This is a genomic window from Hymenobacter oligotrophus, assembly GCF_003574965.1.
Lineage (GTDB): Bacteria > Bacteroidota > Bacteroidia > Cytophagales > Hymenobacteraceae > Solirubrum > Solirubrum oligotrophum.
In genome coordinates, this window is the sequence record NZ_CP032317.1 from 115,344 (window position 1) to 1,030,494 (window position 915,151).

772 protein-coding genes, 10 tRNA genes, 6 rRNA genes, 1 pseudogene and 2 riboswitches (2 of these 791 only partly in view) are annotated in these 915,151 nt (G+C 60.9%); of the genes and pseudogenes, 362 read left to right on the forward strand and 427 right to left on the reverse strand.

Going from position 1 to position 915,151, the window contains the following annotated elements; all coding sequences use genetic code 11:
- The 8 genes from D3Y59_RS00440 to D3Y59_RS00475 all read right to left on the reverse strand — a co-directional run.
- Positions 1-1,256: the 5' portion of a beta-N-acetylhexosaminidase gene (locus tag D3Y59_RS00440; RefSeq protein ID WP_240410438.1), read on the reverse strand. Its footprint begins 766 nt before the window's first position; the window shows 1,256 of its 2,022 coding nt (coding positions 1-1,256); it begins with the start codon at positions 1,254-1,256; its stop codon lies off the left edge, out of view.
- Positions 1,257-1,336: 80 nt separating this feature from the next.
- Positions 1,337-2,716 carry a DUF58 domain-containing protein gene (locus D3Y59_RS00445; RefSeq protein WP_240410440.1) on the reverse strand — a complete coding sequence of 460 codons (1,380 nt, stop codon included), beginning with the start codon at positions 2,714-2,716 and terminating at the stop codon, positions 1,337-1,339.
- A 340-nt stretch (positions 2,717-3,056) separates the two neighbouring features.
- Positions 3,057-4,076 carry an AAA family ATPase gene (locus tag D3Y59_RS00450; RefSeq protein WP_394340467.1) on the reverse strand — a complete coding sequence of 340 codons (1,020 nt, stop codon included), beginning with the start codon at positions 4,074-4,076 and terminating at the stop codon, positions 3,057-3,059.
- A 70-nt stretch (positions 4,077-4,146) separates the two neighbouring features.
- Complete coding sequence (locus tag D3Y59_RS00455; RefSeq protein WP_119443244.1) at positions 4,147-5,391, reverse strand: DUF4350 domain-containing protein; 1,245 nt, start codon at positions 5,389-5,391, stop codon at positions 4,147-4,149.
- Positions 5,391-6,176 (reverse strand): DUF4129 domain-containing protein, encoded by a 786-nt coding sequence (locus D3Y59_RS00460; RefSeq protein ID WP_162910433.1) that lies wholly within the window; start codon positions 6,174-6,176, stop codon positions 5,391-5,393. The genes D3Y59_RS00455 and D3Y59_RS00460 overlap by 1 nt, the downstream gene beginning before the upstream one ends.
- Entirely contained in the window at positions 6,176-7,129 is a 954-nt protein-coding gene (locus tag D3Y59_RS00465) for a hypothetical protein (RefSeq protein ID WP_119443246.1), read from the reverse strand. Before D3Y59_RS00465 ends, D3Y59_RS00460 begins: the two co-directional genes overlap by 1 nt.
- Positions 7,130-7,177: 48 nt before the next feature.
- Positions 7,178-8,068, reverse strand: a complete 891-nt coding sequence (locus D3Y59_RS00470) for a hypothetical protein (RefSeq protein WP_119443247.1) — start codon at positions 8,066-8,068, stop codon at positions 7,178-7,180.
- Positions 8,069-8,116: 48 nt separating this feature from the next.
- On the reverse strand, positions 8,117-9,106 hold the full coding sequence (locus tag D3Y59_RS00475) for a stage II sporulation protein M (RefSeq protein ID WP_119443248.1): 990 nt from the start codon (positions 9,104-9,106) through the stop codon (positions 8,117-8,119).
- 88 nt (positions 9,107-9,194) lie between these two features.
- Between D3Y59_RS00475 and D3Y59_RS00480 the strand changes: the two genes are divergently transcribed.
- Together D3Y59_RS00480 and D3Y59_RS00485 are read left to right on the forward strand one after the other, a co-directional pair.
- Positions 9,195-9,944: an RDD family protein gene (locus D3Y59_RS00480; protein ID WP_119443249.1), complete on the forward strand. Its 750-nt coding sequence runs from the start codon at positions 9,195-9,197 to the stop codon at positions 9,942-9,944.
- Between the two features lie 97 nt (positions 9,945-10,041).
- The gene (locus D3Y59_RS00485; protein ID WP_119443250.1) at positions 10,042-10,437 is read left to right on the forward strand and encodes a hypothetical protein; all 396 of its coding nucleotides are present in this window, start codon (positions 10,042-10,044) and stop codon (positions 10,435-10,437) included.
- An 85-nt stretch (positions 10,438-10,522) separates the two neighbouring features.
- Here D3Y59_RS00485 and D3Y59_RS00490 read toward each other — a convergent pair whose 3' ends face one another.
- The 9 genes from D3Y59_RS00490 to D3Y59_RS00530 form a co-directional block, all read right to left on the reverse strand.
- On the reverse strand, positions 10,523-12,247 hold the full coding sequence (locus D3Y59_RS00490) for a bifunctional GNAT family N-acetyltransferase/carbon-nitrogen hydrolase family protein (RefSeq protein ID WP_119443251.1): 1,725 nt from the start codon (positions 12,245-12,247) through the stop codon (positions 10,523-10,525).
- Between the two features lie 218 nt (positions 12,248-12,465).
- A complete protein-coding gene (locus D3Y59_RS00495) occupies positions 12,466-13,125 on the reverse strand; it encodes a CoA transferase subunit B (RefSeq protein WP_119443252.1) in 660 nt (219 codons plus the stop codon).
- Positions 13,126-13,251: 126 nt separating this feature from the next.
- Entirely contained in the window at positions 13,252-13,947 is a 696-nt protein-coding gene (locus tag D3Y59_RS00500) for a CoA transferase subunit A (RefSeq protein WP_119443253.1), read from the reverse strand.
- 182 nt (positions 13,948-14,129) lie between these two features.
- Positions 14,130-15,083, reverse strand: coding sequence for a bifunctional riboflavin kinase/FAD synthetase (locus tag D3Y59_RS00505; protein ID WP_119443254.1), 954 nt, complete (start codon positions 15,081-15,083; stop codon positions 14,130-14,132).
- A 150-nt stretch (positions 15,084-15,233) separates the two neighbouring features.
- Positions 15,234-16,037: a tRNA pseudouridine(55) synthase TruB gene (gene truB, locus D3Y59_RS00510; RefSeq protein ID WP_119443255.1), complete on the reverse strand. Its 804-nt coding sequence runs from the start codon at positions 16,035-16,037 to the stop codon at positions 15,234-15,236.
- On the reverse strand, positions 16,034-16,822 hold the full coding sequence (locus tag D3Y59_RS00515; RefSeq protein WP_119443256.1) for an undecaprenyl-diphosphate phosphatase: 789 nt from the start codon (positions 16,820-16,822) through the stop codon (positions 16,034-16,036). Before D3Y59_RS00515 ends, truB begins: the two co-directional genes overlap by 4 nt.
- Positions 16,823-16,828: 6 nt before the next feature.
- Positions 16,829-17,143 (reverse strand): DUF3098 domain-containing protein, encoded by a 315-nt coding sequence (locus D3Y59_RS00520; RefSeq protein ID WP_119443257.1) that lies wholly within the window; start codon positions 17,141-17,143, stop codon positions 16,829-16,831.
- A gap of 62 nt (positions 17,144-17,205) precedes the next feature.
- Positions 17,206-18,099: a cell division protein FtsX gene (locus tag D3Y59_RS00525; RefSeq protein ID WP_119443258.1), complete on the reverse strand. Its 894-nt coding sequence runs from the start codon at positions 18,097-18,099 to the stop codon at positions 17,206-17,208.
- 131 nt (positions 18,100-18,230) lie between these two features.
- Positions 18,231-22,805, reverse strand: coding sequence for a translocation/assembly module TamB domain-containing protein (locus D3Y59_RS00530; RefSeq protein ID WP_162910434.1), 4,575 nt, complete (start codon positions 22,803-22,805; stop codon positions 18,231-18,233).
- A 153-nt stretch (positions 22,806-22,958) separates the two neighbouring features.
- On the opposite strand from D3Y59_RS00530, the gene tsaD reads away from it, so the two are divergent.
- From tsaD to D3Y59_RS00555, 5 genes are all read left to right on the forward strand, one after another.
- The gene (gene tsaD / locus D3Y59_RS00535; protein ID WP_119443260.1) at positions 22,959-23,969 is read left to right on the forward strand and encodes a tRNA (adenosine(37)-N6)-threonylcarbamoyltransferase complex transferase subunit TsaD; all 1,011 of its coding nucleotides are present in this window, start codon (positions 22,959-22,961) and stop codon (positions 23,967-23,969) included.
- Positions 23,970-24,061: 92 nt separating this feature from the next.
- Positions 24,062-24,469, forward strand: a complete 408-nt coding sequence (locus D3Y59_RS00540) for a thioesterase family protein (protein ID WP_119443261.1) — start codon at positions 24,062-24,064, stop codon at positions 24,467-24,469.
- Between the two features lie 73 nt (positions 24,470-24,542).
- Complete coding sequence (smpB, locus tag D3Y59_RS00545) at positions 24,543-25,013, forward strand: SsrA-binding protein SmpB (protein WP_119443262.1); 471 nt, start codon at positions 24,543-24,545, stop codon at positions 25,011-25,013.
- A gap of 123 nt (positions 25,014-25,136) precedes the next feature.
- Complete coding sequence (locus tag D3Y59_RS00550) at positions 25,137-25,940, forward strand: C40 family peptidase (RefSeq protein ID WP_240410442.1); 804 nt, start codon at positions 25,137-25,139, stop codon at positions 25,938-25,940.
- A gap of 135 nt (positions 25,941-26,075) precedes the next feature.
- Complete coding sequence (locus D3Y59_RS00555; RefSeq protein WP_119443264.1) at positions 26,076-26,570, forward strand: HNH endonuclease; 495 nt, start codon at positions 26,076-26,078, stop codon at positions 26,568-26,570.
- Positions 26,571-26,701: 131 nt separating this feature from the next.
- Here D3Y59_RS00555 and D3Y59_RS00560 read toward each other — a convergent pair whose 3' ends face one another.
- A complete protein-coding gene (locus tag D3Y59_RS00560) occupies positions 26,702-27,607 on the reverse strand; it encodes an alpha/beta fold hydrolase (protein ID WP_119443265.1) in 906 nt (301 codons plus the stop codon).
- Between the two features lie 527 nt (positions 27,608-28,134).
- Here D3Y59_RS00560 and D3Y59_RS00565 point away from each other — a divergent pair.
- From D3Y59_RS00565 to cphA, 4 genes are all read left to right on the forward strand, one after another.
- Positions 28,135-29,208: a fatty acid desaturase family protein gene (locus D3Y59_RS00565; protein ID WP_119443266.1), complete on the forward strand. Its 1,074-nt coding sequence runs from the start codon at positions 28,135-28,137 to the stop codon at positions 29,206-29,208.
- A gap of 661 nt (positions 29,209-29,869) precedes the next feature.
- Positions 29,870-31,702 carry a 30S ribosomal protein S1 gene (rpsA, locus tag D3Y59_RS00570; protein WP_119443267.1) on the forward strand — a complete coding sequence of 611 codons (1,833 nt, stop codon included), beginning with the start codon at positions 29,870-29,872 and terminating at the stop codon, positions 31,700-31,702.
- Between the two features lie 176 nt (positions 31,703-31,878).
- Positions 31,879-31,949, forward strand: a tRNA-Cys gene (locus D3Y59_RS00575).
- Positions 31,950-32,669: 720 nt separating this feature from the next.
- Positions 32,670-35,315: a cyanophycin synthetase gene (gene cphA / locus D3Y59_RS00585; RefSeq protein WP_119443269.1), complete on the forward strand. Its 2,646-nt coding sequence runs from the start codon at positions 32,670-32,672 to the stop codon at positions 35,313-35,315.
- Positions 35,316-35,388: 73 nt separating this feature from the next.
- Here cphA and D3Y59_RS00590 read toward each other — a convergent pair whose 3' ends face one another.
- Positions 35,389-36,336 carry a hypothetical protein gene (locus D3Y59_RS00590; RefSeq protein ID WP_119443270.1) on the reverse strand — a complete coding sequence of 316 codons (948 nt, stop codon included), beginning with the start codon at positions 36,334-36,336 and terminating at the stop codon, positions 35,389-35,391.
- A 125-nt stretch (positions 36,337-36,461) separates the two neighbouring features.
- Between D3Y59_RS00590 and D3Y59_RS00595 the strand changes: the two genes are divergently transcribed.
- Together D3Y59_RS00595 and kdsA are read left to right on the forward strand one after the other, a co-directional pair.
- Positions 36,462-37,073, forward strand: a complete 612-nt coding sequence (locus D3Y59_RS00595; protein ID WP_119443271.1) for a methyltransferase — start codon at positions 36,462-36,464, stop codon at positions 37,071-37,073.
- Between the two features lie 27 nt (positions 37,074-37,100).
- The gene (gene kdsA, locus D3Y59_RS00600) at positions 37,101-37,925 is read left to right on the forward strand and encodes a 3-deoxy-8-phosphooctulonate synthase (RefSeq protein ID WP_119443272.1); all 825 of its coding nucleotides are present in this window, start codon (positions 37,101-37,103) and stop codon (positions 37,923-37,925) included.
- A 261-nt stretch (positions 37,926-38,186) separates the two neighbouring features.
- On the opposite strand, the gene D3Y59_RS00605 is transcribed toward kdsA, so the two are convergent.
- Positions 38,187-38,996: an O-methyltransferase gene (locus D3Y59_RS00605; RefSeq protein WP_119443273.1), complete on the reverse strand. Its 810-nt coding sequence runs from the start codon at positions 38,994-38,996 to the stop codon at positions 38,187-38,189.
- 12 nt (positions 38,997-39,008) lie between these two features.
- Positions 39,009-39,395 carry a Co2+/Mg2+ efflux protein ApaG gene (apaG, locus tag D3Y59_RS00610; RefSeq protein ID WP_059072616.1) on the reverse strand — a complete coding sequence of 129 codons (387 nt, stop codon included), beginning with the start codon at positions 39,393-39,395 and terminating at the stop codon, positions 39,009-39,011.
- A gap of 127 nt (positions 39,396-39,522) precedes the next feature.
- On the opposite strand from apaG, the gene D3Y59_RS00615 reads away from it, so the two are divergent.
- Entirely contained in the window at positions 39,523-40,185 is a 663-nt protein-coding gene (locus D3Y59_RS00615) for a uracil-DNA glycosylase (protein WP_119443274.1), read from the forward strand.
- Positions 40,186-40,650: 465 nt separating this feature from the next.
- Here D3Y59_RS00615 and lepB read toward each other — a convergent pair whose 3' ends face one another.
- The 5 genes from lepB to D3Y59_RS00640 all read right to left on the reverse strand — a co-directional run bounded on the left by lepB (position 40,651) and on the right by D3Y59_RS00640 (position 45,941).
- Positions 40,651-41,811, reverse strand: coding sequence for a signal peptidase I (gene lepB / locus D3Y59_RS00620; RefSeq protein WP_119443275.1), 1,161 nt, complete (start codon positions 41,809-41,811; stop codon positions 40,651-40,653).
- A gap of 199 nt (positions 41,812-42,010) precedes the next feature.
- The gene (dapB, locus tag D3Y59_RS00625; RefSeq protein WP_119443276.1) at positions 42,011-42,730 is read right to left on the reverse strand and encodes a 4-hydroxy-tetrahydrodipicolinate reductase; all 720 of its coding nucleotides are present in this window, start codon (positions 42,728-42,730) and stop codon (positions 42,011-42,013) included.
- Between the two features lie 7 nt (positions 42,731-42,737).
- Positions 42,738-43,373 carry a DUF5683 domain-containing protein gene (locus tag D3Y59_RS00630; protein ID WP_162910435.1) on the reverse strand — a complete coding sequence of 212 codons (636 nt, stop codon included), beginning with the start codon at positions 43,371-43,373 and terminating at the stop codon, positions 42,738-42,740.
- A gap of 49 nt (positions 43,374-43,422) precedes the next feature.
- Complete coding sequence (locus D3Y59_RS00635) at positions 43,423-44,373, reverse strand: ParB/RepB/Spo0J family partition protein (protein WP_119443278.1); 951 nt, start codon at positions 44,371-44,373, stop codon at positions 43,423-43,425.
- A gap of 251 nt (positions 44,374-44,624) precedes the next feature.
- Positions 44,625-45,941: a D-alanyl-D-alanine carboxypeptidase/D-alanyl-D-alanine-endopeptidase gene (locus tag D3Y59_RS00640; protein ID WP_162910436.1), complete on the reverse strand. Its 1,317-nt coding sequence runs from the start codon at positions 45,939-45,941 to the stop codon at positions 44,625-44,627.
- A gap of 220 nt (positions 45,942-46,161) precedes the next feature.
- On the opposite strand from D3Y59_RS00640, the gene D3Y59_RS00645 reads away from it, so the two are divergent.
- Positions 46,162-47,184, forward strand: a complete 1,023-nt coding sequence (locus tag D3Y59_RS00645) for an LLM class flavin-dependent oxidoreductase (RefSeq protein WP_119443280.1) — start codon at positions 46,162-46,164, stop codon at positions 47,182-47,184.
- Positions 47,185-47,205: 21 nt separating this feature from the next.
- Here D3Y59_RS00645 and D3Y59_RS00650 read toward each other — a convergent pair whose 3' ends face one another.
- Together D3Y59_RS00650 and D3Y59_RS00655 are read right to left on the reverse strand one after the other, a co-directional pair.
- Complete coding sequence (locus D3Y59_RS00650) at positions 47,206-47,988, reverse strand: hypothetical protein (protein WP_119446261.1); 783 nt, start codon at positions 47,986-47,988, stop codon at positions 47,206-47,208.
- 148 nt (positions 47,989-48,136) lie between these two features.
- Complete coding sequence (locus D3Y59_RS00655; RefSeq protein WP_162910437.1) at positions 48,137-48,667, reverse strand: DUF4240 domain-containing protein; 531 nt, start codon at positions 48,665-48,667, stop codon at positions 48,137-48,139.
- Positions 48,668-48,840: 173 nt separating this feature from the next.
- Here D3Y59_RS00655 and D3Y59_RS00660 point away from each other — a divergent pair, with 173 nt between their 5' ends.
- The 5 genes from D3Y59_RS00660 to D3Y59_RS00680 all read left to right on the forward strand — a co-directional run bounded on the left by D3Y59_RS00660 (position 48,841) and on the right by D3Y59_RS00680 (position 55,552).
- Positions 48,841-50,499, forward strand: coding sequence for a CTP synthase (locus D3Y59_RS00660; protein WP_119443282.1), 1,659 nt, complete (start codon positions 48,841-48,843; stop codon positions 50,497-50,499).
- Between the two features lie 340 nt (positions 50,500-50,839).
- Entirely contained in the window at positions 50,840-52,675 is a 1,836-nt protein-coding gene (gene yidC / locus D3Y59_RS00665) for a membrane protein insertase YidC (protein WP_119443283.1), read from the forward strand.
- Positions 52,676-52,812: 137 nt separating this feature from the next.
- Positions 52,813-54,060, forward strand: a complete 1,248-nt coding sequence (locus D3Y59_RS18100) for a DUF6438 domain-containing protein (protein WP_162910438.1) — start codon at positions 52,813-52,815, stop codon at positions 54,058-54,060.
- A 240-nt stretch (positions 54,061-54,300) separates the two neighbouring features.
- A complete protein-coding gene (gene gntA, locus D3Y59_RS00675; RefSeq protein ID WP_119443285.1) occupies positions 54,301-54,993 on the forward strand; it encodes a guanitoxin biosynthesis heme-dependent pre-guanitoxin N-hydroxylase GntA in 693 nt (230 codons plus the stop codon).
- A complete protein-coding gene (locus tag D3Y59_RS00680) occupies positions 54,962-55,552 on the forward strand; it encodes a DUF1989 domain-containing protein (protein WP_119443286.1) in 591 nt (196 codons plus the stop codon). Before gntA ends, D3Y59_RS00680 begins: the two co-directional genes overlap by 32 nt.
- Positions 55,553-55,635: 83 nt before the next feature.
- On the opposite strand, the gene D3Y59_RS00685 is transcribed toward D3Y59_RS00680, so the two are convergent.
- Positions 55,636-57,333, reverse strand: coding sequence for an ABC transporter substrate-binding protein (locus tag D3Y59_RS00685; protein ID WP_240410444.1), 1,698 nt, complete (start codon positions 57,331-57,333; stop codon positions 55,636-55,638).
- Positions 57,334-57,582: 249 nt separating this feature from the next.
- Here D3Y59_RS00685 and D3Y59_RS00690 point away from each other — a divergent pair, with 249 nt between their 5' ends.
- The 4 genes from D3Y59_RS00690 to D3Y59_RS00705 all read left to right on the forward strand — a co-directional run bounded on the left by D3Y59_RS00690 (position 57,583) and on the right by D3Y59_RS00705 (position 62,556).
- Complete coding sequence (locus D3Y59_RS00690) at positions 57,583-58,263, forward strand: metal-dependent hydrolase (RefSeq protein ID WP_119443288.1); 681 nt, start codon at positions 57,583-57,585, stop codon at positions 58,261-58,263.
- A gap of 91 nt (positions 58,264-58,354) precedes the next feature.
- Entirely contained in the window at positions 58,355-59,164 is an 810-nt protein-coding gene (locus tag D3Y59_RS00695; RefSeq protein WP_119443289.1) for a ParA family protein, read from the forward strand.
- Positions 59,165-59,525: 361 nt separating this feature from the next.
- Positions 59,526-60,482, forward strand: coding sequence for a T9SS type A sorting domain-containing protein (locus D3Y59_RS00700; RefSeq protein WP_119443290.1), 957 nt, complete (start codon positions 59,526-59,528; stop codon positions 60,480-60,482).
- A gap of 571 nt (positions 60,483-61,053) precedes the next feature.
- Entirely contained in the window at positions 61,054-62,556 is a 1,503-nt protein-coding gene (locus D3Y59_RS00705) for a PA14 domain-containing protein (protein WP_162910439.1), read from the forward strand.
- 60 nt (positions 62,557-62,616) lie between these two features.
- Here D3Y59_RS00705 and serA read toward each other — a convergent pair whose 3' ends face one another.
- Both serA and D3Y59_RS00715 read right to left on the reverse strand, forming a co-directional pair.
- Positions 62,617-64,524, reverse strand: a complete 1,908-nt coding sequence (gene serA / locus D3Y59_RS00710) for a phosphoglycerate dehydrogenase (RefSeq protein WP_119446262.1) — start codon at positions 64,522-64,524, stop codon at positions 62,617-62,619.
- Positions 64,525-64,653: 129 nt separating this feature from the next.
- A complete protein-coding gene (locus D3Y59_RS00715) occupies positions 64,654-64,977 on the reverse strand; it encodes a hypothetical protein (protein WP_119443292.1) in 324 nt (107 codons plus the stop codon).
- Between the two features lie 209 nt (positions 64,978-65,186).
- Between D3Y59_RS00715 and D3Y59_RS00720 the strand changes: the two genes are divergently transcribed.
- The 4 genes from D3Y59_RS00720 to D3Y59_RS00730 all read left to right on the forward strand — a co-directional run bounded on the left by D3Y59_RS00720 (position 65,187) and on the right by D3Y59_RS00730 (position 68,702).
- Complete coding sequence (locus tag D3Y59_RS00720) at positions 65,187-66,149, forward strand: transglutaminase-like domain-containing protein (RefSeq protein ID WP_240410447.1); 963 nt, start codon at positions 65,187-65,189, stop codon at positions 66,147-66,149.
- 43 nt (positions 66,150-66,192) lie between these two features.
- Positions 66,193-67,401, forward strand: a complete 1,209-nt coding sequence (locus D3Y59_RS00725) for a helix-turn-helix domain-containing protein (protein ID WP_119443294.1) — start codon at positions 66,193-66,195, stop codon at positions 67,399-67,401.
- A 108-nt stretch (positions 67,402-67,509) separates the two neighbouring features.
- A complete protein-coding gene (locus tag D3Y59_RS18105) occupies positions 67,510-68,049 on the forward strand; it encodes a hypothetical protein (RefSeq protein ID WP_162910440.1) in 540 nt (179 codons plus the stop codon).
- Between the two features lie 11 nt (positions 68,050-68,060).
- Positions 68,061-68,702 carry a YceI family protein gene (locus tag D3Y59_RS00730; protein ID WP_162910441.1) on the forward strand — a complete coding sequence of 214 codons (642 nt, stop codon included), beginning with the start codon at positions 68,061-68,063 and terminating at the stop codon, positions 68,700-68,702.
- Positions 68,703-68,790: 88 nt separating this feature from the next.
- On the opposite strand, the gene proC is transcribed toward D3Y59_RS00730, so the two are convergent.
- The 3 genes from proC to D3Y59_RS00745 form a co-directional block, all read right to left on the reverse strand.
- A complete protein-coding gene (gene proC, locus D3Y59_RS00735) occupies positions 68,791-69,609 on the reverse strand; it encodes a pyrroline-5-carboxylate reductase (protein ID WP_119443296.1) in 819 nt (272 codons plus the stop codon).
- Positions 69,610-69,817: 208 nt separating this feature from the next.
- A complete protein-coding gene (locus tag D3Y59_RS00740; RefSeq protein WP_119443297.1) occupies positions 69,818-70,543 on the reverse strand; it encodes a DUF421 domain-containing protein in 726 nt (241 codons plus the stop codon).
- A 188-nt stretch (positions 70,544-70,731) separates the two neighbouring features.
- The gene (locus tag D3Y59_RS00745) at positions 70,732-71,682 is read right to left on the reverse strand and encodes an aldo/keto reductase (protein ID WP_119443298.1); all 951 of its coding nucleotides are present in this window, start codon (positions 71,680-71,682) and stop codon (positions 70,732-70,734) included.
- A gap of 153 nt (positions 71,683-71,835) precedes the next feature.
- On the opposite strand from D3Y59_RS00745, the gene D3Y59_RS00750 reads away from it, so the two are divergent.
- Positions 71,836-73,464 carry an N-acyl-D-amino-acid deacylase family protein gene (locus D3Y59_RS00750; RefSeq protein WP_119443299.1) on the forward strand — a complete coding sequence of 543 codons (1,629 nt, stop codon included), beginning with the start codon at positions 71,836-71,838 and terminating at the stop codon, positions 73,462-73,464.
- A 294-nt stretch (positions 73,465-73,758) separates the two neighbouring features.
- Here D3Y59_RS00750 and D3Y59_RS00755 read toward each other — a convergent pair whose 3' ends face one another.
- Entirely contained in the window at positions 73,759-75,192 is a 1,434-nt protein-coding gene (locus D3Y59_RS00755) for an alpha-amylase family glycosyl hydrolase (protein WP_119443300.1), read from the reverse strand.
- Positions 75,193-75,477: 285 nt separating this feature from the next.
- Between D3Y59_RS00755 and D3Y59_RS00765 the strand changes: the two genes are divergently transcribed.
- Positions 75,478-76,392 carry a bestrophin family protein gene (locus D3Y59_RS00765; protein WP_119443302.1) on the forward strand — a complete coding sequence of 305 codons (915 nt, stop codon included), beginning with the start codon at positions 75,478-75,480 and terminating at the stop codon, positions 76,390-76,392.
- Positions 76,393-76,443: 51 nt separating this feature from the next.
- Here D3Y59_RS00765 and D3Y59_RS00770 read toward each other — a convergent pair whose 3' ends face one another.
- On the reverse strand, positions 76,444-76,899 hold the full coding sequence (locus tag D3Y59_RS00770; protein ID WP_119443303.1) for a hypothetical protein: 456 nt from the start codon (positions 76,897-76,899) through the stop codon (positions 76,444-76,446).
- Positions 76,900-77,008: 109 nt separating this feature from the next.
- A complete protein-coding gene (locus tag D3Y59_RS00775) occupies positions 77,009-79,927 on the reverse strand; it encodes a TIM-barrel domain-containing protein (RefSeq protein ID WP_119443304.1) in 2,919 nt (972 codons plus the stop codon).
- Between the two features lie 282 nt (positions 79,928-80,209).
- Here D3Y59_RS00775 and D3Y59_RS00780 point away from each other — a divergent pair, with 282 nt between their 5' ends.
- The 3 genes from D3Y59_RS00780 (at position 80,210) to D3Y59_RS00790 (ending at position 82,863) form a co-directional block, all read left to right on the forward strand.
- Positions 80,210-80,572: a hypothetical protein gene (locus tag D3Y59_RS00780; protein ID WP_119443305.1), complete on the forward strand. Its 363-nt coding sequence runs from the start codon at positions 80,210-80,212 to the stop codon at positions 80,570-80,572.
- Positions 80,573-80,730: 158 nt separating this feature from the next.
- Positions 80,731-81,075 carry a hypothetical protein gene (locus D3Y59_RS00785; RefSeq protein WP_119443306.1) on the forward strand — a complete coding sequence of 115 codons (345 nt, stop codon included), beginning with the start codon at positions 80,731-80,733 and terminating at the stop codon, positions 81,073-81,075.
- A 297-nt stretch (positions 81,076-81,372) separates the two neighbouring features.
- Positions 81,373-82,863: a serine hydrolase domain-containing protein gene (locus D3Y59_RS00790; RefSeq protein WP_240410449.1), complete on the forward strand. Its 1,491-nt coding sequence runs from the start codon at positions 81,373-81,375 to the stop codon at positions 82,861-82,863.
- 122 nt (positions 82,864-82,985) lie between these two features.
- On the opposite strand, the gene ggt is transcribed toward D3Y59_RS00790, so the two are convergent.
- Positions 82,986-84,740, reverse strand: a complete 1,755-nt coding sequence (ggt, locus tag D3Y59_RS00795) for a gamma-glutamyltransferase (RefSeq protein WP_119443307.1) — start codon at positions 84,738-84,740, stop codon at positions 82,986-82,988.
- Positions 84,741-84,937: 197 nt separating this feature from the next.
- Here ggt and D3Y59_RS00800 point away from each other — a divergent pair, with 197 nt between their 5' ends.
- Together D3Y59_RS00800 and D3Y59_RS00805 are read left to right on the forward strand one after the other, a co-directional pair.
- A complete protein-coding gene (locus D3Y59_RS00800; protein ID WP_119443308.1) occupies positions 84,938-87,025 on the forward strand; it encodes an OmpA family protein in 2,088 nt (695 codons plus the stop codon).
- 137 nt (positions 87,026-87,162) lie between these two features.
- Positions 87,163-89,220, forward strand: a complete 2,058-nt coding sequence (locus D3Y59_RS00805; protein ID WP_119443309.1) for an alpha amylase C-terminal domain-containing protein — start codon at positions 87,163-87,165, stop codon at positions 89,218-89,220.
- Positions 89,221-89,657: 437 nt separating this feature from the next.
- Here the strand turns inward: D3Y59_RS00805 and D3Y59_RS00810 are convergent, their stop codons facing one another.
- Positions 89,658-90,146: a YdeI/OmpD-associated family protein gene (locus D3Y59_RS00810; RefSeq protein WP_119443310.1), complete on the reverse strand. Its 489-nt coding sequence runs from the start codon at positions 90,144-90,146 to the stop codon at positions 89,658-89,660.
- A gap of 15 nt (positions 90,147-90,161) precedes the next feature.
- Positions 90,162-91,202, reverse strand: coding sequence for a glycosyltransferase family 4 protein (locus tag D3Y59_RS00815; protein WP_162910442.1), 1,041 nt, complete (start codon positions 91,200-91,202; stop codon positions 90,162-90,164).
- Between the two features lie 151 nt (positions 91,203-91,353).
- Here D3Y59_RS00815 and D3Y59_RS00820 point away from each other — a divergent pair, with 151 nt between their 5' ends.
- From D3Y59_RS00820 to D3Y59_RS00830, 3 genes are all read left to right on the forward strand, one after another.
- On the forward strand, positions 91,354-93,813 hold the full coding sequence (locus D3Y59_RS00820; RefSeq protein WP_240410451.1) for a glycoside hydrolase family 31 protein: 2,460 nt from the start codon (positions 91,354-91,356) through the stop codon (positions 93,811-93,813).
- 95 nt (positions 93,814-93,908) lie between these two features.
- Positions 93,909-94,433, forward strand: coding sequence for a hypothetical protein (locus D3Y59_RS00825; protein ID WP_162910443.1), 525 nt, complete (start codon positions 93,909-93,911; stop codon positions 94,431-94,433).
- Positions 94,405-95,259 (forward strand): tetratricopeptide repeat protein, encoded by an 855-nt coding sequence (locus tag D3Y59_RS00830; protein WP_119443313.1) that lies wholly within the window; start codon positions 94,405-94,407, stop codon positions 95,257-95,259. The genes D3Y59_RS00825 and D3Y59_RS00830 overlap by 29 nt, the downstream gene beginning before the upstream one ends.
- A 25-nt stretch (positions 95,260-95,284) precedes the next feature.
- On the opposite strand, the gene D3Y59_RS00835 is transcribed toward D3Y59_RS00830, so the two are convergent.
- From D3Y59_RS00835 to D3Y59_RS00845, 3 genes are all read right to left on the reverse strand, one after another.
- The gene (locus D3Y59_RS00835) at positions 95,285-96,364 is read right to left on the reverse strand and encodes an esterase/lipase family protein (RefSeq protein ID WP_119443314.1); all 1,080 of its coding nucleotides are present in this window, start codon (positions 96,362-96,364) and stop codon (positions 95,285-95,287) included.
- Positions 96,365-96,637: 273 nt separating this feature from the next.
- A complete protein-coding gene (locus D3Y59_RS00840; protein WP_119443315.1) occupies positions 96,638-97,558 on the reverse strand; it encodes a T9SS type A sorting domain-containing protein in 921 nt (306 codons plus the stop codon).
- Positions 97,559-97,670: 112 nt separating this feature from the next.
- Positions 97,671-98,456, reverse strand: a complete 786-nt coding sequence (locus D3Y59_RS00845) for a rhomboid family intramembrane serine protease (RefSeq protein WP_162910444.1) — start codon at positions 98,454-98,456, stop codon at positions 97,671-97,673.
- 182 nt (positions 98,457-98,638) lie between these two features.
- Between D3Y59_RS00845 and D3Y59_RS00850 the strand changes: the two genes are divergently transcribed.
- From D3Y59_RS00850 to D3Y59_RS00880, 7 genes are all read left to right on the forward strand, one after another.
- Positions 98,639-98,998: a hypothetical protein gene (locus D3Y59_RS00850; protein ID WP_162910445.1), complete on the forward strand. Its 360-nt coding sequence runs from the start codon at positions 98,639-98,641 to the stop codon at positions 98,996-98,998.
- Positions 98,999-99,130: 132 nt separating this feature from the next.
- Positions 99,131-99,355, forward strand: coding sequence for a hypothetical protein (locus tag D3Y59_RS00855; protein ID WP_119443318.1), 225 nt, complete (start codon positions 99,131-99,133; stop codon positions 99,353-99,355).
- 12 nt (positions 99,356-99,367) lie between these two features.
- Complete coding sequence (locus D3Y59_RS00860; protein WP_119443319.1) at positions 99,368-99,808, forward strand: hypothetical protein; 441 nt, start codon at positions 99,368-99,370, stop codon at positions 99,806-99,808.
- 159 nt (positions 99,809-99,967) lie between these two features.
- Positions 99,968-101,245 (forward strand): serine hydrolase, encoded by a 1,278-nt coding sequence (locus D3Y59_RS00865; RefSeq protein WP_205590859.1) that lies wholly within the window; start codon positions 99,968-99,970, stop codon positions 101,243-101,245.
- Positions 101,245-101,889 (forward strand): M15 family metallopeptidase, encoded by a 645-nt coding sequence (locus D3Y59_RS00870; RefSeq protein ID WP_119443321.1) that lies wholly within the window; start codon positions 101,245-101,247, stop codon positions 101,887-101,889. The genes D3Y59_RS00865 and D3Y59_RS00870 overlap by 1 nt, the downstream gene beginning before the upstream one ends.
- 102 nt (positions 101,890-101,991) lie before the next feature.
- Positions 101,992-103,788, forward strand: coding sequence for a glycoside hydrolase family 10 protein (locus D3Y59_RS00875; protein ID WP_240410453.1), 1,797 nt, complete (start codon positions 101,992-101,994; stop codon positions 103,786-103,788).
- 223 nt (positions 103,789-104,011) lie between these two features.
- Entirely contained in the window at positions 104,012-104,485 is a 474-nt protein-coding gene (locus D3Y59_RS00880) for a hypothetical protein (RefSeq protein ID WP_162910446.1), read from the forward strand.
- 280 nt (positions 104,486-104,765) lie between these two features.
- Here the strand turns inward: D3Y59_RS00880 and D3Y59_RS00885 are convergent, their stop codons facing one another.
- From D3Y59_RS00885 to D3Y59_RS00895, 3 genes are all read right to left on the reverse strand, one after another.
- A complete protein-coding gene (locus D3Y59_RS00885) occupies positions 104,766-106,067 on the reverse strand; it encodes a hypothetical protein (protein WP_119443324.1) in 1,302 nt (433 codons plus the stop codon).
- A gap of 45 nt (positions 106,068-106,112) precedes the next feature.
- A complete protein-coding gene (locus tag D3Y59_RS00890) occupies positions 106,113-107,690 on the reverse strand; it encodes a SusD/RagB family nutrient-binding outer membrane lipoprotein (RefSeq protein ID WP_119443325.1) in 1,578 nt (525 codons plus the stop codon).
- A gap of 72 nt (positions 107,691-107,762) precedes the next feature.
- A complete protein-coding gene (locus D3Y59_RS00895) occupies positions 107,763-110,888 on the reverse strand; it encodes a SusC/RagA family TonB-linked outer membrane protein (RefSeq protein WP_119443326.1) in 3,126 nt (1,041 codons plus the stop codon).
- Between the two features lie 348 nt (positions 110,889-111,236).
- Here D3Y59_RS00895 and nagB point away from each other — a divergent pair, with 348 nt between their 5' ends.
- The 3 genes from nagB to D3Y59_RS00910 all read left to right on the forward strand — a co-directional run bounded on the left by nagB (position 111,237) and on the right by D3Y59_RS00910 (position 117,955).
- Positions 111,237-113,153, forward strand: coding sequence for a glucosamine-6-phosphate deaminase (gene nagB / locus D3Y59_RS00900; protein WP_119443327.1), 1,917 nt, complete (start codon positions 111,237-111,239; stop codon positions 113,151-113,153).
- 245 nt (positions 113,154-113,398) lie between these two features.
- Positions 113,399-116,611, forward strand: coding sequence for a SusC/RagA family TonB-linked outer membrane protein (locus D3Y59_RS00905; RefSeq protein ID WP_317127415.1), 3,213 nt, complete (start codon positions 113,399-113,401; stop codon positions 116,609-116,611).
- Between the two features lie 24 nt (positions 116,612-116,635).
- The gene (locus D3Y59_RS00910; protein ID WP_119443329.1) at positions 116,636-117,955 is read left to right on the forward strand and encodes a RagB/SusD family nutrient uptake outer membrane protein; all 1,320 of its coding nucleotides are present in this window, start codon (positions 116,636-116,638) and stop codon (positions 117,953-117,955) included.
- Between the two features lie 388 nt (positions 117,956-118,343).
- On the opposite strand, the gene D3Y59_RS00915 is transcribed toward D3Y59_RS00910, so the two are convergent.
- Complete coding sequence (locus D3Y59_RS00915) at positions 118,344-120,464, reverse strand: PAS domain-containing sensor histidine kinase (RefSeq protein ID WP_162910447.1); 2,121 nt, start codon at positions 120,462-120,464, stop codon at positions 118,344-118,346.
- Positions 120,465-120,488: 24 nt separating this feature from the next.
- A complete protein-coding gene (locus tag D3Y59_RS00920) occupies positions 120,489-120,818 on the reverse strand; it encodes a hypothetical protein (protein WP_119443331.1) in 330 nt (109 codons plus the stop codon).
- A gap of 226 nt (positions 120,819-121,044) precedes the next feature.
- On the opposite strand from D3Y59_RS00920, the gene D3Y59_RS00925 reads away from it, so the two are divergent.
- Positions 121,045-122,229: an acyltransferase family protein gene (locus D3Y59_RS00925; protein ID WP_119446265.1), complete on the forward strand. Its 1,185-nt coding sequence runs from the start codon at positions 121,045-121,047 to the stop codon at positions 122,227-122,229.
- 150 nt (positions 122,230-122,379) lie between these two features.
- Here the strand turns inward: D3Y59_RS00925 and D3Y59_RS00930 are convergent, their stop codons facing one another.
- Entirely contained in the window at positions 122,380-123,048 is a 669-nt protein-coding gene (locus D3Y59_RS00930; protein WP_119443332.1) for a hypothetical protein, read from the reverse strand.
- 368 nt (positions 123,049-123,416) lie between these two features.
- Between D3Y59_RS00930 and D3Y59_RS00935 the strand changes: the two genes are divergently transcribed.
- Positions 123,417-123,914 (forward strand): DUF2059 domain-containing protein, encoded by a 498-nt coding sequence (locus D3Y59_RS00935; protein WP_162910448.1) that lies wholly within the window; start codon positions 123,417-123,419, stop codon positions 123,912-123,914.
- A gap of 209 nt (positions 123,915-124,123) precedes the next feature.
- Here the strand turns inward: D3Y59_RS00935 and D3Y59_RS00940 are convergent, their stop codons facing one another.
- Complete coding sequence (locus tag D3Y59_RS00940; RefSeq protein ID WP_119443334.1) at positions 124,124-127,261, reverse strand: glycoside hydrolase family 3 N-terminal domain-containing protein; 3,138 nt, start codon at positions 127,259-127,261, stop codon at positions 124,124-124,126.
- A gap of 377 nt (positions 127,262-127,638) precedes the next feature.
- On the opposite strand from D3Y59_RS00940, the gene D3Y59_RS00945 reads away from it, so the two are divergent.
- The 5 genes from D3Y59_RS00945 to D3Y59_RS00965 are packed head-to-tail and all read left to right on the forward strand — an operon-like array spanning position 127,639 to position 135,329.
- The gene (locus D3Y59_RS00945; protein WP_162910449.1) at positions 127,639-128,406 is read left to right on the forward strand and encodes a hypothetical protein; all 768 of its coding nucleotides are present in this window, start codon (positions 127,639-127,641) and stop codon (positions 128,404-128,406) included.
- A complete protein-coding gene (locus D3Y59_RS00950) occupies positions 128,403-131,216 on the forward strand; it encodes a TonB-dependent receptor (protein WP_119443336.1) in 2,814 nt (937 codons plus the stop codon). Before D3Y59_RS00945 ends, D3Y59_RS00950 begins: the two co-directional genes overlap by 4 nt.
- Before the next feature lie 12 nt (positions 131,217-131,228).
- Complete coding sequence (locus tag D3Y59_RS00955) at positions 131,229-132,386, forward strand: DUF4249 domain-containing protein (RefSeq protein WP_119443337.1); 1,158 nt, start codon at positions 131,229-131,231, stop codon at positions 132,384-132,386.
- Positions 132,386-134,839 carry a hypothetical protein gene (locus tag D3Y59_RS00960; protein ID WP_119443338.1) on the forward strand — a complete coding sequence of 818 codons (2,454 nt, stop codon included), beginning with the start codon at positions 132,386-132,388 and terminating at the stop codon, positions 134,837-134,839. The genes D3Y59_RS00955 and D3Y59_RS00960 overlap by 1 nt, the downstream gene beginning before the upstream one ends.
- Before the next feature lie 43 nt (positions 134,840-134,882).
- Positions 134,883-135,329 (forward strand): hypothetical protein, encoded by a 447-nt coding sequence (locus D3Y59_RS00965; protein ID WP_119443339.1) that lies wholly within the window; start codon positions 134,883-134,885, stop codon positions 135,327-135,329.
- A 78-nt stretch (positions 135,330-135,407) separates the two neighbouring features.
- On the opposite strand, the gene D3Y59_RS18110 is transcribed toward D3Y59_RS00965, so the two are convergent.
- Entirely contained in the window at positions 135,408-135,593 is a 186-nt protein-coding gene (locus D3Y59_RS18110) for a hypothetical protein (RefSeq protein WP_162910450.1), read from the reverse strand.
- Between the two features lie 244 nt (positions 135,594-135,837).
- On the opposite strand from D3Y59_RS18110, the gene D3Y59_RS00970 reads away from it, so the two are divergent.
- From D3Y59_RS00970 to D3Y59_RS00990, 5 genes are all read left to right on the forward strand, one after another.
- Positions 135,838-137,118, forward strand: coding sequence for a carboxypeptidase-like regulatory domain-containing protein (locus D3Y59_RS00970; protein ID WP_162910451.1), 1,281 nt, complete (start codon positions 135,838-135,840; stop codon positions 137,116-137,118).
- A gap of 176 nt (positions 137,119-137,294) precedes the next feature.
- Positions 137,295-137,930, forward strand: a complete 636-nt coding sequence (locus D3Y59_RS00975) for a flavin reductase family protein (RefSeq protein ID WP_119443341.1) — start codon at positions 137,295-137,297, stop codon at positions 137,928-137,930.
- Positions 137,931-138,082: 152 nt separating this feature from the next.
- Positions 138,083-139,354, forward strand: a complete 1,272-nt coding sequence (locus D3Y59_RS00980; protein ID WP_119443342.1) for a tetratricopeptide repeat protein — start codon at positions 138,083-138,085, stop codon at positions 139,352-139,354.
- A gap of 596 nt (positions 139,355-139,950) precedes the next feature.
- Complete coding sequence (locus tag D3Y59_RS00985) at positions 139,951-141,237, forward strand: hypothetical protein (RefSeq protein ID WP_119443343.1); 1,287 nt, start codon at positions 139,951-139,953, stop codon at positions 141,235-141,237.
- Between the two features lie 197 nt (positions 141,238-141,434).
- Positions 141,435-143,243, forward strand: coding sequence for a DUF885 domain-containing protein (locus D3Y59_RS00990; protein ID WP_119443344.1), 1,809 nt, complete (start codon positions 141,435-141,437; stop codon positions 143,241-143,243).
- Positions 143,244-143,357: 114 nt separating this feature from the next.
- Here D3Y59_RS00990 and D3Y59_RS18115 read toward each other — a convergent pair whose 3' ends face one another.
- Positions 143,358-143,543, reverse strand: a complete 186-nt coding sequence (locus tag D3Y59_RS18115) for a hypothetical protein (RefSeq protein ID WP_162910452.1) — start codon at positions 143,541-143,543, stop codon at positions 143,358-143,360.
- 598 nt (positions 143,544-144,141) lie between these two features.
- Positions 144,142-144,663 carry a hypothetical protein gene (locus D3Y59_RS00995; RefSeq protein WP_119443345.1) on the reverse strand — a complete coding sequence of 174 codons (522 nt, stop codon included), beginning with the start codon at positions 144,661-144,663 and terminating at the stop codon, positions 144,142-144,144.
- A gap of 142 nt (positions 144,664-144,805) precedes the next feature.
- Between D3Y59_RS00995 and D3Y59_RS01000 the strand changes: the two genes are divergently transcribed.
- Positions 144,806-145,546: a Dph6-related ATP pyrophosphatase gene (locus D3Y59_RS01000; RefSeq protein WP_119443346.1), complete on the forward strand. Its 741-nt coding sequence runs from the start codon at positions 144,806-144,808 to the stop codon at positions 145,544-145,546.
- Positions 145,547-145,622: 76 nt separating this feature from the next.
- Here D3Y59_RS01000 and D3Y59_RS01005 read toward each other — a convergent pair whose 3' ends face one another.
- Together D3Y59_RS01005 and D3Y59_RS01010 are read right to left on the reverse strand one after the other, a co-directional pair.
- Complete coding sequence (locus D3Y59_RS01005; RefSeq protein ID WP_119443347.1) at positions 145,623-146,741, reverse strand: MBL fold metallo-hydrolase; 1,119 nt, start codon at positions 146,739-146,741, stop codon at positions 145,623-145,625.
- Between the two features lie 33 nt (positions 146,742-146,774).
- The gene (locus tag D3Y59_RS01010; RefSeq protein ID WP_240410456.1) at positions 146,775-148,382 is read right to left on the reverse strand and encodes an HTTM domain-containing protein; all 1,608 of its coding nucleotides are present in this window, start codon (positions 148,380-148,382) and stop codon (positions 146,775-146,777) included.
- A gap of 19 nt (positions 148,383-148,401) precedes the next feature.
- On the opposite strand from D3Y59_RS01010, the gene D3Y59_RS18425 reads away from it, so the two are divergent.
- Entirely contained in the window at positions 148,402-148,887 is a 486-nt protein-coding gene (locus D3Y59_RS18425; RefSeq protein ID WP_205590860.1) for a hypothetical protein, read from the forward strand.
- 398 nt (positions 148,888-149,285) lie between these two features.
- On the opposite strand, the gene D3Y59_RS18120 is transcribed toward D3Y59_RS18425, so the two are convergent.
- Positions 149,286-149,714, reverse strand: a complete 429-nt coding sequence (locus D3Y59_RS18120; protein WP_162910453.1) for a hypothetical protein — start codon at positions 149,712-149,714, stop codon at positions 149,286-149,288.
- Positions 149,715-149,951: 237 nt separating this feature from the next.
- Here D3Y59_RS18120 and D3Y59_RS01025 point away from each other — a divergent pair, with 237 nt between their 5' ends.
- The gene (locus D3Y59_RS01025; RefSeq protein WP_119443348.1) at positions 149,952-150,356 is read left to right on the forward strand and encodes a thiol-disulfide oxidoreductase DCC family protein; all 405 of its coding nucleotides are present in this window, start codon (positions 149,952-149,954) and stop codon (positions 150,354-150,356) included.
- Positions 150,357-150,465: 109 nt separating this feature from the next.
- On the opposite strand, the gene D3Y59_RS01030 is transcribed toward D3Y59_RS01025, so the two are convergent.
- Positions 150,466-150,954 carry a MarR family winged helix-turn-helix transcriptional regulator gene (locus D3Y59_RS01030; RefSeq protein ID WP_162910454.1) on the reverse strand — a complete coding sequence of 163 codons (489 nt, stop codon included), beginning with the start codon at positions 150,952-150,954 and terminating at the stop codon, positions 150,466-150,468.
- Between the two features lie 144 nt (positions 150,955-151,098).
- Between D3Y59_RS01030 and D3Y59_RS01035 the strand changes: the two genes are divergently transcribed.
- The 3 genes from D3Y59_RS01035 to D3Y59_RS01045 all read left to right on the forward strand — a co-directional run bounded on the left by D3Y59_RS01035 (position 151,099) and on the right by D3Y59_RS01045 (position 154,033).
- A complete protein-coding gene (locus D3Y59_RS01035) occupies positions 151,099-152,100 on the forward strand; it encodes a zinc-binding dehydrogenase (protein WP_119443350.1) in 1,002 nt (333 codons plus the stop codon).
- A 115-nt stretch (positions 152,101-152,215) separates the two neighbouring features.
- Positions 152,216-152,482 carry a hypothetical protein gene (locus tag D3Y59_RS01040; RefSeq protein ID WP_119443351.1) on the forward strand — a complete coding sequence of 89 codons (267 nt, stop codon included), beginning with the start codon at positions 152,216-152,218 and terminating at the stop codon, positions 152,480-152,482.
- Positions 152,483-152,899: 417 nt separating this feature from the next.
- Positions 152,900-154,033, forward strand: a complete 1,134-nt coding sequence (locus D3Y59_RS01045; RefSeq protein ID WP_162910455.1) for a metallophosphoesterase family protein — start codon at positions 152,900-152,902, stop codon at positions 154,031-154,033.
- Here D3Y59_RS01045 and D3Y59_RS01050 read toward each other — a convergent pair.
- The 3 genes from D3Y59_RS01050 to D3Y59_RS01060 form a co-directional block, all read right to left on the reverse strand.
- Positions 154,008-155,474, reverse strand: coding sequence for an FAD/NAD(P)-binding protein (locus D3Y59_RS01050; protein WP_119443353.1), 1,467 nt, complete (start codon positions 155,472-155,474; stop codon positions 154,008-154,010). The genes D3Y59_RS01045 and D3Y59_RS01050 overlap by 26 nt on opposite strands.
- A 71-nt stretch (positions 155,475-155,545) precedes the next feature.
- Positions 155,546-156,511, reverse strand: a complete 966-nt coding sequence (rfaD, locus tag D3Y59_RS01055) for an ADP-glyceromanno-heptose 6-epimerase (RefSeq protein WP_119446267.1) — start codon at positions 156,509-156,511, stop codon at positions 155,546-155,548.
- 193 nt (positions 156,512-156,704) lie between these two features.
- On the reverse strand, positions 156,705-157,175 hold the full coding sequence (locus tag D3Y59_RS01060; RefSeq protein ID WP_119443354.1) for a Dps family protein: 471 nt from the start codon (positions 157,173-157,175) through the stop codon (positions 156,705-156,707).
- Positions 157,176-157,411: 236 nt separating this feature from the next.
- Positions 157,412-157,606: riboswitch (cobalamin riboswitch) on the forward strand.
- A gap of 194 nt (positions 157,607-157,800) precedes the next feature.
- Here D3Y59_RS01060 and cobT point away from each other — a divergent pair.
- The 7 genes from cobT to lpxB all read left to right on the forward strand — a co-directional run bounded on the left by cobT (position 157,801) and on the right by lpxB (position 163,976).
- Positions 157,801-158,907, forward strand: coding sequence for a nicotinate-nucleotide--dimethylbenzimidazole phosphoribosyltransferase (cobT, locus tag D3Y59_RS01065; RefSeq protein WP_119443355.1), 1,107 nt, complete (start codon positions 157,801-157,803; stop codon positions 158,905-158,907).
- On the forward strand, positions 158,904-159,704 hold the full coding sequence (locus tag D3Y59_RS01070; protein ID WP_119443356.1) for an adenosylcobinamide-GDP ribazoletransferase: 801 nt from the start codon (positions 158,904-158,906) through the stop codon (positions 159,702-159,704). Before cobT ends, D3Y59_RS01070 begins: the two co-directional genes overlap by 4 nt.
- The gene (cobC, locus tag D3Y59_RS01075) at positions 159,704-160,288 is read left to right on the forward strand and encodes an alpha-ribazole phosphatase family protein (RefSeq protein WP_119443357.1); all 585 of its coding nucleotides are present in this window, start codon (positions 159,704-159,706) and stop codon (positions 160,286-160,288) included. The genes D3Y59_RS01070 and cobC overlap by 1 nt, the downstream gene beginning before the upstream one ends.
- A 68-nt stretch (positions 160,289-160,356) precedes the next feature.
- A complete protein-coding gene (locus D3Y59_RS01080) occupies positions 160,357-161,262 on the forward strand; it encodes an ABC transporter substrate-binding protein (RefSeq protein ID WP_119446268.1) in 906 nt (301 codons plus the stop codon).
- Positions 161,259-162,263, forward strand: coding sequence for a FecCD family ABC transporter permease (locus tag D3Y59_RS01085; protein WP_119443358.1), 1,005 nt, complete (start codon positions 161,259-161,261; stop codon positions 162,261-162,263). Before D3Y59_RS01080 ends, D3Y59_RS01085 begins: the two co-directional genes overlap by 4 nt.
- An 87-nt stretch (positions 162,264-162,350) precedes the next feature.
- Positions 162,351-162,770 carry a 6-pyruvoyl trahydropterin synthase family protein gene (locus D3Y59_RS01090; protein WP_119443359.1) on the forward strand — a complete coding sequence of 140 codons (420 nt, stop codon included), beginning with the start codon at positions 162,351-162,353 and terminating at the stop codon, positions 162,768-162,770.
- A 93-nt stretch (positions 162,771-162,863) separates the two neighbouring features.
- Positions 162,864-163,976 carry a lipid-A-disaccharide synthase gene (lpxB, locus tag D3Y59_RS01095; RefSeq protein WP_119443360.1) on the forward strand — a complete coding sequence of 371 codons (1,113 nt, stop codon included), beginning with the start codon at positions 162,864-162,866 and terminating at the stop codon, positions 163,974-163,976.
- A gap of 367 nt (positions 163,977-164,343) precedes the next feature.
- Here the strand turns inward: lpxB and clpX are convergent, their stop codons facing one another.
- The 4 genes from clpX to D3Y59_RS01115 form a co-directional block, all read right to left on the reverse strand.
- On the reverse strand, positions 164,344-165,570 hold the full coding sequence (gene clpX / locus D3Y59_RS01100) for an ATP-dependent Clp protease ATP-binding subunit ClpX (protein ID WP_119443361.1): 1,227 nt from the start codon (positions 165,568-165,570) through the stop codon (positions 164,344-164,346).
- Positions 165,571-165,829: 259 nt separating this feature from the next.
- Positions 165,830-166,534, reverse strand: a complete 705-nt coding sequence (locus D3Y59_RS01105) for a ClpP family protease (protein WP_119443362.1) — start codon at positions 166,532-166,534, stop codon at positions 165,830-165,832.
- A 131-nt stretch (positions 166,535-166,665) separates the two neighbouring features.
- The gene (gene tig, locus D3Y59_RS01110) at positions 166,666-167,994 is read right to left on the reverse strand and encodes a trigger factor (RefSeq protein WP_119443363.1); all 1,329 of its coding nucleotides are present in this window, start codon (positions 167,992-167,994) and stop codon (positions 166,666-166,668) included.
- 126 nt (positions 167,995-168,120) lie between these two features.
- Positions 168,121-168,205, reverse strand: a tRNA-Leu gene (locus D3Y59_RS01115).
- A gap of 245 nt (positions 168,206-168,450) precedes the next feature.
- Here D3Y59_RS01115 and D3Y59_RS01120 point away from each other — a divergent pair.
- From D3Y59_RS01120 to D3Y59_RS01185, 14 genes are all read left to right on the forward strand, one after another.
- A complete protein-coding gene (locus D3Y59_RS01120) occupies positions 168,451-170,658 on the forward strand; it encodes a RelA/SpoT family protein (protein ID WP_119443364.1) in 2,208 nt (735 codons plus the stop codon).
- 76 nt (positions 170,659-170,734) lie between these two features.
- Entirely contained in the window at positions 170,735-171,202 is a 468-nt protein-coding gene (locus tag D3Y59_RS01125) for a Fur family transcriptional regulator (protein WP_119443365.1), read from the forward strand.
- Entirely contained in the window at positions 171,199-171,549 is a 351-nt protein-coding gene (locus tag D3Y59_RS01130) for an STAS domain-containing protein (protein ID WP_059072717.1), read from the forward strand. Before D3Y59_RS01125 ends, D3Y59_RS01130 begins: the two co-directional genes overlap by 4 nt.
- Positions 171,549-172,820, forward strand: coding sequence for an adenylosuccinate synthase (locus tag D3Y59_RS01135; protein WP_119443366.1), 1,272 nt, complete (start codon positions 171,549-171,551; stop codon positions 172,818-172,820). Before D3Y59_RS01130 ends, D3Y59_RS01135 begins: the two co-directional genes overlap by 1 nt.
- A gap of 645 nt (positions 172,821-173,465) precedes the next feature.
- Positions 173,466-174,975, forward strand: a 16S ribosomal RNA gene (locus D3Y59_RS01140).
- A gap of 126 nt (positions 174,976-175,101) precedes the next feature.
- Positions 175,102-175,175: transfer RNA gene (locus D3Y59_RS01145), tRNA-Ile, on the forward strand.
- Between the two features lie 36 nt (positions 175,176-175,211).
- A tRNA-Ala gene (locus tag D3Y59_RS01150) sits at positions 175,212-175,285 on the forward strand.
- 185 nt (positions 175,286-175,470) lie between these two features.
- Positions 175,471-178,379: ribosomal RNA gene (locus D3Y59_RS01155) — 23S ribosomal RNA — on the forward strand.
- Between the two features lie 100 nt (positions 178,380-178,479).
- A 5S ribosomal RNA gene (gene rrf / locus D3Y59_RS01160) occupies positions 178,480-178,591 on the forward strand.
- Together the 16S, 23S and 5S rRNA genes with 2 tRNA genes alongside form the textbook arrangement of a ribosomal RNA operon.
- 524 nt (positions 178,592-179,115) lie before the next feature.
- Positions 179,116-181,152, forward strand: coding sequence for a BatA domain-containing protein (locus tag D3Y59_RS01165; protein WP_119443367.1), 2,037 nt, complete (start codon positions 179,116-179,118; stop codon positions 181,150-181,152).
- Positions 181,153-181,220: 68 nt separating this feature from the next.
- A complete protein-coding gene (locus tag D3Y59_RS01170) occupies positions 181,221-181,730 on the forward strand; it encodes a DUF4199 domain-containing protein (RefSeq protein WP_119443368.1) in 510 nt (169 codons plus the stop codon).
- 30 nt (positions 181,731-181,760) lie between these two features.
- Positions 181,761-182,288, forward strand: a complete 528-nt coding sequence (locus D3Y59_RS01175) for a DUF4199 domain-containing protein (RefSeq protein ID WP_119443369.1) — start codon at positions 181,761-181,763, stop codon at positions 182,286-182,288.
- Complete coding sequence (locus D3Y59_RS01180) at positions 182,281-183,273, forward strand: glycosyltransferase family 2 protein (protein WP_119443370.1); 993 nt, start codon at positions 182,281-182,283, stop codon at positions 183,271-183,273. The genes D3Y59_RS01175 and D3Y59_RS01180 overlap by 8 nt, the downstream gene beginning before the upstream one ends.
- A gap of 4 nt (positions 183,274-183,277) precedes the next feature.
- Positions 183,278-184,420 (forward strand): glycosyltransferase, encoded by a 1,143-nt coding sequence (locus D3Y59_RS01185; RefSeq protein ID WP_119443371.1) that lies wholly within the window; start codon positions 183,278-183,280, stop codon positions 184,418-184,420.
- Positions 184,421-184,510: 90 nt separating this feature from the next.
- Here D3Y59_RS01185 and D3Y59_RS01190 read toward each other — a convergent pair whose 3' ends face one another.
- Both D3Y59_RS01190 and purB read right to left on the reverse strand, forming a co-directional pair.
- Positions 184,511-185,593 (reverse strand): glycosyltransferase family 9 protein, encoded by a 1,083-nt coding sequence (locus D3Y59_RS01190; protein ID WP_162910457.1) that lies wholly within the window; start codon positions 185,591-185,593, stop codon positions 184,511-184,513.
- A gap of 41 nt (positions 185,594-185,634) precedes the next feature.
- The gene (purB, locus tag D3Y59_RS01195; protein ID WP_119443373.1) at positions 185,635-186,987 is read right to left on the reverse strand and encodes an adenylosuccinate lyase; all 1,353 of its coding nucleotides are present in this window, start codon (positions 186,985-186,987) and stop codon (positions 185,635-185,637) included.
- Between the two features lie 250 nt (positions 186,988-187,237).
- On the opposite strand from purB, the gene D3Y59_RS01200 reads away from it, so the two are divergent.
- The gene (locus D3Y59_RS01200; protein ID WP_119443374.1) at positions 187,238-189,418 is read left to right on the forward strand and encodes a biosynthetic peptidoglycan transglycosylase; all 2,181 of its coding nucleotides are present in this window, start codon (positions 187,238-187,240) and stop codon (positions 189,416-189,418) included.
- Positions 189,419-189,494: 76 nt separating this feature from the next.
- Here D3Y59_RS01200 and D3Y59_RS01205 read toward each other — a convergent pair whose 3' ends face one another.
- The 3 genes from D3Y59_RS01205 to hemG form a co-directional block, all read right to left on the reverse strand.
- A complete protein-coding gene (locus tag D3Y59_RS01205; RefSeq protein WP_119443375.1) occupies positions 189,495-190,466 on the reverse strand; it encodes a TerC family protein in 972 nt (323 codons plus the stop codon).
- A gap of 61 nt (positions 190,467-190,527) precedes the next feature.
- Positions 190,528-191,337: a polyprenol monophosphomannose synthase gene (locus D3Y59_RS01210; protein ID WP_119443376.1), complete on the reverse strand. Its 810-nt coding sequence runs from the start codon at positions 191,335-191,337 to the stop codon at positions 190,528-190,530.
- A 22-nt stretch (positions 191,338-191,359) separates the two neighbouring features.
- Positions 191,360-192,697, reverse strand: coding sequence for a protoporphyrinogen oxidase (gene hemG / locus D3Y59_RS01215; protein ID WP_162910458.1), 1,338 nt, complete (start codon positions 192,695-192,697; stop codon positions 191,360-191,362).
- Between the two features lie 162 nt (positions 192,698-192,859).
- On the opposite strand from hemG, the gene D3Y59_RS01220 reads away from it, so the two are divergent.
- Complete coding sequence (locus D3Y59_RS01220) at positions 192,860-193,381, forward strand: D-glycero-alpha-D-manno-heptose-1,7-bisphosphate 7-phosphatase (RefSeq protein ID WP_119446269.1); 522 nt, start codon at positions 192,860-192,862, stop codon at positions 193,379-193,381.
- 81 nt (positions 193,382-193,462) lie between these two features.
- On the opposite strand, the gene D3Y59_RS18125 is transcribed toward D3Y59_RS01220, so the two are convergent.
- The 3 genes from D3Y59_RS18125 to D3Y59_RS01225 form a co-directional block, all read right to left on the reverse strand.
- Positions 193,463-193,618, reverse strand: a complete 156-nt coding sequence (locus tag D3Y59_RS18125) for a hypothetical protein (RefSeq protein ID WP_162910459.1) — start codon at positions 193,616-193,618, stop codon at positions 193,463-193,465.
- A 222-nt stretch (positions 193,619-193,840) separates the two neighbouring features.
- Entirely contained in the window at positions 193,841-193,987 is a 147-nt protein-coding gene (locus D3Y59_RS18130) for a hypothetical protein (protein WP_162910460.1), read from the reverse strand.
- 212 nt (positions 193,988-194,199) lie between these two features.
- Positions 194,200-195,597, reverse strand: coding sequence for a type III PLP-dependent enzyme domain-containing protein (locus D3Y59_RS01225; RefSeq protein ID WP_119443378.1), 1,398 nt, complete (start codon positions 195,595-195,597; stop codon positions 194,200-194,202).
- Between the two features lie 292 nt (positions 195,598-195,889).
- On the opposite strand from D3Y59_RS01225, the gene D3Y59_RS01230 reads away from it, so the two are divergent.
- The 6 genes from D3Y59_RS01230 to D3Y59_RS01255 all read left to right on the forward strand — a co-directional run bounded on the left by D3Y59_RS01230 (position 195,890) and on the right by D3Y59_RS01255 (position 202,134).
- On the forward strand, positions 195,890-196,867 hold the full coding sequence (locus tag D3Y59_RS01230) for an arginase (protein ID WP_119443379.1): 978 nt from the start codon (positions 195,890-195,892) through the stop codon (positions 196,865-196,867).
- An 89-nt stretch (positions 196,868-196,956) separates the two neighbouring features.
- Positions 196,957-197,406, forward strand: a complete 450-nt coding sequence (locus D3Y59_RS01235) for a YbaY family lipoprotein (protein ID WP_119443380.1) — start codon at positions 196,957-196,959, stop codon at positions 197,404-197,406.
- Positions 197,407-197,938: 532 nt separating this feature from the next.
- Entirely contained in the window at positions 197,939-199,729 is a 1,791-nt protein-coding gene (gene argS, locus D3Y59_RS01240; protein WP_119443381.1) for an arginine--tRNA ligase, read from the forward strand.
- 91 nt (positions 199,730-199,820) lie between these two features.
- A complete protein-coding gene (locus D3Y59_RS01245; RefSeq protein ID WP_119443382.1) occupies positions 199,821-200,402 on the forward strand; it encodes an LOG family protein in 582 nt (193 codons plus the stop codon).
- Between the two features lie 79 nt (positions 200,403-200,481).
- The gene (locus D3Y59_RS01250; protein WP_119443383.1) at positions 200,482-201,078 is read left to right on the forward strand and encodes a glutathione peroxidase; all 597 of its coding nucleotides are present in this window, start codon (positions 200,482-200,484) and stop codon (positions 201,076-201,078) included.
- Positions 201,079-201,198: 120 nt separating this feature from the next.
- Entirely contained in the window at positions 201,199-202,134 is a 936-nt protein-coding gene (locus D3Y59_RS01255; RefSeq protein WP_240410458.1) for a 1,4-dihydroxy-2-naphthoate polyprenyltransferase, read from the forward strand.
- An 87-nt stretch (positions 202,135-202,221) separates the two neighbouring features.
- Here D3Y59_RS01255 and D3Y59_RS01260 read toward each other — a convergent pair whose 3' ends face one another.
- The 5 genes from D3Y59_RS01260 to D3Y59_RS01280 all read right to left on the reverse strand — a co-directional run bounded on the left by D3Y59_RS01260 (position 202,222) and on the right by D3Y59_RS01280 (position 208,498).
- On the reverse strand, positions 202,222-203,475 hold the full coding sequence (locus D3Y59_RS01260; protein WP_119443384.1) for a sensor histidine kinase: 1,254 nt from the start codon (positions 203,473-203,475) through the stop codon (positions 202,222-202,224).
- Positions 203,476-203,487: 12 nt separating this feature from the next.
- Complete coding sequence (locus tag D3Y59_RS01265) at positions 203,488-203,934, reverse strand: response regulator (protein WP_119443385.1); 447 nt, start codon at positions 203,932-203,934, stop codon at positions 203,488-203,490.
- On the reverse strand, positions 203,935-206,250 hold the full coding sequence (locus D3Y59_RS01270; RefSeq protein WP_119443386.1) for an ATP-binding protein: 2,316 nt from the start codon (positions 206,248-206,250) through the stop codon (positions 203,935-203,937).
- Entirely contained in the window at positions 206,232-206,795 is a 564-nt protein-coding gene (locus D3Y59_RS01275) for a biliverdin-producing heme oxygenase (protein ID WP_162910461.1), read from the reverse strand. The genes D3Y59_RS01270 and D3Y59_RS01275 overlap by 19 nt, the downstream gene beginning before the upstream one ends.
- Before the next feature lie 149 nt (positions 206,796-206,944).
- Positions 206,945-208,498: a DEAD/DEAH box helicase gene (locus tag D3Y59_RS01280; RefSeq protein WP_317127416.1), complete on the reverse strand. Its 1,554-nt coding sequence runs from the start codon at positions 208,496-208,498 to the stop codon at positions 206,945-206,947.
- 306 nt (positions 208,499-208,804) lie between these two features.
- Between D3Y59_RS01280 and D3Y59_RS01285 the strand changes: the two genes are divergently transcribed.
- The gene (locus tag D3Y59_RS01285) at positions 208,805-209,479 is read left to right on the forward strand and encodes an NAD-dependent epimerase/dehydratase family protein (protein WP_119443388.1); all 675 of its coding nucleotides are present in this window, start codon (positions 208,805-208,807) and stop codon (positions 209,477-209,479) included.
- Here D3Y59_RS01285 and D3Y59_RS01290 read toward each other — a convergent pair.
- Positions 209,476-210,528, reverse strand: coding sequence for a Gfo/Idh/MocA family oxidoreductase (locus tag D3Y59_RS01290; protein WP_119443389.1), 1,053 nt, complete (start codon positions 210,526-210,528; stop codon positions 209,476-209,478). The two genes, D3Y59_RS01285 and D3Y59_RS01290, sit on opposite strands and share 4 nt — an antisense overlap.
- A gap of 303 nt (positions 210,529-210,831) precedes the next feature.
- Here D3Y59_RS01290 and D3Y59_RS01295 point away from each other — a divergent pair, with 303 nt between their 5' ends.
- From D3Y59_RS01295 to D3Y59_RS01305, 3 genes are all read left to right on the forward strand, one after another.
- Positions 210,832-211,242 (forward strand): hypothetical protein, encoded by a 411-nt coding sequence (locus D3Y59_RS01295; protein WP_162910462.1) that lies wholly within the window; start codon positions 210,832-210,834, stop codon positions 211,240-211,242.
- 69 nt (positions 211,243-211,311) lie between these two features.
- The gene (locus D3Y59_RS01300; RefSeq protein ID WP_240410460.1) at positions 211,312-212,496 is read left to right on the forward strand and encodes a CaiB/BaiF CoA transferase family protein; all 1,185 of its coding nucleotides are present in this window, start codon (positions 211,312-211,314) and stop codon (positions 212,494-212,496) included.
- 97 nt (positions 212,497-212,593) lie between these two features.
- Entirely contained in the window at positions 212,594-213,487 is an 894-nt protein-coding gene (locus D3Y59_RS01305) for a hypothetical protein (protein ID WP_240410462.1), read from the forward strand.
- A gap of 169 nt (positions 213,488-213,656) precedes the next feature.
- On the opposite strand, the gene trpS is transcribed toward D3Y59_RS01305, so the two are convergent.
- The 8 genes from trpS to D3Y59_RS01345 form a co-directional block, all read right to left on the reverse strand.
- Positions 213,657-214,634: a tryptophan--tRNA ligase gene (gene trpS, locus D3Y59_RS01310; protein WP_119443391.1), complete on the reverse strand. Its 978-nt coding sequence runs from the start codon at positions 214,632-214,634 to the stop codon at positions 213,657-213,659.
- A 17-nt stretch (positions 214,635-214,651) separates the two neighbouring features.
- Entirely contained in the window at positions 214,652-215,317 is a 666-nt protein-coding gene (locus D3Y59_RS18135; protein WP_162910464.1) for a hypothetical protein, read from the reverse strand.
- Positions 215,318-215,321: 4 nt separating this feature from the next.
- Positions 215,322-216,083, reverse strand: a complete 762-nt coding sequence (locus tag D3Y59_RS01320) for a queuosine precursor transporter (RefSeq protein ID WP_119443393.1) — start codon at positions 216,081-216,083, stop codon at positions 215,322-215,324.
- A 194-nt stretch (positions 216,084-216,277) separates the two neighbouring features.
- Positions 216,278-217,189, reverse strand: a complete 912-nt coding sequence (locus D3Y59_RS01325; protein WP_119443394.1) for a ribonuclease Z — start codon at positions 217,187-217,189, stop codon at positions 216,278-216,280.
- Positions 217,190-217,326: 137 nt separating this feature from the next.
- Entirely contained in the window at positions 217,327-217,701 is a 375-nt protein-coding gene (locus D3Y59_RS01330) for an STAS domain-containing protein (RefSeq protein ID WP_059069601.1), read from the reverse strand.
- A 98-nt stretch (positions 217,702-217,799) separates the two neighbouring features.
- Positions 217,800-218,621 carry a DUF4198 domain-containing protein gene (locus tag D3Y59_RS01335; protein WP_119443395.1) on the reverse strand — a complete coding sequence of 274 codons (822 nt, stop codon included), beginning with the start codon at positions 218,619-218,621 and terminating at the stop codon, positions 217,800-217,802.
- Positions 218,622-218,926: 305 nt separating this feature from the next.
- Positions 218,927-220,771 (reverse strand): glycosyltransferase, encoded by a 1,845-nt coding sequence (locus D3Y59_RS01340; protein WP_240410464.1) that lies wholly within the window; start codon positions 220,769-220,771, stop codon positions 218,927-218,929.
- Positions 220,772-221,028: 257 nt separating this feature from the next.
- The gene (locus tag D3Y59_RS01345; protein ID WP_240410466.1) at positions 221,029-222,873 is read right to left on the reverse strand and encodes an alpha-amylase family glycosyl hydrolase; all 1,845 of its coding nucleotides are present in this window, start codon (positions 222,871-222,873) and stop codon (positions 221,029-221,031) included.
- Positions 222,874-223,079: 206 nt separating this feature from the next.
- Here D3Y59_RS01345 and D3Y59_RS01350 point away from each other — a divergent pair, with 206 nt between their 5' ends.
- Positions 223,080-223,475: a DUF6960 family protein gene (locus D3Y59_RS01350; RefSeq protein ID WP_394340468.1), complete on the forward strand. Its 396-nt coding sequence runs from the start codon at positions 223,080-223,082 to the stop codon at positions 223,473-223,475.
- Positions 223,476-223,594: 119 nt separating this feature from the next.
- Entirely contained in the window at positions 223,595-224,167 is a 573-nt protein-coding gene (locus D3Y59_RS01355; RefSeq protein WP_119443397.1) for a hypothetical protein, read from the forward strand.
- Between the two features lie 2 nt (positions 224,168-224,169).
- Here the strand turns inward: D3Y59_RS01355 and D3Y59_RS01360 are convergent, their stop codons facing one another.
- Positions 224,170-225,534 (reverse strand): YfcC family protein, encoded by a 1,365-nt coding sequence (locus tag D3Y59_RS01360; protein ID WP_119443398.1) that lies wholly within the window; start codon positions 225,532-225,534, stop codon positions 224,170-224,172.
- 145 nt (positions 225,535-225,679) lie between these two features.
- Positions 225,680-226,933 carry a cation:proton antiporter domain-containing protein gene (locus D3Y59_RS01365; RefSeq protein WP_119443399.1) on the reverse strand — a complete coding sequence of 418 codons (1,254 nt, stop codon included), beginning with the start codon at positions 226,931-226,933 and terminating at the stop codon, positions 225,680-225,682.
- A gap of 119 nt (positions 226,934-227,052) precedes the next feature.
- On the opposite strand from D3Y59_RS01365, the gene D3Y59_RS01370 reads away from it, so the two are divergent.
- Positions 227,053-227,298 carry a hypothetical protein gene (locus tag D3Y59_RS01370; protein WP_119443400.1) on the forward strand — a complete coding sequence of 82 codons (246 nt, stop codon included), beginning with the start codon at positions 227,053-227,055 and terminating at the stop codon, positions 227,296-227,298.
- 105 nt (positions 227,299-227,403) lie between these two features.
- On the forward strand, positions 227,404-227,916 hold the full coding sequence (locus D3Y59_RS01375; RefSeq protein WP_119443401.1) for a hypothetical protein: 513 nt from the start codon (positions 227,404-227,406) through the stop codon (positions 227,914-227,916).
- Positions 227,917-228,042: 126 nt separating this feature from the next.
- Here D3Y59_RS01375 and D3Y59_RS01380 read toward each other — a convergent pair whose 3' ends face one another.
- Positions 228,043-230,286: an efflux RND transporter permease subunit gene (locus D3Y59_RS01380; RefSeq protein WP_119443402.1), complete on the reverse strand. Its 2,244-nt coding sequence runs from the start codon at positions 230,284-230,286 to the stop codon at positions 228,043-228,045.
- A gap of 40 nt (positions 230,287-230,326) precedes the next feature.
- On the opposite strand from D3Y59_RS01380, the gene D3Y59_RS01385 reads away from it, so the two are divergent.
- Both D3Y59_RS01385 and D3Y59_RS01390 read left to right on the forward strand, forming a co-directional pair.
- Complete coding sequence (locus D3Y59_RS01385) at positions 230,327-231,226, forward strand: UbiA prenyltransferase family protein (RefSeq protein WP_119443403.1); 900 nt, start codon at positions 230,327-230,329, stop codon at positions 231,224-231,226.
- A 466-nt stretch (positions 231,227-231,692) separates the two neighbouring features.
- Complete coding sequence (locus tag D3Y59_RS01390; protein ID WP_119443404.1) at positions 231,693-234,263, forward strand: PEP/pyruvate-binding domain-containing protein; 2,571 nt, start codon at positions 231,693-231,695, stop codon at positions 234,261-234,263.
- A 46-nt stretch (positions 234,264-234,309) separates the two neighbouring features.
- Here D3Y59_RS01390 and D3Y59_RS01395 read toward each other — a convergent pair whose 3' ends face one another.
- Positions 234,310-235,515: a tail fiber domain-containing protein gene (locus tag D3Y59_RS01395; protein WP_162910466.1), complete on the reverse strand. Its 1,206-nt coding sequence runs from the start codon at positions 235,513-235,515 to the stop codon at positions 234,310-234,312.
- 177 nt (positions 235,516-235,692) lie between these two features.
- Here D3Y59_RS01395 and D3Y59_RS01400 point away from each other — a divergent pair, with 177 nt between their 5' ends.
- Positions 235,693-236,766: a hypothetical protein gene (locus D3Y59_RS01400; protein WP_119443406.1), complete on the forward strand. Its 1,074-nt coding sequence runs from the start codon at positions 235,693-235,695 to the stop codon at positions 236,764-236,766.
- A gap of 350 nt (positions 236,767-237,116) precedes the next feature.
- On the opposite strand, the gene D3Y59_RS01405 is transcribed toward D3Y59_RS01400, so the two are convergent.
- The 3 genes from D3Y59_RS01405 to D3Y59_RS01415 are packed head-to-tail and all read right to left on the reverse strand — an operon-like array spanning position 237,117 to position 240,885.
- Positions 237,117-238,307, reverse strand: a complete 1,191-nt coding sequence (locus D3Y59_RS01405) for an aminoglycoside phosphotransferase family protein (RefSeq protein WP_162910467.1) — start codon at positions 238,305-238,307, stop codon at positions 237,117-237,119.
- The gene (locus tag D3Y59_RS01410; protein WP_119443408.1) at positions 238,300-239,445 is read right to left on the reverse strand and encodes a DUF3419 family protein; all 1,146 of its coding nucleotides are present in this window, start codon (positions 239,443-239,445) and stop codon (positions 238,300-238,302) included. Before D3Y59_RS01410 ends, D3Y59_RS01405 begins: the two co-directional genes overlap by 8 nt.
- A gap of 6 nt (positions 239,446-239,451) precedes the next feature.
- Entirely contained in the window at positions 239,452-240,885 is a 1,434-nt protein-coding gene (locus D3Y59_RS01415; RefSeq protein ID WP_162910468.1) for an AMP-binding protein, read from the reverse strand.
- Between the two features lie 310 nt (positions 240,886-241,195).
- Here D3Y59_RS01415 and D3Y59_RS01420 point away from each other — a divergent pair, with 310 nt between their 5' ends.
- A complete protein-coding gene (locus D3Y59_RS01420; protein WP_119443410.1) occupies positions 241,196-242,251 on the forward strand; it encodes an alpha/beta hydrolase family protein in 1,056 nt (351 codons plus the stop codon).
- Between the two features lie 85 nt (positions 242,252-242,336).
- Here the strand turns inward: D3Y59_RS01420 and D3Y59_RS01425 are convergent, their stop codons facing one another.
- From D3Y59_RS01425 to D3Y59_RS01455, 7 genes are all read right to left on the reverse strand, one after another.
- Positions 242,337-243,989: a M28 family peptidase gene (locus D3Y59_RS01425; RefSeq protein ID WP_119443411.1), complete on the reverse strand. Its 1,653-nt coding sequence runs from the start codon at positions 243,987-243,989 to the stop codon at positions 242,337-242,339.
- Positions 243,990-244,188: 199 nt separating this feature from the next.
- Positions 244,189-244,806, reverse strand: a complete 618-nt coding sequence (locus D3Y59_RS01430) for a hypothetical protein (RefSeq protein WP_119443412.1) — start codon at positions 244,804-244,806, stop codon at positions 244,189-244,191.
- 170 nt (positions 244,807-244,976) lie between these two features.
- Positions 244,977-245,333 carry a hypothetical protein gene (locus D3Y59_RS01435; protein WP_119443413.1) on the reverse strand — a complete coding sequence of 119 codons (357 nt, stop codon included), beginning with the start codon at positions 245,331-245,333 and terminating at the stop codon, positions 244,977-244,979.
- 35 nt (positions 245,334-245,368) lie between these two features.
- Positions 245,369-246,664, reverse strand: coding sequence for a PAS domain-containing protein (locus D3Y59_RS01440; RefSeq protein ID WP_119443414.1), 1,296 nt, complete (start codon positions 246,662-246,664; stop codon positions 245,369-245,371).
- Positions 246,665-246,840: 176 nt separating this feature from the next.
- Positions 246,841-247,329 (reverse strand): hypothetical protein, encoded by a 489-nt coding sequence (locus D3Y59_RS01445; protein ID WP_119443415.1) that lies wholly within the window; start codon positions 247,327-247,329, stop codon positions 246,841-246,843.
- Between the two features lie 131 nt (positions 247,330-247,460).
- Positions 247,461-248,309, reverse strand: coding sequence for a hypothetical protein (locus tag D3Y59_RS01450; RefSeq protein ID WP_119443416.1), 849 nt, complete (start codon positions 248,307-248,309; stop codon positions 247,461-247,463).
- 506 nt (positions 248,310-248,815) lie between these two features.
- Positions 248,816-250,036, reverse strand: coding sequence for a porin (locus D3Y59_RS01455; RefSeq protein ID WP_119443417.1), 1,221 nt, complete (start codon positions 250,034-250,036; stop codon positions 248,816-248,818).
- 326 nt (positions 250,037-250,362) lie between these two features.
- Here D3Y59_RS01455 and D3Y59_RS01460 point away from each other — a divergent pair, with 326 nt between their 5' ends.
- On the forward strand, positions 250,363-250,935 hold the full coding sequence (locus D3Y59_RS01460; RefSeq protein ID WP_119443418.1) for a hypothetical protein: 573 nt from the start codon (positions 250,363-250,365) through the stop codon (positions 250,933-250,935).
- Between the two features lie 166 nt (positions 250,936-251,101).
- Here D3Y59_RS01460 and D3Y59_RS01465 read toward each other — a convergent pair whose 3' ends face one another.
- The 3 genes from D3Y59_RS01465 to D3Y59_RS01475 form a co-directional block, all read right to left on the reverse strand.
- Positions 251,102-251,755 (reverse strand): hypothetical protein, encoded by a 654-nt coding sequence (locus D3Y59_RS01465; protein WP_119443419.1) that lies wholly within the window; start codon positions 251,753-251,755, stop codon positions 251,102-251,104.
- A gap of 252 nt (positions 251,756-252,007) precedes the next feature.
- Positions 252,008-252,907 carry a YsnF/AvaK domain-containing protein gene (locus D3Y59_RS01470; RefSeq protein ID WP_119443420.1) on the reverse strand — a complete coding sequence of 300 codons (900 nt, stop codon included), beginning with the start codon at positions 252,905-252,907 and terminating at the stop codon, positions 252,008-252,010.
- A gap of 49 nt (positions 252,908-252,956) precedes the next feature.
- Positions 252,957-253,406 (reverse strand): YsnF/AvaK domain-containing protein, encoded by a 450-nt coding sequence (locus D3Y59_RS01475; RefSeq protein ID WP_119446276.1) that lies wholly within the window; start codon positions 253,404-253,406, stop codon positions 252,957-252,959.
- Positions 253,407-253,800: 394 nt separating this feature from the next.
- Between D3Y59_RS01475 and D3Y59_RS01480 the strand changes: the two genes are divergently transcribed.
- From D3Y59_RS01480 to D3Y59_RS01495, 4 genes are all read left to right on the forward strand, one after another.
- Positions 253,801-256,023, forward strand: a complete 2,223-nt coding sequence (locus tag D3Y59_RS01480) for a TonB-dependent receptor (protein ID WP_119443421.1) — start codon at positions 253,801-253,803, stop codon at positions 256,021-256,023.
- 255 nt (positions 256,024-256,278) lie between these two features.
- A complete protein-coding gene (locus D3Y59_RS01485; RefSeq protein ID WP_119443422.1) occupies positions 256,279-256,974 on the forward strand; it encodes a hypothetical protein in 696 nt (231 codons plus the stop codon).
- A 130-nt stretch (positions 256,975-257,104) separates the two neighbouring features.
- Entirely contained in the window at positions 257,105-258,247 is a 1,143-nt protein-coding gene (locus D3Y59_RS01490) for a sensor histidine kinase (protein ID WP_119443423.1), read from the forward strand.
- A 305-nt stretch (positions 258,248-258,552) separates the two neighbouring features.
- Entirely contained in the window at positions 258,553-259,341 is a 789-nt protein-coding gene (locus D3Y59_RS01495; RefSeq protein WP_119443424.1) for a LytR/AlgR family response regulator transcription factor, read from the forward strand.
- 266 nt (positions 259,342-259,607) lie between these two features.
- Here the strand turns inward: D3Y59_RS01495 and D3Y59_RS01500 are convergent, their stop codons facing one another.
- Positions 259,608-260,294 (reverse strand): hypothetical protein, encoded by a 687-nt coding sequence (locus D3Y59_RS01500; RefSeq protein WP_119443425.1) that lies wholly within the window; start codon positions 260,292-260,294, stop codon positions 259,608-259,610.
- A 308-nt stretch (positions 260,295-260,602) separates the two neighbouring features.
- Between D3Y59_RS01500 and D3Y59_RS01505 the strand changes: the two genes are divergently transcribed.
- Positions 260,603-261,136 (forward strand): GAF domain-containing protein, encoded by a 534-nt coding sequence (locus D3Y59_RS01505; RefSeq protein ID WP_119443426.1) that lies wholly within the window; start codon positions 260,603-260,605, stop codon positions 261,134-261,136.
- Between the two features lie 21 nt (positions 261,137-261,157).
- On the opposite strand, the gene D3Y59_RS01510 is transcribed toward D3Y59_RS01505, so the two are convergent.
- The gene (locus D3Y59_RS01510; protein WP_119443427.1) at positions 261,158-261,802 is read right to left on the reverse strand and encodes a chloramphenicol acetyltransferase; all 645 of its coding nucleotides are present in this window, start codon (positions 261,800-261,802) and stop codon (positions 261,158-261,160) included.
- 53 nt (positions 261,803-261,855) lie between these two features.
- Here D3Y59_RS01510 and D3Y59_RS01515 point away from each other — a divergent pair, with 53 nt between their 5' ends.
- The gene (locus D3Y59_RS01515) at positions 261,856-262,569 is read left to right on the forward strand and encodes an HAD family hydrolase (RefSeq protein WP_119443428.1); all 714 of its coding nucleotides are present in this window, start codon (positions 261,856-261,858) and stop codon (positions 262,567-262,569) included.
- 209 nt (positions 262,570-262,778) lie between these two features.
- Here D3Y59_RS01515 and D3Y59_RS01520 read toward each other — a convergent pair whose 3' ends face one another.
- The 4 genes from D3Y59_RS01520 to D3Y59_RS01535 are packed head-to-tail and all read right to left on the reverse strand — an operon-like array spanning position 262,779 to position 266,058.
- The gene (locus D3Y59_RS01520; RefSeq protein ID WP_119443429.1) at positions 262,779-263,552 is read right to left on the reverse strand and encodes a LytR/AlgR family response regulator transcription factor; all 774 of its coding nucleotides are present in this window, start codon (positions 263,550-263,552) and stop codon (positions 262,779-262,781) included.
- A gap of 36 nt (positions 263,553-263,588) precedes the next feature.
- Positions 263,589-264,662 carry a sensor histidine kinase gene (locus D3Y59_RS01525; RefSeq protein ID WP_162910469.1) on the reverse strand — a complete coding sequence of 358 codons (1,074 nt, stop codon included), beginning with the start codon at positions 264,660-264,662 and terminating at the stop codon, positions 263,589-263,591.
- Between the two features lie 45 nt (positions 264,663-264,707).
- Positions 264,708-265,568: a hypothetical protein gene (locus D3Y59_RS01530; protein ID WP_119443431.1), complete on the reverse strand. Its 861-nt coding sequence runs from the start codon at positions 265,566-265,568 to the stop codon at positions 264,708-264,710.
- Between the two features lie 34 nt (positions 265,569-265,602).
- Positions 265,603-266,058 carry an ABA4-like family protein gene (locus D3Y59_RS01535; RefSeq protein ID WP_119443432.1) on the reverse strand — a complete coding sequence of 152 codons (456 nt, stop codon included), beginning with the start codon at positions 266,056-266,058 and terminating at the stop codon, positions 265,603-265,605.
- Positions 266,059-266,265: 207 nt separating this feature from the next.
- Here D3Y59_RS01535 and D3Y59_RS01540 point away from each other — a divergent pair, with 207 nt between their 5' ends.
- Positions 266,266-266,994 (forward strand): hypothetical protein, encoded by a 729-nt coding sequence (locus D3Y59_RS01540; protein WP_119443433.1) that lies wholly within the window; start codon positions 266,266-266,268, stop codon positions 266,992-266,994.
- A 167-nt stretch (positions 266,995-267,161) separates the two neighbouring features.
- Here D3Y59_RS01540 and D3Y59_RS01545 read toward each other — a convergent pair whose 3' ends face one another.
- The 13 genes from D3Y59_RS01545 to D3Y59_RS01605 all read right to left on the reverse strand — a co-directional run bounded on the left by D3Y59_RS01545 (position 267,162) and on the right by D3Y59_RS01605 (position 281,452).
- Entirely contained in the window at positions 267,162-267,557 is a 396-nt protein-coding gene (locus tag D3Y59_RS01545; RefSeq protein ID WP_119443434.1) for a hypothetical protein, read from the reverse strand.
- 413 nt (positions 267,558-267,970) lie between these two features.
- Positions 267,971-270,145: a dipeptidyl-peptidase 3 family protein gene (locus tag D3Y59_RS01550; RefSeq protein ID WP_119443435.1), complete on the reverse strand. Its 2,175-nt coding sequence runs from the start codon at positions 270,143-270,145 to the stop codon at positions 267,971-267,973.
- Positions 270,146-270,524: 379 nt separating this feature from the next.
- On the reverse strand, positions 270,525-271,643 hold the full coding sequence (locus tag D3Y59_RS01555) for an AMP-binding protein (RefSeq protein ID WP_119443436.1): 1,119 nt from the start codon (positions 271,641-271,643) through the stop codon (positions 270,525-270,527).
- Between the two features lie 164 nt (positions 271,644-271,807).
- The gene (locus D3Y59_RS01560; protein WP_119443437.1) at positions 271,808-272,236 is read right to left on the reverse strand and encodes a hypothetical protein; all 429 of its coding nucleotides are present in this window, start codon (positions 272,234-272,236) and stop codon (positions 271,808-271,810) included.
- A 421-nt stretch (positions 272,237-272,657) separates the two neighbouring features.
- Positions 272,658-273,623: a sodium-dependent bicarbonate transport family permease gene (locus D3Y59_RS01565; protein ID WP_119443438.1), complete on the reverse strand. Its 966-nt coding sequence runs from the start codon at positions 273,621-273,623 to the stop codon at positions 272,658-272,660.
- 285 nt (positions 273,624-273,908) lie between these two features.
- Positions 273,909-274,763 carry a class I SAM-dependent methyltransferase gene (locus D3Y59_RS01570; protein WP_119443439.1) on the reverse strand — a complete coding sequence of 285 codons (855 nt, stop codon included), beginning with the start codon at positions 274,761-274,763 and terminating at the stop codon, positions 273,909-273,911.
- Positions 274,764-274,962: 199 nt separating this feature from the next.
- Positions 274,963-275,517, reverse strand: coding sequence for a cupin domain-containing protein (locus D3Y59_RS01575; RefSeq protein WP_119443440.1), 555 nt, complete (start codon positions 275,515-275,517; stop codon positions 274,963-274,965).
- 333 nt (positions 275,518-275,850) lie between these two features.
- Complete coding sequence (locus D3Y59_RS01580; RefSeq protein ID WP_205590861.1) at positions 275,851-276,183, reverse strand: DUF6370 family protein; 333 nt, start codon at positions 276,181-276,183, stop codon at positions 275,851-275,853.
- Between the two features lie 96 nt (positions 276,184-276,279).
- Positions 276,280-277,104, reverse strand: a complete 825-nt coding sequence (menB, locus tag D3Y59_RS01585) for a 1,4-dihydroxy-2-naphthoyl-CoA synthase (RefSeq protein ID WP_119443441.1) — start codon at positions 277,102-277,104, stop codon at positions 276,280-276,282.
- A gap of 9 nt (positions 277,105-277,113) precedes the next feature.
- Positions 277,114-278,955 carry a 2-succinyl-5-enolpyruvyl-6-hydroxy-3-cyclohexene-1-carboxylic-acid synthase gene (menD, locus tag D3Y59_RS01590; RefSeq protein WP_119443442.1) on the reverse strand — a complete coding sequence of 614 codons (1,842 nt, stop codon included), beginning with the start codon at positions 278,953-278,955 and terminating at the stop codon, positions 277,114-277,116.
- Between the two features lie 135 nt (positions 278,956-279,090).
- A complete protein-coding gene (locus tag D3Y59_RS01595; protein WP_119443443.1) occupies positions 279,091-279,663 on the reverse strand; it encodes an REP-associated tyrosine transposase in 573 nt (190 codons plus the stop codon).
- A 140-nt stretch (positions 279,664-279,803) separates the two neighbouring features.
- On the reverse strand, positions 279,804-281,009 hold the full coding sequence (locus tag D3Y59_RS01600; RefSeq protein ID WP_240410468.1) for a chorismate-binding protein: 1,206 nt from the start codon (positions 281,007-281,009) through the stop codon (positions 279,804-279,806).
- Complete coding sequence (locus D3Y59_RS01605) at positions 281,006-281,452, reverse strand: hotdog fold thioesterase (RefSeq protein ID WP_119443445.1); 447 nt, start codon at positions 281,450-281,452, stop codon at positions 281,006-281,008. The genes D3Y59_RS01600 and D3Y59_RS01605 overlap by 4 nt, the downstream gene beginning before the upstream one ends.
- A gap of 82 nt (positions 281,453-281,534) precedes the next feature.
- On the opposite strand from D3Y59_RS01605, the gene D3Y59_RS01610 reads away from it, so the two are divergent.
- The 5 genes from D3Y59_RS01610 (at position 281,535) to D3Y59_RS01630 (ending at position 286,344) form a co-directional block, all read left to right on the forward strand.
- Positions 281,535-282,149 (forward strand): histidine phosphatase family protein, encoded by a 615-nt coding sequence (locus D3Y59_RS01610; protein ID WP_240410470.1) that lies wholly within the window; start codon positions 281,535-281,537, stop codon positions 282,147-282,149.
- Positions 282,150-282,230: 81 nt separating this feature from the next.
- Positions 282,231-284,054, forward strand: coding sequence for a pyruvate dehydrogenase complex dihydrolipoamide acetyltransferase (locus D3Y59_RS01615; protein WP_119443447.1), 1,824 nt, complete (start codon positions 282,231-282,233; stop codon positions 284,052-284,054).
- 114 nt (positions 284,055-284,168) lie between these two features.
- The gene (hslV, locus tag D3Y59_RS01620; protein ID WP_205590862.1) at positions 284,169-284,714 is read left to right on the forward strand and encodes an ATP-dependent protease subunit HslV; all 546 of its coding nucleotides are present in this window, start codon (positions 284,169-284,171) and stop codon (positions 284,712-284,714) included.
- 5 nt (positions 284,715-284,719) lie between these two features.
- A complete protein-coding gene (locus D3Y59_RS01625; RefSeq protein WP_119443448.1) occupies positions 284,720-285,223 on the forward strand; it encodes an STM3941 family protein in 504 nt (167 codons plus the stop codon).
- 149 nt (positions 285,224-285,372) lie between these two features.
- Positions 285,373-286,344, forward strand: coding sequence for a deoxyhypusine synthase family protein (locus D3Y59_RS01630; protein WP_119443449.1), 972 nt, complete (start codon positions 285,373-285,375; stop codon positions 286,342-286,344).
- A gap of 185 nt (positions 286,345-286,529) precedes the next feature.
- On the opposite strand, the gene D3Y59_RS01635 is transcribed toward D3Y59_RS01630, so the two are convergent.
- Positions 286,530-287,447, reverse strand: a complete 918-nt coding sequence (locus tag D3Y59_RS01635) for a DUF3667 domain-containing protein (RefSeq protein ID WP_119443450.1) — start codon at positions 287,445-287,447, stop codon at positions 286,530-286,532.
- A 124-nt stretch (positions 287,448-287,571) separates the two neighbouring features.
- On the opposite strand from D3Y59_RS01635, the gene D3Y59_RS01640 reads away from it, so the two are divergent.
- Positions 287,572-288,330 (forward strand): OBAP family protein, encoded by a 759-nt coding sequence (locus D3Y59_RS01640; RefSeq protein ID WP_119443451.1) that lies wholly within the window; start codon positions 287,572-287,574, stop codon positions 288,328-288,330.
- Positions 288,331-288,535: 205 nt separating this feature from the next.
- Here the strand turns inward: D3Y59_RS01640 and D3Y59_RS01645 are convergent, their stop codons facing one another.
- The 3 genes from D3Y59_RS01645 to D3Y59_RS01655 form a co-directional block, all read right to left on the reverse strand.
- On the reverse strand, positions 288,536-289,015 hold the full coding sequence (locus D3Y59_RS01645) for a hypothetical protein (RefSeq protein WP_119443452.1): 480 nt from the start codon (positions 289,013-289,015) through the stop codon (positions 288,536-288,538).
- 206 nt (positions 289,016-289,221) lie between these two features.
- Positions 289,222-289,758 (reverse strand): 2'-5' RNA ligase family protein, encoded by a 537-nt coding sequence (locus D3Y59_RS01650; protein ID WP_119443453.1) that lies wholly within the window; start codon positions 289,756-289,758, stop codon positions 289,222-289,224.
- 9 nt (positions 289,759-289,767) lie between these two features.
- Positions 289,768-290,358, reverse strand: coding sequence for a DinB family protein (locus D3Y59_RS01655; RefSeq protein WP_119443454.1), 591 nt, complete (start codon positions 290,356-290,358; stop codon positions 289,768-289,770).
- Positions 290,359-290,481: 123 nt separating this feature from the next.
- Between D3Y59_RS01655 and D3Y59_RS01660 the strand changes: the two genes are divergently transcribed.
- Positions 290,482-292,671 (forward strand): AsmA family protein, encoded by a 2,190-nt coding sequence (locus D3Y59_RS01660; RefSeq protein WP_119443455.1) that lies wholly within the window; start codon positions 290,482-290,484, stop codon positions 292,669-292,671.
- A 114-nt stretch (positions 292,672-292,785) separates the two neighbouring features.
- Here D3Y59_RS01660 and D3Y59_RS01665 read toward each other — a convergent pair whose 3' ends face one another.
- Positions 292,786-295,542 (reverse strand): S8 family peptidase, encoded by a 2,757-nt coding sequence (locus D3Y59_RS01665; protein WP_119443456.1) that lies wholly within the window; start codon positions 295,540-295,542, stop codon positions 292,786-292,788.
- Positions 295,543-296,107: 565 nt separating this feature from the next.
- Here D3Y59_RS01665 and D3Y59_RS01670 point away from each other — a divergent pair.
- Positions 296,108-296,869 carry an acyl-CoA desaturase gene (locus D3Y59_RS01670; RefSeq protein WP_119443457.1) on the forward strand — a complete coding sequence of 254 codons (762 nt, stop codon included), beginning with the start codon at positions 296,108-296,110 and terminating at the stop codon, positions 296,867-296,869.
- A 73-nt stretch (positions 296,870-296,942) separates the two neighbouring features.
- Here D3Y59_RS01670 and D3Y59_RS01675 read toward each other — a convergent pair whose 3' ends face one another.
- Complete coding sequence (locus D3Y59_RS01675) at positions 296,943-298,067, reverse strand: sensor histidine kinase (RefSeq protein ID WP_119443458.1); 1,125 nt, start codon at positions 298,065-298,067, stop codon at positions 296,943-296,945.
- 345 nt (positions 298,068-298,412) lie between these two features.
- Between D3Y59_RS01675 and D3Y59_RS01680 the strand changes: the two genes are divergently transcribed.
- Entirely contained in the window at positions 298,413-298,694 is a 282-nt protein-coding gene (locus tag D3Y59_RS01680) for a hypothetical protein (protein WP_162910470.1), read from the forward strand.
- 79 nt (positions 298,695-298,773) lie between these two features.
- Here D3Y59_RS01680 and D3Y59_RS01685 read toward each other — a convergent pair whose 3' ends face one another.
- Together D3Y59_RS01685 and D3Y59_RS01690 are read right to left on the reverse strand one after the other, a co-directional pair.
- Positions 298,774-300,315: a hypothetical protein gene (locus D3Y59_RS01685; RefSeq protein ID WP_162910471.1), complete on the reverse strand. Its 1,542-nt coding sequence runs from the start codon at positions 300,313-300,315 to the stop codon at positions 298,774-298,776.
- Between the two features lie 230 nt (positions 300,316-300,545).
- Positions 300,546-302,042, reverse strand: coding sequence for a S8 family peptidase (locus D3Y59_RS01690; RefSeq protein ID WP_240410472.1), 1,497 nt, complete (start codon positions 302,040-302,042; stop codon positions 300,546-300,548).
- Between the two features lie 448 nt (positions 302,043-302,490).
- Here D3Y59_RS01690 and D3Y59_RS01695 point away from each other — a divergent pair, with 448 nt between their 5' ends.
- From D3Y59_RS01695 to D3Y59_RS01710, 4 genes are all read left to right on the forward strand, one after another.
- A complete protein-coding gene (locus tag D3Y59_RS01695) occupies positions 302,491-302,811 on the forward strand; it encodes a hypothetical protein (protein WP_119443461.1) in 321 nt (106 codons plus the stop codon).
- Positions 302,812-303,013: 202 nt separating this feature from the next.
- Positions 303,014-304,951 (forward strand): ABC-F family ATP-binding cassette domain-containing protein, encoded by a 1,938-nt coding sequence (locus tag D3Y59_RS01700; protein WP_119443462.1) that lies wholly within the window; start codon positions 303,014-303,016, stop codon positions 304,949-304,951.
- Positions 304,952-305,030: 79 nt separating this feature from the next.
- The gene (locus tag D3Y59_RS01705; RefSeq protein WP_119443463.1) at positions 305,031-305,630 is read left to right on the forward strand and encodes an REP-associated tyrosine transposase; all 600 of its coding nucleotides are present in this window, start codon (positions 305,031-305,033) and stop codon (positions 305,628-305,630) included.
- A gap of 58 nt (positions 305,631-305,688) precedes the next feature.
- Positions 305,689-307,068, forward strand: coding sequence for a type IX secretion system plug protein (locus tag D3Y59_RS01710; protein ID WP_119443464.1), 1,380 nt, complete (start codon positions 305,689-305,691; stop codon positions 307,066-307,068).
- Between the two features lie 145 nt (positions 307,069-307,213).
- Here the strand turns inward: D3Y59_RS01710 and D3Y59_RS01715 are convergent, their stop codons facing one another.
- Positions 307,214-307,753, reverse strand: coding sequence for a hypothetical protein (locus D3Y59_RS01715; RefSeq protein ID WP_119443465.1), 540 nt, complete (start codon positions 307,751-307,753; stop codon positions 307,214-307,216).
- A gap of 203 nt (positions 307,754-307,956) precedes the next feature.
- Here D3Y59_RS01715 and D3Y59_RS01720 point away from each other — a divergent pair, with 203 nt between their 5' ends.
- Positions 307,957-309,408: a M48 family metalloprotease gene (locus D3Y59_RS01720; protein WP_119443466.1), complete on the forward strand. Its 1,452-nt coding sequence runs from the start codon at positions 307,957-307,959 to the stop codon at positions 309,406-309,408.
- A 307-nt stretch (positions 309,409-309,715) separates the two neighbouring features.
- Here the strand turns inward: D3Y59_RS01720 and ychF are convergent, their stop codons facing one another.
- Positions 309,716-310,816 (reverse strand): redox-regulated ATPase YchF, encoded by a 1,101-nt coding sequence (gene ychF / locus D3Y59_RS01725; protein WP_119443467.1) that lies wholly within the window; start codon positions 310,814-310,816, stop codon positions 309,716-309,718.
- A 311-nt stretch (positions 310,817-311,127) separates the two neighbouring features.
- Entirely contained in the window at positions 311,128-311,475 is a 348-nt protein-coding gene (locus D3Y59_RS01730; RefSeq protein WP_059069793.1) for a DUF3276 family protein, read from the reverse strand.
- A 262-nt stretch (positions 311,476-311,737) separates the two neighbouring features.
- Between D3Y59_RS01730 and D3Y59_RS01735 the strand changes: the two genes are divergently transcribed.
- Together D3Y59_RS01735 and D3Y59_RS01740 are read left to right on the forward strand one after the other, a co-directional pair.
- Positions 311,738-312,661: a DUF58 domain-containing protein gene (locus D3Y59_RS01735; RefSeq protein WP_119443468.1), complete on the forward strand. Its 924-nt coding sequence runs from the start codon at positions 311,738-311,740 to the stop codon at positions 312,659-312,661.
- Between the two features lie 18 nt (positions 312,662-312,679).
- The gene (locus D3Y59_RS01740) at positions 312,680-312,874 is read left to right on the forward strand and encodes a hypothetical protein (protein ID WP_119443469.1); all 195 of its coding nucleotides are present in this window, start codon (positions 312,680-312,682) and stop codon (positions 312,872-312,874) included.
- Between the two features lie 135 nt (positions 312,875-313,009).
- Here D3Y59_RS01740 and D3Y59_RS01745 read toward each other — a convergent pair whose 3' ends face one another.
- From D3Y59_RS01745 to D3Y59_RS01755, 3 genes are read right to left on the reverse strand one after another with little or no spacing between them, the layout of a single operon-like run.
- Positions 313,010-313,648: a DNA-3-methyladenine glycosylase family protein gene (locus D3Y59_RS01745; RefSeq protein ID WP_119443470.1), complete on the reverse strand. Its 639-nt coding sequence runs from the start codon at positions 313,646-313,648 to the stop codon at positions 313,010-313,012.
- A 26-nt stretch (positions 313,649-313,674) separates the two neighbouring features.
- Positions 313,675-314,328 carry a metallophosphoesterase gene (locus D3Y59_RS01750; protein ID WP_119443471.1) on the reverse strand — a complete coding sequence of 218 codons (654 nt, stop codon included), beginning with the start codon at positions 314,326-314,328 and terminating at the stop codon, positions 313,675-313,677.
- 47 nt (positions 314,329-314,375) lie between these two features.
- On the reverse strand, positions 314,376-315,623 hold the full coding sequence (locus D3Y59_RS01755) for a serine hydrolase domain-containing protein (RefSeq protein WP_119443472.1): 1,248 nt from the start codon (positions 315,621-315,623) through the stop codon (positions 314,376-314,378).
- Positions 315,624-315,933: 310 nt separating this feature from the next.
- Between D3Y59_RS01755 and nhaA the strand changes: the two genes are divergently transcribed.
- Positions 315,934-317,112: a Na+/H+ antiporter NhaA gene (gene nhaA / locus D3Y59_RS01760; protein WP_119443473.1), complete on the forward strand. Its 1,179-nt coding sequence runs from the start codon at positions 315,934-315,936 to the stop codon at positions 317,110-317,112.
- A gap of 80 nt (positions 317,113-317,192) precedes the next feature.
- Here nhaA and D3Y59_RS01765 read toward each other — a convergent pair whose 3' ends face one another.
- On the reverse strand, positions 317,193-318,218 hold the full coding sequence (locus D3Y59_RS01765) for a threonine aldolase family protein (RefSeq protein ID WP_119443474.1): 1,026 nt from the start codon (positions 318,216-318,218) through the stop codon (positions 317,193-317,195).
- Between the two features lie 228 nt (positions 318,219-318,446).
- Between D3Y59_RS01765 and D3Y59_RS18140 the strand changes: the two genes are divergently transcribed.
- Positions 318,447-318,605: a hypothetical protein gene (locus D3Y59_RS18140; protein WP_162910472.1), complete on the forward strand. Its 159-nt coding sequence runs from the start codon at positions 318,447-318,449 to the stop codon at positions 318,603-318,605.
- A gap of 126 nt (positions 318,606-318,731) precedes the next feature.
- Here the strand turns inward: D3Y59_RS18140 and D3Y59_RS01770 are convergent, their stop codons facing one another.
- On the reverse strand, positions 318,732-319,226 hold the full coding sequence (locus D3Y59_RS01770) for a metallophosphoesterase family protein (protein ID WP_119443475.1): 495 nt from the start codon (positions 319,224-319,226) through the stop codon (positions 318,732-318,734).
- Positions 319,227-319,473: 247 nt separating this feature from the next.
- On the opposite strand from D3Y59_RS01770, the gene D3Y59_RS01775 reads away from it, so the two are divergent.
- Entirely contained in the window at positions 319,474-320,166 is a 693-nt protein-coding gene (locus D3Y59_RS01775; protein ID WP_119443476.1) for an NUDIX hydrolase, read from the forward strand.
- A gap of 44 nt (positions 320,167-320,210) precedes the next feature.
- Positions 320,211-320,699 carry a hypothetical protein gene (locus tag D3Y59_RS01780; protein WP_162910473.1) on the forward strand — a complete coding sequence of 163 codons (489 nt, stop codon included), beginning with the start codon at positions 320,211-320,213 and terminating at the stop codon, positions 320,697-320,699.
- Between the two features lie 69 nt (positions 320,700-320,768).
- On the opposite strand, the gene coaD is transcribed toward D3Y59_RS01780, so the two are convergent.
- From coaD to D3Y59_RS01800, 4 genes are all read right to left on the reverse strand, one after another.
- Complete coding sequence (coaD, locus tag D3Y59_RS01785; RefSeq protein WP_119443478.1) at positions 320,769-321,236, reverse strand: pantetheine-phosphate adenylyltransferase; 468 nt, start codon at positions 321,234-321,236, stop codon at positions 320,769-320,771.
- A 105-nt stretch (positions 321,237-321,341) separates the two neighbouring features.
- Positions 321,342-322,238, reverse strand: coding sequence for a DUF3822 family protein (locus tag D3Y59_RS01790; RefSeq protein ID WP_162910474.1), 897 nt, complete (start codon positions 322,236-322,238; stop codon positions 321,342-321,344).
- A gap of 60 nt (positions 322,239-322,298) precedes the next feature.
- Positions 322,299-322,802 carry an NUDIX domain-containing protein gene (locus tag D3Y59_RS01795; protein WP_119443480.1) on the reverse strand — a complete coding sequence of 168 codons (504 nt, stop codon included), beginning with the start codon at positions 322,800-322,802 and terminating at the stop codon, positions 322,299-322,301.
- 39 nt (positions 322,803-322,841) lie between these two features.
- Complete coding sequence (locus D3Y59_RS01800) at positions 322,842-323,450, reverse strand: DUF4126 domain-containing protein (protein ID WP_119443481.1); 609 nt, start codon at positions 323,448-323,450, stop codon at positions 322,842-322,844.
- A gap of 85 nt (positions 323,451-323,535) precedes the next feature.
- Here D3Y59_RS01800 and D3Y59_RS01805 point away from each other — a divergent pair, with 85 nt between their 5' ends.
- The 5 genes from D3Y59_RS01805 (at position 323,536) to D3Y59_RS01825 (ending at position 326,798) form a co-directional block, all read left to right on the forward strand.
- The gene (locus tag D3Y59_RS01805) at positions 323,536-323,997 is read left to right on the forward strand and encodes a PaaI family thioesterase (RefSeq protein WP_119443482.1); all 462 of its coding nucleotides are present in this window, start codon (positions 323,536-323,538) and stop codon (positions 323,995-323,997) included.
- A gap of 10 nt (positions 323,998-324,007) precedes the next feature.
- On the forward strand, positions 324,008-324,379 hold the full coding sequence (locus tag D3Y59_RS01810; protein WP_119443483.1) for a four helix bundle protein: 372 nt from the start codon (positions 324,008-324,010) through the stop codon (positions 324,377-324,379).
- A gap of 53 nt (positions 324,380-324,432) precedes the next feature.
- Positions 324,433-325,878: an ATP-dependent DNA helicase gene (locus D3Y59_RS01815; protein WP_119443484.1), complete on the forward strand. Its 1,446-nt coding sequence runs from the start codon at positions 324,433-324,435 to the stop codon at positions 325,876-325,878.
- 45 nt (positions 325,879-325,923) lie between these two features.
- Positions 325,924-326,196 (forward strand): hypothetical protein, encoded by a 273-nt coding sequence (locus D3Y59_RS01820; protein WP_162910475.1) that lies wholly within the window; start codon positions 325,924-325,926, stop codon positions 326,194-326,196.
- Between the two features lie 98 nt (positions 326,197-326,294).
- Positions 326,295-326,798, forward strand: coding sequence for a DUF1573 domain-containing protein (locus tag D3Y59_RS01825; RefSeq protein ID WP_119443486.1), 504 nt, complete (start codon positions 326,295-326,297; stop codon positions 326,796-326,798).
- A gap of 78 nt (positions 326,799-326,876) precedes the next feature.
- Here D3Y59_RS01825 and D3Y59_RS01830 read toward each other — a convergent pair whose 3' ends face one another.
- From D3Y59_RS01830 to D3Y59_RS01850, 5 genes are all read right to left on the reverse strand, one after another.
- Complete coding sequence (locus tag D3Y59_RS01830; protein ID WP_119446280.1) at positions 326,877-327,257, reverse strand: DUF423 domain-containing protein; 381 nt, start codon at positions 327,255-327,257, stop codon at positions 326,877-326,879.
- 100 nt (positions 327,258-327,357) lie between these two features.
- Entirely contained in the window at positions 327,358-328,032 is a 675-nt protein-coding gene (locus D3Y59_RS01835; protein WP_119443487.1) for a YggS family pyridoxal phosphate-dependent enzyme, read from the reverse strand.
- A 46-nt stretch (positions 328,033-328,078) separates the two neighbouring features.
- A complete protein-coding gene (locus D3Y59_RS01840; protein WP_119443488.1) occupies positions 328,079-329,128 on the reverse strand; it encodes a VWA domain-containing protein in 1,050 nt (349 codons plus the stop codon).
- An 81-nt stretch (positions 329,129-329,209) separates the two neighbouring features.
- Positions 329,210-330,190, reverse strand: a complete 981-nt coding sequence (locus D3Y59_RS01845; protein ID WP_119443489.1) for a hypothetical protein — start codon at positions 330,188-330,190, stop codon at positions 329,210-329,212.
- Entirely contained in the window at positions 330,190-331,113 is a 924-nt protein-coding gene (locus D3Y59_RS01850; protein WP_119443490.1) for a DUF58 domain-containing protein, read from the reverse strand. Before D3Y59_RS01850 ends, D3Y59_RS01845 begins: the two co-directional genes overlap by 1 nt.
- A 50-nt stretch (positions 331,114-331,163) precedes the next feature.
- Between D3Y59_RS01850 and D3Y59_RS01855 the strand changes: the two genes are divergently transcribed.
- The gene (locus tag D3Y59_RS01855; RefSeq protein ID WP_162910476.1) at positions 331,164-331,538 is read left to right on the forward strand and encodes a DUF4296 domain-containing protein; all 375 of its coding nucleotides are present in this window, start codon (positions 331,164-331,166) and stop codon (positions 331,536-331,538) included.
- 285 nt (positions 331,539-331,823) lie between these two features.
- Here D3Y59_RS01855 and D3Y59_RS01860 read toward each other — a convergent pair whose 3' ends face one another.
- The 5 genes from D3Y59_RS01860 to egtB all read right to left on the reverse strand — a co-directional run bounded on the left by D3Y59_RS01860 (position 331,824) and on the right by egtB (position 337,068).
- Positions 331,824-332,177: a tRNA-binding protein gene (locus D3Y59_RS01860; RefSeq protein WP_119443492.1), complete on the reverse strand. Its 354-nt coding sequence runs from the start codon at positions 332,175-332,177 to the stop codon at positions 331,824-331,826.
- A 77-nt stretch (positions 332,178-332,254) separates the two neighbouring features.
- Entirely contained in the window at positions 332,255-332,884 is a 630-nt protein-coding gene (locus D3Y59_RS01865) for a DUF922 domain-containing protein (protein ID WP_119443493.1), read from the reverse strand.
- A 39-nt stretch (positions 332,885-332,923) separates the two neighbouring features.
- Positions 332,924-334,327 (reverse strand): MATE family efflux transporter, encoded by a 1,404-nt coding sequence (locus D3Y59_RS01870; protein ID WP_240410474.1) that lies wholly within the window; start codon positions 334,325-334,327, stop codon positions 332,924-332,926.
- Positions 334,328-334,647: 320 nt separating this feature from the next.
- Complete coding sequence (gene egtD / locus D3Y59_RS01875) at positions 334,648-335,670, reverse strand: L-histidine N(alpha)-methyltransferase (protein WP_119443495.1); 1,023 nt, start codon at positions 335,668-335,670, stop codon at positions 334,648-334,650.
- A 75-nt stretch (positions 335,671-335,745) separates the two neighbouring features.
- Positions 335,746-337,068 (reverse strand): ergothioneine biosynthesis protein EgtB, encoded by a 1,323-nt coding sequence (gene egtB, locus D3Y59_RS01880; protein ID WP_119443496.1) that lies wholly within the window; start codon positions 337,066-337,068, stop codon positions 335,746-335,748.
- A 331-nt stretch (positions 337,069-337,399) separates the two neighbouring features.
- On the opposite strand from egtB, the gene D3Y59_RS01885 reads away from it, so the two are divergent.
- The 9 genes from D3Y59_RS01885 to D3Y59_RS01925 all read left to right on the forward strand — a co-directional run bounded on the left by D3Y59_RS01885 (position 337,400) and on the right by D3Y59_RS01925 (position 348,429).
- Entirely contained in the window at positions 337,400-337,795 is a 396-nt protein-coding gene (locus D3Y59_RS01885) for a hypothetical protein (RefSeq protein WP_119443497.1), read from the forward strand.
- Positions 337,796-337,933: 138 nt separating this feature from the next.
- Positions 337,934-338,236, forward strand: a complete 303-nt coding sequence (locus D3Y59_RS01890) for a hypothetical protein (protein ID WP_119443498.1) — start codon at positions 337,934-337,936, stop codon at positions 338,234-338,236.
- 94 nt (positions 338,237-338,330) lie between these two features.
- Positions 338,331-339,398 carry an o-succinylbenzoate synthase gene (locus D3Y59_RS01895; RefSeq protein WP_119446281.1) on the forward strand — a complete coding sequence of 356 codons (1,068 nt, stop codon included), beginning with the start codon at positions 338,331-338,333 and terminating at the stop codon, positions 339,396-339,398.
- A gap of 102 nt (positions 339,399-339,500) precedes the next feature.
- Entirely contained in the window at positions 339,501-340,751 is a 1,251-nt protein-coding gene (locus D3Y59_RS01900; protein ID WP_162910477.1) for an aspartyl protease family protein, read from the forward strand.
- Positions 340,752-340,847: 96 nt separating this feature from the next.
- Entirely contained in the window at positions 340,848-342,032 is a 1,185-nt protein-coding gene (locus D3Y59_RS01905) for a lysophospholipid acyltransferase family protein (protein ID WP_119443500.1), read from the forward strand.
- A 251-nt stretch (positions 342,033-342,283) separates the two neighbouring features.
- Positions 342,284-343,288, forward strand: coding sequence for an alpha/beta hydrolase (locus D3Y59_RS01910; RefSeq protein ID WP_162910478.1), 1,005 nt, complete (start codon positions 342,284-342,286; stop codon positions 343,286-343,288).
- A gap of 176 nt (positions 343,289-343,464) precedes the next feature.
- Positions 343,465-343,944 (forward strand): phasin family protein, encoded by a 480-nt coding sequence (locus D3Y59_RS01915; protein ID WP_119443502.1) that lies wholly within the window; start codon positions 343,465-343,467, stop codon positions 343,942-343,944.
- 104 nt (positions 343,945-344,048) lie between these two features.
- Positions 344,049-345,734 (forward strand): ABC1 kinase family protein, encoded by a 1,686-nt coding sequence (locus D3Y59_RS01920; protein WP_119443503.1) that lies wholly within the window; start codon positions 344,049-344,051, stop codon positions 345,732-345,734.
- Positions 345,735-346,278: 544 nt separating this feature from the next.
- Complete coding sequence (locus tag D3Y59_RS01925; protein ID WP_162910479.1) at positions 346,279-348,429, forward strand: hypothetical protein; 2,151 nt, start codon at positions 346,279-346,281, stop codon at positions 348,427-348,429.
- Positions 348,430-348,559: 130 nt separating this feature from the next.
- Here the strand turns inward: D3Y59_RS01925 and D3Y59_RS01930 are convergent, their stop codons facing one another.
- Both D3Y59_RS01930 and D3Y59_RS01935 read right to left on the reverse strand, forming a co-directional pair.
- Complete coding sequence (locus tag D3Y59_RS01930) at positions 348,560-349,669, reverse strand: hypothetical protein (protein WP_119443505.1); 1,110 nt, start codon at positions 349,667-349,669, stop codon at positions 348,560-348,562.
- 113 nt (positions 349,670-349,782) lie between these two features.
- Complete coding sequence (locus D3Y59_RS01935; RefSeq protein ID WP_119443506.1) at positions 349,783-351,531, reverse strand: phospho-sugar mutase; 1,749 nt, start codon at positions 351,529-351,531, stop codon at positions 349,783-349,785.
- A gap of 204 nt (positions 351,532-351,735) precedes the next feature.
- Here D3Y59_RS01935 and D3Y59_RS01940 point away from each other — a divergent pair, with 204 nt between their 5' ends.
- Entirely contained in the window at positions 351,736-351,918 is a 183-nt protein-coding gene (locus D3Y59_RS01940) for a hypothetical protein (protein WP_119443507.1), read from the forward strand.
- Positions 351,919-352,012: 94 nt separating this feature from the next.
- Here the strand turns inward: D3Y59_RS01940 and D3Y59_RS01945 are convergent, their stop codons facing one another.
- Positions 352,013-352,996, reverse strand: coding sequence for a LamG-like jellyroll fold domain-containing protein (locus D3Y59_RS01945; RefSeq protein WP_119443508.1), 984 nt, complete (start codon positions 352,994-352,996; stop codon positions 352,013-352,015).
- Between the two features lie 404 nt (positions 352,997-353,400).
- Positions 353,401-354,534, reverse strand: a complete 1,134-nt coding sequence (hppD, locus tag D3Y59_RS01950) for a 4-hydroxyphenylpyruvate dioxygenase (RefSeq protein ID WP_205590863.1) — start codon at positions 354,532-354,534, stop codon at positions 353,401-353,403.
- Positions 354,535-354,690: 156 nt separating this feature from the next.
- Between hppD and D3Y59_RS01955 the strand changes: the two genes are divergently transcribed.
- Together D3Y59_RS01955 and D3Y59_RS01960 are read left to right on the forward strand one after the other, a co-directional pair.
- A complete protein-coding gene (locus D3Y59_RS01955) occupies positions 354,691-355,068 on the forward strand; it encodes a hypothetical protein (protein WP_119443510.1) in 378 nt (125 codons plus the stop codon).
- A gap of 118 nt (positions 355,069-355,186) precedes the next feature.
- A complete protein-coding gene (locus D3Y59_RS01960; protein ID WP_119443511.1) occupies positions 355,187-355,537 on the forward strand; it encodes a DUF952 domain-containing protein in 351 nt (116 codons plus the stop codon).
- Positions 355,538-355,613: 76 nt separating this feature from the next.
- On the opposite strand, the gene D3Y59_RS01965 is transcribed toward D3Y59_RS01960, so the two are convergent.
- A complete protein-coding gene (locus tag D3Y59_RS01965) occupies positions 355,614-356,195 on the reverse strand; it encodes a DUF2911 domain-containing protein (protein WP_119446282.1) in 582 nt (193 codons plus the stop codon).
- A gap of 204 nt (positions 356,196-356,399) precedes the next feature.
- Here D3Y59_RS01965 and D3Y59_RS01970 point away from each other — a divergent pair, with 204 nt between their 5' ends.
- The gene (locus D3Y59_RS01970; protein ID WP_162910480.1) at positions 356,400-357,170 is read left to right on the forward strand and encodes a hypothetical protein; all 771 of its coding nucleotides are present in this window, start codon (positions 356,400-356,402) and stop codon (positions 357,168-357,170) included.
- Here D3Y59_RS01970 and D3Y59_RS01975 read toward each other — a convergent pair.
- Positions 357,127-359,019: an ABC-F family ATP-binding cassette domain-containing protein gene (locus tag D3Y59_RS01975; protein ID WP_119443513.1), complete on the reverse strand. Its 1,893-nt coding sequence runs from the start codon at positions 359,017-359,019 to the stop codon at positions 357,127-357,129. The genes D3Y59_RS01970 and D3Y59_RS01975 overlap by 44 nt on opposite strands.
- 174 nt (positions 359,020-359,193) lie before the next feature.
- Positions 359,194-359,433 (reverse strand): hypothetical protein, encoded by a 240-nt coding sequence (locus tag D3Y59_RS01980; RefSeq protein WP_119443514.1) that lies wholly within the window; start codon positions 359,431-359,433, stop codon positions 359,194-359,196.
- Positions 359,434-359,621: 188 nt separating this feature from the next.
- Between D3Y59_RS01980 and murI the strand changes: the two genes are divergently transcribed.
- From murI to D3Y59_RS02025, 9 genes are all read left to right on the forward strand, one after another.
- Entirely contained in the window at positions 359,622-360,452 is an 831-nt protein-coding gene (gene murI, locus D3Y59_RS01985) for a glutamate racemase (protein ID WP_205590864.1), read from the forward strand.
- Positions 360,453-360,722: 270 nt separating this feature from the next.
- Positions 360,723-361,343, forward strand: a complete 621-nt coding sequence (locus D3Y59_RS01990; protein ID WP_119443515.1) for a CsgE family curli-type amyloid fiber assembly protein — start codon at positions 360,723-360,725, stop codon at positions 361,341-361,343.
- Between the two features lie 46 nt (positions 361,344-361,389).
- Positions 361,390-361,836, forward strand: coding sequence for a curli production assembly/transport component CsgF (locus D3Y59_RS01995; RefSeq protein ID WP_119443516.1), 447 nt, complete (start codon positions 361,390-361,392; stop codon positions 361,834-361,836).
- Between the two features lie 53 nt (positions 361,837-361,889).
- Complete coding sequence (locus tag D3Y59_RS02000; RefSeq protein WP_119443517.1) at positions 361,890-363,299, forward strand: CsgG/HfaB family protein; 1,410 nt, start codon at positions 361,890-361,892, stop codon at positions 363,297-363,299.
- A gap of 202 nt (positions 363,300-363,501) precedes the next feature.
- A complete protein-coding gene (locus D3Y59_RS02005; protein WP_119443518.1) occupies positions 363,502-364,167 on the forward strand; it encodes a curlin repeat-containing protein in 666 nt (221 codons plus the stop codon).
- A 102-nt stretch (positions 364,168-364,269) separates the two neighbouring features.
- On the forward strand, positions 364,270-364,854 hold the full coding sequence (locus tag D3Y59_RS02010; protein WP_119443519.1) for a hypothetical protein: 585 nt from the start codon (positions 364,270-364,272) through the stop codon (positions 364,852-364,854).
- Between the two features lie 405 nt (positions 364,855-365,259).
- A complete protein-coding gene (locus D3Y59_RS02015) occupies positions 365,260-366,777 on the forward strand; it encodes a beta-sandwich domain-containing protein (protein ID WP_119443520.1) in 1,518 nt (505 codons plus the stop codon).
- Between the two features lie 825 nt (positions 366,778-367,602).
- Positions 367,603-370,416 carry a T9SS type A sorting domain-containing protein gene (locus tag D3Y59_RS02020; RefSeq protein WP_162910481.1) on the forward strand — a complete coding sequence of 938 codons (2,814 nt, stop codon included), beginning with the start codon at positions 367,603-367,605 and terminating at the stop codon, positions 370,414-370,416.
- 336 nt (positions 370,417-370,752) lie between these two features.
- Positions 370,753-373,713 (forward strand): T9SS type A sorting domain-containing protein, encoded by a 2,961-nt coding sequence (locus D3Y59_RS02025; protein ID WP_162910482.1) that lies wholly within the window; start codon positions 370,753-370,755, stop codon positions 373,711-373,713.
- Between the two features lie 361 nt (positions 373,714-374,074).
- Here D3Y59_RS02025 and D3Y59_RS02030 read toward each other — a convergent pair whose 3' ends face one another.
- The 4 genes from D3Y59_RS02030 to D3Y59_RS02045 form a co-directional block, all read right to left on the reverse strand.
- Positions 374,075-374,401 (reverse strand): HesB/IscA family protein, encoded by a 327-nt coding sequence (locus tag D3Y59_RS02030; RefSeq protein ID WP_119443523.1) that lies wholly within the window; start codon positions 374,399-374,401, stop codon positions 374,075-374,077.
- Between the two features lie 89 nt (positions 374,402-374,490).
- Positions 374,491-374,898: a hypothetical protein gene (locus D3Y59_RS02035; RefSeq protein WP_119443524.1), complete on the reverse strand. Its 408-nt coding sequence runs from the start codon at positions 374,896-374,898 to the stop codon at positions 374,491-374,493.
- Between the two features lie 96 nt (positions 374,899-374,994).
- Entirely contained in the window at positions 374,995-375,411 is a 417-nt protein-coding gene (iscU, locus tag D3Y59_RS02040) for a Fe-S cluster assembly scaffold IscU (protein ID WP_119443525.1), read from the reverse strand.
- Between the two features lie 96 nt (positions 375,412-375,507).
- Positions 375,508-376,722, reverse strand: coding sequence for an IscS subfamily cysteine desulfurase (locus tag D3Y59_RS02045; protein WP_119443526.1), 1,215 nt, complete (start codon positions 376,720-376,722; stop codon positions 375,508-375,510).
- A gap of 152 nt (positions 376,723-376,874) precedes the next feature.
- Here D3Y59_RS02045 and mce point away from each other — a divergent pair, with 152 nt between their 5' ends.
- The 3 genes from mce to D3Y59_RS02060 all read left to right on the forward strand — a co-directional run bounded on the left by mce (position 376,875) and on the right by D3Y59_RS02060 (position 379,569).
- A complete protein-coding gene (mce, locus tag D3Y59_RS02050) occupies positions 376,875-377,300 on the forward strand; it encodes a methylmalonyl-CoA epimerase (protein ID WP_119443527.1) in 426 nt (141 codons plus the stop codon).
- Between the two features lie 3 nt (positions 377,301-377,303).
- Positions 377,304-377,885, forward strand: a complete 582-nt coding sequence (locus tag D3Y59_RS02055; RefSeq protein WP_119443528.1) for an L-threonylcarbamoyladenylate synthase — start codon at positions 377,304-377,306, stop codon at positions 377,883-377,885.
- 223 nt (positions 377,886-378,108) lie between these two features.
- Positions 378,109-379,569, forward strand: a complete 1,461-nt coding sequence (locus D3Y59_RS02060; protein WP_119443529.1) for a CCA tRNA nucleotidyltransferase — start codon at positions 378,109-378,111, stop codon at positions 379,567-379,569.
- A gap of 299 nt (positions 379,570-379,868) precedes the next feature.
- Here D3Y59_RS02060 and D3Y59_RS02065 read toward each other — a convergent pair whose 3' ends face one another.
- Both D3Y59_RS02065 and D3Y59_RS02070 read right to left on the reverse strand, forming a co-directional pair.
- Complete coding sequence (locus tag D3Y59_RS02065; protein ID WP_119443530.1) at positions 379,869-382,460, reverse strand: PspC domain-containing protein; 2,592 nt, start codon at positions 382,458-382,460, stop codon at positions 379,869-379,871.
- Between the two features lie 29 nt (positions 382,461-382,489).
- Positions 382,490-382,864: a PadR family transcriptional regulator gene (locus D3Y59_RS02070; protein WP_119443531.1), complete on the reverse strand. Its 375-nt coding sequence runs from the start codon at positions 382,862-382,864 to the stop codon at positions 382,490-382,492.
- 353 nt (positions 382,865-383,217) lie between these two features.
- Between D3Y59_RS02070 and D3Y59_RS02075 the strand changes: the two genes are divergently transcribed.
- Together D3Y59_RS02075 and porU2 are read left to right on the forward strand one after the other, a co-directional pair.
- On the forward strand, positions 383,218-384,327 hold the full coding sequence (locus tag D3Y59_RS02075; RefSeq protein ID WP_240410477.1) for a putative type IX sorting system protein PorV2: 1,110 nt from the start codon (positions 383,218-383,220) through the stop codon (positions 384,325-384,327).
- Positions 384,328-384,390: 63 nt separating this feature from the next.
- Positions 384,391-389,475 (forward strand): putative type IX secretion system sortase PorU2, encoded by a 5,085-nt coding sequence (gene porU2 / locus D3Y59_RS02080; protein ID WP_162910483.1) that lies wholly within the window; start codon positions 384,391-384,393, stop codon positions 389,473-389,475.
- Positions 389,476-389,926: 451 nt separating this feature from the next.
- Here porU2 and D3Y59_RS02085 read toward each other — a convergent pair whose 3' ends face one another.
- The 3 genes from D3Y59_RS02085 to D3Y59_RS02095 all read right to left on the reverse strand — a co-directional run bounded on the left by D3Y59_RS02085 (position 389,927) and on the right by D3Y59_RS02095 (position 392,784).
- Positions 389,927-390,418 (reverse strand): dihydrofolate reductase, encoded by a 492-nt coding sequence (locus D3Y59_RS02085; protein ID WP_119443534.1) that lies wholly within the window; start codon positions 390,416-390,418, stop codon positions 389,927-389,929.
- Between the two features lie 65 nt (positions 390,419-390,483).
- Positions 390,484-391,425: a methionyl-tRNA formyltransferase gene (gene fmt, locus D3Y59_RS02090; RefSeq protein ID WP_119443535.1), complete on the reverse strand. Its 942-nt coding sequence runs from the start codon at positions 391,423-391,425 to the stop codon at positions 390,484-390,486.
- Positions 391,426-391,518: 93 nt separating this feature from the next.
- Positions 391,519-392,784, reverse strand: a complete 1,266-nt coding sequence (locus D3Y59_RS02095) for an exo-beta-N-acetylmuramidase NamZ family protein (protein WP_119443536.1) — start codon at positions 392,782-392,784, stop codon at positions 391,519-391,521.
- A 65-nt stretch (positions 392,785-392,849) separates the two neighbouring features.
- On the opposite strand from D3Y59_RS02095, the gene D3Y59_RS02100 reads away from it, so the two are divergent.
- Complete coding sequence (locus tag D3Y59_RS02100) at positions 392,850-394,064, forward strand: ABC transporter permease (protein WP_119443537.1); 1,215 nt, start codon at positions 392,850-392,852, stop codon at positions 394,062-394,064.
- Positions 394,065-394,163: 99 nt separating this feature from the next.
- Here the strand turns inward: D3Y59_RS02100 and D3Y59_RS02105 are convergent, their stop codons facing one another.
- A complete protein-coding gene (locus D3Y59_RS02105) occupies positions 394,164-394,859 on the reverse strand; it encodes a peptidoglycan DD-metalloendopeptidase family protein (RefSeq protein WP_119443538.1) in 696 nt (231 codons plus the stop codon).
- A gap of 228 nt (positions 394,860-395,087) precedes the next feature.
- On the opposite strand from D3Y59_RS02105, the gene D3Y59_RS02110 reads away from it, so the two are divergent.
- On the forward strand, positions 395,088-396,197 hold the full coding sequence (locus D3Y59_RS02110) for a ferredoxin--NADP reductase (protein ID WP_119446284.1): 1,110 nt from the start codon (positions 395,088-395,090) through the stop codon (positions 396,195-396,197).
- A gap of 126 nt (positions 396,198-396,323) precedes the next feature.
- Complete coding sequence (locus D3Y59_RS02115; protein ID WP_119443539.1) at positions 396,324-398,066, forward strand: M3 family oligoendopeptidase; 1,743 nt, start codon at positions 396,324-396,326, stop codon at positions 398,064-398,066.
- A 97-nt stretch (positions 398,067-398,163) separates the two neighbouring features.
- Here the strand turns inward: D3Y59_RS02115 and D3Y59_RS02120 are convergent, their stop codons facing one another.
- The 7 genes from D3Y59_RS02120 to D3Y59_RS02150 all read right to left on the reverse strand — a co-directional run bounded on the left by D3Y59_RS02120 (position 398,164) and on the right by D3Y59_RS02150 (position 403,225).
- Positions 398,164-398,496 (reverse strand): hypothetical protein, encoded by a 333-nt coding sequence (locus D3Y59_RS02120; protein WP_162910484.1) that lies wholly within the window; start codon positions 398,494-398,496, stop codon positions 398,164-398,166.
- Positions 398,497-398,591: 95 nt separating this feature from the next.
- Positions 398,592-399,194, reverse strand: a complete 603-nt coding sequence (locus tag D3Y59_RS02125) for a hypothetical protein (protein ID WP_162910485.1) — start codon at positions 399,192-399,194, stop codon at positions 398,592-398,594.
- Between the two features lie 67 nt (positions 399,195-399,261).
- Positions 399,262-399,771, reverse strand: a complete 510-nt coding sequence (paaD, locus tag D3Y59_RS02130) for a 1,2-phenylacetyl-CoA epoxidase subunit PaaD (protein ID WP_119443542.1) — start codon at positions 399,769-399,771, stop codon at positions 399,262-399,264.
- A gap of 82 nt (positions 399,772-399,853) precedes the next feature.
- Complete coding sequence (gene paaC / locus D3Y59_RS02135; protein WP_119443543.1) at positions 399,854-400,609, reverse strand: 1,2-phenylacetyl-CoA epoxidase subunit PaaC; 756 nt, start codon at positions 400,607-400,609, stop codon at positions 399,854-399,856.
- 71 nt (positions 400,610-400,680) lie between these two features.
- Complete coding sequence (locus D3Y59_RS02140) at positions 400,681-401,343, reverse strand: phenylacetic acid degradation b (RefSeq protein ID WP_119443544.1); 663 nt, start codon at positions 401,341-401,343, stop codon at positions 400,681-400,683.
- A 263-nt stretch (positions 401,344-401,606) separates the two neighbouring features.
- Entirely contained in the window at positions 401,607-402,605 is a 999-nt protein-coding gene (gene paaA, locus D3Y59_RS02145) for a 1,2-phenylacetyl-CoA epoxidase subunit PaaA (RefSeq protein WP_119443545.1), read from the reverse strand.
- A 32-nt stretch (positions 402,606-402,637) separates the two neighbouring features.
- The gene (locus tag D3Y59_RS02150) at positions 402,638-403,225 is read right to left on the reverse strand and encodes a TetR/AcrR family transcriptional regulator (protein WP_119443546.1); all 588 of its coding nucleotides are present in this window, start codon (positions 403,223-403,225) and stop codon (positions 402,638-402,640) included.
- Positions 403,226-403,505: 280 nt separating this feature from the next.
- On the opposite strand from D3Y59_RS02150, the gene thiL reads away from it, so the two are divergent.
- Entirely contained in the window at positions 403,506-404,543 is a 1,038-nt protein-coding gene (gene thiL, locus D3Y59_RS02155) for a thiamine-phosphate kinase (RefSeq protein ID WP_119443547.1), read from the forward strand.
- Between the two features lie 15 nt (positions 404,544-404,558).
- Here thiL and D3Y59_RS02160 read toward each other — a convergent pair whose 3' ends face one another.
- The 10 genes from D3Y59_RS02160 to D3Y59_RS02205 form a co-directional block, all read right to left on the reverse strand.
- On the reverse strand, positions 404,559-405,326 hold the full coding sequence (locus D3Y59_RS02160) for a LytR/AlgR family response regulator transcription factor (RefSeq protein ID WP_119443548.1): 768 nt from the start codon (positions 405,324-405,326) through the stop codon (positions 404,559-404,561).
- Complete coding sequence (locus tag D3Y59_RS02165) at positions 405,323-406,381, reverse strand: sensor histidine kinase (RefSeq protein WP_119443549.1); 1,059 nt, start codon at positions 406,379-406,381, stop codon at positions 405,323-405,325. Before D3Y59_RS02165 ends, D3Y59_RS02160 begins: the two co-directional genes overlap by 4 nt.
- Positions 406,382-407,626 (reverse strand): erythromycin esterase family protein, encoded by a 1,245-nt coding sequence (locus D3Y59_RS02170; protein ID WP_162910486.1) that lies wholly within the window; start codon positions 407,624-407,626, stop codon positions 406,382-406,384.
- 165 nt (positions 407,627-407,791) lie between these two features.
- The gene (locus tag D3Y59_RS02175) at positions 407,792-408,166 is read right to left on the reverse strand and encodes a hypothetical protein (protein WP_119443551.1); all 375 of its coding nucleotides are present in this window, start codon (positions 408,164-408,166) and stop codon (positions 407,792-407,794) included.
- A gap of 33 nt (positions 408,167-408,199) precedes the next feature.
- Entirely contained in the window at positions 408,200-409,300 is a 1,101-nt protein-coding gene (locus D3Y59_RS02180; protein WP_119443552.1) for an acyltransferase family protein, read from the reverse strand.
- 391 nt (positions 409,301-409,691) lie between these two features.
- Positions 409,692-410,222: a hypothetical protein gene (locus D3Y59_RS02185; RefSeq protein WP_162910487.1), complete on the reverse strand. Its 531-nt coding sequence runs from the start codon at positions 410,220-410,222 to the stop codon at positions 409,692-409,694.
- Between the two features lie 231 nt (positions 410,223-410,453).
- Positions 410,454-411,866: a 23S rRNA (uracil(1939)-C(5))-methyltransferase RlmD gene (gene rlmD, locus D3Y59_RS02190; RefSeq protein WP_119443554.1), complete on the reverse strand. Its 1,413-nt coding sequence runs from the start codon at positions 411,864-411,866 to the stop codon at positions 410,454-410,456.
- Positions 411,867-411,999: 133 nt separating this feature from the next.
- Complete coding sequence (locus D3Y59_RS02195; protein WP_119443555.1) at positions 412,000-414,129, reverse strand: WG repeat-containing protein; 2,130 nt, start codon at positions 414,127-414,129, stop codon at positions 412,000-412,002.
- 92 nt (positions 414,130-414,221) lie between these two features.
- Positions 414,222-418,406, reverse strand: a complete 4,185-nt coding sequence (locus D3Y59_RS02200; protein ID WP_162910488.1) for a T9SS type B sorting domain-containing protein — start codon at positions 418,404-418,406, stop codon at positions 414,222-414,224.
- Positions 418,407-418,485: 79 nt separating this feature from the next.
- On the reverse strand, positions 418,486-420,717 hold the full coding sequence (locus D3Y59_RS02205) for a GEVED domain-containing protein (RefSeq protein WP_119443557.1): 2,232 nt from the start codon (positions 420,715-420,717) through the stop codon (positions 418,486-418,488).
- A gap of 180 nt (positions 420,718-420,897) precedes the next feature.
- Here D3Y59_RS02205 and D3Y59_RS02210 point away from each other — a divergent pair, with 180 nt between their 5' ends.
- On the forward strand, positions 420,898-421,707 hold the full coding sequence (locus D3Y59_RS02210) for an SDR family oxidoreductase (protein ID WP_119443558.1): 810 nt from the start codon (positions 420,898-420,900) through the stop codon (positions 421,705-421,707).
- A 178-nt stretch (positions 421,708-421,885) separates the two neighbouring features.
- Here D3Y59_RS02210 and D3Y59_RS02215 read toward each other — a convergent pair whose 3' ends face one another.
- Entirely contained in the window at positions 421,886-422,611 is a 726-nt protein-coding gene (locus D3Y59_RS02215; protein ID WP_119443559.1) for a tetratricopeptide repeat protein, read from the reverse strand.
- A 69-nt stretch (positions 422,612-422,680) separates the two neighbouring features.
- Between D3Y59_RS02215 and D3Y59_RS02220 the strand changes: the two genes are divergently transcribed.
- A tRNA-Lys gene (locus tag D3Y59_RS02220) sits at positions 422,681-422,753 on the forward strand.
- 124 nt (positions 422,754-422,877) lie between these two features.
- On the opposite strand, the gene D3Y59_RS02225 is transcribed toward D3Y59_RS02220, so the two are convergent.
- Positions 422,878-424,239 carry a sensor histidine kinase gene (locus D3Y59_RS02225; protein WP_119443560.1) on the reverse strand — a complete coding sequence of 454 codons (1,362 nt, stop codon included), beginning with the start codon at positions 424,237-424,239 and terminating at the stop codon, positions 422,878-422,880.
- Entirely contained in the window at positions 424,229-425,614 is a 1,386-nt protein-coding gene (locus tag D3Y59_RS02230) for a sigma-54-dependent transcriptional regulator (protein ID WP_119443561.1), read from the reverse strand. Before D3Y59_RS02230 ends, D3Y59_RS02225 begins: the two co-directional genes overlap by 11 nt.
- A 300-nt stretch (positions 425,615-425,914) precedes the next feature.
- Here D3Y59_RS02230 and D3Y59_RS02235 point away from each other — a divergent pair, with 300 nt between their 5' ends.
- The 3 genes from D3Y59_RS02235 to D3Y59_RS02245 all read left to right on the forward strand — a co-directional run bounded on the left by D3Y59_RS02235 (position 425,915) and on the right by D3Y59_RS02245 (position 430,546).
- Positions 425,915-427,174: an efflux RND transporter periplasmic adaptor subunit gene (locus D3Y59_RS02235; protein WP_119443562.1), complete on the forward strand. Its 1,260-nt coding sequence runs from the start codon at positions 425,915-425,917 to the stop codon at positions 427,172-427,174.
- A gap of 198 nt (positions 427,175-427,372) precedes the next feature.
- Complete coding sequence (locus tag D3Y59_RS02240) at positions 427,373-428,062, forward strand: ABC transporter ATP-binding protein (protein ID WP_119443563.1); 690 nt, start codon at positions 427,373-427,375, stop codon at positions 428,060-428,062.
- Between the two features lie 54 nt (positions 428,063-428,116).
- A complete protein-coding gene (locus tag D3Y59_RS02245; protein WP_119443564.1) occupies positions 428,117-430,546 on the forward strand; it encodes an ABC transporter permease in 2,430 nt (809 codons plus the stop codon).
- Between the two features lie 317 nt (positions 430,547-430,863).
- Here the strand turns inward: D3Y59_RS02245 and D3Y59_RS02250 are convergent, their stop codons facing one another.
- On the reverse strand, positions 430,864-431,640 hold the full coding sequence (locus D3Y59_RS02250) for an oxygenase MpaB family protein (RefSeq protein ID WP_119443565.1): 777 nt from the start codon (positions 431,638-431,640) through the stop codon (positions 430,864-430,866).
- 213 nt (positions 431,641-431,853) lie between these two features.
- Here D3Y59_RS02250 and D3Y59_RS02255 point away from each other — a divergent pair, with 213 nt between their 5' ends.
- Positions 431,854-432,912: a LacI family DNA-binding transcriptional regulator gene (locus D3Y59_RS02255; protein WP_119443566.1), complete on the forward strand. Its 1,059-nt coding sequence runs from the start codon at positions 431,854-431,856 to the stop codon at positions 432,910-432,912.
- Positions 432,913-433,244: 332 nt separating this feature from the next.
- On the opposite strand, the gene D3Y59_RS02260 is transcribed toward D3Y59_RS02255, so the two are convergent.
- Positions 433,245-434,690, reverse strand: coding sequence for an amidohydrolase (locus D3Y59_RS02260; protein ID WP_119443567.1), 1,446 nt, complete (start codon positions 434,688-434,690; stop codon positions 433,245-433,247).
- Between the two features lie 649 nt (positions 434,691-435,339).
- On the opposite strand from D3Y59_RS02260, the gene D3Y59_RS02265 reads away from it, so the two are divergent.
- Positions 435,340-436,629 carry a cation:proton antiporter gene (locus tag D3Y59_RS02265; protein WP_119443568.1) on the forward strand — a complete coding sequence of 430 codons (1,290 nt, stop codon included), beginning with the start codon at positions 435,340-435,342 and terminating at the stop codon, positions 436,627-436,629.
- Positions 436,630-436,688: 59 nt separating this feature from the next.
- Here the strand turns inward: D3Y59_RS02265 and D3Y59_RS02270 are convergent, their stop codons facing one another.
- Together D3Y59_RS02270 and D3Y59_RS02275 are read right to left on the reverse strand one after the other, a co-directional pair.
- Positions 436,689-437,603 (reverse strand): pirin family protein, encoded by a 915-nt coding sequence (locus tag D3Y59_RS02270; RefSeq protein ID WP_119443569.1) that lies wholly within the window; start codon positions 437,601-437,603, stop codon positions 436,689-436,691.
- 108 nt (positions 437,604-437,711) lie between these two features.
- Positions 437,712-438,323, reverse strand: a complete 612-nt coding sequence (locus D3Y59_RS02275; protein WP_119443570.1) for a DNA-3-methyladenine glycosylase I — start codon at positions 438,321-438,323, stop codon at positions 437,712-437,714.
- Between the two features lie 189 nt (positions 438,324-438,512).
- Here D3Y59_RS02275 and D3Y59_RS02280 point away from each other — a divergent pair, with 189 nt between their 5' ends.
- Entirely contained in the window at positions 438,513-438,785 is a 273-nt protein-coding gene (locus D3Y59_RS02280; RefSeq protein ID WP_119443571.1) for a hypothetical protein, read from the forward strand.
- 29 nt (positions 438,786-438,814) lie between these two features.
- Here D3Y59_RS02280 and D3Y59_RS02285 read toward each other — a convergent pair whose 3' ends face one another.
- Complete coding sequence (locus D3Y59_RS02285; protein WP_119443572.1) at positions 438,815-439,852, reverse strand: LacI family DNA-binding transcriptional regulator; 1,038 nt, start codon at positions 439,850-439,852, stop codon at positions 438,815-438,817.
- Positions 439,853-440,215: 363 nt separating this feature from the next.
- Between D3Y59_RS02285 and D3Y59_RS02290 the strand changes: the two genes are divergently transcribed.
- Complete coding sequence (locus D3Y59_RS02290) at positions 440,216-440,692, forward strand: helix-turn-helix domain-containing protein (RefSeq protein WP_119443573.1); 477 nt, start codon at positions 440,216-440,218, stop codon at positions 440,690-440,692.
- Between the two features lie 149 nt (positions 440,693-440,841).
- Here the strand turns inward: D3Y59_RS02290 and D3Y59_RS02295 are convergent, their stop codons facing one another.
- Together D3Y59_RS02295 and D3Y59_RS02300 are read right to left on the reverse strand one after the other, a co-directional pair.
- Positions 440,842-441,291, reverse strand: a complete 450-nt coding sequence (locus D3Y59_RS02295) for a GNAT family N-acetyltransferase (RefSeq protein ID WP_119443574.1) — start codon at positions 441,289-441,291, stop codon at positions 440,842-440,844.
- 364 nt (positions 441,292-441,655) lie between these two features.
- A complete protein-coding gene (locus D3Y59_RS02300) occupies positions 441,656-442,234 on the reverse strand; it encodes a DUF4269 domain-containing protein (RefSeq protein WP_119443575.1) in 579 nt (192 codons plus the stop codon).
- Positions 442,235-442,497: 263 nt separating this feature from the next.
- On the opposite strand from D3Y59_RS02300, the gene D3Y59_RS02305 reads away from it, so the two are divergent.
- On the forward strand, positions 442,498-443,589 hold the full coding sequence (locus tag D3Y59_RS02305) for an AI-2E family transporter (RefSeq protein ID WP_119443576.1): 1,092 nt from the start codon (positions 442,498-442,500) through the stop codon (positions 443,587-443,589).
- A gap of 49 nt (positions 443,590-443,638) precedes the next feature.
- Here D3Y59_RS02305 and D3Y59_RS02310 read toward each other — a convergent pair whose 3' ends face one another.
- Together D3Y59_RS02310 and D3Y59_RS02315 are read right to left on the reverse strand one after the other, a co-directional pair.
- On the reverse strand, positions 443,639-444,367 hold the full coding sequence (locus tag D3Y59_RS02310; protein ID WP_119443577.1) for a TlpA family protein disulfide reductase: 729 nt from the start codon (positions 444,365-444,367) through the stop codon (positions 443,639-443,641).
- 89 nt (positions 444,368-444,456) lie between these two features.
- Positions 444,457-444,909, reverse strand: coding sequence for a hypothetical protein (locus D3Y59_RS02315; RefSeq protein ID WP_119443578.1), 453 nt, complete (start codon positions 444,907-444,909; stop codon positions 444,457-444,459).
- Positions 444,910-445,169: 260 nt separating this feature from the next.
- Here D3Y59_RS02315 and D3Y59_RS02320 point away from each other — a divergent pair, with 260 nt between their 5' ends.
- Positions 445,170-445,418, forward strand: a complete 249-nt coding sequence (locus tag D3Y59_RS02320; RefSeq protein ID WP_119443579.1) for a hypothetical protein — start codon at positions 445,170-445,172, stop codon at positions 445,416-445,418.
- 84 nt (positions 445,419-445,502) lie between these two features.
- Here the strand turns inward: D3Y59_RS02320 and D3Y59_RS02325 are convergent, their stop codons facing one another.
- Both D3Y59_RS02325 and D3Y59_RS02330 read right to left on the reverse strand, forming a co-directional pair.
- Positions 445,503-446,681: a neutral zinc metallopeptidase gene (locus D3Y59_RS02325; protein ID WP_119443580.1), complete on the reverse strand. Its 1,179-nt coding sequence runs from the start codon at positions 446,679-446,681 to the stop codon at positions 445,503-445,505.
- A 553-nt stretch (positions 446,682-447,234) separates the two neighbouring features.
- Positions 447,235-449,667 (reverse strand): outer membrane beta-barrel family protein, encoded by a 2,433-nt coding sequence (locus D3Y59_RS02330; RefSeq protein WP_119443581.1) that lies wholly within the window; start codon positions 449,665-449,667, stop codon positions 447,235-447,237.
- A gap of 159 nt (positions 449,668-449,826) precedes the next feature.
- Between D3Y59_RS02330 and D3Y59_RS02335 the strand changes: the two genes are divergently transcribed.
- The 4 genes from D3Y59_RS02335 to D3Y59_RS02350 all read left to right on the forward strand — a co-directional run bounded on the left by D3Y59_RS02335 (position 449,827) and on the right by D3Y59_RS02350 (position 458,999).
- Positions 449,827-450,546, forward strand: coding sequence for a DUF92 domain-containing protein (locus tag D3Y59_RS02335; protein ID WP_119443582.1), 720 nt, complete (start codon positions 449,827-449,829; stop codon positions 450,544-450,546).
- A gap of 304 nt (positions 450,547-450,850) precedes the next feature.
- Positions 450,851-451,762 carry an ABC transporter ATP-binding protein gene (locus D3Y59_RS02340; protein ID WP_119443583.1) on the forward strand — a complete coding sequence of 304 codons (912 nt, stop codon included), beginning with the start codon at positions 450,851-450,853 and terminating at the stop codon, positions 451,760-451,762.
- The gene (locus tag D3Y59_RS02345) at positions 451,759-455,349 is read left to right on the forward strand and encodes an ABC transporter permease/M1 family aminopeptidase (protein WP_119443584.1); all 3,591 of its coding nucleotides are present in this window, start codon (positions 451,759-451,761) and stop codon (positions 455,347-455,349) included. The genes D3Y59_RS02340 and D3Y59_RS02345 overlap by 4 nt, the downstream gene beginning before the upstream one ends.
- Positions 455,346-458,999: an ABC transporter permease/M1 family aminopeptidase gene (locus tag D3Y59_RS02350; RefSeq protein WP_119443585.1), complete on the forward strand. Its 3,654-nt coding sequence runs from the start codon at positions 455,346-455,348 to the stop codon at positions 458,997-458,999. The genes D3Y59_RS02345 and D3Y59_RS02350 overlap by 4 nt, the downstream gene beginning before the upstream one ends.
- A gap of 226 nt (positions 459,000-459,225) precedes the next feature.
- On the opposite strand, the gene D3Y59_RS02355 is transcribed toward D3Y59_RS02350, so the two are convergent.
- Together D3Y59_RS02355 and D3Y59_RS02360 are read right to left on the reverse strand one after the other, a co-directional pair.
- On the reverse strand, positions 459,226-459,876 hold the full coding sequence (locus tag D3Y59_RS02355) for a thioredoxin family protein (RefSeq protein ID WP_059070055.1): 651 nt from the start codon (positions 459,874-459,876) through the stop codon (positions 459,226-459,228).
- 40 nt (positions 459,877-459,916) lie between these two features.
- Complete coding sequence (locus D3Y59_RS02360) at positions 459,917-460,408, reverse strand: TlpA disulfide reductase family protein (protein ID WP_119443586.1); 492 nt, start codon at positions 460,406-460,408, stop codon at positions 459,917-459,919.
- Positions 460,409-460,630: 222 nt separating this feature from the next.
- Between D3Y59_RS02360 and D3Y59_RS02365 the strand changes: the two genes are divergently transcribed.
- Complete coding sequence (locus D3Y59_RS02365; protein WP_240410482.1) at positions 460,631-461,551, forward strand: alpha/beta hydrolase; 921 nt, start codon at positions 460,631-460,633, stop codon at positions 461,549-461,551.
- Positions 461,552-461,563: 12 nt separating this feature from the next.
- Here D3Y59_RS02365 and D3Y59_RS02370 read toward each other — a convergent pair whose 3' ends face one another.
- Positions 461,564-464,116 carry a M1 family metallopeptidase gene (locus D3Y59_RS02370; RefSeq protein WP_119446285.1) on the reverse strand — a complete coding sequence of 851 codons (2,553 nt, stop codon included), beginning with the start codon at positions 464,114-464,116 and terminating at the stop codon, positions 461,564-461,566.
- Between the two features lie 91 nt (positions 464,117-464,207).
- Between D3Y59_RS02370 and pxpB the strand changes: the two genes are divergently transcribed.
- The 6 genes from pxpB to D3Y59_RS02400 all read left to right on the forward strand — a co-directional run bounded on the left by pxpB (position 464,208) and on the right by D3Y59_RS02400 (position 469,110).
- Complete coding sequence (pxpB, locus tag D3Y59_RS02375) at positions 464,208-464,945, forward strand: 5-oxoprolinase subunit PxpB (protein ID WP_119443588.1); 738 nt, start codon at positions 464,208-464,210, stop codon at positions 464,943-464,945.
- Positions 464,935-465,951 carry a 5-oxoprolinase subunit C family protein gene (locus D3Y59_RS02380; protein WP_119443589.1) on the forward strand — a complete coding sequence of 339 codons (1,017 nt, stop codon included), beginning with the start codon at positions 464,935-464,937 and terminating at the stop codon, positions 465,949-465,951. The genes pxpB and D3Y59_RS02380 overlap by 11 nt, the downstream gene beginning before the upstream one ends.
- Positions 465,948-466,730 (forward strand): 5-oxoprolinase subunit PxpA, encoded by a 783-nt coding sequence (pxpA, locus tag D3Y59_RS02385; RefSeq protein WP_119443590.1) that lies wholly within the window; start codon positions 465,948-465,950, stop codon positions 466,728-466,730. The genes D3Y59_RS02380 and pxpA overlap by 4 nt, the downstream gene beginning before the upstream one ends.
- Positions 466,727-467,911 carry an NRAMP family divalent metal transporter gene (locus D3Y59_RS02390; RefSeq protein WP_119443591.1) on the forward strand — a complete coding sequence of 395 codons (1,185 nt, stop codon included), beginning with the start codon at positions 466,727-466,729 and terminating at the stop codon, positions 467,909-467,911. The genes pxpA and D3Y59_RS02390 overlap by 4 nt, the downstream gene beginning before the upstream one ends.
- Before the next feature lie 90 nt (positions 467,912-468,001).
- On the forward strand, positions 468,002-468,502 hold the full coding sequence (locus D3Y59_RS02395; protein ID WP_119443592.1) for an RNA polymerase sigma factor: 501 nt from the start codon (positions 468,002-468,004) through the stop codon (positions 468,500-468,502).
- A gap of 2 nt (positions 468,503-468,504) precedes the next feature.
- Positions 468,505-469,110 (forward strand): hypothetical protein, encoded by a 606-nt coding sequence (locus D3Y59_RS02400; protein ID WP_119443593.1) that lies wholly within the window; start codon positions 468,505-468,507, stop codon positions 469,108-469,110.
- Between the two features lie 130 nt (positions 469,111-469,240).
- On the opposite strand, the gene D3Y59_RS02405 is transcribed toward D3Y59_RS02400, so the two are convergent.
- Together D3Y59_RS02405 and D3Y59_RS02410 are read right to left on the reverse strand one after the other, a co-directional pair.
- Entirely contained in the window at positions 469,241-470,212 is a 972-nt protein-coding gene (locus D3Y59_RS02405) for a PorP/SprF family type IX secretion system membrane protein (protein ID WP_119443594.1), read from the reverse strand.
- A 72-nt stretch (positions 470,213-470,284) separates the two neighbouring features.
- Complete coding sequence (locus tag D3Y59_RS02410) at positions 470,285-475,159, reverse strand: T9SS type B sorting domain-containing protein (RefSeq protein ID WP_119443595.1); 4,875 nt, start codon at positions 475,157-475,159, stop codon at positions 470,285-470,287.
- A 601-nt stretch (positions 475,160-475,760) separates the two neighbouring features.
- Between D3Y59_RS02410 and D3Y59_RS02415 the strand changes: the two genes are divergently transcribed.
- Positions 475,761-476,186 carry a hypothetical protein gene (locus D3Y59_RS02415; RefSeq protein WP_119443596.1) on the forward strand — a complete coding sequence of 142 codons (426 nt, stop codon included), beginning with the start codon at positions 475,761-475,763 and terminating at the stop codon, positions 476,184-476,186.
- Positions 476,187-476,217: 31 nt separating this feature from the next.
- Here the strand turns inward: D3Y59_RS02415 and D3Y59_RS02420 are convergent, their stop codons facing one another.
- Complete coding sequence (locus D3Y59_RS02420; protein ID WP_119443597.1) at positions 476,218-477,435, reverse strand: hypothetical protein; 1,218 nt, start codon at positions 477,433-477,435, stop codon at positions 476,218-476,220.
- A complete protein-coding gene (locus D3Y59_RS02425) occupies positions 477,416-478,429 on the reverse strand; it encodes a DUF2157 domain-containing protein (protein ID WP_119443598.1) in 1,014 nt (337 codons plus the stop codon). Before D3Y59_RS02425 ends, D3Y59_RS02420 begins: the two co-directional genes overlap by 20 nt.
- 130 nt (positions 478,430-478,559) lie before the next feature.
- On the opposite strand from D3Y59_RS02425, the gene dinB reads away from it, so the two are divergent.
- Positions 478,560-479,642, forward strand: a complete 1,083-nt coding sequence (gene dinB, locus D3Y59_RS02430) for a DNA polymerase IV (RefSeq protein ID WP_262696958.1) — start codon at positions 478,560-478,562, stop codon at positions 479,640-479,642.
- Positions 479,643-479,676: 34 nt separating this feature from the next.
- Here the strand turns inward: dinB and pulA are convergent, their stop codons facing one another.
- Positions 479,677-481,674 (reverse strand): type I pullulanase, encoded by a 1,998-nt coding sequence (pulA, locus tag D3Y59_RS02435; RefSeq protein ID WP_119443599.1) that lies wholly within the window; start codon positions 481,672-481,674, stop codon positions 479,677-479,679.
- Between the two features lie 57 nt (positions 481,675-481,731).
- Positions 481,732-482,373 carry a sce7726 family protein gene (locus D3Y59_RS02440; RefSeq protein ID WP_119443600.1) on the reverse strand — a complete coding sequence of 214 codons (642 nt, stop codon included), beginning with the start codon at positions 482,371-482,373 and terminating at the stop codon, positions 481,732-481,734.
- A 482-nt stretch (positions 482,374-482,855) separates the two neighbouring features.
- Between D3Y59_RS02440 and D3Y59_RS02445 the strand changes: the two genes are divergently transcribed.
- Positions 482,856-485,579, forward strand: coding sequence for a S8/S53 family peptidase (locus D3Y59_RS02445; RefSeq protein WP_205590865.1), 2,724 nt, complete (start codon positions 482,856-482,858; stop codon positions 485,577-485,579).
- A 100-nt stretch (positions 485,580-485,679) separates the two neighbouring features.
- Here the strand turns inward: D3Y59_RS02445 and D3Y59_RS02450 are convergent, their stop codons facing one another.
- Positions 485,680-487,875, reverse strand: a complete 2,196-nt coding sequence (locus tag D3Y59_RS02450; RefSeq protein ID WP_119443601.1) for an ATP-binding protein — start codon at positions 487,873-487,875, stop codon at positions 485,680-485,682.
- A 641-nt stretch (positions 487,876-488,516) separates the two neighbouring features.
- Between D3Y59_RS02450 and D3Y59_RS02455 the strand changes: the two genes are divergently transcribed.
- Together D3Y59_RS02455 and D3Y59_RS02460 are read left to right on the forward strand one after the other, a co-directional pair.
- The gene (locus D3Y59_RS02455) at positions 488,517-489,275 is read left to right on the forward strand and encodes a DUF305 domain-containing protein (protein WP_162910490.1); all 759 of its coding nucleotides are present in this window, start codon (positions 488,517-488,519) and stop codon (positions 489,273-489,275) included.
- 106 nt (positions 489,276-489,381) lie between these two features.
- Positions 489,382-489,633, forward strand: coding sequence for a hypothetical protein (locus D3Y59_RS02460; protein WP_119443603.1), 252 nt, complete (start codon positions 489,382-489,384; stop codon positions 489,631-489,633).
- Positions 489,634-489,723: 90 nt separating this feature from the next.
- On the opposite strand, the gene D3Y59_RS02465 is transcribed toward D3Y59_RS02460, so the two are convergent.
- The 3 genes from D3Y59_RS02465 to D3Y59_RS02475 all read right to left on the reverse strand — a co-directional run bounded on the left by D3Y59_RS02465 (position 489,724) and on the right by D3Y59_RS02475 (position 492,008).
- Entirely contained in the window at positions 489,724-490,611 is an 888-nt protein-coding gene (locus tag D3Y59_RS02465) for a universal stress protein (protein ID WP_119443604.1), read from the reverse strand.
- 37 nt (positions 490,612-490,648) lie between these two features.
- On the reverse strand, positions 490,649-491,482 hold the full coding sequence (locus D3Y59_RS02470) for a universal stress protein (protein WP_119443605.1): 834 nt from the start codon (positions 491,480-491,482) through the stop codon (positions 490,649-490,651).
- A gap of 106 nt (positions 491,483-491,588) precedes the next feature.
- Positions 491,589-492,008, reverse strand: a complete 420-nt coding sequence (locus tag D3Y59_RS02475) for a globin family protein (RefSeq protein ID WP_119443606.1) — start codon at positions 492,006-492,008, stop codon at positions 491,589-491,591.
- 623 nt (positions 492,009-492,631) lie between these two features.
- On the opposite strand from D3Y59_RS02475, the gene D3Y59_RS02485 reads away from it, so the two are divergent.
- Positions 492,632-492,859, forward strand: a complete 228-nt coding sequence (locus D3Y59_RS02485) for a YgaP family membrane protein (RefSeq protein WP_119443608.1) — start codon at positions 492,632-492,634, stop codon at positions 492,857-492,859.
- A 103-nt stretch (positions 492,860-492,962) separates the two neighbouring features.
- Here the strand turns inward: D3Y59_RS02485 and D3Y59_RS02490 are convergent, their stop codons facing one another.
- Both D3Y59_RS02490 and D3Y59_RS02495 read right to left on the reverse strand, forming a co-directional pair.
- Positions 492,963-493,550 carry a TlpA family protein disulfide reductase gene (locus tag D3Y59_RS02490; RefSeq protein WP_162910491.1) on the reverse strand — a complete coding sequence of 196 codons (588 nt, stop codon included), beginning with the start codon at positions 493,548-493,550 and terminating at the stop codon, positions 492,963-492,965.
- Positions 493,551-493,670: 120 nt separating this feature from the next.
- Positions 493,671-494,237 (reverse strand): nucleoside/nucleotide kinase family protein, encoded by a 567-nt coding sequence (locus D3Y59_RS02495; protein ID WP_119443610.1) that lies wholly within the window; start codon positions 494,235-494,237, stop codon positions 493,671-493,673.
- Between the two features lie 176 nt (positions 494,238-494,413).
- Between D3Y59_RS02495 and D3Y59_RS02500 the strand changes: the two genes are divergently transcribed.
- From D3Y59_RS02500 to D3Y59_RS02515, 4 genes are all read left to right on the forward strand, one after another.
- The gene (locus tag D3Y59_RS02500) at positions 494,414-495,163 is read left to right on the forward strand and encodes a PD-(D/E)XK nuclease-like domain-containing protein (RefSeq protein ID WP_119443611.1); all 750 of its coding nucleotides are present in this window, start codon (positions 494,414-494,416) and stop codon (positions 495,161-495,163) included.
- Positions 495,164-495,220: 57 nt separating this feature from the next.
- Entirely contained in the window at positions 495,221-495,976 is a 756-nt protein-coding gene (locus D3Y59_RS02505) for a superoxide dismutase (protein ID WP_119443612.1), read from the forward strand.
- 460 nt (positions 495,977-496,436) lie between these two features.
- Complete coding sequence (gene asnA / locus D3Y59_RS02510; RefSeq protein ID WP_119443613.1) at positions 496,437-497,474, forward strand: aspartate--ammonia ligase; 1,038 nt, start codon at positions 496,437-496,439, stop codon at positions 497,472-497,474.
- A gap of 240 nt (positions 497,475-497,714) precedes the next feature.
- Complete coding sequence (locus tag D3Y59_RS02515) at positions 497,715-498,455, forward strand: PA2169 family four-helix-bundle protein (RefSeq protein ID WP_119443614.1); 741 nt, start codon at positions 497,715-497,717, stop codon at positions 498,453-498,455.
- Between the two features lie 93 nt (positions 498,456-498,548).
- Here D3Y59_RS02515 and D3Y59_RS02520 read toward each other — a convergent pair whose 3' ends face one another.
- From D3Y59_RS02520 to D3Y59_RS02535, 4 genes are all read right to left on the reverse strand, one after another.
- Positions 498,549-501,065, reverse strand: coding sequence for an outer membrane beta-barrel family protein (locus D3Y59_RS02520; RefSeq protein WP_119443615.1), 2,517 nt, complete (start codon positions 501,063-501,065; stop codon positions 498,549-498,551).
- Between the two features lie 369 nt (positions 501,066-501,434).
- Complete coding sequence (locus tag D3Y59_RS02525) at positions 501,435-502,460, reverse strand: LLM class flavin-dependent oxidoreductase (RefSeq protein WP_119443616.1); 1,026 nt, start codon at positions 502,458-502,460, stop codon at positions 501,435-501,437.
- Positions 502,460-503,443: an ATP-grasp domain-containing protein gene (locus D3Y59_RS02530; RefSeq protein ID WP_119443617.1), complete on the reverse strand. Its 984-nt coding sequence runs from the start codon at positions 503,441-503,443 to the stop codon at positions 502,460-502,462. Before D3Y59_RS02530 ends, D3Y59_RS02525 begins: the two co-directional genes overlap by 1 nt.
- A gap of 495 nt (positions 503,444-503,938) precedes the next feature.
- Positions 503,939-504,037: riboswitch (SAM riboswitch) on the reverse strand.
- A gap of 171 nt (positions 504,038-504,208) precedes the next feature.
- Positions 504,209-505,228 carry a zinc dependent phospholipase C family protein gene (locus D3Y59_RS02535; RefSeq protein ID WP_119443618.1) on the reverse strand — a complete coding sequence of 340 codons (1,020 nt, stop codon included), beginning with the start codon at positions 505,226-505,228 and terminating at the stop codon, positions 504,209-504,211.
- Positions 505,229-505,549: 321 nt separating this feature from the next.
- Here D3Y59_RS02535 and D3Y59_RS02540 point away from each other — a divergent pair, with 321 nt between their 5' ends.
- A complete protein-coding gene (locus D3Y59_RS02540) occupies positions 505,550-507,250 on the forward strand; it encodes a sodium:solute symporter family transporter (RefSeq protein WP_119443619.1) in 1,701 nt (566 codons plus the stop codon).
- A 115-nt stretch (positions 507,251-507,365) separates the two neighbouring features.
- The gene (locus D3Y59_RS02545) at positions 507,366-507,917 is read left to right on the forward strand and encodes an NUDIX hydrolase (RefSeq protein WP_119443620.1); all 552 of its coding nucleotides are present in this window, start codon (positions 507,366-507,368) and stop codon (positions 507,915-507,917) included.
- A 105-nt stretch (positions 507,918-508,022) separates the two neighbouring features.
- On the opposite strand, the gene D3Y59_RS02550 is transcribed toward D3Y59_RS02545, so the two are convergent.
- The 3 genes from D3Y59_RS02550 to D3Y59_RS02560 all read right to left on the reverse strand — a co-directional run bounded on the left by D3Y59_RS02550 (position 508,023) and on the right by D3Y59_RS02560 (position 513,197).
- A complete protein-coding gene (locus tag D3Y59_RS02550) occupies positions 508,023-509,327 on the reverse strand; it encodes a flavin monoamine oxidase family protein (protein WP_119443621.1) in 1,305 nt (434 codons plus the stop codon).
- 92 nt (positions 509,328-509,419) lie between these two features.
- On the reverse strand, positions 509,420-512,608 hold the full coding sequence (locus D3Y59_RS02555) for an AsmA family protein (protein WP_119443622.1): 3,189 nt from the start codon (positions 512,606-512,608) through the stop codon (positions 509,420-509,422).
- A 139-nt stretch (positions 512,609-512,747) separates the two neighbouring features.
- Positions 512,748-513,197, reverse strand: a complete 450-nt coding sequence (locus D3Y59_RS02560) for a hypothetical protein (protein WP_119443623.1) — start codon at positions 513,195-513,197, stop codon at positions 512,748-512,750.
- A gap of 271 nt (positions 513,198-513,468) precedes the next feature.
- Between D3Y59_RS02560 and D3Y59_RS02565 the strand changes: the two genes are divergently transcribed.
- The gene (locus D3Y59_RS02565; protein ID WP_119443624.1) at positions 513,469-514,050 is read left to right on the forward strand and encodes a hypothetical protein; all 582 of its coding nucleotides are present in this window, start codon (positions 513,469-513,471) and stop codon (positions 514,048-514,050) included.
- A gap of 280 nt (positions 514,051-514,330) precedes the next feature.
- Here the strand turns inward: D3Y59_RS02565 and D3Y59_RS02570 are convergent, their stop codons facing one another.
- Entirely contained in the window at positions 514,331-515,341 is a 1,011-nt protein-coding gene (locus D3Y59_RS02570; RefSeq protein WP_119443625.1) for an SDR family oxidoreductase, read from the reverse strand.
- Positions 515,342-515,546: 205 nt separating this feature from the next.
- On the opposite strand from D3Y59_RS02570, the gene D3Y59_RS02575 reads away from it, so the two are divergent.
- On the forward strand, positions 515,547-515,867 hold the full coding sequence (locus tag D3Y59_RS02575) for a cupin domain-containing protein (protein WP_119443626.1): 321 nt from the start codon (positions 515,547-515,549) through the stop codon (positions 515,865-515,867).
- A gap of 78 nt (positions 515,868-515,945) precedes the next feature.
- On the opposite strand, the gene D3Y59_RS02580 is transcribed toward D3Y59_RS02575, so the two are convergent.
- From D3Y59_RS02580 to D3Y59_RS02600, 5 genes are all read right to left on the reverse strand, one after another.
- Positions 515,946-516,638 carry a ClpP family protease gene (locus D3Y59_RS02580; RefSeq protein WP_119443627.1) on the reverse strand — a complete coding sequence of 231 codons (693 nt, stop codon included), beginning with the start codon at positions 516,636-516,638 and terminating at the stop codon, positions 515,946-515,948.
- A gap of 139 nt (positions 516,639-516,777) precedes the next feature.
- Positions 516,778-517,080, reverse strand: a complete 303-nt coding sequence (locus tag D3Y59_RS02585; protein WP_119443628.1) for a hypothetical protein — start codon at positions 517,078-517,080, stop codon at positions 516,778-516,780.
- A 4-nt stretch (positions 517,081-517,084) separates the two neighbouring features.
- A complete protein-coding gene (locus D3Y59_RS02590) occupies positions 517,085-517,672 on the reverse strand; it encodes an RNA polymerase sigma factor (protein WP_119443629.1) in 588 nt (195 codons plus the stop codon).
- A gap of 189 nt (positions 517,673-517,861) precedes the next feature.
- On the reverse strand, positions 517,862-518,275 hold the full coding sequence (locus tag D3Y59_RS02595; RefSeq protein WP_162910492.1) for a hypothetical protein: 414 nt from the start codon (positions 518,273-518,275) through the stop codon (positions 517,862-517,864).
- Positions 518,276-518,428: 153 nt separating this feature from the next.
- Complete coding sequence (locus tag D3Y59_RS02600; protein WP_119443631.1) at positions 518,429-519,145, reverse strand: hypothetical protein; 717 nt, start codon at positions 519,143-519,145, stop codon at positions 518,429-518,431.
- A 183-nt stretch (positions 519,146-519,328) separates the two neighbouring features.
- Here D3Y59_RS02600 and D3Y59_RS02605 point away from each other — a divergent pair, with 183 nt between their 5' ends.
- Complete coding sequence (locus tag D3Y59_RS02605; protein ID WP_119446288.1) at positions 519,329-520,153, forward strand: GNAT family N-acetyltransferase; 825 nt, start codon at positions 519,329-519,331, stop codon at positions 520,151-520,153.
- An 8-nt stretch (positions 520,154-520,161) separates the two neighbouring features.
- Here the strand turns inward: D3Y59_RS02605 and D3Y59_RS02610 are convergent, their stop codons facing one another.
- Positions 520,162-521,007, reverse strand: a complete 846-nt coding sequence (locus tag D3Y59_RS02610) for a universal stress protein (protein ID WP_119443632.1) — start codon at positions 521,005-521,007, stop codon at positions 520,162-520,164.
- 283 nt (positions 521,008-521,290) lie between these two features.
- On the opposite strand from D3Y59_RS02610, the gene D3Y59_RS02615 reads away from it, so the two are divergent.
- From D3Y59_RS02615 to D3Y59_RS02625, 3 genes are read left to right on the forward strand one after another with little or no spacing between them, the layout of a single operon-like run.
- Positions 521,291-522,070 (forward strand): isocitrate lyase/PEP mutase family protein, encoded by a 780-nt coding sequence (locus tag D3Y59_RS02615; RefSeq protein ID WP_205590866.1) that lies wholly within the window; start codon positions 521,291-521,293, stop codon positions 522,068-522,070.
- The gene (locus D3Y59_RS18770; protein WP_119443633.1) at positions 522,067-523,128 is read left to right on the forward strand and encodes a bifunctional transcriptional activator/DNA repair enzyme AdaA; all 1,062 of its coding nucleotides are present in this window, start codon (positions 522,067-522,069) and stop codon (positions 523,126-523,128) included. Before D3Y59_RS02615 ends, D3Y59_RS18770 begins: the two co-directional genes overlap by 4 nt.
- Before the next feature lie 10 nt (positions 523,129-523,138).
- The gene (locus tag D3Y59_RS02625) at positions 523,139-523,687 is read left to right on the forward strand and encodes a DinB family protein (RefSeq protein WP_119443634.1); all 549 of its coding nucleotides are present in this window, start codon (positions 523,139-523,141) and stop codon (positions 523,685-523,687) included.
- A 375-nt stretch (positions 523,688-524,062) separates the two neighbouring features.
- Here the strand turns inward: D3Y59_RS02625 and D3Y59_RS02630 are convergent, their stop codons facing one another.
- Entirely contained in the window at positions 524,063-525,163 is a 1,101-nt protein-coding gene (locus tag D3Y59_RS02630) for a lipase family protein (RefSeq protein ID WP_119443635.1), read from the reverse strand.
- 273 nt (positions 525,164-525,436) lie between these two features.
- Between D3Y59_RS02630 and D3Y59_RS02635 the strand changes: the two genes are divergently transcribed.
- From D3Y59_RS02635 to msrB, 6 genes are all read left to right on the forward strand, one after another.
- Positions 525,437-527,041 (forward strand): protein adenylyltransferase SelO, encoded by a 1,605-nt coding sequence (locus D3Y59_RS02635; RefSeq protein WP_119443636.1) that lies wholly within the window; start codon positions 525,437-525,439, stop codon positions 527,039-527,041.
- 446 nt (positions 527,042-527,487) lie between these two features.
- Complete coding sequence (locus D3Y59_RS02640; protein WP_119443637.1) at positions 527,488-528,327, forward strand: phytanoyl-CoA dioxygenase family protein; 840 nt, start codon at positions 527,488-527,490, stop codon at positions 528,325-528,327.
- Between the two features lie 275 nt (positions 528,328-528,602).
- Complete coding sequence (locus D3Y59_RS02645) at positions 528,603-529,601, forward strand: glycoside hydrolase family 43 protein (RefSeq protein WP_119443638.1); 999 nt, start codon at positions 528,603-528,605, stop codon at positions 529,599-529,601.
- A 100-nt stretch (positions 529,602-529,701) separates the two neighbouring features.
- Positions 529,702-529,836: a hypothetical protein gene (locus D3Y59_RS18705; protein WP_262696959.1), complete on the forward strand. Its 135-nt coding sequence runs from the start codon at positions 529,702-529,704 to the stop codon at positions 529,834-529,836.
- Positions 529,837-529,905: 69 nt separating this feature from the next.
- On the forward strand, positions 529,906-531,234 hold the full coding sequence (locus D3Y59_RS02650; RefSeq protein WP_119443639.1) for a leucine-rich repeat-containing protein kinase family protein: 1,329 nt from the start codon (positions 529,906-529,908) through the stop codon (positions 531,232-531,234).
- A 35-nt stretch (positions 531,235-531,269) separates the two neighbouring features.
- A complete protein-coding gene (msrB, locus tag D3Y59_RS02655; protein WP_119443640.1) occupies positions 531,270-531,716 on the forward strand; it encodes a peptide-methionine (R)-S-oxide reductase MsrB in 447 nt (148 codons plus the stop codon).
- Between the two features lie 274 nt (positions 531,717-531,990).
- Here the strand turns inward: msrB and D3Y59_RS02660 are convergent, their stop codons facing one another.
- Positions 531,991-533,220 carry a multidrug effflux MFS transporter gene (locus D3Y59_RS02660; protein WP_119443641.1) on the reverse strand — a complete coding sequence of 410 codons (1,230 nt, stop codon included), beginning with the start codon at positions 533,218-533,220 and terminating at the stop codon, positions 531,991-531,993.
- Positions 533,221-533,622: 402 nt separating this feature from the next.
- Here D3Y59_RS02660 and uvrA point away from each other — a divergent pair, with 402 nt between their 5' ends.
- A complete protein-coding gene (gene uvrA, locus D3Y59_RS02665; protein ID WP_119443642.1) occupies positions 533,623-536,190 on the forward strand; it encodes an excinuclease ABC subunit UvrA in 2,568 nt (855 codons plus the stop codon).
- A gap of 84 nt (positions 536,191-536,274) precedes the next feature.
- Positions 536,275-536,862, forward strand: a complete 588-nt coding sequence (locus D3Y59_RS02670; protein WP_119443643.1) for a class I SAM-dependent methyltransferase — start codon at positions 536,275-536,277, stop codon at positions 536,860-536,862.
- Between the two features lie 287 nt (positions 536,863-537,149).
- Here D3Y59_RS02670 and D3Y59_RS02675 read toward each other — a convergent pair whose 3' ends face one another.
- Both D3Y59_RS02675 and D3Y59_RS02680 read right to left on the reverse strand, forming a co-directional pair.
- Complete coding sequence (locus D3Y59_RS02675) at positions 537,150-537,680, reverse strand: DUF421 domain-containing protein (RefSeq protein ID WP_119443644.1); 531 nt, start codon at positions 537,678-537,680, stop codon at positions 537,150-537,152.
- Positions 537,681-537,868: 188 nt separating this feature from the next.
- Positions 537,869-538,219: an STAS domain-containing protein gene (locus tag D3Y59_RS02680; protein ID WP_162910493.1), complete on the reverse strand. Its 351-nt coding sequence runs from the start codon at positions 538,217-538,219 to the stop codon at positions 537,869-537,871.
- 401 nt (positions 538,220-538,620) lie between these two features.
- Between D3Y59_RS02680 and D3Y59_RS02690 the strand changes: the two genes are divergently transcribed.
- On the forward strand, positions 538,621-539,436 hold the full coding sequence (locus D3Y59_RS02690; RefSeq protein ID WP_119443647.1) for an alpha/beta fold hydrolase: 816 nt from the start codon (positions 538,621-538,623) through the stop codon (positions 539,434-539,436).
- A complete protein-coding gene (locus D3Y59_RS02695) occupies positions 539,433-540,620 on the forward strand; it encodes a PAS domain-containing sensor histidine kinase (protein ID WP_119443648.1) in 1,188 nt (395 codons plus the stop codon). Before D3Y59_RS02690 ends, D3Y59_RS02695 begins: the two co-directional genes overlap by 4 nt.
- 438 nt (positions 540,621-541,058) lie before the next feature.
- On the opposite strand, the gene D3Y59_RS02700 is transcribed toward D3Y59_RS02695, so the two are convergent.
- Entirely contained in the window at positions 541,059-543,584 is a 2,526-nt protein-coding gene (locus tag D3Y59_RS02700) for an alpha-amylase family glycosyl hydrolase (RefSeq protein WP_162910495.1), read from the reverse strand.
- 115 nt (positions 543,585-543,699) lie between these two features.
- Entirely contained in the window at positions 543,700-544,131 is a 432-nt protein-coding gene (locus D3Y59_RS02705) for an endonuclease domain-containing protein (protein WP_119443650.1), read from the reverse strand.
- A gap of 327 nt (positions 544,132-544,458) precedes the next feature.
- Here D3Y59_RS02705 and D3Y59_RS02710 point away from each other — a divergent pair, with 327 nt between their 5' ends.
- The gene (locus D3Y59_RS02710) at positions 544,459-546,237 is read left to right on the forward strand and encodes a DUF885 domain-containing protein (protein WP_240410484.1); all 1,779 of its coding nucleotides are present in this window, start codon (positions 544,459-544,461) and stop codon (positions 546,235-546,237) included.
- Between the two features lie 139 nt (positions 546,238-546,376).
- Here the strand turns inward: D3Y59_RS02710 and D3Y59_RS02715 are convergent, their stop codons facing one another.
- Positions 546,377-549,346 carry an NACHT domain-containing protein gene (locus D3Y59_RS02715; RefSeq protein WP_119443651.1) on the reverse strand — a complete coding sequence of 990 codons (2,970 nt, stop codon included), beginning with the start codon at positions 549,344-549,346 and terminating at the stop codon, positions 546,377-546,379.
- 6 nt (positions 549,347-549,352) lie between these two features.
- On the opposite strand from D3Y59_RS02715, the gene D3Y59_RS18145 reads away from it, so the two are divergent.
- Positions 549,353-549,496, forward strand: a complete 144-nt coding sequence (locus D3Y59_RS18145; protein WP_162910496.1) for a hypothetical protein — start codon at positions 549,353-549,355, stop codon at positions 549,494-549,496.
- A 557-nt stretch (positions 549,497-550,053) separates the two neighbouring features.
- On the opposite strand, the gene D3Y59_RS02720 is transcribed toward D3Y59_RS18145, so the two are convergent.
- The gene (locus D3Y59_RS02720) at positions 550,054-552,279 is read right to left on the reverse strand and encodes a M3 family metallopeptidase (RefSeq protein ID WP_240410486.1); all 2,226 of its coding nucleotides are present in this window, start codon (positions 552,277-552,279) and stop codon (positions 550,054-550,056) included.
- 813 nt (positions 552,280-553,092) lie between these two features.
- Entirely contained in the window at positions 553,093-554,961 is a 1,869-nt protein-coding gene (locus tag D3Y59_RS02725; RefSeq protein ID WP_119443652.1) for a serine hydrolase domain-containing protein, read from the reverse strand.
- A 713-nt stretch (positions 554,962-555,674) separates the two neighbouring features.
- Here D3Y59_RS02725 and D3Y59_RS02730 point away from each other — a divergent pair.
- Both D3Y59_RS02730 and D3Y59_RS02735 read left to right on the forward strand, forming a co-directional pair.
- Complete coding sequence (locus tag D3Y59_RS02730; protein WP_119443653.1) at positions 555,675-556,016, forward strand: hypothetical protein; 342 nt, start codon at positions 555,675-555,677, stop codon at positions 556,014-556,016.
- Positions 556,017-556,051: 35 nt separating this feature from the next.
- The gene (locus D3Y59_RS02735; protein WP_119443654.1) at positions 556,052-556,327 is read left to right on the forward strand and encodes a hypothetical protein; all 276 of its coding nucleotides are present in this window, start codon (positions 556,052-556,054) and stop codon (positions 556,325-556,327) included.
- 89 nt (positions 556,328-556,416) lie between these two features.
- On the opposite strand, the gene D3Y59_RS02740 is transcribed toward D3Y59_RS02735, so the two are convergent.
- From D3Y59_RS02740 to D3Y59_RS02785, 11 genes are all read right to left on the reverse strand, one after another.
- Positions 556,417-556,827, reverse strand: coding sequence for a DUF3592 domain-containing protein (locus D3Y59_RS02740; protein WP_119443655.1), 411 nt, complete (start codon positions 556,825-556,827; stop codon positions 556,417-556,419).
- A 2-nt stretch (positions 556,828-556,829) separates the two neighbouring features.
- A complete protein-coding gene (locus D3Y59_RS02745) occupies positions 556,830-561,833 on the reverse strand; it encodes a DNA repair ATPase (protein WP_119443656.1) in 5,004 nt (1,667 codons plus the stop codon).
- A 264-nt stretch (positions 561,834-562,097) separates the two neighbouring features.
- Positions 562,098-564,266, reverse strand: a complete 2,169-nt coding sequence (locus D3Y59_RS02750; protein ID WP_119443657.1) for a flotillin family protein — start codon at positions 564,264-564,266, stop codon at positions 562,098-562,100.
- 89 nt (positions 564,267-564,355) lie between these two features.
- A complete protein-coding gene (locus tag D3Y59_RS02755; protein ID WP_119443658.1) occupies positions 564,356-564,760 on the reverse strand; it encodes a PH domain-containing protein in 405 nt (134 codons plus the stop codon).
- A 16-nt stretch (positions 564,761-564,776) separates the two neighbouring features.
- Positions 564,777-564,944 carry a hypothetical protein gene (locus tag D3Y59_RS18150; protein ID WP_162910497.1) on the reverse strand — a complete coding sequence of 56 codons (168 nt, stop codon included), beginning with the start codon at positions 564,942-564,944 and terminating at the stop codon, positions 564,777-564,779.
- Positions 564,931-565,593: a hypothetical protein gene (locus tag D3Y59_RS02760; RefSeq protein ID WP_162910498.1), complete on the reverse strand. Its 663-nt coding sequence runs from the start codon at positions 565,591-565,593 to the stop codon at positions 564,931-564,933. The genes D3Y59_RS18150 and D3Y59_RS02760 overlap by 14 nt, the downstream gene beginning before the upstream one ends.
- 113 nt (positions 565,594-565,706) lie before the next feature.
- Positions 565,707-565,928: a hypothetical protein gene (locus D3Y59_RS02765; RefSeq protein ID WP_119443660.1), complete on the reverse strand. Its 222-nt coding sequence runs from the start codon at positions 565,926-565,928 to the stop codon at positions 565,707-565,709.
- A gap of 51 nt (positions 565,929-565,979) precedes the next feature.
- Entirely contained in the window at positions 565,980-566,189 is a 210-nt protein-coding gene (locus D3Y59_RS02770) for a hypothetical protein (RefSeq protein ID WP_119443661.1), read from the reverse strand.
- Between the two features lie 59 nt (positions 566,190-566,248).
- Positions 566,249-566,464, reverse strand: coding sequence for a hypothetical protein (locus D3Y59_RS02775; protein WP_119443662.1), 216 nt, complete (start codon positions 566,462-566,464; stop codon positions 566,249-566,251).
- A 37-nt stretch (positions 566,465-566,501) separates the two neighbouring features.
- A complete protein-coding gene (locus tag D3Y59_RS02780) occupies positions 566,502-567,221 on the reverse strand; it encodes a PspA/IM30 family protein (protein WP_119443663.1) in 720 nt (239 codons plus the stop codon).
- Between the two features lie 121 nt (positions 567,222-567,342).
- A complete protein-coding gene (locus D3Y59_RS02785; RefSeq protein ID WP_119443664.1) occupies positions 567,343-567,765 on the reverse strand; it encodes a YbjN domain-containing protein in 423 nt (140 codons plus the stop codon).
- Between the two features lie 179 nt (positions 567,766-567,944).
- On the opposite strand from D3Y59_RS02785, the gene D3Y59_RS02790 reads away from it, so the two are divergent.
- Together D3Y59_RS02790 and D3Y59_RS02795 are read left to right on the forward strand one after the other, a co-directional pair.
- A complete protein-coding gene (locus D3Y59_RS02790) occupies positions 567,945-568,718 on the forward strand; it encodes a LexA family transcriptional regulator (protein ID WP_119443665.1) in 774 nt (257 codons plus the stop codon).
- 78 nt (positions 568,719-568,796) lie between these two features.
- Positions 568,797-569,264, forward strand: a complete 468-nt coding sequence (locus D3Y59_RS02795) for a MaoC family dehydratase (protein ID WP_119443666.1) — start codon at positions 568,797-568,799, stop codon at positions 569,262-569,264.
- A gap of 193 nt (positions 569,265-569,457) precedes the next feature.
- On the opposite strand, the gene D3Y59_RS02800 is transcribed toward D3Y59_RS02795, so the two are convergent.
- A complete protein-coding gene (locus tag D3Y59_RS02800; protein ID WP_119443667.1) occupies positions 569,458-569,874 on the reverse strand; it encodes a DUF3592 domain-containing protein in 417 nt (138 codons plus the stop codon).
- A gap of 105 nt (positions 569,875-569,979) precedes the next feature.
- Between D3Y59_RS02800 and D3Y59_RS02805 the strand changes: the two genes are divergently transcribed.
- Both D3Y59_RS02805 and D3Y59_RS02810 read left to right on the forward strand, forming a co-directional pair.
- Positions 569,980-570,573, forward strand: coding sequence for a TetR/AcrR family transcriptional regulator (locus tag D3Y59_RS02805; protein ID WP_119443668.1), 594 nt, complete (start codon positions 569,980-569,982; stop codon positions 570,571-570,573).
- 79 nt (positions 570,574-570,652) lie between these two features.
- Complete coding sequence (locus D3Y59_RS02810) at positions 570,653-571,579, forward strand: alpha/beta fold hydrolase (RefSeq protein ID WP_059070248.1); 927 nt, start codon at positions 570,653-570,655, stop codon at positions 571,577-571,579.
- Between the two features lie 118 nt (positions 571,580-571,697).
- On the opposite strand, the gene D3Y59_RS02815 is transcribed toward D3Y59_RS02810, so the two are convergent.
- Positions 571,698-572,729 (reverse strand): J domain-containing protein, encoded by a 1,032-nt coding sequence (locus D3Y59_RS02815; RefSeq protein WP_119443670.1) that lies wholly within the window; start codon positions 572,727-572,729, stop codon positions 571,698-571,700.
- Positions 572,710-573,687 (reverse strand): histone deacetylase family protein, encoded by a 978-nt coding sequence (locus tag D3Y59_RS02820; protein ID WP_119443671.1) that lies wholly within the window; start codon positions 573,685-573,687, stop codon positions 572,710-572,712. The genes D3Y59_RS02815 and D3Y59_RS02820 overlap by 20 nt, the downstream gene beginning before the upstream one ends.
- Positions 573,688-574,160: 473 nt before the next feature.
- On the opposite strand from D3Y59_RS02820, the gene D3Y59_RS02825 reads away from it, so the two are divergent.
- Both D3Y59_RS02825 and D3Y59_RS02830 read left to right on the forward strand, forming a co-directional pair.
- A complete protein-coding gene (locus tag D3Y59_RS02825; RefSeq protein ID WP_119443672.1) occupies positions 574,161-574,925 on the forward strand; it encodes a ferritin-like domain-containing protein in 765 nt (254 codons plus the stop codon).
- 36 nt (positions 574,926-574,961) lie between these two features.
- A complete protein-coding gene (locus tag D3Y59_RS02830; protein WP_119443673.1) occupies positions 574,962-575,867 on the forward strand; it encodes a ferritin-like domain-containing protein in 906 nt (301 codons plus the stop codon).
- Between the two features lie 203 nt (positions 575,868-576,070).
- On the opposite strand, the gene D3Y59_RS02835 is transcribed toward D3Y59_RS02830, so the two are convergent.
- Positions 576,071-578,038 carry a DUF4394 domain-containing protein gene (locus tag D3Y59_RS02835; protein ID WP_119443674.1) on the reverse strand — a complete coding sequence of 656 codons (1,968 nt, stop codon included), beginning with the start codon at positions 578,036-578,038 and terminating at the stop codon, positions 576,071-576,073.
- Between the two features lie 246 nt (positions 578,039-578,284).
- Between D3Y59_RS02835 and D3Y59_RS02840 the strand changes: the two genes are divergently transcribed.
- Together D3Y59_RS02840 and D3Y59_RS02845 are read left to right on the forward strand one after the other, a co-directional pair.
- Positions 578,285-579,721, forward strand: a complete 1,437-nt coding sequence (locus D3Y59_RS02840) for an RtcB family protein (RefSeq protein ID WP_119446292.1) — start codon at positions 578,285-578,287, stop codon at positions 579,719-579,721.
- Between the two features lie 261 nt (positions 579,722-579,982).
- Positions 579,983-580,399: an OsmC family peroxiredoxin gene (locus D3Y59_RS02845; protein ID WP_119443675.1), complete on the forward strand. Its 417-nt coding sequence runs from the start codon at positions 579,983-579,985 to the stop codon at positions 580,397-580,399.
- Between the two features lie 79 nt (positions 580,400-580,478).
- Here the strand turns inward: D3Y59_RS02845 and D3Y59_RS02850 are convergent, their stop codons facing one another.
- The 5 genes from D3Y59_RS02850 to D3Y59_RS02870 all read right to left on the reverse strand — a co-directional run bounded on the left by D3Y59_RS02850 (position 580,479) and on the right by D3Y59_RS02870 (position 584,191).
- Positions 580,479-581,258 (reverse strand): SDR family NAD(P)-dependent oxidoreductase, encoded by a 780-nt coding sequence (locus tag D3Y59_RS02850; RefSeq protein ID WP_119443676.1) that lies wholly within the window; start codon positions 581,256-581,258, stop codon positions 580,479-580,481.
- A 71-nt stretch (positions 581,259-581,329) separates the two neighbouring features.
- A complete protein-coding gene (locus D3Y59_RS02855; protein ID WP_119443677.1) occupies positions 581,330-581,935 on the reverse strand; it encodes a TetR/AcrR family transcriptional regulator in 606 nt (201 codons plus the stop codon).
- Between the two features lie 415 nt (positions 581,936-582,350).
- Positions 582,351-582,872 (reverse strand): MOSC domain-containing protein, encoded by a 522-nt coding sequence (locus D3Y59_RS02860; protein WP_119443678.1) that lies wholly within the window; start codon positions 582,870-582,872, stop codon positions 582,351-582,353.
- Positions 582,873-582,938: 66 nt separating this feature from the next.
- A complete protein-coding gene (locus tag D3Y59_RS02865) occupies positions 582,939-583,409 on the reverse strand; it encodes a hypothetical protein (RefSeq protein ID WP_119443679.1) in 471 nt (156 codons plus the stop codon).
- Positions 583,410-583,480: 71 nt separating this feature from the next.
- Entirely contained in the window at positions 583,481-584,191 is a 711-nt protein-coding gene (locus D3Y59_RS02870) for a VIT1/CCC1 transporter family protein (protein WP_119443680.1), read from the reverse strand.
- Between the two features lie 104 nt (positions 584,192-584,295).
- Between D3Y59_RS02870 and D3Y59_RS02875 the strand changes: the two genes are divergently transcribed.
- The gene (locus D3Y59_RS02875; protein WP_119443681.1) at positions 584,296-585,024 is read left to right on the forward strand and encodes a Dps family protein; all 729 of its coding nucleotides are present in this window, start codon (positions 584,296-584,298) and stop codon (positions 585,022-585,024) included.
- Between the two features lie 80 nt (positions 585,025-585,104).
- Here D3Y59_RS02875 and D3Y59_RS02880 read toward each other — a convergent pair whose 3' ends face one another.
- Complete coding sequence (locus D3Y59_RS02880) at positions 585,105-585,587, reverse strand: low affinity iron permease family protein (protein WP_119443682.1); 483 nt, start codon at positions 585,585-585,587, stop codon at positions 585,105-585,107.
- A 232-nt stretch (positions 585,588-585,819) separates the two neighbouring features.
- Here D3Y59_RS02880 and D3Y59_RS02885 point away from each other — a divergent pair.
- Positions 585,820-585,901: transfer RNA gene (locus D3Y59_RS02885), tRNA-Leu, on the forward strand.
- 129 nt (positions 585,902-586,030) lie between these two features.
- On the opposite strand, the gene D3Y59_RS02890 is transcribed toward D3Y59_RS02885, so the two are convergent.
- From D3Y59_RS02890 to D3Y59_RS02910, 5 genes are all read right to left on the reverse strand, one after another.
- Positions 586,031-587,623, reverse strand: coding sequence for an NFACT RNA binding domain-containing protein (locus tag D3Y59_RS02890; protein WP_119443683.1), 1,593 nt, complete (start codon positions 587,621-587,623; stop codon positions 586,031-586,033).
- Positions 587,624-587,632: 9 nt separating this feature from the next.
- Complete coding sequence (locus D3Y59_RS02895) at positions 587,633-588,133, reverse strand: hypothetical protein (RefSeq protein WP_119443684.1); 501 nt, start codon at positions 588,131-588,133, stop codon at positions 587,633-587,635.
- Positions 588,134-588,139: 6 nt separating this feature from the next.
- Positions 588,140-588,907, reverse strand: a complete 768-nt coding sequence (locus tag D3Y59_RS02900; RefSeq protein WP_119443685.1) for an MBL fold metallo-hydrolase — start codon at positions 588,905-588,907, stop codon at positions 588,140-588,142.
- A gap of 88 nt (positions 588,908-588,995) precedes the next feature.
- Positions 588,996-589,373 carry a response regulator gene (locus D3Y59_RS02905; RefSeq protein ID WP_119443686.1) on the reverse strand — a complete coding sequence of 126 codons (378 nt, stop codon included), beginning with the start codon at positions 589,371-589,373 and terminating at the stop codon, positions 588,996-588,998.
- A 59-nt stretch (positions 589,374-589,432) separates the two neighbouring features.
- Entirely contained in the window at positions 589,433-593,518 is a 4,086-nt protein-coding gene (locus D3Y59_RS02910) for a PAS domain S-box protein (protein WP_119443687.1), read from the reverse strand.
- A gap of 138 nt (positions 593,519-593,656) precedes the next feature.
- On the opposite strand from D3Y59_RS02910, the gene D3Y59_RS02915 reads away from it, so the two are divergent.
- Positions 593,657-594,787 (forward strand): glycosyltransferase, encoded by a 1,131-nt coding sequence (locus D3Y59_RS02915; protein ID WP_162910500.1) that lies wholly within the window; start codon positions 593,657-593,659, stop codon positions 594,785-594,787.
- Positions 594,784-595,704 carry a tRNA (adenosine(37)-N6)-dimethylallyltransferase MiaA gene (miaA, locus tag D3Y59_RS02920; protein ID WP_119443689.1) on the forward strand — a complete coding sequence of 307 codons (921 nt, stop codon included), beginning with the start codon at positions 594,784-594,786 and terminating at the stop codon, positions 595,702-595,704. The genes D3Y59_RS02915 and miaA overlap by 4 nt, the downstream gene beginning before the upstream one ends.
- Before the next feature lie 64 nt (positions 595,705-595,768).
- On the opposite strand, the gene D3Y59_RS02925 is transcribed toward miaA, so the two are convergent.
- From D3Y59_RS02925 to pfkA, 3 genes are all read right to left on the reverse strand, one after another.
- Positions 595,769-596,053: a hypothetical protein gene (locus D3Y59_RS02925; protein WP_119443690.1), complete on the reverse strand. Its 285-nt coding sequence runs from the start codon at positions 596,051-596,053 to the stop codon at positions 595,769-595,771.
- Positions 596,054-596,244: 191 nt separating this feature from the next.
- Entirely contained in the window at positions 596,245-596,394 is a 150-nt protein-coding gene (locus tag D3Y59_RS18155; protein WP_162910501.1) for a hypothetical protein, read from the reverse strand.
- Positions 596,395-596,481: 87 nt separating this feature from the next.
- On the reverse strand, positions 596,482-597,453 hold the full coding sequence (gene pfkA / locus D3Y59_RS02930; RefSeq protein ID WP_119443691.1) for a 6-phosphofructokinase: 972 nt from the start codon (positions 597,451-597,453) through the stop codon (positions 596,482-596,484).
- A gap of 272 nt (positions 597,454-597,725) precedes the next feature.
- Between pfkA and D3Y59_RS02935 the strand changes: the two genes are divergently transcribed.
- Positions 597,726-598,190 carry a tellurite resistance TerB family protein gene (locus D3Y59_RS02935; protein WP_119443692.1) on the forward strand — a complete coding sequence of 155 codons (465 nt, stop codon included), beginning with the start codon at positions 597,726-597,728 and terminating at the stop codon, positions 598,188-598,190.
- 164 nt (positions 598,191-598,354) lie between these two features.
- Here the strand turns inward: D3Y59_RS02935 and D3Y59_RS02940 are convergent, their stop codons facing one another.
- From D3Y59_RS02940 to D3Y59_RS02955, 4 genes are all read right to left on the reverse strand, one after another.
- A complete protein-coding gene (locus D3Y59_RS02940; RefSeq protein ID WP_119443693.1) occupies positions 598,355-599,551 on the reverse strand; it encodes an aspartate aminotransferase family protein in 1,197 nt (398 codons plus the stop codon).
- A gap of 131 nt (positions 599,552-599,682) precedes the next feature.
- The gene (locus tag D3Y59_RS02945) at positions 599,683-600,165 is read right to left on the reverse strand and encodes a periplasmic heavy metal sensor (RefSeq protein WP_119443694.1); all 483 of its coding nucleotides are present in this window, start codon (positions 600,163-600,165) and stop codon (positions 599,683-599,685) included.
- 29 nt (positions 600,166-600,194) lie between these two features.
- Positions 600,195-600,677, reverse strand: a complete 483-nt coding sequence (locus tag D3Y59_RS02950; RefSeq protein WP_119443695.1) for a hypothetical protein — start codon at positions 600,675-600,677, stop codon at positions 600,195-600,197.
- A 30-nt stretch (positions 600,678-600,707) separates the two neighbouring features.
- The gene (locus tag D3Y59_RS02955; RefSeq protein ID WP_119443696.1) at positions 600,708-601,253 is read right to left on the reverse strand and encodes an RNA polymerase sigma factor; all 546 of its coding nucleotides are present in this window, start codon (positions 601,251-601,253) and stop codon (positions 600,708-600,710) included.
- 283 nt (positions 601,254-601,536) lie between these two features.
- On the opposite strand from D3Y59_RS02955, the gene D3Y59_RS02960 reads away from it, so the two are divergent.
- Together D3Y59_RS02960 and D3Y59_RS02965 are read left to right on the forward strand one after the other, a co-directional pair.
- The gene (locus tag D3Y59_RS02960) at positions 601,537-601,776 is read left to right on the forward strand and encodes a hypothetical protein (RefSeq protein WP_119443697.1); all 240 of its coding nucleotides are present in this window, start codon (positions 601,537-601,539) and stop codon (positions 601,774-601,776) included.
- Between the two features lie 433 nt (positions 601,777-602,209).
- Positions 602,210-602,941: a hypothetical protein gene (locus D3Y59_RS02965; RefSeq protein WP_162910502.1), complete on the forward strand. Its 732-nt coding sequence runs from the start codon at positions 602,210-602,212 to the stop codon at positions 602,939-602,941.
- A gap of 244 nt (positions 602,942-603,185) precedes the next feature.
- Here the strand turns inward: D3Y59_RS02965 and D3Y59_RS02970 are convergent, their stop codons facing one another.
- From D3Y59_RS02970 to D3Y59_RS03000, 7 genes are all read right to left on the reverse strand, one after another.
- Positions 603,186-604,142, reverse strand: a complete 957-nt coding sequence (locus tag D3Y59_RS02970) for a transketolase family protein (protein ID WP_119443699.1) — start codon at positions 604,140-604,142, stop codon at positions 603,186-603,188.
- Between the two features lie 319 nt (positions 604,143-604,461).
- Positions 604,462-605,868, reverse strand: a complete 1,407-nt coding sequence (locus tag D3Y59_RS02975) for a vWA domain-containing protein (RefSeq protein ID WP_119443700.1) — start codon at positions 605,866-605,868, stop codon at positions 604,462-604,464.
- Positions 605,869-606,003: 135 nt separating this feature from the next.
- A complete protein-coding gene (locus D3Y59_RS02980) occupies positions 606,004-606,888 on the reverse strand; it encodes a transketolase (RefSeq protein WP_119443701.1) in 885 nt (294 codons plus the stop codon).
- Between the two features lie 187 nt (positions 606,889-607,075).
- Positions 607,076-607,525, reverse strand: a complete 450-nt coding sequence (bcp, locus tag D3Y59_RS02985) for a thioredoxin-dependent thiol peroxidase (RefSeq protein WP_205590887.1) — start codon at positions 607,523-607,525, stop codon at positions 607,076-607,078.
- 75 nt (positions 607,526-607,600) lie between these two features.
- Positions 607,601-608,170: a lipocalin family protein gene (locus D3Y59_RS02990; protein WP_162910503.1), complete on the reverse strand. Its 570-nt coding sequence runs from the start codon at positions 608,168-608,170 to the stop codon at positions 607,601-607,603.
- 150 nt (positions 608,171-608,320) lie between these two features.
- Positions 608,321-610,309, reverse strand: a complete 1,989-nt coding sequence (locus D3Y59_RS02995) for a M23 family metallopeptidase (protein WP_162910504.1) — start codon at positions 610,307-610,309, stop codon at positions 608,321-608,323.
- A 31-nt stretch (positions 610,310-610,340) separates the two neighbouring features.
- A complete protein-coding gene (locus D3Y59_RS03000; RefSeq protein ID WP_119443704.1) occupies positions 610,341-610,955 on the reverse strand; it encodes a fumarylacetoacetate hydrolase family protein in 615 nt (204 codons plus the stop codon).
- A 258-nt stretch (positions 610,956-611,213) separates the two neighbouring features.
- Between D3Y59_RS03000 and D3Y59_RS03005 the strand changes: the two genes are divergently transcribed.
- Positions 611,214-612,005, forward strand: a complete 792-nt coding sequence (locus D3Y59_RS03005) for a M48 family metallopeptidase (protein ID WP_119443705.1) — start codon at positions 611,214-611,216, stop codon at positions 612,003-612,005.
- A 14-nt stretch (positions 612,006-612,019) separates the two neighbouring features.
- A complete protein-coding gene (locus tag D3Y59_RS03010) occupies positions 612,020-612,595 on the forward strand; it encodes a hypothetical protein (RefSeq protein ID WP_119443706.1) in 576 nt (191 codons plus the stop codon).
- A gap of 174 nt (positions 612,596-612,769) precedes the next feature.
- On the opposite strand, the gene D3Y59_RS03015 is transcribed toward D3Y59_RS03010, so the two are convergent.
- Both D3Y59_RS03015 and D3Y59_RS03020 read right to left on the reverse strand, forming a co-directional pair.
- Positions 612,770-613,474: an alpha/beta fold hydrolase gene (locus D3Y59_RS03015; protein WP_119443707.1), complete on the reverse strand. Its 705-nt coding sequence runs from the start codon at positions 613,472-613,474 to the stop codon at positions 612,770-612,772.
- Between the two features lie 72 nt (positions 613,475-613,546).
- A complete protein-coding gene (locus D3Y59_RS03020; protein ID WP_119443708.1) occupies positions 613,547-614,929 on the reverse strand; it encodes a UDP-N-acetylmuramate--L-alanine ligase in 1,383 nt (460 codons plus the stop codon).
- A 210-nt stretch (positions 614,930-615,139) separates the two neighbouring features.
- Here D3Y59_RS03020 and dnaB point away from each other — a divergent pair, with 210 nt between their 5' ends.
- Positions 615,140-616,753 (forward strand): replicative DNA helicase, encoded by a 1,614-nt coding sequence (dnaB, locus tag D3Y59_RS03025; RefSeq protein ID WP_119446294.1) that lies wholly within the window; start codon positions 615,140-615,142, stop codon positions 616,751-616,753.
- 71 nt (positions 616,754-616,824) lie between these two features.
- Here dnaB and D3Y59_RS03030 read toward each other — a convergent pair whose 3' ends face one another.
- The 3 genes from D3Y59_RS03030 to D3Y59_RS03040 form a co-directional block, all read right to left on the reverse strand.
- Positions 616,825-617,670: a hypothetical protein gene (locus D3Y59_RS03030; RefSeq protein ID WP_162910505.1), complete on the reverse strand. Its 846-nt coding sequence runs from the start codon at positions 617,668-617,670 to the stop codon at positions 616,825-616,827.
- A gap of 181 nt (positions 617,671-617,851) precedes the next feature.
- Positions 617,852-619,090 carry a PepSY-associated TM helix domain-containing protein gene (locus D3Y59_RS03035; protein WP_119443710.1) on the reverse strand — a complete coding sequence of 413 codons (1,239 nt, stop codon included), beginning with the start codon at positions 619,088-619,090 and terminating at the stop codon, positions 617,852-617,854.
- Between the two features lie 80 nt (positions 619,091-619,170).
- On the reverse strand, positions 619,171-621,663 hold the full coding sequence (locus tag D3Y59_RS03040; RefSeq protein ID WP_240410489.1) for a TonB-dependent receptor: 2,493 nt from the start codon (positions 621,661-621,663) through the stop codon (positions 619,171-619,173).
- A gap of 320 nt (positions 621,664-621,983) precedes the next feature.
- Between D3Y59_RS03040 and D3Y59_RS03045 the strand changes: the two genes are divergently transcribed.
- On the forward strand, positions 621,984-622,574 hold the full coding sequence (locus D3Y59_RS03045) for a Crp/Fnr family transcriptional regulator (protein ID WP_119443712.1): 591 nt from the start codon (positions 621,984-621,986) through the stop codon (positions 622,572-622,574).
- Between the two features lie 159 nt (positions 622,575-622,733).
- A complete protein-coding gene (gene ygiD, locus D3Y59_RS03050; RefSeq protein WP_162910506.1) occupies positions 622,734-623,564 on the forward strand; it encodes a 4,5-DOPA-extradiol-dioxygenase in 831 nt (276 codons plus the stop codon).
- Positions 623,565-623,679: 115 nt separating this feature from the next.
- Here the strand turns inward: ygiD and D3Y59_RS03055 are convergent, their stop codons facing one another.
- Positions 623,680-623,919 (reverse strand): hypothetical protein, encoded by a 240-nt coding sequence (locus D3Y59_RS03055; RefSeq protein WP_119443714.1) that lies wholly within the window; start codon positions 623,917-623,919, stop codon positions 623,680-623,682.
- Between the two features lie 349 nt (positions 623,920-624,268).
- Here D3Y59_RS03055 and D3Y59_RS03060 point away from each other — a divergent pair, with 349 nt between their 5' ends.
- Positions 624,269-626,032, forward strand: coding sequence for an AMP-dependent synthetase/ligase (locus D3Y59_RS03060; RefSeq protein WP_119443715.1), 1,764 nt, complete (start codon positions 624,269-624,271; stop codon positions 626,030-626,032).
- A gap of 58 nt (positions 626,033-626,090) precedes the next feature.
- On the opposite strand, the gene D3Y59_RS03065 is transcribed toward D3Y59_RS03060, so the two are convergent.
- Positions 626,091-627,311: a molybdopterin molybdotransferase MoeA gene (locus D3Y59_RS03065; RefSeq protein ID WP_119443716.1), complete on the reverse strand. Its 1,221-nt coding sequence runs from the start codon at positions 627,309-627,311 to the stop codon at positions 626,091-626,093.
- Positions 627,312-627,514: 203 nt separating this feature from the next.
- Here D3Y59_RS03065 and moaC point away from each other — a divergent pair, with 203 nt between their 5' ends.
- Positions 627,515-628,006 carry a cyclic pyranopterin monophosphate synthase MoaC gene (gene moaC, locus D3Y59_RS03070; protein ID WP_119443717.1) on the forward strand — a complete coding sequence of 164 codons (492 nt, stop codon included), beginning with the start codon at positions 627,515-627,517 and terminating at the stop codon, positions 628,004-628,006.
- Complete coding sequence (locus tag D3Y59_RS03075; protein ID WP_119443718.1) at positions 627,999-629,177, forward strand: NTP transferase domain-containing protein; 1,179 nt, start codon at positions 627,999-628,001, stop codon at positions 629,175-629,177. The genes moaC and D3Y59_RS03075 overlap by 8 nt, the downstream gene beginning before the upstream one ends.
- Before the next feature lie 67 nt (positions 629,178-629,244).
- Here the strand turns inward: D3Y59_RS03075 and arr are convergent, their stop codons facing one another.
- Positions 629,245-629,667 carry an NAD(+)--rifampin ADP-ribosyltransferase gene (gene arr, locus D3Y59_RS03080; protein WP_240410491.1) on the reverse strand — a complete coding sequence of 141 codons (423 nt, stop codon included), beginning with the start codon at positions 629,665-629,667 and terminating at the stop codon, positions 629,245-629,247.
- A 306-nt stretch (positions 629,668-629,973) separates the two neighbouring features.
- On the opposite strand from arr, the gene D3Y59_RS03085 reads away from it, so the two are divergent.
- The gene (locus D3Y59_RS03085) at positions 629,974-631,194 is read left to right on the forward strand and encodes an XdhC family protein (RefSeq protein WP_119443720.1); all 1,221 of its coding nucleotides are present in this window, start codon (positions 629,974-629,976) and stop codon (positions 631,192-631,194) included.
- An 86-nt stretch (positions 631,195-631,280) separates the two neighbouring features.
- Here the strand turns inward: D3Y59_RS03085 and D3Y59_RS03090 are convergent, their stop codons facing one another.
- Together D3Y59_RS03090 and moaD are read right to left on the reverse strand one after the other, a co-directional pair.
- Positions 631,281-631,697 (reverse strand): molybdenum cofactor biosynthesis protein MoaE, encoded by a 417-nt coding sequence (locus D3Y59_RS03090; RefSeq protein WP_119443721.1) that lies wholly within the window; start codon positions 631,695-631,697, stop codon positions 631,281-631,283.
- A gap of 109 nt (positions 631,698-631,806) precedes the next feature.
- Positions 631,807-632,049 carry a molybdopterin converting factor subunit 1 gene (gene moaD, locus D3Y59_RS03095; protein WP_119443722.1) on the reverse strand — a complete coding sequence of 81 codons (243 nt, stop codon included), beginning with the start codon at positions 632,047-632,049 and terminating at the stop codon, positions 631,807-631,809.
- A 146-nt stretch (positions 632,050-632,195) separates the two neighbouring features.
- On the opposite strand from moaD, the gene moaA reads away from it, so the two are divergent.
- Positions 632,196-633,188 (forward strand): GTP 3',8-cyclase MoaA, encoded by a 993-nt coding sequence (gene moaA / locus D3Y59_RS03100; RefSeq protein WP_119443723.1) that lies wholly within the window; start codon positions 632,196-632,198, stop codon positions 633,186-633,188.
- 40 nt (positions 633,189-633,228) lie between these two features.
- Here the strand turns inward: moaA and D3Y59_RS18160 are convergent, their stop codons facing one another.
- The gene (locus tag D3Y59_RS18160; RefSeq protein WP_162910507.1) at positions 633,229-633,393 is read right to left on the reverse strand and encodes a hypothetical protein; all 165 of its coding nucleotides are present in this window, start codon (positions 633,391-633,393) and stop codon (positions 633,229-633,231) included.
- A 258-nt stretch (positions 633,394-633,651) separates the two neighbouring features.
- Here D3Y59_RS18160 and D3Y59_RS03105 point away from each other — a divergent pair, with 258 nt between their 5' ends.
- Positions 633,652-634,443: an alpha/beta hydrolase gene (locus D3Y59_RS03105; protein ID WP_119443724.1), complete on the forward strand. Its 792-nt coding sequence runs from the start codon at positions 633,652-633,654 to the stop codon at positions 634,441-634,443.
- 32 nt (positions 634,444-634,475) lie between these two features.
- Here D3Y59_RS03105 and D3Y59_RS03110 read toward each other — a convergent pair whose 3' ends face one another.
- The 6 genes from D3Y59_RS03110 to D3Y59_RS03135 all read right to left on the reverse strand — a co-directional run bounded on the left by D3Y59_RS03110 (position 634,476) and on the right by D3Y59_RS03135 (position 641,461).
- Positions 634,476-635,639 (reverse strand): putative sulfate/molybdate transporter, encoded by a 1,164-nt coding sequence (locus D3Y59_RS03110; RefSeq protein ID WP_119443725.1) that lies wholly within the window; start codon positions 635,637-635,639, stop codon positions 634,476-634,478.
- A gap of 75 nt (positions 635,640-635,714) precedes the next feature.
- A complete protein-coding gene (gene moeB, locus D3Y59_RS03115) occupies positions 635,715-636,821 on the reverse strand; it encodes a molybdopterin-synthase adenylyltransferase MoeB (RefSeq protein WP_119443726.1) in 1,107 nt (368 codons plus the stop codon).
- A gap of 134 nt (positions 636,822-636,955) precedes the next feature.
- Entirely contained in the window at positions 636,956-637,579 is a 624-nt protein-coding gene (locus D3Y59_RS03120) for a nucleotidyltransferase family protein (RefSeq protein WP_119443727.1), read from the reverse strand.
- Positions 637,580-637,595: 16 nt separating this feature from the next.
- Positions 637,596-639,830 carry a xanthine dehydrogenase family protein molybdopterin-binding subunit gene (locus D3Y59_RS03125; protein ID WP_119443728.1) on the reverse strand — a complete coding sequence of 745 codons (2,235 nt, stop codon included), beginning with the start codon at positions 639,828-639,830 and terminating at the stop codon, positions 637,596-637,598.
- A 12-nt stretch (positions 639,831-639,842) separates the two neighbouring features.
- Complete coding sequence (locus tag D3Y59_RS03130; protein WP_119443729.1) at positions 639,843-640,823, reverse strand: FAD binding domain-containing protein; 981 nt, start codon at positions 640,821-640,823, stop codon at positions 639,843-639,845.
- Entirely contained in the window at positions 640,820-641,461 is a 642-nt protein-coding gene (locus D3Y59_RS03135) for a (2Fe-2S)-binding protein (protein ID WP_119443730.1), read from the reverse strand. Before D3Y59_RS03135 ends, D3Y59_RS03130 begins: the two co-directional genes overlap by 4 nt.
- Before the next feature lie 339 nt (positions 641,462-641,800).
- Between D3Y59_RS03135 and fdhD the strand changes: the two genes are divergently transcribed.
- The 5 genes from fdhD to D3Y59_RS03160 all read left to right on the forward strand — a co-directional run bounded on the left by fdhD (position 641,801) and on the right by D3Y59_RS03160 (position 649,522).
- Positions 641,801-642,664 carry a formate dehydrogenase accessory sulfurtransferase FdhD gene (gene fdhD, locus D3Y59_RS03140; RefSeq protein WP_119443731.1) on the forward strand — a complete coding sequence of 288 codons (864 nt, stop codon included), beginning with the start codon at positions 641,801-641,803 and terminating at the stop codon, positions 642,662-642,664.
- Positions 642,665-642,798: 134 nt separating this feature from the next.
- Entirely contained in the window at positions 642,799-643,140 is a 342-nt protein-coding gene (locus tag D3Y59_RS03145) for a DUF7009 family protein (RefSeq protein ID WP_119443732.1), read from the forward strand.
- Between the two features lie 100 nt (positions 643,141-643,240).
- Positions 643,241-645,796, forward strand: coding sequence for an FdhF/YdeP family oxidoreductase (locus D3Y59_RS03150; protein WP_119443733.1), 2,556 nt, complete (start codon positions 643,241-643,243; stop codon positions 645,794-645,796).
- 148 nt (positions 645,797-645,944) lie between these two features.
- Positions 645,945-646,760, forward strand: a complete 816-nt coding sequence (locus tag D3Y59_RS03155; protein ID WP_119443734.1) for an SDR family oxidoreductase — start codon at positions 645,945-645,947, stop codon at positions 646,758-646,760.
- Positions 646,761-646,840: 80 nt separating this feature from the next.
- Complete coding sequence (locus tag D3Y59_RS03160) at positions 646,841-649,522, forward strand: MGH1-like glycoside hydrolase domain-containing protein (RefSeq protein WP_119443735.1); 2,682 nt, start codon at positions 646,841-646,843, stop codon at positions 649,520-649,522.
- Positions 649,523-649,848: 326 nt separating this feature from the next.
- On the opposite strand, the gene D3Y59_RS03165 is transcribed toward D3Y59_RS03160, so the two are convergent.
- The 6 genes from D3Y59_RS03165 to D3Y59_RS03190 all read right to left on the reverse strand — a co-directional run bounded on the left by D3Y59_RS03165 (position 649,849) and on the right by D3Y59_RS03190 (position 654,773).
- Positions 649,849-650,379 carry a class IV adenylate cyclase gene (locus D3Y59_RS03165; protein ID WP_119443736.1) on the reverse strand — a complete coding sequence of 177 codons (531 nt, stop codon included), beginning with the start codon at positions 650,377-650,379 and terminating at the stop codon, positions 649,849-649,851.
- Positions 650,380-650,505: 126 nt separating this feature from the next.
- Positions 650,506-650,958, reverse strand: coding sequence for an ankyrin repeat domain-containing protein (locus D3Y59_RS03170; protein ID WP_119443737.1), 453 nt, complete (start codon positions 650,956-650,958; stop codon positions 650,506-650,508).
- 200 nt (positions 650,959-651,158) lie between these two features.
- Positions 651,159-652,202 (reverse strand): bile acid:sodium symporter family protein, encoded by a 1,044-nt coding sequence (locus D3Y59_RS03175; RefSeq protein WP_119443738.1) that lies wholly within the window; start codon positions 652,200-652,202, stop codon positions 651,159-651,161.
- Positions 652,203-652,272: 70 nt separating this feature from the next.
- Complete coding sequence (locus D3Y59_RS03180) at positions 652,273-652,533, reverse strand: hypothetical protein (protein ID WP_119443739.1); 261 nt, start codon at positions 652,531-652,533, stop codon at positions 652,273-652,275.
- A gap of 15 nt (positions 652,534-652,548) precedes the next feature.
- Positions 652,549-653,151 carry a glycosyl-4,4'-diaponeurosporenoate acyltransferase CrtO family protein gene (locus D3Y59_RS03185; RefSeq protein ID WP_119443740.1) on the reverse strand — a complete coding sequence of 201 codons (603 nt, stop codon included), beginning with the start codon at positions 653,149-653,151 and terminating at the stop codon, positions 652,549-652,551.
- 29 nt (positions 653,152-653,180) lie between these two features.
- Positions 653,181-654,773: an MDR family MFS transporter gene (locus tag D3Y59_RS03190; protein WP_240410493.1), complete on the reverse strand. Its 1,593-nt coding sequence runs from the start codon at positions 654,771-654,773 to the stop codon at positions 653,181-653,183.
- Between the two features lie 112 nt (positions 654,774-654,885).
- On the opposite strand from D3Y59_RS03190, the gene D3Y59_RS03195 reads away from it, so the two are divergent.
- A complete protein-coding gene (locus D3Y59_RS03195; RefSeq protein WP_119443741.1) occupies positions 654,886-655,665 on the forward strand; it encodes a sulfite exporter TauE/SafE family protein in 780 nt (259 codons plus the stop codon).
- 229 nt (positions 655,666-655,894) lie between these two features.
- Here D3Y59_RS03195 and D3Y59_RS18710 read toward each other — a convergent pair whose 3' ends face one another.
- On the reverse strand, positions 655,895-656,383 hold the full coding sequence (locus D3Y59_RS18710) for a hypothetical protein (protein ID WP_119443742.1): 489 nt from the start codon (positions 656,381-656,383) through the stop codon (positions 655,895-655,897).
- Between the two features lie 182 nt (positions 656,384-656,565).
- On the opposite strand from D3Y59_RS18710, the gene D3Y59_RS03205 reads away from it, so the two are divergent.
- Together D3Y59_RS03205 and phhA are read left to right on the forward strand one after the other, a co-directional pair.
- Positions 656,566-657,618, forward strand: coding sequence for an SDR family NAD(P)-dependent oxidoreductase (locus D3Y59_RS03205; RefSeq protein WP_119443743.1), 1,053 nt, complete (start codon positions 656,566-656,568; stop codon positions 657,616-657,618).
- Positions 657,619-657,888: 270 nt separating this feature from the next.
- Positions 657,889-658,629 carry a phenylalanine 4-monooxygenase gene (gene phhA, locus D3Y59_RS03210; RefSeq protein ID WP_119443744.1) on the forward strand — a complete coding sequence of 247 codons (741 nt, stop codon included), beginning with the start codon at positions 657,889-657,891 and terminating at the stop codon, positions 658,627-658,629.
- A gap of 183 nt (positions 658,630-658,812) precedes the next feature.
- Here phhA and D3Y59_RS03215 read toward each other — a convergent pair whose 3' ends face one another.
- The 4 genes from D3Y59_RS03215 to D3Y59_RS03230 all read right to left on the reverse strand — a co-directional run bounded on the left by D3Y59_RS03215 (position 658,813) and on the right by D3Y59_RS03230 (position 662,522).
- On the reverse strand, positions 658,813-659,313 hold the full coding sequence (locus D3Y59_RS03215; RefSeq protein WP_162910509.1) for a lipocalin-like domain-containing protein: 501 nt from the start codon (positions 659,311-659,313) through the stop codon (positions 658,813-658,815).
- A gap of 298 nt (positions 659,314-659,611) precedes the next feature.
- Positions 659,612-660,427 (reverse strand): DNA-formamidopyrimidine glycosylase, encoded by an 816-nt coding sequence (gene mutM, locus D3Y59_RS03220; RefSeq protein WP_119443746.1) that lies wholly within the window; start codon positions 660,425-660,427, stop codon positions 659,612-659,614.
- A 170-nt stretch (positions 660,428-660,597) separates the two neighbouring features.
- On the reverse strand, positions 660,598-661,494 hold the full coding sequence (locus tag D3Y59_RS03225; RefSeq protein WP_119446296.1) for a PhzF family phenazine biosynthesis protein: 897 nt from the start codon (positions 661,492-661,494) through the stop codon (positions 660,598-660,600).
- A gap of 140 nt (positions 661,495-661,634) precedes the next feature.
- Positions 661,635-662,522 (reverse strand): M48 family metalloprotease, encoded by an 888-nt coding sequence (locus D3Y59_RS03230; RefSeq protein ID WP_119443747.1) that lies wholly within the window; start codon positions 662,520-662,522, stop codon positions 661,635-661,637.
- Positions 662,523-662,824: 302 nt separating this feature from the next.
- Here D3Y59_RS03230 and D3Y59_RS03235 point away from each other — a divergent pair, with 302 nt between their 5' ends.
- A complete protein-coding gene (locus tag D3Y59_RS03235; protein WP_162910510.1) occupies positions 662,825-664,819 on the forward strand; it encodes a matrixin family metalloprotease in 1,995 nt (664 codons plus the stop codon).
- A 289-nt stretch (positions 664,820-665,108) separates the two neighbouring features.
- Here the strand turns inward: D3Y59_RS03235 and D3Y59_RS03240 are convergent, their stop codons facing one another.
- The gene (locus tag D3Y59_RS03240) at positions 665,109-666,896 is read right to left on the reverse strand and encodes an ABC transporter ATP-binding protein (RefSeq protein ID WP_119443749.1); all 1,788 of its coding nucleotides are present in this window, start codon (positions 666,894-666,896) and stop codon (positions 665,109-665,111) included.
- 66 nt (positions 666,897-666,962) lie between these two features.
- A complete protein-coding gene (locus D3Y59_RS03245; RefSeq protein ID WP_119443750.1) occupies positions 666,963-667,385 on the reverse strand; it encodes an STAS domain-containing protein in 423 nt (140 codons plus the stop codon).
- Positions 667,386-667,787: 402 nt separating this feature from the next.
- Between D3Y59_RS03245 and D3Y59_RS03250 the strand changes: the two genes are divergently transcribed.
- The 5 genes from D3Y59_RS03250 (at position 667,788) to D3Y59_RS03270 (ending at position 670,962) form a co-directional block, all read left to right on the forward strand.
- Positions 667,788-667,859, forward strand: a tRNA-Glu gene (locus D3Y59_RS03250).
- A gap of 144 nt (positions 667,860-668,003) precedes the next feature.
- The gene (gene gap, locus D3Y59_RS03255; protein WP_119443751.1) at positions 668,004-669,008 is read left to right on the forward strand and encodes a type I glyceraldehyde-3-phosphate dehydrogenase; all 1,005 of its coding nucleotides are present in this window, start codon (positions 668,004-668,006) and stop codon (positions 669,006-669,008) included.
- A gap of 100 nt (positions 669,009-669,108) precedes the next feature.
- Positions 669,109-670,011 (forward strand): diacylglycerol/lipid kinase family protein, encoded by a 903-nt coding sequence (locus tag D3Y59_RS03260; RefSeq protein WP_119443752.1) that lies wholly within the window; start codon positions 669,109-669,111, stop codon positions 670,009-670,011.
- Positions 670,012-670,066: 55 nt separating this feature from the next.
- Complete coding sequence (locus D3Y59_RS03265) at positions 670,067-670,414, forward strand: translation initiation factor (RefSeq protein ID WP_119443753.1); 348 nt, start codon at positions 670,067-670,069, stop codon at positions 670,412-670,414.
- A 149-nt stretch (positions 670,415-670,563) separates the two neighbouring features.
- Positions 670,564-670,962, forward strand: a complete 399-nt coding sequence (locus D3Y59_RS03270; RefSeq protein ID WP_119443754.1) for a DUF1622 domain-containing protein — start codon at positions 670,564-670,566, stop codon at positions 670,960-670,962.
- 50 nt (positions 670,963-671,012) lie between these two features.
- Here the strand turns inward: D3Y59_RS03270 and kdsB are convergent, their stop codons facing one another.
- The gene (gene kdsB / locus D3Y59_RS03275) at positions 671,013-671,774 is read right to left on the reverse strand and encodes a 3-deoxy-manno-octulosonate cytidylyltransferase (protein ID WP_119443755.1); all 762 of its coding nucleotides are present in this window, start codon (positions 671,772-671,774) and stop codon (positions 671,013-671,015) included.
- Between the two features lie 274 nt (positions 671,775-672,048).
- On the opposite strand from kdsB, the gene D3Y59_RS03280 reads away from it, so the two are divergent.
- Both D3Y59_RS03280 and D3Y59_RS03285 read left to right on the forward strand, forming a co-directional pair.
- Positions 672,049-673,017 (forward strand): LysM peptidoglycan-binding domain-containing protein, encoded by a 969-nt coding sequence (locus D3Y59_RS03280; RefSeq protein ID WP_162910511.1) that lies wholly within the window; start codon positions 672,049-672,051, stop codon positions 673,015-673,017.
- An 89-nt stretch (positions 673,018-673,106) separates the two neighbouring features.
- Complete coding sequence (locus D3Y59_RS03285; RefSeq protein ID WP_119443757.1) at positions 673,107-673,865, forward strand: TIGR02757 family protein; 759 nt, start codon at positions 673,107-673,109, stop codon at positions 673,863-673,865.
- A gap of 15 nt (positions 673,866-673,880) precedes the next feature.
- Here the strand turns inward: D3Y59_RS03285 and D3Y59_RS03290 are convergent, their stop codons facing one another.
- Positions 673,881-674,684: an alpha/beta fold hydrolase gene (locus D3Y59_RS03290; protein ID WP_119443758.1), complete on the reverse strand. Its 804-nt coding sequence runs from the start codon at positions 674,682-674,684 to the stop codon at positions 673,881-673,883.
- 157 nt (positions 674,685-674,841) lie between these two features.
- Between D3Y59_RS03290 and D3Y59_RS03295 the strand changes: the two genes are divergently transcribed.
- From D3Y59_RS03295 to D3Y59_RS03305, 3 genes are all read left to right on the forward strand, one after another.
- Entirely contained in the window at positions 674,842-675,579 is a 738-nt protein-coding gene (locus D3Y59_RS03295; protein ID WP_119443759.1) for a hypothetical protein, read from the forward strand.
- 6 nt (positions 675,580-675,585) lie between these two features.
- A complete protein-coding gene (locus D3Y59_RS03300; protein ID WP_205590868.1) occupies positions 675,586-676,050 on the forward strand; it encodes a DUF3093 family protein in 465 nt (154 codons plus the stop codon).
- Between the two features lie 155 nt (positions 676,051-676,205).
- Complete coding sequence (locus D3Y59_RS03305) at positions 676,206-678,623, forward strand: endonuclease MutS2 (protein WP_119443761.1); 2,418 nt, start codon at positions 676,206-676,208, stop codon at positions 678,621-678,623.
- A 67-nt stretch (positions 678,624-678,690) separates the two neighbouring features.
- Here the strand turns inward: D3Y59_RS03305 and D3Y59_RS03310 are convergent, their stop codons facing one another.
- The 5 genes from D3Y59_RS03310 to D3Y59_RS03330 form a co-directional block, all read right to left on the reverse strand.
- Positions 678,691-679,668: a hypothetical protein gene (locus D3Y59_RS03310; RefSeq protein ID WP_119443762.1), complete on the reverse strand. Its 978-nt coding sequence runs from the start codon at positions 679,666-679,668 to the stop codon at positions 678,691-678,693.
- Positions 679,669-679,826: 158 nt separating this feature from the next.
- Positions 679,827-680,852, reverse strand: a complete 1,026-nt coding sequence (murB, locus tag D3Y59_RS03315; RefSeq protein ID WP_119443763.1) for a UDP-N-acetylmuramate dehydrogenase — start codon at positions 680,850-680,852, stop codon at positions 679,827-679,829.
- A 119-nt stretch (positions 680,853-680,971) separates the two neighbouring features.
- Entirely contained in the window at positions 680,972-682,381 is a 1,410-nt protein-coding gene (locus D3Y59_RS03320; protein WP_119443764.1) for a sugar MFS transporter, read from the reverse strand.
- A gap of 75 nt (positions 682,382-682,456) precedes the next feature.
- Positions 682,457-683,476 carry a hypothetical protein gene (locus tag D3Y59_RS03325; protein ID WP_119443765.1) on the reverse strand — a complete coding sequence of 340 codons (1,020 nt, stop codon included), beginning with the start codon at positions 683,474-683,476 and terminating at the stop codon, positions 682,457-682,459.
- 26 nt (positions 683,477-683,502) lie between these two features.
- On the reverse strand, positions 683,503-683,913 hold the full coding sequence (locus D3Y59_RS03330) for a DoxX family protein (RefSeq protein WP_119443766.1): 411 nt from the start codon (positions 683,911-683,913) through the stop codon (positions 683,503-683,505).
- Positions 683,914-684,031: 118 nt separating this feature from the next.
- On the opposite strand from D3Y59_RS03330, the gene recQ reads away from it, so the two are divergent.
- The 6 genes from recQ (at position 684,032) to D3Y59_RS03360 (ending at position 690,726) form a co-directional block, all read left to right on the forward strand.
- Positions 684,032-686,281 (forward strand): DNA helicase RecQ, encoded by a 2,250-nt coding sequence (recQ, locus tag D3Y59_RS03335; RefSeq protein ID WP_119443767.1) that lies wholly within the window; start codon positions 684,032-684,034, stop codon positions 686,279-686,281.
- Positions 686,282-686,594: 313 nt separating this feature from the next.
- Positions 686,595-687,299, forward strand: coding sequence for a DUF2306 domain-containing protein (locus D3Y59_RS03340; protein WP_119446297.1), 705 nt, complete (start codon positions 686,595-686,597; stop codon positions 687,297-687,299).
- The gene (locus D3Y59_RS03345; protein ID WP_119443768.1) at positions 687,296-688,153 is read left to right on the forward strand and encodes a hypothetical protein; all 858 of its coding nucleotides are present in this window, start codon (positions 687,296-687,298) and stop codon (positions 688,151-688,153) included. Before D3Y59_RS03340 ends, D3Y59_RS03345 begins: the two co-directional genes overlap by 4 nt.
- Positions 688,154-688,341: 188 nt before the next feature.
- Complete coding sequence (locus D3Y59_RS03350; RefSeq protein ID WP_119443769.1) at positions 688,342-688,641, forward strand: hypothetical protein; 300 nt, start codon at positions 688,342-688,344, stop codon at positions 688,639-688,641.
- Between the two features lie 129 nt (positions 688,642-688,770).
- Positions 688,771-689,601 (forward strand): LexA family transcriptional regulator, encoded by an 831-nt coding sequence (locus D3Y59_RS03355; RefSeq protein ID WP_119443770.1) that lies wholly within the window; start codon positions 688,771-688,773, stop codon positions 689,599-689,601.
- A gap of 405 nt (positions 689,602-690,006) precedes the next feature.
- A complete protein-coding gene (locus D3Y59_RS03360; RefSeq protein ID WP_119443771.1) occupies positions 690,007-690,726 on the forward strand; it encodes a pirin family protein in 720 nt (239 codons plus the stop codon).
- Positions 690,727-690,868: 142 nt separating this feature from the next.
- Here the strand turns inward: D3Y59_RS03360 and D3Y59_RS03365 are convergent, their stop codons facing one another.
- The 6 genes from D3Y59_RS03365 to D3Y59_RS03390 all read right to left on the reverse strand — a co-directional run bounded on the left by D3Y59_RS03365 (position 690,869) and on the right by D3Y59_RS03390 (position 699,366).
- Positions 690,869-692,719 carry a M2 family metallopeptidase gene (locus D3Y59_RS03365; RefSeq protein WP_119443772.1) on the reverse strand — a complete coding sequence of 617 codons (1,851 nt, stop codon included), beginning with the start codon at positions 692,717-692,719 and terminating at the stop codon, positions 690,869-690,871.
- Between the two features lie 120 nt (positions 692,720-692,839).
- Complete coding sequence (locus D3Y59_RS03370) at positions 692,840-693,781, reverse strand: zinc-dependent peptidase (RefSeq protein ID WP_119443773.1); 942 nt, start codon at positions 693,779-693,781, stop codon at positions 692,840-692,842.
- A 122-nt stretch (positions 693,782-693,903) separates the two neighbouring features.
- Entirely contained in the window at positions 693,904-695,292 is a 1,389-nt protein-coding gene (locus tag D3Y59_RS03375) for an alpha/beta hydrolase family protein (protein ID WP_119443774.1), read from the reverse strand.
- Positions 695,293-695,407: 115 nt separating this feature from the next.
- Complete coding sequence (locus D3Y59_RS03380) at positions 695,408-696,640, reverse strand: DUF6799 domain-containing protein (RefSeq protein WP_162910512.1); 1,233 nt, start codon at positions 696,638-696,640, stop codon at positions 695,408-695,410.
- 265 nt (positions 696,641-696,905) lie between these two features.
- Positions 696,906-698,318 (reverse strand): DEAD/DEAH box helicase, encoded by a 1,413-nt coding sequence (locus D3Y59_RS03385; RefSeq protein WP_119443776.1) that lies wholly within the window; start codon positions 698,316-698,318, stop codon positions 696,906-696,908.
- 73 nt (positions 698,319-698,391) lie between these two features.
- Positions 698,392-699,366, reverse strand: coding sequence for a YihY/virulence factor BrkB family protein (locus D3Y59_RS03390; protein WP_119443777.1), 975 nt, complete (start codon positions 699,364-699,366; stop codon positions 698,392-698,394).
- Positions 699,367-699,487: 121 nt separating this feature from the next.
- On the opposite strand from D3Y59_RS03390, the gene D3Y59_RS03395 reads away from it, so the two are divergent.
- The gene (locus D3Y59_RS03395) at positions 699,488-699,997 is read left to right on the forward strand and encodes a DUF2062 domain-containing protein (RefSeq protein ID WP_119443778.1); all 510 of its coding nucleotides are present in this window, start codon (positions 699,488-699,490) and stop codon (positions 699,995-699,997) included.
- A 93-nt stretch (positions 699,998-700,090) separates the two neighbouring features.
- Here the strand turns inward: D3Y59_RS03395 and D3Y59_RS03400 are convergent, their stop codons facing one another.
- From D3Y59_RS03400 to D3Y59_RS03425, 6 genes are all read right to left on the reverse strand, one after another.
- Positions 700,091-701,086 carry an enhanced serine sensitivity protein SseB C-terminal domain-containing protein gene (locus D3Y59_RS03400; protein WP_119443779.1) on the reverse strand — a complete coding sequence of 332 codons (996 nt, stop codon included), beginning with the start codon at positions 701,084-701,086 and terminating at the stop codon, positions 700,091-700,093.
- Positions 701,087-701,219: 133 nt separating this feature from the next.
- The gene (locus D3Y59_RS03405; protein WP_119443780.1) at positions 701,220-701,651 is read right to left on the reverse strand and encodes a c-type cytochrome; all 432 of its coding nucleotides are present in this window, start codon (positions 701,649-701,651) and stop codon (positions 701,220-701,222) included.
- A 106-nt stretch (positions 701,652-701,757) separates the two neighbouring features.
- Positions 701,758-702,432, reverse strand: a complete 675-nt coding sequence (locus D3Y59_RS03410; protein ID WP_240410495.1) for an SCO family protein — start codon at positions 702,430-702,432, stop codon at positions 701,758-701,760.
- Positions 702,432-702,869, reverse strand: a complete 438-nt coding sequence (locus tag D3Y59_RS03415) for a hypothetical protein (protein WP_162910513.1) — start codon at positions 702,867-702,869, stop codon at positions 702,432-702,434. Before D3Y59_RS03415 ends, D3Y59_RS03410 begins: the two co-directional genes overlap by 1 nt.
- Before the next feature lie 82 nt (positions 702,870-702,951).
- Positions 702,952-703,482, reverse strand: a complete 531-nt coding sequence (locus D3Y59_RS03420; protein ID WP_119443782.1) for a DUF4112 domain-containing protein — start codon at positions 703,480-703,482, stop codon at positions 702,952-702,954.
- A gap of 273 nt (positions 703,483-703,755) precedes the next feature.
- Positions 703,756-705,210: a diadenylate cyclase gene (locus D3Y59_RS03425; protein WP_119443783.1), complete on the reverse strand. Its 1,455-nt coding sequence runs from the start codon at positions 705,208-705,210 to the stop codon at positions 703,756-703,758.
- Positions 705,211-705,462: 252 nt separating this feature from the next.
- Between D3Y59_RS03425 and D3Y59_RS03430 the strand changes: the two genes are divergently transcribed.
- A complete protein-coding gene (locus D3Y59_RS03430; RefSeq protein ID WP_162910422.1) occupies positions 705,463-705,714 on the forward strand; it encodes a bacteriorhodopsin in 252 nt (83 codons plus the stop codon).
- 38 nt (positions 705,715-705,752) lie between these two features.
- Here D3Y59_RS03430 and D3Y59_RS03435 read toward each other — a convergent pair whose 3' ends face one another.
- From D3Y59_RS03435 to D3Y59_RS03455, 5 genes are all read right to left on the reverse strand, one after another.
- Complete coding sequence (locus D3Y59_RS03435) at positions 705,753-706,991, reverse strand: BaiN/RdsA family NAD(P)/FAD-dependent oxidoreductase (protein ID WP_119443785.1); 1,239 nt, start codon at positions 706,989-706,991, stop codon at positions 705,753-705,755.
- Between the two features lie 178 nt (positions 706,992-707,169).
- Positions 707,170-708,948: a chloride channel protein gene (locus D3Y59_RS03440; RefSeq protein ID WP_119443786.1), complete on the reverse strand. Its 1,779-nt coding sequence runs from the start codon at positions 708,946-708,948 to the stop codon at positions 707,170-707,172.
- 201 nt (positions 708,949-709,149) lie between these two features.
- The gene (locus D3Y59_RS03445) at positions 709,150-709,989 is read right to left on the reverse strand and encodes a mechanosensitive ion channel family protein (RefSeq protein WP_119443787.1); all 840 of its coding nucleotides are present in this window, start codon (positions 709,987-709,989) and stop codon (positions 709,150-709,152) included.
- Between the two features lie 180 nt (positions 709,990-710,169).
- Positions 710,170-710,601 (reverse strand): nucleoside deaminase, encoded by a 432-nt coding sequence (locus D3Y59_RS03450; RefSeq protein WP_119443788.1) that lies wholly within the window; start codon positions 710,599-710,601, stop codon positions 710,170-710,172.
- A gap of 125 nt (positions 710,602-710,726) precedes the next feature.
- On the reverse strand, positions 710,727-711,095 hold the full coding sequence (locus D3Y59_RS03455; RefSeq protein ID WP_119443789.1) for a SpoIIAA family protein: 369 nt from the start codon (positions 711,093-711,095) through the stop codon (positions 710,727-710,729).
- Between the two features lie 140 nt (positions 711,096-711,235).
- On the opposite strand from D3Y59_RS03455, the gene D3Y59_RS03460 reads away from it, so the two are divergent.
- Positions 711,236-713,389 carry an RCC1 domain-containing protein gene (locus D3Y59_RS03460; RefSeq protein WP_119443790.1) on the forward strand — a complete coding sequence of 718 codons (2,154 nt, stop codon included), beginning with the start codon at positions 711,236-711,238 and terminating at the stop codon, positions 713,387-713,389.
- 73 nt (positions 713,390-713,462) lie between these two features.
- Here the strand turns inward: D3Y59_RS03460 and D3Y59_RS03465 are convergent, their stop codons facing one another.
- From D3Y59_RS03465 to D3Y59_RS03490, 6 genes are read right to left on the reverse strand one after another with little or no spacing between them, the layout of a single operon-like run.
- Positions 713,463-716,576 (reverse strand): PD-(D/E)XK nuclease family protein, encoded by a 3,114-nt coding sequence (locus tag D3Y59_RS03465; RefSeq protein ID WP_119443791.1) that lies wholly within the window; start codon positions 716,574-716,576, stop codon positions 713,463-713,465.
- A 54-nt stretch (positions 716,577-716,630) separates the two neighbouring features.
- Complete coding sequence (locus tag D3Y59_RS03470) at positions 716,631-717,158, reverse strand: GNAT family N-acetyltransferase (protein ID WP_162910514.1); 528 nt, start codon at positions 717,156-717,158, stop codon at positions 716,631-716,633.
- 29 nt (positions 717,159-717,187) lie between these two features.
- Positions 717,188-717,511, reverse strand: a complete 324-nt coding sequence (locus tag D3Y59_RS03475) for a hypothetical protein (RefSeq protein WP_119443793.1) — start codon at positions 717,509-717,511, stop codon at positions 717,188-717,190.
- Positions 717,512-717,524: 13 nt separating this feature from the next.
- Positions 717,525-718,046, reverse strand: coding sequence for a GNAT family N-acetyltransferase (locus D3Y59_RS03480; RefSeq protein ID WP_119443794.1), 522 nt, complete (start codon positions 718,044-718,046; stop codon positions 717,525-717,527).
- Positions 718,047-718,077: 31 nt separating this feature from the next.
- Positions 718,078-718,491, reverse strand: a complete 414-nt coding sequence (locus D3Y59_RS03485) for a c-type cytochrome (RefSeq protein ID WP_119443795.1) — start codon at positions 718,489-718,491, stop codon at positions 718,078-718,080.
- 39 nt (positions 718,492-718,530) lie between these two features.
- Positions 718,531-720,024: a PQQ-dependent sugar dehydrogenase gene (locus D3Y59_RS03490; protein ID WP_240410497.1), complete on the reverse strand. Its 1,494-nt coding sequence runs from the start codon at positions 720,022-720,024 to the stop codon at positions 718,531-718,533.
- A gap of 115 nt (positions 720,025-720,139) precedes the next feature.
- Between D3Y59_RS03490 and D3Y59_RS03495 the strand changes: the two genes are divergently transcribed.
- The 3 genes from D3Y59_RS03495 to D3Y59_RS03505 all read left to right on the forward strand — a co-directional run bounded on the left by D3Y59_RS03495 (position 720,140) and on the right by D3Y59_RS03505 (position 722,329).
- The gene (locus tag D3Y59_RS03495) at positions 720,140-720,520 is read left to right on the forward strand and encodes a transmembrane 220 family protein (protein ID WP_119443796.1); all 381 of its coding nucleotides are present in this window, start codon (positions 720,140-720,142) and stop codon (positions 720,518-720,520) included.
- Positions 720,521-720,573: 53 nt separating this feature from the next.
- Positions 720,574-721,632 carry a BamA/TamA family outer membrane protein gene (locus tag D3Y59_RS03500; RefSeq protein ID WP_162910515.1) on the forward strand — a complete coding sequence of 353 codons (1,059 nt, stop codon included), beginning with the start codon at positions 720,574-720,576 and terminating at the stop codon, positions 721,630-721,632.
- Positions 721,633-721,801: 169 nt separating this feature from the next.
- Positions 721,802-722,329 (forward strand): vitamin K epoxide reductase family protein, encoded by a 528-nt coding sequence (locus D3Y59_RS03505; protein WP_119443798.1) that lies wholly within the window; start codon positions 721,802-721,804, stop codon positions 722,327-722,329.
- Between the two features lie 82 nt (positions 722,330-722,411).
- Here D3Y59_RS03505 and D3Y59_RS03510 read toward each other — a convergent pair whose 3' ends face one another.
- From D3Y59_RS03510 to D3Y59_RS03530, 5 genes are all read right to left on the reverse strand, one after another.
- Positions 722,412-723,377, reverse strand: a complete 966-nt coding sequence (locus D3Y59_RS03510; RefSeq protein WP_119443799.1) for a glycosyltransferase family 2 protein — start codon at positions 723,375-723,377, stop codon at positions 722,412-722,414.
- A gap of 67 nt (positions 723,378-723,444) precedes the next feature.
- Positions 723,445-724,557: a DegT/DnrJ/EryC1/StrS family aminotransferase gene (locus D3Y59_RS03515; protein ID WP_119443800.1), complete on the reverse strand. Its 1,113-nt coding sequence runs from the start codon at positions 724,555-724,557 to the stop codon at positions 723,445-723,447.
- Positions 724,558-724,671: 114 nt separating this feature from the next.
- Positions 724,672-728,091 (reverse strand): UvrD-helicase domain-containing protein, encoded by a 3,420-nt coding sequence (locus D3Y59_RS03520; protein WP_119443801.1) that lies wholly within the window; start codon positions 728,089-728,091, stop codon positions 724,672-724,674.
- Between the two features lie 51 nt (positions 728,092-728,142).
- Positions 728,143-728,763, reverse strand: a complete 621-nt coding sequence (locus D3Y59_RS03525) for a hypothetical protein (RefSeq protein ID WP_162910516.1) — start codon at positions 728,761-728,763, stop codon at positions 728,143-728,145.
- Between the two features lie 158 nt (positions 728,764-728,921).
- A complete protein-coding gene (locus tag D3Y59_RS03530) occupies positions 728,922-729,350 on the reverse strand; it encodes an acyl-CoA thioesterase (RefSeq protein ID WP_119443803.1) in 429 nt (142 codons plus the stop codon).
- A gap of 89 nt (positions 729,351-729,439) precedes the next feature.
- Between D3Y59_RS03530 and D3Y59_RS18165 the strand changes: the two genes are divergently transcribed.
- The 3 genes from D3Y59_RS18165 to D3Y59_RS03545 all read left to right on the forward strand — a co-directional run bounded on the left by D3Y59_RS18165 (position 729,440) and on the right by D3Y59_RS03545 (position 733,048).
- On the forward strand, positions 729,440-730,174 hold the full coding sequence (locus D3Y59_RS18165) for a hypothetical protein (protein WP_162910517.1): 735 nt from the start codon (positions 729,440-729,442) through the stop codon (positions 730,172-730,174).
- Between the two features lie 435 nt (positions 730,175-730,609).
- Positions 730,610-730,801, forward strand: a complete 192-nt coding sequence (locus D3Y59_RS03540) for a cold-shock protein (RefSeq protein ID WP_059070568.1) — start codon at positions 730,610-730,612, stop codon at positions 730,799-730,801.
- Between the two features lie 351 nt (positions 730,802-731,152).
- Positions 731,153-733,048, forward strand: coding sequence for a DEAD/DEAH box helicase (locus tag D3Y59_RS03545; protein WP_119443805.1), 1,896 nt, complete (start codon positions 731,153-731,155; stop codon positions 733,046-733,048).
- A gap of 246 nt (positions 733,049-733,294) precedes the next feature.
- Here D3Y59_RS03545 and D3Y59_RS03550 read toward each other — a convergent pair whose 3' ends face one another.
- The 3 genes from D3Y59_RS03550 to D3Y59_RS03560 form a co-directional block, all read right to left on the reverse strand.
- The gene (locus tag D3Y59_RS03550; RefSeq protein WP_119443806.1) at positions 733,295-733,768 is read right to left on the reverse strand and encodes a ferritin-like domain-containing protein; all 474 of its coding nucleotides are present in this window, start codon (positions 733,766-733,768) and stop codon (positions 733,295-733,297) included.
- A 150-nt stretch (positions 733,769-733,918) separates the two neighbouring features.
- On the reverse strand, positions 733,919-735,157 hold the full coding sequence (locus tag D3Y59_RS03555; protein ID WP_240410499.1) for a BaiN/RdsA family NAD(P)/FAD-dependent oxidoreductase: 1,239 nt from the start codon (positions 735,155-735,157) through the stop codon (positions 733,919-733,921).
- Positions 735,158-735,213: 56 nt separating this feature from the next.
- Positions 735,214-736,044, reverse strand: a complete 831-nt coding sequence (locus D3Y59_RS03560; RefSeq protein ID WP_119443807.1) for a Rossmann-fold NAD(P)-binding domain-containing protein — start codon at positions 736,042-736,044, stop codon at positions 735,214-735,216.
- Between the two features lie 135 nt (positions 736,045-736,179).
- Between D3Y59_RS03560 and D3Y59_RS03565 the strand changes: the two genes are divergently transcribed.
- Positions 736,180-737,052 (forward strand): SDR family oxidoreductase, encoded by an 873-nt coding sequence (locus tag D3Y59_RS03565; RefSeq protein ID WP_240410501.1) that lies wholly within the window; start codon positions 736,180-736,182, stop codon positions 737,050-737,052.
- 283 nt (positions 737,053-737,335) lie between these two features.
- Here the strand turns inward: D3Y59_RS03565 and D3Y59_RS03570 are convergent, their stop codons facing one another.
- On the reverse strand, positions 737,336-738,208 hold the full coding sequence (locus D3Y59_RS03570; RefSeq protein ID WP_162910518.1) for a LysM peptidoglycan-binding domain-containing protein: 873 nt from the start codon (positions 738,206-738,208) through the stop codon (positions 737,336-737,338).
- A 65-nt stretch (positions 738,209-738,273) separates the two neighbouring features.
- Positions 738,274-738,573 (reverse strand): YciI family protein, encoded by a 300-nt coding sequence (locus tag D3Y59_RS03575; RefSeq protein ID WP_119443809.1) that lies wholly within the window; start codon positions 738,571-738,573, stop codon positions 738,274-738,276.
- A 112-nt stretch (positions 738,574-738,685) separates the two neighbouring features.
- On the opposite strand from D3Y59_RS03575, the gene D3Y59_RS03580 reads away from it, so the two are divergent.
- Positions 738,686-739,453: a glycosyltransferase family 2 protein gene (locus D3Y59_RS03580; protein ID WP_119443810.1), complete on the forward strand. Its 768-nt coding sequence runs from the start codon at positions 738,686-738,688 to the stop codon at positions 739,451-739,453.
- Positions 739,454-739,456: 3 nt separating this feature from the next.
- Here D3Y59_RS03580 and D3Y59_RS03585 read toward each other — a convergent pair whose 3' ends face one another.
- The 3 genes from D3Y59_RS03585 to D3Y59_RS03595 all read right to left on the reverse strand — a co-directional run bounded on the left by D3Y59_RS03585 (position 739,457) and on the right by D3Y59_RS03595 (position 744,219).
- Entirely contained in the window at positions 739,457-740,302 is an 846-nt protein-coding gene (locus D3Y59_RS03585; RefSeq protein WP_119443811.1) for a hypothetical protein, read from the reverse strand.
- A gap of 78 nt (positions 740,303-740,380) precedes the next feature.
- Positions 740,381-741,667: a metal-dependent hydrolase family protein gene (locus D3Y59_RS03590; RefSeq protein ID WP_119443812.1), complete on the reverse strand. Its 1,287-nt coding sequence runs from the start codon at positions 741,665-741,667 to the stop codon at positions 740,381-740,383.
- Positions 741,668-741,870: 203 nt separating this feature from the next.
- Positions 741,871-744,219, reverse strand: a complete 2,349-nt coding sequence (locus tag D3Y59_RS03595; protein ID WP_119443813.1) for a S46 family peptidase — start codon at positions 744,217-744,219, stop codon at positions 741,871-741,873.
- 147 nt (positions 744,220-744,366) lie between these two features.
- On the opposite strand from D3Y59_RS03595, the gene D3Y59_RS03600 reads away from it, so the two are divergent.
- A complete protein-coding gene (locus D3Y59_RS03600) occupies positions 744,367-745,209 on the forward strand; it encodes a DUF4184 family protein (protein WP_119443814.1) in 843 nt (280 codons plus the stop codon).
- 115 nt (positions 745,210-745,324) lie between these two features.
- Here the strand turns inward: D3Y59_RS03600 and D3Y59_RS18840 are convergent.
- Positions 745,325-745,678 (reverse strand): annotated as a pseudogene (locus tag D3Y59_RS18840) (YkvA family protein); the annotation flags it as partial.
- A gap of 119 nt (positions 745,679-745,797) precedes the next feature.
- Between D3Y59_RS18840 and D3Y59_RS03610 the strand changes: the two are divergent.
- On the forward strand, positions 745,798-746,463 hold the full coding sequence (locus D3Y59_RS03610; protein ID WP_119443816.1) for a VOC family protein: 666 nt from the start codon (positions 745,798-745,800) through the stop codon (positions 746,461-746,463).
- A 71-nt stretch (positions 746,464-746,534) separates the two neighbouring features.
- Here D3Y59_RS03610 and D3Y59_RS03615 read toward each other — a convergent pair whose 3' ends face one another.
- The 5 genes from D3Y59_RS03615 to D3Y59_RS03635 all read right to left on the reverse strand — a co-directional run bounded on the left by D3Y59_RS03615 (position 746,535) and on the right by D3Y59_RS03635 (position 752,807).
- Positions 746,535-749,552 (reverse strand): T9SS-dependent choice-of-anchor J family protein, encoded by a 3,018-nt coding sequence (locus D3Y59_RS03615; RefSeq protein WP_162910519.1) that lies wholly within the window; start codon positions 749,550-749,552, stop codon positions 746,535-746,537.
- A 235-nt stretch (positions 749,553-749,787) separates the two neighbouring features.
- Positions 749,788-750,429 carry an AlbA family DNA-binding domain-containing protein gene (locus D3Y59_RS03620; RefSeq protein ID WP_119443818.1) on the reverse strand — a complete coding sequence of 214 codons (642 nt, stop codon included), beginning with the start codon at positions 750,427-750,429 and terminating at the stop codon, positions 749,788-749,790.
- A 434-nt stretch (positions 750,430-750,863) separates the two neighbouring features.
- Entirely contained in the window at positions 750,864-751,127 is a 264-nt protein-coding gene (locus tag D3Y59_RS03625; RefSeq protein WP_119443819.1) for a hypothetical protein, read from the reverse strand.
- Positions 751,128-751,394: 267 nt separating this feature from the next.
- Positions 751,395-752,279 (reverse strand): SDR family NAD(P)-dependent oxidoreductase, encoded by an 885-nt coding sequence (locus tag D3Y59_RS03630; RefSeq protein WP_119443820.1) that lies wholly within the window; start codon positions 752,277-752,279, stop codon positions 751,395-751,397.
- 108 nt (positions 752,280-752,387) lie between these two features.
- Positions 752,388-752,807, reverse strand: coding sequence for a DUF3127 domain-containing protein (locus D3Y59_RS03635; protein WP_119443821.1), 420 nt, complete (start codon positions 752,805-752,807; stop codon positions 752,388-752,390).
- Positions 752,808-753,001: 194 nt separating this feature from the next.
- On the opposite strand from D3Y59_RS03635, the gene D3Y59_RS03640 reads away from it, so the two are divergent.
- Entirely contained in the window at positions 753,002-753,976 is a 975-nt protein-coding gene (locus D3Y59_RS03640) for an isoaspartyl peptidase/L-asparaginase family protein (RefSeq protein ID WP_119443822.1), read from the forward strand.
- A 120-nt stretch (positions 753,977-754,096) separates the two neighbouring features.
- Here the strand turns inward: D3Y59_RS03640 and D3Y59_RS03645 are convergent, their stop codons facing one another.
- Together D3Y59_RS03645 and D3Y59_RS03650 are read right to left on the reverse strand one after the other, a co-directional pair.
- Positions 754,097-755,020, reverse strand: coding sequence for a cyanophycinase (locus tag D3Y59_RS03645; protein WP_119443823.1), 924 nt, complete (start codon positions 755,018-755,020; stop codon positions 754,097-754,099).
- 89 nt (positions 755,021-755,109) lie between these two features.
- Positions 755,110-756,912 carry a M1 family metallopeptidase gene (locus tag D3Y59_RS03650; RefSeq protein WP_119443824.1) on the reverse strand — a complete coding sequence of 601 codons (1,803 nt, stop codon included), beginning with the start codon at positions 756,910-756,912 and terminating at the stop codon, positions 755,110-755,112.
- Positions 756,913-757,251: 339 nt separating this feature from the next.
- On the opposite strand from D3Y59_RS03650, the gene D3Y59_RS03655 reads away from it, so the two are divergent.
- From D3Y59_RS03655 to D3Y59_RS18170, 3 genes are all read left to right on the forward strand, one after another.
- A complete protein-coding gene (locus D3Y59_RS03655; RefSeq protein WP_119443825.1) occupies positions 757,252-759,036 on the forward strand; it encodes a L,D-transpeptidase family protein in 1,785 nt (594 codons plus the stop codon).
- Positions 759,037-759,426: 390 nt separating this feature from the next.
- Positions 759,427-760,026, forward strand: a complete 600-nt coding sequence (locus tag D3Y59_RS03660; protein WP_119443826.1) for a helix-turn-helix domain-containing protein — start codon at positions 759,427-759,429, stop codon at positions 760,024-760,026.
- Between the two features lie 683 nt (positions 760,027-760,709).
- Complete coding sequence (locus D3Y59_RS18170) at positions 760,710-760,886, forward strand: hypothetical protein (protein ID WP_162910520.1); 177 nt, start codon at positions 760,710-760,712, stop codon at positions 760,884-760,886.
- 95 nt (positions 760,887-760,981) lie between these two features.
- Here the strand turns inward: D3Y59_RS18170 and D3Y59_RS03665 are convergent, their stop codons facing one another.
- Both D3Y59_RS03665 and D3Y59_RS03670 read right to left on the reverse strand, forming a co-directional pair.
- Positions 760,982-761,455 (reverse strand): hypothetical protein, encoded by a 474-nt coding sequence (locus D3Y59_RS03665; RefSeq protein ID WP_119446302.1) that lies wholly within the window; start codon positions 761,453-761,455, stop codon positions 760,982-760,984.
- Between the two features lie 212 nt (positions 761,456-761,667).
- Positions 761,668-763,092, reverse strand: a complete 1,425-nt coding sequence (locus tag D3Y59_RS03670; RefSeq protein WP_119443827.1) for a DEAD/DEAH box helicase — start codon at positions 763,090-763,092, stop codon at positions 761,668-761,670.
- Between the two features lie 99 nt (positions 763,093-763,191).
- Between D3Y59_RS03670 and D3Y59_RS03675 the strand changes: the two genes are divergently transcribed.
- The gene (locus D3Y59_RS03675; protein ID WP_119443828.1) at positions 763,192-763,713 is read left to right on the forward strand and encodes an NUDIX domain-containing protein; all 522 of its coding nucleotides are present in this window, start codon (positions 763,192-763,194) and stop codon (positions 763,711-763,713) included.
- A gap of 86 nt (positions 763,714-763,799) precedes the next feature.
- Here D3Y59_RS03675 and D3Y59_RS03680 read toward each other — a convergent pair whose 3' ends face one another.
- The gene (locus tag D3Y59_RS03680; RefSeq protein WP_119443829.1) at positions 763,800-764,360 is read right to left on the reverse strand and encodes a hypothetical protein; all 561 of its coding nucleotides are present in this window, start codon (positions 764,358-764,360) and stop codon (positions 763,800-763,802) included.
- A gap of 347 nt (positions 764,361-764,707) precedes the next feature.
- On the opposite strand from D3Y59_RS03680, the gene D3Y59_RS03685 reads away from it, so the two are divergent.
- Complete coding sequence (locus tag D3Y59_RS03685) at positions 764,708-766,720, forward strand: OmpA family protein (RefSeq protein WP_119443830.1); 2,013 nt, start codon at positions 764,708-764,710, stop codon at positions 766,718-766,720.
- A gap of 285 nt (positions 766,721-767,005) precedes the next feature.
- Here D3Y59_RS03685 and D3Y59_RS03695 read toward each other — a convergent pair whose 3' ends face one another.
- The 4 genes from D3Y59_RS03695 to D3Y59_RS03710 all read right to left on the reverse strand — a co-directional run bounded on the left by D3Y59_RS03695 (position 767,006) and on the right by D3Y59_RS03710 (position 772,491).
- On the reverse strand, positions 767,006-768,925 hold the full coding sequence (locus tag D3Y59_RS03695; protein WP_119443832.1) for a cytochrome-c peroxidase: 1,920 nt from the start codon (positions 768,923-768,925) through the stop codon (positions 767,006-767,008).
- A 75-nt stretch (positions 768,926-769,000) separates the two neighbouring features.
- Positions 769,001-770,476 carry an alkaline phosphatase PhoX gene (locus tag D3Y59_RS03700; RefSeq protein WP_119443833.1) on the reverse strand — a complete coding sequence of 492 codons (1,476 nt, stop codon included), beginning with the start codon at positions 770,474-770,476 and terminating at the stop codon, positions 769,001-769,003.
- A 408-nt stretch (positions 770,477-770,884) separates the two neighbouring features.
- Positions 770,885-771,133 (reverse strand): hypothetical protein, encoded by a 249-nt coding sequence (locus tag D3Y59_RS03705; protein ID WP_162910521.1) that lies wholly within the window; start codon positions 771,131-771,133, stop codon positions 770,885-770,887.
- 410 nt (positions 771,134-771,543) lie between these two features.
- On the reverse strand, positions 771,544-772,491 hold the full coding sequence (locus D3Y59_RS03710; RefSeq protein ID WP_205590869.1) for an acetyl-CoA carboxylase carboxyltransferase subunit alpha: 948 nt from the start codon (positions 772,489-772,491) through the stop codon (positions 771,544-771,546).
- A 261-nt stretch (positions 772,492-772,752) separates the two neighbouring features.
- Here D3Y59_RS03710 and D3Y59_RS03715 point away from each other — a divergent pair.
- Together D3Y59_RS03715 and D3Y59_RS03720 are read left to right on the forward strand one after the other, a co-directional pair.
- Positions 772,753-772,826, forward strand: a tRNA-Asp gene (locus D3Y59_RS03715).
- Between the two features lie 525 nt (positions 772,827-773,351).
- Positions 773,352-773,425 (forward strand) — tRNA-Asp (locus tag D3Y59_RS03720).
- Between the two features lie 214 nt (positions 773,426-773,639).
- On the opposite strand, the gene D3Y59_RS03725 is transcribed toward D3Y59_RS03720, so the two are convergent.
- Positions 773,640-773,891 carry a hypothetical protein gene (locus D3Y59_RS03725; protein WP_119443835.1) on the reverse strand — a complete coding sequence of 84 codons (252 nt, stop codon included), beginning with the start codon at positions 773,889-773,891 and terminating at the stop codon, positions 773,640-773,642.
- A 196-nt stretch (positions 773,892-774,087) separates the two neighbouring features.
- Between D3Y59_RS03725 and D3Y59_RS03730 the strand changes: the two genes are divergently transcribed.
- From D3Y59_RS03730 to D3Y59_RS03750, 5 genes are all read left to right on the forward strand, one after another.
- Positions 774,088-774,936, forward strand: coding sequence for an MBL fold metallo-hydrolase (locus D3Y59_RS03730; protein ID WP_119443836.1), 849 nt, complete (start codon positions 774,088-774,090; stop codon positions 774,934-774,936).
- Between the two features lie 16 nt (positions 774,937-774,952).
- Complete coding sequence (locus D3Y59_RS03735; protein ID WP_240410503.1) at positions 774,953-775,750, forward strand: patatin-like phospholipase family protein; 798 nt, start codon at positions 774,953-774,955, stop codon at positions 775,748-775,750.
- Positions 775,751-775,789: 39 nt separating this feature from the next.
- Positions 775,790-776,347: a 1-acyl-sn-glycerol-3-phosphate acyltransferase gene (locus D3Y59_RS03740; protein ID WP_119443837.1), complete on the forward strand. Its 558-nt coding sequence runs from the start codon at positions 775,790-775,792 to the stop codon at positions 776,345-776,347.
- 85 nt (positions 776,348-776,432) lie between these two features.
- Positions 776,433-777,299: a methylated-DNA--[protein]-cysteine S-methyltransferase gene (locus D3Y59_RS03745; protein WP_119443838.1), complete on the forward strand. Its 867-nt coding sequence runs from the start codon at positions 776,433-776,435 to the stop codon at positions 777,297-777,299.
- A gap of 59 nt (positions 777,300-777,358) precedes the next feature.
- Positions 777,359-777,928 carry a hypothetical protein gene (locus D3Y59_RS03750; protein WP_119443839.1) on the forward strand — a complete coding sequence of 190 codons (570 nt, stop codon included), beginning with the start codon at positions 777,359-777,361 and terminating at the stop codon, positions 777,926-777,928.
- 76 nt (positions 777,929-778,004) lie between these two features.
- Here D3Y59_RS03750 and D3Y59_RS03755 read toward each other — a convergent pair whose 3' ends face one another.
- From D3Y59_RS03755 to D3Y59_RS03765, 3 genes are all read right to left on the reverse strand, one after another.
- Positions 778,005-778,670 (reverse strand): DUF4159 domain-containing protein, encoded by a 666-nt coding sequence (locus D3Y59_RS03755; RefSeq protein ID WP_119443840.1) that lies wholly within the window; start codon positions 778,668-778,670, stop codon positions 778,005-778,007.
- An 87-nt stretch (positions 778,671-778,757) separates the two neighbouring features.
- Positions 778,758-779,468, reverse strand: a complete 711-nt coding sequence (locus D3Y59_RS03760; RefSeq protein WP_119443841.1) for a 16S rRNA (uracil(1498)-N(3))-methyltransferase — start codon at positions 779,466-779,468, stop codon at positions 778,758-778,760.
- A gap of 49 nt (positions 779,469-779,517) precedes the next feature.
- Complete coding sequence (locus tag D3Y59_RS03765; RefSeq protein ID WP_162910522.1) at positions 779,518-780,267, reverse strand: S1/P1 nuclease; 750 nt, start codon at positions 780,265-780,267, stop codon at positions 779,518-779,520.
- A 268-nt stretch (positions 780,268-780,535) separates the two neighbouring features.
- Between D3Y59_RS03765 and D3Y59_RS03770 the strand changes: the two genes are divergently transcribed.
- A complete protein-coding gene (locus D3Y59_RS03770; RefSeq protein WP_119443843.1) occupies positions 780,536-781,714 on the forward strand; it encodes an SDR family oxidoreductase in 1,179 nt (392 codons plus the stop codon).
- 210 nt (positions 781,715-781,924) lie between these two features.
- Complete coding sequence (locus D3Y59_RS03775; RefSeq protein WP_119443844.1) at positions 781,925-782,896, forward strand: NmrA/HSCARG family protein; 972 nt, start codon at positions 781,925-781,927, stop codon at positions 782,894-782,896.
- 96 nt (positions 782,897-782,992) lie between these two features.
- Here D3Y59_RS03775 and pckA read toward each other — a convergent pair whose 3' ends face one another.
- The gene (gene pckA / locus D3Y59_RS03780; protein ID WP_240410507.1) at positions 782,993-784,594 is read right to left on the reverse strand and encodes a phosphoenolpyruvate carboxykinase (ATP); all 1,602 of its coding nucleotides are present in this window, start codon (positions 784,592-784,594) and stop codon (positions 782,993-782,995) included.
- A 284-nt stretch (positions 784,595-784,878) separates the two neighbouring features.
- On the opposite strand from pckA, the gene D3Y59_RS03785 reads away from it, so the two are divergent.
- Positions 784,879-786,309 carry a peptide MFS transporter gene (locus tag D3Y59_RS03785; protein ID WP_059070614.1) on the forward strand — a complete coding sequence of 477 codons (1,431 nt, stop codon included), beginning with the start codon at positions 784,879-784,881 and terminating at the stop codon, positions 786,307-786,309.
- A gap of 93 nt (positions 786,310-786,402) precedes the next feature.
- Here the strand turns inward: D3Y59_RS03785 and D3Y59_RS18175 are convergent, their stop codons facing one another.
- The 13 genes from D3Y59_RS18175 to D3Y59_RS03845 form a co-directional block, all read right to left on the reverse strand.
- Positions 786,403-786,546 carry a hypothetical protein gene (locus tag D3Y59_RS18175; RefSeq protein ID WP_162910523.1) on the reverse strand — a complete coding sequence of 48 codons (144 nt, stop codon included), beginning with the start codon at positions 786,544-786,546 and terminating at the stop codon, positions 786,403-786,405.
- Between the two features lie 164 nt (positions 786,547-786,710).
- Entirely contained in the window at positions 786,711-788,357 is a 1,647-nt protein-coding gene (groL, locus tag D3Y59_RS03790; RefSeq protein WP_119443846.1) for a chaperonin GroEL, read from the reverse strand.
- A gap of 36 nt (positions 788,358-788,393) precedes the next feature.
- Positions 788,394-788,684, reverse strand: a complete 291-nt coding sequence (gene groES / locus D3Y59_RS03795) for a co-chaperone GroES (protein ID WP_119443847.1) — start codon at positions 788,682-788,684, stop codon at positions 788,394-788,396.
- A 272-nt stretch (positions 788,685-788,956) separates the two neighbouring features.
- Entirely contained in the window at positions 788,957-789,361 is a 405-nt protein-coding gene (gene secG / locus D3Y59_RS03800) for a preprotein translocase subunit SecG (protein ID WP_119443848.1), read from the reverse strand.
- On the reverse strand, positions 789,362-790,780 hold the full coding sequence (locus D3Y59_RS03805) for a hypothetical protein (protein WP_119443849.1): 1,419 nt from the start codon (positions 790,778-790,780) through the stop codon (positions 789,362-789,364).
- A gap of 144 nt (positions 790,781-790,924) precedes the next feature.
- Complete coding sequence (locus D3Y59_RS03810) at positions 790,925-791,470, reverse strand: LptE family protein (RefSeq protein ID WP_240410509.1); 546 nt, start codon at positions 791,468-791,470, stop codon at positions 790,925-790,927.
- Entirely contained in the window at positions 791,457-792,764 is a 1,308-nt protein-coding gene (locus D3Y59_RS03815; RefSeq protein WP_119446306.1) for a sigma-54 interaction domain-containing protein, read from the reverse strand. Before D3Y59_RS03815 ends, D3Y59_RS03810 begins: the two co-directional genes overlap by 14 nt.
- Positions 792,765-792,924: 160 nt before the next feature.
- On the reverse strand, positions 792,925-794,364 hold the full coding sequence (miaB, locus tag D3Y59_RS03820; protein WP_119443850.1) for a tRNA (N6-isopentenyl adenosine(37)-C2)-methylthiotransferase MiaB: 1,440 nt from the start codon (positions 794,362-794,364) through the stop codon (positions 792,925-792,927).
- 321 nt (positions 794,365-794,685) lie between these two features.
- A complete protein-coding gene (gene pabB / locus D3Y59_RS03825) occupies positions 794,686-795,951 on the reverse strand; it encodes an aminodeoxychorismate synthase component I (RefSeq protein WP_119443851.1) in 1,266 nt (421 codons plus the stop codon).
- Between the two features lie 16 nt (positions 795,952-795,967).
- Positions 795,968-797,485, reverse strand: a complete 1,518-nt coding sequence (locus D3Y59_RS03830; RefSeq protein ID WP_162910524.1) for a tetratricopeptide repeat protein — start codon at positions 797,483-797,485, stop codon at positions 795,968-795,970.
- Between the two features lie 132 nt (positions 797,486-797,617).
- Positions 797,618-798,367, reverse strand: a complete 750-nt coding sequence (locus D3Y59_RS03835) for a zinc ribbon domain-containing protein (protein ID WP_119443853.1) — start codon at positions 798,365-798,367, stop codon at positions 797,618-797,620.
- Positions 798,357-799,460, reverse strand: coding sequence for a Nif3-like dinuclear metal center hexameric protein (locus D3Y59_RS03840; RefSeq protein ID WP_119443854.1), 1,104 nt, complete (start codon positions 799,458-799,460; stop codon positions 798,357-798,359). Before D3Y59_RS03840 ends, D3Y59_RS03835 begins: the two co-directional genes overlap by 11 nt.
- Before the next feature lie 101 nt (positions 799,461-799,561).
- Positions 799,562-800,275 carry a uracil-DNA glycosylase family protein gene (locus D3Y59_RS03845; RefSeq protein ID WP_119443855.1) on the reverse strand — a complete coding sequence of 238 codons (714 nt, stop codon included), beginning with the start codon at positions 800,273-800,275 and terminating at the stop codon, positions 799,562-799,564.
- A gap of 108 nt (positions 800,276-800,383) precedes the next feature.
- Here D3Y59_RS03845 and lpxK point away from each other — a divergent pair, with 108 nt between their 5' ends.
- From lpxK to D3Y59_RS03865, 4 genes are all read left to right on the forward strand, one after another.
- Positions 800,384-801,457 (forward strand): tetraacyldisaccharide 4'-kinase, encoded by a 1,074-nt coding sequence (gene lpxK, locus D3Y59_RS03850; protein ID WP_119443856.1) that lies wholly within the window; start codon positions 800,384-800,386, stop codon positions 801,455-801,457.
- Positions 801,444-803,420, forward strand: coding sequence for a putative porin (locus D3Y59_RS03855; RefSeq protein WP_162910525.1), 1,977 nt, complete (start codon positions 801,444-801,446; stop codon positions 803,418-803,420). The genes lpxK and D3Y59_RS03855 overlap by 14 nt, the downstream gene beginning before the upstream one ends.
- Before the next feature lie 57 nt (positions 803,421-803,477).
- Positions 803,478-804,119 (forward strand): tRNA-(ms[2]io[6]A)-hydroxylase, encoded by a 642-nt coding sequence (gene miaE, locus D3Y59_RS03860; protein ID WP_119443858.1) that lies wholly within the window; start codon positions 803,478-803,480, stop codon positions 804,117-804,119.
- Positions 804,120-804,256: 137 nt separating this feature from the next.
- A complete protein-coding gene (locus D3Y59_RS03865; RefSeq protein WP_119443859.1) occupies positions 804,257-805,330 on the forward strand; it encodes a hypothetical protein in 1,074 nt (357 codons plus the stop codon).
- A 101-nt stretch (positions 805,331-805,431) separates the two neighbouring features.
- Here D3Y59_RS03865 and D3Y59_RS03870 read toward each other — a convergent pair whose 3' ends face one another.
- Positions 805,432-807,285 carry a glycoside hydrolase family 2 protein gene (locus D3Y59_RS03870; protein ID WP_119443860.1) on the reverse strand — a complete coding sequence of 618 codons (1,854 nt, stop codon included), beginning with the start codon at positions 807,283-807,285 and terminating at the stop codon, positions 805,432-805,434.
- Between the two features lie 133 nt (positions 807,286-807,418).
- Positions 807,419-808,696: an asparagine synthetase B gene (locus tag D3Y59_RS03875; protein ID WP_119443861.1), complete on the reverse strand. Its 1,278-nt coding sequence runs from the start codon at positions 808,694-808,696 to the stop codon at positions 807,419-807,421.
- A 298-nt stretch (positions 808,697-808,994) separates the two neighbouring features.
- Here D3Y59_RS03875 and D3Y59_RS03880 point away from each other — a divergent pair, with 298 nt between their 5' ends.
- Entirely contained in the window at positions 808,995-810,242 is a 1,248-nt protein-coding gene (locus D3Y59_RS03880; RefSeq protein WP_119443862.1) for an ABC transporter permease, read from the forward strand.
- Between the two features lie 793 nt (positions 810,243-811,035).
- Positions 811,036-811,695, forward strand: a complete 660-nt coding sequence (locus D3Y59_RS18180) for a helix-turn-helix domain-containing protein (RefSeq protein ID WP_205590870.1) — start codon at positions 811,036-811,038, stop codon at positions 811,693-811,695.
- Between the two features lie 82 nt (positions 811,696-811,777).
- Here D3Y59_RS18180 and mtaB read toward each other — a convergent pair whose 3' ends face one another.
- The 4 genes from mtaB to D3Y59_RS03900 all read right to left on the reverse strand — a co-directional run bounded on the left by mtaB (position 811,778) and on the right by D3Y59_RS03900 (position 816,387).
- Entirely contained in the window at positions 811,778-813,127 is a 1,350-nt protein-coding gene (mtaB, locus tag D3Y59_RS03890) for a tRNA (N(6)-L-threonylcarbamoyladenosine(37)-C(2))-methylthiotransferase MtaB (protein ID WP_119443864.1), read from the reverse strand.
- A 151-nt stretch (positions 813,128-813,278) separates the two neighbouring features.
- Complete coding sequence (locus D3Y59_RS18185; RefSeq protein WP_162910527.1) at positions 813,279-813,614, reverse strand: hypothetical protein; 336 nt, start codon at positions 813,612-813,614, stop codon at positions 813,279-813,281.
- A 490-nt stretch (positions 813,615-814,104) separates the two neighbouring features.
- On the reverse strand, positions 814,105-814,485 hold the full coding sequence (locus D3Y59_RS03895; RefSeq protein WP_162910528.1) for a hypothetical protein: 381 nt from the start codon (positions 814,483-814,485) through the stop codon (positions 814,105-814,107).
- Positions 814,486-814,521: 36 nt separating this feature from the next.
- Complete coding sequence (locus tag D3Y59_RS03900; RefSeq protein WP_119443866.1) at positions 814,522-816,387, reverse strand: LTA synthase family protein; 1,866 nt, start codon at positions 816,385-816,387, stop codon at positions 814,522-814,524.
- 249 nt (positions 816,388-816,636) lie between these two features.
- Here D3Y59_RS03900 and D3Y59_RS03905 point away from each other — a divergent pair, with 249 nt between their 5' ends.
- Positions 816,637-818,823 carry a glutamine synthetase III family protein gene (locus D3Y59_RS03905; protein WP_119443867.1) on the forward strand — a complete coding sequence of 729 codons (2,187 nt, stop codon included), beginning with the start codon at positions 816,637-816,639 and terminating at the stop codon, positions 818,821-818,823.
- Between the two features lie 238 nt (positions 818,824-819,061).
- Here the strand turns inward: D3Y59_RS03905 and D3Y59_RS03910 are convergent, their stop codons facing one another.
- Positions 819,062-819,583, reverse strand: a complete 522-nt coding sequence (locus D3Y59_RS03910) for a hypothetical protein (RefSeq protein WP_162910529.1) — start codon at positions 819,581-819,583, stop codon at positions 819,062-819,064.
- 101 nt (positions 819,584-819,684) lie between these two features.
- Here D3Y59_RS03910 and D3Y59_RS03915 point away from each other — a divergent pair, with 101 nt between their 5' ends.
- The 5 genes from D3Y59_RS03915 to D3Y59_RS03930 all read left to right on the forward strand — a co-directional run bounded on the left by D3Y59_RS03915 (position 819,685) and on the right by D3Y59_RS03930 (position 824,537).
- On the forward strand, positions 819,685-820,659 hold the full coding sequence (locus D3Y59_RS03915) for an NAD(P)H-quinone oxidoreductase (RefSeq protein WP_119443869.1): 975 nt from the start codon (positions 819,685-819,687) through the stop codon (positions 820,657-820,659).
- A gap of 262 nt (positions 820,660-820,921) precedes the next feature.
- Positions 820,922-822,994, forward strand: a complete 2,073-nt coding sequence (gene ispG, locus D3Y59_RS03920; RefSeq protein ID WP_119446307.1) for a (E)-4-hydroxy-3-methylbut-2-enyl-diphosphate synthase — start codon at positions 820,922-820,924, stop codon at positions 822,992-822,994.
- A gap of 89 nt (positions 822,995-823,083) precedes the next feature.
- A complete protein-coding gene (locus D3Y59_RS18190) occupies positions 823,084-823,416 on the forward strand; it encodes a hypothetical protein (RefSeq protein ID WP_162910530.1) in 333 nt (110 codons plus the stop codon).
- Positions 823,417-823,495: 79 nt separating this feature from the next.
- Positions 823,496-824,149, forward strand: a complete 654-nt coding sequence (locus tag D3Y59_RS03925) for an HAD family hydrolase (RefSeq protein WP_119443870.1) — start codon at positions 823,496-823,498, stop codon at positions 824,147-824,149.
- Positions 824,150-824,216: 67 nt separating this feature from the next.
- The gene (locus D3Y59_RS03930; RefSeq protein WP_119443871.1) at positions 824,217-824,537 is read left to right on the forward strand and encodes a DUF6984 family protein; all 321 of its coding nucleotides are present in this window, start codon (positions 824,217-824,219) and stop codon (positions 824,535-824,537) included.
- 68 nt (positions 824,538-824,605) lie between these two features.
- Here D3Y59_RS03930 and D3Y59_RS03935 read toward each other — a convergent pair whose 3' ends face one another.
- A complete protein-coding gene (locus D3Y59_RS03935; protein WP_162910531.1) occupies positions 824,606-825,064 on the reverse strand; it encodes a nuclear transport factor 2 family protein in 459 nt (152 codons plus the stop codon).
- Positions 825,065-825,404: 340 nt separating this feature from the next.
- On the opposite strand from D3Y59_RS03935, the gene D3Y59_RS03940 reads away from it, so the two are divergent.
- Both D3Y59_RS03940 and D3Y59_RS03945 read left to right on the forward strand, forming a co-directional pair.
- On the forward strand, positions 825,405-825,584 hold the full coding sequence (locus D3Y59_RS03940; protein ID WP_119443873.1) for a DUF6728 family protein: 180 nt from the start codon (positions 825,405-825,407) through the stop codon (positions 825,582-825,584).
- Between the two features lie 147 nt (positions 825,585-825,731).
- A complete protein-coding gene (locus tag D3Y59_RS03945; RefSeq protein ID WP_119443874.1) occupies positions 825,732-826,094 on the forward strand; it encodes an MmcQ/YjbR family DNA-binding protein in 363 nt (120 codons plus the stop codon).
- Between the two features lie 105 nt (positions 826,095-826,199).
- Here the strand turns inward: D3Y59_RS03945 and leuS are convergent, their stop codons facing one another.
- From leuS to D3Y59_RS03965, 4 genes are all read right to left on the reverse strand, one after another.
- Positions 826,200-828,983 (reverse strand): leucine--tRNA ligase, encoded by a 2,784-nt coding sequence (gene leuS / locus D3Y59_RS03950; RefSeq protein WP_119443875.1) that lies wholly within the window; start codon positions 828,981-828,983, stop codon positions 826,200-826,202.
- Between the two features lie 166 nt (positions 828,984-829,149).
- On the reverse strand, positions 829,150-829,404 hold the full coding sequence (locus tag D3Y59_RS03955; protein WP_119443876.1) for a hypothetical protein: 255 nt from the start codon (positions 829,402-829,404) through the stop codon (positions 829,150-829,152).
- Between the two features lie 402 nt (positions 829,405-829,806).
- Complete coding sequence (locus D3Y59_RS03960; protein ID WP_240410511.1) at positions 829,807-830,547, reverse strand: spheroidene monooxygenase; 741 nt, start codon at positions 830,545-830,547, stop codon at positions 829,807-829,809.
- A 73-nt stretch (positions 830,548-830,620) separates the two neighbouring features.
- Positions 830,621-831,130, reverse strand: coding sequence for a pyridoxamine 5'-phosphate oxidase family protein (locus D3Y59_RS03965; protein ID WP_119443877.1), 510 nt, complete (start codon positions 831,128-831,130; stop codon positions 830,621-830,623).
- 118 nt (positions 831,131-831,248) lie between these two features.
- Between D3Y59_RS03965 and D3Y59_RS03970 the strand changes: the two genes are divergently transcribed.
- Together D3Y59_RS03970 and D3Y59_RS03975 are read left to right on the forward strand one after the other, a co-directional pair.
- Positions 831,249-831,842 carry an acyl carrier protein phosphodiesterase gene (locus D3Y59_RS03970; protein WP_119443878.1) on the forward strand — a complete coding sequence of 198 codons (594 nt, stop codon included), beginning with the start codon at positions 831,249-831,251 and terminating at the stop codon, positions 831,840-831,842.
- Positions 831,843-831,845: 3 nt separating this feature from the next.
- Positions 831,846-832,253: a hypothetical protein gene (locus D3Y59_RS03975; RefSeq protein ID WP_119443879.1), complete on the forward strand. Its 408-nt coding sequence runs from the start codon at positions 831,846-831,848 to the stop codon at positions 832,251-832,253.
- 68 nt (positions 832,254-832,321) lie between these two features.
- On the opposite strand, the gene D3Y59_RS03980 is transcribed toward D3Y59_RS03975, so the two are convergent.
- The 7 genes from D3Y59_RS03980 to D3Y59_RS04010 all read right to left on the reverse strand — a co-directional run bounded on the left by D3Y59_RS03980 (position 832,322) and on the right by D3Y59_RS04010 (position 841,095).
- A complete protein-coding gene (locus D3Y59_RS03980; protein ID WP_119443880.1) occupies positions 832,322-832,834 on the reverse strand; it encodes an FKBP-type peptidyl-prolyl cis-trans isomerase in 513 nt (170 codons plus the stop codon).
- A gap of 461 nt (positions 832,835-833,295) precedes the next feature.
- Positions 833,296-835,281: an AAA domain-containing protein gene (locus D3Y59_RS03985; protein WP_119446309.1), complete on the reverse strand. Its 1,986-nt coding sequence runs from the start codon at positions 835,279-835,281 to the stop codon at positions 833,296-833,298.
- Positions 835,282-835,658: 377 nt separating this feature from the next.
- Positions 835,659-836,195 carry a peptide deformylase gene (locus tag D3Y59_RS03990; RefSeq protein ID WP_119443881.1) on the reverse strand — a complete coding sequence of 179 codons (537 nt, stop codon included), beginning with the start codon at positions 836,193-836,195 and terminating at the stop codon, positions 835,659-835,661.
- Between the two features lie 10 nt (positions 836,196-836,205).
- Positions 836,206-837,642, reverse strand: coding sequence for an amidohydrolase family protein (locus tag D3Y59_RS03995; RefSeq protein ID WP_119443882.1), 1,437 nt, complete (start codon positions 837,640-837,642; stop codon positions 836,206-836,208).
- A gap of 76 nt (positions 837,643-837,718) precedes the next feature.
- Complete coding sequence (locus D3Y59_RS04000; protein ID WP_119443883.1) at positions 837,719-838,078, reverse strand: putative signal transducing protein; 360 nt, start codon at positions 838,076-838,078, stop codon at positions 837,719-837,721.
- 22 nt (positions 838,079-838,100) lie between these two features.
- On the reverse strand, positions 838,101-838,697 hold the full coding sequence (locus D3Y59_RS04005; protein ID WP_162910532.1) for a hypothetical protein: 597 nt from the start codon (positions 838,695-838,697) through the stop codon (positions 838,101-838,103).
- Positions 838,698-838,782: 85 nt separating this feature from the next.
- Complete coding sequence (locus D3Y59_RS04010) at positions 838,783-841,095, reverse strand: efflux RND transporter permease subunit (protein ID WP_119443885.1); 2,313 nt, start codon at positions 841,093-841,095, stop codon at positions 838,783-838,785.
- 113 nt (positions 841,096-841,208) lie between these two features.
- Here D3Y59_RS04010 and D3Y59_RS04015 point away from each other — a divergent pair, with 113 nt between their 5' ends.
- Positions 841,209-841,454 (forward strand): hypothetical protein, encoded by a 246-nt coding sequence (locus D3Y59_RS04015; RefSeq protein WP_119443886.1) that lies wholly within the window; start codon positions 841,209-841,211, stop codon positions 841,452-841,454.
- 91 nt (positions 841,455-841,545) lie between these two features.
- Here D3Y59_RS04015 and D3Y59_RS04020 read toward each other — a convergent pair whose 3' ends face one another.
- On the reverse strand, positions 841,546-842,607 hold the full coding sequence (locus D3Y59_RS04020) for an N-acetylmuramoyl-L-alanine amidase family protein (protein ID WP_240410514.1): 1,062 nt from the start codon (positions 842,605-842,607) through the stop codon (positions 841,546-841,548).
- A gap of 243 nt (positions 842,608-842,850) precedes the next feature.
- Here D3Y59_RS04020 and D3Y59_RS04025 point away from each other — a divergent pair, with 243 nt between their 5' ends.
- The 4 genes from D3Y59_RS04025 (at position 842,851) to D3Y59_RS18715 (ending at position 846,146) form a co-directional block, all read left to right on the forward strand.
- Entirely contained in the window at positions 842,851-843,969 is a 1,119-nt protein-coding gene (locus tag D3Y59_RS04025; protein WP_119443887.1) for a type I restriction endonuclease, read from the forward strand.
- A gap of 114 nt (positions 843,970-844,083) precedes the next feature.
- Positions 844,084-844,533 carry an SMI1/KNR4 family protein gene (locus D3Y59_RS04030; RefSeq protein WP_119443888.1) on the forward strand — a complete coding sequence of 150 codons (450 nt, stop codon included), beginning with the start codon at positions 844,084-844,086 and terminating at the stop codon, positions 844,531-844,533.
- A 55-nt stretch (positions 844,534-844,588) separates the two neighbouring features.
- On the forward strand, positions 844,589-845,383 hold the full coding sequence (locus D3Y59_RS04035; protein WP_119443889.1) for a thymidylate synthase: 795 nt from the start codon (positions 844,589-844,591) through the stop codon (positions 845,381-845,383).
- A gap of 628 nt (positions 845,384-846,011) precedes the next feature.
- Positions 846,012-846,146 (forward strand): hypothetical protein, encoded by a 135-nt coding sequence (locus D3Y59_RS18715; protein ID WP_262696960.1) that lies wholly within the window; start codon positions 846,012-846,014, stop codon positions 846,144-846,146.
- On the opposite strand, the gene D3Y59_RS04040 is transcribed toward D3Y59_RS18715, so the two are convergent.
- The 3 genes from D3Y59_RS04040 to D3Y59_RS04055 form a co-directional block, all read right to left on the reverse strand.
- Positions 846,143-846,967 carry an aminotransferase class IV gene (locus D3Y59_RS04040; protein WP_119443890.1) on the reverse strand — a complete coding sequence of 275 codons (825 nt, stop codon included), beginning with the start codon at positions 846,965-846,967 and terminating at the stop codon, positions 846,143-846,145. The two genes, D3Y59_RS18715 and D3Y59_RS04040, sit on opposite strands and share 4 nt — an antisense overlap.
- A complete protein-coding gene (gene dprA / locus D3Y59_RS04045) occupies positions 846,968-848,080 on the reverse strand; it encodes a DNA-processing protein DprA (RefSeq protein ID WP_240410516.1) in 1,113 nt (370 codons plus the stop codon).
- A 327-nt stretch (positions 848,081-848,407) separates the two neighbouring features.
- Complete coding sequence (locus tag D3Y59_RS04055; protein WP_119443892.1) at positions 848,408-848,770, reverse strand: MerR family transcriptional regulator; 363 nt, start codon at positions 848,768-848,770, stop codon at positions 848,408-848,410.
- A 255-nt stretch (positions 848,771-849,025) separates the two neighbouring features.
- On the opposite strand from D3Y59_RS04055, the gene alaS reads away from it, so the two are divergent.
- The 7 genes from alaS (at position 849,026) to D3Y59_RS04090 (ending at position 859,071) form a co-directional block, all read left to right on the forward strand.
- On the forward strand, positions 849,026-851,671 hold the full coding sequence (gene alaS / locus D3Y59_RS04060; RefSeq protein ID WP_119443893.1) for an alanine--tRNA ligase: 2,646 nt from the start codon (positions 849,026-849,028) through the stop codon (positions 851,669-851,671).
- Between the two features lie 190 nt (positions 851,672-851,861).
- Positions 851,862-852,632, forward strand: coding sequence for an energy transducer TonB (locus tag D3Y59_RS04065; RefSeq protein WP_119443894.1), 771 nt, complete (start codon positions 851,862-851,864; stop codon positions 852,630-852,632).
- A 155-nt stretch (positions 852,633-852,787) separates the two neighbouring features.
- Positions 852,788-853,639 (forward strand): toxin-antitoxin system YwqK family antitoxin, encoded by an 852-nt coding sequence (locus tag D3Y59_RS04070; RefSeq protein WP_119443895.1) that lies wholly within the window; start codon positions 852,788-852,790, stop codon positions 853,637-853,639.
- 225 nt (positions 853,640-853,864) lie between these two features.
- Positions 853,865-855,325: an Asp-tRNA(Asn)/Glu-tRNA(Gln) amidotransferase subunit GatB gene (gatB, locus tag D3Y59_RS04075; protein ID WP_119443896.1), complete on the forward strand. Its 1,461-nt coding sequence runs from the start codon at positions 853,865-853,867 to the stop codon at positions 855,323-855,325.
- A 140-nt stretch (positions 855,326-855,465) separates the two neighbouring features.
- Positions 855,466-856,590: a TlpA disulfide reductase family protein gene (locus tag D3Y59_RS04080; RefSeq protein ID WP_119443897.1), complete on the forward strand. Its 1,125-nt coding sequence runs from the start codon at positions 855,466-855,468 to the stop codon at positions 856,588-856,590.
- A gap of 74 nt (positions 856,591-856,664) precedes the next feature.
- Positions 856,665-857,771: a TlpA disulfide reductase family protein gene (locus D3Y59_RS04085; RefSeq protein WP_119443898.1), complete on the forward strand. Its 1,107-nt coding sequence runs from the start codon at positions 856,665-856,667 to the stop codon at positions 857,769-857,771.
- 166 nt (positions 857,772-857,937) lie between these two features.
- On the forward strand, positions 857,938-859,071 hold the full coding sequence (locus tag D3Y59_RS04090) for a TlpA disulfide reductase family protein (RefSeq protein ID WP_162910533.1): 1,134 nt from the start codon (positions 857,938-857,940) through the stop codon (positions 859,069-859,071).
- A 161-nt stretch (positions 859,072-859,232) separates the two neighbouring features.
- Here D3Y59_RS04090 and D3Y59_RS04095 read toward each other — a convergent pair whose 3' ends face one another.
- From D3Y59_RS04095 to D3Y59_RS04105, 3 genes are all read right to left on the reverse strand, one after another.
- Positions 859,233-860,021, reverse strand: coding sequence for a hypothetical protein (locus D3Y59_RS04095; RefSeq protein WP_119443900.1), 789 nt, complete (start codon positions 860,019-860,021; stop codon positions 859,233-859,235).
- 99 nt (positions 860,022-860,120) lie between these two features.
- Positions 860,121-860,639, reverse strand: coding sequence for an acyl-CoA thioesterase (locus tag D3Y59_RS04100; protein WP_119443901.1), 519 nt, complete (start codon positions 860,637-860,639; stop codon positions 860,121-860,123).
- A gap of 138 nt (positions 860,640-860,777) precedes the next feature.
- Positions 860,778-861,455 carry a protein-L-isoaspartate(D-aspartate) O-methyltransferase gene (locus tag D3Y59_RS04105; protein ID WP_119443902.1) on the reverse strand — a complete coding sequence of 226 codons (678 nt, stop codon included), beginning with the start codon at positions 861,453-861,455 and terminating at the stop codon, positions 860,778-860,780.
- 129 nt (positions 861,456-861,584) lie between these two features.
- On the opposite strand from D3Y59_RS04105, the gene D3Y59_RS04110 reads away from it, so the two are divergent.
- The 5 genes from D3Y59_RS04110 (at position 861,585) to D3Y59_RS04130 (ending at position 865,314) form a co-directional block, all read left to right on the forward strand.
- Positions 861,585-863,003 (forward strand): sugar transferase, encoded by a 1,419-nt coding sequence (locus tag D3Y59_RS04110; protein ID WP_240410519.1) that lies wholly within the window; start codon positions 861,585-861,587, stop codon positions 863,001-863,003.
- Positions 863,004-863,044: 41 nt separating this feature from the next.
- Positions 863,045-863,683, forward strand: coding sequence for a hypothetical protein (locus D3Y59_RS04115; RefSeq protein WP_119443903.1), 639 nt, complete (start codon positions 863,045-863,047; stop codon positions 863,681-863,683).
- Between the two features lie 7 nt (positions 863,684-863,690).
- On the forward strand, positions 863,691-864,281 hold the full coding sequence (locus tag D3Y59_RS04120) for a riboflavin synthase (RefSeq protein ID WP_119443904.1): 591 nt from the start codon (positions 863,691-863,693) through the stop codon (positions 864,279-864,281).
- Positions 864,282-864,312: 31 nt separating this feature from the next.
- Entirely contained in the window at positions 864,313-865,041 is a 729-nt protein-coding gene (locus D3Y59_RS04125) for a phosphodiester glycosidase family protein (protein ID WP_119443905.1), read from the forward strand.
- A 69-nt stretch (positions 865,042-865,110) separates the two neighbouring features.
- On the forward strand, positions 865,111-865,314 hold the full coding sequence (locus tag D3Y59_RS04130; protein WP_119443906.1) for a hypothetical protein: 204 nt from the start codon (positions 865,111-865,113) through the stop codon (positions 865,312-865,314).
- A gap of 62 nt (positions 865,315-865,376) precedes the next feature.
- Here D3Y59_RS04130 and D3Y59_RS04135 read toward each other — a convergent pair whose 3' ends face one another.
- Entirely contained in the window at positions 865,377-865,955 is a 579-nt protein-coding gene (locus D3Y59_RS04135; protein WP_119443907.1) for a phosphatase PAP2 family protein, read from the reverse strand.
- On the reverse strand, positions 865,948-866,892 hold the full coding sequence (hemF, locus tag D3Y59_RS04140; RefSeq protein ID WP_119446313.1) for an oxygen-dependent coproporphyrinogen oxidase: 945 nt from the start codon (positions 866,890-866,892) through the stop codon (positions 865,948-865,950). The genes D3Y59_RS04135 and hemF overlap by 8 nt, the downstream gene beginning before the upstream one ends.
- Positions 866,893-867,207: 315 nt before the next feature.
- Between hemF and D3Y59_RS04145 the strand changes: the two genes are divergently transcribed.
- A complete protein-coding gene (locus tag D3Y59_RS04145) occupies positions 867,208-867,636 on the forward strand; it encodes a hypothetical protein (RefSeq protein ID WP_119443908.1) in 429 nt (142 codons plus the stop codon).
- A 65-nt stretch (positions 867,637-867,701) separates the two neighbouring features.
- Positions 867,702-869,810 (forward strand): alpha-ketoacid dehydrogenase subunit alpha/beta, encoded by a 2,109-nt coding sequence (locus D3Y59_RS04150; protein WP_119443909.1) that lies wholly within the window; start codon positions 867,702-867,704, stop codon positions 869,808-869,810.
- A gap of 113 nt (positions 869,811-869,923) precedes the next feature.
- Here the strand turns inward: D3Y59_RS04150 and tamL are convergent, their stop codons facing one another.
- On the reverse strand, positions 869,924-872,416 hold the full coding sequence (tamL, locus tag D3Y59_RS04155; RefSeq protein WP_240410586.1) for a translocation and assembly module lipoprotein TamL: 2,493 nt from the start codon (positions 872,414-872,416) through the stop codon (positions 869,924-869,926).
- A 12-nt stretch (positions 872,417-872,428) separates the two neighbouring features.
- Between tamL and D3Y59_RS04160 the strand changes: the two genes are divergently transcribed.
- The gene (locus tag D3Y59_RS04160) at positions 872,429-873,178 is read left to right on the forward strand and encodes a TrmH family RNA methyltransferase (RefSeq protein ID WP_119443911.1); all 750 of its coding nucleotides are present in this window, start codon (positions 872,429-872,431) and stop codon (positions 873,176-873,178) included.
- A gap of 157 nt (positions 873,179-873,335) precedes the next feature.
- On the opposite strand, the gene D3Y59_RS04165 is transcribed toward D3Y59_RS04160, so the two are convergent.
- The 5 genes from D3Y59_RS04165 to D3Y59_RS04185 all read right to left on the reverse strand — a co-directional run bounded on the left by D3Y59_RS04165 (position 873,336) and on the right by D3Y59_RS04185 (position 878,273).
- Positions 873,336-874,463 carry an outer membrane beta-barrel protein gene (locus tag D3Y59_RS04165; protein WP_119443912.1) on the reverse strand — a complete coding sequence of 376 codons (1,128 nt, stop codon included), beginning with the start codon at positions 874,461-874,463 and terminating at the stop codon, positions 873,336-873,338.
- 56 nt (positions 874,464-874,519) lie between these two features.
- Positions 874,520-875,413 (reverse strand): hypothetical protein, encoded by an 894-nt coding sequence (locus D3Y59_RS04170; protein ID WP_119443913.1) that lies wholly within the window; start codon positions 875,411-875,413, stop codon positions 874,520-874,522.
- The gene (locus D3Y59_RS04175) at positions 875,394-875,969 is read right to left on the reverse strand and encodes an RNA polymerase sigma factor (protein ID WP_119443914.1); all 576 of its coding nucleotides are present in this window, start codon (positions 875,967-875,969) and stop codon (positions 875,394-875,396) included. Before D3Y59_RS04175 ends, D3Y59_RS04170 begins: the two co-directional genes overlap by 20 nt.
- A 235-nt stretch (positions 875,970-876,204) precedes the next feature.
- Complete coding sequence (locus D3Y59_RS04180) at positions 876,205-876,570, reverse strand: CoA-binding protein (RefSeq protein WP_119443915.1); 366 nt, start codon at positions 876,568-876,570, stop codon at positions 876,205-876,207.
- Between the two features lie 137 nt (positions 876,571-876,707).
- Positions 876,708-878,273, reverse strand: a complete 1,566-nt coding sequence (locus D3Y59_RS04185) for an NAD(P)/FAD-dependent oxidoreductase (protein WP_119443916.1) — start codon at positions 878,271-878,273, stop codon at positions 876,708-876,710.
- Positions 878,274-878,472: 199 nt separating this feature from the next.
- On the opposite strand from D3Y59_RS04185, the gene D3Y59_RS04190 reads away from it, so the two are divergent.
- A complete protein-coding gene (locus tag D3Y59_RS04190) occupies positions 878,473-879,105 on the forward strand; it encodes an NAD(P)-dependent oxidoreductase (protein ID WP_119443917.1) in 633 nt (210 codons plus the stop codon).
- A 69-nt stretch (positions 879,106-879,174) separates the two neighbouring features.
- On the opposite strand, the gene D3Y59_RS04195 is transcribed toward D3Y59_RS04190, so the two are convergent.
- The 3 genes from D3Y59_RS04195 to D3Y59_RS04205 form a co-directional block, all read right to left on the reverse strand.
- Positions 879,175-881,043 (reverse strand): carboxypeptidase-like regulatory domain-containing protein, encoded by a 1,869-nt coding sequence (locus D3Y59_RS04195; RefSeq protein WP_162910535.1) that lies wholly within the window; start codon positions 881,041-881,043, stop codon positions 879,175-879,177.
- Positions 881,044-881,262: 219 nt separating this feature from the next.
- Positions 881,263-881,691, reverse strand: coding sequence for a hypothetical protein (locus D3Y59_RS04200; RefSeq protein ID WP_119443919.1), 429 nt, complete (start codon positions 881,689-881,691; stop codon positions 881,263-881,265).
- A gap of 124 nt (positions 881,692-881,815) precedes the next feature.
- A complete protein-coding gene (locus D3Y59_RS04205) occupies positions 881,816-882,805 on the reverse strand; it encodes a tryptophan 2,3-dioxygenase family protein (RefSeq protein WP_119443920.1) in 990 nt (329 codons plus the stop codon).
- 201 nt (positions 882,806-883,006) lie between these two features.
- On the opposite strand from D3Y59_RS04205, the gene sdaAB reads away from it, so the two are divergent.
- From sdaAB to D3Y59_RS04250, 9 genes are all read left to right on the forward strand, one after another.
- Entirely contained in the window at positions 883,007-883,687 is a 681-nt protein-coding gene (gene sdaAB, locus D3Y59_RS04210) for an L-serine ammonia-lyase, iron-sulfur-dependent subunit beta (RefSeq protein ID WP_119443921.1), read from the forward strand.
- 76 nt (positions 883,688-883,763) lie between these two features.
- Positions 883,764-885,305 (forward strand): TolC family protein, encoded by a 1,542-nt coding sequence (locus D3Y59_RS04215; protein ID WP_119443922.1) that lies wholly within the window; start codon positions 883,764-883,766, stop codon positions 885,303-885,305.
- A gap of 137 nt (positions 885,306-885,442) precedes the next feature.
- A complete protein-coding gene (locus D3Y59_RS04220) occupies positions 885,443-886,855 on the forward strand; it encodes an efflux RND transporter periplasmic adaptor subunit (protein ID WP_119443923.1) in 1,413 nt (470 codons plus the stop codon).
- A 205-nt stretch (positions 886,856-887,060) separates the two neighbouring features.
- Positions 887,061-888,050, forward strand: coding sequence for an NAD(P)H-dependent glycerol-3-phosphate dehydrogenase (locus D3Y59_RS04225; RefSeq protein ID WP_240410523.1), 990 nt, complete (start codon positions 887,061-887,063; stop codon positions 888,048-888,050).
- 487 nt (positions 888,051-888,537) lie between these two features.
- Positions 888,538-888,942: a DUF4259 domain-containing protein gene (locus tag D3Y59_RS04230; RefSeq protein WP_119443924.1), complete on the forward strand. Its 405-nt coding sequence runs from the start codon at positions 888,538-888,540 to the stop codon at positions 888,940-888,942.
- A 6-nt stretch (positions 888,943-888,948) separates the two neighbouring features.
- Entirely contained in the window at positions 888,949-889,380 is a 432-nt protein-coding gene (locus D3Y59_RS04235) for an EamA family transporter (protein WP_119443925.1), read from the forward strand.
- 183 nt (positions 889,381-889,563) lie between these two features.
- Complete coding sequence (locus D3Y59_RS04240; RefSeq protein WP_119443926.1) at positions 889,564-890,307, forward strand: SRPBCC family protein; 744 nt, start codon at positions 889,564-889,566, stop codon at positions 890,305-890,307.
- 293 nt (positions 890,308-890,600) lie between these two features.
- Complete coding sequence (locus D3Y59_RS04245; protein ID WP_119443927.1) at positions 890,601-891,758, forward strand: MFS transporter; 1,158 nt, start codon at positions 890,601-890,603, stop codon at positions 891,756-891,758.
- 165 nt (positions 891,759-891,923) lie between these two features.
- On the forward strand, positions 891,924-893,636 hold the full coding sequence (locus D3Y59_RS04250; protein WP_119443928.1) for a catalase: 1,713 nt from the start codon (positions 891,924-891,926) through the stop codon (positions 893,634-893,636).
- 111 nt (positions 893,637-893,747) lie between these two features.
- On the opposite strand, the gene D3Y59_RS04255 is transcribed toward D3Y59_RS04250, so the two are convergent.
- From D3Y59_RS04255 to pdxH, 3 genes are all read right to left on the reverse strand, one after another.
- Entirely contained in the window at positions 893,748-894,332 is a 585-nt protein-coding gene (locus D3Y59_RS04255) for a Maf-like protein (protein WP_119443929.1), read from the reverse strand.
- Positions 894,307-895,641: a DUF1015 domain-containing protein gene (locus tag D3Y59_RS04260; protein ID WP_317127418.1), complete on the reverse strand. Its 1,335-nt coding sequence runs from the start codon at positions 895,639-895,641 to the stop codon at positions 894,307-894,309. Before D3Y59_RS04260 ends, D3Y59_RS04255 begins: the two co-directional genes overlap by 26 nt.
- A 101-nt stretch (positions 895,642-895,742) precedes the next feature.
- Positions 895,743-896,393, reverse strand: coding sequence for a pyridoxamine 5'-phosphate oxidase (pdxH, locus tag D3Y59_RS04265; protein ID WP_119443930.1), 651 nt, complete (start codon positions 896,391-896,393; stop codon positions 895,743-895,745).
- A gap of 269 nt (positions 896,394-896,662) precedes the next feature.
- Between pdxH and D3Y59_RS04270 the strand changes: the two genes are divergently transcribed.
- The 5 genes from D3Y59_RS04270 (at position 896,663) to rrf (D3Y59_RS04290) (ending at position 905,320) form a co-directional block, all read left to right on the forward strand.
- On the forward strand, positions 896,663-897,229 hold the full coding sequence (locus D3Y59_RS04270; protein ID WP_119443931.1) for a YqgE/AlgH family protein: 567 nt from the start codon (positions 896,663-896,665) through the stop codon (positions 897,227-897,229).
- Between the two features lie 65 nt (positions 897,230-897,294).
- Positions 897,295-899,670 carry a DUF349 domain-containing protein gene (locus D3Y59_RS04275; RefSeq protein WP_119443932.1) on the forward strand — a complete coding sequence of 792 codons (2,376 nt, stop codon included), beginning with the start codon at positions 897,295-897,297 and terminating at the stop codon, positions 899,668-899,670.
- 806 nt (positions 899,671-900,476) lie between these two features.
- Positions 900,477-901,986, forward strand: a 16S ribosomal RNA gene (locus D3Y59_RS04280).
- A 213-nt stretch (positions 901,987-902,199) separates the two neighbouring features.
- Positions 902,200-905,108, forward strand: a 23S ribosomal RNA gene (locus D3Y59_RS04285).
- 100 nt (positions 905,109-905,208) lie between these two features.
- Positions 905,209-905,320 (forward strand): 5S ribosomal RNA (gene rrf, locus D3Y59_RS04290).
- Positions 905,321-906,297: 977 nt separating this feature from the next.
- Here the strand turns inward: rrf (D3Y59_RS04290) and D3Y59_RS04295 are convergent.
- A complete protein-coding gene (locus D3Y59_RS04295) occupies positions 906,298-909,366 on the reverse strand; it encodes a M4 family metallopeptidase (protein WP_162910536.1) in 3,069 nt (1,022 codons plus the stop codon).
- Positions 909,367-909,695: 329 nt separating this feature from the next.
- Between D3Y59_RS04295 and D3Y59_RS04300 the strand changes: the two genes are divergently transcribed.
- The 4 genes from D3Y59_RS04300 to D3Y59_RS04315 all read left to right on the forward strand — a co-directional run bounded on the left by D3Y59_RS04300 (position 909,696) and on the right by D3Y59_RS04315 (position 912,467).
- A complete protein-coding gene (locus D3Y59_RS04300) occupies positions 909,696-910,802 on the forward strand; it encodes a porin (RefSeq protein WP_119443934.1) in 1,107 nt (368 codons plus the stop codon).
- Between the two features lie 276 nt (positions 910,803-911,078).
- Positions 911,079-911,151 (forward strand) — tRNA-Thr (locus D3Y59_RS04305).
- Between the two features lie 160 nt (positions 911,152-911,311).
- Positions 911,312-912,103, forward strand: a complete 792-nt coding sequence (locus D3Y59_RS04310) for a HipA family kinase (protein ID WP_119446316.1) — start codon at positions 911,312-911,314, stop codon at positions 912,101-912,103.
- Positions 912,081-912,467 carry a DUF3037 domain-containing protein gene (locus D3Y59_RS04315; protein ID WP_119443935.1) on the forward strand — a complete coding sequence of 129 codons (387 nt, stop codon included), beginning with the start codon at positions 912,081-912,083 and terminating at the stop codon, positions 912,465-912,467. Before D3Y59_RS04310 ends, D3Y59_RS04315 begins: the two co-directional genes overlap by 23 nt.
- Positions 912,468-912,479: 12 nt before the next feature.
- Here D3Y59_RS04315 and D3Y59_RS04320 read toward each other — a convergent pair whose 3' ends face one another.
- The gene (locus D3Y59_RS04320) at positions 912,480-913,199 is read right to left on the reverse strand and encodes a M48 family metallopeptidase (RefSeq protein ID WP_119443936.1); all 720 of its coding nucleotides are present in this window, start codon (positions 913,197-913,199) and stop codon (positions 912,480-912,482) included.
- A 264-nt stretch (positions 913,200-913,463) separates the two neighbouring features.
- Here D3Y59_RS04320 and D3Y59_RS04325 point away from each other — a divergent pair, with 264 nt between their 5' ends.
- Entirely contained in the window at positions 913,464-914,306 is an 843-nt protein-coding gene (locus tag D3Y59_RS04325; protein WP_119443937.1) for an oxidoreductase, read from the forward strand.
- A gap of 88 nt (positions 914,307-914,394) precedes the next feature.
- On the opposite strand, the gene D3Y59_RS04330 is transcribed toward D3Y59_RS04325, so the two are convergent.
- A protein-coding gene (locus tag D3Y59_RS04330; protein ID WP_240410526.1) for a class 1 fructose-bisphosphatase crosses the window boundary here: on the reverse strand, positions 914,395-915,151 show its 3' portion. 266 nt of this gene lie beyond the right edge of the window; the window shows 757 of its 1,023 coding nt (coding positions 267-1,023); its start codon lies beyond the right edge, outside the window — the gene reads right to left on this strand; the stop codon is at positions 914,395-914,397.

Here is a 915,151-nt window from a genome sequence, read left to right on the forward strand (position 1 = left end):
TCGGTTAGGGGTGCATCGGCAGGCACGGGGTCGGGGGCGTAGTGCGAAGCGGCGGTTAAGTACAGATCGATGTAGTAGCCATTCGATAGAATAGCCTGGTGGCCCGCTTTGGCGGCTTCGTAGAGGCCTTTTTTGCCGCGCCAGCTCTGGATTACAGCATCGGGCGGCAGCCCAGGGCCCAGGATTTCGTCCCAGCCGACCATGCGCTTCTGGTACTTCGTCAGCATGGTCAGTACGCGGCGGTTAAAGGCCGTTTGCAGCGCGTGCTTGTCCACCGAGCCGTCGCGCTTTACCATGCCTTGCTGGCGCATGTACTGGGCAATGCGCGGGTTGCGGCGCCACTGCCGGCCGTCGTTTTCGTCGCCGCCGATGTGAAAGTACGGGTCGGGGAACAACGCCGTCATTTCGGCAAACAGCTTGTCGAGCAGCTCGTAAGTCGACTCCTTGGTGGGGTCCATGGCAATGTTCAGCACGCCCCAGCGCGGCGATACGCCGTACGTCGAGTCGTTGGAAGCCAGCTCGGGGTAAGCCGCCAGCCAAGCCGTAGCGTGGCCCGGTACATCGAACTCGGGCACCACCCGAATGCCGCGCGCCTGGGCATACTGCAGCACTTCGCGCACCTGCTCCTGGGTGTAGTAGCCGTTGGCGCCGCCCACTTGATGCAGCTTGGGCAGTACTTTGCTTTCTATTCGAAAACCTTGGTCGTCGGTAAGGTGCCAGTGCAGCACGTTCAGCTTCACCGCCGCCATGGCATCGAGGTTGCGCTTTATAACCGAAACGGGCAAAAAGTGCCGGGCCGGATCGAGCAGCAGCCCCCGCCACGGAAAGCGCGGTTGGTCTTGTATCTCTACTTCGGGCAAGTAGCTGCGCTTGGCGTCGCCTTGCGGCAGTTGCTCTAGGGTGGCCAAAGCCCGCAGCACACCTAGGGAAGTAGGCGCATCAATGGTAACGCCGTTGGGCGTTACGCGCAGGCTGTAGCGTTCCTCATCAAACTGCTCCATGCGGCCAAGCTTGCCGTACCGGATTTGCAGCGGCAAGGCAGTGGTTGCGGCCGTGCCGTTTCGTCGTAGGCGGTCGAGGGTGCGCGTAACGGCGGCGCGCAGTTGGGCGTCTTCGGGGCCGTCGAGTTGGGGCTTCAGCAGGGCTTTAGGTGCCAGCGAGGCCTTGCCCCAACTAACTTGGGTTGGCACGGGCAGGAGCTGGCGCGTATCGGTAGGCTGGGCAAAAGCGGCAAGCGGCAGGAGGAGCAGAAGCAAAAGCAAACGAAGCATAGGGCGAGTTTACGGCGAAGCGCCCGAGCAGGCGCAATTTCTTTGCCGTTTAGCTTCGCTCGCGCTCAGATCATGCCCCGCGACTTAAACTCGAGGTACCGGTTGATGGTGTTGGCCGTGAGGTTTTGCGGCGCCGTGAGCAAGGCATGAATGCCGTAGCGCTGCAGCTCCAGCACCATGCGGCGCTTGTCCTGCACAAATTTTTCGGCCACGGTTTGGTGGTACAGTTCTTCGGTGCTGGTAGCTGGTGTTTCGATCACGCCGCGCAGCTCGGTGTTTTCGAAGAATATCACCAGCAGCAGGTGCCGGCTGGCTAGGCGGCGCAGGTAGGGCAACTGGCGCTGCAGGCCGTGCAGGCTTTCGAAGTTGGTGAACAGCACCAGCAGGCTGCGCTGCTTTACCTGCCGCTGCACCAGGGCAGCCAGCCGCTCAAAGTCCGATTCAAGAAAGCGGGTTTGCTGCCGGTACAGCACCTCCAACAAGCGCGGCAGCTGGCCCCGGCGGCGGTCGGCGGGTACTACGTCGCCGGGTTCGTGGGCGAAGGTGATGAGGCCGGCGCGGTCGTGCTTGATTAGGGCGATGTTGCTAAGCACGAGCGAAGCGTTGATGGCGTAATCGAGCAAGGCTAGCTCCTCGAAGGGCATGCGCATTACGCGGCCTTTATCAATCACGCAGTACACCTGCTGGGCGCGCTCGTCTTCGTGGTGGTTCACGAGCAGCTGGTCGCCGGCTTGACTGGGGCGGCGGGCCGTGGCTTTCCAGTTGATGGTGCGCGGGTCGTCGCCGAGGGCATAGGGCCGAATGTGGTCGAACTCCATGCTTTGGCCCACGCGGCGGATGCGCTTCACGCCGACTTCGGTAAGGCGGTTGCTAAGGGCAAGCAGCTCGTAGCGCCGCATCTGCAAAAATGAAGGGTACACAGCCGTCGTCACGTCGGCCTCGCCGAAGCGGTAGCGGCGCTGCACCAGGCCCAATGGCGAGCGGGCCAGCACGTTGGTTTGGCCAAACACGTACTCGCCGCGGCGCGTGGGGCGCAGTTGGTAGTGCAGGGTGGTGCTGGTGCCGCCGCTCAGCTGCAGCGGAAAGAGCAAGTCGCGGCGCTGAAACTGCACCGGCACGTCGTCGACCACATCGAGGCGCGCGGCAAAGGGGTAGCGGTTTTCGATTACTACTTGCACGTCGTTGTCGTCGCCGTTGGAGAGGCGCCGGCCAAGTACCCGCCGCGCAAATACGCCCTCCCCGCGGCCCAGGGTGTAGAGCAACCCTAGGTCGAGGAGTGTAAACAAGGCCAGCGCAACCGCCAGAATTTGCGCCGGCGCTACCAGCACGGGCCAAAAGTGCGCCACAATCAGGAGGGTAATTACCACCGCCCACGCGGCAAAAAAGCGCGGCGGCAGCAACAACGAGGCTACCAGGTTGCGGAAGAAAGATGATTTAGGTGACACGTAACAGGTTATAGGTAACACGTAGCAGGCGACACGTGACAGGCTTTAGACGTGTTCCTGAATAGGCAAACGCACTGGAACGGTCATGCTGAGCTTGTCGAAGCATCTCTACCGCTTCGCCAGATACCAACAAAGCGGTAAAGATGCTTCGACAAGCTCAGCATGACGGCCTTTGCCGAGTTTGCTTGTCCACGAACAAGTCTTTTGGGTAAAAAGTGATGGGTGAGAATCAGCGCCTGACCGTGGGGCGCAAAGCAGACCGCCTAAATCCGCTCGTCACGTGTTACTTGTCACGTGTCACGTGTTGCCCACAAGTTACTTGTCACCTGTCACTCAAAACTTACCTAGGCACCTCCACTTGCTGCAGCAGCTGGCGCACTACGTCGTCGGGGCCCAGGCCTTCCAGCTCGCGCTCGGGGGTTAGCTGAATCCGGTGGCGCAGCACCGGCGCGGCCAGGTGCTGAATGTCTTCGGGCGTTACGAAGTCGCGGCCGCGCAGGGCGGCCAGGGCTTTTGCGCCGTTCAGCAAGGCGATAGAGGCCCGCGGCGACGCGCCTAGGTGCAGCGACTTGTGCGTGCGCGTGAGGCCCACCAAACGGGCCACGTACTCGAACAACCTTGGCTCGACGTGCTGCTCGCGCACTTGCCGGCGCAGGGCGTGCAGCTGCTCGGGCGTAACCACGGGCCGCACCGCCTCGAGCGGTAGCCCGCCGGCGCCGGCGTGGTGGCCCTGCAAAATCAGGATTTCCTCGGCCTCGGTGGGGTAGGGCACCAGCACCTTGAACAGGAAACGGTCGAGCTGCGCTTCGGGCAGGCGGTAGGTGCCTTCCTGCTCCACGGGGTTTTGCGTGGCCAGCACCATAAAAGGCTCGCCGAGGTGGTGGGTTTGCCCGTCGTGGGTAATGTGGCGCTCCTCCATTACCTCGAACAACGCCGACTGCGTTTTGGCCGGGGCGCGGTTAATCTCGTCGATCAGCACCACGCTTGAGAAAATAGGGCCCTGCCGAAACTCGAAGCTGCCGCGCGCCGGCACGTACACCGAGGTGCCCAGCACATCGGAGGGCATGAGGTCGGGCGTGAACTGAATGCGGCCAAACGGTACCGACAGCGTGCGGGCCAGCAGCTTGGCCGTGAGCGTTTTGGCTACGCCGGGTACGCCTTCGAGCAGCACGTGGCCATCGGCCAGCAGGGCCACCAGCAGCAGCTCTACCAGGTCGTGCTGGCCTACGAGCACGCGGCCTACCTCTTGCCGCACGGCCGCGGTGGTGCCGGAAAGCTGGCTCAGGTCGGTGCGGGTGCCGAAGGGCATTTCGGCGGTAGCGGTTTGGGTGTGCGGGGTATGGTTGGTGGAGGGTTCCATGCGGTAAAATTGGCCACAGCACCTAGGGCAAGGCGGGCGGCAAGTAGGTGATAGAAGTTAACCCAAGCGGCTAGCGCTCGGCGCGTTGCTGAAAGTTGGAAAGCAATTGATAAAGCTGATGCAGCTCGGTTTCGGAAACGTGCTCGGCATCAAGCCAATTGTTCAGGCGAGCCAGCAGCGCTGTTACCTCGCCCACCGGAATGCCGGTGCGCACGCTCAGGCGGCGCGGGTAATCGGTATCAATCGTGAGCGGCACGGGCTCCTGAAAGCGGGTGCGCAGGTAGTCGAAAAACAAGCGGATGCGCAACGCGGCCAAGGCTTGGTGGTTGCGGCCCTGGCGGTACACGCTGGCCACGGTGCGCACAAACTGCAGGCTGGTATTGGGCAGCGGCCGCAGCGTAGGCACGGGCCGCTGGCGGCGCCGCGCACCTAGCAAGGCAAACAGCAGCCCGCCGAGCAACAGCCCGTTCCAGGCCCAGGTAAGCGCCGGGCTGGTGTGCACCACGCGCAGCAGCGAGTCGTCGCCCTCGCGGCCTTGGGTGTAAAACGCATCCCATAGCACCGGGCCTTGGGGCAGGTAGCTTAGGGCGCCGGCCACAAACGCGGCGTTGCGCCCGTACAGCACGCCGTAGTTGCTCAGCAGCGCCGGCACCGAGCACACGTACAAGTGCCCACGCCCTACGGAGGTGTGCACCAGCACGGGGCGCTGCTGGGCATTGGTAGCCAGCACGGTAGCCGCCGAGGTTTGCCCCTTGCGCTTGGCCGAAGCCGCCAACAACCGACCCAGGCTGTCGTGGGCGAAATAGGTGCCGACTACGCGGTTGGGCAAAGCAGCCGTGCGCCGCTGCAGCGCGGCTGCCGCAAAGCGAAAGCGTACGGTATCCTTGTTGTTGGCCGCCAAATCGAAGGGTGCATCAACCGTGGCGGGCATTAGCCAGAGGCTGTCAATTTCGTTGGGCAGCAGAAACTGCTCGGCGGCCAGCCACACGGTGCCGCCCCGCTGCAGGTAGCGCGTAATGGCCTGGGCATCGGCCGGGCTGGGCTGAAACGTTTGGAGCGCCAGGAAATACACGGCCGGCCGCGCTTCCGTCGAGTCTTGCAAAGCCACATACGGCGACTCGCGCGTGAGCCGCACGGGAGCTTTGGCCAAGGTGGGCAGCAGCCGGAAGGCGGCGTAGGTACCCAGGGGGCGTTTGTGGTCGGAGCGGTACGAGGGTGTCCAGTCGAGCTTTTTGGGCTGGTTGTAGGCAATCAGCAACCAAATGCCCACCAGCGCCCCCAGCACCGTAAGCGGCCATCGGATAGAGCGGAGCATTAGGCGGCGCGGCGGTTTTGGAGGTCGGTAAGAAATGCTTGGCGCATGGCGCGTACCTGCTCGTAAGGCGCGGCCTCCAGCTCCAGCTCGCCGTACCACACGTACTCGAACTGGCGCGTAACGGAGGCAAAGGCGGGCACCAGCCGCGCCGCATTGGTTTGCAGCTCGGCCTGGTAGTGGTGGTTGGTTTTGTCGGGCGTCCAGCTAATCAGGCCCCGATCGGTGAGGGCCTTCAGCACCAGCAAATAACCTAGGCGCGTGGCCAGGCGCCACTGGCCTTGTGCCTCGGCTTGCTGCAGGCGCTGCGGCAGGGTTTGCTCGTGCACATCGTCGGCCTCGGTGGCGTAAGGCACCGCAATGTCGCGCCCGCGGCCCCGCAGCCAATCGGAAAGCCGCAGGTTGAGCAGCTGCATTACGATGAGCACCAGCGCCACTGCGGCCACGCCGTAAGCCAGCACCCGCCAAAACATGGCACTGCTGCCTTCGGGCAAGGCCTCAAACAGCCGTTGCATCAAGTCGCGCCACCAGCGGCTTAAGGGGTTGGTGGGCGGCGGGGCCTCGTGGTACTGCAGGTCGTCGTCGGCTTGGAGGCGCTGCAGCTCCGCGGCCTCAAAGTGCCGTACCGATACGGGCGCCGGCGCTGGCTGTGCCGCTGCTGCCCGGGCCACAGGAGGTTGCGGCTGCGGCTGCGGCGCGGCCGGAGCGGCTACGGCCAGCTGCACCAGCAGCAAAGCCGCAGCCAGGCTGCCTAGGTGGTGCGCAAAACGGCGCGGGTAAGGGAGCATCAAAGGGTAGGGTCGCCGTAGCTGGGGCGGAACAACGTGTCGTCGGTACCACTGGCGGCGTTGCCGGCGGCTGGCGTTTGGCCGATTTCCTGCACGCGCCATTGCAGGCTTATCCCGTCGCGGCGCTCAACCAGGTTGAAATACTGAAACATCAGCAGCAAGAATAGCACAGGGTACAGGGCCATGTTCAGGGCCATTTGCACGCTCTGGACGAATGCGAAGCCTGCCGTGCCCACGGCATCGGAGCTGAAAACGCCCATGAAACCGAATACCAGCCCCAACACGCCGCCCACTGCGGCCGAAACAATAAATACGCCAATGCCGCCCACCATCATCAGCCCGAACGTGGACCACCACTTGCCGCGAATTAGGCCCACGGAGCGGCTTAGCGTTTGGCCTAGGTCGGCGCGCTCAAACACCACCACGCAGGGCAGCAGGTACATGGCCATCGTCAGGTAAGCGCCCGGCAGGAAAAACAGCATGTAGCCCAGCATCACCAGCACCGCGGCCACAAAGCCGTAGCCCAGCAAGGGCAGCATATTCGGCCGAGCCTCGGCCCACACCTCGGCCACGGTAAGCGGCGCGGTGGCGTCGGGGCTTTCCATGCGGCGCTTTACAAAAGCGTACATCATGGCGTAGGTGGCCAGCGAAGCCAGCATGACAACGATAAACAGCCCCACGAAGGCCGGTACCATCAGCAGCTGCACCGATGAAATATCGCCGCGTTCCAGCGTTGGCATGCTGCTGAATACCGAGAAAAACAGCCCAGCCATGGCCGCCATGGTTACCAGCATGGGCACCAGCAACACGCGGTACAGGTTGCCGCCGTGTTTGCCCAAAAAAGCGAACGTGGCCTCGAACTTCTGGCCGAAGTCGCGGCGGCGGTAAAAGTCCTGCGGGCTGGTAAACGCGCGCTCCGACTCGGTGCGCGGCGCAAGGGTAGAGGTTTGCATGCGGCTATGGGTATGGTTGGGGTTGTTGAGAATGCGGCAAACGGGCGGTTACAGCAAGTATTCGCCTTCGGTAATGGCGCCTAGGTCGGTGGGGTGGCTGCCGGACGCCGGGGCCTGGCCAATGCGTGAAGCCCGCCAGCTGAGGCCGGGGCTTTCCTTGCTCTCTACTATGCTAAAGTAATTAAATGCCAGCAAGATAGCCGTAATGGGCTGGAGCAAAAACTGCAGGCCCGAAATGAGCAGGCGCACCGGCAACACCCACAACCACTCCGACTGATCCATTTCCAGCGCGGCACCTAGGCTTTGCAAGAGCAACTGGGGCACCTGAACAACGGCCACGCTGAGCAACCATGTCATCAGTGCCAATCCCAGCGTTGTCCACCAAAAGCCTTCCACCAGCTTAAAGCACCGCGACATCGACTCTTCGCTGTCTTCGAGCATTACCACGCCGGGCAGCAGCGTGAAGGCCGGCCAAATGTAAATGCCCGGTGCAATCAGGCACAGAAAGCCCAGCAGCATAAGGGCACCGAAGATGAGGTAGCTGCCGAAGAAGGAGCCCAAGCCGTTTGCAAAGTCCCAGATCTGATCGGGCGTGTAGCGCGCGCCGGGCTCGTCGAGGGCGTGCATGCGGGCGCGCAGAAAACCGTACACCACGCCCGTGCCCACAAAGGTTCCGATGGCGTAAAACACCGAGCCCACGGGGTACAGCATGGCGCCATCGGTGCCTACGTAATGCTCGCCCGCCGCCTGAAATAGCGCCCCAATGAGCATGTACAAGCCCGAGTAGCGCACCAAAGCCCCGAGCAGCTCGCGGTAGTGCAGGCGCAGCAGTTGGGCCGTGGCTTCCCATTTCTGGCCAAAGTCGCGCACTTGGTAAAAATCGGCCGGGTGGCTAAACGGCGGCGTAACTGTGGGCTTGGCCGAGGTAAGCGTAGGCATAACAACGTAGCGGTGGAGGAATAAGCAAGTGCAGAGTAGGTACTAAAATCAAGGAGCCTGCTCGTCGGTATCGGGCAGGGCCAGACCTAGGCGCGTGGTGCGGCGGTACACCCACCAGGGGTACACCACAAAGTAGCCCACTACCAGCACCAGCGAAAGGCCGATGGCCGGCAAACTCACGGCCAGCGGGTGCCGCGGGGCCAGGCGCGTTATAAAGCCCTCCAGAAAGGCCGCTACCACAATCAGCGGCACCAGGCCGGCCATCAGGCGCATGCCGTCGCGGGCGCCGCGGCGCAGGGCCTCGCCGCGCGGGTAGCTGCCCGGAAACAGCAAGCTGTTGCCGAGCACCAGTCCCGCTCCGGCGGCCAGAATAATGCAGCTGATTTCGATGGTGCCGTGCACCCAAATGGCCAGGGCCGATTTCAGCCCCACGCCCTGCTCGAAAAAGAAATACTGAAAGCTGCCCACCATCACGGCGTTACGAAACAGCACGAACAGCGTGCCCAAGCCGCCTATCGCGCCGAACGCAAACGTGAGCAAAGCCACGCGCACGTTGTTGAAGGCGATGTACAGAAACATGGACATTTCGGGCGCGGTGCCATACACATCGGTGGGGCGGCCGCGCCGAATGTTTTCGAGCGTAGAGTTGACGTAGGCGTCGCCCAAAATCAGGCGCACAAAGCTGTCGTCTTCGGCCGCCGACAGCGCACCTAGGCCCGCAAACAGCGAAAACAGCACAAAGGCCAGCAGCATGGGCCGCCAGTGGCGCGCCATCAGCAGGGGCAGCTCGAGGCGCCAAAACGTACCTAGGGGCTGGCGGCGCGTGCTGCGGCGGCGGTACAGTTGCTCATGAAAGCGCGCGGCCAGCTGGTTGAGGTGCTCGGTAACGGGCGCCGAGGGGTAGAACGTACGGGCGTACGCCAGGTCGTCGGTGAGGGCCACAAACCGCTCGGCCAGCTCCTCGGGCGTGCCGGCCGGGGTGTGTTCGTAAGAGTGCCACCGCTCTTGGTTGCGGCGAATGAATACAGCTTCGCGCATAAAGAAACGCCCGACCAAAGGCAGCGGGCGCAAATCGTGTCAGGAAGATTATATTTTTGAAAGTATTCTCCAATTATAGTTTGCCCCGATGGCTCAGTTGCGCATCCCAACCACCCAAAACGTTACGCTCGAGTACGAAACCGCCTCTATTGGCGAACGAATTGCCGCCACCTTGCTCGACGGCGTAGTGCAAGCCGGCTGGGTTATTTTGTGGATGCTGCTGCTGTTCGGCGTGTTCGACGTGCAGACCAACCGCAACGAGGTGCTGTTGGGCGTAATCGTGATTGGATTCGTGGTGCTGCCGCTGTTTTTGTACCACTTGGTGTCGGAGGCGCTGTGGCAGGGCCAGAGCATCGGCAAGCGCATCATGAAGGTGCGCGTTATCAGCCTGAACGGCACGCCGGCGCGCTTTACGCAGTACCTGCTGCGCTGGGTGTTGCGCCTGGTTGATGTGAGCATGTTCTATGGCATTGTGGCCATTGCCTGCATTTTGGGCAGCGGCCGCGGGCAGCGCCTTGGCGATATGGCCGCCGGCACCGCCGTGGTACGCCTCAACCGCCGCCAAACCACCGCCGACAACTCCCTGTTCGGTTCCGATTACGACCCCAACTACCGCGTTACCTTTCCGCAGGTAGCGCAGCTCGCCGACCACGACGTGCGCCTGATACAAGAGCTGGTAACGCAAAGCGAGAAACGCGGCGCCTACCACATCCTCGACGAAGTAGCCCAGCGCGTACGCACGCTTACCGGCATCGAAACCACCATGCCTAACCACGAATTTTTGCTGGTGGTGCTGCGCGATTACGGCTACCTGGCCTCGCAGGCGGCGGCGCGCTAGGTGCCAATTGGCTGCCGCCCAGGCAACAAGGCCGGCCGCGCCCAACTCCGCTGCCGTTTGGCCGTAGCAGGAGGGTAAACCTTACGCTGATACCGCCATGGCTACCGATAATAGAAACGACAACGACAAATTCGATTTCGTAAAGGACAACGACCCGCGCGAGTCGCCCAACCTCAGCCCCCAGCCCGAAAACCTGCGCCGGGGCGCCGAGGTAGCCAACCAGCCCGAGGGCATACCCGGCCAAACGGCCAACCCCGGCCTGCAGGCTCCGCACCAGCAGGCGCCCAACTACGGCGATTTTGGCAAGCCCGAAAACGTGCTGCCGCAAAGCCAGGCTTCGACCTCCGGCGAAAACTTTCAGCCGTACTACGGCCAGGAAACCCCGCCCGAGCCCGACACCACTCGCCACGGCGACACACGTTTCCGGCAGAGCGGCACCCGCAACTGGGAAACCAACGAACCCGAAAACCCGCACCAGGGCTCCGAGAGCTAAGCCCACGGGTCCTAGGTGCCTGATAGCAATAAGCCCCTGCCAGCTTGCTGGCAGGGGCTTTTTAGTAGCTAAGCAAACCGGACTGTTACCCGGCTGTGTGCTGCATCTTGTTTTTGCGACCCGGCCGCACGGGTAGGCGGTCTTCGCCCTGGGCCAGCAAATCCTCGTCGCGTTCGGTTTTCTTCACCACCCAGCTTACCGAATACAGGTCTTTGCGCCGGTCGCGGAGGTTGCGAACGGCCCCGCTGGTGTTCAGGTCCTTCAGTAAGTCCAAGTCGAGGTCGGCGATGAGCGTCATCTCGGTGTTGGGCGTGGCCTCGGCCACGATGGCGTCGTGCGGGAAGGCAAAGTCGCTGGGGCTGAACACGGCCGACTGCGAGTACTGGATGTCCATGTTCTCGACGCGCGGCAGGTTGCCCACCGAGCCGGTAATGGCCACGTAGCATTCGTTTTCGATGGCCCGCGCCTGGGCGCAGAGTCGTACGCGCTGGTAGGCGTTCTTGGTGTCGGTCCAGAAGGGCACGAACAGGATTTTCATGCCCTCGTCGGAAAGCATGCGCGAGAGTTCGGGGAACTCCACGTCGTAGCACACCAGAATGCCGATTTTGCCAAAGTCGGTATCAAAGCACTTCAGCTTGTCGCCGCCGCGCATGCCCCAGTAGCTGGCCTCGTCGGGCGTAACGTGCAGCTTGTACTGCTCGTCCACGGTGCCGTCGCGGCGGCAGAGGTAGGCCACGTTGTGCAGCTTGCCGTCCTGGTACAGCGGCATCGAGCCGGCAATGATGTTGATGTTGTAGCTCAGGGCCAGCTCCATCATCTTGGTTTTGATGGGCTCGGTGAAAGCGGCCATGGCCCGAATGGCCACCGAGGGCGTGTCTTCGTTGGTTAGCGCCATTAGGGGCGCGTTGAAGAACTCCGGGAACATGACGCAGTCGGCTTTGTAGCCCGACACGGTATCCACGAAGAACTCGATCTGCTGAAACAGGTCTTCGAGCGAGCGGGTGCCGCGCATCTGCCACTGCACAATGCCAATGCGCACGTTGCTCTTAACGTTGCCGATGAGTTTCTCGGCATCCTCGTCGTAGTACACGTTAATCCACTCCAGCAGCGTGGCATAGGCCTTCGACTCGGAGTCGTAGGGCAAATAGCCGCGGATGATTTTGCGCACGTGAAACTCGTTGGAGAGCTGAAAGGTGAGGATGGGGTCGGTCAGCTCCTTGTTGCGCACCATTTCCACATACTTAGCGGGCGTCAACTCGTCGGCGTACTTGGCAAAGCCCGGTATGCGGCCGCCCGCCACCATGGCGCGCAGATTCAGGTTTTCGCACAGCTCCTTGCGCGCGTCGTACAAGCGCCGACCTAGGCGCAGGTTGCGGTACTCGGGGTCCACGAACACGTCGACGCCGTAGAGCGTGTCGCCGTCGGGGTTGTGCGTGTCGAACTTGCCGTTGCCGGTGATTTTGCCGTAGGTGTGCCGGTCGCCGAAATCGGAGTACTGCACGATGATGGCCAAGGCCGCGGCCACCACCAGGCCGTTGTCTTCGATGCAAATCTGGCCTTCCGGAAACTTCCGGATCAGGGCGTTGTATTCGTCTTGGGCCCAGGCACCTTCCATGTTGGAATACACCTTGTCCATGATGTCGCGCACGGCTTTGTAGTCCGATTTGCGGAGCGTGCGCAGCACCAGCTTGTGGGGCTGGGCGGCGTGGCCTTCCTCGGCGGCGGGCGTAGCGGCCGCAGCGGAAGGAGCGGGTTTCTTATCGGCCTTTTTGGCTTGGCCGTTTGATTTAGCGGAGGAACTCGAAGCCATGGTAGCAGAATGATGAAACGCGGTGCACAAAAGTAGAAAGTTGGCGGCCGCGCAGGGGCAATACGTAGCAACGCAGCCGAAAGGCTGGGTGTTCCGCTGCCACGCCGCTTGCTGCCGGCCCTAGGTGCCGGCACTAGCGCCTAGGCCCGGCAGCAACAAAAAGCTTCGCCCGGCCCAAACCAAACGAAGCTTTTCAGGTAAGCGACGTTGCCGGTGGGCTAAAGGACCATTTCGGGCACGCCGCCCGCCGGAATCACCAGCTTGCCGGCCGTGGCGGCCTGTATTTGCTCCACCGACACGCCCGGGGCCCGCTCGCGCAGCACAAAGCCATCGGGTGTCACGTCGATAACGGCCAGCTCCGTTACAATCTTCTTCACGCAGCGCAGGCCCGTGATGGGCAGCGTGCAATCGGGCAGCAGTTTGCTGGAGCCGTCTTTGGCTACGTGCTGCATGGCCACGATGATGTTTTTGGCCGAGGCCACCAAATCCATGGCGCCGCCCATGCCCTTCACCATTTTGCCCGGAATTTTCCAGTTGGCAATATCGCCGCGCTCCGATACCTCCATGGCGCCCAAAATGGTCAGGTCGACGTGCTCGCCCCGGATCATGCCAAACGACTCGGCCGAGGAGAAAATGCTGGAGCCCGGCAGCGTGGTGATGGTTTGCTTGCCGGCGTTGATGAGGTCGGGGTCTACCTCGGCTTCGGTGGGGAAAGGGCCCATGCCCAGCAGCCCGTTTTCCGACTGCAGCACCACGTTTACGCCCTGCGGAATGTAGTTGGCCACCAGCGTCGGAATGCCAATGCCGAGGTTTACGTAGTAGCCGTCGCGTACTTCTTTGGCAATGCGCTTGGCAATGCCGTGTTTATCTAAAGCCATAAAGGATTGTTTCTCGCTGAGGTTCGCTGAGGAATGCGCAGAGGTACGCAGAGGCCGTTGCGGCAATTGTTGAGCAGCTCAGCGAACCTCGGCGCTCAACTCTGCGGACCTCTGCGCGAAAACTAACTAGCCCCGAACCGTTCGCTGCTCGATGCGCTTCTCGTAGTGCTGGCCTTGGTAAATGCGCTGCACGTAAATGCCGGGCGTATGAATCTGGTTGGGGTCCAGCTCGCCGGCGGGTACCAGCTCCTCCACTTCGGCTACGGTGATTTTGCCCGCGGCGGCCATCATCGGGTTGAAGTTGCGCGCCGTGCCTTTGTAGATGAGGTTGCCGGCGGTGTCGCCCTTCCAGGCCTTCACGAAGGCGAAATCGGCGTGCAAAGCGGTTTCGAGCAAGTACATCTTGCCGTTGAACTCGCGGCTTTCTTTGCCTTCGCCCACCTCGGTGCCGTAGCCGGCGGGGGTGTAAAAGGCCGGAATGCCCGCGCCGCCCGCGCGGCAGCGCTCGGCCAGCGTGCCCTGCGGAATCAGCTCAACCTCCAACTCGCCCGAAAGCAGCTGGCGCTCGAACTCGGCGTTTTCGCCCACGTAGCTCGATATCATCTTTTTCACCTGGCGCTGTTGCAGCAGCAGGCCAATGCCAAAGTCATCGACGCCGGCGTTGTTGCTGATGCAGGTGAGGTTTTTCACACCCAGGCGCAGCAGCTCTTGAATGCTGTTTTCGGGAATGCCGCACAAGCCAAAGCCGCCGAGCATAAGCGTCATGCCGTCGGTGATGCCCTGCAGCGCGGCCTGGGCATCGGCCACTACTTTGTTGATCATAGAAATCGGGTGGGAGTTTGGTGGCGCCAAAATAGCAACTCCCCGCCGAGCATGCGCAGTGCCGGGCGGGGAGTTGCGTGTACGAATGCAGGCGGCGGGCGGCGCAGCCCCTAGGTGCCGGCGCTACCAACGGGCCCCGGCACCTAGGGCGCGGCAGGGTAGCCTAGGTGCGCCAGGCCGCATCAGCCGCTGATGAGGTGGCGCCGGGCCTCATCGGCATCCCGGCCAAGTTGTGCTTTCAGGGCCTCCAGGCCGTCGAACTTCTGCTCATCGCGCAGGCGGGCCACAAACTGCACCGTCAGGGGCTGGTCGTACAGGTCGCCGTCGAAATCGAGCAGGTGCGCCTCCACGGTTTCGGCTAGGTCGCCGCCCACGGTGGGCCGCACGCCAATGTTCAGCATGGCGGCGTGGTGGCGGCCGTCGGCGGTGGTGGCCATTACGGCGTACACGCCGCGGCCTGGTACCTGCTTCAGCGGCTCCTGGCACTTGATGTTGGCCGTGGGGTAGCCAATAGTGCGGCCCAGCTGCTGCCCGCGCACCACCGTGCCGGTGTAGGGGTAATCGTAGCCGAGGTAGCGGTTGGCGGTGGCGATGTCGCCGGCCTCGAGGGCCCGCCGAATGCGCGTGCTGCTCACGCCCACGGCGTCCACGTCCTCGCGCGGAATTTCCTCCACCTCCAGCCCGTATTGGGCCGAATGCGCCTGCAGGTACTCAAACCCGCCTTCCCGGTTTTTGCCAAAGCGGTGGTCGTAGCCAATTACGAGCTTGCCGGCGCCCACGGTGTCGAGCAGCAGCTCGCGGATGTACTGCTCCGATGTCCACTCGGCAAACTCGTGGGTAAAGGGCACAATCAGCAGATAGTCGACGCCGTGCGAAGCCAGCTTTTCGATGCGCTCCTCCAGCGTGTTCAGCAGGTGCAACTTCAGCGGCTCGGGGTGCGAAAGGGGCGGGGCCAGCACCATGCGCGGGTGCGGCCAGTAGGTAATAACCACGCTGGGCCCTTCGGATTGGCGCGCCACCTCTTGCAGGCGTTGCAGAATTTTCTGATGCCCTAGGTGCACGCCGTCGAAGGTGCCGCTGGTCACCACAGCGTTGGTTAAGCGCGGAAACTCGGCGGGGTCGCGAACAACATGCATGGGCAAGAAAGAAAAAGCTAGGTAGGCAGGATTACGCGGCGGGGCCGCAGCCGGGCCGCGGGCAAGGTGCCGGAAACTGTATACGGCCGTGCTCCCCCGGGCGGCCGGCCCGCCCAGCACCTAGGGCCGCCGAAGGCGCTGGCCAGCGCCTTACTCGGCCTCGGGCGCCGCGGCGGGCGGAAACGTATCGAGGTACTTGAGGTTGGAGCGGCGCTCGGGGCGTGGCCCGCGGGGCGGCCGGTCGGTTTCGCCCTCAGGGCGCGGAGGGCGGCGGGCCTCCAGGTCGGCAATGCTCAGGGCGTTTTCGAGGCGGTACTCGCCAATGCGCGTGCGCACCAGCCGGGTAAGGTGGGCGCCACAACCCAGCAGCTCGCCAAAGTCGCGGGCCAGGCTGCGGATGTACGTGCCCTTGGAGCAAACCACGCGAAAATGCACCTCGGGCCCGTTTACCTCGGGCAGCTCAAACACCTTGATGTCGATGGTTTTGCTTTTGATTTCGGCCGTGTCGCCGCGGCGGGCCAGTTCGTAGGCCCGTTCGCCGTTGATTTTAACGGCCGAGTACAGCGGCGGCGTCTGCTCGATGAGGCCGGTAAGGCGCTGAGCGGCGGCTTGCAGGTCGGCCAGGGCAATGTGTTCCCAGGGTTTCTCCTCGGTTACGGCCGTTTCCAGGTCGTAGGAGGGCGTAATCTGACCTAGGCGAAACACCCCGGTGTATTCTTTTTCCTGCGCCTGAATGCTGTCGATGCTCTTGGTTTGCTTGCCGGTGCACAAAATCAGCAAGCCGGTAGCCAGCGGATCGAGCGTGCCCGCGTGCCCGATTTTGCGGGGGCGCAGGGCGTACTTGGCCTTTTTTACCACGTCGAACGACGTCCAATGCAAAGGTTTATCCACCAGCAGCACTTCGCCCGGCTCTTGCTCGGGCTGGGGGTGGCGGTGCTGTTTAGCCTGGCTCATACCAACTGAAGATTAATGCCCAACCCAATCATCGTGAGGATAATGCCGCCCACGATGATGCGGTAAATGCCGAACGCACGAAAGCCGTAGCGGCTCACAAATGCCACAAACGATTTTACGGCCAGCAGCGCCACCACAAACGCCACCGCGTTGCCAAACAGCAGCACTTTGATGTCGGCCGACTGCAAGGGGTTCAGCTTGTAGGTCTTGTACAGCTCGTAGGCGGTGATTACCGTCATGGTAGGCACGGCCAACAAAAAGGAAAAGTCGGCGGCCGAGCGGCGGTCGAAGCCCTGCGCCAGCCCGCCCACAATGGTAGCCGCCGAGCGCGACACGCCCGGCACCAGCGCCAGGCATTGAAACAGGCCTATCTTGAATGCATTGGCAAAGCTGGGAGTGGTGGTTTGCTTGCCCGCGTCCTTGAAAATGCGGTCGATGAAAAGCAGCACGATGCCGCCCACCACCAGCGAAGTGGCCACCACCGTCACGCTTTTCAGCAGATCGGCAATTACGTCTTTCAGCAAGAAGCCCGCCACGCCAAACGGCAGAAAGGCCACGGCCAGCTTCAAGTAAAAATCGAAGCTCTGCAAAAAGCGGCGCCAGTACAGCACCACCACCGACAAGATGGCCCCCAGCTGAATGCTGGTGATGTAGGTTTCGGTAAAAGGCAGTTGCCCGATGTTGAGCAAATTGGCCACAATGACCATGTGCCCGGTGCTGGAAACGGGCAGAAACTCCGTAAGGCCTTCCACAATTGCCAGCAGGAAGGCGTGCCAATAACTCATTGGTACCTAGCGGCGCTGAAACGTAGGCTTAACCGGCTCGGCCGGGGCGGCGTTGGGCACGGTAGCGCTGTTGGAGCCTGCCGGCTGCGTGGGCCCGGCCGCCGCGTTGCCCGACGACGACTTGGCCATGATGGCGAAAAACTCGACCGTAAAGCCCAGGGCCAGCAAAATAGGACCTAGGGTAAGCCCCAAAAATCCCTCGCCGTAGTCGGCCGTATCCAGGCTCATCGTGATAAAGCCGGCAGCCAGCAGAGCCAGCCCGATAAACATCAGGCGGTAGTTGCGGGGCCCAAAGGCGAAGCGGTTGTTGCGCTGTTCCATAATATGAGTTGGGACGCTGGGCAGCAGGTGATTAGCCTTGTACGCTGCCGGCGCCAATCTGCTTAATACAAATCATCGAGCGACATGCGCAGGTACTTGCGCACGGCCCGGTAAGAGCTGAAAAAACCAATAACGCAGCCCAGCAACACCAGCGCAACCAGCACGGCCGCAATCAGGCGCTCGTCGCGCAGCAGCCGCAGCTCATCCAGCTGCAGGTACGCCGATTGCAGCAAGGCCAGCAGCAGCAACGCGGCCACGGTGCCGCTCACGAAACCCTGCCAGGTGGCCCGCCGCAAAAATGGCCCCTGAATAAACCACGGCGTGGCGCCCACCAGCTGCATGGAGCGAATAAGGAAACGCTGCGAGAACAAGGCCAGCTTAATGGTATTGTTGATGAGCACTACCACCACCAGCGTCAGCAGCACCGCAAAGCCCAGCAGCACCAGGCTTACTTTGCGCACGTTTTGGTTAATGGAGCTAATCAGGCTTTGCACGTACGTAACCTCGTACACGCCTTGCTGCTGGCGCAAATCCTGGCTGATGCGGCGCAGCTGCACGGAATCGGCAAACTGCGGGTTGATTTTAAGGATGTAGGCGTCGCGCAACGGGTTGTCGCCCAAAAATTGCTGAAACTCCTCGCCGGTAAGCTCCACAAACTGCCGGGCGCCTTCTTCTTTCGACAGAAAACGCACCTGCGCCTGATTCTCGCGGTAGGCGATGTAGGGCTTTTGCGCAAACGTACGCTGCAAGCGCAGCAGCTGGGTTTCGGGCAGGTTGCGCTCGAGGTACACCTGCACCTCCAGGTTTTCCTTTACCGCCTCCGATAGCTTGTGCGCGTGCACCAGCAGCAGCCCGAACAGCCCAATCACCAACAGCGCCAGCGTAATGCTGAACACCACCATGGTGTGCGGGTAAGACCCTAGTTTCTTTTTGCGTACGGGGCGGAACTGCGGCATCGGGGGGCAAAAGTACAATGATCAATGAACAATGAGCAATTAGCCGCTCGGGATAACCGCCCACAAGTACCAGGCGTAGTGTAACAGCCAACTGAGCATTGCTAACTGCTCATTGGTAATCGATCATTGTATCACAGGGCCGTGCGCGGGTCGTCGTCGATGATGAGCTGTTCGCGGGCTTTGCGGCGGGCCTCCTCGCGGCGGCGCAGGCGCTTGCGGGCAAACAACTCGGTAAGGTTGTCGAACTGCTCGGTGTGCACCACCGAAAGGCCGGCCCGCTGCTGGTTGGCAAACTGGGCCTGGTCGCCGATGTCGCGCGGGGTGGTTTCGTAACGCAAACGCACCCTGAACTTGCCGTCGGCACGCAGGAAATACTCCAGCCCGATGTCGCCGATCAGCGAGTTTTGCGCGGGGTTCACGGAGGTTCCGCTGGTGTTGTTGGTGATGCCGCCCGAGCGCGTTACGCGCAAGCGGCCCTGCAGCAAGCTGTAGCTCAGGCGTACTTGCAGGTCGCGGAGCTCCTCGGCCGTTACGCCGTCGAGGTTGAAGTCGATTTCGAGGTTCTGGTCGATTTGCGAGGTGAGCAAGCCGAGCTGCGTCGACAGAATTTGCCCTAGGCTGTTTTGCACGGCGTTGTTGCCGGCAAACAAATCGGGCGTGCCAAACTGGCCGGGCGCCGAAAGCTGCCGGAACAGCAGCAGCGAAAACACCTGCCGGTTGAGCTCCTGCTCGTCGTTGCGGATGTTGGAGAGGAAGGAGGTGAGCTGTCCTTCGAGCGTGGTGGGCGCGTCGTTGAACTCGAGGCCCAGCTGAATGCGCGGCAGCAGCATGTCGCCGGTGAGGTGCATTACGGCCGTAACGCTCGCAAAAGCGCTGGTGCCCGTGGCATCGGCCCCGGCCAAAATGGGCGCCAACGAGGTGCGCTGGGTGTAGGCCGCGGTTACGTCCATCTGGCCTTCGAGGGGGCTGCCGTTCCAGGTGAGTGTGCCACCGGGGCGCACCTGAAATTCTTTGTTCACGAGGCCTTGCAGCGTGAAGTTGTAGGCGCCGCGCACCACTTCCAGCTGCCCGTACATGTTAAAATCGCCGCGCGTATCGATGTTCATGCGCAACTGCCCGCTGGCCGTGCCCCGGATTACGTCGCCGGTGGTTTCGTCCAGAATTACCTCCATGTATGCGTCGGGCGTCACGTCGAAAACGCAGTTCAGCAAAATGCCCGATAAATCAACGGCAGCGCTTTTGGGAGCGGCCTGCGCCTTGGTGGTATCGGCCGGCACGTTGCGGTTTACGAACTGAATGTAGTTGGCCTGCGTGGCGGTGGCGGCGTTATCGAGCGGCAGCGAGAGGCGGGTGCCGGCTTCGCTGCGGGCCCGCACGTTGATGACCAGATTATCGGTGGGGCCCGTTACGCTGGCCTCGCCCGTGGCGAAGGCCGTGCCGAAGTACAGCTCGTTTTGCCGGCGCGTGGTGTTGAGCACCTGCATGCGCCGGAAGTTGGCGCGCAACGCCAGGCGCATCTGCTCGAAGCCTTGGTGGTAAATGGTGCCGTCGAGGGTGCCGGTGTTGCCCAGCACGTCGCGCAGGCGAATGCTCCGGAACACCATGCGGTCCTCGAAAAAGCGAATGTTGTCCTCGAAGGTGTACGTGGTGTTCAGGTACGGAAACGTAAACACGCCTTGCCGCACGGCCACGTCGCCGCGCAGGGTGGGCGCCGAAAACGGCCCGACCAGCCGCAGGGTGCCGCGGCCGGTGCCGCCTAGGTTGGTCAGCACGCCCGCCAAAAAGGGCTCGGCCAGCTTCAGCGGGGCATCGTTGAGGGCGCCGGTAAGATTTAGCTGTTCCTGCGCGGCGCCCGGGGCAATGGTGCCCGCTACGCTCAGCACATTCAACTGGTCGCGCTCAACGGTGAGGTTCACACCTAGGCGCTTGTTGGGGTTGTCCCAGTTCGACATGCCCGACACGTTGCCGATCAGTACGTTATCGAAGTACAGCGAGTCGACGGTGAGGCGCGAGGCGGCCACCAGCTGCCCGAACACGCCGCGCACGTCGCCGGTAGCGTTTACGCGGCCACGCATGTTCTGGCGCGTAAGCGGCGAAAGGGTCGCTAGCTCCAGGTCTTGTATTTCGAGGTGCAGCGTGCGGGCCGGGTCGTCGGATACTTGGCCGGTGGCCAGGATGCGCTGCGGTCCGTTGGAAAGCGAAAAGTTCGGGACGGTTATTTCGTGGCCGGCACCGGCAATCAAAATGGCGTCGTCTTGGGCAATCGTCCACTCGCGCCCCAGCAGGTTTAGGCCCGATTTGCGGAAGACAATCTGCACGGCGTTCGGCAAAAAATCGAGGGCACCGTTGATGGTGGCCCGGTTGGTAGTGCCCGTTTGCGCCAACGACGACGAAAAGTTGATTTTGTCTTGGTCCCACACACCTTCGGCGTAAAACTGCTCGGTGCGGCCCAGCACGGGCATTTCTTGCCGGGCGCTGGTTACGCTGGCCTGGGCCAGCACATCGGGAGCATTGGGCACCTTCGAGGTTAGCAGGTCGAACTCCACGTTGTGGGCCCGCACGCTGTCGTACTGCACAAAACCCACCTTGCCACCTAGGGAAAGAATGGACGTGGCCCCGTTGCGGAACGAGCCCTCGATGCGCGCCGAGTCGCTGACGCTGAGCTGCGGCAGGAACACGTGAATCAGCGGGTTGGCCCGCTTCAGCAGCAAGTTCAGGTCGATAGCGTAGTCGGGCGTTACCTGTCGGCGCTTGCGGCGGTAGTAAGCAGCAGTGGCAGCAGCGTCGCCCTCGAAGTTGAGGCGATACTCCTGAATAAGCTGCCGCACATCGCGCATGGCCTGCGAAAACTGGTAGTTGCCGCGGGCCCGCAGCCGGAACGCATCGGAGCGCATGGCCAGCAGCCGTTCGCCGTCGCGGCGGTTGGCCAGCACATCCAGTGTGTCGAGGTGCACGGTGCGGCCGCGTAGGGTTAGGCGGGTATTGCGCAGGTGTATGCGCCCCAGCAGCTCATCGAGCGTGAGGCCCTGAAAGCGCACGTCGGCCTGGGTGCTCACCACCAGCGGCTCGCCGATGATACCTAGGGCCTGCAGGTTGGCGCGGCGCACGTCGGTTACCAAATCGAAAGCCTGCCGGCCGCGGCCCCAGTTGATGTTGCCTTCGCCCGTGAGCTGCAAGTTGGGGTCGTTGATGTTCACCTTGCCCTCGAACTCCTGGCGGGTAAGGCGGCCGTTGGTTACCACGATGTTCTGGTAGCGGTAGCCTTTCAGCCAAATGTGCGGTATGGTGGCGTTGGCTTGCAGGCGGGCCGCGTCGGGCGCAAAGCCCACGCCCTCCACGCGCCCGTTCACGGCCACGTCGCGAATCAACGACTCGTCGCCGAGCAGCTTGCCCAGCTGAAAGCCGGCCGTGCGCACGGTGCCTTCGTAGCTGGAGTTGCGCGGGTCGGTTTTGAACTTCAGGTTGACGTCGGCCGTGAGCTTGCCCAGGTTGGTTTGGAAGTCGCCGTTGGCTACAAAGTCATTGTAAAAACCTAGGAAATGCCCGTTCAGCTTAACCGTGCCTAGGCGCTGGAAGTAAGGATACACCGAGGCCGGCAGCACCGGCTGCAAATCGCGCGGGTTGAGCACGGTGCCGGGGCGCAGGCGCAGCTCGGCAAAGGTTTCCTTCCACTCGGGCAGCCCCTCGGCCGATACGTTGCCGATGATGTGCGTGCCGCCGTTGCTGTACTTTACATTCAGGTTCTTGGCCGCGAAGTTGCGCACGTAGCCTTTGGCCTCGCCCGATATCAGCACGTGCTCGTGCCACTTTTCGAGCTGGGGTGCAAACTGGGCAATGTCGTCGGAGTACACGCTGCTGGGCTGCAGCCGCGCCGTTACCTTTACCGAGTCGTTGAAATCGGTGAAGTTGAGGAAGTGCTTGTACTCGAACTTCACGTAGTCGCTCAGGCGGCTTTGGCCTACGCGCAACGTCAGCTTGTCGAACTCCCAAAACCGCGACGCATACGTCATGTCGGCCGTAAGCTCGCGTAGCCGCGTTTTCGACGGAATATCGGTAGCCCGCAAGCCGTCGATCTGGGTATGCAAGGTGTCGCCCCGAAACCAGATTTGCGACAGATCGGCGTAAATGCTGTCGACAAACATGTGGGCGTAATCCATTGAGCGGCCGTACTCGCGGGCCCTAGGTCGGTCTCGGCGGTCGAGCACAAAGCGGGCGTTGCGCAGGGCCACGCGCTCAACCTTAAAGTCGAAGGGCTTGGCGGTTTTGGTGGTGTCGGGGGCACCTAGCAGCCGCTTGAAAGCCGTCAGAAACTCATCGAGGTTGGTGCGGGCGTTGGGCGCGTTGGGGTAGGTTACCAAGGCAAACCGGGCCTCGGTAAGGGTAACTTTGCTCAGGTAGAGCTTGTTGGGCGAAAAGATGGAGAACGTGCTGACGTCGGCCTCCAGCTCGCCGATGTAAAACAGCTGGCCACCGCGGCGGTCGAGCACCTGCACGCGGTCGAGCACCACTTTGGTAAACGGCCGAATGGTTACCTGCCCAATGCTTACGGGCTGTTCGAGCTTGTCCGACAGGATTTGGGCTGCCCGTTGCGCCACCCGGGTTTGCACCGACGGCACCCGCAAGGCCAGCACCGCCGCGCCCAGCAACAGGCCCAGCACGAGCAATAGCCCGAGCAACACCTTCAGGATGGCCTTTATAACTTGCACGCGGTTGTTGGCGGTGTGGTAGAAAGCGGAGCCGCTGCGCGACTGCCCAGCAGCAAGACGTAAACGCTGCCCCAACGGATGCTTGTGTGCTCCGAACGGGCAGATAATCTGCAAAAAAAGCTAACTGCCCGCACATAAGCCGCGGATCATCCTATGGAACACCCAATTATTCTGGCCATTGAATCATCGTGCGACGATACAGGAGCAGCTGTAATGGCCGGGGGCAAAATCCTGGCCAACGTGGTTGCCTCGCAGCAAGTGCACGAATTATACGGCGGCGTGGTGCCCGAACTGGCCTCGCGCGCCCACCAGCAGCACATTTTGCCGGTGGTGCAGGCGGCGCTGCAAAAAGCCGGGGTGCAAAAGGAAGACCTCGACGCCATAGCCTTTACGCAAGGCCCGGGCTTGCTGGGCTCGTTGCTGGTGGGCGGCATGTTTGCCAAAAGTTTTGCCCTGGCCCTGGGCAAGCCGCTGCTGGCCGTAAACCACATGCGTGCGCACATTTTGGCGCATTTCATTGAGGAGCCGCGGCCCGAATTCCCATTTCTGTGCCTGACGGTAAGTGGCGGCCACACCCAGCTGGTGGTGGTGCGCAGCGCCCTGCACATGGAAATTGTTGGCCAAACCCAGGACGACGCCGCCGGCGAAGCCTTCGACAAAACGGCCAAGCTGCTGGGCCTGCCGTACCCCGGCGGACCTAGGCTCGACAAATTGGCTCAGCAGGGTAACCCGTTGCGCTTCCCGTTCCCGGTAAACCAAATGCCCGGCTACGATTTTTCGTTTTCGGGTGTGAAAACGGCCGTGATGTACTTTCTGCGCCAACAAACGCAGCAGAATCCCCAGTTCATCGAGGAAAACCTGCCCGACCTCTGCGCCAGCATCCAGCACACCATTCTGCAAACGCTGATGCGCCAGCTGCGCCGCGCCGCCGCCGACTTCAACCTTACCAACATTGCCATTGCCGGAGGCGTAGCGGCCAACTCGGGCCTGCGGGCCGAGCTGCAGCGCCTGGCCGAAGACCACGACTGGCGCGTGTTCATCCCGGCTTTTCAGTACTGCACCGATAACGCCGGCATGATTGCCATGGCCGCGCACTTTCAGTACCTAGCCGGCGACTTTGCCTCCCAATTGGCCAGCCCCGACCCTAGGTTGAAGCTGGCGTAAGAATTGGTTTTTCGTTTTTGGTTGTTGGTTTATGGCGTTTTGCCGTTCGTTTCTCCGCTTCGAAATACTGACAACCAACAACGAAAAACCAAATGCATAATCCCTACCACCCAGGCGACCAGAAAACCCACCACTACACCGTCGTACCCGCCGACTTCGCCAGCTTTGAGGCCGGCAACGGGCTGGTGCATCCCGTGCTGAGCACCTTTGCCCTAGGGCGCGAAATGGAGTGGGCGGGCCGGTTGTTCGTGCTCGAGATGCGCGAAGCAGGGGAGGAGGGCATTGGAACCATGCTGGAGGTGCAGCACCATGCGCCTGCTTTTGAGGGCGAAACCGTACGGGTTACTGCTACCTTTGCCGCCCTGCACGGCCGCGAACTTACTTGCACCGTAGAAGCGCGGGTGGGCGAGCGGCTGGTAGCCACGGGCCGCACCGGCCAGCGCATCGTCGATAAAGCCAAGCTCGAGGCCCGGTTTGCGGCCTTGCGCGCGGCCCACTAACACCACCGCGCCCGCACTATTTCCGTAAAGCAACGGCCGCTGCAGCCACTGCTCTATTCCGCCACATCAATCCATGGCAAAAGCCACCGACACCAAGCCGCGCTCCGTCAACATCCAAAACCGCCGGGCCGGGTACGAGTATTCGTTTCTGATCAAGTACACCGCCGGCATGGTGCTGGTAGGCACCGAAATCAAAAGCCTGCGCGAGGGCAACGCCAACATTACCGATGGTTACTGCACCTTCGGCGCCAACGGCACGCTGTGGCTGCACGGGGTAACCATTGCGCAATACACCCAAGGCACCTACAACAACCACGAGCCCACCCGCGCGCGGCAGCTGTTGCTCACTAAAAAAGAAATGCGCCAGCTCGAGGCCAAAAGCCAGGAGCAGGGCCTCACCATTATTCCGCTGCGCATGTTCATCGGCGAGCGGGGTTTTGCCAAGGTCGAAATTGCGTTGGCCAAAGGCAAAAAGCTGTTCGACAAACGCGAGGACATCAAAGCCCGCGACGTTAAGCGCGAAATGGACCGCAACCAGTATTAGTGCTGATGCCAAGTGCGAAGCAGAGAGCAGGGGCGAAAATTTACCCCCGGTGCCTCGGTTTCGCTCCACCTGACAAAGCTTTCCGTGCGTACCTTGCGGCCTGATTTACCTGTTATTACCCCCTTGGAACACGGAGTTTGCGCCCTGAGCGCGGTGCCGGTACGGGCCGAACCGGCTGACAAAGCCGAAATCGTAACCCAACTGGTTTTCGGCGACTGCTACAGCCTGGTGCAAACGCAGGGCAACTGGGTGCAGGTGCGCACCACCGCCGACGATTACCTAGGGTGGATGGACGTGAAACAGCACACGCCCGTGTCGGCGGAGTACCTGGCCGCCTGGAGCGCACAGGAGCACCCGCGCAGCCTCGATGTGGTGCAGGTAGTCAGCAATGCCACCACCCGCATTCCGATTACCCTAGGCGCCCGCCTGCCGTTTTTCGACGGCATGACTTTGCGTCTGGGCTCCGAAACGTACTTCTACAACGGCGCCGCCACCAACCCACTCAACGGCCACGGTCCGCTGGGCCCCACCGACAAACGCACGGCCCTGCTGCTGAAAGCTGGCCAGCTGTTTCTGAAAGCGCCGTACCTGTGGGGCGGCCGTACGCTTTTCGGCGTCGATTGCTCGGGCCTGATGCAGCAGCTGTTTGGGCTGATTGGCGTGCAGCTCCCGCGCGATGCCCGGCAGCAAATCGACCTAGGCGAGGTGGTGCACTTTGTGGACCAAACCCGCCCCGGCGACCTAGCCTTTTTCGACAACGCCGAGGGGCGCATCATCCACGTGGGCATGATGCTCGACGACCAGCAGATTTTGCACGCCAGCGGCGAGGTGCGCATCGACGTGCTCGACCACAACGGCATCTACAACAAGCAGCGCCAGAAGTACACCCACAAGCTGCGCCTTATTAAGCGCGTGCTGCCCGCCTAGGTGCCGCTCGGGCCCGGCAAAGTACAAGCACAATAGGCAAGCTCAACTTGAACCAACCCGCACCGGTGTTGGTTGCGTAAACGGCTGGAAAGCCCTAGCTTACGGCTAGTTCCGAACGCTTACGACCCCCGGTGTATGGACCAAAAAGTGCTCGTGTTGAATGGCGACTACTCCGCCATTACCCTCTGCAGCGTGCAGAAGGCATTTGTGTTGCTGTACCTCGAAAAAGCCGAGCTGATTGCCAACAAAGAGGGCGCGTTCTTGCGCACCGTCAGCATGGCTTATCCCAAACCGAGCATTATCCGCCTGCAGCGCTACGTGCGGGTGCCCTACAAAGGCATTGCCCTGAGCCGGCACAACGTGATGAAGCGCGACAACTTTGAGTGCCAGTACTGCGGCTCCACCAAAAACCTCACCCTCGACCACGTGCTGCCCCGTTCGCGCGGCGGCGACTCGAGTTGGGGCAACCTGCTGACCGCCTGCGCCCGCTGCAACCACGCCAAAGGCCACCGCACCCCCGAAGAAGCTGGCCTAACCGTTCGGCAAAAGCCCAAAAAGCCCACCTTGGCTGGTTTTCTGAAACTTAGTGCCGGCACCATCGACCACACTTGGCACGCCTACCTCAACTGAACCGGCGCAGCACCAGCTGCCCGGTTTTTTTATGCCCAGGGCCCTAGGTGCTCAAGGCCACCGCAATACCACAAGGGCCCGGCAGCTGCCAGCTGCCGGGCCCTTGTGCTTATTTGGGTTGAAGTTGCGGCTTAACGGTTGCCCTGCGGTTGCTGCGTTGCGCCGTGGCGGCTGTCGTCGCTTACGGGAGTGTTAGAGGCGCCCGTAAAATTCAGCAAGTCTTGCGTGAGGCGGTCTTTGCCATCGGCCGTGGCAAACAGGCCGTGCGGCTCGCCATCGTAGCGAACGTAGGTGGCTTGGGGCAGCAGCTTGGCCAGTTGATCGGAGCTGGATTCAATGGGCACTGTTTTGTCGCTGGTGCCGTGAATGATGAGCGTAGGCACCCGAATGGCCAGCACATCCTGGCGGAAGTCGGTTTCGGCCCAGGCGTGGGCGCAAGCTTCGGTGGCGTGCGGCGAGGCCTGCAGGCAAATCGTCTGCATCCAGTCGAGCATGGCCTGGCTAACGGGGTGGCTTACCACCCCCACGCCGTAAAATTGCTTGCCAAAGGTTTGCAAAAAATCGGGGCGGTCTTTGCGCAGGTTCTTCATGATGTCGTCGAACGTCGACTTATCCACGCCATCGGGGTTGTCGTCGGTTTTTAGCAGGTAGGGCAGCACGCTGGCTACCAGCACCACCTTGCTCACACGGGCGCCGCCGTAGCGGTTCATGTAGCGGGCTACTTCGCCTCCGCCCATCGAAAAGCCCACTAGCGTTACGTTTTGCAGGTTCAGGCCTTCCAGAATGGCGTTCAGGTCGCTGGCCAGCGTGTCGTAGTGATAGCCGTTCCAGGGTTTATCTGACTTGCCGAAGCCGCGGCGGTCGTAGGCAATTACGCGCTTTCCGTAGTGCGGCAAGGTATGGGCCTGGTGCTCCCACATTTGGTGGTCGGCAGGCCAGCCATGAATCAGCACCACCGGGTCGCCTTGGCCCCAGTCTTGGTAAAAGATATTAACGGGGTTGCCTTGGGCATCTTGCCCAACTTTAAGGTAGCTCATACGCGGTGTGGTTGTGGGTTGTGTTCAATGCTGAATTTATTCAGTACTGCCGCAACCCGCCCGGCGTTGGCTCGCCTGCGCACAGCACGCACGCACTTTGCGCCACATTTGGCGGCCAGCACCCACGGCAGCCCGGCTAACCAGGCTTTTCGCCCGACAAACTTTTACCAGCCTTGCCTTATTAAATCGTTGTTGCCTCTCCGGAACTGGCGCCGCGGTGGTAATCACACTAGCCCCTAGGTGCATACCCACGCGTGCTTGTTTGGCAGCCTCAGGCAACCGGACTTAACTTCTTAATGCGCTAAAGCAAGCCCTTTGCGAGAGCGTGCCCCCTCGGGCGAGGCGCTACCCAAGTGCTTAATTCTTATCCTTATCAGGGAACGAGCGGCATCGTAGGCGCGTATAAAAGGCCTGCCACCCGCGCGCCATCCAAAACTGACAAATGTCATTTGTTGGCTTTGGCCCGTCGATGTGCGCAGCAGTCATTACCGCGTACCTTCGCGGCCCCATAGTTTTTCCCCGATTGCATGTCAGTACCCAAGTTTGCCGCCGTTCGGCAAAAAGAGTCGTTTCACAATGAGCTGAAGCGGCGCGTCAACGCCTATTTCGAAGAATCGGGCAAAGCCACCACCGGCAATGCCACCTTGTTCACGAAGGCCGCCCTGCTTACCGGTGCGCTGCTGTTTCTCTACATCCACCTGGTGTTCTTCACGCCTTCCACGGGTTTGGCCATTCTGGAGTGTATCCTGATGGGTGGGGTAGGAGCCGCTATCGGCTTCAACATCATGCACGACGGCGCCCACGGCTCCTTTTCGAAGCACGGCTGGCTAAACCAAGCCGCCGCGTTTACCCTGAACGTGTTCGGCGGCAACTCCTTCATGTGGAACATGAAGCACAACCTCATCCACCACATGTACACCAACATCGATGGCGTAGACGACGACATCGATGCCCAGCCCTGGTTGCGCCTGAGCGAAACCCAGCCGCGCCGCGCCCTGCACCGCTACCAGCACTACTACTTCTGGTTTTTGTACGCGCTGTTTTACCTGGCCTGGGTCGTGATGATGGACTACCAAAAATACTTCAAAGGCTCTATCGGCTCGGTTCCGCTGAAGAAGATGGAAACCAAAGATCAGCTGGTGTTCTGGGGCTTTAAGGCGCTGTACCTCGTGCTGTTCGTGGGCATTCCCATCTACGTCGTGGGCTTCGTGTCGTGGGTTATCGGCTTTCTGATCTTCGCCGCCGTGGCCGGTTTCTCGCTGAGCCTGGTGTTCCAGCTGGCCCACACCGTAGAGCCCGCCACCTTCCCTGTACCCGACGCGCAGACCTACAAAATGGAAGACGAGTGGGCCGTGCATCAGCTCAAAACCACCGCCAACTTCGCCACTAACAACAAGGTGGTAACCTGGCTCCTAGGTGGCCTGAACTTCCAAGTAGAGCATCACCTGTTTCCCAAGATTTCGCACGTTCACTACCCGGCCATCAGCAAGATCATCAAGCAGGCCTGCGAGGAGTTCAACGTGACCTACAACGAATTCCCCCGCATGCGCTCGGCCGTGCTGTCGCACGTGCTGTTTTTGCGGCAGATGGGACGGGCGTAGTAATTGTCGCTGACCTTTATTAGCAACGGCCTGCTTCCCTTGAAGCAGGCCGTTGCTATTTTTCAGGTTATGCAAGTGGCCTAGGGCTTCAGATGCTAAGCCAATAGTTCAGGTATATGTACCTATGCGACGGAAAAAACAGCAATCAACCTTAATCAGAGCCTTAATTTATATATGGGTACATCGAATTGACCTCACCTTACTGTTAATGTTTCCCTTATTATTTATAGCCATTGAAGCAGTCAAACGGCAGTGGCGGAACAATCTATTGCATAATGGGAAAGAAGCATACGGGGTTATTACAAGTGTGAACAGTAAGAATACTCGCGTTAGCTATAAGGTAAGCGGCACAAAAGTCGATGCAGTGGTATCAACCCATTCTAGTGATGAGTTGAAAGCCGGAGACACGTGTAAACTCAAGTATAATCCTCACGACCTCCAAGAGGTAATTCTGGTTGTAAAATGAGGGCAATCAATACTTAATTGAATAGTAGCGTAAACTTCGTAGCAGTCAGCTACATCTATTTTACTGACTTAAAATCAGTATCTTTGCGGCCCTGCCAGGGTGGCGGGACAGGGCTTTAGCTCTGGAAATCAATACAAACGCGTTCCGGAGGCGGGCCCTGCGCCGGACGTGTACACGAGGGCCAACTGCAATATCATGGCAGAAATGGTAGACAACTTCGACTGGGACAACGTCGGAGCCAACAGCTTCGGCGGCAACTACTCGCAAGAGGAGCGCGCCCGTCTCGAAGAAATGTACGCCGGTACGCTCACCACCGTTGAGGAGGAGCAAGTAGTAAAAGGCACGGTAGTTTCGGTCGGCGACCGTGACGTAATCGTGAACATCGGTTTCAAATCGGACGGTCTGGTTCCGCGCTCGGAATTCCGCGACCTGACCGACCTGAAAGCCGGTGACGAGGTTGAAGTATTCATCGAAGACCAGGAAGATGCCAACGGCCAGCTGATCCTTTCGCGTAAGAAGGCGAAGATCAAGCAGGCTTGGAAGGCCATCTACGACGCGCTCGAAAACGACACCATCCTGGAAGGTGTAGTTAAGCGTCGTACCAAGGGCGGTCTGATCATGGAGCTGGACGGCGTAGAAGCCTTCTTGCCCGGCTCGCAGATCGACGTGAAGCCCATCCGCGACTTCGACATCTATGTTGGTCGTCGCATGGAGGTGAAAGTGGTGAAAATCAACGCCGCTTTCGACAACGTGGTTGTTTCGCACAAAGTCCTCATCGAAAAGGACCTGGAGAAGCAGCGCGAAGCCATCCTCAACAACCTGGAGAAAGGCCAGATCCTCGAGGGCGTTATCAAGAACATGACCAACTTCGGTGTGTTCATCGACCTCGGCGGCGTAGACGGCCTGCTGCACATCACCGACATCTCGTGGGGCCGCATCGCTCACCCGAGCGAGGTATTGCAGCTCGACCAGAAGCTGAACGTAGTAGTTCTGGACTTCGACGAAGCCAAGAAGCGTATTTCGCTTGGCCTGAAGCAGCTGACCCCGCACCCGTGGGATTCGTTGCCGCAAGACCTGCAGCCCGGCTCGCGCGTACAAGGCCGCATTGTGAACGTAGCCGACTACGGTGCGTTCATGGAGATTGTGCCTGGCGTTGAAGGCCTGATCCACGTTTCGGAAATGTCGTGGAGCCAGCACCTGCGCAACCCGCAGGACTTCATCAAGCAGGGCGACGTAGTAGAGGCTCAGATCCTGACCCTCGACCGCGACGAGCGCAAGATGAGCCTCGGCATCAAGCAACTGACCGAAGATCCGTGGACCCGCGCCGATTTCGGTGGCAAGTACGCTGTAGGTTCGAAGCACAACGGCCTGGTGCGTAACCTCACCAACTTCGGCCTGTTCGTAGAACTGGAAGAAGGTGTTGACGGCCTCGTGCACGTTTCGGACCTGTCGTGGACCAAGAAGGTGAAGCACCCCTCGGAAATGGTGAAGGTGGGCGACCGTCTGGACGTAGTAGTTCTCGAACTCGACGTGCAGAACCGCCGCCTGGCCCTGGGCCACAAGCAGCTGGAAGAAAACCCCTGGGACACCTTCCAGACGGTATTCACCCCCGGCTCGGTGCACAAGGCTACCATCACCGAGAAGTCGGACCGCGGCGCCGTGCTGGAGCTGCCCTACGGCATCGAAGGTTTTGCTTACCCCAAGTCGCTGGCCAAAGAAGATGGCTCGCAGCCTGAAGTAGGCGAGGCGCTGGACTTCCGCGTAGTTGAGTTCTCGAAAGACGACCGTCGCATCGTGCTGTCGCACTCTGCAACTTACGGTGCCGGCCAAGAGGAGGAAAACAACCGCGCTGCCAAGTTCCAGAAGAAGAAGCCTGCTGCTGGCGCTAACGCAGGTGGCAACACCGGCGAAGGCAAAGTTGCCGATCTGAAGAAAGCGGAGAAGTCGACCCTAGGTGACCTCGACGCCCTGAGCGCCCTGCGCGACCGGATGATGGGTAACGAGCGCGACGCCGAAAACAACGGCTAAGCTTCGCTGCTAACCACAGCTAAATGAGAAGCCCCCGGCCCACAAGGCCGGGGGTTTTTTAGTGATATTTTTTGGGCACGCTACCAATGTGTTAGCGCTTGATGGCGCAAATACTGCAGCTTAGGTTTTGCAAAAGCAGCGGAATAAACTATGTTTGCGGCCCCAAGTCTTATTAAGGTGACGTGACCGAGAGGCTAGGTAGAGGTCTGCAAAACCTCGTACAGCGGTTCGAATCCGCTCGTCACCTCAGCCAAAGCCGGCCCGAGCTTGTTAGCTCGGGCCGGCTTTTTTGCGTTGTGCTGTGCCTAGATACTTTTGTTGAGCCGGTTAAGCAGGCAGGCAGTGGCACGTATTAAAGCATAAAGCCCCGGTTCAGCGAACCGGGGCTTTTGGGCTAACCTAGCAGCCAACTGTTGTCGGCTGTCAATACCTACGAGGCTGGACGCGGGGTTGGATTGGGGCAAAAGGAAAAACTTACGACCCTAGATAACGGAAAAAGCCGCGGGCCAGTGGACCGCGGCTTTTCCCATATTCCAAACAAAAACGCCCTAGGGCGTTCTGCAGTGTAAACCAGCCGGCGGGCTGATAAGTGCCGGAAGCGAAGCAAGAAAATCGGATGCCCAGCAACCAGTAAGTGGCCGCTGCGAAGGCCAAAACCCAATGCAAGGAGTTGGCAGCAATGCCGCCTCCGTATTTGTACGCGGCAAAATGCGTATCGGGCGCTAGCCGGTGGGCAAAGAGGAGCCGTAGAATAAACGTGCAACCGGAGCGCAGGGTAGCAATGCGCGAAAATGCTTGAGCTTGAGGTAAGTGGCCAGGTGTTTCGCAAAACAAAGCACTGCAACCAACGCCGCAATAACGAGCGGAAAACGTAAAATAGCCTTTCCTAAGCTGCTGAAGCCACATCCCAAAGCCAAGCTCAGCCGTAGAAGCGCCCGACCCATATTCTCTCAACCTTCCCTCAGCTATGAAAATCGTCGACCTCCGCACCATGCGTGGGCCTAGCTACTGGTCCGTGAAGCACCCCAAGATCATCGTGCTGAAACTCGACCTAGAAGACCTGGCCGATACCTGGAGCAACGCCGTGCCGGGCCTCGATGCGCGCTTGCTGCGCTTGCTGCCCGACCTCGAGAAGCCCCGCAGCAACGACGCCCGCGAATCGGCGAAGCGCCCGCCGCTTACGTGCGAGCAAATTGCCGACGGCGAGCCGTGGGGGCACATTGTGCAGCACGTGGCGTTGGAGCTGCAGCGCATGGCAGGCATGCCCATGCGTTGGGGCAAATCGCACCCAGCCCACGAGGAAAACATGGAGATGGTGCTGTTTGAGTACCAGGAGGAGCGGGCGGGCCGCGTGGCGGCCGAGGCTGCCGTGGACCTGCTGAACGCCTTGGTGCGCAAAGAGAAATACGACGTGCGCGCCATCGTTGATGAGCTGCACGAAATTCGGGAGGAGGAGTACTTTGGGCCGAGCACCTACAGCATTGTTGCCGAAGCGGCCTCGCGCGGCATTCCGTACATCCAGCTGCGCGAAAGCAACATCATTCAGCTGGGGTACGGGGTAAACCAAAAGCGCATTTGGGCCACCACCAGCAGCTACACCTCGCACGCCGCCGTTGAAATTGCGGGCAATAAAAACCGCACAAAGGCCATGCTGGCCGAAGCCGGGGTGCCGGTGCCGCGCGGTACCACCGTGTACGATGCCGACGAGCTAAAGCAAGCCGTGGAGGATCTAGGCTACCCCATTGTAACGAAGCCGCTTGACGGCAACCACGGCAAGGGCGCTACCATCAACATCAAGAACTGGAAGGAGGCTTTGGCTGGCCTGAAGGCCGCACAGCAATACTCCGAAGCCGTAATTGTGGAGCAATTCATCGAGGGTTTCGACTTCCGGTTGCTGGTGATTAACGGCAAGCTGGTAGCCGCGGCCAAGCGTACGCCAGCCGCCGTTACCGGCGACGGGGTACACACCATTCAGGAGCTAATCGACGAAATCAACAAGGACCCGCGCCGCGGGGTGGGGCACGAGAAGGTGCTCACCAAAATCAAGATCGATAAGCACACCAACCAAATCCTGAAGGCCCGCGAATTGACGCCCAAATCGGTGCTGCCGGAAGGGGAGGTGCTGTACCTTAAGAGCACGGCCAACATCAGCACGGGCGGCACCGCCACCGACGTTACCGACCTCGTGGACCCGTACAACGTGCTGCTGGCCGAACGCGTGGCTGGCATCATCGGCCTCGACATTTGCGGCATCGATGTGCTGACCACCGACATTGCCATTCCGCTAAACGAAACCCGCGGGGCCGTAATCGAAGTGAATGCCGCGCCCGGTTTCCGCATGCACATCTCGCCGGCCGAAGGGTTGCCGCGCAACGTGGCCGCGCCTGTGGTGGACATGCTCTTCCCGCGCGGAGCCAACTCCCGCATTCCCATTTTCGCCGTTACGGGTACCAACGGCAAAACCACTACTACTTTGCTGCTCTCGCACTTAGTGGCCTCCAAGGGCTACAAAGTGGGGCACACCACCACCAGCGGCATTTACATACAAGGGCGGCAGCTGCAAAGCGGCGACTGTACCGGCTCGCAGAGCACCGAGTTTGTGCTGAAAGACCCCACCGTAAATTTTGCGGTGCTGGAGGTAGCCCGCGGCGGTATGCTGCGCTCGGGCCTCGGGTTTCAATACTGCGACGTGGCCGTGGTAACCAACGTAGCCGCCGACCACCTAGGCATGCGCGACATCCACACAGTGGAGGAAATGGCCGCCGTGAAGGGCGTGCTGCCGCGCACCGTGCGCAAAAGCGGCTGGGCCGTGCTCAACGCCGACAACGACTACACCTACGCCATGCGCCAGTGGGTCGATTGCAAAGTGGCCCTGTTTAGCATGGACGAGAACAGCCCGCGCATTCGTAGCCACGTGGAGGCCGGCGGGTTGGCCGCGGTGTACGAAGAAGGCTACATCACCATCTACAAGAACACCTACAAGCTGCGCATCGATCAGGCCGAGAACTTTCCCATCACCCTAGGTGGTCGGGCCAAGTTCAACATCGAGAATGCCTTGGCAGCATCCTTGGCGGCGTACTGCTACGGCTTCGAGAAGGACGACATCAAAACGGCGCTGCGCACGTTTGTGCCCTCGGCTACCAAAACGCCGGGCCGTATGAACGTCTTCCGCTTTCCCAACTTCGAGGTTATCGTCGATTACGCCCACAACACCCACGGCATCGAGAAATTCGGCGAGTTTTTGGCGGCCACGCCGGCCTCGCACCGCGTTGGCATCATTTCGGGCCTCGGCGACCGGCGCGAAGAAGACACCATCGATTACGCCCGAACGGCCGGCCGCATCTTCGACGAGGTGGTGCTGCGGCAGGACCGCGACCTGCGCGGCAAAACCGCCGAAGAGCTGGAGCGCCTCATGCGCTCGGGCCTGATTATGGACAAGCCCAATCTGCCCATCACGTACATCGAAGACGAGCTCGACGCCATTGAGTACGCCGTGCAAACCGCCCGCGAGGGTTCGGTTATTACCGTGTTCACCGAAAACATCAAGGGTGCCCTAGGGAAGCTGGAGGAGCTGCAGGAGCGGGTAGGCCAGCCGCAGCAGCAACCCGCCTAACGGCCCTAGGTGCCGCAACGCAAAACGCCCCGCCGGATGCTCCGGCGGGGCGTTTTGCGTTGCGGCTTAAGCCTTATTTCAGCGTGAAGGTGGTTTTGCCGATCAGGTAGCCGTCGGCGTACAGCTCCACGGTGTGGGGGCCGGTTTTGTACTCGTTGCCTTTGGCGTACACAAACTGCACGGGCTGGCGCGTGTTGTCGTACACGATTTCCTGCTTGGCGGTGTAGAAGGCTTCGTTGCCGTCGATCAGGAACGTGCCGCCGCCGGTGCTCAGGTTGTACAGCGCCGAGCCATCGGGCTCGAGCAGGCGCATCATGATTAGCTTGGTTTCCTTCGGGGCCACGTCGTTGCGCGACAGGTTGAAGGTAACCTTGATCTTCTCGACGCGCTTGGCTTTAAACTCGTTGTCTTCGTCTTGCGCTTCCTTGTTGCGGCGGTTTACCACGCCCACCCGAATGTTCTCGGCTTGCAGGCGCGAGGCAATGGCTACTTTTTCGCTCAGCTCCTGGTTGGAGCGGGCAATGGTGCCGAGGGTATCGGTAAGCTTGTTCTGACGCTCCTTCAGGGTTTGCGTCTCCGTGAACAGCATCTCGTTGTCCTTCTTCAGCTGGGCAATTTCATCGTCCTTCTGGCGCAGCTGGCGCTCAAAGTTTTGGGCGCGTTGCTGGTAGCGCTTTTGGTCGGCCAGCGAAAACGAGCCCGCCCGGAACGAGCGCAGCTTCAGCAAGTCGGCATTTACGCTGGCAATTTTGGCTTCGAGCGAGTCGTTGGCGAGGCCCATGCCTTGTAGCTCTTGGCTTTGACGCTCAAAATCGGCTTTCAGGGCTTCGTATTGCTTGATCTGTTCCTCCAGCTTGGTGTCCTTTACCTTGATATCGGCGGCGAGCTGCTCGTTCTGCTTGCTCTTCTGCTGATTCATGTAAAACAGGATACCGTTGATGCCTAGCAGCACGAGAAACAGCGCGACAATCAGCAGCACGCGATTATTGTTGCGGCGTTCGGGGGCTTGCTCTTGTTCCATAGGGGGGTGGAAAGTGAATGAAACCGCACCGGGATTAGCCCGGCCACAGCGTTACCTTTACGCCAAAAATACACGGATATTATAGCCGAGCAACTTTATTGCCCAGCTAGCCCATCGGTCATTGCATGTCAGCAACCACTTTCGACGCCGCTTATTGGAGTGCCCGCTACGCCGCCGGCCGCGACCAATGGGATGCGGGCACCGTTACGGAACCCCTGCGGGCGTACTTCGCCCAGCTGGGCCCCGCCGATGCCCGGCGTATTCTCATTCCGGGAGCGGGGCGGGCCTACGAGGCTGAGTACCTGCACCGTGCAGGTTTTTCGGAGGTGTACGTAGCCGATATTGCCCCCGAAGCCCTAGGTGCCTTGCAACAGCGCGTGCCCGATTTCCCAGCGGAGCACTTGCTGCTTCAGGATTTCTTTGCCCTGCGCGGGCCCTACGACCTTATCGTGGAGCAAACATTTTTCTGCGCCCTCGATCCGAAGCTGCGCCCCCGCTACGCAAAGCAATGCGCGCACCTGTTGCGGCCCGGTGGCAAGCTGGTGGGTTTGCTTTTCGAGGGGCAAGTGGGCCCCGGCAACGAACCGCCCTTTGGCGGCACGCGCAAGGAGTACCGCCGGTACTTCGAGCCGTACTTCGATTTCGTGCATTTCGACGCGGCTTATAACTCCATCAAGCCGCGGGCCGACCGTGAGCTGTTTATCTGCCTTCAGAAAAAAGCCGACGTTGTGGCCTAGGTGCCACAAGGTCATTTCACTACTTACATGCTCAATACCCTAACCGCTGCACTGCCCAACTTCGCGCACACCAACTCGGGCCAGTTTTTCCTCATGGCCGGCCCCTGCGTTATCGAAGGCGAAGAAATGGCCCTGCGCATTGCCGAACAGGTGCGCGCCATGTGCGACCGGCTGCAAATTCCGTTCATCTTTAAGGGCTCGTACCGCAAAGCCAACCGCTCGCGCCTCGATTCCTTCACCGGCATCGGCGACGAAACCGCCCTTAAGATCCTGCAGAAGGTAGGCCGCGAAATAGGCGTGCCCACCGTTACCGACATTCACGAGTCGGGCGAGGCGGCTATGGCGGCCGAGTACGTGGATATGCTGCAGATACCGGCTTTCCTGTGCCGCCAAACCGAGCTGCTGGTAGCTGCAGCTAACACGGGCAAGGTGGTCAACATCAAAAAAGGCCAGTTTCTGTCGGGTGAGTCGATGGGCTTTGCCGTGGACAAAGTGCGCCAATCGGGCAACCCACACGTTATTCTCACCGACCGCGGCAACTCCTTCGGCTACTCCGATCTGGTGGTGGATTACCGCAACATTCCGGCCATGCAAAGCTTTGGTGTGCCCGTGGTGATGGACGTAACGCACTCCTTGCAGGAGCCCAACCAAAGCAGCGGCGTAACCGGAGGGAAACCGCAGCTCATTCAAACCATTGCCAGCGCCGCCATTGCCGTTGGGGCCGATGGGCTGTTTATCGAAACGCACCCCACGCCCGCCACGGCCAAATCCGACGGGGCCAACATGCTGCAGCTCGATCGTTTGCAGACCCTGCTGGAGCGCCTAACGCGCATTCGCGAGGCGGTACGCTAAACGGTTTTTCTCTGTCATCCTGAGTCTAGCGAAGGGCCTTATTACGTGGGCCCGACCCCCCAACCCCCTCCCCAAAAGGAGAGGGGAGTAGATGCTATCAGACGTCAGCACCCCAGATGTCTCGCTTCGCTCGACATAATAACGCCCTAGGTCGCCAGACTTCCCCTCTCCCGGAGGGGAGGGGCCGCGCCCCGTGGGGGTCCCGTGGGGTCCCGAGAAGGTACCTACTTTGTAAGGATGACAGTAATATTGGGTCGAATCTTACACGCCCAAGCCGCGCGACGCTATGCGCAGGGTAAAATGCTGCTTGGGCGCATTGCGGCGGAAGAACACCAAACCAACAAAGAACAAGTCGATGGTCAGCGTCACTTCAGGGTGGGCTTTGATGGCTTCCCAGGCCCGGTCCATCTCGCCCGACCAATGAATGTCGTCGAACACGAACACCGATTCGTCGGTGCGGTGGGGGAGGCACTGCTCGAAGTAGCGCAGCGTGGGCTCGTAGCGGTGGTTGCCGTCGAAGAAGGCAAAGTCGATGGGCTGCTCCAACCGACCTAGGGCCTGCGGCAGCGTTTCGTCGAAGTTGCCCTCGATCAGCTCAACGTTGCCTAGGTGCAACTGGTCAAAGGTTTCGCGGGCAACGGCCGCCGTTTGCGGGCAGCCTTCGAAGCTAAATACGCGGGCCCGCGAACTGGCCGAAGCCAAGTAGGCCGCAGTCAGACCAAGGGACGTGCCCAACTCCAGAATGGTAGCGGGCTGCAGGTAATTTACCAACCGAAACAGCAGCTGCGCCAACCTAGGCGGTTTGGCCGCCGCGCGAGCAATGCTGCCCACGGCGCGCTCGGTGCCGGCGCCGGTGTGGGAGCCGGCACCAAAATCGGTGATGCGCAGGCGGCGCGTGTCCTCGCGCAGCGCGTGGCGGCGGGCCTCGATGGCCTGAAAAGGCCCGAACTCGCCGGTGTGGCAGACGACGTCGAGGTAAAGCGAAAAAACAAACGGGGAATGCAGCCCGTGTGCATTCCCCGATCGAAGCCAGTAGCGGATGTAGCGCAGTGCCTGGGGCAGTAGCGACAAAGCGGAGCGGGTTTAGTTGAGGCGGAACGGTACCACGAGCGTAAACTCGGGAATTTCGACCTCAAAGGTACGGCCGTCGGCCACACGCTCCATCAGGTAGGTGCCGCGCATCTTGCCGATGCCGGTTTTCAGGTTACAGCCCGATACGTACTGGTGCGCATCGCCGGGCTCGAGGGTGGGTTGCTGGCCCACCACGCCTTCGCCCTCTACCTCGCGTACCACGCCGTTGGCGTCGTAAATGTGCCAGTGGCGGCGTAGCAGCTTCACGGTGTATTCGCTGTGGTTGCGAATGTCGATTCTATAAGCAAAAACGAAATGTTCCTGGTTGGGGCTCGAATACTCGGACAGGTAGCTGGTCGATACGCTAACCGTCACGCCCTGAGTGGTTGTTGAGTTCATGGCAACGGGGCCGAAACGGCAATGGGTGAGGTTGGAAGGAGCTAACAGCAGCCTTTCGGATTTGGTTTACGTACGCAAGCCGGCTACGTTTGGCCCAAGTTGACGCATACGTTTACCCCTCAGAGGCATGACCGTAAAGATAGATGAAAGCTGGCGCAAGGTGTTGCAGCCCGAGTTTGAGAAGCCCTATTTTCAGGAGCTCATCCAATTTGTAAAGCAGGAGTACCAAACCCAAACGGTGTACCCCGCCGGCGGGCAAATTTTCCATGCTTTCGATGCCTGCCCCTTCGATCGGGTGAAGGTGGTAATCCTAGGTCAGGACCCGTACCACGGCAAAGGGCAGGCCCACGGGTTGGCCTTCTCGGTGCAATTTGGGGTACGCTCACCGCCTTCGCTCGTCAACGTGTTCAAGGAGCTGGAAAGCGACCTAGGCATGCCGCGCCCCGACAACGGCAACCTCGACCGGTGGGCGCAGCAAGGCGTGCTGCTGCTGAATGCCACGCTTACCGTGCGGGCCTCCACGCCCGGCTCGCACCAAAAAAAGGGCTGGGAGGAGTTTACCGATGCCGTTATCCGTATCATCTCCGAGCAGAAGGAGCACGTGGTGTTTGTTCTGTGGGGTGCCTACGCTCAGAAAAAGGCCGAGCTGATCGACAGCCGCAAGCACCTCGTGCTAAAAGCCGCGCACCCCTCGCCCTACGCCGCCGACAAAGGCTTTTTCGGCTCCAAACCCTTCAGCAAAACCAACGCCTACTTGCAGCAACAAGGCCTGGAGCCCATTCAGTGGTAAGGCCGTTCCAGCAGCTGTCATTGCGAGGACGAAGGACATTCCGCGCTTCGAGCGGCGTCAATTTTTCCTCTCGAGGCACAACTCCTCACCCAGCAGCAACCGAAAACGACCTAGGGCTGTAGCGCGGACTCTGTTCCGCGTTGGCCAGCACGAAATCGTGCGCGTGCTTTCGCCCATTGTCGATCGATCAAGACAAACGCGGGCTCAAGCCCACGCTACACGCACCGCATCCCTAGGTCAGGAATTACTATCTGGGGACGCGGACTACAACCGAAAATCGGTGTAGCCAAAGCCCGTGCTACAGCCCTAGGTCGTTTTCGCTTAGTGCTAAGGGTACGGCTCTGCCCAGCCCAGGACCGATTGCTTCACTTGGCTCGCAATGACAGCTCGGGAGCAGTGGCTTCAAAACACAACGGCCCAGTGAGCAACTCACCGGGCCGTTGTGTTTGATAAAATCCTGTGCGCCTAGTCGATGGTATTGAACAGGCGGCTCCAGCGGATTTTGCCACCTAGGCCCGCGTTCGGGTCAACCGACATCCAGATGAGCACGGCTTTGCCCACAATGTGGTCGGCGGGCACGAAGCCCCAGTAGCGCGAGTCGAGCGAGTCGTGGCGGTTGTCGCCCATCATGAAGTAGTAATCCTGCTTGAAGGTGTAGCTCGCCAAGGGCGTGCCGTTTTGCAGAATCTGTCCGTTGGCTACCGTAATGCCTTCGTTGTGCTCGTAGCGCTGAATGATCTTCTGGTAGATCGGAACGTTCTGTGCCGTAAGCTGTACGGTCTGGCCTTTTTTGGGTACCTGCAGCGGGCCGTAGTTGTCGCGGTTCCAGTTCACGAGCGGGGCCGGGGTGCTGTGCGGGTAGTCGGGGTTGTTCGGGAACACGTCGGCCTCCGCTTTGCCCGGCTCGGTGGCGTCGTTCACGATGCTGCGCACGTAGGGCTGCTTCTTGAAGAAAGCGGCCGTGGTGGCCGTCATGTCAACCATGTACACCGGCGTGTTGAAAGCCGGGTTGGGCTGCGGCGTGCCACCTTGGGCGTAGTAATCAACCACGCCTTGCTGCTGAAACGCGTTCTTGAGGTCGTCGTTGGGTTGCGGCACATCCACAAAGTAGCGGCGCTGCGACTGCGGCGGCGTGGGCTGCTGCTTGCCGTTGATGAAGACTTCCTGGTTTTTGATTTCGAGCACGTCGCCGGCTACGGCCACGCAACGCTTGATGTAGTTGGTGCGCAAATCGGCCGGGTGCTGGTCCTCGAAGGGCACGTTGAACACCACCACATCGCCGCGCTTCACCTCCGAAAAGCCCGGCAGGCGGTAGGAGGGCAGCTGAATCAGGTCGGAGTAGCTTTTGATGGAGGTGCCCCACAGCGTTTGGTGCGTAAGCGGCACTTGCAGCGGCGTTTGCGGGGTGCGCGGGCCGTAGTGCAACTTGCTCACAAACAAGTAGTCGCCCACCAGCAACGAGTGCTCCATGGAGGGCGTCGGGATGGTGTAAGCCTCGAACGTAGCCCAGCGGATAAGCGTAGCGGCCACCACCGCAAACAGGATGGCATCGCCCCACTCGCGCCAGAAACCTTTGGGTTTGGTTGGCTGCTCGGCCGGTTTTTTCTTCCAAAAAGTAACTGCCATGGAGAACAACAAAGCGGCAACGCCGCCTTTGGGTGTCGGTAGTGAAAAGATTTATGCGGCTGAATATCCGATTTTCCGCGTCGATTAGCGCTAACGCTGGCAAAAAGCTGGTATTGCAGCCAGAAGACAGATGCTTTTGCCGGATATAAAAAGAACGCGCCGAAACGCGTTCCATTTACTCGGGGCAAACCCTAGGTGCTTAGAGGCCTAGCAAGTCCTTCATGCCGAATACGCCCTTGTGGCCCGGCAACCACTCGGCGGCCAGCACGGCACCGTGTGCAAACCCTTCGCGCGAGTAGGCTTCGTGCTTCAGCTCCAGGCCATCCACGGGCGAGGTGTAGGTTACCACGTGGGTGCCTACGGTTTCGGCCAGGCGTTCCGATATGATGGCCAACTCCTCCGGGGCTTGGGCCGGGTCGTTGCGCCAGCGTTTCTTTTCGGGGTAGTGGCGCATAATGCCTTCGGCCACGGTAAGGGCGGTGCCGCTGGGCTGGTCGACCTTGTGCACGTGGTGAATTTCGCGCACTTGCACATCGTAGCCGCCAAATTGGTGCATTTTGGCCGCGATGTACTCGTTGAAGTGGAAAAACAGGTTTACGCCTACGCTGTAGTTGGAGGCGTAGAACAACGCGCCGCCCTTTTCCTGCGCCAAAGCGCGGGCTTCCGAGAAGTGGTGCAGCCAGCCCGTGGAGCCGCACACCACCGGCAAGCCTTGCTGCAGGCAAGCCTTTACGTTCTCGAAAGCCGCATCGGGGTGCGTAAACTCAATGGCTACATCGGCCTCGGCGGGGCCGAACTGGCTAAGCTGGGTTTCGGGGCGGGCCGGGTCGATGATGCCGACAACTTGGTGGCCGCGGCTTATGGCTTGGGCCTCAATGGCTTGGCCCATTTTGCCATAGCCAATCAAAAGAATCTTCATAGAAGAGCTAAAAGCGGCGCGGCACTGCCGGGCTGTGCCCGGGCCGCAGCGTAAAGGTAATGGCAACACCAGCCGCCGGCCCACTAGGAGTTGGCAAGGTGGTAGGCTGCCAGCGCAAGCTAAGGTCGTCGCTTACGTCGAAGTCGTGCAAGTGCGCATCAACCAGCGCATCCAGCATCTGCAGGGCGTAAGCGCCCGCAATGTAGGCAAAGAACACGTCGCGCTGCGTGCGGTAAAAGTTCAGGGCTTGCTGTTGGCTGGCATCAGTGCTGAATTTGCTTGAACGCTCGCCTGGATCGGGAAGCCCTGCGCGGCGCGCATTGTACCCGTCGCGAAACTCGCGGTAGCGGTCGAGGTAAAACAGCTCGCCGGCAATGGTGCCGCCTAGGGCGCCGTACACCAGCGGCAGCTTCCAATACTTGCGGTTGTACACCTGCCCCGCGCCGGGCAGTACCGCGGCCAGTATCACGGCCTTGGTCGGGCGGCTCACCCGAATACCTAGGAGCCGTTCGCGGCGGCGCAGCGAGTCGGGCACCGTGGGGCCAGCGGCCACCCGTGCCGAGTCGGAGCCGGCGGTAACCGTTTGGGCCTGTGCCGGTGCGGAAAGACAAAGCAGCCCCACTGCCATGAGCAATGGGGCCACCAGTAGGCGTATAGCGAATGGGTTGCTCATAGTGCCACCCTCAACGTGGTTAGGCCGGTTGCAGTATGCTGATGATGCGGTGCATGTCTTCGGCCGAATCGAAGCTGATGCGGATTTCGCCCCGGCCCTGCGCTGTGGGTTTTACTTGTACGCGCGAACCAAAGCGGTCGGACAAGTAACGCTCGGCACGTTTTACCTCGGCCGGCGGCACGGGTAGGGCATCCTCGGCCGGTTGGGGCTGGTTGGGCTTGGCAGCCACGGGTACCCCTTGGCGTACCAGTTGCTCGATGCGGCGCACCGACAGCTCTTCGGCCACAATGCGGTTGAACAGGTTGAGCTGGTGCTGCGCATCCTCCACGCTTAGCAGCGCGCGGGCATGGCCCATGCTGATGACGTTGTCGCGCAGGCCGATTTGAATATCGGGCGGCAGCTTGAGCAGGCGCAGGTAGTTGGTTACGGTCGAGCGGTTTTTGCCCACCCGGTCGCCTAGTTCTTCCTGTTTTAGGTTGCACTCGCTCACCAGGCGCTGGTAGCTCAACGCAATTTCGATGGCGTTGAGGTTTTCGCGCTGGATGTTCTCGATCAGGGCCATTTCCAGCATTTGCTGGTCGTCGGCCTTGCGGATGTACGCCGGAATAGTCTCCAGACCCGCTAGGCGCGAGGCCTGCAAACGACGCTCACCCGAAATCAGCTGGTAAGCGGCGGGGCCGGTTTGGCGCACCGTGATGGGTTGGATAATGCCCTGTACCCGAATGCTTTCGGCCAGCTCTTGCAGCGCTTCCTGATCGAAGTGCGTGCGGGGCTGGTAGGGGTTAGCTTCGATCTGATCGGTTGGGATCAGCCCTACGGAGTTGACGGGGTGGGGCACCAAGCTGCTCACCCGCTCGCTTTTCTTTTCGTAGCTACCCTCGATGAGGGCATTCAACCCGCGGCCCAGGCCACCCACGCGGCGCTTGGCCAGCGGCGTTTGGGCGGTTTTCTCTTCGTGCTTCTCTGACATACTCACTCTGAGGCCCTAGGGCCAGACGGCGGCCGAAGGGAAATCAAAAATAGCACAAAGCCCACGGAAGAAATCCACAATTTTTGTGGAACGTTGGTGGATAAAGTATATATGTTGTTGATGATCAATATTATATGCGTGGAACAATTCTTTGTTATGGTTCCAATACATGACTGTTTATGCTCCTTGGACGTATCGTAACTGATTCAGCTACAAGCTTAAAAGTGGTATTAGGGAAGCTTGAGCCCTTGCTATAACCGCTCGCGCACCAGCGTAAGCACGCGCTCCATTTCGTTGCGTATCTCGGGGCTCCCGGCTAAGTGGTTGTTGTTCATGAAGCTGAAGGCCAGCAACTGCCCCGAGCGCGTGCGCAGAAAGCCGCACAGGTTGTGCGCGTTGGTGAGCGTACCGGTTTTTCCCCACAGCCACAGCCCGGTTGGGTCGCGGTACACGCGGCGCAGGGTGCCTTGCCGCCCGCCGGCCGCCAGCAAATCGAATAGGCGAGCTTCCGGAACAAGCCGGTGCAGTTTCAGCAGCAAAGCCACTTGGTTGCGCGGGGTGGTGAGGTTTTGGCGCGAGAGGCCCGAGCCATCGACCCAGGCAAGCGAATCGGGTAAATCGAGCAGCCATTGCTTGCGGGCGTGGGCAATTACGCGTGCTACGCTCAGGCTGTCGTGGCCGAGTTGGCTGGAGCAAAGCAGCAGGGTCTGTTCGGCCAGCAGGTTGTCGCTCACGCGCATGGTGCGCCGCAGCAGCGAGTCGATACCCAGGCTGTAGTAAGTCCTAGGTGTTTCGGTGGGCCGGAGGCGCCAAGGGGCAGGGCGCACTTTGCGCTTGAGGGTATCGCGCAGCAGCGTAAGCAGTAGCTCGCGGCTTGTCCGGAACGGCGACTCATCGGTCCAGGAGGACCTAGGGCTGGGGTACCAGGTGTAGCGGTTGGCCTCCAGCGCACGGGCCACGTGGTCGGGGCTGGTGGCGCCGCCGGCCGCCGGCTTCACGTACTTGGCAAACCACCGCGGCTGCACCGTTATGGTTGGTTGGCCGGGCTGGCGGTACTTGAAACGCACAACGTTGCCATAGATGGGGAATGTGCTGCGCTCGGGCTGAAAGTAGTACGGGTAATCATCCCAACTCCAGCCAGGGCCAAACTTGGGTTCGGCAGCGGGCGTCTCGGCGTAGTACAGCCTGCCCTGCCAGCGCTTGAGCAAATCGTATGCGCGGCGGCTCGGTACGTCGCCGTGCAGCAGGGTAGGGTCGCCGGTGCCCCGGAAAATCAGCGAGTCGCCGTGCACCACGTACTGCAGGGCGGGCACCGAATCGGGCAGTATACGCAGGGCAGCGTACAGCGTAAGCAGCTTGTGCGTGCTGGCCGGCACAAAGTACTTATCGGCTTGCCACGCCGTGAGCGGTTGCCCGGTAGCCACGTCGGTTAGCTGAAAGCCAACGTGGTGCTGGCGCAGCACCGGGGAGTTGTGTAGCTCGCGCAGTAGCCATTCGGCCGGTGCAGCCGAGGCGCTGGGCGCAGCAACGGGCAACGGGGTTTGGGCTTGTACTACGGCGACAAGCAAACCCAATTGAGCAAGTAACAGAAGCAAACGGCGCATGGAGCGCCTAAGCTACAACTCAGATGTACTCGGGTCGTGCGCCTGGGTGCAACTTGGCCTGCGGTGCTGCAAATTGCTGCAGCGCCCCTAGGTTGCTGCCATGGGTGGGTGCATAGTCAGGTGCAGGAACACATGCGGCGCTTGCCTGTTGTAAGGTCCACTCCAGCACCAACAACTCCTCCCCATGGAAATCGGCATTGATAGTTTTGCGGCCGCCCTGCCCGACCCCAGCACCGGCATTACGCCCAGCGGCGCCGAGGCAATGGAGCAATTGCTCACGCGCATTGAGTACGCCGAGCAAGTTGGGCTCGATGTATTTGGCATCGGCGAGCATCACCGCTCGGAGTACCTCGATTCGGCAACGGCGGTAATACTGGCCGCCGCCGCTGCCCGCACCAAGCGCATTCGGCTTACCAGTGCCGTAACAGTGCTCAGCGCCGCCGATCCGGTGCGGGTGTTTCAGCAGTTTGCCACCCTCGACCTCATTTCGCAGGGTCGCGCCGAAATGGTCGTCGGGCGGGCTTCCTCCATCGAGGCATTTCCGCTGTTCGGCTACGACCTCGATGACTACGACGAGTTGTTTGTGGATAAGCTCGACTTGCTGCTCAACATCCGCAGCAACGAGCGCGTGCAGTGGTCGGGCAAGTTCCGGCCGGCGCTTACCGGGCAAGGCGTGTACCCGCGCCCCGTGCAGCAGCCCCTGCCCGTTTGGATTGGGGTAGGGGGTACGCCGCAGTCGTTTGCCCGGGCCGGGGCCCTAGGTTTGCCGCTGATGGTGGCCATCATCGGCGGCGAAACGCACCGCTTCCGGCCCCTCATCGACTTGTACCGCGAGGCGGGCAACCGAGCCGGGCACGCTCCCGAAAGCCTCAAGGTAGGCCTGCACTCCCTAGGTTACGTGGCCGAAACCACCCAGCAGGCACACAATGAGTTCTTCCCCGGCTACGCTCGTACCTTTTCGGCCCGAGCACGCGAGCGGGGCGGCATGCCCATTACGCGTCCGCAGTTCGACGCGCAGGTTGGGCCGCGCGGTGCCCTGCTGGTGGGCAGCCCCGAAGAAGTTGCCGAGAAAATCCTGCGGCACAGCGAAGCCCTAGGTGGTATTTCGCGGGTAACGTTTCAGCAGGACGTGGCCGCGCTGCCGCACGAGAAAATTGCGCGCTCCATCGAGCTGTTGGGTACCCGCGTGGCTCCGCTGATTCGATAAGCAGAACCGGAAAAGCAAAGACTAAGCCGGCAGACCAAGCAAGTACAAGCGCTTTGCTTTGCCCGTGAGCACGCCTTTCTCCCAGGTGTAATCCGCCGATTGCAGCCCATCGAGCAGGCCATCTAAGTCTTGCAATGTGTAGGTGCGGGCATTCGAAACGGCGCCGTCCCAGGCAAAGCAAAGCGGAATGATGGGGATGAGGTAAGTAAACAGCAGCTGCCGCCAGGTAAGGGGCCGGGCAAACGGCGTGATGAAGAAGGCCATGATGAAAACCACGGGGATGGAAATCCACCACAGCAAGGCCGGCGAGCTGTTGTCGCTGATTTCGTAGATGCAAATGGGCTGCCGGCTGCGCTGCGCATCCTGCAGTATGCCGCGGGCTATGGCAGGAGGCATGTGGTGAAAGCTGCATACCATCGTCCGAATGCCCGTTAACTCTGGCCCAACTTGGGTGGCATCGACGGGGGCGGTGCGATAAGAGATGCTGTTATCGGCCGTTTGGTTGATGGCCGCGGCAAAACCTAGGTCGGGGTATAAGTCGGTTAGCAGCAGCGACGAGTTGGCCGACTGATTGCGCTTTTGCAGCTCCGTGAATACTTCGGGCATTGGGCCGCCGCTGCCCGAGCACAGATCGATGATGTTGTGCAGGCCCGTTCGTTCCATGATTTTGGTGAGGAGGAGCACCAAATCCTCGCGCGAGCCCAAAAACCGGTGCATAACGTTTAGCAGCCGCGTCATGCAGGTTCTGATCCACTCCGGAAACCACGGCAGGTCCTCAAACTCGAACAGGTGTATTCTTTTCATGGCAGGCATGTTAAAGAAAGCAGCGGATCCGCATTGTTTTTTTTCGGGTAGACCGATGATGGCGGGTACCGCATCGAGCGCTTAGGTCGAGGCTGGAGCTACGATGTTGTGGCCGGCATTTTCCGTCGCGGTACGGTTAAATATATGCTTATCTGAATTTTTTCCAGAGTTTGGGTAGCATCCTCGGCAAGTCTTCTTCAACCCAATCCTCGCCTTGGGTTTCAGCGGCCATAAAATCGTAGTCCAGGCCTTGGCTTAGGGCTACGCTGCGCGGGAACGTGTCGTCTTCCTCTTTGCCGGTTTGGCGTTGGTAAGCGGCGGTGGCTACGTACAGCAAGCTCTCAAAATCGCATTCGTAGGGGCCAGGCACCACTGCTGTTAGGGTATCGGGGTTTTGCAAAGCTGCCGCGAATACGGCTTGTCCTTGGCCGATTAGCCAGCAGCGGAAATACAGCCACGAATCATCCGTAACGTAGCCATCGATGATCTTTTGCGCAGCCATCAGGCCGTAATCGTCGGCGGCAATGATGTGCTGGCGCAGTGCCAGTTCAAAGGCAACAATTTCTTCCAGCGGCTTGGCCGCCAAGGCATTCATCAAGAAATGCTCTTTGCCCTCGTTGTCGGCGGGCGCAGCGGCAACGGCTTGGTCGATAAGTTGCCAGAAGGCGGCAGCGGGCATTGCGTTCATTTGGTTCGTTTTCGGGTTTAGTCGAGTACAAGAGGCAAGTTAGCCTAGGCGGCCGGCGTACGAAGCAGCAAGGCCCGAAATCAAGAGCCAGGCAAGGAAAAACAAAGTAGCGCGCAAGGAAGTAGGCACCCGGCCAACTCTTTCCCGTACTTTTGTTTCCCGTTATGCCAGACCGACACCTCACTTCCACGGCTGCGACGGCCAAGTACATTTTCGTAACGGGCGGAGTTACCTCCTCACTGGGCAAGGGCATCATTTCGGCCTCGTTGGCCAAGTTGCTGCAAGCCCGGGGCTTCCGGGTTACCATCCAGAAGTTCGACCCCTACATCAACATCGACCCGGGCACGCTGAACCCCTACGAACACGGGGAGTGCTACGTAACCGACGACGGCGCCGAAACGGACCTCGACCTAGGGCACTACGAGCGGTTTCTGAACGTACCCACCTCGCAGGCCAACAACGTTACCACCGGCCGCATCTACGATGCCGTAATCCGGAAAGAACGCGAGGGCGCCTACCTGGGCAAAACCGTGCAGGTAGTGCCGCACATCACCGACGAGATTAAGCGGCGCATGCTGTTGCTCGGCCAAAAAGGCGAGTTCGATGTGGTGATTACCGAAATCGGCGGCTGCATCGGCGACATTGAGTCGCTGCCGTTTGTGGAGGCCGTGCGCCAGCTGCGTTGGGAGTTGCCCCCGCACGATTCGCTCGTAATTCACCTCACGCTGCTGCCCTACCTCGCGGCTGCCAAGGAACTCAAAACCAAGCCCACGCAGCACTCGGTGCGCGATTTGCGCGAGGCCGGCCTGCAGCCCGACATTCTGGTGTGCCGCTCCGAGCACTCGATACCGGCCGAGATGCGCAAGAAAATTGCGCTGTTCTGCAACGTGCAGGTAAACTCTGTCATCGAATCGCTCGATGCGGATAGCATCTACTCCGTGCCGCTGCTCATGCGCAAGGAGAAGCTCGACGAGCGGGTTATCAAGAAAATGAAGCTGACCGGAGGCTTCCCCGACCCCGATCTTGAGGTGTGGAAGGATTTCCTAGGTCGGCTGAAGAACCCCACCGAAGAAATTACCGTGGCGCTGGTGGGCAAGTACGTAGAGCTGCCCGACGCATATAAGTCCATCCTGGAAGCGTTTGTGCACGCCGGTGCTCAAAACGAATGCAAGGTGACGGTGCGCATGATTCAGTCGGAGCACCTGACGCCCGAAAACATGGAGCAGATGCTGCACGGCGCCGATGGCGTGCTGGTAGCGCCCGGTTTTGGCGAGCGAGGCTTCGAGGGCAAGCTAGCGGCCATTCGGTACGTACGCGAAGCCGGCATTCCGTTCTTCGGCATCTGCCTGGGCATGCAGTGCGCCGTGGTAGAGTTTGCCCGCAACGTGCTGGGCCTACAGGGTGCCAACTCCACCGAGATGGACGCCGAAACGCCGTACCCGGTAATCGGGCTGATGGCTGACCAAAAGAACATTACCCAAAAGGGCGGCACCATGCGCCTAGGTTCGTACGTGTGCGAATTGCGCAAGGGCTCGAAGGCAGCCAAGGCTTATGGGCGCACGCAAATTGAGGAGCGCCACCGCCACCGCTACGAGTTCAACAACGAGTTTTTGCAGCAGTTTGAGGCCGCTGGCATGGTCGCTTCGGGCATCAACCCCGATACCGGCCTTGTTGAAATGATCGAGCTGCGGGAGCACCCGTGGTTTGTGGCCGGGCAGTTCCATCCCGAGCTGAAGAGCACCGTGCAAAACCCGCACCCGCTGTTCGTGCGGTTTGTGCGCGCGGCCATTCAGCACCACAAGCAGCAAGTGGCGGTAGCGTAGAGCTTGCATGTAGCGCGGATAGAAAAAAGAAGCATTTTTATGCCATTTGGGTCGTCATGCTGAGCCCCGTCGAAGCATCTCTATGCTTCGCCAGATACTACTCAACGAAGCGGTAGACATGCTTCGACGGGGCTCAGCATGACGTTCTTTTTTCGGTGTTGCACCGGCCAATTTGGCATGTTGCCCTAGGTGCGCCCGGTTGTTGCACCCCCGGAACCCAACCGACTTTGCACCGGGTTGTTAGCAGTTAGCTGATTGCCACGTACTTTTGCGGTTCGCTTGGGCAGTGGCGAGCCGGAGGCCGGCTGTAACTGCCTTTTACCCAATACCTAATCCATTCATGGATAGAAATCAGGCCACCGGCCTCATGCTCATGTCGGCCATGCTGCTGGTTTACCTGTTCTTCTTCTCGCCGAAGAAGGAGGAACAAGCCCAGCAGCCCGCCAAGCCAGCAGCTGCCGCCGCCGCAGCCCGCCCCGATACCGCCACCGCCGTTGCCCGGCCCGACTCGGCCACGCTGGTGCGCAACCTAGGTGCGTTTGCCGCTGCCGCCCAAGGCGCCGAGCAAAGCGTGGAGTTGCGCAACAACAAGGTTACCGTTTCGCTGAGTACCCGCGGCGGCCGCCCGCAAGTGGTGCTGCTCAACGACGAAAAGACGTACTTCGGTACCCCGCTGTACCTGCTCGATAAGCAGAGCGGCGGCATTGATGTGCAGGTACCCGCCGCCGACGGCCGCAAGGTGAAGCTCTCGAGCCTCAACTTCCGCCCCTCGGCTGTGCAGCCCGTAACCGAAGGCAACAAGCAAGGCCAGCGCGTGCAGATGGTAGCCGAACTGGCTCCGGGCCAGCAGATTCTGCAAACCTACACGCTCTACAACGACTCGTACCAGCTGGCCTACAACCTGAAGTTTCAGGGCCTGAATGGTTTGGTTACGGCCGAGCCGCTGACGCTGACCTGGCTCGACAAAGTGCGCCAGACGGAGAAAAGCGCCAAGCAGAACCGCAGCCACACCACCATCAACTACTACCTGGCCGAAGACGACCTAGGCTCGATTGCCGAGGCCAGCGAAGACCCCGAGGAGCAGGTGGCGCCCGGCCCCGTCAAATGGATCGGCCACAAGCACGACTTCTTCACGGCCGGCCTGATTGCCGACAAGGAGTTTGCCAGCGGCAAGTTCAACTCGAACGTTAACACCGCCGACAGCACTTTCCTGAAGACGCTGCAAAGCACCGTGCAAATTCCGGCCGCCGATGTGCAGTCGGCCAGCGGGGCCAGCTTCCAGTACTACTTCGGCCCGAACTCTTTCCCCATCCTCAAGAAAGTGGCGCCCAACTTCGAGCGCAACGTGTACCTGGGCTGGGGCGTGTTTCGCTACGTCAACCGTTTCCTGGTTATTCCGGTCTTCAACTTTCTTGAGCAGTACATCAGCTCGTATGGATTGATCATCGTGCTGCTGGTGGTTATCATCAAGCTGGCCCTGTGGCCGCTGGTGTACAAGTCGTACCTCTCGCAGGCCAAAATGCGCGTGCTGAAGCCCGAGATTGACCAGATCAAGGAAAAGTTCGGCGACGATCAGATGGCCGTGCAGCAGGAAACCATGAAGCTGTACCAGAGCACCGGCGCCAGCCCCCTGAGTGGCTGCTTGCCTATGCTGGCTACGCTGCCCATCCTGTTCGCGCTGTTCCAGTTCTTCCCCAACGCCATTGAGCTGCGCGGCGAGTCGTTTTTGTGGGCGCAGGACCTGAGCACTTACGACGACCCGATTAAGCTGCCGTTTATGGTGCCTTTCTTGGGCAACCACATCAGTTTGTTCACGCTGCTGATGACCATCTCGACGCTGCTGATGACCTGGCAGAGCAACCAGATGAACCCGGCTGCCATGCAGGGCCCGATGAAGTTCTACAGCTACCTCATGCCGCTAATCTTCTTCTTCGTACTGAACGACTTTCCGGCGGGCCTCACGTGGTACTACTTCGTGTCGAACATCGTGACGTTTGCGCAGCAAGCCATTACCCGCACCTTCGTCGACGAAGACAAGCTGCACGCCCAACTGCAAGCCAACAAGGAGAAAAACAAAGACAAGAAACCCGGCGGCTTCCAGGCTCGCCTCGCCGATGCAATGAAGGCGGCGCAGGAGCGCGAAACCGAAACGCGCAAGCAGTCGAAGAAGAAATAATTATTCGATTGACTGACAATGAATTAAAAGCCTCTCGGTTTATTGCCGGGAGGCTTTTTTGTGCTCAAATATTCGGTATTTGCAGTATTGGTCCGCTTTTGGCAATGGCCTGCGCACCACTTCTCTCAACAACTGTTATGCGTGCAACTTTACTTACGTTGGGCCTAGGTTTGCTGATTGGCGCGCTGCCCGCCTGCACCGTAAACTACTACGTGGCCACCCCAGCTGCCGCTCCGGCACCAGCCCCTGGCCCACAGCCCGGCTACGACTACGATTACCCTGTGCCCGGCCCGGTAGCCACGGGCCCGACTGGCCCCGGTAGAGGCCCTGCCTACCCACCGCCCACGGCACCACCTAGGGTGCCGCCCGTGCGCAGCACGCCTCCGCCGGTGCGCACCACGCCGCCACCCGTCCGGAATACGCCGCCCGTCAGAACTCCACCGCCCCCGGTGCGCAACAACCCGGCCCCAACCACTCCGCCGCCTGCGCAGGCGCCGAGTGGCCCCGCTACGCCGCCGCCTACCCAAACGCCGCCGGTGCGTCCGCCTCGTCCGCCGCGGCCCAGGGTAGACGAAACCAGCCCCAACCCCGCGCCACCCACCCAACCTCCGGGCAGCGGTACGCAGCCCCTGCCTACCGGCCCGCACAAGCCAGCTAACCCCAACACGCCACCCACAGGCAGTACTGTGCCTGCGCCGGCACCGCAACCGCCCGCGCTGCCCACGGCTCCGCCAAAACGGGCCGAGGTACCACCAGTTATTGCAACCGAAAGCCCGGCACCTCCGGTCAAACCCGATGTGGACCCTGGCCAGCCCCCGCGCCCCGCGCCCCACACCTCCGATACCGGCGTAACCCCGGGCCCAGGGCGCACAACCGAGGCAGAGCCCGTGCCGACGGCATTACCCATCGAGAGCAGCCCGCAGGTGCCCACGGGCCCCACCACGCGCCTGCCCGTTGAGTCGGAACCTTCGGCCGAAAACGCTCCGGTACCGCAAAGCAACACGCCGGTGTTGGTGTTCCGCAAAACGCCATGCCTGGGTAGGTGCCCGCACTACGAGGCCAGCATTTTTGCCGATGGCCGGGTGCGGTACATCGGCTACCAAAACGTGGCTAAAAGCGGTACGCACGAGCTGCACCTGCCCGCCGAGGTGGTGAAAACAATGCTGAGCCGCGCGGCCGGGGTAGGGTTCGGCGATTTGCAGACGCAATACCTAAGCGGAGCCAGCGACATGCCCTCTACTTTCCTTACCCTCAATGCGCCGGGCAAGCCCAGCAAAACGGTGCAGGTAGAGGAAGGCGGCCCCGCTGAGTTGGTTGCCCTGCTTAATTACATAAGCGCCGAGCTGGCCCGCGTGGGCGCCGGCGACGTAGTGCTCGACCGCTAAGTACATCGCGCAAACCGCAGGCCCCGCACAACGCTATGGTTGTGCGGGGCCTGCGGTTTTTACTTAGGTTGGTGGGCAAGCAAAGCGGTTTCGGCGGCAGGTTTCGCCGTTCTGTCGAATAAACGGTAAGCATATATTTTGTTCAATATTATGTATTAATAACAATAAAGCCGGGGCGGGCGTAAAGCAAAATGTGGTGTTTGACAATCAGCCGCATTTTGTTCAACAAACCAACTTGATATGTCTCATGCAGAAGCCCAGGCAATATCAGGGGAATACCTCGCGTTTATAAACAACAAAGAATTCCCTTGCGTAGCGGCCAAAACGGCCCTCACCTGGAATCAACTCCACTGCTTGGTGGTCGACCACTTGGCTTGCCCCAAGGACGATGCCGACATCCTGCAGTTCATATACGATTTCGTAGACGACTACCGCCAGTCGGAAAAGCTGTACCACAGCGCCGCCGTGGTGTTTAAAGGCCCCGAAGAAACCACCGAGGCAATGTTTGAGCAGCTGTTTTGGCAGCGGTTGCAAAGCCTCTCTAACCTCGATGCCCGCCGCTATGGCTACGACCCGCGCGTTGTGGCCGACCCCACCTCGCCCGATTTTAGCTTTAGCTTGAAGGAGGAGGCGTTTTTTGTAATAGGCCTGCACCCCGGCAGCAGCCGCGCCGCCCGCCGCTTTAAGTACCCCACCATGGTATTTAATGCGCACCAGCAATTCGAGCAGCTGCGCGAAAACGGCCGTTACGAGTATTTGCAGCAAACCATTCGTAAGCGCGACGAGGCATTTTCTGGCTCGATAAACCCCATGCTGGCCAACTTTGGCGAGGCCTCGGAAGCCCACCAGTACACCGGCAGCCTGCACGACGATTCCTGGAAATGCCCATTTTTAAGCCAACATGGACGAATTGACCGTAATACCGCCGCGTAGCGGCGCTGCCTTCGAGCTGCGCAAAGGCCAGCGCCTGCGCGTGATGGATTTGCAGGGCGAGCAAGTGTCGGATTTTGTGTGCTACAACCTGCACGACCGCGACGAGTACCTTTCGTCGGGACGTACCATCGACTACGCCGAAACCATCTTTCTCACCAAGGGCCACCCGTTTTACTCGAATCGCAGCAACGTGATGTTTGAGCTGGTGGAGGATACCGTGGGCCGCCACGATTTCCTGCTCACGCCGTGCTCGGCCGATACTTTCCGGATTATTTACGGGCACGAGCACCCGCACCGCGGCTGCTTCGGCAACCTCAGCGAAGCGTTGCAGCCCTACGGCATTAGCCCCGATGCCATCCCGATCTGCTTCAACATCTTCATGCACGTAACCGTGGATGGCGAAACCGGCAAAGTAGGCGTGCTACCGCCCAAAAGCCGCGCCGGCGACTACGTGGTAATCGAAGCCAAGATGGACTTGATTGTGGGTATGACGGCGTGTTCGGCCGAAATGTCGAACAACTACGCCTTCAAGCCCATCGGGTACCAGATAGAGGGCTAGCGGCCCTAGGTGTCCGAAAAGCGCCGGCCCGGCTGCAACGCTTGCAGCCGGGCCGGCGTGTTTTTAAGCAGGCGTGCCCTAGGTCAGTCCTTCCAGACGCGCTCCAGCACCAGTTGGTTCATGGGGTTGGGCGTGAGGCCGTGCACGTTGTTTTGCGTAAGGCGCACCACTTGGTCGTAGTACAGCGGAATAACGGGTACATCGCGCACCACGAGGCGGTCCATGGCTTGGTACAGCTCCCAACGGCGGCGGTCGTCGCGCTCCAATTTGGCTTGCTCGTACAGGCGGTCGAATTCGGGGTTGCGGTAGTGCGTTTTGTTGGGCCCGGCCGGCGAGAAGTTGGGGCCGTAGAACAAGGCCAGGTAATTTTCGGCGTCGGGGTAGTCGCCGAGCCACGACTTGGTAAACAGTGCGGCGCGGCCGTTGTCGACCATTTCCTGATGCGCCGCCGATTGATTTACATCAATCTGCACCTGCACGCCCACCTCGGCCCACTTCTTCTGCAGGTACTCACTTATTTCCTTAGTATCGGCCACGGTGCTCAGGCGCAGGCGCAGCGGCTTGCTGGGGCCGTAACCCGCTTCGCGCAGCAATTGCCGGGCTTTTTCGGGCTGATACAGGTAGCCCGGCACGGCTTGCTGGCTAAACGACGGCAGCGACGAAGGCACAAAGCCCGAGTGGCCCGGCACGCCCACGTTGTTCAGAAAATAAGCCAGCAGCTCGGGTTTGTTGAGGGCGTAATTGAGGGCCTGCCGCACGCGCCGGTCGCGCAGGGCGGGCTGGTCGGCGTCGCCGCGCAGGTTGGTGGGGTCTTGCTGAATGCCTAGGTACTCGGTGTTCAGGTACGGCACCTTTTCGAAGCGGAACTTGCCCGCAAAGTCTTCGCGCAGCTGGCCGTTGGGGTACAAAATCAGGTCGCGCGAGCCAGCCCGGATGCCCGACAGGAAATCGAGCTTGCCCTGCTGAAACGTCAGGAACTCCGATTTGCGGTCGGAAATAAAGCTGATCTGCACCGCATCGAGGTAAGGGAGTTGCTTGCCCTTGGCATCGCGGCGCCAGTAGTTGGGGTTGCGGTGGTACACAATGGCCGAGCCTTCGTCCCAACGCCTAAACACAAAGGGGCCGGTACCCACCGGGTGCTCCCGAAAGTCTTTGCCGTAGCGTTGCACGGCCTCGTGCGGCACCACGTAGGCGTAGGGCATCGTCAGGATACCCAGGAAAGGAATGAACGGCTCCTTGAGGTAAACGCGCACCGTGGAGTCGTTGGCCGCCACAAAGCAAGTGTCCGACGGCTCGCCCTGCCCGTTTTCGAGCACCTTGCCCCGGAAAATCCAGCCGCCGGGGCTGGCCGTGGTTTTGTCGAGCAGGCGCCGGAACGAGTACACCACATCGTGCGCCGTAACGGCCCGGCCTTTGCCGCCGGCAAACACCTCCGAGTCGTGGAAGCGCACCCCCACGCGCAGCACAAAGGTGTAGCGGCGGCCGTCGGGCGAAATGTCGTAGTGGCGGGCTAGGGCAGGGGCGGGGCGCAATGAATCGTTCAGCTCCACCAGGCCGTTGTAGAGCTGGGTAACCGCCCAAATGTTGGCCTGATTGCGGGAGAAAGCCGGATCGAGCGAGGTAAGCGCCTCGGGCTGGTTGTAGCGAAACACGCGCCGCTCGTCGGCCGATTTTTCCGCGGTGCCGCAAGCATTCAGCAGTGCCAGCACCGGTAGCACGAGGCTGCGCCCTAGGTGCGGGCGGCGGCGGAAGAACGCGGGAGGGGAGAGAAGAGGGTTCAAGTGCTTACGGGGCAAGGCACCGGCGGCGGCCATGGGCTTAGGCAAAGGAAAACAACTCAGAGACAGACTTTTGTTGGGCGGATGAGCACGGGCTTGGCTCGGCGTTCGGGCACCGCCCGAAGAGGTTTCGGGAAGCCCGCCAGAAGCCAAAAAACGGGCTCCGCGAACGGGAAAGACGTGTATATTTGTAGCAAAGTACGGCTAAATCTGCGCTCGGCCGCAGCCGTGTTTATCCGCTAACTTCGTTGCATGGAACTTACCTACTACGGACACTCCTGCTTTGGTCTGCACGTGGGGGGCTCGCGCCTCCTGTTCGACCCGTTTATCCGCCCCAACGCGTTGGCCAAGGATGTACAGGTAGATCAAATCGAAGCCGATTTTATCCTGCTCTCGCACGGCCACTTCGACCACGTGTCGGAGGTTGAGGAAATAGGCAAGCGCACCAACGCGCCGCTAGTAGGCATGTTTGAGGTGCTCAGCTGGTTTGAGCAAAAAGGCCTGCAGGCGCCGTACAAAATGAACATTGGCGGGCGGGCGCAGCTGCCCTTCGGCACCGTGAAGATGGTTCCGGCCGTTCACAGCTCCTCGATGCCCGATGGCTCGTACGGCGGTGTAGCGGGCGGCTTTGTGCTCGAAACAAACGAAGGCAACCTGTACTTCGCCGGCGACACGGCCCTGACGTACGAAATGAAGCTCATCGGCGAGCGGACCAAGCTCGATGTAGCGCTGCTGCCCATTGGCGACAATTTCACCATGGGCATCGACGATGCCCTGCAGGCGGCCCAGTGGCTGGGCGTGAAGCGCGTGGTAGGCATGCACTACGACACCTTCCCGCCGATTAAGCTCGATCACGAAGCTGCGCAACGCAAGGCACAGCAGGCCGGCGTAGAGCTGCTGCTGCTGAGCATCGGGCAAACGATTAATCTGTAAGTTGGCCGTTAGCGGTTGTCAGTTGGCAGTTTCTTACCTTCAAAAACTGAACACTGACAACGGACAACTGGCCACTGTCAACTAAAAAGAAATGGGTAAAATTATTGCGGTAGCAAACCAGAAAGGCGGCGTGGGCAAAACCACCTCGTCCATCAACCTCGCGGCGTCGTTGGCTGCGCTGGAATACCGCACCCTGCTGGTAGATGCCGATCCGCAGGCCAACGCCACCTCCGGCGTCGGCTTCGATCCAAAAGACATCCAACACAGCATTTACGAGTGCATGGTCGACGGCATCAATGCCCAGGACATCATCCTGCAGACCAATATTCTGCCTCACCTCGATCTGATGCCTTCGCACATCGACCTGGTGGGCGCCGAAGTGGAGATGATCAACCTGCCCAACCGCGAGGAGAAGATGAAGCAGGCGCTGGCGGCGCTGACCGACCAGTACGACTTCATCATCATCGACTGCTCGCCTTCCCTAGGTCTGATCACAGTAAACGCCCTTACGGCAGCCAATTCGGTAATCATTCCGGTGCAGTGCGAGTACTTCGCTCTGGAGGGTCTGGGCAAGCTACTGAATACCATCAAGATCATTCAAAGCCGCCTCAACCCGCAGCTCGAAATTGAGGGCATTTTGCTGACGATGTACGACGTGCGCCTGCGCCTCTCCAACCAAGTGGTAGAGGAGGTGAAACTGCACTTCCAGCAGTTGGTGTTCGATACCATCATCCCGCGCAACGTAAAACTTTCGGAGTCGCCGAGCTTTGGTATTCCGGTTATTCTGCACGATGCCGAAAGCAAAGGCTCGATCAGCTACCTGAACTTGGCCCGCGAAATCGTGGAGAAGAACTCCGTAACGCAAGACGGCGCCGCGTACGCCGAAGGCGACGCCGCCTAGCCGTAACCGGCGTTTGTGCTGCAAAGGGCATCCCCTATCTAGGGGCTGCCCTTTTGTTTTGCCTGCGTGCGGCGCCGCTTTACTGCAAACGCCCCGATTATCTACCCGAGAACAGCTGGCCCGAATGTGTGCACAATAAGCACTTCTGCGGGGCCGAGAACCCGGCCACTAGGGTGAATTATAACATAATGTAGAGCTTTTGTACTTGTTATATTATTCCTTGATACAATAAAATTTAGCTAGTATATTATCTAAACAAAACTTAAAACCGTACAAGGTATGCTCCTCTCCAGCTACTGCCCTCAGGCCGTGGCGCACTTCTGCTCTTCGCTCTTAGCTGCCCATTTTTTCTCCACCCGCTATGAAGCACGCTTTACTGTCATTTCTCCTGTTGATAGGACAGGGGGGATACTTCAGCGGTTCGGCTTCGGGGCAAAACCTGATCCAGAACGGCACTTTTAACAGCTACCCCACAACCTCGGCCACTGGCAACGAGTTGCCGCCCGGTACCGACCTAGGCGGCTGGAGCAGCGGCTTGGGCTACGCTGGCACCGGCATGTACCCGCCCGACACCAAAATATCAGTGCAAACCGGCGCTGTGGTGTATTACTACAACATGGTGCGCCAAGGCAGCTTCCCCGGCGACGCGGCCCACCGCGTGCCGCCCGCCAACACCTGGCTGTACTCCAACGGCAACGTTAGCGGCTTGCCCATGACGGTTTGGATTCAGCGCGTGAACGTGAAGCCCAACACCGACTACCTCTTCTCGTTTTACACTTCCAACGCCATCAGCTCGGAGCGCGACCTGAAGTCGGACCCGGTGCTGCGAGTCGAGGTCGACGGCAAGCCCGTGGGCAAGGACATGCAGGTGTACGACGAAGCCGACCCCCGCTCGGGCCACAACGGCCGCGACGGTTGGGACCGTCGCGTGGTGCATTTTCAAACTGGGCCCGCCACCACCAACATCGAGCTGAAGATTATTGACCTTGCCAACGACAGCAACGGCGACGACTTGGCCCTGACGGCCCTGGACCTGCACCAGGCCACCAAAGAGGAAATTGCCCGAACCACGGGCCCTACCGGGCTGGCATTGTTTCCGAACCCCGCCGTGCGCGCCACCCGGCTTGATTTGCGCACCCTGCCATTGGGCAAGTACGAGATAACGTTTGTTGATGCCGTGGGGCGCTGGATACGTTCCGAGCAGCACATAGGCGGCGAAATGCAGGCCATTGATCTGCGCGACTTGCCGGTAGGTACCTACCTTGTGCGGGTGCGGGGCGCCAACACCAACCACACCCTGCGCCTGCTGAAAGAGTAACCAACTGCTGACACCTAGCAATCCCGGGCGCGGGCCCGAAGCACCAACGTGTTTCGGGCCCGCGCCCGGGGTTTTTTAACACTGCGCTAGCCGCTCGCTGGTTTGGTAACTGCGGCAAACCTTGCAGATATCTTAAAATAGATTATAACTTTTCTTATGATCAAATGCTGGCGTCAGCGCTGATTCCAGCCAATCAAATACATCTTGGGTAGCTTATGTTTCGGCTTCCGGAAAATTTAACGGCCTTGCAGATCAAGGAAAACATTGGCTTGAATGCACTGAAAAGGCGTTTTAAAAGTTAACGACCGACAAACACGGTGATGCCAAAGCCACGGCGTTGCCGCTGGCTCATCTATAAACTGTAAATTTGTGCTTCATCCGGTACTTTGCCGGTAATATCACTCTTAATCATAACACGATGCGTAGTCTGATATTCTGCACAGTACTGGCCGGGCTTGCTGCCGGCCCGCTTGGGTTGGTAAGTGCCAATGCACACGCGGGAAGTGGGGAGGGAACAGCTCGGATGTTCGGCAACGCGGCAACGCGTTTGGCCAGCCCTGCGGCCTTGCCTGTGCAAGGCGCAGGTAGCGGACTTACGGCCAGCTATTTTGCCAACGGCACGTTGGCGGGCGCCCCCAGCGTGCGCCGCATCGATGCCGCTATCGATTTTAACTGGGGCACCAGCGCCCCGGCCGAGGGCCTGCCCGCCGATAACTTTTCGGTGCGTTGGGAGGGCCTGCTGGCGGCGCCCACCACCGGCCGTTACCGCTTTTTGGCCCGCACCGACGACGAAATACGCGTGTGGGTAAACGGCAAGCAGATGCTCGACACCTGGAACGGCCGCAAACCCAGCGCCGGCGAAGGCTACGTGGAGCTGGCCGCCGGCGAAAAAACCAGCATCCGGATTGAGTACGCCGACTCCGACGGCGACGCCCGCCTGCAGCTGCAATGGGTGCCTCCGGGCCAAGCGGCGCAGGTTATCGGCACGGGCTACCTGTACCCGCTCGGCTCACCTACCACGCCCGACCCAATAAACCCGGCAGCAGCCGTGGCGGCCGCCCCCGTGGCCAAGCCGCAACCAACCCCAGCCAAAAAAGCTGCGCCCGCACCTGCCAAGCCGGCTCCTAAAGCAACCGCTGCCAAATCGGCCGAGGCTAAACCCGTGGCCAAAGCCGCCCCCAAACCTGAAACCCCTAAACCCGAAGCTAAGCCCAAGCCAAGCAAGGCCGACGCCAAAGCTGCGGAAACCGTTGCTGCGCTGCCGGCTGGGGTGTATATCCTCACGTCGCGGGCGGGCAACAAACCGCTGGAAGTGATTGAGCCCGGCCGCCCCAACCGCCGGGCCTACGCCGAAGCCGGGGTTGGCGGACCCACTGCCGATGGCCGCAGCACTGCCCCGCAGTGGCGCATCGAGAGCTTGGGCAACGGCTACTACCGCATTGGTGTGCAGGGCAGCAACAAGGTGCTCGAGGTGCTGGGCAGCGCTACCTCCAATGGCACGCCCATGAGCCTATGGACGTACTACAGCGGCAACAACCAACTGTGGCGCATCGAGCCGGCCGAAGGCACTTACTACAAGCTCATTGCCAAGCACAGCAACAAAGCCCTCACGGCCAAGGACTCGATCGAGGGCGGCCTGCAGCAGTGGCGTTACAGCGCCCGCGTCGATCAGCAGTGGAAGTTGGAGGCCATAGCGCCCGAAGACAACGTGGCGCCCGTAACGGCGGCTGCCCCCGCCGACCTCAAAGGCACTGGCTCGTACAACATGAGTATTTACCCCAACCCCAGCAACGGCGTGGTGCAGCTGCGCTACTCCCTGCCCGAGGAAATTCCGATGGGGTGGGTGCTGTATAACCAAAATGGCGCTCCGGTGCGCGTATCGGACTACCGCCGCAAAGCCGCCGGCGCCCACCACCAAACGCTCGATTTTACGGGCCTGCCCGCCGGCGACTACAACCTGCGCATGACCGTAGGGGCCAATACCACCCGCGTGCAGGTGCAATTGCGCACGCCCTCGGCCGGCGAGGCTACCCCCGCCGAAGAGGCTTCTGCCGCAGGCACCAAGCAGCCCTAGGTCGCATTAAGCTCAACAGCCACAAAGGGCTGGCTCCGTGCAGGAGCCAGCCCTTTGTGGTTAGTACAGCACCCGAAATTTAATCGTTTGCTCTACCTGCCGCAGGGCCTTGATTACCTCCTGGTCGTATTCGCGGTTCACGTCGGTAATCACGTAGCCGATGTGCTCGTTGGTTTTGAGGTACTGACCCAGAATATTGACGGAGTGCGCCGCCAGCACATTGTTGATGTGGGCCAGCACGCCCGGCACGTTGTGGTGGATGTGAATAAGCCGGTGCGCTTGCTGTTGCGGGGGCAGCTGAATGTTAGGCAAGTTCACGCTCTGCAAGGTATTGCCGGTGTTCACGTAGCCAATAATGCGCTCAGGCACAAACTCGGCAATGTTGCGCTGCGCCTCGGCCGTGCTGCCGCCCACGTGCGGGGTAAGCAACACATTGGGCAAGCCGCGCAGCGGGCTTGCGAAGGGCTCGTCGTTGGTTTTGGGTTCGTACGGAAACACATCCACCGAAGCGCCGCCTAGGTGCCCCGCGCGCAAGGCATCGGCCAGAGCATCGATATCCACGACGTGGCCACGGGCGTTGTTGAGCAGCAACGCGCCGGGCTTCATCAGGGCCAGCTCGGCGGCGCCAATAAGATGGGTGTTTTCGGGGCGGCCGTCTACGTGCAGCGTCACCACATCGGCTTGGCGCAGCAGCTCCTCGAGGGTGCGGCACTTGGTGGCGTTGCCGAGCTGCAGCTTTTCGGCAATGTCGTAGTACAGCACCTGCATGCCCACGGCCTCGGCCACCACCGAAAGCTGCGAGCCAATGTTGCCGTAGCCCACAATGCCCAGCTTTTTGCCCCGGATTTCGAACGCGCCGTGGGCCGATTTGTCCCACACGCCGCGGTGCATCTGCTCCGACTTCACGGGCAGGCGGCGGGCCAGGGCAATGATTTCACCTAGGGCCAGCTCTACCACCGAGCGCGTGTTCGAAAACGGCGCGTTGAACACGGCAATGCCGCGCTGCATGCAGCCCAGCAAATCAATTTGGTTGGTGCCAATGCAAAAGGCGCCCACGGCCACAAGGCGGTTGGCGCGCTCCAGCACCCGCGGCGTTACCTGCGTTTTCGAGCGAATGCCCAGGATGCTTACGCCCTCGATGCGCGCCAGCAACTCCTCCTCGTCGAGGCCGCCGGGCACCACTTCCACCTGGTATCCTTCCTCGCGAAACAGGCGCTCGGCCGTGGGGTCGATATTTTCGAGCAGCAGCGCGCGGATGCGGTTTTTGGGGTAGGAGAGGGTCATCGGCAATTTGTTTTGGTAGAGAAACTCGTCGAACGAGGGCACCACCTCATCGGCTTGCGCCACCACGGCCGGCCGGGCCACGTTCTCGGTGAAAGCGTAGAAGCGGGCCGCCAGGCCAGCCTCCCGAATCTGGTAATCGGTGATGCCGTCGCCGAGCACGTACACCGGGGCGTCGTCGAGGCCCATCAGGCGCAACTGCCGAATTTTGCCGCCGTCCTGGCTTAACGGGTTGTCGGGGTCGAAGCCGGTGATGCGGCCTTCGGCATCGAAGGTGAAGGTATTGGCCAGCACTTGCTCGGGCGGAATGCCAAACTCGGCCACCACCGGCTCGATGAACTCGCGGAAGCCGCTGCTCACAATGTACACGCGGGCGGCGTATTGCTGAAAAAACGCTTGGTTGCGCCGGATGCTCTCGGTAACCTTGGTGCGCAGGTGCTCTACTAGTAGGTGCAGGTGTTCGCGGCGCGCAGGCAGCAACTCGATGCGCCGCCGCAACGATTCGCTGAACGACACGGAGCCGTCCATGCCGCCGTCGGTGAGGGCTTTTATTTGCGCTACTACTTGCTCGCGCTCGGGGCGGCCGCGCAGGGCAATATCAGCCAGTTCATCGAGCGCCTCCACTTGGGTAAAGGTGCTGTCGAAATCAATAACGATGTACGGAAGCGGCGGTGCGGTATTGGCCATGGTGCGGGCAAGGTAGGGCAGAAACGGGTAGGCTGCCACGAAAGCGGCACCGCGGCGCGGGCAGCACAAAAAAGCCCGCCGGCAACGGGTGCCGGCGGGCCAAGCTTCAAAAGCTCGAAACGGCGCAGGTTAGTCGTCGATTTTAGCTTTCGACTTCTTCTTTTTCTCCTTGATTTTGGCGTCGGCCTTGCCGCCCGGAGCCGTCAGCACCGAGGTGCCGTTGGTAGAGCCGGTGGCTGGCTGGGTGGTCGTCGGGCTGCCGGTAGTGGTCGATTCTACCGTGGTGGTAGTGGTTTCGGTGGTGGTGGCAGGCGTGGTTACGGGAGCTTGCGGCGCCGTTTGGGCCGGAGTGGTGGTCGATTGCTTGGTGGTGGTAGTAGTAGTGCTGGTTTGGGCGCTAGCGGCATAGGTACCGCCTACCAGCAGAGCGGCAAGAACAACAAACTTTTTCATGGGGAGTGGGTTAAAAACGCTCACACATACAGGCTCCTGAAACGAAGCTCGCTTTAGATTAGCCTTCAACGATATTTCGTGCGCAAGGTTGCCAACCGGGCCAACACCACGGCGCAGCCACCGGCTGCCGCCAGGGCAGGCCAAGGGCCATTGGGGCCGGCGCTTACTAACTTGGCGTTGTTTTGATGGTACCCGAACTACTACTCGCCTTGTCGGCACTGATTGCGACTGCACCAACCGCTGCCGAGCAGCCCGCCCGCACGCGCACCTTTGGGCTGGAGTGCACCACCACCGTGGGGCCGGCTGCCGGCGGAGCGCTCGAGTTGTGGGTGCCGGTGCCGCACTCCGACGCCTCGCAGGAAATAACGGCCGTGGAGGTAGAAACGGCTTACCCCTACGAGCTGCTCGAAGGCCGCTACGGCAACCGCATGCTGCACCTGCGCCTGGCCCAGCCGCCCGCCGCCGGCTTCAGCCTAACGCTGCGCTGCCGGGTTACCCGCCTCGAGCACCGCAACCCGCTGCTACCTAGGGCCGCCATGCGCAAGCTGCCCAAACCCCCGCCCGACCCCGAGCTGAAGCGCTGGCTTGGGCCCGACCGCCTGGTGCCGCTCGACGACCGGATTCGGCTGTGGGCGCACGAGGTGGTGGCCAAAGCCAATGCCCAAACCGACCTCGAAAAAGCCCGCGCCGTGTACGAGCACGTGGTAAGCACCGTGCGCTACGACAAAAGCGGGCAAGGCTGGGGCCGCGGCGACATTTACTACGCCTGCGACGCCCGGCGCGGCAACTGCACCGATTTTCACGCGGTGTTTATTGGCTATTGCCGCGCCCTAGGTATCCCTGCCCGGTTTAGCATTGGGCTGCCGCTGCCCGCCGAGCGCGGCACCGGCGAGGTGAAAGGCTACCACTGCTGGGCCGAGTTTTACACCAAGCAAACCGGCTGGGTGCCCATCGATGCCTCCGAGGCTGCCAAAAACCCCGACAAGCGCGCGTACTACTTTGGCACCCACGACGAAAACCGCGTCGAGTTCAGCCGCGGCCGCGACCTGGTACTCACGCCCGCGCAGCAGGGCGAGCCGCTCAACTACTTCGTGTTTCCGTACGCCGAGCTTGGGGGCAAGCCCTACAGCGGCCTGAGCCACCAATACCGCTACCGCGACGCCGCCGAGTAACCCCGCCCCAAGCGCTGCCTGCGGCCAAGCCCATTCCTGAGCTATGCAAATTGCCTTTACCCCGCTGGTAGTGCTGTTGTGGGCCGTGGTGGCGCAAGCCTTGTTTGCCGCGGCCCTGCTCTGGACGGCGCCGCTCAACCGGCTGCCCAACCGCTTTTTGGCTCTGCTGATGCTAGCTATTGCCCTGTGGCTGCTAGATGCGTTTTTTCGGGCGGCCAACGTGTACGGGCAAAACCCCAACTGGTACTTTGCCCCGATTTACTACTCGTTTGCGTTTGGGCCCTTGCTGTACTTGTACGTGCAGAGCCTCGTCAACCACGGGTTTCGGTTGCGCCTGCGGCATGGTTGGCACTTTGGCCCCGTAGTGTTGCAGGCGGCGCTGTACTGGTGGCTGCGCTTTCAGCCCTACGAAACGCGCAATTGGTTTTGGCAAACCGTGCACCAACCCTACACCTATCGGATCGAGTTTGTTGGCACGTGGGTTTCGCTGATGGTTTACCTAGGGCTGAGCCTGCAACTGCTGCGCCGCTACGGCCGCTACCTCAACGACAACTTCTCCGAAACCTCGCAGCTGCGCCTGCGGTGGCTGCGCGCCCTGCTGCTCGTGCTGGCTGCGGTAAGCGCGCAGTGGTTGCTAGAGGTGGTGCTGCGCGAGTTTTTCGGGCTGTATTACCGCTACGACTACTCCACCGAGTTGCTGGGCGGCGTGGTGCTGCTCATTGGGGTGGTGGGGCTTCGGCAGGCCAACATGGCGGCCGTGCATTTCGAGCCCGAAACCGAAACTCTGTTGCCCGAGCCGGTGGCCAAGTTCTACCAGCCAGAGGAAAGCCTAGCGTTGGCCTTGCCCAATGCCGCCGCGCAAACCCCGCTTGTCGCCAACGCCGCACTTGCAACGCGCCCTGCCCAAGCCGTGGATGCCGCGGTGGCCGAGCGCATACGCCACGCCCTCGAAGTCGAGCGGCTGTACTTGAACCCCACGCTTACGCTGGCCGAGCTGGCGGCCCACACCGGCTTGGCCCCCCGGCTGATTTCGTTTACCGTGAACACCGGTTTGGGCCAGTCCTTCAACGATTTAGTCAACGGCTACCGGGTGTCAGAAGTAAAGCGCCGCTTAGCCAATACCGACGATGCCGCCCGGCTCACGCTGCTGGGCATTGCTTTCGAGAGCGGGTTCAACTCCAAAACCACATTCAACCGCATCTTCCGGCAGTTTACCGGCATGGCCCCGCGCGAGTACGCCCGCCTGCAATAGCCGGAAAGGGCCCACATCATGATTCGGGGCGTGCCAACAACCGAATTGGGGCGTTTGGGGGCAACGCCATTGGCACTTTTGAGGCGTTAATCTCAACCCCGACGCCCCATGAAAACCCTGATGTTGGCCCCGGCTACCTGCCTGCTCGGCCTATTACTTGTAGCACCTAGGGCGCACGCCCAAGCCGCCTGGCCCGACCGCACCCGCGTGCTGCCTGACAAGCTGCGCCAAGTGCCGGTGGGCCTCGTGCTCTGGCACACGCCCAACCCCGCTTACCCCGAGCCAAACCCCAGTCAGCCCGGCCAGTACGTTTGGCGGCACAGCACCGCCGTGCGGGCCGACGTTGCCGATTTGCAGGTTGTGGAGTGCGGCAGTTTTATCTGGTACAACGAAAGCGGCTGGCAAGCCAACGTACGCTTATCGCCCGCCGAGTTTGCCGCCCAGTTTGGATGCCTGCAAGGCAAGCTCGCCAAAGGCCGCACCTACACCTACCCGCGCAACTACCGCTACGCTCCTGGCCAGCAGCTCTACGGCGGCGATGCCCTGTGGTACATTCTGGCTACCAACAGCCGCGGCCAGCTATTCAAAGGCATAGGCCTGATGGAAACCGAAGCCCAGCCGCTCAGCAACGCGGTCCGCACCCGCTAAACCCCGTCGCCATGATTACGAAAATGCTACTCATGCTCCACCGCCGGCCGCGTTTGCGGGTGCTGCTGTTGCTGGGCCTAACCGGGTGGTTGCTGATGGCCTTGCGGCCTGCGGCCACGCGCTACGTGGTGCGCCCATCGGCGTGCCAACTTACCTGGACGGGCTACGCCGAAGTAGGCGCGTGGGCACCCAGCGGTACCGTGCAGCTGCGGCAGGGCGAGTTTGAATACGACGGCACTACCGTGCGCAACGGAATGTTCGAGGTAGACCTGCGCACCATAGCCCACGATAATGCCCAGCTACAGCAGCACCTGCGCGGCGCCGATTTTTTTGCCGTCGAGGCATTTCCGGTTGCTGTGTTTCGGCTGGGGCAGGTGAGCAACGGGTTGGCAGCAGGGCAGCTTACCATCAAGGGCGTTACGCAACGCGTGGTGTTTCCGGTGGCGGTGCAGCGCACCGGCAAGGAACTGCGCGTTCGGGGTGCCGTAACCCTCGACCGCACGCAATACGGCATCCGCTACAACTCGCGCAGCTTTTTTGCCGACCTGGGCGAGCAAGCCATCCGCAACGATTTTCGGCTGGTGTTCGACGTGGTGGCAGTTGCCCAACGGCAGCCCGTACCTAGGCACGGCAAACCAACGTCAAAAAAGTAAGCCAAGCTCGCCCACGGTTCAAAACATAAACAATTTGCTGCACCGCCTAGGTGCTACGCCACTGTGCGCGGCCTGGCACCTAGGCGGCCTAGCCCTCGTGGTAGAGCTTGCCTGCTTTGTCGGCCGAAACTTTGATGCCTTTGATCATGGCCGAGCTGAAGCCCTGGTGCTCCATTTCGTTGAGGCCGGCAATGGTGCAGCCCTTGGGCGAGGTTACTTTGTCGATTTCCTGCTCGGGGTGCGAGGCCAGCTGCAACAGTAAATCAGCGGCCCCTTTGGCTGTTTGGGCGGCCATTTTCAAGGCATCGTGGGCATGGAAGCCGATTTCGGTGCCGCCCTGCGAGGCCGCCCGGATAGCCCGTAGAAAAAACGCAATGCCGCAGGCGCACAGGGCGGTGGCCGAGGTCATGAGCTCCTCGTTGATGCGAATGCTCACGCCCACCGTGTCGAACAAACGTTCTACCAAATCCAGGTCTTCTTCCGGAGCTTCGTCGGTGGCTACGCACGTCATCGATTGGCCAATGGCAATGGCCGTGTTGGGCATGGCGCGCACCACCCGCGCCGGTTGCTGCAGGTGCCGCCGAATGTCGGCGCAGCTCACCCCCGAAACCACCGAAATCAGCAAGGGCTGAGCGTGTTGGAAGGCCGGGGCTATTTCGTCGAGCAGTTTGTTGAGCTGCTGTGGCAGCACGGCCAGCACCACAATGTCGGCGCCCTGCACGGCCCCTAGGTTGTTGGAGGTAGTGGCGTAGCCAGCGGCGGCTAGGGGCGCCAGGGCCGCGGTGTTGCGGCGCGTAAGCGTAATGCGTGCAGGCTCGGCCATGCCGGCTTTCACCAGGCCCTTGGCCAGCGAAAGGCCAATGTTGCCGCTGCCCAAAATGGCAATGCGCGGGTTCGTGGGGTTCATCAACGATGGCTATTGTGGTGGGTGCCCGCCGCAGCGCCGGTGCGGCCTTAACAGGGCGGTGCTAGGTGGCACAATAATAACACTGCCGTAACAGGGGAGCGGGCTTCAGATCAGACCTTTGCACCGAGGTTTGCCCGCTCTGAGCTACGGGCGTAACCTAACCTGAAAAGCCCCGGCGCCAGGCGCCGGGGCTTTGTGTTGGGGCATGTTACAGGGCCGGCTCGTTTTGGCGCTGCGCGGTGCAAGCGGGTATCCAGGCAGTGGCTTGGCAGTTGGGGCAAGTAGCAGCGGCGCCGCGCTCCAGCTGCTGCACGCGGCCGCATTGGCAGCAAGCGTGCAGCCCGGCTTGCTCCACACGCTTGCGCTCCTGGCCCAGGCGCTCGGGCCAAATGGGCAGGCCGGGCTGCACGGCGTCGGGCTCGTAAAAATAGGCGCTGATGTTGCCGGTGGCCTCGATGTAGGCGCGGCGCACCTGGCCCAAGTGCTCTACCTGCAGCTGGCGCAGCTCGCCAAACAGCTCCTTCTGCGTCAGGTTTTGCTTGCGGAAGTTGTCGAGGTGCACGCGGCCTTCCTCAATCAGCAGCACCGGCGCGCCCTCGAGCCAGTCGCTAAAGCGGGGCAGCTTTTCGGTGAGGCGGTTGAAAAGCGTGTACAGCCCGGCAATCATGGCAAATACCACGGTCACGTGCAGCAGCGGCACGTCGTCGTAAAACATGGCGTCGCCGGCGGCCGAACCCAGGGCCAGAATAATGCTCAGCTCGAAGATAGACAGCTGCCGCACGCCGCGGCGCCCCGTAATGCGCAGCAAGCCCAACGTGAGCAGGTAAGTAACCAGGCAGCGAAAAGCCACCTCGAGCAAATAGGCGGGCGGAGCCTCGTCCGACCACAGCAAGCGCTGCCAGTCGAATGGCTCGATGGAGGTAAGCAACAACATGGCGGCAACTCTAGGGCCCGGCTGCGGCCGGGCGGTAGCACAAAAGCGCAGCACCGGTGTGGCGGTGCTGCGCACTTTTACGGAGCCGCGCCAATTTGGGCCGGCGCGCGGGCCACATTGCCGCCGAAGCGGTGCCTAAGTGGCTGCCTGCTGCGCGCGGTGCTTGCCGCACCTGGGGCCGCGGCCACCTAGGCGCTGGCCTGGTTGAGGTGACGCAAATCGGGGCCGCTGAGCGCGAGGTGCATGGCTTGCAGCAAATCCTGCACTTGCTCGGGGCTGGTGGCGCTGGCAATGGGCGCCGTGAGGCCGGGCTGGGCCATAATCCAGGCCAGGGCAACCTGGGCGGGCGTGGCACCTAGGCGGGCCGCTACTTCATCGAGGGCACTTACTATGCGCAGGCCGCGCTCGTTGAGGTACTTGGCCCCCACGCCGCCGCCGCGGGCGCTTTTCTGCAAATCGGCTGCGGAGCGGTACTTGCCCGTCAGGAAACCCGCCGCGAGGCCGTAGTACGGAATGACGCCCAAGCCGTGCTGCTGGCACACAGGCAGCAGGTGCTCCTCAAAATCGGCGCGGTCGTAGAGGTTGTAGAGGGGCTGCAGGCTTTCGTAGCGCGGCAAGCCGTGCTGCGCGCTGGCGTGCAGGGCTTCGGTGAGGCGCTCGGCCGAAAAGTTGGAAGCCCCAATGGCGCGCACCTTGCCTTCCTGGATAAGCTGGGCATAGGCCTCGAGCGGTTCGGTTACGGGCACGGTGGGGTCGTCTTTGTGCGACTGGTACAAATCGATGTAGTCGGTTTGCAGGCGCTTCAAGGAGCCTTCTACGGTGCGCAAAATGTAGCTTTTGCTAAGGCCTTTCTGATCGGGCGCTACCTCCCAACCTACTTTGGTGGCGATGACGACGTCGTGGCGGCGGCCGCGCTGCTTCAGCCATTTGCCGATAATGGTTTCCGACTCGCCGCCGTGGTGCCCGGGTACCCACACCGAGTAACCGTGGGCCGTGTCGATGGCGTTGCCGCCCCCGGCCACAAAGGCATCGAGCACCCGAAAAGAAGTGGCTTCGTCGGCCGTCCAGCCGAACACGTTGGCGCCCAGCACCAGCGGCGCAATCGAGAGGCCCGAGCGGCCCAAAGAGCGTTGTTGCATAGTCGAAATCGGAAAGAAAAGCCGCCCAACGGCGGATGACGCAAAATAAAAGCAGCAACTACCCCGGCGGGCCATGCTGCCAAGCCAGTGCATACGCAAACCAACCGGGCGGGGCCGGCCGCAGCTTGCGCGCCGCGCTGTATCTTGGGCACTATGCCACGGTTTCGTTTACCTGTTTTTAAGAGCCACCGCCTGGCCCGCTGGCCTTGGTTGGTGGCCGCGTTGCTGCTGGCCGCCAATGGCGCCCAGGCCCAGCAGGCACCTAGGGCTTCGCTTATCATCCGAAACGGGCGCGTGCTCGATGGCTCCGGCAACTCTTGGTTTCGCGGCGACGTGGCCGTGCACCAAGGGCGCATCGTGGCCGTGGGCCGCCTGCCGGCCAACTTCCTGGCCGATACCGTTATCGATGCCAACGGCTTGGTGGTAGCGCCGGGGTTTATCGATGTGCACACCCACATCGAGGACGATGAGCTGCGCCAGCCCACCGCCGACAACTTCATTTACGACGGGGTAACCACGGTAATTACCGGCAACTGCGGCTCCTCGCGCCTCGACATAGGCCGTTACTTTCAGGTGCTCGATAGTGCGCGGCTGTCGGTGAACGTGGCCTCGCTTATTGGCCACGGCGATGTGCGCAAGGCCGTGCTGGGCCGGGCCAAGCGCCAAGCTACCGAGGCCGAGCTGCAGCAAATGGAGCAATTGGTAGCCCGCGCCATGCAAGCGGGCGCCGTTGGCCTGTCCACGGGGCTGATTTACATACCCGGCACCTACACCCGCACGCCCGAACTGGTGCGCTTGGCACGCGTAGCGGGGCAGTACCGCGGCCTCTACGCCACGCACATGCGCAACGAAGGCGACAGTGTGCTGCAGGCCATACAGGAGGCGCTGCTGATTGGCCGCGAAGCCCGCTTGCCGGTCCAGATTTCGCACCTGAAAATAGGTGGCAAGCAGAACTGGGGCCGCGCGCCGCAAGCTTTGGCGCTGATTGAGCAGGCCCGGCAAGCCGGCCAGGAGGTTACCATCGATCAGTACCCGTACACAGCCAGCTCTACCTCGCTCAGCACCATCATCCCCGACGACGTGCAGGCCGATGGCCGCGACTCGTTGCGGGCCCGGCTGCAGCGCCCCGGCGTGCGCGCCGCCGTGGAAGCCGCCATGGTGCGCCGCCTGCGCCAGCGCGGCTTCAAGCACTACGACTACGCCGTGGTGGCCAGCTTTCCGCCCCAGCCCAGCTACCAAGGCCTAAGCATTGAGCAGATAAACCAGCGCCTGGGCCGCAAGCACAAAGCCGCCGCCGAAGCCGCTACCGTCCTGGACCTGGTGCTGCAGCACGATGCGGGCATGGTGTTTCATGGCATGAGCGAACCGGATGTGCAGCAGATCATGCGTTACCCCTTCAACATGGTGGCTTCGGATGCCGGCGTGCGGGTGTGGCAACAGGGCATGCCGCACCCGCGCGGCTACGGCTCCAACGCCCGCGTGCTGGGGCGCTACGTGCGCGAGCTGCGCGTTATCGGCCTGGAGGAAGCCGTGCGCCGCATGACGTCGTTGCCGGCGCAAACCTTCGGCCTTGCCGACCGCGGCCTGCTGCGCCCCGGCCTCGCCGCCGACATTGTGGTGTTCGACCCGGCCACGGTGCAGGACCACTCCACCTTCGAGCGGCCGCACCAGTACAGCACCGGCATGCAGTACGTGCTCGTGAATGGCCGCCTTACGGTAGTGCAAGGCAAGCACCTAGGCACCCGCGCCGGGCAAGTGCTGTATGGCCCTGGCAAGCAGTAGCAAAGCGTAGCGTGCAGTAGCGCGGTGTAGCGCGAACTTTGCAGTCCGCGTCCACAGATAGTAATTTTTGTTTCTGACCTAGGGAAGCGGCGCGTGTAGCGCGGGCTTTAGCCCGCGTTGGCGTGAACGATTGGCAACGGGCGGTTTCGCCCCAATGATTTCGTGCTGGCCAACGCGGACTGAACCGCAGGAAGGCGTAGCCAAGTCCGCGCTACATGCTACACCGCGCAACGCTTGAGAATACTATCTGCGGACGCGGACTACAACCGAAGGTCGGCGTAGCCAAAGTCTGCGCTACTGCTTGCCGCGCTCCAGCACGCGGTAGCCGTGCGGCGCTACGGGCAGCGTTACATCGGGGGCGGTGCGGTAGGCTTGGTCGGCAAACACATCGTGGTAATTGCCCGCCCATTCGCTAGGTATTTTCACCTCCTGCAACTCGTTGCCCATGTTCACGGCCACAAGCACGGCATCGGGGCCTTTGTGGCGCACGAAGGCGTACACCGAAGCCGGCGAGCTGAGGCGCGTGAACTGTCCGCACGGGTCGCCGTTGGCCAGGGCAGGGTTGCGCTTTTTCAACTGAAGCAGGCGCGTATAAAAATCCTGCAGCGGGTAGTTGCCCCACGCAATGGGGTCTTTGTCGAAGAATTTGAGGCGCTTGTTCAGGGCGGCTTCTTGCCCGCTGTACACCATGGGTATGCCCGGCAGCAAACCCGTTAGCACGGCCTGGGACACGGCGTTGTTGCCCAGGCGTTCGTACTCGGTGCCGTCCCAGCTGTTGATGTCGTGCGAGGAGGTGAAGTACATGAGGTGTGTGCTGGCCGGGTACTTGGCGCGCTCGGCTTTCAGGTACGTGTCGATGGCGGCTACGGGCTGCTGGCCGCGGGCTACGCTATCGAGCAAATAGCGCAGGCGCAAGGCGTACGTAGCATCGAAAGCCTTCTCAAGCATGCGGGTGTTAGGGTCGAACTCGCCGGGTTTAAGGAAGGGCGGGTTGTGCAGCTCGTCCCACTCGGCCAGCATAAATACCGGCTTTATTTTCTCGAGCTCCTGGCGCGTGTTGTTCCAAAACTCCGTGGGCACCAACCCGGCCACGTCGCAGCGAAAACCATCCACATCGGCCTCGCGCACCCAGTAGGCCATGCTTTCCGTCATGTACTGGCGCAGCTCGGGCTTGCCGAAATCCAGGTCAATCACGTCTTGCCAATCGGCTACGGGCGGCACCGGCTGACCCTGGGCGTTGCGCGTAAACCATTCGGGGTGCTCCTTGGCTAGTTTGCTGTCCCAGGAGGTGTGGTTGGCCACCCAGTCCAGGATTACATGCATGCCGCGTTTGTGCGCCTCCTGCACCAAGTGGCGCAGGTCGTCGAGGGTGCCCATTTCGGGGTTCACGGCGCGGTAGTCCTGCACCGAGTAGTAGCTGCCCAGGCTGCCCTTGCGCTTTTCTTGCCCAATGGGGTGCACCGGCATCAGCCACAAAATGCCCACACCCATTTTCTCGAGGCGCGGCAGATGTTTTTCGAAGGCCTGAAACGTGCCTTCGGGCGTGTATTGCCGAATGTTCACCTCGTAGATGCTGGCCTGGCGGGCCCACTCGGGGTGCTTAATGGTGTACTGCGGCGGGGCGGGGGCGCAGTCGTTTTGAGCGGTGGTTTCGGGTTGGCGCTGCTGGCAGGCGCCAAGCAAAGCTGCCGACAACAAACCCGTGGAAAGAACGGTGGATAGACGCATGCCCTAAACATACGCGGTTGCGCTTATTGCTGCGCACCTGCCGCCACGCCTGCGTTGCGCACCTAGGCCGCCGCTTTTGGCCGCAAGGGCAGCGCAGCAGCGGCCTTGCGCTTGGCAACGCTTGGGTGGTTTGGGCGCTTGGTGGGCAATTAGGTACAAGCCAGGCAGCCACCGATTTCGGGCCGCGCATTACCGCCCGAACCGCACGTACGTAGTACTACGCCCAACCCCAACGCCCTAGGTTGCCCGCGGGTAGCCGTAGGCAGGGCCAGCCGCCCAATTGCTATGCTGCTCGAAACCAAGCTGCCGATTCGTTACATCTTCCGGCGCATCATGCCCGATGTGCTGCGCGTGCTGTTCATATCCGTTATGTTTCAGCTGATTAAAGAAGTGTTTGGGCCGTATTTGCCGCCCGTGCCGCTGCAGCTGCCTACCATTTTGGGTAGCTCAATTTCGTTGCTGCTGGCTTTCAAAATCGGCCAGTCGTACGACCGGTGGTGGGAGGCGCGGCGCATTTGGGGCGCCATCGTAAACGACTCCCGCTCGGTGGTGCTGCAGCTCAGTAATTTTTTGCCGCCCGAAGCCAAGGCGCCCGGCCCTGATGGGCGCACGCCGGTGCAAGCCCTGGCCTACCGCCAAATAGCCTGGAGCTACTGTCTGGGCCAGTCGTTGCGCGGCCTCGATCCGCTTGCGGGGCTCGAGCACCTGCTCCCCGAACGCGAATTGCGCTACGCCGTGGCGCACCACAACAAGCCGCTGGGCCTAATGGCGCTGCACGTGCAGCAGCTGCGCGAGCTGGTGAGCAACCGGTGCCTCAACTCCTTTCAGCAAATACAGCTCGACGCCACGCTGGTGCGCCTTACCGAGTCGATGGGGGCTGCTGAGCGCATCAAGAATACCATCTTCCCGACGAGCTACCGCCTGATGGTATACTTCTTCATCTACCTGTTTTTGTTTACGTTGTCCCTAGGTCTGGTAGAAACCATTGGGCTGTGGGAGGTGCCGGTGCTGCTGCTCACGGCCTCCACGTATTTTTTGCTCGAGCGCACCGCCCGCTACCTGCAAGATCCTTTCAGCAACAAGCCCACCGACACCCCCGTGACGGCTATTGCGCGCACCATTGAAATAAACCTGCGCCAGCTTCTCGACGAAACCGAGGTGCCCCCGCCGTTCCCGCCCGGGCCATACTACCTCATGTAGCCGTTTGTAATGCGTCACCAAATAAATTTCCGTGCTACAGGCAGGATTGGGCTACTCGAACTTGCGCAGGCGCTTTTTGCTGAGCTCGTAGCTGATGATGGCCGGCACGTAAAACGTAACATCGGCCAGCAGCTTGGCTAGCAGAATGCCGCCCGAGAGGCTGCCTACCATAGCCGGCAATGCGTACATCAGCCCCGGCCGAATGACGAAGCTGTCGGCCAGTTCGGCCACGCCAAACTCTACAAATAAGGCTCGTAAGTTTTTCAGGAAAGTGCGGCCGGTGTAAGATTTGCCGTGGGCTTGGCGCGTGCGGCGGGCGTGCAGCACATCAATCAGCAAGATGTAGCCGAAGTAGGCCGCGTTGCCGCCCCAGGTGCCGGCCAGCGCCGTGGTTATGCGGTTGCCCGTGGCCCAGTGTGCCCAAGCCGCGCACACCAGCGTAGCCACCACCGAGAGTACCTCGGCGGGCAGGTAGCGGCGGAGCCATTCCTTCACTTTTTGCTTCATGGGGCAATGCTTTGGGGCTGGTAATGGTGCCACGCTACAGCCAAGCAAGCAGCCCCGCCCTAGGTACGTAACCTGGAGCGGGGCTGCTACACTTGGCGGAGCCTAGGGGCTAGCGCATCACCAGTATGCGTTGGCGCTGGCCTTGGGCCTCGAAGTAGTAAACGCCGGCCGGTACGGGCTGTTTCTGGTCGTTTTGGGTATCCCAGCGCAGCGTACGCTCGCCGGGTGTGGTGCCGTTGGCGGCTAAGGTGCGCACTACTTTGCCGGTAGCGTTGCGCACTTGCACGTTGTATTGACCGGGCCGGTGCACTTGGTACTGCACCTCGGTGCCGCTGTTGGTGCTGCGGTCGGCTACGGCACCTAGGGTAAATGCCACCGGCGCGCGGTCGGGCTGCACGGCCTCGGCAGGCAGCAGGCGCAAACCGCGCAAGGCCAGCTCCACGTTTTGGCCGCGGGCCTGGGGCGTGTTGATGCGCAGCGTGCGCGTGGCGACATCGTACTGCCACGCCGACGAGGCCAGGGGCTGCCCGTTGAGGGTGGCCGAGGCGGGCGCAGCGGCTACCCTGGGTATCCACCACTGCACGGTGCGGCGGGCAGGCTCGTTGGGGTAGCCTTTGCCGGGGTACAGCTCTTGGCCCAGCGTGAGTTGCAGCTCAGCGCCGGTGTTGTTGGCGCGCAGGGCCCAGCGGCGGTACTGCTCGGCGGCTAGTGCTTGGGCGTTTTTGCCGTCGTCTTCGTACAGCTTGCTTTCCGAGAACTTGACGCCGGGGGCGGCGTAGTAGCGCACGTACAGCGTATCGGTGGGGGCTTGGGTGGTGTTGAGGCCCACGGGCGCCAGGGGCAGCAACGCCCCCGCGCGCACCAGCAGCGGAATTTCGCCTAGGGGCGAAGCAGCCCCGATGGTTTGGCCGCCGCGCACCGGCGCGCCGGTGCGGTAATCGGCCCAGGTGCCGGGGGGCAGCACCACGTTGCGGCGGCGCTGGCCGGGCTGCGTTACGGGTGCCACCAGCAAATCGCGGCCCAGCAGGTACTGGTCGTTGAGGTTGGCCAGGCGTTCGTCGGTGGGATGCTCGTAGTTCATCGGCCGCGCCAGGGGCGCACCGGTAATGGTGTTGTCGTGGGCCAGGGTGTAGAGGTAGGGCAGCAGCGAGTAGCGCAGGCGCACGTAGCGGCGCACCGTGCTTTGGTAGGGCTCGGGGTAGTACACGGGCTCGGGCGGTACGCCTTCGCCGTGCGGCCGCAGAATGGGCGAAAGCGAAGAGTGCTGCAGCCAACGGGTGTACAGCTCGGCATCGTAGGGGCCTACGCAAAAGCCGCCCGCATCGGAGTGCATGTAGCCCACGCCCGACAGGCCCATGCCCAGCATAATGGGCACCTGCGCCTGGTAGCCGCTCCAGGAGCGGTTAATGTCGCCCGACCACGGAAATATGCTGTGGCGCTGCATGCCGGCCCAGCCCGAGCGTGCCAGCAAAAACAGGCGTTCGGTGGGGTACTTGGCGTAATGGTTTTCGCTCAGGATAGAAGCCCAGGCCTGCCCGTAGGCGTTATGAATTTGGCGCGTGGGGCCGCCGTCGTACACCATGTCGAAGGGCTGGTTTTCTGGCTCGCCCAGGTCAAACCACCAGCCGCCCACGCCGTCGCGCTTCAGGCGGTCGTACTGCTCCCACATCCACTGGCGCGTGGCCGGCCGAAACATATCGAGCAGCGTGGCCGGCCCGGCCCAAAACGACTCTACGGTGTAGGGCTGGCCTTTTTGGTCGCGGCCCACCAAGCCCCGGCTGCGCACCAGCGCGTCGTTGCGGGAGGTGCGCATCACGTAGGGCTCCGAAATCAGGATGGTTTTGACGCCCACCGAATCGAGGCGGCGCATCATGCGCATGGGGTTCGGGAAGTTGGGCGCGTCCCAGGCAAAATCGCCCTGCCGCTTGGTGCCGCCAAACCAGTACAAGTCGAGCACCACGCCGTCAATGGGGAAGTTGGCGGCGCGCATTTTCTGGGCAATGCCTTCGGTTTCGGCCTGCGTGCGGTAGCCAAAGCGGCTCTGTATCAGGCCCAGTGCCCAGCGCGGTGGCAGCGGCTGCGTGCCCGTAAGGGTGGTGTAGGCCTCCAATACTTGCTGAAACGGCTGCGACTCCACATCGGCGGCGCCTTGGTTGGGGCGCGGCGCCTCGCCTACCAGCAGGTAGTACGTCAGTTGTTCCAACCCTTCGCCGTCGTAGCGCAGCACGTTGGGCTCGGTGGCGCCTAGGTCAAAAGTCCCAGGGGCGTGGTTGTCGAAGAACAGGCCGTACCCGCGCGACGACAGCACCACCGGCAGGGTGGTGTTCAGCTGCGGGTCGCCGTTTTGGTAGGCGTAGTGCGCCACGTTGTAGAGCGCGAGCTTGCGGCCGCGCCGATCGACGGGCAAAGCGCGCGAGCCCGTGCCGTACAGGTGCTCGGTGGAGCTGAGGCGGAAGCTCACGCCCGCGCCGCCGGCAGCGGTAGCCAGGTTGGCCTGGCGCGTATACAGCCCGCCGGCGTCGGCCAGCAGGGTATCGGCGCCGCGCATAAAGCTGATGCGCAAGGGATTCTTCTGCACCACTACTTCGAGCAAACCACCTAGGGGCTGCGGGTTTACGCGCAGCGCAGTGGCCAATTGCTGCAGTTTGGGCTGCTGCGTAATGGCCTGGCCGCGGCCGGGCGCCGAGCTGAACGCCGTGATGGGCCGCTGCAAACGCAGGCTTACCGAAGAGTCGCGGGGGGCAGGCGAGCCGCTGGGGTAAAAGTCGACGCGGTAGGCCTCGCCGCTGAAGCCGGCCCCGGGTGCAAACCACGGCTGCACGCGCACGGTGGCGCCGCTGGTGGTGCGGATGGTGAGCACGCGGCCTTGCAGCGCGTGGCTTTGGTAATTGCCGATGCTGCTGATGGGCGCCTCGGGCCGCTGAAACGGGTCGGTGGTGGGCGGGGCGCCGCCTTCGCGCTGGGCCAGGGCAGGAGCGGCGGTGGTCAGTAGCAATAAGGGCAGCAAACGGGTAACGTGCAGGGGCATCGGCAAGGGCGTATGAAGCGGCAAAATACCCGCTTTGCGGCAGCTGGCCCAATGCAGCTTTGGGCAACCGGGCTGCAGGCCCCTGCAAGGCCGGCCTGCTACGCCCCTAACCTAGGGCATAACGGCTGCCCGCGGGCAGCGTGGGGCCGGCGCCAGACGCATAACCTAAGTGCTTTGGCTTTGTTTTAATTATTTGAAAGTTAATGTGTTAAGCGAAAATTAATACAACAATTACCGGCGCGCGGGGTTCGGACAGTATTCTTCAACCAAAACCCAAGTACCATGCAAAATCAGCAAGGCAACAACGCACAAGCCGGTTCGCAGCAGCTCGATGCCACCCTGCAGGCGCTCCAAAACAACGACTTGCAAAGCCTCGCGCCGCAAGCCGGCCAAAACATTCAGGGCTGGATCAGCACCCTGCGCAACTCCAACAACGGCCAACTCTCGGGCATTGCCTCCGAGCTGGAACGCCTCAACGACTCGTTGCGCGGCGGCTCGCCCGATGCAATGCAGGTGCAGCAGTCGTTGAGAACGTTGGGTGAGCACACAACCCGGGCCGCGGAGTCGGCCGATGCCCAATCGCAGGACAAGCTGCGCCAGCTCGGCCAGGCGCTGTCGTCGGCTGCCTCTCAGCTGCAGGGCTAGCCTGTTGCTTTGCCGCATCCGGTAGGTTCGGCCCACCCCGCCGCCTAGGTGGCAGGGTGGGCCGTTGGCTGCAGGGGCGCCCGGCGGGCACAACGCCGCGGCGCTGCCAACGTAGGTTAGGCAACAACCGTTAGCCGCCACCCAAACCCTCGACGAGTATGCAAGCCTCCGGATCGGAAAACCACCCGCAGTTCGACGTTACGTTGCAAGCCCTGCAAAGCCCTGATTTGTTGCAACAAGGCCAGCAGGCACAGCCTTACATCCGGGAGTGGGCCCAGGCCTTGCGCCGCTCCACCAACAACCAGCTTTCCGACATTGCCTCGGAGCTTGATCGGCTGAACGACCTGCTGCAAACCGCCGCGCCCGACAAAGCCCGCGTGCGCCAATCGTTGGAAACCCTGGCCGAGTACACCGAGCGCGCCGCCGAAAGCGCCGGCGCATCGGGGCCCGAAATTCAGCAGTTAAGCCAAGCCCTGAGCAGCGCTGCCGACAAGCTGCGCTAAACCCCGGACCTAGGGCTTGCAAAACAAGCCACACCCATTATTGAAGATTGCAGCAGGTGCGGAGTAGCGCTCTGCCCAACAATACCCGGAAGCCCCGTTGGCGAAGCGCCACCGGGGCTTCGGCGTGCTAGGCCTGGCCAACAGGCCAAACACCCGGCTGGTGGTCAATCAATATTAGAATTAATATATATTATTTAGCTGGGCAACGGTGCGCCCACAGCCTGCATCTGCTCACTTGTGAGGTGCGGTAGCGCATCTCCGGCAGCAATTAATCGTCTTATTTATTTCTCAGCTGTAGTGAAAAAATCTTTCCGCTTACTCTCGTTTATCATCGGTGGCGCTTTGGTTGCGCTGCTGAGCCGGCCCGCCGACGTGCAGGCCCAAGCGCAAACCCCTGCCACCGATAGCGTTGATGTGTTGGTGAAGCAGGCCATGCGGCAGCTGCGCATTCCCGGTTTGCAGTTGGCGGTGGTGCGCCACGGCCGCATCGAAAAGCTGGGGCAGTACGGCGTTGCCAACGTGCAGGATTCGGTGCCGGTAACCAAGCAAACGCGCTTTTTTCTCAACTCCATCACCAAGGCGTTTGTGGGCGTGGCAGCCATGCAGTTGGTTGAGGCCGGCAAGCTCGACCTAGGCGCGCCGGTGGGGCGCTACTTGCCCGAGTTGCCCGCCAGCTGGCACCCGGTTACGGTGCGGCAGCTGCTCACGCACACTTCGGGCCTGCCCGATATCATGCCCGAGGTTGCGATGGTGACGGAAAACAACGAGAAAGCCGCCTGGGCGCAGGTGCAAACCCAGCCGCTCGATTTTCCGGCCGGCCAGCAGTTTGCCTACAACCAAACCAACTACCTGCTGCTGGGCAAACTCATCGATAAGCTCAGCGGGCAGCCGTTTGCCGAGTTTATCCGGCAACGGCAGCTCGAGGTAGTAGGCATGCCTCGTACAAGCTCCGGCGACGCCCACGACGTGCTGCCCAACGCCGCCCGCGGCTACACCTACACGCAGTACATCGACGGGCAAGTGCGCCGCGGCAAGCAAATGCGCAATTTGTTTGAAGTATTTCCGCCCTCGCTGCGCACGGCAGCGGGCATGAGCTCCACGGCCGAGGAGCTGGCTCGTTGGCTAATTGCCCTGCAGCAAAACAAGCTGCTGCAACCCGCCAGCCTGACCACGCTCTGGACGCCCGGCCGCCTCAACGACGGCTCGCAGCGTAGCTTCGGTGGTAAGCTCAACGGCTACGCCCTAGGTTGGCCTACCGTCGACAGGCCCGAGCACCGCGCCGTGGCGCCCGTAGGCGGCGGCCGCTCGGCCGTGTTTGTGTACCCCCACGACGACCTCGCCATCGTTGTGCTCACCAACCTGCAGGGCGCCAGCCCCGAGCGCTTTATCGACGAGCTGGCCGCCTGCTACATCCCCGACATGCGCGCGGCCGATGGCTTTGGCCTGCCGCCCGTAGTGCGCACCCTGCACCGCACGCTGCGCCAGCGCGGCTTTCAGCACGCCGAGGCCGAGGTGCGCAAAGCCAAGCGCCAAAACCCCAATTACCAGCTCTCGGAAGCCGACGTGAATGCCTGGGGTTACATCCTGATGCAACAAGGGCAGCTCGCCAATGCCTTATCGGTATTTCAGCTGAACGTGCACCTATACCCCAACAGCGCCAACACCTACGATAGCCTGGCCGAAGCCTACGCCGAGCTAGGCAACAAAAAGCTAGCTACCCAAAACTACGCCCGCTCTCTGCAGCTGAACCCGCAAAATAAAGCCGCTGCCGAGTACCTCAAAAATTAACGCGGCTCCGAAGTCCGCCGCCTTTTAAATACGCAATAAAAAGCCCCACCAGTAAGCGGTGGGGCTTTTTTTGATTGATGCGGCGGCCTGCCTACTATGTGGCCAAGGATACCTAGGGCTGTTTAGTAGCCCGCTGCCGTGTCGTCGCCGCGCGGGTCGGCGCCGCCTACCAGCGTGCCGTCTTTGCGCCGTTCAATCATGTCGATGCGGCCCCACGGGCTGCGCGGGTTTAGCTTGTGGCCGCGGTGCTCCAGCTCGGTGCGGGCAGCGGGGGAGAGGGCGCCTTCTTCCACATCGATGTGGTCGGGGAGCCACTGGTGGTGCAGGCGCGGCGCCGCCACGGCCTGTTGCGGATCGAAGCCGTAATCGAGCACGTTAAGCGTGGCCTGCAGCACCGAGGTAATGATGGTGCTGCCGCCCGGCGTACCTACTACCATGCGCAGTTGGTCGTTTTCGGTAACGATGGTGGGCGTCATGGACGAAAGCATGCGCTTGCCGGGCTGAATGGCGTTGGCCGTGCCGCCGATTACGCCATACATATTCGGCACGCCGGGCTTGGCCGAAAAGTCGTCCATTTCGTTGTTCAGCAAAAAGCCGGCGCCCTGCACCACTACTTTGGAGCCGTAGCGGCCGTTGAGCGTGGTGGTGCAGCTTACGGCATTGCCCTGCGCATCCACAATGCTGTAGTGCGTGGTTTGGTCCGATTCGTACGGGGGCAAGGCCGCGCCTGCCTGCACCTGCGCCGACGATGAAGCCGGACCAGTGGGGGAGAGGCCTTGCGTGCGGGTGCGCAGGTATTTGTGGTCGAGCAGTTGCGCTACGGGCACGCGGCCGAAGTCAGGGTCGCCTAGGTACGTGGCGCGGTCGGCGTAGGCGCGGCGTTCGGCCTCGGTAATCAGGTGCACGGCCGCGGCCGAGTGCCAGCCCAGCTTGCCCAGGTTGTAGGGCTCCAGCATCTGCAGCATTTGCAGCAAGGCCACACCGCCCGAGCTGGGTGGCGGCATGCTGATCACCTCGTATTGGCGGTAGCGGCCACGCAGCGGCGTGCGCCACGCGGGTTGGTACTGGTCGAGGTCGGCTTGGGCGATAATGCCGTTGCCGCGCTGCATTTCGGCCAGCAGCAAGCGGGCCGTTTCGCCCTGGTAAAAGCCGTTGCGGCCTTGGTCGCGAATCCGACCTAGGGCCGCGGACAGCTCGGGGTACTTCACCACGTCGCCGGCTTGCCACGGGCGGCCTTCGGGGTGGGCGTACACAGGCACGTGCTTGTTCAGACGCAGAAAATCGGCGCGGGTGTCGTTCAGGCCTTGCGCTTCTTTTGCGGTAAGCCGCAGGCCCTGAGTCGCCAACTCAACCGAAGGCGCTACCAACTGCGCCCACGGCAGCTTGCCCAATTTTTGGTGCAGCGCCACCATGCCCGCCACGGTGCCCGGCACGCCGGCGGCCAGGTGCCCATCGGTGCTCAGGCCGGGGCGCACGTTGCCTTGCGCATCGAGGTACATATCGCGCGAAGCGGCCAGCGGTGCCTTCTCGCGGAAATCGAGAGTACCCAACGAGCCATCGGCATGGCGATACACCACAAACCCGCCGCCGCCAATATTGCCCGCCGCAGGCAGCGCTACGGCCAAAGCAAACTGCACCGCCACGGCTGCGTCGTAGGCGTTGCCGCCTTGCCGCAGTACCTCCAGGCCAATGCGCGTGGCCTCGGGGTGCGCCGATACCACCATGGCCTGGCGGGCCGTAACGGGTGCCGCAGCCCTAGGTGCCGGTAGGGCAGTGGCACCGGCAGCGGTGGTGTAGGTGGCTGGTTGGCGTTGGCAAGCGGGCAAGCCAGCCAGCACAGCGGCAAGGCCCAGAGCAAGGAAGGAGCGGTGGAGCATGCAGCTAAATTACGTTTGTTGGTGTCTGAATTGGTTGTTAGCTGTTAGTTGATGGTTGAGAGTTGTCAGTGCGTTGGGCAATAAGGCAAATGAAGGACAACCAACAGTAACAGCTGATGACTAACAACCGACAACTCTAAACTGACAACTGACCACTAACAGCCAAAAGCTAACAGCTAATAGCCGACAACCACACCATGCACCACCGTTCCTGTCTGCCTTTCCTGTTTCTGCTTGGCGTGCTGGCGCCGGCCGCTTCGGCCCAAACCCTACCGCCCAACTTGTTGCTCGACGATACCTTCGACGACAACCGGCAGGGCTGGCGCGTGGCCGCCGATGCCAACGGCAGCTTTGCCTTTGAGGCCGGTACCTATCGCGTGCGCAACCAGCAGGGCGTGAGCCTCGAGCTGAAAACCCTGCCCCTGAACCTAGGAGCCGATTACGCCCTCGAGGCCACCGTGCAGCAACAAGGCGACGGCCGCGGCGGCTTGTTTTGGGGCGCTGCCGACGACGACAACGGCAACGTATTCGCCCTCGAAAACGACGGCCGCAGCTACGTGATTGGTCGCTGGCAGAAAGGCAAGTGGGAAGAGTTACGCCCGGCCACCGCCGTGCCGGGCAGTGCCAGCGGCAAACCGCACACCCTGCGCGTGCTGGTGCACGGCAACGAAGCCCGCTACTACATCGACGGCGCCGAAGTCTGGAAGCAAGCCGCCCTGCGCACCTACGGCACCTACCTAGGGCCCTACGCCAGCCGCCAGGCCGAGCTGCGCCTCGATCGGCTGCGTGCCTGGCACAAGGCCAGCATCAGGCTAGCGCCCGACCTGCCGCTTACCATGCAGCGCGAGCATTTGGGCTTGGCCCTAAACGAGCCCGACGTGCGCGAAACCAACCCGCGCGTGAGCCCCGATGGCCGCCAGCTGTATTTTGCCCGCGACGTGCGCCAAGGCGACGCCCAAAACCTCGACGTGTTTGTGGCGCAGCGCCAGCCCGATGGCCGCTACGCCGATGTGCAGCCCTTAGGTAAACCGCTCAACAACGAGGGCAACAACGCCGTGGAAAGCATCACGCCCGATGGCAACACGGCCTTGCTCATGAACCTCTACAAGCCCGATGGCAGCAGCCGGCCCGAGCGCGGCGCCTCCGTGGCCCGCCGCCGCCCCGATGGCAGCTGGAGCACGCCCGAGCAGGTGCGCTTTCGGGCTTTGCCACCCGCCGCCGAGCGCGCCGATTACTTTCTGGCCGCATCGGGCAACGTGATGCTGCTGGCCCTCGATGCGCCCACGCACCCGCAGAAGTGCGACTTGTACGTGAGCCACCAAACGCCCAAAGGCGACTGGACCGAGCCCAAACCCCTAGGTGCCACCATCAACACGCCCGGCGACGACTACGCCCCGTACTTGGCACCCGATGGCCGCACGCTGTATTTCGCCTCCAGCGGCCACCCCGGCTTTGGCGGCGACGACATTTTCGTGACCACGCGCCTCGACGAAACCTGGACGAAGTGGAGCCCACCGCTGAACCTAGGGCCGGGCATCAACACCCTGCAAGACGACGGTTATTTCTCCGTTACAGCCTCCGGCGACCATGCTTTTTTGGTAGGCACCAACGACCGCGGCAACTACGACCTTTACCGCGTAGCCCTGCCGCCAGCGCTGCGCCCCAAAGCCACCGTTCTGGTACGCGGCCGCACCCTCGATGCCCGCACCAACCAACCCATAGTAGCCGATATTAAGGTGGAGCTGCAGCCCAAGGGCACCGCCGCCGGCGAGGCCCGCGCGGCTACGGCGGGTCGCTTTCAGCTAACCTTGCCCGGCGGCTCGGCCTACGTGGTGCGCGCCACCGCCACCGGCTACTTGTCCACCACCGAGCCGCTTGACCTGAGCACCAACGCGCAGTACTCCGAAATCAGCCGCGACATATTGCTTACGCCGCTATCGGCCGGGCAGCGCATTGCTCTCAACAACTTGTTTTTTCAGCAGAGCAAGCCCGATTTGCTGCCCACCTCGCAGCCCGAGCTCGATCGGCTGGTGCAGGTGCTCAAAGACAACCCCGACCTTAAAATTCGCCTCGAGGGCCACACCGACAACCAAGGCGACCCCAAGCTGAACGTGAAGCTCTCGGAGGAGCGCGTGCAGCACGTGCAGCAGTATTTGGTGGGGCAGGGTATTGCGGCTGCGCGCCTGCAAACCGTGGGCTTCGGCGGCAGTAAACCCGTAGCGCCCAACGACAACGAGTACAACCGGCGCAAAAACCGACGTGTAGAGCTTGTGGTAACGGAGTAGCGATGCGCACCACTCGGCGCTAGTCGTTTCGGCCTTTTTATTTGCGTAGTTTATTTAACAACTTGGTCGGGCCAAGGCACGGCCGCGTACCACTCCGGTAGGCGCTTACCTTTGCCCCGAACCAAACGCCTGCTCCGATGGATACTGCCGAAGTTACTGCCCCGGTTACTGCTGCCGAACCGCAACTGCCCTTGGTGCAACAAGACCCTTGGCTGGCTCCTTTTGCCGAAGTAATTCGGCGCCGGCTCGCGCGCTTTGAGCAGCGACTAACCGAAATCCAGGCCGAATGCGGCTCTTTGGCCCGCTACGCCTGCCGCCACCAGCAATTCGGGCTACACTACGATGCGCGCCGCCGCGGCTACTGGTTTCGGGAGTGGGCGCCGGCTGCCGAAGCCGTGTCCATCATGGGCGACTTCAACCAGTGGGATAGGCACTACACGCCGCTCGCGCGCCGTGCCGATGGCGTGTGGGAGGTATTTCTGAGCGAGCAAACCTTCCCGAACCTGGTGCACGGCTCGCGCTACAAAGTACACATAGTGGCCGCCAACGGCGCGCGCGACCGGCTGCCCGCCACCGTGCGCCGCGTGGTGCAAGATGAGCACAGCAAGGATTTTGCAGCCCAGGTGTGGCGCCCCGAGCAGCCGTTTCAGTGGACGGACCAGCAGTTCCGCGTGAACAACTACGTGAAGGAGCCGCTCATTTACGAGGCGCACGTAGGCATGGCCCTCGAGGAAGGCCGCGTAGGCACCTGGCGCGAGTTTGCCGATTACATTCTGCCCCGCATTCAGGCCGCGGGCTACAACGTGGTGCAGCTGATGGCCGTGGCCGAACACCCGTACTACGGCTCGTTTGGCTACCACGTGGCCAACTTCTTCGCGCCCTCGGCCCGCTTCGGCACCCCCGAAGACCTAAAGTACCTCGTAAACGAGGCGCACCGCCGCGGCCTGGCCGTGGTAATGGACGTGGTGCACTCGCACAGCGTGAAAAACGAAGCCGAAGGACTGGGCAACCTCGATGGCTCCGACAACCTGTACTTCCACAAGGGCGAACGGGGCAAGCACCCCGGCTGGGACTCGCTGCTGTTCGACTACGGCCGCCCCGAGGTGCAGCAGTTTCTGCTCAGCAACCTGCGCTATTGGCTCGAGGAGTTCCACTTCGATGGCTTCCGGTTCGATGGCGTAACCAGCATGCTCTACCACCACCACGGCGAGGGCACGGCTTTCACCGAGTACGCGCAGTACTTCGGCCCCGAAGCCGACGACGATGCCATTCTGTACCTGCAGCTGGCTACGGCGCTGGTGAAGGAATGCAAGAAATCGGCCTTGCTAATTGCCGAAGACATGAGCGGCTTGCCGGGCCTGGCGCGCCCCCTGAAAGAAGGAGGCATCGGGTTCGACTACCGCCTAGGTATGGGCCTGCCCGATTTCTGGATTAAGACCCTAAAGCATCAGCGCGACGAAGACTGGAACCTCGGCGGCTTGTGGCACCAGCTCAGCAACCGCCGCGCCGGCGAGAAAACCGTGGCCTATGCCGAGTCGCACGACCAGGCCTTGGTAGGCGACAAAACCCTCTCGCACTGGCTGCTCGACGCGCGGGTGTACAGCAGCATGTCGCGCCTCAACTCGCCCGACATCGAAACGGTGCGCGGCGTGGCCCTGCACAAAATGATTCGCCTGATAACCCTAGGTGCCGGCGGCGAGGCCTACATGAACTTCATCGGCAACGAGTTCGGCCACCCCGAGTGGGTCGATTTTCCGCGCCAAGGCAACAATTGGAGCCACCACCACGCGCGCCGGCAGTGGTCGTTGGCCGACAACCCCGACCTGTACTACCACGCCTGGCTGCAGTTCGACAAGGCCATGATTGCCCTGGAGCGCCGCACGCGTTTCCTGAACGCCGGCCCGGCCCGTTTGCTGCACACCGATGAGGACAACAAGGTAATGGCCTTTGAGCGCGGGGGCTTGGTGTTCGTGTTCAACTTCCACCCCGAGCGCAGCCTGCCCGATTACCGCATCTTCGCCGGCTCGGCGGGCAGCTACGTACCCGTGCTCGATTCCGACGAGCCGCAGTTCGGCGGCTTCGGGCGCATTACGGCGGGTATCAAGCACTTCACCCAACCCGATGAGCACGGCACGCCGTTCCTGAGCTTGTACTTGCCCACCCGCACCGCCCAAGTGCTGCAGCGGGTTAAGTAGACCTATGGCACCGTTCCCGCCGCTGTCATTGCGAGGACGGAGGACGAAGCAATCGGTCCTGGGCTAGGCACAACCGTTCCCTCAGCACCAAGCGAAGTGTAGCGCGGACTCTGCAAGTCCGCGTCCACAGATAGTAAAATCAATCGTTGCGCGGTGTAGCGTGGGCTTTAGCCCGCGTTTGCCAGAACGATTGGTACCGCGCAGTATAACCCCAACGATTTCATGCTGGATAACGCGGGGTAAAGTCCACGCTACGCCGGATGTCCTGGGTTATAAATTACAATCTGTGGACGCGGACTTGCAGAGTCCGCGCTACAGCCCTAGGTGCATTTCGCTTAGTGCTGGGTGAAGGGGCGTACCCTGCCCAGGACCGATTGACGCCGCTTGATGCGCGGAATGTCGTGCCTCCTCGCAATGACAGCCGGGGGGTGAGGCCCTTAACTCCGCTTCTTACCGGCCTTAATCATGCCCACGGCTTTGCGCATGCGCTCGTATCGAATTTCGGTGCTCTTGGCAGCCTCAATCCAGCGGGTGTATTCTTTTTGGTGCGTGTAGGAGAGCAGGTCGAATTTCTCGCGGGCACCGGGCTCGGCGGCCAGTACGCGGGCAAATTCCTCCGATACTTCCACCACGCGCGGGTTCGTGTCGCGGGCTAGTTCCACGTGCACCTCGTGGCCCCAGGTTTTATCGATGGCGCCCCGTACCTGCTTGGGCACAATCAGGCAGTGCGTACCGTCGCCGAGGGGCATGAGGCTGCCTTGGTACGGAAAGCCATCGAACGTTGCCAGCACTTTCACCTGCCCGCGGGTGCCGTACACTTCTTTTACATCGAAAGGCATGAGCACAAACACGCCGCCGCTTTCGCTATCAAGTTCTAGCGGGGCTTCGAAGGTATGTTCGGGGGTGAAAGCGGGGACGTTGGACATGGGGCAAAAGTAAGATTAAGCAAATAGGCGAGGGTCGAGCACGAAGGCAGCCGTGAGGTCGGGGGCAGTGCCGGGGGCTTGCACCTGCAGGCGCTCGGCGGGTATGCGGTACAGGGCCTGCAAGCGCTCGGCCGTTTGTTGATCGGGCACCAGCACGCGGTCGGCATGGGGGAGAGCCAAGCGTTCCAGGGCCTCACCCCAACCGCGGTCTACGGGTGAGAGTAGGTCGGTGGCCAGCTGCGTAACGCGCAACACCAACGGCCGGTGGGTAATGTGCCGAATTTCAACCCCGGCTAGCCACACCGGCCAATCCGGCGCGAAAATCACATCAAAGGTAGTGCTGCGGGCCAAACGCACGGCGTGGCGGGCGTATTGGATGATGCGGAAGTTCATGCTGTCGACCTCAGCGGCTGAACTCGGCAACGGGGCCGGCTGCTCCGAAGCTGATGCGGCGGGTGGGGCGGGCGCTGCCACCTCCGCCGACGGCTCTGCCGGTGCCAATTGCCCGGGCACAGCTGCGGCAAAAAATAGCTCGTCGGTTGGGCTGCCTTCAGGGGCGGTAGTTGCTGCCGATGCCTCCGGCTCGGCGTTGGCGGCGGGGGCACCTAGGGGCAAGTCGTCGGCTGCCTCGGCAAGGGTAGTGTACTGGCTGCTCAGTTCGGCCGCCTCCAGCACGCCGGGCTCGGAGGCGGGTTGGCGCTCCAATACTGCGGGGGTTGGCGTGCGGCCGATGTAAGGCGCTGCGGGCACCCGAAAACCGCTTGGCTGCTCGGTGGCAGGGTTACTGCTGGCCGTGGCGTAGGCGCTGGCGCCAACGTTGGGGTAGGCCGGGGCCGCGGTACCTAGGGCCGCGAAGTCGGGCGCTGGGGGCAACGCGCCGGCGCCTAGGTGCTGCAAACTGGCGTTGGCAGGCAGGGCAGCGGCCGCAACCGGCTCGGCAAGCCACAGCTGAACGGCGGCAGCCACGGGCAGTGCCCGGGCCAGCGGAAGCGCCTCGGACGCGGCGTCCCAGCCCAGTAGCAGCACAGAAGCAGAAGCGGGGTTGAGCATGGGCATGAGCAGTGTACGAGGCAGCGCTAACCTAGCACCCGGGAGGTGGGCAAACAACATAAATCGCGCGAAACCTGCTTACCTTGCACGCTAGCCCGACCGGAAGCCTCCGGCCGGGCGTCTTTCTTCACCTAGTTTGCCGCAACCCTGAACTGACATGGACAATACCACGATTCAGGAAAACAATTACATGATTAACGACTTGGCCCAGAAGGCTAAGCAGGATTTTACGCCTGGCCAAGTCGTAAGTGCCGAAGTCGTTCCTGGTACCGCCGATTTCCGCTTTACCGCCGACAACGGGGTGGTGCTGCTCGTGCAGGTTATCACCGACAAAATTTTACGTTTTCGTTACAGCACCGACGGTTACTTCACCCCCGATTTCAGCTACGCCTTTGAGGGGGGCGTGCCGGCGCGCGAAACCACGGCGCTGCTCGAGTTTGTCGAAAAAGACGACCACTACCGCCTCACCACGGGCCGCCTCATCTGCATCGTGGGCAAGGAGGGCATGCACGTGCGCTTGCTCAACCGTTCGGGCGCGGTGCTGTGCGAGTACGAGAAGGGCTTCCACTGGGAGTACGACTACGAGTCGGGCAACGACATCGTAAAGATGAGCCAGCAGGTGCAGCCCGGCGTGCACTACTTCGGCCTCGGCGACAAGCCCGCCAACATGAACCTGCGCGGGCAGCGCTTCTGCAACTGGGGCTCCGATACCTACGGCTACGTAAAAGGCTCCGACCCGCTCTACAAGAATATTCCGTTCTTCATGGCCCTGCACCAAAAGCTGGCCTACGGTCTGTTCTTCGACAACTCGTTCAAGAGCTACTTCGATTTTGCTGCCGAGCGCGCCGACGTAACCTCGTTTTGGGCGCACGGGGGCGAGATGAACTTCTACTTCATTTACGGGCCCACGCTGCTCGAAGTAACCCAGCAGTACACCCGCTGCCTTACGGGCACGCCCGAGCTGCCGCCGCTGTGGGCCCTGGGCTACCACCAGTGCAAGTGGAGCTACTACCCCGAGAAGCTGTTCCGCGGCATTGGCGAGGAGTTCCGGAAGCGCCAGATCCCCTGCGATGCGCTGTACCTCGACATCGACTACATGGACGGGTACCGCTGCTTTACCTGGCACCCCGAGCACTTCCCCGAGCCCAAAAAGATGGTGCAGGAGCTGGCCAACGACGGCTTCAAAACCATCGTTATCATCGACCCGGGCATCAAAATCGACCCGCAATACCCGGTGTGGCAGCAGGGCTTTGAGAACGACTACTTCTGCCGGCGCGGCGACGGGCCGCTGATGAAGGGCTCGGTGTGGCCGGGCCTGTGTCACTTCCCCGATTTCACGCGCGCCACGGTGCGCGAATGGTGGAGCGGATTGTTTAAGGGCCTGATCGAGGACGTGGGCGTGCGCGGCGTGTGGAACGACATGAACGAGCCGGCCGTGTTTGAGAAAGGCACCTTCCCCGACGACGTACGCTTCGATTACGACGGCAACGCCTGCACGCACAAAAAGGCGCACAACGTGTACGGCATGCAAATGGCCCGCGCCACCAACGAGGGCGTGAAGCGCTTTGCGCACCCCAACCGGCCGTTCACCATCACGCGCAGCACCTACTCAGGCGGGCAGCGCTACTCTTCGGGCTGGACAGGCGACAACGTGGCCTCGTGGGAGCACCTGTGGTTGGCCAACATTCAGTGCCAGCGCCTAAGCATTTCGGGCTTCTCGTTTATCGGCTCCGATGTGGGCGGTTTCATCAACACGCCCGATGGCGAGCTGTACGTGCGCTGGGTGGCCTTGGCGGCGTTTCACCCGTTCTTCCGTACGCACTCGTCAGGCGACCACGGCGACCAGGAGCCTTGGTCGTTTGGCGAAGAGTTTACCGACCTGGCGCGCCACTTCATCGAGCTGCGCTACCGCCTGCTGCCCTACATGTACACCACGTTTTGGCAGTACGTGCAGCACGGCACGCCCATGCTGCGCCCCTTGGCTTTCATCGACCAGAACGACATCGAGACGTACCAGCGCATGGCCGAGTTTGCCCTCGGCGACCACCTGCTGGTGTGCCCCGTAACGCAAGCCGGCGCCGATGGCCGCTGGATGTACCTGCCCAAAGGCCAGTGGTACTACTGGTGGACCGACGAAGCCCGCGACGGTGGCTCGGAGGTGTGGGCCCCCGCTGGCCTCGACCGCATTCCGCTGTACGTGCGCGCCGGGGCTGTAATTCCGCTGCGCCCCGTGATGCAGTACGTGGAAGAACTGCCCGTAACCGAGCTCACGCTGCACGTGTACTACAAAAACGGCAAGGAAACCAGCACCCTTTACGACGACGGCGGCGAAGGCTACGGCTACCAGCAAGGCCAATACACCTTGCGCCGCTACACCGTAACGGGCAACGCTACCGGCCTGAAGCTGCAGCAAGAAATCGAAGGCGAGCTGACGCCCAGCTGGGGCACTTGCCGCGTGGTGCTGCACGGCCTGCCCCTAGGTGCCGAGCTGCTGGCCGTTACGGCCGATGGCAAGGAGCTGGCGGTAGAAGTTGCCGCCGCGGCCAATGGCGGCCAGGAGCTACCGCAGGTGGTGGTGCCGGCTGGTTTTGCCGAGCTGGTAGTGCGCACGGCGTAAGTAGTACAACTGCCACCCTCAAAAGCCCTAGGTGCTGCGCAGCACCTAGGGCTTTTTGCTTATCGTTGTGCCGTTAAGCTTAACCGTATCAGCTTTTGCAGAATCAAACTACGGGTACACCTAGGCGCTGGGCGAAACACATGGCAGCGGCGCTAAGCTTGCTGCTGTGGGCTGGGGCACCGGCTGCCGCCCAACGCATCGTGCTGCCTACCGGCGAATACATGGATACCACCAGCCTGCGGAATCCTGGGTGTGGTGCGCCGTTCTACCAGTACTACCAAGTAAAGGGCAAGTACCCAGTTGCCTCGGCTACCCTTGCCCGGCAAGCGCAGGCTTTTTTGCAGCAGCGAAATGGCCGCTACACCGGTACTGGGCTGATTACCTTTCGCTTTGGCATCGACTGCGAAGGCAAGCGGCTGCCCTGGACCAAGGTGCTGCAGACCGATGCCGCCTACCGCCCTACGCATTTCGCGCCGGCCTTGGTCGAGGCGCTTTATGCCTATTTGCAAACCCTCACCGATTGGCGGCGCGCTTCGGGGCCCAACCGCGAACCGGCCAATTACCTCACGCTGCTAAGCTTCCGCATTCAGGATGGAAAAGTTGTGGCCGTTACTCCTTAGCCTAGGTGGCCTACTGAGCTTGGGCGGTTGCCAAACCGAGGCCAAGCCCTCCACCGTTGCCGACCCATGCCTTGATCGGGCCCATCAGACCAAGCTGATTGAGCGGTACATCGACAAGGGCGCTCAGCGCTACGGCTACAACCACCCCAACTGGGAGGTGTACTGCGACAGCCTGATTGCCGCTTGCCCGAACATTGCCGTAGGGTATCAGGAGAAAGCCATACCGTACCTGAAAAACGGCGACTACGCCCGCGCCTTTGCCCTCGAAGACAAAGCCGTAAGCCTCGACCCCAAAACCTGGACCGCCTACCGCGGCTTCCTGTACTGCATTTTCACGAAGGACTACCCAGCCGCCCTGCGCGACTTTCAGCAGGCCGAAAAGCTGGTGCCCGGCGGCTACCAGATGGACCATACCTACTGGTTCTATCGGGGCCTGTGCCACTTAGAACTGGGCGACCTAAAAGCCGCCGAAGCCGATTTGCTACGCGATGTGGCCGCCCAGCAGCAAGGCAACGCCAGCACGGCGGCGCATTTCAACTCGCTGTTTTACTTGGGCGTGGTGGCATACGAAGCCAATCAACTGCCCAAAGCCGCCGACTACCTGCGCCAGGCCCTGCAGCAGTACCCCCAGCACCCCGACGCCCATTACTACCTAGGGCTTACGGAGCAAGCCATGGGCAAAGCCAACAGCGCTCAGCAGCACCTAGCCCAGGCCCGCCAGTACCTGCAACAAGGCTACAGCATGAGCGAAGACAACCTATTTTACGCGAACTACCCACACCAAATAACCGCTCATGAGGTAGCGCAGGCGCTAACCGCCAAATAGGCCGCCGACGTGGTAGTTGACGAAATTACGCGCTGGCTTGCAGGTGCGTGCGCAGGTACTCGTACACCTCGGGATTGGCGAGCAGGGTGCCGTGGTGCTGCCGCGAAAACACCTGCACTTGCACCTGGCCGTGGTCGGAGGGCGCGCTCTTGAATACGCTGCCCGTGGCCGAGCTGCCACCCACCAGCCCGTCGCCGAAGTACTGGGCCAGCCACGATTCGGCGTTCTTCAGCAGCGAGGCTGCTAGTACGTGGTAGCGCACCCCGGGCAGTGGCGGCACAGGAGTGCGAGGCGGCACTAGGTCGTCGGCGTGCGGGTTCTGCCAGTCTTCGTCCACCAGGCGGGCGTGGCGCAAGTCGCGGATGCCGTTGCTGCGCCTATCGATGGTATCGGCCAGCAGGCGCGCCAGGCGCAAATCGAAGCGGCGGAGCATCAGGGCCGTCAGAAAGCTGTGTTGCTCCAGGAAAGAGCCCTCGTTGGGCACGGCCAGCAAAAACACCTGGCGCAGTTGGCTTAGCCACGGGGCCTGGGTTTGCTGCCCGTAATAGCCGGCGCTTCGGATAACCAACCCGCCCATGCTGTGGCCCACCAGCACCAGCTCGGTTATGGCGCCGGGCCACTGCTCAACCAGCGCCGTAAGCAGCTGGCTCAGCTCGCGGCCGTTCTGCGAAATGTGGCGGCCCGAGTTGTAGCGCACGTACAGGCTGCGCACCCCCAGGTCTTGCTCGAGGCGCGGGCCGTAGCGGGGTACTTCGGGCGCGCCCGTTTGCCAAATGTGTTCGTCGCCCATCAGACCATGCACCCACACCAGGGTGCGTTTGGTGCCGTCGGTTAGGTCGAGGTCGGCCACGGCTACATCGGCCCCTTGGCGCCGAAAGCTGAGTTGAATGGCGCGGTGGTCGCCGCGGGTTTCGAGCTGGTCGCCGATGGCGCCGTTGAGGGCCGGCAGCAAAAAGTGGCGGTAGCTGCGGCCGGTTTGGTACAAAGCCTCGGCGCCGGTAAGCGGAGCGGTGGCTGCGCGGCGCAAAGCCGCCGTGGCCCGCCGCCAGCGCGACTTGTCGTCGGCCGAATCGGAGTTGGGCGGATTGCGGTTGAGGCTGGCCATGCTGCGGTGGAGCTTGTGCGCGAAGACGCGCGGGCGACGTGTGGGTGAGTTGGGGCCGATGCCCTAGGTCAGAAACTGCTCGGCCAACCTAGGCAACCGGCCGTTGCTTGGCGCGTGTTGGGAAGATCAGGTTTGGGTCATGCTCATCTGGCCTCCGCTTTGTCGAAGCATCTCTACCGCTTCGTTTGGGCTCGTTCGACGAAGCGGTGAGATGCTTCGACTGCGCTCAGTATGACGTTCTAGAAGGGTTTTTGTTTAATTCTAAACACGCACTTACCGGATTACCAACCGGCGCGTAACCGTGCCGGCGGGCGTTTCGAGGCGCAGCAGGTACATGCCCGGTTGTTGGTTTTGCAGGCGCAGGGCCCGGCCGTTGTAGAGGCCGCGCGGCGCGGCGCCCTCGCGGTATACCTCCCGACCTAGGGCATCGGTTACGCTGAGTGGGGCCGTAGCTACGGCCGGATTATCGAGCGAAGCCAATGCAAACTCGCCGGTGCTGCTGGGGTTGGGGTACACGCTCAGGGCTGCGGCCAGCGCAGCCGATTGTTTGTTGGAAGTAACCCGCGAGCCGAACGTTACCTCATCGACAATAAGCGTAGAGCTGGCCGACACATTGCCGGTGCCCACCACAAAACCCAGGCGCAGGGTGTCGGGGGTAAGCGTGCCGGGCTCGTACTCGATGTTGTAGGCAGCTTGCCCAAAGGTGCTGCGAGCGGGCAAATCGAGGCCGCCGGTGCCAATAAAGTTGCCCTGGGCAGTGCGCGGCCCGCGCGAAAGCGCCGCCAAAGCCGCCGCCGAATCGTTGGGAGCCAAGGTGAGCTTGTACCAGAACCGCACGCTGCCCGGCCGGCTCGTAAAGGGTATGCCGCCCGCCGTTTCGGGGTTTTGCGGGTTGATTTTAGAGCCTACAAACACTACCGAAGGCACATAACCCGTGAATGGCAAACCCGGAAAAGCAATTTGCTTGCTCTGCAGCTGCACCGCAAAGTTGCCCGCGTGCCGGTCGGTGCTTTTGGTGGCGAAACCTAGGGATATGGGCAGTTGCGTGGCCACCAGGTCGTCGAGGGAGTACCAGCCGTTCAGGCTTTCGCGCAGGCCGCTGGCCGTCCAGTTCTCGAAACCGTTGTTGGGCAGCGTTTGGGCTTGGGCGCCGAAGCACGCAGTAATACCGAGTAGGAGTAGGAGTTTTTTCATAGCAGGGCTAGGCAGCGGCGAGCAATGGTTGAGCTCGGGCGGGTATACGTAAACGGAAGGTCTGGTTTCGGCGCCACATTCTCAATGGCGCGAGCCATTGGGGCCGAGTATACTACGGATGCGCTTTGGCGGTGCGGGGTTGCAGCAGCGGCCAAGCCAGCAGGGCGCCGACCAACAAGCCGCCTAGGTGCGCCGCATGATCGACGTTGGGGTTGAGGTTGCTGGCGAAGTTGGTGCCCACCAAATACAGCGTGTGTACAAACAGCGCCGCCCGCGCCGAGCGGCTAAGGCGGGTGGCGTGGGTAGCTGCCAGCGTAAGCATAGCCCCGTACAGCCCGAAAATGGCCCCCGATGCGCCAACGCCGTTCACGCCCGTGCTGTGCCACCACAAACTAGCCAGGCTACCACCCAAGCCGCTAAGCCAATACAGCACCAGCAGCCGCCACCGGCCTACCAGCGGCTCGAGCAAAGCCCCGATAAACAGCAGCGCGTAAGTATTCAGCAGCAAGTGCCATAGGCCGCCGTGCAAGGCGCAGGCCGTAAGTAGCCGCCACCACTGGCCACCCAGGGTAAGCGGCGTAAAGTTGGAGCCCCACAAAACCAGGTCGCGGCCGGCGGGCTCTACGGCATCCACGCCGCTGGCCACCATCAGCAGGTACACCAGCAAATTCAGGCACGCGAGGACAAGCGTTACGGCTACCACCCCAATGCCGGGAATGGTAGCAGGAGGCGGGGGGCTGGTTGGTTCGGGAGCGGGCACTTGGCCGCGGCGCTGCAACTCGGCCCAGGCTGCCTGCACCAGCGCGGGCGCAAACGACCTAGGGTGCTGCGTGAGGTAAAGCAGCTCGGCGTCGGTTTTGCGGGCAAAGGCCTCGGCTAAGGACGAACCTGGTTCCATGCCAAAGCGCCCCGCCACAAGCAGGCCAACTAGCTGAAGCCCGACAACTTGGCAACCCGCGCCAGCCCTTGGCGGCTGAACCGCGGCGCCAGCCTGCCGTATAGCCAGAGCCACACCACCCGAACCGAAAACACCATGGAACGCCGTATAGCCAGAGCCACACCACCCGAACCGAAAACACCATGGAACAGGACCCGATTCAGCAAGAACCCTACAACCAGGAGATGAACGCCCGCGCAGCCGGCCCCGAGTACGACGCCCAGGCCACGGCATCGGGCCAGTCGCCGGCCGAGCAGGAGCGCGACCCGCAGGGCCGCTTCGGCATGGGCGACCGGATGGGCGTGCTCACCGGCGACAACGCCGACGATAACTCGGGCAGCGGCGGCAACGTGGGCGGCCAGGCCACCAAAGGCCCCAACGTAAGCCGCAGCACCGAGTACAACAACCCCGGCAACGCCGCCGAAGGCGACGTGGGCGGCAGCACGGCTTCGGCCGGTACCGGCACCTCGGCCGGCCAGCCAGGGCAAGTGCCAGGGCTATAGCTTAGATATAAGAGGTTAGAAATCACAGGTGAGAAAAAAGAGCATTCTATATTCTGCCTCAGAGCCTTATCGCTACGTCTAACTTCTTAGTTCTCAAATCGCAACTCTAAACACCTAACCACCACTACAGCTATGAACAAAGGACAAGGCAATTCGACCAATCAGGAGAGCAGCGGCGCCAACAAAGTAGGCGTTGCCAACAGCGGTCAGAACCAGTTTCCCCTGAAAAAAGACGCGCAGCAGGGCACCGAGCAGCAGAACAAGCAGGACGGGCCGGCCAGCGCAGGTTCGCAGGTGCGCGACGAAGCCAAGCAGGTGAACAGCGGCAAGCACGATACCAACCAAGGCAACCAATAACGTTTCGCAACCATGAGCAATACTTCGAAAAACCAGTCGGGCAACGACCCGAACGCCAATCGGCAAGTAGCGCCGGGCTCGGCCCCCATCGATAAAACCAGCCCCGACGGCAACATCAACCGCAGCGAGGCCAAGCACGTGGGCGGTGCCAGCCCGAGCAGCGCAGGCAGCCCCGAGGCCAACCGCAGTACCACCGGCCAGCACGGCGGTAACCACGGCAACGACCGCGACAACCGCAACGAGCAACCTGCCGCGGGCGAAAACGCCAAAGGCAGCTCCAACCGCGGTGGGCAACCCTCGGCCGACCAACGCAACCAAGGCGGCGGGCAGGACTCGGAGAAAAAGCAGAACCAGAGCCAGGCCAAAGGCGAGTCAGATTACTACGCCAACGGCAGCCTTTCGCGCAGCTCCGCCAACGACGGCGGCACCATTGAAGACTCGCAGAATCAGTGAGCTGATCAGTTACAGAGTTAATGGGTTTTGAGTTTAAGAGTTGCGCAGGCTTGGCCGAAGCGTTTGGCCCGCCGCCGATAACTCTTAAACTCAAAACCCATTAACCCACTAACTATGCAGTTTCCGGTTCATCGGCGCCATGAAGTATCTTCCGGCACGATGAACCGGTTTTTTGTGCTCGTGCCCTTGCTAGCCGCCTGGCCCGCCGCGGCCGCCCAGGCCCAATTGGGTAACCCGCTGAAGCAGTTGCTGCGCCGCGACACCACGGCTGCTGTGCGCCGCGTATTGGCCAACCCCGATGCGCACCGCGTGCAAATCATCTACACGCAAATCAGGCGCGATGCCGCGGGCAAACCGCAGTTCAAGTCGTACGCGTATCGGCTAAAGCCCAGCGAGTACTTTTACCCGGCCAGCACCGTGAAGCTGCCAGCTGCGGCGGTAGCACTGCAGAAAATGCGCCGGCTGAACGCGGCCAAGCTGGAGCCCGAAACCCCGTTGCGCATCGATTCGGCCTTTGCGGGCCAAACGCGCGTGCTGCTCGATAGCAGCGCCCTAGGTTACCGGCCCACCATTGGGCAATACATCCGTAAGGTATTGCTGGTGAGTGATAATGATGCATTTAATCGGCTGTACGAGTACGTGGGGCAGCAAGAGCTGAACGCGAGCTTGCGGCAAGTCGGCCTTGCGCAAACCCGCATCATTCACCGCCTATCCGTAGGCGATAAGGAGCCCGGCTCGCGCCAAACCAACCCCGTCACCTTCTTCGCCGATACCACGCTGCGCACCGAGTTGTATCGCCAGCCCGCCGCATTTAACGAAGGCGCGCTGCCGCCCATGGTGGCAACCAACATCCGCATCGGCAAAGCCTATGTGGACGGCAGCCGGCGCGTGGAGCAGCCACTCGACTTTAGCACCAAAAACGAGTTTCCGCTCCACGACCAGCAGCAGGTGTTGCGGGCATTGCTCTTTCCGGAGTCGGTGCCGCCGCAACGGCGCTTCGGCCTAGGGTCCGACGATTACGCTTTTCTGCGCAAATACATGCGCTTGCTGCCGCGCCAAAGCCGCTACCCTAAGTACAACCCCGCCGAATACCCCGACAACTACGCCAAGTTTCTGCTGGCCGGCGGCAAAGCGGCCGCGCTGCCTGAGGGCGTGCGCATCTACAACAAAATCGGCCAGGCCTACGGCTTTCTGATTGATAACGCCTGCATCGTCGACTCCGTGCGCGGGGTAGAGTTTATGCTGTCGGCGGTGGTGTACGCCAACCACGACGAAGTACTCAACGACGACCAATACGACTACGACACCGTGGGCTTCCCGTTTCTGCGGCGCCTAGGTGAGCTGGTGTACCAGTACGAGTTGGGCCGAACCGCGCCGCGCCGCCGCGAGCAGGTGCGCACGTATTGGAGCGAGCAACACGAACGCGCCACGCCCTGATGCCTGCTCCCGAAATACCCCTGAACAGCTACGGCCTGCCCGTGCTTACCAACGCCGCCCAGTATTGGCAGCTGGTGCGCCTCAACCCCGAGCACGAGCTCATCGACCTAGGCGCGTTCATTCCTAGCGTACAGCTCGATATCCGCTACGCCACCGCCAACAACTTTTTGGGCGAGGCTGTGTACGCTGAGCCGGCCGCCTACCTGCGCCGCCCCGTGGCCGAGGCCCTAGGTGCCGCGCAACGCGAGCTGGCCCAAGTAGGGGTGGGGCTAAAGGTGTTCGATGCCTACCGGCCGTACAGCGCTACGGTGCGTTTCTTCGAGAAGATACCCGACGAAACGTACGCCGCCCCGCCGTGGCGCGGCTCGCGCCACAACCGGGGCTGCTCCGTTGATGCAGCCCTGATTGACCTAGGCACCGGCGCCGACTTGCCCATGCCTACCGAGTTCGACGCCCTAGGCCCCGAAGCGCACTCCGACTACCCAGAGCTGCCCACCGCCGTGCTGCAACACCGGGCGCTGCTGCACACCGTACTGGCGCAACACGGATTTGTGAACTACCGGGCCGAGTGGTGGCACTTCGACCACCAACGCTGGGCCGATTTTCCGCTGCTCGACCTTGCATTTGCTGAGCTGCGGCGTTGAGCCTCGGCCATATGGTGCGTAAATTGCATCGGATTTTGGTGGGCGGCCGGTATTGGCCGCTGGTTGGTAGTTGCTTGTTGTATTTTGTTGATGCGCTGTTGTTTGCCCTTTGCCGCCTCGCTGGCGTTGCTGTTCTCTTCGGTTACCGCGTGGGCTCAGCCGTCGGCCGCTACGGCGCCGCTTACCAAGTTTAAAAGCCCGGTACTTACCACGCCCATTCCGGCCCCGCCGCCCAAGCGCGAGCTGCGCGGCGTCTGGATTGCCACCGTCGAGAACATCGACTGGCCGAGCCGGCGCAACCTCACGCCCGAGCAGCAGCGGCAGGAGTATATCCGCATGCTCGATCAGCAGCAGCGCACGGGCATCAACGCGGTGTTTGTGCAAGTGCGGCCCGCTTCCGATGCCTTTTACCAGAGCAGCCTGGAGCCTTGGAGCAAGTGGCTGACGGGCCAGCAAGGCAAGGCACCGGGCTGGGACCCGCTGCCCTTCCTCATCGAGGAGGCGCACAAGCGCAACATGGAGTTCCACGCGTGGTTCAACCCGTACCGCGGCAGCACCGATACCACCACGGCCCGCCTCGCGCCCAACCACCCGTACCGCCAGCACCCGGAGTGGTTTTTTCGCTACTCGGGTAAGTTGCTCTACAACCCCGGCCTGCCCGAGGTGCGCAACTACATCACCAAAATCATCATGGATGTGGTGCGCCGCTACGACATCGACGGCGTGCACTTCGACGACTACTTTTACCCGTACCCCGACCCCGGCCAGGTTATCCGCGACGAGCGCGCCTTTGCCCAGTACAACGAGCAGAAACTGAGCCTGCCCGACTGGCGCCGCCGCAACGTAAACCAGCTGGTGCAGCAGGTGCACGACTCCATCGACGCCGAAAAGCGGTGGGTGAAGTTTGGCATCTCGCCCTTTGGCGTGTGGATGAACCAGGCCAGCCACCCCGACGGCTCCGATACCAAAGCTTTTCAGGGCCACACCGGCCTCTACGCCGATGCGCTGGAGTGGCTGCGGCAAGGTTGGGTTGATTACGTGTTGCCGCAGCTGTACTGGAGCACCAACTTCAAACTGGCCAGCTACGCTACGCTGATCGAGTGGTGGTCGCGCAACCGCTACGACCGGCACCTGTACATTGGCCACGGTGCCTACCGCATGTTCGAGAGCACCAAATCGGACACCACGTGGCGCAACCCTGGCGAGCTGCCCAAGCAAGTGCGCCTCAACCGCTCGTACCCCACCGATATCAGCGGCAGCGTGTTCTTTTCGGCCAAATCGGTGCTGAACAACCCGCTGAAAACCACCGACTCGCTGCGCGAAAACTTGTTCCGCTACCCGGCGCTGCTGCCCACCATGCCCTGGAAGGATGCCGTGCCACCTCGCACACCGCAAGGTCTTACGCTGGTGCGCGCCAGCGGCCCCGTTACGCTTACCTGGCGCCCCGGCCCCGCCGCTGCCGATGGCGACTCGGCCCACGCCTTTGTGGTGTACCGCTTTGCCCGCGGCGAGCAACCTACCCCCGACGACCCCAAGCACATTCTGCTGATTCAGCCGCGTGCCGGCCGCAACAACTTTACTTTTGTTGACACCACCGCGCAAGCGAGCATCGACTACGCATACTACATCACGGCCATCGACCGCCTGCAAAACGAGAGCGGCCCCACTCGGGTAACCACCCTAGGCTCGGCCGCCGGCCCCGTTATCGCACAATCCGATGCCGAGCCCGCCGCTGCCGCTACGCCGCCGGTTGTGCCCACCCCGCCCGTAGCCGCCGAACCTGCCGTTATCGAAAAGCCAGGCACGACCAAAATCACAAGCAGCGCTGGCAACGTCACCGTCAAAACGAAGACCAAGACCAAGAAACGTGGTTTCTTCGGCCGGTTGTTCGGACGCTAGAAGTAGCGTTTATTCCCTAGATCATAAACCAAAAACCGCCCCTCCTGGCAGCTGCCAGGAGGGGCGGTTTTTGGTTTATGATCTAGGGGCCGATACTGGCACGAGTTGCGCGCGAAAGCGCTAAGACTCGCGTCAGTAACCAGGCTTAAGTAATTTCGCTTGCTCAAATTGTTTGTTGTTAGCCTTATCATTTACAACAAAGCTCCTTGACTTAGTCTTTTCTATGAAACACATCTTCTTTCCTGTCTTAACCATCTTCATTATTGCTTGCAGTAGAAGTAAAGATGAGTTACCAACACCTAAACCGACGCCTGCAGAAATGCTGCAAGCTAAAACCTGGGTCGTATCCGGGCGAAGCGTGACTAACGGGCAAGGCCACGTCGCGGACTTGTATACCGGCTGGCCAGCGTGTTACCAAGACGACTTCTTTCTGTTCCACCCCGGGGGGCACCTAGTCTTCGACAACGGCGCAGCCAAGTGTAGCCCGTCGGAGCACCAAAGCACCACCGGCTCCTGGGCACTGAACCCCGACGGCACGGCGCTGCAAATCAAATTCACATCGCTGACCTCCAACACCGTCCCGCAGCAGATTCGCGGCCGCGTCGAGGAATTAACTCCGGCCAAACTGGTCTTTGTGCACACCGATACGGTGAACGGGCAGGTTTTCGCAATCCGCTACACGTACCAAGGGCAGTAAGATTAGGAGGCCAAATCGGCAAGCTGGCGCTCTGCTGCGCTTGTACTTACCAACCTAGCTCACGCCGGCACTTAGGTCTATAACATAGGTAAACTAAATACAAGGCCCCCTTGACAGCTGCCAAGGGGGCCTTACTGTTCAACTTAATTTGAAACCACAGTCAGAAAAGTTGCGAGATAATACCATGGATAATAGCTTATGAGTAGCGATGCTTTACAAGCAAAAAGCCCGCTTGGCAGCTGCCAAGCGGGCTTTTTGCTTGCGGTACCTAGGGTGCTGCTTACAGCGCCTTAATGTCCATCGTCAGGGTTACACCCGTAGCTGTGCGGCTGATGCCCGTAACGGTGAAGATGGCGTACTGATCGGCGTTGCGCAGGCGCGCAATGACTACGTCGCCAACTACTACGTTGTCGAGCTGGGCTACCTGGGTGGCAGCTGCTGCCGTCTGGTACGTCTGGCGGATGCTGTTCAGGGTAGCGTTGGTGTAAGCCGCAGCGCCGCCGGTGGTGTAGCGGAAGAACTTGGTCGAGTTCAGCGCTTTCAGCTGCACGGCATTGCTGGCCGTGCTGGTGATGGCTACGTCCTTATTGGCATCGGCGCCCGTGCGGGGTACAAGTGCGAATGTCGTAAGATCGTAGGCCGCTTCATCGCCACCATTAGTGCCGGTGTAAGTAAGCGTAGCCGTGCGCGGCGCGGCCAGGGCCGTGGTGGTAGTCGGCGTGATGGGCGCGGCCGTGGCCGTGGCCGAGCGGGTGCTAGGTGCGCCAGCCGGCAGGGGCAAGGTGGGCTTGTCCTGGAAGCGCGACTTAACCTCGAAGCGGTACACCACTTCCTGGCCGCTCGAGCTGGCGGGCAAGGTAAGGTCCACGTTCACGGTAGTAGCCGCACCTGTTTGGGCCGCCGTGCCCACCGGCACGCGCTGGCGTGCCACGCGGCGCTCGGCGCCCGTACCCACGCGCATGTAGGTAATCAGGCTGTCGATGTCCTTGTAGAGTGTGCCGGCCGTAGTGAGCGAAGTGGCTGTGTTGATGCCGCCTGTGTTCAGCTTCACCGGGAAACGCACCACGTCGCCGGGCACGCGCGAGGCGTTGTTGGGAGCCGTCAGGTTGGTAGGTGCATCCACGGTAATGGTGGGCACGGGCTCGGCCAAGCGGAAGTTGAACGAACGGGTTTTCACCTGGGTGTTCTCCGACACCACCACCGCATCAACGCGCACGTTGGCCTTGTTTTGGCCGGCGGGCACGGTGTAGTTTACCACCAGCGTGTCGGCGTTGCGCAAGCGCGAAAAAGCTGCCCGGTACGGAATGGTTTGCACCAGCGTAGAGTCGCGATTCGGCTCAATTTTCTGCAGAATGCGAATTTCCTTGATGGGCGCCGTTTGCTGAGCAAAGCGCAACTCAAAGCTCACCACCTCGCCGGTAGCGTACTTGGTTGACGTACCTAGGGCGTTGTCGACAAACGTTGGGAACTGGCCGTCTACCTCGTTGTAAAAGGTATCCAGTTCCGATTCGCAGCCGGCCAGCAGCGGGCCCGCGAAGGCCAGCAGCAAAGCACCGCGGCGTAGATATATGGTTGATTTCATGAAAGTAGATTCGGCGGAAAAAGCTAAAACAAAAGCCTAGGTGCATTACTGCTGGTCCCACCACATGGGCTTGGTGATGTAGTCGTCGGAGTTGGCGGCACCAACCGACGCAAACACCGCCGCCACGTTCTGCGGGTTGTACTGCACCTCCGTAAGGGCCGGCAACATGCGGCGCGGCCACCGGTCTTTGTAGTCGGGCTTGGCGGCCAGTACCGGGTTGGCGTTGTTGGGGTAGCGCAGGTTCACGTAGATGTCGGTGCTGAAATCGAAGCGGCGCAGGTCCGTCCACGATTCCGGATTCAGGAACATGGCAATGTACTTCTGCTCCATGATGCGCTTCAGATCGAGCTGGCTCTCGTTTTGGGCTACGGCCGCGCTGGCCATATAGGCATCAATCTGCGCCTGCGTAATCACCGGGAAGGTTACGGCCGGCACCGCGTTCGAGCCGCCCACGCCAATCTTGCGCATGTGCGCCTGAATGCCCTCGCGGTAGGCGCGCAAAGCACGGGTTTTGTCACCGGCCCGGAAAGCGGCCTCGGCCTCGATGAATTTCAGCTCGTGGTAGGTAATTACCTCGAAGTAGCCCAGGTCGCGGGCGTACCAGCTGGAGTAGAAGTCGGTGGCGTTGCCGGTGGCGGCGCTGATGGGCGTGCCGCCGCCCACGCCGGGGTCGCCGCCGGTGCTGTTGGCCGTGGCAATAATCGGGAAGCGCGGGTCGGTTACGCCGGGGTAAGTGGCACCGGGCGCGCTGCCGTTGAGGTACTTAATGATGTTGGTGGAGTACGTGGCCGAAAACGCAGCCGAAGCAAAGTTGGCGCGCGTGGTGCCGAAGATGTTGGTGCTGCCCGTTACCGGCGCTACGGCTACTTCAAACTGCAGCTGCGCGTCGTCGGCGGTAGCCCGGAAGCCTTTATCAACCAGCGCCAATACGGCTTGCGGGTTGTAGCTGCCCTTTTTGGTGAGGTGGTTGAGCTGGCGCGCTTTCAGTGAGTTGGCCAGACGAATCCACTTCTGCACGTCGCCTTTGTACAGAATGTCGCCGCTGATGCTGGGCGAGGTAATGTAGAGCGGGCGGAGGTTGGCCGAAGCCGGCTTCTGCATTTCCACAATGCCTTCGTCGAGCAGCTTATCGATGGCGGCGTAAATCTGCTCCTGCGGGTCGTACTTGGGCGTGTAGTTGGCCGCGCCCTGGTACGCCTCCGAGTACGGAATGTCGCCCAGCATGTCGGTGGCGTGGGCCATCGTCATGGCCAGCACAATCTTGCCGGCGCCTACGTAGTACGGCGAACCTTCTTTCTGGCCTTCATCGATTACGTACCGCCCGTTGCCGGCCGAGTAGAAGTACAGGTAGTTGAAGGTGTTGGTGCTGTTGCCGTTCGAGAGGTAAAACTGATCGGTGCTGGCCAGCGCCGGGCGCCGCACAATGTACTGCGAGATGTACGAGGTGGTAAGCGCCGTGAACATCTGCTGCTGAATGCCCTGCGAAATAGCGCCGGGCAGCAGGAAGTTGGGCGTGGCCGTGATGGGGTTGTTGGGGTCGGTATTTACGTCCAGAAACTTTTCGCACGACGTAAGCACCCCGCTGCTCATGAGCAAGCCCAACGCGAGGAGGTATTTTTTCATCTTGATTATCACAGAAAAACGGTGCGCTGCCTAGGTGCTGCCGAGCACCCGGGCCGCCGGCACCTAGGGAAATTAGAAGGTAGCCCGCAACGACATATCCACGCCGCGCGTGGCAGGCACGCTGCCGTAGTCGAAGCCCGTGGAGCCGCCGCCGCGCACGCCGGCACCAGCGGCCGAGGTTTCGGGGTCGACGCCGGAGTACTTCGTGAAGAGCAGCAGGTTGCGGCCCGTTACGCCCAGCTCGATGCTCTTGACGGTGCCCGAGTTGCCCAGCCAAGTTTTGGGCAGGCTGTAGGTAAGCGTGGCGTAGCGCAGGCGCGTCCAGGAAGCATCCTCGATGAAGGGTGTACCCACGGCACCCAGGATGCTGGTGTAGTAAGCCTGCGTCAGCTCCACGGGGCGCGTGTTCGGCGCGTAAGTGCCGTCGCCTTTGGCTACCACGCCATCAAATACTACTTCCTTGTAACGGTCGAGGGTACGCTCGCTCAGGCCGTTGCGGGTGGTTAGCCAGTCGTTGCCGTTCACCACTTTGCCGCCCTTGCGGAAATCCCACATAAAGCTAAACGAGAGGCCGTTGTAAGTGAAGGTGTTGGTAACCTGCGTGGTAAAATCGGGGGCGCGGTTGCCGGCGTACTGGTACACCGCCGTGTTGATGGTGGGGTAGCCGTTGGCGCCGATAATGATTTTGCCCGCGTCGGGGCCCGATTGCACGCGCTGGAAATCGTAAGCGGCAATGGAAGTGATGGGGCGGCCGGGGAAAGCGCTGCCGCGGGCCACGTCGATGATGGAAGCGTCCGACTGGTTTACCTCCGTCAGGAAGCCGGGTAGCTGCTTGGCTTTGTTGCGGTTGGCCGTAAAGTTGGCCAGGGCCGTCCACTCAAAGCCGTTGGCCAGCTTCACGGGCGTGCCCGACAAGGCCAGCTCAACGCCGCGGTTAATTACCGTACCGCCGTTGATGTACTGCAGAATGTAGCCCGAGGCCTGGCTTACGCGCGGGGCAATCAGCTGGTCGCGCGTCTCTTGGTGGTACACGCTGGCGTCGAGACCTAGGCGGCCGTTAAGGAACTGCAGGTCGAGGCCGGCTTCGTAGGCGCGGGTGCGCTCGGGTTTCAGCAGGCGGTTCGAGCCGAAGAAGCCCGGCCGGAAACCGCCGCCGATGTACGTCGACTGCGCCAAGGGCGAATCGACGCGGTACGGGCCGGTGTCTTTGCCTACCTCCGCTACCGAGGCGCGAATCTTGCCGTAGTTCAGGATGGGGTTGGTGTCCAGACCGAGGGTGCGGCTGAACTCCCAGCCACCGGCCACCGAGCCGTAGAAAAAGCCCTTGCCGTAGTTCTTGTTCAGGTTGGGGCGCGGCAGGGTGGAGGAGAGGTCGTAGCGGCCGTTCAGCTCCAGCGTAGCTTGCTTAAAGAAGTCGAAGCTCAGGCGGCCGAAGTTGCCCACCAAGCGGCGCGTGCGGTTGCTGGTAAGCGCGTTGCGGTTTACCGTGTTGTTGATCGAGACGAAGCTCGGGTTCTGGAAAATCAGCCCAATGATGTCGGTGGTTTCGTACACGGCCTGCTCCACGGTGTTGCCCAGCACCAACGAGGTGCCTAGGTTTTCGCCGAAGTTGCGGTTGAACGTGGCCAGGAAGTTAGAGTTCAGCAGGCGCACGAAGTTGGTGGTTTCGGCAATGCCGCCGTTTTGGTTGTTGGGCTGCGAGGTGCCCACGGCGCGCACCGAGCGGAACTTCTCGGTGTACACATCGGTGCCGATGTTGTAGCTCAGGCGCACCCACTTGGCGGGGTCGTAGGTGAGCTGCGTGTTGGCAATAACGCGGTTGGTGCGGTCGGTTTGCGGGTTAAACTCCGTGGTCCAGTACGGGTTGTCGGCGTCGTTGGTGCCCACCGACAGCGGCAAGAGGCGGCGGCGCGTGCCGTCGGCGTTCAGGTAGTTGCGCGCGTCGTCGTTGCGGGGCCAGTTCAGCAAGCTCACAAAAAAGCCGCCCGTGCCGGCAAACAGGCCGGGGCCCTGCAGCGGCCGGCGGCCGCCCGAGTTCAGGTACTGCGCCGAGCCCGAGGCGCCGAGCTTGGGCGAAAGCTGCACCCGCCCGCTTAGGCGCACGGTGGTTTTGTCGTACTCGTTTTGCGGCGTTACGCCCTTGGTATCCTGGTGCGAGGCCGATGCCAAGAAGTTGGCCTTGTCGTTGCCGCCCGACATGGTGAGGTAGTTCTGGAACGAGGTGCCCTTCTCGAAGAAGTTGCCCAGGTTGTCGTACACCTCTTCGCCGGGGGCAAAGCGCGGGCCCCACGAGTTTCGCGTGGTGGGGTCGAACACGCCGCCCGCGCCTTGCTTGTACTGGTTTTGCAGCTTGGGCAGGCGGTTCACCTCGTCAACCGAAAACTGCGTGCGGTAGGTAATGCTGGTAGCGCCCGACTTGCCGCGCTTGGTAGTGATGATAACGGCGCCGTTGGCTGCGCGCAAGCCGTACAGGGCCGCGGCCGCCGGGCCCTTCAGCACCGTCATGCTTTCAATGTCCTCGGGGTTGATATCGGCTGCCCGGTTGGTGGAGCTTACCGAACGACCTAGAATGCCGTTGAAGGCCGAGCCCCCGCCCGGCGCCGTCGACTCCACAAACGACGAGTTATCCATGATAACCCCGTCGATAACGAACAGCGGCTGGTTGTCGCCGTCGAGCGAGTTGCCGCCCCGGATTACGATGCTGGCGCCTTCGCCGGCGCTACCGCCCGAGGAGGTGATTTGCACGCCCGCCACTTTGCCTTGCAGCGCGTTTACGATGTTGGTTTGGCGGGTTTCGATGATGTCCTTCGAGGTAACCTGCTGGGCCGCGTAGTTTATCTCGCGGCGCTCCTGCTGAATGCCGTAGGCCGTGGTAATTTGCACTTCTTGCAGCGTGGTGGAAGAGGTTTCCAGCGCCACATCAATGTTGCCATCGGCCCCCACGGTGCGCTCCAGGGTATTGTAGCCGATAAAGCTGAACACCAGCGTAGCGCCCGGCGCCACCTGCAGCGTATAGCTGCCGTCGGCGCTGGTTTGCGCACCGATGGTGCCGCCCTTTACCACCACGTTCACCCCGGGCAGGGGCGAGCGGTCGGAGGCGGCTGTTACCACGCCGGTAACGGTGCGCGCTTGCTGGGCCTGCACCTGCTGCGCCAGCAATACGCCGGGCAGCACGATAGACCATAAAGATTTCTTCATTGAATGAGGGGGAATAGGTGGGGAGAAAGGCAAAAACAAAAAAGCGCGTGGCTATATAGCCGCGCGCAGGTACGCCTCGGAGCCAGCAAGTGCCGCAATGCAACAAAGAGCTAAAAAAGCTGACATAGAGGCGAATCAGCAAGAATAAGGGAAAAACAAGCGCGTGTGCAGGCAAGCCAAAAGCGCCGCGCCATCACCTAAATAGGTATTTAAGTGGGTTTAAAGCTAAGCGCGGCGCCGGGTTAAGTCAAGGTTAAAAGCCAGGGGCGGCGGCAGAACTGTGCAAACGGTTGCAGAGGGGCGCCAAAAGCGTTTACATTACCGGCGTCTACCATCCTCCTCGTCGCTATGCACCCCGTAATTACCCCCGAGCGCGTACCCGTCAGCATCTACTCCGATTCGGAGCAGGCATCGGTGGCTGTGGCCCAGCAAATTGCCGACCTCATTCGGCAGCGCCACGGCGAAGGCCAGCCCTGCGTACTAGGTTTGGCTACCGGTTCGTCGCCCACGCGCGTGTACGAGGAGCTGGTACGCATGCACCGCGAAGAAGGCCTGTCGTTCCGCAACGTCATCACCTTCAACCTCGACGAGTACTACCCCATGCTGCCCGACTCGCTGCAGAGCTACGTGCGCTTTATGCACGAGTACCTGTTCGACCACGTGGACATCCCGGCCGAAAACATACACATCCCCAACGGCACCATTCGGCAGGAGGACGTGGCCGAGTACTGCCGCCGCTACGAGGCCGCCATTGCGGAGGCCGGCGGCATCGATTTGCAACTGCTGGGCATTGGCCGCACGGGCCACATCGGCTTTAACGAGCCGGGCTCGGGCGCCAGCTCGCGCACCCGCCTCATCACCCTCGACCACATCACGCGCACCGATGCGGCCTCCGATTTCTACGGCGAAGAAAACGTGCCGCGCCGTGCTCTTACCATGGGCGTGGGTACCATTCTGGAAGCGCGCCAAATTGTACTGATGGCCTGGGGCGAGGGCAAAGCCGCCGTTATCAAGCGCATGGTGGAGGGCGAGCCAACCGACTCGGTGCCGGCCACTTACCTGCAGCGCCACCCCGCCGTGCAGGTGGTGCTCGACGAGGCCGCCGCCGCCGAGCTAAGCCCGCGCAAAACGCCGTGGCTGGCCGGCATTGCGTGCAACTGGCAAAACGAAGCCCTGGTGCGCAAAGCCGTAACCTGGCTGGCAAGGCACCTGCAAAAGCCCATTCTCAAGCTCACCGACGAAGATTACAACGAAAACGGCCTGTCGGACTTGCTGGCCGAATCGGGCCAAGCCTATGGCATCAACATTCGGGTGTTCAACCAGCTGCAGCACACCATTACGGGCTGGCCCGGCGGCAAACCCAACGCCGACGACTCGCACCGCCCCGAGCGCGCCACGCCCTTTCCGAAGCGGGTTCTCATCTTCTCGCCGCACCCCGACGACGACGTCATCTCGATGGGCGGTACCTTGCTGCGCCTCGTCGACCAAGGCCACGAGGTGCACGTGGCGTACCAAACCTCGGGCAACATTGCCGTGTTCGACGACGAAGCCATCCGGTTTGCCGAGTTCGTGGCCGATTACGACCAAGCCCTAGGTTTGCCGGGCGAGCAACCCGCCGAGAGCTTGTACCAACGCGTGGTTGATTTCCTGAAGAAGAAAGCGCCTGGGCAGGTAGATGCGCCGGAGGTGCAGCAAATCAAAGGGCTGATCCGGCGGGGCGAGGCCAAATCGGCGTGCCGCCTGGCGGGCATCCCCGACGAAAACGCGCACTTCATGGATTTGCCCTTCTACGAAACCGGGCGGGTGCGCAAAAAGCCACTAGGTGAAGAAGACATTCAGCTGACCATCGACCTGCTGAACAAAATTCGACCGCACCAGATTTACGCCGCCGGCGACTTATCCGACCCGCACGGCACGCACCGCGTGTGCTTATCGGCCATTTTTCAGGCTGTGGAGCGTCTGAAGGCAGAAGGCGCCCCGTGGCTGCAAGACTGCTGGGTGTGGCTGTACCGCGGCGCCTGGCAGGAGTGGGACATCGACCAGATTGAAATGGCCGTGCCCATTTCGCCCGAGGAGCTTACGCGCAAGCGCCGCGCCATCTTTAAGCACCAGTCGCAAAAAGACCGGCCGTTGTTCCCCGGCGCCGACCAACGGGAGTTCTGGCAGCGCGCCGAAGAGCGCAACCGCACCACCGCCAAAATTTACGACCAGCTGGGCCTACCCGAGTACGAAGGCATCGAGGCCTTTGTGCGCTGGAAATACTAGCCCGAGGGTAGCGGCACACAAGCCGTTGGCCCCTAGGTGCCCACCCTGCTGTGCGGCACCTAGGGGCTTTTTGCTTAGGACTAAACACAAACAGGTAACAACCTGCCAGCTTGCCAGATAAGGCCGTTTTAGGTGTTTAATGCTTAGCTTAATGCTTAATTATATCGTTTGTATTTTTAATAGGTTAAATATTATAAATTGACGGAAGGTAGCACAGCATTTCCACACCTTACTTCCTGTCAACTATGCCCAACACCTACTCGCTTGCGAGGCGGCCCCTGCTGTGGGGCTGGCTCTCGTTATGCCTAATGCTTTGCCTAGGTGCCGCCGGTTCGGCTATTGCGCAACAGCAGGCCTACACCCTGCAAGGCCGCGTTACGGATGAGCGCGGCCAGGGCTTGCCCGGCACCACCGTGCTCGTGGGCGGCACCACGCAAGGCGCCTCCACCGATGCCGACGGCAACTACACCTTCAGCGCCCAGTTGGCGCCGGGGAGCTACACGCTTACGTTTTCGAGCATCGGTTTTACGGCCCAAAACCGCTCCGTTACGCTGGGTAGTGTTACCAGCGTAACCACCAACGTAACCATGCGCGAGGCGCGCCAAAGCCTCGACGACGTGGTGGTGGTGGGCTCAACGGTAAGCACCAACCGCCGCGAGCTGGGCAATGCCATCAGCACGGTATCGGGGCAGGAGCTGACGCGCAGCGGCACGGGCGCGGTGCTGAACTCGCTGCAGGGCAAAGTGCCCGGTGCGCAAATCGTGCAAAACTCCGGCGACCCGGCCGGCTCCATTTCGGTGCGGTTGCGCGGCATCAAGTCGCTTTCGGGCTCCTCCGATCCGTTGTACGTTATCGACGGGGTTATCATCAGCAACAGCAGCGTCAACGTGTCGCAGTTGGCCGTTTCAAACGACGTGGGCTCGGCGCAGGTGGGCCAAAACCGCCTCGCCGACCTCAACCCCAACGACATCGAAAGCATCAACGTGCTGAATGGCGCCGCTGCGGCAGCCATATACGGCTCGCGCGCGGCCAACGGCGTGGTGCTGATTACCACCAAGCGCGGCCGTGCTGGCGAGGTGCGCGTATCGGCCTACGCCAGCGTAAACATGAACGAGCTGCGCAAATCGGTGCCCGTGAATACCTACGGCAAGCAATTCGGCTTTGCGGGTTTGCGCCTGTATACCATTGGCGGTGTAACGCCGGCGCAGGTGGCCGCCAACCCCGGCACCACCACCGTGGGCATTACGCGGGCGGGCGTAACCACGCAGCTGGCCTCCAACCTGGTGGACGTGGAGCGCTACAACTACTTCGACGAAATTTTTCAGCGCAGCTACGGCACCGATAACGGCGTGTCGGTTTCGGGGGGCTCCGAGAACACGCAGTACCTCGTATCGGTGGGGTATTTCAAAAACCAGGGCATTGTTCGGGGCACCGATTTCACGCGCTACAACATTCGCACGCGCCTCAACCAAGGCCTTACCAAGTGGGCCCGCCTGACGGCCGGCGTGGCATTCAGCAACAGCTACGCCGACGAAAAAGCCAACGGCAACGTGTTCTATAGCCCCATCAACTCCGTCAACATCACCAACAACATCTACGACATCCGGCAGCGCGACGCCAACGGCAACCTGCGGGCCGTGGAGCCCACCCGCGTAAACCCGCTCTCGACCATCGAGGACATGGACTTTACGCAGCGCGTGAACCGCACCATCAGCGACTTGCAGCTGAAGCTGACGCCGCTGCGGGGCTTGTCGGTTGATTACCTGATTGGGGCCGATTTGTACGGGCAAGCGGGGCAGAGTTACATCCGGCCGTACCCGTACCAGGCGCAGGCGGGCTTGCCGCTGGCCCGTTACCCGTTTGGTTTCGCCTCCAACGCGCAGCTGAACGCGCTGCAACTCAACTCCGACCTGAACGTGGCCTACGACCGGCAGTTGGGCGAAAACTTCAAGACTACGTTGCTGGCGGGTTACAGCTACCAGTACGTGCGCCAGGAGCTAACCCAGGCCCGCGGCCAAAACCTGACGCCGTTTATTACCACCATCAGTGGGGCAGCCAACAACACGCTCGTCAGCACCTATGGCATTCCGGAGCAGTTCGACCTAAGCGGTGCCTACGTGCAGGGCACGTTGGGCTACCGCAACCTGGCCTTTGTAACGGCCGCGGTGCGCCGCGACGGGTCGTCGAAATTCTCGAGCTCCGAAACCAACCAGTACTACCCCAAGGTAAGCGGCTCGTTGGTGGTGTCGGACCTAGGGTTTTGGCAAAATGCCGGCTACGCCAAAGCGTTTAACTCGCTGAAGCTGCGCGCCAGCTACGGGCAAGCGGGCGGCCTCACGGGCATTGGCTCCTACGACCGGTTTTACCAGTTTTCGCCGGTGCCGTTTTTGGGCCGCAGCACCTACCTGCCCAACTCGCGCCTGGCCAACGAGCGCGTGCGCCCCGAGCGCCTGACGGAGCTGGAAGTGGGCGGCGACCTAGGGTTTCTGAACGACCGCATTGGGCTGGGCATCACGGCGTATTGGCAGGAAACCGAGCAACTGCTGGCCAACCGCAACGTGGCGCCCTCCACGGGCGGCCTCACCATTGTAACCAACGTGGCCAGCATCGAAAACAAGGGCGTGGAGCTGCAGCTAACCGCCACGCCGGTGCGCACCGCCAACTTCAGCTGGGACATTACGGCCCTGTTCAACCGCAACCGCAACAAGGTGCTGGAGCTGCCGGGCTCGGGCGGGCAGCAGCAGGCCATTGCCATCGATAACGTGGCCGGCGCGCCGGTGTACCTGCTGGCCGGGCAGCCGGTGGGCGTGTTCTACGGCTCGGGCTACGCGCGCAACCCCGATGGCTCGTTGCTGCTCACGCCGCAGGGCTTTCCGCAGGACGAGCGCACCCGCGGCCAGGCCGTGGGCGCTACCAGCTACGTGCCCGCCCGCGAGGGCAACGGCCAGCCCGGCTACGGCCCCGGCACGGCCATTGCCAACATCGTTATCGGCAACCCCAACCCCAAATGGACGGGCTCGTTCAGCACCAACGTGGCCTTCAAAAAGCTCTCGGCCCGTATTCTGCTCGATGCGGTGCAGGGCGTGGACGTGTTTAACGCCGATTACCGCACGCGCCAGGGCGTGGGCCTAGGTGATTTGGCCGAAAAAGAGCTGCGGGGCGAGCTGCCGCGCGGCTACATTTTTGCCGTGTACAACACGCAGGAGTTTCGCATCGACGACGGCTCGTTTGTGAAGCTGCGCGAAGCCTCCTTGAGCTACGATTTGCCCACGTTTACGCCGCTTATCCGCAGCCTCAACGTGTCGCTGATCGGGCGCAACCTCGTGTCGTGGGACAACTACAAGGGCTTCGACCCCGAAACCAGCGCCGGCGGCACCAGCGACCTGCTGCGCGCCATCGACTTTGGCAACGTGCCCATCCCGCGCACCTACCAGCTGCGGGTTGCGGCCTCGTTCTAACTCCACCTCATTCGGCCTTCCGTCATGAAAAAATACCTTCTGCTGCTGTCGTTGCTGTGCATTGGCTTGGGCAGCTGCGACAAAGAATACCTCGACCCCAGCGCCGCCCGCCAGCAAGATGTGCTGGCCACTTCCGACGGCCTGATTACCGTGTGCAACGGCCTGCAATACCGCTACACCGTGGGCGGCGCCCTGAGCGTGCTGTACAACCAGGTGGCCGCCGGCGGCCTGAGCACCCGCGAGCTGCTGATTTTGAACGTGGGCAATATTGAGGAGTTTAACGTGAGCGAAGGCGGCACCAGCCTGCGCACCGACAACGGCGTGGTGCGCAACCTCTGGAGCCAAACGCAGCTGGTGCGGGCCAACGCCGATTTGGTGCTGGCCAACGCCGGCAACGCCGGCGACGCGGGCACGCGCAGCGGCATTGTGGCGTATGCCTCCATCTTTCGGGCGCTGGCCCTAGGTACGCAGGTGCAGTTTTTCGAGCAGGCACCGTTGGTTACCGGCTCCAACGCGCCGTTTGCGCCGCGGCAAGAGGTGTTGCAATCGGCCATTACGCAGCTCGAGGCGGCTGCTACCCAGCTAACCGCCAACCCCGTTTCGGCCGATTTCAACAGCAAAATTGTGCCTGGCATCGACTTGCCCAACACCTTGCAGGCCCTGATTGCCCGCTACAGCCTGATGGCCGGCGACTACGACCGCGCCATTGCCGCCGCGGGGCGCGTGTCGCCCACAAGCCGCTCGGTATTCAACTTCGACGAAAACACCCGCAACCCATTGTTTGAGGCGGCCTTCGGCAACCGCAACGTGTTCGAGCCTACCGATGCCAACTTGGGCCTTTCGGGCGCCTTGGTACCCGAAAGCGGCGACCGGCGCATTCCGTTTTACGTGCGCCTGAACCCCACCGCCACCCAAAACCGCGGCCTGGGCTTTTACACGGCAGCCAGCGCGCCCATTCCGGTGTACGTGCCCAACGAAATGCTGCTGATTCGGGCCGAAGCCTACGCCCGCAAAAACGACCTCGCCAACGCCGTAACCGAGCTTAGCCGCGTGCGCACCAGCACGGCCGCCGCGCAGCTAAACTCAAGCAACCAGCCCATAGCGCCTCCGGGGGCCGGGCTGGCGCCGTACGCGGGCCCGCTTACGCAGGAGGCTGTGCTGCTCGATATTTACCGCAACCGGTTGGTGGAGCTGGCTTTTCAGGGCTTCCGGCTCGAAGACAGCCGGCGCTTTGGGCGCCCCGGGCCGGGCGCAGCCGGTGCCGAGCGCAACCGCAATTTCTTCCCGTACCCACGGGTAGAGCGCGAAAACAACTCCGCCACCCCCAACGACCCCAACATCTAACTCGTTTGCTCCTGATGCCAGAACGGCCCGCCTATACCTAGGCGGGCCGTTGTTATGTTTAAGAGGAGCACGAGCCAACAGGTTGCCACCTAGGTGCCCGGTGCGGCCCGCGCCGCGGGCCGCACCGGGCACCTAGGTGGTTACTGGCGCGAGTCTTAGCGCCTTGGGCGCGCGACTCGTGCCCAAGCATGGAGGGGAGTCTCCAGACTCCCGTATCCCGAACGACCACGATTGCACGGAAAATTATCCGGATGACGGAAGTCTGGAGACTCCCACCCATGCCGCGGTACGAGTCGCGCGCCCAAGACGCTAAGACTCGCGCTAGGGAGGCCAACAGGCTGATGACTAGGTGCTTGGGGCTGCCTGCGCCGCTGGCAGCCCCAAGCACCTAGGCCGGAAACGTAACAGTAAAGCAGGTGCCCACATCGAGCTGGCTGGCTACCTCAATGCTGCCCCCGGCGTTTTCGATCAGGCGCTTCACGATGTACAGGCCCACGCCAGTGCCCTCCACGTGGGTGTGCAGGCGCTGAAACAGGCCGAACAACTGGGTTTGCTGCTGCTCGCTCATGCCTAGGCCGTTGTCGCGGATGCTGAGCACCACGGCTTGCGGCCGGCGCTCGGCGCGCACGTGCACCTGGGCCGGGCGGTTGGGCGAGCTGTACTTGGCGGCGTTGCTGAGCAGGTTGAAAACGATGCTGCGCAGGTTGGCCGGATGAAACAACACCACCACGTCAGGCGGCACCTCAACGGTAAGCCGGGCCGTGCAGGCTTGCAGGTCGAGGTCCTGGCACACGTCGGCTACCACCGCGGCCAAGTGCACCAGCTCGGTGGGGCCGGCGTGCGCCATTTGCAGCTTCGACACGTCGGTAAGCTGCGCGATGGTGTTCTGAAAACGGGCCACCGTGGTTTGCAGCATATCGAGCAGTTGCGCCACCCAGGCATCTTGCTGCACGGCGGCGGGCAACTGCTCGCGCAGGGCCAGCAAAATGCCCTCGATGTTGGCAATGGGCGCTTTCAAGTCATGCGAGGCCGTGTACACAAACGTATCCAAATCGACGTTGGAGCGCGTGAGCTGCGCGTTGGTGTTGTGCAGCTCGTCGTTGGTGGTGCGCAGCTCGGCGTTGATGCTGGCCAGCTCCTGGTTGAGGCCGTGCACCTGCTGGCGCGCCAGCACTTGGTCGGTTACTTCGGTGGCCACCACCGTAACGGCCGATATCTCGTCGTTTTCGGTTTCGCGCAGGGGTTGGTACACAAAGTTCCAGTACACCAGGTCGCGGCGGCCGTGGCGGTTGATGTACGAAGGCAGCTCGTGGGCCACGTAGGGCTGGCCGGTGGCCATTACCCGATCGAGCAACTCCTCGAATCCCTGGCCCGCGGCTTCGGGCAGCAGCTCGAACAGTGGAGTGCCCAAGGCTTGCGCCTGCGTGCGCCCCCAAATGGCGCACACCGCTGGGTTGGCCAGCTCAATTACGTAGCGTGGGCCCCGGAAAATGGCAATGGCCACGGGTGCCTGCTCAAACAGCTCGTTGAGCTGCTCCTGGCGCATTTCCCGGTCGCGCCGGGCCAGCACCTGCGCGGTTACGTCGTAGGCATACGTCACGAAGCCATCAATCTGGCCCTCCTCGTTAAAGCGCGCCTGGTACGTCAGGTCGAAGTAAATGTCCTCCACGGGGCCCTCGGCGGTGCGGGCCAGCGGCACCAGCACCTCGCGGCCCTGAAAGGGTTGCCCAGTTGTGTACACGTGGTGCAAAATGTCCATCAGGGGCTGATCGGCTAGTTCGGGCAAGGCATCAACCAACCGCTTGCCCAACAGCTCGCGCCCCGGAAACATAGCCTGGTAAATGGGGTTCACGAACTCGTACACCCAGTCGGGCCCCGTGAAAATGCAGATGGCCGCCGGCGCGCGGCGAAACAGCTCCTCCCACTGCCGCCGCTGGCGCTCGGCCTCGGCGCGCGCGGCCTGCGCCTCGAGGGTGCGCTGCTGCACGTGGGCCTCCAGTTGCTGGTTGAGTTGCTGGGCCTGCTGGCGGGCCTGCACTTGCGCCGTAACCTCGGTGCCCAACGACAAAATGCCGCTGATGCTGCCGTCGGATTGGCGTTGGGGCTGAAACACGAAGTTCCAGTACACAACTTCGCGGCGCCCGTACCGCTCGATGTACGTGGGCTTTTCGGTAGACGTGAACGGCACGCCCGTGGCGTACACCTGATTGAAAATTGCCACTACGTCGGGGGTGGCGGTTTCGGGCATTACCTCAAACACCGGGCGGTGCAGCACTTCGGGCAACGAGCGGCCCCAGATAGCCAGCGTGGCGGCGTTGGCCAGCTGCACGCGGTACTCGGGCCCGCTGTACACCGCCACCGCCGCCGGCGCCTGCTCCACAAAGCGCAGCAGCTCGTTGCGCTGGTGTTCCAGCTCGCGCCGAATCACCCGCTCGCGGGCCTGGCTTTCGCGCAGGGCTTGCTCCACGGGGCTGCGATTTTGGTCGGAGGTGTCGGTAAAGCTTACCACCAGCACCTCGCCGTTGCGCTGGGCTTACAGCCGGAAGTAGTTGTCGAGCCCGTCGGCCTGGTAGTTTACCTCGTACGCTTCCAACTCGCCCGACGCAAATGCGCGCTTGTAGTAGCTGAGCACGCCGGCCGTCATCGTGTTCGGAAATAGCGACAACAGCGTGCCGCCGGGGTGCTCGTGCAGCCCCGTCATGCGCTGCCCGGCCGGGTTAAGGTACTCCAGCGCGAAATCCACGATATCGGTGCCCGCCTGGTCGTAGATGGGCCGCACCACGTGCAGGGCAGTTACCGACACGGCCAGCAGGGTGGGCAACAACTCAGGCGCCAGTACAACGGCATTGGTGGCAGGGGGCATACGGGCGCTAACAATAAGGTGAAGGGGATACGTGCCGGAATTTGCAAGCGTTATAATACAGCCTCGCACCGGATGTTTCTTGTTACGCCCCCGCAATTGGCGAACAACGAAGCCTGAGCGCACTGCCCCGGCCCGGTGGCGTTGGCAACACCTAGGGCACTTGCGGAAGGCGCAGCCCGGGCAAGAAAGCCCCGCCGAGGCCGCGCGAATTTTCGTTCTTTACGCCATGCAAAGCACCACCCAAGCCGCCCTCGAAACCACCCACACCCAGCCGCTGGCCGAGGCGTCGCAGCCGGGCCGGTTGGTGTCGCTCGATGTGTTCCGGGGCATCACCGTAATGGCGATGATTCTGGTAAACAACCCCGGCGACTGGGGCCACATCTACGCGCCGCTCGAGCACGCCGCCTGGAACGGCTGCACGCCCACCGACCTCATCTTTCCGTTTTTCTTGTTCATCGTGGGCGTGTCGTTGGTGTACGCCCTCGATGGCGTGAAGCGACAAGGCGGCCCGCTAAGCGCTACCATGCTGCGGGTGGTGCGCCGCGGGGCGGTGCTGTTTGCGCTGGGTTTGTTTTTGGCCTTGTTCCCGAAGTTCGAGTTTGCCACGGTGCGCATTCCGGGCGTGCTGCAGCGCATCGGGCTGGTGTTTATCATCAGCAGCGCCATTTTTCTGTACACCGGGCGCCGCACGCAGTTGGGTTTGCTGGCCGGTATTCTAGTGCTCTACAACGTGCTGCAACAGCTGGTGCCCGCGCCCGGCCTAGGTGCCGCGGCCTTACTGCCCGGCCAAGACCTAGGCGCCTGGCTCGACCGCACCGTGCTCACCGAAGCGCACCTTTGGAAGTCAAGCAAAACCTGGGACCCCGAGGGCCTGCTGAGCACGCTGCCCGCCGTGGGTACCGGTTTGCTGGGCGTGATAACCGCCCAGTGGCTGCGCCGCCGCGACGTGCAGCCCGCCGAAAAAGTAGCCTGGCTGTTCGTCGACGGGGCCTTGCTCGTTGTGCTCGGGCTGATCTGGAACGGCTGGTTCCCCATCAACAAAAGCCTCTGGACGAGCTCCTACGTGCTTTACACCGGCGGCATTGCCATCAGCGCGTTGGCGGCTCTGTACTGGATTTGCGACGTGCAGGGCTGGCGCGGCTGGATTAAGCCTTTCCTGGTGTACGGCGTCAATGCCATTACCGTGTTCTTTTTATCGGGGCTGATACCGCGCATCCTCAACCTGATTAAGCAGCCGTTGCCCGGCAGCGGCAAAGAGGTGGGCCTGAAGGAGTGGCTGTACCAAACGCTGTTCGTGCCCACCTTCGCGGTGCCCGAAAATGCTTCGCTTGCCGGCGCCGTTACGCTCATCCTGATTTGGCTGGGCATTTTGTGGTGGATGTACCACAAGCGTGTCATCATTAAGGTTTAAAGCTTCTGGCCTCAGCGAAAAGACCGCGCCTTGCTCTGGCGCGGTCTTTTCGTGTATTCGGCCGCAAATACCTAGGGGCCTAAAAGCAAAGCGGGCGGCCCGAAACGAGCCGCCTGCTTCACCATTTCACTCACTATTCGGGAGCGGCTGCTAGAGCCGATCCCACACGGTGCCGCCCGCTTCTACGAAGCGCACGACGCCGTATTCCTTGGTATAGTAAACCCGCTGCACCTGCCAGGCCGCGGCGGCTTGGTTGGCCGCTGGCTGCAGGGTGGGGTACTCCAAAACGTTGTTAAAGGTGCGGCCGCCCACGGTTAGGCTCGGGAGCAGGCGCACGCTCGCGGGCAGCGCTTGCTCAGTTTCCAGCTCGGCCACGGGCAGCGGCAGTTGTAGGTTGCCCCACTGCAGCGCAGCCTCCAGGGGCTGCTCCCCGGCGGCGGCACCTAGGGTAAACGAGGCGGCAAAATGGGCAGCATCGGCACGCTCGTAGTACGCCGAATCGACGCGCTCGAGGCGGGTGCCTACCTCTTGCTGGTAGTACTGCACGCGCGCGCCTTTGTTGGCCATGCCCGGCTGGGCTTTATCGGAAAGGCCTTTTACCTGGTAGCGGCGCTCGTAGCCGGCTTGGTTGGCAAAACGCCACTCCTCGCCCAGGCGGTAGGGGGTTATCCAGGCTTGCTCTTGTTTGCTTAGCGTGTATTGGGTCGGCTCTTCGCTCTCGGCGCCCGGCATTACGCTGTCGCACGCGCCGAGCAGCAGCGTGAGCATCAGCGAGCCAAGCAGCGGTAGGCGTTGCACAAACGGATAGAAAAGGGGCATGGTCGGGTATTGGAAGAGGCGAAGAGTGGGTAGTCAGAAGCGGGTAAAGCAACGGTACAAACATCGGCCACAAACGCACGCAAGTAAATCGCATATGCATGTGAGCAAGCCAGAAAACACAGCCTTGGTAAGTGGGCTGAGGCTTGCCGTGCGCCGTCAGTAAACCAGATGCGGAACCGGGGGCAAAGGTTGCTTAAGGTACAGCGCAATTGTTGAGCTTGCTACCGGTTTGGCAAAAGTGAGCCCCAAAAGTTTGGTTGCCGCTGGTGCTACGCTGCGCTGCTTGGCCGCGCAAGAAGGGGCTTTCGGCACCTAGGAAAATACCTGCGCGCATGGCCACCCCGGGGGCTTTCTGCGTAGTAAGCAGCATGAAACAGCTTTTGATTCTCGCCGCTGGCTTAGTGCTGGCTGCGCCGGCCGCACTGGCCCAGACCACGGCACCGGCCCCAAGCAGCACCGCCACGGCGGCTGTTTCGGCCGGGCAGCGCAAAGCCGCCGAAGACCTGATGCTGGCCATGCAGATGGAGAAGAACACCAACGCTGCCCTCGACCAGATGCTTACCGCCCAGCTAACCCAGCGCCCCGAGCTAAAACCCGTGGAGCCCGAAATGCGCGCCTACTTAAATAAGTACATGGGCTGGGCTTCGCTGAAAGAAGACATGGTGCAGCTCTACGCCAAGGAGTTCAGCGAGAAGGAGCTGAAAGACCTATCGAAATTCTACAGCTCCACAACCGGCCAGAAGTTTATTGGCAAGCAAACCGCCCTGATGGTGGCGGGCATGGAAATAGGCCAGCGCCGCATGCAGGAAAACCTGCCCGAACTGCAACGCAGCATTGAGGCAAAAATGAAAACCACACAGCAGTAAGCGCCCTAGGTACAAAAAGCTGCCAAACGCAAAACGCCCGGCCGATTGGCCGGGCGTTTTGCGTTTATTGTCAGGCCGAGCCAGCCTCTGTCATGTCGAGCGTGAGCGAGACATCTGGGTTAACGCATTGACCATCCTGCGCCAGATGTCTCGCTTTCGCTCGACATGACAAAGCTTGCTCGACAGGACAAGCATTGCGCAATTCGGCCTTACTCCTCCACGGAGGTTTCCACCTTGGGCCGCGCCGACTGCACGGCTTCGATAGCCGTTTGCAGCAGGCCGGAGCGCACGCTCATTTCGGTGATCTTGTTGTTGCGGCGCGTGGGGTTCACGCGGTTCGTCAGCAGAATCACCATCAGGTCGTACTGCGGGTCGACCCAGAAGTAGGTGCCGGTGTAGCCGGTGTGGCCGTAGCTCAGCTGCGAGGCACTCTTGGCCGAATTCACCGAGGGGTTGGCGGCGGGGCGGTCGAAGCCGAGGGCGCGGCGGTTGTCGGGGCAGTTCTGGCACTTGGTGTACTCCTGCACGGTTTCGGGCTTGAGGAGCTGCTGACCGCCGTACTTGCCGTTCCAGGCGTACAGCTGCACCAGCTTGGCCAGGTCGTTGGCCGAGCCGAACAGGCCGGCGTGGCCCGAAAGGCCGCCCAGGAGGGCGGCGCCTTCGTCGTGCACGGTGCCGTGCAGCAGTTGCTTCCGGAACAGCGAGTCGTACTCGGTGGGCACAATGCGTTGCTTGGCAAAGCGCCGCTGCGGGTGCAGGCCCAGCGTGGTAGCACCTAGGGGGCGGTAGAGCTCGTCGCGCAGAAACTGCTCGAACGGCTTGCCGGTTTGCTGCTGCACCAGCTGCGGATACAAGTAGAACGACAAATCGGAGTACACGTAGCCGGGCTTCTCGTTGAGCGGCGACTCGGCTATGGACTTCTTCAGGCGCTCGGGCATATCCTTACGGGCCCACATTTTGTCGGCTACCTGCAGCGGGAAGCGTGCCGACGAATCGGGGCGGAAAAAGCGGCGGCTCATTGCGGGTACCTCGCCGGCTTTCAGCTTCAGGGGCTCGTGCGGGTACTTGGCAAACAAGCGGCTGAATACGCCTTTGGGGCGCGTGTAGCTCTGCCAGAACGGAATCCAGGCCTTCAGGCGGGCTTGGTGCGTCAGCACGTCGCGCATTTTCAGGTCCTTCTTGTTTGATTCTTTCAGAAAGTCGAAGTACGAGCCCAGGGTTTGCTCGGGGCTGAACTTGCCTAGGTCCTGCAGCTTCATGAGGGCCGGGGTGGCAGCGGCCACTTTGGTTACCGAAGCCAGGTCGTAGAGGTCGGTGTTGCGCACGGGGCGGGCTTTGGCATCGTAGGTGTGCGTGCCGTAGCTTTTGCGCAGCACCACGGTGCCACGGCGGGCAATGAGCACCTCGGCACCAGGGAAGGCCTTGGCCGCTAGCGCCGCGCCAATCATCGAATCGACGCGGGCCTCAAGGTTGTTGTTCATGCCCACGGCTTCGGGTTGGGCGTAGCGCAGGCGCATGCCGCCTTGCGTAGTCAGGCCCGCACCAAAACCGTAGCGCTCCGAGGCCGAAACCGGCAGCTTGCCTGTAGCGCCCACACCGCCGAAAATTACCTGCGCGGCCAGCTCCTGGGCGTTTTTGCTTTCCTGGTAAGCCAGTACAATGGCATCGACGGTGTTCACGTCGCGCAGCTTCGACACAGCGTATGCGCTGCCAAACACCGATACCACCATCTTCTTTTTCAGGGCGGCTACCTCGCGCAGCAGCACATTCTCCTCGGGCGAAATACCGAAGTTGCTGGCCGGGTTGCGCCCTAGGTTTTGCAGGCCCACCAGCAGCAGGTTGTAGGGGCGCAGCTGCTCGCGCAGCTTGGCCAACTCATCGAGCGTGGCGTTGGCCGGGATGGAGAAGTGTGCCGCCGGTGCGTAGTCGGCCACCATGCGCTGGAAATCGGTGGTGTCTTTGGTACCTAGGGTTACGGTGGCAATGCGCAGGGTATCGAGGCGCTGCAGCGGCAACAGGTTGCGCTGGTTGCGCAGCACCGTCATGCTCAGCTCCTGCAGGCGCTGCGAAACGTGCTGGGCGTGCGGGCTGTTGAGGTCGGCGGTAATGTTTTTCAGCTCGATGGGGCGGTATTTGTTCAAGCCCGCCCACTGCTTGAGCGCCAGCACGCGGCGGCACCGGATGTCGATGTCGGCCTGCTTGATGCGGCCCGAGTCAATGGCGGCCCGTACCGATTGCAGGGCCTTGGGTACGTTTTTGGAGAACTCCAGAATGTCGTTGCCGGCCAAAATGGCCCGCACATCGGCTTCGCCGGGCGGGTACTTGCTCGTTACGCCCTTCATGTTCATGGCATCGGTGAAGATGATGCCCTGGTAGCCCATCTGCTTCTGCACCATATCGGTTACAATGCGGCGCGACAGGGTAGAGGGTGTGCCGGTGCTATCGAGCGCCGGAATGTTGAGGTGCGCAATCATCACGCCGCCTAGGCCGCGGCTCATGAGCGAGCGGAAGGGCCGCAGCTCCAGCGAATCGAGGCGGCGGCGGTCGGCGCGGATGAGCGGCAAGGCAAAGTGCGAGTCGGCATCGGTGTCGCCGTGGCCGGGAAAGTGCTTGGCCACGGCCATGATGCCCGCGTCCTGCATGCCCTTCATGTACTGGTAGCTTTTCTCGGTTACGTTGCGCTTGTTTTCGCCCCACGAGCGGAAGCCAATTACCGGGTTGTTGGCGTTGTTGTTCACATCCACCACCGGCGCAAAGTTGACGTGCATGCCCAGGCGGCGAAACTGGTACGCTACTTCCTGCCCCATTTCGTAGAGCAGGTGGTTGTCGCGCACGCCGCCTAGGGTCATTTGGTACGGAAAGCGCACCACGCTATCGAGGCGCATGCCCACGCCCCACTCGGCATCCATGGCCACCAGCAAGGGCACGCGGCTTTGGGCCTGGTAGCGGTTCAGCAGCTTGCTTTGGCGCACCGGGCCGCCCTGGAAAAAGATCAGCCCCCCGATGCCGCTTTGCTGAATCAGCGCCGAAATAGAGTCTTCGTCGACGCGGGTGCGGTTGCTGTACGCCGCCACCATAAATAGCTGCGCCACGCGCTGGTCGGGCGTGAGGGTCTTCATCACCGAATCGACCCAGGGCGAGTGCAGGTACTGCAAAAAGGCCGGTGCCTCGGCCACGGGCTTTTTGCCGTTGGCAACGGCTTTGGCACTGCTGGCTGGCTTGCCCGCCGGAGCAGCTTTGCCAGCCGGGCGCTTGGCCGAAGTGTGGGTAGCAGCGGGTTTTTGTTTGGCGGCGTGCTGCTTGCGGTGTTGCGCGGTGAGGGCCAAAGGCCCAAGCACCAGCAGCATCAACAGGAGAGATCTGTGGAGGCGCAAAGCGGATGGGGAAAGTGGTACGGTGCGAAGTTAACCCGAATGGTGCAGGTAAAGGTTGCCCGTGGCCCTAGGTGCCGGCCTTGACTGCCAGCCAGGCACCTGCCAGCGGCGAGTATGTGCAAGCGCAGCTCAGCTGCTGGTTGGGCTGCGTGCTTCGGCCAGCGGGCAGAATTAAGACAAGCGGCGCAGTTTTTCGCGGCGCAAAGCAACCCAGCGCATATGTTTGCTGCTCATTACTCCTGGGAGGTTACGTCTGGGCTGAACCCGAAGCCCTTAAGCAATAAGAGCACAGCGGGCGCGCCCCCAGCCATGTAATTGCCAATTCGTTTGCCGCCGCTTGCCTTTCGCCGATGAGGAAACTTTTACTAACCAGCTGCGCCCTGTTAATTGCGCCCGTGTGGGGCACCCAGGCGTTGGCGCAAGCCCCGGCAGCCCCCGCCGATACCACGCTGCTGAGCGCGGCCACCGAGCACATGCACCGGCGCTACCGCGAAGCACTGGGCAGCAGCGCGGCGCTTTACAGCGGCGTGCAGTACGTAAACTACGCTTCGGGCACGGCGCAAGGGCATCAGTTCTTCAAGTCGAAAAACGACATGCGGGGCAGCGTGCATTACGATGGCTACGAGTTCACCGACTTGGCCATTCAATACGACGCCAAGCTCGACGCGCTGCTCGTCAACAGCTTCAACAGCCCGGCCAAGTTTCGGTTGGTTGACGAGCGCGTGAAGCACTTCGTTATCGACGGCCACCGGTTTGTGCGCATCGTGGCCGATTCTGCTGCGGCCGAGGTTGTTTCCACGGGGTACTACGAGCTGCTGTTCGAGGGCGGGCCACTGCAGGTGTTGGCCAAGCACGGCAAGGATTTGCAAACCCGCATGGGCCAACGCATGAGCTACCAGGAGTTTACCGACGTTGATCGGTACTTTTTGCGCAAAGGCGGCGCGTATCACCCCGTCGGCTCCAAAGGCTCGGCGCTGGCCGTGCTCAACGACCGCAAAAAGGAGCTGAAGAAATACGCCGCGGAGCAGAAGCTCAAGTTCGGGAAGGAAACCCGCGCCGCAGCCCTCGTGCAGCTTGCCCAGCACTACCACCGCCTAACCCAAGCCACCGCCCGATGAAAGCTCGACACAACTACCGCCCCGGGCATGCGGCCAAGGGCTGGCTGGCGGGCCTGGGCCTGGTGGGGCTGCTGCTCGGCCATGGCGCGCCGGCCCTAGGTCAGCAGGCACCGCCGCTCATCAGCGGGCAGTTCAGCAACGCGCCTTTCGAGCAGTTTGTGCGCGAGGTAGAGCGCCAAACGCCCTACCGGTTTTACTTCGAGCCCAGCGCCCTCGACAGCGTTCGGGTAACCCTAGGTGCCCACAACCAGCCGCTGCCCGAAGTGCTGGAAAGCATCCTGAAACCGCGCGAGTTGTTTTACGCCATCGATGCGCAGCAGCGCGTGTTTATTACCACCGGCCAACCCATGCAAACCGAGCTGGCGGCCGGGTATTTTCGGCAGCACGAGGGCAAAACGGCAGCCGGCTCGGCCGGGGGCAACGACGACGACCCGCTCGACGGCTTGAACCGGCCCAAATCGCGCCGGCAGGCCGAAAGCCAGGTGTTTGCCATTGGGCAAGGCAGCAACCCCAGTGGCAAGGCCACGGTGGCCGGGCACGTGCGCGAAAGCAAAACCGGCGAACCGGTGCCGGGCGCCACGGTGTACGTCGAGTCGCCGGCCGTTGGGGGCTCCACCGATCAGTTTGGCTACTACTCGCTCACGCTGCCCCTAGGTCGGCACACCGTCCTGATTCGCGGCATCGGCATCAAGAATACCAAGCGCACCATTGTGCTGCGCAACGACGGCAAGCTGGAGATTGAGGTGGACGAGGACATTACCCCGCTAAAGGAGGTGGTGATTGAGGCCGAGAAAGACAAGAACGTGGCCGGCATGCAAATGGGCATGGAGAAGCTGGATATCAAAACCATCCGGCAGGTGCCCACGGCGTTTGGCGAGGCCGATTTGCTGCGCGTGGTGCTGACATTGCCCGGCGTGAAATCGGTGGGCGAGGGCAGCACCGGCCTGAACGTGCGCGGCGGCGCGGCCGACCAAAACCTTATCCTGTTCAACGATGCGGTGGTGTACAACCCCTCGCACTTGTTTGGCTTCTTCACGGCCTTCAACCCCGATATTTTGAAGAACGTGGAGCTGTACAAAAGCGCCATTCCGGCCAAGTACGGCAGCCGCCTCTCGTCGGTGCTCGACATTACCACCCGCGACGGCAACCGCAAAAAGTTTGGCGGCTCGGGCGGCATCGGGCCGCTTACCAGCCGCCTTACGCTCGAGGGGCCCATTCGGCAAGACAAAGCCTCGTTTATCGTAAGCGGCCGCTCGTCGTACTCCGATTGGATTTTGCACCGCCTGCCCAACCGCAGCTACCGCGAAAGCTCGGCTTCGTTCTACGACCTGAGCGCCCACGTCAGCCACGACCTCAACGATAAAAACTCGCTTTACGCCACCGGCTACATCAGCCGCGACCGGTTTCGGTTGGCTTCGGATACCACCTACGAGTACCGCAACCAAAACGCGAGCGTTAAGTGGAAGCACATCTTTAACAACCGGCTCTACAGCGTAGCCACGGCCACCCACAGCCGCTACGGCTACGACATCAGCAGCCGCAAAAATCCGGTAAACGCCTCGGCGCTGGCTTTCGACCTGAACCAGACCACGGCCCAACTCGATTTCAGCTACTACCACAACCCGCGCCACACCCTGGAGTTTGGCGCCAGCACGCAGCTCTACCGCATTGCGCCGGGCCAGCTGCAGCCCCTAGGTGGCGAGTCGCTCATCAGGCCCGAGGTGCTGCAGCGCGAGCAGGGTTTGGAAAGCGCCTTGTACGTGTCGGACCGCATCGAGGTGTCGCCGCGCTTGTCGGTGTCGTTGGGCTTGCGCTACTCGCTCTTCAACGCCCTGGGCCCCAACGACGTGCGGCAGTACGCGCCCGGCAGCCCGCGCTCGGCAAATACCGTAACGGACACCGTGCGCTACCGCGCGGGGCAGGTGCTGGCTACTTATCACGGGCCGGAGTACCGGGTGTCGGCTAAGTACGCCCTCACCGAAAACTCCTCCGTGAAGGCCAGCTACAACCGCACGCGCCAGTACATCAACATGCTGTCGAACACGGCCACCATGGCGCCCACCGATATCTGGAAGCTGAGCGACGCGCACATTCGGCCGCAGGTAGGCGACCAAGTGGCCCTAGGTTACTACCGCAACTTCAAGGACAACACCATCGAAACCTCGGTGGAAACCTACTACAAGCGCCTGCACGATTTCGTGGACTTCCGGAACGGCGCCACGCTGCTGCTGAACTCCGCCATTGAGCAGGACGTGGTAAACGCCGAGGGTAAAGCCTACGGCGTGGAGGTGATGGTGCGCAAGCTCACGGGCAAGCTCAACGGCTGGGTGAGCTACACGTACTCCCGCTCCTTGGTGCGCGTGAACAGCGGCACCACCGCCGAAATGATCAACGGCGGCCGCTACTACCCGAGCAACTTCGACAAGCCCCACGACGTGACGATGATCGGCAACTACCGCTTTAGCCGCCGCTTCAGCACCTCGCTCAACTTTACGTACAGCACGGGCCGGCCCATTACGCTGCCGCTGGCCAAGTACTACGTGGGCAACTCCATGCGCGTGCTGTACTCCGACCGCAACGCCTACCGCGTGCCCGACTACTACCGCGCCGACGTGGGCCTGAACATCGAGGGCAACCACCGCGTGAAAAAGCTGGCGCACAGCTCCTGGACGGTGGGCGTGTACAACCTCACGGGCCGCCGCAACCCGTTCTCGATCTACTACAAATCGGTGAACGGCAACATCAAAGGCTACCAGCTGTCGGTGTTCGGGCAGCCCATTCCTACCATCACCTACAACTTCCGCTTCTAACCCTTCGGCCACATGACAAGCCAGCAGAGCTATTTCCGACGCGCCCTTGCCTGGGTGGTGCTGTGGGCGCTAACGGGCAGCTGCATTGACCCGTTCGAGCCCGAAATCGACGAAGTGGATACCAGCTTTGTGGTGGTCGATGGGTTCATCAACAGCCGGGGCATCAGCACCATCAAACTCTCGCGCACCTACAAGCTGAGCGCCCCCGGCCAGCCGCCCACCGAAACCCGCGCCCGCGTGCTGATTGAGCAGGAGGGGGGCGGCAGCGTAACCCTGACGGAAACCGCGCCCGGTACCTACACCTCGCCTGCGCTCAACCTAGGGGCCGGCACCCGCTACCGCCTGCACTTTTTCACCAGCAACGGCCGCGAGTACGCCTCCGATTATACGCCCGTCAAAATCACCCCCGAAATCGATTCGGTGGAGTGGGACCTAGGCGGCGAGGGCGTGCAAATCAGCGTGAGCACCCACGACGCCACCAACCAAAGCCGCTACTACCGCTGGGGCTTGGAGGAAACCTGGGAGTTTACCTCGGCCTACCGCTCGGTGGTGGAGTACGTGAACAACCAGATGCGGCCCCGGCAGGAGGACATTTACCGCTGCTGGGCCAGCAACACCGCCGGCAACATCCGCCTGTTCAGCACCACCCGCCTGACGCAGGACGTGGTGGCGCGGCACCAACTGCTCGAAATACCGCGCACGGCCACCCGCTTGCGCCTGCGCTACAGCGTGCTGGTGAAGCAGTACGCCCAAACGCCCGAGGAGTATGCCTACTGGGACGAGCTGCGCAAAAACACCGAAAACCTCGGCACGCTCTTCGACCCGCTGCCCTCGCAGGTAACCGGCAACGTGCGCTGCCTCAGCAACCCCGCCGAAACCGTGCTGGGTTTTGTGGGCGCGTACTCGGTTACCGAAAAGCGCATTTTCATTACCTCGGCTCAGCTGCCGGTGCAATGGTACCGCACCTACCTCACCGGCTACGAAAACTGCATGCAGATTGACACCTTTAAGCTGCGCGACGTGGACGCTGCCTTCCGCAACCCCGCGCTGCAGCCGCTGGAGGGCGTGTACACCGGCAATGGCGTGCTGATTGCCTACACCGGCGCCGCCCGCAAGTGCATCGACTGCCGCGAGCGGGGCACCAACAAACGACCTAGCTTCTGGCCCTGATGCGAACTGCTTTCCACCCTTCGTACCTAGGGCGCTGCCGCGCCGCCGTGGCAGCCGCGCTGCTGGGTTTGGCCGCCTGCCCAAGCGCCGGGGCCCAAACCCCGGCAGCGGCTCCAGTCAGCATCAAGCAGGCGTTTGAGAACTACAGCAAGCTTGATGCGCACGAAAAGCTGTTTCTGCACCTCGACCGCACCACTTACCTAGGCGGCGACATGATGTGGTTTAAGGTGTACGCCGCCGAGGGCACCCGCCAACGGCCCCTGCCGCTCAGCCGCGTGGCCTACGTGGAGGTGCTAAACGGGCGCCAACGGCCTGTGCTGCAAGCCAAAATCGAGCTGAAGCAGGCCGCGGGGCACGGCTCGTTTCAGTTGCCGGCCACGCTGCCGGCCGGGCGCTACACCGTGCGGGCCTACACCAACTGGATGAAGAACTTCGGGCCCGAGTACTTCTTCCGGAGCACGGTTACGGTGCTGAACACTTTTGCCGCCGCCTTGCCGGCCGACACGGTGAAAGCAACCCCGCCCGACGCGCAATTCTTTCCGGAAGGCGGCAGCCTGGTAAAAGGCCTGCCAAGCAAAGTAGGCTTTAAAGTAACCGACCAAGCCGGCCGGGGCTTGGCCGCCGAAGGCGTGCTGCTCGATAAGCAAGGCAAACAGGTGGCCCGCTTTGCTACCCTGCGCCACGGCATGGGGCAGTTTGTGTTTACGCCTGCCGAAGCCGGCACTGGCTACACCGCCGTGCTCAAGCTTGCCAACGACCAAACCCTAACCCGCGCACTGCCCGCCGTGTACGAGCAAGGCTATGTGCTAAGCGTGGCGCCGGCAGGCCCGGGGCAGTTGGGGTTGTCGGTGGCGGCCAACGGCCCCGCCGCCGCCGAAGAGTTGTACGTGCTCGGCCATGCCGGGCAACACGCGTTTCTGGCCCAAAGCCTGCGCTTAGCCAACGGACAAGCCCAACTCGTGCTCGATAAAGCCGCGTTGCCCGAAGGCGTGCTGCACTTCACGGTATTCAACGCGCAGCGCCAGCCGGTGTGCGAGCGGCTGTACTTCCGGCGCCCCAATAGCCGCTTGGTAATCGAGGCCACGCCCGATAAGCCGCAGTACGCCACCCGCGACAAAGTGAGCCTGCGCCTGGCCACCGCCAACGGTGCGGGGCAGCCCGCCGCCGCCGGGCTTTCGATGGCCGTTTACCGCCTCGATTCGCTGGCGGCGCCCGAGTCGGCGGCCGACATCCGCTCGTACTTGTGGCTGACCTCGGCGCTGCGGGGCCACATCGAAAACCCCGGCTACTATTTGCAGGCCCCCGAACCCGAGGCCGAAGTCGCCGCCGATAACCTGATGCTGACGCAGGGCTGGCGCCGCTTTCGGTGGGAAACATTACTGGCCGGCACGCCGCCGGCCTTGCCGCACGCCCCCGAGCTAAACGGCCACCAGATTAGCGCGCGGCTGCTAAACAAAGCCACCGGCGCCCCAATGGCCGGCATACCGGCCTACTTGGCGGCCCCCAGCCGCGTGGTACGCCTCTACAACGGCATCAGCAACCCCGAGGGCCTGGTGCGCTTTGAAGCCCGCGAGCTGTACGGCCCCAAAAACCTGGTGCTGCAAACCAACTTTCGGCAAGACAGCACCGCCCGCTTTGAGCTGCTGAGCCCATTTGCTGCCGAGCACGCCGAGCAACCCCTGGCGCCGCTGCGCCTAACCGAGCAAAACCGCGCCGAGCTTACGCAGCGCCATTTGCAGGTGCAGGCCCAAAACGCCTACTTCCGCAAAGTCCTAGGTGCCTACGCCCAGTCCCTCACCGACAGCCTGGCGTTTTACGGCCGCCCCGACGAACGCTACCGCCTCGACGATTTTACCCGCTTTAAGGTAATGGAGGAGGTAATGCGCGAGTACGTGCCCGGCGTGGTGGTGCGCATCCGCAAGGGCCAATTCTACTTTATGGTGGTCGACAACGGCAACCGCACCATCTTCACCGACGAGCCCATGGTGCTGGTGGATGGCGTGCCGTTTTTCAACACCGACCGGGTAATGAAGATTGACCCCTTGAAGGTGCAGCGCCTCGATGTGGTAACGCGCGGCTACCTGCACGGCCCGCTTACCTACCCCGGCCTGGTAAGCTACACCAGTTACCGGGGCGACATGGCCGGGGCCCAGCCCGATGCCCGCGCCTTGGTGCAAGCCTACGAAGGCCTGCAGTGGGAGCGGGAGTTTTACGCCCCGCGCTACGAAACCGAGAGCCAAAAGCAAAGCCGCTTACCCGATTTGCGCCACCTGCTGTACTGGAACCCCAACATTGCCACCACAGCCGGGCTGCCGCAGCAGCCAAGCTTTTACACCGGCGACGAGCCCGGCCGGTACTTGGTAGTGGTGCAGGGGCTTTCGGCTACGGGCCTGGCGGGCAGCAGCAGCTTTACCTTCGAGGTGAAGCCGGCTGGGGTAGCCCAGACCCGGTAGCGCTACACACGGCTACAGTTTCACAACCACTCAAACCATGCCTATGAAACCCCGCTTTGCTTACCTAGGGCTGCTGTGCTTGGTGCTGCTGCTCGGCGCGTGCGGCCAGCAGATAAAGGAGCCCGTGGCGTTTGAGCTGTACGCTGGCAACCCTGCGCTGCCGCCGCCCAACCAAGGCATGAGCGTGATACAAGGCGTGGTGCAGCCCGAGCTGATTCAGCTAACCTACCGCACCTCCGATGGGCTGGAGGAAGAAAGCGGCGAAATGGTGCTGCGCGGCCCCGAGCGCGAGCAATGCCTGCAGATGCTCCGCCGCACCAAGCTCAAGCCCACCAACGAGCGCGCCGAGGGCGCCGGCGCGTTCGACGTGACGCTCACCGATGCCTCGGGCAAGCAACTGATGGGGGAGCCCGAGAACCGCAGCGAATGGGCGGCCTTTGCCAAGCAAGTAGCCGCACGCCGCACCGCCAGCCAAGCACCGGCCTTATAAGCCCAAAAACGCACCGGGGCGCCCGTTCTTCGCAGTTAGAAGAACGGGCGCCCCGGTATTTGTTGCAGCGATATCAGCCTAGCACCAGCGGCTCATTTTGAAGCCGGGCGAGGCGGGTTGGGTGCGTTCGGGAGCTGTTTCGGGTTCGGCCTGGCCGGGTTGCTGCGAGCGGCGCGGGCGCGGCGAGCGGAGCGGGTCGGCGGGGCGGGCAGGGGGCAAGCCCACGTGCGAATCGGAAGCGGGATGAATCGGATGCTTGATCATAGCGGTAAGAAGTAACGGCGAGTACCCGGCTGGCCAAGTGGGTGGCTGCGAGGTAGCTATACGCAAACGCGAGGCATGCGGCTGGGCTTTTGGCTGTTTTTTCTGTTGCGCTGGCCGGTTGGTATTGGGCCAAAGCTCATCGGTGCGCGGGGTGGCTGTATTTTTGCAGAGCCGGACGCATGTTTTCGGGCCGACCGTCGTTGTAGCAAGCGCCCAATTAGTTCTCCATCAACCGTTCGCAGTTTTGACTTCATCTCATTTTTCTACGGCGGCATTCGGCCGGTTGCTTTCGCGGGTAGGCTGGCTCAAGGCCGGCGCGCTGCTCGTTTTGTGGTTGTCCCTAGGTGCCGTGGCGCCGGCGCAGGCCCAGTACATCATTCGGGGCGTGGTGGTAGATAAGGACACGCAGGAGCCGTTGCCCTTCGTGAGCATTGGCGTGAAGAACTCGACCAAAGGCACGGCCAGCAACGTGAGCGGCGAGTTTCAGCTGAATGTGTCGCAGCTGCCCCAAACGCTGGTGTTCAGCGAAATTGCCCACGTACGCGACACCGTGCGCGTTACTAGCACCGATCAGCCCCTGAAAATAGCGCTTGCCACCACGGCCATTACGCTGCCCGAGGTGAAGGTGGGCAGCTACGCTTACCAGCTCGTTGACCGCGCTTACCGCCGCATGCAGCGCAACTACGGCCAGAAATACTACGGGCAGGCCTTTTACCGCCAAATCACGCGCATCGACAACGCCCCCACCGAGCTGCAGGAAGTTATCTGGAACGTGAAAACTAACCCGGCGCGCATCGAGGGCACGGCCATTGCGCAGGGGCGCTTTGCGGGCAAGCAAGCGGCCATGAACTTCAGCAACTTCTCGCTTTACACCAAGTCGTTTGGCTTGTTCGATCCGCGCGCCGATAGCACCGTCAGCCTGGCCTTGTTTAGCCCCAACGTGGTGAAAAATTACCACGTGGAGCTGGTGCGCGTGCTCGGCGACGACAGCAGCGGCGTGGCCGAAATCAACTTCGAAACCCGCCCCGAGGTAAAGAAATACAAGGCCGAGGGCACCGTGTGGATCGACGTGGATACCTACCAGATAAAGCGTTACAAGTTTACCACGCCCAACTTCACCACCACGCTCAGCAACCCCAGCTACAAAGTGGATAACTCCAAGCTGAGCATTGATATGGTGTTTCAGGACAGCGACGAGCCCGTGGCCCCGCTCGACCACATGCAGGTAAACCTCACCACCGATTTGGTGCGGCCCAACATGCCGAAAGCGGCCATCAGCGTGGAGTCGTTTACGTTTTTCTACGACACCACCCAGCAGCCCGCCAACGTACGCTACGCCCGCGTCAGCGCCAACGAAAACGACCTGCAGGCCATTCGGAGCGTGAAGTACGACCCCGAGTTTTGGGCCAACAACCCGGTGGTGCAGCGCACCCCCGTGGAAGACGAAGTGATTCAGTCGTTCGAGAAGGCCGGCGCATTCGGCACCATGGTTACCAAGCCTGCCAAGCCCGCGCAGCGGCGTTAAGCACCTAGGCGAATGGTTAATCGAAAGCCCGATCTGGTAGCAGGTCGGGCTTTTGGTTTGATAACCGGCTGCCGCCGGGGCTTGCCCGCTGCGAATGGCCTTCGCCTACCTAGGGCAAAACAATTGCCGGGCGGGGCGGTAGTGCACCTGTTCTGCTTTTCCATCCGCTTGGGCTCATGCACCACCTCACCGCCGCCGACATTCAGGCCTTCGATAAGATTTACCGGCTCAACCTCGTCAACAGCATTACGGGCTACAAGCCGGCCAACCTCATCGGCACCGCCGATGGCAGCGGCGCTGCCAACGTGGCCATCTTCAGCTCGGTGGTGCACCTCGGCTCCGACCCCGCGCTGCTGGGCATGGTAACGCGCCCCACCACCGTGCCGCGCCACACCTACGAAAACATCCGGGCCACGGGCTGCTACACCATCAACCACGTGCACGAGGGCTTTGTGGCGGCGGCGCACTACACCTCGGCCAATTTCGGGCGCGAGGAATCGGAGTTTGCGGCCTGCGGCCTCACGCCCGTGTACCGCGACGGTTTTGCCGCGCCCTATGTGGCCGAAAGCCACATCGGCATTGGGCTGCGCCTGCAGCAAGAGGTGCCCATCGAGCTCAACGGCACGGTGCTGCTCATCGGCAGCGTGGAGCACGTGTACCTGGCCCCCGAGGTGCTGCAGCCCGATGGCTCGTTGCACCTAGGCGCCGTGGCCGATGTGTGCATCAGCGGCCTCGATGGCTACCACCGCGTGCAGCCGCTGGCGCGCTACGCTTTTGCGCGCGCCGGGCAGGGGCCGCAGCGCATCGGGTAGCGCACATGCGGTGCAGAACGGGTTTGCGCGCTGCCATTGGTGCGGTTTTTAGCTCAACAATTGTCCGCGTGGCCCGGCACCGCCGTATGTTAGCAGCCGTGCACGCTCCGAGCACCTTCGAGCGTTAGTAACGGAGTGCCCGTACCTGCTTTATGCCCCAACGCTTTTCCTTGGTTTGGTTGCGCTTTTACCTGGTGGCCCTAGGTGGTTTGGCGGCGCTGTGTGCCCAGGGACAGCAGCGGCCCGATACCACCAAGCAGCCTGCTCCCATCCGCAACATTCAGCTCGAAAACGTGGAGGTGGCGCCCAGCGCCATCAACACCAAAAGCTGGCTGCTGCTCGATAAGGAGATTCAGCTCGAGCTCGACGGGGCCGTGCGCAACCTCTACAACTTTAAGTTCGATAAGGCCGAAAAGCAATTCCGCTCGTTGCGCCGCCGCTACCCCGAGCACCCCATGCCGTACTTTCTGCTGGGCCTGAGCCAGTGGTGGAAGATTGTGCCCAGCAACGTGCAAACCAAGCAGTTCGACAAGGTCTTTTTCGCCTACATGGACACCACCATCAGCAAAGGCGAAACCTTGTTTAAGCAAGACAAGCGCAATTACGAGGCCTGCTTTTTTCTGTCGGCAGCGTATGGGTTTGCAGCCCGCCTCAACGCCGAGCGTGCCAACTGGCGCAAGGCCACCGTGTACAGCAAAGAGGCCCTCGACTACCTCGCCCTGAGCCAGGAAGCCAACGGCCTGAGCCCCGAGTTTTTGTTTGGGCAGGCCTTGTTCAACTACTACCAGGTGTGGATTGCCGAACACTACCCGCTGCTGCGCCCGGTAATGCTGTTTTTCCCGAAGGGCAACCGCGACCTAGGGCTGCGCCAGCTGCGCAACGTGGCCGATAACGGCTTTTACACCGGCGCCGAGGCCAAGTTCTTTCTAATGAAGATCTTGTACAACGACGAAAACAAGCCCGAGGAGGCGCTGCCCGTGGCCCGCAGTTTGGCCACCATGTATCCCGACAACGGCTACTTCCAGCGCTTTTACGCCCTGGCTTGCTACAACCGCGGCGAGTACGACGAGTGCGAACGAGTAAGCCGCGAAATCCTGGAAAAGCTCAACCAGGGCATGCCTGGCTACGAGGCCATTAGCGGACGCTACGCCACCTACTTTTTGGGCTGGCTGATGGAGCACCGCTACGACAATTCCGAAAAGGCCGCCGACTACTTTCAGCGCTGCATTGTGTTTGCCGAAAGCACCGGCGAAACCGAGCAAGGCTTTTACGTGCTGGCCCACCGCCACCTCGCCCGCATTGCCGCCGACCGCTCCGATGTAACCACCGCCCGCCGCTACTACAACGTGGTAAAGGACAAAGCCCCCCGCGACTCGCCCGAGTACCGCGAAGCCCGCGAGTACCTGAAGCAGCACAAAAAATAGCCCCGACGCCTAGGTGCTTAGGCGCTAGTTGCCGAGCAACAGCCCGCGGGGCCCGTTTTGCACGGGCCCCGCGGGCTGTTTTTATTTACACCAATTGATTGGTGTAAAGCAGGTTGGCTTAACAGCCAATAAACAATTTCAGGAGCGCAGCAAAAGCGCCTAAATCCGGCGGGCTACCCTGCGGTTGGCAATAGCTGTTTCGTTGAGCCGAAGGCGGACCGCAATTCCTCATTAAGGCATCCTGCAATACGCAAAGCGCGCGCCCTGAAACGCTCCCCACGGAGCCAAACTCAACAAAAAAAGTGGGGCCTGCGAAAACGATTTTTTACTGATAATCAGTACTATATAATCAATGTCTAATATGATTAGAGGTGATTAAGTACTTGATTATCTGACGGGATTCTTCTAAAGGAAGAGTTTAAGTATTTATTAAGCTAAATATTTAAATATATAATTAATAAATATTGCTTATTTAGTTTGTAATCCTATTTCTACATCCAATAATAATACATAACGTAACAGGCACCAAATGCAACCGCATAAAACCGAGAACATGCAACACCTCGACCCCATGTTTTCCCCAAGCCTGTACTCATATGAAATCCACCATACTCTGCTTTGCTTTTCTTCTGACTTCGGTTGTTGGCGCTACTCAGGCCCAAGCCCAATGCACGTACACCTCCAAACCGGGTGGGGGTAAGTGGAGCGACCCCAACACGTGGGTTATTTCGGGCAAATCCGACGGCAACCTCACGCCGACCAATAGCCGGCAGCGCAACGGCCAAGACGCCAGCAACAACATTATCGTTATCAACTCGGCCGTTGAGCTGGACACCGATTACAGCATAACCGGCGACCACGCCAAAATGGTGATTACCAGCACCGGCTCGCTCACCGACCAAGCCAACGCGCACAACCTGTACTTTGGCGAGCAAACCGGCCCCGACATGACGCGCCTGCAGCTCGATGGCACGCTCGATGTATACAGCGTGAGCTTTTACAAAGCCGATGCGCAACTGAGCGCCACCGCCAACCTAAGCACCGACTGCAATATTTCGCTGGCCAACCAGTCCGACCTGATGGTGGCTCCCGGTGCCGAAATCGACATCGACGGCAACCTAATGGTGACGCAAGGTAACCCCCGCATTATGGGCACCGGCACGCTCTCGATTAGCGGCTGCGTGCTTACCCAAGGCAACGGCGGCCTCAACGGCCTGTTTGCCCCCGGCCTGCGGGTGTGCGTGCAGGGCCAACCCAACGACTGCGCCACCGACGGCATGAGCTGCAACCCGCGTGTGCAGGAGTACATCACCGTAAATGCCTGCGCCAGCGCCCCGCTGCCCGTAGAGCTGGCCAGCTTCAACGCCCGCTACACCAACAAACAAGTGCAGCTGCAGTGGGTAACGGCTTCGGAAAAGAACTCGGCCAACTTTGCCGTGGAGCGCTCTGCCGATGGCAAAACCTTTGAGGTGGTAACCACCGTGCGCGCCGCCGGCAACTCTTCGGTCCGCCGCGAATACTCGGCCGTGGATAACAACGTGCGCCCCGGCCTGAACTACTACCGCCTCAAGCAAACCGACCTCGACGGTACCTCAACTACCTCGCAGGTAGTAGCCGTGCAAGCCGGCGCGGCCGAGCAGCAACTGAGCGCCTACGGTACCCCCGGCAACCTGATTGTGGAAATGCGCACCGATGCCGTGTGCCGCGCCATTCGGGTAATGGACAGCATGGGCCGCGTGCTGCACACCGAAGTAATGCCCGACGGGGCCACTGGCCTGGTTACCCGCCAAATTCCGCTGCGCCAAAGCCTGGGCGGCGTGTACATTGTGCAGGCCGTAACCACCAACGGCACCCTTACCAAGAAAACGATGCTGCGCGACTAGCACCCGCAGCAGCGGCCTGATTGCCCTGTACGAAAGCCCACGAGCTACTGCCTCGTGGGCTTTTGCTTTGTCCTACCTAGGGGCAATGCTGCTGCGGGCAGGTGCGCTGAAAAACCTAGGGCGGGGCAGAAATGGCGAAGCGCTTTTTGGAGTGCAGAAAGCGGTTAGCTTTAGGCGCTTTTTCCCCTGTCTATCCAATGAACAAACGTACTCTTGCGGCCAGCATGCTGGCCGGTGCCTTGCTGATAGGCTGTTCTCAGCAACCCCAAAAAGAAGCCCAAACGGCTGGCGGCGAGCAAACTGCTGCCGCCGAAAACACGCTGGGTTCGGTATTCGACAGCTACTGGGAGGAAAACTCCAAGCTGTTCCCGCTGGAAGCTACCGCGCAAGGCGATAACCGCTACAACGACCAGCTGCCTAACGACGGCACCGTGGCCTTTCGGCAAAACCTGCAACAGTTTTACCAGAAGTACCTAACCGAGCTGCAGCAGTTCGACCGCGAAAAGCTTTCCGACAACGACCGCATCAGCTACGATATCTTCCGCTACGACCTCGAAACCAAGCTCGAAGGTCTGAAGCTGAACACCTGGATGATTCCGTACCAGCAGTTCTGGGGCTTGCCGCTCACCATGGGCCAGTACGGCTCGGGCGAGGGCGTGCAGCCTTTCAAAACCGCCGAAGATTACGACAACTGGCTGGGCCGCGTGCGGGGCTTTTCGGTGTGGGCCGATACGGCTATCAGCAACTTCCGGCGCGGCATGCGCGCCGGCGTGGTGTTGCCCCGCCCGCTGGTGCAAAAGATGATTCCGCAGATGGAAGCCATGGTGGTTTCGGACCCCAGCAAGAGCTTGTTCTATGGGCCCATCAACAAGTTTCCGGCGGGTGTTTCGGAGGCCGACCGCAAGCGCATTACCGAGGCCTATCGTGCCGCCATCAGCAACGAGCTGGTGCCCACGTACCGTCGCCTAGGTCAGTTCCTGAAAACGGAGTACCTGCCCAAGAGCCGCACTAGCACCGGCATTGCCGCCGTACCGAACGGGCCCGACATTTACCGCTACTACGTAAAGTACTGGACCACCACCGACAAGACGCCCGACGAGATTTACCAAACCGGCTTGGCCGAGGTAAAGCGCATCCGGACGGAGATGGAGCGCGTGAAAACCCAGGTGGGCTTTAAGGGCGACCTGAACGCGTTCTTCAACTACATGCGCACCGACAAGCGCTTTACGCCCTACAAAACGCCCGACGACGTACTGAACGCCTTCCGCGGTATTCAGGCCAAAATCACCCCGAACCTGCCCAAACTGTTCGGCCGCACGCCCAAAACGCCGTTCGAGATTCGCCAGACCGAGGCCTTCCGGGCCGCGTCGGCTTCGGCCGAGTACAACCCCGGCAACCCCGATGGCTCGCGCCCCGGCATTTTCTACGTGCCCATTCTCGACGCCAAGACCTTTAACACCACTTCGGGCATGGAGTCGCTGTTTCTGCACGAGGCTATACCGGGCCACCACTACCAAACTTCGCTGCAGCAGGAAAACGACCAAATGCCCAAGTTCCGCCGCTTTGCATGGTACGGCGCCATGGGCGAAGGCTGGGCCTTGTACACCGAAAGCCTGGGCAAGGAGCTAGGCCTTTACACCGACCCGTACCAGTACATGGGCGCCCTCGGCGACGAGATTCACCGCGCCATTCGTTTGGTGGTGGACGTGGGCATGCACAGCAAAAACATGACGCGCGAGCAGGCCATCAAGTACATGATGGACAACGAGGCCATCAACGAGCAAGGCGCCGTGGCCGAAATCGAGCGGTACATGGCCATTCCGGGCCAGGCGTTGTCGTACAAAACCGGTTCGCTCAAAATTCAGGAGATGCGCCGCAAGTACGAGCAGCAACTGGGCTCGAAGTTTAAGATCAGCGACTTCCACGACGAACTGTTGAAAGACGGCGTGATGCCGCTGGCCGTGCTGGAGCGCAAGATGGATGCCTGGGCTGCCAAACAGCAGTAGCACCTAGGACCCCGCAAAAAAGCCCCGCGCCAACTCGGCGCGGGGCTTTTTTGCAGCCAAAACGGCCAAGGCAAACGGGCGGCACCGCCTAGGTGCTGGGCGGGCGTTTAGGCGTTAGGAGTTGTCGGCGCGGTCGGAGTCGCGCTCGTGGGCGTGGCGCGGATCGTGGCTGGGCCGGTTTTGCCGCGTGTAGCGGTAGCTGTGGCAGCGCCCCGATTGGCTGCCGGAATAGTGCAAACGCTGGCCCGAAGCGGCACCCCGGTCGCTGGCCGAGGGCACCCGATAACGTGAGTACTGCATGGTGGGAAGAGTGGGTGGGAATGGTAGATGTGTACAATTGCTTGTACGTAGCTCAACCATACCGGAGTTGTATTGCGCAGGCCTACTCTGACGGATTTCTGCTTAGAATATTCACATACAGCACGGTACTAATTTGGCCCTGGCTCGTTGGCACCTAGGGCGCTACGCACGCCGGCACCCGCTCTGCTGGCTGACTGGCGCGAGCTGGCCGACTGGCGCGAGTCTTAGCGCGTCAGCGCGCGACTCGTGCCGCAATATGGGTGGGAGTCTCTGACTCCCGTGCCGTGCACGACGCGGCCTAGGTGCTACCGATGCCCAAACCCAATGGCAGCTAGTTGCCCGAGCCATTCCTTAGGTATCCTTCTCGCGACGCGAGTCTGGAGACTCCCGCCCATGCCGCGGCACGAGTCGCGCGCTGACGCGCTAAGACTCGCGCCAGGAATTGCTTTACCCGCCTAGGCCCGGCCGCGCCCTAGGTGCTTAGGCTGCTAACTGCTTGCGGCACCTAGGGCGCGGCCGCACGAGCCTGTCTGCGGGCACAAAAAACGCCCACCAACCCGGCAAAGGATTGGTGGGCGGCTCGGAGCGCGGCAGGCGGCTATTCGCGGTTGTCCTGCTTGCTGGTGTTGCTGTTTTCGCGGTCGGTGTTGCGGCGCGGGCCACCGCCCTGCACGCCCTGTACGGAGGCGTTTTGCGGCGTGGAGCGCGGTATGTTGTTGAGCGAGCCGCGGCCCGAAGTAGTGCCGGCTTGCGGCGGGTTGTCGGTGGCCGGAATTTCGGTGTCGCGGGTGCCGCGGCCCGTGAGGCTGCGGCCCGAGGTGGTGCTGCTGCCGTCGGTGGTGCCGGTTTCGGTGTATTTGGAGGTGTTGGGGTCGCCGCCGGGCTGCGAGCTTACGGCCTCGGCCACAGTGCGGGCGCCCGAGGTAGTACCCACCGGAATATACGCCTTGCCGCCTCCCGATACGCTGTCGCGCTCGGTATCAACGCGCGTGGCGTGCGGGGCTCGGGCAAATGAATCCTGAAATTGATGGTCGATGCCGGGTTCCATAGAACGGTCGCAGGCAACAAGTGCCGACAGCAGCAGCAAAGCCGCGCCTAGCGCGTACGGGGTGCGAGACATAGCAAAGGCAGTATTTTGGATGAGAGAATTCGGAGTATGCGGATGTATACGCACGAACGCGCCCCAACGGCTAACTGCACCCAAGGCCGCGCGGCCAAAATGCGCAAGCGTGCATCTTTGCAGCTCCCAACCCCCTTAGCCCTTGACAAACGCCGTACTCAGCTGGAGCGGAGGCAAAGACTCGGCCCTGTGCCTGCACCACGCCCTGCAAAACCCCGGCTTGCGCCTTACACACTTGCTCACCACCCTCAACGAGCACTACCGCTGCGTGGCCATGCACGGCGTACGGGCCGAGCTGCTGGAAGCCCAAGCCGAGCGCATAGGCCTGCCGCTGGTGCCCGTGTGGCTGCCCGAAATGCCCAGCATGGAAGTATACGAGCAGCGCATGACCGATGCCCTAGAGCACTTGGCGGCACAGGGCGTGCGCACCACCGTATTCGGCGATTTGCACTTGCAGGATTTGCGCGCCTACCGCGAACAGCAGCTGGCGCGCGTGGGCTGGCAGGCCGAATTTCCGATTTGGCACAAGCCGGCTGCCGAGGTTATGCGCGAGTTCATCGACCTAGGGTTTCGGGCCGTAGTGGTGTGCGTCAACGATCAGCACCTCGACCAAAGCTTTTGCGGGCGCGAGCTCGACGAGCACTTTCTGCGCGACTTGCCGCCTGGTGTTGACCCATGCGGCGAAAACGGCGAGTACCACAGCTTTGTGTACGAGGCGCCCTACTTCAGCCGGCCCATTGCCGTTGCGCGCGGCGAGCAGGTGCACCGCACGTATCGCCCAGCCGCCGACACCGAAAACGCCAACAACGACTGTTACCGCAACGAGCCCAGCCCCTTTGGCGCTGGCTTTTGGTACCAGGATTTGCTGCTGGCGCAGCCCTAGGTGCCGCAGCCACCCCCACGCACAAGGGCCCCGGCAGCACGCGCTGCCGGGGCCCTTGTGCGTGGGGCAAGTCCTCCTAAATCGGGTGGTACGGGTTGTAGTCGCTTTCGTCGGTGGGGGCAAACGGGTCGATTACGCCGCTGACATAGGCCTCGGGCTGATCGAGGTGGTGGTGGCGCATGCGGTTTTGCTTGCGCCGCTTTAGGTGCTTGTTGCTGCCGTTGCGGCGCTGGGCCAAAATGGCGTAGGCCGCTAGCCCAACCACAGCGGCCGTAGCGCCTACCAGCAACGGCGTGCGGGGATTAAGTACGGGCGGCGGCACCGATACTACGCCCGATTCGTCGGCCCGGGCGGGCTGCGACACGTAGCGGCCGTGCGCTGGCACAGCCAAGCGGTCGAACTCGCGGGCCAGCTGCTCCAGCTCTTGCTGCAGGGCATCGCCGCGCATGGCCACGCCGTGGCCGGTGGCGGCAATGGCCGGTTTCAGCTGCGCCAGCATTTCTACGGAACTGCGGGCGGCTTGCCAGTCGCAGGTAAAGTACTTGGGCGGGCCGTGCACCTCCTGGCGCTGCTCCCACACGGCAATGGCCGATTCTTGCTCCACCGTCACGAACGCGTCGCCCACAAGCAGCAGGCGGTCCGATTCGCGGAAAAACGACACGTGGCCGGGCGTGTGGCCGGGCGTGTGCAGCCAGCGCCAGCCCGGCAGCTGCGGCACCGAGCCATCGGCGGGCAGCTCGTGCACGCGGTTGCCTAGGTCGTAGGGCGCTTTGGGATATAGCACCGACATAACAGCCATGGCACCGCCGCCCACGGTGGGGTCGGGTGGGGGGTAAGAGGAGCGCCCCGTGAGGTACGGCAACTCGAGGCGGTGTGCGTACACGGGTACATCCCAGTGCTCGGCCAAGGTTTTGAGGGCGCCGGCGTGGTCGAAGTGGCCGTGCGTCATGATGATGGCCTCGGGGCGCGAGGCCTCCCCGAACAGCGTTTCGGCCGCGTGGCGAATTTTGCCCGCCGCGCCGGGCAAGCCGGCATCCACCAGCACCCACGGGCCCGAGCTAGGCTCTTGGCGCACGAAAAACAAATTCACAAACACGTTGCGCAGGGCCCATACGCCCGGTGCCACGTATTGCAAATCGGGGGTGGTGGCGCGGTTCGGGCGCGATTTCAGGTTATCCAGGTGGTGATTGGTCATAGGCGTAAGGGTTAAAATCGGTGAGAAGCGGGGCTAGTATTCGCAGCTGCACAGCACCTCGCGTTTCGGTTCGGATACCTGGTAGTTCGGCAACGACACTTCTTTCATGTACACCACATCGAGGCGCTTGAGCGGCGGGTTGCGCGGGTTGAGGTGCCACAGGCGCAGCATGTAGTTGCAGTAGTACGGCCGCATCCAGGAGTTGTCGACAAACAGGTAGTTCTCGGAATACTTGCGCCACCGGTCGTTTTTGTGCAGCGCCATTACCGAGTACGGTTTCTCGTAGCTAACGGGGCGGCCGTTGCGGTACAAATCGTACAGGCGGCCGTTGGCGGCGTTGCCTTCGATGATGTACCAGCCGTCGTCTTTGAACACGGCCGGCGCAAACATGCCCCAGTGCTGATCGGTGCGGAACTGGTAGCCAAACCAGCGCAGCGGCTCGCTCATGGTGTATTTGGGCGCGATGATGCCGTCGAGGTTCCACCAAATGGTGTACCCCACGAGCACGTACAGCACGGTTTCGCGGAGCATGGGCAGCAAGGCGTAGCCGGGCTTGCGGGCCCTAGGTCGCCAGGTGGCCTGCACTTGCAAAGGCAGCTGCCAGGCCGGCAAGCGCTGGCGCAGCCCCCCTAGGTAGCCTGCGCAACGCTGCGTGGCCGGGCCCAGCTTGCGCTCCAGCCAGTTGAGCACGGGCGCGGGCAGCAGGCCCATGAGGGAGGCGAAGTTGATGACGAAAAACAACCCCACGAACAGCGTAAGGCTGATGCCAATGTGGAAGCTGAACAGCACCACCACGAACACCGTCCGGAAAAACGCGGTGCCCACCGGAATAAACAGCAGCACGGGCAGCAGCAGCTCGGTGTAGTAGGTAAGGTGCGTCAGCCAGCGCATCAGCTCGAAGTGCGGGTACAGCAGGCGGCCGCCGGGCATCAGCACCTGGTCGAGGCTAAGCGCGTAGTAAATGGCCGTGCCTTCGGTGGTCCATTCGGGCGCGTTTTTCAGGAAGGCCGTGCACACGTACACCAAGGCAATCTGCACCACGTAGGCCACCGTGGCGGCACTAAAGTGCGTGTAGCTCGCGGGTGCAGGCTGGCCTTCGGCGTCTTTGCTCCACACGCGGCCCCAAGGCAAAAAAATGCCCCAAAACAGCAGCATGCGCAGCAAATCGTCGCCGCCTTGCGCAATCATAGGGTTGCGGTTTTGCAACGACACCAGCATCACCCACGACAGCACCGTCATCAGGCGGGTGCGCCAGCCCAGCAGCAAGCCCACGGCAAAACCGGCGGCCGCCAAAAACAGCAGCGCCTGCACCTGCCACAGGCCGCTCATGTTGTGAATGGAAAACTCGTAGGGGTTCCAGGCCCGCTCGAACAGCACGTGCAAGGGCAAGACCCCCAGGTTGGTGTAGTGGGCTTCGAGGTCGGTGCTGCGGATGCCCAAATCGAGCAGAACAACCGCCGCCACGGCCATGCGCATCAGCGCCAGCGCCCGAATATCTACCTCGAACAACCGGCGCACCCGGGCCAGCAACCGCAGGCCGGGCCCGTTGCCGCGCGAGGGAGGCGGAGGCGCAGAAAGGGCAACCTCCTCGGTGGGAAGTTGCCCTGGCGCCCGGTCAAGCTGTTCGACCGAAGTGTGCAAAGCCGTCAGAAATTAGCGGGTGGTAGAACCGGAAGTAGTGCCCGAAGTGGTGCGGCCGGTGGTAGAGCCCGACGTGGTACCCGAAGTAGTACCCGACGTGGTGCCGCGGGTAGTAGAGCCCGAACGGCTGCCCGAGGTAGAGGTGCTGCGGGTAGTGGAGCCCGAGGTAGAACCGCTGGTGGTGCCCATGGTGGTGCCGCTGGTAGTACCGCTGGTGCTCATCGTGGTAGAGCCGCTGGTAGTGCCCGAGGTGGTTCCGCTCGTGCTCATGGTGGTGCTGCCGCTGGTAGTACCTGAGGTGGTGCCGGTGGTGCTGCCCGAGGTGCTCATGGTGGTAGAGCCCGACGTGGTGCCCGAGGTAGTGGTACCCATGTCGCTGCCCATGGTGGTGGTACCCGAGGTAGAGCCGCTGGTAGTACCCATGGTGGTGCTGCCGCTCGTAGTGCCCGAGGTGGTGCCGGTGGTAGTGCTGCCCGATGTGGTAGCGGGCGTGGTCGAGTCGTAGGAGCCCGAGGTGGTGCCGCTACCCGAGGTAGAGCCCGACGTAGTGGCCCCGGAGGTGGTTTCGCGGTTGCAGCCCGACAGAGCCACCGAAACGCTCAGCACAGCGGCCGAGAACAAGAAGAGCGGGGAGCGAAGCGACTTTTTCATAGCGGTAGGGGGTAATGGTTGTGAGAAGAATTAGAACGCAATGCCGGAACGACGAACTCCAAGACGGGCGGGGGGCACGCGGCCCCCGTGCAATGCCAGCCCATACTTTACGTAGCTCGCCAAAGAAGAGCTATATAGCGGTGTTTATTTTTAGCCGATGAGCTTGCAGCGCAGGCAGAAAAAAAGGACAACCACAAGCGTGACGTCCTTTTTCTCCCTCCTCTTTCCAAAATGTGAGCGTGTAAGTAATGCTTAGTTGGTAGTGCTGCCGCTGGTAGTAGAAGCCCCCGCTCCGGAGCCCCCCGTGGTACCACCCGTGGTGGCTTCGTTGGTAGTAGCGCCGCCGCCCGTCGAGCCAGCTGTGGTGCCGGCCGTGGAGCCCGCGCTCGAGGTAGTGCCGCTCATGCCGCCGCCCGTAGTCACGCCGCCGCCGGTAGTGCCCGACGAGGTGCTGCCCGTGGTGCCCGAACCGGTGCCGTCGGTGCTCATGCTGCCGGTGCCCATGGAGTCGGTGCTGCCCATGTCGGTGGTGGTTTCGGTATCCGAGCCTTGCCCGGGGCCGGTGCCGTCGGCACCCATGCCGGAGCCGGCGTTGGAGTTGCCATCGTTGCCACAAGAGCCCAGGGCCAGAAGCGCAAATAAAGCGCCCGACATGCACCAATTGCGTGTACGGTTCATCATTGAGGGGTTATTGGTTTTGAATGGTATTTTGCTGATAGTGCGGCAAATACAGAAGGCTTATACGCCCTGGGATAGGGTTCAGATGAATTTTTTCGAGAAAATTTTGTGCACGTTTTTTGCACTAATCAAGGTGTCGGGCTGGGGTATGCGGGCCACTTTAACTTTGCATGGCGCCCAACCCAACCGCGGTTCGTTGGTTTCGTACTGGCACTGCACCCCGCACCAACCCCTTCTGCCATGACCCCGGGTTCCTCCATCATCCTTTTCGACGGCGTTTGCAACCTGTGCCACGGCTTGGTGCAGTTTATCATCGAGCGCGACCCGCAGGCCCGTTTCCGGTTTGCCTCGCTGCAGTCGGAGGCCGGGCAGCGCCTGATGCCCGGCGGCGCAAACCCCGACCCCGAAAACCCCGACTCGGTGGTGCTGATTGAGAACGGCCAAGCCTACACGCACTCCACGGCCATCTTGCGCATTGTGCGGCACCTAGGCGGCGGTTGGCGGCTGCTGGGCCTGGGCATGGTGTTGCCGCGCTTCTTGCGCGATGCCGCCTACCGCTTTGTGGCGCGCAACCGCTACCGCTGGTTTGGCAAGCAAAACGAATGCTGGCTGCCCACGCCCGAGCTAAAGGCGCGCTTTCTGTAAGCCGATGTGCCTACATTTCCTATTGAACCCAGAACGCCGGCGCGGGCGGCAGAACAGGAGCGTAACCTGTTCCGCCGCCCGCGCCGGCGTTCTGACGTTTGGCCGAAGCTTAAGCCGCCGACGAAGCCGCGTGCTCGTCGGTGGCTTGGCTGGCCGAGGGCAGCAGGCTTTGCAGCGCTTTCACCAGCGAGCCGGCTCCGGACCCGAAAAACTGCTGGTCAAACTCTTCCAAGGCCCACGCGGCGCGCACCACGGTTTTCAGGCCGGCGGGCGTAAGCGAAAGGCTGCGGGCGCGGGCATCTTGCTCGTTGGCGGGCCGCTGAATCAGGCCTTTTTCCTCCAGTGCGCGTACGATTTTGCTGGTCGTCATTTTGTCGTAGTGCGCAAACTGCGCAACGAGGGCCTGCGTAACCGGCGCCGGCTGCTGACCTAGGCGCTGCACAGCCGACAACAGCAAAAACTGGCTGGGCGAGAGGCCCATGGGGTGCAGCACCTCGCCCAGGCGGCGCTGCCAGTGGGCAGTGGCTTGGGCCAGCAAAAAGCCCGGGTTCACATCGGGGCCTTCAAACGTAAACAGCGGATCGAGCGGAAGTGCCATAGGAATTTCGGTAGGTTGCGCGCCCAAACACGTGGGCCAGTTCGGTTTTCGGCTAAACGCATTTCCCGTAAACAGGTTTACCGTAACCTTGCTTACTATCAACACATATCCTTGGCAGCCGCGCCGTGCGGCACTTTTTCTGTTATGAAAGCTCTTGTTCTCGACGGGGTAGGCCAGCCGCTGCAACTGCGCGAAGTGCCCACGCCGCAGCCGCAAGCCGGCGAAGTATTGGTGCAGCTGCAAGCCGCCGCCCTCAACCACCGCGACGTTTGGATCCAGAAAGGCCAGTACGCGGGCCTGCGCTTCCCGATTATTCTGGGTTCCGATGGCGCCGGCACCGTGGCCGATTTAGGCGAGGGCGTACCCGAAAGCCTGCGCGGCCAGGAGGTCGTCATCAACCCCGGCCACAATTGGGGCGACAACCCCCGGGCCCAAGGCCGCGCGTTCACCATCCTGGGCCTCCCGCACGACGGCACCTTTGCCGAGTACGTGTGCGTGCCGGCCCGCTACGTGCACCGCCGCCCGGCGCACCTCACGCCCAACCAGGCCGCCGTGCTGCCCCTGGGCGGCGTTACGGCTTACCGGGCGCTTTTTACCCGCGGCGGGCTGCAAGCCGGCGAGCGGGTGCTGATAACTGGCATTGGGGGCGGCGTGGCTTTGCTGGCCTTGCAACTGGCTTTGGCCGCCGGCGCCGAGGTGTGGGTAACCTCGGGTTCCGACGATAAGCTGGAGCGCGCCCGCGCCCTAGGTGCCCGCGGCGGCATTAGCTACCGGCAGGAGGGCTGGGGCACCGCGCTGGCCAAGCAGGCGGGCGGCGGCTTCGATGTGATTATCGACAGCGCCGCGGGCCCCGGCACGGTGCAGCTGCTCGAAGCGGCCAATGCCGGCGGGCGCATTGTGTTTTACGGCGGCACGGCGGGCGTCATGGCGCAGCTGCCGCCGGCGCGCATCTTCTGGAAGCAGCTGAATTTGATGGGTTCCACCATGGGCACCGAAGCGGATTTTGCCGGCCTGCTCCGCCTCGTGGACGAGAGCAAGCTGGTGCCCCTGATGGACGAGGTGTACCCGCTGGCCGAAGGCGAAAAAGCCATGCGCCGCATGGACGACGGCCAGCAATTCGGTAAGCTGGTGCTGCAGATAAATTAATATGCAACTGGCTGGAAATTAGCGACAATAAATTGCGTTTGGAAAGGCGCAAATGGAATGTGCGGCGGCCCCTAGGTGTTCTATTACCGACACTGAAACAGCAGCTGATACTGACATGAAAACACCCGCAGAATACCTCGACGTGCCGGTTTTTTACCTTACGTATCCGACGGGTGAAGTAGCCGAGCAAGCGCCCGTGGTTAGCTACGACGACGCCCTGCGCGCCGTGGAAGCGGCCCTGGCCGATGCCGAGAAGTACCGCTACCTGCTGATGCGTGCCCTGCGCCGCTCGCAAGACCCCGAAGGTACCGTGCCCTTTGGCCCCGCCGCTACCGATGCCGGTGCCGATGTGCGTCCCATGTACCCCGACATTGCTGCCTAACCTAGGCGCTTTCGCTTACATATTACCTTACCTTGCCGGCGGCTTCTCCCACGAGAGGCCGCCGTTTTTATTCCCCGAACTGCCGCGGCGCCCAAGCTCGCGCTAATGTTCAGTAACTGCCTGAGGTTAAAGCCGAACTGCACATTGCCCTAGGGTAGAGGGTGGGCCTTACTCAACTGCAAGCCAAGCAGCCCTAGGTGCAGTGGCCGAAATGGTAGCGGGGGAGCCGGGCTGCCGCAGCATAGCACCATTTTGCGGCTCGGCGCGGGCACTCCGCAGCGGCAAAATTGCTGCCTGAGTTGGCACCGAGGCAGCGGGGCCGGGGTATTGGCCGTAAATTGCTAAGCCGTAGCCTACCTGCGAACCAGGCGTTAGTCAGCAAGTGGCTTTATGTCCGGAACCGATGCCCGCTTTCGAATGCCCATTCCTTACGCTTCGCTCAAACATTTTCTCCTGGGTTGGTTGTTGGCCTGCACGTTGCTGGCGGCGCCCACCCAGGCGCAGCGCTTTGCCGCCATCGGCGACTACGGCTACGCCGGCACGCCCGAGCGCGACGTGGCCTCGTTGGTAAAAAGCTGGAACCCGCACTTCGTTATCACCCTCGGCGACAACAACTACGATTACGGCGACTCCACCACCATCGACCAGAATATTGGCCAGTACTACCACGAGTACATCGGGTTTTACCAAGGGCGCTACGGGCAGGGCTCGGCCTACAACCGGTTTTTTCCGAGCCTCGGCAACCACGATCTGTACACGGCCAACGGCATTCCATTTCTGCGCTACTTTACCCTGCCCGGCAACGGGCGCTACTACGAGTACCGGCGCGGCAACGTGCATTTTTTTGTACTGAACAGCGACCCGGCCGAGCCCCACGGCGTAGCCAGCAACTCGGTGCAGGCCCAGTGGCTGAAGCGCCGCCTGGCCCTGGCCCGCGCCCCCTGGAAAGTGGTGTACTTCCACCACGCGCCGTATTCGTCGGGCCAGCACGGCAACGCCACCGTTATGCAGTGGCCTTTTAAGGATTGGGGCGCCTCGGTTGTGCTATCGGGTCACGACCATCACTACGAGCGCCTGCTCGTCGATGGGTTTCCGTATTTCGTGAACGGCTTGGGCGGGCGCAATATCTACAACCTCAACCCCCAGCGCACCGCCGCCGGCAGCCGCGTGCGCTACAACGCCGACTACGGCGCCATGCTGATGCAGGCCTCGGCCGACACGCTGCGTTTGGAGTTTTACACCCGCCGCGGCCAGCGCATCGATTCGTATACCTTGGGTAAAGGTTTGCCGCTCGAGGGCACCTTGTACCCGCCGGCGCCCAACCCGTTTAGCGGCTCCACCGAGCTGGCGTTTGCCGTGCCGGAGCCCGGACGGGTGCAAATCAGGGTGTTAAACCTGCTCGGCCAGGAAGTAGCCACGCTGTTCGACGCCGACGTGCGCGCCGGCAAGCGCCAGCTAAGGTGGTATCAAGGTGCGCTGAAAGCGGGCATTTACCAAGTGGTGATGACGAGCCCCAGCGGCAAGGTTACGGCACGCGCCGAAGTGCTGTAGCCTGCTCGGGGTGGTTGCCAGCCAGGCGCTGGGCCAGCACCACCGCCAAATCGGCGGCTTGTTGCCGCAACTCCGGTACCGCTGTCGACTCGAACCACAAAGGGCGCAAACTCGGACCTAGGGTAAACAAGTGCTCCGAGGGCGCGCCCGTACTGTCGAGCAAGGCGCCCTCGGCCGAGGTTTGAATACCGAGGCGCATGGCATCGGGCACGAGCAGGCCAGCGCGGCGCAGCTGCACAATCAGCGGGTCTTTGAGCTGTTGGTAGTCCATCAGCGGGCCGGTACACAGCACCACGTGGTCGGCTTGCAGCCAACGGTGGTCGTGGTTGTGACGGATTTGCACGGCCATTTGCGCGCCGCGGCCTTCGATGTGGCGTATGCGGCCTTTCTCTATCTGCAAACGTCCGCTGCGGCGCAGCTCATCGAGCACGGCGGCGTTTTGCGGCGGGTTGCGGTGCCGCAGCGTCGACCACAAGGTGGCCAAATGCCGCATAAAGCGTTGCTGCTCGGGCTTGGGCCAAGCCGCCCAAATGTGCCCTAGGTTGGGGCGCAGGGCATCGAGCACGGCCCGCCAGTTGTAGCCTTCGGCGGCGCCTTTGGCCACGTGCCGGCGCACCACGCGCAGCACTTCAGTTACGGTGCGCAGGCCAGCTATTTCCGAGGCGTAGTAATTGGGGTAGGGGGCAACGGCCGTTTCGGTGTGGGCTACGGGCCAGCGGCCGTGGCGCGACACGGCCAGCAACGGGCCGCGGTGGCCGTCGGCCCGCAGGCCCATCAGCACATCGAGGGAGGTAAGGCCCGTGCCAATCAGCATCACCGACTCGTGGGGGGCAATGTTGCGCAGCGCGCCGGGCGCCCACGGGTTGGCATGGAAGTGCGGGTGCTGATGGTAACCGGTATCGGGCCGCACCGGCATGCTAGGCGGAAAGTTACCCAGGGCCAGCACCACCGTGTTGGCATTTAGCTCGCGGCCGTCGTCGAGTATTACGCGCATCTGGCAGCCACCCGCCGTTGGGGTAGCCGCTACGGCGCGGTTGGCTAGCCACTGCACGCGCACGCCGTTGATGGCGGTATTCTCGAGCGCCGCTTGCACCAGGCTCTCGATGTAGCGGCCGTAGGTTTGGCGCGGACAAAAGCCGTATTCGCCCTCCGGGATGCCGTTTTCGTGCAGCCACTCCACAAAGTGGTTGGGCTGATCGGGAAAGGCGCTCAGGCCCTGGCTGCGCACGTTCAGCAGCCACTCGGGCCGGTCGTTGGTGTAGGCCGTGCCGGGGCCGAGCCGCTCGCGCGGCTCCACCACTACTACATCGAGCGGCCAGGGGCCGCCCGGCAGGCGCGTGAGCTGCACGGCCAGCAAGCTGCCAGCCACTCCGCCCCCGATAATGAGTATGGTACGCCGCGTCATGACAGAGCCTTGTAAGCCCAAGAGTATCTTGAGCATGAGTCCGAAAAAAGGAATTTTTCCGGACTCTGCCTACCTAGGCTTTCGGGCAGCGGGCGCGGCAGGCCGGGCTACAGATACGCGTTCGGCACCAAAAAGTCGCGCACGTATTCGCTGATGCCGTCTTCGAGCCGCGTGAAGGGCCGCGCGTAGCCAATGCTGCGCAGCTTGCTCATGTCGGCCTGCGTGAAGTATTGGTACGTGTCGCGGATGTCCTCGGGCGTGTCCTTGAACTTGATGTCGGCTGTTTTATCGAGCGCGGCAAAGGTGTTCAGGGCCAGATCGAGGAAGGTGCGGGCCTCGCCGGTGCCTAGGTTGTAAATGCCCGAGTTGCGGCGGTGGTGCATCAGAAAGATGCACACGTCGGTGAGGTCGCGCACGTAAATAAAGTCGCGCATCTGCTCGCCGTCGGCAAACTTGGGGTTGTGCGAGCGAAACAGCTCCATCGTGCCCGTACGCTGCACCTGCTGAAAGGTGTGGAATATCACCGAAGCCATGCGGCCTTTGTGGTACTCGTTGGGGCCGTACACGTTAAAGAACTTCAGGCCCGCCCAGAAAAACGGTTTTTCCTGCTGCTGAATGGCCCAGTTGTCGAAGTCATTCTTGGAGTCGCCGTAAGGGTTCAGGGGGCGCAGCAGCGGTAGCAGGGCTTCGTCGTCGGAGTAGCCCAAGGTGCCCGAGCCGTAGGTAGCCGCCGAGGAGGCGTACACCAGCGGCAGGTTGTAGCGTACGCAGGCCTCCCACATTTGCTGGCTGTAGTTCAGGTTCAGCAAATCGAACACGGCCTTGTCTTGCTCGGCCGTGTCGGTGCGGGCCCCTAGGTGGAATATGAACTCCACCTGCTCGTGATTCTTGTCGAGCCACTCGAAAAACTCGTTGCGGTCTACGAACTCGCGCAGGCGCTTGCCTTTGAGGTTCGGCATCTTCTTCTCCACCGAGAAGTTGTCCACCGCCACCACGTCGTTGAAGCCATCGGCGTTGAGCCGGCTTACCATGCAGCTGCCGATAAAGCCCGCTGCGCCCGTCACGATAATCATAAGCTCGGAGTCGTTTTCTGTGGGGCAAAGGTAGGGCCGCCACGGGCAATGCACCAGCCGGGCCGCCAAGCCGGCCGCAAAAGCCTGCATGCAGGCGGCGTAGCCCCACCGGAGCGCACAAAAAAGCCCGCCCGCAGCGCGTGCGCGGGCAGGCTTTGGGGTGTGGGGGCGGCCGTTGCCGGCGCCGCTGGGGTTATTGGTTAAGCGAGGCGCTGTACATCCACACCGTTTTTTCCTGCTCCCGAATGTAGTCGCTCATCAGTGCGCCGGTGCCTTCGTCGCTGGCTTCGCTGGCCAGCTCCAGCAGCTCGCGCTCCAAAATCAGCAAGGCCTGAAAGTTCTCGACCACGGTGCGCACGGCGGCGTTGCCCTCCGACACGTTCGTGGCTTCTTTGATGGTGGCCGTGCGCACGTAATCGGTAAACGAGTGCAGCGGGCGGTGGCCCAAGGTGAGAATGCGCTCGGCTATTTCGTCGATTTTCACCAGTGCATCGGTGTACAGTTCCTCAAACTTGGCGTGCAGCTCGAAGAACTTTTCGCCTTTGATGTTCCAGTGAAAACCGCGGGTGTTGATGTAGAAAATCTGGTAGTTGGCGAGCAAGGTGTTCAGGCCCGTAGCAAGTTGCTGCGCCTGAGCCGAGTCTAAACCGATGTGGTTCTTCATGTGCGTTTTGGGAGTGGATTGAGGTACGAACAGCGGCAGCCTCGCCCCGCGCTGCGCCGGCCGGCTGCTCTGGGTGTATAAGCAACGGGGGATACCTAGGGTTTGGCCCGGTGCCAACGCCACAGATTTACGCTCGGCCGAGCTGCGGGTTTTGGCCAAGCTGCCAACCCGCCGCGGCGCCCCAAACCGGGCCCGAAGTTTCCGCTACCTTTGGCCCACTGTTTCTTGGTTGAGTTTACAACCAAACAGCGGCAGGTGCCCGGCCCTAGGTCGGGCTTAAAAAGGGAATCGGGTGCAACTCCCGAACAGACGCGCTACTGTAAGTACCCGCTAGCCAAGTCTTTTCGAGCAAGCCATTGCCCCACACCTAGGGGCGAGAAGGCCGGAAGGATGGTACAAGTCAGGAGACCTGCCCGCCGCTGCTTGGGTGACGCCTTCGCGCCTACAAGGCCGTCATCAGGTAAGGAAAGCAGCCGCCATGCGCTGCCGTGCAGTTTTTTGCCAAAGCTGCACCAGCGCCGTTGGGTGCCTTGCCTGTTGGCTATTTGAGGAAAGCGGAGCGCACGGTAAAACAGCTAGGCAGCAAGTATTCGGTGGCCCCCGGGCCAGCCTTTTTCTCTGCTTGATGACGCCTCTTTCCCTAGGTTCCGACTTGTTTGCGGTGCCCGTGCCGCCGTTGGTGCCGGCCGGTAGCACGCTGCCCGCCGCTGTGCAGCACCGCATCGATACCAAAACCAAACCCCTGGGTGCCCTAGGTCAGCTCGAAGACCTGGCCCGGCAGACCTGCCTGGTGCAGCAAACCCTTACGCCCACGCTGCAGCGGCCGCACCTAGTAGTATTTGCCGCCGACCACGGCATTGCTGCCGAAGGCGTAAGCCCGTACCCCGCCGAAGTAACCGGCCAAATGGTGCGCAATTTCGCCGCGGGCGGGGCGGCCATTAACGTGTTTTGCCGGCAGCACGGCCTTACGCTGCAGGTAATAAATGCAGGCGTAGCCTCCGACCTAACCGATGTGCCCGGCGTGCGCGATGCTAGGGTCGGAGCGGGTACGCGCAGCTTTCTGCACCAAGCGGCTATGTCGGAGGCCGAGTGCCAGCAGGCCCTGAACGCCGGTGCAGCCATCATTAATGAGCTGCACGCCGCCGGTTGCAACGTGGTGGGCTTCGGCGAAATGGGCATTGGCAATACTTCCTCGGCGGCGGTGCTGCTGCACGTGCTCACGGGGCAGCCGCTGGCGCACTGCGTAGGCCGCGGCACCGGCCTCGACGACGCCGGCCTGCAGCGCAAGCTCGCGGTGCTTGCCCAAGCCGTGGCGGCCCACCCCGAGGTGTCGGCCAGCAACCCTCTGCAAATGCTGGCTACGTTCGGCGGCTTCGAAATAGCGCAGCTCTGCGGCGCCATGTACCGCGCCGCCGCCCTGCGCATGCTGGTGCTCGTCGATGGCTTTATCGTGAGTGCTGCGCTGCTGGTGGCGGCCCGCCTCGAGCCCACTGTGCTCGACTATTGCGTGTTCTGCACCCAATCGGCCGAGGCGGGGCACCGCCATTTGCTGGCCGCCCTAGGTGCCCGCCCGTTGCTGCAGTTGGGCTTGCGCTTGGGCGAGGGCACCGGCTGCGCGTTGGCGTACCCGCTGGTGCAGTCGGCAGTGGCATTCCTGAACGAAATGGCTTCCTTCGAAAGCGCCGGCGTAAGCACGGCCACCGCGGAGGCATCAGCTGCCGAAGCCCGATGAAACAGTGGCTCCGCACCCAAGTAGAGCTGCTGCTGACGGCCGTAATGTTCTACACCCGCATACCCTGCCCCGGCTGGATTGGCCACTCCGAGGAACTGCTTAACCGCTCCACTATTTATTTCCCGCTGATTGGGTGGCTGGTGGGCGCGGCCTCGGCCGTGGTGTACCTAGGGGCGGCTTACTTGTGGGGCTCGGCTATCGGCTTGCTCCTGAGCATGGTGGCTTCGGTGCTGATTACCGGCGCTTTCCACGAAGACGGCTTTGCCGACGTGTGCGACGGTTTTGGCGGAGGTTGGACAAGCGGCCGCATCCTCGAAATCATGAAGGATAGCCGCGTGGGCACCTACGGCGTGGTGGGTTTGGGCTTGCTGATGGCCACCAAATTTGGCGCCCTGTACCAAGTGGGCGGCGCCGAATCGGCCGTTAAAGCCTCCATCCCTGTGTTGCTGCTGGTGGCGCACCCGCTCAGTCGCCTCACGGCGCTTAGCTTCGTATTCACGCATCAGTACGCCCGCGAAAACGACGACGCCAAAGCCAAGCCCGTAGCCAAAGCCCTCGACCTAGGTCGGCTGCTGACGGCCAGCGCTTGGGGCCTGCTGCCGTTGCTGGCGTGGGTGGCCTACGCCCAAAACCCGGGCATGCTGCTGGTGCTGCTGCCGCTGGCTATCCTGCAAATAGTGCTGGGTCGGTGGTTTCAGCGCTGGATTGGCGGCTACACCGGCGACTGCCTCGGCGCTACCCAGCAGTTGGCCGAAGTGCTGATCTACTTGTTTTTCACCGCCCGTATTTGGTTTTAATGGCTGCTCCGCTGCTCGATGTTTACCTGATCCGCCACACGGCAGTAGCCACACCGGGCCTCTGCTACGGCCACCACGACGTAGGCCTGGCCGAGAGCTTCCGCGACGAAGTAGCCGCGTTGCAAACCAAGCTACCCGCGGCGCCGGGTCAAGGTTTTCGAGCTTTCACCAGCCCATCGTCGCGCTGCCAGCAACTGGCGCACACCGTTGCCGGCACCGCCACTCCCGACGAGCGCCTGCGCGAAATGCACTTTGGCGTTTGGGAAAACCGCTTGTGGAGTGAGCTGCCCGAGACCGAGCTCACGCCCTGGATGGCCGACTACGTAACCGTGGCGCCGCCCGCCGGCGAAACCTTTCAGCAGCTGCAAGACCGCGCCACGGAGTTTTTGGCCGAGCTACCTCAGCTGCCCGCCCATGCTGGACCGGTGTTGGTATTCACTCACGGCGGCGTAATTCGGGCCATGCTGGCGCACTGCCTGGGTTACCCGTTGCGCAATGCCTTTCAGGTAACCATCGACTTCGCTTCGGTTACGCAGCTTACCCATCAGCACGGGCGCTGGCAGGTGCGCACCGTCAACCGCTAAACAGTACTTAGGGGCAAGGCTTTGCTTGCCGCTCATCATCACTTATCTGCGCTCTACTTTTGCTAGCCATGCGCTATCTGTACTCGCTGTTGCTCGGTCTTTCGCTGGCAGCTTGCTCCCAAGCTCCTGATTCGGCCAACGCATCAAAAACCGCTGCTGCGGTGCCCGCACGCATCACCGTCACCGACGACCTAGGCCGCACCGTCAGCATTCCGTCGCGCCCCAAACGTGTTATGGCTCTAGCAGCTTCTATGACGGAAATGCTGTTTGCCGTAGCCGACACCAGCACCATCATTGCCCGCACCCAAGCCTGCGACTACCCGGCCGCGGCGCTGCGCAAGCCCAAAGTCAGCAGCTACCCCGTCGATTTCGAAACCATTGTGGGCATGCACCCCGATGTAGTGTTCACAATTGAGGGCATGACCAGCGCCGCCGATGCCGCCCGCCTGCAGCAGTTAGGCGTGCCCGTGTACTACCAGCGCTACCGCCGCGTCGAGGACATCTTCCGCGGCCTCCGCGACCTAGGCCGCCTGCTTGGTCGCGAGGCGCAAGCTCAGCACCTCACCGATTCGCTCCGGCGCGAGCTGGCCAGCCTGCCCGCCACCGCTGGCCCCAAGCCGCGCACGTTGGCCATTACCTGGCTCGACCCAATTTACGCCTACGGCCGCAACACGCTCTTCACCGATAAAGTCCGGCTGGCCGGCGGGCAGAATGCTCTGCAAGATTCGTTTCCGCAGCCTTACCCGGCGCTTACCCGCGAGTACATTCTTAAGCTGAACCCCGATGTGCTTATTGGCGGGCGGTTTGGCAAGCTCGATAGCACGTTTTTCCGCATGTACCCCGAGCTGCGCCGCATCAAAGCCTACCAAACCCGGCAGGTGTACCCCGTCGACGGCGACCTGATGGCCCGCCCCAGCCCGCGCGTCGTCGAATCCGTACGCGAGCTACACCGTTTGCTGCACCCCACTACATGAGCCGTCGTGCGCCGCTGCTTTTTGGCTTAACTCTGGTAGCTGCCTTTGGGCTGCTACTGATAGGTATGCGCCTGGGCAGCATCGAAAGCGCCGATTACGCCACCCTTTGGCAAGCCCTGCAGCACTACGATGCCAACAACCCGGCGCACTTGGTGCTCATCGAGTTGCGGCTGCCTAGGTTGTTGCTGGCTTTGTTGGCCGGCGGAGGCTTGGCCCTGAGCGGCTACCTCATGCAAGCCATGGTAAACAACCCCCTGGCCGACCCGTACCTGCTCGGCACAGCTTCGGGCGCTTCCCTAGGTGCTTTGGTGGTGAGTGTGTTGTTGCCAGCTGCCAGCACCATCACGCCCTGGATCTTACCCATCGGCAGCTTGGCCGGGGCCGCGGGCGCCACCTTGCTCGTAATCGGCATTGGCTCGCGCCGCGGCCGGCTGATACCGGCCCAACTGCTCCTGGCTGGTGTGGCCGTGGCCGCCATGCTCAATGCCCTAGGTGGCCTCATCATCTTTCAGGCCCAAACCGATTCGCAGCTGCGCGCCGCCGTGTCGTGGGCGTTCGGCAGCCTGGAGCGAGCCGGTTGGGGGTTGCTTACAGGCCCGGCCTTGGCAGTGGTTATCGGCCTTGGCTTAGCCTGGGCCATGCGGCGTCACCTCAATATTTTGCTGCTAGGGGAGGAGCGGGCCGCCGCCCTAGGTCTGGATGTGGGCCGCACCCGCTGGGCATTGCTCCTGGCAGCCAGCGGCATTACGGCCGGGGTGGTGGCGCTGTGCGGGCCGCTGGGCTTTGTGGGGCTGATTGTGCCGCACATCACCCGCGGGCTGCTTGGCGTAACGGGCCGCCTCAACATAGCCTTCTGCGCGTTGCTGGGCGGTACGTTTTTGCTGGCCTGCGATTTGCTAGCCCGCTGGCTCTACCCGCCGGCCGGTTTGCCGGTTGGGCTGATAACGGCCCTGTTCGGCGTACCGTTCTTCGTATATTTGCTCCGACGTAAGGGGGCTTAGGACCTTGGGAGCTTACGGGCTGAAGCACGGCTTCGGGCCTGCGGGCAGCCAAGGTCCTAAGCCCCTGAGTTCCCAAGACCCTTTCCAATGATTTACCTCAGCCGTCAGGAGCACTTCAACGCCGCTCACAAGCTCTACAACCCCAACTGGAGCGAGGAGCGCAACAAGGAAGTGTTCGGGCCCTGCGCCAACACCAATTGGCACGGACATAACTACGACCTCATCGTTACGGTAAAGGGCCAACCCGACCCCGAAACCGGCTTTGTAGTTGATCTGAAAGCGCTCAGCGTGCTCATCCGCGAGCATATCGTGCGCCACGTCGACCACAAGAACCTAAACCTCGATGTGCCTTTCATGGCCGGCAAGCTGGCCAGCACCGAGAACTTGGCCATTGCTTTCTGGGAAATCCTGCAGCGCGAATTGCCGGGCATTACCAGCACGGCTCAGCTGCATTGCGTCAAGATTTACGAAACGCCCCGCAACTTCGTCGAGTACTACGGAGAGTAAATTCCGGATGCTGAATGATGAATTCCGAGTTCGATTGAATTTGGAATTGCCTCAATTCAGAATTCAGAATTCATAATTCAGAATTCACCCCTAGTGAAATACTACCTGATTGCCGGCGAACGGTCCGGCGACTTCCACGCCGCTCGCCTCATGCGGGCCCTCAAGCAGCAAGACTCCACCGCCGAGTTTCGTTGCTGGGGCGGCGACATGATGAAGGAAGCCGGTGGCGAACTGGTGCACCACTACGACGAAATGGCCATCATGGGCTTCGTGGAGGCCGCTACCAGCGTGTTCAAGTTTCGCCGATTTTTGAAGGAAGCCGAGCAAGACCTGCTGGCCCACAAGCCGCACGTACTTATTCTGGTCGATTACGCCGGCTTCAACATGCGGGTGGCCAAGTTTGCCAAGGCGCACGGCATCAAGGTATTTTACTACATCTCGCCAAAAATCTGGGCCTGGAACCAAGGCCGCGTGCACAAGATCAAGCAATTGGTCGACCGCATGTTCGTAATCTTGCCCTTCGAGCAGGAGTTCTACAAGCGCTTCGATTACGAAGTCGACTACATCGGCAACCCCACGGCCGATGCTGTGCACGAGCACCCTGAGCCCACCGATTTCCACCAGCGCAACGGCTTCGATCCGCAGCGGCCTATTATTGCGGTATTGCCTGGCTCGCGCAAGCAAGAAATCGAGGAGATGCTGTTTGAGATGCTGCGCATTCTGCCGCCGTTTCTTGATTACCAGTTTGTGGTGGCCGGCGTGTCCAACCTCGACAAAGCCTATTACCATCACTTCGAGCGCAACAACGTGCGCATCGTGTTTGAGCAGACCTACGATTTGCTGCGCCATGCCAAAGCCGCTATCGTAACCAGCGGCACGGCCACCCTCGAAACGGCTTTGTTTGATGTGCCGCAGGTAGTTTGCTACCGCACCAGCACTATTTCCTATCGTATTGGCAAGGCCGTTATCAAGGTGCCCTACATTTCGTTGGTGAACCTGATTGCCGGCCGCCAAGTGGTAAAGGAGTTAATCCAAGGCGAGTTCAACGCCCGCAACCTCGTGGCCGAGCTGCACCGCCTCCTTGAAGACGATACGCATATCGCCGAAATAAAAACCGGCTACGCCGAAATTCGCGAAAAGCTGGGCCGTCAAAATTCTGCGCAAAAAGCCGCTGAGCTGATGGTAGGCTACCTGCTTACGCGTTAGACTCAACCGCAGGTCGTTCATAAGCGTATCAAGCAAAGAGGCTCCGGATTAACTAATCCGGAGCCTCTTTGCTTTGTATAAGTGGTAAGCTTTGTGGTGCGTACAAGTTGCTTCAATGTCTTCTTCGATAAGCTATAGCAACAAACAGCGCTGTAAAAAAAGCAGATAGCAACGCTATACCGGCAAACCATCTATTTGTTGATGCGGGTATATGATGGCCTGAGCCATAATACAACATCCATAGGAAGCCTAGGCAAAGCCACCAAATTATTAGCAAGCCATAACCTAGCGCTGATTTGAAACTCATAAAAAGCAGATAGCGGCAGAAAAGATTACTTTTCTGCCGCTATCTGCTTTTTCCAGAATGCTATGCTGCCCTCAATTGCTTAAGCGGCGATTTCTCAAACTTCTCGTGCGCGTAGTCGAGGTCGATGACCAACTCCGTGGTGTCCGTTACCGAGGGCATATCGAACATGGCGTCGGTCATGATGCTCTCGCAGATGGAGCGCAAGCCGCGGGCGCCTAGGCGGTATTCGTCGGCTTTGTCCACGATGTAGTCCAGCGCCTCGTCGGTGAACGTCAGGTTGATGCCCTCCATTTCGAACAGGCGGTGGTACTGCTTCAGAATGGAGTTCTTGGGCTCCGTCAGGATCATGCGCAGCGTGGCCTTGTCGAGCGGGTTCAGGTGCGTGAGCACCGGCAGGCGGCCAATCAGTTCCGGAATCAGGCCGAACTGCTTCAGGTCCTGGGCCGTGATGTAGCGCAGGAAGTTGTTCGTATCTACCTTCTCCTCCAGCATCGTTTTGGCGAAACCTAGGGGCTTGGTATTCAGGCGGCTCTTGATGATGCGGTCGATGCCCACGAAGGCGCCGCCGCAGATGAACAGGATGTTCTCCGTGTTCACGGTAATCATCTTCTGCTCGGGGTGCTTGCGCCCGCCGTGCGGGGGCACGTTTACGGTGGTACCTTCGAGCAGCTTCAGCATGGCCTGCTGCACGCCCTCGCCGCTCACATCGCGCGTAATGCTGGGGTTGTCGCTCTTGCGAGCAATTTTGTCTACTTCGTCGATGTACACGATGCCGCGCTCAGCGGCTTCCACGTTGTAATCGGCGGCTTGCAGTAGGCGCGTGAGGATGCTTTCCACGTCTTCGCCCACGTAGCCAGCTTCGGTCAGCACAGTGGCATCGGCAATGCAGAAGGGTACCTGCAGCACCGAGGCCAGCATTTTGGCCAAGAAGGTTTTGCCCGTGCCGGTTTCGCCTACCATAATGATGTTCGATTTTTCAATCGTTACGTCATCCTTGCCGGCGGGCTTCTGCATCAGGCGCTTGTAGTGGTTGTACACGGCCACTGCCAGCACCTTCTTCGCTTCATCTTGGCCTACCACGTACTGATCGAGGTATTCCTTCATGTCGCGGGGCTTCACGAGGTTGAACTTCGGCGCCTTCGCGTTCGAACGAATTTTGTTCTCCTCGTTCAGGATTTGCTGCGCTTGCCCAACGCAACGCTCGCAAATGTGAGCGTTGATGCCGGAAATCATTATGGAAACCTCGCGCTTGCTTTTGCCGCAGAACGAGCAGGTGATATCTGCCATTGTCGAAGGAAAGTCGAAAATCTAACTGTACAGCCTAATTGGGTAATACAGCCTCAAAGGTACGAATTCGGGAACGCCGCTTGTACACGGAAAAGTGCCGATACAAACAGCTTCTACAAAAAGAACAACCGTCCCATCCTGAAGTTGCAATTCAGAATGAGACGGTTGCATGTTATCTGTCGTGTCGAATAGCGTAAGGTATTCGGCTGGATTAGCCAGAACCCGGATTGCTCGCTATTCTCGGAACCACAGCCGTTGCTTACTTCTCCAGCTTGTGGCGCTCCAGTACCTCGTCGATAATGCCGTATTCCTTGGCCTCGTCGGCGCGCATCCAGTAGTCGCGGTCGGAGTTGTCGTGCACTTCCTGGTAGGTTTTGCCCGTGTGCTTGGCCAAGATGTCGTAGAGCTCTTTCTTGAGCTTGAGGATTTCGCGGGCCGTGATTTCGATGTCCGACGACTGGCCCTGCACGCCGCCCGAGGGCTGGTGGATCATGACGCGGGCGTGGGGCAGGGCCGAGCGCTTTTCCGGGGCGCCGCCGGCCAGCAGCACGGCGCCCATGGAGGCGGCCAGGCCGGTGCAGATGGTGGCCACGTCGGGGCCCACGTACTGCATCGTGTCGTAGATGCCCAGGCCGGCGTACACCGAGCCGCCCGGCGAGTTGATGTAGAGCAGGATGTCCTTCTTGGCGTCGGCCGACTCCAGGAAGAGCAGCTGCGCCGTGATGATGTTGGCAATGTAGTCGTCGACGGGCGTGCCCAGGAACACGATGCGGTCCATGATCAGGCGCGAGAACACGTCAATCTCGGCAAAGCGCGTGGGGCGCTCCTCAATCACCGAGCGCGTCATGTTCGTGACGAAATGGCGGCTTTGGCCTTCGATGTGGTGCAGATACTGATCGACACCCAAACCGCTCAGGCCTTGGCCTTTAACGGCAAATTTGCGGAATTCCTGTTTGTTCAGCATTGACTGAAGGGGTAGGAGAATGGTTGGTACGGCATGATACCGGCGCAAGGCCGGGGAGCAAAGGGTACGAAAAAAGCCCTTACTCCGACGAAGTAAGGGCTTTTTTTTAGAGGGAATCAACCCCGGGCGAATTACGCCTGCGGTTGGTTCCGGAAGTCCTCGGCCGTCATCGGCTGGTCTTTAACAACAATCTGGCCGCGCAGGTTGTCGAGTACTTTTTCTGCCAGAATGGCTTCGTACTCCTGCACATAGTTCTTGCCGTTCTCCTGGCGCAGGTAGTTGTCGGCGAAACCGCGCACCGATTCGCGCAGCTCGTCGGATACCTCCGGCATGTTGAACTGGCTCAGGATCTTGCTGATCGTGCGGTCGAGAATCTCGTCGTTCGACACGTTCAGGCCTTGCTCTTCAACTACTTTGTTGCGGATCAGCGACCATTTCAGCTCCTTCTCGTAGTCTGAGTAGTGCTCTTCTACCTGCGTGGGCGTCAGCTTGCCTTTGTTGGCAGCCACCAACCACTTTTTGAAGAACTCCTTGGGCAGGTTGATTTCGGTCTCGGCAACGAGCTTGTCGATCAGGCGGCGGTTCAGCAAGTTGTTCGACTCACGGTCGTAGTTCTCTTGGATGGTTTCGCGCACTTTCGCGTCGAAATCTTCCTTCGAGGTTACGGCGTCTTTGCCGAATACTTTGTCGAACAGCTCTTGGTTGAACTCGGCTTGTGCCGAGCGGTGGATTTGCTCCACTTCGAAAGTGTATTCGCCTTCAACGCCAGCAGCCAGCTCCTTCGAAAGGCCCGTGAAGTTAGCAATCAGGGTAGCGTCGCCGCCGAAAGCTTCTTTCAGATCGAAAGTCACTACGTCGCCAGCTTTCACGCCCACAAACTTATCGGCGCCGCTTTTCACCTTGTTGGTGGGCAGCATCACTTTCTGCGAAAACTCCGTGGTTTCCTGCTTCAGCTGGCCCGAGATGTAGTCGCCGGCTTCTGAGGTTTCAGGAGTGGTGTTTTCGCCGAACTGGCGGCCGATCTGCTCGTAGGTGTCGTCGAGGGTGCTTTGGTCCAGCTCCACTTTGGGGCGCTCCACCTCGAACGAGTCGCCGGTCGGCAGCGTGAAGTCGGGAATCAGGCCCAGTTCGAACTGGAAGTCGAAGTCCTTCTGGGTGTCAAAGTCTACGTTCGAAGGCACGGGCAGCGGGTCGCCCAGCAAACGCAGGTTGTTTTCCTTGATGTAGCCGTCAACCGACGAGCTCAGCAGGCGGTTGATTTCGTCGACCAGGATGCCCTTGCCGTACATCTTGCGCACCAGACCCGCCGGCACTTTGCCCGGACGGAAGCCCTTGATCTGCGCCCGCTTGCTGGTCTCCTTGATTTGCTTTTCTACAGCTTCCGAGTAGTCAGCTTCGGTGAGGCGCACCGTCAGCAGGGCGCCCTGCTGTTCGTCTTTTTTGTCGAGGGTAATGTCCAAAACGAGTCGGAGGTTAAAGGTAAGCGGGCCACTGGCCCAGTTAGATGAAAAGGCAACAAGCCCCCAACGCACCGGGGCCGGGGAGTTGAGGGCTTGTATCGAGTTGCTGCCGAAGCAGCGTGCGAGTGGTGCGGATGGAGGGACTCGAACCCACACGCCTTGCGGCACCAGATCCTAAGTCTGGCACGTCTACCAATTTCGCCACATCCGCATATAGCCGCAACCGTCTGCCGCGGGGCCGCAAAGCTAAACAAGGTTCTCGGAAAATCAAATCCTGAGGAAAAGTTGGCAACGCCGAGCGGCAAAATCTTGTTATAGCCCTAGGTGCATTGGCCCCTAGGTGCGGTTGGCATCGGCAGCCTTTATCGGCTTGCCCATCGGAACCTAAGCTAGGGAAACAGGTTTTTGTACCTTCGTCTGCCGCTTCCGCAAGCGGCCCGCAGTGCTTTTTCGCCAATGGCAACTCTTATAGATCCTGAGGTAGAACGGCAGGAAATTCTCCGCCACTACCGCCGCCTGCTTCGCACGGCCAAGCCTTACCTGAAAGAAGGCGACGCCAAGCTGATTAAAAAGGCCTTCAATACCTCGCTGGAGGCCCACAAGGACATGCGCCGCAAGTCCGGCGAGCCGTACATTCTGCACCCGTTGGCCGTAGCCCAGATTGTGGTGGAGGAAATAGGCCTGGGTACCACCAGCATTGTGGCGGCGCTGCTGCACGATGTGGTGGAGGACACCACCTGGGAGATTTCCGATGTGGAGCGCGAGTTCGGCAGCAAGGTGGCGCGCATTGTCGATGGGCTTACCAAAATCTCGGGCGTGTTCGACTACGGCACCTCCGAGCAGGCCGAGAATTTCCGCAAGATGCTGCTGACGCTGTCGGAAGACGTGCGCGTTATCCTCATCAAAATTGCCGACCGCCTGCACAACATGCGGACGCTCGACTCGATGCCGCGCCACAAGCAGCTCAAAATCGCGTCGGAAACGATTTACCTTTATGCTCCGCTGGCGCACCGCCTAGGTCTGTACGCCATCAAGAGCGAGCTGGAGGACCTGCACCTGAAGTACACCGATACGGAAACCTTCCGGGAGCTGACGCAGAAGGTGCGGCAGAGCCGGGGTGCGCGCAACCGCTTTATTAAGGAGTTTGTAACGCCGCTTGAGGAGGAGTTGCGGGAGCAAGGGTTTGATTTTGAAGTAAAAGGCCGGCCCAAAAGCATCTACTCCATACTGCGGAAGATGCGCAAGCAAAACATTCCTTTCGAGGAAGTGTACGATTTGTTTGCCATCCGCGTGATTCTGAACGTGCCGCCCGAGCAGGAAAAAGCCGCCTGCTGGCGCGTGTACTCCATCGTTACCGACTTCTATCAGCCCAACCCCGACCGCTTGCGCGATTGGGTGAGCACGCCCAAAGCCAACGGCTACGAGAGCCTGCACACCACGGTGATGTCGCAAACCGGCCAATGGGTGGAGGTGCAGATTCGTTCGCGGCGCATGGATGACATTGCCGAGAAAGGCTACGCCGCACACTGGAAGTACAAAGACACCGGCGCCGTGCAGCCCGAGTCGAGCCTGGAGGCGTGGATCAGCAAGGTGCGCGAGATGCTCGAAACCAACAACTCCAACGCCCTGGAGTTCATGGATGAGTTCCGCCAGAACTTGTTCGTGAAGGAAGTTTACGTCTTCACGCCCAAGGGCAAGCTCATTATTTTGCCCGACGGCGCCACGGCGCTCGACTTCGCCTTCGAAATCCATACGCACATCGGGCTGCAGTGCCTAGGTGCCAAGGTAAACCAGAAGCTGGAGCCGCTGAGCTACCGCCTGCGCAACGGCGACCAAGTGGAAATCCTGACCTCGCAGAAGCAGCGCCCCACGGAGGAATGGCTGGGGTACGTGACGACATCCAAAGCTCGCTCGCGCATTCGCGAATTCCTGCGCGACGACAAGCGCACCAAAGCCGAGGACGGTAAGTTTTTGGTAGAGAAGCGCCTGGAGCTCCTAGGGGTCGAGCAAAATCCCGACAACCTAAACCGTTTGCTGGCGCACTTCAACGTGCACAACCTGCACGAGTTTTACTACCGCTTGGCCATCGGCCAGATCGACGGGCGCGAAATAAAGGAAAGCCTGTTCGACCCGGCTACGCCGGCCCCTAGGTTGCCTTCAATGCTCGAGCCCAAGGCCTTCGACCAAGAGGTGCAGAAACTGCGCGGCGTGCGGCCCGACATGTTATTGATAGGGGAGAAGACCGACACGATTCGGTACACCATTGCTACTTGTTGCAACCCCATTCCGGGCGACGATGTGTTCGGGTTCGAAACCGATCAGAGCATCGAAATTCACCGTACTTCGTGCCCTAAAGCCACCAGCCTGATGTCGAGCTTTGGCAACCGCATTGTGCGCGCCAAATGGACGGATCAGCTCGAATTGGCTTTCCTGGCCGGTATTCGCATCAAAGGCTCCGACCGGGTGGGCTTGGTGAACGACGTAACCAAGATTATTTCCAACAGCCTCAAGGTAAACATGCGCTCCATCACCATCGACTCGGACGACGGCATGTTCGAAGGACAAATAATGGTGTTCGTGAACGACACCGCCCATCTGGAAAAGCTGATTCAGCGCCTTTCGCGGGTGCGCGGCGTACTCTCGGTTGAGCGTTTCGGTTCCTAGGTCGGATAAGGCCTAACCGGCAAAACAGCACGTTCGGGTATATGCCAGTACACTATAGTATATAAGAGAGCAGCACATGCTTGATGTTGAGAAATACGAAGAGGTAAAGAAGATTTTCACGGCTTACTTGGAAAGCAAGGGGCTTCGAAAAACCTCCGAACGGTACGCCATTCTGGAGGAAATTTATTCCCGGAATGGCCACTTCGATGTGGAAGAACTGTACGCCGGCATGAAAGAACGCGGCATTCAGGTAAGCCGCGCCACCGTGTACAACACCTTGGATCTGCTGGTGGAGCACCACCTCGTGAGCAAGCATCAGTTCGGCCGCAACCTGGCGCAATACGAGAAATCGTACGGTTACCGGCAGCACGACCACGTCATCTGCACTGAGTGTCATAAAGTGGTGGAGTTCTGCGATCCGCGCATCCACGGCATCCAAACGATGGTCGGGGAGTTATTGAACTTCCATATCTTGCACCACTCCTTAAATCTTTACGGCATTTGCGGCGACTGCCGCGCGAAAGCCGCCCGTACTACCGAATGAAAACTGACGCCAACCTGCAAGACGGCATCCTGTCGGTGCGCCTCACCGGCGACCTGATCGGCAGCCCCGATTCCCAGCAACTCCTGCAAACCGTTGATCAGCACCTAGGCGACGACGCCGTGAAGTTGTGCTCAGTGGATTTGTCCAACGTACGCTACGTCAACAGCTCCGGCATCGGCGTGCTGGTGTCGCTGCTTACCAAGTTCCGCAGCCGTGGTGGCGAATTGGTGCTGATTAACCCGGCCGAGCACCCGCGCAAAATGCTGGCCCTAACCAAGCTTACTTCCATCTTCACCATCGCCGACGACGAAGCAGCTGCCACCAGCCTGCTCAAAAACGCCAACTAATGCCAGTAGACGTACTCGTCGGGCTCCAGTGGGGCGACGAAGGAAAAGGAAAAATCGTGGACGTGCTTGCGCCCACGTACGATGTAGTAGCCCGGTTTCAGGGCGGACCCAACGCCGGTCATACCCTCACTTTCAACGGCACCAAGCACGTACTGCACCAAGTGCCCTCGGGCATTTTCCACCCACACATTATTAATGTAGTTGGGAATGGAGTGGTGCTCGACCCCGTGGTGTTCCGCGAGGAGCTGCGCAAGCTCACGGCGCGCGGCATCGATGCCACCGCCAACCTGTATATCTCCAAGAAGGCACAGCTGATTCTGCCCTCGCACCGGGCCCTCGACCGCATTTGGGAGGAAGCCCGTGGCGGGGGGCGCATCGGCTCTACATTAAAAGGTATCGGGCCGACGTACCAAGATAAAATCGGTCGAACCGGCTTGCGCATCGGCGACATCTTGCGTACCGATTTCAGCCAACGCTACCAAGAAACCGTGGAACGGCATCGGCAGCTGGCTGCTTTTCACGAGCGCGAGTTAGGCATTGAAGCAGATGAGGCCGCCTTTTTCGAAGCAGTGGAGAAACTGCGTCAACTACGGCTTACCGATACAGAGTACCTTCTGAATGACTTGCTCAGCCAAGGCAAGCGCATTCTGGCTGAGGGAGCACAGGGTTCGTTGCTGGATATCGACTTCGGTACCTATCCGTTTGTTACATCTTCGAGCACTGTGGTAGCCGGGGCCTGCACAGGCCTAGGTATTGCGCCGCGCCACATCGAAAAGGTATACGGCATCAGCAAAGCCTACTGCACCCGCGTGGGCAGCGGCCCGTTTCCAACGGAGCTCCTCGACGAAGTAGGGGAGCAGATCCGCCAGGCCGGTCGCGAGTTTGGCTCTACTACCGGGCGTCCGCGCCGTTGCGGCTGGATCGATTTGCCGGCTCTGCGCTATGCCATCATGCTCAACGGCGTCACCGAAATTCATCTAATGAAAGCCGATGTGCTTTCTGACTTCGATGAAATCCGGGTTTGCACTCATTATAAGCGTGCCGATGGTAGTTTAACCGAACAGCTTCCCGACCTAGGGGAGCTGCAAGAACTGACCCCGGAATACATTTCGCTGAAGGGTTGGCAAACTAGTCTCGATAATGTTGCCGATCCCGGGGCGCTGCCCGCTCAACTAACGGCATACGTGCAATACCTTGAACAGCAGCTAAAAGTGCCGGTCACGATTGTGAGCGTCGGCCCTGACCGAACCAGCACTTTGCACATGAACTGATAAAAATAAGTTACGCCTCGCTTGACTTTTCCCGAGCGAGGCGTACTTTTGTCCTCCCAGTCAGGCAAACGGCCTGCAGGTTTTTCTAAAACGAAGGGCTTAAATTTTTTTGCTCCTGCTCTTGACTTTGATGTTTCGGTAGTGCTAGTTTTGCACCCCGTTTCAGAAGGGAACAGGGTTAGGCTCACAAATCAAGGATCTAAAAACGGATTCAGTTGTTAGTAAGAGCTGCTGAAAAAATACGGCGCTGGAACTTGCAAAGCAGCGAACGAGTTTGCTACCTTTGCAGCCCGGTTCGGAACGCGAGTCGGGGGAATAGGAAACAAGTTGGACGGCGCGGCAAAAAAAAGTTGGCGCCGGGGGTTGCGAAAGCGGAAAAAAGCTGCTTACCTTTGCAGCCCCAACCACGAAAACACCGGCCGCGGGATGCGCGGCGCTACGGACACGACCGGTGTCCGCCCGTTCTTTGAGAGAGTGTTGAAAACGACAAGGTAGTAGCCGGTTGCGGCGCCGCGAGGCGCGGGCAAGCGGCGAACCAAGCGAAACGAACAAACCGATCCTGTCGGCGCGCCCTTCCAGCGGGAAGGGCGGCGGCAAAAGATTGCTAGGACAAATCGCTGCTGGAAGCAGCAGCAACAAACTTTTACAATGGAGAGTTTGATCCTGGCTCAGGATGAACGCTAGCGGCAGGCCTAATACATGCAAGTCGAACGGGGCAGCAATGCCCAGTGGCGCACGGGTGCGTAACGCGTAGGCAATCTGCCTACACCTGGGGGATAGCCCGCCGAAAGGTGGATTAATACCGCATAACACTGCGAGGCGGCATCGTCTGGTAGTTAAAGAATTTCGGGTGTAGATGAGCCTGCGTGCCATTAGCTAGTTGGCGGGGTAAGGGCCCACCAAGGCGACGATGGCTAGGGGAGCTGAGAGGCCGATCCCCCACACTGGCACTGAGATACGGGCCAGACTCCTACGGGAGGCAGCAGTAGGGAATATTGGGCAATGGCGGAAACGCTGACCCAGCCATGCCGCGTGCCGGATGACGGCCTTCTGGGTTGTAAACGGCTTTTGCCCGGGAAGAAAAGACCGCTGCGGCGGGAATCGACGGTACCGGGTGAATAAGCACCGGCTAACTCCGTGCCAGCAGCCGCGGTAATACGGAGGGTGCGAGCGTTGTCCGGATTTATTGGGTTTAAAGGGTGCGTAGGCGGCCCGGTAAGTCCGTGGTGAAAGCCCCTCGCTCAACGAGGGAACTGCCATGGATACTGCCGGGCTTGAGTCCAGGCGAGGTTGGCGGAATGGATGGTGTAGCGGTGAAATGCATAGATACCATCCAGAACCCCGATTGCGTAGGCAGCTGACTAGGCTGGTACTGACGCTGAGGCACGAAAGCGTGGGGAGCAAACAGGATTAGATACCCTGGTAGTCCACGCCGTAAACGATGGATACTCGCTGTGGGCGATACATGGTCCGCGGCTTAGCGAAAGCGTTAAGTATCCCACCTGGGGAGTACGCCGGCAACGGTGAAACTCAAAGGAATTGACGGGGGCCCGCACAAGTGGTGGAGCATGTGGTTTAATTCGATGATACGCGAGGAACCTTACCGAGGCTAGAATGCGCGTGACCGGTCCGGAGACGGACCTTTCCTTCGGGACACAAAGCAAGGTGCTGCATGGCCGTCGTCAGCTCGTGCCGTGAGGTGTTGGGTTAAGTCCCGCAACGAGCGCAACCCCTATGTTTAGTTGCCAGCGCGTCAAGGCGGGGACTCTAGACAGACTGCCTGCGCAAGCAGCGAGGAAGGCGGGGACGACGTCAGGTCATCATGGCCCTTACGCCTCGGGCTACACACGTGCTACAATGGGCGGTACAACGGGTTGCCACTGCGCGAGCAGGCGCCAATCTCGAAAAGCCGTTCTCAGTTCGGATCGCAGTCTGCAACTCGACTGCGTGAAGCTGGAATCACTAGTAATCGCGTATCAGCAACGACGCGGTGAATACGTTCCCGGGCCTTGTACACACCGCCCGTCAAGCCATGGAAGTCTGGTAGACCTGAAGCCGGTGCTCGTCACAGAAGCCGGTTAGGGTAGAACAGGTAACTGGGGCTAAGTCGTAACAAGGTAGCCGTACCGGAAGGTGCGGCTGGATCACCTCCTTTCTGGAGCGCTTTTGCCGCGCCGCCGGATCGGGCGTTCAATCGCTTAACCTGTTGTTTTCGCACTCGCTCAATGATTTTGAGACACGAGGATTCGCTTTTCCCCGGTGGGGAAAAGACCGAAGGCCCGGGCTTGTAGCTCAGGTGGTTAGAGCGCGACACTGATAATGTCGAGGTCCGTGGTTCGAGTCCACGCAGGCCCACTCGCTTCGGCGTCCGGCCGCGGCGACTCGTGCGACGGGGGATTAGCTCAGCTGGCTAGAGCACCTGCCTTGCACGCAGGGGGTCAACGGTTCGAATCCGTTATTCTCCACTTTCCTTTTTGCGGAAGCGCTTTTCCTTGCGGAAAGCGCTTCCCCGCCGCCGGGCAACAGGCCCGGCGCACGTTCTTTGACGTAACGGCTAGCAAACATAGTAGAAGAAATAGGCCTGTCCAGTAAGTTGGACGGGCATCGCACGAGCAAACGACAGACCCATGATTACTCTGGGTCGACCGTTACGGAAGTAACGAAGGGCGCACGGGGGATGCCTAGGCTCTCGGAGGCGACGAAGGACGTGATAAGCTGCGATAAGCTTGGGGGACGGGCACATGCCGGCTGATCCCAAGATTTCCGAATGGGGCAACCCACCGGTTTGAAGAACCGGTATCCGGTCCGCAAGGACGGAGGCGAACGCGGGGAACTGAAACATCTAAGTACCCGCAGGAACAGAAAATAACATATGATTCCCCCAGTAGTGGCGAGCGAACGGGGACGAGCCCAAACCGGGTTGGTTACGGCCAGCCCGGGGTTGTAGGACTACGACGTGAGACCTTGATCGGGTAGCGGAAGCAGGTGGGAAACTGCGCCAGAGACGGTGAGAGCCCGGTACGCGACATTTGATCAGGCTCTAGTAGGATCCTGAGTAGGGCGGGGTCGGAGACGCCCCGTCTGAATCCGCCGGCACCATCCGGCAAGGCTACATACTCCCGAGAGACCGATAGTGAACCAGTACCGTGAGGGAAAGGTGAAAAGAACCCCGGATAGGGGAGTGAAAAGAACCTGAAACCGTGCGCTTACAAGCGGTCGGAGCTGCCAGGTGCAGTGACGGCGTGCCTTTTGCATAATGAGCCTACGAGTTGCTCCTCCCTGGCGAGGTTAAGCGTCTGAAGACGCGGAGCCGCAGCGAAAGCGAGTCTGAACAGGGCGCAGAGTCAGGGGGGGCAGACGCGAAACTTTGTGATCTACCCATGGGCAGGGTGAAGGTTGGGTAACACCAACTGGAGGCCCGAACCAGTTTCCGTTGAAAAGGATTTGGATGACCTGTGGGTAGGGGTGAAAGGCCAATCAAACTGAGAAATAGCTCGTACTCCCCGAAATGTATTGAGGTACAGCGTCGCGGTCGAGTCACGTGGAGGTAGAGCTACCGATTGGACTAGGGGGTGTCACAGCCTACCGAATCCAGACGAACTCCGAATGCCACCGTGATATACGCGGCAGTGAGGCCTGGGGTGCTAAGGTCCCAGGCCGAGAGGGAAAGAACCCAGACCATCCGCTAAGGTCCCTAAATCCGGGCTAAGTTGAACAAAGGAGGTCCAGTTGCCTTGACAGCCAGGATGTTGGCTTGGAAGCAGCCATTCATTTAAAGAGTGCGTAACAGCTCACTGGTCGAGCGACAGGGCATCGATAATACGCGGGCATCAAGTCCGGTACCGAAGCGATGGGTTGCAGCTTGCTGCAGCGGTAGGGGAGCATTCCAGCAGCGGCGAAGCCATGACCGGGAGGCGTGGTGGAGCGGCTGGAAAAGCAAATGTAGGCATGAGTAACGATAATGGGGGTGCGAAACCCCCACGCCGATAGACTAAGGTTTCCTGCTCAACGCTAATCGGAGCAGGGTTAGTCGGGACCTAAGGCTAAGCCGACAGGCGATGACCGATGGCCAGCTGGTTGATATTCCAGCACTCGTTTAATTGAGTGATGCGGTGACGGAGCAGTGAAAGGCACGCGGGCGGACGGAAGTGCCCGTTGAAGCGCGTAGGTATAGGACCGGTAGTGAAGTACGCCGGTTTTGCCGAAACGCGATAGTAGGCCAAGCCCCTCGGGGCGCGGCCATAGTTGCCCTAATCAGACTCCCAAGAAAACCCGCTAAGCGTTTACGATTGAACGACCCGTACCGCAAACCGACACAGGTAGTCAAGGAGAGCATCCTGAGGCGCTCGAGTGAATCACGGCCAAGGAACTCGGCAAAATGGTCCTGTAACTTCGGGAGAAGGGACGCTTCCTGCCAGCGATGGCAGAAGCCGCAGTGAAAAGGCCCAGGCGACTGTTTAACAAAAACACATGGCTTTGCGAACTCGCAAGAGGAAGTATAAGGCCTGACACCTGCCCGGTGCCGGAAGGTTAAGAGGGGGACTTAGCGCAAGCGACGGTCTGAATCGAAGCCCCGGTAAACGGCGGCCGTAACTATAACGGTCCTAAGGTAGCGAAATTCCTTGTCGGGTAAGTTCCGACCTGCACGAATGGTGTAACGATCTGGGCGCTGTCTCAGCCGTGAGCTCGGTGAAATTGTAGTCTCGGTGAAGATGCCGAGTACCCGCCACGGGACGGAAAGACCCCGTGCACCTTTACTACAGCTTGGCATTGACCCTGGGCACCGCATGTGTAGCATAGGTGGGAGGCGTTGAGCCGGGGGCGCCAGCCTTCGGGGAGCCGACGTTGAAATACCACCCTTGCGTTGCTTGGGGCCTAATCTCCAGAAAGGGGAAACAGTGCCTGGTGGGTAGTTTGACTGGGGTGGTCGCCTCCAAAAGTGTATCGGAGGCTTTCAAAGGTCCGCTCAATCCGCTTGGTAACCGGATGCAGAGCGCAATAGCAGAAGCGGGCTTGACTGTGAGGCCGACACGCCGAGCAGGGTCGAAAGACGGATATAGTGATCCGGTGGTTCCGCATGGAAGGGCCATCGCTCAAAGGATAAAAGGTACGCCGGGGATAACAGGCTGATCTCCCCCAAGAGCTCATATCGACGGGGAGGTTTGGCACCTCGATGTCGGCTCGTCACGTCCTGGGGCTGGAGAAGGTCCCAAGGGTTCGGCTGTTCGCCGATTAAAGTGGCACGCGAGCTGGGTTCAGAACGTCGTGAGACAGTTCGGTCCCTATCTGTGGCGGGCGTTGGAATGTTGCGGGGACCTGACCTTAGTACGAGAGGACCGGGTTGGACCAGCCGCTGGTGTACCAGTTGTGCCGCCAGGTGCAGCGCTGGGTAGCTACGCTGGGTCGAGATAAGCGCTGAAAGCATCTAAGTGCGAAACTCACCCCAAGATGAGCATTCCGTTCAATAAGGTCCGTGAAAGATCATCACGTCGATAGGCCGCAGGTCTTAACGCGGAAACGCGCAGCCGAGCGGTACTAATGAACCGAACGCTTCCGCATACCCGCTCTTGCATTTTTCTTCTTCCCCTGCGTTTGCTGGCCGTGCGTCAACGCTTCACGGCCCCGCTTGCCCGCGCGCAAGCAGGTGTCCGCGCACGACAATGGTGGCTTTAGCCCGGGTGTTCACCTCTTCCCATTCCGAACAGAGCCGTTAAGCCCCGGAGCGCCCATGGTACTGCCTTCGCCGGCGGGAGAGTCGGTCGCCGCCAACCCTTGTCCCCACGCCCCCCCGCGGTCCGCCGCGGGGGGGCTTTTGCGTTTTACGCCCCCCTACGCGCCCCCGCCCGTCGACGGCTGATCCGCGCTGCGCCCCGGTGGACGGGGCGTCCGGAGTTGGAGCAGAGTGGAGCTGGTGTAAGTGCAGAGTCCTAAAATTTCTAATCTAAGTGTGGCCGTTATCAGTCTAATGCATTGAGTCGTTCCGATAGGTGCGACACCGTTTAGTGCTACGGGTCTGTATAAGCTATAAGGCCTTTCAATTAGGTTTCTGTAACCTAACACCAATTTATGTAAAGTCGTATCAGTTTAGTTCAATATTTACCTAAGACGCTTATGATTCTTCAGGCCTTATATCCAACGAATTATACCTAAGTATCTACTAGCTGATGCACTGTGCTGCTAGGTGTCGCGTTGTTTATCAACAAAATAATAAGTGACCAAAAGGAGCCTGTTTACTTTTTGAGGGCGTCTTTCTGTTCCGATTTACGTTCTTTAGGTACTGCATTCACGGTACCATATGGCACTAACTAATCCTTGGTTTCTTTTAGCTCTAATTGCACTTGCTATTCCCGTTTTACTTCATTTATTCGAACTACGCCGTCCGCAGCGAGTTCTGTTCACAAATGTTGACTTCATCAAGAATGTCAAGCTGGTAACAGCTAAACAGCGCCGGCTGCAGCATTTACTTGTATTGTTGCTTAGGCTGGCGTTTGTTGGTTGTTTAGTATTGCTGTTCTGCCAGCCATACATACCAGCCGCTGGTGAGAAAGGGGTTGATAGCCATTCCGCTTTGGTTATCGACAACTCTCTGAGCATGAACGCGGATGCGGCGGACGGCGAGCAACTTCTCGAGAAAGGAGTACGTGAGACCAGCCAGCTTTTAAGCGTCTTGCCGCGCACAGGCTTCGTTGATGTGCTGTATGACCGAAGGCGCCAAAATGCACTGACCCCCAGTCGTGCCATCGAGTCGCTTATTAGTTTGGCGCCATCGGGTTCAAGCCAAGGTCTAGGTGCTCAGATAAGCACATTGGCAAACAACCGAAGTACTGCCGCTACATCTGTTTTTTTGGTTTCGGATTTTCAGCGTTCAGGCTTTGCCCCGAGCACTATCCGGCAACTAAACAATCGGCAGCAAGTGTACTTGTTGCCACTGCGGCCAGCGCCAACTGCTAGCGTGTATGTAGATAGTTTGTACATGGCGGATGAGTTTGTTAGACCGGGAGTCGAGACGACTTTGCTGATGCGGCTGCGCAATGGCGGCACCACTGATGCGCGCGGTGTTGTCGTTCGGGTTTTAGTTGGTGCACGGCAAGTCGGAACGTTTCAGGTTGATTTAGCGGCCGGGCAAAGCCAGGTGAGTTCCGTTCGGGTTAGGCTGAGCGGCACGGATGCGGTGAAATGCCGCGTCGAGGTTGATGACCAACCCATTCGCTACGACAACACCTTCTATTTTGTGCTTAAACCCAGCCGCCGTGTGCGCGTTTTGGAGATAGGTGGAAGTCGTAGTCCATTACAACGCTTATACCCCAACGAATCAGTTTTTGAGTATAAACAAGAAAGTGGTTTTGAGCCGGAGGGGCTTTCAAATGCTGATTTTGTAATTATAAACGCCAACTCGTCTCTTGTGGCTAGCCAACGCGCTGCCTTGCGGAGGTTTGTGGAGGGCGGAGGGACCGTGCTATTTGTGCCGGCGCCTAGCAAGGTGGGTGCCAACCTCAGCGAAACCTTAGCCGACCTAGGGCTAACATCGGTGCGGCCGCTCAATGGGGCTGCAGCCACTCAGGAGGTAGCATCGCCCGACAAGCAAAACCCGTTTTTCAAAGACGTTTTCGCGCAACAGACCCGTCAGCCGGACATGCCCCGCGCCACGCCGTTGCTCGCCTGGAGCCGCTCGACGCTGGATGTATTGAAGCTGCGCGACGGAAGCGCATTCTTGTCGGGCTTCCGCACGGGCAAAGGCATGTTATACGTGGTGGCCTCGCCGCTTGCCCCCGCGTACACTACGTTTCCCGAGCACCCCCTGTTTGTGCCGGTTATGTATCGGTTAGCCACCTCGAGTGTTGGCCAAGAGCAGTTGCCTGCGTATCGGTTAACCGACCGAGCAGTAGTGTTGCGGCAACCAACGGAAACGCCAACCGGCACCGAACAAGTGTATCGATTGGCAAACGACAGGAGTGCGTTTATTCCGGCCCAGCACGTGCGCGACGGCCGTTTGTATTTGCAACTTCCGCCCGATTTACGGCAGCCGGGCTACTACCAGCTAAGCCTAGGCAAGCGAAACCTAGGAACCCTCGCGTTTAATATCGACAAGAAGGAATCGGAGCTGGCGTATTACTCGGTTGAGGAGCTACGGCAACTCGAAAATACCTTCCCCAATGTGCATGTGTACGAATCGGCGGGGGGACAAAGCGTTGCGGCCCAATTTGCGCAGCAGCGCACTGGCACGCCGTTGTGGCGCTATTGCTTGGCGGCAGCGCTGTTATGCTTGCTCGGCGAAGTGTTGGTGTTGCGCTTTGCCGGCGCCAGAAATACAACCGCCCCGCTAGCCGCTTAGCTAGGCATTTGGGCAAAGTGCTCTAACTTGCCGCAAAGCTCCTACGGTTGAGCACAGAGTAGTAACAAATGAAGAATCAGGCTGCGTTACGAACAGCGGTACGCGTGGGCGCCATTGCCGGGGGATTGTGTGTGGCTTGGGTGCTCATGCTGTATTTCACCGGCCAGAACCCGTACGGCCCCAAGCGCCTCATGACGATGTTTGTGCCGCCCGTTGCGGTGCTGGTAGCCCAGTGGCGCGCGCGCAAGCAGGCGCCAGAGCAATTTGGTTTTTCAATGGCTTTGCTTACGGGCGTCGTAACGCTCCTGCTCACCGCTAGCTTGTCGGGGTTGGGTGTTTATACGCTCGCCCGCACGGGCAACCCGCAGCTGATCGAGCAAAACCGCTTGCAAATGAAGCGAATGATTCAGGCTGAACGCGCCAATTTTCTAAAGGAAAAAGGCGGAAAAGAACAGTACGAGCGCAGCATCCGTGGTATTGCCAGCACGCCGTCGGCGCTGGCCCAAGACGACTTCAGCAAAAAGCTTTTGGCGGGTTTGTTTTTCTTCTTGCCCGGCGCCGTTTTCTTTCGGAAATAACAACGTCTTCACCTCCAAACCCTAATTACTATGGAAAACACCGTTACTCCATCTGTTTCGCCTTCGGCCGTTGGCGTGCGCTACGGCGTTATGCTCGGCATCGTATCCATCATCTTCACGGCCGTGATAATGATGGCAGGCTTGGAGCAAAACACCGCCGTTGGCTTGCTGGGCGCGGTAATCAGTATTGTTTTTATTGTGCTGGCTCACAAAGCCTTCAAGCAGGCAAACGGCGGCTTCATGTCGTACGGACAGGGCTTGGTGATTGGTGTAATTGCGTCGGTGGTGTCGGGTGTTCTGACGGCCGTGTTCCGCTACATCTACCTCACTTTCATCGACCCCGAGGCCATGAGCCGGGGCATGGAGGCCGCCCGCGCCAAGCTGGAAAGCCAAGGTATGTCGGACGAGCAGATTGACCAGGCCATGGCCATGAGCAGCAAAATGACCGACGGCCCGCTTGGGGTGGTGGTTGCTATTGTGGGCTCGGTTATCATTGGTTTGCTTTTCTCGCTGATTATTTCGGCCATTACTAAGCGTACGCGTCCTGAGTTTGAGTAAGAAGAACGTAAAATCATTTCCCGTCGAGCTGTCGATTGTAATACCGCTGCTCAACGAGGAGGAGTCGTTGCCGGAGCTAACGAGTTGGATTGGGCGCGTACTGCAGGCCCACGGCCTGTCGTATGAAGTCATTCTGATCGACGACGGCTCGACGGACAACTCGTGGGAAGTGATTGAGGAGCTGGCTGCCGCGGATGTGCACATCCGCGGCATTCGCTTCAACCGCAATTATGGCAAATCGGCGGCTCTCGATACCGGCTTTCGGGCCGCCGAGGGCCGCGTGGTTTGTACCATGGATGCCGATTTGCAAGATTCGCCCGAAGAGCTGCCCGAACTCTACCGGCTGATTACCGAGGAGCGCTACGACCTGATCAGCGGTTGGAAGAAAAAGCGCTTCGACCCGCTAAGCAAAACCATTCCGACGAAGCTTTTTAACGGCGTTACGCGATGGATTTCGGGCATACAGCTGCACGATTTTAACTGCGGCCTGAAAGCCTACGACAGCCGCGTGGTAAAGAGCATTGAGGTGTACGGCGAGATGCACCGTTACATTCCGGTAATTGCCAAGTGGGCCGGTTTCCGGCGCATTGGCGAAAAGGCTGTTCACCACCAGGAGCGCAAATACGGCACCACCAAGTTTGGCCTGGAGCGCTTCGTATACGGCTTCCTCGATCTGATGAGCATCACTTTCGTGAGCCGCTTCCGGCGCCGGCCGATGCATTTCTTCGGCTCGATGGGCGTGCTGTCGTTTTTCCTAGGTGCCATCATCACGCTGTGGCTGGTAGGCGAGAAGGTGTGGTTGGCCGCGCACAACCTGCGGGCCCGCGACGTAACCGACCAGCCGTTATTCTTCCTGGCACTCGTGGCTGTGATTGTGGGCGTGCAGTTGTTTCTGACGGGCTTTTTGGCGGAGCTAACTTCGTTGAACGGCCGGCGCAAAAATCAGTATTTGGTGCGCGAAACCCTGAACCTGCCGACCTCCTAGGCGCATGGCACGTGTGGTGATTATTGGGCCGGCGTACCCATTGCGCGGCGGCTTGGCTACCTACAACGAGCGGCTGGCGCGGGCTTTTCGCGAAGCCGGCGACGAGGTGCGCATCGTTACGTTTAGCCTGCAGTACCCCAACTTTCTGTTTCCGGGCCAAACACAGTTCAGCACCGAAGCGGGCCCCGCTGACCTCGACATTGAGGTAAGCATCAACTCCGTGAACCCGCTGAGCTGGTGGCAAGTAGGCCAGCGGCTGCGGCGCGAGCGGCCCGATTTAGTTGTGTTCCGGTTTTGGTTGCCATTTATGGGGCCGGCCCTAGGTACCATTGCCCGCATAGTGCGTGGCAACGGCCACACGCGCATCGTCACCATCACCGACAACGTAATTCCGCACGAAAAGCGGCCCGGCGACCGGCCTTTCACGCAGTATTTCCTGCGGGTGTGCCACGGCTTCGTTACCATGAGCCGCTCGGTACTGGCCGATTTGCGCCAGCTCGGCCTGAGGCAACCCGCTCGTTACCAAGCACACCCGCTCTACGACAACTTCGGACCGGTTGTGCCCCAACTCGAGGCACAACGCCGCCTGCACCTAGCGCCCGAGTACCGGTACTTGTTGTTTTTTGGCTTCATCAGGGCGTACAAGGGGCTCGATGTGTTGCTCAAAGCATTTGCCGATGAGCGCCTAGCCAAGCTGCCCCTGAAGCTGATAGTGGCCGGCGAGTTTTACGAAGATGCCGCGCCCTACGAGGCCATCATCCGGGAGCACAAGCTGGAGAGCCGCTTGGTGCGCGCCACCGATTTTATTCCAAACGAGCGGGTGGCCGATTACTTCTGCGCCGCCGATATGGTGGTGCAGCCCTACAAGCACGCCACCCAAAGCGGCGTGTCGCAGATTGCCTACCACTTCGAGCGGCCCATGCTGGTGACCGACGTGGGCGGGCTGGCCGAGCTGATTCCGGATGGCGAAGTGGGCTACGTGGTGCCACCCACCCCGCAGGCCATTGCCGATGCGTTGGTTGACTACTTCACACACCCCGACCTACAAGCCAAGTTTGAAGCCGGCACGCGGCACTACAAGCAGCAATTTTCGTGGGCCGAAATGGTGAAGGCGCTCAAGGAAGTAGCCGCAGTGCCGAGCACCTAGGCTTCCGATACGAGTACTAACGACACCGCCCCGCTTCGTGCTAGCCAAACGGCAGCAGCGAAGCGGGGCGGTGCTTTAACCGAGAAATGTTCAGGCGGAGGCAAGCGGCAAACTAGCCTGCACGGCAGCCAACACCTTTTCGGCGGGCAGGTCCTCCATGCAGCTGGTGCCGAGTTTGCAGGTGCCGCGGTAAAAGCACACACACTCGCGGTTGGGCTGCACAATCTGGCCGCGGCCGTACAGGTCGAACTCGTGCGGGTTGAAGATGTTGTTCATCAGCACCGTGGGTTTGCGCAAGGCGATGCTGATGTGCATGGCCATGGTTACCTGCGTCACGACGAGGTCCATCTGATCGAGCAGGTTGATGAACTGCGGCAGCGGGAAGTGCCCTAGGTAAGGGGCCCCTGTGGCTGCCTGTAGGCGCTGGTTGCGCTCTTCTTCGGCGGCACCACCTAGGAGCACGGGCGCGTAGCCGGCTTGTTGCAGCTGAGTGATCAGGCTAACCCATTTCTCATCGGACCACAGGCGGGTTGTCCAACGGTCGCCGCAGCCGGTGTTAAGGCCTACGCGGCGGCCCGCAGGTGGCAGCTGCGGCCACTGGTATCCCTTGTCGGCGTGGTTATCGAACACGTATTCTTCGCCCCGAAACTCGTAGCCGCACAGCTCGAAAATCTCCTGCACGTAGGGCTTAGTGTTTTGCAAACTGAGCTGGTCGAACACGCCCGTTAGGAATTTGTGCCGGGCTAGGTCGTTGGCGGGCCAAGCTACGCCGTCGTACGGGCGCAGGGCGTAGCCAAACTTTTGCGTTGCCTTGAGGGTGTTCAGCAGCGCGCCGGCTTCCTTGTCCTTATCGAGGTTGAATACGATATCGAACTCACGGGCTTGCAGCTGCAATACGGCCGCGAAATCGAACTTTAGTATTTCATCGACGGCATCTTGCGGCAAGATGGCGGGCGTGTGCGTGAGCCAAGTGATGTAAGCTGACGGGTACTCTTGGCGCAAGCGGCGCAGCAGCGGCGTGGTCCGGATTACATCGCCGATGGCCCCAAGCTTGATGATGAGAAGCCGCTGCCGCACCGGTGCGTACACGGGGCAGCCTGCGCACTGGTAGCCGTGCTCCTTGTTGGGCCGACACGGAATATCGCCACGGAAGTGGCGGCAGTCCGGGTGCACAACGGTATGATTGAGAAGGATGGTGCTCAACTCGGCGAAAATTAAATGCCCACGTAGTTCGAGGGCGTGATGGCGCGCAGCTCGGCCTTTACTTCGTCGCGCACGTCGAGCGTGCTCACAAATTCGCTGATTGTGGCCTGCGTAACCGGGCCGTGCGTGCGCGTAAGGGCTTTGAGGGCGTTGTACGGATTGGGGTATTGCTCGCGGCGCAAAATGGTTTGGATGGCCTCGGCCACCACCGGCCAGTTGGCCTCTAGGTCGCGGTGCAGGGCTTCTTCGTCGAGGGCCAGCTTGCCGAGGCCGCGCTGCAGTGCCGTAATGGCAATGAGGATGTGGCCCAGCGGCACGCCTAGGTTGCGCAACACCGTAGAGTCGGTGAGGTCGCGCTGCAGGCGCGAGATGGGCAGCTTGCTGGCCAGGTGCTCGAGCACAGCGTTGGCAATGCCCAGGTTGCCCTCGGCGTTTTCAAAATCGATGGGGTTTACCTTGTGCGGCATGGCCGAGGAGCCCACTTCGCCCGCCTTAATGGTTTGGCGGAAGTAGCCCAGCGAGATGTACTGCCACACGTCGCGGGCCATGTCGATGAGGATGGTGTTGAGGCGCTTCAGGCCGTCGCAGGTGGCGGCCAGGTGGTCGTAGTGCTCGATTTGAGTGGTGGGGTAGGAGCGGTGCAGGCCCAGTTGCTCGTTTACGAAGCGGTTGCCGAAGCCGTGCCAATCTACCTCCGGGTAGGCCACGTGGTGGGCGTTGAAGTTGCCCGTAGCCCCGCCGAATTTAGCTCCGAAAGGCACTTGCTTCAGCAAAGCCAACTGCGCCTCGAGGCGGGCCACAAATACCGCCAGCTCTTTGCCTAGGCGCGTAGGCGAAGCCGGTTGACCGTGGGTGCGCGCCAGCATGGGCACGGCGGCCCACTGCGCGGCGCAAGCCCGTAGCTGGTCGGCAAGCTGCTCGTAGCCGGGCACAATTTCGCGGTGCAGGGCTTCGCGCAAGCTCAGCGGCACGGCGGTGTTGTTTACGTCCTGCGAGGTCAGGCCAAAGTGAATAAACTCCACGTAAGCACCTAGGCCCAGTATCTCGAATTGGTCGCGCAGCCAATATTCCACGGCTTTTACATCGTGGTTGGTGATGCGCTCGTGCGCCTTAATGGCCTCAGCGTCGGCCTCGGTAAACTCTTGGTAGAGCAGGCGCATGCGCTCAAATACCTCCGCCTCGACGCCCTGCAGCTGAGGCAGTGGCAGTTCGCACAAAGCAATAAAGTACTCCACCTCCACCAGCACGCGGTAGCGAATCAGGGCTAGCTCCGAAAAAAAGTTGGCCAGCGGAGCGGTTTGGCGGCGGTAGCGGCCATCGAGGGGCGAGAGGGCCGTGAGGGGCGTCAGCGCGTCGTGCATCATGCAAGTAAGGAACTAGCAGGCCCAGGGGCCCGGTTTTAGGGCAACGAAACAGATAGGGCAGCCGCCGGCCACCCCTTCAGCAAGAGCTGAGCCGCCGATGTGCCCGCGAAGGTAGGAAGGCCTTGCGGCCGGGGCAACGTATAGCCGAGCTACGCGTAGGGGCAGTTTGTGGTACTTTTGTACCCGAAGCGGCTTAGGTTCGGCACGAAACTGGCGAGGCAGGCCGCTGATTATCTACACTTCTGTGCGAGTGAACCCAACAACCAAGAAAGTACTGTACTGGTCGCTAGGCACCATTGGAGCATTGTTGCTCGTGGGCTTGGCCGTGTTTCTGCTGAAACGCGAGCAGTTGCTGCAGTACGCCCTGCGCCAAACCAAAACCAAGGTCGAGCGCAAATATCCCGTTACCCTAACCCTAGGTCCGGCGCGCTTTACCGACCTGAACACCGTGCAGATCACCAACGTGAGCCTGGTGCCCCGCACCGGCCTGCAAGATACCTTGCTCACGGCCCGCCGCATCAACGCCAGCATTAGCCTGCGTTCGTTGTTTGCCCGGCGCCCGGTGTTCAGCAACCTGCAAATTGAGCAGGCCCGGTTGGTTGCCCGCAAAACGGCTACGGCCGACAACTACGGCTTTCTGATTAAGCGCACGGGCAAAACCGCCGTGCCGCGCGATACCACCAAAGGCACCAACTACGGCGTACTGCTGAACCAAGTGCTCGAAACGGCGCTGGAGAACATTCCGGGCGAGGCCGACTTCCGCAACTTTTTGGTGGCTTACGAAAGCCCGCGCCACCGCGCCACCATCACCATGCCCGAGCTTACCATCGAAGACGGCGACCTGGCGGGCAAACTAACGGTGGTGCTCGACTCCGTTACCAACCGCATTGGCTTGCGCGGCCACGTGGAGCAGGGCGACGAAAACATGGACGTGCAGGTGTTCAGCCAGGGCCGCCAGCCGGTGGTGCTGCCCTACGTGCAGCGCCGTTTCGGGGCCAACGTGCAGTTCGATACGTTGCATCTGCAACTGGCCGGCAAGGATTTCGACGACGAGCGGCTTACCGTACGCGGTGCTGCTTTGGCCAGCAACTTTCGCCTGAACCACCCCAAAATTTCGGACGAAGACGTGGTAGTGCGCCGCGGCGGCATCGACTTCGTGGCTACCCTAGGTCAGAATTACCTCGCGCTGGAAAAGGGCACCAAGGTTACGCTGAACAAGATTGTGGCTTTCCCGCAAATCAGCGTGCGCATGCGTACGCCCGCCGAGCTGGGGCGCCGCATTGCCGCCGAAACCCGCCACTACAGCCCGCGCTTGCGGGGCCTGCTGGTGTCGCTGAACGTGGAAACGGACGAGGTGCCGGCCACCGACTTCTTCGCCTCGCTGCCCCAAGGCATTTTTGGGGCGGTGGAGGGCATGCAGGGCACCGGTACGCTGCAGTACCACCTCAGCGCCGCCCTCGATATGCAGCAAGTGGATAGCCTGAAGTTTGACTCGGGCTTACGCGCCAGCCGCGACTTCAAAATCACGCGCTTTGGCCGCGTCGATCTGCGCAAGCTCAACACCGAGTTTGCCTACACCGCCTACAACGACCGCGGCGATTCGCTCAAGACCTTTGCCGTGGGCCCCTCAAACCCCGATTTCGTGCCGTTCAATCAGGTGTCAAACTACCTGAAGTACGCCATCATCACGGCCGAAGACCCGCGCTTCTTCACGCACAAAGGCTTTATGGAGAAAGCGTTCGTGAAATCGGCCATCCAGAATATCAAGGAGAAACGCTTTGCCCGCGGCGGCAGCACGCTCTCGATGCAACTGGTGAAAAACGTGTTCCTGACGCGCAAGAAAACCGTGGCCCGCAAAGCCGAGGAGGCCCTGATGGTGTGGCTGATTGAGAATACCCGCCTCGTGAGCAAAGAGCGCATGATGGAGGTGTACCTCAACATTATTGAGTGGGGCCCGAGCCGCTACCGCTGGCCCAACGGCGAGCGGGGCGTGTACGGTGTAACGGAGGCCGCCCGCTTTTACTACGACAAAGAGCCCGCGCAACTTACCCTGCAGGAAAGCCTGTACCTGGCCAGCATCATCCCTAAGCCGAAGTACGCCCGCGAGTCGTTTAACCAATACGGCGACCTGAAGGCCAGCTCGCGCTACTTCTTTCGCCTGATTGCCGACATCATGGCCCGGCGCGGCTACATACCCGAGGCCGAGGCCGATGGGCTGAGCCGCTCGGTAAACCTGGCCGGCCCGGCGCGACGCTTCATGAACTTCTCGGCCCGCCCCGACACCACCCGCGTGGTGGCCGCCGACAGCAGCCAGTTTGACCCCATCAACCTCATCGACCTGCTAAACACCGGCGGCCTGCCCGACGAAGGTGCCAACACCAACGCCCCGGCCACCGAAGGCGCCGACGACAACGGCGGGAAAAAGCCCTAAACCCTAGGTGCCTAAACAAAAGGCCCGGCGGAGCAGCTGCTCCGCCGGGCCTTTTGCTTGAGTTAAGAGCGAGGCGCTAAACCTTGGGCTCGTCGGAAGACGACGCGGCGGGCTCGGTTACGGCATCGTCGTCGTTCTTCTTGGGCAATATCAGCGACACTACCACCGACAAAGTAAGTACGGCCGCTACCACACCTAGGGCCCACTCCGTGGGGAGGTGGAAGAAGTCGTGCAGCAGCAGCTTGCCGCCGATAAAGACGAGGATAAGCGACAAACCGTAGTGCAGGTAATGGAATAGCTGCATGAGGCCGGCCAACGCAAAGTAAAGCGCGCGAAGGCCCAACAGCGCAAACACGTTGGAGGTGTACACGATAAACTTGTCTTGCGTAACGGCCAGAATGGCCGGGATGGAGTCGGCCGCAAACACCACGTCGGTGGTTTCCACCATCACCAGCACCACGAACAGGGGCGTGGCAAACAGCAGCTTCTCCTTGCGCACGAAGAACTTGCTGCCCTCGTAGCGGTTGGTGATGGGCAAATGACGGCTGAGGAAGCGCACCACCGGGTTGTTTTCGGGGTCGATGTCGGGGTCGCCGCTGGTGGTGGCCATCTTAAAGCCCGTGTACACCAGAAAAGCACCGAGCACGTAAAGCGTCCAGCTGAATTTGCTGATGAGCGCGGCGCCAATCACGATAAAGGTGGCGCGCAACACCAGCGCCCCCAGCACGCCCCAGAACAGGATTTTGTGCTGGTACTCGCCCGGCACCTTGAAGTAGGTGAAGATGAGCAGAAACACAAAGAGGTTGTCAACACTCAGCGCCTTTTCAAGCAAGTAGCCCGTCAGGAAATTCATGCCGGCCTCGCGTCCGAATTCGTGGTACACGAAATAGTTGAACGCCAACGAAAGCGCAATCCAGAAGGCGCTCCAACCCAGGGCTTCGCGCATGCGCACTACGTGAGCCTTGCGGTTGAACACCAGCAAGTCGAGCAGCAGCATGGCCAGCACAAAGAGATTGAAAGCAACCCAGAACCAGGGAGTTGTAGTCATGCGAAGGACGCGTCAGCAGGCAGCAACCGAGTGCCCGGCCGCTACCTAGGATAGTGGAGCCTTACCGCGTTTTAGGCGCGGAGGTTACGGCGTGGGTAGCCGTGGCAGGTTGGGGCAGGGCAGCCGGCGCAGCCGCCTTGGGCCCGCCGAAATGGCGAAACCAGCTTTCTACCTTCATTTGTACCACGCCCAGCAATGCTTCCTTAAAAATGCCCTTCGACATTTTGGAGGCACCCCGGGTGCGGTCGGTGAAGATAATGGGCACTTCCTGAATGCGGAAGCCGTGCTTGTAGGCCAGCCATTTCATCTCGATCTGGAAAGCATAGCCCACGAAGTGAATGCGGTTCAGATCGATGGCGCGCAGCACTGGGGCCGTGTAGCACTTAAAACCGGCCGTGGCATCCATAATGGGCATGCCCGTAATAAAGCGCACGTAAGCCGAGGCAAACCACGACATGAGCACGCGGTCCATGGGCCAGTTTACTACGTTTACGCCAGTGATGTAGCGCGAGCCGATGGACATATCGTGGTCCTCTACGGCGCAGGCCTCGTACAGGCGCACGAGGTCGTCGGGGTTGTGCGAAAAGTCGGCATCCATCTCGAAGATGTACTGGTAGCCGCGCTGCAAGGCCCACTTAAAGCCGTGCAAGTATGCCGTGCCCAGGCCTAGTTTGCCGGTGCGCTCCTCCAGGTGCAGGCGGCCCGCAAACTCGCTCAGCAGCCCGCGCACCACGGCGGCGGTGCCATCGGGCGAGCCGTCGTCGATGATGAGCACATCGAACGCCTTCGGCAGCGAAAAAACCTTGCGGATGATCAGCTCGGCGTTTTCCCGTTCGTTGTAGGTCGGTATGATGACGAGCGAATCGTTCATTAATCCAAAGGTAACAATTAGGCTATGCTGCCGAGGTTAATTTTTGGGCCACTTGCTGGGCGCGGCGCAGGCAATCCGGTATGCCCACACCGGCGCGCCAGTTGGCCACTGCCCAAATGCCTTGTTGCTCCAGGGCGTCGGCCGCGGCGTGCGCCGGAATGATGCGCTCATCGAACTGAGGGATGCTTCGTTCCCACCGGTAAATGTGCTGCAACCGGGCCGGGGCATCGGGCTTGAGGCCGTAAAGCCGTTGCTGTTCGGCCCGCAGCGAAGCCAGCAGCTGCGCGTCGGGCAATCGGGCGTTGGTTTCGTACTGGGCGCCGCCCACAAACGAGGTGAACAGCACCTGCCCCGCGGGGCACCTATCCGGAAACAGCGAACTGCTCCACAAGGTGCCCGCCGCCACGGGTTGCTCCACGCGCGGGCTCAGGGCGCCAAAGCCGTTGAGCGGGTGCTGCACGGCGCTGCGGTCGTAGGCAGTGTGCACGGCCGTAAGCGGCGGGTAGTGCACGGCACCTAGGGCAGCGGCCTGCTGCGGGTGCAGGCCCCGGAGCAAATCGGCGGCGGCGTAGGCCGGTAGTGCCAGGATGAGGGCGTCGTACAGCTCGGTAGGTTCGGGCTGGCCCGCCAGCTGCAGGCGGTATTGCCCGTTGCCTTGCGGCAAAAAGACCTGCACGCGGGTGTTTAAGTGCAGGTGCGTCAGGCGGCTGGCCAGGGCATCGGTAAGCACTTGCAAGCCGCCCCGAAATGAGATGATGCGGCGGCGGGCTACGCCCTTCATGGTGCGGGCAAAGCCGCGCAGCACCGAGCCGTGTTCTTGCTCGAGGGCCGCCAACTGCGGAAACGTTTTGTGCAGCAACAGCTGGTTGGGGTCGCCGGCGTAAATGCCCGACACAAACGGGTTCACCGCGTAGTCCAGAATTTCTTGCCCAAAGCGGCGCCGGAAAAAATGGCCAATGGTTTCGTGCGCATCGGGGGCGGCTTTGGCACGGCGCAGTTCCGATAGGGCCTGCCACTTGCCCTTCAGGCTGAAAAAGCTGCCAAACAGCAGTTGCTGGGGCTTGCCCGGCAGCTCGCGCAGCGCGCCGCCGCGCACCACGTAGCGGTGCCCGCTTACGCCGCCGGGCTCCTGAATCTGCTCTGCCAGCCCCAGGTCGGCAATCAGGCCTTCGAGCTCGGGACTGAGCTGCAGCGAGTTGGGGCCCAGCTCCAGCACGTAGCCTTCGGGCAGGTGGCGCGTGCGCATGTTGCCGCCGGCCGCATTGCCGCTCTCGTACACGTGCGCCGTGGCGCCTTGTTGCTGCAAGTACCACGCCGTGGCCAAGCCCGTAATGCCGCTGCCTATAATTGCTACGTTCATGCGAATGTGTAAACCGCCAAAGGCTGCAAAAGTAAGCTGCCGAGAATACTCAATTTGCTGATTTATTTCAATTAGCTGGCCTGCCAACGTGCCACCAGCGGGCCTAGGTGCCCTTGGCTGCCCGCGTGCCGAACAGCCGCGCTGCGCGTACTTTTGCCGGGCATGAATGCTACTTCCACGGCCAAAGCCGTTTTCCTCGACCGCGACGGCGTGCTCAATGCCGAAATCGGCCATTACGTGTGGCGCCTCGATGAATTTGTGGTGCTGCCCGATGTGCCCGCCGCCTTGCAGCGCCTGCACGCCGCCGGCTACTTGCTGATAGTGGTAACCAACCAGGCCGGTATTGCCAAGGGCCTCTATACCTCTGCCGAGGTAGCCGCCTGTCATCACAAACTGCAAGAGGCCTGCGGCGGCGTAATCGATGCGTTTTATTACGCCCCTGGGCATCCGTCGGTGTCGGAGTCGCTGATGCGCAAGCCCGATTCGCTGATGCTCGAAAAAGCCATGGCACGCTTTGGCCTCGATGCGGCCCAGTGCTGGATGGTAGGCGACCGGCCCCGCGATTTACAAGCTGCCGCCAAAGTGGGCGTGCGCGGCATATTGGTAGGCGAGGAGGCGCTGGTACCCGATGCCCCGCTTGTGCCCAACTTGGCCGCTGCTGCCAACCTGATTTTGCGCTCCTAGCACCTAGGCGCCAACAACACAGCCCCAGCGCACAAGCTGGTTAGGCTTGTGCGCTGGGGCTGTGGCGTAGGAGGGCGTTGCTTATTGGCGCTCGGCCGGGGCAGCTGCCGCGCTGGCCGTTACGGCCGAGGCCTGCTGCGTAGCGGGCTTTTGCTGGGTGTAGGCCGGGCACTTGGTGCTGCACGAACCCAGGCCAGCGGCCAAGGCCAATACGCCCAGAACTGCAATCTTTTTCATGTAAATATGCAATTATGCGTGAGGGTTACGCAGGGTAAAAGGTTCGGTACTAACGGTGTTCGGCTGAGGTTTAGTTTGAGCTGAACCGAAAAAATTTCAAACCGCCCTTGTACCGTTAGCCAAACCCCCAAACCGCACTTGCAAGACCGATTCAGGTATAAAAAATCCGGCCGCGGCGCCCCAAGCGGGGCGCCGCGGCCGGATTTCGTACGCGCAGGGTGCTTATTGGCGCTCGGCCGGTGCAGCCGCCGAGGCTACTACCTCTGCTTTCTGGGTAGCGGCTTTGCCGTATGCCGGGCACGACTGCTTGTTGCAAGCACCGAGGCCCAAAGTGGCAGCGGCAGTCAGAAGAAGTAGACCTTTTTTCATAAGTGGTACAGATTTGCTTGTCGGAATACAAACATACTGCCGCCGTGGGCCTTACTCCAACAGCAGCAGGCAGAAAAGTACTATACTGCTGAGCTTGCATATAACCGCCCGGCCCCCGGCCTCCGGGGTGCTAGCAGGTAAAAACAAACCCTCCCGCACCCGGCAGTTGCCTAGGGCGGGAGGGTGCTTTGGCTACCTAGGGCTGCGGCAACCTAGGCGTAGCCCAAGATGCGCATCATCGATTCGGGGTCTTGCTCCGGGGCAAACTCCCAGTCGCGCACGCTGCCGTCGGCGTCGCGGTCGAGGATGACGTGCTTGGGGGCCGGAATCAGGCAGTGCTTGATGCCGCCGTAGCCCGAGAGCTGCTCCTGGTACGCGCCCGTGTGGAAAAAGCCCACGTACAGCGGTTTCTCCTGGCCGCGCTCCGGCAAAAACACTTGGTAAATGTGCTTTTCGGCGTTGTAGTAGTCCTGCGAGTCGCAGGTAAGGCCGCCCAGCTGAATTTTCTTGTAGTTACGCTCCCAGCCGTTGAGGGCCAGCATGATAAAGCGTTGGTTGAGGGCCCAGGTATCGGGCAGGTTCGTGATAAACGAGCCGTCAATCATGTACCACAATTCCTTGTCGTTCTGCAGCTTTTCGTCGAGGATGTTGTAGATGTGCGCCCCCGATTCGCCCACCGTGAAAATGCCGAACTCGGTGAAAATGTGTGGCTCGGGCACGCCTTCTTCGCGGCAAATGCGCTGAATGGTGCGTAGCACTTCCTCAATCATGTACGGGTAGTCGTACTCGGGTTGAATGGAGGTTTGGATGGGCAGGCCGCCGCCGATGTCGATGGTGTGCAGCGTGGGGCACACCTTGCGCAGCTCGCAGTACTTGTGCACAAAGCGGCGCAGCTCCGACCAGTAGTAGGAGGTGTCCTTGATGCCCGTGTTGATGAAGTAGTGCAGCATCGTCAGCTCGAAGCGCGGGTCGTTTTTGATCTGCTCTTCGTACAGCGGAATGGCATCGGCGTAGCGCACGCCCAGGCGCGAGGTGTAAAACTGGAAGCGCGGCTCCTCGTCGGAAGCCAAACGAATGCCCAGGTTGGCGCGGGTATCGGCGTGCACGTGCTCCTTGTAGTACTCGATTTCCGACAGGTTATCGAGAATGGGCATGCAGTTCACGAAGCCGTCGTTCATGAACTCGGTGAGGTAGCGCTTGTACCGCTCGCGCTTAAAGCCGTTGGCGATGATGTACGTCTGCTTGTTGATGCGGCCCTTGCCGTAGAGCGCGCGCACAATGTGCATGTCGTACCCCGAGGAGGTTTCGATGTGCACGTCGTTTTTCAGGGCTTCCTCCACCACAAAAGCAAAGTGCGAGGCCTTAGTGCAGTAGCAGTAAGTGTAGCTGCCTTGGTAGTCGATTTTCTCGATGCCCTGCCGAAACCACTGCTTGGCGCGTTGAATGTTTTCGCTGATTTTGGGCAAGTAGGTAAGGCGCAGCGGCGTACCGTGTTTCCGGATCAAATCCATCAGCGGAATGCCATGAAAGCGCAGCTCGTTGCCCTCGACGGTGAACTCCTGCGAAGGAAAGTCGAAGGTTTGGCTAATCAGGTCGTGGTATGTATCCATTTTGGGAACTTGGGGTCAGGGGGGCCGGGGGCTTGGCGTGCCGGTGGTGTCCGAAGCATTTTTCAGGACACAACCGAGTTCCTAAGACCCCAAGAGCCTATTATCTTGCAGAGGCAAAGATACCCCAACGGGGGTGTTTTGGTTGTTGAATTGTTCGTTGGTCGCGGAGGAAGGTCCTCCGACACCAAGCCTAACCGGCGCCTACGGGTGTCAGCCCTTGTGTGTTAGCACCTTGGGGTTCCGGTAATCGGCAAGCAACACTACCGCCCTAAACTTATTTAGCCGATGTAGTATGCGACGAATTAAACTCATTGAAGTGCGCTCCGAACTGGGAGCTGGCACCCGCGGGGCAAGCCTGGGCATCGATGCCCTGAAAGTAGCCTGCCTAAACAAAGGGTCCGATTACTTCCGGCGGTTCAACGCCGTGGCCGTGCCGGACCAAAACCACGTGCTGTTCGACAAAAACCACTTTCCCTACGCGAAGCACATCGACAGCATTTACACCGTGCTCAAAGGCATTGCCGGCACGGTAGAGCAAACCCTGCGCTTTGGGGAGTTCCCGCTGGTGCTGGCCGGCGACCACAGCAACGCCGCCGGTACCATTGCCGGCATCAAGGCCACGTACCCGCACAAAACCCTCGGGGTAGTATGGATCGACGCCCACGCCGACATCCATTCGCCCTACACCACGCCCTCGGGCAACGTGCACGGCATGCCGCTGGCCATGGCCCTAGGTGCCGACCACCGTGAGCTGCAGCACAACAGCGTGGAGCCCGAAACGGAGTTCTTCTGGCGCAAAATCAAGAACCTAGGCGAAGAAGGCCCCAAGGTTACGCCCGACCACCTGGTGTACGTGGTAGTGCGCGACACCGAAATGGAAGAAGACGCCATCATTGCGCAGCACGGCATCAAAAACTTCAAGCTCGATGAGTTTCGCGCCAAAGGCCCCAGGCAGGTAGCCCGCGAGATTTACGAGCAACTGCGCTTCTGCGACCTGGTGTACATCTCGTTCGATGTCGATTCGCTTGACTCGCGCTTCAGCAAAGGCACCGGCACGCCCGTGGAGCTCGGCCTCGATGTGCCCGAAGCCAAAGCCTTGTGCCGCGCCCTGCTCGAAAACGACCGCGTGGTGTGCTTCGAGATGGTGGAAATCAACCCTACGCTCGATTCCGAAAACACCATGGCCAGCAACGCTTTCGAAATTCTGGAAGCGGCTACCGAGGCCATTCAGGAGCGCCTGCGCCTCGACGACATGGTGACCGGCCGCTGAAGCCGGTAAAATTATTATTGGCAATGTGCCAGAAGCGGATACATTCGTGAAAATCAGTCGCGTTTGTATCCGCTTTTCTTGCCATTGCCATGAATTCGTACGCGCTTCTGAGCGCCCTAGGTGCTGCCGCCTTGATGGGAGCTTGCACCGGCCCGTCGGCCACCACATCGGGCAGCCGTGGGCAAACCAACACCGCCGTTGTGCGCGACTCCGTAACCGGCACCGTGGCTTACCGCGAGCGAATTGCCCTGCCGCTCAACGCGGTGCTGCGCGTGCAACTGCAGGATGTAAGCCGCCAAGATGCCCCGGCCATCGAAGTGGCATCGGCTTCCGTCGAGGCCCAAGGCAGGCAAGTGCCGCTGCCCTTCGTGCTTCGCTACGATACCATCCGCATCGACCCTACCAACACCTACGCCGTGCAAGCCCGCATTGAAGTGGATGGCCGGCTTATGTTCACCAACGATTCGGCTTACCCGGTTATCACGCGCGGCAACCCCAAACAGGTGCAGATGATGCTACGCCGCGCCTCGGGGCAGTAAAAGCCTGTAGCGCGGGCTTCAGCCCGCGTGTACTAGAGCTTATTCGCTGAGGTAGCTATGCGCGGTACCAATCGTTCTAGCAAACGCGGGCTGAAGACCACGCTACCCCGTACTGCGTCCCTAAGGTCAGAAAACAGAAGTTACTAGCCAGAGATGCAGACTGCAACCCGAGGTCGGCGTAGCCGCGTTCATGCTACTGTTGTGTAACGGTCAAATCAGCTGCAACCGAACGCCCAAGAAGCCAAAAATCGGTGCTGGCCGCAGAAACGAAGTTCGGCGTAGCCAATCGGTGTAAATCCGTGATTAGCTTTGCGCCCGTGAAACCGCTGCCTGTCTTCGTAGTGAACTTGCTGGTGCGGTCGTTTCGGAGCCGAAACGAGCGACGAATGTAGCGTAAGCCTTCTGCTTGCGCGGCCGCTCTGTGCGTCCGCCGCGAGGGTTTACGCCAGCGTCCGATTTTCAGCTCCTAAACCAACAGTATTTCAGCGCGCCGCCAATCGGTACCAGCGCGTCGACATAAAACCCGCACCCTGTGCAACAACTCGAACAAGACCTCAAAGCTGCGCTGAGCGCGGCCATTCAGCAAGTATTTGGTGCTGCCGTGCCAGCCGAGCAGCTCACCATTCAGCCCACACGCAAAGACTTCGCGGGCACCTTCACGCTGGTTACGTTTCCGCTCACCAAAGCCCTTGGTAAGGGTCCCGAACAAATCGGGCAGGCCCTAGGCGAGTGGCTCCAAGCCAACGAAGCGCGCGTAAGCGGCTTCAACGTGGTGAAAGGCTTCCTGAACCTGGAAGTTGCCGATGCCGAGTGGCTGCGGCTGCTGCGCCAGCTGCGCGCCCAAGACATTGCCACGCCCGTGCAAACCGGCGGCCCCCAGCGTGTGGTGGTGGAGTACTCCTCGCCCAACACCAACAAGCCGCTGCACCTAGGCCACTTGCGCAACAACTTTTTGGGTTACTCGGTGGCCGAAATTCTGAAAGCCACTGGCGCCACCGTTACCAAGGCCAACCTGGTAAACGACCGTGGCATCCACATCTGTAAGTCGATGCTGGCGTACCAGCAGTACGGCCAGGGCGAAACCCCACAGAGCGCCGGCATTAAAGGCGACCACCTCATCGGCAAGTACTACGTGTTGTTCGAAAAGCACTACCGCGAGCAGGTACGGCAGCTCGAGGCCGAAGGCGTATCGAATGAAGTAGCCAAGCGCGAAGCCCCGCTGATGCGGCACGCGCAGGAAATGCTGCTGCAGTGGGAAGCCGGCGACGAGGAGGTGGTAAGCCTGTGGCGCCAGATGAACGGCTGGGTGTATGAAGGATTCAACGACACGTACCAGCGCATCGGCGTCGATTTCGACAAGTTCTACTACGAGTCGGAAACCTACTTGCTGGGCAAGGAACGGGTAGAAGAGGGCTTGGACAAGGGCGTGTTCTTCCGCAAGGACGACGGCTCGGTGTGGGTCGACCTCACCGACGAAGGCCTCGACCAGAAGCTGCTGCTCCGCGCCGATGGCACCTCGGTATACATGACGCAGGACCTAGGCACGGCCGAGCTGAAGTACCAGGACTACCAGTACGATTCGTCCGTCTACGTCATCGCCGACGAGCAGAACTACCACATGCAGGTGCTCAAGCTCGTGCTGAAAAAGCTGGGCAAGCCCTACGCCGATGCCATTTACCACCTAAGCTACGGCATGGTCGATCTGCCCTCGGGCAAGATGAAGTCGCGCGAAGGCACCGTGGTAGACGCCGACGAGCTGGTGCAGGAAGTAACCGATGCCGCCAAGCAAACCACCGCCGAGCTAGGCAAAATTGAGGGCCTGAGCGAGCAGGAGGCCAACCAGCTATTCCACACGCTAGGCCTAGGTGCGCTCAAGTACTACCTGCTGAAGGTAGACCCCAAGAAGCGCATGTTGTTCGACCCGAACGAGTCGGTGCAGTTGCAGGGCCACACGGGGCCATTTATTCAGTACACCCACGCCCGCATTTCGCAACTGCGCCGCAAGGCCGCCGAAATGGGCATCCGGCCCGAGCTGACGGAGGGCGTTGCCACGCTGCACGAAACCGAGCGCGACGTGGTGCAGGCGTTGGCCAGCTACGCATCGGCCGTGGCCGAGGCGGCCCGTACGTACTCGCCGGCCGTTATCGCCCAGTACGCTTACGACCTCGCCAAAACCTACAACCGCTTTTACACCGAAGTGCCGGTGCTGCCCGAGCCCGACGCGGCCAAGCGCAGCCTGCGCGTAGCCCTTTCGGCGCAGGTGGCCGATACGCTGCGGCAAAGCCTGAAGCTGCTCGGCATTACGGCGCCCGAGCGCATGTAAACCCTTCTCCAGAACGCGCTTCGGCGCGTTCTGCTTTTTTTGCCAATTTCTTTGAACGCCGCTGCCTAAGCGCGTTCCTCCAAGCTTCCGAATGAAATCAATTGCAGTTTATTGCGGCTCCAGCGCCGGCACCGATGTGCGCTACCGCGAGCACGCCACCCAAGTGGGCCAAACGTTTGCCCAGCGCGGCATTACGCTGGTATACGGCGGCGGCAACGTGGGCCTGATGGGCGCCGTGGCCGATGCCACCATGGCAAACGGCGGTCAGGCCATCGGCATCATCCCCGGCTTCTTGGCCGATAAAGAAGTGGCGCACCTAGGGCTGACGCAGCTCGAAGTCGTAGATAACATGCACCAGCGCAAGCTGCGCATGGTCGAGCTGGCCGAGGGCTTTATTGCCATGCCCGGCGGATTCGGTACCTTGGAAGAGTTGTTTGAGGTGCTTACCTGGGGCCAGCTGGGCCTGCACCGCAAGCCCATTGGCCTGCTGAACGTGGCCGGCTTCTACGATGCGCTTATTCACCTGCTCGAACACATGGTGCTGCAAGGCTTGCTACGCTCCGAAAACCGCCGCCAGCTGCTTGTGGCCGACAACGTGGACGAGCTGCTGGCCCAAATGAACGCCTGGCAGCCCAGCAACGTGGAAAAGTGGCTAACGCCGAGCCGCACGTAGGAACTGCTACAAACAACGGTACCCCAATGGGGTTAGTGCTTCGAATTCATTTCTGCTGTCTACACCACCACCGTCTGCCATGAAATCCTTAGTTATTTACTCCCTGGCCGCCGCCCTCGCTGCCTGCGGCGCCCGCTCAGCTTCAACCACCGACCAGCCCACCACCGCCATGGCCGAAACGCCCGCAACCGCTGCCGCCCGCGGCACCGTGTACGATTTCACCGTTACCGACATCAACGGCAAGCCCGTGCAGCTCAGCCAGTACAAAGGCAAAAAGCTGCTCATCGTGAATACGGCTTCGGAATGCGGCTACACCCCGCAGTACAAGGAGCTGGAAGAGCTCTACAAAAAACACAGCGACCGGGTAACTGTGCTGGGTTTCCCGGCCAACAACTTCGGCGGGCAGGAGCCGGGCTCCAACGAGCAGATTGCCGCCTTCTGCGAGAAAAACTACGGCGTAACGTTCCCGCTCTTCGGCAAAGTATCGGTGAAGGGCGACGACACCGCGCCGCTCTACCAGTTCCTGAGCGACAAATCGAAGAACGGCTACACCGACGAAAAGCCCACCTGGAACTTCTGCAAGTACCTCATCAACGAGCAGGGGCAGGTAGTGGGCTTCTATCCTTCCAAAGTAAAGCCGATGAGCGAGGAGCTGGTATCGGCCATCCTGAAGTAAACCGCCTGACGAAGCGTTGCCCTAGGTCGTAAACGTATTTACTACCTAGGGCAACGACTGGTAAACCAGGTTACCAACGTTGTAAGCGCTTGTGCAGCAGGCGCTAAACCGCGCCAAGTTTTGACAACCTCTTCTGATATCACCCCGCGAAACCCAAGCCTCATCGGGGCTTGGGTTTCGGCTTTCCGGCCGCGCACCTTGCCGTTGGCCCTGGCCAGTATTCTGATGGGTGGCTTTCTGGCCGCCAGCCGCCACGAGTTTAACGGGGCGGTGATTGGGCTTGCTGCGCTTACCACGGTGCTGCTGCAAGTGCTCAGCAACCTCGCCAACGACTACGGCGACTCGCAAAACGGCGCCGACAGCGTGCACCGCGAGGGGCCGCAGCGCGCCGTGCAAAGCGGCGCTATTTCGCCGGCAGCCATGAAGCAGGGCATGTACGTGTTCGGGGCGTTGTCGCTGGCCTCGGGCTTGTGGCTGCTGTGGGTGGCCCTAGGTGCCTCGGGGCTGTGGCTGTTCGTGGGCTTCCTGCTGCTGGGGTTGGGCGCCATTTGGGCGGCCATCAACTACACGGCCGGCGCGCGGCCCTACGGCTACGCGGGCTTGGGTGATGTGTCGGTGTTTTTGTTTTTCGGGCTGGTGGGCGTGTGCGGCAGCTACTTTCTGCAAACCCGCGAGCTGCCCTACGAGGTGCTGCTGCCGGCCGTCAGTCTGGGCTGCTTTTCCACGGCGGTGCTGAACGTAAACAACATCCGCGATATGCGCTCCGATGAGCTGGCCGGCAAAATTACCATTCCGGTGCGCCTAGGTGCCCGCCGGGCCCGCGTGTACCACGGGCTGCTGCTGCTCGTGGGCCTAGGTGCCGCGGCGGCCTATGTGCTGCAGCACCACCGCTCGCCGTGGCAGTGGTTGTTTGTGGGCGCGGTACCGCTGCTGGTGTTCAACGGCGTGCAGGTATGGCAGCGGCAGCAACCTGCGCAGCTCGACCCGTTGCTGAAGCAAATGGCCATGAGTACCTTGCTGTTCGTGTTGCTGTTTGGCATTGGGCAGCTGCTTTAGCCGAGCAATTCCGCGCCGACCACAACGCAACAGGCCGCTCCCAGAGCGGCCTGTTGCGTTTGCTAACCCCTGCGGTTGCCCGAAGCATCAGCCCCGCAAAAACACCCGAAACGTGGTGCCGGTGCCTTCTTCGCTTTCTACCTCGATGCGGCCGCCGTGCGACTGCGCCAGGCGGTTCACCAAAAACAAGCCCACGCCGGTGCCGTCGCTCACCTGCGGATGAAAGCGCCGAAACAGCTGAAACAGCTCGGCGCCGTGCCGCTCGAGGTTCATGCCCAAGCCGTTGTCGCGAATGGTGAGCACCGGCTGGCCTGCCACCACTTGCGTGCCGAGCACCACGTGGGGCGCCCGCCCGGGGTGGCGGTACTTGAGGGCGTTGCTGAGCAAATTGTGCAAAATGGTGCGCAGGTTGCTGCGCACGTACAGCACTTCGGGTAGCTCGGCAAAATCGGCGCAAACGATGGCCTCGCTTTCCTGAACCTGCGGCCGAATGGCTTGCAGCACCTCGTTGGTAATGGCCGAAAGCGGCACGAGTTCGGCGTTGTGGTCGCCGGGTTGGCGCTGCTCCTGCACCACGGCCGAAAGGCCATCGATGGTGCTCGACAAATCGTGCAACGACGACTCAACCAACTGCAACACCACCGATTCGTCGGGGTCGGCGAAGGTGGCGCTGCGGCGCAGTTCGTCGAACAGGCCGCTGAGGTTGCTTACCGGTTGCTTCAGGTCGTGCGAGGCCGCGTACACAAAGTTGTCGAGGTCGGCGTTGGTGCGGGCCAGCTGCTGGTTGGCGGTATCGAGGGCCTGGTTGCGGGCCTGAATGGCCGCGTTGGCCGAGGAAAGCTGGTCGTTACTCTGCTGCAGCTGTTGGCGCGTTTTGTTTAGCTCGGTGAGCGAATCGCGCAACTGCTGGTTTACGGCCTGCAACTGCTGGTGGTGCCGGGCCACGTGCTGGCGCCACTCGTTTTTCTCGATGGCGTGAAGAATGGTTTTGGCCAGCAGCTCCTGGTCGAAATGGCCCTTCACCAGATAATCGAGCGCGCCGTTGTTGAGCGCCCGTACCGCTAGCTGCTCGCTGCCGCCGCCCGTAATCATTACCACGCACAGGGTTTCGGGCGGCGAGATGCGCTTAAAATCACTGAGCAGTGTCAGGCCGTCGGTATCGTGCAGGTTGTAATCGAGCAGCACGCAATCGGGCTGGTGCTGGGCAAACAAAGCCAGGCCTTCCTCGCCCGAAGCGGCCTCGTAAATTTCGAAATTCTGTAACTCGGGCTGTTTGCGCAAATAGCGCTTGTACAGCATCCGGTCGTACTCGTTGTCGTCGACGAGAAAGATTTTCTTCACGCGCAGGTGCCGCTAGCTTTCGGAAGGAATTTCGGAGGTATTCAGCCAGTAGTGCACCAGGGCACGGGTTTTTTCCTCCAACACCGAAAACTCGATGGGCTTGGTGAGGTAGCTGTTGGCACCTAGGCGGTAGCAGTCCTGGATGTCGCGGTTGTTGGTGGAGGTGCTGAAGATGATAACCGGAATCGACTGCAGCCGCGGGTCCTTCTTCACAATATCGAGCACGGTACGGCCGTCGGTGCCGGGCAGGTTTAAATCGAGCAGCACAAAAGCCGGCAGCTGCTGCGGCCAGTTGGGGTGCTGGCCGTAGCTCTGCAGGTACTCCAGGGCTTGGTCACCGTCTTCGCACCGAAGCACAGGATTGGGCAACGCCTGCTTGCGGAAAGCGCGGCCCAACGCGGTGAAGTCTTCCACGCTGTCTTCCACCACTAGGATGGGCTTGTGAGGGGAGGTTATCACTTACAGGTACTTTGAAAGGGAGAAATAGAACGTGGTGCCTTGGCCCGGTACCGAGTCCAACCACAACTCGCCGTCGTGCCGTTCCACCATCTTGCGGGCAATTGTCAGGCCAGCGCCCGTGCCGCCCCCAAATTTGTCCTGCCCGTGCAGGCGCTTAAAGATTTTAAAGATGGCCTCTTGGTGCTTGGGCTCAATGCCGATGCCGTTGTCTTGCACGTAAAACACGTAAAAGTCGGCAGGGTTTCCGGTGCCGCGCGGGCCGCGCGCATTGGCCGGGGCCACGCCCACGCTAATCAACCGCTCGGGTTTGTCGTTGTAGCGCATGGCGTTGGTAAGCAGGTTGTTGAGCACTTCCCTTATACGCACTTTGTCGCAGCGCAGGGTGGGCAGCGGGCCTAGCACCGTGGCGATGGTGTTGGTTTGCTCAAAGCGTGGGTGCAGCATGTCGAGCACCTCGTCCACCACCTCGTTCATGTTGGTGGGCACCACCACCAGCTCCTGCCGGCCCACGCGCGAGAGCTGCAGCAGCGACTCAATTAGGGCCTCCATGCGCTGGCTAAGGCGCACCAACGTTTGCAGCTTGCTTACGCCGTCGGCATCGAGCTGGTCGGCGTAGTCTTCGAGCAGAAAGATGGAGTAGTTGTGTATGCCGCGCAGCGGCTCCTTTAGGTCGTGCGAGGCCACGTAGGCAAACGAGTCGAGCTCGTCGTTGCTGCGCTCGAGCTCGGTGTTGAGCTTGCTGAGGCTGGCGGCCCGGGCTTGCAACTCGTTGAAAATCTTGAGGCGCACGTCGGAGAGGTGAAGCCTGATTTCTTCGGCGGCGGTTACCTCCATCGGGCGCCACGGCAACGCGGTGTTGTCGACCTCCTGGCTCCAGGCCGCAAACGACTGCCGGGGCGATAGATGCAGCAGGCCATCTTGCATTACTTCGGCTTTGTGCTCCTTGCCCGCCCACGTTACCGTTTGAATCAGCTCGGGCCGAAACCAAATGATATAGTCGCCGGGGTCTTGGGCCAGCGAAATGGCCAAAATGCCGCTGGCCGTGCCCCGAATGGAAATGCCCGCCGGGTTTTGCTGCACGTAGGAGTTGGTGCGAAACAAATCCTGCTTCATGTTCAGCTGCAGCCAAGTGCGCAACTCCTCTAGCTGGGGTTGGGTAGGGGTGGTACCTAGGGTAATGATGTTGCCCTCGAAGCAAATGGCCACGCCGCCGCAATCGAACACGTCCATCACGGTGGGCTTGCGCTGGTACAAGCCATCCACAAAGTTGTCGTGGCGCGAAACCTGCTCGAACAGCCGCACCTGCGTTTCGCGGATGTGCAGCTGGTAGGCGTAATCATCTTGCTGCTGCTTGGTTTTGAGCAGCGCCGAAAACGTTTTGCCGATGAACAGGCACAGCTCGCGCACCTCGTAGCTAACCAGCTGCGGCGTAAGGTGGTGGCACGTAATCAGGCCCCACAGTTTGCCCTCCTGAATGACGGAAATCGTCATGGTGGCGGCCACGCCCATGTTGCGCAGGTACTGCAGGTGTATCGGCGATACGCTCCGCAGCACGGCGTAGGTCATGTCGGGCGGGCGGTTGGCGGCGGGGTGCATGGCGGGCACCAGCGGCGCCGGCACGTACGACACATCCGGAATAAACCGCAGCCAGTTTTTCAGGTACATGGCCCGTGCCTGCTGCGGAATATCGGTGGCCGGGTAGTGCAGGCCCAAAAACGGTTCCAGGTCGTTGCGCTTGGCTTCGGCCACTACTTCGCCGCTGGCGTCTTCGGCAAAGCGGTACATCACCACCCGATCGAAGCCCGTAATGGTACGCAGCTGATCGACGGCAAACTGGCAAAACTCGAGCACCGAGCCAGCCGCCAGCATGTGCCCCAGGGCCAAGTTCAGCGAGGCGAGGTCGAAGGGCGCGCTTTGGGTTTCGGCTACGGGCTCAAACTCCGCCCACAGCAGCCCGTCGTGGCGGTGCGCAATGAGTTTGTAGTAAGGCCGCTGCGGAATTTGATCGAGGCGAGTGCCCAGCAATTTGGGCGTTTCGGCTAGGCCGGCCCACAGCTGCTCCACCTCGGCCAGGGCGCCGGCACTTAGGAGGCGCTCCAGGCCGCTGCCCAGCAGTTCGTCGGGCCCGATGCCGATGAGCTGGGCGGTATTGGCGCTGGCGTGCACCACGTGCTTGGTTTGCTCGTCGAGGCAAAGCAAAAAGCCATACGGCTGTACCGAGCCCGGAATATGAATAGGCTCCCGGTCGCAATTGGTTAGGGTAACCGGCGTATTCAGGAGGGCTTCGTCGGAGTATACTACCGTAGCTCGATCCACGCGTGTAGCTTTTGAAACGTTTGGATGGCGGACTGCACAATTTCCGCTTCGTTATCGGGGGTGGCTTCGGCGGCCAGCAGCTGGCAAAAGCTTTTCCACAGCGGGCCAGTGTGCTCGGCCGAACCCGTAAAGTAGGTGCGGGTTGGGATGCCCGCCTTGGCAAGCTGCCGCGTGATTACCTGCCCGCCCAAGGTAGAACCCTCGAGTACGTACAGGGCGCCCAAGAGTTGGGGCCAAGTGCGCAACTCGGGCATATCGGCGCACTCGGGCAAGTGCGCAGCGGCGGGCAAATCCTGCTCGATTAGGTGGGCGCGTTGGCGGCGCTCGGGCTGCCAGGCGGGGCTAAATGCGTGCTGCCGCAGCCGGGCTTCGTAGGGGCGCAAAAAGCCGTACAGCTTGGCCAAAAAGCGTGCTGCTATGGCTTCCGTGATGTTGCCAGCCGCCAGCGCCCGGTTGAATTCGTTTTGCTCCAGCGCGCGGTGGTAGGGCTGCGTTTCGGTGCGCAGGCGCTGCAGGATGAGCGGTTTATCGAGGCCGACAAGCATAGGGCGGTAAACGGTGATTGGCAAGAAAGTAGGCAACATGCTGCCCGGCCGGAAAGTGCTGCCGGGCCGGCCAGCCAGCTGGCCCAACCGCCCATAAAGACAAAAGCACCCCGCTACAACCCGTAGCAAGGTGCTTTTGGCGCAATAGATTATTCGCTGGCTGCCGGGGCCGCTACGCTTTGCGGCGCGCCCTCGGGCTTGGGGCCACGGCGGTTGCGGCCGCCCCGCTTGCGGCGGCGCTTGGCCGCGTCGGTGGCAGGGGTGCCTTCGTCGGCTGCCTCGGCCCTAGGTGCTCCGGTTTCGGAAGCGGCGGGGGCGCTACCCTCGGCCGGGCCTTGGGGGCGCGGTTTGCGGCGGCGGCTTTTCCGGCGTTTCTGCTCTTCGGTTTCGGGCGTGGTGGCTGCGCCCTCGGCAGCCGGGGCCGCGAGGGCCGCGGGGGCCGGGGCAGTCGCTACCGGCGCAGCGGCGCGCTCGGGGCGGCCCGTGCGCGGGGCCAATTTGCCGCCGCGGCCGCCGGGCTTGCCGGCGTGTGCGGGGCCACGGCCGCGGTATTTTTTGGGGTCGAACTCGGGCGAGGGGCCAATTTCTTCGGGCGTGGGCTTTTTCTCCAGCTCCCGCTCAATCAGCTTTTCAATCTTCACCACGGCGTCCTGGTCGTGGTCCGACACGAATGTGATGGCCATGCCCGAAGTGCCAGCGCGGGCCGTGCGGCCAATGCGGTGCACGTAGTCCTCGGCATCGCGCGGCAGGTCGAAGTTCACCACGTGCGACAACTCGCTCACGTCGATGCCGCGCGACATCACGTCGGTGGCTACCAGAATCTGGAACTGCTTGTTTTTGAACTCGCGCAGCACTTGTTCGCGCTCCTCCTGGGTGCGGTCGGAGGTGATGCCGCGCACGTTCAGGCCTTTTTTGCGCAGGGCGCGCTCAATGGGCCCCACATTCATTTTGCGCGAGGTAAACAAGATCATGCTCTGTACTTCGAGCTGACCGATGAGGTGCTCCAGCAAGGCCAGCTTGTTGGTGTCGTACACCATGTACATCTGCTGGTTGATGTTCTCGGCCGGCTTCGACACGGCCAGGCGGATTTCCTCCGGTTCGTGCAAAATCTTTTTCGAGAACTCGCGGATCTTGTTCGGCATGGTGGCCGAAAACAGCAGCGTTTGGCGTTTGGTGGGCAGCTGATTGACAATCTGAATGATGTCTTCGGCAAAGCCCATGTCCATCATTTTGTCGGCCTCGTCGAGGATCAGGAAGTCGATCTGGTCGAGCTTCACGTAGCCCAGCTGCATGTGCGCAATCAGGCGGCCGGGCGTGGCAATGATGATATCGGCGCCCTGCGTGAGGGCACGCTTTTGCTGCTCCCAAATGTCGCTTTTGCCGCCGCCGTAAATGGCAATGCTGCTGGCGCCCACATGGTAGCCAAAGCCTTCCACCTGCTCGTCGATTTGCTTGGCCAGCTCGCGCGTGGGGCACAAAATAAGCGCCGTGGTGTGCTCGGGCCGCTCGTAGGCAATAAAGTCGAGCACGGGCAGCAGGTAGGCGGCGGTTTTGCCGGTGCCGGTTTGGGCGCAAGCAATCAGGTCTTTGCCAGCCAATGCGGCCGGAATGGCCTGCTCCTGAATGGGGGAGGGCTTGGTATAGCCCATGCCCTGCACCCCGTCGAACACGTCGGGGTGTAATTGAAAATCGTCGAACGTCAAGGGTTCAGCAAGTTGGGTAAACGGATGGCTGACCTTGAGTTCCTGGGTCAGCAAAACAGCGTATTGGCGCTAAATATACGCGAAACCAACAGGTGCGGCGGCGCGATGGTTCGCCCAGGTATATTCTGCAGAAGCAATATATGGGCCGATAATGCCGCTGTTTGGCCGGGCGGGCCCTTGGGCCAGGCTTGGGCCTGGGGCACTTAGGGCGTTATTTTCGGGCTGGGGTAAAGTATTTGGGCGGGCCCACCGACTGCCATACCCAACGGCCCCGCACCGCTGCCGGGGCAATCAACTTTTGTTTGTATGAACGTAATCGTAACCGGCGCCACGGGCATGGTGGGCGAGGGCGTGCTGCACGAGTGCCTGCTCGATGCCGCCATTGAGCAAGTGCTGGTGGTTACGCGCCGGCCCTCCGGCGTGCAGCACCCCAAGCTGCGCGAAGTATTGCTCACGAACTTTGCCGACCCCAGCCCCCTCGAAGACGAACTAGCCGGTTACGACGCCTGCTTTTTCTGCCTGGGAGTGTCCTCAATCGGTTTGAGCGAGGAGGAATACATCCGCCTGACGTACGACCTGACGCTGAATTTTGCCCGCCTGCTAGCCCGCCTGAACCCGCAGATGACGTTCTGCTACGTATCAGGGGCGGGCACCGACGGCACGGAGCGCGGCCGCCAAATGTGGGCCCGCGTGAAAGGGCGCACCGAAAACGCCGTGCGCCAATTGCCCTTCCGGCGGGCGTACGCCTTTCGGCCGGGCTACATGCACCCCACGCCCGGCCTGCGGCACACGCTTTCGGGCTACCGCTACTTTGCCTGGGCGTACCCCGCGTTGCGCCGGCTGTTTCCGGCGTACGTATCCACGCTGCAAGAAATGGCCCGGGCCATGATTAACGCGGCCAAGTTTGGGTATTCGAAACCGGTGCTGGAGGTAAAGGACGTTGTGGCGCTGGCCCAGCAAAGCAGCGCCACGCCAACCTAGGCATTTCGGCTGTGGGTTTCCCAAGGCTCGTCGGGCTCGGCCAAGGCTTGCAGCTGCCACAGCAGCTGCTCTTCCGTAACGGGGTAGGCGCCGCCGTGCCGCAACGCTTGGTGCACCGCCTCAAACAGCTGCAAGTAGTTGCCTTGGGGCGGGGCGAGGGTTTGTTGCGTCTTTTGGCCATCGGCGTCTACCAGCGTCAGCAGGCCGGCTTCGGCGGCGGGCTCCAGGCCGTAGGCGGCGTCGAGCGGGCTGAGGCCGGCCAGCAACTGCGCCTCTTGCACATCGGCCCTCGATTTCTGAAAACTACCTAGGGTGCCGTGGAGCACGTATGCCGGCAACGGCTGCGCAATCACCAACCCCGACACCAGCGTAACCAGCGGCCCGTTGGGGTAGAGCAGTTGCAGCTGAACGTAGTCGTCGACTTGCGAGCCGGGCCGAAAACGACCCAGGGCACGGCGCACGCGGGCCGGACGGCCAAACAGGCTGAGGGCTTGGTCGAGCAGGTGCGGGCCTAGGTCGAACAGCAGCCCGCTGCCCGGCCGGCCGGCTTCCTCCTTAAACTGCTTGGGGTTGAGCGCCAGCTTGTACCGATCGAAGCGAAACGTAACATCCACCAGCTGCCCCAGTTGCCCGCCGGCCACCACCTGCTGCACCAGTTGAAAGTCGCTGTCGTAGCGGCGGTTTTGGTAGGCAAACAGGCGGCGGTTTACGGAGCGCGCCAGCTGCCACAGCTCCTGCACCTCGGCTGGGGTGGTGGCCACGGGTTTTTCGAGCAGCACGTGCTTGCCGGCTTGCAGCGCCTGCCGGGCCAGCGCCACGTGCGTGTCGTTGGGCGTGTTCACCACCACCAACTCAATTGCGGGGTCATGCAGCAACTCCGCTACGCTGGGGTAGCTGATAACCGCGGGGTAGCGCTGCTGGGCCTGCTTGCGGGTGCGCTCCACCACGGCGCGCAACGCAAAATCGGGGTGGGCCGCCACAAACGGCGCCTGAAATACCTGGCCCGACATGCCGTAGGCGAGCAGGCCGGTTTGGATGGCGTTGGACATGGCCCCAAAGTAAGCAAGGCGGCACCCAAATGCGCCAAGGCCCCGCCCGCCCGCCGCATCCGCACTACGGGCCCTGGCCAAGCGTAAAAATTTGCCCGCCACACCATCCTATGGGTACAACGCGCCGCTATCGGGTATAAATTTGAGTTACTTTGCCGGCTTGCCGCACCAAGCAGCCCGGCAAGCCGCGCGCCCTCCGCCACTTACAGCCATTGCAAGTGGTTAGCCACACCCTCATAATTGCATCGGGCGCCTTTTTTCACCTAGCAAGCGGCTACTGATCGGCTGCTTACCCCGTTGTACATGAAAATACTCTACTCGGATGATTGCGTGCAAGTTGTGTTACACGACAACGGCTACCGCACGGCCCTCGAGGTAAATTGGCTTAACCGCTGCACCGGCGAAGAACTGCAGCGCGCCACGGTGCAGGCAATTATGCTGGCCCGGCGCCACCAAGTGAACGCCTGGATTGCCAACGACCAGGGTTTGGGCAAGCTCAGCCTGGTGGATATGCACTGGGCCGAGCAAATGCTGGAAAACATGCACCGCGACCTAGGGCTCGACCGGTTTGCGTTGCTGATGTCGGATTTGCCGCATAACCGCGAAAAGTTCTCCCCTTACATCCAGAAATACACCAAGCCCCACTCGCCCCTGGAGCTCAACTTGTTTGAGGACATCGGCACCGCGCGGGCGTGGGCCCTCGATCCGCAGTAAGCAAGCCGTTGGGTGCTTGCCGCGCCGCACGCCCGAATGCCAAACCGCCGGCACTTTCTTTTGCAAGCCGTGAACAACGCATCAACCGAATTGCCGCTGTGCGGCTTGCGCGTGCTGGAGTTGGCCAGCGTGCTGGCCGGCCCGCAGGTGGGGCAGTTTTTGGCCGAATTAGGTGCCGAAGTCATCAAAATAGAGCCGCCAACCGGCGACGTAACCCGCACCTGGAAAACCCCCGCCGAAGCCTCGGGCACCGATGTGTCGGCTTACTTTGCCTGCGCCAACTGGGGCAAGCAGTCGGTGGTGGCCGATTTGCGCACCGAAGCCGGCCTGCAGCAGGTGCAGCAGCTGGTCCATCAGGCCGACATCGTGCTGGCCAGCTACAAGCCCGGCGACGCCGAAAAGCTGCGCGTTGATTACGCGACCCTAGGTGCCCACAACCCCCGCCTGATTTACGGGCAGATAACCGGCTACGGCCCCCACGAGCCCCGCGCCGGCTACGACGCCGTGGTGCAGGCCGAAGCCGGCTTTATGTACCTGAACGGCCCGCCCGGCGGCGAGCCGCTCAAAATGCCCGTGGCGCTGATGGATCTGCTGGCCGCGCACCAGCTCAAGGAAGGATTGCTCACGGCCCTGTACCGCCGCGAGCGTACGGGCCTAGGTGCCTTGGTGCACGTTTCGTTGTGGGAGGCTGGCCTGGCTTCGCTGGCCAACCAAGGCAGCACCTACCTCGTTACCGGCCACGACCCGCAAGCTCTGGGCTCGGGCCACCCCAGCATTGTGCCCTACGGCACCGTGTACCGGGGCGCCGACGGCGTACGGCTTATCCTGGCCGTGGGCACCGACCGGCAGTTTGGGCAACTGTGCGGGGCGTTGGGCCAGCCCGCGTGGGCTTCCGATGCGCGCTTCGAGACCAACGGCGCGCGCGTGCAGCACCGGCAGGCGCTGGAGGAGCTGTTGCACGAGCGCATTGGGCAGGTAAGCGGCGCCGCGCTGCTGGCCGAGCTAGCCCAGCTGGCCGTGCCCGCCGGGGCGGTGCGCACCGCCGGGCAAGCCCTGGCCGAGCCGGCCGCGGCCGGTATGCTCATGCCGGCGCAACCAGGCTTTGGGCACCTAGGGTTGCGCACGGTGGCTTTCCGGAGCCCGCAATGGCCTGTTGCCGAGGCTTTGGCGCCGCCACCGCACCTAGGCCAACACTCGGAGGAGCTGGGCGCAGCCAGCGGCGCATCGGGCGAAAACCAAACCCCGTTGAACTAAAGCTGCGTACCAGTAATTTATAGCTGTTCGCGTTTGCGGGCCGGCCCAGGTTCGCAAACCTTCTTCTCTGACCCAACCGGCGTATTGCCGACCGCCTATGCCTCAGGAAATAGAAAACTCCACGCCCGCTGCTGAGTTCAACGACAAACCCGGTGCCGCTGCCTCTGAGCCCGCCGCCCAGGCAGGCGCACCCGCCGCGCCCGAGCCCAGCGCCCCAGCCGCCCCCGACGAGCCAGCGCAGGCCGAAGCCGCACCCGCAGCCGATGCGCCCGACGCCGAACCCCCGCACGAAGCAGTGGAGGACAAGCTCGACATTATTTTTGAGGGGCTGCGCCAGAAGTCGACGGCCAAGCAGGCCATTTTCCGCAACACCCAGGCCGCTTTTGAGTGCCTGCGCACTGTTACGCAGGAGCTGGTGCTGGAGCTCACGCGGCGCATTGCCACCGTCGATTCGAGCGTGGTGATTGAGTACAAGCCCATCAACGAATTCGAGTTCCACATCCGGTTTTCGGGCGATTTGCTGGTGTTCGTGATGCACTCCAACATCATCACCTTCCCCGACGATTTTCCGCTGTTCGGCTCGCGCTACGTTACCGACGATTTCCGCCGGCGCTTTTTCGGGCACATTATGGCCTACAACTTCATGGCCGACTCGATAAAGTACCAGCGCATGAACGACCCCGGCTACTTGGTGGGCCGCTTGCTCGTCAACATCGAAAATCACTACTACATCGAGGGCGCCAAGCAACTCGAAATGCCCGAAAACGACATGGAGCACAACGTCATCAACGAAGACGCGATGCGCCTGTACGTGGAAAGCGCCATGATTGCCGCCGTCAACAACGACCTGATGGCCCCGTCAATTCAGGACATCCAAAAGATTTCCGTGAAGCAGAAGCTGGAAAACCAGCAAGTAAGCCGCGGCAGCAAGGTCGGCTTCAACTTCCGCAACGAGCAGCGCCACCACGGCTACGACGGCCTGATTTATTGAGCGTCCACTTCTAGGTCAATCAGTCTGTCATCCTGAGCCAAAGCGAAGGACCTTATCACGCGAGAACGAAAATCGTAACAACGACTCGTTCAGCGGCGATAAGGTCCTTCTCTTTGCGGACGCTAGATAAAGGATGACAGTTGGCGACAGATGCCAAGCGAGGCAAGAACTACCTAGGCGAGTAGCCCACCCGCTCACGCACTTTGTTAAGCACAGTAGTGCCGTAGGCTTGCGCCTTGCGGGCGCCTTCGGCCAGGCGCTGGTCGAGCTCGGGCAGGTTATTCATGTAGTAATTAAACAGCTCGCGCTCTTGGGCAAAGCGCGTGCGAATCACCTCGTACAGCGCTTGCTTGGCGTGGCCGTAGCCGTAGCCGCCGCGCAGGTAATTCTGGCGCATTTCTTCGGTTTGCTCGGGCGTGGCCAGCAGCGCGAACAGCTTGAAGGTGGTATCGTTATCGGGGTTTTTGGGCGCCTCCAGCGGGGTGCTGTCCGATACGATGCCGCGGATGTTTTTCAGCAAGGCTTTGTCGTCGAGGAAGATGTCGATGATGTTGCCGTACGACTTGCTCATCTTCTGCCCGTCGAGGCCCGGGATGGTCTGGATCTGCTCATCCACGCGGGCTTCAGGCAGCACAAAGGTTTCGCCGTAGCGGCTGTTGAAGGCCGCAGCAATGTCGCGCGTAATCTCGAGGTGCTGAATCTGGTCTTTGCCCACGGGCACAAACTCTGCGTCGTAGAGCAGGATGTCGGCGGCCATGAGCACGGGGTAGGTAAACAGGCCCGCATTCACATCAGCGAGGCGCCCCGATTTGTCCTTGAACGAGTGCGCGTTGGCCAGCATCGGGTACGGCGTCAGGCACGAGAGGTACCACGTCAGCTCCGTTACCTGCGGCACATCCGACTGGCGGTAAAACATGTTCTTCTCCGTGTCGAAACCGCAGGCCAGCCACGCGGCGGCCACGGCATAGGTGTTCTGGCGAAGCAAGTCGGCATCGCGCACGGTCGTGAGCGAGTGCATGTCAGCAATGAACAGCAGCGACTCGTTGCGGCTGTCTTTCGACAGCTCGATGGCGGGCAGAATGGCGCCGAGCAAGTTGCCTAGGTGCGGGCGGCCGGTGCTCTGAATGCCGGTAAGGATGCGGGACATATAAAATGGTTACGACCCTAGGGGCGCGAAGAAGTTGGGTTAGGAACGGATTGGTATGGTTGATTGGTGTTGAATGCTTGGATAACTGCACGCAGATTGCCTTCAGTTATGCGGCTTTGCTGAACCAACTCAACCAAATCTGGCCGAGCCGCAAGGTGCAGAGCCAGTACTTCTCGAAATCGACCGTTGCCCCATTGCGTGCCTACTGGCAGTACCGTGGCAACGTAGCTCGCAGGTGATTGTAGCAAGTAAATGTGGCGACGTGTAAAGGAAGTGCCCGGGTATTTCGGATCAAGCATAACTTCATCCTGTTCCTTGTACTCGTAGCGCATCAGCATAATGCGGCCGCTGTCGAGCACCGGGATAAAAGCCTTCGTAACGACGCCGCCTGTCATCAGTTTGGTACCGATTCTGAAGCTACCAGCTGTCTGATAGCCTTGTTTACCAATGCGGACATATTGTACTTCTTCCGGCGTAAGCTCACGTGTTTTGCCTTCGGGGCTACGAACCAACAGCAACTGCTTTTTCTCTTGCAATTTCAGCTGCGCTGGGTAGCTGATACGCGGATCCTTACCTAGAATATACATTCCTGGCTCGAACCGAGTGAATTGCGCCAAAAGCACCTGTGGCAATAGCAACAGAAGTAAGATGAAATAAGACCTCATTAATTCGGACGGATTCATGCGCCTACACGCTCACATTCGCCTCGGCTTCCTGCTGCAGCTCCACCGTTTCCTGCTTCCCTAGGTAACGGTCGATGAGGGCGTGGGCGAGGTAGAGCACGGGCGTGAGCAGAATGGCGGCTGCGAATTTATACCAGTAGTTGGTGTTGGCCACGCTCAGTACCTGCTCGAAGCTCCAGTTACCGAAAACGTAAAAAGCTACAAACAGCACCACAAACGAATCGACGAGCTGCGACACGAGCGTGGAGCCGGTGGCGCGCAGCCAGATGAGTCGGTTGCGTGTGATGCGGCGCAGCGTCTGGAACACCGTGGCGTCGAGAATCTGGCCGACCACGAAGGCTACAATGGACCCGATGATGATGTTGCCGCCCTGCCGGAAAATGCTCTGGTAAGCGAAGTCGATGTTGAAGGGCCGGCCTAGGTCGTCGGTTTTGTTGACATCGAGCCAGAAGGCCGCCGGGGGCAGTTTGGTGGTGGCGTAGATGATACCGAACGCGTACAAAATGAGCCCGGCCGTGAGCAGGCTCACGCGCAGCACGCCTTTGGGCCCGAAGTATTCGTTGAGGATATCGGTGGTAACGAACACCACCGGCCAAATGAGCACGCCGGCCGTGAGGTTGCCGGGCAGGCCCATCAGCTCGTCGACGGAGAAAATCTTGACCCCAATGATTTCGGCGAGCAGCGCATTCACCAGAAAAATGGCGCTCAGAACAAGGTATAGCTGCTGCTTTTTGTGCGCAAACGATGGGGTAGCGGTGCTGCTCATGGCGCAAAGTAAGGTGCCCGCCGGCAGTTACAAGTACTGAAGGGTAGCCACGCCGGACAAACAAGCAAAACCAAGTGCTGCCAGCAGCCGCTTTAGGGTGGCTGACCTAGGGCTTTGCAGCAACAAAGCGCAGGCGGCGGCGGGGCAAGTGGGCGGTTAGCAAAAATGTGGCCTTGCGCTCAACCTGCGGCCATTTATACTGCCACGGTTAGGCCTTCGAGGGCCAGCTGGGTGTTGTCGAACTCGCGTTTGGCCTCGGTGAGAAGGGGCTGCAAATCGCGGTAGCGCGACGAGAAATGCCCGATCAGCAGCTGTTTTACCTCGGCCAGGTGAGCCAGTTGGCCGGCTTGGCGGGCCGTGGAGTGGCCGGTTTGCTGCGCCCGCTCGAGCATTTCGTGCAGAAAAGTAGCCTCGTGATATAGCAAATCGGCGCCGCGCACCAACTCGGCCAAGTTTTCCTGAAATACGGTGTCGGCGCAGTAGGCGTAGGTGCGGGGCGGGGGCGGGGCCACGGTTGCGTCGGCATGGCGCACGAGCACGTGGCCGGCTTCGTCGTGCACATCCTGGCCACGCGTGAGGGCTTGCAGCTGATCGGGCGAGAGGCCGGCCGGCAGGTTTTCCCTGATGAGGCGGCGGCGGCGGGGCTGCTCCCGAAACAGGTAGCCGCAGCACGGAATGCGGTGGCGCATGGGCAGCGTGTACACCTGCACCGCGGCGTCCTCACAAATAAGCTGGTGGCGCTCGGTATCCACGGGCGTAAACTCCACGTCGAAGCCCAAGGGCGTGCCCGAGCAGCGCAGTTGGGTGGTAATAATCTCGTCGAGCCCGGCGGGGCCGTAGAGGTGCAGCGGCTCGTGGCGGCCTTGCAAATGCAGCGTGCCCAGCAGCCCGAACAGCCCGAAGAAATGGTCGCCGTGCAGGTGCGAGATAAAGATGCGGTTGATGCGCCCGAAACGAATGCGCTGCTCGATGAGGCGCTCCTGGGTGGACTCGCCGCAGTCGATCAGGTAAAGCTCGCGGCCTACCGTGAGCACTTGGGCCGTGTGGTGGCGGCCCAACATGGGCGTGGCCGAAGCGCTACCGAGAATCGTTAACTCGAACTCCAAAATAGTTGCCAGTTGTCAGTTGGGAGTTGCCAGACGCGGCATTAGTGCATGGACGGCCGCAAAACGAAGAAGGTTGTCAGCTGTCAGCTTCGAGCACTGACAACCGACAACCTTCAAGACTGACAACCAAACGAAAACTATTCTTTGTTGGTGAGGTCGCGCTCGATGGCGTGCAGGAAAATGCGGTCGATGCCTTCTTCCACGGTGGGCAGAATGTGCAGTACCGATTCCAGCTTGGAGATGGTGATGAGCTTCATCACGTGATCTTGCAGGCCGGTGAGTACCAGCAGGCCGCCCGTGGAGTTGCAAAGGCGGTTGGCAATCAGGATGGAGCTGAGTCCCGACGAATCGGTGTACTTCACATTTTGAAGGTCGAGGATCAGGTTGTTGATGCCTTCGGCGTTGAGCTTCACGAACTCCGATTTCAGGTCGGGCGCGACGGTGGTGTCGAGCTTTTTCTCGTCAATCGTGATAATCGTGTAGTTCTCTTTTTTATCAATGGAGTACTTCATACGGGACGTCTTCGGTAGTACGTGGGAGTTGCGAAGGTAGTAAAAAAATGAATGTCTGAATCTAAGAGAAATCAGCCATTAATTCATGCGCAGAAGAATTAACGCCCCAGAAAAGCAAACGTGAGCGAGGCCCAGGTGCTTTGCCAATCGGCTTCGGCGGGGGTGGGGTAAGGCTCCATGCGCACGGTGCTCAGCAGCACGTCGGCGGGTTGGAGTAGGCGTAACAGCGTGCGGCCATTATTGTTGGTGCGCAGGGTAAAATGTTGGGTGGCGCCGCCGGCGTGGGGCCGCAGCCAAGCTTGCAGCGTTTGGCCGGCCACGGGGCGGCCGGCAGCCAGCACCACTACCGTGAGGGCGCTGCCGGGGCGCAGCGTGTACGGGTTTTGTTCCAAAAGGATTTCGAGCGGGTGCCCTAAGTGCCGCCGCCAGGTGGTGTCGGTGGGGGCAGCGGCCCCGGCCAGGATAAGTGTTTTGGCGCAACGGCGGTACAGCTCGCGGGCTGGCGCGGCGGTTTGGTGGCGGCGCTGCCGCAGGGCCAGCACGTCGGCAAGGCCTGCTTCGCGCAGGTAGTCGGTAAACTGCGGGCCCGTCATGCCGATGGCGGCGTTGTTGGTGCGCAAGGCCAGCAGGTGCGTGCCGGGTTGCTCGAGCAACACGCTGGTTTGCAGGGTATCGGCAAGGCGGGCTTGGACGGTGAGGTTGCGCAACGTGCCGCCCGGCTGCAGGTGCACCAACTCCTCGAGGCGCTGGCTGTTGCCAGCCCACCGCCTTCCCTGGAACTGCTGGCCCACCCAGCGCCCTAGGTGCACGCGGCTGCCCGGCGCCACGGCAAAGCGCACGGGCTGTAGCCAAAACTCTTGCGCCGCAGCGCTGAGAGTTATCAGCAAGGCCGAAACCAGCAGAACACGGTGGGCGAGCATCAAGCAAAGATCGGCGAAACTCCAATAGATTGGAGGAGCAGGTACTGCTGCCCTCGCAGCGCGTTTCGAAACTGCGGCAGCCCGCGCTGCGGCCTCAGCAAACCCAAAATCGGTAGGCCTTGCAGCGTCTTGCCGCTGCGGCTTACAATGGCGGCTGCTGACCGCGCAACGCCCAAGCTTACTTGACGGACCTGACGAGTAACTTGATGGTGAGCACGCTCGACAGCCACTTAACTATTGGTGTAAAGAGCAAAAGGCCGCTGCCAGCAGTGGCAGCAGCCTTTTTAGTGGCTAGGCACCTAGGGCTATTCGCGCTCCATGGCCAGGGCGTAAGCGCGGTCGTAGTACTGGCGCAGCTGGTGCCAGTCGAACTGCTCGGAAGAGCTTTCTACTTGGTTGCGCTGCGTAATCCGTTCGCGACGGTTCTGGATAACGAAGCGCCAGAGCATGTCGCAGAGCTCGTCGGCGGCCTCGTCGAAGCTGCGTTCTTTGCGGCGCACCACAAAAATGCCCTTCTGCTCGTGCTCGGGTACGTGTTGCTGCACGTAGTCGCCGAAGCCCGAGAGGTCGGAGGTAATGGCCGGCACGCCGCGGGCCACGCACTCGAGCGGGGTGTAGCCCCACGGCTCGTAGTAGCTCGGGAAAACCCCTAGGTGGCAGCCGCGCACAAACTGCCCGTACTCCATGCCAAACAGCGGCGAGGTGGGCGACACAAAATCGGGGTGGTACACCACCTTCACGCGGTCGTGGCGGTTGTTGACGAGGTTGGCCCGGCGCAGGAAGTCCAGTATTTCGTCGTTGTGGTCGTCGACGAGGTTGTGGGTAATAACCGGCGGCAGGCGCGAGGTTTTCCAGCTTTGCAAGGTGCGGCGGTAGCGCAGTTTCCAGTAGTCGTCGACGAGGTCGGAGAGGTTGGGCAGTTGGTACTCGGTGCTGCTGGCGGCTTGGTAAAACAGCCGCTCGCCCACTTGCTGCTCAATGGCACGGCAGGTGTCCTGCACCTCGTCGAGCATGGCGCGACTTTGCAGCACATCGGCGTTGATGCTGTGGTAGGGCCGTTTGGTGATGATGAACAACACCACCTGGCCCTCGAGCCCGCTTTGCTGAATGCGGTAGTTGAGCCGCGCCAGGGCCTCCAGCGTCAGGTCGAAGCCTTTGTTGTGGTACTCGTAGCGGCCCGAGGTAAACAGGTACAGCGTTTTGTCGAGGTCGAAGGAGTACGACTGAAAGAAGTGCGCCATCACGAACTCTTGGATGCGCTGTTTGTACTGCTGGTGCAGGTTTTGGAATTCGTGCAGGGCCACAAACCGCTCAATGTTCAGGCCGTTGGGCAGCACGGCATCGGGGATGCGGTCGAGCAGGTAAATGCACTCGCGCACCGTTAACTCCGATACCGTGGTGAACACGTGCGCCCCGTGGGCAGCGGCGCGCTCCATGCGCACGGCCGTTTCGATGTTGAAGTGGCGCGCTTCCCGCTCCCAATCCACGTACAGCAGGTGGTCGTAGAAGTTGGGGTCGTTCATGGCCAGGTAGCGGCCGAGCAGCGTGGCGTGGGTGGTAAACACCAGGTGCGCCTTGGTTTGCTCGCGGCGCAGGGCCGGTATGGCCGAGCCCACCATCCACTCGTGAAAGTGGGCCAGTAGCTGCAGGTTGGCTTCGGCTAGTTCGGCCTCGAGGGCTTGCACAAACAGCTTAGCCAAGTGCCCAAAGGCCGTTACCTGGTGCAGCAAATCGTCGTTGTCCTGCGACGGAATACCGTGCTGCTCCCACAGGTCGCTTTTCAGCTGATTTAGTTGCGGGTACGCCTGGTAGGGCGAAAGCAGCACCACGCGCGGCTTGCCCGTTACGAGCCAGTGACCGTAGCACACATCGAGGCCTTGCTGGCGCAGTTTCTTCACGGCGCGGGCAACGGGGTCGGCGTAGGCGGCGGCCATTTGCGTATCGGAAAGCGGCTCGAACTCGGCCTGCGCCGTTTGCGGAAAGTACGGGCCCACCAGGCAATACCGGTCGCCCCAGCCCTCCACGGTGGCCGGCACCTTCGAGCGGATAACCGTGTAAATACCACCCACTTGGTTGCACACTTCCCAGGCTACTTCCACGAGCAGGGCACCGGGTACTACGGCTTCGGGGGCGGGCATAGGAAACTGCATAAAGTGGCTGGATTTGGGGAGTCGGCGGAAATATAGTTGCGGTTGGCCCTGCAACAACCGCTGATTACGCACACAACGCCAGAAAGGAACCCCGCGCTTTTTAGGTAGCTGATTATCAGCAGCACATGTTGGGGCACAAACGCATGCATGCCAGTGCGGTACGTGGCAACAGCAGCGGGTCCGCTTAACCTCTGTTAGGCCGACCCGCTGGGGTAAGTTTCAGTAGGTGCCTAAGTGCCGTAGCAACACCGCGCACCCTAGGTAGCCGATTGCGACAAAACCAAGGCGGAGTAGGCCGGCAGGCCAAACTCGGCGAACTGCGAACAGCCGTCGTAGTCGCCTTCCTGCGTATCGGCACCTAGGGCCGGGAAGTTGTCGAAGTCGGCATCGTAGCCTTGCCAGTCGCTGTTGAAGCGTACCTGCCAGTGGCCGGCAGCGGGCAGCCCCAGGCGGTACGCCTCGTGGGTGGTGTTGCTGAAGTTGAGCAGTACCACCACGGTATCGTTGGGGCCGCCCTCGTGCGCCCAGCGTTGGTAGGCCAGTACTTTTTGCTCGGAGTTGAGGTGCAGCAACTGGGTGTGTTGCCCCAACAGGCCCGCCGAGTAGCCGTGCAGGTTGCGGCGCAGGGCAATCAGGTCGCGGTAGAGGTGCACGAGGCCGCGGTGCTCCTGGGCGCGGCGCCAGTCGAGGGGGTGCTCGTCGGAGAAAAAGCCGTCTTGCAAAAACTCTTGGCCCTGAAAAATCATCGGGATGCCCGGCGCGGTAAACACCAGCACGGCACCTAGGGCGGCGCGCTTTTTCGGAAACCAGTGCGCGGCCTCGCCGGGCATAATTTCCTCGGGCACGCGCGATTTGCCGTTGGCCACCTCGTCGTGCGACTCGGTGTAGATGACGCGCTGAAAAGCATCGTTGTTGTAGCGCTGCAGCAGGCTTTCGGCCACGGCCCCTAGGTCGCGGTCAGCGTCGTGCTGGGTAATGAGGGCATCGCGCACGCGGTTCACGAAGGCGGCGTCCCACTGCGCGGCAAAGCCCTGGCCGTCGTCTTCCGGCGCGCGGGTGATGTATTCGTTGCCCAGCAGGTCTTCCGCAATGGTGATTTTCCACGGCATCCGCTCCCGAATTTCTTCGTTGATCCAGCGCATCAAGCTCCAGCCATCGGGCAAGTCGCGGGCGGGGTCGGTGGAGCCATCTACGTTGCGCACGTGGGCAATGGCATCGGCCCGCAAGCCATCCACGCGGTATTCTTCGAGCCAGAACAGGGCGTTGTCGCGGATGTACTGGCGCACCTCGGGGCGGCCGTAATCGGGGCGGTTGTGGCCCCACGGGGTTTCGCCGCGCCAATCGTTGTAGAAGTAAATACCGCCGCCTTCGTTTTCGTGCCAGCCATCGAACTGCCACAAATCCAGGTCGCCGGGGCCGAAGTGGTTGTACACCACATCGAGCACCACGGCAATGCCGTGCTGGTGAGCGGCTTTTACCAGTTGCTTAAAGGCCAGCGGCCCGCCGTAGTCGGTTTCGAGCGCGAAGGGGTGGGAGGGGTTGTAGCCCCACGAGCGGCTGCCCGGAAACTCGGTGGCCGGCATTACCTCGATGCAGTTGATGCCTAGCTTTTGCAAGTAGGGCAGGCGCTCAATTACATCCAAAAAAGTACCCGGCCGCTCGGCATCGGGCGCGTTGAAGGTGCCCACGTGCAGCTCGTAAATCACCAGCTCGTTCCAGGCGGGCATTTCAAAGTGGTCGTCGGCCCAGTCGAAGGTAGGGTCGTGCACCACGGAGTTGCCGCTCGAGTGCGTTACCTCGCGGGCGTAGGGGTCGTTGCGGGTTAGCTCGTGGCCCTCGGCAGTGCGTAGCCAAAAGCGGTATTCGGCGCCGGCTTGCACCTCGGCCACATTGGCCGCCCAGTAGCCGTCGGGCTCGGGCAGCAATGGGTGCTGTTTGGGGTTCCAGTCGTTAAAGTCGCCCACCACCGACACGGCAGTGGCGTTGGGGGCCCACACGCGAAAGGCAGTGCCCTTGGCGTGTAGGATGGCGCCCATCCCGGTAGGGAGGGCAGCCACGGGTGCGGCAGCGGCAGGCGCAGCACCTAGGGTTGTAGCAGGCATGGTGTGGTACGGAATAAGCTCGTCGGTACCTGCTGCTACTTGTTTTTGACGGGTTTGGTTGTGCTGGCCCGGTGCAGCAGGCAGCCGGCGCAACCCAGTCGGCTTGCCGGCACGGGCAGGCAAGCGGGCATCGTTACTTTTGCCCTCCGCAAACTCTGGGCTTGGGCTCGGCGTTTGCCTATTACGCTCACCAACTGTATTTGCCCGTGCCCCGCCCCATGCTTGAATTTGGCCTCTACGGCTGGACCCCCGCCTACGGCTACACCTACGTGCACCCGGCCAACCGCCGCACTTTCGAGTGGGTGGAGCCCGTGAACAAGGTGTTCGAGAAAATCAGGGAAGACGACGAATGGATTACGCTGCGCTACGACGAGCAGCAATACTTGGTGCGCCCCGAGCTATTCAGGCCCATTCGGCGGCCGCCGTTTGGCTTTGGCGACGCGGTAGAGGCTGTGGCAATGGAGCCCGGCCAGCCGCGCCTGCGCGGGGTGGTGTCGGATATTTTCTGGGACGAAAGCCGCGACCAGGCCCGCTACCAGATTGTGGTGCGCAAAAAGAAGGTGCCGCAGGTATTCGAGGCCGACGAGCTGCGGGCGTCGTAGCCGGGCGCAACCTGCAAGTTACCAGCGGGTATAGCCCGTTTATGTGATTGCGCTGCGGCGGGCAATCGGGGTTCTTTACGGGTGTTGCACACGCCCACTCTTCAGCCCCCAATACCGCCATGAATAACCGTACCCTAGGCACCATTGCCCTCGTGTTTTCGCCTTGCTTGCAGCTAATGGGCATGCTTGGTGCCAGCAAAGCGCCCTGGGTTGAATCGGTTTCGGCGGGTTTTGGGCTGCTGTTTTTAGTAGGCTGGGCGTGCAGCGCCACCGCGCTGCGCCACAACCGCGTCACGGCGGGCAATGGCCGCGGCGCCCAAGTACTGTATGCCGCGCAGCTTACGCTGTTTGCCTTAGCCAGCATGCAGCAGGTATTTGACATGACGGTGGGCCGGCAGCAGCACCTCGTGTATTTCGTGGCTGATATGGCTTGGCCCGGCAGCATGGCGCTGATGCTGATTGCAGGCATTGCCGTGCTGCGCGCCCGCGTATGGGCGGGCTGGCGCCGCTTTGTGCCGCTGGCCTGTGCCTTGTTCTTGCCAGTATTTTTTGCGCTGATTCCGCTAGTCGGACGCGACTTGGCCTCTAGCCTAGCCGGATGGTACACGGTAGGGGCATGGGCACTGCTTGCTTACGCGGTACGCAGCACGCCCGAGTCCAAACTGGTGCCCGCGTTGGTAGCGGCTAACTAGCGCTACACACCTAGGGCAATGGCCAGCACAATGGCCACTACGGCCAGCAGCAACAGCAGCAGGTAGAGCGGCAAGGCAAACCGCCACCACTGATCGAAGCGCACGCCGCACGCCGCTACAATGGCCATGAGCGCACCGTTGGTAGGCGTTATCAGCTCGCACAAACCCGCGCCGTATTGGTAGGCCAGCACCGTAACCTGCCGCGATAGGCCCAGCAAATCCGACAGCGGCGTGAGGATGGGCATGGTAAGCACTGCCTGCCCGCTTACGCTTGGCACGGGCAGGTGCAAGGCCGTGTGCACGCCCAGCATACCTAGGGCCGAGAGCGTAACCGGCAAATGAGCCAGCGGCGCCGACATGCCATTCACGATGGTATCGACGATCTGGCCTTGCTCGAGCACCACAAAAATGGCCCGCGCAAACCCAATCAGCATGCCCGAAAAGGCAATGTCTTTGAAACCGGCAATGAAGCCCTCGGCGGTACCCGTGAGGCCCAAGCCGCCCACCAGGCCAGCCGCTACGCCCAGCACAAAAAACAGCGCCGACATCTGCCCGAAGTCCCAGCCCAGCTCCAGCACGCCGTAAGCAAAGTACACGAAGGTGGCCAGCAGCAACAGCAGCACCAAGCCGTGGCGGTGGCCGCCTTCCTGCGCGGCGGCTTCGGCCTCCAGCTCCGCGGTACCGGCAGCACCTAGGGGCGCGGCTTCGCGGTGGCGCAGGGCGTAGCGCATGGTGCCGCCAATCCAGATCAGCAGCGCCACGGCCAAAAACGCCATCCGAAAACCCATGCCCGAGAGCAGCGGCAAGCCCGCCAGCTTTTGCGCAATGCCCACCTGAAAAGGGTTGAGCGGGCTGAACGCGGCCCCCACGGCGGCGGCACCAATGCTAACAGCGGCGGCCATAAGCACGGGGTAGCGCAGGCGCCGCATCAGCACCAACAGCACCGGCACCAGGGGCACAATTTCTTCCTGCATGTTTTCGAGCGCGCCCATGGTGGCAAACAGCAGCGCCACCACGGGTATTACCAAGGCCTCGCGCCCGCGCAGCTTCTGCACCAGCCAATCCACACCGCGCCGCAGCGCCCCGGTTTGATCGACCACCGTAAAGGCGCCGCCGGCCAAAAACACCAGAAAAATAACGTCGGCTGCCTCCTGCAAACCTCTCGGAATGGCCGTTACGGCATCGAGTGGCGAAACCGGCGTGGCGGGTACTAAGCGGTAGGAACCCGGCAATACTACCTCGCGCTTGGTTGCGGCATCTTGGCGCCGCTCGAAACGGCCTGCGGGCAGCACGTAACTCAGGGCCGCGGCCAACAGGATAAAGCCAAACATCAGCACCAACGGGTGCGGAAAACGAAACTTGGGCATGAGGTGCAGAAGCGGGTGTGAGCTGCAAAGGAACAAAGTGCCCGCCGAACCACGTGGCGCGGCAGCGCCAATTAGCCCCTAGGTGCTTGGCCGCGCGTTGCCCCCGGGCAGCCTTGGGCGGCCCGCAAAGTGCTACTTGCTGCCGCTAGTTAGGTGGGGCATCGGCTTGCCTAGGTGCGTTGCGGAAAAACAACCCGTAGAAGCCCAGCAGCGTGCCGCGCTCCACCAGCACAAACAGCAGCGTGCACAGCAAGGTGGTGCACAAAATCACCGAGAAGGTGATGGTTTGGATAACGTCGCCGGTAGGAATGCCGCGCTGCGCGGGCAACGTTGCCAACACGGCCGCACCCAGGCCTTTCGGAATCATGATGCTCATCACCGACAAGTCGAGCAGGGGTGTGCGGGGCGGCGCCGAAGCCCGCACCACCGGCACGCGCGCCATCAGCAATAGCACCGTGAGAATGGCGCCCGTGACTACCAGCCAGGCGTTGTCCATTTCGATGCTCAGGCCCACGTAGATGAAGAAAAACGTGCGGAGCAAAAACACGATTTCCGAGAAGAACGACTTCTCGTCGGCACGCAGCGTGACGGGGTTGGCCGGAATGTAGCGCGCCAGCCGCAGCGGGCGCAGCAGCGCCAAATTGCCCAGCGTAATGCCAAACGTAAGCACCGCAATGGGTCCGCTGAACTCCATCATCTCCACCAGCCCGTACACGATAAACACGAAGGCGGGCGTGGAGAAACGCGTTTTCTGCAAGCTGGGCAGCCGCTCCTGAATCCAGGACCACCCTAGGGCACCGCCCACGCCGATGAGCACGGCCAGCACCAGCGAGGCCACCATTTGCCCGAACATCGAACCCACGTTGAAGCGGGCATCGTCGTAGGCCGTCATCAGCGACAGGGGCACGCCTAAGGTAAACAAGTCGCTGAACGCCGACTCGATAACCAGCGTGGCCGAGGTGCCCTCTTGCACCTGCACTTTGCGAATGAGCGAGGTAACCACCGCCGACGAGGTGCCGCCCAAAATGGAGCCCAGCATGAGCGCCGAAAGCAAATCGAGCCCGGCAAGCCACTGACCCACGGCCGCCCCCAGCAGCGTAGACACAATAAAGTTGAGCACCGTAAGCCCCACCGAGCCGCGCAACGAAGCCTGCAGCTGCTGCAAGTGCACATCGAGCCCGCTCTCGAACAGGATGAACACCAGCACGATGTTGGTGAACAGGCGCCCGCCCTGGCCAAAATCCTGGGCGTGCGCAACGCCCAGCACCGGGCCCAGCAGCAAGCCCACCAGCAGCAGGCCAATCACCTCGGGCAGCTTGGTACGCTCGAATACCTCGGACAAGTAGTGGCCGAAGAAGATAAGGCAACCCAGAACGATAATGAGCAGCGGGGTAGACATGCAAAGGGCTTATACGGCCGCCGCGGCAACTTATCCGAAGCCGCTTTTCATGGAACCCCGTGCCAGCTAATCGTTGTATCTTCGATTTTGGTCGGCCGCGCTGTTGCTGCTGTGTTGTTATGAAGTTTGCCGCTTTCGCCCAATTGCCCCTAGGTCAGCAGACCGAGCACCTGCTGCGCGCCGGCCACCACCTGGCCGACCGCGCCGAGCACGGGTGCCGCTTGCAGCTGTATGCCCTTGAGGATTTTTATGCCGAGGTGTGGCGCCTGGTAGGCGAGGAGCGCGTGCTGTTCATCAACCTGTTTCAGAAGCCGGCGCTGCTGCAGGCCTGGCTCGATAGCGTGCGGCTGCCCGAGGAGCTGTAGGCTGAGGCAAAGGGGCATCGGCGGGCGTGCGGCCCTAGGCCTGCTTATCTGAAGAAACAAAGGCGTATCATTGCTGAAAGGGCACAACCACCCTTTTAGCAATTCATGAGCGAGCAGGATTACTACCTCATAAGCGTGCCGGGCAAAGGCGATTTCGGCCTGCACCACGGCAAACAATTGCTGACTGCCTTCACCTACGACGATTGGTTTTCCAGTCGTGGCCGGGCTACCCTTGCGGATGGGCAAACGCTGGAAATACGCCCGCGCAACATGTGGTGGTCGCATTTTGATGTGGTGCGCAACGACGTTGTGGTGGGCGACATTACCTTCAACTGGAAAGGCCAGGTAATTGTAACCCTGCAAACGGCATCGGGAGAGCAGCAAGGGTTTAAGCTGAAAAGCCAGGGAATTCGGGGTACCCGATTTGTGCTCGAAAACGAAGCCCAAGAGCAGGTGCTGACGTTGGACCTCGCGTTCAAGTGGAACAAGCTGAACTACGAATACCACGTGCAGCTCGCGCCTGGTTTCCCTTTCAGCGAGACCACCGAACTGCTCTTATTTGCCTGCGGCTACGCTACCAATTTATACATGACTATGCTGCTCACGGCGGTGCTGTAAGCAGTGGTTCTGCTGGTCGGCAGCGCGCATGGGCTGGCTTCGCTCAGCAGAGGTTGTGGATAGGGTGTGTGATGCCCGGCGTGTTTGCAGGTACTGCAACCATTGTCTGCGCACGTGGGCTGAAGCCTAAGCTACTTGCCGTTTCGGCACCCGATCGAACCGCTCGAGCACCAGCGGGAAGATGATGATTTCGCCGAACAACGCCGCCGCTACCGAGACGGCCGTGAGCACCCCAAACAGCTCCACGGTTTTCAGCGAGCCGAAGCCCATCACGGCGTAGCCCGCAAACAAAATGATACTGGTAAGCACAATGGTAGGCCCCACGTGCGTAATGGTGCTCAGCCGGGCTTGGTGCGGCGACTGGCCGCCGAGCCGGGCTTGCCGGTAATGGTGGATGTAGTGCACTGTATCGTCGACGCATAAACCCAGCACGATGGCACCAATACTCGCCGTGGCCGTATCGAGGGCAATGCCAAACCAGCCCATTACGCCGAGCAGCACCAGCACCGGAAACAGATTGGGCACTACCGTAAGCAGCGCCAACCGAAAGCTGCGCACGTACAGCCACACCAACCCGAACACCATGAAGGCCGAGAGCAGCAGGCTGTTGGTTTGCGAGGTGGTTACGTACTGCACAATGCGGGCGTACATGGGCTGGTACCCCGCCGGCCGTACCGCGGCTACGGCACCTAGGGTGTTGCGGGCCATGCGCAGCAGGGTATCGGTTTTGGCCGTGAGCTGCCGCGCCGAGAGCATAGCCCCCGAAACGGTGATGCGCCCGGTTTGGCTGGGCACGTGCAGGTATTGCGCTGCCAACTGCGGGTAATCGGCCGTTAGCTGCTCGTGCACTTTCCGGAGCAGGCTTTGGCTGAGGAGCGCCGCGCGGCCTTTGCCCGGAAAGTGCGTTTCGAGGCCGGCTTGGTAGAGCGACTGAAAGCCGAACACGCGCCCCACGCCCGGCAGCGTGCGGGCCGAATCGGCGAAGGCAGCGGCGGCCTGCACCACGGCGGCGTCGGTGAGTTGGTGGCCGGGCTTAGCCTCCACCAATAGCTCCAAGGGCATATAGGGCCCCCAGATTTGCTCCATGGCGTGGTGGTCGTGCACCACGGCGTGGTTTCGTGGAAAATAACCTAGGGTATAAGTATCGGCCCGAAGCAGGGTAGTGCCGGCGGCAGCCAGCAGCACCAAGGCCGCCGAGGCGGCCGTGAATGCGCCTTTACGGCTAAGGATAATTTCGTAGAGCCGCGCCAGCGCCGAGCTGGTGGCGCGCGTGGCCCTAGGTGCCGGCTGGGTCAGAGGCAGTATCAGCACGCCCAGCAGAAAAGTGAACCCCAGGCACAGCACAATGCCCAGGGCCGCAAACAACCCAAAGTTTTGCAGGATGGCCATGGGGCTGGTAACCAGCGCCAGAAAACCCGCCACCGTGGTGAGCATGGTAGCCAAACAGGGCGAAAACGTGTTGCACAGCGCCTGCAACGCCGAGGCTTGCCGCGACATGCCCGGCGCCGCCACCAAGTTGCGTTCATTGATGACGTGCATGGCATCCATAAACCCCAGCAGAATCAGCACCACCGGCAGCAGCACGGTCATCAGGTTAAGTCGGTGACCTAGGGCGCCGTACACGCCCAGCGTAACGTAGGTAGCCAGCCCCACAATGCCCAGCACGTAGAGCAGCAGCCAGCCGTTGCGGTACAGCAGGGCAAACACGGCAAACATCAGCAGGTAGCCCAAGCCCAAAAAAAAGCCAAAATCCTGCTGCGACAAGGCATTCAGGCCGGCGTAAATAACGCCCACGCCGCCCAGGTAAGCATGCGCGCGAGGCACGTGGGCGTACACCGTGCGTTGCACCTCGGCCACAATATTGCCGCGCTGCGCATCAAAATCGGGCAGTTGGCGCAGCTGCACCAGCAAACGCGCCGTGCGGTAATCGGGGCTGAAAAGCTGCTCGCGCAGTACCGTGTGCTTGGCCAGCAGCTGCCGCACTTCGGCCGGCTTGGTGTTGGCCTTGAGTAGCGGTTGGGCGCTGCTACCTAGGGCTGCCCGCTGGGGCACCATGGCGTTGCCCGGCCCAATTACGCCCGCCACGGCCGGAATGCGCTCCAACGCCTGGCTAAGCCGGCGAAAGCGTTGGAAGTACTCCGGCGTCAGTACCGATTGCTCGTCGTGCACTACCACCACCATCACTTCATCGTTGCCGAAGCGCTGTTGAAAGTCGCGGTAAGCTTGCAGGCTGGCGTCGCCTTCCAGAAACCATGCCTCCAAACTATTGTCAACCTGCACAGCGGCCCGCACGCCCGGCCACAACAGCGCGCACACCACCAGCACCAACCCGAGCAGCCAAAAACGAAATTTGTGTAATCCCTCAATCATGTGGGTGCGACAGGGCGGCCGTAGGTGTAATTTGCTTGCGATGAATTGGCGCCACTTTCCTGCTTACCTGCACGAGCGTTTTCCGCTCGTCAACATGGCATTGTTTGCCATCTTGTTCCTCACGGTATTGGCCGTGGCGCAGGCCACCCAACCCGCAAAGCCAGCGGCGTTTGGCCCGCAGGAGGCAGTGGGCATTCTGGCTACAATATCCTTCTTTTTCCGGCTTCGGGTATTCGACGAAATCAAAGATTACGCCTCCGATCTGGAGCACTTTCCGCACCGCGTGCTGCAGTCGGGCCGCGTTACCCTAGGTCAGCTGCAGCGCGTGGCGTGGGCAGGGCTGTTGCTGGAGGCCCCTTGGTCGGCCTGGATGGGCTGGGGCACGCTGCTGACCTGGGTGTTGGTGGTGAGTTACAGCCTGCTGATGCGCTACGAGTTTTTCGTGCGCGAGTGGCTGCGGGCCCGGCTGGTGCTCTATGCCTTCACGCACCTGCTCATCATGCCGCTGATTATTGGCTGGGTGTGGTCGGCCTACGCGGCGCAGCCGCTGCTCTCGGTGCCGCTGCTGCTGCTGGCGCTGCTGAGTTTGCTCGGCGGCTTGTCGTTCGAAATAGCCCGCAAAATTAAAACGCCCGAAGCCGAGCGCACCGGCGTCGATTCGTACTCCCGCTCCCTGGGTTACGTGGGCGCTATTGTGGCCGTGCTGGTGGTGTTGCTGGCCGGCGTGCTGGTGCAAGGCTATTTGCTGAACTTGCTGGCCACGCGCCTATGGCCCTTTGCCCTAATGGGCGTGCTGTATCTGGTAACGGTAGTGGCTTACCTAGGCAGCCTGGCTAAGCCGCGCCCCAAAACCCTGAAAGTGGCCGAGCTGCTGGTGTCGCTGTTCATGCTCACGAGCTACGTGTCCATCATCGTCGAAATTGCCGCTCGACTCTGGTAGATTAAGCGTGTGTTTGGGCTTTTCTACAACGACACTTTGAACGTCATGCTGAGCGAAGCCGAAAGATTTCGCCGGATAGTATTGTCATCCCTCATCTGGCGTACGCCAAGCCAAGGACCTTCTCACGCCCGAATAGCTTTCCCTAGGTCGTGTCATATTGAGCAAAGCGAGACATCTGGCAGCTGAATTCAAATAGCCCCCACTCCCCTCTCTTTTGGAGAGGGGAGTGGGGGCGAGGTTTCGGTAGAGATGCTTCAACTTCGCTCAGCATGACATATACTATCTAGCGAGATGTCTCGACAAGCTCGACATGACGTTCAGCCGAAGCGGTAGAGATGCTTCGGCTGCGCTCAGCATGACCTAGACTTAAATTCTTAAACAGGCTTTAATTTCCTGTTCCATAATCGTCCGCCATTTGCCTCAGCAGCACACTTCGCCGCGCTGCTCTCCATCACCTCGCACCTGCATGATTCTGACCTCCGCCGAACCGCAGCCCCTACGCCATGCCGTGGGCGGCAAAGCCGCTGGCTTGTACCGCCTGCAAGGCGCCGGCGTGCGCGTGCCCGACTTTGTGGTATTGCCGGCCGAGCAGTTCGAAGCGCTTCTCCTAGGTGCTGGCACCGACGCCGATGGCGTGCAGCAACGCCGCGATAAGCTTTTGCACTTTCAGTTAGCGGATGCTGACCGCGCCACGCTCGTAGCCCAACTGCAGCAGTGGAGTTTCCCACAGCAGCCCGTGGTAGTGCGCTCGTCGGTAGCTGATGAAGACGGCCGCCACGACGCCTTTGCGGGGCTGATGGACACCTTTCTGAACCTGACTACGCTGGAGGCCGTGGAGCAGGCCATTGCCCGCTGCGCCGCCAGTGCTTACTCCGAGCGCGTTGTGGCTTACCGGCAGCAAAAAGGCTTGCCACTGGCAGCGCGGCCAGCTGTTATTATTCAGCAGCAAATTGAGCCCACAGCCAGCGGAGTGCTGTTCTCAACCTTTCCGGAGTACCCGCAGGAGTTGGCCGTGCACGCCGTGTGGGGCTTCGGCGAAGGCTTGGTGAGCGGTGCCTTGGCGCCCGACGAGTTCTACTTCAGCAAGCAGACCGGGCAGGTGCACCGCCAAATCATTGCCAGCAAAGACCAGCAGTTTGTGGCCCGCCCCGAAGGTGGGCTAATGATGCAGGCTGTACCCCCTGCACAGCAACACGAGCCTTGCCTGAGTGCCGCGCACCTAGGGCAGCTTTTCGGCATCGGTACGCAGCTGGAACAGGCCTTTGGCGGCCCGCAGGATGTGGAGTTTGTGGTGGCTGGCGAGCAGCTGTGGGTGGTGCAGGCGCGGCCCATTACGCAGCCCATTCCGGAGGTGGTGGTGTACGACAACTCCAACATTCAGGAAAGTTACTGCGGCGTAACCACGCCCCTCACGTTCAGCTTTGCGCAGCGGGCCTACGCCACCGTGTACCGCCAAACCATGCACGCCCTAGGTTTGCCAAAGGCCGAAATTGCGGCGCACGAGCCCGTTGTAACGCAGCTGCTCGGGTTGGTGAAAGGCCGCATTTATTACAACATTAACAACTGGTACCGCGGCCTGCAATTGCTGCCTTCGTTTCGGCAAAACAAGGCCGATATGGAGCGCATGATGGGTCTCGAAGAACCCGTTGACTTTGTGCAGACGCAGGAGAAAAGCCTGCCCGCCAAGTTGCGCATGGCCCCGCGGCTGGTGCTTAACCTGACGCGGCTGATGTGGGCTTTTTCGCGCCTCGAGGCTGCCGTAAAGGCGTTTCATGCCTGCTTCGAGCAACATTACCAGCGTTTCTACCGGCTGCAGCTCAGCCAGTTTAGCACCGACGCGCTGCTGGCCGAAAAAGCGCGCCTCGACGACGAACTGCTTGGCAACTGGAGCACGCCCATCGTCAACGATTTTTACGTGATGATGACAAACGGCCGCGCCGTGCGCCTGCTGCAAAAAGCCGGCGCCGCCGAGCCGGAGGAACTACTGCGCCGCTACCTGGCCGGCGACCAAGACCTGGCCAGCACGCAGCCCACCAAGCATATGCTGGCCCTGGCCAACTTGGTGCGCCCCAACGCCGCGCTGCGCCAGCTCATTCTGGCACAGCGCACCGATTTGCCCGAGCAAATGCAGCAACAGGCACCCGAGTTTGCGCACGAGGTAGCCACGTTCATCAGCCGCTACGGCGACCGTACTGTGGGCGAGCTAAAGCTCGAAACCCAAACCATGCGCACTAACCCGCAAATCTTCTATCAGTACTTGCGCAACTACTTAGCTGCCGAAGCACCCGCCAGCCTAGGTACCCCCGGCAGCCACGAGGTACTTACCGAGGCCCAAGCCGAAGTAAAAGCTTTGCTTGCGGGTAAACCGTGGCTGCTGCAGCGCCAAGTACGCCGCCAGCTGCAGCAGTTGCAGCAGGCCATCCGCAACCGCGAATCGCTGCGGCTGGAGCGTACGCGGCTGTTTGGCATGTACCGTGCCTTGTACCTGGCTATGGGCGAGAAGCTAGCGGCCACCGGGTTGCTACAGCAGCCCAGGCAAATCTTCTTCCTGACCGAAGCCGAAGCCACTACCACGCTGAAAGAAGGCCACATGGCCGATTTACCGGCAACTTTGGCCGCGCGGCAACAGGAGTTTAGCGCCAACCAGCGCGCCGACGTGCCCGCCCGCGTGGTGGTGCCTTCGCCGCCGCTTGCGCCCGCCGAGCACATCGAAACCAGCGAAGCCCTGATGCGCGGCACGGGCTGCTACCCCGGCCAGGTAAGCGGCGAGGTGCTGGTCATTACCTCGCCCGAAGACAACCTAGGCGTGGCCGGCAAAATCGTATGCGCCCTCCGCACCGACCCCGGCTGGGCAGCGCTGTTTCCGGCCTGCCGCGCCGTTATCATCGAAAAAGGGTCGTCGTTGTCGCACTCGGTTATCCTGCTGCGCGAATTGGGCATTCCTACCATCATCAACGTGCCGGGCATTACCAGGCGCCTGCGCAGCGGTCAGTTCGTGCGCCTCGATGGTGCCACCGGCGAAATTGAACTGATGTAACGCTGGGCTCAGCCAAACCCATTGCAGCGCTATGGTTCGCCAGCACCTAGGGCTTGATCTGCCGGCGCAGGGCCTCGATTTGCATTTGTTGCTCCCGAATGGCCTCCAACAGCACAGCCGTCAGGCGCCCGTAATCGAGGCTCTGGTGGCCGTTGGCATCCTTGCTCACCAATTCCGGGTATTGCTTTTCTACCTCCTGCGACACAAACCCAACCTGCGGTTTATTAGAAAACCGCTGCTCCGGAAACTCGTCGGTTCGCCAGTTATAGCGTACGCCCCGTAGCGCCAGTACTTTGCTCAGGGCGTTACGAAGGGGTTGCACATCGGTTTTGTACCGAGCATCCGACATTTGCGTAATGGCGCCGCTGGCCAGTACGTCGCCGATTACGTGCAGTGTAGCCTCGGGCTTGGGGGTGCCGATGCCTACCCGCACCGCATAGTCGCCGGCACCACCTAGGGCTAGGCTGTTGCTTTGGCTAACCGTAGCGCGGTAGCCAATGGCCCCCGCGTTTTGCAGGTCGCCCGCGCTGGGCCCGGCCCGAAAGCCAAGGGCTATGTTTTTACTGCCGCTGGTATTGGTCATGCCGCTGGCCGCCCCTACAAAAGTGTTGTACGCACCCGTCGATTCAATACCGCTGGCGGCGCCCAGGTAGGTGTTGTCGTTGCTGCTGGTGTTCTTAGTGCCGCTGTTGGCGCCGACAAACGTGTTGTTTCTGCCGTCGGTGTTGGCTTGGCCGCAAGCCAATCCGGTAAAGGTGTTAGCGCTGCCGGTGGTGTTGGCTTTGCCGCTGTTGCGCCCGCAAAACGTGTTGCTGATGCCGGTGGTGTTAGCCGTTCCGCTTTCGCTCCCCACAAAGGTGTTGTCGAGGCCGGAGGTGTTTCTCTGGCCGCTGTGCGTGCCAACAAAGGTGTTGGCACGGCCTGTGGTATCGGCCGCGGCGGGGCCGCTCCGATATCCCAAATACACGTTCCGGTTGTTGTGCTGCCCTAGGTTTAGCCCGCCCCGGGCCGTCACACCCACGCCCACAGCGCCAGCGGCGAGTTCCTGGCCGTCGCCCGTAACAGCTGCCGTGCCAATATTTATGTCCGTAACGTTCAGCGTCGACTCTTCTGCCCGGCTTCTGCGTTTTTTGCGGCCGTTACTTTTGCCGTTGGCTTGGCCGTTCGAGCCGCCAAAGCCCAGCCATAAAGCAGCTAGCGCCGAGCCAGCCAATAGCGGTAGGGCATAAGCCCAAGAGGTAGTGTTTTGCATACTAATACATTGATAAAATGGATGCCGATTCACAATTAGCATCAAGAAATGTGTGAATATTCTGTTTGTCAATATGATTATTTGTGTTTTGTGTGCCTTCGCAGAAAATAACCTGTGCAGGTAAATGCACGGGCTGGTAGGGCCAAGTGGATACCGGTTGCCTTACCTTCGTCCGCCATGCCGCAGCTACTTCGCATTCCGTACCAAGGCCAATTGCCCGACTGGTTCTGGCAGGTGCCGGCACGTGTCTACCAAAACCAACCGTATCGGCCCGACGAGAACCCCGCCCTAACCGAGCAGTTGTTCGCGCACGAAGCGGAGCGCAACGGTATAGTGCTTTTTGGCACTGCCGATGCCGGGCTGCGCCTGGCCGGCATCTTCCCCAAAAACAGCTCCGATGCCTACTTTGGCTTTTGGGAAACCCTGAACGATGCTGCCAACAACGAAGCCGCTTTTGCAGCTTTAGCCGATGAGGCGCGGCAGCAAGGGTACAGCCGCTTGGTAGGGCCGTTGAACTTCAGCACCTATCACGCTTACCGCCTGCGCCTAGGTGAGCAGCCGCCCTCGTGGGGGCACTTCGACCGGGAGCCTGTGAATCCTGCGTACTACCCCGGGCTACTCACGGCCCTAGGTTTTCAGCCGATCAGCACCTTCGAGAGCCGCCTAATTCGGCCAGAAACGGTACCTGCGGTGTTTGCCGACAAGGACATGCTGCTGCGGGAGTTGGGCAAAATTCCGTACGATTTCATTCCGCTCACGCCCGAGGTCTGGGAGCAGCACGAGCCCGAAATTTACGAGCTGGTGCAAGCCATTTTCGGAGCTAATCCGGCTTATCGACCGGTTTCACTCAAGCAGTTTCGGCTGCTTTACAACCGCCATTATGCCGAGCGCCTGTGCCCTTACACCTCGGTGCTGTTTCGCGACCAAGCCAACGGGCAACTGGCAGCGCTGAGTTTCTGCCACCCCAATTACCAAGCCCTGCAATTGCCCGCCCACGAGCACCCCGTGTTCGAGCGCGATTTTGCCAAGCTGCCCCGCAAAGTGCTGCTGGCCAAAACCGTAGGCGTACACCCGGAGTACCGCCAGCGCGGACTGATGTCGTACATGGGTGCGTATGGCATGGTGCACTTTCGCGAGCGGTACGAAGAAGTCATCTTCTGCCTGATGCGCACCGGGAATTACTCCCTGCACTTCACCGACGGCCTCGACTACGAGGTGGCCGAGTACGCGCTGTTTGGCAAGGAGCTGTAGCGCGGGCTTTAGCCCGCGTTTGCCAGAACGGCCGGCACTGCAGAAGCGCGAATTTTGGCTACGCCGACCTATGGGTATATTCCGCGTCCGCAGATAGTAAAATCAATCGGTCAGTAGATTAGAAATTACTATCCGTGGGCTGCGGACTACAACCGAAGGTCGGCGTAGCCAAAATCCGCGCTACATTCAACGAAGCGGGAGAGATGCTTCGACAAGCTCAGCATGACGGGCTGGGTATCATTTCAACCACCCTATGCCCACGCCGCTCCAAGCGCGGAATTCATCTGAGGAGGGAGGCTAGCTATAGTGTCTAACACCCATCGCTCTTGCAGTTTGAAAAGAACGTTAAGCTACGATGCTTGCACAACCGGCACCTGAGCACGTAGCGGCTGCAGCTGCGCCAAGGTGTTGAAGTAGCTCTGCACCACGCGCGGCAAGAAGGGGTAGGAGCTGACGGTGTGCGCCATCAGGTACATGCCTAGGCGGTGCAAGCCGAAGTCGAGAGCGGCCAGGCCGGCAACACGGTTGAACTCCTCGGCATTGCCGAACAGCCCCGTACGGGCCTGCAGCTGTTGGCGGTAAAACTCCAGGTATACCGGGCGCAGGTGGTAGCGGTCGGCATCGAGCACAAACGACAGCAGCTCCACCACATCGTACTGCGGCACGTGGTAAGTAGCCAGCTCCCAATCGTAGGCGCAGAGCTGCAAACCCAGGGCCGTGCGCCGAAAGCAGGTGTTGCGCGGGTTCAGGTCGTTGTGGATGAGGGTTTTGGGGTGCTTCGCAAGCTCGGCCCAGTACTCCGGAATAGCCCGAATGGCCTGCTGCAGGTCAGCTACGTTCGTTGCGTCGTAGAGCGTCGGAAAGTGTGTAGCAGCGTTGTGCAGCAAGGCCTGACACAAGGGGCTGAGCGCCTGCATATAGGCTTCGGAAGGCTGATCGGGCCAGGCGGTGCGCGAGTGGCCGGGCTGCAGGTGGGCGGCGTGCCACTCGGCCAGGGCACCTAGGGCAGCACGCAGATGCTCATCGGTCCAGTGCGCGGGCGTCATCACCGAGTTCAGCAGCTCCACATCGGCAAGGTACTCCATCAGAATGGCGTGTACCTCGTGGGCTTCGTCGTGGTGCAGGCCCCAAATGGTGGGCATCAGGGCGGCGCGGCCGTGCGCGGCGTACACCTGCAGCTCGCGTTGGTGGGTGTGGTAAAAGCCCGTGCGCGTAGCAAACGGAGGGTACACCGCTGCCAGCTCGCCGCCGCAGGCCTGCGCCAGGCTGCCGAGCATGGCCGATACCTCGCGGCCCGGGGGCTTCAGCTTCAGCACCATGTCGCGCGTTTGCAGTTCGCCTTGGGCTTCAAACGTTACGCGCAAGCCAAAGTGGCCTACGGGCCGGTTGGTTTGGCCCGCCGTGAGCACCACCAGAATGCTGGCCGAATTATCGAGCGGAAGGGGGCTTACCTCGTGCACTCGAATGGCGCGCTCGGGCGCGTGGGCCTGCATCAGGGCTTCGAGGAAAGCCGCCGAGCAGTAGTGCGCAGCGCTATGCATGAGCCGAAACCAAAACGGGAGCTGGAACCGACGCCGGCACCAGGGCCGAATCGAGCACGCGCACATCGCGGAAGTAGAAGCAGGCGCCGGGCTGCCGACCTAGGGCCAGCGAAGTTGAGCGGTCGAGCGGTACGCCGGGCACTACGTGGGAGGCGTGCTCTTGCAGCAGGTTCCAGAACACGAGGCGCAGCGGCTGCTGCGCGCGGCCCATAAGGGCGCGGCTGGTGCGTTGAAACTCCGCGGGGCTCACGTATTCGAAGATGTTGGATAGGCTGGCTTTGCTGATGTGCTGGCCGGTTTCGGAAAACAGAAACTCGGTAGCCTCGCCGGTAACCACCGCAAGCTTGCCTTGCTGCAGCAGGGCGCGCAGGCGGTAAAAATTTTGCTGCTGATAACAGGGCGGCAAAATGGCTTCGGGCAGGTTTTCGGCCCCGAAAAAGAAGAACCGGAAAAAGAAATTGTCGCGCAGCAGCTCCGTGGATACGTGCCGCACCAAGCGGCGGTAAAACGCCTCGCCGCCCGACTCGGGTGCGTAGCGAAACAGCTTGGTGTCGCGGCCGCGGCTGAGGTTGGCGTCGTCGAAGTAGCTGATAAATTGGTCTTCGAACGCGGTGCCGTGCAGGGCATCCATAAACCAGCGCCGCTGCTCCGTTAGGCTATCGAACGCAATGAGGCGGCGCACGTTGGCTTGCAGCTCGGGGCTGAGCGTGGGCAAGAAACCCAGCAGGTAGCTCTCGAGGCGGCCGGCCGGCAAAATACCCGCCGCGTGGCTTTCGAAAAACGGTGCCCAATAGGCGCGCAGCTCTTCGGGTAGGGTAGGCTCCAGGGCGTGCCACGCGGGCAGCACGGCGGCGGGGCCATCGAGCCCCAGCAAGGCGCGCAACACCTGCGGCTCGTGGTGCAGAATAAGGTGCTGTTTGAAATGCAGCAGGTGGTTTTGCACCGGGTTCAGGTCGATGGCGGTTACGCTGCGCGGCTCCTGCAGCAGCACGTTGAGGGCGTTGCAACCCGCCGAGCTAATCACCAGCACGTCGTCGGTGGGCTGCAGCTGCAACGCCTGGCACAGCGTGGTGCTGCTCTCCCACACCAACGAATAGCGAATGCGGTCGAGGGCCACGTTATAAAATTCGGATTGCATTGGGTGCTAGCGGAGCTGGTGGTACAGAATTTTGGATAAATGACGGCTATCAACCGGAAGATGCTGGCGGCGGAGTATTCGGTTGCAAAGGCCCACCGGAAAATGTTGGGCCAGCGCGGTGCGCACGGCGGCGTCCGAAACCGTACCCTGGTAGTACACATCGAAGCCCGTGGGCGTGGCCCGGGCGGCCGCGCGCTCCATGCCCGGCAAGGAGCAGAGTACGTGCTCCACCTGGTAATGCTGCACGCCCTGGCAAATGGCCTCGTTGCCTTTGCGGCCGGTAAGCCACAGCAAGCCTTGCGCGTCGAGGTAGCCAAAATCGCCGGTGTGCAGCCAGGTGCCGGGCTCGGCCGCCACGTGCGCGCCTTGCACGCACACTTCGCCTACCTGGTGCTGCGTGCCGTTGGGCAACTCCACCACACCTAGGGGCTGCAAACGGCAGCTTAGGCCCGCTTGCACTGGCCCCACGCAGTAGCCGCTGCGCGGGTTGGTGGGTGCTTCGGCAAGGCGCACGGCAATGGGCTCGGCTTCCGACGACCCGTAAATGACGTACACCGCAGCTCCCGCAAAGCAACTGCGCAAGCGTTGCAGCAGGCTCTCGGGCACCGGCGAGCCGCCCACACCTAGGGCCCGCACGTGCGGCAAGGGCGTGGGGTGGTGCTGCTCGAGGTAGCCGCACAGCGCCGCAAAGTAGAACACGTTGCCCGTGAGGGTTTCGGCCTGGGTGGTTTGCAGCTGTTGCACCAAGCGGGCAGGCTGCAGGTTGGCGAGTTGGCCCCAGGGTACATCGGGCAGCACGCTCAGGGCCCCAACCGCGAGGTTGTGCAGCAGCACGTTCGGAAACAGCGGAAAATCGCGCTGCCCCGGCCACGGCGGAAACACCTGCTTCAGTACCTCGTGCTGGGCCGTAAGCACCGCGTGGCTGCGCCGAATGGCCTTGGCTTGCCCCGTGGAGCCCGAGCTGTGCGACACCAGCGCGGGTTGCGTGGCCGGCACCGCTTGGGGGGGCAGCAGCTCGGCCGTGCCTAGGTGCTGGGGCGCCCCCAGCAAGCGCACACCCAGGCCCCGCAGCAGCCAGTTGTAGCGCCGCGCGCTTTTGTTGGGTACCAACGCCGCCCCAACCCCGTTGCGGCGCAACAGCCCGAGCACCCCCACGGCAGATGCTCCGGCTGGCGGCAGCACGGGCACGGCTCCCAGGCTCATCACGGCGAGTAAGCCGCAAATCAACTCGGCGCCCACGGGCAAGCCCAACAGCACGGGCTGGCCGGCGCGCGTATTGTGCTTGCGCAACAACTGCTGGTAGGCGGCGATGCGCTGGCCTAGGTCGCGGCCGGTATAGGCGGTTGCCAGCCCGGCCGTAGCCCCGCCCGGCCACACCAACAGCACTTGCTCGGCTTGCTGCAGCAGCGTACGGTGAATGTGGTGGTAGAAGTTGGGCAAAGGCACGGGGCTTTAAGGAGTGGCGAAGCCAATTACCAAATTTGTAAAATAACCAGCACACCCCAACGTTACGCGGCGGTGTATTTCTGCTTTTCTCCAAGCGAAAATCGGCTGGTGCTGCCCGCCCGGCCACCCCGCCAGCAGGCGTAGCTAAGCACTAGCTTTACAGGGCGGTTGCCAGCAACTTGCACTCTGCCAGCCTGGCGGTACTTTGCTGCGCCAAGCTACGCGCTGCCGCTGCAGGCACTTGCTGTTTGCGTTGCTTTTTCATCATTAACCGCTGCCAAGTCAGCCCGATCTTAGCCAACTTATGCGCCTGAAAAGCTTGCTTATTGCGGTAGTAGTGCTGTTTTACTTTGCGGGCATGGCCCTGGGCGCCCCCTTTGCCAAAACGCCTGCCGATTTTGGCTACCGGCACTTGCGTTGCGCCTTCGGCCGCGACACTGTAGACGTGCTCGTGATGTCGAAGCCGGGCGAGGAGCAACAGCGCAAACCCGTGCTGCTGGTGGTACAAGGCTCCTTGCCTAGGCCGCTAATCGTGCCGCACGCCAACGGGGCCTACAATTGGTTTGGCTTCACACCTAAATTATACACCGATGCGTACCACTTGGTGATTATCGGCAAGCCGGGCATACCGGTGCTGGCCGAGCAAACCGAGTTGCAACGCAACCTGAGCTATTTCGAGCCGAAAACGCAGGCACCGCCCGCGGCATACTGCCAGCGCAATTACCTCGATTACTACGTGGCCCGCAACAATACCGTGCTTAAGTACCTGGCTAAGCAGCCTTGGGCTGATAGGCGCCGCATAGTGGCGGCGGGGCACTCCGAGGGCAGCAACGTGGTGGCTAAAATGGCTGCTACCAGTCGCCAGCTTACGCACGTAATTTACCTGAGCGGCAACCCCCTAGGTCGGATGTCTACGATAGTAACCCAACAGCGCAGCGCCGAGCCCACGGCCAGCGCCGAGGAAGCGTTTCGGAACTGGCAGCAGATTGTGGATAAGCCTGATGAAATTACTTGTGGCCCCGGCGACTCCCCCAAAACCACCTACTCGTTTTCGGTTCCGCCCATGCAGTACCTGCGCAAGGCCCGCGTGCCCGTGCTGGTGGTGTACGGCACCCGCGACGCCGCTGCGCCCTTCAACGATTACCTCCGATTGGAGCTGATGCGGCAACGAAATACGCGGGTGTCATTCAAGGAATATCCCGGCCTCGAACACAATTTCTTTGGATTCAAGAATGATAAGGTCGATTACGACCAGTTTCACTGGGACGATGTGGCGCAGGATTTCCTGAGCTGGGTTGAGGGCAAGCCGATGAATGCAGTGAAGCCCGATGCCGGCGCGGCAATTTCTACCAAACCCTAGGTGCTCGGCTGCCAAAAGCGGCAAAACAACGGGCCCCTCCGCAATGCGGAGGGGCCCGTTGTTTTGCCGCTCAAGTAATGTTGCTTTACAACGACTTGCCGCCGAAACGGCCACCAAAAAAGTCGCCCTTTTTCCAGGTGGGGCGCTGCGGCTCGTTGGCCACTTGGTAACCGATCAGGAAGTTCAGCTGCACGTACTTCTTGCCGGCCTCAAAGTCGAACAGGCCGTTCATGTCGTCCTGCGGTTTGTGGTAGGTTTCGGCGCGCCACTTTTGCACCAGCTGGCTCAGGTTGTTCTGGCCGTCGGTGGTGCGGTTGCCGTACTTAATGTGCAGGGCCGGAATGCCCTGCGTAACGAAGCTGTACTGATCGGAGCGGATAAAGCGGTTTTGCTCGGGCTCGGGGTCGGCTTCCACCGTCAGGCCGAGGTAGGCCGCGGCTCTGTCCACTGGCTCCGAGAGCGAGGAGTGCTGGGCACCTAGGGGCACCACCGACAACAACGGCGCAATGATGGTGGGCATGTCGGTGTTCACGTCGGCCACAATTTTGGCCTTGGGCACCGTGGGGCTGGAGGCAAAGTAGGCCGAGCCGAGCAGGCCCAACTCTTCGCCGGTTTGCAGCACCAGCAAAATGCTGCGCTTGGGCTTTTGCTTGATGCGCGAGTAGGTGCGGGCAATTTCGAGCACCGAAGCCACGCCCGAAGCGTTGTCGTGGGCGCCGTTGTAAATGGAGTCGCCTTTTACGGGCGTGCTGATGCCGATGTGGTCGAGGTGGGCCGAATGCACCACGTATTCGTCGCGCAGCACCTTGTCGGAGCCCGTAATCTTGCCCACCACGTTGTACGAGTCGAAGTCCTGGTACGTCGAGCCGAAGCTGAGCTTGGCCGTGCTGTTGAGGGCCGTGGGGGCCGGCTTGCCCGCGCGCAGGGCGGTAAAAGCGCGGCTGGTATCGGATGAGGCGGCCGCAAACAAGCGCTGCAGCGTGGCGGCGCTAATGTTTCCGAGCACTTGCACGCCGGTAGCGTAGCTGCGCGAGGCCGCCACTTTGCCGTTGGTGCCGAGCACGCTGTAAGCGCCGCGGCGCAAATTGGGCAGGGTGCCTTTCGGGTTGGTGGAAGCCACAATTACGCCCACCGCGCCGTGTTGCACCGCGTTTTGCATAATCATGGTCAGGTCTTGGCTAGCCGCCGACACCGTTGACGGAAACGCGCTGGGCGCCCCGCGCACAATTACCGCAATCTTGCCTTTGGCATCGAGGCCGGCGTAGTCGTCGTAGCCCAGCTCGGGCGCCGATATGCCGTAGCCTGCAAACACCAGCGGCGCCTCTAGTTGTACGCTCGGCAACTCGGGGTTGGGGTAAAACACGAAGTCTTGCCCGGCGGCGAGCGGCGTGGCTGCCGTTGCGCCGGCCGTTAGCGCAAAGCTGCTTTCGGGTTTCAGGAAAGCGCGGCGCAACCGCACGCGCTGCACGTACGAGCCGTTTTCGCCGGCCGGTTTCACGCCGTATGCCTTCAGTTGCTTGGTCACGTAGTCGACGGCCATTTGGTAGCCCTCGGTGCCGGGCTGCCGGCCTTTCAGCTTGTCGTCGGCGAGGTACTGAATGTGGGCCTTGATGTCGTCGGGCCGAATTTGCCCCACGGCGGCGGCCACTTTCTTATCGATGGTGAGCGACTGGGCCGCCACTGGCCCGGCTAAGGAAATCAAGCTGCCCGCAACGAGCAGCGAACGGAAAAAGGCCATTGATGAAGCAAAGGTGTATGGAATGCCAAAGGTACTGGCTGCGGCGCCGAAGGTTGCACGCCGGCAGCCAATAGCGCCGCATTGCCGGCAACGTACGCCCTGGCCCCTAGGTGCCGGCGCGCCCAAGAGCCAACGGCACCTAGGGCCTTGTGGGGCCGCCTGCCTAGGGCTTGGCAGGCGGCCACGCGGAGCAACGCGGCTACTCGTGGGCGGGGCGCACCACGTCTACCAGCTTGTGTTGCTGCTGCATGATCTGCAGGTCGTACTGCGTCAGGTCGAAGGGCTCTGCGTCGTAGTTTTCGCGCTTGTCGAGGGCGGCTACCTCGCTTTGGCGGTTGGTTTGGTAGGCGTTCTGCTGCAGGCGCAAGCTGTTGCCGTTTACTTCCACCACTTTCAGCAGGGTGTAAAAGCCGGGCTCGTCGGTTTCTACGTGGTACAAATCGCCCACGCGGGGCTGCGCAAGCAGCTGTGCGTCGTGGCGCCGGCCGGCAAGATCCGTAGCAAACGAGCCAGCCACCATAAGCCCCAGCAAGGCCAGCCCCGCAAAGTGCCACTTCGGCACGCGGGCCCGCGCTTTGGCGGCCGCAAAGTGCGGGTGCAGCTGGGCCGGCAGCTCGGCGGCGGGCAGCACCTGCTGGCAGTGGCCGCATTGCAAACCGCCGGTTTTGCCAAACGGAAACAGCGGAATCCAATACACGTGGGCGTAGCGGCCGAGCACGCTCAGGCGCAGCGCATCGGGGGTGCCGCAGGCCTGGCAGGCGGCGCCGGGCACCGGCTCGGTAAGTAAATGCGACGAATTGCTGCCGTAAACAATCATTGCCTAGCGCGTGCGTTGGTGTGCGGGTGCAATAGTAGCATTTTACCTAGGGTAAAACTACCCAGACGCTGCCGTGGCCCGGCAAAATATGGTTGTGCCCCAAACAAACCGGGGCCGGCACACCCGAATGGTGTGCCGGCCCCGGCGCCTAAAGAGTTGGAGCAAAGACCTTAGGCCGAGCGGCCGTTGCGTTCCAGGGTTTGCAGCAGCTGCTCGATGCGCTCGGAGTGTTGGTCTATCTGGCCGAGGCCGGCGCGGGCTTCTTCGATTTGGCCGCGCTTGTACTGCGCTACCAAAGCTTGGCCGGCATCGAGCATGCGCTGCAGCACGCGCTCAATCTCGAACACCTCGGTGCCTTGGTACTTGGGCTTCACCACCGCATCGAGCCACTGACGCAGCGGGTTTTGCCGAATGTCGAACAACGACGCCTCGGCCTCGCGCACGCCGTAGAGCACGGAGCGCAGCCGCGATTTGAAGAGCACCTGCTTGATCCTGGCTTGCTGAAAGTCCAGGGTAGAAATATCCATACGGAACGGGGTAGGGCGTAGGAGCAGGGTGGGGGTTAGGAGGCGGCGTTGCCTTCGAGCGATTTGCGCGCGTTTACCAGGTCGGTTACTTCGTAGGCGAATACCACAATGCCGGCTTTCTCATCGCCTTCGTAGTAAAGTTGGTAAGTTAGGTTGATGTAGGACGGCGTAAGCTGACGGGTGTCGTCGCGTTCCAGCATAATCAGCAGCTCGTTGCCCTGGTAGGTTTCGCCGGTTTGGTACACGCGGTCGAGCAACTCAATGTAGCCTTGGTCGACCACCTCGGGCACGGCCTCGGCCACGGTGTTGCCCACGAGCTGGCGGTGCGGAAACAGCTGCTGGTACTTCGGGTTCACGAAATCGAACCGGTGCTCCGGGCCGCGTAGCAGCGCAATCAGGGCCGGCGCCTGCATGAAGATGTTGAGCAGGGTTTGGCGTTGGCTTTGGGCCAGCTTAAAGCTTTCGTAGGCTTGGTCCGACAGCACGGCCTGCTCCTCGTTGGCGCGCAGCAGCTCCTCCACCATCTTCTTCTGGTCCGTAATGTCGATGCTGCCGCCCACGCGCAGCACAATGTTGCCGGCTGCATCGAGGCGGGGCACGGTGCGCATCAGCATCCAGCGGTATTCGCCTTGGTGGTTGCGCAGGCGGTACTCGTGCTGGTACTCCTCGGTGGAGTAGCGCACCCGCTCCCAATCCTCGGCCAGGCGCAGCTGGTCTTCGGGATGGATGGCGTTTACCCACTCGCCGGCCACCAGTTGCTCGTGCGAGAGGCCGGTAAACTGCGTCCAGCGTTGGTTAAAGTAATCGGCGCGGCCATCAGGCTTGGAGCTGCTCACCAGCACCGGCAGGGCGCCCAGCACAAAGCGCGCGTATTCCTGGGCCTCGGCCAAGGCTTTTTGCATGTCCTGAGCCCGCCGCTCGGCCTGGTACTGCTCCGTTATGTTTTGGGTGCGCTGCAAAATGTACTGCAGCTTGCCCTCGGCGCCGAGCACGGGGTAGTGCGTGGCCTGCCAGTACATCTCCTCGAAGCCGCCGCCTTGCTCGGCCGGCAGCTTCAGGTCGTAGCGAATAACGGGCATGGTGTGCGGCTGCAGGTGCTGGCGCACGTGCTCGTGCGAGCGTTCAATTTCGTCGCCTTGGTTCTGATCGGCCACCGGGTACGCCTCAAAAATGTGGCGGTTTACCACTTCGTCGCGCGGCTTCAGCGAAGCCGCCACGTGGGCGTCGGTGTTGTCGAGAATGGTGCCGTCGGGGGCCATCAGCAACAACGCATCGGGCAAAGAGCGAAACAGCTGCTGGTAATCGACGGAAGAAGGTAGCGCGGCGGCCATAGAAGCAAAAACGAAAACGGAAATACGCGGCTTGCGGCAATGGAAACAGCCGCAAAGCTACAATGTTGGCAGCCCCGAAGCCACAACGAAAGCCGGCACCCCGCCGCCGGCACTTGGCCGCGCGGCGGGGTGCCGGCAAAGTATTGTGAGCCAGCTACCTAGGGCCGATGGTGGGCTTAGCGCAGGCGCACGTCGTCGTCGAGGCGGCGCTCCACAATGTGGCTGCGCTGCGGCCCTAGGTGCCCCGCGGCGCGCTGTTGGCCGGGCAGCAGGCGGTCGGGGTCGGGCACGGGCGAGCCGCCCTCGCCAATGGCGCGGTGCTGGATGCCCATTTCGTGCACGTTCGCGGCGCCGGCGTGGTCGAGCAAGTCGCGGGCGCGTTCGGCCTCGGCCAAGGTGTGGGTGTGCACCGTAATTACCGAGCCGCGGCGGGCGGCGTTGGCGAGGGCGCGCGTATCGGAGTCGGGGTGGCCGCTAAACACGGCCCGGAAAAAGCGGTGGAAAGCATCGTTCTCGCCGAACTCGCCCGTGGGGTTTTCGGTGGTAACGGTGGAGCTTTGCGAGATGTCGACGTCGGCTTCGGCAAAGCCATTTTGCGCGAGCTGGTCGGCCGCGCGTTGGGCGGCGTCGGCGTTCGGAAAAACACCAATTACGGTTTGTGCCATGGTTGTGGACGGGGGGTTAGGTGAGAAGATGAACGGAGCAGTAGCAACGCGCGCCGGGCGCGGTTAGCATGTGTTACGGCCGAGCGCCCGGCTGGTTGATGCAAAGTGCAGCCCCACACCCGGTGCGCCCCCTAAGTGGTTTTGTACAAATACCAGCCGCCACCCAAGGGCCTGATGACGATGATGCGTGCGGGACTCATGGCGGGCACCTCGGCGGGGTTGGGTTGGTAAAGCAAGCCCACGGTATCGTTGGTTACGCCCCCAATCAGAAACTCGAGGCACGAGCCGCAGGCAGTAGCGCGGCGCGTAAGGCGCCGGATGTAAAGCTGTTGCAACTGCGCCTTGATGGCGGGGTCGGTGTTGGCTTGTTGCTCGGCGGCGGGCGTGGGCTCGGCAAAGTAGCCGCGCGTTTGCACGGTGCGCACCACGTCGTCGAACCCGGCGCGGTTGCGGTTGAAGTGCTCGATGATTTGCGCATCGGCGCCCACCCACAGCTTTAGGTTGCCGACGGTAAACGTGTGGTCGGCGTCGGGGTGGCTTTGGTTGTAGCGGCTCACCTCGGCGGCGGGCATGCCCTCCATCAACTGCAGCATTTGCCGGCCCAGGTTGGTGCTTGCCAATCCCCGCACGGCCTGCAGCTTCCAGTCGTCGGCTTCCTTTACAAAGTGCAGGTAAAAATCGGCCGTAGTGGCGGTGTCGCGCAGCTCCACAGCCACTACGGCCGAGGCGTTGTTTTGCTGCAACAGCCGGCACTCGCGCTGCAGGTTGGCCGGTATTTGCTGGCCCAGCGTGTGCGCTTTAGCTTGCTGAGCGGCCTCGCAGCACAGGTAATTTTTCATACGGGGCCACTGGCCCTTGCCCACAAAACGTTTGGCAATCTGGAGCGGCTCCTCGGGCGCCCAGGCCTGCGCGGCGGGCGTTCCGCTCAGCAGCAGGGCCGCCGCCCAACTCGTTGCCAATACCCGTAGTTTGCGCTTCATAATTAATTGCTAACGTTGCCTGGGGCCGCTGGCCAAGCACAACACGCGCTCGGCGCCCTGCGTTACGAACACCGAATCTACCCACATAAAATCCCTTCCGGCCATGGCCAAGTCGCAAAACGCCCGAAAAGAGAAAAAAAAGGAGCCCGTAAAAACGGATAAAGAAAAGAAAGCTGCCAAGGAAGAAAAGAAACGCCAGCGCGACCGTAGCAGCGAGTAAATTGCTGCAAGCGAATGCGAAAAACCGCATGCTAACCGGCTGCTGCTCATGGAGCGGCAGCCGGTTTGGCTAATTGCGGCACTGTTGCGTAGCCGATGCAAGCCTTCCGTTCGGCATACGTAAGGCACCGCGCGGCGCCAAGGCAAATATCACGGCGCCCTCCCCAACAAAACGGGCAGCTTGGAGCTGGCTCGGAAGCAAAGTTGCTCGTGCCCCGGTATCCGTCGGATCTGCTTGGTGCGCTAGCGCCTGTCCCGGCCGTTGCCAGCGGTGGCGGGCCACTGCATCAGAAGTTTAGCTGGGCTTGCAGGCGCAGCAGGCTACCGCGCTGGCGGTTGCCCTGGGTTTGAAAATCCTCGAAGCGCCGCGCCGACCACGTGTACATCGCTACCAGCTCGAAAAACTTCAGGGGTTGCCACTCGGTACCCACCTCCAACTCGCGCACCGAGTAGCTGCGGGCGTCGCGCTCGTGCTTTTTGCCGCCTTGGTAGTACTGCCCGCGCACAAACGGGTAAAACTGTTGCTGCCCCACGCGGGCCCGGTAGCTAAGGGTAGCATAGCCGCCGTGCAACCGCCGGGTTTCGATGCTGTCGGTGCTGGCGTTGAACTCGGGGCCGCGGCCTAGGTTGTACTCGGCCAAAATGCCGAAGGGCTGCGGGTACAGCACAAACGTAGCGGCGGCGCGTTGGTCGGGGTAGGTAAGGTCGGGGCGCGCCTTCACTCGGGCCGATAGCTGCTCCGCGCCCAGCGTGTATTGCCCGGTGTAGGCCTGCAGGCCCGGCTCGATGATTTGCCGGCCTACCTGCAGCGGATAGCTCAGGCGCGCTACCACGTGCTGGCCGTTGTTTAGCTCGGAGCGGTTGGCGGCTTGTCCGTTGAACACGCCAAACCCCAACACGCCGTAGTCGCCGGAGCCTTTCAGGCCCTCGCTCACGAGCATGGCCAGGCGCTTGCGGATGGCGGCCGGCGCCCAGTACACAAACGCGCCCAGGTCGCGCTCGTTGGCCACGGCGCTGTTCAGGGCGTCGTTGCGGTCGAGGGGCAGGCGTTGCTGGCTCGATTGCATGTTTTCGAAGCCGTAGGGCACTTTGCTTTGGCCCAGGCGCACGCGCCAGGTGCTGGTGGCGTTCAGGCCCAAATCAAAGTACGCATCGCGCACCTGCGCAAACTGCCCGGTGCTGCTGCCGCTGGGCGTACTGGCAAAATCGGGCTGTAGGTAGAAGTACACGCGCGGGTGCAGCTGCCCAAACACAATCAGGCGAATGCGCCGAAACGAAAACCCGCCGTTTGCTCCCCACGACCGGTCGCATTGCTCGCACTTCAGCTGGGCGTTGGTTTCGAGCAAGCGATTGTAGCGCACCTGCATGTACCCCCGAATGGATACCGCCTCGAACCACTCTTTTTTGGATGCCGCGGGCGCCGCCGCGCTAGCCTGCCGGGCTGTATCGGCCTGCTGACCTAGGGCCGGCAAGGCCAGCAGCCAAAGCATACTTAACAGATATTTCATGCAAACACAACCGTAGGGCAAAATGAGGCATTTTGTGTTACCTCTGGGTCACGGCGCTGTTAAGCCTGTGTTATCAAGCGCCCTGCAGCCCTTGGCCAAGGCTGCCGCTCGCCGATGCCGCAAGGGCAACACGCGGCCGCCGTTGCAAGGTTTTGCCGTGGCAACGCGGCAGGTGGTTATAGTTATGATAATCAGTATGTTGAACTTGTTGAAGGCTTGTGGCTTTTGTGGGGGCTGGCGCAAAAAAATTGTCCGAGCTGTTACCTCAACGTAAAATCTGCGTAGAGATATGACACAACCGATAACGAAATTAACTTTTCATACTTATGGCAACTTCCAACGACCACAACCGCCACGAAGCACGTCACCTCGAATTTGAGCCCAACCGCCAAGGCCGCAGCAGCCAAGGCACCGAAGATAACTCGTCGTCGCAGTCGTCGTCGAGCAGCTACTACGGCAGCAAGCACGGCGTGCAGTCGTCGGGCCAAAGCAGCAACCAGCGCGAGCAATCGTCGGGCAACAATTGGCTTTCGCGCGGCAACAACCGCACGTGGGTAGGCGCCTCGCTGGGCGTATTAGCCGCCGGTGCCTTTGTGGCCCTCACCCGCGACAAATGGTCGTCGTGGGGCAGCAGCCTCAGCGACCTGGCCGACAAATCGGGCCTGACGGGCAGCCGCGCAAGCCAGGGCCAGCAGGAGCAAGGCGGCAGCAGCCAGCGCCGCGGCGCACAGGCTAGCTCGGCTAGCGCCAAAAGCAGCTCGTCGAAATCGGCTTCGGCCCAAAAAAGCGGCAGCCAAGCCGATGCCTCGCTGAACCGCGAAGCCGCCAGCGGCATCAAGTCGAGCCCCTCGTCGAGCAAATCCTTCACCGACGAAGGCGCCACCGGCAACAACGACTAACAACCTACCCTGGCCGGGCCTGTAATAGCCCGGGCACCTAGGGCTTTGCGCCGCTTTCAGGAGCAGCGCAAATAAATGACCAAACGCGCTGCGGCACCGGTTTTCCCGGTACTGCAGCGCGTTTGTTTTGGGACGTTGGCCTCTGGCGGCTGGCACTGATAACGGATTAGGGCGCCGGCTGTGTGCCAAGTGGTTTGCTGATGCGGAAACCCAGGCCGAGTAAAGCGTGCGCAGCAAGGTTCGTAACGTTGGCGTGGCCATCGGCAATGGGTACCCGCACGTACGCCGCCGTTGCTCGCACCTCGGCTTGCACAAACCACCTAGGGCCAATGGCTTGGCGCTTGGCTACACCCGCCTCCACCACCGGGCCCGATAAAAAGTAGCCCGTGCCCAGCAGCCCGCCGCGCTCGGCAAAAGCCCTGCCGCGCACCGTCGACTCGGGATGGGTGATGACGGCCCCTGCGCCCGCAGCCCATGTAAGGCCGCGCCGCTGCCACTGGCGCGTAAGCGTGAGCAGGTTGAAACCATCGGTGATAGAAAAGCGCTGCACTTCAAGCGGACGGTTGCGCAAGATGATTTTGTGGTGGGTGAGGCGCAGCGCCCAGCCCTGCCTACCGCGCCAGGTAGCCAGGCGCGCATCGTAATACACCGGTGGCCTGAGCGGCTTGGTGCGGTAACGGGCCTGAAACTTAAGCGGAGCGGCCCCGTGCTGTTGAATGCGCAACGGCGAGGGCACGTTGAAGGCAGCACCACCCGACACGGTGGCCTCCCAACTGCGTTGCTGAGCCAGCCCTAGATGCGACACAGCAGTGGCGGCCAATAGCAGGCCCGGTCAGCGGTAACGTGCGCGGTTCATAAATATCTGTCCTCTTGGTGCTTGGGTGGCAAGAGGTGTTGCGGCTTACACCCGGTGCCATTGGGCTAAACGCATACCAAGCAAGGCAGTTAAAGCCGAGCCAGCCCTAGGTGCTTCCTAGCGCAACTCTCCGGGGCAGCTAACAAAAAGAAGCGGCAACCGGAAACCGGCTGCCGCTTCGGGGTAAGCTAAAAGCAATGGACTACTAGCTATATGCTAGAGGCCGGTGCCGCGGTTCGTGTCGTCCTCGTCGGAAGACATACGGCGCTGGCGCATGGGGTCGTCGGAGTTCAGGCGCTCCACATCTACGTCGGTGCGGCGCACCGTGTCGCGGATGGTTTCGTCGCGTTCTTCTACTTCTTTGCCCAAACGAACTTCTTCCACCACGCGGGCTTCCTTGTTCACTACGGGCACCTCGGCGCGCTCCGTAATTTCCATTTCGCCCTCTTTAAAGTTTTGAATATCGGCTTCGGTAGCGGGGCGATTCACGGGGTTGCGCTCAACCCAGGCGTGCTCCTGGCGCAAGCGCAGGTGCTCCTCTACGGGGCGTTCCACTATGCGGCTGCGCAGGCGCATGCCGCCGGTTTCTACTTCGCGCTTGCCCACTTGCAGGTTCTCCTCGATAATCGGAATCGATTGATCTGTCATGTCGGTGCCGCGGCCTACCATGTCGCGGCTGGTCATGCTATTGGCAGTGGTGTTGGTGCCGGCTGTCATGTTCTGCTGCCCCATATTCTGGGCACCCATGCCTGTCCAGCCGCTGCGGTACTGCTGGGCGCGCTCGTCCACGTCAACGGCGCCGCAGCGGTCGAGCACCTCGGCGGCGCGCTGGGCTTCGGTTTGGTCGGAGGCGTGCACGGTTACCATAGCGCCGCGGCGGGCTACTTCGGAGTACTTCGAAATTTCGTCGTCGCTATTAAACAGCGAGCGGAAAAAGCCGCTGATGCTGTCGTCGTTGGTGCTGCTAGCGGTAGTGCTGGTGCTGCTTGTGGCGCCCGTGGTGTTCTGGGCCGAAATATCTATGTGGTCGCGCGTTACACCCATGCTTTCGAGTTGTTGCGCGGCTTGTCGGGCTTGGTTGGCATCGTCGAACATGCCAATTACGGTTTGTGCCATGGTACTGGAATTAGGGCTATTGGTTGGGTTGGGAAAAAACGGACTAGGCTTAGCCCGCGGGTTGGGTAGGATCATTCGTCACCCGCTCCACAATAATCTCTTCTTTGCGGAGCGTAACAGGTTGCGTAGTATCGGCTTGCACTTGGCGTTTGGTAATGCGTACTTCCTCCACAAACAGGATGCGCTTTTCCACTACCAACACCTCGCGCAGCACCGGCATAATGGTGGTGTCGCCCTCGTAGCGCACGGCGGGCGGGGCCACATCCACGTACTGGTTTACGGGCACCCGCTCCACCTCAATCTCTTCGCGCACGGTGGGTGCCGTTACTTCCTGGTGTTCCTCGTGTACTTGCTTGGTCACCCGGATGCGGCCGGTTTCTATCACGCCGCGCTGTACCTGCAGCTGCTCCTCAATCACCGGAATTACCAGCGGCTGCTCCGGCTGCACAAGGGGCTGGTTCGAGGCGTTCGGCTGGGTCGGATCTTGGGGCGGTTGCATGGGCACGTGGGGTTTGGGCCGGCCGGCGCCGGAATCGGTTAAAGCCAACTTCGAGGATTGTAGGATGGGCTTACGCGGCCCAACAGCTATGGTTATTGTTCAGCTAGCCTCAACAAGTACAATAAACGGTTGAGCTTAAAGGCGCCTCGGCGGCACAAGCCCGACGGTAACCAAGCACCGCAATGCCATGCTCGGTAAGGCTCTTATTTGTTTGTAAATGATTGATTAATAAACAATTGATGGTGTGTTGAAATGCCGCACGCCCTAGGTGCGCGGCGCCGGACGGGCGTGGGGGGCTACGGTTCATCCTGCTTATGCCACACTTCGGTAGCAACAAGTGGCAAGGGGGCAGGCCGGGCAGCCACTTTTGAGGCGTCACTCAGCTGCTACCCCCATGAAACGCCTGCCCTTCTTCGTACTGCTGCTCCTGCTGGCCGCCCTAGGTCGGGCGCGGGCCCAAACCGCTACCACCCTCGGCGGCACCGTGCGCGATGCGCAGGGCCAGCCGCTGCCCGGCGCCAACGTGTTCCTGAAAACCACCTTCGATGGGGCCACGGCCGATTCGCTGGGCCGGTTCAGCTTCAGCACCCGCCAAACCGGCACGCTGCCGTTGGTAATTACCCTGATGGGCTACGAAGTGCAGGAGCAACCCGTGGTGCTCGATGGCGCGGCCAAACGTTTTGTCGTGGTGCTGAAGCCCGTGCGCAACCAGCTCGGCGACGTGACCATCACGGCCGGGGCGTTCGAAGCCAGCGACGAGAAACGCAGCACCGTGCTTACCACCCGCGACGTGCAAACCACCGCCGGCGCCCTGGCCGACATCAACGGCGCGCTGAACACCTTGCCCGGCACCAGCAGGGTAGGCGAGGAGGGCAAGCTGTTTGTGCGCGGCGGCGCAGCCGGCGAAACCAAGCAGTACCTCGATGGCCTGCCGCTGCAAAGCCCCTACAACGCCAGCGTGGCCGGCGTGCCGGCGCGGGGCCGCTTTTCGCCCAACCTGTTTAAGGGCACCGTGTTCAGCACGGGCGGCTACTCGGCCGAGTTTGGGCAGGCGCTGTCGGCGGTGGTGGGGCTGAAATCGTACGACCTGGCCGACGAGACCCAAACGGGCGTGTCGCTGCTGTCGGTGGGCCTTAGCTTGTCGCACCAGCAACGCTTCGAGCGCAGTTCGGTAGCCGCTACCCTCGACTACACCAACCTGCAACCCTACTACGGCATGGTGCCGCAGGAGTGGGGCTGGCTGAAAGCGCCGCAGGCCCTGGGTGGCTCGGTGGCCCTGCGCCAGCGCACCGGCGAAATGGGCATGCTGAAAGTGTACGGCGCCTTTACGCGCTCGGAGTTTGCCCTGCGCCAGCCCGACCCCGACTTTGTCGGCGGGCGCCCCATCGGCCTCGAAAACCAAAACCAGTACCTCAATGCCACGTTCCGGAGCCCGCTGCGCCGCGGCTGGAGCCTGCAAACCGGCGTAGCCGGCACCCGCGACGAGCAAACCGTGCGCCCCGACGTGCAGTACCTCCACGACCTAGAGCAATCGGTAGTGGGCCGCGTGGTGCTCACCAACGATTCGGCCGGTACCTATTTTAACCTTAAGCTCGGCGCCGAGAGCCTAGGTCAGCGGTACCAGCAGCAGTACCAGGCATCGGCCGAAGCGCCGCTGCAGCGCCTCGGATTCGATGAAGCGCGGGTGGCGGCCTTTGCCGAGTCGGACATTGCCTTCAGCAACAACTTCGTAGCCCGGGCCGGCGCTCGTACGGAGTACTCGAAGGTGCTGGGCCGCTGGAATGCCGCGCCGCGCTTGGCCTTGGCTTACCAGCTAAGCGAAGGCGAGCAGCTGTCGGGGGCGTGGGGCTATTTCTACCAAACGCCCGCCAACGACCTTATGCGCATTGGGCAGTACGCCGATAACCTGCGCTTCGAGCGGGCAGTGCATTATTTGCTCACGTATCAGCGCATCAAAAACAACCGCACCCTCCGCACCGAGGCGTACTACAAAGACTACGCCCACCTCACGCGCTACGAGGGCGCGGCCCTTGCCACCAACGTGCCGCTGCCTTTTGTGCCCGCCGCGTACCAAAGCACCGGCCGGGGCTACGCCCGCGGGGTAGATGTATTCTGGCGCGACCGGAAAACCGTGCGGGGGCTTGATTATTGGGTTAGCTACGGCCTGGTGGATACCCGCCGCCAGCAGCGCGCCGATCCGCAAATGGCTGTGCCCACCTTCGCCTCGCGGCACAACCTCTCGGTGGTCGGCAAATACTGGATCAACAAGCTGCACACGCAGGTAGGCGCCACCTTCAGCTACGCCTCGCCTAGGGCCTACTACAACCCCAACTTACCCGGCTACAACCAAGCCCGCACGCCCAGCTACCAGGATGTGAGCGTGAACCTGAGTTACGTTACCTCGCTCTGGAAAAACCTGACCATTGTGCACCTCTCGTGCTCCAATGTGCTGGGCCGCGACAACGTGTTCGGCTACCGCTACGCCAACACACCCGATGCCACGGGCACTTACCAAGGCGTGGCCGTTACGCCTTCGGCGCCGCGCATGTTCTTCGCCGGCCTGCTGATTTCCATCAACAAGAAACGCCCCGCCGATACCAACGCGGCACCGGAGTAGCCGAGTGTTGCGCGGGCTTGAGCCCGCGTTTGCCGGAACGAAATCGTCAGGGCGGAACAGTGTGGTTCCGGTCATTCGCGCAAACGCGGACTAAAGTCCGCGCTACATCGCGCGTCTGCTTTCGTCTTTCCTGGGCTGCAGTTCAGCCGGCTGATCCGACACTTCAGCAACACAAAATTTCAGGCGGCCCTAGGTCGCCACACCTTTGAATCATCAGACAGGCACTACGCCACTCACCAAATCAACGCCCCTGCCATGAAAACCTCGCTGCTTATCCTCGCCCTCGCTGCCGCTTCGCTTAATGCTTCGGCCCAGCAGAAAGCTACCCCGGCGGCTGCCACCCAAACTGCCCCCGCCGGATACTCTGAGATGCTGGCCGCCACCGTGCGCGAGCTGATGAGCACCGGCGACCCGGCCCAGCTGAAGCAGACCTACGCCAAGCTGGAGCGCGCCGCCGCCGTAGCACCCGCCGATTGGCTGCCGCGCTACTACCAGGCCTACGCCATGATGCTGACCACTTTCGTGAGCAAGGAAGAGGGCGACGTGAAAGACAAGTACCTCGACCAAGCCGAAGCCGCCTTGGCCAAAGCCCGCAAGCTGCGCGGCGACGAATCGGAGCTGCTGGTGCTGCAGGCCTACATCTACCAGGCGCGCCTGGGTATCTCGCCCATGATGCGCTCCATGAAGTACTCGCAGATGGTTGCCGAAACCTTGGCGCAGGCCAAAAAGCTGAACCCCGCCAACCCGCGCGCCTACTTGGTAGAAGCCAACAACGTATACTACACGCCCAAGATGTTTGGCGGCGGTGCCGAGGCCGCCAAGCCGCTTTTCGAGGAGGCCAAAACCCGTTACGGTGCCTTCAAGCCTGCTTCGGATGTGGCCCCCAACTGGGGCGAGCGGCAAGTGCTGGGCCGCCTGAAGCAGTACGAGCAGACCACGGCCGCTAAGTAGTAGTGCCGTTCACGCCCGCTGTCATTGTGCGGATTGTCCTTCGTCCACGCAATGACAGCCGGTGCTACCACTCTAGCGCAATGCCAACGGCGCGTGTTACCTTGTTGCGGGCCCCCAATTTTACATTGCCATGTCTACGCTGTTTCCGCCCACGCAGGAAGAATGCGACGCGCTTTATGCCCACAACCCCCAAATGCCGCCCGTGCAGTTTTGGAAGCGCTACACGCGCGGGCGTTGGTTGCGGCTGGGCCTCACCGTTCTGCTGCTCACGTTCGTCATCGGCACCCTGGCCTGCACTGAGTGCTGGGGCGACGCCCGCAAGATGACCGTGAACTACACCATGACGTTTGTGTACTCGCTCGGCTTGTGGCTCACCAATGGCTACGCCGTCGATTGGCTCGACCGGTACGCCAACTGGCGGCGTGAGCCGGTGAAGCGCTTGGTGCTCACGCTGCTCACCTCGTTGGGCGGCTCGCTGGTCGTCATCACGGCTATCAACTTCTGGTTTCTGGTAATCTACCGGGGCTACGACCCATCGGTGATGCTGAAGCCCGGCGTAATGGCCCGGGTGATGTTTCCGCTGCTGATTACCACCATTATTTCGCTGGTGCTGCACAGCCGCTCGTTCCTGATGAGCTGGCGCGAAGCCCTGATTCGTAACGAGCGGCTGCAAAAGGAAATGGCCCAGGCCGAGGCCCAAACCCTGCGCCAGCAGCTCGATCCGCACTTCATGTTCAATGCTCTGAACGCGCTGACCTCGCTGGTGGAGGAGGAACCCAAGCTGGCCGTGCGCTTCATTCGGCAGCTTTCGCAGGTGTACCGCTACGTGCTCGATGCCCGCGGCCGCGACGTGGTGTCCCTGCGTGATGAGTTGGAGTTTGCCGAGTCGTACCTGTTTTTGCAGCGCATCCGGTACGGCGAGGCCTTGCAAGTCGAGATGCCCGCACCCGACAGCGTTTCGGCGCAGGCCGTTGTGCCACCGCTAAGCCTGCAACTGCTCATCGAAAACGCGCTGAAGCACAACGTAGCCACGGCCGGCCAGCCCTTGTTCTTGCGCATCGCACTCGACGAGACCGGCCAGCGCCTGCGCGTTGTCAACAACCTGCGCCCGCGCCGCCTCGCCCCCGGCGAATCGACGAGCATTGGGCTGCCCAACCTGCAGGGCCGCTACCGCCACCTCACCAACGAGCAAGTGCAGGTGCAGCGCACCGATGCTGAATTTGTGGTAACCTTGCCCGTGCTGGCGCTCGAAAGCGAAACGGTGGCCGTTTAGCGCATACTTGTTTAGCTCTTTAGCTCGGAAAGCAAGCTGGTTAAATTCTCGTTATGCTTGATCTAACTTCTGTTTGTCGACGCATCTCGCCGGCTAGTAACCTCAACCACCTAGTCCGTCATATCTAACCTCAGAACGTCATGTCGAGCTTGTCGAGACATCTCGCTGGATAGTGTTTTCTATCCCACGTCAGCACGCGAGATGTCTCGACTGCGCCCGACATGACGTTCACGCGAAGCGGTGAAGAGATGCTTCGACAAGTTCCAGCTCATCCCTCTCAAACTCCACACCTCCCAAACTCTCGCATGACTGCGTTCATCATCGAAGACGAGCCGTTAGCCGCTAAGCGCCTTGCCGATTTGCTGCGCCGCCAGCAGCCCCCCGTGCAAGTGCTGGCTACTGCCGATTCGGTGGAAGCCGCCGTGGCCCTGCTCGAAACCGCCGCGCCGCCCGACGTACTCTTTCTGGATATTCACTTGGCCGATGGGCTGAGCTTCGAGCTGTTCGAGCGCGTGGAGGTGCGCTGCCCGGTTATCTTCACCACGGCCTACGACCAGTACGCCCTGCGGGCATTCAAAGTCAACAGCGTTGACTACCTGCTGAAGCCCATTGACGAGGAAGAACTACAGGCGGCCCTGCACAAACTGCGGCAGCTGCGGGCCGCCGCCCCGGCCGCGGGCCCCAGTGCCCTAGGTCTCGACCCCGCGGTGCTGGCGCAGGTGCTGCAGCAGTTGCAGCCGCAGCAACAGCAATACAAAAAGCAGTTTGTGGTGAAGGTAGGGGAGCACCTAAAGGTGATACCCGTGGAGCAGGTAAGCTACTTTTTCAGCCTCGAAAAAGCCACCTTCGTGCAGACGCGCGAAAACCGCCGCTTCGTGCTCGACCAGACCCTGGAGCAGCTCGAAAAGATGCTCGATCCGCAGCAGTTTTTCCGCCTGAACCGCGCCTACTTGGTGCACCACGCCGCCATTCAGGACATCATTCACTACACCAACTCGCGCCTGAAAACCACCTTGGCACCGGCCTCGCCCGAGGGTGACGTGCTCGTGAGCCGCGAACGGGTGTCGGCGTTCCGGGCCTGGCTCGACCGGTAGCGCGCTGCCATGTGCTCGGCCCTGCAAAACCAGCCCACGCGCCGCTACAGCCCTGCAGTGGTGCGGGCAGCTTACTGGGTTTCAACCCTAGGTAATCCGCTGTTTACGGCTTTGCAACAGCGAACTGGTTAATCACGAAGGTAAAAACGAGCGGGACGCTTGTTTTTCTACGGCATTAAGTCCGGCCCGCGTTACCGTTGTTGCGCCTTGCACCGTATTAGTATAAGTTTCTTAAGCTGCAGAAACCCTCGCAGTGCCTGCTTAGCTCAGTATGTGATCCGCTGTGCTCCAATAGTTGCTCCGACAACGGGGTGGGTAGTTTTGCCCACCTTCGTTACTAGCGTTAGGTGAAGCGTGATGGAGTCTTTCTGCAGGAAGTATTTCGCCGCTACGAATTTTTGTCCGTCTTTCTGGCTGGTTATAAAACCAAGCAACGCGGCCTTCGTTGTGTCCGTCCCCTGCAACAGCCGGTGAAATTTTTTGCTGTCCGCCTTGATGTACTGGTTATCAAATAACGCGGGGTTATAATCGCTCGTTGTCAAGCTGCGCAGCACCCGGTGAAGTTTGGCGAGTTCTGCGCTGTACACGGGCATATCGCTTGCCGGAAAAGTAAACTTGTGGGTCTCGTTACCGATCTGAAAGGCGACTTGGTAATAATCATAGCCGCCTGTGCCGCCTCGCTCATACAGTTGGAACAACTCGTGTGCACATGCCGTCGCCGGAAAACGCAAGTCTCCCAGCTTTTCAGGCGTCATGCCCTGCGGGTTTTTAATGAGCGCCGCAACGTAGCGGCCGTCATAGTCGTCTTTCCGGCTTGTCTTGTTAATGCCCGTTTGAATCGAGACAGTGGCTTTATAACGGTTGGCTAATTTTTGCACCAAGCTGCGTTTTTCCTCCGAAGTACAGCCACTGAACAGGAGTGCGGCTAGAGCGAAAATTCCAAACTTGTGCATCGTATAAAAGTAATGTCTGGCTGCGAAACCGCTGCAAGCATGACAATAGGGGCCATGCGGCAGCCTGTATAGCTTCGAAATTTTTGGCTAGGGTACACAAAGAAACCGACAACTCACCGCACAACCTACCCTTGCCATATCGGCAAGGCCGTTAATAATTTCGGGCGCTGTCACGTTTTCCAAACGGTGGTTCAGAAAACGTGACGGCTGCCACACCTACCTTAGTTTACCCACAGCTCTTCGGCCCGCGACAGGCCAACCAACCTAGGCTGGCAACCGTACCGGCAACACTTGCCAAGCTGCTGCCTATGCCCGCTCCCAATACTGCCCAACTCGAACAAACCCTAGGTCAGGGAAAAGCGCCCGAAGCCGCCCTCGAGGAGGCACTAGCCCAAATCGGCCATTACCTGCGCGCCGACCGGTGCTTTTTGTACGTGCGCAACCCCGAGCGGGGCCGCGGCCGCATTGCCTTGGTGTGGCGCCTCGACGATGCCGTGCCCGACCCGCGGCACCCGTGGCAAGACGACACCGGCGAGCTGCCCGAGCAAGACCCGCTGTTTCGGGCGGCGCTGGCGGCCAAGCCATCGGTGTACGTGGAGGATGTGGAAGCGGCAGGCCCGGAGGTGCTTAACCGCGCGTTCGAGCACAAAACCTTTGGGCACCGGGCGCTGGTGCACGGCCACATTGTGGACGCAGCCGGCCAGCTGTGGGGCATTTTGCAGCCGTGTGTATTTGGCCACCCGCGCCACTGGACGACGGCGGAGCGGGAATACGTAGAAGCCGCCTTGCCGCTGCTGCTGCCCGTGGTGCAGGCCTACATGCAGGGGCGGGCTACCGACTAGCCATTCCCTAGGTAGCGCGGGTTACTGGGCTGATTGGGTGCCGTTCAGCTCGTGTTGCAGGGCTTCGAAAAACAGGCCCACGTGGTAGCCATCGGCCAGGCCGTGGTGCACGTTTACGGCCACGGGCATCAGCAGCTGCTGGCCTACGCGGCGGTAGCGCCCCACCGAAAGTTTAGGGATGCTGTCGGGGTGCGAGTAGGAGCGGGCGTGGGTAAGGCCCGTAAACGACAGCCACGGAATGGCCGAAAAGTGCACCACATCGAGGCGAGCCGCGTTGGGCGTGAGCCGCAAGCCGGTGCTCTGCTGCACGGCCTCCATTTCGGCCGCTAGGCCTAGGCCAAACTGCGTCAGATCGGCGGCGTAGGGCACAAAGGAGAAAGCGAAAGTGGAATCGGGGCGGGTGAGCGTCGCCGATACGTGCACCTCGTCGTAGCAATACACCTGCCCAGCCTCGATGCGGTAGCGGAACGCCTCTACTTGATTAACGGCGCGCAGCACCGCGTGCAGGTACACCTGAAAAAACGAGACACCTAGGGCTTTGGCACGCTCGTAGGCCCGGCTTACCTCCACATCGGCCACGAGGCCAAAAAAAGGCTCTTCGAAGGCGGAGAAAAAGGCAAAATGCTCGCGGCGGTTCCAGCTGGCTAAGTCGATCGGCTGCTTCATGGGGCGCAAGTTCGGTAACTTTGCCCGGCATCCATACGCTTATCATTGCCCCCATGCCTGCTCCCAAGCTCGTGGCCTTCGATGCCGACGACACGCTGTGGCCCAACCAGCCGCACTACGACTACGCCGAAGCCCAACTTTACGAACTGCTGACCCACTACGCCGACGCCGACACCCTGGGTCAGCACTTCTACCAGGTGCAGCGCCGCAACCTGCCGCTGTTGGGCTACGGGGCCAAGTCGTTTATGCTGGGCATGATTGAGACGGTAATCGAGCTGACCGATGGCCGCGTAACGGGCCACGAAATTCAGCAGATACTCGACCACGGCAAGCGCCTGCTCAGTTTTCCCATCGAGCCGTTGCCCCACGTGCCCGAGGTGCTAACCACCCTCAAAGAGCGCGAAATACCGCTGATGCTGCTCACCAAAGGCGACCTGTTCGACCAGGAAAGCAAGCTGGCCCGCTCGGGCCTGGGCGAGTACTTCGACCACCTGGAAATTGTGAGCGAAAAGAACGAGGACACCTACCGCCGCATTCTGGCGCGCTACCAGTTGCAGCCCCAGGAGTTCCTGATGATCGGCAACTCGCTGAAATCCGACGTGCTGCCCGTAGCGCGCCTAGGTGCCCACGCCGTGTACGTGCCCTACCACACCACCTGGATAATGGAGCAAGTACCCGCCAAAGAACTCGAAGGCGTGGCCTTCCACCGGATCAGTTCCCTTGCCGAAGTACCCGATCACCTGACGGAGCTGGAGATGCTCAGGTAGATAATTACTGGGTTTACAACCAAGGCGCCACAGAACCCCGGCTTTATTGTTGGCAATGGTGTCATCCTGAGCAAAGCGAAGGACCTTACCACGTTGGATAGCAACTATCTGGCGTATGTCGTGCAGACGTGGTAAGGTCCTTCGCTTTGCTCAGGATGACAATTTTAACAGTTAGCCAGAGCTGGCAGGATTAGACGTTAGGTTCACTATTACCCCTCCAGCCAACTCTTTACCGCCGCGGCTTTCTCGCGGCTTACGATTACCTCGTCGGCAGGCGCGGGTTGCAAATCAAGCTTGAGTTTGCCGTTGAACCACGGATGCAGGCGCTGCACCGCCGGCAACTGCGCAATGAACTGGCGGTTGAGGCGGAAAAACAGTTTGGCATCGAGCAATTGCTCGAGCTGCTCCAGGGTATAATCGACGAGGTAACGCTGGCCTAGGAGGGTAACAAGCGTAACGGTTTCGTTGCGGCTCTGAAACCACGCAATGTCGGTGGCCTGAACGGGGAGCAGTTGCTCGCCTTGGCGCACCAGAAAGCGTGTTTTGGGTTGCGGTGCGGCCGAGGACGTGTTGGTGTTCAGCAAGCTTTGCAGGCGCTGCGCCACCTCCGAAGCGGCCAGGGCGGGGCTATGCCACTGCCGTAGTTTTTGCAGCGCCGTTTGCAGCTCGGCGAGCTTAATAGGCTTCAGCAGGTAATCAACGCTGTGGGTTTTAAAAGCTTGCAGGGCGTACTGGTCGTAGGCCGTGGTGAAGATGACGGGCGTGGTTACCACCAACTGATCGAATACATCGAGGCTGATGCCGTCGGCGAGGTGGATATCGGCCAGAATGAGGTGCGGCTCGGGGTGGGTACGCAGCCACTCCACGGCCCCGGCTACGGTGTCGCAGTGGGCTACTACCTGGGCATCGGGGGCGGCTTGGGCCAGCAACCGCTGCAGCCGCTCGGCCGCCGGGTATTCGTCTTCGAGCAGTAAAACGTTCATCGGGGAGTGCGGTGCCGAGTAAGGGTTGAGGCGGAGCTACCTAGGGCTGCTTTCGTTTAGCAAGGCCGGGTTGCCGTGCTCGGTGCCGAGTTGCTCGGGCTGCAGCAATGGTAACCGCACGCCAAACGTAGCGGCTTCGTCGAGCACCGCTACGGGGCGTTGCGGGGCCAGCAAAGCGTATCGCTCGCGGATGTTGCGCAGGCCCATGCCGGTGCTCGGCCCGAGGCTGGTGGTGCGGGCGCGGCGGGCATTGTGCACCGTTAGCCAGCCATCGGCGGTGGCAGCTACGTGCACGTGCAGCGGGTTTTGGCGCGAGGCTTCGTTGTGCTTCAGGGCGTTTTCGATGAGCAGCTGCACGCTAAGCGGGGCCACCCAGTGCGCGAGCAGCGCCTCGGGTACCGCCAGGCTCACCTGCAGGTTGTCGCGCAGGCGGGCTTTTTGCAGGGCTACGTAGGCCTCCACAAACGCCAACTCTTCGTGCAGCGGCACCAGGCTCCGCTCGCGGCTCAGCAGCACGTAGCGGTACACATCGGCGAGGCGCTCCACAAAGTCCTGCGCGGGCTCGTTGTCGGGCTCGATGAGGGCCGAGAGCGTGTTGAGCGAGTTGAACAGAAAATGCGGATCGAGCTGCTGCTGCAGGGCTTCGAGCTGGGCGCGTTGGTTGGCGCTTTGCAACTGCTCGGCCCGCCGCACGTTTTGCTCCCACTGCAGAAAAAAGTGCCGACTCTCGTAGCCCAGCTGCACCACCGTGGTAGGTATCAGATCGAAGATGATTTGGCTAATGACGAACGGCGGCTCGAGGCTGAAGTAGCGCGGCATGAGCAGGTGCATAAGCGCCACTAAGCCAATGGTAGCCAGGCTGGTGTAGAGCAAGCTGCCCACGGCCAGCCACCACAGGCGCCGGGCCGTTTGGTGCACCTCCGGAAAGCATTGCAGCAACACATCCCAGAGGGCGCGGTTGCCCAGCCACAGCACCGCCGTAAAGAGCAGCGACACCGCCCAACTAACCAAGAACACCGGCCACGAGAGCAAGTGGCCGCCGTTGCCCAGCAGCACAATCAGCAGGCTGAGCAGCGGTATTCCGATTAGGCGAATGCGACGGTCGTTCATGGCGAAGAGCTGACGGCCCCTGGGCAGCGCCGTGAAGATAACCACCTAGGGCAGCGAAACGAGCGGCAAGCCCTGCACGGCGTGCCAGTAAAGCCAGGCCACGGCGCCGGCGTACAGCGTGGCAAACAGCGCCACCGCCAGGGCTTGCGTGTTGGCGCGCAGTTGGGGCAGGTAGCGCGTAATCAGCCAGCCTACCAGCGGTATGGCTTGCAGCGCGTGCAGGCCCAGGAAGTGCGCGGCGCGCAAGTCGCCGTGGCGGGTACTCCAGCCTAACAGGGGCAGGCCGGTGCCGCCATCGGCGGCGCCCACGGTGTGCGCCATGCGCGCCGACATGCTGCCGCCCACGGCGCTGCCCACCAAAAACAGGATCAGCCCGAGGCGCATGCCCCATACCCACGCCGAGGAGCCGTGCGGCCGGTGCCGGAACATCAGCCAAACAGCCCACACAATGGCCACGGTGTTGATGAGGATGAACACGCCCATCAGCTGAAACACAATGGCATCGAACCAGGAGCTGAAGTTGAAGTGCGAGGTGGTGCCGCGGGCCGCTTGCATGTACACGCAGCTTATTTCGATGGCCAACGCCACGCCCACCAAGCGCCCAATGCGGCGGGCGCTGCGCTGTACGTGAGCGGGCACATCGGCCAGCAGCCACGCCAACGACCACAGGTACACCACCCCTGCAATGCTGAACTTGATGGGCTTGACCCACACGTTGAGGCCGGTTACGGTGCGGTCGTCGAGGGGCCAAAGCACCAGCGCTGCTGCTAACAGGGCCACGTGCAGCCAGCCAGCCCAGGCCAGCGCCGGCTGGCAACCCTGAATGATGCGCAGCCAGGTGGGGCGCTTCAGCAGCGCGGTTGGGGCGGCCTCGAAGGCCGTTGCGGGGGTAAGAGCGGTTTTCATAGGTCAGGAAGGCTGGTTGTGTAGAGGCAGATGGTTAGGCGAGCGTAGTGGTGGCAACTTCGGCAGCAGGAGCGGGGCGCAGCAGCCGCAGCCCGGCGTAGAGCAGCAGGCCAAAGGGGCCTACCAGAAAGGTGAACAGCAGGGCCGGAATGAGCAGCGCGTGCGGAAGGCCGCGGCGCTCGGCATCGCGCACTTCCCAAATGCCCACGCACAAATCAAAGCACAGGTAATGCGCCCAGCCGGCCGTTAGCGCCCACGGGTCGCGAAACAGCGCGGCCACTTCGGCCAACGAGCCAAAGCCACCCTCGCCGCCGTGCGCCCCTAGGTAGTGCACCACCAAAAGGCCGGCGTAGGCGGCGGCGTAGAGCAGGGGCCAGGCACCGCTGCGCACCAGGCGGCGCGTAACCACCCAGCTCGGGGCAACAGCGAGCAGCAGCCAGGCCGGCAAAATCAGGGTGTTGGCAACGGAAAAGGCGAGTTCGGGAGTCATGGCGCGCTGCGGTGTAGTACAGGTCGAAAGTACTCCTGCGCGGCGCCCGATGGTAGCGCAACTGCCGTGAAGCGCAACGCGGCGCGGGTGAACCGTAGCAAGCCGCCGGGCGAACTGTAGCGGCAAAGCCCGGCGCAGCTGGGTTTATTTCGGTGCTTCTGGTGATACAGCCGACACCTAAGCTGCTCGCGCCCGTACTTTGGGCCTGTGAACCAGCTTACCCGCTACTCGTTGTTGCTTGGTTGCGCGCTGGCCATTGGCTGGCCTGCGGCGGCGCGCTCGTGTGCACCTGGCCTTGCAGCCCTAGGTGCCGACGACAGCAGCCGCGTGCGGCAGGCCCACCGCCGCGTGGTGTTTCAGTTCGATCAGCGCTTTTCGCTGCTGCAAAACGAGTTGGTGGGCATCAACGGCGTAAAGCTGGGCGTGGAGTGGCGCGGCCGCCTGCGCACCGGCATCGGGCTGTATTTTTTGGGTAGCGCCTTGCCCACCAACGCACCCGCGCCGTTTCCGCTGCCCGCCGGCACCCAAAACACCGTGCGCTTTCGCTACGCGGCGCTCTACGGCGAATACGTGCTGATTGGCACGCCGCGCTGGGAGCTGAGCGTGCCCGTGCAGGCCGGGCTGGGCCGCTACTACGTGCGCTACGAGCAGCCCGATGGCAGCGTACTTCGCACCCCGCGCGAGCATATTTGGTTAATCGAGCCTACCCTAGGTGGGCACATGCGCGTGTTTCGCTGGGTAGGCGTGGGAGCCGGCGCCGGTTACCGCCAAGCATTGCTCACCAACAATAAGCTCGAAAACGACATCAGCGGAGCCATTTTTTACGGCCGCGTGAAACTCTTTTTGGGCGACCTGTACAAGATTGTGCGGGGGCGCCAGCGGTTGTTTTCGCAACAGGGCCTGAGAAAAGGTGATGCGGTGACGGGTGACAGGTAACAGGAATAAGGTGCGGGCAAATTCAGCTTGTCATGTCGAGCGGCAGCGAGACATCTGGTGCGGTTCGTTGAACGAGGCTAACCCAGATGTCTCGCTGCCGCTCGACATGACAAACGACCTAGGGCGTCTGCCACCTGCTACTTGTCACATGTCACCGCATCGCCTAACTACTGCTTCGTAACGGTTACGCCCGTAGAGGAGCGCGAGCGGCGCAGCATAAAGCGCATGGTTACGCCGCTGGGGCCTTTGCCGTCGAGGTCGTCGGTTTGCAGCAGCTCCCAACCCAGGGAGCCCATGTAGTTAAGAGCCGTAACGTAGGTGCTGAATACCTGCAGCTTGCCCACTTCAACTTTCGAAAGCGAGCCGCCGCCCAGCTTCTCCATGCCGTAGCCGAAGTCGGAGAAGATGTCGCCGTTGTTGCGCACCGTTAGCTCGCAGTACTCGTAGCGGGCAGCATCGGAGGCTGCCGTAGTCGTAGCCGTGGGTTTGGTTTGGGCACTGGCCACCGACGGGGCCACGGCACAGGCAGCAAGCAAAAACGAAGCAGCGAAAAGCTTTTTCATAAGCAGATAGGGTATTCGAGGGTACTAAGAAAGCGAAAATGCCGGCTGCTTCGGTTAGGCAGCCGGCATTTTCACTACTGAAAGTGCAAGAATAGGGTTGAGCTTAGACGGAAGATGTTTTTGGCGTGCTTTCGCCTGTCATCCTCTATCCAGCCTCCGCAAAGCGAAGGACCTTATCAGGACCCCACGGGACCCCTCCGGGGCACGGCCCGCTCCCCTCCGGGAGAGGGGAAGCTGGCGACCTAGGGAAATAACGGTCTGTCGAGCCCCAGAACGGTCATGCCGAGCTTGTCGAGACATCTCGCGTGCTGACGCCAGATACTAACCGCTCCCCTTCTCCCGGAGGGGTGGGGCCCTACGTCAGCACCCCAGATGTCTCGCGTTGCTCGACATGACAACTGGGCCCTAGGTCGTTAGTTCGCGTTGGGCAAGAACGAGTACTTGCGGCTGTACTCCAGCATTTGCTGGGCAAAGTCGGTGGGGTACTCCAGCTTCACGTCTACCACTTTGCCTTCGCGCTCTACGGGCACCAAGCGCGGCTGAATAAAGCCGGCGTAGGGCGCAATGTTCAACTTTTGGTAGCGCTGCAGCACCTCCTTATGAATGGCCGGGTCCACTTTCACGCCGTAGGTTTCGATGAGGGTTTTGGCGCCGTTGTAGTCGCCTTCGCTCGTGATGCGCCGGGTTTCGCGTAGCAGCTGGCCGAAGAGGTTGCGCAGCTTGTCGTAGTCGTTGATGCGGAAGTAGGTTTTACCATCCTTTTGCACCTTCTCAATCACCTTGTCCTTCTGCCCTTTCTCGTAAGCCCACTTGGCCACCATCTGGCGGTTGCGCATGTGCGCTTCCTCCACGGTTTCACCTAGGGCCAGGCGCGAGAGCTGCGTCATCAGGCCGTTGCGGATGTAGCTGTCGTACTCGGCTTTGCCCACCTCCAGGTTGGGCACCACGCCCAGCTGAATCAGCTTGGGGTCCATGAGGTAGTACAGGGCCACCAGGTCGGCGCGGCCTTCCTCAATGGCCGAGGCGTAGCTTTTCAGGGTTTCTTTGGTGGTGCCCACGCCGGGCTTCAGCTGGCCCGACGCGTGGCCAATTACCTCGTGCATATCGGTGTGCAGCTTGCCCGCGAGCGAGCCGTACTGCCGGGCGCGCTGCTTCTCCTCGTCGGAGTAGGCAAACTCATCGAGCATGCCCCCGGCCGAGGCTTGGTCGTAGGCCTCCACGATGTTGCCGAGCTGCACCGACTTCGAGCCGTGTTCCTTGCGAATCCAGGTGGCGTTGGGCAGGTTGATGCCGATGGGCGTGGCCGGGGCCGCATCGCCCGACTCTACAACGGTGGTTATCACCTTGGCCGTGATGCCCACCACGTTTTTCTTTTTGTGCTCGGGCTTGATGGGCGAATTATCCTCGAACCACTGCGCTTGGTCGCCGATGGCTTTGATGCGCTTGGTGGCCTCCAGGTCTTTGAACGACACCACCGATTCGTACGAGGCGCGGTAGCCCAGCGGGTCGCCGTACACCTCGATAAAGCCGTTTACCACGTCCACGCGCGACTTGGTATCGTGCACCCACGCAATGTTGTAGTCGTCCCACACCTTCAGGTCGCCCGAGCTGTAGTACTGCACCAGTTTTTGCAGGGCCAACTTTTGCTCCGGCGTTTCGGCCACATCGGCGGCCTTGCCCAGCCAGTACACAATCTGCGTGATGGCCGGGCTGTAGAGGCCGCCCACTTTCCAGGGCTGCTCCACAATCTTGCCCGACTTGTCCTTCACGAGCCGCGAGTTGAGGCCGTAGGAAATCGGGCGTGGGTCTTTCTTGTTGATTTTCTTGGCGTAGTAATCCTCTACCTCTTTCTGCGTCAGGTTTTGGTAGAAGTTGTTGGCCGAGGTTTTTACCAAATCCTGCCCAGCCTCCTGGTTTACGCGCTTGGCATCGAGGGTCGGATCGAAGATGACGGGCGTGATGGTGGCCAGGAACTGATCGATTGACTCGCCGGGCAGCAGCGGCAGCGACTTGCTATCAACGCCGCGCACCAACTCGGCAAAGTACTCGCGCGAGCATTCGGGCACAAACTTGCGCGTGCTGTAGTGGTGGTGCACGCCGTTGCTGAACCACACGCGCTTGGCGTACACGTTAAACTTCTGGGCCTGATCTACCTGCTGTGTGTTCGAGGAGCTAGCCATACGTTGCTGGTTGGCATCCCACAAGGCCTCGAGGGTGCGGCGCACGCGCAGGTTGTGGCGGTAGTTTTGGTCGTAGCTGATGTCGCGGCCGGCCAAGGCGGCTTCGTACAGGTAGTACAGCAGCTCTTTTTGCTGGGGCTCGAGCTGCTCGAAGCCCGGCACCTGGTAGCGCAGCACGCGCAAATCGGCAAACTGCTCGGTAACAACTTTAAAGGATTCTTCGGGAGCTGACGTAGCCGCCGGAGCAGCGGGCGTGGCTGCGGCCGCAACATCGGCGCCTAGGCCGTTTACAGCGTTGGAAGTAGCCGAAGCAGCCGCATCGGTGGTTGGTTGGGTGGTGGCAGCCGCGCAACCCGCCAAGCCGAGGCTCAGAAGCCACGTAGCGTGGCGGAAAAGGGTGTTTTTCATGGGTAAGTGAGAAATGGCAAGCAAAAGCCGGCGCAAAGCAACGCATTCGGTTTGCCAAATCACAACGCAAATACGGCGCCGCAATGGCGCACCAAGCAGTAGCGCGGACTTTGGCTACGCCGACCTTCGGTTGTAGTCCGCGCCCCCAGTAGTTATCTTAATTGTTACGCGGCTCGGCGCGGTGTAGCGCGGGCTTCAGCCCGCGTTTGCCAGCACAAAATAGTGCGCGTGTCTTCGCCCGTTGCCAATCGTTCACGCCAACGCGGACTGAAGTCCGCGCTACACGCGCTACCGCCCTAGGTCCGGAAATAGAAATTACTATCCAGGGACGCGGACTACAACCGTAGGTCGGCGTAGCCAAAGTCCGCGCTACACCGCGCTACAGCCCTAGGTGCTGCAAGGTGCTGCGCCGGTCGAGCTTGCCGCTGGCGGTTTGGGCAAAGGTGGGCACGTAAAGCACGGCGCGGGGTACTTCGTAGCGGCCGAGCCGCTGGCGCAGTTTGTCGGCTACTTCGGCCCACTGGTTTTCGGCCAGCGGTTCGCCTTCGATGATGGCCGTAACCTGCTGGCCTAGGCGCTCATCGGGCAGGCCCGTAACAAAGGCGCGGCGGCCTAGGTGGTTGAGCTCGGCCAGGGTTATTTCGAGCACCTGCTCCACTTTTTCGGCGGGCACTTTCACGCCGCCCGAGTTGATAATAAAATCGGCGCGGCCGAGCCACTCAAATAAGTGGTGGTCGTTTTCGGCAAAGCGCACGAGGTCGTTGGTTTGGATAAGCTCCTGGTTGGTTACATCGCCCCGAATAGCCAGGCAACCGCGTTCGTCTTGCTCTACGTGCAGGCCGGGCAGCACGCGGTAGTAGGGCGAGGCATCGGGGCCGTTGAGGCGGCGTAGGGCAATGTGCGAGCAGGTTTCCGTCATGCCGTAAGTGTGGTAGAGCGGCACCTGCAGGGTGCCGGCCAGCTGCGTAAGCGAGCGGTCGACGGCCGCGCCGCCAATCAGGATGGCCTTCATTTGCTCGAGGCGAGCGGCGTGGCCGTGCTCCAGCACCGTGCGCAATTGCAGCGGCACAAACGAGGCAAAATCGAATTCGGCAACGGGCGGGAGCAGGGCAAACGGGTTGGAAACGGGCTCGGTGATGGTGAGGTGCAGGCCGTGTTCCAGGGCCCGAATCAGCATCATCAGCCCGCCGATAAACTCGCAGTTAAGGCACACCAACATGCGGTGCCCGAGGCCCAGCCCTAGGTGCTGCATGGTGCGCTCGGCGCTGGCAACCAGCTGGCTACGGCGCAGCGTAATGGGTTGGGGCGTGCCCGTGGAGCCCGAGGTGGTCAGCACAAATTCCTGCGCCCCGTTCAGCCACTGCCGGCAGTAATCGAGCACGCGCGCTTCGTAGCCGTTGATTTCGCCGCCGGCGTGGGCGGGGTATTCCTGAATTTCGGCGTAGGAATAGCGGCGGCCGTTGAGCAGCAGCGAGTCAGGGAGGGTGGTAGCGGGCATGCAGCGTAGAATACGGGGCGACAAACTAGACGCCGATAGCTGATACCGGCATTGCAAAAGAAAGGATGCACCGCGAATACCGCCTTGGTTGCCTGGGTTTCGGAAACACGGTGCTACCTAGAGCACAAGCCGCAGCCCGCCGGCAAGGAGCCCGGCCGCGGCGGCTAAGAAATCAGCCACTGCTGGTACCCGCGCGCCGTGGGCCAGTTGAGGGCCACCAGCCCCGCAAACATTACCCCGTAGTACAGCAAATCAAAAAAATGCCCGCTTTCTTGGTACAGCAGTATGGGCGGCAAGGCCAGCAGCCCCAGTAGGCTGTTGCGCAAAATCAGGCGGCTGCGGAACACGCGGTGGTTTTCGGCGCTGGGGCGGCGCAAGTTGGGCCGCAGGTAGCGCGAAATAGTGTAGAGGCTGCTGCCGACCATCAGCACCAGCAGCGCAGCCAGAATTACGTACGGCCCCAACGAAGGCGGCGGCCCAGCCCCAGGCCCGTTCAGCCCGCCGCCGGCCCACATCACCAAGGCCGCCATTAGCGCTGCTTGCAGCAGGTATTGCACCACATGTATGATTTGGGTGAGGCGAATGGGCTCCATGAAGGCGTTTCGGCTGGTGGGTGGGCTCCTGCTCCGTACTTACGCAGGCCGAAAGGGTAAGGTGTTGCCACTCAGCCAAACAAAGCCGGCCGAGCCAGCGCCCAACGCGCGGGCCGCTACTCCGGCGCCCGATAAAATTCCGCCAACGACGAGGTAGGAGCAGGTAATCGAGCGATAAACGCCACTGAAACACCATCGGCGCTGCTGCTGGTGCCCGCCGGCACCAGCAGCAGCGCCGATTTGCCGGCCACCCGCAGCGGCGGCCCGAGCGGCGGCGCCTGCGGTGTTTCGAAGGCTGCCGCAAAAACGTGGAGGTAGCGCCCTAGAAAACGCCATCAGCCCGTTGCCGGCGGGGCAGTAACGGGCTGATGGCTTCCAAGAGAAAAGTAGTTTGCGGCGCCTGCGTCCGGGGCTGCCCTGCCTACGAGTGCTGCACGATGGCGAAGTACAGCGGCATACCTAGGGTAATGTTGATGGGGAACGTAACGCCTAGTGCCATCGGAATATACAGGCCGGGGTCGGCTTTGGGTGCCGCTAGGCGCATGGCGGCGGGCACGGCAATGTAGGAGGCGCTGGCGGCCAAAATGGCGAAGATGAAGCGGTTGCCCACGCTATCGGTAACCAGGTGGCTGGCCCCAGCCACCAGGCAGCCGTTGAGCACCGGCACCAGCACCGCAAACACCGTTACAAAGCGGCCGTAGCGCGTAAAAGCCGAAAAACGCCGCGCCGTTACCATGCCCATTTCGAGCAGAAAAATGGCAAGGAAGCCCTTAAAGATGTCGGTGGTAAAGGGCTTGATGCCGTCGGCTTGCTTGGTGTCGGCAATGAGGCCGATAAACAAGCTGCCGAGCACCATCAGCACGCTGCCGTTGGTGAAGGAGTGCTGAACAATGGAGCGCAAGTTGGACTGCGCATCGTCGGTGGGGGCTTCGTTGCGCATCATCAGCACCACGCCTACGATGATGGCCGGCGACTCCATCAGGGCCATTACGGCCACCATGTGCCCGCCGAAGTTGAGCTGCTGCGCCTCCAGAAACGACACCGCCGACACGAACGTAACCGCGCTTACCGAGCCGTAGGCGGCCGCAATGGCGCCCGCGTCGCTGTTGCTCAGGCGCCGCTTCAGAATGAAGAAGGTGTAGAGCGGAATGAGCGAGGCAATGAGCAAGCCGAAAAGCAACGAGTACAGTATTTCGGTGCTGAAGGGACTGTGCGCCAGCTCTTGCCCGCCCTTAAAACCGATGGAAAACAGCAGGTACAGCGAAATAAACTTGCTGGTGGTAGGCGGTATCTCCAAATCGCTCTTTACGGCCGTGGCCACAATGCCCAAGGCAAAAAACAGCAGTGTGGGGTTGGTGAGGTTGGAGATGAGTAGCTGTAAATCCATGCGGGAAAATGGGCGGTTCAGACGATGCCCCATGCCCTAGGTGCCGTGGCCGGTGCCGTAGCGCCGGGTGGCCGGTGTACCTGGGCTGGAAAACGGCCGCAAGTAAGCGAATAATAGTAAAACTATCATCTGTGATTATACAGCTTCTTGTTGTGGGTGCCGCCGCTGCTCGCGCCGTGTGGCGTAGTCAAATGCTAGCGTTGCCTGCGTGGGCCTCAGCACCTGCACCGTTGCCGGGGCCCGCGCAGCGTAGTTCGGGTAACTTTTGCAGCGCCCGCACGCAGCTTATGCTTGCGGCTTTTGGCCGCAGACAACCCGCGCGCCAAAATCAATGGCAGCTTGGTGGTCGGGGTATTTCTGATCAACTAGCTCCATTACTTCGCTCCTGATCTTGGCCTGGGTATTGCTGTCGGCTTTGCTCATGGCAGTTACCACGGGCGCAGCCACTTCGTTCATAAACGTCCAGTAGTTGTCGCGGCTGCCGGCTTTTAGCTTGCCGGTTAGCTCCTGCTCGGCTACGTTCACAAGCCCGGCTTGCCGGAAGATTTCGGCCAACACGCCTGGGCTACCGCACCGGAACATGCCCGGCGCACCGGGCGGCGGTGCCGGCAGCTGCATGTGCTTGCTGATGGTGCCCATAATCATGGTTACCCAGGGGTTTTGGTCGGGTGTGCCCCACACGGCCGCCGCAATGCGCCCGCCGGGCTTCAGCACGCGCTGCATTTCTTGGGCTGCCAGCTGCATGTCGGGGAAAAACATAAAGCCCATGCGGCAGCTAATGGCATCGAAGGTGTTGTCGGAGAAGGGTAGCTCGCACACATCGCACGCCACGGTTTCGTAGTTGCGGATGCCGCGCTTGGCCGCGTTGTCGCGGGCTACTTCCAGCATGCCTTCGGCTAGGTCGGTAATTACCACAAGGCCATCCTTCACGATTTTGGCAATGGAAAGGCCCGGCTCGCCGGTGCCGGCAGCAATATCCAGCACCACATCGGTGCTGCGAAGCTGCAAAACGCGAATGATTTCGTCGCCCATGGGCTTCAGCCAGTTCATGGTAAAATCATCCCACTTCCGCCACCCCGGCGAAAACTTATTCCAGGTTTCTTTCTGCTGTTCCCGGATTTGTTCTAGTTGAGCTTCCATGCGGTGCGGCTGTTTGAGGTTGGGGAAATAGGAGACACTGATCCTTGTATAAGATCTTGTTTATCAATCCAAAGCGCAATCACATAAATAGGGGAGCGGGCAGATGTAGCGTACTTGGTAAGCCTACAAAAGCCAGAGCCTACGCACGTTGCCGGCGTAGGCTCTGGAGGTGCTGGCAGCGTAATCGACCTAGGGTTGGTTACGCCCTAATGGGATCGGGAGCATCCTGCATGTGCTCGTACTTGCCCAGTAGCTTGCCCAGTTGGTAGGTAGCCGGAATGATGGCCTTCTTCACAAACCCGGGTATTTCGGGCAAGTCGTATTCCGATGCGTAGCGCTGCATCAGGTAGGCTCCGTCGAAGCGCTCGGGCTCGGCGGTGCCGCTCTTGTTTTGGGCGGCGTAAATGGCTGAGAGGAAAAACACGATGGTGTTGGCGGGTTTAATCCAGCCTTCGCAATGCAGCACGTCGTCGCCGGCGTTCCAGAAGCGGTGAGGCGTACCCCGCTCAAACAGCACCGTATCGCCGGGGCCGGCGTACTGCTTTGGTTGCCCCAGCACCTGGTAGCCAATGCGGCCTTCCAGCACCGTTAGGCATTCATCTTGCAGCCAGTGGGTGTGCATCACGGGGCCAATACCCGGCTGCACAAAGTTCTGCACCAGCACCCGGTCGCCATCGGGCTCCGGTTGCACCCGGTGGAAGATGATTTTTTCGCCAATGCAGTTTTCGATAACGTGCGGGTACGTGATGTTCATCGGGGTAAGAAGAGAGTTGGTTTTACCGTGCTAACCTTGCCGCAAATGCCCCAGGTAATTGTTGTGCATCAGCGCGTTAGCCTAATGCAAAAGTGCTACATGGTGCGAGCTGTATCAATCGCATAAGTATGTGGTTGCCAAATGGTTGAGCTGTTAAGGGTGATCGACGCCAACGCCACCTAGGCGCAGCAAAGGCCCGCACAACTCGCTTGTGCGGGCCTTTGCTGCGCCTAGGTGTAGTGCTTAGCCGGGCTTACTGTTCCTAATGAAGTCGTTTCAACCTCCTGAGCTTCCTGATCGAATTCGAAAAGCAGCGTAGCGTTGTTAGTCGATTTATCGGTCTGTAGCTACCGAGTCGGGTAGCAACTGGAACGACGTAGCGACAAAACGATTTTTAACCACTTTGCCGCTTACCTCGGCTCGGCGAATGCTGTTGCAAAAACCGTCTTTGGCGTGCGCGTCGCCGTGGGAGTCGATAGAGGTGCCATCAACGAAATACGCCTTGCCCTCGATGCGCACGGCTAGGTCGCAGCCTTTGCCGGGCAGCCCCAGGCGGCATTGCCCGCACGATGCTTCTACCACCTGTGTGGGCACGGCAGGAGTGGTTTGGGCCAACGCCGGAGCCGCTAGGCCAGTAAGCAGCGAAAGAACTGTCAAGAGCTTCATAGAGCAGGGTTGCAGGCCAGGACTTGAGTACGGTTCGAAAGTAAAAAAGGCCCGCATCGGTGTGCGATGCGGGCCAAAGATTACAAGCGCCTGAGCTTAGGGGAACTTGGGGTACTTCGAGAAGTCGGGCTTGCGCTTCTCCATGAAGGCGTTTTTGCCTTCTTTGGCTTCTTCGGAGAGGTAGTACAGCAAGGTGGCGTTGCCGGCCAGCTCCTGAATACCCGCTTGCCCGTCGAGCTCGGCGTTGAACGACGACTTGAGCATGCGCAGCGCCAGCGGGCTTTTCTCCAGCATCTTGAAGCACCATTCGAGCGTGGTGCTTTCGAGCTGCTCCAGGGGCACTACTTTGTTTACGAGGCCCATGTCGAGGGCTTCCTGGGCGTTGTATTGGTCGCAGAGGTACCAGATTTCGCGGGCTTTTTTCTGGCCCACGATGCGCGCCAGGTACGAAGCGCCAAAACCACCGTCGAACGAGCCTACTTTGGGGCCGGTCTGGCCGAAACGGGCGTTTTCAGCGGCAATGGACAGGTCGCACACCACGTGCAGCACGTGGCCGCCGCCAATGGCCCAACCGGCCACCATGGCCACCACCGGCTTCGGAATGGAGCGGATTTGCTTTTGCAGGTCGAGCACATTCAGGCGCGGAACGGTGTCGTCGCCTACGTAGCCGCCGTGGCCTCGCACGCTCTGGTCGCCGCCCGAGCAGAAGGCTTGGCCGCCTTCGCCGGTGAGGATGATAACACCGATGTCGGTGCGGTTGCGGCAAATGTCCATTGCCTCAATCATTTCCTGCACCGTGAGCGGGGTGAAGGCGTTGTGCACCTGCGGGCGGTTGATGGAGATTTTGGCAATGCCTTGGTAGTAGCTGAACAGGATTTCCTTGAATTCCTTGATCGGCGTCCAGGTAACTTGCTGGGACATAGAAGAAGATTAAGCAGAGAAAGCACGGCGCACGGCCGCACGGTATTGTTCGAAGAAAGCCGCGTTGGTGGCCGAATCGGTGGTGAGTTCGAGCACGGCCGCGTTGCCTTTTTTAGTGGGCGCAAAGAAAACCGGCAACGCCTTATCTAGTTCGGCGAAGGTGCGGGCGGTGTGGTAACCTAGGCCAAAGTCGCGGGCCGTATTTTCGGCCGTGAGCTGCTGGCGCGTCTCAAAAAACTCCTCCAGCTCGGGCTGCTGCCGCGGGCCATCAATCAGCCGAAAAATGCCGCCCGCGTGGTTGTTGATGAGGATGATTTTGAGGTTGGGCGTGGGGTAGTTGTGCCAGAACGCGTTGCGGTCGTAGAAGAACGCCACGTCGCCGGTAAGGAGCACCACCGGGCGCTCGGGGTTGGCGAGGGCGGCACCCACGGCCGTGGAGTTGCAGCCATCGATGCCGCTGGTACCGCGGTTGGCAAACACCTCGATGGCTCGCTCGGCCGGCACACCCAGGATGTTGGCGTAGCGCACGGCCATGCTGTTGGCCAAGTGCAGCGCGGCACGGTCGGGCAGCTGCTGCAAAGCGCGGTAAATAGCCGTAAACTCGTTGAAAGGCTGCTGCGGTTGCTGCATAAACTCCGCCAGGAAGCCGGTAGCCCAGCCGTTGGCGCGCTGCCACGGCGTAGTAAACGCATCTTTGGGTGCCGCGGCTTCGTCGCGGGCCGAGCCGGGGCCTTGCCACGTAAGGCGAGTTGGTTTGCTGCCAGCCATAGCAGTGGCCAATTCGGCTTCGGCAGTCTTGGGTTGATCAGCCAACAGCGCCTCGAAAAAAGCAGCCGGCTCCATGCGGATAATGCGCGTGAGCGAGCGGAACGTGTCGGCCACGGGGCCGGCCTGCTGCACGTGCCAGTGCTGCTGCGGGGCGTAGTCGCGCAGGTAATTTTTGAGCGCCTTCGAGATGAGCGACTGTCCGAAGGTAATGAGCAGCTCAGGGCGCAAGGCTTCCTTTAGTCCTTGCTCCGGCACAGCCATAAATACGTCCTGCCGACCTAGGGGCGCGGTGCGCACGTCGTAATCGGGACCGACCGGTAGGTGCACGTTGGCAATCAGGTCGCCCACCACGGGTATTTGGTAGGCTGCACCTAGGCGGCGCAGCGCCAGCAGCAGGGGTTCGTCGGCGGGGTGTTGGCCGGCCACCACCAGCACGCGCTTGGTTTGGCGCAGCTGCGTACGCAGCACGTCCAACTCGCCTGAGGGAAGTTGCGGCGCACCGGCAACTTCGCCGCTAATCCTTACGGCCTCGTACTTGATTTCTTCGCCCGCGGCCGGGTAAAAAGGCTCCCGCAGGGGCACATTCACTTGCACCGGGCCCTGCGGAAACTCCTGCGCTAGGTTGATGGCTTCGTTTACCAACCGTGTGGCGTGCCATTGTGCATCGCGGTGCGCGAAGTCGACGGGCAACTCAAAGGCCGCCTTGGCGTGGCGCCCGTACAGGTTGGTCTGCCGAATGGTCTGGCCGTCGAGCTGGTCGATCCACTCCGGGGGGCGGTCGGCCGTGAATATTACCAACGGCACCCGCTGAAAGTACGCCTCGGCCACAGCCGGCGCGTAGTTCAGGCCTGCCGTGCCCGAGGTGCATACCAACGCCACCGGCCGCCCTTGCGCCTGGGCCAAACCCAGGCCAACGAATGCGGCGGCGCGCTCATCGGGCACCACCCGCACCCGCAGATCGGGGTGGCGGGCAAAGGCAATGGTAAGCGGCGCCGAGCGCGAACCGGGCGACAACACCACATCGGTGATGCCGTGCTGGGCACAGATCTCGGCGATGTTGTGGATGGGCTGGAGCGTTGACATGGACAACAAAGGTAGTGGCTAAACTGTGGCGCGGAGTGGTACTCCGCGTGGCGCTGCAAGCGCCAATAAAAGATCGTGCAGCACCGGATGGCAGCCTTCCGCTGCCCGCGGAGTGCCACTCCGCGCCACAGTTGTTCACCATTCAGGATTCAGATAAGAAAAGGGCCATTGTTGCCAATCGGCAACCAAGCCCGCTTTTACTGGATTATGGAGAATGTAGCTGATAACGCGCTGCATTTCCTCACCGCTTCGTCGTACGACATGGTCGTAACTTTCGTCTTGCCAGAAAGGACCGGAGCGCGCCAGTAGGGCATTGCAGCGCCGGGCAGTACGGGCTTTCAGGCTTTGTAAAGTGTGCACGAAACCGACTGTTTCATTGGCAATAGTGGCCACGAAGTGCACGTGATTCGGCATGACGCAATAGGCCCAAAGCGTGTAGTCTTTTGGGTGCCGAAAGTGCAGGGCCTCGCCAACTACATTGGCTAGTTGGGGTAGGCGAAGCCAATCAGGCCCCACGGCGGGGGCTTTGCTGTCGAGCCATGTATCTGTTTGTCCGTACGTGGGTTGCTGTCCCGTCTTGCTTTGTTCTGAGCGCCATTGTTCTAGCGCTGCCACTGGCACGGAGCCTGCGAGTCGGAAGGTAACAAACACGGTTTCGTTGGGCGGGAGGATATGCGGTAGGTTGCGCCGATAGTGCGTTAAGGACATAAAAGGGTAGTTAGTGGCGCGGAGTGGTACTCTGCGTGGCGCCAACAGCGCCAATAAAGGCTCTGGTACGTTTGAGTCTGGTACCGAATGGCGGCTTTTGGCCGCCCGCGGAGTACCACTCCGCGCCACAGCTCTGGCTGCTAATCCAGCACCGAGCCTACGGTGCGCAGCTTCAGCTCTGTTTCCTGCCACTCGCGGCTGGGGTCCGATTCGGCCGTGAGGCCCGTGCCGGCGTACAGAATGGCCTCGGTGGGGCGTAACTGCATGCAGCGCAGATTCACGAACAAGCGCGAAATGCCCGGCGTAGGCAGGTTCACCGGACCTAGGAAGCCGCTGTAGTAGGTGCGGTCGTAGCCCTCGTGGCGTTGTAAAAAGCTGAGTGCCGCCTCGCGGGGCATGCCGCCCACGGCCGAGGTGGGGTGCAGCAGGCGCAGCATGTCCGTACCCAGGGTCGGAAAGCGGTTGCGCTTCAGATCGACGCGGAAATCGGTGCGCAGGTGCAGCAAGTTGCCGGCGGCCACGGTGCGCGGTCCGGTTTCGTCGTAGTCGCGCAAGCGCAATTGCTTAAAGCAATTCACGATGTAGCGCGCCACCAGGGCTTGCTCCTCAATATCCTTCTGGCGCCACACGGCCGTTTGAGCCGTCATTTCCTCCGTAATAGGCTGCGTGCCCGCTAAAGCCATGGTGCGGAACTCCGCGCCGTCGATTTCTACCAGAATTTCGGGCGTGGCGCCCAGCCAAGTGCCCGCTTGCGGCGCACTTACCAGCGACACAAACGCCCGAGGGTGCTGGCGGCACAACGCATCGAAAGCACCTAGGGCATCGAAGCCAGTAGGCAGCGGCCGGCGGGCAGCCCGGCTCGATACGACTTTCGTGACTTCGCCCGCCCGAATGGCCGCCACGCCCCGCGCCACCAATGCTTCGTAGGCTTCGCGGTCGGTGGTGTGGGGGAAGGGTTGCGGGCTCACGTGCCACGGCAACTCCTCCGGCGCAGTGGTGTCGTGCAGCACGCGTTGTACGGCAGCGGCCGCTTCGGCCGGCAGGCCATGCGAAAGCGTAAGTTGCTGGCCGGCCGAGAGGTCGAGCACGGCATCGGCGGGCAACAGCAAGGCCTCGGCCGTGTCGCTGTCCTGAAAAGGGTAAAAGGCAAAACCGGCCTGCGCCGAGGGCTCGAGCGAAGGCGGCAAGCCCGATAAGTGCAGAGGGCGCAGGCTGAGCAACAGCACCGGCGCCGTGGCATTGGGCAAGCGCCACAAAGCCACCGAGCCGCCGTGGCGCAAGGCCAGGGCAATCAGCCGCCGCACGGTGGCGTGCGCAACGGTTTCGGCTACCGCGTGGCTGCTCACGATTGCGGCGCTTTAGCGGCCGGCAAGTCAATCACGGCCATGGTAATGCGGCTGATGCACACCAGGGCGTCGGTTTCTTCGTGCCGAATCCGGATTTCCCACACCTGCGTGGAGCGCCCCACATGAATGGCTTCGGCGCGGCCCACCACGTAGCCCGAGCGCACCCCTTTCAGATGGTTGGCGTTGATTTCTAACCCCACGCAAGCCTGCCGCGTACGGTCTACTTGCAGCACTGCCCCAATACTGCCCAGCGTTTCGGCCAAGGCCACCGAGGCGCCGCCGTGGAGCAGCCCCATCGGCTGATGCGTGCGGTGATCCACGGGCATCCGGCCTTCAATCATTCGCTCGCCCACAGCCGTGAGCTCAATGCCCAAGGTTTCGCCCATGGTGTTGCGGCACCACGCGTTGAGTTCGGCAAGGGTAGGGAAGGAGGCAGGCAGCATCGCGTATCAGCAAAAAATGTTCGGCGGCCCGCAAAGCAGTACTTTCGGGCCCTTATTCAACAAAACTACGCCCCGAAACTGCGTGGTCAAGAAAATCTATCTCATTCGCCACGGCCAGACGTACTTCAACGTGCGCGGCATTGTGCAGGGCAGCGGCGTCGATGCTCCCCTCAACGAGCAAGGCGTGGCCCAGGCCGCCCAGTTTTACAACGCCTACCAGCATGTGCCCTTCGATCGGGTGTACATCTCTACGCTGATGCGCACCCGCCAATCGGTGCAGCCCTTCCTGGATGCCGGCCTGCCCCACGAGCAGCACCGCGCCCTCGACGAAATCAGCTGGGGCAACCGCGAGGGCACGCGTATCACGCCCGAAGAAGACATCGAGTACCACGGCATCCTGAAAGCCTGGCAGCGCGGCGAAACGCACCTGTCGTTTGTGGGCGGCGAAAGCCCCGATCAGGTGGCCGCCCGCCAACGCCCCTTTATTGAGGAGGTACTACGCGGCCGCCCCCACGAAGAAACCATTTTGGTGTGCATGCACGGCCGGGCCATGCGCGTGCTGCTGTGCCAGCTGCTCAACTACCCGCTCAGCGCCATGGATTTGTTTGACCACCGCAACCTGTGCTTGTATCAAGTGCATTTCACGGGCTCCATGTTCAGCGTACGCTCGTATATGGATACCCAGCATTTGGGCTGATAACGATTGCATAACTTCTGGTTTGTGCCCGCAAGAAATACGGTCTATTTTTGGCGGCTTGAACCCAACTGACGACTTGAAATGGCCGAAATCATAAAAATGCCCAAGATGAGCGACACGATGACCGAAGGGGTCATTGCGGCGTGGCTCAAAAAGGTGGGCGACAAGGTAAAGTCTGGCGATATCCTGGCTGAGGTAGAAACCGATAAGGCTACCATGGAGCTGGAGAACTACGAAGACGGCACCTTGCTCTATATCGGTCCGAAAGAGAAAGAAGCCGTGCCGGTTGATGGCGTACTCGCCATTGTAGGCAAAGAAGGCGAAGATATTTCTGGCTTGCTTAGCCAAATTGGCGGCAACGGCGGAGCGGCTGCACAGCCTGCCCCGGCACCTGCTCCGGCTCCGGCCGCTGCTCCGGCGCCCGCACCTGCCCCCGCGCCGCAAGCCGCCGCCCCGGCAGCCGCTGCCACCGCTACGGCTAAGCCCGCCGCCGGCAACGGCAAAAAGGCTACAGTGGTGCGCATGCCCAAAATGAGCGACACCATGACCGAGGGCGTAATTGCCTCGTGGCTCAAGAAGGTGGGCGACAAAGTAAAATCGGGCGACATTCTGGCCGAAGTGGAAACCGACAAGGCCACCATGGAGCTGGAGAACTACGAAGACGGCACGCTGCTGTACATCGGCCCGAAGGATGGCGAATCGGTACCAGTCGACGGGGTGCTGGCCATCATCGGCGAAGAAGGTGCCGACGTTGACGCGCTCCTAGGTGGTGGTTCGGGCGGCAGCCAGCAGCAAGGCTTTACGCCTTCAGCCGCCGGCGAAGCCGAGCAGGACGACGTTCGCGCCAACTCGGAACTGGAGGAAGCCAAAACCGACCGCGACATCCAGGCCCGCGCCGAGGCTACTGGCCAATCGTCGGGTGGTGCTGCCGTGCCGGCTGGCTCGCAAGGCCAAGCAACCTCGCAGGGCACGCCCCAGGGTGGCCGCTTGTTCGTGTCGCCGCTGGCCAAGCGCATTGCGCAGGAGAAAGGCATCGACCTTAGCACTGTGAAGGGCTCGGGCGAAAACGGCCGCATCGTTTCGCGCGACCTCGAGAACGTGCAGCCCGGCGCGCAGCCTCAGGCTGCTCCGGCTCCGCAAGCCGTTGCCGCCCCGGCCCCCGCTGCGCAAGCGGCTCCGGCCCCGGCTGCTGCACCTGCGCCGGCGGCTCCCGCCGCTGCCGAAGGCACCTACACCGAAACGCAGGTGTCGCAGATGCGCAAGGTTATTGCCCGCCGCCTTGCCGAAAGCAAGTTCTCGGCGCCGCACTTCTACCTCACGATGGAAATTTCGATGGACAAAGCCATCGAAGCCCGTCAGCGCCTCAACGAACTGTCGCCGGTGAAGCTGTCGTTCAACGACATGGTTATCAAGGCTTCGGCTGTAGCCCTGAAGCAGCACCCGACCATCAACTCGTCGTGGCTCGGCGACAAGATTCGCCAGAACAAGGTGTACAACATTGGGGTGGCCGTAGCCGTGGAAGAAGGCCTGTTGGTGCCTGTAATCCGCAACGCTGATCAGAAAGGCCTCTCGCAAATTGCCGCTGAGGTGAAAGACCTGGCCGGCAAAGCCAAGAGCAAAAAGCTGCAGCCCTCGGAGTGGGAAGGCAACACCTTCACCATCTCGAACCTAGGCATGTTTGGCATCGAGGAGTTCACGGCCATCATCAATCCGCCCGATGCGTGCATTCTGGCCGTGGGTGGCATCAAACAAACGCCGGTGGTAAAAGATGGTCAGATCGTGGTGGGCAACATCATGAAAGTGACCCTCTCGTGCGACCACCGCGTGGTTGACGGTGCCAGCGGCGCCGCCTTCCTGCAGACGCTGAAAAGCCTGCTGGAAGACCCCATGCGCATGCTGATTTGATTGAATGGACAATGAGCGATGAGCAATGAGCAATGGTCGTGCGGCCAAGCTCATTGCTCATCGCCGTTTGATTCAGGTCAATTGTTCATTGCTCATTGTTAATTGATCATTGAAATGAGAATTCGCTCAACTACCGTCCTAGGTGTTCGGCACAACGGCGAAATAGCCGTGGGGGCCGATGGCCAGGCCACCATGGATAAGCACGTAGCCAAGAACAACGTCCGCAAGATTCGGCAACTGCACGGCGGCAAAGTCGTGACGGGGTTTGCCGGCTCTACGGCCGATGCCTTTACGCTGCTGGAACGCTTTGAGGAGAAGCTGGGCCAATTCGGCCAGAACCTAAAGCGCGCGGCCATTGAGCTAGCCAAGGACTGGCGCAAGGATCAATACCTGCGCAAGCTGGAGGCCATGATGGTGGTGGCCGACAAAGACGAGCTGCTGATTGTAGCCGGCACTGGCGACGTACTGGAACCCGACTCCGACGTGGCCGCCATAGGCTCGGGCGCCATGTTTGCGCAGGCTGCTGCGCTGGCCCTCAAAAAGCACGCGCCGCACCTCACGGCCCGCCAGATGGTAGAAGAAGCCCTGCACATTGCGGCCGATATCTGCATCTACACCAACCACAACATCATCATCGAAGAGCCAAGCCAAACGGCCTAACGCTCATGACTGAGGACCTGATTTACTACAACTCGCGCTGGCGCCACGCGCTGCTCACGTTTGGTGGGCTTGCGTTTGTGGCCATGGGGGTTTGGTTGCTAGTAAAAACAGATAAATGGGGGTTGGGATTGGTCAGCATCCTGTTTTTTGGCGCGTGCGCGGCCGTTGGCATCTGGCAAATGGTCGATACGCGTCCGAGGCTGCGGATCACGGATGAAGGCATCCTGGATAGAACGCTGGGAGTAGGCCTCATCCGTTGGACCGACATTGCTGACGCTTATGTAAATGCCGTTAACCGTGAGCATTTCATCTGCCTGCACCTGCACAACGAGGAGGAATACGTTGGTCGGTTGTCGCCCTTGCGGCGTAAACTGGCAAACGCCAACCATGCGCTTGGCTTTACCACCATCTCCATAAACCTGAGCGGCGTAGACATTAACCCGGAGCAGCTCTTGGAGTACATCCTAAAGCAAAGCGCCGCGGCCCAGTTGCAGCGCCCCTTAACTTAAACCACTGCCCGTATCGGGTTTCTTTTGTTAGCAACCTAGGGGCAATAGCACGCAGTTCAGAATCGTCGATGTTGCGTATACCCGTTGAACGATTCCGGGCTTCATTTTGATTGTACACCGCACACCCTCTACTACCGAACTCTGACTCGATGAACGTAACCAACTTCCTCAAGCACCACTACCGCCACTTCAACGCTGCTGCCCTGATCGACGCAGCCGAAGGCTACAACAAGCACCTCGCCGAAGGTGGCAAGATGATGATTACCCTGGCCGGTGCCATGAGCACCGCCGAGATGGGCATTCAGCTGGCCGAACTCATTCGCCAGGATAAAGTGCATATCATCAGCTGCACGGGTGCCAACCTCGAGGAGGACATCTTTAACCTAGTAGCGCACGATTTCTACGAGCGTGTGCCCAACTACCGCGACCTTACGCCGGCCGACGAGCAAGCCCTGCTCGACCGCCACATGAACCGCGTAACGGATACTTGCATTCCGGAAGAGGAAGCCATGCGCCGCCTCGAGCACTCGGTGCTGAAGTTCTGGGAGAAGGCCGACAAAGCCGGCGAGCGGTACTTCCCGCACGAGTTCTTCTACCAAATCTTGAAGTCGGGCGAGCTGGAGCAGCACTACCAGATCGACCCCAAAGACTCGTGGATGCTGGCCGCTGCCGAGAAAAATCTGCCCATCATCTGCCCGGGCTGGGAAGACTCGACCCTAGGTAACATCTTCGCCGGTCACGTAATCTCGGGCGACATCAAGAACGTGCACACCGTACGCACCGGCATCGAGTACATGATGTACCTGGCCGAGTGGTACACCAAAAACGCGCAAGAGGAAAGTACCGTGGGCTTCTTCCAGATTGGCGGCGGCATTGCCGGCGACTTCCCGATTTGCGTGGTGCCGATGCTGCACCAGGACTTGCAGCGCACCGGCGTGCCGCTGTGGGGCTACTTCGCCCAAATCTCCGACTCGACCACCTCGTACGGCTCGTACTCGGGTGCCGTACCGAACGAAAAAATCACCTGGGGTAAGCTGGGCCAAGATACCCCGAAGTTCATCATCGAATCGGACGCTACCATTGTGGCGCCGCTGATCTTCGCGATGGTGTTGGGTCAGTAATTGGCTTAACTAGCAATAAAAAGCCCGCTGCGGAAGCTTCCGCAGCGGGCTTTTTTGTGGTGCTACTGTGATGACAGGATTCTGATAGGACAAGCAATTCACAAGACCTAGCTGACACAGAAGTTAGGATTCACAAACCATTGGTTTAAATCAGCTGCCCTACCAAGATAGGATGGCCTTAAAGCCTATCGAACCGGTGCCGCTTGCCCGGAGCGTGGTTTGGGAGCCGTTTTCTGCCGGAAGTCTTCGAGCAGGCTGGGGTCTTGGCGAATGAGCGAGAACATGATGGCTATTTGCACTAATATCAGGCTCACCACTAGCACCACGGTTTGCAGCACCACGGTGCCAATGCTGCGCACCCATTTATCCTCCGCAGGCATGCGGGCTGGCTCGAGCAGTTGGCGGAACACCCACGCAGAATAAGCCATGTAGGGCAACATGGTAAGCATCATCCAGGGCTGCAGCGCCGGAAAATAGCGTATCAGCAGCAGCAGCGGAATCATAAACACGGTAGAGATGATGGTGGTGGTGCCGGATACGAATGCCTGGCATAGCAGCATCTCTGCAAAGTTGAATTTTGAAGGCCGCAGCAGCCATACGGCCAGCGCCGCGTTGGCGGGCAGAATGATCAAGTAAATCAGCGTGGGGTACTTGGCATAGAGCTGCATGTAGCGCTCCATTATGAGTTGTATCAGCCGCGGCATTTCGGCTTGTTGGGCAGCTGGTACGGGGTTTATGCCCACTGCCGAGAGCAGCAGCATGCTCACGGCGGTAATCAGTAGCAAATAGGTGATGGGCCGGAAGTGCTGGGCCCGCCGGCCGGCCATGTACTCGTGCAGGGTGGCGCCGGGCCGCGTTAGCATCTGGCGTAGGGTGTAGCCAACGCCCTTGTCGACGTGCCAGATGGAGTGCGGCAGATCGTGAAACAGCAGCGAGCGGAGCGTAAAGCGGTGCGCGTGGTGGGCGTCTTGCCCGCAGTGCGCGCAGTACCGGTCGGCAAGCGCGGTGCCGCAATTCAGGCAAGCTGCATGGTGGGGCGGCGCCTCGGCGGGCGCAACGGCCGTGTGGTTGGGCGCAGCGGACAGGGTAGTGGTTGTGTGCATGCGGAAAGGTGCAGGGCTTAAGCATTGAATAATAGAAAATTACCCGAGACTTAAAAGCCTCGCCTAACGCGCGCCTAGGTGGTACGTAAGCAAATGAGCGTAACCACCCACAAGAGCGTGCTATATGAAAATAGTTATCCGCTGCTGCCGGGCCGTTGTGGCCGGCTTGCCGTTGCTGCTGACAGCCTGCGGCGACCAAAACACGAAGTCGCCGGTGCAAGCGCCCGGCGCCGAAAAATCGGTGAAAACCAAGGTGCTGGAGGCCGGCGCCGATGTGCTGCAAGGCAAGGCCCCGCTGCGCCAGCTCGACATGTACCTCGACGGCTTTCACTTTTACAGCGGCCGCATGAACGAGCAAATGGAGGCGCACCACTTCTGCCAAAAGCTTAACGAAGACGTAACGCAGTGCGTGATTTACGACGGTAACGGAGCAGGCGCAAAAATCATGGGCATCGAGTACATCGTGTCGCGGAGGTTGTTTGAGAAGCTGCCCACCGAAGAGAAAAAACTTTGGCACAGCCACAGCTACGAGGTGAAATCGGGCACGCTGGTGGCGCCGGGCATCCCCGCCGTGGCCGAGCACGAGCTGATGGAGCAAATCGTGAGCACTTACGGCAAAACCCTGCACACCTGGCACACCGATAAAGACAAGGAACTGCCCTACGGCGGCCCGCAGCTGATGATGGGTTTTACGAAGGATGGCCAGGCCGATACCGCCATGATTGGCCGCCGCGACCGGCGCCTAGGGGTTTCGAGCCAGGAAAACCGCCAACGGCGCGCCGACATACAAGCCCCGCCCGTGCTGCCCGGCGCCGATGCCTGGGAGAAAGGGGAGGTGCGGCAGTTCGGCATCAGCAACCAAGCCGGCAGCCACAACCACTAAGTAAAGAACGAAGCTCCCCTCCTCAGCTGAGGAGGGGACGCGGCGGTTTACCGCCGCTGGGGTGGTTGACAATCGTTGCTGACGCCCGCACCATCCGCCTGCCAGGCCTGCCACCCGCCCCACCTGCTTAAACCACCTAGGGCCCAAAGTACAAGCGCCTGCCCCAGCAATGGGGCAGGCGCTTGGTGTTGTAACCGACCTAGGGTTAGAAGCGGAACAGCGGTCGGGCCGGGTTCCAGATGCCCCACGGAATCATGAGCAGCACCAGCAGCAACGCAATGCCGAAGTAAATGGCGGCGCGGCGGTGCTTGGTTACGTCGTCGGCGGGCTTTTTGGAAAGCGAGCGGCCGATTTGGGCAAACACCACAGCCAAAATCATGGTGGTGATGTGCTCGACGCCCCAGAAACGGGCGGCGGGGTCTTTCATTACGGCGCCCATGCCGCCGGCGGCCTCCATGCCCTTCACGCCGAAGGGGCTCAGGGCAAAGTACAGAATCAGGCCCAGCAGTAGCTGTAGGTGCATCGAGCCGATAAAGGCAGCGCCCATGCCGTTGTCGGCGCCGGTGTAAGGTTTGCGGCCGAGCCAGCCCGACAGGGCACGGAACAGCGCTATCAAACCAAAAATCAGCACAAGCCAGCGCGACCAAGAGTGCAGCAGCAGTACGATGGAGTAGGCAGAGGTCATAGATAGCAAATTGGTGAGGCGGTAAAGGTAAGGAGGGTATTTGGTACTGGGTAGTTGGTATTGGGGAGATTGTATTGAGTACTGAGTACTCAGTATTTAGTACCGAGCAGTGGGTTGTGAGCACAGAAAAAAGGACAAACAAGGCCGCCTGAAACCTGCGCCCTAGGTCGGCCATAGACAGCTAACAGCTGACTGGCAACCGGCAACTAGCCTTCCAGCGGATACACTTCTTCCGGGATAAAAAGGTCGCCTTCTTGCCGCAAAATGGCGAGGTTGCTGATGCGTAGCTTGAGGTTGTAGGTTTGCTCGTTGAGGTACTGCAGCACGGGGCCTAGCAGCTCGGGCGTGGTATCGTGAAGGGCCAGCGAAATGTGGGGCAGCCACAGCTCGGGCGTGCTGAACTTGTCGGTGCGCAGGCACAGCGGCGCGGTGGCGCCCAGCAGGCGGGTGTGCAGGCGGTTGAGCTCCTCGGAGCGCAGCACCGGAATGTAGATAACCGGATTGGGCCCCGGAAACAGCCCCAGGCCCGTGGTGAAAGCCTCGAACGGGGCCGTGGTAGCGGCCACGTCCTCCAGCACGGCTTTCAGCGACTCGTGCTTGCTTACGCCGGCCAGCAGGTAGGTAATGTGCGGGTCGGGGGTGTCCTGCACGTCGTCGAGGCCGAACTCATCTTCCAGGCTCTGAATGATGCCGTTGATTAGCGAGGCGTTCTGCGGATTCAGCAGGGAAGTAATTGCTAGCATATGCCGGGCTTAAACTGCCGAAGGGCGCTGAAGGTTAAGGCCGGGATTGGCTTGTTGGCGCATTTGGGCGTTAAACTGCTCGCTTTGCCCGCGCGGAATGCTGAGGGTGTGCCACTCCTCGCCCCGGATTTGCTTGGCCAGCTGCACCAGCTGGCCGGTGTGGTAGGCGTAGTGGGTTATTTGCCGCTGCAAGGCACCTAGGGCGGTGTAGGGCTCTTGCCTGATGTACACGGTGCGCAGCCAATCGGCGGGGTGCTGCTCCAGGTGGTCGAGCACGGCCCACAACACCGGCCAGGCTTGCTGCCACTGCTGCTGCAAGTGCGCTACGGCCTGGGCCGACGTGGGCTCCTCAAACTCCTGGCCGCGGTGGCGGTCGGGCTTTTCGCCGTCGGCGGTCCAGAAATCGGTAAAGCGCGAGCGAAGGTTGCCCACGAGGTGCTGCACCAGCACGGCCGCGCTGTTCGACTCGGGCCCCGGGCGCCACAGCCACTGCTCGGGCGTAAGCTGCGCCAAAGCCTTATCGGCAAGTGCCTTGTACGACTGAAAGCTGTGGCGAACGGTGGCCAACAGGCCGGCCGCCAGCGCATCGGGAGCTGACATAAGCAATTGCAGTGGGGTGAGGGATAACGGCGCTAAGGTATACGGCCGCCGGGCAACGCCGCCCAACATCGGCCGCCGCCGCGGGTTTTTCGTTTACGCACTGCTCAACCGCTCCAAACGCCCATGCCAAAAGCGCCTGCCAACCACGCCCACACGGCGGCCAATGCCCAGCCGCGCCGCTTGCGGCGTTGGCTGTGGTGGGTAGGGGGCGTGCTGCTGCTGCTGCTAGGGCTGGTGGCCATCGGCCTGAACATGCTCGACCCTTGGCTGCGCCGGACGCTGCAAGAGCAAGTAGCCCGCAAAACCAACGGCCAGTACGAGCTGCGCATCGGGGCCCTGCGCACCAACTTGCGCCAAGGTTCGCTTACGCTGCGCAACGTGTGGGTGCGGCCCGCGGGCTGGCCAAACCATCAACCAAAAGCCGGGCAGCCAGCGCCTTGGCTGCTGCTCACCGTCGACCACGCCCGGGTGGGCGGCGTAAGCCTGGGCGCTTTGCTGAAGGGCGAACTGGTGGCCGTGGATACAGTGCTGATCGAAACCGTGCGGGCGCGGGTGCTTGGCACGCCCACCAACCCCGGCGGCAGCCAGCCCCTGCACGAGCAGTTGCCCAAGCGCGTGCCGGGCATCCGTATCGGGCTGTTTACGCTGCGCGATGTGCGCGTAGCTTCGGGGCAGCGCGGGCAGGAGCGCACCCAACTGCGGCAGGGCAACTTGGTGGCGCAGGATATCCTGATTAGCCGCGGCGGGGCTTCCGATACAACCCGCCTCGGTTACGCTGCGGCTTTTGAGCTGACGGCTAACGGCATGGCAATAAAAGCACCCGGGCACTACGTGCGCCTAGGTGCAGCGCGCTTCAGCAGCAGGCAGCGGGAGCTTCAGCTCGATTCGTTGCGGGTGGTGCCCGTGGCCGATAAGCAAGCAAAGCCGGGCAGCACGCAAGCCAATTTGTGGCTGCCAAAGGTGCGGCTGAGCGGGCTGCAGCCTAAGCTGTTGCCGCGCCGCGTGCTGCAAGCCGGTACGCTGCGCCTGGTGGCGATGCGCTTGCACTTGGCCGCCCCCGCTACGCCGCCCCCGCCGCTCCACAAAATGCTGGCGCCCTACCTGCGGCGGGTGCAGCTGGGCCATGTGCACCTAGGGCAAAGCCGGCTGCGCATCACGCGGGTATCGATGCAGCCCGAAGTGCGCGACTTGAATATCGTGGGCACCAACATCCGCATCGATTCGGTGGCGGCGCAGGATGCCCAGCGGGTGCTGTACGCCCGCAACTGGCAAGTGCGCACCGGCCGGGCCCAGCTCCGCCTCGATGCCCCTTACTACCGCCTCAGCACCGAGCACCTAGGGCTGAGTACCCGCGAGCGGCAACTGCGCATCACCGGCTTGCTTGTTCAGCCCACCATGGAACCCGACGCCATGGCCCGTCGCAAAGGCCACCAGGCTTCGCACCTCACGTTTCGGTTGCCCGAGTTGCGCGTGCGGGGCTTCGATTTTGGGGCCCTCGCGCGGCACAAAGCCGTGCTGATGCAGGAACTGGAGCTGCGCAACCCCCGCATGCACATCATCAGCAACTCCAAATACCCCATCAACCCCAACTTGTCGGTGGTAACGCCCGAGAACGTGGGCAAGCTGCCATTCCGGTTGGATGTGCGTACGCTGCGGGTGCGCAGCTTCGATATGCGCTTCACCTTCACGGGCAAGCGGGCGTTGCGGCCGGGGCATTTTACTATTACCCGCCTGAGCGGCGTGGGTACCAACATCAGCAACGACCCCAAACGCATGCGTGCCAGCAGCCCCGCCGTGCTGCAGGCCACGGCCTACCTAGGGGGCAAATGCCGCATGCAAGCCAAGGCCTGGCTGCCGCTGCTCGATGCCAACGGCACGCACCGCGTGGAGGGCACCTTTGCCCCGGCGGCGTTTGCGTTGCTGAACCCCGTAACCGAGCCCACCCGCTTTGCGCGCTTCGAGCGGGGGCAGTTGCACAGCCTGCGAGCCAAGTTGCTGGTAAACCGCCGCGAGGTAACCGGCACCATGTGGGCCCACTACTCCAACCTGAAGGTGGATTTGCTAAGCCGCCGCGGCGGCGGCCCCGATCGGCAGAAGCTGCTTACTAAAGTGGTATCGAAGGCGAGCAACGTGCTGGTGGTGCGCGACGACAACCCGCGCGGCAAAGGCAAGCCCCTGGAGCCCGGCAAAATTCGCTCCGACCGCAACTTGCACTACGGCGTGTTTTCGGTGTGGCTGCAGGGCCTCAATAGCGGCTTGCTCAACAGCGTAGGCGTGCCCAGCAAAATGGCCGAGGAGATTAGCGAAATGTAGCGTGGCTCGGCCCTAGGTGCCAAGCAGCTCAGCGGCTGGCAGCACCTAGGGGCAGAAAAAGCAAAGGCCCGGAACACGCGTTCCGGGCCTTTGGCTGGTTTGCAGTGGCGGCGCTTAGCGCGTCAACACAAGGCGGCCGCTCTGGGTTTTGGCGCCCGTCGAGAGCTTGTAGAGGTACGTGCCGGCGGGCAGCTTAGCCCCATCGAAGGTGTGCTGATGGAAGCCAGCGCCCTGCTGGGCATTCACCACGGTTTCCACTTTGCGGCCCATCACGTCGTACACCTCCAGGCGTACGGGGGCGGCTTCGGCCAGCTGGTACGTGAACACCGTGCGCTGCGCAAAGGGGTTGGGAGCAGCGTACACCGGGGCATCAACGGCCGGAACGGTTTCGGTGGTGGCGCGGCTAGCCGTGGCCGAGGCGGTGCTGGCGGCGGCATCGGCGGGGGCAGCGTTCCACTGATCGTGGGTGCGCGTCACGATTACGGCAAAATCGGCCCGCTTCACTTTCTGCTGCGGCTTAAAGGTGGCGTGCAGCGTGGGTTGCAAATCGTAGGGGCCTTGCATCACGCTGTAGTAGGCGTTGATGATGTTCATGTCGAGCGCGACTTGCACGTAGCCCTCGAGCCCGGCCGGGATTTGCGCGGCGTCATCAATGGCAATGCGCTGGCCGTTAACCTCAACGGTTACGGGGCCGGTGGCCTGCTGCGCCTTGTTTTGCAAACCTAGGCTTTGCACCAGCGAGTAGGCCAGGCTAGCCCGCGTAACGGTGGCGTTCGGCGCAAACACACCCTGCGACACCGGCAGCATCACGCCGTTCTGCACGTGGTTACGGTCGCGTAGGGCGGCACCACGCGCCGTTACCGATTCGGCCAGCAGCGCCTGCACGCCCGATACGTCGCCGAACGAGTTGGCACCGCTCACGGGCAGGTATTGGCGCACGGCCTGGCCCATCAGCAGGTAGTCGGCCAGCTGAATGCGGCTCAGGTCTTGCTCGGGCTTAAAGCCGTTGCTCAGGCCGTCCATCAGGCGTTTGCTGACGGCCAGCTGAATTGAGGCCTCGGCCGGGTGCCCCGCGGCGTCGGAAAGGCCCGTCGAACCTAGGGCTTTGTTCAGGGCAATGGAGCCCGACACCGTTTCGGGCAGCGCGGCGCCCTGCAGGCCTTCGAGGCGCACCGTCCAGGTGCCGGCTTCGGGGCTGGCCACGGCCACGGCGCGGCCGGGGCTGGTAGCAAACAGCACCGAAATGCCCGAGGCGTAGCGCTTGCCCGAAGGCGAGAGCAGCACCAGGTTTACGGGGTTGCCGGTTTCGCCCAGCAGGCCGGTTACTTTGCAGCTGGCTTCCAGCGACGAGGTGCCGGCCGGTACCGCAAACGTTTGGCTGTTGCTGGCCGTGGTGGCCGGGTTAAAGTTGATGGTGAACGGCGAGCTGGTTACGGCCGAGTTTACGTTGCTGTTGAACGTGCGCTTGGCGTTTACCGAAGGGCCGTAGCCGGCAGCGCGGAAAGCGCGGTCGACGGCGGCGTAGGCATTGGCCATGCCATGGCCAATTTCCCACGACTCGCGGTTGGGCAGGTTGGTAGCGGTTTGCTCCAGAATGCTTTTTACCTCGGCCGGCGTCAGGTTGGGGTTGGCGTCCAGCATCAGGGCCACAATGCCGGCCACGTGCGGCGCCGACATGGAGGTACCCGTGAGGTGCGTGTAGAAGGGCACGTGCGCAGGCTCCAGGTTTTCAACGTCCTGCTGGGTGCTCAGCACGCCAATCGGCGACACAGCACGCGTCGAGATGATGTCGGTGCCGGGGGCCGTTACGGTCGGCTCGTCGCGCCACGGCAGGGTTTGCCCGTCGATGGTTACCGTGCCGCCCACGCCCTTGCGGCCGCGCGACGACGAAGGAGCCAGCACGCCGGCTTTGTCGGAGTTGGCCACCGTAATTACCCACGGCGCCTTTTTGTAGTTGCCGGTAATGGTGCCCGAGCCCGCGCCCGAGTTACCTGCCGAAAATACTACCACAATGTTGCGGTCGACGCAGCGCTTGGTGGCAATGGTAATGGGGTCGTTCGGGTTCGGCTCGGTGGCAATGTCGGAGGTGGTGCCGAACGAGTTGGTGATAACCCGGATGTTGTACTGGAATTGATTTACCAGCGCGTAGTCGAAGGCGCCCACCACATCCAGAATAAACAAGCCAGCGCCCGTGCCGTAGCCGATGAGGTCGGCGCCGGGGGCTACGCCGGCGTGCTTGCCGTTGGAGGCCGCACCCGTTGCGCCCACAATACCGGCTACGTGCGTGCCGTGGCCGCCGGTTTGGTCGGTGTTGGGTATGTTTTCGAGGTAGGTAATGGGCAGCAGCGCATTTTGGGCTTTCAGGTTGGTGGTGCCCAGTACGTTCTGCTTCAGGTTTTTACCTAGGGTGTGGTCGGGGTGCGTGCCGTCGATGCCTGAGTCGTTTACTACCACCCCAATGCCCTTGCCCGACACCGGCAGGCCGCCGTTGCGCTGCGTAAACAAGGGCTCGAGGCGCGCGCGCTGCGCACCCGTTAGGGCAGTGGCGCCGTCGTTGTCGCGCACCAGCGAACGGTTCAGGTAGATGGACACCACGTTGGGGTCCTGGGCAAGGCGGTTAATTTGGGCGGTGGTAGCCAGCACGCCCGCCACCGGCAAGGCCCGCATGGTTACGCCCTGTACAATGCCCAGCTGCTGCAGGGCCAGTTTGTTGGCTAGGGTAGGGGCGGTATTGCCTTTAAAAGTTACCACCACCTGATGCAAATCGAGGGGGTTGGTAAGCAGGGGTTGCAGGTGCGTGTCGAGGTAGGCTTGAGCGAAGGCCCCGGTGCTGCCCATCCAGAGCAACACACCGAGTAAAGTTTTTTTCATAGGGAAAGCGGTAAGAGTTGGTTGTGCGCAGATGTACGCACGTGCCTACCACCGCGGTTTTAGCTCGACAGAAAAATTTTTAACAAAATCGCAGCTTAACGGTTACCGGGTTTTGTAAATGCCAATAAAGGCCTTCCTATTTTGCTGATTGTGCAAGATTAAAGTATTGCATGCTGCCGGGTTTTTGTTTGCTTTTCAAACAGAGAGTCATGCTATTACGAGCAGCCGAATTTGGCTTTCGGCAAGGGTTTGCCGGCCGGGTAAGGGGGCTGACCAGGGCCCGCGGGCAGCACCCTGTCGTCGCCAAAAAAGTTTGACCTAGGCTTGCCCGGCCCTGGCACCAAGTGCTACCCGCCGCCGCGGGCGGCACCAAACCCCGAGCCAACGGGTTGTGAGGTGCCGGCAACCCACGCCCCGGCCGCGCACCTAGGGCGCGGTCAATGTCGGGGTTGTTGCGTAAGTTTCGAAAGCAGATACCGAACCGAAGCAAGCGGACCTACCCCCCTAAGGCGCCCAGGTTTCTTTTCAACGGCCTGTATTCACGCACCTTTTACCGTTTGCCGCCATGATTATCTGGGTTGCTTTTTTTGCGCATTGGTACCTGTCGCTGTTTGCGCAGTCGTTTTTTCAGCACCGCTACGCGGCGCACCGCATGTTTAGCATGCACCCGCTGTGGGAGCGGTTTTTCTTTGTGTTCACGTTCCTGACGCAGGGTTCCAGCTTTATGTCGCCGCGGGGCTACGCGGTGCTGCACCGCATGCACCACGCCTACTCCGATACCGAAAAGGACCCGCACTCGCCGCATAACTCCACCAACGCCTTCGGCATGATGTGGAAAACCCGCACCGCCTACCAGGAGGTGTTGAAGGACGAACACCCCAACGCGCACCGCTTTGCCGGCGGCGACTACCCCGTGTGGCTGGCCCTCGAGGAGTTCGGCAACAAGTGGTACACCCGCGTGGGCTGGGGCGTGGTGTACGTGCTGTTTTACGTGGCCTTTGCCACGGCCTGGTGGCAATACCTGCTGCTGCCTATCCATTTCGCCATGGGGGCCGTGCACGGCGCCATCGTGAATTGGGGCGGCCATAAGTACGGCTACCAGAACTTCGACAACCACGACAAGTCGCGCAACTCGCTGTTCTTCGATTTCCTGACCGGCGGCGAGCTGTTTCAGAACAACCACCACAAACTACCGCTGCGCGTCAACTTCGGCGTGAAGTGGTGGGAACTGGACCCTACTTACCCCGTTATCTGGACCTTGGACAAGCTCCGCATCGTGCGCATCAAGCGCAAGGAGGGGCAGGGAGCCGTGCCGCTCGCGGCCTAACCTGCTGCGCTGCCTGGCCAAAGCCGGCTGTCATCTGCTAGCAGGTGGCAGCCGGCTTTGGCGTTGTTGGGGGTTAGGCTCCGTCGGGCGTGGGCGGGGCGGCCGGCAGCTCGATGCGAAACGCAGAGCCCTTGTTTTCAGTGCTTTCGAAGGTGATGCGGCCGTGGTGCAAGTCCACGATGGTTTTGATAACGGACATGCCCAAGCCCGTGGTTTTTTCGCCGCGCAGGCCCGGCCGGCGGGCTTTGGTAAACTTATCGAACAACACGGGCTGCAGCGCGGCCGGTATGCCAATGCCGTCGTCGGTTACGCTGATGCACGCCCCGCCCGGCAACGGCTCGACGCGAACCGCAATGTTGCCGCCGTCGTGCGTGAATTTGATGGCGTTGGAAATCAGGTTGTTGAGCACCTGCTCAAACTTGTTCTTATCGCAGCTGACGTAAATGGGCTCGGGCGGGGCCTCGAAATGAAAGTGCTTGTTCAGCTTCTGGGCCGAGCGCTGGTACTCCACCACCACGGTTTGCGCCCAGGCCACCATGTCCAGCCGTTCGCGCTTCAGCACCACATTCACCGATTCCAGAAATTCCTGATCCACGAAGTCGCGGATCAGATCGACACTGTCTTTGCAGGTTTCGTGCAGCAGCCGAACGAGCTCGTTTAGGGCTTCGTCGTGGTACCCGGCCGATTGCTGGGCTATGTGCTCGGCCAACTGCTGGGCCACCACCAGCGGGCCCGACAAATCGTGCGACAGGATTTCGAGCGTGGCGTTCTTTTTGGCGTTGAACTTGTGCGCGTTGTCCATGTACTGCTTCGACTGGGTGATGTCGCGCACGGTACCGCTGATGTAAAATTGGTTGCCGGGCCCCGCCGCGCGCACCGCCGTAAAGCACACCCACTGGCGGCGGCCGTTGGGGTACTTCAGGCGTAGCTCCGCGTCTTCCATTGACTGGCCGCCGAGCACCCGCCGCAGCTGTTCGTCCAAAAACTCCAAGTCGTCGGGGTGCAGGTTGGCTTTTAGCCCCGGCAGCTCCTCGTTGATGCGTGCGGGGTTGCCGCCGAACACGGTTTCGTAGGCTTGGCTCACGTAGGCCACGCGCTGCGCATGTACATCGTAGCAGTAGTAAACCACTTGGCTGTGCTGAGCGAGGGGGCCAAAGAGCAGCGCAAAATCGACCATGGCGTTGGGGGAGAAAACCATCAGTGTACCCGCAACGCGCTCCTAGAGTTGTGGGCAGCGCCAACCACCTAAGGCCCCGGCGGGCGCAGCCGCCACCGCGGCCCTAGGTAAAAACCCAAGCCGGTGGTCCTGGCACGTGCCGGCGGCGGGTGGATTACGTAGTGCGGCCAACAAAAAATCAGCAATTGCCGAGGCGCCAAATCCGTGTAAATCAAGGATCGATGCCGCGGGCGTTGCCGTTTGAGGAAGCAGTTGGTTGGCCAAGCAGCCGTTGTTTTCGTACAGCAGCTGGCAGCCAGCACCGCTAGCCCCATCGTTTTACATTTGGCATGAACTGCCGTTATGCAACCTGCATTCGCTAACCACTTGCACCTTCATTTAGTACCGGCGGGCCGCCGCCTCGATTTCGAAATAACCCCCGGCAATTACGCCTACGTGTACCGCCGCTGCCGCAACCAGCAATGGCAGTGCGTGGCGCAAAACGCTTGCAGCCCCTACCTCGACAAAGCCCCGATTGACCCCCAGGCTGCGCCTGAGTACGTGGTGCGTTACCGCAACGCCGCCGGCACCGTTACGGCCGCTACGCCCGTGGTGCGCGCCGACCCTGCCGGCCTGCCCGGCGGCCCTAACTGGACGAACCTGGCCTAGGCGGCGCGGCCGTTGGACAGGCGCCACCGGCTTTGGCACCTAGGTCGGCGCACAGAAAAATGCACTTGCCTAGGTGGCGCTAGTGGTAAAACCGTTTCTCGACGCGGGTGATGTTCCAGTAGTGCAGCATCTTGCCTTGCTCCTCGGAAAAGCGCGGGTCGGTGATGGTGCCCCAGTTCATGATGGAGCAGTCGGCCTCGAGGTGCACCGTTGGTTCGGGCGATGCGGCAATGGTGCGCATGGCCGCTACCTCGCAGTTGTTTTCGAGCAGGTTGGAGCGGTCGTGGGCCGAGTAAAACCACGCAAGCGCCACCACCAGCGTGAGGTAGCCAAACTTAAGCTTGTTGGGCAGCCGGTACAGCAAGTAAAGGCCCGAGGTAGCGAATAGGTATACCAGGCATAGCGTAACCGGCATGATGGTGTCGCGGCGCATGATAAACGGGCGCACTTCGCGGTAACCGCCCAGGGGCAGCAGCACCAGGTACAGCACCGACAGCGCCAGCAGCCATTGCGCCGCTTTCAGAATTCGGCCGGCCCCGGCGTCGTGGCGGGTGCGGAAGCGCACTGCCACCAGCACTACATTGAGCAAAGCCGCAAGCAGCAGCAGCGGAAAAGCCCACGAGTTGCCCAGCACATTAGGAATGCCCTGCCACAGCTTCTCGTAGCGTTGGGCCAAGGTGTAAGTGGTTACGTTTTCGGCGTTGTGGGTGCCGATGTACAAGGAGTAGGCACAAAGCAAAATCAGAAACCCAAACTGCGCCACCACGCCCCACGGCATGGCTTTTACGGCCTGCCAGGCACTGGCCGCAAGGGCTTGGCCTGCGCCGCGCAGCTCCCGAAAACGGCTCAGCCACAAGTAACTAAGCAAGGCGCTGCTCAGCAGCCCCGCCACTGCCGGAATAAGGGGGCCGTGCAAAGCCAGTACCACCGCCAAAAACGGCAGCACCACTTGCCACACCGCCGATACGGGCGTGCGCCGCACGGCCAGAAACTGCCGGTAAAACGGCAGAAAGTACACCAGCAGCATGCCCAGCGGCAAGGCGTAGAAAATGGTGTAGGTGATTGACCGGTCGATGATGCCGATGTCGTCGTGGAAGCCGGCGGTCTGGAAAAAAGGCGTGCACAGCAAGGCCGCAATCAGCAGCCCGCGGGCCGTGGGCGCAAACCGCTCGCTGGCGTAGTAGGCCAGCAGGGCAATCAGCAAGGCCTGCACAAAGGTTTTGGCCATGGCGCAAGCCATGTAAGTGCTGTAAATCGGATCGACAAACGCCTGCAGCCACAAGGGCACGTTGCGCATGTAGTGATACAGCGTAGCGAAAGCGAAATACCGGTTAGGGCCGCTGTAGTACTGGTTTTCGAGCAGCACTTTCAGGGCAAAGGGGTCTTGCAGCACCCAGCGGATGTTTTCGCGCGGCAGCACGTGCGAGGCCATGTCGCCGTCGTGCGGTACGTTGAGGTGCTGCACGTACGAGTACCCTAGGTCGAGGAGCAGCGGCAGCAGCAACAGCCAGTGGGCATGGGGCAACAGCCGCCGCCACCCCGCTGCCGCTGCGGGCCGATCCGGTTGGTGGATGCTTGCACCCGATACGCCCGGGGGCAATTGGGTAGGGGAGTTGGCCATAGATCAGCGCCTTGAAAAGCGCACATTGTGCGGCAACGTGCAGCTAAGACAGAGGAAGGGTATCGGCGGCAAATATCCAACAATGCGGGGTATAGCCGCGGCGCTTGTTGCAAATTGACGGGGTTGTGGCAACAACCGGCCTCTGGCACGCGGGTGCCCCAACGCCAAAACCGCCCGGGCAGCAAAGCTGCCCGGGCGGCATAAAGCATTTCCGGCCCGATAAAAACCGCTTACTGCAGCTGCGATACGGCGCGTAGGGCGTTGAGGCGGCCGTAGCCGTAGTACGGATCGCGGCCGGGCTTGCCTAGGTCGTCGGCCGAGGCTCGCAAGGCGGCCTCTACCTGGGCGGGTGCCAGCTGGCCGTTGTGCTTCCCAATGATGAGGGCCGCCACGCCCGCCGCGTGCGGCGCCGCCATGCTCGTGCCCGCCGACCACGTGTAGCCGCCGGCGCGGTTGGTGCTCAGCACCATATCAAAAGCCCACACGTTCGAGCGGAAGCCCCGAAAGTTTACCAACTCGTTGGTGGGGTAAACAAAGTCGCCGCCGGGGGCGGCAAAGGTTACGTCGGCAGTGCCGTAGTTGGTGTAGGAAGCCATGCGGTCGAGGCTGGTGCCGGGTTTGTCGTTCGCCCAGCCCATGGGCCCGGTTGCCGAAATGGAAATGACGCCTGGCGAGGTAGCCGGCACGTTCACGAGGTTGCCGTCGTGGTTGCCGTCGTTGGCGTCGTTGCCGGCGGCGGCAATTACCGTTACGCCTTGCTGGCGGGCGTAGGTGGTAGCCTTGCCAATGGCCACCAGCAGCTCCTGAATTTCGCGGGTTTCGTTTACCAGCACGTCGTCGGCGGGGTTGTCGGGGGTGCCGTTGTCGTCGAGGTAGCGGCTGCTGCGCGGAATGGCCGCCCCCAAGCTCAGGTTGATAACGTCGGCTTCCTGCGCCACGGCGTAGTAAATGCCCTTAATCATCCACGAAAACGAGCCGGTGCCGTTGTCGTTGAGCACCTTCGCCAATATCAGCTTGGCCTCGGGCGCTACGCCCACCACGCCTAGGTTGTTGTCGAGGGCGGCAACGGTGCCGGCCGTGTGGGTGCCGTGGCTGAAACCCATGCCCATAAACTGCGCGGGCTCGGTGGGCACAAACGATTCACTGGCTATGATGTTGTTCTGCAAATCGGGGTGCTGCAGGTCGAAGCCGCCGTCGAGCACCGCCACGCGTACCTTTTGCCCACGGGCACCCGTGGCCCAGGCCTGCGGCACTTGCATGGCCTCGAAACCCCATTGCAGGGCGTAAAAGGGGTTGGCACTACCTAGGGCCGCGCCGTTGGCAGCGGTAGCATCGAGGGTGCGCGGCTGGGGGTTGTAGCCTTGGTAGCTGAAATCGTGGATAACCGAGCGCACGCCTTCGATTTTGGCGGCTTTGGCGGCAAAACCCGGGTCGGTGGAGGTAGCGGTAGCCAGCCCAATGGCCGGGAGCTGCGCCGTAAGCCGACCGTTGGCCGCAGCCGTTTTGCCTTCGAGGCCGGCGGGCAGTTTATCCGAGGCCGAGATGATGATGTATTGGTGTGCCCTCCGCACAAAGGCCGAAGCACCCGACGCCGCGGCAGCGTTGCTGGCTTGCGCGGTAGCATCGCCAGCAACTGGGGCTACCTCGTGCTTATTGCAGCTGGTAGTAAATAGCAGACCTAGGCAGGTCGAGGCAATAGCGGTTACGTTGAATAGGCTGTTTTTCATGCTCTTAGCTTGAGATTTTGATTGCCCTAAGTGAGGCATTTGTCTAATAATATCAAAACAGTACAAACAGCTAGTTGTAAAATCACAACAAAGATTAACTATATAGTAACTCATCGGTTTAGACGAATCGAAGAGCGAGCTACCCAAACCGCCAGAAATGCCCGCAGGCGTAAGGTTTATACCTGTCGGGCTTTAACTGAATTATTTCTCATAATGCAATTGCTCGGTTTACGGTATGTTGCTGATAGTTAAAAACTAAGCTCGGCAAGCACCCCCCAGCGGACTCATATTAGCGTGCGTGCTTGGCGCCTTTGGCAAGTATCGCCGCTGAGCAGGCCCGGCTGCGGTTATCGACCAGCTTGCCCAACGCACGTATAAGCAGCAGCGGCGGGCCTGTATTATTCACCGGGCCTGCTGCGCATCCCTTCAACACTTAACCTTCGGCAACATGCCCACCACGCCCAACTTTCCGCACCAACCCAACGACGAAACCCCGAAGCACGGCGCCCGACGCGCCAACGACGGCTCAAACGACAACCCCGACGAATTCAGCGAGTTTCGCAAGCCCGGCGCGTCTTCCACCGAGGACTACTCCCAGGAGAGCCGCCAAACCGACCCGGCCCAGCAGCCCGGCCACGTGGAGCAAAACCAAGACCCCGAGGGCGTAGCCGCAGCCCAAAACGCCTCGTACGACGAGCAGCGCGAGGCCTGGGCCGACGACGATCCGCGCTACGGCAGCGGCCCGCGCCCCGATACATCGAACGAGTAGCACTCTTGTGTGCTTACTGGCAAGCCGCGCCCCGTTGTCCGGGGCGCGGCTTGTTTTTTGGTCTCAACAAGCCAGCGAGGTGCCAACGTAAGCAGCCGTTGGGCACCTGCAGACCTGCATTAATCGTGCAAACCAGCAGCAACATATAAGCAAGCGGGTTTAACGCCGTACCTTTGCAGTTCCTGCGCTGCAAGGTATCTACATGATTTCCATCTCCGACCTCGACTTTCACTTCGGTGCCCGTACGCTTTACGACGGCGCCAACCTGCATATCAAGCCCAAAGACAAAATCGGCCTTATTGGGCTGAACGGCCAGGGCAAATCAACGCTGCTGCGCCTGCTGGTGGGCGAGTACAAGCCCGACGGCGGCAGCATCTCGATGAGCAAAGACGTAACGCTGGGCTTCCTGAACCAGGATTTGCTTAGCTACGACTCGCACGAGCCCATCCTGGTGGTTGCGATGCAAGCTTTCGGGGAAGCCCTAGGTCTGCAGAAGAAAATCGACGAGGTGCTGCTCGAGTTCGAGAACAACTACACCGACGACCTCGTGGACAAGCTGGCCTCTCTGCAGGAGCGCTTCGAGGCTCTGGGTGGCTACACCATGCAGGCCCGCACCGAAGAGATTTTGGAGGGTTTGGGCTTTACCACCGAGGAGCTGCAGAAGCCGCTGAAGCTGTTTTCGGGCGGTTGGCGCATGCGCGTGATGCTGGCCAAGATCTTGTTGCAAGAGCCTTCGCTGCTGCTGCTCGACGAACCCACCAACCACTTGGACTTGCCCTCCATCAAGTGGATCGAGAATTACCTAGCCGATTACGAAGGCGCCGTTATCATCGTATCGCACGACCGCGAATTCCTCGACAACACCACCAACATGACGGTGGAGGTGACGGGCGGCAAGCTGGTGCCCTATGCCGGCAACTACTCGTTTTATATGGAGGAAAAATCCCTGCGCGACGAAATTCAGCAGGGTGCCTACGACAACCAGCAGGCCGCCATTAGGCAGGCCGAGCGGTTTATTGAGCGCTTCAAGGCCAAGGCCTCGAAGGCCAAGCAGGCCCAGAGCCGCCAGAAGATGCTCGACAAAATGGACCGCATCGACTCGGTAGCGCCCGAAGCGGCCAAGGTGAACTTCTCGTTCCGCTTTTCGGTGCAGCCCGGCCGCCACATCCTGCGCATGGAGCACGTCACGAAGAAGTACGGCGACAAGCTGATCTTCCGCGACACGAACGTGCACATCGAGCGCGGCGACAAAATCGCGCTGATCGGGGCCAACGGCAAAGGTAAATCGACGCTGATGCGCATGGTGTCGGGCTCGGAAGGACCCACCTCGGGCACGCACCAACTGGGCCACAACGTGATTATGGCCTTTTACGCGCAGCACCAGCTCGAAAGCCTGAACGTGGACAACGAGGTGCTGCAGGAGATGGTGCAAGCCGGCTCGAAGCGCACCGAAATGGAGCTGCGCTCGGTGTTGGGCTCGTTCTTGTTCACCGGCGACTCGGTGTTCAAGAAAATCAAGGTGCTGAGCGGGGGCGAGAAAAGCCGCGTGGCCCTGGCCAAAACGCTGATTTCGGAAGCCAACTTCCTGTTGCTCGACGAACCCACGAACCACTTGGACATGCAGTCGGTGGGCATCCTGATTCAGGCGCTGGAGCAGTTCGAGGGCACTTTCCTGGTCATCAGCCACGACCGTTACTTCGTGGAAAACGTGGCCACCAAAATCTGGTACATCGAGGATTTCCAGCTGAAAGAATACCCCGGCACCTACCACGAGTACGAACAGTGGCAAGACGAGCGCAGCCGTGAGGCCAAAAAGCTGGGCCTAGCTGCGCCTGCGGCCCCCAAGGCCAAGCCGGTAGAGGTAAAAAAGGAACTGAGCCAATCGGAACGCGAATCAACCCAACGCGAGCTGAAACAAGCTAGCAAACAATTACAAGAGGTGGAGGCCCGCGTGAGCAAGCTGGAGCAGGAGCTGGCCGGCTATGAAAAGCAGCTCGGCGACCCGAACATCTACAACAATGCCGCTCAGCTGAAGGACGCTACGGTGAAGTTTGAGCAGGTGAAGAAGGAGTTGGGCAAGGTAAACGACCAGTGGAGCGAGCTGGCCGAAAAGGTAGAAGAGCTGGAAGGCAAGCTGTAGCGCGAACTTTCAGTTCGCGTATCGTTGAACCATGCTGGATATATTTCAACGATACGCGAACTGAAAGTTCGCGCTACTTATGGCTGAGCTGATTTACTACGAACGCAACCTGTCGCACCGCCTGCCACCAGGGGAAGCCATTTTTCTGACGTTTCGGTTGGCGGGCTCGTCGCCCAAAGTGGCGTTGGAAAAGCTGAAAGCCGAGCAGGAATTGGCGAACCGGCAGGCCGCAGAAACCGACATACACACTTACGCTTTGCAAAAGCGTTATTTCGCCCGGTTCGATGCAATACTTGACGAGGCCCGTTTTGGCCCGCAGTGGTTGCGCGAACCCACCGTGGCCGCGGTGGTGCAGGCAGCAATACACCATTACCACACGCGGGCGTACGAGCTGGTTTGCTACTGTCTGATGCCGAATCATGTGCACCTTTTGGTTGCATTACCTTCTGATGCACCGCCGCTGATCCGTACGCTGCAGCATCTGAAAGGCTACACTGCCCAGCAAGCCAATCGGATACTGCAGCGCACCGGGCAGTTTTGGCAACGCGAAACCTACGACCATGTGGTGCGCAACGCAGGCGAAATGCAGCGCATTGTTGCTTACGTGCTGCAATATCCAGTGAAGGCGGGGTTGGTTACTGAATGGCAACAATGGCCTTATTCCTACTGGGCCCCTTAGCTATGTGTAACAATTGCTGCCACGATATGCGAACTTAAAGTTCGCGCTACATTCGCTTATGCTTCGTCGCTCTGCCATTTCTCTGCTGCTACTTGCCTCGGCGGCTTGCGTGCCCCTAGGTACGCCCATCACCGACCCCAACGCCGGCCGACCCGGGCAGGGCAGCGCCGTGCAGGTACCTAGGGCCAACCAGCAATTGCGCTTCGAGGACGCCACTTACGACCCCGATGTGCAAAGCGTGCAATGCTACGCCAGCACCGGGCAGCCCACCGAAGTTTTCAACCCGCCGGTAGTGCCGCTGGCCAGCAGCGGCAGCATGGTGTTGGAGTTCGACATCCTGGGCAACCAAAGCCGCCGCCTAACGGCGCGCCTCGTGCACTGCAACGCCGACTGGTCACCTTCCGTCCTCACCGATCTGCAGTTCCTCAACGAAATCAACGAGTTTAACCTGACGCAGTACCGCACCTCGGTGGGTACGCAGGTGCCGTATTTTCACTACCGGCTGGCCATTCCGCCGGTAAAGCTGTCGGGTAATTTTTTGCTGGTGGTGCAAGACGGTACCACGCGGCAGCCGTTGTTGTCGCGGCGCTTGTTGGTGTTCGAGAACCTGGTGGAAGTGGCGGCGCAGTTGGGCCTGGCACCTGGCGGCAGTGCGCGCTACACCATGCAGCAAATTGATTTTGCCATCCGATACGGCAACTATCCGCTCGTGAACCCGGCCGTGGAAACGAAGGTGGTAATGCGGCAAAACTTCCGCTGGGACAACGCCAAGTACAACTTGCGGCCCACGTTTGTGCGCGATGCCGAGCAGCAGCTCGATTACCAATACTTCAACTTTGAGAATGCCTTTCCGGCCTTCAACGAGTTTCGGTTTGCTGATTTGCGTTCCTTGCGCACGGCGGGCGTAGGGGTGGCCCAGCTCAACACGCAATCCTCGCCGCGCGAGGTGCTGCTGTTACCCGAAGAAACCCGCACCGAACGTGCCTACACGCAATACGAAGATGCCGACGGGCAGCGCGTGTTCGAAAGCCGCGAGTACGGCAACGGAGCTACCAACGCCGACTACGTCTGGACAACCTTTCAGCTGCGCGCCCCCAGCGTGGCGCCCGGCCCCGTGTATGTGTTTGGCGCCCTCACCGACTGGAAACTAAAAGACGATTTCAAGCTGACTTACAACGCCGCCCAGCAGCTTTACACGGGTCGCGCACTGCTCAAACAAGGCTACTACAATTACTACTACGTGGTGGGTCAGCCCAACGGCGCTGCACCCGACGCCGGCCATTTCGAGGGCAGCTACCAGCTCACGCAAAATCAGTACGACATCCTGGTTTACTACCGCCCGCCCGGCACCCGCACCGATTTGCTTATCGGCTACCGACCACTCACGGTAAACGGAGCGCAGGTACGCCAAAGCCAACCCGGGCTGTTCAGGAGGTAGGGGAGGGGTGTTGAGTACTGAGTAGTGGGTACTGAGTATTTAGTACTAGGTGTCTGGCAGCAGGAAAAAAACGCAGGGACGCAACCCGCCGCCCGGCTGGCCATACACGCCTAACTCCTAACTCCTAACTCCTAACTCCTAACTCCTAACTCCCCAGCGTCCGCTGCATATCGCGTACCACCGTGGCCCAAGTTTGCTGCATCAGGTCGGCGTCGACGCCGGTGCGCTCCACGTATTGCTGCTGGTACTGCTGCAGGCGGTTGTGCAACGCCCGGGCCCGGGCCTGAAAGTCGGCAAAATCGGCCACCAGCTGGCCTTTTTGCTCGGGCTGCAGCAATCGCTGGGCGTGTACTTTAAAATAGGTGTCCGCTAGATACTCGCGCAGCATCAGCACTTGCTGCAGCTCGTCGCGGTCGGCATCGGCTAGCTGGTAGGCCATTTGGGTTTCGATGGCCAGAATGCCGGCGGGCTTAGCGGCCGCAGCGTACTCCTCGAACAGGGCACTGTACTGCTCCGGTGTTTCGGGTTTCACCTGAAACAACTTGTCGAAAATGAGCATGTTGGCCAGCTGCTGCTCCACGGCCTGGCCAAAGTACACGGCCAGCCCGAAGTGCGCGTACACTTCCTTGGTTTGCTCTTCGGGGCTGAGTTGCTGAAAATGATCGAGGATGGGCTGGATGTTCATAAAATTCTGGAGCAGCCTGCAAGTACGGCAAAAACCAATTGGCCCGGTATTGGCAAACGCCTAGGTGCCCGGGCTGTACGGTGGCGCGGGCACCTAGGCGCAGCCCGCCCGCGGCGGCGCGCGTAACCTTAGCCCGCACCTGGGCCGTTGCAGGCATAGTTGCACCGCTAACCATATTCCTCAACCCGACACTTCCCACGCATATGCATACCCCATTGCTCCGCCGACTGCGGCCCCTGGCCTTGCTTGGCTTGTTGCTTCCGCTGGCTGGCTCCACCAGCCCCACGTTTTACGCGCCGCCTGCGGCCAACCGCGCGCCTGTGCAAGGGGCGCAGCCCGACCCGCAGGTGGTGGCCATGTTCGGCCTGCTCGACAACGCCAAGCTGCAGAGCTACATCGATGAAAAAGGCCTGCAGATGGGGCGCGTGTCCGACCGCCCCGCCGACGTAAAAGGCTTTACCATTGTCGATTCGCCCGTTATCAACGCCTTTGCCACGCCCGATGGCCACGTGTACTTTACGCGCGGCATCATGGCGCACTTCAACAACGAGGCGCAGTTTGCCGGCGTGCTTGGCCACGAAATCGGCCACATCACGGCCCGCCACGGCCAAAAGCAACAAACCCGTTCTACCATTGCCAACGGTGCGCTTATTCTGGGTTCAATCCTGTCGCGGCGAGTGGCTTCGGTGGCCCAGCCGTTGTCGCAGGTAGCGGGCCTAGGGCTGCTGAAATACGGCCGCGACGACGAGAACGAATCGGATAAACTAGGGGTGAAGTACTCCAGCAAAATCGGCTACGACCCGGCCTCCATGGCCGATTTCTTCCTGACCTTGCAGCGCACCGAGCAAAGCAGCGGCGCCGCCACGGTGCCCACGTTCCTGTCGTCGCACCCGAACTCGGCCGACCGCTACCAGAACGTGAAAAAGCTAGCCGTGCAGGCCGAGCAGCAAGCCGGCCGCCAGCTGGCCGTAAACCGCGACCAGTACCTGCGCATGATCGACGGCCTGGCTTACGGCGACGACCCGCGCCAAGGCTACGTGGAAGGCGGCGCCTTTTACCACCCCGAGCTGAAGTTTCAGTTTCCAGTGCCGCAGGGCTGGAAAACCCAGAACTCGCCGCAGCAATTTCAGATGGCTGAGCCCAATGGCCAGGCCGTGCAAGTCCTGCTGCTAGCCCCTGGCAACTCGCTCGATCAAGCCGCCCAAGCCTTGGCCGAACAGCTAAAGCTGCAAAATGCCCAGGCTTCGCGCACCACCATCAACAGCTTCCCGGCCATTGCCGTGCAAGGCGACCAAATCGGGCAGAACCAGCAGGGCCAACAGGGCATAACCGCGCGTACGCTTTCCTATCTTATTCAGGATGGCCAAACCATTTATGCCCTGGTGGGCATGAGCGCACCCAGCACCTTCAGCTCCTATGGCCCCACGTTCCAGCGCGTGGCGCAAGGCTTCCGTCGCCTTACCGATGCCAACAAAATCAACCGCCAACCCGAGCGCGTGCGCGTCAGAACGGCCAAAGCCGGCCAAACCCTAGCTTCGGCGCTGGCGGCCAACGGAGTACCTAGCAGGCGCTACGAAGAAATGGCGATTCTGAATGGCATGAAAACCACCGATAAGCTGACGGCTGGGCAGTTGTTTAAGGTAGTGGCTAAATAAATTACGGATTCAGCGGTCTGTTGCATACGAAGCAGCCCGGCCAAAATGGCCGAGCTGCTTTTCTTTTCTTAACTAATGGGTATACCTGGTGCTTGTTTGTTGGTGTGAGGCGGGCTACCAAGGAGTTAAGGCTCGCGTCAGGTTTGCTAAACAGGAGCAATCAGCTTACTGATTAACTTGATGAAATTCAAAGCCAATAAAACCACCTAGCAAAAACGCCCCAGCCGAATACCGGCCGGGGCGTTGAAGTTACTACCTAGCGAGATGCCTCGACTGTGCTCGGCATGACGACCTAGGGTAAGCCTAATTACACGTTGAAGCGGAAGTGCATGATGTCGCCGTCCTGCACCACGTATTCTTTGCCTTCAACGGCCATTTTGCCGGCTTCTTTGATTTTGGCTTCCGAGCGGTACTGCACATAGTCGTCGAGCTTAATCACCTCGGCGCGGATAAAGCCTTTCTCGAAGTCGGAGTGAATTACGCCGGCGGCGGCGGGGGCTTTGTCGCCGCGGTGAATGGTCCAAGCGCGTACTTCCTTCACGCCCGCGGTGAAGTAGGTAATCAGGTTCAGAATGTCGTACGAAGCGCGGATGAGCTTATCGAGGCCCGATTCGGTGAGGCCGTACTCACCTAGGAACATGGCTTTTTCCTCGGGGTCGTCCATCTCGGCAATCTGCGATTCAATGGCGGCCGAAATCACCACTACCTGGGCGTTTTCGTTGGCAATGTGCGTGCGCAGGGCGTCTACGTACTTATTGCCGCCGGCCGGAATGCTGGCCTCGTCGACGTTGGCCGCGTAGATAACCGGCTTGATGGTAAGTAGCTGCAGGTCTTCAACGGCAGCCAACTCTTCCTCCGAGGCATCGAGCGAGCGGGCGTTGTTGCCAGCCTCTAGGTGCGCCTTGAAGCGTTGCAGGGCGGCAACCTCTTTCTTGGCAACGGCGTCGCCGCTCTTGGCCGAGCGCTCCGACTTCTGCAGCTTCTTGTCGATGCTTTCGAGGTCTTTCAGCTGCAGCTCCGTGTCGATTACGTCTTTGTCGAACACGGGGTCGACGCCGCCGGCCACGTGCACGATGTTGGGGTCATCGAAGCAGCGCACCACGTGAATGATGGCATCAACCTCGCGGATGTTGGCCAGGAACTTGTTGCCGAGGCCTTCGCCTTTGGAGGCGCCTTTTACCAGACCGGCAATGTCCACGAACTCCACGATGGTGGGTACCACACGCTCGGGGTTCACGATTTCCTCCAGCACTTGCAGGCGCGCATCGGGCACGGTTACCACGCCCACATTGGGCTCGATGGTGCAGAAGGGGTAATTGGCCGATTCGGCCTTGGCGTTCGACAACGCGTTGAACAGAGTAGACTTACCTACGTTAGGCAGCCCGACGATACCGCAGCGAAGACCCATGTCTTTCTATGATTCTGAAGTTGATTGCTAAGTGCTGGATTGGACCTAGGGCCCAATGCGGGGGCAAAGGTACGAAGGCTGGTTGGGCTTAGCACTTTTGCCCTAGGTGTAGCGCTGAGTGATACTCGGCGCGGTCGGCGAAGACGACCATCCGGAACTGCGCGGTACGAGCCACGCGGCGCGGTTCCGCCTTGGCGCGTGCCGCGCCAGCGCCGAGTACCACCCAGCGCTACTGCAAATGCAACAACGCGCCACCACCTAGGCCAGAGCCGCGGCGGAAGCGCGTTGCGTAAGAAGGGGTGCCGTAAAGCTTAGTAATTGTCGGGCGTATAGGCAGGGCCGTCGTAGCGGTTAGGGTCTTCGAAAGCAGGGCGGGGGCGGTCGAGCTCGGCTACTTCTTCAGGCGTGAGCAGCTCCTGGCGCACGTAGTCGATGGCGTCTTGCAACGCATCAGCGAATTTCAAGAAATCCTCTTTGTACAGGAAAATCTTGTGTTTCTCGTAGGAGAAAGTGTCGTCGTCGCGGAGGCGGCGCTTGCTTTCGGTAATCGTCAGGTAGTAGTCCTGACCGCGCGTTGCCTTCACGTCGAAGAAATACGTGCGCTTGCCGGCTTTAATGCGCTGGGAATAAATCTCGTCCTGTTCGTAGCGGTCTTCCACGGGGTCCAGCTAAAAGATGAAGAAATGGAAACTTGATTGGGTTATTTTGAGAAGATTGAAAAATCTCCGGCTAAAGCTACCTGTTAGGCGTTATATATGAAAATTTATTGCAAAAAACAGTGTCCAGCCAAGTTTAAGGCCAATTTATTGGCTTTGAGCATGACACATTTCCGGGGCAGCTCGGCGGTTGGCGGCACTTGCCCGGCAACTTGCGCGTTACCTTCGCAGTCTGTAGTGCATTGCACCCGTATTCCTCGTTGCTATGGCTTCTCAACCCCTCGACTTGGCCGCCGTTCGCTCGTTTGAAAACCTGGAGTTTCTGGCGCGTCAGCTGGTTGATGGGTTTATTACGGGCTTGCACCAGTCGCCGTACCACGGCTTTTCGGTGGAGTTTTCGGAGCACCGCCTTTACAACCCCGGCGAAAGCACGCGCCACCTCGACTGGAAAGTGCTGGCCCGCACCGATAAACTCTTCGTGAAGCGCTACGAGGAAGAAACCAACCTGCGCTGCCACATCTTGCTCGACGTGTCGTCGTCGATGTACTACCCGCGGCCGAGCAACGACAAGCTGCATTTTTCGGTGTTGTGCGCGGCTGCGTTGGCTACGCTTCTGCAAAAGCAGCGCGACGCGGTAGGGCTGGTTACGTTTTCTGATAAAGTGGAAATCCAAACGCCGGTGCGCTCTACCAGCACGCACCGCCACACCTTGTTGCTGCAGCTGCAACAGCTAATGGAGCGGCAGGCGCCCACCGAGCGCGGCGGCACCGAGGTGGCCAGCGTGATTCACCAGATTGCGCAGCAAATCCCCAAACGTTCGCTCGTCATCATCTTCTCGGATATGCTTGGGCGCAGCCAGCAAAACCAAGCCGACACGCTGGCCGCGCTGCAGCACCTGCGCCACCAGCACCACGAGGTGCTGCTGTTCCATGTGATGGACCGCGCCACCGAAGCCGATTTTGAGTTTGCCGAGCGCCCCTACGTGTTCGAGGACGTAGAAACCGGCGAGCGGGTAAAGCTGAGCCCGGCGCAAGTGCGCGAGCAGTACCGCGCCGCCATGCAGCGGTTTACGCAGGAACTGGCCGAGCGCTGCGGCCAATACCGCATCGATTTTGTACCCGTCGATATTCGCGAGCCTTTCGATCGGGTGCTGTACGCTTACCTGGTGAAGCGCGGCAAAGTGCGCTAGCCGGTTTCTTTTTCCGAAATGATTGACTTTCCGTTACTGATCATCTGCGTTGTTCTCACGTTTTTCAGCGCGCTCATCACCACTTACATCGCCCAGGGGCGGCCCTTTTGGCGCTGGTTTATCATTGGCATGCTGCTGCCCTACGTGAGCATTTTTATTGCCATGGTTGTGGCGTACCTCGATCAGAAGAAAGGAGAGCAGGCGCCGGAGTAACGCATTCTGTATTGTCATGCCGAACGGCAGCGAGGAATCTGGCGCAGTGCTTTGAACGACAACCCGCCGGGCAGTTCGCACCCAGATTCCTCGCTGCGTTTGGAATGACAAGTCTAGCGCACCATGCCAACCGGGCTAGTTAGCCGGCTCGTTGTCGAGCGACTGCCACAGGTACTTGCAGGCCAGCGAGCGGTAGGGGCGCCAGGGTTCGGCCAGCTCCGTCATGCGGCGCAGCAAGGCGCGGCCGGTTTGCTCGAGTTGGTAGTGGCGGCGCATGGCGTTCTGAATCCCTAGGTCGCCCTCGGCGAAAACATCGGGCTGATCGAGGGCAAACATTTGCAGCATTTGGGCCGTCCAGCGGCCCACGCCTTTTATCTGGGTGAGGTGCTGTGTGAAGGCATCCTCATCGAGCTGCGAAAGGTGGGCGTGGTCGAGCTGGCCTTGGAGGGCAAACTCGGCAATGGCCCGCAGGTAACCGGCTTTTTGCTTTGATATACCCACGGCGCGCAGTTCGTCGTCGGAGTGGTGCACCAGCACGTTGGGCTCGGGGTAGCCATCGGGCTTAAACAAGCTTTCGAGCTTGCGCCAGATGGCGGCGGCTGCCTTGGTCGAAATCTGCTGGCTTACAACGGCCTTCAACAGAGCCAAGTACAAATCTTCGTGCGCCGAGGGCTCGATGGGCCGGCCCTGGGCAATGATGGCGGCCATGATGGGGTCGGCCTGGCTGAGGTGCTGCAGGGCGGCGGCCATATCGAAGGATGAAGAGGCTGGCATGATGCTTCTAATGGGCAGAAGAGGACCTAGGCAATGTCGTGCGCAATGGTTGGCACCGAGAAATGCTCCAGAATTTCGCCGGTAGCCGCGAGGCGCACACCGGTAAGGCACGCGCCGCGGTACGCGCCGGTGTCGATGTAAAGGGCGTCGTAGCTGGTATCGAGGTAGTAGCGGCCGTTGTCGGTGGGGGTGTGGCCTACCACCTGCCGCTTGCCTAGGTGCCGCAGGGGCCCACGGCGCCACAGGAGGCCGTCGGTATTGTCGGGGTCGAAGGGGTCGGCGGTATTGGCAATGCCGGCGTGGCTCACTACTACGTGCTCGTTTTCCCAGGCCATGGGGCGCTGGGTAAGCCAGGCGAGGTGCTCGCGCAGCAGGTTCGGGCGGCCGTTGTACTGGGCCACGGTGCTTTTGCCGCCCCAGCCCAACCAGTTGCGGTTGGGCCCGTCGGGCCCGTAGTGGATGAGCATTTCGTACTCGTGGTTGCCAAGCAAAAAAGCAGTGCGGCCGGGGTGCTGCGCCTCCAGTTCGCGGGCCAGTTGCACGCACTCGGGGCTGTAGCGGCCCCTGTCCACTAAGTCGCCTACCTGAATGAGCAGCTCCTCGGCGGGTTTCCAGTGCCGCAGCAAAGCCTCGAAGGTGTGGTAGCAGCCGTGCACATCTCCAACAACAAACAAATTCATGCGGGGCGGGATAGGGGTTGAGAAGGCAGCGGAATCGGGCTGCCAAGTTACTTGCCCATGCTTTTCAGCACGCGCTGCACCAGGCCGTCCATGGCTTTGTCCTCTATCCAGCGGGCTACTATCACGAGGTCGTTTTCCTGATCGACGTACACAATGTTGGCGCCGGCCCCTAGGTGCGCAAAGGCCGTGGCCGGGGCGCTGGGGTACAGCTTGCGGTCGGTGTTCAGGAAGTAGTTCATGAAGCCGTAGGTGGGCTGCACGGGCGTGGGCGTACGAGCCAGCTTCAGCCATTCGGGGTCAATTAGCTGCTTGCCGTTCCACTGGCCGTTGCGGAGCGTGAGGTAGCCAAAACGGGCCTGATCGAGCGCCGAAATGAACAGGCCACCGCCCCAGTGCGAGCCGCCGCTTACCGCTTGCATGGGCACGCCATCTATTATTACCCACGAGTTTTCGTAGCCCGTCCAGCGCCACGAGCTGGAGGCACCGATGGGGTCCATCACGCGCTCTTTGAGCACTTGCGGCAGCGGGCGGCGCCACACGTTCATGATGGCCAGGGCCAGCACGTTCACGCGGGTATCGTTGTACTTGTACACCGAGCCGGGCGCATTGCGCGGGCGCGTGCGCCACTCGTTGGCGGAGCCCTGCGGGCGGTCGGCCCAATCGGGCTTGCCCCACAGCGTACCCTCCCAATCGGAGGTTTGGCGCAAGAGGTGGTCCCAGTTGATAAGGCGGTTGTGCTCGGTGCCGAACAACTCAAGCACGTCCTGCTGGCCTAGCTCGTCGGCTTTGTTGGCCGCGGTGTTCCAGGGGTTGAAGGGGATGATGGGCGCCATGTACGGCGCCACTTTGTCGTTGAGGCTTCGGATGAGTCCATCTTGATAAGCCAGGCCCACCATCGTCGACACAAAGCTCTTGGCCACGCTGAAGGTGAGGTCCGTACGCTCGGGCTCGCCCCACTGCGCCACGATGTAGCCGTTTTTGATGATGAGCCCGGTGGGGGCGCCGCGCTCCTTCATGGGGCCAATGGGGTAGCCGAACGGCTCGCGCCCGAATGCGCTTTGGTAGTGCGCATCGCGCAGGTCTCGCGGCGCTTTGCTTTCGTTGGCAATGGCGTATTGCACGGCCTCTTGGAGCGCGGCAGGGTCCAGACCTAGGGCTTCGGGCCGGCGTTGCTCCCAATTGTTAGGAGCCGGAAAGTAAGCTTTGGTTTTGCGTTGCGCTTGCGCTAGGCCTAGGTGCACCAGGCAGAGCAGCAACAACAGCAGCGAACGGACAGAAGTAGCGGAGCAAGGCATGATGACAAACCTAGTGTTTTCGGAAACTGCCTGCTGCTGGTGCTCCGAAAGATTCCTGAGGCTCGGGTGGTAGTTTGAACGACAAACGGCTTGGCCAACCGCTGGGTTGTTGGCTGCAATGAGCCCGAGTGAAGGATACTTTTCGTAGCGTATGCTTAAAGCTTGAGCCTTACATTTGGCTACTATTGGCAGTAAAAAGCACGCTGAAGCCGTATGTAGGATTTTGTTGTACGGTCTGCATCAGGGTGTGCCAATTTTATCAGCAGCCGAGCTTACAGGCTTAGCGGTTGGTATATCTTACGTTGAACTTATGCCACTTCGCCGCATCATCAGCCCCATTCGCGAACTATCCGAAAGCGGTAAGCTGGCCGGGTTGCTGTTGTTGCTGGCCACGGTGGTGTCGTTGGTGCTGAGCAACACGGCCGCTGGCCCAAGCTACACCGCGTTTTGGGAGTTGCACGTTGGGTACGGGCCGCTCGATAAGTCCGTGTCGCACTGGATCAACGACGGGCTCATGGCCGTGTTTTTCTTTGTGGTGGGGCTCGAGATTAAACGCGAAGTGCTCTACGGCGAGCTGGCCGAACCGCGGCAGGCCATGATGCCGGCGCTGGCAGCTGTGGGCGGCGTAGTGCTGCCGGCTGTTATTCATTTAGCCTTTACGCGCGGTACGCCGGCTGCCTCGGGTTGGGCCATACCCACGGCTACCGACATTGCCTTTTCCCTAGGTATCCTGTCGTTGCTCGGCGACCGGGTGCCGTTTGGGCTGCGCGTGTTCCTGACCGCCTTGGCCATCATCGACGACTTGCTAGCCGTCATCATTATTGCGGCCTTCTACACCAGCAGCATACACACCGGGTTTTTGCTGGGAGCGGCGGGCATTTTTGCCATGCTGGTTTTGCTCAACCGCTTCAAGGTTAAGCCACTCGGGTTGTATGTGCTGCTGGGCTTGGGGCTGTGGTTTTGCGTGCTGAAATCGGGTGTGCACGCCACCATTGCGGGGGTGTTGTTGGCCCTGAGTATTCCTACGGATCGGCTCGAAGACTTGGAGCACGCCTTGCAAAAGCCCGTCAACTACCTGATTTTGCCGCTCTTTGCCTTGTGCAACACGGCCATTGTGCTGTCGGCTGATATTGTGCCCGAGCTGTTTTCGGGCTTGGCCCTAGGTATTGGGCTGGGCCTGCTGATTGGCAAGCCGCTCGGCATTGTGGGCGTAACGTGGCTAGTGGTGCGCATGGGGCAGGGGCAACTGCCCACCAACGTTGATTGGCGCCGGTTCGTAGGGCTGGGTTTCACGGCGGGCATTGGGTTCACCATGGCCATTTTTATTGCCACGCTTTCGTACCAAAACCCAGCGGCCATCGACGTGGCCAAGCTGGCGGTGCTGCTTGGGTCGGCGGTTTCGGCCCTGATCGGCATGGCCATCTTGGCGCCGGGGCAGCTTACCGAAGAGCCCGCCGAAACGCACCGAGTGAAAGAAGAAGCGCACTAAACCAAGCCACACCAACGCGGCAAGGCCCCGCAACCAACGCTGGTTGCGGGGCCTTGCTCACTGAGAGACCTGGCAAGCACCTAGGCGTACTGCGGCACACTACGGATGGCCTCGAGCACGCGCTCAATGCCGGCGTCGTCTACATCGAGGTGGGTTACAAAGCGCACCATTTGCGGCCCGAACGCCGAGGCTTTCACGCCGAACTCGCCTAGGTGCGCCAAGAACTGATCTTCGGTAAGACCCTCGCGCAGCCGGAAAATGACCAGGTTGGTTTCGGCCGGCAGTACGTACTCGACGTAGGGCGCTTGTTCCAGCGCTTCGGCTAGTTGGCGGGCCCGGCGGTGGTCGTCGGCGAGGCGCTCCACGTGGTTTTCGAGGGCATACAGGCCGGCGGCAGCCAGGTAGCCGGCTTGGCGCCAGCCACCGCCCATGGCCTTGCGGATGCGCTTGCACTTGCGAACGAACTCCTGCGTGCCCACCAGCACCGAGCCCACCGGCGTACCCAGGCCTTTGCTCAAACAAATCGAAATTGAATCGAAGAGCTGGCCGTAGTCTTCGCTGCGCTGGCCAGTGGCTACCAGGGCGTTGAAGATGCGGGCGCCATCGAGGTGCAGCGGGATGCCTTTGCTTTTGGCCAGCTCGGCAATTTCTTCGAGGGCTTGCCAGCTGTAGCAGCTGCCGCCGCCGCGGTTGTGCGTGTTTTCGAGGCTGATGAGGCTAGTATTGGGGTAGTGCACGTTCTCGGAACGGATGGCTGCGGCTACCTGCGCCGCCGTGAGCCGGCCCCGCTCGCCGGGCAGCAGCGCCACCGAAGCACCCGAGTGAAAAGCAATGCCGCCCACCTCCCAGAGGTAAATGTGCGAGGTTTGCTCGCACACCACCTCCGACATGGGCTGCGTGTGCGCCTTAATGGCAATTTGGTTCGTCATGGTGCCGGAGGGGCAAAACAAACCAGCCTCCATGCCAAAGCGGCGGGCACATTCGTTTTCCAGCTCGCGCACGGTGGGGTCCTCTTCGTACACATCGTCGCCTACCTGCGCCCGGAACATGGCCTCCAGCATGGCAGGCGTGGGGCGGGTAATGGTATCGGAGCGTAAATCGATCATGATTATCGGATGTAGAAGCGCTTGGGCAGGCGCTTTCGCGTTTGCAGATGAGCCAGCCCCGCCAGCCGGTGGGGCATTTACGGGTACCAAACTACGGCCCGTACGCCAACTTGCCGCTATATTTGCCGCCCGAATTGGCAACAAACACCGGGCAATGCTCAGAACGTGTTGAACTTTTGATTACCTTTGCCCCCTCATTCTGCAGAATAGACTCAAACCGACCGCGTCATGACCGCTACTCGTCTTAAGCGTAAGCACCGCAAGAACATCGCCCGCGCCAACAACAAGGTGCAGGAAATTAAAGACCTCCTCCGTACGCCCGTTCTGAAGAACGTGGACATCGAGGAGCTGAAGGCTAGCTTTAAAAAGAACGAAGCTGCTGCCTAAGTTTTAAGCCGCGGCTTCCTCCGCGGGAAGCCGAAACGGCATTCCGGCCGGTCGGCTGGTTATAGCAAAAGCGCCTTGCGTGGCCACGCAAGGCGCTTTTGCTTTTATAAAGTAGGCTCACCCGTGCTACACGCGTGCACCGAGTTCTACCGCCTGCAACTGCTCTACTTTGCCGTTCTCAACCCGAAACTTGAGAAGCGTGCGCACTTTATGAAAGCCGTGCTTACCGGCCGCGCCCGGGTTGAGGTGCAGGAGGCCCAACTGGCGGTCGGGCATTACGCGCAGAATGTGCGAATGGCCACAGATGAACAGCCCTGGCCGCTCTTGCTGCAGCAGCGGGCGCACGGGCGGCGCGTAGCGGCCGGGGTAGCCGCCAATATGCGTGATCAACACCTTCAGGCCATTCACTTCAAAAATCTGGTTTTCGGGGCAGCGCAGGCGGATGGTGCGGTCGTCGATGTTGCCGAACACGGCGCGCAGAGGCGCTACGGCCTGCAGCTCGTCAAGTACTTTCTCATTGCCTACGTCGCCGGCGTGCCATATCTCGTCGCAGCCTTGCAGGTGGTGCAAAATGCGGTCGTCGAGGTGGCTGTGGGTGTCGGAGAGCAGGCCGATTTGCATGGCGGTAGCGTTGAGGTTGCAGCTGCAAAGTACGCGGCCCGCAAACCTAGGGTGCTGCGGTGCTGCGAATATTCGGGCAGCGTGTTACCTTTCTTGCTCGCAACCGTATTTCGCCTAACTGGCCGTCACACCCGGCTGCCTTAGCTGGCCTTTAGCACCCAAGCACCTTTCGTATACCGAAATTAATGCTGTGTTTTGCAGCCCGCCAGACGACCCTCTGCTCCCATTTTCCTTCCGACTTGCCGCGATGAATGTTTTCATCAACGACATCCCGATAATCATTAAGAAGACCTCCGAAAAGGTCTACAAGCACCGTTACGACCTTATCCTAGGTCCTGAGGAAGAATTCATTTCGAAGGACTTGGTGGGCGATGTACTGGTGCGCGACGTAACGCCGGCTTTCATCGACCGCATGCTGCGCCTGATGGAGGTAAAAAAGCTGAAGAAGCTGACCTCCCTGACGCTCATGACCAAGAAAAAGAAGGCGCTCATCTTGCACCTCAAAGACCAGTTCAAGATAGCCAAAGCCGCCGGCGGCCTGGTGGTGAAGGATGGCCTGGTGCTGATGATTTACCGCCTGGGCAAGTGGGATTTGCCCAAAGGCAAGCTCAAGAAAGATGAAGACCCCGCCGAAGGAGCCTTGCGCGAGGTAGAGGAAGAGTGCAACATCAAGGTGTCGTTGGGCGACAAACTGCCCAGCACTTGGCACTCCTACGCCTACAACGGCAACAAAATCCTCAAGAAAACCAACTGGTACATCATGCAGTGCCTCGACGACGCGCTCATGAAGCCGCAGGCCGAAGAGTACATCGAGGAAGTGCGCTGGATGCATCCGCAGGAAGCACTTAAGGCCCTGGATGAGTCGTACGCCTCTATTTCGCTGGTGGTGCGCCACTACCTGAGCGAGGTGGCTGGCGCGGCCACCGTCACCAACAAATAGCCTTCGTTTGCCGGGGCGGCTCTCCGGCTTCATGCGTGCCCTTTATGCGTTTGAGTTGTCCGTGCCTGCTCGTACTGGTGATGTTCGTGTGTGCGGGAGCCGCTTGCACCCGCACCACGCCGGCCATCGAAACCGATGCCGCACCGGCTGCGCGTGCCAAATCCCGTGCGGCTCCGGCCCTGAACGTACCGGCGCTGGTGGGGCGCACCATCGACGAGGTGCGCGAAGTGCTTGGCAACCCGCGCGAAGCCCACGCCCAGCCCCTAGGTGCCGAGCCCACCGCCGCGCAATGGAACACCGGCCAGGCCCGCGAATGGACGAACACCTTTGATTACCAAGACGCCACGATTGTGGCCACGTTTGATGCCCGCACGCGCAAAGTGCGCGACTTGGTGTTGCTCGGGGGCAACGAAGACGAACTGATGCGGCGCGGCAACCTCGATTTGGTGAGCGACACTTACCTGGTGCTGCCCGTGCCCAGCCCCGTAGAGCCCTCCAAGATTACCGGTATCCGGGTGCTGGCCCGTAAATAGCCCACCCGCCCCAAACGCCGAACGCGGCAGCACCCCGAGGTGCTGCCGCGTTCGGCGTTTGGGGCGGACCTAGGGCTGTTGCGCCGGCGGCATTTTAAAGGGCACGAAATCATCGACGTTGCCGCCAAAGCGGTGGATTTCGCGGATGATGGTGCTGCTGATGGCGGCCAGGGGCGGGGAAGTAATCAAAAAGACAGTTTCCAGATCGGGGTTGACGTGGCGGTTGGCCTGCGCAATGGTGTTTTCGTACTCGAAATCGGTGGTGTTGCGCAAGCCGCGCAGCAGAAACCGGGCACCCGTTTCGCGCGCAAAGTCGGCCGTAAGTCCCTTGTACGCCTGCACCGAAACGCGCGACTCGTTGCGGAAAACCTCGTTAATGATGCTTACCGTCTGCTCGACGGGCAGGTAACGCGTTTTGCTGCTGTTGTTGCCAATGGCAATTATGATATGATCGAACAGCTCGGTGCCGCGGCGTACCACATCGAGGTGGCCGTTGGTAAACGGGTCGAAAGAGCCGGGAAATAAGGCAATGCGCATTGTAATGAGGAAGGAAGAAAGATGAATGAAGAACTAGCACGGGCCTGACCGAAGGACCACGGGCGAAACGCCTCATCGGTTTCTTCCTTCGTCATTTGTCATTCTTCACTCACACAAGTGCAGGCTGTACAGCTCGAAATAGCGGTACTCAAATACGTCGTTGAGGCGGTAGCTGTAGCTGAGGTCGTAGGGGCGGTTGCCGAAGCGGACGTTGCGGATGTACTTGCGCAGCACCGAGAACAGCTCCGAATCGTGCATTAGGTCGCCGTACACGGCTACGGGGTCGTCGTCGGGGTTCAGGCCTAACTCCTGCATCACCAGGATAACGTAGTAGATGAAATCTTCGGGCGTGCTGAAGCTAAAGACGTTGCAGAACAGCGGACGTTTTTCGCGCACCACGGCAACAGTCAGCTCGTGTGGGCCCACGCTCAAATACACCCTAGGCGGGCCTTGCCGCTCGCTTTGGTGCACCACGCCTTCGAGCAAGGCGCTGGTTTGGTGCAGCAACTTTTGCTGGGGGTAAGTACGCTCAAACCAGTCGGCCAAGGCCTTTTCAATCGAAAAAACGCTCACCACCTCGCGGTTGGGGTGCAAAAACCGACGTACCACCTCGTGCTGCGGATCGAGTTGGTGGTGCAAGCGTAGGTAGTTGGCCTCGTCGCCGTCGCGGAAGAGGGGCGCGGGCAGCAGCGTGAAATGGCGGTTTTGCACCGCCAGGCGCACACGGTTCCAGCCCTGCAGGCCCACCAAATCGTGGTGGCTGGCCAAGGTTTGCAGCTGGCCGGCGAGGGAGGTAGCAGGCTCGGGCGCGTAGTCTTCGAGCACCACAAACTTGTTGCGGCGCACATCGGCTACGCCCACACGCAAGCCGTGGGCCCCGGCCGTTAGGTACAGGTTGTAGCCCGCTAGGTTGTTGGTATCGAGGGTTTCGTCGCGCAGGCGGTGCAAAGCGGTAGGCAAGGCCACAGCGGCAACGAAATCGGCAGAATCGGCGTGAGACACAGGCGGCACAGCAGAACTAATATCTGCTAAAGGTAAGCAGGCCGCCGTTTTGTGCCGCAATCAGCGCAGCCGGAGTTGCGGAATATAGGCGTCGTCGGGGCTGATGAGGTCGCGCAGGATGGGGTGCACCTGCCGCGGCGGCAGCTGCACCAGCTCGCGCGGCGAAAGCCAGGCCAGCTGCGTGAGCAGTTGCTGGTCGGGGTGGTGCTCGGGGTCGGAACCTAGGCGCGGCAGGGCGGCAGGGTCGGTGGGCAGCACCTCAAAAAACATCTCGAGGGCTTGCAGCCGGTCGCCGTGGTACTCGTGCAGGTGCAAAAAGCGGCCAACTTGTACCACCAAGCCGGTTTCTTCCCGAAACTCGCGCACCACGCCCTCGCGCAAGGTTTCGCCAAACTGCCACCCTCCGCCTGGCGGCGACCAAAACGGTTCGTCGTTGGTCAATAAACCCCGGTGGGCCGTCAGCAGCAACGACCCGTCGTGCACCAGCAGGCCACACACGCGCACCCGGGCGCGTTCGGTATAGGCTTGTAGCAACGATTCGGGCGAGGCAGAGGAAACAGGCATAAGCAGGGCAAGCGGTGCGGTAACAGGGCCCTAAACCTATTAAACGCCCGTATGGTTGGGGCTACCGGCCGAAAAATTTGCGCGCCGACGTTGTCGCCAGCGCCACAACCGGCTGCCTATGAATACAATAGCCGCAATTGCCGCGCCGGCCATCAGCAGCGGCAAAAACAGGCCCAGCACCGAGCCCGCTATGGCCAGGGTATTCTCGAGGGTGGCGAGTACGGGGTTGCCCAAGCCGCCCGTGGCCGCCGTGGAGCCCGCTCGCAGCACGGCTGTGCCCGATTGGATAAGCCCGGCCGTACCGCCGCCTACCAACACGCCCAAGCCCCAACGCAGCATCGGGTTTAGCTCGGGGAGCGCGGCCGTCATCAGCAATGTGCCGGCCACAAACGAGGCGGGCGTGGTCAGCGAGTCGAGCAGGTTGTCAATTACCGGAAAGTAGTAGGCCAGCATCTCGGCTAGGGTGGCGGTGCCCAGCACACCTAGGGCGGCCCAAGTGCCCAACCACGCAAACCCCGGCGAAGGCGCCAAGTAGCCCGTGCGGTAAGCAATGCTGGCCGCCAGCAGGGGCACGAACACCCGAAAGCCGCTGCAAGCTGCCAAAGCCAAACCGAGCGCACCCGAAACAAGGTATTCCGATGGGTTCATGAGAATCAATGAGGTAGCCTGCGAAAAGATACGTGCTTTGGGTGCTGATTGGCGAAGGCCGACCTAGGGCGGTACCTTTGCGGCAATGTCTACTTCGCACACCACCGCCCCCGCCGACGACCTCACGGCGCGTATCCGCCGCAAGCTGGAGCGCCAGCACTTTATGCACCTCATCGGTGCCGATATTACCACCATTGAGCCGGGCCGCGTACAGGCCGAACTCGACCTAGGCAAGCAGCACCAGCAACAGCGCGGGTTTGCCCACGGCGGCCTCGTGGCTACCATGGCCGACCTCGTAGCCGGGTTTGCCGGCGTTACGCTCATCCCCGACGACCACGGCCTGGTAACCGTCGAACTGAAAGTAAGCTACTTGCACCCCGGCCTAGGTGATAAGCTGATAGCTACGGGTTGGGTGCTGAAAGGCGGCCGCCGCTTGCAGTTTTGCGAGGCCGAGGTGCGCGCTTTCGGCGGCAATAACCCAGAGGAAGGCTTGCTGATTGCCAAGGCTACGGCCACAATGGCTATCATCGAACCGGCGAATCAATGAGCAATTAACAATGAGCAATGATCAATGGTCGGCTGAGCAAAACGTTATCTTGGCCAAATCATATGCTTTCGCCGTGCGGATGCTGAAGTTGCACAAGCACTTGCGCATGGCTCAACAAGAGCACATTGTATCCAAGCAGGTCGTGCGGAGCGGTACGTCATTCGGCGCTAACGTTGAAGAGGCTATAGGGGCCATTTCCAAAGCCGACTTTTCCGCCAAAATGTCAATTGCCTACAAAGAAGCGCGCGAAACATCCTATTGGCTGCGGCTGCTCCACGATGCCGAATACCTGGAAGCACGGATGTTCGAGTCGTTGCACAACGATTGCCAGGAGCTTTGCCGCATCTTGTTTGCCATTTTACGCGGCAACGGCCGAGCATAACAACCCAAACTATTCATTGCTCATTGATCATTGTTAATTGATCATTGCCCCCCATGCTTACTACAAGAATACCTTCCGTCCGCAACTATTTCCCTTACGACCCCACCGAGGACCAGTCCACGCTGTTTGGGCAGCTCGATGGTTTTCTGAAAGACCAGCTACCCGGCCGGAAGGTGTTTTTGCTGCGCGGCTACGCCGGTACCGGCAAAACCACGGTTGTAAGCGCCTTGGTTAAGTGGCTCGATAAAATGGGCCGCAAGTACGTACTGATGGCGCCCACAGGCCGTGCGGCCAAGGTAATGTCGCAGTACTCGGGAGTGCCGGCCAGCACCATTCACAAACGCATTTACCGCAAGTCTGGTGGGTCGGAGAGCATGGCCTTTGCGCGGCAACCCAACCGCTCCGGCGAAACCATCTTTATCGTCGACGAAGCCTCGATGATTTCAAACGAGAAGTCGTTTGGCGAGAGTGCCTTGCTCGACGACCTGCTCGGCTACGTGTTCGAGAAAACCACCAACCGCCTGCTGCTCATCGGCGATACGGCCCAGTTGCCGCCGGTAGGCCAAAGCCTCAGCCCGGCCCTAGACCCCGGCGTGCTGGCCAGCTCGTACCGCTGCCGCGTGGAGGCCGCCGAGCTGCGCCAGGTAATGCGCCAGGCCGAGTCGTCGGGCATTCTGATGAACGCCACCGTGCTGCGCGAAGAACTGCGCGATGCGCAGGAAGCTACGCCGGGCTCCGCCGAAGCCAACCCCAACATCCAATTCATCACTAAAGGCTACCCCGACATTTACAAAATGGGCGGCGACAAGCTGGAGGATGGCTTGCGCTGGGCCTACCGGCACTATGGCCACGAGAATACCACCATAATTTGCCGCTCCAACAAAAACGCCAACCAGTATAACCAGCTGATTCGGCGCACCTTGTTCGACGCCGAGGATGAGATTGAGGCCGGCGACTACCTGATGGTGGTGCGCAACAACTATACCTGGCTGCCAGCCGAATCGGAAGCGGGCTTTTTGGCCAACGGCGACTTTGTGGAGGTAACCAAAATTGTGCGCCGCATCGAGGAATTTGGCTGCCGCTTTGCTGACGCCCGCCTGCGCCTCGTCGATTACCCCGACGAGCCTGAGCTTGAGGCGCGCCTGCTGCTCGATACCCTGCACACCGAAAGCCCCGCTTTCCCGGCCGACCGCTCCAAGGCGCTGTACGAGGCCGTAAGCGCCGATTACGCGCATCTTACCACCAAGAAGGACAAGGCAGCCGCCATGCGTGCCGACCCGTACCTGAACGCCCTGCAGGTAAAGTTTGCCTACGCGCTTACGTGCCACAAGGCACAGGGCGGCCAGTGGCCCGCCGTGTTCGTCGACCACGGGTTTCTGAAGGAAGACATGATCAACGCCGAGTTTACGCGGTGGTTGTACACGGCTGTTACACGTGCTTCCGAAAAGCTGTTTCTGTTGAATTTCAACGCCAAACTTGTTGACGGCGGCGCGGAATGAATCGGGTAGGGGCCGTGTTGGGGTAGCAACTTGTAGCTGCTCCGGATGAAGCTTGTTTGCGCCTTAGGTATTGGTTGGTGGTTGTGGCTGGGCAGCGCTCAGCTGGCAACGGCGCAGGTGCTGCCTGCGCGGCCGCAGCGCAAGGCTGTGCCGCCCGTTGTGGCGCGTGGCAACGCGCCCTCGGTGTGGCGCAACCAGGCCGCATCGGAGGCCAAGCAGCTCCCGCTTTCGAAGCAGGATAGGCAAGCTTACGAAAACTGCCCCGACCCCAAACGCTACGCCCGGAAGCACCGCCGCCAAATGGTGCGCATCTGGTAGTTTTGCTCACGGCCGTTCCTGCAATTGGTCCGATTGTTGGCAAGCGGCCCGAAAAGGTTAACTTGAATTACCCTCCAACTCAAACAGTCACCCGCACCATGAAAAAGGCACTTGTACTGGCGCTGTCGCTCTCGTTGGCCGGCTTCGCCGCTCAGGCTCAAACCCCCGCGACTCCCGCACAAGCCGCTACTGCCAAGGCGAATGGCCCTGCCATCACCTTCACCGAAATGAAGTACGATTTCGGCAAAATCAAGCAGGGCGACGTGGTAGAGCACACCTTTAAGTTCAAGAACACGGGCACCGCCCCGCTGGTAATTTCGAACATCGGCACTAGCTGCGGCTGCACCACACCCGACTGGACAAAGGAGCCGATTATGCCGGGCAAAACCGGCTCCATCACGGCCAAGTTTAACTCGGCTGGTAAGCTAGGCATGCAAAACAAAGTCCTGACCATTGAGTCGAACGCTGCGGGTGGCAGCACCATGGTTTCGCTGGTAGGCGAAATCCTCGACCCGGCCGCTCCCGCCGAAGCCAGCGTGGAAGCCAAAACCAAAGCCAAAGACGGCGAGGTGAAAACCAAGGTGAAGGCCAAGAAGTCGTAATTGCGGCTTAGCCGATAAAGCAAAGGCCCGGTTGGCAGCTGCCAACCGGGCCTTTGTGTTCTTGTGCCTTTTGGCTACCTAGGCGAGGCGCATGGCGGCTACGGCCAGCATCACCCACCCGATGATGAACAGCACCCCGCCGATAGGCGTGATGGCGCCCAGCCAGCGCAGGCCCGTGAAGCACAGCAAGTACAGCGAGCCGCTGAAGACAATGATGCCGCCCAGCCACAGCCAAGCCACCGTGCCCAAGCTTACGGCATCGGGGCGTACCAGGCGCAGCACACCTAGGGCCATGAGGGCGAGGGTATGGTAAAACTGATAGCGCACGGCCGTTTCAAAGGTCTCGAGCCGGCCGGTAGCCTCGAGGTGCGCTTTAAAAGCGTGGGCCCCAAAGGCGCCCAGCGAAACACCTAGGGCGCCCAAAATAGCAGCGGTAAGAATAATCAGGCGAGCAGTCATGCGGCGAAAGTAAAAGCTAAGCAAACAATGGGGAGCACGGCAAAGGTAAGCGCCTTTTAGTGGCCAAAGCCGAACCCTGTGCTACGGCCGAGGTAACCCCCTAGGCCGGGTAGGCCCGGTGCCCGAAAATGGCGCTGCCTACCCGAATGAGCGTGCTGCCCTCCTCGATAGCCACGCGGTAGTCGCCGCTCATGCCCATGGATATTTCGTTGAAATCCTGATTGTCGGCAAAAAAATCCGCTTTCAGCCGCTCGAAGTAACCGCGTAACGTGCCGAACTCCTGGCGCAGTTTGCCCTCGTCGTCGGTGTTGGTGGCAATGCCCATTACGCCGGCAATGCGCACGTGCTGCAGTTGTTGCGCCGCGTCGCGCAGCATGGCCTCGGCCTCCGCCCACGACAACCCAAACTTGGTTTCTTCGTCGGCGATGTGGAACTGCAGCAGCACGCGTATTTGGCGCTGATGCTTGGCGGCCTGGCGCTCCACTTCCTGCAACAGCTTCAGGCTATCGATGCTCTGAATGGTGTGCACGAACGGGGCGATGTACTTGACCTTGTTGGTTTGCAGGTGCCCGATTAGGTGCCACTCGATATCGGCGGGCAGCTCGGGCTGCTTGGCCGTGAGCTCCTGCACACGGTTTTCGCCAAACAGCCGTTGCCCCGCGTCGTAAGCCTCGCGAATCAGCTCGACGGGGTGGGTTTTGGAAACGGCAACGAGGCGGCAATTGGTACCGGACAGCTCTTGCTGGAAAGCACGAATGTTATCAGCTATCGACATGCTGGCAAAGGTAGGTGCTGGCACCGTGCCGCGCCGAACGCGACACCTAGTCCTCCATGGCACTTACCATAAAGGTGTTTTTCAGGCCAAGCCACAGCAGCCACAAGCCAACGCACCAGTACAGGTAAAAGCGGTAGTAATCGTGGGTGTTGCGGTAGCGCGTCAGCTTCACCTCGGTTTTCTCGAGCTGATCGATTTGAGCAAATACGCGCCGCAGGGCGGAGTTGTCGGTGGCCCGGAAAAACTGCCCAGCACCGGCCTCGGCAATCTGGCGCATGGTGGTTTCGTCGAGGCGGGTTTCCACAAACCTAGGGCGACCTTGCTCGTCGCGGCCGTAGGGCACGGTGCCGTCTTTGCCCAAGCCAATGGTATAGAGCTTCAGCCCAAAAGCGTGGGCAAGCTGGGCGGCCGTAAGCGGGTCGAGCGAGCCGGCGGTGTTTTCGCCATCGGAGAGGAGGATGCACACCCGCGAGCGGCCCGGCGAGTTGCGCAGGCGGTTGGTAGCCACACCCAAGGCCGTGCCAATGGCCGTGCCGTCGGTAGGTATCAGACCTAGGCGCAGGTTGTTAAGCTCTTCCGTCAGCAGCTCGTAGTCGGTGGTGAGAGGCAGTACCGAGTAGGCCTCGCCGGCAAAGGCCACAACGCCGATCCGGTCGCCGCGGCGGCCCCGCACAAAGGCCTGCGCCATGCGCTTGGCTGCTCCGAGGCGGTTGGGCTGAAAATCCTGCAACTCCATGGAGGCCGACACGTCAACGGCCAGCACGATATCGATGCCGCGGCCCGATTGCTCCACGCGCTCATCGGTGCGCTGGGGGCGGGCCAAGGCCAGCAAGCCCATCATCAGGCTAAGCGCCAGCACCACGTCGGGCACAAAGCGCAGCAAGGAGCTCCAGTGGCTGCGCGCTTGCCCGCGCACAAAGGCCACGCCGAGCTTGCGGCGGCGGCGCTGGGCCAAGGCTTCGCGCAGCAGAAACAACAAGGGCACAGCCGCCAGCAGCAGTAGCACCCGGGGGTAAGCCCAGGTGTAGCTGGTGAGGGTGGAGTAGCGGAGCCCATCGAACGCCGGTACTACTACGTGCTGCCAAAACTGCTCCATGCAAGTCGAAAGTTAAGCAGAAGCATTGGGAGGGCCCGTCATATGCGCCTAGGTGCGGAAGCGAGTAGCAAGGCCTGCAAGCTAACTGCCAATGGCTTGGCGGCGCAACGAGGCCGTGCGCACCAACTGGTAGCGGCGGTCGGCAAAGCGGCGGAGCAGCTCCAGGGCATGGTCGGTTTGCTCGGCGGCTTCGTCGGGCAGCTGATTGCCGTAAATCATCCGGTCGGATAGGCGCAGGGCCGTGGCCACGTCGGAGTCGCCTTGGTACTGGGCCACAATCTCGCGGGTGGTCAGGGTGTTTAGCGAGTTGCCCTCGAGGCGGGCCAGGTAGTTTTTCCAAAGCGTGATGGCGCGCTCCATGTTGGCCAGCGAACGGCTCAGCTGAAAACGCTCGAGGTGACGGGCGTACTGCGCCATGAAGTACACGTGGTTGCGGGCCATGCGGTAGCGGCGGTAGCGTTGGCGCAGGTTGCGCCCGAACGTCCACCAGATTACGCCCGCCACCGCCAATACCGCTAGCGCCCCGGCAATCCAGTACGGGTAGTTAAACAACGGCTCTACGGGTGCAGGCCGCAAATCTTGGCGGAGCGGGGGCAAATCGGCGCCGGACGCCACGGCAGGGGCGGTGCGCACCAGCCGCACGGCAGCAGGAGCGGCATACAGCAACACCGTGTCGCGGCCGCGCAGCACGGTTACGGGCAATTGCAACTGCTGAAGCGAATCGAGGGAGAATGTGCGCAGTGTGTAGCGGCACCGATCGAGGCTAACGCCGTTGCTGGTGCGCGTAGGCCAGTACTCGCGGCGCACGTACTCAAAAGGCTTGTACTCGGCCGTGGAGTCGGGAAAAACCACGTTGAGCGCGGGCTCGTGCCTGAAAGTCAACTCGAACTCCACCAACTCGCCAATGCGCGTGGTGGGCCGCAGAAAACGACCTTTCGGCAACGAATCGGGCCGGGCAGCAGCTGGGGTGGTAGGTGCCTGAGCCGGAGCTTGGGCATTGGCACCTAGGGCGCCGAACAGCAACACCAGCAACCACGGCCAACGAAGTACGCGAAGCTGCATTAGGTAGTGGCCGAAGACTGAGGTTGAGCACCGCGGCGGTTGCGCAGGCGAAACAAATTGAGGAGCTGCGGCACGTAGTCGACATCGGTGGCGATGCTGAGAAACGACGTGCGGTGGCGGCGGCAAATCTGGCCGATTTGCTCGCGGTTTTGCTCGTAGGTGGCGCGGTAGCGGGCCCGCCAAGCCTTCGACGAGGTGTTTACCCACACGGTGCGGCCGGTTTCTTCGTCGCGGAGCGGCACAATTCCCAAGGGCGGAAACTCCTTCTCGCGCCGATCGAGCAGCTGCACCACAATCAGGTCGTGCTTGCGGGCCAGCATGGTCAGCTCGCGTTCGTATTCGGTATCGATGAAGTCGGAAAGCAGCAGCACCAGGCTGCGGCGCTTCAGCAAACCTAGGGCCTGCCTGATGCCGGCGGCCACGTTGGTGCCCGGGCTTTGCGGCTCCAGCGAGAACACCGATTTGATGAGCGCGTAAGCATGGCGCAGGCCCTTGCCCGGCGGCAGGTACAGCTCCTTCTGATCGGAAAATGCCAGTACACCCAGTTGCGCATCTTGCCGGGCCGCCGAAAGGGCCAGGATACCGCAGATTTCGCGGGCTACATCGAGCTTGCGGCGGCCCTCGGCGCCTACGCGCTGCGAGCGGCTAACATCGAGCAGCAGCAGCACCGATTGCTCGCGTTCTTCCTTGTAGGTCTTTACGAAGGTGCCGTGGCCTTTGGCCGAAACGGCCCAGTCGATGGCGCGGACTTCGTCGCCGTACTGGTACAGCCGCACCTCGTCGAACTCCAGCCCGGTACCTTTGAACACCGAGTGAAAATCGCCCTGCAGCTGGGCATCCACCACCTTGCGGATGCGGATTTCGAGCTGGCGCAAGCGGCGCAAAATGCCTTGAAGGGAATTGTCGGGGGTGGGCTGACTCATGAGCGGTGGCTAAAATAACGCGTTGGAACCGCAGCTGTTATTTTTGTGCCGTGAAGAATCCTCTTATAGTATTCGTTTTGCTGCTGAACACGCTGCTGTTCAGCCAGTGCGACCGGCCCGAAGAGCCCGGACGCCCCGCCCAATTGTTGCCCCGCGACAGGATGGTGCGCATACTTGTGGATTTACACCTCACCGAAGCCCGGGTTGAAAACGCCGGTACCTCGCCCGATACGGCCCGCGCCATGTTCAACCGCGAGTCGGTTGCGCTGTACCGCCGTCACAACACCACCGAGGCGGTGTTCCGGCAAAGCATGCAGTACTACGCCGTTCACGGCAAGGATTTGGATGAGATTTACGGCGTAGTGATTGACAGCATCAACGCCCGCGAGGTAAAGCTACCCACTCAGCAACCAATCCATAAATAGCTCGGTAGCGCGGCAGTAGCGCGGACTTTGGTTACGCCGACCTTCGGTTGTAGTCCGCGTCCACAGATAGTAATTTCTGACCTAGGGCGGCACACGATGTAGCGCGGGCTTTAGCCCGCATTTGCCAGAACGAAATCGTAGGTGCGAAACCGCGCATCACCGGCTGTTCGGACAAACGCGGACTGAAGTCCGCGCTACACGCTACACCGCGCAACTAATGATTTTACTATCCACGGACGCGTACTACAACCGAAGGTCGGCGTAGCCAAAGTCCGCGCTACTGCGCTATGCCAACCGACTGCCGTTGGGCACCGGGCCAGTTAACGAGGCTAGTACAATGTGGCCGTCAGAATCGGGGGCACCGGTAACGAGCACCTCCGAGCGAAACGGCCCGATTTGCTTAGGCGGAAAGTTGACCACGCACAATACCTGCCGGCCCACAAGGGCTTCGGGCGTGTAGTGCTTGGTGATTTGGGCGCTCGATTTCTTCAGGCCTATTTCGGGCCCTAGGTCGATGAGCAGTTGATAAGCCGGCTTACGCGCCTCGGGAAAGGTGCGGGCCTCTACAATGGTGCCCACGCGGATATCCACGCGTTCGAAGTCGGACCAGGTAATAACGGGAGCAGGTTCGGATAGCATTGCCGCAAGGTAAGCGCCGCGGTTTGTAGCGCGGAAATCCGTTGGCGTTGCCAACCTTCGATTCCGCGCTTCAGCTGCTACTGACCGGTAGCCTGGGCAGTAGCCTCGGGCCCGGCAAAGGCCTGTAGTTGCGTCAGGCGTTGCTGCACCTGCTCGTGCCAGGCTTTTTGCTTGATGAGGTTGAGGCCGTGGTTGGTTTCGACGTCGTAGCGTTGCTGCTCGCGCTGCCAGGCCGCAATAGCTACTTTCATGAGGTTGTTAAAGGCCGGCTGCAGCCGCTCGCAGTCAAACTTGATGGTTTGCAGGCGCTGGCGCAGCATGCGGGCGTGCACCTCCGTGAGGTCGAAGTGTACTTGCTCGTGGTGGAGCAGCGCGGCCGAAGCGGTTTGCGGCGCCTTCACCCACGATTCGGTAGGCGTGAAGGTAGCCTGCACGTTGGCCGAGAATACGTAATCCTTGCAGCCGATTTGCGCACCAATGTTGGCCGTGGTAAGGGCGTGCAGCGGATCGGCCGTGTTGGGCCGGGCTTTAAAATCGGCCCAGGTAAGGGGGCGTTTGGCCGACCACGCCAGCAGTTCGGGCTTGCCTTGGGCGGCGGGCTGTTGCTGCTGCACCGGCGGCTTTGGGGCCACTTGCTGAGCGGGTGCGGTAAACGGAAGCACTAAAAAGGAGCGCAGAAGCAGCGGAAAAAGCAGCAGATCGAGCATAAATCGAAAGCTAAGAAAGCGAGGCTACGTACTGCCGCGCTAACGCACGAGCACGGCACTTTCGTTCAGTGCCGAGCCAGCCACGGCAGTGCCTTGCGTTTCGCGGGCGAAGCGGCGTAATAAGATAGCAGCTACCGACGAAAGACCCACCAACAGGCCCACCCAAACGCCCTGCGCGCCCCAATCGAGCCAGAAGCCGAGCACATAGCTGAGCGGCAGCGCCACCACCCAATACGAGAGCAGGGCCACTAGCGAGGGCACCTTCACATCCTCCAACCCGCGCAAGGCACCTAGGCCCACTACTTGCAAGCCATCGGATATCTGGAACAAGGCGGCAATCAGCAGCAGGCTGGCCGCTTGGGCCACCACGGCGGGGTCGGAGTTGTAGAACAGCGGAATGTAATGGCGCGCCACCACCAACAACAAGCCGCACGTGGCCATAAACAGGAATGTGAGCCAATAGGCCGTGAAGCCCGCCCGGCGGGCCCCGGCCATGTCGCCGATGCCGCGCAGGTTGCCCACCCGAATGGTAGCCGCGGTGGCTACGCCGCTCACGGCCATAAACGTGACGGAGGCTACGTTGATGGCAATTTGATGGGCCGCCTGCGTGCTAGCGCCCAACCAACCAGCCATGATGGCCGAAACGCTGAAAGCACCCACCTCGAACACCAAATGCGCGCCGATGGGCAAGCCAATGTCGAGCAAGCGGCGCTGAATGTGCCACTCCGGGCGCCAGCTTACAATGGCCTCGTGGTAGGGGCGCAGGCGCTTGGCCCGCAGCACGTACGCCGCCATGAGCGCGGCCATGATAACGCGCGCAATTAGGGTGGCCCAGGCGGCGCCCATCATGCCGAGGTTGGGTGCCCCTAGGCGGCCGTACACGAAGGCGTAGCACAGCACAGCATTGATGACGTTGGCCAATACCGACAGTATCATGGCTTGCCGCGTGAGGCCCAGGCCTTCGGCGAATTGCCGGAAACCTTGAAAAACCATCAGCGGAATCAGCGACAGAAACATGACGCGCACCCACGGCGCGGCCAGCGCTACCACCGCCGGCGGCTGGTTGAGGTACTTGAGCAGCGGCGTAATCAGCCAACCTAGGCCGGCCAAAGCCACGCCCGCCAAGGTGCTCATGATAACGCCGCCCGTAAGCAGCTGGCCTAGGCGGGTAATGTCGCGTTGGCCATCGGCAGCGGCCACCAGGGGCGTAATGCCCATCGAGAGGCCCAGGCCCAGCACCATCAGCAAGGTGGTAACGCTAACGCCTAACGATACCGCCGCCAGCGGCACGGTGCCGGTGTGGCCCACCACCATGCTGTCGACTACGTTCACGAGCACGTGGCCCAACTGGCTGAGCATTACGGGGTAAGCAAGCAGCAGAGTAGGGCGAATGTGCGGGCGCAACGAAGCCAAAGCCATAACCAAATCGAGTAAGCGAACCACAAAGTTAACCGCCCGGCGGGCTCCCTAGGTTGGGGAGCCCGCCGGGCGGCAGATACGCTGTTGATTGGGGCTGCGTTAGCAGTGCGGGAACGACTAAGCCAGAATGTAGCGCGGGCTTTAGCCCGCGTTGGCGTGAACGAAATCGTTAAAGCGAAACTGCGCGGCGAAGATCGTTTGGATAAACGCGGGCTGAACCGTAGGAAGGCGTAGCCAAGCCCGCGCTACATTTACCTAGGTCAGGAATTACTGTCCGGGGACGCGGACTACAACCGCAGGTCGGCGTAGCCAAAGTCCGCGCTACACCGCGCTACGGCGTGCGGTTAGTCCTGCGGCGCGAACAGCACGTCGGCAAACCAGTGCTGCTCGTCGGCGAATACCTGCTGCACCGCCAAGCCCGCGGCCGCACCTAGGGCCTCGATTTGGGGCAGCGTGAATTTGTAGGAGTTTTCGGTATGGATGGTTTCCCAGGCCGCAAACCCGAAGCTGCGACCTAGGGCCCCAATACGAACCTGCTGGGCCTGGCGGCTAACGAGGTACGAGCGGATAACGCCCGCCTGCGGGTCGTAGTCGGTGAAATGCTCCCACTGCCCTAGGTCGAAATCGGCGCCCAGCTCGCGGTTGAGGCGGGTAAGCAAGTTCAGGTTGAAGGCGGCCGTTACGCCCTGGGCATCGTCGTAGGCCGCGCGAATTTGGCGCGGGTTTTTCTGCAGATCGAAGCCGATAAGAAGCCGGTCGTTGGGGGTGAGCTGGCTGCTGAGCGCGCGCAGAAACTGCTGACGCGCCTCGGGCTGAAAGTTGCCGATGTTGGAGCCCAGAAACAGTACCGCTTTGCGGCCCGCCTGCGCACGCATTTGCGCCAAGGCTGCGGCATACTCGGCTACCAGCGGTTGCACCTGCAGCGCGGGCATCTCGTGGCGCAGGCTACTGGCCAAGCCCTCCAGCGCCGAAGCCGAAATATCAACGGGCGCGTACACCACGTTGGCCTGGGCCTCGAGTAGCTGACGCAGTAATATCTTGGTTTTCAGTCCATCGCCGGCGCCAAGCTCCAGCAAATGGAACGCCGCTTGGTTTTCGGGCGCTAGTGCGGCGCAAATGGCTTCGCGGTGTTGGGTGAGCAGCTGAAACTCGGTGCGGGTGGGGTAGTATTCCGGCAGCTCCATGATCTGCTGAAACAAGCGGCTGCCCGCCTCGTCGTAGAAGTACATCGACGACAAGGCCCGTTGCGGCCGGCTTAGGCCTTCGAGCACGTGTTGCGCCAAGGCAAAATCAGCAGTTGGGGCTGGGCCGGGTGCTGCAGTTGTTGGGCTGGCTTGCCCCGAAGGAGCAGTGTGAGTGATGGGCATGGTGCGGCAAAGAGTGTGGTAATAGCCCGCACCTAAGGGGCGGGCACGCCAATAACAAGCGCAAGCGGCAAGGGGCTATTTTACCAGCCGGATGCCGGTGTACTGCCAGCGCTTATCGGGGTGGAAGAAGTTGCGGTAGCTTAGGCGAATGTGGCTGACGGGCGTGGCGCACGAGCCGCCGCGCAGTACCATTTGGTTGATCATGAATTTGCCGTTGTACTCGCCTAGGGCGCCGGGTGCTTTTTGGTAGCCGGGGTAGGGGTGGTAGGCCGAGTACGTCCATTCCCAACAATCGCCGAGTAGCTGGTGGCACTGGGTTGAATCGGAGGCTGCAGGCAGCGGGGCCGGGTCGAAGCGGTTGCTTTCCAGAAACTGGCCCGCCATGACATCGGGCACAAAGTGCCGGGCCGCCAGCTCCCATTCTTGCTCGGTGGGCAGGCGGGCACCGGCCCAGTGCGCGTAGGCATCGGCCTCGTAAAAACTGATGTGCGTAACGGGCGCGGCGGGGTCGAGGGGTTGCAGGCCGTGGTGGGTGAAGCGGTGCCAACTGCCATCGGGCTGTTGCACCCAATATAGCGGCGCTTGCCAGCCTTGCTGTTGCACCATCTCCCAACCCTCACCCAGCCAATAGCGGAAATCGGTGTAGCCGCCGGCTTGCATAAACTGCAGGTACTCGGCATTGGTAACCAAGCGGTTCTGCATCTGAAAAGGCTCCACGTACACCGTGTGTGCCCCAAGCTCGTTGTCGAAGCAGAAGCCGGCCGTGTCATCGGCACCGGGCTGGTAGCCGATAGTGCCCAAGCCGCCGGGCACTTGCAGCCAGGCTGGGGCCGGGGCGGCCGCAGTAGTGGGAACCACAGCCTGCGGCTCGCCCCAATAGGAGGGCGCCAACGGATTGGTGCTGAGGATGTACTTGATGTCGGTAACGAGTAGCTCTTGGTGCTGCTGCTCGTGCTGCAAGCCCAACTCGAGCACCTCGGCAAACGGGGCATCGGCCACCGCGTGGTAGGGCGCAAGCAGTTGCTGCATGTGCTCATCAACATAGGCGCGGTAGGCGTACACATCGGCCAAAGGCGGGCGCGAAATGGTGCCGCGGTCGGCGCGGTTTACGCGCGAGCCCAACGAGTTGTAGTACGAGTTGAAGAGGTAGGCGTACTGCGGGTGGTACACGCGGTAGCCGGGCAAGTGCTCCTTCAGCAGAAAGGTTTCGAAAAACCACGTGGTGTGGGCCAGGTGCCACTTGGGCGGACTCACGTCGATAATGGGCTGCACAACAGTGTCTTCGGGCAGCAGGGGACGGCACAGCGCCTCGGTTTGGGCCCGCACGGCAGCAAAACGCTCGGCAGCGGTAACGGCGGCAATTACCGCGAGGGGAGCAGAAGCAGCAACGAAAGACATAAGCGGCAGAATCAGAAAACGTGGGCTAGCTACGAGAATACGGCCAATCACGGCTTTATACATAAGCCGAATGGCGGCCGAATGTTGGGCTTAAATATCTGATTTGGAGTATGTAGTAGCTGATAAATATATCCAGAAAATACTTGGCAAAACTCAACCCTCGGCAGGGGCGGGCGTACACAAAAGCCCGCCGCAAGGCCATCGGGTGGTCCGCTTGGGGCCGCCGTTGGTGCGGCGCCGGCCTAGGTGGCCGCTGCGGCATACGGCCGTAGCACGCTTGGGCTTCGGGGCCGCATAAGTGTATCACAACCATCACCTAACCGCATTTCCCATGGCCAATAATCAGCAAGGCAAACGCAGCCAGAACGACCCGAACGCCCCGCAGAACCAAGGCGATAAGCAAAGCATCCAGTCGTCGGACCAGGCGCAGCACATGGGCTCTACCGACCAGAGCCGCTCGATCCAGAGCGGGGTGCCGGGCATACCGAGCCAAATGCACGTAGGCGCCGACCGCGGCGACGACCTCGAAGACCAAGTAAACACCACCATGACGAGCGGCATGGGCCAAAACCGCGAAGGCGAAGGCCAAAACCAGAGCCGCCCCGGCAACTTCGGCGCCAGCCCCACGCAGAAAGGCGGCGAAAGCCGCAGCGGTGGCGACACCGGCAGCGGCATGGGTACGCAAAGCGACCAAAACGCCAGCAGCGGCAACCGCCGCAACGGCTAAGCCCGAGGCGGTTACCGCCAGCAACTAATGGCTGCCCCTGCAGGCCCAGGCTTGCAGGGGCAGTTGCGCAACCGTTGGGTTCCGGAATGGCGTATGCCATTCCGGAACCCGAAGTTCAACCACACTCCTGAACCAACCATGGCAGAGCAACAGCAACCCAATTCGCAACAGAATCTGCGCGAGGATAAGATAGAACAGAACACGCCCGGCAGCCAAAGCAGCAGCGGCATGAGCAACCAAATCAACGACTCGTTGGTGGATGCCATGGAGCGCGAAAAACTGCAGCGCGGCGAGGACCTCGACGTGTCGGCCGATGCTTTAGGTGGCTTGGCCGGCAATCAACCCAAAGGCAGTGCCACCGAGCAAAACCGCTTCGATCAGCAACCCGGCTCGCCCATTAACCGCGACCCGGAGGCCACTACCGGTCCGGTAGTCGACTAACCAGCTTGTGCCCTAGGTGGTGCCCCGCCGTGGCTGCTTTGGCAGCTGCGGCGGGGCACCCTACTTTTGATGCCACCCACACATGCCCGCTTCCATGGCTTTGCGTCTCCGATACTCGTGCCGCGCGTTGCGCTTTAACTTTCCGGCCCGCACCTCGCGCGGCGCGCTTACCGAGCACGTAGCCTGGTACCTGCACCTCTCGGATGATGATTCGGGCGCGGAAGGCATTGGCGAAGCGGCTCCGCTGGCCGGCCTCAGCCCCGACCACCGACCCGATTTCGAGGCCCGGTTGCAGCGCCTGTGCCAGGAGTTCAACGACCTAGGGCTTGCGGAGGCACCTGCCAACTGGCAGCAATTTGTGGAGCCTGAGTGGCCCGCCTTGCGCTTCGGCCTCGAAACGGCGCTGCTCGATTACCAACGCGGCGGCCGCCACCAGTTGTTCGACAACGCATTTAGCCGCGGCGAGGCCGGCCTGCCCATCAACGGCTTGGTGTGGATGGGCGACGCCGCGTTTATGCAGGAGCAGATTCGGAAGAAACTGGCCGAGGGCTACCGCTGCCTTAAAATGAAAATCGGCGGCATCGACTTCGACACGGAGCTAACCTTGCTGCGCAGCATCCGCGAGGTAGCCAGCCCCGCCGAGCTGGTGCTGCGCGTGGATGCCAACGGGGCGTTTGCCTTGCCCGATGCCCAACGCAAGCTCGAGCAATTGTCCGAATTTCAATTGCACTCTATCGAGCAGCCTATCAAAGCCGGGCAGTGGCCAGCCTTGGCCGCGCTGTGCCGCACCTCGCCCGTGCCCATTGCCCTCGACGAAGAACTCATCGGCCTCACCGACCTAGGGCAGCAGCGCGCGTTGCTCGAGCAAGTGCAGCCCGCCTACGTGGTACTGAAACCCACGCTGCTGGGCGGCCTGGCTGCTGCGGGCCAATGGATTGCCGAAGCCACCCAGCGCAACATCGGCTGGTGGATGACCTCAGCCTTGGAGTCGAACGTGGGCCTGAATGCCATTAGCCAGTACACGGCCCAGTACCCCGTGGGCGATTTTGCGCAAGGCTTGGGCACCGGGCAGCTCTACCACAACAACGTGGGCAGCCCGCTGCAGGTGGCCGGTGGGTATTTGCACTACACCCCGTTGGGCCACTGGGAGCAGTTGGGATAAAAGCGGTGGTTGCGGGGCTGAAATTTTCGTATCTTATTACGCCCCAATTCACCAGCCCCCATGGCCTCGTCAAGCCCGTGTCGTTGTCCGTTGCTTGGCCGCGTGCGGCTGTGGGTGCTGGCGTTTGCGGTAGGGCTGGCGATGGGTGCCGGCGCACCTAGGGCGGGCCTGGCGCAGTCGGTGCTCTACAAGCTCGCGCACAGCAAAAGCGCCAAAAGCCGACTGCCCTTTACGCTGCAGCGCAACCTGATTGTGGTGCCCGTAACGCTCAACGGCCGCGGCCCCTACTACTTTATGCTTGATACGGGCGTGGGCACTTCGCTCATCACCGATCCTGGCCTGCGCGATTCGCTGGGCCTGCGCCTCGGGCAGCGCTTTTTGGTGGCCGGGGTAGGCGAGGAGGCACCGCTCGTCGCGTTCCAGACCGATAGCGTACGCGTGCAACTCGGCGACAAAGCTTCTTCGCCCTGCATATCTTTCCTGCTGCTCTCCGACGATATCTTCGACCTGTCGAGCTACGTGGGGCAGCCCATTCACGGCATTTTGGGGGCCGATGTGTTCCGCAGTTTTGTGGTGGAAGTAGATGCCGAGGAGCAAATCCTCATGCTGCACGACCCCATCCGATTTCGGGCGCCGCGCGGCCGCCGCTGGGCCCACCTGCCGCTCGACATCGAAGGCGACAAGTCGTACATCCACACCGAGGTGGCCCTCAACGACTCGGTGCGCATGCCGCTCAAGCTGATTTTGGACACCGGCGCCGGCCACGCGCTGTCCATCGAAACCAGCTCCGACGCCCGCCTTACCCTGCCGCCCGAGCGCCTGCGCACCCACCTAGGGCGCGGCCTCAGCGGCGATGTGCACGGCTATTTGGGCCGCGTGCAGGGCATGCGGTTGGGTCGCTACTACGTCCGGTCGCTCATCACCTCGTTTCCCGACGACAAAGCCGTGCAGGCAAAAGTGCAGGTGCCGCGCAACGGCAACATCGGGTTCGAGCTACTCAAGCGCTTCAACGTAGTTATCGATTACCCGCACAACAAGCTGTGGCTGAAACCCAACGCCTTGTACCGCGACCCGTTTGAGCACGATATGTGCGGGCTGGAGCTGCTGGCCACCGGGCCGCAGTACCGCCGCTACGTGGTGCAGCGCGTAGAGCCCGGTTCGCCTGCCGATCGGGCCAAAATCAAGCCGCGCGACGAAATATTGTCGCTGAACCTGGCTCCGGCCGAATCGTTTTCGCTTACGCAGCTAAGCCGCCTGCTGCACTCGGCCGACGGGCGCGAGCTGATTCTGTTTCTGCGCCGCCCCGACGGCGAAATCTACCCGGCGCGCATCGTGCTGAAGCGGCAGATTTGAGGCGCCATGGCCACGAACCGGCCAAACGCGTATCTTGGCTTCACCCCCGTGGCCACGGCTGGGGGCTTCCACCAGCTTCGTAGTGCTCCCGCCCCGATGTCATCGGCCACCGTTTCTGCCGCCTCCGCTCAGCCGCCCGGCTCGGCCGCCATTCGGGCCAACCAGCACATTTATTACGATTACTACGACCCCGACTTTGTTCGCGCCCTCGACGAGAACATCCTGCAACTGCTCGATCGGGTGTGGTTTCGCTCGGAGCTGGTGGGTTTCGAGGAGCACTACCCCGAGCGCAACAACCCGCACCGGCCGCTTATTTTCTGCTCCAACCACTCGGGCATGGCTTTCCCCTGGGACGCCATCGTGGCCCTTTCGCACCTGTACCGCCGCTTGGCCCGCAAGTCCGATTTGCCCCGGCCGTTGTCGGCGCCGCTGCTCAGCCAATCGGCCCTGATGAACCCCTTTCTGCTCCGCAACTTCTGGAAGCGGGCCGGCTGCGTGGATGCCACCACGCTGAACTTCGAGACGATGATGTACTACAACGACCACAACCTGATGCTGTACCCCGAAGGGGTGCCCGGCATCGGCAAGGGGTTCAACCGTAAGTACCAGCTGCAGCGCCTGGCCAGCAGCATCGTGCGCCTCAGCATTCAGCACAACACCGATCTGGTGCTGTTTTCCACCGTGAATGGCGAGTACCTAAACCCGGGCGCCTATAGCTGGGATTGGCTCAACAACCTGAGCAAGAAAATCGGTATTCCGTTTCTGCCCGTTACGCTGCTGCTGGTTGGCATCATCCTGCAACCCTGGATGTTCTACATGGCTTTCCCGGCCAAGCTCACCTTTGTGCTAGGCAGCCGCATGCGCCCCGCCGATTGGGTTGACAAACCCTTCGAGGAGCTCACGCGCGAAGACTTTGTGGAGCTAACCGAGCGGGTACAAAAGCAAATGCAGCAAGAGCTCGACACCGCCGTGGCGCGCTACGGGCAGCAGCCCTACCGTTGGGGCGAGTTGTGGCAGCGCATCAAGCAAAATTGGCGCTACTTCCCGTTTTTCTTGCCGCCGTTCTGGCCCATGCTGTTCCATGAGTTTGAAAGGCAATATTCCCAGAAAGGGCGCAAGCATTTCCGCTTGCGGCTTACCGGTTTTGGTACTACCCTGCGGCTGCTGTGGCGCAATCCGTTTGTTATCAATTTCTTTATACCAATCCTGGGCTGGATACCCATTGCTATCCGGGGATACTACAAAAACCGCATCGGCCAGAAGCTGCCCGGCCAACGGTAGCAGCGGTGCCTAAGTGCGGGGGAGTAGCTAGTAGAAAATTTCTAAGAAATCGGGAGAGTACAATACCTCGCAAAAGCCCTATATTTTCAACTCAACTCGCGCCGGTTGCGTACTCAGGCTAACGGTTAGTCTTTATTGTAGAGGCGCTGTTTCGAGTTAAGTAATAGCTAGTTAAGCTTTCCAAGTACAGGCCGCCACCGTTGGCTTGCCTGCGCTGCCCGCACCGCGCCTATCACCTGCCATTTCCCACCATGCCTTCCTTTCAGCACCAGCTGGTTAAAACGTTGCTTTCGGCAGCAGCCGGGCCCATTGCCCGCCGGCGGCCTACCCTAAATACGCTGCGCCTGGGGCTCGAGCTAAGCACGCTGCTGCAGTTTATGCCCTGGAACGTGCACTTCGAACGGGCCGACACGGGCAGCACCGGCGTAGTAGCCGAATGGATTGAACCCGACGGCGCCGACCGCCGCCGTGTGCTGTTGTATTTGCACGGGGGCGCCTACGTAATGGGCTCCCTCAACACCCACCGCGGCTTTATAGGCGCGCTGGCGCAGCAGTGCGGCCTGCGCGCGCTATCGGCCGATTACCGCAAGGCGCCCGAACACCCGTTTCCGGCTGCTTTGCACGATGCCGCCGCGGCTTGGCATTGGCTTCTGGGCCAAGGCTACCGGCCGCAAGATGTGGTTTTGGCTGGCGACTCGGCCGGCGGCGGCCTGGTGCTGGCCCTGATGCTGTACCTGCGCAAAGCCGGTTTGCCGCAGCCGGCAGCTGCCTTGTGCCTTTCGCCCTGGAGCGACCTAGCCATACCGGGCAGCGCCGCTTTTACCGCTGAAAAACTACCCGACGAAGCCAAGCTGGTAGAGGCGCTCGAAATCAAAGCCTGGGGCCAGCAGTACGCCGGCAGCACCCCGCTTACGCACCCCATGCTCTCGCCCCTGTTTGCCGAGCTGCACGACTTGCCCCCGCTGTTGCTGCAGGTATCGGATGGCGAGCTGCTGTACCCCGATACCCTGGCCTTGGCCACCAAAGCCCGCACGGCTGGCGTACCCGTAACGCTGCAAACATTCGAGGGGCTGGTGCACTGGTGGCATTTGTTTTGGCGCACCGTACCCGAGGCCAAACAAGCCCTGCAGCAAGCCGGGGATTTTGTGCAAGGCGTGTGGCGCGCCCAAGCCGCTGCCGAGCAGTTGCTGGCGCAAAAACACCTAGGGGCAAAGCGCCCAAAACCCATACGGGCAGTAGCCCGCGCAGCTGCCTAACTAGTGCCGAATGCCCGAGCTAATGGTTGAGAAAAATCATGCAAAAAATTGGTGCTCAATCATCCGCGAATATTTACCTTTTCGTAGGTTTGTTACGGGTAGTCGGCATGCATACTACTTTGGGTTTGCCTCACCAGCCGCGCCGGTTTTAGTCAACCTCAACCATTTCTCAAGTCATGGAAGACCTGTTTAAGAAGTTCATCTACGCTGGCGTTGGGTTTGTTTCGCGCACCAACGACCGGGTGCAGGACACGATTAACCAACTGGTGCAGGAAAACAAACTCTCGCAAACGGAGGGGCAGAAAATCCTCAACGAGCTGCAGAAAAACACCGACACCAAGCGCAAGGAGTTCGAAACCCAGATCAACAGCATTGCCAAGCGCGTGATGAAAGGCATGGGCGTAGCCTCGAACGCCGACGTGGAGGAGCTGAAGAAAGCCGTAAAAGGCCCCGGCAGCAAAGCCAGCAGCAGCGCCACCAAACCCGCAGGTACCGCTTCGGCCAGCAAAACCAAGAGCACCACTGCCAAGAAAGCCGACAGCACTACGGCCGCCGCCCCCGCCAAAAAAGCTGCCTCGGGTGGTAGCAAGAGCAGCGCGGCCAAAAAATCGAGCAGTGCAGCTGCTACAGGCAGCACCGCCACCGACAACGCATAAGCTTGTAATGGCACTTGCACAGCCCCGCTGGCCCTAGGTCGGCGGGGTTTTGTTTTGTGTTAGGGGCCCTAGGCGGCGCCCGATTTTTTCCGATTTTGCCGACAATGTTCAAAAACACGATAACCAACCTCGGTCGCATCCGCCAAGTGGTGGAAGTGCTGCTGCGTTATGGCTTCGAAGACGCCGTAACCACCACGGCCTTGCGCCGGCTGGTGCCCGAGCGGCAGCGTCGCAGCTGGCACCACGGCAACCAATCGGTGTTCGAGATGTCGCGCTGGGAGCGGGTGCGCATGGTTATCGAGGAGTTGGGGCCCACGTTTATCAAGCTCGCGCAGGTGCTCAGCAACCGCGCCGATTTGCTGCCCCAGCCGTTGGTTGATGAGTTTGCCAAACTGCAAAGCAGCGTACCGCCCTTCGACAGCGCCGTGGCCCGCCAAATTGTGGCGCAGGAGCTTGGCCGCCCCATCGAGGAGGTATTCAGCGAGTTCGACGATGTGCCCCTGGGTTCGGCCTCCATTGGGCAGGTGCACCGCGCCCGCCTGATTGATGGCGCCGAAGTAGTGGTGAAGGTGCAGCGCCCCGACGCCCGCGACAAAATCACCACCGACCTGAGCTTACTGCGCGAACTGGTGCGCCTAACGAGCGGCTACTTGCGCCGGCAGGGCATCAGCAACCCGCAGGATATTGTGGAGGCCTTCGAGCGCAGCATGATGCAGGAGCTCGACTACACCTCGGAGGCGCGGGCCATGGAGCAGTTTCGCAAGCTTTATGCCGAGTACCACACGTTTTACGTGCCCGAGCCGCACCGCAGCCTCAGCACCGCTCGCGTGCTCGTGATTGAGTTTGTGAGCGGTTGCAAAATCACCGACAAAGACCAACTGCTGCGCTGGAACCTCGACCCCGCCGCGGTGGCCGAAACCGGCATGGACATCTACCTGACGCAGATTTTCGAGTTCGGTATTTTCCACGCCGATCCGCACCCCGGCAACGTGCTCGTGCGCCCCGATGGCAGCATCGTGCTCATCGACTTTGGCATGGTGGGGCGCCTTACCAAGCAGCAGAAGTACGCGTTTGCAGGCGTGTTTATTAGCATGGGCCAGCAGGATGCCCGCGGCATGGCGCTCAACTTCCGGCGGTTGGCCCTTACCTCGGATATCCGCGATATGCGCAGCTTCGAGGCCGAGCTGCAGCAACTCATCGACGACTTTACGGGGCTCGATGTGAAGGAAATGAGCATGAGCGCCCTCGCGGAGCGCCTGCAGGGCGTCATTTACCGCTACAAGCTGCAGGTGCCCGGCTCGGTGTTTCTGATTCTGAGGGCCTTGGTAATCCTAGAAGGCATTGGCAAGGTGCTGCACCCGGTCTTCAACACCTTTGAGTTTGTGCGCCCCTACGGCCGCCGGCTGATTATGGAGCAGTACTCCATGAGCAACATCGGCGCCGAGCTGCAGTACACCGGGCAGCAGCTGCTGGCGCTCATGTACACGTTGCCCACCGATTTGCGCCAAATTGTGCGCAAGCTTTCCAAAGGCGATTTGCGCGTGCAAGCGCAGCTGTCGGGCTACGCCCCGCTGCTGAGCACGGCCGAAAGGCTGGTGTCGCGCACCATTATCACGCTGCTGGCGGTGGCGTTTCTGCTGTTCTCGGGCTTGTCGTTGCTCGGCAATTACCCTGCGGGCCAAATGCCCTACTTCCGCGGCTTGCCCGCCGTAACGTGGTGGGGCCTGGGCGGTACGGCGTTTTGGTTGATGGTGCTGTTTATTCTCACCATCAGAAAGGAAAAGCAGTAACCGTTTCCCAAGCTGTCATTGCGAGGAGGGACGACGAAGCAATCGGTCCTTGGCTGGGCACAACCGCTCACCTAGTAGCAACCGAAACCACGTAGCGCGGTGTAGCATGGACTTTGTAGTCTGCGTCCCCGGATAGTAAGTTTTGTTTTCGGACCTAGGGGTGCGGCGCGTGTAGCGCGGACTTCAGTCCGCGTCGGCGTGAACGATTGGCATCGAGCGAATACGTGCGGCCGATTTCGTTCTGGCAAACGCGGGCTAAAGCCCGCGCTACACAGGACGCCCTAGGTCCGGAAATAGAAATTACTATCGTGGGACGCGGACTGCAAAGTCCGCGCTACGGCCCTAGGTGCATTTCGCTTGGTGCTGGGTGAGCGGTTGTGCCCAGAACTGATTGCTTCGTCGTCCCTACTCGCAAGGACAGCCTGGCAAACGGCTGCTTTTCACTTTTTCAGGAACATTTCATTGCAGCAACGCCGCAAGGCCGTGAACTTTGCACCCGTTTAGCTCGGGGCCGGATGCATCGGCCGCGTTTGGAGTTTGCATCGTGCGTTTTTGTTCTGCTTTCCGTTTGCTCGGCGCCCTGCTGGTGCTGCTATTCTTGATTCCGGCTACTGCCAAAGCGCAAAGCTCGCTGCTGCGCGATGTCATCATTCGCACCGATACGGCTGCGTATCAGCTTAGCCGCCACACCGCCAACGTGCAGGGCGAGCCGACGCTGTTCTTCTGGTTTCGGCGCGATGATGAAACTGTGGAGCTACGCCTGCTGCCCGAAGGCAAGCTGCCTGGCCAAAAGCCCTTGCGCCTGCGCCGCTCCGCCGATTTTCAGCAGCTCGATTCGCTGACGCTCGAAGCCGACGGCACCTACCGCACCCGCCTGAAATTTCAGGACCTTACCAGCAGCCAGTTTATCCGGCTGGTGGTGGAGCAACCCACCGACGTGCCGGGCCAGGAAGGCTGGCGCGACGTGGTGCCTTTGCTGCCTGTGGCCCGCACCTCAGTTTCCATTCGCCGCACCGACGATGAGCTGTACGTTGGCGAGGAGAAGGTATTTGAGCTGAACAGCTCGAACCCACGCAACGTGCGCGCCACCGGCGAGTGGGTGCGCGGCGAGGATTTCGACTACCGCGTGGTGCGCGAGCAAAACGGCACCCTGCGCCTGCACGTGCTGCCCAACCAGCTGGGCCGCAAACCCCTAGGTGTGCGCCTGCAAACCGAGCGGCCGCAGCTGCTCAGCGGCGGCAAGCTTAGCTACCAGTTGCCGTTGCTGCGCCAGGAGTTCACCGTGAAAGCCTCGCGCTTGCGTTTTCTTTCGCCCGATAAGCGCAGCGTTACGCTCGACGAGCTAAGCCGCCGCCGTGGGGTGGAGCTGATTTTGGATAACGGCCGCTCGTTTGAGCTGCGCCGCACCTACCGTCTCGAGGACCAGGAAGAGCCCGGCGGCAGCTTGATTGCGGAACTTTACACGCGCCAGTACCTCAGCAACGACCGCGTGCTCTGCTACCTGCGCCCCTACAACACGCACCGCCAAACCGACGGCTACCTCTACATCAAGCAAAACGACCAAGCGCAGTACGTCACGAACCTCGACATTACGCCCAAAACCACCGTCACCAGCGTGCAAGTGCTGCACCGCGGCGGCGACTGGACGTCGTCGCTCAACGTGAGCCCCGGCGAAACCGTGGACGTGCGCCTGGAAGGCGAGGGGCTGCAGAAAGCCCGCTTCCACCTCGAGGACCTGCAGGTAATTCTGTCCGACTCTTCGGTCCGGACCGAGTCGCGCGTGGTGCTGCGCGTGCAGGTGCCCGTAACGTTCGATAAGCGCAAGAGCACGATCCTGAACGCGGGCCAACCCACCGGCTTTGCGCTTACCGTGCGCGAGTTTCAGCGCCCGCACCCGCTCGATTTTGTGTCGGTAAGCTACGGCGAGGGGTCGCGGCCCGTTACGCGCCTCAACGGCCCGGTGCTGTACGGCCACACCATCCGCGACGTGGTGTTCAACTTCAACACCAACGGCATCGATACCGACAAGTCGCTCTACGGCAAGCAATTCCTGAGCTTTGAGATTCGCACGCTCAACAGCAAAGGCGAGCTGGTGGAAATCCGCAACGTGGACAACGTGGTTATTTGCCCCGGCGATAACTCCCCGCGGGCGGCCTTCTACCAGGACAAGCAATGCCGCACCGACCCGCTGAGCCTTAACAGCTTGCTGGGCCGCAAAACCTACGACCTCGACGACTGGAGCCGCATTATTGTTACCATCAGGCACCAATCCGGGCAGTACGCCGAGCCCGGCTCCACGCAAGTGCTGGAGCTGGTGCTGAAGCGCACCTTCAAGTTCGATATCGATGTAAGCTTCCCCGGCGGCCTGCTCACCAAGCGCGCCGGCGAATCGAGCTACACCGATTTCGGCGGCATTTCGCTGGCCACGCTCGCGCAATTCAGCTTTTACCACCCCGAAAAAATCAACCGCTTGCGGCCGTACAAAATTGGCGCAGGCTTCGTGGCCCTCAACGCGTTCAACCTGAACTCGAGCGCCTCCGTGCGCCGCGATTTGGGGTTGGTGGTGCTGGGGTCGGTGTACCCCACGCGCCGCGATGCCAAGCTCACCTTTCCGCTGTATTTGGGCGGCGGCTACCTGATGACGCTCGGCAAACCGTTCTTTATGTTCGGGCCGGGCATTGGGGTGCGGTTGTAGGGCAAACGGTGCCAACCCGGCCATAAGTTTGCGCGGGACAAAAACGATAGAGTGCAGCAAAGCACGAAAAGCTGCAGAGCGGTCAGAAATCAGGTAAACGGCTTACCCTAGGTCCTAACTCAAGCGTTGCTTACCGCAGCCAGTGGTAGCCTACCTGAACCCCCGCGAAGCCCAGCCCCGTCAGCAACAAGTTGCGGTACCACCCCTGCAGGCGCAACTCCCGTCGGGCACCTAGGGGCACATGCACGCCGGCGGTCAGGTCGAGGTGCGCGGCAACGCCACGCCCGCCATGGTAACTTTCGGCCACCCGAAACGGCCCCGTGCTGCCCGCCGGCCGCTGCTGCACCTCGTTGAACTGATGAACCATAAACGAAAGGCCCATGCCCGCTCCTGCGTGCAGGCCTACTCGCTGGGGCTGCCCCCAGCGCTTACCTAAAGCAGTGGTAGCCGCTGCCATGCCTGCCCGGCTGTACTCGCGCTGCTCCACCGGGGCGTTGGAGTTGTTGGTTGTCTTGGTCACGCCGGAGTAAGCTTTCAGGTGGCTGTAATCAAGCTGCAGGCTGGCGTATAATCCGCTGGCGCGCCGGCCCGTCCACTCAAAGCCAACCTGCGGCAGCAAATTGGTTTGGCCTTTGTTGCCCAACAAGCCGAACAACCCGGTCGCTCGCACGGCAAAACCTTCCTGCCAGGCAGATGAAACCGATGGCTGGCGCAGGCGCCACGCTTTATCAACGCAGGTATTGTACTCCGTTAGCGCCCGCTGCACATTAAATAGCGAATAAGGCAGCTCCAGCACGCGGGCATCGGTTTGCTTTAAGGTGGCGCAACCCGTTAGGTAGCGGTTGAACAACACATGCCAATTACCCGGGCTGAGTTCATAAAGCGTATCATTAGCGGCGGGGCGCAGTAGCATACCGCTCTGCGAGGCATCCGTATACAAGCTGGCGGGGCCGATCAGCTGCGGCAACACAAACCACACCGAATCGGCGCCGGAGGCCAAGCGCACCACCGAGCTGTTAATAGGCGCGTTGGCCCCAACGGCGTAGGCCTTCACTTGGCTTGGGCGAACAAGTTGGGGAGCAGTTGCATTTGCTGTGCGCAGGTACACCCGGCCGCGGCGCTCGGTAATGGTACCCCGTACGGTGTCGCCGCTCAGCTTGAGTACGTAGCCAGGCAGGCCTTGTGCTATAGTTGTAAGGGGTAATTGAAGGATGAAAATCAGCGCGTAAAGTCGAAGCATGCGTTGAGGTATAGAGCGGCGGATTCAAGCAAAAAGCAAGAATACAACAAAGCCCGGGCACTGCCCAGGCTTTGTTGTGTAGGTCTTGACTGACACTAGGTCCTATTCGAACATTACTGCAGCTGCATTTCCTGGATGATCTGCTGGATGCGACCGTCGAGCTGCTGCTGGGCTTGCTCGAAATCGGCACCGTTGCCGAGGGGCTGCTTCAGGCTGAAGTAGAACTTGATTTTGGGCTCGGTGCCCGAGGGGCGGGCCGACACCTTCGAGCCGTCTTCGGTCAGGAATTGCAGCACGTTGCTGCGCTCTAGCTCGATGGGCTGCTCTTGGCCAGTGCGCAAGTCGCGGGCAACTTGCTGCTGGTAGTCGAGCAGCTGCACCACGGGCGAGCCACCTAGGGAAGCCGGCGGGTTCTGGCGCAGCTGGGCCATCATTTCCTGGATTTCCTCGGCGCCGCGCTGGCCCTTTTTGGTCAGCGAAATCAGGTCTTCCTTGTACAGGCCGTAGGTGCGGTACATCTGCACCATTTCCTCGTACAGCGTGCGGCCTTGGTCTTTGGCCACGGCAGCCATTTCGGCAATCAGGCAGCAAGCCGAAACGGCATCTTTGTCGCGCACAAAGTCGCCAATCATGAAACCGTAGCTTTCTTCGCCGCCGCCGATGTAGTAGTGGCCTTCGTTCTTGGCTTCAAGGTCGCGGATGATGCCGGCGATGTACTTGAAGCCCGTGAGCGTTTGGTAGGAGCGGATGCCGTAGTGCTTCGCCACGTCGCCGAGCACGTCGCTCGTTACAATGGTGTACACGATGTAGTCCTTCTCCTTATCGAGCTTGCCGGCTTGCTGGCGGGCCGACACGAGATAGTGCGTGAGCAGCGCAGCGGTTTGGTTGCCGTTCACGAGCACCCATTCGCCCTGCGTGTTCTTCACGCCGATACCCACGCGGTCGGCGTCGGGGTCGGTGGCAATTACGATGTCGGCGTCGAGCTGCTTGGCCTGGTCGAGGGCCATTTGCATGGCTACTTTCTCCTCGGGGTTCGGCGACTTTACCGTCGGGAAGTTGCCATCGGGCGTGGCTTGCTCCTGCACAATGTGAATGTTGTCGAAGCCGAAACGCTGCAGCGCCTTGGGCACCATGGTAATGCCCGTGCCGTGCAGCGGTGTGTACACGATTTTGAGGTCGTGCTGGCGCTTAATGGCATCGGGGTTGATGCTGAGCTTGGCCACCTCGCCTAGGTAGGCATTGTCAAGCGCTTCGCCGATGATGTGAATGCGCGACGAATCGGCCGCGAACTTCACCTCGTCCACGGAGTGGATGGCGTTTACCTCGCGGATGATGTTTTTGTCGTGCGGAGCCACTACCTGGGCGCCGTCGTTCCAGTACACTTTGTAGCCGTTGTACTCCTTGGGGTTGTGCGAGGCCGTAACCACGCAGCCGCTGTGACAGCCTAGGTGCCGAATGGCAAACGACAGCTCAGGAGTGGGGCGCAGCGCCTCGAACAGGTACACCGTAATGCCGTTGGCCGAGAAAATGCCGGCCGCGGTTTCGGCGAAGGTGCGCGAGTTCAGGCGCGAGTCGTGGGCAATGGCCACCTTAATTTCTTCGCCGGGAAACTGCTGCAACAGGTAGTTGCACAAGCCCTGCGTGGCCATGCCCAAAGTGTAGCGGTTCATGCGGTTCGAGCCCACGCCCATTACGCCGCGCAAGCCGCCGGTGCCAAACTCCAGGTCGCGGTAAAAGGCGTCGCTCAGGGCTTCGTCGTCGCCGGCCGCTTGCAGGCGGCGAATTTCGGCCTTGGTGTCGTCGTCGTAGTTGCCGCTAAGCCAGGTGCTGATTTTTTGCTGGATGTCGGAAGAGAGGGGCATAAATGCGAAGGTTCGGGTGGCGTTTGTACGTCAAAGAAAAAGGAAGTTTGAATACAGCGAAGCTTGGTCAGGGTAAAGCTCACATTATCATGCGATTGAACTGCGCCCAATTTTTGCGCACTTGCGGCAGTGAAAGCCAGCAACTCCGCAGTCGGCTGGCTCAACTGCACTCAGCCGCCGTTCAGCTCCTTTTCCTTACCCGCTATGAAAACCGTTCATCGCCTAATTAGCCTGCTCATGTTTATGCTGCTGGTTTTGCTTGTAGCTCTGCCGTTCGCCGTGGCCTTTGCCCAAGCACCCGCCCAGCAAAGCAATCCTGCCGGCCAATTCACCACAGAGCAACTGCGCACCGACGAAAAAGCGCCGAGCCAGATCTGTAACCAATAAACTCAGCCCTAGGTGAACTAGCCTGGTAACAACACCAACGGCGCCCGAGCAGGTAGCTCCGGCGCCGTTGTAGCTTGTTGGGTTGTGGCAGGGGTTACTGTACCAGCATGGTACGCGACACCGTTTGACCCTCGGTGGTAAGCTGGTAGCGGTACAGGCCGCTGCGCAACGAGCCGCGGAAGGGCACTGTGTATGTGCCCGCAGCGCGCTTTTCGTCGAGGAGCGTGGCCACTACGCGGCCTGTTACATCGAGCACCGTGAGACGCACGGGTGTGGCGCGCTCCAGCGTAAAAGTGATGTTGGTTTCGTTGCGGAAGGGGTTGGGGTAGCTGGGTTGCAGCTGGGCCTGGGCTACCTCCCCGGTTTTGCGCGTGCCGGTAATCACCGAGGTTACTACGGTGGGGTCGTTGGCCTCCACGGCGTTCGTCGAACCTAGGGTGCCGGCAGGGCCGCCAGTTACTTGGTTGGCCAGAGTTTGGCCCGTAACGTTCTCAAACTTGTAGTAGGCTAACAGCCGCGCCTGCGGGGTGGTTACGCCGCTTTGCATGTCCGACATTACCTGGCTGGCGGTGCGCCCGTCGTTCCACACCATCACTTCGTCGATGTAGCCTTGCCAGCCCGTGTCGCCGGTGTTGTGGCCAATGCCCAATACGTTGGCGGTAGGCAGCGTCCAGGGGGGCTGGTTGGAGGTGGCCACCTGAACGCCGTTGATGTACAGGGTGCCCACGGAAAGGTTCCAGGTGTAGGCCACGTGCGTCCAGGCGCGCATTGGCACGCGCCCGCCCGCGGCAATGTTGTAGAGCTCGAGCTGGCCCTGGCTGTTCACGCCAAACCAAGGCGTGTCATCGCCGAACTCCATGATTGTATGGCGGCCGGTGCCGTTGCTGTACGAGCTGCCGTTAAAATATACCCACGCCTCCAACGAAAGAAAGTCGTTGGGCACGAGCAGCGGCACGGTTACTTTGGAGGATGCGCTGCTGCTGAACCCTAGGCTGTGGCCGCCTTGCTGCGCAAAGGCGCCAACGCTAAGGCCGCAAGCCAGCGCAATAGCAAGAGTGGTACGGAGAATTGTTTTCATAGAGCGGTGGAGTGGTATTTATTGAAGTGGTTAATGATACTAAACTCATTTTATATTGTTCGCTAATGGCTTATGATATTCTTGAGTTAAGTTGCACAATAGCAAGGTTGTAGAAGGAATTTTACCAACTATTTTCGGCTGAGTGCCATTTCGCTTCGAAAAACCCAAACCGGAAGCTGCGCAGAAGCAAAGTCTATGATCAACTGATATTACAACCCGCCCAAGCCAAGAGCCGCTGGCCCTAGGTGCTCCGCCCACACCCGCTTGCCTGGTGGCTGGCAACGTTAAAGCAGCCGTGCGTCTGTAGTCATGCATTGATAAGGCAAACTGCCTGGCCTGCAACAAAAAAGCCCAGGCCACCTAGGGCCTGGGCTTTTTTGTTGCAGCGAGCTAAACTGCTAGGATTACAAGTTGCCGCGCAGCGCCTGCTCGCGCTCAATGGCTTCGAACAACGCTTTGAAGTTGCCCTTGCCGAAGCTCTTGGCGCCTTTGCGCTGGATGATTTCGTAGAATACGGTGGGGCGGTCTTCTACGGGCTTCGTGAAGATTTGCAGCAGGTAGCCTTCCTCGTCGCGGTCGACGAGCAGGTTCAGCTCTTTAATCGATTGCAGGTCTTCGTCGATATGGCCCACGCGCTCCAGCAGGTCGTCGTAGTAGGTGTCGGGCACCGTCAGGAAGTCGACGCCGCGGCGGCGCAGTTCCGTTACAGTCGTGCGGATGTCGTGCGTAATCAGCGCCATGTGCTGCACGCCGGCATCGTGGTAAAAGTCGAGGTATTCCTCGATCTGCGACTTTTTCTTGCCTTCGGCGGGCTCGTTGATGGGGAATTTCACGAAGCCGTTGCCGTTCGACACCACCTTCGACATCAGGGCCGAGTACTCGGTCGAAATGTCCTCGTCGTCGAAGGTGATGAGCAACTTGAAGCCCATTACGTCTTCGTAAAACTTCACCCACTGGTTCATCTGGCCCCAGCCCACGTTGCCCACGCAGTGGTCGACGTACTGCAAACCCACCGGGTTGCCCTGCGGAATGTTGCTTTTGCGCGCCACAAAGCCGGGCAGAAACACGCCGTTGTACTTGGAGCGCTCCACAAAGGTGTGGATGGTTTCGCCGTAGGTGTAAATGCCCGACAGCGTAACCTCGCCGTTGGCGTCGGAAATGGTGTACGGCTCGAAGGCCGGCTTGGCACCGCGCTTGGTGGTTTCCTCGAACGACTTGCGCGCGTCGTCAACCCAAAGGGCCATCACCTTCACGCCGTCGCCGTGCTTGGCTACATGCTTGGTAATATCGGAGTCGGGCAGCAGCGAGGTGGTGAGCACCAGCCGGATTTTGTTTTGCTGCAGCACGTACGAAGCCCGGTCGCGCACGCCCGTTTCGGGGCCGGCGTAGGCCACCAGCTCAAACCCAAACGCTGCTTGGTAGAAGTAGGCCGACTGCTTGGCGTTGCCCACGTAAAACTCAATGTAGTCGGTGCCGTTTAGGGGTAAGAAATCAGCGGTAGCGGGAGTGGCCGCGGCGGCCGGAGTCATCGTTTCCATACGCAGGAGCAGGGTTCGGGTGGTTTATCGGATGTCGGGAATACTTTCGTAAAAATACTGTTTCGGGGTAATTTGTGCCCGAGGCCGCTGTTTTCTTGAATCTTTCACAAATTTGCCAATGCAGCCGCGCGCCCGCGCCGCCGTCATTTTTCGCCTATGGATACCAACGCCCTTGATAAAGCCCTTGCGGCTCTGCTGAAGAAAAAGCACGAATTGCACCAACTCGCCTACAGCGACGCCCGCTACGACGACGTAGAGGAAGAACTCCACGACCTCGAAGACGACTTCAACGAGGAGTACGGCGAGTTCTTAGAAGCCGCCCTGGAAAAAGTACACGGCGAGCTAGGCTCCGATACCGATGTGCTGCTGCCCACTGCCTACCTGCCCAACGGCCCCGAGCCCACCGCCGAAGACGGCGTCTGGATCGACTCGGAGAAGTACCCCGGCAAGGTGCGCCTGGTGCTGATGCCCAGCCCCACGCGCTTGGTGCTCAACACCAGCAAAGGCCAGCAGCACGAGCTCTGGAAAGCTTAAATTTTCAGTTGTCAGTTACGAGTTGCCAGTTGTCTGCCGTGAGGCGAGCAACTGGCTTCTGCGTTTTACATCGGCTTACCTTAGCCCTAGCAACTGACCATTAGTAACTGACAACGGTATGATGCTTTACCGCGTAGCCGAACTACCCGATTGGCAGCGGGCCCAGCAAACGGGCTTTTTCGCCAGCGCCGATCTACAGGCCGAGGGTTTCATTCACACCTCCGAGCGGCACCAACTCCTCGATACGGCCAACCGCTACTACCCAGGCCGCACCGATATAGTGCTGCTCGAACTCGACGAGGCAACCCTAGGTGCCGCCGGCGTGCCCGTAAAGCGGGAGTGGGCCGAAAGCCGCGGTCAGTTTTTCGCACACGTGTTTGGGGCCATACCCCTAGGTGCCGTGCGGCGCACGCTGCCCTTTGCACCCGCACCCGATGGCACATTTGCTCTGCCAGCCGAACTGACCTAGGTGTTACAGGCCCCCGAATGCGCAAGGCCCCGCTGCTACCCTGCAGCGGGGCCTTGCGCATCCAAAGGGGTACTTTCTACCTCACCGCAATAGGCAGCTCCATGTTTTCCCAGCGCAGCACCACGCCGGGGCTGGTTACGGTGTAGGTAAGGCGCTCCATCATGGCGGCCTTGCGCGGCGTTACCGTTACACGCAGCGCATCGTGCCGGTCGTCGTAGTCGAAAGCGCCCCATTGCTTGGCGTGCTTGTTGAAAATAACGGTCCAGGCTTGCTCCGTCGGGATTACGAAGAACGCGTATGTGCCAGCGGGCAGCTGTTTGCCTTCCACGGTTACGGACTTGTCGAAGCTGACGGTGGTGGCCTCGTTGGCGCCGGCGCGCCACACTTGGTTGTAGGGCACTAGTTCGCCCCAAATTCGGCGGCCCTTAACGGCTGGGCTACTGTATTTGATGGCAACGTTAGCGCTGCCTGCTTTGCCGGTGGCGGTGGCAGCAGGGCTGGGTTTGCCTTGGTTATCGGAGGCTACAATGGCGCCGATGGGCTTTACCTTGGGCTGGGCCTGGGTTTGTGCCTGAAACTGTGCCTGCGCGGCCGAGGTAGCCAGCGCACCTAGGCCAGCAAAAGCCAGCGCGAGCACGAAGCGAAGTTGATTTTGCATAGCGGTAATCGGGCTGATGAAAGAGCGTACGCCCAACAGAAACAAAAGCCCGCTTAAAGTTGCCTTAACAGTATAGAGTGGCACGAATATTTCTGCCCAAGCTCTTCGGTACCAAACCCAGGCAAGCCCATGCGTTTTTTTACCTTACTATTCGTTTTCGGAGCTATGTGGTGGCTGGTAGGCTGTGCGCCTCAGTACCACCTTGTGCTGAAACCCGCCAGCGGCGCCACCCGCTGGGAAAACGGGTTGGAGTTGGTAGGCGCCCACGCCGACAGCCTCGAAGCAAGCCTGGCCGCAGCCGCCACGGCAGGCAATTACCTGGAGTTTGCGGTAACGGTGCGCAACCGCAGCGCCCGCCCAATAGTGGTAGCCCCCGAAGAGTTTTATCTCGAGGCCAATTTCGCGGCGCCCGCAACTGCTGGCGCCGCGCCGGTAGGGCCGCTGCGCGTACCGGCCGTGAACCCCGAGGAAAGCATTCGGATGTTGCAGCAGGGTGCCGCGTACCACGAGCAAAAATCAACGGCCGTGCCGGCGGCCGAAATTTTATCAGGCATTAACGAAATAGCGCAAGACCTGAGCAGCCGTAAGCGCAAGGAAACCGACGCGCAGCGCGATGCCCGCAACGCCGCCTACCACGCCGAAATGAACGGCTACCAGCAAGAACGCACCGACCACGCCGTGCGCGCCGCCGCCCTCCGCACTGAACTGCGCGCCGCCGAAGCTGACTGGCTGCGCAAAACCACCCTCGGCCCCGGCATGGCCTTATCGGGCCGGGTACGGTTTCGGCGCACCGCCGACGGCGCGGAACGTTTGCGCCTAGTGCTGCCCGTGGGCGGCCGCGAGCTGGCCGGCGAGTTTTCGCAGTTTCGCTACCGCCAAAGCGGCTACCAGCCCGCTACGGCCAGCGCCGTACCTAGGGCGGTGCCGGCCGTTAATCAATCAGCTCCGCCAGCTCCAGCCACCGCTCGCCCTTAGCATCGAGGTCGGCATCTAGCTGCTGTAGGCGGGCGGCCCACTCGGCCAGTTGCTGGTGGTTGCCGCTGCCGTTGTTTAGCTGCTCCACCAGTTGCTTTTTCTCGTCTTCGAGTTGGGCAATGGCAGCTTCGAGCTGCTCGTACTCCTTTTTCTCGGCGAAGCTGGCGCGGCGGGCTTTGTTTGCTGCCGGAGCCGCAGCAGCGGGCGCAGTGGCCGCTGATTTGGCTGCTTTGGCCGCAGAGGCTGCGGCTTCGGCCGCCTGCTGATCTTTCAGGAACTGGCGGTAATCGGTGTAGTTGCCGGGGAAGAGACGCACGCGCCCCCCGGGCTCCAGCACCAGCAGTTGCTCCACCAACCGATCCATGAAGTACCGGTCGTGCGATACGAGCACGAGGCAGCCGGCAAAGTTCAACAGAAAGTCTTCCAGGATGTTGAGCGTCACGATGTCGAGGTCGTTCGTGGGCTCGTCAAGAATCAGGAAGTTGGGGTTCTTGATCAGCACGCGCAGCAGCTGCAGGCGGCGCTTTTCGCCGCCGCTTAGCTTGCCTACCAAGGTGTATTGCTGCGCCGGCGGAAATAGGAAGTGCTGCAACAGCTGCGAAGCCGTGAGCGTGGAGCCATCGGCCATTTCTACTACTTCGGCCACTTCCTTCACCACATCAATCACGCGCTGGTCGTCGGAGTACTGCAGCTCTTGCTGGGTGTAGTAGCCGAACACGGTGGTTTGGCCAGCCTCTACCTCGCCGCTGTCGGGCTGCAGGCGCTGCGTGAGGATGTTGAGCAGGGTGGTTTTGCCGGTGCCGTTGGGGCCCACAATACCTAGGCGCTCCTGCTTGCGGAACACGTGGCTGAAATCCTGCAGGACGGTTTTCTCGCCAAAACGCTTGTTAAGGTGCTTGGCCTCGAGCACTTTGTTGCCCTGGCGCGTCGATTTTACCGACAGCTCTACCTGCTGTTGCGGGCCGCGGCCTTTGGCTTTTTCCTGGGTGTCGTAAAAGGCCTCGATGCGGGCTTTTTGCTTGGTGCCGCGGGCTTGCGGTTGGCGGCGCATCCACTCCAACTCTTTGCGCAGCAGGTTGCGGGCTTTTTCAACCTCCACGGCCTCCATTTGCTCGCGCTCGGCCTTCTTCTCCACAAAGTAGGCGTAGTTGCCCTGGTAGCGGTGCACTTGGCCCCGGTCGAGCTCCACAATTTCGTTGGCCACGCGGTCCAGAAAGTACCGGTCGTGGGTTACCATGAGCAGCGTGAGGGTGGGGGAGGCCAGCCGGTTTTCGAGCCACTCAATGGTGTCGAGGTCGAGGTGGTTGGTGGGCTCGTCGAGAATGATGATTTCCGGCTCCTCAATCAGCAAACGGGCCAAGGCTACGCGCTTTTGCTGCCCGCCCGAAAGCGAGCCAACGCGCTGCTCCAAATCATGGATGCCCAGCTGACCTAGGATTTGCCGCACTTGGGCTTCGTAATCCCAGGCGTTGAGCGCGTCCATGTGCTGCAGCGCGTGCTGCAATTCGGTGGGGTCGGCGGCGTCGCCTTTCAGCATCAGGCGCTCGTAGTCGCGCACGGCCGCAAGCGTGGCGTTTTCGCCCGCAAAAATGCTTTGCTGAACGGTGAGGTTGTTGTCGAAGGTGGGTTGCTGGGGCAAAAAGCCCATGCGCATGCCGTTGCGTACGCTCACCAAACCCGTATCGGGCGGCTCGAGGCCAGCCAGCACGCGCAGCAGCGTGGTTTTGCCCGAGCCGTTTACGCCCACCAGCGCCGTGCGCTGGCCCTGTTGCAACCCAAACGACAAGTCGCGGAACAACCAACGATCCGCGTAATTCTTCGAAATATTCTCAGCCGACAGCAAATTCATGCTGCAAAGGTAGGGGAGGGGTACTAAGTACCGGGTATTGGGTACTGAGTATTGAGACGTGAGTGTTGGGTATCGAGTACTGGGTATTGAGTATCGGGAAGAAAGAAGGCAGGGGCGCAACCTGCCGACCGGCTGGCCATACACGCCTAACTCCTAACTCCTAACTCCTAACTCCTAAATCACCCGCACCCGATCAACGTGCACATCGTCGCGCAGAATTTCGAGGCCGCGGTAGGCGAGGGGGCGGCCGGTATTGGTGGTCAGGTCGCCGCCGTCGGCGTGCAGGCCCGCTACATCGAGCACCAGTTGCGTGTACTTCCGCTCACCAAGTTCGATGGCTACCGGACGGCCTTGTTCAGTGTTGTAATGAGCAAGCGCCTGGTCTATCTCTTCCAGAATGACGCTTCGGTTCATAAAAGCAGAAGTAGTTTGCTGAGCAACATACGCAATTGCCGCGAAATGCCGCACGCCACAACCGGCCCCTCCAGCGCCAGCAGCGGCCTGCCGCGCCCGCCCTAGGTGCCTGAGTTAGCTGCCTGCCCGGTGGGGCCAAAGGCACCTAGGGCGTGGTTGCACCGCCAATCTGCCGTACCTTCGGGCCCATGTCTGCACCTGCTTCCCTGGCCGATTCGCGCCCTATTGGGGTTTTTGACAGCGGTATCGGCGGCCTTACGGTGGCCCGCGCCGTAAACCAGCTGCTGCCCCACGAGCGGCTGGTGTACTTCGGCGATACCGCGCATTTGCCCTACGGCGACAAATCGACGGCGGCCATACAGGCCTACAGCGTCAAGATCTGCGATTTGCTTTTGCGCCAGCATTGCAAGGTTATTCTCATTGCCTGCAACTCGGCTTCGGCGGCGGCCTACGAGCTGGTGCGCGAGTACGTGGGCTCTAAAGCGCGCGTGCTAAACGTAATTGACCCAATTGTGGAGCAAGTAGGCCAGCACTACTCTGGGCGCGAGGTAGGCCTGATTGGAACCAAGCAAACCGTGGGCTCCAACGTGTACCGCAAAAAGCTCGACCGCCTCGACCGCGACATCCGGCTGCACGCTTTGGCCACGCCGCTGTTGGCCCCCATGATCGAGGAAGGCTTCGTGCGCGGCGCTGTTAGCCAAAGCGTCATCAACACGTATTTGTCAGACCCCGCGCTGGAGGGCATCGAGGCGTTGGTGCTGGCGTGCACGCACTACCCGCTAATTCGCGAGCAAATTGCCGAGTACTACCAGGGCTGCGTCGATGTGCTCGATCCTTCGCACACGGTAGCGCTGGCGCTGCAGCACTTGTTGCAAACGCACAGCTTGGTGGCTGCGCCGGCCGAGCGCCCGCCGCAGCACCATTTCTACGTATCCGATTTTACGCCTTCGTTCGAAGAAAGCACCCGCTTGTTTTTTGGGCAAGAAGTAAACCTCGAGCATTACCCGCTCTGGGAGTAGCCCCGCGAGGAACCGCTGCCGCCGCCCGACCCTGCCATTTGGCAAGGCCGGGCGGCGGCATTTGCGGGCCGTACATAGCCGCAAGGATGAGTTGTATTATTTGGGAACTGTTACATTTTTTCTGAAAAAAACATTAATTAAATTGAATATCAGAATTATTCATATAGGTTTACACAATAGCATTTATCTTATCTGTTGATGGATGCTGCAATGATTCTGCTTGCTGTATTAGTGTAGCTGCCTCGCTTGCGGGGCCCAACCTTAGGTGTTATGAAACCCCGCGCTGCCTTGCAGGTAACTCCGGTGCCCGCCGTGTGCTGGTGGCGCCCCTGGTTGATGGCGGTAGCCAGCGTGGGGCTGGTGGTGTTGGCGGCTTTGCCAGCCCAGGCCCAGTCCGAAAAAAAACTGCCGGCCCGCGCTGATGCTCCCAACCGCTCGGCCGCTGTGCCCGCGCGCGAAAGCAAATCGGCCCCGTTGCCAGCCAAAAAGCTCGAGGAGGCGTTGCACCTGCTGCTGAGCGCCGACTCAGTGCGCAACAGCGCGCCCAAGGCGCTCGGGCCCGAGTCGGCGGGCCTGGTCATCGACCAAACCATCACCAAAATCGGCCACGATTTCTACGACGCGTTCTACGCCGTGTTCGAGCCGCCGCCTGGCGTGAGCGAGTACTCCGTGGTAATTGCCGAGCGCCCTTCGCGCGGGGGCAACAGCGCCCTGGTGGCCATTTCCGTCGACAACACCGAGCTGTTCGAAATGCCCATGCAGGCGCGTTCCGACATCATCGAAGCCTCGGCAGCCGATGCCGCCGGCGCGGTGTACGGCTACCTCGAGTCGGTGCGCAACCTCGGCCAGCAGCTCGAACAAGGCGAGCTGCGGGGCACGGCGCAGTACTAATTCTTTGGCTTTCCTTATTCCACCACCTTTCTACACGTTCTGCCCGATGGTTATAAAAGTTTGGCTTACCGGTTTGGCGTGGCTGCTGCTGAGCTTGCTGGCTCGCCCGGCCGCCGCCCAGGATTTTGTTTACGAACCCAAAAACCCCTCGTTTGGGGGCGGCAACACCTTTAACTACCAGTGGCTGCTGAGCTCGGCCTCGGCCCAAAACACGATTGAGGATGCCAACGCCCGCAACGGCGGCGGCGGCCGCGAAGAAGCCGACCCGCTTACTTCCTTCGCCGACAACCTCAACAAGCAGCTGCTGGCGCAGCTCACCAACCGCTTCATCACCTCGCAGTTTGGCACTGGCTCGGGCCCCGTTAAGCCCGGTAGCTACACGGTAGGCGTGTACCAAATTGAGGTAACGCCCGGCTCCAACGGCGTCTCGATCAAGATCACCGATTCGGGCACCGGCAATCAAACTACCGTCACCATTCCCAACGTGCCCTAGGTGGCGCGCCGGTAGTTGCTTCTCTCCACCCCGTGCGTTATTTCTTGCCCTATATGAATACTTCGCTGCTGCGCCTCGCGCACCGGCTGGCACTGGCGACTGCGCTGGTGGCCGGCGGGTGCGCGCCCTATTTCCACCAACCCCTCTCTACGCAACCTGCGCGCCTAGGTGCCGAGGTAAACGCCAACGCCGAACTGCGCAGCCTGCCGATGCCCCGCGAAAAGGCCGTGGTGGCCGTGTATAAGTTTCGCGACCAAACCGGCCAGTACAAGCCCACGGCCAGTGGTTCGAGCTTTTCGACGGCCGTAACGCAGGGCACCACCACCATTCTGATGCGGGCCCTGGAGGAGTCGCGTTGGTTTGACGCCATTGAGCGCGAAAACCTCAGCAACTTGCTCAACGAGCGTAAGATTATTCGCTCGACGCGCGCGGAATACTCCGAGCAAACCGGCCAGCGCCAGCCCCCGCTGCCGCCGCTGTTGTTCGCGGGCATTATTCTCGAAGGAGGCATTATTTCCTACGACGCCAACATGCTGACGGGCGGCGCCGGTTTGCGTTATTTCGGGGCGGGTGCCTCGGGCCAGTACCGCCAAGACCGCGTAACGGTGTACCTGCGCGCCATCAGCACCGCCAACGGCCGCGTGCTCAAAACGGTGTACACAAGCAAAACCATTTTGTCGCAGCAAGTTGATGCGGGCCTGTTCCGCTTTGTCAACTTCAAGCGCCTGCTCGAAACCGAAACCGGTTTTACCTACAACGAGCCTAGCGAAATGGCCGTGAAGGAGGCCATTGAAAAGTCGGTGCGCGCCATGGTGTTCGAAGGAATTAAGGACGGGCTTTGGGCTCCGCGCAACCCCGAGGATGCCAACGGCCCCAGCATGCGCGCGTACTTGCAAGAGAAGGACGAAAACCTGACGGTAGATGTGCTCGGGCGCGACCTGCACCCCCGCCGCAGCACCCTGGGCATTGGCTTATCGGCGGGGCTACAGCGCTACAGCGGCGATTTTGCCAATCCGCTTATTCGGCCGCAAGGCGCCCTTACCGTACGCTACCAATTTGGGGCGGGCCGCTGGAGCGCTTTCGCCTCGGCTGGGCGCGGACAGCTTTCGGCCGAAAAATACCTGAACCGTACCCTCAACTATACCGAAGGCGGCATCAGCTACCGCTTGTTTCCGCTCGATGCCTTTACGCCAGTGGTGTTTGCCGGCGGCGGTGTAACGGTGCCTCAGCGTTTAGCAGGCGGTGCATCGGCAGTGCCCGTGCCGCACACGCTGTTTGGCCTCGGCGCCGAGTATTTGCTGACTAAGCGCATCGGGCTGCACGCCAGCCTAGAAAACCGGTATTTTCTCAACGACAAGCTCGACAACATGCCCCACGGCTCCTACAACGACTACACCTGGGGCGGGCGTGTAGGCTTTACTTACTACCTCGGCAGTTCCGCCAAACGACAAGCAACTCAGTAGGTTCCTGTCTTTAGTGTTGATAATTAGCTACTTGTATACTGTTGAGCTGTTAATTAAACTTTGCAAATAAAAAATTATACAAAAAAGTTAATTCAAGTATTGTAATATAAAATTATACTCATATATTTGAACTGTCGATCCGGAAGAGACAAGATTTACTTACCCAAATCCTAGTAACCCATTCCCAACATCCTCCTACACCATGAAAAAAATTCAACTTATTGCCGCCGCTCTGCTGGTTTCGGGTGCCGCCTTCGCCCAAACTACCCCCAACGCCAAACCTGCTGCCCAAGGCCGTTCAGCAAGCGTACGTGCGCTGCCTGGCAACAGCCAAATTGGTGCTACCAGCCGCGGCAGCGTTCTAGTAGATAACGACTCTTATTTGCAGCAAGTAGGTACCGGCAACTACGGCAGCGTAAGCCAAGTTGGTACGGACCACAGCGCCGATATGTACCAAATTGGCAATGGTAACGATGCCTACCAGACGCAGCGTGGCGTATCGCCGATCAACGGTGGCAACGTGGCCTTCTCGTCGCAGTACGGCACCCGTAACTATGTAGACCAGGACCAGGATGGCTACCGCCAGGAAGCCATTGTGGAGCAAGGTGCTGCCGGTGCTAACGTAACCGAAAACTACGCGGTGCAGGAGCAGGACGGTGATTTCAACTACGGCTTCATCGACCAGGACAGCGACCGTAACTTCGCACACCAGAAGCAATCAAACACTGCCTTCTCGGGCGCTGGCAACTTCGCCGACACCCGCCAGGGCAACGGCACTGCTGGCTCGGGCAACGCCGATCATCAGTGGAGCCAAGTGGTGCAAACTGGCAACGGCAACGCTGCCATCGTTCGCCAAGACCACGACTAACAGCTGAGCGCGGGTGCGCTCCGAACACCCCAGCCACCGGATCCGCTTGCTTGGCAGGCGGGTCCGGTTTGCTAGGTTAAAGCGCATCCATCAGCCCAAGCCATGAGCAAGGTTTTTGCACTTTTCACCGGGTTGCTGGTGCTGTTGGGCACCTGCCCGGCGTGGGCCCAACAACGGCCGGAAAGCGAATCGGCACGGGCCGAGCAGCGCTTGGCCGAGGAAATTGGCCTGGAGCGCGTGCCGGTAACGGCACCCAATCCAGCCAATGCCAACAACGTGGCCACGCTGCTCCAGCAGGGTGTGGGCAACCAAGCACAGTCCATCCAAACCAACCCGGGTGTGCTGTCGAACCTGGCCTACATTCGGCAAGTAGGAGCTTCCAACGAGGCTCAGCTCAGCCAAACCGGCAGCGGCAACCGCACCACGGTGCGGCAGCAAGGCAACCGCAACCGCTTTGCGGGTTCGGTGGTCGGCGATGAAAACGAGATAGAAGTGGTGCAACAAGGCAGCCGCAACGTGGTCAACAGCGAGGTTGTCAACGACGGTCGTCAGTACACCATCCTGCAGCAGGGCAACAACAACCAGCTGAACCAGGTGGAAACGTCGCCGGCTTCGCCCAAAGGCTACACCGTGGAGATGCGCGGCAACGGCATCAACATCACGATTGAGCAAGGCAAAGCTTGGTAACACCCTCTAACCGCGCCGCCCGGGCCAGCACGCCGCATAGGCTGCGCTGGCCCGGGTTTGGTTTTGGCGTCCACTGTAGATTGAAAAAATATAGTAATAATCGAATTATTATTTTACCTTACCTCATCCATTCAACGCTGCCGCATGTTGGTTTTGCTTGATATGCCTTGGGTTGGTGCCCTGCATTGCCGGGCCGTATCCGCCTATGCCTTTGAAATGCATTTCACCGCCGTTGCCAGTGGTTCGGGTCTTGATCAGCACCTAGGCAACCGCGCCCGCGGGGTACCCTAGGTGCGCCTGTTGCCGGGTGCAGCAGGCAGCATTGGCTTGGTGTCGATGCCCCTGCTTTTACTTCACCACAGTTAGTCCCTCATATTCTTACCTCTACTTCATCCCACCTCCACCATGTTCGCTTATTTAACTCGCTCTGCCCTGCGCTGGCGCCCACTGGGCGTGTGGGCGTGGCTGGCAATGCTACTGCTCACCGCCTGCACCGAGGAACCAGTTGAGCCGTTGTTGGTTGGCCACATCGATGGCGTGGTAAAAGATAGCCGCACCAATGCACCTGTGCCCAACGTAGCCATCAGCACCAACCCGGCCTCTACGTCGCTCACCACCGATGCCGCAGGCCAGTTCAGCTTCCGCGACCTAGAGATTGGCAAGTATTCCCTGAGCGTGCGGCGGGCGGGCTACCGCACCGAAACCGTAAACGTAACGGTGAGCCAAGACAAGGCCACAACTGTTACCGTGGTACTCGAGCAATCCACCAGCAACCAGCGCCCTAACGCGCCCACCAAACCGCTGCCGGCCACCGCCGCTACCAACCAGGATATAAATCTGAAGCTCAAGTGGAAAGCTACTGACCCCGACGCCGGCGATTCTTTGCGCTACGACGTGGTGCTGTACCAAAGCAACTCCAGCCAGCAGCAATCGTTGCTCAGCAACAGCCGCGACACTACCGTGCAGGTAAGCAACCTGAAGTTCAACACCACTTATTTCTGGCAGGTAACCGTGCGCGACAAAGCCGGCGAAACCGTGCGCGGCGACGTCTGGACGTTCACAACCAAACCCATGCCGGAGCTGCGTTACCTATTTGCGCGCGAAACCAACGGCAACACCGATATATACGCCGCCGACGGTGCCGCCGACGGCGTCGTGATTCGCCTGACCAATGCGGCGAGCATTGAAACGGCGCCGCAACTCAGCCCCATGCGCGACCGAATTGCGTTTACTAGCAACGCCACCGGCGAGTACCAGATTTACACCATGAACCGCGACGGCTCCGATCCGCGGCGCGTGACAAATGTGTCGGTAGCGGGCTACTCCAACAAGGGCACGGCCTACCGGTGGTCGCCCGACGGCGCCCACTTTATCTACGCCCACTACGACCAGCTGTATCGCATCAACCGCGATGGTACCGGGCTAACGCTGCTGGCCACAGCACCAGCTGGGCGCCACTTCCGCGAAATGGATTGGGCCGAGCTGCAGAATGAAATCCTCGTGCAAACCATTGGATCCAGTGTTTTCGACGCCGAAGTATATACCTACCGGGCCAACGGTACCCTGCTCGGCATGGCCCTAGGTAATTTGCCCGGCCGCACCGACTCGCCTTGTTACAGCATCGATGGCAAAACGTGGTTGTACACCCGCGATATATCGGGCGTGAATAATATTACCGGTCGCCAACTCGATGCCCGTATTTTCGCCGCCCGCACCGACGGATCGGGCGTGGTTGATGTGTCCTCCAAAAAGCTGGCTGGCACCAACGATTTGCACCCGCGCTATTCGCCCGATGGCTCCAAAATCATTTTCGTGAACGTGTCGAACGACAACGTATCACCACCCGAAGTGTGGATCATGGACACCGACGGAAACAACCGTAAAATGCTCTTCCAAAACGCGACCTTACCCGATTGGAAATAGGGTGTTCAGATTATCACTTCGAAGCCGAGCCCAGCCGCCCGGATCTGCATAACTCAAGCAGACCGGAGGGCTGGGCTCGGCTTTGTGCACTTCGGTTATATATCTGAGAGGGGTCAAGGAGAATAGTTTAGGCTAGGGTGTTAGGTACTTCGCATTATGTTGCGGACTTTTGTAGCCGACCTGGCTTATTAGCTAAAATGTAGAATATACTATCTAAGCTTACTTGAAATCTGTCCGAAATCAAATAGCTGTGTTTCTGAACAAAGTTTTACGGAGAGCAGGCTAGCTGAATAGTATGGCACAAGATGTGTTAAGGTGATTTTTCTGTAACGCTCCGGCAAATTTTTTCTTTGAATAGGAAAAATGAAATAAAATGTGAAAAAAGTAAATACCCTTTTCGCAAACTCAGCGTAAGCAGGCTCAAATTCAAACCAACCATTTGTAACCATTTCTTCCCTATATATGAAAAACGCTTACTTACGCGCAACAAGGCGGGCTAGTAGCTGGCAGTTTTGCGCGCTGTTGTTCATGTTGTTGAGTGTGTCGTTTGCCAGCCTTGCGCAGACGATTACGCTTACGCCGTCGCAAGCCGGCGACCCGCAGGACTTTGGCAGCGTTACGGTAGGTCAAACTTCTACCCCAAAAGAGTACGTTGTTACTGGCAGCAATCTGCTGGATGATGTCTCGGTTGCCATCCCCACCCGGTTCGAGGCTAGTTTGAATGCGAACGGTCCTTTTAGTGGAAACACTATTTCTTTTTCGCCTGATGGTTCTGGCAATGTTACTGGTACCATATATGTGCGTTTTCGCCCAACCACAGCTGGAGTGACTAATCGCACCTTGTTTGCTAACACGGTGGATCAGGACGGTGAGGTCGTGGCTTCGTCGCCTGCCATCCGATTGACTGGCACTGGCGTTGCTAGCTCACCTACCATCAATGTTTCTCCTACTGCTCTAGGTTTTGGTACGCAAACGATTAACACTACCTCGGCTCCGCAAACCATTACCATTACAGGGTTGTCGCTTACGGACCGTATTACCGTTACAGCTCCGACCGGTTTCCTAGTTGGTAACAACGGTACCTACGCGGCTACTACCACGCTTCCTGCTGCTGGCGGTTCTGTTGACGTAGTATTCAATCCTACGGCTGTACAGAACTACGTTGATGTGGTGACATTCAGCAGCACCGGCGCTGCTAACAAAACCGTATCTGTTTCAGGTACGGGGGAGTTTCCGGCACCAGTGCTCAATGTGTCGCCTACGAGCCTGAACTTCGGAACCATTGACCAAGGTTCGAATAGCCCGGTACAAAGCATTCAGGTGAGCGGTGATTTCCTATCGACCGATGGCACGGGCTCAGTGTCCGTAAGTGCACCCTCGGGCTTCCTGATTCGCACCGGTACCAACAACTTCGGTCCTGGCCCCATTGCTCTGCCACTCGTGAACGGCAGCTTGGCACAAACCACAGTTGACGTAATCTTCGCACCAAATACTTCTGGTTCGTTCAGCGGCAACATTTCATTTGTGGCGCCGCGCATCACGCGCAACGTAGCGGTGCAAGGCCAAGCCAACGCCGTAACTACGCCTACCATCACTGTTAACCCCGATAACCTGGAGTTCAATACAGTTTCGAACTCTGGTTCGGGTCAGACGCTATCGTTCACGGTACGCGCCATCAACCTCGATGAGCCGCTGGTGCTTACCGGTTCGGCAAACAATATCGTGTTCCGCGACGCCACTGCTGGCGGCGGCTTCGTAAGCGGTACACTTAGCATCAATCCCGACGCTGACAAATCGTTGGTGCGCGTAATTGAAGTGCGCTTGGTGGGTCCGTTTAACGGTGCTCCCAGCTTTAGCGGTACCATCACGGCATCAAGCAAAGACGCTGCCTCGCGTACGGTTACGGTTACTGCTTCGCCGGTATTGGCTGGCAACTCGGTAATCAACGTATCCGGCGACTTGGCCCAATTCTCTACGGTGCCTGGTGTGCCATCGGCTACCCAAACCTACACGGTAGAAGGATCGAATTTGCTGCAAGCCGTAACGGTGCAGGCGCCGCCTTTCTTCCAAATTAGCAAGACGGCCGATTTTACGTCCCTGAACGGTGCTACTGGCAACTCGCTTCAGTTTGCGCCAGATCGTGGCAACGACCTGCTTACTAAAACGATTTACATCCGATACCTGCCGCCGAACGCCCGCGACGATGCCGAAAGCATTTTGCACTCGAGCGACCCCGCTCAGGGCGTGGCCAAGCCTGTAACCGGCACCAGCCAACCGACTATCTTCTTGGCTAACGCTTTCAGCGAGGTTCGTCAGGTGGTAATCAACACCACTTCGACACCCCAACGAATCACTTTGCGTGCCGAGCGTGTGCGTAGAAACATCACGTTCTCTACTACTGTTGAACCTAACACGTTTAACCCAAGCAACACGCAGCAATTCGAGTTCTCGCTTACAGGTGCCGAAGGCTCCTATCAAAATTCGTTGACCGTAAGCCCGGACGCTACCACCTTTAGCGTAAACCAGGAGATTTTCGTGCGCTACAAGCCTACTTACTTGGGCAGCGCTCTAGGTCAGTTGCGTTACCAAAGCGACGACTTCGTTACCTCGAATCAGCAGTTCTTCCAAAACAACGGATTGCTCTCGGGTCGCTCGATTGATACGCAGCCAACCAAAGAAGCTACGGTGCAAGACAACACCCTGCGCGTTACTCGTTCGGGTAGCACGGCCACGGTTGAGTTCTTGCTCCCGCCCAATTACGTAGCCGAAGGTTACGGCGAGGGTCGCCTGATTGTAGCCAGCGAAAATGCCGCTCTGCCGCCCACTAACCAGCCGGTTGATGGCACTTCGTACCAGACGGGTAACCAGCGCTACGGCGAAGGTCCGCAATTGGCCCCGGGATACTTCTCGGTGTACGCTGGTCCGAATTCGCAAGCTATTATCGAGAACCTGGACCCGACGAAAGATTACTACTTCTACATCTTCGAGTTCAACAACGTATTCCGTTTGGGCAACACCGACTTTGCGGTGCAAACGGCGGAAAACTACAAGACCCCGACGGTGCCCGATCCGATCATCGGTATTCGCCTGCCTGGTCAGCCGCAGCCACCGCTGCCCGTTGAGTTGGTATCGTTCGATGCGAAGCTGCACAATGCTAAGGTGTACTTAAACTGGGCTACTGCGCAAGAGAAGAACAACCGCGGCTTTGAAGTAGAACGCAGCCAAAACGGCACCGAATTCGCTAGCATCGGTTTTAAAGCTGGCCATGGTAATTCGGCCCGTCGCCACGAGTACAGCCTAGTTGATGAGCAGCCCTTGGCCGGTGTTTCGTACTACCGCCTAAAGCAAATCGACAACGACGGCACGGTGAACTACTCGCCGGTGCTGACCGTGAAAAATGGTCGCGTAGCCGATGTAGCGGTGTACCCGAACCCGGTAGAAGACGCACTGAACGTGCGTTTGAGCCACGGTGGTACCGACGCCGACGTGGTAATTTCTGATTTGCTGGGCCGTACGGTGATGAGCGGCAAGCTCTCTGCCAACGGTACCTTCAACACCAGCAACTTGAAGCCCGGCAACTACATCGTTACCATCAGCAACGGTGTTGAGAAAGTAACCCGGAAGGTGACGAAGCGCTAAGCACTTACCAACCGACCTTGCAAAAGCCCCTGCCCACGGCAGGGGCTTTTTGTTTGTATATCAATCTATTAAAGCTCAACAATAAGAGAATAATGCAATTCTGTTGAACTCTACAATTACAGAAGTGTTAGGGCTGCTATCGAGCGTTAGTTGCAACCAGATAGTCGTTCTATGATTACAACCTCTTCTACTTTTTGGAGCTGTGGATTGATGTTGCGGGTGTGGTGGCTTGTTATGCTGCTGGGCAGCAGTAGCCTTGGCCTAGCGCAATCGGCGATTACACCGGTGCACACCGGTCGGTTGGCCGACTTTACTGCTTGGAATTACGGCGGTGATGTGAGCACGCAAACAGTAAGCAGCAACGACTATTTGCGCCTGCTGAACAGCGCCGCTACGGTAACCACGCCAACGTTCAACTTCGCGAACTACACCTCAAAATCGCTCAATTTTCGGGTGCGAACTTTCAACGGGGTGGACGCTGCGAAGAACACAATTACTGTTACCGTATCTGCCGACAACGGGGCCACTTGGGCTGCTGGGTCGTACACCCGAACGCCCGGCTCCAGTACGCTTACCGCGGTAAGTACGATTGATCTGTCTGGCATCAACGCCACGCAGGTAAAAATTCGTTTTCAAAGCCTAGGTGCCGACGGGGCCGTGGGCGTAGGCATCGACGACATTGCTATTACTGGGACTATCAACAGTGCCAACGTGAACATTGGTGCGCCGGTGTTGTCGGAAGCGGCCGTGTGTGCAGGTGCCAACCTAAACGTAGCGTTTGCGGCGAACGGCACCTTTGGGAGCGGGAATGTATTCACGGCGCAGTTGTCCGACGCGGCCGGGAGCTTTGCCAACCCAACCAGCATTGGAAGTGCCGCTGCCTCACCGATTGCGGCCGTAGTTCCGGGTAACGCTGTTGCGGGAACGGTGTATTTGGTGCGGGTGGTAGCCAGCAACCCGGGCGTTAGTAGCCCCAACTCTGCCGCGCTGCAAGTGGCAAAACCAATTGTAAGTGTTGCGCCTGCTGGCGTGCAGAGCATTGCCCTAGGTAGCAGCGGCTTGGTACTGACGGCCACCGAAACACCAGGCGTAACAAAGCGGCAATGGGCCATGGCCACCAGTGCCGCGGGCCCATTTACAGCCATTGCTGGCGAGGTAGGCGCTACGTATACGCCCAGTTTTTCGGCCGCCGGCTCGTACTATGTGGTAGTGCAGTCGGAATTTGGTGGGCCGTGCAACACCACCGTGCGCAGCAACGCGGTACAGGTAAACGTGACGCTACCGAAAACGCTGCTGCGCTGGGATGGTGGCGGCGACCGGGTATCGTTTACGGACCCCAACAACTGGAGCCCCGATCTAGTACCCGCGGACGGTTACGACCTATTGCTCGATCATACGTTCGTCACGTCGGCTTACCAAGTAATGCTGCCGACCGGCGCACCGGTGCCGTTGAGCCTGTCTTCGATGGTGGTAAACCCCAACGGAGGCGCGGCCATTACGGTAACGCTACCCAGCGGCAACACCACCGACGACTACTTGCGGTTTACGCGCGCCACCGATGCCTTGGTGCTGCACAGCGGGGCCACCTTTGTAAACAACTCTGGCTCTGGCGCGGGCACTCCGGTTGATGTAAGCACCGCCGGCAGCAACTTTGTGGTGTACAACGGCGCGGCATATGTGCACCGTACCAACCGTTCGGTGTCAGCGTTGCTCGACAACCTGTCGGCTACCGATGGGACCGAAAATGGCTTGTTTGCTTTTGAAACCATTGGCACCAGCAGCTCAACCGTTTCACTGAACGGCCGCACTTTTGGACGTTTGGCTTTTCGGGCGGTTGCGGGTAATATCAGCTACTCTTCTTCGGGGACAAATGCGCTGACCATCCGCGGCAACCTGGAGATAGAGCCAGGCGCTACGTTGGTTATCAACCTCAACGCCGACGTTACGTTGCGCGGAAACCTGATCAACAACGGCAACTTCCGCTTTTCGCCGAGTAGCTCCACAGCCCGGCCACGCCTGATTTTTGCGGGTACTACGCCCCAAACCATCAGCGGCACTGCCCTAGGTGGTACCACCAGTTCATCGTACCTAGGAGCCAACGTGGTGCTGCAACTCAACAACAACCTAGGATTGAGCCTTGCCACGCCCGTTACCCTAAACGCCGGTGCTGCCTCGGCAGCCAACAACGGCGGCTTAGAGTTGTTGAGCGGCAAACTGAGCAGCAGCGCCAGCGCACCGCTGACGATGGCACCCAATGCATTGGTAATAAATACCGCCGCCAATAGCTACGTGAGCGGACCTATGATCCGGGAAGTAGCGCTGGTAGCCTCAACGGGCGCCGAGCAGCCAGCCAGCAACCCGGTACTTGATTTTCCGGTGGGTACTGCCGAACGCACGCGCACCGTTTCGCTTACACTTTCGCCGGGCTCAACAGGTACGGCGTCGTATTTGGTAGAGGCCTTGGAGCAGGCCGCGCCCGCGCTGGGGCTGCCTGCCACGCTCGAGCGCGTATCGGCGGTGCGCCACTACCGGGTGCAGCGCCTAGGTGGTAGCGCAACTATCGCCCAAGCCAGCATTGCGCTGCCCATTGCCACCGACGATTTTGTGAGCAACCTAGCGGGCCTGCGCGTGGCTGCTGCCGGAAAGGAGCAAAGCACGTTTAGCGACCTGCAGGGCACCGTAAACAACGGGGCTATTGTGGCACCGGTACCGACGGGGCTGAACACGCAAGCATACGTTTTTGCGCTGGCAAGTGCAGTGGGCGCCAACAATCCGTTGCCCGTGGAGCTTACCGCCTTCACGGCCGCGCGGCAACAGCAGCATGTGCTGCTGCGCTGGCAAACCGCGCAGGAGCTGAACAGCGCTTGGTTTGAGGTGCAGCGTAGCACCGACGGGAGCCGTTTTGTGGGTGTGGGGCGGGTAGCCGCTGCTGGCCAGAGCGCCGGGCTGCGCGAGTACCGCTTGCTCGATGCCGACGCGCCGGCCGGCAGACTTTACTACCGCATGCAGCAATTCGATACCGACGGCAAATCAACGTTTTCGCCGGTGGTAACGGTGGCTGCGCAGCGGCCGCTTACTGTTGGCGTGTACCCAAACCCAGCCAGCGAGGTACTGCATATCGATGCACCGGGGGCTGCTGTGCGGTGGCAAGTGCGCAACCACCTAGGCCAAGTGCGGTTACAGGGCTCAGCTGCCGGCCCTACGGCTATAAAAATCAGCAATTTGCCTGCGGGTGTTTACTTCCTGCACGTGCTCAGCGAGGGTCAGCACACCGAACATAAATTTATCAAACGGTAAGCCTGCCGCCCGCACCAAAACCTGTTCATCGCCAGAGTTTTGGTGCGGGCGGTGGTCGGGTTTCAACTGGTTTCAATTTGTGCGCTGAGCAGCTGTACCTAAGTAAGCGTACCCAAATGAACGTCATGCCGAGCTTGTTGAAGCATCTCTGCCGCTTCGCCAGATACTATTCAGCGAAGCGGCAGAGATGCTTCGACGAAGCGGACGCCAGATGAGCATGACGCCCAGACGTGTACGGTTATTTTCGACCGACTATTTAACAGTGCGCCCGGTATCCAATCCCTAGGTAGTCAAACCAAAAACGCGAGGCCTCCCCGGCAAGCAGGGGAGGCCTCGCGTTTTTATAAAACCGGGCAATGCGCTACACCGAGAAACTCTCACCGCAGCCGCAAGTACGCGAAGCGTTAGGGTTATTGAAGAAAAAGCCTTTGCCGTTAAGCCCGTCCGAAAAGTCGAGCTCGGTGCCGGCCAAGTACAAGAAGCTTTTCATATCGACCACCACACGCACGCCCTTATCCTCGAACTCTTGGTCCATGGGCTTTACTTCGTCGTCGAAATCAAGCTTGTACGAAAGGCCCGAACAGCCTCCGCCCGCCACCGAAGCGCGCAAGCGGAAAGCATCGGTCAGGCCGGCGTCGCTGCGCAGGCGCTCCACTTTCTCCTTGGCTTTGTCTGAAACGGTAATCATGATGTATAGTACTTGGTATGGAGTACTTAGTAGCTAGACAAAAGATGCCGAGAAATAGTGTCTCAGCACAATGTACTAACCACCGACTACTAAGAAGAAGGGTTGAGTACGACGCTGAATACCGTGATGGTGTTCAAATCGCGGCCGTAGTACAGCTTATCCAAAGCTTCGTACGCGTTGTGGGCCCGGAAATACGAAGTCTGCAGTTCCTTGTCGCCGCGGGCCCGCCACTGGATGGTGTAGGAGCTTTCGTTGTCGCGAAAGTTTTGCACGTAAGCCAGCATCTTGCGCAATGCGTCGAGCTTGTCGTAGCCAACTTCGTACCGAAACAGAAAGCTTTGGTGGTGGCGCGGATTGACGGTAATCAAATCCAAGCGCACTTGCCCGTCGAGCTGGCGGTAATCGAACAGCAAGTTACCGGGCTGCATGCCTAGCGTCTCTTCGATCAGCCGCTGCACGCGGGCGCTTTCAACGTGAACGTCGTTTGAAACTTCCATTGGAACTGGTTGTCAGTTAACAGTTGCGGGTTGTCAGGTTGTTCAGGCCCGAAAAAAGGCACTGACAACCGACAACCCACAACTGACAACTCCAGATTAGTGATGCGACTTGGCGGCTTCCAACTCGGGCAAGCCGTTCTTCACGCGGAAGTCGTTGATGGCCGCCTTGATGGCGTCTTCGGCCAGTACCGAGCAGTGGATTTTAACCGGCGGCAGGGCCAGCTCTTCCACAATCTCCATATTGTCGATGGCCAAGGCCTCGTCAACGGATTTGCCTTTCAGCCACTCGGTAGCGAGCGACGAAGAAGCAATGGCCGAGCCGCAGCCAAAGGTCTTGAACTTGGCATCGGTGATGATGTTGGTGGTTTCGTCAACCTCGATCTGCAGGCGCATTACGTCGCCGCATTCGGGGGCACCCACCAGCCCGGTGCCTACGTTCTTTTTGCTTTTATCCAGCGTACCTACGTTGCGCGGGTTGCTGTAGTGGTCGATTACTTTATCGGAGTAAGCCATGGCTTTTGTTGGTAGTCAATACTTGGTATTTGGTAGTCGGAGCAGGCAGCCAGCAAAAGAAGTCTTAACACTGGCTGCTTACTACCTAATACCTGATTAATGTTCAGCCCACTCGATGGAGTTGAGGTCGATGCCTTCTTTGAACATCTCCCACAGCGGCGACATCTCGCGGAGCTTGGTTACGGCCTCTTTTACGTGGCCAATGGCGTAGTCAATCTGCTCGTCGGTGGTGAAGCGCGACAGGCCAAAGCGCAGCGAAGAGTGCGCCAAGTCGTCGCTCAGGCCCAGCGCCTTAAGCACGTACGAAGGCTCCAGCGAGGCCGAGGTACAGGCCGAGCCCGACGATACAGCTAGGTCTTTCACGCCCATCATCAGGCCTTCGCCCTCAACGTACTTAAACGAGATGTTGGTGGTGTGCGGCAAGCGGTGCTCGCGCGAACCGTTCACGTAGCTTTCTTCCAGCGTCAACAGCTCGCGCTCCAAACGGTCGCGCATGGCTGCGATGCGCTGGGTGTCGGCATCCATGTCCAAGCGAGCCAGCTCGCAGGCCTTGCCCAGGCCTACAATGCCAGGCACGTTGAGGGTACCCGAGCGCATGCCGCGCTCGTGGCCGCCGCCGTCCATCTGGGCGGTTACTTTCACACGCGGGTTCTTGCGGCGAACGTACAACGCGCCGATGCCCTTGGGGCCGTACATTTTGTGACCCGAGAACGACATCAGATCAATGCCGTCGGCGATTACGTCGACCGGAATTTTGCCCACCGATTGGGTACCGTCGGTGAAGAACAGCGCGCCGTACTTCTTGGCAATAGCCGAGATTTCGCGGATGGGCTGAATCACGCCGATTTCGTTGTTGGCGTACATGATGCTTACCAGAATGGTCTGGGGCGTCATGGCGGCTTCCAGCTCAGCTAGGTCGATAAGACCCTCGGCGTTGACGGGGAGGTAGGTTACGCGGGCACCCAGCTTCTCGAGGTGCTTGCAGGTATCGAGCACAGCTTTGTGCTCGGTGGTGGCGGTGATGATGTGGTTGCCCTTCTGGGCATACATCTCATACACACCCTTGATGGCGAGGTTGTCCGACTCGGTTGCGCCCGAGGTGAAAATAATTTCCTTGGGGTCGCAGTTAATCAGCTGCGCAATTTGCTCGCGGGCGTAGTCCACGGCTTCTTCGGCTTGCCAGCCAAAGGCGTGGTTGCGCGAGGCGGCGTTGCCGAAATGCTCGGTGAAATAAGGCAACATGGCCTCCAGCACGCGCGGATCGAGCGGGGTGGTGGCGTTGTTGTCGAGGTAAATGGGCAGCTTAAGCATGGTGCTTTCTATTGACGGCGTAAAGGTAGCTAGCGGAGAATGATTCGCCACTAGAACAGCAAAGTTGACGCGTAGGTTTACTTTTACCGCACAAAAGTAGACACAATCCAAATAAGCTGGGCACACCGGCCGCAGCCTTTATCTCAACCCCCATGTTTACCAATCTGGAACACCTAGGCCTGGCTGTAAACAACCTCGAAGCAGCCACTGCGCTCTACACTACTTTGCTCGGGATGGAGCCCTACAAGCGCGAAACCGTGGCGAGCGAAGGTGTGGACACCGTGTTCTTCCGAGTAGGGGGCTCCAAGATCGAGCTGCTGGGCGGCACCACGCCCGAAAGCGCCATCACCAAGTTTGTGGCCAAGAAGGGGGAGGGCATTCATCACGTGGCATTTGAGGTGAGCGACATCCGGGCCGAGATGCAGCGCCTGCGCGAAGCGGGCTTTCAGCTGCTCAACGAGCAACCCAAGCGCGGCGCCGACAACAAGCTGGTGTGCTTTGTGCACCCCAAAAGCGCGCACGGCGTATTGGTGGAGCTCTGCCAGGAAATCACCTCGACGGATATAGAAGTGGACTAGCCCATGAGCACCAAACACATGCTGAACGAAGTCGACGCCGCCGTCGATGCGCTGATCATGCAGCTGATCATCCTGTACCCAACTGATACGGTGTGGGGGCTGGGCTGCGATGCAGAAGTGCCCCGCGCGGTAGAGAAACTTTACAAGCTGAAGCAGCGCCCCGAGGGCAAAGGCTGCATTGTGCTGGTGGCCGACGAGACAATGTTTGCGCGCTACGCCGAGCAGGTGCCGGCCAACCTAGCGGAGCTGCTGAGCCAGCAGGAGCGGCCTACAACGTACGTGGTAAAGGGCAGCCGGCACCTAGCCCCCAATCTGTTGAGCGCCGATGGCACCATTGGGCTGCGCGTGGTGCGCCATGACGATTTCACGCACAAGCTGGTGCGGCGCCTAGGTCATGGCGTAGTATCTACTTCCGCCAACCTCAGCGGCGAGCCAGCCCCGACCTCTTACAAAGACATAACCCCCGCCATTGTACGCGCCGCCGACCACGTGGTAAGCTGGCGCCAGGACGACGACAGCCCCGTTGCCCCCTCGCGCGTGGTGCGCGTGTTGCCCGATGGCTCGCTGGAAGTACTGCGCGATTAAGCCCTGCTTTGGTAACCTAAGCACGGCGACCAGCAGATAGCAGGCCCTAGGTATGTGGTGTGCGTTTGGCTGCCGGCAGTACCCTAGGTCGGCAGAAGCCTCAGGCCGCTCGGCACCGCCCTGGGTTGTGGCCCTGGGTACATCTGCGTTTGCAAAAGCAGCTAAATCTGTTCGGCCAGCGGCTTGTGCCGTACCTTTGCGGCTTCCATCACCCGCTTTTCGCATGAACCTGCCGCCCCAGCTGCCCGACCTGCCTTTGTTCCGAACCATTGCCGAAGCCGCCCACGAGCTGGGTTACCCGGCGTATGTGATTGGCGGGTACGTGCGCGACCTGGCCTTGCAGCGCGAAAGCAAAGACGTGGACGTGGTATGCGTGGGCGACGGAATACAGCTAGCCCAAGCCGTGGGCCGCAAGCTGCCCAACCGGCCCCGCGTAACCGTGTTCAAAAACTTCGGGACGGCCATGCTGCCCACGCCCGACATTGAGGTGGAGTTTGTGGGCGCCCGCAAGGAGAGCTACCGCGCCGAGAGCCGCAAACCCGAGGTAGAAGCCGGCACCCTGGAAGAAGACCTTGCCCGTCGCGATTTCACCATCAACGCCCTAGGGCTGAGCCTGAACCCCAACGATTTTGGGGCGCTGATCGACCGGTACAACGGCGTGCAGGACTTGCAGGACAAGATCATTCGCACGCCGCTCGACCCCGACGTTACGTTTTCTGACGATCCGCTGCGCATGATGCGGGCCATTCGGTTTGCCACGCAGCTCAACTTCGACATCGACCCCGACACCTTCGATGCCATTGCCCGCAACAAGGAGCGCATCCAGATTGTGTCGCAAGAGCGGATTACCGTCGAGCTGAACAAGATCATCATGGCGCCCAAGCCGAGCTATGGCTTCAAGCTGTTGTTTGCCAGCGGGCTGCTGCAGCTCATCTTCCCGAAGATGGCCGCTTTGCAGGGCGTGGAGCGCCGCGGGCAGCACGCCCACAAAGACAACTTTTACCACACGCTGCAGGTGCTCGACAACGTGGTGGAGGCCGGTGCCGATTTGTGGCTGCGCTGGGCCGCCATTCTGCACGACATTGCCAAGCCGCCCACCAAGCGCTTCGACCCGAAAGTGGGCTGGACGTTTCATGGCCACGAAGACAAAGGCGCCCGTTGGGTGCCCGGCATCTTCGCCGACCTGAAGCTGCCCCTAGGTGAGGAGATGCGCATGGTGCAAAAGCTGGTGAAGCTGCACCTGCGGCCCATTGCCTTGGTAAAGGAAACCGTAACCGACTCGGCCGTGCGCCGCTTGCTGTTTGAGGCCGGCGACGACATCGACCGGCTCATGACGCTTTGCCGCGCCGACATCACCAGCAAAGACCACCAGCGCGTGGCCCGCTACCTGCGCAACTTCGATGTGGTTGAGCAGAAGTTGAAAGAAGTAGAGGAGAAAGACCACCTGCGCAACTTCAAACCCGTAATTACCGGCGAAGTAATTATGCAAACCTTCGGCCTTTCGCCCTCCAAAGCGGTGGGCGAACTGAAGGAAGCCTTGCTCGAGGCCATCCTCGACGGCAAGGTGCGCAACGAGTTCGACGAAGCGTACGCGTTTCTGCTGGAGCTGGGGCAACGCAAAGGTCTTGCGCCCCAGCCCGCCGGTGCCGCGGGCACGGCCCCCTCGGCAGCTACGCAGGCCTAACCGACCTAGGGAAAAACAAAACGACGCGCCGATTTCGGCGCGTCGTTTTGTTTTACTGTGGCTGTCAACACCCGCTGCGAGTTCGAGGAAACCGTCACCTTCCAGTTGCAGCGCGAAAGGTAGCAGGTCTCCTCGGGGGCAACCATTCACTCACCAAGGAGCCCCTAAACTCGTCGAGTTGTAGCGGTAGGTGTTCAGTTTCATGCCCATGCTTACGCAGTTGGCCGGCGAAGGATACACCTGTAATATAAGCAGTAGCGTGGTAATCAATTACCTGGCCCCCGGCTTTATTTACGGGGCTACTCCTCCACGCGCGTTACCTTGGATGCCCCCGATTTGCTGTTGCGCACGTTGGTGGGGCTGCCGCTGTAGGCTACTTGGCTGGCGCCCGAAACATCGGTGCGCAGCTGGCGCACCACCTGCAGGCGGGCTTTGCTCACGCCCGTCAGCTCTACCTCGGCGTTGTTCACGGCAAATTCGCCGGCTTGCACCTCGCAAGCGCCGCTGCCTTCGATGCGCAGCTGATCGGCACGACCCGTCAGCGACGATTTGCAGGCGCCGGCCAGGTCGAGCGACAAGGTGTTGCAGTTACCGGCAAAGCGCAGGTGGCTGGCGCCGGCCTGCTCCACCTCGAGGTTGCCCAAGTCTTCGAAACCGGTGGCCTCGGCCTTCACGGCGCCGGCCAGCTCCAGGCCGCGCAGCGTGGGCAGCGTAACCTCCACCAGCACTTCGTCGCCATCGGTGCGGCGCCAGTTGCCCAACAAGCTGGTGTTGCGGGGGCGCACCACCAGCTCGTCGCCGTTGCGGTGCACGTCGAGCTGAGTCAGTTCGCGCTCGGTGCCGTAGGCCTGCACTTTGTACTCGCCGCCCTGGCGCAGTACCACGTGGTAGGCGCCGTTAACTTCTACCTTGCTAAAATCGCGCTCGGTGTAATTGCGACGGGCAGTGCCGTAGTCGGCCGGGTCGGTCGAGAAGTCGTCGATGTCGCCTAGGTCCACATCAATGTTTACGTCCTCGTCGTCGGTGTCCACGTCGATGCGCACGCCGTTGCTGTCGAACTCGCCTTCGTAGTACTCGTCATCGTCGTCTTCGGGCTTCGGAAAGTCAGCCTCCGTGCAATCAACGCATTCGAGTTGGCTGCCGCGCAAGCGGTACAGGTGCTTCGATACATCGTCGGGGCGCTTGTCGCTGAGGAAGTTATAATCGTCGAGCAGATAAGCGAAAGCCGGCGTGATGCGGAATTGCTTGTTGCGCGGCAAGCGCAGGGTAACATCGAGCTCTTGGGCGCGGAAAATGGCACCCGGGCGGAACGAGAAGCGGTTGTCGAGTACCACGCTGGAGTCGCGGAGCACGGCGCGGTAGGCAATGGAGTTGCGGGCCGTGTTGGTGGCATCCTCGAAGGTGCGGCCGTGGGCGCGCACTTCTTGCGTGAAGGCAATTACGTTGCCGCTATCGGCAGCCGCGAAGATGATTTCGGGCTGCATGTCCCAGTCGTAATCGAGGCGGCGCGCGTCGAGCGTAACGGTGTTGCCCGGCAGGGCTCCTAGGTTGCGGGTGCTCGTGTAGCTGCCTTCCTCCTGAAACTCCTGCGAGGTACGAACCCCGCCGGCAATCGAGCCCACGATGCCCAGCATCCAGAGGCCCAGCAAAATCAGCGTAAGCGTGCGGCCCAGCAGCCAGCGGCGCATCAGCAAGCCAATACCCGAGAACAGGAGCAGCAACACCGGAATGCCCGCGGCCAGAAAACCGCTAACCACAAACCACCACGGCACACCCGCCAATACGGCGTAGGCCGGGCCGTTGCCCAACTGAATGTTCTGCGACTCGGGCAGCAGGCCCACGGCCACGCCGGCCACAATCAGCAGGCCCATAAGCAGGCCAAAGCCAGCCAGAATAAACATGAAGCCTACAAACACGCGTACTACCGTGCCGAGCACCCGGGCCACCGGCCGAACGCCGCGCCCCACCTCTTCGATAAACGCACCTACCGGACGATTACTGACTGGCGTAGTGCCTTGGTTGCGCAGGCTTTGCTCGAGGCCCGAGAGGGTTACGGCTTCGCCGCGCATTTGCGCCTTCTGGGATAGGGTGCGCGCAGGCGGCACCACCATCCACAGAATCAGGTACAGCAGCAGGCCCGTGCCCCCCAAGAAGATGCTCAGCACGAACACGATGCGCAGAATGGCTACCTCGATGCCCATGTAGGCGGCCAAACCCGCGGCCACACCGCCGATTGAGCCGTTGTCGGTGTCGCGGAATAGTTTGCGCGTCACGTCGTCGTCGGGCATGGGGCGGTCGTCGAAGCGCTTGGGCAGCGCAATCCAGAGCACCACGTAGGTGAGCAGGCTGATGGCCGGCAGGGCACCCACAAAGTCGCCGATAACGGGCGAAAACAGCGTGCCGATGAAGATCAGGCGCACCCACAGCGGGTTGAGGTTAAAGTAGCGTGCCAAGCCGGCGGCCACGCCCGCCACGCGGCGGTTGGTCATGTCGCGGTACAGGCGGCGGGGTTCCTCTACCACCGTGGCAGCAGGGGCCGCGGCCGTGGCGGTGCCGGCGTAGGCGCCGCCACCTAGGGGCTGGCCGTAGCTGGCGGTGTCGGCAGCGTCGTCGTCGTCGAGCTGGCCGTCCTGCTGAAAGTCCTGTACGCGGCCCATTTTAGCTACCACAGCGTCCACGTCTTCGAACGTGATAACCTGTTTGGTGCTGGAGAGGCGGGCGGCAAAGATTTCGGCAATGCGGCCTTCGATGTCGGCCACGATTTCCTCGTGTCCGCGGTAGGTGCTGAAGTACGCTTTCACGTCCTGCAGGTAGCGCTGGAGTACTTCGTAGCCATCTTCCTCAATGTGGAAGATCAGGCCCTGCAGATTGATGCTGATATTCTTTTTCATCGCAGTGCTGCAACTGTAGGGGTGGTGAGTCAGATGGAGGCGCCGGCGGGCGCGACGCTGGGGGAGGAGTTGCCGTTGGGCTTGGAGCGGATGATCTGGAGCGAGTCCTCAATCTCCTCCCACGTTAGGCGCAACTCGTGCAAGAACTGCTGCCCCACCTCCGTGAGGGTGTAGTACTTGCGAGGTGGGCCGCTGCTCGATTCCTTCCAGGTGTAATCGAGCAGGCCAGCGTTCTTGAGGCGCGTGAGCAGAGGGTACAGCGTGCCCTCCACCACAATCATGCGGGCTTGGGTTAGCTCCTCCAGCATATCGGAGGCATACACCTCGCCCCGCGCAATGATTTCCAGGATGCAGAATTCCAGAATGCCCTTCCGCATCTGCACTTGGGTGTTTTCGACTTTCATAGGCTTTGCGGGCAGTAGTCGGTGAAGTATGGTACAAATATAAAAGCAGGTACTTTGTAAAGCAAGGTACTTGGTTAAAATAATTTTTGTTTCACGATGTTCCGTTAAAAAATGATTTGAGGCTCAGGAATTTGCGTAAGCAAGTGCAGCCGAGGGTTCAGTAGGGCGAGGGCTGCCGGTGCATGCCGCTCCCAAAAAGCACCTAGAGCGGAAACTTCTGCCGGCCGGTTGGGCTTTGGCTTGCAGCCGCTCGGTACGCGGGGCGGCAGCGGGGTTGGGCTTCCGGCGCTGCACTATTAATAAGTAACTTGCGTTGTGAAATCCAGTTTGTAAGCTGGCGTTCTTGTTATTCTATGGCACACCTTTTCCGTAGGTTTATTATTGCGTTGCTGACTACGCCGCTGATGGGCGTGGCAGCGGCGCAGGCGCAATCTTCGCCGCCCCGCGACAACACCCCCAAATACAGCAACGACTTTCTGTCGATTGGCGTGGGCGGGCGCGCTTTGGCCATGGGCAGCACGCAGGTAAGCCTGGCCGACGACGCCACTGCTGGCTACTGGAACCCCGCCGGCCTGCTGCGCCAAAAAACCAAGTACGACGCCGTGCTGATGCACTCCGAACTATTTTCGGGCATCGTGAAGAACGATTACGCGGCTTTCTCGATGCCGCTCGACGAGCGCAGCGCCATAGGGGCCAGCATTATCCGGGTAGGCGTAGATGACATTCCGGATACCCGTGCCCTGGTAAACGAGTACAACCAGATTTCCTACGACCGCATCACGTACTTCTCGGTGGCCGATTATGGCTTGCTGCTTTCGTACGCCCGCAAGCTGGAGGCCGTGGAAGGGTTGCAACTGGGAGCCAACGCCAAAATTATTTACCGCAACGTGGGCGATTACGCCAACGCCTGGGGCTTTGGCATCGATGCCGGCGCGCAATACGAGCGCAACAACTGGCGCTTCGGCCTAATGGCACGCGACGTCACCACCACCCACAACACCTGGAAAATCAACACCGATAAATTCCAGCCCACCATCGATACCCTGGACTTCGTGCCGAGCAACAGCACCGAGGTAACGCTGCCGCGGTTTGTGCTGGGCGTAAGCCGCTCCTTCAAGCTGCCCGGCGAGCTAACAGCCGTGGTGGCTACCGACCTCGAAATTACCACCGATGGCAAGCGCAACACGCCCATTGCCAGTAACTTCGTGAGCATTGCGCCGCATATCGGAGCCGAAATAGGCTACCGCAACCTGCTGTTTTTGCGCGGCGGCGCCACCAACGTGCAGCGGATTCAGGCTTTCAGCGGCAAGGAGGAGTGGAAGGTGCAGCCTACCCTAGGGGTGGGCGTAGCCCTGAGCGGCCTGCGCCTCGATTTGGCGTTGTCGCGCTTGGCTATTGAGCGGCTGGGCCAAAACTCGCAGGCCAACTCCATCATGGTATCGTTGGGGTACGCATTTAAATAAACCGCATTTGCTTGTGGCGGCTGCCCCTAGGTGCCTGCCGCCGGCTTTATCGACAGGAAGGTTATGAACAACCGATACGCACCTCGCTTGTGGCGGTGGAGCATGTTGCTGGTAGTGCTGCTGGCCGGAGCGGGCCAGTTGGCGCTGGCCCAAACCCGGCAATACGGCAACGAGTGGATCGACCACAACAAGACGTATTACAAAATCAAAATCTTCAAGGACGGCCTCTATCGGCTCGATCAGGCTTACCTCGCGCGGTTGGGCCTGAACGGCGTGGAGCCCCGGCGCCTGCAGTTGTGGCGGCGCGGGCAGGAGGTGGCCATGTACGGCGGCGGCAACCAAGCCCAGCTCGACGCCACCACGTACCTGGATTTTTACGGCCAGGCCAACGACGGCAAGCTCGACCGCGACATGTACAAAACGGCCGCCGAGCAGCCCCACCAGCTCTACAGCTTGTTTACCGATACGGCCGCGTACTTTCTTACTTGGTCGCAGGCCACCACGGGCAGGCGCATGGCCGAACCCGCAGCGGCGGCTGGGAGCACGCATGCCAACTGGTTGCAGCCGCGCCTGCTCCTCGATAACGGCAACTACCATTACGGCCAAACCGACGCCCAAATTGCGTTTATGCCTTGGGCCGACAGCGGCGAGGGCTTCCTAGGTGGCGCCATTGCCAACAGCTTCACGTACCAGATCGATGGCCTGGGCCGCCGCTCGGCGCAAGGAGCGATGCCTTGGGTTGAGGTGCTGCTGGTAGGCGCATCGCCGGCCCCGCACAACACCCTGATTTCGGCTGTGGCCGGGGGCAACGGTGCCGAGCGCGTGCTTACCTCTTCGCCCATTAACTACGGTCCTTATGCCGTGCGCCGGGTGCGCTACCAGCTGCAACGCAGCGACGTGGGAGCCAACGGCCGCGTGGGCATCAAAGTAGCCGTCAGCAACCCCACCACCCCCGTTACCGACCGCTTTCGGGTAGGCTACGTTCGGGTGGTGCACCCGCAAACCACTACCTGGCAAGCAGGGCAGGCCGCGCTGCAATTCCTTAACGACTCCACCCTGGCTGGTCCCGCCAGCTACCAGCTCGATAGCATTCCGGCCTCGGTAGTAGGCTACGACGTAACCGACCCCGCCAACGTGCAGCGCATTGCCGGCGTGGCCGGTTCGGGCAACGCGCGCGTGTTCACGTTTCCGGCAGCGGTGGGGCGCACCCATCAGTTGCTGCTAGCCGATGCAAGCCAGCCCGAAGTGCCCATGCCGGCCGCGCGGGTACGGTTTCGGCCCATTTCGCCGGCGGCCCACAACTTCCTGATCGTAACCAGCGGTGCGTTGATGCGCCCGGCAGGCAACGTGGCCAACCCCGTGCGCGAGTACGCCAACTACCGCGCCTCCAACGCGGGCGGCCGTTTCGATACGTTGGTGGTTACCAGCGAACTGCTCTACGACCAGTTTCACTACGGCGAACGGTCGCCGCTGGCGGTGCGGCGCTTTGCGCAGTACATGCTCACCTCGGAGGTGCCCAACCGCTACCTGTTGCTGCTGGGCAAGGGCGTAATGATTACCGAAGGTTGGGGCGGCACGTTTTACCGCAAAGCCTCCACCGCCGCCCGCGCCACGTTTCCCGATCTGGTGCCGGCCAGCACGCGCGGCGGTTCGGATATTTTCTTCACGGCCGACTGGCAAAACGATTCGTATTTCCCGCGCATCCCGACGGGCCGCTTGGCCGCCCAAACGCCCACCGATGTACTCAGCTACCTCAACAAGCTGAAAGAGCACGAAGCCCTGGGCGTTGAGCCCTGGCGCAAAAACGTGCTGCACCTAGGGGGCGGCGTTCGGCAAAACGAGTTCGACCAGTTTCATGGCTATCTGCGCCGCTACCAGGCCCGCGCCGAGGCACCGCTGTTCGGGGCCAACGTCGAGAACATCTTCCGCAGCAACGTAGGGCCTTACCCGGTGGAAGTTGACCTCGCGCCGCAGCTGAACAAAGGCGTGTCGCTGATTACATATTTCGGCCACGCCTCCAACAGCTACCTCGACCTCAACCCCAAAGACATAACCGTGGCCAGCAACGGCTACGCCAACAAAGGCAAGTACCCCGTGTTCATGGCCTTTGGCTGCGCCGTAGGCAACAACTACACGCCTTACGGCTCCATCAGCGAATCGTGGGTGCTGGTGCCCGAAAAAGGCGCGATTGGCTTTTTGGCCGATTCGGACTTTGGCGTCGATCAGGAGCTGAACGACTACGCCGACCGCCTGTACCAGCTCATGTTCAACGATCCGCAGTGGTACGGCAAGCCGCTTTCCGTGATTCAGGTGGAAGTGAACAAGCGCCTGATGGCCATTCCGCAGTACACCAGCAGCCGCTACGCCGTGAGCATGCTGATGAACACGACCTGGCAGGGCGACCCGGCCGTGTCGTTGTTCGCGCCCCAGAAGCCCGACTACGCCGCCAACAGCGCGCAAGTGTTGCCGCTCGACCCCGGCCCCGTGTTGGCCTCGTCGCAGCGCTTCAAACTACAAATTGCCGTTAGCAACTTCGGCAAGGTAATTTCCGATGACGTGAAGGTAACCGTGGAGCGCCAGGTGGGCAGCACCATCACGCGCACCTCCAAAACCTTTGCCTACTGGCGCAACAACGCCGTGCTCGACTTCGAGCTTAGCAACACCGGCAACGTGTTCGGCCTGAACACCTTTACCGTGCGCCTCGACGATCCGAACGCCATCGACGAGCTCAACGAAAACAACAACTCCGTTACCACCACCTTCAACTTTTTGCAGGGCGGCTTAACGGCGCTCAATCCGCACAACTTTGCCATTGTGGGCAAGCAAAACGTGCGCCTCGTGGCCCAAAGCAACCTGCCGCAGGCCCAGCCCCGCACCTTCGAGTTTCAGCTCGATACGGTGGCCACGTTCAACTCGCCCTTCCTGCGCAATACCTCGGTGCAAGCCACCGATGTGGTGGAGTGGCGCCCCAACTTGCCGGCGCCCACCGCCCCGCGCGACTCGGTGGTGTACTACTGGCGCGTGCGCTTTGGGGCCAACCAGAGCCTCGACGAAAGCTGGGCTACCAACTCGTTCCGCTACATCGGCAACAGCCCCGGCGGCTGGTCGCAAAGCCACTACGGGCAAATGGCCGCGAACGAAAAAACCGGCCTGACGCAAGCCGCGCCCTCGGGCCGCTGGGAGTTTGCCGAACGCGCGCGGCCGGTGCTGCTGAAAACCGCCGGCGGCGGGGGCGGCGGCAACACCTTCCTGCCCGGCTACGGCGTGCTCACCGATAACATCTCGACGCAAACCGACAACTGCGGCTCCATCCGCTCGGGCACGCCCAACATCATTGCCGCCGTGTACGATGGCCGCACGTTGGAGCAGCTGGGCAACCTAGGCGCAGGCTACCTGCTGTGTGGCCAGAACGGCGCACCGCTATACCACTTCTACGCCGATGGCGGTAACAACATCAATACGGCCAGCGGCCAAGCCAAGCTGCTGCAGTTTTTGCGCGATGTGCCTACCGGGCACTACGTGGCCCTGGTGAGCATGAACACCGTGCGCTTCGGCAGCATGGACGCCGCCCTGAAGAACGAACTGGAGGCCATGGGCTCGCGCTTGATTAAGCAGGCCCAGGACGGTGACCCGCTGGTGATGATGCTGCGCAAGGGTTTCCCGACCCAGGCGCAAGAGCGCACCTTTGATGCCGCCAGCACCACACCGCGCCAAAATCAGGAAATAGCCCTAGGTGCCAGCGTGAACACCCGCGGCGGCAGCGGCACGGTGGTAAGCACGCGCATCGGCCCGGCTCAGCAATGGCAAACGCTCTACCACACCATCAAAAAGCAGGAGGCCGCCGATGCCTACACGCTGCGCTTGGTAGGCTACGATGCCCAAAACAACCGCACGGTGCTGGTGCCGAACGTTACCAATTTGGCTTACTCGTTGTCGGGCGTAAGCGCGCAGCAATACCCCTACCTGCAGCTCGAAGCCGTGCTGACCGACACCGTTAACCGCACGGCGCCGCAGCTTAAGCAGTGGCTGGTAACCTACACGCCGCTGCCCGAGGGCGTGGTACGCCGCGACCACCCCGCGTTGCCTGCCAATGCCTACGCCACAGCCAAGCTAAGCGCCGATGCCGCCAGCTCGGGCTTCCTCGATATTCCGGTGAAGTTTGAGAACGTATCGGCCGTGGATTTCCCGGAGCGCCTGTGGGCCAAAGCCACCGTGCGCGAAACCGCAGCCAACGGCCAAAGCAAGGAGGTAGAATTGCAGTCGACCCGCGTGCTCAAATCCGACTCGGTGGCCACTTACACGTTCCGCCTCGATGTGCGCAACTTCAAAGGCGAAGGCGCCGTGCGCATTCAGGTGAACTCGCGCCAGGTGCCCGAGCAGTACTACTTCAACAACGAGCTGAACCTGACCTTTGCTTCGCCCAACACCTCGGTGCCGCCTGTACTCGATGTGGCCTTCGACGGCGTGCACATCCTCAACGGCGACATCGTTTCGGCCCGGCCCGAAGTTCTGGTTGACGTGAAGTACGAGGACAAGCGCCGCCCCATCGACGACCCGAGCAAAGTGCAGGTGTTCCTGACGCGGCCCAACCAGGCCCCGCAGCAGGTGTCGATGACGGATGCTTCGCTGATTCGCTTCGTGCCCGATGCGGCCTCGGGCCGTACGCGGGTGTACTACACGCCGGGCTTGCTGGCCGACGGCGTGTACAAGCTGGAGGTGCAGGCCCGCGACATGGCCGATAACCAAGCCGGCGCCCAGCGCTACGCCGTAAATTTCGAGGTCATCAACACCTCCAGCATCACCAACATCTTCCCGTACCCGAACCCCGTTACCAGCCGGGCGCGCTTCGTGTTTACGCTTACCGGCAGCGAGCTGCCGCGCAACATGAAGATTCAGATCCTGACCATTTCGGGCAAAGTGGTGCGCGAGATTATGCAGGCCGAGTTGGGACCGCTGCACATCGGCAACAACGTAACCGAGTACGCCTGGGACGGCACCGATCAGTACGGCGACAAACTGGCCAACGGCACGTACCTGTACCGCGTGGTGATGGACGACCCGCAAAACAAGTTTGAACACCGCACCACTAACCCCAAGGCGGAGCAAGCCTTTAAGAAGGGATGGGGCAAACTGGTGCTGCTACGCTAAGCCAAGCGCCAAGCAGCCCAAAACGCAACCGGGGCCGCGACAAACAAGTCGCGGCCCCGGTTGCGTTTTGCGGAAGGCTGTTGGAACTGCCACCTAAAGTAGCTGAGCTTAAAGAAGCACCTTCATTTAACTTTCATGTCGAGCTTGTCTAGACATCTCGCGTGCTGACACCGCATGGTATTGTCATTCTGAGCCAAGCGAAGGACATTATCCCGCGCGCTGGCGCCGGATAGCATCCACTCCCCCTCTCTTCGATGTCGCGCATGGAGCGAGGTAGGGGGCCGGGGGGTGAGGTCCTGACGTGGCAAGGTCCTTCCTTCGTCAGGATGACATTGCCTTTCAACGAGATGTCTCGGCTGCGCTCGATATGACATCATCAGCCCCGTTCCCCGGCTGTCTTGGCTTTTCCTGTGCAAATGCACCTAGGCGCTAACTGCGTTGCCCTAGGTAGCTAGCGCCGCCGTTGTAGCGTCACGAAGCTGTAGGCGTAGGCGTGCTTTTCGTCGGGCTCGTGCCGTTCGCGGCTGGTTTCGCGCCATACGGTATCGGCCGTAAAATCGGGCAGCACGGTGTCGCCTTCGGCTGCGTGGTGCACTTCGGTAAGGTAAATGGTATCGGCAGCGGGCAGGGCTTGGCGATAGATTTCGGCACCGCCAATTACGTACACGTCCTCATCGGTTTGGCGAGCCAGCTCCAGCGCCCCCAGCACCGAATGCGCCACTTCCACGCCCTCGAACTGCCAATCGGCTTGGCGCGTCACCACGATGTTGCGCCGGTTGGGCAGGGGCTTGCCGATGCTCTCGTACGTGCGCCGGCCCATCACGATGGGGTGCTCCGTGGTGAGTTGCTTAAAGTGCTTGAGGTCGGCGGGCAGGTGCCAGGGCAGCTGGTTGTCGCGGCCAATTACGCCGTTGTCGGCCCGGGCTACTACAAGTGCAATCATGCGATACTAAGGAAGAATGAGGAGGGAAGAAGGAAGCAGAAAAGGAGCAGTGGGCTCGTCCTTCGTCATTCTTCCTTTTTCATTTCCAGCTTAAAGCCGCGCAGGAAGTCGCCCACGGGCATGCGCTTTTTGCCTTCGAGCTGCACGTCGAGTAGGTCGAGCTGGCCGTCGGCGGTTTGCACGCGTAGGTGGCTGCGGCCGTCGGTAAGCCAGGCACCTAGGGGCGTTTCGGCGGTGGGGGCACCGGGGAGGGCCTGCGCCCGAAACACCTTCAGGCCGCGGCCGTCGGGCAGGTGGGTAAACGCCGTTGGGATGGGCGAGAGGCCGCGCACCAGGTTTACCAGAGCTTCGGCCGGCTGATTGAAATCGAGGCGGCCGGTTTCCTTTTGCAGCTTGGGCGCGGGGCGTAAGTCGCCGCGGTCGGTTTGGGGCGTGCTGGGGGCCGTGCCGGCGGCAATGGCCTGCACCGTGCGCAGGGCCAAGGCGGCTCCGGCTTGCTTCAGCTTGCCGTACAAAGAGCCAAAATCATCTTCTGGCTCTATGGCTACTTCGTCTTGGTAAATCAGGTCGCCGGTGTCGATTTCGTGCCGCAGGAAAAACGACGTAACGCCCGTGACCTGCTCGCCGTGAATCAGCGCCCAGTTGATGGGCGCGGCGCCGCGGTACTGCGGCAGCAACGACGCGTGGATGTTGATGGATCCTAGGTGCGGCATGTTCCAAACTGCTTCGGGCAGCATCCGAAAGGCCACAATCACCTGCAAATCGGCGGCGTAGCTGCGCAGCTCCTCCTGGAACTCCGGCGACTTGAGGTTGGTAGGCTGCAATACGGGCAGGCCCAGCTGCACGGCCACTTGCTTCACGGCCGATTCGTTTAGCTTCTGGCCGCGACCGGCAGGCTTATCGGGCGCCGTAATTACGGCCACCACCTGGCAGCCCGACCAACCGTGCAAAGCTTCGAGGGTAGGCACCGCGAAATCGGGCGTGCCCATAAATACTATTCGGAGCATGTTGGTTCGGATGGGGTTTAGCCCGCAGAAGACGCAGAACAGCTCAGCGCCCTCAGCGACAATGCTCTGCGCCTTCTGCGGGCTCAAAATTGACTAGTTGAAATCGGGGTACAGCAGGTACTTCTTGCGCATCTGCTTGTACTGACCTAGGGCCGGCTCCCACGCTTGGCGAATCTCCTTCTCCGATTTGCCCGCAATGATCATCTGGCGCACGGTGGGCGTGCCGGTGAGCTGCTCGAAGTACTTGCCGAAGAACTTGTCTTTGGCTGTGCTCTTCTGGTAGTAGTCGATGAGGTAGCGCAGGGTAAAGCCTAGGTCGTTGCCAGTTTTGCGCAGGTCTTCGCCGTAGCAAAGCTTGCCGTTTTGGGGCGGTGCGGTAGAGCCCGAATTGGGTTTGGGCGTGAAGCTGAAGGGGCGAGTGCCCGGCTGCGTAGGGGCGCCAATCACTTCGAATGGAAACTCAGTACCGCGGCCTACGCTCACATCGGTGCCCTCGAACAAGCACAGCGTAGCGTACAACGACACCGCGTGCGGGTTGGGCAGGTTGGGGGAGGGGCGCACCGGCAGCTCGTAGCGCGTGGAGTGGGTGTAGCCCTGCACGGGTATCACCGTAAGCTGGCACTGCTTGCCGCCGGCCAGCCATTTTTCGCCGTTGATCATTTTGGCCAGCTCGCCTACCGTGAGGCCGTGCACAACCGGGATGGGGTGCATGCCCACAAACGATTTGTGCTGCGGCTCCATAATGGGGCCATCCACGTACCAGCCGTTGGGGTTGGGGCGGTCGAGCACAATCACGGGCTTACCCAGCTCAGCGGCGGCCTCCATCACGTAGTGCATGGTGCTGATGTAGGTGTAGAAGCGCGTGCCCACGTCCTGAATGTCGAAAACAAGCACGTCCACATCCTGCAGCATTTCGGCGGTGGGCTTTTTGGTGGCGCCGTAGAGGCTGCGCACGGGTTTGCCGGTGCGCTCGTCCTTGCCATCCTTGATGGTAGCGCCATCGGCCGCTTCGCCCCGGAAACCGTGCTCCGGACCGAAAATGGCTGTAATGTTTACGCCTTTGGCCAACAAGGTATCGGGCAGCAGCGCCCGGCCTACTTTGGAGGTTTGGTTTACCACCACGCCCACGCGCTTGCCTTGCAGCAGCGGCAGGTACTCGCCAAACCGGGCGGCGCCCACTTGCAGCCCCGCCTGGGGCGCGGGCGTGCTGGCCGCGGCGGTTGCGGCCGGGCCCGCACCTAGGGTTGCCTCGGTGGGGTTATTTGCCTCGGTGGGCAACGTTGTGGGCCGAGCCGGCGTACAGGCCGGACCTTGCAGCAAGAAAAGCGCGCACAGCGCCGAAAGGCTGTTGGGTATCATCGTTGGCACTCTAGCGGTGAAAAGGGTCACACAAACTTAGCCGGCTTCGCGTAGCTTTACGCCCAGTGAACGTTTCGCGGTACATATCCCAGAAGATTGAAGGCTCCGACTCGGGGTCATTCACCTCGTCGGTGACCAAGATAGCCATCATCAGCATTGCCCTCGGTTTGGCGGTAATGCTGGTGTCGTTTGCTATTCTGGAGGGCTTCCGCAACGAAATTCAGGCCAAAATATTTTCGTTCGGCGCCCACCTCACCGTCAGCAAGTACGACAACAACAACTCGCTCGAGGTAGAGCCCATCAACGGGGCCGAACTCACGCGCGACTTGCGTCGGTACCCGCAAATCAAGTCGTCGCAGCCGTTTGCCCGCAAAACGGCCATCATTAAAACCCGCGACGAGGTGCTGGGCGTGGTGCTGAAAGGCATTGACGAGGAAAACGGTCCGTCGCCGATGCGGCAGAACTTGGTTACGGGCAAGTTTTTGACCTTCCCCGACACGGCCGCTGCCGAGCAGGTGCTGCTGTCGCGCAAAATGGCCGATAAGCTGCGCCTGAAGGTGGGCGACGATGCCTTATTCTATTTTATTCAGAACCCACCTAGGGTGCGCAAATTTGTGGTGGCCGGCATCTACCAAACCGGCCTCGACGAGTTCGACGAAGTGTATGTAATTGGCGACATCCGGCAAGTGCGCGAGCTGAATACCTGGGCCGATTCGTTGGTGGGCGGCTACGAGGTAGTGCTGAAAGATTTCCGGCAGCTCGACCCCGTGTCGGACAACCTCTACAACTCGCTGCGCTACGACCTCAAGCTGGACAAGATTACCGACCAGTACGCGCAGCTTTTCGATTGGCTGCAGTTGCTGAACCGCAACGTAATCATCTTTCTGGTGCTGATCATCTTCGTGGCCACCTTCAACATGGTGGCTACCATCTTCATCATGATTTTGGAGCGCACCAACATGATCGGTATTCTGAAGGCCATCGGCGCTACCGACAACCAAATTCGGCGGATGTTCTTCTTCCGGGGCTTCAACCTCACCGTTAAGGGCATGCTGTGGGGCAACCTGGTGGGGCTTGGCTTCTGCGCGGTGCAGTACTTTTTCCATCCCATCCCGCTCGACCCCGAAAACTACTACATGGACCGCGTGCCCATTTTCTGGGACCCACGCATCATTCTGCTGCTCAACGCGGCCGTGTTCACCACTTCGCAGTTGGCAGTACTCATCCCCACGTACCTGATTGCCCGCATCAAGCCGGTGGTGGCTATCAAGTTCGATTAGTGATTTCTCGCTGAGGTTCGCTGAGGTTTTCGCAGAGGTACGCGGAGGCCGCATCTGCGTACCTCTGCGAAAACCTCAGCGAACCTCAGCGAGAAACTATTACAACCACCGGCTTTGCAGCACTAGGTTGGGGTTGGGGCAAAGTTCAGCCCAATAGGCTTGCTCCTCGGGCAATGCCACGCCCGGGAAGTCGCCGCGGCGGCCTTGCATGTCGGCCACCAGCTGAAAGTGCAGGTGCGGAGGCCAGTCGCCGTTTTCGGGCCAGGGGCCCACGGTGGCAAAAGCTGCGCCTTTCTCGATGCGCTGCCCCGCTTGCAGGTGCACCAGCCCGGCGCGCCCCAAGTGCCCGTAGAGCGAGTAGAACGTCGTGCCCTCCAGCTCGTGCTGCAACACCACGGTGGGGCCGTAGTCGCCGAAGTTAGCGTTGTCGGCGAGGCTGTGCACGGTGGCGGCCAGCGGGGCCAGCACCGGCGTGCCGGCGGGCAGCCACACATCCACGCCTAGGTGCAAGGAGCGGGCCGGCAAGGCAACATCGCCAAAGAGCGTAGGGCTGCGGCGGTAGATGACGCGGTTTTCGAGGTAGCCGCCCACGCCGATGCGGGCGTTTTGGGCCGCGAGCAATTCGTTTACGAGTTCGTCAAATGCTGCGGTGTTGCGCAAATCGGCCGCCTGCAGGCGTGGGTTTCTGGCCGTAAAATCGAGGCGTGCCACATCGGCACCGTTCAGGTCGACGGGCAGTACAGGACTGAATTCGGCCGCGTGGCGCTGCAGCAGTTCGGTGAGGAAAGTAGCCAAAAGATGAAGTGAAAACGTCGGATGAAAGTAGCTCCAAGGCCAATAAAGTTCGCCTTTGGGGCCGCAACTAACAACATGCCCGCCACAACTAACAACTGTTAGCCTCTAACTGCAAACTAACATCGCCTTTTACCGTACCTTGCACGCCCGTTGCCGCAACCTGTGGCGGCGCTGCTTGTTGTTCCACCGAACCTTGTTTTCGAACGCCTTTCACTGGCCGAGAACCGCATGAGTACAAGTCCGTATCTGACCCTGAATGTTGTCGAGCTTACCCGCGAAACCGACGACGCCATCACCATCCACCTCGAGCGTGCCGACCGCCAGGCCGTGGCTTGCCAGCCCGGCCAGTTTCTCACGCTCATAGTGCCCTGTGGCTCGGGCAGCCGCCCCGAGCGCCGCTCTTACTCGCTCAGCAGCACGCCGGGCGAAGCGCCGCGCCTGTCGGTAACCGTAAAGCGCGTAGCCGGAGGCCTCGTAAGCAACTACTTGCTCGATAACGTGCAAGTGGGCCAAACCATGGAAGCCATGGTGCCTATGGGCAACTTCACGGTGCAGTGCAACCCCGGCACGGCCCGCTCGCTGGTGCTTATTGGGGCGGGTTCGGGCATCACGCCGCTCATGTCGATTCTGAAATCGGTGCTGCAGCAGGAGCCGCAAAGCCAAGTGCTGCTCGTGTACGGCAACCGCAACGAAGAATCGGTAATCTTCAAACAGCAGCTGGCCGACCTCGAGCAACAATACGCCGGCCGCTTGCAGGTGGAGCACGTGTTCAGCCAGCCTACCAAACCGGTAGCGCCGCACCAGCACTCGGGCCGCCTCAACCGCACCATGCTGCTGCGCATTCTGGAAAAGCGCCAGCAGCAGCCCGCCGACAAGGCCGAATACTACATGTGCGGCCCCGAAGGCATGATGAGCGAGGCCAAAGCCGCGCTGGAACTCCTAGGTGTGCCGGGCAACCAGATCTTCCGGGAAAGTTTTGTGGCCTCGGCCGACTCCGCCGAAACCGCTGCCGCCCAACCCGGCGGCCACGGCTCCGTTTCGGCCGACGACTCGGACGAAATCGTGGCGCGCAAAGTCACGATTCAGTACGAAGGCACCGATTATGTGCTGGAAGTACCGGCTGGCAAAACCATTCTGGAAACCGCCCTCGACCAAGACATCGACCTGCCGTACAGCTGCCAAGCTGGCCTGTGCACGGCTTGCCGCGGCAAGTGCCTGTCGGGCAAAGTGCACCTCGACGAGCGCGAGGGCCTGTCCGACTCCGAGCTCAAGCAAGGCTACGTGCTGGTGTGCGTGGGGCACCCGCTCACCAACGACGTGGTCATCGAAATCGGGTAATTACCTGCGCTTATTTGGGAGCCGGGCGTATAATAGATTTCGCGCCCGGCCGCCCGGCCTTCGAGGCGTAATCTGCGTAGGTACATAATTTGTTGCTGCGAAACTTTTGCTGCTGCTTTCTCGCCCATGATTTACTCCCTTCCGGAACTTACCGCCGACGTTACGGCGCCCACCCGGCCGCCCCGCCGGTACTTGCCCGAGGCATTTGCCGTAACCGATTGGGCCGCGCTCGAGCCGTATTTTGTTGAGCTACGCGACCGGCCGGTAAACAATGCCGAGGAACTGGAAGCGTGGCTGCTCGACCGCTCCGAACTCGAATCGGTGCTGAGCGAAGACTTGGCGTGGCGCTACATTCGCATGACGTGCGACACCCAGGACCAGCACCGCTCCGAAGCGTTTCAGTACTTCGTAAGCCAGATCGAACCGAATGCTGCCCCTTACGATCATGCCCTCAACGAGAAGCTGGTTGCCTCGCCCTACATCAACGAACTAAGCCAGGAGCGGTACCGCATTTTCCTGCGTTCGGTGCGCCGCGCCCTGGAAATTTACCGGGCCGAGAACATTCCGCTTAAAACCGAAATCAGCACCAAGCAGCAAGAGTACGCCGCCACCGTGGGCGCCATGACGGTGACCCTCGAGGGCGAAGAAATGACGCTGCAGCGGGCCGCCGACCGCCTTAAAGACCTGAACCGGGCCAAGCGCGAAGAGGCTTGGCGCGCCGTGCAAGACCGCCGCGTTCAGGACGCGCAAAAGCTCGACGGGCTTTTTACCGAGCTGGTTGGCTTGCGCCACCGCATGGCCCTGAACGCTGACTTCCCGAACTTCCGCGACTACATGTTCGCGGCCCTAGGTCGTTTCGACTACACTCCCGAGGACTGCTACGCTTTTCACGCGGCCATTCGCGAAACGGTGGTGCCCCTCATCGACGAAATTGACCAGCACCGCCGCCACGACCTAGGGCTTGCCGAACTGCGCCCCTGGGACCTCGACGTAGACCCCTCCGGCAAAACGCCGTTGCGCCCGTTCGAAACCGGGCAGGAGTTGCTGGGCAAAACCATTACCGTTTTCCAGCGCCTCGACCCCTTCTTGGGCGACTGCCTGACTACCATGCGCGACATGGGCCACCTCGACCTAGAGTCGCGCAAGGGCAAAGCGCCCGGTGGCTACAATTACCCGCTCGACGAAACCGGCGTGCCGTTTATTTTCATGAACGCCACCTCGTCGTTGCGCGACGTGATTACCATGCTGCACGAGGGCGGCCACGCAGTGCACTCCTTCCTGACGCGCCGTTTGCCCATGGGCGCCGATAAGCACCCGCCGAGCGAAGTAGCCGAGTTGGCTTCGATGTCGATGGAGCTGATTTCGATGGACCACTGGGACGTGTTCTTCGCGGGCGACGACGAACTGCGCCGCGCCAAGAAAACCCACCTCGAGAGCGTACTCGAAACTTTCCCGTGGGTGGCGACCATCGATAAGTTTCAGCACTGGGTGTACGAAAACCCACAACACAGCCCGGCCGAGCGCCAAGCTAAGTGGGTAGAGATTTTCGATGAGTTCAACCAACGGACGGTCAGCTGGGAAAGCATTGAGGCCTACAAGCCGTGGCTGTGGCAAAAGCAACTGCACCTCTACGAAGTGCCGTTCTACTACATCGAGTACGCCATGGCGCAGCTGGGAGCCATTGCCGTGTGGCGTAATTTCCGCCACGATCCGCAAGCTGGCCTCGAGGCTTATAAGCGCGCCCTAGCCCTAGGGTACACCGCTACCATCGGCGAGATTTACGAAGCCGCCGGCATCCGTTTCGATTTCAGCACCGAATACTTGCGCAGCCTCGCCGACTTTGTGCGGCAGGAGATGGCGCAGCTGTAGATTGCACCTTTCAACCAGCAAAGCAAAAAGCCCGGACCAAGCATGGTTCGGGCTTTTTGCTGTATTATGCTAAAGGTAGTGATGAGTTGGCTCTTGGTTAGTTGCCGGTCGATTGCAGTCTGCGAAGGCAGGTTACTTTCACGGTTTCGCCCACCATGCAGATGCTCGCGCGCGGTTCTGGCTCGTAGCTAACTTTTACTTTGGCGCCGTCTTGCTTTGCCAAATCTTGCCACAACTTTCCCGAAGGCTCGAGGCGCTTGCCGTCGGGCAGCTCGAGCACGTAGCCGCACCCATCGAGGCCTTTCAGGTCGCGAACGGTGGCGAGGGTGGTGCAGTCCTCGCAGTTGGTGGGTTCTGGGTTCTCCTTGTCGCAAGTAAATGCGGCTTGCGTCAGGAGCAAGGCAAACATCCAAAGGGCAGGTCGGCGCATGGGCGTAGCAAATTAGGCTGAAACAAGTGTGTACCTAGGAGTACACGCGCCCATGCCTGGGTTGCATAGCCACCTCCGAATTTTGTTGCCCTAGGTCAGTACTTCAGCTCGAACAGCGGCAGCGGCTGCAGCTTGGCGTATTTGCGGCCCGCTTTCTTGAGGGCTTGCTCGTGCAGCTGAATATAGCTGTTGTAGCGCTTCACGGCCTGGTCGTAGCGCACCCGGTAGCCAGCCACCTCGCTATCGGCCACCTTAATGGTTTCGGTTAGCGACTGCACGTCCTGGTTGTTATCGTAGTGGGGTTGGGCCAGCGTATACACCGCTTGCAGCACCGAGTCCTGCGCGAGGTCGTAGGCATCGATGCGCTCCGAAGCCGACATGGTTTGCTGATCGTAACGCAGGCCCAGCAAGCGTTCGTTGGCCTGGGCGAGTTGTTTTGCCTGCGCGGCGTTGGTGCCGGGCAAACGCTGCAGCTCGGCCAACACGGCAGTGGTTGCCACCAGTTTCTGGTTGTCGCTGTTCATCATCTGCTTCCAGCGCGAGTTAACGGTATCGCGCAGCACCTCCAATTGGGCGCGCGCCGCCGCGGGCGAAGTCGGGTCGATGGCTGCGGTAGGGGCGGAGTTGTCGGCGGTTTTGCGGCACGAGGCCGCCGCCAGCAACATTGCCAGCGGAAGTAAGGTCAGCAGTTTACGCATAGCAGCTAGAACGCAAGAAAAGGCCCGAATATTCCCCGAATTGGTAGCGGCAAGGCAAAATCCGAACTTATACGGGCTTGAACTGCTCGAAGCCCTGGCGGCAATCGTTGCAATAGTGCAAAGCCCGGCAAAGCGTGGGCCCAAACGGGCTGCGCAGCGTGGTGTTGTGGCTGCCGCAGTTAGGGCACTCGGCGTACTCCAGAATATCCAAATCGACGATGCCTTGGTGCATAGGCGGCGGCGAAAGGCGGTGGGCCTTGAGGGCGGCACGTCCGCGCTCGGTTACCCAGTTGCTGCTCCAGGCTTCTTCGAGCGACATTTCCACCCCGAACCGCTCTACACCGTGCTCCCGCAGCACGCGCTCTACGTCGCGTTGCATGTAGTCCATGGCCGGGCAGCCCGAGAAGGTCGGCGTCATGCGCACGGTTACGTAGCCGTCGTCGGCCACGCGCACATCGCGAATCACCCCTAGGTCGACGAGCGACACCGTAGGAATTTCAGGGTCGGTAACCACCTCCAGCCACTCCAGGATGGTGGCCTTATCGGGTGCTGATGAGCTTTGCTGCGACTGATTCATAACCGAGGGCAGAACGGAGAATGGCCAGGAATTAGTTGCCCTAGGTAGTAGGGCAAACAGCAGGAGCAGGTAGCGGTTTGGCCTACCAGTCGGCCGTGGGGTCGAGGCGGAATACCTCGGCCATTTCGTCGAGCAGGGGTTGCAGGTGCTCGGTATGCTCGCCGTTGCGGCCGCCGAATACGGGCGCAACCGTGGCCAGGTCGGGCAGCTCCAAATTGGTTTGCGCCAGCACTTTGCTGATGCTCTCAAGCCACTGGGCTCTCAGCTCGTCTTCGCCGGCAAAAATGCCATCGGCCATAATGGCTTCCTCGTGCTCGGTTTTCTCGAACAGACCTAGGGCGAAGGGGAGGGTTTCGTTCAGCGCCGTTTGTAGCTTTTCAATGGCTTCTTCGGTGCTGGTGCCCAACTGCTTCACCCAAGTGTTGGCGTGCAGCACGTGGTACTTCAGCTCGCCCTTCAGCTTGCGGGCAACCTGTGCCAGCGGCTCGTAAGAGCTCGTGGTCAGCAGCTGGAAACGCAGCAGCTCGGCGTGGTCGTAGAGGAAGTGGCGGACGAGGCTAAAGGCGTAGTCGCCGATGGGCAACTCCACCAGTTGGGTGCAGTGAAACTGCGGCGCGTTGCGCGTAAACGCCACCGTGTCGGGCTCCGCCTCGCCTAGGTTGTGCAGCAAGGTGTAGAGCTGCAGCGAGTGGCCCAGCTTGTCCTGCGCCATCGACGAGAAGGCAATGTCCTCTTCCAGAATCGGACCCAGGCCGTTCCACTCGGAGTTGCGGTGACCCAGGATCAACTGGTCGTCGGCGAGGCGGTAAAGCAGGTCTTTGAGCGCGGTGGTGTTCATTTGTTGGGTTACAAGTAACATGTAACAAGCGAGAAAGTATGCGGAGGCGAAACGTGTTTCCTGTTACCCCTCTACTTGTTACCCTCCAGCTTAAAGCGGTCGATGCGGTCTTGCACTTTGTAGGCAATGGCATCGCGGTACTTCTTCTCGGGCGTGGTGCTCCAGATGTCGCGGTCGTCCTCGTCAGAAGTCAGCACATCGGCCCAGCGCACCACCCACACGTTTACCACGGGGCGCTGCTCACCAAAAACAGCCTTGGCTTGCAGCAGGGCTTCTTCGGGCGAGGCGGCGCGCACCATGCCTGCGTGCACGTGCGCTTTGCCGCGCTTTTTCAGATGGAAAATGGCGTAATCCTCCTCGCCGCGGGCGTAGGCTTCGGCCTGTTGCACGCTCTCGTCGGGCTCGGGGCCGGCTTGCGCGGGCAGCTGCTCGGTAACGAAGTCGTACACCGACTCCGTATCGCCCACGTAGCGCGTAAGGCTGATGGCCCGCGTAGGCGCTACCCACATGCCCGTGCACGGAAAACGACGGCTGTACTGCTCTTTGGCAAACAAGAACGCTACATCGGCCGTGGGGGCGTGTACTGGCCCCACGTACGTGAAAGCGGTGCCGTCTTTTTTCTGGTGGAACGCCTCGTACGTTTCAAACTGGTCGAACGCTTCTTTGGGCTCGATGGATGGGGGCGCATCGGGCAGGTGCAAGCGCGTAATACGAGGGTCGAGGGAGGTAAGCATTGCGGGGGATAAGTGAATGAGCAAATGAGTGAATGAGTAGAAACGGGGGTGAGGCCAACGGCAACTTCGCTCGTTCACTCAATTACACATTCGCAGTAGCGCAGAGCAGCAGCAGGGCTTCCGAGTTCGGGGAAATGCTGGGGGAATGCAGGTTTGGAAGCCCCGCCGCGCTCGTGGCAGCGAACATCTACCGCTGATCGTTTACCGGCCCGGGCGGGATGTAGGAACGGGAATGCGGCCCGTAAACGATCAACGACAAATGCTTAGGCCAGGGGCCGCACGTGCTTGGCGGCTTGCTGCTTGGCCTGCAGAGCCCGGCGTACCCAGGCTCCGTTTTCTTCGGCGGCGCGGCGTACCGCCAACCGTTCTTTGTTGCAGGGGCCGTCGCCGTTAATCACGCGGCGCAGCTCGTCCCAATCCGGCTCGGTGTACTCCCACTTGCCGGTTTCTTCGTTCTTGCGCAGCTTGGGGTCGGGAATGGTAAGGCCGATTTCCAGAATCTTCGGCACGTACATGTCGAGGAACTGCTGGCGGCAATCGTCGTTCGAGGCCATCTTCACTTTCCAGCGCATCAGGATTTCGGTGTGCTGGCTCATTTTATCGGCCGGCCCGAAGAACGTCATGATGGGCGGCCACCAACGGTTCAGGGCCTCCTGCATCATGCGGCGCTGCGTGGGCGTGCCGGTGGCCATGTGCACCACGGCATCGTGGCCGTACTTCAGGTGAAACGACTCCTCGGCGCAAATCCGCTCCAGAGCGCGGCAGTAGGGGCCGTACGAGCCTTTGGCGTTGGCCATCTGGTTTACGATGGCGCCGGCGTCAATCAGCCACGAAATCACGTTCGAGTCGGCCCAGGTTGGCGTGGGGTAGTTGAAGACGTTGGAGTACTTCGACTTGCCGTTGATCAGGTCCGTAATCATCTCCTCGCGCGTCTTACCTAGGGTTTCGGCCGCCGAGTACAGCAGCTGCGCGTGGCCCACCTCGTCCTGCACTTTGGCCATTTGGGCCATTTTGCGGCGGAAGCCCGGTGCGCGGGTAATCCAGGTACCTTCCGGCAACGAACCGATAATTTCGGAGTGCGCGTGCTGCTCAATCATGCGAATGAGCTGCTTGCGGTAGAGCGCCGGCATGTAGTCGTCGGGCTCGATTTTCTCGCCGCGGGCAATGCGGGCCTCAAACTCGGCCAGCAGTTGCGGGTCTTCGTTCTCGAGGCCGGTAGTAGCCTGCGCCGGGATATCGTGGGTGCTGACGGAACCGTACATGGTATGGTGGGTGTGGGTGTTGACGAAAGGGATTACTTGGCTAAACCGCCCAAAAGCTGATCGGTTAAGCGCTCGGCAATTTGATCGGGCCCGAGCTTGCCGCCCGGGCGGTACCAGTTGGGCAACCACGTAAGGCTGGCAAACAGGGTAAGCGCCGCAAAAGCAGGGTCGGGGGTTTGCAGCTCGTCGGCTTCTACCCCGCGGGCAATCAGCTCGCGGTAAGCGGCTTCGTAGTCGTGGCGCAGCTTCAGAAACTCCGACAACGCCGGCTCGCTAAGGTGGCGCCACTCGTGCAGAAACACCACCGAGGCATCGGCATCGTGAATGAGCACGCGCACGTGGCTCTCGATGGCGCGGCGCAGCTGCGTGGCCGCCGAAGCCGACGCATCGGCCGTGGCGTGGCGCAAACCGGCCATAAACTCGTCGGCCAAGCGGAAGCAAATGCGGTGCAGAATTTCCTCCTTCGAGCGGATGTGCGAGTAAATGCTGCCCGCTTCGATACCTAGGGCCGCTGCCAACTCGCGCATGCTGGTAGCAGCGTACCCGCGCCGACGAAACAGGGCCGTGGCCGTTTGGTCGATCTGGGCTTTGCGCGAAAGGGTAGGAGCCGTAGTTTCCATATTTGCTATATGCTAACAAATGTATGGTTCCTAACGTTCGTTAGCAAGGCCAGGTTGCTTTTTTTGCAAACGATTGCAGAACCCAGCAGCGCGGCGCATCAGCGTTAAGGTATGAAGTATTTCGAGCTGAACAATTAAGCTGCTTGCTGGGCTATTGTTTCGCTGATTTATCCCTATAGCCAAAGCCAATGGTTGCTACTGAGCGCCGAAGGGGCAGGTTTTCGCGCAAAACTGCCGACACAGGCTACCTTTGCGCCCCTTGCACCGTAGTGCTACCGTTATGTCAGAACAAGTCACCCCGCTTAATCAAGTCGGCGAAATCGGCCTGATTCGCCTGATCCAAGATACCATTACGCTGCACCAACCCAGCACGGTGCTCGGCATCGGCGACGACGCAGCCATTGTGGCGCCGCCCGCCGAGCACGAGGTGGTCGTCAGCACCGATTTGCTCGTGGAAGGCGTGCATTTCGATCTGATGTTTTGCCCGCTGAAGCACCTAGGCTACAAAGCCGTGGCCGTAAACGTATCGGACATTGCCGCCATGAACGCGCTGCCCACCCAAATTACCGTGAGCCTGGCCTTGCCGGCGCGTTTCTCGGTGGAGGCGGTGCAGGAGTTTTACGAAGGCGTGCGCCTGGCCAGCGAGGCCTACCGCGTGGATGTGATTGGCGGTGATACCACGGCCTCGCGCGCGGGTTTGGTTATTTCGGTTACGGCCATGGGTACGGTGGCCCGCGGCAAAGCCGTGCGCCGCAGCGGTGCCAAAGTAAACGACCTCATTTGCGTAACCGGCGACCTAGGCGGTGCCTACCTCGGCTTGCAAATTCTGGAGCGCGAAAAGCAAGCCTACCTCGCCGACCCCGAAACGCAGCCCAACCTGGCCGCCTACGACTACGTGGTGCAGCGCCAGCTTCGGCCCGAAGCCCGCATGGATGTGGTGCATATGCTGCACGACATGGAGGTAGTGCCCACAAGCATGATTGATATTTCCGACGGGCTGGCCTCCGAAATCATGCACCTGTGCGCGGCCTCGGGCGTAGGCGCTACCATATTCTCCGACCGCCTGCCTGCCGACCAGCAGGTGTACGACGTAGCCGACGAGTTCCGCCTCGACCCGGTGATGTGCGTGCTCAACGGCGGCGAAGACTACGAACTGCTCTTTACGGTACCGCTCACCGATTTCGATAAGCTTAAAAACCACCCCGATATCACCATCATCGGCAAGGTTACCGAGGCTTCGGAGGGCGCAATTTTGGCTACCAAAGGTGGCAACGCCGTGCCGCTGCGGGCGCAAGGCTGGTCGCACTTCGGCAAATAGCCCGCGGAGGCTGGCTTAGCGGTCGAGCCATTTGCGCAGCGCGGGGGTAAGGGCAGCACTGGCAGCCAGTACGGTGCTGCTGTTGCGGATGCGCACGGCCAGCCGGTGGTTAAAGTAAGGCTCGGCCCGCTCCACGTAGCGGATGTTGACCAGCTCACTGCGATTCAGGCGAAAAAACAACCTAGGGTCCAGCTCGTCGGCAATTTCCGAAAGGGTGCCGGTAAGCGCGTGCCGGGCCCCTTGTTGGTCGTAGGCCAGCACCACGCCTTCGTCGGCTTGCAAGTAGGCCACTTCCTCCACGGGCAGCACGTACAGGGTGTTGCGCAGCCGCACCGAAAAGCGCTGCCGGAAGCTTTTGGCGGTGTGTTGTAGGGCTTGCCGCAGCTCCAGCACCAGCTCGTGCGTGAGCACGGGCGGGGCCGCCGGGGCCGGGCGCAAAGCGTGGTATTTGTCGAGTGCTGCGCGAAATTGCCCGAAGTCGAACGGCTTGAGCAAGTAGCCGATGCCATTGACCTGAAATGCCTGCAGCAGAAACTGGTCGTAGGCGGTGATAAAAATGATAGGGCAGGTAACGGCCACTTGCTGGTAAAGCGTGAACACGTTGCCATCGAGCAGCTCCACATCCGAAAATACCAGCTCGGGCATGGGATGCTGCTGCAGCCACGCCCGGGCCCGCGCAATGCTGCGCACGGTGTGCACCTCCGCGCTCAGGCCGTAATCGGCAATGAACTGCTGAATTTGCTGAGCCGTCAGGAGCTCGTCTTCGATGATCAGTATGGTCATGCGGCAAACGGAGTGGGTCGGGCGGCCACCAAAGGCACCGTCACGCTGAAATAAGCAGTTTGCGTCACCTCGATGTCGCGCTCGGTTAGCCAGCGGTATTGCTCGGCAAGGTTGGCAAGGCCGGTGCCGGTGGAGTCGGGCGGCTCGGGCTTGGGGCGCAGCAAGTTGCTGGCCGTAAGGGCTTCGGTACCAAGTTGCAGCCGAATAATCAGCGGGTCCTCGTCGTCGGCGCAATTGTGTTTGATGGCGTTTTCGATGAGCAGCTGCAAGGTGCCCGGCACCACGTACCGCGCCTGGGCATCGAAGCCGGGCGCCGGTTCGGGCACCAGCACGTAGGCTTCGCCGAAGCGCTGCCGCAGCAGGTACAGGTATTCCTCGGCAAAGGCCAGCTCATCGGCCAAGGGCACGAGGTAGTCGTCTTTGTGGCGGATGAGGTAGCGGTACAGGGCCGCAAACCGGCGCAGGTAGTCGCTGGCCGTGCTGGGGTCGCGTAGGATGAGCACCCCCAGCACGTTGAGGTTGTTGAACAGAAAATGCGGGTCGAGCTGGGCTTTAAGGCGGCGCAACTCGCTTTCGGCCTGGGCTTTTTGAGCCCCTAGGTACCGCTGCTGGGTATCGTAGTAACGCTTGCCGGCCAGCACCACGCCCAGCAGCGCGTAACTGCGGGCGTGGTTGATGACGGCGCTCAGCAGGCCCAACGGGCTCAGTGGCCATTGGGTGCGCAAAATAAGGTTGAACCCGAAGTGGTAGCATAAGCCCATCAGGCCCAAATAACCTAGGGCCAGGAGCGCTACTTGGCGCCAGCGGCCTGCCAGCGCCTGCGGCAGCAGCCCAAAAAGCAGGCCGTACACGGTGGCCGTATCGAGCAACACGCTGAACAGCGTACCGGCCAACGCGCGCGGCCAGGGCGCAATTTGCAGGTACGCAACGAGCAGCACCGGGGCCACCACCAGCCAGTAGCCGGCGGTGGTGCGCCAATCGGTGCGGGCGGGCGCCGCGGCGGCTAGGTTAAACAAGCGGGAGGTAGCCAGGGCCACGCGGGAGGTTGGGAGCATCTAGGGCAGCAGCGGTTGGGTCATGTCGGAGTCGCGCACCAGCAGCAAATATTGAACATAAGCTGCCGCTGGCAACCGGTCGTCGAGGCGCATTTGTTGCTCGGGCGGCATTTGCGGGGCGTAGGTTACCTGCAAGGGCCGGCCAAAGTTGGCTGTCGGGAACAGCGTAACGGCGCTCGGGCGCGAAGCCGCTTTCAGCGAATCAATTCCAACCACGCGCACCAGCGGCCCATCGTGGTTGAATTTGTCGGTGCTGGTGAAGGGCTGCCCGGGCGTGCGCCAGGCCGCCGGCAAGCCCTGGCTGGGGTACATCATGCGGCAGCCGGAGTACGTGCACAGCAACGACACCACCCGGGCCTTAACCGGCGAGGGTGCCTGCTGCAGGCGGGCGGCCAAGGGCAGCGCGGCCCGCTGAATAGGGCCCTGCAGCACGTGCGCCAGGCCCCACATGCCGTAAAGTTTTTCGTTGGCCAGGTTAAGCTGTTGGTACAAAGCCAGAAAGTTGGCGTGCAGCACATCTTCGCGCCCGCCCGGTTTGCGCCCAGCATAGGCTACGTTGGTGAGCAAGTGGCGCAGCTCGTTGTACAAAGGAGCCAGGCGGGCCGACGGGGTGTGGCCTAGGTGCTCCAGCGCCCGCGCGGCCTGGGCAACCTCAGGCCGACCTAGGCGCAGGTGGTGCGCAACCGAATCGAGGCGGAGTTGCAGGGCCACGGGCAGCGGCTGGCTGCGGGCACGCAGGGCCAGAAACTCGCCGGCCAGCGAAAAATCCTGCAAGCCATCGATGCCCACAAAGCGAATACGCCGGGCCCGCGGCAGGCTTTGGTTGAGCTGCCGGATGCGCTGCACCTTCTGGTAAAAGTCGCGGTTGCCCCACTGCTGGTGCTGCTGCACCCAGCTGCGGAACACGCGCTTGAGCTGGGCTTCGTCGCCGGTGCGCAGGTACTCGTTCAGGTAGTAAGCCTTGGGCTGATCTACTTCGGCCAGGTAGTAGCGCAGGCCCAGGCGCTGGTTTAGGTGCTTGAGTAGGGCAAAGTCCAGTTCCTGCGGTTTTTGTACGCCGTGGGCTTCGCCCAGCAGAAATACTTGTTTGTCGTAGAAATCGGCGGTTAGCAGACGCACATCTATCAGCTCGGCCAGCTCGGGGGCGGCAGCTGTGGGCGTGCGTTGGGCCGGAGCCTGATGGGGAGTAGCGAAGCTCAACAAGCTGACCAATAGGGCAGCGGCGCAAGCGCTGGATCGTAACATGGCAAGGCGGTTTTGGGGGTGAAACATGCCCAAAGCACCGCCGCGGATGCCCGGTTTAAGGCCATCATTCCCATCAAGCGCCGAAAAAAGCCGCCGAGTCCGGGAAAAAACCCTTCGAACTCGGCGGCTTGCAGGTTGTTTGGCGGCGCGTAACTGGCCGTGACCTTAGTCTTCGGGGTACGGCACGAAGACGAACTTCGTGAACTCACCATCGACCACGAACAGGCAGCAGAACTCGTCGGGGTCTTTGTAGGCACGCTCAAAGTCGTCGATGTGCTCGAGCGAAATCACGCCTTGCTGCACAAAAATGTCGAGGTACGAGGCCAGCACGTACCACTCGGTTTCCATCTCGTCGGGCGAGATGAGCAGCGAGCCGAAAGGCACCGGAATGCGCGCAAACACAAAGATGGGGTGCTTGGAGATGTCGCGGCGGCGAATCTGGTACGAGGCTTCCTTGAGGGTGTCGGCAACTACGGCAAAGTCCTTGGTAATGGTGCCGAGGTATTTGCCGCTCAGCTCGGGGTCGTTGGCGTAATCCATGGTCAGTAAAAAGCTCGGGGCTTGAAGTTCAGGTTAAACAGCCTTTTGGTACGCAGGCTTCGGGGCAAAGCGGTCGGCCACTTTTTTGCCCAGCCGTATGGCCGGCCGCTCCACCAAGATGTTAAAGACGGTAGATGCAATCAGGGTTCCGACCACCACAAAGGACAGCAGCACCCAGTACACGCGCCGCTCGCCGCCGATAAGCGAAGCGAGGTAATCCCAGCGGTCCATCACGAAGATGACGAACAGCCAGTGCAGCAGGTATAGGCTATACGAAATGCGACCTAGGAAAAGTAGCGGCCGAATAGTGAGCCAGCGTTGCAGCAGCGGTTGGTTGATGACAAGGGCCAAAATGGCACCCGCAGCCAATCCCGTAAAGTGAAACAAATCGAGGCGGAACAAGCTCAGCCAGTAGTTCGGGATGTCGCCCAGGGGGTAAATGCGCGTAATGTGCCGGACGGAATACAGCGCGAAAATCAGCAGGTAAATGCCGTAGCGGTAGGGGTACCAGCGGGCCTTTTTGATGTCGTACTGCTCGATGTTGCGGAAATAATACGTGAGCAGCATGCCCAGCCCAAAGTGCAGCACGGCCCAACTAAACGCGCCGGTGGCAAGGATGACCAGCAGCAGGCTCACGAACATAACGCGGCTGTTGCGGAGCAGCAGGGCCAGAAAAGGCACCAGCAACGACACCACCATTTCGACCTCGAGCGTCCAGGCCGGCAGGTACAGATCGTGCTTGCCCCTGATCAGCAAAGCCTCTTCAACCCAATGGGTTTCGTTGGTAACGAATTGGCGCACCAGCAGCCCTAGGTCGTCGGCACGGTGGTTGTAGAGGTAGTACAAAGCCAGTGCGGCCAGAAAAGGCACGTACAAGCGCACCACGCGGTTGAGCACGTACTGCCGAAAGTGGGGCCCGTCGATTTTAACCGATTCGTCGGGGTGGAAGTATTTCCACGATAGCACCAATCCGCTGAGCACGAAAAACAGCGAAACCGCGTCGCTGCCGTTGAACACCATCGAGCCCAGTTTGTAACCTAGGGTCTCGCTCCAACGCCAACCAATAAAGTGATAAATCATTACGGAAAAGGCCGCTAAGCCCCTCACGCTATCCAGATACTCAACTCGACGCATACGCAGCGTGGTTCACCGATAAGGCCAGCGCGCTATCTGCCCGCTGTTCATCCGCCAAAAATCCGCAGAATTTCCGGGTATAGCGTATGGGCCGCTGCACATATCTGCTGCGAAGCCCGATTCTTTAGGCAAAGCCGACGGCTACTAACGCACACGCCCACGCACAACTCAAACACCCGTAGGCTAAGCTTCAGGGAGAAACTTGGCATTCTGAAGCCGCGGGCTATAGTAGGTATTATCCGAAACGCATGTGGTGCAGTTGTCGGGTTGTTTGCCGCGCCCAATGGCAGCTCTTGCCTAGGTCGTGCGGTGCACCTTACCTAGGCTGCGGCCAAGTGCTGGTTGATGCGCGATATGAGCAGGCGCAGCACCGTAGCGCTTGCCACGCCACTCAGGTTGTTGGCATGGGATTATGCAGTAACTGCATCATGTTGATTGTTGCTATCAGACGTTTCAGCTTGCGTTGATTAGAGCCAAAATAGAAAGGTAGTCTGGCTTTTACTGTGCCACCGTGCACAACATTCAGGTAAATATTGTCCTGATCTAGCAATACCGTGAGCGTTTGCCCTGCGCCCCTCCACCATTTGTTGTTGGCACCAGCGGTAATACAGTAGCGGGTATTGGAAATGATTTGCCAGCCGAGCTTTTGTATTGCTAACTCTACAAGCCTTTGGTTTTCAGTTGCGCCAAGACCGCTTTTAATAACCGTTAGGTCATTTTCGTGCCGCAAGCAGTATACCGCATAAGCTGGCATACTACAGGCTACCAGAAAATATAATGGCCATTTCGTACCCATACCACCTTGCTGAAACAGCAAAAAGGAGCTTATAATCCAAAGCCCAGAAACCTGAATAAGTCCAACTAGGTCACCTGCCCAGTCTCGTTTGTGCACCAGGACGCCAGTCTTGATGGATGTCGCCAAATCTGTTCGCCTCATGCTTATTTAGCTATACCTGTGCTTAGCAATTATCATGTAGTCGGTCCATAGTCCCACCATACATAAGCGAGGAGCTCAAAGTCGCTACTTTGTCGCGTTACCGAAATTTTAAAAGGTAGAGTTAAAGTTGATTAGCCATAAAAGAAATGCAAACTCGATAAAAAAGCGCAGCCAAAGCAGATGCTCCGGCTGCGCTCAGCATTACAATACCGCAGACTACTTCAGCTCCAGTAGCACCACGTTCTCCACGTGGTGCGTGTGCGGGAACATATCCACCGGCTGCACGCGCGTAACGCGGTAGGTGTCGGCCAGCAGCTCCAGGTCGCGGGCTTGGGTGGCGGGGTTGCAGCTCACGTACACGATGCGCGGGGCGCGCAGCTCGATGAGGCGGTTTACCACATCTGCGTGCATGCCGGCGCGGGGCGGGTCGGTGATGATAACATCGGGGCGGCCGTGCTCGTCGGTAAACTCCTTGGTGAGTACATCCTTCATGTCGCCGGCGTAGAACTTGGTGTTCTGTACGCCGTTGATTTGCGAGTTCAGCTTAGCGTCTTCGATGGCCTGCGCCACGTACTCCACGCCGATTACCTCGCGGGCCTGCTTGGCTACGAAGTTGGCAATGGTGCCGGCGCCGGTGTAGAGGTCGTACACCAGCTCCGAGCCGGTGAGGCCGGCAAAGTCGCGGGCAATTTTGTACAGCTCGTAGGCTTGCTCGGAGTTGGTTTGGTAGAACGACTTCGGCCCCACCCGGAAGCGCAAGCCTTCCATCTCCTCGTGGATGTAGGGCAGGCCTTTGTAGCACACCACTTCCAGGCCGTCGAGCGAGTCGTTGCCCTTGTCGTTGAGCACGTAGTTCATCGACGTGATTTCCGGGAACAGCTCCAGCAGGTGGTCCAGAATCACCGGAATCATTTGGTGCTGGCGGTAGAACGCGGCCACCACCATGATTTCGCCAGTGCTCTTGGCCGTGCGAATGGTGAGCGTGCGCAGCAGCCCGGTGTGCTTCATCAGGTTGCCGAAGCGCAGGTTGTTGGTGCGCGCGTAGTCGCGGAACGCCAGGCGAATCTGGTTGCTCGGGTCGGGCTGCAGCCAGCAGTGCTGAATGTCGATGATCTTATCGAAGCGCGAGGGCAGGTGGTAGCCCAGTACGCGGCGGTCGTACTGCTGGGTTTCGTCGGCAATCTGCTCCGAGGTCAACCAGCCGTTGTAGCTGAAGGTGTACTCCAGCTTGTTGCGGTAATAGGTGGTTTCCTTTGAGCCAAGGATGGGCATAATCTCGGGCAGCTCAACCTTGCCAATGCGCTGCAGGGTGTCCTCCACCTGTTGCTGCTTGTACTGCAGCTGGGTTTCGTAGCCTAGGTGCTGCCACTTGCAGCCCCCGCAGGTGCCAAAGTGCAGGCAGAAGGGTTGCACGCGCAGCTCCGAGTACTTGTGGAAGTGCACGGGCACGGCTTCCAGAAAGCTCTTTTTCGACTTGGTGATGCGCAGGTCGACCACGTCGCCGGGCGCCACACCCGACACGAAAATGACGAGGTTGTTGTGGCGCACAAGGCATTTGCCCTCGGCTACCATGTCTTGTATTACCACTTCGCGGAGGTCCTCCGCGGGGATCTTCTTCGGATTGGGCATTACTTGATTCACAAGCGCAAAGATAGCCCACGGATGGTTGTGGAGGAGGCCGCTCGCCCGGATTTCGGATGGCACCCATGTGCCTCAGCAGCTGCCACCTTATCGCTTGGCTTTTCCCTAGGTGCCGTTTGCTTTATTCCCGGTAAGGGTCCATAATGCCCGAAGAAACATACTCGAGTTTGCGCCAAAACTGCCCCGGATTTACGCCGCCCATAAACTCGTTGCTGTACAAAACAACTTGCTCAAAGTCGTCGGGGTTGCGGCTGCGCTTCACCAGAACTTTGGCCCGCAACTTCGTTTGAAATTCGCCCTCGAAAGCCGGGGCCGCAAACTGCCAGTAGTGGCTGGCGGGCAAATAAACCGTGTGGTCGCTGTTGCCGCAGGAGCTGCCGGGCACGTACTCAATATCCTGCCATTGCCCCGCGGGGTTGAGGGCCTGCACCGTGAGGTACAACAAGCCGTCCTGCGCGCTGAAAAAGACCGTGTCGGCGGTGGTGTTGGCCAGCTGCATAACGGCGGCCGCGCGCGCCCCGGTTGCCGGTGAGCTGGGTTGTGGCGGCACCGTAAAGCTGAGCGCGCCGGCCCGAAAGGATAACTCACCGATTGGCTGCGGCTTATTGGTCGACTTGGCGTGGCCGCCCACACCGCCGTAACGCTCTAGCTCGGCCGGCGAGGCGGCACCGTAGGTTGCCCGGCGCATGTAATCGAGGTTTAGGGCAACCTGGGCAAGCGTATCGCCGGGCGGTTGTTGCCATACCACGGTTCCGGCAGCATCGATGTAAGCCAACCGGTTGTCGAGCACCGCCAGCCTAAGCTCGGTGCCGGTGCCCGCCGGCTCGCCAATTTGCTGGAAGCGCGGGCTGACAAGGGCGTTGGTTTTCAAGTCCCAGTAGCCGATCCGGTAATCGTACTGATTTTCTGCTTGGCTTACGTTGACGCTGAAGTACAAACGGTTGCCTAGGCGAAAAGCATCGTCGAAGGAAAACGGAAACTCCCGCGGCCCCAGCACGAAACGCCCGCTGGTATCGATGGCGCCAATACCGGCAGCGGTGCGCACCAAGGCCCATCCGCCAGCGAAGACATCGTCCGACGAGTGATTTCTTTCGAAATATATTTCCTCAATTACAGCGGTATTAAGCAAGCGGCCCCGCTTATCCAGCACCTGCCACTGGCCTTTTGAAGTTTGGGCGATGGTTTGGTTGGCGGGGTACGGCGCCAAGCGGATCAGGTCTTTGCTGCTGAACAACAGCTGGCCCCGTACATCCATCAGGCCCACTTGCTTGGTGCGCTGCTGCCGCCGGTACGATTGGCCCCGGTACGTTTCAACGGCCACTACACCGCTGCCGAAACCGGAGGCCTCGTGCGCTACGCGCATTTGCGTGGCCGGCAGCCGCAACACCAGCTCGCCCGCAGGATTGATAAACCCATCGTCATCGGTTGCCGTGGGCGAGGAAGCAGGAATGTCGACCTTTGCCAAACCCTCCTGAAAAGGCTCGATTTGGTGGTAACGCCCGAAGGGCACTACCAGCCGGCCCTGCCAATCGATTACGCCCCGGCCGGCCGAGCGGTATTTTTCGTCGGGGACGTTGGGCAGCAGCCATTCGGTTACTATCGCCCGCTCGTGGCTAAATGCGCTGATGGCGCTGTACACCGTATCAATCAACAGCCGGCCTTGCGGACTCAGCACGCCTTGCCGGCCCGTGCGCGTGGTAGCAATAAGGTAATCCGGGCCTGCTTCGCCAAAGTGAGTTTCCCAGCTTTGGTACGCGCCCTGGAACTGCACCTGGCCTGTCGGGTTGATAAGCAAGGGCGTGCCGTTGCGCCACACCGTGGCGTAGCCGTGCCGGAAGGGCTCTGCGTAATCGTAGGCCGCTGCAATTGCAAACGCCCCCTGGGCATCGATGTACCCGTAGCGGCCGTGTTGGCGCACAGCGGCCAGCCCTTCCGAAAACGGTTGTGCGCGCACAAAGCGCGGAGCAATAGCCACTTTGCCGTTCGCATCGAGGTAGCCCCAGCGTTGGCCCTGCACAAAGGCCAGGCGCACGGGCGCGGAGGCGCGGGTGGCGTCAATCAGCAAGCTGCCGCGGCCTTGCCTGGCTTGGGTGGTATCAATTGAGAGCCGAATGGCCTGGCTGCCGCGGTGCGCCCACATTAGCAACGGCTGCCGGCGGTTGGCTTCGGGCTCGAAGCTGAGGTTGTGAATAGCCTGGCTTGTTGCGCAAAAGCTAACAAGCAACATCAGAAATAGTAGCACGGAGCGCATGGGCACTAGTTACAGGATAAAACCGGGATTGGCCGCAAACAAAAAACGCCCCCGGGTGGGAGCGTTTTTTTGTTTGTGCCTGCTAGCATTTGTTAGCGCACTACCTCAAACCAGCCTTTGGTGGTTTGGCCGTTGCTCTGCTTGAACTCGAAGTAGTAGGAGCCGGCGGGCTGGTTGTCGGCGCCCCAGGTGTTGCGGTAGTTGCTGGTGCGGTACACCTGCTTGCCCCAACGGTTGAACACCGCAAAGCTGTTGCCGGGGTACAGCTCCACGCTCCGGATGAAGAACACGTCGTTGAGCCCGTCGCCGTTGGGCGTAATCACGTTGTAGAACGCCAGCTGGTTTTCAAACAACGCGTCGGCCTGGTTCGACCACGCCTCGCGGGGCTGCGCCTGCGTGCCAATGGCCTTCACGCGGAAGCCCTGGTTGAAGCCGGCAAGGCTGCTGGCAAAGCTGGCAGTGTAGGTGCTGCTGGCCGTGGCCGGCACGGTGGTTATGAGTTGCAGCTGGCCGCCGTCGGCGGTGCGGTACACCTCGTAGCGCGCCACCGGAAAGCCTAGGTAGGCGCTCCATCGCAGGGCCACTTTGCCTTCGGTGCGGGCCTGGCCGGGGTCGGCGCCGGTAAGCTCCAGGCGCATGGTGGTGTGTTGGGTGCTGCTGAGGGTGGTGCCGCAGGCGTTTACCAAGTCGAGGCGGTATTCGTAGGCCTTGTCATCGGCGTTTACGCCGGCATCGGTGTAAGCGGCGGCGGTGTTGGCCACGGTGCCCACCTGCACAAAAGCCGTGGTGGTGCCGGCGTCGCGGCGCATGATGCGTACCTGGTTGGGCGAGTTGGCGTTGTTGGGCACGTTGAGCGCCAGCGTAATGCGGCGGTCGTCCTGCAAATCAACCGAAGCCGTGTTCAGGGCCACGGTAGCATTGTCGAGTACTACGTTGAACGTAGCCGCGCAGCCCACCGCCGACGACTCCGTTACCGACACGCTGCGGGCAGTGGCCGTGGCATCGAAATCGACCTGCACCCGCTCGGTGCCCTGGCCGCTCACCACGGTGCCGCCCGTAATCGTCCATTGGTACGTGCTGCCGGCGGTGCCGGCCAGCGAGTAGCCTAGGCCCGTAAACGAACCAGGGCATACACTGCGCGGGCCCGCCACGGCCGCCGGCGTAAGCTGCGGCAGCACCGTGAACTGGAAGGTAGCAGGCACGCCCGTGCACCCTAGGTCGTTGGTTTCGCGCACCGTGAGGGTGTAGGTTACGGGGGCCGTTACGGCGGCAGGAGCCGGCACCGCAAACGTGGCCGTGGTGCCCGTGGCGGCCAGCGCCACGGGGGCTCCGCTGCCTTGCTGCACTGCCCACGCAAACGTGGAGGTGCTGGCGCCCGGCACTGAGAAGCTTACCGAGCCCGCGCCGGCGCACACGCGCCTAGGTCCGGCAATGGCCGCGGCCGCCGGGGAGGGCAGCACCGTTACGTACAAGGTATCGGAGGTGCCAAGGCAGCGCACCGAGCCCGGTTGGCTGGTTTCGGTTACCACAATTTTGCCCGTGCCGGGGCGCGTCCACTGTACTTGCAGGCTGGCTTGGTTGGTGCCCACCTGCGTGCCGCCGATAATTTGCCAGGCGTAGCTCGAGCCGTTGGTGAATTGCGTTTGGTAGGTAAAGGGGCCATCGGTTTGGCACACGCGCGTGGGGCCGGTGGGGCGCGCGGTAGCCAGCAGCTGGTTGATGCGCACCGGGAACACCACCGTGTCGGAAGAACAGCCCGCTTGGTTGAAGCGGAAAGCGCGCAGGCTGGCGTTGGCGTTGGTATTGCCCCAGTTTACGGTAACGCTGCTGGTGCCTTGGCCGCCGCTGATGGTGCCGCCCTCCACAAGCCACTGATAGCCCGTGCCGCGCGGGTTGCTGATGCTGTACGCAACCCCGCTAGCCTGCGGACAAACCGAGGCGCTGCCCTGAATGGGGTCGGCCTCCGGGCGCGGGTTTACGCGCACCAGCACCGAGTCGCGGGCCGAGCAGCCCTGGGCCGTGGTGGCCGTCAGGAACAGCTTCAGAGTTTGCGAAGTGGCTACGTTGGGGGCCGTAAATGTGGGCTGCGCCGTGGCCGCGCTGCTCAGGCCGGCGGCCGGGCTCCACTGGTACGTGTAGCCACCTAGGGCGGCCGCGCCCAAGCGCACCCGCTGGCCGGCACACACCGTTACATCGGGGCCGGCATCGGCAGTGGCGGCGGGGTTCAGGGTAACTATTACTTGGCTGGCGGCGCTGCAACCCTGCGCCGAGGTAGCCACCACCGTGTAGGTAAGCGTTTGCGGGACCGCGCCCGCGGCCAGCGTTTGGCTGAATACGGGCTGCGCCGCCGTGGGGCTGCTGAGGCCGGCGGCCGGGCTCCACTGGTACGTGTAGCCGGTTACGGCTGCGCTACCTAGGGTGGTTTGCTCGCCCGAGCACAGGGCCCGGTTTGGCCCCGCGTTGGCTACCACAGCCGGATTTACCGTTACCGTAACGCGGCCGTTGGAGCACGGCGCGCCCGGCGAGGTTACGGTGTAAGTGGTGGTTCGCGTGGGCGACACCGTGATGCTGCTGCCCGTGAAGGTTTGCCCATCGCCCGTCCACACAAAGGTGCTGGCGCCGCTGGCCGTGAGGGTTACGGGCTGGCCCGCGCAAATAGTTGGCGCCGAAGGCGTAACGCCCAGGGCAACCGCCGGCAGAATGTTGATGACGCTGGTAGCCGAGTCGCTGAGGCAGCCCAGCGCGGAGCGGTTGCGCACCGATACCCGCCCTTGGCCGCTGCCGTTCCACAGCACTTGTACCGAGGAGCCGTTGCTCGGGCCCTGAATAACACCGCCCTGCACGCGCCAGCTGTAGCCGTTGGTTGGGGCCGGGCCCGCGGCGGTGTAGGTATACGTGCGCGAAAGGTCGCAGAGCTCCTGCGTGCCCGTGAGGCCCGTGGGAGCAGCGGTTTTCGTTACAAAAATCTGAAATACCTCGGCCACGGTTTTCGAGCCGCAGGCCGCATCGGTAGCCGTTACGGCCACGTCGTAGGGGTTGGGGCGGGCCTCGCCGCAGCGCGGCGTAAAGCTGAACTGCCCGCTGGCGTTGCCGTTGCCCGATACGGTAACCGTGCCGGTGCTGGCGCCGGGTGCGATGGTGCCTGGCGAACCGGCAAACGTGGCGTTGAACCCGTTGGCCCCGTCGAGCAAGCCGCTGTTCACGCGCAGGCTCACGGGGTTGTTGTCGGCATCGGTGGCGGCCAAATTAAAGGCCAGTGTTTGGCCCTCTTCGATGGTAAACGTGCGCTGACCTAGGGTTGCCTGCGTAAACTGCGGACTTCGGTTGGGCGCGCAGGGCCGCACCACCAGCTGCACGTCGCGCCGGGTGGTGCCCACTTGCACTTCGGTACCGTTGATGCGCCGGTACTCCTTCACATCAATGGCCACCACGTACTTGCCCATGTTGGTAGCGGCAAACCGGGCAATGCCGGTGCTGGCATTGAGGGCGGCGTAGTTGCCCACGCCCGGCCCAAACGGATTCACGGCGCTAAAGCCCGGCAGGTACTGAACCGGCACCGGCGGCAGCACAAAGTTGGGGAAAGGGGCATTGCCCGCCGCTGGCGTGCCGAAGGTGTAAATCAGCCGGTCGCCGTCGGCGTCGAAAGCGTTGTTGATGATAACAGTCGTATCGCCCTGGCATACCACCACCACGGCCGTATCCGAAAAAACCGGCGAGGTGTTCGGAATGAGCGGCGGGGCCATTTCCGTGTACAACGACATGTTGGTGTTGCCCGGGCTGACGATGTTGTTCACGTCGTTGTTGCGGGCAATGTCGCTGTAGAAAGCGTAGTAGCCCTCAAACGAAACCGGCAGGTTTACCACGGCCGTGTACTTGGCCAGCGTAACCGGTACGTTGCCGCCCGGAATGGTGCAGCCCCCCGGCAAGCTGGGGTTGATGCGGACCGTGCTGGTGCGCGGAATGCGCAAGAGGCCACCCGTAGCAAACGGGCTGTTGACGGTTGTGAGCGGAATGCGGGCGTTAGACAGCGGCGATTTGTTGTAGATGGATACATCCACATCGGGGCGGCCCAGGCCGTTCGGGGTGGCCGGGCTGTCGGAGTTCACGTACACCACCACCGTAATTTGGTAGCGAAACGGCGCCGCCTGCGGGCCGTTGGCATCCAAAAACTTGTACTGCATTTCGCCGCCCAGCAAGTGCGAACCTAGGGCGGCGCTGCCACTCCACAGAAACAGTACAAACCACAAAGCTCCAAAGCGGAGTAAAGATTTCATCATATAATGCCTAAGAGAGAAGCTCATGAAGACACCGGCGGCGGGCCGCTGGCTCGCAGCGGCCCGCCGCTCAGGCGCCGTATTAGTTGCGCACCACGCGCCGGGTTACTTGCTCGCCGTTGGGAGCCGTGAGGCGCAGCAGGTACACGCCCTGCGCCACCGCCGACAAATCGAGCGTGGCGGCTTTGGCACCTCCTAGCTGCACGGCCTGCCGCCGTACTTCGCTACCTAGGAGGGTTTCGAGGGCGGCGGTGTAGGAGCCGGCCGGGGCCGCGGGCAGTTGCAGCGTCAGCAGGCCATCGGTGGTGGGGTTCGGAAACACGGCCAACCCCGCCATGGCTTTCGGCTCGCGCACGGGCAGCGCCGAGGTGATGTTAATGGAGTAATCCTCCGTTTCGGAGTTAAGCTGGTTGGTGATGCACGGGAAAGCGAAATTGGTATTGAGGCGCATCACCACGCGCATGCGCGTGAAACCGATAGTGGTGGGGGTAACAGGCACCAAAAACGAGCCGGTAGTGGTGCCGTTGGTGGTGGCGTTCAGCACCATTTCCACCGATTCGAAAACCCCGTCGCGGTTGTAGTCGATCCAGGCCGTTACGGTGCGGCCAAAATTAGTAGAGGCCGCCACGCTCAGGGTGTAGTTCAGGCCCGTACGCAGGTCTATTACTTCGCGCGTAAAGTTGCCGTAGCCGCCGCTGTTGGCGCCCGAAGCGTTGCTGTACGGCGTGGTCAAATGGCCGCCGTTCAGGCTTACGTTGGTTATCCAAACGCCTTGGTTGGTGCCGTTGGAGGCGCAGTACTGCACACACGGCACCGTAAGGGCCACGTGCCGGCGCTTCGTGATGCTTTGCACGCCGAAACTGTTGGTAACGGTCAGGCTGACATCGAACACGCCCGATTTGGTGTAGGTATGCGTGGGGTTTTGCTGCGTGGAGGTGTTGCCGTCGCCGAAGTTCCAGAGCCAGCTGGTAGGCAGGTTCTGGCTGTCGTCGCTGAAGCGCACCGTGCTCGTGCAAGTGTTGGCGTAATCGGAGCTGAACTCGGCAACCGGGGGCTGGGTGTTAGCTTGTACCAGCACGCTGTAGTCGTGGGTTTGGCCGTGTTGCAGGTTGGAGCAGGCATTGAAGCCCGAGCCCACAAAGTCCGACATAATGCGCAGGCGCAGCGGCACGTTCTTCTGGGCTGCGCCCGGAATGGTGATGGTGCCCCTAACCGGTGACGGCTGATTTAGCGAGGTAAGCAGCAGTTCGCTGTTCGCAAATTGCCCGTCGTTGTTGGTGTCGAGCCACACGCGCGTATCCTGGTTGTTGGTGCCGGTTTGCAGCGTAAGGGTGTAACGATTGCCTTCGGTTAGGGTAACCTTGCCCGTGCAAGTAAAATCCTGGTAGCCCGCGGTGGGGTTGGTGGCGGTGTTGGTGAGGGTGCCCAACTGCACCTGCGTAATGCCGTAACCGCAGCAGGCATTGCTGGTTTGCGGCGTGCAGCTGGCCGCTGCCGGCAATTGGTTGTCGTAGCGGATGTAGTTGGCGCGCGTTACCGTGTTGGTACCCGCGCTGTTGGTAGCCGTGAGCGTAACGCTGTACGTGCCGGGCTGGGCGTAGCACTTGTTGGGGTTTTGCTGCGTGGAGGTAGTGCCGTCGCCGAAGTCCCACAGCCAACTAGTTGGCGCGTTGGTGCTTTGGTCGGTAAGCTGCACGCAGCCCGAGCACGTGGTGGTGCGGTCGGCCACGAAGGACGCAACGGGCGCCTGCGTGTTGGCTTGCAGCGTTACGCGGTAGTCCTCGGTTTGGGAGTACTGCGAGGTGGAGCAAGGAGTGGGCTCGGGCGCGTTCACGTAATCGGCCGACACGCGCATGCGCAGAGCCGTGCCAAGGGTAGCGCCGGCCGGCACCCGCACGGTGCCGCTTTGCACGCCCTTGCCCGAAGCGCTAAACACCAACTCGCCGCCGCTGCCGGTGGAGGTGTTGCTGAACTGCCCGTCGTTGTTAAGGTCAATCCACACGCGCACGTGCTCGTTTACCGAGGCGTTGGTGCGCACGGCTATCGGGTAGTCCTGGCCTATCACCAAACTTGTACCGATGGTACACGCATAATCGCGGTAGCCCTCCTGCACGCCGAGGGTGGTGTTGGTAATGTTGCCCAGCGTTACGTTGAAAATGCCCATGTTGAAGGCGTACGACGTGCTGGGTGCCGAGCCCGGCGTGCACGCGCTTGGGGTGGCCGGGCATTGCGCTTGCGCGCTTCCGGCCCAAAACAAGGCCACAGGTATAAACCAAGCCGTCGACCAGCGCCGCAGGCGTAGAGGTGTTGTCATAGCAAAGCCGTAAAGGCAGGTACAATCTTTTGCCTAAATGTAGCGACTAAATGCAGCCGCACGTAACATAAGTGCTAGGTTGCCGTAGCAAACCGGCCGCAAGGCGGGCGGCCTGCCGAAAAGCCTGTAGCTTTGCCGCGTGTCGCCCTGGCTACCTAGGGGCGCCGCCAGCCACTTAGCATGCAAGGAAAAGTAGTACTTATTACGGGCGGCACCTCGGGCATTGGCCAAGCGTGCGCCCTGGTTTTTGGGCAAGCCGGTGCCCGCGTGGCCTTCACCGGCCGCGATGAAGCCCGTTTGCAACAAACCACTCAACAATTGAAGCAGCTGGGCATCAATTGCCTCGCCATTCGGGCCGATGTGGGCGACGAAGCCGACTGCCAGCGCGCCGTGGCCGAAACCGTTGCCGCGTTTGGGCAGCTCGATGTGCTCGTTAACAACGCCGGGATTTCCATGCGCGCCACGTTTGCCGATGCGTCGTTGGACGTTATCCGCAAGCTGATGCAAACCAACTTTTTCGGCACGGTTTACACCACCAAATACGCGCTGCCCTACATTCAGCGCACCCGCGGCAGCGTGGTGGGCATTTCGAGCATTGCCGGCTACCGGGGCCTGCCGGGCCGCACCGGTTATTCGGCTTCGAAGTTTGCCATGAACGGTTTTCTGGAATCGTTGCGCACGGAGCTGATGCCGCAGGGCGTGCACGTACTTACCGCGTGCCCGGGTTTCACGGCCTCCAACATCCGCAACACCGCCCTGGCCGCCGATGGCTCGCAGCAAGGCGAGTCGCCGCGCGACGAAGCCAGCATGATGACCAGCGCCGAAGTAGCCCAACACATCCTGCGCGCCGTGCGGGCACGCACGCCAGCGTTGGTGCTCACGGGCAAGGGCAAACTCACCGTGTTCTTAAACAAGTGGTTGCCCGCCAGCATCATGGACAAATTGGTGCTCAACGAGTTCAAAAAAGAAAAAGACTCGCCCGTGCGCTAAGAATATCTTTTGTGCCTCCCCAAAACACAAGCCGGCGTGCCCTAGGTGGGCACGCCGGCTTGTGTTTTGGGGAGGCAGGGCAACAGTCGGCCGCATGAAGCTTTAGGAGCGGCCTCGCGCGCCAAGCTGTACGCCTGCCCTAGGTGTGGTCTGGCTCGGCACCTAGGGCGCGTTGGTGTTAGTTAATCAGCACCAAATCGTGTTGCCGGATGTAGGCCGTGCGCCCGCGCCACAGCACCCGAAACCAAATGTCTTCTTGCCCTTGCACGAGCAGCCGGTCGCCGGCGGCAGCGGTACTCAGCCAGCTTGCGCCGGCGCTGGGCGCCGTCATGAGCACGGCCCTGGGTTGGCACACCAACCCCGTTGCGGGCGTGTCGAACACGTTCAGAAAAGCGCCGACCAGCACCAAGTACACGCCGTAAAGCAACCACCAACCGCGCGCGGCACCCCGGCGCCGCAGCACCAGCAACGTACCGGCGGCCACCGCAACCCCGAGCAAACTTTGCAGCACGGTGGGGTAGTAGCGCCGAAACGTAAGGGCCACCTGCTGGCGCCACGTACTGGGGTAGCCGGTGAGGCGGTGCGTCACGGCCAGCTCCGTCATTTTGCGCCACACCGCCGTGCTGGGGTAATGGGCTTGGTACAGATTCAGGTAATACAACGCCGAAGGGTACTGGTCGCGGCTTTCTTGCACGGCCGCCAGCCGCAGCAGCATTTGGGGGCTAGCTTGCCCTTGGCCCAATACCCGCTTGTAGAGTTGGTAGGCCTGCGCGGGCTTTCCGGCGTCGAAGAGCGAATCCGCTTTCTGAGCTAGGGTATTTTGGCCCTGAGCCTTAGCTACTTGAAAAGTAAATGCCCACAGAAACCAAAAAAACGCGACTTTTTTTGCCGAAAAGTTTGGCATCAATAATTTCGACCTACTACTTTTGTGCCACAATCAACGACAGCAGGTCGCTGAAACCACAAAGAAAACGATTCTGTAGCTCAGCTGGTAGAGCAATACACTTTTAATGTATGGGTCCTGGGTTCGAATCCCAGCGGAATCACTCTAAAGCCTCGCACTTCTGCGGGGCTTTTTTGTTTTACGCGCTTTCTGGCGTTAGGCCGTTGCTAAGCAAAACTTTAGCCCTCTGCCAAGCTCTGCGTACGTGGGCCAAACCAAAGCGCCAACTACGCGCTCCTGAACTCCAGCCGAAACACGCTGCCCTGCGCCACCGCAGATTGCACCCGAATGCTGCCTTGGTGTAAGCGCATGATTTGCTTGGCAAGGCTGAGGCCAATGCCGGTGCCGTTTTTGCGCGTGGTGAAAAACGGGATGAAGATGCTTTCGAGTAAATCAGCGGAAATGCCGTGGCCGTTGTCGGCAACTTCGATAACGGTACTGCCAAATTCGCCTAGGTAAGCCGCGAGCTGTATGCGCGGGAGCGGGTAGCCCTGCACGGCGTGGGCGGCATTTTGAATGAGGTTGATGAGCACCTGCTCAATTAGCTGCCGATCAGCCTGTATCGTTAGGTCGTGCGGGACTGTGGTTACTGTGCAGACGATGCCTTGCTCGGCGAGCTGGGGCTGTAGCAAGCGGTAGGTGCTGCTTAGCAGCTCCGCCACGCGTACCTCAGCGAGCTGCGGGGTAGTGATTTTGCTGAAGTTGCGGTATACCTCGGCAAAGCGCAGTAGCCCTTCGCTGCGGTTCTGGATTATGCCTATGCCTTCTTCCACATCGTCGAGCAAGCCGCGGTCGGTACTGAAGGGCTCGGGCACTTGCGCAAGGGCGTGCTGCACGTGCCGGCGCAGCGAATCGGCCAGCGAAGCAATGGGAGCCACCGAGTTCATGATTTCGTGCGTCATCACGCGCAGCAGCTTCTGCCAAGCTTCGGTTTGTGTTTCGTCGAGCGCCTGACTGACGTTCTTGAAAGCCACCAACGTGAACTGCTTATCCTGCAACCGGAAGCGCGTGGAGGAAAGCAGCAATTGCAAGCTGCGCTGCCCAACAACAAGCTTTACTATGGCCGAAGCACCGGGCTGTAGCTGGCCAATGGCTTCGTACAGCACTGGCTGGCGGCGCTCCAGGGCTTGAATGGTGTGCAGATACGGCAGCTCAAGGGTTTGCTTGAAGGAGTCGTTTAGCCACTCAACCTGGCCTTCGGCGTCGAACGAAATAATGCCTGTGTCGATAAGCTCGAGCAGGGTTTGAAGGTAGGTGTACTGCGCCTCGCGCTCGGCACTGAGCTGCCGGTAGGTGCTGTTAAGCTGGTTGAAGGCCGCGTGCAATGGGCGCAGCGAGCGGTCGGGGTGGTTCTCGTTGTAGTGCTGCGCAAAGTCGCGGTACTTCACGCCCAGCAGAAAGTCGGCCAGGGCTTGGTTTCCCCGCGTTACGTAGCGCGTGAGTTCCCAAAACACAAAGCCAACCAACAATACCAGCCCCACCAGCCAAGCATACCGACCGTGCACCCCAGCCAGTACGGCACCTAGTAGCAGCACGGCCAGCCCGAGCAGCCGCAACAGTATGCCAACTTCGAGGCGCTTAGAGGTCATGTTTCTCGAGGCGGCGGTACAAGGCCGTGCGGGTTAGGCCAAGCTCTTTGGCGGCTTTGGTAATGTTGCCGTTGTGGCGCTCAATCACGCGCAAAATGGTATTCTTTTCCACCTCACTGAGCTGCAGCGGGCCTTCGGGCAACGGCGGCTGGGCTGCGGTTGTGGCGGCCTGCTCCATGGGCGAGAAGGTAAAATCGTGCGGGCGGAGTACGTTGCCTTCGGCCAGGATAACGGCCCGCTCCACGGCGTGCTGCAACTCGCGCACGTTGCCGGGCCAGTGGTGCTGTTTCAGCTTGTGCAGCGTGGCGGGCTCGAACTCGGGCGCTGGCTTGCGGTTGCGCTCGGCGTAGATGCCGGCGAAGTGCCGGGCCAGCAGCAGTACGTCGTCGGCGCGGGCGCGCAGGGGCGGCAGCGTAATTTCTACGGTGTTGAGGCGGTAAATCAAATCGCGCCGAAACTCGTTGCGCGTGGCCATATCGTAGAGCGGCGCGTTGGTGGCCGAAATCAGGCGAATGTCGACGGGCACCGGCGTGTTGCTACCTAGGGGAATTACTTGGCGGTTTTGCAGCACCGTGAGCAGCTTGGCCTGCTGCGGCAGCGAGATATTGCCGATTTCATCAAGAAACAACGTTCCGCCCGAAGCGGCCTGAAAACGGCCAACGCGGTCTTCGCGCGCATCGGTAAACGAGCCTTTCTTGTGCCCGAACAGCTCGCTCTCAAAAATGCCCTCGCTCATGGCCGCCAAATCGGCCGTAACAAAGGGCTGCGCCGCGCGGTACGACTGCTGGTGCAGGGCCTTGGCAATAAGCTCCTTGCCGGTGCCGTTTTCACCTAGGATGAGCACGTTGGCCTCGGTGGGCGCAATCTTTTCGATCTTATAGAACACCTCCTGCATGGCCTCGGACTGACCTAGGATATCGGCCTCGGCAAAGGAAGCAGGGCGTTTGGGCGCTTGGCTGGGCGGGGTGGTTTTATCGAGGGAGGCGGCGCGTTGCTGCAGGGCGGCTTCCAGGGTTTCGAGCAGTTGGGCGTTGTGCCAGGGCTTTACCACAAAGTCGCTGGCGCCGGCCTTAAGCGAGCGTACGGCCGTGTTGATTTCGCCGTGGGCGGTAATCATGATAACCGTGGCAGCGGGGTCTTTTTCGCGAATACGCCCCAGCCAATACAGCCCCTCGTTGCCGGTGCCTAGGTTGCTCTTGTAGTTCATGTCGAGAAAGATGACCTCGAAGCGCTGCTTGCCCAGGAGCGAGAGCAGCAGTTCGGGATTCTTCTCCGTTACTACTTCCTGCACTTCGGTTTTGAGCAGCATGCGCATGGCGAACAGCACGTCCGTGTCGTCGTCGACTACCAACACGCGGGCTTTCTTCAGGACCATTGAACCTAGGAGTAAAAAAGGGGAGGGTTGAGCCCAGCGGCAGCTGGGCACGGCAACCGCCCGCATAAACTGTACTAAGTTCCGAAAAACTGCGGCAGCCGCCCAGGAATGCCATTTTTTAATTCCAGCAGCTACCGGCAGTGTATCGGATTCGAACAGTACAGTGTATCAAAACCGAACACTTGTTGCGTCTTGGTTAGCTAGCTATTATGTAAGTGATTGTAAATAAAGTACTTGTGATTTTGGCATTGTTCTTCGTGTGCTGTTGGTGGCTGCTTTTGAGGCGGCGCATCAAGTGCAATGGACGTTATCATCAAAAAGAAAACCTGGACCCCAACCCGCTTGCTCCTCCTAGGTGCCGCGGTGTTGGTGCTCGTGTTGGCAGGGGTGGGCTTGTTTTCGACGGCGGGTGCCGCTAAACTCAACGTCGACCCGGAGCGGCTGACGATTAGCGAGGTTACGCGCGGGCCGTTTCAGGAGTTTGTGCCGGTTGATGGCGTGGTAATGCCCATCAAAACGATTTATCTCGATGCCCCAGAGGGCGGCACCGTGCAGCGCATTTTGGTGGAAGACGGCGCCACGCTGCAACCCGGTCAACCCATCATTCAACTGGCCAACACCGACTTGCAGCTGGAGATGGTGAACCGTGAAACGGCCGTGTTCGACTTGATGAACAACCTGCACAACACGCGCAACCTGCTGCAGCAAAACCGCATTCAGCAGCTCAACCAACTGGCCGACATCGACCACCAGCTGCAAGAAGCCAAGCGCGTGCACGACCTGAACAAGACGCTCTACGAGCAAAAGGTGATTTCGCGGCAGGATTTTCTGCAGAGCCAGAACAACTACCAATACCAGCAGCGCCGCCGGCAGCTTACGCGCCAGGCCCTGCGGCAGGATTCGGTAACCATGCGTCTGCAAATCAGCCAAATGGAGCAGTCGGTGGGGCGCATGCAGGCCAACCTAGCCCTGATGCGTCGCAAGCTCGACGACCTCACGATTAAAGCACCCGCGGCAGGCCGCATTACCTCCCTCAACGCCGAAATAGGGGAGCTAAAAACCCGTGGCCAGCGCATCGGCCAGCTCGATATGCTGAGCGGCCTGAAGGTGCGCGCCACCGTCGACCAATACTACATTTCGCGCATCTTCCCCGGCCAGAAGGTGGAAGCCGCCGTGAACGGCAAACCCTACCAATTGCAGGTAACCAAAATTTACCCGCAGGTAACCCAAGGCCTGCAGGTAGATATGGAGTTTGTGGGCGCCACGCCCGCCGACATTCGGCGCGGGCAAAGCCTGCCCGTGCGCCTCGCCCTCAGCGACCAAACCCAGGCTGTGCGGGTGCCCAAGGGTGGTTTTAACCAGAAAACCGGCGGCAACTGGGTGTTTAAGGTGAACGAGAACGGCACCAAGGCCTACCGCACCGACATCCGCCTAGGTCGGCAGAACCCCGATTTCTACGAAGTGCTGGAAGGCCTAAAGCCCGGCGACCGGGTAATTACCTCCAGCTACGAAGGCTACGAAAACATGGGCGAGCTGGTGCTCGAAGCCAAGCACGAGTAAGCCCGCCAACCCATAACCCTAGGTGCCGAGCAGCCCGCAGCAGCGGCAACAGCAACCCGACGCCGGATGCTAAGTGAGTGAGTGACAACCAACCGCACTGCCTTGCCGCTGCGGCGCTGCTTGCACCTAGGGCCAATACCACACCGCAATACCCGCCTCTTTTCCACAACCTCTCTCACGCCGATACCCTCAACCACCATGATCAAGATTGAGAACCTCGAGAAGATTTACCGCACCGACGAGGTGCAAACCAAAGCCCTCAACAACGTGTCGCTCGCGGTAAACGAGGGCGAGTTTGTGGCCATAATGGGCCCCTCGGGCTGCGGCAAATCGACGCTGCTGAACATCATTGGCTTGCTCGACGAGCCCGACGGCGGCAGCTTCCGGTTTGGTGGCACCGAGGTAGCGCACGTAAGCGAGCGGCAGCGCTCCAAGCTGCGCAAAGAGCACATCGGCTTCGTGTTCCAGAGCTTCAACCTGATTGATGAGCTGACGGTGGCCGAAAACGTGGAGCTGCCGCTGATTTACCTGGGCATGGGCGCAGCCGAGCGCAAGCAGCGCGTGGAGCAGGTGCTCGAGAAGATGAAGATTATGCACCGCCGCAACTACTTTCCGCAGCAGCTTTCGGGTGGGCAGCAGCAGCGCGTGGCAGTGGCCCGGGCCGTGGTAAACAACCCCAAGCTCATTCTGGCCGACGAACCCACCGGCAACCTCGACTCGCGCAACGGCAACGAGGTAATGGAGCTGCTCACGGAGCTGAACGAGGCCGGCACCACCATCGTGATGGTGACGCACTCGGAGCACGATGCCCGCTACGCCCACCGCGTAATTCGCCTGCTCGATGGCGAAGTAGTGCTCGAGAATGTGCAACAGCCCTTTACGGTGTAGGGCAGCCGCGCCGCAAGCCCTAGCTAACGCATCAGCTGCTCAACTTCCACAGCCATGTTCAAGAACTACCTTCTCGTGGCCTACCGCAACTTGGTACGGCACAAGAGCTTTTCCCTTATCAACATCTCTGGCCTGGCCCTAGGTATTACGGCCTGCTTGCTGATTGGCCTGTTTGTGCACGACGAGCTGCAGTTCGACAAGAACGTGCCCGACGGCGAACGGATTTACCGGGTGTACACCCAGCAGACCAAAACCGACGCACCCGAAACGTTTGCGCCGGTTGCGCCCATGTTCGCCACCACGCTCAAGCAGGAGTTTCCGGAAGTGGAGCAAACCATGCGCATCCTGATGCAGAATTCGGTGAATCTGCTGGAAGTAGGCGACAAGAAAATTTACGTGGGAGACGACCTGATGGTGGACTCCACGTTTTTCGATGTGTTTCAGCTGCCCTTTAAGTACGGCTCGGCGGCCAAAGCGCTGAGTGCCCCTACCTCCATTGTGCTGACGGAGGAGGTAGCCCGCAACTTCTTCGGCGACGAAAACCCCATTGGCAAGGAGATTAAAGTCGATAAGTCGACTTTCAACGTAACGGGCGTACTGGAAAACAGCCTGGACAAGTTTCACCTGAAAGTCAACTTCATCATTCCGCTGGCGGCGGCCGAACTGCCGGCCGAGCGCATGAAAAAGTGGGGTTGGCAGCAGTTTTTTACCTACGTGAAGCTCCGCCCCGGCGCCGATGCCAAGCAAACGCAAGCCAAGCTGCGGGCCTACCTGAACGATAAAGTACAGCCCACGCTGCCCCCCGACGAGAAGCTCACGAACGTACCGGTGTTGCAGCCCCTGCACCAAATACACCTGTATTCGTCCAACTTCAAGTACGATTCGTCGGTGAAGGGCAACATTACCTACGTGAAGGCGCTCAGCCTCATAGCCGTGTTCATCCTGCTCATCGCGGGCTTCAACTTCGTGAACCTGGCCACGGCCAAATCGATGCAGCGGGCCAAGGAAGTGGGCGTGCGCAAAACCATTGGCGCCAGCCAGCAACAGCTAATGTTGCAATTCCTGAGCGAAACGGTACTGCTCACGCTGGTGAGCGTGGTGCTGGCGGCGGTATTTACCTCCTTGCTGCTGCCCGCGCTCAATGCCTTCACGGGCAAAACCATGGAATTTGATTTGCTCGCCAACCCCGCGCTGCTGGGCGTGCTGGTGCTGCTGACGGTGGTGGTAGGCCTGGTGGCCGGCTTCTATCCGGCGTTGGTACTATCGAGCTTTAAGCCCGTGAAAGTGCTGAAAAGCGCGGTGGTTACCGATGGCATTTTTGGCCGGGTGCAGTGGTTGCGCCACGGGCTGATTGTGGTGCAGTTTGCCTTGTCGGTGTTCCTGATTATTTGCGCCTTGGTGGTGTTCAGGCAGGTGTCGTACCTGCACAACAAGGAGCTGGGTTTCAACCGCGAGCAGATCATGTTCTTCCCGATGCGCGGCCAAAACATGAACCAGCAGCACGAGGCGTTCAAGAACGAGCTGAAGCAAGTGCCGGGCGTGGTGTCGGCCAGCATCGGCTACGGATTCCCCGGCGACCAAGTAGCCGGCGACGGCATTATCGTGCCTGCCAACGGCGAGCGGAAGGATCATCCGGTAACGCAGCTGATGGTTGATTACGACTACCTGAAAACCCTAGGTCTGCAGCTGGTGGCCGGCCGCGATTTTTCGAAAGAGCTGACTACCGACAAAGACCAAGCCTTCATCATCAACGAAACGGCCGTAAAGGAGCTGGGCTTCGGCACGCCGCAGCAGGCCCTGGGCAAACGCCTCGAGTGGGAGGTATGGAACGACCGCAACCCCGATTCGTTGAAAGTAGGCAAAGTGATTGGCGTGGTAAAGGATTTCCACTACAAGAGCCTGTACGACAAGCTGGAGCCTGCCGTGCTGCAGATCTTCCCCGGCGCGTACTGGAAAGTAGCCGTGAAGATAAAGTCCGACAACCTCGGCAGCTCGGTGGATGGCGTGAAGCAAGTGTGGGCCAAGTTCAGCCCCGAAAGCCCCATCGAATACAAGTTTCTCGACGACAACTTCGAAGAAATGTACCGGGCCGAAGACAAGCTGAACACGCTGCTGTGGGTGTTTACGGGCATTGCCATTTTTGTGGGCTGCCTGGGGCTGTTTGGCTTGGCTACCTACGCCGCCGAGCGCCGCAAAAAAGAAATTGGCATTCGGAAAGTACTGGGCGCCGACGTCTCGACCATTGTAGGGCTGTTGTCGAAGGAATTCCTAAAGCTGGTATTGGTGGCGGCTATTATTGCCTTCCCGGTGGCGTGGTACGTGATGCACAAGTGGCTGCAAGATTTTGCCTACCGCATTGATATGCCGCTGTGGGCCTTTGTGGTGGCGGCCGTTGCTGCCGGCACCGTTGCTTTCCTGACGGTGAGCTACCAGGCAGTGCGGGCCGCTACGGCTAACCCAATCAATAACCTGCGGGCAGAGTAGCACAAGCTATTTGCTTCGAACGCACACGGCGGCCCTAGGTACCTAGGGCCGCCGTGTGCGTTCGGGGCCCAGGGGTTGTGGGCGTCAGTTACAAGCGTGCTCTTTTGTCGGCTTGGTACGCAGCCGGCTGGGCCTTGGTGGGCTGAGGTCCCGTTACGGGCACCAGCAGCACGGGCACTGGCGGGGCCAATGGCCGCCAACATCAGCACCTAGTAGCTACAGTCGAAACTCAGCAGTTGGCGGTGCGGCAAGCCACTTGCGTGGGCAATACTACCAACTGTTCAAGCCCAAGAAGCACTGATCTTCGTCGACAACGGCTAGTGCATCGACGGTACGGGCTCGTGGTCGAGGGCCAGGATTTGGGCGCGGTATTCGGCGGGCAACAAGCCGATTTTGGCCCATTGGCTGAGTTTAAGATGCTGCGTGTGGCGGTACAGCGGCATGACGGGGCGCAGCCACGGAAACCTGCCCAGCGGCAGCAGCTGGCGCACTTGCGGCGGCGTTACCATCAGCTGAGCTTGGCGCAGCAGCTGGTAGCGCAAGGCACCTAGGTGGCGGCGGTACTGCCTATACAAATCAGTGGTAAATCGGCTGTGCTCGAGGTGCTCGGCCAAGTGCTGTTCGCGCATTGGCACCCACTCGGGGTAATTAGCCGGCAAGCCCGGTATGCCCATGCGCCGGCCCACGCGGCCGAACACATCAAATACCTCTGCCTTTTCGGGGAGGGTAAGGGGGCGCTCCAGCAGTTCGTAGGCCCGGATGGAGTAATCGATGAGCATAAACAGCACGTCGCGGTAGGCCCAGTCGGGAATGGCGGTGCCGCGCTTGGCCTCCACGCCGGCATGAATGGCGGCAATGGTATCGATGGCGCGGTTGGCGGCGTCGCGCTCGGCAAACACGATGCGGCGGGCGTACTCCACCGTCGAGAACAGGCGGCCCAGCGGGTCGGCGGGCAGCTTACCTGTGAAATACAGCCAATCGACGGCCTTGTTCAGCGCAAACTCAGCCGCCGAGCCGGCAAAAATGAAGAGCACGGTGTCGGCCTTGCCCCAAATGGTGCGCACTACCGAGTTCGTGGCAACGAAATACTCCATACAAAAGCAAAGCAAAATGCCGCAGCTGCGAGTTCGATTAAACGAGCGTAAGCGCGGCAATTTCAGGTAGTTTAGCCGTTATCAAACGACTATTCGCCCAAAAACAACGGCATGTTTTATCTTGTATTCCGGCTCGCGTGTTTCCGAACCGGCTGCAGGTTATGAATTTTGCATAACCGACGTGCGGTTTCCTATTGTTTGCCCCGTCCTCCTATGTCAGCCAAAAAGCCTCACGCTTCTATTCGGGATATAGCCCGCCAGCTCAACCTGTCCACCTCCACCGTTTCGCGCGCCTTGTCCGATCACAAAGACATCAGCGACGCCACGAAGGCGCGGGTGCAGGCATTGGCGCAGGAGCTCAACTACCGGCCCAACCAGCTGGCTGCCGCCTTGCGCAAGGGCCGTAGCCAAACCATCGGCGTTATCGTGCCCCACATCAAAGGGTACTTCTTTCCGGCCGTGATGAACGGCATCGAGAAGGTAGCTACCCAGGAAGGCTTTAAAGTGATGATGTGCCAGAGCAACGAGGACCTAGGGCGCGAGCAGCAAAACGTAGAGGCCCTGCTTGATGCGCAAGTCGAGGGCATTTTGGTGTCGGTTTCGGCCACCACCTTTGCCGAGGTAGCGCACTTCGAGCAGGTGCGGCGCCACGGCACGCCCTTGGTGTTTTTCGACCGCGTGCCGGAGCTGGAGCAGAGCATGGCCGTCATCCTCGACGATTTCCAGGGCGCCTACCACGCCACCACGCACCTCATCGAGCAGGGCTGCACGCGCATAGCGCACGTGGCCGGGCCGCAGCACCTCAACACCAGCCGCAACCGCTTTTTGGGCTACCGCGAGGCCTTGCAGGCCCACGGCTTGCCCTTCGACGAGCGGTGGGTGTATTCGTTGCCGGCCCTCACGCACGAGGCCGGCCGCGAGGCCATGCAGCACTTGCTCGGCCTGCAAGCCAACTTCGACGGTGTATTTGCCGCTTACGCCATCCCGACGGTGGGCGCGCTGGAGGTGCTGCGCGAACACGGCCTGCGCGTGCCGCAAGACGTAGCCCTCGACTGCTTCAGCAACGAGCCCTTTACGCTGATGACGCAACCGCGCCTGACGGTAGTAGACCAGCGGGCCGAGCAAATGGGCGAAACCGCCGTGCGCCTGTTCTTGCAGCTGCTGAAGCGCGGCCCGGCCTACACGCCGCCCCACGTGGTGCTCAAGCCCGAGCTAATTGTACGGGAGTCGTCGTTGCACCGCTCGCACGAGCAAGTGCTGGCTGGGGTGTAGCCGTAGCGCCGTTCCCCAAGCTGTCATTGCGAGCAAAGCGAAGCAATCGGTCCTGAGCAGAGGACAACCTTTCACCCAGCTAAACCGAAATGCACCTAGGGCTGTAGCGCGGACTTGGTTACGCCGCCTTCCTGCGGTTCAGCCCGCGTTTGCCAGAACAGCCGGTGATGCGCGGTTTCGCCCCAACGATTTCGTTCACGCCAACGCGGATTGAAGTCCGCGCTACACCGGATGCCATAGGTCCGAAAACAAAAATTACTATCCCGGGACGCGGACTACAACCGCAGGTCGGCGTAGCCAAAGTCCGCGCTATGGCCGCGTTCCTCCTTGCCTTAGTCGCGGTAATTGAGGGCGGGCTTGCGGTTGCCGAGCAGCGGCTTGTACTGGTAGCTGCCGATGTCCTGATTGAACTCCTCCTTGGCTTGGCTGAGCAGGTCAGGGTTGGTGAGCAAATCAAGAGCGGTAAGCGTCATGGTTTTGGCCGCTACAAGCATGCCTTTGGTGCCGATTTCGGTGCCGCCGCAAGCCACGGCCTGCCAGCTGTGCGCAGCGGTGCCGGGCACCCACGTGGCCGCCTCCAGGCCCACGGTAGGCACCGTGTAGCTAACATCGCCCACGTCGGTGCTGCCGCCGCCCTCGTGCATGGTGTAGGGGCTGATGCTGGCCGCGGCTTCGAGCGGCGGCGCCGCGAACCCAAACGAAGCCTGAATTTTGCGGCCGAACTCCTGCTCTTGCGGCGAGTACTGCACGCCGCCCACGCGCGTAAGGTTTTGCTGCAGCGCCTTGGCCAGCGTTTCGTTCAGAAGCAAATCGTGGGTGCCGCCGATAACTTCGTACTCCATGGAGGTGCCGGTGCCTAGGGCGGCGCCTTCGGCCGCTTTCACCACGCGGGCAAAAATGGCCGCCACGTCGTCTTTCTTGGGGTGGCGCACATAGTAATACACCTCGGCGTAATCGGGCACCACGTTGGGAGCCTTGCCGCCGCTGGTAATTACGTAGTGAATGCGGGTTTCCTGCGGCACGTGTTCGCGCATCAGGTTTACCATGTGGTTCATGGCCTCCACGGCATCGAGGCCGCTGCGCCCGCGCTCGGGCGCCATGGCCGCGTGCGCCGATACGCCCCGGAAGCGAAACTTAGCCGACGAGTTGGCCAAGTAGTTGTTGAGCATGGTGCGGTTTTCGTTGGCGGGGTGCCAGTGCACCACGGCATCTACGCCTTTGAACAGCCCGTCGCGTACCATGTACACTTTGCCGCTGCCGCCCTCCTCGGCGGGCGTGCCGTACACTTTAATGGTGCCTTTCAGCTTGTGTTGTTGCAGCAGCTTTTTCAGCTCGATGCCCGCCGCCACGCTGGCCGCCCCAAACAAATGGTGCCCGCAGCCGTGGCCGGCATCTTGGCCCGCCACCGCCTGCTTGGCCGGCACAGCCTGCTGCGACAAACCCGGCAGGGCGTCAAACTCAGCCAATATGCCAATTACCGGTTCGCCGCTGCCGTAGGTAGCCACAAATGCCGTAGGTATTTCGGCCACGCCAGCTTGCACGTTGAAGCCATTGGCGCGCAGCGTTTTCTGTAGCAACGCCGAGCTGCGGGTTTCTTTGTAGCCCACCTCGGCGTAGTCCCAAATTTGCAGGGCCACTTTGCGGTAGTCGGCGTAGCTGCCTTCCAAGTCTTTCAGGGCCTGCTGTTTGAGGGCTTCAACGGGGGCAGTGTCGGCGGGGCCCGAAGCCGCGGTCAGCAACAACGTGCCAAGCAGCAACGCAGCGGTAGCAGTTCGCATCGAGTGAGTTTGATTTAAGAACAGGGGAGAAGGCAGCTGCGGCCGGCTGCGGTGCACAAATTAGCGGAAACCCGGCATTTGGGAGCGGCGCTGGAGCAGGCGTCGTGCCCATTGTCAGCCAAGGGGTGCCAATGGGCACCGGGGCGTTTAGGGACCTAAGGTTTGCCGTGGGGGCATCAGGTCAGCGGATTCCTGGCGCGAGCATTAGCCCGCAGGGCGCGACCCGTGCTGCGGTATGGATGAGAGTCTTCAGACTCCCGTGCCGCCGACGATGGCTGTGGTGGAAAACTACCCGGATGATGGAAGTCTGGAGACTCCCACCCACGCGCCGGCCCGAGTCGCGCCCTGCGGGCTAAGACGCGCGCCAGTGTCTTCAGTGCTCAGGCTAATTACCTGCGCCAGAAATAACGCCAATGGAAAACGTACAACAAGCCCGCCGCAGCGGCCAGCGGCATGGTACCCAACGCGCGCTGGGGTTGCTAGCCGGCCCGGCAGCGCGGGCACCTAGGGCATGGGCAGCCGCGTACCGAGTGGCCTTTGCCCGGGCGTGGGCAGGCGCCGGGCCGGCAATTTGGCCACAGCGCGCCAAAGTACGTAGGCAGTAGCGTCGCAATGCAGCTTCGGGTTGCAGTACCACACCGCTCTATCAATGTCGCTTTACCCCGTAATGCTGGCTGTGCTAGGCATAGCTATTTTGGGCGTTTCCTGGCTGCCTTCGTTGCTGGCCAAGTATCCGCTTTCGTACCCCGTTTTGTTTATTGCTTTTGGCTTGGGCGTGTACGCGCTGCCGCTGGGCTGGCCCGCGGCCGAGCCGCTGCTGCACAAGCCGTTGGTAACGCACCTGTCCGAGATCTGCGTGATTGTGGCGCTTACGGGCACAGGTCTGAAAATCGACCGGCCGTTTTCTCTCCGCACGTGGCGCACGCCGCTGCTGCTGGTGTCGGTGCTGATGATTTTGAGCATCGGGAGCCTTACGGCGGTGGCCTGGGGCGTGGCGGGCCTGAGCGTGGCCTCGGCCTTGCTGCTGGCCGCTTCCCTGGCCCCCACCGACCCGGTACTGGCCGGCGACGTGCAAGTGGGCGACCCGGGCGAGGGGCGCGAAGACAACGTGCGGTTTGCCCTCACCGGCGAAGCCGGCCTGAACGACGGTTTGGCTTTCCCGTTTGTGTACCTGGCTTTGGCGCTGTTGCCTGCCGCCGAGCCACTGGCTGGGCGCGTGTTTCAGTGGGCTTGGTACGATGTGCTGTACCGCACGGCGGCGGGAGTGGGCTTGGGTTGGCTGTCGGGCAAATTGCTGTCGTACCTCATCTTCAACCTGCCCAAAAAAATCAGCATCAGGCCCAGCGGCTACGGGTTTGTGGCCCTGGCCGTTACGCTTACAAGCTACGGCGCCACCGAGCTGTTGCGCGGCTATGGTTTTCTGGCTGTGTTTGTGGCCGCCATTACGGTGCGCAGCCGCGAGCGTAAGCACGAGTATCACCGGCACATGCACGCCTTCACCGACCAGATGGAGCGCGTGCTCATTGTGGTGATTTTGGTGCTGTTTGGCGGCAGCCTGGCCAGCGGCTTGCTGAAACCCCTAACCTGGGCGGGCGCCGCCGTGGGGCTGCTGCTGGTGCTGGTAATCCGGCCATTGGCGGGCTACCTCACGCTGCTCGGCGATAAGCGCGTCAACAACGCCGAGCGGTGGGTTATTGCGTTTTTTGGCATCCGCGGCATTGGCTCGGTGTTTTACCTCAGCTTCGCGCTGGAAAAAGGCGCCTTCGACCACGCCGAGGAGCTGTGGGCCATCTTGGGTTTCAGCATGTTGCTCTCGATTACCTTGCACGGAGTACTGGCCACGCCCGTGATGAACTGGCTCGACCGCCGCCACGGCCGCCCCACCGCCGAAGAGCACGAGCAGGAGCTGGAGGAAGCCGAAGCCAAAGCCGCGGATTAACCGCCGCGCTTACTGTTTTGCTCATTGGCCTAGGAGCCACGGCGGCCCCTAGGTACCCGTCACGACAAGGGCTCGGGAGCGGCAGTGCCGGCAGGCTTGCTGCGCTCGTGCGGCAGCGGAATAAACTCGGCGTTGTCGGTGGGGGGCAGGGCAATGCGGCCGGCTTCCCAGTCGGCCTTGGCTTGCTCAATCCGCTCGCGGCGCGACGACACGAAGTTCCACCAGATAAACCGGTCGCCTAGGTGTTCGCCGCCGAGCAGCATCAGGGTGCTGGCTTCGCGGGCGAGCAGGATGGGGTCGTGGCCGGGCGAGAAAACCAGCAGTTGGCCCGCCGTGTACGTGCGGCCGCCCACCTCCACGCTGCCTTTGGCTACGTAGGCGCCGCGCTCGGGGTAGCCTTGCGGCGGGCCAAACCGGGCGCCAGGCTGCAGCACCACGTGCAGGTAAAACAGGGGCGAGTGGGTGCGTACCGCGTTGCGCAGGCCGTAGGCGCTGCCGGCAATCAGGCGCATCCACACGCCCGTATCGGTAAACACGGGCAACTCGCGGGGCTGGTAGTTGGCGAAGGCCGGAGCGGTTTCTTCGTCGGCTTCGGGCAAGGCCACCCAGGTCTGGATCATTTCGAGGTTGCCGCCGGCCAGCGTGGCCGGGTCTTCGAAGCGCTCGGAGTGGGCAATGCCGCTGCCGGCCGTCATCCAGTTCACCTCGCCCGGCCGGATGATTTGCTCCACGCCAAGGCTGTCGCGGTGGGTTACCTGCCCGCCAAACAAGTAGCTGACGGTTGACAGCCCGATGTGCGGGTGGGGCAACACATCGAGGTTGGGCCGCTGCTCGGGCGCCAGCGTTACGGGGCCGGCGTGGTCCATGAAAATAAACGGCCCCACCATGCGGCGCAGGCGAAAAGGCAAAATCCGGCGCACGTTGAAACCGGCGCTGATGGCAGCCGGGCGGGCGTCAATCACGATATCGAGCATGGCAGCAAGGGGCATCGGCGAGGCCCTGGGTTGGGCCGGGCGGGCAGCTTAAGCTACGCATATGTGCGCTACCGCGTGCATTGGCCGCTGGCGTGGCCGCGGCGGGCCCTAGGTGCCGGCGCTTAGTTTGAAGTCGGCAGCCAGCGCGCGGCACTCGGCGTGGCGGGGGCAGCTCAGCAAATGGTCGTTAACCAAGCCGGCGGTTTGCATCAGGTTGTAGCAGGTGGCCGGGCCCGTCATCGTAAAGCCGCGCCGTTTCAGCTCCTTGCTAAGGGCCTCGCTGGCGGTGCTGGAGAGCGGCGTTGGGTTGACAGCACTGCGTTGGTTATCAACAGGGTGGCCGCCTACAAAGCCGTAGAAAAACCGCAGCAGTCCTAGGTCGCCGCCGAGTGCTTGGCGCAGCTGCAGCCAGGCGCGGGCGTTTTGCACGGTGGCCTCTAGCTTGCGGCGGTTGCGCAAAATGCGGGGGTTGAGGAGCAGCTCCTCAATGTCGTCGGGCCCGAAGCGGGCGATGCGCTCGGGCTCAAAACCGGCCAGCAATTCGCGGAACGCCTCGCGCCGGCTGAGCACCACCGGAAAGTCGAACCCGATCTGGAAACAGTGGAGCACGAGGTACTCAAACAAAATGCCGGCGTCGGTAACCGGCTCGCCCCACTCGTGGTCGTGGAAGGCGCGCTGCAGCGGGTTTTGGTTGGCCCAGGGGCAAGGAGTGGTGGCCATGCGGTGCGGTTGGGGTGCGCGTGTGTAACCCGGGCGGTGGCCTCGGGGTTGTGCGCGGGCGGGGTTTGTGCCGCCGGTAGGCGCTGCGTTGGGTTGGTGCCAGCAACGAAACCAGCTGATCTGCTGAGTGGTAAGTTGCAGGCCCGCCCCTGGGAACCTATCTCTCGGCAGAAGGCTTATCTTGCCGATATGTCTTACGAAGTAGCCAACCTAACCCTGGCCGAAGCCACGCGGCTGGAGCCCGTTTTGCATTACGCCATTTGCATCGATGCCGACAACCGACCCGGCAACCATGTAGGCGACTGGCCGGAGGAAGGCAAAGTGTACCCCGTGCGCTTGGTAGCCAGCAAGCTCGAGGGCATGGAGCTGGTACATGTGCTTGGTTTTCAAGCTGAAGCACCTTACTACAACGCCTTTGCGCCGCACCGCTTTGCCGTGGTGGCCGAGGTTTTCCTGAACTAACTTAAGCTTGGCAGCGGGCCGGCAGCCACCTAGGCCGCCGGTACCCGCTCCGACGACTCGCGGATGAGAAGCTCGGGCTGCAGCGTAATCTGCCGGCCTGTTAGCTTCTCATCGTTTTCGTTTTGGGCCATTAGCTCGAGCAGCAAGTGCACAGCCGTGCGGCCCATTTCCTCGCAGCGCTGATCAACGGACGTGAGCTTGGGCTCGGTGAGCGACGAAAACAGTTCGTTGCTGAAGCCCGCCAGCGCCACGTTATTGGGCACGCGCAACCCGTGCTGTTTAAGCACTTGCATGGCGCCTACCAACGATAAATCGTTGGCCGCAAACACGGCATCGAGCTGCGGGGCCTGTTGCAGCAACTGCTCCATGCCGTCGTGGCCGTCCTGCATCGAGAGGTTAGAGAAGTGCACCAGCGCTTCGTCGTAGGCAATGCCGTGGGCCTGCAGCGCATCCTGGTAGCCGCGGTAGCGGTTCTGGCAAATGTTCACGTGCTGGGGGCCGCCCAGGTGCGCAATGCGCGCGCAGCCCTGCTCAATAAGGTGCGACACGGCCTGGTAGGCACCCTGGTAGTCGTCGAGCACCACGGCGCTGGCCTCGGGCGTTTCCACCACGCGGTCGAAAAACACCAGCGGAATGTTGCGCCGCCGCACCTCGTCGAAGTGGCTGAAGTCGCGCGTCGTCAGCGACACCGACACCAAAATGCCATCTACCTGCGCATTGAGCAAGGTGGCAATGTTCTTCTTTTCGTGCCCCTCGTTTTCGTTCGACTGGCAAATCATCACGTTGAAGCCCGCCAGGTTGGCAATGGTTTCGATGCCCTTGAGCACCAACGCGAAGAAGTGCCCGTCGATGTGCGGCACCACCACACCTAGGGTATTGCTGCGGCCTTTGCGCAAAGCCGCTGCCAGGTGGTTGGGCTGGTAGTTGAGCTGCTTGGCCAGTTCCCACACCCGCTTTTTGGTAGCGTCGCTGATGGCGGGGTGGTTGTTGAGCACCCGCGAAATGGTGGAAACCGACAGATTAAGCTGCTTGGCGAGGTCTGATATGGAAGCGCGACGAGTAGCCACTGGGGAGTGCTGAGTATGAAATGAGCCCGCAAGTTCGGCGAAATCGGGTACTGAAGCCGCATGGCTTGGCCCGCGCCTTGTCTGCAAGTAACAACAACTATTGCCGGGGCTTGGGTTTGCGCCGGTGGCCGCTGAAAAAACCACCGCCGGCAACGGCCCGACGCCGCTGGCACAAGGACGAACTCAACGCTTGATTTATGCAAACGTTTGCACAGAATATTTAAGTCGCCTACATTTGGCAAGTGAGCAGCCGCTTGCACCAGTGGGGCGGGCCGCAAAACCCTGGTTCGGGCGCTGCTCATGCACCAACCCTTGTGTCTTTTCCACCCAAAACACATCGTTAGCTTTTAGTCTTCGTTACCAATGGGCCGTCAGCGTTACACCTTACAGCTTACCCGCAAGCAGCAGGCATACCTAGCCGATTTCGTTAACTCCGAAACGCTTTCCAAGCAGCAGCGCAACCGCGCCCTTGTGCTGCAGCATTGGCTGGCCAATTTCTCGGCCCAAGAATCGGCCGAGGTACTGGGCCTCAGCATCGACCGCGTGTACAGCATGCGCCGGGCCTTTACGCAGCAGGGTTTCCGCGGGTATTTGCACGAGGTGCCCCGCTGCGGCGCCCCCAACAAGCTCACGCCCGAGCTGGAGCTTTTGCTGCGTAAGCTTACGCAGGGCCAAGGCCCCGCCAAAGGCAAACGCTGGACGCTGGCTTTGCTCGCGCAACGCATTGTGGAGCTGGGCCACACCGACCGCATTTGCACCCTCACGGTTCACAAAGCCCTGAAGCGCATTCGCAGCACGGCGCCCGCGCCGCAGCGCGCCGCCCTGAGCCAAGCTGCCTAGCCCTCCCGGCCCGGCCATTGCGCGGCCGTGGCTGTAGCTGCCTGAACGGAGAAGAGCAGCTTGTACGGTGCTACTACTTAAAACCCCGCGGCCCCGCGGCTTGCCCAGGCAAGCCGCGGGGCCGCGGGGTTTTGCTTGGCAACAGCCACCTAGGGCCGCAGCATATGAATGTGCTCGATGCCGTCTTCGAGGTAAATGTCGTCGAGCTGCTCGAAACCAAAGCTGCGGTAAAAGGCGCGCAAGTAATACTGCGCCCCAATTTTGATGGGCTGCGGGCCAAACAGGGCTTCGCATTGCGCAATGGCTTGGCCCATGAGGTTGCGTCCCAGCCCGTAACGGCGGTACTTGGGACTTACCACGACCCGCCCGATGCTAACCTGCTCGTAGGAGCGCCCAGCCTCGAAAAGGCGGGCGTAGGCGGCCAACTCGCCGGCCGGCGTGTAGCCCAGTAAGTGGTACGCCTGCTGATCCATGCCGTCGATATCCTGAAAAGCACAGGTTTGCTCCACCACAAAAACCTCGCTGCGCAGCTGCAGCAGATCGTAAAGCTCGGTTAAGGTGAGGGCGGCGAAAGGCTTGGTGCTCCAGGTCAGCGTCATGGCAAAAGAATGTGTTCCCAAAGGTAGGGGCAAGGCCCAATTCTAGCGGCATGGGTCCGGAGTGGTCCTAGGTTCTGGCCCAACGCCGAGCGCCCGGCATCCAGCGCAACGGCCTGCCGCCTGGCAATCGGGCGCGCACCGGTAATTACAGCGGGAGGTGTTGTCCTCCGCGTTGGTGGTTGTAACCTCCTAGGTGGCATTGGTTGAGTGAGTACCTGGGAGCTGACTCAAGGAGGCGTAGGCCACATGCCCAGAGGCGTGCCAGGGTGCGACCAAGCCTTTGGAATAGCGGCAACGCGGGCATGATTTGGTTGGTAGAGCAATTACCAGGGCGAGGTTGCCAACTGCGGGCGCGCAGCCGTGGCTAGCGTTCCAGCCGAAGTGACGCTACGTAGGCCGCCAGCTCGTGCGGGGGCAGTTGTTCGAGCGTTAGCAGGGCTTCGTACGGGTCGCCGGGGAGGTGCAGCAGGTGGGCAAACGCCGGCTCGGTTTTCAGGCCTTGTAGCTTGAGCTGCCGCACGGCCGTCCGCCAGGCAGCGCCGCCCGCTTGCAGCACAGCGTGCTCTACTACCATGTGCCGGTAGGCATACTGCTGCCGCACGGGTTGCCCTTGCCCAAATACTTCAATGACAAAGCCTTGGTAGCTGAACCCGCATACTACGGTGGGCAGCCCGCGCACTGCTTTGTGCTTCAGGCGGTAGTGCCCAAAGCGCGCGTAGTGGTGCTGCAACAGGGCTGCAAACTGGGGTTGTGCTTGCTCGGGTACTTCGCAAATCACGTCCACGTCGCTGGCGGGGGTGTCGATGCCCAGCGGAATGGTGCCGGCCAACGCGGGCGTGTAGGGGGCAAGTGTGCGCCACAGGTCGAGCTGCTGCAAGGCGGCGTGGGCTTGCTGCTGCCGGAGGGTGCCGGTTGCCAAGTAGCGGTGGTCGAGCCAGTTCATAAATGGGGAGGCGCGCTTGCCGACAGCAAAGCTAAAAGGAACCGCTTGTAGCTTATGCCCAATACCTCGGCTCCGCCGCAAGAGCCAGAGGGTATATCAGCCTGAATGCACAGCGGCGCCGTGCTGCTCTGGCAAGGCGCCACCAGCCGAATGGGCTTATTCGGCAGAGCTTCTGCGGGTCTGGGCAATAAAATTAATCGCAACCTCGGCAGCCACTGGCCGGCCCGGCCCCGTATGCCGGGTTACCCCAACGTTGCCCGCGTATGCCACTCCGAAACCTCTCTTTGCGCCACACCAACCAAGTACTGCTGCTTTGGGTGCTGAGCGTGGTCGTGTTGTACTTCGGGCGGGTGTTTCTGATTCCGTTGGCGTTTGCGGCGGTGCTGGCCATGTTGCTGGCCCCCGTGGCCAGCCGCCTCGAGCGGTGGCACCTAGGGCGGGTGGGCGCGGCGCTGCTGTGCGTGGTGCTGCTGCTGGCTTTCGTGGGCGGCTGCATTTTCATTATCGGGGTGCAGGCGGCCAACATTTCCGAGCAGCTGCCCCAAATTCAGCAGAAGTTGCAGCAACTGTTGGCGCAGGCCCAGCAATGGATTCAGCAACAGTTTGGGGTAGCGCCGGCACAGCAAATAAAGTTTGTGCAAGAGCAGGTGAGCAAGCTGGCGCAATCGGCCAACCGCTACCTCACCGTATCGCTCAAAAGCTTTGGGGGGCTGCTCAGCGGCTTTGTGCTGGTGCTGCTCTACTTGTTTTTCCTGATTTGGGGCCGCGCCAAAATTCGCAAGTTTTTTCTGCAGCTCGCTCCCAACGAGCGCCGCGCCGAGGTGGGCCAAATGCTCAACGAAATCACCAAAGTGGCGGGCCAGTACCTGTCGGGGCGCTTGCTCTCGATGCTTTTTTTGGCCGTCATTTACTGCGTGGGCTTTAGCATTATCGGGCTGAAAAACGCCTTGCTCCTGAGTTTGATTGCGGTGCTGCCCACGCTTATTCCGTACGTGGGCGCGTTTGTGGGCGCGTTTTTTCCGCTAACCATGGCGCTGGTCAGCGGCTCATCGGGGCAAATGCTGCCGGTGGTGGGCGTGCTGGTAGCCGCGCAAGTCATCGACAACAACATCATCGAGCCGCTGGTCATGGGGTCGCGGCTCAACTTAAGCCCGGTGTTCACCATCGTGGCCATTGTGGTGGGCGAGTTGTTGTGGGGCATTCCGGGCATGATTCTGTTCGAGCCCTTGCTGGCCGTAATCCGGATTGTATGCGCCCACGTGCCGGCCCTGCACCCCTATGCATTTCTGCTCGAAGACGAAGTGGCCGAGCCGCGCTGGGTGCAGCGCCTCAAGCAGTTGGTGCATCGCACTTAGCTGCTTGCTTGCCGCTTACCTAGGGCAGCGGACGGTGGCGTTGTTGGGGTTATTTTATGTTGTCGATGGCTTTTTGCATAAAACCGGCAATGTTGGGGTGCGACAGGGCATGAAACACCACTTTGCCTTCTTTGTCGAGCACCACGTTGGTTGGGAAGGCGCGCACCCCGTAGCGCTGCGCCAGGGCGCGGGCGCCGGCAATGTGGGCGTAGGCAAACGGGTTTTCCTTGATGAACTTTTGAACGGCAAACTTCTCGTCGAGAGCTACGGCCAAAAACACCACGTCGGGGCGTTGGGCATTTTGCTCCACCAGGCGGTTTAGGTCGGGAATTTCGCGGCGGCAGGGCGGGCAACCAATAAACCAGAAGTTGAGCACCACTACCTTGCCCAACAGCTCCTTGCTGTCGTACTTCCGGCCGTTAATGTCCCACACCTTAAAGGGCGCCATGGCCTGGCCGGTTTTAAAAAACGGACTTTCGTCGGGCGGGGGCATGCGGGCTATTTGGGCGGCACGCTCCTCGGCGGTTTGGGGCAACACCACAAATGCGGGGTTGGCCGGCGAGTAATTGGGCGCACCCGCCAGCTTAAACTCGCCCGATGCTACCATTGTGCTCCACACCTGGTAGGGCAAGCGCTGGCCTTCGGCATTGGTCACGACGGAGTTCTGATCGACCCGAATGCGCTGCGGCGCGGCTGTTTTAACTAAAGGGGCATCTTGCGCGGCTACCACGCCGCAAGTAGCCAGCAGCAGGCCAAGCGAGAGTATAAGTTGCTTCATTGATCAAAAAAGAACCATTGATAAATAGCGGGTTACGGCAAGCACGGCCTGCCACCCACAGCCTGCGGGTGCCTAGGTGGCAACGCCGCTTACGAGAGCAAGCGGGCCTGTTGCGCTGCTTTGATCAGGGCCGGGGCGTTTTTGAGCGTGGCCAGGGCTACCTCCTTGGCGGCTTGCTTTACCTCGTCGCGGTGAATGTCGCGGATTTCCTCCTGCACCAGTACGGTGAGGGCCTGCACGGCCTGGCTAAGTGCCTGCCGCCGCGGCCGCTCGGTGCGCAGCTCGGCCAGTGCCTCGGCCACCCGGGCCTGCATATGTTTGCGCCGGATGTGAAAAACCGACTCCTGCGCCAATTGCCGCTGCACGGAGTTGAGCAACGTAACTAGCGGCAGCAATTTGCAGGCACCGCTAACCATTACCCGGTTGAGCCGGTCGGGGTGGTGGGCGGTATCGGCGGGTGCAGCCAGCGCCGGCCCCAACTCGGGCGCGGGCCCAGGCTCGGGGGCGTCGTCGTAATGGTGAGGCTTATCGGCAGAAAGCATGGCCTAGGTGGCGGGGGCATAATTGCGCAGCCAAGGTAGCAAGCCCGGGCAACATTATGGTGCGGCACAAGCCCGCTGCAACAGCGCGTGCGGCGCTGCGCGGCCTCGGCTGCGGGCCCTAGGTAAGCGAGGCGGCCGGCACGGCAGGCAGCTCCGTGCTGGCACGGGTTTTCGGCATATAAGTATTGCAATGCTTGTATACAATAGCACGAATCCCTAGGTTGGCCGAACCGCTCCTTTGCCAGCAACCTACTTAATCTATGTTCAACGCTTTAATGCTTGCCGGTCTGCTTTGGGTTGGCGCGCCCGCGCCGACTGCCCGGCAAGCCCTCGTAAACAGGCCCGCCGCTACGGCGCAAACCGTGTATGTATGCATCAGCAAGTCGTCGGTGGCGTACCACGCTACCGACGATTGCGCCGGCCTGAACCGCTGCACGCACGAGGTACGTGCCATGGCCGTGGGTGCCGCGCAAGAAATGGGCAAGCGTGCTTGCCAGAAGTGCTACTAACCCCGACACCAAAACGACCTAGGGCCAGGCACAAAAAAGGGCGAACCGCTAGGTTCGCCCTTTTTGCTAGGTGCTGCGCAGCAACTACATCACCAACTGGGGCAGTTGGGCGTCAAACAGCTTGGCAAACTCTTGCGGGCTCAAAATGTGGCCCTGCTTTTGGGCGTTGTTGGCCAGGTTGTAGCCCCACTCGGCGGCGGCCATGCGCTGCGCCGGGGTGCCGTGGTGCCCGTCGCTCCCAAACGAACAATCGCCGATGTTGAAGAACACATCCAGGAACAAGCGTACGCGCTTCCACTGCATGGCGGCGCCGCGGGCGTGCGAGAGGTAGTACGCCGAGTAGGCATCGGCCATTAGCTCGGTGCGGCGGGTTGCGGCGGGGCTTTCTTCCTCGCCAAATAAGTTAAGCTGAAACTGAATTTGGTGGCCAAACTCGTGGGCCAGAATGGCCTGCGGAGCCACGTCGCCGAAGCCGATGGCGGTGTAGCCTTCCATAATGCCGTCGCCCATCACGATTTTGTCCGGAATGGTGGCGAAGGGCGGGTAATCGAAGCCCTGGAGCGCGAAGGCGTTGAATGAGAAGATCGGGTGGTTGCCGTCGCGGTACTGCGGAATCTGATCGGCGAGCAGCGCTACAATCTGGGCCAACGTAGCGGCGGTGGCTTTGTCTACGCCGTAAACCGCTTCGTACGTTTTGGCAATTTTGGCTTGGTCGAGCAGTACGTTGCCGTGCATGGCCACCATCACCATCTGGCCCGATTCAACCGTCCAGAAACGACGCAGGTCCTTAAACGATTTGGTGAGGCGCTGGCTGTACTCGCCGTTTTGGCCGAAGGCCTGGTTGGCCGAGCTGTTCTCGAACACGAAAGAGTAGTACGAGGGCAGGTTCAGCATATCGTAGTTGAGCGCGTAGGTAATCACACGCCCGTTCCAGTCGAAAAGCTGCCCGTCGAGCCACCGGTTTAGGGGCGTGCTGTCGTCGCAGGGGGTAGGCTCAACGGCCAGCAGGCGCCGGGCCAGCTCACGGTACTGCGGATCGGTTTGCACCAGCAATGCCGAGCGTTGCTGCAATTTGGCTTCAACCCCGGCGGGCAACGAGGCCCGCAGCTCCTCAATACGCTCGATGGCAGCCGCCGTGGAGAGCTGGGCCGAAGAGGAGGCCGTAACCGCGGGCGCAATCGTGCTATCCGCTTCTTTCTGACAACCCGTGAGCAGCGTAAACGAAGCCGCTACGCAGGCCAACAAAAGCTTAACGTTTTTCATACAAACGGTTAGGAGGGTGAAATAATGGGTACAGAAAGGGTAGGCCGGTTGTGTGCCGTTGGCACAACCGGAAGCTTACAAATACTGGTGCGGTAGTCCTAAGGAAAGGATCAGTTGCTCTAAAGTATAATTAAATCTAAAAACTTCGCAGTTAAATATTATTTATATGGCTGTTTGGGATGCAAGCACCCGGTGTCGGTTCGGGTCTGCCGATGCGTGAAGTTTTGTTGCCTCGCAATTCGCCAAGCCTGGCCGAGCAGCCCCGTACGGCCCAGCTACGCCATTTGGGCATTATAATTGCCGCACGATAGGCGCGGCATGTCCGCATTCCATAGCTCCGCCCAAAAGCCCAAGGTTTTGCCTTGGGCTTTTGCTTTAGCCGTGTACCCGGGCCATTGCGGCCAAAGCCTCGTATTTGGCCATGCACACCGCGGCCGAGCCCGGTACCCGTTGTGTGGGGGTACCGGGCTCGGCCGCGGTGCAGGAGCGTATGTATAATGTGCTCGGTTAGGTGTTAGCTTATATGGCAGGAGAGGGGCGGCGCGCTGGGCGTTTAGCCTCCGGCCCGGTTCAGCTCTTCCAGGTTGGTGTTGCGGCGCTTGGCATCCACCTTGGCGCCTTGGCTAAAGTTGTAGCGTACCGTAAGGCCCACGCTGCGCCAGCGGAAGTATTGGTTGAAATCGTTGATGTTGCCGTTGATGTTGGTGCTAAAGCGGTACCGGTAGCCCTTAAACAGGTCGTTTACGTTCAGGCTCACGTCGAGCTTATCCTGCCGGAAGCTGCGCTTTAGGGCCAGGCCCACCCAGTGCATTGGCTCGATCTGGTACAGGCCCGAGGCGGTGGGCCCTAGGTAGCGCGCCTCCACCTCCAGCCGCACTTTGTGCGGCAGCAGCAGGGTGTGGTTGCTTTGCAGCATGTAGTACAGCTGCTCGTTGGTCAGGAAGCCGTTCACGTCGTTGGTGCTGAACTTGCGGTACGAAACCACCACGGTGTTCTGCGTATCCCACCACTTGGCCAGCTTGGCGGGGGCCACGCCCGTAAGCCCGATGATGTGGCCGGTGTCGAGGTTGTCGGTGGTGTAGACGGTGGTAGCCGCCTCCGCGTCCAGAATGGGTATTTCGGAAATGACACCGGTTTGGTAGTCGTAATTCAGCGAGAGGCTGTACGTTTTTTTGTAGGTGTGCGCCACCCGGAACGCGTGCGTGTACTGCGGCCGCAAAAACGGGTTGCCTTCCTCCCAGGTGTACGGGTCGCGGTAAAAGCGGAAGGGGTTGAGGTTGCCGTAGTTGGGGCGGGTGAGGCGGCGGCTGTAGCTGTAACCAATGTCGTAATCCTTGTTTACCTGCTGCTGCACAAACACGCTCGGGAACAGGTTGAGGTACTGCCGCCGCGTTACCTGCCCCGTGGTGTACGACTCGCCCCGCGAGCGGGTATTTTCCAGGCGCAGGCCGGCCTGCAGCTTCAGCCGCTCCGAGGCCTTGCCGCTCCAGTTGGCATAGGCCGCCTGAATGCTTTCGCGGTAGAAAAAGTGGTTGGTGCGCAACGGGTCGAGCACCAGTGCCCCGTTGTTGAAGTAAAAGCGCGAGTCGTTATCGGCCGTTACCTGGCTAAGCTTAAAGCCGGTTTCGATTTTGTGGCCTCCCGCCAGCGGCTTGGTAAAGTCGACTTTGGCGGCGTAAATGCGCAGGTCGGCGAGGGTGTTGGTGTACAGAAAATCCTGCGTGCGGCGGTTGGTGCCCAGGTCGGTAAAAAAGTTGAAAAAGTCGGCCTTGCCGCGGTTGTCGATCCGTACCGCGTCGAGGTCGGCCGTGAGGGTAGTGCCCGCGCTATCGAGGTTGCCGATGTAGTGCAGGTTGCCGGTGTAGTTGGCGTTGCGCGAGCGGCTAATGTTGTCGGCGTCGATAAAGCGCGTGGGTTCCTCCGGCGAGTTGCCCAAGTACGTATCCGTCAGGAAATCCGACACGCCCTTGCGCGGCGTGTAGTTAGCCATAAAGCCCACCGTGTGCCGCTTGCTCAGGTTGTAGTCGGCACCTAGGCGCACCACCGCCGGGTTTACCGAGGTGAAGTTGCCGGTGGCCTGTTGGTTGAAATACGTGGTGTTTTGCTCGCCGTAGAACACGCGCGTAAAGGTGGCATCGCGGCCGCCCACCCGGCGTGAGCCGTCCACCGTCAGAAAGCCGTTCCACCGCTCGCGCTTCAGGTTTAGGCTGGCGCCGTAGGTGTGGCCAAATTGCTTGAAATTGTAGTTGCCGCTGCCGTACACGCTGCCGTTGAGGCCGCGTTGCGTGTTTTTCTTCAGGTTGAGGTTGAGAATGCCCGAAGTGCCCTCGGCGTCGTAGCGAGCCGGCGGGTTGGTAATGATTTCGATGTTTTTGAGGTTGGCGGCGGGCATGCTTTCGAGCAGGTTGCGCAAGTCGCGGCCCGAGAGGTACGTCAGGCGGTTGTCGAGCATCACCGTTACGCCGCTTTTGCCGTTGAGCTGAATATTGCCGTCTTGGTCGATAAACACCCCCGGCGACTTGGCCAGCACATCGAAGGCCGTGTTGGTGGCTGCCATGGCCGTGCCCTCCACCGACACCACCATGCGGTCGGCCTCCTGCACAATCGTCGGCCGCAGGCCCACAATGTTTACCTCGGCCAGCTGCTTGGCATCGGGCCGCAGCGTAAGCGTGCCGAAGTCCTTGCCGGGCGCGGCCGCCGTCAGCTCGAACGCGGGCGTTTGCAGCAGCAGGTAGCCCACCGAGGTAACGCGCAGCACGTACGCTCCCGCCGCGGGCGCTGGCAGCTGAAAGCGGCCGTTGGCATCGGCCACGGTGCCGCCTACGCTGGTGGTGCCGCCCGCCGGCAGCACGGCCACCGTGGCAAAGCCTACGGCAGCGCCCTTGTCGTCGGCAATCAGGCCGATGAGCGTGGGGGTTTGCGCCGCGCCCGTGCGGGCAAGCAGCAGCAAGCAGAGCAATAGCAATTGCGCGGAGAAGTTTTTCATACCGAAGTGCAGTTGGGAGAAGGAAGCCAAAAACCAAAGCGCGTTGCACCAACCGCGCCCAGAAACTGCAGCTTGGCCCAATGGTTACCGGCAGCGCGTAAAAAAATGCGCGGCCGGCCGTGTGGTTCGCGTTTGAGGCCGGGGCTCTATCTTCCGGCCATGAAATCCGTGCTCGAGCTTGCTCCCGTGCTGTTGTTGCTGGGCCTAGGTATGGGCTATAGCTACCGGGCACGTAAGCTCACGGGGGCGGCGGTAGGGGTGGGCGGCCTGCTAGGCGTGCTCATTTACCTGGGAGTGGGATACCTAGGGCTGGGCTTGCTGGCACTTTTTTTCGCGCTCGGCACGGCGGCCTCGGCGTGGCGCGTGGCCGACAAACGCCGGCTGGGCTTGGCCGAGGAAAACCGCGGCCGGCGCCGTGCAGGCCAAGTGCTGGCCAACGCCGGCGTGGCGGGTGCCCTGGGGTTGCTAAGCTGGTTGTGGCCCACATTTGCGCCCCTAGGTGCCCTGATGCTGGCCGGCGCATTTGCCGCCGCCACCGCCGATACGCTGGCCTCGGAGCTGGGCAACGTGTACGGCAGCCGCTACGTGAATGTGCTAACCCTGCGCCCCGATACGCGCGGCGAAAACGGCGTGGTAAGCATGGAAGGCACCTTGCTTGGTGCCGCCGGCAGCGCCGTGCTGGCCGCGGCTTACTGTTTCGTGCACGGTTGGGGGCCCTGGGCTGGTGGGCTGCTGCTGGCCGGCACCGCCGGCAACATCGCCGACTCGCTGCTGGGCGCTACCCTGGAGCGCCGCGGAGCCCTCTCCAACGACGCAGTAAACACCCTAAATACGCTGGTGGGCGCGTTGGTGGCCGGCGCTTGCGGGCTGCTATTTTAGCCCCTGCAGCCCCAATGCCATCCGGCACCTAGGGTAGGTGGCCTTTCCTTCAGCGGCAAAGGCATGCGGCCAAATAGCGCAATGGTTGCCCTAAAGTGGCTAGCCGCCCGCACCGGATGTGCCTAATAAAATTTACTCACTTTGTATTGCAAAGTAGCTGCGGTTTATCTTGCTTTGTAACACAAAGTGCTTTTTGATTAAGTGCTCTTTTCGACCGCAATTTCGGGTTATACATACACCGTCAGCGCGCCCGAAACCGACGCCTGTAGCCCACTCAACGTCTTCACCCGCCTGCCTCTTTGTTATGGAATTACGCATACGCAACGTTTCGAAAAGCTACGCCAACGGGGTGCACGCCCTGAAAGACGTTAGCCTGACCATTCCGGCGGGCATGTACGGGCTGCTGGGCCCCAACGGCGCGGGCAAAAGCACGCTCATGCGCACGCTGGCCACGCTGCAACAGCCCGATGCCGGCAGCATCCACCTAGGCGACATCGACGTGCTGCGCGAGCAGGAAGCCGTGCGCCAAACCCTCGGGTACCTGCCGCAGGAGTTCGGCGTGTATCCCAAAGCCCGGGCCGAAGATTTGCTGGATTACTTCGCCATTCTGAAAGGCATAACCAACCGGGCCGAACGCTGCCAGGTGGTGGAGGCCTTGCTGCGGCAAACCAACTTGTGGGAGGTGCGCCGGCAAAAGCTGGGCGGCTTTTCGGGCGGCATGCGCCAGCGCTTTGGCGTGGCGGTGGCCTTGCTGGGCAAGCCCCAGTTGCTGATCGTCGACGAGCCCACGGCCGGCCTCGACCCGGCCGAGCGCGTGCGCTTCCTCAACCTGCTCAGCGAGCTGGGCGAAAACAGCGTGGTCATCCTCTCCACCCACATCGTGGAAGACGTGGCCGAGCTCTGCACGCGCATGGCCATCATCAACCAAGGCCGCATTTTGCTTGAGGCCGAGCCGCTGCAGGCCGTGCAGGAGCTGCAGGGCCGCATCTGGCGCCGCCTGGTGGCGAAAAGCGAGCTGCCGCAAGTGGAGCAGCAACACCACGTGATTTCGACTAAGTTGCTCAGCGGCTGCACGTTGGTGCACGTGTACAGCCCCGAAGACCCCGGCGCGGGCTTCGAGCCGGTTACGGCCGACCTGGAAGACGTGTACTTCAGCACCATGGCCGGGCACTTCGGCCAGGCCGTAGCCCCAGCCGCTCAGGCAGCCCGCGTATGATATTCTGGACGATTTACCGCTTCGAGCTCGGCTACCAGCTGCGCCGGCCGTGGCCATGGCTGTTTATGACCGTGCTGCTGGCGCTCAGCTTTTTGATGACGCGCGACGGCTCGGTGGCTGCCGTGCTGTACTCCGAGTTTTATCTCAACTCGCCGTTTGCCGTGGCCAAAACCACGGTGTTTGGCGGCTTGGTGTGGCTGGTAATGGCCGCCGCCATTGCCGGCGACGCCGCCGCGCGCGACGTGGCCACCGGCATGCACCCGCTCACCTACACCACCCCTGTCAGCAAAGCACAGTACTTGGGCGGGCGGTTTTTGGCAGCGCTGGTGCTCAATGCTTTGCTGCTGCTGGCGGTGCAGGCGGGCATATTGCTGGGCGTGTACCTGCCCGGGGTTGATGCGGAGCTGATCGGCCCGTTCCGGCCCAGCGCCTTCCTCACCTCGTACGCCCTTATTGCCCTGCCCAACGCCCTGGCAGCCACCACCATTCAGTTTGGGCTGGCGGCCCGCAGCGGCCGCGCCATGGCCGGCTACTTCGGCAGCTTCCTGATCGTGTTCATGGGCTTCTTCGTGGCCTCGATGCTATTGTTCCGGCGCAGCCTCGGCTCGTTGCTCGACCCCATCGGCATCCGGTTTGTGGTGGAGGACATTGCGCACCTCTGGACGCCCGCCGAAAAAAACACGCGCCTGCTCGGGCTGGAGGAACCGCTGCTCAGCAACCGGCTGCTGTGGCTGGGCCTGGCCTTGGGCGCGGGCGTTGCCACTTACCTAGGGTTTCGGTTTGCGCACCGCGCCGAGGGCAGCTGGCTCAGCCGCTTTCGGGCGCGTTCGAAAGCAACGGCCCAAGTGCTGCCCGCCCGCCTTGGCATTGCGGCCAGCGCGCCGGTGGCCGTGCCGGCGGTGCGGCAGCGGTTTGGCCTGGCCACCCACTTGCGCCAGCTGCTGGCCGTGGCCGCGGCCTCGTTCCGGATGCTGGTGCTGAGCTGGGCCGGGCTGGCGCTGCTGGTAGCCATTCCGCTGCTTACGGTGCCGGTAGTGGTCGATCAGATGAGCTCGAACGACGTGCCGCTGCTGCCCGCCACCGCGTTGGTAGTGAAAGAGCTGACGGCCTCGCTGGCCGACGAGCTGAGCCGCTGGGTTGTCGTACCCTTTCTGATTGTGTACTTCGCCGGCGAGCTGGTGTGGCGCGAGCGGGAGGCCCGCCTCGACGAAATCACCGACGCGCTGCCCAGCACCGATTGGGTGTCGATGGCGGGCAAATACCTAGGGCTGAGCGCCACGCTGGCCTTGTTTATGGCCCTGCTGGCCTTGGCGGGCGTAGCGGCCCAAACCTTGGTGGGCCACCACCACTACGAGCCCGCGCTTTACCTGAAAACCATGTTCGGGCTGCAGTTGCCCGAGTACTTGCTCTTTGCGCTGCTGGCCTTGGCGGTGCACGCTGTGGTCAATCAGAAATACATTGGGCATTTGGTGGCCATTATGGCTTTTGTGTTCATTACGCTGGCCTCGCTGTTCGGCGTCGAGCACAAGCTGCTGATTTACGGCGGCGGCCCCGGGTGGTCGTACACCGATATGCGCGGATTCGGGGCTTCCGTAGGTCCGTGGCTGTGGTTTAAGCTGTACTGGGCAGCCTGGGCGCTCCTGCTGGCGGTGGCGGCGCGGCTGCTGTGGCCGCGAGGCAAGCAAACTACCCTGGGCGCGCGCCGCCAGCTGGCGCGCGGCCGCTTTACGCCTGCCACGGCCGCAATAACCGCGGTGGGGGCGGGGCTGGCGCTGGCCCTAGGTGGGTTCATCTTCTACAACACCAACGTGCTGAACCGCTACACCTCCGCCGCCGACCGCTCGCGAAACGCGGCCGCCTACGAGCAGCGCTTCGGCCGCTACGCCCGGCGCCCGCAGCCGCGGGTGACGGCGGGCAACCTGCGCATCGAGCTGTACCCCGAGCGGCAAACGGCCGACATCCGGGGCAGCTACCGGCTCGTCAACCGCAGCGCCGTCGCCATCGACTCGGTGCACGTGGCCACCGCGCCGGGCGTCGAAACCACGGACCTTGCGTTCAACCGGCCGGCGGCCCGCGTACTGCACTCGCAGGAGCTGTACCACCAGGTTTTTGCCCTGCAAACGCCCTTGCAGCCCGGCGACTCGTTGCAGCTCCGCTTTCGGGTGCGCGTGGCGCCGCGCGGCTTCGGCGTGAACGGCGTCGATAACTCGTTGGAAGCCAACGGCACCAATTTCAGCAACACCTGGCTGCCGGCAATTGGCTACCAGGAAAGCCGCGAGCTGATTGGGGCGGCCGAGCGCCGCGCCCACGCGTTGGCCCCGCGCCCCGTAATTGCCTCGCTCTACAACGGCGAAGCGCGTCAAAAGCTGGGCGGCGGCGGCGTTGCTTTTGAAGCCGTGATTGGCACCGCCGCCGACCAAACTGCTGTGGCGCCGGGCAAGCTGCGCCGCAGCTGGCAAGCAGGCGGCCGCCGGTATTTTCAGTACTCAACCGATGCCCCCATCGGCGGCGAGTGGAGCATTTTTTCGGCCCGCTACGCCGTGCGGCAGTACCAGTGGCGCAACCCCGATGCCCCGGGGCAAGTGGTGGCTATTCAGCTCTTTCACCACCCGGGGCACACGGCGCACCTAGGGCGGGTGGTGGAGGGAGCCAAGGCTTCGCTGCGTTACTACAGCCAACAGTTTGGGCCCTACCGGCACAGCTACCTCAGCGTTGTGGAGCGGGCCGGCCTGGGCACGGGCATGCACGCCGATGCCGCCATGATTTCGCACGGCGAAGGGTTTACCCTCTGGAACCCCGGCACTGCCCCCGGCAGCCACGACCACCCCTACGCCATTGTGGCCCACGAAATGGCCCACCAGTGGACGGTGCCGTACGCCGCCGTGGAGGGCGCCCCCATAATGTCGGAAAGCCTGGCTTGGTATTACGCCCTGAAAGCCGTGGAGCACGCCAAAGGTCCTGAAGACCTGCGCGCTTTGCTGGGCTACATGCGGCAACCGTACCCGTTCCCGGTAATCCGGCGGGGCGAGCCGCTGCTGCGCGGCCTCGATCCGTACCTCTCGTACCGCAAAGGGCCCTTTGTGCTGTATGCGCTGAGCGAGTACCTAGGCGAGGCGCAGGTGAACGGTGCGCTGCGCCGCCTGCTCGAGAAACACCGCACCCCCGACGCGCCGCTGGCCACCACCCTCGATTTGTACCACGAGCTACGGGCCGTAACGCCCGATTCGCTGCGGCCGCTGCTGCACGACTTCTTCGAGGTAAACACCTTTTGGGAGCTGAAAACCACGCAAGCCACGGCCCGGCAAACCAAAGCCGGCACCTGGCAGGTAAGCCTCGCGGTGCAGGCCCGCAAAACCGTGGCCGACAGCGCCGGTGCCGTTAGCGCCGTGCCCATGAACGACTTGGTGGAGGTAGCGGCCTTTGCCGCCGACGGCAAGCCGCTGTACCAGCAACGGCACCGCATTCGCACGGGTGGGCAGCGCATCCTTATTGCGGTGCCCGGCAAGCCGGCCCGCGCGGGCCTCGACCCCAACCAACTGCTGCTCGATCTGAAACCCGACGACAACACCGCGCCGGTGCAGCCATGACGTTTCGAACGATCTTCCGCTACGAGCTGCGTTACCAGCTGGGGCACATAACCACGTGGCTGTTTGGGGCGGTGCTGCTGCTGTTTCCGCTGCTGCTCACCAAAATCGGCACGCCCGCCGACGGCACCTACAACAACGCGCCCGCGTCCATTGCCTTTCTCACGGTGTTCAGCAACGTGGTGTGGCTGCTCATGGCCGGCGCCATCAGCGGCGACGCGGCCGCCCGCGACGTGCAAACCCGCATGCATCCCTTGCTCTACACCACCCCCGTAAGCAAGGCCGAGTACCTAGGCGGCCGGTTTGCAGCGGCGTTGGCGCTCAATGCTTTGCTGCTGCTGGTAGTGCAAGTGGGGTTGTGCCTGGGGTTTTACTCGCCCGGCTGGAAGCCCCAGTTTCTGGGGCCGTTTTTGCCGCTGGCGCACCTCACAGCCTATGCCTACCTAGGCTTGCCCATTGCCTTGGCCGCCACCGCCCTGCAGTTTACGCTGGCCACGCTCAGCGGCCGGGGCATGGGCAGCTACATCGGCAGCGCGCTGCTGTTCTTCGTCTCGCATTTTATCGTGATGATTGTGGCCAAGGCCGTGGGCTGGTGGGACTTAACCAAGCTGCTCGATATCGTGGGGTTTGCCAGCATCGTGGGCGGCGAAATGGAAACCTGGACGCCCGCGCAAAAAAACACGCAACTGATTAAGCTGGCGGGGCTGTTCGGCTGGAACCGGCTGCTTTGGCTGGGCATTGCCGTTGGCCTGCTGGCCTTCACGTACGTGCGGTTTGCGTTCGGGCACCCGGTGGCCGGCCGCGGTTGGCGCCCGTGGCTGGGCCGGGCGCGCGCCCAAGTGCCGGGCCCAACGCCTGCCGTGGCCGCCCCAGCAACTGCGCGCGCCGTGGTGGTACCGCAGGTAAGCCGCCCGTTTAGTTTCGGTACCGCTGTGCGCCAAACCTTGGCCGTGGCTTGGTCGTCGTTTGGGTACGTGGCGCGCAGCCGTATTGGCTTGCCGTTGGTGGCGCTTATTGCCCTAGGTTCGGCGCTGCTCGGGTCGGAGTTCATGGAGCAAAACACCATTCCGCTGTTCCCGACCACCCAACAGGTAATTGATTTTCTGACTACGCCGCTCGGCAACGTCAAAACGCCGTGGCTCGTGCTGCCGCTGCTCCTCATGTACTTCGCCGGCGAGCTGGTGTGGCGCGAGCGGGAGGCCGGCCTCAGCGAAATTGCCGACGCGGCCCCCGTATCGGAGTGGGCCTTGCTAGTGGGCAAGTTCCTGGGCCTTGGGCTGCTGATTGCCACCTGGATGCTGATTCTGCTGCTGGGCGGAATGCTGCTGCAAGCCATTCTGGGATACAACAAGTTTGAAGTGGGCCTGTACCTAAAGGCGTTGTTTGGGCTGCAGTTGGCCGAATACCTGCTCTTTGCCATGCTGGCCTTGGTGGTGCACGTGCTCGTCAACCAAAAGTACCTAGGGCACCTGGCCCTGCTGCTCGTGCTGGGCTTTATGGGCTTTGCCGCCAAGCTCGGCGTGCACCACCACCTGCTGGTGTTCGGTACAGCGCCCGATTGGTGGTACACCGACATCCGGGGCTTCGGCAGCTCGCTCGGGCCGTGGCTGTGGTTTAAGCTGTATTGGGCGGCTTGGGCGCTGCTGCTGGCGGTGGCGGCCCGGCTGCTGTGGGCGCGCGGCAAGGAAAACAACCTAGGGCCGCGGCTGCAGGCAGCCCGCAGCCGCTTCACGCCCGCAACCGCCGCTACAACCGTGGCAGGAGCGGGGCTGGTGTTGGGCCTAGGTGGGTTTATCTTCTACAACACCAACGTGCTGAACGAACACACCACGGCCGCCGACGAAAACGAGCACCGCGCGGAGTACGAGCGACGCTACGCCCGGTACGGCAACCGTCCGCAGCCGCAGTTGGCCAGCACCAAATTGCAAGTAGAGCTGTACCCGGAGCGACAGGCAGTAACAATACGGGGCAGCTACCGCCTCGTCAACCGCAGCGCCGTCGCCATCGATACCATTCACCTGGCCACAGCCCGCGGTGCCGAAACCAGCGCCGTGTCGTTTGGGCGGCCGGCCAAGCAAGTACTGGCCGACGAGCCACACGGCCACCGCATGTACGCATTGCAACAGCCGCTGCAGCCCGGCGACTCGCTGCAGCTCAGCTTCCGGATAGATGGCAAGCCCAAGGGCTTCGGCAACAACGGCAGCAAAGCCTTGGTGGAGGCCAACGGAACCTACCTGATGAGCCAGGATGTGCTGCCCGCCATTGGCTACCAACCCCTGCGCGAGCTGCGCGAGGCAAGTGCCCGCAAGCAGCACGGCCTGGAGGCGCGCCCCGAAATTCCGTCGCTCTACGATGTAGCCGCCCGCCAAAAGTCGACGCGCGGCGACTGGACAACTTTTGAGGCGGTAGTGGGCACCGCTGCCGATCAGGTTGCCGTAGCGCCGGGCAAGCTGCGCCGCAGCTGGAAAGCTGGCGGGCGCCGCTACTTTCACTTCGTAACCGATGCGCCCATTCAAAACCAGTCGGTGTTCTTCTCGGCCAATTACGCGGTGCGTAGTGTGCAGTGGCGCAGTGCCCAACTGCCCACCGCCAAACCCGTCGATATCAGCCTGTACTACCATTCCGGGCACACCAACAACGTCGAGCGCATGTTGCGCAGCGTACGCGCTTCGCTCGATTACTACACGGAGCAGTTCGGCGCCTATCCGTACGGCCACCTCACCATCATCGAGCGGGCGGGCACCGAGGGCGAGCTGAACGCCGAGGCCAGCACCATCGACTACGGCGAGCAGTTTGCCCTGATGAACCCCGATGCCAGCCCGCGCGGCTTTGATTTGCCGTACTACGTGCTGGCCCACGAGGTAGCGCACCAATTTGGCCTGGGCTTCGCGAGTGTTGAAGGCGCCCCGTTTTTGGCCGAGGGCTTGGCGGTGTACTCAGGCATGCAAGTGCTCGAAAAAAGCTACGGCTACGGCCACTTGCGCCGCTACCTCAGCTTTTTGCGCCAGTCGTACGAGGTGCCACGCTCCCGCGCCATGGTGCCCTTGCTGCGGGCCAACAATGCCTTCATGGGCTACCGCAAAGGCCCGTTGGCGCTGTACGCGCTCAGCAAATACATCGGGCAAGAGCAGGTAAACACCGCGCTGCGGCAACTGAAACTAAAGCACAGCCCCAAAGTGCCGCCGCTGGCTACCACGCTCGATTTGTACCGCGAGCTGCGCGCCGTTACGCCCGATTCGCTCCACTACCTGCTGCACGACCTGTTCGGGGCCAACACCTATTGGGAGCTGCAAACCAAGCAGGCCTCGGCCCGGCAAACCAAAGCCGGCACCTGGCAAGTGAGCCTGGAGGTGCAGGCCCACAAAGTAGTAATCGACAGCACCGGTGCCCGGCACGAACAACCCCTAAACGACTGGGTGGAAATTGGGGTAATTGCCCCACGCGAGAAGGACGAAGACTACGGCAAGCCGCTGTACCTGCAAAAGCACCGCATCCGCTCGGGGCAACAAACCATCAGCGTAACCGTGCCCCGCAAACCCGCCCGCGCCGGCATCGACCCATACCTGTTGCTGGTTGATTTGGATGGGGACAATAATGTGAAGGATGTGCAGACTGCGGGGGCCATGGCAACCGCTAAAGCAACCCAACGGTAACGGAGCATTATCAACAAAAAAGCCCGGCAAGGTTTACTTGCCGGGCTTTTTTGTTGCCTTCGGGACACTGGGTTTAGGCAGTCAGTTAATACAACTGTAGTCTTTGGTCGTCATGCTGAGCCTGTCGAAGCATCTTTACCGCTTCGTTGGATAGTGTCTGACGAAGGGTAGAGATGCTTCGACAAGCTCAGCATGACGGTGTTTTGGGTATGCGTACTTAAAGCACCTAGGCTTTCTTCTTCCACTTAATAGTGCATCCAATGGCTTTCGTCGAAGTAGTCTGCACGGGCTTACCGGCCATCAGCTGCGTCATGGCCGATTCTACATAGCGCTCCGTGGCGGCGGTGCCGTCCTCGGTGTTGTTGTCGATGGCGCCGATGTACGCCACCTTAAAGTCTTGGCCCGAGCGCTGCAGCACGTACACGTGCGGCGTGCGGGTGGCGCCAAAAGTACGGGCCACGCTCTGGGTTTCGTCGAACAGGTACGGGAAGGCGTACTTCTTCTCGGTGGCGCGTTCCTGCATTTTCTCAAACGAGTCGCCGGGGGCAATTTGCGGATCGTTGGGGTTGATGGCCACTACCGGGTAGCCCTGCGAGGCATACTTCTGGTGCAGGGCCATAATGCGCGATTCGTAGGCTTGGGCGTAAGGGCAGGTGTTGCACGTAAACACCACGATGTAGCCTTTGGCGCCGGCGTTGCTGCTCAACGAAACGGTTTTGCCATCCACGTTCTTCAGCTTGAAATCCATGGCTTTGTCGCCCACCTTGTAACCTTCGTCGGGGCTGGGGCCTGGGCCGGGGGTGCGCATGTAGCTGCTAAAGCCGACGATCAGGGCCAGCACTAGCAGCAGGGGCAGGAGGTACGCTGCTTTCTTCATGGGTTGTTTGGGTTGTGAGAGGTGAACAACAAAGACGGACCTAGGGCCGCACAAACGGGCGGAGGGCCTGCGTCAGCTCGGCTTCGGTAAGCGGCTGCTCGAACGAGGTGCGCAGCTTGCGCCGGTTGTTGATGAGCAGCGTAAACGGCAACGCACCCGACCACTTCGGGTCTACTTTATCAATGTAAGCATTAGCGTCGGTTTCGTTGAGCAGCCACACGGTGGAGGCCAGGCGTTGCTGCTTCACAAAAGGCTTTACCTTCTGCTCGAGCTTCGACGGAAAGTCGAGGCTCACGAGTAGCACCCGCACTTTTTGGTTGGCGTAGCGCGCCCGTACCTTCTCGAAGTGCGGCAGCTCCTCGATGCAGGGTTTGCACCACGTAGCCCAGAAGTTGATAACGTAAGTAGTATCGGTGGGCCGGGCCAACACCCGCTGCAGCGCGGGCAGCTTCACTACCGAAACCTTTTGGGCCCAGGCCGGAGCGGCACCTAGGCACAAAAGCAATAAAACCAAAACGCGCAAGTGTTTCATGGGCAAGTGCCTAGGTGGCGGCAGCAGTTAGTGCAACGAACAAGACACCGCACCGGCGAAAGCGTTGCGCGGGGGCGGGTATGTATATCCTTTCGCAATAATATTAATGCATTGGTTGCCTACCCAGGCCACTTAGTCACGGCCCTGCAAACCGATGCGCGCACCTAGGGCGTATAGCTGAGGCGGGCCCTAGGGTGGCCCCGCTGCTTTCAGGTTGTATTTATGCGTGTAGTTCGTTGGATGAAGATGCTGGTTGCACTAACCGGCCCCCTGTGGTTGCTGGTAGCCAACGATGAGGCCCTGGCCCGGCCCAGCCGCCGCACCGCCGACGTGGCCTACGTAGCCGCCAACGCGCCCGATTACGATGCGGAGCGGCACCGCCTTGATGTGTATGCGCCGCGGCGCAAAGCCGGGGCTAGCTACCCGGTGGTGGTATTTATTCATGGCGGCAACTGGAACAGCGGCCGCAAAGAGATATACCGCTTTGTGGGGCGCCGCTTGGCCAAGCAGGGTGTGGTAGCGGTAGTTATTAACTACCGCTTGGCGCCGCAGGTGCAAGTGCCGGCCATGGCCAACGACTGCGCCCGCGCCGTGCGCTGGACCAAAGAGCACATTGGGGAGTTCGGCGGCGACCCTGGGCGCATTTACCTGATGGGCCACTCGGCCGGGGGCGGACTGGCCGCCCTGCTCGCTACCAACGATGCGCTGTTTGCCCAGCTCGGCCTGCCGCAAAACCCCGTGCGCGGCGTCATCCTGAACGACCCCGCCGGGCTGAACATGTACGCGTACCTACAGAAAAAGCAGTACCCCGACGATTCGCAGTACGTGGTGGCCTTCGGAACTGCACCCGCGGGTTGGCGGCAGGTGTCGCCGTACTACTACCTCACGCCCAAAAGCCCGCCTTTTCTTGTCTTCGTCGGCGGCGAAACCTATGGCTCCATTGCCAGCAGCAGCGAGGAGTTTCGGCAACGGCTAACGGAGCTGGGTCACCAGCCGGGCTTTACCGTGATGAAGGGCAAAAAGCACGTGCCCATGGTGCTGCAGCTCTATTGGAAAAACAACATGATTTACCGGCAACTGCTGCCCTTTGTGGGCGCTAAGCCGCAGCCCGAGCACCTGGGCACTGCCCAAGGCCAACCCTAGGTGCTCGGCGCATTACTGCACCAGCTTCTCGGCCCGAAACACGTCGTCGGCGGCTTGCAGCAGCTTAGCGCGCAGCTTGGGGTTGAAGTTGGGGTGCGCTTTGAGGAAGCTACGGACCGTGGCCGCCGCACTGGCGCTCTGGTAATTACCTAGGGTGGCCTGCAGCCAGGAGTAAGGGAAGAAAATGTCGCCGGTTAGCTGAATTTCTTCGAGCAGCTCGAGGCTTTGGGGCAGGTACTTTTCGGAGGTGCGCTGGCGCAAGGGGTGGTGCAGCGCACCTAGGGCCGAGAGCACCCAGGCTTCTTTTTCGCGGTTCTGCTCGTCGCGCAGCGAGGCGAAAAACGCATCGCGCGTAGCAACGTCGGGCGAGAGGGCAGGCATCAGGAACTGCAGCCGCTTTTGGCGATCGGGGTTTTTGATGCGGGCCAGTTGCTTGGTCAGGATTTGCGGATCGGCGGCGTAGTCGCGCACGGCCAATGCTTGGGTCAGCGCGGTGTAATCGTCTTCGGTAAGCGTAACGCCCGCAGGGGCCTGTTGCGTGCTCCAAACATGGTACAGGCGCTCTTGCGCCGGCTGGCTTAGCGCCACCGATTGGTAGCTTTTGAACAACAGCTTGCGGACGTTGCCCGAGCTGTTCTGCTGCATCGTGCGCCACAAGTCAGCCTCGAGGGCCGGAGCTAGGGCAGTGCGCTCCGCGGGCTTCAGCAGCTTCCAGTAAATATCGGAAAGCTGGCCCGTGAGTAGCTTCAGGTTTAGTTCTTCATTTTCGAGGGGCAGTTGTTGGCGGTAGAGGTCAAGCAGTTGGCGCGGAGGCAGCACCCGGCCGTTCAGCATGTTCTCGTAAAGGCTGATATAGGCCGATGCCCTAGCCACCGGGTTCGGCAGCTTGCCTAGGTTGGGCAGCAGCTGCTTATCAACGGGGAAAACCCCGTAGCCCAGGCCCGAGGAGTTGAACAACACAAACGCCGGAGCTGGCTGGCCGGCCACTTCCGCTAGCTGCACCTGCCGCTGGTTCATGTTCACGGTCAGCTCCTTGCTGGTGCCGTTGGGGTATACCAGCAGCACCTCAAACACCTGCGGCCAGAGGCGGTCGGAGCCGTCTTCGGCGCGCTGCCTGAGTTCGAGCTGGCTGATTTTACCTGCCTGGGTTTGCAGCTTGTAGTCGATAACGGGGCGGCCGGGCTGGTTTACCCACACCTGGTTCCAGGCCTGCAAACCGGCGGGCGTGCGGCGGTCGAGAATGCCGATGAGGTCGGGCCAGGTGGCGTTGCCGTGGGCGTAGGTGCGCAGGTACTCCTGCAAGCCCGCCCGAAACGCCTCTTCGCCCATCAGCCGCTCCAGCTGCCGCATCATTATGGGCGCTTTGTGGTAAATGATATTGCCGTAGAGCGAGCCGGCATCCTGCAGGTTATCCAACTCCTGCCGAATGGGATTGGCGCCCTGGGTGCGGTCGATACCGTAGGCGGCAGGGTAGTGGTCGGTCACGAATTTGAGGTCGTAGTTGGAGTTGGCTACGGCCACCTGCGTGATTTTATCGGCCATGAAGTTGGCAAACACCTCCTTCATCCACACGTCGTTAAACCACTGCATCGTCACCAAGTCGCCAAACCACATGTGGGCGGTTTCGTGGGCGATGAGCGAGGAACGGGCAATCTGCTGATCCTGCGTGGCGCCTTCGTCGAGGAACAGCGTGCTGGCCTTGTAATCGATGGCGCCCACGTGCTCCATGCCGCCGTACTGAAAGTCGGGAATAGCCACGAAATCGAACTTACGGAAGGGGTACGGAACGCCCGTGTACGCCTCCATGAACTTCAGCGCATCGGCATGAATCTGGAAAATCGGACCTAGGCTAAGCTGCAATTTGCTTGCATCGGTTTCGCGGTGCAGCAGCTGCATGGTGCGCCCGCCCGCCTCGCGCGACAACCGCGTGAACTTGCCGGCCACAAACGAGAACAAGTAAGTGCTGATGGTATCGGAAGGGGCGAAGCGGTAGGTTTTGGTGCTGCCCGCCACGGTTGAATCCTGCACCGGTCCGTTGGCCAACGCTTGCCAACCGTTCGGCACCGTTAGCTGCAACTGAAAACTGGCTTTCAGGTTGGGCTGATCGAACACCGGAAACACCGTACGGGCGCGGTCGGGTACCAGCAGCGTGTACACGAAATCGTCGGAACGGTTCAGCGACAAATCACCGGCTACAAACTCGATCTGCACCGCGTTACGGCCGCGCTTGAGGGCCTGCGCGGGCAGCACCACGTGCTCGTCGCGGTGGTCGATGGCAACCTCCTTGCCGTTCACTACCACGCGCCGGAGGTGGTCGGTTTTCTCCTTGAAGTCGAGCTGCACGGGCTGGCTGGCGTCCGACAGCTTAAACGACACCACCTCCGAAGCCACCACCGGCTCGGCTTTGCGCTCGGGTATGCTTAGCTGCAGTTGGTACCCTAGGTTGCTGATGAGCCGTTTGCGCTGCTCGGCCAACTGAAGCGAAACGCCCTTTGCCACGGGCACAGTCGTAGCGGTGGTTGGCGACAGGTTTTTTTGGCAGGCAGTAGCAAGCAAGGCAAGCATAAACCAGCTTGCCTGTTCATATTTACCGAAACGCGTGTTCATCGGGCCAGATCAGTACCTAGGGAATAAGTAAAAGTAAGTTGCAGGGCCGATGAATGAACACACCACTCCCGAGCCGCAACCCGCCGTACAGCTGTACCCGCTGGGCGATGCGGCCGTGGTGATTGAGTTCGGTAAGAGCATAAGCCCCGCCACGCACGAGCGGGTGCAGGCGTTTTGCAACCGGCTAGAGCAACAGCCGTTTGTAGGGTTGGTAGAGTACGTACCCGCCTTTACCACCGTAACCGTGTACTACGACCCGTGGCGGCTGCGCCAGCAAGCCGCCACGCCCTACGATGCCGTGCTGCAACAACTGGAGCAGCTGCTGCGCCGCACCAGTATTGCAACCGAAAAGCCGGCCCCGCGCGTGGTGGAAATACCCGTATGCTACGGCGGTGCATACGGCCCCGACCTCGATTGGCTTTCCAAGCACCTAAGCCTGCTGCCCGAGCAAGTAATAGCCCTGCACGCCGCCCCCCAATACCTGGTGTACATGATTGGGTTTGCGCCGGGCTTCCCGTACCTGGGCGGGCTCGATGCGCAATTAACCGCCCCGCGCAAAGCGCAACCGCGCCCGTTGGTGCCCGCCGGCGCGGTAGGCATTGCCGGCCAGCAAACCGGGGTGTACCCGCTGGCCACGCCGGGCGGTTGGCAGCTGATCGGGCGCACGCCGTTGCGCTTGTTTCGTCCCGAGGCCGAGGTGCCCAGCCTGCTGCAAGCCGGCGACCGGGTGCGCTTTGTGCCGATATCCGCCGCCGAATACCAGCGCCTCCAGCAGCATGAGCTTTAGCATCCTCAGCCCCGGCCTGCTCACCACCGTGCAAGACCTAGGCCGCGTGGGGTACCAAAAGCAAGGCATCATCGTGAGCGGCGCCATGGATGCAACGGCCCTGCGCCTGGCCAACCTGCTGGTGGGCAACCCCGAAAACACCGCCGGCCTGGAGCTAACCTTGCTGGGGCCCAAAATTCGCTTCGAAACCGACCAGCTAATTGCCCTTGCCGGCGCCGATCTGTCACCTGCCGTCGATGGTGAGCCGGTGCGCATGTGGCGGCCGGTGCTGGTACGTGCCGGGGCGGTGTTATCGTTCGGAGCACCTAGGGCGGGCAGCCGGGCCTACCTGGCCATAGCCGGCGGGTTGGCGCTGCCGCCGGTGCTCGGCAGTCGCTCTACGTACCTGCGCGCCGGTTTGGGCGGGCTGCAGGGCCGGGCTTTGCGCAAAGGCGATGCAGTGCCGTGTGCCAAACCAAACGCCCGCGCCGCCAAGTTGATGCGGGTGCTGGCAACCAATGCCGATGCCCTAGGTCGGCGGTGGGCCGAGGCGGCGTGGGCACCCGATCCGGCCCTGCTGCCGCGCCACGAAAGCAGCCTCGAAATACGCGCCACAACGGGCCCCGAGTACCACCTGTTTTCGGCCGAAAGCCAAGGGCACTTGTGGGAGCAGGAATACAGCCTCAGCACCGAGTCGGACCGCATGGGGTACCGTTTGCTTGGGCCCCAATTGGTGCTCGAAAATCCGCAGGAGCTGCTTTCGAGTGCCGTTACGTTTGGCACGGTACAAGTGCCCGCGGGCGGCTTGCCGATTGTGCTGATGGCCGACCACCAAACCACCGGCGGCTACCCGCGCATTGCCCAAATCATCACGGCCGATTTAGCCCGGCTGGCGCAGTTGCCCCTAGGTGGTAAAATCCGATTTCGGGAGGTTACTTTGGCCGAAGCGCAGCAGCTATACCTGCAGCACGAGCAACAAGTCCGCGCCCTGCGCGAGGGCATTCACCTGAAACTGCAGCATCCATGAGCGCAAGCTTTACCGTTGATCTGAACTGCGACCTAGGCGAAAGCTTCGGCGCCTACCACCTCGGCACCGACAAAGCCATCTTGCCCTTCGTTACCTCGGCTAACATTGCCTGCGGTTTTCATGCCGGCGACCCCGCCGTGATGAAGCGCACCGTGCGCCTGGCCCTGCAGCACAACGTAGCCATTGGTGCCCACCCTGGCCTGCCCGACCTTGTAGGCTTTGGCCGCCGCGAAATGGCCGTTTCGGCCGAAGAAGCGCACGATATGGTGGTGTACCAGTTGGGCGCACTCGATGCGTTCGTACGGGCCGAAGGCGGCCGCATGCACCACCTGAAGCCCCACGGTGCGCTCTACAACATGGCCGCCGTAAACGCCGCCCTCGCCGAAGCCATTGCCGAAGCCATGTACCGCGTAAACCCCGAGCTGGTGCTCTACGGCTTGGCCGGTAGCGAGCTGATTCGGGCCGGCGAAAAGCTAGGCCTGCGCACCGCCCACGAGGTGTTTGCCGACCGCACCTACCAGCCCAACGGCACCCTCACGCCCCGCCGCCAACCCGATGCGCTCATCACCGATTCGCAACTGGCCATTCGGCAGGTAGTGCGCATGGTGAAGGAGGGCAAAGTGCGTGCCCAGCAAGGCCCGGATGTGGCCATGCAAGCCGATACCGTGTGCATCCACGGCGACGGGGCGCATGCCGTGGCGTTTGCGCAGCAAATCAGGCAGGTATTGCAGCAAGAGGGCGTACAAGTTCGGGCCGCGCAGCACCCCGCCACCGCATGAGGCAGCGCTACAACTGGGGCGTGCTGCTAGGTGCCGCCTTCCTGATGGCTACCTCGGCGGTGGGGCCAGGTTTCCTTACTCAAACAACGGTGTTTACCGAGTCGTTGGGCGCGAGCTTTGGCTTTGTCATTCTCACGTCCATCCTCATCGACCTAGGCGTGCAGCTGAATATCTGGCGCGTAATTGCCGTTTCGGAGCGGCGCGCGCAGGATATTGCCAACGCCGTGCTGCCCGGCCTAGGCGCCGTCATTTCGGTGCTGATTGTACTCGGCGGCCTGGCCTTCAACATCGGCAACGTGGCGGGCGCGGGCCTGGGCTTGCAGGTGCTCACGGGCATCTCGGCCGAGGTGGGCGCAGCTATATCGGCGGCGCTGGCCATCGGCATTTTTCTGGTGAAAGAAGCCGGCCGGGCCATGGACCGCTTCGCGCAACTCATGGGCTTGCTGATGATTCTGGTAATTGTATACGTAGCCGTTACCTCGGCCCCGCCCGTGGCCGAAGCGGCGCTGCGCACCATAGCCCCTAACCGGTTCGACCTGATGGCCATTGTTACGCTGGTGGGCGGTACCGTGGGCGGCTACATCACCTTTGCCGGCGGCCACCGCCTGCTCGATGCCGGGGTGAAGGGCCAAGCCGCCTTGCCGCAGGTTACCTCCAGCGCCGTGTCGGGCATTACGGTGGCGTCGGTTATTCGGGTGCTGCTGTTTTTGGCTTCGTTGGGTGTGGTCAGCAAAGGGCTGGCGCTGGATGCGGCCAACCCGCCGGCCTCGGTGTTTCGGCTGGCAGCGGGCAACCTAGGGTACAAACTATTTGGCGTGGTGATGTTTGCGGCGGCTATTACGTCGGTTATCGGCTCAGCTTACACGTCGGTGTCGTTTCTGAAGTCGTTTCATGCCAGCATCGGACGCCACGAAAACCGCGTCATCATGGGGTTTATTCTGCTCTCCACGGTGGTGTTTGTGCTCATCGGTAAGCCTGTGAAACTGTTGGTGTTGGCCGGCGCCGTCAACGGGTTTATTCTGCCGATTACATTGGCTACCATTCTGGTAGCTGCTTACCGGCGCAACGTGGTGGGGGAGTACCGGCACCCGTGGTGGCTTACGCTGTGCGGCGTGCTGGTGGTGTTGGTGATGAGCTGGATGAGCGCCGCGGTGTTTGTGGAGCAAGTGCGCGGCTTGTAGCCGCGTGCGCAGGCACCTGGCGCAGGTTTTTTGGCCAGCCGGTGTAATGTTTTTTCGCAGCGGGCGACTAATAAGCCAAACCTCACCGCTATGCCGCTGGTAGCCTCGCCCGATTTCGTCGAAACAGTAGCCCAGTACCGGCCGATGCTTTGGCGCGTGTGCCGGTTGTACTGCCCCGCTTCGCCCGACGACCAGCGCGACTTGTACCAAGAGGTGGTGCTGCAGCTGTGGCAGGCCTGGCCGCAGTACCAGGGCCGCGCCAAGCTCAGCACCTGGCTCTACCGCATTGCGCTCAACGTGGCCATTTCGGCCTTGCGCCGCGAGCAGCGCCGCCCTGCCTCCAGCGGGCTGGATGATGCCGCTCAGGAGCTAGCCTCGCCGGGTGCCAGCGGCCCCGAAGCAGACGAGCTAGAACAACTTTACGCAGCAATCGAGCGGCTTTCCGATGTGGACAAAGCCCTGGTGCTGCTGCGCCTCGAAGAACGTCCCGACGACGAAATAGCCGACATCCTGGGCATCACCGTGAACAACGTGCGCGTGAAAATGCACCGCGCCCTGCAACGCCTACGTCAACTACTACCCCCGCAGTAACCATGGACCTCGACCGCCTCAGCCGCAACTGGCAGCAACAGCACGTGGCTGCCCCCAACACGGCCACTCCCATAGCCACCGTGGGTAGTACGCTCAGCTTTCCGGTGGCGCAAATGCAGCGCAACGCCCGGGCCGAGCTCATTGGCGCGGTGCTGTTTGGCGTACCCTTGTTGATTTGGGTGTTCTCGCTTGACTGGCGCTACGCGGCTTGGGCGGGCAGTTGGCTGGGCGTTTTGCAGCTTGCAACCCTGCTGTATCACTACCGGCAGCTGACCCTGCTGCGGACCATGCGCGGGCACCTAGGGGCTTTGCGCTCTGAGCTGCCGCAGCACATTGCCCAGCTGCGCCAGCTGCTGCGCTTAAACTACCAGTTGGGCATGTGGCTCACGGCCGTGGTTTGCGGGCTGGTGCTGGCAGGCGTGGCGTATTACGCAGCGCCGGGGCTGCCCCCCGAGGCACTAAACCGCTTTTGGGCGTGGTTGGTACTTACGCTGGCCGCCAGCTTGGCCCTCGTGCACCTGTGCCTGCGCTGGCACCACAAACACGCGTACGGCCACCATCTGGCACGCCTCGAAAGCACACTGCACGATTTAGAAAACGAAGCGTAAGGGCCTTGGCCGAAGTGGGCAACTCCGGCCAGCGTTGACTTCGTCGCACTGCGTCAGCCGAAACGCGCGCTGGCAAAAAGGCCGCCAAGGCAAGTCGCTGCCAGGGTTAAAATCAGCAGCGGAAGCATGTTTACCAGAAGCGGTTGGTGCACACTGCTTGCGCTTTCTTCTTGATGCGCAGCCCGAGCAGAATTTCGTGGCTGCCCCCGTGGTAGCCCGCCAGCTCCGAGAGGCCGGCGTCGTAGGAGTAACCTAGGGTAAACTGCTCGTAGCTGAGGCCTGCCATGGCCACCACCGCATCGAACGCGCGCCACGACACGCCGGCCCACAGCAAATCCTGGTACTTCACCTTGGCGTTCAGGTCCACGGAAAGCGGCGAGGGGTTCACGGCTTTCACCAGCACCGAAGGCACAAACGACCAGTCGCGGCTCAGGGGCACGCGCACGCCGCCCGTCAGGAAGTAGTGGCGCTTGAGCACGTTGCCCGGCGCGCCCCCCTCCAGCTGATTGGGGCCGTAGGCAAAGTTGAGGCGGTTGCCCAGCAGCTGCGCCCCCGATACCCCCACGTAAAAGCGCGAGCTGTACACCCACAAACCTACGTTGGCATCGGGCACGCGCGAGGAGGCGCTCGGAGCCACGGTGGTGGGGTCGAAGAACTGCAGCTGCGAGCCATCGACGGCAAACTGCTGCAAGCCCACCGTGGCACCTAGGGCGGCCCGCAAATCGGGGCGCAGCACCAGGTTGTAGGCGTACGAGGCGTAGATGCCGGTGCGGCTGGTAGGCCCGGTTACATCGCGGTAGATAATGCCCCCGATGGCATGAAACGGCCGGCGCCGATCGCGCAAGGTGCGCTTGCTGGTGCTGCGCCACTTGCCCAGCGAGGAGTTGGCCGTGAGGTAGTACGTTTTGGGGGCACCCTCCAGGCCGGCCCACTGCGTGCGGTGGCTGCCCTTCACATCGATGTAATCCTCCACGCCCGTGGCGCCGGGGTTCAGGAGGTAGCTGTTCTGCATGTATTGGCTGTACTGCGCCTGTTGTTGGGCCAAAGCCGGCGCGGCGGCCAGCAGCAGCGGCAGGAGCAGTAGCGGTAGAGCTCTTTGCATAACCGAAAGGTTTTTGAAGCCTATGCCCGAGAAATGCAGCCCGGCTGCGCGGGTGGCAGCCGGGTGCGCGGGTTAATACAGAATGGTAATGGAGCCGCTGTACGAGCGGCCCAGCGGACCCTTCGTGACCACGACGTAGTAGTAGGTGCCCACCGGGGCAGGCTGCCCGTTGATGTCGCCGCGCCACTCGTTGGAGCGGCCGTAGTTGTTGGCCGAGAACACCCGGTTGCCCCAGCGGTTGAACACGCTCACGGTGTTCTCCGGAAACTGTTCGATAAACTCAATCTGCCAGGTGTCGTCGCGCCCGTCGCCGTTGGGCGTAAAGGCGTTCGGAATGCGAATGGGCGGGCGCACCGTAACCGTTACCTGGTCGCTATCGGCGCAGCCTCCGGCCCCGGCCGAGAGCGTGTAGGTGGTGGTAACGGTGGGCGAGGCCAGCGGCCGCAACGAGTCGCCGGCAACAAACGTGAGGCCCGCGGCCGGCGTCCAGCGCACGGGGTAGTTGCCGTCGGCACGCCCATCGAGCCGCACCGAGGTGCCGGCCAGTATCTCCTTGTCGGGTCCGGCATCCACATCAACCGGCGGCTGAATACGCACCGGTATGCCGTTGGACACCGCTGTAACTGCTTGGGCGCACACGTTGGTGGTGCGCAGGCGCAGCGTTACGGTTTGGCCTTCGCGCAGGGTGGTGCTGGTAAACACCGGCCCCGTAGCACCGGGTACGTCGGTGCCGTTTACTTGCCACTGGTACTCGGGGGCTGGGCCGGGGTTGGTTACGTTGGTAAGGCTGAAGGTAAGCGGCGCACCTAGGCAAACCGGCCCGCCCGGCTGCACGGCAATGGCGAGGGTAGGCGGCGGGGTGGCCGTGCGCGTTACCGTAACGCTAGCAGTGGCAGGGCCCGTGGTGCACAACCCGGCGGTTGGCGTAACCTCTACGCGCACCACGTCGCCGGTGGCAACCGTGCTGCTCGTAAAGGTGGGGCCGGTCGCCACCGCTGTGTTGTTGACAAACCAGCGGAACGTGGGCGTGGCACCCGCGTTGGTGGCCACCGCCGTGAACGTGAGGGGCGTACCGGGGCATTGCACCGGCGGCTGCGCTACGGTTACCGTGGGCGTTACCAGCGGCTGCACCCGTATGGTAACCACGTTCGAAACAGCCGTAGCACAACTGCCCGTACCCGAAGTAACCCGGCGGCGGAAGTACGTGGTGGCCGACAGCGCGCCGGGCGCAAACGTCTCGGCGGTGGCCCCGCCAACGGCCGTCCAGTTCACGTTATCCGCCGACGACTCCCACTGGTACGCAAAGGTGCCCGTGCCGCCGCTCGCTCCGCTTGTGTTGCTGAGCTGCGCCGGAGCCGTGCCGGCGCATATTTCCTGATCGGCGCCAATACTGCCCGCTACCAGCGGCGGCAGCACCGTGATGATAACCGTATTGGAGGGCGCGGTGGTGCAGCCGCCCGAGGTAACCTGGCGGCGGAAGTAGGTGGTAGCCGTGAGCGGACCTAGGGTAAGCGATTCGTTGTTGGCCCCCGGAATGACCGTCCAGGTGTTGTTGTCAGTCGACGATTCCCACTGGTACGTGAACGTGCCGGTGCCGCCGCTGGCCGGAGCCGTGCTGGTAAGCGGAGCCGGGGTGGCACCTAGGCAAATGGTTTGGTTAGCGGCAATAGCGCCAGGCGTCACGGCGGGTAGCACGGTTATGGTAACCGCATTAGAAGGCACCGGTCCGCAGGCTCCTGAGCGGGCCTGCCGGCGGAAGTACGTGGTGGCCGACAGCACCCCGGGCGCAAACGTCTCGGCGGTGGCCCCGCCAACGGCCGTCCAGTTCACGTTATCCGCCGACGACTCCCACTGGTACGTGACGGCGCCACCGCCGCCCGTGGCCGGAGCCGTGCTGGTAAGCGGGGCAGGCGTAGCGCCCGCGCACAGCGTTTGACTCGCAGCAATACTGCCGGGCACCAACGCTGGCAACACCGTTACCAACACCGAGTTGGAAGGCGTGCTGGAGCAAGTGTTGGAACTCACCCGCCGGAAGTAAGTAGAGGTTGTAAGTGCGCCAGGCGCAAAGTCGGCATTGTTAGCGCCCGGTATGGCCGACCAGGTTGTGTTGTTGGTTGAGGCCTCCCACTGGTACGTAAACGTGCCCGAACCGCCCGTGGCCGGGGCCGTGCTGGTAAGCGGAGCCGGAACGGAGCCGGCACAGATGGTTTGGTCGGCGGCGATGCTGCCCGGACCTAGGGCCGGCAACACCGTTATGGTAACAGCCGAAGTAGTCACTGGGCCGCAAGGGCCCGAGGTAACCTGGCGGCGGTAGTACGTGGTGGCCGTCAGCGGGCCGGGCGCATACTCAGCGCCGTTGGCGCCGGGAATGACCGCCCAGGTGGTGTTGTCCGCTGATGATTCCCACTGGTACGTGTAGCTGCCTGTGCCGCCGGTAGGCGCCTGGGTGCTCGTGAGCGGGGCCGGCGTAGCACCTAGGCACACGGTTTGGCTGCTGCCAATGCTACCGGCCGCCAAGGCCGGCGCCACAGTAATAGTTACCACGTTGGAAACCACCGGAGCACAGCCGCCCGAACTCGCCTGACGCCTGAAATAGGTGGTTGCGTTCAGTGGGCCTGGGGCAAACGTAGGTCCGGTAGCGCCGCCTATGGCCGCCCAGGTAGTGTTATCCGCTGATGATTCCCACTGATACGCAATGGTGCCGTTGCCGCCGCTGGCCGGCGTGGTGCTGGTAAGCGGAGCCGGCGTGCCACCGGCGCAAAGTGCCTGATCGGCGGCGATAGTGCCCGCCAAGAGGGCCGGCAAAACGTTGATGGTAACAATGTTGGAGGGCGGAGCAGGGCAAGGGCCCGAAACGACCTGGCGGCGGAAAGAAGTAGTAGCCGTGAGCGGACCTAGGGTAAGCGTCTCGTTGTTGGCCCCCGGAATAGCTGTCCAGGTATTTCCGTTATCCGACGACGACTCCCACTGGTACGTAAACGTGCCCGTGCCGCCCGTGGCCGGCGCTGTGCTCGTGAGCGGAGCCGGCGTAGCACCGGCGCAAATGGTTTGGTTGGTGCCGATACCGCCCGCATTCAACGCCGGCAACACCGTAATAGCCACCGAAGCGGTAGCCCGCGGGTCGCAGTACGGATTCGTCGATCCATCGGGCAGCAGTAGCTGCGCGCTCCGCCGGAAGTAAGTAGTGCCAACGGGCAGGTTGGCCGGCGGCTGATAAGTAGCCCCGGTAGCGCCAGCAATAGCCGTGAAGGTGGTATTGTCCGTCGACGATTGCCACTGGTACACCACTGGCAAGCCGGCGTCGCTGGTGGCCGCGGCGGTGCTGGTAAGAGGTGCTGGTGCTGTTCCGGCGCACACAGTTTGCGGGGCTGCTATACTACCGGGCTCGGGCAGGTTGGGTACCCGAATGGTACCCCGGGTTTCGCGGCAAAAACAGTCGTTGGTAATGCGCAGCGTAACGGTGTAGTCGCCGGGGGTAGCGTAGGTATGAACAGGGTTTTGCTGATTTGATTTGGTGCCGTCGCCAAAGTCCCAGGAGTACACCAAGTTGTTGGCCTGAACAGCGAAGCTGGCCTGGAAAGATATCTGCCGGCAAGCCGTAATCTGGGCGCCAATTCCGGCCCGCAGCAACGAGCTTTGGTTGAAGTTGGGCAAGCCCAAGCCGCCGCGGCGCCCGCCCAGCGATAAACTGTCGTCGGCGTAGCCAATGGCTTCGCCCAGCGAGTCAGGGTAGGCAATAAAGCCAATGGCCTTTTCGTTTTCGCGGGCCACGTAAATCTTGCCGTCGGGGCCGGCCTGCATCGAGCCCAGGTTGACGGCGGTAGTTTGCTTCAACGGAATTGAAACCTTACTACCCGGCACGTTGGTGGCCGTCAAATCAAACTGCAGCAGTTGGGGCGGGGTAAGCACGGTAGCGTAGAGGCGGCTCCGGCCGGGCGAAAACTCTACGCCGTAATAGCGACCCACGCCGCTGTCAATCACGCGCGGGTTGCTGACCTGCCCGGTGGCCGCGTCGAACGCAAATAGCTCAACCGTGCTGCTGTTGTCGCCGAGGGTTTCGCTGTAGCGCGCTACGGCCAGCTGCTCGCCATCGGGCGTTACTTTCATTTGCCCACGGTACCCCTGTGGCCCCGCGTGCACGGAGCCTACCACCGAAACGACGGGGTTGGGCTGCACACCAGCCGGCGTTACCTGGTACGCCAGAAAAGCGTCGCCGCGGTTTTCGTTGCCGGAGGTGGCGGGGCCGTAGCCGTGCACGATAACCCAGATGTCGCAGCCGTTTTTGTGCTGCACCGCGGTCATTTTTTCGGCGGTGCCGCGTGTCAGGAGCGTGTTTTTGGTGGCGGCAACCACTTCGCCCTGCCCACCGGCCGGAATCACAATTTCGGAGTAGCTGAGGCCTTTAGGGCCGCCCTGGGCATCCTGCGTGAACAGGTAGTAGGTGCGCGGGGCACCCGGCGCCACAATCCCCGGCTTGCGAATGGCCAGGGGGCCATCGGTACCTAAGCGGTTGCCGCCCAAGCCAGTGCCGTTGGGCATAATGCTGTGGTTGCGGCTCCACACGGTATCACCGTTGCTGTAAAACAGCAGGGCGCCGTTGCCGTCCGACATCACGCCCGAGCCGGCCGGAGCTACCATTTGCCCGTCGGTGAGCACCTTGGGCGGAATGGAATCGGTGGCCTGGTTGAAATCCAACCCGGCCTTGTAGCCGAAGTACCAGTTGTTGATGTACTTCTCGTCTTCGCTGCACTCGGGCGGGGGCGTGGGTGCTTGCGCATGGGCCGTAGTGGCCGCAGCGCTTAGCAGCACGAGCAGCGCCAGCAACCGCCAACCCGCCGATAGCCCCTGCCTTAGCCGGTGCCGCCTGCGGCGTGGGGCGTGGGGCGTGGCTGGGGGCAAAAACGTGCAAGCATCCGAGTGGGCAGGGTGGTAGAGCGCTGCGGACATAGTAGGGCAGGTAAGTAGCCGGACAGATGAGTGGGTGTTGGCGAAAAACTACCACTCGCTGCCCTTGCGGATCAGAGCCTGATAGTCAGCTGCTGCAGAAACGAAAAGCGCTGCCACCGGCGTCCCTAAGCTACACACTGCCCGTCAGGTTTATGCAATGTAATGTTTAAATAGTGCCAGCTAAGGCGAGGGCGCAGGTAGCCTGTAAATGATTTGCAATAAGCCCGTTTGGTTGCCTTGGCCAAAAGAAAGACAGCCGGAAAAGGCTCTGCTAAAATGGCTTTTTTAGGCGCCGTAGCATCACGCTGGGCGAAGGCTATTTCGGCATATACCCTAACGAGCAAATCATGTACGCTAGTGCATGGCCGGCACCGGGCAGCTACAAGTTGCAGTAGGGGTGGCGGGCTGCCCCGCGGTAGGTATCGGGCATGGTGGCGTTGAGCTGGTTTTTAAATAGCTAACAACGCCTGGGCCATTGGGTTATTTCAGCCGTATAACCACACAGCTACTTACCCCCGCCGAGGGGCAGCTATTTATTAACCGGGCCTTATCTGCGGCAGCAACGGTGTGCACCTGCTGCTGTGTTAACTAGTCAGAACCAATGAAAGCCGACTACGCCAACTTTGCCAACCCCGTGGCCGAAGTGTGGGCCGATGCCTTGGGCTTCGCGGTGCTGCGCTGGAAACCAGGCCCTAGGTCGTTTCCGGAATTTCAGGAAGCTATGAACGCCCTGCTGTGCCTAATTCGCACCCTGGGTACCGGAAAGGCCTTGGCCATCCTGACAGGCATGGCCCCGATTACGGCCGAAGAATACCAGTGGGTACTCACGCACTGGCTACCGCGGGCCGTGGTGCAAGGGCAGTGCCGGTACGCCGCCCTCGTAAACCCCACCGATGATATTGATTGGCAGAGCGAAGTCTCGTCGCGCTACTACACCAGCCTGCCGCCCGAGTACGAAACCTTTGCCGACGAAGAAGCAGCCCGCGACTGGCTGGTGCGGCAAGTAGTTATCCAGTCGCGCTACTAACGGGTGCGCTGGCGCGGCTAAGATGGCGCGCTTAATAATTGCCCGTAGCGCCGCCGCCGCCAGCGTGGCCCCCGCCGAAGGCAAAAGCCGGCTCGGCGGGCGCGGCCGGTTTGTTCAGCTGCACCGTTACCAGCGCCTCCAGGTTTAGCGGGTCGTTTTCCTGAATGGGAGCCGCCGTGAGGCCGTGCTTGGGCTGGCGCAGGTAGCGCAGGCAAACGGCCGCAAGCACCACCAGCGCGGCGCCACCTAGGGTAAGGGCAGCCTCAAGGGGCAGCACCGAGCGGTAGTGGCGCACGGTGTAGAGCGAAAACGCAAACGTGAGCAAGCCCACATGCAGCAAAATGCGGTTGTGCTTGCGCAGCCCCAGCACCACGTAAGCCACCGGAATAGCCGCCGTGAAAAAGTAGAACAGCGGAGCAAACGCAACTTGCACGGAAGCGGGCAAGTTGTTGAGCGCCGCGTTGGCCTCGCGAACCACCAGGTAGTTGCCGCCCAGGTAGCCCGTAACAAGCGCCAGGGCCGAAGTAAGCCGAATGCAGGTGCGATAATACAAGTAATCGGGGCGCAGCTTCAGTTGCTGCAGCACCACATACGCAGCGCCCGAAACCAGCATCAGCACGAAGGGCAGCACCACTTTACCCAGGGCAAATTGCAGCGCGAAGGTGGCCACCACCAGCAGCGCGGTGCCGTAGCAAACGGCAGCCACCAGGGCATCGGCGTAGCGCACCACGGCGGCAAACAGCAGCGCCACTACCGGCACGAGCAGCAGCCAAAACAAACCCCGCCCGATGAGCACATCGTCGAAGATGGGCAGGCCGAGGATGTGGCCGTAGAACAAACCTAGGGCCGTGAGAAATGAACCCAGGGCAAAGTAGAGCAGGGCATTGTCGGAGCCGGAGTGGTAGAGGCGGGAGTTGCGGATAAAAGCATCGAGCGCCACAATTGTTACCGCGCCCATGAGCAACGAATCGACGAGCAGCACGCTTTCGAACGTTACTACCCGGGTATCGGCCAGGCCGCTGCCGAACATCAGCAGAAACAAGCCCCCGGCCATGAAGCAGCCGAACCACGTGAACAGAAACAAGCCAACCTTGATGAAGAAGTTGGGCTGGTAGAAATCGAGCGGATAGGCCTGCACGATGGACGTGGCCTGCGCCTCGGTTAGCAGGTTCGTTTTCAGCCAGCGGCGGGCACGGCGGCGCACCTCCTGGTTGAAAATCCACTCGGGGTTATAAGCCTTCGGATTCATGGCCGCGTACGATTTTCTTGAGGTTTTTCAGCAGCCAGATTACCCCCGCCGCCGAAGCCGGGAAGTAAACCATAGCGCAGTAAACGGCCGCGATAGATAGTATGGTGCTGTCGAGCGCGGCAATCAGCTGAATAAAGGTGTAGGTAACGGCCACGTAGCCGTACAGCGCCGCTAGCAGCACAAACAGGTACGAGTGGCTGCGCCGGCCGTACTGCCACAATCCGGCACTAAAAGCCAACAGCAAAACCACCCCAAGCGCAGCGGGTAAATGGGCCGTATCGTCGCTGCGGAACAGCGAAGTAAGGGCAGCCAGCAAGGCCAGGTTGCTGCCCATCAGCACGTAGGTGTAGGCAAAGTGCGGCTTGCGGTGGTAGCGCTCCGAGGCCAGGCCGGCCGCCATCAGGGCCATGCCCAGCAGCACGGCAATGACATCGAGGTAAGGCGCCGAAAAGTCGTTTTGCTTGAACATGTCGGCCGGGGCGGCGGCAATGCCTACCCAGGCCGCCAGCGCCGTGATGCCCATGGCCAGTACGCCCCGATGATCGAAGCGGTAGGCGCAGTAGAAAAACAGCAGCGCGGGGAGCAGCGGTATCAGCCCGTAGCGCGAGCCAAACACCGTGTACTGCGCCTGCAGGTAGCCTTCGAGCGTAAGGAAAGTAAGGCAGCCGAGCAGCAGGGCGTAGTCGGCAAACACCGAAATCCTAGGTGCTTCGGCCCAGGTAAACGGCTGCCGGCGCCAGTAGGCATAGCCAAACCCCGCGGCCGATACCGCCGCAATGGCTCCTACGATTACGGCGTGGCTGATGCTGTCGAGGTTTTGGTAGATGTAGATGCCTAGGCCCGTGCTAAGCAGCGTAACACCCAACGAAAGCAAAGCGCGCAGCTCGAAGTACAGCGAAAAGGGCTTGGTGCGCTCGTGCTGGGCCAAAGCCTCGGCATGCTCGGGCGTTACGATTTGCCGCTCTTGCAGCGAGGGTAATATGGTGGGGTCCATGGATAAGTTTATCGATAAGGGCCTCGGGCGAGGGCAAGCAAATTGGGAATAATATAGGTGTTTTTGGATGCTTTGCCGATGTAGCGGCGCGCGGGCTGATTCTGTAACTTCGTAACCTCGACAACAGCACGTGGAAGCGGCCGAAGCACAGCGGAAGATTATTCACCTAGACATGGACGCGTTCTATGCCTCGGTGGAGCAGCGCGACAACCCCGTGCTGCGCGGCCAGCCCGTGGCCGTAGGCGGCTCGCGCCAGCGCGGCGTGGTGGCGGCGGCCAGCTACGAGGCGCGGCAGTTTGGCGTCCGCTCGGCCATGCCCTCGGTGGTAGCGCAGCGCAAATGCCCGCACCTAGTCTTCGTAAAACCGCGCTTCGAGGTGTACAAGGAAGTGTCGCGGCAAGTGCGGGCCATTTTTGCCGAGTACACCCCCCTGATCGAGCCCGTGTCGCTCGACGAAGCCTACCTCGACGTAACGCACAACCTCAAGCAAATGGCCTCGGCCACGCGCATCGCCGAGCAAATTCGGGCCAAGATTTTCGAGCAAACGCAGCTCACGGCCTCGGCGGGCGTGTCGTACAACAAGTTTTTAGCAAAGCTGGCCTCCGACTACCAAAAGCCCAACGGCTTGTTCGTCATTAAACCACACGAGGGGCTGGGGTTTGTGGAGCCGCTGAAGGTGGGCGACTTCCACGGCATTGGGCCCGTTACGGCCGCACGCCTCAACCAGCTAGGCATTTTTACCGGGGCCGATTTGCGGCAGCAGTCGGAGCAGTGGTTGCGGCAGCATTTCGGCAAGGCCGGCTCGTACTACTACGCCATTGCCCGCGCCATCGACCACCGCCCCGTGGTAGCCGACCGCGTGCGCAAATCCGTAGGCTCCGAAAACACCTTCGAGCAAGACCTAACGGAGTACGAGGAGTTGGTGGCCAGTTTGCAACCTTCCATCGACGAAGTATGGGAGTACTGCCAGCGCACCGAGGTGCTGGGCCGCACGGTTACGCTCAAGGTTAAGTACGCCGATTTCCAGCTCATCACGCGCAGCCGCACCAGCTTCGCGCTCATCAGCTCGCAGGCGTTGCTGGAGCGCATTACGCTCGAACTGCTCGCAGCCCTGTTGCCCATGCCCAAAGGGGTACGCCTCCTAGGTGTTTCGCTTTCCAACCTCGACAACACCGACGAGCTGGTGGGGCGCCAACTGGTGCTGGAGCTGTAAGCCACCTAGGGCGCACCAACGCTCGCGGAAACAGTTACTGCACCAGAATAAGGGCCGAGGTAGTGGGCAACTGCACCGGCGCTTGCTGCACTTGTAGTTGCCCGAGGCCTTGCTCGGCGTTTAGCTCGCTGCCGCGCAGCATCACCGTGTAAGCCCCTGCCGGAATGCTCATCGCAGCGGCCGTGCGGTTGCCGTTGAAGAGCACCACAATGTTCTTCCATTTGTCGCCGCCCGCGTTGTCGCGCAGGCGGTAGCCGATGGTACCGGCGGGCATGTTCGGCAAAAACTCCAGGTGCTGCTGAATGAGGGCCTGCGTGGGCAATCGGAAGGCCGGGTGGTTGCGGCGCATGGCCAGCAACCGCCGATGAAACTCGTAGACGGAAGCATACCGGGCTTTGCGGCTCCAGTCGATTTGGTTTACGCTATCGGGTTGGTTGTAGGAGTTGTGCGAGCCGCCTTTGGTGCGCAAAAACTCATCGCCGATGGGCAGAAACGGCACCCCTTGCGAGGTGAATACAATGGCATGGCTCAGCAAGGCCATGTTGATGCGCTCGGCCTCGGTAGTGCCGGGGTTGGCTACCTGCAGCTTGTCCCATAGCACGCGGTCGTCGTGGCAGGCCACGTAGTTGATGCTTTGCTCGGGTGCAGCGGCCCAGGGCGCCTGGGAGTAGTTTACCAGGGCGTAGTTTAGCTGCGGGTGGCGCGTGGCGGCTACAATGCCAAACTTCACGCTTTCCTCGAGGCTGGGTTGGCCGCTGGCAAAGCCGCGCTCGGCTTGCCGTGCGTAGTGGCCCTTCACGCCGTCGCGCAGCTCATCGCCGAAGGCAGCCACGCGCTCAAGCTGCAGCACGTTGGCTTTCACGGCACGTTGGCTTTCGGGCAAGGGGCTGGGGCCAGCGGCCCAGCCTTCGCCGTACACGTAAATGCTGCGGTCTTGCGTATCCAAGGCGGCGCGTACGGCCCGCATGGTTTCGAGGTCGAGAATGCCCATGAGGTCGAACCGGAAACCATCGACGTGGTACTGCTGCGCCCAATACGCCACCGACTCCACAATCAGCTTGCGCACCATGGGGCGCTCCGAGGCTACCTCGTTGCCACAGGCGCTGGCGTCAGCAAATTTGCCGTTGGCGGTTTGGCGGTAGTAGTAGCCGGGCACCAGTTGCTCGAAGGGGTGACGGCCTGCATCGGCCGTGTGGTTGTACACCACATCGAGCACCACGCGTAGGCCCTGTTGGTGCAGCGCTTGCACCATTTGCTTAATTTCGAGGATGCGCGCCGCGGGCGCGGCTGCCGCCGAAGCATAAGAGCCCTCTGGCACCGTGTAGTGCAGCGGGTCGTAGCCCCAGTTGAAGGGGCGCTTTTCCGTGGGCAAGCTTTCGTCGATGGAGGCAAAGTCGTTGGTGGGCAGCAGGTGCACGTGCGTAATCCCGAGCTCGGTGAGGTGGTCGAGGGCGGTGCGTACGCCGTTGGGGCCGTGGGTGCCGGTCTCGGCAAAGCCCAGGTACTGCCCTTTGCGCCGCACTCCCGATTGCGGATGCGTGCTCAGGTCGCGCACGTGCACCTCGCCAATTACAATGTCGGTGGCTTTACCTAGGGCCGGGCGCTGGTCGCGGCTCCAGTTGGCGGGGCTGGCATTGGCAGGGTCGAGCCAGGCACCGCGTTGTCCATTTAGGCCTACTGCGTGTACATACGGGTCGGCCACTTCGGCCATGGTTTTTCCGGCAATGGTGGCTTGCACGGTGTAAAAACCGGTGGTGTTGGCCGGCAGGGTATAGGTCCAGGTGCCGCCCTCGGCTTTGCGCATGGCATAAGTAGTCCGTGCTTTGCCGCCGGTGCCCGCATTGTAGAGGCGCAGCTGCAGGCTTTGGGCCGTGGGCGCCCACACCTGCAGGGTGCCCTGGCCTTTGCTGAAGGTGAGGCCTAGGTCGGCGCCGTTGTAGGTAGGGTAGTGGGCGTAGTCGGGCACCGACTGAGCAACCACGGCTGGGCCGCTGCCGAGGGCGAGCAGCAAAAGCAACAAAGGGCGAATCATAGGGCCAAGGTCGGGAGTTGGCCGCACGAATCACAAACCGGTATACCTAGACCTAGCTCACGCCGCGCGGCGCACGCGGACTTTGGTAGCAGTAGCGCGTTTGGTTTTGGGCTTTTTGCGCCGCCGTACGGGCCGGCTCAGGCGTTCGGCTTTGCGCACAGCGCGGGCCTCGAGGCGCTGGGGCATGCGCTGCATCAGGCGGGTGCGCACAAACTGCGCCAGCTGCGACAGCGGAATGGAGTGGGCCGTGTTCAGCAGCTTGGTGATGTCGCGGCGGCGCAGCAGGCCCACGTGGTACAGCCCTAGGTCGGTTAGAAACTCCTTAACCTCGGTAAGGCGCAGCAAGCCCGCCACCGCGCCGCGCTGCACGGTGGCATTGTAGCCCGCGGCGCGGTGCGGCCGCAAGCCCTCGGGCGTAGCTACCAGCACGCCTACCCACTCGGGCACTAACGGCAACAGCTTTTCGAGGTGCTTTTCGGTGACAACGAAGGTTACCAAATCGTAGGCGTTGGCGTAGCAGGGCAGCTGTTTGGGCACGCGCTGCAGGGTGTCGTTGTCGCCTTTTACCTCGAAACCGTGCATGTAGTGCTCCGTGATGTGCACCACATCGGCGCGGGTGGTGCTGGTGGGCAGCTCATCCACGTACACGCCGCCTTGCAGCAGCGGGTAAAGCATTGCTCGAATTTCGGGGTCGTTCATCAGTCGGCAGCGTAGGGCGGACCTAGGGCTACGTGCTGGAGCAGTGTGCCAGCAGCACCGCAAAGGTACGCGCTTGTGCTCCAACCCAGCCGCGTCGGGAAAGGCGGAAATAAGATATATCTAATAATTCCTATGTAGCTGCCGGGCGGCGAAGGTGCTAGGAGGTGCCAAAACTACCCAAAGCTGTTGCCGACGAGCCAGCCGGGCAAGACAGCCAACTTAAGGGGTTTTATTGAGACTAATGCAATCAAAAACTGTAAATATTTTATTTTTTGAAATCTAAAACCAATCACATTCCCGGATTCGTAAAGGCCTCAACAAACCGAACAGCAATTTGTTTAGCCGGGGTAAATAGCACGCCTGTGTTGGGCCGTGTGGTTGGGTAAAGTTCTGCGACTTGCCGCTAGTAGGACTTTGTGTGGATGCGTTGCCTTGGGATGAACTGCCGATTCGGTTGATCTTTCACCCCAACCAACACCTTAATGACCAAATCTTTATCCGCGCTGCTCGTGGCTTTGCTGGCGAGCGGCAGCTCCTTCGCCCAAGCCTTGGTCGACCCTGAAATCCGGGCGGCGTTGCAGTCGAACCCGGTTGCTCAGGTAATCATCACCTTCAAAGGCGAAGGCGCACCCCAAACCACGCAACTCAGCCTGTTGCGACAATTGGGGCTTACCAAGGGCGTCACTTTCCGGTCGTTGCCCATCGTGGGCAGCCTAGCCACTGCAGCTCAGGTGCAAGCCTTGGCCGAGCGCCCCGAAATCCGATCCATCTACCTAAACAAACGCCTTAAGTACTACAATTACGACGCAACCAACCTCACGGGCGTGAAGCGCCTGCGCACCGATGCCAACCTGATTGCCCGCAACAACGGCATGCCGGTTTCGGGCAAAGGCATTGGGGTGGTAATCAACGACAGCGGGGTCGACGGCACCCACGACGACATCAAATCGGGTACGCACTTGGTGCAAAACGTGCTGGGCTCCATCAACCTGAACGCGGTTGATGCCATGCTGCCCGTTACGTACCTCGAGAACGTGCCCAACACCGACAACAACTCGGGCCACGGCACGCACTGCGCCGGTACGGTGGGCGGCAACGGCGCCAAATCGGGCGGCAAGTACGAGGGCGTAGCGCCCGGCGCGTCGCTGATTGGCTACGGCTCGGGCGCCGCGCTGCTGGTGCTCGACGGCATTGGCGGCTTCGACTACGCTATTACGCACCAGGCGCAGTACAACATCCGGGTAATCAGCAACTCGTGGGGTTCCTCGGGTAAGTTCGATCCGGAGCACCCCATCAACCTTATTTCGAAGAAGGCCTACGACCGCGGCATGGTGGCCCTGTTTGCGGCCGGCAACGAGGGCCCCGGCTCCGATACGCACAACCCCTACGCCATTGCACCGTGGGTAATTTCGGTGGGCGCCGGCGACAAATACGGCAAGCTGGCCGATTTCTCGTCGCGCGGGGTGAAAAACGAAGGCGGCACGTTTGCCGTCGATGGCCAAACCTGGACGTACCAAAACCGCCCTACGCTGGTTGCCCCGGGCGTTGACATTGTATCGACGCGGGTTATCGGACCGGTTGCAAGCCTAGGTGCTCAGATGGACATTGAGCAGCTAGAGCCGGCGCACGTGCCGTTTTACACGCACATGAGCGGCACCTCCATGGCTACGCCGCACGTGGCCGGCGTGGTGGCCCTGATGCTGGAAGCCAAGCCGTCGTTGTCGCCGATGCAGGTAAAGCAGATACTGGAGAAGACGGCTACCAACATGCCCAACCGCGAACCGTGGGAAGTTGGAGCCGGCTACGTAAACGCCTATGCCGCCGTCGACCATGTTTTCCGCGGCTCGGTGTTTGGCGCACCCCTGAACCTGACGCGCACTTTCAACAGCAGCGTGAACGCGCAGCTGAGCGCTACGCCGTTCAGCATCAACTACAACCCGCTGATTGCGGCGGCCAACCAGCAAACCTTTCAGGTGGGCTCGGGGGTAACCAGCCTCGAGGCAAAAGTTACTGCGGGCGGGGTATCGGGCCTTACCGGCAACCCCATCAACCTGGTGCTTATCGACCCCAACGGCACGCGCTACACCTCGGGCATCAGCGCGGCGTTTGCTTTGTACCAAGATAGGGGCGTGGCCGTAGCGGCGCCCAAGCCCGGCACCTGGACGGTGCTGCTCGAGGGCCTGCGCGGCGTGGCGCTGCCCGAGAACATTTCGGGTACCATCCGTATGCTCACCACCAGCGGCACCACCGGCCTAGGTGATATTGCCGGCCACCCGGCCGAGGCAGCCATCAAAACGGCCGTGGCCGCGCGCCTGGCTGATGGCCTGAGCGGGGGCTACAAGCCCAACGAGCTGCTCACGCGCCGCCAGCTGGCCGATTACCTGCTGATGGGCCAGGCCGTGCGCCAATACCTGCCCACCACCGGCACCAGCAGCTTCACGGATGTGCAAGGCACCGACCTGCTGCTGGCCGAATCGGTAACGGGCCGCGGCGCCGCCCTGCGCGACCGTGACCACAAATTCAGGGGCGTAATGCTGCCCACGGCTACTGGTATTTTTGCCCCCGCCTCGGCAGTAAACCGCACCAGCCTGGCCTACTCGTTGGTGCAGAGCCTAGGGCTGGAAGAAGCCGCCCTGGCCCGCAACGGCAAACCCCTGACCATAGCGGTTGATGGCAAATACATTCCGGTAGATGATGCCGCCCAAATTCCAGCCGGCCTCGAAGGCTACGTAAGCGTGGCACTCGAGCTGAACCTGATCAATGCCTACTACAGCGTAACACAGGGTCCTTTCGACCTGACGCCCACCTTGCACGCCGCTTTTAAGCCAGCGCAGGCGGTTACCCGCGGCGAGTTTGCCGTAATCGTAACGCGCACCTTCACGCAGTGGGATGCCCTGACGCAGCCAGCCGCAGCCGCTCGCAGCGGCGCTCAGCCAGCGGCCACCCAGCCAAGCGAGGCCGCAGCGGCTTACCCCAACCCCTTCTCGGGCAGCACCACCATCAGCTACACCGTGGCCGAGGCTGGCTACGTAACGGTGGAGGTGTACAACGTGCTGGGGCGCAAAGTGAGAACGCTGGTGTCGGAAGCCCAGCAGCCGGGCAGCCACCAGGTTAAGTTTGATGCCAGCAGCCTCACGCGCGGTTCGTACGTGTTCAAGGTGAAAGCCGGCAGCAAGCTCACCTCCAAGCAGCTGCTGGTGCAGTAGTTAGCTTGTTGGCTCGTAACCAAAACGCCCTGCTCCACTTTGGAGCAGGGCGTTTTTTCGCTAGGGCCTAGGTAGGCAAAGGTTATGCAACAGCCGGCACCTAGGCGGGTAGCATAATTACAAACTCGGTGAATTGTCCTTCTTTGCTTGCCACGCTGAGGCCGCCGCCGTGGCCTTTGGTTACGATGTCGTGGCTGAGCGAGAGGCCGAGGCCGGTGCCTTCGCCCACGGCTTTGGTAGTGAAGAAGGGCTCGAACACGCGTTGCCGCACGGCCTCGGGCATACCCGTGCCGTTGTCGCGCACGCGCACCTCCACGCCGGTTGGGGTGCGCCGCGTGCTGATGCGTACTTCGGGCTGGTAGCCGTTGAGGCTCGCGTGCTGGCGCTTGCGCACGGCAAAAAAGGCGTTCGTGAGCAAATTCAGCAGCACGCGCCCTAGGTCTTGGGGCACGGCATGCACCTCGCCCAGGCTGGCATCGAAATCAGTGGTGAGCGTAGCCCGAAAATCGGGGTCTTGCGTTTGCACGCCCTCGTAAGCCAAGCGCAGGTACTCGGCGGCCAAAGCGTTCAGGTCGGTGGCTTCGCGCTGGCCGGTGCCCGAGCGGGAGTGCTCCAGCATGTCCTTGATAATCGAGGAGGCGCGCAAGCCGTGTTGGCTGATTTCCTGCAGGTTTTTCTTCAGGCCCGCCAAAATTTCCTGCTGCAACTGCTGCCCGTTTTGGGCCGGGGCCGGCTGCGGCATGCCGTCGATCATGTGGGTGCTTACCTCGGCAAAGCGCTTCATGAAGTTGAGCGGGTTTTGCAGCTCGTGCGCAATGCCCGCCGACACCTCGCCCACAAACGCCCACTTTTCGGCGGCCACCAGCTGGTTTTGGGTTTGCTGGAGCTGCGCCAGGGTGCGCTTGTTGATTTGCAGCTGGCGGTACAAAAACACGCCCAGCCCCGACACCACCACCACCACCGTGAACAACGCAATGATCAGCAGGCGGTTGCGCTGACGCAGGTTGAGCTCCTGCAGGGCCCGTGCTTGCTGCAGCGCGGCAATGCGGGCGTTCTGGGCTTGTTCCACCCGCTCGCCTTCGTACTGCGCTACCAAAAAGGCGCTTTGCTCTTGGTGCATCGAGTCGGTAAGGGCCAGGTACATGTGGGTGTACTCGCGCACCTTGGCGGGCTGCTGGTGCTCCACATAAAACCCGATGATGTCGCGCAGGACGCGGTAGCGCAATATCTTGAGGCGGCCGGCCGTGGCTTTGTTGTAGGCCAAGCGCCAGTGCTGCTCGGCCGGGCCGGCTTGGCCCATGGCCTCGTAGTACTTGGCCCAGGTGGCATCGAGCAAAAATTCGCCGGGCCGCCCCGAAATGCGCAGCTGCAACGAATCGGCCAGGTGCTGAGCCTGCTGGAGCATGGGTAACACCTCGCGCGCCTGGCCCATGGCAATGAGCACGGCGCTTTTTTGCACCAGCCCGTAGGCAAGGCAAGCAGCCTTGTTGGAAGGTACTTGCTTGCGGCCAACTTCCTCCAGGTTCAGGTTGGCGTAGCGCAGCGCGTTGTCGTATTCACCTTCTTGCAAATACACCTTCGAGAGCGACTGCACGGTGTAAAAGCGCTGCAGGCCTTCCACGCCATACTGGTCTTCGAGAGCCATAGCCTGGCCTAGGTATTGAAGGGCTTTCTGGGGGTTGCCCCAGTCGGCGTAGAGCGAGCCGGCTACCATCAGCTCGTTTACATAATACTTCGGGTCGAACTGCTTGAACAGGTCGGCGGCGCGCAACGCGTAGCTGATGGCTTGGTTGTAGGCACCCATGTGCCGGTAGTAGCCACTGATTACCAGGTAGCAAGCGGCCGTATTCTCGAGGGAGTTGTGCAAGCGGTAGTAAGCCAGCTTGTCGCGGAAGTACGCAAAGCGCTCCTGCGATTGGTGCAGGCGGTTGTAAAGCGGTGCCAAATCGATGAGTAGGCGCGGAACGGGGTGTTCGAGCCGATCGAACTCGGCAACGGCTTGCTTGAGTACCTCTAGGGCCTGCTGGTCGTGGCCGCCTTTTTGCCAAAGCCCCACCCCGCGGCGCAGCAGCCGGTAGGGCGTTTCGTCGATGAGTTGGGTGCGGGCGTTGAGCGTCAACAGCTCATCAACCAATGGCAGCAGTTTTTCGCGCCCTGTAGCCTCGGTTATCTCCAGCAAATCAAGCAAATGCACCATGGCGCGGATGCGCGCACTGTCGGTTTTCAGCTGCGGCAGCGTGTTGTGCAACGAGTCGTAATTGGCCGTCCAGTAGGTTCGGGAGGCCTGTGCCGGCAACGCACAAAAAAATTGAATCAGCAGAGTACCGAAAACACAAAATGCAATAGTGCGCACAAACAGGTGGGGTAGCAGTACTAGAGGGCGAAAGCAGGCTAACTTTTGCCGACGGCTGTAACACAATTACTTATTGGCAAGCCGGGACAAAAACTGCAATCGGTAAAGAAGGCAGAAAGCAAAATCGGGTACAAAATAGAAGAATTGGCAACAACTCGGGCCGCGGGCGCCCGCCAAGCGGGGCAAAGGCCTTGGGCTCGGGCACAGGCCACCGACGGGCAGTTGCACACCTAGGGCGGGTTGGCCAAGTTTAGGTGCGCAACAGGCACAAGCTAGGTGTGCTAACTACGTGTACTTAGTGATTGTGTAAAAATTTGTAAATGAGTTTTTTAATAATGGCATCGTAAACTATGGCCTGAAGCTTGCGGCATGGCCGAAGAGTAAGCTGCACGGAACCGTGCCCTAGGTGACCGGGGACGGCTGAGCGCTGGGCAACCACAGCTTAGTGCCGGCCGATTGAACCGACAGCGCGCGGCATGCGTTCGGGGCCTTAAGTTTTGGCTGATGACGCTTACTATCAACGGATTAGTTGCCGACCAGCCGCACACGCATACCTTGCTTACATCATCCTTCGTACCATGCGCATGAAAACCAGCCACTACCTGTTGCTTGCCTCGTTGGCCATTGCGGCTGCCTGCACCCGTACCGATCAGGTTCGCTCCACGCCCGAACGGGTTATCGACCGGGATAGTGTGTCGGCCGGCGTGGCTATTGCAGCCGATACGGCGGCGCCTGCAACAGCTTCGTTTACGGCAGCGTCGGGTTCGGCCCCCACTTCGGGCAAAAGCACCCTCAATCCGGCCGTGGTAGAAGCTTCGGCTAGCCTTACCGTGGCGCTCAACCGCGACGCGCAGCGCCTCTCGGCGGTGCGGGCCACCGGCAACGCCGACCACGATTTTGCCGCCATGATGGCCGAGCACGCCGTGGGCGCCGTCGACCTAGCCCGCCTGCATCTGCGCGACGGCAAAAGCCCCGAGCTGCGCAGCCTGGCCGAGCGCATTGTTGCCGAGCGCCCCGCGCAGGCCGAGCGGTTGGGCCTGATGGCCAAGCGCCTGGCCGACGCCAAACCCACCTACAACCCCCAAGATGCCACCGACGCTTATAAGGCCCGCCTGATTGGCGTGATGCGCATTATGAAGCAGCCGCTGGTTTCGTCGGAAAAAATCGACGTGGATTTTGCTCGCATGCTGCGCATTCATACGCAAAGCGGTATTGCGCTTACCAACGCCGTTATTGCCCACGGCCGCGACGCCGAGGTGAAAAAGCTGGCCCAGCGCCTGGCTTCGGAGCAAACCGCCTCGATGGCCGAAATCGATACGTGGCTGCAGCGCAACGAGCAGTAGGGCACCAGCCCTAGGTGCAGGCTCGGCAGCTCGGCCTAAACAACAAGCCCGCTACGGCGTAAGCCAGAAGGAAACCACACCACCTTTTTGCCTTCGGGCCAACGCCATGAAACGTACTTTTTTGCTGCCGGCTGTGCTGCTCTGCGGGCTTATGAGTGCCTGCAACAGCGGCTCTGACCAGGCCAGCTCCGATGCCGAAAACCCCAACACCGAAGCTGCCGCCAGTGCCGGTTCCACCAGCGGCAGCGGTACCACCGCAAGCGCCGCCAAGGGCGTAACGCGCGACTCGACCAGCGCCGACGGCCTAGCCGACGAAGCCGCCAGCGGCGACAAGAAGACGGGCATCGATCCGAACTAGCCCACGCCCACCTGCAACGCCAAGCCCGCCGGCTGGCCCTGTACCTCCTGAGTACGGGCCGGTCGGCGGGCTTCGCGTACAAACCAGGCCCTAATCGTGGGCGGGCAGCAACAGCACCGGCACTGGGCTCAGCTGCATCAGTTGGTCGGTGATGCTGCGGTGAAACATTTGGCCGAGCACGCTGTGGCGCCGCGCCACCAGCAAAAGCAACTCGGCTTGGGTAGCGGCCACGGCTTGCAGCAAGCCCTGCGCCGTGGAGAGGTGCTGAAACGCCCGCGTGTGCACCTGCCTGGCGCCAGCGCAAAGGCCGCTTTGCTCCACTTGGTGGCGGGCGGCCAGGCAGTAGTCGTCGGTTTCGACAACGGAAACGTTGACCACCGTGAGGTCGGGCTTGAGCTCGGCGAGCAACTGCCGGGCGCCGGCGGCCGTTTCGTCGAGCCGGAACGGGTCGCCATCGGCGGCTACGGCTACGCGGTTGGGGCAGCAGGTGCCGCGGTAGGTTTCGGGCACCAGCAGTACCGGAAACCGGCCCGAACGCAAGATGGCCAGCGCGGGGCCGCTGAGCTCGGCTACCTCGGTGGCGGCCCGCCCCACCACAAACAGCGCGGGTTGGTAGCGTTGGGCGAGGTCGAGGGCTATTTCGGGCTGCAGGTTAGGCACCAGCTCTACGCTGGTGGGCACGTGCACCTCGTCGGCCAGCGCGTTGAGCGCCATCAGTAGTTCGCCGTCGCGCTCGTGCGAATCGCGAAGCCAAGTGGGGTTGGTGGCGTCGTCGCCGTCGCCGTCGTTGCCGGGCACGGCCGCTTGGCGCACGTGCAGCAGCACCAGCTGCGCACCCAAGGGCGCCGCCAGCTCGGCTGCGTAGCGTACGGCCCGGTGCGCCGCCGGAAAAAAGTTGGTGAGCACGAGCAGCGACAGCGGCGTGCCAAGGGGCGCGACTGGATTGGTGAACTGGGGTTGTGCGGTGGGTTGGGGCATGGCAGGTAGGGCTTGGCCAATGAGGCGCCTAGGTGGATTAGCGGGTATGCAGCACCAGCACCGGCACGGGGCTGTGGCGCATTACCTGCGCCGTAATGCTGCGGTGGAACAAGCCGCCAAAAAAGGAGTGGGGGCGAGCCAGCATCACCACTGCATCGGCCTGCAAATCGGCTATGGCTTGCACAATACCTTCGGCGGGGTCTTCGTCGCGCACCTCGTACAGGCGGTTGTCGGACACTTGCTCGAACAGCCCGGCGCGCCGCACGTGCGCCAAAGCGGTTTGCGCGTGCGCGGCCGCCAGCGGCCCGCCCCCCGACACGTGCACCACCGCCGGCTCGGCCCGCAGGGCAGCAAACAACGCTTTGGTATTGGCCGATGCTTCGTTGAGTTCGAAAGCGTGCCGATCGGCAGCTACCAGCACCCGCACGGGGATTTGGGTTTCGGCCAGCTGCTCGGGCACCAGCAGCAACGGAAAGTGCACCGCCCGCAACGACGGCAGCGCCAAATTGCTCACGAGCCGGTCGAGGATGTTGTTGGCGTGCTCGCGGCCCGCTATCAGCAGCCACGGGTGGTAGCGCTGCACGGCATCGGCCACTACCTCCGGAATGGTGTTGGCGGCCACGGCTACCTCGGCAGGCACGGGCAGCGCCTTGGCCAGCTGCTGCAAATGCTCTGTTACCTCTTGCTGGCTTTGGTAGTAGGCTTCTACGGGCACCGTAACCAGCGCCGTTTCGCTTACCAGCAAAGGGTCGTGGTAGAGATGCAGCAGCACCAGCTTGGCCGAGAGTTGCTCAGCCAAGCTGGTGGCGTAACGCAAGGCCACTTCGGCGCCCGGCGAAAAATCCATCAACACAACAAGGGAAGGAGACATAGGCGTGGTTGGTTGGGAGGAGAGGGAAATCAAGCAACGAGCAACCAAGCGCGGAGCAGCACCTGCCAATACCCTAGGTGGCGTAGCCGGAGCGCGGGTTAGCGAGCTAGGCAGCGAGCCGGATAGGGCGGCGGCGCGGCGCCACCGGTTGCGGACGGTGGAGGTTGTGGTGCTGCAGCATCACGGCTAGGTTGGTGGTTTTGGCTTTCAGCTCTTCGGCTTGGGGGCGAGGGTAGTGTGCATCGAGCGTTTCGGCCAAAACTTGCTGCCACCGGCCAAACACGGCCAGCAAGTGCGGCAGGGGTTGCTGGCGCGGAAACGGGCGCCCTTCGTAACAGGCACCCTGCAGTGCACTTTCCCAAAACCAGTACACCTCCTCGGGTTGGGGCACCCGCGTAAGGCCAGCCGGCTCGCCAAACAAGGGGCGCAGCATGGCATCGAGGCCGATACGCCGGTACAAATCGTGCACGAAGGCTTTGCAGTGGGCGGCGGGGCGCGGGCCCACGAGCGCGGCTAAAGCAGGCATGGCAACTGTTTTAGTGAAACTACACGCGGAAGTAAAGCAGCCGAACCTAGGCCAGAAGCAGGCTCGCGGCAGCGCCAACAGCAAGGCGCTGCGCAAAAGAAGAAAGCAAGACCGGGCGCACCCTGCGCACAGGTGCTGAAGTGGGGCGAGGCCTCTTAACAAATATGGTGTTTGCAGAATACTAATGCACTGATTTATGTCATTTTATTGACAATAAATTTCCTTGGGGTTGCACTGTGGCCGCTCAGGCAGCACTGCTTGCGCTTGGGGTAGCTACCCACCTCAGACGCTTCAAACCCGCTGCCGCAATTCTGTTGTTCGGGCGCTGCTTTGGGGCGTAGTGCTGATGGGCGCAGTGGCCTTGCTGCCGGCGATGCGCGGAGCACCTAGGCGGCTCGCGCTGCCCATTTATATGCGCTAGGCCACCAGCGCGGGCAGGGGGGCACACTCCGCACGTACCCCGATGCATATGGCCCCGACCCGGTGCTGGCGCGCCAATGGGTTACGTTGTTGCGGGAGCGCAACCTCGAGCAGTGGGGCGAATTTGTGAAGAAAGTAGTTGATTTTCAGGGATGCAGCCTCTATCTTATGGGTAGTTGTTTCACCCAAAACCACCTACGGCTATGCAAACGAATCTGGGAACTTTGGATCGGGAAATTCGGCTGGCAGTGGGCTGTGTGCTGATCTTGCTAGCTATTTTGCCCATTGGCGCCAGCCAGTCGGTGTTGGTGCTGTTGCTCGTGTTCGGTGGCCTGTTCCTGCTAACCGCCGGCGCCGCATATTGCCCCATGTACGCCATCCTCGATATTTCGACGGAAGACGGCCGCGACGAGCTGGAGGTAACGCCCTAGGTAGCGGCTGGCAGTTACCACCAAGGCAGCACGCGCATTGCCTGAGGCAATGCGTGCCGGCCACCCGCCCGCGGTACGGCCAAAGTTTCCTGCGCGCCCCAGTTTACCGCTGCTGCTTGCGCAAAAACTTCAACATCGCGGGGTTGTCGTACTGCGCCATGCCCTCGTGCCGCGACACAATGTCGCCGTTGGGCGCGATGATGAACGTGGTGGGAATGGATTGCGTGTCGAAAACCCTGGGTACGTTGCCATCCAGCGTGTAAACCGGCATCGTAAAGCCGCGCCTAGCCACAAACTTGCGCACCTTTTCGGGGCTGTCATCCACGGAAACCAGGGCCAGCGAAATGCGGTCGGTGCCGGGTTGTAGTTGCTCGTGCAGGCGTTGCAGGCTGGGCATTTCGGCCACGCACGGCGGGCACCAAGTGGCCCACAAGTTCAGCACCACCACGCGGCCCCGCAACTCACCTAGGGTGGTGCGGCGGCCGTCGAGGGTGCGCAGGGGCAACGTGTAATCGGCCTTGGCTGCGGACGTGGGTGGAGTTTCGGGCAGGGTAGGCGCTAGCAGGCCGGTAGCCAGCACTGCTTGCTGCACTCGCCCGATTAGCTCGGTGTGCCAGCCCGTGAGGTACAGCGCCAGCGGCACGGTAACGAAGGCCGAGCGACGCAGCTGCCGCCATAAGGTTGTAAGCAAATGGTTCATCGACACCCTTAAAGTTACGAAGCCGAATAGCGCCGCCCCAGCACCGCAGTGGTTCCTAGGTACAAGGCAGCTTGTTTGCCACCTAGGGCGCGCGCAGAAGACCGCAGCGCCCTAGGTGGTTGTGCTTGGTGTGGCAGCCAACAGCAACCGCTGTACCTGCGCCTGCAAATCCTGCAACGAGCCCGCGTTGCGCAGCACGGCATCGTAGTGCGTGTAGTTATCCAAAGCGGTTTCGCTGGGGTGGTTGTCGTCGCGGGTGCCGTCGCCGCGTTGCTGCAGCGGGTCGCCCTCCACGCGCCACACCACACCGCCGCGGCTCCGGATGGCCTCGGCTTCGTCGGGGAAGCGCAAATCGGCCACCACCACGGGTTTGTCGGCGGGCAGGGCGGCCAGCAGGGCTTCAATCCAAACCTGCGGGCGCCAGGTGCGCAACGCGCCGCCTACTTGCTGCAGCAGTTCGCCGCGCGTCAGGCCAAAAACCGGCAGCAGTTCGGCCTTGCCTTCCTGGGTATAGTAGGGTTGCGTAGGCTCGGACGCCAACGCGGCGCTAACCGCCTTAATACCATCGCCAAAGGCCAGTATTTGCCAGTTGCGCTCGGGCTGCATGGCCCGAACCAGTTCGGCTACGGTGTTTTTGCCGCTGCCACGCTTGCCCGCAAGGCCAATCAGCTGAAGCATAAGGAGAGTAGGGGAGAAGTGCTGGGAAAACAACTGCAAGAGGCAGTCCGCCGGGCTTTATTCTGCCGGGCAAGCTGCAAAGTTGCGCAAGCCCAGCCGAATTTGTTGCAGCCCAACCGCAGCGTACCGCGCCCACACAACCCAGCCGGCGCAAGCGTAGTACATTGCACTACGCTATGCCCGATAACACCCCCTTTCGCCGCCCCGACCTGCTGCGCCTTTCGTACGACGATTACCGCGCCCTGCCCGCCATTGCCAACTCCGATCTTTCGAAGCTGCGCGACGCGCTCAACGGCCGGCCGCGGCGCGAATCGGGAGGCAACTCGGCCCTGAGCTTCGGCACGGCATTTCACACGGCCCTGCTCGAGCCCGATCAGTACGTGCCCAGCTACCCCGTGGTAAACGACACGCTGGTGTGGTGGCTGGTGGAGGGCGTGCGCCTGCGCGACGACCTGCGCGAAATGATTGACAACGGCGTGGCCGAGCCCAGCTGCGTGTATACCGAGCCCATTACCGGCACCATGTGCAAGCTGCGCGCCGATTTAGTGTACGACGTGCCCGGCGAGCCTTACACCATCATCGACTTCAAAACCACCATCGCCCGCGACTACCACCACTTTGTGGCGCAGTGCTCGGGCTACGATTACGACCGCCAGGCCGCGTTTTACTCCGATGCGCTGCGGGCGGAACGCTTCTTGCTGGTGGGGGTGCAGAAGGTAGAGCCCTTCCACGTGTTTGTGTTCGAGGTACCGCCCCACATGCTCGAAGAAGGCCGCGCCAAGTACCTGCGGTTGCTACGCCTGCTCGACCCCAGCAAGCTGCCCGATTACCTGCACCCCTCCGTGCGCGAGGTGGTGTTGGAGCTGGGCCACACCCCGCCCGAGCAAGAAGACGACCCCGACCCCACCCCCGAAATGCCCGCTTAACCCGCTGCTTCGTCAGCGGGGAGCGTTGCACTCACCCAACTTCTCATCAGTACCACGATGCTTAAGCGAGATTTTCTGAAGAACGGTTTGCTGACGGTTGTTGGCGCCATGGTAAGCCCCAGCTTGCTGGCCCACGCCCGCGACGAAAAGCTGTTGCGCGAAGCCCGCGCCACGCCCATTGCCGATGGCCCCTTTACGCTGCCGCCGCTGCCCTACGCCAACGATGCGCTGGAGCCGCACATCGATGCGCGCACCATGGAAATCCACCACGATGCGCACCACAAAACCTACGTGTCGAAGCTAAACGAAGCCGTGGTGGGCAAGCCGCTCGAGAAAATGTCGTTGGCGCAGCTGCTGGCCTCGGCCAGCAAGCAGCCCGATGCCGTGCGCAACAACGCCGGCGGCCACTGGAACCACTCGTTTTTCTGGCAGCTGATGGCCCCCAAGGGCAGCGGCCAGCCCACCGGCGAACTGGCCGCGGCCATCGCCAAAGACTTTGGCTCGTTCGATAAATTCAAGGAGGAGTTTACCAAGGCTGCCACCGGCCGCTTCGGCTCGGGCTGGGCCTGGCTGATCCACGACAAGAAAGCCAACAAGCTAGCCATTACCTCCACGCCCAACCAGGACAACCCCCTGATGGACCTGCCCGGCATTCAGCGCGGTACTCCCATTATCGGTCTCGATGTGTGGGAGCACGCCTATTACCTCAAATACCAAAACAAGCGCCCCGACTACGTATCCGCTTTCTGGAACGTGGTAAACTGGAGCGAAGCCGGCAAACGCTTCGACGAAGCCCGCAAAGCCAAAGGCTAAACCGCAATGCTACAGCCCTAGGTAAAAAGCCGCCCTCGAGCTATCGGAGGCGGCTTTGCTGCTTTAGTACTGATGGTCTTATTGCAATGTTGAATTATTAATCAGAAAAATATTTATCAATAATTATTTGCATTAAAAATCAAACTCCATACTTTGGCAACACCAAACGCAATCAAAGCGCTTCTCATGCTTCAGTTCGCCAATAGCTTCAATAATCAAAATCGGAATAATCAATTCCGACGAGGAAGGCTATTGGTCTGATGTACAGACGTAAAATCATTAACTGATTTCAATAAGCCTTCCAAATCCGGAAGGCTTTTTTTCGCCCATACGCGGCCGTTTCAGGGTTTAATACACCGAAAAAAACATAGCGGTTTTTCGGCCTGGCGAAGCCTTGTCTGTGCATTTATAATTCCGAAATACAAACCAATTTCTTAAATCCAAAAACCACACATCTCGCATGGAAACAACCCTTGCCCCCGCCAAAGCCCTGAGCCCCGCCGCGCTGCTCCAAACCGAAGAAGCCATCGGCTTCGTGAAGGACACGTTTGCCCGCGAGCTAGCCCGGCAACTGCAGCTTACCAAGGTGTCGTCGCCGATAGCAGTGCTCGACGGCACCGGCATCAACGACGACCTGAACGGCGTGGAGCGGCCGGTGTCGTTTCCCATCAAAGCCCTGGCCGAGCGCCGCGCCGTGGTGGTGCACTCCTTGGCCAAATGGAAGCGCCTGCGCCTGATGGAGCTGGGCATACCCGCGGGCCGCGGCATTCTCACGGACATGCGCGCCCTGCGCCCCGACGAAGATTACTCGCCCATTCACTCGATTTACGTCGATCAGTGGGATTGGGAAAAGCACATTTTGCCCGAGCAGCGCACGGTGGCTTTTCTGAAGGAAACTGTGGAAAAAATTTACGACGCGCTGCGCACCACCGAGCTGCGCGTGGCCGAGGAATACGCCGACGTGCTGCCCGTACTGCCCGAGCAAATCACCTTCATCCATGCCGAAGAGCTGTTGCAACGCTACCCCACGCTCACCGCGAAGGAGCGCGAAACCGCCGCGGCCCGCGAGTACGGCGCAGTGTTTATTATGGGTATTGGCGGCGAGCTGAGCCACGGCGAAATACACGACGGGCGCGCCCCCGACTACGACGACTGGAGCACCGAAACCGCGCCCGGCCTGCGCGGCCTCAACGGCGACATCGTGCTGTGGCATCCGGTGCTGCAATCGGCCTTCGAGGTGTCGTCGATGGGCATACGGGTGGATAAAGCAGCATTGCGGCGCCAGCTGGAGCTACGCAGCTGCCCCGAGCGAGCGGCCCTAGGTTTCCATAGCCTGCTGCTCGAGGGGCAACTCTCCGAAAGCATTGGCGGCGGCATTGGGCAGTCGCGGGTGTGCATGTTTATGCTGCGCAAGGCGCACATCGGGGAGGTGCAGGTAAGCATCTGGCCCGAGGCCGTGCGGCAACAGCTAAGCAGTGCCGGCGTGGCGCTGCTGTAAAGAATTGGGTGGTTGGGGGGAAACCCGTACACCGGCCTGCGCTGGTGTGCGGGTTTTTGCGTCCTAGGTGGTCATTATCAGTGCTTTGCAAGGCAGCAACTCGGCTGGCCACACCCCCAAGCCTGACCGGGGTGCATAGGCCGGCAAGGGCTGCCAACAACCCCCGGCTGCAAGCTTTATTAAACGAAGCCGGCCTTGCAGCCGTAGTAAGCAGCCAAGCTAACCAATGCTACCATAGCTATGAATCAACCTCAGTCCTCTTCGAACCAAGGCGCGCAAACCGGCGCCCACTCGCAATCCGATAACAACACGCAAGCCGGCGGCTCGCTGCTCAACCAAGCCCAAAACTGGCTTAGCCAAGGCCGCGACCTGGTAGGCCAGCTGCCCGAACCGGTGCGCAACGTAGGCACCAATTTGGGCTCCAGCATCGGCCGCCTCAGCACCACGCAAAAAGTACTGGGCGGCGCCCTGCTGGCCGTGGGCGTAGGTTACCTAGCCACCCGCGGCCGCACCGGCAGCCAGCGTGGCACGGCGGCTACCCTGCAAGAGCTGCTGCTGTTCGTGAACGACCGCATCGAAGGCTACCAGCGCGCCGTGGATGAAAGCACCGACGCCGAGCTGCGCGGCTACTACAAGCAGCTGGTAAGCCAGAGCCAGCGCTTTGCGGGCATCCTGAACGACTACCTGCGCGAAGAAGGCGGCGGCCGCGAAACCAAAACCACCATCAAGGGCAAGTTTTACCGCGCGTTTATGGAGGCCAAAGCCGCCGTTACGGGCTACAACGAAAACGCCATCCTGGGCTCGAACATTTACGGCGAGGAGTGGGCCATCAAAGCCTACAAAGAAGCCCTGGCCGACCAAACCCTTACCGGCGAGCTGCGCCAGGAGGTACAGCGCCAGTACGATCAGTCGCTGAAAACCTACGAGCGCCTCAAGCAGCTGAAGCAACAAGGCAGCAACAGCGGCTCGAGCCACTCGTAAGCTAGCCGTTGCGGCGCCCTAGGTGCCCGAAACAAAAACACCCCGCCTGCTGCCAGGCGGGGTGTTTTTGTTTCGGGCACCTAGGGTTATGGCTTAGCCGTTGCCGCCGTCGCCTTGTTTCTGGTCGTCGTTGCGGATGCTCTTTTTCGGGCGGGCCGGCTTGGTGTCGAGCTTGCCGAATTGGTAATTGAAGCTCAGGCGAATTTGGCGGTTGTAGAAGTACGAGTTGTTGCTAAAATCGAAGCGGTCGGTGGCGAGCTGGCTCCGGAACACCAACTTGCGGTTGAATGGGTTTACCACGCCCAGCGTGAGGCTGGCTTTCTTATTGAACAGTTCTTTTTTGGCGGCAAGGGTGTAGGTGCGGTAGCCGGGGGTGCGGCCCTGCAGCGCCACGCGCCGCGAGTTAAACAAGCCCGAGAACTGCGCACTCCAGCCCTTGTCAAAGGTCCAGCTGCTGGTGAGGTTGCCGTTGTACATCACCCCGCCGTTCGAGAGACCTAGGGCTTGGCTGCGCAGCTGCAGGTAGTACACGTTGATGTTGCCGTTGAGGCTCCACTTGGGCGTAATCTTCGTCGAGCCGAACGCGCTGAGGCCGTAGGTGGCGTTGCGCGCCACGTTCAGGAACGTGCTGTACAGCACGCGCGTGGTGTCGTCGGTGGGCAGCACGGTGTTGCTCGGCACCAACCGCGACACGCTTTCGATGGCGTTGTTGGTTTGCCGGAAGTAGCCCGAAAAGTTGATGGTGCTTTTGTTGATGAAGGTGCTGTAAGCCAGCTCGTACGCATCGGTCAGCTCCGGGTCGACTTTGGGGTTGCCCGACGAGATGTTGCGCCGGTCGCTCAGGTTCACGTAGGGGTTCAAAAACCAAATGCCCGGGCGCTGAATGCGGCGCGTGTAGCTCAGCTTCAGCTTGTTGTCCTTGTTGAGGTCGTAGGCGGCCTGCACGCTCGGCACCACGTTGGTGTAGTCGGTGCGCAGCGAAATGTTGTCGGTAATAAAGTCGCCGTCGATGCGGGTATGCTCCACGCGGGTGCCGGCTTTCAGCGTTAGTTTCTTACCCAGGGCAAAGCTGTAGGTAGCGTAGGTAGAGTACACATTTTGGTCGTAGCGGAAGGCGTTGGAGCGCGACGGAATGGGCAGCAGCCCGCGGCCATCGAGGCTGTCGGAGGCCACCAGGTAGTCGCTCGAAACGCGGCGCAAAATGCTCTTCAGGCCGAGCTCCAACGTGCCGGTGCTATCCACGGGCTGAATGTAATCGAGCTGCAGCGTGGCCTCGCGGTTGCGGTTGTCGTTCGAGCTGGTTTCGTGGTAGTCGATAAACTCCTCGCGGCGCTGATCGAGGTCGTAATCGGTGTTGCCTTTGTTTTGGCTGTAAAGCGCCAGCACGCTTAGCTCTTGCTTGGGTTTGGCCATGGTGCGTGTGTAGCCAAAGTTCAGATCGAAGTTGGTGTTCTGCTCCTGCGTCACGATGTCGCGCGTAAAGATGTCGTTCACCTTCGGGCCGATGTAGGCGGTGCGCTGGTTGCGGTCGTTGGTGTAGCCAAACAAGTTGCCGCGGCCGCTGATGTTGAAGGCATCCTTGGGCGTGAGGTCGTACTCAATGCCGAGCTGCGCAAATGCCCCGCCGCCCAGGTTGGTGAAATTGCCGCTCTGCTGCAGTGTGCTGCGCCCTTCGGTGGGCAAAAACTCGGTGCGCACGGAGGCGTTGCGGGCCACGTTGTAAAACATGTTGGTGCCCGCGTTGGTGTTCAGGCCCAGCTTGCCGCGGCGCGTGTTTACGGTGCTGCTCAGGAAGGCGCCCCGGTTGGATGCAGCACCGTTGACGGAGCCGTTTACGCCCTCCAGGTTGCTCTTTTTCAAGATGATGTTCACCACGCCGGCCGTGCCCTCGGCGTCGTATTTCGACGAGGGCGAGGTAATCACCTCCACCGATTTAATCTGATCGGCCGGAATCTGGCGCAACGCATCGGCCAGGTTGTTGGCCAGAATGGTGGAAGGCTTGCCGTTTACGAGCACCCGAATGTTGCCCGAGCCGCGCAACTGCAAATTGCCGTCAATATCGACGCTGAGCAGCGGAGCTTTTTGCAGTACATCGGCCGCGGTGCCGCCGTTGTTGGTGATGTCCTTGTCGGCGTTGTACACAATGCGGTCGATCTTGTTTTCCACCAGCTCCCGTTCGCCCACCACCTTCACCTCGCTAAGCTGTTGCGCCGCCGCTGCCAGGCTGATGTTGCCTAGGTCGACGTTGGCATCGGCCGTGGCAAACACCACATGCTCCATCACTTTGGCCTGAAAGCCCACAAAGCTGACATTGAGCTTGTAGGTACCTGCCCCGATGTTGCTAAGAATGAAACGGCCCTTCTCGTCGCAGGTACCACCGCCTATGGCTTTGTTTGTCGCTACGTCGATAAGTCCAACATTGGCAAATTCCACCGGTTGGTTGGTGGCCGCGTTGATTACCGTGCCCGTAAGCCGGCCGGTGCCGCGGTTGGGCTTGGCCACTTCGGCGGTAGCGGGGGCGTTTTGGGCTGCTGCTGGCCGAAAAAGCGGCGCGGTGGTAAGCAAGCCCAGCATCAGCAACGAGCGGCCGTTAGTAAACAGTAGCTTCATGGGTAGCTGGCTTAAGAGTGGTATTGGTGTACTTCAGGCCAACTGACAGAGCTAGCAGATCATGGTTGCATACAAATACGAAAATATTCGTAATTAATTCGTTTGTGCATGTTAACCAGCACAACAGTCTTCAATAAGTTAGCCGCGGGCGCTAAATGCTGAGTACGCGGCTGCTAGGCCGAACAGTCGGGGTCGGCAAGCCAATAATTTCCATAAGGCGTAATAAACTCACCAAGCGTTGCACCGGGCACATAAAGCTGGCGCGTCGCTAGGTGGCATTAGCGGCCGGTACGAAAACAGCCGGCGTTGCAGCTACGGAGGAGTATTCCGCAACCGCAACGCCGGTTAGCAACACAGTGCGCTCTGGCCCTAGGCCAACACCTGAATAACAGCCTCCGAGAAACGCTCCATTTCCTCGAGTTGCGGGCTGCACTGCAGCAGGAACAGGTCAACGCCCACTGCCTCAAACTGCGCAACACGCTCAGCAATCTGATCTGGCGTGCCCGTGAGGCCCGAGCGGAGGCCGCGGTTCGAGACGGAGTAATCCTGCAGCGAAACCTGCTTTTCGAGCTGCGTGCCGGCCAGCCACTGCTGGTAGTTTTTGTAGCCGGCAGCCGAGCCGTTCACGTTGGTGATGCGCTCCAGCTCTTTCTTCACCTCCTGCTCGGTGTTGCGCACAATGCTGTACGCCGCCACGCCGAACTTCATCGGCGGTAAACCGAGCCGGTCGCGGCGCTCCTGTAAGTCGCGGATGCGGCGGCCGATGGCCTCTGGCTCGTCGCCGTGCATTACGTAACCATCGCACTGGGCGGCAATCAGGTTTTTGGCGGCTTCCGATTCGCCGCCGGCGTACAGGAACGGCCGCGGGCGCGACACCGGCTTGGGCTGCAGAATGGAATCGGTAACCTCGTAGTACTTGCCCTTGAAGGAGAAGTGGTCTTGCTTCCAGAGGTTGTCGACTACGTGCAGCCACTCGGCGGTGCGGGCGTACCGGTCGTCGTGCTGCTCAAAATGCACGCCGTACTTCTTGGCCTCGTCCTGCCACCACGACGACACCACGTTCAGCGACAAACGGCCGCCGCTGATGTGGTCGATGTTGGCGGCCTGTTTGGCCAGCAGCGCCGGCGAGTGGAAGGTAGGCCGCACGGCCACCATCAGCTCGAGCGTTTTGGTAACGGCTGCCAGCGCCGCGGCCGTGCTCCAGGCATCGAGCGAAGGCGCTTCTTCGCCTTTGATGTCGTTGAGGTTCAGCTCGGCGATAAGCGAGAGGTCGTAGCCGAGTTCTTCCGAGCGTTGGGCCAGCGTTTTCATGTAGTCCCAATCGGCGCGCATGTTTTCGTCTTCAACATTGCGCAGCCACCCGCCAAATACGGGCATCCAATATCCGTAACGCATTATGCCAGGGCTTTTTCGGTGGCCAGTTTCAGTTCTTGCTCGAGGTAGTCGACAAACAGCGCGTAGGGGTCAAAGCCAACCACGTTCACGGCATCGGCCACGAAGTTTGACAGCGCGTTGATGTCGTAGAACAGCACGTCGCCGGTGCGGTCGTCGACGAGGTACTCGATGCCGCCCACGTCGATTTTGGCCGCGGCTACCAGGCGCTCCACGGCCTCAATAACTTCGGCGGGCGGCGTGGTAGCTTCTACCTGAATGCCTTTCTTGGGGGCTTGGGCAAGGCAGAACTCGCCTTCCGCTGCGGGCTCGTCGGGAATCTGGCAGATTTCGGCTGGGCACAGGTTGAAGCTGGTGCCGGTGGTGTACACCTTCATGGCGTACAGGAACTTGCCGTTCAGCGTCTCGACGCGGGTGATATGGCCGCCGCGCGGCGCTACAAATTCTTGCACCAAGGCGGTTTGGTCGATGCCTAGGTCAATCTGGCCGTTATCAACGGCGGCTTGCAGGCCTTCGGGCGTATCAAAGCGCACGATGCCGGCGCCGCTGCCGCCGATGTTCACCTTAACCACCAACGGGAAGCTCAACTCCTTGGCGGCATCCGGAATGCGCGACACGTGGTTCACCACCCGCGACTTCGGAAACTTCAGCCCCAAACCAGCCAACAAATCGAGCTGCCGGGCTTTGTTGGTTTCGATGCCCGAGGCCACCGTGCCGTTGATGACGCGCACACCTAGGCGCTCCAAGTGCGTGAGGAAGCCTGCCGTGTGGAAGATGCCTTGGCCGTGCCCGCGCAGGTAAGCCGAGGAGCTCATGCGGTTGATTACCAACGCGTACGGGCTTTCCGATTCCGAAGGGTCGAATAGGTGGTGCGCGGCGTCGATTTTCTCGTAGGGTAGCCCGCGGCGGTCGAGCTCGGCGAAGAGCGGCTTAAACCATTCGGGGTGCTCGTAATAAATTCCTATGGGCTTGGGGTATTGTGCCATGTGTAGCAGAAATGAAGAAGATGTGTGTCGGGAGGAAAGGCCGCTGCAACGAGCTGCCGGGCTGGTTATCGGCTGAAACACCTAGGTGGCCTTGCGCGGGGCGCAGCCGTGAGCCGGCAAGCGCCCCGCGTCCGAGCCATGCCGGAGCGGCGCAATGCCCGCGTCGCAAAGCGGTGCATCGGGCAACCAGAAGTAAGAAAGTGTGCTGCTGCGCCCCGCAGGCTATCCAACGAAAAGCCTAGGTATCAAAAGGCTATGCAAACCAACGGCAGCGCGATTAAGGCTGGCTGGGGCAGCATAGCCGCGCACTACGCCCTAGGTGCCAAAGCACCTAGCAGCTAAGCAGCAAGCAAGGGAGTGGGGTATGGAGCCGGCTCAACAACAACACGCCGCAACTGCCAGGCCCAGGCAGCAACACTGCGCCGGGCGCAGGCTGGGGGCGGTGGTAGCAGAACGAAAAGCGGCGGTGCGGGTAGTTGAAGCCACGGCTACTTGTTTTTATATGGTCAGGACTTGGCACCGTTCCCGGGAGTAACCCCGTGGGTGGTTGCCGGCGCTTCAGGGAGCCTGTCTCTCCACGCCTCTGTATAAAAACAATCCTTTGGTCGGAAAGAATTGGTGCTGCAAAGGTATAGCAGCGTTTCCCGAAAACACAAATATTCTTCGCAACGAACCGCCCTGGCCGTTGGGTTTTCGGCAACAAAAAAGCCGCGAAACGGCCAATTGCTCGGTGCGTTTCGCGGCTGAAAAGGCGGCTAAAAAGCCCTAGTTGGCCGGAAATTCGGCGAAGGAGGAAAAGTCGACGAGCTTGCCTTTCTGAATCAGTTTCAGCTCGGTTTGCAGGTTTTTTTGGTTGCTTTTGGTGGTGTATTCGCTGTCGAGCTTCGTGAGGTCGGGCTTGCCGGCGTTAACCCAAGCGGTGTACCAAAAATTAGCCGTGGTTTGGGCGGCGTTGCGCATCTGGCGCTCAATCATGTTGTTGAGCGCCTTGTGGTAAGCGGCCGAGTAGGTAGGCGTGTGCACCCAGCTATTGAACACGTTTTTCTTCACCTGACCATCGGCATTCAGCACGTAAAGCGCCTCTTTGGGCGTTTCGGCCGATAGCTTTTTCTCGATGGTCAGCATCGTGTCGATGGCGGCGTGGCTTTGGGCGATAATGCGCCACGATTCGGCCACGGGGTCCTGGATCAGCTTTGGCTCGGCGAGCTTGAAGTTGTAGTTTTTGCCAAACTGCTCGGGCAGCTGCGACTCGTAAAAAGCGTGAATGCCGCGTTGGCCGGTGCGCTGGCCGTCGTGGTTGGAGGAGGTGTGCAGCGGCTGGTGCGCATCGCCGATGTAGTGGCCCAGGTCGGCGGCCAGGAACAGGATTTCGTCCTTGCGCTGGTTTTTCATGGCCGTGGTCAGTTTGGCCAGCATGTCCTGCATGTACCACGGCAGGCGGCCGTGCTTGTCGAGGGTTTCGGCGTCGTATTTCTTGTAGGCGTCGGCCGCGGCTTGCGGAATGTCGGCCACGGGCCCGTACTCCTCCAGGTCGATGTAATGGCGCGGAAACTCGGCTTTGTCGTTGATGCTGTACTTGCGCGAATCGGGAATAACCGATTCCGTCACCACGTAATCGATGTGGTTGTAGAAAAACGTGCGCATGGCAGCCGGCAAGGCCAGCACGGCCGCGCGGTTGATGCGTTGGTGGCCCCAGTTGCCCCAAGCAAACAGCAACGACGGAGCGGCGAGCAGCAGGGCCGTAGCCAATACCAAACGGCGGTTACGGCGGCTAAAATTGAACATATGTGGTGTATGCGTAAATAAACGAAAAGGCAAAGGTCAGGCCCCGGCGGGTATCGGCCAAATGTCGGCCATATATTACGGCGCACCGATTGATAACGTGTTGTTTGGTAAGGGCTTGTGTTGTTGCTAAATGCCTTATGGGCGCTGCTGCCGTGCCCAGCAGTACAGGCGCGGCACCTAGGGATAAGTCAATTGCGAACCGAGCGGCAGCCTGCAGTTTTTGGCGGCCGGGCCGGTGGTAGCTGCGCCGGCGCGCTTATATTTCTACGCATTTTGGCGGCCGCAGCACCGCCCGTACTTTCCGATTTCACAAGCCGCCGTATGCGCAACGATCTAGCTCTTATCGACCTGCTGGTCTTTCTTGTTTACCTCGTGGGTGTGTCGTTGTACGGCTACTACATCTACCGGCGCAAGCAGCGGGCCGAGGCCGATTCCAAGGACTTTTTCCTGGCCGAAGGCTCGCTCACGTGGTGGGCCATTGGCGCGTCGATGATTGCCTCCAACATTTCGGCCGAGCAATTCATCGGCATGTCGGGAGGCGGCTTTGTGCAGGGCATTGCCATTGCGGCCTACGAGTGGGTGGCGGCGCTCATCCTGATTTTTGTGGCGGTGTTCTTCATGCCCATTTACCTGCGCGAGAAGATTTACACCATGCCGCAGTTTCTGGAGCAGCGCTACAACGCCACGCTTAGCCTGATTATGAGCGTGTTCTGGCTGTTTCTCTACGTGCTCGTCAACCTCACGGCCATTTTGTACCTAGGGGCGCTGGCCATCAACAACATCGTGGGCGGCGAGAGTTTTCACCTGATCCTGCTGGCTTTGGCCGTGTTTGCGCTGCTGCTGACCCTGGGTGGCATGAAGGTGGTGGGCTACACCGACGTGGTGCAGGTAACGGTGCTCATCGTGGGCGGCCTGGCTACCACGTACATCGCCCTCACGCTCGTCAGCCAAAAGTTTGGCCTCGGCAACGATGTGCTGGCCGGCTTTTCGGCCATGATGAACGACGCCGACGACCACTTTCACATGATCTTCGAGAAACCCGGCCCCAACGCCCCCGCGGCCGAAACCGCGCGGTACCTGGCGCTGCCGGGCCTGGCCATGTACGCCGGCGGGCAATGGGTGGCCAACCTCAACTACTGGGGCTGCAACCAGTACATTACGCAGCGCGCCCTAGGTGCCGACCTCAACACGGCGCGCACGGGCATCCTGTTCGCGGGTTTGCTGAAGCTTATCATGCCCATCATCGTGATGCTGCCGGGCATTGCGGCCTACGTGCTGCACAAAAACGGCGGCCTGCAAGCCGAAATGGCCTCCACCGGCGCCTTCAACCCCGACAACGCCTATTCGGCCATTCTTGCCTTTTTGCCCAACGGCTTGAAGGGCATGGCGTTGGCCGCCCTCACGGCCGCCATCGTCGCCTCGCTGGCCGGCAAAGCCAACTCCATTTCCACCATCTTTACGCTCGATATTTACCAGCGCTACCTCAACCCATCGGCCGACGAAAAGCAGCTGGTGTGGGTGGGCCGCCTGACCATTTTTGCGGCCATGCTGCTGGCCGTTTTCCTGACGTGGAAAGACGTGCTCGGCATCAGCGGCGAAGGCGGTTTCACGTTCATTCAGAAATACACGGGCTTCATCTCGCCCGGCATTGTGGCCGTGTTCGTGCTGGGCATGTTCTGGAAGCGCACCACTGCTCCGGCCGCCGTGGCAGGCATTCTGGCGGGTTTTCTGCTGTCGGTGCTGTTCAACAACTACGCGCCCGCGCTGTTCGGGCCCGAAACGGTGCTCTACACGGCGTTCCGCAATGCGCAGGGCGCGTACGAAATTCCCTTCCTGGTCAGCATGGGGTGGTCGTTCTTTTTCACGGTAGCGCTCATGGTCGTTATCAGCCTGTTCGGACCTAGGGTAAATCCCAAAGCCTTGGTACTGAATGCCGCCATGTTCCGCGTAAGCCCGCAAAACACCTTCCTCATCGTGCTCATTTTGCTGATGGTGTCGGCGCTGTACATCAAGTTTTGGTGATTGGCATAGAGTATTCAGTCTTGGGTACTTAGTATTGAGACTTGGGTACTTGGTATTGATTACACAATACCAAGTACCCGATACTCAGTACCCAGTACTCACTATCCCAACCAGCATGGAACGGTGGAAAGTTTTGAAGTCGGAGCTGGTGGTAAACCACCGCTGGTACAAGCTGCGGCGCGACCACGTGGAGCTGCCCACCGGCCAGGTGCTTGATGATTACTTCGTGAGCGTGCGGCCCAATGTGGTGCTGGTGTTTCCGCTCACGGCCGATAACCATGTGGTGCTGGTGCGTCAGTACAAGCACGCCGCCGCCGATGTGTTTATCGAGCTGCCCGGCGGCGTGGTCGACGAAGGCGAAAACACCCCGCTCGAAGCTGCCCGCCGCGAGCTGCTCGAAGAAACGGGTTACGCCACCGACGAGCTGGAGCAGGTGCTCGATGTAAGCGACAACCCCACCAAAGACACCAATCGCATTTACTTTTTTGTGGCCCGCAACGCCCGGCGCGTAGCCGAGCAAAAGCTCGACGACACCGAAAACATTGAGGTGCTCACCGTGCCGCTGGCCGAAATCGAGGGCATGATTGTAAGCGGGCAAATTCGGGTGGCTGGCTCGGTAGCGCTCTGCCTCTTGGCACTGCGCAAGCTGCAGCCCCTGCGCACCTAGGGCCGCCCTAACCCGCGTTGCACTGGCGGCACCTGGGCAGCGCAAACAAATAGCAACCAGCGCCAGCGGCCCAGCCTCTAGGAAATACTTAGTTGCGGCGCGGCCTTACGGCTGGGCCAGCAACTGCCGGGCTGCTTGCTGCCCGCTGACCAACGCCGCCTCCACGGTGCCCATGGCGGGGCCTTCGTACACGGCCTCGCCGGCAAAAAACAACGTATCAGCCACGGGTTGGGCCAGCGCGGCCCGGGCCTGGTTGCCCCCCACGGTGGCGTAGGTATAGGCACCTAGGGCATATGCATCGGCGCCCCAGTTGGCCACTTTGTGCGCCACCAGTTGCGCACGCACCGCTGCCACGGTGCTGCCCAGCAAATACGCCACCGACTCGAGGGCCAGCTGCAGCACCGCCTCGGGTGTGGCATGGCGCAAATGGTGGGCGGCGGGGCCGGCTACCCAGCCGGTAAGCAGCGGGCGCCCATCGGGCAGCTGCGACCACCACGTGGGCACCGGCGCATCCGAAAACACAAAGCCCATGGCGGGCAGGGGTTGATGCAGCCCCGGGGCCGCGGTTTCCCAAAACGCCGTATCAAACTCCAGCAGCACTTTGATAACGGGCCCAAACCCCAGCGCGTGGGCGGCGGTGCGCAAGTGCGGCAGCTCGGGCTCGAACGCTACGTGGCCGTGCTGCCCGCTGGTGGCCTGCAGCACGCCCAGCGGCAGGGTTAGCAGCAGGCGCGGGGCTGCAAAGCGCTGCCCGTTGGTGCAAAGCACCTCGCCGCGGCCGGGTTGCCAGCGTACGGTTTGCACCACGTGCCCTAGGTGCACAGCGGCGCCGGCGGCTTGGCAACCTCGCGCTAGGTAATCGATAAGCTGGCTGTAGCCACCCACGGGGCGGGGCGAATCTTCGGCGCCGCCGGCGGTCCATTCGTCGCGTAGGGCCAGCACGCTTACGCGCTGGGCGTCGGCGGCGTCGTAGCCTTCGGCAAAGCGCGTGGCCCAGGTGCGCAAGGCGGCGTGCTGCTCGCCGGCGAAGTACTGGGTTAGGTAATCGGCCAGGGGCATGTCGTGCTCGAGGGTGTGCAGGTGCTCCAAGAGCGCAGGCAATTCTTCAAACATGCCTTCCGAAACCTGCGCCCGGCCGTGCTCCACCTCGTACACCTCGCCCGCGGTGTCGTGGCAGGCAATGCCGGCTTCGGCGAGCAGCGCTCGGGTAAGCGGCACCTCGCCGTGCATGAACTCGGCGCCGGCCTCGGTAGGGGCCGTAAAGCCTTCGCCGCAAAAGGTATGGATGCGGCCACCCAGGCGTGGGCGGGCTTCGAGCAGCACCACGCGTTTGCCGGCCTGGCTTAGCTCGCGCGCAGCCATCAAACCCGCGGCACCCCCACCCACAATCAGGATTTCTGCTTCCGTCATATCAGCCAACCCTACCGGCAGCGCCGCACAAAGGTTTTGGGCAAGCAAGCTGTGCGGCAATATCAGCCCTCGGGTACCCTATGCCTGGGTGCTTATTGCAGCAAGTTAAGGGTGGTATCGAGCGGGTGAGTGAGCAGGAGCTGGCGGCACTGCTGCTGCAGCAGCGTTTGCTGTTGGCGTTTTGCGTGACCTTTGAACAGGCGCAGGTTGTTGCGGCCCCGGGGCGCGCGGCGCAGGTTTACGTAGGTGAGGCTGCGGCCGGGGCGGCGGGCGGGCTCGTCGCGCAGAATGCGGCCTACGCGCTTGGTGTTGTTGCCCAGCAACGCCTGCAAAGGGCTGAGGCCTAGGTACAGGTTGGCCTGCCCGCCTAGGTTGTAGAAGCCGCTCACGTCGAGGTCGGTGAGGTTGCTATTGAGGTGCAGCGACGGAATGAGCACGGTGCCGCGGTCGAAGAAAAACCGCGAGCTAACGGGCTCGAACACCAAATGGCTGGTGCGGCGGGCGCCTGCCAACTTAAACGCCTCTTCGAGGGCGGCTATGTTCAGCAACTCTAGGTGGTTTACGTCGGCGCGGGCGTAGCCAACGGTGCGCGCTGCCGCCGGCAAAAAATTGGCATCGAGGGTGGTGCGCACGTCGGCGTTGCAGTGCAGCGTGCCGCGGATGTTTTGGCTGCCCAGTACATCGAACTGCAAGGCATCGGCCAGCCGGAAAAGCTGAGGCAGGGCAACGTTGCGCAAATCGAGCTGGGCATGCAGCGGGTGCAGGCCTTGCACCGCCGTGGTTTGCAGCCGCCCGCGCAACCGAAATTGCCCGCCGAAAGCATTCAGGGCACACTCCTCGAGCCGGGCAGTGCCGGGTTGCAAGGTTGAAAGCGCCCGGAAATTGGTGCCCGTAAGCACGCCGTATTGCACCTGCTCGGCGCGCACACGCAGGCGGGCGCTCAATCGGCCGTCGGTGAGCATGCGGCTGGTGCCGTTGCCGTTGGGTTTAACCGAAACGGGCGCCTGCGGAGCCTCGTCGGGGGCCAGGCTGGCTAGTTGGAGCAGCAGGCGCTGCACATCGAGGGTGCGGTAGCGCAACTCCAGGTTGGCGTTGGCCGCGGCCAGCGCCCCGCCGCTCAGGCGGGCCGTGGCGTTGGCTCGGCCCACTCCGCCGCCCGGGGCCCCAAACAGCAAATAGGGCATGCGCAGCGTGTTGCCGGTTTTCAGTACCTGCAGGCGCAGGTTTTGCACCTGGCCATTGGCGGGCAGCTTCAGGGTGGTTATGTAACAAGTGGCCTGCCCGTTGGCGGCCAGCAGCATCTCGGAAAGCGCCGTGGCCGGGGCAGCGGAGTGGCGCTTGGGTTTGGCAGTAAGCAAATGCACCGCACGTTGGTAGCTAAGCGTGCCAAAACGCACATCGAGGCGAAACCCGGGCGGGGCAGGGCGGTGGGCTTCGGCGGCGGGCCACGAGGCTTGCCCACGCACTTGCCCGCCCCAAACCTGGGCCGTAAGGTTGCGCAGCCACGTGCGGCGGCGGTCGTGCTGCAGTACGGTGGCAAGGCGGTACACGGTATCGGCGGGCAACAGCAGGCGCTGGCAACTGAGTTCGATGTTGAGCCGCAAGCCGGGCGGCAGCAAGCTGGTGTCGGCGGGGGCAGTGCGGCGCGGCGCGGCGGCGCGGGCGGGGCTGCTTGCCCTAGGTGCCGCCGGCCGCAGCAGCTCACGCAGCCGGGCGATGCGCAGCTCGTCGAGCGCAAAGCGGCCTGTTACGTGCGTGGTGGCCGACAGGCCCGTGAAATAATCGAGCAGGTGGGTGGCCGTGGCCGTTGCCCGAAAGCGCATGCCGTCTACTTCGCCCGCAAGGTTGCCGAGCTGCCACACGCTGTCCTGCATGCGCAGGTGCACGTTCAGGCGGCGCACTTCGGCGTTGCGGTCGGGCAGGCGAAAAGCCGCGTTGCGAAGCACTACCGTGCCCCGGGCCTGCAGGTTTTCGGCCGACAGCCGGGGGCGCAATTGCCCCGGTGGCGGCGGCAACAGGCCGCGCAGGGCTACATCGAGCTCGGCGCTACCGGCCCGGCCTTGCCAAAAGCCTGGCGCTACCAAGGCTGCCAGAGCGGGCAAATCGGTACGGCCCCGCAGGCGGCCCACCAGGTAGGGGCGCCGAAAATCACGCAAGGTTAGCTGCACATCCAACTCGCCCACCGACGAAAAAATGCGGCAGTGCTCGAGGCGCAGCGTGGTGGTGCGCGGGTGGTGGGCGGGGCCGTTGTCGAGCACGGCCAGCATGTTCCAGCGCCTAATTCGGCGGGCCGAATCGGGCCAACTGAGCTGGGCATTGCGCAGCTGCAGGCGCGTGGTGCTGCGGGGCCACGTGGTAGGGCCGCTAACGCCTTGCAAACGGTGCTCGATGTGAGCTTTGCTGGGGCTGCGGGCCTCGGCTACGTAGGCACCTAGGCTGTGCGGCAACATGCGCGGCAGCACCCGGCTCAGGGGTTGCTTGCCTTGTATGCTGATGTGCAGGCGCTGGCCACCTAGGCGGTGGGCTGTGTGCGTGCCCGCTACGTGCAGCGTATCGCCGTGCAGCGTAAAGCCGCTTTTTTCGAGCGTGCCTTGCCGCCTGGCGAAGCTGTATTGGTAGCGGACCCAAGCGCGCACGGGTTGGCGGGCCAGCACGGTGCCGCGCCGGGTGCGCAACTGCTCCAGGTTGCCTGCCAATTGCCCCTGCAGCTGCAGCACGCCCGTGGCCTGGCGCGCTTGTAGCTGCGCGTTGTGCACCACGGCGGCAAAGGCACTGCGCTTGTAGTCGTTGCGAAACTGCAAGCGTACGTTGCTGAGGTGTAGAATTTTAAGCTCGAAGGGCAAGGGCTCCGCTGGCCCCGACTGGGTGCCTCGGCCGCGCACGGCCCAGCTACGCCCGGCTGAATCGACGTAACTGCGCAGCACTACATTGGCCAGGTGCAGGCGCCGCACTTGCACTTGGCCCCGCAGCAGCGCCAGCGCGTGCAGGCGCAAATCGGCTTGCCCAATTTGCAGCACCTCGCGGGCTTGGCCGTGGGCGGTGTCGGTAAGCGCCAAACCGCGCACCGTGGCCGTAAAGTGCGGAAAGTGCTGCCAGGCCGAAAAGCGCACCTCGTAAGGGCTTACCACCAACGCGGTACTCTGCCGCAGTTGTTCGCGCAATTGCTGCTCCAGCTGCTGCCGGCCTGCGCGCGTGCCCAGCAGCAGCCACACCGCTGCGCCCACGGCGGCGCCGAGCAGCAGGGCCAACAGGGCCGCTTTCCGAAAATGCTTTAGCACCATAGCGCAACGCCGGGTGCTGCGCCGGTAAAAAGCCCCGCAGCAGTGTTAGCTCCTCGGTGGCACCCGCAATGGGCAGTACGCAGATGCGCGCCCCGAGGCTGCACAACACTGGCCTCGGTAACCTAGGCCAGCAGCAAGGCTACAACGCGGGCGCCTGGGCGGGTGCGGGTAGGGCAGCGGGTTGCGCCGTTTGCAGCCATTGCGTAGCCTCCTCGAGGCTGCCGAACAGGCGCATCTCAAAACGGCCCTCCACGCGGTGCAGCATTTCCTCCACCGATTGCTGCGCAAACAAGCCAGGCGCCAAAATGTGCGCAAAGCGACGCAGGCCCAGCGCTTTGGCTTTGGGCATCCAGTGGTGGGCAATGTAATCGTTGGCCTGGCTCCACGAGCCTTTCACCTCGCGGTTGTCGTTGAGCAGCAGGGAGCAGCCGGTGGCCTGCATCGCCGCCAACACCTGCTCGCCGCCTTTCATCACGTTCTCTTTTGAGAGCAGGCCTTCCCATCGGTTGTACAGCCAGCCGTTGGCTTCGTCCCAAGCAATGCTCAGGAAAGGCTGGCCGAAGGAATTGTGCAAAACAACTGGTTGCATACGGGTAAGCCTTCCAAAAATGGGTGCAGCAACAAACGCTTCGCCAGGCCAGCCAGTGAGAGAAGACGGGCAAAGCTACCAGGAGCAGGCGGAGTACAAATGCATTAATCCTTAGCAATATAGGGGATTTGTTTTGCAATGCCAGCGGCCGGCCGGCTAGAGTTGCCACGAAAAGCAAAGTGCAAACCCCCGCCGTATAGTGCAAAGCCGGGCATTTCTGCTTATTCTTACCGTTCAGAAAGTACCAACACCCTTCGCATTCGCTTTCCTTATGAAGTTTCACTACCTGGGTATGCTGGCCGCAGCGCTGCTCGTGGCCGGCTGCAATCAATCGGCACCTAGCACCGAGCAACCCGAGGCTGCCGCCTCGGCAACCGAGCAAGCCGCCCCCGCCGACAGCACCGCCAGCCCAGCCCCGGTGGCCGAGGGCAGCACGCCGGCTGCCGCGCCTGCCGCTGCCGCTCCCGTGGCCGCGCAGCTCTCGTTTCGTTTTGAGCCCGTGAAGGATGCCGACGGCGGCCCGAAAAAGACCACTGCTTACCTCATCATCAAGGGTGCCGAAACCAAGGAAATCGACCTAGGTCGGTTTGTGGGCAAGCCCGATGTGGTGGACGAAGCCAAGGCCAAGCGCGCCGAGTTTCCGAGCAATACGCTGGTAGGCTTCCGCAGCTACGACGCCAACTCCGGCACCGGCTCCGATGTATCGGTAACGCCGGGCGACGGCGCCCGCCTGCGCGTGCTGCAGCGCCGCATCGACGAGCTAGCCGAAAAGCCCTTCACCTTCCAGACCGCCCGCGAAATCCCGCTGCCCGACAACACGGTGGTGCAAGCCGCGGCACTGAGCAAAAAGTAAAGCCCGCTCCACGCCCAACGGCCCGCGACGCGGTAGGCACATGCCTACCGCGTCGCGGGCCGTTGCCGTTTGCAGTGGCACTGTACTTAGCTGTTGTTGGGCTCTAATAAGAATAGCAATTTTGGTGGGTTTATTGCACGTAAGATATTTGTAATTAGACGATTAATAATTTTAAGTGTAATCTAAGCTTAAACTATTTATAAAGCTGCCCGCAGATAATTTTGGTTAGTTGTAAGTGGTTCAGTCAATTACACCGCTAGCCACTCGAGCTAGGGGCAAGCTAGTGCACAGCTTTGCTGAAAGCAGATTCGGTTGGCTGCCGCCGCGCCAAGGCATATACACCGGCTGCCAGACCAGCAGCAAATGCAGCGCCCAGCCAAGCGGCCAGGTTAGGTTTGCTGCTGCCCCAGCCGCCCTCTATGTCGGTGCCGTGGGGTACGGCGGCCGGGGCCAGCAGGCTGCCCGCCGTTACGGGGGCGGGCTTGGCTTGCTTGAGGTAGAGCTTGAAAACCCGTCCCATCATGGAGCGGGTAGCGCCGGGCGCTACAGCATAAGCATGGCGCATTACCGTGGCCGTCCAGCCCACCATGGTGGTATCGCGGGGGTGTTGGGCCAGCTCTACCAGCGCATCGGCCACTTTGTGGGGGCTAAACATCGGCGAAGCGGGCTTGATGAGCTTGCCCGTGTAGTTGGCGCCGTGCTGGAAACCGGGCGTATCCACGAAGGCCGGGTACACATCGCACACCCGGATGGAGGGCGTGTCGATCAGTTCGGCGCGCAACGATTCGCTCATTCCGCGCAAGCCAAACTTGCTGGCCGTGTAGGCTGCCGTAAACGGCATTGGCACCCAGGCACCTAGGGATATTACGTTGATAAGGATGCCGCCCTGCTGCCGCCGAAAGCGCGGCAACGCCGCGTAGGCCCCGTACAGGTACCCCAGCAAATTAAGGCGCAGCACCTGCTCGTGCGCCGCCAGCGGCACCTCGTCGAATGCGCCCACGGCCCCGCTGCCGGCGTTGTTGATCCACACAGCGATGCGCCCGCCAAAAGCCTCGGCCTGTTGGGCCAGGCGCTCCACGGCTTGCGCATCGGTGGTATCGGTGGGCACGGCCAGGGCTCGGCCGCCTAGGTGTTCGCACTCGGCCGCCACCTCGGCCAGCACGTGGGCCCGGCGGGCAGCCAGCACCAACCGAGCGCCGCAGCGCGCAAATGCCAGCGCGGCGGCGCGGCCAATGCCGCTGCTGGCACCCGTAATTACTACCGTTTGGCCTGCTAACGAATGCTTTGTCATGGCCCCTTGGCGCGTTTGGTGAGGTAGGTTTAACGCGCTGGGGGCGGTGTGGTTTGGGTGTTGGCGCAGCTGGGCAGGGGCACTTGATGCCTGAGGCCGGGCGTGGGTAAGCAGCGTCAGGTTTTGGGGTGATAAATGTCATGTGCGGCCTTGCCACGCCGGGGTAGCTTCGCCCCACACCAATGCCCCAACGGGCGCTTTTTATATGAGTTCAGCTACTGCTGCGGCCCTGCAAACGGGCAGCTTGCTTGGCGGCCGCCACACGGCCATCGGCGAAACCAAAGCCCAAGTACTAGTCGATAAACAGGGGCAGAAGGTCATTTTCAAAACCTTTCGGGCGGGCGAAACCATGCCTACCCACGACGCGCCCGTGGATGTGCTGGTAACCGTGCTGGCCGGCCGCTTGGTTATTACCGTGGAGGGCGCCGCGGCCGAGTTGGAGGCCGGCGACTACATCGTGTTTCCGGCGGGGGCGCGCCACTCGCTGCATTGCCTCCACGACGCCCGCATCCTGATTTACCGCTAATGCCGCCTGGCGCCCGGGGCGCCTAGGTGGTTTCGGCCCTGCGAGCTGCCTGGCCAGGCAGCTCGCAGGGCCGCGTTGCTACGTGCGCACGAGCACCTCGTCGATGAGGCCGTATTCTTTGGCTTCGTCGGCTCGGAGCCAGTAGTCGCGGTCGGAGTGGGTGTGGATTTGCTTGTAGGTTTGGCCGGTGTGCTTGGCCAAAATCTCGTACAGCTCGTGGCGCATTTTCAGGATTTCGCGGGCGGTGATTTCGATATCAGCCGACGGCCCCTGCACGCCGCCCGAGGGCTGGTGGATCATGACGCGGGCGTGGGGCAGGGCCGAGCGCTTGCTGGCTGCGCCGCCGGCCAGCAATACTGCCGACATAGAGGCGGCCAGGCCGGTGCAGATGGTGGCCACGTCGGGGCCCACGTACTGCATCGTGTCGTAGATGCCCAGGCCGGCGTACACCGAGCCGCCCGGCGAGTTGATGTAGAGCAGGATGTCCTTCTTCGCATCCACGGATTCGAGAAACAGCAACTGGGCAGTTAGCACGTTGGCGATTTGGTCGTCGACGGGCGTGCCCAGGAACACGATGCGGTCCATGATCAGGCGCGAGAACACGTCAATCTCGGCAAAGCGCGTGGGGCGCTCCTCAATCACCGAGCGCGTCATGTTCGTGACAAACGGCCTAGCCAAGCCCTCCATGTGCTGCAGGTATTGGTGGAGGTGTAGGCTGTTAAGGTGCTCATTTTTAACAGCGAAATGGGTGAATTCTTGCGAGTGAAGCATAGCGAAACACGTTGGTTGAAACCGGAAGCAGTACCCCACGCCAATGGCAACACTAAGCCGCCGCAAGCCAAAAGCTGCGGGCAAAGGGAGGTAGTCGGAAAAACGCGGGTGCCCTAGGTGGCCGTAGCCGGCCTGGCCCCTAGGACCGGGGCCGCAGCCGCGGCCAGCGGGGGAGCAGCTGCCGCAGGCGTGCCGCAGTATGGCGAAGCCAGCCCGCCGCTACCGGGCCGTATAGCTGCGCATGAATGGCGTCAAGCTCATGGCGCAGCTGCCGCCGGCCGGCCAACGCAATGCCGGCGTAGAGCTGCGCTTGGGCTTGGGCATCGGCTGCTAGGTCGGCGTCGAGGATCAAGAGTTGTTGCCACTCGGCCGGGCTGGTGGCGGCTGGGGCACCTAGCAATTGCTGCTCGATGCGGGCAAGGCGGGCAAGTTCGGGGCGCATGGCATCAGGCGGTTAGGGCGTGGGCAACGGCCTGGCGCACCGATTGGCGCAAGCGCTCCAAGCACTTAAACTTTTGCACCGTGGCCGAGCGCACGCTGCCGTATTGGTGGGCGGCGGCTATTTGCTCGAGCGGCTGCCGGAAGTAGTAAAACGCCAGCAAAATGCTCTTGCACCGCTCGCCCAAGCGCTCCACGTACTCGCGCACGGCCAGCGCGGGCTGCTCGTCGGCGGGCGCGGCGGCATCGGGTAGCTCGCCGTGCTCGTCGGCTAGGTGGGTAAGGGGCTCGCCGCGGCGGCGGGCCAGCTCGCGGCGCCACAGGTTGCGACTTACGGCCACGAGGTAAGTGCTGGCCGAGGCCGTAAGGTGCAGGGTGCCCGCTACGGCTTTTTCGTAAAACACCACCAAGGCATCCTGAAACACATCCTTCGCATCTGTCGCCGAGCCGCCGTGGCTTAGCACGTACTGCCGCACCACGGGGTAGGCGCGCCGGTACAGCTGCGCAAGCATGGCTTGCCGGTTGCGCAACAACGCGTGCCGAAGTTCGGCGGCGTCGGGCACGGCGGCTGGGTGGGGGTGGGGCAGTTGTTTCATCGGCTGGAAGTGGCGTCTGGCTATTAATCGTCGGGGGGGGCCAACTATCACCCCAGATGCTAAAAAAATAACCGCCGGGCAGGCCTTGCCTACATAACGCACGGTTGCGGCAGCGCGCTGCACCCCGCCCCAAAACGCAGCGAGGCACCCCTAAGGGTGCCTCGGCGAAAAACAAGCAGGAGCCGTTGGTTAGGGCTGTTTCACGAGCCAAGCCAATGCATCGGCTTCGTTGTCGAACATGCGGTAGGTGAGGGCGGCGGCCTTGGCCTCATGCATGATGTTGTTGACCGACAGGCGCGCAAACACATCGTTGGGCAGCAGCACGGCGCCGTAAATGGTGCGGCCTTGGCGCTCGGGCGCCAGCCAGTAATCCACAATCCACTGGCTTTCTTCGTCGGTAAACGGGGCCATCAGGCGTTGGTCGCCGAGCATTTTGTTCCAGTTACGCACCCGCATCAGCTGGCTGGTATGCGTGAGGAACGCTTGCAAGTGATGCAGCTTGCGCTTGCCCGGGTGGTAGAGCACTACGGCAAAACCCGCAGGGTGCTCGAGCACACGGCCCACGGGGTTTTCAAAGTACAACCGCAAGGCAGAATCTGTCATTCGAAATCAGAAGGAAGGATGGGTGACGGATACGCGGCAACGCTCCCGGGGCAGCTCCGCGCCCTGCGGGGCGGCGGGGGCTGGGCAGCACGCCGCGAAATTACAACATCCCCGGTGCCAAAATGCAACGCCGCCGACATTATCCTAGGTGCCTCAGAGCGAATCGTAATAAGCCAGCAGCTTGGCCACGTCGGCTTCGTCGGTCAGCTTCAGGCGCTGCTGCGCAACGTAGGCTTGCAGGGCGGGGGCGTGCGTTGGGCCCAGGGCCTCGAGCACCGAGCGGCCGCTCAGCCGCACCGGCGCGAGGGTGTTGTCGGGCAACTTAAGGTAGTACGCGCTCATGTCGTGCCAGGCGGCGCCGGTGGTGCCAGCGAGCGAGGGGGAGTTGCCGCGGTGAAACACCGCGCGGGTGCGGTGGCGCAGCAAAGCGGTGCGGCCGGCGTCGTAGCGCACGTCCCAGAACGTGGCGCGCAACGCCGGCTTGGGCGCCCGGATATTGGGGTACAGCCGGAAGGTGTACTGCTCGCCGCGGGCCGAGTCGCGGAGGGTAAATTCGGTTAGCTGCGCCAGCATTACCTCGGCCGAGTCGCCGGCCGGGCGACGCACCAGCAGCCGGTTTTGGGCCAGGTCGTACTTCAGCAGGGCGCGCCGCGGGCCGAGGCTGGTACTCACCACTTGGCCGCTTGCCCAGTGGGCAAACAAAAACGGACTGCCGGTGGTAGTCGACCGCGCGGCCGAGCCTTTGCCCTTGGCTAGCTGGCTGTCGATGATATCGGCGTTGGTGGGGGCGGTGAGGCCGGCGCGCGATTGGGCCAAAGCAGGAGCGCACGCCAGCGCAACAAGTACCAGGGGCAGAAATACACGGTTCATCGGTAGCCGGGTTTGTGGAGGCGAAGAAAGCAAGCGGGCACGGTTAAGGTAAAGAATATAAAAGTTTTTTAATATAGCGTCGATGCAACGCAGCGGGTGCTTTTTTCAGTAGCGCTGCGGTGTTGTTTGTGCGGTGCATTGCTGAAGCAACCCGCCAACGGCTTACCCATTTTTGCCACCGCAATGGTATTCTCCGATCAGGATTTAGCCCGCCGGCTCGAGCGCGCCGAGGGCCGCAGCAACGCCAGCTTTGTGGATGCCCGCGCGCAACTGTTCCCAACCAGCGGCGCCTGCTGGGTGGAGGTAGCCGGCGCGTATGCTATGTTCGACGGGCCCGATTCGCCGCTTACCCAAACCTTTGGCTTGGGCTTGTTTGGGCCCGTGGGCGACGCCGAGCTATCCAAGCTGGAGCGGTTTTTTGCCGAGCGCGGCGCCCCCGTGCACCACGAGGTAAGCCCCTTGGCCGATGGCAGTTTGCTAGCCCTGCTGCCTACGCGCGGCTACGTGCCCATCGAGTACACCAGCGTGCTGTACCGGCCGCTTGGGCCCGAGGCACCGGCCGCCAGCGCGCCAACCAACCCGCGGGTGCAAACCCGTGTGGTGCCGCACTCCGAAGCCGAGGCCTGGTCGCAAACCTTGGCCCAGGGCTGGAGCACCGAGATGGAAAATGCCGAAGCCTTTATGCGCGACTTTGGGCGCATTAATGCCCGCAGCGCAGGCTACGCAGCCTACCTAGCCGAGCTCGACGGCGCGCCCATTGCGGCCGGCGGTATGTACGTGCACAATGGCGTGGCGCTGCTGGCCGGTGCCAGTACCGTGCCGCAGGGCCGCCGCCAAGGCGGGCAACAGGCCTTGCTGCACGCCCGCCTGCGCGATGCCGCCTCGCAAGGCTGCACGCTGGCCCTGATGGGCGCCCTGCCGGGCAGCCAATCGCAGCGCAACGCCGAAAAGCACGGCTTCCGGATTGCGTACACCCGCATCAAGTGGCAGCTGATGCCACGGCCCTAGGTGCTGGCCTAGGTGTGCAGCGTGAGTACCGGCGGGGCGGCGTGCACGGCCACGCTTTCGGCTGTGTTGTTGTGCCACAGGTGGCTGAGCCCGGTGTGGGCGTGCGTGAGCATCACCACCAAATCGGCGTGGGCTTGCTCCACAAAGCGCGGTATGCCAATGCTCACCTTGGGCGCGTCAATTACGTCGGGCTCGTAGTGTTGCAGCTGGTGGCGGTGGGCAAAATCGTTGATGCGCGCCAGCACGGCCGCGTCGCGGTCGTGCGAGGGCACCACGTCGAGCAGGTGCAGGGTAGCCTCCGGGAAAGCCTGCTGAATTTGCCGCAGGTTGGGCACAACGCGGTCGGCCTCGGCCGAGAAGTCGGAAGCAAACACGATGTGCTGCACCTTGAAATCGGGAGCGGGCTGCTTTACGGTAAGCACCGGGCACGGGGCCGTCCGGATAAGCCGCTGCGAGGTGGTTTCGGTAAACATGCGCGTCCAGTCGTGCGGCTCCTCGGTGCCCATCACCACCAAATCGATGTTGCGCTCCTCGATAACCTCCAGGATGGCCTCATCGAGCGAGGACGTGTGAATGAGGTCTTGCACCTCCACGCCCTCCACGCGGCGCTGCGCCTCGGCAATCAGCTCGAACATGCGGTGCTTTACCACCTGCAGCAGCTTAATGGCATACAGGTCGTTGAGGCCGCCGCCGCCGGCCGGGCCACCCGACGAAACCACGCCGCCGCCCGTTGGCATATCCACCACGTGCAGCAAAGTGATGTGGCCTCCCGTGCGTTGCGCCAGTTGCAACGCCACCTCAAAAGCGTTGTGCGCTTTGGGCGTAAAGTCGGTAGGTACGAGGATGTTCTTCATGGGCCAACAGAAGGTTAAGAGGAAGTACCACCTCCGGAACGCCCACGCCGAGCGTGCTGGATTTCGTGTATAATATAGCTATTTGTTTGGATAATAAAATGGCCTGCGCGCAGCTCATCAAAATAAACTGCGCCTTTAGCCCTTGGCCGCACGCCAAGCCAGTTTGCCCTAGGTGGGCGGGGCAAGGTTGAAGGCAACGAGCCAGCCCCAAAAAAATAGGTGTTCAATTTCCGGTTGCAGGCCCCTAGGTGGCGCGGGTACTTTCGCCCAAAACCTCACCGACATGACCCCACCCAACGCCTTGCTTTTCCGGGAGCTGCACCACCAACCCGAGCCCCTGCTACTGCCCAACGCCTGGGATGCCCGCAGTGCTGCCACGTACCAAGAGATGGGCTTCGGGGCCGTTGGTACATCGAGCGCGGCCATTGCCAGCATGCTGGGCTACGCCGATGGCGAGCAGATGCCTTTTGCCGATTTGCGGTTTGTGGTAGCGCGCATTTGCCAGGCCGTGCAAGTGCCCGTTACGGTTGATGTGGAAGCCGGCTACAGCCGCCGCGCTGCCACGGTGTGCGCCAACGTAGCCCAACTCGCCGACCTAGGCGTGGTCGGCATCAACATCGAAGACTCGCTGGTAATCAATGGGCAGCGCCAACTGGTTCCCGCCGATGCCTTTGCCGAACTGCTGCACCAACTCAAAAACTACTTGGCTGCCCGCAGCCGCGCCGTATTCATCAACGCCCGCACCGATGCCTACCTGCTCGGCGCAGCCCAGTCACTACCCGAAATCCGCCTGCGGGCCCAAGCCTACGCGCAAGCCGGGGCCGATGGCTTGTTTGTGCCGGGCCTCACCGACCTAGGGCACATGCGCCAGCTAGCCGGCGCCACCGCCTTACCCCTGAACGTGATGTGCCTGCCCAACTTGCCCGGCTTCGGCGAGTTGCAGCAGGCCGGGGTGCGGCGCATCAGCATGGGCAACTTTGCCTTTGAGCACCTAGGGCGCGTGCATGCAGCGGCCATGGCTACGCTGCGCTCCGAAGAAAACTTTGCGACCTTGTTCCGATGATTGCCGACCCCGCGCTGACCCACGAGTACTACCGCGCCCTGATTGCCAAGGATGTAGCCTACGAGGGCACGTTTATCGCGGCCGTAAAAACCACCGGCATCTTTTGCAGGCCCACCTGCACGGCGCGCAAACCCAAGCCCGAAAACGTAGAGTTTTACGGCAGCACCAACGAAGCCTTGGTGTGCGGCTACCGGCCCTGCAAGGTGTGCACGCCCCTAAGCAAGCGCGGCGAAGCACCGGCCTGCATAGGCGAGCTGCTCGAGGAAATACACGCCCAGCCGGCAGCTAAAATCGACGACCGGGAACTGCGTGCCCGCGGACTCGAGCCCAGCATGTTGCGGCGTTGGTTTCTGAAGCACCACGGCCTCACGTTTCAAGCTTACCAACGCATGATGCGCATCAACACCGCGTTCAAAAAAATTCAGGAGGGGGAAACCGTTACGGCTGCCGCTTTCGATGCCGGGTACGAGTCGCTGAGCGGTTTTCAGGATTCGTTTAAGGCCGTGTTTGGCGTGGCGCCCTCCAATAGCCGCGCGCAGCGGGTTATCGATCTGCTGCGTTTCGAAACGCCCCTAGGCCCCATGATTGCCTGCGCGGTGGAGGAGGGGGTGTGCTTGCTTGAATTCACCGACCGCAAAATGCTGGAAACCGAACTCAAGGCCCTGACCAAGCTGCTAAACGCCTCCGTGGTGCAAGGGCCTAACCCGCACTTTCCGGTGTTACGGGCCGAACTCGAGGAGTACTTTGCGGGCCAGCGCCGCACCTTTTCGGTGCCGCTGTACGCGCCCGGCACGCCGTTTCAGCAGCGCGTGTGGGAGCAGCTCCAAACCATTGGTTACGGCAGCACACGCTCGTATCAGCAGCAGGCCAACGCTCTGGAGCAGCCCGGTGCGGTGCGGGCTGTGGCGGCAGCCAACGGCATGAACCGCATTTCCATTCTGATACCCTGCCACCGCGTAATTGGCGCCGATGGCAAGCTCACGGGCTACGGCGGGGGCTTGTGGCGCAAAAAGTGGTTGCTCGAGCTGGAGCGGCAAACTCCCCAACTCGCCTTGTAACTTGGCGGCCATGAACTACCGCACCATTCGCCCTGCCGATACCGAATACGGCGCTTACTACGCGCGCTACATTAGCCTGATTCCGGATGGCACCGACCCTTTGCAGCAGCTGCGCCACCAGCAAACCGAGCTGAAGCAGATGATTGGCTCGCTCTCCGACGAGCAAGCCCTGCTGCGCTACGCACCCGGCAAATGGAGCATCAAGGAAACCCTGCTGCACATCATCGATACCGAACGCATTTTTGCCTACCGCGCCCTGCGCGTAGGCCGCGGCGACAAGCAACCCTTGCCCGGTTTCGAGCAGGATGAATACGTGGTGACCTCCGGCGCCGATGCCCGCTCGCTGGCCAGCCTGCTAGCCGAGTACGATGCCGTGCGCGCCGCCACCCTCAGCTTGTTTGAGTCGTTTGGCCCCGAGGCCTACGAGCAGCAGGGCACGGCCAGCAACCAGCCCGTAACCACCCGCGCCCTGGCTTACATCACCGCCGGCCACGAGGCCCACCACCTGCTGCTGTGGCGCGAGCGGAGCCTGCCGCTGCTGCAAACGGCTCAGGCGTAGCACTCGGGTAAGCGGCCTAGCAGGCTCCAACTGGCAGCCACGCGGTTTAGCGGTTTAAGCTTCTTCACCACCTTCAGCCCGTCATGTCGAGCTCCGTCGAAACATCTCGCGTGCTGACGCCGGATAGCCTACATTCCCCCCCTCTCTTTGGAGAGGGGCCGTGGCCCGCAGGGGGGCCTGTGAGGTCCCGGCGTGATAAGGTCCTTCGGCTGGCGCCTCAGGATGACCATACCATCCGGCGAGATGTGTCGACGGGGCTCAGCATGACTTTCAAGCGAAGCGGCAGCAACGTTTGGCTACGCCTGTATGAGGTTCGGCAAGCGGCCGGCCGGATGGGCACGAATGCCTGCTTGCTTTGAACAACCTTTGAACAACCTAGGGTAACCGCTCGGCCAGGTACAAGTAGGGCAAAAACAGGTGATGCGCGAAAATGCGCTTGGGGTCGTCGGGGAAGCGGCGGTGGTACTCGGCTGTGGGCTGCAGCACCACGGGCCGGCCGGTGCGCACGTAGTTGTTGCTGGCGTAGTACGTGCCCGGCTGGTACTCGGGCAGGGTTTTGCGCACTTCGCGCGAGGCAAACGTGCCTAGGTAACGCTGGTAGTTACGCTGCGCTTTGCGTGTGGGCTTATCGAGTTGCCGGTACACGTAACCCAGCGCCAGCCGCTTAGGCAGGCTTTGCTTACGAATGATGCCGCGGGCGCCCACAAACGGGTTGGTGGGGTTGAAATCGGTGAGGGTTTGGATGGAAATGGGCGTTTCGGGTACCCAGTCGGCGGCGTTTACCACGTTGAAGCCCCAACCGCCGTTGGGGCCGTAAGTCTGGGCTTCGTACTCGTAGGCGTAGTGCAGGTTGCCGGGTTTAGGAGCGGCGCTGCAGTAGGTTTTCAGGCGCACATCGGCGGGCAGCTCGCCGCGGCTTTGCAGGTTGCGCAAGTGCGAGGTGAGCAGGTAGGCAATGGCCCCGCCTTGGCTGTGCCCGAGCACCACCACATCCTGTGTGCCGCGGCGGTAGCACGAGTCGATTTTACTTGCAATGTCATCGGCAAGCGAGGCCATGCCCAACAGCCAGCCCGCGTGCACGGCCGCTTGCGGATGCTGCGCCAGCTCGTACCGAAACGTGCGCTCCTTGCTCAGGCGCAGCTCGCCTTTGGCCGGCAGCATGGCCGCGTAAAAATTCTCGAGCCAGCTGGTGTTGTTTTGGGTGGTGCCGCGCAGGCTAACCACCACCGTGCCCCGGCCGTTGCTCCACAAATCCCAGCGGTTGTCGAGGCCCACCACGGGCGAGCGGTACACCCGCCGAAACTGCTTGGGCGCTGCCACCCCTGCGTAGAAAACCGAGTCGCCGGCCTGCCTCGACGATACCCGCAGCAGCTCAATGTATTCGGCTTTATCAAACCCCGGTTGCAAGCGCTGCGCAAGGGTGGCAGGGCCAGTTAGGGCAAGCAGGCAGCACACGAGCGGAAGCATGCATTTCATGTGGCACAAGCGTAGTGGCGTGATGCACTGAATACCCGCAGCACAGCAAGTAGGTTTGCTGGCGTTTGCCTGGGCTAAATACCAAGCACAACAGCAAATAGGCGATGTGCATTCTGCAACCGCTTATCGATCAGCCTGCTTTATCAAATGTTAGCTTATTGGCCTGACTGGCTAAGCACCCGTTGCCGTAAATGAATCCTGAGCAGCCACCGTGTGTTCCCGACATTGCGGCGCCAAACCCAGGGCTGCTGCTTTTCCTTCCCGATTTTCTGTATGTCAGCAAATACGTTTTCCATCGATCAGGCCACGTTCGAAAACTCCCTGGTAGAGGAGCTGCGCGGCGAGGCCACCCTCGACAACCGCCCGCGCCAGGTGCCCGGTTTCGCCTACTCGCGCGTGCAGCCCACGCCCGTACCCGATCCGCACCTGCTGGCCTGGTCCGATGACCTGGCCCGGTACCTAGGGCTCGAGAAGCCCGCTGAGCGCGGCCCCGCGGCGGAGGTGCTGGCCGGCAACCGCGTTACCGAAAGCATGAAGCCTTTTGCCGCCCGCTACGGCGGCCACCAGTTTGGCAGTTGGGCGGGGCAGTTGGGCGATGGGCGCGCCATTTCGCTGGGCGAGCTGCGCGCAACCGACGGCAGCCCCTGGGAAATTCAGCTGAAAGGCGCGGGCATGACGCCGTACTCGCGCCGCGCCGATGGCCGCGCCGTGCTGCGCTCCTCCTTGCGCGAGTATTTGTGCAGCGAGGCCATGCACTACCTAGGCGTGCCCACCACCCGCGCCCTTAGCCTGGTAGGCACCGGCGCCAAAGTGGTGCGCGACATGTTCTACAACGGCAATCCGCAGGAGGAGCCCGGCGCCATTGTGGCCCGCGTAGCGCCTACGTTTGTGCGCTTTGGCAACTTCCAGATTTTTGCTGCCAACGGCGAGATGGACAACCTGCGCGAACTGGCCGATTACGTCATTCGTCGGTACTACCCCGAACTGGGCGAGCCGTCGGCGGAGGTGTACCTGCGCTGGTTTGCCGAGGTGAGCCGCCGCACCGCCGTGATGGTTGCGCACTGGATGTCGGTGGGCTTTGTGCACGGCGTGATGAACACCGATAACATGTCCATCCTGGGCCTCACCATCGACTACGGCCCTTACGGCTGGCTCGAGCCCTACGAGCCCGACTGGACGCCCAACACCACCGACTTCAGCTACCGCCGGTATGCCTTCGGCCAGCAGCCGCAAGTTGCCCTCTGGAACCTCGTGCAGCTGGCCCGCGCCATTGCTCCCCTCGTTGCCGACCCCGAGCAGCTGCGCCCCGGCCTCGACCTGTACGGCACGACCCTGGCCGAAACCATGCAGGCCATGATGCTGCGCAAGCTCGGCCTCACAACTTACGAAACCGCCGACGACCAGCAGCTGATTGAGGACATGCACCAGGTTTTGGTTGACGGCGTGATGGACATGACGCTGTTCTTCCGCAACCTTTCGCACTTAGCACCGCAGTTGCTGCTCGATGCTGCGAACGAAGAAGCACAGCTATTGGCGTTCATTGAAGCCAACTCCTACGCCCAACCCGGTTATGCCGGGCACACCGTGCTGGTGCAGTGGTTGCAGCGCTACTTGCAACGCTTGCGCCAGGAGTCGGCTACACCCGAGGCCATTCGCGAAAGCATGTTGGCGGCCAACCCCAAGTACGTGCTGCGCAACTACCTGGCGCAAAAGGCTATCGAAGCTGCCGAAACCGGTGACCTATCGGTGCTGAACCGTTTGATGGAAGTGCTGAAGACGCCCTACGCCGAGCAGCCCGAGCACGACGACCTGGCCGCCATGCGCCCCGATTGGGCAGCCTCCAAGCCCGGCTGCGCTACGCTTTCGTGCAGTTCTTAGGGCATCGTTCCCGCCGCTGTCATTGCGAGCAAAGCGAAGCAATCGGTCCTGAGCAGGATACGCCCTTTCACCCAGTACCAACCGAAAACCCATCAAGCGACAAAACCGCACCGCCCGAATCCTGCAGTCAGGATTCGGGCGGTGCGGTTTTAGGGTGCTGCTAGGTGAATAGTGGTGCCCTGCCCAGGACCGATTGCTTCGTCGTGCCTCCTCGCAATGACAGCGTGGGGAAGGGTTGTGCCTAGCCCAAAATCGATTGACGCCGCTCGATGCGCAGAATGTCCTTCGTCCTCGCAATGACAGCGGCCGAACGGTCGGTGCCAAGCTCCGCCGTTGCCACCCATTGCCGCCCGATTTCGTTATCAACAGAGAAGCTTGCTGCCTATTGGCCCTGCAACCAGTGCAGTTACCTAGGGAGCAAGCATCGGCCACCAAACACCAGGAGCATGATAGCAGAGGAGCGTAAACCCCAAACCACTTACGATATAGCCCAAATCATGGGCGGCCTGTACGGCGACGGCATTATTGGCCTGAAGGGTGCATTCAGCCGTGAGTGGGCGCAGCAGCTAGGCGAGGACATTGCCGTGCTGTACGAAGCGGCCCTGAAGCGACCGGGTGGCGCCGTTGGCCGCGGGCCAAAGCGCCACTACGTCGAAATTCACCCCGAAGGCATTCGGGGCTTCGTGGAGCTGTGTACCCACCCGTGGGTGGTAGCCGTGTGCGAAGCGGTGCTCGGCCCCGGGTACAAAATCGTGGAAATAGGGTTCGATGTGCCCAATCCAGGTGCCGTGCCCCAGCCCTGGCACCGCGACTTCCCGGCACCCGACGACACCCTTGTGGGCCGGCGGCTGAACTCGCTGGCTTTCAACCTCACCACGGTTGATGTAACTGAAGAAATGGGCCCGTTTGAGGTAGCACCCGGCACGCAGTGGGATTTGCCCGAGGGTTTTGAGCACGGCATGTTTCCGCCGAAGTCGCTGTACCCTCGCTACGAGCGAAAAGCTCAGCAAAAAATGCCGCAGATGGGCGACATCTCGGCCCGCTCGGCACTAACCATTCACCGCGGCACAGCCAACACTTCTGATATTCCGCGGCCGGCGTTGGTGCTCGGCGTAGATGCCCCCACCGCCAACAACGCCGAGCGCCACGATTTGCAGGTAACGCGCGCCTACTACGAAGCCCTGCCCGAAAGCTTGCGTCAGCACCTGACCTGCCGCGTAGTGGATAAGCTCGAGCCCATCGTCCAAGCGCATACCATCGAAGGGCTAATGATGGGCGAAGCCTGAGGCGTGCCGCCTAGGTCGAGCACGATGCTGCTGAACTACGCACTCCTGTCATCCTGAGCAAAGCGAAGGACCTTATCACGCCAGAATGATCAACAGCCCTCATGTCGAGCTTGGCGAGACATCTCGCCGGATAGTAATTACTACCTAGCATCAGCACGCGAGACGTCTCGGCTGCGCTCGACATGACGTTCGGTGACTAGGTCGTTCTGACGTGATAAGATCCTTCGGGTCGGGCCTCAGGATGACGAAATCATTTACCTGCAAATAGCCACCTCATGCACACGCCCGACGACCACATTTACCAGGAGGCGCAGCTTGCGCCCATGACGGTGGATGAGATAAACGAAATGACGGCCCGGGCGCGGGCAATACCACCCAGCGGCGACCAAACCCACGTGCTGGTACCCGACGGCGAGGACCCGTGGGTGATTTCGCACGAAAACCGGCTGTACTACTGCACCGTCGACCGGGCAAAGCGCAAGATCCTGATCAGCCGGTTTGCCCAACTGCATGATATGGCCACTGCCGAGCTCGTGCAGGTATGGCCCGGCAACCACGGCGCCGTGCCCGAGTACCGCGAAATTTGGGCACCCGAGCTGCAGCGCATCAACGGCAAATGGTACATCTACTTCGCGCTTTACAACGCCCGCAACGGCGAAGAGCGGCTCTATGCCCTCGAAAGCCTGACCGACGACGCACTAGGTGAGTACGCGTTCCGGGGCAAGCTGGAGGTGCCCACCGACCGATGGGCCATCGACGGCACGGTGCTGCAGCTCGAGGGCGAAATGTACTTCCTGTGGTCGGGGTGGGAGGGGTTCAGCAACACCAGCCAGAACATTTACATCGCCCGCATGAGCAACCCCTACACCATTGCTTCGGATCGGGTGTGCATCTCGAGGCCCGAGCACGAGTGGGAAAAGCAAGGCTACCCGCACGTAAACGAGGGGCCGCAGGTGTTGCAGCACGCGGGGCGCACGTTCATTATTTACTCGGCCAGCGGCAGCTGGACGGACGACTACTGCCTGGGCCAGCTCACCTACCTAGGCGGCTACCCGCTCGAGCCCTCGTCGTGGCGCAAGGAGCCGCAGCCGGTATTTGCCAAAACCGATACCATTTTCGGGCCGGGCCACGCCTCTTTTGTGGTGATTGACGATCAGCACTATATCATTTACCACGCCGCGCGCAGCAGCCAAGCCGGCTGGGCGCGGCAAATCCGGGCCAAGCCGTTTGAGTGGCACCCCGACGGCTCGCCCAACTTTGGGCGCCCGCTGTGAGTTGGTAGGCAGTATGTTGCGCCGCTTGCTCCGTACATCCGCTTGCTTTGGCGCACGTATGAAAGCGTAGTCCACCTACTGAACCCGTTTGCCCACTGGTATGAAGTTTCCCGGATTAAAGCGTCGGCCTATCCGCGATGAATCGCCCGACGACAAGTACGTTAAGTGGGGCTGGTACATGATGGGGCTGCTCGCCGCGGCCTGGGTTATTTACAGCTTGTTCTTCGAGCAATAAGCCCTAGGTGCCGCCGTGCTAGTGGCGGGCCTGGGCCGAGATGCCCCGCGTATTGCCGACCTTTGCGGCATGCATACCCTCGAACAGCTGCGCACGGGGCAATTGGCCGGCGCTACCCGGCTCGATCTGTCGTGTGGCCTCACCGAGTTTCCGCGCGAAATTTTTGACCTGGCCGACACGCTCGAAGTCCTTAACCTGTCGGGCAATGCCTTGTCGGCGTTGCCCGCCGGCCTTGGGCGCCTGCACCGGCTGCGCATCCTGTTCTGCTCCGATAATCAGTTTACCGCCGTGCCCGAGGTGCTGGGCCAGTGCCCGCAGCTGAGCATGGTTGGCTTCAAGGCCAACCGCATCCGCACGCTGCCGGCCGCGGCGCTGCCGCCGCAGCTGCGCTGGCTTATTCTCACCGACAACGAACTTGAGGAACTGCCCGCCGAAATTGGCCGCTGCACCCAATTGCAAAAGCTGATGCTGGCCGGCAACCGCCTCCGGTACCTTCCCGAGGCCCTAGGCAGTTGCACGCGTTTGGAGTTGTTGCGCCTGGCCGCCAACCAATTGGAGGCGCTGCCCGAGTGGCTGTTGCAGCTGCCGCGCCTTGCGTGGCTGGCCTATGCCGGCAACCCCTTCGCCGACCGCATCGAGGCGGCGGCCGTGGCCCGGCGCCCCATCGTGGGTATCGACTGGGCCACACTGCAACTCGAGCAGCAGCTGGGCGAAGGCGCCTCGGGCATCATTCATCGGGCGCGCTGGCAGCCCCAAGCGGCAGCACCGCACGCCGAGGTAGCCGTGAAGCTGTTTAAAGGCGCCGTTACCAGCGACGGGCTGCCGCACAGCGAAATGGCTGCCTGCATCAGCGCCGGTACACATCCCAACCTTATTGCCGTGGCCGGCAAAATTCAGCGGCACCCCGCCGGGGCCGAAGGGCTGGTGCTGCAGCTCATAGAGCCTAGGTTCGGCAACTTGGCTGGGCCGCCCAGCTTTGCTACCTGCACCCGCGATGTGTACGCCGCCGACACCAGATTCTCGCTGCCCGAAGTGCTGCGCATTGCCCTAGGTATTGCCTCCGCCGTACGGCACTTGCACAGCCGCGGCATTGTGCACGGCGACTTGTACGCCCACAACATTCTGGTAGCCGAAGGCGGCGAATGCCTGCTTGGCGACTTTGGAGCCGCGTGCTTTTTCGACCCGGCCGACGCGGCCACTGCGCGTGCGCTGCAGCAAGTAGAAGCGCGGGCGTTTGGCTGCCTGCTCGAGGAGCTACTGGAGCGCTGCCCCAACGCCAGCCACCCCGCCGTGCTGCAAGCCCTAGGTGCTTTGCAGCAGCGCTGCATGCAGCCCGAGGCAGCCAGCCGGCCTTTGTTTGCCGAAATCGAGCAAACCTTGGCCGAGTTGCAGGGCTAGTAATACCCGCGCGGTGCCGAGCCGTACTGAACGGTATGCTTCGTTGGTCCGACGTAATTAAATACGCCAAATACAGCAACCCCGAGCCGCCGCGGCGCGTCGAGAAAACCGAGGACGAATGGCGCGCGCAGCTAACGCCCGCGCAGTACCGCATTGCGCGCGAAAAAGGCACCGAGCCGCCGTACCGCAACGCCTATTGCCGCTCCTACGAGCCGGGCGTGTACGTGTGCATCGGCTGCGGCAGTCGCTTGTTCGATTCGGCCACCAAGTACCACGCCATTTCGGGCTGGCCCAGCTTCACGCAGCCGGTGGCCAAAAACGCCATCAGGTACGCCTTCGACGGCAGCCACCACATGCAGCGCATTGAGGTGCTTTGCAACGTGTGCGATTGTCACCTAGGCCACGTGTTTCCCGATGGGCCCGAGCCGCACGGGTTGCGCTACTGCATCAACTCCGAGAGTATTCGTCGGGTAGATGCGTAGGCGCTAAGCGCGGCGCCGCTGTAGCGCGGACTCTGTAGTCCGCGTCCACAGATAGTAAATTCTGTCGTTGCCGGCCGCGCGTGTAGCGCGGACTTGGCTACGCCTTCCTTCGGTTCAGTCCGCGTTTGCCCGAACAGCCGGTGACGCGCGGTTTCGCACCTACCATTTCGTCCTGGCAAACGCGGGCTGAAGCCCGCGCTACATCCCTAGGTCAGAAATTACTATCCGGGGACACGGGCTTGCAGAGTCCGCGCTACACGCTGGCAAAAAAACCTTAATGCACCGGCTCGGCAACGGCAGCCTCGGCGGTAGCTGGCGTGTGTGCAACGTAGCGCCGGCCCACCAGCAAAATCAGCAGGGCCACTACAGAGGTTACCATCATGATGGCGACCATGGGCACGGCCGTGTGGTTGTTGAACACGCTAACCGCGGCCGAGGCCATGGCTCCAATGCCCATCCGAATAGCGCCCATCAGCGACGAGGCGCTGCCGGCGTTTTGGCTGAACGGGGCCAAGGACAACGCCGCCGTGTTGGGGCTGCTGAAGCCCAGGCAGCACAAAAAAACGAAGAGCAGCGCGATGGTGCCGTACAGGCCGATCAGGCCGTTTACCGTGAGCAGCAAAAACACTACGCTGGCAGCCACCTGGCAGCACAGGGCGCCGAACACCAGTTGCTCGCTCCGGAAGCGGCGCAGCAGCACGCTGTTTACCTGGCTGGCGCCAATCAGGCCAATGGAGAGAAAAGCGAAAATCCAGCCGTACACTTTGCTATCGACGCCGAAAATATCCATAAACACCAGCGGCGAATCGGCTACGTACACGAACAACCCGCAGAACGACAGGGCCCCGGTGAGGGTGTAGGTGTAGAAGCTGGGCTCGCGCAGCACCCGCCAGAAGTTGGTGAGAATGGGCCGCGGCTTCAGCGACAAATTGGGGTTGGGCTGGTACGATTCGGGCAGCCACAGCAAGCAGGCCAGCAACAGCGCAACCCCCAACAGGGCCAGCGTTACAAACACGCCCTGCCAGCCAAAACCCGCCGTTACGTAGCCGCCCACCGTGGGCGCCAGCATGGGCGAAAGGCCCACCACCAGCAGCAGCAAGGCAAATACCTTGGCGGTGTCGGTTACGGGGAACAAATCGCGCACCATGGCCATGCAGGCTACGGCTGCCGCGCAGCTGCCCACCGCCTGAAAAAAGCGCAGGGCAATTAGCGCATCGATGGAGTGAATGGAGGCGCAGGCAATGGAGCTGATGATGTACAGCGCCAAACCCACGTACAGCGGCTTTTTGCGCCCAAAACGATCGAGCAGCGGGCCGTAGAGCAGCTGACCCGCCGAAATGCCGATGAAGTAGCTCGAGAGCGACAGCGCCACCCGGGCGGGCGTGGTCTGCAAGTCCTTGGCAATGGCTGGGAAGCCCGGCAGGTACATATCGATGGTGAACGGACCTAGGGCCGAAAGGCTGCCCAGGATGAGGATAAGCGAAAAGTATTTCTGCTTCGTCATGGAGAAAGTACCTAGGAAATGCCGGCGGCACGCGAAGCGGTGGGGCCGGGAAAAGACTACGCCAACCGTTGGCTGGCGCTACGTATGCCGGCGCCGAAGGTGGGTGCGACGCCGGTAGGAGCGGGGCAAGCGGCGCAGCATCTTCCTCAACCAACTGCGGTCTGCGCCTTGCCGGTGCAAAGTAACGGCATTGCGCGGGGATGGATGCGCCCCTGCGGGTGAATTGCAGGTTACCCTTTAAGGCACGGGTTGCGCACGAGCACAACCTGCTTTACCCTTGGCGCAGCGCTGAAGCCATAAGCCGCGCAGGCGTGGCCGAGCCGCCGGTTTGGCTGGTTGCGGCCCGAGCTACGTATGAGTGGGCTGCTGGCTACGGCCTAGCTTTGGCTGCGCTTTCTACCCATGGCAAAACAAACTCCTTCGGCTTCGGCAACTCCCGATTTCAGCGGCTTCGTGCACGTGCGCGGCGCCCGCGAGCACAACCTCAAAAACGTCGACCTCGAGATTCCGCGCGATGCGCTGGTGGTGTTCACCGGGGTGTCGGGCTCGGGCAAATCGTCGTTGGCATTCGGCACTTTGTACGCCGAAGCCCAGCGCCGGTACCTCGAGTCGGTGTCGCCGTACGCGCGGCGGCTGTTCCATCAAATGGCCGTGCCCGAGGTCGATAGCATCGACGGGCTGCCGCCGGCCGTGGCCCTGCAGCAACAGCGCGGCACGCCCACCACGCGCTCCTCGGTAGGTTCGGTTACTACACTTTCTAACTTGCTGCGCATGCTCTACTCGCGCGCCGGCGACTACCCCGCGGGCCAGGGCATCATCTACGCCGAAGCGTTTTCCTCGAACACGCCCGAGGGTGCCTGCCCCACCTGCCACGGCCTGGGGCGCATCTACGAAGTAACCGAGCAAAGCATGGTGCCCGACCCCACGCTTACCATCCGGGAGCGGGCCATTGCCGCGTGGCCGCAGGCCTGGGGTGGGCAAAACCAGCGCGACATCCTCGTGACCCTAGGTTACGATGTCGACATTCCGTGGCAGGAGCTGCCGCAAGCCCAGCGCGACTGGATTCTGTTCACGGAGGAGCAGCCCGTGGTGCCCGTGTACCCCGGCTACACGCCCCAGGAAACCCAACGCGCCCTTAAGCGCAAGGAGCCGCCCAATTACATGGGTACGTTTACCAGCGCCCGGCGCCACGTGCTGCACACCTTTGCCAACACCCAAAGCCCGCTGATGAAAAAACGGGCTTTGCAGTACATGCTCAGCACCGAGTGCCCCTTGTGCCACGGCAAGCGCCTGCGGCCCGAGTCGTTGTCGGTTACGTTTGCCGGGCTCGATATTGCCGAGATGGCCGCTTTGCCACTGAAGCGCGTGGCTGCCTTGCTGCTGCCTTTTGCCGAGGGCACCGCCAAAGGCCGCAAGCGCCACGATGCCGAACACCCCGAACAAGCTATTGTGGCCCAACGCATTGCCCACGACCTGGTCGCCCGCCTGCGCGTGCTCCTCGACCTAGGGCTGGGCTACCTCTCCCTGGAGCGCAGCACGCCCACGTTGTCGCCGGGCGAGCTGCAGCGCTTGCGGCTGGCTACGCAGTTGTACTCCAACCTGTTCGGCGTGGTGTACGTGCTCGATGAGCCCTCGGCGGGCCTGCACCCCTCCGATACCGAAGCGCTGCTGAAAGCCCTGCACAGCCTCAAGCAAGCCGGCAATTCGTTGTTTGTGGTAGAGCACAACCTCGACGTGATTCGGCAGGCCGATTGGCTGGTTGACGTAGGCCCCGCCGCCGGCGAAAAAGGCGGCGAAATACTCTACAGCGGCGCACCCGCGGGCCTAGGAAAAGTAGCCGCGTCGCAGACGCGGCGCTACCTGTTTGCGGCTTCCGAAGCCGGCGCACCTAGGATGCCACGCACCCCCGGCGGCTGGCTAAAGCTGGCCGGCATCACGCGTAACAACCTGAATAACCTAGAGGTGGCGTTTCCGCTGGGCGTGATGACGACCGTTACGGGCGTGTCGGGTTCGGGCAAATCGAGCCTGGTAAGCCAGGTGCTGGTGGAGCTGGTGGGCGCGGAGCTGGGAATGAGCAATGAACAATTATCAATGAACAATGACGAAGAAGAAGTCGACATTGCTCATTCCTCATTGATCATTGATCATTCAGCCCCCGAAGGCCGCATCGTCAGCGGGCTCGAGCACATCAAGCGCCTGGTGCGAGTTGATCAGAAACCCATTGGCCGCACGCCGCGCTCCAACATGGCTACCTACACCGGCCTGTTCGACCACGTGCGCAAGCTGTTTGCGGCCACGCCCGCTGCCCGCAAGCGCCGCTACGATGCCGGGCGATTCTCCTTCAACGTTGCCAAGGGCCGCTGCGAAAACTGCCAGGGCGAGGGGTTTGTGATGGTGGAGCTGCTGTTTCTGCCCAGCGTATACGCCCCGTGCCCCGTGTGCCACGGTGCCCGCTACAACGCCAAAACCCTCGAAATAACTTACCGCGACAAAAACATAGCCGAGGTGCTGGGCCTGACGGTAGATGCCGCCTGGGAGTTTTTCGACGAGGAGCCCGCCGTGCACCGCGCGCTTACCGTGCTGCGCGAAGTAGGCTTGGGGTACCTGCGCCTGGGGCAGCCGGCCACCGAGCTTTCGGGTGGCGAGGCGCAGCGCATTAAGCTGGCCACGGAGCTGCAGCGCCAAGGCCGCGGCAATACCCTGTACGTGCTCGATGAGCCCACCACCGGCCTGCACCCCTCTGATGTGGAGAAGCTGCTGGTGCAGCTCGATGGCCTGGTAGACGCCGGCAACACCGTGGTGGTGGTGGAGCACGACATGCGCGTGGTGGCCAGCAGCGACTGGGTTATCGACATGGGCCCCGGCGCCGGCGACGAAGGCGGGCACGTAGTGGCCGCCGGCCCGCCCGCCGAGGTAGCCCGGCACAAGCAAAGCCGCACCGCGCCCTACCTGGCGCGCTTCCGCCGCTAACACTGATAGCGGCACCCTATCGGGCTAACGAGCGTACAAGCGCCTGCTGGGTGCATTAGGCCTGCTTGAAATTTGCTATTGTCTATGTCTTTCCTCGAAGAATTCTTCCGCAACCCGGCCACGGTGGGCTCGTTGGTGCCCAGCTCCCGCGAGCTAACCGAGCAGGTAATGGCACCCATCGATTTTGCTACGGCCGACTGCATAGTGGAGTACGGCCCTGGCACGGGCGTATTTACCGATGCCTTGCTGAAGCGCCGCCGCCCCGAAACGGCCGTGGTGCTGGTAGAGGTAAACCGCCGTTTCAGCGAGCTGCTGCGCCAGCGCTACGCCGCCCACCACAACGTGCACGTGGTGCACGGCTCGGCCGATAAAACAGCCGATTTCCTGCGGCCGCTCGGCCTCGGCCCCGTCGATTACGTGGTGTGTGGCCTGCCTTTCTCGTCGCTGTCGCGGCGGTTGGGTTGGCGCATTCTCGAGCATACCCAGCAGCTGCTGCACCCCGAGGGCAAGCTGGTGCTGTTTCAGTACTCATTGCGCAATACGCGCTTGTTCGAGCGGTTTTTCCGGCCCGTTGGCCACGAGCACGTGCTCCTGAACCTGCCCCCGGCGCACGTGCTGGTGTATGCGCCGGCCACGGCCGGCAGCAAGCCGCAGCCCGCGCAGGCCGCCTAGGTGCGCCGGTGCTTGCTGCGTGTGAGCACCCGGGGCGCGGCTGCCGGCTGAAAATACGCAGCCGAAATTACCGGCATCGCGCAGCCCAAATCCCGTAGTTTTCGGGGCTACCTGCAGCCACTGCACGCGTTTAAGCTACTGTGATTCGTCGCCAAATGCGGCAACTCACGTAGTTTCTGGTGTGGTACTACGTGTGGCGCCGAATCAAGTGAAAACGCTCCTGCGGCAGCCGGCCGGAGGAGCGTTTTTGTTTAGGGCAGCAGGGCAGGTGGGCGCCGACAAGCGGGTTAAAGCACCTTCTTTTCGTCGGGGGTGCTGGCGGGTTTTTCGTCCTTGCAAATGATGCTGATGCGCCCGGTTGGCTCCATGTACGCTTCCCTGATGCGCGACAAGTCGCTGATGCCGTTGGCGCGCACCTCGCTCATCAGCTCGCTGCGGGTTACCAACTCCTTGCGCATGTTTTCGGCCACTATCCGTCCGTCTTTCACCAGCAGCAGCTTGCCCGGCTTCAGCAGCCGCTGAAACATGGGGAAGTGGAAGCCCAACCAATTGAGCGCGTAGCTCCAGACGATGATGGTAACCACCAAAATCAGGCCTTCGGTTACGGAGGTGTAGTCGTTGGTCATGCCGTTTTGCGAGGCGTCGGCAATGAGCACCACCAAGAGCATGTCGCCGATGCCCAGCGTGCCCGACTCGCGCTTGAGAATCACGCGCATCAGCAAAAACAGCCCGAGGTAAATGATGCTGCCTCGGATGACAATTTCCAGGATGGGGATTTTTGGCACAAACATGGAGTGCCAGTCTACCTGCTCGAACATGGCGTAGCGGGTTGGGTGCGGAGTATAGGCTGCCGAAGCCCGCTAGGCATTGCGGCAGCCAGGGGTACGGGGCATTGTACGCAAGCGGCCGCCCAACCAGCCGAACGCCACAACACACCTAGGGCCCAACCGCAATTAGCGGCTGGGCCCTAGGCGGGGTATTGCTGCACGGGTCGCGGTACCGCGCTTTACTCGGAGGTGGTAGTCAGGAACGGCTCGTGCATTTCGGCATGCACATGAAATACGCCGTCGAGTTTCAGCAAGCGCAGGCAGTTGCGCAAGGCCGGGCTGGCGTTGCGTACCCATACCTCGGCGCCGGCTTTGCGCAGCACCAGCAGCTCCGATACCACGTGGCTCACGCCTAGGTGGCGCAGGCACTTTAGGTTGGCCGCATCAACGAGCAGCAAGGGGCGGGGTTGCTGCGGGCAGCGCTCCAAGGCCCGCGCTACCTGCACGGCGGGTACGGCGTCCAAATCAACCCGCGCGATGTTGGAAGCATTCTGCCGGTTGGGCAGAAATTCCTGTCGAGAGGTTCTCATGGTCGGGGAGGAAGTTTTAGTTGTTTGCAGCGAAAGTGGCTGCGTGGACCTAGGGCGGCGCAGGCCTTGTGGTGGCGCCATGCTACCGGCCTCAAAACCACCGGGTTGGTGAGCAGAATGTAAGTGTTAAAATGCTGAAATTCAAGTGCGTGTTTGCCCGCGTTGCCAGCGTATTTCTGCGCGGGTAGGGCAAGCCCGTACCAAGTATTTGTGCCCACATCGGCGCGCGGTACAAGGGCTGCTGCCGCAAATCCCCGCAGCCGCTTTTGCTGTTACCGTAATGTAAAGGCAAGCAGATGCTGCTGCGTAACTGCTACCTTACACGAATTAGGAGGCAAATTGCTGCTAAACATGTGCGTATTGCTGCCCGTGCGCGGGCTATAAATCAGTGCTGCCGTTATATGGATGTACTTAAGCGCCACAACGTTTCGGTATCGGGAGCTGCCGATAAGCAGCCCATGGTGTTTGTGCACGGCTTTGGCTGCGACCAGCGCATGTGGCGGCTCGTAGCACCCGCTTTCGAAGCCAACTACCGCGTGGTGCTGCTCGATTTGGTGGGGGCGGGCCAATCGGACCTAGGCGCTTACAACCCCGAACGCTACCGCACCCTCCACGGCCACGCCGCCGATGTGCTGGAAATCATGGAGGCGCTGGGGCTGCGCGAGGTGGTGTTTGTGGGGCACTCGGTTAGCGCCATGATTGGGGTGCTGGCCGCCAACCAGCAGCCCGAGCGGTTTGCCCGCTTGGTGCTGGTGGGGCCTTCGCCGCGCTACATCAACGACCAAGGCTACCACGGCGGCTTCGAGCGGGCCGACATCGAAGAACTGCTCGAGGCCATGGACAGCAATTACCTGGGGTGGTCGGGGGCCATTGCACCCGTCATCATGGGCAACCCCGAGCGGCCCGAGCTAACCGATGAGCTGAACAACAGCTTTTGCAGCACCAACCCGGCGGTTGCGCGCCACTTTGCCCGCGTCACGTTCCTGTCGGACAACCGCGCCGATTTACCTAGGGTGCAAGTGCCCACGCTCATTTTGCAGTGTGCCCACGATGCCATTGCGCCGCGCACGGTGGGCAGCTACATGCACCGGCACATACCCGGCAGCGAGTTGGTGCTGCTCGACACCTCGGGCCATTGCCCGCACATCAGCGCCCCGGAGGTTACCATCGCCGCCATCGAAAATTTTTTGGCTGCTGCGCGTATGCAATTGGTATGAGCCAACCCGACGACGAGCTGCCCGAGCTGGATTTGCGCCTGACGGAGGAGAATATCGACGACTTGTACGAGAATGCTCCGTGCGGCTACTGCTCGTGCCTGCCCGATGGTACGCTCGTTAAGCTCAACCAAACGCTGCTGCGCTGGCTGGGCTACACGCGCCCCGAGCTCGTAGCCCGCCAGGGCTTGCAGCAGCTACTAACGGTGGGCAGCCGCCTGCACTACGAAACGCATTGCGCCCCCATGTTGCTGATGCTCGATCGGGTGCGCGAGATCAGCTACACGCTGCGCGCTAAAAACGGCGCTACGCTACCCGTACTTCTGAACGCCGAGCTGCGCCGCGACTTCAACGGCCAACCCTTGGTAATGCGCTTCACGTTTTTCGACATTACGGAACGGCGGAAGTACGAGCAGGAGTTGCTGCGCGCCAAGGCCCTGGCCGAGGAGCAGCGCGAGCAGTTGGCCCGCGCCAACGAACTGCTTACCACCAAAAACGAGCAGCTCACCCGCATCAACGCCGACCTCGACAGCTTTGTGTACACGGCCTCGCACGACCTCAAGCAGCCCATCAACAACATGGCCGGCTTGTTTGGCGAGTTGAAACAAACCGTGTCGTTCGACGACCCCGAGGCCGAGCCGATGATGCGCATGTTTGAGGACGCGCTGCAGCAAATCCTGGCTACCATTGCGGGCCTTACCGAGGTGGTGCAACTGCAGCGCCAACTTGAGCGCGTGCCCGCCGAAGACATTGTGCTGCAACCCGTGTGCGAGGAAATCATCCGCAGCTTAAAATCCTCGGGCGAAGTAGCCGCCCGCTTCAGCCTCGATTTTACGGCCGCACCCACGCTGCGCATGGCCCGGCCCAGCTTGCACAGCATGCTCTACAACCTGCTGAGCAACGCCGTTAAGTACGCCGACCCCGCCCGCCCGCCCCAGGTGCGCGTAAGCACCCAGCCCGAAGGCGATAGGGTAGTGCTGCGCGTGCAAGACAACGGCCGCGGCATCAACATGCAGCGCCACGGTCAAGAGTTATTCCAGCTGTTCCGCCGCTTCCACCCCGAGGTAGTGGGCTCGGGCATGGGCCTCTACCTCGTAAACCGCCTGGTGCACCAAGCCGGCGGCCACGTCGAAGTCGACAGCACCGTAGGCGAGGGCACTACCTTCCGCATCTACCTGCCTAGGTAGAACAGAGGTAACAAACCCAACACCCGAGCTACGGCTAGTCACAAGCTAAACCCAGCCCAAATTAGAGCTACAAGCTAGTCCCCCTCCTCAGATGAGGAGGGGCTAGGGGTGGTTGACCTTGCCGTTTGAACGTCATGCTGAGCGCAGTCGAAGCATCTCTACTGCTTCGTTGCACTGCTGTAGCGCACTGTAGCGCGGACTTTGGCTATGCCGACCTTCGGTTGTAGTCCGCGTCCTCGAATAGTATAATCCTTGACAGGCGTTGCTGTTTAAGAAATGTATCTGGGGGCTGCGGACTAAAGTCCGCGCTACACCGCGCAACGACGCGGGAGAGCAGGACGTTCTTACGTAATCATCAACCGCAAAAAGAAAACAGCCCCAGCTGCCAGTCGCAACTGAGGCTGTTTGTCCTAAAGCAACCTAGGGCAATGTGCCGTGCTAGTGCGCCACCACCAGCCGCTGCACCGAAACCTTAGAACCCGCTTGCACCCGCAGCAAATAAGTGCCGTTGGCCCAGCTTTGCGTATCAACACGGTAGCTGTTGCCGCTAAACGACACGGTTTGCACCAAGCGGCCCTGCAAATCATACACGCGCAATTGCACCTGAGCGGTAGCAGCGCCAGGCAGCTCCAGGCGCACTGCCTGGCTAGCCGGGTTGGGGTACAACCTAGGGCTGAAATCGGCTTTGCCGGCGCTAACCGGCGTAGGCCGGGCGGGAGTTAGGCGCAGCACCCACGTTTGGTTCGCGCCCAACGCCGGCAGGGCAGCGCTCCAGTTTCTAAAGCCGCCCTGCGCATCGAGCGTAACCATGCCCGCTGCTTGCCCCGTGAGCAAATCGGTAACCTGGTACTGGCCGGCCGCCAGCGTGGATAGCTGCACCGAAAGCGCCGTGTTGCTGGCAGCCGCGCTGCCCAGGTTGGCCACCGTCAGCACGGCTTCTTGGTTGTGCACGCGAGCATAGCCCAGCACCGAGCTGGCCGAAGCCGTAACCGGCAGCAGGTAGCCCTTGCGCATCGCCTCGTGGGTGTTGCGCAACCGGATCAGCTGCTTGTAGTGGTTCAGCAACGAACCCGCATCGGCCTGTTGTGTGGCCACGTTGAACTGCGCGTAGTTGCTGTTGAGCGCGCGCCACGGCGTGCCGTTCGTAAAGCCCGCGTTGGCGCCGGCCGTCCACTGCATGGGCTTGCGCTTTTCTTCGTCGGGGCCGGCGCCGAGCATGCCTACCTCTTCGCCGTAGTACAGGAAAGGCACGCCAGGCATGGTGAGGTACAACGCGGCTGCCTGCTTCATGCGGGCCATGTTGCCACCTAGGGTGCCGAGCACGCGGTTCTGGTCGTGGTTGCTCAGGAAGGTGGCGTACTGCAGCTTGGGGTAGCTACGGTCGACCAGCTCCAGCTGCGTGCGCAAGGCGGCCGGGTTGCCACTGCTGAGGCTGCTGATGATGGCTCCCTGCAAATCAAACTCAAAGCAGGCATCGAGGCGGTTGTTCACCACGTAAGGCACCACTTGCGGCGTGGCCGACCACGCCTCGCCCACGGTAAAAGCCGCCGGGTTTACGGCCCGCACCGAGTCGTGAAATTCCTCCAACACACCTAGGGTTTCGGGCGTGTTCTCGATGGTGCTGCCGTTTTCCACCAGGTACTTCACGGCATCGAGGCGGTAGCCGTCCACGCCCTTCTTCAGCCAAAAACGCGAGGCATCCCACATGGCAGCGCGCATTTGGGCGTTGCGCCAATTCAGGTCGGGCATGCCGCTCCAGAAGTAGGCGTAGTAGTAGCTGCCATTGGCGGCGTGCCAGCCCAGGCCGGGGTTGGTGGCCGACCACCGAAACCAGTCGCGGTAGGGGCTGCCGATGTTGTTGGCCGCCTGCCGAAACCATGGGTGCTCGTTGGAGGAGTGGTTCAGCACCAAATCGATAATGACCTTGATGCCGCGGGCGTGGGCAGCGGCCAAAAACGCCTCAAACTCGGCCATGGTGCCGTAGTCGGGCTCGGTGGCTTTGTAGTTGGTTACGTCGTAGCCGTGGTAACTCGGCGACTCCATCATGGGCATCAGCCAAATGCCCGTAATGCCCAGGTCGGTGGTGGTGTTGGGGTTGCCGTCGTTCAGGTAATCGAGCTTCTGCGTAAGACCCGCAAAGTCGCCTTTGCCGTCGGCGTTCGAGTCGTAGAAGCTGCGCACGAAGATTTCGTAGAACACGGCGTCGTTCCACCAGTGGGTGGTGTAGCCGGTGGGCGAGGCTCCACAATCCTGGCAGGTGCCGAAGCATGCAGGCGGGATGGTGTTTACAGCGGCCGTGGCATCAAAAACGCGGGCCAAAGTGCCGGTGCCGTCGTCGATGCCGCAGGAGGCGGGCACTTGCTCGGCACCGGCCAGCGTAGCGCCGTTCACGAAACGGTACTGAAAACGCATGGGCGCGGGCAGGGCTACCTGCGCTTCGTAAATACCGTCGCCGTTGTTATCGGTTAGCGGTATGCTGGTGGGGTCCCAGTTGGTGCTGTAGCCCGCCAGCGTCTGAAAGTTGCCCACCACGTGCACGCCGGCCCGCGTTACGGTTTGGCCGCGCATGTTCACCTGAAATTGCACCAGCGTGGCGCACCCACTGAATGGCACCGCCGGCAGCCGGTAGGCCGTGTTGCCTAGCGAAACCTGGCGGTTTACGTTGCCCGAACCGTCGGCCACGCCACAGGCAGCCCCGGGCTGCTCGGCGCCGTTCCAGCTGTTGCCGTTTACAAACTTGTAGAGGTACTGGCCCGCGGGCACGTCAACGGTAGCCTCGTAAATCCGGTCGTTGTCGGCGTCGGTGAGGCGGGTAGTGGCGGGGTTCCAGTCGGAGCCAAAGCCCGCTGCCGCCTGAAAGTTACCGGCCACGTGCACGCCGCTCGCGGCCACGGTTTGCCCGCGCATATTCACGCGGAAAGTAAGCTGCACCGCCTGCGCCCAAAGGCCTTGCAGGAGCAGCATTAAGAGTAAACAGTATTTCATCAGCCGCCTAGGTCAAGGGTAAGTCAACAAAGATAAGGACCTGCCTGCCCTTGGCTTAGGGTTTGTGACCTAGGGTTAGGGCTAGAGCTAGGAGCTAGTTCCCCTCCTCAGCTGAGGAGGGGCTAGGGGTGGTTGACTGTTCATGGTTGGTTGCCCCACCGTTGCTCCCAAATGATGCTTCAATGGCCGTCAACACACTTTCCACCTGCTGCAGCACGCTTGTATTCTCGAACCGCAACACCCGCAGCCCCAAGTTCTGCAGGTAAGCCGTACGGGCCACGTCATTCGCTTCGCCGCTCACAGTGAAATGGCCGGCCCCATCCAGCTCTACCACCAGCTGTTCAGCGGGGCAGTAAAAATCGACGATGTACGGCCCAATACTTTGCTGGCGCCGGAATTTGCGCCCTTTCAGCTGGCTGTTGCGCAGGCAACGCCACAAGGTAGCCTCGGCTGGTGTAGCGTTATTGCGCAGATCGCGCCGGTGTTGCTTCCGGTGAGGCAGGTTATGCAGGTGTTCGGTAGACATAGTTTGATTTATAGTAAAAGCTAAACAGCTAAGGAGCTAAGGGTTAGTTCCCCTCCTCAGATGAGGAGGGGCTAGGGGTGGTTGAAAAGCTAGAGTTACGGGCTGAGCTAAACGTCGTTCAAACGACAAGGTCAACCACCCCTAACCCCTCCTCATCTGAGGAGGGGAACTAGCTCTAGCTCTAGCCCTAGTCCCCGATACTTGTGTGCAGCTTTTAACCTAGCTCAGCCCAACCATCGGCCACACTAACGCCTAAAACCACCTGCCTATCCATCGCCTAAACCGCGTTACATTTAGGCTCCTCCACACCACCGCATTTCCTCCTCCGTGAAGCACCTTTTCCTGTCGGCTGCTTTGGCCACTGCCTTGCTGGGCACGCTGATGAGCCATACCGCCGCGCCCGCCGCCGATTCGCCGCAGCTGGCGGCCATGTTCGATAAGTACTGGGACGAGCGCGCCCGGCTGTTCCCGCTCGAAGCCACGGCGCAGGGCGACAACCGCTACAACGATGTGCTGCCCAACGACGGCACCCAGGCCTACTGCGAGGCGCAGCGGCAGTTTTTTCAGCAGTACCTCGAGCAGCTGAACAAGTTCGACCGGGCCAAGCTCTCCACGGGCGACCAGGTGAGCTACGACATCTTCCGCTACGAAATGCAGATGCGCCTCGAGGGCCTGAAGCAGCTTTCCTGGATGATGCCCTTCTCGCAGTTCAACGGCTTGCCCATTTCGCTGGCGCAGTACGGCGCGGGCACCGGCAACCAGCCCTTCCGAACCACCCAGGACTACGACAACTGGCTCGGCCGCGTGCGCGCCTACCCCGTGTGGGCCGATACCGCCATCAGCAACATGCGGCGCGGCATGCGCGCCGGCGTGGTGCTGCCCAGGCCCTTAGTCGAAAAGATGCTGCCCCAGCTGCAAGCTATGGTTACTACCGATGCCAGCAAGAGCATCTTCTACGGGCCCGTAACCAAGTTTCCGACCGCGGTTTCGGCCGCCGATCAGCAGCGCCTCACGGCCGCCTACCAGCAAGCCATCAGCCAGCAGGTGGTGCCTACCTACCAAAAGCTGCACGACTTCCTGAAAAACGAGTACCTGCCCAAGGCCCGCACCACCACCGGCATTTCGGCGGTGCCCGGCGGCGCGGGCATGTACCGCTACGCCGTAAAGTTCTGGACCACTACCGACCGCACCCCCGACCAGATTTACCAAACCGGCCTTGCCGAGGTAAAGCGCATTCGGCAGGAGATGGAGAAGATCAAAAACGAGGTGGGCTTTACCGGCGACCTGCAGGACTTCTTCACCTACCTGAACACCGACCCCAAGTTCATGCCCTTCCGAACGCCCGAAGAAGTGCTGAACGTGTACCGCGGCATTCAGGCCCGGATTGATCCGAACCTGAAGAAGATGTTTGGCCGCGTGCCCAAAACCGGCTTCGAGGTGCGCCAGACGGAGGCCTTCCGGGCGGCTACGGCCTCGGCGCAGTACAACCGCGGCCTGCCCGACGGCTCACGCCCCGGCATCTTCTACGTGCCCATCGTCGATGCCACCAAGTACAACGTAACGCGCGGCATGGATGCGCTTTTCCTGCACGAAGCCATACCCGGCCACCACTACCAGATTTCGCTGCAGCAGGAAAACACCGCCCTGCCCAAGTTCCGCCGCTTCAACGGATACAGCGCCTTTTCCGAAGGCTGGGCCCTGTACGTGGAGAGCCTCGGCCGCGACCTAGGCGTGTACACCGACCCCTATCAGCGCATGGGCGCCCTGAACACCGAAATGCACCGCGCCATTCGGCTGGTGGTTGATGTGGGCATGCACCACAAAGGCATGACGCGTGAACAGGCCATTCAGTACATGCGCGAAAACCGCTCCATCGACGAGCAGGGCGCCACGGCCGAAATTGAGCGATACATGGCCATGCCCGGCCAGGCGCTTTCCTACAAAACCGGCCAGATGCACATCCTCGGCCTGCGCAGCAAGTACCAAAAGCAGCTCGGCCCGAAGTTCAAGCTCAGCAACTTCCACGACGAGCTGCTGGCCAACGCCGCCATGCCGCTGGATATTGCCGAAAAGACGATGGACGCTTGGGCGGCTAGGCAGAAGTAAGATGGAAAGTGCAGATTGGACCAGTAACTTCTTAGCGTATTAAAAGAAACGCCCCGCAACGTGAGTTGCGGGGCATTTCTATAGATGTTTATTGAACTTTCATGAGATGATAAACTCAATTATAAGATTGCATAATCAGTTAGTCAATATACTGGGTCTTTTCATTTGACAAGAAGTCTATTTCTTCAAATAAAAACTTGAAGTCCTCGAATACGGATGCATCTTCTTCTTGCTGAATTATTGTAGCGAATTCTGCTTTTTTCTTGTCGTTGATATTATAAACATCTTGAAAATCGGGAATATCTCTTAACATATCATGGCTTTTTAAAAACTCAGTTGGGAAGTAGTGTTCGATAGAAAAAAACTTAAATTCAGGTTTTGATTTAAGATAGACATCCTTTTCAATTGGGATTGGTAGCTTGATTGCATATACTTCGCATTCTTTATGTTTTTTGACTCGTTCATTTATTTGATTAAACAGCTCTTTCTTTAACCCACCATGGCATCTATTGCCTGCCATGTCATTATCGAATATGCCAATGATTACCTTGTCTTTATCTTGATTGCCGAGCATCTGAGCACCGATTGTCTCAAGAAAGTTCTTTAGCTCGTCAGCTCCACCAATATTATGTTTTACGCTTCCACATGAGCGTACACTCCAGTACGGATATTTGTTTCTGGTCAAAACATAGTTAGCTCGCTCGATGATTTCAGCATCGGTTTTGCCTTCTGTATATAACTCTACGCGCTTATAGCTTGATATATTTTCAAAGTTTGTAAATCTAAGCTTATCAGCAGTATTACTGACGTAAAAATTCATGCCTGCTAAGTATCGGTTCTTTTTAGATGCAAAATTTTCTTCATCTTTGATTGCATCCGAGTTTTTTGGATTAATCATATCAAGGCCTTTATCGAATAGCATTAAAAATAAGGGATTGTTAAGCATGTAAGTATTATCAAATAATTCTGATAACTTCTCGTTTGAATTTATCCGTTCTGAGTATAATACTAATGCTAAATTAAAAAGCTTATAATAAAGAGTCTCTCGTTGAATAACTTCTAGGCCATGAAGTTGTTGATTGTTTGTATGTTCATCTAATGACATTTTGCGTTTCTCGCTTTCCATTAATTCATCGAACGCTAATATGATTGGGTCTTTAAGAGTGATTGAATTAAAGTTTTTGAAGAAAAATAGCGCATTTATTAAAGCTATGCTTGGATATTGTAAGCCACTAAAAAAAGTTGATTTTTCATAAGATAGCCTGCTCATATTTTCTAAAGATTTTATCATGAGATCTAGAGCAGCTAAAGTTCCCTCTTTTCTAATATTCGCATCAGTTAACCATAATGCTTGTAGCAAATAGCCCATACCGGATGTGGCCATCAAGCAATCAGTTAATGTTTCATATTGCTTAACTTTTTTAATGACTTTTGATAGAAAGTCAGACATATCTTTAGTTCTACCAGCGTAGAATATCGACGTGTTCTGCCAATTGAACTCAGTAAATCTTTCGACTAGTTCATTTTCTAGTTCACGTTTTTGCTTAAATATTTCAAGTGAAGCATAATATTCCATAAAATAGTTATGTTTGAAGCACACGAAGCTGCCCTCATCTACAAACAACACACCAGTTCCTTGTGTCAAGGCATTGAAAAGTTCTGGGATATTCTTCTTTTCAATGGTCATGCTCCTGGCTGAGAAGAATAGCTCAATAAAAGCTTTGAATTCAGCTTCAGTTTGTGGTATCCTATCTTCTTGTGTTAAAATGTATAAAGCGTAGTGCGAAAGTATTCTTTCTTTTATGTTAATATCTAGGAATTCTAAGTTTGATTTCACCGTTGCTCTTCCTAGAAGGAAGATGTTGAAGTTGTCATATACATCGGTTACTGTCGCAGGGATTTCATATTGTTTCTCTTCATAAAGGATTGAAATAACAGATAGCGTTAAAGGGGTAACGGGAACTTTCTCAAGGATTTTATTATCTCTTAAAGATGATAATAATTTGTTAGCTTTATTTTCGTCAGATCTAAAGAAATTTTTAAGAAATAATTGTATTTGCTTAATAGAGAAGTCTTCTACGGTTACGTGTGTATACTCATTGAGTTCACAATCTTTTACTAGATGTTCATGGCTTCTCGTCGCAATAATAAATCTGCTGGATCCCTTGTCTCTAATAGCATCAAGATCTTTGAGAATAGTTTTTTGCTTGTCCTTATCGAGCTCGTCAATAGAATCTATCAATATTACTATAGTATAATCACTAAAAAGCTTTTCAAGGTCGAAAAACTTATAAACGTTTAATAAAATTGATTGTACTGATTTATTTATATCAAAATCATTGCTAATTAAATCAGATTGCTTTACAAAAATTGGTATATTTTTATGAGGTGTCTCCTTGCTATTTTCAATGATTAAGCTTTTGCCAATATGCTGCAATAGTGTGGACTTACCAGTTCCTGCCTCTCCTGAAACAATATATGAGCCAGATTTTATTATTTTTTCAAAGCTAAATTTTCTCTTTATAGGCCTTTTAGCTTCTTTGTCTTCAATGTATATGCAAAGTGTAGGCTCTACAAAAATATCAAGCAAATTTTGGTATTTGTCGTCTAATTTTAAAAGGTTTCTTAATTCAAAATCTGATCGAGAAGAAGTTATGTAGTATTCTTCGTATGGTTTTATAAAGATGTCAGAATGTGACCAAAATCCGTTATAATGTTTGTCAATTGTTTCAATTATATTGTTTCTCGACCAGAAAACTATTCTAGTGTTTGGAAACTTTTTAAGCAGTAACTCTTTGAAATAATTTGATATTTCAGTGCCGCTTGAGGTGAATTTTGAAATTACAATAAATATGGAATCAAAGTTTTCTTTAGCTAGTGCTGATACTCTTGTTTCAATTACATCATTCTTGCCTTTGACCTTCTCTGTTATTGGAACAAAGCATAATTTCTGTTCTCCTAAAGAGTCCTTTTGAATGCATATAACAGAGCCATCTTGTTTTCTGTTAATATCTTGAAGACCCATATTTGCTAATACGGTTTCCAAGATTTTGCCTAATTCATCAATTGAATTAATATTCTCGATTATGTTAACCTTGTCCTGTTGCATTTATTTTTGAATTTTTTTATCAATGAAGGGTTTATGGAACGTTATGAGCTTTGGTTGCTTTGGGAGTTAGTTGAAAAACAGGTCAATGCGTTAAAAATCAGATTTGCTATTGGTGTCAAGATGTATTTTGGCCGAAAAGATAATAATTAGATCAATGATATGTATAGTGTTTGGGCATTCAATTTGTGTTTTGGAAGCTTCATGCCTCTCCGAAGATGATAGTTTTATATGAAGCAATTATGTGAATGTATGGAAGGCAAATGCCAGCCAACTTTAAAAGAAGAATCTTATTAAGGGCTGGCTTAGGGCAGCAGGAGAGAAATGCCCGCACCGAAAGCAGGTAAGCGGCTATGCGCTTGGGGTAAGTGGGGCCGCTCAAATATGCTGCTATGAAAATCAATGAATTGTTGATGGTGTAGCCACCATACCGTCTGCCCTGTGCACAGTTGGGATTTTTCTGGTGATGAAGCCTACCAGTGACATATGAATGCCCAAATTTCAGCAACCCTCAACCATCACTACGCTAACATTGCAATGCTACTTCCTGGAAGGAGCGCATTATTCATAAATTTTAGCTGCTTCGGCTATGATGTTCCATCCGTCATCACTCACGCGGCTGACCACATCTGACGCCTTCTGAAGAGCAAAAATCCTGGCAGTGAAGCTGCCGGGATTTTTGCTTTGTATTGGCTCTGCGCCGTTAGCCGCTAAGCCTTCTTGTTACTGGTTCTCGGGGCCGGCTTTTTGTTGCTGGGCTTGGCCGTGGTGGCCGGGAAGCCGCGCTCTTTCATCAGCGCATCCACTTTCGGGTCGCGGCCGCGGAACTTGCGGTAGGCTTCGGCGGGGTCAACGGTGTTGCCTACCGAGAACACGTGCTTGGTCAGGCGCTGGCCCACGGCTTTGTCGTAGGCGCCACCGGCTTCGGTGAAGGCGCTGAAGCCATCGGCCGCCAGCACCTGCGACCAGAGGTAGCCGTAGTAGCCGGCCGCGTAGCCTTCGCCCGAAAACACGTGGCCGAACTGCGGCGTGCGGTGGCGCATCACAATCTCCTTGGGCATGCCCAGCTCGGCCAGGGTTTCGCGCTCAAACTTGTCGGGGTCAATCTTTTGGTCGCCGGCCAGGTGCAGCTTCATGTCGATGAGGGCGCTGCCCAGGAACTCCGTGGTTTCGAAGCCTTGGTTAAAGGTCGAGGCCTTTTCGATGCGGTCGACGAGCTCCTGCGGAATGGGCTTGCCGGTTTTGTAGTGCAGGGCAAAGCGCTGCAGCACCTGCGGCGTGGGCAGCCAGTTTTCGAGGATCTGCGAGGGGAACTCCACGTAGTCGCGCAGCACGCTGGTGCCCGAGAGCGAGGGGTACGTCACGTTCGACGACAGGCCGTGCAAGGCGTGGCCGAACTCGTGGAACAAGGTGCTGGCGTCGGTCCAGGAAATCAGCGTCGGTTCGCCGTCCTTGCCCTTCACAAAGTTCGAGTTGTTCGATACGATGGTCGTCACCTCGCCGTCGAGGCGCTCCTGCTTGCGGTAGGCGTTCATCCAGGCGCCGGAGCGTTTGCCGGGGCGGGCGTACGGGTCGAAATACCACAGGCCCACGTGCTTGCCCGAGGTCTTGTCTTTCACCTCCCACACTTTCACATCGGGGTGGTACACGGGCACGTTGGTTACGGGCACGAAGGTGAAGTTGAACAGCTCGCCGGCTACCCAAAACATGCCCTCGCGCATTTTATCGAGCTGCAGGTATTGCTGCACTTCGTTCTGGTCGAGGTCGTAGCGGGCTTTGCGCACTTTCTCGGCGTAGTAGCGGTAGTCCCAGGGCTCAATCGTGATGTTGGCGCCTTCCTTGTTGGCTACGGCCTGCATGTCGGCTACTTCCTCGCGCACGCGGGCCACGGCGGGTTTCCATACGTCCTCCATCAGCTTCATAGCTGCTTCGGGCGTTTTGGCCATGGTGTTGTCGAGGCGCCAGTGGGCGTAGGTTTTGTAGCCCAGCAGCTTGGAGCGCTCGGCGCGCAGCGGCAGAATCTGGGTGATGAGGGCGTTATTGTCGCGGGCGCCGCCGTTGTCGCCGCGGTTGTAGAACATGCGCCAGGCCTTCTCGCGCAGCTTGCGCTGGTCGGAGTAGGTCAGGAAGGGCTCCACCGATGAGCGGGTGTTCACGATGAGGCCCGCGCCCTGCACCTTGCGCGCCGCGGCGGCGTTGGCCGCATCGGCCTGCAACGAGGCGGGCAGGCCGCCTAGGTCGGCCGGGGTTTTCAGCACCAGCACCGAGTCGGTTTCGTCGGCCAGCAGGTTCTGCGAAAAGCGGGTGTAGAGGTTGGCCAGCTCCTGGTTGATTTTGGAGAGGCGGGCTTTGGCGGTGGCATCGAGCTTGGCGCCGGCCCGCACAAAGTTGTTGTAGTACACCCAGGTAAGGCGCTGCTGCTCGGGCGTCAGCTTCTTCTTGTCGGGCGCGTTGTACACCGCCTCAATGCGCTTAAACAGGGCAGCGTTCTGGTTTATCTGGTCGCTGAACGCGGCCATCTTCGGGGCCATTTCGCGCTGCACGGCCTGCACCTCGGGCGTGCTCAGCGTGCCCGACCAAATGCCGTACACCGTCTGCACTTCGTCGAGGCGCTGGCCGGCGCGCTCCAGGGCGCCAATGGTGTTGTCGAAGGTGGCGGGTTGCTTGTTATCGGCAATGGCCTGAATCTCGCGCAGGTTTTCGGCCATGGCGGCTTCCAAGGCGGGTTTGAAGTGTTCCACCTTCACTTTATCGAAGGGCGGCACGCCGCCGTAGGGGCCGGCCCAGCCCGCCAACAAAGGATTGGCCGCCGTGGCTGAGGCGGCTGGTTGCGCGGTTTGGGCCAAGCTGGACATAGGCACGACAGCCGTAAGCTGCAGAGTAAAGAGGGAGCCGGCGAGCAGCAGGCGGGTGGGGAAAGGGCGGAAATCGGGCATAGGAGTGAGGCCGGCATTAAGGCCAGCCTAGGCTAAAGTACAGCAAAGCGGCCGAAAGGCGCAGTGCTGTGAAGTACGAACAGAAGAACGGCCCTAGAGCTAGAAAGCTAGTTACCCTCCTCATGTGAATTCCGCGGCTTGAGCGGCGTGGGCTAGGGGGGGTAACTGACCGTTGTTCACCTAGGGCGTCATGCAGAGGCAGTAATCGAACCGCAGGTCAGCGTAGCGAAGCATCGCTCCCGCTTCGTTGCATTCCCTAGGTCGTCATGACGAGCGCAGCCGAGACATCTCGCCGGATAGTAATTACTCTCGGGCGTCAGCAGGCGAGATGTCTCGACAAGCTCGACATGACGTTCTTAGTTGAGTTGTTCTGCATCAGCACGCGAGATTCCTCGCCAAGCTCGGAATGACGTTCCATGTTGAGTGCAACGAAGCGGGAGCGATGCTTCGCTACGCTGACCTGCGGTTCGGCCGGGCTCAGCAGGACGGTCTAGGTGGTGTTTTAGCAAAATCCAAACACGCTCCTAAGGCCTAGAGTGGTTCCCTGCGCGCCGGGGGCTATCATTCCATTCTTACCTACGCCAGCCAGCCACAATCGGCCAACACGGCTTGCTTATTTAGGGCTGAGCAACACAAAGGTCCCGGCTCATTGCCTGGGCCTTTGGCATCCTAGGTTAGGTTCCGGAAAGGGTCTATCCTCGGTGTCAGCTCTGTTGCCCAAGCAAGCAACGCGGGCCTCTCAACCCTGCAGTGGCCCTAGCACCTAGGGGTAGGCCGCTAAGCTTTTAGGGCAGCGCCCCGAAGCCACGGCGCTTACACCGTCCACAGGCGTAGGCTCAGCCAGCCGTGCGCGGCTAGGGCATAGGCTAGCCAACCCAGGGAGGCGTAAGTGAACAACAGAAACCAAGCCACCGGGCGACTACGGAACTGCCGGAAGCGGAGCACCGTGAGCAGCAGGCCGGCCAGGGTGAAAACGGCAAAAGCCAGCGGCCCCAGGCTAGCCAGCACGGACGAGGGCTGCAGGGTGCCGGTCAGCCAGATGTGGTCGGCGAGGTACGCAAAGGCCGCAAACGTAACGACAAGGGCCGTGGTGGCGAGCAGCGGCAGCAACCGGGGCAGCACCTGGCCGCGGGGCACCAAGCGGCGCAAGGCCAGAATCAGCCACACCAGGCCCGCCAGGCTGCTGCTTACGATGAGCAGCAAGCTAAGCGCAAACAGGGTGGGGCGCACCCACCACCAGGTGTTGCTGGCTTCGAGAAAGTAACCCGTGGAGGAAACCAACGCGCGACGGCCGTCGCGGTCGTGGGTGAGGGCGAAGGACGCCACCCGCTGGCCCGGCAGGCGGAACGTAAGCGTGCCGGTGGGCAGCAGCGTGTCGGCGGCGCCCACCAGGGGCTTCAGCAAAAGCAGCTGGCCTTGCCGGAGCAACTGCCGGTCGCCGAGCAGGTAACTGTTGATGCCGGTTAAAGCGTTGCGCGGCGCCGCGCCTTCGTAGTGACCTAGGAAGGGCGCCACCGCAGCGGCATCCAGCGCAACGGGGGCGGGCTCGGCGGGGGCGGGTACCTGGCGCAGCAAGAACTCCTGAATCAGCTTATCGAGAGCCTTGGTGCTTTGGTCGCCGTTGTTCGACAGGGCGTAGCCCAGGCCCAGCTCGCGGTTGTAGGCAAAAGTAGAGGAGAAGCCCCCGATGCCGCCGCCGTGGCCCCGGAACGTAGCCTTTCCCTTCCGGTTAATCACGTGGTTAGCCAGGCCGTAGTCGGCGGGCAGGCCGGCCCGGGCGGCCAGCGACGAATGGGTGGTTTCTATCTCGCGTAGAAAGTCCGGCTGCAGCACCACTGCGCCGTTGGCGGGGCGGAAGTCGCGCAGGAAAAATTGCACCCAGCGCGTCATATCGGCCGCCGAAGCGCTAAGCGAGCCAGCGGGGCCGCTGTAAATGGGCAAAGCCTCCACGCGTCGGTACCGGCCCTCGGCGTATGCGTAGCCGCGGGCCAGCTTGGGGTGGGCAGCCGGGCGCAACGCAAAGGTGGCTTCGGGCATGCCCAACGGACGGAGCACGCGCTCGGCCAGGTAGGTTTCGTAGGGTTGGCCGCTCAGCTTTTCGAGCAGGTAGCCGGCCAGCTGGTAGCCGGGGTTGGAGTACGACATCCGTTCGCCGGGGCGCCAGCGGCAGCGCAATTCCTCGCGAAACACCTGCACGGCGGCGGGGCCGCGCGGGTCGGTGGCCGTGGGGTTGTAGATGTGGTTCAGGTGCATGTCGTCGAAGCCGGCGGTATGCTCCAGCAGGTGCACCACCCGCACCGGGTCGGTGGCTTCCCAAGGGTTTTCGAGGGGGATTTCGGGGGCCAGCTTGCGCACTTCGTCGTCGAGGCGAAGCTTGCCCTGCTCTACAAGCTGCAGCAGCCCAACGGCCACGAAGCTCTTAGTAACGGAGCCCACCCGAAACAGGGTATGAGCCGTGACGGGCTTGTGGTTTTCCACGTCGGCCAGGCCCAGCCCACCTTCGAAAAGCACGGAATCACGCGCGACCAGGGTGAGCAGCAGCCCAGGCATGTGCTGCCGGCGCATAATGCTCTCCAGCGAATCAGTTAGTTCGGACACGGTGGTAACAGGCCGGCGCTGGGCGCGGGCCGCGGAAGCAGCAAGGCCCACCAGCAGCGGCAGAATCAGCAGTAATTTTTTCACGATAGAGGAGTGTGGCGGCTATAAGATTTTGCGGAAAATATAGGAGGTTTAAAAAGAATATGAATTTGTTAATATAATGATTGAGATGAGAAGATGGGCGCGATAGGGCCCGGCCGCTTAACAGCGCCGTGAGGCTTGCACCAGTGATGGACTTTTGAATCAGAACTTCGGTAGTAGTGGTACCTGCATTAGCGAAAATTACTGGTAGGTAAACGCACCGGGGCAGACCCTTCTGTTGCGGAAGCACAGGCATGAGCGCCTCCTTGCCCAACCCGAAACCACCTGCGCTGGCACACTACGAAGTGGCCGCCGAGAATATATGTTGTAACTAGCTGAACTTAACTGACCGGGAGCCGCTTGCTCTTGTATCAGCATCGGGAGTTGCAACCGAGCAAATAAGGGCTACACCGGGGCAGTGCGAACGGCCCGCCCGGCGCCCTGCTCAGCTTTGCCGGTTTTGCATCCCCAACAAGCCTTGCCAAGGTAGGCAACAGGCACTTTACGGTTTAGCGCGCCGCCATCCCAACGCCGCTGCAATCATCCCGAAGGGTGTGGCAAGAAACCGTACTGCCGCACGACCTAGGAGACAAGCACCCTGCATCTTTTCGCTGCTGCCTTTCGGGGCGGTATTGGTGCGGCGTGGCGGCCATTACCGGAGCGGCCCATCATTCGGCCGGCCGATGTATTCCTCCTTCTGCATTTCTTCTATCGACATGACCGATACTTACCTGCGCAGCCTCGGCTTTGCGCCCCTCGACCAAAACGACCTAGGCGGCCGCCGCGCCTTCGATACTTCCTGGCGTTATCAGCACGAGCGCCGCGCCCTCGATGGGGCTTCTTTGTTCATCGAGCATCCGCTGGGCATAGCTAGCTGCCGCCTAAGCGCGCTGGCCGCACCCTTGGCCGCCCAGGATGTATTTGCCACCACCACGCTCCACGACCGCCCCGGCCTGGAAACTGCCATCGAAGCCTTCTACAGCGCGCACGGCGGCAAGGGCGAGGTGGCACCCCCCTTCGTGCCTTATGTGTACCGGCCGTTCCGCCGCCGGCACTAGCCGACTCCCTTTTCTGCTTTTAATTCAGCGATTATATGAATCAAGACCTACAAGACAGCCTGGCCAACAACGCAAAGGAGTGGTTGGCGTTGTCGCTGTCCATTTCCTCGGCCGAGAAACAAGCCTTCAACAAAGTTCACGACGGCTTTTACACCTCCTACGGCCCCGCGTTTATGGCGCACGTGTACCGCAGCACCATCGAGCAAGCCCTGCAAAGCATGCCCGATGCCGAGCGCACCAAACTGCTAGCGGCTTTTCAGGAATCCATGAGCAGAGCCATCGACGAGCATTACGCGCCTTCGGGACACTAAACTTCCAGTGACTTCCTGGCAAACGCAACGCCCCCGACCATTGGCCGGGGGCGTTGCGTTTGCTAAGAGGCCTGCCGGATACTGGCGCGTCACAGGTTCAGGTACTTAATCAGCCCGTACAGGCATATGGCCGCGCCGCCTATAGCCGATGCCCAGGGTCGAAGGGTCGAGCCATCGGTGCCAACCGTGAAATGGCTCGGGTTGGCAGGGTCGAAACGCACCCGCACCGTGTCGCCAGCTTGGCAGCCAGGTACGTCGGTTCCGTAAGCGGCACGAGCGGTTACCCATTCGCACTGCGGAGTCCAGAAACGGACCACGGCGTAGTAGCGGGGCGAGCTGGTTCCAGAATACTCAACGTCGACCACCACGCCCTCGGCCGTATCGCCGTGGCGGTGCAGTTTAATTTGGCGGTTAAGCAAGTTGGCGCTCAGGAGTAGCACCAGCGCACCGGCCGTTTCCGTCAGCAAAAAAGCTTGGTCGGCGCTATCCAACGAAAACACGGTTAAGCATTTTTTAGTACTTCCCGAATCCCGCTCAGCCCGCCCGCAATGGCCTCGAGCTTGGTGAGCACCTGCAGCACTTGGCCGGCTTGCGAGTTGCGCAGGTTGTCTTGGTAGGTGTGCTTGATCTGCTGCCAGCGCTGTTGCTGCTCGGGCGTGAGCCAGCCGAGCAGCTCGCGCAGCTTAAGTAGGTTGGCTTCGGCAGCGCTGGTTAAGGTTTGGGCTTCGCTTTCGTAGTGGGCGGCCAGCAGCTGCTCTACTTCCTGCTCGTTCATTACCGGGCGCACCTTTTCGGCCAGCTTGTTCATGTTGCGGTACGAGCCCTGCAGCTTAAACGGAGGCTCGGTGCGGTAGGCGTCGGCCTGGGCGGCGCTGGCAATGTAGGCGGCGTTTACGCGGGCCACCACGTCGCGCAGGCGCAGCAGCTTTTGCAGCACGGCCACGTACTCGCTGAGCTCCTCGGGAGCGTGGTTGCCCTCGAAGGTCAAGCCGTCGGCTTGGCCGGTTTCGGCGAGGCGGATGAGGGCGGGCACGTCCTGCGGCGCCTGGGTGGCCAGGCGACCTAGGGCGGCGTTGCTGGTGAGGGCGTTTTCGAGGTAGGAGAGGCGGAAGGCTTCTTCGGAGCCGGCCGTCAGGATGTCGCCTAGGTTGTAAATGTCGGCGCGGTTGGCGAGCATGTCGGGCAGCTTAAACACGTCGCCGGTTTCGGTGTAGGGGTTGCCGGCCATCACCACGCACACCTTGCGGCCGCGGAAATCGTAGGTGCGGGCGCGGCCCTGGTACACGCCCTCAATCTTGCGCTGCGCATCGCAAAGCGAGATAAACTTCTGCAGAAACTCGGGGTGGCAGTGCTGTATGTCGTCGACGTAAATCATCACGTTGTCGCCCATCTCGAAGGCCAGGTTCAGCTTTTCCAGCTCCTGCCGCGCGCCGGCATTCGGTGCCTGTGCTGGGTCGACGCTCGTAACGGCGTGGCCGATGGCCGGCCCGTTGATCTTCATAAAGATCAGACCTAGGCGGTTGGCCACGTACTCGAGCAGCGTGGTTTTGCCGTAGCCCGGCGGCGAAATAAGCAGCAGCAAACCCATCAGGTCGGTGCGCTTGCCCTCGCCGGCGGTACCAATTTGCTTGGCCAAGTTGGCGCCAATCAGCGGCAGGTACACCTGGTCGATGAGGCGGTTGCGCACAAAGGAGGTGAGCACGCGCGGGCGGAAGTCGTCGAGGCGCATGGTGTCGGCGGCTTGGGCCAGCAACTGCTTTTTCAGCTCGGCAAACCGCTCGAACTGCGGCTGCGTGTGCTGCACGTAGTGGTGCAGCCGGCGGCGGAAGTGCGGGAAGTTGAGCGCGTAGCTGTGGTCTTCCTGAATGCGCGGGTGCGTACCGCGCAGGCCGGGCAGCACCTCCGTAAGCGGCGTGCGCACCACCTGCGCGGGGTTGTAGCTACGCGTAACGAGCAGCGCGGCGGCCTCGTCGCCGTACTCAACCCAAGCCGTGTGGTTGGCTTGCTTGAGGAAAGCCTGCAGCCACTGCCGTACCAGTTGGTACTGCGCCGTGGGTTGCTGACCTAGGGCCGCTACCGAAGCCTCGAAGGTGTCGGTGGCGCGGCGCTCCTTCAGTTGCTTCAGGAAGGCATCGTGCAGATCGGCGGCTTCGGCGGAGGTGGTGAAGGGGGTAGCGCGGGGTTGATACTGCTCAACCACCATGCTGCCGCGGCCTTCAACCAAACCGCCTTGGGTGATACTTGCCGGCAACTGTCGGTTTTTGGAAGCCGAGGCTTGCTGAATCAACTCGTGCAGTAGGTAGGTGCCTGCTTCGGCTACTTCGGCTGGGGTAAACAGGCCACTTTCTTGCGCGAACTGGCTGAGGGCAGCCTGCAGCTCGGCGGCGAGCTTGCTTGTTTCCTGCGCGCCAGGGTATACCTGCAACAACAGGGCAAGGCCCCGAATCTGGTGCAACCAATGGGCTTTTTTATCGGCGGGGGCAAAGCGGTGCCAGTACAGGCTGGCGGCGGCGCGGGTTTCGGTGGGGTAGCGCAGCAAGCCGGTGGTGCGGGTTAGGCGCACAAGCGCAGCCAGTATTTGCGCCGCGTCGTGGTCGTGTACGCCTTTGAGGTAGCCCTCGGCGTAGCGCGGGGCCATGTGCTGCTGCACGTAGCTCAGCAGCTCGGCGGCACCTAGGCGCTCCAACTCCGCCACTTGCAGCGTGGCCGGTGCACCCTCAGCGGCCGGTGCTGGGTTTTGGGCGACTGCGAGCAGCTGGTAGGCCAGAAACTCGGCGCGGTACACATCGTGGTTTTCGGAGGGCAGCGTTTGCTCCCACACCGGGCGGGCCTGCTCCACGGCAGCATCGGCCACGGCCCGGAAGAAGTTGGTGCCGGTGAGGTGGTAGTGCAGCTGCCCATCGCGCAGCACCAGGGTCAGCTCCAGCGGTTGGGTATTTACCGTGAAGGTGTGCGGACCAAAGCGCACGCCCTGGCCACCGTCCACAAACAAGTCGGCGCGGTCTTTCAGCTGGCGTACGGCGTCTTCGCGCACCGTTTTCAGGCGCGATTGTAAGTCGTCGGCCTTTACGGCGTCGCCTAGGGCCAGCAGCTCATCCACAGTGCGGCGCACCTTCTCCACCATCACGTCGGCCGCGAAATGGCCGTTGATGTCGGCCACCGACGTGAGCTTGGCTACGCGGTTGTGCACCGCCTTCAGCATGCGCTCGGCCGATTGCAGCAGGGCCGTGGCGCGTTGGTTGCGCGCGGCTACCAGGCTTTGCTTGCGGGCCTCAAAGGCCTCGTAAGCTTCTTCGCGGCGGGTAGCTAGCTGACTTAGAAACTGGTCGAACTCCGGAAACTTGCCCTCCAACTCCTGCAACTGCACCATCAGGCGCGAGAGGTACTCGTCGCACTTGGCAGGCGTGTCGGAAAGGTCGAGGTAGTTTACCAACGACTGCTCGAGGAGCTTCAGCTGGGCGGCAAACTCGGCTTGGGCCTCGGTGCCGGCCAGGGCCTGGCGGCGTTTCTTGAGGGCGGCCCGCAGCTGGTTGAAGCCGGCGTAAATCCCCGAGATGTTGTCGATGATGCGGGTGGTCTGCGTGGGGTCGGCAATGGGCAGGTTGCCCACTACTTCAATCAGCAGCTCTAGCTCGGCGGCCACGGCGTTCATGTCCTGCTCGAGGCGGTTGGCTTCGGTTACCGTGGGCACCTGCTCGATGCCCGCACCTAGGGCAGCCACGCGCTCGGCGTAAGGGGCCAGGGCATTGTCGCGCAGCAAGAAGTCGACCGTACGCTGGGCAACTTCCTGCGACAAACCTTGCAGCTCCTCGGCGGTGCGCTCTACGGCCGCGGCGTCAACGTAGCGCAGTTCTTTCAGCGAAATAACCTCGCCGCGCACTTGGCGCAAGTTGGCCAGTTGCTGCACGTATTCCTGCACCTCGGTAGCATCGGCCGTGCGCTTGATGTAGTCGCGCAATTCGGCGGCGCGGCCCAGTACTTGCTGGGTTTGCTCGTGCGTGCTGCGACGAATGCGCTGCACCTTATCAAATTCCTCTACCGCCGAGGTAGCAGCCTGGCGGATGTCCTGCAGCGGCTCGGCCAGCTTCTCGGCGCCGGGCTCGGCCAGCCAGTGGTATGAGTCGGAAAGGGTAGTGGTGCGGCGGATCAGGTCGAGGTACAGGCCGGTGTAAGAGTCGTCCTTGCCAATGAGCGTAAGCACCTCCTGGGCCTCGGCCATGGCTCGCACAATTTCCTTGTTGCCCAGCTTGCCTAGGTAGCCATCCTGCACGGCAGGCAGCTGAAAGTTGGGGGCGGTGTAAGGCGTTTGCCAGATCTGTACGGCGTGGTGTTTTTTGGGCTCCTCGTCGGCGCGGAAGTAGCAAAGTTCGCCGTTCTCGAACAGCGCGTAGCCGTGGCACACGATGGGCGCGGCCACCTTCTGGCTGATCAGGTTGTAGCTCAGCAGCAGGTACAGGCCGTTGTCTTTCTGAAAGAACACGTACAGGAAATCCTCGCCGTTGGGCGAGGCCACGCGCTTCTCAAACACCAATTCAGACGGCACGTTTTCGAACTGCTTGCCGTCGCCGGTTTGCAGGTAGTAGCCGTGCGGGAAGATGAGGCCGTGGCCGTCGGGCAGCAGCACGCAGGCGTCGGCCAGGGCATCGAGGCGTTGGGCTTGGCGCAGCTTGGTGTTGTAAAGAAAGTAGCGGAACTGCTGCTCCTGGTACGGCCTAATCTTGAGCAGTACCAACTGGCCCACCACCGCATAGTGAATTTCGGCGTCGTCGAGGGTCTGGTCTTTGTTGTCGACGGGCTCGGAGTAAATACCTTGTCCCGTCTTGGTGTTGTCTTCGACCTTGATGGTGAGGTCGCCGCCCACCGTCTCCACAAACACCTTGTCTTCGATGCTGATGTGCGGGTGCTTGCCGGCGCGCTGCATGTCGCGGGTGGCACGCTTCCAGCTGAACTCGTGCTGCGGCGGAAAGGTGTACTCGTGGTCGGAGCGGTTGTCGAGGTAAGTCAGTGCCTCGCCCTGCACCAGCCACTTAAACGTCTTGATATCGTTAGCCGTTTTGCCCACCCGAAACACCATAAACAGGTGCTCGCCGCGCTGGGCAAACTTCACGAAGCGCGCGTTTTTGTAGTAGCGGTACAGGTTGCGCAGCTCCTCCAAAAAACCCTTTTCCTGAATGATGTCAAGCCCCACAGGGCGGAACTCTGGCCGCTGGTATGCATACACGCCAAACACGTCCTGCAGGTCCACCTCGGTTTTAAGACCTAGGAGCACGTTGAATCCGAACAGGAACTTGTCGCCGAGCGCCACCATATCCATGGGCACGCAGTTATGCTCGGTGGTGATGCGCCCGGTGCCGAGCAGTTGCCAGTCGAGCGCGCCGAAGACTTGCTTGCGGGCGGTGTTGAGCTTGTCGAGGCGGATGCGCAGGTCGGAGCCGCCTTTGGTCAGGCGGTTGCGCAGGATTTCGTAGGTGCCGGTTTCGAGTTGCGGAGCGGCGGAAGTTTCCATATGGGGAGCCCGTGCGGGCAGTACTAAAAGCTGGAGCTAGCTTATAAGGAAGAAGCTAGGGTTAAGACTAAGGCTAGTCCCCTCCTCAGATGAATTCCGCGACTGGAGCGGCGTGGGTTGAGGGTGGTTGACATTGACGTTTAAACGACTTTTATATCTTGCCTCTAGTATTTCAACCACCCCCAACCCACGCCGCTCCAGTCGCGGAATTCATCTGAGGAGGGGAGCTAGCCTTAGTTCTAGCTTTTAAATAGGGTGAGGCCCCTAATTCAGCGTGCTTACCACCTTGTCCGAGATACCCAGCATTTTGGCGGTGCCGGCTAGTTGGGTAATCGTGTTGCGGGTGGCGTCGTCGCCGGCTTTGTTCATCATCTGCAGCAGCAGGGCCGAGATGCTCAGGTTCTTAACATCATCCGAGCTGAGGCCGAACTGATTGACGAACTTGGTTAGGTTGGTTTTAAAGTCTACGCCGCCGGCGGCATCGAGCGGGAAGAAGGTATCCTTCACCGTAGTCAGCACCTGCGAGTTGCCCACGGCACGGTCGATGCTCTTGCCCTTGGTGATGGAGCCGATAATCTGGTCGAAGAACATGGTTTCGCCGCCCACGATGTCGATTTTGGCGGCTTTCAGAGCCTCGGCAATAACGCCCGACTGCGCGGCCGCAATGTCTTTCTGGATGCTGATTTCGGCCAGCTCCACGGCTTGGTCTTTAGCCAGCCGTAGTTTGAACTCCTCGTGCTCTTTGCCCACGCCGTCGAGCTTTTTCATGGCGTCGGCCTTGGCTTCGATGCCTTTGGCTTCTACCGCAAACATTTCTTCGTTCACGCGCACTTCGGCCAGGCCTTTCTTCTGCTGAGCGTCGGCCATGGCGTCTACTACTTCCACTTCTACCATCGCTTTTTCGCGATTCACTTTGGCAGCTACCACGCCCAGCTTCTCATCGGCTTCGGCTTGCGCCGTGGCTTTGGCCTGAATGGCTTGGGCTTCGGCCGTGGCGGTAAGCTGCAGCACGGTGGCTTCGGTTTCGCCTTCTTTCTGGCGGGCAACGGCTTTGGCTTGCATCACCTGGGCTTCGGCCAGGCCTACGGCAGCGGCTTTCGAGGCCTCGGCTTCGGCCAATGTACGGATGGCTTGGGCTTTAAACTCGGCCGAGGCTTTTTCGGCTTCGGCATCGATCAGTGCCTGCTTGGCGCGCAGCTCGGCGGCTTGCTTTTCCATGTCGGCCGAGCCTACGAAGTTGATGGTTTGGGCGTCGGTTTCCTGCTTGGCTTTGGTAAGCGCCACCAGCTTCAGGCGTTCGGCTTCGGCCTGAGCGCGAGTGTCTTTAATGCGCTCTTCTTCCTGCACGGTGGCTTTTTCCACGGCAATTCGCTCGCGGATAATGGCCTGAATGTTCTTGCGCTCTTCTTCCAGCGCTTTTTCTTTCTCAATCTGAGCCAGGGCCACGATACGCTCCCGCTCGTTGGCCTCCAGGGCCTGGGCCTGCGCCACGCGCTCGGTTTCCACGGCGTCGGTGCGTTGCTTGTTGCGCTCGGCCACCAGCACTTGCCGGTCGCGGTTTTGCTCGGCCACTTTCACTTCCTCCTCGGTTGCGAGGCGGGCGCGCTCCGACTTCAGCAGCTCTTCCTGCTGCACCTTGGCAATTTCGGCGGCTTCGCGGGCCTTAATGCTGGCAATTTCGCGGCGCTGCTTTTCCTGGTTTTCGGTCAGCTGCTTTTCCAGCTGCAGAATGGTTTCCTGCGCCTCTACGTCCTGCTTCTTGATGGTCTTCTGGGTTTCGCGCTCAATGGCGTTGGCCTGGATTTTTTGTTCCGAGGTAAGCGCGATAATCTTCTTGATGCCTTCGGCGTCGAGGATGTTGTCGTGGTTGAGCGCGTTCAGCGGCGTTTGCTCCAGGTAGTCGATGGCGCAGTCGTCGAGCACGTAGCCGTTCAGGTCGGTGCCGATGATGCGCAGGATTTCCTGCTTGAATTGCTCGCGCGAGTTGTACAACTCGATGAAGTCGAATTGCTTGCCCACGGTCTTTAGGGCCTCCGAAAACTTAGCGTCGAACAAAGCTTCGAGAGCGGTTGGGTCAGAGGCGCGGCGCGTGCCAATGCTCTGGGCCACTTGCACCACGTCGTCCTGGGTTTTGTTGACGCGCACGAAGAAATTCACCTTCACGTCGGCGCGTAGGTTGTCTTTGCACACCAAGCCCTCTTTGCCATGGCGGCTGATGACGATGGTTTTCAGGGTGATGTCCATCACCTCAAGCTTGTGCAGCACCGGTATAACGAAGATGCCCGAAAACGACACGCGGGTGTCGCCGAGGCCGGTGCGCACGAGGGCTTCGCCCTGCACGGCTTTTTGGTACATCTTCACCACAATGGCGATGATGCCAAGCAGGAACAGGCCGGCAATAACCAGCACTGCCAAGGATAATTGTTCGATCATGGAAGTAAAAAGTAGAGTTGTGTCAGAGTTGAAAGGGGTAGGGTGGGTGTGAGGCCTTGCCTAGGTGGCCAAAGCTGCGCCAGCTTGTGCTAGCCGAGCTGAATGCCAGGGTTAATTTGCTGCAGCGCGGCAATAAAGGCAGCTTTGTCGCGGGGCGATATCATCACCTCGTCGTACTTATTGTAGCTGATCTTCAGGCGGTCGAGCGACGGCGCGGGCGAGCTGAGCGGGTTGGTGGTGGGTACAATGCGGGTGATTTGCTGCACCGGCACCTGCCACGTAAACGGACCCGATTGAATGTGTAACGTGGCGTTGTCGATTAGCTCGTAGCGGGTGTAGAGCACCACGTAAGCCACAAAAGCTGCTACTGCCAAGCACACCAGCGCGCCCATAAGGGCACCGTAGAGGAAGTTGGCAACAGCGCTGCCAACGATAAGAGCCAGGATAGGTCCAAACAGCCACCAAGAAACCTTGGCAGGAAATAAGCGCGGCATTGGTTAATGAATTAGATTAGAAAAGCTCGAAGAAGAACTCGAAGGCAAACACGACGACGCGGCCTAGGACTTTGATGCTTCGGAAAAGCAGCCGAAACGTGACGTCGAGCAGGAATTCAAGCATAACCTGAAACCACAGCGGGTCGTCGTCGCGCGACGGGCGCGGTGGGTTAGCCGGCCGCATCAAAGGGCTCGATGAGGTAGCAGCGGCGCTGGGCGTCGTAATCGATTACCAAAGCCGTGTCGCCTTTGCGCAGCTCGGCGTTGGAGGCCGCGCGCACATTCAGCACCAACGCGGCGCCCTCGGCGCGCAGCGTGGCCTGGCCGAGCTGGTCGGCGGAGGTGGGCAGCAGCACCGTGCATACTTTGCCCAAGGGTTTGGCACCGGCTGCGGCATCTTGCTCAAGCGTAGCAAAAAGCCGTACGAATGGCGTAGTAAGCACTTTGGCCACGAACAAACTGGCCAGCAGCAGCGGCACCAAAAACAGCAGGCCTAGGGCAAAAGAGCTGTTGTGGGTGTAGTGGTTGAGCAGGATGCTGCCCACCCACAAGGGCAGCGACACAAAGCCCACAAACACCATCAGCGGCACGCGGCCCAGGTTGAAAAAAGCCAGCGCGTTGTTGAGCCAATCAACACCTACCTGCGCATGGTGGTGGCCGTGGTGCAAATCGGAGTTGCCTAGGTGAGCATCGGCGGGGTGGGTGCTTAGGTCGAGCGTTTTGAAATCGAGTAAGCCGATAATTACGGTAAGCCAGTACAGCAGCACGAAAACCAGCAGACCGGTAGAGAGTAAATTAGGAGGAGAAACTGCAGCGCGTAATAGTTCTGTCATAAGCATAATAAGGGTAGCTTAAAGGTAGAAGAATTACCGTGGACCAATACGCTGCCAACCGGCAACCGAAGTGAAGAAATTGTTACGCCGCCTAGGTGGCAGCGCCACTTGCGCTAGCCCGCAGCTTGTAGCCGGCGAATGTCGGCTTCCGGTTCGGTCGTCCGGGCTTTTAGCCGCCCTAGGTAGCCAAGGTGGTCAATGCCAAAAAGACCCATGCCGGAGGTAAGCAATAGCACTACCACGTTAGGCTCGGCGAGGCGCAAAAAGTGCAGAACAACGGCCGCAAAAAGCAGGGCCATGGAGGCGTAGAAAAACGTCTTTTCGTAGGCATTCATGGGGTTGTGTGCATATGCGGGGCAGTGCTAGCCTACTTGGGTTGGCTGGCATTAGGATGGAGGAAGCTGCGCCTCCAACTCGGCGATGCGCGTGTTCAGGCGCCGCGTGTAGCGCTGGTAGGCAATGCCCAGAAACATGGTGCCCAGCACGAGCAGCGAAATGGCGGTTTCGGGCCTGACGAGGTGCAGCAGGCGCAGAACCATGGTCCCGATCAGCAGCAGGAGCGAGGTGTAGTAAAGTGGCTTTTCGTAGGCGTTCATGTCGGTAAGTGTCCGGTGGTATTGGTTGTGCTTCGGGGCCCTAGGTGCCGCAACCGGTACTACAGGGCCGCAGGCGGTGCCGGTGGCAGCTGCGGTTGCTTGGCTAAGTTGAGGCGCCGGTTGTAGCGCGCCACGGCTGCCAACACGAACGTGAGACCGAACAGCACCAGCGTGGGCGCCACGCCCGCGTGCAGCCAATGGCCGGCGCGGCCCGCGAGGCTGATGACGAATAGCGAAAGCGCCAGCAGCATAAATCCTTTTTCTTGACGGTTCATAGTTATGAGTGGTAACGCCCCTACCTAGGGCCTGTGGTTACTGCTGCGGCTGCTCGGCGAGGCCCAGCTTCTGCTTCAGGGCCTGCAAATCGGCGGCCGCTTTGCCACCGGCGCTTTGCTCCAATGCTTTGTCAATTTCCTGATCGACGGTGCGGCTTTCCTGCGCGATTTCGCCGTACGATTCGGCCAGGGCTTCTTCCACGGCCACCTTCTCCTTCATGCGCTCGAGCAGGGCCACCGTGCCCGACGAATCGAGCTGGGCCAGCTGCTTGTTGATGGTTTTCGTAGCCGAGCTCACCGCGGCGCGGGCCTTCAGCGTTTTCAGCTCGTTTTCCCAGGTGCCAATGGTTTGCTTCAGGGTTTGCACGTTGGCATCGAGCTGCTGCGCCGAGGCTTCAAACTTTTGCTGATCAGCGGCGGCCCGCTCGGCCTGGGCTTCGTTTTCGGTTTTCTTACCTAGGGCTTCGCTGGCGAGGCGGTCGGCCTCGGCGGTGGCGAGGTCGCCGCGGTGGGCGCGCTGTAGCAACAGCACCGCCTTGGTTTCGTAGTCCTGGGCTTTGGTGCGGAAGCTTGCGGCCTCGTTGCGGCTCCGGATGGCCATGGCTTTCACCTCGGCCAGGGCGTGCAAGCTTTTGTCGAGGTCCTGGCGCAAGTCGCGCAGGCCTTGCTCGGTCATCTTGATGGGGTCTTCAAGCTGATCGACTGCGGAGTTGGCTTCGGCCTGACCAATTTTAAACAAGCGGGAAAAGATGTTCATGGCGTTACTGGGGTTGGTAGTTCGAAGGGAAAGTGAGGTGACAACAAGGGCAAAGGCGCGGCCATGCCCCGGGCACCTAGGGCTGTTGGCAAACCGGCTGCGAGTAAGCTGCAGGCAGGAATTAAGAGGCTAGCACGGGCGCGGCCACGCCGCGCGAAAACTCAATCAGCTCGTCGGAAAACTCCGTGAGCAGCAGGCTAAGCGAGTTGAGCACGGCTTCCAGCTCCGATTGGTCGAGGGTTTCGATTTGCAGCGTGTCGCGGAAAATTACTTTGCGGCCCGACTCGTCGAGGGCAAAAGCCCCGTGAATGATGTCGCGGTTTTTCTGCAGCAGGCGTTGGTACACCTCGCACGATGGTGTCGGCAGCTCCAGCAGGTATTGCTCCATAATCAGGAGCGGCTCGCCACAACCCAGCACCAGGTTGCGGATGCCCAGCGCCGGGTTGTCAACCACCAACACGCCGTCGTGCTCGTCGGCGTGGCGGATATCGAAACCAAGTGCCAGCAAGTAGTTCTTAACAGTAGCGAAGTAGCGGTTGGGCATATGCGGCAGTATTGGCGGTGTGGTAGTAGCGGAAGGTAACCAAACTTAGCTGGGTTGCCAATGCTCAAAAAAGTAGCGGTGGCAGGTGGTGGTTGCGGTGTTTGTGGTAGATTTACGACGCAACATTACTGAAAGTTTTAGATGTGCTCAAAGTTTGAGCGCAAAATTTTTTCGGCAGAATGTCCTACATCGGAAATAATATTCGGAAGATTCGTGCAGTTAAAAAGCTGAGCCAGGCAGCTTTCGCTGAATTGTTTGGTTTGGCCCGACCAAGCGTTGGGGCCTACGAAGAAGGTCGCTCCGAGCCAAAAATGGAGACGCTGATTCAGATTGCTCAGCATTTTGGCTTATCGGTTGACTTGCTACTAACAAGAGAGCTTACCGTAAACGACCTCTACCGTTTCGATATATTTCAGCAGGAGTTGAAGGCTGCGCCAGCGCCCGATGTGAAAGCCGAAGCCGACAAACAGGCCCACCTAACGCCGCTAGTGCCCGCCGACCGGGTGCTCGAGTACATTGTGCACCACCACAACCCGCAGTTCATCGACGAGCTAACTGCCCTTACGTTTCCGCACCGCCTCGGGCCGGCCACGCGGGCTTTCGAACTTAGTGGGGCCGATATGCACCCCACGCTGCGCCATCACGATGTGGTGCTGTGCTGCCCCGTGGATAAGGCCGCGCCCGTGCTGCGCGTGGGCGAGGTGTACGCATTCGTGACCCAAAACCGCTTGCTGGTGCGCCGCCTGGCCGAGCGCCTGCCCGATAGCCCCGTGCTGCGCCTGCGCGCCGACAACCCCGATTACCCCGTGCAGGAATTTGACCTGGGGCAGGCCCTGGAAATTTGGGAGGTAAAGGCCGTATTCAGCACCCACCTGCGCCCGCCGGCCGTGCTCGAAGACCGCGTAAGCAAGCTAGAGCGGCAAGTAGAAGAACTGCTAACGCGGTTGCAGTAGCCCGGGCGGCTGTATATTTCGCGCCGCAAAACGCGCGGGCAACACGTCAGCGGCCCGCCTGCTACTCCCCACAACCGCATGAGCCAACTTACCATCAGCAGCCTTGCCGACCTCGAGCAGTACGAGGGGCAAATGCTAGGCACCTCCGCGTACCACACCATCAGCCAGGAGCAAATCAACAGCTTTGCCGCCGCCACGCTCGATTTTCAGTGGATTCACACCGACGCGGAGCGCGCCCAACGCGAGTCGCCGTTTAAGGCCACCATTGCGCACGGCTACCTCACGGTGGCGTTGTTGCCTTACCTCTGGCAGCAGATTGTGCGCATCGAGAACCTGAAGATGCAGGTGAACTACGAAATCGAGAGCCTGCGCTTCAATCAGCCCGTGGCCGTGAACAGCGAGGTGCGCTTGTTGGCCAAGCTGTTGTCGGTGAAGAACCTACGCGGCATTGCCAAAGCGAGCATCGAGGTGATTTTGGAAGTGAAGGACAGCAAGAAGCCCGCCTACACGGGCATTGTCACCTTTCTGTACCACTTCAACGACTAGGTAGCTACAGCTAAATAAAGCAAACCGCCGGCACTTGCCTTTCGAGGTGAAGTGCCGGCGGTTTGCTTTTGTAAGAGGTGCCAGTAGCGTAGCCCGCGCTACATCCATTTACCGCAAAGGTTGTCCCGCTTGAGGCGCATTGGCTGAATAGATGCCTTCAGATTTTGCGTGTTGCACAGCCCTAAGTGCCGCGCTACTCTTGCTCGAACAGGGGCAGATAGCCCAGTAGCTGCAAAGTCCCCACAACGAGAAAGCCCAACCCAATAACCACAGCGAAGCCAATGCCGGTCGGTTTTTCGGTGGCGAAGTCGGCATTTTCGGGGTTCTGCGGATCATAGATTACTTCTACCTCTTGGCCCACTGTGTACTTGCCGGCTTCCCCGAGCGACTCGGTATCGGTGGTGATTTGGCCGCCACCCCGGACGGAAAACTGCACCATAGAGGTAAGCAAGCCGCTGCGCGAAGGCGTTTGCCCGATGAGGGTAGCCTTGCTGCGCACGCCGCGTTGTGCGCGCGTTTGCTGACTGCGTCGAGCATACAAGCCCGTGAACATGAAGAACAGCCCCATGGCAACGAAAACAACGGACTCGACGTGGAAAGAAGGATTCATGAGGGGAGAGGCGGAGTCAAAAACTCCGAAAGCTAGTGCCCGTCAGCAAATATTCAAGCACTAAGCTATTGCTTACTTACTAGTAAGTAAGTACGTTTGGGCGTTATGTCTGCCCAAGCAACATCCTCCGCTCTCGATACCCGCACCCGCATACTTGACCTAGGCGAGCAATTTATGCTGGCCCGTGGGTTTAACGCGTTCAGCTACCAGCACATTGCCAAGGAGCTGGAGGTGAAGCCGGCGGCCATTCACTACCATTTTCCGAGCAAGGAAGACCTAGGCGTGGCCATCATTCGGCGGCAACTCAACCGCTTGCGCAAATGGCGCGGCTTACCGCGCGTAACGGAGCTTACGCCCGCGCAGCAGTTCGATGCTTTGCTCGAGGTGTACCATGGCCGCGTAACCGAACGGCAGCAGGTGTGCTTTTTCGGGGCCTTGGCCGCTGAGTTTCAGACGCTGCCCGAAGCCATGCAGCAGGAGCTGCGCACCTTCACCACGGAGCTAACCGAGTGGGTAGCTGGGGTGTTGGCCGCCGGGCGCGAAGCAGGCACCATGCACTTCAGGGGGCATCCGGTTTCGAAAGCCTCGCAGGTGCTCACCACCTTGGCCGGTGCGCTGCAGGTAGCGCGCGTGTACGATGCCCGCCAGTACGAACGCATTGTAGCGCAGCTGCGCACCGAGCTGCTGGAGCCCGCCTGAGCGCCGGCTGTGGCTTCGTAAGTAAGAAAGCGGCGCCAATGCGGCGCCCCATATGTCACCTTATAACATTACCCTAGTTATGGTGAATACGTATTCGCCCGCGTACGACCGCGCCGCGACCCTCATGCCCCCACTTGTTTCGCCTTCGGAGTTCCGGTATGCCGAGCCACCCGGCATTGGTTGGGTGCGGCTGAAGTTCCGAGTGCTTTCGGCTATTTCAACCGAACTGGCGTTTCGCGAGGCGTGGCGCATGTTCTGCACGCCGCGGCGGCTACCCCGCAAAAAGTGGGAAGAGGCTGCGCTAGCCACGGCCCGGGCTTTCCGGGTACCGTTTGAGCGGGGCTCGTTGGCCGCCTACGAGTGGAACCCCAAGGGCCAGCGCACCGTGCTGATGGTGCACGGCTGGGAGCACCGAGCCGCCTTCTGGGGCGTGTTTGTGGATGCGCTGGTGCGCGCCGGCTACCGCGTAGTAGCCTTCGATGGGCCCGCCCACGGCGACTCCAGCACGGGCCGCCGCACCAACTTGCCGCAGTACGGCCGCGCCACCCAAACCGTAGCCAACCACCTAGGCGAGGTGTGGGCGGTGGTTAGCCACTCCTTTGGCGCCGCCACCACCGCGGGGCTGCCGGTGGTGTTCAACCAGGGCCAAGGGCTGCCTAGGCTGGTGCTGATGAGCGCCCCCGGCAACACGCCCGCCGTGGCCCAGCGCTTTGCTGATTTACTACACCTCTCGCCAAAAGTGCTGGCCCGCATGGCGCGCCACGTGCGCGAGCAGCACGGCCGCGATGCCGAGAGCTTCAGCCTAACCCAAGCCGGCCCGCGCGTGCAGGCCGAGCGCGTAATGCTGCTCCACGACTGCAACGACGACTCAGTGCCGTTCACGGAGGCGCAGGAAGTTGCCCGCAATTGGCCCGGCCTGGATTTCCGGCCCACCAATGGCCTAGGTCATAACAAGATCATGCGCGACAAAGGGGTGATTCGGCAGGTAGTGGAGTTTTTAGGGTAACTGAACGGCTGTAGAGCGGGCTGCAGCCCGCGTTTGCTAGCACGATTCCGTTGTTGCGTGTCCTGTTCAACGATACCGTTCTAGCAAACGCGGGCTTAAGCCCGTTCAAGGTGCTGCCCTAAATCTCCTCGTGGCCGGCTTCATCCAGCTCCCGCAGCAACTGCCGCAGGTTCTCCGGGTCTTGCACGGCTTTCTGCACTAAGTCCAGGTACTCAGCTTCGCCGCGTAGGCTGCGCTTCACTTGCCGCAACTCGGCTTCCTGTTTTTTGCCGGTACCCATAAAGGCGTTCCGGTCGCCGAATTTCAGTTGTTGCAGGCGCAGCTTCAGCTCCGTTTGCTGTTGCTGCAGCGCCCGGGTGTAGCGCATCAGCAGCTCATCGGATTCGGCGTCGGAGTCGCCTTGGCGGTGCTCGGCCAGTAGTTGCAGCAGGGCGTAGAGGTCGTCGGCTTCGTAGGCGCGGGTGATGCGCTGCATGCGTTCGGTTTTCTGGCGGGCCAGCTCTGGGTCGCGCTCCAGGTCGGGGTGGTTGGCGCGGGCCAGTTGGCGGTACACGGCTTTGGTACCGGCTTGCAGGCGCTTCTGGTCGGCCGCGAGTGCTCGGGCGGCGGCTTCCTGCTCGCGTTCCTGCTTTGATTTGCGCTTGCCGCGCTGGTGCGCGTGGTGCTCGGCGTGCTCGTGCCAGGTATCCGAAGCAGCTGCATGTTTGTCGTCGGCCTTAGCCGACCTAGGCTCGGCTGGGCGTTGCTGCGGGGCGTAACGGCGGATGAGCTCGGCTACGTCTTCGCCGAAACGGTTCTGCAATGTAAGCGCATTGCGCAGCAGCAGCTCTTCGATGCGCTGCTCTTCCAGGCGGCTGAAGTAGCCGGTGGTAAGCGCGGCTTCCAGCGGTTCAAACAACGAACGGCGGGCGGCTACCACGGCATCGGCCAGCGGGCCTACCTGGCGCCAGTACTTGTTTTTGGCTTCGCGCTGGGCTTGCTCCAGCTCCTGCACCTGGTTGCGCAGGTTTTCTACGTCCTGTACTGCTTGCCGAAAGGCCTGCTGCGCCGGGGTGCCGGTGGGTTCGGGGGTTTGGCCGTGCCGGCCTACCTCGCGCTGGGTTTTGGGCGTGTGGCGGGCATCAAACTCTTCAAACTCGGGTAGGGGCATGGGCGTCGGCGGCAGCGGTAGAAGGCGAAGCAGCGGGCAAAGGTCGGCAAGAAGCGGCGCCCCACAGCGCGTAGGCCACGGCAAAGGTGTTGCAGTGGGCATCCACGATGTCGGCGATGCGCTCGGAGTAGCCGCCGCCCATGCTCACGGCCACGGGCAGCCCGAGGGTGTGGCACAGGCCGAGCACGTATTCGTCGCGGTGGCGGCAACCGGCGGGCGAGAGGGCCAGCTTGCCGAGCTTGTCGGTAGCCAGCACATCTACCCCGGCCTGGTAGAAGATAAAATTGGGTTGCACGCGCTCGATAAGGCCGGGCAGCACGGCCTGCAACTGCCCTAGGTAAGCGGCGTCACCCATGCCTAGGGGCAGCTCCACGTCGAGGTCCGATTGCTCCTTGCGCAGCGGGTAGTTGGCGCCGGCGTGCATCGAGAAGGTGAACACCCGCGGCTCGTGCCGGAAAATAGCCGCGGTGCCGTCGCCCTGGTGCACGTCGAGGTCGACCACCAGCACCTGCCGCGCCAGGCCGTGGTGCAGTAAGTGGGCGGCGCCAATGGCAATGTCGTTGAGCACGCAAAAACCCTCGCCGCGGTTGGCAAAGGCGTGGTGGGTGCCGCCAGCGCAGTTCAGGGCCACGCCGTCGCGCAAGGCCCGCAAAGCCGATTGCAGCGTGCCCGCCGACGAGGACAAGGAACGCAGCACCAGCTGCTCGCTTTGCGGCAACCCTAGGCGGCGCACCTCGGCAGGGGAGAGCTGCAGGTCGCGCACCTTGTGCCAGTACTCGGCGGTGTGCACGCGCAGTACGTCTTCTTCGGCGCACAGGCCGGGGTCGTAAAAATCTTCGGGCGGGGCAATACCCTGCCACAGCAGCTGCTCCCGAATCAGCTCGTACTTGGCGATGGGAAAGCGGTGGCCTTGGGGTAGTGCAATGGTGTAGCGGTCGGAGGTAGCGAGGCAGGGCATGCGGGTAGGCGCTGAAGACATGTAAAACGAGATTCGCCTCGCTCCGGATGAGAGTTAGGGAAGCTGCAACGTGGTCTGTTGCACGCGCATCAGCATTAGCCAGAGAGGGCCGAATGGTGCAGGCAGCTCAGGTGAGGCTGAGAAAGCAGCAGCCGGGCATGTAGTGCCAGTGCAAAGAAAGGCTGCGCAGCTTGCTTCACTCGTGTTCTCCGTCGCGGCCAATTGCGGGTAGTGGTGGCCCAGCAAGTGGGCAACCCCAGCCAGGTATCAGCCGGCGCCAGCGGTGGGCGCAGCGAACATGCGCTAATCAAAGTGTAATAGTACAAAACCAAGTGTAAGGGTTGAGGTATGGCTCCGTATTTATACCTAATTATGCTCGTCAATAAGTTAATTATCAGTAGGTTTAACATCCGTATGTCAGGGCGGGGTCGTAGGTTGTTACAATTTGATTTATACCAACCAAAAAACCTGATATGCTGAAATCTAAACCCCTTCCCGTTCCGGACGAGCACGTGCCGGCCAACCTGCAGGCCCCAGTGGAGCGCCGCACTTTTCTGCGCTACGGGAGCGCAGCCCTGGCCCTGACCGGCTTGGCCCTGGCCGGCTGTGCCAAGGACCCGGCCGACGACCTGGAGCTGAACGCCGTCACCTCACAGGACGAAGGCACGAACGCGCTCGTCGACGTAGGCACCGGCGACTTCGGCGTGCTCAACTACGCCTACGCCCTGGAACAGCTCGAGTCTGCTTTCTACGCCCAGGTGCTAGCGGGTAGCTACCACCTGCGCGCCTCTGCGGCCGAGAACTACGCCCTGTACGACATTCACGAGCACGAACTAGTGCACCGGGATTTCTTCAAGGCGGCCATCGCGGCGCTGGGCGGTACGCCCATTCCCAACCTGGCACCAGACTTTTCGGGCATCGACTTCGACAGCCGCACAAGCGTGCTCACGGCAGCCCGCACTTTCGAGGACCTAGGCGTAGCTGCCTACAACGGCGCCGGGCCGCTGCTGCGCAGCCCGGAACTGCTGGCCATTGCCGGCAAAATTGTGTCGGTGGAAGCCCGCCACGCCGCCTTAATACGTGACATCATTCAGGATGGCACCTTCGTGGGGCCCGATGTGGTGGACTTGCGTACGGGGCTCAACCAGTCGCTGCGACCGGCGCAAGTGGTGGCCCAGGCCAACCGCTTTTTGCAGCCGGGCTCCAAGCTGAACGTGAGCGGCCTGAGCCGGGGCTAAGGCCGGCGCATTGTTTCACCCGATACCGCAGCAACGATGAATTTACTAGCCATATTACACGAAATCGAGAAGGTGGACCCGGAAGTGTACGGCCGCCTCGACGAGCGCCGCGCCATCTTTAAGCACTTCGCCGGCTTTGGCCGCAAGCTGGCCGCGGCCGCCGTGCCCGTCGCCCTGGGGGGAATGCTGAACCGGGCCTACGCCCAAACGCCTACCCTCAACAACCGCATCCGGCTGATTCTCAACTACGCCCTGCAACTGGAATACCTCGAGTCCAACTTTTACCAGCTGGCCCTGGCTGTGCCGGGCATGATAACCGGGCAGGCCCGCGCAGACATCACCCAAATTGCCAACGACGAGCGCGCGCACGTGAACTTTCTGCGCTCCGTGCTCGGCCGCAGCGCCACCCCCGACCCCGGCCGGCGGGCCTACGACTTTACCGCCAGCCGCTCGGCCTCTCCGGTGCCGGACGTATTCACGAACTACTACTCCTTCCTGGCGGTAGCCCAGGCTTTGGAAGACACCGGCGTGCGGGCCTACAAAGGGGCCGCTCCGGAGCTGATCGGCACGAACCAGATTTTGGAAGCCGCCCTGCAGATTCATGCCGTAGAAGCCCGGCACGTGTCCCACATCCGCACCATGCGGCGGGGCGGCCCGCAAGAGGTGGCCGGCACGCGCCGCTTCGACCCGAAAAGCTGGATTGTGGGCGACGACGAGGGCGGCCCGCAGCCCCCGCTCACGGCGCCGGTGTACGGGCCCGGGGTTGATCCGCGCAAGTACCCAAGCGAGGCCAACGTTATGCAGGCCGGCATCAACGTGATGCAGCTGAGCAAGGTCACCATGGATGCCGCCACCGAGGCTTTCGACGAACCGCTGGACATGGTTACCGTGGTGCGCATTGGCTCCGTATTCCTGAAAACCGACCTAGGCTTGGCAGGCTAAGGCAGGTTGGCTCAAAGCGCTTCCCCGGTTTGCCCTTTCGCGAGGGCAAACCGGGGAAGCGCTTTCGCCTGCGCAGTGGCCGGCTCCTAGCGCCGCAAATCACGGTACTGGGCGCAAACGCACTTTCTGAACTGAAAATAAAAGCGGGGCCGACGAACATCTGTTCGTCGGCCCCGCTTTTATTGTACGCACCTAGGGCGCTGCTATTCCACAAACAGGCGCTTGGTCAGCTGGCCCTCGGCGGTGGTTACCTGCACCAAGTACAGGCCGGTTTTCACGCCCGCCAGCGAAATGGCTGCTGGCTGCGCGCCGCGTGCCGAGAGGGTTTGCAGGCTAACCTCCTGACCTAGGGCGTTCAGCACGCGCACGGTGAGGGGTTGCTTGGTGAGTTCGGTTGGCAGCACCAAGTTGGCCGAGCCTTGGGCCGGGTTCGGGTACAGCGACACCTGCGCGGCCAGTACGCTGGGCACCGTTGCCGTGGGCAGGCCCGCCTGCGAGTACGCCGCCATGCCGCTGATGTTGATGCCACCGCCAACGGGGCCCACCAGCGTAGCCGTGCCCGTGGTCAGGTTTACGGAGTAGATGTTGTCCGAAGTGGCGGTGCCGGTGCTGGCCGCGAGCAGGGCCAAGTTGGTAGTGCCGTCGGTAATGATGTCGAAATCAACCGAGTTGGTGGTGCGGTTCACGGTAATGCCCGAACTGCCCACGGTGTTCAGCACGCCGTCGTTGGGCGGCGTTTGGGATACCAGCACGTTCAGCGCGTCGTCGTAATTGAAGAGCGTGGTGGTAGTGGCGCCGCTCAGGTTGTTGGTGTAAGCCGAGGCCGAAACCGACGGCGTGGCGCTGGCATTGGCATCGGTGGCGGCGAAGTTCAACTGCCCGTCGGTGGCGGCCAGGGTGCCGTCGTTGGGGTTGAGGCGCAGGTTGGCGCGGTTGGTGCTCGTGACGCGGATGCGATCCACGGTGGGGTTAAAGTCGAACCCGATGCGGTCGGTGGCAGCCCCTAGGTTGAGGGTAAGCGCCGCGCCCACGGTAGTGGCCGCGCCGGTAGTCAGGTTAATGCGGTAGAGCTGCGCCGTGGTGTTGGCAGCGCTGTAACCCAGGGCGAACAATTGGTTGGTAGCGGGCCGAAAATCAACTCCTACCAAAGCCTGACCCGCCGTGAGGCCCGTGATGGGCGTAAGCGTGCGGATGGTGCCCGGCAGGGCCGAATCGAACGACAACAAGTTGGTGCCCGATACGGCGTAAATCAGGCGGCCGGTAAGCGTGGCCGGCACCGTGCGGTCGATGGCTACGGCAATGTCGGTAACCATGCTGGCGGCCGTGCCCACGGCACCCGCAGCAGTGGCCGCGCCGGTGGTCAGGTTTACGGTGTAAAGCGTGGTGCCCGTGGAGGTGCCCGCCATTGTTACCACCAGGTAGGCCGTGTTGGTTTGGTTGGTGGCGTTGTAGGCAATGTCGAGGTCGGTGCTTTGGGTGGCGCCGCTGGTGGTTACGCCCAGGGCGCCAATGGTGTTCAGGGTGCCGTCGTTGGGCGGTACCTGCGACACCAGGCGGCTGTTCACTTCATCCACGTTGTAGAGCGTGGTGCTGCCCGTGCCGATGTAGCTGTTGGTGTAAGCCGAAGCGCCCACGCCCGGCGTTTGGGCCGAGTTGGCATCGGCGGGGGCGTAGGTCAGCTGGCCGTCGGTGGCGGCTAGGGCGCCGTCGTTGGGGTTGAGGCGCAGGTTGGCGCGGTTGGTGCTGGTTACCCGAATGCGGTCCACGGTGGGGTTAAAGTCGAACCCGATGCGGTCGGTGGCTCCGCCTAGGTTCAGGGTGAGGGCCGTGCCCACAGCCGTAGCCGCGCCGCTGCTCACGTTGATGCGGTAGAGCTGCGCCGTGGTGGTGGCAGCGCTGTAACCCAGGGCAAACAGCTCGCCGGTGTTGGGGCGTACATCCATGCCCACAATGGTTTGGCCGGTGGCTACGCCCGTTATGGCCGTGGTGGCCGTGAGCGTGCCCGGGGCCGAGGCCTGGAAGGTAACAAGGTTAGTGCCCGACAAACCGTAGAGGGTTTGGGCCGTGGCGGGTGCCAAGGCGGCCAAGCCCAGCACCGAACCTAGCAAGGCGGCGCGGCGCATACGGCGCGAAATCGGACGAATAGAGGGCAACAGTACTGGTGTTTGCATGGGATATGGTAAGAATGAAAATGGCGTGCAGCTACGCTGGCTTACTTAGCCAGTGGGGTAAGAGTTACGCATCGCCCATGCACAGTGGATTGCCAAAAGGCATTAAATCCGCATTAAATATTCAACCTCATCTATGTGCCTTGCTGAAGTTGCTGCACAATCCCTGCCGCAGGCACCAAGCAGGCTTTGCGCAACCTAGGCCATGGCAGGAGCAGTAAACCCACTACCATCCTTCCCATCCGCATCATGGCCAAAAACACCAATAAGCTGCACGGCAAGGATTTGCGTCAAATCGGCTTCACCGACGACAAGCAAATCAGCCTGGCCCTCGACATACTCGACCAACGCGAGCTGCGCAAGCTCGATAAGGGCAGCGCCCTGGCGCTGCTGCGCGAAATAAAAGCCGACCCCTACAAGTACGTACGCGACCAAACCTGGCGCCCCCTGGCCCAGGAGCTGGTGCCCCAACCCAGCCGCGACGTAAAGCTGAACCCCGAAATCAAAGACTACCGCCGTTACGGCGAGTCATTTATTGAAGACGGCGCCCGCAAGCAAATGGACACGGCTATGCAACTGCCCGTGTCCATCGACGGGGCCCTCATGCCCGATGCGCACCAGGGCTATGGCCTGCCCATTGGCGGGGTGCTGGCCGTGGATAATGCCGTGATTCCCTACGGCGTGGGCATGGACATCGGCTGCCGCATGGCCCTGTCGGTGTTCGAGCTGCCGCCGCGCTACCTCGAGCAACGCCGCGACGAGCTCAAGAAGCTGCTGCACAACCACACGCGCTTCGGCAACAAAGAAGTGTTCAAGAACCCCGCCGACGACCCCGTGCTGGAGCGGCCCGAGTTCAAGGAAATAGGCGTGGTGCGCGGCAAGCACGAGGCCGCCGTGAAACAACTGGGCTCGTCGGGCTCGGGCAACCACTTTGTGGAGTGGGGCATTGTCGATATCACCGAAGAAGAAAACGACCTGAACTTGCCCCTAGGTCAGTACCTCGGGCTGTTGTCGCACAGCGGCTCGCGGGGCCTGGGTGCCGCCATTGCGCAGCACTACACCAAGGTGGCCATGAGCAAGTGCCCGCTGCCCCCCGAAGCGCGCTACCTCGCCTGGCTCGACCTCGACTCGCAGGAAGGGCAGGAGTACTGGCGCGCCATGAATTTGGCCGGCGACTACGCCTCGGCCTGCCACCACGACATCCACCGCCGCCTCAGCAAAGCCCTAGGTTACAATCCGCTGGCGCAGGTAGAGAACCACCACAACTTTGCCTGGAAGGAGACGCTGGCCGACGGCCGCGAAGCCATTGTGCACCGCAAGGGCGCTACGCCGGCAGGCCAAGGCGTGCTGGGCATTATCCCCGGCTCCATGACGGCCCCTGGCTTTATCGTGCGCGGCCGCGGCGAGCGGGATTCCATTCAGTCGGCTTCGCACGGGGCAGGGCGGCGCCTATCGCGAACACAAGCCAAGCAGCAAGTAACCGAAGGCGAGCTGCGCCGGCTGCTGCGCGACCAAGGCGTGGAGCTCATCGGCGGCGGGCTGGATGAGGCACCCATGGCCTACAAGGACATCCATCAGGTAATGGCCCACCAGCGTGATTTGGTGGATGTGCTGGGCTCGTTCACGCCGCGCATTGTGCGCATGGATGCGGGCGGCTCGGGCAAAAGCAAATACGGCGGCGAGTAAGCCGCGCGGCACAATAAGCCCCTCAACGGAGCACGGCGGACGCGGATGCTACCCAACCCAGCATCCTCGCCCGCCGCATTTGCGTAGCACCAAAGCCCGGCAGGGGCGGCGGCACCTAGGGTTGCTCTGCCGCAAGCACTTTTGGGCAACTTGCCCTAGGTGCTGCTGGGCGTTTGCCCATGCGGCAGGCAGTTTTACCGATTGCACGTGGTGCCGTGGCTTTACTGCGGCGCTTATTTCTTTAACTCCACTACTCCACTGATGGCTATCAAACGCGTTGCAACGGCTCGTTGGGAAGGCAACGGCACTACCGGCACCGGGCAGCTGAACACCCCGAGCACCGTGCTGCAATCGGCGCAGTATTCGTACAACTCGCGCTTTGCCGAGGGCATCGGCACCAACCCCGAGGAGCTGATTGCCGCCGCCCACGCCGGCTGCTTTGCCATGAAGCTCGCCTTCAACCTGCAAACTGCCGGCTTCGCGCCGCAGTACATCGATGCCACCTGCGAAATCGTGCTCGAAGAAGGCGTCATCACAGCTTCGCACCTGCGGGTGGGCGCCGCCGTGCCCGGCCTCGATGCGCACCGTTTCCACTCCCTCGTCGACGACGCTAAACTAAACTGCCCCGTGTCGAAGGCGCTTAAAGTGGATATTCGCTGCGAGGCTTCACTGGCTTGACTTTAAGTGGATTGCGAATATAGTTTGCTATTAATATTCGCCGGCTTATCCGCAGGTTGCTACCCGCTTTGGCCATTGGCTAGTGCGCCCGCTCCGACATGCGCCGCACCAGGGCCGTTACCATATTGCGCGGGGCAAAGCGTACCGATTGTGCCATCAGCGAGTTCATGAGGCCGTGCACCGCCACGGTTTCGCCGCGCATCAGCGCGCGGTAGCCGTACTCGGCAACTTCGGCCGAAGTCGGTAGTTTTTTGCCCTTCACCAGCTTGGAATCGTTGAGGGCAGCCGCGTCCTGAAAGCCCGAGGCCGTGGGGCCGGGGCACAGCGCCGTTACGGTTACGCCCGTGCCCTGCAGCTCGTTGGCCAGCGCCTCCGAAAAGCTCAGCACGTAGGCCTTGGTGGCGTAGTACACCGCCATCAGCGGGCCAGGCTGAAACGCGGCCGTGCTGGCCAGCTGCATAATGCGGCCCGAACGGCGCTGCACCATGCCGGGCACAAACAGCTTGGTGAGGTGCGTAAGGGCCCGGATGTTCACATCAAGCATTTGCTCCTGCTTGGCCCAGTCGGCCTCAGCAAACAAGCCGAAGTCACCAAAACCCGCGTTGTTGATGAGGTAGTCCACCTCGATGCCGCGGCGCTGCAACTCCTCGAACAACTGCTGCGGGGCCTCGCGCTGGCCTAGGTCGGCGGGCAGCACCACGGCCTCAACGCCGTGCTGTTGCTGCAACTCCTGCTGCAGGTGCTCCAAGGCTTGCCGGTTGCGGGCCACCAGCACCACGCGGTGTTTTTCGCGGGCAAAGCGGCGGGCAAGCTCCAGGCCAATGCCCGAGCTGGCGCCGGTGATAAGGGCGGTTTTCATGAAGGTGTGGGTTGGGGGTTGGGATAGGCAACGCGCCGGACCTAGGGCAGTGGCCCACCCGGCCGGAAGCGTTATTTTTTTAGTCCGTTGAGCAGCAACGTGAGGGTGTAAGTCAGTTTCTCCTGCACGGGGGCGTAGTCGACCTCGTGGGCAAAGCGCGTGCGGGCACGTTGCACGGCCTCGTGCTTGATGCCGTCGGCCACCGTGAGCAGGGCGTCGGCGGTGCGCTCGGGCTGCAGCTTCAGAAACTCGCGGTCGGTTACGCCCTCGCTCAGCAGCTCGCCCAAAAACGCCAGCTCCTGCCCGCGCACGGCCTGGTACACGTCGTCGAACATGGGCTCCAGGCGCTGCAGGTTCTCGATGCTAAGCTGGTGCAGGTTGAGCACTTGGCGGTAATACTCGAGGCGGCCCGTGAGGTAGGCCACAATTTTGTCGGTGGCGCGCATCAGCGGCTGCACCTGCTCTTGCAGCGCTCCTAGGTAGCGCTCGGCTTCCAGCAGCACTACTTGCACAAACAGGTCTTCCTTGTTGCGGAAATAGTAATAGAGCGAAGCCTTGTTGAGCTTGGCGGCATCGCCAATGTCTTGCAGCGTGGTTTTGTCGTAGCCGAAGCGGCTAAAGCACTGGGCGGCTGCCTGCAGAATGGCGTCGCGCTTGTCGTCTTTTTTGGCACTCATCGTGCAGCAAAGATACGATGTTTTCTAATTTTCAAACAAAAAACATTAATGTTTGAAAATTAGAATATCATAGGATCCTGCTCTGGATTGAATTAGTAAAGGGCTTTACTGATCAACAAAAGGCCCTCTGAATGATTTAACAATAAGTTGCGCAGCGCCCCAAGTAGCGCTGAGTGCTACTTGGCGTGGCGGCCAACAGCCGTCATGCGGTACTGCGTGGTGGTATGCCATAAGGCGCGGTGCCGAATTGGCGCCCTTGGCGCCAGCGCCGAGTAACACTCAGCGCTACATCCAAGGCCCTCCGCAACTTGGGTTAAGTTAGCATTTGGCACATCAAAGCGGACCCCGGGCGGTGCGCCGAGCCATAGTCTATTCCTGAATGAAATGCGAGGGGCTGACTACCGAATTTAGAAAGCTAAGCCCCCTCCAGCACCCGCACGGCATCGCCTACCCGAATGCTGCCGCCCTGCACGATGCGGGCCGTGAGGCCGCCGTGGCCGCGCATGGCATTGTAACCGCCGGGCCCAAGCTCTTCCTCCATGCGCGAGCAGGGGTGGCACTCGCCCGTGATTTCCAGCACCACCTCCGCGCCAATGCCGATGCGGCGGTTTTTAAGTGCCAGCAAATTCAGGCCGCTGATGCTGAGGTTGCGGCGTAGCCGGCCGGGGTCAACCGGCTCGGGCAAACCCAAAAAGCCCGCCACCGAAGCCAAGTGCTCGTGCTGGATAAGCGTTACCTGCCGTTTGCCGCCGGGTTTGGGGCGGGCGTGGTCGCCGGTTAGGTGGGCGTCGGTCAGGGCCTCCACTTGGGGCACCGAGAGCAGCGGCTGCCGCCGGGCGGGGCGCAGGCCAATCCACTCCACGCGGCCTACTTGCGGCAGGGTAGCCAGCAAACGCGCCACCACCGATTTGTCGTCGCCGAAAAAGGGAAAAGCCATGGCAGCAATGGGGTTAGGTAGACAGACGCAAAAATTACCCTAGGTAGGCGGCAGCCGCGCCGACACCTAGGGCTTGGGGGCAACCGCTACTTCGGCTGGCGCGGGCGCGGCCAGCTCGGGGTGGCTAATCTTACCGCCTTGCCAACCGGCGTAGGCCATCAGCCCGAAGCTGAGGGCAGCGCCCGTTACGGCAAGCAGCACCAGCAGCCGGGCGCGGGCGTGCTGCCGCAGCATCAGGGCCACCAGCGCGGGCATGGCCGTGAGCTCCAACGCCCAAAAGGCCAGCTCGGCGGCTTCTTCGTGCTCATGTATCAGGCGGTGCGAAATGCCGGTGCGATGCTCGATAAGCTCCTCGGCGCCCTCGCCGGTAAGCTGGGTGGGCACGGCAACTGCGGCGGCAACCAGCAACAGCACCAAGCCCGTTTGGGTTAGGGTGGCGTTGCGGCGCACGGCGCCAATCAACAGGATTACAAAACCAGCCAAACTACCCAAAATGGGCACGTGGTTGAGCAGTAGGTGAAGGTGGGCTTCGTTCATGGCAGAGCGCCTCGGCTAAAGGGTGCCGAAAGGTAAGGGGCGGAAGCCGAAAGGCACATGCACAAAAGCGGCTACAGCCCCTCCACCAACCGGGCCACCCCAAACGCCGCCGCTGCCGCCACGGCACCGATGCCCGCCATTTTCAGCGCCCCCCAAAACGGGGGTTGGCCCGTGAGGCGGCTTCTGAAATACCCGAATACCAGCAAGCACAGCAGCGTAATTACGGCCGACCACCCCAAGCCCTCGCGGGGCGTTGCCGTGGCGAAGTAGGCGCTCAGCGGAATCAGGCCACCTAGGGCGTAGGCCAGCCCAATGGTGGCGGCGCTGTTGCGGGCCCGTTTGGGGTCGGGCTGCTCCAGGCCCAGCTCGTACTTCATCATAAACTTCACCCACTGGTCGCGGTCGGCGGTGAGCTCGCGCACGGCTTGCTCCTGGGTTGCCGGCGAGAGGCCCATGTCGGCCAGCAGCTCGCGCACTTCCTCGCGCTCCACGTGCGGCACTTCGTCAACCTCGCGGTATTCGCGCCGCAACTCGGAGGCGTAGTGGTCGAGCTCGGTGCGGCCCGAAAGGTAGCCGCCCAGGCCCATGGCAATGGAGCCCGCCACGATTTCGGCCAAGCCAGCCGTGATAACCAGCTCCGACGACTGCACCGCGCCGCTAAGCCCGGCCGCCAGGGCAAACGGCACCGTAAGCCCATCCGACAAGCCGATAACGATGTCCTGCAGAACGGCTGAGCTGGTGAGGTGCTCCTCGGGGTGGGGGTGCTGGTGGTAGGCTGCCATACGGCGTGAAGATAGGCGCTGGCGCGAACCCGCAGCCGCGCCGTGCGTAAGCCAAACTGGGCAGCTGCAAGGCTGTTTCCGTTGAACACTACCGACCACACCCAATGGCTACTAAAACATCTGCTAAATCTTCGGCTGGCGCCGCGGCGAAGCCCTCGGCCAATGGCCGGGGCGCAGCCTCCAAATCGGCCCGGGGCCTCTCAGGCAAAGCAACTGCATCCACAGGCGACATCGACGCGCCCATAACGCTGGCCAAAAACGGCACCGATGCAGTGCAACCCGTGCTCAACCAGCAAGAAAACTCGCCGCGCGTGCTGCAGCGTTTCGGCACCGTGGCGCAGCGCCTGCCCATCGGCCTCGACGATGCCACGCGGCAGGAAAGCGTGGACATGCTCAATCAGCTGCTGGCCGATACCATCACGCTGCGCGATCTGTACAAAAAGCACCACTGGCAAGTTGTGGGCCCTACGTTCTATCAGCTGCACTTGCTCTACGACAAGCACTACGAGGAGCAAAGCACCCTGGTAGATACCATTGCCGAGCGCATTCAGATTTTGGGCGGCATTTCGCTGGCCATGGCCCCCGACATTGCCGAGGCCACGAGCATTCCGCGCCCGCCCCGCGACCGGGAAGAAGCGCCGGTGCAGGTTTCGCGCCTGCTCGAAGCCCACGAAATAATTTTGCGGGCCTGCCACGAGTACGCCGAACGCTCGTCCGAATCGGGCGACGACGGCACCAACGATTTGGTGGTAAGCCAGGTAATCCGCACCAACGAAATGCAGGTGTGGTTCCTGTCGGAGCACCTCGTGGATACGCCGCTGGCTCGCTCGTAACCGGCTGAACCCGGCCAACAAAACGGCGGCCCGGCCTGCATGTGCAGGCCGGGCCGCCGTTTTGTTGGCCGGGTAGCTTGTTAGGCGCTGTGGCTCACCATTTTCTCGGCGTGGTTTTCCTCGGCCTCCTCCACGGTGTGGGTACGCCCTAGGTCGTTGTCCTGCTGGGCCTTTTCGGCCAGCAGGCAGTAAAAGCGGTGCAGTACGGCAATTTCTTCTTCCGTGAAATCCTGCGCGTTGATGAGGCGGTTGCTGGCACCTTTGGTGGCCGCAATCAGCTCGTTCAGCTTCAGGTGCAGCACCAGCGAATCTTTGTTTTGGGCCCGCTGAATCAGAAACACCATCAGAAACGTGACGATGGTGGTGCCGGTGTTGATGACGAGTTGCCAGGTTTCGGAGTACTGAAACATGGGCCCGGTGAGGGCCCAGCCCAGTACCACGCCCAAGGCCAGCATAAAGGCCCACGACGAGCCCGACCACCGGCTAATGGTATGCGAAATGCGTTGGAAAAGCGAACCTTGGTTTTGGCTGCCTACTTCTTGCAAGGCTTCATTGGGAGTCATGGGGTGTGTGGTGTGGGAATGGGGGCGCAACCGTGCGTTGCACCGGGTGGAGAATGCGTGAATGCCGCCCAGCGACAATTTTTGTGCCTGATAACCTTTGTGGTACGCCAACCCTGGGCAAATTTGGCTGCCGCGGGCTTGCACCAACCAAGCCTAGCTACTACTTTTGTCGCCACTTCGCCGCCCTCTTCGGCGGAGCGGGCGCACCCAATGCGCCGATACAATGTGACCTGCGCACATGGTGAAATTGGTAGACACGCCATCTTGAGGGGGTGGTGCCTTCGGGTGTGGGAGTTCGACTCTCCCTGTGCGCACTCCAGCTAAGCGGCTTGCTTTCTTCGGAAAGCAAGCCGCTTTTGTTTCTGGCGCGTGGGCCCGCAAAGCAAAATACCCGCGCGTTGCCCCAGTGCCTAGGTGCCTGGCTGCCTAAAAGGAAGCGGCACCTAGGCGTTGCGCTCGTAGGGGTTGGCGGGTACTACCAGCACCACTTTTTCGCGCTCCACAATCACTTTGCCGGCCTCGGCGCCTTTGGGTTTGCGCACAAACTTTTTGGGCGTAACCGTAACGGGGCACAGCGAGTCGTTTTTGCGGCGCGAGTACCACGCAGCCAATTGGGCCACACGCTCGAGCACGGGCTCGGGCACGGGGTGGCCCGGGCGTTGCTTAATTACCACGTGCGAGCCGCTCACGTCTTTGGCGTGCAGCCACAAGTCATCTTTGTGGGCGTAGCGCTGCGTCAGCAGGTCGTTGTTTTGGGCGTTGCGGCCCACCAAAATGGTAAAGCCACCGTCTTCGAACACTTTAAAAGGCAACTCGTTGGCGGCTTTGGTTTGCGCGGCCGCGTCGAGGCCGTGCTGCTTGCGCCAGCTGCGCAGCTGGCGCAGGTCGGCCAAAGCAGGCAACTCTTCCAGGCGCTCCAGGCACCACAGGGCTTCGGTTTCGCGCTTTTCTACGCGCTCCTGCAGTTGCTGGGTTTCAATCTGCTGATTTTTGGCCTTGCGGTAGAGGTTTTGGGCGGTGCGCTGCGGTGTTTCGGTAGGCTTCAGCTTAATGGTGCGCGGCTGGTCGTTCTGGTAAAAATCCAGCAACTCCACCTGCGCCGCCCCGGCCGGTATTTGGTGCAGGTTGGCCATTATCAGGTCGGCGGTTTGGCGGTAACTGGCCTCGTGCTCCAGCGCGTGCAGGCGGCGGCGGGCCAGGGCGGCGCTGGTGGTGGCTTCGTCGGCGCGTTTCTCCAGTTGTTGCCGCAGCTGGCGCAGCTCGGCTTCGTAGGCGCCGCGGCCCAGCAGCAGCGGCACAAACGCCCGCAGCGCCGCCACGGGCTCGGGCGCCAAGGTTTGCTCCACAGTGCCCACCGGCAACAGGCTCAGCCGCGTGCGGCCCTCCAGCTGAATGATGTAGCAGGCCTCGGGGGTACCGAGCAACTGCAATACTTGATGCACGAGCGCCGCGCGCCTAGGTGGCTCAGCCGTGTCGTAGCCTTGGGAGCGGAGCCACACGCGGGGTACCTCGCCCAGCGTCGGGAAGAGCCGGGCTGGATCGGGGTGCGCGGCTACTTCCGCGTCGGTGGGCGTGGGCTTGGCGGATTGGTGTAGCAGGGCCGCGTCTTCTACTACCCGCTGCTGAAACAATTGCCCCGGCGCATCGGGGGTGGAGTAGAACACCGCGTTGGGCCTAGGTCCGAACAGCTTTAGCAGCAAAACGGCACCATCGGCAAACCCGATGCGCAGCACCCGGTCGTTGGGCACGGTGCCCACTGCGGCTACCTCGCGGCCGAGCATGTCGGGCAGTAGGTCGACGGAGTTCTGGCGGGCGCGGTGGAAGCTTTCGGGCAGGCTCAGCAACGGCTGCGTGCCGGCCAAATGGGCCTTTAGCCAAAACTCGGCCGCGCCGTTAGCTGGCGCTGACCTCTGGTTGGTAAGGCCAATTACCAGCTCATCTTTTTCCTGCGAAAAGCACGCCACCACGCGGTAGCCGCCTAGGTGCCGGGCGAGGGCAGGAGCCAGCAAACGCAGGAAGAAGTAGTTGTTGTGCATGGTAGGGCGCTAGGCTTTGCCGCTAGGTTGCAGCCTCAATAAGCCGGTTAACATACTTCGGTTTTCGGCGGCGGCCAACTTGAACGGGACAAGCGTGAACGAAAACACGAATACCGGTATGATGAACGGAAACAGATAATACGGTGGATATAGCTGGTTTTTGGGCATGGCGTCCCAAATCAACCCCATTATGCCCGTTGCAAGCAGCAAGGCTATGGTGCCGCTCGCCCAAAAAGCGACCAGGTTTGCCCGCTGCCGCAGCCACACCACCGAGCCAGCGCCGTTAGGATTAGGAGCAACCCGCCCCGTGACGTGCGGCCTGTTGGCCCAATTAGTAAAAAGCGAAAGGCGCCAGATGGCGAAGTTGTTGCCCTGCAAAGAGCCGCGGAAAGGAGCCTCCGGCGACCCTAAAACAAACGACGAAGCCGTGTTTGCCTGTACCGTTTGCAACACCTGCGCAACGGACAGCGGCGACGTAAACAAATGCTCCTCAGACGGGATTAGGCGCATACCCGCTTACACCTCAACCCGCAGGCCATCGTAGGCCAGTTTTACGTGCGGCGGCAGCGTGGTTTCTACTTCGCGGTGCCGGCCCAGTAGGTGGCTGATGTGGGTCAGATACGCGCGCTTAGGCTGCACATCTTCAATTACTTCCAGGGCTTCCGATAAACTGAAGTGGGAAATGTGCGGCTCGTGGCGCAGGGCGTTCAGCACCAATACATCGGAGCCGCGCAGCCGCTCGCGCGACTCGGGCGAGAGGTGGTTGGCATCGGTGACGTAGGAGAAACGCCCCACCCGAAAACCCAGCACCGGCAACTTGTAGTGCAGGGCCCGAATGGGCTGAAACTCGATGCCCTCGACCTCGAAACCGGCCGTATCGCTGAGAATCGGGATGGTTTTGACCTGCGGTACGCCGGGGTATTTTTGATCGGCAAAAATGTAGGCGTACTCGCGCTTGAGCTGCTCGAGCACGCGCGGCTCGGCGTACACCGGCATGTCTTGCCGCTGCTTGAAGTTGTACGCCCGGATGTCGTCCATGCCGGCGGTGTGATCTTTGTGCTCGTGCGTGAACACCAAAGCGTCCAGGTGGTCGATTTGCTCGCGCAGCACCTGCTGCCGAAAGTCCGGGCCCGAATCGATGATGATGCTGCGGCCCTGCACCTGCAAATGCACCGACACACGCAGGCGCTTGTCGCGGAAATCGACGGAGCGACACACCGCGCAGTGGCACCCGATTACGGGCACCCCCTGCGAAGTACCAGAACCTAGGAAAGTAACTTGCATGCGTTAGGGCTTAGAGAATTAGGGCTTAGGTGCCGGGTGCAGTACTCCGAAAGGAGCTACTAAAACCCAAGCACCTAAGCCCTAAAACCTATCCGATGTGCTGCTTTACGGTGCGCACCAGGGCGTCGAAATCGAGCGGTTTGGGCAAGTAGTCCGTAATGCCTGCCTCGCGGAAATCGTCCATGGTGTAGTTGTTGGCATTGCCGGTAATGGCAATGATGGGCACCTGGCGGATTTTGTCGTTGCCGTGCTGGCGAATTTCGCGGGCCACCGTCATGCCGTCCTTCACCGGAATGTTGATGTCGAGCAAAATGCAGTCGATCGGTTGGGCTTCGAGCTGCTTCACCACCTCGCCTCCGTTTTTCGCCGACACAATGCGGTATTTCTGCAACTCCAGAATCTTCTTGGTCAGGTTCAGGATAACGGAGCTGTCCTCCGCAATAAGGATGGTTTTCGAGTCGGACATGACTGACAGCTAGATTTTTGGAGTGAGTTGGTAGGGGCGTAAACTAACAAAAGCGCGCGTCAGGTGGCGCTGGTTTGGGCCGGGTAAGTGGCCACGAACTGCGCGAAGTAATGCAAAAGCACCTGAAAATCCTGCACTGTATTCTCCGTACGGCCCTGCTTTAAGTCATGTTCCAAATGTTTTGCCTGTTCGGCCAGGCGCGTGAGGCCAAGCGTGAACCCGGTGCCCTTCAGTTGGTGCAGGTGCGGCAGAATATCGGCGTATTTTCCGGCATCAACCAGCGTTTGGGCCTCCTCCAGCAATGGCCCGGCTTCGTGTTCGAAATCGGCAAACAACCCGGCTGCAAAATCGGCCCCGCCCAACTGACGCAGCTGCTCCACGGTTTCCATATCAATAATGGGGCGCGGGTCGTGGTCGGCTTTTGCCAGGGCGTCGGCGGCATCAGCGGCATTGGCCGCGGGTGCTCCGGCGTCGGTGGGCTCGGCATCACCTAGGGCGGGGGCGTTGGTCAGCAGGGCTGCTTGCGGCCGCCAGCGGCAGAGCACCTCGTACAGGTCCTGGCTTTTCACGGGTTTGGGCACGTAATCGTCCATTCCCTGCTGCACAAACCGTTCGGCGTCTTCCTTCATCGAGTAGGCCGTCATGGCCACCACCGGAGGGCAACCCGGACCTAAGCGCCGCCGGATTTCGCGCATGGCCGTAACGCCGTCCATTTCAGGCATTTGAATGTCCATGAAGATGACGTCGTAGCGCAGGCCGCTGGTGGCCAAGCCAATGGCCTCAAACCCGTCGCCGGCCACATCGGTGCGGCAGCCCAGCTTATCGAGCAAGCGCACGGCCACTTTCTGGTTGATGGGGTTGTCGTCGACGAGCAGCACGCGCGGCGCCTGCTCAAAGCGCATCACCTCGGCGCCCGAACGGTCGCGCGAGGCTTGGCGCTCCTGCAATATTTCCATTTCGTTGGTGGCCACGCGGCACCGGATGCTAAACCAGAACGTGGAGCCTTCGCCCACGTTCGAGTCGACGCCAATGGTGCCGCCCATCAGCTCCGTGAGCTGCTTGCTGATGGCCAGACCTAGGCCCGTGCCGCCAAACGATTTGGTGGGCGTGGTGTCGAGCTGCGTGAAGTTGGTGAACAGCAGCTTCGCGTTTTCGGGCGAAATACCAATGCCCGAGTCCTGCACCTCAAACCGCAACGTGTGCTCCACACCATCGGTAAACACCGACGTGACGCGCACCGTTACCGAGCCCTGTTGCGTGAACTTGATGGCGTTGGACGTGAGGTTGCTGAGCACCTGCAGCAAACGCGTTTCGTCGGTAATGATGAAGCGCGGCGTGTGCGGCGTAATCTCGTAGGTGAAGTTGAGGTGCTTTTGCTGCGCCCGGTTGGCAAACAGCGAGTGAATTTTGTCGAGGGTGTAGTGCAAATCCATGCCCTCCTCGTTCAGCTCCATTTTGCCCGCCTGAATCTTCGACAAATCCAGAATGTCGTTCAGGATGGCCAGCAGCGCGTCGGATGATTTGCGGAGCGTGTCGATGTACTCCTCTTGCTCTTCCGAGGCCACCGTTTGGTGCAGCAAGTCAATCATGCCGATGATGCCGTTCATGGGCGTGCGCAGCTCGTGGCTCATGTTGGCCAAAAACTGGGTTTTGGCGTGCAGGGCTTGCTCGGCTTCGTCCTTGGCGCGGCGCAGGTCGTCGTTCAGCGTTTTAAGCTCCGTAATGTCGCGGGCAATGCCCTCGGTACCGGCCGGGCCATCTTGCACCATGCGCGCGTTGATGAGTACACTAACCGGGTGCCCGTCTTTGTGGCGCATGTCAATCTCGTAGTTGCGCACTTCGCCCTCCTGCCTGATGGTTTGCAGCAAGGCGTCGCGGTCGGCGGGGTCCACGTAGTAATTGACGATGTGCGTGCCGATTACCTCGTGCGGCTCGTAGCCCAACATATCATGCACCGAGGGGCTTAGCAGCGTCAGAATGCCTTGGCCATCGGTGCGGTAGTACACGTCCTGGAACGACTCGAAAATGGCCCGGAATTTTTCTTCCTGCGCTGCCAGCTCCAGCTGCCCGCGTTTTTTGTCGGTGATGTCGTGCGCAATGCCCGAAATTTCCTCGAAGGTGCCGTCGTCGAGGTAAATCGGGTTGAGGTAGATTTCGCGCCAGGTATCGTGGCCGCGCACGTCGCGCAGGCGCACCTCGAAGCGCTGCGGCACGCCCTCGAAGGCGCGCGTGTAGTGCTCGATAAACAGCTGCCGCGCCTCTTCGTCCATCATGGCCAGGTCGGCGTGCCAGAGGTTGATGTTGAGGGCCGGGTGCACCCCGTTGCGGCGCAGGAAATACGCCGCGTAGTTGCGGTTGAACGAGGTAAGGCGCGACTTCAGATCCACCGACCACATCAAGTGCGTGCCGCTTTCGAAAATGGCGTTGAGGCGCGCGTTCTGCTTGTTGATCTGCACCTCGTTGCGCTTGCGCTCAATGGCCAGCGCCACCTGGTTCGAGATGAAGTGCAGAATCTCTAGGTCGGAGGGGGCGTAGGCCTCGCGGTTGGCGTAGTCCTGCACGGCAATCACGCCGATGATCCTATCGCCAATGCTCAGCGGCGAGCAAAGCATCACCTCCGGCATCAGCCCGTAGGCCGTAATGGTGCCGTCGGCAATGAGCATTTGCAGGTCCTCGCGCACCAGAATTTGCGGCTTGCCCGTGCGGATGATGTACTCCGACACCCCCGACGAAAACGGGCGCGTTACCATCGCCTTCTCGCCCTGGGAGTTCTGATCGACGAAGTACGCAAACTGCAGCTGCGTGCGGGCCTCGTCGCTGAGGGCGATGTAGAAGTTGTTGGTTTCGATGATCTTGCTCAGCTCGCGGTGAATGGCGCCGTACAACGAGTGCAGGTCTTTGGAGCTGATGGCCAGGTTGGCAATGCTGTAGTATACCTTCTGCAGGCGCTCGGCCTTGATGCGGTCGGTGATGTCGTGCAGAATGGCACGGGTGCTAACCGGCTCGCCTTCGTCCCAGTGGCAGGTAATAGAGCCAATGAGGTGGACCGGCTTGCCCGTTTTGGTCAGGAACACCGTTTCGAGCTTGTTCACCTTCTCGCCCTTGTACAGGTTGCGCAGCTGGTACAGCAGCTTGGCCTTGTAGTAGGGGTGCACCACATCACCTAGGGTCAGCTCCGAAAGCTCGTCGTCGTCGTAGCCCAGTTTTTCCTTCCAGGCTTTGTTCACGAACAAAAAGCGGTTGTCGACCGACAGGTTCTGGATCAGGTCGTGGGCGTTGTCGAGGAAATCCTGCAGGCGCGAGCGGTTGTCGGTCAGGGCCTTGGCCGTTACCTGGCGGTCGGTGGTGTCGTAACCGATAAAAAAGATGCCCCGGATTTCGCCGGTGGGCGTGTGGGCAAACTCGGAGTGCCAGAACAAGGTGCGCTTGTTGCCGTCGCGGCCCAGCAAGGAGCGCTCCACAAAATCGTAGAGCTTTTGCTGCTCCAGCGACATGCGGAAGGCGTGGCGGCGCGGCTCGCGCTCGGCCACCGGGGCAAACGTTTCGAAGTACTCCCGGCCAACAATCTCCTCGCGGGTGTAGCCCGTCAGGTGCTCAAAGTGCTCGTTGAAATCGGCAATGCGCGCGTTGCGGTCGAGCTCCAGGTAACACATGTTGGCCCGGCTCAGCACGTCGCGGAGCTGGTTGTGCAAATGCTCCACCGCAATGCGCTGCTTGTCGGTTTCGTTGTTGCGGCGCTGGGTGGTTACGTCGCGGGCCGTGAGCTGCACGATTTTGCGTTGGTCGGGCAGCTCCAGCCGGTGCACCGTCAGCCATACATCAACCTCGTTATGGCTGGTATCGGCCGCGTACCACACCCGCGAGGCCTGCTCGCCGGTGGCGGCGCAGTGCCGGATGGCCTCGCCCAAGTCGCTTTCGGCGGCCCAATGCGGCCCGGCGGCGGGCTGGGCACGCGTGAAGCTCATCAGGCCTGTTTCGAGCAGCCGCTCGCGCGAGGTACGCAGCAAATCCAAGGTGCGCTGGTTGCAGTCGAAAAGCCGGCCTTGCGCATCGTAGAGCAAAATGGCATCGAAGGCCCCGTCGAACAGGGCGCGGTACGTAGCGTAATCGGTGGCCGGCAAGGCCTGATCGGTTTGGAATGACATCGCAGTAACTACAGCTGCAGCGGCCCCTGGGTTGGGCCGTGGCCGGTGATAAGCAGGTTAACCGCTTAAATTTGTCAAATATATCCTAACCAAACACCCAATCGGGTGCGCCGGAAAAGGATGAATTTGTGCATCGCCGTGCGCCGTCTGCTTTTCGCCGTTACCTCCGACCTTACTTACGACCAGCGCATGCAGCGCATTTGTGCCTCGCTGGCGCAGCACGGCTATGGCGTGCGGCTGGTGGGGCGGCAACTGCCCAGCTCGCGCCCACTCGGCGCGCAACCCTTTGAACAAGTGCGGCTTCGCTGTTGGTTCAACAAGGGCAAGCTCTTCTACGCAGAGTACAACATCCGGCTGCTGCTGTACCTGCTGCGGCAGCGCGGCTGGCACGCCTACTGCGCCGCCGACCTCGACGCCGCGCTGCCGGTGTGGCTGCGGGCCCGCCTCGGCGGCCGGCCTTTTGTGTACGATGCCCACGAACTATTTACCGAAGTGCCCGAGGTGGTGGCCCGCCCGTGGGTGCAGCGCGCGTGGCGCGGGGTGGAGCAATGGGTGGTGCCCCGGGCCACGCTGGCTTACACGGTGGGACCGGCGCTGGCCCGGTGGTTTGGCCAGCGCTACGGGCGGCCGTTTGGGGTGGTGCGCAACATCAGCCGCCTAGGTGCCGACGCGCCCGCCAGCGCCCCGGCAGCCGGCTATATCCTGTACCAAGGCGTGCTGAACGTGGGCCGCGGCCTCGAGGCGTTGCTTGATGCCATGCCCGCGGTTGAGGGCCGGCTGGTGATTTGCGGCGAGGGTGACCTGTCGGCCCAGCTGCGCCAGCGCGCCGCCGACCTAGGGCTGCTGGCCAGCGGCAAGGTGGCGTTTCGGGGGTACGTGGTGCCGGCCGAGCTGCGCCAGGTAACCCTAGGTGCTGCCGTGGGCATTAGCGTGCTCGAGCACCTAGGGCTCAGCTACTATTACTCCTTGGCCAACAAGTTTTTTGATTACCTGCACGCCGGTGTGCCGCAGCTGATTTCGCCGTTTCCGGAGTACCTGGCCCTGAACGACGCCTACCAGGTGGCCGAAGTGGTGCCGCACCTGACGCCCGAATGCTTGGCCGCCGCGCTCAACCGCCTGCTGCGCGATGCGCCCGAACGCCGCGCGCAGCTGGCCTGTAACTGCCAGCTGGCCCGCCTGGAGCTTAACTGGCAGCACGAAGAAACCGAACTGCTGCGCCTGTACGAGGCGCTTTGGCTTACCGCGGGGCCTCAACCCGTAACTGCATGAGCAAACAAGCAACCCCGCCGCTGCTGCTGGTAGTAGCCGGCCCCACGGCCGTGGGCAAAACGGCATTGTGCGTGCGCATGGCGCAGCATTTGGGCACCGAGGTGGTATCGGCCGATGCGCGCCAGTTCTTCCGCGAAATGAGCATCGGCACGGCCAAACCCACCGCCGCCGAAATGCAGGGCGTGCCGCACCATTTCATCGATTCGCACTCGGTGGAGGAGGAGTACAGCGCCGGCCGCTACGAAGCCGATTGCCTGCACCTGTTGCAGCAGCTGTTTCAGCGCCACCGGGTGGTTGTCCTCACGGGCGGCTCGGGCTTGTACCTGCAGGCCATTACCGATGGTTTCGACGACCTGCCGCCCGCCGACCCCGCCGTGCGCGCGCAACTGCAGCAGCAGCTCGAGGAACAGGGCCTGCCCGCCCTGGTAGCCCAGCTGGCCGAGCTCGACCCGGTATGCCACGAGCGCATCGACCGCCAAAACCACGTGCGCGTGCTGCGGGCCCTGGAGGTGACGCTAAGCACCGGCCGGCCTTTCAGCGCCTTCCACGGCAGCAGCCCCAAAGCCGAACGCCCGTTTGAGGTGCTGAAAGTGGCCCTCAGCCGCGAGCGGGACGAGCTGTACCAGCGCATTGATTTGCGCGTGGATCAGATGCTAACCGAAGGCTTGCTCGACGAAGTGAAAGCCCTGGTGCCGCACCGCGAAAAGCAGGCGTTGCAAACCGTGGGCTACCAGGAAATCTTTGGTTTTCTGGACGGCGCCTACGACTGGGCCGAGGCCGTGCGCCTGCTCAAACGCAACACCCGCCGCTACGCCAAGCGCCAGCTTACCTGGCTGCGCCGCGACCCGGCCTACCATTGGCTACACCCCGATGAGGCCGAAGCCTGGCTACGCGCCCACCTAGCCCAGCGCACCTAGGCGCTTGCTTGCCCTAGGTGCCAGCCCGGGCAGCAAGCCAAAGGGGCTAGAATTGCCGGCCCAATTACAGTTGCAGGCTAGCGAGCGAGTTGCCGAAGGTGTCGTTCTGGAACGCGCTTTTGCCGCCTACGAGCCAGCTGCGGTTGCTGCCCACGGCCAAGTCGAGGTTCAACGAAAACAGGTAGCCGGCCAGCAAGCCTTGCTCGTGGTCGAAATCGATGTAGCTGGTGTTGGTGGCCCAATTGATGCGGGTGCTGGGCGCGCCGTAGCGGTTGGAGTAGCCCGCGTAGCCGCCCAAGGCCACGGCAAACAGCACGCGGCGGTAGTTGCCCAGCGGGTGCACGTACACAGCTCCTGCTTCAGGTGGGCGGCCTGGTAGCTCGCTGCGTAGGGCACCGTTATGCCAGGCGTGCCGGGCCGGTCGGGGTTGTACACGGTGGCCTCGTTTTGGCGGTTGCCGCCCAACAGCGCCACGCGCGTGCCCAAGCCCAGGTAGCGGCCCAGCAGCGGGCGGTATTCTGCCTGCGCTTTTAGCGTCATCTAGTCGCCGGTACCCATGCCGGCCGAGCCCGCGCCTAGGTGCCACGAGGCCCGGGGCGGGGCAGGAGCAACTGGCTCGGGGGGTAGCTGTTGGGCCAGAGCAGGCGCGGCGGCACCTAGGGCCAGCAGCAGGGCGTAGGGGTAATTCATTTAGCTAAATGCGAAAAGCCGGTAAAGCAACGGGGCCCAAGGTGGGCGACGTTGCTTTACCGGCTTGCGCGGCGGCGTGGCAGTTTGCTACACCGACAAAATCTCCACCATGCGCATAAAGCCCTGGTTGATGAGCTTTTTCTTGTAAATAGTGTCGTGGAAAGGGGTGTACACCAGCTTGCGGTCGACGATGCCGGCCATTACGTTGCGCATGCCGTTCACCAAACCCTCCACGGCCGCAATGCCAATTTGCGAAGCCAGCAGGCGGTCGGCTGCCGAGGGGGCCCCGCCGCGCTGAATGTGGCCGATAACCGTTACGCGGGCGTCCATTTCCGGAATGGCCTCCTTCACTTTGTTGGCAATGATGGTGGCGTTGCCTTCCTCGTCGCCCTCGGCTACGATGATCAGGAACGACGACTTTTGGCGCTTGCGGGCGGTTTGCAGCGTTTCGATAACCGTATCGATGCTTTGCTGCTGCTCGGGCACCAACACAATTTCGGCCCCGCCGCCAATGGCGCACGGAATGGCAATGTAGCCCGAGTCGCGGCCCATTACCTCCACAAAAAAGGCGCGGTCGTGCGAGTCGGCCGTGTCGCGGATTTTGTCGATGGCGTCGAGCGCCGTGTTCACGGCCGTGTCGTAGCCAATGGTGTAATCGGTGCCGTAGAGGTCGTTGTCGATGGTGCCGGGTGCCCCTACGGTCGGAATGCCGAACTCCTCTTCAAACTTCATGGCGCCGGTAAAAGTACCGTTGCCGCCGATGGCCACGAGGCCCTCGATCTTGTGGTTCACCAGCTGATCGAACGCCTGTTGGCGGCCCTCCTTCGTCATGAACTTCTGCGAGCGAGCCGACTTAAGAATGGTGCCGCCGCGCTGCACGATGTTGGCCACCGAGGTGGTGTCGAGCCGCACGATTTCGCCTTTGATCATGCCGGAGTACCCGCGCATAATGCCGTAAACTTCGATGCCGTGGTAGAGGGCCGTGCGCACCACGGCGCGGATGCACGCGTTCATGCCGGGCGCGTCGCCGCCGCTCGTAAACACTCCGATGCGTTTCATGCTAGTAAGAAGGGCAGAAAAACGGGCCGATTGGCGGCCCGTTCAGGTGTGGCAATGTAAAGCAACTACTAACCGGTACGGCGGGTTGCTGATTTAAGCCTGCAAATATGCGCCATTATTTGACAGTTTTTTTTCGGCTTGCGTATGCAGAGCTAGGAGGGAAAAGATAAATTAACATCGCCCTCGTAGCCAACCGGCTTGGCCGCGGGTTGGCACTAGCCAGCTAGGCTTTTGGTGCGGCCGTTCTCCTTCACCGTTTCTCTTCCCACCGTATGTTTGGTTTCTTCGAAAGCGAACAAAGCAAGAAAGTACGCAGCCACATTCACAACCTGGCTTCGCTGGCCCGCGTCGACGGGCACATCGACGAGCGGGAGATGAATTTCCTGGTGTCGGTGGGGAAGAAAAACGGGCTGAGCTCGAGCGATGTGCGCAGCGTGGTGGCACAGGCGCAGCAGCATAGCCTTACGCTGCCCGACAACGACTCCGAGCGCTTCGACCAAATCTTCGACCTGGTGGACATGATGCTGGCCGATGGCGTGGTGGACGACAACGAAATGGATTTTTGCATCGACATGGCCGAGAAGCTGGGCTTCCGCAAAGCCATTGTGGGCGTGCTGGTGCGCAAAATATCCATGGGCGTGCGCGACGGCCTGCCCCGCGAACAAATCAAGACCGAATCGGAAGCCTTCCTGAATTTCAAAGGCGAAGGCACCGCCGCCCACGGCCGCGGCCTATAGTTGGCTGCGGCGTACCTAGGGCTTACTATACAGTCATCCTGAGCAAAGCGAAGGACCTTACCACCGCTGAACAAGTCGTTGCTACGATTTTCGTTCTCGCGTGATAAGGTCCTTCCTGCGTCAGGATGACAGATGAAAGCAAGCGTCGCGGCTTGCGGCGCTTGCTACTGCCGGGCTACTGCATCAATGGCCCGCAGCAAGGCCGCGCAGGCGTAGTCGATTTCGTCGTCGGCGATGGTGAGGGGCGGGGCCAGGCGCAGCGAGTTGTCGCAGAACAAAAACCAGTCGGTAAGTATGCCTTCGTGCGCGAGGGCGTGGTCGATGATGGGCTTCAGTACCGCAAACGACTCAAACTCCACAGCCATCATCAGTCCCTGGCCGCGCACCGCCCGAATGGCCGGGTGCACCAGCTGCTGCCGGAAGCGCGCGGCTTTGCCAGGTACGCCGGCCAGCAGGTTGTCGTCGAGGATAGTGCGCAGCGTGGCCAGCGAGGCCGCGCACGACACGGGGTGGCCGCCGAAGGTGGTGCAGTGGCCCAGGATGGGGTTCGTCTTGAAGCCCTGCATGATTTCCTGGCGCGAAATGAATGCCCCGATGGGCATGCCGCCGCCCATGCCTTTGGCCGTAAGCAGAATATCGGGCTCGATGCCAAATTGCTCGAAGGCCCAGAACGTGCCCGTGCGGCCAAAACCGCACTGAATTTCGTCCAAAATCAGCAGCGCGCCCACTTGGGTGCAGCGGCGGCGCAGGTGCCCTAGGTAGTCGTGCAGGGGCACGCGCACGCCGGCTTCGCCCTGTACCGTTTCCACGATTACGGCGGCCGTGCGCGTGGTAATCAGCTCGAGGTCGGGCAGGTGGTTGTAGCGGATGTGGCGCACATCGGGCAGCAGGGGGCGGTAGCTGCGCTTAAAGCCCTCGGAGCCGTTTACCGACAAGGCGCCCTGCGTGGAGCCGTGGTAGGCGTTGTGGCAGCTGATGAGCTCGGTGCGGCCGGTGTGGCGCTTGGCCAGCTTAAGCGCGCCCTCCACAGCCTCGGTGCCCGAGTTCACGAAGTACACGTTGTCGAGGGCCGGGGGCAGGGTTTGGTGCAGGGCGTGGGCCAGCTCGGCCGGCGGCGCCTGTACCAACTCGCCGTACACCATCAGGTGCAAGTACTTATCGAGCTGCTGCTGAATGGCTTGCAGTACGCGCGGGTGGCGGTGCCCCACGTTGCTCACGCCAATGCCCGAAATCAGATCGAGAATGCGGCCGCCGTCGGGCGAGTACATCCACACGCCTTCGGCGCGCTCAATTTCGAGCAGCAACGGAAAGTCGGACGTTTGGGCCTGGTGGCGCAAAAAAAGCTGGCGGGGAGTAAGCATAAGCGTGCAGAACGAGCCCGCAAAGTTACCCCACCCAAGGCATAACCGCGCCGCCAGCGCCCGGTACCTAGGGCAAAACAAACAAGGCGCCCCCAGCGGGGCGCCTTGTTTGTGGAGTGCGAGCAGCGGAGTTAATCGTCGTTGGTGGCGGCTTGGGCAGGGCGGTTGTCGAGGCGCTTGATAAGGGCGCGGGTAAACTCGCGTTCGGCCTGCTGCAGCTGGGCCACCTGGCGCAGGGTAATTACCTTCTCAAAACGGGCCACATACTCTTTGTCGAGGTTCAGCTCGTTCTGGCGCATGGCAAACTGCTGGTTGAGCGCCGCCCGAATGTCTTTGTCGCTCATGGCGGAGTAATCGGTGCCGCGGCGCGCCTCGCCGGCCTGGCGGCGCAGGGCCCGGCGCTTTTCGGTGTACTCGTTGAACAAGGGCCAGAAGCGCTGCGACTGTTCGGGCGTGAGGGCCAGTTTTTCGGTGATGTAGGCCACGCGGGCGCTTTCGAGGCGCTCCATGCGCGGGCCGTTGCCGGGGCCACCGGGCCGCTGTGCCATGGCGGGCGCGCCGGCACCTAGGGCCAGCAGCACAAGCAGCGGGTAGAGCAATCGAAAAAGCTTCATATCAGGAGAAAGGAGTTGCAAAGATGGGCTTAGAGGTAAACATCCACGCTGGGCTGCTCGTCGAGGGCGGCTTCGAGCTCGGCGCGCGAGGTGCCGGGCAAAAACGTGGCCGTCAGGTCGCGGTCGGCCACGGGCGTTTCCGACAGGTCCTGCAGCGTCAGGCGCTCATCGTGGGTGAGCAGGTACTGCACCACCTCGGCGTGCGGCACGGCCGCCAACGCCTGCGCCGACCTAGGCGCCACGGCCGCCGCCGGGCCAGCGGCGTAGCGCGCCGGGCCGTTGGTAAGCCAAAACGCGCCCACAAAAGCCACCAGCACCAGCGCCGAGGCCAGGGCTGTGCGCAGCGGCGCGCTAAGCGCCGCCAGCCAGCCAAACAGCGGCGCTGCCTCGGGTTCGGCGGGGCGCACGCGCTGCATCACGCGCAGCGGCAGCTTATCGAAGTAGTCCTCGGGCGGCGCGGCCAGCGGGGGCTGCCGCCGGGGGTGGTCGTCGAGGCGAAAAGGCATTTTCATATCGGTTAGAGGGCCGCAAAGCCCCGAGGTTTAATGGCTGGCTTCGTTTACGTATTGCTCGATCTTCTTGACGGCGTGGTGGTACGATGCCTTAAGGGCGCCCACGCTGGTGCCGGTAACCTCGGCCATTTGCTCGTAGGGCATTTCGTCGTAGTAGCGCAGGTTAAACACCATGCGCTGCTTGTCGGGCAGGCGCAAAATGGCTTTCTGCAACTTCAGCTCCACCTCGTCGGCGGCCAAGGAGTCGTCGGCCTCGAGCTTGGCCGAAAGCTCGGCGCCCACATCGTTGAGCGGCAGGAAAAACTTGCGCCGCTTGCTCTGCAAAAAGTTAAGGCATTCGTTGGTGGCAATGCGGTAAATCCAAGTGTAGAGCGAGGCGTCGGCGCGGAAGTTCTCGAGGTTGTTCCACACCTTCACGAACACGTCCTGCACCAGGTCGTCGGCATCGTCGTGGTCGATTACCATTTTGCGCACGTGCCAGTACACCCGCTGCTGGTACTTGCGCACCAGTTGGTTGAAGGCCACGTTGCGCGCAGCGGGGTCCCGAAACTTGAGGAGGATTTCCTGGTCTTCCAAACGGGCGAGGGGAGAAGTGGGAGAGGCGGTTGGCGTGTGCGGGGTTAGACGCAAGCCACCCGGCTGGGTTTAACTGGTGCGCCAGAAATTGTTATTCGCCTGTGCGGCCGACCCCACCAGCCTTGCCGCCGCGCGGCGGTCAAGCGCGCCACCGCTTGCCAGTGCCTGGCACCCGATGGGCAAATTTTGCGGTCGGCAAATAACGGTTGCTTCGGGCAGGGTTGTTTTACTTGCAGGCCGCTATCTGCATCCGGCCACTAACACTTCTTTCTTCAAGCAACCCATGCGTAAACTAATTGTCCTGCTGATTGCCCTCGTGGCCACGGCCTGCCGGCATGAGCCCAAAGGCGTCGAAGTTTCGTTTGCGGTAGTGGCAGAGGCGTACCAGGCGGGCGAGCTTAAGAAGCTGAGCTACAGCGAAGCCGACAACCTGGTGCTGGCCGAACCCACCCGCGAAGCCCTGAATACCTACAAGTATTCGGACATGATGGACTATTCTTCGGGCAAAGGGCAAATAAAATAAGTCCAGGAGCTCAGGCTTAAGGTAAAAGTCGTTTCGTTGGCTGATTTCACCCGCGAAATGGAAAAGGCCACGGGCCGCCGGCCGGTTGTTGAAATCCTGAAGTAGGGCCCGCCGGAGCAAGAAGTCGCGCAAGGTGGCCCTAGGTGCCGCTTGTGGCCCGCCGCGGCAGGGGCCGGTTGCGCCGGGCAGCCAGCGTGGCATACCCAGCAGCCCAATGCCGTTCTACCGCGCCCAGCAAGCCCGCTGCCCAAGCTTTATGGCAGAGTTAGGTATAGTCAGCCCAGATAGTTGTGGCCTGTTGTGTTTCATAAGTAGTTAAGAGAGTGTATATTGATAGTGCCTGCCCGGCGCTGGCCGGGGCAGCGTGGCCAAAGCGCAAGCACAGGCGGCAGTTGCAGGCGTATGGTTTCGGAAGACTAATCAGCTCGGCTTTATGCTCCGATTCCGCATCACATCGGGTTATGCGTTGGCGCTGCTGGCGCTCATGTTTTTCACCCAGGAGGTGCGCATGAGCTTGCGGATGCTTCTGATGCGTGCGATGTGCGGCTGCTGGGGCAACCGCACGTTCAGCGAGTGGGAGAGTTGCAGTAGCTGCGCCGCCACCGAAGCCGGCCAACTGGGCGCCCAGGCCCTAGGTGCCAGCTTGCCCTACCTGCAAATGTGGCTGGGCTACCAGCTGCTCGCCGAAAACCACCATGCCCGCACGCGGGCGGTTGGCTTGGCGCTGGTGTTTGCCAGTCTGCCGCTGGCCCGCCTGAGCTCGGCCACACTCGCCGCAGGCCCCGAAACCCACCTGATGCGGCAGCTACTGGGCGAGTGGGGCGCCAGCTGGCTGGCGGCCATTTTGCTGGTGCTGCTGCTGGTGGTGCCGCCTGCCATTCGGGCCCACGATGCCCTGCTGCACCCCAAGCGCGGCGCCCTGTTTCTGGGCCTGCTGCTGGTGCCGTTGGCGGCCAACGCGGTAGTGGTTACGGGCGTGCTCGATCCGTTGCTGCGCTCGGGTGTGCTGGCCGGCTACGGACCAATGCATGCGCCTTGGCTGGCCTTGCTGTGGCTTTGCGTGCTAGGAGTGGTGCTGGTGGCCTCGTGCCGCTGCCTGCGCCTGGGCGACGAAGCCAGCAATATTTCGCTGTTTCGGCACCAGCGAAGCTCGGGGCTGGCCTGAGCAACTACCCGTCGCAGGCGCAACGGCAGCGCTTCGGTGCTTGCCAAACCGGCTGCAAGCCCGCCATGCACCGCCCGGCACGGATAAGAGCCAGCCCCGTAAACATGGTTTCAGCGGTGATGGGCAGCACCACAGACTATTTGCGACGTTTGGCGCGGGCTAGCAGGCAAGCCCTCTAAAAAGGCAACGCCCCCAACCACCTAGGGGCCGGGGGCGTTGCGTGCCGCAAGATGAGCCAGACAGCTTACTTGCGGCGGCTGATTACTTTCTCAACGGCCGCTACAATGGCGGCTTCGTTCAGGCCGTATTTCTCCATCAGCTGATCAGGCGTACCCGATTCGCCGAACGAGTCGTTCACGGCTACCATTTCCAGCGGCAGTGGCTCCTCGCGGGCCAGCAGCTGGGCAATGCTGTCGCCGAGGCCGCCGTGCATCTGGTGCTCCTCGGCCGTTACCACGCAGCGCGTTTTGCGCACCGATTGCAGCACCGCTTCCTCGTCGAGTGGCTTAATGGTGTGGATGTTGATGATTTCGGCGTTAATGCCTTTCTCCGCCAGCAAGTGTCCGGCCAGGATGGCTTTCCAAACCAAGTGGCCCGTGGCGAAGATGCTCACGTCGGTGCCTTCGTTTAGCATCAGGGCTTTGCCGATTTCAAACTTCTGATCGGCCGGGGTGAAATTGGGCACCACCGGGCGGCCAAAGCGCAGGTACACCGGGCCTTCGTAATCGGCAATGGCCAGGGTGGCGGCTTTGGTTTGGTTGTAGTCGCAGGGGTTGATGACGGTCATGCCGGGCAGCATCTTCATCATGCCAACATCTTCCAGAATCTGGTGCGTGGCGCCGTCTTCACCTAGGGTAAGGCCAGCGTGCGAAGCGCAGATCTTCACGTTCTTGCCCGAGTAGGCAATGCTCTGGCGAATCTGGTCGTACACGCGGCCCGTGCTGAAGTTGGCGAAGGTGCCCGTAAAGGGAATTTTGCCACCGATGGTGAGGCCTGCCGCCAGGCCCATCATGTTGGCCTCGGCAATGCCTACCTGAAAGAAGCGCTCTGGAAAATCCTTTACAAAGGCGTCCATTTTCAAAGAACCAATCAGGTCGGCGCACAGGGCTACCACGTTGGGGTTGGTTTGGCCAAGCTCGTGCAAGCCAGCGCCGAAGCCGGAGCGGGTGTCTTTCTTCTCGGTGTACGGGAAATCTTTCATGTATGGGGTTGGGAGAGGGTTTCTAAATGAGTTCGAACAAACCCCCTCCTCAGACGAGGAGGGGATGCGGCAATTTACCGCCGCTGGGGTGGTTGACGACGTTGCTGACGTCCATACACCTAGGGCTGACCATTGAACAGATAATGCTTCGCTGCAAGTCTGCAGCTGCATTACGTTTGCGCATTAGGCACGAGGTGAATGCACGAGCGAAGTTGGTTCTGGCGGCGCGGACGCCCGTCAACCACCCCAGCCGCAGCCGGAGGCTGCGGCGTCCCCTCCTCATCTGAGGAGGGGAGTTGGTGCACGTCAAATTCATTCATCACTTGCCAAAAATGCTGACCGAAGTGGTTTGCCCACTACGGATGGTAAAGCTGCGCACATCGGTGAACTTGCTGCCGGTGGCCGTGCTGGTGCGGAACACCAAGCGGTAGTTGCCGGGCTGCATCGTCAGGTTGACTTTGCTGCTGGCGTTATCAGCTAAGGTGTATACCCAGGTTTGGGTGTCGTCCTGGTTTAGGCGGTAAATGCTGCCGTAGCCTTTCAAATCCGACAGGATGTTAAGCGTGCCAGGGGCATCGTACGTCACCACGGTTTCCTGGCCTTGCCGGATGCTCACGCGCCGAAACTGCCTGGGCAAGGTCAGAATTTCAACCTCGTAGTTGCCCGTCAGCAGCTTTTGCTTGCTGCCGAAGGGCCTTGACACCAACGTGGCCGGGTTGCCTTGCATGCGCACCACGGCGTGCATGGTGCCGTAGGGATTGGGCGTAAGCTGCGGGTTTTGCAGGTGGAGGGTGCCTTGCGGAGTTTTGAAGCTCAGCACGTTGGCTTTGCCCGGCTTGATAGGCAAATTGGCCTGCCGCACCGGCGGCACCGTGTTGATGACCAAATCGTAGGATTGCAGCGGGTCGACATCGAGCACATCGGCCTGGCCTTTGGCGTCGCGCCAGTGTACGTAGTTGTACTCGGGCGTGTCGGTGAGGCTGTTCAGGAAAGTCAGGTTCACGTTCGACTCCACGGGCCGGCCGTTCTCGTCCGTCAGGTTCACGGCCACCGTGGTTTTGGCCAGGGTTTGGGCGATAACGTCGTTGAGGATGGTCCGGAAGGTCTTCACATCGGCCGCGTTGTAGTACTGCCCCAGGCACTCCAGCTGCTTGCCAAAATCGCGCTCGGCGCCAATGCCAATCACAAACGGCTTCAGGAAGATGCGCTTGCGCTGCAAGGCCAGCGAAGTGGCGCACGGGTCGCCTTTGCACGACTCCAGCCCGTCGGTAATTAGAATGAGCACGTTGCGCGAGGTTTTTTCCGACGGAAAATCCGACGCCGACTGCATCAGCGAGTACGTAATGGGCGTGTTGCCTTGCGGCTTCAGCTCCTGTAGCTTTTGCTTGATGGCGGCCGCATTCTTGCGCGCAAAGGGCACTTCCAACCGCGAGTCTTCGCAGTTATTTTCGTCTTTATCGTGCAAGTGGCCGTAGGCGCGCAAACCCAGCTCGAGGTTGGGGTAGGCGTTGAGCGAATCGGCCATGCGGGCCAGCAAGCGTTTGGCTACGTTCCAGCGCGGCTCGCCTTCCCACGGCGCCAGCATCGAGCCCGAAGCATCGAGCACGAACAGAATGCGCGTGGTTTTGGGCTGGCTTTGCGGCCCAGCTTGCTGGGCGCGCAAAGGCTGGCCGGCCAACAAGCCGGCAACAACCAAAAACCAGAGAAAGAGCGTGCGAAGTAACATGCGGTGGAGGCCGGGGCTGCTCCTACAAAGTACAGGGTAGGAGCAGCTTAACCTAGCATTGACAAGCGCCGAAAGCAGAACTATTAACTAACGCCAAGCGCCCGGTAATCGTCTGGGCCGATGCCTTTCGGAGGCTTAGTAATCGGAGTTTTGTTCAACCTCGAGCTGCTGCAGGGCTTTCTCCAACTGCTCGTCGTTCGGGGCTACGCCGTGCCACTTGTGCGAGCCCATCATGTAATCGACGCCGAAGCCCATTTGGGTATCCATCAGCAGCATTACGGGCTTGCCTTGGCCGAGCAGCGATTGGGCTTGCTCCAGCGCCGGCAGCAGCGTTTCGAACTGGTTGCCATCGGCTTCGATTACTTGCCAGCCAAAGGCTTCGAACTTGGCGCGCAAATCACCTAGGCCGCCCACTTTGTCGGTGGGGCCGTCGATCTGCTGGCCGTTGCGGTCGACCACCGCAACCAGGTTATCCACCTTGTGGTGCGGGGCGTACATGGCGGCTTCCCAAATCTGGCCTTCTTCCAGCTCGCCGTCGCCCATCAGCACGTACACGGTGCGGTCGTCGTTGTTCAGCTTTTTGGCTTGCGCCGCGCCAATGGCTACGCTCAGGCCCTGGCCCAACGAGCCCGAGGCCACGCGCACGCCGGGCAAGTGCTCATGCGTGGTGGGGTGGCCCTGCAGGCGCGAATCGAGCTTGCGGAAGGTAGCCAGCTCGCTTACCGGGAAGTAACCCGAGCGGGCCAGCACCGAGTAAAACACCGGCGAAATGTGGCCGTTCGAGAGGAAGAACAGGTCCTGGCCCACGCCGTTCATGTCGAAGGGCTCGGGCGTGTGCTTCATGAACTTGAAGTACAAGGCCACCAGCAAATCGGTGCAGCCCAGCGAGCCGCCGGGGTGGCCCGAGTTTACGGCGTGCACCATGCGCACGATGTCGCGGCGCACCTGCGCGGCTATTTGCTTAAGCTCGGTGATGGAGCGGGTCGCCGTGGCTTCGGCGGGAGAAGAAGAAGCTGACATAGAAAGTAAGTAGGGAATTCGAATCCGTGAGGGCTGCCTGCGGCGCCTTATGCGGCATAGCGGCGGCCAAGGTTGCAAGAGTTGGGGCTAGGCCAAGTGGCCCTAGGTGCTGGCAAAAATCGGCAGTGGCTGGCACCTCGCCAAAACCAAACCGGCGGGCCTACAAGAGGTCCGCCGGCGGCTGAAATTACTTGAGCAATTGAGCAGCGTGGTTCTTGGTATCGGGTCGGCGGATGATGCGCTCCACGCGGCCCTCGGCATCGATCAGGAAGGTGGTGCGCACCACGCCCCAGTAGGTGCGGCCGTAGTTTTTCTTTTCCTGCCACACGCCGTACGCTTGGGTTAGCTGCTTATCGGGGTCGGCCAGGAGCTGAAAAGGCAACTCGTACTTCTGGGCAAAGCGCTGGTGCGACCCCTCGGTATCGGGGCTGACGCCCAAAACGGTGATGCCGGCAGCTTTCAGCTCCGTCTCGCCATCGCGCAGCGAGCAGGCTTGGGCCGTGCAGCCGGGGGTGTCGTCTTTGGGGTAGAAGTACAGGGCCACGCGCTGGCCGCGCAAATCGGAAAGGCGCACGGTGTAGCCGTGTTGGTCTTGCGACGCGAAGTCGGGGGCTTGGTCGCCGGGGATCAGCGTAATCATCGGGGCAAAGGTAAAAGCCTTAGCCAGATGTAGCGCCTCCTGGGTGCCGGGCGGCACCGGCACCGGCGGCACCTAGAGCTGGTTGGCCTCGAGTTGCTCGGTGTAAATCAGCTTGCCGACCGGGAAACCCTTTTGCCGGGCTACCTCCACGAGGTTGTGCAACGTGGGCAGCGCGAGGTGCGGTTTGCGGGCGAGTATCCAGAGGGCTTTGCGATTGGGCGTCCCCACCAGGGCAAACTGGTACTCTGGGTCGAGCGTCAGAATCCAGTAGTCGCCCTCGAAAGGCCACTGAAACTGCACTTTCAGCTTGGCGTTGGTGGCGGTATCCACCACCCGGGCTACGCCGTGCACGTCTTCGGCGGGGCCGTACACCGAGTTTTTGCGGCAAGTGTTCTTCACCTCAAGGCGGCCATCGGGCAGGGGGCGGTACTCGGCCGTTACGTTGGTGCAGCGCCTCTCGTAGCGTTGCGGCAGCCGCGCTATTTCGTACCACAAACCGGCGTAGCGGTGCAAATCGACGTGCGGCACGGTACTCAGCTCGGGGAGTTTGCGGCGGGTAAGCGCGTACACCGCCGCTCCGGTAGCAAGCGCGGCCGCGGCGGCCGTCAACAGGCCAGGCTTACGGATGTTGGGCGTAGTCATGAAAGAAGGGGTGTGGTTTGGGGCTTCGGGTGCCAGCCCTAGGTACGTTGGGGCGGCGTTTACGTTAGGCCTACCGGGCACCTTGCGCAGCAAGCCCAACCACACTGGCGCACAAGAAAAAAGCGGAGCCGGGGCTCCGCTTTTTGTCGGTTAAAGCTGAAAAGTGAGGGTCTTTTCGTTGCCGGCCTGATCGGTGATGTGCAGGCGGGCGGTGCCGCGCAAAGGCGGACCTAGGGTGTCTTCGCGCTCCGTAAACAGGGTGGCGTTTTTGTGCTCGAAGCGCAGCCGCTTAAACTGCCCGTTGATTTCGAGGCGGTAGCTGGCCAGGCCCGAGAGGTCGTCGCCTACTTTGAACACCAGCCCGCCGTAGCCCTTGCTCACCAGCCTGGCCGACGGGGCCGTGGTATCGGCCAGGATGCGGTACTGACCTAGGATTTTGGTGGAGAAGGAAACGGCTTCGTCCTCCCACTTGGCGCCTTGGTAAATGCGCCCGTTGCCGCGGATGAGGTACACCGCCGAGCGACGCTTATCGGCCACGGGTACTTCGGGCTTTAGCGTTACGCGAATGGGCGCCAACAGCGGCGTACGTGGGTTTTGCACCGTCCAGAGGCCGTTTTTGTAGCTGGTTTGCAGGTACAGCGTGTCGAACAGCGTGTTGGGGCCGAAGGCGATGTTTAGGTACTGGTTCGAGAACAGCTGCTCGGTTTGGGCCGGTATGGCCGCTACCCGATCGAAGCGCTGCGCCAGCCGAATACCCGGAAAACGCATGGAATCGGGCAGGCCGGCGCGCAAATCGTAGAGGTACACCGTGCGGCTTTGGTCGGTGTAGCTCGGCTTCAGCTGCAGCTGGCGGTTGCCGCGCAGCAGCGTTAGGTTGGGCGCCTGGCGGGCGGTGTCGTCGGCGGTTACGCGCAAAATGTTGCGCAGCACATCGTAGCGCAAGGTGGGCTTGCGCACCGCGGCCGAGCGCGTTTGCCAGTACTCGGATGCTACGCCGCGCAGCACCATGCGCAAAGGCGTGGAGTTGCCGTACGAGTCGGAAAGGCGCATTTCAATGGTATAAACCTTGCCGGGCTCGGTGCGCAGGCGGCCTTTGCTGGGGCCGGTTTGATAAATGGGCAGGGTGTTGCCTTCGTCGACCCACAGCTTTTCCATCGTTCTACGGGTCGTCATCATGTACTCGTAGTCGGTGTGGTGGTTTACCTGCCGGGTTTCGTCGGGGAAGCCCACGCCGTTGATGGCGTGCGTGTAGTGCGGCTCTCCGTTCACGCGCACCTCCACCCGCTGAATGCCGTTTTTGTTCCAGGCGTTGTCGAACCGGTCGAAGCCCTGCAGCAGCAGCCCCACCGTGCCCGACACCGGAATGGTATCGGCCACGGCAAAACCCGCGGTGATGGTGCCGGTGGGGGCAAACAACCGCTTCTCGAAGCGGCCCTGCACGCGGCTATTAATGCTGAGCGGCTCCACGGCCGTCATCACGGCGGTGGGCGGTATGTGGTCCTGAATTTCGGCAAAGCCACCCCACTGCAGCGGGTTCAGCTGCGTGTCTTTGGCGTCGCGCACCTCCCAGTGCAGGTGCGGGCCCGCCGAGCCCCCGGTGTTGCCCGACAGGGCCACCACGTCGCCGCGCTTCACCTCAAACTCGCCGGGCTTAAAAAACAGCTCCAGCTCGTAGGTCTGCTTTTCGTACTGGCGCTTGAGCAGCTCTTGCGCCACCGGGCCTTTAAACTGATTGAGGTGGCCGTACACCGTTACCAGCCCGTTGGGGTGGGTGATGTAGAGCACGTTGCCGTAGCCGAACGACGACTGCTTCAGACGCGAAATGTAGCCATCGGCCGAGGCGTACACGGGCAAGCCCACCACGCCGTCGGTTTTGATGTCGAGCCCGCCGTGAAAGTGATTGGGGCGCAGCTCGCCCATGCTGGCGGCCAGCAAGTTGGGCTTGCCGGGCTTGATGGGAAACAGGAAGTAATCCTTCGGTACCGAAACGCTGTCGGGCGGCGCTGCGGCTGTTTGGGCGGCCGCGGGCTTGTCGCCTTTATCGGTATCGGTGGTGCAGGCCGAGGGGGCCGCCGAGGCAAGCAACAGCATGGCTGGGCCAGCCAGCAACCAAGTAGAGAGCAGGCTATTCTTCAGCACAATCAACAAACAACGTTTAACCAACTCCTCTTTACTTCACGGCTACTTCGAGCAGCTTTTCGTCTTCGATGTAGCCCGTAAGCTGGTCGCCTACTTTGATGGGGCCCACGCCGCTGGGCGTGCCGGTAAAAATCAGGTCGCCCATTTTCAGGGTGATAAAGCGCGACACGTAGCTGATGATTTTGTTGAAATCGTGCAGCATCATGCCGGAGTTGCCCTGCTGGCGCACCTCGCCGTTTACCTCCAGCCGGAAGTTGATGTTCTTCGGGTCGGCAAACTCCGATACGGGCTTGAAGGTGGTGCCTAGGGGCGCCGAGCCATCAAACCCCTTGGCAAGGTCCCAGGGCAGGCCTTTGCTTTTGGCTTTGCTTTGCAAGTCGCGGGCCGTCAGGTCGAGGCCCAGGCCAACGGCATCGTAGTAGGTGTGGGCAAAATGCTCCTCGATGTGGCGGCCGTTTTTGCACACGCGCAGCACCAGTTCAATTTCGTGGTGGATGTCCTGCGTGAACTCGGGGTAGAAAAACGGCATGCCACGCTGCAGCAGGGCCGTATCGGGTTTCAGGAAGATGACGGGCTCGTCGGGGACTTCGTTATTCAGCTCGGCAATATGTTCGGCGTAGTTGCGGCCGATGCAGAGAATCTTCATGTGAGGCGGAGTCGGGATGGGGGAGGAAACCGGCAAACAACCGGCCCTAAGCAAAAGTACACCATTGCGGCGGCGCGTAAAATGCCAGAGGCAATGCGGCCCCTTACGCAAAAGCGGCTGAGCACGTTAGGCCGCCGCACAACATTTGGCCTAGGTGCCGACGTATAGCAGCCATACCGCTGAGCTGGGCTGAATTACGTATTCTAGCTGCCAGGAGCGGATTCTGCCCGTTCCGTATTCTGAATTGCCCGCCCCTTCATGCTAAAAAATTTGATGCTTGCCGCGGCCGTATTCGCGGCCGTGAGTTGCTCTACGGTGCCCATCACCGGCCGCTCGCAGCTCAACTTGGTGTCCGATCAGGAAATGAACGCCATGGCTGCCCAGGAGTACCAAAAGGTACTGCAATCGAGCCGCCTCTCGGCCGACGCCGCCCAAACCGCCATGGTGCGCCGCGTGGGGCAGCGCATTCAGCAGGCCGTGGAGCAGTACTTCCGCCAAAACAACGCCTCGGCGCAGCTCGAGGGGTACCAGTGGGAGTTCAACTTGATTCAGGAAGACCAGCAAAATGCGTGGTGCATGCCCGGCGGCAAAGTGGCCGTGTACACGGGCATTCTGCCCGTAACGCAAGACGAAGCCGGCCTGGCCGTGGTAATGGGCCACGAGGTGGCCCACGCCGTGGCCAAGCACAGCAACGAGCGCATGAGCCAGCAAATGGCCACGCAAGGCCTCGGGGGCGTGCTCTCCACGGCCGTGGGCCAAAACCCCTCGGCCACGCAAAACGTGTTTTTGCAAGCCGTAGGCGTTGGCTCGCAGCTGGGCCTGCTGAAATATGGCCGCAACCAGGAATCGGAAGCCGACCACCTAGGGCTTATCTTCATGGCCATGGCTGGCTACAACCCCGATGCGGCCGTTGCGTTTTGGCAGCGCATGGCTGCCCAAGAGCAAGGCGGCAACATCGAGTTTCTATCAACCCACCCCTCCAGCTCTACGCGCATAGCCGACATCCAGCGCGATTTGCCGGAGGCGCGTAAGTACTATACTGCCCGCTAGCGCGGCTTACTCCTGTGTTCACACCCCGTTTTTTCCGCCTCTTTGCTACCGCCGCCCTAGGTGTGGCGCTTTTTTCAGCCTGCGAAACCTCCAGGCAAAACTTCCCCGAGGGCAAAGGCCCCAACCGCCAGGTGGAGGAAAGCCTGCGCGTGCTCGATTCGCCCAACCGCCTGGTGGCCGTGGTGGAGGCCGGAAAAGTGGAGTACAAAGTGCCGCGCCAGCAGCTGATGGTAAACTTTACGCGGCAGTTTGGCGACGGCACCGTGGTGAACAGCGCCCAGGTGCGCAAGGTGCAAAGCTCGGCCAAGGAAAAGGCCTCGTATTTTCTGGTAGGCTTGGGCCTGCGCAACGGCATGTTCCGGGCCATGGCTATGCCGCTGGAGCTGACCACCGATAACGAGCTGTACCTGAGCTCGGCTACCGAACGCTACCTGTTGGAGGGCCGCGGCTGCCAGATGTGCTACTTCAACTTCAACCGCAGCGCCATTACCGGCTCCACGTGCGAGGACAACTCGGGCGGCGGCACCTGCGACCTGGAAATCAAGGAGAAGAATACGTTTTTTCCCGCCACAGCCAACAACAGCCGATGAGCCGCAAGTGGATTTTGCGCCTGACGCTGACGGCTTTGGCGTTGCTGGTGACAACCGACCGGCGCAAGAAGCCCGCGGCGCCACCGCCTCCGCCGCCCAAACCCGACCACGACTAAACGCAACGGCGGCCTGCCCTAGGTGGAGCAGGCCGCCGTTGCGTTTGGCAGGGCATACTTACACGTTGGCCGCAGCGCCGGCAAACTCGCTGATGCGGCGGGCTAGGTCGCTCATATCGGCTCGCTCGAGGGGGTGCGGCGTATTGGGCAGCACATCGAAGGTGGCAGTGGGCAAATACATGGCAAATTGCCGCGAGGGCTCTACGCCGGCAGTTTTGTCGCCGTCGCCCACCAGCACCTGCACCGGAATGGCCAGCGCCGATAGGTTTAGCTCGTGCAGGGCCGGCGCGTTGCCCAGCTCTTGCATCATGGCGGCCGTGGAGGTTACCACCGCCTGCCAGTTGCCGGGGCCGTGGGTGCGCTGCAAGTGCTCCACAAACTGCGGCACTTTGGCTTGCATTTTTTCCGCATCCAGCATTTGCACCTCCTGGGCCGCCACCTCCGGCGACCAATCGAATTTGGTACCCAGGGTGGTGATGGAACGAATGCGGCCCGGGTCGGACACGGCGCTCAGAATGGCCGCGTAGCCGCCCATGCTGTAGCCAAACACGTGCACGTTGTCGAGCTGGTGCTCGGCCAAAAAGTAGCTTACCTCGGCGGCAAAGTGCGTCATGTTGAACTGCTCGGGGTGCAGCTCGCGCCCGCCGTGGCCGGCGAACGAGAAGGATTGCACGGCGAAATCGGCAGCAAGGCGCTGGGCCAGGGGCGCAAGCTGAGCCGCCGAACCTAGGGCGCCGTGGAGTAGCAGGAGGGTAGGTTTCATGATGGCAATAAACGATTGTAGCGCGGACTGCAAAGCCCGCGCTACAATTGCGCCAAATTTGGGCGCGGCTGCTTAGTTGCCCGTAACCTCGCCGGCCAACTTGCCTAGGTCGATGCCATCGAAGGTGCCCGAGGTCATCATCAGCAAGTTGGTGTTCTGCCAGTTTTGCTCCTGCAGAAAGTCGGCCAGCTTGCGGCTGTCGGTAAACACGCGCAAATCGGCGCGGTGGAAAGCCTCGGCCACTTGCAGGTCGCTGAGCGGGGGTAGGCGCTTGTGCGCCAGCACCTGCGGGTTGAAGTACACCACGGCCACATCGGGCGCGTCGAAAGTGCCTTCGTACTGCGGCAGAAAATCGGGGTTGAGCGAGCTAAACGTGTGCAATTCCAGGCAAGCAATCAGGCGGCGCTGCGGAAATTGTTTCTTGAGCGCGGCTGAGGTCGCCTTCAGTTTCGAGGGCGCGTGGGCAAAGTCCTTGTACACCACCGAAGTAGCGCCTTGCTTTACCAGCTCGAGGCGGCGGGCCGCGCCCTTAAACGTGGCCACGGCTTCGTAAAAGTCTTTGCCCTTGATGCCGAGCTGCTTGCACACTTCCTTGGCCGCCGAAATGTTACGCAGGTTGTGTTCGCCAAACACTTGCATGGGCACCAGCTCGTCTTTCTTGGTGATGAGCGACGTGACGCCGTTTTTAATCACGTGCTCGTGCGGGCCGTAGCCCACGTATTTCACGTCGGGATTCGAGGGCACGCTTACCAGTTGCGCCTGCTCGTCGTCGCGGTCGTAAATGAGCACGCCGGCTTTGGGCGTCATGCGGGCAAAAATGGCAAACTGCTCGCGGTAGTTTTCTTCTGTCGGGAACACGTTGATGTGGTCCCAGCTGATGCCCGAAATAACCCCGATGTGGTGCTGGTAGAGGTGAAACTTGGGCCGGCGGTCGACGGGCGACGATAGGTATTCGTCGCCTTCGATGATGATGATGGGCGCGTCGTCGGTCAGTTTCACCATCAAATCAAACCCCTCGAGCTGGGCACCCACGGCGTAGTCGAACTTGCGGCCGTGGTGGCGCAGCACGTGCAGGATGATGCTGGTGATGCTGGTTTTGCCGTGCGAGCCGCCAATTACCACGCGCTGCTTGTCCTTCGAGGCTTCGTAAATGAACTCGGGGAAGGAGAAGATGCGCAAGCCCAGCTCCTGGGCCCGGTGCAACTCGGGGTTGTCGGGGCGGGCGTGCATGCCCACAATCACCGCGTCGAGCTCGTCGGTAACGCGGCCGGCATCCCAGCCCGTTTGCTCGGGCAATAGGCCGGCTTGCTGCAAGCGGGTACGCGCCGGATCGAAAATCTCGTCGTCGGAGCCGGTTACGTGTACGCCTTGGCGGTGCAGGGCCAAGGCCAGGTTGTGCATAATGCTGCCGCCCACCGCAATGAGGTGGACGCGCCGATAAGTTGGTAAAGCCATGCGGGCAGTAGGTGGTACGCTACACAAGGGCGGCTCAAATGCCGAGCCACAAAAGTAGCAAAGGCCGCGCGGGTCGGCTGCTACACCTGAGCTAATTGGCCAAAGTAGCGAAAACTCTGTCGGCAATCAACGTCGACAAATCAGCCCGCCGGGCGTAGTTTTGTAGCCCTTTTCTGGTACTTTCGGAATAAGTGGATCTGCCGCACGATGATGGACGAAAGCAACAGCCGCGTTAAACAATTGGCCGCCAGGGCCCACAAGGCCTGGAACAAGCCCGTGGTAGCCACCAACCCAACCGGCAAGCTCCCTCCGCAGGCTCTCGACCTGGAGTCGGCCGTGCTGGGGGCACTGATGCTCGAGAAAGACGCCCTCACCAGCGTAATTGATATCCTGAAGCCCAAAAGCTTCTACAAGGAGGCGCACCAACAGATTTTTCAGGCCATTTTGTCGCTGTTCGACAAAACCGAGCCCATCGATATCCTGACGGTAACGCAGGAGCTGCGCGCCATGGGCGCCCTGGAAATGGCCGGCGGCCCGCAGTACGTAGCCTCGCTTACGTACCGCATTCAGTCGGCCGCCAACATCGAAACGCACGCCCGTATTATCACGGAGCATGCCATCAAGCGCGAGCTGATTTCCATTGCCTCCAACGTGCACCGCGACGCCTACGAGGACACAATGGACGTGTTTAACCTGCTCGACCAAACCGAGCAGGCGCTGTTTGAGGTGTCGGAATCGAACATTCGCAAGAACTTCGACGACATGCGCAGCCTGATGGGCAAAGCCATCAAGGAGCTGGAGGAGAAGAGCAAGCAAACCGGCGGCCTCACGGGCGTAACCTCCGGCATGGTAGCCCTCGACCGCGTAACGTCGGGCTGGCAGAAGTCGGACTTGGTGATTATTGCGGCGCGCCCGGCCATGGGTAAAACCGCTTTCGTGCTTTCCTGCATGCGCAACGCGGCCGTGCTCGATAAAAAAGCCGTTGCGTTCTTCTCGCTCGAAATGTCCTCCATTCAGCTGGTAAACCGTCTGATTTCAGCGGAAGCGGAGTTGGATTCGGAGAAGATCAAGAAGGGCAACCTGGCCGATTACGAGTGGCAGCAGCTTAACCACAAGATTGCCACGCTCTCGAACGCGCCTATTTTTATCGACGATACGCCCGGCTTGAGTATCCGCGAGCTGCGCACGAAGTGCCGCCGTCTGAAGTCGCACCACGACATTCAGATGATCATCATCGACTACTTGCAGCTGATGACCGGCAACGGCGACGGCAAGCCCGGCGGCAACCGCGAACAGGAAATTGCCTCGATTTCGCGGGCGCTCAAAGGCATTGCCAAGGAGCTGAACATCCCGGTAATTGCCCTGTCGCAGCTTTCGCGTTCGGTAGAAACACGCGGCGGCGACAAACGCCCGCAGCTAAGCGACCTTCGCGAATCGGGCTCGATTGAGCAGGACGCCGACATGGTAATGTTCTTGTACCGCCCCGAGTACTACGGCATTACCGAAGACGAAATGGGCAACCCCACCCAAGGCGTGGGCGAGGTAATCATTGCCAAGCACCGTAACGGCGGCCTTGACACCATTCCGCTGAAGTTTATCGGCCGCTTCACCAAGTTCTCGGACCTCGACAGCGGCGGCTTTGCGCCCGAAGCGGCCAACTACAATACCGGCCAGCTGCCCGCCAGCAACTTCGATAGCAGCTTCGACGACGACCCGGGCTTCGCGCCGAACACCATCCGGTTGGGCTCGCGCATGAACGACCTAGGTGCCCCGCCGCAACCTTTCCCGAAGAGCAACTTCGGCAACGAGGACCCGCCGTTCTAGTTGGTTAGTACCCATAAAAAAGCCGCTCATGAGGATACTCCTGAGCGGCTTTTCTTGTTAGGCACCTAGGGTTACTTGGCCGTGAGGGCGCAGTCAAGAGCGGGCGCCTGTGCGGGTACATGGTCGCGGCCAACTACGGCAAACACACGCTGCCCCGCTTGGGCTTTAGCCGCAAGTGTGCGGTACATGTACAAGTTGCGGAACTCGCTGGAGGCCCGGTTCACCTCGTTGGTAAACTTGCCGCCGGTGTTCGCCGAGGTATCGGCAGGGTCGAACCAAGCCGAGGGCGCTTCCCACCAATTGGTGCCGTCGTTCCAGTGCTTTTTGTAAGCGGCTTCCAGTTCGGCCACGCTCCGGATTACCTGATCGGAGCCCGGTAGCATTTGGGCGCTTTTTACCAGCAAGGCTTCCATGGCTTTGGTTATCTGCTCCTGGGTAGAACCGGTGCGGGTGCGCAGACGCTGGGCCTCGCGCAGCATGTAAAACAGCTTTAGCCGCTCTAGGTCGATTTTGCTCTTCAGATACTGATACTCCGCTACCGGGTTGTCGAGCGACTCCACGGGCAAGTTGTGCTGCTTGGCCAAAAAGCGCACGTAGCCCGACTCGCCGTACTTGCTGATGGTAGCGGCTGCGGTGCTGTCGATGCCGCGGTTAGGGCCTTCGTAGAACACCACCGTTGGCTTGGCGCTTTCAAAAGCCTGCTTAATAAGCGCGAACTGCTGGTGGGTGGTTTGCTGCGAGTGTTCGGCACCAAAGTAATAGACGCTTCCCCCGTTGGCGGCTGCGCGCGTGTACGTCCATTGTTTGGGTTTGTCTTTCTGCCCATAACCTATGAGCTGCTTATCGCAGGGGCTAGGTGCTAACGAACTTTGTTGAGCCTGGGCAATGCTGGCAGTAGCCAACAGCGCTGTAATCAAAAAGAGGTGAGGGAGGTGCATGGCTAACGGAGGATAGATTTCGGTAGCAAGATTTGGAATTATGCTACACGGCGAAATCACATATGCATGTGTACTTCAGCAGCATGTGGAGGAGCCCAAAACAGCAGCGCCTGGCTTGCTACGCGAGCAAGCCAGGCGCTACATTTATAAAACCAGGAGACTACGCGGTGGCAGTAGCCATTTGCTTGCGCTGCTTCTTGCGCTCTTTCTTTAGGCGGTTCAGCCACAGAATTACGCCCGTAACCGGGAACGTTACGCCCAGCACGCACACTACCAAAGCAATAATTTTGGAGGGCATGCCGTAGATGGCGCCGGTATGCACGGGCTTGAAAGTGCGCCGTACGCGCTGGCCCAGGTTGCGGTCCTCGAAAGCGAGTTTACCTAGGGGGCGGCCGGTGTATTGATCGAGGTACAGCTCGTCGGTGGCGCCTTCGTAGGCGGCGTTGGCGGTGGTGGTCATTACGCGCACGGCTTCGGCCGAGTCTTTGGGCATGGCAATGGCATACGACAGCGCGTTGGGTACCTGCTGCTGCGCTACAACGTAGGCTTGGTTGAAGCCCAGCTTGCCACCATCGGCTACCAATTCCGACTTGGGTGCTTCGGGGCCTTTGGGGTCGGAGTTGGTAACGGCGAAGATGCCATTGTTGAACCACTCAAACGACCACGCCAAACCCGTGAAGGCAAACACGAACAAGAACAAGGCCGAGTAAAAGCCCAGCACAATGTGCAAATCGTGGTTGAGGCGCTTCCAGCTGGCATCCCATTTCACGGTAAGGCGCTGCTTTAGCACTTTGCCCGTGGCCGGGAACCACAGCACCAAGCCCGTAACAATGATGAACAAGAACATCAGCGTGCTCGTGCCCACAATCAGCTTGCCCACGGGGCCGCCCACCATGCCGCGGTGCAGCGCCATCATGGAGTAGAAGAAGGTTTCGCGGTACACGTAGGGGCCTATCACGGCGCCGGTGTAAGGGTTCACGAAATAAACCGGGCCGCGGCCGCCTTCGCCACCGCCTTTGCCGCCTTTTTCGCCCTTGCCGTCTTTGGGGCCGGCTTGGGGCTTCTCGCCGCCTTGGGCAGCGCGCGCGGCACCCTCCTTACCGCCGTCTTTGCCGCCGGGGCCGCCCGCCAGGTTTACCTCGGCGGTGCGCATGGGGTCGGCGTAGAGCTTGATGCTGGCCACCTTGGCTTTGGGCACCTGGGCCTGCACGGCAGCTACCATTTGCTCGGGCGCGAGGCGTTGGGCGCCGGGCTGCGTTACGAAGTAGCGCTCGGGGTGCAGGGCTTGCTCGAGTTCTTTCTCGAACACGAGCACGGCGCCCGTAAAGCACACAACGGCAATAACCAGCCCCGATACAAGGCTGAGGTACAAGTGAATGTTGCGGAAAAGGACCTTCATGGGAGTGCGGCGCCTGATACGCCGAACCCACCGAACCAAACTGGCCCGATGGGTTGCGGTATCAACAAAAGTGTAGCTGATTAAAGTTTGAAGGAGAGGGTGGCCGAGTAGTTGCGCGGCGCAATGGGGTTCACGCTGTTGTCGTCGTGCATGTTGTAGCTCAACTCGTTCAGCAAGTTGGCAAGTTTCAGGCGCAACGAAAAACGGTTGTAGCTGTAGCCCAGCGAGGCGTCGAAGAGCAGGTAGTTCGGCACCTCAATCAGCTGGAAGGCGTCGCGGGTGCCGGCCGGCCAGGGCTTGCCGTCGGCGGGGTTGTAGAGGCGGGTGTTGCGGCCCGCTACTTTGTCGCCCATGTAGTAGCCGGTTACGCCGGCGTTCAGGCCTTTCAAGAAGGTGTTATCGAAGGTGTAAAACACGCTGAGGTTGGCGGTGTGCGCGGGGTTGTAGCGCAGGCGGCTGCCTTCCTCGTAAATGTTGCTCTTGGTGTAGGCCGTCATGTTGTAGCTGTAGCCCGCCAGCACCGACCACCCCAGGTAGGGCTTGCTTTGCACGTCCAGTTCCAGGCCTTTGCTGGTTACTTCGCCGGCCAGCTCCTTAATGTTGGTATCCAGGTTCATTTTCACCGAGCCGTCGGGGTTGAGCACCGGCGAGCCGTCGGCCTGGAACACCGGCCCTAGGTAGGTTTGGGCCAGGTTGCTGTTGACAATGCGGTAGGCCGTAACGTTGGCCGACAGCGCGCCGTTAAACAGGTCGTTCTTCACGCCCACTTCGTACTGATCGAAGGTGGAAGGGGCCAGCGAAGCGCCCGCGGCGTCGCGGCCGGTGTTGGGCTGGAAGGAGTTGGCGTAGGAGGCAAACAGCGAGGTGGTTTTTACCGGCTGGTATACCACGCCCACCCGGGGCGAAAAGGCGTTGTCGAAGCGGCGGTTTTCATCGAATTTGCCCGACGCGTAGGTGTACACGTCGCTGGGGGTTTCCTGGTAGCTCCAGCGCAGGCCGGCCAGCACTTTCAGCTTCTCGCTGATGGTAACCAAATCCTGGGCGTAGAAGCCGGCGCGGCGGGTGTTGCCCAGCGTCAGTTGGTTGCGCTTCAGGTCGTTGTAGCTGCCAACGGCCCCGGCCGGGCGGCTGAGCTCACGCCCTAGGTCGAACACATTAATGTTGTCGTAGGGGGCGGCCACGTACGAAATGGCACGCGTCTGGTACTGGTCGGCATCGGCGCCGAGCAGCAAGGTGTGGCTCAAAAAGCCGGTGTGGAACGAGCCCGTCAGGTCGAGCTGAGCCAGGAAGTAATTTTCGGTGCTTTGGCTGCGCTGCAAGTTGCGCGTCCAGTTGCCGCGCAGGGCCGGGTTGGTTTTGCCGTTGTTGATGCTGGTGGGGCGGGCGGCGCTGCGCTGCTCCACGTCGTAGCGCTGGAAACCGGCCACGCCGCGCACCTGCCAAATGTCGCTCAGGCGGCTGGTGAGGGTAGCGGTGGCGCTGGTTTGGTTGGCGGCGTTGTTGGCGTTGGCCAGGTTCAGGAAGCGGGTACGCGACTCCAACACCTGGTAATCGATGGCGCCTACCCCAAAATCGGGCGTGCGGTTGTCGCGCAGATGGTCGCCCTCCAGCACTAGGTCGGTTTTGGGCGTAAGCTTAAAAAGGAGCGAAGGGTTTACGTAAAAGCGGTCCGACTGCACCACGTCGCGGTAGCTGTTGCCCTGCTCGTAGGTGGTGTTCAGGCGGTAGGCTACTTTGTCGCTGTTGCCCACGGCGCCGTACACGTCCACCATCGGTTTCCAGAACCCGAAAGAGCCGGTGCGCAGGGCCACCGAGCCGCCGCGCTCGAACTTGGGTTTTTTGGTTACCAGGTTCAGGGCGCCGCCCGCCGATACGTTGCCGTACAAAATGGCCGTGCTGCCTTTCAGCACCTCCATGCTCTCCAACGACGATGCTTCGGGCATGATGCCGTTGTTGAAGCGGACGCCGTTTTTAAACGTGTTGTTGGAGCCGTACGCGAAGCCGCGGCCGCCCAGTTCCTCTTGCGTGCCGCCGGTGGCCGCCATTACGTACAGGCCGGGCGTGTTCACAATGGCGTCGCTGAGGCGCAGCACCTGCTGTTGTTCCAGGGTTTCTTGATTGATGCTTAGCACGGCCTGCGGCAAATCGAGCGGGCGAACGGGCATTTTGCTCACGCCGGTGGCGCGCTGGTTTACGGAGCGGGTTTCGGTGATGCGCACCTCCGTAAGCTGCTGCGCGCTTTTGGCCAGCGTTACGGTGTTCAGGCTTACGGTGCCGCGGTTGGGTACCTCCACCTCAATTTCCTGCGTTACGTAGCCCAAAAAGGCAATGGCCAAGGTTTGCTTGCCGCTGGGCAAGCGCAGGCGGAACGAGCCGTCGGCATCGGTGCTGGTGCCAATGGTAGTGCCTTTCACCATCACCGAAACCTGTTCGGCGGCTTGGCCATCGGCCAAAACCACGCGGCCCACTACTTGGCCGTGCGCCACGTAGGGCGAGTGCGTGGGCCCGTCGGTGGGCTGGTTATTATAAGCCAGTAACGATTGAGCATTAACCGCTGCAGGGGCAGCAACCAAGAGCAGGAAAGGAAGGGAACAGCGCATTCAGTTATTTAGACTGATTCAAAAGTGATGCAAAGCAACTGCTTGTTTAGATCCGGTCCAAATAAAAAATTGCGCCGGGTTAACTTTTTTAATCCATTCTGATCAAAATCAGCTTTTGCCGAAGCCATCCACGCTGCAAATAGGCGCATTGAGTTAAAGGCCGAAGCGCTAGAGCCCTGCCGATGCCGCCAACCGTTGCCGCCTTTGCAAGCGGGCTAAGTCACCTAGGCCGTACCGACACGCCGGTTGCTCTTGCTCGTGCGTGCGCGGGCATTGCTGTCGATATTGCCGCCATGAACCCAAGGTCGGCCGCCGTACTACAAGCTTATTTTGCCGGCCGGCTGGCTCTTAGCGAGCAGCAGCTCACGGCCGCATCGGCGTTGTTTGAGCCGCGAATGTTGCGCCGCGCCGAGGTGTTGGTTTGGGCCGGCGAGGTGGCTCGGGTGGGCGCATTTGTGGCCCAGGGCTGCCTGCGGGCCTTTGTGGTTGATACCAAGGGCAAAGAGCACGTGGTGCAATTTGCGCCCGAGCAGTGGTGGGTGGCCGAGCAAAACAGCCTGCTTCGCCGCGAGCCCGCCATGTTTGCCATCGATGCCGTGGAAGACTCCGAGGTATTGCTTTTCGACGCGACGTTTTACCGCAAGCTCAGCCAGATAACGCCTGCTTTTCCGGAGTTTTTTGCCACGCTGCTCCAAAACAACATGCGCACCATGCAAAAGCGGCTGGTGCTTACGCTCAGTGCATCGGCCGAGCAGCGCTACCTGGACTTTTTGCAAACCTACCCGACGCTGGCCCAGCGCCTGCCGCAGCGCATGATTGCAGCATACCTAGGCGTAACGCCCGAATCGTTGAGCCGAATACGGCGCGAACTGTCGGGGCATTAACTGGCTTTAATGCCTGCACTAGCACGCGGCATTTCTTACCATACATCAAGGCGCGGCCCTAGGTGGCGGGGTAGTTTTGCAGCGCAACCACCCGTACTGCCACCCCTGAATCGCCGAATGTTCCTGAAAGCGTCGGCGGTTTTGCCCACTGCTCTAGCCATGAATCTGCAAGACCTTCGTACCGCTACTTCCGCGTTCCGGAAAAGCACTGCTATGCCGGCGTTGTTCATCGGGCACGGCTCGCCCATGAACGCGCTGGAAGACAATGCCTTCACGCGCATGCTGCGCCAGCAAGGCGAAGAAATTCGGAAGCGACAAGTGCCCAACGCCATTTTGGTGGTATCGGCGCACTGGCTTACGCGCGGCTCGTTTGTCACTTTAAACGAACACCCCGAGACTATCCACGATTTCGGCGGCTTTCCGGCCGAGCTGTTCGCCATGCAGTATCCGGCGCCCGGCGCGCCCGCCTACGCCCAGCAGGCCATGGCCCTGGTGCCCGATTTGCACGGCTCCGACGAATGGGGCCTCGACCACGGCACCTGGACGGTGCTGCACCACCTGTTTCCGGAAGCCAACGTGCCGGTTTTTCAACTCAGCCTCGATTTCTACAAAACGCCCGCCCAGCACTTTGCCCTGGCCGCCCAGCTACGGGAGCTGCGCCAGCGCGGGGTGCTGCTTGTGGGCTCGGGCAACGTGGTGCACAACCTGCGCCAGAGCATGCCCAAACTAATTGCCGGCGATGCGCAGCCATACGCCTGGGCCACCGAGTTCGACGAATGGGTAGAGCAGCGCATCGAGCGGCGCGAGTTTAGCCAACTGCTTGATGTGCAACAGGCCGGTGCGAGCGGTGCGTTGGCCGTGCCCACCCCCGACCACTACTGGCCATTGCTGTACACCCTGGCGCTGGCCGGCCCCAACGAGCCCATCAGGCACTTGTTCGAAGAGGTGTCGTACGGCGGCATCAGCATGCGTACGCTGGCGGTGGGGTAAGGGGCTGCCGCGCACCTAGGGCCACCAACGCACAAAAGCCCGGAGCTACGGCGCCGGGCTTTTGCATTTGGGTGTTTTGGTTGCAGAGGAGGATCGAAAAAGCGTAGGTGAAATCTTAATTGGTGCGGTTGGCTAGGTAGCGCAGTTGGGCGGCTTCGGCGGCCGGGCCGCGGTACACCAAACGGCCGTTTTGCAGGTCGCCGGCGTACACCTCTACTTCGCACGCGTCGGTGGGCAAAAACACCCGCACCGACTCGCGCACGCCGGGCCGAACGTAGGTTACGCCGCCTACCACCTCGGTATTGGGCCAATTTACTTCGTAGAAACCTGCCTCAATCAACTGCACTGTTAGCATAACCGTGTTACTATGTTTGCCGAGATAAGGCAAACCAAGCTTGGATAGTTCATGTAATGTGAAATTAAATATTGGAATTTTCACGTGTATGAACACAGGTTTACCTTTCGGTTACCTTTTGTAAACCAATGCTTTGCTTCAAAGCAGCTTCGAAGTGTTGGGTCCTTGGGCTGAACACTGGTGGCTCGTGGCAATAAGCCGGCTCGGCATTGTGTCCGCCAAAGTGGCCGTGCGCAATCGAAACCGGGCCGTACGCCCAACTTACCGTAACTTTTCGCCGTTTTTGCCTTGGCGGCGCTCAAACAGTTGCGCCAGCCGCTCCCGATCCGAACCTTCCGACAACACACCGATGCGTTTTCATCGCACTTTCGAAATCCTGAATCAGCGCGCTGCCGAAGCACCGCAAGCTGATTGCCTTGTAGCCAAAATCGGCGGTAAGTGGTTGCCCCTCAGCAACCAACAAGTGCAGGATGCGGCCAATGCCTGCAGCCTGGGCCTGCGCCACCTAGGGGTAGGGCAGGGCGATAAGGTGGCCATTATCTCGAACAACCGTCCGGAGTGGGTGCAGGCCGATTTCGGCATTGCGCAGCTGGGCGCCGTGAGCGTGCCCATGTACCCCACCATCACGGTAGAGGATTACCGGTACATTTTTCAGGACGCGGCCGTGAAGGTGGTGCTGGTATCGGACCGCAAGCTGTACGCCCGCGTGAAAGAGGCCCTGCAAGGCCTGGAGCAAGCCCCCGAGCACGTATTCACCTTCGACCAAGTGCCCAACGCCCGCCACTTCGACGAGTTGCTGGCCCTAGGTCGCCAAGTTAATTTAGCCGAGCTGGAGCCCCTGAAAGCCGCCGTACAGCCCGACGACCTGCTGACGCTTATTTACACCTCGGGCACCACGGGCCGGCCCAAAGGCGTAATGCTCTCGCACGCGAACATCCTCAGCAACTGCCACTCGCTGCGTGAGTTTATACCCGTAGTGCCCGGCGAGAAAGCGCTAAGCTTTCTGCCGCTTTCGCACATTTTTGAGCGCACGGCCACCTTCCTGTACCTAAAGCTGGGCCTTGCGGTGTACTACGCCGAGGGCTTGGAGGTGATAGCCGACAACCTGCGCGAAGTGCAGCCCCAGGTGTTTACCACCGTACCGCGCCTGCTCGAGAAAATCTACGATAAGATTGTTGCGAAAGGCCAGACGCTCGAGGGCTTCAAGAAAAAGCTGTTCTTCTGGTCGCTCGACCTAGGCCTGCGCTACGACCCGCAACGCAGCCTGGGGCCGGTGTACAACGCCCAACTGGCCGTGGCCAACAAGCTGGTGTTCAGCAAGTGGCGCGAGGCGTTGGGCAACCAAGTAAAGTGCATTATTTCGGGCGGCGGAGCGCTGCAGCCGCGCTTGGCGCGGGTGTTCTGGGCCGCGGGCATTCACGTGATGGAGGGCTACGGCCTGACGGAGACCTCGCCCGTAATTGCCGCTTGCCGCTACAACCGCGAAGACAACATGCCCGGCACGGTGGGCCCCGTTATTCCGGATGTAGAGGTGAAGATTGCGCCCGACGGGGAGATCTTGACCAAGTCGGCCTCGGTGATGAAGGGCTACTACAACCGGCCGGATTTGACGGCGGAGGTGATTGACGCGGAGGGCTGGTTCCACACGGGCGACATCGGCGAGTTTGTGAACGGGCGCTTCCTCAAAATCACCGACCGCAAGAAGGAGATGTTCAAGACCTCGGGCGGCAAGTACGTGGCCCCGCAGGTCATCGAAAACAAGCTCAAGGAGTCCCCCCTCATCGAGCAGGCCATGGTCGTCGGCGACGGGCAGAAGTATGCCGCGGCCTTGCTGGTGCCAGCCTTTGAGGAGCTGCGCAACTGGGCCAAGCAGCAGCAGATCAGCTTTGCCAACGATGCAGCGCTGGTGGCCCACGAGCGGGTGCAAAAGCTATACCGCGAGCTGGTAAGCCAATACAACGCGGCTTTCGCGCAGTGGGAGCAAGTAAAGAAAGTGGCGTTGGTGCACAACCCCTGGACGGTGGAAACCGGCGAGCTGACGCCCACCATGAAGCTCAAGCGCAAAATCATCAGCGCCAACAACGAGCAGCGCATTGCCGGGCTGTTTCAGTAAGCAGCCCGGTTAGTCACCTAGGCGCAGCGGCGCGGCCATTTGGTCGCGCCGCTTTGTTTTACCACCTAAACCGCCATACCGGCAGCACCTTGCCGGCCGCAAACTGCTCGCGCTCGGCGGGCAGCTCCAGAAAACCGTCGCTGGGGAGCAAGCTGGCCAGGTCGCCAGAGCCGTGGGCGCGCTCGGGGTGAGCCAATAGCTGGCCGGTGGGGGTGCTCTGCAAGCTTACCAGCAGAAAGTGCGTGAGCCTGGGTTTGAAAACGACATCGGTGGCCAGCACGGCGTAGGTAGGTGCGGCAAACGCAGGCTCGGGCAGCTGCACGGCCCGCAACCACGGCGCGGCGTAGCGGAAGTAGTTGACAAACGTAGAAACCGGATTGCCGGGCAAGGCAAATACCACTGCGCCCTGCGGATGCCGGCCAAACCAGAACGGCTTGCCCGGGCGCTGCTGCACTTCATGAAAAATCTGCTCGGCACCGCATTCGCGCAGGGCCTGGGGTAGGTAATCGGCTTTGCCTTTTGATACGCCTCCGCTGAGCAACACCGCATCGAATTGCTGCAGCAAGGCAGGCAGGCCCGCACGTAAGGTGTCGAGGTCGTCGTTGAAGTGGAAAGCCTCGGCGGTAGCACCTGCCTGCTGGGCGGCCGCTTGCAGCATTTGCGCATTGGAGCGCCTGATTTGGTGCGGCAAGGGCACTTCGGAAACCTCTACCAGCTCGTCGCCGGTGCTAACCACCGCTACCCTAGGTGCCCGCGACACGCTTAGCTGCGCGGCACCCACGGTAGCGGCTACGGCCACTTCGGCGGGGCCGAGCAGCGTACCCGCGGGCAGCAGCAGCTCGCCCTGTTGTCGATCGGAGGCGCGGCGGTGTACGTTGAAGCCGGCGCCGGTGGGCGGCACCTGCACGGTGGCGGTGCGGCGGCCGTGGGCGTGCTCGGCAATCAGCAAATCCTCGTAGCGCACCACGGCATCGGTGCCGGGCGGCATGGCGGCGCCGGTCATTATTTCAATGGCCGCTTGCGGATTGAGCAACGGGGTAGGGGCCTGGCCGGCAAACTGCGTGCGCTCAATCTCGAAAACCTGCTGCCCCGCCGCCACGGCGGCGTAGCTCAGCGCAATACCATCCATGGCTACCCGGTCGAAGGGCGGAAAGTCGCGGTCGGCGTATAGAGGCTCGCGCAGTACCCGGCCCCGCGCTTGGGCCAGTGCTACGGTTTCGGTGGGCAGCGGCTGGGCGGTGCCCTGAACAAGGCGGGTAGCTTCGTCGACGGAAAGCATGCGGGTGCGTAGCAGGGAAGTAGGAGTGAGGCGGCCCTAGGTGGCTAAACTTTGGGCAGGGCGCTAAGGTAAAGCGCATCGGGGCAGTAGCCGGCCGGGCGCCGTAACTTGCCCTCCGCAGTGGCGCTGGTGCTGCTTAAGCTCTGGCGCCTTGGTTTCAGCGGGCGGCCTGCGCCGCTTTTGGTTGTTTTCGATTTCCGATCATGTCCAATTCTTCTAAACTCACGCACCTCAACGACGCCGGCCAACCCGCCATGGTTGACGTAGGCGGCAAGGCCGTTACGCGGCGGGTGGCCCGCGCCCGCAGCCGAGTGGTGCTCGGGGCCGATATTCTGGCGCTGGTGCAGCACGGCGACTTGCCCACGCGCAAAGGCCCCGTGTTTCAGACGGCTATTCTGGCGGGCATTATGGCCGCTAAAAAAACCGCCGACCTCATTCCGCTGTGCCACCCCCTAGGTCTCGACGACTGCCAAGTTACCATACAGGTAGCGCCGCCCGCGGCCGTGGTTATTGAGTGCACGGCCACCGTAACGGGCAAAACCGGCGTGGAAATGGAAGCCCTGACCGGCGCTTCGGTAGCGGCTCTCACCATTTACGACATGTGCAAGGCTCTGTCGCACGACATTGTAATTGAGCACACGCGCTTGCTGTCGAAAACCGGCGGCAAGAGCGACTACCACTACCACGATGCATAAGCCTGCCCACACCAAGCACGCAGCCTTGGCGCGGCCTAACCTTGGCGAGTTTGGCCGCCACGAGCTGGCCGTGCTGGGCGCCCCCTGCGGCGTAATTAAGGACTTGGCCTCGCGCTTGCTGCCCGAGCTAAGCACTGGCTTGCGCGTGGCCTACGTAGATGCCGACCACGCCGCCGGCGATGCTGCCGACCAAGGCGAGGCCGGCGGCGCCGATGCCATTTTGCAGGCCGGAGCCGCTGCCGAGCTAACCGACAAAATTCATTTTCGCCGGCTCGATGCGCGGCAGGGCATGGATAAGTTCAGCCAACAGCACTGGCTGGCCGGGCAAAGCCTGGTGTTGGCAAACGGCAACCACTTCCGGGCCAAGCAGCAGGTTATTATCCTCGATCCGCGCAAACCGCTGGAGAAGAAGCTCGACCGCCTTACCGATGTGCAACTGGTGCTGACTACCGAAGGCCAAACCGAACTGCCGGAGTACCTGCGGGCGCACTTGCCCAATGCTGCCGAGCTGCCCGTATTGGCCCTAGGTGATACCGCCGGTATTGCCGCTTGGGTGCGGCAGTGGTGGCAGCAACGCGTGCCGCCGCTGCGGGGCCTGGTGTTGGCCGGCGGGCAAAGCCAACGCATGCAAGCCGACAAAGGCCGCCTGCGCTACCACGGCCCCGAACAGCGCGAGCACGCCGCAGCCTTGCTGGCTCCGTTTTGCCAGGAGGTGTTCGTGTCGTGCCGGGCCGAGCAGGCGGCGGAGCTGCCGGCTGGCCTGCAACCGCTGCCCGATCAGTTCCTCGACCTCGGGCCCATGGGCGGCATTCTGTCGGCGCTGCGCCACGACCCCAACGCCGCTTGGCTGGTAGTAGCCTGCGACCTGCCGTTTCTCTCCAACGCCACCTTGCAGCACCTGGTGCAGCACCGCAACCCGGCTCGGGTAGCAACGGCATTCCGGAGCCCCGCAAACGAGTTTCCGGAGCCGCTGATTACCATCTGGGAGCCAAGCAGCTACGGCGTGTTGCTGCAATTCCTGGCGATGGGTTACTCGTGCCCGCGAAAGGCGCTCATCAACTCCGATGTGCAGGTGCTGCAAGCCCCCGCCCCGCAAGAGTTGCGCAACGTAAACACACCTACCGAGCGCGACGCGGCGCAGCAAGAGTTGCTGAGCTCTCGCAAGCAATAAGTTTGGGAGGCTTCAGTGCGTCTTGCCCGCGGAGCAGTAGCTGCAATAGTAGAGCTGGGCAACGCAGTTAGCCCTCAATGGCCTCAATGCCTTGCTCTTTTAGCCGCTGTAAGTTCGCTTTCATAGCGCTGAGCTGCTCTGGCGAGTGGCCTTGCCAATTGGTAACTTCCCCAACCACTCGCAGCGGGTGTTGCGTGCGGTAGGATTTGGTCGGATTGCCCGGAAACTTCTTGTCCGTCAGGTTCGGGTCGTCTTCGAAAGGGCCGGTAGGCTCCACTATGTAAATGCGGCCGGGCCCGTCGCCTAGGGCAAGTTCAGCTCCCCAAGTGGCTGCGTCGAGGGTGGCAGTGAGGTACACGTACGCAGCCTTTTTGTGCTGCCCATAGTTCGAGTTGAAGCCGGGCTGTATCAGGTCGCCTAGGTGCAGGTTGGCCTTGGTGCCGTGGTAGAAGGGCTGGTCGTTCAGGTCGTGGATAGCGGTTGTGCTCATGCCCTCGTATTTGCTCATTTTGATTGTAGCCTTGGCTTCTGTTGCGCTTACGGATAACTGCTGACCAGCTGGCTTATATATGCCCAACGACGGTGTTGATGCTTCAAGGCAAGCATATGTAACCCGGCTACCGCGCGTTATCTGCTACCTCCACACCTAGCGGGGAACCGTGCCCATGCTGCCTTGGTGCACAACCGCTAGCCTTGGCCCGGCGTACTGCCCAAAGCCGCTTTCTTTACCAAGCTTATCATGGCAACAGGCACCCGCGGCGGGCTTTTGCCGGTATCTGTCGCTTTTTATCACCCGATGACCGAACTCCAACGTCTGCTCGCTGCCTACGACGACTACCGTGCCGCCGGCCGCGCCTGCGCCCTGGCTACCGTGGTGGAGGTGGAGGGCTCGGCCTACCGCCGCCCCGGCGCCCGCATGCTAGTCGGCGACGACGGCCAGCTGACCGGTGCCATCAGCGGTGGCTGCCTCGAGGGCGACGCCCGCCAGCGCGCCCGGCAGGCCTTGCAGCAACAACGCCCCACGCTTGTTACCTACGACACCAGCGACGAAGACGACCCGCGCCACGGCCTCGGCCCCGGCTGCCAGGGAGTAGTGCGCATCCTGCTCGAGCCCCTCAATTTCGCCGACCTCGACAATCCCCTGGAGCTGCTGCGCGGTTTTGCCCTGCATCCCGAACCGGCCGTACTAGCCACGGTGTTCCGGTGCGCCGCCGGCCAGGCCGTAGCCGACCTAGGCCAACGCCTGCTGCTAGTGCCCGACGGACAGGTGCGCGGCTCGGCGCTCGATAATCTGCCCCTTACGGCCCAACTGCGCCACGACGCTGCTCAGGCCCTAATGCAGGATCAGTCGCTGATACGCGAGTACCCAGCACCGGCAGGCGGCACCGTACGCGTGATTCTGGAAGTGCTGCGCCCACCGTTGCGCCTTACCGTGTACGGCGCCGGCAACGATGCCCAGCCGCTCGTTCGGCTGGCGGCTTCCCTAGGTTGGCAAGTAAGCGTAGTAGATGGCCGGCCGCGCCAAGCCGCGCCGGAGCGCTTCCCCGATGCTGCCGAAGTGCGCGTGGTGCCGCTCGCTGAGGTACCCACGTTGCCGCTTTCAGCCGATTATGCCGTGCTGCTGACCCACAACTACGCCTACGATTTGGCCGTGCTGCAGCGCCTGCTCGATGCGCCCACGAGCTATATTGGCCTGCTAGGCCCGCGAACCAAGGCTGCCCGCTTACTCGAGGAGCTAAACCAGGAGGTAACCGACGCCGAAATTCGTTTACAAGGTCGCCTCTATAGCCCCGTTGGCCTGAACCTAGGTGCCGAAACCCCGGAGGAAATTGCCTTGTCGATAGTGGCTGAGATACAAGCCGTGCGGCAAGGGCGGCCGGGCGGCATGCTCACCCACACCACCGACCCAATTCATGCCCGGCCAACCAACGTAGCCAGCCCCGATTCTGAGGAAGCTTCTGACAGCAAGGCCCGCTACCGCCACGTAGTGGTTACTGAACCAAGCTGCGGAGTGTAACCTCAATTAAGATTGCTCGCCTGGTGTTACCAGGCGTAGTGGTGGTAGGAGGTAATGCCACTTGACCAACTCCTGCACGCATGCACCTAGGGGTGCGCTGCTACCCACACGGTGCCATCCTCGTACTCCTCTTTTTTCCAGATTGGCACCACTTCTTTCAGCGTGTCGATGATGTACTGGCAGGCGGCAAACGACTCGGCGCGGTGCGGCGTCGAAACGGCCACTACCACGGCCACGTCGCCAATTTCGAGGGTGCCTTTGCGGTGTACCACGGCCACTTGCTGCAGCATCGGCCAACGCTTCTGAGCTTGCTCGGCCACGCGGCGAAGCTGGTGCACGGCCATGGCATCGTAGGCTTCGTAGTGCAGGCGCACCACGCGCCGGCCGGTACTTTGGTTGCGAATAGTACCGATAAAGGAGTTTACCGCGCCGGCGCCATCGGCTTGCACGGCCTGCAGTACTGCCGCAACGTCAATGGGCTGGTCGGTGAGCTGGATAAGCATGGGTGTTGAATTACAAATTATAAACTAAAAATTATGAATTGATAAGAGACCCGGAGCGCAACTGGTGAGCCCCAATTGTTAATTCATAATTATTAATTTTTAATTAGTACTAGCCGCCACTCACGGGCGGAATCAGAGCTATTTCGTCGTGCTCCTGCAGCAGGGCGTCGGCGGGGGCGTACTCGTTGTTCACGGCTACGGCCAGGCTGCGGAGCTCACCTAGGGCCGGGTAGGTTTGGCGCAGCTGCTCGAGCAGCTGCTGCACCGATTGGCCGGGCTGCAGCGCAACCTCGAGCGTAGGCGCGCCAACGATTTCGCGGGTAATCCCGAACAGGGCAATGGATAAGTTCATGAGGGCAACGGAAGAAATGCGCGGCAAATGGCAAAGAAAAAGAACGGAAATGCCAGCTTTGCGTTTTTCTGACGCGGAGCGGACAAACCCAAGGCAACAGGGGGAGCGGCTCGTGCCTGTAGTACATGCCTAACTCTGCCACACCGGTGCTATACGACAACCACGGGCGTCCGCTCGAATACGTACGTGTGGCCGTTACCGACCGGTGCAACCTACGCTGCTTTTACTGCATGCCCGAAGAGGGCATCAACTACGTACCCCGGCAGGCGCTGCTAAGCTACGAAGAGCTGGAGCGCGTAGTGCGGGTGTTGGCGAGCTTAGGCGTGCGCAAAGTACGCCTAACCGGCGGCGAACCGTTTGTGCGCCGCGGGTTGCTCCCGTTTATCGAGCGCCTCAGCAGCATTGCCGGTATCGATAATATTGGTCTGACCACCAACGGTGTACTCACGGCGCCCCACGTGCCCGAGCTGGTGCGGCTGGGCGTGCGCTCCGTCAACCTCAGCTTGGATACGCTTGATCGGGAACGGTTTCTGCGCATTACGCGCCGCGACGAGCTACCCCGAGTACTCGAAACATTCCAAGCCCTGCTGGCGGCTGGCATCCGCGTGAAGATCAACGCCGTGGTGATGGACGGCCAGAACATCGAAGACCTGGTGCCCTTGGCCGAGCTAACGCGCGAACTGCCCGTGGAGGTGCGCTTCATCGAGGAAATGCCCTTCAACGGCGGCAGCCACGCCACCCCGGCTTTGCTGCCCTGGAACCACGTGCGCATTCGCGAGCATTTGGCCGCGCATTTTGGCCAGTTGCTGCCGCAGAACTCTGCTCCGGGCGCTACCGCCACAAGCTACCTTGTGCCGGGCCACGCCGGGCGCCTTGGCATTATTGCGGCGTACTCGCGTACGTTTTGCGGCACCTGCAATCGCATCCGCCTCACGGCCGAAGGCGGCCTGAGAACCTGCCTCTACGACCAAGGCGTGCTCGATGTGCGGGCTTTATTGCGCGGTGGCGCTTCGGATGCCGAGCTGCGCGCGGCCCTCGCTAATGCCTTCCGGTACCGGGCAGCCAACGGCTTCGAGGCCGAGCAGCACCGCCCGGTGCACCAAATCAGCTTCGAGTCGATGTCGACGATAGGCGGCTAAGCCAGCTGGGCAGCCTGCTATCAGTATCCCCGGGCCTAGGTCAGGAGGGCTGCTCGAGGCGGTGTAGCACCTCATCCAGCGTAAGCTGCCCCAGGATAAACCGCGCCAGCAAGCGGCGCTCGTGCTTATCGGGGTCGAGGGCGGTTTGCCGAGCTACGCGCAATGCCCACAACACCGCCCGTCGGCGTTGCTCAGCACTTTGCAAGGGGGGGGGGGATAGTTCGGGCACATTGCAAACTAAAAAGCCTAGCCCCTTGCCCGCAACCGAAAAAATACTGCTTTTAGCGAATACGAGTACGTATAGATAATTACGAATATACCTGCTTGATTAAGTAGTTATGCGGGCCTTAGCATGGCACGCATGAGCTTGGCAAGTTGTGCGTTATGTCATGTAAGTACCTCACTAAGCCTACGCGAACCAAAGTTTCGCGTAGGCTTTACCGCACTATTTGCAGATGCTGCTATGAAAGCATTGCTGATTACCCTAAGCGTAGCCGCGGGGCTTTACGCATTGGTGTGCTTACTGCTGTACTTCGGGCAAGAGCGCATGCTATTTTTTCCTGATAAGCTGCCCGCCAACTTCCGGTTTCCCTTCCGCAGCCGGTTTGAGGAACGCTGGGTTACCGCGCCCGATGGGGTTCGGTTGCACGGGCTGCTCTTCCGCGCCGCGGCACCCAAGGGCCTGGTGTTTTACCTGCACGGCAACGGCGGCGCCCTCGACAATTGGGGCTACGTGGCCGATGCTTACACGCGCTTGGGCTACGATGTGTTTATGCTCGATTACCGCGGCTACGGCAAAAGCCAGGGCCGCATCAGCAGCGAGCAGCAACTGCTCGAAGACGTACGGGCCGCCTACCGGCACGTGCTAGCCGAATACCCCGAAAACCGCACGGTTGTGCTGGGGTACTCGCTGGGCACTGGCCCGGCAGCTTGGTTGGCGGCCAACTACCAGCCCCGCCTGCTGATTTTGCAGGCGGCTTACTACAGCCTCGAGCGCGTGGCGCGGCACCATTTTCCGTGGGTGCCGGGCTTCTTGGTGCGCTACCCGCTGCGCACCTATCAGCTGCTGCCGCGCATCAAAGCGCCCATTGTGCTTTTCCACGGCGACCACGACGAAGTTGTGCCCTACACCTCGGCTACCGAGTTAAAGCCGCTGCTAAAGCCCCACGATCAACTGATTACCCTAGCAAATGCTGGGCACAACGGCATTACCGATAACCCGAAGTACTTGCGCGTTCTGGCCGAGGTGCTGTAGCTAATTTGGGCATGGCCATACGCCGGCAGGCGCTACTTGCCCAAGCCTACCCAGCCCCGCTGCATGGCATAGTAAAGCGCCGTGCCCACCACCAAGCCAACCAAATAGCCATAGGGCAAACCACTGCACAGCAGGCCCACCAACAAAGCTACCAGCAGGTTGGCTTTCGAATCGGCGATATCGCGCAACAGCCCGGCTAGTGCCAAGGCTTCAAACAACAAAATGACACCTAGGATGGGCAGCGGAAAAATCTGCACCACCTGCTGAAAACCCTGGCTGAAAAACAAACCCATCGTGAGGAACAAGCAGCCGTAGAGCACCGCCGAGCCGCCCGTGCGGGCTCCAAACGCGTAGTGGCCTACCAATCCGCCCGAGCCGTGGCACACCGGAAAGCCACCCAAAAAGGGGTTCACGATATTCATGAGGGCGTAGGTGAAGCTGATTTGCCGCACGGTGATGTTCCGCTCCGGAAAGTGGTCGTGTAGCACCTGGCGGGTAGCCAGCACCGAGTTGCCCAACGACAAGGGTATTTGGGGCAGCGCCAGCAGCACCGCCCCGGTAAGAATATCGGCCGTGTTGGGCAGGTGCCAAGTGGGCAAGCGCAAGCCAAAGGCCTTTTGGGCCGTGGCCAAATCGAGTTTGAACAGCAGGGCATAGGCGGCACCTAGGGCAATAACCACCAACGCCGCCGGCCAGCGGCGGTTGCCTAGCAGCACTACCGTAACCAGAAAGCCAGCCGCTGCCAGGGCGTAACCAGCGGCGCCGTCGGCGGGTACGTATTCCTTCAGGGCCAGTGTGGTAAGCTGCATGGCAAGCCCAAACTGAATGCCGCGCACTACGGGTTTGGGCACCAGCCGCGCCAGCGCATCAATCAGCCCCGTAACCGACAGCAGCAGCATGCCCAGCCCCACGGCTAACCCACCGCCCAAAATGGTGCGCTCCGGAAGTTTTTGGGCAATTACCAGCGCGGCAAACGCCTTCAGGGGCTGCACGGGCATGGGCAAGCCGTACCACAACCCCGAGAAAACCTGCATCAGCCCGAACATGACCAGCACGCCCGCGCTATCGATGCCCGAGGCTGCAATAATGCCAATGAGCAGTGGCAGATCGGTGCCTAGGTCGCCGAAGGCCCCGGCCAGTTCGTTGCGGTCGAAACGCAGGCGGGGGCGCGATGGAGAAGTAGCGGTAAGCGGCATTGGGGCAAGTAAACGCGGGCGGGTAAGGGATTAATGAAACCGGATGTGCCAGAGCACGGCAAAAACAGCGGCCGGTTAGTACCTAGGCATCTGCTTGTCGACCTCGGTAGCCCAGGCATCAATGCCGCCTTCGAGGTTAAGCAGGTTGCTGAACCCTTGCTGCTCGAGTTGCTGAATGGCGCGGGCGCTGCGGCCGCCACGGTGGCAATACACCACAATATTGCCTTGGCGGGGCAGCATGGCTACGCCATCGGCAAGGTGCGAGAGGGGGAGCAGAGTGGCTTGGGGCAAGTGGCAAAGCTCGTACTCATCGGGCTCGCGCACATCGAGCATATAAGGCGCTTGGCCGGTTTGCAGCAGCTGCTGCAGCTCGCGCGGTTTGATGCTGCCCATAGTGGGGGCGCACACCTGCTGGTAGGCCGTAGCGTCGGCCGTATCGAGGTTGATGAGGCTGCGCTCGGGGTGCCGCGCGAAGCGCAAGGTGCGCGTTTGAAACGTGAGGGCATCTAGCACCCACAGGCGGCCGCTGAGCACGTTGCCTAGGTGCAAAATCACCTTCAGGGTTTCGAGGGCTTGCGTGGTGCCTACTACCCCGGGCAGCACGCCCAGTACGCCGGTAGTATCGCAGTTAGGGGCTTCGTGGGGGCCGGGCGGCTCCGGAAAAAGGCAGCGGTAGGTTGGGCCTCCTTGGTAGTTGAACACCGACACCTGCCCCTCGAACTTGTAAATAGCCCCCGAAATCAAGGGCTTGCCTAGGCTTACGCAAGCATCGTTGAGCAAGTACCGGGTGGCGAAGTTGTCGGAGCCGTCCACCACTACATCGTAGGCGGCCACCAGCTCGCGCACGTTGCCGGGGCCCACGCGCAGGGTATGCACCTCGCGCAGCACCAGCGGGTTGAGGCGCTGCACCTCGCGGGCGGCCGTGGTGGCTTTGGGTTGTCCTAGGTCGGCGGGGCCGTAGAGGATTTGCCGTTGCAAGTTGCTGAGCTCCACCTGGTCGGCATCGGCAATGCCCAGGGTGCCCACACCTGCCGCGGCCAAGTATTGCAGCACGGGGCAGCCCAGGCCGCCGGCGCCCACCACCAGCACCCGGGCCGAGCGCAGGCGCAGTTGGCCGGCCTCGCCAATTTCGGGCAGTTGCAAGTGGCGGCGGTAGCGGTGGCGTTCGTCGGGAGTAAGCACGGCAGCTAAGGCAGGTTTCTGCCGAATACGTGAGAAAACAAGGGTAAGCCAAGCAGCTCATTGGCCCGAAGGCCGGTGCACCCACCTAGGGCTGCACAGCGGCCAACACCCTCAGCAAAGGTAGAAACACGGCGCTAGCTGCTGGCGAGTAGCGCGGCGTACTGCTCGGGCGTATCGATATCGAGGGCGGCGGGGGCAAAGTCGATGGTTGCTACCTCCGGGCCTAGGTGCTCGAGCAGCTTTTTGGCGCCTTGCTGCGGTGGCAAGCTGGCCAAGCGCTGCCAATGGCTGCGGGCGAATACAGCGGGCACCCCAATGCTGCCCGCATACTGCGTGGCAACGGCGGGCGCAGCGCTATTGCGGTGCAAAGCAATGAGCTTGTGGAGCAAATCGGCGGTTACCAGCGGCTGGTCGCTCAGTAGCACCAGTACGCCGCTTAGCTGCTCCGTATGAGATTGTTGCTCAAGCGCCTGCAGACCAATCTTTAAAGTGCCGCCCATGCCTAGGGCCCAATCGGGGTTGTGCACGCCGATGATGGGCAGACCCTTGACCTCATGAAGTAGCGGCTCGTGCAGATGGCCCGTAACGAGTACTATCGGCGCGCAGTCCGCGGCCACTGCCTGCTCCGCCACGCGGCGGAGCAGGGTAGTGCCTTGGTAGTTAAGCAGCTGTTTGGGCGTGCCCATGCGCGATGAGCTGCCGGCCGCCAGAATGATGGCCGCAACCGCATGCGGCGCCCTAGGTGAAAACTCGCTCATGAAGTGGAAGGAGCCATCAGATCAGCTTATCGGGCGTAATGGGCAGCTCGCGGATGCGCTTGCCGGTAGCGTTAAAGATGGCGTTGGCAATGGCGGGGGCCACGCCGATGGTCGCAATTTCGCCGATGCCTTTAGTGCCCAGCGAGTTCACGTGCGGGTCGGGTTGGTTCACGAAGTACACTTCCACGGCCGGCGCGTCGGCGTGCACGGGCACGTGGTATTCGGCCAGGTCTTTGGTTACGTAGCGGCCAAACCGGTCGTCTATCACGGCCGCTTCCGTAAGGGCCATGCCAATGCCGCCCACAGCGCCGCCTTTCATTTGGTTGCCGGCCGTTTTCTCGTTGATGATGGTACCCGCATCGGCGCACGACACCAGCTTGCTCACCCGCACCTCACCCGTGAGTTGATGTACCCGCACCTCAGCAAAATGCACCGAGAACGAATACATCGAGTACTCTCGGCCCTTGTCGCTGGGCTTGGCTTCTACGGTTACGGCCTGCCCGCCCGCTTGCTTCACCAGGTCGGTGTAGGTAACGCGGGCGGTAGCGTTGCCGGCCAGCGTAAGGTAGCCGTCGGCAAATGCCACGTCTTCCTTGCGGGCCGCGGCAAAGGCACCGTTGCCGGCAGCGGCCAGTTCGCGCAGCTTTTCCTTAAGGGCCAGGCAAGCTTCCTGCACGGCCGGGCCCACGGTATTCACAATAGCAGAGCCACCCTGCGTAGGAGCCCGTGCGAAATCGGAATTGCCCCATTCGAACCGAACCTTAGCGGGGGCCACGCCCAGCGTGTCAGCGGCAATTTGGGTCATGGCTGTGCCGGTGCCCGGGCCAATGTCGGTTACAGCGCTTTGCAGCACCACAGTGCCGTCGGGCAGCAGCTGGGCGGTGGCTTTGGAAGTGCCGCGGTGCGCTCCAAACGTGCCCACGCCCATGCCGTAGCCAATCAGCCAGTCGCCCTCGCTCAGGGAGCCGGGCTTGAGCTGCCGCTTGTTCCAGCCGATGCGCTCGGCTCCGGCCTGGTAGCACTCTTTCAGAAACTTGCTCGACCAAGGCTTGCCGTTTTCAGGGTCCTTATCGGTGTAGTTGCGCAGCCGAAACTCCAGCGGGTCGAGGTTCAGCAGGTAAGCCATTTCGTCCATGGCCGACTCCAGGGCAAAGGCGCCGGTAGCCTCGCCGGGGCCGCGCATCCAAATGGGCGAGCCGATATCGAGCGCCGCCAGCCGGTAGCGCGTCGTCATGTTCGGGGCCTGGTACATCATGCGCGTCTGGCCCAACGTCGCTTCGGTAAACTCCTCGTAGGTCGACGTCTGCCCAATGGCCTCGTGCGTAATGGCCGTGATTTTGCCATCCGGCGTGGCGCTCATCCCGATTTTCTGCCAGGTGTGAGGCCGGTAGCCCACCATCGTAAACATTTGCTCGCGGGTGAGCATCAGCTTTACCGGCCGGTTTACCACCTTGGCTGCGATAATGGCAGCCGACTCGTGCGGCCAGCTGTGCAGGCCGTTGCCGAAGGCGCCGCCCACGTAGGTGGCAATCACCTTCACGTTTTCCTCGGGCAAGCCCCATTCCCGGGCAAAGTCGCGGCGGGTGGCCATGGTGCCCTGGGTTTTGTCGTAGAGGGTAAGCCGGTCGGGCGCTTCCCAGTGCGCCGTGATGGACTGCATCTCGATGGGGTGATGCACCTCTGTTGGAATCACGTACTCGGCTTCGAGTTTGAGCGCGCCGGTTTTGTAGGCATCCACTTGGCCGCGCTGGTAATCGGCTACCGGCGACTTGGGGTTCTTTTTGGCTTGGGTGGGCAAAAAGGCGTTCGGCTTGTTGGCCTCGAGGTTGGTCTGGTGCGCTTCCTGCGCGTACTGCGCCTTCACCAAACGCGCCGCGTAGCGGGCCCGCTCCCACGAATCGGCCACCACCACGGCAATGGGCTGGTCGTTGAAGCGGATTTTGTCGTCGGTAAACACGCGCAGGGCGCTGCCTACGGTTTGCGGCTGCGAGGGATCTTTGCCTACCGGCTTGTGGCCGGGCAACTTGGGCCCGTTTTGGTGGGTAATCACCGCCAGCACGCCAGGGGCGCGTTCAGCCGCTTTCGTGTCGATGCTGCTGAGGCGGCCTTTGGCAATGGTGCTGCCCACCAGCACGGCGTAGGCCATGTTCGGCAACTGGTACTCAGCCGAGTACTTGGCCGCACCGGTCACTTTCTGCCGGCCGTCCACCCGGTTCATCGGGGCTCCGATTTGCTTCTGTGGTGTATTCATCGAAAATCGGGGTTAGGCGGCAGCGGCGTTTTTCAGGGCCTGCACGATGGAATTCGGGCCCAGCTTCAGCTTATAAGCATTGTGCTTGAAGGCTTTGGCGCCGCGCATGGCTACCTCGGCCGCCTGCCGGAAGGTTTCGTCGGTGGCGGGTTTGCCCACCAGCGCCTTTTCAGCATCGGTGAGGCGCCAGGGTTTGTGGGCCACGCCGCCCATGGCAAGGCGCGCATCTTTGATGGTGCTGCCGTCGAGCTGCAAAGCCGCAGCCACCGACACCAGGGCAAAAGCGTAGGAGGCCCGCTCGCGCACTTTCAGGTAGTGCACGTGGCGGGAAAAGGCGTTGTCGGGCACCTCCACGGCTGTTATCAGCTCGCCGGCACCTAGGGTGGTGTCGATGTGGGGCTGGTCGCCGGGCAGGCGGTGCAGCTCGGCAAACGGAATGCGCCGGTCGCCTTTGGGGCCGCTGATGAGCACGGTGGCATCGAGGGCAGCCAAGGCCACGCTCATGTCGGAGGGATGCACGGCAATGCACTTGTCCGAAAAGCCGAAGATGGCGTGCATGCGGTTGAAGCCCTCGAGTGCGCCGCAGCCCGTGCCGGGTTCGCGCTTGTTGCAGGGCATGGCCGTGTCGTAGAAATACGGGCAACGCGTGCGTTGCAGCATGTTGCCGCCCACCGTGGCCATGTTGCGCAGCTGTGCCGAGGCGCCAGCATTGAGTGCCTGGGCCAGCAGCGGCAGTTTTTCGAGCACCAGCTTGTCCTCGGCTACGGCGCCGTTCAGCGCCAGGGCGCCAATCCGGATGTTGCCTTCCTGCCGTTCAATCTTGTCGAGCGGCAGCTTGTTGATATCGATGAGCTTTTGGGGCGCCATTACGCCGCGCTTCATCAGATCGAGCAGGTTGGTGCCGCCGGCAATAAACTGCGCGTTCGGGTCGCGGGCCAGGGCCTCGATAGCCGCCTTGGGCTTGCTGGCCCGCACGTATTGGAACTGGTTCATACTCGCTGGCCTCCGTTTTTCACCTCCTGAATGGCCGCCACGATGTTGGTGTAGGCCCCGCAGCGGCAGATGTTGCCGCTCATGTACTCGCGTATTTCGCCTTCCGAATCGGCGTGCCCCTCGCGGATGCACGCCACCGCCGACATAATCTGGCCCGGCGTGCAGTACCCGCACTGAAAACCGTCGTGCTTAATAAACGCCTCCTGCATGGGGTGCAGCTTGTCGCCGCCCGGGGCCAGGCCCTCGATGGTGGTAACCTCTTTGCCGTCCTGCATCACGGCCAGCGTAAGGCAGCTGTTGATGCGCTTGCCATCGACGTGCACCGTGCAGGCACCGCACTGGCCGTAGTCGCAGCCTTTTTTGGTGCCCGTAAGGTGTAGTTGCTCGCGCAGCAAATCGAGCAAGGTGGTGCGCGGCTCTACTTGCAGCTTGTAGCGCTTGCCATTCACGGCGAGTTTCAGCGGCACCTTCTCGAAAGCCGCGGCCACTTTCTCATCGAACTCGGCGGCGGCGGCGCGTACCACGGGCCCAGGCGTGAATGCAAGCGCCGTGAGCAGCGAGGATTGCTTCAGGAAGGTGCGGCGGGCCTGGCTGTGCTCGTCGTGGTCGAGCGAAAGTCCTGGTTGTTCGTCTGCCATGAGTTGATATTGAAGTGTCCCCGGCTGGGCAGGCCAGTAGGGTGGTCGAAGCGTAAGGTAGCCAAAACAGCGGCCCTAGGTGGCGGCAACGAGCGGTAGGCAAAGGACCTGGACTCGCCCGAGTGTAGTAGCCTGAAGCTAGTATGTACGGCTGAGAAAACAACTCGTTGGGGCGGTGCTGGCTGTTTCTTGAATAGCTGCTGGCATCTTGGGCAGGCGGCGGCCCTGCACCAATAATGTTACCTTGCCCGCAGGGTTCGGCCTTGCGTAAACCTAGGCTATAGCGGGCCAGATTTCCTCTGCCGCAACCTCCAGCCCACAACTGCTTACTTGCTCGTGATGGATGTTTTTTTGCCGCCCACCAGCTACGAGTACGCCACCGTGCACAAGGTGGTAGGCGGCGCTATTGCCCCGGCTACCGATGTGCTGGCTGCCGAGGAGCCGCTGGAAATACGGGTGGGCTTTGGGCCGGCTGCTGCCCGCACGCACCGTACCCTGGCCATAACCATGCGCACCCCCGGCCACGACATGGAGTTGGCCGCTGGCTTCTTGCTCTCGGAGGGCATCATCAGGGGGCGTGCCGACCTGAACGGCCTGCTTTACTGCCCCGACGTGCAAAAGCCCGAAGAGCGCGAAAACGTAGTGCGGGCCGAGCTAGCTGCTTCCGTATCCCTCGATTTGCCTAGGTTGGAGCGGCACTTTTATACCTCCAGCAGCTGCGGCGTATGCGGCAAAACCAGCATCGAGGCAGTGCATGCGGCAGCCTGCCCAGTACTGCCTACCACTGGCCCCAGGGTAGCTGCCGAAATAATCCACGCCTTGCCCGAGCGGCAGCGCGCTGCGCAGGCCGTGTTCGAGCAAACGGGCGGCTTGCATGCGTCGGCGTTGTTCGATGCCCACGGCGAGTTGCTGCTGCTGCGCGAAGACGTAGGCCGCCACAATGCTTTGGATAAAGTAATCGGTGCCGCCTTGCTCGCCAACCAGCTGCCCCTGCACCAACACGTGCTGCTGGTAAGTGGGCGTGCTTCCTTCGAGCTGGTGCAGAAGGCCGCCGTGGCGGGTATACCCGTGCTGGCTGCCGTGGGCGCCCCTAGTAGCTTGGCCGTGCAGGCGGCGCACAACTTTGGCATGACGCTGCTGGGCTTTGTGCGGCAGCAGCGCTTCAATATTTACACGCATCCGTGGAGAGTTGCTGGTATTTAGTATTGAGTACTTGGTACTGAGTACCAGATTCAGGGAAGGAAAGAAAGCAGGAAGTGAAGCGGCCGCAACCCTGCGCGCCGATTACCATACGCCCTAGTACCTAGTACCTAGTACCTAATACCTAATCCCTACGCATGAAGCTCCGCCTCGAAGACAACACCTTGCGCTTGCGCCTCACCGATGAGGAAGTGCAGCAGTTTGCCCAAACCGGCCACCTGGCCTCGGCAGTGCCGCTGGCGCCCGGCCCCGATGGCCGCCTGACCTACGCCCTGCAAGTAGCCGACGACGACTCGACGGCGGCCGAGCAAACCTTGCGGGTGGCTTACACGCCGGGTACGCTCTCGGTGCTGGTGCCGGCCTCGTTGGCGCAAAGCTGGCTTGCGCCCGACCAGATTGGCCTAAGCGCTACCATGCGCCTGACCGACGGAAACGAATTGCGTATACTGGTAGAGAAGGATTTAGGCTGCCGGCACTAGCGTAGTCAATCCAGTTCTCCGAGCATCAACCCAACGAAACATAGCCCGGCAATTGGCGGTTGCCTCCTAGGTGCCACCTTGGCTGCGGGTTACTTGAGCCATGGAAAAATCACCCGCGCAGGAGCCCGATAAAGCTGGCAAAACGCCCGAGCAAACCGCCAGCAACAACGTACCGGTGAGCGGGCAGCGCCCCGATCAAGGCACCGCGCCCACCAACGACCACTACGACAACGGCGGCAAGCCCAACGCCGGTACCCGCCCCATGCACGCGCCCGATACCCTAAGTGCCAAGCACAACCACCCGGTGCTGGCCCAACCACCCGAAGCCTTTACCGGCCTCACGCTCACCGAGCCCAGCAAAGTAGCCGCCGGCATCACGGCCGTTATCAAATCCATGCAGTTTTCGTGGGGAGAGGCGGGCTTGGCGCGCGGCACGCAAGCCTTGCTGAAGCTAAACCAGAAAGACGGGTTCGACTGCTCGAGCTGCGCCTGGCCCGACCCCGACGACCACCGCTCGGTGGCCGAATTTTGCGAGAACGGAGCCAAGGCCACCGCTTCCGATACCGACCACCGCACCATAGGCCCCGAGTTTTTTGCCCGGCACAGCCTAGCCGACCTCTCGCGCTTTACCGACCGCGACCTGAACAACGCCGGCCGCATTACGCACCCTTTGGCAAAGCGCCCCGGCGATACGCACTACCGGCAAATCTCCTGGCCCGAAGCCTTTCAGCTGGTAGCCGACGAGCTGAACGCGCTGCACTCGCCCGATGAAGCCGCGTTCTATACCTCGGGCAAAGTGCCCAACGAGCCGGCTTTTGCTTACCAGCTGTTCGTGCGTGAGTTCGGCACCAACAACCTGCCCGACTGCTCCAACATGTGCCATGAGAGCAGCGGCACGACCCTCACCAACACGGTGGGCTTGGGCAAAGGCTCCGTTACGCTCAACGACTTCTACGAGGCCGAGGTCATCATCATCATGGGGCAGAACCCGGGCACCAACCACCCGCGCATGCTCACGGCCCTGCAGCAAGCCAAGCGCAACGGTGCCCAAATCATCAGCATCAACCCGCTGATGGAAGCCGGCCTCAACCACTTCAAAAACCCGCAGGACTTTATGAACCCGCTGCGGGCCCTAGGTGCCTTGCTTGGCGACGGTACCCCCATAACCGACCTGTGGCTGCAAGTGAAGGTAAACGGCGACATGGCCGTGCTGCGCGGCATCATGAAGCACCTGCTCGAGGCCGAGAAGCTAAACCTCGGTATGGTGCTCGACCACGCTTTCATCCAGCAGTACACCGCGCACTACGATGAGTTTTTGCAGGAGCTGCGCAACACCTCTTGGGAAGATATCGAGGAAGTAAGCGGCATTGCGCGCGAGCAGCTGCGCGAAGCGGCCAATATGCTTGCGCCCAAAAAGCGAATCATCACCTGCTGGGCCATGGGCCTCACGCAGCAGAAGAACGCTGTGTACAGCATCGGCGAAATCGTGAACCTGCACCTGCTGAAGGGCGCCGTGGGCATACCCGGTGCCGGTCTGTGCCCCGTGCGCGGCCACAGCAACGTGCAAGGCGACCGGACCATGGGCATTTGGGAACGGCCTCGCAAAGAGTTTGTGGATGCCCTAGGTAAGGAGTTCAGCTTTACACCGCCCTACGAGCACGGGCTCGATTCGGTAGAAACCGCCAAGGCCATGCACGACGGCCGCATCAAGGCTTTCATCAGCATGGGCGGTAACTATCTCTCGGCCATGGCCGATACCGAGTTTATTGCCGAAGGCATGCGCCAGCTGGACCTCACGGTGTTTGTGGCGCCCAAGCTCAACCGCGGGCACTTGGTTACGGGCCGCACCTCGCTGCTGCTGCCTTGCTTGGTGCGCTCCGAGGTAGATATACAGCGTGCGGGCCAGCAATTTACCTCCTGCGAAAACTCCATGGGCGTGGTGAGCATGTCGAAGGGCATACTGAAGCCCATCGGGCCGGGGGTGCTGAGCGAAGTGGCTATAGTATGTGGCATGGCCATTGCCACCCTCGGCAACCGCACCAAAACGGATTGGGTAGCCATGACGGAAAACTACGACGTCATCCGCGACCATATTGCCCGCGTGATTCCGGGCTTCGAGAACTTCAATGCCAAGGTGCGGCACCCCGGCGGCTTTTACCTGCCCAACGGACCTAGGGAGCGGAAGTTTACGACCACCAACGGCAAGGCCAACTTCACCGTTACCCAGTTCAAAAAGCACACCGTAGCGCCCGACCAGCTGGTGCTGATGAGCTTGCGCAGCCACGATCAGTTCAACACCCAGATTTACGATTACAACGACCGGTACCGCGGCATCCACGGCGAGCGGCGCGTCATCTTCCTGAACCCCGATGACATGGCTGCGCGCGGCATACGGGCACGGCAGCTCGTCAACATCACCAGCCACTTCGAGGGGCAGCAGCGCATGGCCGAGCGCTTTGTGGCCGTGCCTTACGACATTCCGCGGGGCAACTGCGCGGCCTACTTCCCCGAGATGAACGTGCTGGTGCCGGTGGCCAGCGTGGCCGATGTCAGCAACCAGCCTACCTCCAAGTGGGTGGTAGTTACGGTTGCGCCCCTGCCCGAAATGTTGCCCGAAGGAACCACCCAACCCGAAAAGCTGGCAACTATTGCCTAAGAGGCGATTTACTTCAGCAGCAAGGTATTATGCAACCGTTTGCACGTTGCCACGGCCCAAGCGCCTTGGTAACTGTTTGGCCGAAAAATCAGTAGGGGCATGTGGTTGCCGCCACAACTGATGAGTTCTGCGAAACAGTTACCCAATTATGTCTGATACTTCTGCAAAACGCCTGGCCGGCCAGGTGGCGCTGATTACCGGCGCCAGCTCGGGCATTGGCCTAGGTGTGGCGCTGGCCATGGGGGCGGCGGGAGCCTCGGTGGTAGTAAACTACCGCTCCGATGCCGCGGCCGCCCAACAAGTGGTGGAGCAAATTCGGCGGGGTGGCAGCCAGGCCGTAGCCATTGAGGCCGATGTAAGCAAGGAAGACGAGGTGCAGGCCATGTTCCGGCAAGCCAAAGAGCACTTTGGTACGGTCCACATCCTGGTCAGCAACTCGGGCATTCAGCAAGATGCTCCGTTGATTGACATGACCCTGGAGCAGTGGCAACAGGTTATCGACGTAAACCTGACCGGACAGTTTTTGTGCGCCCGCGAGGCCGCCCGCGAGTTTATTCGGCGTGGCATCGAGCCGCGCTTGTCCAAAGCCGCCGGCAAAATCATTTGCATGAGCTCGGTGCACGAAACCATTCCATGGGCCGGGCACGCAAACTACGCCGCCTCCAAGGGTGGGCTGATGCTGCTGATGAAGTCGATGGCGCAGGAACTGGCCCACTACAAAATCCGGGTCAACAGCATTGCGCCGGGCGCTATTAAAACCCCTATCAACCAAGAGGCCTGGGAAACCCCCGAAGCGGCCGACCGGCTGCTCAAACTGATTCCGTACGGCCGCATCGGCGAGACGGAAGACATTGGAAAAGTGGCCGTTTGGCTGGCATCCGACGAAGCCGATTACGTACACGGAACTACCCTGTACGTGGATGGCGGCATGACCTTGTACCCCGGCTTTATTGGCAACGGGTAAGGCACCTAGGGCATAGGCGGCCGCGGGCCGCATCCCTCATCATACCCGCCCTTGCGCGGATATACTTTGCGACTACTTACATGACGCAGGAACAACTACGTTTGGCCGATACCAAAGCGCAAACGGCGCACTGGCAGCGGTTTGGACCATACCTAACCGAACGCCAGTGGGGCACCGTACGCGAAGATTATAGTGCCGAAGGCAACGCCTGGGACCACATTACCCACGACATGGCCCGCAGCTACGCCTACCGCTGGGGCGAAGAGGGCATCGGCGGCATTTCGGACCACCGCCAGCTGCTGTGCTTTTCGGTGGCGCTCTGGAACGAGCAGGATGGCATTTTGAAGGAGCGGCTGTTTGGCCTCACCAACGGGCAAGGCAACCACGGCGAAGACGTGAAGGAGAGTTATTACTACCTCGACAACACGCCCTCGCACTCCTACATGAAGATGCTGTACAAGTATCCGCAGCAGGAGTATCCGTACGTGGAGCTGGTTGAGGAAAACGCCCGCCGCACCCGCCACGAGCCCGAATACGAGCTGCACGACACCGGCATCTTCGACGAAGGCCGCTACTTCGATGTGTTCATCGAGTACGCCAAAGCCGGCCCCGACGACATCCTCATACAGGTTACCGCCCACAACCGCGGCCCCGAGGCGGCGCCCTTGCGCTTGCTGCCGCAAGTGTGGTTTCGGAACACCTGGGCCTGGGGCACCGACGATTACCGCCCCGCCATGCGCCAAGCCGCGCCCGGCGTGGTGCAAATCGACCACAAGGAGCTGGGAACCTACTGGCTGTACTGCGACGAAGCGCCCGAACTGCTGTTTTGCGACAACGACACCAACGGCGCCCGCCTCTACGACTTGGAGGCCACCGAGCTGTACTTCAAAGACGGCATCAACGACTACGTGATAGATGGCAACGCCGAGGCCGTAAACCCTGCCCGCCAAGGCACCAAAGTAGCCGCCCACTACCGCACTACGGTAGGGCCGGGGAAAGCGCATACCGTGCGGCTGCGCCTCAGCACAACCGAACACCCGCAGCCCTTTGCCGATTTTGCCGAAGTGGTAGCAGCGCGCCTGCGCGAAGCCGACGCCTTTTACGCTGAGCTGCAAGAAAAACTGCCCGATGCCGACGCCCAAAACATTCAGCGCCAAGCCCTGGCCGGCATGCTCTGGAGCAAGCAGTTTTACTACTACGACGTAGCCCAATGGCTCGAGGGCGACCCCGCCATGCTGGCCCCGCCCGCCGAGCGCCGCAACGGCCGCAACAACAACTGGCGCCACCTCTACAATGCCGACATCATCTCGATGCCCGACAAGTGGGAGTACCCGTGGTACGCCGCCTGGGATTTGGCCTTCCACTGCGTGCCCTTGGCTATGGTCGACCCGTACTTTGCCAAAGGCCAGCTGCGCCTGCTCACCCGCGACTGGTACATGCACCCCAACGGCCAGCTGCCTGCCTACGAGTGGAACCTGAGCGACGTGAACCCGCCCGTGCACGCCTGGGCCACTTGGCGCGTGTACAAGATGGACAAGAAGCAGAACGGCGGCGTGGGCGACCTGCACTTCCTCGAGTCGGTGTTTCACCGCCTCACGCTCAACTTTACGTGGTGGGTAAACCGCAAAGACCGCAACAACCACAACATCTTCGAGGGCGGCTTCCTGGGGCTGGATAACATCGGCGTGTTCGACCGCTCGGCCCCGCTGCCCACCGGCGGCTACATCGAGCAGGCCGATGGCACCTCTTGGATGGCCATGTACGCGCTTAACCTGATGCGCATTGCGCTGGAGTTGGCCAAAACCAACCCCGTGTACCAGGATATTGCCAGCAAATTCTTCGAGCACTTCCTCTACATCGCCGAGGCCATGACCAAGGCCGGCGACGGTAGCTTTAACCTCTGGGACGAGGACGACGAGTTCTTCTACGACGTGCTGCACCTGCCCGACGGCCAGCGTACCAAGCTGAAAGTACGCTCCATCGTGGGCTTGATTCCGCTGTTTGCCGTGGAGGTGCTCGACGAGGAACTGCTCGAGGCCATGCCCGATTTCACGCGCCGCCTGCGCTGGATGTTCGACAACCGCCCGCACCTGGCCGAGTTGGTCTCTAGGTGGCAAGAGCCGGGCAAAGGCGAACGGCACCTGTTGTCGCTGCTGCGGGGTCACCGCATGAAAAAGCTGCTCGAACGCATGCTCGACGAAACGGAGTTTTTGTCGGAATACGGTATCCGGGCCCTTTCGTGCTGCCACCGCGACAACCCCTACGTGTTCCGCACGCTCGAGGCCGACTTCACCGTGACGTACGTGCCGGGCGAGTCGGAATCGGACTTGTTTGGCGGCAACTCCAATTGGCGCGGGCCCATCTGGTTTCCTATCAACTACCTCATTATCGAGTCGTTGCAACGCTTCCACTTTTACTACGGCAAGGAGTTTCGGGTGGAATATCCCACCGGCTCGGGGCAACTCCACAACCTGCTCGAAGTGGCCACAGCGCTGGCCGGACGGCTGAACAAGCTTTTCCGGCGCGACGAAAACGGCTGCCGTCCCGCCCTCGGCAACTCCGAGTTGCTGCAGCACGACCCGCACTTCCGCGATTACCTGCTTTTCCACGAGTACTTCCACGGCGACGACGGCCACGGCCTAGGTGCCAGCCACCAAACCGGCTGGACGGGCCTAATTGCGCGCCTGCTGCAAATGGATCCTTCGCCTGAAACCACCCAAACCCACCAGCCCTCCGTGGCCAAAGGAGCCCTAGGTGGCTAGCTTGCTTTCAGCATTTGTTAGCCCCCCAAAACCGAAGCCCGCCTTGATACCTGGGCGGGCTTCGGTTTTGGGGCGTGGCGTTGTTACCGCTCGGTTTGCATTAGCTTGTTTAAGCGCGGCTGAATCAGCCAAATGCCCGCCGGAAATAACCACAGCAGCAGAAAGTCGGCTACAATCTTTGTGACAGTGGACGACAAATAAAGCTTAGTAAAAACAGATGCCAGTAATTAAGCTCAAGTAAGAAGCGCGCCATGCGAATTGCGTAGTGGAACTTGGATCAGCTTGTATAATAGCTACAAAAGCAATCCTTATTCGGCGGCCGGCGCCTAAAGCTGCGGCGGTAAGTAGCCGTTATTCAGTAACTCGCTGGGCGCAACACCCAGCTGATTCAAGAACCCGAGGCATTCGGCCTGAAGCTCCTGCAGGTTCCGCTGCCCTAGGTGGTCTTGTACTTCCACCTCCAAAAACTGCTCGCCGGTAGCAAAGAAATCGAGGTGAATTTTGATGTGCCCCAAACGGTAGATGCGGCGCGTTTTCTCGACGACACCTAGTACGGGGCGGCCGCCAAGTACCTGAGCCAGCAACTCCGGCGTAGGGTGCTGGTCGTAGCGGTACACTTGGGTGCGTTCGAGGCCGTGTTCGTCGGGAAGGCGCTCGTAGTGGATCAGGATGTGCTCGATGTTGCCTTCGCGCAGCTTGAGCTTGCCGCGCGAAGTGGCGTAGTATGTGTCGCGCTGGTGGTCGGTACCGATAAAGTGTGCCCCTAGGTGGCCAAGCCTCTCCGCAACAGAAGCTGCGTCGGGGCAGCGGGCCTTGGCTGAGAAATCCTGGTAATGGGTGAGCTCATGACTGCACATTTGTTGGGAGGGGTTAACCCAAGGCTAGCGCTTAGGTAAATCGGCCCGAAGCGCTGCGGGTAAAGCTAAAAACAAAACGGCCGGGCTGATAGCCCGGCCGTTTTATCAGCAGGAAGTAAGGTGGTGCTACTTCGATTTCTGCTCGATCAGGCTGATAACGTCTTTGTTGCCGCCGGTTTTGGCCGCGTTCAGGGCCGTGTTGCCTTGGCTGTCGGTGGCTTTGGGATCGGCGCCGCTGGCCAGCAGAAACTCCACCATGGCTTTGTCGCCTTTGGCGGCGGCAGCCATCAGGGCGGTTTCCTGACCGGCGTCTTTGGCGTTTACTTGCGCCTTATATTGCACGAGCTTCTTTACAATATCCAAATTGCCGTTGGTGACGGCCGTAATCAGGTACGTGGTTTTGAAGCCGGGCATTACCTCGATGGCCGCGTTGGCATCGGCGCCGCCTTTCAGCAGGGTTTCCACGGCGGCAGCGTCGTTTTTCATCACTGCCTTAAACAAATCCTTGTTGGGGGCCTGGGCGGCGCTTGTAAACACCACGCCTAGCAGCAGGCCAAAAAAGAGCAGTAGTTTTTTCATTGCAATAAGGTGGAGTGGGGCGGCGGAAGCCGTAAAAATACTACTTCTGCGCAACAGCACAATTCCTTATTTGCAACAGGCGTTTAACCGCCGGTGCTTCAGCTAAAAAAAGCAGCCCGGCTTGCGCTCTGGTTGCGCGAGCCGGCAACAAGCAAACAGGGTGCAGCCTAATTACCGCGGCCTGCTCCCTGCGAAAAACCCTAGGTGCCGGAGGCCCTGCGGGCGGCCATGCGCCGGCCAATGGCTTGGGCAATTACGCTGGCCAGCAAAATTTGCAGCGCGTGGTAAAGCATGGTGGGCAGCAGCAGCACGCCCGTAGCGGCCGTGCCCGCAAACAGCACCTTGGCCATAACGGTACCGTGCACCAACGATTTTTTGGAGCCGCAAAACAAGGCGGTAACCTGGTCTTCGGCCGAAAAGCCAAGCAGCTTGCTCAGGCCGATGATGACGGCGTACACCACGGCAAACAGCGCCACCATGGCTAGGGCCAGCAGCAGCAGGTCGGTGGGGCGAATGTGGCGGAACACGTTTTCGGCAAACGACTCGCAAAACGACGTATACACCATCAGCAGGATGATGCTCTGATCGAACAGCCGCAGGCCCTGCTTGTGGCGCTCGGCCCAAGCCCCGAAGCGGCCGTGCAGCAGCACGCCCAGCACCACGGGCAGCAACACCTGCAGGCCCAAATCGGCTGCCATGCCCCCTAGGTTTGGGCCGCCCGTGGCGCCGGTATGCAGCACCGCGCTTACCCACAGCGGCGTAAGCATAATGCCCAGCAAGCTGGAGATGCTGGCGTTGAAAATGGCCCCCGGCAAATTGCCGCCTGCGATGCTCACCATTACCACCGAAGTGGACACCGTGCTGGGCAACGTACAGAGGTAAAACACGCTGGCCCATAACGTTTGGCCGGCCTCGCCGCCAAACCACGGGCGCACGGCCAGCGCCAGCAGCGGAAACACCCCGAACGTGATAAGCTGCACTACCGCATGGAGGCGCCAGTTGCGCATGCCGGCCTTCAGTTTTTCGGGGCTGAGGCGCAGGCCATACAGAAAGAAAATAGCCGCTACACCTAGGGTGGTAACGCGCCGCCACGGCACCGGGCTGCTGTTGCTGCCGATGCCGGGCGCCAGGTAGGCCAGCACCACCACGCCAATCAGCCCGAAGAAAAACCAATCGAGGCCGATGCGGCTGAGAAGCGTGCCTGAGCGGGTTGGCGGGCTAGCGGAAGCAGGGGCAGAGGGCATAGCGAATAACCGGTAAGTGCCGGGCGCTGCAAGCTTACGCAGAACCTAGGCAAACCGCTGCCAGCTGCCCCTATACCAACTGCCCGGTTACGCGCAAAATCAGCAGCACAATGGCCACCGCCAGCATGGCCAGAATAAGTAAGCTGGCCCATTTGGGGCGGCTGTAGGTGGGGTAGAGGCCCATAAGGGCAAAACCCGTGAACAAGGCCACGGAGCTTGCAATGCGCGGCCACGTGGTGCCGCCTTGCAAATTCAGGATCAGCGAAACGGCAATGGCGCCGGCAGCAAGCCAGTAGAGGTAGCGCGTGCGGGAGGCAGAGGAAAAGGCCATACGGAGTAACAAATGCTAAAGCGAAGGATAGAGCTGCACCGCGCCGGGTTGCGCCCGCAGGCCCAGCCGGTGCAGGCGGGCACGGTGGTGGCGCTGCAGCACGATGGGGTAAAAATTGCCGAACAAGTTGCCCACTGTGGCGCCGGCGGCCAAATCGTAGCGGCCTAGGTGCAGAAAGTACGGCAGCAGCAGCAATTGGGCTATTAAGGCCAGTAGGTGACACATTTCGGCGCCTTGGGTATTGTCGAGCAATACGTGCAGCTGGGCCCGGCCGCCCCCGTAAAACGCCTGCCGGTGCCGCGGCTTGTGGTAATGGGCCCAGCACAACAAGCGGCGCAGCCACTCAACGCGCAGGGTGCGGTAAAGCCGGCTGATGGTGCCGTGATTTACCGCGTTATAAAAGCCCGGCCCCGGCAGGCGGTGCAGCGGCACGGCCAGGCCCAGCATGCCAAACACCCCCGCCACTGCCGTGGTGCACGCAAACCCGCCCAGCCAAAACGCAGCGCCTACCGAGGGCTGCCCCGGGTGGTGCAGCAAGGCCTTGAGCAGGCTCCAGAGCGAGAGCAGCAACACGCCCGAAACGCACAGGTAAAACACGGATTTGCCAAGCTTGCTCATGTGTCGGAAGGATACGCCACGGCGTGGGCTTATTCGGCCAGCACCGGGGCCGCTGGGGCGTTGGTTTTGCGCAGCGGCAGCTCCGGAATCAGCAGGGTAGCGCCAAGGCCCAACACCACCAACCCCATGGTGATGCGGTAAATATTGTTGATAGCCACGACAAACGCCTTCCGCACCTCCGGCGCCAGTTGGCCGCCCGCAGGGGCCGCAACGGCGGGCAGGGCCGGGCCTTCGCTCACTACAACCTGCTTGGGCGAAGTTCGGCTGGTTGCTGCGGCTTGGGTGGGCAGCGTTTGGGCCAGTTGCAGGGTAAGCACGGTGCCCAGCAATGCCGCTGCCACCACGCCCCCAATTTGCCTAAAAAACTGGCTGGCCGAAGTGGCTTGCCCAATCAGGCGCGGCTCGGTAGCGTTTTGCACCGCCAGGGTGTAAAGCGGCATGCTGGGCCCCACGCCCACGCCGCACACAAACACGTAGAGCAGCACTTGCCAGTAAGTGGTACTGGCCGAGAGCGTCGTCATCAGCCAGAGGCCTACCAAAAGCAAGGCGCCGCCGGCCAGCATCCAGCGTTTGTACTGGCCGCCCCGCCTCGATACCATTTGCCCGGCCACGTTGGAGCCCGTTACCACACCTAGGGACAGCGGAATCAGGCTCATGCCCGCGCGCGTAGCCGAGGTGCCCAGCACGTTTACCATAAACAGCGGCTCGAAAATGATGATGCTCAGGAAGGTGCCGCCCAGCAGAAACAACGCTGCGTTGGCCGAGCGGAACACCGGGTTGCCAAACAGGCCGAAATCCAGAATGGGGTGTTCGGAGCGCACCGAGCGCAGCACAAATGTGGCCAATAGCAGGGACGCCGCGCCCAGCAAGCCCAGCGTGGTGGCCGAGGCCCACGGGTACGTTGCTTTGTTGAGCTGCAAGGCCACAATAAGCCCGCCTACTCCGCCAATCAGCAGCAAGGCAGCTGAAATATCGAGGCGGGTGCTGGCGCCGGTGGGGGGCAGCTTGGGCATGTTTTTCAGGATAAACCACAGGGCCACGGCACCTAGGGGCAGGTTCACGTAAAACACCAGCCGCCAGCCAGCCACGCCGGGCAACAGGTTGTCGCCTAGGTCGGTGAGCAGGCCGCCTAAAAAAGGACCCAGCACCGATGAAATGCCGAACACCGCGCCCACGTAGCCTTGGTACCGCCCGCGCTCGGCCGGCGGAAACAAATCGGCGATGATGATGAAAGCCAGGGCAAACAGCCCCGCGCCGCCAAATCCCTGCACCACCCGGAAAAAAATCAGCTGGCTCATGCCGTCGCCGAGCAACGGCAGCGGGCCAAACTCCCCGGCCAACCCGCACAGCGCCGAGCCGAGCAAAAACACCGATACGGCCACAATCTCGATGTTGCGCCGCGGAAACGTATCGGCCAGTTTGCCATAAATAGGCACCAGCGCCGTGCTGGCAGCTAGGTAGGCCGTGGCCACCCACGTAAACCGCTCCAGCCCCTGCAAATCGGCCACAATGCGAGGCAGCGCCGTCGACACGATGGTTTGATCGAGGGCGCCCAAAAACATGGCAATCAGGACGCCGGCCAGGGTAAGCATTCGGTCGCGGTGCGTAAGCGGGTGGTGCATTGGGCGTGGGGTTGCTGAAGCCTGGCATACGTAAAATACCCAGGTGGGAGTGCTACAACGACCGCTAAGAAGCATAATCGGCCCGACACACCGGCTATCTTTACGGCCTTTTATGGAACACCTCGACGCTACGCTGGCGCTGCTTTGTGCCTTTGCTTTTCTGGCTGGTTTTGTTGACTCGATTGTGGGCGGCGGCGGGCTGATTCAGCTACCCGCCATGTTGCTGCTGCTCAAGGGCGTGCCGGTGCCCACGGTGCTCGGCACGGGCAAGGTGTCGTCGGTGGCCGGTACGGCGGCGGCGCTGCGGCGCTACGCGGGCCAAGTGCCCATTCGGTGGCAGGCAGTAGGGGCGGCGGCCGTTGCGGCTGGGGTGTTTTCGTTTCTGGGGGCGCGGGTGGTGTCGCTGCTGCCCTCGGAGCTGCTGCGGCCGCTGGTGCTGGGCTTGCTGGTAGTTATTGCCATCTACACCTTCTGGCGCAAAGATTTCGGCTCCATTCATGCGCCGCGCCTTCCCGAAAGCCGCGAGCCATACTACGGCGTGCTCATCGGCGTGCTAATTGGGTTTTACGACGGGTTTTTCGGGCCCGGTACCGGCAGCTTTCTGCTGTTCGCCTTCGTCGGAGTTTTTGGCTACAACTTCCTGAGCGCGTCGGCCTCGGCCAAGGTGGTGAACGTGGCTACTAACCTCACGGCCCTGGCTTATTTCGCCTACACCGGGCATATTCTGTGGCAAGTGGCCCTGCCCATGGCCGCCTGCAACATGCTGGGCTCCAGCCTAGGTGCCCGTACGGCGCTCAAGCAAGGGGTAGGCTTTGTGCGGGTGCTTTTCCTAGTGGTGGTCGGCGGCATCATTCTCAAGCTCGGCGCCGATACGTTCGGGCTGCATTTCTGACCTAGGGATGCAGCGCGGTGTAGCGCGGACTTTGGCTACGCCGACCTTCGGTTGTGGTCCGCGTCCCCGGATAGTAGCTTCTGCTACCTAGGTCGATTATCAGAGAAATGTATCTGGGGGCTGCGGACTACAACCGAAGGTCGGCGTTGCCACAGTCCGCGCTTCAACCAAAAAACCGGCCCGCCCCACCAATTGGTGGGGCGGGCCGGTTTGCCTTGCTGTACCTGGGTTACTCCTCGCCGCGGCCGGGCGGCAGGCCGGGTACGGCATTGCCTTGGTTGCCCTGCACGCTCGGCACACCCATTTTCTTCTCGCGGGCTTTCTGGTACTTGTCGAACTGGGCAGCCGTGAGCACGTCCTTCAGCGCGGCCATGCGCGATTGGCCAATGTCTTCGATTATCACGTTGAGCTTGCGCAAGTCGGCGCGGTGCCGGATGCGGGCTTCCTCCACTTGCCGCACGCTGCGGATGTTTATCTGGCGCACTTTTTCTTCCTGCTGCGGGCTAAGGGCCAATGCTTGTTTCAGGCTTTGCGTAAGGCCGTTGGCTTGCGCTTCAATCTTGGCTTCGTCGGGCTTGGCGGCGGGAGCAGCGGTGCCGCGGGTTTTGGCGGTGGCATCGGCCGGTTTGGGCTTGGTGGCGGCCGTTTGGGCCCAGGCGGCGGGCGCGGTAGCCAGCAGCGCGGCGGTCAGCAAAATCGATTTCTTCGGGATGTTCATCTTGTTCGGTAGGCAAAGTGGCCAACGCATGGCGCAGGCGCTCGGCACTGCGAAAATAGCGTGCCAGAGTTCTATTAGCAGCTGAACGCCGCACGCGCCGTAATTATTCCCGGGCCCGCGCAAGTTTGGCAATTGCCCTAGGTGCCTGTAACCTTTGGCGCCGGTTGGCAATAGAAGGAGGCATGAAGCAACCATCCTCTCGCAATACGTGGCTAAAAGCCGTCGGCATAGGTGCCGCCGTGGCCGCCGCTGCCCTATGGGCCAACCGCCGCGGATCATATGATTTGCGCGGCAAAGTAGTGCTGATTACGGGCGGCTCGCGCGGCCTTGGGCTGGTGCTGGCACGGCAGGCCGCCGCCGAAGGCGCCCGGGTGGCCATTTGCGCCCGCGACCCCGACGAGCTGGAGCGCGCCCGCAAAGAGCTGCTGGCCGAAGGCACCGAAATCCTGGCGTTGTCGCGCGACCTCAGCGACGAAACCGAGGTGCGCACCATGGTAGCCGAAGTGCGCAACGAACTGGGCCCTATTGATGTGCTCATCAATAACGCGGGCATCATCACGGGCGGCCCCTTGGAGCACATGGACGTGCGCGACTACCAGGAGTCGATGGACATCCACTTTTGGGCCGCGCTGCACGCCATGTACGCCGTGCTGCCCGACATGAAACGCCGCCGCGAGGGGCGCATCATCAACGTTGCCTCGGTGGGCGGCAAGGTAGCCGTGCCGCACCTGGCCCCGTATTGCGCCAGCAAGTTTGCGCTGGTGGGCTTGTCCGAAGGCTTTCGGGCCGAGTTGCTGCGCTACGGCGTATACGTTACCACCGTGTGCCCCGGCCTGATGCGCACCGGCTCGCCGCGCCAAGCCATCGTGAAGGGGCAGCACTTGCTCGAGTTTGCGTGGTTTATGGTGGCCGACTCGCTGCCGGTGCTCACCGTTAGCGCCGGCTACGCCGCCCGGCAAATCTGGAACGCCGCCCGCCGCGGCGATGCGGAGCTGATCCTGGGCATGCCGGCCAAACTCATTTCGTTGCTGCACGGCATTGCGCCCGGCACCGTAGCCAACGTGCTCAGCATGGCCAACCGCACCCTGCCCGGGCCCACCGGAGAGGAGGGCAACGAGCGGCGCCGCGGCTTCGAAAGCGAATCGGCCGTTACCCGCTCGTGGCTGACCACGCTCACGCGCAAAGCCGAGCGCGAAAACAACGAGCGCAACAACCACTCGCCGTACCCTGCCTAAACCCTAGGTGGGGCCGGCTTCGTAAAAAAAAGCCGGGCCGGCGTACCGAGCTATCGAAACTCTTCCCATCTTTACCGCATGCACCTGTTCAGCCAGTCATACTATTATTATTACCCGACCTGCCAGCCCACCGGCTTCGGCAACGGTCGTGTATGTACGACGGCATCCGAGCAGACCTTGTAACGTCTCCGCGAAACCGCTTCATACCGCCCCCGTCCGATAGCCGGACGGGGGCTTTTTGTTTTTACCCCACTTCAAACCCTAGGTGCCATGCAAGCCCTCCAACAACATTACGACCAGTACACCGCCGAAGACCGCCAAGTGTGGCAATTGCTCTTTGAGCGCCAGTTACAAGCCCTGCCCGGGCGCGCCGCCCCCGAGTTTATGGAAGGCCTGGCGCGCATTGGCTTCACGGCCGACCGCATCCCCGATTTTCGGCAGGTAAACCCGGTGCTGCGCCGCCTCACGGGCTGGGAGCTGGTGGCGGTGCCCGGCATCGTCGACGATGCCGTGTTCTTCGGGATGCTGGCTGCCAAGCAGTTTCCGGCCACCACGTGGTTGCGCAAGCTCTCGGAGCTCGATTACCTGGAAGAGCCCGACATGTTCCACGACGTGTTTGGCCACGTGCCGCTGCTTACCAACGCCGAGTTTTGCCGCTTTTTGCACCAGTTAGGCCACATTGGCCTGCGCCACGCCTCCGACCCAGCCGCCGTGGAGCTGCTGGCGCGCCTGTACTGGTTTACGGTTGAGTTCGGGCTGATTCGCGACGCGGGCAGCGGCGAGGCGCGCATTTACGGCGCGGGCATTTTGTCGTCGGCCGGCGAAACGCGCTACAGCCTCGGCGACGAGCCCACGCGCCTGCCTTTCGGCGTGGCAACCGTGCTCGATACCGCTTTTCGCAAAGACGAATTCCAGACCCAATACTTCGTGCTGGAGTCGCTCGATCAGCTGTACGCCACGCTGCCGCAGGTGCAGCAGCAGCTGCGCGAAGTCATTGTAGCGGAGTTGTAGTAGTCTGCCCGCCGCGGCGTAATCGTTCGCAACAAAAAGCCCCTAGGTGACCGAACACCTAGGGGCTTTTTGTTGTGGGTTGACACACGCGTTAAAATCGCCTGAAAAACAAAAACGCCCGACCGCGGTGCGGTCGGGCGCCCCCGTTGGGTGGAGCCAACGGGACTTGGGAAATCGTTCGGCTTAGTGAGCGAAAGTGCTCACGTAAGTGGTAGCGTTGGCGCCTTCGCCTTCGGTTAGTTTCAGGCGGAGGGTGTTGGCCGATAGTTCTTCTACTGCAAACTTGCGCTCCGAATCACCTACCTTCACGGTGAGGGTCTTGGCGTCTTCGCTCAGGGTGTAAGAGCCAGACTTTTGCTGCTCTACCTGCGGGTTTGCTTTGGTGGCACCCTCGTCGAGCACGTAGCGGCCGTCGGTGGTGAACTGGGTGAGGTTGTCGCGCAGCGTGGATTTCATGTGCGCAAACATGCTTACGGTTACGGCCGCTTCAGCACCGGCCGGTGTCGATACGGTGGCAAGGTCCGTCATTTGCCATTGTCCGGCTGCAAGTAATTGCTGCGGGGTCTGCTGCACCTGTGCTTCGGCTTTAGCGGTGGGCTGCGCTACTTCTTCCAACTCTTTCTCACACGATGCCAGGCCAGTAAGGGCCAGCGCCAAGCTCAGGTAAACGGGCAGTTTCTTCATGAAAACAGGTAATGGGTTTGGTGAAGAAAAATGAGCAACTACACTCAGGCTTTTTTGCATTCTATACACTTTCCAACTTCTCGCCTCAAGGGGTTTTGAGCACCCTTTGTCGCCGTTGACAATGCTAAACTAAAAAACGTTTTTCAGACTTTCGCGGAAAAAGTCAATAATTCAAACATTATGTTCGGAAAGTGCCATACAATTTTATATTGTACTTTATTACGTCCTTAAAATACAAAAGCTGCCAGCGTAAAACGCTAAGCAGCTTTTGGTTAAAGGCGGTTTGTAAACTTGCGCCCTAGGTTTCTTTTTGGCACACGGGGCAGAAGTAGGTTGCCCGGCCGCCTACATACTTTTTTACTATTGTCGATTGGTCGGCCGGGCAGCGCTTATAATCGTCGGATTGGGGCACCGGGTAGGCGTCCCATTCGCGGGCATGTATGATAAAAGAAAGAGGGAAGCGTTGGTAGCTGGCTTCGTGCTCGATGGCCGTGCGCAACACCAGCTGAATGGCCGCGTGCAAGCGGCTAACCTCGGCAGCGTTCAACGACGCCGCAATGCGCTCCGGATGAATGCCCGCCTGAAACAACACTTCGTCGACAATCCAATTGCCCAAGCCAGCGGCAAGGCGTTGGTCGAGCAGGGCGGGTTTCACCAGAGTTTTCCGGCGGCCCAACGCTGCTGTCAACTCTTCGGGGGAAAGGTCGAGGGCATCGGGCCCTAGGTGCTTTTCGCGTTGGTAGGCGGCCACGCTATCGGCCACCCGAATGCGGCCAAACTTGCGCGGATCGATGAATGCCACGCGCAGGCCGTCGGCCAGATGAAAGGCCACGCGCGTGAAGCGCGGCCGGTCGTGGTCGTCGCGGTAGGCGCCTACGTCTCCCGTCATGCCAAAATGCAACACCAGCACTTGCCCGGTCGAAAGCTCCAGAAAGCAGTTCTTGCCCAAGCGCTGCGTGGCCAACACGGTGGCGCCCACCAAGGCAGCGCGCAGCTCGGCTTCCTTGGTTACCAGCACGTGAGCATCGAGTACCTCCACGGCAGCAAGGCGCTGGCCCACCACGAGCGCATCGAGAAAACGGCGGTAGGTTTCGACTTCGGGTAATTCAGGCATTTACAGCAAAGCGTAAAGATTAACCAACTGCAGCGGCGCGGCCCCGCCGCACAAGCTCGTCGGTACATAAACCCAGCCGTTGGCAGAACGTTCCGCAGTTAGTTGCCAGTTGCCAGTTATTGGTTGTTAGTTATCAGAGGATGACCAACTGGCAACTGGCAACCGACAACTCACAGCTCTAACTGTCCCGCTACCAATACCGCCGCGGAGCCGCTTATCTGTACGGTTTCGATGGCTTCGCGGGGGCCCACCACGCGTACCTGCACGGTACCGGGGCGGTTCATCCAGTGGCCTTGTTCGGCCACAAACTCGGGGCCGGGCAGGTAATTGTGGTGCCAGAGGTACGCGGCCATAGCGCCGGTAGCCGAGCCCGTTACAGGGTCTTCGGTAATATCGGGCGGAGTGCCGAAGTGGCGCGCAAAGGTGCGGCCGGCCGGGGTAGCCCCGCCCAGGCAAAACAGGTGCGGGCTGAAAAAGTCGCTGCTGCTTCTGTACTTATTATAAGTGTTCGCATCAGGGGCTTGCGCGCGGCGAAGTGCTTCGTGGTTGCGCAGCAGTACCATGAGCTGCGGCGTGCCGGTGCTTACGGTTTGGATGGGCGCGCCGGGCAACACGTCGTCGGGCGTGAGGCCAAACAAGGGCATTACCGCGGCAGCATCGTGCACGGCCCCGAACACAGGGCGGCGCTGCGTCATGGTAACCTGCAGGGGCTGCGTAGGTGTGGGCGGCGTAATGTCAACGCCGATGGGGCCATCGCGCAGCTCAAATTGCATCGACACCGGGCCATTGGTTAGCGAAACCCGGCCGGCGTGCACCAGCGCAGCGGCCGTAGCAATGGTGGGGTGGCCCGCCAGGGGTATTTCTTCGGCCGGCGTAAAGTAGCGTACGGCTACCTCGGCCAGCGACGAGCGGCGCACAAACGCAGTTTCCGACTGGTTGAACTCACGCGCCAGCCGCTGCATGGTGTCGGCAGAAAGGTCGTCGGCATCGAGCACCACGGCGCAGGGGTTGCCGCCCATAGGCCGCGTGGTGAAAGCATCGACAAGCAAAAACGGATATGCGGGCATGGTGAGGGCAGTTAGGGTAGGGCACAGCAATGATAAGCTTCGGGAAGCAAACCTAGGGGCGCGGGGCGTTGGCCGGGCCGCCAACAAAAAAGCCAGCCTCCTGAAAAGAAGCTGGCTTTGAAAACGTTGGCTTAGCGCACCTAGGAAGGATCGGTGAGGCGGCCAATTTGTTGGCCTTGGGGGTTGAAGATGCCGCCCTGCGCGCTCACATAGAGCATGCGCTGCTGCACATCCACCAACACGAAGGGGAAATCGGGGCTGGTGGAGCGTGTAAGGCGTCCCACAACGGCCGCCGTGCGCTCCTGCGAATCGAGCCGAACCACGTTGAGATTGCGGGTTACGTAAAGCGGGTCGTGGGGGCTGTTGCGGAAGGTAAGCTTGCCCAAGAAACCCGACGAGGCCGGTTGCACCACGGCTGGGCGCGGCGCGGCTGCCGCGCGGGTGGCTACGGCTACCGGCTGCGCCGAGGGTGCTGCCCCGCGTAGGCTGGCCATAATTTGCTGATTGGCCTGCTGCCAACCGCGCCCGATGGCCGTAAGGCGGGTGGGGCGGCCGGGGTGAGTGGGCGAGTCGTAGTCCTGGGCTACCATGGCCATGGCGGTTTGCGCTTCGGCCAGGCTGGCGCCCATCTTGCGCAGCACAAAACCCGAAAACTCATCGGCCTCCAGCTCGTCGGCGGGGTTGGAGCCGCCGGGCTTAAGGGTGTGGCCGTTGAGGTGGTGGCCCATTTCGTGGGCCAGTATGCTGATGCCGGCCCAGTCGGTGCGGCCCGCGCGGTTCACGGCGCCCACAAACTGAGGATTGTATAGCAGGAAGCGCTTGCCCCCGTACACCACGGCGGCGGCGTTTTCAACTTGGGTAGTGGCGCGCAACTCAAAGCGCGGCTTCAGGCCCACGACATCCGTGATTTCCCGCAGCACATCGCGCTGCGGGGCTGGCTGAGCAGCCATGGCCTGCCCGCCCGTAAGCAGGCTCCAGCCAAGGAGCACGCCCGAAATAAGGCGGCGAAAAATGCGGTTGTGGTTCATGAAATAGTCCTTTAAGCCTTGGGCAGAGTAGTGCAATTTTGCTGCCAGTTTTTAACCGCAGCGGCGTCGTGTAGTGCCTTGTTTATAACGCAGCAAGCCAGGTTTTTCGTTTGTTTCTGCTTAAAAAATTAAGCGTCGGAATTAAGCTGCCCGCGTAGCTGTTGGCTACCAATCGGAAACCTTGCTGGGGTATAATCCCGGACAAGTACAAAGCAGCACGTATGACCAAACGCCGACCGTTCGCTTTCCTGTTGTTTTCCTTGCTTGCAGCCGCAGGCACTGCTCAAGCACAAGAGACTTGCATGCTCGAGCCGGTTGCATTGAGCCGCCGGGCCACCGAGGCCTCGCTTGTGGTGGAGGCGCGCATAGTGGGCCAGCAAGCCGTAGCCGACGCGGCAGGGCGCATCTTTACCGTTAGCCAACTCGAGGTTTACAAAGTGTTTCGGGGGCAGGTGCCGGCTGCCGGGGTGCAACTGGCCGAGCCCGGTGGCTCCCTAGGTTTGCGCCGCGAAGAAGTAAGCGGCACCGCCGGGCTAGAGGTGGGGCAGCAAGGCCTGTTTTTTCTGGAGGCCGACCCCGCGGCGCCCCGCCCGGGCGCGCTGCGGCTGTACGCCGGTCCGCAGGGCTTCGTGCGCTACGATGCCGCTACCCACGTGGCCGCAGAGCCGTTTGGGCGCTACAACTCCATCGAAAACGATTTGTACCCGGCCGTGGAGCGCCTTACCGGGCGGCGTTTTCAGGAACTGCGGCGCAACGCCGAGCTGAGCACGCCCACGGTGGTGGCGCGCGGCACGGCGGCACCTGCCATTAGCAGCTTTTCGCCGGCCATCTTGTCGGCGGGCACGGGGGAGGTACTTACCATCCAAGGTTCGGGTTTTGGCAGTACGCGGGGCACCGGCCGGGTCGAGTTTCCGAACGCCGACCAGGGGGGCAGCTCGCGCGTAGCCGCCAACAGCACGGATTACGTGTCGTGGTCGGACACCAAAATTGAGGTGCGGGTGCCCTCGAGCGCCAACGGCGGCGGAGCCGGTTCGGGTAAATTTGTGGTGTATGCCGAAGGCGGCGCCAGCGCCACCAGCGCCACCAGTCTTAGCATTGTTTTCTCCTACAGCAACATCGGCAGTACGCCAGCGCGCGCCCGTCTCATCAACAAAGACAAGCAAGGCGGCTACACGCTTCAGTACAACGCCACGTTTGGCGACCGGCCGGCAGCCCGTTCGTCGTTTGAGCGTGCCCTAGGTACCTGGGCCGCCGCTACCCGCGTGAACCGCCGGATGGGCAGCTTTGCAACCACCACCACGGCCGCCTCCGATGGGGTGAACGTAATTCGCTTCGATGTGGGCACTGAGCTGCCAGCAGGCGTGCTGGGCCGCACCACCTCGTACTACAGCGGCTGCTCCACGGGGGGCGTTACGTATTGGTCGGTGGCCGAAACCGACTTCACGTTCAACGACGACACGAACTGGAACTTCGCCGCCACGGCGCCCTCGTCGTCGCAATACGATTTCGAAAGCGTTGCCCTGCACGAGCAAGGCCACGCGCACCAATTGGGGCACATCATTCGGCCGGGCGCGGTAATGCACTACGCCATTGCCAACGGGCAGCAGTCGCGCACGCTCAGCGCTGAAAGCGACATTGCCGGCGGCCTCAGCGTCGTGGATTTCAGCCTGAAAAGCCCTAACCCTTGCGACTTTGCCCTGATTCAGCTGCTGCAAGCGGCCGCGCCGTTGCCCGTGGAGCTGGTTGGGTTTGCGGCCCGTTACGAGCCCACCCTGCCGGGTACGCGCCTTAACTGGGCCACGGCCAGCGAGCTGAAAAGCAGCTACTTTGCTGTGCAAGCCGCCGACGAAGCCAATGCCGCTACCTGGCAGGAGGTGGCTCGCGTAAGCGCCGCCGGGCAAAGCAGCATCCGCCGCACCTACGAGGCCACCGACGCGCGCGCCCTAGGTACCGGGCAGGTGCGCTACTACCGCCTGCGTCAGGTGGATACCGATGGTTCGGAGCATTTTTCTGCCCCCGTAGTGGTGGCGGGCCTGGGTGCCGTTGCGGAGCTGCAAGCTTTCCCGATCCCGGCAACGGATGTGCTGCAGGTGCAGGGGCCGTTGGCCTCGGCTACCTCCGGCGTGCGCATTGTGCTGCTTGATGCGGCGGGCCGTTTGGTGAAAGAACTGCGCCTGCCGGCAGGCGCCAGCTCGGTCCAACTGCCCGTAGCCGAGCTGCGCAACGGCCTCTACACGCTGCAATGGCAATCCGATGGCAGCAAACCCCTGAGCCGGCGCGTACTAGTGCAGCACTAGTAGCATCCGAAGTTCGATAAACCCGAAGCCCCGCCATGGTGAACCTTGGCGGGGCTTCGGCTTTGTTTTCGGGAGTAATCAGCGTGCTTAGTTATTCCGCACCTGCACGAGCGACGAACAGCTTGGGTGGGTAATAAAGAGTGTTTTCCTAGGTCGCGAAACAGCTGCAATGGCGCAGCAGCTCGCCGGCATGATGCGCCCGCTTTTACATGGAAGCAAGCCGGGGCAAAGCCGTTTCGTGCTAGTTAGCTGGTAGCACCAACTACCCCTTAATTAATGGGCTGAACACCTAGGCAGGTTGCTTTTGAACCGGGGCGGCGGGGCGTTGCCGCTCGCCTATTTGCTGGCGCCACATGGCGTAGTACAAGCCTTTGCCTTCGAGTAGCTCGTCGTGGCGGCCGGCCTCCACCACGCGCCCGCGCTCCAGCACAAAAATGTGGTCGGCGTGCAATATGGTGCTCAGGCGGTGGGCAATAAGGATGGTGAGGTGCTGGCGCGTGGCCGACAGCTCGCGCACCGTCCGGCTGATTTCCTCTTCGGTGAGCGAGTCGAGGGCCGAAGTGGCCTCGTCGAACACGAGCAGCGTGGGGTGGCGCAGCAGAGCCCGCGCGATGCTCAGGCGCTGCTTTTCGCCGCCCGAAACCTTCACGCCGCCTTCGCCAATCACGGTGTCGAGGCCCAGGGGCGCGCGGCGCAGCAACGAGTCGGCAGCGGCCTGGTGCAGGGCGCGCAGGCATTCCTCGTCGGTGGCGTGCGGGGCCACAAAGCGCAAATTGTCGCGGATGGTACCGGCAAACAGCTGTGCATCCTGCGTCACGAAACCGATTTGCTCGCGCAAGGCATCGAGGTCGAGGTCGGTGCCGGGCACGTCGTTGTACAATATGCGGCCTTGGGCGGGCGCGTACAGGCCTACCAGCAGCTTTACGAGGGTGGTTTTGCCCGAACCCGATGGCCCCACAAACGCCACGGTTTGGCCCAGCTCGGCGCGGAAAGAAATGCCGTCGAGCGCGGCGGTGCTGGCCGATGCGTGCTGGAATTGTACTTGCTCGAACTCCAGGGTGCGCAGCTGCCCAATCGACCTAGGCGCGGCGGGTTTGGCCTCGCGGGGCGTGTCGAGGATTTGCTGAAAATTGGCTAGCGAGGCTTCGGTTTCGCGGTAGATGTTGATGATGTTGCCCAGCTCCTGCAAAGGCCCGAAAATGAAGAACGAGTAGATGAACAGCGAGAAGAATTCGCCCACCGTAATGCGCCCGTCGAACACGAGGTACAGCATCAGCAGCAAAATGCCGTTGCGCAGCAGGTTTACGCACGTGCCCTGCACAAACGCCAAGGAGCGGATGTAGCGCACTTTTTTCAGCTCCAGCGCCAAAATGCGGCCGGTGGTGTCGTTCAGGCGTTTGGTTTCTTGCTGCGCCAAGCCCAGGCTCTTCACCAGCTCGATGTTGCGCAGGCTCTCGGTGGTGGAGCCCGCCAGCGCCGTGGTTTCGGCCACGATGGTTTTCTGGATTACCTTGATTTTTTTGCTGAGCACCGACGACAAAATGCCCAGTACCGGAATCGTGATAAAGTAAATGGGAGCAATGAGCCAGTACACCGAAATGGCGTACACCACCACGAAGATGATGCCCACCAACGAGGTAAACAGCACGTTTACGAACGACGAAATCAGCCGCTCCACATCGGTGCGCACCTTTTGCAACTTGCCTAGGGTTTCGCCCGAGCGCTGATCCTCAAATATTTGGTACGGCAGGTCGAGCGAGTGCCGCAGGCCATCGGAGTACAGCTGCGCACCTAGGCGCTGCGTGATGACGTTGACGTAGTAATCCTGAAAGTTTTTGGCGATGCGCGACACCATGGCCACGCCCATGGCCGCCAAAATCAGCACGCCGGCGCCTTCCATAAAGCCCGTGGCGCCCAAATCGTGCTTGCGGCCCGCGGGCAACACCACGTACTGGTCGATTACCTTCCGGAAGATCCACGGATCGAGCAGCGAGAAAATTTGGTTGACGGCCGCCAGCAGCAAGGCCAGCGCCAGCAGGCCCCAGTACTGGCGCAAGTACCCATACAATAGTTTCATGCGGCGGAAGGTAGGAGGAAAGACGCCTAACAACCACTGCGCATGCGGTAAGTTTCGGGGCCTGGGTTAAGGCTGCGTGCCGGCGTCCTGTATTTCGGGCCGGGCATCGGGGGCCACGTCGGCAAAAGCCTGCTGCACGCGGGCATTGGGCTTGCTGAGCACCAGCCTAACCGAGCGCCGACCTAGGCGCTTTTGGTAGCGCAGCAGCAGCTCGCGGGCTGCAGTGGGCATGTGGTGCAACCGGCTGCAGTCAACCCAAACGCTGGTTTTGCCGCTGCGCCACGCTTGTTGCAAGCAGCGCGCCAAGGTGTCGGCGGCGGTGCCGTTCGCCGATACAGGGCTTTCGGTAAGCATCAGAACGTACCGATCAGGCAGAATTTCGTGGTGCACATCCATGGCAAAGCGCAGCGTTTGGGGTGCTGCCGCGCTGTTATACGCGCCTAGGTGCCGAAAGGGTAGAGCAGGGGCAGTCAGCAATCGGCCATGCATAACATCAGGCAAGCGGCCGAGGTTGAGGCGCCGGGCCAAAATACGTATTTCACGCCGGCCAAAATCCGTATCAGTGCTGGGCAGGCCGGGTTTTGGGGCGCGTTACTTTGTGAAAGTGGGCTGCCTGTCAAATGCGGCAACTGGTACGACTTCAGGTGTGGTGTCGTGCCAAGGCAGGCGGCCCGCTTTTTTTGCGCGGCACCTAGGCGCAGCCGCGGGCTCGTTGCCGCGCAGCTGCCGGTAAATGCCCCGCGGCCGCCGCGGCAAGGCAAAATTTTCGCTTTGAGAATCAGTTTCATCAGGCTGCCGACGAGTTTTTTTTGAACAGGGCTATTGCCTTGAAAAACCGGCCGGCTATCTTTGCATCATCAAACGACACCGGCGCTGCGCAAGCAACTAACTGGTCCGTTCGTCTAGGGGTTAGGACTGCAGATTTTCATTCTGCCAACAGGGGTTCGATTCCCCTACGGACTACACCGCTTGTCGTTTGAAACTTTCGAAACCCGCCCGGTACCGCACCGGGCGGGTTTTTTGCTTTTCCCCCGCAGGCGTGTACCTTCGCCGCGCATTCTCACTCTGGCCCGGCGCGCGGGCCACTAACCCGTTTTTCTTCCCCTTATGGCTAAAATTAAAGTTGCCATCAACGGCTTCGGCCGCATCGGCCGCCTGACGTTCAAGTCGCTGCTGAGCCGCCCGAACGTGGAGGTAGTCGCCATCAACGACCTGACGGATAACAAGACGCTGGCTCACCTGCTGAAGTACGACTCGGTACACGGCCGCTTCGATGGCACCGTTGAGTACGATGAAACTAGCCTGACCGTAAACGGCCAGCGCATTGCCGCTTTGGCTGAGCGCGACCCGAAGTTGCTGCCCTGGGGCGAAATGGGCGTTGACGTGGTGCTGGAATCGACCGGCCGCTTCACCGACGAAGCTGGCGCTGGCCAGCACATTACGGCTGGTTGCAAAACGGTTGTTATTTCGGCTCCGGCTACCGGCAACATCCCCACGGTGGTGCTCGGCGTAAACGAAGACATCCTGACCGGCTCGGAAACCATCCTCTCGAACGCTTCGTGCACCACCAACTGCCTGGCTCCCATGGCCAAGGTGCTCGACGACGCTTTCGGCTTGGAGAAAGGCTACATCACCACGGTGCACGCCTACACCTCCGACCAAAATCTGCAGGACGCGCCGCACAAAGACCTGCGCCGCGCCCGCGCCGCTGCTTACAGCATCATCCCAACCAGCACCGGCGCCGCTAAGGCGGTAGGCCTGGTGTTGCCCCACCTGAAGGGCAAACTGGATGGCGTGGCCATGCGCGTGCCCGTGCCGGATGGTTCGTCGACCGACTTTGTGGCTGTGCTGAAGCGCGAGGTCACCAAAGACGAAATCAACGCCGCCATGAAAGCCGCTGCCGAAGGCCCCATGAAAGGCATTCTGGAGTACAGCACCGATCCACTGGTAAGCATCGACATCGTGGGCAACACGCACTCGTGCATCTTCGACTCGGAGCTGACCTCGGCCAACGGTACGCTGGTGAAAGTGGTGGGCTGGTACGACAACGAGGCCGGCTACAGCACCCGCGCCGCCGACCTGATCGAGAAGCTCGGCAACTTCAACAAGTAATTTGCCCTAACACCTTTTTGCAACGCCCGCTCCGCCACCCGGCGGGGCGGGCGTTGCTGCGTGTGGCGCTGGCCGCCTACTTCGCGTAACTTGCCCCGCCATGACGCCCGACTGCCGCCGCCTGTGTTTTATTTTTAACCCGATTTCGGGCACCAACCGGCGCTTCGATTTGCCGGGTTTGCTGAGCCGGCAATTGGGCAACACACCCGGTCTGTACTACGAAGTTCAGCCCACGCACTACGCCGGCCACGCCGAGGAACTGGCCCGCACGGCAGCCGCCAACGGCTTTGGCGTGGTGGTGGCCGTGGGCGGCGACGGTACCGTGAACGAAGTGGGCCGCGGGTTGCTAGGTACAGGCGTGGCCATGGGCGTGCTGCCCCGCGGCTCGGGCAACGGCCTGGCACGGCACCTAGGCATTCCGCTGGGCATGGCCGCGGCCGTGAGCTTGCTGCGCCAGCCGCGCGTGCTGCCCATTGATGTGGGGCGACTCAACGGCAAACCGTTTTTTTGCACGGCGGGCCTAGGCTTCGATGCCCACGTGAGCCGCTGCTTTGCCGCGGCGGGCACACGCGGCTTGGCTACTTACGTGCGCGTGGCTTTGCGCGAGTACGGCCGCTACCGCGCCACCCCTGTGCAAATCGAGGTGAACGGACAACTGCTGCGCACCACTTGCTACGTACTGGCCTTCGCCAACGCGGCCCAGTACGGCAACAACGCCTATATTGCTCCGCTGGCCAACATCCGCGACGGGTTGTTGGATATGTGCCTGATCGACGAAATGCCGCTTAGCCGGGCGCTGCGCGTGGCTTACGGGCTGGCGGCCGGCGACCTGCCTACCTCCGGCGCGGCCGCTTACCACACCACCCATACCGTGCGCGTGCGCAGCGAGCAACCGCTGGGTTTTCACCTCGATGGCGACTTCGCCGGCGAAGCCACCGACGTATCCGTAGCCCTCGAGCCCCAAGCCCTGCCAGTGGTGGTGGGCCATTCGTTTACGCAATAGCACCTAGGCCCAGCACCGCGGCCAGGGCCCGATAACGCATACATTCGCACTTACCATGGCAAAAAACCACCGCAACCGCGACGGGGTGGTGTACTCCACCAACCCCGAATTTGAGTACCAAGACCAAGACGCCGGCACCGACGCCCAAACCCCGCCGCCGCAGCAACAGCAGCTGCGCGTGCAGCTCGACCGCAAGCAGCGCGGCGGCAAGCAAGTAACGCTGATTACCGGCTTTATAGGCCGCGACGAAGACCTGCAAGCCCTAGGTAAACTTCTGAAAACCAAGTGCGGAGTGGGCGGCAACGCCAAAGACGGCGAAATCCTGATTCAGGGCGACTTTCGCGACAAAGTGCTGGCCGAACTCATTGCCCAGGGCTACAAAGCCAAAAAAATCGGCGGCTAGGTGCACGGACACGTCTGGAGCGGCAAGGCCAACGTATAGCCACCACCTGACCTTCGCCTCGATGAACCCTTGCCATGCTCTGCCTAGGTGCGGCAGCTCCGATCTGCCCGCGCCACATGCTGCGGTAACCACCCAAACCCGCTGCGCACATGAGTAGCCGCTTCGAACTCATTGAGGGCTACGTACGCGGTCTGGCGCAGTGGCTGAAGCTCGGCGTGGAGGCCGTGGGCGCGGGCGTTATCGGTATTGGCGTGGTGGTGGCCTTGGTGCGGCTGGTGCCCATGCTGCTGCGCCGGCGCGGAGCCAATTTTACGGCTGTGCGCCTGCTGCTCGCGCGGTACCTGGCTTTGGCGTTGGAGTTTCAGCTCGGCGCCGACATCCTCTCTACGGCTATTGCGCCAACCTGGGAGCAAATCGGGCAGTTGGGCGCCATTGCCGTCATCCGAACGGTGCTCAATTATTTCCTGTCGAAGGAAATGCGCGAGGAGCAAGCCTCGGTGGCCGAAGAAATTGTGGATCAAAAAAGCCAATCGGGTTTGGCTCCCTGATGCTACGGCAGGCGCCCCAAGCTGCACCCTCTCCTGCTACGGAACACCGCCTAGGTGCTTGGGTACTGGCCGGGCCGCTGCAGGTAAGCAAGCGCCCGAGCAACGTCTTCGGGGGTATCGATACCGATGGTTTCGAGGGCGGTTTCGGCCGTCCGGATGCGAAAACCGTGTGTTAGCCAGCGCAGTTGCTCCAGCGACTCGGCCAGCTCGAGCGGGGCCGGCGCCAGCTGCGTAAGCTGCTGCAGCACGGCCGGGCGGTAGGCGTACAAGCCAATGTGCCGCAGGTAAGGGTGGTGCTGCAGCCACTGCTCCTGCGGGTGCTGGCGCAGGTAAGGAACAGGGTGCCGGCTGAAGTACAGCGCCTCGGCCTGGGCCCCGAGCACTACCTTGGGCAGGTGCGGGCTAAGCAACTCTTCGAGGTTGAGCACGGGCTTTACGAGCGTGGCGATTTGCGTGTTAGCATCGGCAAAAAGGGCAAGCAGGGCGTTGATTTGCGCGGCGTGCACAAACGGCTCGTCGCCCTGAATGTTTACCACGCAATCGGCCGGGGTGCCTAGGTGCTGGTAGGCCTCCCACACGCGGTCGGTGCCGCTGGGGTGGTCGGGGTTGGTTAGCACGGCCTCGCCGCCAAAACCCAGCACGTGCTTCCGGATGCGCTCGTCGTCGGTGGCCACTACCACGCGGCTGAGGTTGGCTTGCCGGGCCTGCTCCACCACGCGCTGTATCATCGATTTGCCGCCTAGGTCGATGAGAGGTTTGCCGGGCAGGCGGGTAGAGGCGTATCGGGCCGGGATAATGCCGATGCTGTGCATAAGGGTGCTGATATTCAGAAGTGAGCCCCGGGCAAGCTAGCGGCAGCCGCCGAACTTGCCAAGCGCGGTAAAATTGGCACGATCATAGACAAAATCCCGCTCAGCAGGCATAATTCCGTATCTTTCGCCAGCGTAGTCACTCGTGGGCAACGCCTTACCCCGTCGAATTAAACTGCCCTTGGTGCAGTACGACACCCTCCTTATGAGCCGAATTTCGCATACTCTCTCCGCCTTCTTTTTACTCTGCCTGCCTGTTGCTGCTTTAGCAAACCCTGTGCTGCCGCCCGATTCGGTGGGCGTGGTTACGCGTCAGAACAAAACCTACGTACGCCACCGGGTAACCGCCGGCGAAACCCTTTACGGGTTGGCCCGCCGCTACCGCGTGAGCGTTGAGGACATCATGGAAGCCAACCCGAGCATCAAGGGCGCGCTGGTTTCGGGGCAGGAGGTGTTGGTGCCGCGCGTGCGGGCCCTGGTGCCGGCAACGGCGCCCAAAGCCGCCGCGGCCACCACTACCGGAACCGAGGCTCCCACCGCCGCGGCCCGCAGCCTGCCCACCGATGCCAAGGGCAACCGCGTGTACAAAGTGCAGCCGGGCCAAACGCTGTTTGCCATTTCGCGCAAGTTTGGCGTGGCGCCCGCGGCGTTGCAGCGCTACAACAAGCTAGCCACCAACGGCGGCGTTAAGGTGGGCCAAACCCTAATTATCGTGCCCGCTGGCGGCGCTGCTGCGGCCGCCGAGCCGGCAGTGGCTGCTGCTAAGCCCGTGCCCACGCCGCCCACCGCCCGCCCCGAGCGCGACGATGAGACCGAGAAAGAGCGCGCCAAGGAACGCGAGCGGGAAGCCGACCGCGAAAAAGAACGCGAAGCTGCCAAAACCAAGGAGGCCGAAGCCACGCGCGAGAAGGATGTAGCGCCTCCCAGCCCCACCGCCACGCCCGCCGACGAGCCCACGCGCGCCAGCGAGGTTGTGCGCAAGGTTACCGAAAGCGGCCTGGCCGCGGTAATCGAGGGCGGGAACTCCGAAAAATACCTCGCCCTGCACAAAACCGCGCCGGTGGGCACCATCATGATGGTGCGCAACATCATGAACGGCCAGGTGGTGTACGTGCGTGTAATTGGCAAACTGCCCGACACCGGCGACAACTCCACGGTGCTTATTCGTCTTTCGAAAAAAGCTGTGGCCAAGCTGAATACGCCCGATCAGCGCTTCCGCGTCGAAACCTCGTATTTGCCCGATTAAGCTGCTGCGGTTTACTGCCGCACCCGAAGGTTCGTATTTTATGTAAGCCCGACCTTTGTCGGGCTTACTGCTTTTTTACCCGTTGCCCCGTGACGCCCGACCAACTTCAAGCCCTGCTCAACGACCGATACGAACGGTACAACCAGCCCTCGTTTATCGCCCCCGATCCGATAAGTCTGCCGCACCGCTTCAGCCGGCAGCAGGATATCGAAATCAGCGGGCTGTTTGCGGCGTTGCTGGCCTGGGGCAAGCGGAGCATTATTCTGAAAAAGGGCCACGAACTGCTGGAGCGGATGGACAACGCGCCGTACGATTTCATCCGAAACCACCACGACGACGACCTCCGTGGCCTGGAACGCTTTTGTCACCGCACGTTTTGCGACACCGACCTGCTGTACTTCGTGCATTGGTTGCGCTGGTACTACCAGCAGCACGACTCGTTGGAGGATGCCTTTTTGAGCGGCAACACGCAGCGCGAACGGCTGATTAACTTCCACAATCTGTTTTTCAGCCTGCCCGATGCGCCCGAGCGCACCCGCAAGCACGTGGCTACGCCGGCGCGCAACTCGGCTTGCAAACGCCTGAACATGTACCTGCGCTGGATGGTGCGCCGCGATGCCCGCGGCGTTGATTTCGGTTTGTGGCAACACCTTTCGCCCGCCGACTTGGTGTGCCCCTGCGATGTGCACGTGGAGCGCGTAGCGCGCCGCCTGGGTTTGCTGCACCGCAAACAGCTCGATTGGCAGGCTGCCGCCGAGCTCACCGATAATCTGCGCCAACTCGACCCCGCCGACCCCGTGAAGTACGATTTCGCGCTATTTGGCCTAGGTATCGAGGAGAATTTTTAAGCGGGGCAGCCAGGGTTAATTTTGTCGCGCGTTCAGAAAACGCTCCATGGCCGAAATGGTGGCTACGGGCGCGCTCAGGTGCGGGTAGTGCCCGCTCGTATTCAGCACGGCTAATTGGCTGGAGGCCAAGTGCTGGTGCAGATACTCGCCCACGGCTACCGGCACAATAAAGTCGTCGGCCGATTGCAAAATCAGCGAAGGCACCTGCACTTTGGGCAGCTCGGCCCGCGTGTCGCTCAAAAACGTAACGCGCCCGAATTGCGCGGCCACCGCCGGATTGAGGCACAAGAAGTTGCTGATGAGCTCTTCGGTGAGTTCGGGCCGGTCGAGGTTGCCCATAACCTGCGGCGCCAGCGAACTGCTCCAAGCCTTGAAGTCGCTGCTCAAAAAGGCTAGCAAATCTTCCACTTCCTCGCGCTCGAAGCCCCCGATGTAATTGCTGTCGTTGATATACCTAGGCGAAGCTCCGATGAGTACCAGCTTGGCAAAAAGCTCGGGGCGTTGAATGGCGGCCAGCACGCTGATGATGCCGCCCACGGAGTGCCCCACGCACACTACTTCGGTGAGTTGCAAGGCCTCCAACACCTCCAGCAAATCGGAGGCGTAGCGCTCAAGGTTGTCGTAGCGGTTGAGGTCGTAGGCTTCCGGGTCCGACTGGCCGGCCCCTACGTGGTCGAGCAGCACCAAACGGTAACTGCTGGAAAAAGCAGGGGCCACAAACCGCCAGGCCTGCGTGTCGCAGCCAAAACCGTGTACAAAAACCATAGCCCGGCTGCCGCTGCCGAAGGTGACAACGTTGTTGCGCTTAAGAATATTCATGGGTATCGGTAATAGGATAGTTAGATGATAACGCAATTAAAGTACCATAAACCGGCAATATTGCAAGGCCGACAACGCGACCTATATATAACTGCCCAGCGGGGCAATGGTTGCGGTTGGTCGCTTGCCCAATTTACAACTGCTTATTCTTCTGGCTATGACATCGACGGCCGTTGCTACCGAGGCGTTGGTTTGCGAGTGCCGCATTACGCGGCCCCTGTTGCTGTACGCTAGCATTACCGGGCTGGCGTTGGCTTTTCTGCTAGGGTTGGTAGGGGTGATGCTGCTGAGCGGTGCCTTTAGCCAAACCGGCGAAACCGACCTAGGGCCCGGTTTGCTGGTGTTGCTCGTGGCCTTGCCGGGTTTGGTGCTGATGTGGCGGCTCTTGCTGCGCGCGCAGCCGCAATACCAGGCGACGTTAGCGGGCGGGGTGCTCGAGCTGGTGCCGTTGGGCCGCGCTGCCCGCCAGAACGCTTCAGCATATCGTATTGAGTTGAGTAACATCAGCGGCTACGTACGCACGTACCAAGCCAATGCCCTGTTTTTGCGCTTGCACCTCGCCGGCAAGCAAGTGCTGCGCCTCGTGGCCGAACCACGGCCCGTGCGGCTTCCTGCCGAGGCACCTTGGGTAGGCCTGGAGGCAGTTGCCGATCAGCTTATTGCGCAGCTGCACGCAGGGCAAGGTGCGGGGGCCAGTCTCGAGCGTCCGAATTTTTTTCAGGGAGTAGTGGGCCATGTGCTGGCCGGGTTCTGCGCCGTGGGTTTTCTGTTGGGCATCGGGCTGTTGCTAGCCCCGGGTGTAGACTGGACGCAGGGCTCGCGCTTGCTCGTGTTCAGCTCGATGTACCTAAGCGTGTACGCGGCCAACCGGCGCAAAACGGCCGCGCGGCCGTAGTTTCGCGTGGCAGATAACCAAGTATTTGATATGCAGGCAGCCAACCAAGTTTACCAGGTTACATTTCACAACTCCACGCTGTGGTGGGTAGCAACCATCGGCGGGGCGGTGTTGGGCATGGTAGTGGCCAATGCGGCGGGCATCGAGGTGAGCGGCTGGGCCCAAACGGCGCTGTTTGCGGCGGTAGTGGCGGCAGCCGTTTTCCTTGGCTTCAGGCTGGCCCGCAGCAAAGGCCGAATAGAGCTTACGCCCACCGAAATACGCCTGACCCGCGACTCGCAACCGGCCAAAGTTATCCAACGCGCCGACGTGGAGAGCTGCGCCGCCCGCATTTCCGACGACGGCTACGCCAAGCTGCTGCTGCGCCTGCGCAACGGGCAGCGCGCCAAAATTGTGCTGGCGCACAGCAGCGGCAACACCACTTTTGACGAGCTGGCCGAGGCCCTAGGTGCTGATATGTCGCGCGTGTAGCGGCAGCCGGCGGCAACAGGCCCGCCCACTTTGCGGGCGCCATCGTATAGCTTTGGCTGAATCTTTCGGGCCGCCGGCCTGTTAAGGAAGGCTGCCGGAGCCCAGCGCTGCCGGCTTGTATTTCTGACTACGGACTACTCAGTACCAAATACCTTTTGATTTACCCCCAAACTTTCGAGCAGAAAATCGGCTTTCAGCAAGTGCGCGAACTGCTGGCCGAGCTGTGCCTCAGCGCCCTAGGTCGGAACTACGTGCAGAAGATGCAGTTTCAGCCGCGGGCCGACGAGCTTACCAAGCTGCTGCTGCAAACCGACGAGTTTCGGCAACTGCTGCACAGCGGCGCCGATTTTCCCAGCCAATACTACCACGATGTAACCCCGCATTTGCTGCGGGCGCAGCTGCCGGGTGCGTTTTTGGAGGCCGGGGCTTTTTACGAGCTAAAAATGTCGTTGCGCACCATTCGGGAGGCGCTAACCTTTTTTACGCAAGCCCCCGAAGGCACGTACCCCACGCTGCGCCTGCTGGGCATTGGCGTGCAAGCCGACCGCAACCTGCTGGCCGCCATGGACAAAGTGGTGGACGACGAGGGCCACGTGCGCGACGACGCCTCGCCCTTGCTGCGCCAGATCCGGCAGGAGCTGATCAGCCGCCAAGGGATTTTGCGCCGCCAGATTGCCGACGTGTTGCGCAAAGCCCGCTCCGAAGGCTGGACGCCCGAAGGCGCCGAGCCCACCATCCGGGGTGGCCGCTTGGTGCTGCCCATCGTGGCCGAGCACAAGCGCCGCATCAAGGGCCTGATCCACGACGAATCGGCCACGGGCCAAACGGTGTACATCGAGCCGGAGGCGGTGTTCGAGCTGAACAACGACATCAAAGACCTCGAAAATGCCTGGCACCGCGAGCTGGTGCGCATCCTCACGGCCCTCACCGATCAGCTGCGACCGCACATCCCCGATTTGCGCCGGGCCTACCATTTCCTAGGTCTGCTCGACTTCATCCGGGCCAAGGCCCGCTTTGCCCGGCAGCTCGAGGCCACCTTGCCCAAGCTAAGCCCGCGCCCTTTGCTGCGCTGGCAGGCGGCCCGCCACCCCTTGCTCTACCTCAACTTCAAGGAGCAGGGCCGCGAGGTAGTGCCGCTCGATCTGGAGCTCAACGCCGAGCAGCGCATCCTCATCATTTCGGGCCCGAACGCCGGCGGTAAGTCGGTGGCCATGAAAACGGCAGGCTTGCTGCAATACATGCTGCAGTGCGGCCTGCTGATTCCGGTGGAAGACGGGTCGGAGGCGGGCGTGTTCGACGACATTTTCCTCGACATCGGCGACGAGCAAAGCCTGGAAAACGACCTGAGCACGTACTCCTCGCACCTCACCCACATGAAGCAGTTTTTGCTGCTTGCAGGCAAGCGCAGCCTCGTGCTCATCGACGAGTTTGGCACCGGCACCGAGCCCGTGCTGGGCGGCGCCATTGCCGAGGCCGTGCTGAGCGAGCTGAACCGCGCGCGGGCGTTTGGCGTCATCACCACGCACTACACCAACCTGAAAAACCTGGCTGAGCGCACGCCCGGCCTCGTGAACGGCGCCATGCGCTACGACCCCAAGCACCTGCAGCCGCTCTACCGCCTGGAGATTGGCAAGCCGGGCTCGTCGTTTGCCTTGGAAATTGCCCGCAAAATCGGCCTGCCCAAGACCATCGTGGAGCGGGCCTCGCAATTGGTGGGCAAGGAGAAAGTGCGCTACGACCGCCTGCTGGAAGAGCTGGAAGCCGAAAAGGCGGAGCTTGAAAAGCGCAGCGCCGAAGCCGAGAAAAACGAGCGTCGCATGAAAAAAGCGGCGCAGGAGTATCAGGACCTGAAAAACCACCTCGAGGAAACCCGGCAGGAGGTAATCCGCGAAGCCAAGCAAAAAGCCAAGCTGCTGCTGAAGGACACCAACGCGCAAATCGAGGCCACCATCAGCGAAATCCGGACGGCGCAGGCCGAAAAGGAGCAAACCAAAGCAGCCCGCCAAAAGCTCGACACGTTTGTGCAGAAAGAGCTGAAGCTGGAAGCCCCGAAACCGCGTGCGCACCGCGAAGTGGCCGACCCCAATGCCCTAAAGCCCGGCGACAAAGTGGCTTTGATAGGGCAGGAGGGCCACGGCGAGCTGGTGAGCCTGAAAGGGAAAACGGCTGAGGTACTGTTTGGCGGCTTGAAAACGCTGGTGAAGGTAACGCAGTTGGAAAAACTGACACGCTCCGAAATTCGGGAGCGGGAAAAGGAGGCTGCGCGCAAAGCTCCCGCCACCGAAGCCCGCGCCACCGGCGGCATGGACGTAACGGGCCGCATGGCCGGCTTCAGCACCACGCTCGATTTGCGCGGCGAGCGGGCCGAAGACGCCCTCCAGCGCATCATGAACTACGTCGACGATGCCGTGATGCTGGGCGTGCCCGAGCTGAAGTTTATTCACGGCCGCGGCAACGGGGTGCTGCGCCAGGTGGTGCGCGACTACCTGCGCTCGGTGCGGGCCGTGGCTAGCGTGGCCGACGAACACGCCGACCGCGGCGGCGACGGCGTGACGGTAGCCGTGCTGAAGTAACACTATTAAATGAAAAAAGGCGGCTCCTGTGCAGGGGCCGCCTTTTTTACGTTGCCGGTTTAAGGCCTTATTTTCTGGTTTTAGATACCACGCGGTTTTTCGAATCCGTAATCATGGGCACGGCTTCCGACACGGAGGTGCCCCGGGCGTTCGTCGACGACACGCGCACGTAGTACACCGTGGAGGGCTCCAGGTTGGTGAGCGTGAGCACGTGGTTCATGGTTTGGGCGTCGTCGGTAACCACGGTGCCCAGCTTGGAGGTGGTGCCGTACTCCACTTTGGTGTTGCCGGGGTTGGCCGTGGTAAAGTGCACCGTGAAGCTGTTTTTGCCGATTTCGGTAGGCACGGGCGTACCCACGATGCTGGGCCGGCCGCCGTCGATTTCCATGTCCGATTTCAGGCGGGGAAGCAGCTGGTAGCCCGTGGGCGTGCCGGTGGGCGAGTGCTGCCCGATCAGCCCCACCAGATCGAAGCGGTTTTCGGGCAGCGGCTTGCCCACCAGGCCTTCGGCCCCAGCCGAGGCGCCGTTGATGCGCACCAGCGCACCGGCCTGCCCGTTGATAAGGTAATTCATGTTGCCGGCCAGCTCGGCCGTGAGCGGCGTTCCGCCGGTGGTGGTAAGCGTGGTTACGCCCGTAATTTTCACCAGCCGGCCCTCGTGGGCCTCGTTGAACACGGTGTTCAGCGCGGCTACCGGCACCTCCACCATGCGCACGCGGCGCTTCGAGCCCAGCTTGGTAACGGCCGTAACGGGGTCGATTTCCAGCAGGCCGTTGTAGTTTTTGATTGTGCCCGAGAGCTGCACGCTGTCGCCGGCCACCAAGGTGGTGTACTCGGGCAGCTTGGTGCTGTACGCCGCAATGCCGGCGTCTTTGTCCTGGATGTAGCGTATCGCGCCCAACTCCGCACCGTTGGCCACCACGCCGCGAATGGTAACCGATGCCCCTGGCCCAGCCGCGCGCGCGGCCGAAATGGAAACTACTGATTGAGCGGCGGCAAAGGAGCTGCCACCGAGCAGCAGTGCCAAAAGCGTAAACGTTTTCATGTGTAGTTGCAAAGGGGCTATTGAGGGGTTGGCAAAACGAAGGTTAAATATCTGTACTTTCTCTTACAGTTTTACTTATTCCAAGCGCTTAACATTCAAATAACACCGACGCCCTAGGTGCTCGAGGGGCAGCCGGGCGGCCACAGGCCCACCCAGGCCTACAGAATATTTACCTCGGGGTGTAGCTCAATGCCAAACTTTTCGCGCACCGAAGCAATGATTTGCTGGGCTAGCGCGTGCACCTCGGCGCCCTTGGCGCCGCCTAGGTTCACGAGCACCAGGGCCTGCTTGTCGTGCACGCCGTGGGCACCGGCGCGGTGGCCTTTCCAGCCGCATTGCTCAATCAGCCAGCCGGCGGGCACTTTTACGCCGCCGGGCACGGTGTAGCCCGGCATATCGGGGTAGGTGGCTTTGAGGGTATCGAACTTTTGCTGCGAGACTTCGGGGTTTTTAAAGAAAGAGCCGGCGTTGCCAATTTCCTTGGGGTCGGGCAGCTTGCTGCGGCGGATGCTGATAACGGCCTGGCTTACCTGCTGCGGCGTGGGCTCGTCGGTGATGCCCATGTCTTCGAGCGTGGCCCGAATGGCCCCGTACGATACGTTGGGCTGGTGGCGGCGGTGCAGGCGCAGCACCACGCTTGTTACGATGTACTGATTTTTGAGGGGCCCCTTGAACACCGATTCGCGGTAGCCGAAACCGCACTCCTCGCGCGAGAAGCGGCGCAGCTGCCCGGTGGCAATTTCCATGGCCTCGAGGTGGTCGAAGGCGTCTTTCAGCTCCACGCCGTACGCCCCGATGTTTTGGAGCGGCGCGGCGCCCACCGTGCCGGGTATCAGCGAGAGGTTCTCGATGCCGGCCAAACCTTCGCTCAGCGTAAACTCTACCAACCCGTGCCACGATTCGCCCGCGCCGGACCGCACCAGAGCATTTTCGCCGTCGGCCTCCAGGGTTGTTTCGAGCCCGCGGATTTCGTTTTTCAGCACCACGCCTTCGAAGTCGCGGGTGAAGAGCAGGTTGGAGCCGCCGCCCAGCACCAGCTTTTCGGCTTGCTGCACCTCGGGCAGCTGCAACAAGGCGCGCAGCTCTTCGGCGCTGCCAAAAGTGGCGAAGTAGCGCGCTGTTACATCGATACCGAAAGTGTTGTAGGGCAAAAGCGAAACGTGGTGCTGAAGCTGGGCCGACATACGGAGGAATAAGAATGCTATGGCAAAGGTAGTGCAACGCGTCCGGGAGCAACCGAAAACGGCGGCGCCCGCCCCAAATGGGGGCGGGCGCCGCCGTACAGAATACCGGTCCTAGGTGGCTAGCGCACCCGGTAGCCGCGGAGCGCGTAGTACAGCAGGTAGGCGTAGCAAAGCGCGGGCAGCAAAAACGCCACGCGCAAACCGCCGCCGTAGGTAGCCAACAGGCCCATGAGCAGCGGCACCACCGCGCCGCCCACAATGGCCATAATCAGGTACGAGGAGCCTTGCTTGGTAAACGGTCCTAGGCCCTTGATGGCCAGCGGGAAGATAACCGGCCACATAATGGAGTTCATCAGGCCGCAAAGCACAATCAGCCACAAGGCGGTTTCGCCCTGGGTGGCAATAGAGGCCAGCACGAAGGCCACGGCCGCGGCGCACACCGCAACCAAAGCTTTGCGGTCGTTGATGCGGGTGAGCAGCGGAATGCCTACCACCCGGCCCACCAACGAGCCAAACCAGTACGAGGCCACCATTACGGCCCCCACGGCTTTGGTGAAACCGGCGGTGGTGTCGATGGGCGCTGGCGGCTGGCCGAGCAGCACGGCAATGAAGTTGGTGGCCACGTTGAGGCCGCGCACAAGGCTTTGGGTAAAATCACTCAGCTGCGTGATGCCTTGGGCTTCGCCGTAACGGATTAGGAACGAGCCGAGGCCCACCTCCACGCCCACGTACAAAAAGATAGCCACCACACCTAGGGCCAAGTGCGGAAAGGCAAGGGCCGAGCGCCGGCCGCTGGCGGCAGCCGCTGCGTCGGCGGGGCTTGCCTCATCGGCTTGCATGCCCTCGATTTCGGGGAGCTTTAGCAGGAAGAACACACCGGCCAACAGCGTTAGGAACACGGCCAGGCCAATGTACGGGGCCTTTACCAGGGTGGCTTCTTCGGCTAGGCGCTGCGCTTCGGGCAACGACGCCAAGCGAGCTTTGAGTGCCACCGAGCCGCCAAACAGCAGCATGCCGCCGAGCAGCGGCGACAACGTGCCTCCGAAGTTGTTGGCCACGCCCACAACGCTCACGCGGCTGGCAGCACGACTGGCCGGGCCCAGCACCGAAACGTAGGGGTTGGCGGCCACTTGCAGCAGCGTAACGCCAGCACCCAACACGCTCAGGCCCAGCAAAAACACGCCGAAAGTGCGCGTATTGGCGGCCGGCACAAACAGCAGCGCGCCCGCGGCCATCACCAGCAAGCCCACCACAATGCCGCGCTTATAGCCCAGGCGCTCCAGCACCCGGCCCGCCGGCAACGACATCAGAAAGTAGGCCCCAAAAAACGCGAACTGCACCAACGACGACTGCAAGTCGGTGAGCTGGCACACGTCCTTGAGGTAGGGCATCAGCACGTCGTTGAAGTTCGTGACGGCCCCGAACAGGAAAAACAACGAGGTCATGGCCGCCATGGGCAGCGCATAGCTGCGCGTGGTGGCCGGGCCGGCAGTGGGTGGGGGAGTAGCCTGCGAAACGGGAGTCGCCATGGGAAAGTGGAGCTGACGGGAAAGGGAGGCGCTAAAGATAGAAAAAGGAGCACGCGGGCCCCGCGGCCGGCGCGCCTACAGCGGGTACTTTTGGCGCAGCTGCTTGTAGCCGGGGTATTCCGTCAGGTCGGTTATCGACTCGAACATGCTCACGAGCGTGCGCACAAGTTCGGGGTCGGTGGTGCGCATGGCCCGGGGCTCCGTTACGCTCTCGAGGTTGTACTGACCTAGGAAGGTAACCATGGCCCGGTAGGGGTTGGCGGCTTTGCTATCGACACAGAGAAAAAGCTGCAGCGGCAACGACAGCAAGGTAAGGCACGGGGGTACCTGGGCTTGCTTTTGTTCGTCGTGCTCGGCAAACAGCTCGAACGACTCCCGGATTTGCCGCAGCGTGGTAAGGTGCAGGTTGACGTGCTCCTGCCACACCGCCTCGGTAAGCGGCTCGTTGCCCCGAAACTGCATCCACAGACCTAGGATGTAATGGTAGTACAGCATGTTCGACGAGGCCGGCGGGTAATGCGCCTGGGTTTCGTCGACGGCCAGCGTGGCCAGGTAAAACTCGCGCGTATCGTGCGAGCGGAGCAACAGCTGCTCGTGTATCTGGCCGGTGATGCCGCGCATTTCGCCTTGGTTGAGCGGCGGCACGTGGTATTTGGCGTAAAACGTGCCGATGGAAGCCGTCGGGACCATTACACCCAGAAACTCGGCCCCGGCCGATTCGGCCAGAAAGTCGCGGATTTCCTTCTGAATATTGGCAAAGCCCTTAAACAGCTCGCGGGTGGAGTCGGAAATGGTGGTTACGGCCATCCGGATCTGCTCCTCGGCCTGGTAGCTGCTGGCTACCAAGCGGCGCGTTTCCTCGGCCATTTGGTGCATTTGCACCAAGGTTTCGTCGGTTTTGCGCGAGGCCGCATCGGCTGCCAGCCAGCTCTGAAAAGCCACAAACAAGCCCAAGAACGAGGCCACACTGCCAATAATGGAATACTCTACCCCAAGGCTTCGGGCAAACACCACGCCCGCCACGGTTAGCACCACGAAGAGCACCAAGTAAAACAGCCGGCTTTTGTTGGGGTCGAAAAAGAAGGGCTTTTGCATATCGGCACAAAATATAGCCTGCCCTGCTACCGATTCTGCCCTAGGTCAAGATCTTTCTGCGGGCGCGTGTACCACCAGGCCCAGGCAATGAGTACGCCCTGCAGCGGCAAGCGCGCCCACAGCACCCATTGCGGGAGGCCCAAGCCGCCGCCCGGTAGGCGGGCCATGTACATATTGGCCGGAAAAACCGCTACCAGCAGCGCCACCAGCCCCCAGGCAGCCAGGCGCCTGGTAAGCCGGGGCAGCAGCAACAAGCCCAAACCTATTTCGGCCGCGCCGCTAATGCCCACCAGTGCCTCCGGCGCCGGCAGTTGTGGCGGCACGATGCGAACAAACGGCTTGGGGTTGGTGAAATGAAAAATGCCTGCCGTAACGAACAGCGCCGATAAGCCCAGCAGGCCCAGGCGTCCCAGGCGAGAGGTAAAAGAAAAGATCATGATAGTGGAAAAACCGGTTTGGCCAGCGCGGCAGAAACCCTGCTGCTTACGCACGTTTTTAGCTTTTTGATAGTTTGTTTAGCTTAGAACTACCGCCAAACAGACGTATTTTTACCGAATGTTATTTGCTACCGAACCCCTCGCACCTACGCTCGATTCGGCTCGCCGCGTGCTCAAGCAGTACTACGGCTACGACTCGTTCCGGCCCATGCAGCAGGACATCATCCAGAGCATCCTAGGAGGGCGCGATACGGTGGTGCTGATGCCCACGGGCGGGGGCAAATCGGTGTGCTTTCAGGTGCCGGCCATGGTGCAAGAGGGCGTGTGCGTGGTGGTGTCGCCGCTGATTGCCCTGATGAAGGACCAGGTGGAAGCTCTGAAAGCCAACGGCATAGCGGCCGCTTGCATCAACAGCAGCGTTGGCCAGGCCGAGCAAAACAGCATTGGGCGGGCGTGCCAGGCCGGCGCGCTTAAGCTGCTGTACGTATCGCCCGAAAAGCTCCTCTCCGAAGGTTTTCTGAGCTTTCTGAAACGCATTCAGGTGAGCATGTTTGCCATCGACGAGGCGCACTGCATTTCGTCGTGGGGCCACGATTTCCGGCCCGAATACACGCAACTGCGGGTGCTGCGCGAGCAATTTCCGGAGGTGCCCATTATTGCCCTTACGGCCACCGCCGACCGCCTTACCCAGCGCGACATTCAGCAGCAACTGCGCCTGAACGACCCGCAGGTGTTCTTGTCGTCGTTCGATAGGCCCAATTTGTCGCTGAACGTGCGCCCGGGCCAGGACCGCGTAAACGGCATCATCAACTACGTGAAGCAGCGGCCCACCGAGCCGGGTATTGTGTATTGCCTTTCGCGCAAGCAGTGCGAAACCCTAGCGGGCAAGCTCAAGGAAAAAGGCTTTAGGGCCGGCTTTTACCACGCCGGCATGACGGACCGCGCCCGCTCCGAGGTGCAGGAGCAGTTTCTGCGCGACGACCTGCAGATCATTTGCGCCACGGTGGCCTTCGGCATGGGCATCGACAAGAGCAACGTGCGCTGGGTGATTCACTACAACCTGCCCAAAAACATCGAGGGCTACTACCAGGAAATCGGCCGTGGTGGCCGCGACGGCGCCCCCGCCGAGGCCGTGCTGTTTTACAGCTACGCCGACGTGGCCCAGCTGCGCGACATGATTACCAAGGACGCCGACCCGCGCCTGGCCCAGCTGAACACCACCAAGCTCGAGCGCATGCAGCAGTTTGCCGAAGCGGCCTCGTGCCGCCGCCGCATTTTGCTGGCGTACTTCGGCGAGGTGCTCGACAAAGACTGCGGCAACTGCGACATTTGCCGCAACCCGCCCGTTACCTTCGACGGTACCGAGCTGGCGCAGAAGGCGTTGTCGGCGGTGGCGCGCACCCGCGAGCAGGCCCCGCTTACGCTCATAGCCGACGTGCTGCTGGGGCGCCGCAACCAAGCCGTTATTGGCCGCGGCTACGACCAGATCAAGACCTTCGGGGCCGGGGCCAACCTCTCGTTTCTTGACTGGCAAAGCTACCTGCACCAGCTCCTCAACGACGGGCTCCTGTACATTGCCTACGAGCAAGGCTACGCCCTGAAGCTCACCGACCTAGGCTGGCAAGTACTGAAGGGCGAGCGGAAGCAGCAGCTCAAGCAATTTCAGGTGCCGGCCAAGGCCGAAAAAGCGCCCAAGGGCCGCGCCGCCAAAGCCGCTGCCGGGCCACGCTTGGTGTCGGTTACCGACGACCTCTTCGACCGCCTGCGCCAGCTGCGCAAACGCATTGCCGACCAGCAGGGCGTGCCGCCGTACGTGGTGTTTTCGGATACCACGCTGCAGGAAATGGCCGTTGAGCGGCCGCGCACCCGCACGGCCATGCTGGCCATTTCGGGCGTGGGCATGAAGAAGTTCGAAACCTACGGCGAGCAATTTATCCAGCTCATCAACGAGTTGGCCGGTGCTCCCTCGCCCGACGACGTGCCCGACCTAGGCGCCGACGACGATGTATCGGCAGCGCCCAAAAAGCGGCCCGCGCCGGGCAGCACTTTCGTCGACTCCTGGAAGCTCCACCGCCAGGGGCTGTCGGTGGAGCAAGTGGCCGAGCAGCGGGGCTTGTCGCCGAGCACCGTGAAGTCGCACCTCGAAACGCTGTACGAAAAAGGCTACCAGCTGCGCACCGAGGAGTTCCTGACCATGGACGACTTCGCCCAGATCAAAATGGCAGCCCAGGAGCTGGGCCCTGAGCTGCGCCTGCGCGACCTATTCGACCACCTGCGCGAGCGGTACGACTACTTTCAGCTGCGCCTTGCCCTGATTTACGACAAGCGCATGCGCGGCGAGCTGCCCACGCAACCTGTTGATGCCTAGGTTGTTCTAGTGCAACGACTGTTTGGCAAGGTACGCCCAAGTGCCCAAGCCAAGCGGACTTATCCTGAGTCTGCTTGGCTTGTTTTGTTATTTACCGGCCGCAACGGCAACCTTCGTTGGCATCGGTTGAAAGTCAGCAAGTTAGGTGCAAATGCTCTTCGGTTTCAGGTGCAACTTGGCACCTAGGGCAAGGGTATGGGTCGGGCCATCAGCTGCCGAAAAGCCGGAATATGCACCACGAAATATATTTCCGGAGCGCACGTTTCAGCTAGGCAAATTGCTACTTTGTACAATCAAGCCGTTGCAATTCTTCATGCCTAGGTTTTCGCCCGTCCGCCGCGCTTTGCAGATTCTCATCGGCTTGGCCGTGCTAGTGTTTGCCGGGCGCATGTTGGTGCTCACGGTGCCGTACCTAGGTTTGGAGCCGGGCATTGGTTTTCTCACCACCAAATCGGCCGAAACCAACGGCAACCTGCTGTTTCGAATCGGTTTTTACGTGCACATCACCACCAGTTTGGTGGCTTTGCTGGCCGGCCTGCCGCAGTTTTTTCCGCGCCTGATGCAGCGCCGCCGGGCCCTGCACCGCCGGTTGGGCCAGGTGTATGTCGTTACCATACTGGCTTTGGCGGCGCCTTCGGGCCTGATATTGGCGCACTACGCCAACGGCGGGCTGGTAGCCCAAGTGGGCTTTACGCTGCAGTGCGTGGTGTGGTGGCTGGCCACGTGGCAAGCCTACCGGCTGGCCCGCCGCGGGCAGTGGCAGCTGCACACCGACTGGATGGTGCGCTGCTACGCCGTAACGCTGGCCGCCCTCAGCCTGCGTCTCGAAAGCTACGGCATGTACTACTTGTTCGGTACCAAGCCCATCGAAACCTACCTCACCGTAACGTGGCTTTCCTGGACGGGCAATTTGCTGGTGGCCGAAGTGCTGGTGCAAGCCGGCGTGGCCAAGCGCCTGTTGCGCGATTTTGCTTCTCCCAAACCCAACCTCCAAGCACAGCCTGCTGTACCCGCATGAAAACCTCTGTGTACCTCCTTGTCGTGGCGGGCTTGTGCCTGGGTGCCTGCCAGCGCCAGCCCGAAGCCAGCCGCCCCGTGGCGGCAACCAAGCGCGCCCAGGCCGCCCCCGCGCCGGCCGGCGTGGCCACCAGCAATAAAAAAGCTGCGCCAACCGAGGCCGCCGCGCAACCGGCACCCGCGCTTACGCCCGAAATGCAGGCCTTTCTGCGCGAGCACGACCTAACCGAGGTGTGGTGCACCGCCACGGCCGAGGGTCCCGCGGCCTACCCCAACAACGGCTTTTTCGGCCCGGAGCGCTACCGCATCGAGATGGTGTTCCTGGAAATGCACCGCGACGAGCAGCGCCCCGAGCTGATGCACGTGCGCGGCAAAAGCCGCTACAAGAAAATCATCACGCCGTTTGAGGGCACGCTTACCATCAGCGAAATCCATGACCTCAAAGCCGACCCCGAAATCTTAATTCGCGAGGGCAACCCGGCCTACTCGGTGGTGGGGCGCTTTGAGCTGCGCGAAGACCCAACCACCAAAGGCGCTGGCGTGTACCGCGGCCAGTTTGGGCTCGATTTTCAGCTTGATACCGACGAAGGTTTGGTACTCGTCGATTCGGGCGAGCAACTGGCGGCGCGCGCGGCGGGTACGCTGTTCAAGGGCGAGTGGGTGAGCAACAAAACCGGCAACCGCAAGCCCATTTTGTGGGGCCAGGATTTTACGGCCATTGGCAACGAAATTCTGGAAGAGTTCAGCGTGGGCATGCGCGAGGTACAGATCAACCCGAAATACGCCAAGCTTGGCTGGGACTCCTACTGGGAAAACGACGAATGGTGGGTGGATGCCAAGGTGGCTCGCCTTTAGCAGTGGCCATCCGGAACTCTTGGGGAGGTGAACTGGACGTAACTCCGAGCGATTGAGCCAGCCGATACGGCTTTCAGCCGCGTTACGCCCAAAGGGCCTGACCTTAGCGCGAGCTGCCCTGGCACGCGCTAACCGGCACGTTTTGGCTGCAGGAAGAAGGTGCGGGCGGCGGACGTATTGCCGGCACGGTGGCCGCCGATTTCCTTTTCGATGAGGAGGGCGAGCTTCAGCTAATCAACCGGTTTGCCCACGCGCATGCCAAAGGGGCGGGCGTGCTCTACGAGGGCCGCTGGCGAGCTGCTTCCGGTAGCAAATCGCGCCCGGTTAAGTGGGGCGCTGATTTTATGAGGCACGCGGCGTACATCAACACCGATTTCCAGGCGGGCGAGCGAACGTGGCGTATCAGCCCGCGCTACCAAAAGCGCGGCTGGGCTGCTTTCTGGCAAAACGACGAGTGGTGGGCCGAGCCGGTGGCGCCGCGTATTTAACCTATTGGGAAAGCCGGTTTTTTGGAAAAACTTTTGGCTAATTGAATTAGTAAAAGCCATTCTCTGTTGCTACCTTCACGAGCCGGCAAGCCACTGAGGGCGAATTCTGTTAGCCGGCCACCCCGCCCCATGATCAACACGAACCTTAAATTCTGGCGCCGCGAACTGGGCCTCACCCAAGCGCAGCTAGCAGATAAACTCAGCATCAAACGCTCCCTCATCGGTGCGTACGAAGAAGGCCGCGCCGAGCCCAAGCTCACTACTTTGGTGAAGATGGCCCGCCTGTTTGGCATTTCGCTGGATGCGCTGGTAACTACCGACTTCTCGAAGAAGCGCCAGGCCGCCGCCGTAATGCGCCAGCTGCAAAACGTGCCCGCCCTAGGTGCCGACGGCGCCGATGTGGCCACCGTGGCCGAGAAAACCAAAGGCGACAACCTGCGCGTGCTCGCGTTTACGGTTGACCAGGACCAAAACGAGAACATCGAGCTGGTGCCCCTAAAGGCCTCGGCCGGTTACCTGAACGGTTACGCCGACCAGGAATTTATCGAAGAGCTGCCCAAGTTCCGGCTGCCCATGCTGGGCCAGAACGGCACCTTCCGCGCGTTCGAAATTTCGGGCGACTCGATGCTGCCCATTGCCTCGGGTACCGTGATTGTGGGCCGCTACGTGGCCGACTGGAACGAGGTGAAAGACGGCACGCCTTGCATTGTGGTTAGCAAAAAAGAGGGCATCGTATTTAAGCGCGTGTACAACCGCCTGAAGGAAGCCGCCTCGCTCACGCTGCACTCCGACAACCCCGTGTACTCGCCCTACGAAATTGACGTGGAGGACGTGCTCGAAATTTGGGAAGCCAAGAGCTACATCAGCAGCACGTTCCCGATTGCCGACCTTTCGCTAAACCGTTTGGCCAGCATCGTGCTCGACCTGCAAAAGCAGGTGACCACCATGAAGAAAGCTTAAGTACGGATTCAGGCGGATATCTCTTATTCCGCTGATTTTGTGGACGTAACCGTACATGCAGCCCGGCCGTTTGGTCGGGCTGCTTGCGTTTGGGGCGGGCCTTAGGTGGCCGGTGCGCTGCCCAGGTAAGGCAAGCCACGCCCTAGGTCTTAGGGGCATTGGCGAAGCACAGCACCTAGGCAGGAACCTTCGATTGGCTGATGATGCGCATTATGCGGATGGGTTTGGGTACTCTGGTAGCTAAGCAACTAAGCCGAGGCGCAATTGCCTGGGCCACGAAATCCGCCGAATCCGAACAATCTGCCCCAATCCGCGGTCTAACTTTAGCCTGCCGAGCCGCGTATGCGGGGCAGCTTATATTGCATCCTCACCACACCCCCTGACACCCCAAGCCCGACCACGACCATGCTCACTTACATTCCGGCTACCGAACGCTACCACGCCCAGCCCGTTGCCTGGCTCAGCAGTTTCCATTTGTTCAGCTTTGCCGAGTACTACGACCCCAAGAACATGCACTTCGGGCCGTTGCGCGTGTTCAACGACGATACGGTGGCGCCGAACGCGGGCTTTCCGCAGCACCCGCACCACGAGATGGAAATCGTGAGCATTGTGCTGGAGGGCGAGATTACGCACGAGGACACGATGGGCAACAAAACCACCATCAAGGCCGGCGAGGTGCAGCGCATGACGGCTGGCACCGGCCTGGCCCACTCCGAGTACAACCGCACCGATAAGCCCCTGCGCTTTTACCAGCTGTGGTTTATCCCGAACATGAAGAGCCTCTCGCCGAGCTACGAGCAGAAGGATATCGATTTCCTGGACAGCAAAAACGAGCTGATTCCGCTGGTATCGGGCCAAAAGGTGTTGGAAGACGTGGTGTACATCAACTCGAACAGCACCATTTACTGGAGCAACCTGCGCGCCGAAAAGGAAATCGAGTTCAAGACCTTTCCCATCCGCAACACCTTCATTTACCTGAAAGAAGGCAGCATCTTCGTGAACGGCACCGAAATGGGCCCCGGCGACCAGGTGCGCTCCACCGACGAGCACGTAATTCACATCCGGGCCGAGCGCGACGCCCAGTTCATCCTTATCGACCTGCCCGCCGCCGAAGCCAATTATTAATTGCCGGGCTACCTAGGGAAAAACACGTGACGCCTGATGCCGGTGAGCAACGCCAGCTAGCCAGCCGCTCGCAAACCCACCAAAACAAAGCGCGGGCGCAACCAATTGGTTGCGCCCGCGCTTTGTTTTGGCAATGCCGCAATTACATCGTGTATTTGCGGCCCTTGTTTTGCTGCTTGAGGTACGTCATCAGCGGCTCGAAATAGGCTACCATGGCGCGGGCCGAGAGGTCTTCGCCGGTTTTCTCGCGGAGGAGCTGGCGCCAGTCGGCGGAGGCGCCGGGGTACATGATGTCGTGCAGGAACTTGCCAACTTCCTTGTTGCCGTAGTAGTTCGTAGCGTGCGGGTCCTGCTTCAGGATGTTGCGCGAAATGTGGTCGTGCAGCTGGAACAGGATGACGTAGCTAAGGGCGTAATCGTAGTACTGCGCCGGGTCGTCGTTGATGTGGGTTTTGGTGGCCGGGTCGAGGTATTGCTCGCCGCGGTTGGTGGGCGGTACAATGCCTTGGTACTGCTTGGCCAGCTCCCACCAGCGGGCGTTCAGCTGGTCTTGCGAGAGGTTGTCGGCATAGAAGCTGTTTTCCCACTCGCTCATTACGCCCGAAGCAAACGGAATGAATACCACGTAGTTGAGCGCCTCCTTCAGCAAAGTTTGCGTTTCGTTGGTCTGGGTTTTAGCATCCACCAAGCCTAGGCCCGCCAAGAAAGGTTTTTGCGTGGCGGCCAAGCCCATCAGCGAGCCCATGGCCTCGTGGTAGCCGCGGTTGGCGCCGCCCCGCAGCAGCACCGGCACATCGGGGTTGGTGTAGGAGAGGTAATAGTAAATGTGGCCAAGCTCGTGGTGGGTGGTTTCGTACCACTCGGTGTTCGGCTCCACGCTCATCAGGCTGCGCACGTCCTGGTTCAGGTCCATGTGCCAGGCCGAGGCGTGGTTGTTTTTCTTGTAGTTGGCGCCGGCTGGCAGCGGGTAGAGGCTGCTTTTTTCGTAGAAACTTTTGGGCAGGGCCGGGAAGCCCAAGCTCTGGTAGAAGCGCTCGGCCTGCTGCACCTGCCACTCGGCGCCTTTCTTCTGCAAGGCGGCGTCCAGGTTCAGCCCTTTTACATCAACCATGGCGCTCCAGTCCTGGCCCCAGCGGTTGGGCAGCCAGTGGGCGGGCAAGTAGTCGGGCACCTGCTTTTGGCCGTATTTTTTGGCCAGCTCGTAGCGGGCGTAGGTGTGCAGCTCGCGGTAGAGCGGGCGCAGCTCGGTGTTGATTTTGCGCACCAGGGCCATCATCTCCTCACGCGTCATGCCATAATCGGAGGCCTGGTAGGTGAAGTAGTCGGGGTAACCTAGGGCTTTTACCACCTGGTTGCGCAGGGTGCGCAGGTTCAGCAAGCCCTCCTTGAGCGTGGGGCCAACGGCTTTCGATGCTTCCCACGCAGCGAGGCGGCGCTGCGGGTTTTTCTCGTCGCGCAGCACGCGGTCGAGGTCGTTGGTAGTTACCGACTTGCCGTTGTACTTGTAATCGTAGCCGTAGAGCGTCTCCGTCTGCTGGGTTTCGGCTTTGATGCGGCGCTTCACCACATCGGCCACGGTTTGGGGCGAGCCGGCCGCGTTGTACAGCGCGGTTTGCAGCTGCTTTACCTGAATCGGCGTCAGGTCGGCTTTGTGCTCGAGCAGTTCGCGCAGCCGGTTGATGTTTTCGACCGAACCAGTAAAGGCCGCCAAGGCTTCGTTGGCGCGGGCCGTGGCGGCGGCGTTGGTGGTGTCGCCGGCCACAATGCGGGTGTTGGAGCGCCACTCGGCCTCAGCCGATTGCGTGTAAAGCTGCTGGTACTTCGCCGAATACGCTTGCAGAAACTGATCGGCCTGCTCGCGCCAGTTTACCGGGGCTGGGGCCGTAGCCGCCGGTGCCGTTTCGGTAGCCGTAGCCGCCGCGGGGGCCGAGGCTTTTTGGGCGCAGCCCGCCAGCAGCGTGGCTGCAAACAAAGGAAGGAGTTGCTTTTTCATGAGAACCAGTGCGTGGGGATGCTAGCCAGAATGCTACTGGCTGCGGAATGCGTCCAAAATAATCATCCTGCGGCGAATCTGCAGAACCGACAAAGCACCTAGCAGCCCAGTGCAAGCCTACTACGACTGCAGCTCGGCTACCTCCTCCAATTGGCAGCACTGCTTGAACTTCTTGCCCGACCCACAAGGGCATGGGTCGTTGCGGCCTAGGCGCTTGGGCGCTTTCTTTAGCAGGCGGCGCGGGTCGAAGCGGGCGAAGCGCATGCCGGGGTCCTGGCGGAAAGTGCGCGTGAGCAGTTGGTACAGCTCGGGGTGGTGGCTTTCGAGCTGTTCGGGCTTCTCGAAAAAGTACTCCAGCACCACGGCAAAGAACTCGGCCGGCGAAGTGCCGGCGTAGTCGCCGATGCTCGATTTGCCCGCCTGAATTTGCTCCATCTCGGCTTGCATCAGCTGTTTCCACTGCGGTACCAGCTCACGGGGCAGCATCAGCAGCGGTACGCCGTCGATTTGGCCGTCGGCTTCGTCGAGCAAGTGCGCGAACTCATGAATGCCCACGTTTTGCTTGTCTTTCGCGTCGCGAAAGCCCTGCTCCAAGGCGGCTTTGGAAAGGCGCATGTAGTGGTCGGTCTGGAAGTTTTGTACCGAACCGAGGAGCGTGCCTTCGAGCGGCGCCACTTCCTGTTCTTTGTCGGTGGGCAGTTTCCAGGCATCTGGGAACACCAGCACTTCGCCTAGGTTGTCGTACTCCCAACCACCCCGAAAGCCGAAGATGGGAATGATGGCTGAAGCGGCCACGAGCAGGCGGGTGTTGTCGTCGATGCGGGTTTTGATGCCGGTGATGCGCGTTTGGGTCAGAAACAGCTGCACTTGCTTTTCGAAGCGAAGTTTTTCGGTGTCGGTAAGGGCGCTGTAAAAGGCCACGCGCTCGGTCAGAATTTCGCGCCATGCTTCCGGAAAAGGTTGGGCCAACGCTTGGGCGCGCTGCCGCGAGCCGCTGGTGACGTAGCGGTAAATCAGAAAGAAAATGCCGGCCAGTAGGGCCAAGCCAATCAAGTAACTCATGCTGCGCTACAACGCGCCCGCCCTAGGTTGGTTACAACGGCAGCGGCCGGTGGGGCGGCGGGCCAGTGCCCGCCACCCCACCGGCCGCGTTGCGAAGCCCGGAGGCCCTAGGTGACGGAGGCTTACTTTCTCTGGAGGGCTATAATCCAGGCCCGGATTTGCTCCTGGGCCACCGGCGAAAACACCGGCCGCCGCTCGCCCGATACGATGGGCCACTCGGCGGGGTCGGACTGAAAACCGTGGTTTACGCCCGGCAGTTTTTTCACCGTTACGGCGTGGTTGCCGCGCAGACCTTTGCTTAGGGCTGCCAAGTTGGTTTCGGCATCCACGCTTACATCGGCGGTGCCGTTGAGCAGCAGCACGGGGCACTTAACGGCTACCAGCAGCGGGGCGGGGTCGAAGCCAAGCAGGAACCGGTACCGCGGCGAGGTAAGCTCGGCGGCAGCGGCCTGGGCGGCGGCGGGCTCCAGGGCGGTATTGCTCTGGCGCAGCATGTTCACCACCATGGCCTGGGCCTGTTGGTTGTCGGGCGTTTGGCGGATCACGTCGAGCATAAGCTGCTGACGCTGCACCACGGTTGCCACCTGGGCCGCCTCCAGCCCAATCGACTGCAGCAGCCGTTTTTGCTGGGCCACTGCCATTTCCTGCCCAGGCAGGCCGGCGGCGGCCAGCGCTACCACAAAGGCCGGCCCCAACGCGCGCGTAGCCGAGAGCAAGGCCACGTTGCCGCCCTCGCCGTGGCCAAGCACGCCGAGGCGGGCAAAATCCACTTCGCGGCGGGTGCGCAGGTAGTTCAGGGCTGCCTCCACATCGGCTACCCGCTCGGCAAGGGTGGGGTTGGGCGTGCCTTCGGAGCTGGCTACGCCGCGGGCATCGCAGCGCAGCACGGCAATGCCGCGGCGGGTGAGGTAGTCGGCCAGTGCGCCCATGGGGCGGTATTCGCCCACGGTGGCGTCGCGGTCGAGGGGGCCGGCGTCGGGCACAAGCACCACCGCCGGAAACGGGCCCGGGCCGGGGGGCACCGTAAGCATGCCGCCCAGGCGCACGGCGGCACCGGCGTTGGCAAAGGCAACTTCTTCTTCGCGGTAGGGCGGCGTGAGGCGCACTTTGCCGCCGGGCGCGGTGGCCGGCGGGGCGTAGCGCAGCAACATGGGTACCTCGTAGCTGGGTTGGTGCCACTGGCCGGTTAGCTGCTGGCCGTCGGGGCTGAGGCGGCCGCTAAAGCGCGAGGCTGCTTCTTCGGCAAAAAACACCACGGTGTCGTTGCGCACGTCTACGTGCACGGCCATGTGGCTTACTTTCTGCAGCGGTACGTCGAGGGTGGCGAAGTACTGGCCACCGGTCAGCTTCACCAACCGGAAAATAACTTCGAGCTGGCCGCCGGGTACTTTCAGCGGGCCTTTCCACAGGCCGTCGAGGGAGCGGGGAGGAGTTGGGTTGTCGGCCGCCCGAACAGGGCTCAGCAGTAGCAACAACCCGCTTAGCAACAGGTAGATAAAACGCAATATCATGACAAAATAAAGCTGAACGGACACCGGTGGGCGCCGTTGGCCAAAACCAATAAGGCAACATTGGGCGCACCACCAAGCCCGGGCGGCTGCCCAAGCCGGTGGGCTACTCCGGCACCTAGGGCAACGACAGCACGTAGCCGATGGTAAAGTTTGCGTCCCAATCGAACACAAACTCCTGGCACCCCGTGGCTTGCTGCAAGGCCTGGTAAATGTTGAGGCCAGCCAAGTTTTTGGCGCCGGTTAGCTGCGCGTACTCCGTGGCCGAACGCAGCACGGTGTAGCGCTCCTGGCCCTGGCGGGCGGCCTTGGCCAGCTCGTACGGAAAGCCGCCGATGATAAAGCAGGTGCTGCGCTGGTTTGCGGGCACTTTGCTGGCTTGCTCGCGCACGTGGCTTGCCACGGTGGCGTCGGGGGTGTTTTTCTGGTAATACTTGGCGCCGTAGGTGTCTTCGCTTACGGGGCGCAAGCCCTGCAGCCACGATATTTTGGTGTTGCCCGAGCCTAGGTCGACGACAAACGCCCGGCCGGCGTAGCTGCTCGGCAACACGGCGTGCAGCCCAAACACGCCCTCCTGCTCGGGCGTAACGGTGGTGGCTACGTAGCCCAGGGCTTTAAGGCTCTGCACGATGCGTTTGGTTACGTCGGCCATCATTGCGCCGGAGCTGACCACGAAGTGAATGTCCTGGCCGCGCACGCCGTAGTCAAGCATCTGGCCGATGTAGGTTTTCAGGCCCCGGCGCACGTCCTCTTCGGTGGCAATGTTTTCGAGCACCAAGCTGTTGCCAAACTCCGAGCGTTCCAGTTTCCAGTGCTTGTCGGCATCCACACGAACCACAAACGAGTTGAAGCCACTTGAGCCCAACTCAACCACGCCCTTGAGCTTGCCGTTGCGCGGCGCGGCCGGCTCGTAAGCAAACCGCGCCGGAGCGGGTTTGGCAGGCTCGGGCGCTGCTACGGGCGCCTCGGGGGCTGGGGCAACAGGAGCCGCCGCCGCCGTTGCAGCGGGTTGGGCCGCGGGCGCAGCGGGCTTGGGCGCTGCGGCGCTGCCTCCGGCAGGGATAATGCTGCCGTCGAGGCTTATTTGGTCGCCCTCGCGGAGCGGCACGGTTTTGCCATCGGCCAGGGTGGCCGTGCGGGTTTGGTGGTCGATGCGGGTGCCGTTCAGCAGAGTCACGCTCTTGCTCACGGGCTTGCTTTTGCCATCGGAGTGCAGCACCAGCACGTTGTTGCGCAGCTCAAACCAAGCGGTGTACCCGCCGCCGGGGGCAGCGGATTGGGCGTGGCTGCTGGCGCCCAGGCCAAGAATCAGCTGGCAAGCCAGCAAATAAGGAAGTAAAGCTTTATGCATCGGTGTGTAGGTAGGTTAGCGAGCCACAATGTACTGCCTTATGGTCGAGCTTGCTGCATTTTTCATTGATCGATGTGAATAATTTGATTCAACGATCAAACTTTCTCTCCGAACTCCCTTATAGCCGATGCCAACGCTGCCGCCATTTAGGCCCCTAGGTAAGTGGTGGTGAAGTGTACCTAGGGGCCTGAACGCGGCAAAGCCGCCCGGCCCGGAGCATTGCTCCGGGCCGGGCGGCTTTGCCGCGGCGTGGGTGGGGCGGTGCTTACCGCACTTCCGTCACCCGAACTTTTTGGCCTTTGATGCGTGCGCCGGCCATGCTTGATTGCACGGCCTTGCTAGCCTCGCGCGGCACGGTGATGTAGCTGTAGTGGTCGAAAATTTCGATGCGGCCCACCTCGTCGCGTTGCAGGCCCGCTACGTTCACCAAGGCACCTACCAGGTCGTGGGCGCTTACTTTGTCTTTGCGGCCCGCCGAAACGTGCAGCGTAACGGTGGTGGGCTTAATGGTTTTGGCAGCCGGCGGCAGCGCTGGGGCGTGTAGCTTATCCCATTTCACTTCCTTCGACAGCGGCCAGCGCTGCACCTGGGACTGCTCGGCCGGAGTGGCCAAAATGTGGGCCGTGCCGGTGGCGCCAGCGCGGGCGGTGCGGCCAGCCCGGTGCTGAAACGTGTCGGCTTTGTCAGCAATTTCAAACTGAATAACCGTGTCGAGGTCCTGCACGTCGATGCCGCGGGCCGCTACGTCGGTGGCTACCAGGGCCAGGGCCGAGCCGTTGCGCAGCTTCAGCAGGGCTTTGTCGCGCTCGGGCTGAGGCATTTTGCCGTGCAGGGCTTCGGCCGCTACGCCGCGGCTGCTCAGGAAGCGGGCCAACTCCTCGCAGCGCTGGCGCGTGTTGCAGAAGATGAGGGCGCGGCCGGTTTCGGGCTTTTGCAGAATATGAAACAGCGCGGCAGGTTTCTTCTCGGCGTCGCCCACGTAGCCCAGCAGCGTCAGCGACTCGGGCAACGATTCGCCGGTGTCGCCGGCCTCGATGTGGCGCGGACGCGTAAGGTTCTTGCGCACCAGATCGAGCACCTTGTCGGGCATGGTGGCCGAAAACAGCAGGGTTTGGCGGCGTCGCGGCAGGCGCGCTACAATGTTGGCCAGCGCCTCCTGAAACTTCAGGTCGAGCAGCTTGTCCGTTTCGTCGATTACCAGAACCTGCAGCTTGTTCGGGATGAACGTGCGGCGGTCGAGGTGGTCGAAGAGGCGGCCGGGCGTGGCCACAATCACGTGGGGCGCTTGCTTCAGGCTTTTGGCCTCGTCCTGAAAGCCGTGGCCGCCGTAAAAAGCCGCCACCCGCAGGTTGGGCAGGTATTTGCCGAGGCGCTTGAGCTCGTCGCGGCCTTGCAGGGCCAGCTCGCGGGCGGGCACCAGCACAATGGCTTGCACGGCATCAAGCTGCAAATCAAGCTTTTGCAGCAGGGGCAAGCCGTAGGCCGCGGTTTTGCCCGAGCCCGTAGGAGCCTGTCCTGCAATGTCCTGGCCGGCCAGCACCAGCGGTATTACCTGCTCCTGAATGACGGTGGGTTGGGTGTAGCCCAACTCTTGCAAAGCTCGCTGCAAGGGCTCGGCCAAACCAAGGGCGGTAAAGTCGGGAGCGGCGGGGGCAGGCGTAATCGGAGCGTCGGACATCGGCTGAATTTCAAAAGCGGGCCACGAAGGTACAAAACGTTGCCGCGGCAGGCTGCTGATATGCGGCGCAAACCTATTCGGCGGTAGCGTTGGGCAGCGGTGCGGGCACCTGGTCGGGCTCCGGCAGGTTCACCAACCGGTACCGCACGCCCGAGGGCTTGGGGCGCAGCGGGTGGCCGGCGTACTGGGCGTACACTTTGGTGAAGCTGGCGCCGAAGTAGAAAATCATGGCGGAGTAGAACACGAACAGCAACAGCAGCACCACCGACGAAGCCGGCCCGTAGATGGGCCCTAGGTTGCGGGGGCGCAGCAGCAAGTGCAGCACCTGCTCGCCTATTTCAAACAACACGCCCGTAAGCAGCGCGCCGCGCCACAGGGCCGGCTGGGGCACGTAGGCGTGGCTGAGGTTGCGGAACACCAGCCCAAACCACGCCGCCAAAATCAGCAGCGAAATGAGGCTGTTAAGGCCCTGCACCAATAGCAGTAGTAGGTTTTGCCCTAGGTCGGCCACCAGCTCGCCAAACAAGTGCAGGCCCGAGTCGGCCAGCAGGGCCACCACCGACAGCAGCGCCGTGGCCGCCAGTGCCATGCCCGAGCGGCTCCGTTCGCGCAGTACGCGCCCCAGCCGGCCTTTTTGCAGCCGCGGCCGCACCTGCCACAAGTCGTTAAGCGAGTTTTGGATAACCACGAACAACGTAGTCGCCACGAACATCAGGAACACGAAACCCAGGGCCGACACCACTAGGTTGCGCTCGATGTTGACCACGTTGGTGACGATTTGCTCGAGCAGCTCGGCGCCGGTGGCGCCTACCAGGTCGGCAATTTTGGCCAGCAGCAAAGCCCGCACCTGCGAGGCCGGGTACAACGACCCAAGCACGCTGATGAACAGAATGAGGATGGGCGGCAGGGCAAAAGTGGTAAAGAAAGCCGTAGCGGCGCCCAAGCGCAGCGGATCGTGCGCCGCCAACTCGCGGCCGGCGCGGCGCAGCAACACAAGTACATCGGGCCAACGTTGGTGCAGGCGGCCGGTAGGGCGTATTTTTGTCATAAATAATCGGCCGCGCTGCAACCTAGGCTGGCCGCGGCGCGAAAGTTGTTAGAACGCGGCGGCAGGGTTGGCTGTTACTCACCAACTCATCTTCGGTACTCGCGCTGCTTTTCTGTTTGGCATGTCATCAGTTATTACGCCCACTCGTTCTGGTTTTTTTCGTCGTCGTGTACTGGAGCCGTTGCTAAGCCAACTGCGCCAAGGGCTTTCGCCCACGCAGTTGGCGCTTACCATTGCCCTCGGTACGGCTTTTGGGCTGGTGCCGCTGCTGGGCGTTACGAGCGTGCTAGGTACAGCGGTGGCCGTGTGGTTGCGGCTAAACGTGGGCGCCATGTTGCTCATCAGCCATTTGCTGAGCCCCGTGCAGCTGCTGCTGCTGTTGCCGCTGCTGCGCCAAGGCGCCAGCTTGCTTGGCGAGCCGGGCGGCTCGCAAATTACCTTGGCGCGGGTGCAATACCTGCTTAGCCACGATTGGGCGGCGGCCCTGCAGTTATTTTGGCGGGCCGAGGTGGGTGCGCTGATTTTGTGGCTGTTGGGCTCGGTGCCGGTGGTGCTGGTATTGTACGCGGGCCTGTTGCCGGTGCTGCGGGGCGTGGCGCGCCGCCAAGCCGCGGCGCAGGCGGCCGAATAGTCCTTCGGGCAACTTCAACAAAAAGCCCCGCTGCCGTTCCGGCGCGGGGCTTTTGCTTGATGCGCGGCCAACGGGCGCAGGCACCTAGGGCCTTTAAGCCAGGGTGCGCTCGTACAGCGGCTCTTGCTGGTTGAAGTACTGCGTGAGCGGCTCGTTGGGGTCGGGGCTCAGGCGAGCCACGTCCATGGTATCTTGGTTGGGCAGGTGGGCTTGCAAAATGGGGCCCAGCTCTTGCAGGAACTCCATGTCCTCGCCATCAACCTTAAAGGCCAGCAACATGCGGGTGGGGGCTTCTTCGCCTTCGATCAGCACATCGGAGAGGTACACCGCCTCGATGTGGGGGTGCTGGGCGCAAAAATCCTGCAGCGCTGTTTTCAGCTCGGCGGGGTGCTCGGCCATGGGCACCAGCTGGGCTTGCGGACCTTGGGCCTCCTCGGCGGGCGGCGCAAAAATGCGGCCGCTGAGCAGGTCTTCGATTTCGGGCAGTACCAGCAGTTTGCCGTAGGGCGAGAAGGGGTTGAGCACGCACTCGGCGCCCTTGGTCATGTGCAGGAAACCTTCGCCGCGCACCCGGATAAACGCCACCTCGTTGGCCGAGGCGCCGCCTTCGATAATGCGCTCCTCCGAGGAGAACATGGGAATGCGGCCGTCGTGCAGCACTTGCAGCTGAATTTCGGCGCCTTCGTCCACGGTGATTTCGCCGGGCTGGCCGCCTTCGGGGATGGCCGTGAGCACCAGCACCTCGGCGTTCAGCAGCTCGTGGTAAAACGCAAGGCGGAACTGTGGGTCCTGCGAAGCCATCAGCAACGCATTTTCCAGGTTGTTCTTGGGGTCGAACGGCGGCATGGCCGGCATTTCGGGCATGGGCGGCAGCTCCGGCATCGACGACAAGGCCGGGGCGGCCGGCTGCATTTCGGCGGCCGATTTGGCCGCAAAGGCCGGGCGCTGGTAGCGCGGGCCGCCAGCCGTTTTGGTATCCTCGGCCTCAGGGGCCGCAGGGGCAGAAGTGGTAGCAGCAGGTTGGGCCGGCGCCGGGGTTGCGGCCGTTTCGTCGGCGGGCTTTTTCTTCAGGAAGTCAAACAGACCCATAATTCGGTATGCGGATGAAGATGCAAACTAATGAGGTTTGGCCGAACAACCAGCTGCCGAGCCGCTAATCGGCTGAAAAGCTTGTTGCCACAGCCCTAGGTAGCTAAACGGTACTGCGTTAAGCAAGAGCAAGCTATTGGCCATCGGAGCCCTGGCAACGGTCGAGCAGTTCGCTTACCTCGCGGATGGTGTACTTCTCGCCCTTGTTGCCCCACGCCGACTGCACGTAGTTCAGCAGGTTGGTAATCTGCGAGTCGGTAAGGTCTTCGTGGCCGGGCATTACTTGGTTGTAGTGCACGCCATTTACCACAATGGGCCCTTGTTGCCCGCGCCGAATAAGGCAGGGAAGGTCGGCGCGGTACTTGGTGAGGTAATCGGCGCCGGCCACGGGCGGAATCAGGCGGCGCAAGCCCTGGCCCTGGTCGCCGTGGCAGCTGGCGCAATGGTTGGCGTACAGCTTTTGCCCCTCGTTCTGGCGGTCGGTAAAGCAGCTAGGCAAAGCCAAGGCGGCAGCGGCCAGCAACACCGCCGAGCGCAGCAAAGCAGGAGTAGGACGAAGGGCCATTGGGTGCGGGGAGGTGTAACGAAAATCAGTGCCTGGCAGCCAGCCCTAGGCATTTCGTTACCTAGGGTTGGCTGCGAAGAGCAGCTGAGCGGCGGGCAGAGCCGGCTTACTTGGCGGCGGTGGCTTTGCCGGGCGCTACTTCTTCAAGCAACACGGGCAAATCCTTCAGCAAACGGTCGACCTCTTGCGGGTTGATGCCGTCGTAGAGGCCGCGCACGTGGCCTTGCGTGTCGACGAGCGCGAAAGCGCCGTTGTGCACGGCCCCGCCGGGGGCGGTTTTGTCGCGCTCCACGGCGGCCATGTACTTCCCGGCCAAGCGGTAAATGGTGTCGCGCGGGGCCGTAACGAAGTGCCACTGCTGGGCATTTTGCACGCCTAGGCGCTGGGCATAATCGCGCAGCACGGGCAGGGTGTCGTGCTCGGGGTCGATGGTGTGCGACACGAAGCCCACGCGCGGATCGTTTTTGTATTTCTCGTACACGCGCAGCATCTCGCTCGACATTTTGGGGCAGATGCTGGGGCAGGTGGTGAAGAAGAAATCGGCCACGTACACCTTGCCGGCCAGCGTGGCGGGCGTTACGGTTACGCTATCCTGGTTGAGCAGCGTAAAGCTCGGGATGCGCGGGTACACCGTGTCGCCGGGGGCCGCTACGTCGGGTTCGCCGAGGTAGGGCAGGCGGGCGGTGGTTTGTTTGGTGTTGCCCGATTGGCAGGCGGGCAGGAGCAGGGCGGCCGTAGCCAAACCCAGCAGCGAGCGGAAAAACGAGGAACGAAACATCATTAGCGGGAAGAAGCGGTCGGCTTGGCGGCCGAGCCCAGCAGGGCTTGGGCCGAGTCGATACTCTGTTGCATTAAAACACCCACGGAGTCGATCTGGTGCTGCTGACGTTGAAAATATGCCATCACGCGTTCGTGCCGCACGGTGTCGGCCGGTTTGCGGTATTGGTGCATCCAGCTCATCATAGCGTTGTCGGCGGCCAGCAACGAGCGGCGCTGGCGGCCCGCGGCTGCGGTGTCGGGCACCTTGGCCAGCTGTTGCCGCAGTTGGTACAGCTCGTGCATGCGGGCCATGAGGGCATCGTGCCGGGCCATCAGCTGTTGCTCGGCATAGGCCTGTTTGTCTTCGTCGCTCTGGAGTTGCAGGCAGCTCGAAGCCGCAATGGCCAGCAGCGGCAATGCCCGCAGCCAGCCCGGGGTGCTACGTCGTCGGGTGTTCACGGGGGCAAAGGTAGTTTGCAGGCGGCTATCGGCTGCGCAATAAGCAAAGCGGGGCCGAGCAATGCTCGGCCCCGCGGGTGGGCTAAAAGGCCCAGTGTTGCTCGCCGTACTGCCACAGCCACATCACCGCTTTCGCAAGGCCCCAGGCCACCAGCCCGAACATCAGCAGCAAGCCCACGGCCACCACTACCAATATGCCCGTGCCGCGGCCCTGGTGCCGGCCCTCGGCGTAGTGGCGGCGCAGCAGGCGCACGTTGCGCTCGTTGCTTTTGTATGCGAAGTCGAACAGATTGCCGATGATGGGAGTACTGCCGACGGTGGTATCGAGCAGCACGTTCAGCACCATGAGGATAATGACTTTGCGCGAGGCCCCGTGGCGTACCATCGTCATGATGAGCGCGGCCGAAACGGCGAACGAGCCTAGGTCGCCCACCACCGGAACGAGGCCCAGGAGCGGGTCGAGGCCGAAGCGGAAGTTGGTGCCGGGCAGCCGGAACTGGCTGTCCATGAGGTGCGCCACGTGGTCGACCCAGCGCAGGCGGGCATCGGTATCGGCCGGCAGGTTGGGGCGCACGTTGGTGTAACGGTGCTGTATGGAAGCGGAAGAAGCCATAGGGGTAGGAGCGAGCCAAGTAGCTCATCTGTTTACTTGTACGCAAACCCTAGGTGCTTGGGTAAGCATTGGCACCAGGCAAGTAAACAGGCTCGGCAAACGACCTATTGGTACAGCAGCGCCCGCCCAAGCCGGGTTTAATGGCGCTGCCGTTGTGCAACAAGGCTTTGGTTGACTTGAGCACCTAGGCGCTGCTCAGCGCCGGAGCGGCCAACGCCAAGCTCGGGGCGCCGTGTTGCTTTTTGGCCTGGATGGGCAATGGCGGCGCGGTCGTTATTTCTTCGAGGAGAGCAAGTCGATCCAGCCGTCTTCGCTTACTACCACGGCCAAGGTAGGGTAGCGGGCACTTTCGACGTAGCGCACGGCCGAGTTGTAGCGCGAACCGCGCGAGGAGTCGCCTTTTTCGGTGGCCAGCCCGTCGAGAATGGCCCCGATGGCAAAGCACGTGCCTTGCGGATCGATGAGCACGGCGCCGTCGATGTTGGTAACGAGGCACAGCACCGAGGGCGTGATAAACCTAGGCGCCACCCGAAAGCTCTGGCGGGTAAGGCGTTTGGCCTCGGCAGCGGCGTTTTCCGATACCACCAGAATGGTGCCGGTGCGCTGCGTGGTGGCTTTCATGGTCAACTCCCACAGGTTCTCAACGGTGCTGGTGTCGAGGTTGGGCCACAAACGCTCGATGGTAGCAGCAAAAAACAGCTCGTTGATGCGGGCCTGCGGCAAGCGCGGCGTGCCCGATAGTACGCGCATCATCAGCTGGTTGGCGTGGCTTAGCTCCCAGTTGTGGTGGGTGGTAAAGCGCACCATAAACAGCGGCTCGTACTGCTCGTCGGAAGGCTCGGCCAGGTGACCTAGGCCAAAAACCTGCGTGCCATCGGAAATAAGCGCGGTGCGGCCCTCGCTCATTTCGAGCAACTTGCGCACGGAGCGGTGGTCGCGCAAGGGTACGGGGGCTTCCAGCATGAGCACGGGCACCACGGCTGGGTGGTTGCGCCGCGCAATAAGCATGGTGCCTTTGCCTTCAATGCCTTCGTGCCGCAAAGCGGCAATGCCGTTGCAGGCATCGTAGAGGCCGTGGTTGCCGCTCGAGGGCGCGTGCATAAAGCGGCGGCCCGCGGCGCGCAGCAGTTCGTTGTAGTCGCGGTCGAGTATGGGCCGGTCTTCTTCCTGGTCGAGGTCGGTGCCGCGCAAAGCCTTGCTGCAATCGAGCAGAAACTCGCGCACCACCGCGTGCAGCAACGACACGGGGCGGGCGTCGGGCGTTTTGGCGTTGGCCGGCAGGGCGTGGTAGCTGCCAAAGGGCTCGGCCGCCAGCTGCAGCACAGCCATAATGAGGTACCCGTTCAGGAGCACCGGCATGGAGCAAAAAAGCCGCCGGCCCAGCTGGTTGGCCTTGCCTTCGAGCTCCAGCTCCAGCGCCCGGCGCAGCAGCAAGTACCAGCGGTGCTTTTCGAGGCGGTCTTGCTCTTCGTGGTAAAGGTGGTACACGGGCTCGTAGGCGCCTTCGCGCTCGAGCGAGGCCGCCCGCTCTTTCACGTAAGCGAAATCGGCCGTGGTGTAGTCGTGCGAGGCGGTTTCGAGGCGAACGGCATCCGGCGCCTCAGCGCTCCGCGACACGGCCAAGCCTACTAAAAACACATCGGGCCGCAGCGTACGATCGAGCAGGTTAAATATGCCCTCGGCAAACAACTGCGCCGAGACCCGAAACAAACTTTGGTATTCCCACATCAGGAGGTGATAAAGCCAGTTGGCCGCGCCGCCGCCGCCAACACCAGGCAAGGTACGTGCAAACCCAACGCTAGGTATACGCAAGCCCGGCAGCCGCGAGCGAAAACCAAGGGGCCGGGCCCGCAACAATTTACCCGCGGCCGGGTTGATGCACTATCGCGGGCGCGCCGCAAGGTTGCATGCTCAGCAGAATTGCTTTAACTTGGGTAACAGGCACTAGCCTTCATTTCTTGGCCCTGCGTTGGTATGCTGGTGGATCTACTTCTTGGTGGGATTTGTGCGTTGATGTGGCTGCCGCTGGTTACGGGCTATTGCGCCCAGAGCTACGGCCGCTCGTTTTGGTTGTGGTTTGCGCTGGGCTGCTGTTTTCCGATTGTTTCCTTCTTCGTGTTGTTCGGGCTGATTTACCGCACCGAACGCGACCCAGGCAACCATTTGGTGGAAGAAGCACGCCGCATATTGGCCGAGGCCGAAGCCCACGAGGTGGAGCCGTTCGGCGACTAACCGCACCCGCTGCACACCACAGGGCCGCCGCGCGCGACCTAGGAAGCCCTGTGCCCCAGCCACGCCAGCATGCCCCGCGCCGCCCACGCACCGGTGCTAAAGCAGCCCTGCAGCAGGTAGCCGCCGGTGGGCGCCTCCCAATCGAGCATTTCGCCGGCCACAAACACGCCGGGCCGGCGCAGCAGCATTAGGTGCTCGTCTACCTCCTCAAATGGTACCCCGCCGGCCGTGCTGATGGCCTCGTCGAGCGGGCGCAGCGCCGTAATGGGCAGGGGCAGGGCCTGGAGCAGGGTCGCTAGTTGCTCGGGGTTGGCTAGGCCGGCCGCGGGGGCGGCCTCGCGCAGCAACGTTGGCACGGGCGGCCCAAGTTTTAGCGTTTGGCGCAGCACATCGGGCAAAGAGCGGCCGCGGCGGGCCTGCTGCAACCGCTGCAGCACATCGGCAGGCCCTAGGTCGGGTTTGAAGTTGAGCAGCAGCGGAGCCGGTGCCGGGGCGGCCAGCGCCTCCCGGATGGCGGGGGTAAGCGCGTAAACGGGCGTGCCCTCGAGGCCGTACTCGGTGAGCATTACCTCGCCGCGGGCTTCGTGGGAAGCGCAGCGCAAGACCACGTTTTTTAGGGGCGCCCGGCCTACTTTCTGCCGAAAAAAATCGGACCACGCTACCTCCACGCCGCAATTGCTCGGCCGAAAGGGTACGCTTTGCAGGCCCAGGGTTTGCTCCAGCAGCGGCAGCCAGCGGCCGTCGGAGCCGGTTTTGGCCCAGCTAGCGCCGCCCAGGGCCAGCAGTGTGGCTTTGGGAGCCACGGCCAACTCCTCACCGGTGCGCTCGTCGCGGATCAGCAGCGCGCCACCGGGCCCAAAGCCCAGCCAGCGGTGCCGCGTGTGCAACTGCACGCCTAGGTGCTGGAGGCGCTGCAACCACGCCCGCAGCAAGTGCGCAGGTTTGTGCTCTTCGATCGGGAACACGCGTCCGCTGCTGCCCACGTAGGTAGCAATGCCCAGGTTGGCCGCCCAACGGCGAAGCGTATCGGGCCCGAAATGCCCCAAATATTGCTCGAAGGCTTGCTGGCGGTGGCCATAGCGCGGGCCAAAAGCAGTAACCGGTTCGCCGTTGGTGAGGTTGAAACCGCCGTGGCCGGCCACCAAAAACTTACGGCCCGGCGTGGCCTGCGCCTCAAACACGGCAATGCCTTGCACGCCGGCTTCGGCTAGGTGCTGCGCGGCCAGCAGCCCGGCCGGGCCGCCGCCGATAATGGCTACTGTGGGGTGCTGCTGCATAGGCGTATGGGGCTGCAAACTTAACCACGCGGCGCTAGCCGAACCCGCCAAACTGGGCCGGCTGCAAAGGTTTTCGGCCTGCCTGAAACCGAAAACGCCGTCCAGGGGAAACTGCGGACTGCCCGGAGCAGCCTCTCCACTCAACCCTTACCAACGCCTGAACTGGAAATGCCTGTGCTTACTCGCTTTCCTTGATAAGCTGCTTGCGGTAGCCGGCCAAAATGGCCGACTTCAGCAAAAAGCCCACGTAACGGCCGTTTTTCAGCACGGGCAAGGCCCATACATTCAGCTGCTCCATGCACCGCAGAATGTCGAGCAGGGTGTCATCGACGTTGACGGTGGCGGGCGGCTCGGTCATCAGGTCGCTCACGCGGGTGGTGGTGTAGTGCTGCTCGTCGAAGAGGGCATCGCGCACCTGGTCGAGGGAAATAATGCCGACCAAAGCACCGTCGTTATCGACCACCGGAAAAAGGTTGCGGGTGGCGTGGCGGAAAATATCCACCAGCTCACCTAGGGTAGCGTCGGGCTGCACAGGCTCGAAGTCGGTTTCGACCAAGCGGGGCAAGTCGAGCTGCGCCAACAGGCCCCGGTCGCGGTCTTGGTGCACGTACACGCCGCGCTGCACCAGTTTGCGCGTGTACACCGAGTAAGGCTCGAAATAGCGCGTGATGATGTACGAACAGCTGGTAACAAACATCAGTGGCACAAACAAGGCGTAACCGCCCGTGATTTCGGCAATCAAGAAGATGGCCGTGAGCGGGGCGTGCACCACACCGGCCAGCGTGCCGGCCATGCCCAGCACCACAAAGTGCACCTCGGGTACCACAAACAGGCCGCTCAGGTTGATGAGGCGCGCAATAACGAAGCCCAACAGCGCACCCGAAAACAACGACGAACCGAACATGCCCCCGTTGCCGCCCGCGCCGATGGTGATGCACGTGGCCAACACTTTCAGCAGCATGGAGCTGCCGGCTACCAGCAGCAAAATCCACACGTTTTCGTCGCGGTACACCGAGAAAATACTTGCGTCGAGCAGGTGGCTTGGCTCGCCGCTCAGCAACGACTGCACAATGTTGTAGCCCTCGCCGTAGAGCGGCGGAAAAAAGAACACCAGCACCCCCAAGCCTGTGCCGCCCAGCGCCACCTTGCGGTAGGTGCCGCGCCACCGCTCAAACCACTTTTCGGCCGCGAAGTAAATCCGGATCATGTACACCGACAGCAGCGCCGCACCTAGGCCCAACAGCAGGTAAAACGGCACCGTATCGACGGACCAGCTAGTGGTGATGAGCACGAATGGCTGGCCCGAAAACAGCAGCTTCGAGACCAGCGTAGCCGTGGCCGAGGAGATGAGCAGCGGAATAAAAAATGGGGCCGACAGCTCGCTGAGCACCACCTCCACGGCAAACAGCACCCCCGCAATGGGCGAGTTGAAGATGGCTGCCACGCCGGCCGCCGCCCCGCAGCCCACCAGCAGGCGCCGCTCGCGGCGGCTCACGCGCAGCACGCGCGCCAGGTTGGAGCCAATGGCCGAGCCCGTAACCGAAATGGGCGCCTCCAAACCCGCCGAGCCGCCAAACGTCACCGTTAGCAGCGAGCTAACCCACTGCGAGTACATGCGCGAGCGGGGCACCACCGAGCCTTGACGCGCCACCGAGTAAATGATGGGCCCGATGCCGCGCCCCAGCTGCCCGCCCAACACGTAGCGCGTAAACAGCACGGTTAGGCCAATGCCGATGATGGGGTAGAGAAAGAGCGCAAACACCCGCTTTTGCTCGGGCACCCAGCCGTAGAGCAGCTCCTGGCCCCAGTGCACGCTGTTTTTGAGTAGCACGGCCGCCAAGCCAGCCAGCGCGCCCACCAAGATGCTCACCAAAATCAGGTACAGCCGGTCGCTGACGTGGCGCAGGCGCCAGAGCAACAGCGGGCTAAGCAGACGGTGAACAACGTTTTTGGGCATGCGGAAGGCGGTACTTGGCAGCGGCCTGAGCCCGCCGCAAACATCCGGCCGTTTTGGCTACTCGCATGATACGCAAAATCGATGAGTGGATGAGGGTGGATTGATGATTGGATAAGTAAATGAGTAGATGAAGGTGCATACTGAAGCTGCGTCAACTTTCATCTACTCATCCGCTCATCCATCTCATCCTTCCAATCGTCGCTACTGCACAGTGGCCGGCTCGGGGTAGTTTTGCTGGAGCAGCCGCTGCCTGATGGCTTGCATCAGGTCGCTTTTTAGCTCTTGGGTGCCGCGGCGGTACTCTTCGGAATACGTCCAAAAATAAACGTGGAAAGTGGCTTTTGGGCCCTCGGTTTTTTCCAGGATGATGTAGGGCGTGTGCGGCTCCTCGCGCTCCACGTCCCTGAAGTTGCGCACAAACTCAAGCAGCATGTCGCGCACGGTTTCGGGGCCGGGGTCCTGGCTTACGTCCACAGCCACCTGAAAGTCCTGCCGGATGTGTCCGTCGCGGGTGTAGTTGATGAGGGGCTCGCGCAGCACCATGGCGTTGGGGAGGTAAATGTGCTTGCCGTCGAAGGTTTTGATGAGCGTAGTGCGCAGGTTAAGGGCCTCTACCCGGCCCATCAGGGCTTGGTTGTCGCGAATCTGGATGGTGTCGTAGATGCGAAACGGGCGGTTGAAGGCCAGCACCACGCCAGCCAAAAAGTTTTCGGCAATGTCTTTCAGGGCAAAGCCTACCACAAACGCCGTAAGGCCGGCACCGGCCACCATGCCGCCCACCAGGCCCGTCATGCCGAGCACCTGCAGCACCACCGTTAGGCCTAGCAGTATTAGGGCCCAGCGCGTGAGGCGCGTCAGGAATTCGGCCAGCAGGGGGTCGTGGGAGCGGGCGTGAAGCCGGCCGCCAACCAAGTGGCTGATGCGGTTGGAAAGAAAAATGGCCACCACCAGCAGCACAATGGCCACCACCACCTTGGGCAACAGCTCGATAAGGTGTTCCCAGTAATGAACAAAGACGCGGTTGATGTCGTCCAGAAGCATGTGCAAGAAAGTCGGTGAAGGAAATAGGCGCGGCTTAGGACGCCTGGGTTTTCGCCAACCTACGCATACGACCACCCGCAGGATGTTGCCGGCCCGCGGCTGCCTACAAACGCCGCGCCCGCGCCGGCTTGCGTAGGGCAAGCCGGCGCGGGCGCGGCAGGGCACGGGCTGGGCCCTAGGTTACTCGGCTATGTCCTCGTTCCAGAGGGTGGGTTCGGCTTCGATGAACTCTTCCATCATCTGCACGCACTCGGGCAAATCGAGGTTGATTACTTCTACGCCGTGGCTTTCCATAAACTCGCGGGCCCCGTCGAAAGTCCGCGACTCACCCACGATTACCTTCGGAATTTTGAACTGCACAATGGTGCCGGCGCACATGTAGCAGGGCATCAGGGTGCTGTAGATAACGGTGTCGCGGTAGGTGCTTTGGCGGCCGGCGTTGGTCAGGCAGTCCATTTCGCCGTGCTTGATGGCAGAGCCTTCTTGCACGCGCTTGTTGTGCCCGCGGCCCACAATCTGGCCGTTGCGCACCAATACCGAACCAATCGGAATACCCCCTTCCGAGCGGCCCAGGCGGGCTTCGTCGATGGCGGCTTGCATGAATTCGTCCATGGAAAAGAAATAGGGTTGTGGCCGTAAAGGTAGCGCGTAGCCTGGGCTCGCGCAGCCAAAGGCCCTAGGTGCGGTGTAGTGTGCCGCAAAGCAGGCACCTGCGTTGGGTTCTAGCGCACGCCGTGCTACACAGCCTGGCCGCGGGCCCAATCCTCGGCCGATTGTTTTTGCGCGGGGCTGAAGTGCTTGATCAGGGCCGGCGTGAGGCTGGTGCCCAAACCCACGGCCGCGTTCACCAATGCGCTTTCTGCCGTTACGATGGCCACGCGGTTAAAGTCCTTGTAGTGCTTGATATCCTGCCGAATTTCTTCCCAAAGCGCCCGCAGCGAAATGCCGTCGAAGCGGCGCACCTCCACGCACACGTTCACCTTGTTCCAGCGGGCAATTTTCTGCTCCAGCACGGGCACCACTTGGTCGTAGTCGGCCCGCGAAATGGGCCCGTTAATGATGAAGGTGAGAAGGTTGTGGTCGGGATGGTCAACGGCTCGTAGCATGGTAAACTAGTTTACAAGTGAAGCAACTTTAACTACTACGCAAGGAGCGAATCCTAGGTCCAGTTTCAGCCGAAAACGGCAGCGGGCAAAGCTCTGATTTAGGCAGCTTGCTGTACTTTTGAAGTTTAAAGTAGCTACTAATGAGCCGCAATATCACCCTGCCGATCAGTCGGTTTTTATCTTTCAAGTGGTTGTGGGCTTTGTTTTTTGTAGCCTGCGGTTGGTCAAACCAAGCTTGTGCCCAATACTCCTTGCAAGCAATTGCATGTACCGAAGATGGCTACAATTTGGTAGTGCGTCCAGACGGCACGCTGTGGGGATGGCTTAGCCCCCGTCATACGCAACTCGACACTGCCGCTCAAAAAATTTCCCCGAAACGCTTGTCCACAGAAGCCAACTGGCAAAGTGTAGTGGCAGGCCGCTATATGGTTTTGCTTTTGAAACGGGATGGTTCGTTGTGGGGCGCCAAAATTCTGGCTAGCTATGGTCAGTCGGAAATAAGCCCAAAGTTTGAGCAGTTAGGTACAGGCCGCACATGGAAGAGTATAGCCGCAGGCGAAAGCTACTTAACGGCCATTTCAGCCGATAAATACCTCTGGGCTTGGCACCAGGTATCCAAAGGAGGCAATGATATCCTTGCTTTTGAACCCGTTGCTCATCCACGCAATGCTTATGAGCAGCGTATGCGCTGGCGCCAAGTGGGCATCAAGGAGATAGGCATGTCGGTAGTAATCGAGGGTGTTTCTGCGGAAGGTTCGCTTTGGCGTTGGACAATTGATTACAACAGCGGTCAGCGTGAACTTATGCAAGTAGGCCAAAGCAAGGATTGGGCTTCGATTACGACCGGTGGGGGGTACGAGTCCTGCGCGTTGGCAATCAAAAAGGATGGAAGCTTATGGGGATGGGGAAGCAATCTGTTTGGGCAGCTAGTCGTGCCAAATAACCTGGGCCAAACGAACGATGTAGAAGAGCCTATACGCATTGGGAACGGTAAAAAATGGCATTTTGCCCAGGCTGCTTGGGGTAAGCAAGTTGTGGCATTGCAGAAGGATAGTTCACTGTGGGCATGGGGTCTTAACACAGGTGGTCAGTTAGGCACAGAGCAGTACTATCAAACAACCATCATTGCGCCCCCCAAACAAATAGGCTCGGTTCGTAGCTGGATTGCGGTGGGAGGTAGCAGGTTTCACTCGGTGGGCATGCGAGCAGATGGATCGTTGTGGGTATGGGGCAGTTCCACATACGAACAACCTGGAAATACCATTGATTACACCCAGTTGCACCGAGTTTTTCCTGTGGGAGATTCTCCCGTTGTAAGTTTTGCAGCAGAAGGAAATTATTCCGCCGCGGTGAAAAAAGACGGCACCTTGTGGACGTGGGGCGACAACTCAGTTGGGCAGCTTGGGTTAGGGAATCTGCAAAGCACCGATCAGCCCACTCAAGTAGGCCATGATCGGGATTGGTTAAAGGTTGCGAGTTGTGCTGGCATCAAGCAAAACGGAACACTTTGGGAATGGGGCTACATAGGCGGCAGCACCCCGTTATTAGTGCCTAGGCAGATAGGAACCGACCACGATTGGATTGATGTGGTAACAACCGGCTTAGGAAAATATGCGCGCAAAAAAGATGGCACGCTGTGGCACTGGGGCGGCCGCGATGCAGCCAATGGGCGGCTGCCGGTGCAAGTAGGCAAGGCACGCAACTGGGCCAGTATTGCAGGGGATTCTCATGTTCTCGCAACCCGAACCGATGGTAGCATGTGGGGGTGGGGCAGCAACAACATGGGGGAGTTGGGTTTGTCAGGCCCTGCTCAGAAGCTGCGAACTGTTGGTTCGCCAACGCAAACCGGAGCAGCCGCTGGTTGGCAAAAGGTTGCCACCGGTAGCTTGCATTCCCTTGCACTTCGCTCCGACGGAACTCTATGGAGCTGTGGCCATACTACGGCGCTCGGACGGGATTTACCCAATAAAGGGCGCGATGCCTACGACGCAGTTTGGCAGCAAATACCAGCCAAAGTACGCTGGCGCAGTATTGCCGCTAATCTTTCTGTGTCGATGGCTGTAGCCACTGATGGAACGCTATGGTACACGGGTAACCCTTACCAAGTCTTTCAACATGAAATGCCGGGCACGATGTACTTCAAGAAATTAGTGAAAGAAAGTGACTGCCGAGAAGTGGCGCTTGGGGAGCATCATGCCCTCGTGTTGCGGGCGGATGGAAGCTTATGGAGCTATGGCACGTTCCCGCGTACTATACCGCTACCGCATGCGCTCAAGATGCGGCAAGTGCTGTAAAAGGCATGTAACACAGCGGCCCCGCAGCTGCGCTAACATTGCTGTGGGGCCGCTACTATTAAACCGTAAACAACTACCGCGCACAAATGCCCTTATAAGGACACCATTGGCACACATTCAAGTCGTCGGTTTTGCGGATGGGCTCCTGGGGGTCAAGCATGCGGTCGACCAGGCGGGTAAGTACCTGCTGGCTGGTTTCCTCGAACAGCTGGCCCTCGGCGGTCATGAACCCTAGGTCGGCGGAAAGCGGGGCGGGGTCGGGGCTGCGCAGGGGCACAATGGCGGCATCGGCAGCGGCGTAGCCGCGCTGGGCCAGCATCAGGCGGTAGAGCCAAAGCTGCCGCACTTTGTCGGTGCCGCCGCCGGCTTCGGTTACCATGCGCTCCATGGCCTCGGCGGGAGTGCGTTTGCTGCGGCTGCCGCCCATTAGGTTAAGCGAGGCACCGTGCACCGAGCCGGTTTTGTAGTCGATAATGCGGCGGCGGCCGTCGGGCAGCTCGTCGATGCGGTCGGCGAAACCAATCAGACGCACCGCCACCCGGTCGCCGGCTTTGGTTTCGACGAACACGGTGCCGTGGAGCTGCTCTTCGAGGCCTACTACTTTCAGCGGGCCATCGGCTTGAATTTGAGTAATGAGCGAATCCAGGTAACGCTGTACCAAGTGGCGGCCCACGCCGCGCAGCACGTGGTTGAGGCCTTCGTCGGGGAGTTGTTGGTGCGGGGTGGTGGTTTCGTTGCCATCGTCGAGGGCGAGGCCACGCTCCAGCAAATCGGCCACCCGCGGCTTCCACGATTCCACGTCGTCGGCGGAAATGGCGCGGCCGTCCGTCACGTAAGGCCGCATCAACTCCTCCAGCACGTAGTGCACAGCGGTGCCGAACACGTCGGCGCCTAGGTCTTCGGCCACGGTTTCCTGCTCCTGAAATTTGGCCACCCGCGAGAAGTAGAACTGCAGCGAGCAGGTAAGAAACTGGTTCAGGCCCGAGGCCGACAAGCCCCGCTCGAGCAAGCCCCGGATGGCGCCCAGCATCTCCCAATCTTTCTCCAGCACCAGGTCGCCTTCGTATTTTTGAGTTGTCAGTTGTCGGTTACCAGTTGTCAGGTGCTGGCCAAGCGGCACCTGGTTTGTGGGCGCGGTAGCCGAGCCGCGGGCTACTTCGCCGCCCACCTCAAACCCTTCGGGCGTAACCGTGGCCGAAGCGGTCAGGTCGAGCAGTTCGAGGTTGGGGTTTTGGATGCGGAGGTCGTTTTCGATCTGCAGCAAAAAGCGGCTTCGCTCGCCGGCCTGTACGCCCTCCGAACCCGGCAGGATATGCACCAGATCGACGCGCTTGGCCCGCTGCAACAAGCGCCAGAACTGGTGCGAAGTGGCGGCTTCGTGCTCGGCGTAGGTGGGCATGCCGTACTTGGTGAGCACGTCGTAGGGGAACAACGAGGTGTTGCGCTTGGGCGCGGGCAGGATGTTCTCGTTGCAACTCAGGATGATGACGTGGTCGAAATCGAGGGCACGGGTTTCGAGCAAACCCATTACCTGCACCTGCGCAATTGGCTCGCCCGAAAAGGGCAGGCGCGTGCGGCCCATTTGCTCGTACAAAAAGCGCCGGAACGAGCGCACCGAGGGGCGCTGCTCGCGGCAATCGAAAGCCGAATCGAGCTGGCGTACGAGCGTGTAGAACAGGTACAGGTACTCGGCCTCGATGGCGGTGTGCTCCTGGCGGTACACATCGCGCAGTAAATCAATTACTTCGTAGCAGGCGCGCACCACGTCGTCGCAGTTGCGCCAGGGTCGGAATAAGGCCTCCACCAGCGGGTGGTGCCGCCCTAGGTCGCGCAACTCGTCTTCGGAGAGCAGCACGGCATTGCGCTTCACAATCTGCCGGCAAATGTCGTCGAGCACGCCGTGGTACTGCTGCTGATCGGGCTGGCGGTCGAGCCACTGCTCGTAGCGCCGCAAAAAGGGGTGCGCCAGCAGCTTGCTAACCGTGAGGTGGTGGTAGCGCCGCACGCCGTAATCGGGTCCGGTTTCGCCCTCGCGCACGCCCGTTAGGTGCACCTCAAACAGCAGATCGATGAGGTTGAACAAAGGTGTGCTGCGGAAGCTCAGGCCCATGGTTACGTTGAACTGCGGCACCTGCTCGGGCGGCAAGCCGTGCAGCACGGGCAGCAGCAGGGTTTCGTCGGGCAGCACCACGGCCACCGAAGCCTTGGGTGCGGTTTGCAGTGCCTCCGCTACCAGCTGGCCCGCAACTTTGCCCTGCATGGAGTTATTGGCCACGCCAATCAGGCGAATCTGGCGGGGCAGGGTGCGCAGCAAATCCTCGGAGCCGGTTTCGGCAAAGCCAAAGGCGGCGGGCCCTAGGTCGAGGTAATCGGCAATGCGGCGGAAGGGCAAGCCGGCCCGGTTCGGCGACTCGCCATCGAGGTAAAACCGGTCGGTGTCGAAGCGTACTTCGGCCTTGGCTTGCTTGAGCAGCAAGCGGATGAGGTACTGCTCCGCGCGCGACAACGTGCCCAGACCTAGGAAGATGTGCTGCGGCACCTGGGCGGGGTTGTCCTGCAAGCGTTGCTGCATGCGGTCGACGGCCAAGCGGTAGGCCAGGCCGGGGTAGGCGAGGGCTTGGTCTTTGAGGCGGCGGCGCAGGCGGCGGTAGACTTTCTCGAGGTCGTCCCAGAAACGGAACCACGCAGCCGTGGCCGAAGCCGGCGTGGGCGTATCGGTAAGGTCCCAGCGCTCCAGCGCCTTGGCTTCGGAGAGGTACTCAAACAAACCGGCCGGGTCGGCCAGGTTCTGGTCGAGGGCCGAAAAATCATCGAGCAGCAACCGCGACCAGCCCGTAAAGAGGTCAAAATCAAGCTTCGGGTCGAGCTCCCGCAGGATGTCGAACAGCAAGAGCTGCAAGGCAATGGGCTCCTCTACCTGCACGCCGGCCAGCTCCACCATGTAGTCCTCCATCGAGGCCACCCTAGGGCTCCAGATGGCTTCGCCTTTGGGAGCAGCCAGGGCCAGCTCGTTTTTCAGGTACACCACAGCGCGGCGCGTGGGCACCACCACCACCAAATCGGATAACTCATTGCCCGAGAAGCGGCCTAGCAAATCCTGCGCGGCCTGGCGCAAAAAGGGTTGAAGCGAAAGGGCCTCGGAAGCAGAAGCAAGGGCAGAAGGCGTGGCGGCAGCGGGGTAACTCATTAAACGTAAAAATAGCCTAAGCCAGGGAGTAATGCGTTGGCACTGGCTTTATAATCAACTAGCGCCAATGGCTGATTGCGGGGCCGGGGCCGGCTGCTCTAGGGTATAAAACCGCACAGGCCCACCGTAAAACTCGGCCATGTGCTGGTAGCGCAGGCCGCACTTTTCGAGCACGTGCTGCGAGGCCAGGTTTTCGGGGTGCGTTACGCCTACGATTTGCTGCAGCCCTAGGTCCTGGAAGCCGTAGCGCAGCAAGGCACGGGTCATTTCGGTGGCGTAGCCGCGGCCCCAAAACTCCGGAAAGAAACGGTAGCCTATTTCGATATACCCCGAGGCCTCGAGGTGTTTGAGCACGTGCACGCCCACAAATGCGCCCGTGCTTTTCTCGATGACGGCCCAACGCCCCAGGCCCGGAAACTTCTCGTAATTGGCAATTAGCTCCTCCAGGTACTCGCGGGTGCCTTCGTAGGTGCGCGGCGGAATGATGTAGCGCATCACCTCGGGGTCAGAATCGAGGCGGTACAAGGTATCGAGGTCGGCGAGGGTGAGCTGGCGCAGCGCCAGGCGCTCGGTTTCGGGCAAGGCAATAGGTGGCAACGGAGGGCTTGCAGCTAGAGGTGGTAAATTTCAATCCAGGTTTGGCTTACCCATACCGTTGTGCCGCCGGGCAGCGCGCCCACATCGTCCGATTCGATGAGCAGCACGTAATCGGCTTGCTGATCGGGGCCTGGGTCGTCGGCCGGGCGCTGCAGCTCTTCTACCGAGGCAGGCACCGTTAGGGTGTGCCCGTTGGCAAAGCGCAGTTCCACCTCCAGGTTGGCGTGAATCGGAAACCGGCGCAGGCTTGGTTGGTGCTGCCGCCCGGGCAAGGCTAGCAGGCCCAGTCCGGGCAAGTGCAAGGTGTTTTCGACAACCATCAGCAGCTGGCTGGGCATAGGCACGCGGTGGCTATTTGGGAGTTGGTAAAGTGGGGTTGTCGGCTGCGTAAAAGCGCTGCTCGAAACCGTAGTAGAATTCCTGCTTCTGGTAGCGCAGGCCGCACTTTTCGAGCACGTGCTGCGAGGCCACATTGGCGGGCAAGGTAACCCCCACAATTTGCGGCAAATTCAACTCACTGAACCCATACTGCACCAATGCTTGGGCCATTTCGGTGGCGTAGCCGCGGCCCCAGTACTCTGGCAACAACCGATAACCGACCTCGATCATTTCGGTCTGATCGAGCGGTTTGAGCAGGTGCAAGCCTACTACGTTTTCCGAAGCTTTTTCAACCGTCAGGAAGCGGCCCATATCGGGCCAACGCTCGTAATCGGCGGCCATGTTGGCAAGGTACTGCCGCACCACTTCCTCGCTTTTGGGCGGGCCAGTGTAGCGCATTATGTGCGGATCGGTGTTCAGCCGGAAATACACCTCAAAATCTGCCGGGCTAATACGACGCAACGCCAGACGCGGGGTTTCGGGAAGCGGAATCATGCCCGCAAGTTAGGAAACTGCCCGCGCAGCGTTATTTGCTTTTTGGGGCCCGCACGGGGCCGCTGGTTAGGGCTTTTTCGGGTTCGGTGCGGCGCAGGGCTTTCATGTACACCACCAGATCATCGAGCTGCTCGGGCGATATTTCGTGCTTTTTGAAGGACGGCATCCGGCCCACACCGGCAAAAAACGCCCGGCTGCGAATGCGGAAACGCAAAGCTGTGCCCGGCAGCGGTACGTTGTTGAGCGCAGGGCCCGCTCCGGCTTCGCCGCCGGGGTGGCACTTCTGGCAGTTTTGCATGTAAACCAAATGCCCGCGCTGCATTTGGGCATTGCCGGCTAGGTTGAGCGCGCCACCTAGGGGCTCGCTCCGGCGGGCGGTGGTGCAAGCGGCCAACGCCAAGCCGAGCAGGGCCGGCGCCCACCATGCGTTTACAACTCGTTTCATAGCTCCAGGGTCGGGTTAGATGGGTGCGTAGGGGGCAGATTACTCTTTGGTTATTTTCCAGACCACGCCGGTTTGCTTGCGGGGGCTTGGGCCTTGCTCCGTCATGGGCATCACGCCGAAATCGACTACGTAAAGGGCTTTGCCGCTGTGGTCGAAGCGGGCCGCGACGGGGCGCTCCAAGCCGGCGCTGCTGATTTCGGAAGCCGGCCCGTTGGTGCGGCCTTTGTTCACCACGAAATCCTCTACGGCGCCGGTGGCGGGGTTTACGCGCACCACTTTGTAGCCCACCGGGCCGTACACGCGGCCTACCTCAGGGGCCATGTCGCCGAACTGCGCCACAAACGCCTCGCCTACGTGCCCGAAAGCAGCGGCGCGCGAAAAATCAAAGCCGTTCGACGACGAGTGCACGCCCAGCACGGCGGCGGGCTTGGGTGGCTGCTGCGGGTGCTTGGCCAGCAGAAATTTGGGGTCGTTTTTGGGCGTTTCGTAATCGGAGGTGTTCATGGGTTGGCCGGCCGAGTAATCGGGAAAGCCGTACCAAGCGCCGGGCTTAATTTCCCAAAGCACATCGCCGCAGCCATAGCCGGGCCGCGAGCCGCGGGTATCGTAAGCGTTTTCGGTCGTGAACAGCCGCCCATCGGGCGAATAAGCCAGGCCAAAAGGGTTGCGCAGCCCCCAGGCTACCAGCTCGGGTTGCCCGCCGCGCAAGGGCACGCGCATGATGGCGCCGGTGCACGGCAGCTGGCCCTTTACAACTTGCCCCTTGGTGGTAGTGGTGCCAAACGGCACGTAGGCACCGGTGGTAATTTTATCTTCCTTCGCTTCGGTGAGCGGGTTTTCCGACACGAAATTTTCGCCCGTCAGGGTAATATCCTGGCACGGAATGTCGTGAAAGTCGCGGCGGCGCGTCAGCCAACCGAAATCGGCGTTGTCGGGGCCTACCACGCCAGAGTTGGTGGCCGTGCCCTGCCCGAAGTACAGGTAGCCATCGGGGCCCACCACGGGCATGTTGGTGTGGTGGTCGCCGTAGCTGGGTAGCTTGTCTACAACAACGCTCATCTGGCCTTGCGGCGAAACCCGCAGTATGCGGCCGCCCTCCAGTTGGCCGCCTTCCGAGATGTAAAAGGCGCCGTCGTGGTACGTTACGCCCGTCCAGGGGCCGTTTTTGCCGCCCACGTACACCTCGCTGGTGCGGCCGCCGGCCTCCAGGCGCAGCAGGCGCGGTGCCGTCCAAACCTCCCCGTACGAGTAGCCCGCTTCCAGCACATAGGGCGTGCCGCGCTCGTCGAATGCAATGCCGGTGGGATAAGTAAGGCCCTGCGCCACTGCCTCCACGCGGTAGCCGGCCGGTACCGCTACGTCGGTGGCCTCCACGCGCCGGGCCAGGGGCTCAAATGTTTGAGTGCCGCCGTAGTGGCCGCGCAGCTTGTAACAACCGCTGGTAGTCGCCAGCAGCACAAAAGCAAGCGGCGCAAAGGCCCGCTTCAGAGGCGTAAAGTCCTTCATATACAGCGCTTCGGGAGGGTAAAACAACGGGGCAATGGGTAGGTATACTGCGGCAGCCGAGCCGATGTTGTGCCGCGCGTTTGCCCGTTGCATCCTTACCTAGGCGCCCAGCGTACTGCCGCTGTACCCAGCCCGGCTTTTTATGCGCAACCGCTACTTATTTGGCACCCTCAGCCTGCTGCTCGTGGTGTTTGCCGCCCTGCAACTCAACGACCCCGATCCGCTGCTGTGGGTGACGCTGTACCTGCTGCCGGCGGCTACCTTGGCTTGGGCCGCCGCCCGCCCGCTGCCGCGCTGGGTGCCGGGCCTGCTGGCGCTGGCGTACCTAGGGCTGAGTGCGTGGTGGTGGCCAAACCGCTTTGACGGCGTAACCGGCCCCATGAACCCCAACACCACGGTGGAAGACGCGCGCGAGGCCTTGGGGCTGCTGATTTGCGCAGCTTGCCTAAGCCTGGCGGCCTGGTTGGCGCACCCACGCGCCGCTCGCTACTTGGCCGCCCCCAAACCGCAGGTGCAGCCCTGATGCGGCCGTGGGTGCTTAATGCCGCCGGGGCCGTTGGGCTCGGCGGCCTCCTGATGGCGAAGCCGGCCTACGCGGCGCCCGCCTGGCCCGCCGATACGGCAAAAGTGCGGCGCGTGGGCGTGCTGCCGGTTCCGGCCATTGGCTACTCTCCCGAAACCCGCGGCTACCTAGGGGCCGTGGCCCTGTTTACGTTGCGCCTGTACCCGCGCGATACGCTCACGCGCACCTCCAACGCCAAGCTCGAGGTAAACTTCACCCAAAACCGGCAACGCATTTTTAGCGGCGAATGGACGGTGCTGCTGCGCCGCGAACAGTACCTCAGCCAAGGAGCCGTAGCTTACCTGCGCTTTCCGGAATACTTCTGGGGAGTGGGCAACAACGCCCCCGAATCGGCCAAGGAGCTGGTAGACAGCCGCCGCGTGGAGGTGCGCGCCACCGCATTGCGCAAGCTGCGCACGTACGTGTTTGCGGGCCCGCGGGTGCAGCTGCAACACCTGTATGGCGTGCGGCCGGCGGCGGGCGGCTTGCTCGAGCACGGGCAGGCCGTAGGCAGCCGGGGCGGCACATCCAGCGGGGCGGGCTACGAGTTGGTGTACGACGGCCGCGACAACCTGCTGAACCCGCAGCGGCGCGGCTACGCCCGCTTCGCGCAAACCTTTTTTGGCGGGTGGCTGGGCAGCGACTTCCGGTTTACCCGTTACGAACTTGATGTGCGCCGGTACCTGCCCCTGAGTAAGCGGGTGGTGCTGGCCGGACAGTTGTCGGGTATTTTCAGTGCCGGCGAGCCGCCGTTCCGGATGCTGGCGCTGCTCGGCTCCGACGCCGACATGCGCGGCTACTACCGCGGCCGTTTCCGCGACCGGCAGTACGCCGCCGCGCAGGCCGAGCTGCGCTTTCCGGTGTACAAGCGCCTAGGTGCGGTGGCGTTTGCAGGCGGCGGGCAAGTGGCCCGCAACCTCGGCGGGTTTGGCCTAGGTGAGCTGAAGCCCACCGTGGGCGGGGGGCTGCGGTTTCTGATGGACCGCCGCGAAAACATCAACCTGCGCCTCGATTACGCCGTTGGCCAGGGCGGCAACAGCGGCTTCTACATTGCCTTCGGCGAAGCGTTTTGAGGCCCGCGCGGTAGCAGCGGAGGTGCCTGCCCGGGCCGGCCGGGGGCGCGGGCACCTAGGGTTGCGGGCGCAGGCGTGGGCCCGAGCAAAACCCCTCGGCGCCCAACCAATGCCGGGCGGGTGCGTACCCCAACCAAGCACGTTGTTTCAATTTTAACCTTTTGGCTCAATGGATCCGCACCAACTCAGTCAGGAATTACGCCTCGAGAAAACGCCCGACCTCACGCGCCGCCGCTGGATTATCGGCTTGTCGTTGCTGGGTGCCGCCCTAGGTCAGATCGTAACGCTCTACCAAACCGGCATCATCAAGCACCTGCCCGATCCGCCCCTCGATGTATTCGATTCCGACAAAGTGGACGCCTCCAACTACGCCTACAAGCGCCTCGATACGCCCGACGCGGCCGGCATGATAGTAACCTACGGCATTACCACGGCGCTGGCCTCGGCCGGGGGCAAAAGCCGCGCGCTCAACAAGCCCTGGCTGCCGCTGCTGATGGGGGGCAAAATCCTGAGCGATGTGCTGACCAACATGAAGTTGGCGCAAGAGGAATGGGCCGAAAACAAAAAGCTTTGCTTTTACTGCCAAGTGGCCAACATTGCCTCGCTGGCCTCGCTGGCGCTGGCTATGCCGGAGGCCATCAGGGCCCTGAAAAACCTGCAAAAAGGCACCGGCCCGAACAGCGTGGCGCAGGTATAGGCTTGCTTTCGAACGTAGCTCACCGCCCCGCGCGGGCAGCCAGTTGGCTGCCCGCGCGGGGCGGTGAGCTATTGGGGCCACTTTAGTGCTCCGGGCTGGGGTTTTGGCCCGGCGCATCGGGGGCGTACACGTGCTTTACCACGTACAGGGGCCGGTTGCGCGCGGCATCAAGGGCCCGCCACACGTACTCGCCAATTACGCCTAGGGCCACCATCTGAAAGGCTGACACAAAGAGCATTACCACCATCAGTGTCGTCCAACCCGGCGGCTCGTTGGGGCTCGTCAGGCGAAGCCCGATGATGTAGAAGCCGTAGAGCAAAGCAATAACCCCAAGCACCAGCCCCACCGCCGAAATGGCCCGGATGGGGAAGTAGGAAAACGAGAGCAGCGAATCGATGAGCAGCTTGATCTTCTTCGACAGCGTCCAGCGCGAGGTGCCGATGCTGCGCTTGCGCCGCACGTACGGAATGGTAACGTATGGAAAGCCGAGCCACACCATCAGGTAAAACACGTTGGAGTTCCGCTCGCGCAGCCGCACCACTTCGTCGTTTACCTGGCGGTCGAAAAACACAAAATCGAAGCCGCCGTCGGGGATGTTTTTCAGGGCCAAGCGCTTCATCAGCCAATGAAACGCCTGGGCAAACCAGCGCGTGGGGCCGGTCTCGGCGCGGTCTTGCCGGTTGCCGATGACGAGCTTAATGCCCTGCTGCCAGTAGCAGTACATTTGGGCCATCAGCTCGGGCGGGTCCTGCAAATCGGCTGTGATGATGGACAGGCAGTCGCCGGTGGCGTGGGCCATGCCAGCCACGATGGCGTTGTAGGAGCCCACGTTGGCAGCTAGGTCGACGATTTTGATGTTGACCGGGTGCGCGGCCTGCGCGCGGCGCAAGGCACCTAGGGTATCGTCGCCCGATCCATCGTTCACAAACACGTACTCAAACTCCACTTCGGGCGGAAAATTAACCTCGTTTGCCAGCAGGTCTTGCACCGTTACAGGGATGTTATCCTGGTTGTAGTAGCACGGAACGATGATGGAAAGTTTTGGCATGCAGGTGCGTGGGGCGGATAAAGCCGGGAAGTACGTAATCTTTACTGGAAGGCCGGGCAGCGGGACATCATTGGCCAAAACTGCGCACAGCCGCCGCTACGCTGGCCACGTGGTCCTCCGTCATGCCCGGCCACAAGGGCAAGCTTAAGCACGTTTGGGCCAGTTGCTCGGCCACGGGCAACGCAAGCCGGGCAGCCGGCGTGTGGGCGTAGGCCTGTTGCCGATGCGGCGGTACCGGGTAGTGAATGAGCGTGCCAACGCCCGCCTGGGCCAGGTGCTGCTGCAGGGCGTCGCGGCGGGGGTGGTGCACCACGTACAAGTGGTACACGTGGGTGGCGCCGGGGGCCGTGTGGGGCAGGCGCAGTCCTTCGATGCCGGCGAGGTGCCGGTGGTACCAAGTGGCTATTTGCTGGCGTTGCGCAGTCCAGGCGGCCAAGTAGGGCAGTTTGGTGCGTAGCACAGCGGCCTGCAGTTCATCGAGGCGCGAGTTGTAGCCCACCACTTCGTTGTAGTACTTCTGCTGCGAGCCGTAGTTGCGCAGCACCCGCACGCGCTGGGCCAATTGCTCGTTGGCGGTTGTCACGGCGCCTGCGTCGCCCAGCGCACCTAGGTTTTTGCCCGGGTAAAAGCTGGTGGCATTGATGTCGCCGAAAGAGCCCGTGAGCTGCCCATCGAACGCGGCGCCTTGGGCCTGTGCATTGTCCTCTACCACGTGCAGGCCGTTGCGGCCTGCCACCTCCATGATTTCGCGCATGCGGCACGCCTGCCCGTACAGGTGCACCGGCACGATGGCCCGCGTGCGGGGGGTAATTGCTGCCTGCAACTGCGTGGGGTCGAGGTTGCTGGTGGCGGGGTCGGGCTCCACGGGCACGGGCGTGGCACCTACGTGGGTGGCGGCCAGCCACGTAGCGATGTACGTGTTGGAGGGCACCAAAACTTCGTCGCCCGGGCCAATACCTAGAGCGCGCAAGCACAGCACCAGGGCATCGAGGCCGTTGGCTACGCCAACCGCATGCGCCGTTTGGTTGAAAGCGGCATACTCCTGCTCGAATTGCTGTACCTCTTGGCCCAGCACGTACCAATGCGAATCGTAGACCCGCTCAAGCGCCGCTAAAATCTCGGTTTTGAGGGGACTGTGCTGCGCATCAAACGACAGAAATGGTACGCGTAGGGAGGCCATGCCAAGCAAACGAAAGTGGGTTGTTCGGATTCGGGTGGTTAGAAGAGCGTTGCGGCTGCCTGCGGGAAGGCCACGCTGGCAGCGCGCGCCTGCCCACGCAAAAGGCAGCGGTGGTTAGCACGCAAATTCCACTGCTTCTTCTGTTTCAAAATAATATACCAGCCCGCGTACATCGGTGTAGCCGAGTCGTTTAAACAGCTGGCCGTATTGCTTGATGAGGTACTGGTGGCGGTCTTCGGGCGGCGGCAGGCGGAAGTCAATAAGCGTAACGCGGCCGGGCGCCGGGCCTATTTCGGGCTGAAACACCACGCGGTCGGGCTTGTAGTCTTCGCGGGGGGCGCCACCAACGAGGATTTCGCGTTCTGTTTCGGCAGCTACATCCGGGCGGAAGTACTGCACCAACTCGGGCCGTTGCACCAGCCGGTGCAGGCGCTGCAACAGCTCCGGTTGCTCGCGGCGGCTCACGAGGCCTTCGGCCGTGAGCTGGCCGGCTACGCGCTCCACATCTTGCGCCGAAAGCACGCGGCGCAGCGCGAAGTGCAATTTGCGGTTCCAGTCGCGCTGCTTTTCCTGCTCCGAAAAATCGAACACGGTGGTAGCGTGGCGCCGCAAGCGCAGGCGTTGCTCCCAATCGGCGGTATCGAGGTTGCGCAAAGGCAGCAAGGCATGGGCGGGGCCATTCGGTTGCTTGGCCGGCGGGGCAGGCGCACCTTGGCTAAGCACGTAAGTCAGCTGCTCCTCGTTCCACTGCCCTAGGTCGAGCAGGTAGCGGTGCAGCAACTGAGCAATGTTGGTGGCGGGGCCTAGGTCGGCTTTGGCGCTCCTGCCAGCATCGGGCCGGCGGCTGATGATGTACAGGCGGTTGCGCGGCCGCGTAAAAGCCACGTACAGCAGGTTTAGGGCCTCAACAAACGTTTTCTCGCGCTCTACAGCGTATTGCTCACTCAGGGCCGTTTGCGACAGAGCTTCGCGTTGTGTAACCACGGCCACCGGCGGCATGTCGGCAATGGGGCGGTCGTCGACTTCGGGCAAACGGCCCCACAGGTACTCACCGCGGCGGGGCTCCAGGCTCCAATCAGCAAACGGCACAATTACCACGCCGTAGGCCAGCCCTTTAGCTTTGTGCACGGTGGTAATGGTAATGGCATCGCGGCCGGCGGGGGCGTTGATGCTCAGGTTGCTCTTGCGCTGATCCCAGTAGGCCAAGAAGTTGCCTAGGTTGTTGCCGAAGCGCAGGGAGTACTCCAGTGTGAGGTCGAGAAAACGGAACAGGTACTCGCTTTCTTCGCGGCGGTGCAGCAGGCCAAACAGGCCCATCAGCTTCTCGCTGAGCTCGTACAAATCGAGGTTGCCGGTTTGGCGCTCCTGCACATCGTAGCCTAGGCGGCGCAGCTCGTCGAAGAAGGGCAAGGCGCGGTCTTGGTGCGCAATGTCGGCAATCATGCGGGCGCGGTCGGGAGTAGGCGGCAGGCCCCGCACCACCTTATCCACGAGAAGCAAGGCCTCTACGCGGGCCAGGGAGTTGGCCGGCTGATGCAGCACGCGCAAAATGGCCACCAGCAAGTTCACCACTTCCGCAAACTCCAACGACAGCGAATCGGCGGAAATAATATCGTAACCGCGCTCCTTCAGAAACTTGGCCACGCGGCGCGATTGGTCGCGGCGGCGGCACAGCACGGCAATATCCTGCGGGCGGAAGCCGTCTATCAGCGCTTGCTCTACCAACGCAAGCGTTACGTACAGCGTGCTTTCCTCGTAATCGAGCGCATCGGCGGGGGAGTGGCCGGGCAAAGGCTCGTCGGTGTAGGCGCCCGCGTGCGGGTTGTAGATGCGCGCCGGCGCATCGGGTTGCGTAAACAGCAGCTCCACGTGGCTCGGAGGGGCTGCATCGGCGGGCACCGGCGAGTTCTGGCCGAAATGCTCGTCGTAAATCGACTGCACCAACGAGAGTTGCGGATGCGCTTGGCTGACGTGCGCGAAAAAGTCGTTGTTGAACTGAATGATCTGCGGGCCCGAGCGGTAGTTGGTTTGCAGCGAAGCGGGCTCCAGCGCGTGCTCAAGGGTAAAGTAGCGCCCGGCCAGCAAGTCGCGGGTTTCTTCGTCCTGGGCTTTGTTGACGAGGGCGCCGGTTTGGCCTTGGTACAAGCGCAGGATCTGCTCCATCTCGCCGCCGCGCCAGCGGTAAATGGCCTGCTTGGCATCGCCCACGGCCAACGACAGAAACCCATTGGCCACGGCGTTTTCGACCAAGGGCAGCAGGTTGTTCCACTGCAGTTCCGAGGTGTCCTGAAACTCGTCGATAAGCAAATGTTGGTACCGCTCACCTAGGCGCTCGTACAAAAAAGGCACCGGCTCGCGCAACACAATGCTGGCCAACCGGCGGTTGAATTCGCTGATGAGCACCACGTTGCGCTCCTGGCTTACCTGCTCCACGGCCTTGCTCAGCTCGCTCAGCAACGATACGTGGAACAGGTGCGGCAACAAGCCTTCCATCAGCAAAAACTGGCTTAGGTAGCGCAACCGAATAAGCGTCAGCTCCTCAAACACTTCCTGCAGCACCGGCTGTACGGCTTCCACGCGGCTTTTGCCCGGCTCTTTCTTGCCCGTAGCGCTGGCCCACACACCGCTTTCGGCTACCTTTTGGGCGGTGGCGGTAGGAGTGTCGCCGTCTTCGAGCCAGCGGCGCCAGTTTTTGAAGTGCGTGTACACGCCCCGCTCGCCGCCGGCCAGCAAATCGGGCGTTACGCCGTGTTGCTCCAAAGCCTCGAGGGCGCGCTCGGCGGTAGTTTTTACGAGGCTCTCGAGCTCGTCGCGGCGCTGGCGCAGGGTTTTGTGCAGCGTCCGGAACTGCTTCAGCTCCATCTTTTGCAGTTGGGCCACGGCCTCGTGCACCGATTCGTTCAGCAAAAACTTACCGAAGCGCATCAGCTCGTCGGGCAGGGTGTTCCAGCTTCGGCCTTCTTCGGCTTTGCTTAAGGCGTAATCCTGCAGGGTGCGCGTGAGCAGCTCGTGGCCGGAGCCGCGGTTCACTTTATCGAGCAGCAACGCCACCGCCGCGTGCAGCACCGATTCGTCGTCCATTTCCACCTCAAAAGCTGCGGGCAAGCCCAGCTCGCGCGTAAACGACTGCACCACCCGCTGCACAAACGAGTCGATGGTGCTCACGGCAAAATCGGCGTAGTGGTAGAGCACCAGCTTAAAGGTGCGCTGGGCCCGGCTGCGCAGCAGGTTCTGGCGCTGCTCGGGCGTATCGAGTACGCGCGGCAACAGGCCTTCGGCAGCTAGTTCTTCGGCCAACTCGGCTAGCATGCCGTCGGCTTTGGCATCGGTGCCGGGGTAAGCAAAGCCGCGCAACGCGCCCACAATACGCTCCTTCATCTCGGCCGCAGCGGCGTTGGTGAAGGTAATGGCCAAGATGGTCTTGTAGTATCCGGGGTCTTCCGCACCTAGGGCCAACCGCAAGTATTCTTTGGTAAGCTGATACGTTTTGCCAGAGCCGGCAGAAGCGGAATAAATGCGGAAGGTGGCGGGCATTGGAAACAGAAATAAGGCGCAGCAGGAACAGACGAGGAACGAGGCGCGGAATTACTCTTCCTGATCTTCGGATTTGTTGGGCGACACAGCATTGGGTTGCTCTACCACAATGCGCGAAGCGCCGGCGCGCTCTATCATTACCTGTTTGCCCAACTCGCTCAGGTTGCGGCTTTCGTAAATCTTCATGGCCGTCGATACGTCAATGGCCTGGCGCGTTTGCTCGTCGAGGTCGAAGGTGAGCGTGATAAAGTTTAGCTGAACACCTAGGGGCGCCAGCGCTTTGTTGGCCTGCAACAGCAACTGGCTTTCCAACTCGGCCTGATCCAACTCCACAATGTCTTCGTTCAGAAACAGCGCCTTGCTTACATCGCGAATGCGCTTGTCAATTACCATGTTTTCGGCGCCTTCGAACGCGGAAGGCTGAAGCGCCTCTTGGCTGTCGGCGTGCGCGTTGGCTTTACCTAGGTACTTGGCCTGCCGAATGAACACCAGCGGGTCTACAATCGTGTAGTCGTAATCAACTTGCACCGAGGCGCGTACGCGGTCCTTTAAGTTGGTAATAAACCGACTGTCGCCCTGCATCGGAAAGTTGGGTATCACCACTTTCATGTGGCAGGGGTTCATGGTGCCTTTGGGCACGGCCTCGCCAGCGGCTACTCGTTCCCAACTCATGCCGCAATCCGACGAAATAAGTACTTGCTGGTTGGATTTGGCGTAGCTGCAACCAGCAAGTGCAGCAGCGGTTGTTAAAACCTGGGCAAAACGCAGAACGCGGCGAGGGTGTAGCATGGTAGTCGTGGAAAGCCCGAAAGTTAAGGGCCGCAAGCGGTTTAGCCCACCGGCCCCTGCATGCGTGCCGCCACGCTTTGCTCAATTCGTTTTGGCCGCTGCGTCTGCGGGTCGAGCATCACCCACTTGGTTTCGGCCTCGCACAGCAGGGACCCATCGGCCACGCGCTCGATACGCGTAAAACGTTGCGAGGTAGCGCCTTTCATTTCGCCTACCCAAGTAGTCAACGTAAGTTCATCACCTAGGAGCGCGGGTTTGTGGTAGCGCACGTGGTGCTCCAGCACCACCCAAATGTAGTGCTCCCGTTCGCCCTCGGGGTAGGCCGTCAGCCAATGCCAGCCGGCAATGTCCTGTATCCACTGCACGTACTGCACGTTGTTCACGTGGTTAAGCGCGTCAATGTGCGATTCGACAACCGTAATGGGCCGCGAAAAGCGGAAAGCCGACGAAGGGGAGGGCGTTGGTTGCATAGTTGTAAGCAAAGGAAGAACACTCTACGCAGAAACCTTCGCTTTGGCAGGGCAGTAAACCTAGGCACCAACCAATGCACCTCACGTTCATGCCTTACGAACAGAACTTCGATTATCGGCCGACGCGCGGCGAGCGTGATCAGCCCCGCAACGAAAACCGGAACAACAACGAGCGCCGCCAGCAGGATGACCGCCGCAACGGCAACGACCGGTGGGACGGCTACGAGCCGCGCCAGCACCGTGGCCCCGAAGGCAGCCGCTACGACCACGACTACCAAGACCGCGGCGACCGGCACAACGACTACGACCGCAGCCAGCCGCGCGGCGACTACGGCCGCGACCCAGGCACCTTTAGCTACGGCCGGCAATCGGAATATTACGACGGCCGCGCCGACCGCTCTTCGTTTAGCACCTCGCGCGAGCGGCAAAACCCGAGCGCGTTTCAAGGCGGCCTAGGTCCGGGCTCCAACCACTACGAGGGCGACTACCGCGGCGGCCGCGGCTACTACTCCGACGAAGACCAGCAGTGGAGCCGGGGCCATCAGTCCGATCGGGCCAACAACCGCATCCACGACTCCTACGACCGCGACGACCGCCCCGCCCGCGAGCGGCCATCGGGCTACGGAGCGCCCGGCGAGCGGGTGCGGCAGATAAACGACCAGTACGGCCACGACACCTACGATGGCAGCAGCCAGAGCGGCCGCTACCGCGACAACGACCGCCGCTACAACGAGGACTACCCCGGCCGCGACCGGGCCCGCGACGACCGCGACGGCCGTTACCACTACCCCGACGACTACGACCGCCGCGACAATCGGCGTTAAGCCACGCAGCAAACAAGCGGCGCAGCGAAATACCGCTGCGCCGCTTGTGCCTTGAGAGCCCTAGGTACTCCAGGCAAAGTGGCCGCGAGGCACCCCAAGGGCCCGTAGCTTATGCCGCTGCTAGGTGAATTGAGGCCGTCCAACTGTTGGGCAAGCGACTGATGAGCGGCAGTTACGAATGTTTTATGGGCAAAAATTTAGACTTCTTAAAATATGTAACTTATTGATTATTTGATATTAAGCACGGTGTTGTGGCGTTCCGAAACCATGGGCCAGACGCGTGGTTGGCCTATTTTCGCTTTGTCAAAAAATAAATAAGCATATCTTTACCAGCGTTTAAGAATAATTGCTTCCGTTTCTCTGTGGAGCATTCACTTGTTTTCACAGGCTGCTGTTGCCATTCGGCTTAAATAATTTATTCATCACCTCCTTACCATGCAGACAGGAACGGTAAAATTCTTCAACGAGACCAAAGGATTTGGTTTCATCAAAAACGATGCAACCGGCCAGGACATTTTCGTCCACGTAACTGGTCTCATCGACGAAATCCGCGAAAACGACAAAGTGCAGTTCGAAGTGGCCGAAGGCCGCAAAGGGCTGAATGCCGTGCAGGTGCGTCGCGCCTAGTTAGCCGACGTATCCTACAAGGATATAGCGTGATCAAAGCGGCCTGCTCCTTTGGGGCAGGCCGCTCTGTTTTTACCCATCACCATGTGAGGACGGGGCAAGAGCAAGTCAGCGTAGCGAAATAAAGAGCCTTGTGTTTGGGCATTGCTCGCAATTGTGTTATAATTTAAGTATCTTTGCACCCGCAATTGTAAATCGGTCCGCGTCCCGGCCGTGGCGGTTAGTGTTGTCTGCCGCTTTCATTTAAGAATAAGAAGTTCGTCTGCTGTCGTCGTCCGTTGTCCTCTCGTGTTGCGTAGGGAAAGGAACGCGCTGGTTTCGATTGCCGTTTCTATCACTCCCTACGAAGACATGGAGAAAGTAAAATTTGAAGAGCTGCAGCTCTCGGAAGAGCTACAGCGTGCTATTACCGAAATGGGTTACGAGGAAGCCTCGCCCATTCAAACTGCCGCCATTCCGGTACTGCTCGAAGGCAAAGACGTTATTGGCCAAGCCCAAACGGGTACCGGCAAAACGGCTGCCTTTAGTATCCCCGCTATCGAAAGCATTGACACCAACTCCCGCGACGTGCAGGTGCTGGTGCTCTGCCCCACGCGCGAACTCGCCGTGCAAGTTTCGGGCGAAATCCAGAAGCTGGGCAAATACAAGCGTGGCCTTGCCGTAGTGCCCATCTACGGTGGTTCGAGCTACGACCGTCAGTTTAAGGCACTGGAGCGCGGCGTGCAGGTGGTAATTGGTACCCCCGGCCGCGTAATGGACCACTTGGAACGCGGTACGCTTAAGCTGGACAAAGCCAAGATGATCATCCTCGACGAGGCCGACGAAATGCTCGACATGGGCTTCCGCGACGACATCGAGACGGTGCTGGCCCAGATGCCCGAAGAGCGCCAGACGGTATTCTTCTCGGCCACGATGAGCAAACCCATCATGGATCTGACGCGCAAATACCAGCGCGAGCCCCAGATCGTGAAGGTGAACCACCAGGAGATGACCGTCTCGAACATCGAGCAGGCATACTACGAGGTGCGTGGCCCGCAGAAGAAGGACGTACTGTCGCGTGTAATCGACATGTACAGCCTGAAATCGGTGATTGTGTTTGCCAACACCAAGCGCATGGTCGATGACATCGTGAGCGACTTGCAAGCCCGCGGCTACTTTGCCGATGGCCTGCACGGCGACATGAGCCAGCAGGCCCGCCAGAACACGCTCGACAAGTTCCGCAAAGGCACCTTGGAAATCCTCGTAGCCACCGACGTTGCCGCCCGCGGCATCGACGTGGACAACGTGGAGGCCGTGGTTAACTACGACCTGCCCACCGACGAGGAATACTACGTGCACCGCATCGGCCGTACGGGCCGCGCTGGTAAATCGGGCAAAGCCTTCACCTTCGTGAGCGGCCGCGACATTTACAAGCTGCGCGACATCATGCGCTTCACCAAAGCGCAGATCAAGCAGGAGCGCATCCCGTCGTTCGAAGACGTGTCGGAGGTTAAAACCACCGTGCTCCTAGGTCAGATTAAAGAGGTTATCGAAAAGGGCAACCTCGAGAAGTACATCGGCCGCGTGCAGCGTCTGATCGACCAAGAAGAAGAAGTAACCTCGCTAGACATCGCCGCTGCTCTGCTGAAGATGGTGATGAAGGAAAGCAAGCAAGCCGAAAAAGGCTTGGAAGCCGACCGCCAGAAAGGTACGCCGCGCGAGGGTTATACCCGCCTGTTCGTGACGATGGGCAAGAAGGACCGCCTGCACCCGCGCGACCTCGTCGACCTGATCGTGTCGTCGTCGAACATTGCTCCGGGCCGCGTGGGCGACATCGAGCTGTACGACAAGTTCAGCTTTGTGGAAGTACCGAGCGAAGATGCCAACGACGTGATTGAGCAGCTGGGTCGCACCTCGCTGTACGGCCGTCCGGTATCGTTTAGCCTGGCTACGCAGCGCGAAGCTGGTGCCGCAGCCGCTGAAGGCGGCGACGAGCGTCGTCCGCGCCGCTCGGGTGGCCCGGGTGGCTTCGGTGGCAACCGCGAAGGTGGCTTCCAGCGCCGCGAAGGCGGTTACGGTGGCGGCAACCGCGAAGGTGGCTACGGCGGCAACCGTGGCGGTTACGGCGGTGGTCAGCGCCGCGAGGGTGGCTACGGCGGCGGCCAACGCCGCGAAGGCGGTTTCGGTGGCGGTGGCTACCGCGGCCGTCGCGACAACGAGGGCGGTTACCGCCCGCGCCGCGACCGTAGCGAAGGCTTCGACGACTAACCCGCGACTTGAAGCGCATTCGGCGTGAGGTGGCTTGGCCATCCTTCGATTCGCGGCTTCGTGCGCGTTAACAAACAACAACAGCCCGGCCATTTGGCCGGGCTGTTGTTGTTTGTGGGCAGTTGAACTCACACCAGGCTCGGGGCCCTAGGCGGGCGCTGCGCCCCAAAACACGAACAGCCCAAAGCAATGCTCTGGGCTGTTCAATTGTCCGCGAGTTGTGCGGGCTATGGGTTGTCTGTAAGCTTAACGGGCCGACTCTTTCAGCATGCGAATCTGGTCTTGCGCCTGCTTGATGCCGTTGTATTGCTTCTCGACGATGGACTTGATTTCGTGCGGCAGCGCATCGGATTGTACGGCCTTCTGAAACGCTTTCACGGCGTAATCTTCGCCCCGCTCGCACTCATCCAGTATGGCTTTCCGGTCGTTGCCGGTTACCACCGATTTGATGTTGATCCAAGCACGGTGGGCGGTACCAATCACCGAATCCATTTTGTCTTCTTTGGCTTCGGCAGGGCGCATGTTCAGGTTGTGCATGGCGTTTTCCAGCTCCGTGAGGTAGCTGTCGCGCTGTACGGCGTATTGTTTGAATACTTGCTTGAGGTCCTGGTCTTTAACGTCGGTAAGTGCCTCAGAGTAGCCACGCTCGCCGTCCTTCAAGGTTTCTACTAGTTCGTTCAGCACGCCGCGGAGGGCGCTGTTTTGGTTGTCAGTAGCCATGATGTTTGGGGTGTAAGGGTTAGAGCAGATGCGGGAGCTTCTCTGTACTGACCCAAAGCGCGTAAGGTTGCGCTATAAGCCCCGTTGGTGTGGTCGGCTAAGGCTCAAACGTGTTGTCGATTAGGGGTTTGCAAGCCGGTGCGCAAAGCCCTAGGTGGTGGCCATGGCGCGGCCCGCGAGGTAGCCGGTGGTCCAGGCCGCTTGAAAGTTGAAACCACCGGTAATGCCGTCGATGTCGAGCACCTCGCCGGCAAAGTGCAGGCCGGGTACGCGGCAGCTCTCCATGGTTTTGAGGTTTACTTCGCTCAGCGGAACGCCGCCGCAGGTTACAAATTCCTCCTTGAAAGTGGTTTTGCCGCGCACGGGCAGCGGCGTGCGCAGCAACAGCTCGAGCAGCCGGTTTTGCAATTTGCCCGCCAGCTCGCTCCAGCGGGTTTCGGACCCAATGCCGGCCTGCTCGACCAGCGTACGCCAGAGCCGTTGCGGCAAGCCAAACAAAGGGTTGGCAGCCACTATTTTTTTGCCGTTTTCATTGCGAAAGCTTTGCAGCCATTGGCGCATGGTTTCCTCGGTGTGCGCAGGGGCCCAGTTTACCAAGGCCATGCCGGTGTATTGCAGCTCGTGCAGGCGGCGCGCGCCCCACGCCGATAGCTTGAGCACGGCCGGCCCGCTTACGCCCCAGTGGGTTACAAGCAGGGGGCCTTCGTACTCCAGCTTCTCGCCGGCCAGCACTACCCGGGCCTGCGGCACGCTCACGCCCATCAGCTCCTTGAGCGGCGAGTTGGGCACGTTGAAGGTAAACAGCGAAGGCACCGGCTCGCAGATGGTGTGCCCTAGGTGCCGCAGCCAATCGTAAGCCGCCGACTTGGCGTTGCCGCCGGTGGCAACCAGCAGTTTGCCCACGCGCAACTCCTGGTTGCCGCTGAGGTACAAGCAGAAACCGCCGCCCGCGAGCGGCTCGATGCGCTCGGCGGCGGTGCTGGTGAGCACGCGCACGCCGGCCCGCTGAGCTGCTTGCTCCAGACACTTGGCCACGGTTTCGGAAGAATCGGTGGTGGGGAACATGCGCCCATCGGCTTCGGTCTTGAGTGGCACGCCGCGCCGCTCAAACCACTGCACCGTATCCTGCGCGCCAAATTGCTTGAATGGCTCTTTTAGGTGCTTGCCGCCCCTAGGGTAAAACTGCACCAGCTGGGCCGGCGAAAAGCAGTGGTGCGTAACGTTGCAGCGGCCGCCGCCCGACACGCGCACTTTGCTCAGCAGTTTAGTGGTTTTTTCGAGCAAAATCACGTTCAGGTCCGGGTTGGCTTCGGCGCAGGCAATGGCGCCAAAAAAGCCGGCCGCTCCGCCGCCCAGCACGGCTACATCGGCAGCAAAAGAGTTTTTCACGGGGCAAAGGTACGGCCGCCTAGGTTTGTAGCGGCCGGCTTCTTAAGGGCAAGCAGCTAGCAAAAGTTCAGGGCGGCTTCGGGCTCGGGGTGCCGAAACTTGTAGGAAAGGGTACGCTGCAAAAGCGCGGTATCGATGCATTTACCGCTGCGCTCGTCGTGGGGGCTGAACATCGGCGCGGGCAGCCCTAGGTGCGCGGCGGCCGTTTGGTAAAAAGCAGCCCGGGTGGGGTGGGCGGGGGCACACACGTTTAGCGTAACGCCCCAGCACTGCTGCTCAATCACCGCTCGCACAACGCCCACGGCGTCGTCGAGGTGGAGCATGTTGACGGGGGCTTGGGCTTGCGGCACCTCCGTTCGGCCCGCCAGAAAGCGGCCCGGTGCCCGCCCTGGGCCCATTAGCCCGCCAAGCCGCAGCACGGCGGTTTGCCAGGCCTGGCTGGGTTGCCCAAACAGCGCTTCGGCTTGCAACAAATGGTTTTCGGCCTGGGCAGTGGCCACGGCATCGGCTTCCGTCATCAGGCGGGGCTCGTCGGGGTACACGCCGGTTGAGCTGATAAATACCACGTGCCGCACGGCCGACGCGGCCACGGCCGCTACCACCGGCGCGAGGGCAGCGGGGTAGGCGGCGCGCTCGGGGGCGGTGCGCGAGGGCGGCACGCTCAGCACCAGCACGTGGGAACCGGCCAGCAGCGGGGCAATTTCGCTGGGTGGGGTGCTGGGGCCGAGGCGCAGCAGGTGCGGTTGGATGCCGTTGGCTTTCAGCAAAGCAAGTTTTTCGGGCGTGGTGGTGCTGCCGGCTACCTGGTAGCCCGCCTGGGCCAAGGTGCTGCCTAGGGGCAAGCCAAGCCAGCCGCAACCCAACACGGCAATGGAGGGTGTGTTCATAAGCTACGGCAAGTAACAACCTAGGGCCTGGCCGGCCTAACGAAGTTTTTCAGCTGAAAAATAGGCGGCATGCATACAAAAGCGGGCAATTGCCTTTCTTGCAGCATTGCATTTGCTACCCCAACTCAATTTACCATGGCCTCACCTTACGCCCAACCCATGCTGCGCGACGGCGCCCTCGAAGGAAAAACCATCATCGTGACCGGCGGCGGCACCGGCTTGGGCCGGGCCATGACGACGTATTTCCTGCAGCTCGGGGCCAACGTGGTTATCAGCTCGCGCAAACTCGATGTGCTGGAAACTACCGCCAACGAGCTGCGCGAGAAAACCCACGGCAAAGTGCTGGCCGTGCCTTGCGACGTGCGCAAGTACGACGAGGTAGAAGCCATGATTCAGCGCGCCGTGCAGGAGTTTGGGCGCGTGGATGTGCTGGTAAACAACGCCGCCGGCAACTTCATCAGCCCCACCGAGCGCCTCACCCACAAAGCCTTCGACGTGATTGTGGACATTGTGCTGAAGGGCACTTACAACTGCACCTTGGCCCTTGGCAAGCACTGGATTGCGCAGCAGCAGCCCGGCACCATCCTCAACATTGTAACCACCTACGCCTCCGTGGGCTCGGCCTACGTGGTGCCTTCGGCGGCCGCCAAAGCCGGCGTGCTGGCCATTACCCGCTCGTTGGCGGTGGAGTGGGCCAAGTACGGCATCCGGTCGGTGGCCATTGCGCCCGGCCCCTTCCCGACGGAAGGTGCCTGGAGCCGCCTATTCCCCGAGCCCCTGGCCTCGAAGCTCGACCCAGCGGCTTCGGTGCCGCTCAAGCGTGTGGGCGAGCATCAGGAGCTGGCCAATCTGGCGGCTTATCTGGTGTCGGATTTCGCAGCCTATGTGAACGGCGAGGTAATTACCATCGATGGCGGCGAATGGCTCAACGGGGCCGGCGAGTTCAACAAGCTGGAGTTGCTGACCCCGCAGATGTGGGACCAGATTGAGAAAACCATGCGCCGCTAACCCGCCGGCGCGTGGTGTAGCGCGGGTTTAAGCCCGCGTTTGCGCGAATGGTTGGTGCCGCATAGGTTCGGCCATACGATTATGTTCAGGCAAACGCGGGCTAAAGCCACTGTTACACCGTTGCGCCCTAGGTCAGAAATGGAAATTACTATCCGGGGACGCGGACTTGCAGCGTCCGCGCTACTCCCTAGGTGCATTTCGCTTATTGCTAAGGGAACAGCTCTGCCCAGCCCAGGACCAATTGCTTCGCTTTGCTCGCAATGGCAGCCGCTGCTATCGGTGGTTATAAACGGTAGTCCTTATAATCTTTTGTGAACTCGACGGCGGCAATGGGCTGGTTGGCCACTACCTGCGAAAACTCGAAGGATTCGAACAGGCCTTTGTCGTCCCACACGGCCACGGCCAGCGGCAGCATGGTTTTTTGCTCCACGCACAAGATGGTGCGGCGGCCGTAGGCGTTGGGTACTTGCAGCACGCGGCCGGCGGGCAGGGGCGTGGTGTAATCCACCTTGTTGCGCTCCACAATGCGGTACTCGCCGCAGCCGTAGCGCTCGGCAATTTTGCCCGCGGTTTCGCCGGCGCTGGTTTTGTGGGCGATGTAGCGGAACTGCGGAAAATCGGAACGGAGCACGTGGCACGGGCGGCCCTGCAGGGTGGTGTCGCCGGCGTAGCGGAACGAGCGGCGGTAGGCATCGGAGCGTTGCGGCGCCGTGCGTATCAGGTCGGCAATGGTGCCGTAGCCCGCATCGGCTACCGAATGGTGCTGGGTGCGCCGCATCAGCGTGCCGTTCGGATCGAGGCTGAGCGTAACGTACGGAAACCGGTTGGGGTACACCCAGGCGTCGCCGTCGTTCTGGCCTTGCACCCACAGCACCTCCACGCCTTGGTTGGTACGCAAGTACACGCGCAGCGGCGAGCTGGCCACCTTCATCTGGGTGAGGGCATGCTGGTAGCTGCCGGCGTGCCGCTCGCTGGCTTTTACGGTGCAGCGCAGGGTTTGCAACTTGCTGATGGCCATTGATAAGCGCGAAAGCAAGTGGTCGGCCGTGGGTGCTTCGGTAGGGGTGGCCCTAGGTGCCGCCGGTGCCAGCGGGGCAGGGGCAACGGGCGACAGCAGCGAAACCACAACCGGAAGCCATGTCAGCGAAAACAGCATACAGCAGAAGCAAGGTGGAAGCCGCATCGAACCCGAAGCGCGGCGGCCCCGGTGCGCGGTGCGGGTTAATTAAGGCTGATTTTGGGCAGGCGCGAGGCCGAGCTGTCGAACACGAACAGCTCATCGATTTCAATTTGCTTCAGAAATCGGTAAAGCGGAAACTGTTCGACCACCGCTCGCACGGTTTCGGCGTTGGGGCCTTGCATGGTTACCCAGCCGCGCGAGCGGTCGGCGCTGATGGCATACGACACCACCACGTTTTCCTCGATGAGGCTGTTGATAAAAGCCCGGTGGCGCGGGATTAAGGCAACGAATTCTTCGTCGAAGAAATCGGGTAAGCGCAACGACACTACGTACATGCCCATGAACAGAACGGCAACTGAGCCTTGCGGCCTAAACGCCGCTGCCAAGCGGAAAGTTGGGCTAATGAAGCCTTGCGGGTAACTTTTTTCGGCGCCAGCCGAACAAGCGGGCACTATGCATTTTTCCATTATCACCCCAACGCACAACCGGGCCGCCTACCTACCCGAGGCTGTGCAGAGCGTGCGCGCCAGCGTGCTGGCCCCGTTGCCCGATGCCAGCTACGAGCACCTCATCCTCGACAACGCCTGTGCCGACGATACTGCCCGCATTCTGCAAGAAGTTGCCGCTGCCGATGGCCCGCCCATCCGGAGCTGGCAACACCCCGGGCCCCAGCCCCTGGCTCCTGGTGCGGCCCGGCACCTGCTCATCGGCCACGCGCCCGCCGAAAGCTGGCTGGTGCCCCTCGACGACGACGACCTGCTGCTGCAGCGCACGCTTTACCACTACGGCGCCCAAACGCAGGCCAACCCGGGCAAGCAGTGGTTTGTAGCCGATTTTCTGCGCGTTGACGAGGAGCGGCGCTACCTGCCCAACGAGGATTACTACGCCTGGCGCTTCAATACGCCGGCCGACATGCTGCGCGCCATCTTCAAGGCCGAGCACTTCATTCAGGGCAACGTGTGTTTCAGCCACGCGCTGTACCGCGAAGTAGGCGGCTACGACCAGCAACTGCGCATGGCCGAAGACCTCGATTTGTACGTGCGGTTTTTGCTGGCCGGCCACTTGCCCGTGTTGTGCCCGCACATCAGCCACTTGCACCGCTTCCACCGCTCCAACGTTAGCATCGGGGTTGATGCCGCCCGCCACGGCGCCGACCTGCAAGTGATTTACGCTAAATACGCCGCTTCGCTGCAAGCCCTAGGCGTTGCCGAGCCGGGCTAGCACCTAGGGCGTGGCGTTTTGCTCGAACTCCTGGCGCGGCACGGCGCGCAACTCCTGTGTTTCCAGCTCGAACACCGACGCCGACTCGGCCCCGAGCACCACGTGCCGCTGGTGCGTGGGCGGCAGGGCCTCGCGGTACAACAGCAGCGTGCAAATGTCGGTGGCCGTTATCAGGCCGGGGAAACCCGGCAGGTGCGTGTGCATGCTGGCTTGCACAGTGGCACCGGCGGGCGGCGGCGTAAGCGGCACGTAGCTCTGGTGCAGCTTTTGGGTGCGTTGCAGTTTGCCATCGGGGCCGTAGGTCAGGCAGAAGTCGGCACCCAGGGGCACCACGCCCGTAGTGGTAGCGCCCAACAGCAGATACGCTTTAACGGCAGTGCCTTGGTCTAGCACGGCTACGTTGTAGGTAGTGCCGGCCGGGCTCTGGTTGTCGGTTAGCTTGCGCCGGCGCTTCAGCACATCTTGTTGCACCAAAAACAGCTTTTCTTCCTGCTCGGTGAGTGGCCGCCCGGTTTGCCGCGCGCGGGCCTGGCTAGCCTGCAACTGGCCTTTGGCGTAGCTAACCTGCAGCACTACCGTGGGTTGGTTGCCCGCAACGGCTATGAACACGGTGCGCACCGAATCGGGCGTGGGGTAGCTCAGAAACGTAACCGGCGGCAGCGGCAGGCTAGGCTGAGCGCGCAGCACATCGTCGGAAACCCACGAGGCCCGCTCCACCTCGTACAGCGCCAGGCCTTCGCGCAGCACCTGTTGGCGCTCGGCTTCGGCATCGGCGGGGCCAACGGGGGCAGGGGCCAGCAGGCCAGACAAGGCCATGAAACCCAAAAACTTGGGGCGCAACAAAAGCATAGAGCAAGTAAGAGTAGGGTTGGGAGCAGCCTGTAGTACGTAATTGGCCGGGCCGGTGGCTGCCCGGGCCAGCAGCACCTAGGGCTGCCGGTAAACGACGCCGCCCTTCATCACCCATTGCACCTGCCGCAGCGCCTGCACATCGGTGGTGGGGTTGCCTTGTACGGCTACCAGGTCGGCCAGCAGGTTGGGAGCCACGCGGCCGCGGTCGGGTAGGTGAAACAGGTGGGCGTTGCCGCTGGTGGCGCCGCGCAGCACCTCGAGCGGCGTAAGGCCGTGCTCCTGCACCAGCAGCTCCAGCTCGCGCACGTTGTCGCCGTGGGCAAATACGCCTACGTCGCCGCCTATGGCCAGGGCAACGCCGGCTTTGCGAGCGGCCTGCATGCTTTGGCGCTTTTGGGTGATGCGCTCGGGTTCGGGGCTTTGGCCGCGGCGCCACCCGCGGTACTGCGAAATGGCATCGGAGGCGGCCACGGTAGGGCACAGGGCCACGCCGCGCTGGCGCATTAGCCGGAACACCTCCGGGGTGCCGCCGTCGCCGTGCTCAATGGTTTCGACCCCGGCCAGCGTGGCGCGGCGCATGCCCTCGGGCGTGGAGGCGTGCGCCACCACCGGCTTGCCTAGCGAGCGGGCCGTGGTTACCAGCAGGTTCAGTTCGTCTTGCGAAAACGTGGGCACGGCGGGTCCCGTGGCCGAAAGGCGGTAGTCGGCATACACCTTCACCACATCGGCCCCCTTGCCCACCTGCTCGCGCACAGCCCGCACAATTTCGTCGGGGCCGCTAACCTCCTGCGCGCCCTGCGGCACCGCCACATCAACCGAAAGCTTGGGGCCGTAGCAGCCTGTGGCTACCAGGGCACGCGTGGCAATCAGCAACCTAGGGCCGGGTATCAGGCCTTGCTCGATGGCTTGTTTGAGGCCCACATCAGCGTAGTCGGCGCCTTCGGTGCCTAGGTCGCGGGCGGTGGTAAAGCCGGCTTGTAAGGTGCGCTGGGCGTGCGCGGTGGCGCGGGCCACGCGCAGGGCCTGCGACTCGAGCAGCACCTGGTCGTTCCAGGAAGTTTCGTTGTAGGGGTGCAGCAACAGGTGCGAGTGTCCTTCAATCAGGCCCGGCAGCAGCGTAAGGCCGGGCAACGCAACGATGCGGACCCCAGTTGGTATAGGCATCTGATTGGCAGGGCCCACGGCCCTGATTCGCTCGCCCTCAACCAGCACGGCCCAGCCGGGGTGCAGCGTTTCGCCATCGAACACGGCGGCCGGTTGCAGCAGCGTGGCAGCGGCGGGCGCTTGAGCGGCTAGGTAGGTGCCGCGCAGCAGCAGCGCGCCCGCCAGGGCCAGCTTGCGCAAGCGCAGGAAAAGCGTCATCGGGCAAATCGGAACAAGAAGCTCCAGTGGCGGAGCAGCCCCGGAAAGTTATACTTGTTCGGCTAAACCAACTGCCAGTGCGGCGCATCGCAGCCAATTGGCAGCCAAGCGCCGAACCATGGCATTGCAGCGTACGCGCCCTACCAAAACGGCCGCTGCCCCTGGGCAGGAGCAGCGGCCGTGTAACCTAGGGCAGCATTAGGTTATCGAGCAGAGGTTTTTTCGCGCTTCACCTTTACTTTCTGCTTCTTCAGTCTTGAGCTTGCATTGGCACCGTTGGGCTGGGCTTCACCAGCGGCGCCCACCAGGTTCATCTCTCGTATTAGGTGCGTGGCGCCGGCGTACTTATCCACCACAAACAACATGTAGCGCACATCCAGCACAATGTTGCGCACGCGCTCCGGGTCGTACATAATGTCCGACATGCTGCCTTCCCAGTTGCGGTCGAAATTAATCCCAATTAGCTCGCCGCGGCCGTTGATTACGGGCGAGCCGCTGTTGCCGCCGGTGGTGTGGTTGGTGGCCGTAAAAGCTACCGGCACGGTGCCGTTTACGGCGTAGGGGCCGTAATCCTTCTGCTGATAGAGCTCGGCCAAGCGCTTAGGAATCTCAAAATCGGGGTTGGTAGGGTCGGCTTTTTCCATGATGCCGTCGAGGGTGGTGTAGTACTCGTACTGCACGCCGTCGGCAGGTTGATAGCTGGCCACCTGGCCGTAAGCCACGCGCAAAGTGGAGTTGGCATCGGGGTAAAACTTACGCTCGGGCTGCCACTGGCGCAGGCCGGCAATATAGGTGCGCTGAAGCAGCGTAATCTGGTCTTGGGTTTGGCTGTAGGTGGGCAGCACCTGCTGGCGGTACGTAGCCACAATGGGCGCGGCCAGCCGGTAAGCGGGGTCGTCGAGCAAGATGTCGGAGGCGCCCTTGGCCAACCGATCGAGCACCATCTGCGCGTTTTCGTTTGAGGTAAGCATCGACTTGCCGTAGATGTCGTCGACTAATCGCTCCCAGGTTACCGGGCCGGCGTTGGCCTCCTGAATGGCCTTGCGCTGCGCCGGCGTGAGGTTGGGCGGGTACGCCCCCCAGCCCGTGCGTGGCTTGCCCACGCGGTTTTTCAGCTGCTTCACGTAGTCGGGCAGCAGGGCTTCGGGCGTGCCCTCGGCGTAGAGCGGCAGCAGTGCGGCGGCCACTTTTTGGTCGGTAGAGGCGGAGTAGTTCCGGAAAAAGCTGGTGGTGCCTTTGCGGGCTTTCTCGATAGCGGCTTGCAGCTCGGCTTGCGGTGCTCTCGCCTGAATCAGATCGACGAGATTTTGCAGGCTGTTGGCGTAGGCCAGTAGCTCGATACCTAGGGCGGCCTCGGTGGCGTAGTCGCGGGCTATTACGTAGGGACGGGCCAGCTGGTATTGCTGCTCCAACTGACTTAAAATCTGGCCGTAAGCGGCTTGGCGCGTGGCGTCGCCCTGCTGCACCCACTGCCGGAACTGCGTTTCCTGCTGCTGCTTGCGGCGCACGGCATCGAGGCGCTTCAGGCCCCGCATTTCGCCTTGCCATTTCTTCCAGTAGTTGGCTAGCGAGGCGTATTTGGCCGCGTACTGAATGCGCACCTTATCGGAGGCTTTCATGTCCTGGTCGAGCAGGCGCAGCTTTGTGTCGCGGATTTTCACCCGAACCGGGTCCGACACGGAATATATCTCATCGACGCCCCACGAAGTGAGGTACTCGTTGGTGCGGCCCGGGAATCCGAATACCAAGGTAAAGTCGCCGGGGCGCACGCCGTCAAGCGAAATAGGCAGCGCGTGCCGGGGCCGAAACGGCTTGTTCTGAGCAGAGTAGGGGGCGGGCTTGTTGTCGGGGCCGGCGTAGATACGGAAAATGCTGAAGTCGCCGGTGTGGCGAGGCCACATCCAGTTGTCGGTGTCGCCGCCGAACTTGCCGATGCTGCTGGGCGGCGCCCCTACGAGGCGCACATCCTCAAACACTTCCGTTACAAACAGGTAGTACTCGCCGCCGCCAAACATAGGGCGCACAAACGCCTTGTAGTGCGTGCCTGCCACCGCTTTTTGGGCCACTTGGGCACTGCGTTGCTGCACTGTTTGCTCGCGCTCGGCCTCGGGCTGGTTGGCCGGCAGGCCCTGCAAAATCTGGCCCGTTACGTCCTCCATCCGCACGATGAAAGTGGCCGTAAGGCCGGGGTTGGGCAGCTCCTGCTCGCGCGTCATGGCCCAATAGCCGTTCGTGAGGTAGTCTTTATCCACCGACGAATGCTGCTGAATTTGGCCGTAGCCGCAGTGGTGGTTGGTGAGCAGCAACCCCTCGTTGCTCACGATTTCGCCGGTGCAGCCGCCGCCAAATTGCACCACGGCGTCTTTCAGCGAGCCGCGGTTTACGGAGTAAATGTCTTCGGCGGTCAGCTTCAAACCTTTGCGCTGCATGTCGCCCTCGTTGAGTTGCTTTAGCAGCAAGGGCAGCCACATGCCTTCGTCGGCGCGGGCCGCGGCGGGCCATAGCAGCAGCCAAAACGCCGCCAGGCAGCGCAACCAGAAAACAGAATTCATACGCTTCGTGAGGTAAGCCAGAGCCGTTAGTGAGTGATACTGCTAAAGTAGGCCGCTCGTAATAAAGCTACTCCCGGTCTACTTTAGCTGCCAACGGCCGTAAGTTAGCCCTAGGTGCCCCTACGCCGGGAAGCAAGTGCCCGTGTTATGCCGTTTACTTTTAGCCATGCCGCTGCCGTGGTACCGTTGGGGCGCTGGGTGCGCCTGCCGCTCTCGGCCCTAGTGGTCGGCAGCCTCAGCCCCGATCTGATTTACTTTCTTCAGCTGAAGGCCACCAGCAACATCGGTCATACGCTGCACGGGCTGTTCATTTTTTGCTTGCCCGCCAGCCTGCTGGTGTTGTGGCTGTGGCACCGCGTAGCCAAGTTGGCAGCCGTGGCCTTGTTGCCGCCGTGGGTGCGCGCGCGCACCGTGCGCTTGTCTTACCGGCCCTTTGGCTTCGGGCCGGGGCAGCATTTGCTGCGCGTAGCAACGGGTATATTGTTGGGCGCCATTACCCATGTCGTCTGGGATGCCTTTACGCACGCCGATGGGTGGGTGGCCGAGCGCGTGCCGTTTTTTCAGCGGCTGCTGCCTTTTCCGGGTTTCGGCACCATGCCGGTCTACAAATTTGGGCAACTGCTGAGCACGGCCGTGGGCGCGGCTTTGCTGGCTTGGTGGAGCTGGCAGTGGGTTAGCCGACAGCCCGCCTACGCCACCACCGTGCCCAAGCTGCCGCACCGGCGGGCGTGGGTAGCCGGCTTGGTGGTAGTGGCCGCCGGGGTGGCCGTGGCCTACGCGCGCTGGCACGCGGCCCCGCTTACCTCGTACGCCGAGCTGCGCTTGTTTGCGCTGCGCATTATTTTGGCGGGCTGCTCGGCGTTGTGGCTTGGCTTGCTGCTGTTTGCGGGCTGGTACCGGTGGCGGTACCAGCCGCACCTAGGGCACGTGCAACCCGAGGCTACGAGTGGCCCAGCTCCGAAACGGCGGCCGCGTTCTGTGCCGAAGTAGCCGAGGCTTCCAACGGCAGCCCGGTGGCAGGGGCATCGGCAGCAACGTTGGCGTTGGTGGCCTCCCACTCCCGGAATCGGCTAATCTCGGCCTGAAACTTTCCGATAAACCAGCTCAGCAGGCTAAGGTCGTCGAGGAAACCCAGCACCGGGATGAAATCGGGTACCAAGTCAATGGGCGACAGGGCATAAAGCAGCACGGCCAAGCCAGCCACAATGGTTCCCGTTTCGATTTGCCGGTACGAGCCGTTTACGTACGCTTGCACCAAGCGCGCCAACGAGCGGCCCGCGTCGAGCAACTGCTTGAATTTGTTGTCTTTGCTTTCTTTACTCGATAGTTTGTCGGCTACTTCGTTGAGCACCAGCACCACCTTAAAGGGCTTGCCCAACAGCCTGCCGGCGCGGCTCATAAACAAACTAAAAATGGCGTTTTTCGAAATTTGAAGACCTTTATCAGCGAGTGAAGACATAACTCAAAATGAGGGTTGCGTGTGCCCCGTGTACGCACGGGCCTAGGCAGGCGTTGCTGCCTGCAGCCGCGGGCAGCAACGATAACTCTTTCTGTGAACTTAGCCACCGCCCAACCGCCATGCACTTACGCGCTCTGCACCTGCTTGCCCCCGATTTGCTGCTTCAGCAACGCTTCTACAGCGAGGTGCTGGGCTTGCCCACGGCACTGCCCAATCCCCATGTGCTGGTGGTGCACCTAGGGCTTTCGCAGCTGGTGTTCCGGCAGGCCACGCCGGGTAGCGCGCCCTTCTACCATTTTGCCATAGCGGTGCCCCACAACCTGCTCCGGGAGGCGCACGCTTGGCTGGCGCCCCGCACGCCGGTGCTGCCGTTTGTGCACGGCGAGGCCATAGCCGATTTTCCAAACTGGCGTGCCCAAGCGTTTTACTTCCACGACCCCGCAGGCAACATCCTCGAATTCATCGCCCGCTTCGAGGTGCCCAATGCGGCTGCCGGCCCCTTTGGCGCGGCGCAACTGCTGGGCCTCAGCGAGGCCGGTATGGCTACGCCCAACGTGCCCGCCCTCGCCGCCGAGCTAACCGCCCACCACGGCATTCCCGATTTTTTTCGGGGCCCCAAGTTGCCAACCTTCGCCGCCTTGGGCACCGACGACGGCCTGCTTATCCTGACGCAGCAGGGCCGCGGCTGGCTGCCCACCGGCCGCCCCGCCGAGCGGCACTGGCTGCGCATCGAAGGCGAGCACGCCGGCCGCTCCTTTGTAATTGAAGACACCCCGGGCACTTAGGCAGCCGCGCGTGCGGGAACAAAAAAAGCCCGGCCGAGGTGGCCGGGCTTTTTGCTTTAGGCAGCGCCAAGTTATTGCTTCACGAAGCGCTCCACATAGGTTTGCTGTTCGCCCACGATGCGTACGGTGTACATGCCGGCGTTCAGGTTGCCCACTTTCTGGTTTAGTTGCTGATTCAGCTGCTCCAGCGAGCCTTTGGCGCTGATGGCTACCCGGCCATCGGCCGTGAGCACCTGCAGCTGCAAGTTTTGGCCGCGCTCGGGCACTTCCACACGCACCGATTTGCTCACCGGGTTGGGGTACAAGCCTAGTTTGGCTGCCGCTACGCCCGCCTTGCCGCTCGTAACCACGTTGGCACCTAGGTTGAAGCGGGTTTGAACGGGGTAGTGGTCGGAGGTGGAGTTAGCGAAATCGGTAACGGTGGCGGCAATGTCGGTACGAATGCTGGCCGAGCCTTCGAGGTAGAAGGTGTTCAGCTCGTTCGATACCACCACGTGGTCAATTACGTCGCCGTAGCTCGTGGTAGACTGCAGGCCGCCCTGGCTTAGGGGCAGGGTTAGGGCCGAATACTGCGCAGCGTCGAGCACAAATGCCTGGTACGACGAAGCCGTTACGTTGGGCACGTTGGCAATGGTCACGTCCAGATCGTCGTTGAAGTCGCCCAGAATGGCCACGTTGCTCGAGGCAAAGCGGGCGTCCAGTTCGGCTTTCAGGGCGTCGGCACCGCCCTTGCGGCGGTTGTACGAATCACCGCCGTCGTTTTCGTTGGCTTTGGCGTGCACCAGCACCAGCGCTACGCGGCGCGTCTGGCCGTTTAGCAGCTTCACGTCGGCCTCCATCAGGTACGGCACACGGCCCGACGACCAGTTGCTTGCCCAGGCGTTGGGGTCGGCGCAGCTGGTGCAGGTGCTCATCGTCGTGAAGGTGGCGTTGGCGAAGGTGGCCGTGCGGTACACGAACACCAGCTTTTGCGACGAGTTAAACGAGCCCGAAACGCCCGTAGAAACGCTGTAGCGGTAGCCGCCCGGCAACTGGCGCACAATGGCGCCCAGCTTGGCCGTGTCTACGATTTCGGCCAGGCCGTACACGTCGGCGTTTAGGTCGGTCAGCACTTTTTTGGCGTTGGCTTCCTGCTGGGCTTCGTTGGAGGGGCCGTTGCCGGTAGCGCCAAACCACTCAATGTTCCAGTTTACCACGTCGAGCGTAGCATTGGGCATGTACGAGTCGCCGAACACCGGCACCGAAATGGCTGTGGCACCGGGCGTGGCAATGCTCAGGTTGCCCGTGTAGTTGGTGTTGGCGGCGGTGGGCTTAAACTGCACCATTAACTCGTTCGGGGTGGTTTGCACCTCGGCGCGCGTTAGGGTCACGGTGCTGGTAAACGGACCGGCAGCGCCGTTCTTCGACACGGTGAAAGCTGCGTTCGACGAAGTAATGGTAACATCGCCGCCCAGGTTGCGGGCCGAAAGCTGCAGGGCCTGCGTTTTTTCGGCGCTCGGCGCGGTGTAGTTGAAGTTGAGGCGGCCGGGCATGGCGCGCACCACCACCGGAGCAGCCGTGTTGGAGTTAACTACTTCTATGTCGTCGAGCGTCCAGCGCGACGAAGCCGTGGCCGTCGAGGTATATACGAAGGCCACGTAAACGTTCGTGCCTTTGTAAGCGCTCAGGTCAACGTTGGCAGTTTGCGTCCACACATCGGAGGCCGACCGGGGGAAGTCGCCGTTGAGCGCCGTCCAGGTTACACCGGCGGCGTTCGGGTCGCCCGTGCCGGAGTAGTTGGTTGATACGCGGAGTTGCAGCGGAGCGCCAGCAAACGCCGAGCGCGACCAGAACGAGAGCAGCGGGAAGTTGAACGAGGATGTGTTCAGAGCCGGAGAAATCAGCCAGTCCTCGTTAACGTTGTTGGTGCTGCTGGCAAAGCCACTGATTTGCACGCCGCTGGGCGCGCTGCCTCGGGGGTCGGTGGCGAGACGGCCGAAGTTGGTGCACGCCCAGGTTTGGGCACCTGCTACGCTGAACTGCGTCCAGCCATCGGGGAGGCCAGAGGTACCGCACGCCTGAAAGTTAAACGTCAAGCGGTTGGGGTCGACGCCCGTACCCGTGAGAGCGACGGTGCGGGCAGGCACGCCCGTGGTGTTGTGCGAGATGCTGCCAGTAGCCGGGCCGCCGGCCGTGGGGGCAAAGCGCACGTACAGCGTTTGCGCGCTGCCGAGCTCGGCCGGCGTGAGCGTCAAGGTGCTAGCAAACGTCGTGTTGTCTTTCGACACCTGGAAAGGCCCGGTGGCCGTCACGGTAACGTCCGTCGTGAGGTTGGCGGCCGTTACGGTGTAGCTCTGCGCCGCCGAGGTGGTGCTAACGGTTTGCCCGGTAAAGGCAAACGCAGTTGCCGAAACCGTGAGGGCAGGGCTGTTAGCAGCCGTGTTGGTCCAGGTCAGCGAAAAGTCGTCGATGGCGGTGCCATCGTCGGAGCCGGCCGCATTCAGGTCGTTCCAGCGAATCCAGAAGCTAGCACCGGGCGCGATTTTCAGGTCGGTAATCGTGCGCGTGAGCGTAGCCGTGTGGATGGGCGAGCTTACACCGGCGGTGTTGGTTGTAGGGGAGCTGGCGTTGGCGTAATCCAGCTCGGTTACCTTGTTCCAGGTGCCGGTGCTAAGGCTGGTAGCGTCGGTGCTGTACGAAAACTCCAGCTTGTCCTGGCGGTTGTTACCGCCGATACGCCACGTTTCGCCCGTGTACGTAATGGTGAGGCTGTTGATTTCGGCGCCGGTGTTGTTGACGAAAGCACCACCTAAGGTGGATACCAAACTGCTGCTTTGCAACGAGCCGAGGGCGCGGTCGGTAGTGCCGGTGGCGCCGTAGCTGTAAGTGTTGCCGCCGTTGGCTGCGCCGTTATCGGCCGTAAACTGGTTGTTAGCGCCGGTGCCGGTGCCTGCATTGGCCTCTACAAAATCCCAACCCTGCGGCAGGGTGGTTTTGTCGTTGGTTGTGCCCGAGTTGGCCAGGCCGTCGAAGTTCTGCGAGTAGGTGCCGGTGGTCAGCGCAACTGGGGTTACCTGCGCCCACGCGTGCTTCGAAGCAAACGTTAGCATCCCAGCGCCTAACAAACCAAAAAGTAAAGGTGATTTCATCGACAAACGTCGTAAGTGGTGGTGGACAGCAAAAGTACTTCCCTACAAGAAAGCCAATGTTATCAGAATGTTACCAAATATTGCCCGCATAAATTTGCCAGGCTCGCATATATAAGGCTACGTCCGTGGGCATGCTGTGCTTCCGTACCGGCGATGCACCTAGGGTTGGCGGCGGCCACGAAAGGCTGGCCGCGACTCAAGCTTTGGTATAATAGGGCTCCTTTTCCTTGTCGTGGTAGCGCAAGTACCCGTGCAGCACCAACTTGATAAGCATGCGGTAGGCGCGGCGTTTCGAAACGTTTATCAGCTTGGTGTACTGATCCAACGTCAGACGGGGGTGCTTGCGCACGTAGTCGAGTGCGGCTTCTTCGTGCCGGCTGAGGGGGATCCGCTCAAAACGGGTTTCGGGCTGCTCGTTGGTCAGCACTTTCTCGGTAAGCTGGCTGGTTTGCACGCTGGCGTTGCCCACGCGCACGTACCCCCGCCAGTCGTTGTTGGCTACCAGGGCTTTGTGAGGTTTGTGCGAGCTTTCGGCTACCGTTACTACCAGTATTACGCGTTCATCGTCCTCAACTTCCTCCACCTGCAGAGCCAGCGGAGGCATTACGTACTGCTCAGCGGCTTGCTTCAGCAAAAACAATTCTTCCTCGGCGTCTCGCACCCCCACAATTCGACCATTGTCTTCTACGCCAATTAGAATTCGGCCGCCCCGGCTATTGGCAAACGACGCCAAGGTGCGCGAAATGCGCGTGGGATGGGTGGTGCGTTTTTTAAATTCGAGCGTGTCGCCTTCGCCCTTCGAGATTAATTCGCGCAGCCGTTGTGCCGTAAATGCCATGTTTCGTGGGGCAGCTACACCAAAAGCCTTTCTATACGGGTGGCAAGTTAAAAAGCTACGTGGCTCCCAGGATTTCGGCTAAAAGCCAACATAATTCCCTGATGCGTTGCTGAATTAAACTGCTAGGTACATTTATGAGCTTAGGTATTGCGGCTTAAGTGCCTTGCCCTGCACAGATAAAAATTCGTCGTAACTACTCGCTATTTGGTATCCGCTTTATATCCACAACGTGCAACCACTAGCTCCCGGAGTATATTGGCAAGTGAGAATAGAGCAGAGTACTGGGCCCCGCTCCAGATGGTGCTTATAAACTCAAGGCGAGTGAAAAAATCTGCGCTATCATTTAAAAATTAATACAAGTTTGCAGCAGCAAAAACACGAAAAACCCATCGGCGCTGGGCCAATGGGTTTTGTAGTTATGTATGCTACACTGCTTACGCGTTGTTGGTAGCATTTTTTGGCGGACGGCCCGGGCCACGGCGGCGGCCCTCACCTGCTTCGCCGTTACCTTCGGCAGCGGGTTTGCGACCTGGTTTTTTGCGTTGGTTGGGCTCGTAAGCAGGGTCAAGCAATTCAGCTAGCTCGTTTAAGGCAGACTGAACCTTGCCGTGAGCACGACGAATTTCCCGCACCAAATTTTCGTTGCGCCCAGCGTCTTCCAGTACTTTTTGCAGGTGCTGAAGGTTTAGTTCGGCCATTTTATATTTAAGGTTAATGGTTCAAATACTGAGCAAAGAAACGAGAATTAAGAAATAAAGTAACCGTGTTATTAATTTTTTATTTGAAAATAGTAGGCAATAGATCTGCTTGGGTAGTGTAAAAGAATTGAGCAGGCCGCATCGAACCCTTTGAAAGCCGCATTATAGCAGCGCTGCATAAGCAATATTAGCACAATCATGCTCCAGAGCCTGAGGTTAATTACTAGGTGCTGTCGGTCGAAAAATAAGTTTACAGGGGTTGCTAAATCATTCGCCAACGCCGGTTTCGTCGCTTGAAATGCGCCATAGCCGAAAGGCCTCGGCGCGGCTAGCAGCTTTGCTCGAAATGCGTGCTGGGCGGCAACTCTTCAGGTACGCTCCGTTGAGTTTTTGCGGATCGGTCTCTGTTACGAGGCACACAATTGTTTCGGCGGCTTTTTCGTTCGAGCGGGCAAACGGCAACGCTAATACCATCATGGCGCGCATAAACCAGGAGCTGTGCACCCACAGATTTGAGCGTACCAAACCGGGGTGCAGGCAGTGGGCCGTAATTGGCGTTAGCTCCAAGCGTTCGGTAAGTGCTTTTGTGAACAGAATATTGGCCAGTTTCGAATCGCAATAAGCTGTAAAGGCGCTGCTCCGGTTTGGGTCGATGCGGGCTTCCAGGGTACTCTCGATTTCGCCCAGCCAGTGCGCTTCAGAAGCCACGGTAATAATGCGGGCGCCGGCGCCGGCCTGCTCTAGCAGCGGCAGCAAGCGGTTGGTGAGCACAAACGGGGCGAGGTGGTTGGTTGCCCAGCACAATTCGTGGCCTTCGTCGGTAGCGATGAGCTTATCGGGCAGCACGCCAGCGTTGTTAATGAGCACATCAAGTTTCGGAAAACGACTCAGCACCTCGTCGCAGAGCTTGTGCACCTCCGCCAACTGGGCTAGGTCGCACAACAGCAACTCGGGTACGGGGGTGTCGGGTGCCGCTGCGGCTTGTACCTCGGCCAAAGCACGTTGGCCGCGGGCTTGGTTGCGGCACACCAGCAGCAGGTGCGCACCTAGGGCAGCAAGTCGTTTGGCGGCAGCCAGGCCAATGCCGGCCGAGGCGCCCGTAAGCAAAATGGTGCGGCCGCGCAGCGGCTGCTCAGCAGTGATAGTACGCATGGTGGAGAAGCCGGGAGTGGACGGGAGGCCTCTGGCTTGGGTGCATACGCAAAAATGCCGCTCCCGGTAACCGGAGGCGGCATTTGCGCTATGATTAGTAACGAATGCTTAGAAAGGCAGGTCGTTGTCGTCGTCGGAGGCAATGGGGGCCGGGCGCTGGGGCTGGGCGTCGCGGCGCAGGCCGGGGTTGTTGTTGGCAGCCGGAGCAGCGTAGCCACCGCCCTGCTGGCCACCCGCGCTGGCACCACCAGCGGCAGGCTCGATGCGCCAAGCTTCGAGGTTGGTGAAGTACAGCATCTGGCCGTTCTTATTGAAACCGCGGCCACGCAGGTTGAATTGCACGCGTACCTCGTCGCCAATTTTGTATTGGTCGATCAGGGCCGTTTTGTCTTGTACCAGCTGAAACTTGATATGCTCGGGATACTGGCCGTCTACGACTTCCAGCACGAACTCGCGCTTGCGGAATTTCTCGCTCACCTGTTGCTCGTCCATGATGTCGTGCAGGCGGCCGGTAGCTTCGTAAGCCATAGTCAATGAAAAGGGGAATGTTGAAAATTTATAAGCCAAATCTACGAAAAATAATTCCGGATGGGTGGTGCTGGGCTGGGTTGTCGGCGCACTTTTGCACACCTATATATATAAGGAGTAATTCGGGCGAAAAGCGCGGTTAAACCGCGTCCGGCCGTTGCCGTACTGGTAGCTCAGCCACTTTTCATCATTGCATGTCGCACATTGCCCTTGCCTTGCACGGCGGCGCCGGCACCATTGCCCGCAACCAGCTGCTGCCCGAGGCCGAATACGAATACCGCCAAGCTTTGCAACAGGCCTTGCTCGCAGGTTACGATTTGCTGCGCCAAGGCGCTCCGGCCCTCGATGCGGTCGAACTCACTGTGGTGCATCTCGAAAACAACCCACTTTTCAATGCCGGCCGCGGGGCCGTGTTCACGCACGAAGGGCACCACGAACTTGACGCCTCCATCATGGACGGGCGCACCAAGCAAGCCGGCGCCGTAACGGGCGTGCGCGCGGTGCAAAATCCCATCAGGGCGGCCCGCTTGGTAATGGAGCGCTCCGAGCACGTGCTGCTGGCTTGGCCCGGCGCCGAGGAGTTTGCCCGCCAACAGGGCCTGGCCATGCAGCCGCCGGCTTATTTTTTTACCGAGCATCGGTTTGCTCAGCTGCAAGAGGCGCTGGCTAGCGGCCGCGTCCGCCTCGACCACAGTCACGACGCCCCGCTCAACGAACCCAACAAATTCGACGAAGACCCCAAGCGCAAAATGGGAACGGTAGGGGCCGTAGCCTGCGACCAGTACGGGAACCTGGCGGCCGCTACCAGCACCGGCGGCATGACCAACAAGCGCTATTCGCGCGTAGGCGATTCGCCCATCATCGGGGCGGGTACGTGGGCCGATAACCGCACTTGCGCCATAAGCTGCACCGGCCACGGCGAGTTCTTCATGCGGGCGGTGGTGGCGCACGACGTGGCCTGCCTGATGGAATACCGCGGCCTGAGCCTGGCCGAGGCTTGCCGCGTGGTGGTGCACGAAAAGCTGGCGCCCATCGGGGGCGAGGGCGGGTTGGTGGCCGTTGATGCCGCCGGCAACCTTGCGCTGCCCTTCAACTCCGAGGGCATGTACCGCGCCTGCATCAGCAGCTACTCGCCCTTGTTTGTGGGCATTTACCACGACGAAAATTAACCAATCCCTAGGTGCCCCGAAGCCCGGGTGGGCCAGGCACCTATGTCGCAAAAGGCCAAGCGGCCCCGGCAGTTGCGCAACTGCCGGGGCCGCTTGGTATGTAATACTAGGCTAGCGGGGCTACGACGAAGGCGGAATTGCCAGGGCCGGAGAGTGCGCCGCCACGGCTGCGTCGTGGGTTGGCTTATCGACGAAAAAGCGGCGTTCGTGAATGTCGTACACGTTGCCTTTTGCCAACACGTGCATGGTAATGTTTTCGATCGACAAAGCGGTGCCCTTGGCTGCGCCAGCTGCGTTGTTGTGCCGAATGTGGTGGCCGTCGATGATGATAACCAGGTTGGAGCCGATGGTTTCGATGAGGTTGCCGTTGCGGATGAGCACGCCCGTGTCCTCGCCCAGACCAATGCCGATGAACGTGGGATGAAGCCCCACCGCTTCGATCAGGCGGCCAAACCGGCCCCGCTTCACAAAGTGCGAGTCGATGATGACGTTTGGGATGAAGCTCAGGCCGGTTCCCATTTTCACGGCGCCTTTGATGAGGGACTCGGGCACCGAGCCGCCACGGATCATGATGTGCGACATGGCCATGGCTCCAGCGCTGGTGCCGGCAATCACAAAATCGGGCTCGGCGAAGTAGCGCTGGGTAAGGATTTCCAGAAACCGCGTGCCGCAAAACATTTCCTTAAGCCGCGACTGGTCGCCGCCCGAAAACATTACCAGGTCAGCGGCCAGCAAACGCGCGAGCATCTCGGGCCGGTCCGTGTCTTCGGGCACCCGAATGTCCATCACGCCAACGTCGAAGCAGTTCAGCATGCTAAACGACGACACGTAAATGCGGCCTACCTCTTCCGGAATCATGGAAGCGGTGGTGATGACCTCGATGCGCGGGTTGGTTTTGCCGCTTTCCAGCACCGTGCGCTTCAGAATGCCCAGCTCAAAAAAATTGAGGTAGTACTTTTTCTTTTTGCGCGGGTTGGGGTAGGTGCCTTTGTCTTCGTTGCCCCCAACGGCAATCAGTTTACCCTGTGGTTTCGGTGCGTTCAACTAGCGAAAAAGTGAAGCGTGGGTGAGGAAGAAAAAAACCAGAACGTACGCAGCATGAAGCAACTCTTGCGCCAAAAAGTGCCGGGCGGCTACGCTAAAGTTGGTTTGCCCACCAGCGTATCGAGGGTGCTGGTAGAAACCGAATGGTAATTGCCGCGCGCCTGTGCGTAAAGCTGCTGAGCCCGGGCCTGGCCTGCGGGCGTGGCCAGCAACGCTTTGTAGAGCGGAAGCAAAAACTTACGTCGCCCTACGCGCGTCAGAAAATCCTGCAGCGCCGCGTTGGCCGGTTCGTAATTGGCCCCGATGGCCAACGGCAGCCACGCGGTAAGAATTTCGGCGTTGCCGGAATTGGTAAACCCGAAAGCATTGTCCAAATCGGCAAGCTGCTCGGCGGTGATGTGCTCGGGGATGCCGTGCAAGAAATGCACCCACTCGTGGGTGCTCCAGGTGCCCGTCTCGAGCGAAGTAGGGGTAGCCCCGTGGCGCCAGGACTGCAAGGCGGCCTCGACGCCGGCAAACCGCTCCGACTGCACCGGCGGCGCCACCGGCGGAATGCCCGGGGCGTTGATCCACTGCTCGAGCTGCAGCTGGGCCTCGGTGCCGGGTATTTGCTCGAGCAGGTTGCGGCGCAGGTATCCCACGAAGTGCGCCGTATCCATCGATTGAAACGCGTGCTCGGCAAAGTACTGCGTGATAAACGCGTCGAGCTTACCGCGGCCTACCAGCTGCTCGAGGGTAAGGAGCAGGTAGTTGCCTTTTTCGTACGCAATTTCATTCAGGCCCTCGTCGGGGTCGCGGCCGGCTAGCTGCAGGTGCAAGTGGGTATCGGGGCTATCGGCGCCTAGCTCGGCAATGGTGTGGTGCAGGGCGGTTTGCCCGAGCACCTGCAGCATGTCGGCGTACGGACGACCGTACAAGCGCTCCATAATCCGCCGCTCGAAGTACACGGTAAAGCCCTCGTTCAGCCAAAAGTCGTTCCAGGTGGCGTTGGTTACGAGGTTGCCCGACCAGGAATGGGCCAACTCGTGCGCCACCAGGCTGGTGAGGCTTCGGTCGCCGGCCAGGATGGTGGGCGTAACGAAGGTGAGGCGTGGGTTTTCCATGCCCCCGAACGGGAACGACGGCGGCAGCACCAACAAATCGTACCGCTCCCACCGGTAAGGGCCGTAGAGCTCCTCGGCGGCAGCCACCATTTGCTCTAGGTCGGCAAATTCGTGGGTGGCTTTGGGCAGCGTGGCGGGTTCGGCGTAAATGCCGGTTCGGTGGCTAAGCGCCTGAAACTGCAGGTCGCCCACGGCCAGGGCCATCAGGTAGGAAGGAATGGGCTGAGGCATCCGGAACGTGTACGCGCCCGAAGCCGACCGCTGCTGCGGATTTTCGGCGCTCATCAGGGCCAGCAGCTCGGCGGGTCCTTGCACAGTGGCATCGTAGGTGAAACGAACCCCCGGCGAATCCTGACACGGAATCCAGGTGCGGGCCAAAATGGCCTGCGACTGCGTAAACAAAAAGGGGTGTTGCTTGCCGGCGGTTTGCTCGGGCGTTAGCCACTGCAGGGCGGCCGCTTCGGGCGCGGTGCGGTAGAGCACCGTAACCGTGCGGGTGGTGGGGTGCACCCGAATGCGCATCGGCCGGCCAAGCACCGGGTCGGCGTCGCCTAGGTCGAAGGCCGTAAGTGTGGCGTCGTCGTCGAGGGTAACTGCTTCAATGGCCAGGTCGCGGGTGTCGAGCCACAGCTCCGTGATGCCCGGTTGCACCGCCACGTGCCACGTGGCTTTGCCTTGCAAACGCTTGCCGGCAAAATCGACGGTGAGTTGCAGCTCCAAGTGGCGCACCACGGCCTCTTGCGGGCGGGCGCAGCTGTGCGGGTCGGAAGCCAGAAGCTTTTCTGCCATGCTATATATATAAGGAGTAAAAACCGAAGGGTGCCTTTGGCTACACTGCCTACGCGCAAACCCGCCCCAAAGATAACCCCTAGGTGGCCGGGCGGTTTGGGGCCGCTGGCACCTAGGGCGCTATGCCGGGCCAGGGGCAGGTAGGCAAAAAACGGGCGTGGGCGGCGGCAGGTGTTGGGTGGCTTGGTTTTACGCCTATCTTGCGCGCCGGAATGTAGTAGCTCGGGCAACCCGTAATGGGCTGTTTGAGTACAACCTAGCAGCCCGCAGCGGCGGCCCTGTTGTTCGGGGATGCCACCGCCGACCCGCGGAAGTGCCGCTTTGTTTTCCACCATACTCATGAAGTCCTCGGTTCAAACCGTTTTTCTCTCCACTTTACGGCTGATGCTGGCTTTCTGCCTGCTGCTGGTTACTGCCTCGTGCAGCCAGGAGCAAAAGGCGAAAGTGCAGGATGCAGCCGCTGATCTGCTGCCGGGCGCTGCCAAAAAAGCGGGCCCGCAGCCGCGCGTCGACACCGTGTACGTTGAGAAGTACATGGTCACGAAGCCGGCCTTCAAAGGCGAAATTGAATGGGGTAAAAAGTTTTACAAAGAGCGCGAAGGGCGCCTCGGCTGGTTTCGCGAGCACGAGGTACTGCCCCACGCCGAGCGCATGTTGTCGGTGCTGAGCAAGGCCGGCGAAGAGGGCCTCGACCCCAAAGACTACAAAGTCGTGGATTTCGATAAGCTCTTTGCCCAGCTGAAAGAGGCCCCCGACACCACCGCGCGCAACGCCCTCGAAAAAGAGATAGACGTTGCATTATCAGCCACTTACTTCAACTGGGCCGACGATTTTTACCGCGGCCTGGTAAACCCGCGCGAGGTCAAAAGCATCGACTGGAAGATCAAGCGCAACAAAATCAAGTTGCACAAGGCGCTCATGACGATTTTGCAAGAGCGCGAAAGCACTTACCCGTACTACGAGTTTGAGCCGCTGCACCCCGAGTACGACCGGTTGCGCGAGGCACTGGCGCGTTACCGAGCCATGCAGCGCAGCGGCGGATGGGCCACGGTGCCCGCCGTAAAACGCCTGCGCCCCGGCGACACCTCGGCCGTGGTGCCGGCCTTGCGCCGCCGCTTGCTGGGCTTCCGGCCCGACGGTACCCCCAATCCCGCGCTGGCGGCCCAGCCGCAAGCAGTGCCGGTATCCAACAAAGCCGGCCAAACCAACACGGCCGGCTCGCGCGAGTCGCGCAGCTACGACGCCGAGTTGGTGGCTGCCGTAAAGGCGTTTCAGGAGCAGAACGGCCTGAACCCCGACGGCAACCTAGGGCCCGAAACCCTCAAGCTGCTCAACATTCCGTTGCAGCAACGCATCGATCAGATCATCCTGAACATGGAGCGCTGGCGCTGGATACCGAAGCGCTTCGAGCCCAACTACCTGCTCGTAAACATCCCCGACTACCACATGTGGGTGTACGAGAACGGCAAGCCCGCCCTCGACATGCGCGTGATTGTGGGCAAGCAACTGAACGCAACCCCCGTATTCAGCGACAAGATGGAATACGTGGTGCTCGCGCCGTACTGGAACGTGCCGTTTAGCATTATTGATAAGGAGCTGCGCAACGGGTTAGAAAACGACCCCGCCGGCTACCTCGAGCGCCTCGACATGGAAGTGGTGAAAGGCTCCGGCGAAAAAGCTACTCGCGTCGACCCCACCAGCATCGATTGGGCCAACCTGACCGAAGCTAACTGGAAGTACACGCTGCGCAAACGCCCGGGCCCGCGCAACGACCTAGGCGACGTGAAGTTCTTGTTCCCGAACTCCAACGACATTTACCTGCACGATACACCCCACGACGAGCTCTTCAGCCAAGCCAAGCGCGGCTTTAGCCACGGCTGCGTGCGGGTGGAGCGGCCGCTCGAGTTGGCCGAATACCTGCTGCGCAACAAGCCCGGTTGGGACATGAGCAAAATCCAGGAAACCGTGGCCGGAGGGAAGGAGCAGTATGTAACGCTTCCCGAGAAGCTGCCGGTGTACTTGGTATACTTTACCACGTGGGTTGACGATGCCGGCAACGTGCATTTCCGCGAAGACATCTACGGGCACGACAAATCGTTGGCACAAGAATATTTCAGCACCTAAACCTAGGGCTTGCTGAGACAAGGATTGCAGCCAGCCGAAATAATGCCTACTGGATGCTAGGTTGATTGTCCTCTCTTTTGGGATATGCTTAATGAAACCGCCACGGCTCCGCAGCCGTGGCGGTTTTGTTTGGTTGGGGTGGTTGCAAAAGATTTATTACATAAAGGCCGAAAGCCACTGGGCTAGCTTCAGCACCGAAGCGAACAGCCAGCCAAACGTAAAGAATCATCTTTTTGATATAGTGTATTAATGTAAACAAGAATTGTTGATTCGTAAACAAATGTAAGCAATCAGATTGATCGATACCTATGTAAATACATTTCTAATTAGTGATGCCGCTTTCCACCTGATAAGTTTAGTTGTGTAGGTTTGTAACCTACTTTGTTTACTATGGTCGACCGCATTCGCCAGTTGCTACAGGCGCGCCAGCTTACTTCAACGCAGTTTGCCGATGCTATTGGCGTTGCTCGCCCCATCGTGAGCCACATCCTCAGCGGGCGTAACAAGCCTAGTTTGGAGGTGGTGCAGAAAATCTTGCTAGCCTTTCCAGATCTGTCGATGGCGTGGTTACTGAACGGACATGGCCCAATGCTGGCTATGCAGGCTACCAAATCATCTCAGGAGCCACCTAAGGCAAGCACTGCCGCCTTGGCTACTCCGCTGCCTAAACGCACGCCAAAGGCCGTTGTAGAGCCCGTATTGCCCGCAGATGACGAACGTGCGCCCCACGTCGCTACACCGGCGGCCCCCGAAGCTGCATCATCAGTCACGGCTGAGCCTATGCCACAGCCATCCACACCGGCACCGCAAGCCGAAAATTTGAACGCAGCCCCATCCCAGGCCACCAGAGAGGCTGCTAACAACAGCCAGGTTGTAGAGCAGCGCGCGACTCAACTTGCTGTCACCCAATCCAAAATAATACGTAGAGTATTGATATTCTACACCGATGGGACTTTTACCGATTATACTCCTGCAACCGATGCAGTCTGAGGTTGTCTGTTGAAAGTGCAAGGAGCGGGATGTGCAACTGACGTGCTTGCTGTAGTCCCGAAATTTGCTCTGCTGTTAAGCGGTACAATTGCACACCTACCGTAGCCTTGTAGCCAAGCACCGCAGATGAGTTAAGTTACATATAACATCTATTGTGTGAGAGAAGGGTTGTACAATAGGTGTATTAGGTTTTAAATGCTTGTATTTCAGTGATGTGAATGTATTGAATTAAAGTCGATTTTATTGTTTAAGTGCACGTGTAGCAAGCGGCGTTGTTATTTTTTAAGTTATAAAGATCAGCATTGCTAGTAAGATGATTTTTGTCCCTTACACGCGGCGTTTGCTGAAGGCCATTGCTAATATTTATACCACGACTGTTTCTGCGGAATGTACAAGGGCCCGAGGCGTTGGGGCTGACCTTCGTTATCAGGCGCGACGCTAGATGCAATACGTGCTCTGTCGAGCCGGCTTAGGTAGCTTTCTTTTCTAAGCAAGCAGGCATGCTGAACGCAACAGAATGTGCGATAAACGACTGCGGAGGTAAGCTCCGCAGTCCTATTGATAACAGTTGTTATTTGTAAACAGCTGGGTTGATTTATGCCCAGGCCCCGCGTTGCTAACCGCGCGCAAACAGATGCGTATTCTGGCTTGATGATCTAATCCGACGCACTTACCTTTGGGGTATGAAAAAGTCCTGCCTGCTTGCATTATTTGCTTGGGTTGCTGTGCTGGCCACGTCGTGCACGCCTCCCCCTGATGCCGAAAAAGATCCGAACGCCGATGCTGCTTACAAGCGCGACCACCGGCCCGAGGGCTACCGCGAAGCGCAGAGCAGTCAGCCGAACGCCATCGAGCAGTAATCTGGCTCTGCCTGTTTTTATCGCTTAAGCAAAAAAGCAGCAGCCCCGCTTAACTGGTTAAGCGGGGCTGCTGCTTTTTTGCGTGCTAGGTAGGGTTAAACCAACACGGGCTTGGGGGCGGTGTGCAAGGCGGGCAACTCAATGCCGGCCAGCAATTGCTCCTCGAGCAGTTGGGCCCATGTACGTAGGTACAGCACCACATCGTCGCGCATGTTGTGGCGCAAGGCGTTGCGCCGCTCCAGCGTGATGGCAGCCCGGATGGCCGGGTCGGAGAGGCGCTCCAAGTGTGCCAGGTCGGAGCGGGTGAAACCGGCGGCCAGCATCTCATCGATGGTTTCGTCGATGGGCAAACCACTGGTGGGGCAATAATCGCGCAGCTGTTGGTCCCAATCGCCGTAGCGTTGCAAGGCCCGGGCGTGGATTTCGGCTTTGCTAAGGTGCGTGATGGTTTGCGCCAGGTGGCCGCAGTTGCAGCTGCCCATGTGGCCCCATTGGTAAGGCGCCTGCGTGGCAAGGCGCTGGGCAGTGGCGCGCAGGTTTTCGATAACAGAAAGCGAGCAAGTAGCCATAAAAAAGTACCGAAAGAAAAAAGTGCGGTGCTCAAATGTTGGTCGCTCGTCCGAACGTACCATCTCTATAAGCAAACCTACCCCGGTTTTGTTCGGCGACAACTCCACGGCGGCGCTGGCAACTGGCAGGCTAGCGCCCTAGGTGCCAAACGCAACGCCCCCGCGCAGACCTGCGCGGGGGCGTTGCGTTTGGCACCTAGGGCTTGTCCGGGTTAGTCGCGCCGGCGACGGCGCCCAGGGCGGCTATTGTTATTGGGGCGGGGCTTACCCGTTCCGGCAACCGGAGCGCTTTGGCCTGGGGAAGAAGCCTTGCTGCGGCTATCCTGATTGTGGCGCGGAGCCGTGGCAGGGCGGGCGTGGCCGGCCCCCGCACCGCGGGCTGCCTTGCTGCCAGCGCCGCCGGTGGCGCCACCCCGTCCGGGGCGGGGCGGACGGCCCGCCGGGCCTTTGGGTTTGGTAATGTTGGGACCTTTGAGCGGCACCGGCGCTACGTCGTTGTTGGCGTAGGAGTGGTTGTCTACTACCCGAATCTCGCGGTTGATCAACCGCTGAATGTCTTGCAGGTAAGCCCGTTCCTCCGCATCGCAGAAAGAAAGCGCCATGCCTTCGGCGCCGGCGCGGCCCGTGCGCCCAATGCGGTGCACGTACGTTTCGGGCTCGTTGGGCAGCTCATAATTCACCACGTGGCTTAGCTCATCCACGTCGATACCGCGAGCCGCTAGGTCGGTAGCAACCAGCACCCGCGTTTCGCCGCTCTTAAAGTTCTGTAGCGCCCGTTGGCGTGCGTTCTGCGACTTGTTGCCGTGGATGGCTTCGGCCACAATGCCTTTTGCGGTGAGGCCCTTAGCTACGCGGTCGGCGCCGTGCTTGGTACGTGTGAAGACCAACACGCGGCGCAGTTCCGGGTTGCTGAGCACCTCGAGCAGCAGGTAGGGCTTATCGGTCTTCTCGATCATATACACCGCTTGCTCCACCTTTTCGGCAGTGCTCGAAACGGGCGTAACGGCTACTTGCTGCGGGTTGCGCAAAATGCTGTCGGCCAGTTGCTGAATGGTAGGCGGCATGGTGGCCGAGAAAAACAGCGACTGTCGTTGCTTGGGCAGCAAGGGCAAAATGCGCCGGATGTCGTTGATGAAACCCATGTCGAGCATGCGGTCGGCTTCATCGAGCACGAATATTTCCAGGCGCTTCAAGTCAACGTAGCCTTGGTTGATCAGGTCGATCAGGCGGCCAGGTGTGGCAATGAGCACATCGGTGCCGCGCCGCAGGGCCTCTACCTGCGGGTGCTGGCTTACGCCGCCGAAAATCACGGCGTGGCGCAGTTTCAGGTTTTGACCGTAGGTGGCGAAGCTTTCGCCGATTTGGATAGCTAGCTCGCGCGTGGGCGTCAGGATGAGTGAGCGCACGGCACGCGGGCCGCTGGGTTGGTTGGTGGGCCTGGAGAGGTGGAGGCGTTGCAGCAGCGGCAGCGTGAAGGCCGCCGTTTTGCCGGTGCCGGTTTGGGCTACGCCAAGCAAATCGCGCGCATCGAGCACGTACGGAATGGCTTGTTGCTGAATAGGGGTGGGGCTTTCGTAGCCCGTGGCGTGCAAAGCTGTCAGCAGCTCTGGCAGCAGTTGGAGGTCGTCAAATGTCAAAATCAGCGGAAAAAGAAATGCGGCTAAGGGATAATTGGCCAAACAAAGGCCTGCATATTTGGCGTAAGTGGCGGTTCAGGCCTATACCAATAGCATCCCATGAAGATTACAAAGGTAGAAACGGTTTACGACGGCTTCTATAAAATGCGCAAGCTGACGCTCGAGCACGAAGGCGAAAAGCTGATCCGGGAGCGGTTCGAACCCGGAAACGCCGTTGCCGCGTTGGTTTTTGACACCAACAAACAACAGTTCGCATTCGTGCGCCAATACCGCATTGGCCCCGAAACCGAGATGCTGGAAATTCCTGCCGGCATGCTCGACAAAGAAGGCGAACCGACCGAAGACGCCATGCGCCGCGAGATTGAAGAAGAGCTCGGGTACGCCGTCGACAAGCTCGAGCACATCGTGGACTTGTACCCGTCGCCAGGCGGCGATGCCGAACAGATTAAGGTGTTCTACGCCGAGGTAAGCCGCCGCACGGGCGAGGGAGGCGGGGTGGAGGGTGAGAACGAGAATATCTCGGTGGTGATGCTGAGCTGGGACGAGCTACTGCGTGAAAACCTGCAAGACGCCAAGTCGCTTGTGGCTGTGCAGTGGGCACGGCTTCGGCTCAAAGACTAAGCATAAACATATGTAAAAACAAAGCTGTCGGTTAGACTTAAGCAAGTTAAGCTAGTCGGCAGCTTTGTTTTTGTATATGAGTAAAACTACTCTGTAACTACAATGTAGTCAAATCGTTGCTTTAGCTTGTCGTCGGCAATGCTTAGCTGAATGGGGCCAGGCTGTTCGGCTTTAACAAATGGTATAGTGCGGGTGCTCATGTACAAGTCGCGGTTCCAGAAGCGACCCGTGCCAGGCGTGAGTTGCTGGCTGAAGAGTTGCTTGCCGTCCTTGGTGGTGGCGGTTACAGTGAGCAAGCTGGGGTCAGCGTTTTTGGCGCCTTTCCGGTGCATGGTAATCACCAGCGTACCCCCGGCGGGCAGGTTGTTAAAGTGGCGCTGGTAGGTGCTGTCGGCCCAGTTGTTCATTTTCTTGAGCTCGTTGATGACTACCAGCATTTCGGAATACGGCCGGTAAGCCACACGCGTGTACGTGCCTTCTACCTGCTGATCTTCCTCGGTGTTTTTGGTTACGTTTTGCACGTACTGGCACTCATCGTCTTTTTTGGGGCGCAAATATTTTTTGCGCTCCGCACCCGGTTCGGATTGGGCGTAACCGGCCGATGCACCCAGCACCAGCAAAGTAAAAAGGGTAAAAAACTTCTTCATATCCGACTACTTAAGTGCTGATCAGCACTGTTCAGTTGGCAAAATTAGGCAACTTCCGACACCGTTCGGCAGGCTGTCGGGCATACTTGCGACTGATTTATTCAATTTCAGGGCTGCATGCCCGGTAGACCGTTTTCACGCAAACAAAAACAGCTGCTCGGCAGCACCCAACAGGCAAATGGCCCCAACCTACCTAGGAACTCGCCAGTTGGATTTAACGCAGGCAAAGCCTGCGTCAAAAAAGGCTGGCAACCCTTGCAGCGGATTATTCTGGCCGGCATACCGCAGCACACGGCAAGCTTCCGTAATTTTGAACATTACCTACGTTTGTTCCGCTGCGTTTTCCCATGAGGTTGTTACTGTTGCTGGTTCTGGCTGTGGGCTGGATTGAGCTGCACGCGCAGAACGCCGCCTCAGAGCCACAGGTGTTTCGGGATGCGCAGGCTGGCTACCGCATCAGCTACCCGCGCGGCTGGCAGCTGGAGCGCCAGCCCGACCACGCCACCGCTGCTTTTTACGCGGGCGGTGGCGCGCGCGCGGCAGCGGTGTTGGCAACAGCACAAGCAAACCCAGCAGGCCACGAACTCATCGACTCGGTGTGGGTGGGCATCCGTCGGCAGCCCCAGGCGCAAGTGCTGCGCCTGGCCGAGCACGCCAACGGCGCCTACCACGAAGTCCGGTACGACTACACCTACTCCGCTGCGCCCGCGCCGGCTTTGCGCACCCACGTGGTAGGGCGGCGGGTTTGGCGCAACGGCTACGAGTACCGGCTCGAATACCAGGCCGCCATCAGCGAAGACCCTGATTACTTGCCCGAGGGCCGGCAACTGCTCGAATCGCTCAGTTTCGTGGCGCCGGCTCCGGCCAAACCTACGGCGGCAAAGGCCCCGGTGGTGCGGCAGAGCTGCGACGATAAAATGTATGGCATTGCAGCTTTGCGGCAGCGCAACGGTATTTGGGAAGACGATTGCCGCACCATTCACGAGTTTTCGGTAGGCAATCCGTCGGCCCAGCCCACCATTCACCGGGCGGTGCTGCCGTTTCAGTCGTACGCCTTGGCCAAAGGGCTCGACAATTGCTTGTACTCGGTAACCAAAGCGCCCACCGACGCGCCCGAGTACGTGTACCGCTACAACCCAGCCACCCGCGAAGGAGGCTACACGCCGTGGCGTTTGCCGGCCCAGGGCGAAGAAAACGTATGGATATCGGCCGCCACCGACGCACAAGGCGACCTGTACTTCATCACCTCCGACGGCAACAAACTGGTGAAGGTAAGCCCGGCCGATAGCTCCGTGAGGGTGGTGTGGAACAACGACCCGGTACGGCGGGCTGCGTACTACGCGGCCATCAGCTTTTCGGGCGCCGGCACCCACGCCAACTTCTGCCTCGACGACCACGACACGGTGTATCAGGTGTACAGTACCGATGGCTCGTTGCTTAAAATCGATTTGAAATCGCAGCAGCCTGCTCCGGAGATGCTGCAGATCGACGGCCTGCCCAAGCGCGGCGGCTACAGCGACGTGCTGATGCAAGCCGGACCCGATGGCAAGCCGGTGCTGTATTTGGCCGGGCCCAAAGCTCTGTACCGCGTTGATTTGGCAGCGCGGCAAGCGCAGTTGGTGCGCCGCGGCGTTTACACCGATTTGGCCGGCTGCAACCTATTCGATGCAGTGCCGCCCCCGCAAACACCCGCCGTGGCGGTTGCCCCCGTGCTGCCGGCGCCTGCCGCCTCCGCGCCACCTAGGGCCGCAGTGTGGCGCGGCCGCATCCTCGATGCGGTAACGCTGCAACCCCTGCCCCAAACCCGCTACAAGCTGCGCAACAGCGTAGGCGAAGAAAAAATCGTGGCCCTAGGTGCCGACGGGTCGTTTGCCATTGAGGTGGAGCCGGGCCGCTCGTATGTGGGCCAGGCGCAACTTGGGGGCTACGTGGTGGCCAACAGCTTTTACAGCGCCAATGCCGGCTCCTACGCCGAAGACATCTTGTTACAGCCCTTGGCCGAAGGTGTAACGCTTCCGCTCGATGACGTGCAGTTTCAGCAAGGCAAGGCGGTGCTCTTGGCGTCGTCGCATTCTTCGCTGGATCAGCTGGTGGGCATCTTGTCGGCCAACCCGGGCATTGCCATCGAGCTGCTAGGGCACACCGACAACGTAGGCGACCCGCAGAAAAACGTGGTGCTGAGCCAGAAACGGGCCGCCGCCGTTAAAACGTATTTGGTGCACCACGGCATTGCCGCCGAACGCATTGCCAGCGTGGGGTTTGGGGGCGCCAAACCCAGGGCCAGCAACGCCCGCGAATCAACCCGCCGGCTTAACCGCCGCGTCGAGTTCAAAATTACTAAAGTGGCACAGGCGCAATAAGGCCAACCAGGCGGTTGGGCAGTGCTGCATGCGCACGGGGCGTACCTTGCTGCCCCACAAGCTTTTTCGTTAGCGCGGGCGCGGGGTCGAAGTGAAGCGCAGCTTGGTCTTTCGTAAATATGCCCTAGGTGCCAGGGCTTCATGCGCTTTGTGGCAGGCGTGCCGTTGCGCGAAGTGCACCAGCGCGTATCCGGTGTTCTGAGCCCCGAAAGCGAAGCCGTTGGGTCGTGGTAGTGTGCTTGTAGCCGCGGCTCAACAGCTTCGCATGTGCCCGAGCCAACAGGCTTAGCGTTGCTTGGGGAATAGCTGGTCGGCGGCCGAAGCAGCCAGCGGACTTGCGCCAAACCCGGGCAAAGCACGGTGTTGTAGCACCCCGCTGGTATCGGTGAGGGCGTGCAGAAAGGCTACCAAGTCGCGCTTATCGGTTGCAGTAAGCTCCAACTTATCAAAAGGCAGGGTTTGGTTAGGTACATTCAGCCCCAGGCCAGCGCCACCGCCACGGGCATAAAACTCTACTACTTCCTCGAGGGTGCGGTAGGCCCCGTTGTGCATGTACGGGGCCGTGAGGGCCACATTTCGTACGGTAGGCGTTTTAAAAGCGTGGCGTTGCCACTCGATGCCCAATATTCGCTGCCGGCCGGGGTCGGCGTCGAGGCGGCGCGGGTGCAGGCTGGCTTGTGCGGGCACGCCCAGTACTTCGTTTTCGCTGCGCTCGAACGCGGGAGGTACAGTGCCATTGAACAAGGGCATGAAATGACAGGTGCCGCACTTGCCTTTGCCCATGAACACGTTGAAACCCCGTTTGGCAGAGGCAGAAAGCGCCTGCCTTTCGCCGCGCACGTAGCGGTCGAAGGGGGCGTTGAGCCGCACCAACGAGCGCACATAGCCAGCCAGCGCTGCCTTAATGTGCTGTTCGCCCAGGGGCTGATGGCGCGTTGCGGGGTAGGCCGCCGCAAACGCCGCCCGGTAAGCGGAGTGTTGGTTTAGGGCCTGGGCAGCTTGGCTTAGCGAACCGTGCAACTCATTGGGGTTGTTGATTACCTCAGCGGCTTGGTCTTCGAGGTACAGCACGCGGCCGTCGTAAAACTGGGTACGTTGCAGCGCGGCGTTCAATAAGCTCGGTGCGTTGCGGGCCACGGTACTACGGCCATCAAATGCCAGGCTCTTGGCTAGCCCGTCGGCAAACGCTTGGCTAGGCCGGTGGCAGGAGGCGCAGTTGCGTTGCCCATTGCCCGACAGCACCGGATCGAAAAACAGCTGCTGCCCTAGGTGTATTTGCGCCGGCGTGGCTGCCTGTCCGGGCGTGGGAGCGTAGCAATTGGCATCGAAAGCGAAGGGCTCAAACAGCGTGGCGGCATCGGGGCGCAAAGGCCGGGCCTCCCGGAAAAAGTTGATTGCCAACGCCCGTTGCGTTGCCCAAATTTCGCGGGCCAGGGGGTGGGCGTACTCCGTGAGGAAGGTGAGCCGATCGAAGTTGGCAGCGTTGGGGTGCTGCCCTAGGTAGGTTTGGGCAGCGGCAAAGCGTTGGGTTAATGGCAATAGCCGGTCGGCGCGGTGCTGTGCGTACGGGCGCAGTGCGGTTTCCAGCGCGCTTAGGCTGGCTGCGGCCTCGGCCACGGCCCCCGGCGAAGCGGGCGTATCGAAGCCTGCCAGCCCGAGCGTCAGCACCCGGAACAGTTGCAACCGCGCGGCGTCGAAGAGGTGGGCATCGGTAAGCGCAATGGTGGAAGCCGCCCGCTGCAAGCTTTGCACGGTGCTGCGCATCATGTCGAGCTGATCGAGCAACAACTGCCGCTGCCCGGCTGCGTAGGCCTGTGGGTACAGAAACCCCTCGACTACTTGCAGGCCTTCGGGCGGAATCTGGCGCTGGGTTTGGTCGTACTCGGCTACCTCAACCAACGCCGGGCCGTTCAGCAACTTCGCTAACGAAGGGCTGTAATATTCGGCTAAGTATTCCAGCTTTTTGTACTGCAGCCGGGCGCGGGCAAAGGCGGCGTGTTGCTGCTTAAGCGGTTGGTTGGAGGCTACGGCCTGGCGCAGCTGCAGCAAGTCCGCATCGAACAAGCGAATGTGCCCTAGGTATTGTTGCAGCGCCTGGCTGGCAGGGGCTTGGGTGTGCGGGCCAGAGCCGGGCCGTTGGCAGGCACTCCAACCCACCACCAATGCAAACAGCAAGGCGGCCAGTGCCAAAGTCAATCGATGCATGGGGTGTCGAGTAAAACGGGTAGCACGTAAAAAAAGCCCCGGCCATTACTGGTCGGGGCCTTGGTAGCGAGGGTGCTAGCGCGGCAAGCCGCGCAACACCACTATTTGGCTGGCTTGGCTGTTGCCGTTGTTGGGGCGGGCGCCGCCGTTGCGGTACTTGGTGCCCGTCCAGGTATGGGGCTGAATGCAGAGGGCAAACGTGTTCGGCTCACCGATCAGCTCTGAGATATCGAACATGGCGCCGTATTCCCACGAGCCGTAGGCCGAGGTGCGCCCTACGTTGTAGGTGCCCGCGTCGGGGGCATTGCGACGATGGTCGAGTTCCAATACCCGCTTCAGCTCGCCGGTGGCAATGTTGTACTGGTACACGTAGGCGTCGTGCGTCTCCTGGCCGTAGCCGTTCGAGTCTTCCTGAATGTACACATAGTTTTCGGTGGCGCAGAGGTTGTCGGGATTCTGGAAATCGGCCGCCTTGTTGGCAGCGGTGCGGTTGTCGCCATCCAGTATCACCTCCAAGGTGCCTCGCAAGGGGTTTTGAGCGTCGAGCACGAGGCGGTAGGTGCGGCCGAATTTGGTGCGCGAGCCATCGGCGTTGGCACCGCTGCGGTCTTGGCCCGTTACGTTGAAGTACACCTCGCGGCTGCGTCCGGTGCCTTTGCGGTAGTCGATGTCCTCAACCCGGCCGAACTTGATGGCTTTCAGCGGATCTACCTGCGCCTGCAGCTGCGTGCCCGTCAGCGAGTTGGCGTTCGGAATGGCCGCAAACTCTACGTCGTAGCGTTGGCCCACCACCATGTCGGTTTCGCGTTGGTTTTGGTCGAGGCGGCGCAGCAAGTACTGCTGGCCCCCGTCCAAGTCGCCGGCCACGGTGCTGCGGTACATTACTAGTTGGCCCCCGGTAGCATCGGAGGCGTCTTCGCCGATGAGCACCACCGTTTGGCCCGCGTAGGCAGTTTTGGGCAGCGGCACGGCGTTTTCGGCGCTCCAGTAGCCCAGGCCGCGTATGCCGCGGGCCGTATTTTGGCTAAGCGTGTCGCCAAATGGGTTGATGAGGTGGGTTTGGGCATCAACGGAGCTTTCGCCGGCGCTCAAGAAGTACGGGCCAAAACCATGCTCCTCGGGCGTAACCATGGTGGCCGAGCACAAACGCCAGCGGCCGCCGTTGGCGTTGAGCAGGTACTCGCCGCGCACAGGCTTAAACTTCTCATCGAGCCACACGCGCGAAATGCTCATGTTGTCCTCGTGGTTGGTAACGAGCACGTACCCTTGGCCATTGGGAGCTTTCAGCAAGCCAGCGCCATCGGCCGAGCCACCGAACATAAAGCGCGGCGAGGCCGGCAATACGTCGTCGGAGCTAATGAGCGAGTAAATACCTAGGTTTTCGAAGCCGGGCAGGGGCTTTACCAAAGCCGGTGTTACCGAATGGTTTTTTAGCTCCACGGCCACGAGCTGCGGTTCTTCCTTTGCGCTGTCTTTTTTCTCGCAGCTAATCAGCAGAACCGGTGCCAGCAAGCAAGCGGCAACCCGAGCCGAAAGGGTAGTGGTGTTCATAACCCGTTGATTGGTTGGTGATATGGATATCCAAATCGGACGGGGCAAAACTATTTCGGCCTTGTTACGGGGAGGTAACCGCGCGTTTACGCTATCGTCATGGCTTGGTTAGCTCAGCATCAAGCGAGTGTTAGCAAATGGTAAAGCGCAGCCATCGGTATGTTTGGCCTGTTGGCCCAACCAAGCCTATGCCACAAGTAGTCGGGCGTATGCATTCGGCTTGAACAAGTGCTACTTACGAATGCGCCAAGCGCATACCAAATTACCCGCGCAGTGCCTAGCCGACACAATGGCCCTGGCACCCAGGGCAAAAAACAGCCCCCGCCAAGTGCACTACCTGGCGGGGGCTTACAAGTGCTCGTCACTTCACCTACTTGCACTTATCGGCGTACTGCCGAGTAAAGGGTGTTAGCGGCGGGTGCTATGCGCAGCGCGTACAAACCGCGGTGCGGCTTTGCTAGCCTTGAGCTTGCCGGATTTGCTGCGGCGATGACGCTGCGAGAACTTCCAGCCTTTGTAGCGTTTGTAGTTGGGGCGATGAACGTACACCCGGCCCTTCATTTTGGCCTTGGCATAAGCGCTGATGCGGCCAGCTTCGGCAGGTACGGCGATGCTGCTCACCAGCAGCGCAAAACACAATAGCAGGATCCTGATCATGGTACCGATGAAAGGGTTAGGTGTATCGTTCGATTCGGTTGCCTTACTGAAAAATGCGTGCCACAATCAGGCTTCTAAGCGCCGGCTAGGTGGTTAGTCAGCCTTGTTTAATAAACTATTTATATATAATATGTTGATTATAAACATGTTGACTAATTTAAAAGAGAGTTCAAAAACGCAGTAAATTAATCTGCATCTAGCGCGTCGGGTTAGATTGAGCTGGGTTTGATCAATTGGCTGGGCATTTTGCGGGAGAGAAGAGAATGTTGTGCCCGGTAGCCGAAAGCTCCGATTTGCCGCCCCGACCTGCAGAAGTTAGCCGCGCAGTTGAAGCAAGTCGTAGGCCCTAAAAACACGTCGGCCCCGCACCTAGGTGCGGGGCCGACGTGTGCAGCATTGGCAACCAGGGCTTACTCGACCACCACGCCCATGCGGCCGAACTTATCGATGCGCTGCGAAATGCGCTCATCGGAGGGAAGCGCCTCCAGTTCGTCGAGGGTTTTGGCGATGGTTTTCTTCAAGGTCTCGATCATGCGGGCGGTATCGGTGTGGGCGCCACCCAGGGGCTCCTTCACGATACCGTCAACCAGGCCAGCCTTTAGCATATCGGTGGCCGTCAGCTTCAGTGCTTCGGCGGCTTGCTCCTTGTAATTCCAGGAGCGCCACAGAATGCTCGAGCACGACTCCGGCGAAATCACCGAGTACCAAGTGTTTTCCAGCATCAGCACCCGGTCGCCGATGGCAATGCCCAGCGCGCCGCCCGAAGCGCCCTCGCCGATGATGATGCAGATAACCGGCACCTTCAGCATGAACATTTCCTTCAGGTTGCGGGCAATGGCTTCGCCTTGGCCACGCTCCTCGGCCTCGAGGCCCGGAAAAGCGCCCGGCGTGTCGATCAGCGTAACAATGGGCTTGCCGAATTTCTCAGCCAGCTTCATCAGGCGCAGGGCTTTGCGGTAGCCTTCGGGGTTGGGCATGCCGAAGTTGCGCAGTTGGCGCTGCTTGGTATTGCGGCCTTTTTGCTGCCCGATGAACATCACGGTGCGGCCATCAAGCTCGGCAAAGCCGCCCACCATGGCTTTGTCGTCGGCCACGGTACGGTCGCCGTGCAGCTCCACGAACTTCTGCGTCATGCCCTCGATGTAGTCGAGCGTGTAGGGGCGGTCGGGGTGGCGCGAAAGCTGCACCCGCTGCCAGCGCGTGAGGTTTGCGTACGTTTCTTTCTTAAGGGCCTTGATCTTGGCCTCCAGCGCCTCTACCGCTTCCGATACATCAACTTGGCTTTCCTGCGCCAGTTTCTGCATTTCGCGGAGTTTGCCTTCGAGGGCGGCAATTGGTTGTTCGAAATCGAGCAGCATAGCCAAACGGGCGGCATGCAAACCGCCACGGAGGAAGTCTTAAGGTGGAAAATGGGGGAGGGCAAAGGTAAGCGACGCAACGCAAGCCTGCTGCGAACAAGGCCCGCAATCTGCGCTAAAAATTTTATGGCTCACAATCAGCTACAAAGCCGCTAGAGGTAACATTTTCGTAAAAAACTTTGCGCTGGGGCTTGCAACAAGGCAAAAAGGCGCTCTACCTTTGCAGCGCAATCGGGGGTAACGCCCCGGCACTTGCAAGTTGGTTCGGTAGTTCAGTCGGTTAGAATGCCGCCCTGTCACGGCGGAGGTCGCGGGTTCGAGTCCCGTCCGAACCGCACAACGCCCCGCAGCACCCCGCTGCGGGGCGTTTGCTTTTGGTGGCGTTTCCGGTTGCCAATCCGAAGCGCCGAGCGTTGCAACATTTAGGCCATCGGCCCCAACGGAGGCGTCGTGCAACAGTTAGCGCCCTAGGTTCGGCCGCGCTGCCGGTTGGGCGGCAAGCCAGCAGGGGGCGGCGAACTGTTCAATACCGAGTTCGATGTTGCGCTATGCTCGGCGCATAGTTGTTTGTCGGCGGGTTTCGCGCTGCGCCCCAGCTCTTGTGCGCATGTGCCCGGGGCGCACCTAGGCAAGCAAGGAGGCAGTGCGCCCTGCGACTTCCTGCTTCTACGGAGTCCCTGAGGCCACGCAAAACTGACTTGACTACCGGTATTTTGAAATTTTCTTTGGCTGCTAATCAGGTGCTTGGGGCCGCAAACGCCTTTTTTTGCCCGATTTTATAGAGCAAGTGTTGCTGTAATCCAAAAAGGCGCTCTACCTTTGCAACGCAATCGGGGGTAACGCCCCGGCACTTGCAAGTTGGTTCGGTAGTTCAGTCGGTTAGAATGCCGCCCTGTCACGGCGGAGGTCGCGGGTTCGAGTCCCGTCCGAACCGCACAACGCCCCGCAGCACCCCGCTGCGGGGCGTTTGCTTTTTTTCGGCCATCTGTGTCCTGTCCATGGCCACGCCTGCCAGGTAAGTCAAAAACGCGGAAAGCCTTGGCTTGCAGTGCCAAGGCTTTCCGCGTTTTTACCTAGGGGCGGGGTAGCTTCCGTGCGAAAGAGGACGGTGCTGTGCTTGCTCTGGCACCTCCGAACCCAGTGCGCGCCTAAACTGCCAACTTGGATTGCTTGCTGTGTTTGCCTCCGTGTTTGCGGAAGAAGAGGTCGATGGAAGCTTTTAAGTTTTCTTGTTCGGTAGAGCTGAAACCCGCTGCTTGGCCGCGTTTGGGGCGCGGCACGGAAATGTAAAGCCGTGCGCCGTCGCGGGCAGGGTACGTGTACACGTACATGGCCGTTTGCAGCGGGAAATCACACACCCACCGCTCAAAACCCAAGGCAAGCAAATAAGAGTCGTCCATAACTGGCACCCAAAGTAATCAGTATGCGCTACGGTGTAAAATAACGCAGCACTCCGGCTGGTTGATATCACATATTGATGTGGTATCCGGCGGCCTATAAGCGGAGCAAGTTACGCAACCCGCCGCCAAAGCCTTGTTTGCGTGTTGAGCCACGGGGAACTTGCGGTTGCTGCCGGGGTTTGCGCATCTTGCGCCCATGAACGTTTACACCCTCGACACTGGCTTATTTAAACTCGACGGCGGCGCGATGTTTGGCGTGGTGCCCAAATCGTTGTGGAGCCGGCAGTATCCTGCCGACGAAAACAACATGTGCACCTGGGCCATGCGCTGCCTGCTCGTGCAGGAGGGCAACCGCCTGTTGCTTGTCGACAACGGCATTGGCAACAAGCAAGACGACAAGTTCAGGGGGCACTTTTACCTGCACGGCGACGCCACCCTGGAGGGCTCGTTGCGGAAACTGGGCTTTACCGCGTCCGATATTACCGATGTGCTGCTCACGCACTTGCACTTCGACCACTGCGGCGGCTCGGTGGTGCGCACCCCCGACGATAAACTGCAGCTAGCCTTTCCGAACGCCACCTATTGGTCGAACGAGGCGCACTGGCAATGGGCCGTGCAGCCCAACGCCCGCGAAAAGGCTTCTTTTCTGAAAGAAAACATTTTGCCCATTCAGGAAAGCGGGCACTTGCGCTTTATCGACCCGGCAGCCGGCGTACCCAACGAGCTATCCATGGTGCGCGAAATGGTGTTTGCCGACGGCCACACCGAGAAAATGATGGTGCCCGTGTTCGAGTACAAAGGCCGCAAACTGGCTTTTATGGCCGATTTGCTGCCCTCGACGGCTCACCTGCCCATGTCTTGGGTGATGAGCTACGACGTACGCCCACTGCAAACCCTGGCCGAAAAAGAAGCGACCCTGCAGCGCGCCGCCGACGAGCAATGGGTGCTAATACTCGAGCACGACGCCCACACCGAGGCCTGCACCGTGCAGCAAACCGAGCGCGGCGTGCGGCTTGGCGAAACGCTGCGCATCGCCGATTTGTAACGCAACCCGCACACACTTGGCCACGCGAACTATCGGATTGGCGCTTTCGGGCGGAGCGGCCCGCGGCATTGCCCACCTGGGCATGCTGCAGGCGCTCGGCGAACTGCAACTGCCCATCGGGGCCATGTCGGGGGTAAGCTCGGGCGGCATTGCGGCCGTGTTTTATGCGGCCGGCATTCCGCCGCGCGAGGTGCTGCGCCTGCTCACCGACACCCGCTTTTTGCGCCTGGTACGGCCGGCCTACAAGCGCGGCCTCGTAAACCTGGGTTTGCTTGAGAAGCTGTTTGCGGCGCACCTGCCCGGCAACCAAACCTTCGCCGACCTAGGGGTGCCCGTAACGCTGTCGGCAACCGATTTGGCGAGCGGTAAAACCGTGTTCTTCGATGAGGGGCCGTTGGTGCCGCCAATGCTGGCCACCGGGGCAGTGCCCGTGCTGTGCCAGCCCATTGAGTACCTAGGGCACGTGCTCGTGGATGGGGGCTTGCTCAACAACTTGCCCATCGAGCCGCTGCAGCACCGACCGGAACTGGCATTGGTTGGGGCGCACACCAATATCGTCAACACCGAGGCGCCTATTACGTCGATCCGGCACGTGGCCGAGCGCACCTTTATGTTGGCCATCGGCACCAACACGGCGCCCCGCCTTAAGCGCTGCGAGCTAGTGCTGCAACCTCCGGAGTTGCGGCGCTTTCGGGTTACCGATTTACGCTTTGCCAAAGAGCTTTTCGCCATTGGCTACGAGTACACCCTCGGCCAAGCCGCCGAACTGGAGGCGTTGCTGCACAAACCTGCGCCCGCGCCGGATTTTGGCTAGCTTTGGCGCTCTTTTCCGCATTTCTTCACCTGCTTTTGTATGAACAGCTTCTGGCTGGCGTTTTCGAAGTTTTGGTTTAAACTGGTTGGCTGGCGCTTGGCGTCGGGGGTTCCGCCCGAAATCCGGCAAGCCATGATGATTGCCGCCCCGCATACCAGCAACTGGGATTTTATCCATGCCCGGGCCGCTTTTTTTCTGATGCGGCGCAACGTGCGCTTCACCGTAAAAAAGGAGTGGACGGACATTCCGGTGCTGGGTAAGCTGATGATGAGCCTAGGTGCCTTGCCCATCGACCGAAGCAAGAACAACAGCATGGTGGAGGCCATGGCGGAGTTGTTTAAGCAGTACCCCGAGCTGATTATCCTGATTACGCCAGAAGGCACGCGCAAGTACCAGCCCCGCTGGCGCCGCGGCTACTACCACGCCGCGCAGGCCGCCAACGTGCCCATTCTGCTGGGCTACCTCGATTATAGCCGGAAGGAAGCCGGCGTAGGCCCCGCCGTGTACCCCACCGGCAACTACGACGCCGACGAGGAAACCATCAAGGCGTTTTACCGCACCAAGCAAGGGCGCTTTCCGGAGCAGGGAATTCGCTAGGGTTTCGGCCAACTTCAGCAAGAAACGGGTTGAGCGCGCCGCTACGCTGGCCTAGCTTTGCGGAGCTACGCCCAACAAATCTGTTATGACAGCCGAAGCCAGCAGCCCCGATTACCAGCGCATTGCGCAAGCCATTCGCTACTTAGAGGAGCATTTTCGACGCCAGCCTAGCCTCGAAGAAGTGGCTGATGCAGTAAGTATTAGCCCGTTTCACTTTCAGCGCTTGTTTAGCGAATGGGCGGGCATTAGCCCCAAGCGGTTTGTGCAGTACCTCACTGCCGACTTCCTGAAAACCCGGTTGGCCGAAGCAGCCAGCTTAGCCGCCGCCGCCGACGCCGCGGGGCTGTCGGCGCCCTCGCGCCTGCACGATTTGTTTGTGACGTTGGAGGCCGTAACGCCGCACGAGTATCGTACGGGCGGAGCGGGCGTGCGCATAGCCTACGGGGTGCACCAAACACCTTTCGGGCCGGCGTTGCTGGCTGCCACCCCTAGGGGCGTGTGCGGGCTGCACCTACTCGCCCCCGACAACCCAGACGCAACGGCTGCCTTGGCTGCGCTGCAAAAAAGTTGGCCCGGGGCCTCTTTTGAGCCCGATGACGCGATAACCGCCCCGCTGGTGGCCCAGGCCTTTGCGCCGGTGGCGGGCCAGCCGCTGCACCTATTGGTGCGCGGCACCAATTTTCAGCTGAAAGTGTGGGAGGCTTTGCTACGGGTACCCACCGGTCAACTGGTAAGCTACCAACACATTGCGCAGGCCATTGGGCAGCCCAAGGCGTTGCAAGCGGTTGGCTCGGCGGTTGGGGCCAACCCTATTGCGGTGCTTATTCCTTGCCACCGCGTTATCCGCAAGGAGGGCGTGCTGGGCGAATACCGCTGGGGCTCGGCCACGAAAAAAGCCCTCATCGGCTACGAAATGGCCCAGGCCGAGCGCCAAGCCGCTCAACTTGCGTAGATTGGGCCCGGCGCCGCATCGCCTCCAAACTTTCCGTACGCACACTCATTCGCACCGCCATGTTCGAAAAACTGCAAACCCTACTGCTGATTCTGCTCGGGTTAGTAGTATTTGTGGTGCGCATGTGGCGCAAGGCCCAGGATACCGCGCGGCGTGAAGCCCAGGAACGCAAACTGCCTGCCCCAGACGCCCGGCCCACCGCGCGGCCGGTTGTGCGCCCGCCCGGCGCGCCTTCTTTCGAGGAGCTCTTGCAGCAAATGAAGCGGCAAAACCTGCCAACGGCTCCTGCCGCCGGCTTGCCCACGCCGGCTAGCCCAGCCGCAACAAGCGCCGAGCAACGGGCACCAGCGGCTCGCACCCTCGAAGCGCCGCAGTCCTCATCGCGAAGCCTTGAGGAACCGGCTACCGTGCGCGCAGCGCGCAGCCTCGAGGTGCCCGTGGCCGTACCGCGCCGGGCGGCCTCGTTGCCGAGGCCTGCTGCCGCCGCACCCAACGATTACTGGGCGCGCGAAGGCCGCCGGGTTGCGCCGCCCACCGCCGCCGCCGACATAGCCGCTCGCCTGCGCAACCCCGCCGATTTGCGCGCCGCCTTTGTAATGGCCGAGGTGCTGCAGCGCCGCTTCGACTAAACCCCGCGCCGCCCAACGCGAAGGGCCGCCCCCACCGGAGGCGGCCCTTCGCGTTGGGCGGCGCGGCAAGAGTAAGTTACTCTTGCGTAAGGGCGTAGGCCAATAAGTTGGCCCCCATGCGCAGGGCGGCTTCGTGTTTCTCCACGGGGTCCTTGTATACCTCGGGGTCTTCCCAGCCGTTGCCTAGGTCGCACTCGTAGGAATAGAAGCACACCAGGCGGCCTTTGTAGAGCAGGCCGAACCCTTGCGGGCGCTTGCCGTCGTGCTCGTGAATTTTAGGCAAGCCTTTGGGGAATGGGAATTTCTGGTGGTAGATGGGGTGCGAATAAGGCAGCTCAACAAACTCGAGCTCCGGAAATACCTTCTTCATTTCGGGCCGAATGTACTTGTCGAGCCCGTAGTTGTCGTCGATGTGCAGGAAACCGCCACCGGTTAGGTAACGGCGTAGGTTTTTGGCCTCGGCATCGGTGAAAACGATGTTGCCGTGACCCGTTAAGTGCACAAAGGGGTACTGCAGCAGTTCGCGCGAGCCGGGCTCCACGGTGGCTTCTTCGGGGGCAATGTTGGTTTTGAGCACCTGATTGCAGAACCGGATGAGGTTGGGCAACGAGGTTTTGTTGCCGTACCAGTCGCCGCCGCCGCCGTACTGCAGGCGCGCAATTTGGAAACTGTACGACGGCCCGGCGGCCGTGGCGGGCCACAGCAGCACCAGCGCAAGCAAAAGGCGGAAAATCGATTTCATACGGCAGGCAGGTATAGGCAGCAGAATTGCTTCGGAGTACTAAACGAATGTAGCTGGCCTGCCGATCGTTCCGTGCGGCCCAATGGCCTAGGCCAGCTCGTGGGCAACGTGTACGGTGTGGCACGCCGCCAAAGCAGCCGTTTCGGTGCGCAGGCGCGTGTGCCCCAGCGTAACCGGCCGGATGCCCCGACCTAGGGCCAACTCAATTTCCTCCGGGGTAAAGTCGCCCTCGGGCCCGATAAGGATGCAGCAGCGGTTGCCGGCCGCGGCCACCTGCGCCAGCGAAATCCGCTCGCCCTCGGCCAGGTGCGCAATAAACGTGGTAGCTGGGTCGAGGCTGTGCACGAAGGTGGCAAAGTCGGTCAGCTCGTCTAGTTGCGGCAGCCACGCCTGGCCCGATTGCTTCAGGGCGCTTACGGCAATGCGCTCCAGCCGCTCCAGCTTCAGCTCACGCCGCTCCGAGCGCGCGCACCGCATAAACGAAAGCCGATCGATGCCCACTTCCGTCGCCTTTTCCACTAGCCACTCCATGCGGTCGAGGTTTTTGGTGGGGGCCACGGCCACGTGCACCTGGTAGGCGCGGCGGGGCACTTGCTGCTGCTGCACAATGCGCAGTTGGCAGCGTTTGGCTTCGGCCTCGGCCACCTCGGCCTGGTAAATGCTGCCCGCTCCGTCAATTAACTCCACGGCGTCGCCCTCGCGCAGGCGCAACACGCGCACGGCGTGCTTGCTTTCGTCTTCGGGCAGGGTGTAGGTGTTGCCGCCGCTGAGGCCGGGTGCAAAAAACGTGTGGGGCATAAGGCAAGGATGGAGCCGCTACCAGAGGGCCGCGTAAGTGCTGCGCGGGTTAATCAAGGGCGTTGTTCAGTACTTCGGCTAGGCGCAAGCCCGCTTGGCCGAGGCGCAGGCGTACGTCCTCGATGCGGGTGTTGTAGTACTGGTCGTCGAGCACGGTGCCGGGCAACGCCTCGGCGTAGAGCTTGGTGCTCAGCTGGTACGACTGAAAAAACCACTGCTCCATGGGGGCTTGCCGCCAAATTTTGGCTTGCTTTTTATCGGGCTGCCCGAGGTTGGTGGCCATTTGCTGGTACGACAGGCCCTGCACGTTGAGCAGGCCGCTGTCCCAGAGGCGGTGCAGGTTGGTGCCTTCGCCCCGAAACTGCAGCTGAATTTCGTTGCCGCCCTTGTCTTCGGCCCGGCTGATGTGCATGGGCTGGTGCAAGTCGCCCACGATGTGCACCACAAACTTTAGGGCAATCAGGCGTTTTTCCTGCGGCTGTTTTTTATCGGCCAACAGCCGGATGTTTTCGTTGAGGGCCTGGTAGGCGTTGGGTTCGGTTTTGGCCTTCAGCTGCTGGTTGAAAGCCGGAAACTCCAGACCCAGGGGTAGGTTTACAAAATGCCAGGGGGCGGTGCTCCGGTACTCGGGCGTGTTGCGCACTTCGTCGGCCCACGTCGATACGTCGGCTAGGGTTTGGGTGCCCAACAACTGCTTTACCTGGCGCTCGGCTTTGCGCGAGAGGTAGCGCTCAGCAATTTTTCCGACGGTTCGGTGGCCTTCGCCCCCCCAGGCCAGCACCTGAAGCGGACTTAACAAAAAACACAAAGCAAAGGCAGGCAGGCAACGCATATTGGGGCTGATGGGGGTGGGAAGAGCAGGATGAAATGAATCTGCAAAGCACGCATAAATCGGCCGGATTCTATAACGGCCCGCGTGCGCCTAGGGGCTGGGCCGGCAAAGCCTGCTGAGCAGCTGTGGGTTGCGGCGCAGCCGAGCGGGCTCAGCAGCGGCATCATTTAGTTGTATCGAAGCCGCGGCGGGTGCGTACAGATGAATTTGTGTCCCATTCTTTAACCCACACCCAATGACACCCAAACTTAAAAAGCTCAAAAACCAAGTCATTGTCATAACGGGCGCTTCGTCGGGCATCGGGCTGGTTACGGCTCGCATGGCGGCCAAAAAAGGCGCTAAGCTGGTGCTGGCCGCCCGCAGCGAAGAGGCCCTGCGCCGGCTGGTAGCCGAAATTCAGCAGGAAGGAGGCGAAGCCACTTACCTGGCCATCGACGTAAGCGAGCCGACGGCCGCCCGCGCCATTGCCGAAAAGGCGTTGGCTACGTTCGGCGGCTTCGATACCTGGATCAACAACGCCGGCGTAAGCATTTACGGCAAGGTGGAGGAGGTACCCATGGAGGACATGCGGCAGCTTTTTGAGGTGAATTTCTGGGGACTGGTGCACGGCTCGCTCGAGGCTGCCAAACACCTCAAGCAAAAGGGCGGCGCCATCATCAACGTGGGCAGCATATTGTCCGATGTAACGGCCATTCTGCAAACCATTTACTCGGCTAGCAAGCACGCCGTGAAGGGCTTTACCGACGGGCTGCGCATGGAGCTGGAAATGGACGGTGCCCCCGTGGCGGTTACGCTTATCCAGCCCGCGGCCATCGATACGCCGTACCCCGTGCACGCCAAAAACTACATGGAGCGCGAAGCCAAGCACGCCCCGCCCGCTTACGCCCCCGAAACGGTGGCCCGCGCCATTTTGTACGCTTGCACGCACTCTGAGCGCAGCATCGTGGTAGGCGGTGGCGGCCGCGCCTTCATCAGCATGGAGCAATGGACGCCGCGCCTGCTCGATAAGTTTATGGAAACCGCGTTTGTGAAGCAGGAGAAGGCCGACTACGCGCCGCGCCCCCTGCACCAAAACGCCCTCGACAAGCCCATGGGCAACCTGGAGGAGCGCGGCAACTACCCCGGCCACACCCGCGAAACCAGCTTTTACACCCAGGCCGTAACCAGCAAGAGCCCGGTGCTGAAAACCGCCTTGGCCGTGGGCGCCGGCCTTGCCCTGGCAACCTGGATTAGCAAGCAGCGCCAGCCCAGCGGCAACGGCTACCGCACCGTGTACCCCGAAGGGTACGACCGCACCCGCACCGCCAACCGCAGCCAGCTCGGCTCGGCCGCCACGGCCAGCAGCAGCCACGACTTCGACGGCAACAGCCACGACCACCGCTACTCCGAGGTACGCCGCGACGATTTGCCCTAAGTGCCCAGTAGCACTCGGCCCAAAGGCCACCTGCCGCAGCTGCGGCAGGTGGCCTTTTGCTTGTAGAGTAGCTTGGCAAAGTGCAGCTGTATTTGTCTGCTCATCACATGATTAGGGGATTGATGTTGGTTGGGACTTCGGGTACTTTCGCCTCGGCTTAGGCCGTGTGTAACTACTTAACCTACCGCGCTTTGATGCGCCACTTTGCCCATGTCAGTCAAAAAAACAATTGCGGTATTCGGCGCCACCGGTGCCCAGGGCGGCGGCTTAGCCCGTGCCATCCTCAACGATCCGCAGAGCGGGTTTGCGGTGCGTGCCATCACGCGCAACCCCGATTCCGATAAGGCCCGCGAACTGGCCCGCCTAGGTGCCGAGCTGGCCGCGGCCGACATCCACGACCCGCAAACCTTGGGTAGGGCACTGGCCGGCACTTACGGCGCCTTTTGTGTTACCAATTTTTGGGAGCATTTCTCGCCGGAGCGCGAGCTGCAACAGGCGCGCAACATGGCCGAAGCCACCAAAGCCGCCGGGGTGCAGCACGTTATCTGGTCGACGCTGGAGGACACGCGCCAGTGGGTGCCGCTTTCCGACAACCGCATGCCCACGCTGCAAGGCAACTACAAAGTGCCGCACTTCGATGCCAAGGGCGAAGCCAATCGCTTTTTCAGCGAGCTAGGAGTGCCCACCACGCTGCTGCTCACCAGCTTTTACTGGGAAAACTTCATCTATTTCGGCATGGGCGTGCAGCGCAACGCCGAGGGCAAGCTTGCGCTGTCGCTGCCATTGGCCGATAAAAAGATGGCTTGCATTGCCTCCGAGGACATTGGCCGCTGCGCGTACGGTATTTTCAAGCAGGGCCCAACGGCCATCGGGCAAACCATCGGCATTACCGGCGGGCTGCTCACCGGCGCTGACATGGCCCGCAGCTTCAGCCAGGCCTTGGGGCAGGAGGTGGTTTACCAAGCCGTGCCGCCCGAGGTGTACCGCGGCCTGGGTTTCCCGGGCGCCGACGACCTAGGCAACATGTTCCAGTTTTATCAGGAATTCGAAGACCACTTCGCCCAAACCCGGCGCGAGGAGGTGGCCCGGCAGCTGAACCCGGCGTTGCAGAACTTCGATCAGTGGCTGGCGCAAAACGCCGAGCGGTTGCCGGCCCTAAACCAAGTGCCCGAACCTGCCTAGGACAACCGACCTAGGGCAACCAACAAAACGCAAAAAGCCCCGCCGGCAAACGCCGGCGGGGCTTTTTTCTGTTTGAGCACCTAGGCGCTCAGGTTGTTAGGCATTGGCTACGGCCTCCACTTTCGGAGCGCCAGCCAGGATTTCTTCGTTGGCGAAGTCGGCAAACTTCTGAAAGTTGGCTACAAACTTCTCGGCCAGCGAAGCAGCCGTTTTGTCGTAGGCTTCTTTGTCGGCCCAGGTGTTGCGCGGGTCGAGGATTTCGGTGGGCACGTTCGGCACCGAGGTGGGCACCTCAACGCCGAAGATCGGGTGCTTCACAAACTCCACGTCGTTCAGTTCGCCGTTCAGGGCCGCCGTAATCATGGCGCGGGTGTAGCTCAGCTTCATGCGCGAGCCCACGCCGTACGAACCGCCCGACCAGCCGGTGTTCACCAGCCACACGTTTACGTTGGGGTGCTCTTCCATTTTCTGGCCCAGCATCTCGGCGTATTTGGTGGGGTGCAGCGGCAGGAACACCTGGCCGAAGCAAGCCGAGAACGTGGTTTGCGGCTCGGTTACGCCTACCTCAGTGCCGGCCACCTTGGCGGTGTAGCCCGACATGAAGTGGTACATAGCGTGCGACTTATCGAGCTTGCTGATGGGCGGGATTACGCCAAAGGCGTCGGCCGTCAGGAAGAAGATGTTCTTCGGAACGCCGGCTACCGAGGGCTCTACCGCGTTGTTGATGTAGTGGATGGGGTAGGCGGTGCGGGTGTTTTCCGTTACCGACTTGTTGGCGTAATCCACGGTGTGCGTGCCGGGGATAAAGCGCGTGTTCTCCACGATCGAGCCGAACTTGATGGCGTCCCAAATTTCGGGTTCCTTCTCGCGGCTCAGGTCGATAACCTTGGCGTAGCAGCCACCTTCAAAGTTGAAGATACCTGCGTTGCCGGGCATCCAGCCGTGCTCGTCGTCGCCCACGAGGCCACGGTTCGGGTCGGCCGACAGGGTGGTTTTGCCCGTGCCCGACAGGCCGAAGAAGATGGCTGTGTCGCCCTCTTGGCCCACGTTGGCCGAGCAGTGCATGGCCAGCGTGTTTTTCTCGTGGGGCAGTAGGTAGTTCAGTACGCCAAAAATGCCCTTCTTCATTTCGCCGGCGTAGCCCGTGCCGCCGATCAGGATCATCTTCTTCGAGAAGTTGAGGATGGCGAAGTTGCTCTGGCGGGTGCCGTCAACGGCTGGGTCGGCCTCGAAGCCGGGCGCGCAGATGATGCTGAAATCAGGAGTCCAGCTCGTGTCGGCGCCTTGCTCCGGGCGCAAGAACATGTTGTAGCAGAACAGGTTATGCCAAGCCAGCTCGTTTACCACGCGCAGCTTCAGCTGGTAGTCGGGGTGAGCACCGGCGTAGGCATCGCGCACGTAAATCTTCTTGTCGGCCAGGTAGGCCACCATTTTCACGTGCAGCTGATCAAATTTCTGCGCGTCAAACGGAATGTTGATGTCGCCCCACCACACCGATTCGGCGGTGCTCTCGTCCTTCACCACAAAACGGTCTTTAGGCGAGCGGCCGGTAAACTTGCCCGTGTCGGCCATCAGCGCGCCCGTGTCGGTCAGGGTGCCTTCGCCGTTTTTCAGGGCTTCTTCCACCAATTCGGCGGGGGTAAGGTTCAGGCACACCTCTTTGGCCTGGCTGATGCCCAGCGGCTGGAGGCGGTTCATTGCGGCGGTGGAAGCAGAGGTTTCCATCATAAACGCAGAGAAAAAAGGTAAAAGAAGGTGGGAATGGGAGAATATGGAGCAAAAATAGGCGAAAATCCGAAGCGCCGGCGTAGTGTTTGCGTAATAGCTGCAACGGCCTCTGAAGGCCGCTTTTACGCTGGTTGGCGCTGTTCAGTTGGGAAAATTTGTTAGATTTACCCGTAAGCCCCCAGCCCCGTACGGCTGCTGCCGGGCTTTTTTGCTTTCCCTACCATTCCTCACCAACCTTCTTCCCTCACGCTATCATGCAAGTAGCAACCGCTCAGGCGCCGCCGCCAACCCCGACGAGCTCCAAGCACCCGCCCGGCCTGTACCTGCTGTTCTTCACCGAAATGTGGGAGCGTTTCAGCTACTACGGCATGCGTGGTTTGCTGGTGCTGTATCTCACCAAAACCGTTGTGCAGGGCGGCTTGGGCATTTCCGAGGCCAGTGCCACGCTGATTTACGGCTACTTCACGGGTTTCGTGTACTTCACGCCCATCATCGGCGGCTACATCGCCGATAAATACATAGGCCAGCGCCGCGCCATTCTGATTGGCGGCGTAACCATGGCCATTGCCCAGCTCTGCCTGTTTATGCAGCCGGCCTTGTCTACCGAGGCGGCCATTTTTGGCATGCCTTGGCCCACCGCCCTAGGTTTGCTGCTGCTGATTTTGGGCAACGGCTTCTTCAAACCGAATATCTCTACCATCGTGGGCAAGCTCTACCAGCAGGGCGACCCGAAGCGCGACGCAGCCTTTACCATCTTCTACATGGGCATCAACGTAGGTGCCTTCTTTGCTCCGCTGGTGTGCGGCTACCTCGCCGAAGACCTGTTCGCCACCAAAACCGTGGTGAACGGCGTGACGGAAGTAAGCAACTACGGGTTCCGCTACGGCTTCCTGGCCGCCGGCATTGGCATGATGCTGGGCCAGTTGGCCTTTAACCTGCTTGGCAAAAAGTACCTAGGCGACGTGGGCTTGTACCCCGAGGGCAAAGGTGCCGACAACAAAACCGTTGAGAAAACCCCGCTGACGAAGGAAGAAACCGACCGCATGGCCGTGATTTTCATCATCACCCTGTTTGTGGTATTCTTCTGGGCCGGCTTCGAGCAGGCCGGTTCTTCGCTCACGCTCTACACCGATAAGTACATCAACCGCGAGGTGTTCGGCTTCCTGATTCCGACTTCGTGGTTCCAGTCGGTTAACCCGCTCTTTATCGTGGCCTTCGCGCCCGTAACGGCTGGCGTATGGCTGGCACTGGGCCGCAAGGGCCGCGACCTGAGCATCCCCGTTAAAATGGGCCTCGGCATGATCCTGCTCGGCGCGGGCTTCCTGTTCATGGTGGGTGCGGTGCTCGAGCGCGGCGGCGACGTGCAAGACACCACCGTCAAAGCCAGCATCCTCTGGCTACTCGCCACCTACTTCTTCCACACCATTGGCGAGCTATGCCTGTCGCCCATCGGGCTTTCGATGGTGTCGCGCCTGTCGCCGGTGTCGCTCACGTCCATGCTCATGGGCGTGTGGTTCCTGGCGCCTTTCGTGGCCCAGATTGCCGGCGGTTACATCGCCAAGTACGTCGAAGAACTCGGCGCCCTCACGGTGTTCGGCCTGATTGCGGGCTTTGTTATCGCGGCCGGTCTGCTGCTCATCATCATTGCCAAGAAGCTGTTCCACATGATGCACGGCCGCGGCTAATTGCCCGCGCTCTAATCATTTGCGAAGCGAAAAGCCCCGCCGAAATTTCTCGGCGGGGCTTTTTTGTGACATTGTCAGCTGTGCCTCCATAGGTCAATTCTTATCCGATATCAGCACAGCAGCTCCCAACGACCTAGGATAGATGGAGGAAAGTACCATTTCGGAGCCGCCGTACGCCCGTATGTCGGCTCCGCTGCTTTTGCTAATGGCGTAATAAGTGCCTGAAGTGCGGATCACACGCAAGCGTAACCGCCGCAAACAGTGCTGCACTTGGCGTACTCTGGCTCCGGAAAGTACTGCAGGCGATGTCCCCAGGAAGCCAAAAGCCCCGCCGACCTAGGGCCGACGGGGCTTGTTGGTTGGTGGCTGTTGGCTAAAAGTCAGCAGCTAACAGCCTGATCTTACATCATGCCGCCCATGCCACCCATGCCGCCCATGCCAGCAGCACCGGCGCCACCACCTTTCTCTTCTTCGGCTTCTTCCGAAATCACGCACTCGGTCGTCAGCAGCAGGCCGGCGATAGAAGCAGCGTTTTCAAGAGCGAGGCGAGTAACCTTGGTCGGGTCGAGGATACCAGCGGCCATCAGGTTTTCGTAGCGGTCTTCGCGGGCGTTGTAGCCGAAGTCGCCTTGGCCGTCGCGCACTTTCTGCACTACTACCGAGCCTTCGCCACCGGCGTTGGCCACGATGGTGCGCAGCGGAGCCTCCAGGGCCGTGCGGATGATGTTCACGCCGGTGCGCTCGTCGCTATTGATGGTGTCAACAGCTTCCAGCGAGTCCAGCGCGCGTACCAGGGCCACACCGCCGCCGGGCACCACGCCTTCCTCAACGGCGGCGCGGGTAGCGTGCAGGGCGTCGTCTACGCGGTCTTTCTTCTCCTTCATCTCAACTTCCGTCGAAGCGCCGATGTAGAGGATGGCAACACCGCCCGACAGCTTGGCCAGACGCTCTTGCAGTTTCTCTTTGTCGTAGTCCGAGGTAGTAGTCTCGATCTGAGCTTTGATCTGACCTACACGAGCCTGAATGTCCTCCGAGCGGCCGCGGCCGTTCACGATGGTCGTGTTGTCTTTGTCAACGATGATCTTCTCAGCCTGGCCGAGGTAATCCAGCGTAGCGTTGTCGAGCTTGTAGCCGCGCTCTTCCGAGATAACCGTGCCGCCGGTGAGGGCAGCAATGTCCTCGAGCATGGCCTTGCGACGGTCGCCGAAGCCAGGAGCCTTCACGGCAGCGATTTTCAGCGAGCCGCGCAGCTTGTTAACTACCAGCGTAGCCAGGGCCTCGCCGTCAACGTCTTCGGCGATGATCAGCAGGGGCTTGCCGGTTTGCACCACTTGCTCCAGCACGGGCAGGAGCTCCTTCATGGTGCTTACTTTCTTGTCGTAGATGAGGATGAAGGGCGAGTCGAGCTCGGCTTCCATTTTCTCAGCATTCGTCACGAAGTACGGCGACAGGTAGCCGCGGTCGAACTGCATGCCTTCCACCGTCTTCACTTCGGTTTCGGTGCCGCGAGCTTCTTCAACCGTGATAACGCCTTCCTTGCCAACCTTATCCATGGCGTTGGCAATCATCTGGCCGATTTCGGTGTCGTTGTTAGCCGAAATGGTGCCTACCTGAGCAATTTCCGAAGAGTTTTCGATCTTCTTCGATTGCTGCTTCAGGTTAGCCACAACAGCCAGCACAGCCTTATCGATGCCACGCTTCAGGTCCATCGGGTTGGCACCGGCGGCTACGTTCTTCAAGCCAGCGCGGTAAATGGCCTGGGCCAGTACGGTGGCGGTGGTGGTGCCGTCGCCGGCTTGGTCAGCGGTTTTCGAGGCAACCTCTTTTACCAGCTGAGCACCCATGTTCTCGATCGGGTCCTTCAGCTCGATTTCTTTCGCTACGGTTACACCGTCTTTGGTGATGCTCGGAGCGCCGAACTTCTTGTCGATAACCACGTTGCGGCCTTTCGGACCAAGGGTTACTTTAACGGCGTTAGCCAGTTTATCTACGCCGGCTACCAGCTTGTTGCGGCCTTCGATGTCGAATTGAACGAGTTTAGCTGCCATAGGGCTTTGCTACGATTTTGGGCTGAAAGGGGAAACTTACAGGATGGCGAGGATGTCCGATTCGCGCATGATCAGGTAGTCCTGACCATCAACGGTAATCTCGGTGCCGGCGTACTTGCCGTACAATACTTGGTCGCCTACCGATACCTGCGGCTTAACCAAGGTGCCATTGTCGGCCACTTTGCCTTCGCCTACGGCCACCACTTCGCCGCGCTGCGGCTTTTCTTTGGCCGTATCGGGGATGATGATGCCCGACTTGGTTTTTTCTTCGGCGGCGGCCGGTGCGATAATCACTCGGTCGGCCAGCGGTTTGATGCTAACAGCCATACTGCTGGTTTTGGTTGAACGGTACGATGAATTGAAAAACGACTTCAAGGGAGTCGGCAGCGGCAGGACACTTCTTGTGCCAGCTTGCCAAAAACTGACAGATTGATCGACCTAGGGAACTTTTTTCCGGGTTTTGCCACCCAATCTGACAAACTTGACAGGGTAGTGGCATACGCGGCGGCCGCAAGTATAGCCAACTAAACCGGGTAAAAAACAACCGGCGGCTTTTCGCTGCTGCGAAAAGCCGCCGGTATCAGGGCCTGGGGCGGGGGTTATTGCGCGGGAGCCGGAGCAGGTTGCTGCTGAGCCGGGGCCGGGGCTGTCTGCGCGGGTGCTGCTGCGCCCGGAGCGCCCGGTACCGGAGTTGCCGGCGCGGTGGGCGGGGTAGCAGGCAAGCGGGTTTCGAGCGCCTTTTGTTGGTTGATGCTGCGCACCGGACCCGTGGATTCGTTGCTGAGCAGGGCGTGCGAGCTGAGTGACAGCACGATGAGGGCAATGGCAAAGCCCCAGGTGAGGCGCTCCAGCAAGTCGCCGGTGCGCTTAACGCCCATTAGTTGGGCTGTGCCACCGGCCGAAAAGCCGCCGGCCAAACCGCCGCCCTTGGAGTTTTGGGCCAGCACCACCAGGGCCAGCAACACGCATACAATGAGGGCAAGTACGATAATAGCGGTGTACATCTATTCCGTCTGTTGGTTCAGTAAGTCAATTTGAGCGGCAAAATACGCCTTTTTTTCGGGTTGGCGTTGCATCAGCTGCTCGTAAATCTCGATTGCACGCGCGGTTTTGCCTTGTTTCGCCATGATTTTGGCCAAGCTCTCCGAGGCCAAGCTAGGCGGCGCGCTAGTGCTGCGCACCGAGAGGTCGGCTTGGGGCTCGGCCGTAACGGGCGGGCGCGCCGTTGCGGTTTTAATGCGCGGCTGGCTGCGCAAAAACCGCTCAATGAGCATCAACGACGAAGGCAGCGCTGCCACCGACGGCCGGTGGGCGGCTACGTGAGCCAGGTGCACGGCATCGGGGTGCCAGCTTTCCGAAAGGGGCAGGTCGTGGGTTAGCTCGGCGTTGCGCAGGGTAAGCGCATAGCCGAGCCGGCTGCCGGCCGCAACGGCGTAGCCCAGTTGCTCATCGGAGCGCAGGGGCGGAACGGCGGCGGTTTTCGGTTCGTCGTCGTTAGCGCCTGGCAACTGGTACACTGGCTCTTGTTCGCCTGCCTCAGCCAAACCAAACTCAAACCGCGAGCTGCCTGCTTCTGCGGGCGGGCGTATGGGCGGTGCTACTGCCGGCAACTCATCGGGCACCGATGGGGTGAGGCCCAAGGTTGCGGCAGCAAGCGCGGGGGCGGTTTCCGCGGCCTGCGCGGCAGCCGCATCAGCAAGCGTCGGCAGGGCAGCGAACGTTTCGGCGGCGGCAGGCTCGGGTACCAACGCTGGCTGCTGGCCAAGTGAGGTAGCTTCTTTTGTGGATTCCTGCGATGGCTGCTCAATTACATTCTCGGTAACTGCTTCTGCTTCCGGCGTTTGGGCAGGCTCAGCGGAGGGCAGCTCCCTAACGGGCAGCTCGGCGGGCTCACCTAGGGCCTGCGCAGGCTGCGCATCAGCTTCGGGTGCTGGTTCATTCGCAATGGTTTCGGTAGCAGCGGCAGGCATTTCGGCCGGCTCCGTTGCCGCTGGTTCGGCAACCACATCAGCATCAGCAGCTAGCGTATCCGCAGTTGCCACGAGGGTTTCAACGGGTAACTCCTGTACTGGCTCCGATGCAGCCATCTCCATCGATTCAATGGTGTCAACCGTTTGGCCTTGAGCCGTTAAGGCTACCTCGTTGACTGCCGAATGAGGTGGCGTACCTGCAGCACCTAGGCCCGATGCAGCTGGAGTTTCGATCAGCAAGCGCAGCAACTCGCGGTCGGCGGCGTAGGTGGCGGCGCGGCGCAGGCGCTGGCCGGCCAGCATGCTGCCGCGGTCGTGGGCGGCTTTGGCCAACAGCAGGTGTGCCGTTTGGCAGTACGGAAAAGCCGTAGCCAACTGCTCCAACTCACGAACTTCGGCTTCGGAAATGCCGGTTACGTTGTCCAGAATGTGCAGCAGCGAGGCGCGATTCATTGGATGAGGCTAGGTGCAGAAATAGGTAAGCGGCTACTAATCAGGAGGCGGATAAGCCAAGTGCCAGCACGACGGCGCCTCGACTGATCATCCGAACCACAACAATACAGCAATTTGGGCAGTAAAGCACGCCTGCGAGCGGCCTTACCAGTTGGCAACCGATTTGTTGAACACGTCGGTGATGATACGGTCGGTGATGCGCCGGTTGGCCGTGGGGTCGTTTACAATGGTTGTCACGTTCTCGGTGGCGGCAAAGTCGGCATTGCTCTGAAACGTCTGCTCAAAGTCCTGCTTGGGGTCTTTGGTATTGGTAAACTTCACCCGCACCTGTATGGTAAGCCGGTTGATGCCGGCGCGGTCTTGCCCGTCGGTGCTCTGAATGGCCGCCGGCGCGAAATCGTACGCAACCACTTGGCCTTCAAACTGCAAGTCGCCGTCGCGCGGTACTAGTTTGAGCGTGGTGTTGCGCTGGAAGTAGTCTTTGAAATCTTCCGTCAGTCGTTGCGACAGAAAGGAGGGGCCGTTGGCGGCGTTGTTTTGCAGGGTGCCCACTGAGAACGTCTTCACCGAGGGGTCGATGTTGGTGCCAGTAAAGGAGTACACCCCGCAGCCTGCCAGCGGCAGCAGCGCCAGTAGCATGCCCACCAAAAAACCGAAACGGCGCAGGCGCGCCAGCTTACTCCAGATCATACTGCTTGAGTTTGCGGTACAGGGTGCGCTCCGAAATGCCAAGGTCTTGGGCGGCGTACTTGCGCTTGTTGTGGTGCTTTTTTAACGCCTTGATAATCATTTCCTTTTCCTTGGCTTCCAGCGACAAGCTTTCTTCCTCGGTTTCGTGCGTGATGTCTTCCACCCGCTGCAGATCGTCTTCTTCGTCGAAATCGGCGGCAGGCTGGGCGTTGATGATGAACGACTCGTTGGGCTCGGCGGCCGACCGACCTAGGCGCGGACCGGCGTCGTAGGGAGCCACGCTGAGGTTCGTAAACAAGTGGCTGTTTTGGCGTACCAGCTCTTGGGCCTGCCCGGCGTCGCCGCGGGCCGAGCCGGCTGCCATTTCCAGCACCAACCGCTTCAGGTCGGTCATGTCGCGGCGCATGTCAAACAGCACCTTGTACAGCAGTTCGCGCTCCGATACCCCCTGCGGGGCAGTGCCATCGGCGGTGGCACCTAGGAGCATGGGCAGGCTAGAGGACTGCTCTTGCGGCAGGTACTGGCGCAGGCGGCGGGCGTCTACCTCGCGGTCCATTTCCAGCACCGACATCTGCTCGGCTATGTTCTTGAGCTGGCGAATGTTGCCCGGAAACCGGAAGCGCTGCAGCTCCTGCACTGCCTCGGGCAGCAGGGTGATGGGCTTCACGCGGTAGCGCTCGGCAAAATCGGTGGCGAACTTGCGGAACAGCAGGTAGATATCGTCGCCCCGTTCGCGCAGCGGCGGAACCGTAATCGGCACCGTGTTCAGGCGGTAGTACAGGTCTTCGCGAAAACGCCCTTCGCTCACGGCGTTCAGCAGATTTACGTTGGTAGCGGCCACCACACGCACGTCTGTCTTCTGCACTTTGGAAGAGCCCACGCGAATAAACTCGCCGTTTTCGAGCACGCGCAGCAAACGCGCCTGCGTGCCCAGGGGCATCTCGCCGATTTCGTCGAGGAAAATGGTGCCGCCGTTGGTTACTTCGAAATAGCCTTTACGGGCTTCCGAAGCTCCTGTAAACGAGCCTTTTTCGTGGCCAAACAGCTCCGAGTCAATTGTGCCTTCCGGGATGGCGCCGCAGTTTACGGCAATAAATTGCCCGTGCTTGCGCGGCGACAAGGCATGGATGATCTTGGAAAATGACTCCTTACCCGAGCCGCTTTCGCCCGTAATCAGCACCGTCATATCGGTTGGAGCCACCTGAGCCGCCACTTGAATGGCGTAGTTCAACGTGGACGCATTGCCGATAATGCCGAAGCGTTGTTTGATACTCTGTATTTCGGAAGGGGTCAAATCGAAGTAGGTTTTCGTGTGGTAGACGAAAAGCGGCAAGAATTATTTTGAGCGGAGCTGAAAAACGCTGTCATCCCGGCGAAGAAAGAACCTAGGGCCAAGTAGCCATCAGGCTACGGGGTGAGTTTCTTTTCTTCGCCGGGACGAGGAAGCAGGCGTTTTATTCCACTGCATCGCCAAGCAGTGTGGTGCTAGTGCACTCCCTCACGAATACGTTCACGTAATCGCCCTGCTTGTAGTGCTTACGCGGGAAGATGACCACCTTGTTCTGGTCGTTGCGGCCGCTTAGGTGCTCACTGCTGCGCTTCGAAACGCCCTCAACCAACACGCGGTGCACTTTGCCCACGGCCATTTGGCTGCGGATAAGCGAGTGTTGCTGCTGGCGGGCAATGATTTCGCTGAGGCGGCGCTTTTTTACGTCCAGCGGAATGTCGTCCTCAATTTTACGCGCGGCCAGCGTGCCCGGGCGCTCCGAGTAGAAGAACATGTAGGCCATGTCGTACTGCACGTGGTCCATCAGGCTCAGGGTTTCCTGGTGCTCTTCCTCGGTTTCGGAGCAAAAGCCGGCAATCATGTCGGTCGAGATGCCGCAGTCGACCCCTAGGATGCGCCGGATGGCAGCCACGCGGTCGAGGTACCACTCACGATCGTAGGTGCGGTTCATCAGCTTGAGCACGCGCGAGTTACCGCTTTGGGCTGGCAAGTGAATGTAGTTGCACACGTTGTCGTAGCGGGCCATGGTGTGCAGCACCTCGTCGGTAATGTCTTTGGGGTGCGAGGTAGAGAAACGCACGCGTAGTTCGGGACTTACCAAGGCAACGCGCTCGAGCAGTTGGGCGAAGTTTACGAACTCCGAGCCGTCCTCCGATTGCCACTTGTAACTATCTACGTTTTGGCCCAGTAGCGTTACTTCCTTATAGCCTTTGTTGAAGAGGTCTTGCGCCTCTTGCACCACGCTGTGAGCGTCGCGGCTACGCTCGCGGCCGCGGGTAAAAGGCACCACGCAGAAAGAGCACATGTTGTCGCAGCCGCGCATGATGCTGATGAAAGCCGTGATGCCGTTCGAGTTCAGGCGCACGGGCGTAATGTCGGCGTACGTTTCGTCGCGGCTCAGCAGCACATTCACGGCCCGTTGGCCGCCGTCAACTTCTTTGATCAGGCGGGGCAGGTCGCGGTACGCATCGGGGCCTACTACCAGGTCCACGATCTGCTCTTCTTCCAAAAACTTGCTTTTCAGGCGCTCGGCCATGCAGCCCAGCACGCCTACCAGCAAACCGGGGCGGCGGCGTTTGTGCGCGTTTATTTCTTTGAGGCGCTGGCGTACGGTTATTTCGGCCTTCTCACGAATGGAGCAGGTGTTTAGCAGTACCAAATCGGCCTCGGCCAGCTCCGCGGTCGTGTCGAAGCCCTCGTCGTAGAGGATGCTCGATACGATTTCGGAGTCGGAGTAGTTCATCTGGCAGCCGTAGCTCTCGATGTACAACCGGCGCTGACGGCCCGTGTGCGTCGGTTCGCTCACGCGCACGTCGGCAGGCAGTTGCTCGGCGGCCGGGGCAGCGGCCTTGTCCAGAAAATCAAGCGTAAGGATGGGTTGAGACATGGCCTCGGAAAAATCAGCGTAAGGATGGCAAAGGTACGCTTTACCAGCCAAAAATGACAGTTTGGCAGTCGAGCAAAATCATGAGCCCAGCAAGCGCTAGGCTTGCGTGCTGAACGCATTCAGGTTTATGAAGGGCCGCACGAGAATCAGCAAAATCGCGTTTGGTCGACAGGAATCGTTGCTAATCAAGGCCAATGCCCTGAGGTGCGTTCAGCAAAATATCCGGCAGCGGCCTAGGTTAACCTAACGCGTAGAGTGGGGAGCCTGCGTGCTGCCAGCTCATTGTTTTATGAACGCACCTAGCAAATGCCTAAACCTTGGCTAAGCGCTGATGTGCGTTTCGAGCACTTCGAGCATGGCCTGAGCCTTCAACAGGCATTCTTGGTACTCGCGTTGGGGGTCGGAGTCATAGGTGATAGCCGAGCCGACCTGGAAACTGAGGTAGCCGGTATCGGCCCGGTATTGCAACGAGCGGATAACCACGTTGAAATCGAAGTCGCCGTTGGGCCATACGTAGCCAATGCTGCCGCTGTAGAGGCCACGGCGGGCGCGCTCGTACTGCTCGATCAGCTGCATGGCCCGCACTTTGGGGGCGCCCGTCATGGAGCCCATCGGAAAAGTAGCGCGCAGTACTTCGGCGAGCGTAGTGCCGGGCTGCAACTGGCTTTGCACCGTCGAAATCATCTGCCACACGTGCCGGAAAGGGTACAGCCCAAACAGCTCGGGCACTTGCACGCTGCCGGGCCGGCTTACCCGCGACAGGTCGTTGCGCACCAAATCCACGATCATCAGGTTTTCGGCTCGTTCCTTTTCGTCGTGCAACAGCTGCTGCCGTTGTGCATCGTCGGCCTTGGCGGTTTGCCCGCGCCGGATCGTGCCCTTAATAGGTTGGGAGAGCAACGTGGAGCCGTCGCGGCGCAAAAACCGCTCGGGCGAGGCGCACAGCAGGTGCCTGTCGTGCCATTTGTAAAAGCCCGCAAAAGGCGTTGGCGAAGCTTGCTGCAAGTGCAAAAAAGCATCGACAGGCGACAACGCAACTCCTTCGGCGTAAAATTCCTGACAAAGGTTCAGCTCGTACACCTCGCCGTTCAGGATGTCTTCGCGCACGGCTTGCACGGCCCCTAGGTAATCGGGTTGGCTAAGCCGCGGCAGCAACGGTGGTACGATGGCCATCGGCGCCGCCGCAAGCGTTTGCTCGTCGATTTCCGCCAGGTCGGCCTCGGTACAGCCGTGCATCTCAACGGTGCCATTGGGGTGCCAGCGGAGCCATTTGCTGGGCCGGAAGAAGTGCAGCTCGGGCCACTGCAAACCGTCGGGGTGTTGGCTGCGCAGCAACGGCTCGATGTCGTTTTTCAGATCGTAAGTAAGCAGACCAAAGCACGGTGCATCGGTGGCGTTTTGCTGCATCCACGCGTCCAATTCGGCCAGCGAATCAACGGCCGCATCGGCTTCGGTGCCCACGGCCAGCAACTGCGCAAATGGTCCGCCGGGGCAAGGGCTGTCGGCTGCTGGCACCAAGTAGGCGCAGTACGGGTAGCGCGCGGCCCAGCGCAACGCCTTGGCAGGGGGGATGTTAAGAACCGACATGCAAGCAAACGCGCGCTTATTTTAAACCGGCCAGGGCAACCTTTGCCTTGGCGTCGGTGCTGGTTTTGTACTCGTGTTTGTGGTAACCTAGGGCTTTCTGAAAGTAGGCCTTGGCTTGGGCAAGTTGGCCAGCCTGCTGGCTGAGGTAGCCCATTTGCAAGGCTGCCTGCGGGGCGAAATAATAGGGTGCGGTGCCGCTTAGGGCAATGGTTCGGGTGTAAAAAAGGCGAGCCGAATCGAGTCGGCCTAAGCCGTGGTACGCCCGGGCCCGCCGATACGGTTCCTCTAACCGGTCGCGCAAGGGGGTAGCAGCGGCGGCCCGAAAAGCGCGCAACGTGGCCAGCGCCGGCCGAAAGTAGCCGCCGTCGAGTTGCAGGCGCGCTTGGGTAAGCACAGGGTTCAGGGGTACGCGGTCGTCAACGAAGCGCTGGGCGTAACGGTCTTCCTCCACTACGGTTTCGCCCGTGCCGGCAATTTGCCTGCGGCACTGCTCGGCCGCTGGCGCGTTGCCGGCGAGCCAATGCGCCAAATACATCTTAAACCAAGCATCCTTACGGTAATGCACCCCGCGGTACTCCTTGATAAACTGCTGATTAGCGCGTACAGAAGCGGCGTACTGGCCTTGGTAAAGAAGTAGGTCGGCGGCCATATGGTGGAGGTACGGCACCGGTTGGTAAGCGGCGCCAACGGGGCGGGCGCGGTACGCAGCCAAGGCTTGGTCGGCGTGGTGCAGCTTTTTCTGAACCGACATTACCAAGTAGCTGAACAGGAGGTTGTCGGGCTGGGCGCGGGCCAGGCGGGTGGTTAGGGCCTCGGCCTCGGCATCGGCGCCGTAATACGTTTGCCGAATCAGGCCCCGTAAAATTGCGGCCTCCGTTTGAAAATCGTTGGGGCGTTCGGCAGCGTTGCCTAGGTGCCGCAAGCCGGCGGCGGTATTGCCAGGCAAGCCCAGCAGGTTGAGAAACCACCGGTAGCCCTCGGGCACCGAGCCGATCAGGAACTGACAAAGCCCCAGCGTTTTTTGGGTGGGCAGGTGGCCGGGCCAGCGTTTGGCGTTTTGTTGCACCTGCAAATAAGCCTGCCGCAGGCTCCAGGCGCCTTGCAGCTCGTGCTCGAACATGATTTGTGCCGCGGCCTGGTGCAGGCGCACCTCGGCGCGGGCGTAGTCGCGCAGGGCCGTGGGGGGCAGCTTGTCCAACGCCGCAATGCAGCGGTTTTGCGCTTCGATAAGGGCCCCGTAGCGCGAGCCGTCCTGGCTCACGGCCAATTCGGTAAAACCAATGGCTGCATCCACGAGCAGGGTGCCGGGGTGCCGCGGTTGCTGGCGCAACTCGGCGCCGATAATGCTCCGCGCTGCCGGAATTCGCAGCTTAAACAGCTCGGCGTACGCACGCCGGCTGGTGGCTGATAACTCATCGGAACTGCCGGCGATGGGCGTTGTAGCCGTAGCGGGCAGCGGTGCGGCGCTGTCTTGCTGCTGCCGGGCCCGTGCCGAGCAGGTACGACCTAGGGCCGAAATCGGGTTAGTAGCCAAGCCGACTACGAGGCAAAGCACCACCAGCACTTGCCTGCCCAAACCCCACCTTGCCCTGGCAACTATTCGCATTACGCTAATAAAAAAGGAACGACGCAGTGTCGTTCCTTTTTCTGAAAACGCGGAAAAAACCTAGGCGTTGCGGCTTTCTACGTCGGCCAAGATACGGCCGCAGTGCTCGCACACGATGATTTTTTTGTGGGCAATGATGTCGGCCTGGCGCTGGGGCGGCACGGTGTTAAAGCAACCGCCGCACGCATCGCGCTTCACCATTACCACGGCCAAGCCGTTGCGGGCGTTGCCGCGGATGCGGCTGTAAGCCGACAGCAGACGGTCTTCAACGGGTTGGGCGGCGGTGTCGCGCTCGGTCATGAGCTTTTGCTCATCGGCTTCGCTTTCGCCAACGATTACCTGCAGCTCGGCCTGCTTGTTTACAAGGTCCTTGCGGCGCTCTTCGAGGCGCTGCTTGGTGCCCCCGATTTCGACGTTCTTCTGGTCGATCTGGTACTGGGCCTCGCGTACTTTCTTTTCCGAAATCTGAATTTCCAGCTTCTGCAGCTCGATTTCCTTGGCAATGGCCTCGTACTCGCGGTTGTTGCGAACGTTCTGCTGCTGGTCTTCGTAGCGGCGAATCAGCACTTCGGCATCCTTGGCGGCTTGCTTGCGGGCTTTGATCTGCTCGTTTAGGGCAGCAACTTCTTCGTCGAATTTGGCCACGCGCACCTCGTAACCGGCAATTTCGTCTTCCAGGTCGCGCACTTCTTCCGGCAGGTCGCCGCGCACACGCCGAATCTCATCGAGTTGCGAATCGATGCGCTGGAGGTTAAGAAGGGCTTCCAGTTTGCTGGCTACGGTGATATCCGAAGCGGAGTTAGAAATCATAGCGAACAGGGTTCGTGGGGGTCTCTGCTAACAAGACCGCAAAAGTACGCGCAAATTTTTCCGTAAGCAATTCTCGAAACAGTTCGCCCGTGTACTGCTCGCTTTCGTAGTGCCCCACGTCGCAGAGCATGAGCCGGCCTTCTGGGGCAAAAAACTCGTGGTACTTGATGTCGCCGGTAACGTAGGCATGGGCGCCGGCCGCTACGGCTTTCTTGGTCAGAAAAGAACCCGCTCCGCCGCACAAGGCCACTTTTTGAATGACGCCGGAATACTCAGTGTGCTTTACTACAGGCACTTGTAGCCGCTCGCGCAGCAGCCGCAAAAAGTCCTTAGCCGACAAGGGTTCGGGCAGTTCGCCCACCATGCCGGAGCCCACGTCCTGGTTTAGGTTTTCGAGTTTTACCAGCTCGTAGGCCACTTCCTCGTAGGGATGCGCCTGGCGCAAGGCGCCAAGGGCTTTGTGCTGCAAGTGCAGGGGCAGGAGCACTTCCACGCGCTGCTCGGGGGCGGTTTGGGGCTGGCCAACGGTGCCTTCGAAGGGATTGGTGCCGGGCCCCGGCGTGTAGGTACCGATTCCATCGAGGCGAAAGCTGCAGTCGTGGTAGTCACCAATTTGGCCGGCGCCGGCAGCGTACAGGGCCTGCAGCACGGTTTGGGTATGGGTGGCAGGCACGTAGGTTATCAGCTTAGCCAACAACCCCGTTTTGGGCTCCAGCACGCGCAGGTTGTGCAAGCCCAGCTTTTCGCCCAGCCTGCGGCTTACGCCGTGGCGCACGTTGTCGAGGTTGGTGTGGGCGGCGTACACGGCCACGTTGAGGCGCAGGGCCCGCATAATGGTGCGCTCAACTTCAGTACTGCCGGTAAGGCGCTTAAGCGGCTGAAAAATAACGGGGTGGTGCACCACTACCACGTTGCAGCCCCGGCGTACGGCTTCGTCGATGATAGCGGGCGTGCAGTCGAGGGCAATCAGCACGCCTTGTACGGACATAAGCGGGTCGCCGCACTGCAGGCCGGCGTTGTCGTAGCTTTCCTGGTAAGGCAGCGGCGCCCAGGCTTCGAGGGCGCGGGTGAGGTCGTGGACGGTGACGGACATGGCGGCGAAGTTAAATCGACAAGTGTGTTCTCGCTGAGGTGCGCCGAGGGTTGCGCTGAGGTTCGCGGAGGTCGTCTCGGCGCACCTCAGCGAGAAACCAGTTAAATCAAGCCGGCCAGCTCGGCCGCGTACCGGGCCACAAACTCAGGCACCGCGCGGCGTTTGTATTGCATCAGGTAGCGCGGGTGGTCGAACACAAGCACGCGCTCGAACAGCTGCAGCTCTTGGTTGAGTCGCTGAAAATACTCGCCGTTGCGCCGGCCCAAACTGATGGCCACGTCGCGGCGCAACCCTAGGTCGAATTGCTGCTGAAACGCCAGCTGCAGGTGGGGCCATAAGGCATTGGTAACTGCGGACGCATCGTAGTAATTGTAATGTAACGGCGGACGCATCGTAGTAATTGTAATTTTTGCCGTCCTGCACAGAACCAGCGGATACAGCGAGCCTAGGTAAAAATGCCGGTAAAATTCCGCAGCACCTCCCAGGGCCGCCACCAATTGGTACACAAACTGGCTCGACAACTCGGCGCGGTGGGGCAGGGAGTTGGCCACGCCGCAATGCAGCTGCAGGGCGGCCGGGTCGGTAAAGGCCACGCCGGTGGTGCCCGCTCCAAAGCGCCCGGGGTTGATACCCAGCAGGGCAACCCGCGGATGGTTATTGGCATAGTAGCGCTGCCCAAAGCTGCGCAGTAGCTCGGCGGCCGGCGGTGCTTGGTAAGGGTTGTAGGCCACCACTCCGCCGGGCAAGGGCGGTGCCGCCGGAAAGCCCGTCAGAAAAGTGGTAAGGCGCGAGCCGAATGTATTGGTCGTGGTCATCAACGAATTGCATACGCAGCAGCACCTAGGGCGGACACGCCGGCCGCATTTCGCGTATTTTTGCCGCCCGCCGTTGCCGCAAGTGCTGGTGGCGGTTTTCCCTGAGCTATGCCCGGCCTCCTGACTTTGTTGCTGCTTCCGTTGAGCTGGTTGTACGCCGGCGTAGCGGCCGTGCGCAATTGGCTTTACGATACCGGGCGCTGGGCCAGCACCTCGGCCGAGGTACCGCTGATTGGCGTGGGCAACCTGCGGGTGGGTGGCACCGGAAAAACGCCCCACGTTGCCTGGGTGATAGAGCAACTGCTGGCCGCGGGCCATAAGCCGGCCATTTTGAGCCGGGGCTACGGCCGCCGCACCCGGGGTTTCCGCGTGGCCACGAGCACCGATACCGCCGCCACCATCGGCGACGAACCTTGGCAACACTTTCGGGCCTTTGCGCAGCAGGTGCCGGTGGTGGTAGACGAAGACCGGCGCCACGGCTTAGCTGAAATGCGCCGACAACTGCCCGGGCTCACGGCAGTGGTACTCGACGATGCTTACCAACACCGCCGCGTGCGGCCCAACCTCAACATCCTGCTCACCGAGCAAGCCCGGCCGTTTTGGGCCGACTACGTGCTGCCCGCCGGCCGCCTGCGCGAAAGCCGCCTAGGGGCGCGCCGCGCCGATGTCGTCATCATCACCAAATGCCCGCCCGAGTGGCCTGCCCACGAGCAGCAAGCCGCCGCGGCCCGGGTGCAGCAATACACCCGCCCCGGCGTGCCGGTGCTGTTTTCGACGTACCGTTACGGTGAGCCCACGGCCGTGTTTCCGGCCGAGGCGGCCCTAGGTGGCGTGGAGCCGTTGCAGCCCGTGGTGCTGCTCACGGGCATTGCCCAGCCCGAGCCGCTGCTAAGCGAGCTGCGCCGCCGCGGGTACTCCGTGCTGGCGCATCACCGGTTTGCCGATCATCACGCTTTTAGCGCCGGCGAGCTGCAGGACCTAGCCGCGGCGCTGCCGCCCGGCGCGGCCATTATTACCACCGAAAAAGATGCGGCCCGGCTGCGCGAGCCGGCCTTGCGTACCACGGTGGCATCTTTGCCGTTATTCTACGTTCCTATTCGCGTAGCATTTCTGGCCGATGGCGCTCAGCGCCTGCAGGCCATGCTCGCGCCGCCCCAGCTTACGCCCCGTGTCGTTGCCTGACGTATCCGTTATCTGCCAAACCCTGCGGCTCGGCCGCCTGAGCCTGCCACTGTTGTGGCTGCTGCTGTTGCCGCTCCTAAGCCGCGCCCAGGTGGTCGACGATTCGACGCGGGTGCTGTACGGGCCGCGCACCACCTTGGTGGTGCGCGAAGAAAACATGCTGCGCAATCAGCCCGAGGGCTCGGTTCTGGATACTACCCTAACGGGCATCCACAACAGCCGCAACTGGTACTACGACAGCACGTTTCAGCAAGACCTGGGCAATGTGGGCACCGCTTCGCGCCGCTTGCTCTGGGAAACCAATACCAATATCGGCATCCGGTACGGCCGTACGGCCTTCGATAAGTACTTCCGCAACTCGGCCAACATTCCGTACTACGATACCCGCTCGCCTTACACGTACTTCCGGTTTGTGCAGGGCGCGCAGGGCGAGCAGGTTTTTGAAGGAAGCTACAGCCGCAGCATTAAAAAAGCCGTGAACGTGGGTATTGCCTACGAACGGTTTAGCGCGAACAAACAGCTAGGGGCCGTGAGCACCCGCGAGGGGCAGGTTACGCACACGGGCGTGCTTGTTTTTGCTCGTTACCAAACCAAAAACGACCGCTACCACCTGCTCACCAACTACTACACGGCCAAGCACCGCGTGGCCGAGCAAGGCGGCATCAGGCCCGGCATAAACAGCCAAGGCGTGCAAGATTCGCTGGAACAACTGTTTGACTACGAGCAGGAAGCTGTGTGGCTAACGCAAGCCATCAACAAAGACCACCGCGACCGGTTTCACCTGGCGCACACGTACAACCTGGTGGGGCGGGGGCTTACGGCCTTTCACGTGCTCGACTGGAGCCGGCAGTACAACCGCTTTACCGACGACCGGCTGACGTTTGAGGAGGGGCGCTTGCTGTTTTACCCCGAAGCCCTTCGCGACTCGGCCCGCACCGACGACGTGAGCCTGTACCGCCAGCTCGAGAACACCGTGGGTTTTCTGGGGCGCACCAAGCTGTTGGAGTATCGCGTGTACGGCCGCCAGCGCACCGGGCGCTACACCATGGAAAGCCTAACGGCCCGGCCCGCGCCTGAGCGCAAAGTGCCCACCGTGCAAGCCGATACCACTCAAATCTTTGTGGGCGGCAACGCTGCGTTTCGCTGGAAGATTTTTCAAGTACTGCTGGCTGGCGAGTACAAACTCGTCGACGAGGCCTGGGCCCGCGGCTCGTTGCGCTTGGGGCCGCTATCGGGCGAGCTGCTGTATTCGTCGTTTGCGCCTACGCTCACGCAGCAGCGCTACTCTGGCAACCACCACCGCTGGGCCACCAACTTCGACAACACCAACGTTACGCAATTCACGGTGGCCTTCAACCAGCGCATTGGTAAGCCCACCGCGCGGGTGCAGCAGCAGCTATACGCCGCCGGGCAGCTCGTCAACGTCAACAGCTTGGTGTACTACGGCCTTCGCCCCGCGGCGTTCAACCGCCAAGACCTAGTGCCCCAGCAGCTAACCGGCGCCAATGCCAACCAACGGCTGCTCATCGGTACGCTGCGCCACCAGCTGCGCTACGGCGTGCTGCGCCTCGATAATATTGTGACGGTTACGGAAGGCGGCGACCAGGAGGGCCTGAGCATTCCGCGCGTGGTAGGCAACTCCCGCATCCTGGCCGAAGGCTTCCTGTTTCAGAAAGCGTTGTTCAGCCAAGTCGGGGTGGAGGCATACTACCAGTCGAGCTACCAGCCTTACGACTATTCGCCGGCCACGCAGCAGTTTTTTGTGCAGAACTACTTTACCTCGCGTGGGTACCCGGTGGTCGATGTGTTCGTAACGGCCGATATCAAAACTGTGTCGGTGTTCCTGAAAATGGCCTACGTCAACCAAAGCCTCGACGGCAACGATGGCTACTTCCCGACACCTTATTACACGGGCACGCCGCGCAGCTTTCAGCTAGGCCTGAAGTGGAATTTCTTCGATTAAATTATTTGCCAGATAGCAACGTAGGCCTGAGTGCCTAAACTGTTGCTTTAACAGCGTATGAGCAACCACCCTTTCGCCCAACCCTCGGCCGAGGAGGCGCACAAGCGCGAGAAAACCATCCTGAAGCTTAAGCTGAACACCGACCCTAGGTGGGTAGACATTGCTTCGAAAAACATCGGCGACATCCTCGTCGATCACGCGTATTGCGAGCAGAAAGCGGCCTCCACCGGCATTTCGCTCATCGTGAGCTACCCCGAAAAAACGCGCCTCGTGGACGAGCTAACCGAGCTGGTGGCCGAAGAGTGGAGCCACTTCGAGCGGGTGCTGCAGGAGCTGCGCAAACGCAATCTGCCCTTGGGCCGTCCGCGCCGCGACGAGTACGTGGTGGAGCTGATGAAGCACGTGCGGCGCGGCGGCGCGCGCGAGCGGCAGCTAATGGACCAGCTGCTGGTGTCGGCGCTGATTGAGGCACGGTCCTGCGAGCGGTTTAAGCTGCTATGGAAGCACATCCCCGACGCCGAGCTGAGCAAGTTTTACTACGAGCTGATGGTGTCGGAGGCCGGGCATTTCGTGGCCTACGTCGACTTAGCAAAGGAGTATTGCAACCCCCAGGAAGTAGACGCCCGTTTGCAGGAGCTGCTCAAGATCGAAGGCGAGATTGTAACCAGCCTGCCCGTGCGCGACGACCGCATGCACTAGGCGCAAATGCTTGACTCTTAAGGCTCGCCTACGTTAGTGCGCGCGTGGCTGCCTAGTTGCCTACACATTTTAGGGCCGGCGCCACCCTGCGCACGTGCCCCAGATGCCGAGCTTCCTGCGCATCTTTGCTGCCCGAAATGCTTATGCTCAACTACTGCGCCGCCAAGCAAAGCTCTGGCTGGCGAATACTACTGATTGGACTATGGCTGCTGCTGGGTCCGGGTCTGCGCGCCCTAGGTCAGCAGGCCGCGCCGGGCCCGCAGCCGGCCGATACGGTGGTAACGTCCATTACGGCGCGCCACGTGCGGGTGCCCGGCTCTACGTTTTACGTGCGCAAAACGCCCGATTACGTAGCCGAAGAGTCGTTGAACGGCTTGGTAAAGAGCAACGGCGCGTTGCTGGAGGTGCTGCGCATTCCGCAAAGTAATTTTCTGAACGTGAAGGACGTACTGGTGCAGCAGTATTTGGCCAAAGCAGGGCGCATTGGCGAGCAGCGCCAGCTGCTGTTCAACGGCTACCCTGCGGTGTTTGGCGAGGGCGAAAGCATAGAGCCCGGCAAAAGCCTGATGGTGCTGGGTTTCGGCGACACCACTTCCATCATGCTTGTGTTCGGTCTCTACGAAAACGCCGACCAGCAGTCGGCTGCCGAGCTAAAGCAAATGCTGCTCACCGGTTGGTTCGACCCTAAAGGCACCATTCCGCCGCTCGAGTTGGCGCCGTTTGTGGTGCAACTCGCGGGCACGCCTTTTCAGTTGCAGCAAGTGCGCAACGAAGGCAAGCTGTACGTGTTTGGCCCCGCAGCCAAAAGCAAAACCGAGCCATTGCCGCCGCAGTTTACTGTGCAGGTGCTGCCGCCTACGGGCTTCGAAAACCTGCGCCCCGAGTTGCAAAGCAGTGTACAGCAGCGTACCACCACCGGGGCCGTTATCAAAACCGAGGAGCGCCAAGTAAGCGCTCAGCCGGTGTTCGTATATGAAATCAGCGGGAGCAGCAGTTACCAAAACCGACGCAGCACTTTTCATCAAGTGATAAAAACCGATGGCGAAGCCACGCTCGTGTTCGACGGGGTGACATTTGGCGCGCCCGCCGCAGCCGCAGCAACGGCACCGCGCAACAAGGCTAAATCGGGCAGTAAATTAACAGCCCCTGCTGCGCCCGACTATGCCGCCGCCCTCAAAAAAATAGCCGATAGCCTGCGCATGAAGCGCTAGGCAATTGGGTTGCCGCTGTTGTTGCCAGGAGCTGCAAGGCCCCTAGGTAGCTGCGCACCGGCAACTACCTAGGGGCCTTGCAGCTCCTGGCAACGCAGGGCTTAAATTCCGGAACCCGGGCCGGCGGGCTCGTCGGCTGCGGGGTTGGAGTTTAGCAGGCCGGGTGGTACATCGAGCGCGCCGGTGTGCGGGTCAATCAGACCGTTGCGCTCATCCTCGATGTTGGTGGCCTGGGTGTACACGTCGCCGGCAATGGGGCGCTGGCGCAATTCGCGTTTGAAGTCGCGAATGCGCTGGGCGCGGTCTTCGGCATCGGCCGGGCCGCCGTAGTCAACAAAGCCGAAACCGCCCCATTCGCTCACAATCAAAGGTTTCTGACGGCCATAATAAAACGGGTCGCCCACTACCAGCGGGTTCACGGCTACCCCTTCCATTTCGCCCTGCACCATGCGGTCGAGCAGCTCGCGCCAGCGTTCCAGCTCGGGCGTGTAGAGGTGGGCAGTCAGCAAGTCCGATTTCAAGCGGCCTTCGTGCGAAATGTGGTGCCAGCCATCGTTGTCCACTACCAAAAATTGCGGGTGATGAATCTGCATGTAGTGGTACATCTCGATGATGTACTCGCGCGTAGCCGGGTTCGTGGCAATGTCCTGGCAACCCCAGTCTTCGTTGTACAGGCTCCAGATAACCACTGAGGGGTGCGACTCGATGAGGGCGAGCATGCGCAGCAACTCGGCGCGGTGGTTTTCGCGGCTGCGCGGCGTGGAGCTGTGCGGGCTCGGTACCTCTACCCACAATAGCATCCCCAGCTCGTCGGCCAGGTTGTAAATGCGCGGATCGACGCCGGCAATGTGCACGCGCACCAGGTTGCAGCCCAGCTCTTTCATGGCGTGCATGTGCCGCTGCATTTCCTCGTAGGTGGCCGTACCGGGTTGGTACAGAATGCCATCGAGGTAAATAGGCTCGTTGTTGAGGTACACATTGCGCCCTCGCGACTCAATTTTGCGCAGCCCAAAGTGCGTTTCAATTTCGGCCGTGTAGCCATCGGCGTCGATGAGCTGGGCCACCAGCCGGTACAAAGTGGGCGAGGCGTTCGACCACACTTGGGCGCCGGCCAGTTCCATCACCACGCGCTGCTGGCGTTGGCCGGCCTCGAGCTTCATGGGGTACTCGGCTTTGGCCAAGGGCTGCGCCGATTTGGCAAACCGCTCGAACACTTGCAGCCGCAGGGTGTACGGCCCAGGGTCGTGGATGCGGGTGGTGAGGTTAAAGCGCACCAATTGGTCCTCAATTACGCTATCGACGCCCACGCGGGAGCGGAGGCGGTTGCGCTCCACCATTTCGAGCCACACCGAGCGCACCGCGCCGGTATAGGTTTGGTACCAAATGCCGCCGCGCTTGTACACGTGCGACTCTTGCTTGCCCCTAGGTGTTTCGGCGTCCATGGTATCCATGATGCGCACCGTGAGGCGGTTTACCGGCCGCAGGTGCACCTCCTGCAACTCAAACGAAAACGAGGTGTACTCGCCGTAGTGCACGGTTTCGCCCTCGATGGTGGTGAGCAGGTGCCCGTTGAGCCATACGCGGGTTTCGTAGCCGCACGCGCCAAACGTGAGCTGAAACATGGAGTGCGAGCCTTCGTCGCCGCGCTCGGGCAGGGTAAATTCCCGCTCGTACCACACCACAATGCGGTCGTGCCAGGCGGCGGTGTTCTGCTGGCCCCGGGCTTCGAGTATGTGCGACTCCACCGAGCCCGGCCAACTGGCCGTAAGGTCGTACTGGTGGGCCAGGTACCAGCCTTCGCGCAAGCCAGCGTCGTCGGGGTCAATGGCAAAGCGCCATTCGCCGTCGAGGAGCAGAAAGTTGTTGGAGCGCAGTACCGCCCGGGGCAGGGGGTTGGCCGTGCGCAAGTTGCCGTTGGTGGGCGAGAAGCCGTAGTTGGTTTGCTCAGAATCCATAGGAGCGCAGTGGTTGAGCCTATTCAAACGAGTTTTCGGGCTGGCCGGATACCTTGGGCATTAAAAACAAAATACCCCGCTACGCAACAGCTAATAGCGGGGTATCAGGTAAAGCGGAGCTTGAGCCGACAACTCAGGTTTTCTGCTTTTTCTTTTTGGCTGCCGGAAACAAAATGTTGTTCAGGATAAGGCGGTAGCCGGGCGAGTTGGGGTGCAAAGCCATTTCGGTGGGCTCTTCCTCCACCAAGTGCTGGTAGTCTTCGGGGTCGTGGCCGCCGTAAAACGTCCAGGTGCCTTTGCCTAGCTCGCCGTGCATGTAGCGCACCTCGCCCGAAGCTTTGTTTTCGCCCATCACCAGCACGTCGGGCTTCACAAGGGATTTGCGGAAAGCCGTGGTCTGGCCCATAAACCCTTTCACCGTGCGGGTGTGGTTTTGGGTGAGCATGGTGGGCACCGGGTCGTTTTTGGCCGAAAACGTGAACAGCTGAAAGTAGTCGTTTTCTTCGCCTACGCCGCGCTCATACGGCTGCATATCGATGTTGGAGTACTCATACTGGTACGGGTTGCGCTCGAGCGTGAAGTCGCGAAAGGCCAACGTGCGGTTGAAGTTGAGCTTTTGCTGCGCCTGCGGGTCGGGGGCGTCGCCGTCGTACATTACGTCCACCATGTCAAGCCCTAGGCCGGCCAGGGCAATGTCGTAAGTGTCGGTGGCCGAGCACATAGCAAACAAAAAGCCTCCGCCGGCCACAAACTCCTGCATTCTGGTTACCACAGCGGCCTTCATCTGCGACACTTTGCCGAAGCCGTGGCGCTTGGCGGCTGCCTCGGCATCGCGCTGCTGCTGCTGGTACCACGGGCGGTTGCGCGACGTAGCGTAGAACTTGCCGTACTGGCCTGTAAAGTCTTCGTGGTGCAGGTGCAACCAGTCGTATTTGGTGAGCTTGCCGTCGAGCACTTCGTCGTCGTACAACTCGGTGTAAGGAATTTCGGCGTAGTTGAGCACCAAAGTCACGGCGTCGTCCCAGGGCTGTTTGCCTTTGGGCGTGTACACCGCAATTTTTGGAGCTTTTTCCAGCTTCATGAGGTCCATGTTGGCGTTGGGGTCGCCGATCTGGCTCAGGATGCCGCTGTACTGCGCATCCGACACCACTTGGTAGCTTACGCCGCGCACCGCCAGCTCTTGCTCGGCGCCTTGCACCGCCGGAAAGGCAAAGGCGCCGCCGCGGTAATTCAGCAGCCAATCTACCTCTACCTCCTTGGTCAGCAGCCAATAAGCGGCGCCGTAGGCTTTCAGGTGCTCGCGCTGCGCCTGGTCCATCGGAATCAAGATTTGGCTCGCGCGCCCAGCCAGCGGCCCTAGGTAGGCGAGCAACAACAGCGCAAAGGCAAGCAAACGACGGACGGAGAGCATGGGGTTCACAATGCAAAAGAGAGGAAAAGGCGCCGGGGCGTTGCACTACAACGGCACTTGGCGGGCCGGCGTTCCGCCCGCGCCCGAAGCGGCCCCGCGTGGGTAAGCCCACCACTACCCACCTGCCAACGCCCCTGCAGCTGGCGCCACCTAGGGCGGCGGCCTACGGCCCAAAACAAATGTAGCAAAAGGCCCTGCAGGTTTGTTGCAAAGCCGCTACCTTTCGGCGGGCTGGGTGCAGCGCATGCTGCGCTCGGGCAGGTAGCCATAATTTCTGATTTGATTGTAGGCGTCGGGCATGCATTTTCTTGAAAATATACGCGAGGCGTTTCGGTCGATTCAAAGCAACCTGCTTCGCACGGTGCTTACGGCCCTGATTGTAAGCATCGGCATTATGTCGTTGGTGGGCATTCTAACGGCCATCGACGCGATGAAGTACTCGCTGAACGCGACTTTTTCGAGCCTAGGGGCCAACTCCTTCGATATTCAGGCCAAGGGCTACAGCAACCGCTTTCGGCGGGGCGGCGTGCGCGGCAAAACCTACCCGCCTATCAGCTACTTGCAGGCGCAGCAGTACAAAGCGCAACTCGGCGACGAGGGGCGCGTGGGCATTTCGGCCTTTATTGCTGGCGCCGCCAAAGTGAAAGCCGGCAGCAAGGAAACCAACCCCAACACGCAAGTAGTGGCCGGCGACGAAAACTACCTGCTGAACCAAAATTACAACCTGGCCTCGGGGCGCAGCTTTTCGCAGCAAGAGCTCGAAAATGGGGTGAGCGTGGCCGTAATTGGGGCCGAAGTGCGCGAAAAGCTGTTCGGCAGCAACTCGGTTAATTTGGCACTGGGCAAGTACGTGTACATGCTCGGGCGGCGCTTTTTGGTGGTGGGTACCCTCGACCGCAGCGGCAGCTCGATGGGCGGCGGCGGCGCCGACCGCATCGTGCTGATTCCGCTGGAAGCCGGCAACCAGATGCCCCGCCAGCAGGCCCTCACCTACGATATCAAAACCGCCGTGCTGCAGCCCGAAAACCTGCCCTTTGCCATGGACCAAGCCCGCGGCATTATGCGCGCTGTGCGCCACGACCGCCTGGGGCAGGAGGAAAGCTTTGAAATGGAGAGCAGCGACTCGCTGGCCAACAAGCTCGATGAGCTCTCGGGCTCCCTGAAAATCGGCGGCTTCTTGGTGGGCTTTATCACGCTGTTGGGCGCCAGCATTGCCCTTATGAACATCATGATGGTTTCGGTGACGGAGCGCACCCGCGAAATCGGCATTCGCAAAGCCCTAGGTGCAACGGCCCTGCAAATCCGGCAGCAGTTCCTTATCGAGGCCATCGTTATCTGCGTGCTTGGCGGAGCGTTGGGCATCGTGCTTGGCGTGAGCATGGGCAACGCCGTGTCGTTGTTTGTGGGCGAGGGTGCCTTTCTGGTGCCGTGGCTGTGGATGATGCTGGGCCTGCTGATTTGCGTAACGGTGGGCCTGGCTTCGGGCTATTACCCCGCCAGCAAAGCCGCCAAACTCGACCCAATCGAGTCGCTGCGTTACGAGTAGTTTGCGGCCGCGCAGCGCTTATGGTGGTTTAAATGCGCGCGTATGGTAGGCCCTAAGTTGTAATTGAATTAAGGTATTACCGGGCCTTGCTTGTTACAAACCCTCGTTGCTAAGCGACCCTGGTAGCCATTGCAGGTGTGTGCCAGAGGTTGGGTTGCTTGGCAAGTTTAGCGCCTAGATAGCCGGTCAGTAGTGCCTCAGACAGGTGCATTTTTCCAACTTTTGACAAGGCCTAGGTGCCTCCTGGCAAGCTCGAAAAAAAGGCTATTGTCACCTGTTGATTTTATCGCGGAGGTAAAGCCGATGCTTGAACTTAGAGCCAACAGCAGGGAATGTCGGCTGATTATACTGACGCGTTGTTGGTGGCCACAATCCTTAACCAAAAGCTCAGGAAAGGTAGCTGCGCAGGGGAGAGAAAGTGCGCAGGCATAACTGCTGTCGAAGACCGATACCTCGGCAAGCAAATCAATACTCAGCTCCGAGGTATGTTCGAGAGCTAAAGGATGTCGTTCGACTTCAAATTTGCTTAGCCGGTTGAGTTGAGCTTGCTATTTCGTTGGTGATGGCTGAGCAGCTGCTGAAGCCGTTGGAGTTGAAGCGTATGAACAGCCTTCACAATACAGGAGTGTTCTTTCTGAGACTGCTGCAAAACGCGGCGCATGATCGGCTGGGCAAGCTTCGTTGTTTGGGTTGTTCTTGTGGGCCTCTATGCGCGTTGAGCGACTTATCGTATTTTCTCAGCCAGGAATATCATTAGCGCTGTGTTAATAATATGTTTACCAAATGAGTATATTTGTACAACATGAATGTTGATTTAACAAATGAGAATATGGCGAAAGTAGAGACTGTAGGGCAGCGTTTCAGTCACCTTATTCAAACCCTAGGTATGTCGAAGAATGCATTTGCGTTATCTCTCGACAAAACCGCAACAGTTATTCAACATATTGTAGAAGAGCGCAATAAACCTGGGTTTGACCTTTTGTGCAAAGTATTTGAGGTATATCCAAATGTATCAAAGGAGTGGTTAATGCAGGGCTTTGGCCAAATGTTTAATAACGGGGCGTTTGGCGATAATGCATCGGCTCACACAGCTGTAACCGCTGATACAACTACCAACGCAACCACGACCCCACAACCCGCTGCCGAGCCCATAAAAGCGGCTACTGCCCAAATTGCCACTAGCGACCTTGCTGCATTTACTGCACCTGACACGGTAGCTGAGCCTCCGGTATCAGAAGTGGCTTCGGCTGTTGCGCCAGAGCCCGCTGGAGTTGCCGGTGGGGCAGCTCCTGCCACAGCGCCGGTGCAAGTTGTTTCGCTAGAAGCGGCCTTGTACGCCCAGCAGCTGCAGCACCAGTTGGTACTAGCCGAAATGCGAAACCAACACCTTCAGGAGCAGCAGAAAATGCTGCAACAAATGGTAGAGATGATGAGCCGCCAGCTAAGCCGCTGATTACTTTGCCCGCCAAACCAAAGCGCCCGCTGCCAGAACTCCAGGCAGCGGGCGCTTTGGTTTTTCTCTAGGTCGGAAGGTGCTAATGATGAAATACCGGCAGTTCCGATTCTTCCACTTCCATTAGGCCAGCCGAATTTACGGCCGCGAGGCGCAGCTTCTTCAGCTCACCCACGAGCAGCGGGTCGTACTTGGCGGCCACGCGGATGTAGTTGGGAGTGTAGCCCTCAATGCGACCGTCGGGCCCTAGGTCGTCCTCAAACAGCACCTCGGTTTCGAGGCCCACGTGCTGCTCGTAGAAAAAGCGTTTTTTCTTTTCCGAAAGGCTACGCAGCTGCGTGGTGCGCTCGTGCCGTACCCGATCCTGCACGCGGCCGGGCAGGGTGGGTGCTAAGGTGTTTTCGCGCTCCGAGTACGGAAACACGTGCAGGTACGAAACGGGCAGCTCGTTCAGGAACTGGTACGTTTCCAGAAAATCAGCGTCGGTTTCGCCGGGGAAGCCCACAATTACGTCCACCCCGATGCTGGCGTGCGGCATCAGCTCCTTAATTAGCGCCACCCGGTCGGCATACAGCTCGCGGCGGTAACGACGGCGCATCAGGCCCAGGATTTTGTTGGAACCCGACTGCAGCGGAATGTGAAAGTGCGGCATGAAGCGCTTCGATTGCGCGACCGTACGCAGGATGTCGTCGGTGAGCAGGTTGGGCTCGCAGCTGCTGATGCGGAAACGCTGGATGCCTTCCACCTGGTCGAGCGCGTTTACCAGGTCGGTAAACGTTTCGAGACGCTGCCGCTCTTCGCCCTGAATGCCGAAGTCGCCTAGGTTCACGCCCGTCAGCACAATTTCCTTCACGCCGGTTGCGGCCAGCTTTTGCACGCGCTCTACCACGCTTTGTACCGAGCCCGAGCGGCTTTTGCCGCGGGCCAGCGGAATGGTGCAGAACGAGCAGGAATAGTCGCAGCCGTCCTGCACTTTCATAAAGGTGCGCGTTCGGTCGCCGAACGAGTGCGCGTCATGAAACTCCACGGCCTCCGAAATGGGCGAGGCAAACACTTGGCCCGGCTGCCCGGCCTCGGGCTTGCGGTAGGCCGTTTCGGCCAGAATCTCAGCCAGCCTGAATTTTTCGGCGGCCCCCAATACGGCGTGCACACCGGGAATTTCGGCAATTTCTTGCGGCTTAAGCTGGGCGTAGCAGCCCACAATGGTTACGTAGGCCTCGGGGTTGTGCTTAAGTGCCTGCTGTACCACCTTCCGGCATTTGCGGTCGGCGTGGTCGGTTACGGAGCAGGTATTGATGACGTAGATATCTGCCCCTTGCTCGAAAGCTACTTTCGCAAAACCCTGCTCCTCGAACTGGCGGCCCAGGGCCGAGGTTTCGGAGAAGTTGAGCTTGCAGCCCAGCGTATAAAAGGCAACGGTGCGGGTGTTCATAAGCACGCAAAGATACGTAGAAGCGACTGGTGGGGCGCTGGCGGTGCTATCAGCAGACCGGTTGGAGGACAAAAAGCTGCTGACCTCTATTTATGTTTGGCCTACCAAACGGGGAAGCATACAGCACCGTTCGCGAAACCGCTATAGTTGGCTATTTGCATTTAACAAGAATAGTATCTGATATAGAATGAGCATTTTTATCAAAAACACCACTGATAGTCAAGCTTGATCCTTCGCATTTGCCATTGATTTTAATATAAAATTTATTTTTTAATTCCTTGGTTCCAGAATAGTAAATGTGATAACCATTTTCTCCTCCTATAGAATTCATCAATTCCCTATCCTCAATAAGGGTGTTTTTTAAGTTAAATAAAAATCCAGGTGTTCTGACGAAAAGAAAATATATCGTACAAGTAAGTGCAAAAACAAAACAAATACCTATGAAAACATAGGATGATTTATTAATAAGTTCGAAAAGCTTTTTCATTTAAAACTGCTTTTATCTGCGTGACAAGTCTGCTTTGCCTTCAATTCCTCCTATGAAAGCTGCTCTCCTCCCACTTTCTGCTTCGTTTTTTTGTACAACTCCTTTGTCGGTTTTCTCAACACCAGAGCTTACGCTCTTCGAATACTTCGCGAAGCCAACTTTAGCCACAGATTGATAATTGCTGCTGTGTAAATTTCCGTTTGTTTCTTGACTTTGTCCTGTTTCACCTCCAAAATAAAGACCTGAAGACTTTATCTCTGCTTTGACAGCGAGCTAATTTTCGACCTTTACGGTGCTATTTCTATTGTATTTAATGCCTTCTTTACTGTTATACGAAACCTCTGAAGTCATAAACTTTATATTTCCAGATACACCTGTAAGCTTCCCCACTAAGTAGTCCAGTGAAAAGTAAAGGGCGTAGGCTTCCCTCGGAAGACAGTTACTCAAAAGTAAAAACACGAGGTGGCTCTTGCCTTCATGCCCGCTGTCACTATAAAGCCAGCCGCTTTTGCAGCAGCGCCATCAGTCCCGCTAGGTTCAATGACTGCATTTCTGCGGCGGAAATGATCTGGGCGACGCGGCCGGTTTTCGCTTGGCTGAATACCGCGGGCAAAGCAAAACCGAGTAACTCTGGGTGCAGTTGGGGCAGCTGGTTGCGGTACAGAAACTTCGTTGGCAGGGGCAGGGCGCGCAAAAACTGCTTCCACTCGGGGCGCATGCTTACGGCGCCGTACGTGATGGCGCAGAGCGAGCAAGCGTAAGTGCTGGGCGAAACCAGCTTGTGTACCGCGTCGAGCAGCGCGTTTGGCAGGCCCGAATTGGCGTTGTACACGAAGAGCAGCTGGGCAGGGGTATCCGTAGGTTGAGGCATGGCATTTTCCATACGCAGCTCGGCGGGCAGCAGGATTCAGCGCCCCAGAAAATCGTCAAACGATTGTTGTTGGTAGGCTTGGCCTTGCCGCAGTTGCTGCCGGGTAACGGTGCTGTCGCGCTCGATGATGCGGCGGGCGGCGTTGTCGAAGGCCACGGCACCTTGGGGCTGCACTACTCCGAAACCATCGGTAAAGCAATAGAACGCGAAACCACCGGGCACCGCTACCGGGGGCGCCGCCAGCAGGTTGCGGCCCCAGCGGTACTCTTGGGTGGGCAGGCCGAGTTGGGCCAGCAGGGTGGTGGCCACGTCGGTTTGGCTGCCGAAGGTGGCAATGCTGCGGCCGCGCAAGTGAGGTTGCAGCGCGCCGCCCGTGAGCAAAAGCGGAATGTGAAACTTTGCGGGCTCGTGGCCGCCGGAGTTGCCGGGCAGGTGGTGGCCGTGGTCGGCGGCAATTACCACCAGCGTACGGCCCCACCACGCCTCCTGGCGGGCCGCCCGCAAAAACTGACCTAGGGCATGGTCGGTGTAAGCCACGGAGTTGCGGAACAGGTTGGTTTCGGAAGTGCCGGCAAAGCGCGGACGCATGGGCACCTCAAAGGGCTCGTGGCTGCTGAGCGTAAAGGCCGTGGCAAAAAACGGCGCCGGTTGCTGACGCAAACCCTGCAGCAAGCGCCCGAACAGCACATGGTCGTGCGCGCCCCACTTCGAGTTTTGGTCGCGGCGGCGGAAGTCTTGCCGCTCCACCAGGCGCTGGTAGCCGGCAGCCAGCAAGTACGATTTCATGTTGGCAAAGGCCAACTCGCCGCCGTAGTAAAACGACGATTGGTAGCCAACCGCACCCAGCGAGCGGGCCAGGTTGGGCAGGTTCTCGGTTTTGCGCGGAAACTTGATGATGCTGGTAGTGGGCTGATTGGGGTAGCCGCTGAGCAAGGCCACGATGCCCTTCTGGCTTCGGTCGCCGCTGGCGTAGATGTTGCGGAACGACAGCCCCGTGCGGGCCAGGCTGTCGAGGGTGGGCGTAACGCCCCGCTCGCCGCCCAAGTGGCCCACCAGCTTGGCCGTAAAGCTTTCCAACACGATGAATAGCACGTTGGGCCGCGGCATGCGCAGTATCCTAGGTGCCGGGCCGCTATCGGCGGCTGGCAGGTACAGCTGGGCCACCAGGCGGCGGGCGGTGGTATCGGGCAGGTACTGATAGGGGTTTTGCTGCAGCTCGCCCAGCGGCATCGACTGCACCACGTTCCAGGGCACGTTAATGGCCGCGTGGTTGGCAAAAGGGTGCGTGGTGGAAAAGTAAACGTCACTTTGGTTTACCGGAATTTGCTGCACGCCGCCGCGCAAGGGCACCATTAATAATAAGGAGTACAGCAGGGCCACCGCTACGGCACGCAACCGGCCAAACCGCGCCGGCTGGGGCGGCAATGGCGTAAGCAAGCCGCAGTACAGCCAATAGCCAGCCAGCAAAAGCCCCCCGAAAATAAGCGCCAACAGCCCGAGCGGCGAAGAGCCCGCCGAAGCGGCCATTTCGGCCGGCGAGCTGAGGTATTGCAGCGGCGTGTTATCGAGCCGGAAGCCCCAGGCCCGGTACAGCTCTACATCGGCTACCGTAAGCAAGGCCACCAGAGTACCCATAACGCCGGTGTAAACGCCGATGATGCGGGCCACCCGCAACTTCGGAAACCAGCCGGCTGCCACCAGTAGCAGAAAAGGCAGCAGGCACAAGTAAGCCGCCGCGGATCCGTCGAGGCGTACACCATATATAAAGGTGCGGGCAACGCTGGCGGCATCTAGCTGGCTGGTGCGCGGCCAATGGTAGAGTAGGAATGTTGCCCTACCTAGGGCAAACACCAGCAGCCAGTACAAAAAGTATTTCGGCTGAAAGTAAAAGCGGTTTCTCACGGGCGGAGTGCGAAGCCGCAAAGGTAATCAGACGGCAAGGGTGTGTGGTTTTTAGTGCGCAAAGGAGCAAGGCAGGGCTACGCATACGTTTGCGTAAGCGCCTTCTCGAAATAGGGGGTGCATCTTGATAAACTTGATAATTAAATAATATGCCCCTTTCATAATAGGGGGTAGTTTGTAAAAACAAAGTGTGTTCCTAACTTTGGGGTATCAAAAGCAAACCCGCTTACCTACACTAACCTTTTATCTGTGGCAACGCTTCGCTTTAGAGCCCTGAACCTGGTAGACCAGCGCAAACCTATGCCGGTCACGTCGTCTGAGCGTCGCTCGGAGGTGTTTGGTCGCAACGTATTCGGCCTCGAAGCCATGCGGGCCACCATGTCGGGCGATTATTTCAAGAAACTGCAGTCGGCTATCAAGCAGGGTACTCCGGTGGAGCGCTCGGTGGCCGATGCTGTGGCCGGTGCCATGAAAACCTGGGCCATGAGCAAGGGTGCTACGCACTACACGCACTGGTTTCAGCCGCTGACGGGCGCTACCGCCGAAAAGCACGATTCGTTTTTCGACCTGAATTCCGACGGCCGCCCCATCGAAAACTTTAAGGGCTCGGCGCTGGTGCAGCAAGAGCCCGATGCATCGTCGTTCCCCTCGGGCGGCATCCGCAATACCTTTGAGGCCCGCGGTTACACCGCTTGGGATCCTACTTCGCCCGCGTTCATCATTGAAACCGCCGGGGCCAAGACGCTGTGCATTCCCACGATTTTCGTGGCCTACACCGGCGAAGCCCTCGACTACAAAGCCCCGCTGCTTAAGTCGCTTGTGGCCTTGGAGCGCGCTGCGCTGCCTATCTGCCAATACTTCGATAAAGACGTACAGCGCGTAACCACCACGCTGGGCATCGAGCAGGAGTACTTCCTGGTTGACAAAGCGCTGTTTTCGGCCCGCCCCGACCTGGTGATGACCGGCCGCACGCTGTTCGGCCACGCGCCGGCCAAAGGTCAGCAGCTCGAAGACCACTACTTCGGCTCGATTCCGCCGCGCGTGCACGCCTTCATGCTCGAGTTCGAAGAGGAAGCCACCAAGCTGGGCATTCCGCTGCGCACGCGCCACAACGAGGTAGCGCCGCACCAGTTTGAGTGCGCCCCCACGTTCGAAGACGCCAACTTGGCCATCGACCACAACCAGCTCCTGATGGACATCATGGACCGTGTGGCCGACAAGCACGACTTTAAAGTGCTGCTGCACGAGAAGCCGTTTGCGGGCGTAAACGGTTCGGGCAAGCACAACAACTGGGCCCTGAGCACCGATACCGGCGTGAACTTGCTCTCGCCGGGCCGCAAGCCCAAGGAGAACCTGCAGTTCCTTGCGTTCTTCATCAACACAATGAAGGCCGTGCACCAGCACGCCGATTTGCTGCGCGCCTCCATCGCCTCGGCCTCCAACGACCACCGCCTAGGTGCCAACGAAGCTCCGCCCGCTATCATGTCGGTGTTCGTGGGTTCGCAGCTTTCGCAGGTGCTCGATGAGCTGGAGCGCAACGCCAAGCTGCCGCTCGACAAAGGCGACAACCTGTACCTGAAGCTCGGCATCGACAAGATTCCGCCGATTCTGCTCGACAACACCGACCGCAACCGCACCTCGCCATTTGCCTTCACCGGCAACAAGTTCGAGTTCCGGGCCGTGGGTTCGTCGGCCAACAGCTCGTCGTCGATGACGGTGCTGAACGCCATCGTGGCCGACCAGCTGGAAACCTTCCGCAAAGAGGTTGACGCGCTCATCGACGGTGGCCGCAAAAAAGAAATGGCCATCATCGACGTGCTGCGCCAGTACGTTATCGATTCGAAAGCCATTCGCTTTGAAGGCAACGGCTACTCCGACGAGTGGAAGGCCGAAGCCGCCTCGCGGGGCCTCTCGAACGTGCCCACCACGCCGCCCGCGCTCGATGCGTTCGTGAGCGAGCAGTCGACGGAGCTGTTCAGCCGCCTAGGTATTTACTCGCACGTAGAGCTGCACGCCCGCCACGAGATCTTGCTTGAGGATTACATCAAGCGCGTGCAAATCGAAAGCCGCGTAATGGGTGATTTGGCCATCAACCACATCATCCCGACGGCCGTGGCTTACCAGAACAAGCTGGTGCAAAACGTGCAAGGCCTACGCGAGCTGGGCCTCGACGACGAGTACACGCAGGTCACCGTCGACTCGATCAAAGAGATTTCGCGGCGCGTAGCCACCATCAAAAACACGGTGGGCGAAATGGTGGATTACCGCAAGGTGGCCAACAAGAACGAGGATACCCGCGAACGGGCTTTGATGTATAGCGAAAAGGTGCGTCCGCTGTTCGACGTGATCCGCCGACAGGTTGATAAACTAGAATTATTGGTGGCCGATGAAGATTGGCCGCTTGTAAAGTATCGCGAACTGCTTTTCTTGCATTAAATTAGCAGCTTGCAAGCGAGGCCGGTTCGAATTCGGGTGGGAATGCAGTTCGACCGGCCCGCTCACTAAGCCCGTTGGCCCCGTAATACGCGGGAGCCGGCGGGTTTTTTCATTTTAGTGCTTCAAGATTAAGGCATTTTCCTGACGCCTGCAAACGATTGCATAAAAATTTGCGCAGTGGTTCCTAGGTAGGTAGCCTAGGCAAAGGCAAAGGCTTCTTGTGTAAAACGCTTTACAATCAGTGCTTTGCGTTTGGTTGCGGGACGGGGCTATTAGCGGCCGGCAGCTCCGTGAGGTAGCGGTCTACTTCCTGGGCTCCCGAGCCGTAATCTGGGGCAACTGCCCGTCGCAAACGGTTCTTGAGCTCGTCGAGCGTGCGCCGAACGTTGGCCACGCTGGGGTGTTGCTGCAGCTTGGCAGCGGCTTCGGTCTTGAGCACCAATTGCACAGCTTTTTCGAGCACGAAGGGCAGAATCCAGCCTACTACGTTGGAGGCCAGCGCCCCGCGCAAGCCCAAGCGGGCCAATAGCCGTATCGTCATGCGTTCCAGCAGCAGAGCTTTAACTGCCGGCGCGGCTTTATCAACCAAGAAATCGGCTACTACCTTGGCGTTGCCTTTTTGCACCTCGGCGCGCAGTACCTCCTGCACCGAATCGACCGCGGCCAGAAAGACCTTGCGAAACAACGGGCCCGTTTGCCAAGCGCGTAAGCCGATGGCCCGAGCCGAGCTAAGTAGCGAAGGAACAACTGGCTTTTTCATCATCAACAAGTAACGTAAAAGCTGCCGAAAGGTGCTTTTGCCTGGGGCTGCTTGGTTGTCTGAGCCCGCAAAACACCTAGGGTTAGCTAATATTACTTTGCATGAATGCCATTGTTGTAACCCAACCCGGCGGACCCGAAGTGCTGCAACTGCAGCCGCGCCCCGTGCCCGAGCCTGCCGCCCACCAAGTAGTTATTAAAGTACAGGCGGCCGGCATAAACCGCCCCGATGTGCTGCTGCGCCAAGGCAAGTATGGCGGTGCCGGCAACGTAACCGGCCTGGTACCCGGGCTTGAAATTGCCGGAGTAGTGGAGCAGGTGGGCGCCGGCGTTACGCGCTGGCAACCCGGCGAGGCGGTGTGCGCGCTGCTGGCCGAAGGCGGCTACGCCGAATACGCCGCCGTGGATGCGCGCCACTGCCTGCCTGTGCCCGCCGGTTGGAGCATGCCCGAAGCCGCTACCTTGCCCGAAACCGTGTTTACCGTGTGGCACAACGTGTTTGAGCGCGGGCAGCTGCGCCCCGGCGAAACCCTGCTGGTGCACGGCGGCAGCAGCGGCATCGGCACCACGGCTATTCAGTTGGGCAGGCTGCTGGGGGCCGCCGTGTACGCCACGGCCGGCACCGATGACAAGTGCAGCGCCTGCGAAGCCCTAGGTGCGGTTAAGTGCTTCAACTACAAAAGCGAAGACTTTGAGGCGAAGCTGCGGCAACTGGGCGGCGCCGATGTGGTGCTGGATATGGTGGGCGGCGACTACACGGCCAAAAACCTGAACCTGCTGAAAGACGACGGCCGATTGGTATTCATCAACGCCATGCGCGGGGCGCGGGCCGAGTTTAATGCGCTGGAAGTAATGCGCCGCCGGCTTACGATTACGGGCAGCACCTTGCGCCCTAGGTCGGCGGATTTCAAGGCCGCCCTGGCAGCCGCGGTGGAGCAGCATGTTTGGCCGTTGCTGGCGGGCAAGCAGTTCCGGCCCGTTGTCTACCGCGAGTTTGCCCTGGCCGAGGCCGCGCAAGCGCACCGCTTGCTCGACAGCAGCGAACATATTGGCAAGTTGGTGTTGCGCGTGCCCTGATGCGCGCCTACTTGCAGAGCCCTGGCGCTACTGGCAGCATGGTTTTTGATGGGCCTAGGCAGCAGCAGGTGCCGGCAGCACGCGGAGCAACGCTCCGCGGCACGCAGGTCCCAACGTTTCGGACGGGGCACAAACGGCCCGCCCGGAAACGGTATTTGCATAGCCCCCGCGAACCAATGTACGCGCTGCAGCTTTTGTACCTTTGCCCCGAGCAACTTTGCCGCCCCTGTGCGGTTTGGCTACCGACTACGTTACTTGCCGCATGAGCACCTACGCTTCTAAGATTTACTGCCCCAGCCTAACCGAATACAAACGCCGCGAGGCGCGCGTCGTGAACATCGGCGACTTGCCCCTAGGTGGTTCGTACCCCATACGTGTGCAGAGCATGACCACCGTCGACACCATGGATACCTTGGGCTCGGTGGAGGAAACGCTGCGCATGGTAGCGGCCGGCTGCGAGTACGTACGCATCACGGCGCCGAGCATGAAAGAGGCTCAAAACCTGCTCGAAATCAGAAAGGAGCTGCGTAAGCGGGGCTGCACGGTGCCGCTCATTGCCGATATCCACTTCACGCCGAACGCGGCCGAGCTGGCAGCGCGCATCGTGGAGAAAGTGCGCGTGAACCCCGGCAACTACGTCGACAAAAAGAAATTTCAGACCATCGAGTATACCGACGCCGAGTACCAGGGCGAGATTGAGCGCATCCGGGAGCGGTTTCGGCCCTTGGTGCAAATTTGCAAGGAGTACGGCACGGCCATGCGCATCGGCACCAACCACGGCTCGTTGTCCGACCGCATTTTGTCGCGCTACGGCGATACGCCGCTGGGCATGGTGGAGTCGGCACTGGAGTTCTTGCGCATCTGCGAAGACGAGAACTACTACAACGTGGTGCTTTCGATGAAGGCCTCCAACACGCAAGTGATGGTGCAGGCCTACCGCCTGCTGGTGCAGAAACTGGCCGCCGAAGGCCTGCAGCCGTATCCGTTGCACCTAGGCGTAACGGAAGCCGGCGAAGCCGAGGATGGCCGCATCAAGTCGGCGGTGGGCATTGGTACTTTGCTCGAAGACGGCCTAGGTGATACCGTGCGCGTGTCGCTCACGGAGCCGCCCGAAGCCGAGGCTCCCGTAGCCCGCATGCTCATCGATCGGTACACCAACCGCGCCGCCGAGGCCAAGCCGATGATGCCGTTGGCAAATGATCAATTAACAATGAGCAATGAACAATTGAAGGATGACCAAGCGCATTCATCATTGCTCATTGACCATTGTTCATTGCCAGTTGACCCCTTCCAGTACCACCGCCGCCACTCGCACGAGGTACTGAACCTAGGCGGGCAGAACGTGCCGCGCGTGCTGGCCGATATTTCGCGTTTGCCGCAGCTGGAGTACGCCGATTTGCGCTGCGTTGGGCACCTGTACTCGGCCTTCCTCGACAAGTTTCAGATGAACGACCTAGGGGCCGACTTCATCTACACCGGCCAGCGCCCGGTGCCCTTTATGCTGCCCAACGGCCTGAAGGAGTTGGTAGATTATACAGCCTGGCTCGATGGCGGTAAGCGCGACGACCACTACCCGGTGCTTACCCAAAGCGAGTACGCCGTGGCGGCGGCCAAGCACCCCGAGGCCAATTTCGTGTTTCATAACCTGGAGTCGCTTACCACGGCGGCCTTGGAGCAGCTGCGCCACGACCGCACGGCCGTTGTTATTCTTTACACCGACAACGCCCACGCCATGCCCGAAATTCGCCGGGCGTTTTTCCGGCTGATGAACTTCGGCATTACCAATCCGGTCATCATCAACCGCCAGTACCCCGAGCAGGCGCCCGAGCAAACCCAGCTGTACGCCGCCACCGACGTAGGCGGCTTGTTGCTGGATGGCCTAGGTGACGGAGTAGTGCTAAGCACCGAAAAGCTGCCTGACGCCGACCAACAGACGTGGTTGCAGCGCCTCGATGGCCTGAATCAGTTGAGCTTTGGCATTCTGCAGGCGGCCCGCACGCGCATGAGCAAAACGGAGTACATCAGCTGCCCCAGTTGCGGCCGTACCTTGTTCGATCTGCCCGAAACCACCGCCATGATTCGCCGCCGTACCGACCACCTCAAAGGCGTGAAAATCGGCATCATGGGCTGCATCGTGAACGGCCCCGGCGAAATGGCCGATGCCGACTACGGCTATGTAGGCGTGGGTCGAGGCAAAATTGCGTTGTACCGCGGGCAGGAGGTTATCAAGAAATCGGTACCCGAAGAAGCGGCTGTGGATGAGCTGATTAACCTGATCCGCGAGGATGGCCGTTGGGTTGAGCCGGTGAAGCTGGAGGAGCAAGTAGGAGCTTAAGGCCAATACCTATGTGCCTATGCGTTTACATTGGCGTTGACACGCATCTTGAATTAACGGAAGTCAACATCAACCGTTTTCTTTTCTTTTTGAAAGAGGTTGATGCTGAGGAAAAAGCAGTAGAGCGGCATTTCTCTAAAGAATATGTCTACTATGCTGGCAGCCATGGAGGATGCTCGTGTGGTTTATTGTGCAGTCCTGAAGACTCAGCCGAAGATAGGGATTCAGCAAAAGCATTACTAAGCTGCATTGATCGGATTCTGCAATCCGAGCCGACCGTTGAGCTGTACGCGTGTTGGGTTGACAATCAAGCTAAGGTGCCACAGGAATGGCTACAAACCGATTTTGCTGACATTGATGTGGATACCAATGGGTTCGACTTGAAAGAAAACATGTTCCTGACTATCAAAAGGCGGGAGTAGGTGTATCATACAAAACTGAGGGAAGGAGCAAAGCCGGAGAACCACCGATGTCTACCTTTACCATCGCCACTAACCCCGCATGATTCGTACCGTCATCTTCGACATGGACGGCGTGCTCGTTGATACCGAGCCGCTGCACCACGACGCCTTTTTTCGCCACTTCGCCGAGCTAGGCATTCCGATGACGGCTGAGGAATACGCCACGTTCCTGGGTGCTTCCACGCGCAACGTGTACCAGCAGCTCAAGCAGGAGTTTGGCCTGGCCGGCGACATTGAGGAGATGATGAAGCGCAAGCGCGAGTTGTTTGCTGCCTCGTTCGACGAATCAACAGAGCTGGATTTGCTGCCCGGTGCGCGCGCCCTGATCGAGGACTTGCGCCAAGCAGGGGTGCCGCTGCAACTTGCCTCGTCGGCGAGCAAAGACACGATTCACCGCGTGTTCCGACGCTTCGAGCTGTACCCGCATTTCGATAACCTGGTGAGCGGCGAGGACTTTCCGCGCTCCAAACCCGACCCAGCTATTTTCTTGCGCGCCGCCGAGCTGGCCGGGGTGCCGCCGCAGCACTGCCTGGTTATCGAAGACTCGCACAACGGCGTAACGGCGGCCAAAGCCGCCGGCATGTACTGCATCGGCTACCGCAGCGAGCATTCCGGTGGCCAAGACCTGCACCACGCCGACCAAGTAGTGTCGCACCTAGGGCAGCTAAGTGCCGCCGCCATATTGGCTTTGTAAGCACCTAGGCGGCACCCACCGGTGGGCGTTGCGAATCAGAGGAAAAACGCTTGCCACCGCCACTTGCATGACTGTGCGCCCGCTGAACCTGCCGGAACTGGGGTTGCTGATTTACCTGCTGCGGGGTACGCCGCAGGCAGCGCAGCTGCTAAGTGAACTGCACACCGCCGAAGTAGCCGAGTTGAACACCGATAGCATTGGCAGCTTGCGTTTCCTAAACCACATGCCCAACCGCCACCTAGGCGAGCGAATTGCCAGCACGCAGTTCCTCGACGAAGACAGCGTGCCGGTGTTTGCCGCGCTGTACCTCGATCAGCACGGCGAGCTGTACGAGCTCGACTGCTGGAAGCCAAACGATGCCCCGGTGGTACGGATTCCGGCTTTCTAACAGCCGAGCCCGAAGGCTACAGCCTCCTAGGTGCCCAGGCTCTGGTGGCCCCAAGAGCAGCGCGGCGGCTACTGCTTGCACTTGTCCTTGCGGCGGGTATCGATGACGTGGACGATTTTCCAGCCTTGGGCCATGCGCACCAGCTGAAACGAGTTGTAGCCACAATGACTGAACTTGTTGCCCGCGAAGAACTGGTAGGGCGTCCAGACGCTGGCCAAATCGGCGTCGATTAGCACGCGCTCGTAGCTAATGCGCTCGTCCCACACCTCGGGGTGCGGCGTGCCCACGGCCTTCAGCAAGTCGGCTGGGTTATCGGTGCGCACCTGTGGGCTGCCGCCGCGGGTGCTGATGGTTTGCAGAACCACGCCCGGAGCCAGCGTGCTGCGCACCATGGCGCTGTCGCCTTTGCGCATGCCCTCAAAAAACGTGTCGATGGTTTTCTTCACGGCGTTGGCGTCGGTGGCCGATTGCGCCGCGGCCAAAGGCGAAAACGCGAGCAAGCAGCCGGAGAGTAGCAGGTGTTTCATGGGGAAAATAGTACGGCCGAGTGGCCGCTGCGCCCAACGACGTACCGTCGGGTCAAGGAGTTGCATGAGGCTTAGCAGCTGACCGATTAGCGGGTGCCGGAACCGAAAATATGTTCAAAAAGCCGCAACTATGACCCCTTGCGCACTGTTTCATCTATAATCAGCAGCACATGATTTGCCCTAGGTGCAAGCCCCGTGTTGCTGCTAAATGAGCCGGTGTGCGGTGGGCGACGGAGCGCCGATTGCAAGTAGCCGGTTGGGCATGGTGCCGTCGGGGCGCTGTGTCGTGGTAAGTTTACTTTTCCATCCGCTTCTTTGCCGAAGCCGCAACCCCAACAATATGCGTACGAAAGGTCTGTTCAACTTTGGTCCCGTATTTGGCTATTTCTTCCGCAAGAAAGACCCGAACCGCCACACCAACTTCAACTTGCGCACGATGCACACCATCAATAAAATTTCGATGCTGATGTTTCTGGCAGGTCTGATTTTCATGCTCTTCAAGTTTGTGATTTTGCGCTAACGCGCCTTGGCTCACCGGCCTATACTGCAAGCCCGCTGGTACTTCCCGCGGGCTTGTTTCGTTGGTGTGCACAGGGCCGGCCCCGCGTCGGGCGCCGCAAATCTGAAAGGCAGCCGCTACCTTGGCGTTCAGCCTATCTCCCTTGGTATGAACATCGAAGAACTCCGCGAGTACTGCCTGAACAAGGCCGGCACTACCGAAGAAACCCCGTTTGGCGAAGACACGCTGGTGTTTAAAGTAGGCGGCAAAATCTACGCCCTCACCAGCATTGGCAGCTACGAAAGCGTAAACCTAAAATGCGACCCGGAACGCGCCGTGCAGCTGCGCGACGAGCACGACTTTGTGCGGCCCGGCTACCACATGAATAAAAAGCACTGGAACACGGTGCTGGTGGGCACGGGCATCAGCGTGCGCATGCTGCAACAACTAATCGACCACTCGTACGACCTCGTGCGCGCCTCGCTGCCCAAAGCCGTGCAAGCCGAGCTGGCCGCCGCCGATGGTTTGTAGCCTGCAGAAGCCGCCGAGGTAACGCAGAAGGCGCAAAGTTGTTCTGAATCCAAAACAGCTCTGCGCCTTCTGCGGGCTAAACGGAACCGCGCAAACCAGCGGCTGTTACACCACCACGTTTACCATGCGCCCGGGCACTACAATCACCTTTTTGGCGGGTTTGCCTTCGGCGTAGCGGGCCAGGATGTCGGTGCCGAGTACGGTTTGCTCGATTTCGGCGGCCGTGGCGTTGGCCGGAAACTGCAGCTGCTCGCGCACTTTGCCGTTGATGGCTACCGGGTAGTTCACGGTGTCCTCAACCAGGTAGGCCTCGTTGAACTCGGGGAAGGGTGCGGTGCTGAGCGAGCCGGCTTCGTGGCCGAGTTGCGTCCAGAGCTCCTCGGCAAGGTGCGGGGCGTAGGGCGAAATCAGCACCACCAGCGGCTCCAGAATAGCACGCTTGTGGCAGTTCAGCGCCGATAGCTCGTTTACGCAAATCATAAACGTACTCACCGAGGTGTTGAACGAGAACCGTTCGATGTCCTCCTGCGCCTTCTTGATGGCTTTGTGCAAAGCCTTCAATTCGGCGGGTGTGGCAGGTTCGTCGGTTACGGCCCAGTCGCGGTCTTCGGGGAAGTACAAGCGCCAGAATTTCTTCAGGAAGCCCGATACGCCCGTCATGCCTTGCGTGTTCCAAGGCTTAAACTGCTCCAACGGACCCAGGAACATCTCGTGCAGGCGCAACGCGTCGGCCCCGTAGCGCTCAATCAGCGTGTCGGGGTTCACCACGTTGTACTTCGACTTCGACATCTTCTCGATTTCGACGCCGCACACGTAGGTGCCGTTGTCTTCGAGGATGAACTCGGCCGAGGCGAAGTCTTCGCGCCACTGGCGGAACGCTTCAATGTCAAGCACGTCGTCCTCAACGATGTTCACGTCGACGTGCAGCGGCGTGGTTTCGTACTCGCCTTTCTTCGAGTTCGTTACGAACTTATTGGTGCCGTTGATGCGGTACACAAAGTTCGAGCGACCCAAAATCATGCCCTGGTTGATGAGCTTTTGGAAAGGCTCGTTGCCGCTTACCAGCCCTAGGTCTTTCAGGAACAAGTACCAGAAGCGGGCGTAGAGCAAGTGACCCGTAGCGTGCTCAGCACCACCCATGTATAGGTCTACGGTTTGCCAGTACTGCTCGGCTTCTTCGCCCACAAAACGTTCGTCGTTTTGCGGGTCCATGTAGCGCAGGTAGTACCACGAGGAGCCGGCCCAGCCGGGCATCGTGCTCAGCTCGAAATCATGCTGCCCCCGGTACTTCCAGTCCTTCGCCCGACCTAGGGGCGGCTCGCCGGTTTCGGTGGGCTTGTACTCGTCGATTTCGGGCAGCACCAGCGGGAGGTCTTGCTCGGCCACGCCGAAGGCCATGCCGTCGCGGTAGTACACCGGAATCGGCTCGCCCCAGTAGCGCTGTCGGCCGAAGATGGCATCGCGCAGGCGGTAGTTCACTTTGCCTTTGCCGATGCCCATTTCTTCGAGGCGCTCGATTACTGCCTTCAGAGCTGGCTTTACTTCGAGGCCGTTGAGGAAATCGGAGTTGATGATGCGGCCTTCCTTGGCAGCGTAGGCTTCGTTGGCTTCTTCATCAAAGCCCTCTACCACCGGCACGATGGGCAGCGAGAAGTGCTTGGCAAACGCGAAGTCGCGGGTGTCGTGGGCGGGTACGGCCATTACCACGCCAGTGCCGTAGCCAGCCAGCACATAGTCGGCCACCCAAATGGGCAGCTTCTCGCCGCTGAAGGGGTGCAGGGCGTACGACCCCGTGAAGGCGCCGGTAATGGTCTTCACGTCGGCCATCCGGTCGCGCTCCGAGCGGTTTTTGGCCCACTCTACGTACCTCTCCACCTCGGCGCGCTGCTCGTCGGTGATGAGCGTTTCGAGCAGCTCCGACTCGGGCGCTACGGCCATGTACGTTACGCCGAACAGGGTATCGGGGCGGGTGGTGAATACTGTAAGCGGCAGCTCGGGGTGGTTTTCCACCTCAAAGCGTACCTCGGCGCCCACGGAGCGGCCAATCCAGTTGCGCTGCATTTCCTTTACCGCCTCGGGCCAATCGATGGTGTCGAGGCCGTCGAGCAGGCGCTGGGCATAAGCGGTGATGCGCAGGTTCCACTGGGGCATCAGCCGGCGCTCCACGGGGTAACCGCCGCGCTCCGAAACGCCGTCCTTCACCTCGTCGTTGGAAAGCACCGTGCCCAGCTGCGGGCACCAGTTCACGTAGGTTTCGCTTTGGTAGGCCAAGCGGTAGGGGTGCACGGCAGCCACGCGCTGGGCCTCGCTCATCATCTGCCACTGGCCCGCCGAAAAGTCGTGGCGCTCGTCTTCGTCGCACACGGCGCGCACACCGGCCGAGCCCTCGGCCGCAAACTTATCTTGCAGGGTGCGGATGCTCTCGGCCTTGTTGGTGTCGAGGTTGTACCACGAGTTGAACAGCTTCAGGAAGATCCACTGCGTCCACTTGTAGTAGCTGGCGTCGGAGGTGCGCACTTCGCGGCTCCAGTCGTAGCTGAAACCCAAGGAAGAAAGCTGCTCGATGTAGCGGGCGATGTTCTCGCGGGTGGTTTTTTCGGGGTGCTGGCCCGTTTGGATGGCGTACTGCTCGGCGGGGAGGCCAAACGAGTCGAAGCCCATGGGGTGCAGCACGTTGAAACCGCGGTGACGCTTGTAGCGCGTCACGATATCGGAGGCGATGTAGCCCAGCGGGTGACCCACGTGCAAGCCCGCCCCCGAGGGGTAGGGGAACATGTCGAGCACGTAGTACTTGGGCTTCTCGGAGTGGTTTTCGGCGCGGAACGTCTGGTGTTGCTGCCAGAAATCCTGCCACTTCTTTTCAATCTCCTGCGGACGGTAGCCGGGCATATAATCGGGGCTGGGGATGCGGAATCTTTGAGCCGGCGAAAATACGGGAAATGGCTTGAAGAAGCTTTGTTGGCTGTTAGCTGTCGGTTGCTAGCTGTCAGCTATTGGCATTTACGTGTCGGCTGCAAAACAGCTAGCTGCTTATAGCCAATAGCTGACAACTGACCTAGGCCACCCAGCGGTGCGTGAGGCGCACCAGCTCGTCGATGTCCTTGATGGGGCCGCGGTACAGGATATCGGGGTTGTACACGTCGCCCGAGGAAAGTTCGATGTCGTTGCCGTCGGATTCGGTAGGCACGAACACGCGCAGCGAGCCGGTGGGCGTCATGCGCACGTATAGCTCGCCCCGGCGGTAGTTGGTGCCATCGGGTACGTAGTCGGCGTGCAAAAAACCAGCTTGTTCCAGTTCGTCGTGCGTCATCGTGCAAGCTTGGGGTTGGCTTGGTCGGGTAATGCGGCAGGCTAGCGGCAAGTGGTTGGCCAACCCGGGCTACCAGCCGCCATTGTTGGCTAGCCCAAGGTACAACCCAAACCGACCGGCTACGCGTTGGCAATTACGGAAACTTACCTGCGTGAATTACTGAATTGCTATTTGATAACGGCGGCATACGATTCCCGTAGCCGTTGGCGAAACGCTCATGCGCATGCAGGCTCAAATGTAAAATCAGTACTTGACGCCCGCCAAAACCCGTAGAAATGCTGCCGCCTCGCCGGAATGCAACGGCCACTTTTGCAACGGCAGGCTGCTCGTCGAAATGCGGCAACTGGTACGACTTCAGGTGTGGTGTCGTGCCACGACGGGTAGCCTGCTTTTTTTATGCACCTAGGGCAGCGGCAACGGGTTTTGCCCATCCCAGGTGCCGCGCGTGCTCAGCACCCGAAAGCGGGCAAACATTTCCTCGGAGTACCAGCCTTCTTGCCGCGTGCGCTTGATTATTTCTTTGTGGCGCCCCTCGTGCTGTTGCCCGTAGGCGTACTGGCGCATTTCGGCGGCCGAGCGCCACAGGCTAAACGTAGCCTGCCGCACGATGGGCAGCTCGCCCAGCCCAATGGCCGCCAACAGGCCCGGCGCTTGCTGCACGGCGCGGCTTACCGGCGGCACGGCCTGCCAAAACTTCCAGGAGCGCAGCAGCCGAATGCTGGCGCGGGTAAGCACCGCCACGGGTGCCTCGGCCGGGGCATCGGCCCTGGGTGCGTAGTCGAAGGGGTTGCTGCCATCCCAGAGGCCGTGTCCTTGCAGGGGCAGCAAATCGGCCGTCCAGAGCTCGTGGCTGCGTTCTTGGTAGGCCTGCCAGTGCGGGTTGCGCTCGAAAAAACGGCGGGCGGTAGCGTCGTCGTCCCACACGGCCATCAGGCCGTAGCGGGCAAAGTTTGGCTTAAGGCCAAAATCGTAGCCCGAGCCCAGCAGTTTGGCAAAGCGCAAGCCAGGCACCGCAGCTAGCTGCCGCGGCAACGTGCCCATTTGGGCCAGGGCCCAGCGGCGGTTTTCGAGCCGAACGGTGATGATGGAAAGCGTGGTGAGCGGCGAGGTAGGCAAAGCGGTAGGCGCGGGGGAAAACGACATCGGCAGCAAACAACAAAAAAGGGAGAGAAGTGACTCTCTCCCTTCGGGCAGATTTTTGAAAAGCCAGCCTAGGTTATTTGGGCTGCACCTTGGCGTGCTCGTCGCCGGTGGGCTGGTACCGCTCGCCAGTGGCCACGGCCTTTACGTAGCCGAACGCGTGCACCAGCACGTTGCTGGGCTGATCCCAGTACTCGCCTTTGTCAATGCTGATGCACAGCAGGGCAATGTTGGGGTCGTCGGAGCCCTTCGGAAACCAAGTGCGCAGGCTCTCGGTCCACAGCTCTTTGATTTTGGCGCGGTCGGTAACGATGCGGGCGCGGCCCGAAATGCTCACGTATAAATTGTCTTGGGGTTTGGAGTAGCCCAGGTTCACGTGGCGGTCTTGCTGCACCTCGTCGATTTTGGGCGAGTCCAGCTCCGTGAAAAACCACAAGGTGCCATCGGCCTCGGGCTCGTGGGTGTACATGGGGCGCGCGTGCAACGAGCCGTCGGGCTCGAGGGTGGTCATCATGGCAATTTTAATGTCCTTGATGCGCTCCACGAGTTTCGTTACGTCGTGGCTTACGGCAACTTTTTCAGCCATGGGGTCGGGTGTTTGGATGTAGTCAGATAAGAAGGAGTGTTGGGGCTTACGCGCCGAAGCGGCCCTAGGTTAGCTTGGCGCGCAACCCAGGCGGCACTGTTGGCAGTACCTTGCCTGCGTGAACTTCCTTGCCCACCTGGTTTTATCCGGCCCCGACCCCGACCTCATCTTCGGCAATTTTGCCGCCGAAGCCGTGCGCGGCCGGGCCGCCGTGGCTGCTTACCCGCCCGCGGTGCAGCGCGGCATCCGCCTGCACCGCCTCATCGATTCGTTTACCGACGCGCACCCCGTGGTGCGGCGCAGCACCGCCCGCCTGCGCGCCGCCGGCTTAGGCAAGTGGGCCGGCGTAGCCGCCGATGTGGGCTACGACCACCTGCTGGCCCGCCACTTTGCCCGGTACCACTACCGCCCCGCCGAGCCGTTGCCCGCGTTTGCGCAGCGCATGTACGCCCTTTTGCACGCCCGCCGCACCGAGCTGCCCGAACGCCTGCAGCACATGTTCAACTACATCCGCCGCGACGATTGGCTTACCGGCTACGCCCAGCCCGAAGGCCTGGCGCGCGCGCTCCTAGGTCTGAGCCGGCGCGTGCCGAATGGGGAGGTACTGGCCACCGGCTCGGCGGCGTTTCTGGCCGAAGTGGAGGCTTACGAGGCCGATTTTGCGGAGTTTTGGCCGGCGTTGCAGAACCAAGTTTTGACAGAATTCCCCTGAACCATGGAAAAAGAAGTTGTAGCAGTGCGCGACCTGATCGTGCAGCAGGCCAAGCACTTCCTCACCGAAGCCGGCGCCTTTTATCCGTTCGGAGCGCTGCTGAAAACCGATGGCAGCCTGGCGCTAATTGGCATTGAGGATGCAGAAGATGTTGAGCCGGCAAAAATGGTGGAACGCCTGGAAAGGCAGGTTTGGGAGCAGCTTGCCGGGGGCGAAGCCTTGGTAGGAGGCATCGGCGTGGATTTGATTCTGCGCTTCTCGGCCGAAACCGCACCCACCGACGCGGTGCATATCAGGCTGCTGGCTCACTACGGGTACGCCATCGACTACTTCATCACTTACCGCTTGGCCGAAGACCGGCTAATCTGCGACCCGCTGTTCGATAACGAAGGCACTCTGACGCTGGAATAAAGTACCCAAACACAAGGGCCCGCCCGTCGCGAAGACGGGCGGGCCCTTGTACTACCTAGGCACCGATCTTAGTGGTGGTGGCCGCCTTCGCCGTGTACGTGGCCGTGGTCGAGCTCTTCTTTGCTCGCGTCGCGCACGTCAACCACTTTGCCGTCAAAGTGCATGGTCATGCCGGCCAGCGGGTGGTTAAAGTCCATCTGAACGGTGTCGTTGCCCACGAACACCACTTTGCCTTGCAGGTGGTTGCCGTGGTTATCCGACATGGGCAGGTAGTTGCCGGGCTGCAGCATTTCGCTGTCTACCTGGCCATCTACCTCAAACACCTGCTTGGGCAGGTCTACAAGGGCGTTCTGGTCGTATTCGCCGTAGCCTTGCTCGGGCGACAGGGTGAAGCTGAAGGTGTCGCCGGCTTGTTTGCCTTGCAGCTGCTGCTCGAACTCCTCGGGCAGGCCGCTCATACCAAACAAAAACACCATGGGGCTGTCGGCTTCGGCCTTTTCCACGAGCGTTTTCTCCTGCTCGTCGTTGGTTACGCTTAGGTCGTAGGTGATGGTGACCACCTTTTGATCAGCAATCTGCATGTGTCTGGAGGGAATAATGGAAAACTGGAGGCAAGTAAAGGAAAATAACGCCGCTTGGGGCCTGGGGTTGCGGCCGATGCCGTTGGGCCCGGCGCCGCGGCCGCTTTTCGGCTGTTCTCATTTAGGAGGAATTAAGTTCGTACGACCTAGGGAAACAACGTCATGCCGAGCTCCGTCGAGGCATCTCGCGTGCTGATGTTGAATAGCAACTGTCATCCTGAGGCGCTAGCCGAAGGACCTTCTCACGGCTGGAGCGATGCGCCTAGGTCTATGAACCTCACAGGACCCCAGGGGGTACCGCGCCCTTGTTGAAAGTGGGAAAGCGTATGCTATCAGGCGTCAACACGCGGGGTGCCGCGGCCAGCTCGACATTACACGACCTAGGGGAAGTCGTTCTCACGTGATAAGGTCCTTCAGCTAGCGCCTCAGGATGACAGATAAAACAACACCCTCCCAACTACTTACTGCTGAAACTCCCAGGCGGTCCGGTAGGCCCCTAGGTCTTCCACGTAGTTTACGAACTCGCGGTAGAAGGGGTGGCTGCTGAGCGTGGCCGAGTCGCCAATCATCAGCAGCTTGCGGCGGGCGCGCGTCATGCCCACGTTCATGCGGCGGATATCGGCCAGAAAACCGATGTCGTTGGCGGCGTTGGAGCGCGTGAGGGTAATGGCAATGATGTCGCGCTCCTGGCCCTGGAACGAGTCGACGGTGCCGATGCTGAGCTGGCGCTTGGTAAGCAGCTCGTTCAGCTCGGGCATGTCCTCCACGCGGTCTTTCAGGTAGTTGATCTGCGCGCGGTAGGGGGCAATTACACCGATGCTGAGCGGGTGCTGTTCGTGGTTGCGCTGGTGGTAGTCCTGCAGCAGCTCCGACAAGCGACGCAGCAGCAGATCGGCCTCTTCGGGGTTAGCCACCGACGGCGAGTCCTGCAGGCCCATTTCCTCGAAACCACACCCGGCCGTGTCGATGAACTCCACGGCTTGGCCGGGCTCAAAGCGCGTGTCGTAGTCGTGCAGGTCGGCGGCGCGTACGCGTTCATCGGCCTGCAGCTTGCCGCCGTAAAACTGATCCGACGAGAACTGCATGATGTGCTGGTGCATGCGGTACTGCACCTGCAGCATGCGCGCTGTTTCGGGTTGGCGCGTAATGCACTTTTCAAACAAGGTTTCGCGCAAGCCCTGGGCGGCGGCTTTCTCGCTTTTCACGGTGGGCGGCAGCTGGCAATGGTCGCCGGCCAGTACTACGCGCTCGGCCTTGGTGATGGGTATCCAGCAGCCCGGCTCCAGCGCCTGCGCGGCTTCGTCGATGAACACGGTTTCGTACATCAGGTGCCGAATGGCGCGGTTGGCCGCGCCCACCAGCGTACAGGTAATTACCTGCACCTTCTCCAGCAAATCCTCGGTGATGTACTTCTCCAGCTGATCCGACTCTTGCAACAGCTGGTGCGCTTGCTCTTTCAGGGCCTGGCGCTGCTGGCGCTCCTCCCACCCGTAGTTGCGCTTGTATTGGCCGGCCATTTGGCGGTACTGCTCGGCCGTTTGGCGCAGGCTGCGCAGCTCGCCGTAGTGCTTGTGCGTCATCACCTGCGCATCGAGGGTGTGCTCGAGCAGCAAATCCGACACGCGTGAAGGGTTGCCCATCCGGATAACGTTCACGCCACGCTCGGCCAGCTTTTCGGTGAGCAAATCCACGGCCGTGTTGCTCGGGGCGCACACCAGCACGCGCCGCTCGCGGCGGATGGTTTCCAGAATGGCCTGTACCAGCGTGGTGGTTTTGCCCGTGCCGGGCGGGCCGTGGATGATGGCTACATCCTTGGCGGCCAGCACGTGCTGCACGGCGGCGGTTTGCGAGGCATTCAGCGGGTTGGGGTAGTAGAGCTTCTCGGTTTCTTCGGCCGATTTGAACTCGGCCGGCCGATGACCTAGGAGCGTATCGCGCAAATCGGCCAAGCGGCCGAAAGCGCCTTGCACCTTTTGCAGGGCCAGCTCCATTTCGCGGTAGCTTACCTCGTCGAAGGTGAGGTCGAGGCCCAGTTTGCCTTCGTCGATCCAGTCGGGCAGGTCTTCCTTATTGGTTGCGAGGGTAATCTTGTTGCGGCGTACGCTCGTAACCACGCCTTGCAGCATGGGCTTATCGGAGCCGGCGCGGCCGGGTATGTTGCCGAACAACGCTGCGTTTTTGCCTACCTGAAACAGGTGCAGCTGCTGACTTTGGCCGGCCGGGCGCTCAAGCTCGAGCACCAGCTTGCCGCCGAAGCCAATGTCTTCTTTGGTGATTTTGATGGGGTACCACGTCAGGCCGCGGTGTTGCCGCTCCGCAATCGTACTCTTTGCGTTACGAATGCGGTATTGCTCGAGGTCCTCTTGCTGCTCGATGCGTAACAGGGCTTGTACGCGGCGCAGCTCTTCGTAAACGGACTCGGTAGGGGTGTAGGTAGCTTCAGCCAAGCTTTCGGAATGCAAAAAGGTAAACCGTTTCAACAAACATTGAACGGCAAACGTGCGGCCGAAGGTCGGGCAGAAATTTGGAACGGGGGGCCGAGGCGGTTGTGGCCCGTTGTCATTTCGAGTGCCAGCGAGAAATATGGGTAGCCCAGTCTGCCGAATCTGGGAGGAATTAAATGCAGTGTTTTTGCCTCCTATGGTATGTCATCCTGAGGCGCAGCCGAAGGACCTTATTCCGCCTGAACAAAACGTTGTTACAACTGTCATTCGCGCGTGATAAGGTCCTTCGGCTGTGCCTCAGGATGACAGTTCCTATACTACATAAACCCTCACCCAGATTCCTCGCTTACGCTCGGAATGACAGGGCTATTAAACGCCAATCAGCGCCCATAAGGGCTATCGGCGCGGTAGCGCCGCTCAAACTCCTCGCGGGTGCAAATGCTGCGCACGTCCACCACGCGGTCGATGGAAAGAATACCATCGAGGTGGTCGATTTCGTGCTGCAGCAGCTCGGCCAAGTCGTCTTCTGCACCGGCGCGGGTTTCGTGCCACTGGCCGCCTAGGTCTTGGTAGCGCACGGTAATCCAGGAGTGGCGTGGCACCTGTATGAAGATGGCCAGAAACGATAGGCAGGCATCCCACACCAACGGAGTTTCGGGGCTGCGGGCCACAATGCTGGGGTTGATGAGGGGCCACACTTCACGGCCGGGCAGGCGCAGCAATACCACCCGCTTGAGCGCGCCAATTTGCGGCGCGGCAATGGCGCGGCCGTAGCCGGTGGTTTCGCGCCAGTGGGCTACGGTATCCGTCAGGTCTTGCACCAAGGCGGCTACCTCGGGCGCGCTAGGGTCGGCAACGGGGTGGGCTACCTGGCGCAGCACCGGGTTGCCCAACTGGAGAATTTCGCGAACGGGCATGCAGGTAGGGCTAACGGTGTTTAACGGCTTGCACCATCTGGCGCAAATCGGCGGCGGAATATACCTGGCCACGCGCCACCACCGTATGGATGCCGCGCAGGTTGCTGATGTTCTGGAGCGGGTTGGCGCGCAGCAGCACCACGTCGGCATCCTTGCCCGCGCGGATAGTGCCCGAGCGCTGCTCGGCTTTCAGAAAACGGGCGCCGTTGATGGTAGCGGCTTTCAGCGCCTGCGCCGGCGTGAGGCCCGCCTGCACCATTAGCTCCAACTCACCTAGGAGCGAGGCGCCGGGGTACACGTACGAGTTGAAGGGCCCGCTATCGGATCCGGCCAGCAGCGTAACGCCGGCCGCTTGCATTTGGGGCACCATGCTCATAAACCGCGCCCCAAGCTGCTTGTTGAAAGCTCGCGTGGCCGCCGATTGTGCCCGAGCACTGGCAATGCGGCGGGCGTAGGTGGCTTGTATTTTCGGGTCGATGTAAGCCAGAAGCGTGTCGCGCGCGTGGTCGGTTTCGGGTAGCTCGGCCAGTACTTTCTGAATATGCAAGGTGGGCACCACGGCCGTGCGGTGCTGCGCTAGCATGCGGTAGGTGCGGGCGGCCGTTGCGGCATCGTAGGTGCGGTAGATGGCCGGCAGCACCGCGAACAGACCCAGGGGTTTGCTGGTGCTTTGGCTGTTGCGGATGGCCGTGGTAATGCTGTCTTCTTTGGGGGAGCAGGCTTTGAACACGTAGTACAGGTGCTCCGAAGCATCAAGGCCGCTTTCTACGGCCTCGCGCAAGGTAGCGGTGTAGGGCATGTGGCCGGTGGTGGTTAGCCCCCGCTTTTCGGCCGCGGCAACGGCACCTAGGAAGGCCTCGCGCGAAATCGTGCTTTCGTAGAGCTTCACGTAATCAACCTTCAGCCGCTGCAGCGAGTCGAGGGCCCGCTCAATCTGCGCGGGTGTTTCGACCACCAGCGAGCCAGCCCACGTGGGCCTAGGTCCATCGAGCTTGGGGCCGGAGGTGTAAATGCGTGGGCCCGCCAGCTTACCAGCCGCCATTTGCTCGCGCCAATTAAAAATGGCCGGGGTAAGGTCGCCGCCCGCATCGCGCACCGAGGTAATGCCGTGGGCCAGGTACAAGGGCAGCAGGTTGCGGTTGGCCGCCGTTAGCGAGTCGCCGCCCCGAAAGTGCACGTGCATATCCCACAAGCCCGGTATCAGGTATTGGCCTTGCGCGTCAATGGTTTGCTTGGCGGCAAGGGCGCGCGAACCGGACTTTTGCACCCGCCTGATTTGACCCTGCGCAATGCACACGGTTTGGTTGGGCAGCACGCGTTCGGCCTCCACATCCACCACGTTGGCGTGGGTAATTACCAAATCGTAGGGCTGCTGGGGTTGCTGCCCGGCGCAGGCACCTAGGGCCAGGGCTACGTAGCCCAGGAGCAATGTGGAGGATAGCTTCATGCGAAGTGGGCGTGGTGAGGACTGCAATTTTGCAACCCCGCGCCGACTTCCAAGCTATTGCCACCGCTGCCAACAGCTAGCCCGAAAACTCCTCGCCGCAATTGTGGCAGCGGTACATGGTGGTGCCGGCGTAAAACAGGCGTTTGTACCACGGCTGCCGGGCCTCGGGCTCGGGCCAGGCATGATACGAGCCGCACCTAGGGCAACGGGCAGCGGCCCGCTCGGTGCGCTGCTGCTCAAACTCTTGCACAATTGGGCGGGCCGCTTCCACGTCTTCTTCCTCAATCAGCAGCCGGAAATACAGCCCGTCGCCGAAGGGCAAGGTGGCGGGGCCGTAGTTTTTCACCAGGCTTACGATGCCGGCCTCCGATTGCAGGCGGTGGTACAGGCCCACGGCCTCGGTATAAGTAAGGTACTCGGCGGCCGCAACTAGCATATTTTCAGGGGGAGGGCGTGCCTTAGCGCTTGGCTTTGCGGCGGGCGGGGGCGCCGCTTGCCCGTTGGCGCAGGCGCAGCACGTACACCAGCAAGCCTATGCACAGCAGGGCCAAACCGGCCGCCAGCAGCTCGCGGCTCAGGCGGGCGTCTTCGGCCTCTTGGGCGGCGGCTTGGTACTCGCGCAGTTGTTTTTCGCGCTTCCTTTCGCGCAGCTGCAGGTTCTGAATTTGGCTTTCGAGGTCGTAAAAGCGCTGGCGCGTGGAGCTTTGGTCGGTTTGGGCCACGGTGGCCTGCTGTTCGGCCAGGCGCTGGCGCGTTACGATGTCGGCGGTGCGGCGCAGCTCGGTGGCTTTCAGGGCCTGCACAATCTCGGTGTCCTTGCGAATAATGCCTTTCAGCGCGTCAATCACTTCCTGCAAGTCCTTTTTGGAAGGCTTGTTGGCCAGCAGGGCGTTGCGTTGGGCGTTGGCGTCTTCGTACTGCCGCACCAGCTGCTCGCGCTCCTGAATCAGGCGCGAAATCTGGTCGTTGGGGCCGGAGGCGGCCGATTCGGTTTGGGCGGGAGCGGTGGTCGAGAGCAATACCATGCTCCACACCAATAGCAAACGTTGTTTCATAACTCAGCCCAAACATACGGCATTGGCAGGGGGCAGGGTGCGGAGCGGCCGTCGCCAAAGCTGCAAAGCCCGGGCTGCGGCGTGGCTATACCTCGGCTGCTTCGGCCCGAAGCTGACGGGCCTTGCCCACGCGTGGTTTTCGGTAGAACAGCAACACCAAAATGGGCAACAGCGTGAGCTCGGCCACTACGCCGAACAGCAGCGTCAGGCCAATGAGCAGGCCCACGTAAAACGTGCCGTCGAACGACGAAAACAGCAGCGTGCTAAAGCCACCTACCAAAATCATCGACGTAACGATAACCGCCTTGCCCGCCAGCCGGTACGTGCGCGACACGGCCCGCTTCACGGTGGGCTCCTTGCCGAGCATCAGGCGCAACTTGCTGATGAAGTGGATGGTGTCGTCGACGGCAATGCCGAACGCGATGGTGAAAATAATGCTGGTGCTCACCTTCATGGGCACGCCGCACAGGCCCATTACGCCGCCCACCACCACAATGGGCAAGAGGTTGGGTATGAGCACCACCGGCACCATGCGCACCGAGCGGAACAAAGCCAGCACAATCAGCGTCACCATCACCACGTCCACGCCAATGCCCACCAGCATGTCGCGCGTCAGGTTCTGGTTGTTTTTGTCGATGAGCAGGGCCGAGCCGGTTTGGCGCGTGCGCAGCAGCCCGGGGTTGGTGTGCTCGGCCTGAAAGCGGCGCAAGCCCGCGTTCAGCCGGGCCACGGTGGTGCTGCCGGGGTCGGGCATGCGGCCGGTAAGGCGGCCCTCGGTGGCCTCGGGCGTGGCCAGGGCGCGGAACTCGGGGCGCTTGCCTAGTTTCCGTACTTGCCGCAGCAGGCGCTTCATTTCGGCCTCGGAGCCGGGCAAGCGGTACTCTTCGAGGGCGCCGCCGTTCAGGGCCTTGCGCACCGATTTTACCACCGTTACGGGCGAGGCCACAAAGTGCAGGCCGTACTCGCGGCCCAGGTACGTTTCAATTTCCTCGATTTCGCGCAGCACCCCTAGGTCGTAAATGCTGCGGCCGGCTTGGGGCAGCAAGTGCATCTCGAAAGGGCGCACGCCGGCAAACTTTTGCTCGAAAAACCGGAAGTCGAGCTGCACCGGGTCGTCGTCGGCCAGGTCGTCGAGCAGCCGCGACTCCAGGCGCACGCGGCTGGCCGCGGCCAGGCTGCCCACCAGCAGCACCGCGGCTGCGGCCATTATCCAGCGGCGGCGCACCAGCACCACGCGCAGCAAGCGCGTAAGGGGGGCATCCCAGGAGCGGCCTGCGCCAAAGCGCTGCTGCGGCTTGGGCAGCAGTACCAGCAGGGCCGGCAACAGTGTAAACGTGAGGGCGTACGCAATGAGCACGGCCAGGCCCGTGTACAGCCCAAAGTTGTGAATGGGCCGGATGTGGCTGGTGGTGAGCGTGAAGAAACCCAGCGAAGTAGTAAGCGCCGACAGGCCCGAGCCGAACATCGACTCGCGCATGCTGATGCGCAAAGCCGGCACCGTGGGCGTGCCTTCGCCGGTTTCGGTTACGTAGCGCGTAAGCAGGTGCACCGAGTCGGCAATGCCCACCACGCACATCATTACGGGCAGCAAGGCAGTCATCAAATCGATGCCGGCGCCGCTCCAGCCCACCAGCGCCAGGCCGCCAATGGTGGCGCCGGCCACCACGGTAAGCGGCAGCACCACGCCCCACCACGCCCGGAACGTAAGCCACAACAGCGCCATTACCAGCAGTACCGACAACGACACGAACACAGCCATTTCGACGCGCAACCGATCCACGAACACCGATTGCGCCACCATTTTGCCGCCTAGGTGCACTTGCTCGTCGGCAAAGCCCAGGCGCTGCAGCTCGGTGCGCAGGCTGCTCATCAGGGTGTCGCCGGGCGGCTTTTTCAGGTCGGGGGTGGTTTGCAGCACCACCGTCACGGCGCGGGCGTCGCGGGCAAACAAGTTGCCCACCAGCCCGGGCGTGCGGTAAATCAGGGCCGAGTCCTGGGCGCGCGAGGCCGCGTCGTGCAGGCGCTCGAGGTGCAGGTAGGGGATGTTGAACACGCCCAGGCCCTCCACCACCGGGTTGCTGGCCGTGGTGGGCGAGAGCACCTGCACCACGTGGGGCTGCTGCTGCACAAACCGCGTAAACGTATCGACGCGCTGCGCAAAGCCGGGCTCGAACACGCTGCTGCCCCTAGGTGCCTCCAGCCCGATGAGCACGTAGTCGTTGTCGTTGCCGAAGCGGCCCGCGTAGGTTTCGTAGTAGGCCAGGTCGGGGTCGCCGGTGGGGTAAAAGTCGTTGAAGTTGTAGTTGAAGCGCAGGCGCAGCAAACCGGTGGTGGCCACGGCCGCCAGCAGCAGCAGGCTCAGGAGGGTAACAAGGCTAAGAAAGCGGGGAGAAAGCACGCGGATGAGCTAAAGTGAACCGGCCATTTATGCCTTGGGTTGTGTACCTTGGAGCCGGCGCTCAGCCAACCGCCCATTTTCCTGTTTTGTTTCTCGCTATTCGTTTTCGCCCCATGAAAAACGCCCTGCTCGCCCTCGCTTTGTTTGCTTTCGTAGGTTCGGCCTCGGCCCATGAAGGCTGCAAAGACACCAAAGGTAAAAAAGCCAGCAAAGAAGCTTGTTCGGCCCAAATGAAAGCCAACTGCGCAGCCAAAGGCGCTACCGCCAGCACGCCCGCCTGCTGCATGAAGAAAGGAACCGCCACGGCCAGCCAAGCCTCCACGGCCAAGCCCGCTGCCCCGGTAGTGAAATCGCTGTAAGCTCGCTTCGGCAAGCGCATTGCTTTGCAAGCAAAAGCCCCGGCACCTATTCAGGTGCTGGGGCTTTTGCTTGCGCGCCGTACCTGGGCGGCTACTTGCGGCCGCGGTAGTCGGCAATCAGGCCTTCGCAAATCCAGTTGGCCAGGGCCTGGCGGTTGTCCGGAATCACAAAGCGGCGCTGGTCTTTGTCGTTGCGGATGTTGCCCAGCTCGATGAACACCGTGGGCGCGTGGCTGTTGCGCACCACGTACAGGCTGGAGCGCGCCGACACGGTGCCCACGTAGGGGCGGTTGGGCTGGCTGCGCTTGTAGCGGGCCGTAAACACCTGGTGGATGTTGTTGGCCAACCGCTTGCCCACCGGGCTTTTGTCGTGGTGGTAGAAAAACACATCGGTGTTCAGGCCCGCGCTGCGGCTGTCGATGTGCAGCGTAATCATGCGCTGGTAGGCACCCTTATAGCGCCCGTGTAGCCGGTTGATGGCGTTGGTGTACTGCCGCAGCCGGGCTACGTGGTTGAGCGGAATAGTAAGGTTGGGCGTGGTAATTTCGTCGCGGTCCATCTGCAGCACGGCCTCGTCGCGGATGCCGTCGTCGGGGTCCTGCACAATCAGGTGCACCTTGGCGCCGTGTTCCATCAGCACGCGGGCCAAGCGGGTGGTAATGTCGTAGGCGTACTCGTCTTCGGCCAATTGGTTGCTGCCGTATTTGCCCACCGCGCCGGGGTCGGGCCCGCCGTGGCCCGAAAGCAGGTAAAACACCGTGCCGCTTAGTTGCCGGCTGCGCGCCGACACCTGCCCGTACCTGGGGCCAAACAGCTGCTTAGTGCTGAGCTGGGTTTTTACTTTGGTGCTGGTGCGCGCGGTAGCGGCGGCCGGAGCTTTGGCTGCGGTTGCTTTTTTGCGGGTGGGCTGCTTAGCGGGCAGGCGGTAGTATTTTCCGGAAATGAGGCTGTTGCGCGGCCCCAGCTGGGCGCGATTAAGCGCCACAAACCGGTCGTAGTCGCGCACGGGGTTCAGCCCATGGCGCTGCAGCAGTACCGTAACCCCATCGCCGCGCTTGGCCCGCACCTTCGCAGGTGCTTGTTGCGCAGGGCTTGCAAACGGGGTGGCAAAGGCTAAGAAAGTAGCTATGAGCAGCGGGAGAGGTTGGAGCAAGGGAGCAAGTGTGGTTTGGTTGGGTAGCGTAGTGAGGATAGTGGCTAGGAATAAGGCTATTGTTATGGCGCTTGTACGCAGCGTGGGAGCAGGCGTACCAATTGAAATGAAATTTTGCAAAAGTAGCACCTGGGCTTTCGAATGCTAGCATTAGAATAGCAACCCAAATAATTAGTGTATAAAATGTTTAATGTTCAGCTTCGATACTGATACATTAGAGCTTTACCTTAACAATCCACTTTCATGGAATTAATCGATCAGCTTACCAATCTAGCTTCCAGGGTGCAAAAACAAGTCGCCCACATCCAAACGGAAGAAGCCACAAAAAACGCCCTCGTATTGCCTTTTATAAATGCACTTGGGTACAATGTGTTCGACCCAACAGAGGTAGTGCCCGAGTTCATCTGTGACATAGGCACTAAAAAAGGTGAGAAGGTAGACTACGCTATTTTCCGCGAAGGCAGCCCAATTATTCTCATCGAGTGCAAGCATGTGGGCGCTGACTTGAACATCAACCACGCCAGCCAGCTATTCCGCTACTTCCACGCTACAGAAGCGCGCATTGCCATTCTAACAAATGGGGTGACTTACAAGCTCTTTACCGACTTGGAGCAGCCCAACAAAATGGATGAACGACCCTTTTTGGAATTTGACTTGTTCAATTTTCAGGATGCAGATATTGCCGAGTTAAAGAAGCTCAGCAAAGCAAACTTCAGTTTAGAGGACATGCTGTTCGCTGCCTACAACCTGAAGTACATGAGGGCTTTCAAGAAGTACTTTGACCAACAGTTTCAGCAACCTACAGCTGACTTCACCCACTTCGTTTCCAAGCAGGTGTACGATGGGGTGTTGACGCCAAAACTAAAAGAACAATTTAGTGCGCTTGTCCACCGCTCATTCCATCAGTTTCTCAACGATAAGATAACGATGCGCTTGAAATCGGCGCTGGTAGACACCACTAGCCAATCTATGCTGGCCCCAATGGATTATCAGGCGCCGAAAGTAGTGGATACAACAAATGCCACTGAGCCGGAAGGCAAAGAGAAAGATATTGTTACGACCGTTGAAGAAACGGAAGGCTTTATGATTGTACGAGCCATCTTGCGCAAGCTGGTGCAAGTGAACCGCGTGGTTATGCGCGACGTGCAATCGTATTGCGGCATTTTGCTTGATGACAATAACCGGAAACCCATCTGCCGGCTCCACTTTAACGGAAGCAAAAAATTTGTCACGCTTTTCGATGTGGAAGGCGGCGTAAGAGTCGACATCGAATCATTGGATGACCTATATGGCTTGGCTTCCCGAATTCGGGTGGCAGTAGAGCGATACGAGTCAAAAACCAAAGAACCTGTTGCTCTGTAAGGTGCTGAGTATGATTCGGATATTAAAGCCAGCTAAAAATTAGCTGGCTTTAATATTTTTTGCATTTTGTTGGGCTTATGATGTAACGCTGCCTTGCCATCTCCTCAGCCTGCCATGAACTGGATTTCCCGCATCGAAAAGCTTCCTAGGTCAGCCTCCGTTACCTACCGCTGCAACCCGCCGGTGGTCGACGAGGAACTGACGTTTTTGGCGGCGGCGCTGGAGGTGCGCTTACCCGACGAGCTGCGGCAGCTGTATTTGCTAACCGACGGGCTGGCCGAGGAGCTGCAGGGCATTGGCACTACCGGCTACTTGGTACTGCCCGCCCAGGCCATGCTGCTCGAAAACCAGCGCCTGCGCCAAACGGCTCGCTTCTGCGTGCACGACTTGTTGCTGGTAGCCCCGGCCTACACCGGTGACTACTACGGCTACCTCATTGCCGACGACGGCACCGTAAGCTCCGATGTGTACATCTGGAGCTGCACCGACAACACGCGCGTACGGGTGGCTGGCTCGTTGGCTGAGTTTCTGGTGGGGTGGGTTACGAGCGAGCTGTCGGCCTAGGCCAGGTAGGGCCGCACTTCTATCTTTGGGTTTCAGCCCACCAGTTGCCCTTGCCATGCAGCAGTACCAAACGCTTCTACGCCACATACTTGAGAACGGGACCTCCAAAACCGACCGCACCGGCACCGGCACGCTGTCGGTGTTCGGGTACCAGATGCGCTTTGATCTGCAGCAGGGGTTTCCGCTGGTAACCACCAAAAAGGTGCACCTGAAAAGCATCGTGCACGAGCTGTTGTGGTTTTTGCGCGGCGATACCAACACTGCCTACCTTAAAGAGCACGGCGTGAGCATTTGGGACGAGTGGGCCGATGCCAACGGCGACCTGGGGCCCGTGTACGGCAAGCAGTGGCGCTCCTGGCCCGACGGCCGTGGCGGCCACATCGACCAGATGCAGCAAGTGCTGGAGCAGCTGCGCCGCTCGCCCGATTCGCGCCGCATAATGGTATCGGCTTGGAACGTGGCCGAGCTCGACCAAATGGCCCTGATGCCCTGCCACGCGCTGTTTCAGTTTTACGTGGCCGATGGCAAGCTCTCGTGTCAGCTGTACCAGCGCTCCGCCGATGTGTTTCTGGGCGTGCCGTTCAACATTGCCTCCTACGCGCTTCTTACCCTAATGGTAGCACAGGTGGTAGGCCTGCAACCCGGCGAGTTTATTTGGACAGGCGGCGACACGCATCTGTATTCGAACCACCTCGAGCAGGCACGCCTGCAGCTCGCGCGCGAGCCGCGCCCGTTGCCGCGCATGCGCCTCAACCCGGAGGTGACGGACCTGTTTGCCTTCCGCTACGAGGATTTTACGCTGGAAAATTACGACCCGCACCCCGCCATTAAAGCGCCCGTAGCCGTGTAGCTGCCGGGCGGCGGCTGAAGAGTTAGGACCTAGGGCGCCGCACGCGGCGCCCTAGGTTTTTTTTGCCCCTAAAGCAGTGCCAGCCACCGACATCCGTGCGTGCCTTGCAACAAGCAGCGCGCGGCTGGTGGTTTGGCGGTGAGATTCAGGCTGCGGCGGGCGGCGGGGCCGTAGTGCTAGGGCAACCGTTCGGGCAGCGGCAAAAGGTAGGGGCTTCGAGCGGTTAGTACTTTACTACGAATAAATGAGGCATGCCTACATCAAGAGTTTCTGAGGAAGTATAGGAAATAGCACATTCAGCGTAATCAAATAAGTGCCTGGCGCGGTGCAACCTAAATTATTGACGCACGTAATCACATTTTCATGTGGTTGCTGCAATGAATACTTCATCAGTAACGTTGTTGGATAAATAGTTGACCTCGTGCTTTCGAATACTCTGCCGCTTTTTGCTTACTTGCCGGTGAAATCACCGATCTTCGCGGCGGAAAAAGTAAACTCTTCCGCCAAAATTCAATTCAACGGCTCGGCACCCGTCCGTTCCGTATTTTCCACCACACCTCCTTTGTCAACTGCCGTCGCTTCCACCTGCGGCTGCCCTCTGCCGCTTAAGCACCGCGTGCTTATAGCTATGTACGCACTGGAAATCGGGCGCCAATCGCGCGACGAAATCCTAGCCGCCAACGACGTTACCGAAGCCGACCTGATTAAGTATCAGAAAGAATGGCTGCGGATGCGCCGGCGTCGTTACAGCAACGTAGCTTAATTTTTGAGGTCTTGTCGCCGCAGAGCATCCAGCAATGGGTGCTCTGTTTGTTTGTAGGCCGTGCCGGCCAGCCGCTCGATGTTGCGGATGCCCGCCACGTTGGCCGTAAACACCGCATCGGCGGCTAGCAGCGCCGCGGGGCGGTACAGCCCTAGGTGGCAACGAATGCCCAACTGCTGAGCCACCTGCCGCAAGTGCGCCTGCCGCACGCCCGCTACGCAGCCGCTTTCGGGAGCCGGCGCATGCAGCTCGTTATTGCTGATCCAGAACACCGCCGCCGATACGCTTTCGGCAACGTGGCCGTGCGCGTCGAGCAACAGCAACTCGTCCAGGCCGCGGGCGTCGCGCTCCTGCGCGGCCAGCACGTAGTGCAAGGCGTAGGGCCCTTTGCAAAACGACACGGGCGAGTACTGCGTGCCGATGCGCTGCGCAAAATCGGCGGTGCCAACGGGGCTGTTGTTGGGCACAAAGCTGGCGGCCGTAGCCAACCACTCGGCTTGCTGGGTGGCGGGTGCGTACAGGCCACCGCCCGCGCGCCACAACTGCAGCCTGATGCGCGCCGGACCCGCGGTAGTAGCGGCCAGGGGTGCCAGGGTATGGTTTAGGGCAGCAGCGTTGGCCAGGGCGGGGGGCAGCTCCAAGTGCAAAGCAGTAGCGGCCCGCTGCATGCGCCCTAGGTGGTGCGCAGCCCAGCGCACCGCGCCGCCCTCGTACACCATCGTTTCAAAGAAGCCGTCGTTGAACTGCAACCCGCGGTTGGGCAGTGGCAGCTCCACCTCGGCAGCGGGCAGCAGGCGGCCGTTGAGCAGGGCTTGGCTCATCTACATTAACGCAAATTTTTTGCCCGGCAACGCCCGCACCACGCCCCTGAACTCCAGCCCGAGCAGCAACGTCGAAACCTGGTTGATGGGCAACTGGGCTTCCCAGCTCAGCTCGTCAATTTGCCGCTCTTTGTGCGCTTGCAGTATCCCAACCAACCTAAATTCTTCGGGGCTGAAATCGGAAGGGTCGAGGACGGGCGCCGGAGGCGTGTGGTGCAAGGCGCCGTCCCAGTTCAGCACCTGCTCCACGTCGGCGGGACTGGTGTAAATAACTGCCTGCTGGTTGCGAATGAGGTGGTTGCAGCCTTCGGAGGCCGATTGGTCGAGGCGGCCCGGTACGGCCAGCACCTCGCGGTTGTACTCCTGCGCCAACTCGGCCGTAATGAGCGCACCGCCTTTGCGGGCGGCCTCCACCACCACGGTGCCGTCGGTGAGGCCGGCAATAATGCGGTTGCGCGCCGGGAAGTTGTACTTGTCGGGCTGCGTGCCGAAAGGAAACTCGGTGAGCAAACCGCCCTGTTCCACCATTTTTTCGGCGGTGCGGCGGTGGGCGGCAGGGTAAATAATATCGAGCCCGGTGGCCATTACGCCAATCGTGGGCAGGCCTTCCTGCAGGGCCGCGCGGTGGGCAATAATGTCGATGCCATACGCCAAACCGCTCACAATCAAGGGCTGGTAACCGGCCACGCCCCGAATGAGCTTTTCCGTTTGCTCACGGCCGTAGTCGGTGGCCTGGCGCGTGCCCACCACGGCCAGGGAGCGAGGGTGATTGAGGTCGGCGGCCCCTAGGTAGTACAGCAGAACCGGGGCATCGGGCACCGGGCGCAGGCGGGTAGGGTAGTTGGGGCGCGTGTAGTACAGCAGCTGCACGCCGTCTTTTTCGGCCCGTCGCACAATTTGCTCGGCTTGCTGCAGGGCCTTGCTGTGGTTGTGCAACGCCTTAACCGTGCCGGGGCCCACGCCGGGTATTTTCAGCAGCTTGGCCTGCGGGGCCTGCAGCACCGCCTGGGCCGAGCCGCAGTAGCTAACGAGGTTGCGCGTAATCAGCGGGCCAATGCCCGGCAGCAAGGTAAGGGCAACTTCGAATAGGAGGTCGGGTGAAGAGGTTGACACGGTAAGCTAGCAGGCTCAAAAGGATAAGTAAACGGCCGTTGAAAACAGCGCCCCTAAAAACATGCCCGCGGCGCTGGCGCACTTACGCTTCGCAATACAATACGTAACCAGCGCCAAGCAGCCGAAAAGCCAAAAGAGCAAAATGAAGTGAAACGTGTTGGCGCCCCGTTTACCCCACGAATTTCGGTTTGTGCCGTTGCCGTTTACCCAACCCAACACAAAACCAACGACCAGGACGACCACTGCCGAAACTACCGTCGGAAAGAACAGAAGCACCGCTATCCACCACGGTTCGGTTCGGCGTGGGTCGAGGGCATGCGGCGGCATTTACCCGTTTGGCTGCTTGCCCGCGGCATCCAGCTCCTTGCGCAAACTCACCAGAAAGTTGCGCACCTTCTCCAGCGAGTGTATCACGTCTACTTTTTCCTTTAGCTGGGGGCCGCGCTGCTTCATGATTTCGCGGGCGCCCGGAATGGTGTAGCCGCGCTCCTTCACGAGGTGGTAGATGGTACGGAAAATCTCGATGTCCTGCGGTGAGTACAGGCGGTTGCCTTTTTTGCTTTTGCGCGGCTTAAGGTCGTCGAACTCGGTTTCCCAGAAGCGAATCAGCGACGGGGCCACGTCGAACTGCGCCGCCACCTCGCCGATGGTGTAGTATTGCTTTTCGATGTCGCGCTCTTTGTAGGGCATAGGTAGGGGCGCGTGGCACGCACCCAGTCGTTGAACAGTAAATGACGGCTGCCGGGCAATTGGCGCAAGCGAAAGCCTGTGCCACATTTCATCTTCCGCCCGAAGTGCTACTTTTGCCGGAAGCGCTGCCTGGAGCTGCTACAGCCGCTGCAGAAGCCGAAAAATAGCCAGAAAAACCGGTTCCGACCAATTTTGTCTGCGTCTGGGTGCGCCCGTTGCCGTTCTGGCGGCGGGCGCGTGCAACGCGCCCCTACTATGCTACCCTCAGCCAACCAAGTTCGTCAGCAGTTCCTCGACTTCTTTGCCTCCAAAGGCCACCACATCGTGCCCTCGGCGCCCATCGTGGTGAAGGACGACCCCACGCTGATGTTCATCAACTCGGGCATGGCCCCGTTTAAGGATTACTTCCTGGGCAACAAGCCGGCGCCCTTCAAGCGCGTGGCCGATACACAGAAGTGCCTGCGCGTGAGCGGCAAGCACAACGACCTGGAGGAAGTAGGCTACGATACCTACCACCACACCATGTTTGAGATGCTGGGCAACTGGTCGTTCGGCGACTACTTTAAAAAGGAAGCCATTGCCTGGGCCTGGGAGCTGCTGACGGAGGTATACAAACTGCCGAAGGAGCGACTTTACGTTACCTACTTCGAGGGCGACAAAGGCGACAACCTAGGGGCCGACACCGAGACGCAGGGCCTGTGGCGCCAGTACACCACCGAGGACCGCATTTTGCCCGGCAACAAGAAGGACAACTTCTGGGAGATGGGCGACACCGGCCCCTGCGGCCCGTGCACCGAAATCCACATCGATTTGCGCGACGAGGCCGAAGTAGCCCAGCAAGGCGGCGCCGAGCTGGTGAATGCCGACCACCCGCAAGTGGTAGAAATCTGGAACAACGTGTTCATGGAGTTCCAGCGCAAAGCCGACGGCTCGCTGGAAAAGCTGCCCGCCCAGCACGTAGACACCGGCATGGGTTTCGAACGCCTGATGATGGCCGTGTCGGGCGTAAAGTCGAACTACGACACCGACGTATTTCAGCCGCTGATCCAATTCATTGCCTCGGAAGCCGGCGTGAAATACACCGGTGCAATGGAGCCGACGGACATTGCCATTCGGGTAATTGCCGACCACATTCGCACCATTTCGTTTGCCATTTCCGATGGTCAGCTGCCCTCCAACGTAAAGGCTGGTTACGTAATTCGCCGCATTCTGCGACGCGCTGTGCGCTACGCCTTTACGTTCCTCAACTTCAAGCAGCCCTTCCTGTACAAAGTGGTACCCATTCTGGCCGACCACATGCACTCAATATTCCCCGAGCTGAAGCAGCAGCAGCAGTTTGTGCAGCGCGTGATTGAGGAGGAGGAAATTGCCTTCCTGAAAACGCTGGAGAACGGCCTGCGCCGTCTCGATGCGCTGGAAGATTCGTTCAAGCAGCAAGGCAACCTCATCGACGGCAAAACCGCGTTTGAGCTGTACGATACCTTCGGCTTCCCGCTCGACCTCACCGCGCTTATTGCCCGCGAAAAAGGCCTGAACGTGGACGAGAAAGGCTTTGCCGTGGAAATGGAGCAGCAGAAAAACCGTTCGCGCCGCGCCGCCGAGCAGGAACAAAGCGACTGGGTTATCGTGCACGCTTCGGAAGAACAGCCGCGCTTTGTAGGCTACGATGCGCTCCGGGCCGAAGCGCGCATTTTGCGCTACCGCCAGGTTACGCAGAAAGGCAAAACCGAGTACCACATTGTGCTCGATCAAACGCCGTTCTACGCCGAATCGGGCGGCCAGGTAGGCGACACGGGTTATTTGGAAACGCCGCTATCCAAGGTGCGCGTGATTGACACCCGCAAGGAAAACGACCTGATCGTGCATACCGTGCTCGATTTGCCGCAAGACCTGGAGGCGCCCGTTGAGGCCAAGGTTGACGAAGCGCGCCGCCAGCTGATCCGCAAAAACCACTCGGCCACCCACCTCATGCACGCAGCCCTGCGCCACGTGCTCGGCGACCACGTGGCCCAGCGCGGCTCTTTGGTGAACGACAAGCTGCTGCGCTTCGACTTTTCGCACTTCTCGAAGGTAACCGACGACCAGCTGCGCCAAGTGGAGCACATTGTAAACCAACGTATTCGTCAGCAAATTCAGCTCGGCGAGGAGCGCAACGTGCCCATCGACGAAGCCCGTTCGCGCGGGGCCATGGCGTTGTTCGGCGAGAAATACGGCGACAGCGTGCGCGTTATTACCTTCGATCCGGAGTACTCCGTGGAGCTGTGCGGCGGCATTCACGTGCCGAACACCGGCGAAATTGGCTTCTTCAAAATTACTTCAGAGACGGCCGTAGGGGCCGGCGTACGCCGCGTGGAGGCCGTTACGGCCGATTTGGCCGAGCGCTACGTGGAAGAGCAAATGGATTTGCTGGCGCAGGTGCGCGAAGCCCTAGGTAACCCGCAGCACCTCATCCCGAGCATCCAGAAGCTGTCGGAGGAAGTAGCCACGCTGCGCAAGCAGCTGGAGCAAGCCGAGGTGCAACAACTTGGGCAGCTGAAAGACCAACTGGCCGGCCAAGTGAAAGCCATTAACGGCATCAACTTCCTGGCGGCCAAGGTACCGGCCCGCTCGGCCGACGCCGTAAAGAAGCTGGCCTACGACTTGCGCCAGGTTGTGCCCAACCTCGTGGCGGTGCTAGGTGCCGAAATCGAAGGCAAGCCGCAGCTGGCCGTGATGCTTGACGACGAGCTGGCCAAGGGCGGCAAGCTGAACGCCTCGCAGCTGGTGCGCGAGCTAGCCAAAGACATTCAGGGCGGCGGCGGCGGCCAGCCGTTCTTCGCCACGGCCGGCGGTAAGAACGCGGCCGGGCTCGATGCCGCCATTGGCAAGGCCGAGAACTTAGTGGCTAATACGCTGAGCTAAGCCTGCCAATTGCCCCTTAGCGGGTGCAAAGTGGCCCCGGCCAAACTGCCTGCCCAAGCAGTTTGGCCGGGGCCACGGCTTTATGGCAGGGGTTTACCTCTGCTCAACAGATGCTGAAAAGGTGGACAGCATTGCTACCTTGGTGTTGCGGACCCTGCATCGGGATAACCGCAGTTGATATTGACTTCTCATGAAGTTTTCGTTTTTACGCCTAGGTGCCGCTGGCTGGCTAGCGGCGTGGCCAGCCATGGCAGTGGCCCAGCAGCCCGTTGCCGGAAGCAAGCCGCGCGTGGAGGTTACCTATTACGATGGCAAAAGCAATAAGCTTCCTTCCGCCATGGGGGCTAGTTACCGCTCCGAGGTCCAGTTTGAGGACAGCGTAAAAGCCATTGAGCGTACATTCTACGCAACCGGAGGGCCGCGCTCGGTGGTGCACTACGCCAACTACCGCCTGCGCATTCAGCACGGAACAAGCGAATCGTGGTACGAGAACGGGCAACTGAAGTGGCACGATAACCGGGCGCAAGGCAAGCTCGAGGGCGAACTGCGCTATTATTACCCAACTGGCAAACTCAAGCGCCGCGAACTGTACAGTGCGGGTGCCCGCACCGAAGGCGCGTGCTTTGGGCCCGACGGCAAACCGGTAGCGTTTTTTGAGTACTTGGTTATGCCCGTGCCAGCCGGCGGTTTGACTGGCTTGCGCAACTACATAAGCGCCAACATTAACTACCCTGAAGAGGCCCGAAATGCCGAAGTACAAGGCAAGGTGTTGGTAAGCTTTGTGGTGGATAGCACCGGTATGGTCGGCAACGTGCTGGTTAAGCAGTCGGTGCATCCGCTGCTCGATGCCGAAGCTGCGCGCGTGGTGCAACGCTTGCCGCGCTGGACGCCCGGCAAACGCGACGGTGTGCCGGTACCGGTGCATTACGCGGTGCCGGTTGTTTTTCGGCTCGAAGAATAACAGACTTGTAGCCAGCAGCAGCTAATTCAACGTTCAGAATCAGAAGAATGCGTGGGGTTGGGCGCCGCTGGTTGCGCACGGGGTAACAGGCAACTGCTGATGGCCAGCAAAGGAATGGTGCAGATGAGTCGGCGCGGCTGCTGTATCTTGGCTGAATGTGTGCACCCAACCTTGTTTCTGCCTCGCACCTCAGTTGGCTGGTTGCGGGCCTGTTACTGACGACCACCGCCGCCTCGGCGCAGGTGAAAACCGTTGCCGTTTTTGAACAGCTCGAAGGCCAAAAAGTCGGTGTTCGGTATTACGACCGCAACGCCGTGCCGCTGCCCGACAGCAGAGGCGCCCACAGCTACGACATCATGCGCCGGGCCGATAGCCTGGGCGTGAAGTGGCGCGTGCGCCGATTTGCTGTGCAAGGCCACCAACTGCTGCTCGATGCCGGTTACAGCAGCGACTTGCCCTACGATACGCCCCACGCGCGCACCCGCGAATGGTACCCCAATGGCCAGCTGCGCGAAGACGTAAGCTACCGCAACGGCAAGCCCGACGGGCCCATCAAAACCTACTACCCCGATGGCAAGCCGCGCCGCGACCAGCAGCTGCGCGCCGGCGCCGTGGTAAAAGGCGAATGCTACGGCCCCGGCGGCCAAGCCCTCGACGAGTGCCCGCCGTACCGCACGCTGGCCAAGCTTACGGGCAAGGGCGCCGGGCAAGCCGTGGTGTTTCAGGCCATGCAAAAGCAGTTTGCGCAGTTCATGCCCAAAGGCTACAGCCGCGCCACCGATGCCGTGGTGCACGTGGCCTTTGGGGTAGATAGCCTCGGCAACGTGCACAGCCCGCGCGTACTCGCCTCCGACGATGCCGCCCTCAACGCCGCCGCGCTCGAAACCGTGCGTCGCTTGCCGCGCTTGGTACCGGCTTCCGAAGAGGGCCAGCCCGTGAGCAGCGTTCTGGAGGGGCAGTTTCACTATTACCCCACCCGCCGCGCCGCCACGGCCGCCGACGAGTAAACCCACCTAGGGCGCTGCTTGCTCCTCGCCTCAGCAACCCACTACAGCACCTAGGGTTTTGCCCGAAGCACCCGAAACCCAGCCCGGCAATTGGGCTGCGGCCGAATGCGGCCCCGGCTGTGGCTAACACGCGGCCGGCTTCGTACTTTTGCGCCCCACCCGGTTCGCCCCGTTGGCCGCCAACGGCCGCGGCGACCTAGGGCCACCAGCGGTAACCTGCGACTCATGGACGAAAACACTAAAGCAAAATACCAGCCCGTAATTGGCCTGGAGGTGCACGCCCAGCTGCTCACGCGCAGCAAAATGTACTCGGCCGACGAAAACGAGTACGGCGCCATGCCCAACTCCAACCTGTCGGTAATTACCCTGGGGCACCCCGGCACGCTGCCGCGCGTAAACCGCACGGCCGTGGAGTTTGCCATTAAAATGGGCCTGGCCACCAACTGCCACATCACGCGCGACAACCAGTTTGCGCGCAAAAACTATTTCTACCCCGACCTGCCCAAGGGCTACCAGATTACGCAGGACAAAACCCCGCTCTGCACCAAGGGCCACGTCGACATTCGCCTGGCCGACGGTACCACCAAGCAAGTGGGCATCACGCGCATTCACATGGAGGAAGACGCGGGCAAATCGATGCACTTGGCAGGCGAGGTGGAAACGCTGGTAGACCTGAACCGCGCCGGCGTGCCGCTGATCGAAATTGTATCGGAGCCCGACATCCGGAACGCCGAAGAGGCCTACGCCTACCTCACCGAGATTAAAAAGCTGGTGCAGTACCTAGGCATTTGCGACGGCAACATGGAGGAAGGCTCCTTGCGCTGCGATGCCAACATTTCGGTGATGCCGGTGGGCGCCAGCAAGTTCGGTACCAAGGTGGAGGTGAAGAACATGAACTCCTTCCGGAACGTGCAGCGCGCCATCGAGTACGAAATCGAGCGGCAGATTGCGCTGCTCGAAGCCGGCGAAGAGGTGGACAGCCAGACGCGCGGTTTCGACGCCACCACCGGCACTACGCTGGCGCAGCGCTCGAAGGAAACCATGAACGACTACCGGTACTTCCCGGAGCCCGACTTGCCGCCCGTTATCATCGACGACGCTTGGCTGCACCGCGTGCAGGCCGAGCTGCCGGCGCTGCCGCAGCAGCTTTACGCCCGCTTCACGGGCGAGTTGGGTTTGTCGGATTACGACGCCAACGTGCTCACGGCCGAGAAGGACATTGCCTTGTACTTCGACGAGCTGACGCGCCTGACTACCAACGCCAAAGCCGCCGCCAACTGGATGCAGGGCCCCGTGAAGTCGTTCCTGAACGAGCGCGCCCTCACTATGAGCGACTTTCCGCTCACGGCCCAGCACCTCGCCGACACCATTGGCCTGATCGACGCGGGCAAAATCAACCACTCGGTGGCCTCGAAACAACTGTACCCGCACCTGCTCGAAAACCCCAAGCAATCGGCCGCCGAAGCAGCCGAAGCCCTAGGTCTGTTGCAGCAGTCCGATGCCTCGGAGCTGGAGGCCATGGTGCAGCAGGTGCTCGACGCCAACCCGGCCAAAGTGGCCGAGTACCGCGCCGGCAAAAAGTCGCTGGTGGGCATGTTTATGGGCGAGCTGATGAAGCTCACCAAAGGCAAAGCCGACCCCAAGCTTTCGAACCAGCTGCTGCGCGACAAGCTGGAGCAGGCGTAGGCCACGCGCCACTGCTGCCGCAAAACCCGCCGGGCCCTAGGTGCCCGGCGGGTTTTGCGCGTTAAATAGGCTATGTTGGCCGCTGCGTTGGCGCCGGGCGGCGCTGCCGGTTACTACCCACCGTTTACCTTATTGCTATTGTGCATTACTCCGTAGTAGGCGCGCTGCTTTTGAGTGCCACCGTAAGCAGCGCAGCCCTAGGTCAGCGTCCGGCCGCGGGCGGCAAGGGGCAGGGCTACCAAATTGTAGGGCGGTTGGGGCAAGCGCCGGCCGGCACCAAAGTGTATTTGCGCTTCGAAGCCGACGCCCAGCGCCGTGCCCTCGATTCGGCCGCTACCGATGCCGCGGGGCGGTTTCGGCTGCAAGGCCCGCTAACGGCGCCCGGCGTGTACGAGCTGTACAGCAAGCTAAGCCGCGAAAACCTGTACCTGCCACTGGCCCCGGGCAGCCGCCTGCAAGTGCGGGCCGAGGTCAAGCAACTGCAAACAACAGCCGCCGTGAGCGGTTCGCCCGAGGCCGAAGCCCTGGCCCACATGCAGCGGCAGCAGCGGCAAGCCCTCAACCGCATTGAGGCCCTGATGCCGCGCCGGCCAGCCGAAACCGATACTGCCGCCACCCGGGCGTTCGAGCGGCAGTGGGCCGCCGAGTTTCGGGTGTTTCACGGCGCGGCCCAGCACGTGGCCCGCGGCCCGCACCACACGGCCCCGTTTGCGGCAGTGAGCTTTCTGAGTTCGTTCGACGAGTATAAGCCCTTCCTCGACTCGGCCACCACGCGCTACGCCCGGCAGTGGCCGGCCTCGCCCTACACCCAACGCCTGCTTCGCGACCAGGCCGTGGCGCGCGCGACGGCCGTGGGGCAGTTGGCGCCCGACATCAGCCTGCCCGCGCCCGATGGCAAGCCCGCAGCCCTCAGCAGCCTCCGCGGCAAGTACGTGCTCGTCGATTTTTGGGCCTCGTGGTGCGGCCCCTGCCGCCGCGAAAACCCTGAGTTGCTAAAGCTTTACACCGCCTACCGCGCCAAGGGCCTGGAGCTGTACAGCGTGGCTACCGACGACAAGCCCGAAGCCTGGCGCAAAGCCATTGCCACCGATGGGCTTACCTGGACGCAGGTGTTCGACGACCCCGCGGCCGCGCAACCAACCAAAGAAACGTACGGCATCCGGGCTTTGCCCACCACCATTTTGCTCGACCCGCAGGGCCGCATCATCGCCAAAAACCTGCGCGGCGAAGCCCTGGCAGCCAAGCTGGCCGAGCTGCTGCCCTAGGTACCCGGCCGCCCTCGGGCGTCCGGCACCGGCTATATGGCGACGCTGCTGACGCCGTATTGGCGGCTTTGTTTATGGCTAATCACCCGAAGTTCGTAAGCGCGCTGGCAGCCGCCGCGCTAACCTGGCCCGCGGCCGCGGCGGCCCAAAGCCCCAGCCCCGCGGCGGACATTTCGTATACGGTGCGCGGCAGTGCTACGCCCGAGTTGGCCGGCCGCCGCGCCGTGCTCTGCGACTACTGGCAGGGAAAAACCCAGCGCCTCGATTCGGCCACCATCGGGCCCGACGGCCGCTTTGTGCTCCAGGGCTGCGTGCCCGAGCCCGGCGTGTACCACCTGCGGCTCGACACAGCCCGTACGATGTACTTTGTGGCGCTGAGTGCGGGCAGCGAGGTGCAGGCCAGCGTGCAGCCGCGCAAGCAGGCCAAGCAACTCGGGCCGGCGCCGGCGTATAAGGTGGCGTTTAACGGCACGCCCGACACCGATTTGTACGAGCAATTTCAGCAGCTGCGGCAGGCCTACCCGCGCGAGGCCGCGCGGCGCTTGCACCCCGGCGACTCCTTTGCCGACGACCGGCTGATGGCCGCCACGCGCCGCCTGGTGCGCCAGCACCCGGCCGCGCCCCTGGCCGCTTACTGGACGTGGCGCGAGCTTAGCCGCTTTGAGGAGCAGCGCGTGTTCGTCGATTCGATGACGGCCGTGTTTGCCCGCACCTTGCCCGCTTCGCGCTACACTCGCGCCCTGCAGGAGCGCCAGCAGCAAGTACCCGCCCTGATGCCCGGCATGCCCACGCCCGAGCTTACCTGGCAGGATTTGCAGGGCCAGCCAGTGGCGCTAAGCCAGCTGCGCGGCCAGTACGTGGTGCTCAGCTACTGGGGCGCTTGCTGCAAGCCCGATGCGGCGCTGCTCGCCCGTCTCAACGAGCAATATGCCGGGCGCGGGCTGAAACTGGTGCACGTATCGGCGGCTACCAACGCCGCCAACTGGCGCACGGTTGCGCAGGCGTTTGCCGTGCCGGGCCTGCACGTGTCGGATTTGCAGGGCTGGGCGGGCCCTTCGTTTAAGCGCCTGAACATCTCCGTATACCCGAGCACTGTGCTAATTGACCCCACCGGCAACCTGGTAGCCCTTGGCTTGCGCGAGAAGGCCCTGGAACAGAAGCTGGCCGAGCTATTGCCCTAGGTGCTTGGCGGCCCTGGCATCCGAAGGGCGGCGGGCAGCGTAGGTAAGGGCCGCCGGCGGCGCTGGCAAAATGCCATGCCGAAAATCCGCACAAATCGGCAACTTGCGATGTTCCTAGGCTGGCGCGCATTTTGCGGCGGCCCACTTCGTCCTCATGAAATACCCTATGCAAAGCTTAATTCTGGTGACCTCGCTGCTGAGCATCACCACTGCCTGCAACGAAACCTCGTCCTCTTCGGCCGCCGATAAAGCCGGGTTTGTGGTTTCGGGCCAGTTGCGCAACGCCCCGGCCGGCACGCCGGTGTACCTAGCCGAGCTGGCCGAAGGACAGTTCGTATCGCGCGATACCGTGAAAACCGACGCGCAGGGCCGCTTCACCCTGAAAGGCAGCACCACCGAGGCGGCCATTTACCAGATCAAGCTGAACGAAGAAAACAACGTGCTGGTGGCCTTGGACAACCAAACCAAGCTGCAACTCACCGGCGACGCCAGCAAGCTGGCCAGCACCTACACCGTAAAGGGCTCCAAGGATTCGGAGGTGTGGCAGCAGATGTCGCGGGCGATGATGCGCCACAGCGGCTCCATGGGAGGCATCATGCGCCGCTTCCAAGCCAACGCCCAGGCCGGCCGTCAGGACTCAATGCAGTTGCTGGAGCAAAAGTTTTACGCGGCCAAGGCCAAGAGCACGGCCGAGCTAAAAGGCATTATTAAGAAAAACCCGACGTCGGTGGTGACGGCTTTTGTGCTAGGCGAGCCGCAGCTGTTTAGCGCCGACGAGAACTTTGGCTTTGCCGATTCGGTAGCTACGCAGCTCACCAAGGCCGCGCCGAACTCGCGCTACACCCAAGCGCTGGTGCAAAAGCTGGAGCCGATGCGCAAAACCGCTATCGGCACGATTGCGCCCGACATTCAGCTGCCCGCCCCCGATGGCAAAAGCGTGTCGCTCAGCAGCCTGCGCGGCAAGTACGTGCTGCTCGATTTCTGGGCCAGCTGGTGCGGCCCCTGCCGCCAGGAAAACCCGAACGTGGTGCGCACCTTCGACAAATACAAAGGCAAAAACTTTACGGTATTTGGCGTGTCGCTCGATCAGGACAAGAACAAGTGGCTGAAAGCCATCGACAACGACAAGCTCGCCTGGACGCACGTTTCGGACTTGAAAGGCTGGCAAAGCGCCGCCGGGCAGGCCTACGGTATTCAGTCCATCCCGATGAACTTCCTGCTCGATCCGCAGGGTAAAATCGTTGCCAAAAACCTGCGCGGCCCCGCACTGGAGGAAAAGCTGGCGCAACTGTTGAAATAAGTTGCCGGTGGCCGGTTGAGAATAATCCGGCCAACTGCCAAAACAAAAAGGCCCGCGACGCAAGTCGCGGGCCTTTTCTATAACCAAACTCGAGCAAGCCAGTACCAAACTGACAACTGACAACTGACAACTGACAACTGACAACTGACAACTGACAACTGCTACGCCAGAAACATGCGTTGCAGCGCTTGCCACAGCTGTTTTTTGCGGCCGTTGTCGTACTCAATCATTTCTACTTCGGCGGCCGGTAGGTAGGCTACGTCGCCGATGCGCACGGGCTCGTAAGGCTGGGTGCGCTTGGTGGCCACATCGAGCAGGTTTTTGCCGAAGCCGATAACCTCGCGCACGGCCAAGCCGCGGGCCCGCAGCTCCTCCAGGCTCACCGGGTACGGCGACTTCACGTTGACGATAACGCATTCCTCCATCACGCGCTGAATGGCTTTCAGCATGTTGTTCAGGAATACGTTGCGCTGGATGCGAGGCAGCCGGGTGGGGTCCTCGAGGCGCACGAGCAGGATCAACCCGTTGGCGTTGCTGCCCAGCGTATCGAAATCGACGGGCGGACGCTGCGGGGGCGCTTGCGGTGCTACTGGCGGCGCCGAAACGGGGGGAGCCGCCAATACCGGCGGCGCGGTAGGGGCTGCAACCGGAGCTGGAGCTGGCGGCGGGGTTGCGGGTGCTGCGCTGCGCGCTGCTTTCAGATCAGCTAACGAGGGCAGCTTGCCCTGGCCGCCGGCCGCGCTGGCCACCGAAGCCGGCGGCGGGGTAACTGCTGGGGGCACCGGTTGGGCAGCTGAAGACGCTACGGCGGCAGCGGCTGCCACGGCCGGAGCTGCAACCGTTGGCGCTGCCGGAGCAGCCAGCGGGGCTGCGGTGCCGGGCTCGGGCACCACGTACAGCGGAGTGCCTGTGTACAGCTGCTGGTAAAAGGCGAGCAAAGCTTCGTCCACGGGTAAAACAGACTAGGAGGTGGGCAACACGGGCAAGCAGCAGCGGCACCTAGGGCGGCGCAGCTGAACTATACCAAGTTAACCAATTCGGCGGAGTGCTTACTCCATTTCAAACAAAGCCTTCAGCTCGGTGGCTTCTTGGGGCTTCATGCGGCCGGCCAGCACCAGGCGCAGCTGGCGGCGGCGCAGGGCGCCGTCGTAGAGGCGGACTTCTTCTTCGCTGTGCGGCACGGCTTCGGGCACATCAATCGGGCGGCCCGACTGATCGACGGCCACGAAGGTGAAAAACGCCTCGTTCGACTTGACCTTGGTGCCGCTCGGAATGTCTTCCGACCACACGTTGATGTGCACTTCCATGGAGGAGCTGAAGGAGCGCGTTACCTGCGCTTCCAGCGTTACCACGTTGCCCAACTTAATGCCCTCGCGGAAGGACACGTTGTCGACGGAGGCCGTAACAACGATGCGGTTGGAGTGGCGCTGGGCCGAAATGGCCGCGGCAATGTCCATCAGGTGCATCATGCGGCCGCCCATCAGGTTATTGAGCGTGTTGGTATCGTTGGGCAGTACCAGCTCGGTCATCCGCACGAACGACTCGGCTACGGGCTTCTGTTTGCGCATTGGGGGCAAGAGTTAGGGCAGGAGCGTATAAATCGGGCGCAAAGATAGCCGCCCGGGCCCCAGCCCGCGCCTGCCCCGGCAAATTGCGAAGCCTGGCACCTAGGGCTACCGCCTGCTGGCCTGCAAGCACGCCGGCACCTACTCGCCCCACCCGGCCGCGCCGCGCAAGGGCACAAACCGAAATTCGTCGAACTCTTCGCGGGCGAAGCTATCGGCCGATTCGCGCGTAACGCGCACCATGCGCTGCACTTGCTCGTTGCCTACGGGCACCACCAGCACGCCGCCTATGGCCAGTTGCTGCAGCAGCGGGCGGGGCAAAGCCGGAGCCGCGGCCGTTACCAAAATGCGGTCGAAGGGTGCGTAGGCCGGCAGGCCCACCGAGCCGTCGCCGCAAAACAAATGGGCGCCCGTGTAGCCCAACTGGCCCATGCGCTGGCAGGTACGCTCGAACAGCACGCGGTTGTACTCGATGCTGAACACCTGGGCACCTAAGGTCAGGAGTACGCTGCACTGGTAGCCCGAGCCGGTGCCCACCTCCAACACCCGCAAGCCCGGACGCACGCCCAGCAGCTCGGTTTGGTGCGCCACGGTGTAGGGCTGCGAAATGGTTTGGCCTTCGCCAATCGGGAAGGCCTTGTCGTGGTAGGCGTGCGACTCAAAAGCCTGCTCGAAAAACAAGTGGCGCGGTACCGCACCAATGGCAGCCAGCACCCGCTCGTCGCGGATGCCCTTGCGTTGCAACTCCTCCACCAAGGCGCGGCGCTGGCCGCGGTGGCGGTAGGAGTCGGGGGCGGAGGCAGGAACGGACGAAGACATAGCAGGATCGGTTAAAACAGCCCTACCTTTGCGCGCGGCCGGCGAGCTATACCGGCCGCAAAGCTACGGCGGCGCGGTATTTGTGCCACGTAGCGGCCGCTCATTCGTCCTGTCACCACTGCATTCTCCTTGATCCGCTCACTGCAAAAGCTCAAGCTGATTGCCGCCGACTTTGGCGCGGCGCTGCTTGCTTGGAGCTTCTTCTACCTGCTGCGCAAATACTTACTGAGCGAAATCAACGAAGGCTACCGCTTCACCGGCGACCAGCTGTTTACCCTTACCGGGTCGGCCGTGATGATTGCCACGTTTTGGGTTATCCTGTATACGCTCATCGGCGAGTACCGCGACATTTTCCGGAAGTCGCGCGTGGGCGAAATCATCCGTTTGGGGCGCATTTCGTTTATCGGCGGGGTAGTCATCTTTTTCGCGCTGCTGCTCGACGACCAGGGCGTGCAAAACTACCGCAGCTACTACAAAACCATCACGGCGTACTTTCTGCTGCATTTCAGCATTACGGCCGTGCTGCGCACCTGGGCCATTACCACCATTCAGCGGCTGGTGCGCAACCGCGTCATCGCCTTCAACACGCTCATTGTGGGCTCAAGCCCTTTGGCGCTGGAAACCTACCGCGAGCTGGAGCGCACCAACCGGCACCTAGGGCTCAACATTGTGGGCTTTGTGCCCGTCAACGACACCGTCGACCCCAATCTGGCTACGGAGTTGCCGCGCCGCGGCTCGTTTCGGCGCTTGCCCGCGCTGGTTCGGGGCTACAAGGTGGAGCAAATCGTTATTGCCCTAGAACCCTCCGAGCACCAAATGATTCAGGAAGTGCTGGCGCAGCTCGAGGGCACGCCCGCCCGCGTGAGCGTGCTGCCCGACGTGTACCAAATTCTGCTGGGTTCGGTGAAGGTTCATCACCTGTTCGGTACCCCGCTTATCGAAATCAAGCACGACCTAATGCCCGTGTGGCAGGAGGTAACCAAGCGAGGCATTGATATTGTGGGGTCGGCCTTGTTTTTGTTGCTGGCCTGGCCGGTTTACGCCTTCACGGCGGCCATGGTGCGGCTGTCGTCGCCGGGGCCTATTTTCTTTGCGCAGGAGCGTATTGGCAAGCACGGGCAACCGTTTCGTATCTACAAGTTTCGCTCGATGGTTGTGGACGCCGAACGCATGGGTCCGTCGTTATCGAGCAAAAACGACCCGCGCATCACGTCGTGGGGCCGCTTCATGCGCAAAGTACGCCTCGACGAGCTGCCGCAGTTCTGGAATGTGCTTAAGGGCGACATGAGCCTGGTGGGCCCGCGCCCCGAGCGGCAGTACTACATCAACCAAATCGTAAAATTGGCGCCGCACTACCGCCACCTGCACCGCGTGCGGCCCGGCATTACTTCCCTAGGTCAGGTTAAGTACGGCTACGCCGAGACCGTAGACCAGATGGTGCAGCGCCTCAAGTACGACATCCTCTACATCGAAAACATGTCGTTGGCCATGGACTTCCGGGTAATGCTTTACACCCTGAAGATTATTGTGGAGGGCCGCGGCAAGTAGGCGTTTATTAGAACCTCGAATTGATTCTTTAACTAGTGCTTATGCCCAGATTTTTACCTTTTACCCTGCTGTCGGGCTTGCTCGCGGTTGGCGTTTCGGCGCAGGCGCAGGATACCTTGCCCACCAACTTTCAAGTAGTGCTCAACGGGCAAGTGTTGGATGTGGAGCCGGGCAAAACGTATTCGTACACCACGCCCAAAGGCGAAGTGGTGCAGGTGCAGCTGCGCGAGAGCAGCATTCGGCACTTTCGCGACGAGTGGGTGTCCTTTCAGCATCCGCCGAAACTCTCCGTTGCCGAAACCCAGGAGGAGGGCATACGCCAACTGATCCTGATGAACGCGGCCGGCGCCGGGGTGCTGGTGCAAGAATACACCGGCCTCGACCCTAAGGACATCCTTGAGTTCATGATTACGCAACTCACCAAAGACGAGGTAAAAGCGGGGTACAAACGCCAGGACAAAGCCTACGAGAAAAAGCTCGCGGATGGCAAGCTGCTGAACGGCAAAACGGTTTACCTCAGCCAGAAAAACGCCCGCAGCGTGTACCAGATCGGTACGTGGTCGGGCGAAAACGAAGGCATTATGGTGGTCACCATAAACCGCGAAGACGGCTCGAGCTCGGATGCCGCTAATCAAAAGCTGATCAGCGATGTTGTTGGGTCAATGAAAATTCTTCGCTAGCCTACCCATGTTCACCGGAATCATCGAGGCCCTAGGTACCGTGCGCGACGTGCGCCAGGAGGGTACCAACCGGCATTTTGTAATTGAGGCCCCGTTTAACGGGGAGCTGCAAATCGACCAAAGCGTGGCCCACGACGGCGTGTGCCTAACGGTGGTGGCCCTTGATGCGGCAGCCAGTACGCACACCGTTACGGCCATCGACGAGACGCTGCAGAAAACCAACCTAGGCACTTGGGCCGTGGGCCGGCAGGTGAACCTGGAGCGCTGCCTTTCGGCCAACGGCCGCTTCGACGGGCACATCGTGCAAGGCCACGTTGACCTGACGGCTACCTGCGAAGCGGTGGAAGATCAGAACGGCTCGTGGCTGTACCGCTTTCGCCACGAAACCGGCCCCGGACGCGTTACCGTCGAGAAGGGCTCCATCTGCATCAACGGCGTGAGCCTGACCTGCTTTAACAGCACCGACGACGGTTTTTCGGTAGCCATCATTCCGTACACCTACGAGCACACCACTTTCCAGCACCTGCGCCCCGGCGACACGGTGAACCTGGAGTTTGATATAGTGGGCAAGTACGTGGCGAAGCTGCTGGGTAAGTAAAGCAACTGCGCCAATCCGTTCGGTTTACCCGATGCCCCGTGCCATCGTTCGCTTGGTTTGGGCCTGCTTGGCGCTGCTGCTGGCACTGGCCGTGGTTTGGTGGCGCCGGGCTGGTGCTGATGGGTTTGTGAGCTACCGGGTTGATTTGCGCCGACAGCACTTGGTCCTGTATTGGCACGACGAGCACGGCCGCCCGCTGCGCAGCCTAGGTGCTTTGCAGGCTTGGCTGGCCGGGCAGGGCCGCACCTTGCGTTTTGCAACCAACGGCGGCATGTACGGGGCCGGCAACGTGCCGGTGGGCTTGCTGGTGCAGGCCGGCCGCCGCGTGGTGCCGCTCGATACGGCCGCGGCCGGCCGCGGCAATTTCTACCTCCAACCCAACGGGGTATTTTACTTAACTGCTGGTGGCCGCGCCGGCGTGTGCCGTACTGCGGACTTCGGGCGGGTTGGGCCGGTGGCCTACGCCACGCAGTCGGGCCCCATGCTGGTGATTAATGGGCAACTGCATCCGGCTTTCCGGGCGGGCTCGGCCAACCGGTACGTGCGCAACGGTGTGGGCGTGCTGCCCGATGGGCGGGTGCTGCTGGCCATGTCGAAGGAGCCGGTGAATTTTCACGATTTCGCCCGTTATTTTCAGCAGCAAGGGTGCCGCAACGCGCTGTACCTCGATGGGTTCGTATCGCGCACGTACTTGCCGGCGCAGGATTGGGTGCAGACCGACGGGGATTTTGGCGTGATGATCGGGGTGACCGACCGCTGAGGCCGGAGTGCGCTTGCACTTTTCCGCGTCGGTTGCGTACAACAAAACGTACTTAACTGCATTCCCGCCATGTCGAAACGCGAATTAATAGAACCCAACCCCGGCGACAAGCGCTACGTGCGCCGCAACGAGAAGGGCGAATTCACCAGCAACGTCGACCTGAACCGCTCCCTCTCGCAGGATGATCGGCATAACTCCCACGTAACCAGCAAGCCGGGGCAAGGCGACCGAGGCGACGGCCACACCGGCAACCGTAAACCAGCTAAAAAATAGTCAGAAATAAGCCCTTCGGCGTTGGCCGAAGGGCTTATTTCTGCACATGAGTTGATCACAACCTAGGCGACTTCAGTGGGCATCCAGCGTTGTACGCCGCGCCGGTACAGCCAGTAGCAGCCCAAAGCCAGCAAAGCACCCAGGGTGGTGCCGGCCAGCACGTCGGACGGGTAATGGGCCCCTAGGTAGATGCGGCTGTAGCTTACCGTGGCAGCCCACAGCAGCACCAGCGCCTTCACGGGCCAGAAGCGCCGGGGCAGTGCTAGGCACACAAACACGGCCAACGAAAACGCATTGGCCGCGTGCGACGAGATAAAGCCAAATTTGCCGCCGCAGCCGTTTACCAGGTTCAGGGTTTCGGAAACTTGCGGGTCGTGGCAGGGGCGAAGACGCGCGAAGAAGGGCTTGAAGAAGCGGCTCGAAATGAAATCGGCCAGCGCCACGCACAGGCCCATGAGCGGCAAAAGCAGTACGGCCCGCCTGCCGAAGTAATAGCCCAGGGCTATTACCATCACCAGGTAGGCCGGAAACCACACAAAGCGGTCGGTGAAAAATATCATGAACCGATCGAGGCCGGGGGTGTGGGCCTTATTGGCCGACACCAGCAGCCATCGATCGAGCTGCTGCAGTTGTTCAATCAAGCGAAGTGGGCGAATTGTCGAGCCAATTTACGCCCTTTTTCAGCCATTGCTGCGTTTCGGCCTCGGGAGTGCCGGGCGCGGGCTGCATGTTGTAGTGCCACTCGCAGCGCGGGGGCAGGCTCATCAGGATGCTTTCGGTGCGGCCGCTGGTTTCGAGGCCAAACTTGGTGCCGCGGTCGATGGCCAGGTTGAACTCGGCGTAGCGCGAGCGGCGGATCATTTGCCACTTCACTTCGTCGTCGCCGTAGGGCAGCTCGGCGTTGCGGCGCATTAGCTCGCTGTAGGTGCGGCCGTACACTTCGCCCACGTCCTGCACAAAGGCAAACAGCTCGTCACGGTCGCCGTCTTTGCCCACCGTGAGGCGGTCGAAGAAGATGCCGCCCACGCCGCGGGTTTCCTGGCGGTGGGTCAGGAAGAAATATTCGTCGGCCCAGTCCTTAAAGCGTTGGTAGTAGGTGGGGTTGTGACGCTGGCACACCTCGGCAATTTGCTCATGAAACCAACGGGCTTGCTTTACGTCGACGTAAATGGGCGTGAGGTCGAGGCCGCCGCCAAACCACGCTTCGCCGTTGCCGGCCTCAAAGTAGCGCACGTTCATGTGCGAAATGGGCACCCTAGGGCTGCGCGGGTGCTGCACCACCGATACGCCCGTGGCAAAGTAGTTGGGGTCGGGCATGAGCAGCTGCTTGGCCGCGCGCTCGTCCATCCGCCCCCACACGGCCGAAAAATTTACGCCGCCTTTCTCCAGGATATTGCCGTTTTGGATAACGCGCGTTTCGCCGCCGCCGCCCGAGTGGTGCTGCCAGTAATCGGGCTGAAAGGTAGCGCTGCCGTCGGTGGTTTCGAGCGTGGTGTACAGCCACTTCTGAAAGTGGCGCATCCACTGCTCCACGGTTTGGCGAAAGGGCACGAGCGTGGTATCGGTATCGGTCGTCATGGCGGGGGCAAAGGCGGGCGAAAGGAGCGGGGCTTGCATGGAGTTGGTTGAGCTGGTTTGCAAGGCGAAATAAGAGCCCGGCCGTAGCTTAAATCCTGACCAATGTCAGCGCCGCCGCTGTTTTTTATCAGCGCAAAGGTGGCAGATTTTCGGCGATGCCTGCCACGCCCGCTGGCTGCGGGCTATTAATTGCCGACAAGGGCGGGCCAACCCGACTTGAGTGTAATACACGCGTATTACCGCGCCGAACCGGTGTATTATTGCACCTCCAAAGGCCACCCAACCGGGTGGCTAAGCAGTACAAGCCCCTTTTTCATGCCCACCTCGTCCTCGGTGCCGCGCTTAGCGCGCGAACTTTTTGCCAACGCCGGCGGCCGCATTGCGCAAGCGCACCCCGCTTACTTGCTGCTGGAGTGGCTGCCCGGCGCCTCGCAACCCGAGGTAGTAACGGCGGTGTTCGAGCGATTGCTGCTGGCCATGCGCCTTACCGGCTGCCGCTGCGTGCTCACCGACCAACGGCAAATGCCGCCCCTGGATGCGGCCGTGCAACGGTGGGTGGCCGAGCAGTGGCTACCTAGGGCGGCCGCCGAGGCCGGGTACTCGCATTGCGCCGTGCTGCTAAGCGAAAACGTATTCGCGCGCCTAGGTGCCGTAACCTGGGTAAGCCAATACCAGCCCAAAGCCGTGGTGTACCAAGCCTTTGCTAGCCCCGAGGCCGCCGCGGAGTGGCTGGTTGCGCGCTAAGCCGACGTACTGCGGTATGGGCGCTTTGCCGTAAATTCGGCCCTTCGCCACTGCGTACATTTTCGATGCAAGCTCCCACCGCCCTGGAAACCCCCGAAACCGATTTCAACACGGCCGCCCACCCCGAGCGTGCCACCCTGCTCCGCGCCTACCGCCTGATGCAAACGTCGGCGGCCATGGCGCAGCTCTACGAAGAAAACAAAGCCGTAACGGCCAAGTACGTGCACGCCACAGCCCGCGGCCACGAGGCCATTCAGCTGGCTGCTGCTTTTCAGCTCCGCGAAACCGACTACTGCGCGCTGTACTACCGCGACGACGCCTTTATGCTCGGGCTGGGCATTACGCCCTTCGAGCTGATGCTGCAGCTCATGGCCAAGCGCGACGACCCGTTTTCGGGCGGCCGCACCTACTACTCGCACCCCTCGCTGCGACGGCCCGGCGTGCCCGTAATTCCGCACCAAAGCTCGGCTACCGGCATGCAAGCCATTCCGGCTACGGGCATGGCGCACGGGCTGCGCTACCTCGAGGGGCAGGGCCTGCTGCAGGCAGCCGAGCAACAACCCGTGGTGCTGTGCTCTATCGGCGATGGGGCCATGACCGAAGGCGAAGTGGCCGAAGCCCTGCAAATGGCGGTGCTGCACCAACTGCCTGTGGTGTACTTGGTGCAGGACAACGAATGGGGGATTTCGGCCACGGGCCGCGAAATGCGCGCCATGGATGCCTACGAGTTTGCGGCCGGTTTTAAAGGGCTGCACCGCTTGCAGTGCGACGGCGCCGATTTCGTTGATAGCTACGCCACCATGTACGCGGCCGTACAGCACGCCCGCCGTTCGCGCGGGCCGGTGCTGGTGCACGCCAAATGCCCGCTCCTAGGTCATCATACCAGCGGGGTGCGGCGCGAGTGGTACCGCGGCAACGATTTAACCCAACACCAGCAAAACGACCCGCTGCCGCGCCTGCACCAGCAATTGCTTACGGAGGGCTTTTCGGAAGGCGAGCTGGGCTATGCTACTGCCCAAGCCCAAACCGCCGTGCAAGAGGATTACGCCCGGGCCCTGGCCGCGCCCAACCCCGACCCGGCGACCTTTGCCGACCACGAGTTTGCGCCCGCAGCCGTGACCGAGGAAGCCGGCGAGCGGAGCCCCGCCGGAGCCGACAAAGCCATAATGGTGGACGCTGCGCTGCACGCCGTCGACGATATTTTGCGCGAGTTTCCGGAGGCTCTTTTCTACGGCCAGGACGTAGGCGGCGAGCTGGGCGGTGTATTCCGCGAGGCAGCTTTGCTGGCCAAGAAGTACGGCGATGCGCGCGTGTTTAACACGCCCATCCAGGAGGCCTACATTGTGGGCAGCACGGCGGGTATGTCGGCTGTGGGCGCCAAGCCCATCGTCGAAATTCAGTTTGCCGACTACATCTGGCCGGCGCTCAATCAGTTGGTCGAAGAGCTAAGCAAATCGTGCTACCTCTCCAACGGCAAGTTTCCGGTGCAGTCGCTGATTCGGGTGCCCATTGGGGCCTACGGCGGCGGCGGGCCGTACCACTCCGGTTCGGTCGAAAGCACGCTGCTGACCATCCGGGGCATTAAGGTAGTATACCCGTCCAACGCCGCCGACATGAAAGGCCTGATGCGCGCCGCTTTTCTCGACCCCAACCCCGTGGTGATGCTGGAGCACAAAGGGTTGTACTGGAGCAAGGTGCCCGGCACCGAGGACGCCAAAACCGTGGAGCCTGCCGCCGGCTACGTAGTGCCTCTAGGTAAGGCCAACGTGGTGCAACAAGCATCGGCCGAAAAGCTGCAGCAAGGCGATACGTGCGTGGTAATTACTTACGGCATGGGCGTGTACTGGGCCAAAACAGCCAGCAAGCAGCTGCCCGGCCAGGTCGAAATTCTGGACTTGCGCACCCTGAATCCGCTCGACTGGGAAGCCGTGCAAGCCGCCACGCTCCGCCACGGCAAAGTGCTAGTGCTTACCGAGGAGCCGCTGATGAACTCCTTTGCCGAGTCGTTGGCAGGTCGTATTCAGCGTCACTGCTTCCAGCGGCTCGATGCCCCGGTGTTTACCCTAGGGGCCGCCAACCTGCCCGCTATTGCCCTTAACGTGGAGCTGGAGAAGCAAATGCTGCCCAACGCCGATAAGGTGCATGCGGCGCTTGCCGAATTACTGGCTTATTAGGTGGTAGATAGGGCCGTAGGCTCCGGTACCAGGAATAGTAATTCCCGCAAACAAAACGCCCAGCGGCTGCCGCTGGGCGTTTTGTTTGCGGCAAGGCCAGCCGTTAGGCGCCGCTAAAAAGGATACCCGATACCAATATTCAGGCGTAGGTTGTTGCTGCTGTTGGTGTTGAAAATGGCGGCTTTGGGCAGCACAAAACGCTGACCCGAGGGTTGCGTGGGGTCGTACACCTTGGCGGCGAAATCGAGCCGGACGATGAGGAAGGTAAAGTCGAGGCGGAGGCCCATGCCCGAGCCCACGGCAAACTCGCGGTAAAAGCGGTCGGCCGCGAAGTTAGCGCCGGGGCGCTGTGGGTCGCGGTCGAGCGTCCAAACGTTGCCAAAATCAGTGAAGGCGGCGCCGTAGATGTAGTCATAGATGGGAAAGCGGTACTCCAGGCTGCCTTCGAGCAGCAATTCGCCGGGTTGCTCAATCGATTCGCTGCGCACCAGCTGCGGGTTGCGGTACGAGCCCACGCCCAAGCGCCTAGGTAGCCAAGCCCGCACGCTGGAGCCGCCACCGGCAAACATGTACCGATCGTAGGGGATGATGGCCACGGAACGGTAAGGTTCCGAAACCGAGTCGCGGATTTGCGTGCGCGTGAGGGCGCGGGCCAGGCCCGCGTTTAGGCGCCACACTACAAACTGCCGCGCGCTTAGCTTGTGGTAGCGGCGGTAGTCGGCACTAAGGCGCAGAAAATCGTAGACTTTGATGTTGATGTTGCGCTGCCCAAGGCGGCCCGCCGACAGCTCATCGGTGCGGGTGTACACGCCCCGACCTAGGCCGCCGATTTCAGCAAACAAGCGCAGGTAGCGGCCATCTTGGGTTTGGTTGAAATCGTTGGTGTTGTAGAGCATGGTGGCATTGGCGCTGGGCACCAATACCGATTGAAAGCTGCGCAACAGCGCCTGCCCGTTGGGCTGCCGCCCCAACCGCACCCGGAAGGTGTCGTCGATGGCCGAAGTATTGATCAGGCTGATATCGAGCGGCGTAAGAATGAACTGCTTGTAGGCGCTGTGCTGCCAGATGTAATCGTAGGTAAACTCCAGGTTGGTGCGCGTGTACTCCTGGCGCTTTACGTAGGTGTAGGCCGTGCTGAGGCGGGTGCGTGGGCTGTACCGCGTAAACAATCGGTTGGAGTGCCACGGCAGCAGAAACTGCGGCAGCGTAAGGTTGATGTCGGCCCCGAGCTGCGTGGTGCGTTGGTTGCCTACTTGTTGCCCTTCGTTTTCGTTGCCGGCCAAAATGTACTGGCCCTCCAGGCCCGCCCGCAGGCCAATGTCGAGCACCTCGGCCCCGCCAAAGGCGTTGCGTACCCGCACCCGGAAGTTGCCAAACGGGCCGGGCAGGCCCGCTACGTAGGTGCCGCCCAGCTCGGTAGTTTCCTGAAACCGCTTCATCGGGGTGGTGCTTACCACGGCGTCGAGCTGGCCAAAGCGCACCGAATCGGCGGGCGCCTCCACTTTCTGGTAGTTCACGCCTGCAAACCGGAACACATCCATGCCCGAAAGCTGCCGCTGGGTTTGGATGGTGTTCTGCAGGCTGTACCGGTCGCCGGGGCGCACGGCCAGCTTGCGGTCGAGGATGCGCGTGCTGAAGCGGTGGTTGAAGGCTAAGTAGTACACGCCGTTGCGCCGCACCGTATCGCGCTGAATGCCAAAGCGGTTTACGCCCGCGTCGGTAACAAAGCTAACGTTGCGGACCGAATACACGCGGTGCGTTTGCTGGCCGGGTGGGTTGGCCACCTGCAGCAGCAGGCGCACGGTGTAGGGCTCGAAACTGGTATCGGCCTCGAGGGTGATGAACTGCTGCCGGAAATCGTAGTAGCCGGCGTTTTTCAGCACCGATTCGATGCGCGAACGTTCGCGGCCGATCAGCTCCTCGTTGTACGTTTGGCCCACGCGTAGCAGCGAGCGGCTCGAGTCGGCCCGGATGGCTTTGGCCACGGCCGAGTCGGCGATGTCGTAGCGCAGCTGGCTAACCAGGAACGGCTGCCCTTCGTGGATGCGGTACGTAACCGTAACGCGGCGGTTTTGGGCGGTATCGGTGGCCTGCACCCGCGAGCGGAAGTACCCGTGCGAGCGGAGGTAAATGCGCATCTGATCGGCCGTGACGCTTGTGAGCGTTGAGTCGTACACCGCGGGAGCTTGGCCCAAGCGCATGATGGCGTTGCCTTTTTCGAGCACTTGCTGCTGGTGCTGCACTTTTCGTTCGCGCTTTTGCAGCAGCTTGCCCACCTTTACCGAGTCGGTGCCGGCTTCGGCAATAAGGGCGGCGTACTGGGCGCGGGTGGCCTGCAAGCGGGCCTCGGCGCGCTCGGGGCTGTAAAAGGTGTAGCCGAGGTTATAAATTGCAAGCAGCGGAACCGGAAATTTGCGGTTGGGCTCTTGGCGGTACAGCGCGGCCAGCGCCTCGCGGTCGGCGCGGCGCACGCCTTCGAGCTTTACTTCCGAGAGCAATTGTTGGCGGGGCCCCAGCAGCCGCATAGGCGAGCAGCCCGCCAGCAGCGTTGCCGATACAATACCTAACGTTGTCCAGGAGGCCTTGCAAGGCGGCCAGGGTAGCATCACAAACAAAGAATGGTTTCGAAAGCCGTTGCCAAGTACGTGCAGCAACTGCACCAAAAAAAATATCGTCAGCGCACGGGGGCCTTTTTGGTTGAGGGCGCAAAAAGCGTGCGGGAGCTGCTAAGTTCCGGACTTCAGGTGGAACGGTTGCTGCTCACGGCCGAGTTTGCCGCTACGCCCGGCCTGCCGCCAGCTCCCAAGGGTGTGCCGGTGGAGGTGGTTTCGGCCGAAGAACTGACGCGCCTGGGCACCCTGCAGCACAACGACACGGCCCTGGCCATTGCCCGCATCCCCGACGAAGCGCCCCTGGCGGCCAAGCCCGGGCACTTGCTGCTGGCCCTCGACCAAGTGCGCGACCCCGGCAACCTAGGCACCCTCATCCGGCTGGCCGATTGGTACGGCCTCGGCGGCGTGGTGTTGTCGGAAACCTGCGCCGATGCCTGGAACCCCAAAACCGTGGCCGCCACCATGGGCTCGTTTACGCGGGTGCGGGTGTGGCAGCGCAACCTGCCCGAGTGGCTCGGCCACTTGCCCAAAGACTTGCCCGTGTACGGCGCCGATTTGCACGGCGACAACGTGCACCGCCTGCACCTCACGCCCAAAGGCGTGCTGGTAATGGGCAGCGAGTCGCACGGCCTTACGCCCGAGGTAGAGGCCTGCCTGACGCAACGCCTGCACATACCTGGCCAAGGAGGCGCCGAAAGCCTGAACGTAGCCATTTCGGCCGCCATTTTGCTCGATAACTTTTTCCGGCATCTGTAAAGAGCCAGGGTGCTGCAATCGGTAGACCTGGGCCAAACGCGCAAGCGGCTAGCTGAAAATCAGCTAGCCGCTTGTTGTTTATCGAAATATCAGGCGCCCTAGGTGCACCGGACGGCTACGGGCCGAAGGAGGCCCTGGCCGCCTAGGTGCCGGATGGCTAGAAGGCCGTCGTCAGGCCAAAGCTGAGCACCTGGGCTTTGGGGCCGCGGTTGTCCTTGAACAGCTCGTTGAGGTTGTACTTGGCAAACAGGTTGAAGTTGCGCACCCCCAGGGTGCCCGTTACGCCGTACTGAAAATCCTGCAGGTTGTACGAGCCACGGTCTTTGTCCTTGTTGGTGCGGCCTTCTTCCTCGTACTTGATTTTGGTGTGCGAGCCCAACCGGTAGCCCACAAAACCGCCGCCGCCGATGCGGAACATCTCCTTGCCCTCGTTGTTGCGCAGGCGCACGGTGATGCCGACGGGCAAGTTCAGGGTCGTCATGGCCAGCTTGCTTTTCTCGAAGTTGCGGCCCAACGGATCGGTTACGATGGTGGTCCGGTTGTCGACGGCAATGGGTCGGCGGTTGCCCTCGAACATAAAGTTGTTGAAGGCGACTTCCGGACCTAGGTGGAAGTAGATGGGGTTGTTTTTGCCAAACCGGGCCCAAAACTGCCACTTAAGTGCAACGTAGCGCGAGCCCCACGGCCGGAGGTCAAATTCTTCGTTGCTTGGGAGGTCTGCGCGGTTGGTGAGGGCGTTCAGGCCCACATCGATGCCAAAATCGGTGCCGCTGAGCTTGTGCTGCTGGGCAACGCGCTTGGCGCGGTCGGTGGAGTCGTTTTTGCCCGCGCTGCCCAAGCGCACCGATACGTGGTCTTCGCCTTTGCCGTCGGTCGATTCTTCTACCGTCACGCCAAACACGCGGCCCATCGTTACCTCCACGCGGTCGGTGCGGGGTTGCTGGCCGCGCACGGTTACGCGCACTTGCTCGGGGGCGGCTTTGCTGGTGGGCTTATCCTTAGCCGGGTAAAACTCCATGGTTACCTGGCCGTTGGCCGATTTGGTGCCGGAGCGCTCGGCCTGCGTAATGTAGCCATCGAGCAGCACCATCAGCGAGTCGAGTTTGTAAGCCCGCAGCTCGCGCAGCTGCTGTTTGTTGCGGGCGTAGATGGTCATCGATACCTGGTTGGGCAGTTTTACCACGATGGTATCGTCGGGGGTGGCGGCGGGCACGGTGCTGGCCTGGGCCACGGAGCCGGCCAGGAGCAGGCCCGAAAGAGCAGAAAGAAACAAAGCAGGTTTCATAACAAGCAAAGGCGAAAAGTCGGAGGAGAGAGGAGGAGAAGGGGCTGAAGCAGAGCTTACAGCGAAATGGTTTTGGTGAGCGTGCGGTTGCCCACATGGGCTTGCAGCGTAAGGGCCGGGTTGGCGGGCAGGCCAACTTCCGTCAAGTTGGGCTTTTCGCCGCGGGCGATTTTGCTTACCTGTTTGATGACGCCGAACACCGTAGGCCGCGTCCGGCCTCGGGGGGTAACTTCAGCAGCCGCCACGGCCACGGCGGCCGGTTGCTGGCGTACTTCCACTTCGATGGGCCCGGCAATGGATTGGCTTGCAGCTGCTACTGCCGTGCTGCTGCTGGCCGGAGCCAAGGCTGGCGAAGTGGTGGTAGGTGCCGGAGCCTGTACCGCAGCGGCCGCTACGGCTTGGGGCTGGCTGGCCGGGGCCGGCAAGGGCACAACGGTTTCGGCGGGCTGTAGGCGCGCTGCAGCGCGCTTGGTGCCGGCCAACGTGGGCTGTGCGTTGCGGGCCATGTACTGCCGGGTTTTGCGCTTGGGAGTCGCGAGCGTGGCCACGTTGCCCGAGGCTCCGGAGGCATCGGGGCGGGCGGCTACGGCCGGGCTTTGGGGCGCGGCGCCTAGGTTGGGTTGGGTACCGGTACCAACCGGGGCGGGGGAAGTAGGTAATTCGTTATCGGTGGTTTGGGGAGCGGGTTTAGCGCTGTGCGAGGCCAACGGGGCACTGGCCGAGGTTCCTTGCTGGGGTAAGCCGCCGGTGCGCCACATCAGCCACCCGCCGCCGGCCACCAGCAGTAAGGTAATGGCCGCTGCTACGGCGTACATCCAAAAGCCGCCGCGGCGTTTTTCTTCCTGGGGCTCCAGTTGCTCCTGCAAGTCGTACCACAGGTTGGCGGGGGGAGGCGTGGTGTGCTGCTCCAGCTTATCCCGAAACAGCTTATCAATATCTTCCGGTCGCATAAAATTCTTTCGGTGAGGAGGTGGAGGCCTGGGCCGGCGCGGCGCCGAGGCGGCGCTGCAGCATGGCCCGGGCCTTGCTGAGCTGCGATTTGCTGGTGCCCTCCGAAATGCCCATCAGCTCGGCAATTTCGGGGTGGGTGTAGCCCTCGATGGCGTAGAGGTTGAACACCGTGCGGTAGCCAGCGGGCAGCTCACTCAGCAGCTGCATCAGGTCGGCGGCGGCTAGGTCGCTGTCGGCCGTGGCAGCGGTGGCCGGCACGTCGGTAACCAAGTCGTCGATGGCCAGGTGCAGCGGCTCCTTGCGGCGGAGCTGACCTAGGGCTTCGTTGACCATGATGCGGCGAATCCAGCCTTCAAACGAGCCTTCGTGCCGGTACTGGTCGAGGGCTTTAAAAACCTTCACGAAGCCGGTAAGCATTGCTTCTTCGGCGTCGGCGCGCTGGCGCAGGTAGCGCAAGCACACCGTCAGCATCAGTCCGGCAAACTTCTCGTAGAGAAGCTTTTGCGCCCGGACGCTGCCTTGCCGACAAGCACTTATGAGTTCAACTTCGTTCACAGCTCAGAGAGGTAGCAGTAGGGCAGTAGCATTGTCGTTTGGTGGTAAGATGGAAGCCGCGGAACGGCCGTTGCCTGAGCACCCGAAAAAAGTTGCAAGCGTTATAAGTGATATGTGTAAATAGCTGAGAATGAGTAGTTAAAATTGTATGAATTAATTAGTGGTAAGTGCTTTGAAAGCAGCAAGCCCCGGCAACGGTTGCGTTGCCGGGGCTTGCCTGCTGCTGCAGCCGGGGCTAGTAGTTGCCCACCGACAGCATCACCAACGTGCAGGCCTCCATGGTTTGGATGCCTTGCGCCTGTGCCTTTTTTTCGAGCTCGTAATTCTCGGTGCCCGGGTTGAAAATGATGCGCTTCGGCTTCAGACCCAGGATGTAATCCTGCCAGGCGGGCTGGTTTTGCGGGCCCACGTACAGCGTAACGGTGTCCACGCCTTCCACCGCGGGCTTATCAGTATGAATATCGAGGCCGGCTACTTGGCCTTTGCGGATGCCTACTGGCACCACCTCGTGGCCGTAACTTTTGAGGCGGTTGACGGCCTGAAACGAGTAGCGCGAGGGGTTGTCGGAAGCGCCGATGACGACGGTTTTTTTGTTTGCCATATGCGGAGGAGGCCAGTGCGGCCTGGCTGCGGTGGGAAAATCGGGTGTCGGTAAGGTTGTATACGCAAGCGGCTGCCCGCCCGGCTACGCCCACGCGCACCTAGGGCCGCAGGCAAGCGGGCGCGTGCAACGCGCCCCTACAGCGCAGCCAACACCGCCTCGGCGCACCGCTCGCCATCCATGGCTGCCGACACAATACCGCCCGCAAAGCCGGCGCCCTCGCCGCACGGAAACAGGCCGCGCACCTCCGGGTGCTCCAGGGTTTCGGGCAACCTAGGAATGCGCAACGGCGCCGAAGTGCGGCTTTCCACGCCCACGATTTGCGCCGCGTTGGTGGTATAGCCCGGTATTTTGCGCCCAAACGCTTTAAAGCCCTGGCGCAAGCGGTCGGCCAGCACGGGGCCCAGCACCTCGTCCATGGGCACCGAGGTTAGGCCGGGTTGGTATGAGGTTTCGAGCAGGGTTTTGGAAGTGCGTTTCTGCACAAAGTCGCCGAGCAGTTGCGCGGGCGCCAGCTGCGTGTTGCCGGCCAGCTGGCAGGCGCGCTGCTCTATTTCCTGCTGAAACCGCAGCCCGGCCAGCACGCCGTAGCGCCGCAGGTCCATGTCGTCGGGCTCGATGGCCACCACAATGCCCGAGTTGGCAAAGCGCGAATCGCGGCGGCTGGGGCTCATGCCGTTTACCACCACCTCGCCCTGCGCCGTGGCCGCGGGCACAATAAAACCGCCGGGGCACATACAAAACGAAAACACGCCGCGCTGCCCGCCGGGCCCGTCGGTTTGCTGCACCAGCGAGTACGAGGCCGCCGGCAGTTGGCCGCGGTCGGCGCGGTGGTACTGGGCCTGGTCGATGAGCACTTGCGGGTGCTCCACGCGCACGCCCAGGGCAAAAGGCTTGGCCTCGATGCGCACTTGGCGGCGGAGCAGCAGCTCGTAAATGTCGCGGGCGGAGTGGCCGGTAGCCAGAATCACAGCGTCGCCGCTGATTTCTTCGCCTAGGTGCGTAACCACCCCGCGGATGCGGTTTTGGGTCAGCAGCAAATCCTCCACGCGGGTTTCGAAGCGCACTTCGCCGCCGTGGTCGAGCACGGTTTGGCGCAGGGCCTGCACCACGTAGGGCAACTTGTTGGTGCCGATGTGGGGGTGCGCATCCACCAAGATTTCGGGCGTGGCACCGTGCTGCACCAACAGGCGCAGAATGCGTTGCACGTCGCCGCGCTTTTTGGAGCGCGTGTAGAGCTTGCCATCGGAGTACGTGCCGGCGCCGCCTTCGCCAAAGCAGTAGTTGGAGTCGGGGTCGACGATGTGCTCTTTGTTGAGAGCGGCCAAATCGCGGCGGCGGGTGCGCACGTCTTTGCCGCGCTCCAGCACCACAGGCTTCAGGCCCAACTCGAGGCAGCGCAGGGCGGCAAACAGCCCGGCCGGGCCGGCGCCCACAATCACCACGCGCCGGGCCCCGGGCGCTACGGTTTGGTACTGCACCCAAGGGCCGAACAGTTCGCGCGGCGGGGGCGTTTGGTACACATCGGCGCGCAGGCGCACGCCCACGTTGCGGCCGCGCGCGTCGATGGAGCGGCGCAGCAGGTGCACAAAATCGGCCTGGCCGGGCTGCAGGCCAGCGGCTTGGAGCAGGGCCCGGTAGCGGGCCAGTTCGTCGTACGCCTCGCCGGGCGACAACACAATTTCAACTTCGCGTTTCTGCATGAAAGGCGGCGGAAGGGAGTTAGGCCTTCAGGCCGGTAAGGGTTCAGACAGCAAAAGTACGGCGGGTGTTCCGAATGGCAGCGCGGCCCTTAGGTGCCCAAACCTACTGCTGCACCTAGGGGCCGCGCCTACTTACCAAACAGTAGGTACCCCCTAGGTCGTTTGTTGCTGAAAACAACCCGCAACCCCTGCCAACCTCATGAAAACCCTTGCCCTGTTTGGCGCCTCCGGCAAAACCGGCCGGCAGTTTCTCGACTTAGCCCTGGCCGCTGGCTACCGCGTTAAGGCCTTGGTGCGCAACCCTGCCAAGCTGCCCCTGCAGCACGCCAACCTGGAGGTAATTGCCGGCGACGTGCTCAGCGCCGCCGATGTGGCCCGCACCGTGGCCGGCGCCGATGTGGTGGTAAGCCTGTTTGGCCACGTAAAAGGCTCGCCCGAGTGGCTGCAAACCGATGGTACCCGCCACATTGTGCAAGCCATGCGCGAGCACGGCGTGCGCAAAATCATCAGCCTTTCTGGCGGTGGGCTGCCCTACGAGCAAGACCGCCCCAAGCTGCCCGACTACCTAATTCGGGGAATTATGAAGCTGGCCGTGCCCAAGGTGCTGAACGACGCCATCCGGCACGCTGAGCTGCTGCAAGCCAGCGGCCTCGACTGGATTATTGTGCGCGGACCTAGGCTTACCGATGAGCCCCGCCGCGGGCAATACCGCGTGGGCTGGGTGGGCGTAAACGCCAGCACCAAAGTTGGCCGCGCCGATTTGGCCGCGTTTATTCTGCAACAAGTTGAAGACAACGCATTCGTGGGCAAAATGCCCTTCGTGAGCTACTAGCAGCAAAACACGAGCGGGCGGCTTGCTGCTGCGCAAGCCGCCCGCTCGTGGCACCTAGGCGCCCGGTGCTTACGGCTTGTTGGCCGTGCGCACCATGTCAAACGTGCCGTTGGTTATCTGTACCGACTCGGTACTGCTGCGCGGGCCGGTGCCGATGCGCTTGTAAAACTTGCCCGAAAACGTGCCCTGCACCCGGCCGCCCACGGCGTCGTAGCGCGTGAGGCTGATGCTGACATCGGCGGAGTTGGCGACTTCGTAGTAAATGCCCGGCGACGTGCCCGCGTTCAGGTTAAAGGCCACGCTGCCGGTGCGTGCCGCAAACGTGCCCAAGCCGGGCGCGGTGGCGGCCAGCAAGGTGGCCGTTACGTAGCCGGGGCGGGTGGAACGGCCCATCAGCAACGTGGTGGCCGCGCCCGTCGGGAAATTAGGCTCGAAAAAAGCCTGCGGTTTGTCGTAGTACTGCGGCTCGTCGCGCAGCTCCACGCGCTCGTTGTGGTGCCCGTCGCCGTCGATGGTGAAAGCCATAACCACCGGAGCTTGGGTGGTGCCGCATGCATTAAAGCTGCCAACTTGCAAGGTGCGGTTGCCGCTTGGGGTGGTAATACGCTGGGTGATGGGGGCGTAGCCCTCGGCCGTGATGGTGAGCGTGGCCGCTTGCCCGGGCAGGCACCAGGTGCGCAGCGCGCCGTTGCGCAAATTGGCCACGTACACGCCGCCGTTGTCGAAGCGCAAGGTGGCTACCCCGTTAGGCCGCGAACTGTTGCAGCCCAGCACTTCGGCTTGCACAATGCCGCCTTCGGGCATCTGCAGCTGACCTAGGTCCAGCGTTTGGCCGGGTGCGAGGTTGCCCAGGCTTAGGCGGTTGAGGCTGCCCACGCCGCCGTTGTCGGCGGGGTCGGCCCACACATCGTCGGGGCCGCCGCTGTAATTGCCGGCAGGCACGGGTACCACCATTTGGCGGTTGGCACCGGGTATCAGCACCTGGCCCAGCCGGCGCACGCGCACGAGGGGCCACATTACCTCGTCGGGCAGCTCGGTAAGGCCCGCGGCGCGTACCCCAAACTTTACGTAAGCGGTACGGTCGGCTTGGTCGGCATTCCAGGCCGAAAAGTGACTTACCGCGCCCACGTATTCCGAGCCGCTGCGGCGGGCCGAGCCTTCTTCCTCCCACAACCCCGTAGCCGTGTCGAAATGCCACAGCGGAATGGTAGCGGCGGCGCTGCTGCTCTGGCTAGCCGCAATGGGGAAGTGCAGCGTGGCCGTTTTGCCCGTGGCTACTTGCACTTGCTGACCGTTGCTGGCTTGCAGCTCAACCTGCATGGCGCCAAACGTGGTAAGGGTTACCCGCTCGCCGGCCGTGTTTTCGGCCTGAAAGTCGTTGCCGGGCATTAGCTGCGCCAAGCGCGGGCTTTCGGGCGAAATGTACCGCACAAAGGCCGATACCGGCCCCGTGTAGCTGCCGCTGCTTGTTTGCAGGCTGTTGGCCGCAAACTCGATGCTGCCGCCGCCGGGCAGCTGCAAGGTGCCGCCCGCCGCGGCCGAGGCCAGCGTAAGGGGTGTGCCGGTAGCCGTAAGCATCACCCGCACGCCGGTGCCTTTGTCGTTGGGTACCACGCCCACGGCCGCTTCAAAAAAGCCGGCTTTGCGCACGTGCACCACGCACCGGTCCGACGGCACCTCGGCGCCCCGGAAGGCAAAGGTGCCGGTGCTGCCGGTAGTAAGCGTGCGGCCTCCTACCTCTACCACGGCGCCGGCCACGGGCTGGTCTTGCTCGTCGAGCACTACCCCGTACACATCGGTGGTAATTGGGGTGGCCTCGGTGGGATTTTGCGGGTCGGGCTTTTTGCTGATGGGTTGCTTGTCGCAACCGGCGCTGGCGCACAGCACACCGGCAACCAAGGTGGCGCGCAGGGCGCGGGCTAGGGAGGTGGTTTTCATAGCGGAATGGGAGAGGAGCATGGCCTCCGGAAGCCATGCCGCCGGAGCGATGCAAAGCTACCGGGGCCCTAAGCGCCGTCCAATCGCATGAAAATGTGGGTGTGCGGGTGTTGTGCCCCTAGGTGCTAAGGCGTATGAGCACCTAGGCAGCTGCCCGGCCCGAAAAAACAAAAGCGCGCCCTAGGGCGCGCTTCACATCATTTGTAAGGTCAGGTGAAATCAGGCGTTGCGGGGCGCCTGTTTTTTGGCTTTGTAATACATCGACAACCGGTCGTAGTACTTGTTGGCGCCTTGGTTGCGCGAATCGAGGCGCTGGGCCATCAGAAAATACCGGTGGGCGCCGGCCGCGTCGCCTTTTTCGCTGAGGCAGGCGCTGAAGCCGTAGTACACGTTGCAGTTGGTGGAGTCGAGCAGCCAGGCCTGGTTGAAGCGCTTCACCGAGGTGGAGAAGTTGTTGTCGTAGAAGTAGCTCCAGCCTTGGGCCACGCAGCTTTCGGAAGCCGCGCGGCGGTCGTTGTGGTATTGGCGCAGGGCCGAGGCGATGAACTCCTGATCGAGCTGGCGCAGGGCCTTGCTCTTCACGATGCCCCCGTACCTAGGAAGCGTGTTGATGCCTTCTTTGGCTTGCCCCAAGGCGGGCACACTCATAAGCGCAACGCTTGCCAAGAGCAACGAATAACCCAGACGCTTCATAGCCACATAATTAGCAGGTGCCACCAAACAATCGACCCAACCGGCCAAATATAACGCGGCGGGTTGGGTCGTTGGTATTTTATTTTCGGCTTTCGGCACCAATTTCTTCCAGCACCTTTTCCACCCAGCTTTGGCCCCAGTTTTCAAACTCGTGCTCCGACCACAGCTGCGGGTAAAAAATGCGCTTCTGAAACTTAGGCGGCAGGTATTTGCGCCAGTTGGTGCCGCCCGTGGCGGGCACCGCGTCGCCGGCTTGCCGCTCCAGGTAGCGCACCGCCGATTTGTAGTGCATCAGCGGCCAATTGATGTTCACGTTCACATCGAGCTGCTTGAGCTGGCGCACCAGGCGCGGGTGGCGGCGGTCTTCTTCGGGCAGGCGCTGCACCACGGCCCACACGTTTCGGTCGCGGAAGCGCGCGGCGTGCTCCGAGAGTTTGTCGTGGTATTTCTGCTCGAACTGCACCAGCGTAAGGGTTTTGGCGCCGCCTTCCTCGAGGGTGGCCCCGGCTTTCCAGTAAATGCAGCCCATCAGCTCGTCGTGGGCGGCGGCCTCGCCTAGCAGGCGGCGCTTTTCTTTATCAAGCAGGTTGCCCAGGGCCGTGGAGGCAATTTCGATGTAGCGGTATTGCACCGACTGAAAGCCCGAAGCCGGCATGAGTGCCATCCGGAACTGCAGAAACTGCTGCCGGTCCATGCCATCCACCATCACATCAAACGAGTCGATGAGGTTTTCGAAGTAGCGGTTGATGCGGCCCAGGCGCAGCACCAGCTCGCCGAGGGTAGGGGTTTGCAGGTCGCCGATTTGTTCGTACTCGAGCAGGCAGAGCTTAAAGTAGAGCTCCGTAATTTGGTGGTAGATGATGAAGATCTGCTCGTCGGGGAAATTGGTGAGCGGCCGCTGCAGCGAGAGCAGCGTGTCGAGCTCAATGTAGTCCCAGTAATTAACGTAATCGGCGTGGTACAAACCCTCCAGGTAAGCTGCCAAATCCTGGCCGTCGGCGGCGTATTTTTCCTGCAAGCGCCGCAGTTGGGTGAGTACCGCGGGCGAAAATTCTTCTTCTAAGGGCATGAAAAGTGGGTGGCGGGGTAAGGAGGTGGGGAAGGATGGGTGGGTGCGCAAAGAACGAAAAAGCCAACAAAATGGCTACGGCCAAGCAACGTTTCGGCCGGGGCCTGCATCTAGGTAGCCAAGGCACCTAGGGCAGTGCGGCCCTAGGTGCCTTGGCTCCGGTTGGTTTTGTGCACCGGGGCAGTACCTTTAGCCCGCATTATGGCTGAGAAATCTTCGATTTTTGATATGATTGGGCCCGTTATGATCGGTCCTAGTTCTTCGCACACGGCCGGGGTGGTGCGCATAGCCCGCGCGGCCATTCGGGTGCTGGGCTCGTTGCCCACACACGCCACCATTACCTTCTATAACTCGTTTGCGCGCACCTACGAGGGCCACGGTTCCGACCGCGCCATCGTGGCCGGCTTGCTTGATTATCCTACCGACGACAAGCGCATTCGCGAGGCTTTTGAGCACGCCAAAGCGGCCGGGCTGCAATACACGTTTCAAGGCATCGGCAACGCCTCCACCATGCACCCCAACACCATCCGGCTGCAACTGCGCGACGAGCGCACCGGCAGCGAGGTAGACGTGATTGGGCAAAGCCGGGGCGGGGGCGTTATCCGCATCGTGGAGGTCGATGGGTTTCCGTGCGACTTTTCGGCCGGCCTGCACACACTCATTATCGATGCCGACGACGTGAAGGGCTCCATTGCCTTCATTGCCGATGTAATTGCCCACGACGACTGCAACATCGCCACCATGAACGTAAGCCGCAAAGGCAAAAACCAGGTGGCCCGCCAGTTTATCGAAATAGATTCGGCCCTATCGGAGGTGGCCCTGCAGTACCTGCGGCATTTGCGCTGGGTACACCAGGTACGCTACATCCCGGCCATCGAGTAAGTATTTCCGCTGCCACAGCCTCTGCCAGGGGGCGTTTGTGCCTTTTTCATACGCTAACCGCCATTCGCCGCACACTATGAAACCGTTCGTTACTCCTGCGTCGGGCTACGCGCGCCTCGCAACCGGCGCCCTGCTGCTGGCCGGGCTTGGACTGGGCACCCCCGCCTGGGCACAAACCCGCCCCGCCGCGCCGCCAGCTGCTGCCGTGCCGCAAGCCGCCCCCAGCGGCCCCTGGACGCTGCAGCAAGCCGTTGATTATGCCCTGCAGAACAACCTGCAGGTGCGCCAGAGCCAGCTGCAGGCCGAGCTTTCGGAGGCTACTTACCGCCAAAGCCGCCTAAGCCAGCTGCCTACGGCCAACGCCGCGGCCTCGCAAAGCTGGAACTACGGTACCAACGTCGATCCGCTCACGTTCCAGTTTCAAAACCAAACCACGCGGGCCAATAACTTTTCGGCTACGGGGCAGCTGAATTTGTTTTCGGGCTTCCAGGTGCGCAACTCCATCAAGCGCAACGCGCTGGATTACGAGGCTTCGCTGCTCGATATCGAACAGGCCCGCAACGATTTGTCGCTCACGGTAGCCTCGGCCTACTTGCAGCTGCTGCTCGGCGAGGAGCTGGTGCGCACCAACGAGTTGCGCATCAACTCGGCCAAACAGCAAATTGAGCGCACCCAGAAACTGCTGCGCGCAGGCTCGGTGCCCGAAAGCAACCTGGCCGACGCCCGCGCCCAGCTGGCCACCGACGAGCTTAACCTGGTAACGGCCCAAAACCAGCGCGACCTAGCCCGTTTGCAGCTCGTGCAGGCCCTCAACCTAGAGGCTGCACGCGGCAACGACTTTGCCGTGGCCGTGCCCAACCTGCCCGACCCCGACGACGAGCCGGTGCTCGACGGCGACGTGGCTGCCACCTTTGAGTCGGCCCAAAGCACCCAACCGCAAGTAAAAGCCGCCGATTTGCGCGTGCGCAGCGCGCAGCGCAGCCAAGAGGTTTCGCGCGGGGCGTATTACCCACGCCTCACGTTCGGGGCCAGCATTTTTTCGGGTTACTCCTCGGCGCGCATTGCCCGCAAGCTTACCGGCGACTCCACGATTGTGCCCGCGGGCTTTATTTACCAACTCACGCCTGCCGGCCCGGTGCAAGTGCCCAACCAGTTTGCCGGTATTTTGCAGCCTAGGTTCGAGACGCTGTCGGAGGGTTTTGGCTCGCAGGTGAAAAACAACTTGGGCAAGCAGCTCAGCTTCAACCTGAACATTCCGATCCTGAACGGTTGGCAGGCCCGCACCAACGTGCAACGCTCGGTAATCGGGGTCAAGCAAGCCGAACTGCGCGCTGCCCAAACGCGCCTGCAGCTGCGCCAAACCATTCAGCAGGCCTACGCCGATGCCCTGGCGGCCCAGCGCCGGTACGCGGCCAACAAGCGCCAGGTAGAAGCGTTGGCCACGGCTTACCGCAATGCCGAAATCCGCTTCAACAACGGGCTGATGAACGGCACCGACTTCAACATTGCCAAAAACAACCTTACGGCGGCCGAGTCGGGCATGATTCAGGCCAAATACGAATTCATTTTCCGCCGGAAAGTGCTCGACTTCTACCAAGGCAAGCCCCTGACGCTTTAGTGGTTAGCTTGAAACAACCTGTTTTGCGCAACGCCTAGGTGCCCCGGCCCGCCCACGGTTGAGGTACCTAGGCGTTGTGCTTTGCTTTTTTTTGGCGGATAATTGCCTGCTGATCATTGCTAATTGATCATTGATTCATGAAAAACAACCGCATGTTGTTCATCCTGCTCGGCCTCCTGGTGGTGGTTGTGGGAGGAGGTATGATTGCCAAGAAACAAGGCTGGATTGGCAAGCCTACGGGCACCGAGGTGCTGACGGCCAAGGCTGCTCCGGCCAACATTGTTGAGAAGGTTAGCGCCTCGGGCAAAGTGCAGCCCGAAACCGAAGTGAAGATTTCGGCCGACGTATCGGGCGAGATTACCGAGCTGTACGTGCAGGAAGGCGACTCCGTACGCAAGGGCCAACTGCTGCTCCGCATCCGGCCCGACAACTACACGGCCATGGTAAACCAGCAGTCGGCCTTGGTAGGCACGCAGCAGGCCAACGTGGGGCAGGCGCAGGCGCGCTTGCAGCAATTGCTGGCCAACGCCCGCCAAACCGAGCTTAGCTACCGCCGCAGCGCCTCGCTCTTCAAGCAAAAGGTAATTTCGCAGGCCGAGTATGAGCAGGCCAAAGCCGCCTACGACGCTTCGCAGGAGGAAATCAACTCGGCGCAGCAAAGCATTCGGGCCGCCCAAAGCTCGGTGCGCTCGGCGCAGGCCTCGCTCGAAGAAGCCCGCAAAAACCTCAACAAAACCACCATTTACGCGCCCGTAAGTGGCACCGTAAGCAAGCTGAACATTGAAAAAGGCGAGCGGGTGGTAGGTACCTCGCAAATGGCCGGTACCGAAATCATGCGCATTGCCAACCTGAACTCGATGGAGGTGCGCGTGAACGTGAACGAGAACGACGTTAGCAACGTGGACCTAGGCGACTCGGCCGTGGTGGAGGTAGACGCCTACGCCAGCCGCGACGAAAAATTCCGGGGCGTGGTTACCAGCATTGCCAACACCGCCAAAGATGCCCTCACGGCCGAAGCCGTTACCGAGTTTGAGGTGCGCGTGCGCCTGCTGCCCGAGTCGTACCGCCAGCTGGTGCGCAACGTGGGCGGCCGCACGGTGGTGCCGTTCCGCCCGGGCATGACGGCCTCGGTCGACATCATCACCAACCGCAAAAACAACGCGTTGTCCGTGCCGCTGGCCGCCGTAACCACCCGCTCGGATAGCGCCCTCGTGAAGGACGCCAACAAGCAGGAAGGAAGCGGCATTAAGGTGGGCCGCGGCCGCGGCGGCAACGCCACCAACGACGACGCTAAGCCCAAAGGCGACATTGAAGAAGTAGTATTTGTGGTGCGTGGCGGTAAGGCAGTGCTTACGCCCGTGAAAACCGGCATCAGCGACTTCGATAACATCGAAATCTTGTCGGGTGTGAAGCCCGGCGACGAAGTGGTGAGCGGTCCGTTCCGCGCCGTTTCGAAAACCCTGAAAGACGGTGCGCTGGTGGAGGTAAAAGACGCCAAGTCGTTGAACCGCGCAGCGTTGAAGGAAGAAGGCGGCGGCGACGACGAGTAAACCCTAGGTAATTACAAGCCAACGCAGAGGCCGGGCACGAGCAATTCGTCCCGGCCTCTCGCTTTTTTTGCCTAAAATCGGCCGTTCGTTGCTGGTTGTCGAGTTTACGCGGCCGGTGCTTACTTTGCCCTAGGTGCCCGCCACCTACACCCGCGCACAGGCCGTGGCGGGTTCCGTTTTCCTGCATTCTCCCTCTGCTTTCCCCGTGGAAAAAATAGCCATGATTGGCGGCGGCTCTTGGGCCACTGCACTCACCAAAATTCTGTCCGAAAACGGTGCCCGCGTAAGCTGGTGGTTGCGCCACAAAGACGACGTGCAGCACCTGCGCACCACACGCCACAACCCGCGCTACCTTTCGTCGGTGGCCTTTGATATGACGCGCGTATTCCCGTCGAGCGATATCGAAGACGTGGTGAAAGAAGCCGACTGGGTGGTGCTGGCCGTGCCCGCGGCGTTTGTTAAAGAAGCGCTTGATAAGCTGGATCGTGATGCCTTGAAAAACAAGCGCGTTATATCGGCCATTAAAGGCATGATACCGGGCCGCAACGAGCTGGTTACCGACTACGTGTGCGAGCGGTTTAAGGTGGTGCGCGAAAAACTGGGCGTAGTGGCCGGCCCGTGCCACGCCGAGGAAGTAGCCCTCGAAAAGCAGAGCTACCTTACCATTGGCTCGCCCGATTTGGCCTTGGCCGAAGATTTCAGCCAACTGTTGCGCAACCGCTACGTGAAAGCCCACGCCGCCGCCGACCTCGACGGCATTGAGTACTGCGCCGTGATGAAAAACATCATAGCCCTGACCTGCGGCATTGCCCACGGCCTCGGCTACGGCGACAACTTTCAGGCGGTGCTGGTATCGAATGCGGTGCAGGAAATCCGCCGCTTCCTGTACGCCCTCAACCCGCAGCCCCGCGACCTGTCAGCCTCGGCGTACCTAGGCGATTTGCTCGTAACGGCCTATTCGCAGTTTTCGCGCAACCGCACCTTCGGCAACATGGTGGGCCGCGGCTACTCCGTAAAATCGGCGCAGATGGAAATGAACATGGTGGCCGAGGGCTACTACGCCGTCAAGAGCATTTACGAGGTGAACAAGGACCTGCGCGTGAACATGCCTATTACGGCCGCCGCGTACCACGTGCTTTACGAGAAGATTGCGCCTGCTATTGAGCTGGAGATTTTGAAAGAGAAGTTTAAGTAGCAGATGTAGCGATTAGCATTTGGCACCTGGGGTATTGCCTCAGGTGCCGCTGCAGCGTCAGCAGCCATTATACTGAGCAGCCTGGTGTTGTTCGATCAACAATTCATCCTAGGTCCACCTCAACAAAGAGTTACTATTCACCCACCACTTGGCTTTCAATCGCAGGCCAACCCGGGCCCAGATCCGCTGGGGTTTTACACTTTTTAGGCTTCATGCAAGCCGCTACCATAGCGGCCGTCATTGCTTTGCTTACCTGGGTTGCGGCGGTAGTGCTGCATATGCGCTTGCCTAAGCAAGAGCGGTTTTCGCCTTATTGGCTAGCAGGGCTTTTGGTATTGCTGCTGCCTTTAGCTGTAAGCATACTGTTGCGTGCCTGAGGCAAAGTATGGCCCTTGCGTAATGTAGTATTAGCCGCTGCAAAGTGCCGAAATACAACTACTACCGAAGGGCTTTCCGTAGTACCCTCTGACACTAAAGAAAACACCACATGGCCACCTGGGGACACCGCAACTTCGACAACGACACGGCCGCCGATTTTGCCGGCGACTTCCGCAAGCAGCCCAACGAGGCCATGCTGCTGGCCGCTTTGGCAACGGTATCCGAGGCCGAAGACGACGAACGCATTGAGGCCGCCGAAGCCAGCGAAGCCTTGGCTGCTGCCGAAATTGTGGCCGCCATCCTAGGGAAACCCACGCGCGATTTTCCGGCCGATGTAATTCCGGTTATTGTCAAAATGAACCCCGGCGAAAGCGAAGACCTGCGCGAGCTGGCCCAGGAGGCCGTGGAGGCCGTGTTGCGCCGCTCCGATTTGCAGGCCCATTGGGCCAAGCAGGGCGAGGCGGTCGAGGGTTGGGTGCAGGTGCAGCAAGATTTGCTTCATCGGCTTCAGTAACACATTATGCACTGGCTAGTACTGGCACTGCTCACGGCCTTCTCGCTGGCCTTGTACAACTTCTTCATCAAGCTAGCCTCGGCGCACGTGCAGGCCGCCGTGGGCGCCGTGGTGCTGCAGCTGGTAGCTGCAGCCCTAGGTGCGGTGTGGCTGCTGAAGCTGAAACTGCAAGGCCAACCCCTCATGACTACCCCAAAAGGCCTGGGGTTGGCAGCGCTGGCGGGCATTGGGGTAGGGCTGGCCGAAATTCTGACGTTTGTGGTGTTTGGGCGGGGCGTGTCGTCGGCCGTGGGTACGCCCGTGATTGTGGGCGGCTCGGTGCTGCTCACTGCCCTAATGGGGCTACTGATTGCGCGCGAAACCCTGAGCCTGCCGCAAGTGCTGGGCCTGCTGCTAATTGTGGGCGGTATTGCTTTGCTGGCCCGCGGCCACGAATAGCCAGCCCAACCGCCGCGGCCTGGCCTCCGGGCTGCGTGGGCGCCCACGCGCCCGGGCCCTAGGTGCCAGCCGCCGCGCAAGGTGTTGCCACCTAGGGCCCAGGGTTGTGGCGTGGGCCTAGCTCGACATAACTCCGGCAAGTGGTCGTCGTAAGGCTTTAGCCTCAACCAATCCACTTTGCTTATGCCTACTCATGCCACCCCGGCTACGCAGGGCCGGCCGCTGGCTTTGCCGTGCACGCCCGCTACGGGTACCTCTCACGTCAACGTAGGTCCGGGCGAGCGGGCAGTGTCGGCTGCGGCCGGTGCAGTACTGGCCTATGCGGGCCTCAAAACAAACTCCAGGGCGGGCGGTGCAGCCTTGGCTGCGCTGGGGGCCGCGCTGCTGTTCCGGGGCGCTTCGGGCTATTGCCCCCTCAACGACCTAGTGGGCCGCGATTCGGCGCAAGCGCAGCCCGAGCCCGTCGAAATCAACGAGACGTTTATCATCAGCCGGCCCGTGGAAGAGGTATACGCGTTTTGGCGCCGCCTCGAAAACCTGCCGCGGTTTATGCAGCACCTCGAGAGCATACAGCAGCGCGACGCGCGGCACTCGCACTGGAAAGCGCGCATCCCCGGCGGTTTGGGCACCGTCGATTGGGACGCTGAAATCACGACCGACGAGCCCAACCGCCTGTTGGCGTACCGCTCGATGCCCGGTTCGCAGGTCGATCAGTCGGGCGAGGTGCGTTTCCGGCAGGCCGGAGCCGGCGCAACCGAGCTGCAAACTATTATGCACTACCGGGCGCCGGCGGGTGCGCTGGGGCAAGGCGTAGCCCGGCTGCTGAACCCGGCCATGGCCGAGCTGGTGCGCCGCGACATGCTTCGCTTCAAGCAGTTGCTCGAAGCCGAAGGAGCCGCCGCCCAGCCTGCTGGCCCGGTGGCTTAGCCCCAAGCCGGGCCGCGGCCACGTAAGCACCTAGGAAAGGAGGCCCAGCCAGGCCTCCTTTTTTGCGTGGTGTGCGGCGCATGTGGCTCTATTACAAAGCTGTGCACTTAGCAATTAGCGGTAAGTTCAGCTCGCCGGTAGAAATAATTTTTTCCGCAAACGTTTGCAACTAGCTCATTACCAAACGCTTTTTGCGTGATGCCGTACTTTTGGGCTGCCGTTGGCACGGGCAGGCTTGCCGTAGCAGGCTGAGCCTACTACCTGCGCCCGCGTTTCGATCCAGACACCGCATCATGAGTACAGCAACACTAACGGGGCATGCCACCCCGCGCACGCACCGGCTTGCCGTGGCGGCTTGGTTTTTCTTGCAAGGGCTGATTTTCGCCAGCTGGGCATCGCGCATTCCTACCATTCAGCAGCGCATGGGATTTTCCGATGCCACGCTGGGCTTGGTGTTGTTGTCGTTGCCGGCGGGGCAACTGCCCTCGTTGCCGCTTTCGGGTTGGCTTATCCATAAGTACGGCAGCCGGCGCACGGGCATAGCCGGGGCCGTGGTGTACAGCTTGGCGCTGGTGGGGCTTGGCTGGGCCCAGGCGCCGTGGCAGCTAATACCTTGCATGGTAGTATTTGGCTTTGCCAGCAACCTCATGAATATCTCTATCAATACCCAGGCGGTAGGCGTGGAGGAGCTTTACGAGCGCCCCATTATGGCTTCGTTTCATGGCATGTGGAGCTTGGCCGGCTTTGCGGGGGCCGCGCTCGGCACGGGCATGATTGCGGCCGGCGTGATGCCCGAGTACCACTTTCTGCTGGTGGCGGTTCTGATTTTGATGGGCGCGGTGCTCACGTACGCGTCGCTGTTGCCGCACTCGCCCGCCGACTCGACTGCCGAGCAGCCGTTTTTTGTGCTGCCCGACCGAACGCTGCTAGGCCTAGGTGCCATTGCGTTTTGCGCCCTCATCTGCGAAGGGGCCATGTTCGACTGGAGCGGGGTGTACTTTAAAAAGGTGGTGCAGGCCGACAAAGGTTGGGTTGGCGCCGGCTACACGGCCTTTATGAGCACCATGGCCCTAGGTCGGTTTGGGGCCGATTGGCTTACCAGCCGGCTGGGGGCCAAGTGGGTAATTCAGCTCAGCGGCCTGCTTACGGCAGCGGGGCTGCTCACGGCGGTTTTGTTGCCGGCCCTGCCAACGGCCCTGCTCGGCTTTATGCTGGTGGGCTTCGGTACGTCGTCGGTGGTGCCGTTGGTGTTTAGCGCTGCGGGCAAGAGCACGGTAATGCCCGCCGGCATGGCCCTGGCGGCGGTTTCAACCATCGGCTTTCTGGGCTTTCTGGTTGGCCCGCCCGTTATCGGGCTCGTTGCAGGCGCCACCAGCTTGCGTCTTTCATTCTCCCTTATTGCCCTAATGGGCCTTTGCGTGGCCGCGGTAGCCAGCAAAGCACGGGTGTAAGCGGCCTGCCGATGAGCTTGCGTATGCCGAGGCGGTTCGGTAGCATAGCCGACGGTACCAGCTTACACGGCGGCCTCGGTTATCTAGTGGAGAATTATTCTCCGGAAGGAAACCGCGGGCACCGGTTGTTGGTATACCACTGTCCAACCTACAACCAGTTCGCCTATGAACCCCAATTCCCAAAATCCGCAGGACCCCGGCCACCACGGCAACGGTGGGCAGCACGCGGGCAACGGCCATACCCCGCTCGACGGCACGGGTACCGCCGTTACCGGCACGGGCACCTCGCAGGATCAGCGAACCGCAGCCGGCGAAGATGCGCAAACCCTTACCACGCGCCAGGGCCACCCGCTCAGCAACAACCAGAACATCCGCACCCTAGGTAACCGCGGGCCGGCCACGCTGGAGAACTACGCCTTCATCGAAAAAATCAGCCATTTCGATCGGGAGCGAATTCCGGAGCGCGTGGTGCACGCCCGCGGAGCCGGCGCCCACGGGGTGTTTGAGGCGTACGGCAAAGTAGGCGACGAGCCCATTGAGAAGTACACCCGCGCCAAGCTCTTCAACACGCCGGGCAAGCAAACGCCGGTGTTCGTGCGCTTTTCTACGGTAGGCCACGGCGGGCACTCGCCCGAAACCCTGCGCGACCCGCGCGGCTTTGCCGTGAAGTTTTACACCGAAGACGGCAACTGGGACTTAGTGGGCAACAACCTAAAGGTGTTCTTCATCCGCGACGCGATGAAGTTTCCCGACCTCATCCACTCGCAGAAGCCCGACCCGGTAACCAACCGCCAAAGCGGCGAGCGGATTTTCGACTTCATCTGCAACACGCCGGAGGCCATGCACATGGTCTCGTTCCTTTTCTCGCCCTGGGGCATACCGGCCAACTACCGGCAAATGCAGGGCTCGGGCGTGAACACCTATAAATGGGTGAATGCGCAAGGCGAGGCCGTGCTGGTTAAGTATCACTGGGAGCCGCTGCAAGGCATCAAAAATCTGACCGCAGCCGAAGCCGAAGCCATTCAGGCCAAGAACTTCAACCACGCTACGCAGGACCTCTACGAAGCCATTGAGCGCGGCGACTACCCGCAGTGGGAGCTGCTGGTGCAAATCATGTCGGACGACGAACACCCCGAGCTCGACTTCGACCCGCTCGACGACACCAAGCTCTGGCCGCAGGATCAGTTTCCGTGGCTGCCGGTGGGCAAGATGACGCTCAACCGCAACCCCGAAAACTACTTTGCCGAGGTGGAGCAGTCGGCCTTCGGTACGGGTGTGTTGGTGGATGGTCTCGATTTCTCCGACGACAAGATGCTGCAGGGCCGTACGTTCTCGTACTCCGATACCCAGCGCTACCGCGTAGGCACCAACTACCTGCAACTGCCCATCAACGCGCCCAAAAAGCACGTGGCCACCAACCAGCGCGACGGCCAAATGGCTTACCACGTGGATACCGCGCCCGGCCAGAACAACCACATCAACTACGAGCCCAGCTCGCTCAACGGCCTGAAGGAAGCGCCCCGCAGCGCCCCCGATCACATGCCGCAGTACACCGGCCGGGTAATGCGCCAGACCATCGACCGGCAGAACAACTTCAAGCAAGCCGGCGAGCGGTACCGCCTGCACGAAGACTGGGAGCGAAACGACCTCATCAGCAACATGGTGGGCGCCCTTTCGGATGCCAACAAGGTCATCCAAGACAAGATGATTGAGTTGTGCTCTAACTGCGACCCAGATTGGGGTAACCGCCTCGCCGATGGCTTGAAAGCCGCCGCCAGTAACAAGCAAGCCAAGGGCGGTAACCAACACAACGAGAGCAAGCAGAAACAAGCCGTGGCGCAGGCCGAAGCCCAGGCGCACGAAGCCACCCCGTATTAACTACGCGGCGCTCAATGCTGCTTAATTAAAAAGGGCCGGAAATACATCCGGCCCTTTTTTGTGTTCGACGGCCAAGCGGCCCTAGGTGCTTATCGACAATCCCCCGAGCCATCAGCTTTGGCCAACGCCAAAACCTAGCTTTTCCAGCTCTTCGTACACGCGGTGCACGGGCAAACCCATTACGTTGAAGTAGGAGCCCTCCAGGCGCGTAACGGCTACCAGCCCAATCCAATCCTGGGCGCCGTACGCGCCGGCTTTGTCGAGCGGGTGGTAGTTGCGCACGTAATAGCGGATCTCGGCTTCAGACAGCGGGCGGAAGTGTACGCGCGTCTGGTCGGAGAATACGACTTGCTGACCTTGGCCGGTGAGCAGGCACACGCCGGTGTATACATCGTGGGCGCGGCCTTGCAGTTGCGTGAGCATGCGCACCGCCTCTACTTCGTCGGCGGGTTTGTTCAGCACCTCAGCGCCGAGGCACACAATGGTATCGGCCGTAAGCAGTACGTCGTCGGGCTCTAAGTCGGTGCGGTAGGCGCTGGCTTTGTGAGCGGCTAGGTACTCGGCTATTTCGGCGCGCTGCAAGTGCTCGGGGTATGCCTCGTCGACTTCCTTCAGGCGCACCTCGTAGGTCAGCCCTAGGTCGGTGAGCAATTGCCGCCGCCGCGGAGAGTTAGACGCTAGGAGTAAACGGGGCATACGGCACGGGTTCGTTGTCGCGGATGCTGGTGAACAGCAGGCCGCCCAGGGTTTTGGGGTAGAAGAAGGTCGACTTGGGGGGCATAACGGCGCCCGTGTGGCAAACTCGTTCTACTTCTTCCATTGTTACCTCGTTGGTAATTATCGCGGCGCGGGCTTCGCCGGAATCCACGCGTTTAAGGCACTCGGCAAAGTTGCGCACGTAGGCCACGCCGGGCCACTGCCGCTGGGCATCGGGCCCCACAACACCTAGGGCCCGCTCCAGCACAAAATAGTGCATCACGGTCAGGTCGAGGGCTTTTACCTCGGGGGTGGTGTTCCAGTCGAGCAGGGCATGGGCCTCGGGCCGTAAACGGAGCTTGTACGGCAAGCCGCCTAGGTACAAGCCAAACGCCCACTGCTTGCCAGCAATAATCTCAGGCAGTATATAGGCGTCTTCTTGCGGCGTTACCACAAAGTGCAGCTTCAGACGTTCCAGCAATTCCTCATCGGTTAGGCCGTTGGGCAACTCGAGCAACAAGCGGTGCGTGGGCAAAATGCGCAAGTCGTCGGAAGCAGCGTTGGTGAGGTACATGAGGTGGTAGTGCCACGGCTCGTGCCCGTTGTGGGTGTGGTCGGCAGCCATGCGGGCTTGGCGGTAAGCCAACGACCCTTCGTAGCGGTGGTGCCCATCGGCCAGAATCACCTGTTTGTCGCGGAGCAGCTCCTGAAACCGCCGGATGACTTGGGCATCCTGAATGACGGCCAGCACGTCGCGCGCGCCTTGGTAGTCTTCCTCGGTTTGGCACAGCGGGTCGAGGATGGCCTCGTCGAGGTAGCGCTCCAGCTCGTGGGCATCGTCGCGGTACAGCCCGTGGGTGGCGCTGGTCTGAAACTGCGTGCGTGCCAGCAGTTCGGCGCGGTCGTTTACGGCCGCAGGCAGGGTGTTTTCGTGGCGCAGCACCATGTTGTCGGCCCAGTCGTAGGCACGAATGTGGCACATGAAGCCCTTGCGGCAGTACTCGCGGGTGCTGCCCGGTAGCCGAAAATATTGGTAGTAGGCGTAAATGCCCGGCAACGCATCCTGCTGCAGCACGCCGGTTTGCTGCCACTCAATCAGGCGGCGCAAGGCTTCGCCGGCGGGGTCGTGGCCCTGCCGCGGCACCGACAGGTGAATGCTGTTCAGGGGGTTGTGGTACAGCACTTCGCGTTGCTTCTGCGACACCACATCGAACAGCGGCGACACGTAATCATCGATGCGCTGGCTTAACTCGGGGTTGTAGCGCCACGCGCGCACAGGTTGTATTTCGGCCAACTTTTTAGGCGACAAGTGACAGGTAACATGAAACGGGGCAATAAGCTACAAAGGCGGGGCACACCCAGCGGAGGTAGGTTTTCAGCTGGCCCAGCGGTGTCCGCCGCAAGGCAGCTTCAAGGAGCCAAGCGGGTGCGTTGCCAGCCGGCCGCAGTACGCTCGTACAGAAGCCGGTCGTGGAGGCGCGACGGACGCCCTTGCCAAAACTCGATGCGGTGGGGCCGCACTACGTAGCCGCCCCAGTGCGGCGGGCGGGGCAGGGGATCTTGCTCGGCAAAACGTTGGGCAATTTCTTGCTCGCGTTGCTCCAACTCCTCGCGGCTGCCAATGGGCTGGCTTTGCGGCGAGGCCCAAGCTCCAACTTGGCTGCTCCTAGGTCGGCTCTGAAAATATTCCGTCGAGAGCGAGTCGGGGGCCTTTTCCACGGTGCCCTCTATCCGTACTTGGCGCTCCAGGCCCGGCCAGAAAAACGTGAGGGCGGCTTTGGCGCTGGCAGCCAGCTCCTGGCCCTTGCGGCTTTCGTAGTTTGTATAAAACAAGAAGCCGGCATCCTCGGGCAATCCTTTCAGTAGCACCACCCGCGCCGAGGGTTGGCCATCGGGGCCCACGGTGCTCACCGTCATGGCCGTCGGCTCGTCAATCTGGGCTTGCAGGGCTTCGTCGAGCCAGCTGCGGAATTGCCGGATGGCGTCCGGGTCGGCGGCAGCTTCGCTCAGGTCGCGCTGGGCGTACGTCTTGCGGAGGTCGGCTAAGTGTTGATCTTGCATACAATGGCCAAATTGGGCCCCGCAAAAGTAGTTTCATTTTCCTGCCAACCTAGGCAGCGTTCGAGCGCGCAGCCGTTGCAGCCCCAACAATTGGTTAAGTTGCCGAGGCCAATGCTTGGCGGCGCCCCTAGGTGATTTTTGGAACCTGCAGTGGCCTTGCCAACGTAAGCCCTGGGAGCACCTGGTTTCGCTGCCGACGTTCCGGTGCTTACCCCCGATAAACCTAGGGCTTGCTGGCCGCACTGTTTCACCCTTCAACCGCCCCACTCATGTCCAGCCTCACCAACGGCAGCCTGCTGATTTCGCAGCCATTTTTGGGCGACCCCAACTTCGAGCGGTCAGTAGTGCTGCTTTGTCGGCACAGCGACGACGACGGCTCGTTTGGGCTGATGCTGAACAGGCCAACCACCGTTACCCTGGGCGACGCGATGAGCCTGCCCGACGGCGACGAGCACCCCGCTGCCAAACTGGTGCTGCACGTGGGCGGGCCAGTGCAACCCGATACCCTGCACTACCTCCACCGCCGCCCCGATATTCCCGGAGCCGAGCCCATCAGCCAAGATGTATACTGGGGCGGCGACTTTGAGGTACTTCTGGGTTTGGTGGCCTCGGGCGGGCTAACCGAAAACGACTTACGGCTTTATGTGGGATATTCGGGCTGGACGGCCGGCCAGCTTGCTGGCGAAGTGCAGGAAAATACTTGGATAGTACACCCAAATGCTGCCGGGAAAGTATTTACTTTGACTACTGATGCCTTTTGGCAGGCTATCTTGCGCGAAAAAGGAGGGCGCTACCGCGTTCTGTCCAATTACCCCGTCGATCCGCGCCTGAACTAAATTTGACCGCCGCCTGCCCGGCTTGCTCGCTCCGCGATCAGCCGGGCTGTTTTGTTGAGAGAACCATGCTACCCGAGAACGAAAATACCGCCCCCAACCGCCCCGATCAAGATTCCGAAACGCCCATGAGCATTCTGGAACGTCGGCTGGCCGAAATCGCAAAAGCCCGTCAGAACCCCGACGAGCCGAATGCTGATGCTACACCCGATAACTCATCCGCTGCGCCGTCGTCGGAGCAAGCGCCTACGCCACAACCCGCCGAGGTAAACACGGCCGTGCCTTCGGCTGCCGATATTCCGCCTCCTGCGGCGTTGACTGCCCCCGAGGCTTCCGTTGCTGCCGAGGCACCTAGGGCTGCCGAAGCACCGGCGCCGCTTGCTGCTGGCACTACCTTAACCTCTTCCGAACAGCGCGCCGAAGCACATTATGGCAACTCGGGCCCCGGCGCCGTGGCGGCCGCCGCTGAGGCAGGCACTTCGTTTGCTCCTTCGGCCAACCAAGCAGCCCCTGCGGGCAATGCCGCTGCTTCGCCCGCAGAGCAAATGCCCGAAGCCGTGCGCGAGCCCGAGCAACAGTTGGACCAGGCCTCGGCCATCGAGTCGGCCGCAGCTCCCATTGGCTCGTTGCCTACTTCCAACAATCAGTCCGCTGCCGAGGCCGCTAAAGCTTTGGCTGCCGATGAGCACGAGGAAGACTACGTACCCGAAACGCCGGCTCCCGATTTCAGCAAGCTCGATCTGGCCTCCCAAGGCAGCTACTTGTTGAGCTTGCTTCAGCGCCCCGACGCGCGGCAAAACCGGCGCCAGATTCTTGATTTGCACCGGCAGTACGAGCAAGGCATTAACACCGAGCGCAACGCTGCACGCCAGCGGTTTACCGAGGCCGGTAACGATGCAGAAGCTTTTGCCTTCACAGGCCCCGACGGCTACGCCGAGCTAACGCGTGGCATTCAGGAGTACCGCGAAGCCCGTGTGCGCGATGCCAAGCAAGAAGATGAGCAGCGTTTACAAAATCTTACCCGCAAGCAGGAGTTGCTAGGTCAGCTGCGCTTGCTTGTTGAGTCAGCTGAAACCAAGGACAGCTCCGCCCGCATTAAATCGTTGCAAGCCGAATGGAAAGCCATCGGCCCCGTGCCGCAGCAGCAAGCCCAAGAGTTGTGGAACAGCTACCACGCCCTGCTCGACATATATTATAATAACCGCGGCCTCTTCTTCGAAATGAAGGAGCTGGACCGTCGCCGCAACCTCGAAGCCAAGGAGGCGCTCATTCAACGCGCCGATGCTCTCTCGCAGCAACCCAGCATCAACAAAGCCTTAACCGAACTGCGCCAACTTCACGAGGAGTGGAAAACCGTTGGCCCAGTGCCCAACGAAATGCGCGAACCGTTGTGGCAGCGCTTCCTGCAAGCTTCGGAAAAAGTGCACGAACGCAAACGCACGTTCCTCGATGCGCGCTCGGCCCAAGAAAATGCCAACCTGCAGCGCAAACAGGAACTGCTGGCCCAAATTATTCCGTTTAGCGAGTTTCGTACGGAGCGCGTAAACGAATGGCGCGCTAAAACCGACGAATTACAAGCCCTAAAAGAACAATGGGACGCGGCCGGCTTGGTACCCCGCAGCCAGGCCGAAACCATGAACAAGCAGTTTTGGGCTGCTTACAAAGGATTCTTCCAACACAAAAATCAATTCTTTAAAGCCCTCGACGAAGAGAAGGCGCGTAACCTTAAAGCTAAGGTTGCCTTGTGCGAACAGGCCGAGGCCGCGCTCGAAAATCCCAATTGGGAAGAAGCGCGCGAAACGGTTATTCGGGTACAAAAGGAATGGAAAGGCATCGGCCGCGTTCCGGAAAAGCAGTCCGACAAAATTTGGAACCGCTTCCGCACGGCCTGCGATGCTTTCTTCGAGCGCAAACACCAAGAAACCCGGCAGCGCGAGCAACATGTTCAGCAATTATCGCAAGAGCAAGCCGCCCGTCTCGACCGCATCGCTTCCCATGTGGCCACGCTTTCCTCGGACAACCCCGGCACCCCCGAAGGCTTACAAGCTTTGGTAGAAGAATGGAGCCAGAGCGATGCGCAGTCAAACAATAAGAGAGGAGGCACCGCCCAAGCCGAGGAGAAGTTTCTGGACTTGATGGGGAAGTACATCAATACCCTACCTGGCTTGACCTATGCTGAACGCGAGGACCAACTATTCCAACTGCAAGTGCAGCGAATGAAGTCCAACCCCGACGCCCAGCAGCTTCTATATAGAAAGGAGCAAGGCCTACGTCGGGAAATCAACGAACTAGAAAACGACGTAGCCACCTTGCAGACCAATTTAGATTTCTTCGCCCGTTCCAAGAATGCAGGTCAGCTCCGCGAAGAATATCAAGGCCGCATCGACGAGACGAAGGTTCGCATAGAACGCCTCAAGCGCCAATTGCGGGTTGTGCGTAGCTAAATAGTGAAACGAAAAACAAAAAGCCCAGCTAGCTAATAGCTGGGCTTTTTGTTTTTAAAGAGTGTCTATTAATGAATACGTGCATATCAGCTCGGTGCTTAACCAAAACTTTGCGCATTAATGAACTTCTGGTTTTCACACTGTGTCTGATCAAAGCGGCCAGTAGGGTGTGCGAATCAAGGCGTGTTCTTTACATGAGTTTTCAGGCTTGCGAATCAGTGTTAACTGGTTTGTGCTGAGTTGCCCAAGCTCTTTTTTCGACTAAGCATCCCGCTCAGAGAAATGCAAAGTCCCATAAAAAATCCAGGTTGGTAGTTGCCATTGCAAAATCAGCCTGCTACTTTTGTCGTCCCCTTCAGCCGGAAGGGGGGCCGGCGGCGGCGGATGGGGTGCTTGGGCGGCTCCGGGTGCCGAAAAAAAGTTGGCTTAAACGCTTGCAAGTGGCGCCGCGCCGCGTACCTTTGCAGCCCGCTTCGACCGGAGGCGGCCGGCAACGCAAGCCGAAGAAAAAAGTTGCAAACATTTTCTTCGCCCGGCTTGCAAAACAAAAAAAGCGTGGTACCTTTGCCACCCCGAACGGAAACGCCGCTCGGCCCACGCAGAACAGACGGGTTGCTTAGCGCAGCCGCGACGCGGGTTCAACTGGAACCGCAGTTCGTTCTTTGAAAGACTGGAAAGACAAAAAGGTAAGACCGCCCTGCTTTCGGGCAGGGCGCGAGCAAGCGTAGCCGGAAGACACGGCTCGACACACGGGTCGGATCAGCACTCGACACGGCTTCGGCTTCGGCCGGAGCGACAACATTTTTACAATGGAGAGTTTGATCCTGGCTCAGGATGAACGCTAGCGGCAGGCCTAATACATGCAAGTCGAACGGGGCAGCAATGCCCAGTGGCGCACGGGTGCGTAACGCGTAGGCAATCTGCCTACACCTGGGGGATAGCCCGCCGAAAGGTGGATTAATACCGCATAAGACCATAGGGCGGCATCGCTTGGTGGTTAAAGAATTTCGGGTGTAGATGAGCCTGCGTGCCATTAGCTAGTTGGCGGGGTAAGGGCCCACCAAGGCGACGATGGCTAGGGGAGCTGAGAGGCCGATCCCCCACACTGGCACTGAGATACGGGCCAGACTCCTACGGGAGGCAGCAGTAGGGAATATTGGGCAATGGCGGAAACGCTGACCCAGCCATGCCGCGTGCCGGATGACGGCCTTCTGGGTTGTAAACGGCTTTTGCCCGGGAAGAAAAGACCGCTGCGGCGGGAATCGACGGTACCGGGTGAATAAGCACCGGCTAACTCCGTGCCAGCAGCCGCGGTAATACGGAGGGTGCGAGCGTTGTCCGGATTTATTGGGTTTAAAGGGTGCGTAGGCGGCCCGGTAAGTCCGTGGTGAAAGCCCCTCGCTCAACGAGGGAACTGCCATGGATACTGCCGGGCTTGAGTCCAGGCGAGGTTGGCGGAATGGATGGTGTAGCGGTGAAATGCATAGATACCATCCAGAACCCCGATTGCGTAGGCAGCTGACTAGGCTGGTACTGACGCTGAGGCACGAAAGCGTGGGGAGCAAACAGGATTAGATACCCTGGTAGTCCACGCCGTAAACGATGGATACTCGCTGTGGGCGATACATGGTCCGCGGCTTAGCGAAAGCGTTAAGTATCCCACCTGGGGAGTACGCCGGCAACGGTGAAACTCAAAGGAATTGACGGGGGCCCGCACAAGTGGTGGAGCATGTGGTTTAATTCGATGATACGCGAGGAACCTTACCGAGGCTAGAATGCGCGTGACCGGTCCGGAGACGGACCTTTCCTTCGGGACACAAAGCAAGGTGCTGCATGGCCGTCGTCAGCTCGTGCCGTGAGGTGTTGGGTTAAGTCCCGCAACGAGCGCAACCCCTATGTTTAGTTGCCAGCGCGTCAAGGCGGGGACTCTAGACAGACTGCCTGCGCAAGCAGCGAGGAAGGCGGGGACGACGTCAGGTCATCATGGCCCTTACGCCTCGGGCTACACACGTGCTACAATGGGCGGTACAACGGGTTGCCACTGCGCGAGCAGGCGCCAATCTCGAAAAGCCGTTCTCAGTTCGGATCGCAGTCTGCAACTCGACTGCGTGAAGCTGGAATCACTAGTAATCGCGTATCAGCAACGACGCGGTGAATACGTTCCCGGGCCTTGTACACACCGCCCGTCAAGCCATGGAAGTCTGGTAGACCTGAAGCCGGTGCTCGTCACAGAAGCCGGTTAGGGTAGAACAGGTAACTGGGGCTAAGTCGTAACAAGGTAGCCGTACCGGAAGGTGCGGCTGGATCACCTCCTTTCTGGAGCTTGACCGATCCGCGGGCCGTGGGCCCCGGGCGCGCTTGCCCGCCTTTTTGTCTTTTCATCTTTCGACTGCACCCGGCGACCGGCCGGGTACACGTTCTTTGACGTAACGGCTAGCAAACATAGTAGAAGAAATAGGCCTGTCCAGTAAGTTGGACGGGCATCGCACGAGCAAACGACAGACCCATGATTACTCTGGGTCGACCGTTACGGAAGTAACGAAGGGCGCACGGGGGATGCCTAGGCTCTCGGAGGCGACGAAGGACGTGATAAGCTGCGATAAGCTTGGGGGACGGGCACATGCCGGCTGATCCCAAGATTTCCGAATGGGGCAACCCACCGGTTTGAAGAACCGGTATCCGGTCCGCAAGGACGGAGGCGAACGCGGGGAACTGAAACATCTAAGTACCCGCAGGAACAGAAAATAACATATGATTCCCCCAGTAGTGGCGAGCGAACGGGGACGAGCCCAAACCGGGTTGGTTACGGCCAGCCCGGGGTTGTAGGACTACGACGTGAGACCTTGATCGGGTAGCGGAAGCAGGTGGGAAACTGCGCCAGAGACGGTGAGAGCCCGGTACGCGACATTTGATCAGGCTCTAGTAGGATCCTGAGTAGGGCGGGGTCGGAGACGCCCCGTCTGAATCCGCCGGCACCATCCGGCAAGGCTACATACTCCCGAGAGACCGATAGTGAACCAGTACCGTGAGGGAAAGGTGAAAAGAACCCCGGATAGGGGAGTGAAAAGAACCTGAAACCGTGCGCTTACAAGCGGTCGGAGCTGCCAGGTGCAGTGACGGCGTGCCTTTTGCATAATGAGCCTACGAGTTGCTCCTCCCTGGCGAGGTTAAGCGTCTGAAGACGCGGAGCCGCAGCGAAAGCGAGTCTGAACAGGGCGCAGAGTCAGGGGGGGCAGACGCGAAACTTTGTGATCTACCCATGGGCAGGGTGAAGGTTGGGTAACACCAACTGGAGGCCCGAACCAGTTTCCGTTGAAAAGGATTTGGATGACCTGTGGGTAGGGGTGAAAGGCCAATCAAACTGAGAAATAGCTCGTACTCCCCGAAATGTATTGAGGTACAGCGTCGCGGTCGAGTCACGTGGAGGTAGAGCTACCGATTGGACTAGGGGGTGTCACAGCCTACCGAATCCAGACGAACTCCGAATGCCACCGTGATATACGCGGCAGTGAGGCCTGGGGTGCTAAGGTCCCAGGCCGAGAGGGAAAGAACCCAGACCATCCGCTAAGGTCCCTAAATCCGGGCTAAGTTGAACAAAGGAGGTCCAGTTGCCTTGACAGCCAGGATGTTGGCTTGGAAGCAGCCATTCATTTAAAGAGTGCGTAACAGCTCACTGGTCGAGCGACAGGGCATCGATAATACGCGGGCATCAAGTCCGGTACCGAAGCGATGGGTTGCAGCTTGCTGCAGCGGTAGGGGAGCATTCCAGCAGCGGCGAAGCCATGACCGGGAGGCGTGGTGGAGCGGCTGGAAAAGCAAATGTAGGCATGAGTAACGATAATGGGGGTGCGAAACCCCCACGCCGATAGACTAAGGTTTCCTGCTCAACGCTAATCGGAGCAGGGTTAGTCGGGACCTAAGGCTAAGCCGACAGGCGATGACCGATGGCCAGCTGGTTGATATTCCAGCACTCGTTTAATTGAGTGATGCGGTGACGGAGCAGTGAAAGGCACGCGGGCGGACGGAAGTGCCCGTTGAAGCGCGTAGGTATAGGACCGGTAGTGAAGTACGCCGGTTTTGCCGAAACGCGATAGTAGGCCAAGCCCCTCGGGGCGCGGCCATAGTTGCCCTAATCAGACTCCCAAGAAAACCCGCTAAGCGTTTACGATTGAACGACCCGTACCGCAAACCGACACAGGTAGTCAAGGAGAGCATCCTGAGGCGCTCGAGTGAATCACGGCCAAGGAACTCGGCAAAATGGTCCTGTAACTTCGGGAGAAGGGACGCTTCCTGCCAGCGATGGCAGAAGCCGCAGTGAAAAGGCCCAGGCGACTGTTTAACAAAAACACATGGCTTTGCGAACTCGCAAGAGGAAGTATAAGGCCTGACACCTGCCCGGTGCCGGAAGGTTAAGAGGGGGACTTAGCGCAAGCGACGGTCTGAATCGAAGCCCCGGTAAACGGCGGCCGTAACTATAACGGTCCTAAGGTAGCGAAATTCCTTGTCGGGTAAGTTCCGACCTGCACGAATGGTGTAACGATCTGGGCGCTGTCTCAGCCGTGAGCTCGGTGAAATTGTAGTCTCGGTGAAGATGCCGAGTACCCGCCACGGGACGGAAAGACCCCGTGCACCTTTACTACAGCTTGGCATTGACCCTGGGCACCGCATGTGTAGCATAGGTGGGAGGCGTTGAGCCGGGGGCGCCAGCCTTCGGGGAGCCGACGTTGAAATACCACCCTTGCGTTGCTTGGGGCCTAATCTCCAGAAAGGGGAAACAGTGCCTGGTGGGTAGTTTGACTGGGGTGGTCGCCTCCAAAAGTGTATCGGAGGCTTTCAAAGGTCCGCTCAATCCGCTTGGTAACCGGATGCAGAGCGCAATAGCAGAAGCGGGCTTGACTGTGAGGCCGACACGCCGAGCAGGGTCGAAAGACGGATATAGTGATCCGGTGGTTCCGCATGGAAGGGCCATCGCTCAAAGGATAAAAGGTACGCCGGGGATAACAGGCTGATCTCCCCCAAGAGCTCATATCGACGGGGAGGTTTGGCACCTCGATGTCGGCTCGTCACGTCCTGGGGCTGGAGAAGGTCCCAAGGGTTCGGCTGTTCGCCGATTAAAGTGGCACGCGAGCTGGGTTCAGAACGTCGTGAGACAGTTCGGTCCCTATCTGTGGCGGGCGTTGGAATGTTGCGGGGACCTGACCTTAGTACGAGAGGACCGGGTTGGACCAGCCGCTGGTGTACCAGTTGTGCCGCCAGGTGCAGCGCTGGGTAGCTACGCTGGGTCGAGATAAGCGCTGAAAGCATCTAAGTGCGAAACTCACCCCAAGATGAGCATTCCGTTCAATAAGGTCCGTGAAAGATCATCACGTCGATAGGCCGCAGGTCTTAACGCGGAAACGCGCAGCCGAGCGGTACTAATGAACCGAACGCTTCCGCATACCCGCTCTTGCATTTTTCTTCTTCCCCTGCGTTTGCTGGCCGTGCGTCAACGCTTCACGGCCCCGCTTGCCCGCGCGCAAGCAGGTGTCCGCGCACGACAATGGTGGCTTTAGCCCGGGTGTTCACCTCTTCCCATTCCGAACAGAGCCGTTAAGCCCCGGAGCGCCCATGGTACTGCCTTCGCCGGCGGGAGAGTCGGTCGCCGCCAACCCTTGTCCCCACGCCCCCCCGCGGTCCGCCGCGGGGGGGCTTTTGCGTTTTACGCCCCCCTACGCGCCCAACGCCAACTTCGCGGATCCTGCTCCGCACGGGCCCGAACAAGGCCTGGGTTAGGTTGTAGAGCCGAGGCCTGTAACGAAATCCGAATGTCTAGTTGGCTTACGTTGGGTCAAATCTCATCACTATTAGCCGTTGGTAGGCATTTATAATATGTCAGCGCGTAGGTTAACGAATGGTTGGCTTCATTTACGCCTCGCTACCTGGACGACCTTTTGCGACTCTGGTGTTGTATACTTATTACTGGTCAGCAAAGTGTTGCACTCTATCCATACGCTTTGCGTTAGTTTGTTCGCGCTATGTTTCACTCAAAATCCTAAGTTGACTTAAGGAATCTTGAGGCTCTAACTCAATTTAAGCTTTTTAGAACTTTTTTATTCATAGTACAGACTAGGACGCAAGGCAAGACATACTCACCTGCCATGCATTTGCTGCCTTTAATCGCTTAAGTGAAACCCAATGACTCAGCAGAGGTAGTATGAATGCGCGTGGATTTTAGATGCTTGTTCAGCAAGCGCCAGCTTACTTCTTTATGTGGTTGCTAGTGCCTCTGCAGTGAGAATGTATGTTTATGGTAAGCCGAGTGACATTGATTCTAGACAGATCAAGCAATTTGGTACAGTGATTTAATTTTGTCAGTCACGAATTTGCTGGTGAAAGCCTCCTGTGCACATACATTAATAGATAATAATCGGATGGCGCGGCGCATTTACTTGGCATAGTGTCTTAATCACAAGGAGCGCAATGTTGCTTATCAGTTCCGTAAGTAGTTCAAAGCGCTAGTTGTAAGCTCGACTTAATAAGATTAAACTGGTTTGTACAAATAAGAACTGTGAAACAACAAGGTTCACAAAAATGCCCGGCTCACCAAGGTAAGCCGGGCATTGCCATTAAGTGGCTAGCGTAGGGTGATTATAGTTTCACGACAGTACGAGTAGATGTACGTTGTTTGTCTGTGACTTTCAGCAAGTACGTGCCGGCTTTCATTGTGCTTAAATCAAGGCTATTTCGCGCGCCGCTTTTTAGCTTAACTGTTAGGACAGGTCTGCCGAGCATGTCGCAAAGGGTGGCCACGGCTTCAGCTTCCGTGGTTACTTGAAGGAGGTCGGAAGTCGGATTCGGATACACGCTAAAGCCCGGTATTGGCGGGGCTGCGTCCGGATGGGTGGAGGTGATAATGCGTTGCCCTTGCGAATACCAGATGCCCCACTTAGCATCGTCAATCAAAACTGATGGGTTGCCGGAAGGTGTGATTTTGTTAGGTTGTAGGGCACGCATAGCAACCACAGTATCACCAGACGTTGATAAAGCCGTGAACAAAAGCTTATCGTCGAGTTTGCTGAAGTTGGGCGTTCCTGCTGTGTTGCTGCCTTCGAAAATGGTGCCTTCGTCTCCGGTCTCTAGGTTAATGGCCAACACGGCGAACGGCGCTGTGGCAGTGGCATCGAAAAAATCGAGGGCCATAATATTAGGCGAGTTTTTGGCCAGAACAGGGTTCCCGATGCTAACGCCGGCTGGCAGGTTCTGTACCAGCTTCTGAATTTGTCCGTTGCCCCAAGTATTAGCGTTCTTGTCCCATACCTTGAGAAAACCGATGTCCCAGAAGTCGATATCTTGCCCTTGGGCGTTGCGAATTACATTGTATGCATCGTAAAGCAAGTACTCGCCCGAATAATCCCACTCGAGTGCATCGGCGAAGAGCACGCCGCCGCCGCGGGTACCGGCAGAGGTAGGGTTGTAGAGCTTGTATTTGACGGATTGGCCGGAGGCCAGATTGAATACATAAATGGATGTGTCCTGCGCGTTGGTGATGGCGGCAAGCTTGGTACCGTCTTTCGATAAGGCTGCGTTGTGCCAAATGGGTTGGTTCTGAATAACCGATTCGTTGAAGCTTCCGGTTAGTTGGATTGCGCGCAGGCGGTGCTGGGCATCAACAAACACGGCGGCAGTTCCGGCATCGTTCACGCTGGGTTTCGATATAGCTGCGGTGTTCGAAACCAGTTGGAAGCCTTGGCCCGCGGTGCTGCTGCGGTAGAAGGTGCCTGTAACAGTTGGGTTGGTATCGTACGACAAAATATAGTCCTGGCCGGGATTGACGGGCAACGAGCTGTGCGGCGGAGCCGCCACGCTGCCAACAATGCCAACGGCATCGAAGGCGGCAGTTACGGCAGTTACATCGGCCGAGCCGGCGCCGTAGAGGTCCGTGGCCGACTGTATAGCACCTACGCGAAGGTCGAGGAACTGGGAAGAGCGGGTGAGGTAAGTGGTTAGGGCCCGGTACCAGATCTGCTCGGCATGCTCGCGACCTAGGGCCGACGCTACCTTGTAAAAAGCCCAGTTTGGAATGCCGCTGTTGATGTGCACGCCACCATTGTCCTGTGAGCCGTTGTAGAACTCGTTCATGTGGCGGGGCTGAAAACCGGCATCGGCCAGCCCGGTGCCGCCGTTGTGCGGGTCTTGCATCGAGCGCAAGGCACCGCTCGGAAAGTAAGCGCGCCGCACCACATCTTCGCCAATCAGCCAGTCGCTGCGGTCCATCATGGAGCCGAATACATCGGCCATGCTTTCGTTGAGGGCGCCGCTTTGGCCTTGGTAAACCAAGTTGGCAGATTTCTCCACCACGCCGTGCGTCATTTCGTGGCCGGCTACGTCGAGGCTACCCGCCAACGGAGTGAAGCCGACATTGCCTTCGCCGTACGCGATGAATTTGCCGTTCCAGAAAGCATTGTCGAGGCCAGTACCGTCGTCGTCGGCAAGGCGCACAATGCTGATCATGGTGCCGCCGGCGCCATCGAGGGAGTTGCGGCCGAAAGTGCTGCGAAAGTAGTTGTAGGCCTGCGCGGCGTTGGCGTGGGCCGATATGGCCGATGGGTTGTTCCAGGTGTTGTTGGTGCTGCCCACATGCGAAAAGCTGGCATTGGTGCTGCGGGTATTGTTGGCATCCAGCGTAAGCAAAGCCCCTACGGGCCCATCGGGCATGCTCGAGCGCCCTAGGTTAAACATGGGCTGCGCACCGTCGATGAGGTAAAAGCGGTTGTTCCACTCGTAGGTGTTCACGGTGCGGGTCGTGCCGCTCAGGTCACGGGCCTGCGCCGTGCGCGGTCCGTTTGCGGTGCACGACGATTCGTATTGCTTGAGTACCGTGCCGGTGCGCGCGTCAACAAAAGTCTCCCAACGCTCCAGCAAGCTAGGCCGGGTGGTTACGTGCCACGTCAGTACGGGCGAGGTGTACGACTCGGGGTGGTAAATCACCAGCTGCGTGGCAGGTGCTGTATAATCAAGAAGGCGCTGCTGCTCGGCACTGAGCTGTGCCACGTGGGTTTTGCTGCGCAGCGCCAAGGAGGCCCTGTCGGCTGCGGCGGAGCCGGTTATTGCAGGCGTTACATCGGGCAGCGCGGAGGGCGTTTGGTAATGCCGCCCCGTAAACAGCTTAGGCTGGCCATCGGCGCCTAAGTGCACCACCACCTCAGCATTGTGCACAGGCAAGCCGCGCCAAGTTTGTTCGAGGCGCACGTGCGTTTGGCCGAGATTATCGTGCGTTACGGCCGTTACCCGAAACTCCTGCTCGGGGCGTTGCACTTGCAAATCGGCGCGGAGCTCACCTAGGAATGCGAATGCGGCAGCCTCGGCCGACAACGTGCTGCGTTGGAGCAATGCGCTGCCGGGCTTAGGCTTGGCGCTGATGAAAACCGGCAGGCCCGTTGCGGCGTCGCGCCACATCTGTACCGGGCCGAGTGTGCCGGACGAGGGCAAGGGGCGCGCCAAGGTAGCCAGCCGGGCCCCGGTCTGTGGCCGCGGGCCGGTGTTGCGTTGCATGCCCGCGAGTACCGAGCCATCGATGGTGCGGCTAATGCGCGGGTGGGCCACGGGTGTGCTTGCGCGGGTGCCGGATTTGAAACCAGCTGCTGATGTTTGGGCAAGCGCCGCGCTCAGGGTACAGCTTAGGGCCAGGCAGCTAGCCAGGCTAAAGGGTAGATTCATCGCTTTGATAAGTAACGGTGTAAACAGATGGTGAGAAAAGTCGGTGGTGAATGCGCTGTTCCACGGCACGGCGGCCCGAGCGAAAAGCCCCAGAAGTACCCGTGCCGTAGAGAAAGCAAAGATTTGGTTGTGCGCCGTGCCATTCAATAGCACGATGATGTGAGCGGCCTCACATATTCGGGGTCGGTAGCACAGCATAGCCGCTCAGCAAAGCCGTGCGCATATGCCCTCAATGCGCAATCTTTGGCCCGGCTAAGCGCCGTAACCCTATATGATGTGCCGCGGAGCCGGCAGCTTGTAAACCGAGGCCTGTAGGCAAATAGTGAGCTATGAGAAAAACCGTACCCTGGCTGTTGCTGGGCCTGGTGCTACCGGGCCTGGCCTGCGCGCAAGGCCAAGCCGAAGTTGTTGCGCCGGATTCGGCCAGTGCCCCAGCCAACCCGCTAACCTGGTTTGGCTACGCCGACGCGTACTGGGGCTACGACATAGCTAACCGCGGCCAGCAAAGGCCCTTTTTCGTGTACGCCCACAACCGTAACCACGAGTTTGCGCTCAACAACGCCATTTTGGGGGCGCGCTACGCCGATGCACACGTGCGCGGGGCGGTGGCGCTGCACGCCGGCACGTATGTGGAGGCCAACTACGCTGCCGAGCCGCAAGGCCTGCGGCACCTGTACGAGGCATATGCTGGCTTTCGGCCGTTGCCCAAAACTTGGCTCGACCTAGGGATTTTTCAATCGCATATCGGGTTCGAATCGGCCGTTAGCAAGGACAACTGGACGCTCACCCGCTCGCTGATGGCCGATAATTCGCCCTATTACGAGGCCGGCGCGCGCTTCAGCTACGAGCCTACTGCAAAACTTACGCTAGTGGCATTGGTGCTGAACGGTTGGCAAAACCTGCGCGACAACAACCGGGCAAAAGCCCTAGGTACGCAGGTGCTCTGGAAGCCCAACAGCAAGCTTACCCTCAATTCTAGCACGTTTTTCGGCAACGAACAGCCGCAGGACTCGATGCGTCGGCGGCGCGTGTTCCACAACGCATACGCAAGCTATGCGGCTACTCCGCGCCTGGCCGTGGCGGCGGTGTTCGATGCGGGGTGGCAACAACGGGCAACCCGCGGCGGCGACGCGTGGTTTACCGGGGCTGCCTTTCTGCGCTACCGGCTGCACAGCAACTGGAGTGCTACTGCGCGGGCTGAGTTTTACCGAGCCGCCCGCGGGGTAATTATCCGCTCGGCCGCACCCCGGCCGGGCGAGCCAACTGTAAACCTAACCGGAGCCTCCCTGAACTGCGACTATGCCCCGCACGCCGCGGTGCTGTGCCGGCTCGAAGGCCGGGTGCTGCGCAGCGCCCAGCCGTTGTTCGAAAACCGCAACCAGCAAGCAAGGAATTACTACGGCAACCTCACCGCCAGCCTTGCCGTCAGTTTTTAGGTGAAAACCTACACGAGGAGGGCCGGATTATTTCCGCAAACGCATGCCGACGCAAAAAAAATACCCTCCGGGCGGGGCTTATTGCCTGAGCTTGGGACTGCCTAAGTTTAGGCACGGTCGCTTGCTGATAAATAGCCGATTATGCTGGGCCGAACGGTATTTGATTCTCGCCCAAACCACCCTGTAACAGCCAGCATAGTCGGTTTGGGCGGCAGAAATTCTAGGTATTCGTTTGGTCTTTTCGCAATCAGCTATTAGGTTTGCGCCACATTTGACGCCTCCTTAGCTCAGCTGGTAGAGCAACTGACTTGTAATCAGTAGGTCGCTGGTTCGATCCCGGCAGGGGGCTCATCTACGTCGAACGCCCTTGTAAATCCATGATTTGCGAGGGCGTTTTTGCGTGGCAGGCCCTAGGTGCCATCATCGGTTTGTGGGCCCGGCACCCAAACGCTGCCGAGCTGCGTTTAACTGCTCGCGTTGTACGTCAATTGCATTTCACCGAGCCTGGCATGCCTCAACCCAACTTGCACCTTCGGAGCGTCGAGGTGGTACGCTACATCACGCCGCTGCGCGAAGGCGGTTCGCTGCCTGCGCTGGTAGAGGCCGACGACGGCTTTATGTACGTGCTGAAATTTCGGGGAGCGGGGCAAGGAACCAAGGCCCTCGTTGCCGAGCTGATCGTGGGAGAACTGGCGCGGGCCTTGGGTTTGCGCGTACCCGAGCTGGTATTTTGCCACCTCCACGAAGCATTTGGCCGCACCGAACCCGACGAAGAAATTCAGGACCTGTTGCGCTTCAGCACGGGCCTGAACCTAGGGCTGCACTTTTTGGCCGGCGCCAGCACCTACGATCCGCTGGTAAACACACCTGATGCCAAGCTGGCCTCGCAGGTGCTGTGGCTCGATTGCCTGACGCTGAACGTCGACCGCACCGCGCGCAACACCAACATGCTGATGTGGCACAAGGAACTCTGGCTGATTGACCACGGCGCGGCCCTGTATGTGCACCACACCGGCCCGGGTTGGGCCGATGCGCCGCGCCGCAGCTTTGCCCAGGTAAAAGACCACGTGCTGTTGCCGCAGGCCACGCAGCTGGCGGCCGTAAATGCCGAATGCCAACTGCTGCTCAGCCCCGAGCGCATCCGGGCTGTGGTTGCCTTGGTGCCCGACGAGTGGCTGAACGAGCCCGACCTCAGCCCCGACGAGCAGCGCAACGCGTACGTGCGGTTTCTGGAAAACCGCGTAGCCGCATCCGAAATCTTTGTTCAGGAAGCCGAGAATGCCCGACAAGCACTTGTTTGAGTACGCCGTGCTGCGCGTGGTGCCCCGCGTAGAGCGCGAAGAATTTCTGAACGTGGGCGTGATTGTGTATTGCCGCGCCCAAGGTTTTTTGGCTTGCCGCTACGAGGTGCCCGCAGCCCGCCTGCAAGCCTTTGCCGCTGCCGAGCTCGACCTGGCCGACGTGGCCGAACGGCTGCGCTCGTTTGAGCGCATTTGCGGCGGGCGCAAGGCGGGCGGGCCCATCGGGCAATTGGGCGTGGCCGAACGCTTCCGCTGGCTAACGGCTACGCGCAGCACCATTATCCAAACCTCGCCCGTGCACCCCGGCCTGTGCGCCGATGCCGCCACCGCCCTCGACCAGCTGTACGCGCAATTGGTGGGTTAGCGCCCTAGGTGGTTAGCAGGCATCGGGCTGGTGGCCGGCCCGCAGCGAGTGTTGGTTTAGCTCGCGGCGGTACTGGGCCCAATCGGGCAAAAAGCGGTCCATTAGCCCCCAAAAGCGCTGGTTGTGCAGGCGCTCGTGCAGGTGTACCAGCTCGTGCACCACCACGTAGGCCAGGCAGTGCGGCGGGTGCTTAATGAGCTCCAGGTTCAGCCAAATGCGCTTTGCCCGGATGTTGCAGGTGCCCCAGCGGGTTCTCATTTGTTTCACACCCCATTCGTGCACGCGCACGCCCACCACGGGCTGCCACTGAGCCAGTAGCAAGGGCAGTTGCTCTTTGATGCGGGCGCGGTACCACGCCGTGAGCAGCTGCTTGCGCTGGGCGGGGCTGGTGCCGGGTTTTTCGTACAGGTGCAGGGCGGTACCTTCCAGCCGAACGTGCGGAGTACCGTCGGTGGTGTGCAGCTGCAAGGTGTAGGGCTGCCCTAGGTAGTAATGCGTTTCGCCGGCCTGGTACTGCAGCGGCTGCGGCCGGGTTTGCTGCCGAAAGCGTTCCTGATGCTTCCGAATCCAGGGGCCGCGGGCTAGTACCAGTTGCCGGATGTCTTCTTCGGGCGTGCGCAGCGGCACGGCCACGCGCACGCGGCCGTCGGGGGCGTACACAGTAAGCCGCAGGGTGCGGATGTTTTTGCGCACTACCTCCACGGGAAGGTTATCGACGAGTAGCTCGGGCATGAATGATCGGCCAACTGATGCCAGCACCCGCAGCGGTTACGCGCCGCCTAGGTGCCAAACCGCAAAGCTACCCACGGCTCCCGAGCTCATCAGCTATATTTCCGCGCTAGTGGTTGTGTGGGCGTCATTAATTGACAATTGACGTAGGGTGCACACCAGCCTGCCGGGCCACTTTTGATTACCAAAACCTAGCGGGCAGTTACGGGGTTGAAAGCGCTACCCGCTTAATTAAGCCTTACCGCAACGAATAATCTTCCTTTCCGCATGGCAAATACATCCAAGCATTGGTTTATCACCGGCGTTAGCACCGGATTTGGGGCCGCGTTAGCCGACCTGCTGCTGAGTCGAGGCGACAAAGTAGCCGCGACTTTCCGCCAGCCGCAGCAGGCCGAAGCCTTCACGCAAAAAGCCGGCAACAACGGCGTGGGCCTGGTATGCGACGTAACCCACGAGGAGCAGGTGAAAGCCGCCGTAGCCGGCGCCATCGACGCCCTCGGCCACCTCGATGTGGTAGTGAACAACGCCGGGTACGGGTCGTTGGGCAGCATCGAGGAAATTTCGGCTGCCGAGGTGCAGCGCCAGTTTGAGGTGAACGTGTACGGACCCTTGCACGTGCTGCGGGCCGTGTTGCCGCACTTGCGCCAGCGCCGCAGCGGCCACATCATCAACATCACCAGCATTGGCGGACTCAAGACGTTTCCGGGCGTAGGCGTGTACAACGCCAGCAAGTTTGCGCTCGAAGCCATCGGCGAAAGCCTCGCGCAGCAGGTTGGGCCTTTGGGCATTCACGTCACCAACATCGAGCCCAGCGGCTTCCGCACCGACTGGGCCGGCCGTTCGGCCAACGTGGTTATCACCGCCATCGACGACTACCAGCGCACCGTAGGCGAAAACCTGAAGGGCATCCAGAGCTACAGCGGCAAGCAGCCCGGCGACCCGCAGCGGGCCGCTCAAATCATGTTCGATCTGGTGCGCCAGCCCAACCCGCCGCTGCACCTGCCCATTGGCAAAGCCGCCGTGCGTGGGGCCCGCGAAAAATTTATGGCCTTGTTGCAGGAGCTTGAAAGCCAGGCTGAGCTCGGTAACTCGGCCGATTTTCCGGAGTAAGCTAGCCACTCCGCATCAACCAACAAGGCCACACCCGGCATCGGGTGTGGCCTTGTTGGTTGATAGGCATTGACGGGATCTAGGGCGCCTACGCTTTGGTAGCTGTACTAGGCTGCAAAATTTTGCTGGTCAGCTCCTGCACCATGTTGCGCGAGCCGATGTAAAGCGGGCTGCGCTGCGCCAGGGCAGTGGGTATTACATCGAGCAGGCTTTCGCTGCCCGTGGAGGCTAGGCCGTCGGCTTGTACCACCAAGTAAGCCAGCGGCAGGCAATGCGTAACCACGCCGAGGGTTCCGTCCGGGGCCGCTTCCGTAGGCGGGCTTAGGTACACGCCGCCGGTAAGTAGCGTGCGGTGAAAGTCGGCCACCAACGAGCCCACGTAGCGGCTGCCGAAGCTGCGCTGCTTGCACTCGGTAAGGTATGCCTGAATGGGCTCGGGGTACTGCAAGGCAAGGCCTTCGTTGCAGGAATAGTTGTGGCCTTCGGCGGGGATGGTTATCTGCGGCTGCGAAAGGTAAAACTCGCCTAGCAACGGCTGGAAGGTGAAGGCCGCCACGCCCTGCCCGGTGGTATACACCAGCACGGTGCTGGCGCCGTAGAGCACGTAACCGGCCGCAACCAGTTTGTGTCCGCCTTGTAAGAAATCGGCAGGGGTAGCCGGCGTGCCCAGTCCCGACACGCGGCGGTAGATGCTGAACAGCGTACCTAGGCCTATGCTTGCGCCCGTGTCGCCGTCGAGGGCATCGAGGGTTACCGCGTAGGTGCCTAGGTGGTTGCCGGTACTTTGCAGGCTGCCGAGCTGTTCCGAAAGCACGGCGCAAACCTCGCTGCCGCGGCTTAGAGCG

Excerpts from the sequence above, each read along its gene's own strand:
- D3Y59_RS00450 (WP_394340467.1), bottom strand. The coding sequence starts at position 4,076 with ATGGAACCCTCCACCAACCATACCCCGCACACCCAAACCGCTACCGCC.
- D3Y59_RS00455 (WP_119443244.1), bottom strand. The coding sequence starts at position 5,391 with ATGCTCCGCTCTATCCGATGGCCGCTTACGGTGCTGGGGGCGCTGGTG.
- D3Y59_RS00460 (WP_162910433.1), bottom strand. The coding sequence starts at position 6,176 with ATGCTCCCTTACCCGCGCCGTTTTGCGCACCACCTAGGCAGCCTGGCT.
- D3Y59_RS00465 (WP_119443246.1), bottom strand. The coding sequence starts at position 7,129 with ATGCAAACCTCTACCCTTGCGCCGCGCACCGAGTCGGAGCGCGCGTTT.
- D3Y59_RS00470 (WP_119443247.1), bottom strand. The coding sequence starts at position 8,068 with ATGCCTACGCTTACCTCGGCCAAGCCCACAGTTACGCCGCCGTTTAGC.
- D3Y59_RS00475 (WP_119443248.1), bottom strand. The coding sequence starts at position 9,106 with ATGCGCGAAGCTGTATTCATTCGCCGCAACCAAGAGCGGTGGCACTCT.
- D3Y59_RS00480 (WP_119443249.1), top strand. The coding sequence starts at position 9,195 with ATGGCTCAGTTGCGCATCCCAACCACCCAAAACGTTACGCTCGAGTAC.
- D3Y59_RS00485 (WP_119443250.1), top strand. The coding sequence starts at position 10,042 with ATGGCTACCGATAATAGAAACGACAACGACAAATTCGATTTCGTAAAG.
- D3Y59_RS00490 (WP_119443251.1), bottom strand. The coding sequence starts at position 12,247 with ATGGCTTCGAGTTCCTCCGCTAAATCAAACGGCCAAGCCAAAAAGGCC.
- D3Y59_RS00495 (WP_119443252.1), bottom strand. The coding sequence starts at position 13,125 with ATGGCTTTAGATAAACACGGCATTGCCAAGCGCATTGCCAAAGAAGTA.
- D3Y59_RS00500 (WP_119443253.1), bottom strand. The coding sequence starts at position 13,947 with ATGATCAACAAAGTAGTGGCCGATGCCCAGGCCGCGCTGCAGGGCATC.
- D3Y59_RS00505 (WP_119443254.1), bottom strand. The coding sequence starts at position 15,083 with ATGCATGTTGTTCGCGACCCCGCCGAGTTTCCGCGCTTAACCAACGCT.
- truB (WP_119443255.1), bottom strand. The coding sequence starts at position 16,037 with ATGAGCCAGGCTAAACAGCACCGCCACCCCCAGCCCGAGCAAGAGCCG.
- D3Y59_RS00515 (WP_119443256.1), bottom strand. The coding sequence starts at position 16,822 with ATGAGTTATTGGCACGCCTTCCTGCTGGCAATTGTGGAAGGCCTTACG.
- D3Y59_RS00520 (WP_119443257.1), bottom strand. The coding sequence starts at position 17,143 with ATGGAACAGCGCAACAACCGCTTCGCCTTTGGGCCCCGCAACTACCGC.
- D3Y59_RS00525 (WP_119443258.1), bottom strand. The coding sequence starts at position 18,099 with ATGCCGCAGTTCCGCCCCGTACGCAAAAAGAAACTAGGGTCTTACCCG.
- tsaD (WP_119443260.1), top strand. The coding sequence starts at position 22,959 with ATGGAACACCCAATTATTCTGGCCATTGAATCATCGTGCGACGATACA.
- D3Y59_RS00540 (WP_119443261.1), top strand. The coding sequence starts at position 24,062 with ATGCATAATCCCTACCACCCAGGCGACCAGAAAACCCACCACTACACC.
- smpB (WP_119443262.1), top strand. The coding sequence starts at position 24,543 with ATGGCAAAAGCCACCGACACCAAGCCGCGCTCCGTCAACATCCAAAAC.
- D3Y59_RS00555 (WP_119443264.1), top strand. The coding sequence starts at position 26,076 with ATGGACCAAAAAGTGCTCGTGTTGAATGGCGACTACTCCGCCATTACC.
- D3Y59_RS00560 (WP_119443265.1), bottom strand. The coding sequence starts at position 27,607 with ATGAGCTACCTTAAAGTTGGGCAAGATGCCCAAGGCAACCCCGTTAAT.
- D3Y59_RS00565 (WP_119443266.1), top strand. The coding sequence starts at position 28,135 with ATGTCAGTACCCAAGTTTGCCGCCGTTCGGCAAAAAGAGTCGTTTCAC.
- rpsA (WP_119443267.1), top strand. The coding sequence starts at position 29,870 with ATGGCAGAAATGGTAGACAACTTCGACTGGGACAACGTCGGAGCCAAC.
- cphA (WP_119443269.1), top strand. The coding sequence starts at position 32,670 with ATGAAAATCGTCGACCTCCGCACCATGCGTGGGCCTAGCTACTGGTCC.
- D3Y59_RS00590 (WP_119443270.1), bottom strand. The coding sequence starts at position 36,336 with ATGGAACAAGAGCAAGCCCCCGAACGCCGCAACAATAATCGCGTGCTG.
- D3Y59_RS00595 (WP_119443271.1), top strand. The coding sequence starts at position 36,462 with ATGTCAGCAACCACTTTCGACGCCGCTTATTGGAGTGCCCGCTACGCC.
- kdsA (WP_119443272.1), top strand. The coding sequence starts at position 37,101 with ATGCTCAATACCCTAACCGCTGCACTGCCCAACTTCGCGCACACCAAC.
- apaG (WP_059072616.1), bottom strand. The coding sequence starts at position 39,395 with ATGAACTCAACAACCACTCAGGGCGTGACGGTTAGCGTATCGACCAGC.
- D3Y59_RS00615 (WP_119443274.1), top strand. The coding sequence starts at position 39,523 with ATGACCGTAAAGATAGATGAAAGCTGGCGCAAGGTGTTGCAGCCCGAG.
- lepB (WP_119443275.1), bottom strand. The coding sequence starts at position 41,811 with ATGGCAGTTACTTTTTGGAAGAAAAAACCGGCCGAGCAGCCAACCAAA.
- dapB (WP_119443276.1), bottom strand. The coding sequence starts at position 42,730 with ATGAAGATTCTTTTGATTGGCTATGGCAAAATGGGCCAAGCCATTGAG.
- D3Y59_RS00635 (WP_119443278.1), bottom strand. The coding sequence starts at position 44,373 with ATGTCAGAGAAGCACGAAGAGAAAACCGCCCAAACGCCGCTGGCCAAG.
- D3Y59_RS00645 (WP_119443280.1), top strand. The coding sequence starts at position 46,162 with ATGGAAATCGGCATTGATAGTTTTGCGGCCGCCCTGCCCGACCCCAGC.
- D3Y59_RS00650 (WP_119446261.1), bottom strand. The coding sequence starts at position 47,988 with ATGAAAAGAATACACCTGTTCGAGTTTGAGGACCTGCCGTGGTTTCCG.
- D3Y59_RS00655 (WP_162910437.1), bottom strand. The coding sequence starts at position 48,667 with ATGCCCGCTGCCGCCTTCTGGCAACTTATCGACCAAGCCGTTGCCGCT.
- D3Y59_RS00660 (WP_119443282.1), top strand. The coding sequence starts at position 48,841 with ATGCCAGACCGACACCTCACTTCCACGGCTGCGACGGCCAAGTACATT.
- yidC (WP_119443283.1), top strand. The coding sequence starts at position 50,840 with ATGGATAGAAATCAGGCCACCGGCCTCATGCTCATGTCGGCCATGCTG.
- D3Y59_RS18100 (WP_162910438.1), top strand. The coding sequence starts at position 52,813 with ATGCGTGCAACTTTACTTACGTTGGGCCTAGGTTTGCTGATTGGCGCG.
- gntA (WP_119443285.1), top strand. The coding sequence starts at position 54,301 with ATGTCTCATGCAGAAGCCCAGGCAATATCAGGGGAATACCTCGCGTTT.
- D3Y59_RS00680 (WP_119443286.1), top strand. The coding sequence starts at position 54,962 with ATGGACGAATTGACCGTAATACCGCCGCGTAGCGGCGCTGCCTTCGAG.
- D3Y59_RS00690 (WP_119443288.1), top strand. The coding sequence starts at position 57,583 with ATGGAACTTACCTACTACGGACACTCCTGCTTTGGTCTGCACGTGGGG.
- D3Y59_RS00695 (WP_119443289.1), top strand. The coding sequence starts at position 58,355 with ATGGGTAAAATTATTGCGGTAGCAAACCAGAAAGGCGGCGTGGGCAAA.
- D3Y59_RS00700 (WP_119443290.1), top strand. The coding sequence starts at position 59,526 with ATGAAGCACGCTTTACTGTCATTTCTCCTGTTGATAGGACAGGGGGGA.
- serA (WP_119446262.1), bottom strand. The coding sequence starts at position 64,524 with ATGGCCAATACCGCACCGCCGCTTCCGTACATCGTTATTGATTTCGAC.
- D3Y59_RS00715 (WP_119443292.1), bottom strand. The coding sequence starts at position 64,977 with ATGAAAAAGTTTGTTGTTCTTGCCGCTCTGCTGGTAGGCGGTACCTAT.
- D3Y59_RS00725 (WP_119443294.1), top strand. The coding sequence starts at position 66,193 with ATGCAAATTGCCTTTACCCCGCTGGTAGTGCTGTTGTGGGCCGTGGTG.
- D3Y59_RS18105 (WP_162910440.1), top strand. The coding sequence starts at position 67,510 with ATGAAAACCCTGATGTTGGCCCCGGCTACCTGCCTGCTCGGCCTATTA.
- D3Y59_RS00730 (WP_162910441.1), top strand. The coding sequence starts at position 68,061 with ATGATTACGAAAATGCTACTCATGCTCCACCGCCGGCCGCGTTTGCGG.
- proC (WP_119443296.1), bottom strand. The coding sequence starts at position 69,609 with ATGAACCCCACGAACCCGCGCATTGCCATTTTGGGCAGCGGCAACATT.
- D3Y59_RS00740 (WP_119443297.1), bottom strand. The coding sequence starts at position 70,543 with ATGTTGTTGCTTACCTCCATCGAGCCATTCGACTGGCAGCGCTTGCTG.
- D3Y59_RS00745 (WP_119443298.1), bottom strand. The coding sequence starts at position 71,682 with ATGCAACAACGCTCTTTGGGCCGCTCGGGCCTCTCGATTGCGCCGCTG.
- D3Y59_RS00750 (WP_119443299.1), top strand. The coding sequence starts at position 71,836 with ATGCCACGGTTTCGTTTACCTGTTTTTAAGAGCCACCGCCTGGCCCGC.
- D3Y59_RS00755 (WP_119443300.1), bottom strand. The coding sequence starts at position 75,192 with ATGCGTCTATCCACCGTTCTTTCCACGGGTTTGTTGTCGGCAGCTTTG.
- D3Y59_RS00765 (WP_119443302.1), top strand. The coding sequence starts at position 75,478 with ATGCTGCTCGAAACCAAGCTGCCGATTCGTTACATCTTCCGGCGCATC.
- D3Y59_RS00770 (WP_119443303.1), bottom strand. The coding sequence starts at position 76,899 with ATGAAGCAAAAAGTGAAGGAATGGCTCCGCCGCTACCTGCCCGCCGAG.
- D3Y59_RS00775 (WP_119443304.1), bottom strand. The coding sequence starts at position 79,927 with ATGCCCCTGCACGTTACCCGTTTGCTGCCCTTATTGCTACTGACCACC.
- D3Y59_RS00780 (WP_119443305.1), top strand. The coding sequence starts at position 80,210 with ATGCAAAATCAGCAAGGCAACAACGCACAAGCCGGTTCGCAGCAGCTC.
- D3Y59_RS00785 (WP_119443306.1), top strand. The coding sequence starts at position 80,731 with ATGCAAGCCTCCGGATCGGAAAACCACCCGCAGTTCGACGTTACGTTG.
- ggt (WP_119443307.1), bottom strand. The coding sequence starts at position 84,740 with ATGCTCCACCGCTCCTTCCTTGCTCTGGGCCTTGCCGCTGTGCTGGCT.
- D3Y59_RS00800 (WP_119443308.1), top strand. The coding sequence starts at position 84,938 with ATGCACCACCGTTCCTGTCTGCCTTTCCTGTTTCTGCTTGGCGTGCTG.
- D3Y59_RS00805 (WP_119443309.1), top strand. The coding sequence starts at position 87,163 with ATGGATACTGCCGAAGTTACTGCCCCGGTTACTGCTGCCGAACCGCAA.
- D3Y59_RS00810 (WP_119443310.1), bottom strand. The coding sequence starts at position 90,146 with ATGTCCAACGTCCCCGCTTTCACCCCCGAACATACCTTCGAAGCCCCG.
- D3Y59_RS00815 (WP_162910442.1), bottom strand. The coding sequence starts at position 91,202 with ATGCCCATGCTCAACCCCGCTTCTGCTTCTGTGCTGCTACTGGGCTGG.
- D3Y59_RS00820 (WP_240410451.1), top strand. The coding sequence starts at position 91,354 with ATGGACAATACCACGATTCAGGAAAACAATTACATGATTAACGACTTG.
- D3Y59_RS00830 (WP_119443313.1), top strand. The coding sequence starts at position 94,405 with ATGGAAAAGTTGTGGCCGTTACTCCTTAGCCTAGGTGGCCTACTGAGC.
- D3Y59_RS00835 (WP_119443314.1), bottom strand. The coding sequence starts at position 96,364 with ATGGCCAGCCTCAACCGCAATCCGCCCAACTCCGATTCGGCCGACGAC.
- D3Y59_RS00840 (WP_119443315.1), bottom strand. The coding sequence starts at position 97,558 with ATGAAAAAACTCCTACTCCTACTCGGTATTACTGCGTGCTTCGGCGCC.
- D3Y59_RS00845 (WP_162910444.1), bottom strand. The coding sequence starts at position 98,456 with ATGGAACCAGGTTCGTCCTTAGCCGAGGCCTTTGCCCGCAAAACCGAC.
- D3Y59_RS00850 (WP_162910445.1), top strand. The coding sequence starts at position 98,639 with ATGGAACAGGACCCGATTCAGCAAGAACCCTACAACCAGGAGATGAAC.
- D3Y59_RS00855 (WP_119443318.1), top strand. The coding sequence starts at position 99,131 with ATGAACAAAGGACAAGGCAATTCGACCAATCAGGAGAGCAGCGGCGCC.
- D3Y59_RS00860 (WP_119443319.1), top strand. The coding sequence starts at position 99,368 with ATGAGCAATACTTCGAAAAACCAGTCGGGCAACGACCCGAACGCCAAT.
- D3Y59_RS00865 (WP_205590859.1), top strand. The coding sequence starts at position 99,968 with ATGAACCGGTTTTTTGTGCTCGTGCCCTTGCTAGCCGCCTGGCCCGCC.
- D3Y59_RS00870 (WP_119443321.1), top strand. The coding sequence starts at position 101,245 with ATGCCTGCTCCCGAAATACCCCTGAACAGCTACGGCCTGCCCGTGCTT.
- D3Y59_RS00880 (WP_162910446.1), top strand. The coding sequence starts at position 104,012 with ATGAAACACATCTTCTTTCCTGTCTTAACCATCTTCATTATTGCTTGC.
- D3Y59_RS00885 (WP_119443324.1), bottom strand. The coding sequence starts at position 106,067 with ATGAAATCAACCATATATCTACGCCGCGGTGCTTTGCTGCTGGCCTTC.
- D3Y59_RS00890 (WP_119443325.1), bottom strand. The coding sequence starts at position 107,690 with ATGAAAAAATACCTCCTCGCGTTGGGCTTGCTCATGAGCAGCGGGGTG.
- D3Y59_RS00895 (WP_119443326.1), bottom strand. The coding sequence starts at position 110,888 with ATGAAGAAATCTTTATGGTCTATCGTGCTGCCCGGCGTATTGCTGGCG.
- nagB (WP_119443327.1), top strand. The coding sequence starts at position 111,237 with ATGCACCCCGTAATTACCCCCGAGCGCGTACCCGTCAGCATCTACTCC.
- D3Y59_RS00905 (WP_317127415.1), top strand. The coding sequence starts at position 113,399 with ATGCCCAACACCTACTCGCTTGCGAGGCGGCCCCTGCTGTGGGGCTGG.
- D3Y59_RS00910 (WP_119443329.1), top strand. The coding sequence starts at position 116,636 with ATGAAAAAATACCTTCTGCTGCTGTCGTTGCTGTGCATTGGCTTGGGC.
- D3Y59_RS00920 (WP_119443331.1), bottom strand. The coding sequence starts at position 120,818 with ATGCCCCCTGCCACCAATGCCGTTGTACTGGCGCCTGAGTTGTTGCCC.
- D3Y59_RS00925 (WP_119446265.1), top strand. The coding sequence starts at position 121,045 with ATGCAAAGCACCACCCAAGCCGCCCTCGAAACCACCCACACCCAGCCG.
- D3Y59_RS00930 (WP_119443332.1), bottom strand. The coding sequence starts at position 123,048 with ATGCCCCTTTTCTATCCGTTTGTGCAACGCCTACCGCTGCTTGGCTCG.
- D3Y59_RS00935 (WP_162910448.1), top strand. The coding sequence starts at position 123,417 with ATGAAACAGCTTTTGATTCTCGCCGCTGGCTTAGTGCTGGCTGCGCCG.
- D3Y59_RS00940 (WP_119443334.1), bottom strand. The coding sequence starts at position 127,261 with ATGCTGCTGGTGCTTGGGCCTTTGGCCCTCACCGCGCAACACCGCAAG.
- D3Y59_RS00945 (WP_162910449.1), top strand. The coding sequence starts at position 127,639 with ATGAGGAAACTTTTACTAACCAGCTGCGCCCTGTTAATTGCGCCCGTG.
- D3Y59_RS00950 (WP_119443336.1), top strand. The coding sequence starts at position 128,403 with ATGAAAGCTCGACACAACTACCGCCCCGGGCATGCGGCCAAGGGCTGG.
- D3Y59_RS00955 (WP_119443337.1), top strand. The coding sequence starts at position 131,229 with ATGACAAGCCAGCAGAGCTATTTCCGACGCGCCCTTGCCTGGGTGGTG.
- D3Y59_RS00960 (WP_119443338.1), top strand. The coding sequence starts at position 132,386 with ATGCGAACTGCTTTCCACCCTTCGTACCTAGGGCGCTGCCGCGCCGCC.
- D3Y59_RS00965 (WP_119443339.1), top strand. The coding sequence starts at position 134,883 with ATGAAACCCCGCTTTGCTTACCTAGGGCTGCTGTGCTTGGTGCTGCTG.
- D3Y59_RS18110 (WP_162910450.1), bottom strand. The coding sequence starts at position 135,593 with ATGATCAAGCATCCGATTCATCCCGCTTCCGATTCGCACGTGGGCTTG.
- D3Y59_RS00975 (WP_119443341.1), top strand. The coding sequence starts at position 137,295 with ATGCACCACCTCACCGCCGCCGACATTCAGGCCTTCGATAAGATTTAC.
- D3Y59_RS00980 (WP_119443342.1), top strand. The coding sequence starts at position 138,083 with ATGCCCCAACGCTTTTCCTTGGTTTGGTTGCGCTTTTACCTGGTGGCC.
- D3Y59_RS00985 (WP_119443343.1), top strand. The coding sequence starts at position 139,951 with ATGAAATCCACCATACTCTGCTTTGCTTTTCTTCTGACTTCGGTTGTT.
- D3Y59_RS00990 (WP_119443344.1), top strand. The coding sequence starts at position 141,435 with ATGAACAAACGTACTCTTGCGGCCAGCATGCTGGCCGGTGCCTTGCTG.
- D3Y59_RS18115 (WP_162910452.1), bottom strand. The coding sequence starts at position 143,543 with ATGCAGTACTCACGTTATCGGGTGCCCTCGGCCAGCGACCGGGGTGCC.
- D3Y59_RS00995 (WP_119443345.1), bottom strand. The coding sequence starts at position 144,663 with ATGTCTCGCACCCCGTACGCGCTAGGCGCGGCTTTGCTGCTGCTGTCG.
- D3Y59_RS01005 (WP_119443347.1), bottom strand. The coding sequence starts at position 146,741 with ATGACCAATCACCACCTGGATAACCTGAAATCGCGCCCGAACCGCGCC.
- D3Y59_RS18120 (WP_162910453.1), bottom strand. The coding sequence starts at position 149,714 with ATGATGAACCGTACACGCAATTGGTGCATGTCGGGCGCTTTATTTGCG.
- D3Y59_RS01025 (WP_119443348.1), top strand. The coding sequence starts at position 149,952 with ATGACCCCGGGTTCCTCCATCATCCTTTTCGACGGCGTTTGCAACCTG.
- D3Y59_RS01030 (WP_162910454.1), bottom strand. The coding sequence starts at position 150,954 with ATGGCACTTCCGCTCGATCCGCTGTTTACGTTTGAAGGCCCCGATGTG.
- D3Y59_RS01035 (WP_119443350.1), top strand. The coding sequence starts at position 151,099 with ATGAAAGCTCTTGTTCTCGACGGGGTAGGCCAGCCGCTGCAACTGCGC.
- D3Y59_RS01040 (WP_119443351.1), top strand. The coding sequence starts at position 152,216 with ATGAAAACACCCGCAGAATACCTCGACGTGCCGGTTTTTTACCTTACG.
- D3Y59_RS01045 (WP_162910455.1), top strand. The coding sequence starts at position 152,900 with ATGCCCATTCCTTACGCTTCGCTCAAACATTTTCTCCTGGGTTGGTTG.
- D3Y59_RS01050 (WP_119443353.1), bottom strand. The coding sequence starts at position 155,474 with ATGCTCAAGATACTCTTGGGCTTACAAGGCTCTGTCATGACGCGGCGT.
- rfaD (WP_119446267.1), bottom strand. The coding sequence starts at position 156,511 with ATGATTATCGTGACGGGCGCAGCGGGCTTTATCGGCAGCTGCATGGTA.
- D3Y59_RS01060 (WP_119443354.1), bottom strand. The coding sequence starts at position 157,175 with ATGAAGAACCACATCGGTTTAGACTCGGCTCAGGCGCAGCAACTTGCT.
- cobT (WP_119443355.1), top strand. The coding sequence starts at position 157,801 with ATGACGCCTCTTTCCCTAGGTTCCGACTTGTTTGCGGTGCCCGTGCCG.
- D3Y59_RS01070 (WP_119443356.1), top strand. The coding sequence starts at position 158,904 with ATGAAACAGTGGCTCCGCACCCAAGTAGAGCTGCTGCTGACGGCCGTA.
- cobC (WP_119443357.1), top strand. The coding sequence starts at position 159,704 with ATGGCTGCTCCGCTGCTCGATGTTTACCTGATCCGCCACACGGCAGTA.
- D3Y59_RS01080 (WP_119446268.1), top strand. The coding sequence starts at position 160,357 with ATGCGCTATCTGTACTCGCTGTTGCTCGGTCTTTCGCTGGCAGCTTGC.
- D3Y59_RS01085 (WP_119443358.1), top strand. The coding sequence starts at position 161,259 with ATGAGCCGTCGTGCGCCGCTGCTTTTTGGCTTAACTCTGGTAGCTGCC.
- D3Y59_RS01090 (WP_119443359.1), top strand. The coding sequence starts at position 162,351 with ATGATTTACCTCAGCCGTCAGGAGCACTTCAACGCCGCTCACAAGCTC.
- clpX (WP_119443361.1), bottom strand. The coding sequence starts at position 165,570 with ATGGCAGATATCACCTGCTCGTTCTGCGGCAAAAGCAAGCGCGAGGTT.
- D3Y59_RS01105 (WP_119443362.1), bottom strand. The coding sequence starts at position 166,534 with ATGCTGAACAAACAGGAATTCCGCAAATTTGCCGTTAAAGGCCAAGGC.
- D3Y59_RS01120 (WP_119443364.1), top strand. The coding sequence starts at position 168,451 with ATGGCAACTCTTATAGATCCTGAGGTAGAACGGCAGGAAATTCTCCGC.
- D3Y59_RS01125 (WP_119443365.1), top strand. The coding sequence starts at position 170,735 with ATGCTTGATGTTGAGAAATACGAAGAGGTAAAGAAGATTTTCACGGCT.
- D3Y59_RS01130 (WP_059072717.1), top strand. The coding sequence starts at position 171,199 with ATGAAAACTGACGCCAACCTGCAAGACGGCATCCTGTCGGTGCGCCTC.
- D3Y59_RS01135 (WP_119443366.1), top strand. The coding sequence starts at position 171,549 with ATGCCAGTAGACGTACTCGTCGGGCTCCAGTGGGGCGACGAAGGAAAA.
- D3Y59_RS01165 (WP_119443367.1), top strand. The coding sequence starts at position 179,116 with ATGGCACTAACTAATCCTTGGTTTCTTTTAGCTCTAATTGCACTTGCT.
- D3Y59_RS01170 (WP_119443368.1), top strand. The coding sequence starts at position 181,221 with ATGAAGAATCAGGCTGCGTTACGAACAGCGGTACGCGTGGGCGCCATT.
- D3Y59_RS01175 (WP_119443369.1), top strand. The coding sequence starts at position 181,761 with ATGGAAAACACCGTTACTCCATCTGTTTCGCCTTCGGCCGTTGGCGTG.
- D3Y59_RS01185 (WP_119443371.1), top strand. The coding sequence starts at position 183,278 with ATGGCACGTGTGGTGATTATTGGGCCGGCGTACCCATTGCGCGGCGGC.
- purB (WP_119443373.1), bottom strand. The coding sequence starts at position 186,987 with ATGATGCACGACGCGCTGACGCCCCTCACGGCCCTCTCGCCCCTCGAT.
- D3Y59_RS01205 (WP_119443375.1), bottom strand. The coding sequence starts at position 190,466 with ATGACTACAACTCCCTGGTTCTGGGTTGCTTTCAATCTCTTTGTGCTG.
- D3Y59_RS01210 (WP_119443376.1), bottom strand. The coding sequence starts at position 191,337 with ATGAACGATTCGCTCGTCATCATACCGACCTACAACGAACGGGAAAAC.
- hemG (WP_162910458.1), bottom strand. The coding sequence starts at position 192,697 with ATGAACGTAGCAATTATAGGCAGCGGCATTACGGGCTTGGCCACGGCG.
- D3Y59_RS01220 (WP_119446269.1), top strand. The coding sequence starts at position 192,860 with ATGAATGCTACTTCCACGGCCAAAGCCGTTTTCCTCGACCGCGACGGC.
- D3Y59_RS18125 (WP_162910459.1), bottom strand. The coding sequence starts at position 193,618 with ATGAAAAAGATTGCAGTTCTGGGCGTATTGGCCTTGGCCGCTGGCCTG.
- D3Y59_RS18130 (WP_162910460.1), bottom strand. The coding sequence starts at position 193,987 with ATGAAAAAAGGTCTACTTCTTCTGACTGCCGCTGCCACTTTGGGCCTC.
- D3Y59_RS01225 (WP_119443378.1), bottom strand. The coding sequence starts at position 195,597 with ATGGATACATACCACGACCTGATTAGCCAAACCTTCGACTTTCCTTCG.
- D3Y59_RS01230 (WP_119443379.1), top strand. The coding sequence starts at position 195,890 with ATGCGACGAATTAAACTCATTGAAGTGCGCTCCGAACTGGGAGCTGGC.
- D3Y59_RS01235 (WP_119443380.1), top strand. The coding sequence starts at position 196,957 with ATGAATTCGTACGCGCTTCTGAGCGCCCTAGGTGCTGCCGCCTTGATG.
- D3Y59_RS01245 (WP_119443382.1), top strand. The coding sequence starts at position 199,821 with ATGAAATCAATTGCAGTTTATTGCGGCTCCAGCGCCGGCACCGATGTG.
- D3Y59_RS01250 (WP_119443383.1), top strand. The coding sequence starts at position 200,482 with ATGAAATCCTTAGTTATTTACTCCCTGGCCGCCGCCCTCGCTGCCTGC.
- D3Y59_RS01275 (WP_162910461.1), bottom strand. The coding sequence starts at position 206,795 with ATGCTTGTCGGCCTCGATAAACCGCTCATCCTGCAGCGCCTGCGCACC.
- D3Y59_RS01285 (WP_119443388.1), top strand. The coding sequence starts at position 208,805 with ATGAACGTAATCGTAACCGGCGCCACGGGCATGGTGGGCGAGGGCGTG.
- D3Y59_RS01290 (WP_119443389.1), bottom strand. The coding sequence starts at position 210,528 with ATGTCCAACGCCATCCAAACCGGCCTGCTCGCCTACGGCATGTCGGGC.
- D3Y59_RS01295 (WP_162910462.1), top strand. The coding sequence starts at position 210,832 with ATGAAAATACTCTACTCGGATGATTGCGTGCAAGTTGTGTTACACGAC.
- D3Y59_RS01305 (WP_240410462.1), top strand. The coding sequence starts at position 212,594 with ATGCCTCAGGAAATAGAAAACTCCACGCCCGCTGCTGAGTTCAACGAC.
- trpS (WP_119443391.1), bottom strand. The coding sequence starts at position 214,634 with ATGTCCCGCATCCTTACCGGCATTCAGAGCACCGGCCGCCCGCACCTA.
- D3Y59_RS18135 (WP_162910464.1), bottom strand. The coding sequence starts at position 215,317 with ATGAATCCGTCCGAATTAATGAGGTCTTATTTCATCTTACTTCTGTTG.
- D3Y59_RS01320 (WP_119443393.1), bottom strand. The coding sequence starts at position 216,083 with ATGAGCAGCACCGCTACCCCATCGTTTGCGCACAAAAAGCAGCAGCTA.
- D3Y59_RS01330 (WP_059069601.1), bottom strand. The coding sequence starts at position 217,701 with ATGAAGTACTCCATTGATAAAAAAGAGAACTACACGATTATCACGATT.
- D3Y59_RS01335 (WP_119443395.1), bottom strand. The coding sequence starts at position 218,621 with ATGCTCGCCCACCGTGTTCTGCTGGTTTCGGCCTTGCTGATAACTCTC.
- D3Y59_RS01340 (WP_240410464.1), bottom strand. The coding sequence starts at position 220,771 with ATGCAGTTTCCTATGCCCGCCCCCGAAGCCGTAGTACCCGGTGCCCTG.
- D3Y59_RS01345 (WP_240410466.1), bottom strand. The coding sequence starts at position 222,873 with ATGCCTGCTACAACCCTAGGTGCTGCGCCTGCCGCTGCCGCACCCGTG.
- D3Y59_RS01355 (WP_119443397.1), top strand. The coding sequence starts at position 223,595 with ATGAATAACCGTACCCTAGGCACCATTGCCCTCGTGTTTTCGCCTTGC.
- D3Y59_RS01360 (WP_119443398.1), bottom strand. The coding sequence starts at position 225,534 with ATGCCCAAGTTTCGTTTTCCGCACCCGTTGGTGCTGATGTTTGGCTTT.
- D3Y59_RS01365 (WP_119443399.1), bottom strand. The coding sequence starts at position 226,933 with ATGTCTACCCCGCTGCTCATTATCGTTCTGGGTTGCCTTATCTTCTTC.
- D3Y59_RS01370 (WP_119443400.1), top strand. The coding sequence starts at position 227,053 with ATGAAGTTTGCCGCTTTCGCCCAATTGCCCCTAGGTCAGCAGACCGAG.
- D3Y59_RS01375 (WP_119443401.1), top strand. The coding sequence starts at position 227,404 with ATGAGCGAGCAGGATTACTACCTCATAAGCGTGCCGGGCAAAGGCGAT.
- D3Y59_RS01380 (WP_119443402.1), bottom strand. The coding sequence starts at position 230,286 with ATGATTGAGGGATTACACAAATTTCGTTTTTGGCTGCTCGGGTTGGTG.
- D3Y59_RS01385 (WP_119443403.1), top strand. The coding sequence starts at position 230,327 with ATGAATTGGCGCCACTTTCCTGCTTACCTGCACGAGCGTTTTCCGCTC.
- D3Y59_RS01390 (WP_119443404.1), top strand. The coding sequence starts at position 231,693 with ATGATTCTGACCTCCGCCGAACCGCAGCCCCTACGCCATGCCGTGGGC.
- D3Y59_RS01395 (WP_162910466.1), bottom strand. The coding sequence starts at position 235,515 with ATGCAAAACACTACCTCTTGGGCTTATGCCCTACCGCTATTGGCTGGC.
- D3Y59_RS01400 (WP_119443406.1), top strand. The coding sequence starts at position 235,693 with ATGCCGCAGCTACTTCGCATTCCGTACCAAGGCCAATTGCCCGACTGG.
- D3Y59_RS01405 (WP_162910467.1), bottom strand. The coding sequence starts at position 238,307 with ATGCATAGCGCTGCGCACTACTGCTCGGCGGCTTTCCTCGAAGCCCTG.
- D3Y59_RS01410 (WP_119443408.1), bottom strand. The coding sequence starts at position 239,445 with ATGCAATCCGAATTTTATAACGTGGCCCTCGACCGCATTCGCTATTCG.
- D3Y59_RS01420 (WP_119443410.1), top strand. The coding sequence starts at position 241,196 with ATGCGCCTGAAAAGCTTGCTTATTGCGGTAGTAGTGCTGTTTTACTTT.
- D3Y59_RS01425 (WP_119443411.1), bottom strand. The coding sequence starts at position 243,989 with ATGGCCTTTTTCCGTTCGCTGCTCGTTGCGGGCAGCTTGATTTCCTTA.
- D3Y59_RS01430 (WP_119443412.1), bottom strand. The coding sequence starts at position 244,806 with ATGATTGTTTACGGCAGCAATTCGTCGCATTTACTTACCGAGCCGGTG.
- D3Y59_RS01435 (WP_119443413.1), bottom strand. The coding sequence starts at position 245,333 with ATGGATATTTCTACCCTGGACTTTCAGCAAGCCAGGATCAAGCAGGTG.
- D3Y59_RS01440 (WP_119443414.1), bottom strand. The coding sequence starts at position 246,664 with ATGGCCGCCGCGCTACCTTCTTCCGTCGATTACCAGCAGCTGTTTCGC.
- D3Y59_RS01445 (WP_119443415.1), bottom strand. The coding sequence starts at position 247,329 with ATGGCACAAACCGTAATTGGTGTTTTTCCGAACGCCGACGCCGCCCAA.
- D3Y59_RS01450 (WP_119443416.1), bottom strand. The coding sequence starts at position 248,309 with ATGAAGCGCAAACTACGGGTATTGGCAACGAGTTGGGCGGCGGCCCTG.
- D3Y59_RS01455 (WP_119443417.1), bottom strand. The coding sequence starts at position 250,036 with ATGAAATATCTGTTAAGTATGCTTTGGCTGCTGGCCTTGCCGGCCCTA.
- D3Y59_RS01460 (WP_119443418.1), top strand. The coding sequence starts at position 250,363 with ATGGCAACTTCCAACGACCACAACCGCCACGAAGCACGTCACCTCGAA.
- D3Y59_RS01470 (WP_119443420.1), bottom strand. The coding sequence starts at position 252,907 with ATGGCACAAACCGTAATTGGCATGTTCGACGATGCCAACCAAGCCCGA.
- D3Y59_RS01475 (WP_119446276.1), bottom strand. The coding sequence starts at position 253,406 with ATGCAACCGCCCCAAGATCCGACCCAGCCGAACGCCTCGAACCAGCCC.
- D3Y59_RS01480 (WP_119443421.1), top strand. The coding sequence starts at position 253,801 with ATGAAACGCCTGCCCTTCTTCGTACTGCTGCTCCTGCTGGCCGCCCTA.
- D3Y59_RS01485 (WP_119443422.1), top strand. The coding sequence starts at position 256,279 with ATGAAAACCTCGCTGCTTATCCTCGCCCTCGCTGCCGCTTCGCTTAAT.
- D3Y59_RS01490 (WP_119443423.1), top strand. The coding sequence starts at position 257,105 with ATGTCTACGCTGTTTCCGCCCACGCAGGAAGAATGCGACGCGCTTTAT.
- D3Y59_RS01495 (WP_119443424.1), top strand. The coding sequence starts at position 258,553 with ATGACTGCGTTCATCATCGAAGACGAGCCGTTAGCCGCTAAGCGCCTT.
- D3Y59_RS01500 (WP_119443425.1), bottom strand. The coding sequence starts at position 260,294 with ATGCACAAGTTTGGAATTTTCGCTCTAGCCGCACTCCTGTTCAGTGGC.
- D3Y59_RS01505 (WP_119443426.1), top strand. The coding sequence starts at position 260,603 with ATGCCCGCTCCCAATACTGCCCAACTCGAACAAACCCTAGGTCAGGGA.
- D3Y59_RS01510 (WP_119443427.1), bottom strand. The coding sequence starts at position 261,802 with ATGAAGCAGCCGATCGACTTAGCCAGCTGGAACCGCCGCGAGCATTTT.
- D3Y59_RS01515 (WP_119443428.1), top strand. The coding sequence starts at position 261,856 with ATGCCTGCTCCCAAGCTCGTGGCCTTCGATGCCGACGACACGCTGTGG.
- D3Y59_RS01520 (WP_119443429.1), bottom strand. The coding sequence starts at position 263,552 with ATGAACGTTTTACTGCTCGAAGACGAATACCCGGCGGCCGAGCGGCTG.
- D3Y59_RS01525 (WP_162910469.1), bottom strand. The coding sequence starts at position 264,662 with ATGAACGACCGTCGCATTCGCCTAATCGGAATACCGCTGCTCAGCCTG.
- D3Y59_RS01530 (WP_119443431.1), bottom strand. The coding sequence starts at position 265,568 with ATGAAAACCGCTCTTACCCCCGCAACGGCCTTCGAGGCCGCCCCAACC.
- D3Y59_RS01535 (WP_119443432.1), bottom strand. The coding sequence starts at position 266,058 with ATGACTCCCGAACTCGCCTTTTCCGTTGCCAACACCCTGATTTTGCCG.
- D3Y59_RS01545 (WP_119443434.1), bottom strand. The coding sequence starts at position 267,557 with ATGAAAAAGCTTTTCGCTGCTTCGTTTTTGCTTGCTGCCTGTGCCGTG.
- D3Y59_RS01550 (WP_119443435.1), bottom strand. The coding sequence starts at position 270,145 with ATGAAAAACACCCTTTTCCGCCACGCTACGTGGCTTCTGAGCCTCGGC.
- D3Y59_RS01555 (WP_119443436.1), bottom strand. The coding sequence starts at position 271,643 with ATGCCCGCTACCACCCTCCCTGACTCGCTGCTGCTCAACGGCCGCCGC.
- D3Y59_RS01560 (WP_119443437.1), bottom strand. The coding sequence starts at position 272,236 with ATGGAGCCCATTCGCCTCACCCAAATCATACATGTGGTGCAATACCTG.
- D3Y59_RS01565 (WP_119443438.1), bottom strand. The coding sequence starts at position 273,623 with ATGGATTTACAGCTACTCATCTCCAACCTCACCAACCCCACACTGCTG.
- D3Y59_RS01570 (WP_119443439.1), bottom strand. The coding sequence starts at position 274,763 with ATGGAAGCTCAACTAGAACAAATCCGGGAACAGCAGAAAGAAACCTGG.
- D3Y59_RS01575 (WP_119443440.1), bottom strand. The coding sequence starts at position 275,517 with ATGAACATCACGTACCCGCACGTTATCGAAAACTGCATTGGCGAAAAA.
- D3Y59_RS01580 (WP_205590861.1), bottom strand. The coding sequence starts at position 276,183 with ATGAAGCTCTTGACAGTTCTTTCGCTGCTTACTGGCCTAGCGGCTCCG.
- menB (WP_119443441.1), bottom strand. The coding sequence starts at position 277,104 with ATGTCCCAGCAAGTTACCTGGACGCCGATCAAGGAATTCAAGGAAATC.
- menD (WP_119443442.1), bottom strand. The coding sequence starts at position 278,955 with ATGTCAACGCTCCAGCCCATCCACAACATCGCCGAGATCTGTGCCCAG.
- D3Y59_RS01595 (WP_119443443.1), bottom strand. The coding sequence starts at position 279,663 with ATGTCCTTAACGCACTATCGGCGCAACCTACCGCATATCCTCCCGCCC.
- D3Y59_RS01605 (WP_119443445.1), bottom strand. The coding sequence starts at position 281,452 with ATGCTGCCTGCCTCCTTCCCTACCCTTGCCGAACTCAACGCGTGGTGC.
- D3Y59_RS01615 (WP_119443447.1), top strand. The coding sequence starts at position 282,231 with ATGGCCGAAATCATAAAAATGCCCAAGATGAGCGACACGATGACCGAA.
- hslV (WP_205590862.1), top strand. The coding sequence starts at position 284,169 with ATGAGAATTCGCTCAACTACCGTCCTAGGTGTTCGGCACAACGGCGAA.
- D3Y59_RS01625 (WP_119443448.1), top strand. The coding sequence starts at position 284,720 with ATGACTGAGGACCTGATTTACTACAACTCGCGCTGGCGCCACGCGCTG.
- D3Y59_RS01630 (WP_119443449.1), top strand. The coding sequence starts at position 285,373 with ATGAACGTAACCAACTTCCTCAAGCACCACTACCGCCACTTCAACGCT.
- D3Y59_RS01635 (WP_119443450.1), bottom strand. The coding sequence starts at position 287,447 with ATGCACACAACCACTACCCTGTCCGCTGCGCCCAACCACACGGCCGTT.
- D3Y59_RS01640 (WP_119443451.1), top strand. The coding sequence starts at position 287,572 with ATGAAAATAGTTATCCGCTGCTGCCGGGCCGTTGTGGCCGGCTTGCCG.
- D3Y59_RS01645 (WP_119443452.1), bottom strand. The coding sequence starts at position 289,015 with ATGACCTCTGCCTACTCCATCGTACTGCTGCTGCACTCTTGGTCGCGC.
- D3Y59_RS01650 (WP_119443453.1), bottom strand. The coding sequence starts at position 289,758 with ATGCTAGCAATTACTTCCCTGCTGAATCCGCAGAACGCCTCGCTAATC.
- D3Y59_RS01655 (WP_119443454.1), bottom strand. The coding sequence starts at position 290,358 with ATGTCAGCTCCCGATGCGCTGGCGGCCGGCCTGTTGGCCACCGTTCGC.
- D3Y59_RS01660 (WP_119443455.1), top strand. The coding sequence starts at position 290,482 with ATGCCAAAAGCGCCTGCCAACCACGCCCACACGGCGGCCAATGCCCAG.
- D3Y59_RS01665 (WP_119443456.1), bottom strand. The coding sequence starts at position 295,542 with ATGAAAAAAACTTTACTCGGTGTGTTGCTCTGGATGGGCAGCACCGGG.
- D3Y59_RS01670 (WP_119443457.1), top strand. The coding sequence starts at position 296,108 with ATGATTATCTGGGTTGCTTTTTTTGCGCATTGGTACCTGTCGCTGTTT.
- D3Y59_RS01675 (WP_119443458.1), bottom strand. The coding sequence starts at position 298,067 with ATGGTTTTCTCCCCCAACGCCATGGTCGATTTTGCGCTGCTCTTTGGC.
- D3Y59_RS01685 (WP_162910471.1), bottom strand. The coding sequence starts at position 300,315 with ATGGCCAACTCCCCTACCCAATTGCCCCCGGGCGTATCGGGTGCAAGC.
- D3Y59_RS01690 (WP_240410472.1), bottom strand. The coding sequence starts at position 302,042 with ATGAAAAACAGCCTATTCAACGTAACCGCTATTGCCTCGACCTGCCTA.
- D3Y59_RS01695 (WP_119443461.1), top strand. The coding sequence starts at position 302,491 with ATGCCCACCACGCCCAACTTTCCGCACCAACCCAACGACGAAACCCCG.
- D3Y59_RS01700 (WP_119443462.1), top strand. The coding sequence starts at position 303,014 with ATGATTTCCATCTCCGACCTCGACTTTCACTTCGGTGCCCGTACGCTT.
- D3Y59_RS01705 (WP_119443463.1), top strand. The coding sequence starts at position 305,031 with ATGGCTGAGCTGATTTACTACGAACGCAACCTGTCGCACCGCCTGCCA.
- D3Y59_RS01710 (WP_119443464.1), top strand. The coding sequence starts at position 305,689 with ATGCTTCGTCGCTCTGCCATTTCTCTGCTGCTACTTGCCTCGGCGGCT.
- D3Y59_RS01715 (WP_119443465.1), bottom strand. The coding sequence starts at position 307,753 with ATGAACATCCAGCCCATCCTCGATCATTTTCAGCAACTCAGCCCCGAA.
- D3Y59_RS01720 (WP_119443466.1), top strand. The coding sequence starts at position 307,957 with ATGCATACCCCATTGCTCCGCCGACTGCGGCCCCTGGCCTTGCTTGGC.
- ychF (WP_119443467.1), bottom strand. The coding sequence starts at position 310,816 with ATGGGTCTTCGCTGCGGTATCGTCGGGCTGCCTAACGTAGGTAAGTCT.
- D3Y59_RS01735 (WP_119443468.1), top strand. The coding sequence starts at position 311,738 with ATGGCTTCTCAACCCCTCGACTTGGCCGCCGTTCGCTCGTTTGAAAAC.
- D3Y59_RS01740 (WP_119443469.1), top strand. The coding sequence starts at position 312,680 with ATGATTGACTTTCCGTTACTGATCATCTGCGTTGTTCTCACGTTTTTC.
- D3Y59_RS01745 (WP_119443470.1), bottom strand. The coding sequence starts at position 313,648 with ATGCCAGCCTCTTCATCCTTCGATATGGCCGCCGCCCTGCAGCACCTC.
- D3Y59_RS01750 (WP_119443471.1), bottom strand. The coding sequence starts at position 314,328 with ATGAATTTGTTTGTTGTTGGAGATGTGCACGGCTGCTACCACACCTTC.
- D3Y59_RS01755 (WP_119443472.1), bottom strand. The coding sequence starts at position 315,623 with ATGCCTTGCTCCGCTACTTCTGTCCGTTCGCTGCTGTTGTTGCTGCTC.
- nhaA (WP_119443473.1), top strand. The coding sequence starts at position 315,934 with ATGCCACTTCGCCGCATCATCAGCCCCATTCGCGAACTATCCGAAAGC.
- D3Y59_RS01765 (WP_119443474.1), bottom strand. The coding sequence starts at position 318,218 with ATGATCGATTTACGCTCCGATACCATTACCCGCCCCACGCCTGCCATG.
- D3Y59_RS18140 (WP_162910472.1), top strand. The coding sequence starts at position 318,447 with ATGACCGCTACTCGTCTTAAGCGTAAGCACCGCAAGAACATCGCCCGC.
- D3Y59_RS01770 (WP_119443475.1), bottom strand. The coding sequence starts at position 319,226 with ATGCAAATCGGCCTGCTCTCCGACACCCACAGCCACCTCGACGACCGC.
- D3Y59_RS01775 (WP_119443476.1), top strand. The coding sequence starts at position 319,474 with ATGAATGTTTTCATCAACGACATCCCGATAATCATTAAGAAGACCTCC.
- D3Y59_RS01780 (WP_162910473.1), top strand. The coding sequence starts at position 320,211 with ATGCGTTTGAGTTGTCCGTGCCTGCTCGTACTGGTGATGTTCGTGTGT.
- coaD (WP_119443478.1), bottom strand. The coding sequence starts at position 321,236 with ATGCGCATTGCCTTATTTCCCGGCTCTTTCGACCCGTTTACCAACGGC.
- D3Y59_RS01795 (WP_119443480.1), bottom strand. The coding sequence starts at position 322,802 with ATGCCTGTTTCCTCTGCCTCGCCCGAATCGTTGCTACAAGCCTATACC.
- D3Y59_RS01800 (WP_119443481.1), bottom strand. The coding sequence starts at position 323,450 with ATGAACCCATCGGAATACCTTGTTTCGGGTGCGCTCGGTTTGGCTTTG.
- D3Y59_RS01805 (WP_119443482.1), top strand. The coding sequence starts at position 323,536 with ATGTCTACTTCGCACACCACCGCCCCCGCCGACGACCTCACGGCGCGT.
- D3Y59_RS01810 (WP_119443483.1), top strand. The coding sequence starts at position 324,008 with ATGAGCAATGATCAATGGTCGGCTGAGCAAAACGTTATCTTGGCCAAA.
- D3Y59_RS01815 (WP_119443484.1), top strand. The coding sequence starts at position 324,433 with ATGCTTACTACAAGAATACCTTCCGTCCGCAACTATTTCCCTTACGAC.
- D3Y59_RS01820 (WP_162910475.1), top strand. The coding sequence starts at position 325,924 with ATGAAGCTTGTTTGCGCCTTAGGTATTGGTTGGTGGTTGTGGCTGGGC.
- D3Y59_RS01825 (WP_119443486.1), top strand. The coding sequence starts at position 326,295 with ATGAAAAAGGCACTTGTACTGGCGCTGTCGCTCTCGTTGGCCGGCTTC.
- D3Y59_RS01830 (WP_119446280.1), bottom strand. The coding sequence starts at position 327,257 with ATGACTGCTCGCCTGATTATTCTTACCGCTGCTATTTTGGGCGCCCTA.
- D3Y59_RS01835 (WP_119443487.1), bottom strand. The coding sequence starts at position 328,032 with ATGTCGATAGCTGATAACATTCGTGCTTTCCAGCAAGAGCTGTCCGGT.
- D3Y59_RS01840 (WP_119443488.1), bottom strand. The coding sequence starts at position 329,128 with ATGGAGCAGTTTTGGCAGCACGTAGTAGTACCGGCGTTCGATGGGCTC.
- D3Y59_RS01845 (WP_119443489.1), bottom strand. The coding sequence starts at position 330,190 with ATGCAGCTTCGCGTACTTCGTTGGCCGTGGTTGCTGGTGTTGCTGTTC.
- D3Y59_RS01850 (WP_119443490.1), bottom strand. The coding sequence starts at position 331,113 with ATGAGTCAGCCCACCCCCGACAATTCCCTTCAAGGCATTTTGCGCCGC.
- D3Y59_RS01860 (WP_119443492.1), bottom strand. The coding sequence starts at position 332,177 with ATGCTATCCGAACCTGCTCCCGTTATTACCTGGTCCGACTTCGAACGC.
- D3Y59_RS01865 (WP_119443493.1), bottom strand. The coding sequence starts at position 332,884 with ATGCTCGATCTGCTGCTTTTTCCGCTGCTTCTGCGCTCCTTTTTAGTG.
- egtD (WP_119443495.1), bottom strand. The coding sequence starts at position 335,670 with ATGCCCATCACTCACACTGCTCCTTCGGGGCAAGCCAGCCCAACAACT.
- egtB (WP_119443496.1), bottom strand. The coding sequence starts at position 337,068 with ATGTCTTTCGTTGCTGCTTCTGCTCCCCTCGCGGTAATTGCCGCCGTT.
- D3Y59_RS01885 (WP_119443497.1), top strand. The coding sequence starts at position 337,400 with ATGGCCAATAATCAGCAAGGCAAACGCAGCCAGAACGACCCGAACGCC.
- D3Y59_RS01890 (WP_119443498.1), top strand. The coding sequence starts at position 337,934 with ATGGCAGAGCAACAGCAACCCAATTCGCAACAGAATCTGCGCGAGGAT.
- D3Y59_RS01895 (WP_119446281.1), top strand. The coding sequence starts at position 338,331 with ATGGCTTTGCGTCTCCGATACTCGTGCCGCGCGTTGCGCTTTAACTTT.
- D3Y59_RS01905 (WP_119443500.1), top strand. The coding sequence starts at position 340,848 with ATGTCATCGGCCACCGTTTCTGCCGCCTCCGCTCAGCCGCCCGGCTCG.
- D3Y59_RS01910 (WP_162910478.1), top strand. The coding sequence starts at position 342,284 with ATGCCTTCCTTTCAGCACCAGCTGGTTAAAACGTTGCTTTCGGCAGCA.
- D3Y59_RS01915 (WP_119443502.1), top strand. The coding sequence starts at position 343,465 with ATGGAAGACCTGTTTAAGAAGTTCATCTACGCTGGCGTTGGGTTTGTT.
- D3Y59_RS01920 (WP_119443503.1), top strand. The coding sequence starts at position 344,049 with ATGTTCAAAAACACGATAACCAACCTCGGTCGCATCCGCCAAGTGGTG.
- D3Y59_RS01930 (WP_119443505.1), bottom strand. The coding sequence starts at position 349,669 with ATGCTTCGACTTTACGCGCTGATTTTCATCCTTCAATTACCCCTTACA.
- D3Y59_RS01935 (WP_119443506.1), bottom strand. The coding sequence starts at position 351,531 with ATGCCCCTCTCTTCCGACATCCAGCAAAAAATCAGCACCTGGCTTAGC.
- D3Y59_RS01940 (WP_119443507.1), top strand. The coding sequence starts at position 351,736 with ATGAAAACCGTTCATCGCCTAATTAGCCTGCTCATGTTTATGCTGCTG.
- D3Y59_RS01945 (WP_119443508.1), bottom strand. The coding sequence starts at position 352,996 with ATGAAAACAATTCTCCGTACCACTCTTGCTATTGCGCTGGCTTGCGGC.
- hppD (WP_205590863.1), bottom strand. The coding sequence starts at position 354,534 with ATGGAAACGATGACTCCGGCCGCCGCGGCCACTCCCGCTACCGCTGAT.
- D3Y59_RS01955 (WP_119443510.1), top strand. The coding sequence starts at position 354,691 with ATGGATACCAACGCCCTTGATAAAGCCCTTGCGGCTCTGCTGAAGAAA.
- D3Y59_RS01960 (WP_119443511.1), top strand. The coding sequence starts at position 355,187 with ATGATGCTTTACCGCGTAGCCGAACTACCCGATTGGCAGCGGGCCCAG.
- D3Y59_RS01965 (WP_119446282.1), bottom strand. The coding sequence starts at position 356,195 with ATGCAAAATCAACTTCGCTTCGTGCTCGCGCTGGCTTTTGCTGGCCTA.
- D3Y59_RS01975 (WP_119443513.1), bottom strand. The coding sequence starts at position 359,019 with ATGAATTTGCTGTCGGCTGAGAATATTTCGAAGAATTACGCGGATCGT.
- D3Y59_RS01980 (WP_119443514.1), bottom strand. The coding sequence starts at position 359,433 with ATGAACCGAAGCGTCATTCTGGAAGAGATAGACCAGGCGCTTGCTCAT.
- murI (WP_205590864.1), top strand. The coding sequence starts at position 359,622 with ATGTCTGCACCTGCTTCCCTGGCCGATTCGCGCCCTATTGGGGTTTTT.
- D3Y59_RS01990 (WP_119443515.1), top strand. The coding sequence starts at position 360,723 with ATGAAACCCCGCGCTGCCTTGCAGGTAACTCCGGTGCCCGCCGTGTGC.
- D3Y59_RS01995 (WP_119443516.1), top strand. The coding sequence starts at position 361,390 with ATGGTTATAAAAGTTTGGCTTACCGGTTTGGCGTGGCTGCTGCTGAGC.
- D3Y59_RS02000 (WP_119443517.1), top strand. The coding sequence starts at position 361,890 with ATGAATACTTCGCTGCTGCGCCTCGCGCACCGGCTGGCACTGGCGACT.
- D3Y59_RS02005 (WP_119443518.1), top strand. The coding sequence starts at position 363,502 with ATGAAAAAAATTCAACTTATTGCCGCCGCTCTGCTGGTTTCGGGTGCC.
- D3Y59_RS02010 (WP_119443519.1), top strand. The coding sequence starts at position 364,270 with ATGAGCAAGGTTTTTGCACTTTTCACCGGGTTGCTGGTGCTGTTGGGC.
- D3Y59_RS02015 (WP_119443520.1), top strand. The coding sequence starts at position 365,260 with ATGTTCGCTTATTTAACTCGCTCTGCCCTGCGCTGGCGCCCACTGGGC.
- D3Y59_RS02030 (WP_119443523.1), bottom strand. The coding sequence starts at position 374,401 with ATGATTACCGTTTCAGACAAAGCCAAGGAGAAAGTGGAGCGCCTGCGC.
- D3Y59_RS02035 (WP_119443524.1), bottom strand. The coding sequence starts at position 374,898 with ATGGAAGTTTCAAACGACGTTCACGTTGAAAGCGCCCGCGTGCAGCGG.
- iscU (WP_119443525.1), bottom strand. The coding sequence starts at position 375,411 with ATGGCTTACTCCGATAAAGTAATCGACCACTACAGCAACCCGCGCAAC.
- D3Y59_RS02045 (WP_119443526.1), bottom strand. The coding sequence starts at position 376,722 with ATGCTTAAGCTGCCCATTTACCTCGACAACAACGCCACCACCCCGCTC.
- mce (WP_119443527.1), top strand. The coding sequence starts at position 376,875 with ATGTTTACCAATCTGGAACACCTAGGCCTGGCTGTAAACAACCTCGAA.
- D3Y59_RS02055 (WP_119443528.1), top strand. The coding sequence starts at position 377,304 with ATGAGCACCAAACACATGCTGAACGAAGTCGACGCCGCCGTCGATGCG.
- D3Y59_RS02060 (WP_119443529.1), top strand. The coding sequence starts at position 378,109 with ATGAACCTGCCGCCCCAGCTGCCCGACCTGCCTTTGTTCCGAACCATT.
- D3Y59_RS02065 (WP_119443530.1), bottom strand. The coding sequence starts at position 382,460 with ATGAAAAAGAATATCAGCATCAATCTGCAGGGCCTGATCTTCCACATT.
- D3Y59_RS02070 (WP_119443531.1), bottom strand. The coding sequence starts at position 382,864 with ATGAAAGTCGAAAACACCCAAGTGCAGATGCGGAAGGGCATTCTGGAA.
- D3Y59_RS02075 (WP_240410477.1), top strand. The coding sequence starts at position 383,218 with ATGGCACACCTTTTCCGTAGGTTTATTATTGCGTTGCTGACTACGCCG.
- porU2 (WP_162910483.1), top strand. The coding sequence starts at position 384,391 with ATGAACAACCGATACGCACCTCGCTTGTGGCGGTGGAGCATGTTGCTG.
- D3Y59_RS02085 (WP_119443534.1), bottom strand. The coding sequence starts at position 390,418 with ATGATTGCACTTGTAGTAGCCCGGGCCGACAACGGCGTAATTGGCCGC.
- fmt (WP_119443535.1), bottom strand. The coding sequence starts at position 391,425 with ATGCTCCGAATAGTATTTATGGGCACGCCCGATTTCGCGGTGCCTACC.
- D3Y59_RS02095 (WP_119443536.1), bottom strand. The coding sequence starts at position 392,784 with ATGATACCCAACAGCCTTTCGGCGCTGTGCGCGCTTTTCTTGCTGCAA.
- D3Y59_RS02110 (WP_119446284.1), top strand. The coding sequence starts at position 395,088 with ATGAGTACAAGTCCGTATCTGACCCTGAATGTTGTCGAGCTTACCCGC.
- D3Y59_RS02115 (WP_119443539.1), top strand. The coding sequence starts at position 396,324 with ATGATTTACTCCCTTCCGGAACTTACCGCCGACGTTACGGCGCCCACC.
- D3Y59_RS02120 (WP_162910484.1), bottom strand. The coding sequence starts at position 398,496 with ATGCGCCGACCTGCCCTTTGGATGTTTGCCTTGCTCCTGACGCAAGCC.
- D3Y59_RS02125 (WP_162910485.1), bottom strand. The coding sequence starts at position 399,194 with ATGCGTAAACTGCTGACCTTACTTCCGCTGGCAATGTTGCTGGCGGCG.
- paaD (WP_119443542.1), bottom strand. The coding sequence starts at position 399,771 with ATGAATCAGTCGCAGCAAAGCTCATCAGCACCCGATAAGGCCACCATC.
- paaC (WP_119443543.1), bottom strand. The coding sequence starts at position 400,609 with ATGAACACCACCGCGCTCAAAGACCTGCTTTACCGCCTCGCCGACGAC.
- D3Y59_RS02140 (WP_119443544.1), bottom strand. The coding sequence starts at position 401,343 with ATGCTTACCTCCCTCGACCCTCGTATTACGCGCTTGCACCTGCCCGAT.
- paaA (WP_119443545.1), bottom strand. The coding sequence starts at position 402,605 with ATGTACGGTTCCGTCAGCACCCACGATATCCCGGCGCAGGCTACTACC.
- D3Y59_RS02150 (WP_119443546.1), bottom strand. The coding sequence starts at position 403,225 with ATGGAAACTACGGCTCCTACCCTTTCGCGCAAAGCCCAGATCGACCAA.
- thiL (WP_119443547.1), top strand. The coding sequence starts at position 403,506 with ATGTCAGAACAAGTCACCCCGCTTAATCAAGTCGGCGAAATCGGCCTG.
- D3Y59_RS02160 (WP_119443548.1), bottom strand. The coding sequence starts at position 405,326 with ATGACCATACTGATCATCGAAGACGAGCTCCTGACGGCTCAGCAAATT.
- D3Y59_RS02165 (WP_119443549.1), bottom strand. The coding sequence starts at position 406,381 with ATGCTCCCAACCTCCCGCGTGGCCCTGGCTACCTCCCGCTTGTTTAAC.
- D3Y59_RS02170 (WP_162910486.1), bottom strand. The coding sequence starts at position 407,626 with ATGTTACGATCCAGCGCTTGCGCCGCTGCCCTATTGGTCAGCTTGTTG.
- D3Y59_RS02175 (WP_119443551.1), bottom strand. The coding sequence starts at position 408,166 with ATGGATTACGCCAACGACCCCGAGCTGAGCGGCAAATACCTCGGCACC.
- D3Y59_RS02180 (WP_119443552.1), bottom strand. The coding sequence starts at position 409,300 with ATGCGTCGAGTTGAGTATCTGGATAGCGTGAGGGGCTTAGCGGCCTTT.
- rlmD (WP_119443554.1), bottom strand. The coding sequence starts at position 411,866 with ATGCCCAATCCGAAGAAGATCCCCGCGGAGGACCTCCGCGAAGTGGTA.
- D3Y59_RS02195 (WP_119443555.1), bottom strand. The coding sequence starts at position 414,129 with ATGCGCTCCGTGCTACTATTTCTGATGTTGCTTGTTAGCTTTTGCGCA.
- D3Y59_RS02200 (WP_162910488.1), bottom strand. The coding sequence starts at position 418,406 with ATGATGAAATCTTTACTCCGCTTTGGAGCTTTGTGGTTTGTACTGTTT.
- D3Y59_RS02205 (WP_119443557.1), bottom strand. The coding sequence starts at position 420,717 with ATGACAACACCTCTACGCCTGCGGCGCTGGTCGACGGCTTGGTTTATA.
- D3Y59_RS02210 (WP_119443558.1), top strand. The coding sequence starts at position 420,898 with ATGCAAGGAAAAGTAGTACTTATTACGGGCGGCACCTCGGGCATTGGC.
- D3Y59_RS02215 (WP_119443559.1), bottom strand. The coding sequence starts at position 422,611 with ATGCCAAACTTTTCGGCAAAAAAAGTCGCGTTTTTTTGGTTTCTGTGG.
- D3Y59_RS02225 (WP_119443560.1), bottom strand. The coding sequence starts at position 424,239 with ATGACCTCTAAGCGCCTCGAAGTTGGCATACTGTTGCGGCTGCTCGGG.
- D3Y59_RS02230 (WP_119443561.1), bottom strand. The coding sequence starts at position 425,614 with ATGGTCCTGAAGAAAGCCCGCGTGTTGGTAGTCGACGACGACACGGAC.
- D3Y59_RS02235 (WP_119443562.1), top strand. The coding sequence starts at position 425,915 with ATGGACGTTATCATCAAAAAGAAAACCTGGACCCCAACCCGCTTGCTC.
- D3Y59_RS02240 (WP_119443563.1), top strand. The coding sequence starts at position 427,373 with ATGATCAAGATTGAGAACCTCGAGAAGATTTACCGCACCGACGAGGTG.
- D3Y59_RS02245 (WP_119443564.1), top strand. The coding sequence starts at position 428,117 with ATGTTCAAGAACTACCTTCTCGTGGCCTACCGCAACTTGGTACGGCAC.
- D3Y59_RS02250 (WP_119443565.1), bottom strand. The coding sequence starts at position 431,640 with ATGGAGTATTTCGTTGCCACGAACTCGGTAGTGCGCACCATTTGGGGC.
- D3Y59_RS02255 (WP_119443566.1), top strand. The coding sequence starts at position 431,854 with ATGTCAGCCAAAAAGCCTCACGCTTCTATTCGGGATATAGCCCGCCAG.
- D3Y59_RS02260 (WP_119443567.1), bottom strand. The coding sequence starts at position 434,690 with ATGCGAACTGCTACCGCTGCGTTGCTGCTTGGCACGTTGTTGCTGACC.
- D3Y59_RS02265 (WP_119443568.1), top strand. The coding sequence starts at position 435,340 with ATGTCGCTTTACCCCGTAATGCTGGCTGTGCTAGGCATAGCTATTTTG.
- D3Y59_RS02270 (WP_119443569.1), bottom strand. The coding sequence starts at position 437,603 with ATGCTCGATATCGTGATTGACGCCCGCCCGGCTGCCATCAGCGCCGGT.
- D3Y59_RS02275 (WP_119443570.1), bottom strand. The coding sequence starts at position 438,323 with ATGGCCACCACTCCTTGCCCCTGGGCCAACCAAAACCCGCTGCAGCGC.
- D3Y59_RS02280 (WP_119443571.1), top strand. The coding sequence starts at position 438,513 with ATGTCTTACGAAGTAGCCAACCTAACCCTGGCCGAAGCCACGCGGCTG.
- D3Y59_RS02290 (WP_119443573.1), top strand. The coding sequence starts at position 440,216 with ATGGGCCGTCAGCGTTACACCTTACAGCTTACCCGCAAGCAGCAGGCA.
- D3Y59_RS02295 (WP_119443574.1), bottom strand. The coding sequence starts at position 441,291 with ATGACGCTGACCTGGAGCACCAAGCCTTTCGCCGCCCTCACCTTAACC.
- D3Y59_RS02300 (WP_119443575.1), bottom strand. The coding sequence starts at position 442,234 with ATGAACTGGCTCGACCACCGCTACTTGGCAACCGGCACCCTCCGGCAG.
- D3Y59_RS02305 (WP_119443576.1), top strand. The coding sequence starts at position 442,498 with ATGCCACTCCGAAACCTCTCTTTGCGCCACACCAACCAAGTACTGCTG.
- D3Y59_RS02310 (WP_119443577.1), bottom strand. The coding sequence starts at position 444,367 with ATGAAGCAACTTATACTCTCGCTTGGCCTGCTGCTGGCTACTTGCGGC.
- D3Y59_RS02315 (WP_119443578.1), bottom strand. The coding sequence starts at position 444,909 with ATGCTTTCTGCCGATAAGCCTCACCATTACGACGACGCCCCCGAGCCT.
- D3Y59_RS02320 (WP_119443579.1), top strand. The coding sequence starts at position 445,170 with ATGTTCAACGCTTTAATGCTTGCCGGTCTGCTTTGGGTTGGCGCGCCC.
- D3Y59_RS02325 (WP_119443580.1), bottom strand. The coding sequence starts at position 446,681 with ATGAAAAACGTTAAGCTTTTGTTGGCCTGCGTAGCGGCTTCGTTTACG.
- D3Y59_RS02330 (WP_119443581.1), bottom strand. The coding sequence starts at position 449,667 with ATGAAAAACTTCTCCGCGCAATTGCTATTGCTCTGCTTGCTGCTGCTT.
- D3Y59_RS02335 (WP_119443582.1), top strand. The coding sequence starts at position 449,827 with ATGAAATCCGTGCTCGAGCTTGCTCCCGTGCTGTTGTTGCTGGGCCTA.
- D3Y59_RS02340 (WP_119443583.1), top strand. The coding sequence starts at position 450,851 with ATGGAATTACGCATACGCAACGTTTCGAAAAGCTACGCCAACGGGGTG.
- D3Y59_RS02345 (WP_119443584.1), top strand. The coding sequence starts at position 451,759 with ATGATATTCTGGACGATTTACCGCTTCGAGCTCGGCTACCAGCTGCGC.
- D3Y59_RS02350 (WP_119443585.1), top strand. The coding sequence starts at position 455,346 with ATGACGTTTCGAACGATCTTCCGCTACGAGCTGCGTTACCAGCTGGGG.
- D3Y59_RS02355 (WP_059070055.1), bottom strand. The coding sequence starts at position 459,876 with ATGAAGAAAGCAGCGTACCTCCTGCCCCTGCTGCTAGTGCTGGCCCTG.
- D3Y59_RS02360 (WP_119443586.1), bottom strand. The coding sequence starts at position 460,408 with ATGAAACACTTGCGCGTTTTGGTTTTATTGCTTTTGTGCCTAGGTGCC.
- D3Y59_RS02365 (WP_240410482.1), top strand. The coding sequence starts at position 460,631 with ATGCGTGTAGTTCGTTGGATGAAGATGCTGGTTGCACTAACCGGCCCC.
- D3Y59_RS02370 (WP_119446285.1), bottom strand. The coding sequence starts at position 464,116 with ATGCTTGCCTTGCTTGCTACTGCCTGCCAAAAAAACCTGTCGCCAACC.
- pxpB (WP_119443588.1), top strand. The coding sequence starts at position 464,208 with ATGAATGAACACACCACTCCCGAGCCGCAACCCGCCGTACAGCTGTAC.
- D3Y59_RS02380 (WP_119443589.1), top strand. The coding sequence starts at position 464,935 with ATGAGCTTTAGCATCCTCAGCCCCGGCCTGCTCACCACCGTGCAAGAC.
- pxpA (WP_119443590.1), top strand. The coding sequence starts at position 465,948 with ATGAGCGCAAGCTTTACCGTTGATCTGAACTGCGACCTAGGCGAAAGC.
- D3Y59_RS02390 (WP_119443591.1), top strand. The coding sequence starts at position 466,727 with ATGAGGCAGCGCTACAACTGGGGCGTGCTGCTAGGTGCCGCCTTCCTG.
- D3Y59_RS02395 (WP_119443592.1), top strand. The coding sequence starts at position 468,002 with ATGCCGCTGGTAGCCTCGCCCGATTTCGTCGAAACAGTAGCCCAGTAC.
- D3Y59_RS02400 (WP_119443593.1), top strand. The coding sequence starts at position 468,505 with ATGGACCTCGACCGCCTCAGCCGCAACTGGCAGCAACAGCACGTGGCT.
- D3Y59_RS02405 (WP_119443594.1), bottom strand. The coding sequence starts at position 470,212 with ATGCAAAGAGCTCTACCGCTACTGCTCCTGCCGCTGCTGCTGGCCGCC.
- D3Y59_RS02410 (WP_119443595.1), bottom strand. The coding sequence starts at position 475,159 with ATGTCCGCAGCGCTCTACCACCCTGCCCACTCGGATGCTTGCACGTTT.
- D3Y59_RS02415 (WP_119443596.1), top strand. The coding sequence starts at position 475,761 with ATGAAAGCCGACTACGCCAACTTTGCCAACCCCGTGGCCGAAGTGTGG.
- D3Y59_RS02420 (WP_119443597.1), bottom strand. The coding sequence starts at position 477,435 with ATGAATCCGAAGGCTTATAACCCCGAGTGGATTTTCAACCAGGAGGTG.
- D3Y59_RS02425 (WP_119443598.1), bottom strand. The coding sequence starts at position 478,429 with ATGGACCCCACCATATTACCCTCGCTGCAAGAGCGGCAAATCGTAACG.
- pulA (WP_119443599.1), bottom strand. The coding sequence starts at position 481,674 with ATGATTCGCCCTTTGTTGCTTTTGCTGCTCGCCCTCGGCAGCGGCCCA.
- D3Y59_RS02440 (WP_119443600.1), bottom strand. The coding sequence starts at position 482,373 with ATGAACGACCCCGAAATTCGAGCAATGCTTTACCCGCTGCTGCAAGGC.
- D3Y59_RS02445 (WP_205590865.1), top strand. The coding sequence starts at position 482,856 with ATGACCAAATCTTTATCCGCGCTGCTCGTGGCTTTGCTGGCGAGCGGC.
- D3Y59_RS02455 (WP_162910490.1), top strand. The coding sequence starts at position 488,517 with ATGAAAACCAGCCACTACCTGTTGCTTGCCTCGTTGGCCATTGCGGCT.
- D3Y59_RS02460 (WP_119443603.1), top strand. The coding sequence starts at position 489,382 with ATGAAACGTACTTTTTTGCTGCCGGCTGTGCTGCTCTGCGGGCTTATG.
- D3Y59_RS02465 (WP_119443604.1), bottom strand. The coding sequence starts at position 490,611 with ATGCCCCAACCCACCGCACAACCCCAGTTCACCAATCCAGTCGCGCCC.
- D3Y59_RS02470 (WP_119443605.1), bottom strand. The coding sequence starts at position 491,482 with ATGTCTCCTTCCCTTGTTGTGTTGATGGATTTTTCGCCGGGCGCCGAA.
- D3Y59_RS02475 (WP_119443606.1), bottom strand. The coding sequence starts at position 492,008 with ATGCCTGCTTTAGCCGCGCTCGTGGGCCCGCGCCCCGCCGCCCACTGC.
- D3Y59_RS02485 (WP_119443608.1), top strand. The coding sequence starts at position 492,632 with ATGCAAACGAATCTGGGAACTTTGGATCGGGAAATTCGGCTGGCAGTG.
- D3Y59_RS02495 (WP_119443610.1), bottom strand. The coding sequence starts at position 494,237 with ATGCTTCAGCTGATTGGCCTTGCGGGCAAGCGTGGCAGCGGCAAAAAC.
- D3Y59_RS02500 (WP_119443611.1), top strand. The coding sequence starts at position 494,414 with ATGCCCGATAACACCCCCTTTCGCCGCCCCGACCTGCTGCGCCTTTCG.
- D3Y59_RS02505 (WP_119443612.1), top strand. The coding sequence starts at position 495,221 with ATGCTTAAGCGAGATTTTCTGAAGAACGGTTTGCTGACGGTTGTTGGC.
- asnA (WP_119443613.1), top strand. The coding sequence starts at position 496,437 with ATGGAAACAACCCTTGCCCCCGCCAAAGCCCTGAGCCCCGCCGCGCTG.
- D3Y59_RS02515 (WP_119443614.1), top strand. The coding sequence starts at position 497,715 with ATGAATCAACCTCAGTCCTCTTCGAACCAAGGCGCGCAAACCGGCGCC.
- D3Y59_RS02520 (WP_119443615.1), bottom strand. The coding sequence starts at position 501,065 with ATGAAGCTACTGTTTACTAACGGCCGCTCGTTGCTGATGCTGGGCTTG.
- D3Y59_RS02525 (WP_119443616.1), bottom strand. The coding sequence starts at position 502,460 with ATGCGTTACGGATATTGGATGCCCGTATTTGGCGGGTGGCTGCGCAAT.
- D3Y59_RS02530 (WP_119443617.1), bottom strand. The coding sequence starts at position 503,443 with ATGGCACAATACCCCAAGCCCATAGGAATTTATTACGAGCACCCCGAA.
- D3Y59_RS02535 (WP_119443618.1), bottom strand. The coding sequence starts at position 505,228 with ATGTTCAATTTTAGCCGCCGTAACCGCCGTTTGGTATTGGCTACGGCC.
- D3Y59_RS02540 (WP_119443619.1), top strand. The coding sequence starts at position 505,550 with ATGCGCAACGATCTAGCTCTTATCGACCTGCTGGTCTTTCTTGTTTAC.
- D3Y59_RS02545 (WP_119443620.1), top strand. The coding sequence starts at position 507,366 with ATGGAACGGTGGAAAGTTTTGAAGTCGGAGCTGGTGGTAAACCACCGC.
- D3Y59_RS02550 (WP_119443621.1), bottom strand. The coding sequence starts at position 509,327 with ATGACGGAAGCAGAAATCCTGATTGTGGGTGGGGGTGCCGCGGGTTTG.
- D3Y59_RS02555 (WP_119443622.1), bottom strand. The coding sequence starts at position 512,608 with ATGGTGCTAAAGCATTTTCGGAAAGCGGCCCTGTTGGCCCTGCTGCTC.
- D3Y59_RS02560 (WP_119443623.1), bottom strand. The coding sequence starts at position 513,197 with ATGCAACCAGTTGTTTTGCACAATTCCTTCGGCCAGCCTTTCCTGAGC.
- D3Y59_RS02565 (WP_119443624.1), top strand. The coding sequence starts at position 513,469 with ATGAAGTTTCACTACCTGGGTATGCTGGCCGCAGCGCTGCTCGTGGCC.
- D3Y59_RS02570 (WP_119443625.1), bottom strand. The coding sequence starts at position 515,341 with ATGACAAAGCATTCGTTAGCAGGCCAAACGGTAGTAATTACGGGTGCC.
- D3Y59_RS02575 (WP_119443626.1), top strand. The coding sequence starts at position 515,547 with ATGAGTTCAGCTACTGCTGCGGCCCTGCAAACGGGCAGCTTGCTTGGC.
- D3Y59_RS02580 (WP_119443627.1), bottom strand. The coding sequence starts at position 516,638 with ATGCTTCACTCGCAAGAATTCACCCATTTCGCTGTTAAAAATGAGCAC.
- D3Y59_RS02585 (WP_119443628.1), bottom strand. The coding sequence starts at position 517,080 with ATGCGCCCCGAACTTGCCCGCCTTGCCCGCATCGAGCAGCAATTGCTA.
- D3Y59_RS02590 (WP_119443629.1), bottom strand. The coding sequence starts at position 517,672 with ATGAAACAACTGCCCCACCCCCACCCAGCCGCCGTGCCCGACGCCGCC.
- D3Y59_RS02595 (WP_162910492.1), bottom strand. The coding sequence starts at position 518,275 with ATGACAGATTCTGCCTTGCGGTTGTACTTTGAAAACCCCGTGGGCCGT.
- D3Y59_RS02600 (WP_119443631.1), bottom strand. The coding sequence starts at position 519,145 with ATGAACCGTGTATTTCTGCCCCTGGTACTTGTTGCGCTGGCGTGCGCT.
- D3Y59_RS02605 (WP_119446288.1), top strand. The coding sequence starts at position 519,329 with ATGGTATTCTCCGATCAGGATTTAGCCCGCCGGCTCGAGCGCGCCGAG.
- D3Y59_RS02610 (WP_119443632.1), bottom strand. The coding sequence starts at position 521,007 with ATGAAGAACATCCTCGTACCTACCGACTTTACGCCCAAAGCGCACAAC.
- D3Y59_RS02615 (WP_205590866.1), top strand. The coding sequence starts at position 521,291 with ATGACCCCACCCAACGCCTTGCTTTTCCGGGAGCTGCACCACCAACCC.
- D3Y59_RS18770 (WP_119443633.1), top strand. The coding sequence starts at position 522,067 with ATGATTGCCGACCCCGCGCTGACCCACGAGTACTACCGCGCCCTGATT.
- D3Y59_RS02625 (WP_119443634.1), top strand. The coding sequence starts at position 523,139 with ATGAACTACCGCACCATTCGCCCTGCCGATACCGAATACGGCGCTTAC.
- D3Y59_RS02630 (WP_119443635.1), bottom strand. The coding sequence starts at position 525,163 with ATGAAATGCATGCTTCCGCTCGTGTGCTGCCTGCTTGCCCTAACTGGC.
- D3Y59_RS02635 (WP_119443636.1), top strand. The coding sequence starts at position 525,437 with ATGTCAGCAAATACGTTTTCCATCGATCAGGCCACGTTCGAAAACTCC.
- D3Y59_RS02640 (WP_119443637.1), top strand. The coding sequence starts at position 527,488 with ATGATAGCAGAGGAGCGTAAACCCCAAACCACTTACGATATAGCCCAA.
- D3Y59_RS02645 (WP_119443638.1), top strand. The coding sequence starts at position 528,603 with ATGCACACGCCCGACGACCACATTTACCAGGAGGCGCAGCTTGCGCCC.
- D3Y59_RS18705 (WP_262696959.1), top strand. The coding sequence starts at position 529,702 with ATGAAGTTTCCCGGATTAAAGCGTCGGCCTATCCGCGATGAATCGCCC.
- D3Y59_RS02650 (WP_119443639.1), top strand. The coding sequence starts at position 529,906 with ATGCATACCCTCGAACAGCTGCGCACGGGGCAATTGGCCGGCGCTACC.
- msrB (WP_119443640.1), top strand. The coding sequence starts at position 531,270 with ATGCTTCGTTGGTCCGACGTAATTAAATACGCCAAATACAGCAACCCC.
- D3Y59_RS02660 (WP_119443641.1), bottom strand. The coding sequence starts at position 533,220 with ATGACGAAGCAGAAATACTTTTCGCTTATCCTCATCCTGGGCAGCCTT.
- uvrA (WP_119443642.1), top strand. The coding sequence starts at position 533,623 with ATGGCAAAACAAACTCCTTCGGCTTCGGCAACTCCCGATTTCAGCGGC.
- D3Y59_RS02670 (WP_119443643.1), top strand. The coding sequence starts at position 536,275 with ATGTCTTTCCTCGAAGAATTCTTCCGCAACCCGGCCACGGTGGGCTCG.
- D3Y59_RS02675 (WP_119443644.1), bottom strand. The coding sequence starts at position 537,680 with ATGTTCGAGCAGGTAGACTGGCACTCCATGTTTGTGCCAAAAATCCCC.
- D3Y59_RS02680 (WP_162910493.1), bottom strand. The coding sequence starts at position 538,219 with ATGAGAACCTCTCGACAGGAATTTCTGCCCAACCGGCAGAATGCTTCC.
- D3Y59_RS02690 (WP_119443647.1), top strand. The coding sequence starts at position 538,621 with ATGGATGTACTTAAGCGCCACAACGTTTCGGTATCGGGAGCTGCCGAT.
- D3Y59_RS02695 (WP_119443648.1), top strand. The coding sequence starts at position 539,433 with ATGAGCCAACCCGACGACGAGCTGCCCGAGCTGGATTTGCGCCTGACG.
- D3Y59_RS02700 (WP_162910495.1), bottom strand. The coding sequence starts at position 543,584 with ATGCTGCTCCTGCAAGGCCTTTGGGCGCAGGCGGTGCAGCTTACTTTC.
- D3Y59_RS02705 (WP_119443650.1), bottom strand. The coding sequence starts at position 544,131 with ATGTCTACCGAACACCTGCATAACCTGCCTCACCGGAAGCAACACCGG.
- D3Y59_RS02715 (WP_119443651.1), bottom strand. The coding sequence starts at position 549,346 with ATGCAACAGGACAAGGTTAACATAATCGAGAATATTAATTCAATTGAT.
- D3Y59_RS02720 (WP_240410486.1), bottom strand. The coding sequence starts at position 552,279 with ATGCCCGATTTCCGCCCTTTCCCCACCCGCCTGCTGCTCGCCGGCTCC.
- D3Y59_RS02730 (WP_119443653.1), top strand. The coding sequence starts at position 555,675 with ATGACCGATACTTACCTGCGCAGCCTCGGCTTTGCGCCCCTCGACCAA.
- D3Y59_RS02735 (WP_119443654.1), top strand. The coding sequence starts at position 556,052 with ATGAATCAAGACCTACAAGACAGCCTGGCCAACAACGCAAAGGAGTGG.
- D3Y59_RS02745 (WP_119443656.1), bottom strand. The coding sequence starts at position 561,833 with ATGGAAACTTCCGCCGCTCCGCAACTCGAAACCGGCACCTACGAAATC.
- D3Y59_RS02750 (WP_119443657.1), bottom strand. The coding sequence starts at position 564,266 with ATGATCGAACAATTATCCTTGGCAGTGCTGGTTATTGCCGGCCTGTTC.
- D3Y59_RS02755 (WP_119443658.1), bottom strand. The coding sequence starts at position 564,760 with ATGCCGCGCTTATTTCCTGCCAAGGTTTCTTGGTGGCTGTTTGGACCT.
- D3Y59_RS18150 (WP_162910497.1), bottom strand. The coding sequence starts at position 564,944 with ATGCGGCCGGCTAACCCACCGCGCCCGTCGCGCGACGACGACCCGCTG.
- D3Y59_RS02760 (WP_162910498.1), bottom strand. The coding sequence starts at position 565,593 with ATGACAGAACTATTACGCGCTGCAGTTTCTCCTCCTAATTTACTCTCT.
- D3Y59_RS02765 (WP_119443660.1), bottom strand. The coding sequence starts at position 565,928 with ATGAATGCCTACGAAAAGACGTTTTTCTACGCCTCCATGGCCCTGCTT.
- D3Y59_RS02770 (WP_119443661.1), bottom strand. The coding sequence starts at position 566,189 with ATGAACGCCTACGAAAAGCCACTTTACTACACCTCGCTCCTGCTGCTG.
- D3Y59_RS02775 (WP_119443662.1), bottom strand. The coding sequence starts at position 566,464 with ATGAACCGTCAAGAAAAAGGATTTATGCTGCTGGCGCTTTCGCTATTC.
- D3Y59_RS02780 (WP_119443663.1), bottom strand. The coding sequence starts at position 567,221 with ATGAACATCTTTTCCCGCTTGTTTAAAATTGGTCAGGCCGAAGCCAAC.
- D3Y59_RS02785 (WP_119443664.1), bottom strand. The coding sequence starts at position 567,765 with ATGCCCAACCGCTACTTCGCTACTGTTAAGAACTACTTGCTGGCACTT.
- D3Y59_RS02790 (WP_119443665.1), top strand. The coding sequence starts at position 567,945 with ATGTCCTACATCGGAAATAATATTCGGAAGATTCGTGCAGTTAAAAAG.
- D3Y59_RS02795 (WP_119443666.1), top strand. The coding sequence starts at position 568,797 with ATGAGCCAACTTACCATCAGCAGCCTTGCCGACCTCGAGCAGTACGAG.
- D3Y59_RS02800 (WP_119443667.1), bottom strand. The coding sequence starts at position 569,874 with ATGAATCCTTCTTTCCACGTCGAGTCCGTTGTTTTCGTTGCCATGGGG.
- D3Y59_RS02805 (WP_119443668.1), top strand. The coding sequence starts at position 569,980 with ATGTCTGCCCAAGCAACATCCTCCGCTCTCGATACCCGCACCCGCATA.
- D3Y59_RS02810 (WP_059070248.1), top strand. The coding sequence starts at position 570,653 with ATGGTGAATACGTATTCGCCCGCGTACGACCGCGCCGCGACCCTCATG.
- D3Y59_RS02815 (WP_119443670.1), bottom strand. The coding sequence starts at position 572,729 with ATGCCCCTACCCGAGTTTGAAGAGTTTGATGCCCGCCACACGCCCAAA.
- D3Y59_RS02820 (WP_119443671.1), bottom strand. The coding sequence starts at position 573,687 with ATGCCCTGCCTCGCTACCTCCGACCGCTACACCATTGCACTACCCCAA.
- D3Y59_RS02825 (WP_119443672.1), top strand. The coding sequence starts at position 574,161 with ATGCTGAAATCTAAACCCCTTCCCGTTCCGGACGAGCACGTGCCGGCC.
- D3Y59_RS02830 (WP_119443673.1), top strand. The coding sequence starts at position 574,962 with ATGAATTTACTAGCCATATTACACGAAATCGAGAAGGTGGACCCGGAA.
- D3Y59_RS02835 (WP_119443674.1), bottom strand. The coding sequence starts at position 578,038 with ATGCAAACACCAGTACTGTTGCCCTCTATTCGTCCGATTTCGCGCCGT.
- D3Y59_RS02840 (WP_119446292.1), top strand. The coding sequence starts at position 578,285 with ATGGCCAAAAACACCAATAAGCTGCACGGCAAGGATTTGCGTCAAATC.
- D3Y59_RS02845 (WP_119443675.1), top strand. The coding sequence starts at position 579,983 with ATGGCTATCAAACGCGTTGCAACGGCTCGTTGGGAAGGCAACGGCACT.
- D3Y59_RS02850 (WP_119443676.1), bottom strand. The coding sequence starts at position 581,258 with ATGAAAACCGCCCTTATCACCGGCGCCAGCTCGGGCATTGGCCTGGAG.
- D3Y59_RS02855 (WP_119443677.1), bottom strand. The coding sequence starts at position 581,935 with ATGAGTGCCAAAAAAGACGACAAGCGCGACGCCATTCTGCAGGCAGCC.
- D3Y59_RS02860 (WP_119443678.1), bottom strand. The coding sequence starts at position 582,872 with ATGGCTTTTCCCTTTTTCGGCGACGACAAATCGGTGGTGGCGCGTTTG.
- D3Y59_RS02865 (WP_119443679.1), bottom strand. The coding sequence starts at position 583,409 with ATGAACGAAGCCCACCTTCACCTACTGCTCAACCACGTGCCCATTTTG.
- D3Y59_RS02870 (WP_119443680.1), bottom strand. The coding sequence starts at position 584,191 with ATGGCAGCCTACCACCAGCACCCCCACCCCGAGGAGCACCTCACCAGC.
- D3Y59_RS02875 (WP_119443681.1), top strand. The coding sequence starts at position 584,296 with ATGGCTACTAAAACATCTGCTAAATCTTCGGCTGGCGCCGCGGCGAAG.
- D3Y59_RS02880 (WP_119443682.1), bottom strand. The coding sequence starts at position 585,587 with ATGACTCCCAATGAAGCCTTGCAAGAAGTAGGCAGCCAAAACCAAGGT.
- D3Y59_RS02890 (WP_119443683.1), bottom strand. The coding sequence starts at position 587,623 with ATGCACAACAACTACTTCTTCCTGCGTTTGCTGGCTCCTGCCCTCGCC.
- D3Y59_RS02895 (WP_119443684.1), bottom strand. The coding sequence starts at position 588,133 with ATGCGCCTAATCCCGTCTGAGGAGCATTTGTTTACGTCGCCGCTGTCC.
- D3Y59_RS02900 (WP_119443685.1), bottom strand. The coding sequence starts at position 588,907 with ATGCAAGTTACTTTCCTAGGTTCTGGTACTTCGCAGGGGGTGCCCGTA.
- D3Y59_RS02905 (WP_119443686.1), bottom strand. The coding sequence starts at position 589,373 with ATGTCCGACTCGAAAACCATCCTTATTGCGGAGGACAGCTCCGTTATC.
- D3Y59_RS02910 (WP_119443687.1), bottom strand. The coding sequence starts at position 593,518 with ATGTCATTCCAAACCGATCAGGCCTTGCCGGCCACCGATTACGCTACG.
- miaA (WP_119443689.1), top strand. The coding sequence starts at position 594,784 with ATGAGCAAACAAGCAACCCCGCCGCTGCTGCTGGTAGTAGCCGGCCCC.
- D3Y59_RS18155 (WP_162910501.1), bottom strand. The coding sequence starts at position 596,394 with ATGAATTACCCCTACGCCCTGCTGCTGGCCCTAGGTGCCGCCGCGCCT.
- pfkA (WP_119443691.1), bottom strand. The coding sequence starts at position 597,453 with ATGAAACGCATCGGAGTGTTTACGAGCGGCGGCGACGCGCCCGGCATG.
- D3Y59_RS02935 (WP_119443692.1), top strand. The coding sequence starts at position 597,726 with ATGTTTGGTTTCTTCGAAAGCGAACAAAGCAAGAAAGTACGCAGCCAC.
- D3Y59_RS02940 (WP_119443693.1), bottom strand. The coding sequence starts at position 599,551 with ATGCTTACTCCCCGCCAGCTTTTTTTGCGCCACCAGGCCCAAACGTCC.
- D3Y59_RS02945 (WP_119443694.1), bottom strand. The coding sequence starts at position 600,165 with ATGAAGCTTTTTCGATTGCTCTACCCGCTGCTTGTGCTGCTGGCCCTA.
- D3Y59_RS02950 (WP_119443695.1), bottom strand. The coding sequence starts at position 600,677 with ATGAAAATGCCTTTTCGCCTCGACGACCACCCCCGGCGGCAGCCCCCG.
- D3Y59_RS02960 (WP_119443697.1), top strand. The coding sequence starts at position 601,537 with ATGCGTAAACTAATTGTCCTGCTGATTGCCCTCGTGGCCACGGCCTGC.
- D3Y59_RS02965 (WP_162910502.1), top strand. The coding sequence starts at position 602,210 with ATGCTCCGATTCCGCATCACATCGGGTTATGCGTTGGCGCTGCTGGCG.
- D3Y59_RS02970 (WP_119443699.1), bottom strand. The coding sequence starts at position 604,142 with ATGAAAGATTTCCCGTACACCGAGAAGAAAGACACCCGCTCCGGCTTC.
- D3Y59_RS02975 (WP_119443700.1), bottom strand. The coding sequence starts at position 605,868 with ATGTTACTTCGCACGCTCTTTCTCTGGTTTTTGGTTGTTGCCGGCTTG.
- D3Y59_RS02980 (WP_119443701.1), bottom strand. The coding sequence starts at position 606,888 with ATGTCAGCTTCTTCTTCTCCCGCCGAAGCCACGGCGACCCGCTCCATC.
- D3Y59_RS02990 (WP_162910503.1), bottom strand. The coding sequence starts at position 608,170 with ATGACTACGCCCAACATCCGTAAGCCTGGCCTGTTGACGGCCGCCGCG.
- D3Y59_RS03000 (WP_119443704.1), bottom strand. The coding sequence starts at position 610,955 with ATGAAGATTCTCTGCATCGGCCGCAACTACGCCGAACATATTGCCGAG.
- D3Y59_RS03005 (WP_119443705.1), top strand. The coding sequence starts at position 611,214 with ATGCTAAAAAATTTGATGCTTGCCGCGGCCGTATTCGCGGCCGTGAGT.
- D3Y59_RS03015 (WP_119443707.1), bottom strand. The coding sequence starts at position 613,474 with ATGAAACCTACCCTCCTGCTACTCCACGGCGCCCTAGGTTCGGCGGCT.
- D3Y59_RS03020 (WP_119443708.1), bottom strand. The coding sequence starts at position 614,929 with ATGGCTTTACCAACTTATCGGCGCGTCCACCTCATTGCGGTGGGCGGC.
- dnaB (WP_119446294.1), top strand. The coding sequence starts at position 615,140 with ATGGACGAAAGCAACAGCCGCGTTAAACAATTGGCCGCCAGGGCCCAC.
- D3Y59_RS03035 (WP_119443710.1), bottom strand. The coding sequence starts at position 619,090 with ATGAAGGTCCTTTTCCGCAACATTCACTTGTACCTCAGCCTTGTATCG.
- D3Y59_RS03045 (WP_119443712.1), top strand. The coding sequence starts at position 621,984 with ATGAACCCAAGGTCGGCCGCCGTACTACAAGCTTATTTTGCCGGCCGG.
- ygiD (WP_162910506.1), top strand. The coding sequence starts at position 622,734 with ATGAATCTGCAAGACCTTCGTACCGCTACTTCCGCGTTCCGGAAAAGC.
- D3Y59_RS03055 (WP_119443714.1), bottom strand. The coding sequence starts at position 623,919 with ATGCTAACAGTGCAGTTGATTGAGGCAGGTTTCTACGAAGTAAATTGG.
- D3Y59_RS03060 (WP_119443715.1), top strand. The coding sequence starts at position 624,269 with ATGCGTTTTCATCGCACTTTCGAAATCCTGAATCAGCGCGCTGCCGAA.
- D3Y59_RS03065 (WP_119443716.1), bottom strand. The coding sequence starts at position 627,311 with ATGCTTTCCGTCGACGAAGCTACCCGCCTTGTTCAGGGCACCGCCCAG.
- moaC (WP_119443717.1), top strand. The coding sequence starts at position 627,515 with ATGTCCAATTCTTCTAAACTCACGCACCTCAACGACGCCGGCCAACCC.
- D3Y59_RS03075 (WP_119443718.1), top strand. The coding sequence starts at position 627,999 with ATGCATAAGCCTGCCCACACCAAGCACGCAGCCTTGGCGCGGCCTAAC.
- arr (WP_240410491.1), bottom strand. The coding sequence starts at position 629,667 with ATGAGCACAACCGCTATCCACGACCTGAACGACCAGCCCTTCTACCAC.
- D3Y59_RS03085 (WP_119443720.1), top strand. The coding sequence starts at position 629,974 with ATGACCGAACTCCAACGTCTGCTCGCTGCCTACGACGACTACCGTGCC.
- D3Y59_RS03090 (WP_119443721.1), bottom strand. The coding sequence starts at position 631,697 with ATGCTTATCCAGCTCACCGACCAGCCCATTGACGTTGCGGCAGTACTG.
- moaD (WP_119443722.1), bottom strand. The coding sequence starts at position 632,049 with ATGAACTTATCCATTGCCCTGTTCGGGATTACCCGCGAAATCGTTGGC.
- D3Y59_RS03105 (WP_119443724.1), top strand. The coding sequence starts at position 633,652 with ATGAAAGCATTGCTGATTACCCTAAGCGTAGCCGCGGGGCTTTACGCA.
- D3Y59_RS03110 (WP_119443725.1), bottom strand. The coding sequence starts at position 635,639 with ATGCCGCTTACCGCTACTTCTCCATCGCGCCCCCGCCTGCGTTTCGAC.
- D3Y59_RS03120 (WP_119443727.1), bottom strand. The coding sequence starts at position 637,579 with ATGAGCGAGTTTTCACCTAGGGCGCCGCATGCGGTTGCGGCCATCATT.
- D3Y59_RS03125 (WP_119443728.1), bottom strand. The coding sequence starts at position 639,830 with ATGAATACACCACAGAAGCAAATCGGAGCCCCGATGAACCGGGTGGAC.
- D3Y59_RS03130 (WP_119443729.1), bottom strand. The coding sequence starts at position 640,823 with ATGAACCAGTTCCAATACGTGCGGGCCAGCAAGCCCAAGGCGGCTATC.
- D3Y59_RS03135 (WP_119443730.1), bottom strand. The coding sequence starts at position 641,461 with ATGGCAGACGAACAACCAGGACTTTCGCTCGACCACGACGAGCACAGC.
- fdhD (WP_119443731.1), top strand. The coding sequence starts at position 641,801 with ATGGATGTTTTTTTGCCGCCCACCAGCTACGAGTACGCCACCGTGCAC.
- D3Y59_RS03145 (WP_119443732.1), top strand. The coding sequence starts at position 642,799 with ATGAAGCTCCGCCTCGAAGACAACACCTTGCGCTTGCGCCTCACCGAT.
- D3Y59_RS03150 (WP_119443733.1), top strand. The coding sequence starts at position 643,241 with ATGGAAAAATCACCCGCGCAGGAGCCCGATAAAGCTGGCAAAACGCCC.
- D3Y59_RS03155 (WP_119443734.1), top strand. The coding sequence starts at position 645,945 with ATGTCTGATACTTCTGCAAAACGCCTGGCCGGCCAGGTGGCGCTGATT.
- D3Y59_RS03160 (WP_119443735.1), top strand. The coding sequence starts at position 646,841 with ATGACGCAGGAACAACTACGTTTGGCCGATACCAAAGCGCAAACGGCG.
- D3Y59_RS03165 (WP_119443736.1), bottom strand. The coding sequence starts at position 650,379 with ATGTGCAGTCATGAGCTCACCCATTACCAGGATTTCTCAGCCAAGGCC.
- D3Y59_RS03170 (WP_119443737.1), bottom strand. The coding sequence starts at position 650,958 with ATGAAAAAACTACTGCTCTTTTTTGGCCTGCTGCTAGGCGTGGTGTTT.
- D3Y59_RS03175 (WP_119443738.1), bottom strand. The coding sequence starts at position 652,202 with ATGCCCTCTGCCCCTGCTTCCGCTAGCCCGCCAACCCGCTCAGGCACG.
- D3Y59_RS03180 (WP_119443739.1), bottom strand. The coding sequence starts at position 652,533 with ATGGCCTTTTCCTCTGCCTCCCGCACGCGCTACCTCTACTGGCTTGCT.
- D3Y59_RS03185 (WP_119443740.1), bottom strand. The coding sequence starts at position 653,151 with ATGAGCAAGCTTGGCAAATCCGTGTTTTACCTGTGCGTTTCGGGCGTG.
- D3Y59_RS03190 (WP_240410493.1), bottom strand. The coding sequence starts at position 654,773 with ATGCACCACCCGCTTACGCACCGCGACCGAATGCTTACCCTGGCCGGC.
- D3Y59_RS03195 (WP_119443741.1), top strand. The coding sequence starts at position 654,886 with ATGGAACACCTCGACGCTACGCTGGCGCTGCTTTGTGCCTTTGCTTTT.
- D3Y59_RS18710 (WP_119443742.1), bottom strand. The coding sequence starts at position 656,383 with ATGAACATCCCGAAGAAATCGATTTTGCTGACCGCCGCGCTGCTGGCT.
- D3Y59_RS03205 (WP_119443743.1), top strand. The coding sequence starts at position 656,566 with ATGAAGCAACCATCCTCTCGCAATACGTGGCTAAAAGCCGTCGGCATA.
- phhA (WP_119443744.1), top strand. The coding sequence starts at position 657,889 with ATGCAAGCCCTCCAACAACATTACGACCAGTACACCGCCGAAGACCGC.
- D3Y59_RS03215 (WP_162910509.1), bottom strand. The coding sequence starts at position 659,313 with ATGAAGAAACTGCCCGTTTACCTGAGCTTGGCGCTGGCCCTTACTGGC.
- mutM (WP_119443746.1), bottom strand. The coding sequence starts at position 660,427 with ATGCCTGAATTACCCGAAGTCGAAACCTACCGCCGTTTTCTCGATGCG.
- D3Y59_RS03225 (WP_119446296.1), bottom strand. The coding sequence starts at position 661,494 with ATGCCCGCATATCCGTTTTTGCTTGTCGATGCTTTCACCACGCGGCCT.
- D3Y59_RS03230 (WP_119443747.1), bottom strand. The coding sequence starts at position 662,522 with ATGAACCACAACCGCATTTTTCGCCGCCTTATTTCGGGCGTGCTCCTT.
- D3Y59_RS03235 (WP_162910510.1), top strand. The coding sequence starts at position 662,825 with ATGCTCGAGCCGGTTGCATTGAGCCGCCGGGCCACCGAGGCCTCGCTT.
- D3Y59_RS03240 (WP_119443749.1), bottom strand. The coding sequence starts at position 666,896 with ATGAAACTATTGTATGGGTACTTGCGCCAGTACTGGGGCCTGCTGGCG.
- D3Y59_RS03245 (WP_119443750.1), bottom strand. The coding sequence starts at position 667,385 with ATGCATGGCCGATTGCTGACTGCCCCTGCTCTACCCTTTCGGCACCTA.
- gap (WP_119443751.1), top strand. The coding sequence starts at position 668,004 with ATGGCTAAAATTAAAGTTGCCATCAACGGCTTCGGCCGCATCGGCCGC.
- D3Y59_RS03260 (WP_119443752.1), top strand. The coding sequence starts at position 669,109 with ATGACGCCCGACTGCCGCCGCCTGTGTTTTATTTTTAACCCGATTTCG.
- D3Y59_RS03265 (WP_119443753.1), top strand. The coding sequence starts at position 670,067 with ATGGCAAAAAACCACCGCAACCGCGACGGGGTGGTGTACTCCACCAAC.
- D3Y59_RS03270 (WP_119443754.1), top strand. The coding sequence starts at position 670,564 with ATGAGTAGCCGCTTCGAACTCATTGAGGGCTACGTACGCGGTCTGGCG.
- kdsB (WP_119443755.1), bottom strand. The coding sequence starts at position 671,774 with ATGCACAGCATCGGCATTATCCCGGCCCGATACGCCTCTACCCGCCTG.
- D3Y59_RS03290 (WP_119443758.1), bottom strand. The coding sequence starts at position 674,684 with ATGAATATTCTTAAGCGCAACAACGTTGTCACCTTCGGCAGCGGCAGC.
- D3Y59_RS03295 (WP_119443759.1), top strand. The coding sequence starts at position 674,842 with ATGACATCGACGGCCGTTGCTACCGAGGCGTTGGTTTGCGAGTGCCGC.
- D3Y59_RS03310 (WP_119443762.1), bottom strand. The coding sequence starts at position 679,668 with ATGAAAACGTTTACGCTTTTGGCACTGCTGCTCGGTGGCAGCTCCTTT.
- murB (WP_119443763.1), bottom strand. The coding sequence starts at position 680,852 with ATGTCGGCCCAGCTTCAGCACCACGTTTCGCTTTTGCCCTACAACACT.
- D3Y59_RS03320 (WP_119443764.1), bottom strand. The coding sequence starts at position 682,381 with ATGGCGACTCCCGTTTCGCAGGCTACTCCCCCACCCACTGCCGGCCCG.
- D3Y59_RS03325 (WP_119443765.1), bottom strand. The coding sequence starts at position 683,476 with ATGCAAAAGCCCTTCTTTTTCGACCCCAACAAAAGCCGGCTGTTTTAC.
- D3Y59_RS03330 (WP_119443766.1), bottom strand. The coding sequence starts at position 683,913 with ATGATCTTTTCTTTTACCTCTCGCCTGGGACGCCTGGGCCTGCTGGGC.
- recQ (WP_119443767.1), top strand. The coding sequence starts at position 684,032 with ATGTTATTTGCTACCGAACCCCTCGCACCTACGCTCGATTCGGCTCGC.
- D3Y59_RS03340 (WP_119446297.1), top strand. The coding sequence starts at position 686,595 with ATGCCTAGGTTTTCGCCCGTCCGCCGCGCTTTGCAGATTCTCATCGGC.
- D3Y59_RS03345 (WP_119443768.1), top strand. The coding sequence starts at position 687,296 with ATGAAAACCTCTGTGTACCTCCTTGTCGTGGCGGGCTTGTGCCTGGGT.
- D3Y59_RS03355 (WP_119443770.1), top strand. The coding sequence starts at position 688,771 with ATGATCAACACGAACCTTAAATTCTGGCGCCGCGAACTGGGCCTCACC.
- D3Y59_RS03360 (WP_119443771.1), top strand. The coding sequence starts at position 690,007 with ATGCTCACTTACATTCCGGCTACCGAACGCTACCACGCCCAGCCCGTT.
- D3Y59_RS03365 (WP_119443772.1), bottom strand. The coding sequence starts at position 692,719 with ATGAAAAAGCAACTCCTTCCTTTGTTTGCAGCCACGCTGCTGGCGGGC.
- D3Y59_RS03370 (WP_119443773.1), bottom strand. The coding sequence starts at position 693,781 with ATGAGTTACTTGATTGGCTTGGCCCTACTGGCCGGCATTTTCTTTCTG.
- D3Y59_RS03375 (WP_119443774.1), bottom strand. The coding sequence starts at position 695,292 with ATGATATTGCGTTTTATCTACCTGTTGCTAAGCGGGTTGTTGCTACTG.
- D3Y59_RS03380 (WP_162910512.1), bottom strand. The coding sequence starts at position 696,640 with ATGCATAAAGCTTTACTTCCTTATTTGCTGGCTTGCCAGCTGATTCTT.
- D3Y59_RS03385 (WP_119443776.1), bottom strand. The coding sequence starts at position 698,318 with ATGTCCGACGCTCCGATTACGCCTGCCCCCGCCGCTCCCGACTTTACC.
- D3Y59_RS03390 (WP_119443777.1), bottom strand. The coding sequence starts at position 699,366 with ATGACAAAAATACGCCCTACCGGCCGCCTGCACCAACGTTGGCCCGAT.
- D3Y59_RS03395 (WP_119443778.1), top strand. The coding sequence starts at position 699,488 with ATGTCATCAGTTATTACGCCCACTCGTTCTGGTTTTTTTCGTCGTCGT.
- D3Y59_RS03400 (WP_119443779.1), bottom strand. The coding sequence starts at position 701,086 with ATGGGTCTGTTTGACTTCCTGAAGAAAAAGCCCGCCGACGAAACGGCC.
- D3Y59_RS03405 (WP_119443780.1), bottom strand. The coding sequence starts at position 701,651 with ATGGCCCTTCGTCCTACTCCTGCTTTGCTGCGCTCGGCGGTGTTGCTG.
- D3Y59_RS03410 (WP_240410495.1), bottom strand. The coding sequence starts at position 702,432 with ATGATGTTTCGTTCCTCGTTTTTCCGCTCGCTGCTGGGTTTGGCTACG.
- D3Y59_RS03420 (WP_119443782.1), bottom strand. The coding sequence starts at position 703,482 with ATGGCTTCTTCCGCTTCCATACAGCACCGTTACACCAACGTGCGCCCC.
- D3Y59_RS03425 (WP_119443783.1), bottom strand. The coding sequence starts at position 705,210 with ATGTGGGAATACCAAAGTTTGTTTCGGGTCTCGGCGCAGTTGTTTGCC.
- D3Y59_RS03435 (WP_119443785.1), bottom strand. The coding sequence starts at position 706,991 with ATGCAGCAGCACCCCACAGTAGCCATTATCGGCGGCGGCCCGGCCGGG.
- D3Y59_RS03440 (WP_119443786.1), bottom strand. The coding sequence starts at position 708,948 with ATGCCCAAAAACGTTGTTCACCGTCTGCTTAGCCCGCTGTTGCTCTGG.
- D3Y59_RS03445 (WP_119443787.1), bottom strand. The coding sequence starts at position 709,989 with ATGCTTCTGGACGACATCAACCGCGTCTTTGTTCATTACTGGGAACAC.
- D3Y59_RS03450 (WP_119443788.1), bottom strand. The coding sequence starts at position 710,601 with ATGGACGAATTCATGCAAGCCGCCATCGACGAAGCCCGCCTGGGCCGC.
- D3Y59_RS03455 (WP_119443789.1), bottom strand. The coding sequence starts at position 711,095 with ATGCTACGAGCCGTTGACCATCCCGACCACAACCTTCTCACCTTCATC.
- D3Y59_RS03460 (WP_119443790.1), top strand. The coding sequence starts at position 711,236 with ATGAGCCGCAATATCACCCTGCCGATCAGTCGGTTTTTATCTTTCAAG.
- D3Y59_RS03465 (WP_119443791.1), bottom strand. The coding sequence starts at position 716,576 with ATGAGTTACCCCGCTGCCGCCACGCCTTCTGCCCTTGCTTCTGCTTCC.
- D3Y59_RS03475 (WP_119443793.1), bottom strand. The coding sequence starts at position 717,511 with ATGCCCAGCCAGCTGCTGATGGTTGTCGAAAACACCTTGCACTTGCCC.
- D3Y59_RS03480 (WP_119443794.1), bottom strand. The coding sequence starts at position 718,046 with ATGATTCCGCTTCCCGAAACCCCGCGTCTGGCGTTGCGTCGTATTAGC.
- D3Y59_RS03485 (WP_119443795.1), bottom strand. The coding sequence starts at position 718,491 with ATGAAACGAGTTGTAAACGCATGGTGGGCGCCGGCCCTGCTCGGCTTG.
- D3Y59_RS03495 (WP_119443796.1), top strand. The coding sequence starts at position 720,140 with ATGCGCAACCGCTACTTATTTGGCACCCTCAGCCTGCTGCTCGTGGTG.
- D3Y59_RS03500 (WP_162910515.1), top strand. The coding sequence starts at position 720,574 with ATGGCGAAGCCGGCCTACGCGGCGCCCGCCTGGCCCGCCGATACGGCA.
- D3Y59_RS03505 (WP_119443798.1), top strand. The coding sequence starts at position 721,802 with ATGGATCCGCACCAACTCAGTCAGGAATTACGCCTCGAGAAAACGCCC.
- D3Y59_RS03510 (WP_119443799.1), bottom strand. The coding sequence starts at position 723,377 with ATGCCAAAACTTTCCATCATCGTTCCGTGCTACTACAACCAGGATAAC.
- D3Y59_RS03515 (WP_119443800.1), bottom strand. The coding sequence starts at position 724,557 with ATGGCCTCCCTACGCGTACCATTTCTGTCGTTTGATGCGCAGCACAGT.
- D3Y59_RS03520 (WP_119443801.1), bottom strand. The coding sequence starts at position 728,091 with ATGCCCGCCACCTTCCGCATTTATTCCGCTTCTGCCGGCTCTGGCAAA.
- D3Y59_RS03525 (WP_162910516.1), bottom strand. The coding sequence starts at position 728,763 with ATGAGTTGGGAACGAGTAGCCGCTGGCGAGGCCGTGCCCAAAGGCACC.
- D3Y59_RS03530 (WP_119443803.1), bottom strand. The coding sequence starts at position 729,350 with ATGCAACCAACGCCCTCCCCTTCGTCGGCTTTCCGCTTTTCGCGGCCC.
- D3Y59_RS18165 (WP_162910517.1), top strand. The coding sequence starts at position 729,440 with ATGCCTTACGAACAGAACTTCGATTATCGGCCGACGCGCGGCGAGCGT.
- D3Y59_RS03540 (WP_059070568.1), top strand. The coding sequence starts at position 730,610 with ATGCAGACAGGAACGGTAAAATTCTTCAACGAGACCAAAGGATTTGGT.
- D3Y59_RS03545 (WP_119443805.1), top strand. The coding sequence starts at position 731,153 with ATGGAGAAAGTAAAATTTGAAGAGCTGCAGCTCTCGGAAGAGCTACAG.
- D3Y59_RS03550 (WP_119443806.1), bottom strand. The coding sequence starts at position 733,768 with ATGGCTACTGACAACCAAAACAGCGCCCTCCGCGGCGTGCTGAACGAA.
- D3Y59_RS03560 (WP_119443807.1), bottom strand. The coding sequence starts at position 736,044 with ATGAACACACCCTCCATTGCCGTGTTGGGTTGCGGCTGGCTTGGCTTG.
- D3Y59_RS03565 (WP_240410501.1), top strand. The coding sequence starts at position 736,180 with ATGGCCTCACCTTACGCCCAACCCATGCTGCGCGACGGCGCCCTCGAA.
- D3Y59_RS03570 (WP_162910518.1), bottom strand. The coding sequence starts at position 738,208 with ATGCTGTTTTCGCTGACATGGCTTCCGGTTGTGGTTTCGCTGCTGTCG.
- D3Y59_RS03575 (WP_119443809.1), bottom strand. The coding sequence starts at position 738,573 with ATGGGCATGTACGTAGTGTCGTTGCGCTTACCCGATTTCTTCGACGAA.
- D3Y59_RS03580 (WP_119443810.1), top strand. The coding sequence starts at position 738,686 with ATGCATTTTTCCATTATCACCCCAACGCACAACCGGGCCGCCTACCTA.
- D3Y59_RS03585 (WP_119443811.1), bottom strand. The coding sequence starts at position 740,302 with ATGCTTTTGTTGCGCCCCAAGTTTTTGGGTTTCATGGCCTTGTCTGGC.
- D3Y59_RS03590 (WP_119443812.1), bottom strand. The coding sequence starts at position 741,667 with ATGACGCTTTTCCTGCGCTTGCGCAAGCTGGCCCTGGCGGGCGCGCTG.
- D3Y59_RS03595 (WP_119443813.1), bottom strand. The coding sequence starts at position 744,219 with ATGAATTCTGTTTTCTGGTTGCGCTGCCTGGCGGCGTTTTGGCTGCTG.
- D3Y59_RS03600 (WP_119443814.1), top strand. The coding sequence starts at position 744,367 with ATGCCGTTTACTTTTAGCCATGCCGCTGCCGTGGTACCGTTGGGGCGC.
- D3Y59_RS03610 (WP_119443816.1), top strand. The coding sequence starts at position 745,798 with ATGCACTTACGCGCTCTGCACCTGCTTGCCCCCGATTTGCTGCTTCAG.
- D3Y59_RS03615 (WP_162910519.1), bottom strand. The coding sequence starts at position 749,552 with ATGCTAACGTTTGCTTCGAAGCACGCGTGGGCGCAGGTAACCCCAGTT.
- D3Y59_RS03620 (WP_119443818.1), bottom strand. The coding sequence starts at position 750,429 with ATGGCATTTACGGCACAACGGCTGCGCGAATTAATCTCGAAGGGCGAA.
- D3Y59_RS03625 (WP_119443819.1), bottom strand. The coding sequence starts at position 751,127 with ATGGCCGAACTAAACCTTCAGCACCTGCAAAAAGTACTGGAAGACGCT.
- D3Y59_RS03630 (WP_119443820.1), bottom strand. The coding sequence starts at position 752,279 with ATGCGTACTATCACTGCTGAGCAGCCGCTGCGCGGCCGCACCATTTTG.
- D3Y59_RS03635 (WP_119443821.1), bottom strand. The coding sequence starts at position 752,807 with ATGGCTTACGAAGCTACCGGCCGCCTGCACGACATCATGGACGAGCAA.
- D3Y59_RS03640 (WP_119443822.1), top strand. The coding sequence starts at position 753,002 with ATGTCGCACATTGCCCTTGCCTTGCACGGCGGCGCCGGCACCATTGCC.
- D3Y59_RS03650 (WP_119443824.1), bottom strand. The coding sequence starts at position 756,912 with ATGGCAGAAAAGCTTCTGGCTTCCGACCCGCACAGCTGCGCCCGCCCG.
- D3Y59_RS03655 (WP_119443825.1), top strand. The coding sequence starts at position 757,252 with ATGAAGTCCTCGGTTCAAACCGTTTTTCTCTCCACTTTACGGCTGATG.
- D3Y59_RS03660 (WP_119443826.1), top strand. The coding sequence starts at position 759,427 with ATGGTCGACCGCATTCGCCAGTTGCTACAGGCGCGCCAGCTTACTTCA.
- D3Y59_RS18170 (WP_162910520.1), top strand. The coding sequence starts at position 760,710 with ATGAAAAAGTCCTGCCTGCTTGCATTATTTGCTTGGGTTGCTGTGCTG.
- D3Y59_RS03665 (WP_119446302.1), bottom strand. The coding sequence starts at position 761,455 with ATGGCTACTTGCTCGCTTTCTGTTATCGAAAACCTGCGCGCCACTGCC.
- D3Y59_RS03675 (WP_119443828.1), top strand. The coding sequence starts at position 763,192 with ATGAAGATTACAAAGGTAGAAACGGTTTACGACGGCTTCTATAAAATG.
- D3Y59_RS03680 (WP_119443829.1), bottom strand. The coding sequence starts at position 764,360 with ATGAAGAAGTTTTTTACCCTTTTTACTTTGCTGGTGCTGGGTGCATCG.
- D3Y59_RS03685 (WP_119443830.1), top strand. The coding sequence starts at position 764,708 with ATGAGGTTGTTACTGTTGCTGGTTCTGGCTGTGGGCTGGATTGAGCTG.
- D3Y59_RS03695 (WP_119443832.1), bottom strand. The coding sequence starts at position 768,925 with ATGCATCGATTGACTTTGGCACTGGCCGCCTTGCTGTTTGCATTGGTG.
- D3Y59_RS03700 (WP_119443833.1), bottom strand. The coding sequence starts at position 770,476 with ATGAACACCACTACCCTTTCGGCTCGGGTTGCCGCTTGCTTGCTGGCA.
- D3Y59_RS03705 (WP_162910521.1), bottom strand. The coding sequence starts at position 771,133 with ATGATCAGGATCCTGCTATTGTGTTTTGCGCTGCTGGTGAGCAGCATC.
- D3Y59_RS03710 (WP_205590869.1), bottom strand. The coding sequence starts at position 772,491 with ATGCTGCTCGATTTCGAACAACCAATTGCCGCCCTCGAAGGCAAACTC.
- D3Y59_RS03725 (WP_119443835.1), bottom strand. The coding sequence starts at position 773,891 with ATGGACGACTCTTATTTGCTTGCCTTGGGTTTTGAGCGGTGGGTGTGT.
- D3Y59_RS03730 (WP_119443836.1), top strand. The coding sequence starts at position 774,088 with ATGAACGTTTACACCCTCGACACTGGCTTATTTAAACTCGACGGCGGC.
- D3Y59_RS03740 (WP_119443837.1), top strand. The coding sequence starts at position 775,790 with ATGAACAGCTTCTGGCTGGCGTTTTCGAAGTTTTGGTTTAAACTGGTT.
- D3Y59_RS03745 (WP_119443838.1), top strand. The coding sequence starts at position 776,433 with ATGACAGCCGAAGCCAGCAGCCCCGATTACCAGCGCATTGCGCAAGCC.
- D3Y59_RS03750 (WP_119443839.1), top strand. The coding sequence starts at position 777,359 with ATGTTCGAAAAACTGCAAACCCTACTGCTGATTCTGCTCGGGTTAGTA.
- D3Y59_RS03755 (WP_119443840.1), bottom strand. The coding sequence starts at position 778,670 with ATGAAATCGATTTTCCGCCTTTTGCTTGCGCTGGTGCTGCTGTGGCCC.
- D3Y59_RS03760 (WP_119443841.1), bottom strand. The coding sequence starts at position 779,468 with ATGCCCCACACGTTTTTTGCACCCGGCCTCAGCGGCGGCAACACCTAC.
- D3Y59_RS03770 (WP_119443843.1), top strand. The coding sequence starts at position 780,536 with ATGACACCCAAACTTAAAAAGCTCAAAAACCAAGTCATTGTCATAACG.
- D3Y59_RS03775 (WP_119443844.1), top strand. The coding sequence starts at position 781,925 with ATGTCAGTCAAAAAAACAATTGCGGTATTCGGCGCCACCGGTGCCCAG.
- pckA (WP_240410507.1), bottom strand. The coding sequence starts at position 784,594 with ATGAACCGCCTCCAGCCGCTGGGCATCAGCCAGGCCAAAGAGGTGTGC.
- D3Y59_RS03785 (WP_059070614.1), top strand. The coding sequence starts at position 784,879 with ATGCAAGTAGCAACCGCTCAGGCGCCGCCGCCAACCCCGACGAGCTCC.
- groL (WP_119443846.1), bottom strand. The coding sequence starts at position 788,357 with ATGGCAGCTAAACTCGTTCAATTCGACATCGAAGGCCGCAACAAGCTG.
- groES (WP_119443847.1), bottom strand. The coding sequence starts at position 788,684 with ATGGCTGTTAGCATCAAACCGCTGGCCGACCGAGTGATTATCGCACCG.
- secG (WP_119443848.1), bottom strand. The coding sequence starts at position 789,361 with ATGTACACCGCTATTATCGTACTTGCCCTCATTGTATGCGTGTTGCTG.
- D3Y59_RS03805 (WP_119443849.1), bottom strand. The coding sequence starts at position 790,780 with ATGAATCGCGCCTCGCTGCTGCACATTCTGGACAACGTAACCGGCATT.
- D3Y59_RS03810 (WP_240410509.1), bottom strand. The coding sequence starts at position 791,470 with ATGATCTGGAGTAAGCTGGCGCGCCTGCGCCGTTTCGGTTTTTTGGTG.
- miaB (WP_119443850.1), bottom strand. The coding sequence starts at position 794,364 with ATGTCTCAACCCATCCTTACGCTTGATTTTCTGGACAAGGCCGCTGCC.
- pabB (WP_119443851.1), bottom strand. The coding sequence starts at position 795,951 with ATGTCGGTTCTTAACATCCCCCCTGCCAAGGCGTTGCGCTGGGCCGCG.
- D3Y59_RS03835 (WP_119443853.1), bottom strand. The coding sequence starts at position 798,367 with ATGATTTCTAACTCCGCTTCGGATATCACCGTAGCCAGCAAACTGGAA.
- D3Y59_RS03840 (WP_119443854.1), bottom strand. The coding sequence starts at position 799,460 with ATGTCCGTCACCGTCCACGACCTCACCCGCGCCCTCGAAGCCTGGGCG.
- D3Y59_RS03845 (WP_119443855.1), bottom strand. The coding sequence starts at position 800,275 with ATGACCACGACCAATACATTCGGCTCGCGCCTTACCACTTTTCTGACG.
- lpxK (WP_119443856.1), top strand. The coding sequence starts at position 800,384 with ATGCCCGGCCTCCTGACTTTGTTGCTGCTTCCGTTGAGCTGGTTGTAC.
- miaE (WP_119443858.1), top strand. The coding sequence starts at position 803,478 with ATGAGCAACCACCCTTTCGCCCAACCCTCGGCCGAGGAGGCGCACAAG.
- D3Y59_RS03865 (WP_119443859.1), top strand. The coding sequence starts at position 804,257 with ATGCTTATGCTCAACTACTGCGCCGCCAAGCAAAGCTCTGGCTGGCGA.
- D3Y59_RS03870 (WP_119443860.1), bottom strand. The coding sequence starts at position 807,285 with ATGGATTCTGAGCAAACCAACTACGGCTTCTCGCCCACCAACGGCAAC.
- D3Y59_RS03875 (WP_119443861.1), bottom strand. The coding sequence starts at position 808,696 with ATGCTCTCCGTCCGTCGTTTGCTTGCCTTTGCGCTGTTGTTGCTCGCC.
- D3Y59_RS03880 (WP_119443862.1), top strand. The coding sequence starts at position 808,995 with ATGCATTTTCTTGAAAATATACGCGAGGCGTTTCGGTCGATTCAAAGC.
- mtaB (WP_119443864.1), bottom strand. The coding sequence starts at position 813,127 with ATGAACACCCGCACCGTTGCCTTTTATACGCTGGGCTGCAAGCTCAAC.
- D3Y59_RS18185 (WP_162910527.1), bottom strand. The coding sequence starts at position 813,614 with ATGAAAAAGCTTTTCGAACTTATTAATAAATCATCCTATGTTTTCATA.
- D3Y59_RS03895 (WP_162910528.1), bottom strand. The coding sequence starts at position 814,485 with ATGCCTCAACCTACGGATACCCCTGCCCAGCTGCTCTTCGTGTACAAC.
- D3Y59_RS03910 (WP_162910529.1), bottom strand. The coding sequence starts at position 819,583 with ATGAAAAAGCCAGTTGTTCCTTCGCTACTTAGCTCGGCTCGGGCCATC.
- D3Y59_RS03915 (WP_119443869.1), top strand. The coding sequence starts at position 819,685 with ATGAATGCCATTGTTGTAACCCAACCCGGCGGACCCGAAGTGCTGCAA.
- ispG (WP_119446307.1), top strand. The coding sequence starts at position 820,922 with ATGAGCACCTACGCTTCTAAGATTTACTGCCCCAGCCTAACCGAATAC.
- D3Y59_RS03925 (WP_119443870.1), top strand. The coding sequence starts at position 823,496 with ATGATTCGTACCGTCATCTTCGACATGGACGGCGTGCTCGTTGATACC.
- D3Y59_RS03930 (WP_119443871.1), top strand. The coding sequence starts at position 824,217 with ATGACTGTGCGCCCGCTGAACCTGCCGGAACTGGGGTTGCTGATTTAC.
- D3Y59_RS03935 (WP_162910531.1), bottom strand. The coding sequence starts at position 825,064 with ATGAAACACCTGCTACTCTCCGGCTGCTTGCTCGCGTTTTCGCCTTTG.
- D3Y59_RS03940 (WP_119443873.1), top strand. The coding sequence starts at position 825,405 with ATGCGTACGAAAGGTCTGTTCAACTTTGGTCCCGTATTTGGCTATTTC.
- D3Y59_RS03945 (WP_119443874.1), top strand. The coding sequence starts at position 825,732 with ATGAACATCGAAGAACTCCGCGAGTACTGCCTGAACAAGGCCGGCACT.
- leuS (WP_119443875.1), bottom strand. The coding sequence starts at position 828,983 with ATGCCCGGCTACCGTCCGCAGGAGATTGAAAAGAAGTGGCAGGATTTC.
- D3Y59_RS03955 (WP_119443876.1), bottom strand. The coding sequence starts at position 829,404 with ATGACGCACGACGAACTGGAACAAGCTGGTTTTTTGCACGCCGACTAC.
- D3Y59_RS03960 (WP_240410511.1), bottom strand. The coding sequence starts at position 830,547 with ATGTCGTTTTCCCCCGCGCCTACCGCTTTGCCTACCTCGCCGCTCACC.
- D3Y59_RS03965 (WP_119443877.1), bottom strand. The coding sequence starts at position 831,130 with ATGGCTGAAAAAGTTGCCGTAAGCCACGACGTAACGAAACTCGTGGAG.
- D3Y59_RS03975 (WP_119443879.1), top strand. The coding sequence starts at position 831,846 with ATGGAAAAAGAAGTTGTAGCAGTGCGCGACCTGATCGTGCAGCAGGCC.
- D3Y59_RS03980 (WP_119443880.1), bottom strand. The coding sequence starts at position 832,834 with ATGCAGATTGCTGATCAAAAGGTGGTCACCATCACCTACGACCTAAGC.
- D3Y59_RS03990 (WP_119443881.1), bottom strand. The coding sequence starts at position 836,195 with ATGCCCGTTCGCGAAATTCTCCAGTTGGGCAACCCGGTGCTGCGCCAG.
- D3Y59_RS03995 (WP_119443882.1), bottom strand. The coding sequence starts at position 837,642 with ATGAAGCTATCCTCCACATTGCTCCTGGGCTACGTAGCCCTGGCCCTA.
- D3Y59_RS04000 (WP_119443883.1), bottom strand. The coding sequence starts at position 838,078 with ATGCTAGTTGCGGCCGCCGAGTACCTTACTTATACCGAGGCCGTGGGC.
- D3Y59_RS04005 (WP_162910532.1), bottom strand. The coding sequence starts at position 838,697 with ATGAAACAACGTTTGCTATTGGTGTGGAGCATGGTATTGCTCTCGACC.
- D3Y59_RS04015 (WP_119443886.1), top strand. The coding sequence starts at position 841,209 with ATGAAAAACGCCCTGCTCGCCCTCGCTTTGTTTGCTTTCGTAGGTTCG.
- D3Y59_RS04025 (WP_119443887.1), top strand. The coding sequence starts at position 842,851 with ATGGAATTAATCGATCAGCTTACCAATCTAGCTTCCAGGGTGCAAAAA.
- D3Y59_RS04030 (WP_119443888.1), top strand. The coding sequence starts at position 844,084 with ATGAACTGGATTTCCCGCATCGAAAAGCTTCCTAGGTCAGCCTCCGTT.
- D3Y59_RS04035 (WP_119443889.1), top strand. The coding sequence starts at position 844,589 with ATGCAGCAGTACCAAACGCTTCTACGCCACATACTTGAGAACGGGACC.
- D3Y59_RS18715 (WP_262696960.1), top strand. The coding sequence starts at position 846,012 with ATGTACGCACTGGAAATCGGGCGCCAATCGCGCGACGAAATCCTAGCC.
- D3Y59_RS04040 (WP_119443890.1), bottom strand. The coding sequence starts at position 846,967 with ATGAGCCAAGCCCTGCTCAACGGCCGCCTGCTGCCCGCTGCCGAGGTG.
- D3Y59_RS04055 (WP_119443892.1), bottom strand. The coding sequence starts at position 848,770 with ATGCCCTACAAAGAGCGCGACATCGAAAAGCAATACTACACCATCGGC.
- alaS (WP_119443893.1), top strand. The coding sequence starts at position 849,026 with ATGCTACCCTCAGCCAACCAAGTTCGTCAGCAGTTCCTCGACTTCTTT.
- D3Y59_RS04065 (WP_119443894.1), top strand. The coding sequence starts at position 851,862 with ATGAAGTTTTCGTTTTTACGCCTAGGTGCCGCTGGCTGGCTAGCGGCG.
- D3Y59_RS04070 (WP_119443895.1), top strand. The coding sequence starts at position 852,788 with ATGTGTGCACCCAACCTTGTTTCTGCCTCGCACCTCAGTTGGCTGGTT.
- gatB (WP_119443896.1), top strand. The coding sequence starts at position 853,865 with ATGGACGAAAACACTAAAGCAAAATACCAGCCCGTAATTGGCCTGGAG.
- D3Y59_RS04085 (WP_119443898.1), top strand. The coding sequence starts at position 856,665 with ATGGCTAATCACCCGAAGTTCGTAAGCGCGCTGGCAGCCGCCGCGCTA.
- D3Y59_RS04090 (WP_162910533.1), top strand. The coding sequence starts at position 857,938 with ATGCAAAGCTTAATTCTGGTGACCTCGCTGCTGAGCATCACCACTGCC.
- D3Y59_RS04100 (WP_119443901.1), bottom strand. The coding sequence starts at position 860,639 with ATGCGCAAACAGAAGCCCGTAGCCGAGTCGTTCGTGCGGATGACCGAG.
- D3Y59_RS04105 (WP_119443902.1), bottom strand. The coding sequence starts at position 861,455 with ATGTCTTCGTCCGTTCCTGCCTCCGCCCCCGACTCCTACCGCCACCGC.
- D3Y59_RS04115 (WP_119443903.1), top strand. The coding sequence starts at position 863,045 with ATGCCCAGATTTTTACCTTTTACCCTGCTGTCGGGCTTGCTCGCGGTT.
- D3Y59_RS04120 (WP_119443904.1), top strand. The coding sequence starts at position 863,691 with ATGTTCACCGGAATCATCGAGGCCCTAGGTACCGTGCGCGACGTGCGC.
- D3Y59_RS04125 (WP_119443905.1), top strand. The coding sequence starts at position 864,313 with ATGCCCCGTGCCATCGTTCGCTTGGTTTGGGCCTGCTTGGCGCTGCTG.
- D3Y59_RS04130 (WP_119443906.1), top strand. The coding sequence starts at position 865,111 with ATGTCGAAACGCGAATTAATAGAACCCAACCCCGGCGACAAGCGCTAC.
- hemF (WP_119446313.1), bottom strand. The coding sequence starts at position 866,892 with ATGACGACCGATACCGATACCACGCTCGTGCCCTTTCGCCAAACCGTG.
- D3Y59_RS04145 (WP_119443908.1), top strand. The coding sequence starts at position 867,208 with ATGCCCACCTCGTCCTCGGTGCCGCGCTTAGCGCGCGAACTTTTTGCC.
- D3Y59_RS04150 (WP_119443909.1), top strand. The coding sequence starts at position 867,702 with ATGCAAGCTCCCACCGCCCTGGAAACCCCCGAAACCGATTTCAACACG.
- tamL (WP_240410586.1), bottom strand. The coding sequence starts at position 872,416 with ATGCTACCCTGGCCGCCTTGCAAGGCCTCCTGGACAACGTTAGGTATT.
- D3Y59_RS04160 (WP_119443911.1), top strand. The coding sequence starts at position 872,429 with ATGGTTTCGAAAGCCGTTGCCAAGTACGTGCAGCAACTGCACCAAAAA.
- D3Y59_RS04165 (WP_119443912.1), bottom strand. The coding sequence starts at position 874,463 with ATGAAACCTGCTTTGTTTCTTTCTGCTCTTTCGGGCCTGCTCCTGGCC.
- D3Y59_RS04170 (WP_119443913.1), bottom strand. The coding sequence starts at position 875,413 with ATGCGACCGGAAGATATTGATAAGCTGTTTCGGGATAAGCTGGAGCAG.
- D3Y59_RS04180 (WP_119443915.1), bottom strand. The coding sequence starts at position 876,570 with ATGGCAAACAAAAAAACCGTCGTCATCGGCGCTTCCGACAACCCCTCG.
- D3Y59_RS04185 (WP_119443916.1), bottom strand. The coding sequence starts at position 878,273 with ATGCAGAAACGCGAAGTTGAAATTGTGTTGTCGCCCGGCGAGGCGTAC.
- D3Y59_RS04190 (WP_119443917.1), top strand. The coding sequence starts at position 878,473 with ATGAAAACCCTTGCCCTGTTTGGCGCCTCCGGCAAAACCGGCCGGCAG.
- D3Y59_RS04195 (WP_162910535.1), bottom strand. The coding sequence starts at position 881,043 with ATGAAAACCACCTCCCTAGCCCGCGCCCTGCGCGCCACCTTGGTTGCC.
- D3Y59_RS04200 (WP_119443919.1), bottom strand. The coding sequence starts at position 881,691 with ATGAGTGTGCCCGCCTTGGGGCAAGCCAAAGAAGGCATCAACACGCTT.
- D3Y59_RS04205 (WP_119443920.1), bottom strand. The coding sequence starts at position 882,805 with ATGCCCTTAGAAGAAGAATTTTCGCCCGCGGTACTCACCCAACTGCGG.
- sdaAB (WP_119443921.1), top strand. The coding sequence starts at position 883,007 with ATGGCTGAGAAATCTTCGATTTTTGATATGATTGGGCCCGTTATGATC.
- D3Y59_RS04215 (WP_119443922.1), top strand. The coding sequence starts at position 883,764 with ATGAAACCGTTCGTTACTCCTGCGTCGGGCTACGCGCGCCTCGCAACC.
- D3Y59_RS04220 (WP_119443923.1), top strand. The coding sequence starts at position 885,443 with ATGAAAAACAACCGCATGTTGTTCATCCTGCTCGGCCTCCTGGTGGTG.
- D3Y59_RS04230 (WP_119443924.1), top strand. The coding sequence starts at position 888,538 with ATGGCCACCTGGGGACACCGCAACTTCGACAACGACACGGCCGCCGAT.
- D3Y59_RS04235 (WP_119443925.1), top strand. The coding sequence starts at position 888,949 with ATGCACTGGCTAGTACTGGCACTGCTCACGGCCTTCTCGCTGGCCTTG.
- D3Y59_RS04240 (WP_119443926.1), top strand. The coding sequence starts at position 889,564 with ATGCCTACTCATGCCACCCCGGCTACGCAGGGCCGGCCGCTGGCTTTG.
- D3Y59_RS04245 (WP_119443927.1), top strand. The coding sequence starts at position 890,601 with ATGAGTACAGCAACACTAACGGGGCATGCCACCCCGCGCACGCACCGG.
- D3Y59_RS04250 (WP_119443928.1), top strand. The coding sequence starts at position 891,924 with ATGAACCCCAATTCCCAAAATCCGCAGGACCCCGGCCACCACGGCAAC.
- D3Y59_RS04255 (WP_119443929.1), bottom strand. The coding sequence starts at position 894,332 with ATGCCCCGTTTACTCCTAGCGTCTAACTCTCCGCGGCGGCGGCAATTG.
- pdxH (WP_119443930.1), bottom strand. The coding sequence starts at position 896,393 with ATGCAAGATCAACACTTAGCCGACCTCCGCAAGACGTACGCCCAGCGC.
- D3Y59_RS04270 (WP_119443931.1), top strand. The coding sequence starts at position 896,663 with ATGTCCAGCCTCACCAACGGCAGCCTGCTGATTTCGCAGCCATTTTTG.
- D3Y59_RS04275 (WP_119443932.1), top strand. The coding sequence starts at position 897,295 with ATGCTACCCGAGAACGAAAATACCGCCCCCAACCGCCCCGATCAAGAT.
- D3Y59_RS04295 (WP_162910536.1), bottom strand. The coding sequence starts at position 909,366 with ATGAATCTACCCTTTAGCCTGGCTAGCTGCCTGGCCCTAAGCTGTACC.
- D3Y59_RS04300 (WP_119443934.1), top strand. The coding sequence starts at position 909,696 with ATGAGAAAAACCGTACCCTGGCTGTTGCTGGGCCTGGTGCTACCGGGC.
- D3Y59_RS04310 (WP_119446316.1), top strand. The coding sequence starts at position 911,312 with ATGCCTCAACCCAACTTGCACCTTCGGAGCGTCGAGGTGGTACGCTAC.
- D3Y59_RS04315 (WP_119443935.1), top strand. The coding sequence starts at position 912,081 with ATGCCCGACAAGCACTTGTTTGAGTACGCCGTGCTGCGCGTGGTGCCC.
- D3Y59_RS04320 (WP_119443936.1), bottom strand. The coding sequence starts at position 913,199 with ATGCCCGAGCTACTCGTCGATAACCTTCCCGTGGAGGTAGTGCGCAAA.
- D3Y59_RS04325 (WP_119443937.1), top strand. The coding sequence starts at position 913,464 with ATGGCAAATACATCCAAGCATTGGTTTATCACCGGCGTTAGCACCGGA.